Here is a 922,746-nt window from a genome sequence, read left to right as displayed (position 1 = left end):
ACAATGATAAAACTGCGATCCTTATAGGTAACCCTGACTATGGTCACATTCCCAGTGAGCTGGCAACAAACAGCAAGACTGCTTTTATCAACATGTTTCAACCGCTGCCTGGCACCATGGTCGAAATACACACAATTGATGACATGCTTCGGGATGCGGGATGGAATTCAAAAATAAGTACAGACAAACTGGCCCGGGAAGAAAAAATCAAGAGTTTGGTGAGCCCTAAAATTCTGCATATCTCTACTCATGGTTACTTCCTTGAGAATCCACCATTTATTTCACAAAACGTTAACACCACTGACACTAATCCGTTATTCAAGTCAGGTCTTGTGCTTGCGGATGCCAATAATTTCTTTGTAGACTATGTAACCGGGAAAGATGCAGACCTGGAGTCGGAAGATGGTATTTTAACTGCCTACGAAGCAATGAACCTCACCCTTGACAACACCGACCTTGTGGTATTGTCTGCCTGTGAAACAGGATTGGGAGAAGTAATGAATGGCGAGGGCGTTTATGGTCTTCAGAGAGCTCTTAAAGTGGCCGGGGCCAGAAATCTGATTCTAAGTTTAAACAAGGTTGATGACGAGGTCACTAAAGACCTGATGATTTCCTTTTACAAGTACTACCTGAGTTCAGGAAACATTCGTGAGTCATTTCGAAAGGCACAGTTGAACGTAAGGGAGAAATATGAAAGTCCCTATTTCTGGGGATCATTCATTTTGATAGGAAAAGGTTGATTAACAGAGCAGATGCATAGTGTCTCGCAGCAAATTAAGCTGGCTGTACTTTGGTTGTAGCGCAACTTCTCTGGTTTTCTTTATAGTCTATGCCCTAAAACTTGGCGACTTACCAGCGAGTAAAAAGTAAGGGATTCGCTGGTATTAGCGAAGCCCTTTGTATTCTGTATGGTCAGATAACCCTTAATAGGACACGTATATATCAATTACCTCTCCCGGGTTCAATTGATACCCCCTCAGGTTGTTTAGCTCAAGCAGAAGCTCTTCGGGGAGATTGAACTTTTCAGCTATTGTGATGATCGACTCTCCTTTCTTCACTTTGTATTGCTTATAGTTAACTGCGTGGTCATTCAATTCGACAAGGAGACTAAGGCTTGGTTTAATGCTGTTCTTACCTTCTACCCGAATAGGTGTGTATGGCTTAACTGTGCCTGACTGCAGACCATTCATAGCCCGTATTCTATCCACCGGCAAATTAAAAGCACTAGCTATTGCCTCAATGGATGCTCCCGGGCGTGTGACGTAAACCTTAGCCAAATCAGCCTGGAGTGACTTTGTGGAATATATCTCAAGTTCCACCCTTCTGTTGAACGCTCTCCCATACGCTGTCAGGTTGCTTGCAACGGGATCGCCCTCTCCGTTATAATATACCGTTAGGGCAGTCTCATCCACGCCATGCTCAACAAGATAATTGTAAACAGCGTCTCCTCTTAAATCGGATAGTTTGTGGTTGTAATCGTGCTCACCCTGGCTATCAGCATGGGCATGAATTTCAATCTCAATTTCCGGGTTTTTCCGATACAGTTCGATTAATTTATTCAATGTCACTACCCCTTCACTTCGAATGGCAGTTGCGTCAGAATCAAAATAAACACCCTCATAATTCAGTACAATGAACCCATCCTTGTATCCACGGACTTGCAAGTCTTTGATGAAGAAATTATCAGGCTTAATAGCAGACACAGTCTGATTATTTGAGAGTATCTTATAGGCCTTATTCCCATCCAGGTAGTCAAAAACAAACTCACCGTTTTGGTTTGTATGGCCTACCTTGATTGCTTCACCTGTGCTGTTGGCGAGCACCACTGGGTAGTTGGCAAGCGCTTTACCTGTTTTTAAATCTACCAAACGCCCCTGAATCTTAATATTCTTGAACTCTTTAGTTTGATACTGGTCAACACTCGCCATTACCATTCCCGATTCAACATATTTGTTTTCGAGGTCAATCTGGTCACCAAAAATCGTGTTTGACTTTGCCCTTACGTTTATCAATGTCTCGACTAAATTTTTCTCCTCTGCATTTAAACTGTTGTTAAGCGCTCTGTCTTTTGTCAACAGTTCCACCTGGTTCTTACCCTGAGAATAGTTGAAAGCCTCCGTTAAAATCAAGTGATTGAAAGTCTTTCGGATTTCAGGGTTGTAGTTCTTGTATTTGATAAAATCATCCTTGATTGCCCCCATTTCAGCCGCAGAAAGTTGATCTTCGGTCATAAACTTTGCCATACGCCTGGCCATGCGCTTCTCTTCCGAATCGAACTCGGCGAACTTTTGTTTGTCTTCTTCAAACAGTTCTGGACGATCCGTGTAGTCACTATTGATCAGCGAAACAGCGACAATCCTGTCAATCGCCTGCCTTTTGCTCGAGGGCAAGCTTTCATAAAGAGCCCTCTGGTCAGGGCTCATGCTCACTGCAGCTCTATTTGAAGCCACTTTTGAAAGTGTATTTCCAGACCCTGGCTCATCCGCCCCTTCTCTCCGGTCAATAATGAGCTGACCACCGTCGTTTGAAGCGAAGTTATTACTAGCGGACGCAATCGCAGAGTTTTGCGTCACGTTATTTGTATTGCCTGAACTACTTGCTTTGGTGTTACCCTGAGCAAGGGCCTGGTCGCCAATTGGTCTTGAGGAGCCGGCAGCATTGCCAAACGAAGAGGTAGTCATTGGCCTGTTAGACTGACTCGCAATAAGCTGCGAGGGTTCAGATGCATTTTCGTCGAGTGCCAACAGCGGCTTACTGGCTAGTTTATCGTAGCTACCGGCACCGGACACCATTCTTGCAAATCTTAACTTTTCCTCCTCGCTAAGAGCACTATAAGCATTTCTATTGGCACCAGTTAATAAATTTCCAACCTCACCCACTATCACACTCCCATTTGTTTTGGTGTTCAAACTAGTGAGTAGCAATGTTTGTTTTGCTGTAGCATGGTTAAAAATATACTCATCTGAGAAAGAAAGGTTCCGAAGCCTTCTAACAAGAATTTTGTCAATAAGCGCCTTTTGTCCGGCCGGTTTCTTATTGTAAAAATCAAGATCTGCCGGGGTAATGTTCTTATCAAAATCTGACGGCTTCGCCGCCAGAAACGCAGTCACAAGTCTGTCAATAGATTGTTGTTCTTCAGTAGGTAAATTCTGATAGAATACTTTGTCGTCTTCGTTCAAGGAGAAATCACTTTCAAGGGCAAGGTTCTTTAGTTGGTTAACTATGGAGGCCTCGGCCCGCTCCATAGACTGCTCATCCTGCTTTTTGAGAAAAACATTCGTATTTACACCCAGCGTTAGATTTTCGATTGATTTCTTCTGAAGCAGGTAACTCCGAGCCAACGTTTTAACCTGAGTTTGATCCGCAGTAGGCAAAGACTGGAAATACTCATCTTGTACTTCCTTGTTTCGGTACTCGGTCACTTTCAGCGTAATGTACTGATCTATCTTCTCTTTGGCATCCTTTGAAAGCTGCTCGTAGTATGCCTTCTCCTCATCGCTTAGCGTCACGTTCAGACCCAGACCGTCTTCTTCAAGATAAGAAGACACCATCCTGTTTATTGAATACTTGTCGCCTGTAGAAAGCTGCTGATAGTAAAACTCATCTTCCGTTCTCACAGCTCTAAGGTCTCTTTCCGACATTTTCCTTACCCTGGAGTTGACAATCCTCTCAATCTTTTCTTTGTCTGATTCGGATAAGTTATCATAAAATGCCTTTTGCTCGGCGGTAAGCATCACTTGCGTATTGAACATACGTGCCGCAAGAAAATGAGAGATCACTTCTTCGACCTTTTCTATGTCGTTGGTGTCGAAATTGTAGTCATCTGAGAAAACGGAGCTACGGCCAGCCACCACATCTTCTTCCAGAATTTCAGCAATAATTTCCTGGTCAGTCTCAATATGGAAGGTATAAATATCTTGTCCTCCCACCCCACCGTCTCGGCCCGATGTAAGATAGCCACTTTGCTGTCCCAATATAAAAAACCAGTCATCCCGATTTGAGTTATATGGAAAACCCATATTATAAATCTCGGAATTCTCGAAGTTATTTCCGTTCGTCATGAAGATATCAAACCCTCCAAACCCTCTGTGTCCATTGGAGGCGAAGAAAAGAACACCCTCTTCCTGGTCATAAAACGGAGTGGCTTCGTCCATACTAGTGTTAATGGCGGGTCCGAGGTTGATAGCCGGCCCCCAATTATCATTGCCAGCGTCTACGCTGTACCAAATGTCGGTCTGACCAAACCCACCGGGCCGATCGGAAACAAAAAATAGCGTATCATTTCCCGGTGACAATGACGGATGCCTTGAAGTAGTGTTTTTTGCGTTTATGTTGGCATTCAGAGGTTTTGGCTCACTCCATTTGCCATCGATAAGCTCCGATTTCGATATCTGAGAAGGTGTTGACGAACCAGCTGGCGGATTGTAGGTAAAGTAGACTTTCGTATTGTCTTTGTTAAAAATACCGGACCCCTCTCCGTTTTTAGTGTTCAGGTTGGAAAACTTATCCTTATTTCCAATTTCTGTCCACGCATCTCCTGAATGCTCAAACCGAAAAAGGTCAGCGGTTGACTGCCCCAGCCTTGCATCAAACACAGAGCCTGTCGATGATTTTCTGGACGAAGACATCATAAGAGAAGAGTCACCCTTAAATATAAAAGGAGCATAATCATCGTATTGTGTATTGACCGGAGATGGAAGTACCTTGAATTCAGCATGTCGAACCGGGTTTGCAAACTCGTTAAGGGCCAGGAGGCAGCCTTCCTTTTCTACAAGCGCCTGTAGTCTTAGCGTCTTAAATGCCAACATCCTATCAGGGTTGGTATTATACCACTTTAAGTATGCCTGAAAATTCTCCATCGCCTCCTGGTACTTTCCGTTGAGCTTTTGCATCAAGGCGAAATAATACCGGCTTGTCGGATAGTTGGCTTCGGAAAGATTAATCATTTTCTCATACTGAAGCTCGGCTTCTTGATACTTAAAAGTGTATCTATAGCACTCCGCTAACTGGAAGGTAGCCAGCTGGTTGTTCGGTTCTTCTGCCAGTGCCTGGAGGTAAAACTGTGCCGCCTCAGCATATTGTCCATTCCTAAACAGGTCATCAGCGTGCTCATTTAGCTGAACAGCTCCCTGACCAAAGGCAGCAGCCGTTAAAACCAGAAAGGCCACAAATGCTAGAGATAATTTCTTCATGACTAAAATAACGGATTAGACGAGCTACCGCCCTTCTTGTCCTTACCTAAAGTGTAAGTTAATGAAATTTCAAAAGATGGCACAAGCGATTCGTTTGGATCCGTAAACAAATAGGCCTTGTTCAGGTCATAGCTAAAAGCCATCTGTAAATTATTATTCTGAAAGCCGGTTGTGAAAATAAAAGAATCCCTCAGTCGATACCAAAGTCCGAAGGTGAGGTAGAGGTTGTTTGCTTTGAGTGAGCGGTTGTCGCTAAAGCTGTAGCCAACATAGCTCCCCATATTAAACTGATACCGATTATCAGTGGAGTAGTAAAAAATTCCATTGGGAGACCACCTCAACTTATGGGAAATGCTAAATTCCATGCCTCCATGATAGGCCATAAAAATTGGCTTACGAGCTACCTCCCCTCCCATAAAAGAAGTATTTGGACGATTCAAGTTCTTGAATGAGAACCCTGAGAAGGCGCTATACTTATAGAGCCTGTATGTTCGGGCGGGGTTAAAGTAGTAGGTCAAACCCGCATTGAAGACCGGGTAATGCACCATATCGTTGAACTGTGCAGACGGATCTGCCGCATTCGGGTCAAAGCCAGAAACCAGGTATGGCGTATACTGCGATCCCCACTGCAGATTACCGAAATTAATGCTTTCGTTAAAATACCCTCCCTGGAGCCCGAAGATTACGTAGTCCGGACTAAAGTCGCCCAACCTAAGGTTGTAGGCGGTGGAAACCAAAAAACCATTGTTCTTGAAAAAGTTATCCCCAATACTTTCACTGAATGCTGTCACGCCAATGCCTCCAAACTGCCGTGCATTGAAGCCACTAGAAACGAAGGGGTAGAGTATCGAAAACTGTGAAAGTTCGTTGGAAATTCCAGAAGTTTGAAACTGTCTTTTGTGATTAAGAGATACCTGCAAATCGGGCGGAATGCCCGCAAACGAAGGATTTAGAAACAAAGATGAGGTATAGTACTGCGAAAATTGGCTGTTCTGTCCAGAGGCACTAAAAGTGAAGCAAGCCAACATAAGAAAACATATAAATTTCAGCATATTCGTCATCTTATTAGCATTACCTGCCCAGTTTTCGACATTTTTCTTCCATTAAAAAACTCAAACTTTGCGGAGTAAAAGTAATACCCACCTGACGCCGGCTTCCCACTCTTAAGCAAGCCATTCCATCCGTTGGTCTGCGCATCCGACAAATCGTTGGTCTCATACAAAACGTCGCCAAAGCGATCATAGATTTTGAATGAAAACCCATCAGGAATCACCTTCTCACTGTAAAATTTCAAGACCTGATCTTCCTCATTGACTGACAATGGAGAAAAAGCGGTTGGGATATAGGACACACCGTCGGCAGGTACCTTAGGGGAAAGGGCTACAGCCAGGTACCTTTTTGTGAAACTTTTTTCTCCAGTAAGCAGACCTGAGGAAAACAAGTCAGGATCTTCGACAGAGTCATCTGTTGTGAACAAGTTTGTAAATGGCTCGTCAAGAGACTCCGCCTCTGCCAGCGCAGGCGTGGCGCTATCAAAAGCAATGTCATTTCGGTTCTGGCTGCTTTCAAGGTCAGCACCCACATAGTCGACGGTTACTTTGCTGCTATCAAATCTGCCCAACGCAGTTTCAATATCCCAATAGTAGTCCTCGGCAACGCCGACCAAAAGCCGATCCGGAAAAGGTGCCTGAGAAAAAGCACCAACTTCCACACCTATGAGGGGGTTTTCGCCAAAAACATTCTCCAGATAAACAGGTAAATAGAGTGCGTCATTTCCCACTGGAAAGAACTTATACCCAAGCCCCCGGTGATAAAGTTTTCCCTCCGAGTAAGAGTTGTCGCTGCCACCAAGCACCTCTGCTCCATCTTCAATGACCAAATAGCTACCAGGATTAGCGTCCACATAACCATTAACAAAGTTGATCATTCCGACCACACGAACAGTGTCTCCAGTAAATAGCGTTGTACCAGTTGAATTTACCACAATACTGTGCACATCGGTGGGCGTACTTGAGAATGTTTGGTCAGAAGTGCCATCCAGTTCAATCTCACCGTCTATACCGTTATAGGTACCTGTATTGCTCCAATTCCCAGAAACTCTGATGAGGCCTACATTTTCTAAATTACCTGTATTGTTGATGAGGCCGTTGGAGTCCAATACCGGTGGTGTTGAGGCATTGTTACTGATATTCAACCTGTTTTCGTTGTTGACAGCACCATCGATAACAAGCAGTCCCTCATCATATACCTGACCTTTATTAGTCAGGTCACCACCAATTTTGAGGCTGGCCGAGCTTCCTACTTTCAACTGAACGCCCGATGGGGTATAGAGCCCCTGAGCTGCCACCGAAGTGGCAGCCAGTAAACTGAGCAATATGGTAGCAAGTACCTTATTCATTGGTTTTGGTCGCTGACTTGATACCCATCTGCTCTTTAATAAGGTCGATGTCACTCTTCATGGAAGAGTTTTCCATTTGCAACTGCGCCATGAGCTTCATTTGCATTTCGGAAAGCTTCATTTGTTTGTCAAGTGCCGCTTTCATCTCTTCCTTAGTTGTTTTCTCATCACTGAGGTCGGCCATTAACTTCTCAATCAGCTTCTGCTGCTCTTTGATGGCTTCGATGAGGACAGGGATGAGTTCGGTGTAGTTCACTGTTTTGAATCCCTGTTGGTTTTCCTTCACCATGTGAGGAAATAGCTTTTCAATTTCTTGCGCAATCACACCAAAATGAACGTCTTGGCTTGACTCAGCCTTATAGTTGTATGAAAGCCCTTCTGTTGCTAATATTTTATCAAGGGGGTTTTCAAGCGGCCTGATATTTTCTTTGAGTCTAATATCAGAGGTGGAGAAGGTGCCAGAGCCATCGATAGTTAATGTTCCTCCAGTTGTTGCGCCCGACACATTCGTTACGGTAATACCGTTGAACGTTACATTCGCAGTGGTTGCCAGAGACTGATCTAAGTTATTAACAAACTGGAACTCCGTGTTGTCGACAGACCCATTCGCAATTTTTGTAGCGTCTATGGCAGCCGCCGAGTTAATATCAGCATTTACTATTTCATCATTGGTGATGGTAGCACTTGTGACTGTCGTCAAATAACCAGCATCATTGTTGAGTAAACTCACATCTTCACCCTCAACCATCACAGAAGCTTGTAGTTTTGATGCGCTTATAGCTGCGGCTGAATTGATGTCAGCATCTACTATTTCATCATTGGTGATGGCAGCACTTGTGACTGTCGTCAAATAACCAGCATCATTGTTGAGTAAACTCACATCTTCACCCTCAACCATCACAGAAGCTTGTAGTTTTGATGCGCTTATAGCTGCGGCTGAATTGATGTCAGCATCTACTATTTCATCATTGGTGATGGCAGCACTTGTGACTGTCGTCAAATAACCAGCATCATTGTTGAGTAAACTCACATCTTCACCCTCAACCATCACAGAGGCTTGTAGTTTTGATGCGCTTATAGCTGCGGCTGAGTTAATATCGGCATCTACTATTTCATCATTGGTGATGGCAGCACTTGTGACTGTCGTCAAATAACCAGCATCATTGTTGAGTAAACTCACATCTTCACCCTCAACCATCACAGAGGCTTGTAGTTTTGATGCACTTATAGCTGCGGCTGAATTGATGTCAGCATCTACTATTTCATCATTGGTGATGGCAGCACTTGTGACTGTCGTCAAATAACCAGCATCATTGTTGAGTAAACTCACATCTTCACCCTCAACCATCACAGAGGCTTGTAGTTTTGATGCGCTTATAGCTGCGGCTGAATTGATGTCAGCATCTACTATTTCATCGTTGGTGATGGCAGCACTTGTGACTGTCGTCAAATAACCAGCATCATTGTTGAGTAAACTCACATCTTCACCCTCAACCATCACAGAGGCTTGTAGTTTTGATGCACTTATAGCTGCGGCTGAGTTAATATCGGCATCTACTATTTCATCATTGGTGATGGTAGCACTTGTGACTGCCGTCAAATAACCAACATCATTGTTGAGCAAGCTTACATCTTCACCCTCCACCATCACGGACGATTGTAGTTTTGTTGCACTTATAGCTGCGGCTGAGTTAATATCGGCATCTACTATCTCGTCGTTAGCTATCTCACTTGAACCGACTGCGTTTGAACTGATCGTCAGCAATCCTGCATTGTCAATAGATGCATCACCACCCAAAGCAACCCCTGTCGCAACATTCGAAGCATTACCTACAAATATATTCGCTGATGTTAATGTATTGCTCGCTGTAAATGCATCCCGAACGGCCTTCTCTGTTACTAGCTTGGTATCTGTTGCTACTCCATCTGCTCTTACCGATGTCAATATATCATCTGCCGTAGTAGCACTCGCATCAAAACTTAAACTCGTTAGCTCTGTAGCTCCAGCATCTAAGGCACCTGTACCATTCGTTACCGTGAAGCCTCCATTCACTGTCAAGTCAGCCCCACTTACATCTAAACCATTGGTCGCATCTACATTGCCTCCCAAACTAACCTGACCTACTGTCTGGGTCAATGCCTGGCCGGTTACCGTTAAGGCATTTCCCGTAACATCTAAACCATTCGTAGCGTCTACATTGCCCGCAAAGCTTACCTGACCCCCTGTCGTCTGAGTGATAGCCTGGTTGTCTACAGTCAAAGCGCCACCTGTAACGTCTAATCCTGCATTGGCATCCACGTTACCATTGAAGTCGACCTGATCATTGGTCGTCAAGGTCGCTGTTCCATCAAGACTTACATTGCCGTCCGTATCTACTGTTAAATCTCCATTGGCTCCGTCTACTACAAAGCTGTCCCCCCCATCTGTGGTTACCGTTAAACCAAAACCAGCAGCGGTAGCTACTGTCGTCGCCTCAGTCAAGGGGCCACCTAGCTTAATATTGCCGTCTGCCTCTTCGGTCAAACCGTTGTCGGCACTCACGCTGCCAGTGATCGCATCCCGAACGGCCTTCTCTGTTACTAGCTTGGTATCTGTTGCTACTCCATCTGCTCTTACCGATGTCAATATATCATCTGCCGTAGTAGCACTCGCATCAAAACTTAAACTCGTTAGCTCTGTAGCTCCAGCATCTAAGGCACCTGTACCATTCGTTACCGTGAAGCCTCCATTCACTGTCAAGTCAGCCCCACTTACATCTAAACCATTGGTCGCATCTACATTGCCTCCCAAACTAACCTGACCTACTGTCTGGGTCAATGCCTGGCCGGTTACCGTTAAGGCATTTCCCGTAACATCTAAACCATTCGTAGCGTCTACATTGCCCGCAAAGCTTACCTGACCCCCTGTCGTCTGAGTGATAGCCTGGTTGTCTACAGTCAAAGCGCCACCTGTAACGTCTAATCCTGCATTGGCATCCACGTTACCATTGAAGTCGACCTGATCATTGGTCGTCAAGGTCGCTGTTCCATCAAGACTTACATTGCCGTCTGTATCTACTGTTAAATCTCCATTGGCTCCGTCTACTACAAAGCTGTCCCCCCCATCTGTGGTTACCGTTAAACCAAAACCAGCAGCGGTAGCTACTGTCGTCGCCTCAGTCAAGGGGCCACCTAGCTTAATATTGCCGTCTGCCTCTTCGGTCAAACCGTTGTCGGCAGTTACGCTGCCAGTGATCGCATCCCGAACGGCCTTCTCTGTTACTAGCTTGGTATCTGTTGCTACTCCATCTGCTCTTACCGATGTCAATATATCATCTGCCGTAGTAGCACTCGCATCAAAACTTAAACTCGTTAGCTCTGTAGCTCCAGCATCTAAGGCACCTGTACCATTCGTTACCGTGAAGCCTCCATTCACTGTCAAGTCAGCCCCACTTACATCTAAACCATTGGTCGCATCTACATTGCCTCCCAAACTAACCTGACCTATTGTCTGGGTCAATGCCTGGCCGGTTACCGTTAAGGCATTTCCCGTAACATCTAAACCATTCGTAGCGTCTACATTGCCCGCAAAGCTTACCTGACCCCCTGTCGTCTGAGTGATAGCCTGGTTGTCTACAGTCAAAGCGCCACCTGTAACGTCTAATCCTGCATTGGCATCCACGTTACCATTGAAGTCGACCTGATCATTGGTCGTCAAGGTCGCTGTTCCATCAAGACTTACATTGCCGTCTGTATCTACTGTTAAATCTCCATTGGCTCCGTCTACTACAAAGCTGTCCCCCCCATCTGTGGTTACCGTTAAACCAAAACCAGCAGCGGTAGCTACTGTCGTCGCCTCAGTCAAGGGGCCACCTAGCTTAATATTGCCGTCTGCCTCTTCGGTCAAACCGTTGTCGGCACTCACGCTGCCAGTGATCGCATCCCGAACGGCCTTCTCTGTTACTAGCTTGGTATCTGTTGCTACTCCATCTGCTCTTACCGATGTCAATATATCATCTGCCGTAGTAGCACTCGCATCAAAACTTAAACTCGTTAGCTCTGTAGCTCCAGCATCTAAGGCACCTGTACCATTCGTTACCGTGAAGCCTCCATTCACTGTCAAGTCAGCCCCACTTACATCTAAACCATTGGTCGCATCTACATTGCCTCCCAAACTAACCTGACCTACTGTCTGGGTCAATGCCTGGCCGGTTACCGTTAAGGCATTTCCCGTAACATCTAAACCATTCGTAGCGTCTACATTGCCCGCAAAGCTTACCTGACCCCCTGTCGTCTGAGTGATAGCCTGGTTGTCTACAGTCAAAGCGCCACCTGTAACGTCTAATCCTGCATTGGCATCCACGTTACCATTGAAGTCGACCTGATCATTGGTCGTCAAGGTCGCTGTTCCATCAAGACTTACATTGCCGTCTGTATCTACTGTTAAATCTCCATTGGCTCCGTCTACTACAAAGCTGTCCCCCCCATCTGTGGTTACCGTTAAACCAAAACCAGCAGCGGTAGCTACTGTCGTCGCCTCAGTCAAGGGGCCACCTAGCTTAATATTGCCGTCTGCCTCTTCGGTCAAACCGTTGTCGGCAGTTACGCTGCCAGTGATCGCATCCCGAACGGCCTTCTCTGTTACTAGCTTGGTATCTGTTGCTACTCCATCTGCCCGAACCGATGTCAATATATCATCTGCCGTAGTAGCACTCGCATCAAAACTTAAACTCGTTAGCTCTGTAGCTCCAGCATCTAAGGCACCTGTACCATTCGTTACCGTGAAGCCTCCATTCACTGTCAAGTCAGCCCCACTTACATCTAAACCATTGGTCGCATCTACATTGCCTCCCAAACTAACCTGACCTATTGTCTGGGTCAATGCCTGGCCGGTTACCGTTAAGGCATTTCCCGTAACATCTAAACCATTCGTAGCGTCTACATTGCCCGCAAAGCTTACCTGACCCCCTGTCGTCTGAGTGATAGCCTGGTTGTCTACAGTCAAAGCGCCACCTGTAACGTCTAATCCTGCATTGGCATCCACGTTACCATTGAAGTCGACCTGATCATTGGTCGTCAAGGTCGCTGTTCCATCAAGACTTACATTGCCGTCTGTATCTACTGTTAAATCTCCATTGGCTCCGTCTACTACAAAGCTGTCCCCCCCATCTGTGGTTACCGTTAAACCAAAACCAGCAGCGGTAGCTACTGTCGTCGCCTCAGTCAAGGGGCCACCTAGCTTAATATTGCCGTCTGCCTCTTCGGTCAAACCGTTGTCGGCACTCACGCTGCCAGTGATCGCATCCCGAACGGCCTTCTCTGTTACTAGCTTGGTATCTGTTGCTACTCCATCTGCTCTTACCGATGTCAATATATCATCTGCCGTAGTAGCACTCGCATCAAAACTTAAACTCGTTAGCTCTGTAGCTCCAGCATCTAAGGCACCTGTACCATTCGTTACCGTGAAGCCTCCATTCACTGTCAAGTCAGCCCCACTTACATCTAAACCATTGGTCGCATCTACATTGCCTCCCAAACTAACCTGACCTACTGTCTGGGTCAATGCCTGGCCGGTTACCGTTAAGGCATTTCCCGTAACATCTAAACCATTCGTAGCGTCTACATTGCCCGCAAAGCTTACCTGACCCCCTGTCGTCTGAGTGATAGCCTGGTTGTCTACAGTCAAAGCGCCACCTGTAACGTCTAATCCTGCATTGGCATCCACGTTACCATTGAAGTCGACCTGATCATTGGTCGTCAAGGTCGCTGTTCCATCAAGACTTACATTGCCGTCCGTATCTACTGTTAAATCTCCATTGGCTCCGTCTACTACAAAGCTGTCCCCCCCATCTGTGGTTACCGTTAAACCAAAACCAGCAGCGGTAGCTACTGTCGTCGCCTCAGTCAAGGGGCCACCTAGCTTAATATTGCCGTCTGCCTCTTCGGTCAAACCGTTGTCGGCAGTTACGCTGCCAGTGATCGCATCCCGAACGGCCTTCTCTGTTACTAGCTTGGTATCTGTTGCTACTCCATCTGCCCGAACCGATGTCAATATATCATCTGCCGTAGTAGCACTCGCATCAAAACTTAAACTCGTTAGCTCTGTAGCTCCAGCATCTAAGGCACCTGTACCATTCGTTACCGTGAAGCCTCCATTCACTGTCAAGTCAGCCCCACTTACATCTAAACCATTGGTCGCATCTACATTGCCTCCCAAACTAACCTGACCTATTGTCTGGGTCAATGCCTGGCCGGTTACCGTTAAGGCATTTCCCGTAACATCTAAACCATTCGTAGCGTCTACATTGCCCGCAAAGCTTACCTGACCCCCTGTCGTCTGAGTGATAGCCTGGTTGTCTACAGTCAAAGCGCCACCTGTAACGTCTAATCCTGCATTGGCATCCACGTTACCATTGAAGTCGACCTGATCATTGGTCGTCAAGGTCGCTGTTCCATCAAGACTTACATTGCCGTCTGTATCTACTGTTAAATCTCCATTGGCTCCGTCTACTACAAAGCTGTCCCCCCCATCTGTGGTTACCGTTAAACCAAAACCAGCAGCGGTAGCTACTGTCGTCGCCTCAGTCAAGGGGCCACCTAGCTTAATATTGCCGTCTGCCTCTTCGGTCAAACCGTTGTCGGCACTCACGCTGCCAGTGATCGCATCCCGAACGGCCTTCTCTGTTACTAGCTTGGTATCTGTTGCTACTCCATCTGCTCTTACCGATGTCAATATATCATCTGCCGTAGTAGCACTCGCATCAAAACTTAAACTCGTTAGCTCTGTAGCTCCAGCATCTAAGGCACCTGTACCATTCGTTACCGTGAAGCCTCCATTCACTGTCAAGTCAGCCCCACTTACATCTAAACCATTGGTCGCATCTACATTGCCTCCCAAACTAACCTGACCTACTGTCTGGGTCAATGCCTGGCCGGTTACCGTTAAGGCATTTCCCGTAACATCTAAACCATTCGTAGCGTCTACATTGCCCGCAAAGCTTACCTGACCCCCTGTCGTCTGAGTGATAGCCTGGTTGTCTACAGTCAAAGCGCCACCTGTAACGTCTAATCCTGCATTGGCATCCACGTTACCATTGAAGTCGACCTGATCATTGGTCGTCAAGGTCGCTGTTCCATCAAGACTTACATTGCCGTCTGTATCTACTGTTAAATCTCCATTGGCTCCGTCTACTACAAAGCTGTCCCCCCCATCTGTGGTTACCGTTAAACCAAAACCAGCAGCGGTAGCTACTGTCGTCGCCTCAGTCAAGGGGCCACCTAGCTTAATATTGCCGTCTGCCTCTTCGGTCAAACCGTTGTCGGCAGTTACGCTGCCAGTGATCGCATCCCGAACGGCCTTCTCTGTTACTAGCTTGGTATCTGTTGCTACTCCATCTGCCCGAACCGATGTCAATATATCATCTGCCGTAGTAGCACTCGCATCAAAACTTAAACTCGTTAGCTCTGTAGCTCCAGCATCTAAGGCACCTGTACCATTCGTTACCGTGAAGCCTCCATTCACTGTCAAGTCAGCCCCACTTACATCTAAACCATTGGTCGCATCTACATTGCCTCCCAAACTAACCTGACCTATTGTCTGGGTCAATGCCTGGCCGGTTACCGTTAAGGCATTTCCCGTAACATCTAAACCATTCGTAGCGTCTACATTGCCCGCAAAGCTTACCTGACCCCCTGTCGTCTGAGTGATAGCCTGGTTGTCTACAGTCAAAGCGCCACCTGTAACGTCTAATCCTGCATTGGCATCCACGTTACCATTGAAGTCGACCTGATCATTGGTCGTCAAGGTCGCTGTTCCATCAAGACTTACATTGCCGTCCGTATCTACTGTTAAATCTCCATTGGCTCCGTCTACTACAAAGCTGTCCCCCCCATCTGTGGTTACCGTTAAACCAAAACCAGCAGCGGTAGCTACTGTCGTCGCCTCGGTCAAGGGGCCACCTAGCTTAATATTGCCGTCTGCCTCTTCGGTCAAACCGTTGTCGGCAGTTACGCTGCCAGTGATCGCATCCCGAACGGCCTTCTCTGTTACTAGCTTGGTATCTGTTGCTACTCCATCTGCTCTTACCGATGTCAATATATCATCTGCCGTAGTAGCACTCGCATCAAAACTTAAACTCGTTAGCTCTGTAGCTCCAGCATCTAAGGCACCTGTACCATTCGTTACCGTGAAGCCTCCATTCACTGTCAAGTCAGCCCCACTTACATCTAAACCATTGGTCGCATCTACATTGCCTCCCAAACTAACCTGACCTATTGTCTGGGTCAATGCCTGGCCGGTTACCGTTAAGGCATTTCCCGTAACATCTAAACCATTCGTAGCGTCTACATTGCCCGCAAAGCTTACCTGACCCCCTGTCGTCTGAGTGATAGCCTGGTTGTCTACAGTCAAAGCGCCACCTGTAACGTCTAATCCTGCATTGGCATCCACGTTACCATTGAAGTCGACCTGATCATTGGTCGTCAAGGTCGCTGTTCCATCAAGACTTACATTGCCGTCTGTATCTACTGTTAAATCTCCATTGGCTCCGTCTACTACAAAGCTGTCCCCCCCATCTGTGGTTACCGTTAAACCAAAACCAGCAGCGGTAGCTACTGTCGTCGCCTCAGTCAAGGGGCCACCTAGCTTAATATTGCCGTCTGCCTCTTCGGTCAAACCGTTGTCGGCAGTTACGCTGCCAGTGATCGCATCCCGAACGGCCTTCTCTGTTACTAGCTTGGTATCTGTTGCTACTCCATCTGCTCTTACCGATGTCAATATATCATCTGCCGTAGTAGCACTCGCATCAAAACTTAAACTCGTTAGCTCTGTAGCTCCAGCATCTAAGGCACCTGTACCATTCGTTACCGTGAAGCCTCCATTCACTGTCAAGTCAGCCCCACTTACATCTAAACCATTGGTCGCATCTACATTGCCTCCCAAACTAACCTGACCTACTGTCTGGGTCAATGCCTGGCCGGTTACCGTTAAGGCATTTCCCGTAACATCTAAACCATTCGTAGCGTCTACATTGCCCGCAAAGCTTACCTGACCCCCTGTCGTCTGAGTGATAGCCTGGTTGTCTACAGTCAAAGCGCCACCTGTAACGTCTAATCCTGCATTGGCATCCACGTTACCATTGAAGTCGACCTGGCCAATGAAGTCGACCTGATCACTTGCATCATCACCTATATTAATGTCATTACTTTCTACTGTAAATGGCTGAAGGTCGGTGGCATTGGCAATTTGCCCGTTATTATCAGAGGTTAAAGCCAGGTTATTAGCTAACGACAACCCACTCGACAAGACAACCGTTCCACTCGCATTTGGAAAGTTAATCGTACGGGCTATAGTTGGATCAGTAATGGAAAAAGTGGTGTATATATTATTGTTGGTTGACCCTTCAAAATTAAGTGGGCTGCCTCCAAGTATCTCTCCTGTTACGGTTACACCATCGGTTGAGGCATCTCCCAGCGTCACGTTACCATTAAGGGTTGTGTTACCATCAATATCTGCATCCTGGGTAACGTTCAAACCCCCGATGACATTAGTCAGCACGCCAGTGGCTCCTATGTTCACGCCTCCGGCACCTTGCAGCGTCAACGCCCCAGCAGTGGTCGTCACGTTCGAGGCTCCGGTTGCGTCCAAACTGAAAGTAGAGCCATCCATAGTCAGGCTACCATTCAAATCGGTAGCGTTAGCCACCTGCAGGCCATTTGTGTTGTTGAGCTGTACTTGATTGGGTCCTGCAACTACAAAGTTCCCGGAGGTAACGTCGATGTCATCACCCTGAACGGCGTTGTTTTGGATTGATGTCGCACCAGCACCATTCAGATTAATATCACCAGTCAATGGCAGCGAAGCGGCTGAAGTTCCGTTACCTATAATTAAGTTGCCAGCATTATTCACACTCAATTGAGTGGAGATACCTGAAGAATTTCCGATAAAAATACTTCCATAAGCGAGGTTATTGGTGGCAAATTCACCTATTGGCTTAGTCGTAATACTTCCTCCCGAGCTAGTAATAAGTACTTGATTGGATCCTGGTGCGAACCAAACGGGAAAATTCGAAGAGTTGTTAATTAGCAATGAATTTTCAAAGCCTGCTGTTCCAGACAATTTATCAAATGTAATTGTTCTGCTGGCTATTTTTGGATTGGTAATTCCCCCATCTTTCAACTGCAATTTATCAGTTACCACTTCAATGGTAACGTCATCGACGTTGGCATCGATCTTTTCCACATTCCCAACCAGACCATTCCCAGCTAAATTTCCGATTACTGTGGATAAGTTCACGTAACCGGGCTCCCCTGTCGTTTGGTCAGCCACTATCAATTGAGTGTTACCCGGCGTACCGTTTTGGAGTTTAGCAACAGTCACTTGATTATCGCCGATATCTATCGTTTGGATGGTGCCATCCGCAATGTCGCTCGTTTGCACCTGCCCGTCTTGTATCTTGGCACTTGTAATCGCATCATTTGCGATCTTACCAGTTAAGACATTGCCATCGGCAATTTTGGCTGTCGTGACACTGCCATCGGCAATTTTCACCGTCGTCACATTGCCGTCAGCGAGTTTTGCTGTTGTTACGCCTGCGTTGGCGATTTGGGCAGTGCCAATTCCGGCATTTGGTACAAAAAGGGCATTGCCTGTTACTCCAATGGTGCTACCGTCTACCTGCACATCCAAAGTGCCATCAGTTCCATCGTCAGCCAATGCAGTTCCTGCAATACCAGAAATATCAACCTGAATATTGTCAGCATTCACAGTGATGCCATTTCCTGCCCCGATGTCAATTGCGCCAGTTGTTCCATTTTGGATTAAGCCTGCTCCAGATACGTCAGCGTTCAGTTTAGCTGCAGTAACTGCATCATCATTCAGCTTAGCTGTTGTCACATTTCCATCAGCAATTTTTGCTGTGGTTACGTTGGCATCAGCAATGTCACTGGTCTGCACCTGACCATCCTGTATTTTAGCTGTTGTAATAGCGTTGTCAGCAATTTTTACGGTTGTCACATTGGCGTCAGCAATATCCGCTGTTTGCACATTACCATCAGCGATTTTACTGGTGGTAACTGCGTCATTGATCAACTTGTTAGTTGTGACAGCGTCATTCGCAAGTTGTGTAGCTGTTATGCCGGAAGCAGGCACATAAAGTTTGTTTGCATTTACACCAATAGTGCTTCCATCCACCTGCACATCAAGGGTTCCGTCGCTGCCATCATCAGCCAAGGCAGTTCCTGCAATACCTGAAATATCTACCTGAATATTATTAGCATTCACCGTAATGCCATTGCCAGCACCGATGTCTATCGCTCCAGTTGTTCCATTCTGAACAAGTCCAGCACCTGCTACATCTGCATTGAGTTTAGCTGCGTTTACTGCATCATCGGCTAGTTTAGCAGTGGTAATATTTGAGTCAGCTACCTTGGCGGTTGTCACGTTGGCGTCAGCCAGATCGGCCGTTTGAACCTGACCATCTTCAATCTTTCCAGTATTTACTGAATTGGCTGCCAGTTTTACATTGGTAATATTCCCGTCGGCAATATCCCCTGCCTGTATTGTCCCATCGACTATCTTTCCTGTTGAAACCGAGTTATCAGCCAATTTTGCGTTTGTGACAGCACCATCATTTAGTTTCGCCGTAACGATGCCAGCATCCTTAACTTCAAGTTTATCGGCATTGACACCAATCGTCACATCATCGAACTGAACGTCAAGCACACCAGCATTCTCCTGCAAGGCTACACCATCAATATCGCTCAGGTCTACCTCAATATCATTAGCATTTACCTTGATACCATTGCCCTCTCCTATGTCCAAAGCGCCTGTAACATTTTGAACCAAACCCAAGCCAGCAACAAGCGCATCCAATTTGGCAGGAGTAACTGCATCATCAGCTAGTTTGCCGGTCACTATCGCATTATTGGCGATCTTGGCAGTCGTGACATTTGCATCTGCAATATCCAATGTCTGCACCTGGCCGTCTGCAATTTTACCGGTGGTTATGGCATTGTCATTAATCTTGGCGGTGGTTACGCCCAAATTCACAATGTCTACTGCCTGAATAGTGCCATCAGCTATTTTATCGGAGGTCACAGCGCTGGCACCTAATTTCGCATTGGTCACAGCGCCATCGGCAAGCTCGGACGTATTAACCGCTCCAGCGAGAATTTCGGCACTCCCAACCGCATCTGTAGCTATTTCTGTGGCAGTCACTTTATCTGGCTGTATTTTGGAGTCAATTCGGTCTGTCCCAGTATTATAGGTCATACTAATGTCTCCCACCACCGTGGTTCCTTCAAAACCCGACGAGGTACCAATCAAAAATTCGTCATCGTTAGGCACAATCGCCAACTGTAGCTTTTTATCAGGGTCAAAAGAGAGTCCACTCCCTACTTTCACCCTTAGCGTGCCATCTGTATGTTGCTCAAGGCCATCGCCTGCCACATCGCCATTAATTTTATCTCTGGTTACAGCGTTGTCGGCTATGTCCGCTGTGGCAATGGTAAGATCCAAAATCTCATCGGTACTGACGGCTCCCGTCGCTATATCGGCTGCGCTTATGCTGCCATCAGCAATTTTATCGGAAGTAACAGCATCAGCGGCAAGTTTCGCATTGCTAATTCCACCACTCGCTACCTGCACAATATCAGATGCTATTTCGAGCGAAGTGCCGTCTACTTTAATGTCCACTGCCCCAGTCCCAGTGTTTGCCCCCAGGCCCTGACCAGCCAACTGAGCAATGTCTGCTTCAAGGTCATCGCCATTGATAGTCAGACCGTTGCCTGCATTTACATCCAGGGCACCAGTCGTACCATTTGGGCTCAGGCCGACCCCAGCCACGTCAGCATTGATTTTGGTAGCGGTGACTCCGTCGTCCGCAATTTTTGCAGTAGTGACATTCTGATCGGCTATATCGGCGGTTTGCACCCCCCCATCCAAAATCTCATTACTTGTGACGGCACCTGTAGCGATTTCGTTAGCCGTTACCGCATCTGCCGCCAGCTGCAAATCGGCACCTGTAGCTGTGTAGGTAAGAGTGGCATCACCGATAACGGGTTGGGCTGAGGCTGTCCCTGTGTCGTTGCCAATAAATACATTGCTTGTAGCTAAAGTAGAGCTCGCAAAATTGCTTAGCGGTATCCAGGTTGGGGCACCGGCTGCATCCGTCCCCAATACGGAGGAGACCGTCCCTTCGGCATCAATCTTATTGATAGTAATGGTATTGTCAGCCAGGTCAATATTAATGATGCTGCCATCAACGATATTGTCCGACACAATAGATATTGCGACGTTTGCCACACTTGTGATGATGCCACGGTCATTCACTGTTACTTGCGATACCGTTGTCTCATTGCCAAATGTGCCTGCTGTAGCTCCGCTTACAGCCAACTTATCAGAGGTAACAGCACCATTTTCAATTTTGTTAGTTGTTACTGCTCCAGGGGCTATCTTCTCACCGATAACGCTGAAAGGTGCAAGCTTGTCAAAAGTTACTATGGAAGGCTTCAAGACAGGGTTAGGGAACGTCCCGGTCAAATCGCCGCCGGCAACAGCTCCTTCAAACACACCCAGCCCTTTGCGCCACGCACCATTGGCCCAATAGTAGAAACTGTTTTCATCACCGTCATACACAATCAATCCATTGTTAGTGGTTCCGCTAGCAAGTATCGGAATCATGGACTGCCGCTGACTGGTAGAAACTTGTGGAACAAGGAATCCCTGATTACTATTTGGGGACACCAGGTGCAAAACAGCGTTCTTATTTGGAGTAAGTGTGTTAACACCTACTGAGAACTCCTGAGCCCTGGCACCAAAAAAAGGAATAAGGCAAACTATTATTGCCAGTTTGATTTTTGCCAAATTTATCTTCATGACCGGCTAAGGTTAGAAATGGTCCAATTCATATTTCGATCAGATGAAAAAAACACCGATTTATAATTACAATATTTTTGTCAGAAAGTCATAACTATTGACGATACAAATAGCAAAGATCCTATGCTATAACAAAAAGTTTCGTCGAAGATAAGAGGTGTTTGAACTAAAAGATTGTTGAATGACTAGCTTAACACCACTGATCTCAGATCAAGTTATGATCCTTATAATCCAGGAATAGCTGATGAAAATTCGGGGTTACCTAAAGAAAAACTAAAGTTGGCTTTTATTCTATTTTGTAGTTTTTGCGGGGTTGGTAAACATCAAATTATTCATACAACTTAACCTATAAAATCTCTCAGTAGCGGTGCAACAACCTGTAAAAATACAATTGAGGCATAAACATAGGAATTATATAATTAATACCAATAATATTCATATCAATTTAATTTGGCTGATAATAAATACTTATTTATAAGTAGTCACGTCATTTCCAATTCTCACGAAATGCAACGCCAGCATTTTTCAAATATAAAAATCGTCCAAGTAGCCTGTTTGTCAATCTCTTCCGAATTACTACATGTGTAAGAGTTGGCCACAACCAGCCCGCCTTGTCATTTCAATAAGAAGCAGCCCTACTTCAATATAATTGAATTATATTAATTTAAAGTATAATTAATCTAATTTATTGAGCTCTCTAAGACCACTATATCGCTTCATTGACAAACTGATGTGAACTGAAGTTCCATAGGTTTGATGGGATTACATCCCAGGTAGGTGAGATTCAGATATTAATCTTACATGGAATGTAAGTTAACAGAAGCGAGCCCCTCGGAGAGGAGTTATGCAGACGAATTCGATAATTAGATCCAAAATACGGGCTGACTTCTTACAGTGGCGCTTACGAAGCCCACAATTGACCGCAGAAATAATTATGACGCTACGTAATAAAGATTTTTCGTCGCATTTGATAGATTGCAAGTTGGAAACAAACTTAACCTAACTACCAAATGGCTTCTAGAGGGAATTTCAATAGTAAAATCGGTTTCATTGCAGCAGCGGCTGGTTCAGCTGTTGGTTTGGGCAACATCTGGAAATTCCCTTTTGAAGTAGCTGACGGTGGCGGAGCAGCCTTTGTGTTGATGTACCTCGGCTTTTGCTTCATCCTATGCTTTCCGGTGATGGTGACTGAGATTGCCATAGGTCGAAAAACTCAAAAAGACCCAGTTGGAGCATTTGGTGCTCTCGGATTTCCGAAATGGAAGTTTCTTGGGAAAATGGGGGTGCTAGCCGGCGTGCTTATCCTTTCTTTCTATAACGTGGTGGCTGGTTGGGCCTTTGGCTACTTTCTCGAAATGTTAATGGGCAACTTTGCCATTGGAGGGCAGTTTGGAGATTACATCAAGGATGTGGTCAAAATTGGAGCCTATGGTGCTGTGTTCATGTTCTCTACTGCTTTTATTGTTTCAAAGGGTGTGTCCGGCGGCATCGAAAAAGCCTCCAAAATTCTGATGCCTACCCTCCTCATTCTTATTATTTCGCTAGTGGCCTACGCCATGACATTGCCTCACGCCATGGAGGGGGTTAAGTTTTACCTCGTACCCGACTTTTCTGAAATCAATTTTGAAGTAGTATACAGTGCACTTGGTCAGGCTTTCTTTTCTCTTTCTTTAGGTATGGGAGCACTCATTACCTACGGCAGCTACGTATCTAAAGACGAGAACATTATCTCCTCCGCAGCCCTGATCACCCTCACCGATATTTCCGTGGCATTTTTGGCAGGTTTGATGATGTTTCCCTTCGTTGCCTACATGAGTGAGGGAAACTTGCACGAGGTCACCGGTGGTCCGGGACTTATTTTTGCCACACTTCCTGGCGTTTTTGAGTCATTTGGGCCAATTCTCGGGATAATAGTGGGCGCTTCCTTCTTCCTTTTGCTTTCTTTTGCAGCTCTCACCAGTACTGTATCACTTCTGGAGGTGCCTGTGGCCTACGCAGTGGATGAACTCAAAATAGACAGAAAAAAGGCTGTTTGGCTGATAGCAATAATCATATTTATAGTTGGCATCCCGTCGCTGATGGCCAATGGCTATTCTCCCTTCTTCTCTTCTTTTATCACCTATATGGGTAACGTCAACCCGACTGATTTCATGACACTGGTGTCGGACATTGCTAATGACAGCCTGCTGCCGTTGGGCGGCTGCCTGATTTCGTTCTTTGGCGCCTATGTGTGGAAAAAGCACAACCTCAATGAAGAGATTGCCCAGGGTTACCCTAACTATCATGGCTCTTTTGTAGAAAAATTCATCAACCTGATGGTGAGCTACTTCTGCCCGATTGTACTGGGTATTATCTTCATCCTGACTGTCTTGGACAGGTTCTTTGGAATTGCACTGGTTTAACAAGCAACATTAACTCCTCACTTCTTAACAAACGACTCTTTAAAGCCGTCGAGAATGATGTAATAGTTGCCAGGCTTCAAAAGACGAAGAGGGATTTCTTTGGCGTTTCCTGTCAGGATTATTTCTTCCTTTTCATTTAAGATTTCGAAAGCAGTCGCTCTCGATAGCGTCATTTTGTCGGACACCACCTTGGGAGTGAAGGTGATGGGCACCTTGTAGTAAACAAACTCAACCTCGTCAGAGTACAGATAGTTGTTGGCACTTGCTCTGTATTTTACTCTGAATTTATTCGAGCCCTCGGTCAGCTCAGGAAAGTAAGAATAATCACTGGACGCAAATTGCCCCTGTGAGGGTATTTCATCTATTTCAATCCAATCTTCTCCCCCCAATCTTTCAATAATATAGGATGCTTTTTCCCTCTCTCCTCGGGTGTTCCACTTGACTTCCTCCTCAATGAAAACAATGCTATTAAAGCGAAAAGAGCTATGCCAGAAAATGGCCTGCGGGTTTACAATCTTGGGAGAACAAATGGTGTCGTGAAGCACTCTTATCGAAACAGGCGTGTATAAGTCGAGCCCTTTGAAGTCAATCTCGAGTGCTGACAGCTTCAAATTAAGGTTGAGCGCACGCCCGTTAAGCAATACTTCTCTTACACAAAACTTCTCAACGCCCTCAGATAGAGGATTTTGAACAAACAGAGATTTGCCCTGGTAAACTCCGGTAATAGCGATCTCCTGCCCCCTCACAAAAAAAGGCAGAGAGATTAGCCAGAAAAATATCCACAAGCACCTCCAGGTAGTCGATAACATAAATTGTACTTGCACGGAAACAAAATTCTTTAAAAGCAAGAAAGCACAATTTACGAAATTGTTACCACTACATGGCAATTATTCGAACCGGAGGGATTCGATAGGGTCTAGCTTCGAAGCTTTGTAGGCAGGTAAATAGCCGCTGAGTATCCCCACAAACATACCTATAAGCAAGCCGACCATCATCCAAAACCAGGGGATAACAAAACCATCGGCTTCCAGCAGCTTGGCAATCAGATTACCAACCAGAATACCCAAAATAATCCCGCCAATACCACCCATTTGTGTGATAACGATGGCCTCTATGAGAAACTGCTGTCTGATTTTAGTCGGTGAGGCACCAAGCGCCTTTCGAACGCCTATTTCCCGGGTTCGTTCTGTAACTGAAACCAGCATAATGTTCATAAGCCCGATGGAAGCACCCAAAAGTGTGATGAACCCTATTCCAAAGCCTCCCATTCGAAGGTAGCCTGTGATCTCCTCCAGGCTTTCAGCCAACGATTGGTTTCTGGCTACATCAAATGAATCCGGCTCACCCAAAGGGTCCTTTCGGATAGAGCGCATGAGACCTGTGGCCTGGCCCATTGCATACTCCATTTGAGTGGGGTCGTTGATGGCTACCGTGATGGTATATTGAAGGTTCCGCCGTGGGTCTACCCTTCTTGCAGTTTCCAGGGGCACCAAAAAGTACCTGTCAAGCCCACTGTCTCCGCCAATATTTCCTTGTTTTTCCAGAACACCAATCACCCTGAACCTGATCCCATAGGCAGTAATGAATTGATTAACAGGATTTTCGTTCTTTTCGAACAAATTACTATACACCTCGTCGCCAATAATGACTACGTTAGCTCCATTCTGTGCCTCAATCTGAGAAAAATTACGCCCCTGCGACAGCTCACCACCTTCAACGACGAGAATATTGGCGTCCCCTCCCACAATTCGCATGTTTGGGTTGGTCACTTTCGACCCCCTGCTCAGCTCAGCGACTCCGGTTACCCACGTGGTGAGAGAGGGAGTGCCATAGGAGTTGTAAAGATCAAGGAATCTTCGGGCCTCACGGTAGTTGATGGCCGGATACCGTTTTTCTTCCACTCCGCTGGACCTGCGGTTATCGTATCGTTTGGTTCTGACGTCAAAGGTGTTAGCTCCCAAATCCGACAAGCTGTTATTGATAGACGCCTGTATGCCTTCTATGGCCGTTAGAATACCCACCAAAGATGTAATTCCTATAGCAATGATCATCGCTGTAAGAACTGACCTTAGTGTGTTCGTTTGCACAGCCTTGATACCTTCCCGGATGTTTTCTAAGATGATCATGTGGAATTCAAATTCTTTGTAAATCTAATAAATGTGTATTCAAAACAATTTCTCTGTGCCGCTTTTAAACATTCAGCCCTTGATGCAAAAGGCCCGCTTCTGCCGACCAACCACTATCTCTAAAATTCCACTACGAAGAATCCCTGACCCAATAAGCAATTACATTTGCCATTCATACCAGGCCATGTTGTACGATCTTCTTCACTTTCATAGCTTTACATTTTGAGAAGCTATCAACACACAGTTAATGAGTAAGGTTTTATTGCTTTTTATTACACTCTTCACATTTTTAATTCAAGCCCAAGCGCAGTTATTGCCTCTCAGCACACCGTCTGACTCCGCCAAACACTATTACTACCTTGGATGGAAGCAGATCATGGACTATGCAGACTATACACGGGCGGAGCAGTCGTACCGAAAAGCCATAGCATTTGATCCTGAGTTTATTTTAGGACAAAGCCTTGTCGGTAGAATATCGCCCGACATTAAAGAACGCTACGAAATACTTGAAAAGATCAACGGCAAAAAGCACCTGGCAACGGAAGACGAACAACTCGTGGCCGATGTGTCGGTGATGCTGATAGAATTTCTGAATGCCAGAGAGGAAATGGATAGTGTGAAAACGGCGGAAAAGATTGGCATCGCCTTGCAAACCGGCCTGCAAAACTTCGGCTTGATTGGTCAGAAGTACCCGGATGAGGTATACTTTATCTCAGAGTACTTTGAGATCGTAAACTATCTTTACGGGCCTCAAAAAGCACTCGACACCCTAAAAAGCTATAACCTATCGCTCAAAAAGCCGGCCCCTTTTCTCATCGGTTACGAGTCGACGCTGGAAGCTGCTCTCGGCAACTATGACAATGCACTTGAACTGGCCTACAAGCTAAAAAAGTGTTTCAAAGACAAAAAAGTACCCAAACCCTATGTTGTCCTTGGTGAAATATACCTACAAAAAGGTGATTTAGAGAGTGCTTACAAATACATTAATAAGGCACTGGAACTTGACCCGGCCAACAGGGCTGTGCAGAGGCTGAAAAAGAGAGCCGAAGTGGTACAGAAAAGTAATTTCTGACATCGGACTTCAGAAAAGAGAATTGATTTTGCCTAAAAAATGTTTCTTACGTTATAGTAAAGGTGACTAAGTCATACGATAATACGTTAAGACAAGGTGACTCATGGAATTTACGACTTGTTCTGTTAGATTTAGTTGGCGAAGTTGGGCCTTCGGAGCAAGAAAAAGAGCTCCCAGCAGGCAGGTTCAATAGAAAAAATTTGAGTAGATGAAGCGTATTATATTTCTCCTGTTTATCTTTTTATTTATCGGTAGCAAGGCATTCTCGTCTTCTATCCTTATCCCCATGGACAACAGCCAAACGAACCACTTGAAATCGTATGGTGTGGCCTATTGGGTGCTTTCCAAAGATATTGAGATTGACTGGCTGCTCAACTACCGGGGCGGCAGCTTTATGTTCAAATATTACCAGGCTTTTGAAAATGAGCTGATTATCCGGGGTGTAAGCTATGAGGTGATTTCCGATGCCGAAGCCGGGCAGATACTTGAGGTCATTGCAAGTCCATCGTCCAATATGGATGCCATGAGGCTGGAGAAATACCCAAAAATCGCCGTTTACTCACCAAAAAGTAAGCTACCCTGGGACGATGCCGTAACCATGGTACTCTCCTACGCTGAGATTCCCTACGATGTCATTTTTGATGAGGAAATCCTGTACAACGAGCTACCTAAATACGACTGGCTGCATTTGCATCACGAAGACTTTACAGGCCAGTATGGGAAGTTTTACCGGGCCTATGGTAACTACCCCTGGTACATAGAGCAGCAAAGGGACTATGAAGAAATGGCCAGAAAACACGGCTTTATGAAGGTGTCACAAATGAAGCTGGGCGTGGCAAAAAAAATCAGAGACTTCGTGGGCAGCGGCGGCTTCCTTTTTGCCATGTGCTCGGCTACCGACTCCTACGACATTGCCCTGGCCGCCGAAGGTATAGACATTTGTGAAAGCATGTACGATGGCGATCCGGCCGACCCACGGGCACAGCAAAAGCTGGACTTTAGTAAAACATTTGCTTTCGGTGACTTCTTATTGGAAAGGCGTCCTCTTGAATACGAATACTCGAACATCGACATGCAGCCCAACGAGCGGGGAGTCATTGAAAGAAACGACTATTTCAACTTGTTTGAGTTCAGTGCCAAGTGGGATCCCATTCCTACCATGCTCACCCAAAACCATGAACGGATCATCAAAGGTTTTATGGGACAAACAACTGCATTTAGAAATGCAACCGTTAAGCCCGATGTGGTGGTGATGGGAGAAAACAAGAGCATTGGCGAAGTGCGGTATCTTCATGGCATATTTGGCAAGGGCTTTTATACTTTCTATGGTGGTCACGACCCGGAAGACTATCAACACCTTGTGGGCGACCCTCCAACTGACCTCAATCTGCATCCAAATTCCCCTGGCTACCGACTGATTCTCAACAACATACTTTTCCCTGCTGCAAAAAAGAAAAAGCAGAAAACCTAATCTTTTAAACTGTCCGGTTTAAAAAATTTCGGTTATTAATTTGGCCTTGACTAGTTTCACCTACATTTTTAATGACAGAAACTGACCACCGCCAAACCTCATTCTTAGTTGATAGAACTTTTCTCCTATGAGCTTTCCCACTCTGATTTGTGGATGATACTTTCGGTGTCAGTGCTCATCGGCATGTCCAAAACAGGCGTTCATGGGGCAGGAATGATAGCGGTGCCGCTGCTGGCTGCTGTGTTTGGTGGCAAGCAGTCGAGCGGCTTCCTCCTTCCTATTTTGTGCCTTGCTGATATTTTTGGAGTGGTGTACTACCACCGGCATGCAGCGTGGGATCACCTGTGGAAGCTCTTTCCCTGGGCAGCGGCAGGAACCTTGCTCGGCACCTGGGTGGGCAACTACATCGACGACGAGGCCTTCAAGCTCATCATGGCCATCATCATTTTTGTTTCGGTCGGCTTAATGATTTGGCTGGAGAAGAGGAAGAAAAATGAAGAAAAGGTGCCGGCTTACTTTTGGTTTGCAGCACTCATGGGCGTTGCAGGCGGGTTTACCTCCATGGTTGGTAACCTCGCAGGGTCTGTTATGGCCCTTTACCTGCTCTCAGTACACTTACCGAAAAATTCATTCATCGGTACGGCAGCCTGGTTCTTTATGGTTCTCAATTGGTTCAAGCTGCCTTTTCACATCTTCAGCTGGCACACCATCACGGTAGACTCCTTCCTTTTTGACCTTGTAACTTTACCGGCTATTGGCCTCGGCGCTCTTATCGGAGTGGCCATCATTAAGAAAATTCCTGAGAAGCAGTATCGGTGGTTTATAATAGCAATGACAGTTGTAGCAGCTTTTGGAATGCTGTTATAGAAACGGCTTACAGTGGATGTAAACAATTTTTGCGAGTGGCAGTTAAAAGGTGGGAATTCCATTGCAAAAACAATTTTCTGCACGTTATTACCTTCCTTACGGCAACCAGGTTAGTAATCAGACTTTTTTTATGGGCAAGCCTACACTCAAATTCTGGCAGATCATCAACATGAATTTTGGCTTTTTCGGGCTCCAGTACAGCTTCGGCCTGCAGCAAGCCAACATGAGCCCCATTTACTCCTACTTGGGGGCTGAAGAAAGTGAGCTCCCCCTCCTGTGGCTGGCAGGCCCTATGACCGGGCTCATCGTTCAGCCCATCATCGGAGCCATAAGCGACAAAACCATCACCAAATGGGGCCGCAGGACTCCGTATTTCCTCATAGGCGCTATCTTTTGCAGCCTTAGTCTACTCGTAATGCCGTACAGCAGCACCGTGTGGATGGCAGCAAGCGTGCTTTGGATCCTCGATGCGGCTAACAATGTCACTCAGGAGCCCTACCGGGCGTTTGTTAGCGACAAACTGCCGAAGGAGCAGCATTCCCTGGGCTTTTTAACTCAAAGTGCTTTCACCGGCCTCGGACAAACCCTCTCATACCTCACCCCCACCCTACTTATTTTTTTCGGTGTCAGTGAGCTTGCAAAAAATGACAGCGGTATCCCTGTCACAACAATCATCGCTTTTGTGATTGGCGCTGTGGTGTCCATAGGCTCTATCCTATGGACGTTGAAAACCACGAAAGAAATCCCTATTTCGGAGGAAGAAAAAGCCCACATAAGAAGCCAACCCAAGGGCATAGGTTCGACCATTGCTGAAATTGCAAAGGCTTTCAAAGAAATGCCTCTCACGATGAAGCAGATGCTGCCCATGATGCTGTTTAGCTGGTATGCTATGTTCATTTACTGGCAGTACATCGCCAAGTCGCTATCAAAATCTCTCTTTGGCACTACTGATGTGCTTGACCCCGGCTTCAGAAAAGCTGACCTGCTGGTGGGGCAAATTGGGGCGTTTTACAATTTCATTGCCTTTTTTGCCGCTTTCGGGCTAGCGATGCTGGCTCAAAAATACGGCCCAAAGTGGATTCACGGTGCATGTATGTTTCTGGCTGGTGCTGGCTTGCTCGTGATTCCGGAGCTAAACACTCCTGGCATGGTCTTCATTCCTATCATTGGCATGGGGCTATCCTGGGCAAGTATGATGGGAAACCCTTACGTAATGCTTGCGGGCAGTATTCCGCCCGAAAGAACGGGGGTATACATGGGCATATTCAACATGTTTATCGTCATTCCCATGTTGCTCGAAACGTTCACCATTCCTATGTACTACTCGTCATGGCTTGGCAACAGTCCGGTGAATGCTATCAGGCTGGCTGGCACGCTATTGATTCTTGCAGCTATTTCGGTTGCTTTTATCAAACTAAAAAGACCAGACCAAAGCGATTTACACGCAGAAAAGTGAAGAACGCTCATAGCTTTCTGCACGGCTTCATGATTTGGTAAGTGACTGGATAGCATGGTATTCGAAACACTTTACAACTGCATTTTTCCAGCCATCCCAGACGTCTATGAAATCTGACCAATTATTGGTACTTTGAAAGTATTCAGTAAATCAACTCTTACATTATGGCCCAGTTTAATCTAAAAGTTAATGGAAAAGAACACCAGGTTGATGTAGATGCGGACACCCCACTTCTTTGGGTGCTTCGTGACAACCTCGATTTGGTAGGCACCAAATTCGGCTGTGGAATAGCCATGTGTGGCGCCTGTACGGTTCACGTTGATGGCGATGCTGTCCGGTCTTGCTCTATGCCAATTTCAACGCTGGGAGACAAGTCTGTGGTGACCATCGAAGGCTTATCTGCCGATGCCTCTCACCCGCTTCAAAACGCCTGGAGAGAGCACGATGTACCCCAGTGCGGCTATTGTCAGGCAGGTCAGATCATGAATGCCGCAGCCCTGCTGTCGAAAAATGCCTCTCCAACGGACGAGGAAATAGAAAGCGCCATGAATGGCAATATTTGCCGTTGTGCTACTTACAACCGTATCAAGGCAGCCATCAAGACGGCTTCCGCAAGCGTTTAAGTCTGTTCCAAAAATCCGAAATCATGACTTTAATAAAAACATCATACAACAGAAGATCCTTTCTGAAAGTATCAGCAGCCGGTAGTGGCGGTCTTGTTATCGGCTTCAACTGGCTGGTATCGTGCAGTCCCAGTGCTGAAACCGCTATAAAAGGAGCTCCTAAAGAGTGGTTCAATGTAAATGCTTACCTCAAAATAGGCGAGAACGGCCTCGTTACGATCATGTCTCCAAATCCTGAGGTCGGCCAAAACGTCAAGACGTCAATGCCGATGATAGTGGCTGAAGAATTGGATGTGGCCTGGAAAGATGTCGTGGTTGAACAAGCGCCGCTTGATACGGAGAAATTTGTCAGGCAGGTGGCGGGCGGAAGTCAGTCGCTGAGAAGTTCATGGAAAGGCTTGAGAATGGCAGGTGCTACTGCCAGAAAGATGCTGATGGAAGCGGCTGCCAAACAGTGGCAGGTAGATGCCTCAACCCTGACTACTTCAGAGGGAGTAATCAAAAACGCAAAAGGTGATACACTCACCTATGGACAAATAGCCTCCGCTGCTGCATCCGTAACCGTGCCTGAAGAGGTGGAGTTGAAAGACCCATCTGCCTTCAAAATCATTGGCACCGACACCAAAAACGTTGACATAGAAAAAATCATTACCGGCAAGCCACAGTATGGCATGGATTTGAAAAAAGAAGGAATGAAAGTAGCGGTCGTGCTGCGCCCCCCTTCTTTTGGTGCCAAACTAAAGTCGTTTGACGACAGCGAAACCAGAAAGGTAACCGGTGTTTCTGATGTTATCCAGTTTGGCAACAAGGTAGCGGTACTGGGCAACACAACCTGGGCTGCTATGAAAGGCAAAAAAGCACTTAAAGCTGAATGGGAAGAGGATACGCCTGCCGAGAGCACTGAGTATCATGACAAGCAAATGATGGCCTTGCTTAATACAAAGAATGGCGAGCCCAGAAGAAACGACGGCGATGTGGACGCCGCCTTCAAAACCGCCGACAAAGTAATTGAGAAAACTTTCGAAGGCCCTTTTCTACCGCACAATCCTATGGAACCAATGAATTTCTATGGACATGTGACGGCGAGCAAGGTGGATCTTATCGGCCCTATTCAGACACCCGAGAGAACAAGGCGCCAGGTTGCTGAGCTACTGGGAAGGCCCGAAACAGAAATTTTCATTGACATGACCCGTATGGGAGGTGGTTTCGGTCGCAGGCTTTACGGTGACTTCGTGCTGGAGGTGGCCGAAATTTCAAAGCTCTCCAACACGCCCATCAAGCTGGTCTACACCAGAGAGGACGACATGACAGCTGGTATTTACCGCCCTGCATCGAAATACAAATTCAAAGCCGGTGTAAAAGACGGCAAGCTGGTGGCTTACCATTTGGTTGGCACCGGCATCAACGGCAACGGCTGGACTCGTGAAAACTGGTTTCCGGCAGGATCCATTCCCAACTACAGGGTGGAGTCGTACGGGCTGGACAGCAACATTACCACAGGTGCCTGGCGTGCACCCATCACCAACTTCCTGGCTTATGCTGAGCAAAGCTTTATTGACGAAGTGGCCGAGGAAATGGGAGTTGATGCCGTGCAGTTGAGGCTTGACTTGCTCGAAAAAGCTAAGAGTGACCCTGTGGGTACGGTAGACTATGAGCCAGAGAAAATGATTGGTGCCATAAAACTTGCTGCCGAAAAGGCCAACTGGTCGGCTACTGAAGATGGAGTGAGCAAGGGCTTTAGCGCCTACTACTCGCACAACTCCTATGTGGCGATGGTTGCGGAGGTTGTCAACAAAAAAGGCCAGCCTAGCACCAGAAAAGTAACCTGCGCTGTTGACTGCGGGATAGTGATCAACCCGATAGCTGCCAAAAACCAGATTGAAGGTGGCATCATCGACGGCATCGGGCACGCTATGTATGGCGACATGACCTTTGTGAATGGTGCGCCACAGGCAAGCAATTTTAACAACTACAGACTGATCAGAATGGGAGAAGCGCCTCCGGTTATTGAATGTCACTTTGTGAAAAACACGAATGACCCTACAGGTCTCGGCGAACCATCGTTGCCACCGGCAGGAGGTGCGCTGGCCAATGCTATGTACAAAGCTACCGGACAGCGTTTCTATAAGCAGCCATTTATGCAACAGCAGATAAAACTTGGCTAGCTTTTATTCAGCGTAAAACAAAAAAAGGTTTAGGGGGAGACTCCTAAACCTTTTTTGTTTTATACCCTTTGACCGTCAATGCATCCTATCTCCTCTTACAGTAAGCGATTTCATTATTGCGGCCTCAGCTTCCAGGAACTCGTTCCATCTAACTTTCACATAATCCTTTGGCATGTATTCTTCCGCCAGTTCAATGAAATTATGATAGTGGCCAGCTTCTGAAACCATCAATTCATAATAGAACTTTTTCAACTCTTCATCCGCAATATGCTTGTGCAGCAGTTTGAACCTCTCGCAGCTTCTGGCTTCAATCAGCGCATTCAGCAGCAGCTTCTCCACCAACTGCTGGTTGCGGGAGCCACCCTTTCTCACTACCTCATTAAGCCTGGCCACATACTCGTCCTTCCTTTGCCTCCCTAACCCAAAGCCCCTCTTCTTGAGTTGCTCCACTACTCTTTCAAAGTGACTCCATTCCTCCGCCACTACTGGCACCAACAATTCCAGCAGTTTTTCTCTTTCTGGGTAGAGCATAATGAGCGAAATGCACGAAGAAGCGGCCTTCTGCTCACAATAAGCGTGATCAACAAGAATGTCCTCAATCTGCATACTGGCGATATCTGTCCAACGGGGATCGGTAGGCAGCTCCAGGCCAAGGGTGGTTTTACTCTTTGCTTCCATTGAGGCAATTATTTAGTCAAAGAAATACCAGGTAACACCGAGGTCAAACACCCGGCGCTGCCCCGGGTAATAGGGCGAAATGAAATAGCCATCGGCGGTGCCGGGTTGGTTTGCGTGCGTCATCTTGGCAAAGTATCGTGCATTGCCTACTTTGAAGTTCAGGAATACATCCGCTGTCAAATACGAATCGATGGCAAAGCTATTCTGGATGTAAAACTGCTGAATGACGGGATTGTAGGCATGGCCATAGTAAGTGGATTTCCAGTTCAGGTCAACGCCAAGTTGCACAGGCAGGTAGTCGTTGAACCATACCCCTTCATAGTAGAACCTGGTACTGATCAGCCACTCCGGCATCCTCCAAATCTCTGAGTCACTACCAGTAACAGCAGTGTAAATCACTTGAGGGTTCAGGTGAAAACTTTTGCCTATGGTAAGCTCCGCCGCAGCACTGGGATTCACCAGCAACTGTCCGGCAGCTGATAGGGATTGATGCGGAAGAGAGTCAGCACCAAAGTAAACATAGTTGGCCACCCTGGTCAGATTAAGCCCAGGCTTGAGTGTGACGGGGCCAAGCTTAACATTCAACTCACCCCCCAATCTATCAGCTCTTTGTGGTTCGAAGTCATTGACCCAGCTGTAGTGATTTCCAAAATAATAGAGCTGCTGGTAGCCTGGCTTGTACCTCATGCTTCGCAACCACAAATTGAGAAATGGCAAAGTGGTTCTCCCCTCAATATCAAAAAGTCCTCCCTGTAGGTATTCAACTTTGGCATCCGTGTCCCATACGTCAAACAACCTTACATTGATTTTCGCCCCTCCATAGCTCTCCGACTGGCGGCCAAAAGGAGATGAGAAGCGGTCATTGTAAGTCACATACCTCTGCTTCAGGTAAAAATTATAACTCAACCCCCCTATTTTGCCCAGCACCCCAGCTTCATTGAGCAGCGCTCTCATCTGAATCAGATCCGCCGTGCTGTCGCTGGTGATTAAGATATTTGGATAGGCCAAGGCGTTGTTGGTTGGCGTAGGGTCTTCAAAACTATTGTCGTGCCTTCCTTTGTCAAGCAAATAATAAACCTGAAGCTCATCAGTGATTTTGTACTTCTGAAAAAGGTGGAAGTTGATCTTATAGTCATAAGCTTTCACCCCTGTCAGTTTGATGGGAGAATCAAGGTATTGAAAAAGCTCAGCAGTGGAAGCATCTTCACTCACATCGATACCCCCTGTTTCAAGCACCTGGTGTTTGATCCTGTCAACGTTAAAAAGCAGTTGATACCGCTCGTTTTTTGACTTATAGCTGGTGTACAAATCCCAGGTGGTGCTGTTCACATTTCGGTCACCCCGACTGGAAGAAGAACCAATCTGCTTATCCGATGTAAGCAACTTAAAATCTACCCCTAAATTCCACCGTGGATTGATATTTCTTGAGTAGCCCACGTCCACCACGCTTCTTCCTGAGCCGCCCACGACAGTTTTTATTTTGATCCAGGGTGATTTTGTATCAAAGTATTTTATCTCAGAGGAGGGTATAAAGTAGGGGTCGTAGGCATTGATACCCAACGTGGCTCCTATTGTGGACGGGAACAGATAGTACAAAGACCTGGTCGCCGTTCCGTTGTTGCCCAGGTCAACCAGGGTATGGTTTGAAACATCAACCGCATCAAAATTCTCCAGCCCGTAAAGCAGGGTGTCAAGCACATGCAGAGAATCAGACAATGCTTTTATGTCAGCTTCTGAAAACCAAAACGTTGTTCTTGAGGAGTAAACATTTTTTGTTGAATCGTCCAGCACCTGTGCATGCGAAACACCCAGAGCAAGCCCCGTGGCGAAACATCCAATTGCCGCAATTTTTAGTATGATCTTCAAACTGACTTGCCCAGGTTTTTAGTTACCTTCTCTGCTATTACCGCCTCAAAGTTTTCTTTTTCTTTTGAAAAGGAAAACTCTATCGGGATATAAAAAAATGGCGCACTGTCCAAATACCGCTGAAACTTCGGGTTGCTCATTTTTACATAATCCTTTTCTGTGGTAAGAATAACGCAATTGACGCTGTTTTGATATTCATCAACAATCTTTTCCATTTCCTGATCACTGTAGGCAAAGTGATCAGCCCTTTCCCAATGCGTTACCACCTCAATCCCCTCAATTTTCAAATAATCCAATAATGGCGCCGGGCTGGCAATACCTGTAATCAAAAATACTCTCTTGTTCCACTCACCTTCTTTTCCAAACGACACGGGGCGTCCATATTGTATAGAACAAAAAAAGACAGGAGTGTCTGCCTGAGCGTAGGTTTGAATCTTTGCTCTCATTTTTCCCTTCTCCACTTCAGGCATGATCTGAGGCGATTTTGTCACCACAATGATATCAGCTCTTCTCGCCCACCTTCTTCCCTCTCGCAACGACCCCGAGGGCATAATAAAATCACGGTAAAAAGGATTTTGGAACGAAGTGAGGACTATTGAAGTAGATGGCTGCACAGCCCGATGTTGAAAGCCATCGTCCATAAGAATCACATCCAATTTTGGGTATCGCTCCCTAATGTTTCTAATAGCCAGCACCCTTTTCTCACCCACAGCCACAACAACTTTTCCAGACCATCTTTTGAAAAACAAAAGTGGCTCATCACCGACTGACGCAGCACCAGACAGCTCATCGACAACAAAAAAACCTTTTGTAACTCGGCCATATCCCCGGCTGATCACTGCTACATTCTTACCCATCGACAACAAGTAAGCGATGAGATAATTGATAGTTGGTGTCTTACCAGTGCCCCCCACTGACAGGTTGCCAACGCAAATCACCGGAATACTGAAACCAGTGCTTTTTAACACTCCCAGGTCATACAAAGTATTCCTGATATTCGTAATGCATAACCAGACAAAGGAAAATGGCGCCGCAAGAAGAACCCTAAGTAGTTGCATTAGTCAATTGTATTGTGGGCCTAAAGATAGTATACTTGCGATAAGGAGAAGCGAATGAGCAAGGAAGAAATAAGGATCAAAGAAATAATCTCGTACCTGGAGACTCTGGCTCCAAGGGCGTATCAGGAGAGCTACGACAACGCTGGCTTGATAGTAGGCAATTCTTCGAATCATGTCTCGGGAGTACTCATTTCGCTTGATGCCACAGAAGAAATTGTTGACGAAGCTATTGCCACCGGCTGTAATCTTATTGTTGCCCATCACCCCATTGTCTTCAAGGGGCTTAAGACGCTCACAGGAAGCAACTACGTGGAACGCACCGTTATCAAAGCTATCCAACACGACATCGCTATTTATGCCATCCACACGAATCTTGATAATGTACTTGACGGTGTCAACGCTGAAATCGCCAACATCTTAGGACTGCAGCATCTCAGGATACTGGCCCCTAAATCGGGCGTCCTTTCCAAAATTGTTACGTTTTGTCCAAAAGACAATACCGGGGCAGTCCTGGCAGCATTGCACGAAGCGGGCGCCGGACATATCGGCAACTATGATCACTGCAGTTTTCGGGTGGCGGGCACAGGCAGCTTCCGTCCAAACGACAAAGCAACTCCACACATAGGTTCAGCTCACCAGCTTGAGCAAGTACATGAAGATCGTCTGGAATTAATTTTCCCATCGCATTTGAGTCAAGTGATCATAAACACACTTCAAACTGCCCACCCATATGAAGAAGTAGCCTATTACCTTACTTCGCTGCAAAACCAATATCAGGAAGTTGGGTTGGGAATGATTGGCATTCTGCCCGAACCCATGCAACCCGATAAATTTCTGGCCCATCTTAAGGAAGTTTTCGACCTTCAGGTAATAAAATACACACCGGTCAACAAGAAGATACATACCGTAGCAGTTTGCGGCGGGGCTGGAAGCTTCTTACTTGAAAGCGCCAAAAAGCAATCGGCCGACGCATTTGTAACGTCCGACTTCAAATATCACGAGTATTTTGACGCCGAAGGCAAGGTACTCGTGGCAGATATTGGACACTATGAAAGTGAGGTCTCTACAAAAAACCTGCTTCATAGGAAATTAAAACAAAAATTCACTAATATTGCACTCCGTTTGTCTAAAGCAAACACAAACCCCGTCAGATATTACTTATAGAACTGAATGGAAAGCACCGTAGCACAAAAATTAGAATCGCTCAGCAACCTCCAAGAAATTGATTCCAACCTCGACGAAATAAAAAAAATCAGGGGAGCACTTCCAGAAGAAGTGATGGACCTTGAGGATGAAATTGCCGGTTATGAGACCAGGGTTCAGAAGTTCAACCAGGATTTGGAAGAACTTGAAAGCTCTATTTCAGACAACAAGACCGCAATTAAGGACGCAGAAAAACTCATCAAAAAGTATGGTGAGCAGCAAATGAATGTCCGCAACAATCGTGAGTACGACGCAATCACCAAGGAGATTGAATTACAGCAGCTTGAAATACAAATTCTTGAAAAAAGGATCAAAGAGGCTTACGTAAAGATCGATACCAAAAAAGAAGAAATACAAGGAACGAAGGACGTTCTTAGCGAACGCAGCAAAGACCTTGAAAGCAAGAAAAAAGAGCTTGACGTCATCGTGAAAGAAAGCGAAGACGACGAAAAAGCGCTTAGCAAAAAGCGAGAAGCCGCAGCAGCGAAGATCGAAGAGCGTTTACTTAAATCCTACGACAAAACAAGGGCTAACGCAGTAAATGGTCTGGCTGTTGTTCCTGTGCGCCGAGGCGCATGTGGTGGGTGTTTCAATATTGTTCCTCCTCAAAGACAAGCTGACATCAGAGAGAAGAAAAAACTCATCGTATGTGAACACTGCGGTCGTATATTAGCAGGAGTTGATGACGAGATTGAAGAAGAAGACACAAAAGGCAAAACAACAAAACGGACGAGAAAGTAATTTCTTGACATTCGTTTGTATCCCATATAAGCAGGTGAGCCTCAAGGCTCGCCTGTTTTTGTTTGCGCTCCTGCCATTTTTTCAAGCCTCTGCCATGCAAGCAGACCTTGGCTGGCAACCTTCTGTGGTAGAAACACATGAGCTAATTCTACAATACAGGCTTTCCGAGGCCAAGACCCTCCTGGCAACTCTCCCCAATTCTCCGGAAAAAGCCTACCTCCTTAACCTCAGCGACTTTCTTCAAATGATCTACACTGAAGACAACAGCTTCTACGAAAGCTATCTCGGCAATCTCCCAAAGAGAAGAGCATGGATAGAGGAACTACCTGGAGGGAATGCCCGAAAGGCGTTTTATCTGGCAGACATGAAATTGCAGGAGGCGATGTTTAAAATCAAATTTGGGGACTACCTGTCGGGGTTATACAGTTTGATGCAGGCGCACAGCCAAATAGATGAACTTCAAAACCGTGATGACAAGATTCTCCCATTCTTAAAGTCATCTGGTGTCATCAACACCCTCATTGGTCTCACTCCCGAAAGGTACGAATGGGCCATCCGGTTGATTGGCCTTCAGGGTAAGGTAGCCACGGGAATTGAGCAGCTAACAAACCTTTCGTCCAGTAGCAGTCCCATGGCAGATGAGGCCCTGATCATCCTTGGATACTTCTATGCCTACCCGCTTCATGAACCAGCAAAAGCCACTGCCTTGTTTTTGCAAGCCCTGGAAAAGCAGCCCAATAGCACGCTTGCCCGGTTTATGCTGGCCACTTCTCTCAATAAAGCACACAATGGTGAACAGGCGCTGGCCACTTTATCGAAAATATCGGCAGATCAGCAAAAAACGCTCACTCCGGTTAACTACCTTTTTGGAGACCTGTATCTCGAAAAAATGGATTTGGATAAAGCCCGGGAGCACTACACAATGTTTATCCAATCTTATGGCGGAGAAAGCTTCAAGAAAGATGCGATGGCCAAAATAGCTGCCTCGTATTACCTGGAAGGCGACCCTCTCAGTGCAAGCACCTGGAGTGAAAAAGCGTCAAAAATGGAGCGAAGCACCACCGAGCCAGACAAAAATGCGGATGTGTTCCTAACAGAAATAAACCAATATCCGATTCCACTGCTGAAGACAAGGCTTTTAACCGACGGAGGTTATTGGGAAGAGGCAAAGCGACAACTAGCTACTGTAAACCCATCGGAACTTGATGGGAAATGGCTATGCGAATACTATTATCGTTTGGCCAGGCTCTATCACTTGCAGGGAAAAGATCAATCAGCCATTCCTCATTACCGACAGGCTTTGAAACTCGCCGAACGGCAACCCTGGTACATGGGTGCTAATGCTGCCTTGCAACTTGGGTTTATTATGAAGAGCTCCGGAAAAGACAAAGAAGCAAAGGGGTATTTTGAAAAAGCAATGGACTTCGAAAACCACCCTTACAAAGCCAGCATCGACTCAAGCGCCGAAAGGGAGCTAGCCCGATTGACTTCAGATTAATTCCACACCTTCAAGATGGCTGACATCGTTGGATGTGACCATCGAAAGCTGCCCCCCGGTATAGTTGAAAACATACAAGCCAAGGTTAGAATGACCAAAGCTCTCCATTAGTTGAAGCGGATAACCAAGCATCCAGCAAACAAGAATTCGGATAGCCCTTCCATGCATACAAATCAGCACCTTTTCTTCATCTGATTTGCTCAGAATATAATTCATAGCCTGCTTTTGCCTTTCCATGACCTCTATGGGCGACTCTCCCCCATCTATCCGCTGGTCCAGCTCACCTCGCTGCCATGCCTCAAGCGTCGTCAGATAATGGCTATGGATGTCTGGTTCGAAGGCCAGCCCCTCTTTGTTACCCCAGCTAATCTCATCCAGCCCGTCCAGTTTCTCGTGGGGTATGCCCTGGTTTATGAACGACTCCACTGACTGGTAGGTACGGATCAACGACGACACGTACACCTTATTGAACTTCTCGTCTTTGTAGTGGTTAAAAAATGCCCTGGCTTGCTCCTGCCCTGTTTGGTTCAAAGGCGCATTTACTCCTCTTCCCTGAACCTTTTTCTCCCTGTTAAACTGGGTTTCACCATGTCTAACGATATATAACTGCTTCACACCAATATTGTCAAATGAGCCACAAAACTACAAGTAAACGATAAATATGTCCGTTTTTAAACTTTTAAATTCAACAGCCTGTTTTGCGGGCAATTCATTCAGTGCTAAATTTCGACACCATTCATAAACGACCACTTTTTTGAAGGAGAAGAGCAGTACGGAAACAGAGATCAGAGAGCTTAACATCAGGGAGACCATTTCGGGAGCCATTAATGGAAAGAAATCGTTCGCTTTTTGGAAAAAACAAGGTCAACCCCAACTCCAGGGTATAGTTGACCTGGGCGAGCAACCATCCACCGACAAGGGAGACTTAGAAGAGGCCAGCCCTGGTTTTATTGTAAGCCCCTTCCTGAACGAGGGTAGAAAAAAAAATATCAAAATCAATGCGGATCTTGTATTTACCCCGACCGACAATAGTTCCGGCTTCCAGGTAAATCCGGCCGTTGGCGTAAGTAATGAGCAAACTGACTCGTTTATCCAGGGCACATTTGAAGCCCTGCGGTCAGCATCACTTGAGGCATACGTTCCAGCAACCGACAAGGTAGCCGCCAGCCAAAAAGGCGACTTTATTGATATTGTGAACAAGGCAAAAGAGAACATCAAAGCCGAAGTTTTTAATAAAGTAGTGCCTTCCCGGTATACTGACGTTTCATACCCGACAGGCTGGGACTTTATCTCCGCTTTTGAAAAGCTTCACCAGCTATACCCCAACGCCTTCGTCTATGTTTTCGGTATTCCAGGGGTTGGGATATGGATGGGAGCCACTCCCGAGCTTTTGCTCAGTATTGTCGATGGCAGGTGGTTTAAGAGCGTGGCTTTGGCTGGCACGCAAAAAATCCCGGAGTCCGGCGAGCTATCCCAGGTAGCCTGGACACAAAAAGAAATTGAAGAACAAGCTTTGGTTTGCCGGTACATTATCAACTGCTTTAAAAAAATACGGTTGAGGGAGTATGAAGAAAAGGGCCCTAAATCTATCAAAGCAGGTAATATGGCGCACCTCAAAACGGAGTTTTACGTGGACATGGAAGCTGTCAATTTCCCACAGTTGGGCAGTGTAATGTTGGATTTACTTCACCCCACCTCGGCTGTATGTGGCATGCCTCTTGAGCCATCGTTGCAGTTCCTCAAGCAGTTTGAAGGCTTCGACAGGGAATTTTACACAGGCTATCTGGGGCCGGTGAATATGCAGGGTAGCACCCAGCTTTATGTTAACTTGCGGTCCATGAAGCTGCTTTCAGATAGGGCCAGATTATTTGCGGGAGCTGGGGTTACCGAAGATTCGATAGCTGAAAAAGAATTTGAAGAAACCGAACTGAAACTTCAAACGCTTATGTGCCTGTTCTAAGCTGCAAACATGGTAATCAAAGCAATCAACGATATAGCCAGTATTTGTTATCTGAAAGGACTGCGTAATGTTGTGCTTTCTCCCGGCTCACGTTGTGCACCCCTTACGCTGGCCTTCAACCGGCATGGCGACTTCAACATATACACAATTCCCGATGAGAGGGCAGCTGCGTTTATCGCATTGGGCATGGCTGAGCGAACAGAAACTCCAACGATACTTATCTGCACGTCGGGCACCGCTGTACTTAACTATGCCCCAGCGGTCACTGAAGCTTACTACCGAAACATCCCTTTGCTGGTGCTAACAGCTGACCGACCACCAGAATGGCTGGAACAATGGGATGGCCAAACAATCAATCAGAAAGCGATATTTGAGCCTCATATAAAAAAGTCTTTCAGTTTTCCTGACAGCTTCGAACATAAGGATGCCTTATGGTTCTCGCATCGGTTGGTAAACGAGGCCATCAACTGCTCCAGGTCGCCCGACAGTGGCCCGGTTCATATTAATGTGCCTTTGAGGGAGCCTTTCTACCCTGAAAAAGGCGAAAAACTGGTCTTTGACAAAGCGATAAAGCTCATAGACGAACCTGCATTTGAAAACTCCCCAGGCAAAGACACACTTTTGCGCCTATCGGAAGAATTAAGCCAGTATGCAAAAATTGTCATTGTAGTGGGGCAGCACAAACCCGACAAGCCGCTTATCGACGCTCTTTCGATTGTATCGCTTAAGCTCAATATCCCTGTCGTGGCCGACATCATTGCCAACCTGCATGGCTTTGCAGGTACTATCAGGCATTCGGATGCTTTCTTACCAGAAGCCTCTGCTAGTTTAAAGCCTGACCTTCTGATCACTTTAGGGCAGTCAGTGATCAGCAAGAACCTCAAACTGTTTCTCAGACAGCACCGGGCCATTGCCCACTGGCACATTGCCCAGGCTGGCAACGTTCCGGATCCAATGCAATCACTCACACGGATTGTTAGGATGAGTCCCCCTCACTTTTTCAAACAACTACTTGATACGGGTGCCGCACCAAAATCTCCGGAATTCATGGAAAGCTGGAGAAGCCTCGATGAGAACGTGAAGGAGAATTTTAACAGCATTTTTACTCACCAACCTTTCAACGAATTTCAGGCAGCATACAGGTTTATCAAAAGCATTTCAGGAGAAGCCAAATTGCACCTCGCCAATAGCATGGCGGTGAGATATGCCAATTTTGTAGGCCTCAGTTCACAGCAAAACAATATTTCAGTGCATGCGAACAGAGGCACCAGCGGAATAGATGGCAGCACCAGCACCGCTGTCGGCATTACTCTCACTTGTGCTGTCCCCAACTATCTGATTACAGGGGATGTATCTTTCTTCTACGATATCAATGCCTTTTGGCACAATTACCTGCCCGCCAACTTCAAGATCTTACTACTAAACAATCACGGTGGCGGGATTTTCCGGCTTATTCCGGGGCCTTCCCAGCAGCCAGAACTTGAAGAGCTTTTTGAAACGCACCAACCAAGAACTGCCATAAGAATGGCAGAGGAGTTTGGTTTTAGCTATTTCAAAAGTACTGGCGAGGAAGATTTCAATAGCCAGCTGATCTCATTTATGGAAGATGAGAATCGGGCTATCTTTGAAGTTGAAACAAACAAGGAAAACAATCAGTTGTTCTTTAATCATTTCAAATCTCATATAAACACCTGACATGGCATCAAAATTTGAATGGCAAACGATAAAGGAATATGAAGACATTCGCTTTGAATTCCTGGAAGGAATAGCCAAAATAACTATCAACCGCCCGGAGGTACGAAACGCATTCAGACCGCAAACAGTCAATGAAATGTCGGAGGCGATGGACTACTGCCGGGAAGACCCGGACGTTTACGTGGTTGTGCTTACCGGAGAAGGCGACAAGGCTTTTTGTAGCGGTGGCGATCAAAACGTAAAAGGCATTGGCGGGTATGTGGGCAAAGACGGAGTTCCCCGCCTGAATGTGCTTGACCTGCAAAAGAAAATACGGTCGCTGCCTAAGCCTGTGGTAGCCATGGTCAATGGCTTCGCCATTGGTGGTGGTCACGTGCTTCACGTGGTTTGCGACCTAACCATTGCTTCAGAAAATGCCATTTTCGGGCAAACAGGCCCTAAAGTGGGGAGCTTTGATGCTGGCTTTGGCTCGAGCTACCTGGCCCGCCATGTTGGGCAAAAGAAGGCCCGTGAGATCTGGTTTCTTTGTCAGCAGTACAGCGCCAAAGAAGCTGAAGACATGGGCATGGTTAATAAAGTAGTACCGCTCGATCAGTTGGAGGAAACTACGGTTGAGTGGTGCCGGATCATGATGCAGCGCAGTCCTATGGCTTTGAGAATGATCAAAATGGGGCTCAACGCTGAACTGGATGGGCAAGCTGGCATTCAGGAACTAGCAGGTAACGCAACTTTGCTCTATTATTTCACTGAGGAAGCCCAGGAAGGAAAAAATGCTTTTCTCGAAAAGAGAGCTCCTGACTTCAAGAAATTTCCAAAGTTCCCATAAACCAAAAAGGGTGCGCTTGCACCCTTTTTTACTTCTTAGCAGACAAGCCTACCTACAGGCTTTCCCGCTTATTTCATACTTGTTCTTAGAGCCAGTCACTTCAAAAGAAAATGTCTGGCTGATTACTTCCATCACCTCGTTGATAGGTTTGCCATCAAAAGTGGCTGTCAGTCGGCAATCACCAATATCCTTATTTGCCAGCTTAATGTCGGCTTTGTAAACTTCGTTAAGCGTACTCACTACCTCCTTCATGCTTGTCTGCTTGAACACCATCTTATTGGTCTTCCACGCCAGGTAGTTTTGGTTCATGTTCTTCGACTTCGACACGCCCTGACCTTCCCTTCTAACCACACCTGTTTCACCTGGAAACAACTCGACCTTTATCGGCCTCTCAGCCACATTGGGCTGTGGTTTTTTAGTCAGGCTCACCACGCCAGTTTCAACAATCACCTCCGAATATTTCGCTTCACTTACGGTCTTCACCTGAAACGAAGTACCAACAACAGTCACCATCGCCTCAACAGTTTCTACTTTAAAAGCACGGTCAGGGTCAGGCGTGATGTCAAAAAATGCCTTTCCATTGAACACTACTCTTCTTTCTTCGGCAAATTGAGTGGGATAGCTAAGGCGTGACATGTCACTCATCGAAACCACCGATCCGTCGGACAGCTCAACATCCTTGGTTTCACCAGCGTCTGTTTCAACTACCACCCAGCCATCAACGGTTATCTCATCGCTGCTGCTGGTGCCGCCTCCCATAAAAAGAAAATAGCCTATACCCAGCAACACTATTACCGACGCTGCTACAGCCCATAATTTCCCGGAGAAGCCACCACGTGGCTCACTTGGTTTTGTGAAATTCTTCTGGGTGGAAATCCTGCCCATGACGGAGGCTCTCGCCTTCTCAACATCAAAGGACTTTACATCGGCAGCAGACCATGCTTCTGAGAACGAAAGAAACTCCTCTTGATTTTCGTTTCTCCATTCTTCAACTTGCTGCTGCTCTTCTAAACTGGCATTACCTGAGAGGTATTTAGCCAACAATTCTATCATTTTCGACCTGTTAGGAATATCTAGTCTTGTAACACTATCTGCTTACCCGACCCTTATCCAATTATACAATAAACGTACAAAGATACATAGAAAACTTATTTGCGAGGTCGGGTTTCCGGCTCATATTCAATCGGCAGGCTTTCCGCCAACCTTTCCCATGACCAATAACCCAAAGTAGTCACCGCCAATGGATCGTAAATAAAACCCCTTTTGTCTACTGACACCGTGGGAATATTCAGCTGCAAGTAGGACACCTGTCTGCTTCCCCCTGACTCTCCCGCCATCCTGTAGTTTAGCCCAGCGGGTGAGGCCAGGTTATTACTAAGAAGCTTCTGCTTTTCCTCAAGGTACGACATTGGCTCTGTCTCCCGAAGATACATTACCTGGAGGTAGTCTTTGAATGACAGCTTTTTCTCATAAGGGTGCGAGCCATTTTTCATTATGCTATTGATTGTAACTTCGTAAAAAGGTACCGGACCAGAAGTTGGTAAATCATAGACTTTGTAAACAAGAAACCCTTCTTTTCGCAGCCTGTTTGCCGTTAGCGACCTGATGAAATGCTCCAACGACCCACGGTAGGCCCGCAAGCGATTCTTGTTCCACCTCTTCAGCTCACCTTCATCAGAAGGGATCAGCTCTTCAAACCTGGATTTCCCAACATATCTCGTTGTGCCTCCCCGCTGCTCAAACAATTCAAGCACATAATAAATCCTATAACCCAGGGCCCAGTTCTCAATAATCAGTGGTTCGCTGGCATACCCTATGAGCAGGTCGTCGTTTCCATAGTACTGAAAGTCCAGCACGTGGTCATTTGTAATCACACATCGGGAGGCATTTGGTGTGGAACCCAGAAAAGCTGTTTGGAAAGCCCGCAAGTGTCTCTCCCAACTTTTGTCTTTGGTGGAAATAATCTCAATGCTTTCGAGCTGATCCAGTTTCGAAATCAAAGCGATTCGCAACGCAATGTCGGAGGTGTCCTGAATGTTGATTTTTTTTACTCCCAGCTGATAGGCCACATGTGAAAAGGTGACCTCATAAGTACCTAAAGGCAGGTGATCAATACTAAAAAAGCCATTCTGATCAGTACCATCTCCCAGCATTGACTTTGCAACAAAAACATTTACCCCTTCGATGGGAGCGCCGGTGGCATCATCAGTTACCGTACCAAAGAGCATCACATGCTCCTTAAACTTGGCTTCCTCAACAGCCACCTGAGGCTTGAAGATAATAATCTGGTCGCCGATGAGCTTATATTCCAGACCCGTGCCGGTAAGAAGCTTGCTCAGCACATACTTGACTGACTTACTGGACTCAGCTAGTGTGAATTTCTGTTTGATAGGTATGATATCGGCGTTGTAAGAGAAAAAAATACCAGAAACTTCCGACACCCTGATAATTGCAGAGTCCAGATTTACCTCCCAAACCTGAACGTCAATTACTCTGTCCAATACGGACTTCTGGCTTTGCGCACTCACCGTACAGCAACAGCCCAACAGTAGAATTGAAAACAAAAAATGAAATCTATACGATTTCATATGTGCATGCGGTTCATTAGCAGAGAATCAAGCTATGTATCAATAGCTTCCTAAGTTCTGAAATTTGCCGGCCTAATTCAAAAAAACATCAATCAATTGTCTTTCAAGAAATCTTTCAGCTTTTCACGCAGCAACCTAAGTGCCTTACCCATCTGCACTTCAACGGTCTTCACAGAAATGCCAATATGGTCGGCTATCTCCTGGTATTTTAACCCGTCAAACCTGCTCATTCTAAAAATTCGCTGACACTGTGGCGGTAGCGAGCTTATTGCCACCTCAATTTTTTGTTCCAAATCCGGCTCTTCGTGAATTCCGTAAGCGTAGGTTGATTCTTTTTCGAGGTAGTTGACAACATATTGCTTGTAGGCGTCCCTTACCTTCAAATGCTTCAGGTGGTTAAGGCAAGTGTTGTGAACCGACCTGAACAGATAAGATTTTACTGACGAGTCGGGAGCCAGCGACTCGCACTTCTCCCAAAACTTAACAAATACGTCCTGCACAATTTCCTCCGCCGACTCCGGGTCATTCAGGTATTTGTTAGCATAGCTGCAAAGAATCGAGTAGAACGAGTTGAAAACAATCTCAAATGCCCCTTCCTCCTTATTGCGTAACCGCTCAACCAGTAAAAAATCAGACTCTGTCAAGTTCTAGTAGTGTTATCAACTTATATTTGATGGAAAATCAAAAATATAAATTCAGTCCAACAAATCTATTATTTGCCATCATTTGATCATTAACTTAATACACCTTCACTGATTGATTTACAATAGCACTATCTGGCTAAACGACAAAAGGGTTGATTTGACATCAGCTGACGACTTGAGTACATTCGACAGCTACGAACAGGGAATTCTCCTATTCATCAAAGAATGGCTGTCAGGCGCAAATCGGTTCACCCTCCATACGTCAGGATCCACCGGCATTCCAAAAGAAATTGAAGTGACCAGGAACCAAATGATTGCCAGCGCTAAGGCAACAGTCAACTTCCTGAAAATTGCCCCTGAGACGCCAGTCACGGTTTGCATTGATGCCCGCTACATAGGAGGAAAAATGCAATTGGTGCGTGCCCTTATTCATGACCTGCCCTTGCAGATCATTACTCCGACCACCCGGTTAAAGGATCAGCTTGATGCGCTGACTTCCTTGGGTCTAATATCCCTCGTTCCTCTTCAATTATACAACTTGCTCGACGCGGCTCCGCAAATTTTGAACAAAGCAAGTGCCATACTCATTGGAGGAGCGCCGGTTCAGGCAAGTTATCTGACAAAATTAACCTCAACTGCCCCTCCTGTGTACCATACTTATGGCATGACGGAGACCATCTCCCACGTGGCATTAAAGCACCTAAATGGTGAACACCTCTCAGACGAATTTACCTCGCTGCCCGGCATTGAACTAGCAACTGATGACCGAGGATGCCTTGTGATAACAGGTGAAGTGACTGATAACCAACCGGTGACCACGAACGACATTGTGGATCTAACAAGTCCCTCCACCTTTTTATGGAAAGGGCGCTACGACAATGTTGTCAATTCTGGGGGTGTCAAAATTTTTCCTGAAGAAGTGGACAAACTTATCGCCTCCGAAATTGAAGCTGTGGTGCCCGGCGCACAGTTCTTCACATCTGGGGTGCCTGACGAAAAACTGGGCCAAAGGTTAGTTCTCTGCATTGAGTCGACTCAAAATGTCGAAGTCTCTGGTCTGATTGAAACCTTAAAGGCCAAGCTCCCAGCCTATCATGCCCCGAAGCATATTTACTTTTTAGAGCACTTTATAAAAACATCGTCGGGCAAAGTCGACAAATTGAAAACAGTTGATTCAGTTTTGTCTTAAATTTGTCCTTTGAAGCACAACTACATGACCAACACGATCTCCATTGACTATTTCACACAGAACATTCCTGCCCCATATTCTTTTCATATCCATGCAGAGCTAGCACCCGCTGACAGTGTAGCTGTTTCTTTTAGCCTCACCTATACGGACAGAGAAGCACTTGAAGAGGACGAAATACTCAATGAGGGGTTCACCGGAGATGATGACATCAACTGGTCGGGCTCACTTCCCGGCGTGTGGAACGAGTCGTTGGAAGACCTAATCAAAAAAACTACCTGGAGTGGCAAGGCTGACAAACTGAGTCGGTGCAAAATAAAAGTGACCCTAGCGGGAGATGAGGCAAAATATCCTGCCAACACAGGTAGCTGGGAATATTGGCTCCAGGAGTTGCAGCAAGCCTGTATTGAAACTGCTAAGGTTGAAAAACCACTTGAGATGGACTTTGTGAAGGGCGAAAGAAAGCTTTCTTTGAAAGGCTCGTTTCAAAAAAGAGAAGCCTTCATTGAAGAACGATTGGGTGGCCTGGTCGTCAACAAAAAAATACCCTGGGAAAAGCTTGGGAAGGTACTAAAGCAAATTTATATCGCCGAATACTACCCGGAGGACGTGCAACCGAACTATAATACCAAGGGGGATACCTTCCTGAATATTGGGGGTGGTCAATGGTTCAACCTGTCAAAGACCAACCTCCATATCAGCGAAAAGAAAGAATGGCTCACCAAACTCGAAGCCGCATTTGAAGACCTTATTACCGGTCCTTCAGCTTAACAACTTCCTGTTGCAACTCCAGCACTATCTGGGTAAGCTTTTCCAGGCTCAACTCTGACGACTTTCCATCGTCTGGAAACTTGAAGCTGATAAAAGCTTTCGCCTCCCAAATCTCCAGCACATCACTTCCCTGAATTTCATAGGGCGTGTAAACGGAATTGTCCGATACCAGGTAGAGCTTGCCATTGTCCTTGAGGTAATTGAATACCCGCTTGTAAACAACACCCTCTTTGCTGGTCACCAACACATAGGTTTTTCCATTTTTTATGTCGTCCGAACTCTCCAGGTATTGGCCTATGATAATAGTGCCACTTTCAAGAGGCAGCATAGAATCACCGCTAATCTCAAACGCCCTGTAGGTGGCGTTCTTTGGCAACACGGGCAGCTGAAAACGTGGTAGCTCCTCGATATATTCCGGATCAGCAAAACCATTCAGATAGCCCGCAGAGGCCTTTTGCGGAACAAGCTCTATGTTCTCATTGTCATCTTTATCGACAGTAATAGAAAGCACTTTGAACTTGGGTGAGTTTCCACCAGCCCCAATCGGCGATGCTTCCTCTCCTTTACTCAGGTTTTTACTGATAAAATCGTCCGCCGTGATTTGGAAAAGCTCGGCCATCTTAAGCAGTGTTTCAAGTGGCGGGGATGCCCTCCCCTCCTCGTACGCTCCTACGACAGACCGTTTGATGCCTACTTTTTCAGCAAACTGTTCTTGTGTCAGCCCCTTCTGCTTTCTCAAAAAACGTATGTTCTCGTTTATATTAACCATGTCAATAGCGTTATCAGGCGTCAAAAATAATAAAGTTAAGGTCGTCAGCATCCTTTTTGCCGATGCTGTACAAATTAATGTGGTGAAATGAATCACTGGTATTCATCCGGTCGAGTCGCATACGGATTCTCTCCATCACTTTTTTAAGTGTTTCCTCAGCATTCACCAGCACATAGCCATACAGTTGTTTGCGATCAGCAATACTTGCATAAAATTTTACCTGGCATCTTCCCGAATGAAGCTTCTTCGAAGTGATCTTTATCTTATATTGGTCATCGAAATGACTCGAATCATAAGAGGAGACGCTACTCATACTAACATTATTGTCTACTAAAGCTCTAAATTCCATAATATTTAGCTTTTATGACAATAAATTTAGTAAAAAGTATTTTTACGTGAAAGGGATATTAAAAAAATTTAAATAATGATAATTTCAGGGAATTCTATGAACCACTTAAACTACACTACACATGTCTGAAACAGATAACAAGAACAGGTTATTTTACGGCAGTTGCTTTGCGCTGATCACTACTGCCTTCACCTTTTCGATTCGGGCGGGAATTTTACCCCAGCTGGGCCAGGAATTCAACCTGACTGCCGAACAACTTGGCTTCATCAATTCAATGTGGTTTTTGGGCTTTCCCATCTCCATGATCATTGGGGGGCTGGTTTACTACTCAGTAGGCCCTAAAGTTATCATGCAGGTGGCCCTCTTGTCACATGCCATAGGTATTCTGCTCACCATCTATGCAGGTGGTTACTGGACTCTGATCATCTCGACACTTTTCATTGGCTTTGGTAACGGCTGTACTGAAGCAGCATGTAACCCGATGATTGCTGACTCCTATTCGGGTACAACGATGAATAAAATGCTAAACAGGTTCCATATGTGGTTCCCTGGGGGCATTGTTATTGGTAGCCTTATTTCAAAGTTCATGACCGACGCAGGCATGACCTGGCAGTCTCAAATTTGGGTGCTTATCATCCCAACACTTATCTACGCTTACTTGTTCTGGGGACAAACATTCCCTAAACCTAAGATTGAAGGCCAGTCTTCATTGGCTGAAAACTTCAAGGCGATGATCTCACCAGTTTACATTTTCCTCTTTGTGTTCATGGCCTTTACGGCCATTTCAGAATTTGGTCCTCAGCAGTGGGTAAACATTGTGCTCAATAGCAGTGGCGTTAGCGGCATGGTGTTATTGGCGTTAACCACAGGTGTAATGGCAGTAGGCCGATTCTTCGCCGGCCCGGTTGTAAAAGCTCTCGGCCAAACCGGCGTTTTACTTGGAGGAGCTATTTTCACTTTCATAGGCATCTACTTATTCAGTACAGTTACCGGCCCTACGGCTTATGCAGCAGCCGTTATATTTGCCATTGGCGTTTGCTATTTCTGGCCAGTAATGGTTGGAGCAGTTGCGCAACGAGCGCCCCTTAGCGGTGCCCTCGGTATGTCGATAGTTGGTGGTGTAGGTATGTTTTCTACCTCTATCTGGCAGCCAATTATTGGCGGATGGATTGACGATGCCAGAGCTGAAGCGCTATCGCAGGGCCTTACCGGAGATGCGCTGGAATTGGCCGCAGGACAAGAGACATTGACTACGATGTTATTCTTCCCAGGCATCCTGATAGTGGCATTCACCATCTTCTTCTTCTGGCAGAAAGGCAAGAAGCCTGCCGTTGAAGCCGCACACTAACAAAACCAAAACCGAATTTATAAAAGCCACTTCCAACGAGGTGGCTTTTTTTGTTATCCGTTGAATTGTAACTTCATCTACCCGAAAAACTTAGTGCCATGGAGCCTCTCAATATCATGCACGAATATGTGCTGCCAAAGCAATTCAGGTTCTTTGGCATCCTTGCTTTAATCTTTGCCATCATATTTTTCACTCAGCACATCAACCTGTTCGGCTTTCTGGTTTCTTCCGCTTCCGTTTTTTTAGGAGCACTTATGCTTACTGCCAGATATGGGCTGTCTCTTGACACCTCTCAAAAGCAATACAAAGAATTTGTATCGCTGCTTTGGTTTCAAAGCGGTACCTGGAAAGACTATACTGGCATCGAGAAAATTTTTATCAACAAAATAGTGGAGTCAGAACGGATGGTGAGCCGAAGCGGAGCAAAATTTGACTTCAAATCGCAAAGCTGCCAGGCGTACATCAAGTTTGACGATGGTCAAAAAATAGAGCTCGATAGTGACAAGTCGAAAGAAAGACTGCTCGCCCGACTAAAGGAGTATAACGAGCAACTTCAGACTATCATTCAAGACAATGCCTTGTGATGGCGGGGCATTATGGGGTTTTCCAGCCACCCAGCCGAAAGTTTAAAACAAGCTGGCATTCTCAATCATGTCCCTCGTTACCCGGTAAAACTCCTTATGGATATTGAAAATCGGTTCATTTTCCCCGGGTTGAACAGCTTCGTAGCTACCGTCTTCCTGCATCACATACTTGTTGTAGTTATCCTTCTGGTTGAACTTCAGAATATTGATGGCCTGCTTCTTAAGAAACGGGTCATTAATCAGAAAAAGTGATTCCAGGCGGCGATCAAAGCTCCTTACCATAATGTCGGCGCTGCCTGCATACACTTTTGGCTCGCCATTGTTGTGGAAGTAAAAGATACGGGAATGCTCCAAATACTCTCCTACAATCGAGCTCACAGTAATATTCTCGCTTAGCCCGGCTCTGCCAGGGCGAAGGCAACAAATACCCCGAACTGTCAGCTTTATTTGGACACCAGCCTGCGAAGCCTGGTAGAGTGCATTGATTACATCGATGTCTTGCAACGAGTTGATTTTGATAACTATGCCACTGGGTAAGCCTGAGGTGGCGTTCTTCGCTTCATTGAGTATGAGCTCTATCAGCGAGTTTCTCATCTCTCTGGGCGCTGTAATCAGGTTCTCATATTTTTCAGGGTAAGAATGCCCGGTAATGGCGTTAAAGAACTCCGATACATCGCTGGCGTACACCTCATTGGTGCTTAGGATGCCTACGTCGGTATACAATCTGGCGGTGGCCTCATTGTAGTTACCACTGGCAAGGTGCACATAGCGGGTAACCTTCTCTCCCTCCTTACGCACAATCAGCATCAGCTTTGTGTGGGTTTTTAATAGCCCTACCCCATAGATCACAAAGCACCCCGCCTTTTGCAGGCGCTTGGCCTCCCGCATGTTGTTCTCTTCGTCAAATCGTGCTTTGACTTCAAAAAGTACCGAAACGTGCTTCCCGTTTTCAGCTGCATTTAACAGAGCTTCTATAATCCGGCTATTTTTGGCCAACCGGTAAATGGTAAGCTTAATCGACAATACGTGAGGATCCTCTGCTGCCTTTTCAAGCAGGTTCATCAGCGGCTCAAACGAGTTGTATGGGTGATGAAGCATGATATCCCTGCGCTTCAAAATCTTGAAGATGTTTTCGTCGGCATCCTGACTGATGCTGACCGGCTGAACCGGAGCTGGAATAGGCGTGCAGAGGTGCGAAAACTCAGGGTGCTTCACGATCTGCCAGAGGCCGGTGTAGTCCATCAAGCCGGGTTTGTGGACAGTGATAACGTTTTCTTCGTCCAGCTCCCACCTCAGTTTCAATTGCTTTATGAGCCATTTATCGTACTTGTCCTCCACCTCAATCCGAACAACCCTTCCTGTTTTCCTTGTTTTCAGCTTACTCTTTAGCTCATCGATAAAGTTGGCCTCCAGGTCTTCCGATTCCTCCAAAGTAAAATCACCATTCCTCGTTACCCGGAACAAGGTCTCAGAAATTATTTCGACGTTCTTGAAAAATGAGTCGATATATGTTCTGACAATGTCTTCTATCGGTACAAAATAAAAAGTGTCGTTCCGTTCTATTTCATAAAACCTGGGAAGGTTGGTGGGAATCTGAATAAAAGACATCTTCCTTTTCTCCTCATGCTCCTCCCTGCTTCTGGTAACCACACCGAAAATGAGCACGTTGTTGACCAGGATAGGAAACGTATGAAAGGAGTCGAATACCATTGGAGTGAGCATGGGGTGAACCACTTTTTGAAAGTAGTTTTTAACCCTTTCCTGCTCCTTCTTTTGCAGGTTTTCTACATGAGTAATCTTTATGCCATTCTTTGGGAGCTCTGGCAAAAGGTGCTCAACGAAGTAGTCTGTTTGCTCTTTGGTAAATATCTTGAACTCACTTAAGAGCCTGCGTTTGAACGGAATTGCCTTGAGTCCTGAGAGGTCCACTCTTTCCTTGCCATAGTCCAGGTAGTTGTACAGCGAGCCCATTCTGATCATGAAAAACTCATCAGCATTGGAAGCCGTGATAGCTAGGAACTTTAGCCTGTCGAGCAAGGGCCTTCCCTCCTTTTTGGCCTGATCAAGCACCCGATGGTTGAACTTCAGCCAGCTCAAATCCCGGCTAATGTATTGACTGTTGTCTATTTGTGTTGAATAGCGGTCTTTAAGGATCAGGTCGCTCATGTAAGTCTGTATTTATAAACAAAAAAGGGTTCGATGTTGTCGAACCCTAAATTAGCTTTTCCGATTCGATTATTTAAACATCTACCTTCGCATACTTGGCATTCTTTTCAATGAATTCACGCCTTGGAGCCACTTCATCGCCCATAAGCATGCTGAAAAGATGATCGGCCTCTGCAGCCGACTCTATGGTCACCTGCTTCAGGCTCCTGAACTCAGGGTTCATCGTTGTTGTCCACAACTGCTCCGGGTTCATTTCACCCAAACCTTTGTAGCGCTGCAAACCAATAGAATCTTCTTTACCATCACCGGCCATTTCTTTGGCAGTTCTTATCCGGTCGTCTTCCGACCAGGCATAACGCTCTTCCTTGCCTTTTTTCAAAAGGTACAAAGGCGGTAGTGCTATGTAGAGATAGCCCTTTTCAATCAAGGCTCTCATGTAACGGAAGAAGAATGTCAGGATCAGCGTACGTATATGACTTCCGTCAATGTCCGCATCCGTCATAATGATCACCTTGTGATAACGAAGCTTCTCCATATTGAGGCCTTTCTCATCATCCTCAGTGCCAAAGCTCACGCCAAGCGCTGTGATCATATTCTTGATCTCTTCGTTGTCGTATATCCTATGCTCCTGTGCTTTTTCTACGTTTAGAATCTTACCTCTCAAAGGCAAAATGGCCTGGAATTTCCTGTCTCTGCCCTGCTTGGCCGAACCACCGGCAGAGTCCCCTTCCACAAGATACAATTCACACACAGCGGGATCCTTGTCAGAACAGTCGGCCAGTTTACCCGGAAGACCTGTGCCTGACAATACGTTCTTGCGCTGCACCATCTCACGGGCCTTGCGAGCCGCATGGCGGGCCTGTGCCGCCAAAATCACCTTAGAAACAATCAGCTTGGCTTCCTTTGGGTGCTCTTCCAGATAATACTGCAGCATCTCTGAAACAGTGGTATCAACAGCGCCCATTACGTCGGAGTTACCAAGTTTGGTCTTGGTTTGTCCTTCAAACTGAGGTTCAGCCACTTTTACTGAAATAACGGCTGTAAGCCCTTCTCTGAAGTCGTCGCCGGCAATTTCCATCTTCACCTTGTCGAGAAGCCCCGACTTGTCGGCATAAGCCTTCAACGTACGTGTCAGGGCCCTTCTGAAGCCAGCCACGTGCGTACCACCTTCAATGGTGTTGATGTTGTTCACATACGACACCACGTTCTCGGAGTAAGAGGTATTATAGTTCATGGCCACCTGCACAGGGATATCGCCCTTTTCACCATCGATATAGATAGGTGCTGGAATAAGCTTCTCCCTAGTGGAATCGAGGTACTCAACAAACTCGGCAAGACCTCCTTCCGAATGGAAATCGTCACTGACAGGAAGACCATTGTCATCGAGGTTCCGCTTGTCAGTCAACGTGATGTGTATACCGGCATTGAGGTAAGACAATTCCCTCAATCGGCTGGCCACTGTTTCGTAGTTATATTCCAGCGACGTGAAAATGCTCCCGTCGGGTTTGAAATGGATCGTGGTACCACGCTGATCGGTTTCGCCAATTTCACTTACTTTGGTTTGGGGTATACCTTTGGCAAATTCCTGCTGATAAATTTTGCCGTTTCTGTGGACTGTGGCAACCAATTGGGTCGATAACGCATTCACACAGGACACACCTACTCCGTGAAGACCACCTGATACTTTGTATGTGTCTTTATCAAACTTACCTCCGGCGTGGAGCACAGTCATTACCACTTCCAGAGCAGACTTCTTCTCTTTCTCCATGATGTCGGTGGGAATACCCCTACCGTTGTCTTCGACAAGAATGGAGTTATCAGTTTCAATTGTCACCTTGATAAGGTCACAATAGCCTGCCAGTGCTTCGTCAATGGAGTTGTCTACTACTTCCCAAACCATGTGGTGAAGGCCTCTGATGCCCACATCACCTATGTACATGGCCGGCCTCTTTCTTACGGCCTCTAGTCCTTCAAGGACCTGGATATTTTGTGCTGAATAATTGTTGCTTTTGTTACTTCCTTTTTCGTCACTCATCTTTCAGTTTTAAGCTCGTCAAAAATAGTATAATTATCACTCTTATACATGTTTAACAGTAGGAAATAATCAACTAAATCCTTAGTTTTAAGGTATGAAAAGCAAATATGCAGTGTTATCGTTTTTAATCATTATTTTCCCAGTTTTTCTTTGGGCTCAATCGACGTCTTCCTCAAAAAAAGGCAGCGAAGTGAGAAGCAAATTTTCGATTGAAATGGGGGAGTTTAATTGGCGAACCGCTATTGCCAACACCCAAAAAGACACCATTAAATTTCTTAACCTTTCGCACTGTCAAACAGACAGTTTAGGTATCATTCTGACTGCTTATCCACATATTACAGGGTTAAGTTTAAGCAGCACTCTTTTTAATCCCGATGACCTGGCTGGCATTCACCTCGATTCCCTGAGAAGGCTTGATTTATCAGGCAATCGTCTGAGGGAGATACCGGCATTTGTCTATCAGTTAAAGCGACTTGAGTCACTTGACCTGCGAAGCAATTTTATCGACAGGCTCCCTGGTAAACTGCGAAAGCTAAAAGAGCTTGAAGTAGTTGACCTCTCGTACAATCGGCTCGACAGCCTGGGATTGACCGCAGGATGGAACTGGCAGATTAGCAAGGTTTATTTGAATCAAAATAATCTTGATGAAGTGCCAAGGCAGATAAACAGGCTTCGGAGAATTGAAGAACTGGTAATGATGAACAATGAATTGACGAGCCTCCCATCGAGAACCGGCCGCATCAGAACGCTGAGGGCCTTGAAGCTGGAGAACAACTGCATTCAGACGGATGGACAGAACCTGCGCCCCCTCCGACGCCTGCAGCTATTGAATTTAGACAACAACGACATCAACTACCTCACACCAAATCTGCTGGCACTGAAAGAACTTAACAACCTGCAGTTCAACAATAATGCAATTCTTAATATTCCTGATTGGATCGACGGGTTTGAACAACTGGAAGCCTTTTCAATGTACAAAAACAGGATCAGCCAATTACCTGCAAGTTTCTACAATCTGAGAAAGCTTAAGGTGATCGACATCTATCATAACGAACTTGAGGTGATTGATCCGGCCATCAACAATTTCAGTGAGCTGGAAATACTGTACACGTCTTACAACAAGCTCTATTCTGTTCCTGCCGAAATTGCAGACCTGACTCGTCTTAAAGCCCTGTACCTTCACCACAACCGCCTTAGCTACCTGCCGGAAGAGTTTGGGAAACTGAATAATCTGGAAATATTCCACGTCAACAACAACTATCTCAGTGCGTTTCCTTTGTTTGTTCTGACTTTGAAAAAATTAAGAGAGCTAAAAGTATCTAACAATGATATCAGGGATTTTCCGAGGGAGGTAACAAAACTCGATGAGCTCAAGGTTTTCTTTTTTAACAATGAGCTCATTAAGGATTTCACAGGTAAAGAAGCGGACACAGTGGAATTCCTAAAAAACTACATGACGGCCAATGACATCCTTATTGATTATAAAGCAATGGCCAACTAGATGGTGCGCTTCAACGCTCGAACAATAACCAGCTAAGGGGTTAGCTGCATAATACGCACCGATCAGTCAATTACTACGTCGAATTGCTCGTCGTAATCACCAATATCAAACTTCACTGAGTATTGACCCGGAGCAAGAGACGAGACATCAAAGAGAACTCCATCTGATTCTTGCGTCATACTAAATTCGACGGGAGCGCCATTGTGATCAAGCACAGTTGTTGCGTATCCCAGATCATACAAAGCATCTTCCAGCCTGATTTCGAATGCTTTTTGTTCTTTGGCTTTGTGAACGGCAGTTTTGGGGTCAGCAAAATCAACCGTTACTTTTCGCACGTCAAACATTTCCCTTACTCCTTCGCTGCTTGTCTGCGACAGTCGATAATAAGTGGCAACCGGCAATGGGTTTTTATCCTCAAACTTGTATTGCGTTTCACTGGTTTTTGTACAAGCTGCCTTTACGATGCCTAAAACAGACCAGTTGAGGGCATCAGACGACTTTTCTATGGTAAAGTACTTGTTGTTGTTTTCACTTGTTGTAACCCAGGAAAGTTCCACCTGCTCATTCGTTGCATTGGCTGTCCAGCCACGTAAGCTCAATTTAGAGACCTCTGGAAATAAGGCATGTGCACCTTTACTAACATTATCACCCACAATGGCCTCTATCTCATCGTCTGCAATTGGCCAATGCTCCGGGCTAACTTCGAACATAATGTCCAGCAATTCGCCCTCAAAGTCCAACCGCCAGTTGTCTTGAGACCGACCATGGCTAGTGACCTCCACATTGAGAACCTCAGTCTCGGTATTAACTATTTTCGTTCCATCAGTAGTGGCTTTTCCTTCGGCACTTAGAAGTGCTACAGATAAAAAGGCGAGAACAATTAGTGTTGACTTCATGGCACTGTTATTTAGATGAAATGAATTTAGGTATCATTAAGATGTCAAATGAAAAGTGTCGACTAACTCCCTTAAAAATTCGTTGAACATTATCATTTCGCAGACCAAATTTCAGCGGCCGTCCGCCAAGCCAGATGCGATCCAACCATCGGCCTGGAATGGAAAGCGAGAGCCAACTTGCATACAGTCCAGAATTTCGATCGCTAGTAAGACACATTACTTCTAAACTTTCCATCGTAGCAATTACCGGACAAGCAGAGCGTTTAGAATTAGTCATAACTATCTGATATTCAAGCATAAATAAGCTATCAATCGATAATTACTTTGATGTTCTGAACGTAGCTGCCGACGGCTACTTTCACAAAGTAGTATCCCGTTGACAACGAGGTTGCATCCACAGCCACTTCTCCCCACTCCTGACTTATATTGGTCTCAACCGCTCTTCCATTGACGTCAAACATTTGTATGGCATAGTCGGCCTCCAACAGTACGTCGGGCAGTTTTATCTTGAACAGTCCGTTGCTGGGATTGGGGTATAGCAGCAAATTCGTTTCAAAAAGGTCGAGCTTCACCGACACTATTTCAAACACTTCTGTGGTTCCATCATAGTCAGTTTGCGACAGTCTGTAGTAGTTTGTTGAAGGCATTGGCTCTTCATCCATCAGGTCGTAATACATTTTGCGGTCTGTGGTGCCTGCGCCTTCCACTATTTCAAAGACTTCCCAATTTTTGGCGTCAGAAGATTTTTCAATAGTGAAGTAATGATTGTTCTTTTCAGCGGCAGTAGTCCAGGTAAGTAAAACCTGATTGTCAACTTCCTTTCCGTTCCAGTGAAGAAGCTCCACCGGCAACACTCCTGAAGAAGACTCCATAACACCATCAGCATCGGCCGTTGCACTCGAAGGAGTTGTGCCCCCTGCAACGGCAGTTCCAGCACCTCCGTTAGTTCCATTGGCACCACCAGTACCCTGAGTATTGCTTGTAGAAAAATTGGTTGCCGGCGCTGTTCCCGAGAAAATAATCACTCCTTTGCCGCCGCCACCGCCACCGCCGTGGGTATTACCGTCGTTGACAGAACTTCCGTTTCCTCCTTTGGCCTCTGTGGCAACAGCACAGCTCAGGCTCCAGTTGTTTACCTGGAAGACGATCGATCCTCCGGCACCAGCACCAGCGCCTCCGTCGTTTCCGGTAAGGCCTTTACTTGCGCCATTTGCCGTGATTGACAAGCCGCCACAGCCTCCATTAGTTTGAATGGTTGAAGCCCTGATGATGATGATTCCTCCGCCTGCTCCACCTGTGAGGGACACACCGTTGTTTTGCTGGCCACCGCCACCGCCACCGCCCATGAACACTCTTGAGGCAGAGATATACGAACTAAGGTCTAACCCTCCAAGACCACCGGATGTGGGGGTACACCCACCTGTAGTCCCGTCCCAACCCGGGCCTCCGGCGCCACCTGTAGTGTAATTACCTCCACCGCCGCCGCCGGCATTGTGGAAGTTGCCACCGCCGCCGCCGTTGGCTACCTTCCCTCTGGCAGCACGATAGTTAGTAGATGTCACTTTATAAATGCCCTCGCCCTTTCTGGCATAGCTATTCGAGTTAGTAATATAAGTAGCTGCATCACAGCCTGTTCCATCATTTGTGGGGTTTGGAAGCCCACCAGCGAAACCCTGAGCGTTCACAGAAATGTTATTTGCAAGGGTTAGGGTATTATTGACATCAATGGCAAAAACACCACCTACGTTTCCGTCCCATGGAAGGGCGGTAAGGTTGGCAGTTGTGGTGTAGTTGACATACTCAGGGAATGAGATAATCTGTAGGGATGAATTAGCACCTGTATTATAGGTATTGGCTAATGAGGATGTCAAAGTGATTGAAGAAGGTGTTCCGGGAGTACCCGTAACCAGCACATTGTCGAACCCACCAAAGTCGTTGGTGGCATTGTTCATAATGTATACGAATAGTTGCAACGTTGAGCCTGAGACACCAGATGCAGTAGCGCTTACAGCACCAAAATTGCCAGACCTGTTTCCGTTTGTCAGGATTTGCTCACCCAGGCCATCTACCGAATAGTAGGCCCTTACATAGTCAGTTGCATTGTCGTATCCATTCTGAGCGAGAAGCATTGAAATGCTTACACTAGTGTATCTGGAAATATCCAACACTTCCGAACTCCACTTAACAGGGTTAGAGACGTTGTTTCCAACTATAAGTCTTGAGTAGCCTGCTCCTGAGCCATCGAAAACATTGGCTGACCTTCCTCCGCCGGCAGGAACACCACAGGGTGTCGCTCCGCTACAACCCAATGACCAGGCCGTAATACCGTTATCGGTTGTTGTGCCATAAGCCTGATCCTCGAAGGTTTCCGACCATATCGTTTGCGAGGCACCAGCAGTTTCCGTCACACTTTGTATAGTAGCTTCTTCGTAAAGCCCGGCACTGCCTATTGTTGATATGTTTCCGAAGTTTGCATTGTTACCAGTGTTAGAGCCGATAACATTGTCCTGCATTTGCATAATGAGAACTTTCTCACCCGCTTCGAAAGTGGCGTAAGTCTCATTTACGTTGGATAGTGAAAGGTTGGCACCAGAAACGTTGGTGACTTTGGCATAGGCGTTGATTACTGACTGGCCCTGCGCTGTGGTAAATATTCCTGATAAAATGGTAAAATAAACTAATACATTCTTCATAGCCGTACTCTTAGAAATTCTTAAATCTTCCTAAAAGTACGGCGCCAAATCACGCAGGTGTTGAAGACTCGACTAAGCAGGACACGGTTTCGCCCAACGATGCGTATCCTTAGATGAACCGAAATCCCGGATATCCGAAATCAGCCCTTTTCAGTATTGATTGGTGGAAAGCATAACGAGTGTACATCCTTCAACTACCTCAACTCCTTCACTACGAAGCAGCTCCTCAAGCTCAGGGTTCTCACTGCCAGGGTTGAACACTACTCTTTTTGGGTGCAGTTGGGTAATATAGTCGTAAAGGTTCTTCTGATGCTGAGGGCCGACGTACATTGTAATCGTGTCTACCTCAGCTACCATTGGCGAGGATGTTACGTCTAAAATTGTACGGCCAAAGACCTCTCCCTTTTTGATACCTACGGGAACAATTTCGTGGCCTGCCTTCAAAAGCCTGTCAGCTGCGATATAGGCATACCGCTGAGGATTGGTGGTAGCACCTAGTATTACTGTCTTTTTACTCATCTAGTTAACAAAAAAACCGGGGCCATTTTTGGGCCCGACTAAGAATCCTATATTCACCCCTATTATTATTGGAAATGAAATATTGCTCTGGTTTAAATCAGAAAATACATTATTTCGTTCAGCCGTCTCCTGATAATTCTTTCTCAGGAGCCGATAACCGATACCTGCTCCAATATAAGCGTCGACGGTGAAGCCGCTGCCCCCGGGGTCACTCAGCCAGCGATTACCAAGAAATAACCCGTATTCTATTTTCTGTTCCTGTGTGCCGATCGTCATGCGGCGGTTGCTCACTCCCGTCGAATCGATGATATGCGCCCGGTGGTCAATAGAAGTAAATGCCACCTCCTGGCCAAAGTAGAACATCCCAAACAGGTTATCGCTATCGTAGAACTTTTGGCGCAGCTTAATTCTGCTTCCTTGCAGAAAGAGTTTATTGTCCCGCACAGAGGAGAACCCTTTGAAAAATGGTTGCTTCAGATAAATAAACTGAAATTCGTAGCCCAGCCTCTCCTGCGAATAGTGTTCGACAGACACCGGCAAGCCCCCAAGTAAAGGTGCAACGGGATTGGTGGCAAAAATCCACCCCTTGTACTCACCCACCCGTGGCGTAAAATACCGGGAGTTTCGATTCTTAAATTTATACTCTGGTTTGTTATATGGCACCCTGTCAGGCACAAGGTTTTCAGTTTCCGAAAGTCTGAACACCGGTTTATCATCCTCGTAAATAGGTCTATAAAGGCCTGCCAGGCTACCATCTTCGTGGTAGAGCTTCCACTCGCCTACTCTATCGCCATTTCGAACTTCTCCCTCCATTTTTAGGGTACCATTCTCATAATAGCCACGAAAAATGCCCACACCATCGGTAAAAAAGCATTCTCCCTCCAGCACCCCGCTTTCAAAATAATAGTACCACTGGCCAACTTTCACGTCATCCTTCAAGTCGCCTTTCACCTTTATTTTACCGCTCTCGAAGTACTCAGTGTAGGTGCCAAAGCCGTCGTGGTAAAGAACACTCCCCTTCGTCTGCCCATCCCTTTCAAACAACTTCCAAGAGCCATCTTTCTTGCCGTCTGCCAGATTGCCCTCAGCACTAACCGTTCCATCCTCATGGTAATACTTCCAGTTGCCTTCCTTCGTCCCGGCTTCAAACGCCCCCTCTGCAGAAATCTCTCCATTGGTGTGGAAATATTTCCAATCCCCTACTCGTTCACCCTCCCTGAACATGCCTTCAGCCTGCTTGCTTCCATCTTCAAAATAGTACACCCACTTGCCTTCACTTTTGCCACCTTTGTTCAGACCCTGGGCTTTTAGCTGTCCCGATGGATAAAACTCTTTATATATACCTGTTCCGTTTTCATAAAACGCCTGAGCCTTCAGCGTTCCATCTTCGTAGAAGTAATTCCAAATACCCTGGCGCTCCCCATTTTTGAATGCCCCCTCACTCTTTATGTCTCCATGCTCAAAGTAAAACGTCCAGTTGCCTCCCCGCACTTCGCCATAGAGACTTCCCTGCATGCTTTTTTTGCCACTTTCGTAGAAGTATTCCCATTTCCCGAAGGGGATTCCATTTTCGAGATATCCCTTCATTTTTATCCCACCGCTCTCATAATAGTATTCCCACAGCCCCGTAGCTGTTCCCCGGCTGTAGTTACCCATCATTTGCTTATTGCCAGTCACGTAGTAGGATTCGTAAAGTCCCTGCAGCTCTCGGGGGTTGGCATAGGAAACGTGGTATTTTTCCTTCAGGTACTTTTTTTCCTGGTCATAGTAAACAGACTTCTCCTCCTGCGCCTTCAACGACTGAACGACACATAAAAGGCCAAAGGCCAGCAAGAACACCTGTTTAAAGACCGTCGCTACCATCTAGTTATTGACTTGGCGCTGCAACTACATCGGTTGATTTTCCCCATCGATCCAGCTCGGCTTCACTCCAAAGACCAGGGAAGAATGTAACCATTTGAAAGCGGGGTGGCAAGTATTTTTGCCAGTTGGTGCCACCTGTAGCGGCAATTACATCAGGCTCTCTTTGCAGGTACCTGGTGGCTGACTTAAAGTGCGAAAGCGGCCACTTCACGTTTGCCTCCTGGTCTAAAGCCCTCATTAATTCTATAAGCTCTTCATCCAGGTGCTTTTCGTACTGCTGCTGATAAACGTCCCAAATCGTTCGGTGTTTGATCTCCTCACCAAATTGAATGAACTCACGATGATATTTATCCTCAAACTGGCGAAGTGTCAGCGTCTTTTTTGATGTAGCCAGCTCCGTTGCCCCTCTTTTCCAGTACAGATTGTCGATAAGTAACTCCACCGAAGGTTCGCCGTGCACACTCTCCCGGTAGGCCTTATCCGTCAGGTTGATCAATGATGTCGATCCGATTTCTATCAGTCGGTATTGGGCAGACTGAAATCCGCTTGCAGGCAGCAGCGCCATTCTGAACTTCAGAAACTGTGAAGGCTCCATGCCATCGATCATTACCTCGAAAGAATCCACCAGGTGTTTCCAGTAGCGAAGAATCCTTTTGATCCTCACTTTAAAAAGGCCGATCTCATCAGCGTCGTCGAACGACAACTGCTTCATTTCGTTTCTTATCAGCTGAAAGTAGAGCTCCGTAATTTGGTGATAAAGGATAAATATCTTTTCGTCAGGAAAACCGGTTCTAGGTGTCTGCAAACTCAGCAGGGTATCGAGGTGAATATAGTCCCAGTAGGTAAGGTAATCAGCATGCAAAAGACCATCGAGATAGGATGACAAATCTTGTCCCATCGCCTCATACTTCTCCTCCAATTTTCTGATCTGAGATACTATCTTCTGATCTTTTTCCGAATTGCTCATCAAACAAAGGAATTAATTGTTTTAGTTGTAAATTTGAATGTTTAAAGGGATTTAACCAAAAAATAGCATGTCCGTAAATACATTAACCCCAGGCACCCAAGCCATTAAAAATCAAAAACAAGACCTATTCGAATCTCCCGATTTTTATGAAATCGATGACCTGCTAACTGAGGAACATCTACTGATCAGGAGTTCAGTAAGGGATTTTGTCAAGAAAGAAATCACTCCCTATATCGAACATTGGGCCGAAAATAACCATTTTCCCTATGAGATCGTTCGGAAATTCGGAGAAGTTGGCGCCTTTGGCCCCACCATTCCTACAGAGTATGGCGGAGGCGGGCTGGATTATATTTCTTATGGCCTGATTATGCAGGAAATAGAAAGAGGTGACTCGGGCATGCGCTCTACGGCTTCTGTACAGGGCTCCCTGGTCATGTATCCTATCTATAGCTATGGCAACGAGGAGCAAAAAATGAAGTACCTGCCCAAACTGGCAAGTGGCGAAATGCTTGGCTGCTTTGGATTGACGGAACCTGATTTCGGCTCGAATCCGTCAGGCATGAAGACAAATTTCAAAGACATGGGCGACCACTACCTCCTCAACGGAGCCAAAATGTGGATTTCAAACGCTCCTAAAGCGGACATCGCTGTGGTGTGGGCCAAAAACGAAGAAGGCCGGATCCATGGCCTGGTAGTAGAGCGGGGCATGGAAGGCTTTTCTACGCCGGAAACTCACGGCAAATGGTCGCTGAGAGCCAGCTGCACGGGCGAATTGGTGTTTGATAATGTAAAAGTGCCGAAGGAAAACCTACTGCCAGGCAAAAGCGGCCTGGGTGCTCCCATGAAGTGCCTCGACAGCGCACGCTACGGCATTGCCTGGGGAGCGATTGGGGCAGCCATGGATTGCTACGATGCAGCTCGCAGGTATTCTCTGGAGCGTATTCAGTTCGACAAGCCGATCGGAAGCTTCCAGCTGATTCAGAAAAAACTGGCGGAAATGCTTACGGAAATCACGAAAGCACAGCTGGTTAACTGGAAGCTCGGCAAAATGATGAACGAAGGCAAGGCCACCACACCACAGATTTCGATGGCCAAGAGAAACAGCGTGGCAACGGCGCTGGACATAGCAAGAGAAGCCAGACAAATACACGGCGGTATGGGCATCACCGGAGAGTACCCTATGATGCGCCACATGATGAACCTGGAATCGGTGTTGACCTACGAAGGCACGCACGACATCCACCTGCTGATTTTGGGAAATCATATCACGGGAATTCCTGCTTTCAAGTAAAAGACGGCTCAAATGACTTTATAAAAGGAGGTTTCTGGTGATGGAGCCTCCTTTTTTTATTCCTGAGCACCGCCTGCAATGCCATCGAAATCATCATCAAACCGCTATGCACAAACCAAAGTAAGTGACCTGCCAATTTCTCTCTTTCGAGGTGAAACAGGGGATTTTTAGCAGAAATGAGCTGCGTATTTCCTTCTTGACCAAATTTTCATTAACCTTTGCGCTCGCTTTGATAAACATTCAATTAACAGACGCTTTATGAAGATTTCGATAATAGGTGGTGGCAACCTGGGGGTGGCGATTGCCGAAGGGATAATTAAAAAAAACTACGCCAAAGCAGAAGACATTACTGTTACCCGTCGAAACGTCCAGTTGCTGGATCAGCTGGCGGACAAGGGTGTAAACATCAGCGCCGACAATGTGCAGGCCACTGAGTCGGCCGACATGGTGATTCTTGCCATCAAACCCAAGCAAACGAAAGAAGTGCTGCAGCAGATAAAGTTCGCAGTAGAAAAGAAGGGGCCTATCGTTGTGTCGGTAGTTACTGGCGTACTTATTCAAGACATGAAGGCCATACTGGGAGCACAGGCCTTAGTTTATAGGGCCATGCCCAATACAGCCATTGCCATTTGCGAGTCGATGACTTGTTTAGCCGGAGACGAGAGCAACAAAGACGCCTCGGAGGCAGTGCTGAAGCTTTTTTCGCAGCTTGGCTCTGCTATCTACATTCAGGAGGAGCTGATGAATGCATCTACTATCCTTGGCGCTTGCGGCATTGCCTATGCGCTCAGGTTCATCAGAGCAGCTTCTCAGGGCGGCATCGAAATTGGTTTTAGTGCCAAGGTGGCACAGCTAATTGCCACACAAACGGTCAAAGGAGCAGCTAGTTTATTGCTTGAAGGCGGGCGACACCCTGAATATGAGATTGACAAGGTAACCACACCACAAGGGTGCACCATTGCCGGCTTGAATGAAATGGAGCATCAGGGCTTCAGCTCGGCACTGATCAAAGGGATTATTACTTCGTACAACAAAATTTAGAGTTTGAGCGCCCACATACCAAACGGATGTGGGCCATTCTCCCTTATCTCATCAACACCCCAACTGCCTCGAAAGACAATTCCTGAACGGGCGCTGTAATAGCGGCTATTTCTTCGTCTGTCTTTCCGGCATCTTTAGCATTGTGCTGCAATTCCTCAACAGGCGTTAACGACTTCAGCGCCACACCCTCTATCACTACCTCCCTGCCTTTGGCATCTTTTGGAACAAAAAATCCATAGTCCTTAAAGGTTACTCTCATGGTTTCGTTGTTGCCAAGATCGAGTTTCATCCAACACCCCTTAGCCTGGCACACATCAACAATGGTTCCCCTCACCTTGGTATAAGCTGAATCACTCGCCATGGATGTAAGCTCAGCCACTGGTGCAGCTTGGTCATCAGTTATTGCGGCTCCAAAGCTTTCGTAAACCGCCTGGTCCGCAACAGCGGCTTGCTCATTTTTCACTTCCTTTTGCTGGCAGGCAGTCAGCATCAACGCCGAAATGCCTATGTATAAAAGTTTACGCATGATTGTCTATTTTTCGCATGAAGATACGAAACACGAGGTTAGGTTATCAACAAAATTCTTATCGGATTGTGGAAAACTTCTGATTAACAATCGTTTATGAAAGGGGAAGAATTATTAATATTGAAATAGAAACCTACTTCCCCCTGAGTTCAATGAAAATTGGAAAGACCTGGAGCAAAGTCCTTTTAATCGTTGAGGTAATATTGTTTTTCTCCCTCCTGGTGGTTATCGTCGTCAACAAATTTTTCATCTCGATTTTTTGAGGCGTACGTAACATTTCGTTCATCACATTTTTTCTAAAAACGCCGCTTCTTTTTTGCAAATTGTGTAAATGAAGGGTTGGACAAACTACCACAGCCATACGCATTACTGCGACGGCAAAGGCACAGCAGAAGAATATATCAGCCGGGCTGTTGAACTTGGCATGATTTCCTATGGCATTTCATCGCACGCACCCACGTCATTTACGTGGCCCTGGACCATGAAAAAAGAGGCCATGTCTGACTATTTCACAGAAATACAGGACTGCAAAGCCAAATACCTGGGGATTATTGATGTGTACAGCAGCCTTGAGGTTGACTTTATACCCGGTGTGGTTTCGGTCAACAGCGACTGGATTGTCGACGCCGACCTGGACTACAGCATAGGCTCCGTGCATTTTGTGGACTCGTTTGCCGATGGCACCCCTTGGGAAATAGACGGAGCATCGAAAGTTTTTGACGAGGGACTGCAATCCATTTTTGGTGGTGATGCCAAAGCTGCTGTTCAAAGATATTTCGCCCTTACCCGACAAATGATACAAGAAGCTCCGCCTACCATCGTTGGGCACCTCGATAAAATCAAAATGCAGAATGGCAATGGGCTTCTCTTCAATGAAAACGACAGGTGGTACCAAAAGGAGATTATTGAAACGCTGGAGGCGGTGAAAGGAAAAGACCTGATGCTGGAAATTAATACTAGGGGTTTGTATAAAAAGAAAACCACAACGAGCTACCCCTCGCCGTGGGTTTTTCGCTACCTGAAGGGCATGTCGATTCCCATCATGATAAACTCCGACAGCCATCACACACAAGAAATGACTGGGTTTTTCAGCGAAACAGCCGAGCAGTTGATCAGTGCCGGCCTCACGCAAGTGATGGTGCTCCTCAACAATGACTGGCAGGAAGGTCGCCTTACTGTCGACGGGATTGAGGTCTGATCAGTTGAGAATGTGCGCCTTTTGCATTAGATTGATATGACGCTAGTTTGATTTTTTAATAGCTATGCTGAATGCCCGAAAAGCAAATGGTTTGATGGGCATTTTGCACAACAACACACACATGAGCGAACCCATGGATGCCCTCAGCTGGCAAAAGAAGATTTACCTTGACGGTATGGCTGGTATTTTACCGAAGGTACCTGTCGACTTTGCCAAACTTCAGAAAGCCGCCAAAAAGAAAATGAGCAAAGAGGCCTGGGCCTATATTGCCGGTGGCGCAGGTCGGGAGACTACGATGGCTGAAAACCTCTCAGGCTTCGAAAAATGGAAGATTGTCCCCCGTATGCTGAACGATGTTTCCACGAGAGACACTTCTACTACCCTCTTTGGCCAAAAGCTTCCCCTACCACTGCTGCTCTCTCCAGTCGGCGTGCTCGAAATGGTGCACAAAAAAGCCGACCTGGCGGTGGGGAAGGTTGCAGCAAAAGCTGGCATTCCCTTTATCTTTTCCAATCAGGCATCAGTGCCAATGGAAACGGTTGCCCGGGCCATGGGCGACAGCCCAAGATGGTTTCAGCTCTACTGGAGCAAGTCGAATGAGCTGGTGGAAAGCCTGGTGAAAAGGGCCGAGAATTGTGGCTGTTCAGCTATCGTGGTAACGCTCGACACCTCCATGCTCGGCTGGAGAACCAGGGACCTCGACCTGGCCTTCCTCCCCTTCCTGAAAGCCAGGGGCATTGCACAATACACAAGCGATCCGGTGTTTATGCGCCTGCTAAAAGAGAAAGCCATCGGCGAGGAAACGCCTGTTGAAAGGAAAATCAGGCCAACTACCTTTCTGTCCCTTATTCAATTATTAAACAACTACCCAGGCAACTTCTTTAAAAACGCCTTTTCTGGTGAGCCACTGGCAGCCGTCAGACAATTTATCAATATCTACTCCCGGCCCTCCCTAACCTGGCAAGATCTCGCATTTCTGAGAAAAAGAACCAAACTCCCCATACTGTTGAAGGGCATTCTGCACCCGGAAGATGCGAAAATGGCCATGGAACATGAAATGGATGGCATTATACTTTCCAACCACGGGGGCAGGCAAGTGGACGGCGCTGTCAGCACTATTGAAATGTTGCCAGAAGTGAAAAAAGCCGTTGGTGAAAACTTCCCCATTTTGCTCGATTCGGGCGTACGCTCCGGGGCGGATATGATGAAAGCAATAGCACTTGGTGCTTCGGCCGTTTGCATGGCAAGGAGTTATGCTTTCGGGTTGGCCATTGACGGAGAAGAGGGGGTATACGACGTCATCAGGAACATGGCAGCCGATTTTGAGCTCAACATGGGCTTGGCTGGGTGCAAGAATATTGAGGAAGTGAAAGCGCTGAAGTTGAGAGAATAGCACTTTTTTGAAGAACAAAACCCAAATAACAAGCGCCAAAAGGCAAATAAATCTCTCCTCCCTGGGCTGTCCCCTGACAGCCCGCAGGCATCGCAAAGGAGTTTAGTCAAGGTCTGTCGGGGGACAGACCAGAGGTTGGGCACCACAAGGAGTTTAGTCAATGTCTGAAAAGGACACAAGAAAACAACAGCTGGAAACAGAAGAATGAAGTAGAGGATTTCTTCGCTGCGCTACGAAATTGCTTCGCTCAGGTAACCATTAGATGTAACCTTGACAAAGCGCCTGCTTGAGATTTGTTTTTTTGTTATTTGGGATTTCCTTATACCAGCTCAACTTCTTATTTGAGATTGACTTTTGACATTTCAACAAATGCCTGACAACCCCTCCCATCTCTTTCAGGCTTCCACAACTTGGGTCGTCTTGTGACCCTGGGCAGTCCCCTGACAGCCAAAACGCATCGCAAAGGAGTTTAGTCAAGGTCTGTCGGGGGACAGACCACGGAGTTGGAGGTTGTTTTTGAGGTTTCTCATTTTGTGCCTTGGAGCTCATTTGAGATTTGTCCTTTTGTTATTTGGGATTTCCTTATACCAGCTCAACTTCTTATTTGAGATTGACTTTTGACATTTCAACAAATGCCTGACAACTCCTCCCACCTCTTTCAGACTTCCACACCTTGGCTCGTCTTGTGACCTTGGGCTGTCCCCTGACCCTGGGCAGTCCCCTGACAGCCGAAACACATCGCAAAAGGCTTTCGTCAAGGTCTGTCGGGGGACAGACCACGGAGTTGGGGGTTGGTTTTTGACATTTCAACAGATGTCTGACACTCCCCCATCTCTTTCAGGCTTCCAGTGGAAACTCAAAGGTGAAAATGGCTCCTTTGCCCGGGGCGGTGTCAACACTGAACTGCCCTCCGAACTTCTTCACCCGATTTTCAATATTCTGCAAGCCAATGCCACCCCTTCTTCAGGCTTCTTTGTAGTCGAAGCCTATTCCGTCGTCCTCCGCAGTCAGTATCACGCTGTTCTCTGTCTTATTCAGCTGAACGATGAACTCGCTGGCATGCGCATGTTTGAGCACATTGGCCAGCATTTCCTGAGTGATCCGATAGATGCCTGTTTCCATTTCTACCGGCAGCCGTTCTTCCAGGTTAAAGTGCATCACTTTCATGGCCACGCTGTCCGACTGATTGATCCTCGCTGCCAGGTCATCCATGGAGCTAACCAAACCGTAGCGAGACACCTGTCCGGTAGAGAGATTATGAGAAATGCGTCTCACTTCGGTCACCGCCTCATCCAACATTTGGGTGATTTTGACTGTCTCGTTTTCGGGGCTTTTTTGTTCTACGTCTTTTTTGACAGTGCTGCCAATGAAATTGAGTTTAATCGCCGACAACATACTGCCCAGCCTGTCGTGAAGCTCCTCAGCGATGCGCATGCGTTCCTTTTCCTGCCCTTCTATCAGCGCATTGAGCGAGCTTACCTCCTGCTCTTTCAAAAGGGCATCTATGCGAACATTGCGCTCTGTTAACGCCTGCATACTTCTGAGTTGGCTAGCCTTTTGCCGCTGCGCAAAAAAGGCCGAGACCGCAATGGCCAGCGCCACTGCTAACACAATGCCCACCCGATAAGCATTCTTTTCAGAAGTGGCCAGCAGCACTTCCTGCTCCTGCGCCTTCTTTTCCGAGGTGAGCTTCGCTATTTCCTTTTCCTTGAGTTCGGTTTCGTATTTGATGGTGAGTTCTTTGATGGTATTTTCTTTCTCAAAGCCATATAGAGAATCTGACAGATCATGATACAACTCCAAACTATTGTAAGCTTTATCAAATTCTCCCGTTTCCGAATAAATAATGGAATATAAGTTTTGGGCTTCTTTACGATACGCAAGTGCACCAATCTCGTTGGCCAACTCATCCCCCATTTTTACGTAGCTTAAGGCAGCTTGGTGATCTTCTAGTTGATTTACCACCCTGGCTAGCAAAAGCAAATTATAGCAATATTTATACTTATCCCTAATCCTCAAGTCGCTGTCGTGTACCCTAAGAAAATAAGCTTTTGCCTTCTGAAAATCACCCTGTTTGAAAAAATTATACCCCAAGGAATACCAAATGACAGAAAACTGTGATGTCTCGCCAAGCTCCTCAAACATTTGAAGAGCCGCTTCATAAAATTCAGACGATCTATCATAATCTTTAAGAAGTCCGTATAGAACCCCAAGACTCGCATATAAATCCGAAAGCCTTGATATGTCGTCTAACTCTAGCAATACCTTTTTAGCATCTAGAAAATAATGCTCCGCTTTTTCGTACTCACCTATTTCCATCAAATAATTACCCAGAGAGTGCAATCCGATTGTGTATTGCTCAGGTGAGCCAAACGCTTTTCTCAATTCCAGCGATCTAAACAAAAGCTCAAGAGCCTTTCTTCGATTTCCCAAGTATTGATAGGTATTCGCCAATGTGTTATAATTATAGGCTACCCTTAAAGAGTCACCAAGTTCTCTGTACAATTCAATGGATTTTTGACCGAATTTGATGGTGTTTAGATAGTCGGTTTTTTTCGAATACGCCAACGACATATTTCGATAAAACAAACCCAGTTTCTGCTTGTCACCCAATTCGATAAGTAACGGCTCCAAGGGAATTGCAGCCGACAGTGAAGAATCTGGTGAAGTCATACTCAACCCGTCCACGATTGCAAAAAGACTATCAATTTCAGTGCTTTTTTCCAACCCCTGCCCATGAGTTTGGCAGCAAAAGCCGAGAATAACGACCAGAACGAAATGCTTCAGTTTCATTTAAATCAATGGGTTTCTTGCTGGAGAATATGCACCATTTATATACACTGTTTTTAACAGAAATAACTGGCAAAACTAAAACTAGTAAAAATAGTGGTAGTTGAAACTGAGAAAGGCAAATCGCAAGTACCAAAAGGCAAGTAAATCTCAAATTCAAATAAGGGAAATTCGAAACTCGCTACTCCCGCACCCTGGGCTGTCCCCTGACAGCCCTTAGGCACCACAAAGGGGTTTAGTCAAGGTCCGTCGGGGGACAGACCATGGGGATCACGAGAAAGTAACAGATGGGAACAGGAAAATGAAATAGCGAATTTCTCTCCGCCAGCTGGAGGACTATTAAATAGCTTCGATCAGCAACGATCAGATGCAGCCTCGATAAAGCTCCTGTTTGAAATTTCCTATTTTGTGCCTTGGAACTTATTTGAAGTTTGCTTTTTGATGTTTGGAGTTTCAACCCCCTAGTTCTGCAAATCGAAATACCCATTCTCATAGGCGTAGCGGATAAGGCCAGCGGTGTTTTTCACTCCCAGCTTGTTGATGATATTACGGCGGTGGGTGTCTACCGTAAAGTGGCTGAGGAATAGCTTTTCGGCTATTTCCTGAGAAGTAAGCTCCTGCGCTATCAGTTTAATGATTTCAATCTCTCTGCTAGTGAGAAAGGTGTTTTCATCCTTCTCTTTCCGGAAGCTGTCATAGAAAATCCCGGAAACCTCTTTACTAAAGAATTTCTCACCCTTGTGTACGGTCATAATCCCCTGCACAAGCTCCTCTTTGCCGGTGTTTTTCAGCACATAGCCATCCACACCCGACTCCAGCAGCTCACGGATAAAGCCAGGCTTGTCGTACATGGTCAGCACGAGGATGCGGATTTTCGGGTACTTCTTTTTGATCTGCTCTGCTACCTGAAAGCCGTTCATCTTGGGCATTTGCAAATCGAGCAAAATCACGTCAACGGGCCTTCTGGAAACAAACACCATGGTTTCCTCTCCATCGTTGGCCACCCCAACAATCTCCAGCCCCTCCACATCGTCCAGCAACGACTTGATGCCATCCACCATCAAATGATGGTCATCTGCTATCAACACCTTAATATCACTCATGCCTCTAATGGAAATTCAAATGTGAAAATTGTCCCTTTTCCCGGTGAGGAGTCCACGCTGAACTGCCCGCCGAATTTCTTTACCCTATTGTCAATATTATGAAGACCAATACCTCCCCGCTTTTTGGCTTCCTTGTAGTCGAACCCCTTGCCATCATCCTCGGCTGTCAGGATAACGCTATTGTCTGTCTTGCTCAACTGAACAGTGAACTCTTGGGCGTTAGCATGCTTCAGCACATTGGCCAGCATTTCCTGCACGATACGATAAATGCCAGTTTCCAGCTCAATGGGCAGGCGCTCGCCAAGGTTGAAATGCAATACTTTCATTTTGATGCTATCTGAGCGATTGACAGTGGCCGCCAGGTCTTCCATGGATCCGACCAGTCCATAGCGTGACACCTGACCGGTGGAAAGATTGTGCGACACCCGCCTGACCTCCGTGACGGCTTCATCGAGCAGCCCGCTGGTTTTGGCAGAATAGTCCTCCACCTCGTCCTGACTCAGATCCCTTTTACCTATCCAGCCGTTAAAGTTGAGTTTAATGGCAGAAAGCAGGCTCCCCAGCCTGTCGTGCAGCTCTTCGGCAATGCGGAGACGTTCCTTCTCCTGCCCTTCGAGTAAGGCGTTTAGTGTGTTGACTTCCTGTTTCTGAAGCAATGAATTAATTTGAGTATTCCGCTCTGCCAGGGCCTTTTCGCTTCGCAGCTGCATGGCTTTTTGCCTTTGTGTGAAAAAGGCCAGAATGGCCAGCGCCAGGGCAATGGCAAATACCACGGCGATCATGTAAGCATTCTTTTCTGTTGTGGCGAGAAGTATTTCTTTTTCCTGAAGCTCCTTTTCGGAGGAGAGTTTTTCTATTTCTTGTTCCTTGAGTTCTGTTTCGTATTTGATGGTGAGTTCCTTGACAGTGTTTTCTTTATCAATGCTGTAGAGAGAATCAGAGAGTGTGTATTGGTGATCCAAGTGCAGAAAGGCATTTTGATAGTCTCCTAATTCTTCGTAAATCATCCTAAATAACACTTGTGCTTCTATGCTATATCGAAGGTGACCTATTTGTTCTGCCAGTTCCTCAACAGCAGTTGCATATTCCAAGGCACTGTTTAGGTTTCCTAATTTGATTTCTGTTCTGGCTAGCAATGACAAGTTATAGCAGTTTTTTAGCTTGTTATCAAATTTTGAAAATCCCTTGTCAGCATTTAGGAAATAAGCTTTTGCTTTTAATAAATCGCCCTGATTAAAGAAATTATATCCTATTGCATTCCAAATTTTAGGAAAATTGGATTCGTCTTCTAAGCGTTGGTATATCTGAAGTGATTTTTCATAATAATCCAAAGACACTTCATACTCTCTCTTTATCCCTGAAAGTATACCCATATTGAAATACATCTCGGCTAAAGTTTCAGATTCACCAAGCTTCTCCAAAATAGCCAAGGACTGAAGGTAATACTGTTCGCACTTGCTATATTCCTGTATTTCCATGTAATAGTTTCCAAGAGAATATAACTCTGAAGCATATTGATCTTGCGTGCCATACGTCTTGCTTAGCTCGAGCGCACGAAGGCTGAATTCTAACGACTCTTGTCTATGACCAAGATATTTATGTGCGTGTCCCATTTTACGATACATCAAGGCTATCTGATTGGAGTCACCGGTGAACCTGTAATGGTCGATTGCTTTTTGACCATAGCTAATTACTTTACTGTACTCCGTCCTGTCAAAATATGAAAGTGTTATAATCTCATACAATTTGGCCAATCGGATATGATCATCGCCCAAAGCTGGTTCAATTTGGAGAGCTAGAGTTAGTAGTGAATCCTTATTGAGGTCGGTCGCCGAGTCAATCAAGGAAAAAAGGCTGTCAAATTCAGCCTTTTTTCCATTTTGTCCATTGCCGTTTTGAGCGGCAAAAATTATAGAAATCAGTAAAACGTAATTCTTAATTTTCATTTACATCAATTTTCATTTTGGGTCGTCCGGTGGCGGTGGCGGTGGCGGTGGTGGATCCCTAGGAGGAGGATCACCCATTCTAAATTCAGCACTGTAAACAAATAAATCATTGATCGGCAGCTTTTTCATAATAATAAGGGTTAGTAAGTGAAAAATTCATCTACCCTTAAATATACCGGTTTACCGTCACCACGACATACCGACTTTTAGGTATTTTCAACAAACTTAGCCAGCAAACTATGAAAATGATGTACGCCTTTCTCTCGTGTTGGTGAGAACCGGCCACCCGGGTAAAACCGAGACCGAATGCCCTTCTGCACGGCCTCCACTACAAACTCGTCTTCCCGTTCTACCTTGTCGGTCATCACGTCCGCTCCCTGCTTGTAGCGCTCCTCATCCAATATATAGGTAAGGAAACTCACCCTGGTTCTGCCTATTGCGAGTGGCTTCACTATGTTCACCGAAAGTCCCCATGGATAAAAGTTAAACATCATATTGGGGAAAACCCAGTAGTACCAGGCTGAAACTATCTTGCCTGTGTCGGGGTGGCCATTGGGTAGCTCAAAGCAATCGCTGCCCGGCTTGCCGTACCCTATCTGCAGGTTGCAATGGTCGTACACCACTGTCTTGTAGGTGCCGTAGTCGAGCACAGCGTTCAGGTCTTTGTGCACAAACGGGATGTGAAAGCCTTCGAGGTAGTTGTCGCAATACAGGGCCCAATGACTGTTGACCAGATAGTCCCTGCTGAATTCCGGCGCAAAACGAAACTTCGTATGGTCAAGAAAACCTACCCGCTTCTGCATCACATCAATCACCTGCTGAAAATCGAAAGCCGGAGCCAACGAGGTGAAAAGGAAGCCAAACCACTTCCGCAACTCTAAGCCAGGCAGGTTATCGCAGTCTCTGGGAAAGTTTTCTGCTTCACCAAACTCAGGCATGTGCTCAAACTGGCCATCCAGAGCAAACCGCCGTCCGTGGTACTGACAAACGAGTTTTTTGGCCCTTCCAGGATTCATGCAAAGCAATGCCCCCCTGTGGGTACATACATTGCTCAGGCAGCGCACCTGCTCCTCACTGTCTTTTGTTAACAAGAGAGGCTCGTCCAGGTAACCGTCGAGCAAAGTAAGCGGATAGACACTCTCCGAAAGGCCTACCTGGCTCTCTTGCCCTATCCACTGCCACGACCGGGCGAAGACTTTCTCCCTGAGGCTTTCGAACACATGGCTGTCTCGGTAAAAAGAAGCGGGAAGCGTTGTAGCTCTTTTAATATTTGGGTCAATGTTCAATGGGCTCATGATAGGTTTCGATGGATAAACGACCAAGATAAGGATAACCCCAAATGAATGCATGAAACGCCTTGAAATTCTGGCACCCGCCGAGCCGCCCGCCTCCCTTTCCATCATCATAGTCCAGCGTTTGAACGCTGGGCCAGGGTGATCGAAAGCCAATGCCTACTGAGCTCAATCGTAAAAAAATGTCATCATTGTGCTACCTTAGTTCGAAACTTGCGTATCTCCCAATTGACATCGCTCTATGAGGACATCTTTTGCTAAAATATCATTTATCCTGGTGCTGGTCATTGTGCTGCCCATCAGTGTGCTGGTGATATTCGAAGTCCGCAGCCTCAATCAGAGCGTGGCCATGATGCAGGCCATCTACGACAAGCAAATCGACACCTTCCTGTTCTCCATCAATCAATATTCCGACGACGTGGTCAACAGCATGACCACCCGCATTGACGATGCCTGGAGCAGAAAAGGGGCCGGTGAGTTCCCAAAAGAGATCCTTGAAGGTTACCCGGGGGTGTCGGCCATCTTTTTCTTTCCGCTGGAAAAAAACCAAAAGCTGGCCTTTTACGCCAAAGACGAAATCCCCCAACAACAACTCATAACCCTGCTTCAAAACCACATCCGGGAAGACTCAGCGCTGGTAAAAAAAATGACTGGCTACCGGTCGGCTGGCTTTCGGAAAATTGAACCCTACAAGGTGCTGGCAGTGGAAGGTGAGCGCTTCAACACCCTACTGATGGTGCTCGGCGAAAATCCCGACACTTATTCGCTCTGTGTGATGATCATTCGCCCCTCCGACTTCATTGAAGAGCTGATTGCGCCAAAAATGGAGCAGGTGGCAGGCGAGGAGTTTGTGCTGGCGGCATCCAACAAGGTGACCGGCGAGCTTATTTACACCACCGACTCACTAATGAATAACAAGGCACGCTCCAAAACCATCTGGTTGCTGCCTGAGTACGAGCTGGAGATCTACATTCCCGGCAACTCCATTGAGATGGTGATGCAGGAGCGATCCAACACCAACATGATCATGATAGGCATGGTGTCGCTGGTGCTGCTATTGGGTTTTGCGATGGTTTTCAGGAACATCAGGGCAGAAATGCAGCTAGCACAAACCAAGTCGGACTTTGTCAGCAACGTGTCTCATGAAATCCGAACACCTCTGTCGCTCATCAGCATGTTTGCCGAAACCCTGCTGCTGGGGCGGGTAACTACGGAAACAAGGAAGAAAGAGTACTACGAGATCATTGTAAAGGAAACTGGCAGGCTGACCAATATTGTGAATAAGATCCTGAATTTCTCTCAGATAGAGGCCAATAAAAAGACGTATCACCTGGAGTCGGTTTTGCTTAACGACATTGTGAGAGAGGTGCTCCACACCTATTCGTTTCATTTGGAGAACAAGGGATTTACCTACAAGGTCCACTTCACGGATGACTTACCCAACATGATGGCAGACACGGAGTCGGTGATGGAAGCCATTATCAACCTTCTCGACAATGCCATCAAATACAGCCCCGACACCAAACACCTGGATATATCTACAGAACGGATGGATCAATGGGTCGTGGTGGCCGTCAAGGACCAGGGTGTAGGCATTGAGGAAAAAAAGTTAAAACAGATCTTCGACAAATTTTACCGGGTGACGCAGGGCGACATCTACAACACGCAGGGAGCGGGACTCGGGCTGTCGATAGTGAAACACATTATGGAAGCGCATGGCGGGCAAATTACCGTAGAAAGTGAGCCGGGAAAAGGCAGCACCTTTAAACTGATGTTTCCTATTTTAGTAAAGAAATAACAACACCATGGCCAAGATATTGATAGTTGAAGATGAGCTGCACATGCGGATGGGGCTGAAAGACAACCTGGAGTTTGAAGGCTATGCCGTGGAGCTGGCAGAAGACGGTGAGAAAGGCTTGCAGAAGATTCAGCAGGCTTCGTACGACCTGATTGTGCTCGATGCGATGATGCCCAAAATGTCGGGGTTTGATGTGTGCAGACAGACTCGCAAGCTCGGCATCAAAACGCCTATCATCTTCCTGACCGCCAAAGGAGAGGAAATCGACAAAGTGGTAGGGCTTGAGATCGGCGCTGACGATTATATGACGAAGCCGTTCAGTCTGAGGGAGCTCATTGCCCGGATAAAGGCCATCCTTAGAAGAACCGATGGGCAATCAGGAGCTGGGGCAGTAGGAAACGCAGATAATATTGAGAAAGCCTCCATTGGCAGGCTAACTATCGACTTTAAGCACTACCTGGCCCACGAGGGGAGCGAGCAGGTAAAGCTATCGCACAAGGAGTTTGATATCCTGAAGTTTCTCCTTGCCAACAAGAACGACATTGTGAGTCGCTATAAGCTGCTGGAAGATGTGTGGGGTTACGAGGCACAGCCTACCACCCGAACGGTCGACAATTTCATACTGAAGCTCCGCCAGAAGGTGGAAGACAACCCCAATGAGCCAAAGATTATCCTGACAGTGCACGGCATTGGGTATAAGATGATTATTGATTGAGGGGAAGAGGATTTGAAATTGGCCAATTGGCGTCTGGCTATTAGGATGGGGCTTCACCGCCATCCTTTAGGTATATCGCCCCTTCAGGGCTTACGATAGGTGTCGGCACGGCAACTAACCGCAGAGAAAGAGCCGTCAGACACCGGGATTTACCTGGCTGCTGGTTTCCAATCTTCTTATCGGATGGGGCTTCACCGCCATCCTTTAGATATACCGCCCTTTCAGGGCTTGGCCGGCTCAGGGGTGCCCGGCTCAGGGCTTACGATAGGTTTCAGTACGGCCACTGGCCACAGAGAATGAGCCGTCAGACACCGGGGTTTACCTGGCTTCTGTTTGCTAATCTTCTTTTTCGGATGGGGCTTCACCGCCATCCTTTAGGTATATCGCCCTTTCAGGGCTTGGCTGGCTCAGGGGTGCCCGGCTCAGGGCTTACGATAGGTTTCGGTGCGGCAACTAGCCGTAGAAAGCTCCGGTCCTCCGTCTTCTGTCTTCTTTCTTCCGTCTCTCTTCTAACCCTTCCGGCGGCGGACGGCCCCACCGCAGCAAGCCCGCTTGCCGTACCACCCACTAGCAATCTCCGGTCTCCCGACTTCGATCTTCAAACTCTTCCTCCCCCTTTTTACATCTCTCAACAACTTTATGACATTTCGTGACACCCCTTGACTGACCTATGACAAACCCGCCCCGGGTTGCCCGTATCTATGTATAACTGATTCAACAACAAGTCAATTAAATTCAGAAACTCATGAAAAGAACTATCATTTTAAGCGCAATGCTCGTAGCAGCTATGAGCACAGCCACATTAGCGGAAGGCAATGGAGACAAGTCATCCAAAGCCGCTCTCATTCCTTCACAAGTTGAGGGTAGGTACAACCTGATCTACGCCGACGCCACCCCTGGTATTGTCAAAGTGAAAATAATGGACGAAGAAGGGCATGTACTCCGAGTGGATCGCATAGACAACAAAAGAGGCTTTAAGCGTCCATATAATATGAAAGATCTCGGCCCTGGCACCTACCATGTAGTGGTTTCCGACAAAGACGGTGAATTTACTCTCATGGCCAGGGTGCAGGAGCTTGAAGAGATGGGCGTTAACCAACTAGGTGGCAGCAAATACCAGTTGGTGTATAAGGATCCGAAGAGTCATGGTGCTACAATAGGCATATTTGACCAAACCGGTGAGCTGGTTCATAGCGAAAGTATCACTTTCAACAAGGGTTTCAGCAAAGTATTCGACCTTTCAGGCATCAGCTCTAAAGGCTTTACTTTCGAAGTCTCTTCCAGCAACAGCTCCAAGCGGGTATCGATGTAACATTTTCTAAAAATTTAGTTTAATAGTTGTTTGGAGAAAGTCCCGCTAGTCTCAAGCGGGATTTTTTAGATGACAAAGTTTTACAACAATCCATTGAAAGCCAGGGTCAATTTCTTTGAAAAAAAGAAAAACGCATAGATATTGCTCGTCCTGGGTGAGAAAAATGAACATCTGGTATGTTCGTGAACCGTAAACAGATCACCTGATGCATAGCGCTAGATACATTTCTACTATTTGCCTTCTGCTATTTTCTGCTTCAGTTTTTTCGCAAGGAAGAAACATGCAAAAAGTGGTATCGCTGCGAGGCAGCTGGAAATTTCACATTGGTGACAATATGGACTGGGCTAAGCCCAAATATGATGACAGCCAGTGGGAAACCATCTATGCGCCGTCAGAATGGGAGTCGGAGGGCTTCAACGGCTATGATGGCTACGCCTGGTACAGAAAGAAATTCGATGGCAGCGAAGTAGCCAGGTTCAACAATATCTACCTCAACCTTGGCTATATCGACGATGTTGATCAGGTGTTTGTCAATGGCCATCTTGTCGGCTTTTTTGGCAGCTTCCCCCCTCACTTCAGCACAGCTTATAACGCCAAAAGATGGTATTACATCCCTACAGAGTTTTTAAACCTCAAAGGCGACAACGTCATTTCAGTCCGGATATTTGACACCATCCACAGCGGTGGCATTGTTAGCGGCGACATCGGTCTTTTTGCTTCCTGGAGCTCGCTCGATCAAGGCATGAGGCTCGAAGGAGTATGGAAGTTTGCTGAAGGCTACGAGTCGCAATGGAAGCTCGCCAACTTTGACGATAAAAAATGGGGAGTGATTATGGTGCCAGGCTTCCTGCATACCAAGGGCAAAAAACACTGGGAAAGCACCTTCTACTACCGCAAGCACTTCAAAATGGATGCTAAGCTGAAAGACAAGCCACTGGTGCTCCTCCTTGGTAAAATCGACGACTTCGATAAGGTGTACCTGAATGGAAAGCTGATTGGTGCTACCAACGACGGCAGGCCCCTGGGTCAGTCGCACTCATGGGAAACCTACCGGGACTACCCCATCCCCCCTGAACTCATCAACTGGGAGGGCGAGAATGTTATTTCGGTAGAAGTTACTGACATTGGTGGCAACGCTGGCATCTACGAGGGCCCCGTGGGCATCTTCCCAGCCGAGATCATTGATAAGTTTCTGAGATAGCGCCGATTGCGCAAGGCAGACATCGAAATCGTGTGAAGCCGCCCCCACACCCTCTCCGTGTGTTAAAACTTTTTCCTAATTTCATAGCAACCAATGCTCGTTGCTATGAAATTCAAATACATCTTCCTGCTCCTCGTCTTCTCATGCTCTGTTGCGACCGCACAGCCGAAAGTTGCCGATCTTGATAAATACATCGTCAAAGCGCAGAAAGACTGGAATGTGCCAGGCATTGCAGTAGCTATCGTTAAAGATGGTAAAGTGGTGCTTTCCAAAGGCTACGGAGTAAAGGAAGCAGGCGGCAAACAGGCGGTGGACAGCGAAACTCTGTTCGCCATCGCCTCCAATACCAAGGCGTTTGTGGCAACGGCCATCGGGCAACTGGTGGCCGAAGACAAGCTCAACTGGGACGATAAAGTGATTGACCACCTCCCCTACTTTGAATTGTACGACGACTATGCCACCCGGCATGCTACGGTAGAAGATCTGCTTTGCCACAGGCTGGGCCTCGGCACATTCAGCGGTGACCTGATGTGGTACAAGGCCAACTTATCCGCCGAAGATGTGGTAAAGAAGGTAAAATACGTGCCCCAGGCTTATGAGTTCCGCAACGGATACGGCTACTCCAACCTCATGTTCATCGCAGCTGGCGAGGTCATCAGAAGCGCCTCAGGTCTACCGTGGGACGAATATGTGAGGAAACAAATCATTGCACCATTGGGCATGAGTCGCACTGTAACATCCACCAATGATTTAGAAGCCAAAGGCAACTACGCCTCCCCGCATAAACCTGATGCTGTCGGCAACAACGAGCCCATTCGGTGGGTAAACTGGGACAATATGGGCGCTGCCGGTGGCATCATTTCCAGCGCCGACGACATGGCCAAATGGCTGGTTGTGAACCTGAATGGCGGCAAAACAAGCCAAAAGACCATCATCGCCAAAGAACAGCAAAACAGGCTCTGGACACCGCACAATAATTTCGTTGTGTCGGAGCAGGCCAGAGCGGCCACGCCGGGCAGGCACTTTTCAAGCTACGGCCTGGGCTATGGTGTGAGCGACTACTATGGTCGGCAATTGGAAGCCCACAGCGGCGGCTACGATGGCATGTACTCCTATGTGATGATGGTGCCCGATGAGAACCTCGGGGTGGTGGTGCTCACCAACAGCATGAAAGGGATTGCTTCTCCGCTGTGTTACTACATCATCAACCAGTACATCAAGGCAGAAACAAAAGACTTTTCGGCAGAGGCTCTCGCCCGCAACGACAACAACAAGAGTCATTACGACGACATAGCAAAAAGGACACAGGCAAGGGTGAGCGGTACAAAACCCAGCCTGTCGCTTGAAAAATATGCAGGCACCTACTGGGCAGGCATGCATGGCAATGTGATAGTGGTGAAACAGGGTGATAAACTCTGGTTTTATATGGAGGACAACCCTGGTTTAACAGCCGACCTGGTGCACTGGCACTACGACACCTGGGAGATCAAATGGCGGGAGCCACAGGCCTGGTTTGACTTCGGCACGCTCCAATTCAAAATCGACAACAACATGAAAGTAACCGGCCTGCACTTCGACGTACCCAACGGAGATATCTTCTTTGACGAGGTAGATTTGGTGCGGAAAGATTGATGAACCCGGCGTATCCTGCTTTTTGCAATTAACTTCTTAACATGATTGATAAAAAAGCACCCTTCTCTCATGAAATAATCGCAATATCGACTTCAATTCCCCTGATCAGGAATGTAGAAAAAAACCTCCCCAACATCGATAATTTTTTCAGCCCTGGCTTCGATGTTTTTTAAGCGGCTTTCAACTATCCCATCTTCGGTCACGTGTAGGAATATGTCATCTTCAACCTCGCAATCCTCGCACAGACTCGACACTACAATATCGTAGATACCTTCCTGCACTCCCCCAATCACGAACTCACCCTGCTCGTTTGAATACGTACTGATGCGGGCATTGCCTTTTACCAGCGACACAAACCGCCTTGCTCCAGGCACCACCCTGCCCTTAACGATGCCTGTGGTGGCTTTCATAAAGAGCCTCGCCACGGGCACCAGATAGAAAGTCTCAGCGAATTCCTCATAAGTGCTCACGGACTGTGGTACATCAAAATCAACTGTAAGGTCATAGTCAAAACCTTCTTTCAGTACTATATTGACATTATGTATAAGGTCTCGTTCAAAATTGATGTTTCCAAAGGTTGTCAAGTCCTGCACCACCCCGTCGATGATCAGTGTATTGTTATATCCATACACCACCCGAATCTGTCGGATAGTACCCGGCTCCACTCTCCCACTTGCCAGTACTGTGTCTTTTCCTGCGGTATACTCTAACACGTTGTATACCCCACCATTCATCCTATCAAGTGATAGCCATCCTTCCTCCCGGTCGAGAGTGTAGTTGATCTGCACGTCTTTAATTTCTATGTAAAGTGCCTCGTAGTCCGAGGGGTAGTCGACCAGCGTCACAGTGAGCGTGGCTTCCCGATCGTCCTTTCCCAATTCGCAAGACGACAGACACAGAAGCCCAAAGGCCAGCATGATCAAAGGGTTGATAATTTTCATATATTTCGCATGCTATAAGTAGACGAGTTTTTGAAACAAGAACAACAATGCGGTTACCCTCCCTATCGCTTTTACTAAATATTATTCACCCGACGCTAGAAGCAGGCATCCTTGCTATTATAAAAAATAAACCACTATGAAGGACGACAAGCTGGCAGTACTCATTGACGCAGACAATGTGCCTTATGCGCATATCAAAGAAATGCTCGACGAAATTGCCAAATACGGCAATCCCACCATCAAGCGTATTTATGCCGACTGGACAAAGCCTACGGTATCGGGATGGAAAAATGTCTTGCTCGAGAATGCCATCACCCCCATCCAGCAGTACAGCTATACCCAGGGCAAGAATTCAAGCGACAGCGCCCTGATCATTGATGCCATGGATTTGCTCTACTCTAAAAGAGTCGACGGGTTTTGCATTGTGTCCAGCGACAGCGACTTCACACGACTCGCCACACGTTTGCGGGAAGCGGGCATGTTTGTGATAGGCATTGGGGAGAAGAAAACACCCCGGCCATTCATTACTGCCTGCGACAAATTCATCTATATCGAAATATTGAAGAAGGAGCAGGCAATTGAATCACATGAAAAGCCCAATCAAAAGAGTCAACCAAAAGCTCAGCCTTCGTCGGTCAGCAAAGTAGATAAGGAGCTGATAAAAGTGATTAAAGAAAGCGTGGATGAGATTTCTGACGATGATGGCTGGGCCTTTCTGGGGTCGCTGGGAAGTTACCTGATCAAGAAAAAGACAGATTTTGATCCAAGAAATTATGGGTTTTCAAAGCTATCTCCCCTCATCAAAAGCACCAACGCCTTCATCATCGAGGCAAGAGAATCAGGCGAGAAAAACATCAAACATATCTATTTAAAAAATAAGTAATTGCCTATTGAGGTAACTCAACCCCTCGGCATCCGACTGGGTGAATCAGCCCGAGGAAGCTTCATCGATCAACAGTGAGGCTCAAGACAGTTAACCAGTTTGAGTATTATTACGTTAAATCACCGAAGTCACTTTCGATGAAAATAGGGCATCATCCACCATTACAAGGTATTGGCTGATTAGCTAGAATGACTTAACTTGTGTTATAAAAATAAATGATGGCAGCCTTAACGCTATATACAAAACTCGAGACGCTACCCCCCGATTTAAAGAAGGAGGCTTCCGATTTTATAGACTTTCTAATTCAGAAAAAATCAAAAAAAGAGAAGGGAAAAAGCCACAAGCCTGTATTTGGAAGTCTCAGAGGTAAAATAAAGCTCTCAGAAGACTTTGACGCTCCTTTGGACTTGTTCAATGATTACATGTAATGAGTCATTTGTTGGACACTCATGCATTCCTTTGGTTTTTGGGTGGAGACGACCAACTTTCAACAACTGCCCGCACTACCATTGAGGATTCTACCACAAAAAAATTCGTTAGCATTGCTTCAATCTGGGAGATTGCAATTAAGATAAGCCTTGGGAAACTAACTTTGGGCATACCTCTTTAAATCTGAAAGAAGAAATTATAAAGAACAGCTTGAAATTCTACCACTTGACTTCGACCACCTCATCGGCTTGTCAACATTGGAAAACCACCACAAAGACCCATTTGACAGGGTTATCATCGCTCAGGGTATTTCAGAAAACCTTAAGGTGATATCCAAGGATCCTAACTTCAGTTTATATAGTAGAATTGAGGTGATTTGGTGAGCAAAGTTGATAAAGGCATTTATAGAAAGTGTGGATGAAATCTCCGACGACAGCGGCTGGGCCTTTCTGGGCTCGCTGGGTAATTACCTGGTCAAGAAAAAGACGGACTTTGATCCAAGAAATTATGGATTTTCAAATCTATCTCACCTTATCAAAAGAACGAATGCCTTCATCATTGAAGCAAGAGAATCAGGTAAGAAAAACATCGGACCTATTTATTTACGAAATAAACCCTGCTGTTTGACATGTTGGCGCCAGCCTATACCGAATCTGGAATAACACAGCATCTCCTATCCTGACAACTAACAAGCGAAGTAGCGAAACAACCTTGCTTAGCTAACGTACAAGGCTAAAACTTTTATGTATGAAAATAGAACACATCGCCCTTTGGACGACAAAGCTTGAAGAGCTGAAAGACTTTTATACCACCTACTTCGCTGCCACGGCCGGCGAAAAATACCACAACCCCACCAAGCAATTCACTTCTTACTTCCTCAGTTTTGACTCAGGCGCCAGGCTTGAGATAATGGCCAGGCCTGAGGTGGAGCTGCACCCCGGAGATGCCTATAGAAAAGGGCTGATACACTGGGCCATGAGTGTCGGCTCGAAGGAAAAAGTGAATCAACTCACCGAGCAACTGAGAAAAGACGGCTTTGAGATTATTGGCGAGCCACGAACAACGGGCGACGGGTACTATGAAAGCGTGGTGGCTGATCCTGATGGCAATTTGGTGGAAATTACTACTTGAATAGAGCGTGAAGACGCTGCCTGAAATCATTATTAGGAGTGAAGACACACCTAACAGCAAGTGTTTTGCTTTCGTGGGCTTGACAGGCGAAATTTACGGGCAATAAAATCTTTCAACTATTTCACATCCTGAATGCATCACTAAAAGCAAACATTGGTCTTTACACCAAAAATAGATCGAATGACCAATTTTCTGGCAGTTGCTGCCCTTTTTATCGCCCTCAACGTTTCGGCTCAATCGAAGCAAGACTATCTAAAAAACAATAGATTTGACCTGGTTAGTCCCGGCTTTTCATTTCCTGACAACTCATTCAAAATCATAGGCTTCGGAGCCTACCACGGCAGTGCAAAGACAGAAGTAGCTGAGTTAAGCCTACTCCAATCGCTGAGAAGCGCCGGAGCCATTAGCTACTACCTACCCGAAACCGACTTCGCCATTGCCCACTATTTCAACAGCTACCTGGCCTCCGGTGACACGGTTTTACTGAAGGATTTGGTTAGTCACTACGGCGTGAGGGTGCCGCAGGACAAAACGGTGGAAACCTACAACAAGTGGAAAGCACTGAAGCAGCTCAACGACCAACTCCCGGCAGAAGATAAACTGACGGTGGTAGGTATTGATTTGATAGTGACCTACAAATACACCTGCAAGCTCCTGCTCGAACTCATCGACCGGCAGGTTGTAGAAAGCCCTGCTTTGGATCGGGTAGCAAACATGGTGGCGGCCGACACCACCGACTACTCGCCCTATTATGACAGTGACTCAAAAGCCATCCTGAGAGCGTTTGTGGCAGCCTATGAAGAAGGCCCGGACGATTTCAGCAAAGGCATCAACGACCCATTCATATTTAACCATTTGATCCGCAACTTGAAGGTGACTTTTGAGGTTTTCTCGTCGAAGAGGGAAGAAACGATCTATGACAACTATGTCGGGCTAAGCGAATTGTACGACTTCAAAAACAAACCACAATTCGCTCGCTTTGGCTTCTTTCACCTGGAGAAAGACAGAGAAGGCGAGAAAGGAAATGCGTCATTCTTCACCATGCTCATCGAAAACGGCATTTACGCAAGGGAAGAAGTCATTTCCATTATAGGCTACCTTACCAAAAGCCGGGTGCTTTGGGAGGTGGAATACGACGACAAAGGATACAAAACCCATATAACTGAAGGAGGATTTGGCATTGGCGACTACCGGAAGGAATGCTTTCTGGGAATAAAAAACCTCAAGAAAACCCGGATATCCGACATCACACTGTTCAAGCTCAATGGCCAGGGTACTCCCTACGCCAACGGCATACCCGACTTGATCGAAGTGGTGATGAAGGATGGGGCATCGAACGGCGACGACGTAAAGGGAAAGTCGACCACAGCGTTCATCGACTATGCTGTGCTGATTTCAAACTCAAAAGCCAGCACGCCTATTGAGAAAATGAAATAAAACCACACCCACATTAGGTGATGAATGTCAGTTCTTTTGCTGACGTCCGTACGTTCCTACGTATTCATCAAAGTTTACCTTGGACAAACAAAAAGAGGCACCAGCCTCATTCAACATTTGTTTCCAAAACACACTCCTATGAGAACGATAATACTCATGGTCATTGTCGCAACGGCGATGATGGCCTTCACCCAATCAAACCATTCCACCACCTCTGCGTCAAAGACTTCCAGCGCAGTCGACCAGCGAGTCGATAGCCTGATGGCATTGATGACCCTGGAAGAAAAAATAGGGCAAATGAACCAGTACAATGGCTTCTGGGACGTAACGGGCCCTGTACCCGCTGATGGCGACGCCGCCATGAAATACGAGAACCTTAGAAAAGGCCTCGTCGGGTCGATGCTGAATGTGCGTGGCGTAGCTGAAGTGAGGAAAGTACAGAAGATAGCTGTGGAAGAAACCCGGCTGGGCATTCCGCTCATCATCGGCTTCGACATGATCCATGGCTACAAAACCATGAGCCCCATACCGCTGGCCGAGGCTGCGAGCTGGGACTTAGCAGCCATCGAAAAAGCAGCCCACATCGGCGCCGTAGAGGCGGCCGCTGCTGGAATCAGCTGGACCTTTGCTCCCATGGTGGACATTGGCCGGGACGCCCGCTGGGGCCGGGTGATGGAAGGTGCAGGCGAAGACCCCTACCTGGGCAGCAAAATAGCCGTGGCACGTGTCAATGGTTTCCAGGGCAATGACCTGGCCGATCCGCTCACGATAGCAGCGTGCGTGAAGCACTTTGCCGGTTATGGTTTTTCCGAAAGCGGCCGTGACTACAATACGGTTGATATTGGCACTTCCACACTTTACAACATGGTGCTCCCGCCATTCAAAGCGGCTTCTGATGCGGGCGCACGCACCTTCATGAATGCATTTAACGTGCTTAACGGCATTCCCGCCACTGGCAACAGCCTGCTCCAGAGACATCCTCAAAGGTGAGTGGGGCTTCGACGGCTTTGTTGTCTCCGACTGGGGCTCTATAGGTGAAATGATCGTTCATGGCTATGCTGCCAATGGCTCCGAGGCCGCCAGGCTGGCTGCGCTGGCTGGTTCAGATATGGACATGGAGTCGTACCTGTACGTCAAAGAACTGAAAGGGCTGGTCGACGATGGCAAAGTAGATGTGGCACTGATTAACGATGCGGCGAGGAGAATACTGAAAGTGAAATTTGAGCTGGGGCTTTTCGACGATCCTTACCGCTACTGCGACGAGCAAAGGGAGAAAGACCTGACTGGCCACCCCGACCACGTGGCGGGCGTGTTGGACATGGCAAAAAAGTCCATAGTACTGCTCAAAAATGATGGCAACTTACTGCCACTAAAAAAGACAGGTCAGAAAATTGCCGTGATTGGCGCCCTGGCAACGGATAAAGATAGCCCTATCGGCAGCTGGAGAGGTGGAGCCGATGCCAACACGGCTGTGTCGGTATTGGAAGGCCTGCAGCAATATACCGGCAACCAGTACAATTACTCCAAAGGCGCTGACCTGGTAACCGAGCCTGCCACGTTCCTGCTGGAAGTGAAAATCAACGAATCGGATAAAAGCGGATTCCAGGCAGCAGTACAGGCTGCTAAAAACTCCGATGTGGTTGTCATTGTACTGGGTGAGAATGGCTTTCAATCAGGTGAAGGCCGCAGCCGCACCGACATTAGCCTGCCGGGAGTGCAAACCGAACTACTGGAAGCTGTTGCAAAAGCAAACAAAAACGTGGTGCTCGTTACTATGAGCGGGCGCCCTCTCGACCTCAGCAGGGAGTCCAAATTAGTGCCCTCACTTGTACAGGCCTGGCATTTAGGCAGCCAAAGCGGCAACGCCATTGCGCAGGTGCTTTACGGCGACTACAACCCCAGCGGAAAGCTGCCCATGTCTTTCCCCCGCAGTGTTGGCCAGGTACCCATTTATTACAACCACAAGAGTACCGGCCGACCCAATGACGCTGGCAATGGCATCGTATTCTGGTCGCACTACTCCGATGAGGCCAATGATCCGCTTTATCCATTCGGTTATGGCCTGAGTTATGCCGCCTTCGACTATGCCGACTTACAAGTGAACCAGCCCGAAAAGGGTAAGGCGGTCGTTAGCTTAGAAGTAACCAACACCAGCCAGGTAGATGGAGAAGAGGTAGTACAGCTTTATCTCCATGACATTGCTGCCAGCGTCACCCGGCCGGTGAAAGAGCTTAAAGGGTTTCAAAAACTGATGATTAAGGCTGGAGAAAGCAAGCAGATTAGCTTTACGCTGGGAGAGGCCGAATTAGGCTTCTATGACAATGAAGGTAAATTCATTGTGGAACCAGGAGAATATGAAGTAACAGTGGGTGGAAGCTCCGTCGGTGGACTTTCCGCAAGGTTCACTGTGAAGTAAATGATCACGATTCCGTCATAATGGGCCGGGATGCTTTTTTCTGAAAAGGTGTCCCGGCTTCTCTTTTTTTAGGTCGCTGCGATTTTTATACCACCGGAGAGAAACTATTTAACTCTACTGAAAGGAGTAGCCAATAAATTATGCCTATCTTTCAGGGTATCATTTATTAACACGGCTGTTAGCTAACAGTCGCCACCGCTCAACTCCATCTATCAACTCAAATGCCTGTTCAACTACTCATTACCCTCGGTGTTATCGTTGTAGGCCTCTGGCTACTCCTGTACATTTTCCCGATCAGCTTGTGGATCACAGCACAATTTTCGGGTGTCAGAGTTAATCTGATGACACTTGTTTTCATGAGGTTCCGTAAGGTACCACCGGGGCTTATCGTCAAGTCGATGATATTGGCAGCCAAGGCAGGCATTCCTGATATTTCAGTCGAAATGCTGGAAACCCACTACCTGGCCAAAGGCAATCTGGTGGCTGTTATCAAGGCGCTTATCATGGCCGACAAAGCCAACCTAAAACTTGATTTTAAGCAAGCTACCGCCATCGACCTGGCAGGTAGAGACGTGCTGGATGCGGTAAAGGTATCTGTAACGCCCTACATGGTGCTTGTGCCTGCCATCACAGCTGTGTCAATGGATGGCATTCAGCTCATTGCTGTGGCCCGTGTGACGGTGCGAAGTAACCTGCAGCAACTCGTGGGTGGTGCTGGCGAAGAAACCATTAAGGCAAGAGTAGCGCAAGGCATTATCTCAAGAATTGGTATGGCCACCAGCTATAAGTTTATTCTTGAAAACCCAGAAAGCATATCGAGACAGGTGTTAGAAAACGGCCTTGATGCCGGTACAGCCTTCCAGATCCTCTCCATCGACATTGCCGACATCGATATTGGACAAAACATTGGTTCCATGCTGCAAATCGACCAAGCTTCTGCCGACCTGAGCATTGCCAAAGCCAAAGCTGAAGAGCGCAGGGCCATGGCGGTAGCTAACGAACAGGAAATGATTGCCCGGATTCAGGAAGCACGTGCCAAGGTGATTCTGGCAGAAGCTCAGATTCCAGCGGCCCTGTCAGGAGCATTTAGAACAGGGAATCTGGTGGCAGGCATCGACTTTAAGAAAGACGCACCAGCGAAGAAACCAGCAGCGGCCAAGAAGAAATAAGAGCAACTAAATCGTCGGCATCACCTTCGGGAAACACTACCGGAGGGGAAATCGATACCATAGTTACTCCTTTCTGGCAATGATCAATGTATGCCCAGAGTCTCCCTCAGCGATGTATTTTATTTCTTCTATTGTGAACCCTGCTGAAGAAAACCATTTGATGTAGGTGTTGTTATCTGCATGGCTCCAGTACATGGTTGTGCCGGCAACAATCCAGTCTTTTTCTATACCAGTCCAGGCCTTCGCTCCTACTATTGCAAAAACACAGCCCCCAGCTTGTAACCAGTTGTGCATGGCTTCAATCAGCGCAGGTTGCTGCTCAATGGGCACGTGAATCAGAGAGTACAAGGCCACAATGCCGGCGAACTCCCCCGTCTGAAAAGACAGTTTTGTCATATCTGCTACTTCAAAAGTACCTTCCGGAACATTGGCACGGGCCAGAGCCACTTGCGCTGGCGAAATATCGACTCCCAGGTACCGGTGACGCTGACTTAAAAACCGGGCAACTGGAAGACCATCTCCACAGCCCAGTTCCAGGATCTTATCATCGGCCTTCAAGTATTGAACAAAACTATTCAGCCACGGCTCATAACTAGCTTCATGAGATGCTGCGAAATGTGTTCTATAGTCCGAAGAAAGCCTATCATAACCCTCTTTTACAATTTCTTTTGGATCTGTCATCGTTTCATATTTGGTCTTTCCCTTCCCGACGATCACTCAATAGCTCCCCTGCAAAATATTGCGAAAGATGGTGCGGCGAAAGGCGAATCACTTTGTCAATCTCACAGCTATTTTCCCTGCCATATATCCCATCGGAATATAGGCAACCACCATATCCAAAACCGCAAACCAGATAGGGCCTGGCAGCATGAAGGCATTTGTGATGCCACCCGCCAGAAAGAATACTCCAATGCCTAATGAAAATTTCATCTTGTTGTTTGCCGCAATGAGTCCGGCCAGCAATGCTCCTGCCAATGTTCCCAAAGCATGCGCCAAAAATGGCATAACGAAATGCCTTGGCTCGAATAAATGCAGGGAGGCTTTTAGTCCTTCCATGGTTGTCACATCGGCACCTTCAGGAGGAGGTATAACCAACCCGCTGATCATCACAATGCCCATATTCACGATACTGCCAGCGACAACACCGATGACAACTGATATAATGTTTTTAAGGATCGGACTCATGGTAATCAGGTTAGCGTTTCAAATTCATCATCAATGGCTACATCAATTTACTGTAAATCATTAGAGATAAAAAGAGACAAAGGTTGAGCAACATTGCCCAGAACAACATACCCTTCCAAAACCGGTCGCAATGGTGCCTTCAGGGACTCCATTGGGGGAGTTAATGCAACGCTTGTAGCGCTTAGAAATGAAAAAAGAGGCCTTAGCCTCTTTTTTGCATCACCACTGTGTTTCAATATTTTAAGCTCTTCAGGTAGGCAATGCTCTGAGGCACTTGCAGCATTGGATTGGGGCTCTCATCTTCAATGAACATGTGCTTGATGCCTATTTTATTGGCTTCCTTGAGTATTCCTACAATATCTACCTCTCCCTGTCCAAGGATGGCGTCATTTTCGGGCCCAGTGCCACCGGTAAGGTCCTTCGGTGTGCCTTTTTTCAGGTCCTTCACATGCAGTAGTTTCCAGCGGTCACCGTATTTCTTCAGCAGCTTCACAGGGTCACCTCCGCCAAAATGCGTCCACATAATGTCCATTTCGAAAGACACGTACTCAGGATTAGTGTTCTCAATGATGTAGTTCATAAGTGTTCCTTTTCCATAGGGCTGAAACTCATAGCCATGCACGTGGTAGCAGAACGTAAGGCCATTTTCTTTCAACACTTTACCTGCTGCATTAAAATCTGCAACTGCCTTTTGGGCATTTTCGAGGTTAAATTCTGCTCTTTTATGAGGGATCCAGGCGCACATCACAAACTTGGCTCCCAAGGCTTTGGCGTTGTCGGCCACTGCCTGTGGGTCTTTCACCAATTGGTCATACCCTGAGCCAATGCCAGGAATGCTGATGCCCCTTGCTTCGCACAATTTTCTATACTCTTCGCCCGTCATGCCACGGGGCGCTCCGCCTTCCAGCTCCGTAAAGCCCAGCGAGGCAATGGTATCTAATGTGGCCTCCACGCCATTGGGAAAGCTCTTGCGGAACGTGTAGGCCTGCACACCCAGCGGTGCGGTATACAACGGGTCGCCCTTTTTCTGGGCCTGTGCTTGCTGCGGCAATTGCCAGGCAACAAACAGCATAATAAATGCTATCAGGTGTTTTTTCATTTCAAGTGTGTTTTTAGTGGTTTTAAGTCTTTTTTCTTATTGAAATGTGGTGCCACCACCTGCCAGTGTGTACAAGCAATTGAGAATTTATGCGACCTGCTCAATCCTTTGGCTCACCCAGAGTGAACAAGTATGGTGTGGGCACCACGGGAACTACAAATGTTTTAAATCTTATTCTATGCATTGTGGTGCCACCACCTACTGCTGTGCTTGCTCCTGAAAACTTCCGTGTGCAGCGTTTGCTCTTCCGTCTTCGGCCACAAAGCCACAGTGTGGGCACCACTACCAGCTTTACTACAAATTCAGCTTGTTCAGTTCATCCACTGCATGGTTAGCAGCACGGGCCGTCAACATCATGAAGGTAAGTGTTGGGTTTTGCGTTCCCGTGGAAGTCATACAGGCGCCATCTGATACAAACACATTTTTGCAGGCATGCAACTGGTTCCACTCGTTGAGGAGTGACGTTTTAGGGTCTCTTCCCATGCGCACGCCGCCCACTTCGTGAATATCCGAGCCGGGAAGGGAGTGGCTGTCATTCACCCTCACATTGATAAAGCCTGCCTTCTCAAACATCTCCTGCTGCTGCTCCAGGTAATCCAGCACCATTTTGTCGTCGTTTTCCTGCCATTCACAAGACACAATGAGCTGCGGAATGCCGTATTTGTCTTTCATGTCCGGGCTCAGCCGCACATGGTTGCTTTCAACAGGCACCGTTTCACCCATCATCCAGCTGCTGATGTTCCAATTGCCATATTCCCTGTCCAGCAGGTTGTCTCTCAGCTCATCGCCAATCATGCTGGTGTCGGAGCGCTGCCCCCTGCCCCCACCAATGCCAATGGCATAGCCACGCAGGAAGTCGGTTTCTTGCTTGTGCACGTTTCTGAATCGTGGAATATAGGAGTGATCAGGGTTGCGCCCGTCGGTGCGTTTGTCCTGGAAGCCTTCGTACTCAGCATTGCCTTTGCCCCGGTAATTATGCCAGGCTATGTACTTGCCCATGATGCCGTTGTCGTTGCCGAGTCCCATGGGGAACCTCGACGACGTGGAGTTCAGCAAAATCGCATTGCTGTTCAATGTGGACGCATTTACAAAAATGATGCGGGCATAAAACTCTATGATGTCCTTCGATTCAGCGTCGATCACACGCACGCCTGTAGCCTTGCCTTTCGCCTCGTCATAAATAACCGAGTGCACCACGGCGTTGGGCCTCATGGTCATGTTGCCGGTTTTCATGGCCCAGGGAATAGTGGAAGCATTGCTGCTGAAGTAGCCACCGTAAATGCAGCCCCGGTTGCACATGGTTTGGTTTTGGCATTTGCCTCTGCCCTGATCGATGTGAATTTGCTGAGGGTCGGTGAGATGAGCGCACCGGCCCTGGATCATCACCCTGTCGCTATAGTTTTTCTTAATGCTTTCCTGAAAGTATTGTTCTATGCAGCTTTGCTCAAAAGCCGGCATTACCTCGCTATCGGGCAGCACCGCCAGGCCATCTCTGTTGCCCGAAACACCTGCAAATTTCTCCACATAGGTGTACCATTCCTCCACGTCTTTGTACCTGATGGGCCAGTCCACCGCAAAGCCATCCCTGGTCGGGCCTTCATAATCGAAATCACTCCAGCGCTGGGTTTGGCGGGCCCACAGCAGCGATTTGCCGCCTACATGGTATCCTCTGAACCAGCGGAAAGGCTTTTCCTGAATAAAGGGCTGCTCATCATCCTTCAGAGCAAACGGCAACGATGATTCTCTGAGGAACCGTGCATTACCGTAACCTATGCGCTTCTCGATGGGTACACTATCACGAAATTCGAAGTCCCACGGGGCTTTGGAAGCTGTGGGATAGTCTTTTATATGTTTTACGTCCCGGCCTCTTTCGAGCACCAGTGTCTTCAGTCCTTTTTCACACAGCTCTTTGGCAGCCCATCCTCCGCTGGCGCCTGAGCCAATCACAATGGCGTCGTAGGTACGTTTATCTTTAGAATCTTGTAGCATAGCAGTTTGTTAAATCACAAATCTCAAGCATCAAAATTCAATCAAGCACCAAAGGTCAAATTCGAAACGGATTGGTATTGGTGCTTTGCTTTTTGAGATTTATTTGTGTTTTGGTTTTTGTCTTTTGGAATTTTATAATCAAACGTTGGCGCATCCATAGAAATGACCCGGTGCCACTTTGTAGTCCCGGTAGTTGGTCATTACTACCTGTGTGGTGGTAAAGCCACGGATGGTTTGGTCTTTCATAAAGTCGAAGAATTCTTTCTCTTCCTCCACTTCCGAATTAGCCCTTGCCATTAGCAGTTCAACCCGCTGCTCCTGTGTGCAGTCAGCGAACGACTCCCCGTAAGTATCCTCAGCCGATTTTTCGAGCGCTGCCATCTGAAGTCGTAGCTTGTCCTGGTCTTCTTTCTCGTAGCATTTTTCGAGAAGCTTCATGAGGAATTTATCGGTACCGGTGGAGAGCGCTCCTATTGGCTCGGTTGGGCCGCCCGGTACGGAAGGCGGGGTTCCGGCAGGAATAATGGTGTCCGCAATTGAGCTAAAAAGCTCCTCTTCTTTGCGAGTGTAGAACCTGGGGTGGAGGGCATCTTCCACAATATGCCATTTCCATTCCACAAGAGAAAGGCCCGCAATGGCACCGCCAGCGGCAAGCAGACCCTTGAGGGTGCTTCGTCTATTCATAAGTAGGTATCTTAAAGGGAAATATAATAAACCATACAATTTCAAAAACCGCACATCAGTGCTACTCAGGCGAGCAAGTTGCCTGTTCCGGGAAAAGCCCAAACTCTTCCGGGAACAGCAACAGCATTTTTGAAAAACCATAAATCAAGTAAGCTAATCTACCCAGATATTATCTCTTTGAAGAATTTTTGCCGGTCAAATATTCGAAAGGTTGATAGCGAATGACAGAAGGTCTGTGTGCTGCGACGGTGTGCCCTACCTGCACTCCCCGTGGTCATAGGTGCGAAAGTATCGGTAGCCATTGAGGTAGGTCTTCGTCTCTCTGTACTCCAGTTCAAAGTCCGACACCTTTCCATTATCATATTGAAGACGAAGCAGTGGCACGCCAGTCCCGCTTGTGGCCACTGTCCAGTTTCCTGCATTATTGCTATTGCCCGCACTGCTGGCATAGGCCCCGCCAGTGTCGATAGACATGCTGCTGCTTTTGTAAAACGTAAAACGGTTGCCACAAAGCAAAATCTCCTCATGATCGCTATAGCCACCATAGGAGTCATACCCTGAGCTCGAGTAGGAGTTGAGATAGGTGAGTTTGGCTCCCTGGAGCGTTTGTCGCCACTCTTCAGTGACCGGAGGCTCTTTGGGCTGAGAAAACTGCAGACTTCCGGCAATTTCCTTTGCCAGTTGTTTGTAAAGAGAAGAATAGTTGGGCACATCAGTAGCAGCTACCACTGTCACGCCCGTCCCAAACGGATTGACCACTGCCGCAATATAGGCTTTGGCCTGTGTTCCCTGGATATTGCCGGAAAACTCCGCACCTATCCCTTCCGACCCCACTTTTTCAAAATCTCCTGATTTCTGCAGGTTGATGCCCTCATCTACCAGGCTTCTGCTTGTGCCTTAAGGTTTTGGATTTGTGACTCCTGATGGGTCATCAGTATCACGAGGCCAGGCTGGGTATCCGACCCCATAAGGAAAACCTCTCCTGACTCTGCTCCCTTCCAGCCATCAGGAATGGTAAACCTGATGCCAAGGGTTGGGTAGTCGACCACGCCCGTTTGCTGGGCAAAAAGTCCGTAGCTGCCAAGGATGATGCAGATCGAAAGCGAAAGAAACCTTTGGCGTTCCATTATTCTAAAATAGCGCCGACACGGGAAAAGTAAAAATTTCCAGGCAGGATTTATGGTGGAAGCATCACAGGGAATTCGCTGAAAGATAGGATTTTAGGTCTCTATTTTTTCCCGAACTTCTCTCTATTGAATTCATCCGACTTATTTCGAGCAATGGATAAGCTTGTCCATTTGTCTCCAGCCTGCATCCTGGCGAGGTATACTATTTGCCCCACATGGTAAGGATAGTGCGCCAGCTGCCTGTTGATGGCTTCCATCACCGTGTGCGCTTCTGCCCGAATGTAGACAGTACGACTGAGATCCTCCTCCTTCAATGCATCCAGAGCTGTAAAAAGACAGGCCCAGCCTTCTTCCCACCTGGCGAGCACTTCGGCCCTTGTGGCTTTGTCTTCCTCAAACTCCTGGTCTCGCTGCCGCCATTCCTTCTCGCCGTCTTCGGTTAAGAAATTCGTCCAGCGGGAAAGCATATTGCCCCAGATGTGTTTCACGGTGGTGGCAATGCTATTGCTTTCTTCGTTGTACTGCCAGTGCAGCGCTTCGTCAGGTACCTGAGCCATCGCCTTGTCGCCCAGGCTTTTGTAACGCAGAAATTCCTTTTTTACCGAAGTTAAGTAGCTCATTGTGAGTGATGTTTAAATACATTGCCTATTTCAGGCCTTCCAGAAATAATGATAAAAGTCCTCTTCTTTCTTAAACCCGGTGCTATCGTACAGCCGCTGTGCCGACAGGTTGCTCACTTGCGTTTCCAGTGTAAGTCCTTTGGCCCTCGTTTCTGTGGCGAACGCTTGAGCGGCTTTCAGCAGCCCCTCGCCTATGCCCATACGCCGGAATTTCTTGTCTACATACAAATCGTTGAGCAACCAAAGGCGCTCCATAGTGACTGAGCTGAACACCGGATAAAGCTGTGTAAACCCTGCGCCCACCCCTTCTACATAAGCCATGAAAATGACGCTTTCTCCATTCAGTAGTCGTTCTTCCAGGAATTGTCCCGCTGCTTCAAGGGCTGCTTCCTGGCCATACCACTGGCGATAGCCATCAAAAAGTGGAGTAAGGTGCTGAAGATCATTCAGCCTGGCTTTTCTGATTTCCATATCGGTGTGTTCTCTTTGTCTCAAAGTAGCAAATTAAACAACCTGAGATTCTTTTCCATCCGAAGTGGCCGGAACAAACATAACAACCTTGCCTACTCCTTCAGGTAGCCGCTGGTTTTGAAAGCGCTTTGTATGCCTTTACTTTATAGCCTTTGTTCACCATAAAAATGCCAACAACTGTTATCACGAACGCCAAAGCAATAAGGGCATTTAGCTTTTCATCCAGGATCCACCAGCCAAGCAATACGGCCACCAGTGGATTGACATAAGCATATATGGAAGCGAGCCCAACGGGCAAATGTTGCAAAACATAGAGATAGCAAACAAAAGCACCAAGCGACCCAAACACCGTCACATACAAAAGCGCCGACATTCCCTGCCAGTCGACCGTTGAAAACCGGGTGTAGTCGTCGAACACAAAGCTGAACAGCCAAATACCGATGCCACCGAAAAACAAATGAAAACCAGCGTTCATCAGCGGACTTTCTGGCTTACCATACCGCCGGATGCTCACACTACCGTACGACCAGCCGACAATGGCGACAAACGTGAGTAAAATACCCATTCTATAGTCTGGGTTGACCAGGTCGGCAACATGTTCTCTAAATACGAGCATCAAGCCTCCCACCCCGAACAACAGACCTGCATAAATAAGTGCATTGGGCTTTTCTTCTGCCTTACTGGCCAGGTTGATAAGCACCACACACACCGGCATCATAGCGCAAATAAGCGCAGCCAGACCGCTGGGGATGAACATTTCGGCCCAGCCCACCAGGCCGTTGCCAATCGTGATCATCATGAACCCGATAAAGGCGTGCTTTCTGAGATAGGCAAAGTTGATAGTGCCGCCCTTGCCTGAAAGCCAAACAAATAGCAGTAGTCCACCACCTGCAATGGTCTGCCTGATGGCTGAAAAGGCAAATGCTGGAAATTGGGACACACCCACCCGCATGGCCAGGTAGGTAGTACCCCATACGATGCAAATAAATGTCAGTGCAAGATACGCCTTGGTCTGTGTTTTCATTGGTGCGGCTACAGCCGGAAAAAATAAGAGAGCGATTTACGAATAATTCGACGAATAACTATTAGCAAAGGCCAACAACTCAGGGCAAACGCATTTAAAACAAATTAGATAAATTATTTTCAAAGCTGTTTTTCTACCCCGGCCCTTAAGGGTGAAACAGCTTTGAAATTCTTCTTTCCCTTTAGGGCTAGGGTAAAAAAGAAGAATTTCAAAGTTAAATAGTTTTAAATGCGTTTGCCCTCGCCAACAACTTAGAGCAAGCAAATTTGGTCTGCAACCCTCCAAGAGTTTGTCCTTTTCGGCGCAGAAAGCTACAACACGACCGGAGAGCCTAGCAAATAGCTATCCCTTGGAGGGTTTCACATCAGCGTAAAGCTTACCGCACCGGCGCTCCTTTGCCGTCACGCAACGAGGGCAACCAAACCTTGTCTCGCTCACTCCTGAACGGCTCCTGCGACCCCTTGCGATCCTGGTGATCAGAGGTGGGCAGGATCATCACTTGCTTGGGCGTGGTGAGCTGATTGATGCCTGCAACCCTCCAAGGGTTTGTCCTTTTCGGTGCAGAAAGCTACAACACGACCGGAGAGCCTAGCAAATAGCTATCCCTTGGAGGGTTTCACATCAGCGTAAAGCTTACTGCACCGGCGCTCCTTTGCCATCACGCAACGACGGCAACCAAACCTTGTCACGTGCACTCCTGAAAGGCTCCTGAGAACCGTTGCGATCCTGATGGCCAGAGGTGGGCAGAATCATCACTTGCTTGGGTGTGGTGAGCTGATTGACACCTGCTAAAATCCCTTCCGGCGGACAGGTTTCATCGAGCAGACCGATGCCTACCAGCACCGGGCATTTGATATTGGTAACGAAGTTGGCCACATCATAGTAGCGGCTGGCTTCATGCACTTTTGCAGGGTCTTTGCCATCGGTGCTGCCATACCACTGGGGCCACCCTCCTTTTCTTCCTACATCCGGGCCAAGCATATCGAAGCCCGCAGGCACCAGCGCAATGGCTGCGGTGATCGCAGGATGGAAACCGGCCGTCATCAGGGTTTGCTGCCCACCCTGGCTGTCGCCCATCACTACCAGCGTTTCGCCATTCCAGTCGGGGCGCTCGGTGAGGTATTGCGCCGCACGGTAGCACGACAAGTACATGCGCAGGAAGTAGCTCGTTTCACGGCTGTCGTTGCCAATAGTGGGGTAATTTTTCAATGGCCCGTCCGATTGTTCCTTATAGAATTCTTTGGGTTCGTCGATAGGCAGGTCATGCGCTTCTATGTTCAGCGTCAGCCATCCCTCCTTCGCCCGGTTCACCGCCCAGCCCTTGTCGAGCGGATACACACCCGCCCACTGCACGATGAGCAACGCTGGAAACTTCTCTCCCGACGATGGCTTGGCCAGCTGTCCCTGGATATGACTCCCATTGATGTTGTCCATGGAAATCTTCCAGTAGTCGACATTTTCAATGCCACTCTCTCCTTTTTCGAGCACAGGGTTTGCAGGCACCTTTTTAAGTTCTTTGACCTTTTTCTTCCAGAAACTATCAAAGTCTTTCGGCTTTTCGGCAGACAGGGCAATTTGATCCGGATTGGCCACAGCCCCTCCCACACTTCTGTTTCCCCAGCCGCCTTTTCCCCAGCTCACTTCCAGCAACATGGTGCCGGGCGCATCAAAGGTATAGTTCACCTGCGGCGTACCGTCTTCAAAGGAAACATCGTCATGCTGGATATCCATCAAGCCTCCCTTTTTCAGCACGTACCGAACAGAATCACAATCTTCAGCACAATTAAGTTGCCAGATAACGGTTTCACCGACCTTATAAACACCGTCGGCCTTGTCGGGCGTAATGACAACTTTTTGTGCCAAAGCGGCGCTGGCAACCAGAAAGACAACGCAAGTGAGGCCAATACGAAGATGCTTGAGAAGTGACATAGGATGTGTTTTTATGTGAAGAAAACATAAATAACGTGAGTTCGATATAAAAATGTCGTCATTCCGGAAAATATTGGCCCAAAATTCAAACTGGCCAATATTTATCCGGAATCTCATATGTCTTGGGGCAGAGATTGCGGATAATTTTCTTCAGATGAGACAAATATCTGAAGAAAATTTCCGCAATGACGCCCCTCGTTGATGTTTTGTTACATTTTCATATCGAACTCACGTTAAATACCCATGTATTGCAACCTGATTGCTTTGAACCAGGGGAGCTGTTGATCACCTGCTGACATCCCACAAAACCAGGAGCGCAAGAATCGGATTGCCACGTGCACAGGGTCAGGGTAATTTTGAATCTTAGAAACGTGCTAACCCTTTTACCCTTTTTATATGCAAGTCATGAATTTAGTTGTCACTGCCGACAGCCTGCAACACACCTTGCTTTCGCAGGGATTTGTCCATCTCGAAAATGTGCTGACCCAGGAGCAGTGTGAGGCAATAATGGCCTGGTACGCCGAGCCAAGCCTTTTCAGAACCACTATCAACATGGCCCGCTACAGGTTTGGAGAGGGCGAATACAAGTATTTCAACTATCCTTTGCCTGACCAGTTACAGTCACTTCGGCAACAGCTCTACGAAATGCTGGTGCCTGCGGCCAATCTCTGGAGCAAAGCGTTGCGGCTCAATCTGGTGTTCCCCGATAACCATGCTGACTTCCTTAAGCTTTGCCATGACAAAGGACAGCGCCGGCCTACTCCCCTGCTGCTGACTTACGGCGATGGCGGGTACAACACCCTTCACCAGGATTTGTATGGCGATGTCTACTTCCCCTTTCAGCCGGTCTTTTTCCTGAAGCAGCCCGGCTGGGACTATGAGGGTGGGGAATTTATCTTGGTGGAACAAAGGCCCAGGGCGCAATCAAAGGCAATATCGCTCACGCCAAAGCAGGGCGACCTGATCATTTTTGCTACCAGCCAGCGGCCGGTGATGGGCAGCAAAGGCTACTTCAGGGTGCAGATGCGGCACGGCGTAAGCACGGTGCACTCCGGCCACCGGATGACGCTGGGCATTCCCTTGCATGACGCCAAATGATCCGGCATACAGACCTGGGCAGCCGCCGCTTTGCCCGGAGCCGTCAGCTTTCTGCTCTCATCACGAAAGGCAACGTAACACTGGGTGGCAACGCCCGCCTGAAAATCTACGGCCAGCTCAGCTGCCCCTCTGGCAAAAGGATGAAGCCGGAAAACAGAGTCTTCTTTTTGGATGCAACAGAAGCCCAGCAGCTCGGCTTTCGACCCTGCGGGCACTGTATGCGGGAGGAGTATGGGAGGTGGAAGGAGAATGGCGGCGAATGGGGTTAAAGTTTGTCAGCTTCTGGCGTATCGGATCCATAAACATCACCAGCCTCCGGTTATTGCGAGTCACACTGTAAATGCCAATTGTGAGATGAGAATACTCATGACGTGGCAATCTGTTAGATCAGGCTGCATATTCAGGCGGATTGCCACAGCTGATGGTGATTTGTCTAAGGAAGCGACTTATCCACAGCTTCGCAATAACCGGCTTGTCGGAGTTCCCACCTCACCCCTGGCCCATTGGTATAAGCCAAAGTCTAGCATCAGCGTTGTGTGCTGGGACTAGCGAGGGCTTACTATGCAGTACTCACCAGTAGCACAAAACCCACGGCACCCGGTTATTGCGAGTCACACTGTAAATGCCAATTGTGAGATGTGAATATTCGTGACGTGGCAATCTGTTAGATCGGGCTGCATATTCAGGCAGATTGCCACAGCTGATAGTGATTTGTCAAGGGAAGCGATTTATCCACAGCTTCGCAATCACCGGTTTGTCGGAGTTTCTACCTCACCCCTGGCCCATTGGTATAAGCCAAAGTCTAGCATCAGCGTTGTGTGCTGGGACTAGCGAGGGAGTGTGGTTCTTTAACCTCGCAGGAAGAGAATCCCGGCGACGCCCAGACTACAAAAGTTTTGTCTGTTAACAGTAAAGCTAATCGGCGGGCAGCCGCTCTGGGAAAGCATCCTTGACTGAGGTGCCAAACTTTTGTAGTCTCGCCAGTTACCCTACCGTGTCTTAAGCTCCCATCCTGCTCCCTGCTAAGCCCTTACCCGGGTGGCACACAAGGGCTTGTCTCACTACCTCATAAGCCCTTATCATATAGGTAGTAAAGGCGTTGTTTCGTTCGGGATAAGCGCTTATGATAGGTGTGATAAGGGCTTAACAGGAGGCTATGGTGCGCACCACACCTGGTGAGTGCTGGGCAGCATAGGTAGTGAGTGCTGGGCACCATAGAAGCGATTGGTGCGCACCAAACGGAAGACGGAAGAGTTTGGTATGAAGGAGGCAAAAAATGAGGTAAATGCCCCCATATATATATACGAAAATCAAGCCAGTTTGGGGTAAGAGTAGGGTAGATTTTTAACCCCGTGGGAGGGGGATCCGGTTACGCACAGACTACAAAAGTTTTGTCTGTTAACAGTAAAACTGATCGGCTGCCAGCCGCTCTGGGAAAGCGTAAACCGGCTGAGGCACCAAACTTTTGTAGTCTCGCCCTCGCAGCTGATCCAACTGCTCTGGGTTTCAATTCGCTAAGCGAGAAGGATGAGTGAGAAACCCGAACCTCTATCGTAGGATCTACGATTCGACTCCACCCAATTCGGGAACTAAGGAAGTAACCAGTTGGGAAGGGAATCCTGCTGACGCACAGACTACAAAAGTTTTGCCTGTTAACAGTAAAACTGATCGGCTGCCAGCCGCTCTGGCAAGGTGTGCATCGGCTGAGGTGCCAAACTTTTGTAGTCTCGCCCTCGTGGCTAACTCAGCCTGCTGCTAGTGGCTGTTCTTTCCTGGCAATAAAGAAAGCGGAGCCGATTAATATCAATACGAGATACCAGAGGGCAAAAACGCTGACGGTGCTCAAGGTGCCTACTCCCATAAAAACCAAATAGCCCATGGCGATACCGGCAGTGAAAATTGCGGCTAGTTTCAGTGTCTGTAGTCCATCCACCACCCTGAAATAGAGTAAAAAACGTAAAAGCAGTGCAACTGTAAAGGCCAAAACAATAAAAGACAGGCCACAGGAAAGGAAATACAACAAGAAGGTCTCAGTCTTCGATGCATGGCCAAAAGTCAACCCGGTAACGACTGACAGCACAGTGGCCAGCAGCAAAAGCGCCCCTCCTGTTACTAGTATTTTGTTGGTCAGCGGCCTTGCCTTAATAAAAAGACCAGGAATGATCGCTAACAAAGCGATGGGGAAAATGAATCGGTTAAAGTTCGATGCCTCGCCAGGGCTTTCGTACATAATGTGAACGGCATTTTGGAAAAGAAGGAAGATAAAAGAGGTGGATATTCCAGCGAATAAAATTACTGTTGAATACAGTCTGTAGTTGGGGTTCATATCCTTTCATCGCTATTCATGTTATGAATCTACCAAAAAGGCGAGTATAAAACAAGAAACTGGCTACGCCAGCGACCGCCAGATGTAAAACACAATATAGGCCTCCCATCCCGGGAATTGTCGGAAAAAGTCTTCCAGCTCTTCTCTGGTTGGTTTCCTATCGAGGCCTTTTAGCTGTTTGTAGCCGTTGAGCAGCCCTGCATCGCCGTAGGTAATGGCATCGGGCCTGCGCAGGCACTTCATGGCCACGTAGTTGGCCGTCCACTCACCTACGCCCTTCAGGCTCATGAGGCATTTCAGCATCTCCGGTGTGCTCTCTAGCAAAGAAAGCTTTTCTACAGAGACCTCACCTGCGAGAAAGGCTTCGGCTACTATGTGCAGGTATCTGGCCTTTTGAGATGAGTATTGCATGCCTTTCAGGTCGTCGAAAGACAGCTTGAGCACCTGCTTCGGGGTGGGAAAAACATGGTAGGTCTCCCCCTCGTAGGTTTCGCTTTCGCCAACGGCTTCCACCAGGCTTCTTTTGAGCTTGTAGGCAAATGTCAGGTTGATCTGCTGGCCAATAATACTCCAGCAGAGCACTTCGAAAAGGTCGGGGATGGAAATTAAACGAAGCCCCCAATATTTTTCAACCAACTGCTCAAGGTCAGCATCTCGCCGGGCAATGGCTTTCAACGGCGCAACGTCCCCTCCCAAATGCAGCCACTCGGTGATGTAATCGATAATCTCCGATTTTCTGGCCTCACCTTTCAGCAAATCAACCCGAAGTGCGTCTTCCGATTCACTGATCCTTAAAAGAGAACGCCCATGACTTCCAATTCTCAAAAGCTTGGTAACCGACCCACCCTGCACCTTGTGCAGGCAGTCGTCGAAGCCCCTGTCGAGAAACCACAGGCATTCTTTGAAACTAAAATTTTCTGGTATCGAAATAGAAAGACTAAGCGGCATGCATCTCCTCTTCTTCCATGGTTCGCACCTTCTCCCAGGCAATCAGGCTCAGCTTGCGGTCGTTGCCCCAATGGTAGCCACCAATGCCGCCGTCTCTTCTGATCACACGGTGGCAGGGGATCAGCACGGCGACGGGGTTGCTGCCAATGGCAGACCCTACTGCCCTTGATGCTTTTGGGTTGCCAATATAGTCGGCAATTTGCTGGTAGGTACTCAGCTGGCCTTCCGGTATGCGGAGCAATGCTTCCCACACTTTGACCTGAAACGGAGTGCCTTTCAAGTTGAGCCTGACAGGCTGCTGATTCGAGTAGCCTAGCCCAAAAATTTGATCAACAGCGGTCTGATTGGCATCAGCGCTTTCGGTCAACAGAGCCTCGGGCCACTCAGCTTCCAGCAATGCCCGCCCCTCTTCGATAGATGCGACAAACTCAAGCTTGCAGATGCCCAGGTCGGTGGAAGCAATAATAACTCCGCCGAAGGGGGAATCGTGAAAACTGTAGTTAATACTCAGGCTGTTTCCCTTGCTTTTATAAGCACCGGGCGTCATGGCTTCAATGGTCACGAAGAGGTCGTGCAATCGGCTGGAACCAGACAATCCGGCTTCGTAGGCTACCTCACTCAGCGACACATCGCCAGTTTTCATCAGCTCCTTGGAGAGGTTGAGGCTGAGGAACTGTTGAAATTTCTTGGGGCTTATGCCTGCCCAGCTGGTAAACATTCGCTGAAAATGAAAGGGACTCAAATGCACGGCGTCGGCCACTGCTTCGAGCTTAGGCTGCTCTTTGAAATGCTCACTGATGAACTCAATGGCTTTGGCAATTCTTTGGTAATCGTTCATGGCTTCAAAATTTACTCAAAAAAACAGCAAAGCCATCTGTATTGAAACCCGAAACTTGCTGACTTATCTGTCATCGTCAGATTCAAGCGTTTCTATCGGAAAATCGATTTCAACTTTAGTCCCCTTTCCATACTCACTGCTTAGTTTGATATTGCCACCCAACTTAGTGACCATTTGCTTGACAATGTAAAGGCCCAGTCCTGACCCCTCCACTTTGTCGGTGGCTCTCTGAAACATCTGGAACAGTTTGGGTTGATATTCCGCCTTCACTCCAATGCCATTGTCTTCAAAAATAACCCTCAGAAAGCCTCCTCCCGATAAAACAGAAATTTTCAAGTAACTATCTTCCAACTGTGTGTTTTGAAACTTAACCGCATTGTTGAGTATGTTCTGAAAAATTTGGCCAATCCTCAATTTGTCAAGTATCAATACGGGGCTTTCCAATGAAAAATGTTTCTCAATTCTCAAATTCCGGAAGAGTGGATCACCTTTCAGGCTAAGCAGACATTCCTCCACAAGCTCAGCGACCTCTACTTTTTCGGCCTGCACCGGCGTTCGGTCGTTTCTGGTAAACATGATCATTTGGTGAATAAATTTATCCAGCCGCTTGCCCCTATTTTCGATCACGGTCATATACTCCTTCACTTTCACCATATCACTTTCGGCCATGGCTATGCTGGCAATACCTAAAATACTTGCAAGAGGAGCTCTTATATCGTGCGAAGTATGATAAGTAAAAAGATCAAGTTCTTTGTTTCGGATATACAACCGCTCCACAGTGCGTACCAACTCTTCATTTTTCTGTTTTAGCTGACCCTGCGCCTCACTAAGTGCCCGGTTCAGGATCTGAAGGTCATCATTGATTTTTTCCTTTTCATAAAGCAATGCCTGGTTGGTAACGTCAAATTTCTCAATTACACGTGCCTTCCTAAACAGAAACCAGGTAGTGAATATCGACGAAAAGGCAGCCAGCAAGACAAAGGCAAAACCAATGTCGTAATAACCTAAGGCAACGCCTGTGATGAGTATTCCGCTGACAATAGCTGGCACCAAAACAGTGAAAAGCCAACGCCTCAAAATTATTCTGCCACCCATATTGTCCGAGTACACCAAATTAAACACGCTGTAACGGTTTTTGATCAGTGTAAGGAATAAGTTGGAAAAAAGTACGGCAAAGCAAAAAGCTGTATGAAGGGCCATTGAAGAAAAAAACGAAATACTATTGAAGGACTTGTAGTCGAGCAGGAAACCCAAAAGTGCCGTGAAACATACAAATAACGCCCCTATAACTATTACCTCCAGCATTCGTACCTGCGCTCTGGTGACATGCCTCTTTGAGAGTCCAATCGTTATAGAGATAGCTACAAACAAAAAAACAGTAGCGCCAGACATTCTTAGCGTCAGGCTGGAGGTTTCAGGAAAGAAAAGCTGACCTGTCAGGGTTTCATACACATGCATGAGGGAAACAAGTAAAACGACCCCAAGTCCCGCAGCGGACACAAAACCTGAATAATGAATTGCCACCACACACAAAAGAAAGCAAAGGGCTGTAGCGGGCTTCATCGTCTCAAGCCCGGGAAGCACACTTTGGAAAACCTCCAGATCAAAGACCCACCCTGTGAGCACAAGGGCCGTTACTGCAACAACTATCAGATAAGACCGCTTCAAAAGAATCAAATTGTATGGAGTTTGTAAACCAACTTACTACACAAATAACTGGTTATGGCATGAGTCAGCGTTAGAGATTAACACTAACTATTCAATCAGAAAAACTACAATAATTAGCTTTAATTAACAAAAAGCTGGCAAAAAACTATATCTATCTGATAAAAATAAGACCCCACAGAGAGGTATTGCAAGTAAAATACGTCAATAGCCTGGTCACGACAACCGGCTCACATCTACTGTCACCACCATTTTCTGCCCACCATTACTGTAGACAATCCCCTTCAGCGGCACCACATCGGCAAAGTCACGCCCAAAAGCCACTCTGATGTGCTGATCCTTCACCAGCAGGTTGTTAGTGGCGTCGAACTCCACCCAACCAATGCTGGGAATGTAGACTGCGTTCCATGCGTGGGAGGCATCGGCCCCTACCATCTTGGGTTTGCCGGGAGGGGGGATCGTTTCGATATAACCGCTCACATACTTTGCGGCCAAACCAAGAGACCGCACACAAGCGAGTGAAAAGTGCGCAAAGTCCTGACAAACACCTTTTCTGTGTTTGAAGACCTCTTCCAAAGGTGTGCTGATGTCGGTAAAGCCAGGCGTGAACTTAAAGTCTTTATTGATCCGCTTATTGAGGTCAAGCATGGCATCCATTACAGGCCTGCCCGGCGTAAACGACTCAAGTGCATATTCCTTTACCCCCGGAATAAAGGTAACATATGTTGACTCCAGGTAAAACTGGCGAATGTCGTTCATGGCATCTGTGGTTTGCAACCAGCTCACCACCTCCTCCCAGGGTTCAGTTTGCTTTGAGTCAAGGTTCGCCCAGGCTGGCAACCCAATTTCCACCTCACTTTTCGACTCCACCAGCAGCTTCTGATGTGTTTTTTGCACCGAAAAATAGATGAACTCATTGTCAAAAAAGTCTTTGCGGGTAGCCAGGTAATTTGGCTCGGGGAAAATATTGTACTTATACGATTTCACCTGCTGAAAAGGAAGCCGGGCTGGCGTTTGAACCACAATGTTGTGGCACAGCGCCGTGGGCGTTTGGTAATCGTATTTCGTAATATGGGTGACTCTGTATTTCATCTCAGTCGTTAGGAATGTGCTGCCTTAAATCTCTGGCAACCTGTTGGCTTTAACAAAACCGTACTGGCTTTGGGTGTGGCTGAAGTAGCTTTCGTATATCAACGTGGAAGCTTGCTGCAAGAGCTGAATGATATCGCCCAGGAACTGCTTTAATTCCTTGCGTGTGTCAGCGTCGGGCTTCAGTTCGGCCAACTCATTGAGATCCACAAGCATGACTTTCGATAACGCTTCCAAAAGTTTCTTTCGGGCCGGGCTTAAACCGGTGCCAATGCCCAAAGACGGCAATTGCTTCAGGTGATCATCGATGCGCTCGATCATGTACACAATCGCCCTGGGATTTCTGTCGTCGGCCAGCAACAGGTTCAGTACTCCCAGCACTTCCAGGTTGGACCGATAGCGGTACCGGTAGGTCACCAGGCTTTCGTTGCTCATCAGGATCAGCTCGATGAGCGATTTTTCCTGGTCAGAAGTGGATTTGGCCGACAAAGTAGCCTGCAACATCAGGCAGGTGCCAATAGACGATTCAATGAAACGCCCTATATTAAGCAGCCTCCAGGTAGACTCCCTAGTCATGTTGTCGATATTGAGGCCGTTGAAGGCCATCATATGCACAATCAAATGATCGAGGCGGTGATAGATTCCTCTCAGGTTGGTGCCATTCATTTTCATGATCTCCCATTCCTCAGAAATCAAATCCAGGATACGCCAGGTATCAAGGCTCAGTCGGTCCCTTATGGCATATCCATTAGACAGGAAAGACTTCAACGAATGAGCGAGCGATCCAAACCGGTTTTGATCGATGGCCAATGAATAGAGCTCCTTTTCGGGGTCCTTGAGTACCCTTTTATCGTGAAAGCCCGGCTGCGTACTTGTGAGGGAAGTAAGCCCTTTCAGCAGTGTAACGAGGGTTTGATCATGCTCAATGTTGATCTCATCATCCGTTTCATTGAATTTCCTCAGCACAATCCGCATCAACCTGATGGTGCTGACAGTCCGCTCCAAATAGCGCCCCAGCCAGAAAAGATTTTCTCCGGTTCGGCTTGGTAATATGTTCTCCGTTTGCTGCACAATGACAGGTGGCTTGGCTATCTGCACATGCTCTTTGGCATGGCCCAGCACCCATGTGTCTTTGCTAATACCACCCGATTGATTGGACACGATGAAGACGCCTTTTTTAGGTGAGCTGCGTGACAGCCCTCCCGGCATAACGTGGTATGTTTCGTTTTCAGAATCGGCGACTACATAACTTCTGAACACTGCATTTCTAGCCTCCAGCTTTCCGTCAATCAGCGAGGGTGTCGTTGAAAAATCAACCATTTCCTGCCCGACGAAGAGGTAGGGCCTGACGTTGATTTCTTCTTTTAACTGCTCAATTTCCTTTTTGCTTAGCTCCCCGCCATACACCGACTTATTTTTGTCGTTTCGGTAGATCATCCTGATGATCAGCTTATCGATATTCTCCAGGACGTACTTCTTTTCCTTTTCCTGTCCACACCACCAGGTCGCCACCGACGGCAGTATCAACTCCTGTTGCAATACGTTCCTGCTTAGTTTTGGCAAAAATGCCATCAAACCAGGGTTTTCGAGGATGCGGCAACCCAGGGGATTGATCACCATCACGTTTTTCTGCCTCACCGCCTCCATAAGACCAACGACTCCCAGGTGAGAGTCGGCCCTGAATTCAAGCGGATCGCAAAACACGTCGTCCACCCTCCTTACAATCACATCCACCTTTTCAAGGCCTTTCAGCGTTTTCAGCCAGATGTAGCCGTCGCTCATGGTCAAATCCTGAGCAAACACCAGGGTGAAGCCCATGAAAGAAGAAAGGTAGGCATGCTCAAAGAATGTCTCATTCGAAGGGCCGGGAGAAAGCATCACAATCCTCGGGTTCTCCTTGTTCTTCCACGAAAGTGTAGAAAGTGTGTTCTTCAGGGTTTGGTAGTAGGAGGAGATTTTCCTCACCTGATTTTCTCTGATCAGGTCAGGAAACACCCTTGTCATGGCGGCCCTGTTTTCCAGCGAATACCCTGCTCCGGAAGGAGCGTCGGTTCTGTCGTGCAGCACCCACATTTTGCCGTTGGGGCCACGGGCAAGGTCGGCCGAGTATTGCACCAGTTGCTGGGATCCGGGTATGCGAATTTTATCGGCCTGGCGGAGAAAGCCCTGATGATTATAGATCATTTCGAAGGGAATCAACCCCTCTCTGATCAGCTTTCTTTCACCATAGATATCCGACAGGATAATATTGAGTAGTTCTGTTCTTTGAGAAAGGCCGCTTTCTATGACCTCCCATTCGCTCTGACTGAAGACCATGGGAACCGGGTCGAGGTTCCACGGGCGGTTCATTCCGTTGGGGTCGCCATATACGTTGTAGGTCACCCCGTTTTCCCTGAGCTGCTGCCCCACTTCCTTGTTCCTCAGCTCCATTTTCTCAATGCCCAGCTTTTCATAGGCATTGGCAAGCTTTTCCCAATGAGGCCATACCTTGCCATCAGGCGTGGTCATCTCATCAAAGAACGGCTCATTGGACTTCGTTCTGTCTGCCAGGTATGATTTAATCATCGCCAAATCTCACCAATTTTTTGTGATTCCAAAGTTGATTTGTGAAGATATTATGGCGGTGGCTGGCACACCATTATTTTCGCCCTTTGTACCTTCTCAAGTCCATGGTGTTCGGGTAGTCCTGGTTAACATCCTCTACGGTTATGTCATAAGTTGGCAGGATATTGATTTTGGTCACAAACCTACCAGCGGCCTGAGGCTGCATCACAGTTGGCTCCACCATGTTAATGGAGTGCCCAAAGTCGAAGAAGCGGGAAACCCTTCTTGCTTCCGCTTCATAGCTGTTCACAGGGAAGGTCGCATAGTTTCTGCCACCAGGATGAGCCACGTGGTATTGACAAGCCGCCACCGACTTTTTCGTCCATGTATCGTAGATATCAATCACCAGAGGAGTGTCGACGCCCAGCGTAGGGTGCAGTGCCGACGGAGGCGCCCAGGCCCGGTAACGGATGCCTGCCACATACTCGCCCTGCGTGCCTGTGTTTTTCAGCGGAATGGCAAAGCCGTTGCAAAGCAGCTTGTAGCGGGACTCGGTCAATCCTGTAATTTTCACCTGAAGGCGTTCGAGCGACGAGTCTACAAATCGGGCCGTGCCGGAGTTGGACATTTCTTCACCCAACACGTGCCAGGGCTCGATGCCCATTTTTAGCTCCACATGAATATCGTCAACCTGTAGCTCACCCAGGAAGGGAAAGCGAAACGCAAAGAACGGATCGAACCAGGACACATCGAAGTTGTACCCGGCATTCTTTAGGTCGTTCACCACCTCCGTCATGTCCTTATAACAATAGTGAGGCAGCATAAACTTGTCGTGCAGCGATGTGCCCCAGCGCACCAGCTTGTGGTTGTAGGGCGTTTTCCAGAACCAGCTCAGCAGCGTTCTGATGAGAAGGAACTGCACCATACTCATACGGTAGTGTGGCGGCATATCAAAGCCACGGAATTCCAGAATACCCAGCCTGCCGGATGAGGAGTCCGGTGAATAGAGCTTATCGATGCAAAATTCCGCCCGGTGGGTGTTGCCGGTGATGTCGACCAGCAGGTTGCGGAAAATCCGATCTACCAGCCAGTAGGGCACGTCATTTTCTTTCATGTCGGGCACCTGCTGAAAGGCTAGCTCCAGCTCGTACAGGATCTCGTCCCTGCCTTCATCCACCCTCGGTGCCTGGCTGGTTGGGCCAATGAACTGAGTGGAAAACAAGTATGAAAGGGCAGGATGGTGCTGCCAGTAAGTGATGAAGCTTTTGAGCACGTCGGGGCGGCGAAGCAGCGGGCTATCGGCGGGTGTCACCCCACCAAGCGTGACGTGGTTGCCCCCACCCGTGCCAGTGTGCCGACCGTCCAAATTGAATTTCTCGGTAACCAGTTTGGTTTCTGCCGCCTTTTGGTACAGGATGTCGTAATTATCCTTGAGCTCCTTCCAGGAAGACGCCGGATGAATGTTCACTTCAATTACTCCCGGGTCGGGCGTAATCATGAGCTTTTGAATTCGATTGTCGGACGGCGGGTCGTACCCTTCGATCAGCACAGGTAGCTGCAGCTTTTCCGCCGTTTGCTCTATGGCCGACACCAGCAGCATGTAATGTTCAAAATGCGTCACCGGAGGGAGGAACACAAACAGTTTCCCCTGCCTAATTTCAACACCAAGGGCAGTCTTAAAAATAACTTTATCGTTATTGAAGTCTATACCCTCTTTTACATATTCAGCTTTCACATCGCCAATGGCCGGCAATGCATCTACTTCTTCGAAAAGACTTCGTTCAGGCCTCACTTCGAGCTTGTCCTCATCGAAATGCTGAATCGATTTTAGCGGAAGCCGCAGACCAGCGGGCGAATTGCCCGGGATAAGGAACAAATGCTTCCTTCTGAACTCCCAGCGGCAGCTCTGCCAGTTTTCACTCTCAAAATCCCACTGAAGCGGTATGGTAAAGGCCACGGGATTGTCCATGCCCTGGCTTAGCAATTCAGCCAGCTTCTGTCTTTCCAGCGAAGACTTCAGGTCTTTTTTAAGCGGATCCACATTCACGGGCACCTGGCTTTCTTCCCAGGCGAAGTAAAAGGGGTCTTCGTAGCCTGGGTGAATATTTGCAGGATCGAGGTGGAGCGATTCCGTCAGGGTATTGATGAACTTGGCGGCATCTTCATGGGTGAGCTTATAGTCTTTGCTCAGGTCAGCCATGAGTTTGTCGTTGTGCCAGAGCGGAAGACCATCCTTTCTCCAGAAACAAGCCAGCTTCCAGCGTGGCAACGGCTCCCCGGGGTACCACTTACCCTGCCCGTACTGCATAAGCGCACCATTGCCAAACTGGTCTTTCAGCTTATGGAAGAGTTCGTTAGACAGCTTGCGTTTGTGCTCCCCATCGGCATCTGTGTTCCATTCGGGTGCCTCGTTGTTGTCCATGGCCACAAAGGTGGGCTCTCCTCCCATGGTCAGCCGCACATCGTTAGCTACGAACTCAGCATCCACCTGATCGCCAATAGCGAGTATTTGCTCCCATTGCACATCAGAGTAAGGCTTGGTCACCCTTGGACTTTCGTGAATGCGGGTGACTTTGTTTTCGAAGTGGAAGTCGGTTTTTACTGACTCGGCAGCCCCTGAAATAGGTGCCGCACTTTGTGGGTCAGGCGTACAAGCCAGGGGAATATGGCCCTCACCAGCGAACAATCCAGACGTGGGATCGAGCCCTACCCAGCCAGCGCCGGGTATATACACCTCTGTCCAGGCATGCAAGTCGGTGAAATCCTCCTCAGGGCCCGACGGGCCTTCCAATGACTTTTGATCAGCCTTCAGCTGCACCAGATAACCAGAAGCAAAGCGTGAAGCCAGCCCCAGGTGACGCAAAACCTGAACGAGCAGCCAGGCGGAATCCCTGCAAGAACCAGACTTCAGTGTAAGCGTTTCCTGACAGCTTTGCACGCCGGGCTCCATCCTGATCCTGTAGGCGATGTCCTGGCTCAGCATTTGATTGAGCATGACCAGCACGTCAACAGTGATCATGTCCTTTGTGATCTTCTTCTTTGCCTTGTCAATCCATTCATTCAGAACTACATCGTTCTCCGTCACCTCCAAATAAGGCTGCAGCTGCTTTTGAAGCGACGCCTCATATTGAAAAGGAAATTTCTCTGCATATTCTTCAACAAAAAAATCGAACGGATTGATGACGACCATTTCAGCGATCACCTCTACATCGACAATGAAATGATCCACTTTGTCAGGAAAAACGATCCTGGCCAGGTAATTACCGAAAGGGTCTTGCTGCCAGTTGATAAAATGGTTCTTGGGCTCAATGTTCAGGGAGTACCCTTTGATCATTGTGCGGGAATGCGGGGCAGGCCTGAGCCTGATCACCTGTGCCGAAAGTTCGATCTGTCTTTCGTACTTGTAACTAGTATAGTGGCGGATGGCAACTCTTACGGACATATTTTACACCTAAGTTTGGCTCAATTTAGTGGCTGAAACCATTAATAAAAGGCAAATCTCTCATTTAATATTTTTCTGAGTACCTGCGTATTTATGGGGCCCGGCAGAAGAAGAAAAAGGGGATTGCTAATTTTTAAATTTATCACTAATAATAGGCATTTAATATGGAAATAAATATCTATTATGTGATTTTATTGAAAACTTCATAAACAGAGATAGATTTAAATGCGAGCAATCACAATCGATGCTCATCACAATATTTTGCTATCGCTTACCATATTTTACCATCCTTAAAATTTCTTAACAAACTGGCACCAATTTCTCGTCTATTTGTGTTCAAGTTGTTTTAATCGGGGTAATGAAGAAAATTCTAATAATCGCAGTTATTGTAGTAGCCGGAGGGTTGGTATTCTTTCTCACACGTAACGGAAATGGAGAGGCAGTAACGCCTGTTGCCGTCACCTCTCCAAGCAAAGGATTGGCGGCTGAGGTAATTCTTGTGAAAGATACCACGCTGGAAGAAATGGTCAACGTATTGGGGACCGTATATGCCAATGAAGAAGTAGAAGTTGCCAGTGAGGTGGCAGGTCGGTTGGTAAGGATCAACTTTTCGGAAGGCCAGTTGGTCAGGAAAGGGCAACTCCTTTTCAAACTCGACGACTCGGAGCTACAGGGGCGATTGAAAATACTGGAAGCTCGTAAGAACTTTGTAAGCTCATCTGTAAAACGGATGGAAGCGCTTTACGAGGCAGAAGCAGTGAGCCGTGAGGAATACGAAAACGAATTGAACTCCCAGGAAGTGCTTGATGCTGAAATCGATTTGATTCAAATTCAAATCGGAAAAACAGGCATTCTGGCACCTTTTGATGGTAAAACAGGGATAAGAAGGATTAGTCCGGGTGCCTATGTGAACCCAAACACAACGCTTGTTCACCTGGAGGACATGGGCAAAGTAAAAATAGAGTTTCCGCTTCCGGAAAAATATGCGAGCAAGATAAAGTCGGGTGACAAGGTCACATTTACGGTGGAAAATGATAGCCGCACCTATGAGGGCACTGTTAACGTGGTTGACCCAAAAATTGACCAGACAACGAGAAGTCTCTTTGTAAGGGCCGTTGCCGAAAACAAAGATTTTATGCTGGTGCCAGGTTCGTCTGCGTCGGTGACCGTGCCTATAGGTGGCGAAGAAAACACACTTTTGGTGCCTTCTCAGGCGCTTATCCCTAACCTTTCGGGTTATACTGTGTACACAGTAAGGAACGGGAAATCGGTTCAAACCACGGTGACTGTTGGTTTGAGGACCAGCAATTCGGTACAAATCACTTCCGGCCTCAGCAAAGGCGACACGGTGATGACGACCAACTTGCTGCGAGTGAAAGAAGGCCTGGTGATTGATCCTGTTGTTGCTAACGATTAAGTAAATGAGTAGTATTTCTGAAATCAGTATTCGTAAGCCCGTACTAGCTATAGTGCTCTCCATCCTGCTTTTGCTCTTTGGGGTGGTTGGCTTCTCATTTCTTGGCACAAGGGAATTTCCCGCTGTCGATCCTCCTATCGTTACTGTTACCAGCACCTATGCTGGTGCCAGCCCCGACGTTATCGAGTCTCAGATCACCGAACCGCTGGAGCAAGCCATCAATGGTATAGCGGGTGTGCGCACCATTTCATCGGTTTCAAGAGAGCAGGCAAGTATCATCACTGTTGAGTTCAACCTTGATGTAGACATAGAAGCGGCGGCCAATGACGTCCGCAGCAAGGTATCGAGGGCGGTAAGGAGCCTTCCTCCAGAAGCTGATCCACCCATTATCGACAAAGCCGACGCCAACTCACAGTCGGTGATGTTTCTTACCATCATCAGCAACAGCCGCAACATGCTGGAGTTGACCGATTTTGCGGAGAATGTACTGAAAGAAAGAATTCAGACAGTTCCAGGCGTGAGTGGCGCCTATGTGAGGGGTGCCAGAAAATACTCCATGCGGCTTTGGATTGATCCGGTAAAAATGTCGGCCTACCGCATTGTGCCCCAGGATATTGAGGCTGCCTTGAAAAGAGAGAATATCGACTTGCCCACAGGTAGAATTGAGGGCGATAAAACAGAGCTTACCATCCGCACCGACAGCAGACTTGTAACACCGGAAGAGTTCAACAACATGATCATCAAGTCGGAAGGTGGCCGACAGATCAGATTCAAGGACTTAGGGTTTGCCGAGCTTGGCAGCGAAGATGACCGCACCAACTTTCGGGGCAATGGTGCCAAAGGCCTGCTGCTGAGTATACAGCCGCAGCCCAACGCCAACGAAATTGAGATTGCCGACGAGATTTACAGAAGGCTGGATGCCATGAAGGACGAGGTGCCCGCCGACATTGAAATAAGGGTGGCCAATGACTATACCAAGCCCATCAGAAAGTCCATTGAAGAAGTAGAAGAAACTTTACTGATCGCCTTCATACTGGTGACTTTGGTGATTTTCGCCTTTCTGCGTGACTGGCGGTCGACCTTCATTCCCGTTATTGCCATCCCCATCTCGATCATTTCGTCGTTCTTCATCATGTACATTGCCGGGTTCTCCATCAATGTGCTCACCCTGGTAGCAATTGTACTGGCCATCGGCCTCGTGTGCGACGACGCCATTGTGGTGCTGGAGAACATCTTTGCCAAAGTAGAACAAGGCATCCCTCCTTTCCAGGCTGCCATACAGGGATCAAAGGAAATTTACTTCGCCATCATTTCCACCACCATCACGCTGGTTTCTGTGTTCATTCCGATCATTTTCATGCAGGGATTAACAGGCCGTTTGTTCCTGGAGTTTGGCGTGGTGCTGGCAGGTTCCATTCTGGTATCGGCACTGGTGGCGCTCACACTATCACCGATGATGTGCGCCGTTTTGCTAAAAAAGCACAGCAAGCCTTCCCGTTTCTATGCCGTTACTGAGAAGTTTTATGAGGGCTTGGGTGCAGGTTATGCCAAAAGTCTGGCGGCATTTATGAAGTATCGGTGGCTATCGTTCGTCGTTGTGGCCCTGATGTTTGGCATGATCGCTTTCTTTGGCACTCAATTGAAGTCAGAACTGGCACCTTTGGAAGACAGGGGCATCATTCGTGCGTCAGTAAAGGCGCCTGAGGGGGTTTCGTTCGAGTACATGGACAAGTACATGGAGGAGCTGGACGCCTGGGTGCTGGACAACGTGCCGGAGGTGAGAACTACTGTTGCACTTACGGCCGTGATTCCCGGTGGCGGTGCCTTCAGCCCGGTAAACAGCGGTGCTGAAAACATCTTCCTTGTGGATGCAAGTGAGAGAGAGCGGTCGCAGGACGAAATATTCAAACAGATATCGAAGGGATTTGAACAGTTCACTGCCGTGAGGGCTTTCCCTGCGCAGCCGCCCACCATCGGAGCCCGATTCGGCGGACTACCAGTACAATATGTTATTCAGGCGCCCGACGTAGAAAGCCTGATTGAGATGCTTCCGAAATTTCTCAATGCTGCGCAAGAGCACCCTGACCTGAAGTTTGTGGACAGCGACTTCAAAGTAAACAAGCCAGAGCTGAAGCTCCGTATCAACCGTGAGAAGGCCAATGAGCTGCATGTGCCAGTGTTTGATATTGCCAGAGCCATTCAGCTTGCGTACAGCGGGCAGCGCTATGGTTACTTCATCATGGGAGGCAAGCAATACCAGGTGATCGGGCAGCTCTCAAGAGAGAACAGAAACGAGCCGGTTGATCTAAAAGCTATCAATGTACGAAACAGCCTGGGTGAAATGGTATCGCTGGACAACCTGATATACTATGAGGAATCGGTGAGTTCTGCGGCCATCTACCGGTATAACCGATATGTGTCTGCCACTGTATCGGCTGGCATCATCGACGGAAAAACACTTGGAGATGGCATAAAGGCCATGGATGAAGTGGCCGCTGAAATATTACCAGCCAACTTCAAAACAGAGCTTGCCGGACAGTCGAAAGAGTATGCCGATAGCTCATCAAGCTTGCTATTCGCTTTCATGCTGGCCCTGGTGCTAATTTATCTCGTGCTTTCTGCTCAGTTCGAAAGCTTCGTCGATCCTCTCATCATCCTATTCACTGTGCCTATGTCAATGGCAGGGGCCTTGCTCAGCCTTTACATCATGGATCTTACCCTGAACATCTTCAGCCAGATTGGCATCATCATGCTAGTGGGGCTGGTGACCAAAAACGGCATCCTGATTGTGGAGTTCGCCAACCAGCGAAAAGCTGAGGGCGTCACCAGGCTCGACTCGGTGATTGAGGCTGCCCATGCCCGTTTCAGGCCTATTTTGATGACAACCTTTGCCACCATCCTCGGCATTCTACCCATCGCTCTTTCTATCGGATCAGCTGCGGGCAGCCGCCAAAGTCTGGGTGTGGCCGTTGTAGGCGGAATGATTATCTCCAGCTTTCTGACATTGTATATCATCCCGGCCATCTACTCCTACATTTCCAGCAAACGGACATTTGACCCCGAGGTAAAGGCTGCCGAAAGAATGGAGAGACATCGCAAGATCGCAGCTAATTTATAATGTAAAGTTTGCCCTCTACGGCGGCTCTTTTCCCAATGAAGAGCCACCTAGTTAATTGAGCAAAAGTCATAATAGGATGAGTAATTCCGTCAGTTGATTGAATACCCATAGGTGGGGACAATGGAACTGTGTTTTAAAGCGTATAAAGTTCAAGTCATTTAAAGAACCATACGCCATGAAAAAGTTCGTATTCTACTCAATTCAAATCTTTTCTTTGTTCGCTATCGCTGGCTGCTCCAAAGACGACGACCTTATCAGCACCAGCACAGAAATAGCTGACACCACCAGCATCGCATCTGAATCCTATTCTATGGTGAATGACTGGATATCGGAAAACATGAGTTTATATTACTACTGGAACACCTCATTGCCGGCCTCCGCCGACATCAATGAATATCCAGAAGATTTCTTCTATAACCTTCTGCATTCATCTGATTATTTCTCTTTCATTACTGATGACGCCGCCGGCTTAATAGAGGAGTTCAGTGGCACCACCCTGGCGCTGGGCTTTTCGTCTGCTTTTGGAAAGTTCAATGACTCGGATCAGGTGTTCATGATTGTGGAATACGTATACAATGGCTCTTCTGCTTTTGAGCAGGGGCTCAAACGAGGCGATATTATCCTGAAAATCAATGGAGAATATCTCGATACCGACAACTATTATGACCTATATAGCCAGAGTGGTGGTTATAGCGTAACCCTGGGCGCCTACATCGACGGCACGATCTATGAAACCAGCACCACCTATGACATTGCGGCAACCTACCTGGTGCTCGACCCAATTATTGATTACGAGGTGAAGGAGGTAAATGGAATAAAGATTGGGTACATAGTTTACGTAGAGTTTATTGCCGGAGACAACAACTTGTTTTTGAGCAGCATGGATCAGGTAATGGGCGAGTTGAAAAGCCAGGGCATTACGGAACTTGTCGTAGACCTGAGGTACAACCCGGGTGGTGAGCTAACAGCGGCACAGCACCTGGCAAGTCTGCTGGCTCCGGCCAGCGCCACATCTTCCGGAGAGGCATTCGTGACCTTCAATTATAACGATGACCTTCAGAATTACTTTCTAAGAACGGAAGGCAGTAATTCTGACAACCTGAAAATGAGGCTGGAAACCAACAGCAATAACCTCAACTTAAGCAGAATTTTCTTCCTGACCACCAATGGCTCTGCGTCTGCCAGCGAGTTGGTCATCAACGGATTGGAACCCTATATGGACGTGGTGGTAATTGGCGAGCCCACGTATGGTAAGTACTATGGCTCTTATGTGATCTACAACACCGACACGCCCCCCGCACACAACTGGGCCATTATTCCCGTGGTAATGAAATATGCCAATTCATTGGGAGTAACGGACTTTGTTAATGGTTTAACGCCCGATGTCTATATCGAAGATGACCTTTTCTCTGCAAAAGAATTTGGAAACATAACAGACCCTATGCTGGCAAGCGCCATCGAGCAAATAACCGGCTTGTCAGTTGGCAATGCAAGAACAGTTTCTCCACAAAAAAACTATAGTACGCTCCTTAACAAGGAAAAAATAGCAAGAGGAAACGTCATGGGCGTGCTTAGCCCGGCCGACATACTGAATTGATACTAATAGCAAGATTGTAAGTAGGTAGTAGAATCCTTGGATGATAGGCCGGCCTGGTAAGTTATTTTACCCAGTTGCCGGCCTTTCTCTTTCTTAACCGTTGTGCCCCATTGTTTGTGAAGCTGCAGAAGAATATCCTATCTTCATATTTTGGAACCCACCTGCTTAAATGAGAAAATTATATTTTACTGCTTTTCTGGCCATGTTGATACTGGCCGGATGCAAAGAAACCTATGTGAAAGTGAACGAAGGCACTTTTACCCTGGATGAAAAACCCTACTATTTCATGGGCACCAACTTCTGGTATGGTCTCAACCTGGGCTCCAGGGGGCCAGGAGGTGACCGGAATCGCCTGATACGTGAACTTGACAGACTACAGGCGCTGGGCATTACCAATCTTCGCATCATGGGTGGCAGCGAAGGGCCGGACGATGAGCCATTCCGCATGCTCCCTTCTCTACAGCCAGCTCCGGGTGTGTACAACGAGGAAGTGCTCGACGGACTGGATTTCCTCCTGGATGAAATGGGCAAACGCAATATGTATGCCGTGGTTTGCCTCAACAACTTCTGGAACTGGTCAGGAGGCTTTGGCCAATACATTGTTTGGTCGGGAAAAGCTGACACCATCCCTTACCCGCCACCAGCCCCCAATGGCGACTGGAATGTGTACCAAAGCTTTGCAGCGAGCTTCTATACTAACGACAAAGCAGTCGAACTATTCTATAACCACATCAATTTCATTGTCAATAGAAAAAACACCTATTCTGGAAAAGCCTATAAGGAAGACCCGACCATTATGGCATGGGAGCTGGCCAATGAGCCAAGGGGGATTGACAATATTCACGCCTACCGCCAGTGGATGGACAGCACATCGAGCTATATCAAGTCACTTGATGCCAACCATCTGGTGACAACAGGCAGCGAGGGAAATACGTCCAACGTTTATGCAGGCACCAATCTGGCGCTTGATCACACCAGTCCGGCTATCGACTACACCACCATGCATATTTGGGTGCAAAACTGGGGGGTATATGACCCGCAAAAGGCTGATTCCACATTAGACCTATCGATAGCTTACGCAAAAAACTACATGGCTGAGCACGCAGCCATGGCAAAGACGCTCGGTAAGCCAATCGTATTGGAAGAATTTGGCATATCGAGAGATCTGAATAACCACGACCCGGCAGCACCGGTTACAGCAAGAGACGTTTACTATAAAGCTGTTTTTGATGAGATTTACCAACTGGCCAACCAGGACAGTAGCGTCGTGGCGGGTGTCAATTTTTGGGCCTGGGGCGGTGAAGGTCGCCCCACTGAAAACGAAGGGCTATGGCATGCTGGAGACGATTTTATAGGCGATCCTCCTCACGAATATCAGGGGTGGTATTCAGTCTACGAAAAAGACGCATCAACCCAGGCAATCATAAGCGACTATGCAAAAAAAATGAATTCAATTATAAAGAAATAAACTCCCCACTATGAAATACCATAAGCTACTATTCCTGGCAGTTATTGCCATTTCCTGCACACAGGAACCACCTGTGCTTGAATTGATGCCCCTGTTCTCCGACCACATGGTCTTGCAACAGGAGAAGGAAAACGCCATTTGGGGCTTAGCCAATCCGGAAACAGAAGTAGAGGTATCCGGTAGCTGGGGAGGAAAAGCCACTGCCATGGCAGACAAGGATGGAAAATGGATGGCCAAGCTGGCCACTCCAAAAGCCGGTGGTCCGTTTCAGCTAACCATTTCCAGGGGAGATTCGGTGATTACGCTGAATGATGTTTTTTCAGGCGAAGTTTGGGTAGCGTCGGGGCAGTCCAATATGGAAATGCCGCTAAAGGGATGGACAAACAATCCTATTGACAATAGCGAGGCCGAAATTGCAGCTGCAAATTACCCTGAAATCAGAATGTTCACCGTGAAGAGAAACGTATCATTTACACCTCTCGATACTGTGTCAGGTTCCTGGAAAATTGCCACGCCTCAGAATGCGGGAGATTTTTCAGCCACCGCCTGGTTCTTTGCTAAAAAGCTTAATGCTGATACCGGCGTTCCCATTGGCATCATTCATACCAGCTGGGGCGGCACACCGGCTCAGGCCTGGACTACGGCCGCCTACCTCGACAAGGTACCAACCTATGAAGGCACATCGAAAACGCTGCAAGGCTATGCGGCTTACTATGATTCTGTAAAAACGGCCTACGACAAGCTGGAAAAGACGAGCATTGACCTCTCGGCCAGTAAACCATTTGCGAATGTATCATTTGACGACGCCGGATTTGAAGCACCCGACTTTGATGACAGTGCATGGAAAAGCCTCAATGTGCCCGGTCTTTGGGAAAGTCAGTGGATGGGCAATTTTGATGGTGTTGCCTGGTTGAGAAAGTCATTTCAGTTGACCGCCGAGCAAGCCGCAGGCAAGTCGCTCGAACTGTACCTTGGAAGTATTGACGACATGGACATTACGTATGTCAATGGCACTAAGGTAGGGGCCATTGAAGAAACAGGCAAGTATCAGGAAACAAGGGTCTACGCCATCCCAGATGGGCTTTTGAAAGAGGGAACAAACGTAGTGGCTGTAAAAGTGTTTGACACAGCAGGCGGCGGCGGTATTTACGGTTCTGACGACATTGGTGTAAGGCCTGCAGGATCCGACAAGTTGCTGGTTAGTTTGAAAGGTGAATGGAAAGCCAAGCCCGTGGCTGAGAGCATTTTTAGTGGTAGTGTTTTGCCAATAGCAAGAGACGTACTAACTCCGTCAGAAAAGCCTAAAATGCAACTAACGGCCTACTCTCCTACTACCCTCTACAATGCCATGATCAATCCGCTAGTGCCTTATGGCATCAAAGGAGCCATTTGGTACCAGGGAGAATCGAACGTAGGTGCGGCAGAAGTATATCGTACCCTCTTCCCTACCATGATCAAAAACTGGCGGGATGCCTGGGGACTGAGCAACTTCCCTTTCTATTTTGTCCAAATTGCTCCCTACAAATATGGTAGAAACGATGACATGGCCGCTCAGCTTAGAGATGCACAAACCAGCACCCTTTCGTTAGAAAATACCGGAATGGCCGTTATTATGGATGTGGGCAATCCAACTGATATTCACCCAGCCAACAAAAAGGATGTAGGAGAAAGGCTCGCCTTATGGGCGTTGGCTAAAGACTATGATGTGGGTACCGAATATTCCGGCCCGATGTATGAGTCGATGACAATTGAAGGAAATAAAGTGAGTGTTAATTTCAGCCACGCAGAGGGGCTTCAGTTTAAAGGAGACCCTGGATTTGTGGAAGTGGCTGGCGCAGATGGCAGTTTTGTTGAGGCAAAAACAGAAATAAAAGACGGCCAGTTGATTGCCTGGTCTGCCAAAGTTACCACTCCAACAGCAGTACGCTACGGCTGGTGCGAGGCTTGCGAGCCGAATTTATTTAATGGAGCAGGCCTGCCTGCCGTTCCCTTTAACTCTAAAACAAAGTAACGTGAAGTTGAAAAAAGAAATTTACCTACTACTGACGTTTGTACTGTTGAGCTTCGCAGGGCAAGCCGAAGACGGCTACGATTTGTGGCTGCGGTATAAAACCATAGGGAATCAGGCCGTGCTGGACAAGTACCGGGCACAAATCAGCGGCTATGTGGTGGAAGGGTACTCCCCTACTCTTGAGGCGGTCAAAACCGAGCTCAACAATGGGCTAACAGGGCTCCTTGACAAGCCGATTGCTTTTGGTAGTCCCTTTGGAAAAACAGGCTGGGTGATTGCAGGTACTCCAGAAGGTTCCAGCATTGTGGCTGGCCTCAATCTGACGGATGAGCTGAAAAGCGTGGGCCAGGAAGGCTACCTGATCTCTAACAGAAAAGTGAGGGGCGTCAATGCACTGGTCATAGCTGCCAACACTGAAGTGGGGGTGCTTTACGGCACGTTCCACCTATTAAGATTGATCCAGACACATCAGCCTTTAGACAACGAGTTCACCATCACAGATTCACCAAAAATTCAGCACCGCATCCTCAATCACTGGGACAACCTCGATCAAACGGTGGAGCGTGGCTATGCTGGGTTCTCACTCTGGAAATGGCATCTGTTGCCTGGTTACATCGATCCGAGATACGTGGACTATGCACGTGCTTGCGCTTCCATTGGCATCAATGGCACAGCCATTACCAACGTCAACGCCAAAGCGGTAGTGCTCACTCCTATGTACCTCGAAAAGGTAAAGGCGCTGGCAGATGTATTCCGCCCATATGGCCTAAAGGTCTACCTCACCGCCCGCTTCAGTGCGCCGATAGAAATTGGAGGGCTCGAAACTGCCGATCCGCTCGACCCGAAAGTGCAGCAGTGGTGGAAAGACAAGGTAACCGAAATCATGACCTATGTGCCCGACTTTGGCGGCTTCACTGTGAAAGCCAATTCTGAGGGGCAGCCTGGGCCACAGAACTACGGACGCAGCCATGCCGACGGCGCTAATATGCTGGCAGATGCAGTGGCGCCTCATGGTGGCATCGTGATGTGGCGGGCTTTTGTTTATAGCAATGAGCAGCCAGTCGACCGGGCCAAGCAGGCCTACGACGAGTTCAAGCCACTGGACGGTACTTTCAGAAAGAATGTGATGGTGCAGGTGAAAAACGGTGCCATTGACTTTCAGCCAAGAGAGCCATTCCATCCCTTGTTTGGTGCCATGCCGAAGACACCCATCATGGCAGAATTTCAGATCACCCAGGAATACCTTGGCCAGGCAACTAACCTCTGCTACCTCGCTCCACTTTTCAAAGAAACCCTTGATGCAGATACCTATGCCAAAGGTCCGAACCCAACTCCGTCTCAATCACTAAAAGCACCCGACCTCAGAAATGCCAGGCCCACCGACGGGCCTCCTGTTCCTGTCAGCCAGGTCGAACCGGTGAGAGTGGGCACGGTCGCCAAAGTGGTAGATGGCACGCTTGACGGGCAAGCAATCTCAGGCATTGCAGGCGTTACCAATATTGGCAACGACCGCAACTGGACGGGCCATCCTTTCGGCCAGGCCAACTGGTTTGCCTTTGGCCGCCTTGCGTGGAACCACGAGCTCAGCTCGGCCCACATCGCCAACGAATGGCTGAAAATGACATTCACGAACGACCCAACATTCGTAGAGCCCATGAGAGAAATGATGTTGACCTCAAGAGAAACGGTAGTGAATTACAGCACACCCCTTGGGCTGCATCACATCATGGGAGCAGGGCATCACTACGGGCCAGGCCCCTGGGTAAGCAAGATGTCTCGTGTCGATTGGACGTCTGTTTACTATCACAAGGCCGACTCAGCAGGCATCGGCTTCGACCGTACCGCAAACGGCAGCAATGCCCTGGAACAGTATGCGCCGTTGGCAGCTAAAGTTTGGGCTGACCCAAAAACCTGCCCCGACAGAGACCTGCTATGGTTTCACCATTTGCCCTGGGACTTCAAAATGAAGTCGGGTAAAACACTGTGGGACGAAATCGCTCTTCACTATCAGCAAGGCGTTGACGAGGTGAGGCAAATGCAGCAAAAATGGAAAGAGCAGCAGGCTATCGTCGACAAAGAGCGGTGGGAGCATGTGAATATGCTGCTGTCCATTCAGGAGCAGGAAGCGGTGTGGTGGAGAAATTCCTGCCTGCTGTACTTTCAGACATTCTCTAAAAGGCCTTTACCAAAAGGCGTTGAGAAAAGTGACAAAACGCTGGAGTACTATATGGATTTGAAGTTCCCTTATGCACCGGGGAGGGGGTAGACAATAAGGTAATGCCGCTGTTATCACACTGAGTCTGTCGCTAGTGTCATCCTGAGCCGATCGTTGGGTCATTATCGGATCGTAGCTCTTGTCATCCTGAGCCGATCGTTGACTTATTATCGAATAGTAGCTCTTGTCATCCTGAGCCTGTCGAAGGGCGACAAGAGCGGTTATAGAAAACGAGAATCATGAATCAATACACTGTCTATATTCTTAAATGTGCTGACGGTAGCTACTACACAGGCGTAACAAATGATATCGACCGGCGGCTTTACGAACATAAAATTGGATACGACACCAAATCATACACATTCAAAAGACGGCCAGTCGAGTTGGTGTTTAAAGAACACTTTGGCGAAATCAACAAGGCCATCGCTTTTGAGAAACAGATAAAAGGTTGGAGCAGGGCTAAAAAAGAAGCCCTTATGAAACAGGATTGGGGAGCTTTAAAAGAGCTTTCCAAAAACAGATCTGGTAAATGATGAGAAATGGAGCTTCGACAGGACTTCGACAGGGCTTCGACAGGACTTCGACAGGCTCAGTCTGACATTGCGGTTAGGATTTTCTTCTTTTTTGGAGCTTGTTATTCGTTATTTTATCATCTTCACACCCTAATATATTTGAACTCTAAAATACTGTTATGGCCTACTTAATGGAACAAACGATGCGCTGGTACGGGCCCAAAGATCCGGTTAGCTTATCAGATATCAGACAAGCCGGATGCACCGGCGTGGTAACAGCCCTGCATCATGTACCAGTTGGTGACATCTGGACGGTGGAAGAAATCACCAAGCGCCGCAAGGAAGTAGAAGCAGCTGGCCTTACCTGGACAGTGATCGAAAGCCTCCCTGTGTCGGAAGACATTAAAAAGCATACGGGCGACTTCAAGCTGCATATCGAAAACTATAAAGTAAGCCTTAAAAACGTAGCCAAGTGCGGGCTGAAGGTCGTCACCTACAACTTCATGCCCATCCTCGACTGGATGCGTACTGACCTGGCCTATACCATGCCGGACGGCAGCAAAGCACTGAGGTTTGAAAAGTCAGCCTTCATCGCCTTCGACCTTTGTATGCTCAAAAGGCCCAACGCTGAGAAAGATTACACGGCTGACGAAATCAGCAAGGCCAAAAAGCGTTTCAGCTCGATGTCCGAAACTGAAAAAGACATGCTTTTCAGCAATGCACTACAGGGCTTACCAGGAAGTGAAGAAAGCTTCACCGTGCCTCAGATACTAAATGCTCTGAAAACCTACCAGGGCATTGACAGGGCCAAATTGAAACAACATCTTTTCTACTTCCTGCAGCAGGTTGTGCCAGTGGCGGAAGCCGAAGGATTAAAAATGGCCATCCACCCGGATGATCCCCCATATCCTATTCTGAGCCTGCCAAGAATTGTGAGCACAGAACAAGATGCCCTGGACCTGATTGCAGCCGCCCCATCGCCTGCGAATGGGCTGTGCTTCTGCACTGGCTCTTACGGTGTTCGTCCCGACAATGACCTGCCCGGCATGGTTCAGAGGCTTGGCGACCATATTCACTTCCTGCACCTTCGTAGTACCAGACGAGATGAAGAAGGCAACTTCTTTGAGGCAGACCACCTCGACGGCGATGTAGACATGTATGCCGTGGTGAAGGAAATTGTTGAGGTCATGAGAAAACGCAAGGTATCCATCCCCATGCGCCCCGACCATGGCCACCAAATGTTGGATGATTTACACAAACGAACCAATCCTGGTTACACAGGAATCGGCAGACTCAGAGGATTAGCTGAGTTGAGAGGGTTGGAGCTTGGTATTGACAGGGCGTTTTGACAAGGAAAACCAGAGATTACATCAATAGCCCTCATGGGCAAAAAAAGGAGACTATAATAGTCTCCTTTTTTCTCTTCAGCACTTATTGCGCCAGGTAGCCGCCATCAACAGCGTAGTACGATCCATTGATAAAGGAAGCATTGTCACTTACCAGAAACAGAACGAGTTGCGCCACCTCTTCAGGCTCACCCAACCTTCCTATGGGGTGTTTAGTTTTGAGGAACTCCAGCACCTCCGGCGTAAGGTTATTGTCCAATAGCGGCGTTTTAATAAACCCGGGGCCAACAGCATTAACCCTGATTCCCAGGGCTGCATACTCAAGTGCACCGTTTTTTGTAAGACCAACAACACCATGTTTGGCAGCTACATAAGCTGGACTGGTAGCAAAACCCACCTGACCAAGAATGGACGCCATATTCACAATGGCTCCGCCGCCGCTTTTAAGCATGGCAGGTACCTGATAACGCATGCCGTAGAAGACTCCGGAAAGGTTCACGGCAATTACCTTGTTCCATCCCTCAATATCATATTCACCAATAGGAGCGGCAGGTCCACCAATACCGGCATTGTTGACGGCAATATCAAGTTTACCAAATGCCTTCACCGCCTCGTCTACACTTTTTTTGGCATCGGCGGGATTGGATGCGTCAACATTTACAAATATTGCATTTCCTCCTCTTTGCTTGATCTCGTCGGCTACCTGCTTACCTTGCGCCTCATTGATGTCGGCAACCACGATGCTAGCACCATTTTCGGAGAACAAAAAAGCGGTACTCTTCCCTATACCAGACCCTGCGCCGGTAATTAGCGCTACCTTATCTTTTAGTAACTTATCCATGACTTTAGGTGTTTAGTTCATTATTCCTTGTACCTAATAAACAGAAAAGACGGCCTATCGTTGGCGATATGGAGGTGAGCTTTATCAAGTCGGAATATGATTTTTGGCATCAGCCAATCGGTTGAAAAAACCTTTGAGATCGTTGCTCAATTGGCTGTTAGCAAGACTCAGGGCTGAGTTTCATTGCCTTTAGTGAAAAGGTACAATCATCATTTGGGTGTCTTATTTCTCATTGCCATAAAAAACCAGTGGCCGTATGGATTTACTATGCTGACATTAAAGCGGTATTTTTAAAGTCTCTTGTAATTATTCATGATGTCAGCCGTCTTTATATACGAATGACCCGGGAAGAATTTAAATCAGCTATTGTCCCACTACAGCAGCCCTTCTACAGGCTTGCCAGGTGGCTTACGAACAATGATGAGGATGCCGAGGACATTTCGCAGGAAATCATTCTGCGGCTATGGAAAATGCGTGATCGAGTCTCCGACTACAACAACATAAAAGCTTTTGGGCTGAAGATGACCCGCAATTTGTGTCTGGATCACTTGAAAAAAAAGAGCCGCAATTCTGTGGAGTTCCAGGCGTCTCACGACAACGGACATTCTACCGATGAAAATCGAATGGAGGCCTCCGATCATCTGAATCTTGTGAAACAACTTATCCGGCAGCTACCTGAGAGCCAGCAGCTTGTGCTACAGCTAAGGGGTGTGGAAGAGTTGGAAATTGCCGAAATTGCCGAAGTAGCCGACATGACACCCAACAATGTACGTGTAGTGCTTTCCAGAGCAAGGAAAAAACTGAAAGAGCAGTATGAAAAATATCAATAAAACCGACCAAAAAGAATTGCTCGAAAAATTCTACAACGGCGAAACCTCGCTGGAAGAAGAAAAGTTGCTGGAAACTGGCGATGATCAGTTAAATCCTGAAAAGGATTTATTTAGGTTCTTTGAGTCCGAAAGAAAAGTGGCGCCTCCCTCCTTTCCTCTGGAAAAGCTGGAGGGAAGGCACTCCTTTCTTTTTGCAGCCAAAATTGCGGCTTCACTGGCTCTGCTTGTTTTGTTCGGCTATGTGTTTTTCAACTATTTTTCGAAAGACGCTGAAGCTGTCCGGTGGGTAGAAGTCAAAACTGAAACTGATCAAAAAATAATCAGCCTCAGCGACGGCAGCATTGTCACACTGAACAAAAACGGCAGCCTGAAATATCAGGAAGGTTTTGCAGACCGATTAGTCTACCTCGAAGGAGAAGCTTTTTTTGATGTAAAAAGGGATGAAGCAAGTCCCTTCAAGGTGTTTACCGGTAAGGCAACCACAGAAGTGCTGGGCACGTCTTTTTACCTCAGGTGGCTACCCGGCTCAGCCAAAGTCGAGCTGGAAGTGGGCGAAGGGAAAGTCGCTTTCTCATCTCATGACCGCAATTTGAATGAAAGGGTTTTTGTAGTGGCTGGGGAAAGGGCGGTATACGATGAGCAGTCAAATACCATTCGGCGATTTGAGTCGTTTGACCCCAACCTGATTGCCTGGAAAACGAAGCAACTCCAGTTCGAAGATGCGCCTTTGAAAAAGCTTTTGGAGGATGCGAAAGGATACTTTGGTGTTGAGTTTGCCTTCGAAGAGGCAGTCATCTCCAATTGCCGGTTTAGCGGTACATTTGACGACCCGACCCTGGAACAGCTGCTGGATGCTTTAAAATACGTACTCAATATTAGCTACGAAATGCAAAATGGTAAAGTGATTCTTAAAGGCAGTGGTTGCTAAATGGCTTATAGACTGGGCCCTGATTTTTCTCGCTCTGATGCTGTTTCAATTCAGAGCCATGGCACAGTCTGTCCCTGTAGATTCCGCCCTAACGCATATCAGCAAGCGGTTTCATGTGCATTTCCTCTACAGCAAAAACTTCCTTCCCATCCGCCAAATAAGCAACGTAGAAACAGCAGGTTCTCTCACAGAAGCACTGGACCAGCTGAGCATTGAAACATCCCTCGAGTACACAATAAGCGGCAGTACCGTGCTGCTCAGGCCAAAATCAGAAAACAAGGCGAAAGCTATGACAACGGGCAAACCTAAGACCCAACCTGCTCCGAATCCTTATGATTGGCCATTTGGCTACAAAGAGCTCAACTTCAGAAAAAAGAGCATCCCCTCCCACTCGCTGTTTGACAAGCAAGCATATACAGCGCTTCGGTTACACCCCGATTTTTTTCCAATCGAAAAACAAGGTGAATCCGATGAAAGCATTACCGACGAAAGAAGACCCGTGCAACTGACTCCCGTCTATGTGGACGAACCAATGCCCTACGCTTTTATGGGGCAACCCGAAGCCTCCAAAGACTCAGCTAATACGCTGCTGGCCAGTGCTGAGCAGTCACAACTTGTGGAAAGCCAGGCACTTTTTAAATACCATCTTTTCAACGTATCGCTGGCCCCGGGACTCGGCACCAATGGGCTCAATCCGGGAAACTCTTACAATGGCATATCCATCAATCTCACGGTCGACTATTCTGCCGGCAGCAATATTTTCGGATTGGCCGGATTCTCCAACTTCAGCAAGCGAAACACCTATGGCTTTCAAATGGCGGGCGTACTAAATGTAGTGGGTGGCGACATGCAGCAGCAAAAACGCTACACCAGGGCTGAGCTCGAAGCGCTTAAGTCGCCGTTTCTTGGTATACAAGCAGCAGGACTAGCCAACCTGGTGACGGGATCTGTCACTGGCTTCCAGGCTTCGTCTCTCATCAACATGGCTGGTAATGGCGCTTTTGGCTGGCAGCTGAGTGGTGTGGCGAATATGACAGCTAATAATCTCCACGGCCTGCAGATGGCTGGCATTTTCAATTACACAGGCCGCTTTGTCACCGGCGTGCAGCTGGCAGCAGTGAACTACGCCAGAGGAGATCTCTTTGGAGCGCAGATTGGCGTGGTGAACAGAAACAAAAGCATGAACGGCCCCAATTCCGTCGATTCCGAGACCCATGGGCTACAGTTGGGCGCTATCAATTTTTCCAATAGAATGGGCGGCTACCAAATCGGCTTGTTCAACAAGGCTCAAAAATCCAATGGCTTGCAGTTTGCGCTCGTCAATGTGTCAAAGGAATCAAGTGGACATCAATTTGGGGTAGTCAACATTTTTCGGGAAAATACAGGTTGGGCTTTTGGACTTGTCAATATTGGCCCTCGAATATCGGGCCGGATTTGGGCCAACGAAACATTTCAAACTAACCTGGGAGTCACGACAGGCTCGGAAGAAATTGCCAATACGGTGTTCTATAGCCGCAACTTTTTCATTCCCGGCAACCACTCGATCTGGCCGAAGCAAGCCTGGGGCTATGGTGTGAGCAAAGGATCCTTGTTCGACCCACATGACTTGCAGCAATTGGCATTCAAAGATTACAGGATCAATGTGTCGTGGGTTAATTTCAATGGTGTAGACAAGCAGCCTTTCAACCTGATGCTAAACCCTCACATTGTATATGGGCGGCGAATGGATTGGTCGATGTACTTTGTGATTGGTGCAGGCGTGAATGCCTGGTGGACGCCCAACTATAATAGCTATAAACTCTCTTACCTGGAAGTAGCTACCATTAGCGAGCCCAACTACGTGTGGAAATTTTGGCCAAGCTTGACGATGAGTTTGGAGTTCTATTAAAGGTATTGCCTCCCGACAAATGCTGGAGGCAATACCTATATATTCTAAGCCGGTACCGGGACCATTCCCAATCCTTCCTCAGGCGCTGGCTTCTTCTCTACCACAATACTTGGAGGCAGCAATTTGTAAAGCACTGGCGTTACTATTCTGGACAAAACGGTTGAGCTGATCAATCCGCCTATCAATACAATAGCCAATGGCGAGTACAACGGATTGCCTTCTAATGCCAGCGGAGTCAAACCGCCGATAGCCGTGAGTGACGTCAGCACGATCGGCACAAACCTCACTTCACCGGCTTCCCGAATCGCCTTATTGAGTTCCATGCCTTCTCTTCGCAATTGGTTTGTGAAGTCAACTAACAGGATTGAGTTTTTCACCTCTATGCCCACCAGGGCGATCAACCCAACGGTAGCGGTAAAAGAGAAGGTGTATCCGGTGATCAGCAGCATCAAAATGGCCCCGATAATTCCCAAAGGAATGACCGACAGCACAATCAGTGAACTTTTGAAGGTACCAAACTCCAGCACCAGAATGCCCATAAAGCCGAAGGCTGTAATAAGAATGATGGTACCGAGCCCTCCAAAGCTTTCCTCTTTGCTCTCCTGCTCACCTGCGGCTTTGTAGGTGTAGCCCTGAGGAAAATCAAACTGATCCATATCGGCAACTACCTCCTGGGTTACGGCTTCCACCAGGTAGTTACTTTCCACAAAAGCTGTCACCGTGGCAAACCGCTCCTTGTCGTAGTGTTTCACCAGGTTGGTGCTCGTTTCAAACTCCAGCGAAGCCAGCTGACTGAGGGGCACCGATGCTCCCTTGTAGCTATTGACATACACCCTGTCAAACACCGACATATCAGTAATGCTGCCTTTCGGCACGGTCACCAACAAATTGTATTCCTTGCCATTGGAGTCAGTGAAGTCGCCAACGGTAAGGCCAGCAACCGCCATACGAATAGCCTTGTCCACCTCAGCAAGCGGCACGCCAAGCATGCCCGCCTTGTCCTTGTTGATACGAAAGCGAAGGTCAGTTTTCAAAGTGGCCAGCGGGTTGTTGACATAAATGGTCCCCGGAGTGTCCTTCAATATTTTCTCCACCTGCAGTGTCAGGCTCCTTAAAGTATCCAGATTTTCTCCAAACACCCTGATGGCAATGGGCGCTTCAATTGGGGGACCTTGCTCGAAGTCCTTCACCTCAATTTTAGCATTGGGGTAATATAGAAAGCGTTCACGTAGCTCATCGATGGTCTTAATTTTCTCTTCAGGCCTGATATCGCTCTCCAGCTGCACATAAAATTGAGCGAAATTGGAAGCTTCGGCCTTTGGCACTACGTTGTAGTAGATCATAGGATTACCCTTGCCCACATTCGTGGTGTAATAGGTTATGGTCGGCTCTTCGGCCAATGCCTTTTCCACATAGCGGGCCACATTGTCAGTCTCCTGCAAGCTGGTACCCACTGGCGTTTCAATATTCACCAGGAATTGGGGCTTTTCTGAAGCCGGGAATAAGCTAAAGCCAACTGATGGCACCAAAGCCAACGCACCCAAAAAGATGAGAAAAGCAATGCCCAGGGTAGCCCATGGTCGCAACAGTGCCTTGTCCAGCAACTTTGAGTATGAGCCGCTGATCAACCTTTTTAAAGCACGGAAAAAGATGTTTCCCTCTGAAGAAGTGTGGGTTTTCAATATCCTGCTGGAAAGGAAGGGCACAATGGTGAGCGATACGAAAAGGGATGCAATGACCGTAGTAACCACTGCCATGGGCAGGTTACGGATAAAGTCGCCAGCCGCCTCAGGAAGGAAAAGCAAAGGCAAAAAAGCGAAAATCAGCGTAGCCGTACATCCAACCACTGCCAGACCAATCTGTTTGGTGGCTTCAATAGCAGCCTCTTTTTTACCATATCCTTCACGGAGATACCGCTCTATATTCTCCACTACCACTATACTGTCATCAACCAGAATCCCCAGCGCCACAATAAGACCGACGATACTCAGCTGATTGATGGTGTAGCCCAGCATATCGAGCATGAAAAGGCCAATGGCGAGAGAAAGTGGAATGGAAACCATCACCACTATGGCCGCTCTGTAGCCAAGTGGCAGCAACGTGATTGACACTAAAAGGATAGCGATGATGAAATCTTTCACAAAACGACTGAGCCGGCGGTCTACGCTGGTGGCCTGGTCAAAGTTTTGAACCAGTTCCATGTTCGAGGGGAGCTCTGCCTTAAACTTATCTACCACAGGCTGGTAGACCTCCTGCACTTTGAAAATGTTTTGTCCCTCCTTCTGGGCCGCAGTCACAAGCACTGCTCTCTTGCCATTCAACCGGGTCAGGTGATTTTCTTCCTCATAGTCAAAAGCCACGTCGGCGATGTCCTTCAGGTACACCACCTTATCGGCGGCTGAGTAAACTATCGTGTTTTGCACCTCCTCCAGGCTGGTATAGCTCCCGCTGGTTTTGATATTGAACCTTCTCGTGCCAGCGTTGACGCTTCCTCCTGGCATGTTCACATTTTCACTTTGAATGGCGCCGAGGACATTGTTCAATGGAATGTGAGCCGCCGCCATTTTTTCCAGGTTCAACGAGATTTTCACCGCTGTTTCGGGGAAACCCCAACCTTCCACTTTCTTCAAAGCTTTTACCTCCTCCAGCCGTTCTTTCAGTTCGTCAGCCTGAGTTTCCAGCTGCCGGTACGTAGCCGTTTCGGATACTAAAGCGATTTGCAGAATATTAACATCTGTAGGCGTAAACCTGCGAATTTCTATGCTGAATATGTCGGCCGGCAACTCCTGCTGCACCGTGTTCATCTCCCTGATTACTTCCTGGTAGGCATCGTCGGGGTCAATTTCGTACTTATAGTCGATGCGCATTACCACCAGGCCATCGTCTACATTACTGACGATTTTCTTCACGTCTTCCAGCTCGCTGATCTTCTTTTCGATGGGGTCAACTACCAGCTCCTCCATGTCCACAGGGCTTGTGCCGGGATAGACCACCACCACGGCAAAACTGGGCGACTCAAACTCCGGGTCTTCACCTCTGGGCATATTGAACAGGGAGTTCAGCCCTAACCCGACTACCATGGCAAACACGATAAGGGTGAACTGGTAATTCTTTACTGAAAATTCTGCTATCTTCATTTTCGTTGTTCTTTGCTCTCCGGTAAAAAATTATTGAACTACCATGATGGTAGACGCCTCATTGAGGTAGGCAGACCCAGCCGAAACTACCTGAGCAGTATGCTCCAGACCGGTGCTGATGGCCACATCCTTTTCAGTAAAATAGGCAACGCTTACGGGCTGTTTTTTCACCGTATTGCCCTTTGCAGGCACATAAACAAAAGCCTGGCTGCCGTTTCCTTCTATTATCGATTCGATCGGAATCAGGTTTACCTGATGAGTTTTTGAAGGAGAAATCACAACACTCCCCACAAGGCCATTGGCTAGTAGCTGATCTTTTCCAACTTCCAGCTGAAGCTCCGCCTGGTAGGTGCCATTCATTGGATCGGCCCCCTGCGCCAACCTGATGACTTCGGCTTCAATGACTTGGTCTCCCAGGTGGTCGAAATGCACGACCGCTTTGTCCCCGATGTTAAGCCTGGCCCAATCCCTGTCAGCCACGCCCGCTTTTAACACCCAGGTCGACTGGTTCCTGGCACTCAGCGAAAAGACTGGATTACCACCGTTGATCATCTCTCCTTCGTTGGCCCATTTTTTTAGCACTACGCCATCAAAGCCAGCCCTGATTTGGGAGTTAGTAAGGTTATAAGAGGCTATGCTGTAGCTCTCCTTTGCATTTTCATAAACAGTGGCGATGTTTTGGTATTGTTCCAGTGTTGCCGCTGAGTCTGCTAAAAGTCCTTTGAAACGTTCGAGGTCTCTGGTGGCTTTTTCAAAACCATTTTTAGCCTGCACCACCTGTGCCTGAATTTCAGTAAGGTTTAGTGAAGCCAGAAGCTGGTCCTTTTTTACCCGATCACCCACTTTTACATAGGTTCTCTGAATGATGCCTCCCGTTTTGAATGATAGCGTGCTTTCCGTTTCAGAGGAAACCAAACCACTGGTTCGAACCGGCTTAGCCACCTTCTCTGACTTAACGCTGTCGAGGCGAACCGCCACCACATTTTTGTCTATCTGCATCTCAGATGCTTTGTTCTGCGTGCAGGCAGACAGCACCCATGCAGACAGAATAATGATTGTTGGAGTAATAAAATTCTTCATGATATTGATGATTGAGTCTCTTTCTTAAAAAAATGGATTGACTATAAGCTGTTAATTACTTTATCGACTTCATTTACGCTCTTGAGCAAGTTGTATTTGGCGATGCTGTAGCTCAGGCGGGCGTTTGTGTAGTTCAGTTGCGATTGCTGGAACTCCAGCGGCAGTACCTGGTTTTGCTGAAATCTCGACTGTGTGATTTTAAAAGCGCTTTCCGAGGTCTTCAATGCGTATTCAGCACTCGACAGATTGTTGGCTGCCGACCTGGCCTCCTCGTATGCCTGAATCACCTGTAGTTCTATTTGCTTTTTCAGCTGCTCTTCCTGGGTTTCGAGTGTTGTTTTCTGCAACACTGCCGACTGGTATTTTGCCTTGCGGGCTCCCCCCTTAAAAAGATCCCACTGCAGGCTGAAAATGAGCATGCTGAACTGCTGATCGCCGTTGAATTTGTAGTCAAATCCCTGGTAGCCCAAATCACCGATTACGGCCAGGTTGGGCATGATCCGGTTGGCTTCGTTCAGCTTGATGAGGTAATTAGTCGCCTCCTGGGCCTGCTGTACCTGCTGCAGTTCGTTTCGCTGTTGCAAAGCTAGCTCTGTAAGATTGCCGGTATTCCCGGCTATTGCCTGAGGCAATGCAAAATCGCCCAAAAATTGAGAGTCTACCTCAATCTCTGCATCAAGCTCTTTGTTGAGTAAAAAATTGAAGTAGGCCCTTGCCAAATGCTCATTTTTTCTGGCATCGTTTAGCTGGGTGTCCATTTTGCTTCTTTCCAGCTGGGCATTATACACCGCATCTTTGGTCACAAGCTGTGCATCAAAAAAGCTCTGCGTCACCCGCACCTGCTCGTCAAGCAAGTTCAATGAGCTTTCATAAATCCTGATCGCCTCCATCGACTGCAGGTAGCTGAAGTAGGCCTCCCTCACCATGCCTTTTAGCTGTGTCTCGTAAGCTTGTCTTTTGGCCTGCTGCACAGTTACCATTTGCTGCTGCGCCTTGTAGCCATACCAGATGTCGGAATTGAAAAGCGGCTGAACCACCCGTAGTTTGGTTTCATGAAAGCGGTTGGGCAGGAACTGAATCTCCTCATTGTTCACCTGCGGAAACTGCTGCGAATCGGTCAACTGATTCAGCGTTGTGTAGACTGGGTTCAGCAGGTCTCCAATGGGAAAGCTGATTTTCCTACCTCCTTGCGCCAGCGAATAAGTAGCGCTTATGCCAGCAGAAGGCATGAAAAGTGCCTTCGACTGTGCCAGGCTTTGAAGACTCTGCTCATACGCCAGGTTCTCCTGTTTCAATGTCAGGTTGGCAGCGAGGGCCTCAGCCACATACTGTTCCAGGACTCCCTCTGAAGCAGTCGGTTGGTTCTGACGTGCATAGCTACCTATGCCCGAAAAAAATACAAAGACGGTTAATAGTGTCACTTTGGTGTACATACATTATTTAATTAACAGTGTTAACTTACAGTTCAAAAAAAGGTCAGGGCAAGACCTGACCGTACTATTTTATATTGAAGTCGTCTACTTTTCGACGGACTTAAAATTTCTTATCATTAACTGGAAAGCTTCAAAAGCATCGGTGACGTACTGTTCACGGTCAACCTCCTGATAAAGTTTCATTCTATCGCAAATTTGTAGCGACACCAGGCCATGCACAAAACTCCAGATCATGAGCGCAGCTGATCGCATGCTTACCCCCTCCAGGTACCCTTCTGCCTGGCAGTCCATCACCACCTTTTCTAAAAAAGCGTGGGCATTGTGACCTGCTTCCCAGGTGTCGTCAGTTTCGGAGGTGCACAAAGGATCCTTCACCAGAAACATTAGCCTGTAATAGTCAGGATTCTCGAACGCAAACCTTATGTAGCGAAGCCCCATTTGGTACATTCGTTCCATGGGATCACTCACGTCCAGCAGTGGTCTAAACTCTTCCGCCAGCATCCGGAACCCTTCCAGGTGCAAGGCATAAAACAACTCATTCTTGTCTTTGAAATAGAGGTAAATCGTGGTTGGGCTGTACTCTATTTCGTCGGCAATATTCCTCATGCTTACCTTCTCAAAGCCATTCTCGGCAAACAGCCTGTTGGCTGTTTTGAGAATCAGCTCCTTCATTTCTTCTTTCTCTCGTTCTCTGCGCTCTGATATACCCATGATACTTTTCAAATAACGGAACAAACATACTTAACGGTGTTAAGTAAAACAAGTTTCACTAATTTTTTCCTTCAAAAAAACTTACTTTCAAGACCTAAAGATCAATATATCAAACTCAATGACCAGAACCATCGTCATATATGGACTAAGCATGGCAGCCTTGCTATTTTTGCTGAAAATGCTGGAATACAGGTTCTTCGTGCGGGATTTGTCATTAGAGATTTACGTTGGCGCTGTAGCCTTGCTTTTTGTATTGATCGGAGTTTGGGCTGGAGGAAAAATAATAGGCAAACGACGAACCACCGTTATCGTACAGCGAAAGTTTCACCTTAACGAGGACGAACTCAGGAGACTGGAGATCAGCCAGCGTGAGTTGCAAGTATTACAGTTAATGGCTGAAGGCTTCTCGAACCAGGAAATTGCCGACAAACTATTTATTTCCCTCAGCACAGTAAAAACTCATACCGCCAATCTATTTTCCAAACTAGACTCTAGGCGCCGGACGCAGGCTGTTCAAAAAGCAAAGGAGCTCAGCCTCATCCAGTAGCAAACTACCCGTACTTTAGTACTATTATTGGCTGAACTCATAAATTCATACCAAAGTATGAGTGGAAAAATGCCTTTGAACGCTTGTTTTGACACATCACAAATGACAGAACTATGAGAAAAGTAATTATTACCTACGGATTGATTGCAGGTGCCATTGTAGTGGTGCTTATGTACCTCACCATGCCTATTGGCAAGGAGAACGGCAACTACGACCTCGGCATGGTCCTCGGCTATGTGTCGATGATTGCGGCCTTGTCGATGATTTTCTTTGGCGTGAAAGCGTTTAGAGACAAATACCTGAACGGAAGTATCACCTTTGGAAAAGCTCTGTTAACAGGGCTGGCGATCACTCTCGTGGCAGGAATTGTGTATTGCATTGGATGGGAAATATACTACAACACCGTTGCCCCCGACTTCATGACAGACTACACCAATTTCTACATCGAAAAAATGAAGGATGAAGGTGCCTCGCAGGCTGAAATTGATGAAATGACAGCTTCGATGGATGCTATGGCTGAAAACTACAAAAATCCAGTCGTTCGGTTTGGCATGACATTATTGGAAATCTTCCCGGTTGGCCTGGTCATATCACTCGTATGCGCTGCGCTGTTTCGAAGCAAAAACTTCCTTCCTGCTACTGATTAACTTAAAAACCAATTAATAGAAACAATCATGGAAGAGCAAAAAATTGGACATATCGTGCACTTTGACCTGACTGTGGAAGACCACGAAGGTGTTAGCGAATTCTACAAAGAAGTGATTGGTTGGGAAAAGCAGGGCCTCGACATGGGCGGCTACCAGGACTATGTGATGAAAGACAAAGAAGGCAACTTCTTGAGCGGCGTTTGCAAAAAGGCCGGAGGAAATGCCAACCTACCCCCCTACTGGCTGATTTATGTGAAAGTAGAAGACCTGGATGCCAGCCTGGCGAAATGTGAGGAGCTCGGCGGCAAAGTCATAGGTGAAAAACGAAAATATGGAGAGGAGACTTCCTATTGCCTTATTCAGGATCCTGCGGGAGCGTATATGATGTTGATAACGTGAGTTCGATATAACAATGCCGTCATTCCGGAAAATATTGGCCTAAAATTCAAATGGGCCAATATTTATCCCAGGCGGGCAGCCCGGAATCTCAAATGTCTTGTGGCGGAGATTGCGCCGACGTGGAACGGATAATTTTCTTCAGATGAGAAAAATATCTGAAGAAAATTTCCGCAATGACGCCCCTCGGTGATGTTTTGTTACATTTTTATATCGAACTCAGGTTGATAAATTGAACTATAAAAAAGTCATGCCACCAGCTACAGCTTTGGGCACGGCTCCTTTCAGACTACAAAAGTTTAGTAAAATGCAGAAGCGTCAGACACTCTTAGAAGTCTCCATTAGTAGCTAGCAGCAGCATTTACTCCAAAACTTTTGTAGTCTTTGCTACCAACCACTACCACCTGGCAACCAGGGTTTAGAGCGCTTACTTATCCAACTCAAGCACAAACGGAGAAGCAGGAAGTCCGGCTTTATTAATGATATAGTATTCAGGGTCGTTGCTCCAGTCGAACCTGACAGCTTTGGGTTCTGCCACCGTTCCAGAATGGATATAGAGCTTGTTTCCCTTCACCTCACCGGTGGCTGGGAGAAATTGGCCATCTTCTCCTGCCAATTCAAAGCTTGCGCCCAGGCCCACCCGGTTTTTCTTCAACTCGATATTTGCTGAGAAGCGGACTACGACCTCCTTTCCCTCTAAAGACGCTGATAGCGGAGAAGGGCCATTGGCTTCAACAGGTTCGTTATAAGCTACATCCAATGCCTGCAAGGCCAGGCGACGACCAAACTCCACCTTATTTTTTGGGTGCACATCGTAAGGGTCTCCCAAGTCGATAGTTACAGCCATACCAGTGTTTGGCAGCTTCAAAGTTTCTTTTTGGACCTGCCGTAGCTGGCTCCACGAGCTATTGGGCGTTCCGATATCGTGGCTAGTTTCAATACTTGTGATCTGAACAAACAAAAACGCCAGGTCGCCTAAGCCCCATTTGGTTCTCCAGTCGGAAATCATAGTAGGAAACATTTTCCCATACAATTCGGCCCGGCTGGCATCAGCCTCTCCCTGGTACCAAATAAAGCCCTTTAGTCCGTAGTTGGTCGCCGGAGCCACCATGCCGTTGTAAAGGTAAGTAGGCCGGCTATAGTGATTGGTTATAGTACCAAAGCCCTCTTTCTTGTCATTCTGGAAGCGCCAGCTGTCAGCCAGAGACACTGCGAACTTTCCATTAATATGAGACAGCACAAATGCTTCAGCATCGCCTTCGAAACTTGTGACACCAAAAGGTGTTGCGAGTCGGACGCCAATCACATTTTTGCCCGGTTTAATCAAACCGACCGGCACTTCAAATTTTGCAGGTTGAGAATACAAAAAAAAGCCCAGTTCCTGTCCATTTACATAAACCCTGCTCTCCCGGTTAAGAACACCAAGGGAGAGTTCAAAGGGTCCTTTAGCAAACTTCTCAGGAACCCGGACTTCTTTCCTGGCCCAAACTACATTCTCAAAATGAGTATCTTCATCTATCGGGTTGGTCTCTTGCCATCCACTGTCGTCAAAATCCAAAGCCATTTCTGGCAGATAATCGGTCTTTGGAAAGCTGATTGTCATCCTTCTTTCATAAGCATTATCCAAAGAAGCCAATTCAGCGTTTCTCCAGTCGTTTGGATCGAAATTCTCCGGTGGAGGCTGCAAATCCAGCTCTTTAGCAAATTGTGTCGCTACCTCAGCGCTCAACCATGACCTGATAGGTGTACCTCCCCAGGAGCCATGGATAATCCCAATCGGTATATTGAGCTGTTGATTGAGCTGCTTAGCAAAAAACCAGGCGGTAGAAGAAAACAGTTCCAGCGACTCTTCAGAGGGCAAAGACCAGGCAGATTCTTCGTAGTCGACTGCGGGCACCGGCATTGGCATTTTGGGCACCTGGAAGAGCCGAACTTGATGATAATCGACATCAGCCATCTCCTTTTCGTAATCATTGATGCCCGAGTAGGGTATCCACGGCCAGCCTGCCATAGGATGCTCCATATTGGACTGGCCGGAAGCAAACCAAACATCGCCCATGAGCACATCCGAAAACACCAACTGCTCATTGGCTCCTTTCACTGTAAGTTGATAAGGCCCACCCACCGGGCGTTTAGGGAGCTTGGCAACCCACTCACCTTTTTCATCTGCCACCACCAGTGCCTCAGAACCATCCAATGACACAGTGATCTTTTCCAGAGGGTTTGCCCAGCCCCAAACAGAAATCGGAATATCCCGCTGCAATACCATATGATCCGAAAATAGCTGAGGGCACCTGAGTTGCGCCATCAACTGCTGCGGGAAAGCCATAGCGGTCAGGCAGACTAAAAACAATATCAAATATTTATGGTGTAATTGCCTCATATTCCTACTTTAAGAGCTTAACAATTTCAAGTTGAACAGGGCCGAGTAAACCGGACTTTTTCAGCGGCACATCCTTCCACGGCGTCAGGTTTTTGTTGGCATTGGTGATATTCGTATTCGTAAACTGTTCCCCAGTGATGGCATCACCTGTTAATCTGTTGGACCAGGTATTTGCCACCCGTACACTTAGCGTATTCGTCCCCTCTTTGATCATGTCAGTAACATCAAGCCGATAAGGCTTCGTCCACACAATTCCTACGGGCTGATCATTCAGTGTTACCTCCGCCATTTCGGCAAGATCACCCAGGTCAAGGTACACTCGGTCCCCCTCGCCAACTGAACCTGCAAACTCGAATGTCTTATTATACGTGCCGATTCCGGAGTAGTACCTAATGCCATCAACCTCTGATTGCGTCCAAGAAGTAAGATCGGGGAAAACAGCTTTAGCAGGTGCTCCCCACTCCTCGCTGAAGGAAACGTCCCATTCTCCTTCGATGGCTGCCGCCTTTGCCTGCCCACCTGCCGACCTTGAGTAGAAACCATGCGGCGTGTACACAATGTCGGTATTTTCGATGCTCCCTTTAGGTTTCGCTGGCTGATTAGTGAACACCACGAAGTAGCTCCCATATGGCGCAATCGACAGTGGCAACAGCGTTGTGTTGCCTTTCTCTTCGAAAATCGGAATAGGCATCATTTCTCCGGTTTTAGGATCCCATAACTCAGGCGCCCTGTTCTTCTGGCGAAAGGATAGTTTTTCAGACACCCAGCTGTCTGTCGTATTGCGGATGAGGTAAAAATCTGCATCGCCTTTGGCGTAGTGGATGAAATCCAGCTTTCCACTGGCCTGCTCGGGGTAGCTGAAATCCGGCACTAACCCTAATCCTCTGAGGGCTTCCTCCGGCGATTGACTTGATCTTATCTTGCCACTCTCCGTTCCGTCCGTCCACAAATCGTCCGAACCACTCACTATTTGCTGAGTTGCCTCAGGCTGACGAGCCAATCCATTTGCCCGGGTGGGCTTTCCTCCCACGATCACCGCTCCGGAAGCAGCCAAATCTCTCATTTTGGTCAGCGCAACAGGGCTCATTTCCGTATTATTGCCAAGTGCCAGTACTTTGTATCTACCAACGCCCGGCAGTACAACTTCACCGTTTTCAACAATCAACTCATTTAGCTTATCAGTATTGATCACTTCGTAGTCGTAACCAGGGCCAGCCGTGAATCTTGTGTTCTTAGGTGGCACCAGGTTGGGCACGTCGTCGCCGTAGTAGTACAAGACATCGGCTACAAATTTGGCTTGCTGAAGGATGTAAGAGTTGCGGGCCAGATAATCATTAAAGGCTTTGGCCATGGGCCACCAAACCCGTTTATCGTTGTAATGAGTGCCCGCCAGGTAAACAATGCCGGGATAACCAAACTCAGATGGATTATGCGTAAACCCATGGATCACCAGTCGGTTCATGCCTTCACAAAACGCACGATCAGCAATAATTTTCAAGTCCTTCGGGCTCTCCTGCCAGTCCCAATAGCTGGTAAAAGCTTCTTCCTCAACAATATTTCGCTGATAGATGTGAGAGGCAGCCGCAATTTCTTTGACCAGCCAGATATAATCTACCACGCTGTCTTCTTTGTAATACTCCCGGTTGTACCAGAACTCGCCACGGGGCACGTCCAATGCCCCCAGCGCCTTCAATGTCTCCACCGGAATGTGGTGCATGTGACCAGGGCCACCCGACTCTGATATGATCTCAAGTCCGTGGGCATTACAAATCTCTTTTGATTTGGCGTAATGGTTTTGAATCATTAGCTCCGAAAATGTCTTTCTAAAGTCGAATTGAAAGTCATCATTTACCTTCTCCTCGTATAGCTGCTCGTCGTAAATAGCAGGAATAAACTTATTGATCTCATACCCGTGCAATTTCTTAAACATCTCAGGCAAAGTGGGCGTCCAGGCAAACTCCTTCGCTTCGTAGCTGGCCAGGTAGAGGTTTTTGAGCGCACTCTGCTTAAAATCTCCCACGAGAGGCTTCAGTTTGTTGATGAAATACATCATGTGCATGCGGGTGGCGGCTGAGTCGAAATGATCGATAATGGGGCCATCAGAATTGGGAGACGGCACAATCAACCGTTCGCCTGAATTGGAACAAATGTATCGGTATATATCCCACTCTCCCTCAGGGGCATCCCACGAAAGGAGTTCCGTGGCAGCATCAAATTGGGCTGATAAATCAAAAATGCGAGAGGTGTCACCGAGGTTTTTTGCACCTTTTGGAACAGCTACCACTGCGATTTCCTCACTATACACTGGTCTTCCGCCCGGCAGGTAGTCAATTTTTCTGGGTTGCCCGTTTCTGTCGGGCGTAATTTCCGGGAAGGGAAGCTTCATTTTCACTTCTTTTCCACCCGTCAATAATGTTTTGGATGCATAAAGCGTTTTTGAAGCATGTTTTGGCTCCACCCAGGTGCCTCCGGCGTTCCAACTGCTGGCTACACCCAACCCGACTTCCAGATCAAGCTTCTTCGCTTCATCCAGGGCCATTTTTATCAAATGAAGTGATTCTTCTCCCATAAACGGAGGCCCGGCAGGTATGATCCCCTTCTCGTCGCTGGCACGCCGCAAGCCAATCTCAAAAATATCCACACCACCAAGGCCAGCGTCTTTGATGGCTCTCAGTTCGGTTTTTAGCCTTACCGAGTCAACATAGCCATTGAGCCACCACCAGTACACTTTGGCCCTGGCTTTGACTGGCGGGTTCTGAAAACCCTCTCTTAATTCCGTGAGTCCGTCATCGGTTTTTGGCGTTTCACACGCAAAGAGCCCCAGCAACCCCACAAATAGCGAGGCCGTGATAATATGTACTATATTTTTCATGATAGTTTACTTTTGGTAGATGGTTACTCTATCGGACTGACAGTGATTAATTCGACTGGGCCCAGCAAGCCTGACCTGATTAATGGTACTTCCGCCCACGGTGTTTTGATCTTATTCAATCCGAAGATGTCTGTGATCTCAACATTTGTGAAGGTGTAGTCTTTGCCTTCCGTCAGGGCATCGCCGGTGATCCTGTTCGACCAGGTATTGGCAATTTCTATCTCCAATACGTTGTCGGCTGGTTTCAAAACATCAGTCACGTCGAACCTGTAAGGCTTCACCCACGCAATGCCAAGTGATACTCCATTCAACCACACCTCTCCTACTTTTGACAGGTCGCCAAGGTCAAGCAGCACCCGCTGGTTCTTCATGGAAGATGCGTTGATATCGTACTGGAAGGTCTTCTTATATTTTGCATTACCAGAATAATATTTGATGCCTTCGATATCGGATTCAGTCCATGAGACCAACTCAGGGTATATTATCCGTTCAGGCCCGCCCCATTCCTGTGAGAAAAACACCTCCCAGGCCCCGCTGATCGGTTGATGCTTCGTGATATTTGTTACCGGGGTAGACTGCCCTGCTTTGGTAGCCTCGAATAAGCCATCCTCCATCAGCAAAATGCCGTTGGCTGTGTAATCCAGTAAGGGAGGGAAAAGTCCCCGGCTGTTTAACTGCTCAAATTTGGCGGTGCTTTTCCCTTGTTTGAAGGTGATGAACGCTGAACCATAAGGCGCCAGCGACAATGGAAGCCTGATGTACTTCCCGTCTTGCCGATAAATGGTAACGGGCAACACCGAGCCAGATACCGGATCCCAAATCTCGGGTACTTTGTCCTGCTGTCTGAGCCCTATCTCTCTCGACACCCATTGATCGGTGGTATTTCTTACAAAATAGAAATCCAGCCCCGATTTGTTATAATGAATATAGTCGAGCGTGTTAGCCGTTCTGTCCACATAATCTATGTCCGGCCCCAAACCAAGCGTCTCCAGCACGGTCACCGGCTGCTGGTCGAGCACTTTTTGGCTCCCGGCACCCCACAGTTTATTAAGGGTAGCATTCATCGCCTCGGTGCGGCCAGGAATGTCGGATACTTTCTTAGGTTTAGCGCCAGTCACCCTGGCTCCGGCACGAACCAGCTCATCAATTTTTTGCAGCACCTGGGGATTGATCTCCTCTTCATCCTCCAGTGCCAGCACACTAAACGCAGCACCGGTAGGCAGCACCACTTTTCCATTTTTGACTGATGCCTGTAGCAGTATCTCGGTGTTGGTTATCTCATAGTCGTAACCAGGGGCAACCATAAACCGGCTGTTTTTGTGACCTGCATAATTGGGAATGGCGTCGCCATAGTAGTACAGCACGTCTGCGAAAAAGTCGGTCTGCTGCAACACAAATGAAATGCGGCCAAGGTAGTCGTTGAAAGGCCTTACTTTGGAGAACCACACCCTTCTATCGTTGAAGTGGGTGCCGGCATGGTACACAATGCCCGGGTAGCCGTAGCCCGCCGGGTTATGGCTAAAGCCGTGCACCACAACCCTGTTCATTCCTTCTGCAAAGGCCCTGTCGCCGGAGGGCTTCATGTCGAACGGCCCTTCCTGCCAATGTTTGAAGGAGGTAAAAGCCTCTTCTTCCACAATACCCCGCCCATAAATGTGCGATGCAGCTGAAACTTCTTTCACCATTCTCAAAATATCAATTCCCTGCTCATTGAACCGGTCGTGATGGATCCAATACTCCCCTCTCGGCAAGTCCAAAGCCCCCAGCGATTTAAGTGGTTCGACTGGCACGTTGTGCAAAGGCAGGCCCGGGCCACCCGATTCAGAATTGATCTTCAATCCATACTTGTTTGATATCTCTTTCGCCTTTTTATAAAAATTGGTGATCATTAATTCTGACAAAGTGCGCTGGCGATCCTTTTTGAATTTACTCACCACCTCTTCGCTGAAATTTTCCTCGTTGAAAAGTACCGGCAGGTATTTGTTGATCTCATATCCGTTGAGTTCCTTGAAAACCTGAGGCAGTGTGGTTGTCCAGACAAAGCCTGTTGCCTCGTAGCTCGCCAGGTAAAGGCTTTTCAGGGCAGTTTTGCTGAGGTCATCACCCATAGCTTCCTGAATACGACCGATGATGTACAGAAAATGTGCCTCTGTGGCCTGTGCATCAAAGTGGTCGATGATAGGGCCGACAGAATTCTTGCTCGGCAGCTTCAATTGCTCGCCGGAATTGGAGCAGATGTAGCGATGCACCAGCCAGTCGCCCGACAAATCCCAGGTCAGCTTGTCGTTGCTGGCATCAAACTTTGACGTCAAATCAACGAACTTTGCCGGATCCCAAACGGGCTGTCCATTTTCCACCGGAATACCCACTACGGCCACCTCGGTGTAAAAAACGGGCCTACCGTTCTTCTGAAATTCAATAGCTTTCGCCCTGCCTCTCGCATCTTTTGCAGGTACCTCAGGGAATGGGAGTTTGACAGTCCCGCCCGACTTACCTTTTACATCGAGGCTTGAAAAATATATTGACTTGGCCGAATTCTCCGGCGTCGTCCAGGCACCGCCCGCATTCCAGCTGCTGGCCAAATTCAGACCAACATCCATATTGCGTTTTTTGGCTTCCAGCAAGGCTACTCGTATTGACTTGAGTGACTCGTCGCTCAAAAAAGCCGGGCCGGCTGCCACCATGTCGTCAGTTTGTCGAACGCCAATCTCAAAAATATCGAAGCCAGAAATGCCTCCCCGATCCATGGCAGCAATTTCTTCCTTGACCCGAACGGTGTCGACATTGCCATTTAGCCACCAGAAGTACACTTTTGGCCTGGCCCCGGGAGGAGGCGACTTGAACCCTTCCTTTAGTTGATCGTAAGATGGTGCGTTTTGGGCAATGGCCTGATCGAAAGAAAGGCAAAGTAAAGCTCCAACAGCAATAAGTAGAGAAAAGAGTGTCTTCATGATATAGCGTATGTTAGATTCCTGAATCGGGTTAGTGTTTCAATCAACTGCTTCATTTTTTACCAGTTATAGCGGGCTCACAGTAATCAATCGCACGGGCCCCAGCAAGCCTGATTCTACCAACGGGGTTTCTTCCCAGGAAAATCGCTGCCTGCCAAATCCTACTACTGTCGTTGTTAGCACGTTGGAATAAGTATAGTCCTTTCCATCCGTCCGGGCATCTCCTATGATGCGATTGGCCCAAACGTTGGCAATTTCTACCTCCAAGAGGTTGTTGCCTGCTTTAAGTTTGTGGGTAATATCGAACCGGTAGGGCTTTGCCCAGGTGATTCCCAGCGGTTCTCCGTTGAGCCACACTTCACCTACTTTTGAAAGGTTGCCAAGATCGAGAAACACCCGCTGGTCTTTCATGAGGGTTGCATTAACGTCATGATAGAATGGCTTTTTGTACCTGGCCATCCCTGAATAGTATTTTATGCTCTCTTCCTCAGAGTCTGTCCAGGAGCTCAGCTCCGGGAACAGCCTCCTTTCAGGCCCACCCCATTCCGGAGAAAAGAATACTTCCCAGGCTCCGGTTAAGGTTTTTACATGTACATTATTAACTAGGGATGAAGATTGGTCTTGCTTTTTTACTTCAAAGGCACCTGCTTCCATCAAAAACACTCCTTCGGGTGTGTAGTTGAGCATAGGTGGATGCTGTTGAGTCCCTGTAATTTTTGAGAACTTCACCTCTTGCTTTCCTGGCTTAAAGACCACAAAAGTCGAGCCCATCGGTGGTAGCGAAACTGGCAGTTGAATATATTGCCCGCTCTGATTGTAGATGGTTGCCGGGGAAATTGAACCGTTGATAGGATCCCATATCTCCGGCACCCTGGCCTGCTGCCTGAAGCCGATCTCCCTTGACACCCATTCGTCGGTCGTGTTTCTTACAAAGTAAAAATCCAGACCGTTCTTGTTGTAATGAATGTAGTCGAGTGTGTTGAGCGCTATGTCTGAATAGTTGATATCAGGGCCAATGTTGTTGGCCTGCAACACTTCGAATGGCTGCTTTCCGGCCACTACTTTCGCCTTCGAGTTTTGATTCCAAACCTTATCAATCATAGCGGCCATGGCCGGCGTTCCACCTGGCCTGTCCGATACTTTCTTCGGCTTGGCTCCGGTGATAGTAGCCCCTGCACTCACCAGCTCGTCTATTTTCAGCAACACTGCGGGGTTAATGTCTCCCTCATCCTCCAGCGCCAATAGGTTGTAGTGACCACCCGTAGGCAATACAAGCTTTCCATCCTTCACTTTGAGCTGCAAAAGAATCTCAGTATTGATGACGTCATAGTCGTAGCCCAGACCAGCCATGAAGCGGCCATTTTTCGGTCCTGCGTAGTTCGGCACCGCATCTCCGTAGTAGTAAAGCACATCGGCTACAAAATCGGTCTGCTGGAACACTGCAGAAACCCTGGCCAGGTAGTCAGTGAATGGCCGTATTTTCGGGTGCCATATCCTTTTATCGTTGAAATGTGTGCCTGCATGATAAACGATGCCTGGATAACCGATGCCTGAAGGGTTGTGGCTAAATCCGTGAATCACCACCCTGTTCATGCCCTCGCAAAACGCCCGGTCGCCGGTTGGTTTCATATCGAACGGGCCTTCCTGCCAGTTCAAAGATGAGGTGAAGGCTTCCTCTTCCACGATGCCCCTGCCGTAGATATGGGAAGCGGAGGACACTTCCTTCACGACCCGCAGAAAGTCTACCCCCTGGTCGTTGTAAGCATTGTAGTTGATCCAAAATTCACCACGGGGAAGGTCGAGTGCACCAAGTGCCTTGAGAGGCTCAGCGGGAACATTGTGCATCGGCATACCAGGCCCTCCTGCTTCAGAATTGATTTTCAGACCATGTGCATTGGCCACCTCCCTCGCCTTTTTATAAAAATTTGTGATCATCAACTCCGACAATGTGCGCTGATAATCTTTCATAAACTTCTCAACGACTCCTTTCCCGAAGGATGACTGATTAAGGAGCACGGGCAAGAATGTATTTATTTCATAACCAGTAAGTGACTTGAAAACATCTGGCAATGTGGTCGTCCAGGTAAAGCCGGTGGCCTCATAGCTAGCCAGGTAGAGGCTTTTCAGGGCAGTGTTCCTCAAGTCGCCCATTTCTTCTGTCAGCACATTGATAATATGGAGAAAATGGGCTTCGGTGGCCTGTGCGTCGAAATGGTCGATAATAGGACCGGAGGAATACTTACTTGGTCGCTTCAACTGCTCGCCTGAGTTGGAGCAGATGTAGCGGTGCACCTCCCAGTCGCCTGTCAGCTTCCAGTTCAGTTTTTCACTTTCCGGATCAAACTGGCTGGAAATATCAACGATCTTTGCCGGATCCCAGTCAGGCTTTCCATTTTTCAACGGTATGGCTACAACGGCTACTTCCTGGTAGAACACCGGCTTCCCGTTGCGCTGATACTGAATTACCCTCGTTTTACCAGCTGCATCGATTTTTGAAATCTCAGGGAATGGGAGCTTTATATTGCCTCCCGACTTACCCTTTACCTCTATTCTCGAATCATAAATCGACTTAGCCGAATTTTCTGGAGTTACCCATGTTCCACCAGCATTCCAGCTGCTGGCCATGTTGAAGCCCACGTCCATATTCCTTTTCTTAGCTTCATCCAAAGCCACCCTGATAACCTTCAGGGACTCCTTGCTTAGAAATGCCGGGCCTGCTTCAACCATTGTGTCTACCGGAGGCACGCCCGTTTCAAAAAGATCGAAACCGGAAAGGCCTGCCCTGTCCATGGCAGCTATTTCTTCTTTCACCCTAACGCTGTCCACGTTTCCGTTGAGCCACCACCAGTAAACCTTGGGTCGGGCCCCTTGTGGCGGAGTTTGAAACGATGACTTGACCTGCTCATAAGCAGATGTACTTTGCCCAACGGCAAAATTGCATTGCAGGCAAACGAATAATCCAAGGGCAATAAATGTCGAAAAGCGTGTTTTCATAGTAGTGTATGTGTATAATTCAAACCGACTCTGTTTAGGAAGCCGTAATTATTTCTTAAGACAAATTGTATCTATATATCCGCTCAACCGCCACTGGCACACCTTTGGTCTACCTTCCGTCTGCGGTAGAATTAGTACTGGCTGCCCACGAAAGGCTCACGATCAGGAGCTAGTAGTTTACTGTTTAAAAGACGCCATTATCCATTGCTACCGGATCATAGCTGAAAGGGATCTTTTGTTTCCGCTAGTCTCTTCTTTAGCTGTCCCTTCAATTCCGTCTTCACAGACAAATAATCCCCATCGCCTGCCAGGTTGCTCATTTCGAGAGGGTCGTTTACCATGTCAAAGAGTTCCTCATTTCGCTCTCCCTTCGAATAATAATTGTATTTGTAGCGGCTGTTGCGAATCATCCGGCCGGTGAGTGATTTATCAAATGGATCAACGGCCAGTTCGGTCACTACAAAGTCGGCAGAGTCATATTTATCCGATTCTATATAAGGTCTGCGGCTGACTCCGTCGAATGCTATATTGCTGGTTACTCCGATATAGTCGAGAATGGTTGGCACCACGTCTGCACCCGACACTACCAGCCGATTGTCAACACCAGTCGCCTTTACCTTGTCTTTGTAGTACACCACAAACGGCACTTTGGCAGGCCCGTCGTACAACGACAACTTAGCTGCCCATTTCTTCTCCGCCATGCCATCGCCATGATCGGCGCTTACGACAATAATGGTGTTCTCATCCATTCCCTTAGCTCTCAAGGCGTCCAGTACCTTACCTATTTCAGCATCTACCATTTCGGTATTGCGATAATAGTACCACAGGTAATTTCTCCACCTGGTTTCGTCGTTGCCCTGCGACAAGAGCAGCTCATCACCATAGTGATCCCGGAAACGACTGTTTGCTATCATTTCGGGTTCGTTCGGGTCTATGGTATGATTAGCCGGCAAAGGCGGAAGGGCTACATCTGGCCCAACATTCGGGTAGTTCTCAGGCTTTCTGGGAAAATGGCAAATGTCGTGGGGGTTGTGAAACTGCACGTACATCAGCAATGGTTTCTCTCCGCTGTACTGCTGGATATATTCCACCGTGGCATCTGCCAAAGGGCCGTCAGTATCGGCACCCAAATCCCAGGGCTTATCATTTTCATAAAAGTCGATAACCTTGAACCCCGCCAGCGTGTCAATATCTTTCCGCTGGGGATAAGAACCCGGGATATGCCATTTCCCGGCCCATACAGTTTCGTATCCTTCGGTGCTAAGTATTTCGCCCAGGTTTTTGACTCCGTCCTTAATTGAATCACCGTTGTAATCGACGCCGGTGTTATGAGGCATCAACCCGGTGATAAGACTGCTGCGAGATGGACCACAAACAGGCGTTGTGCAGTAGGAGTTCGCAAAGCTGATCCCGTTGTTGACCAAGTAGTCGAGATTTGGCGTGCTCAAGTACTTATTGCCATGGGCACTTATCGCATTCGGGTTGTGCTGATCGGTGAGAATGACAATAACGTTCGGGCGCTTAGCAGCTTCATCCCTTTTTTCCGTTTGAGTACAACCACTCACTGCGAAAGTGAAAAGCAGCAACAGCGCAACGGATACAAGCAGTCCAGCAAATGCTTCCAGGAACGTTAAGTGATTTTTATGAATAGTGTTTTTTACCATGACACGACCAGTTGACCAGTTACATTTTCATACAGATAGTAATCTCCACCAAACTTTTCTTCGCTCTGTCCCTCCAGTTGTCCTTTACCAAATGGGTAACTGGAGTTCAAAACCACTTTCACCGATTCGCCTGCAACTCCTGTGGGTGGATAAAACCGAACCTTCGCATTTTTCAAACCAGTCAATTGAATTCGACGCTTAGTGCCTTTCGTCGCCAGGGGAATGTCAAAGCACGAAATCACGCCATCTTCCTGCTCCACGAAGAACCTGCTCTCTTCGAAAAATGACTTTGGAAACCTGTAGGTAGATGCTCCATTTTTCAGTTGTGTTTCCCAACCAATGATGATGGGGGCACCTTGAGGAAACTTGAACGCCTGTTCCACTGTCAGATTAGGAAGGTAGCCAGAGAAGAAGAAGGAATTGTTGTGCCGTGAAATGCAGTTGATAGGGTCTTTTATGCCTCCACTACTTTTGTCGTAGGTGATTGAGTAACCCAATTTACCCAGACCAAATCGCATCAAAGAGGGCCCTGAAAACCATTTCTCCGAATCATCCGGAGTCAACAAGTGACCGCCTTTGTATGACACAGAATTGGTTCCACGGACATAGCACACGGCTCCGCCCTTCCAGTCCGGGTTTTGCCGGTATACTACAGCATCCCGCTTTTGTCCGTTCTGAACTACCTGTGCCAGTACCTTTGTAGAATTATCCCTGGCATCGACCATCGTTTCTATCCCTCCGCCAGACAGGTCAGCAGGATGTTGCATCACCATAGGTGATTTGGTTTCTATGTTATCCCCGTTCATGGCCATTTGCACCGCAAATTCACCAGCCAGTGGCTCTTCAGCCTTTATATTCATAAAGTCGAGGAATTCCTTGCTGCCATTTCCCACTGGCCCGTAGATCATCAGCTGTCCCCCTGCTTTCACAAAGGCCATCAATTGCTGCTCCAATTCACTTCCCGCATCGGGGACAATTGTCACGAGCACGGATTCATTAAAAGTTGGTTTTCCATCTTTTCTGATCTGGCTGAAGTTTCCGGTAGACACCACCGTGTTCATAGGAAAGCCTTCGTTGATAGCCTGGCGAATAAACCAATCGCCATAGTAGATCTCTGGCAACCTTTCGGGCTGCACGGAAGCCCATTCATGGTATTCGTCAAAAGGATATACCCAAACAACAGGCCCAGCCTGATCGGGAGCGTTTCTTCTGGCTTGCAGAATGTGCGGGGTCACCTCATCCGGTACCTGCACAGGCATATTGCCATACGAGTCGTCAATGGTCAGGAAATTCAGATGGGTTGGCAGCATTGCCTCACCCTTGCTGTTGATGGTGGAAATTGACATCGGCAGGTAAATATCATGTGCTTCTCTGCCATAGCGATCCAGCCAGGGGCTGTTCACCCACCATGGGTCGTGGGTGTAATAACGGAACAAGTAGCGATTGTCCGGCAGCTCAGCTATACGTGACATGTAGCCGGCGAGCTCCAATCCAAAGTCGCCGTTTAAAGCAGCCCAGGGTGAATTTGGTGGAGGCAGCAGGTTAAAGCCGCCGTTGTAAATACTTTTGAGGTCGACACCATCCGCTGCCAGGTCAATGCCTGTGGACAGGTTGGTGCCCCTTGTCTCAATCCGGAAGTCCGGACATTGCTCTCTGAATAGTGTCCAGAAATTGACTATCTTTTCCTGTACATCGCTGAATTTTTCAGGATAGAATTTCTCTCCATCAAATAAGGCTCCCGTGGCACTCCAGGTTTCCATACCAAAGCCGAAGCCGTTTGAAAGCCATAGGTAGTCGAAGCCCAGGTCGGTTAAAAAGTGTTGCGATTGGCTGCCGAAGAAGGTGCCAAAAGGTGTGTCCTGTTTGATGCCATTGGGGAATCCGGCATAACTATCGCTGTCTTCATTTAGCGTGGAATAGCAGACCACAAATGTCTTTGAGCCCATGGTAGAGCCCATGCATATCTCAGGGTGCTTCTCATATTTGAAGGGTGACTTGGCAAATTCAGGCCCGGGATCAAAAGTAGCCCCTACACGAACCGGTTTACCGGTCATCGTTTCACCCACACGCTTCAGCGTGCTTACTATGTATTTCAGGTCACCATAGTTAAAGTCAGGTGTGTCATCCAAATAGGTAAAAGCCCGCTGGTGAACTGAAAGATTCTCATTTTCCGGTTCAGAGTTGACTTCGTGCTCCGCATTTGGGTTGCCAATATATCTGGCCCATTCTAGCCGCTGATCCAGGCTTCCGCTATAGTCAAGTATCTCCGAACCGTCGGCGGTCCAAAGCATGAGCGACACTGTGTCGGCATGCCTTACCAATGAGCCCCAGCCAGCAAATATTTCTTTACAAGCATCTTCAATATATTGCTTGTCATTCTTTTTGAAGGGTTTAAGGGATAGCTCCAGGGTAATATTATTGAAACGCTTTACTCCAAGGTTTTTGCTATCCGCTAGCATTTGAGATTGCTCGTGACTTCCGCTACAAGAAACCATTATATAACCCACCAGGGCCAACACAACTAAACGACTCATCTTCTGAAATTTATTTTACGATTGCTTGACTGAAGCTAGCTCTCTTGAATTGCTTATAAGGGATTGTAGGGTCGGACCAAAGCTATGATGAGACTTTTGCCTCGCAAAAAGGAAGCTAAGCTCATCATAGGTCTTTGGAACGACTTCACCCTACCTACCTACTTTGCTAATACCCATCATTTTGGGCAAGATTCACATCAATGTCCAATTCTCTTTGTGGAATTGGCATTAACAACTCATAATTTTCAACTGTAAAACTTTGTCCCTTTGCTGCAAAATGGGCGTTCATTACTGTCTGTAACCTGCCTGTGCGCAAAAGATCAAACCATCTATGTCCCTCATTAAAGAACTCAACTCTTCTCTCTCTCTCCAGAGCCAGAGAAAAGTCGGCTTTCGAAAGACCTGCCAAAGCATCCAGGTCAGCTCTTTCTCTCACCATATTGAGATACTCGTGAGCATCGTCAGTTCTTGAAAGCTCGTTAAGTGCCTCAGCATACATCAGCAGTACATCGGCATAGCGCAGCGACGTGTAGTTTACACCTCCATCGCCAAGTATCCCGGTAGTAAAGTCGACGAACTTCAATCCTGCAAGGTAATCTCCATAAGTACCGTCCAGTAGTCTCACAGAGTCGGCGATAGACACCGGTCTTCTGGCATCTCCCGTCTCGTAAGCACTGGCTACATCTGAAGTTGGGTTAATTCGGCCGTTGCCCTGCATGTTGCCGGGAAACATGCCCAGGTTGAAAAGGGCTGGGAAAAACACAGATGAAAACCTGTTACCCTCACCCACATTGCCTGACATGTACTTCACCTCGAAAATAGACTCTCCAAGCTCGTCATTTCCTGGCGAGAACAGAGCGGCATAGTCGTCCTCAAGCGTATACCCCATGCCCATCACGTCTTCGAGCACGGAAGCGGCCAACTGATGTTCTCCCATAGTAAGGTATACTTTGCCAAGGAGCGTTGAAGCAGCACCCTCAGAAGCCCTCGACTTGCTCAGCCCCGAAACGTCTTTCAGAAAACCTGCCGAAGCAGTTAAGTCAGATACAATCAAGTTATAGATCTCACTCGCCGGCTTTCTGCCCATGTCAAAATCCGCTATCTCTTTAGGGCTTTTGAACGAAACGGTGATCAAGGGAAGGTCTCCAAACAGCCTTACCAAATTGAAGTAATTGTAGGCCCTGAGAAAAAGAGCCTCACCTCTATACTGAGATTTTAACGCCTCACTGATGTCAACACCATCCAGCTTTGAAAGTATAGTATTGGCCCTTGAAATGGCCGTAAAACTATCGCTCCAAACTTCTCCCACAAACGAGTTGGCAAGTGTCATGTTCATCTCGTCGCATTCCGATTCTGCCGTCGTTGGGGAACTCCATTGTATTTCCGCATTGTCGGTGGTCAGCTCTGTGATGTACAGCAACGACAAGCTATGCAGGTCTTGAAGGCCCGAGTATGCGCCAATTAAACCGGTGTCGAAGTCTTTCGCTGTTTTATAAAATCCAGTCTCGCTGACAACGTATTCCGGCTCTAGTTCCAGAAAATCGTTGCAAGAACTCAGAGAGAGAATAAGTACAGTAAATATTGCTATTGTCTTTTTCATGATTCTTTTTTTAAAGGGTTGTTCTCCGGTATTTAGAATGTCACGTTTACACCGAGGGTATAAGTGCGAGCAAGCGGATACGTCAGATAATCCACCCCTGAATTGACAACATTGTTACCAGCAGTACTTGATTCAGGATCGTATCCCGGGTAGTCTGTGAAGGTGTACAGATTGCTAATGTTCAGGTAAAACGATGCATTCGACAAGGCCAGCTTTGAAATAGCAGCTTTCGGCAACCTGTAGGAAAGATTTACATTTTTGATCCTTAGGTATGAGGCGTCAAACAAGAAGTGCGACGACGTACCAAAGCCGTTTGCATAGTTATTCCTGATGGCTCTACCCTGATATCCATCGCCCGGGTCGCTTTCAGACTTCCACCTCTTGTCACCAAGGGCGAGCTGATTTTGAACGCCTGCGTTGTTTAGGATGATAGTTCCCGCCTGGAAAAAGGTTTCAGCTCCCTGAGAACCGTTGAGAGTGATACCAAGCCCCCAGTTTCCATAAGTAAAGTTGTTGGTCAATCCCCATACAAAATCAGGCCATGGATCGCCGACAATCTTTCTGTCATTCGAGTTAATGGTGCCGTTGCCATCCACGTCCTCAAAAATCAAATCACCAGCCTGAACATTGGGGTGAATAACGGCAGTGCCTGTAACCTCCTCATTCGTTTTGTACACGCCAATGGCATTTTGCATGAAGAAGCTGGCAATCGGATAACCTTCCTGAGTAATCTGGTAGGCTGAGTTGGTAATCCGGCCACCTTCTGTCGCCAATCTCAATACATTGTTTTTGTTTTTGCTGAACGTAACACCCGTTCTCCACTCAAATTTGCTTTGCTTAATGTTGACAGTCTGAATCGCCAACTCTACACCCTTGTTCTCGATATCACCAATATTCTGTGTCGAGGAGGTAAAACCTGACGCTGCGGGCAACTGAACTCCAAGCAACAAATCAGTCTTAAGGTTTTTGTAAAACTCGGCGGTTACCGAAACACGGTCATCAAACATGCTCAGATCGACACCAAAGTTTGTCTGCTTCGATTTCTCCCAGGTAAGGTCAGTGTTTGACAAACTACTGGGCACCAAACCTGCCACCAGGCTGTTGTTTTGAACGTACCTTGAAGTGGAAAGAAGTCCGATGTGCGAGTAGTTTCCAATCTGGTTATTTCCGGAAAGTCCGTAACTCATTCTCACCTTCAAGCTGCTGATGAAGTTAACCGATTGCATAAAGTCCTCTTCGGAAATCACGTAACCAACAGAGAGTGAAGGAAACGTACCCCATTTGTTGTTAGCACCAAAGCGAGAACTACCGTCTCTACGAACAGTTCCAGTAAATAGGTACTTGCCGTCGTAAGAATAATTCACCCTCGACAAAAGAGAAACCATTGACCACTCAGAAATGACATGAGTTCCGGCGTTGACAATGCCTCCTGAAACAAAGGTTACGTTATCGGTCGGGAAATCAGACGCACCAACAGACAGCCTGTCCCAGCTCTCCTTTTGCTCGGTAAAACCTACCAACACATCGAGGCTGTGCTTCTGATTGAAAATATGCTTGTAATTCAATGTGTTTTCGTTCAACCAGTTCATCGTTTCCGTCTTGGTTGCACCTGCATTGGAAGGATAGTTGAGCGAGGTGAAGTTTGGAATAAGCGATGATCTCCAGATCTTGGCATCGTTGGTACTGTACTGGATGCCCGCCGTGGTTTTGAAAGTAAGACCATCAGCTATTGTCACTTCAATAAAATTGTTACTGTAGATATCCGTCACCTTTCTGTTGTCTGAAAAGCCTGCAAGAAGGTTCAATGGATTCTGAAGCCATCCCAGTCCATCAGTTACGTCTGCCTGGCTGTTGTAAGGGTTGCCATCGGCATCATAAACTGGTATTGTTGGGCCGGCAGCCAGTGCCTGAGAAATCACACCACCGGTTCCGTAGTGTCCCTCAGTGTTAGGGAAGTTACCAAAGCCGTGCGAGCCTGAAAGCGATGTTCCAACTTTTACCCTGTCAGTCAAGTTGACATCAACATTTGAGCGGAGGTTAAACCTCTTGTAATCTGAGGTTTCAACCACTCCCTTTTGATCGTAGTAGCCGCCAGAGATAAAATAGTTAACGTTATTTGACCCGCCGGTTGCTGATAACTGATAGTTGGCTACCGGGGCAGTTCTGTAAATGACATCCTGCCAATCGGTGTTAGTGGTAATGGAAGATGGGTTTCTAAACTCAGGCCGCACAAAATGAGCGCCAGCCCTTACTTCGTTTGGGTCAGTCGCCTGACCGCCAACGTAAACTCTTGCATTGTCCCGGCCATCAGCAACAAATTCAGCGTACTGTGCAGAATTCATCATATCCAGCTTGTTGGCTACCTGCTGCAGGCCGTAAGACATATCGAAGCTAATGGTAGGCTTGCCTACTGCTCCTCTTTTTGTGGTAATAATCACAACACCATTAGCACCTCTTGAACCATAAATAGCCGTTGCAGAAGCATCCTTCAGCACTTCTATCGATTCAATATCTGCCGGATTTATTGACGCAAGCGGGTTAATTCTACTTTGCGTGTTATTAGCTATACCAGCTGACGAATAAGTACCTCCACCATAAGAAGAGAAATCAGAGCTTCCACCAGTAGATATCGGGTAACCATCAACAACATAAAGCGGCTGGTTTCCTCCCGTAATAGAGCTTACACCACGTATCAATACGTTGACGTTTCCTCCGGGAGCCCCCGACGTTTGCGAAATTTGCACACCGGACACTCTTCCCTGGATCATCTGATCAAAGCTGGACGTGGATGGCAACATCATATCCTTTCCATCTACCCGAGCGATAGAGCCGGTAATATCCTGTTTCTTTTGCGTTCCGTAACCTGTCACCACAACTTCTCCAAGTACCTTGAAGTCGTCTTCCATGGTCACGTCAATCACTCTCCGTGACCCTACCGACACCTCCTGAGATTGGTATCCAATAAACGAGAAAAGTAATACAGCATTTGAATCATCAACATTCACCGTGTATTTACCCTCTGCGTCAGAGATAGTACCTGAGCTGGTACCTTTTACTAGAATGCTTACTCCCGGAATGGCCATCCCATCGGAGCCAACAACAACTCCCGACACACTAAAAGCGCCGGAAACACCATTTTGATTTTGAGCAAGAGTTGGAAATCCTGCGAGAAGTGCCAGTGCGAAAACAAACATGCAAAGGTACTTTTCACAAACTCCTTTCTTAATCAAAACCAGATTCTCTAAGTAGTTTTTCATAGTCATAAGTATGTGTTTATTTAACTTTTATTATTTATCGCTGGCGATAACTTGCGATTCAATGTTTAAGTAATTTGCTATCTTCTGTAGCGTTGATGCGTGGTGACCAACACCCAGCGCAAAGTGGTGTGTTGGGCCTTCCTTGATCCATCTGGTTAAAAACGTTTTCACATCAGGTTCAAAGAATCCCCTGGTGTTTGTATTGCCTGTTGGGGGGATCGGGCCAGACACTGACTGACCCTCTGCTATGATGAATTTGAATTTTCCATCATAGGTCGAGTTGATCGACAGCATGGTAATGGGTCCTTCTTTGATTTTGAACTCCACCCCTGCACCGTGACCCGGCTTGCCGTGGTACTTCTTCAGGCTCCTCAAAACAGGCTTCCCGTCGGCAATAGAAATGTTGTGTGGCCCGTCGTGACCTACCAGCACAAACCCTTCTTTAAAATCGACCGGATGGAACTCTGCGAAGCTCCCGCCTATCGAAAGGCGGTCGAAAATGAGAAGCGCAATAAGTGTTTTTAAATCCGACTCTCCGCACATAGGAATGTGCTTCGCTGTGAGAAGTGAATTGCCGACAATAAGGTTCGACATGACCTCACGAAGCTCGCTGTTTTCAGGGCCGTCGTAGTAGTAAGCCAGCCCGTCAAGCTTATGCGTTTCAACAAATCTTTCGAGGGCCACACTCACCCTGGCAGCCATGCGTAGGTCGTCTTCCTTCAGCTTCATGGAAATCGGGTCAGAAACGGGATCAGGAGTGTCGAAAAAATCCAGAATCTTCTTCTCGCAGTCCTTTATCTCCTTCTCGGTTACCTCCTCATAGCATTTCATTAGCTGGTTGGCCTCACACTGCACAATGTGACTACCAAAAAAAGACGTCAGCATGGTCGCATCGGAATGCATGTCGAGCATGGCGTTGATTGGGTGCCCAATATGCCCCAAATGAGCCTTCTTTAAATCGTGCAGCACCCTGGCTATTCGGCAATATTCCTCAATCTCCGCATCAACTTCAGGGTCATCATACAGCGTGCCGATAATCATATCGGGCACCTTCTTACCCATCCGCACGGCTACTCCGGCAAACTCCGGCAATGCACAGATATCGTCGTTTACCAGTTGCATGTAGGTAGACGCCTTTGAATAGTCCAGCGCTTTCAATGGCTGCAGTGCAACCAGCACAATTGGAATATTAATGGTCTTAATAATTATCCCGAAAGTTCCTGACGTTGCATAAGTCAGCATGTCACAAAAAATCATGTCCAGGTTTGCCTGTCCAATTTTGTCGACCATGCAGTACGCCTTTTCAGGATTGTCCACCAGGCCCAGGTCTATCACCTCAACGCCATTGGATTTCACCCTCTTAATGAACACATCCTGTTTCTCCGTCAGCTCCTCCAACAAGCCTTCAAACTGAGACCAGTATTTATCGTAGCCTACTCCGAAAACCCCTATTCTTGTCATAATAATGTTTTAAAATTCTTAACGCTTAATAAGTTTAACTTAACGCACTATTTAAAAAATTGAAAAAAAATTATGCGGCAGTAAAAGCCGCTGACTTTTTCTTTGCAGTGAAAATCATATAACCTATAAATACAACGGGATACATAAGCCCGCAATAAATCCATACTGAATCGTAAGAATACGTGGAAATAATAAACCCAATCACCGGATTAAGTACCAGTGACGACAGGGCGCCGGCACTCCCTGAGAGCCCCACAACCGTGGATGAAGCTGTTTTGCCAAACGCATCCCCAATCGAAGTAATGTAATTGGTGATCCATAATCCGTGGGCAAAGAAAGCCAGCCCAACCAACACCAAGATGACTACATAGGAATCCAAAAGCCCTATGGCTGCTACTGGCAGTGTCATTAAGGCGGCAAAGCCCATGACGACCCGGCGGGAAAATGCTTCTTTTTCAGTCTTTTGAAAGATGAAGTCCGATACCCATCCGCCCGTCACATTCGCAACGCCCAACGCCAGGAAAGGAACCCACAGCAACTGGCCGATCTTGTCTACAGCAAGACCATGACTTTCGTTCAGGTACTTGGGAATCCAAAACATATAGAAGTAAAGAATGGGATCAAGCACAAAGCGCATGGCCATGAAAATCAATGCCTCTCTGGATTTGAGTACTTTAATGAAGCTGAAGCTTCTTTTTTCAGCTACCTCACTTTTTGACGGGGCCTCTGCCAGCTCATTCTTTTTTGTAATGATAAGCCAGGCCACCAACCAAACAAACCCGAAAGCGCCAGTCATTATAAATATGTAGCGCCAGTCCCAAAACCCTAAAAAGTATGCACACAGTGGTGGCGCAATAACAGCACCAAGCGCAGATCCGCCGATGGCAATGCCGTTCGCCAGGGAATGTTTTGTTTTGGGTACCCATTCAATAACTGCCCGAACTGCACCGGGAAAACATCCTCCTTCTCCTATGCCGAGCAAAAACCTGAAAGTAGCAAATTGAAATACACTGCCAGCAAAACTGTGCAGTATGGTGGCAAAAGACCAAAACCCTACAGAAACGGCCAAACCCAGTCGGCTACCGTATTTATCTATAAGTACACCGCCGAGGGTAAACATGATGGCATAGCTTGCCAGAAAACCCGAGTTGATAAATCCGTACTCGACATCGGATATAAATAAATCTTCCTTTATTTTAATAATGACAATGGACAGCACCTGCCTGTCAAGGAAGCTTAAAGACGTAGCTATTAGTAGCAGGAATACGACCCACCAATACTTTGTTGTAGTTTTCATAGGGTGCCTTAACGCACTAAGTTCAAGAACCTAATGTAGTAAGTAAATTTTAATATGACAAAAAAAAATTTCAAATTAGCTGTCCGCCAAACTTAGAGTAATGAAAAGGCCAGTCCCCAAGTATATTTTAATCAGCAAAGAAATCATTCAAAAAATCGAGTCAGGTGAGCTTTTACCTGGCGATAAGGTGCCTTCTGAGAACGAATTGATCAAAGAGCACAACGTGAGCAATACTACAGCCCGCAAGAGTTTGCACGAAGTAGAATTACAGGGATGGGCAACCAGAATAAAAGGAAGAGGCACTTATGTGTTAAATAAAACGGAAGACCGGCACGTTACCAGGGTCCTTGGTTCGTTCGACGCCATGAAAAACAGCTTCGACGGCAACCTGATCAAAGAAGGGTTCAAGCCAAAAGATATTATTCTTGAAAAGACAATCCTTGAGAGTGGCCTGTCATCCAAAATCGATAACAGACATATGAAGATCGACGGCCCGGTGTTGAAGGTTCACCGCCTGAGATACGCCGACGACACGCTAATGAAAGATGAGACCAGATACATTTCTCTGGTGGCTTGCCCGAAGATTCACCTTATTGAGCTGAAAGACCCGCTGATTGCCATTTACGAGGATCAGTACAAACTAAAGTTGGGCAATGCTCACAGAACAATGGGAGCGGTCATTCTTTCGCCCGGTGATCCTCAGAACTATTTCGAGAACACCGTACCTCTGGCAGCTTTTATGCTCGATGGAGCCATCTTCTCCGAAGATGGAAGAATTGTTGAGATCGAAAGATCATTGTACCGGGGCGATCGCTATAAATTCTCGATCAATACAAAGCACGAGCTAGACTAGGTGCACAGAGGAATTCAAAAAAAAAATCGTGCCGCCAGCGATTGCTGAGGGCACGACATAATTCTCTAAAACTTATTGACTACTTCTGTAACGTGGTAGGGCAAACATAATCCGTTTTGGGTACGCCGGTTGTCTCAATCGCCTTCCAGCCGCCTTCAATATTGATGACATTGTCCCAACCTCTGGCTTTCAGGATAGAGCTCGCAATCATGGAGCGATACCCGCCAGCACAATAAAGGTACAATGGCTTTTCTTTGTCAAAGTCGGCCATATGGTCGTTGATGAAATCCAGCGCCAGGTTTTTGGCATCCTCCACGTGCTCAGCGGCAAATTCACTCGGCTTGCGCACATCAATCACCTCGAGCTTTTCCCTATCATACTTGTCAGAGAATTCGGCCGCTGAAATATTTTCAATCTCATCTATCTCCTTTTTTGCCTTCTTCCAGGTCGCAAAACCGCCTTCCAGATAACCGATCGTATTGTCGTACCCTACTCTTGCCAGCCTTGTTACTACCTCTTCTTCTCTACCCGGCTCAGCCACAATCAGAATCGGCTGCTTAATATCCAGGATCAATGCGCCTACCCAAGGGGCAAAGCTGCCGTCGATACCTATATTGATAGCGTTAGGAATGAATCCTTTTGAGAAAACATTTGGATCACGGGTGTCAAGCACCAACGCCTCCGTTTCGTTAGCTGCCGCTTCAAACCCTTCGGCAGAGAGCTTTTGCAAGCCACGACTAAGCACTTTATCCACGCTTTCATATCCCATCTTGTTCATCATCACATTTTCCGGAAAGTACACCGGCGGGGGCGCCAATCCGTCAGTTACTTCTTTGATGAACTCATCCCTTGTCATGTTTGCTCTCAGGGCATAGTTGGTTTCTTTTTGATGGCCAAGCGTATCAGTGGTTTCCTTGCTCATGTTTTTTCCACAAGCTGAGCCTGCTCCATGTCCTGGGTACACGATCACGTCATCGGGCAATGTCATAATCTTATTTCGAAGTGAGTCAAAAAGATGACCTGCGAGATCTTCCACGCTCAGGTGCGACTTGGCAGCCAGGTCAGGTCTTCCCACGTCACCGATAAAGAGCGTATCGCCCGAGAAGATAGCATTTTCTTTACCCTCCTCATCCAGCAACAAATAAGTGGTGCTCTCCATGGTGTGCCCAGGAGTGTGAAGCACTTTAATAGTCACATTGCCGATTTTTAACTCCTCTCCGTCGCTGGCAATGTGAGCCTCAAAGTTAGGCTTGGCATTGGGGCCAAAAACAATGGGTGCTCCCGTTATTCTGGAAAGGTCCAGATGCCCGGAAACGAAGTCAGCGTGGAAATGGGTTTCCAGCACATACTTAATTTTAGCTCCTCTTCTTTTGGCCTTCTCCACATAAGGTGCTACTTCTCTCAATGGGTCTATAACAACCGCTTCGCCTTCACTCTCTATGTAGTAGGCACCCTGTGCCAAACATCCTGTGTATATCTGTTCTACTATCATTGTTGTTTATTTTTCAATTTCCTTCAGCAAAGGTATACCAGCGGAAGACCGACTTCAGTGACAATGATCACTCTGGCAAAACTAGTCAAAAATTTTGTCGAGGTTAATGATTTCAATATGGTTTCGGCTCAATACAATAGCTCCCGACTGCTCCAGTTTTTTCAATAACCTCGACACCACCTCTCTGGCAGTGCTCAGGTCGTTGGCAATCTCCTGATGTGAGATGGCCAGCAATTTTCCTGACACTTTCATCTGACGTTTCAAATAAAAGACAAGGCGTTCGTCCATTGATTTGAACGCCACACTGTCAAGAGTAATGAGCAACTCTTCAAATCGCTTTCTGTAGGTGGCTACCACAAATTCGTGCCATGTTCTGTACCTGGTTTGCCAAGTTTCGGTCAAAACAAAAGGAACTGTGATGATGGTGACATCAGAAACAGCCTTGGCCGAAATGGCACTCTTTTCACTTCGAGCAGCACACAAAAGTGAAAGTGCACAAGCTGAACCCGGCTCCAGGTAGTACATCAGAAACTCCTTGCCATCCTCGTCTTCTCTGGAAACTTTCACCAGACCATCTATCACCAGCATGGCTGATTTGATATACTGGCCGGAGCTAACGAGCAATTCTCCCTCTTTAACATTTTTTACGTGCCCTTCACTCAATATGGCTTCTTTAAGGCCTGATTCCATTCCTGGAAACAGCGTGGCAAGTTTTTCTGTAGTTATATCCATCAACACTGTTTTTTCTAAAGTAATGCTCCCTCGGTCTTTTTTCGCTATTCCAAAAGCGCTAGCGCTTACTGCACAACACAACCATTGTAATCAGGTGAATCGTTCCCAATGAGCGCAAACAATCCATTTGCTTTCTCCGACGGATGGTTGCAAATGAAATATCGCCGAACTAGCCAAACCAACATTTTTCCAAAGTTGCGATTTTTGTTCGATTTTTGTTTGCTATGACTACACGCTACACCCTTCCGCTTCGCCACGACGTTTGGATTATTTTAGGTGTAAGTCTTATTGTCTCTCAACTGTTCATTTCCATTGGAGCAGAAAAGGACTGGTTCGAGCTCTTTCAGGACAGCTCCTTTGTGCCAGATACGCTTTTTGTGTTTACCCTCACGTCAGCACTATGGCTCTATGTCCGAATGGTTACAGTGTTTTTGCAGCAAAAATATGATTGGTTGGAAACGCCCATAGCACGTATTCTTACTCAGGTCTTTTTTGGCATTGCGCTTCCTTCTGTGGCGTGCATTTTTATTGTGGCCCTCTATTTCTACCTGCACTACCAGCTACCTCTTTCTTCTACCTCGTTTCCCGACTACGAGTTTCCCTTCACAATAATTGTGATCGCCCAGTTTAACCTCTACTATCTCATTTACTACTTCTACCGAAAAGCTAAAACACAGGCGTCCCCCAACACTGCCGTTGAAACAAAAAAATCCATTGTAGGAATGATTGGAAGAAAGAATGTCCCGATTGACCTGCAGGACATTGCCAATGCGTTTATCAAAAACTCCGTTGTTTACATCACCACGTTCAGCAATACCCGACTATCGGTCAACTACACGCTGGACGACATCTCCCTGCTCCTAAATGAGAAAGATTATTTCAGGGCCAACAGGCAGGTCATTCTTCACCGCAAGTCGTGCAAGGCCTTCATGAACGAGGCCAACGGAAAACTGCTCATAGAACTTGAGCCAGATGCTGATGCGCCTTTGATCATTAGCCAACTCAAGGCTGCTGAGTTCAAAAAGTGGATTGGCGCCAATTGACCCGGACGCCTGCCTGTTCTCTATCTCACCCCATTATTTTCATATATCAGGCCCAAATTCCCCTACTTCACTGAAAATTTCGCTATCCCAACGCACCCTTACAATCGATTCGCCGTATTGATCTGAGTCAAAAACTCAACTACAATGCATAAAATCATTTTTTTGCCTGTAGCCCTCTTATTTTTTTCTTCCGTTCGGGCTCAGGAAGTAAAGCTCTCCTACTTCGGGGAAACATTTACTCACTATGGTGCAAAGGGAGCCTATTCCCTTCCGCTGTATTCCTGGGACAAAACGAACAGAAGAGAGAAAGCCAGAAATAGTGCTTTGGTTTTCTCACCTGGGCTGGCCATATATCGCCATACGGGCAACCATATTGGCGTGATCGTGATGCCGGAGGTTTCTTACAAAACAGTCAACTACAAAGGCGGCTTGTTCGAAGCAGGCGTCAGTCCCGGACTTTTCAGGTCGTTTTATGAAGGCCAAACTTTTGAAGTGTCGGAAAAAGGCCCACTTGAAAGAAAACACCTTGCCGGAAGGACGGCCTTTATGCCGTCACTCTTTGTTGGCTTTGGAAAAGACCTATCAGTGCAAAAGCAGACCAAGCTCACCTGGTTCTGTCGCTTCCATGTGCTCAAACAAGTTCCTTACAACAAGTCATCCCTCACCCGCATTGCTTTTGAAGCGGGCATCAGCAAACCCCTCACTGTTAGAAAATGAAAAAGATACTCATACTTATGATTTGCTCGGCGCTTTTTGCCTGCAGCGATGACACCACTGACGTTAAAGACACCTTCTATCTCCGCAACGACGGAGCCGACATGCCCATTTGGGTACGGGGCAACCTCGATGCCGATAAGATTGTCATTTTTTTCCACGGTGGGCCTGGCGACTGCGCCATGTGTTACCGCTACTACCTGAAGGGGATGGAAAGCGAAGTAGCTGTAGCCTACTGGGATCAGCGCATTGCGGGCTCCTCCTCCGGAAATGCCGATCCTTCGTCGCTCACCTATGAGCAGTTTGGCGAGGACGCATTCTACGCAGTAAGCTTGCTGCGGCAGCAGTATCCTGGCAAGAAAATCTACATTATGGCACACAGCTTCGGCGTGGAGCTGGCCTGGCAGTTTTTGACCACCGGTGAGAATCAGAAAATGGCGGATGGGCTGTTGGTAGTGAACGGCACTTTTAGCAACCTGCGCTGGATGGAGATCATGAGAGAATGGGTGATAAGGGAAGCAACTGCCCGCCAGGACAATAAAACCCTGGAATTTACTGAAACACATCCGGTCAACAACACAACTGTAAACGACGTTTGGGTGGACTACTACCGTAAGATGCTCGACCTGGACGGCAATCCTTTATCTCTTTACGAAAACAAAAAGTTTGTGCTCAACTATGTGCTGTTTTCGCCCAATACTGCAATGTCGCAATTTGCACATGGAAAAGCCTACAACGACTACAGCGAAAAGGTGCTCTTCACTTTTGATAAGACTGAGGAGCTTTCAAAAATCACTTTACCAGTTAAGTTTTTGTGGGGCAAAAAAGACGGTGTAGTGCCTATAGAAGTGGGCGATGAAACAGAGCGACTGCTTACCAGTACCACCGTCGATTGGACTGTGTTCGAAAACTCCTGGCACGAGCCATTCGTTTCTGAAAATGATAAATTTATTGAAGCGGCGCTGAGTTTCGTGAGAGACAACTAGTTATTCCGCTTGATCCTGGCATAAAGCGTCATCGATTCCTCGGAAACAAACCGCCAAAGCACCTTTGACCATGAGGTGTGCGAGTAGAGGTGGTCGTAGTGGTTGGGAGCTAGTTTCTTCAACTTTGGCAGCCTACTGCCAGGAATGTTGGGAAAGTCGTGGTGCTCATTATGAAAACCTACGTTGAAAGTAATCTTGTTCAGGAAACCGTAGTACGAATAGGTTTCCTGACCTTCTTTGAAAACGTAGTGCTCTGCTATAAAGTGGCCGGCAATGGGGTGAAGCCCGCCGGCTACAAACAGAGAGGCTATGAGATAAACAAAGCCGGCGATACCGGCCAGCTGGTAAAACACCACCACGAATACCAGCTGAGCGATCAGGTTGATAATTTGCCACTTGTCTGGTTTGATAGGGTGCACCATGAGTGGTCTGATGGCATAAAACAGAATTTGATTCACCAGCCAGATCAGCTTACCGAAAAAGCCCTTAAATAGAAGTGCTTCCCCGTCCGTCGGCAGATCGGTGTCAACACCTTCCTTGCCCTGGTGCCAGTGGTGCTTGGCGTGGTACACCTTAAATGCCATACTAAATGGAAACACAATAGGAAAGTTGACGATGATGGCCAAAACATTGTTGAGTGCTGGGTTTTTAAACGCCAGGTCATGGGTGATTTCGTGAATAGCCAAAAAAAGAATTTGACTAAGTGTGGCACCGACAACTACCACCAGCAGCGCAAACAGGTATGGATTTTCAGGCAGAAAAAACACTGGAATAGCCAGCTGTAGCAGCAGCACAAAAATCGCCTTGTACTTTAAAAGAGGGTCGGTACCAAAAAGCTTCTTCACCTCAGGCACCTCATTCAAAATTTGTTTTCTGCGCTGAAAGTGTGGTTCTCTGCTTTCTTCCCAGTAAAATGATTGAGTGTTTTTCAAACCGGCAATCTTCTCCAATGAAACTTCGGTTAACGTTTCCTAAAGCTAAACAATGAATTTTTTAACTGCGCCTAAAAACGCTATTAGTTACCCAACCAACTTAACCAACCCTTCGGTCGCTCCTTTCAGCGCCTCTAAAGTGGTTTGAAAGTCTCCCATTTCGAGCCTGTTTTGCTCGTAAAGCTTCTTCATATACTTTTCTCTTACCCCCTCGTTGGTTTGGGTTACATGCCACAAAAACCCTCCACGCTGTCCCAGGTAGTCGTAAACAGGGTAATACTTTCTGGCAAATGACCTGGGAATAATAAACTGAAGAGGTTTGAACCTGGGCATCACGAAATTCCAGTACACCAGCTGATTTCTCGGGTGGGTATCTGCCAGGTGGCTACCTTCATGGCGGGCTGCATGCAGCCAATAGTCAATAATGCCTCTCCCCTCAGGGCTGTTTTTAACAATGATCATCCCTGCGTTGGGCCTTTTACCTCCCAGCAACGGCGTATCACCAGGCATCAGTATGTGTGTCGCTTCATTCCCCATTTTCACAAAATCTTCCAGGGGCAGGGCGGTAGTTGTGAGGACAACATCCGCATCTAACAGCACCACGTAATCGACGTCTTTTTCGGCCAGAGTGTTTTGCAAAAGCACAATTTTTGTCCAGTTGATATGCATATCATCAACCAACCGGCTGCGTTGCACTAAATGCTGATAGCCGTGCCTTTTTGCATAGCCCCGCACAGAGGCTATACTATAGGCAGCGTAAGAATCGATGTTTGGCGTAGCCAACTGAAGTATCTTAAAGGTCAGACTCATGAGGTGGTTCCCGCTAAATCGGTGTAATAATCGAACAACCGCTGGCACAGCACGTCCCAGTTTTGCTGGCTGGCATAGTAAATCGCTTTTTCCCTGATCCTTGCATGTAGTTCATCATCTGCCAGCAACGCTTTTATCCGATCATACATTTCTTTGGTGTTGCCTGGTTCAGCCAAAAAACCGGTAACGCCATCTTCAATAATATCGGCCGGGCCACCGGCCCTGGCCGCCACCACCGGCAGTCCGGAAGCCATGGCCTCAAGAATCACGTTACCAAACGTTTCTGTAACCGACGGAAAGACAAACACATCGGCCGAGGCAAATACTTTGGAAAGTGCTTCACCGGTGAGTTTCCCGGTAAACACCGCCTCTGGCATTTTACTTTGAAGCCTCTCCATATCAGGGCCATCGCCAGTGATAATCAGCTTATGGCCTTTGTCAAGCAACTTATAGAGCTCAATCAGGCTGTCGGTGGATTTGTAACTAACAAGTCGGCTGACAAAAAGAATTTTCTTTTCATTGGTGACGCCGTATGGGGAGAAAAAAGCATCGTCTCTGAAAGCAGGCGAAAACAGGTGCTGGTTTACCCCCCTGCCCCAAACTCTTATATTGGCAGCGTTTACTCTCAATACTTTCAGGTAGTCACTCATGCTTTCGGTGGGTGCCAGCACCAGCGAGCAATCTTTGTATAACGAAAGCAGCCGCCGGGCTATCGGAGGCGAAATCTTATCGATACCAGGCACAAACCTTAAGAAGTATTCTACATAGGAAGTAAAATGCGTGTGATATATAGTCGCCACAGGAATCTTGCGTTTCTTCGCATAGTCCACGGCATACCAGCCTAGCGCCGAAGGGGTACTCCAATGTACAATATCAGGCTTGAAGTCATCGAGCTTCGCTTCCAATCCCTTCATTCGCTTGGGTAGCGCCAGTTTATATTGCTTGTAAAGCGGGATGTCTATTGAGGGACAAATGTAAACAGGAAACGGAAACTCCGGATCTTCCGGTGGCAGCGGAGTGATAAAGATGGCGTCAAATTGGTCCCTGGGCAGGCGGTAGGCAATTTGGTTAGTGGTGTTAGACACCCCATCAAAATCCTTTTTGAGTACATCAATAAAAAATACAATCTTAACTTTGCTCATATTTCCACAAACCTCACATGTTGGCAGGCCGAAGCGATTCCGAAATTCTTGTTGTTACGCACAAATATCCTCCATCCATTGGCGGCATGCAAAAGCAAAGCTATGAGTTGATCAAAAACCTGCAATCATATACAATAGTCCACAAAATTATCTTTGGCGGGAAATACCCTAAAGCGCTATTTTTCATCTCGGTTGTTCCGTGGTGTCTCTTCAAGGTTTGGCGAAATCCTCGCATAGGTGTTATTCATGCCAACGATGGTCTTATGGCACTATTTTTAACTCCGCTACTCTGGCTCACCCGAAAAAAAATGGCCGCCACTGTCCATGGCCTTGATGTCATCTTCAAGTCGACCTTATATCAGTTTTGGCTGCGAAAATACCTGTCAAAATTTGCCTGGGTCATTGCAGTGAGCGACGAAACGAGACTGGAATGCATCAAGGCTGGCATCCCTTCAGCCAGGGCGCATTATATTCCCAATGGATTTGAGCCACTGCCAAGTGCGCAAAAAAATGAAGCCATCTACTCTTTGTTCAAGGAAAGATGTGGAGCGGCCGTCAACAACAAATCTTTGATAGTATCAATTGGCCGGCCAATTAAGCGGAAGGGCTTTGTTTGGTTTATCAAAAATGTGCTGCCGCAAATACAAACCTCTGTCTTTTATGTCATTGTCGGGCCCCGGGAGAAGAACATTAAGCTCATATTGTGGCTTTCTAAAGTACTTCCGGCATCTGTCTTTAAGAAGCTCGCTCATCTTTTTGGCTTTGGCCTGGAAGCTGTTGAACTGGATGAGCTTATGAAAGACCCGGCCTATGGGGATAAAGTGTTATTTACGGGAAAGCTGCCCCAAGCTGAACTTGATCAGCTGCTTTTGCATGCCGATTTGTTTGTGATGCCCAACTTGCATGTTGACGGTGATTACGAGGGGTTTGGCCTCGTAGCTTTGGAAGCGGCCGTCAGTGGGCTGGTTTGCCTGGCAGCAAGAGTAGACGGCATTCCATCTGCCGTAAAAAACAATTTCAATGGCTTGCTGCTGCCGTCCGGCGATGCAGAAGCGTGGAGCAAGACAGTTGACAAACTGTTGACCGACAAAGAAGCGCTCAAAAACCTTGGTCAGTTGTTCAAAAGCAATACCGAGAAAGAAATGTTCACATGGGACAGCATGGCACAAGCCTATTTCAAGCTCTTCCAAAAACCGGTCACCGATAACCTATGAAAGTGTTTTTCATCGGCTCCTCAAAAATGGGCACCACCAGCATCACCAATGCCCTGAAGGAAAAAGGTCTTCGGGTTACCCATACGCCTCACTTCGGGGTGTATTCTCACCTAGCGGAGCCAAACGAAGCCTTTTTTTCGAAGTTTGACTACTTTCTCGATGGCAGCCTACACAATTTCCATCACCTCACTGCCTGGTTTCCCGATGCAAAAATAGTCCTGCTGGATCGGGAGCCGTCCCGTTGGATTCTCAGCATGTTCAACTGGTTCAGCCATATCGACGATCGGCATATGAAGGATGACAAGGCAATCGTTCGCCTTTCAAGGCTAATTATGGGCAAAACAGTCTACCGCCAAATATTGATTGACTGGCTCATTTACAGAAAAAGAGTACTACACTTTTTCCAGGCCGACCCGAGGTTTATTCATATCAATATCGAGAACGGGCCTAACGAGTGGAATCGGTTAATGGAACACCTCGACATCCGGCTAAAAATCAAGTGGGACAACAAACAAGACAAGAAATCAAATCCTGAGTGGGTATCGAAAATTGTGGCGGAAGCAGAAAACAAGGCACAGCATGCAAGTGTTGTATATCCGGAGGTCTCTCAACGATCGGTGCGGGATCGCTTGTTTCTACACACAATGGAGGTGTTGAGCAAGGATTTTATCAGGGAGAGGCATCTCGTGAAAAACATAAAAGCAGCTGGGAAGATTAATGGATGGAGCCACCTAAAAACCTACCAAACAAGCCTCACGCATATCTTTAAATTTGCCCGGGTGGTTGGCTGCCTTGGGCTAAGAATTGTTGTCAACCGATCGAACCGGTTAAGCCCGTACATTTACTAAACAGCAGGCCAGCTTTTTTCGAAAAGCCTGTAAAGCTGATCGTTGTAATCGCTACTCCGATTGGTGTTATTGTACAAGCTAGGCGCCCTCATCATCCGCAAAGAATGAAGCCGAATAAACTGAAATGGGCCTGGCAGCACATATACGGGCACCTGGCTTTCTGCCAAAAGTCCGCTGATCAGGATGTCGTCGGCAAAATTGGCTGCCTCATGCTTTTCAAAGTACTCGGCCGTGGGTTTAAGCATCCCCTTTGCAATCATGTAGCTGGAGGCGCCCTGCATGCAATGCACCTGCCGGGGGCTAGCAATCACTTCAATCCTATCGTCGGCACCCAGGATTCTAACTTTCCCTGCACTCACACACTTTCTGTCGGTATGCCGCCCGGTAGTTGGCACTGGCCAGCCCAGCAATGTGAAAGCCGCTCCGGGAAACTGCCTTCTGCAATGCATATAGTGTTCTACCAGCTGCTTCGGGTAGACCTGATCATCGTCCAGCACGATGATGTTGCTGCCTTTTGCGATATGATCAGCGTTGCAGGTATAAAACCATTTGGTGGCGGGCCCAAGGTCTTTCTCTACCCAACTTATTTCCACCAATGGGTTGCCCGATAAAAAGCCGGGGATTTTATAAGCCTGCCCGTTCCTACTTTTTTTGGCGATGCAAAGGAATATCTTGTCAGGCATCACAGTCTGATCCATTAGCGACGCTATGGCAGGACCGATTTTGGCAATGCGCTCAGGTGTGGTAGAAAGAGAAATATACACAAGTGAGCACTTTTCTCCCGCCAATCCATTTCTTTCGCCTCGTACCCTGGCCTTTGAGCCTGACGCATGCAGCTTGAGGTATCTGAAAATCTCTATCGCTGCCCCCATCATTCAACAAAACTCGTGATTTTTTTAAACCAATGACTGGCCCAAAGTTGCGGGCAGCTGTCAAATCCGAGCGAAAGCTCAGCCCATTTTTGTTCAAGTGCTTGCTCAGTCACTTCCTCCCAGCTATCTACAATCCAAACAGGGAAATTTTTGTAAAAAGCGTCAAGTTCCGTAGAAGTGACAATGGGTATCGACCCAAGATAAAGTGCCTCCCACAACCTGAAAGTATCAAGCGCCTCACCGGGAGGTGCTACCACAAACTTAGATCTCTTCATTTCGGCGGCATATTGGTTCCATGAGCGTTCCCCCACGGTTGTAGCGAATTCCTTATCTGAAAAATATTCTATGGTACTCAATCTGGTCTCATATCTCGCTTGCTTTATATGACCAACCCCTATATTGACGTAACACAGTATATCCTTTTCCACTTTGCCTGACCTAAGCTCGTTCCAAAACTGATTGGTTCGCCCTCTTTCATGCGGATCACGGAGATTGACAATTCCTAATGGCAGCGTATGTGCTTTGGGGTGATCATAAACCAGGTTTTTACCAAACCAGGCTAGCATCTGCTCACTCTCCAACCATCGCTCATACTTCCCCCAATTGGGCGTCATACCATTGTGTGTCATCAACACGTACGGTTGCCTCAACGCTGGCAGCACACTATCGAAAAACTGATCAAGGAACTCACCTCTTCTCGTCTGCATAGCATACACTATTACAGGCCCGGTTCTTTGGATCAAGCCGGAACCTCTGGTAGACTTATCTATGACCATTTCACCCAGCTGGCGAAAAGTGTCACCAGATAGGTAAGGATACGATGATTTATACCTGTATTCGAAGGCATCCAGCCTTCTGTTTATAGGAGCTTTCCAGAATTTGCGTAACCGCCTGGCTTTTAAGTTGCTCATCAGCTTCTAATATTTACATCGGTAAATGTCTCAAAGTTCATTTACTTTGTCGGCAAAAGCGCAGAAAAGATGGGTCTAAAGGTAGTGACTTTTGCAGATACAATAGATGAAAGAATAAGTGTACTTAAAGATTCATGTGCGAGATTAGGTCTGCCTTTGGAAGTGCTGGGTCAGACAGGAAAATGGGGTCGAAATGCCATCAAATTAAAGTACTTGTCAGAGTATCTCTCTCAAGCCACTGTTGACGACAAAGAATGTCTGTTAATCGTAGATGCTTTTGATGTGGACATCACCGACGGAGAAGCAAGCCTGTTAAAAGTTTACGAACAGTTCAATACTGATGTGGTTTTTTCCGCAGAGGCCAACTTCTACTTCAGAGACCCTACACTAAGGCATTATTACTGGAAACACTATCCCCGTGGAACCACCTACTACGATTACCTCAATTCAGGTTCTTTCATTGGCAGGGCACAACATGTGAGACAAATGCTGGAGGATATACAGGCGCTGTATGGCATCGATTTCTCAGATGAGCATGCACTTTCGTCCATCAGGTCCGATCAATCTCTTTTCAGTCGTTTTTTTGCCGATTGTGGCTCCCATTCCTTCAGACCTGACTACACCATAACAGTTGACAGGAAGCAACAGCTATTTGCTTGCACAGGAGGGCGTGCGACAGCTGCAAAGTGGCCCCTCCTATCAAAGAGGCAAAGCTTCCTCTTCTTCCAATTCGAGCGGAAGCTGCTCAAGACATTTGGACTGGCATCACAGCAAACCATCTTCAGGGATCTGGCGTGGAAAAAGGGCCAACTACACAACACCGCCACAGGTACCCTTCCAATGGTGGTTCACATCCCGGCATCGAGAGAACATTTTCGCAGGCGACTGCAACAATTAAAGGGCAAATACACATTCAACACAACGAGCCTTCTTAAGCCGCTGGCTGCTCTTGTTTCATTTGCCGCCTACGTGCAATCGCTGGTGAGCCTGCTACAGATCAACAGGTACAACAAAGGGACGTCGACTCAGCAACAAGTTTTCAGATACAGTAAAAACTATGGCCCGGGCTATCATGAAAGTGCCTCACGCCTGAGAGACCTTTTGAGAAAGAAGGAACCGTTCTGTTTCTCTCACCTCAACGATGGAGAAATCACTTTTATCAGAAAGTACCTCAACAAAGACAATGAAGCGAAGTGGTACGGCAGAAAACAGCAGATATACTCTACAGTGCTGGCTGAGCGGCTGATGGCAGCCCTGAAAGTCAAAAGACACAACTACTTTGTGGGGATTCCATGTGGCACCTGCTATCCTGAGCTGAAGACACTGGCTCTTGAGCTCAGACAAGCCGACGAATTCACTGTGCCGGCGATGACCATCCACCATAACCTCTCGCTGCTGCCAGCTATCCTTGGAGCATTGAGAGGCAGGAAGCTGTACTTTGTCCTTAACGAGTTTCAAGACCTGACAGTTCTCAAAAAACTGGGACTGGAAGCGGACGGGACCCGCATCATGAGGGTTCCCTTCAGGAACTCCTACGAGCTTTACGATGAACTTGCTGAGCAAAGATTTGAAGAGGGCACAGTCGTGATGATGATGTGTGGGATGCTGGCCAAAATCGTCAGCCCCGTTTGGTTCGAAAATAATCCGACCTGCACATTTCTGGCCTTTGGATCCAGTATGGACGATTTGATCCAAACGGACAACATTAAATACAAACTTTATCCATCGGAATTTCCCTACACCAGAAACATCTACCCCTACAGGTCGTTTCTCTTTGGGCTGAAAAAACGATGCCCTGAATGCTTCGATCTCAGAGATGAGAACTAACTAATCAGGCGCCTATTTGCCGGTGTGCTGTCTGACAACGTGGCCATCTTCAAGCTTGATAATTCTATCGGCCATATGGAAATAGGACTCATCGTGAGTAATCACAATAACTGTCTTTCCGTCTTTCTTCAAATCCGGGATAATTGAACCGTAAAATTTCAGCTTAAAGAGCGGATCCTGATTAGCCGCCCACTCATCGAACAGATAAATTTCTTTGTCTTCCAGAAGCGACCTCAACAGTGACAATCTCCCCTGCTGCCCCGACGACACCCGTATGGTAGACAGCGATTTATCCTTGATATTTACAATTTCCTCGATATTGAGCATCTTGATAAGTCGCTCCCCATGCTGTTGAAGGTACCCATCATCAATGTACTGCAGCCCTCTGAACACATGAGAATCGGGGAACAGCGCTGCGAACTGGTTGCGATAGTCTTCATTTTTCCGTTCGTCTATTTCCTGCCCCTGAAATAAAATCTTCCCAGAGCTTGGTCGATAAAGGCCCACAATCAGTTTGCCCAATGTCGTTTTACCGCTGCCATTCCCCCCACTCAAATAAACGATTTCTCCACGGTTGATCGTGAGGTTAAACGGCCCGATGTGAAACCCATTTGCTTCCCTTTCCGAACCATATTCAAACCCTACATTTTCAAGAACAATCAAAGGCTCCGGGCGAGCCCCGATCGGGCTCACCGGCTGCTGCTTTGCCTCCCTGTCTGGTTGATACTCAATTCCCAGCTTGCCAATAGCATTGAGCGCTACTTCCACCTTTTTGATGTTGTTAAGAAAGGTTGTGGTGATAATCAGTGCTGGCAAAACAAACATGACCACCGTCAAAAACTCCAGCAGCAAACCGCTGTCCATCACCACAATGTCGTTGTATTTAATCAGCAGCACCGAAAGCGAAACAATCACGATAAGCTCTCCAATCTTGGTGACGAATATGTGCAGCGTCCCAAGAATCGTCAAACTGTCGCTGTGTTTTCGGCTAGTGGGGCCCATAATATCCTGCACGTAAATAGACTTGTGCTTTTTATTGAGCGACAGCTCCTTGAGCCCCCTCACCAGGCCATTGATATGCTCGAAAATGTCATTCTTCAGCTCTCTGATCATCCGCTCCTGCTTATGTACCCTTGGAAAAACAATCATCGAAACCAGAAATACCAGGGCGTAAATGCTCATCACATAGGCCGTGAGCTGCCATGAGAGCCAGAACATATAGGCAACACAGGCAACAACTTTGGAAATTGAAACAAAAAAATCAGGCACCGTTTTTATGAACGCACCAATGGTATTGATGTCGTTATTCAGCACAGGCATTATTTGAAGAGAGTTCTGCTCTACATGAAAAAAATCCGCCTTCAGGATTTTCTTTGATATGGAAAGACGGAGGTCAGATACCTGGCCCTCATACACTTTGGTAAGATAGTGTCCGGCAAACACCGACAGGGCTGTTGAGATAATGATGGAAATATTGAGCTTATAAAACACCAGCATCAACCCGGAATCGCTGGTAATGATTTCATGAAGAAACTTGATAGACAAAGCATACAACCCTCCGGCCACAATGCTCATCAACATGGCAAAAAACAGCTTTTTCCAGCTTGTCAGAAGTAAAGAGTAGATTAGTTTCACTAAGTGGCTTTTCGTTCTACGTGCCGCTTGTCGCTTAGCAGCAAGGCAGCAAAGTAGGCAAGAAAATTTCCTTTTCTCAAAAAAACCGGCAGCCAGAAGCTCACCAGGTTCTTTATCAAATTAGAAATGGGGCACACAAACGACGTCTCAAAAAAGGCTCAAATTTCGCCGCAGCAGTGCAAAAGCAACAAAAAAGGGTCACTTATTCCAACTCAAAAGCGGCACTTTGCATCTAGTATTCATCTTTGAAAAATGACGGCAATAGCTGAGAAACCGGAGAATTCATTTACCCTGGCAGAAAAGATTAACTCAAAAAACAAGGTGACTTTCGTAAATTTCAACCGCTCATTATTGCTTATAAATTGCTACGTTTGAGAATATATTCAGGAACCATGGTTGTCAAAAAAATTGCCAAAAATGTTTAGTAACCAAACAAATTGCATCTAAGTAACCCTGCATTTTACCAAGCTATTCCCTAAGCAAAACGACACATGAATAAAGGAAAAACCTGCCTCTTTTCACTTTTCATTCTATTTTCCTCCAGCCTTTTCGGCCAGGTACTCCAGCCAGGTACGCTGGATTTTGAGTACCACAGGCTACTGCTCTTAAAAAATGATTTCGGCAAGGAGGCCATCGGCACCTTCCCGTCCATTATTACAGACTTCGCTCCTGACAGCTCCCTTAGCTGGAACCCATGGAATAACTACCTGGTACCTTCAACCAGTTCGGACAAATTTTCTGTGGTTGATCCCACTTTCGGCACTTTATTCAATTCTACCGCACCCCGAAGCTACAACGACGGCGCCGTTTGGAATGGAAAAGGGCTTAATTCATGGTTTACTACCGGTGTGATGGGCAAACTTCCTACCGGCGAAAATGGATACTTCAGCTACACCTTGTCGCCCATTGTGCATTATAGTCAGAACGCTGCCATTGATATCCCACAACCTATTTACAATAAAAGTCAATATTCGTATCCTTTCTACGAAAGGCTGGACCAGGTGGAAAGGTATGGAGACGAAAGCCTTTTCAAGATTGATCCGGGGCAGTCTGAGGTCAAATACGTTTACCGGGGCATTGCAGCAGGTTTCACTACCCAAAATGAAGTTTGGGGGCCAGCCACCTTCAACCCCATTCTAATGAGTCAGCAGGCGGCGGGCATACCTCGATTCAACCTTGGTTTCAACAGACCTATAGATACCAAAATTGGGCGACTGGAGGGCAAAGCTTTCTGGGGCATGCTCAAGGAATCCGATTATTATGACAGCAACCCCAACAATAACCACCGTTACATCACCGGCTTCACCGGGGGCTATGCGCCAAGCTTCGTGAAGGGATTGAACCTGGGGCTCCATAGGGTCATGTACCGCCTTTGGGAAAGAAGCAGCATGGGAGCGAAAGATGTTTTCGCTGCTTTTGCCCATACCTCAAGGCAATACGACACCCCGTTAAATGGCATCATCACCAACGATGAATACGACCAGATGGCATCTGCCACCATCCGCTGGAATCGCCCCGAACTGGGGCTGGAGATCTACACCGAGTATGCGAGAAATGATTTTCCGGGAAATTTCAAAGAATTTGGGCGCAACCCTGATCGATCATCCGCCTTTGTGCTTGGCATCACCGAGGCTTTTGAGCTCAGCAACGGAAATACCGTTAAGCTCCACTACGAAAACACCAAACTCAGCGCCAACCAGCTCCAGATTGTCAGCATATTCTCGTCGCCTACCTATTATGTGCACTACTCCATCGCTCATGGCTATACCCAAAACGGCCAAATCATTGGTGCGGGCATAGGCCCCGGCTCAAATACGAATGTGCTCCAGGCGCAGTATTTCACCCCCAAGAGCATGTTCGGCCTCACTGCACAAGCAATAAGGTTTAATGATGACTACATTCTCAGAGAGTATGCCGGGGCCTTGAAATACCCATCAGAGTTTGAATTTGCCTACTCCGCCAAATACTACCGGCTGTTTGAACAGTTTACGGTTGAAGCCCAGCTACAGTATGCAAAACACTACCACCGCTATTTTGTTGATGGCATCAGCGATAGAAATTTCCAGGCACTTTTAAACCTCAGGTATCGCATTAATAATTAATAAGATAGCGCAACCAACTCCTTTTTTGCCAGCTCCAAAATAGTTTGGCACTTCGTATGCTTGTATGTTTTCATAAATTTGAATTATGAAAATATTTTCTTTTGTCTTTTTCTGCCTGATCTCTCAGCTCGTTTTCTCACAACCACCGCAGGCGGCAAAGGGTCATTTTATACGGTTTTATAAGGCAGACAATCAGGTGAAGGTATACTTAAATGACTCCCTGCTGTTCACCAGCAAAGTGTTTGACGGCAACCCAGACCTTAACCTTGACGTGGATTTGGCACAGCACCTGGCCAAAGGCAGGAACACCATAAAAGTTGAGCTTTATAATGGGTACGAAAACAATGATTACAAAGAAGACAGGTTCTGGGAGGTTCGGTACGAGATGTTTAATAACAATGAAAGCATCGACTACATGCACCAGTTTTCGAGCAATGGGGCGGCGGGCCTTGCCTTCGAATACAAACATGAAATTTATAAAAAGTAAGAGTAAATACTTTTTGCTAACTTTGAGCCTGCACCCTTAAATGAACATTCTTCTGATTCTAAATGCAGTTTATTCTCGTTCTCCCAACACCCTTTGATTGGAAGATGTAGGTTAATTGTGTTACTTCACAGGCCCAGCCGTGACAATGTTTGTTGTAGACTATGAATGACAAATTGAGAAAACGTACGAGTACTTACCAGGAGCCTCAAAAGGTAAAAAGACTTGGTCAGTATCCTTTCTTCCGCCCTATTGAGTCAGAGCAGGGCACAGAAGTAACCATCGACGGTCATCAGGTGCTTATGTTCGGATCGAACAGCTACCTGGGCCTGACCAACCACCCCAAAGTCATGGAAGCCTCAGCGGCTGCCATAAAAAAATACGGTACAGGCTGTGCCGGTTCAAGGTTTTTGAACGGCACACTCGATCTCCATGTGGAGCTTGAGAACAGGCTGGCGAAGTTCCTGAATAAAGAAGCGGTATTGGTTTACACCACGGGCTTTCAGGTAAACCTGGGGGTTATCCCCTGCCTCACCACCAAAGAAGACACCATCATTCTCGATGAGTTTGACCATGCCTCCATCATAGAGGGCAGCAGATTGTCGTTTGCCAGAAAACTGAAATTCAGGCACAACGACATGGACGCACTGGAGAAAAAACTCCAGATGTGCGATGATTCGCAACTGAAACTCATCGTTGTCGACGGTGTGTTCAGCATGGAAGGTGACATTGCCAACCTGCCTGAAATTGTGCGGCTGGCCAACAAATACGGAGCCACCATCATGACCGATTGTGCCCACGCCATTGGTGTGCTTGGGAAAAACGGTGCCGGCACCTCCAGCCATTTCGGTCTCGACAATGAAGTCGATCTCATTGGCGGTACTTTCAGTAAGTCGCTGGCATCTATTGGCGGTTTTGTTGCCTCAGACGCCGACACCATCAACTACCTGAAGCACCACTCCAGGGCCCTCATCTTCAGTGCCAGCATGCCAGCTTCTACAGTGGCATCGGTGCTTGCCGTGCTGGACTTGCTCGAAAGCGACGACTCCCTGATAGCAAAGCTTTGGGAAAACACCCACCATGCCCATAGGCTTTTCAGAGACTACGGTATCGATATTGGCAAGACAGAAACGCCCATCATACCTATCTACGTCCGAAATTTTATGAAGACGTTTGAGCTCACCACCGAACTCTTCAAAGCCGGGCTTTTCGTCAATCCTGTTATTCCACCAGCTGTAGGCCCCGAAGACACCATGATACGCTTCAGCCTGATGGCGTCTCACTCCAAAGAACAAATTGATATTGCAGTCGAAAAAATCTACAAGACCATGAAAAAGCTTGGCATCGAAACGTTGCAGGACAAGAACATGGCTGCCCATTGAAAGTCCTCGTCATAGGAGCCAGTGGCTTCATCGGAACCCATATCGTAAGATACGCTGTTAGTCAAAAGCATCAGGTAGTGGCTGGCGTGCGAAAGTCGTCGGACACCAGCCAGCTGCAAAATCTGCAGGTTCCTTCTACTGTTTTCAGCTACCACTCCGGAGAGTTGCTGCAAAAAGAAATGGAGGAGTTGAAACAACTCTATGGCACTTTCGACCTGATCATCCATAACGCAGGGCTCACCAAGGCATTTGATCCGGCTAAACTTTTTGAGACCAATCAGGTGCTCAGCGTGAGGCTGGCCGGTTTGGTGGAGAGTGTGCAGCTACTATCCAGCAGCGGTAAGTTTGTGTACGTCTCCTCGCTGGCCGCCAGAGGCCCCTATGGCGTGCTAAAGCCAGTGACCAATTATGGCAAAAGCAAACTATTGGCTGAGGAACAACTTTTGAAAATGTCGCTCCCGTTAGTCATTGTAAGGCCCACCGCCGTATTCGGGCCTGGGGATGCTGCCTTTCTCAAGCTGTTCAAGGCCATCAAAATGAATATTGCTCCTTTGCTTGCCAAGCCAACACAGCAGCTAACGTTCATTTTTGCCAGAGACCTGGCGAGGCTGCTGGTGGACTACGCCCCTGCCCAGCCGGACAATACCATTATTGCAGCTACAGATGGGAAAAACTACGCTCCCGGCGAGTTGTATAGCAGCATTGGGAATAGCATTGGGAAAAATCCGGTTACTATCCGCATTCCCTCTTTTATCATGATGCCTTACGCCCACGCCAATGAGTTCTTTGCCAAGATTTTTAAGGGGCAGCCAGTACTTACGCCCGAAAAGATGAATGAGCTTACAGCCGACTGGGCAATTGCAGAAGAAGATGTCACGCCAAAAGATTTTATTTTCACATCTTTGGGTGATGCGTTGAAAGAATCTGCCGAGCATTACAGACAAAACGGCCTTCTGTAAATTATGTCGATTGAAATTAGGGAAGTAAAAACCTCCAAAGATTTAAAAGCGTTCATAAAGTTCCCCTTCAGGCTTTATAAAAACCATCCTTATTGGGTACCACCGCTCGTTCAGTTCGAAGAAAGCACACTCAATAAAGACAAAAACCCCGCATTTGAGTACTGCTCCGCTGCCTATTTTCTGGCTTACAAAGGAGACGAGATTGTCGGACGGATCGCAGGCATTCTCCACGGCACAGAGCTGGAGGAAAAGGCCCTGGTAAGGTTTGGCTGGGTAGATTTTATTGACGACAGGGAAGTATCAAAGAAGCTCATCCAAGCTGTTGAGGATTGGGCCAAATCAAAAAATGTGAAGGCTATTCACGGACCAATGGGCTTTACCGACCTTGATTTTGAAGGCACCCTCATTGACGGATTTGAAGAAATAGCCACACAGGCCACCATCTATAATTACCCTTATTACAAAGAGCATTTTGAGGCCCTGGGGTTTGAAAAGGCCTGTGACTGGGTGGAAGCCAGGGGTACTGTGCCCAGTGAGGTTCCAAGAAGACTAAAAAGAACTGCCGAAATTGTTGAAGGCCGCTTCAAATTCAAGGTAAAGGAGTTCAAGACAAATAAGGAAATGTTGGTTTACGCCAATAGCATCTTTGAAATTTTGAATGAATCGTATGCCAACCTGTACGGCTACTACCCACTGACTCAAAACCAGATCAACTACTACGTTAAGCAGTATTTTGACCTCGTGAGAAAAGAGTATGTGAGCGTGGTTGTGAATGACAAAGACGAGGCGATAGGTTTTGCCATTTGCTTTCCTTCCTTCTCGAAGGCGTTTCAAAAGGCAAAAGGTTCACTCTTTCCATTTGGCTTTTATTACGTGCTGAAAGATTTTTATTTTAACAAAACCCTCGACATGTTTCTCATTGGGGTGAAGCCCGAATATCAAAAGCTTGGGGCAAATGTTCTTATCTTTAGAAGCATGTTAGATAATTTCATTAAAACAGGAGCTACCGACGTAATGACGGGCCCAATGCTCGAAGAAAATTTCAATGTGCTTAATCTGTGGAACGACTACACCGGAGAAGGTAACCGGCTTGCCATCCGCCGAAGGTGTTTCATTAAACCGATACAGGCATGAGCAAATGGGCATTGATCTTAGGAGGTTCCTCAGGGATAGGCCTGGCTACTGCCCGTAAGCTGGGAAAAAGTGGATGGAACCTGCTTGTCGTCCACAGAGATCGCCGCTCAGTGCTGGGCGATATTGAAGCTGCATTTAAAGAAATCCGGGAATCAGGCGCCCAGCTAATCTCTTTCAACTTCGACGCCACTAGCCAGGAGAAAATCGACGAACACCTGCCACAGTTCAGGAAGGCCCTGGGTGATGCCAATATCGACCTGATGCTTCATTCGGTTTCCCGCGGCAACCTGAAGCCATTTGTTTCAAAAGACGGCCCGGAACTTAACCTCCAGGACTTGCAGCTAACGATTGACGCCATGGCTCTCAATGTGTTTACCTGGGCCCGCACGCTTTTGAAAAACAACTTCTTTGCCAAACCTGCCCGCATCATCACACTTACTTCCATGGGGAACGACCGGGTGTGGGAAGGCTACGGTGCCATTGCGCTGGCAAAATCATCCCTCGAAACTTTGAGCAGGTACCTGGCTGTGGAACTGGCCCCACACAACATCAGGGTAAATACCATACAGGCAGGAGTGACGCTCACACCCTCTTTGAAAATGATCCCCTCCTACGAAAAGATGATCGAGTTGGTCACCAAAAACAACCCGATGGGCAGAATGACGACGCCTGAAGACGTGGCAAATGCCATTTACCTCCTATCTTTGGATGAAGCCAACTGGATCAACGGAAGCACCATTCATGTGGATGGGGGCGAGCACCTATTATGAGCGAACTCTTTGCAGCTATTATTCAAAAACTACCCTACAGCCCACCTTTTTTGTTTGTGGATGAAATACTCAGTGCCGACGAAAACTCCATTAAAGGAACCTATAAGCTAAAAAAGGATGAGTTTTTTTACCAGGGTCATTTTCCTGGCAACCCTGTCACTCCTGGGGTCATCATCACCGAAGTGATGGCACAAATTGGCCTGGTTTGTTTTGGCATGTACTTAAACCACACCAGCAGCCCTGATGGGATGGATGGAAAGGTGCCTGTTTTCACCTCCTCCTGCGTTGATTTCTATTCGCCAGCCTACCCTGAGCAAACACTTGAGGTGACTTCCTCCAAAATTTATTATAGATTCGGTAAGTTGAAGTGCCGAATCGAATGCCACAACAGAGACACTAAGCAGCTGGTTTGCAAGGGCGATCTCTCTGGCTTACTAGTGAATAAAAATGAGCTTAAATAGAAGAGTAGTCATCACCGGACTTGGCGTTGTGGCGCCGAATGCCACAGGGAAAGAAGCTTTTGAGCAAGCCTTGCGAGATATGAAGTCCGGCATTGCCAAAATACCCGTTTTGACTGAGCACAACCTGGGTTGTCAAATCGCTGGTGAACCCGAAGTGTCAGAGGAGTACAAGCTGAGTCTTCTCCCTCAGCTCCTCAACAAAATGCTCGACAACCATGGCGTGATCTATGGCTGCCTATCGGGCCTGGAAGCCTGGAAAGATGCGGGCCTTACTATTGATTATGAAAAATTTGATCCTGAACTAGGCATCGTCTTCGGAGGTGGTGCACTAAGCATGGATGAAAGCATTGGCCCACGCTTCGACCTGGTGAATGCCGGACAAGTGAGAAAGCTGGGCACCAAAACCATCACTCAGTCAATGAACAGCGGCGTGAGCGCCTACCTCAACGGCATGCTGGGAGCAGGCAACCGGGTCATGTCCAACTCTTCTGCCTGCAGCACCGGCACCGAAGCCGCCATCATAGGCTATGAGCTTATTAAAAGTGGCAAAGCGAAGCGAATGCTGTGCGGTAGCTCCGAAGGCAAAGGCAAGTATATATGGGGAGCCTTCGATTCCATGCGTGTGCTTTGCAGAGACTCCAACGACAACCCTACATTTGGCTCAAGGCCGATGAGCAGCACATCATCAGGGTTTGTGCCAGGCGCTGGAGGTGGAGCGCTGGTGCTTGAAGAGCTCGACACGGCCCTTGCCAGAGGCGCCCGAATTTATGCGGAGATTCTCGGAGGCGACGTCAACTCAGGCGGGCAAAGAATGGGCGGATCCATGACAGCCCCTAACTCCGCCGCCGTGCAGGCTTGCATCAAAAATGCCATCAAAGAAGCCGGAATCACCCCTGAGTCTATCGACCTCATTTCTGGTCACCTCACCTCCACCATGGCCGACCCTATTGAGCTCAACAACTGGGTGGAAGCACTCAATATTCCCGTCGCTGATTTCCCTTTGATAAATGCCACCAAATCAATGATTGGGCACTGCATTGCCGGAGCAGGCGCAATCGAGTTAGTGGGATGTGCCCTTCAAATGCACGGCAAATTTGTGCATGGCAACCTCAATATTGAGGAGCTTCACCCCGAGATTCTGAAGATCATTCCGGCCGAGAAAATCCCGAACCTTACTGTGGAATCCAACCTCAACATTGTGGCTAAAGCCAACTTTGGCTTTGGGGACGTGAATAGTTGTATTATTTTGCGGAAGTTTTCCGCCTAAAAACCTTACCAACCGCCCCTATGACCAAAGATGAGATCAAAGCAGAAATCAAAGGTGTTATTGAACCCTACGTGATGCAAAAAGAGTTACTGGACAACCTCTCCGACGAAATACAACTCATTGGTGATCTTAAAATTAACTCTGCCCACGTGGTGGACATTGTGCTCGATATTGAGGAAAAATACGATATCACTATCGACGATGAGTCTATCAACAAGATGAATACGATTGGCGAAGCGATTGAAGTGATCCTGGAAAAAATGAAAAAGGATTGATTGGAGTTGACATTGTTGACCTGACCGACCCACTTCTCAAACCCCGTTCCCGAAGAGAAATAAGGTTTATTTCCCATCCCAACGACCATTGCCCCAAAGGCACCGACGAACAAACACACTACTGGCTGCTCTGGGCTGCCAAAGAAGCAATATTTAAGGCAGAAAGATCAAACCAGGCGTTTTCGCCCAGCGAAATCGAAGTAGTTTACTCCGAAACGGTTGGCGACAGGCTGCGCTACCGTGGAAGATGGCTGAATGAAATCAACGGCTATTCTATCCTGAAAAAAGACAATATCATTTCTGTAGCAACTAACTCAAATATAGCAGCGGTGAAATGGAAGACCTTCATGCTGAATACGTCAAATCAATCTCAGGAACTTCGTGATTGCTTTCAAAGAGAAATGGGTCCAGGTTATCAAGTGTTATCGGATGCGGCAGGTTTGCCAACGATAAAACACGATGGTACCACCACACCAGCAAGTGTCAGCCACCACCACCATTTGGGCATTGTGGCCTGGATCGAAAGCTAAAAGCCAATGCCCCCCGCCTTACTCAATAATGACCTTGTGGATCTCCGAGGTGCTGCCGGAATTGATGCGCAGCAGATAAAACCCAGGCTTCAAACCCGCAACATCAAGATCGAGGGTTTGCCCGGCCCATGCAGCCGAAAGCTCGCTGGCGGCGACGGATGCCCCCTCCATGGTAATAAGCTCGGCCCGAGCATGCGACATACGATTGTTAAATGACAGCGTCAGAGCGTTTCCCCGCTGCACAGGGTTCGGGTACACCGTCACCTGGTTTTTCACCAGCTGGCGCTCCTTCAAGCCAGTAGTGACACCGTCAAAAAACCTGTTGGCAAAGTTAAAAGCATCAATTCCTATTTCATGGCCCATCATTCGTCCACGGATATCATCCATAGGCGGGTGAATGCCACCCCATATCCTTGATAAACTACACTGATCGGAAGCGTCCTGGTACCTGGCCCATTGGAGCACCACATCGGCGCTCGGGCCTTCTTCAAACACCAGAAACTCATTTTTCTCCGCATCAAATTCACCCATACCACCTGGAAAATATTCGCTGCCCGTTAGCAAAGACAGCACTTCGGCTGCAGCCCTTGAATAGGTGCTATGCCCTGAAACATAGCCTGCGAAAGGTGGTGTAACGAACGACGGTCGCTGATAAGGCCACCAGTAGTCCGCCAGGATCCAGTCAACACCTGCGTCGGTCGTGGCCGGATCGAATACATACTGCGGCCCCTTCCACGCCTTAAATTTTATTTTACCAACATTTTCTCTGTTCGGCCCTGCCAGTGGGTCACCAGCTTTCACTGACTCTATCAGTCCGTCATACAACTTAAACCCGCCGGGATCATACCTCGGCAACTTGGGATCGGAGGACTGGCCAACGCCGGACAGCCAGCGAATAGCAGACACCGGTCTGATATAGTCATAGTATCCTTTGACACTCCATGCGGCAATGGCTACATCGTGCATGGTGCCTCCAAGGATAAAATAGGCTTTGATATCCCATTCGAGGTCATCCAAAACCTCTCCCTGCCCCATGAACTTCTTCACCAGTTGCGGGTGGTCGTTTACATAATTGAGAATCACAAACCAGTGCCCCGGCGGTGTTTCAGAGCTGGGTCCATCGGCCCAGAATTCGGCCAATACCCTAGTATAATCTCCCCTGGCTACTATTTGAGGCTCGTATGGCTCTCCGGTGGCTGGGTTCACGTCATAGCCCTTGCTTATGTCTCCCCCGTTGGCAAAATCATAGAAGGCCGGATAGTCTTCCATTTTTGTCGGAAGCTCGGCGTAAGCTATGTTGCCAAGAGAGGCGGGAGAAATGTCCCACATCACGCCGTCGGACGGATCGAGGTGAGACGACCAGGCAGCCACCAGGCTGAACGTCCACACATAGGCTGCCATGGCCTCCTTATCGTCTTTAACATAATAAACGGGCGGGCCCGGGTCGTGATACACCAGGTACTCGTCACCGTCTCTCTCATGTGGGGTGAAATGAAGCGCATTCATAGAAAACGGAGTGACATTGCCCCACTCGGGGCTCAAAAACGGAATATTGCCACCTGGAATAGGGTTTCCGCCCTGATCGATAAACGCACCAAGCTCCAGCGACTGCCAGCGATTGGGGTCTTTCAAATTGGGATTTCCCGGCATCAATGGATTCAGCGGCTTATCGTTGAGGGGAGCATAGTACTGATTGGCATATAAATTCGCTTCGTTAGAGCCATCCTGCAAGCCGAACTGAATCACTTTTTCGGCTATATAATTACCAAGTGCCGCCGGGGAGCCGGTTGAGTAGTCGGTGGATGTAAACGAAAGCGAATAGCCGCTTTCCTGCATCTGTTTGTAAGCGGCCAGGAAGATATTCTGGGCTCCGGGAGAAAAGGCAAAACGATGACTGATCAATCTGTAGGCTGCATAGCTAATGGCCTCCTCCTGAGCGGCCCTTCGGTCTTCTGGCGCCTGTATGCCATCGTAAGGGAAATAAAAATCTCCATGATACCGCCCCAGAAAGTACAGCTCTGCCTTCTCATCATAGGCCGTCCAGGCATCGTACATGGCGGCAGAGATGTGGAAAAGATTGCGAGCATGAACAGTGGGCCTGGCAAAGTCATTCCTGACGGCCTCAAGCAGCACTTCATTCCACTTCCGGGCAATAGAGTGATCAGTTTGCCTGGCGAATGTGTTTGCCCCTGTTATCCAAATAGCTAGTAAAAAGAGAATACGCCTCATCTCATGCAATGACACTTTTGTACCAAAATAGGTTGACTACTTACTCAAAAAATGTTTCAATAACTTACCAGGTAAACAATTCTTATCAGTTCAATACTTACTCACGGCATCAATCAGTGTATTGCCATTGTTGTTGTACACAGCAAAGTTGAAGCCTTTATGGATAGCGTAGGAGCCATAGTTGCCAAATTTGTCCAGCGCCAAAAAGCCTACCTGCAGATCGGCGACGGATGGGTGCTTGGCGGCAATACGCTCTACAATGGCTTTGCAGGCCTCTCCAGGACTCATCCCATTCCGCATCAGCTCCACCACCATGGCACTGCCTGCCACCCGGATCACTGCCTCTCCTAACCCAGTAGCACAAGCGCCACCTACTTCGCCATCAAGGAAGAGACCAGCGCCGATGATCGGAGAGTCACCAATACGGCCGTGCATCTTCCAGGCAGCCCCGCTGGTGGTACAAGCGCCTGCTAGTCGGCCCTGGCTGTCCAAAGCCAGCATGCTAATGGTATCGTGGTTTTCAATATTGATGACCGGCTTGTATTCTGCCGTTTCCAGCCATTTCTCGTAAGCCTGTTTCGACTTTTCTGTCAACAGGTTCTTTTTTTCAAACCCCTGCTCCACCGCAAAACGCTGAGCACCCTCTCCTACCAGCATGATATGAGGAGTCTCCTCCATCACCTTGCGAGCTACCGAAATCGGGTTTTCAATCTCTTCCAAAAATGCTACCGAGCCACAGCGGCTGTCATAGTCCATGATGCACGCATCCAGCGACACCACGCCATCCCTGTCGGGGAAGCCGCCCAGGCCAACCGTTTGCACCTCAGGATCTGACTCTACGACCCTCACTCCGGCCTCTACCGCATCGAGGCTGCTACCGCCCTGACTCAGCAGCTCCCAGGCCTTTTCATTGGCGGGCATGCCATGCGCCCAGGTAGCGATAACAATGGGCTTTGTGCCAGTGGTGGACGGGTCTGGCCCGGCTGCCTGCTTCGGCTCACCTTTACTGGCACACGCCGCCAATGACGACACGCCCAGCACACCTGCACCAAGGGCAGACTTGCGAATAAAATCTCTTCTGTTAGAGGACATAGACTTCGGTTTGTAACGATGTTTCGAAACTAGTAAGATTTTCAATTAGACTAAACCTGTTTCTTTAAATATGACATCCCCTTTGCTTACGGAATGGCGGTACTCCTGTGTACAGCCCTTTAGTTATAGTGAACAATATGCAAATCGGCTACTACTGGCACCGAGCCGTCGGTAACGGCCATTTCGTAGCGGAGCGGAGAAATCTTATCCTCCGTGTTCCCTGCATGGCTTCTCGTTCTCACTCCTCCAACCTTCTAATTAGCAAAAAACTTTCCTCCCACTTGTCCCCTTTCCCAAACCCGGCCTCGTCATAGGGCAAATCATGTTTCACCAAAACGACTAACAAGATGAAAAATGCAATTAACTGGTTTGAAGTGCCAGCCAAAGACTTCGACAGGGCCAAGTCATTTTACGAGCAGGTACTGGATGCAAAAATGGAAACCATGTCGATGGAATCAATGGGCATGACCATGGCGTTCTTCCCGGCCGACTGGGAAAACGGTGTAGGCGGCGGCATTGCCTTCGGTCCTGGTAGCGAACCTTCCGACAAAGGAGCGCTGGTGTACCTTAATGGCGGCGACGACCTGACAACCCCGCTGTCGAGGGTAGAAAAGGCCGGCGGCAAGGTCATCGTGCCCAAAACGTCCCTTGGGCCCAACGGCTTCATGGCGCAGTTCATCGACACGGAAGGAAACAGGGTGGCCTTTCATTCGAGAAACTAGCAGTATATTGAAGCAATCAGGCCGATAAAGCGTAAGCTTTTAGATGGCAAAAGCGCTGGAATTTAATACATTAGAAACCATTTAACTTTTATACGATGAAAGAATTCATGATGATATTTATAGGTGCCAGCTACGACGAGCTGGGCCTTTCACCAGAAGAAATACAAACCCAAATGGGCAGGTGGTTTGCCTGGGGTGACAAAATGAAGGAACAGGGCATTTTGCGAGGCGGCGCAGCACTTTATGCCACGGCCAAGCGGGTCTCCGGGCCTGACAGGATAGAGTCCGACGGGCCGTTTGTAGAAAGCAAGGAGCTTGTAGGGGGCTACTACACCGCCGCCGCCAACAGCGTAGAAGAGGCCGTGAAGATTGCCCAGGATTATCCTGACTACCACCTCGGCGGAACAGTAGAAATTCGTGAGGTAGTGAAGTTTGACAGGTAAGCAGCCCCATAGCATGGTCGACCATCTTTTCCGGCATCAATACGGAAAGCTGGTCGCCATTTTGTCCAAAATCTTCGGTCTCGCCCACCTCGAGCTGATTGAAGATGCCATTCAGGACACCTTTTTGCAGGCCTCGCTTAAGTGGCGGGAGGCCCAGCCCGACAACCCGGAAGCCTGGCTTACCCAGGCAGCGAAGAACAGGGCCATTGACCTGATGCGGCAGATCAATGCCCAAAAGCAGCGACACGAAAAAACAGTCCATGGCGCTGCAACCCTCGAAATCAATGAGTACTTTCTCGACCACGAAGTGCAGGACAGCCAGCTGAGGATGCTTTTTGTAGCCTGCCATCCCGGGTTTTCCAGGGAAGAGCAAATTGCCTTTGCCCTCAAGGCCATTTCGGGTTTTTCCATGAAGGAAATAGCCGTGGCCCTGCTCCAGAAAGATGAGACCATCAAAAAACGGCTGATGCGGGCCAGGAAAAAGATTCAGGAGCTCACCATTACCCTTGACTACCCCGCACCCAACGAGATCGACGGCAGGCTCTCAGCGGTGCAGCAGATCATCTACCTCATTTTCAACGAAGGCTTCCACTCCACCAAGCTCAATCAGCTCATCGACAAAGACCTTTGCGGTGAGGCCCTGCGCCTGTGCAAGCTCCTGCTGGTGAAGGAGCAGTTCAGGTCAGGCAGCCTTTACGCCTTATTTGGGCTGCTGTGCTTTCACGCCTCTCGGCTCGACTCCAAGATTGTGGATGGTAAAATAGTAGACTTGAAGCACCAGGATCGCTCCACCTGGCACTTCCCCCTCATTGTGCTTGGCAACGACGCCCTGAACAAAGCCATGCTGTACCCCGACCGGTCTATTTACCACCTGGAGGCTGGCATTGCGGCTGAGCATATCAGGGCCATCAAGTTTGAGAATACCAACTGGCAGCAGATCATCGACTACTACAACGAGATGCATGACCTGATGCCTTCCGACAGCATCCGGCTTTCCCGGGCCATTACCTACCTGCAAATGGAGCGGTTGGCTGACGCCAAAAAGGAGCTCGACACTATCGATGCTGCTGCCATGAGCAAGCGCACCTACCTCCTCCACGGCACCTACGCCGAGTACCACGCCAAAAACGGCGAGCCCACCCAGGCCCTTGCCGCCATCGACAAGGCCATTAGCACCTGCACCAATAGATTGGAGAGGGAATATTTGGAGGGGAAGAAGGCGGGGATGACAGGCATGTAGTGCTTGAAGCAGTCAGATTTTGACTTTTTGTATTGCTAGATAATATGGTAGATTGGTGGCGATAAAAGAGAATATGGGTGGTCTATATTCTTTTGTTACCTACCATACCTGAATGACGGAAAAGATCAGGCTGAATACAATCTTAAAACTCACTGCTGCAGGTACTTTCTTTCTGCTTGCCGCTAGGCCAACTTTTTGGCTAATCAACTCAGACCAACTAACATTTCTGGATCGCCAACTTTCACAAGACAATTTGCCAAGCCTACTAACACAATATTTTTATATCAAGGTTTTAATCGTGCTAATGATTGTAGTTCTAAGCTTGATTCAAAATAGAAAAACTGATCAATCCTATTTGAACTCTCTGGTAGTGGGCATGATCATCATACTACTGGCTAGATTCGATTTATTTCATGCCTCAGAAATGATTCTCACAGGCCTTGCTTTTGGTGATTTTGAAGCATCCTTGTTGGTTATGATAACTCTGGCCAACTCGTTGGGATTAGCTACCTATTGGCGGACATTAGCTATTGCTACTCACTAAATATGAAGCATCGTTTTGTCTTATTTATATCTGTTCTTTTCTTTAGCTGCAATCAAATAAGCCCAGTGAATCAACAAGATTTAACCAAACCAGATGCAACGGATGAGTTCGTTGACTACCTAACTCAATCGTACGACTATCTTACAGAGAGACAGGAAATTTGTAAAAATGAATTTGGTTTAAGCACTTATCAGAGGTGGTCATATGATCAAGAGACCGGACTAATTGAGTTTTTCAATGGAGACTCCCTAATGCTACGAATATCCTACCAAGAAGTTGGAAGTGTCTCTAAGTCTTCCAATACATGGCTCTGGGCTTGGTCAAATTCTTACCTTTTAGAGAACATAAAGCTAGATTCTCGAGTCGTAAGGGAATTTGGTGAGCGAAAACAATTTGAAAGGCTAACAAAAAACAAATGGTATGCAGATGAAACTGATGGATGGGAAATGACTGCTGTAATGGCTTACCTCACAGGTGCGAAAGGCGCTTACCGAATTCCAGGCGAAAATGTAATATCCTTCATAGTGTTCACAGAGCTAGAAAAAATTGACTAAAGGTTAGGTAACACAGGCCTTCAATGAATGTAGGCTGCGTTGGTTTTCCCTCATTCTTCGACGTGGATTGTCAGCCACAAAAAGTTAATTTTATCAGTTGAGTGGCTAAGCTCTAGTGGGAGTTGAAGTGCTTACCTCTACCACATATGAGCGAGTAGTGAACAAGTTAAAAAATTGAGCATGGGAATTGACAAGTTAAAATTGGAAGATATTTACGATGTCGCTGTTTTAAGACACGGGTTTGTTGACTACGTTAGAGACTATCAATTTGAAATTGAAACAAATTGGGTTGGGGACTTAGCAGGAAGGTACTTATTGACTTTTAAGCACTGTTATGACTTGACTTATAAAACTCTGGTAAATGACGACCTTATTAAAAAATCGTGGGACGACATATTCACTAGCTACGAAGCGTGGGAGAAGAACAATAAACCTGAAGGCTTTGTTTGGGGGACAAATTGGTCTTTAGCCTATCCAGGTTTTGAGTCAATTGAAGCCTCTAAACGAGCAGAAGAATGGAGTGACAGACTTGACAAGAAAATGAATGAAGTAAGCTTTGAGACCGACTCATTTGTAATGACCTTGATTTACGAGAGTTGGACGATTAGAAAAATTAACAATGACAATTCTCTTATTAGTCAAGTAATTGTACCTATCAAAGCATAGGAAAAGCTAAAAATAAGTCGTTCGGCCAATTCTTTGTATGAGGGTGCGTACTGCTTCAAATTTGTCTGAGCCTTTTAGATACAAAGGTAGCGGCCACATCGACCCCAAACCAACGCCCTGGCGAGGAACGAGCGATCCAACATTAAACCCGCCACCGGAACCCGTCGCCGGAACGACATCCCCCTGATGATGGCAGTAGCCTTTTTCAATTGTTAGATAATATGGAAGAACGGCACTGATAATAGAGAATATTGGTCGGTGTTCTTTTGTTGTGAGGCACCTTACCCCATTCAACATTTCCATTTAGCTTAATTGGAAAAGTGTATCCAAGTGAATACATTCACGTATGTATTCTGTGGAAAAGACCGATGAATTCGACAAGTGGTTAAAGAAGCTAAAAGACAATCGTGCAAAAGCCAAAATACTTTTCAGAATTCAGCGCATAGAAGAACACGGCAATTTTGGGGACTGTGAACCTGTCGGCCAAGGTTTAAGCGAATTGCGAATTCACCACGGAAAAGGGTATCGAGTGTATTAAAAGGACGTCGACGGCAGAATTGTCCTGTTAATTAATGGTGGAGACAAATCCTCTCAACAAAAGGACATTATCAAAGCCAGGCAATTATGGGAAGAGTACAAAAAGTCATTTTAGGAATATGAAGAAAATGAAGACAACAAAATTCGATATCGCCGAATATTTAGATGACGACGATATGATCGCAGAATATCTGAACAACGTGCTGGAGGAAGGCGAAACATCGGATATAATTGCCGCCCTTGGACATGTGGCAAAAGCTCAGGGAATGTCAAAAATTGCTGCGGAAACAGGCTTGAGTCGTCCTAGTTTGTACAAGGCACTCTCACATGGATCAAAGCCTCAATTTGAAACCATACTAAAAGTTCTTAGGGCTGTAGGCGGGCATCTAAATGTGAAAACTATTCAGCCGCAGTGAAAGCATCACAACAGCTAACTATTAGTAAAAAAGGAACGGCATAAAGTTCCCACGCCCGTGTCAGGTGCTTGTTACACATCAGCTTTCCTAACCCCCCCAATTGGCCCGGTTTTAGCAGGGAATTGCAAGTAAAGAGGGCCGGATTCCCTTTCCGGCGTCTGACGGCTCCTCCCCAATAGGCTAAGCTCGCCGTACCGACGCCTGCCCACCATCCACTACCTTTGCTGCCCAGCACTCACTACCCATGCTGCCTACCACTGACCATGTGTGGTGCGCACCACAGCCTCCTGATAAGCCCTTTGCTCAGCTCCGATAAGGCGTTGTCTCACTTCTTTTAACGCCTTTACTACACCTCTCATAAGCGCTTATAAGGTAGGGAGACAAGCGCTTAGCAGCTACCGGCACAAAGGCTTGTGCATCTGACAACGCCCCCCCAGTAGGCCAAGCTGTCCTTACCAGCGCCTGCCCAATACATCATATTTTTGCTTACCTTCTTTTTTGCGCCGCAGAAAATAAACCTCAGCCCTGTCCATTATCCAAAAAAGTGCTTTTATCTTTCCTGCCGAATTAACTGACTCGTCATCGTCCCTGATACATGTTTTACCTGGCTGGCATCATACTGACTTTTTTCCTGGCAGTCTTACTCATTACAAAGAAGGGCAAATCGGAAGCAGACTTGATTTTGGCTGCATGGCTTACTGCCATCGGGGTTCATTTGTGTTTTTTCTATTTGACCTTTTCCGATCAATTTTTATCGTTCCCCTTCCTTTTGGGCTTCAACTTTCCGCTCCCGCTGCTCCACGGCCCATTCCTGTTTTTGTACACCAGCGCATTAACGAATCAACATATCCCTGCGAAATACAAAGCAGCACACTTCATCCCTTTCGTGCTGCTTTATGGCCTTTTTCTCCCTTTCATTTTGCTGCCAGAAGAGCAGAAGATTGAAGTGTTTAAAAATGAGGGATCGGGGTATGAGGTCGAAATGTTAGTGATGATCAGCTCAATAATGATTTCCGGAGTGGTATATGTTGGCCTTTCACTATGGAAGTTGAATGAGCATAAAAAAACGATTCAGGATCAATTCTCTTCCGCAGAAAAGATCAATCTGGCCTGGCTGCGGTATTTAATATACGGCATTGGTCTGATTTGGCTTTTTGTTTTGTTTGCCGAAGATGTAATGATCTTTAACGCCGTGGTGGTGTTCGTCTTCTTCCTTGGCTATTTCGGAATCAAGCAAGTGGGGATTTTTTCACAGGGGTATCCCACACCTGAAAGGCTCCTTCCTGATGCGGCGTTGGCAGCGCCTGCCACATCCTCCACAGGTGAACCGGTCAGCGGACAAAACGACAAGCCAGCTGCAGCAAAATACCAGCGATCGGGCCTGAGTGACGAAGCAGCAGCCAAGTTGCACAGCTCGTTGGGCGAGATCATGCAAAAGGAGAAGCTGCACACCAACGCAGAACTCACTTTGACAGAATTAGCCAAAGCACTGGACGTGCATCCACACTACCTGTCGCAGGTCATCAATACTTTCGAGGGGAAGACATTTTACGACTACATCAACACATTGCGGGTGGAGGAGTTTAAACGCCTGGTGGCTCTGCCGGAAAGCAAAAAATATACGTTGCTTGCCCTTGCCCTCGATTGCGGCTTTAACTCCAAAACCTCCTTCAACCGTAATTTCAAAAGTGTTACCGGCCTTGCTCCGTCGGAGTACCTGAAGCAAACGACTACCTACCTGCATACCTAGCCCCGGGCAGTTGCCTCTCAATAATCACACACTTTTCTGGTGCCAACTTATAGGGTGGGGCGATGGAACCACCCTGTCGCCGCAGCTTTGGGGAAAAATCAAAATCAATTTTATGAAACATCGTTTTTTTCTGGCTTGTGCCATGTTCACCATGAGTATTTTTTCTGGATGTCAGGATGACCTCGACATCAATGACTCGGGGAATTTAGTTCCCAAAACAGTTGACGAAAACGCTTCGCTGCCCTCCGTTAGCTTAAATAATGCCCTATTCCATGCCGAAGCCTTTGGGCCTGCTGATGGCCCCCTGCTGGTAGTGCTGCATGGCGGCCCCGGTTCCGATTATCGCTACCTTTTGAATTGCAAAGAGTTTGCCAACCAGGGCTACCGTGTGGTCTTTTACGACCAGCGGGGTACAGGACTTTCTCAGCGGTTTCCTAAATCGCATTACACCATGCAAGTGGCGTATGACGATTTGAGCGGCATCATTTCACACTTTCGAAGCGATGCCAATCAAAAGGTCTTCCTGCTGGGGCATTCGTGGGGAGCCATGCTGGCATCGGCCTACATCAATCAATACCCCTCAGCCATCGACGGAGCCATACTCGCCGAACCTGGGGGGCTGGTCTGGAAAGATGTGGAAGACTATATCACACGCTCCCGCAAATTCAAATACTTCGGCGAGAGCCTTAATGACGCCGTTTATGCCGACCAGTTTGTGACAGGCAAAACAGACCAACACGCCATCCTGGACTATAAATTCATGTTGCTGACCTCACAGGAGTCGAGCGAAATTGGGAATGAGGGCAGCCTTCAGGAATGGCGGGGTGGAGCAGTTACCTTTGATGCCTATCTCGAAATTGGCGATAAGCAAAAGCCCGACTGGACTACCAATTTGAACAAGTACACTACGCAGGTGCTTTTCATTTATAGTGCCAACAACAAAGCATACGGCCTCCAGCATGCACAAAAAGTGTCAGCCCCCTACCCTTCAGTGAAGCTTTTCGAAACGGAAGGCGCCGGGCACGATATGCTGTCGTTTCCCACGGGTTGGAACAACACCTATCCGGTGATGCTGGACTATCTCAATTCAATGAAATAGCCCTCACCAAACGTCAAAACAACTTCGATTCATTTTTTAAATCATCATACCAATGATCCTCAGCAAGAAAATATTTCTTCTTTTAATCCTTCCGGCCATTTTCATCAACATCGCTCATAGTCAAACCATTAACTGGGCTGGTTTGGAAAAAGAGCAACGCCATATAGCACACGCCCATGCGGGCTTCGACTATGCCTTTGTGTACGGCGCAGGCTACAGCCGCCAGCTGTCATCGCCAATTCCCATTTTGGCTACTATCGATTTCTCCACTCCGGTGGGTAACAAGGTGCTCGACGATTTCAAAACGAAAGTCGGTGGTGTGGCAGACCTGTATGAGTTCAACAACTTTCACGTAAGTGCTTCAGTGTATGGCATCTACCGCCGGTACGAAAACCCAATGGCCACGCTGCAAAACTTTGGCAGCGAGTTCAAAGCGGCCGTTGGCTATTACCAAAGCAGGTGGTTTGTTGCTGGCGAATTTGGCTTCGATAAAGCGATTGTCACTCATTTCGAGCATTCAGATAAGTTCAGGGAAAACTTCCCTGACGTGAAAAACGGCTGGTACCAACCTGCAACAGGCGGAAACTTCAGCTATGGTTTGCAAACGGGGATTTCATTTGCCAGTGTAGACGCACTGTTCAGAGTTGGGAAAGTGGTCACTCAGGATTTTAAAACGAACCCAACGATCCCCTTTTATGCAGAGATAGGAACCAATATTAAAATCAATAAATAGCAATCAGCAACATACCAGGCCAGACCGGTTGGCAGCCGTGATCTGGCCTTTTTGGTTACCCCGCACAGGTTGTGCAGCTTGAGGTGGAAAGGGCTGTTGGCATGTTTTGAGATGCACTACCAACAATCGATTTTTGAAGCATAATTTGGCTTAAAATCTCAACTGCAAAGTTTAATTTTATCAAATGACTAACAGCATTGTTTCAACCGTTCAAGTACCTCAGCTAAAAAACCTTCAGTACTCGTAGCGATGAGAAAGTTCAAACTCTATCAACTCTGGTTTCTCATTCCCGGCGTAGCGCTTGTGGCTACTAGCGTCCTCGTTCCTTTGAACTATCTCTATGCGCAGCTCTATTGGACGCCCACCGAGGCCATCATTACAGGGCAAGTGCTGAATACGGATGGGCCGGAGGCGGAACGATTGACACTCATGGATTTTACTGATCATGAAGGTGTGATCCATCACATTAGCGAAGAAGATGATGACGAAGAAAGTGAATCACCAGCCACAGGTGCAGAAGATCACCATGTTCGCATCTACTACGACCCCTTGAACCCCACCGACTACGTGCTGGCCAACGACGGAAGGTACCTGATCCTGCTTTTCCTTCCCCTGGGTTTATTGGCCTGCTACCTCGGATGGCCCGATGAAGAAGCTTAATGGTGGTTCTGGCCTGTGTCTCACCATAGCCGTCAACCTAAGCGAAAAAGGGCTAGGAAAAGAAACTGAACTCGATTTTGTGCCGAAAAATCAGGAATTTCTCAAAATACCTCTCAAAATTTGTTTCTGATGAGCGTATTGAGGCCATTGCAAAAGCATCGTCATTCAAAAAGCGTAAGTCGGTCATTTCGCCAAAGGCATTTCTGGACGTGGTTTTTTTTAGCAATAATGGCAAATGCCCTTCTCTATCTGAATACAGTATAGATCTTGCACATCATCATGGCGTGAGTGTTTCTAAACAAGCTCTTGATAAGCGTTTCAATAAAAACACAAAACAGATGCTTGCAGGACTTCTCCAAGAGGTATTGACACAGCAAATGGCCCATAATTCAGAAGAAAGCATTCCCTCCAGTTGGTTTACTGATATCCGTATCATGGATAGTTCAGAATTTAAAGTATCCAAAAAGGTAGCAGATACTTTTCCTGGGTATGGAGGAGAGGGAAGGGAAGCCAGTGTTCAAATCCAATTTGAGTATCAGTTGCTAGGCTCTAAGGTAACCGAGATTTCCATTGGCTCATCACGAGATTCTGATAGCATTGAGGGGATGAAGAATATTGAGAAGGTACCTCCCAAAACATTATTGCTAAGAGATTTAGGGTATTTTTCTCCTAAGGCATTTAAAGAGCTAAGCAGCAAAGACATCTACTTTATCAGCAGGGCAAAGTCACAATGGAATTTCTATATCCTCAAGGAGGGAGAATACTCATTACTTCCAACAGCCTCTATTATCAGCTTATTAAAGGAAAAGAAAGAAAGGTATCTGGACATGGATGTATATGTTGGCGAAAAAACTCGTACTAAGGTACGGCTTGTGGCTAATTTGCTCACAAAAGAACAAAAGCAGAAACGCTTAAGGAAGAAATCAGCGAATAGAAAATTAGGGACTGACGTGTTAGAGGCCATTGGCTTGAATCTATTTGTAACCAACGTGGAAAGGGAAAAATGTACCGCCTCTCAGATTTATGATCTCTACACATTGAGATGGCAGGTAGAACTTGTCTTTAAAACCTGGAAAAGTGTGATGAGATTACATAAAATACACCCAGTGAATGCGACCCGTTTAGAATGCATCATTCTCATCAAGCTGCTGTGGGTAATGTTAAACTGGACTTTTCTTAATCACTTAAAGAATTTAACCCAAAAGGATTTGAGCTTTCATAAGCTAGTCAGTACGCTACAAGGGCGATCTAAAGTGTTAACATTACCTGTGCTGCAAAACAGTCACCGACTCATCGAATGGCTGACGGATTTGTATCGAATCAGCAACGCATTTCATGAAAAAGAGTATAAAAAAGGGCAAAAAAAAGTATCAGATATTCTTACCAAAACATACTTAAATGTAGTCTTAAACCAGTAAATTAGATCAACAAAAACGGTCGGCCATTCCGATAAATGGCTTTCAAAAAACATGGAAAATAAAACTCGGCCATGCGGAATGGCCTTGCCATATCCACCAATTATTTCTTAGGTTGACGGCTATGGTGTCTCACACGCCAGCAACTTTAGCCATTGCTGCCATAAGGTCGGCCACAAGGGTCAAAAATTAGCCCCATTTTGGTGACCTAAAATGCTACCTGGGTGCCCCTATTGGACTGCAGTGCCCGTTCATACATGGCCTGCGCTACAAACAAATCGTACACCGCCATGCCCGCCGACTTGTACGCCGTCGTCTGTTGAACATCAACGCTTGCATCTTTAGTAATTAATTTTCCAAGCGTAAGCAGATCAGTTTCCTTTAAGATGCCCTTCTTTACCGGATTGATACAATCCCCAGGTTCCACCCTGGCAAACTCTGAATCCATAAATAATTTACCGGCCAGTCTAAACACTTCGTCGGGCAGCTCTTGCATGGAGGGCTTGAAGGAACCAATGCTGATAAAACACTTCCCCTTCAATAAACTACTGTCGTTTGGCAAAACAGGTGTCGGGGAGGGTGTGGCCGCAATGACAGCATTTGTTTTGCTCAGCAATTCCTCTGCTGAATAATTCGGCATTATCGCTACATCGGGGAAATAGGTTTGCATGAAAGTCGTCAAACGGGCGGCACCACTATCTGACCGATGCAGGTAGTGGATGGTGGAGATCTTCCGAACCCTACACGTAAGAGCGGCCAGATGGATGCCCATCACGCCACAACCGATCAACCCAAAACTTGAAGTGTCCGCAGGCGTCAGATATTTAATGCCAATAGCACCCAGTGCGCCTGTGCGGAGGGCGGTTATCTTAGAAGCGTTCATCAGCGCAAGCGCCTCCCCTGTTTCTGCATCGTTCAACACAAGTGCCCCTATGTTGACGGGCAGGTTTTTATCCCGATTCGCCGGAAATACGTTCACCAGCTTATTGGCGAAATAACGATCACCCCACGCCGGCATGCAAATCATTGTATTCTTTCCTTTTTCGATATGCATACGCAAAGGAACAATCACTTCCTGCTTTTCATAAGCGATCATGGCTTTCTCCACCACGTCAATTACTTCTGAGAGGGAAAGCAAGTCGCCCATCAAGTCATTCTGCAATATTAGCATGCACTAATTGTTTAATATTGTTGACTTCGTAGACCAGCCCGAAGCATGACTGCAGCGGTATAAAGGATCACCCCAAGCACCACCCATCGCAGGGTATCCAGCTCCAATGACTTCACCACAAAAGCCGCTATGAATACGCCTATCAGGCCTGTTGTGGCAATCGCAAAGGCGGCTTTTCTGTTATAAGCACCTGCTTTGATAAAACGGTAAGAGGCCATGGGCATCAGGAAGGCACACGAACCCATCATGATAGGAAAAGCTACTGCAGGAGACATGCCTAAAGCAAAAACGAGGGCCATGCACGGCGCATAAAGTCCGATACCTGCCGTCATAATCGCCCCCAGGACAAAATTGGCAGCTACCGCCAATATCAGCTTACCCCCTGCAAGACCAATCGCCTCTCCTCCACCTTCTATCCAGTTCATTTTTGTGGCCACCATAAAACCCGCTGTGATGAGAAGGGCAATACCCATGGTGAGCCGGATGACATTCTCAGGTAATTTCGCTACTATTCCTGCCCCCAGCAACGCACCTGCACCAGAAGCTACCACCATCAATACAAGCGTCCATGGTTCTACCTCTACAATTCGTATGAAGATAATTGCCTGCGCCATGGTCGGAATGGCATTGCCTACATTGAGGGTTCCCGGCATCAACCGATCCTCTGTTTGCTTCATGAATTTCAGCAGTGCAGTTTCAATGGCGAAGGAGCCGATGCCCAGCGTGTCGAAGAAATTACCAACCATCCCTATCAATCCTGTTTTTGTCCAGCTGTTGCCCTCCAGTTCGGTGCGGTGCTTCAGATAATCAAGAAAGAGAACGACTGCAATCCAAATGGCTAGCAGCACTAAAACAGTCCAGATAATTGTAATCATAGATAACCTGTTGGTAGGCCTGCAAATAATGAAACAAATTTCTTAAATTGATGGGTGATCTCTTAAAATTTACTGCCCATGGAAAGCTATCCCAGCATATTCAATGACGTAATCGGTCCGGTAATGCGTGGCCCCTCCAGCTCTCACTGCGCTGCATCGCTACGCATCGGCAGGCTGTGCAGAGATTTGATGGACGAAAACATCACGGAGGTAAATATTGAGTTTGACCCAAACGGGTCGCTGGCCACCACACACAAGGGACAAGGCTCCGACATGGGTTTGTTTGGTGGTTTCCTGGGATGGGAAGCCTACGACGAACGACTACCCAACTACTTGCGGGCGATAGATGAAGCAGGTATAAAAATCACCATCGACATTCACCCCATTGGTGCCACACACCCCAACACCTACAAGCTCACCCTAAAAAATCCGAAAGAAAAGCATACACTCACGGCACTGTCTACCGGTGGGGGCATGATTCAGGTGATCGAAATTGACGGTGCGGCGGTGTTAATGGCTGGAGATTTTTATGAAACGTTGATCTATACAAAGTCGCCTGATCAGGTGGCTGATTTTTTGAAAGGTTCGATAGCTTATGATGAGATCAATGTTTACCACGGCGATCAGCTTTTTGTAGAGGTCAAGTCAAATCAATTTGTCACTCCAGACATCATCGGGGAATTGCAGCAGTTCGACAGCCAACTCCGAATCAAGAAGCTATCGCCTGTACTTCCGGTGTTGGCTCGCAAGAACCTGCAGGTGCCGTTTATTACGGCCGAAGAAATGCTGGCATACAACGAAGGCAAAAATCTTTCGCTATGGGAGCTTGCCGTGCACTACGAAAGTGCAAGAGGAGCCATTTCCCACGAAGAAGTCTTTGAGAAAATGCGTGCCATTGTTTCCATTATGCAAAATGCCATTGAAATTGGCGTAAAAGGCACCACTTATGAAGACCGTATCCTGGGGCCTCAGTCGGTCAACTTCAAAAAGCAGATGGAAAAGAAAACCCTGGTAGAAGGCGATGTCCTCAATACCGTTACGCTTTATACTTCTGCGATGATGGAAGTAAAAAGCTCGATGGGTGTCATCGTAGCAGCGCCCACAGCCGGTTCGTGCGGTGCACTGCCAGGCGCCGTCATTGGCACAGCGACTACCTTAAAATTGTCTCAGGACGACATGGTAAAAGCGATGCTGGCCGCTGGCATCATTGGTGTGTTCATTTCGGCACATGCTACGTTTGCAGCAGAAGTAGGCGGTTGTATGGCGGAATGCGGCTCAGGTTCCGGCATGGCTGCGGCAGGCATTGTGGTATTAAAAAATGGAACGCTTAGCCAGTCATTAACTGCGGCCTCCATGACACTTCAGTCGTCGTTAGGGATGATTTGTGACATGGTCGCTGATCGGGTGGAAGCCCCCTGTTTGAACCGAAACGTGATGGCTGCTTCTACCGCTATCTCCTGTGCCAACATGGCGCTGGCCGATTATGATCAGGTCATTCCATTGGATGAAGTGATTGAAACCATGAAGAAGGTGGGCGATGCCATTCCCAACACCTTGCGGTGCACGGGCCTCGGTGGCTTGGCCATTACCAAAACGGCGAAGAAGATTGAAGCCATGCTGGCTGAGAAAGAAGAGGCTCAAAGCAAAACTTTCTTTAAGGTTTGTTGATAGTATTATCTCACGCTCACCTGCTAGAGTAGCGAGTTGCGCCGCAGGCCTGCGGGTTCACTTCTATTAAGCTTGCAGCTTACTTCGCCATCGTTCTGGCGTGTGTCTCACATGCCAGTTTACGGATCAAGCGGAAAATCTGGGGAATAGCCTTTAAACCCAATATCCAAAGTGGTCATAAAAAAGCAAAAGGTCCAAGCGGGACGCATTGAACCAGTTTTGCTTTTTTATTTAACCACAAACGAAACATTCGATCCCCAGAAATACAGATTGATCCCAGTTTACCTCACCACCTTCACAGGATCCACTACCACATATTTGATCGACTTCTCAGTCTCGCTGGTACGGGACGAATAGGTTATGTGCAACAAGCCTTTATCATCCTGAACCAGACAGGGGTACGAGTAGCTCCTGTCATCGCCTTTCTCATGGTCTTCAAGGCGCACCTTCCACTTCCAGGTCTCGCCTTCGTCGTCCGACAGGTAAAGGCTCACCCGGTAACGGCCATCGTCAATATCATTACCCAGAAAAGCCCACTTGCCATCCTTCAGCTTCAGCAATTCTACGCTGGCAGTGTTGGGCATGTCGGTTTTCACCGTTGCACTCCACGACTCCCCGCCATCTGTTGACACGCTTTTATGCACCCTTGAAGGTGAATCGCCACTGTCCCGCATCAGGGCGACGATGTCGCCGTTTTCTTTCTGCGCCAAAGCAGGCTGTATCGGCCCACGACCCACAATAGGCAGACTGGCTCTCCAGGTAGCGCCATCATCGTCCGAAATAGCTGCCAGCGACATATTGAAGCCGTCGGAATAAAGAGGCAGCAGAATGCGACCATTGGGCAGTATCAGCGGCTTGATGCGGGTCATCCAGCCGACGCTGGTTTTGCGTTCGTCTTTGCTGGCTTCTATGATCATTCTGTCGTACGACAGTGCATACTCCGCCCAGCCAGCCGGGTTGTCCGGCAGGTCTTTGAATTTGGTAGCGACCTCCGTGGCAAAGGCTTCTCCCGGAGCGAGCAGGATATTGTCCTGCCAGTCCCACTGCGGAGCGCCGTCAGTATTGTAGTGAGTAGAGGTGCGAAACCGTAAAATAGAATGCTCCCAGCGATGGGCCTGCACGGTTATCCATACGAGGAAAAGCTTCCCGCTTCCGTTCAGGAACAGCACCGGGTTACAATCTGGCAAGCCCGGTGTGTCTGCCATAAGGAACGGCGTTGTCCAGGTTCTTGAGCCCTTTTTTAGCCTCGCACCCATCAGTCGCACATCATCGGCTGTGCGTTCACCGCTCCCCTGAAACCAGACTGCCAGCTTATCGCCATTGGGTAGGAGCACCAGGCTACTACCATGCGTATGCTCGGACTGTGGAGGGAAGATGAGCTGTTGGCTGAGAATGAAGTCTGGCTTTTGGGCTAAAGACAGATGAACTGAAAGAAAGCAGATCAGCAGGCATCGGGTGAGTTGTTTCATGGCATTGAGTGATTGGGGGAGGTAAGATAAAAAATATTTGGAGGAAGAGGGAAGCATCTTCTACGAGAGAACCAGCGCCAAGTGGGCACTAGACAGCTAATATTCATCAACAAAAACCTGTTTGTAGTTTAGAAATGCTAACTATCAAAGTTGAAATCATTAAATTCAAGTTGTGAAACCAAGGCTCTATTTTGATACGTCCGTTTTTGGCGGAATTTATGACGAAGAGTTCCAAATGGAAACAGAAAAACTTTTCGGCATGGTCGAGAACGGAGAGATCATCTGCGTCTATTCTGACTTGACCATAGCAGAATTAGAAAATGCCCCTGAGCAAGTAAGAACTCACTTCCAGCATTTGCCGCAGAGTAATATTGAGCTAGTTCAAATTACTGGAGAAAGCTTCGTGCTCGCCGACCAATACATCAACGAAAAGGTTGTTGGAAGAACGAGCTATGATGATTGTTTGCATATCGCTACTGCGACACTGTGTAAAGTTAATTATCTGGTGAGTTGGAATTTTAAGCATATTGTTAACGTATTTAGAATCAGGGGCTATAACTCAATCAACATTAAAAACGGTCTAGGCCTACTGGACATTCGTTCACCAAAAGAAATTGTCAATTATGGAGACAAAGATTAAAGAAAAGCAATTCGATACGGTCAGCTTCTTCAGGAAGGAAAAAGAGAGAATATCAAAAGAAACAGAAGGAATGACCATCGAACAGTACAAAGCCTACCTTGAAAAGCATAGAAAGTGGGCAGATAAGAAATAAGCAGACACGACAATGACCCTTCAGGAAACTCTCTCGCAGCTCCAACTGACTTAAGCCTCATGGAATCTCTGGATAAAGACGTCGACAACAAATATTCGGGCACTGATGAGTTTATAGCCGGCAACAGCGAGTTTAGAGAGCAATGGTACTTCCTCCCCGTGAAATACCTAACATTCACACTCATAGTACTTGGCTACCTTTTGTCAGTTGCTATGTTCTTACTCCCTTTTATAGGTTGGTATCTTGATGGTTTTAGTCTAGTCTTTGCTGGTGTATTTAGTTTGCTATTTTCGCCCCACACCTTTATGTATACCCGAAGCCTACACAAAAAATCGAAGAAGTATTTCTGGACTTGACCAACTCCCTATACGCTCTCCAAATCCGCAAGAGTCTCTCCCAGCCGGGCTAACTTTTGGGTGATCAATTTCGGCGTCTCGCCGCTGCCACAAAACACAGGACATAAAACAGATCCATGGTAGCCAGCCTTCAAAACTCACTGCCAGAACCCGGGGGATTTCTCCGCCCCGATAGCTATCGGGACTGCGAAATGACGTGCCATTGGAGAGTCTAGCTGTTCAGCCACCTTAGGCGAGCGAAATACAAGCTTATCTACCCTACCCCAACTGGAAGCGCTACACCTTCCCCCTTTCGCTCCTCTCTGGATCAACGAAATGGTAAGGAGGCAAGGGTAACCAACCACTTCATATCCGTTTTTTCATTACCTTCATCCTATGAAAAAACCGACCGTTATATCCCTGACTCTCTCGCTCTTCGTTCTTATCGCAGCATCGTGCACTCAGCAATCGTCTTCAGGTGAAGACACTCAACTGGGCGACCTCCACCACAGCTTCTCTATCTCTGAAAAGGCAAGCGCCTCTTTTGACCAGGGACTTCTGCTGCTGCACAGCTTCGAATATGACGATGCGAACGAGGCCTTCCAGAAAGCCATTGAGGCCGATTCTGACGAGCTCATGGGTCACTGGGGACTGGCTATGACTCACTACCGGGCGCTGTGGGGCCTGCAAGATGTCGAAGCCGGGCGCAAAGTCATTCAGGCCGTTGGCGAAACCAAAGAAGCCAGGATGGCAAAGGCAGAAAATCAGCTGGAAGCTGCCTTCTGGGAAGGTGTAGAAATACTCTATGGCGAAGGTGAGCTCGATGAACGCAACCAGCGCTATGCGGACCATATGGCCGGGGTATATGAAGCTAACCCCGACAACCAGGAAGTGGCAGCCTTTTACGCCCTTGGCCTTATGTGGGCCGGATACACCAATCAGGACAACCTCAACAAATCTGCTGAGGTGGTCGCAGGCATCATTGCAGAGAACCCCACCCACCCCGGTGCTTTGCACTACATGATTCACGCCAACGACGACCCTGAATACGCTCAGATTGCCCTAACCGCAGCCGATAAATACGCTACTGTGGCGCCCGATGCCTCCCACGCTTTGCACATGCCTTCGCATATCTACGTGGCCCTGGGCATGTGGGACAAGGTGGTGAGCTCCAATATTGCCTCCTACCAGGCGAGCTTACACCGGATGGAGGCAAAAGGACTTGGCGGTAAGGAAAGAGGCTATCATGCCATGGCCTGGCTGCACTACGGCTACCTGCAGACTGGTGAGTATCAGAAAGCGGCTGATCTGCTGGCTGAGATCATCGGTTACCATCAGGATTCCACTGCCTCGAAGAGCTACCTGATCACCATGCAAAACGAGCAGCGCATTGAGGCCGGATACTGGCCGGAAGGACTAATACCCCAGCAGGTGGATTACGCCAGTCTTGGGCTCTCTGAAAAGTCGGCCATGCATTTTTTCAATAGCTTGCTGGCTTTCGATAAAAAAGACGTTGGAGCGATCCAATTGGAAATTGAAGGACTTAACCGCCAGCTTAGCAAAGCCAGTTTATTGGTAAATGATGAAGGCATAGCCATGTGCAGCGCAGGGCCTACCAGGTATGCACCTACCAAAGAAGGGTTGAAAAAAACACAGGTAGTGATTCACCAGATGGAAGCGCTGCTGGCACAGCTTAAAGGCGATGCTGCACTAACGGAAGAGCGCCTCGCTAAAGCAACACAGCTTGAAGGTGAGTGCTCCTACGATGCAGGACCGCCATTTATTGCCTACCCTTCTTTTGAACAATACGGCGATTGGCTGCTGGCACAAAGCAGGCCGGATGAAGCACTAACCCAGTTCAACCAATCGTTGACCAACCGAAAAAATCGCAACAAAGCCCTGCGGGGAAAGCTAGCGGCGCTGGAAGCCCTGGGCAGAACAGACGAAGCGAAAGAGGTGAGAGCCGTCATTGTCCAATTTACCTCGGCTCAAAAGGTGGCTGCGAGGTAGTTTGGATCAGATCGCTATCCATTTCAAATTGATGTTTAAGGCGTGTGTCTTCACACGCTTTGTGAAACATAGACAAACCTTGCTCAGAGTCCTCTACGAGAGACTCTGAGCGAGAGTAGTATCGGCAGGAAGAAAAGACTACAAAAGTTTCGCAAGATCGCCGGATTGCAGCCATTCCCTGCATTTCAATCCGTTAGCCAGCAGAAGCTGTTTGACCAAACTTTTGTAGTCTGCGGGAACGGACAGCGAATGTCTTCTCACGCTTTGGGAAGCATCAATCTCACGATCTCCCTCAGCGTCTCCTGATAAGGGACTCTGAGGGAGGAGAGGGGTTATTAATTCTTTGCCAGGTCTGGGGGATTTCTCCGCTGCGCTACGAAATGACGACTGTTATAGGCACCTCATTTGTTCAGCAGCTTCAGTTACACATTCCCCACCATCTTATTAAAGAGTTGCAACTGCTCCTTCATGGCAGCTACCCTATCGGTAGGCTCGGTACGGGCTTCGAGCAAAAGCCAGCCGTCGTACTTTATTCCGTTGAACAGATTCATGAGCTGCTGGTATGGGTAATCACCCACGTTCAGCTCCCGGATATGTACGGTATCGCCAAACCATTTCTTCACAGAATTGAAGTTGGCTTCCAGCCCTGGTTCCCACAGGTCCTGATCGTTGCAGTTCCAGCATATCTTCACGCTTTTTTCGGTTACCTGCTCAAAGATGGCCTTCATGTTCGGCAGCTCCTGGGTTCCCTCGCCGTGAACTTCCACACGCACCACCAGCCCGAGGTCAGCTGCAAATTTGCCGCATTCATTGAACGAGGCCGCTATCTGGGCAATGGTCTTTTCTTTTGACACTCCATCAGGAAAGCCATTGGGTTTTACCTTGATGCCTGTAGACCCAATGTCTTTGCAAAGCTGAAGATATTGCTTGGTGCCTTCGATGTTCTTGCGAACCCTTGCTTGATCCGCATGGTGATAGTCAAAATTAGCCCCATAGCCAAGACAGGTAACTGAGCTATCGGCGAAACGCTTTTTCACGTCAGCCCGCTGACTGGCAGAAAGGCTTGTCTCCACTCCATGGGCATGTTCCGTACGAAGTTCGACACCCAATAAGCCTGTCTTCTCACAGTTGGCAATGAGGGTGGGCAAATCCCAGTCTTTCCCCCACTGATAGGTCACCAGGCCAAGCTTCATTTTCGACTTTTTGGCGAACGCACTTACCATAAGTGGGTCTATCAACGATAGACCCACTCCGGCAATAACACTTTTTTGAATAAAATCACGACGTGACGTATTCATCTTGTTACGATGTTCCATTTGCACTCTTCAGTTACACTATTTCAGGAACCTCGAACCCTTTTCTGTAATTACGCTTCAGCATTTTATCTGCTTCAGGGTCGTTCACGAATGTTTCAGAGCTTGGATTGAACGTCAGCACACGGTCCAGCCTGTAGGCAATATTACCAAGGTGAGCCAATCCGGAAGCAAGGTGCGCAGTTTCTACGGGGCCGTTTTGCACAGACCTGTCACGCTTGCGCACAGCCTCGATAAAGTTCTTGAAATGTCCGTCGGTGCCACCGTCGCCACGATCCATGCCCGTGCCTGAAGCTTGTCCATCGTCGCCTGATTCGCCCGGTGTTCTGTCCTGACCCATATAGGTCTTGAACTTATCATAGCCATCCACCACGAGGATGCCCTTTTCGCCATAGAAGATATTGCCCACAGAAGCGCCGTCTTCAGCATTGGTACACCAAGGCCGCACTTCAAACTGGATGATCTTTCCTTCATCAGGGTACTTATAAACTGAGGTCAACACTTCCGGCACCTCTTTCGCATCATCCCAAAGGAATTTACCGCCCATGGAGGTGATTTTAGTAGGTAGTCCCACGTCCAATCCCCACATACAAAGGTCAGTTTCGTGAATGCCCTGGTTGCCTACGTCGCCATTGCCATAGTCCCATGCCCAGTGCCAGTTGTAGTGAACAAGGTTTTTGGTGAAGGCACGCTTGCCTGCCGGGCCAGTCCACAGGTCATAGTCGAGGCCTTCTGGCACCGGAGAGAATCCCTGATCGCCTATGCTTGGTCTCCAGCGGAACACAAGGCCACGTGACATGTATACCTTGCCCAGATAGCCGTTGCGCATCAGGTCAATGGCTTTGTTAATCGCCGGTGAGCTTCTCAGCTGCACGCCGTGCTGCACAATTCTGTCGTACTTGTGTGCTGCTTCCACCATCTTGCGACCTTCCCAGATATTGTGAGAGCCTGGCTTCTCTACATACACGTCTTTACCAGCCTGGCAAGCCCAGATTGTGGCCAACGCATGCCAGTGGTTGGGCATGGCGATACTGATCACATCAATGTCCTTGTTGTCGATGATCTTGCGAACATCCTGCTCAAGGAGTACGTCTTTCTTATAAGTTTCTTTGAACTCAGCCTGGCGCTTTTTCAGAAGAGGCATGTCAGGGTCACACAGGTGGGTGATCTGCACATTGTCCTGCACCATAAAGCTTTTGATATGGCTTTTACCCCGGCCATTTACACCTAAAACAGCCGCATTGATACGGTCGTTGGCACCAAAAACGCTTGACGGCATGATAGTAGGCAACGCAAACGCCACCGATCCGGCCACAGCGGTTTTCTTTATAAACTCTCTTCTAGTTGGTTCCATTTTCATTCATTTATTATTTTAAGTAGGACTATTAGTTTCCATTGTTTCGACCAGGCTTGCAACCTGCATTGTGCATGCGGTTCACCTGCTACTGTAAGACGAAGTAGCCTGAGTAATCACTTACATAAGGTATGAAAAAAGCCGATTAAATTGACGAGCGGTCGGGTTGGGAATTCAGAGGAGGGATTGATGGGGAGTTTAAGGGATTGTTAAGAGGCTTGGGGGCTTTACCAGCATCCCTCCGTCGTTCCGGTGGGTGCATCCGCACACCAGCACCAAGCCCCGTTCAAAAACCCTGTCAGGGTTACCGATCATCTTCAGGATGGGGCTTCACCGCCCTCCTGATTTATGCCGCCCTTTCAGGGCTTTGACGTTCTTGAAACCTTAAGGAATTGAGCTCCCTTGCATTGCGTGAGAAACAGCGTTCTTTCTAACACTGCCCTCATCTCTCCTACTTCCTCGCCCGCCGAAGCTTTCAGCGTAGATGGGCCGCCCGCCGAAGCTTTCAGCGTAGATGGGCCGCTCGCTGAAGCCATTGGCGCAGGCGGGTTACTACCGTCTCCTTTCTTTCATTACCCCGGCGTCTGACGGCCCACCACAAATGCCACTCGCCGTACCGACGCCTGCCATGCGACTCCGACTGTCTGACTGTCTGACTGTCCGACTGTCCGACTGTCCTATTCGAATTTTCTCCCCGGCGTCCACGGCGCACCTGCCGCCTCAAGCGCCGCTTCGTATTGCGATAGCTTACTGAGGTAGGCAGCCATATCTCCTTTAAACTGGCTAAAGTCGGTGGTGGCAATGTCGATGTTTCGCTGCTGCGTTACCGTGGGCGTTTGCCGGGTATCCCAATGGCCGTAAGCCACCTGCCCTACTCTGCTCATGATCGACGGCACCGTTGATTCGTTCATGCCTCTTCGGATGCGGTCACCTGTGAGACGGGTGCGCAAAGCAGCCAGCTCTTCCTCCAGGCTATTTTGTCTGGCAAACAACTCCTGTTTTGCCTGCGGCGTTTCCATCAGTGCTGCCCTCATGTAGCGCAGCTTCTCCCCTGCTTCACCCAGCTGACTGGCAGCCCCCGATATTTGGCGGGAAAGCTCGCTGGTCTTTTGCTGAAAAGCGGCCACCATCTTAAAGTCAGTGCCTTTCGGTGCCGTAGGCACGGGCTTCACTATAAACGACTGTGGAGCCCCTTTGGCTTCCATCACGCCTTTGTGAAACACATACAGCGTCACGCTGTACTTACCGGGTGCCGCAAACGGCCCCTGTGCATCGCCTGCCCAGGGTGGCACAAAGTCTGGCTGCCGCAGGTCTATGGGGTCGGGGGCGGGAAACCGCAGGTCCCAGCTTACCCGGTGCAAGCCTTTGGCCGTGGCCCCTTTGATCCAGCGCACGGGCTGCCCGCTTTCATCACTCACCAGCAGCATGGCCTGAGGTGTCTTTTCCGTCGACTCCTCCAGCAGCCTTTCCCAGCCGGGGAAGGGCACACTGGCGTTCTTTTCGTTCAGGGTCTTTTCAGCAGCCTGGCGCTGTGCTTTCATCGTCTGCGGCACGTCGTTCAGGTAATATGTAAATACAGCGCCAAACGGGGGGTTAGCCGCCCTGAAGCTGGTAGTGCCCAAAGTAGGCATGCCTTTGGCTTGCATGGGCACGCTTGGCACATACCACCAGGCATCTCTCACCGCAAACAAGGTAGCGTTGTTCAGGCTCACCGCCTGGCTCAGGTTTCTCAGCGGCGTGTAGTCATCAAGGACGTAGAAGCCCCGCCCGAAAGTAGCGGCCACCAGGTCGTTGTCACGCTTGTGCAGCGCAATGTCCCGCACCGGGATGGTGGGCATGCCGTTCTTTAGCCTGATCCAGTTTGCTCCTTTGTTCACAGAAAAATAGATGCCGTACTCTGTGCCAATGAACAGCAGATTAGGATCGACAGGGTCTTGTTTGATCACCCACACAATGGTGCCCATGGGCAGGTCGCTGGCAATAGACTGCCAGCTGCGGCCCCGGTCGGTGCTGATGAACAGGTAGGGGCTGAAGTCGCCAAACTTATGGGCGTCGGCCACGGCAAACAAGGTATTGGCCTCGTGAGCCGACGCTTCTATGTCGTTGATAAAGGACAGCGCCGGCACCTTGGGCAGGGCAGCGCTCTTGCGCCAGTTTTTGCCGCCGTCCTCGCTCACCTGTATCAGACCGTCGTCGGAGCCGGTGTAAAGCAGTCCTTCCTTGAGGGGCGACTCGGCTATCGACGTCAGCGTGGCGTATTTCGACATGGCTCCATTGTCGTAGAGGGCATCGGCGCTCCACACCCTGCCCATGAGCTGCAGCTCGTAGCGGTTGCGGTTGGTGGTCAGGTCGGGACTGATGGGTGTCCACGAGTCACCACGGTCGTCGCTGCGCCACACCCGCTGCGAGCCGTAGTAGAGGCGTGAGCCCTTGTGCGGACTGATGAGAATAGGTGCATCCCAGTTCCAGCGCTCAGGGGCATCGCCGGGAGCAGGCTGGGGCTGAATGTCGAGTGTTTCTTCGCTGCGACGGTCCAGGCGCTTCAGGCTGCCTTCCTGAATTTCCACATACACAATATTGGAATCATCGGGATCCACCGCATTGTCATAGCCATCGGCGCCCAGCGGCACATACCAGTCCTGGTTGCGCACGCCCTCCACATTGGTGGTGCGGGACGGCCCAATGAGCGAACCCAGGTCCTGCGCTCCACCCACGATATTGTAGAACGGCTCGGCATTGTCGAGCGAGAGCTTGTAGAACTGTGACACGGGCATGTTAGGAAAATGCCGCCAGGTGGTGCCTTCGTCGTAGGTCTCGTACAATCCCGCATCGCAGCCAGCCAGCAGGTGTTCTCCATCGGCAGGGTCGATCCACAGTGCATGGTTGTCGCTGTGCTTTTCACGGCCGGTGCCCAGGTAGTCAAACGTTTTGCCTCCATCCCTCGTCACGTGCAGGAACACATCCATTTGGTAGACCAGGTCGGCATTCACAGGCGAAGCCTCAATCTCCTGGTAGTAGTGCGGGCCTGTGCCTCCCGATATGTAGCTGTTGCGCTTTTCCCAGCTCTCCCCTTTGTCGGTAGAGCGGTAAAAGCCCTTTTCGTTGTCGGCGGCTTCAATGGTGGCGTACACCAGCTGCGGATTGGCCGGTGTAACGGCCAGGCCTATTTTGCCCATGTCTCCTTTGGGAAGGCCGGTGGCCATGCGGCGCCAGGAGGCACCACCGTCGGTGGATTTGTAAATGCCAGACTTAGGTCCGCCTGCCAGCAGCGACCACACATGGCGACGGCGCTGATAGGCGGCGGCGTACAGCACATCAGGGTTGGAAGGATCAAATTCCACATCCGTTACGCCCGTGTTTTCATCGATAGGCAGCACCAGCTGCCAGGTTTTTCCGTCGTTGGTAGTTTTGTAGAGGCCACGGTCGCCGCCAGCTGACCACAGAGGCCCCTCCGCCGCCACGTAAGCCACGTGGCTGTTGCGGGGGTCGACCAGTATTTTGCCTATATGCTCTGATGCCGGTAGCCCCATGGCTTGCCAGGTTTTGCCACCATCGCCGCTGCGGTACACGCCACTGCCCCAGCCCATGTGGCGGCCACTCACGTTTTCGCCAGTGCCTACCCACACCACATCTGGGTTGTTGGGGTCGATGGTGACCGAGCCAATGGAGTACGAAGGCTGCTCATCGAACACGGGCTGCCACGAGATGCCCCGGTTGGTGGTTTTCCAGAGGCCACCTGAGCCCACGGCCACATACCAGGTGCTGCGGTCGGCAGTGCTCACGGCAATATCAGCGATGCGACCAGCCATGAGCGCCGGGCCAATGCCACGGAGCTTTAAGCCCGCTGCGGCTTCCGCCAGGGCGTCTTTATTGGTCGTTTGTGCAATGGCTTGGGGAAGGTAGCTCCCGCTCGTGACGAAAAGGGCAAGAGCAAGGACAAAGGCTTTTTTCAACATGGTAACAATGGTTAATGACAGTTCTTCAATTTATCTTCTATGCCGACCGCCCAGTGGGGTCGTTAAAGGGGTGCTTATCTAAGGGTAATGCATCTTAGCAAGAATTATTGACGAATCAAGGGGGAAAGTGGATTGGTGGTAGGGTCAGGTGAAGTAGACTATAAAAGTTTGCATACTTTAGAGCTTTTGTATGTGACGTCACTAATTATCTCTCAAATCATGCCTGCTACAATTTCTTCCCTTTTATACTTTAGAGACAACAGCATAAACCTTCTATCACTATATCGGCATTTACAATGCCTAATATAAATCAGACAAAAGAGTAAATGGATACAAAACATAAATATGGAGTTTTCATTGTTGAGAGTTTGACACTCGATGATGAAAAAAACGGCCTACTAGATGGTCAGATACTAAGAGATATTTTGGATTTATGTCAGATCCCAAATGAGTATTACTACATAAGGACAAGTCATGAACTACAAGAAATAATAAATGAATTTGACAAATCCGAGTTTAGATATCTACACCTTTCGTGTCATGCGGACAAGACTCAAATAGCGTTTACTTTCGAAGAGTTGTTTTTTTATGAAGTAGCAGAGCTGATAAAAAGCAAATTGAAAAACAAGCGTGTTTTCATCTCAGCATGTGAGGCGTGCAATTTTGAATTTGCTAAAACACTAATCCCTAGTTCCGGATGCTATTCGTTAATTGGCTCACCAACCAAAATTAATTTCGATAAGTCGGCTGTATTTTGGTCTGGGTTCTATCATCTAATGAATGAGACGAACAATATTAGAATGGGACAACCCGAAATACGAACCGTGCTGCAAAAACTTGTCGACACATATGACATTCCTATAAATTATTATTCATTTATATCAAACAACAACTCAGAGCTAAAAGAAAACCTTCTCCGGCCAAATATTGAAATTAAGTCGACAAAGAAAACAGTCTTCGATAACGAAGCTTAGCGATGCTCAGTGACAGCACGAGGCCTCTTACGCAAGGATATGGACTTACAGTAAAAGCCCCCGCTAGTTGTAGCAACCACTAATGAGCCTAGACTAGTGAGAGTCTGTCACTCCTCCAGTTCCGTTAGATTTGTAAACTCAAAGCCTTATCGGAGGGATTTAATCCATTCGGAGAAGCCGGGTTAGAAATCCTTCGATACTTCTTCAGGAAATTGTACAGAAACCAGCCAAAACAAGCCTATATTGTAGAAACCATTTTACGCATCAATGGAATCTCTTTCAGATTTTTTCAAACACCTAGGCGAACGCTTTAAAAGCCCTTTGATTTTCTCTTTTATTCTTTCTTGGGCTGTAGCCAACTGGCAGATTTCTCTGGCGTTGTTTTATTGGCAGAGTGATTTCTCGTCTTTGGTAGCCTTTATATCAGAGTGTGCGAGTTGGTGGTATTCTTTTGGGCTTCCCTTTTTGGTTAGCTTATTTTACACGTTTCTTTTTCCTTGGATCAAAGCGTTTATAAAAATACGGGACACTGATGCTGAATCTTACGGCTACTCCAAGAGTCTTGAAAGAAGCAAGCAGAAATCACCTGTAATGGACGAGTACCTTTCTAAGATGGAGAAATTAGACGACACTACGGGCAAACTTGAACTAAAAATTGAGCAATACAAAAAGGTAGAAACTGATTTACAAATCTCAAAAACTTCAAATGAAAACCTGCAATTGCAAATCAAAACTATGGATTTGAAGATTAAGTCGATAGACAAAGAACTTGCTGATACTAAGAGTAGGCATAAGGAGGAAATAACTAACTTAATTGATAGAGCTTTCAATCTTAAGGCGCTAAGTGGCAGTTGGAGCCAGCATCTCACTGAAGGAAAAGTCACCAGTACAAACAGTATTCGAATACAAGGAGCTAACTTCTTTGTTGGCGAAACTACAACTCCTGCTGCGACCATCCAGTTATTTTCTAACAACCTTAATACCAATGAAATATCTTTTGTCCTTTTCCCAAACTCCAAACTATTTGAAGCTCACATCAAAGAAACAGCGGTTCCCCCAATTCAAATATTTATTTTGACATACGACAAAGGTCATAGAACCTATTCTGGAAATGTTTATTCTCCAACTGCTAGTGGTCTTAAGAAGGTCTCTGTTGCACTAGTAGATACAACACCCATTTCATTTTCCTAGAACACTCTATCGCCCCCCCAATCGCCCTCGTTTGAGCGATAGCGGAAACGAGGGCGTGCGAAACTGGCGATTGCATCGCCGCAACTGCTCGTGAAAGTATTTGCTAAATTGGCAGCCATGAAAACGAACATGGTAATTTGGCCTATCCAATTACTTTTGGTAATTCTCCTTGGACAATGAAGCAGAAGGTTAAAATCATAAGTGTTAGCAAGACAGACGAACACGAAGGAACTGTGACGTTTCAAATTAACGGCCGACACTTTGATGCTTTCTTTTGGGGCGACAACTTTTTACCTGGTGAGGAATTGCATGTGTCTTTGACTCAGTTAGAATATCCCCTCAGCTGGGAGACAGTCTTCGGAGAAAACAAAGGCCGGGAAATAAAGATTGAGAAATCAAATGTTAAGGACTGGGCTTATTATTGTTACGGGACAATTCAATCAGTGAGACCAGTGATTGCTAACTTTGGTGACTTTCAACTCGACTTAGGTGACTGGATCAATGACGATAAAGTTGTAGGGCAATTCATCTACTGGACAATCGACAGGTTAGATATTAAGAGAGTGTGAAGAGTAGAAACCTGTTGGTTCGAGCTGCCAGCCAGTGGCAAAAAATGCTGGTGCCATCCCCCTGCTAGCCCTAGCACTCCTCAAGCAGAATGCAGGCTGGTGCGAGTTTGCAACTCGTACCTCTGAGTCTGAGCACCCAATGGTAATAAGCCCTTCCAAAAACACTGACAGACCGGGAGCATTAAAGAGGTTACTATGTGCGCTTCATGCAGATAGTAACCTCCTTTCATCGTGTTGGCCCGGCTTTGGGGGTGATGGAGGCTATGGACGCTGGTTATGGAGTAGTTACTTAAAAGAGATCGCAACACCGGCGTTTCACCTTTCCCCTACCTAAAAATTCCTTGCCGCACCGCTGCAACAGCTTATCCCCTACCAGCAATCAGCCCATGCAGCTCAGCGAACGTTTTCCCACTTTTAGGGTTGGCTACCTCAGCCGTGCTACGCCATTCTTGCTTTCGGGGTTTCATCCTGTAGCCGTGTTTTGCCTTTCCCGTGTATAGGATTGGTTTCTTTTCATTGCAATGCCTTTCCCCTGGCGAAGGGTGGGCTTTTTCAGCGGTGCGGCAGCTTTCCCCAGGCTGTTGACAAGCTTCGCAGTACTGCGGCGCTTCGTCTACCAGTAAGTGATAAGTCTATTCCCACTGCTTCGTTCAGATATTTTTCCATTTCTACACCAACAGTGCTGCGGCCATCCATCACCCTATGTCCACTCCTATTACTACAAAAAGTTCTTGCAGAATATTTCGTGTATTTACTATATTACTATTGGTATACTTATTATATGTAATAAATACACTCATACGATTCTTTTTTTCACCTAAACCCCTTATCTGCTATGATAGAAGGAATAAGTCTGAAGACATTGCGTAACAGTGAATTTTCGCAATTCATGAGCGATGTACTCACCATTGTGTCGAACAACAAGCCTACTGCCCTGAAGGTGGAAGCCGAACATGCCGCTCTTGCTGCCGTGCTGGGTGAGATCAACGCCATTTTTAAAGCCAAGCGTGGCTTTGCCACCACCGAAGAGCTTGAAGAGCTGGATGCCCGCCGGGATAAGACCATTACGGGCCTGGGGCTGCTGGTGAACGCCCAAACCTACCACCCCAGCGCCACCATTCGCAGGTACGCCGAGCTGCTCAACGGGCACCTCAAAAACTATGGCGGCAATATAGCCAGGCAAAACTACGCCAGCGAAACGGCCATCATCAACAATATACTGACCGAGTGGGCTAGCAAATCAGACCTCAGTGAAGCAGCAGCAGCCCTGCAGCTCAGCGACTGGACGACTGACCTGAAGGAGGCCAATACGGCGTTTAACGAGAAGTACCTCCAGCGCAACACTGAAATGAGCAGCGTGTCGGCCGACACACTCAAAGACAAGCGAAATACGGCCGCAGAGGCTTACTATGAGCTGCGTGACCTGATTGTCGCCTACCACACCATCAAAAAGGGAGCCGAACCCTTTAGCAAAACGGTGAAGGAGCTCAACGCCCTGGTGGGTCAGTACAACCACATGCGCAGTGGCCGCAAGGGCAAGGGCGACGACCCATCGGAGGACCAGCTGGAAGCTGTGGCGCAGTCGAACGGCAAGGTGCCGCATGAACAAGAAAGTGAATAATGCTTGTATACGGAAAAGAGGCGCTGGCAACGGTGCCTTTTTTTTTGTGGGGGTGGTTCCGGCGTGTGAGACTCACTCCGGAACGGAACGTAAGGGTGGCAGCAGAGAAGACTACAAAAGTTTGGTACGCCAGCCAAAGCCGGTTACCCAACCAAAGCAAGTAACGGCAGCGCACCGGGGCTATCCGGCAAAACTTTTGTAGTCTTCACGCAGCCCGCCTAACACCACCGTAGGCCCGGAGCATTAAAGAGGTTACCATCTGCGCTTCCGCAGAGAGTAACCTCTTTAATTCGAAACCTCTTTAATTCACCGATCACCTAAATCTTCTTTCCACATTCCCGCCAATTGAGTAGACTTATGCTTACAACCTAAGCCAAACAGATGAACTCAATTGTTTTCAAATGCCTGACCGGCGTAGCCGCCTGTCTGCTCCTCCCCCTCCTATCATTTAGCCAGGTCGACTCAAAGGTCTTCGACGAGCTGTCGTACCGCTTCATTGGCCCAGAGGGCAACCGGGCCATCGCCATTGTGGGTGAGCCAGGCAACCCCATGGTCAACTACATCGGCGCTGCCTCGGGCGGCATTTGGAAAACGGAAGACGGCGGAGTGTCGTGGAATCCCATCTTCGACGACCAGAACGTTTCCTCCATTGGTTCCCTGGCCCTGGCACCCTCCGAACCCTCTACCGTGTGGGCCGGCACTGGCGAAACCTTCCTGATCCGTCCGGCCCACTCCATTGGCAATGGCATCTACAAATCCACCGACGCAGGCACCACCTGGGCCAACATGGGGCTGGCAAAAACAGCCCGCATTGGCCGGGTGATCGTGCATCCTACCAATCCGGACATTGTATACGCAGCAGCCCTTGGCCACACCTATGGCCCACAGCAAGAGCGGGGCATTTACCGCACCAAAGACGGTGGCAAGTCGTGGGCAAAAGTGCTGTTCGTGGATGAAAACACAGGCGCTGCAGACCTGAGCATGGATCCTACCAACCCCAACGTCCTCTATGCAGCCATGTGGTCGATCCATATCAACACCTGGGGCCTCAACAGCGGAGGCGCTGGGGGCGGCATTTATAAATCTACCGACGGCGGCGAAACGTGGAAGCCCATGTCGGCCAACGGTCTGCCAGGAGGCAAAGACCATCCGGTTGGCAAAACGGCTGTGGCAATAGCGCCCGGCAACCCTAACAAAGTATACGCCCTGTTTGAAGACAAGAGCCCTGCGCTGTACAGTACAGAAAACGCCGGCGAAAGCTGGACACTCATCAGCAACCACCACGACATGGCCGAGCGGGCACCTTACTACACCCGCATAGCGGTTTCTCCTGCCAATGAAAATGAAATCTACTTCCTCAGCGTTCGCTTTGCGCAGTCGCTGGATGGCGGCAAAACGCTGGAGAAGAGGCCACCCCGTGGTGGTGGCGACAACCACGACATGTGGATTGACCCCACCAACGCCGACCGCATGATGGTGGCCCACGACGGCTGCGCCAGCATTAGCCTGAACCATGGCAAGACCTTCCAGCGGGTGGTGCTGCCCATTGCGCAGATGTACCACGTGGCTGTGGATAACAACGCCCCTTATTTTGTGTACGGCAACCGGCAGGACGGCTACTCCTACCGGGGACCCAGCAACAGCTTGCAGGGCTATATCCCCCTGGGTTTGTGGCAGGGAGTGGGCGGCTGCGAAAGTGGTTTCGCCAAGCCTGATCCGTTCGACAACAACATCATTTGGTCTGGTTGCTACGACGGCGGCCTCCAGCGCTTCGACATGCGCACTGGTCATGCCAGGGAAGTGAGGGTGTGGCCGGAAGCCGGTTATGGCTGGAAGCCCGCCGACCTGAAGTATCGCTGGCACTGGAACTTCCCGCTGAGCTTCTCTCCGCATACGCCGCACCGGGTGTACGTAGGCAGCCAGTATGTGCACCAGTCCGACGACGGCGGCCAAAGCTGGCAGCTGATCAGCCCCGACCTGACGCTCAACGACAAAACCCACCAGCAGAACTCCGGCGGCATTGCCATCGACAACCTGATGACGTTTGACGGTGCTACGCTGTTTGCCGTAGAAGAATCGCCCCTTCAAAAAGGCCTGATCTGGACGGGCAGCAACGACGGGCAGGTGCAGCTGACCCAAGACGGCGGCAAAACCTGGACGAACGTCAGCAAGAACATTCCGGTGGCGCCCTGGGGTACTATCTCGAACATAGAGCCGTCACGCTACAACGCAGGCACCGCCTACATCACCATCGACCTGCACCAGATGGCCGACTTTGACCCGTACATTTTCAAAACGGCCGACTATGGCAAGACCTGGAAGAAGATCAGCGACGGCATTCCTAAGTCTATCCTGAGCTTTGCGCACGTGGTGAGGGAAGACCCGAAGAAGCAGGGGCTGTTGTTTGCCGGCACCGATAATGGCGTGTACTACTCGCCTAACGATGGTGCGACCTGGATGCCGCTGCAAAACAACCTGCCTCCTGCGCCTGTGTACTGGCTGGCCATTCAGGAAAACTTCGACGACCTGGTGGTGGCCACCTACGGCCGTGGCTACTATATCATGGACGACATCTCCCCTATCCGGCAGTTTTCCGAAGAGGTGCAGGCGACAGCGGTGCATGCATTTGACTTGCGCAAGGCCTATCGCTTCCAGGAGAAAGAAGCGATCAAGACCGATGGCCCTGGCTTGAACTCAGGCCAAAACCCGGCCTATGGTGTGGCGGTGAACTACTACCTGAAAGACTCCGTGGCGCAGCCGGTAGTGATCACCATCCTCAACGCACAGCAAGAGGTGATTCGCACCCTGAAAGGCAAGCAAACTGCTGGCATCAACCGAACGATGTGGGACCTGCGCTATGAACCCACTTTCAAGCCCAAGCTCAGGACGAAGCCAGAAGGCCGCCCCTGGGTAGAAATGAACGGAGAAGGCTGGCGACCGCTGGTTACCTGGGATTTGGATCTGTGGGGTGGTCAACTTGGGCCACGGGTGGCGCCAGGGCAATACTTTGTGAAGATAAAGGTAGGCGACACGGAAATCATCAAAACCGTCGACGTGCTGAAAGACCCCTCTACGGAAGGCACTCAGCAGGAAATAGAAGAGCAGGTGGCGTTCTCGCTGCAGCTGCGTGACGCCCTGAACACTGTGGTGGAAATGATCGACCGGGTGGAGTGGATCAGGAAGGAGCTGGAGGAGATGATCCCCACGATCAAAAATGCCAAGCTCCAGAAAGAGCTGATGGCGGTGCAGGGTCAGGCGACTGCCATTGCCGGGCAGCTGTACGACATTCACATGACAGGCGCCCGTGAGGATGCCTTCCGCACGCCGATGCAGCTCTACGGCAGGCTTTCAGCTCTCGCCAGCGACATCACGGCCAAAGGAGCGGACTTTAAACCCACCAACCAGCAAGCAGAAGTAAAAGGCGTGCTGAACGAACGAATGGTGCGGGTGCAAACCGAGTTCCAGACCCTGCTCGACAAGCAAGTAACCCAACTCAACGACAAGCTGATTAATGAGAATGCAAAGATTGATATAGAGGGGAAGAAGTGAGGGGGTTGGGTGTGTTTTGATGGCGGTCCGTCGCTGCGGTGCCGCTAAAGCCATCGCTGGGTCACAGCTATAGCCACAATAACAACGTCATGCCGATGCTGAGCATCCGCAATTTGGCGAAATGAAATGGAGCCAAGTGAAGGTGCGAAGGGGGCATCCCCAAGACCTGGCACCGATCCTCTAAAGAACACTGCCATCATCTGGGAGATCTCTCCCTCGTACCTCGGTTCGAGATGACGGCGGTCTTTGGTGGCTTTAGCTGTTAAGCAGCCTTTTAGAGCCGAAGTACATGCACATCCGCCCTCTCCACACTTACGTCATACCGATGGCGACGAAGGAGTGAATGACGGCATGTTATGCAGGCCTTATCTATGCAGCGAATATCGGTCAGTCATTAAATTTTGACCGAATTCCTTTCCAAACCTTCTCAATTTTATAATTGCGGTAGTAACCGAAGTATCCAAAATAGAACATATTGATCATCCACTGGGGCATACCTGGTAGCGTGTAGTACCCGGTGGGATAAGATTTCAAGCCGAGCTTTGAAAGATATTCTTCGATCCTCACCTTCCCATGGTGCTTGATACGCCCGCTGGTGATGTGGCCAATCAGCCCCCTGTCATTGGCCGGGTCCAGGATCACTTCATACTTATGATTGGGTATCGGAAACACGGACATATACCCAGGACTTCCCTGCTCCGCCTTCACTTTCTCATAGGCACGAAGGTATTTCTCCTTGTTCGAAAAATTTCTCACCCAATGCTCTCTTACACCCATCATTTCGCTCCAATGCTGAAGCGCTTTTCTGGAAAGAGTCCGATGAGCAATCATAAACCCGGTGTGAATATTTAGTTTTCTTTCGGGGTGTTGCTCGTCAGGGAATCGGTTGACCCTGAACTTAACACCTTCAGATTGCCAGTCGGAAGAAGCAAAGTGAAGCAGGTCGTCCAGCCCCTCCTCTCTCAGAAAGATAGCATCGGCATCAATGTAGATAAGTATGTCTATTTCCGGGTCATCGATCAGATTAAACACCTCTGCCTTCAACGACTTCGCCTTCGGTCGCTTCATGGGCGAAATAAACCTGGGCATCCAGACGGGCACTCCTGCTACCCTTTGTTTTAAGAAGCCGACTGGAGAATCTATTCTTCGGGAGAAATTCGCTACGGTTATCAGCTTGATATTGTCCGAGCCCGCATTATTCCTAATATCGTTGAGGTCGTGGCAGCCGGGCGAATCTGTAATCAAAAACGACGGCCCCGTGTATTTTGCTATTTTATACAGCGACTCAAGGCATGCTTCTGCCTTGCAGGTTCGGGAAAACGGGCCAGTAGCAATGGTTACAAAAGCTATATTACTCATTTTGGAGCCGACGGTACGACAGGATTATGACTTCAAATATGTCAAAGATCGGTCACTTTACTTGAGTTAACCGATATAATATGCTTTAAAATGATCTGTATGGTGAATAAGCTCCTCATGCCCCATTCAAGAAGTGAGCGAGTCACTGAGGATGGTGTTTTGTGGAGTGGTTCCGGTGCGAAGACACAGCCTTGAACGGCCTGTGAGACACACTCCGGTACAACGGGGTGTGAAGGAGACTACAAAAGTTTGCTCCAATAGCCAAAGCTGGTAACCAAACCGTAGCAAGCAACCGCACTGCACCGGCGCCATCCGGCAAAACTTTTGTAGTCTGTGTATCCCAGCCCACGTCGGCTTTGTTTCGAAACGCATTAAAGAGGTTACTCTCTGCGGAAGCGCAGATAGTAACCTCTTTAATTGCTTCATTAGATATTATCTGTTTAATCACGTCAGCTCCTAAAGGGAATGACGGCGTGTTAGGGAGACTTGACTGTAAGACAGCCTACTACTTTTCGTCCAGCTTTCTCAGGGCTGCAATGTTGCTGGCCTCATGCACCTTCAACACCTCCTCGTCCGTCAGCGCCCGATCAAACACCGCCAGGCCGCCGAAGTAGCCAATGGTCGCCTCTCCTAGCATTTCCCCAACTGCATAACGTGCCCCCACGGTGAAGTCGGAGCCGCCTCCTGGCTTGGTGTCGCCATGGATTTCAGGGTCGTAGCAGAAAATACCCCGTCCATGATAATAGGGGTTCATACCTCTGTTAGCACCACCAGGCCCTTCCTGCATGAAATAGGGATCATCTCGTTTATCGTTAACAGGGTCAGGCGCTCTCTCATCAAGCACCCCATCAATATACGCTTTGATGTATTTACCATCGTAGGTAAAAGCCAGGGTGCACCAACGTTCCTCCGGCACTTCCTGTTTGGTAGCGGCATAGTCGGCACACCAGGGAAACTTCGTGCTGTCGGCCCTCATCGTGACGCCACCTTCGGCCGAGATGTGTGGTACAAGTTGCTTCGGCCCGCCGTAGGTAGGCATGTTCATGAGCATGGCATACTGGCGTGTGCCGCTGTCATCGTCCCTGCCCTTGCCTTCACTCCACATGCCTGCGATGGTGCGGCTTTGCCTGAGGTCGTAGATTTTCACCACGGCGAACATCGATACCTGCGCATCGGGCCCGCAAATATTGAGATCGCCGGTTTCCTTGTACGGGATGCTCAGGTATTGCTTGCCGTCGAAGTAGGCAGAGTAGCCTGAGAACGGGCCAACATCAGCCCGGGCAATGGGCCCGCCTACTTCCGACAGCGAGTGTGGTTGGCTACCACCTACTGACGTCCGCTGCTGCCCGGCTTCCTCGCCGAAAGTCCAGAAAGCCACAAGGTCGGGCGTATTCAGAAAGACAGAGGTGTCACCAACGGGGCCGTTTGTGCAGCCATTCAAAGTCAATATAATAACAAGCGACGGGACGAAAACTTTGCGGAGTGTGGGCATAAACATCTTCCTAGTTTTTATTTGCTCTTAGTTTGAAAAAAAAGAAGTCTATGCATTTTGAGCAAGTTTACCAACATCATTTACTTGAGCCGTTCAAAATAGAATTTAATGACACGCCGAAAAGATCGATATATTAGCAATAGTATTTGACTAATTAACCTCAGCAATGCCACTCACCCTTTCTCAGATAAAAGCCTCCCTCGAAGACGGCCTCCTCTCCTTCCCCATCACCGATATGGACGAAAAAGGCCGGTTCAATCCCACTACCTACGCTTCCCGCCTCGACTGGTTTGTGACCCACAAGGTGTCGAGCATCTTTGTGGCTGGTGGTACCGGCGAGTTCTTCTCCCTGTCGGAGCAGGAGTATAAAAAAATCGTAGAAGTGACCGCCGAAACGGTGCAGGCAAGGGTGCCGATGATCTCCAGCGTGGGGCGCAGCATACCAGAGGCCATCGCCTTCGCCAAAATCGCCGAAAAAGCTGGCATGAGCGCACTGCTACTGATGCCCCCCTACCTCACCGAGTGCCCTAAAGATGGCTGCTACGAATACGCTAAGACCATCATGAACAATACAAGCCTGCCCGTGATTTACTACAACCGGGCCAACGGCGTGCTATCAGCAGACTATATCCAAAGGCTGGCCGACAACTGCGACAACTTTATCGGGCTGAAAGATGGCACCGGCAACATGCAGGAGCTAAACGACACCATCAAATCGGTGGGTAGCCGCTTGTCGTATATCGGGGGCGTTCCCACAGCAGAGATCATTGCCGAGGCCTACCTATCGATTGGAGTCAATACCTACTCATCGGCAGTCTTCAATTTTGTACCTGAGCTAGCCAATCTTTTCTACAAAAGCCTGAGGGCCGGAGACAAAGAAACGGTAACCAAAATCACCAGGGAATTCTACATTCCCTTTGTAAGGTTGAGAAGCAAAAAGAACGGCTATGCAGTGAGCCTGATCAAAGCAGGTGCAAAGCTCATTGGCCGAAGTGCCGGAGAGGTGAGAGCACCGTTGACCATGCCTACTGCCGAAGAGATCAAAGTACTTGAGGGCATCATCCAAAACTCATCAAGCTTACTCAAATAAGGAAAAACCAGTGAACAAAAACCTCGCCTTTGCCCTCACCATCATATTCTGCCTCACCTGGTTCTCCAGTCGGGCGCAAACGGAAGTGATGTACAAGCAAGTTGATACCACCAGGCTGTATGTGGAAGTTATCACCCCGCCGGGCTTCACTCCTGAGAAACAGTATCCGGCCATGGTCTTCTTCTTTGGCGGAGGCTGGAAAAGTGGCAACAGGTACCATCTTGAAAACCAGGCAAGGTACCTGGCCAAGCGGGGAATGGTCTGTTTTCTGGCCGACTACAGAACAGAAAACAAAAATGGCACCACACCTTTTGAAGCACTCAAAGATGCCAAATCGGCCATGCGGTTTGTTAGGAAAAACGCCAGTCGATTCAGCATCGACCCGAACAAAATCGTCGCTGGCGGGGGCTCAGCCGGGGGGCATCTGGCAGCAGCAGCTGCTTTGACAGATAAAGACAAATACAATGAAGATTCCGATGATTTGTCTGTCAGCTGTGTGCCTAATGCACTGGTGCTTTACAACCCCGTGATTGACAGCGGGCCCGGTGCGTATGGGTATGTAAGAGTGAAGGAGCAGTACAAAGACTTTTCGCCATTACACAACATCAAGGAAGGAGCGCCTCCTACCATTTTTCTATTGGGCACCAACGACAACCTTGTGCCAGTTGTAACTGCTGAGTACTTCAAAATGGCCATGGAAAAAATGGGGAACACCTGTGAGTTGATTTTGTACGAAGGTCAGGGACACGGCTTTTTCAACTACACGAATCTTGAGTACTACAAAAAGACCCTGGAAGCAACCGACGTTTTTTTGCAGTCGCTGGGATATCTAAATACGGAACCAAAAGTGGTCATCGAGTAGGCGCCAACCGCCAATAGCAAATCGGCCTTCTTCGCAGTAGGCGACGTCCATTGGAGATTGCCATTGACCGCCACCGTAAAAGCACATGGATTTGGTCGTTTAAAGAGCTACTTTCAACAAGCTTTCAACTACCTCTATGAAAAATATAAACGCAGCTTTCTCAAAAGGATTCCTTACCCTCGTTGTCCTTTTGTTCATACAACTTACTTTCCCCACTCAGGCGAATGCCCAATATGCAGGCATTGAGAATGATATCACCAAAAACCGTAAGGGCCAGCTAATTATAAAGGCCAAACCCGGCGAAAAGGTCACTGTAGAGCAACTAAGCCACGACTTCTGGTTTGGGGCTGCCATTGGCAACGGCATAGCAGGTGGGTGGTCAGAAGCAGACAAAAAGACCTACAAAGAGAAGTTTCTGGAAAACTTCAACTCGGCAGTCACCGAAAACGCAGTGAAGTGGCTCAGCATGGAGAGAGAGAAGGGCCAGGTAAACTATGCGACAATTGACACGATTCTAAGCTTCACCGAAGCAAACAACATCCCATTAAGGGCACACAATCTTTTCTGGGGTATTGAGAAATTTGTGCAGCCATGGGTAAAAGAAATGGATGATGCCACGCTGAGGCAAACGCTTCAGACAAGAGCAGAAACCGTGACAGCTAAATACAAAGGACGGTTCGTGGAGTATGACCTGAACAATGAAATGATCCACGGTAACTATTACGAAGACCGGCTGGGGCCTGAGATCACCAAACAGATGGCACAATGGGCCCGCAACGGCGACCCTGATATCAAGCTCTTTTTGAACGATTATGACATCCTTACCGGCAATCGACTGGATGACTACATGGCACAAATTCGCTTTCTGCTGAAGCAGGGAGTGCCACTCGCCGGCATTGGCGTGCAGGGGCATCTGCATACCGACACTTTCGACCGGGCAGAGTTGAAGCGCTGCCTGGATTCACTTGCCATTTTCAACTTACCTATCCGCATCACAGAATTTAATATGCCGGGGCAGCGATCGCAGTACTTAAGCGACAACCCTCCGACAATGACGCCAGCCCAGGAGCTGCAAAGAGCCAAAGAGATGGCCGACTATTACCGGATCTGTTTTGCTCACCCGGCAGTTAAGGGCATACTGATGTGGGGATTCTGGGAAGGTAATAACTGGATCAAAGCTTCTTCGCTTTACAAACGTGACTGGTCGCCTACCCCAGCGCTTGAGGCCTATCAAAACCTGATTTTCAAAGAATGGTGGACAAAAGCTTCAGGAGTTGCTAATAAAAACGGAGAATATGCCGTTTCTGCTTTCTACGGTAAATACAAAGTAACCATCAACGGCATATCAAAAGAGGTAAACTTCACCGGACAATAGAACCAATCACTCCATTTACAAGAATGCCCTGGCAATAGATCGATTGAAACTCGCTTACTTTGACACATTATAAGCGAACGACTGAATGATCTATTTCTTGCATATTGGCTTTGACGGCAGCAACTACCACGGCTGGCAGTGGCAACCCAGAGCCACCAGCGTACAGGAAACAATAGAAAAAGCCCTGCATAAGATTTTTAAAGCCCCTGTGACTGTGTATGGTTGCGGGCGCACCGACAGTGGCGTGCATGCCAGTCAGTACATGATGCACATCGACATTGAGCACAACGTTGACTTCGATCTGAAGTTTCGGCTCAACAAAAACCTGCCGGAAGACATTACAGTGTATGAGGTGCTGGAAATGGAAGAAGGCCGACACAGCAGGTACGATGCAAACTCCAGAACCTACGATTACTTTATCCATTTGTACGAAGATCCGGTGCTGCACAAGTACAGCTCCTGCTACAACAGATTGCGTGATCTTGACTATGAATCGATGCAAAAGGCAGCAGCTATACTGCCCCTGTATAGCGATTTCAAGCCTGTTTGCAAACGGCCCGACGACTACAAACACACCCATTGCAAGGTAACCGACGCCAGGCTGTATGTTAGTCACGATGGACAGCGCATGCGATTCACCATCACTGCGGATCGCTTTCTCAGGAGCATGGTACGGCTATTGGTCGCCTACCTGCTGAAAATAGGCACCCGAAAGTTGAGCTTCGAAGAGTTTGAAAATATCCTTAAAAACACAATCGTAGTACCCAACATGATTCTCGCAATGCCCAACGGGCTGTATCTATCGAAGGTAGAGTACCCTTATTTGAAGATCGAGCCAAAAGAAGACTTTAGTAGTTTTTTGAAGGTGGGATTGAGTGATTGAGATTGGGTGCCAAGGGCCAATTTCATTGTCGTGGCGTTTTAGTTCGTATCGGTCTGGTTCCTAGCGAGAAGCTAAATGGCGATAAATGGACTTCCCGACCCAAAGTAAATGGCCTGCCTTGAATCAAGTTCTAAATAGAGAACGTCTAAGTATTTTTTCGTATTTTTGAGCAATAAGTCAGATTATGAAGTTAAGGCTAAGAGGTAACAGCATAAGGCTCCGTCTGGAGCAACATGAAATCGACGAATTGATTGACAAAGGTGAGGTATCCGAAAAGCTTCCCTTCTCCGATCACCAATCGTTTGGCTACACCCTGTCCACCAACAAAAACGGTGAATTCAAGGCGGTTTTTTTAGGCGCTATCATTAAGATTGAGGTGCCTCTTGGCCTGGCCAAAAGCTGGTCTGAGTCTGACGAAGAGGGCATTTATCAAACACTCAATGCCAATACCGCCTTCGAAATAAAGCTCGCTGTAGAAAAGGACTTTCAGTGCTTGCACAAGCGGCCCGAAGAAGATGAGACCGACCTTTTCCCTAATCCCAGGGCTAATGATTAGGCCTGTAAAGCCTTCTTGACCAACGCAGAGACATCGTCCGGCAATTCCATCGAAAGCGCCCACTGGTGGCAGCGATCCGTCATTTTCCCCCAGGTCTTTTGCAGGATATCTATGACTTTGGCCTCCTCATGTTGGGCAGCAAAGTCTTCAGCATAGTACTTAAGAAACACCAGGCACACCACATCCTCCAGCGTAGCCACCTCCCCCTCCTGCTTCACACCTTTCTTAATAATCAGGTTCCTGACGATATCAATGTCCGTTTGTGGGAATCCTCTTTTTTCCATAATGCCCGACAACTGATCGGCATGGTACAGCTTGAGCTTACTTCTCCACTTCAGGTAGCCGGGCCTGTCCATCGGAAAGCTGTTTCTCGGACTGTTCCACCGGCCAATGTGCTGGCCTCTTGCTGCAATTTGCAACTGCGCACTAGCGTGAGGGGCAAACAAGTGCAGCATTTCAGTCATTCGTACACTGTAGAGCAACTCCGTAGGATATGGCTTGCCATCGACCTCTACAAGCCTTGGGTCTTCCTTATTTACGCTATCGATGTCAGCCAGCGCAAGGTTCAGTCTTTCTTCTTCTGAAATCATGTTCTTTGTATCTCGGCAGCGGCCAGCTGAGATTCTATCAATTGCAAAGCACTTGCCACCACTTTACCTACAACAATGATAGCAGGAGTTTCAATTCCCTGCACCATCGATTCTTTATAAATAGACCAGGCAGGCGCAAAAAGCTTCCTTTCATCCTGCTGACTACCTTTGCTTATCACTGCCATGACTTCAGAATGACCTCTGTTTGTAGAAACTAGCTGCGCTATTTCGTTTAGCTTGCTCACTCCCATTAGAATGATCACGGTGCCTTTGCCAGCCACAGCCCAGCCCAACTCTTCAGTCAAGCTTCCGTCGCTTGCTGTGGCGGTCACTATTGTAATCCCCGCATTCACGCCTCTTACAGATAGCGGAATGCCTGCCAAAGGAGCAACGGCGAAAGCACTGCTGATACCTGGCACATAAGAAGTTTCTACACCGTGTTTCATAACATACTCCATCTCTTCAAAGCCTCTGCCAAACACAAACGGGTCACCCCCTTTGAGCCGCACCACCGTTCCGTACTTTCTGGCGTATCGCACAATCATCTTATTAATATAGTACTGCTGCACATGGTGGAGCCCCTTTCGCTTGCCCACAAAAACGTGCTGTGCGTTTGGTGCATACTCCGTGAGCAGTGCCTCATTGGCCAGGGCATCATACAATACAACATCAGCCGACTGGAGTGCCTTGGTTGCCTTCACGGTAATTAGCTCAATATCGCCCGGGCCAGCGCCTACCAAAATGAGCTTGGGAGTCTTTTTGTTGCCTGAAACCATATTTTTCAAAGATTTGATATTTTTTACGTAGTAAATCTAGCATTACTTAATTTAATTTAAGTATTTTTACGTAATTAATTTACGTAATTATGATAAACGTACTTGTAATTGGAAATGGCATGGTGGGCTACAAGTTTTGCGAAAAGCTTGTAAACAAAGCCCCGGGAGCCTTCAAAATCATCGTATTTGGCGAGGAGCCAAGTCCTGCCTACGACAGGGTTCATTTAAGTGAGTACTTCGCTCACAAGTCAGTAGAGCCACTACTAATGGCTCCAAGGCAGTGGTATGAGGAGAATGCGATAGAACTCATTACCAGTGAAATGGTGGTCAGCATCGACCGAGGTGCCAAAAGTGTAACAACTCACAAAGGAAGGATTTTCAACTACGACAAGCTCGTACTAGCCACTGGCTCCACTCCTTTCGTGCCACCTATCGAAGGTTCCAACAAATCAGGCGTTTTTGTCTACCGGACGGTAGAAGACCTGGATGCCATGGAAACCTACAGCAAAAACGCCAAGACCTCAGCTGTATTGGGCGGTGGGTTGCTTGGGCTTGAAGCTGCGAAAGCTGCCATGGACATGGGACTGGAGGCGCATGTGATAGAGTTTGCTCCCAGGTTGATGCCGAGGCAATTGGATGAAGCTGGATCCAATATGCTCCAAACCACACTTGAGTCAATGGGCCTTCATATCCATTTAAGCAAATCTACCGCAGGGATCCACGGCGATGAAGCGATGACATCCATGACCTTCACCGACGGAACTACGCTTGAGGCTGAAATGCTCATCATTTCCTGCGGTATACGGCCAAGAGACGAGCTGGCCAATGAATCCGGTCTTGAAAAAGGAGAAAGAGGCGGCATCAAAATCAATGAATCAGCGCTGACCAGTGACTGCGATATATATGCCATTGGCGAAGTGGCTTCCTACAAGGGCATGACTTATGGACTTGTGGCACCTGGCTACGATATGGCAACTGTGGCTGTCGAGCACCTGACAGGCGCTGATACAAAAGGCTTTACAGGTGCGGATATGTCAACCAAGTTAAAGTTGATCGGTGTGGACGTAGCCAGCTTTGGCGATGCCCTCGACGAGGGAAAGCAATACAAGTCCATCGTGTTTGAAGACAAGAACGCAGGCATCTACAAGCGTGTCAACATTTCCAAAGATGGAAAGAAACTCATGGGAGGTATTCTGGTGGGCGACGCCAGCAACTACAACATGCTGTTTCAGATGATGTTGAACGGAATGGCCCTGCCGCCACATCCCGAAGACCTGGTGATGGACACCAGCCGCCAGGGTTCACCTGCTGGAAACACAGTGGATATGCTTCCTGATGGTGCTCAGATATGTTCCTGCGAAAATGTGACCAAGGGAGCGCTGGTTCAGGCAGTTGAGGTAGATGGTGTAGAGCAATTTGCGGCATTGAAGACCTGTACCAAGGCAGGCACAGGGTGCGGTGCCTGCAGCCCGATGGTCAACGATATATTGACCGCCACACTTAAGAAAATGGGCAAAAAGGTGAGAAAGGTGTTGTGCGAGCACTTTGCCTACACAAGGCAGGAGCTCTTCGATTTGGTGAAGCTCAACAATATCCATTCCTTCGACCAGCTGATCAACGATTATGGCAAAGGACATGGCTGCGAAACCTGCAAACCTGCGGTTGCTTCCATACTAGCCAGCGCATGGAATGGGCTTATCCTCAAGCAAGACACCATTCAGGACACCAACGACCGTTTTTTAGCCAATATCCAAAAGGGTGGCACTTACTCTGTTATTCCAAGGATAGCGGGTGGAGAAATCACCCCGGAAAAGCTCATTGTGATCGGCGAGGTAGCTAAAAAATATGACTTGTATGCTAAAATAACCGGCGGTCAGCGCATTGACTTACTTGGCGCAAGAATTGACCAACTGCCCGAGATCTGGGAAGAGCTCATCAACGCCGGCTTTGAAAGTGGCCACGCTTACGGCAAAGCTCTTCGTACTGTAAAAAGCTGCGTAGGCAGTTCATGGTGCCGCTATGGCCTGCATGACTCAGTAAGCTTTGCGATCAGAATTGAAGAGAGGTACAAAGGCCTTAGAGCGCCCCACAAAATAAAAAGTGCCGTATCGGGCTGCCGGAGAGAATGTGCAGAAGCGCTCAGCAAAGACTTCGGCATCATCGCCACTGAGAAAGGCTGGAACCTATACGTTGGCGGCAATGGTGGAGCGAACCCACAACATGCCGTGCTTTTGGCGGGGGATATCGACGATGAGACTTGTATTGCCTATATCGACAGGTTCCTGATGTTTTACATCAAAACTGCTGAGCCGCTTAACCGCACGGCCACGTGGATGAACAAATTAGAAGGAGGCCTGGACTACCTGAAGCAAGTGGTGGTGGAAGACTCCCTGGGCATGGGCAAACAGCTGGAAGCCGAAATGCAATTGCTGGTGGAAGCCTATGCCTGTGAGTGGAAAGAAGTGGTAAACAATCCGGCTTTGAGAGCCCGGTTCAAACACTTTGTGAACAGCCCCGAGGCAGATCCGTCACTTAAATTTGACAAGCAAAGAGCACAGAAAGTACCCGCAGGGTGGTAGCCACTTGCCCTGCAAGCCAACATCATAAAAACGACAAACAAATGACTGCAAACCAACATACTTCCCAAACACTGACCGACACTGTTAACTGGCACCTGGCCGCCAGGGTTGAGGACTTCCCTGAAAACGGAGGGGCCTGCGTATACGTTAAAGGCAAACAGATCGCCGTTTTCAATTTTTCTGCCAGAAATGAATGGTACGCCTGTCAGAATATGTGCCCACATAAGCAGCAAATGATCCTGAGCCGTGGAATGATCGGTTCTCAGGCAGAGGAGCCCAAAGTGGCCTGTCCCTTTCACAAAAAAACTTTCTCACTGTCGACTGGTAAAAGCCTCAATGGAGATACCTGCGACATCGACACCTATCCAATCCGGGTGGAGGAAGGCGTTGTTTACATAGGTTTGTCCTAAATTAGGGCAGCAGTTGTCGATTCCATGAACCAAAAGCACGTAAGATCCAAATTTGAGAGGTTAGGTAGGTTTTACATTCTGGCGCTATCCGGTATAGCTGCGATCATTATCATTAGTCAGGTGCTTATTCAGAACTTTATCGCAAGCCAGCAGGATGATTCTCATGTGATCAACGTGGCGGGCAGGCAACGGATGCTGAGCCAACGGATAGCAAAAGCATCGCTACTTATTTCCCAATCGGAGAGCCTGGAGGAGATGCAACAGTATGCCGGCGAATTGAAAAACGTGGTTGATCTTTGGGAAACCTCGCACAATGGTTTGTTGAAAGGCGATACCGCAGCTGGTCTGAAGGGGGAAAACAGCCCGCAAATTGAATCAATGTTTGAAACAATTACCCCCTACTACATCACTATCGTCGAAAATTCCAGAGCCCTGATAGCCAGAGTTGCTTCCCGCTCTAGTTTTGATGAGCCACTACGGGTTGCAGTAAAAGAACTCACTGCTATCATCCTGCAGAACGAAGGGCCATTCCTTGCCGCCATGGACGACATCGTGTTTCAGTATGACAAGGAAGCACGGGCCCGGGTTGATAAACTAAGCGTTACCGAGCTCATATTGGTGGCCATTTCCCTCTCTATTATAATTCTTGAGTTCATTTTCATCTTTCAGCCCACCGCCAGAAACGTTAACCAAACCATTAAAAACCTCGCAGAGTCGGAGCTGTCCTCCAATCAGATGGCGCACGAAATCAACAGGCTTTATGTGGAGCTAGGCAAGTCTTATCAAGACCTGGAAGCGATAAAGGTGGAGCCCAAAAGCTATGCCGTCCTCTGCAAAACCAGGGGCGACGGTGCCATTTACTGGGTGTCCGAGTTTATGAGGGAAAAGTTTGTTGACGAAACCACCAAGCTTCCCGAGTCGCTTTTCGATTTTTTCAAGCAGGACGGACACCAGAGAGATGCCATAGAAGGTGTGAAGAAACTTCTGAGTGAGGGAAAAACCTGGACAGGAGAAATGAAATTTACCGAAGTATCGGGAGACTTTCTCTGGCTTGATTTAACCATTACTCCCACCACCAACCGCACTGGCAGCAACGAATTGATGGTAGTTGGCAGAGACATCACCGACGTGAAGGAAGCGCAAATGATGGCCCGGGAGCTCAACCGTGAAAAAATTGAGAAGAGCGTCAACGAGCTTCGCTACAGATCCGTGCTGATACTTGAAGGTCAGGAAGAAGAACGCAGCCGCCTGGCCAAAGAGCTGCACGACGGTATCGGGCAAATGCTCACCGCCATGAAGATGAACCTGGATTCCGTGTCGTTGACTGGGGCCAGCCACAACAGGCAGCGGCTCGACGACATTAAGCATTTTCTCAACAGTGTGATGAAAGAGGTTCGCCGTGTGTCCTTCAACCTGGCACCCAGCAGCCTGAGCGATTTTGGATTGGTGCCAGCCGTGCGAAAGTTTTGCGCAGAGGTCAACAAGGTATCTGAAATTGAGGTTGAGTTCGTAGACAAAACGCAGTTCATCAACCGGTTGGAGAACAATATCGAGATGAACATCTACCGGATTGTGCAAGAAGGAGTGAATAATGCCATTAAATATTCGGGAGCTAAAAAAATAACGATAACTTTCTCCCATAATCCGAGCCAGCTCACTATTAGTATTGTGGATGACGGCAAAGGTTTCGATTACAAACAACTGGCGGAAACCGGCCACTTTACGGAATCGGGGCATGGCATTTTCAACATGAAAGAAAGAGCCGCTTTTGTAGACGCTGATTTCCAGATTGAATCCGAAAAGGGAACGGGAACACATATCGCTATAACAGTACCTATATAAACTATGCCTGCTATCAGAGTAGTCCTTGCCGATGACCATGAAATTGTAAGGAACGGCATTAAAATATTATTGGAAAGTGAAGGAGATTTGGAGGTAGTGGGTGAAGCCTCCGACGGGCAGGAAGCGCTGGATGAATGCAAAAGCAAGCAGCCTGACATTTTGATTGTGGACATCAACATGCCAAAAATGAATGGAATCGAAACCATTCGCCAGCTCAAAGCCTACTCACCCTCCACCAAAGCCCTGGTACTTTCCATGCATGAAGATGAGGAGTATATCCTTCAATCTGTAGAAATGGGCGCTACGGGGTATTTACTGAAAGGCTCAAATAAACAAGAGTTTCTCAAAGCCATTCATACGGTTCAAAAAGGAGAAAAATACTTCACCGGTGATATCTCCAATATTTTGGTGCAGCACTACCTCAACCTGAGAAACAAAACTGCTACCTCGCCCACTCCACAAGAAACAGGGGACAATGCCCTGACAAAGCGGGAAAAGGAAATTTTAAGCCTGATCTACAAAGGCGAAAGCAATAAAGACATTGCCGAAAAACTAGACAAAAGCGTTCGGACTATTGAAACACACCGTTTCAACATCATGAAAAAGCTCGATGCCAATAACCTGGCTGAGCTTCTACGTAAAATTGATGGGGATACCTCTCTGAAACAGGCTTTGGAGTTAAACTAGGCAAAATGCTTTTATCCTTATTGTAATTTTTACACAAATCTAAAAGAAATCCTTGCCAAATATTCAATATAGACTACCCCGGATTGCAAGTGCTCTATTTTTACGTATAATTACGTAATTTCTTATTATATTTCTAAGTAGTTTAAGTGTTAGTACGTACTTTTACATGAAAGACGTACAGCATGAGAAAAATCTACCTATTCCTATTCATTTCCTGCCTGGCTGCTATTGAGGTTAGTGCCCAATTCAGTATTGGTGGAGAGGTACGACCACGTACAGAGTATCGCCATGGTTTTAAGACCCTGGCCAGCGAGGATGCCAAACCGGCATTCTTTACCGAGCAGCGCTCCAGGCTCTATTTTGACTACAAGTCTGACAAGGTATCGGCTAAAATCACCCTCCAGGATATCCGCCTATGGGGCGGTGCCACGCAGGTTTACAAGTCCGATGCAGCACTAACCAACGTGTATGAAGCCTGGGGACAATACAATTTCACGGAAGCCCTTTCCATCAGGGTCGGTCGGCAGGCGCTGGATTACGACAACGCCCGCATACTGGGCAACCTGGGCTGGGCTGCACAGGGCAGGTCACACGATCTGGCACTTTTCCAATGGCAGAAGAACCAATCGAAGTGGCATGTTGGTGCAGCCTTCAATCAGGAAGATGTACTGTCTCCCTCCGAGCCTGGCAGACTTAAGAATACCTACTACTTTCTGGGAGGAAACTACAAAACCATGCAGTTTTCCTGGTTTAATCAGGCTTTCGAATCCGGTAATGTGTCTTTTCTTGTGCTCAACAACGGGGTGCAATCTGCGGTTGATTCGGTAGTCTATTTCAGCCAAACAGCCGGGGCATACGCAGTTAAAAAACTTGGTAAGATAAGCCTGAATGGTGAAGCTTATTATCAGTTTGGCAAGAATCCGGCAGGCAAGTCCATAGGTGCCTTCTTAGTGGCTGCCAACATTACCTACCCTGTGGGAAAGACACCAGTCACTTTGGGTGTCGACTACCTGAGCGGAGCATCCTCCACCAGCAGCAAAGACAATGCTTTCAACCCTCTTTATGGTACTCACCACAAGTTCTATGGGTACATGGACTACTTCTACGTGGGCAACGGGCACAGCAACGTGGGCATCAAAGACCTTTATCTAACAGCTAAATTCAAACTCTCTGAAAAAGGAGCACTTGAAACCGGCGTTCACCAGTTCATTAGCGGTTCCGAGATTCCATCCGCAGATAACAGTTCCTACAAAACCAACCTTGGTACTGAGCTTGATCTGGTTTTCAGCCAGGCTTTCAACAAAGATGTGCTTTTGCATGTCGGCTATTCCCAAATGATGGCCACCTCCAGCATGGAAATCATTAAGCCTGGGGGTAGCAGCAGCGCTTTTAACAACTGGGCATGGGTCATGCTGACCATCAAGCCTACTTTCTTCGAATCTGCCCCCTGACCTATTCATACAATCAATTCATCCATTCAAAAAGAAATGACCATGAGTATCATGACAAAATCAAATAAGGCAACCCGGATTGATATGTTCAATTTCAGTTCGGTACAAATGCGCACATTTCACCTTACCTGGCTGGCCTTTTTCCTTTGCTTTTTCGGCTGGTTTGGTTTGGCCCCTATGCTGCAAATCGTTCGAGACGACCTTGGCATCACCACCGACCAAATTGTAACCACTAATATGGTGGCAGTAGCTTCTACTGTCTTCATGAGGCTCTTTGTTGGCTGGCTTTGCGATAAAATCGGACCACGTATCACCTATACCTGGCTTCTGGTGCTGGGTTCTATCCCTGTGATGCTGGTAGGCCTTTCTCAAAGCTACGAGCAGTTCCTTATCGCCCGTATGTTCATCGGAGCTATTGGTGCCTCATTTGTCATTACCCAATTTCACACCTCGGTGATGTTCGCTCCTAACGTGGTGGGCACCGCCAATGCCACAACTGCTGGCTGGGGCAACCTGGGCGGCGGCGTGACTCAACAGGTAATGCCCTTCGTTTTCGCAGGAGCGCTGGCTTACTTTGGTTCTGAGCACCTCGCCTGGCGCTACGCCATGATAGCTCCCGGCTTTCTGCTGCTGGTAATGGGCTTTGTTTACTACAGATACACAAAAGACACACCTGAGGGCAACTACTCAGAAATAGAAGAGAAGGTAGCGCATTCGAAATCAGGCAACAGTGGCAAGGTTTTCAAAGAGGCCTTGAAGGACTACAGAGTTTGGGCTTTGTTTCTCATCTACGGAGCTTGCTTCGGTGTGGAGTTGATCGTGAATTCAAAGGCGGCACTCTACTTTGCCGATTATTTCACCATGGATCTGAAAACTGCAGGCCTGATTGCCGGCCTGTTCGGCCTGATGAATCTTTTCGCTCGCTCTCTTGGCGGCATGCTGGGCGACAAGTTTGGCAAAAGCAACGGACTTAGAGGCAGGGTAAAATGGCTCTTTGTTTCCCTTTTCTGCCAGGGAATTGCTCTTGTGATATTCTCACGGATGGGCACAATACCAACCATTATTGGCTCACTGCTGGTTTTCAGCATCTTTGTCCAAATGAGCGAAGGAGCCACGTTTAGCGTGGTGCCATTTGTTAACAAAAAGGCCTTAGGCGCAGTATCTGGCATTGTTGGTGCTGGCGGCAACGCCGGCGCCGTAGCAGGCATGTTCCTCTTCAAGAAAGAGCTCACCGGCCTTGAGTGGCCTGAGTCGTTTATGATTCTGGGCTTCATTGTGGTGGCTGTATCGTTTACAGTTTTTGCCGTCAAATTCTCGCCCGTCATGGAAAAGGAAGCAGAAAAAGAAATGGAGGAATTGCTGGCTTCTGTTAAGGAGACTCAGTTGAGTCCGGAACGTGTACCCGCATAACTTTTCATACTACTGAATTGGTTAAAAGGAACCCTGGGGCGGCGCAAATTGGAAATGGAAACCTGCCGCCCCACTGTTCCCTTTTTCATTGACCCTTTAGATTGACTCTTATGAAAGAATCTGCAGATAAAGTCTTTAAATCAACCTGCTCCTATTGTGGTACGGGGTGTGGCGTAGAAGTATCTGTTGACAAAAGAGGAAGGCTGAACTTAACCGGTGATGCGAGTCACCCGGTGAACAAGGGCATGCTCTGCTCTAAAGGGAGGAACCTCCATTATACTGTTTCCGATCACTCCGATCGCCTCCTCTACCCACAAATGCGGTGGAGCAAATCGCACCCCATGCAAAGAACAGACTGGGACACCGCCATTGGCAGAGCGGCTGCGGTGTTCAAGTCTTTAATTACTAAATACGGCCCTGACTCCGTAGGCTTTTATGTGTCGGGCCAATGCCTGACCGAAGAATATTATCTGGTCAATAAGTTAACCAAAGGCTTTATTGGCACCAACAATATCGACACCAACAGCCGCTTGTGCATGAGTTCAGCTGTGGCGGCCTATACCCAAAGCCTTGGTGAAGACTCAGTGCCCATCTCCTACGAAGACATAGAACTGGCCGATTGCTTTCTCATTGCAGGCGCCAATCCGGCCTGGTGCCACCCCATCCTTTTTCGCCGACTTGAACAACACAAAGAACAACACCCTGACATCAAAGTGATCGTTATCGACCCAAGGATCACCGATTCGTGTAGCCTGGCTGACCTGCATATACAACTCCGGCCGGGCACCGACACGGTCCTGCTTCACGCTATAGGAAGATGCCTGATTGAAAATGGTGATATCGATCTCGAATTTGTTCAGAACCATACCGACGGCTACGAAAACTACAAACAAAAAGTACTCAGCACCTCTCTGGAAGAAGCTGCCAGTATCTGCGATGTTCCGCAGGAGCAAATCAAGCAGGCTGCCAGCTATATTGGCAATGCTACTGGCTTTATTACCATGTGGGCCATGGGGCTCAACCAAAGCACTGAGGGGCTGAGCAAAAACCTGGCACTGATCAACCTGAACCTCGTCACAGGCCATGTAGGTAAACCAGGTTCGGGGCCCTTCTCACTCACTGGTCAGCCCAATGCCATGGGAGGCCGGGAGGTGGGCGGCATGGCAACCCTGCTGGCATCGCACAGAAACCTGCTGAATCCTGAACACCGAAATGAGGTGGCCGCCTACTGGGGCGTGGACCATATTTCAGAGAAGCCGGGCAAAACAGCCACGCAGATGTTCGAAGCGTTGCGAAGCGGAGAGATGAAAGCCATCTGGATCATTTGCACCAACCCAGTGGTGAGCATGCCCGACGCCCGCCTGGTAGATGAAGCGCTGAAAAACGCTCGATTTGTGGTGGTGCAGGACATCTCCAGCAAGTCGGACACCTTGCAGTATGCGGATCTTGTGTTGCCTGCTGCTGGCTGGTTGGAAAAGGAAGGTACCATGACCAACTCCGACCGGCGCATTAGTCACCTGAACAAAGTGATATCTCCTCCGGGCGAAGCTTTGGCTGATAGTGAGATCCTGATCCGTTTTGCCAGGCAAATGGGCTACCATGGCTTTGATTACCAAAATCAGGCAGAAATTTATGCCGAGCACTGCAGCATGACCCGGGGCACGAAAATCGACATTTCAGGGCTTAGCTACGAAAGACTAAAAAATGAGGGCTCTTTTCAATGGCCCGTTCCAGACTCGGTTCACCCGGGGACACCGAGGCTTTTTACCGACAGACAGTTTTATACTGCTTCGGGCAAAGCGCAAATCAAATCTGACACGCCTACCAATGTAACTGAGCCGCTAACCCCAGATTATCCTCTCATCCTTACCACGGGCCGCATCCGTGACCAGTGGCACACCATGACTCGCACCGGCAAAGTCAATAAGCTGAAGCAGCACATCGGCAAGCCATTTCTCGAAATTCACCCTCAAGATGCCTCAGCAAGAGGTATCAAAGAAGGAATGTCAGTAGAAATTGAAAACAGCCGGGGCAGCGTGCAAGTGGTGGCTAAATTGACAGACACCATCAAAAAAGGGGTTGTTTTCCTGCCCATGCATTGGGGCAAAACATTGCAGAAAGACCTCACAAGGGCCAACAACCTTACTTCTTCGGCTTTTGATCCCACCTCCAAGCAGCCAGGGTTCAAATTTTCAGCGGTAGAAGTAAAACCGCATAAGAAACCAGCGCAGAAAATTGTCATTGTCGGTGCTGGGGCAGCAGCCTATCGCTTCATCAACACCCACCGGGAGCTCAACCCGGACGACGAAATCCATGTGTTTTCAAAGGAAGAATTTCCGTTTTATAACCGGGTATTGCTGCCTGAATACATCAACGATCAAAAGCAGTGGGAAGACTTGCTCAAATTTAAAATCGGAGAATTCGAGAAGCTCAATGTGCATTTGCATCAGTCGAACAGTATTGAAAACATTGATCCAGCGCTCAAGATGGTCACTGACCAGTTTGGTGTGAGCCATAGCTACGACACCCTGGTGATGGCCACTGGCAGCCGTGCGTTTGTACCATCCGATGTCCCTATACATTTGCCGGGCATTTTCACCATGCGAGACCGCCGCAATGCCGACGAGCTGAAAGCCACCGTGGGCGAGGGTAATCATGTAGTAGTTGTGGGCGGTGGATTGCTTGGCCTGGAGTTGGCCGCTGCTCTTGCTGAAGTAAAAATTAAGGTGAGCATTATCCAGCTCTCATCCCGATTGATGGAACGCCAGCTTGATAGCCTTGCCAGCAATTTATTGCGGCAGGAAATTGAAAACATGGGCATACAGGTATACACCAACGATCAGGTGCAGTCGGTACAAAGGATCAATGAGCAGTGCCTGGAGGCCAAGCTAAAAAGCGGTAAGAGCCTCATCAGTCATGCTATTGTGTATGCCATAGGTACCAGACCCAATCTGGAGCTAGGCAAAGAGGCGGGCCTTGACTGTGGCCGGGGCATCAAGGTCAACGATTACATGCAAACCAGCGACCCGAGTATCTACGCCCTGGGCGAAATAGCGGAGCACGACGGACAACTCAACGGCATTACTGCCGCCGCTGAGAAACATGCAGACGTGCTGGCTCATTACCTCAATGGCGACCTGAGCAGCCGATTCACAGGTTGCACACCCATGAACATTCTGAAAATGGCAGATGTCTCGCTGTGCTCCATAGGCATGGCAGAGGCACCTGAAAATGACCCCGCCTATGATGAGATACTACTTGTAGACAAAGGTCTCTCCTACTACAAGAAGTGCATCATTCATCACGACAAGCTGGTGGGCGTGATTCTCATGGGCGATAAGGCAGAGTTCGCCGAATTCAGGGAGTTGATAGAGAATGGCACTGAGCTGTCGGACAAACGAAAAAGCTTGCTGCGGTCGGGCTCGCAAAAAGAAGCTGTGCTGGGCAAACTGGTTTGCAGCTGCAACAATGTGGGCGAAGGCAATATCAAAAAAGCTATTGCCGGTGGATGCAGCGATTTACCCTCCCTTTGCAAAGCAACAGGCGCCGGACTCGGCTGTGGCAGCTGCAAACCTGAAGTAAAAAACATCTTGAATCTTGAGGCTATTCCTGCCGAAGTTCTAAATTGACCGTGAGTGCAAGAAACAATGGATAAACTCAATCTGGTAAGGGTATTTGTAAAGGGTGGCATCATTTCACCAGGCGACTTTTTGAAGATCATTCAAACCGCCAGCCATTTGGGCTCTTCGTATATCCATTTTGGCTCCAGGCAGGACATCCTCTTTCCAGCGGACACCTTCGATAGAGGCTATCTTGATAAAACATTTGCTTCCATTCAAACAGACTACGAAATCAACGCCAATCAGTACCAAAACATAGTAACGTCCTACGTCTCGCTTGACGTAATGCCCCGTAGAAGCTGGCTGGCACCACATATCTACCACTATATACTCGACTCGTTTGACTACCGGCCCGGCTACAAAATCAACATTGTCGACCCCAGCCAAAGCATGGTGCCGCTGGTTTCTGGTCAATTCAATTTCATAGCATCGGGTATTGAAAACTATTGGCATTTGTACCTCAGGTCAGATGAAATGGGTAGCAGGCCCTGGGCGGCACCCAGCTTGATTTATGGCTATGACATAGCAAAGATGGCCAGAGCACTGGAAGAAGCCAGAAACGAAAAAGGAGACATATCCTTTGAAAGCCTGTACCAGACAGCCATGGAACGAGTAAAAATTAACACGCAACCTGTAAAAGAAGCCCTGGTTTATCCTGATGTCAACTTCCCTTACTACGAAGGATTCAACCGTATACCCGATGGCAAATATTGGCTGGGACTTTACTGGCGAAACAATCAGTTTGACATCAAGTTTTTGAAAGCGCTTTGCCAGCGATGTATCGAAACAGATATAGGAAAGATCAGCCTGTCGCCATGGAAATCTTTCATCATCAAAGGCATTGAAGACAAACATAGGATTGGCTGGGAGAAACTGCTGGGCAGGTATGGCATCAATATGCGGCACTCATCGCTGGAGTTGAACTGGCACATTCCCGTGCTGGATAAAGAAGCCATGGAACTGAAAAGCTTTCTGGTGCGGGAAATGGACAAAATGGACATCAGCACTTATGGCCTCACGTTCTCCATCGTATCCTCCAAAAACGTGACGCTATTTACCTCTGTAGTCATCGAAAGAAATGAAGCAGTGGGCGAAGTGCCAACATACAATATCCAGTTCTCCAAAGACTTCAACCCCAATCTCATGGAGTATCAGTACTTTGTGAAAGACATCACAAAGGAAATCATCCCTCCCCTGCTACTGGAGCTTAGCTACATGTACTACGAGCAATTGGATGAAAAGAGCAATGAAAGAAAAAAAGAGATCAAATTAGAGCTTTCAGATGCAAAGTCGCACTACCAATGCGAAGAGTGTTTGACTATTTATGATGAAGTGCTTGGAGATGTGGAGCAGGGGATTACTGCTGGCACTTCATTCAAGGCACTCCCTGATGATTATTCATGTCCAACTTGTGGTGCCTCGAAGAAGAAGTTCAGGCTATCTTCTTGAGAAAGTGAGCCGTAGTTGCATTTTAAAGCCTTGGTCGACAGTCTTTTTTGGTCGCTTCCGCCAAAAGCACCTTTGCACCCATATGAACAAGTCGCTGTGCGTAGTTATAAGTCTACTTTTTACCCCCTTGCCAAAGAAAGTCGGGGAAGACTTTCTCGTATCAACAGCCGCACCATCATTATTTCATTAGCAACAATTGCTTTTACCACCCTCCTGAATTGAAGGACATGCATTAGTACCATAGCTGCAATACACACAGCAATCGCCGGCTTTGGGCTTTAGCACTTCGTGACAGCTTTCACATTCATAGAAGAATTGACAAGCGTCAGTGGGCATCGTCTCTTCCTTTTGGTGCCCGCAGACAGGGCAGGTTAGTATAGATTGTAGCTCGATTTCTTTTTCCATGATTTCAATTACCTTTTTCCCTTGGCTCAATGTATAACGCTGCTTTATAAGAAGTTTTCTTCTCAATAGCTGCAATCAGTTCTGAAGGTTTAGTCTTTTTATCGTCGTATTTAATAATAGCAATATCCCCTGGGTACTCTACATGGTTGTCGAGTACACCTTTCGTTTCCTGCAATACTTTGAATACGTGGGTGGCACAGCCTGCGCATGTCAAGCCAGTAATCTTCAGCTTCACCTCTGCTTCGTTCTTTGAAGTCGGGCTCTCGTCGGGAGTAGTTTGTCCGTAAACGGAAAGTCCTATCATTCCCATCACGACAACAGCTAGTACTATCTTTTTCATTTTCAGCATTATTCGTTTATAACTTGTTTATCGGACACTATATAGCCCGTTTCAACTTCCACAGCCTTAGCTAGTTCTTCTAAACTCACTTTTGATTGATCGAATTTCACCGTAGCTATTCCTGTTTCATACGATGACGTGGCCTCCAATACCCCTGGGCTTTGTGTAAGTGCATGATTTACGCTGTGCTCACATCCCGTGCAGGTCATTCCCTTTACAATCAGATGAGCTTCTTTTATGTCATTTTCCTTCACAACAATGATCTGACTGGTTGGTTGATCAGAAAAGAAGATGCCAGAGTAAGATGGAAAGGCCATCACAACAATGGCAAAAAGGGTCACGATTCCCAGAAATTTCTTCGATTGCCAGAAAGAGGGCTTTTCCTCTTCCTCACAGGCGCAGTCTATTTGTTCCTGCACTCTGGGTTTGAGCTTTTGATACCAGGCGAAAGCAAGTACAGCCACTGCAAGACCTATCAGGTAGGGCCGCAATGGCTCCATCCATGAAAAAGCAGAGGCAATACCTCCTACTCCCGCAAGCACAGAAAAGACTGGGGTGATACAACACAACGAGGTAGTAATGGCCGCCAGCAGGCCAATACCCGCAGTTTTGGATGATTTTGCAGCGCTCATGATTCAACTGTTCTTTTAGAAGTAGAAAGAATATCAAAAACAGGCAATAATAATTCAGTGGGCTGGGCAACCAGCGAATAAAAGACCGTTTGACCAACTTTCTTGTCCACTACAAGGCCTCCGTCTTTGAGCTTTCGCAAGTGCTGCGAAACTCCGCCGACTGAGATTTCCAAAACGTCACTCAAATCACAAGGGCACATCTCGCCTTCCCGCTTTAGTAAATAAAGAATTTTGAGACGAGCAGCGTTGCCGGATAAATTAAAAAGCCTGGTCAAATTTTTAAGGGTACCTTCCAGTTCATTTAGTTCATCCTTGCATTCTTGAATTTGGACATGATCCGCTAATACCCTGATACACGTGTTGCTCATACGTTTTAATGTTTTAGTATATACTTAAACACTAAGATAGAAAAAGGGTTTCAATATTTTAGTAAAAACTAAAATATTATTATCCGCTGGTGCTATTCTTACCGAAGATTAAAGCACAGTTAGGGGTAGCAGGAGGTCAGCTGCTATGCAAGTTTGCTAGCATGAACTCACGCCATTTTTGCGCATTCAAATAAATACTCAAATATGAATGGATTACCTCTACATCTATGCTGGCGGCAGACTGAAGTTATTTCATACTCCGCCTCAGCAACTGCGCATTGATAGCGACTATCACAGTGCTCAGGCTCATGAACACCGCACCAATAGCAGGACTTATTACCAACCCGGGAATAAAGCCTGTCGCTAATGGCAGCGCAAAAGCGTTATAGCCGGTAGCCCACACTAAATTTTGTATCATCTTTTTGTAGGTGGCTCTCCCAAAAATCACAAGATTGGCAATGTCCTTTGGGTTGCTATTTACCAAAATGATATCTGCTGTCTCTGCTGCCACATCAGTCCCGGACCCTACAGCTATTCCTACATTGGCCTGAGCAAGGGCCGGCGCATCGTTGACACCGTCGCCTGTCATGGCTACAAAGTGCCCTTCCTTCTGCAGCTTCTTAATGATGTCGACCTTTTGGTCGGGCAGCACCTCGCTGTAATAGCCATCGAGGTCCAGTTTTTCACTGACCGCCTTGGCCGTCTTTTCATTGTCGCCTGTTGCCATGAAGAGCTTCATTCCTTTCGCTCTGAGCGTTTTGATGGCCTCAGTACTTTCCTCCCTTATTTTATCCGACAAAGCTATAAACCCAACCAGTTTGTCTTCCCTGATCACGAATACGATCGTTTCAGCAGCGTCAGAGCCAGCCTCTTTCGGAATATCAATATTCTTTTCTCTTAAATAACCCGGGCTTACTACTTTCCAATTTTTACCGTCAACACGTCCCTGAATACCTTTCGATGTCAGCGACTCAAAACTCTTTACGTTCTTCAGTTTCAGTTTTGCTTCTTTGGCGGCTTTCACAATGCCCTGTGCAATAGGGTGCTCGGAGCTTTGCTCTAACGATGCCACAGCAGCCATCATCTCTTCTTTAGAGAGGCTCTTGGTCAGGCTTTCGAACCTCGAAACACCGAATTTACCTTCGGTAAGAGTGCCTGTTTTATCAAAAACAAAGGCAGTAATCTTTCTTGCATTTTCAAAGGCAGTTCTGTTTCTGATCAGCAAGCCCTTGCCTGCCGAAACAGCCGTGGAAATGGCAACGACGAGAGGAATGGCCAATCCCAATGCGTGTGGACAGGATATTACCATCACCGTCACCATGCGCTCCAGGGCATAGTCCATTGGCTTGCCCATGGCCAACCATACGATGAGCGTAATCGCACCGGCGCTTATGGCCACATATGCCAGCCACTTGGCGGCCGTATTGGCCAGGTTCTGCGTTTTAGACTTCGCCTTTTGTGCGTCCTGCACAAGTTTAATCACTTTATTGAGGTAGCTCTCCTCCCCCGTCTTTTCTACCTTTACTTTGAAGGATTGATTGCCATTCACAGATCCCCCAATGACCTGATCGCCTTTTGCTTTCTTAGCTGGTTTGCTTTCGCCAGTCAGCATGCTTTCGTCCAGGTAGCTCTCGCCCTCCACTATGATACCATCAGCGGGAAGCTTTTCGTTGGCCTTAATGAGTATAATGTCATTCTTCTTTAGTTCAGACACTTTCACGTCCATCACATGATCGTCGTGAACAAGGTGCGCCTCCGCTGGCATCATCTGCACCAGAAGCTCCAGCGCACGGGAAGCACCCATCACCGACTTCATCTCAATCCAGTGGCCCAGCAGCATGATGACAATTAGCGTGGCCAGCTCCCAAAAAAAATCCTTTCCCTCCAAACCAAATACGACCGCTGAGCTATACCCGTAAGCCACGGTAATGGCCACAGCAATCAGCAGCATCATGCCAGGTGTCTTCTCCTTTACCTCATCAATAAGCCCTTTCAGGAAAGGCCAACCCCCGTAGAAGAAAATGAGCGATGACAGTCCAAATAAAACATATTGATCTCCTGCAAAACCGAATTCAAATCCCAACCACTCCTGAATCATTTTGGATAGTGCCAAAATAGGAACAGTAAGAACAATCGACACCCAAAACCTCTTCTTGAAATCCTCTATCATGTGGGCGTGGTGACCGTGGTGACCCGAACCGCTGTGTTTAGAATGGTCTTGAGCATGATGCTCTTGATTGCTAGTATGACGATGATGTTCCATTGTGCTGATTTTAAGTCTGTTACTATTTGTCGCTGAACTCCAGAGTCACACCCAGTTTTTCCCACGTCATGGTAATAGCTCCCTTGCCATCGCCTTTGTCCTCAATATTATAGTTAAGCCTTTCCTGGAGCGGAAGATCAGTTTGAGGTACCACTTCAACACGTACCACGTCTTCGGCTGCGGAATAATCATCTGCCAAATGTTGTTCCCAATTTCTATTGATAATTATCTGCCAAGAGTCCTTACCGGGAATGGTGAATAAGGCATACTTTCCTTCTGGTACCGTTACCCCACCTATTTTCACCGCCTTCGAAAAAGTGACGCTGGTAGCACTGTGAGCACCCGTCACCCACACTTCGTTGAAAGGCACAAGGCCTCCCCATATCACCCGTCCTCTGGCTCCGGGAGCGTGGTATGCCATAGAAACGTACACGCCTCCCACCTGTCCATGGGCTTCCTTGGGGATGCTTTTTTTCAGGGTATCCACCGAAGCAACTACAGGTTCGGTGGCGTGGTGCTGGTGCTCATCCGTGGAAGATTTCTTTGACTCGCAGGCGGCTGTTAGCAGCACCAACGCTAATAAAAGATAACTTAGGTTTTTCATGATGGTTTGTTTATTTGATAAGTTAAATCAATGATTAATTTCTAAGGTGAAAACTTTATAAGTCTGTCTGAGCATTGCTACCCTGCTGTAGCTGCTACCAGCAGAGCACCAGGCACTTCGCACAACTATACAATTTCAAAGTTGAGCATCATGCCATCGTCCTCATGCTCCAGGTTATGGCAATGAAATACAAATTCACCAGGCGTATCTGGGAATGTCATAATAAGTCTGACCTTTTCCTTCGGTAAGATCAAAACGGTGTCCTTCCATCCTTTCTCCGAGGGGATAATGCCATTCCTCCCCCCGGTTCTTGACAATATTTGAAACTGAACTGCGTGTATGTGGATCGGGTGTATTTCATCGCCTGCATTGTCAAACTCCCAAATTTCCGTGACCCCGGCTTTCACTGTCTCGTCAACTCTGCCTCTCTTATAAGACTTTCCGTTGAAAGTATGCATAGCTCCACTGCCCATCATCCCCATCCTGTTAATCTCAAAGTTCCTGACTTTAGTTGCTTGATTTTCAGGAATCTTGTCGATGACCGAAAGAGAGCCGGGTGGCTGAAAGGTATCACCGGTTGATGCCCCGATAATAAATTTCATGATTTTGAAGCTCTCGGCTCCTTGCGACGATCCCCCATTGAACTTTTTGCTTTCCAAATAGACTTCAGAGCCTACTGGTTCTGCCGAAAAATCTACCAAAACGTCCAGTCGCTCGCCAGGACCAAGCAAAACTTCATTGACATCCTCAGGCGCACCAAGCAGACCACCATCGCTCCCAATTATTTTCATGCCCAAATTGGGGCTCAGAGCAAGATTATAAACTCTTGCAGTAGATCCATTTAATATCCTGAACCGGTACCACCTCGCCTGAACTGCGTGAAAAGGTGATGCTACGCCGTTTACAGTGATCGTCTGGCCAAAGTACCCAGTCATCGTCTCCATCATTGACGGATCATAGACCAATTTTCCTGCCTTCAACCTTTTATCCTGAATGACCAGCGGAACCTCGAAGTCGCCAGCGGGAAGTCCGAGTGCCAGTTCTTCGTCATCATTGATAATAAGCATTCCGGCCAGGCCATTATGCACTTGCCTTGCAGTGGCGCCATGCGGATGCGGATGATACCAGTGGGTTCCGGCTCTTTGATCAATTGGAAAACTGTATTGAAATGATTCTCCAGCTTTTACAATGTCGACGGGATTGCCATCCATGTTAGCTGGCACCTTCAACCCATGCCAGTGTACGTTTGTTGGCTCGGATAGAGCATTTTGCACGCTGGCAGTAAGCATCTCGCCCCTAAAAGCCCGAATGGTTGGGCCCAGAATATTGCTCCTGTAGGCGAACGTGCTGGTTGTTTTTCCTTCTAAAATGCTGGTTTTTTGGCTACCTGGATTCAAATCAAGAGACGCTCCAGCTCCTTCCGGCAATGGCAATGGCATATCAAACCCAGTTTCTACGATGCCTACATTTCCATCCCTGTCATGGAACATGCAGTTCTGAAGAACCATGGGTAGAACCACAGAACCAGCAGAAAGCTTTACAAAATGTCTTCTCTTCATACCACGGGATATTATAAAAGTTTCTTTTCGGCCCTTCTAAGCTATTTCACTCTTTCACACATATATTTTCGCAGCGTCACGACAATGGCTTCTTATCTAAGGTCGCTGCCTTTGATGCTTGTTTCAATGGCCGAAATACTCAAAAGAATTCAAGTACTTCAGCCTTTAAAAACAACCTAACCAGTGGCGATTGAGCATTTGAATGATCAGTTCTATGTATGATCATTATTAGTTTTCGCCTGTCCCTTATTCAATCGTCTCCTTCACGCTGCCGCAGGAAAGCATCTTGCTCCCGTAGTAAGGATTCTTTATTTCCTTGTCGTTAGAAAGCCAAGAACCCTTGGCCATAGGACAATAATCCAAATAGATAGTGCCCATTGAAAGCTTAGCTCCCTTCACCAGGGCAGTCATCTCATTGCTTAAGCCCACAAAAGCTTTGCGCTGGCCATCCAGCGTAGCAGTCTTGGCTACTTTGGCTGCTTCGGCAAGCGCAGACTTACTATTGTCTACCGCTGCCAGTGACTTTTGAAGTCCAGCTGCCGCAGTGGCTGCGCTTTTTGATTCCGAGGCCACCAATGCCTCTTTCAATTGAATGTATGCGCCATAGGCAAGACCTATGTTCTGATCTTCAAACATTGGTGCCATTTGTTTACTTGTTGCCTTTTCAGCGGTGCCACTGGCGTGGTCGTGTTGTGCACTTGCAGAGAGGCTTACCAAAGCAAGCCCGAACATTAGCATTGACTTTTTCATAATGATTGATATCTATTGCGGCGATTGGCCGCTTTTATGTATAACAGTTAATAAATAAGTTCTGTGGAAATAATATTGAAGGGGTGAACCAATACCAGAAAGTATTGTGTCGCTATCTCAAAACCCCCAAATTGATCAGGGCTTTATATAAGAAATGACTGAACGAGCACTTGAATATCTCGATCAATTAACGGGGGAAGGTATTCATTGTAGGAACGCTGACTGCCACTTTCTGCCGCCAAAAAAAGTGAGGTAAAAACTACCTGTGTGGCATAGCTGGAGGCAGGAATATCTACAGACATGGTGCTTTTCATGTCCGTTTGAGCCTCTACTAGCTGGCTGAAATCAGAGCAGCAATCGCTCTTTTTCAGGTTTCCGCCAGGGTTGTGGTTGTCGGAAGCACACTCCGGGTTTTCATTCATTGAGCAAGCCGAAGCGTCAACAAAAACGGCTACACTTTCAACCCTTCCACCACATAAATGCGTGTTGATGGTGAAACTCATTGAGCTCAGGAGCACAATGCAGGAAAAGAGTATTGCAAATATTTTTCGGAACAGTTGCATGCGTCGTGAAAACGCACACAAGCTAAAAAAAGTTTTCCATTAGGTAAGAATAAACTTTGCAGTGCAATGAACGGCTCATTCAAACCGTTCCGAAATATGACTTTACCGGCCAACATGTCCAGTAGGGGTCAAAGCGTGACGCAGAAGTAGTTGTACCAGGCATATTGTACAAAAAACTATCTCGCTAGTCGGTCATTGATCACAAAGTTATGATCATTTTCCCCAATTGTTGGCCTAACGCCATTCTTTCGAAAGCCTTATTAATGTCTTCGAGGCCAAATAGGCTGTCAACTACTGGGTGTAGCTTGTGGACGCCAAAGAAATCTATCATTGCCCGGAACTCCTCATCGTTTCCCATAGAAGATCCATGAATAGATAGCTGCTTCCAAAAAATGGTGCTTGGATTCAACTGGGTGATTTTCCCAGCCGTTCTACCAAAAAGGACAATTCTGGCACCTGGATTGGCTAATTCTGTGAGGGCTGCAAAGCCTGTTCCGGCCGCACTATCGATGATAATATCAAATCCTCCGGCCAATGCCAGCAGCTTTTTGTCCCAACCAGGTTCCTTGTAGTTGACACCAGCTTTGGCACCAAGACTGACGGCCATTTGAATTTTCTCCTCGCTGCCTGAGGTAACATAGGTATTGGCACCAGCCTCAATGGCGAATTGCAAGGCAAACAGAGCGGCTCCGCCACCTACTCCCGTGACCAACACGTTGCTTCCTGTTTCGAGTTCCCCTCTTATAAAAAGGGCCCGGTAAGCAGTAAGCCCTGCCAGCGGTATGGCTGACGCCTCGTCGAAGTCCAGATGCGAAGGTTTTTCATAAACGTACTCAACGGGTATACTGATATACTCAGCGAATGTTCCATTTCGGGGGAAACCGAGAATTTGATAATCGGGCCCCTGCACTCGTGGATTGCTCCCCCAGTTCAACGAGGGGTTGATCATTACCGCTTTACCTATCCATGTGCTCGCCACACCAGGCCCGACTTCCGTTATTTCACCGGCCCCATCCGATCCCATAATGACTGGGGACAGGCCAACGATACTCCTCTCCCGCATCGACCAAAGTTCATGATGATTGATTGATGCCGTTTTTAGTTTAACCAGCACTTCGCCTTTGGCGGGTGCAGGGGTTTCCATTTCGGCCACCTCCAGCTGATATGATGCCTGATTAAGTACAGCTGCTTTCATGCGTTTTGAGTTCTATTACTGAATTCCAGAAAAAAAACCACCCTTTTTTGAGAGTGGTTTTCGAAAGTTACCTAAGAATATCCTGAGCGCCTTGCGGCAAAATACGTCCCCAATCTCCAACAATGCCTGTAACCGACACCGTCCCCCGTGGAAGCAGATGGCTGCTGAAATACGCATGACTGTAAGTGGTAACAATAGCCCCTGATGTCTCAGAAATCAGCCCCCAGCTACCCTCAAACGTTCTTACTCCGTCAGCTTCCCGAAATGTAGCGCCTGAAACGGTCACTCTCATGCCTGCATAGTTGCCCGTGTGCAACTGCTCAAAAGTAATGACCTTCGGAGCCATCGTTTGGTTATGCTGCAGTACCTGGCCAAGCATGTCATGCACATCGATCATTCCTTTTTGGCCATTGTAAATATTACCGGTGGCATTTTTCAGATTGATTCGGACCCTGTCGCCTGTTTTTAGGAAGTTTCTCACAGAAAAGCGAAGCATTATGCCGCCCGTTTCGTCCTGAATATAGACAGTTCTATTGTCCAGCACATTTTCTCCTGATGTAATCACACCTTCAATAAAATAATCGGTCGACATCCAAAATTGACCATCAAACTCATCGAAGTAGTTTTTTAACTCAGCAATGCTGTGTACTTCACTGATTGGCTCCTTATCATTTTCTTCAATCCTTACCGCCAATTGCAAAATCTCTCCTTTTTCAAGTCTGCCCGTGGTGGCGTCAATGCTGAAGGTCATGTCATAGGTACCTAACACCAACGCATCATCGGCTGGGAAGATAGTGAACTGAACAGCGCTTGCACCGGGCAAAACCTCTATTTCAATCTTATTTTGAACAGCTACTGGCACAGTAGTGAAATGAGTTCCATAATTGCGACCGTCGGGTGCGTCAATCACAAGTGTTACCGTTTCCTTTTCCGTCAAAGGATTGGTCAGCTTGAGATTAACAGCGTAACCATTCTCTTCGTACTCTGAAAGGTGAAGGAATACGTCCTCGAAATTGATTCTGGCTCCCGCAGGCTCTTCGGGCAATTCCAAAAGCTTTACATTTGACGTTGCCTTACTGCCAATCAAATAGCCTTGCGACACGTTGGCCAAGGTGAGAGTGATTGTCGATTCGTCCCTCTTGTCGTCATTTTTCAGCCTGTGCACTGTGAAAATGTTTGTGCGCATTACCTCCTGAAAGTCCATTCTCACCACGCCGTTCACTGCCGCTGGCTTGGTAAAGAAGTCCTCACCATATACCGCATTGCCAAATAATTTAATAAAAACAGTGCCGTCAGATGGCGCATCAGCGCTTAAAGCCACTACCACCTGAACAGAATCGCCTACCTCAGCAATATTGTGGGTAGTGTTTAAAAATTCGACCGACACGGCTACCGGACCTGGTTCCTGATCGTCGTCTTTCGAACAGCCAAATAGCGTTGCACCAATGGCAACAGCATAAAAAAATGATTTTAAAAAATGAGTCTTCATTGAATTTTGAGTTTTACCTTTAAATGATGTGTTGTTGAAAAAAGCGTATAATTATCCTGCAAATCCGACTAAGGAAAAAATCAACTACCAAAGGATAACGAGCTCACGGCCAGCCGAATCGCCGGAAAAAAGCACTCCTATCCCTGCCATCATCTTCAAATGATGGTTTTTTAAATTCGTACGTGTTGGTTAATACAATTACTGGAAAGCCCGTACTTAGTAGGTCAGCGACAATCCACCACCCCACTTCATGTCGCTGTCGTAGTGTGTGGAAAGTGACCAGTACTTGGTAATAATATACTTGGCCCCAACGCTGTATTCCATGTCAGTGTTCCATACGCCCCAAAGTCTGACTCGGGAAGAAACCGGTATGTCTTCACGAGCGAACTGGATGCGAACGTTCCCTGTGTGGTCGACCCTAAGGTCTGTTTTTACAAACCAGGGCAGCGTGTATTCCAGGCCAAAGCATATTACGCTTCTGTTATCCTTTGTGTTGCGAAATCCAAAAATATTTTTTTCATCGCCCTCCACCGACCTGCTGCGGACATCCCAACCGGCATAGGGCATAAAGAATTGGTTTCTGCCAATATACCTCCCAATATGGCTCTCAGATTCTTGCCCTGTGGTTTGATTGAACCCGAGCCGCCACTCCGTTTGTAGCGACCAGCGGGTATTGGCCACCCAAACCTCTCCATCGCTCCCATTGCTTTCAAGGCTAATTTCTGCGCCGGAATAGAAGCGCCGGTCATCTTGATACACCTTTCGAAGGGCCTTCTTTGGGTTGCCCAGGTTAGGATTTGCCGGACTGCCTTCGTACGAAAATATCCTGCCCATGCCCGACATCATATGGTAAAGAATATGGCAATGAAAGTACCAGTCGCCATATTCTTCAGACGCATGGAACTCGATGGTATCGGTTTCCATAGGCAAAATATCCAACACCGTCTTCATTGGTGAGTAGGCACCTTGCCCGTTCAGGGTTCTGAAAAAATGGCCATGCAGGTGCATTGGATGCCGCATCATTGAGTTATTGTAGATCACAATGCGCACATTTTCACCTTTCCGGATCAGGATTTTGTCTGTTTCGGAAACAGTCTTGTTATCAATTGACCACACATACCTATTCATGTTGCCAGTAAGCTCAAATTTTAGCTCACGGGTGGGCACATCGGGCAAAGTAGTTTCCACAGGTGACTTCAACATGCTGTAGTTGAGGGTAACGGTAGGCTCGCTGCTGTCCACAATCTCGGGGTACATCACAGTGTTCATGTCCATTTGCTGCAAGCTCATGTTCATGCCCATGTCTTCCATTTTGCCACCTACGGTCATCATGTCATTCATCATTTTCATCCCTTCAAAGTACTTGAGTCGTGGCATCGCTCCAGCAGGAACCTCCTTGCCCTCACCCAGCCACAGAGAGGCACTTTTGGTACGATCTTCTGATGTGGCAAGGAATTCATATTTTCCAGATTCAGGAATGGTGACTACTACATCGTAGGTTTCTGATACGCCCACAATCAATCGGTCCACCTCCACCGGCACTACGTCGGCCCCATCGGTGGCAACAACCGACATCTTTCCGCCAGAAAATTTCAGCCAGAAGTAGGTTGAAGAACTGCCGTTGATAATCCTGAGCCTCACCTGTTCACCTGCGGCAAAAGAGGCCTCCTGCGCTGGAAGCCCATTAAGCAACACTCTTTCATAATACACGTCGCTTACGTCCATGGCCATCATCCGCTTGAATTCGTTGCCGAATTTTGTGCCAAGGTGACGTGCTTTTCCAGCCTCCCAATAACTCTGAGCAGCTCCCTTTTTTATGGCATACCAATCGGTCGCATTGTGCAGGGACCTCTCAATCTGATGGGGATTTTCATCACTCCAGTCGCTGAGCAGCATGGTATATTCCCGCATCGGGTCAGCCTCTCTCTTGCTGATAATGAAAGCCCCGTACATGCCGAGTTGCTCCTGCAGCATGGTGTGCGAATGATACCAATAGGTGCCACTCTGAACGATGGGGAAGCGAAAAATATGGGTACTCATGCCCCTGATCGGCGTGGTGGTGAGGTACGGAACGCCATCCTGCTCGTTTGGCAGTATCAAGCCATGCCAGTGGATGGATGTTTCATGGTGCATTTTGTTGTGCACGTGAATTTCAGCTGTATCACCTTCCGTAAAATGCAGCGTCGGTGCTGGAAGCTGACCGTTGATGGCTATTGCCATTCTTGCCTTGCCTGTATAATTCACGACAGTGTCGGTCACAGTCAGGTCGTACCTCACCAGCTGTTGCGTAAATGCCGACCCAAACCCTGGCAAACATGCTAAAAATAACAGCAGTTTCTTCATCAGTCTATTCGTTGATCTTCTCGTCCACTTTGCCACAGCCAAGCATCTGACTTCCATAAAATGGATTCCGAATAGCCGCCTCTGCGCTTAGCCAATAGCTCTGTTTCATGGGACAGTAGTCATAGAAAACCGTTCTGCCTATTGCGTCAGATCCTTTGACCAATGGCCACAGTTGCTGCGAAAGTGCAGCAAGGCCAGCTCTTTGCTTTTCAACCTCCTTTGCACCTGCAATGACCTGTGCCTGCTTTAGTAGCTTAGCGCTCACTTCTGAAAACGCTTTCTTATCGGCCTCACTCAGCGTCGCAAAGTCGACTGACGTAATTGTTGCCACCAGCTGACCAGCGCCAGCCGAAGCTTGCTTAACGTCACCTTTTACAAGGGCTTCCTTCACTACCAGATAGTCATTAAGCATCTGGTTCATTGATCCGTTTTGAGCTGAAAGGCTGCCCACAGAAAGGGCAGCCCCCAGCAAGAATAGAATCGCTTTCATCGTGACTAGCTGATTACTTCTGCTACGTAGCCTGCTTTTTGAATAGCCTGGCTAATTTGCTCAGACGTAACTCCTTCGGCATGAACTGTAAGAATTTTCTCAGGATTCTTAAGATCTACTTCCCACTTTTCGGCACCAGCGGCCTCATTGAGATAAGGGGTTACCTTCTCGATACATCCAGTACACTTGATGTTTGATTTGAACTTTAATGTTTCCATTTTATTTTGAATTTAAATTGTATTGTAAAATTAGCTTGTCTGCGAACCAGGATCGTTACACAATTCCTGGCTTGTATTTCAAAATTCAGGTGTAGGAAAGTGTAATAGCATCAGACCCTGGTTTTCCAGAGCAAAGAAGCACATATCCCTCCTTGAGTTGACTGTCTGTAAGGGCATAGTTTTCAATCATATTCACTTTACCTGAAAGCAGCTTTACTTTGCACGCTCCGCACATGGCCTCCTTGCAGGAATGAGGCAGTTGCAATCCTTTGTTGAGCCCTGTTTGCAAAATGAACTCATCGCTTGATAGCTCCAGGGATAACGATTCAGCCCCCTTCAAAAAAGTAATCTCAGACCTTCCCGCATTTGGTTCTGCTTCAAATTGGCTCAAAGCAGCTGTGGGCTGATACGACTCACTGTACACTTTACTCATGTCAAAATTCAGCGCTTCAAGGTCCTGCAATATGGCGCTCATCATCGCCTCAGGGCCACATAGATAGATTTCAGTTGCGTCACTATATCCGCTGTCTAAAAAGGCAGCCAGCCTGGCTTTATTAATATAGCCATGATGCACATTGTCGACCTGCCGATTGGCGTCCCACTTCTGCAAAAAATGAATCACGCTGAACTTACCAGGGTTTTGCGCTTCAAGCTCATCAAGCTGGTCTCCGAAAATAACCGTATCCGGCTCCTTGTTAGAATAAAGCAGGGTGACCAGCGGCGGCGCTTGCTGCTGAGACTTGGAGCTGAGAATCGTCTTGATCATGGCAAAAAGTGGAGTAATTCCGCTTCCTCCTGCGATGAAGATCATGTGCTTGACAGGATTACCTTCATTTCTCAACCCAAACCTGCCTGCTGGCTCACTTACGGTGAGCGAATCACCTTGCTCCACCGTTTCAACCAGCTGCCTGCTCAGGCGTCCACCGGCCATCTTTTTGATGGTTACTGAGGGCAGTTCACCAGCCAGCGGTGATGAAGAAAAAGAGTATGACCTGCTGATCGTTTCATTGTCTATTTCACCATAAATGTTAATGAACTGACCTGGTGAGTAATTGCGTAACGAAGGATGGTTTTCAAACTGTAAAGTGATGGCATCCCTGGTCTCACGAATAACTCTGTGGATTTTGACTGTGTTTTCCATGACAGTAAATGTTAGTTGGAGCAGACTCTTCCAAGCCCGGCATCATTTGATGCCGGCAACTTGAAAGGGTTGCATTTTTTGGGTTTTTGACTTATTAAATCTTAGCCACCTTCAGCCTTAAACTGTTGGCGACAACAGATACTGAACTAAAGGCCATAGCCGCACCTGCGATCATTGGATCCAAAAGAAATCCATTGATGGGGTACAAAACTCCGGCAGCCAACGGAATGCCTATCAGGTTGTAGATAAATGCCCAGAACAAGTTCTGACGTATGCCCATGACCGTTTTTTTCGACAGCATCAGCGCTTTGGGAATCACGTTAAGGTCACTGGTGATGAGGGTCATCTTGGCTACGTCCATCGCTATGTCGGAACCTTTGCCCATGGCGATGCTGACATCGGCCTGAGCCAGCGCATGCGAGTCGTTGATGCCGTCTCCGACCATGGCGACTACTTTTCCTTCAGCCTGCAGGGCCTTGACAAACTCCGCTTTTTCGGAAGGCAAAACTTCAGCCTTAAAATGCTTCAACCCTACCTGCTTCGACACCGCCGCCGCCGTCTCGTTATTGTCGCCTGTCAGCATATATACTTCAATGCCACGCCCTTGCAGCGTCTGGATCGCTTCCTTAGAAGTTGCCTTAATCTTATCGGCAATAGCCAATACAGCAATCACTTTCTTGCTATCTGTGAAATAGACCACTGTGTTCGCCTTATTTTGCCATTTAGAAGCTTCCATCGACAGGCTGTCGTCGATGACAATGTTCTTTTCGAGCACTAGTTTTCGGTTGCCCACGTAGTAAACTTCCTCTCCACTTGTTGCTGTCACTCCCCGGCCTGTCAGGCTGTCGAATCCTGTGATCGATCCCGCCGCTACTTTTTCTTCCTTCAGCTGATTGACAACTGCCTCGGCCAGCGGGTGCTCACTTTGGGCTTCCATGCTAAGCAATATCCCCTTGTGGTTATCCAGATTTTTATCGCTCAGCCATATCGCCTCGGTCACGGCTGGCTTGCCTTCTGTAATCGTACCGGTTTTGTCAAGAATGATGGCGTTTACCTTATGCCCCAGCTCCAGGCTCTCGGCGTCTTTGATGAGGATATTGTTCTCAGCACCTTTGCCCACTCCCACCATAATGGCTGTAGGGGTGGCCAGCCCAAGCGCACAGGGGCAGGCAATCACCAGCACAGTGATCGAAGCAAGCAGCGCCATGGTAAAGGCGTTGTCGCCACCAAAAATCATCCACGCAATAAAGGTAAGGATGGAAATACCCAGCACTACGGGCACAAATATGCCGGCAATTTTATCCACCAGCTTTTGCACCGGCGCTTTGCTTCCCTGGGCTTCCTGCACCATTTTGATGATGCTGGCAAGCACGGTTTGGCCACCTACTTTTTGAGCCACCATGCGGAAGCTGCCCTTTTGATTGACAGTGCCTGCAAAAACTTTGGCTCCGGCTGTTTTTTCAACTGCCACAGGCTCACCGGTGATCATACTTTCATCCACATACGATTTGCCCTCGGCTACTTCGCCATCAACCGGAATTTTCTCCCCGGGTCTTACAATTAAAATATAGCCTTCCTGTACTGACGAGATGGGAATTTCTACTTCCTCACCATCTACAATGGCTTTTACTGTTTTAGGCTGAAGGCCCATCAGCTTTTTGATAGCCGAAGAGGTATTCGACTTTGCCTTTTCTTCCAAAAGCTTGCCTAGCGAAATGAAGGTGATAATGACCACGGCCGCTTCAAAGTAGACATGGGCATGGATTCCCCTACTGTGCCAGTACTCCGGAAATACAGTATTAAACACGCTGAATATGAAGGCAATGCCCGTGCTGAGGGCCACCAGTGTGTCCATATTCGCTTTGCCATGCTTGGCCTGCTTCCAGGCTACTACAAAGAAATTCTTGCCAAAGTAAAACAGTATGATAGCTGAGAGCGCCATGGAAATCCACTTGCCAGCTTCCCAGTCCATAAAAAACATGCCGATCACCACCACTGGCAGTGTAAGTATCGCCGACCAGGTCAATCTCTTTTTGATTGACTCATAATGCACCAGCTGCAGCTGGGCCTGCGCCTCCGAGGGGTCTTCCACATCCACGATGAGGTCGTATCCAATCGACTGCACCGCCTGCCGCAAATCTTCCACTGATGCGACAGTGTTGTCGAATTGCGCCCAAGCAGTTTGGGTAGCGAAGTTAACGCCTGCCCCCACTACTCCTTTGGTATTGGCGAGCACCGACTCCACGCTTACTGCGCACGCAGCACAAGTCATTCCCGTAACGGGAAAACTTTCTTTTGTGAGTTTGCCAGATAAATTATCTGTATCCACTTTGTTTGCTTCTAATGTTGTCATTCTATTTTGAGTTTTTTCTATGCAAAGGTACGTTCGGTGTCGGCAATCAGCTTTACATCATTTTGGGATTGCATTACATAGTTTCCATAGCTTCCCTTGCCTTGAGTTTGACTGACCGCAGTGGTTTATAGGCTGATGTATTTAAACCCGTTGTCTTCTTAAATTGAAAAGAAAGATGATGCGCACTGCTAAACCCGGTTTTAAAAGCTATTTCCGACAAACTAAGGTCAGTATAAACAAGCAACTCTTTTACCTTTTCAATTCTTAGGGCTATGGCATATCTCTCTATTGTGTTTCCTTCATGGGTCACAAAGAACTCACTTAAAGAATCATAGTTTTTTCCAAGTTGGCCCGACAAATAAGATGAAAGTTTTGCGGTTCTGGCTCCATCTCCATTCTTACTGAGCCATTCCTCGATAGACTGTTTTATTTGAGAAAGCAATTGCTCGTTTTTATCCGTTATCAGTGTAAATCCCAGCAGACTCAGCAAGTCTTTTATGCTACCCTTTTCCGTGATATCGACTGGTTTTGTAAAAATTACCTTTCCAAGGGTCACATGCTCTACGGGATAGCCGTGAGATTGTAGCAGCTCTTTGATGGTAAATATGCACCTGTTGCACACCATCCCTTTGATATTGATCTCAGTAAACTGTTCCATGCTATTTTGCTTTGTACAAAGTTGGGCACAATAGCTTCAGAAGGCGTTACATAATCACCAGATTTGGTTATATGATTATATGATATTGTCGAGCGGAGTTCTAATATCAGTTTGTCGGGATTCTTTGAATTCGGTTGGTGTGAGCCCTGTTATTTTCTTGAACTGCGAGGAAAGGTGGGCCACGCTACTGTAGCCTAGTTTGTAGGCAATTTCCTTAACAGAGAGCTCGTCGTAAAACAGAAATTCCTTTACTTTTTCTACCTTTTGCCTGATGATATATTGCTCAAGTGTGATGCCGGATACGGAAGAGAAGAGGCTGCTAAGGTAGTTGTAGTCATAGTGAAGTTTGTCCGCCAGGTAGTGCGACCAGTTAATATTGACTTTAAAATTATCGTGGTGATGTATGGCATCAATCACTGCGGATTTGATTTGCTCAAGAAGCTGACTCTTGCGGTCGTCGATACGTTCAAAGCCATGCTTGAGTAGTAAAGTGTCCAGCGCAGAGAGCTGACTGGTGGAAACGTTGTCATTTACCAGCCTTACCTCTCCAAGATTCACGGATGCAACCGGAAGCTTTGCTTCCTGAAAGATTTGCTCTACCACCATAATACAGCGGTTGCAAACCATGTTTTTTATGTGAATCGCCTTTTGGTCTTTCATAAGTTAATTGACGGGGTCAGGTCTGCAAAAGCACACAAAACCTGGCAATTGTTCTTGATAAAGCTACCTATTCTTTTGTATTGTCTAATAAACACCATGGGAAAAGAAGAGTTCGGTGATCAGGAAAAATTGGAGCAGCGTAAAAAATAAATAAACCTGGACCTCCAACCATCAATTGATGTCGGTCGTCTTATGCTGCATGAAAAACTCAAAATTTACTTCAAGTCTGTTGCTGGTAGTGGCGGCCTTGACACTACAATCATGCTATGAATATGAGCCTGCACCATCACCGGTGACGCTCCGTGCCGAAAAGCTGACCTATTCCTTTGGCTCCAGCAAAAGCTACCGAACCCTGACGTATGATGCCGGCGGCAGGCTAACGACCATTGTTTCGGGGCTAACAAATCCAGAAGACGGAACCTTTGAATCTACGCATAAGCTTTCCTATAGCCGCAATTTGCTGAGGTCAGCGAAGTCAGATGACCAAACCGTCATTTCATATGAATACTCCTACAGCTCCTCCGACATTCTTACTGAAACCAATGCCTATCTGGGCAATGATCTTTACGAGTCTCACAAGTATTCGTACGATGGACTGGGCCGACTAACAAAAGATATCACGTGGACGAGAAATGCTACAACAGGCACACTTCAGAAGAATTATCAAATTGAATACAAATACGACAGTCACGACAACCTCATTGAGGAGCGGCGTTCCGGCTACAATGGCTCAGCCTTTGTTCCTGCATCCACTATTGCTTATCTAAATTTCGATACAAAGAAAAACTCCGAGCACTTCTTCATGAGCAGCCTTCACCATCCATTTGTGATATTTTTTCAGAATAACCCTCAAACACAAAAATTAACCAATGCCAACGGTACCTCTGCTGAACAAAAATTCACCTATGAGTATAATGACATGGGGTTGGCGATTAAAAAATTTATTGCAGGTAGCGATGCAAGTTTTGAATACAAATTTGAGCTGGTGAATTGAGATTCAGATGGCTTTTACTTCGGAATGGAAGAGGCAAAAAAACAAAAAGCTGATCAACGTCGATCAGCTTTTGTTCAGGCACCTGATATTTCAAGCGTGCTTAGTCTTTGGTAACCCTCACGGCTCCAATACCCGCCTCCCAAAGGCGCTTGTTGAAGGCAGGAGCATCGGTATTTATCAATTCATCGGCCCGACTCTTCAGCTGAGCCCATTCTGCCATCAGCACCTTCAGCTGATCTCTGTTGGGTTGATTAACCCTCGGAATATCGCTCTCGGTAGCATTGATCAGGAAGAGGAAGTTGGCTGTGAACTTGTTAGGGAAGTTCTCCACATCGTCGTAGGCCTTCGATTTGCGCTGCACCATGTCTTCATCCCAGGCTTTCATTTTGGCTACCAGGGCCTCGCCGTCCTTCTTTAGAGCTACAAATGATTCACCTACAGGCAAATCCTTTAACACGCCATCGATCTGACTTCTTACGTCAAGCACTGTATTGACTTTCTTATGCATCTCATTCAAACTGCTCTCCATGCCCGTCATGAACGTGTGGTACTCAGCATAAGTAGCAGGCGTTGTTTCATAGAGCGGGTTGGGGAGAATTTTACACTCGCTTTTCGCCTCCTTGCCTGGATATTTTAGTGTCAGTCTATAGGTGCCCGGCGAAGCCTTATGGCCTCTGTAACCTCCTTCTACATAGGCACTTGGTGCGCCTACCATTGTTGCGTAGCGCATGTCCCAAACAAATCTGTTGATCCCCTTTGACTTTGAAATGGTGGGCTCTGGAGAAGGGCCACCGGGGTATGACTGAAACTTTGGATCCTTTTCGGAACTAAGCGTACGCACAAGGTTGCCCTGAGCATCTCTTATTTCAAGCGTTACTGCGACAGAATCGGCCAGCTTCGGTAGTTCGTAGTAGATAATGACGCCATTAGCAGGATTTACACCTTCCAGCAAGTTAGTACCATCAAACTCAGCCGAGGTGCGGTTCAAAGGGCTTCCCCAATTACCAATCACTGCATCGTCAGGCTTGTAGAGCTTGAGCGAATTGGTCAGTCCAGCATACTGGCCAAGCACACCAAGGTCATCCAATATCCAGAAAGATCTTCCTGAGGTGGCCACCACCAGGTCGCCTTCTTTCACCTTCAAATCCATGATGGGCGTGATGGGCAGATTGAGCTGAAAAGGCTGCCAGGAAGCACCATCATTCCATGATATATAGAGGCCCTTTTCGGTGCCGGCATAGAGCAGGCCTTTTTTGGCCTCGTCTTCCCTAACTACCCTGGTAAACGAACCATAAGGAATTCCCTTGCTGATATTGGTCCAGGTTTTGCCATAGTCCGTGGTTTTGTAAATAGCGGGCGTATAGTCGTTGAACTTGTATCTGGTTGTTGCGATATAAGCTGTAGCCTTATCGTGCGGAGATACTTCAATAGCATTGATCAGACATTCCGCCAAACCCTTAGGCGTGACGTTTGTCCAGCTGCCACCATTGTCTCTGGTTACGTGCACAAAACCATCGTTGCTGCCCGTCCAGATCACGCCTTTTTCATGTGGTGATTCGATCACGTAACTAAGCGCTCCGTAGTTCTCTGCACCAACGGCTTCAACGGTATACGGCCCGCCGCCTTTGCCTTGTTTTTCATCAATATTCCTAGTCAAATCAGGAGAAACTTCTTCCCAGGTGACACCTTTGTCTCTCGTCCTCAGCAGGTATTGCGCACCATGGTAGAACGTGCCCGGTTCATGCTTCGACCAGATAATGGGTGCGTTCCAGTCGTAAAGGTATTTCATGTCCCTGGCTGCCATACTCAAATACTGTATCGGTGCGGCCATCACGCCAGTTCCCGCTTTGGACTTCATATCGAGAATCTCAATGGTGCCTAGGTAGCTGCCTCCCATTACATAGCGTGGGTCGTCAGGATCGAAGGCCAGGAAGGCACTTTCGCCGCCGGCCGATCTTGTCCAATCTCTTTCGCCAATGCTGTAAGAACCTAAAGACATGCTGGCAATTTTCACAGAGCTGTTATCCTGCTGGCCAGCATAAATATTGTAAGGAAAGTCATTATCTACACTGATCCTGTAAAATTGCGCCGTCGGCATATTATCAAGTGTCGTCCAGCTTTCTGCCCGATTGAATGTAATGGCAGCTCCTCCATCGTCTGCCAACACCATGTTTTTCGAATTGGTTGGATTGATCCACAAATCATGGTGGTCACCGTGCGATGAAGGAAGTGTTTCCCAGGTTTTACCACCATCAATGGAGCGCAAAGCGGGGGCACTCAGCACATATACCGTGTTCTCATCCTGCGGGTCTGTAAACACTTCGATGTAATACCATGCTCTTTGTATCAGCCGGTGGTCACCACTTACCTTGTTCCAATTTTTGCCTGCATCGTCAGAAACAAACAAACCTCCCAAATCCTTATCAGAATCGCTTTCCATCAGCAGAAATACCTTATCGGGATTAGCCCGGCTCACCGAGATCGCCATCTTGCCCATTTCTTTGGGTAAACCTTTGTGAATTTTTTCCCAGGTCACACCTCCGTCGTTGGATTTATAGACACCGCTACCCGGGCCTCCGCTCACCACCTGCCACGGCATGCGCTGGTGGTGCCACATGGTAGCGTAAAGCACCTGCGGATCGCTCATGTCCATAGAAAGTTCGGAGCAGCCCGTGAGGTCATTCACGAACAATACCTTTGTCCATGTCACTCCGCCGTCCGTGGTCTTGTAAATTCCCCTATCCTGTGTTGGCCCGTGCAGGGCGCCCTGAGCGGCCACGTAAACGATATCAGGATTCTTAGGATGAATGACAACCCTGGCAATGTGCTGCGTTTTTTCCAGCCCTATTTTCTTCCAGGTCTTGCCTGCGTCGGTCGACTTGTACATGCCGTCGCCGTAAGACGTCATCACCCCTCTTGGCGCATGCTCACCCATGCCCACATAAACAACATTGGGATCACTTTCCGAAACAGAGACAGCTCCTACTGAACCCATTTCAAAAAAACCGTCAGATATATTTTTCCAGTAGGCACCGGCATCTTCGGTTTTCCAAACCCCTCCACCAGTGGTACCCATGTAATAGGTGAGCGGGTCGCCAACTACGCCACTGGCGGTTACTGAACGACCTCCACGGAAAGGCCCAATATTTCGGAATTTTAAAGTTTGAAAGACGCTGTCAAGGTTTTGTCCGTACGACATAGATGCCGAAACCAACAGCAGCAGGAGTAGCCTGAGATGCTTCATTTTTAGATTGATTGTTGTTAAGCGCTCAATATAATAACAAAAGAAATCTGCTAAATTAGAAATTGATAAAGGGTCGAAGCAGGTGGTAGCATACTTGAGTGAATTGCGATAATAAGAACAACAATGAATCAAAAAATTGAACTCAACACAAATCCTAAAGCACTTGAACTAGAACTAGTAAGAAGTTGGCTGATTGAAGAACGAAACCACTTCAACGAAGGGTTCTATTGCAATTGGGGAATAATCGAAAAGGCATTTAACAACAAAGAATTCATTACTTTAAACCATGCAAATTATCCCATCGGCTTTGCTGTTTATTCGAAAAGTGAGCTCTATGTAGAAATAGATATTTTAGAAGTGAAGCGCAATTTTCGAAGGAAAGGAATTGGTCAACAATTCATTCTGAAATTAGAATCCTATTTTAAAAGCAAAGGCCATGTTGCTTTTAAACTGTTTTGTTCGCCAAAGGAATCTCAAGGATTCTGGGAAAAAAATGGATTTGTCAAATTCCCTCGTAGAGGCTACACTGAATCTGATTTAACATACTTCAAACCCTTAGTAGAAATAGAAAAGCCAACAGATTCCACAAACCTGACAAACAAGCTTGAATTGTGGAATGCGGAACCCTATGAAATAAAAAATAATGCACCTCAATGGACTTGGAAAATTGACATGACACTGAATAAGCTTTTAAAGCCCATAATTCACCCCTGCAACAATAATTGGAACCTTCGGTGGACGAAAAATGCCAGCATCGTTCGAGAGCATAAAGTGAAGTACTTCAACAAAAACACAAAACCAATTCATTGCGGTCCTTTCCTGATCATATATGAGCTATTTGAATAATAACAACCGTGCTTATATAGTGTTACGGAAATTTTAATGTAGTCGATTTTCGCCGATACTCATCAGCAGCCAAACCAATTAAACGCTTCAAATAAGTCGCTTACTCAAAAATGCCCTCGCTGATCCCGTCTTAATATACTTTTCAAATGCAAAAGTTTTGTGTTGTTCAGCAAAGGCAATATAGGTTAAAAGAGTAACAGGCAGCCGGGATTCGGTGACGGGGACATAACCAGCATTGTGCCGGGCCAGACGCTCTTCTACATTGGCCGTGCATCCAGTATACAAATCTCCATCAGCACACCTCAAAATGTAAACGTATTGCATAAATACAAAATTGGATTGGTAACTAAGTCGGGCCTGCCCGACGGAGCCCGCTTGACTAAAGTTCGAACAAACTGGTAACCTTTAAAGCAAAAAAAAGCCCGCCGTCGCTGAAAAAGCTATGGCGGGCGGAGTCGGGATACCAGGATTCGAACCTGGGACCCTCTGGTCCCAAACCAGATGCGCTACCGGACTGCGCTACATCCCGTACTTCAATCAATCAGGTTCCGTGTGCCCTGATTCTCAAACGAGGCTGCAAAGATGCGGAATCTTACTTTTCCACACAATACTTTTTTCACTTTAATTCATCAATCATTATAACATCCTCAACCTGATGGACTTAATCTCCAGGCTGCTTCCAGAAAAACCGTTAACGCTGACACTTAGTTCGCCACTTCCCTGGTTTACTTTCAGGTTGCCGGCAAATACCAATGGCCATTTTCTTTCATATACCTCTCCCCTGTCTTCACGATCGGGGCTTTCGAGTTGCGGAGCCGAAAGGCTTGCGGAAACTTCCTGTTGAACCACCTCGCTTCCAAGCGAAATGCGAACATTAAAAGGGGCTGCTGTTTCACAGGCCATTTCTACATACACCGCATAGGTAGCTGTGTCCACCGCCAGCAGATCCCAGCTAGCTTTTGACTCGTCGCTCACGCCGGTGAACCAGTCGTTGGCCCAACCTATGCCACCCTTGAATGCTACCGCTTCTTTCGTGAGCACATCAGGGGCAGGCAACTCTATTTCAGGCACTAACGCATGACCTATTTGAATGGGTTCCGGCGTTGTTCCCTTTTTGGTTACTTCAGCAAACCATTTTCGGTAGTCGGCCTGCATACTTGCCGCCAGCTCTGGTTGCGAATCGATAATGTTCTGCTTTTGCAACGGGTCGGCCAGCAGGTCATAAAGAGCCGTTTCATTAGGCTTCATTGTCAGCAAGTACTGATCGCTCCGAACCGCCGACGGAATAGTATCCACCTCACGAATCACCTGATGCGTGTAAAACATTCGATCGGGCCAGCCAGGTGCCGAATCAGTCATTGGAAGCAAACTCTTTCCATGAATATTCAAACTATCGGGCAGCACAACCCCAGTCAGCTCGGCAAGTGTGGGTAGAATATCGATATGGCCCGCCATCTTTTCAATCTTCGCCCCCTTGTCCCAGCCAAGTCGGGGGTAGCGGATCAGAAAAGGCACTCTCACCCCACCTTCGTCCACATGGGCTTTAATACCTTTAAAGCCGCCGTTGTAACGCACGCCGTTGGGGCCATTGTCTGTCATAAAAATGACGATGGTTTCTTCCTCTTTCTGAATGGCATTCAAATGATCAAGCAAACGCCCCATGATGTCATCAATGTTCTCGACCATCCCATACACGGCCGCATCCTTGTTGCTCAACCCCATCGCCGCATACTTATCAAAATACTCGTCCGGCACCTGAAATGGCCCATGAGGTGTATTGAGCGTCAGCATGCACAGGAAAGGGCCTTCTTCCGTCATAAAATCCATTGCTTTGTCTGCCAGCACATTGGCCATGTATCCTTGTGTTTTTACCTCCTCAAAGTTATGGGTGAGCGTAGCGTCAAAGTAGTTGTTGAAATGCCCTTCTTTGAAACCAAAAAATTCCTGAAAACCCTGTCCTACCGGGTCGTGCGGGTACTGCTTGCCATTGTGCCATTTCCCAAACAGCCCTGTGCGATAACCAGCAGCCTTCATCACCTCAGCTATTGTCACCTCTTCCTCACGCATAACTTCCATTCGGTGCGTTACCCATGAAGTTCCGGTAGCCAGATGATAGCGGCCAGTAAGGATGCTTGCCCTGGTGGGAGCGCAAACCGGAGAAACGTAGAACCTTGTAAACTCCGTGGCATGCTGTGCCAGCCAATCAAGGTGCGGTGTATCGATGCTGTCGTTACCGTGAAAAGCCAGATCGCCCCAGCCCTGATCGTCGGTAAGCACAAGAAGGATATTGGGACGTTTCGGTTCTGGCTCCTCGCAACCCGAAAGTGCTCCAACTGAAAGTACGACAACAAATAATAGTAGCAGATTCTTCATAGGACAAAATAAAAAAAACCGGAGTTGATCTCCGGTTCAATATCAATAATTTCTTTTCATTAAAACTTCAATGTGTCAGGCAGGTACTTCGAGGCCAGGTCTTCGTAGAATGGTCTCAGCTCCTTCACGTTCGGAGGGGTGGCTGCCTTTGAGTACAAGTCGTACGGATTGAATTTATTCACCCACTCAAACAGCTTGTGGTCATCCTTGTTCATCAGGTGCTCGTAGGCATTCTCCCTATGCTGTGAGTAGAAACTATGATAGCGCAACATGGCTAACCCCTCTTGCGGAAGGTAGTCCTTCATAATTTGGTAGATGTATTCATCGTGCCCCCAGGAAAGGTGAACATTATCTAAACCACAATTTGGTTCGTAAACGCCGTATTTAGTATTGAAACGCTCGTCGTAGGTATCGGCATTGTCTTTGAAAAACTCGGGATACACAATCTTGTCTGAATGCTTGCAGCCCACTGGAAACGTATCACCCACCACACACCACTGAGGCTCGCCAAAAAGGCAAAGCACTTTCCCCAAATCGTGAAGGAAACCCGTTAGCACAAACCAGTCAGGATGACCATCAGCACGAATGGCTTCAGAAGTTTGAAGGAGGTGTTGCGTTTGATCCAGATCGGTATCGGGGTCGGAATCGTCCACCAGGGTATTCAGAAACTCCACGGCATCCCAGAGCTTCATTTCCCGCTTATCAAACTTGAGAAACTCTTTTTCCTTTGCCATCACAAAATCATAGGTCTGATGGATGTGGTTGACCCGGTAAAACTCTCTTACCGTATCTCTGGCGGGATCATCGTAGTTTCTGAATTCCTCCTTTGCCTTGGCAGGCTTTCCTTCTTCGGGATATCTTTCTAAAAGATCTTCCTCCCAAAGCTCTTCCATCTGATGAGGTGTAACGTCCTTCATGGGTGCTTAAATTTTCACTAAGATATTAACAATGTTGCTTAGTTAAGAGCCTTATTACCCTTTTATTCCCTAAAGGGGCATGCTAACGATCATTCTTCTCCCTTTAGTGACAGGGGTAAAACAGAATTGGGAAACCGAACCTCTTAACTAAACGACGTTGAAGATAATAATTCAAACTGAGATTCTAAACCAAATCACTGCCCCAGCCAAATGTAAATAGCCACAGTAAGTACTACCAATAGCAGCCCAAGATGCCTGGCGTACTTCCACGGATGCATTTCTATCGACTCTATATCGGCGGGTTTAAATGTATTGGTATTTGGGTAAAAGTAGGACACACCAAACATCACTATCATGTTTAAAATGAACTCAATGCCCCACAGGTGCACGAAGTGTATATCTACTTTAAAGATGAAGCTTGTCAGGATGTAAAAAGCCAAACCGATAAAAAGCGCTGCCTTCGCTCCCACGGCAGATATTCTGGGTATAAAAAGGCCAGCGATTAGAATGGAAGCGATGGGAATAAAGAAGATGCCGTTGAGCTGCTGCAGAAGCTGATACAATCCTTCTGGAGCTCCGGCCACCATAGGAGCGGCTACAATGGCGCAAACGGCAAGGATGATGGACGTCAATTTCCCTATCCAAACCAGCTGTTTTTCAGAAGCATCTTTGTTGAGGTGCCGCTTGTAAATACCCAAACTAAAAATGGTCGCCGTACTATTGAGCACGCTGTTAAACGTGCTTAGTACCGCACCAAGCACCACTGCAGCGAAAAAGCCGGTGAGGCCAACCGGCAACACTTTTTTAATGAGTTCGGGATAGATCAAGTCTTGATTATTGTAAAGGGAGTCGCCGAAATAGTAGAAGCCAATGACGCCTGGTAAAATGATGACCAACGGCACCAGCAGCTTCAGCACGCCGGTATACAAAAGGCCCTTCTGCGCCTCCGCAAGGCTCACTGCACCAAAGGCTCGTTGAATAATCGTCTGATTCATGCACCAGAAGTACAGCTGGTTAATCATCAACCCGGTAAAAAGCGTTTCGAATGGCAGCACCGAATCCTTTGCTCCTATCACATTGAACTTCTCAGGAGCGGCTTTGTACACTTTGCTCAGGCCTTCAATCATATTGCCATCGCCGATGTCCCATAGAGCAAACCCAAGCACCAGCAGACCTCCTATAAACAAACCAAAGCCGTTGATAGTATCAGAAAAAGCGACTGCCTTCAAACCGCCGAAAATGGCATAAATAGAGCCTATCACTCCGATAATGATAACTGTCACCCACAGCCCCTGTCCCTGAGTGACACCGAGTGTTTCAGACACATTAAAGATGCTTTCGAGGTTGATGGCACCGGTATAAAGCACAATTGGCAACAGGGTTACAACAAAGGACACAATCAAGAACAGAGCCACCAGCGTTCTCGTAATTCTATCAAAGCGGTACTCAAGGTATTGCGGAATTGTTGTCAATCCCATTTTGAGGAACGTCGGAATGAAGTAGAGAGCGCCAATGACCAGCGCTACCGCCGACGTCACCTCCCACGCAATGATGATGAAGCCATTTTTGTAAGCCGAACCATTCATCCCTATCAGGTGCTCAGTAGAAATATTGGTAAGCAGCATGGAACCGGCAATAACTACGCCGGTAAGGCTGCGGCCTCCGAGGAAGTAGCCATCCTGAGTATCCAGCTTGTCTTTGCGGAGTTTGTACCACGAAAACAGAGCGACGAAACCCGTAAAAGCCAGAAAAGATAAAAAGGTAAGTAGCATGTAAGTAGGTGTAGTTATTAAGCGAAAGGGTAATATACACCAGAATGATATTTCTTCCTCATTCAATTATTCGAAGTGGCTTTCCCTTAATTTCGCATGACTCGGCAGATACGAAAGCCCCGCTTGGTACAAATCTTGAGGGTGTTTCCGCAACAGCATTCAATAACTATGAAAAACACACTACCCTGGCTATTAATCATCTGCCTTTTCGGTTGCACGGGGCCTCGCATTATTCCGGTTGACTCAGCATCACGAGTTCTTCCAGAGCCGTTAGTCCTTCGCCCTGCTTTCGACCTGTACAGCTTGCGTGCCGACTTAATCAGACAAAAAACTTATTCCTATATAAATGATCAATACCATGAGCAGCCTGTGAGCTACCACCCCCTTGGCTTCGATCTGGGCAATGGCCTTTTTTTCGACCTTAACAGCAATTTGTGCCTCGATCTGGGTTATCTCCTGAGGTTGGATAAAAGCAGAGACTTTACCCTGAAGACTACAAACTACAGCATAGATGGCCAACCCAAAAAAAGACAACATTTTGTTGTGCAAGCAGGCGACCAGTTGTGCACGGGTAGCGGAAGAGACGCCGATGAAGCTGCAACCATCTGCCGCACCCTGGAACAGGAAGGTGAGCAGACTAAAGTAACCAAAAACAACAAGGAAGACTTCACTTTTTCACTGAGCGAAGGCAAGGCAACGTTTACCAGAAAGGGCAAAGTGAGAGCAGAAATTGTGAAAACATCGAACTCGACGTTTCGGGCAGAAACCAAGCGGCATTTTGAAGTTTCTATAATTGAGAATGAGCTAACATTAGGAAAGGCGTACTACGTTCAGGCAGACGACGAGAAAAAAGAGGTCAGTATATTCCAGAGAAGAAAAAGGAACCACAAACTTCTTTATACAATCACCGAGACACCTACCGCCCTGATTGTTAACAGTCTGAATAGCAACCGGTATGTGGTTGCTCTCGACAAAAATGCACTTACACTTTCCAGCGGGGCACGGCCAATCCTGCAAATTCAGGTAGAGTATGTAAATCAGGCAAGGTAAAAACCAGAACTCATCATATTGAATCGCCGCTTTCCCGCTTCACTCTTTGAACCAAATTTGGAGTCGCCAGCCTCATGTTTGCGCACACATCCTCTATTTTACAAATAATAAGAGTTTTAACTCTCGCTTTTTTTTCTCAAATTGAGGCTGTACGTCATATTACTCATGTACTCAATCATACAACGCTAAACTGACTCTTATCATGGAAAAACTAGAACGCAGATCTACCCTGAAAAAACTTTTTGCTGGTATAGCTGGCTTCGCTGGTTTTGGAGCCGTTTCATCGGCCAATGCCGCACCGGCCACGCTCGAAAAGAAAGCCAACAACATCACTACCTTTCAGGACATGCCGTTATTTTCAGGCTCCACTCAAATGGGTAATCTGGTGTTTATCGCCGGAAAAGGGGCACATTTCGAAGGCGACATCAAAGCACACACCGATCATGTGCTAAAGGAACTGGAAAAAGAACTCATCAAAGCAGGATCCTCCATGGAAAAAGTACTGAAGGTAAGCGTTTTCCTGGCCGATTTGAATGACTACAAAGCCATGAATGAGGTTTACAAAGGCAGGTTTGGTGCCAAGCCCCCTGTGAGAACCACTGTGGCAACCTACGGTGGCGTACCCGGCGACTCCCTGGTGGAGATTGATTGCATCGCTTACGTTTAAAATACTATCTATGAAGGCCCGGTGCCGTGAAACGACGGGCTTCCACTTCACACCCTGAATCCACTACAATGAAACGCTTCTTATCTATTATTGCCTTTTTCTTTGTCACTGCCAGCGTCGTAGCGCAGCCCTATCAAATCGTTATCAAAGGCGGTCATGTCATCGATCCAAAAAACAACATCAATGAGTTGATGGATGTTGCCATCCACGACGGAAAGATTGCCAGGGTAGCCAAAACCATCGATGCTACCGGCGCCAGGCAGGTGGTAGATGCGAAAGGCATGTACATTACTCCGGGACTGATCGACATCCATGGACACGTATTCTTCGGCACGCAACCTGACCATTACCTGAGCGACGGCTTGACGGCTATTATGCCTGACGGGTTCACCTTTCGGGTAGGCGTGACTACCATTGTGGACGCAGGGGGAGCCGGTTGGAAGTCGTTCCCTACATTCAAAGAGAACATCATTGATAACTCACAAACCAGGGTACTGTCGTTTCTCAACATTGTTGGTGAGGGCATGAGAGGCGGCGTGTACGAGCAGAACCTGAATGACATGGATGCCCGCATGGCTGCCGCTGTGGCAAGGTCAAATAAGGAACATGTAGTAGGCTTTAAAGTGGCTCATTTCAATGGCCCCGAATGGACGCCGGTAGACAATGCCGTAGAAGCAGGTAACCTTGCAAAAATGCCTGTGATAGTTGATTTTGGTGGGAACACCCCTCCTTTGTCGATCGAGGAGCTATTTATGAAGCACCTCAGGCCAGGCGACATTTTCACCCATGCCTTCGGGGAACTGGATACGAGAGAACCCATTGTTGATCCGGCCACCAAAAAATTGAAGCCCTTTGTTTGGGATGCGCAAAAAAGAGGAATCGTGTTTGACGTGGGCTACGGTGGCATCAGCTTTTCTTATTCACAGGCCATTCCTGCTATCAAAGCGGGTTTCTATCCTACCACCATCAGCACCGACATCCATGCAGGCAGCTTCAACAACGCCATGAAAGATCAACTCAGTGTGATGTCGAAATTCCTGCAGATGGGAATGGATTTGGAGCTGGTCATCAACGCCTCCACCTGGAAGCCTGCGCAGGTTATCCAGCGAACGGAGCTCGGGCAACTTACCGAGGGAGCGATTGCCGACGTGGCTATTCTGAATATGCGCAAAGGCAACTTCGGCTTCTTCGACTACAGGGGTCATAAAGAAACGGGCACACAAAAGTTTGAATGCGAAATGACGATCAAGGGAGGAAGAATCGTTTACGACTTAAATGGCATCGCTAATCCCGTCGTGCTGCCGAGGTAATGTTGTCAAACAAATAGGGTAGGTGCGAAGGCGCACCTGGAAACAAGGTTGCAAGGTATGGAGGCGTCGTTCGGCGATGGTGGGTTTGCAGTTAGGGCCTTCAGCCACCGGATAGGAGGCAACCATGGGTCTTATTGAAACTACATACCAATAGCTGGCGGACGCCAGACGGAGAATAGCCACAAGCGAGACGCTTGCGGCAGGCGGGACATACCATGTCGCAGGGTGTGTCTTCATACCCGCCTGACCATTTTTGAATTGAATCCGGTGTCGGACGGCTGTTGCTCCCGGGCAATTTGCCGTGCCGACACCTACAATCATAGCCCTTAACCCGCTGCTGCCTTTTCGAGGCCCTCACGGATTCGGTCCGCAACAATTCTTTCCTGTCCGGGGCGCATCATCCAGGTGGTAATGCTGACGGAGTTTTCACCTCCACCCGCAACCTCAATCGACGGGTGACCGCTTCGAAGCACGTCTTTAAGACCGTTGCCTGATATTTTTACCTTTTTTGTATCCCATGAAAGATCCAGGGTGGGAACATGGTTGGCAATGGGGGGCACATGAATTTTGATGGTCAGTCCATCAATACCCTTTACGGCGTCAGCAATGAGATTGATCTGGCCTTCCCATAACTTCCATTCTTTTTCATGGTCTCCATTTACAAAGGCCTCCAGTGCTGCCCACATGCCGAGCACCTCTTCCTTGTTCACTTTCATACCTCTGCCGACAGTATTCCCTCTTGGCGGAGCGCTTAACCGGGCTGCCGATATCAGTTCTTTTTTACCGAGCAGTAAGCCTGCGCTCTGGGGGCCTCTCAGGCCTTTGCCTCCTGAAAAACATACCAGGTCATAGCCCATTTGGGTGAACTTCCACAGATTCTCCACCGGTGGCACATCAGCCGCACAGTCGTTCATGCAGGGGATATTATTCTCCTTGCCCGTCTTCAGCCATTCTTCCGCATTAATCTGTCCATTAGGCTCATAGGCATTGATAAAAAGCATCAAAGCCGTGTTTTTGTTGATGGCCTTTTTCAATTGTTCTTTGGTCTCGACCTCAATCACTTTCACTCCGCAGTTGCGCACGGCATGGGCATAACCAATATTGTGAGATTTCTGAATGATCACCTCTGTTTTCATCCCTGTGCCTTCCAGGTGTGGAATCTGCTCCGCTTTTTTGGAATCCATGCCGGTGAGCACGCCTGCCATCCCGAATGTCATTGCGGAAAAAGCTCCGGAAGTGACCGTGGCCGCCTCACATTTAAGCAACTTTGCAATTCTCTCGCCAACTTTATCCTGCAACTCGTCGAGCATTACATAATGCTCCGAGGCATAGTTGTAGGCGTCTTTCATTTCGTCTCTTAGCAAAGAGCCAGTCATAGCGGTGTAAGTACCTGCCGCATTAATGAAGGTACGCACACCTAACTCGGCAAAGTAATCACGGTAAGGGGCTGCAGGTGCAGCGGCAATGGCTGCAAGAGGCACGCCACCACCGATGATCCCTCCTACAAAAGGCAGGGCTGAAAGGCGTTTAATGAGTTTTCTTCTACTTAGCATAGGTTTGTCGTTTAAATAGGTCTTAACTAAAAATAGGTTGGCTCAGGCATTGTTACACTGCTGCCTGAAGCACTTCTTTGATTCGCCTGGCAACAATTGGCACCTGGTCGGGTAACAAAGTAACCACGGTGATGCGAAGAGCATCGTCTCCGGCAGAGGTTTCAATCCTCGGCTCACCAGCCCTAAGCGCCTCCACTACGTCCTTTGGCTTGATTTTTACCTTGTTCTGATCCCACTTCACCAAAAGCCCTGGAAATACATTGGCCCTGCCTTTAGGCATGTGCATCTCTCCTTTTACCCCGGGCACGGTTTCTACTGTCTTGGTGATATCGGCTACTCGTCCCTCCCACTCCTTCCATTCCTTTTCATGATCCTTTTCAAGATAGAGTTTCAAAGCGGCGTACATGCCGAAAACCTCTTCTTTGTTCACTTTCATGGATCGCCCGATCGGGCTTTCATGAGGAGAAAAATTAAGCTTAGCGGCTTCAATTAAGTCTTTGCGCCCAAAGAGTAGGCCTGCGCTTTGAGGCCCACGAATCATTTTTCCACCGGAAAAGGTGACCAGGTCAAAGCCCATCTTTTGGTATTTGAAAAGGTTCTCCACAGGCGGCACATCTGCGGCTGCGTCGATAAAAGAAGGGATGCTATGTTTCTTAGAAATGGCCACAAACTCCTCATGGGTGATACTGTCTTCGATACCGTACCAATCGACGGCGCCGTTGAAGAAGAGCGTCATCACGGTGCGCTCATTAAAGGCGGCCTCCATTTCTTCAGCGTTTTCCACCTCGATCAGCTTCACTCCGGCAGTACGTACCGCCTGATCAAACACGTAGCGGTGCTTTTTCTGAATAATCACTTCCGGCTTGGGGCCAGGCAGGTTAGGGATTTGTTTGATTTTGTCGATATCCATGCCGGTAATGGCGGCAGCAGTGCCAATGGTAAGCGCACATGCTGCCCCGGAAGTGACCATGGCTGCTTCACATTGCAGCATCTCTGCAATTCGCTCTCCCACTTTGTCGGTCAGTTCATGCATGTTGGCGAAGTCGTGTGCTGTTGCGTTAATCGCCGCCATCACCTCCGGCTCCATCAAAGAACCTGACAAAAACGTCATGGTGCCACGGGCATTGATCAACGGGCGTATCCCCAGCTCTTTGAATAAGTTTTGCGCAGGTTTTGCCGCAGGCGTTGCAGCTGCAACAGATTGAATAGGAATACCACTGCCCACAATTCCTCCTATTAAAGGAAGGCTGGCCAAGCGTTTGACAAGTTTTCTTCTGCTTAACATGATTGATAGTTATAATGAACGTCTTATTTTTTCTACATCTTCTACCGATACCTCACTGGCAGTATTTCCAAAGCTTTGCCGGATATAGGTAAGCACCCCGGCCACCTCCTCATCACTCAAAAAGCTGTGCTGAGGCATGACATTGTTGTATTCTTCTCCATTTACCATAATGCTGCCCTCCATACCATTGAGCACAATACTAATAAGCAAGCTTTTGTCGCCAACCACCCAGGGTGCTCCGGCTAATGGCGGAAATCTACCAGAGGCCCCTTTTCCATTATTCTGATGGCAAGAGCCACAATAAGTCAGATACGTCTTTTCTCCGGCCACTTTCACTCCTTTTTCAAGGTTGTCTTCTATCTTATCAGGTGTGCGGATATTGGACGCATTCTTTCGCTCTTCCATTTTGACCAGCTGTTCTGTGCCAAACCCGCCTTTATCTCCTTTGTACATTACCCGCCAGATCTTCCCTTTTTCCGTATCGGAAAAATAGAGTGAACCATCTGGCCCCATCGCAATACCCATCGGTCGATACATGGCGTCACTTACATTGACAACCGGGTCTACGCCAGCAAAGCCGTCGGCAAACACCTCCCAATCGCCTGAGGGCTGCCCGTTCGTGAACGGCACAAAGCCGATAAAATAGCCGGCCTGAGGATAAGGTGCCCGGTTGGTGGAACCATGAAAAGCGATAAAAGCACCGTTTTTATAATGCTCGGGAAACTGATCGCCTGTATAGAAGAAAAGATCGTTGGGCGCCCAATGCCCCGGGAAACCCATCAGGGGATCGACAAAATCAGCACAGCGTCCGATGCTGTCGCCATCGCCACCATATTCTGGAGCAAGTACCTTCTGGCCTTTTATCTGATCGTAATAGCAGTAGGGCCAACCAGCATTCGTGCCTTCTGTTACCCGCAGGAATTCCTCAGCTGGCAGCATGGCACTTTCCCAGGGACTGTACTTCTGCGCCCAAAGCCTGAGCAGATCATCTCTGCCGTGCATCACCACATACAGGTTATTGTCTTCAGTATTCCAATCCATGGCCACAATGCTTCGCAATCCCGTTGCGAACTTGGCCCCATCCTTCTGCGTTTGGTTTTTCTTGTTGGCATCGAACTTCCAGACTCCGCCATGATCTTCCAGTTGGGGACATGGATCCATTCCTGGCATATTGGGTGTTCGCTTCACCGGCATGCAGGCATTCGAAGGCGTGCCGAACGGGACATACATATTTCCCTTGTCATCAAAAGAAACGACCTTGGCGATGTGCTCATGGCTGCCATGCTCGTGATCGTCGACTAAAATTGTCTCGATTTCAGTGTCCGGAACCAGTTTACCAGGCACCAGCTTCTGTCGATACACCGCCAGCTGGGAGCCGTAGTACAAGTAGCCATTGTATATTCTCATGGCTGCCCCATAGCTTCCGTCATTTTTGTAGTCGCCAAATACCTGAAGTTCGTCTGCTTTGCCGTCACCGTCATTGTCCCGCAAGGCCATATTACCACCTTCCTCCTGTGGAAAACGGAGTTTTACATAGATGTCGCCATTGTCGTTTACAGCCATGTGCCGGGTTCTGCCCTTGAGGCTGTCGACCACCACCACAGCATCGAAGCCACCGGGGAGCACAAGGCCACCATTGTCAGGATCGCCGGGTGGCAACTGCGGGCCGCTGCTGCACGACACCATGACAACAAACCCTGCAGCCAACGCCGACCGGCAGATAAAAGTGATCAATGGATGAAACCATCCCTGTTTAGGTAGGAAGCGCCGTCTTGCCATGTTAATTCATATAGAGTGTTTGTTCAATATATAAAAAAACATTCTAAAATGATCTTGTGTGCGGACACAATTATTCAAAAGGCAGTATAAGAGGTTTGACGAAAGGAATCTCACTCACACAGTGTGATCGCTTCGATCTCACGTAACTGTAATACCTTATATATTATAAGGAGTGAATGAAAAGCCGAGAAAATCCAACACATAGAGAGCAGCGGCCTACAATATTAATCAACTACTTTCAATGCAAGTATCCGAAGAATTCGATAATCTGTTTTTTTCATCTACTGGCCAAAAAGCACCAAAAACACCTCAGTCAAAATCATAGCTATAATCCACTTCATTTATAGCTATAATTCACCTCAAACATAGCCATGTTTCGACCCAAAGATGGCTATGTTTGGCATGAATGATAGCTATGTTCAGGGTAAAAGATGACTATCTTTTTGAGGGCACTAATTTTTCGATAGAACAAGGTGTCATCCGATCTCCTCTCACATGCGAAGATTGAAACAAAAAAAGCCTCCAGTGGCAACTGAAGGCTATGAATTTTCTTCGTGATCCCATCAGGATTGGATCGGGGGCGCCTAGCCGTGAGACCTACTGCTTAGAAGACTAGGCGTCCCCGACTGGGCGTCCCCGACAGTGGCTCTATCCGGCTAAGCTCTCACGATTATTGGATCAAGCGGAAAATCTGGGGAATTACCCTTTAAGCCCAAAATCCCGAGTAGTCATAAAAAAGCAAAAGGTCCAAGCGAGACGCATTGAACCAGTTTTGCTTTTTTATTTAACCACAAACGAAACATTCAATCCCCAGGTTTTTCGCTTGATTCCCATTATTATAGAAAAGGTAAAGTACGGACACAAAAAAAGCCTCCAGTATCAACTGAAGGCTATGAATTTTCTTCGTGATCCCATCAGGATTCGAACCTGAGACCTACTGCTTAGAAGGCAGTTGCTCTATCCAGCTGAGCTATGGGACCTCAATCAATGCGGAGAGACCGGGATTCGAACCCGGGGTACCGGTTACCCAGTACGACAGTTTAGCAAACTGTTGGTTTCAGCCACTCACCCATCTCTCCATAGGTCTGTTCTGAAAAAGAGTTGCAAAGATAACGGACATTTTCTGACGGAAGCAAACCTCAGCCCTAAAAAAATGATATTCTTTTTACCCTGTTAAAAAATGTGAATTGCTAGCCTCCCAGCGTTCATTTTATATATTTGTCCCCACTTCCGGTGTTATAAAAGCTGTGGCATTGCCCAAATAGTGTTGTATGAGTTGGTATCAGTCGTTTGGATTACTTGAATTAACGTTTTGCCTCGTTTTTGGCATCCTCTACCTGGCCTACCTGGCCCGGGTGCTTTATGTCGCCAAGGCAGTGGGAAGCTCCTCCAAAATAGTGCTAAGTAAAGTCATCCTCCGGTCAAGCTACTTTCTGCTCTTCATTGTCGCCCTCATGGGGCCATCCTTCGGCGACAGCAAAAAAGAAATCAAGTCGGTTGGTAAAGACATCTTCTTCTGCGTCGATCTCTCCGTATCTATGGATGCATTTGACGTACAACCCACGAGGCTTGAGAAAATAAAATTCGAGCTCAAAAACATCACCGATGCGTTCAACTCCGACCGGATGGGCATCATCATGTTTTCGAACGAAGCTTTCATGCAGTGTCCGCTCACTTACGACCAGTCGGCACTCAACATCTTCATCGAAACGCTCAACACAAGCCTTGTGCCCAACACCGGCACCGACTTTGGCCCTCCACTTCGGATGGCACTTAGTAAGCTGAACGACGATGAGTCGCCCCTTACCCAACAAAAATCGAAGATTATTATACTGATCAGCGATGGAGAAGATTTTGGAGAAGAAACCGACCAGATTGCTCAAGAAATAGAGCAAACAGGTATCAAACTGTTCACTTTGGGCGTTGGTACCGACAAGGGCAGCAAAATACTAAGCCGAAGGGGCTTTAAAAAAGACAATCAGGGAAACGACGTAGTGACCAGACTTAACAGTAATTCATTAAAAGACGTCGCCACAAAAACCGGCGGCAAGTACTTTGAGATCAATGAAACTAAAAACGACGTTTCGAGATTAATAAATACAATCAATGAGATAGAAGGCGAAATGAGAGATGCCCGACAAGTCGACGTTACGGCCAACAGGTACTATTATTTCCTTGCCATCGGGCTGGCCCTTTTCGCTCTTGATTACCTCATTTCAGTGAAAACCATGAAAATATGAAGGCATTAGCAGGCATTTTATTGGTGATAGCAGCCATCATTCCGGGAGTGAATGACATCGCCACTGTTAACAAACTGAAGAAAGACGCTGAGAAGGCTTATCTGGCAGGAGACTATGCCAGGGCTTCTCAGGCCTACACTATACTTACCGACTCGTTGGGTGTGCTGGAAGACAAGCTATTTCTTAACCTCGGCCATTCCCTTTTTCAGCAGGGCGACTCCGCCCAGGCGTTCAGTCAATACCAGCGCCTCATCAACACCAAAGAGAAAGACCTGAAGTCGCTGGCTTACAACCAAATGGGCATCATCAGCAACAAGCCAGGCGATAGAAACACTGCGCTGAGCTTCTTCAAAGAAGCACTAAAGGCTGACCCTACCAATGAAGAGGCCAGGTACAACTACCAGCTGGTGAAACGCCAGATAGCCGAAGACAACGAAAAAAACCAGGACGACCAGCAGCAGGACAAGGAGAAGAACGAGGAAAAAGAAGACGAGAAGAAAGACCAGCAGAACCAGCAAGACAAAGATCAGAACAACGATCAAAAGAACGACGAACAGAAAAAGCAGGACCAGGAAAAGAAAGACCAGGAGAGCGAGAACAAAGAGCAGAAAGACCAGGAGCAGCAGAGCGAAGAGCAAAAGAAAGAGCAGGAAAAGAAGGATCAGGAGCAAAAGAAGAAAGAGCAACAAGACGCCGAACAGCAGGACAAAGAGAACAAAGACGGTGAAAAGCAGCCTCCTCAGATCAATCCTGATAAGCTGAAGGAGATGAACATCTCAGAAGAAAAGGCCAAGATGATCCTCGAAGCGATGCGAAACAGCGAGATTCAGTACATTCAGCAGAACAAGCGGAAAGGCGTTAAAAAGCCAGAAAGCGGAAAGCCTGACTGGTAAAGCCTCGGCTGTAGCCAACAGCCAGGCTGATATTGTTATAAGAAAAGTGGATCAATACACCCCATTTCATTAACCCGAAAATTATATCATTATGCAGGAAGTAGTTATCGTTTCAGCAGTAAGAACGCCCATTGGAAGTTTTGGAGGCGCTTTGGCTGGCTTGTCTGCCACTCAGCTTGGCTCTATCGCTATAAAAGGTGCGTTGGAAAAGGCTGGTGTTGGTGCAAAAGAGGTCGGTGAGGTATTCATGGGCAATGTCATTTCGGCCAACCTGGGCCAGGCTCCGGCCCGTCAGGCGTCGTTGGGTGCTGGCATCGGGCAAAATGTGCCCTGCACCACCATCAACAAAGTGTGCTCCTCAGGCATGAAAGCGGTGATGATAGGTGCACAGTCCATCATGACAGGGCAGAATGAAGTAGTGGTGGCTGGCGGTATGGAAAGCATGACAAACGTGCCTTATTATATCCCAAAAGCACGCTATGGCTACAAATATGGCCACGGCCAACTCATAGACGGCCTCATGCACGACGGACTATGGGAGATTTACAATGGCTTCCCGATGGGTAACTGCGCCGAGAATACCGCCAAGGAAATGAAGATCACCAGGGAGGAGCAAGACGCCTATGCCATCAACAGCTACAAGCGAGTGGCAGCCGCTACTGAAGCCGGTTATTTCAAAGACGAGATTGTTCCTGTTGAAATCCCCCAGAGAAAAGGAGATCCAATTTTGATGAAAGAGGACGAGGAATTCAAAAATGTGAACTTCGATAAGATACCTTCTTTGCGGCCTGTATTTGAAAAAGACGGCACGGTAACCGCCGCCAATGCGTCGACCATCAACGACGGGGCCTCAGCCCTGATCATCACGAGTGCAGCCAAAGCAAAAGAGCTGGGACTCATCCCCATCGCAAAAATCAGAGGCTTTGGCGATGCAGCGCAAGACCCCATGTGGTTCACCACTTCTCCGTCGCTTGCCATCCCTAAAGCGATGAAAATGGCTGGCGTTAGTAAAAACGATGTCGACTTTTACGAAATAAATGAAGCCTTTGCCGCAGTGGCGATTGCCAACAACAGAAAATTGGAGCTGGACCCTGCCAGGGTAAATGTGTTTGGAGGCGCTGTGGCATTGGGGCATCCACTTGGCTGCTCCGGCGCTCGGATTATCACCACGCTAAACAGTGTGCTACATCAGGAAGGTGGCACCATCGGCGTAGCAGGTATTTGCAACGGTGGTGGTGGCGCTTCTGCCATTGTCATTGAAAAAATTTAGCCCGTAAAAAATGAAAGTGGCGCCGCAACGTTATCAAGCGGCGCTCATTTTAAATTCGCTTGATGCATGATGAAAAACTGCCTTTTATTTAGCATGCTTCTCCTTCCTTTGGTTGTGGCCAGCCAAACCAAAATCACCACCTATCACGACCGGATCAAAGGCCTTAAAAACGAAGAATACTTTGTTCTGAATGCCGACAGCAGCCTAATAGATGGTAGGTATCTTAAATACAACCCGGAGGGCGTAGTCATCATCGAAGGCGATTACGTAAAAGGGAAGCGAAATGGCACGTTTTTTAACTACTACGACAACGGCAAGCTACAGAGAGAAACCATCTACATCGATGGCTTAAGGCAGGGAGAAACAAAAGTGTATCACCCCAACGGCAACCTGCTTCAAATCGCCGTCTTTAAAAACGACACGCTTTCCGGACAAATTATTTCCTATTACGAAGATGAGGTCGTCAAATCCTCCACTGAATTCAAAAGTGGCAAGCCCGATGGTGAGGTGGTGAATTACTATCCCAGCGGCGTGAAGAAAGAGGTGATCCATTACCAAAGCGGGCTACAGAACGGTGCCACCGAAACGTTCTACGAAAGCGGAACCAAAGAAACGGAGGCCTATTATAAAAAGGGGAAGCTGGATGGGCATTTCAAAACCTACTATCCCTCAGGTACCCTAAAAACTGAAGCCTACAATGAGGCCGGGCTGCAAAACGGCACCTACAAAACCTACTATGCGAATGAGCAGTTGGAGTATGCCGGCACCTACGTGCAGGGAAAACTAAGTGGCACTGCAAACGCTTTTTTTGAAGATGGAACACCCTCACAAAAGCTAGTGTACAAAGAAGGATCCCGGATAGGGAAAAACTACACTTACCATCCCAACGGCGCTGTGAAAACGGCAACTGACTACTCCAACAACGAGAAAGACCGCACCATTGAAGAGTTCAATGCCTCAGGTCAGCTTCTCTCCACTAAAACCTACAAAGAGGACGTCCGCTCAGGGCAGTGGACACTTTACAATATTGCCGATGGATCATTCATCAGAGAAAACTACGTCGACGACAAACTTGATGGCAAGAGGACAACATATAGTTCGAAAGAGATTATAGCGGAGGAAGCCGACTTCAAGAATGGCAAGCAGCATGGTTTGACAATAGGCTACCACCCCAATAAAAAAACTGCTTACGAAACTTACTACGAATACGACAGGAAGCACGGCTCCCACAAAGCCTTTGATAAGTCAGGCGATCTTATTGAAGAGGGAAGTTATGTGAGAAACCTGAAAAATGGCACATGGAAATATTATGACCGTAAAGGAAGGCTGGAAAAGACGATTACCTATAAACTGGGCAAGGTCATCAGGGAGCAATAGCCCGCCATCTCCTCACTGCTACATTTCAAAAAAGAAAATTTTTTAATACGCCACCCATCCATAAATTTGTCACCCTTATGGAAGCCCTCAAGGAAACCCAATTTCAATTCCCCGGCGTCACTGGCAAATACAAAGGCAAAGTGCGGGACGTGTACTACCTCGACCAACTGATGATAGTAGTTGCCAGTGATCGAATTTCAGCGTTCGACGTCATTCTTCCCAGGGCCATTCCGTTCAAAGGCCAAATCCTCAACCAGATTGCGGCCAAGTTTCTGGCACTAACCAGGGACGTGGTGCCGAACTGGGTAACTGCAGTACCTGATCCCAATGTCACGATTGGTGTGAAGTGCGAACCCTTCAAAGTAGAAATGGTGATCAGGGGATATTTGGCCGGTCATGCCTGGAGAGAATATAAATCAGGGAAGCGTCAAGTTTGCGGAGTGCCTCTTCCCGACGGGCTAAAAGAAAATGACAAGCTCCCCTCTCCCATCATCACACCCACTACCAAAGCCTCTGAGGGTCACGATATGGACATTTCCAGGGAGGAAATCATAGCACAGGGAATAGTATCGGAAGCTGACTATATGCAGCTGGAGAATTATACGCAAGCGCTTTACAAAAAGGGTTCGGAGTATGCAGCCTCGCAGGGGCTCATTTTGGTCGACACCAAATACGAATTTGGGAAGCACGACGGCACCATCTATTTAATTGACGAAATACATACCCCTGATTCATCCCGGTATTTTTACGCCGACACGTACGAAGCCATTCAGTCGAGGGGAGAGCCTCAAAAGCAACTCTCCAAAGAGTTTGTACGGCAGTGGCTAATTGAAAATGGATTTCAGGGCAAAGAAGGTCAAAATGTGCCGGAAATGTCAGATGAGGTAGTAAACTCGATCTCACATCGCTATATTGAGCTTTTTGAGAAAGTAACAGGCGAAAAATTCCAGAAACGCAGCTATGCTGGGGTTGAATCAACCATAGAGTCGAACGTTTTAAAGAGTCTTAAAGAAATTAGTAAGTAGAAGTAAACACATACACACATGAAGTATTCGTTAGACAAGAGCGAAAAATACAGCATCTTAAAAATTACGCAGGAAAAACTGGATACCTCTACTGCCCCTGATTACAAATCTGAATTTGTGAAGCTGCAAGCTGAAGGCAGCTCCAACATGATCCTCGACCTTTCCGACGTAAAATATGTCGATTCTTCTGGCCTGAGTGCATTGCTTGTTGGCAACCGTTGCTTTTCAGAAGCTGGTGGCATCTTCGTTATGATCGGCATGAACGACCACGTGGTGAAGCTGATTAAAATATCGCAGCTTGACAAGGTATTGAATATAGTACCTACCAAGGAAGAGGCAATAGACACGGTATTTCTTCATGAAATTGAAAGCGGACTCGAGGAGGAAGAAGAATAGTCTCCATTGAGCTTTGTATTAAAAATTCTTGGGTCAAATTCCGCCGCTCCAGCGCACAACAGAAACCAAACGTCGCAAGTACTGGTGGTTGATGACGAGCACTTTCTCATCGATTGCGGAGAGGGCACCCAGCTTCAGTTAAAGAAATTCAAGGTAAAGGCCACCAAAATCAATCATATTTTCATCAGCCACCTGCATGGCGACCACTACTACGGCCTGATAGGGCTGTTATCAACCATGCATTTGTATGGCAGAAAGGCCAGGCTCTTCCTCTATGGCCCTCCGGGGCTATCTGAAATCCTCAGTTTGCAATTCAAGTACTCCAACACCACACTGAACTTCCCCATCCAGTTCAAAGAATGGGTGCCCGGCACTAGTGAAGTGCTTCTGGAAAATCAGAAAATTACTGTCAGCAGTTTTCCTGTCAGTCACCGAATTCCCTGTAGTGGGTTTCTTTTTCGTGAGAAACCAAAAAATAGACGGATTGAGAAGTCATTGCTGCCCCCTAACGTAACGCCCACCCTGATCATCAAGCTAAAAAACGGAGAAGACCTGCTGGATGAAAAGGGGAACATCAAATACAAAAATAGCGAGGTAACACTCCCTCCCCGGCCCTCTTATTCGTACGCCTACTGCGCCGATACGAAGTACGACGAGTCCCTCATCCAATACATTGCCAGTGTCGACATGCTCTATCACGAGGGCACCTTTCTGGAGGACATGAGAGAGCGAGCTGAACTAACGTTTCACTCCACGGCAGCGCAGGCAGCTACCCTGGCGCTGAAAGCTGGCGTGGGCAAGTTGATACTGGGTCACTTTAGCACCCGCTACAAAGAACTAAATCCTTTACTGGAAGAAGCATTGACTGTGTTTAAAGAATCGTATCTTGGTATTGAGGGGACTGACTTCTCCCCTGCCTGACAGAAAGATGGAGCAAACACTGAACAACAAACGAACCAACCTCTTTATCGTCCTGAGCGGCATTTTTCTCACCAATGCCGTGGTTGCCGAGATGATTGGTGTCAAAATTTTCTCAGCCGAAGGCACCTTCGGACTGCCCCCGGCACAAATTCATCTCTTTGGCGACTTTGTGCTCGACTTCAACCTAACAGCAGGGGCCGTCATTTGGCCGGTGGTTTTCATCACCACCGACATCATCAACGAATACTTCGGCAAACAAGGCGTGAAAAGGATCAGCTATATGACCGCCGGTTTCATCGCCTACGTTTTTCTGGTCATCTATCTGGTAACCTTGCTCGACCCCGCCGCTTTCTGGCTCGACGTCAACGGCACCGACAATGAAGGGCATCCATTCAATATCAACTATGCTTTCAAAGTCATTTTCAGGCAAGGCCTCGGCATCATCATTGGATCACTGGTGGCGTTCCTTATCGGCCAGTTGCTCGATGTCTATGTGTTTCATCAGCTTCGCAAAGTAACCGGATCAAAAATGATCTGGCTCAGGGCCACCGGTTCGACGCTTGTTAGTCAGTTTATCGATAGCTTCGTAGTGCTCGGCATTGCTTTCTACGTCCTCGCTCCTGAAGGTGGTCGCTGGAGTCTCTCTCAGCTTGCAGCAGTAGGCACCATCAACTATATCTACAAATTCAGCGTGGCCATTCTGCTCACACCTCTGCTTTACGTCGCTCATTACTTCATTGATCGGTACCTGGGCAAAAAAGATGCAGAAGCGCTGATTGAAGACGCTGCTGCGAAAAGTAAAGGCTTTTTCTGATGAGACTCTACTCCCTTTTATTGATCACCGCCCTGGCTGTTTTGTCATATTGTGCTCCTGCAGCTAAACAGCCCGAGGTCATTTCAGTCAACGGCAAAATGACCCCCAGCGAAATGGGAACCACACTCATCCACGAACACATCCTGGTCGACTTTATAGGAGCCGACAGCGTTGGCTACCACCGATGGGACCGGGACAGCGTGATTGCCCAGACACTTCCCTTTCTGGTGGACGCCAGGAAAAGAGGTGTCAACACCTTTATCGACTGCACACCCGCCTACCTGGGACGAGACCCCTGGCTGCTAAAGGCACTCAGTGAGCTATCGGGGCTGACGATCATAACCAACACCGGTTACTATGGAGCTGTCGGCAACAAGTACTTACCTGAGCATGCTTTCACAGAAACAGCGGAACAATTGGCCACAAGATGGATCGACGAATTCCAAAACGGTATTGAGGGATCGGGCGTCAAGCCGGGTTTCATAAAAATCAGCGTCAATAGCAGCGTACCACTTTCCACTGTAGATCAAAAACTCGTCCGGGCGGCCGCCATCACACACCTGGCCACGGGAATGACCATCGCTTCCCACACGGGCCCGGCACTGCCTGCCCTGGAAGAAATAGCCCTTCTAAAGGCCGAAGGTGTTGACCCATCTGCGTTCATTTGGGTGCACGCCCAGATCGAAACTGATTTCACTTACTATAACAAAGCTTATGACTTAGGTGCATGGATCAGTCTTGACGGGGTAGTTTGGGATGTGGAAGAACACTTGAAGCGACTCATCTATTGCAAGAAAAACGGTCTTTTAGACAAAGTGCTTATTTCCCACGACGCCGGTTGGTACAGCCCGGGTGAATTGAACGGGGGTGACTTCAAGGCATTCACAGCCATTTTTGATGAGCTCATCCCCCTTTTGAAGCAAAACGATTTTTCAGAAAAAGACATAGACCAACTGCTGCGGGTCAACCCGGTACGGGCCTTTGCTATCAATGTAAAGGCAGCTAACTAGCCCTTTGGCCTGCGTACATTATCACAAACTATGGCAGTAGCTATAGCTACGTTGAGCGACTCGGCACCACCGTGCCCCGGGATGGTAATTGGGTGGCTCACCAGCGGCAGCAAGCCAGCAGAAATGCCGTTTGACTCATTGCCCATCACAATAAGCCCGCCTTGATCGAACCTTTCGTCGTAGATGTTCTTCCCATTCAAAAGAGCACCATACACAGGCCCCTCGTACCCCTCCAACAGGGTGTTCAACGCCGTATAAAAAACCTTCACTCTGGTTAGCGAGCCCATGCATGCCTGCACCACCTTCCCTGCGAACAGGTCAGTTGTTTCCGGAGAGCAATACACCTTGCCGATGCCATACCAGTCGGCTATCCTGATGATGGTGCCAAGGTTACCTGGATCCCTCACATCGTCCAAAACAAGGGCAAACTCCGAGGCAACAGGTGCCTCAAACTGATAAGCTGGCATTTGAACAACGGCCAAGGCAGCATTGTTGGATTGTAAACCACTGGCCAATTCCAGCTCCCGCTCCGAAACTATTTCTACCGAAATAGGTGCCAGTTTTAGAATAAATTCGTTTTCTGCGTAAAAGGAAGAGGTTACATACAGTTCTATGAGCGTGAAATTTGATTGCAAAACTTCGAGCACACTTTTACCGCCCTCTACCACAAAAAGCCCCTCCTGCTTTCTGAATTTTTTTAATTGCAGTGATTTAATGAATTTTGCCCTGTTTTTCGAAATCATTCCCGTGACGGCTTCAATCCGCAAATTAGTATTTATAACCATTATTGCCGCTGCTTTTTCGGGCACTTTGTCGGGGTGTTTGGGATTGCGGTACCTTAAAGAAGACGAGAAGCTGCTTTACAAAGAATCTATAGAAAATGCCAAGGGACTGAATATTGATGAACTCGAAGCCCAATTTCAGCAAAAGCCCAATCGGCGAACGCCCATTTTCCCCTGGTCTCTATATGTAAATGTCTACTACTGGGGGCAACACAGGTACGATTCAGCAAAGTATCAAAGCAAAAAGGAAAGCGCCATTGCCAGGTACGATACCAAGATTGCCAAAGCAATAGACAAAAAAAAGCCAAAAAAAGCAGAGCTTCTTAAATCAAGAAAGCTCAAGAAGGTTGCTAAAATTGACAAAACTTTAAAGGAAGGCAATTTATTCATGCGGTGGGGTGAAGAGGTCGCTGTTTTCAAGCCGGAGTTGAGAGAACAAACAGAGCAACATCTTGTCTCCTACCTTCAGTCGGAGGGGTATTTCAATGCAGGGGTTAGTTCGTCGCTGAAGGAGAAGGGGAAATTAGTGTCGGTGACGTACGAGCTCGACAGGAACAAACCCTATGTGATTGACTCGATATTTTACGGTATACCCGACGATGAGATCAAGGACATTGTACTTAACTCAGAGAATAAATCACTGTTAGTGAAGGGCGACAGATATCGCCAAAAGGAGCTGGCCAGTGAACGGGAAAGAGTCTATGAATCTCTTGTAAACAAGGGCTACTACAGATTCAATAAGCAATTAATTTCTTTTCAGGTGGACACGGCAAGCCTGGGCGATAAAAAGGTCCTCATCGAAATCGCAGTGAAATCACCTGTAAAGGATCATGACCACAAACGGTTTGTCATCGACTCTGTAAACTTCATTACCGATGCCAATATCAATATCCCTGGCGAGAAGCGAAGTAACCGGATGTATCATGGTGTCAACTATAGCTTCTATGAGGAGCGATACAACAAAAAAATACTTGACTGGAGGGTTTTTATCTATCCGGATAGTATGTATAGCAGAGCCAACACCTTCGAGACACAAAAGCAATTGGCCAACCTTGATATTTTTAAGTTTGTCAACATCAACTACGACACAGTAGGCACTCATTTCATTGCCAATATCTATACCAGCCCTCTTCAAAAGTTCCAAACCTCAACAGAGTTTGGCGTCAATGTAAGTCAGGGACTTCCCGGCCCGTTTCTCAACGCCAACATAAAGGACAGGAATGTATTCAAAGGGCTGGAAATACTTGAACTATCGGGCCGGTTTGGCATCGAAGGCGTCGCTTCACCCACAAACGTTAAGGACGTGTATTCAAGCAAGGAGTATGGAGGGAATCTTGCCTTAACTTTTCCTCAGTTCATCACACCTGCCTCCTGGAGCAGACGACGAGACCAGGGAAGGCTCAACCCCAGAACACGTTGGCTGGTAGGTACCACCGTTACAGACAGGCGTGAATACAAGCGAACCAACTTCAACTCGACCTGGGCATATATCTGGCAAAAGGACAATAAGCACCTTTTCAACCTGACACTTGCCGACGTCAGCTTTATCGACTCTGAGTTGAGAAATGAAGCCTTCCGGGAACTGCTAGAAGACTACGCAAGCAGAGGGAATCTACTGATCAATTCTTTCAATCCATCTTATGTTGGCAGCACAAGCTTCTCAGTGGCTGTCAACAACAACAGCTATGGCATCACTAAAGGAAACGCCAGTTTTTTCAGGTTTTTTGTCGAGACCAGCGGAAATACCCTCTGGTTTTTCAATCAGGACGCCCTGATCAACGACAGGCTGGAGTACTACCAATTTTCCAAAGCTAATTTCGACTTCAGGAAGGTCACCAACCTATCGTCGAAGCATGATCTTGCCTACCGCTTTAACGTTGGGGTGGCAGTGCCTTACGGGATAAACACAGTGCTTCCCTATGAAAAGTACTTCTTTGCCGGCGGTAGCAATGGCATCAGAGCCTGGCGGCCCCGGCGGCTTGGCCCCGGTTCTTACACGCCTCCACTCAACGACAACCCGGAAAAAGACGGACTCTACGACTACAGCTTCGAACAACCTGGCGAAATACTGTTTGAAACGAGCGTAGAATATCGCAGGAGGCTATTCAGCTTCGTCTCGTGGGCATTTTTCATCGATGCAGGCAACGTGTGGACGCTAAGAGATGACGCCACAAGGCCCGGAAGCCAGTTCAAAGTTGACTCATTTGCTAAAGAAATCGCAGTTGGATCTGGCTTTGGCCTGAGGTTTGATTTTTCGTTCCTTATCCTCAGACTCGATGCGGGAGCCAAGATACATGATCCAGCACGGCCTCCCGGACAAAGATGGGTGTTCGATAAGCTGCTGACCAACTTCCCATTTGGCGAAAAAGAACAGACTATTCTGAATATTGGAATCGGGTACCCGTTCTAGTTTTGTGGTTCTCCTATATTTGCCCTTGAATTGATATCGTTGAAGCTATGCCTGGAAAAGAAGAAATTACAAATTGGTTTAAGGGCTTACAGGATAATATCTGCCTGTCGCTGGAAGCAGCCGACGGCACTGGTACCTTTGAAGAGGATGCCTGGGACAGGCCCGGCGGCGGAGGTGGCAGGTCACGGGTGATAAGAAATGGAAAAGTAATTGAAAAAGGAGGCGTTAACTTTTCAGCGGTATGGGGCCCAACACCTGAAAAAGTCCTTCAGTCCTTTGGCCTCGACCAGGCAGATTTCTACGCTACCGGCGTTTCCATCGTACTCCACCCCTCCAATCCCTTTGTGCCCATCATTCACATGAACGTTAGGTACTTTGAAATGAGCAACGGCGTATGCTGGTTTGGCGGCGGCATCGACCTCACCCCACACTATGTAAACCCCAACGACGCCGTCTATTTCCACCAGGCGCTCAAAAACACCTGTGACAGGCACAACCCGGCTTATTACCCAAAGTTCAAGGAATGGGCCGACAACTATTTCTATGTGCCGCACCGCCACGAGACCCGTGGCATCGGTGGGATATTCTTCGACCATTTGAAAGCAGAGGATGGAATTTCGATGGAAGACCGGTGGCAGTTCGTACAAGACGTGGGCAACACTTTTGCACCTACCTACACGCACTTTATGGCCAGCAATAGCTCGCTGCCTCATGGTGAGCGGGAGAAAAACTGGCAGATGCTGCGAAGAGGTCGCTATGTGGAGTTTAATCTCGTGCTCGACAGGGGTACAAAATTTGGACTTGAAACTGATGGACGTATTGAGTCGATATTGATGAGCTTGCCGCCATTGGCTGGCTGGGAATACAACCACCAGCCTGAAGCAGGTACGCCCGAACATGACACGCTTTTGTCCCTTAAGAAAGGGGTTAACTGGTTGGGCTTATGAACTGGCTAATTGAGTTAGACCAACAATTTTTCTTGTGGCTGAACTCGCACCATGCCAGTTGGCTTGACGGCCCCATGCTGCTGATAACAGGAAGAAATACCTGGATTCCCCTTTACCTTGCTCTCATTGCCTGGTTAATCTACCAGCAAAAAAAGGAGGCGGCCTGGTCAATACTTGCCATAGTACTCACCATTGTGATAGCAGACCAGCTGACTTCTGGCCTGATGAAGCCATTTTTCGAAAGACTGAGGCCATGCCATGACCCCGCCATCGCCTCACTGGTTCACCTGGTTGACGGATGCGGGGGAAAATTTGGATTTGCCTCCTCACATGCAGCCAACACTTTTGCACTGGCCACATTCGTCAGTTTATTGCACACAGGAAAAGCCTACTGGCACTTTGTGTGGTACGCATGGGCCGCTATAGTAACTTATAGCCGGATTTACGTTGGCGTGCACTACCCGGGCGATGTACTAGTGGGGGCCCTTGTGGGTATTGCCGCAGCCTATATCATCTATCTTCTTGGAAGAAAAACAGGAAGACTAAAGCATGTTTAGCTTCTTTATAAATTTCTCTTTGTAAGAAGCTCCCACCGGCACACTCTTATCACCAATCATGATATTCGATTCCTCGAGGTGGTCAACATTGTCGATATTAATAATGTACGACCTGTGAACCCTGGCAAAGGAAGTGGTAGGGAGTCGCTTTTCTATTCCCTTCATTGTGTAATGAACAATGTACTTTCCTTTTTTGGTATTGAAGATCACGTAATCAGCCAGCGCTTCTACAAACAGCAAGTCACTTAGCTGAATCCTCACCAGCCTTCCATCGCACTTCACAAAAACGTGGGTTTGCTTTTCCACAAACCTGCGAAGTGTCTCAATATTCTCTTTGCCTTTGGTGGCCACCTTCAAAAAACGTGGGTACTCAAAAGGCTTCACCAGGTAGTCAACCACACTATTCTCAAATGCCTGAACGGCATACTGCTCTTCCGAAGTGATGAACACAATCTGATAAGATTTGTCCAGCGACTCCATCAGTTCGAGCCCCGACATTTCTGGCATTTGGATATCCAGAAACAGCAAATCGACGTCAGCATCCTCCTTTACCAGTATGTTTTTGGCTTCAATGGGATTGGCAAGCTCATAGCTCAACGTCAGAAATTCCGTTTTTTCAATATAGTGCTTAACCAGCTTTCTCGCCAGTGGATCGTCATCCACTACCATGCATTTAACTTCCATAGTAAATTCTTAAGGTTGAAGGTTCAGGTCGATTAGTATCCTTTTAATATTCTTTGAATATATTTCCCCAAAATATCAAATTCAAGATTAACTTTCGTACCCTTGTCGATATTTTTGAAATTTGTATGCTCAAAAGTATAGGGAATTATAGCCACCGTAAACTCCCCTTTTCTTGAGTTAAAACAAGTCAGGCTTACACCATTGACACAAATGGAGCCTTTTTCGACAGTCACATTGCCCAATGCGTCATCATACTTAAAATCGAACAGCCAACTGCCGTCTTCTTCCGTTCTGCTTATGCAAACGCCAACCTGATCAACATGCCCTTGCACGATATGGCCATCGAACCGACCATTGGCCAGCATGCATCTTTCCAGGTTAACAAGGTCGCCTTCGCCCAGCAACCCCAGCGAGGTCTTCTCCATTGTCTCGTGGATAGCCGTAACCTGGTGCGCTCCATCGGCAACGCCAACTACCGTCAGGCAAACGCCGTTGTGAGACACACTCTGATCTATCTTTAGCTCGGGACTAATCGCACTTTCGATTGTGAAAGTATAGTTCGTCCCAGACTTTTCTATCTTCTCTACTTTCCCTGTAGTTTCAACAATCCCTGTAAACATCTCAATTATAAATTATCCAGCGAATTTAATTGGCAGAAGCTCCCCACGGTAGCCTTTTCCAATATCTTTCAAAAGTAATGAACAAAACTGATCGCCTTCTGCGCCCCGTACTGTCAATTCAATTAAATTGCCGTCAGAATGGAAGACAGCTACAGGCACAAAGGGCTAAGAAGAGGACTTGTAAATACGTTAATTGAAAAAGGGATCAAGAGCAAAATGGTGCTCGATGCCATTGGCAAAGTACCTCGCCACTTTTTCTTCGACAATGCCTTTGTAGAACACGCTTATCAGGACAAAGCCTTTCCCATTGGGGAAGACCAAACCATTTCTCAGCCCTACACCGTGGCGTTTCAAACACAGCTAACGGGCGCAGGGCCAGGAAGTAAAGTTCTGGAAATTGGCACCGGATCTGGCTATCAGTGTTGCATTTTATTGGAGCTTGGTGCTGAAGTCTACACCATTGAATACAACAAAGTGCTTTACGAAAGAACCCGAAAATTTCTACCCTCAATGGGATATAAAGCCCATTTTTTTCAGGGAGACGGATCGAAGGGCATGCCTAACTTTGCTCCATTCGACGCTATTTTAGTCACTGCCGGAGCGCCCACAATTCCCACCGCACTTGTTGAGCAGCTAAAGCCAGGAGGCAGGCTGGTAATACCGGTGGGTGATGACAAAAGCCAAAAAATGATCCGGATAACCAAAAAAGAAGGCAACAAACTGGTGAAAGAAACTTTCGATAATTTTAGCTTTGTGCCATTACTGGGCGAGAATGGCTGGGGCAAAAAATAAGGAGATGGCAAAAAAAGCAAAGAGTGCAAAAGAATCGGAAGTGGTCATGACAGAGTTGGTGTTGCCCAACGACACCAACACGCTCAACAACCTCATGGGAGGTCGGCTGATGCACTGGATGGACATCGTAAGCGCCATTGCAGCGCAAAAGCATTCAAACCGCATCGTGGTAACAGCCTCCGTTGACAACGTTTCTTTTGGCAAGCCCATACGGCTGGGAAATGTGGTAACACTAAAGGCCCGGGTAACACGTGCATTCAGTTCTTCCATGGAAGTATATATTCAGGTGACCGCCGAAGACATTCCAGGCAATAAAAAAATCGACAGCAACACCGCCTTTTTCACTTTTGTGGCGGTAGACCAAACCGGCCGACCCATTGATGTGCCGGAATTAACTCCTGAAACGGAATTTGAAAAAGAGCTCTACGAAGGTGCGCTTCGCCGCCGTCAGCTGAGGCTGGTGCTGGCAAAAAGGATGAAGCCTGAGGATGCCGTAGAGTTGAAGTCTATTTTTAAGTTAAAACCTGAAGACCTAAGCTAAATCACTATGGGCGCTGATCTCCATCCGGCTTCGTTGAAAGCTTTGTTTACTGAAGAGCTTTACCTGATTGGTGAAAAGCAAAGTGCTCCGGCGGCACCAGAAAAGCCTGCCCCTGTTGAGGCTGCAAAACCGGCGGAGACGAAAACCACAATGGCTGAACCAGCCGCCACCAAACAAAACACGCTAATCATTCTCAAACAGCCCTTTCAGGCACTCGAAGCGTCGCAGAAAGAGCTGTTGACCAAAATCACAGGGGCAGTTAGCATAGACCTGAGAAGTGCTGTGCTCATCAGCGAATCGGATTACAAAACCAATCCAACGCAAACAGTTTCCTTCAGCAAGGTACTCTCTTTCGGTGTGGAGTTATCAGTCTCCACCTCCAAATACACCGTCATCAAAAGAGATGACCAGCAGTACCTGGCCTCCGATAGCCTGGCTGCTCTCGAACAAGCCATTGCACTAAAAGGAAAGCTTTGGAAAGCCATGCAGGAGATGTTCCTCGGCTAGCAATCGGCTCGAAATCCTTTCGTTTTTAATTTCTGATATTGTATTTTGGTGACAGTTTTTTTATGCTTTTTCCAGCCTTGGACATTTTTGTAAGCTAACCAACCCTATCTAATATGAATAAGATTCTAAAGGTGGCTATTATCGTCATCAGCCTGTTAATCCTGATAATTGCATCAGGCTTGTCCTATCTGAAATTTGCACTTCCTGACGTGGGGCCTGCCCCCGAGATATCAGTTGAAGGTACCGAACAACAAATTGAACGAGGACGCTACCTCGCTAACCACGTAAGCGTTTGTATCGATTGCCATTCCACACGTGACTGGAGCAAGTTTGCCGGACCTCCTATACCTGGTACAGAAGGTAGAGGCGGTGAACTTTTTGATCAGAGCTTTGGCTTTCCAGGCCGTTTTGTTTCGAAAAACATCACACCTCATCACCTGGAAGCCTGGACAGACGGCGAAATTTTCAGAGCCATTACAACGGGCGTTAGCAAGCATGGAACGGCCTTCTTCCCAGTTATGCCGTACAAATACTATGGCAAAATGGACACTGAGGATATTAAGTCGATTATCGCCTACGTCCGCTCACTCTCTCCAATAGCATTTGACCCGGACCCGTCTGTCGCCGATTTTCCGGTCAACTTCATTATCAACACCATGCCAGCAGCGGCCACTCCGAAAAAAATGCCAGATCCGAAAAATGTAGTCGAGTATGGCGCCTATGTGGCAAATGCTGCAGGCTGCGCCGAATGCCACACCAAGCAGGAAAACGGAACAGTGGTAGGTGAGCTTTTTGCGGGCGGCTTTGAATTTAACATGGGCAACGGCTATATGGTATCGTCCATGAACATTACCCCACACGAAACGGGCATAGGCAAGTGGACAAAAGCTGCCTTTATCCAACGGTTCAAGCTTTACACCGACTCCACCTACGTACTACCTGATGTGGACATGGCAAAAGGTGAATTCCAAACTGTGATGCCATGGACCATGTACGCTGGCATGACCGAGCAGGACCTGGGAGCCATTTACGAATATTTGCAAACAATTGATCCCGTACCAAATACAGTGGAACGCTGGAAAAAGCTATAAACCAGCCATTTGTTAGCCTCTTGAAATCAGACACTTACACTTATAAATGAAACAAAATAGTTTTAAAAACGCTATAACTAGTTGTAACCAGTTATAAATTTTAAATTAAAAACTATGAAAATTCTAAGAGGTGTATTGATGTCAGCTATGCTGTCGATGTTATTCTTCAGTTGTACCCAGGACTCAAAAAAAGAGGCTGAGGACATGAAGGAGAATGCAACAGAAGCTGTAGAAAATGCGACTGATAAGATCAAAGTTGAAAAGGCGAAGCTTACCGCCAAAATTGAAAATCAGATTGACGAGTTGGATGAGAAACTCGACGGTTTGAAGGACAAGATGGACGAGGAAAGCGAAACGCTCAAAGAAAAACTCAATGATCAAAAAGAGCAGCTTCAGTCCAAACTGGAAGACGTGAAAGAGGCTACAAAAGACAATTGGAATGGTATCAAAGAAGATGCAACCACAGTTGTCAACAATGTGAAAAAGGAGTTCAACGATGTGTTCAAAAAAGAAGAGAGCTAATAAATCGGTGGGCTATCACATAATCAAAATGAAGAGTGGGCAAATGTCCACTCTTTCTGTTTAGGGGGTATTTCGCCCATTCCCCAATGATTTTCTCTTCCTAACATTACATTTCATTGCCTTTGGCCAAAGTTATTGATAAGTTCGAAAAATCGACAGACACGAAACCGTCCTAATATTGTTATTATTGAAACTATGAAAATTCTAAAGAATTCATTTGCTGCCGTTATTGTGTTCGCCACAATATTCTCCGCATGCCAAAGCAATAAAAATGAAAGCCAAAGTGCCGAAGCCACTGAAACGGAAGCATCGGGTGAAATGAAGCCCGCTTTTGTTGCCAACCCGCAGTTCATCGCCAAAAGAGAAGTAACAACGCTGGAAATAGGAGCAAAAGCACCAGACTTCAACCTACCGGGTGTTGATGGAAAGTTCTACACCCTTGATGATTTCAGTGATGCCAGTGTGCTTGTGATCATTTTCACATGTAATCACTGCCCTACTGCCCAGGCCTACGAGGACCGTATCAAAGCTGTTGTGAACGATTACAAAGGCAAGAGCGTAAAGCTGATAGCCATTTCGCCCAACAGCCCTATGGGGCTACTCTACGAAGAACTAGGGTACACCGACCTGAACGACGACTATACGGCCATGCAACTCAGGGCCGACTATATGGACTACAATTTTCCTTACCTGTACGACGGCGATACTGAAGAAGCCTCTCTGCAATATGGCCCGGTGGCTACTCCTCACGCATTTGTTTTCGACAGCAACAGAGTATTGACCTACAATGGTCGTCTTGACAAAGTGGAAAAGCCCGGCACAACCAACTCAGAGGATTTGAGAGCCGCCATAGACGCCACCCTTGAAGGAAAGCCTATAGCTGAGCCCGTAACAAAAGTCTTTGGCTGCTCCACAAAGTGGGGATGGAAAACAGACATGAGAGAGCGGGTGGACAAAGACTGGAACAGCAGAGAGGTGAAAGTTGAAGACATCGATTTGGCGGGGATCAAAACTTTGCTAAAAAACGACGACTCGAAAAAACTAAGACTTATCAATGTGTGGGCTACCTGGTGCGGCCCATGCATGCTGGAGTATCCCGAGTTCATAGCCATCCAACGTATGTACGGCGCCCGTGATTTCGAATTTGTATCCATCTCGGCCGATAAGCTGGAAAAGAGAGATAAAGTGCTTGAGTTTCTTGATAAAAAGGAATCGGGAGTGCCCAATTATATATTTACGGGAGGCGACAACTATGCTATGGTTGAGGCGTTTGGTGACGGCTGGGATGGCGCATTGCCTTACACAGCACTGGTAGAGCCGGGAGGCAAGGTGGTGTACGAGCACCAGGGTGAAGTCGACTTTCTGGAACTAAAAAGAGCCATAGTAGAACATGATATGATAGGCAGAGTATACTAACACGCCCACATTTCCCGTCCTGAAAAATTTGATAAGTGAAGCCTGGAAACGGGCTTCATTTTTGTTTTTTAAGGGAATTGCTTGAAAGCCATCCTCAAAAATCAGCCATTCTTCCTCAAATTCTCTCCTTACGTCCATTAGTGGATGCTGCAGGCTAACTCTAAGCCATCTTTGTATGTTTAATAAGCTGTTGACACTGTCATCAGTGTAAAAATCATCGCATGGCAATAATAGAAACCAACGGAAAGAACTTAAGAATACTCCTCCATTTTGGAGTATGGTTCATTCTGTTTTTCTTTCCCGTCTTCGTTTTTTACGGCGACACACTCGACATCAGCGTAGTTGCACGCAGAACCTGGGTTCCCATGGGGTTCTCAGTAATCATTTTCTATGTGAACTACTTTGTTTTCATTGAGAAATTCATCTTCGACAGAAAGGGTCTTCGCTTCATTATTTCCAACATCCTGCTTGTTGCCGTTTGCATTTTCCTTCACCGGCAAATCCGGGAGATTTTTTTTGAGAGCCACGACAAACCTCACTCTTCAAGCTTCAAAATATTCTCAGTTTACTGGGAGTCGATCACGGCCATCATCACTATTGGACTTAGCATGGCTGTGAGAATGACGCAGCGGTGGATTGAATCAGAAAACCTCAGGAGAAACTCTGAAAATGCGCAATTGCATTCAGAGCTCACCTATCTTCAGTATCAGTTGCAGCCTCACTTTTTCTTCAACTCGCTTAACAATATATACTCGCTTGTAGACAGCTCTCCGGAAAAAGCGAAGGAAACTATTCACAGCCTGGCCAAGCTGATGCGCTACATGCTTTACGAGGCCAAGGAAGGCAAAGTATCACTGGTAAAAGAGGTAGAGTTTCTGGAGAAGTTTATTGACCTGATGGAGATAAGGCTTCCGGCTAATATCAAGGTGAAAAAGAATTTTGGCAAGGTGCAGGAGGGTGCCACCATCACCCCACTTCTTTTCCTTCCACTTGTGGAAAACGCCTTCAAACACGGGGCCAGCGGTTCTGCAAAAGGAATCATTGAGTTTGAGCTGGCAATGGCAGAGGGCGAAGTGACATTTACAGTAGCAAACCCTAACCTGCCCAAAACAGTCGATGACAAAAGTGGTTCGGGCATAGGGCTGGTCAACCTTGAAAAAAGGCTGGATTTAATGTATGCCGGTAAATACAGCATTGAGCATAATGTAGCGGACGGCATTTATAAAACAGAGCTAAAAATTAAGCTATGAAAAAGATCCGCTGCCTGATTGTCGACGATGAGCCATTAGCACTCAACCTTATTGAGGGCTACGTGGAAAAAACGCCTTTTCTCGAACTGGCTGGAAAATGCAGTAGTGCGTATGAGGCCTTGGAAAAAATAGCCGCTGAGAAAATAGACTTGCTGTTTCTCGACATTCAAATGCCTGGTCTTACTGGCATGGAACTATCGAGATCTCTGAAAAATGGCCCTAAAGTCGTTTTCACCACGGCATTTGAAGAGTATGCCCTTGAAGGGTTCAAAGTAGATGCCATCGACTATCTGCTCAAACCATTTAACTACGAGGAGTTTTTGAAATCAGCAAATAAGGCGAGAGAATGGATTTCAGTGACGTCAGGCAGTAGCTCGGAAACCGATCCCAATGCCCTTTTTGTGAAATCAGAATATAAACTGGTAAAAATCGACTTGCAGAAAGTGCTTTATATCGAGGGACTGAAAGATTACGCAAAAATATTCCTTCTTGATCAAACAAGGCCCGTCATGACACTGATGAGCTTGAAATCACTGGAAGAGCAGCTTCCATCTCAACAATTCATGAGAATACACCGGTCTTTTATTGTGAGACTAGACCGCATTGACCTGATAGAAAGAAACAAAGTGGTCATTGGACAGGTGGGCATCACGATTGCAGACGCATACAAAGAAACATTTCAGGCATACCTGAACAAAAAATCAGTGAAGTAATAAACTAACATACAACATAAAGTCAAATAGGATCCTTAGCATGAAAAAGCTACTTACTATCATGTTTACAATTGGCAGCGTAGGACTTGCACTAGCCCAGCCGGCGACGGTAGGAAATACCCCTGCTCAAACTCCGGGCGAGGCCAGTTATAGAAGCACACCTTTAGCCGCAACTGATGCCGGGAATGGCGAAATTGAGGGAATTGTGCTGGATGTTGAAACAAATCAGCCTGTAGAATTTGCCACTGTTTCACTTATTGACCCTGCAACAGACAAGCCCATCGACGGCGCTGTCTGCGACAACAAAGGTCAGTTCAAAATTTCGAAAGTAGAGGCCGGTACGTACAACGTAGCTATTTCTTTCATCGGCTACGAAAGACAGGTAATTGAAGGGATCACTGTTGAAGACAAAAAAGACAAAGTAAATCTTGGTATCATCAAGCTGGGATCTGCTACTGAGGTACTACAGGAAGTTTCGGTCGTGAGTCAGCGTGACATGGTGGAGGAAAAAGTCGATCGGACTATTTACAATGCCGAATTGGATGCAACCACAAGAGGCGGCAACGCAACAGACGTGCTGAGACGTGTGCCTATGCTTTCGGTAGATATGGACGGCAACGTTAGCCTTCGGGGCAACGAAAACATTAGGGTATTGATCAACAACAAGCCATCGGCGATCATGGCAGCCAACATTGCGGACGCTCTGAAGCAAATTCCCGCAGACGAAATAAAGTCGGTGGAGGTTATTACCTCTCCCTCAGCTAAATACGATGCAGAAGGGACTTCGGGAATTATTAACATCATCACCAAGAAGAACAACTTGCAAGGTGCCACACTTAGTGTCAATACGGGTGTGGGCCTCAGAGGATCAAACCTGGGGCTGAATGGGGCCTTGAAAACCAAGAAACTGGGACTTTCTCTGGGTGGCTTCGGCAGGTCTGAGTACAACACCACAGGTAGTTTTGAAAACAGGCAAACCACTACGAGCAATGGAGTAGAGACCTTCACTACTCAGGAAGCAAGCACCACCTCCAACAGGCTATTTGGACGATACACTTTTGGACTTGATTATGACTTCAATGAGAAAAACTACCTGACCGGATCAGTACAGCTGGGAGCCAGAAATGGCAGGGGCACTCAGGACGACCTAACCAGCCAATCTTTTCAGGAAGGTGTTTTGGTTAGGGAAACGTTAAAGGATGTTACAACGAAGGATTTATCGAACAATATTGATGTAAGCCTGGCATACACACACGTATTTGATAAGCCCCAGAAAGAACTGACCATCATGGGTATGTGGAGTATAAACGACCGAACCAATGATTTCACCAACTACAATTACGACGTAAACGATGAAACACTGTTGACCAGGCTAAAGAACCTCAACGACAGCTATGATGAAGAAACCACTTTGCAAATTGACTACACCAGCCCTATTGGTGACAAACAGCTAGTTGAATATGGCGCCAAGCAAATCATGAGAACGGCTGTTAGCGACTACACTTACCTCAGCGCCGATGGTGAAAATGGCAGCTACGTGCAGCTGGAAGGGACTACACTTAATAACAACCTAGACTACAGACAGGGAATTACATCGGGGTATTTGTCCTACACTGCCACCCTGCCTAAAAACTACAGCGTAAAAGCAGGTGCCAGATACGAATACACTACTATAACCGCTTTTACCAAGACTGAAAGTGACATCGACATTCCATCTTACGGTGTTATTGTGCCAAGCGTTAACCTGTCAAAGAAACTGGAAAACGGCAACATGGTAAAACTGGGATACAACAGAAGAATACAACGCCCATCCATCAGGTTTCTGAACCCTAACATACAAGCTTCTAATCCATTGAACATCTCAATTGGAAACCCAGAACTAGACCCCGAATACACCAACAACTATGAGTTGGGCTACAGTTCTTACTTCAAAAGGTCTTCTGTGCAGACAGCGTTTTTCGTCCGCAACACCACTGGCGCCATCAGCAGCGTGCGTGATGTAAGAGGCGACACCATCAGAACCACCTACCAAAATATTGGCCAGGAAGATGCTTACGGCATCAACCTTTCTGCCAATATCAACTTTGGAAAGCTGATGCTTAATGGTGGTTCGGATGTGTACTATGCAGTGCTTTCTAACAATAACCCTGACCCCATTTACAATGCCAGTAATACAGGTATTGTGATCAGTGGACGGTTTTTCGGAAACTACGACCTGGGCAATGGATATGGCTTGCAGATGTTTAGCTTTTTCCGTTTGAGAAGAACCGAGCTACAGGGCTACAGAGGTGGGTTTGGGATGTACAATCTGGGCGTGAAGAAAGACTTCAACAACAAGCGTGGAAGCATTGGCCTTGGCGTGCAAAACTTCCTGAATCCCAAGCTCAAAATTAAGAGCGAAACCATTACTCCTATCATCGTGCAAAACAGCGTCGATATCAGAAATAACCTGAGCTTCTCGTTGAACTTCAGCTATCGCATTGGTAAGATAACTACTGATGGCCCACAACGCAGAAGAAAATCCATTCAAAATGACGACCTGAAAAACGATGGAGATGGTGGTGGCGACAATGGAGGCGGCGCAGCGCCAGCAGCACCAGCAGCTACTCAGAGAAGAGGAAGAGGAAATTAAGCTATCCGGCAAAAGAGAATAATTTAAGTTTGGTAGGGATAAAGGCCGTGGCATATTTGCCCGGCTTTTTCTTTTTGTTTTCGGAGTGATTCGTCGGGTCATCATCATTGTTTGCCGTTACTCAATCTTCAGGCCACCCTGTGATTTCTTTTTGCTATCTTTTGGATTGTAACTATACCTACATCTCTATGTTAGCTGATAAAGCAAAGCCGGGCAGCCTAATTGCCCTACTCCTACTGACTAGTATCTTTTGGTCATGCGAGGAAAAAGAAGAACTAACTCCACCCAACATACTATGGATTGTCAGTGAGGACAATAGCCCCTTTATTGGCGCTTATGGTGACGATTTCGCTACCACTCCCACTCTCGATTCCCTGGCGGCCGTCAGCGTTCTCTACACCAACGCCTTTGCCACCACACCAGTGTGCGCCCCTTCCCGGTCTACACTCATCACAGGCATGTACAGCGCCTCGCTGGGCACCCTGCCTATGCGCAGCCCCTACCCCATTCCAGACTACATGCGCTTCTTTCCCAATTACCTCAGGGACGCCGGCTACTACACCACCAATAACTCAAAGAAGGACTACAATACAGTAGATCAACCTGAGTGTTGGGACGAGTCAAGCAACAAAGCGACTTACCTGAACCGGCAGCCGGGTCAACTCTTCTTCCATGTGCAGAATATTTTTATTACTCATGAAAGTCAAATCCATGATTCGATTCCCTGGGGAGAGTTGAAGCATGATCCTACCAAGGTGCCGATGCCTCCGTACCATCCCCGCACCAAAGACATGGAGCACGACTGGGCGCAGTACTACGACCGCATGCAGCAAATGGACTCTGAAGTGGCTGGCATTCTGGCAGACCTGAAAAAGAGCGGTGAGGCAGAAAATACCATTGTCTTTTACTACTCCGACCACGGCGGAGTGCTGGGCAGAAGCAAGAGGTTTATGTATGAATCAGGACTTCACATCCCTTTGATTATCAACTTCCCGGAGAAGTACAAGCACCTGGCACCATCAGCAGCGGGCTCTAAAAGTGATCGTTTGGTTAACTTTGCGGACTTTGGCCCAACCGTCCTGAGTCTGGCAGGCGTAACAGTGCCCGACTATATGCAGGGCAAACCGTTTTTAGGTAGCCAGCAGGCTGAACCGAAGCAATATGCACATGCCTACCGGGGGAGAATGGATGAGAGAATTGACCTGGTAAGAGGTGTAAGAGACAAGCAGTTCAGGTACATCAGGAATTACATGCCTCACAAGCCCAATGGCCAGCACCTTTACTACCTGTGGCTGGCTCGCTCTATCCCTTCCTGGGAAAAGGCTTTTAAAAATGGTGAGTTGAATGAAGTGCAATCAAGGTTTTGGCTGCCAAGGCCTGCCGAAGAGCTCTACGATGTTGCGAAAGACCCGGACAATATCAACAACCTGGCAACCGACCCGGCATACGCTAATACATTGCTGGAGCTGCGCAACGAGAACCTTAGGTGGGTAAAAGAGATCAGGGATGCCAACTTCCTGCCGGAGCCAATGACGGCTGAAATATCGGAAGTGCAGCCTGTCTTCGACTATGTGAGAGGCAAAGACTTCCGGATGGATTACGTGATTGAAACCGCCGACCTGGCAAGTATGCGTGATCCTTCTGCGCTGCCTGAGTTGATCAAGAGACTCGACGACCCCAACGCAGCCGTAAGGTATTGGGCAGTTACCGGCACCATGATACTGGAGGACAAATCACCCGAAACAAAAGCCGTTCTGCTTGAAATGGCTAAAGATCCCTCGGCAAGTGTGCGGCTGGCTGTCGCTGAAGCTCTTTACAAATCGGGAGTTAAGAAAGAAGCGCTAGATATCTGCGTCTCCGAACTGCAATCTCCCAGAGCCATTACCCGGGTGTATGCAGCCAACGTGCTTGAAGAATTTGGAATGGATGCGCTTCCTGCAAAGCAAGCTCTGGAGCAATCGCTTGCCGACAGTGTAGGGCAGGCCATCAGCGAGACACCAAAAGCTGTCAATCACATCCTGGACAGATTAAAGTAGGCCAATGACTACTCCAGCACTTCCGAACCAGCGACTCGTATCTCTAGATGTCATGAGAGGTCTGATCATGATTTTGTTGGCGGGCGAGGCTTGTCGGGTGTGGGACTCCATCCACGAACTAAGTCCTGAGAGTTTTTTTGGAAGTTATATCATGATTCAGTTTTTCCATCACCCGTGGAATGGCCTCCGCTTCTGGGACTTGATACAACCCGCTTTCATGACCATGGCAGGCACGGCCATGTACCTTTCCTATATACAGAAAGAAAAGAAGGGCATTAGCTGGGAAGACAATTGGAAGCACATACTAATCAGGTGCCTCAAGTTGCTGATAGCTGGTACGGCACTGCATTGTGTATACAGCGGCAAACTGGTTTGGGAGCTTTGGAATGTGCTGACCCAACTGTCGGCAACCACACTTATTGCTTACCTGATTATTAGGAAGTCATTTGCATTCCAATTTGGAATATCTATTGGGTTGCTGATCCTCACGGAAATTCTGTATCGCTTCGTTTTAATGCCAGGCTTCGACCAGCCTTTCGTTGATCAGCACAACTTTGGCAACTACATGGACATGGTGCTGATGGGCAAAATCAACGGAGGAGGCTGGGTCACCATCAACTTTATTCCTACTGCAGCGCACACCATCTGGGGAGTGTTGATCGGCAAATGGCTAATGGAGGACAAACCATCGTCGGCGAAGCTAAAATGGCTGTCAATAGCTGGAGTCGGCTTTTTAGTTGTTGGGTTTGCGATGGATTTGGCTGGCATCACTCCTATCATCAAGAGAATCGCCACCAGCTCTTTCACTATTGCGTCGGCTGGCTGGGTAATTCTTTTGGTGGCACTTCTATTTTGGTGGATCGATATCAGAAAAAAACAACGAGGGGTACTAATAGCCACAGTAGTGGGAATGAACTCCATATTCATTTACTTGTTTTTTGAAACGGTTGGCCACCAATGGCTCAATAAGACCCTGGCGGTCTTCGCTGGCGGCTTCACAGGTTTGCTCGGCGCAGGTGAACATTGGCAAGCCTTATTTGCGGCTTTGGCAGCCTGGATATTCACCTGGTACCTGTGCTATTGGTTGTATCAAAGGAAGGTTTTCTTTAAGCTGTAGTTATGAAGGTGAAAAATTACCTCTTGCAGTTTCATATCTACCTGGGGCTTTTTTGCACACCTTACCTGCTTATTTTCGCCCTATCCTCTCTCAGTTTTAACCATGTCTCATTAAAAGAGGAGTTTACTCCGGTCAAATCCGAGAAACTAGCCATTACTTTGAACAAAGAGCGCTTTAACACCCCACGGGAGCTGGGTGAGGCACTTCGTGACTCCCTCCAACTCATTGGCTGGTTCATCCCGTGGGAGTCACGCATAGACTCATCAGGCTTTCTCGTGAATGTGCGCAACCTCGGCAGAGACTTCCGAATGACCGGCACCTGGGGTATCCCGGAAATTGAGCTTACCACTAACTCCACAAGGTTCATATCGTTGCTAAAGGGACTGCATGGTCTTCATGAAGAAATCCCCGGAGCGCCTTGGTGGATCAACGGCTGGTGGCTCTATCAGGATTTAACCGTTTACTCGCTGCTGTTTTGGGCCCTCAGTGGCATCTACCTATGGTGGGCTAGCAAAACGAGGTCGAAATCTTCGGCCTTTTGGCTTATCGGAAGCCTTTCTATGTCCCTTATTCTAATGATCTATTTATGGCTCGCCGGGTAAACCTCTATCAACTAATTAGGCAGATCCATATGTATGCTGCCTTCATCACCATCACGTTTCTGGTGATGTATTTTGTCACCGGCTACCTGATGAACAACCCGCAATGGTTTGATCAGGAGAAGCCTGCGCCTGACATCAAGACCACTTCCATGAAAAAGCCAGACGTGAGCAATGAGGAGCTGTACAATCAACTAAAAAATAAACTGGAAATAAGCGGCCGCTTTCACAATTCCTGGACAAACAAAGGCACCACTTACTACGAATACCAAAGCATGCTGCGGCAAACGATCGTTTACTTTGACAGCACCCATACCACAGCAACCGTCAAAGTATCTGACAGAAACACTATGGGAAGCATCACGGCTTACCATAGGCTGCACAAATATGGTGGTCCGCCTGCCTATAGCTTGTATATCCTGCTGATGGATCTTGCCAGCCTGGCCCTGCTCATATTCGTACTAACTGGCGTGTACATGTGGCTGAGCTTCGTAAAATACAGGTGGCTGGGTGTGGGCTTCCTTGCTGTTGGCCTCGCCTACTCAATATGGGTTTGGTTAACCTTCATCTTTTACTAATTTCGACGGAATCCGGGGCTGCGCATCCTATTCAACTAACTTGCCCACCAATATGATCCACTTATGTCGCAAGAAAAAAAATTAGGTCTATGGACCTCCACCTCCCTCGTCATTGGAAACATGATAGGGTCAGGGATATTCTTCCTGCCGGTAGCGTTGGCAGCGTACGGCGCCATCAGTCTTCTGGGATGGGTCGTCTCTTCAGCAGGTGCCATATTTCTTGCATTGGTTTTCGTGAAGCTAAGTCGTCAGTTTCCAAACGAAGACGGAGGTCCCTACATTTATGCCTCCAGGGGTTTAGGACATTTTGCCGGGTTTTTAGCCTCATGGGGCTACCAAATTTCTAATCTTGCAACCAACGCAGCCATTGTTGTAGCTTTTGTGAGCTATCTCTCGGTTTTAATACCCCAGCTTGCAGAAAATCCTGTCTATTCGTTACTCACAAGTCTTGCGGTGGTTTGGCTCCTCACCTGGGTAAATACCTTGGGCATCAAAGAAGCTGGCTATGTGCAGCTTGCTTCAACCATTTTGAAGCTGATCCCATTGATACTGGTGACAATGGCTGGCCTTTTTTACATTGATTTCAATAATTTCTCCCCAATCAATATCAGTGAAGTAAGTGACTTCAAAGCGGTCACCGCCACTGCAACAATCACCTTATTTGCCTTCATGGGACTTGAAGTGGCTACCGTACCAGGAAAAAGCATTAGAAACCCCGAAAAAACTGTGCCCAGAGCAACTATCATTGGCACACTCGCAACAACCGGCATTTACATATTAAGCTCCCTGGCTCTAATGGGAATGATCAATCCGGCAGAATTACAAAATTCAAATGCACCATTTGCAGATGCAGCGGGTTTAATTTGGGGTGATGCCGGGCGGTATCTTATAACGATAGGAGCGCTAATATCTACTTTTGGTGCGCTGAATGGGTGGATCCTGCTACAGGGGCAGATTTCTTATGCGGCAGCAAAAAATGGTAACTTTCCGGGAATATTCGCCCGAACCAACAAAAATGGAGCCCCGGCAACCGCACTCTTGATCAGCGGCGTTATTGTCTCGATTCTTTTAATCATGAACTATTCAAGGGGAATGGGAGGTGCCTTTGAATTTCTAATTCTATTGACAGCCTCAACCGTCTTGATTCCCTATCTCTTCTCCGCGGCTGCCTTTCTGATTGTTTTTCAAGTGTCCGGCATTTCCAGAACGAAGCAAGTCTGGAATATCACCCTGGGATTGCTCGCTTTTGGGTATTGCATGTGGGCAATGATCGGCGCCGGTCAGGAAAGTATGGCCTGGGGATCCGTGTCGCTGCTACTAGGGATTCCAATTTATGTTTTCGTCAATCGAAATAAAAAAGTATGAGTCACACAGCCCACTCAGAATTTGGGGAAATTAACAGGCTGGTGATAAAACCAGCATCCAATGCTTTCTCCTCTGACAAAAAAATTGCCCGGGAATGGCAGAAATTGAATTACCTGAAGGCTCCCAACTTCGTTCTTGCAAACGAAGAATATGAGAATTTTGAAAGAGTGCTGAAAGACACCGGTACCGAACTCCTTCACTTGCCTGTAGGCGAGGGGCTGTCTATCGATTCGCTTTACTGCCGTGACGCCTCTGTTGCCACCGACTTTGGTATGATCATTTGCCGAATGGGTAAGGAAGCACGTGCCGGAGAGCCCAAAGCACAAAAGAAATTCTTTGCAGACAATAAAATAGCCATTCTGGGAGAAATCATAGCGCCCGGCACACTGGAGGGTGGAGACATAGTCTGGCTCGACAACAAAACCCTGGCGGTAGGACACACCTACCGAACCAATCTGGAAGGCATTGCTCAGCTAAAAGCGATGCTTGAACCGAAAGGTATTGAGGTGATGGTAGCTGAATTACCACATTACAGAGGGCCTTCAGACGTTTTTCACCTGATGTCGATATTGAGTCCTGTAGATAAAAATCTGGCGGTCGTGTATTCGCCATTGATGCCAATTTCCTTTCGAAATCTGCTTTTGGAAAGGGGCTTTCAGCTAGTGGAAGTGCCGGAAGAAGAGTTTGACTCCATGGGTTGCAATGTGCTGGCTCTGGCTCCCCGTCGATGCCTGATGGTGGAAGGTAATCCAATAACAGAAAAAAGGTTGAGAGATGCTGGCTGCGAAGTAACCACCTACAACGGTCACGAAATCAGCGTAAAAGGCGGTGGTGGGCCCACTTGTTTGACAAGGCCTATTTTCAGAGGAGTTTAGCAAGGCGTACTATCCTATCATTAGCCACGAACAATCCTTTGATCAAGGCTTAGTGGAAGAACCCTTGTGTCAATCTTATCAAAATCTCTTGACATTGGATTGATAATAAAGTTTAAAGAGCTTTTGTCCACAACCGATGGCACGCCGAAACACAACAAACCACTAGTTAAAAGTTGGCTACCAAACTCCTCTGAAACACTGCCGTGGGGAATTGCATCCCATCCTTCGGGCAAATCACTAGCTGAATACTTTTTAACCAACGTATCAGGGCAATCAATCTCCATCACCGAATATAAAACATAGCGCTCCGAAGAAAAGAGCTCGCTATCTACCATAAGCCGTTCCAGCAAGGCTGAGGAAATAGAACTACTTCCATAAAGAGCCGGAAAGCCTTGCCGATTCCACCGTCCCCCATAAATCTTAGCGCCCTCACCTGATAAATCACAAAACTCAGTCCTCGCAATTCTATAAATATTCATATGGCAATGCCGTGCTGAACTCGCATTATCTCATTTTTGAGTAGATCAACTCCTTCTGATACATCTATGAGGTCAATAGGCTTTATATTGCCCAGGCTAAAAAGTGGCCTTTCCATCCATCGCCGGAAGCCCTCCTGGCCAAAATAAGAAATGCCACTGGCGTAAAGAGTTGCCAGTTCATACATTTTTTCAGATTGCACTAAATCAAAAACATCCTTTCTTTGAAGTGTTTTTGAGGACACCGACAAAGCCCTGGCCATATTCTCGTAATCGAGGCCTGTCACTTGCTTCAATCTATCAAAAGAACCTTTGCTCAGCCCTTTCCTGAAGGTAGCAACTCGCTGAAGTGGCTCCATAAGTTGATCATTAGCTAAGCCCAGAATAGCTCCGGGAGAAAATTTACCCGGCAGGGCATAGTATGCGAGAGCAGCTTCACGCACTTCCATTGGCTTGTCATCTTTGAGCTCGTATCCTGGCTTTTTCATATTAGGGTAATTTGTCCACTAATATAACGTATTTTGTCCTAAAGTTGTTCATTTCTCTACCTTTAATTACCACAGCCTCTCAACCCAGCTTAAATAATCTCTTTAATGACCCCTTCATTAATTCATAACGCCCCATTTGTAATAAAACCGTTGTGAAGAACCATTTTTGATTATCATTAGGTGGCATTTTTGAATGCAGTGGCTAACTACCTGTAGTGCCAAACTATAAGCAGAAAATGTAAGTAAACGGCGGAGAGCCAATTAGTTTAACAAGACGATTGCAGAGATAATTTTACTTATTCTATCGAGAATTCAAGTGATCGATTAGCCGCCGGTCAAAGAAAAAGTACTCGCCAATAGGGCATCTGGCGTCTCTTCACCATTCTGTGCTTTGATCGAAACAACGGCCAGGCTGCAGCCCGATTCGACCAACTCGACCTCAAAAGAATAACCTCTGATGGTATAGCTTATTACCAGACTGTAATGTTGAATTATTGAATAAATTGGGCAATTATAATTCAAGTTGTTAAGCGGAAGAATCTGGAAGGAAAAAAAATTTTCAGTGGTATTGATTGAGTAAGGCTTAAAACTTAGGTCGTTTTCGTACCAATATGTAGGTATATTACCAGAGGGACCAGGATTGCTCATTATGAATCGAACGTACATCCTCGTCAACTGAAAAGGCTCAGCGAGGAATTCAGATGTGTCTGTTACAACCTTAAAAACTTCAAATGACATCTCATCAATATAAAAATCCTGGCCAAAACTGGGAGGATCTTTAGGGACAAAGCGAGAAGTATATTTTAGTTCAACATCTATCCCCCCGATTTTTAGATCTGAAGTGCTAATACTAAAAGTGGAGTAAAGCATGGTGTCAGCGTCGATATTGTCAATATACAGCTTACCTGAACGACTAATCCCTTCAGACACACAGCCATCTCCAAAATCCAACGTAATGCGATTATTGGTGAAATCATAATCCTTGGATACGCAATCACCAGAGTATGTCAATAGGTTTGGTGGATATGTAAAAGCCACGTAACTTGAATCAACCACTTCGATCAATTCCCTTAGAACCATCATTTGCACATGGGCGATAATAAATTCGGATGAAATAGCTTCTTGAATAGCTGCTTTATGCTCCTTCAACGTAGGGTAGTTGACCGGCCCCGGCTCCTTGTCGCATCCTTGCAAGACCATCAAGAAGAACAATAAAAGCGAAACTACCGTCGATAAAAAATTCTTAGATAGGTAATTCATGAAATAGCTGTATTACACGACCAAACAAACAAAACTATCAACGAAATGATTGGGGATTTATGATCAAAGAGATAAAAATAATCTCACATTTTATATAAACTCCAAAGCAAAGTCGGCATTTTTAAAAGAGCGGGAAATATATACTTGTCGAGCCCTACTCAGTAGACTACTGACTTCGCCTTCGAATAAATCAAAGGGCACCTTTCCATCAAAAAAGCATCTCGGTTAAAAATTTCCACCGTCTATAATTTGGCCTGACGAGTTACTCGAATTTCGCCCTGCTCCTAGATCTCAAACTATACTACAGCAATATGAAGTTCAAGGGTTCATGACCTCGCCACTTTTCGAGAATATTCATTTGAAGTCGTACTTCAAGTTTCAATAATCCTTAAAACTGTGTTCTTCAATATTTCATAACACCTCATTTGTAATAAAACCGTTGTGAAGAACCATTTTTGATTATATTAAGGAATTGAAAAATTGTGACATCTCTAATTATACTCAAATGCCCCACAAAAAAATAACACCCCCAGCTTCAGGAAGCACTTCTAGAAGAACGTTTATGAAAAATGCGGCCATCGCAGGTGCTGCGTTCACCATAGTACCACGCTATGTAATAGGCGGCAAAGGATACCTCGCTCCAAGTGACAAACTGTTCGTAGCGGGCATCGGTGCCGGCGGCAAGGGCACGAGCGACATTGCCAATTTTGCCAAAAGTGGCAAAGCCGAAATCGCCTTCCTTTGCGATGTAGATGACCGAAGAGCGGAAACCTCAAGAAAGAATTTCCCGAAAGCAAAGTACTATAAGGATTACAGAGAGATGCTCGACAAGGAAGGCAAAAACTTCGACGCAGTCTCAGTATCAACACCTGACCACCAGCACGCAGTTCAGGCGCTTGCAGCCATGCAAATGGGCAAGCACGTGTACGTACAAAAGCCATTGACTCACGATATTTATGAAGCCAGAATGCTTACCCAGGCAGCCGAAAAATACAAAGTGGTGACTCAAATGGGGAACCAGGGCGCCTCTGGCGATGGCGTACGTCAAATGAGAGAATGGTATGACGCAGGGATCATTGGCGATGTCACAGAAGTGTATTGCTGGACCAACCGTCCCGTGTGGCCTCAGGGTATTCCCTGGCCAACGAAAAGTGCGCCAATACCAAAAGAGCTCGACTGGGAGTTGTGGCTCGGCACTGCACCTAAAAAGGATTACGTAGATAAACTGGTGCCCTTCAACTGGCGTGGCTGGTGGGACTATGGCACTGGTGCCCTTGGCGACATGGCTTGCCATATAATTGAGCCCCCCTTCCGCACGCTTGGGCTTGGCTACCCTAGCTCTGTTGAGTGTAGTGTTGGCAGTGTATATGTGGACGAGTTTAAAAGGGGCTATTTTCCTGATAGCTGTCCTCCTTCATCCCACGTCATTATGAATTTCCCCGGCCCAGGCGGAAAGCCTGACGTTAAGTTCCATTGGATGGACGGTGGCATTCAGCCAGAAAGACCCGAAGAACTGGGCCCTAATGAGATGATGGGTGACGGTGGCAACGGCGTGATCATGGTAGGCAGCAAAGGAAAAATGATGTGCAGCACCTATGGCAGAGACCCTAAATTGCTTCCAACTTCAAGAACAAATGAGGTAAAAGTGCCTCAAACACTTGCCAGAGTCCCCGGAGGATCCGACACGGGTCACTACTTCCAGTGGGTAGAAGCATGTATCGCAGGCTATGGAAAGATGGAGGTGAGTTCACCGTTTGATATTGCCGGACCTATGACAGAGAGCATCCTGATGGGTAACCTGGCGATAAGAAGCTATGATATCCAGAAGAAGAGACCAGGTGGCAGAGACGACCAGTTCGATTACCCAGGCCGCTTCATCAAGCTGATGTGGGATGGTCCTAACATGAAAATCACTAACTTCGATGATGCCAACCAGTTTGTTCGCAGAGACTACCGTGATGGCTGGAAAATGCAGGGATTGTAACCTACTCTAAATCATATATTAACGAAGTCGCTGTCGAAAGGCAGCGACTTTTTTTATCAAGCCTCCTTCCACTTCACCCTTTCAATGCTTTAGCCATAAATTTAGTATCATTGCCAAAAAAGCTTCTGTTTATGAAATACATCAAGGTTACCCTCATCATTGGTTATATGCTGGTATGTGCGAGTTGGGCAAATGGACAGGTATCCAAAACTGAGAAGCGCCTGGTAAAGTATATCGACCAGCACAACAACGAGGCCCTTCAGCTACTTGAGCAAATCATCAACATCAACAGCGGCACCATGAATTTCGATGGTGTGAAGGCCGTCGCCGACGTACTCATGCCCAGATTCAAAGCCCTTGGCATGGAAGTAGAATGGAAAGAAGGAAGTGCCTGGAATAGGGCCGGTCACCTGGTAGCCAAAACAACCGGGGGCAACGGAAAAAAAATTCTACTCATCGGCCACCTCGATACGGTATTTGAGCTGGAAAGCCCTTTTCAAAAATACAAAGTACTGAACGACTCTACAGCCAGTGGCCCCGGCATTGCCGACATGAAGGGTGGCGACGTGATCATTCTCCAGGCCTTGTCTGCACTGCACGACGCCGGATTATTGAAGGATATGAGCATCACTGTGGTAATGACAGGTGATGAGGAACTGAGTGGCGATCCGCTGTCTCTTTCAAAGCAAGAATTGGTAGAAGCAGCTAAGTGGGCCGATATCGCTCTTGGCTTTGAAAATGGCGACGGCAATCCTGGCACCGCCAATGTGGCCAGAAGGAGCTCCTCTGGCTGGACGCTGAAAGTGACGGGCAATGCAGCCCATTCTTCCCAGGTATTCAAACCGGAGGTGGGCGCTGGTGCTATTTACGAAGCCGCCAGAATCCTGACAGAGTTTTACGAAGCGCTAAGCACAGAAGAATACCTCACCTTAAACCCGGGTATGATACTGGGAGGAACCAATGTAAGTTATGACGAGTCAATTGACGGTGGGCGAGCCACCGGAAAAAACAATGTAGTGGCCAAGGATGCGATTGTCACTGGCGACATCCGCACCATTTCACCTGAGCAACTGCAACGCACTCAAAAAACCATGACAGAAATTGCGGCGAAACACCTGCCCAGGACGAATGCGGTCATTACTTTTGATGAAGCCTATCCTCCTTTCGCCCCCACGGACGGCAACTACGCACTACTTAAGCAGCTTAGTAAAGTGAGCACCGATCTGGGTTTTATGCCTGTGGAGCCGGTTAACCCAAGCAATGCCGGAGCGGCCGATATTTCGTTTACCTCTCCGTATATTGAAATGGGATTGGACGGACTGGGAATGGGCGGCAAAAATGACCATACTGTGAATGAAATAGGAGATTTGAAGGTGCTACCCATGCAAAGCAAAAGGGCGGCTGTTCTGCTCTACAGGTTAACCAGGTAGCCGGTTGACGATGGTTTAGCACCCCTTCTGTCTTGGTCGGGACTTTTAATGAAAGGTATTTTTTGAAACTTATAGGCCATTTACCCAGTTATTAACATCATGAGAAATACACTTGCCAAATCAGCACTATTTATAGCGGTACTAGGCTTCTATTCCTGCGACGCCCAAAAATCGAAAAATGACGGTGGCGTACGGCTGGTTGAATTAAAGGCACCCGCCGGAAAAGCTATCGCAGCATTTGCAGAAGGCTGCTTCTGGTGCTCTGAACACATTTTTGAGGCAGTAGTAGGTGTCGACTCGGCGGTGTCAGGCTACGCAGGTGGTCACACCAAAAACCCCACCTACGAACTTGTGAATACTGAAACGACCGGCCATGCTGAAACAGTGTTAGTCTACTACGACCCTTCCAGGATTAATTACGAAGAGCTGACCAAAGTATTCTTCACCTCGCAGGACCCAACCACCAAAGACCGCCAGGGACCGGACGTCGGCAATTCTTACCGCTCCATCTTGTTCTATATGGCACCGGAGGAGAAGACCATAGCAGAAAAATCGCTAAAGACCTTCGATAGCTCAGGCATGTTCAGCAAGCCCATTGTTTCTGAAATCATGGAACTGAAAGCCTTCTACCGGGCTGAAGAATATCATCAGGATTATATCGAGCACAATCCAGGCAGTGGATATGTGCGGGGAGTTTCAATCCCCAGGTACGAGAAGTTTAAACGCACTTATAAAGGGAAGTTGAAATAGATTCTTGGCAGGCGAATACACAACGAGAAAAGCCCGGATTTAGATAACCCGGGCTCCCATCCTACGATTTGAATCTGCTAACTGCTAAACGAAAATAATCTGCGTGCCCTCTTCGTCAGCCCGATTGTAAAAGTCGCCGACAGTTAACACGTCATCCAAATCATCCCAAAGGTCTTTTTTCTCCAGGTGGAACATTTCCATGGCCAATTTACAGGCAAAAACTTTGCCGCCAGACGCCTTGTAAATTTCCAGGAATTCGCTCACTGGAGGAATATCCAGCTTGTCCATTTCTTTACGCATCATTGCACTGGCCAGTGTTTCCATGCCGGGCAGGCCACCTATCATGGTAGGTATGTGCAACCCGGGGTTGCCTACGGTGGCCACATGCAAATGATCCATCTTTTCTTTTTGCAACATTTCCAGCCCAAAAAATGTGCAGAAAATTTCGGACTCAATGCCTTCCATCCTTGCGCCGTTGGCCAGGATTAGCGCAGCATACACAGAGTCGATGGTTGCTTTTGAATTGATGATCATTATCTTCCTCAGCTTCTTTTCCTTTTTTGCCGGGGCTTTTACGGGCGCTTCTACAGTTTCCATGGTTCAGATTTTTTAGTGACTAAATACAACTTGCTGGCTTGGGAATACCGGCTATACGAGAGGCCTTTTTGAGCGGGCCTTCCGGAAACAGGGCATAGAATTCTTTGATATCCACTACTCCTGATTTACCAACTCTGCGGATAGACAACGCTGTGCCGTTATCCTGCTCCTTTCTCAAATAATTAAGCACTTCAAAATGGCGGTCAGTCAGTTCAATGCCCTCTTCAAGAGCAATACCACGTGCTATTTCCTTGTCCCACTGGTTCATATCTAACAAGTAACCTTGTTCATTCACTTCTACGGGACGGTTTGCAATTACAGCTTCCATGATCTTTTTGGTTTTATGATGATTATACAGTTTCTAATTTTTCTTCCTCCAGCTCTTTTCCTGCTTTTTGCATCTGAGCAGTAATGAAAGGAATGCTATGCCCTTTCATCAACATGTTCCAGTAAACCCAGCGGAATCCTAGTTTCCCCCAATGGTTGACTTTGTTTTCCTTGAGGAGCTTCATCGGGCCGACGCCAGCGAAAGGAAAATTTCCTGGAACTGGCTGAGTCGTATAGTTGAAGTCTATCAGCATGGCCTTGCCATAGCCTGTTTCCACAAAGCAGTTAGCGTGGCCATCGAAGTCCTCTTTAAGCGGCTCGCCTTCTATATACCTCAGGATATTGTCGGTGAGTACCTCAGCCTGGAAGTGGGCAACAGAGCCCGCTTTTGACGCCGGCACATTGGTTGCATCGCCAATTACAAACACATTCTCAAAATTGCTGGATTGTAGCGTGTGTTTATTTGTTGGTACAAAATTGAGGTCATCGCCCATGCCAGACCTGGCAATCACTTCGTCGCCCATGTTGGTGGGGATAGTTACCAGAAGATCGAAATGCACTTCTTTGTCATCCCAGGATACAATCTTTTTATTTTCGTTGTCTACCTTGGCTATGGCAAAGTCGGGCACAATGTTGATGCCTTTTTCTTCCAGCAAATGGCCTAGCTTTGAAGACGCCACCGGCTTTGTGAAGGCACCGTCGAGCGGTGTCACATAGTAAATATTCACCTTGTCTCTGATACCCTTTTCGTGGAAATACCAATCGGCAAGAAAGGCAAACTCAAGGGGTGCCACCGGGCATTTAATGGGCATTTCTGTAATATGAATGACCATATCCCCACCCTTCCAGTCACGTAGTTTGTCACGTAAGTTGCGGGATCCTTCGAAGGTATAAAAGTCGAAGACAGACTTATACCATTCGCTGCCCAGCATCCCTTCTACTTCACCAGGTGCAGTCTGTGACCCCGTGGCAACAATCAATAAGTCATAAGGAAGAACGGTGCCGTCTGCCAGTAACACCTGATTATTCTCGGGATTGATGATGTCAATGGCTTTTTGAATATAGTTGACACTTGAAGGCAAATAGTCTGTTCTTTCTCTGTATACATCCTGTTCCTTGTAAACATCGAAAGGAAGAAACAAGAAACCAGGTTGGTAATAATGCTTATCGAACTGGTCCACAATCGTGATGTTCCAACTCTTTAAAGGCATTTTCTTTGAGAGGTGATTAGCCATCATTGTACCTGCGGACCCTGCGCCGAGTATGAGAAGATTTTTCATGACTTGCTCTTTTTTGGTGGTCAGTGATGCTAAGGTACTCCCCACAAATCCATGATGTCCTGACCTTTGTCAGTCGGGAATATGACATTTGTGTGAGGCTGGCAAAGAGAGGTGGGGTGCTGGGAAAAAAGGTACCAAGGTAAAAAAAATAGCAGTTTGTATTTCTCCAAAGCTGCCCCGCTTGTTAGCTGCACACCAAAAAAAGTTCTGCTACATTAGCCGTTAAACAGCGTGCTGCTTATTATCAGCAACCATCATCAGCATGTTGCTCACCTGGCAATAAACATAAACTCGCTTCCCTGGTCGTCTGCACCAAAGGAGCCAAACCTTGGTGTGGTTTGCAGTTTCTGCATGTAAACATTCACCTCGGAAATGGTCAACAGCCTGTCTCCGCCGCCGCTTGTCTTCAGTGCCTCTAGCATCCTCACAGCAAAAGGCGAATGACTGCCGGGAGTGCCGTCGGGTACATACTCCTTGCTCCCACTGGTGAGGTACTTCCTGGTTCGCAGCGATAGCTTCTTGACGATGAATTCGGAGTTATCCATTTCCTCGTAAATACTTCTTGATGAGGCCAGCACCGGATCGAAAGTACCCCCAAAGCACACATCCATCACCAGCATAATGTGCTGACACTTCACATTGTCAATAATGTTTCTGAGTCGGCTGTGGCTGATATAGCTATTCTTACCCGGGTCGTTGGCCATTGAGTTGCGTGCCACCACAAATCCTTCACCGAAGGTTTCGTCGTACTGCCCGTGGCCTGCGAAAAACACAAGAAGCTGATCCTGCGGTTTGTAGCTCTTCTGGGCATATTCTCTCAACGTATTGAAAACCAGGTCCTGGCTCGCATTCTCAACAATCCTTACCTCAAAACCATACCGCTCTTCCAGCTCCTTGCCTATCGCTTTTGCATCATAAATTGGGTTGGTGAGGTCGCTCCAGTTGTCGTACTTGTCTGTAGCAAACAGCACAGCATAGTCTTTTCTGTCAATGGCAATGGCGTCTTTCAGTGCATCCATGCCCACAATAACCGACCGGTCGTCCGACACAATGCCTCCATCCACATTCTCCGCAGTGATCCTCACATAGTTCTGGCCATCACCCAGGTACATGTTCTTTTCAAATTCCGCTGAAGTCGGGCTTAGCAATGGAATATCCATCGTGGCCATAGGTTCATCTTCCAGCGAAGTGAGAACCGAAAGCGTCACCCTTTTCAAAGGTACTTTGCTGCTCACATTGGCTTTGATATCTACCTTGTTTTCCTCACTATTCGTATACTCCAGGCGTGGCAGCACCCAATTGACTTCCGGCAACACCGTTGCCTTGATGGGCTTCGTAAAATCCAGCGATACTTTGTTGGTTCTGTCAACCACCACCTGGCCATTAACTTGCGCTGCAGCAAAAAGAATGAATCCAACTACAGCCAAAATTTGCTTTATCTTCCTCATCGCAGAATTAGTTTTTTGTAAAGTGGTGCCCTGTTGTTGTCGTTAAAGCTCAGTCGATAAAAGAACATGCCACTAACAGATCTCTTTTGCTGGCTTCCTATGTCCCAAATAAACTCATACACTCCTGGCCGATATTTCCCACAGGCTAAAGTCGTGATCCGGTTTCCGTTCATATCAAACACCGACAAATCGATGTCAACCAGCTCATTAGCGTCACCTGGCAGCAGTATGGGGATCATCGTCTGTGTGCTGGCGGGGTTAGGATACGCATCGCCCAGCAATAACTGGTGAGGGATGACCTGATCGCCGCCGGAAACGAAGTAGACCTCAAACTTAAAGTCGCCTTTGCTGAGGTCTACGGTGCGGCTATCTGTGGTTTTCATGTCCACCAGCTTGCCACTTTGCTGGTCGAGCAGGTAGAGACCGGAGGCTTTGTTTTGCAAAGCCTCCATGTCCCAGGTCAGGTTGGTTGGTCCTACTACTTTGTTTGATGATAAGGTAAAGCTCCAGGTGTGGTCGCCTTTGGTGGGCACGACGTCAGTGGAGAAGTAAGGATAAAAATAGTCGGTATGTGTGGTGTACATCTCACTATAGTTGATAAAGCGGGGCGGTGCCATGCCGTCGAACTTATCCTTTAGCTCTTCGGCATCAGGGTGCATTCCCACGCCGCCTAACGCCGTAGTGGTTTGTCCATCGCTTAGTTGTAGCGGGAAGAGCCAGGCCATCTCGTCGATATCAGTACCTTCGATCCTGCCGCTACCAGCCAGCACTCTACCATTGGGCTTGGAGGCAATGGGGTCGATGTCCACCGAAGTGGCTTCTTCGGCGAAGACAAAGCCACCGGAGAATGGCTGAACAACGTCTCCAATGACCAGGGCAGTACCATTAAAAACCCGGATGGGGTCAATCCCTGTTTTGTCTGGATTATCCGCTAATACCTGATCCCAGGAGATCGCAATTATGTATGGATTACCAACGAGATTCCAGCCTTTGGCTAAAGGCTTATTGAACGGTATTTTTGCGCTAGTTTGGCCCGCACCAACATTCACGGCCACTTGTTTTTTCGCATTAAACCAGTAGGCTTCTCCTATGCTTACTTGCCCGGTATTGAAGTTAACGTAGTCATTGGAGTTATTCCTGTAACGAACGATGCGCCAGTCAAACTCATGCCTTGATTGGTCAAGATCAGCAAAAATGCTACTGACTGATTTATTATCCAGGTCATACGGAATACTGAAAAGGTTCCAGGAAAGGGCTGTCCCTCCAAAGCGTTCAAATGGAATGGGTGGGCTTGCTACTTCATTAAAATAAACAGCTATACTTCCAGACCGAGACTGCTTATTGTTTTTTATGTCGGAAGCCAATATTTCAAAATCAACTCCCATTTCATCCAACATATCGGGGCTAATACTGAACTGATAGATACCTGGAGTAACTTCAGCCAAGGAGGTCGATACAAAGTCTAAATCAAGAATTCCCTTGTGAGATGCAGTGACTTCGTAGGGTAGCGCTCCACCGGTAACGACTATATTAATTGTTTGAGTTGTATTCCCGTCTTGTTTAGCGTTAAAGGTTAAACTGCCAAGAGATAAGGCACCAGTATTTTGCCCTTCAACCAAAATTATAAATGTGAATTCAGCCGAGGCAACTCCATCCGAAGCGGTAACACTAACATCATTTGATCCAATATTAGCTGAACCAGGGGTCCATGTAAAAACACCGGAAGTCTCTCCAATCGTCATTCCTTTTGACAAGGAAGCTTCATCCAAGTAAAAACTTAAGACCTGCACAGGCACATCCCCATCAGTGGCCGAGATCGTAAATGATAACACAATTCCATTGCCTATACTTTTATCAGTGAATTCACTTATGACAGGAGGTATATTTACTTCATTCACTGTTATTTTATAGGTAATTGAAGCACTTAGTTTCCCGTCAGAAACGACTACAACAACTTCATGCAAACCGTTTTGAGTTTCACTGGGTGTCCAGGCAAGCTCACCGGTAACTGCGTCTATTCTCATCCCCTTATCTATCGACTTTTGGTCGATGCTGAAATTGAGTGACTGGCTGGGTAAATCCACATCTGAGGCAGCAAACACAACCGAAAAGAGAGCAAGTTCATTAATTTCCTTATCTGGCAAAGCGGCGAAAAAAGGCGCTGTATTTACATTTGCAACTGTAATTTCTACTACTTCAGTATCGGTCGATACACCATCGGTGACTGTCACCGTCACCTCATGAATACCATCCTGGCTTTCAGAAGGCGTCCAGTCAAACACGCCAGTTTGAGCGTTAATGACCATCCCTTTATCCAGCGAAGTTTGGTCAATTTGATAGGATAATGACTGTTGCGGGACGTCAGTATCTGTAGCAACAGCAGTGAATTGAAGCGCCACTAACTCGTCGATATTTTGAGCACCAATTGTGCTGAGCACCGGATTTGAGTTGACATCGGTAACGACAACGGAAAAGGTAGTTGTAGATGAAACGACACCGTCAGATACGGATAGCAAAACTTCGTGGGTTCCATCCTGCACTTCAGTCGGAGTCCACGAGAAAGCACCAGTTGACGCTCCAATGACCATCCCAGCGTCGATCGAAACCTGATCGAGACTAAATGTCAATATTTGCGCTGGTAGATCTGCATCAGACGACGATATCAAAAACTCCAATGGTACAAGCTCTGCTATTGCTTTTGCCTCAATGGCCGCAATTACAGGTGAAATATTCACCTCATTTACCGTCACACTAAAAGAAGTGGATTGGATAGCTTGCCCATCAGACACGTTGACTTGCACCATATGACTTCCATTTTGAGACTCGCCTGGCGTCCAGGTATAGACACCGGTTGATGTATCTATGGTCATCCCTTTGTCAATTGATTCTTGATTCAAAGAAAAACTAATACCCTGGGTCGGAATGTCTGTATCCGAAGCACTGGCAGTCAGTGTAAGTTCTACAAGTTCATCTACACTTTGTCCAGCGATTGCACCTACTATGGGCAATGTGTTAACTTCATTCACAGTAATACCTACAAGTTCAGTGTCAATATCATCTCCATCCGATACAGAAACAACCACATTGTGTACGCCATCCTGAGACTCATTGGGTGTCCAGCTAAACACGCCTGTGGTAGGGTTGATAGTCATACCTTTGTCGATAGAGGTCTGATTGATACTATAGGTTAATGACTGAGCAGGTAAGTCGGCATCAGTTGCCAAAACAGTAAAACCAAGCGGCGATTGTTCATCGATAAATTTAACTCCGATGGTATTCAATATCGGCGCCTGATTTGCTGCAACTGTTACGACCCAGGGCTGACTGGTGATACCATCTTCTGCAGTTACGGTATAAGTAACAGGAGAACTAAAGTTGGTGGATGTTGCTGTAGCTGGATTAGCCATTGCACCCGGTGAAAGAGTAAAAGCAGGAACAAATGGTGAGGAAAGATCTGGCGAAGAAACAATAACTTTTATTGTATGGGCGGTATTATCAAACTGTGCATCGTCCATTTCCTCAGGAATACTAAAAGATAAGATATCAGTGGCAGTATTCACCACATGCACTGTCCAGTCCTGAATGGCAATACCATCTTCTGCAGTTACAGTATAAACAATGTCCTGAGAAAAATCATTTGACGTGGTTCCACTAGCTTGAACAATCCCTCCTATGCTTGTAGTTGCATTAAATGACAAGTCAAAAGTTGCCACATGATTAACGGAAATGTCAGCAAAAGCAGTTATTGAATGGGCCGCATTGTTAATAACTGCCTGTCCCACCTGTCCGTCCAGAGAAAATGCAGTAAAAGATCGTGCTGTGTCTAGTCCAATAGACACTTCAACCACCCAGTCGTCCACTGTGATGCCATCTTCAGCGGCAATCGCATAAGTTACTGCATTATAAAAATTATTAACTGACACGCCGCTTGACTGTGTTACATTGGCCACCTTGGCACTTGCCCCATATGCGAGACCAAAAGTTGCGATCAAATTGGTAACCGTTGTGCCTTTATAAACTTCAATATTTACGGTTCTCGCATCGGCGTCGATAACAGCTGGCGTCTTTTGCTTTTCAAACGAATAGGTGACTATACTCGTATTTTTGTTCAGATTTTCATACCAGTCCACTTTATCCCCGTTAAAAGCAGCAGCAAGGATATCGACATCACCGTCGTTATCAACATCGGCAACATGGACAGACTGTGTGTTGTCGGAAACAGAGGATAATAACAATTCACTATATACCATGGATCCGTTGTTGACAAACAGCGCAACTTTGTCATCACTTTGGCTACCGGCTATCACGTCATAGTCACCATCTCCTTCAATATCAACGGGGAAAATGGATGAAATACTATTGAGTGAATTGTATGAGACATCATTGTCTGGATACAGGCTATTTCTCCCTGTCCAACTAAGAAATCCCCAAATATTATTGGCAATCAAAAGATCCTTGGTGCCATCCTTGTTCATGTCAATTCCTATAGCGGCAGAAGGATGGCCCCAGGATGATGCTACGGTGTTTTTCGAAAAGTTTTCATCGCCATCGTTGATAAAAGTGAGCACACTTTCAGAATTCCAGGTACTGGTAACGATATCCAGATCTCCATCAAACTCGAAATCTGTTACACTCAAAGATCTTGCACCCTTGGCCTTATCTGTGACAACTCTTTTTGTGAAAAGATTAGTGCCATCATTCTCAAACCAGTAGATACTTCCTTCAGTGTTGTTGGCGGTGACCACATCAATATCACCATCACCATCCATGTCTACAGGGAAAACGTCATTAACACCGGAAACACTGGAAGAAATGATATGTTCTGTAAAGGTCACTACAGGAAGATTACCGTCGTTTTCGAACCATGACACTTTATTTGTTGCAAAACTGGAAGCGACTATATCCATAAAACCATCGTCGTTCATGTCCGTCGGTCTTGCAGCAAAAGCATCGAAAGAGCTAATGATTGATCGTTTTGTGAAAGATCCAGAACCGTCATTTTGGAACCACAGCAGTTCGTCCGCAACGGACAACCCAACGATAATATCTATGTACCCATCATTATTAAGGTCGGCAGATGATGTTGTGAATGGGCCATCAATTGTTGCACCCACGGCAGCAGAAGTGCCCGTGAACGTCCCGCCCTGTTTGGAGTTAATTAGAGTAAAATTATTTATTGCAGTGGATGACCCGGCTGAGTTCGTAACTACTACCTGAGAAAGACCTCCACTCACAACAGGAACTTCCACGACAAGCCGTACGGCAGATGCAGAAATAACTGTAGCAGATTGTCCATCAAAAGTGACCGAATTATTTTCCGAAGTTGGGTCAAAACCACCTCCTGTTAATTCAATCAGCGAACCGGGAGCGGCTATAGCTGGCTCAATTAATGAGACAACTGGCTTCGCTGGCGAAACCACCGTCACCTCCCAAAAACTCTTATTGATACCGTCTTCCGCAAAGATTGTGTAGACTAGTGGAAATGTGAAATCATTGACCGATGTTCCGCTCTGCTGAACACTCGAACCAACTTTCACTTCGGTTCCATTTGAGGTAGCGAAGTATGGTACTATTGTTGTAAAATCGGTACCCACCGGCATGGTTACTTTTACTTTCAAATTCGCTTCGTCAATCGATGTCTTACCAAGTTGCCCCGGTACACTAAATGATTCAAAAATGGAGTTTATATTCAGGTTTTCGTACCAAGCCACACGGCTCAGATTATCTGACGCCGACAAGACGTCCAAATCGCCATCGTTGTCAATATCAGCAGCTGTCACAAACCTACTACGGCCATTTTCAGTGGTAATGACCTGAACACTACCAAACGTTTTGTCGCCATTGTTTTTGATCCAAACGATTTTTTGACCTTGATCCAATGCTCCTAAGATATCAGGATAGCCATCTCCATTGATGTCGGCCACATGAATTTGCAAAACACCGTCCGTAGCCACTCCGCTACTAATTATTTGCTCATTAGTTCCGGTATCGCCAAATAACCCCGATGTTCCGCTACCAATATTTTCGTACCAAACTATTTTGTCGTCATCCTGGGCAGCAGCAACGACATCAAGATCACCATCCTTATCAATGTCTGCTGTATACAATGAATGTGTATACCCTGCAGTAGTCGAAATAATCTGCTGCGCACCAAAGGACAAATTGCCATTGTTTTTATACCAGGCAATTTTATCGTCACTTTGCGAAGCAGATAGAATATCAAGGTCGCCGTCGCCATCCAAATCGGATGCATATACATCCCAGGCACCGTCTGCGACCGACGACACAATATTTTCCGTTCCAAACACTTTACCTGTGCTAATCAGCACTTTACCTCCAGTGCCTTCATAAAAGGCTACTTTATCGTCAGTTTCTGACGATGAAAGCACGTCGTAATCACCATCATTGTCCAGGTCAGCTGCAAAGACTGTGTTTGCTCCTTTTGCGTCTGCATTGATGATATTTTGACTCCCGAATGTTTTATCACCATTATTTTCATACCAGGCTATTTTCTTATCTGATGAAGATGCAGACATCACATCAAGGTCTCCGTCCTGGTCTAGATCAGCCGTAAAAACGGATCTTCCTCCATTGGCGTTTGTTGAAATAATTTGCTGTGCGCCAAAAGTCTTGTCACCATTATTTTCGTACCACGCAATTTTATTATCGTAGTATGATGCCGACAACACATCCATATCTCCATCCCCGTCTATGTCGGCCGCATGAACTGTGGAAGCCGCACTGGCACCATTGAGCGAGATAATTTTTTGTGTACCATCAAACCCCCCGCCTTGCAAGCTATTTAACAAAGTAAAGTTACTGACACTATTAGACGTGCCTGCCGACGTAGCAACAATTACGCTTGCCGTGCCGGGTGTGCCCTCAGGAACAATCACCTTCAATTTCCCAAAAGAGACATAGGTAATTTCTGCTTCAGCGCCGCCTATCGTGACGGAAGGCTGTTGCATCAAGCTACTTCCAAAAATGGTGATCTCTTCCCCAGGCCTGGCAGAAACTGGCTCTATAGTAGTGATACGGGTGGCTAAATTTGAAAATGTCCTTACCGACCTTATATGAGCATAGTCATCTTTAAAGTCGGAGCTTGAATAGCCGTCGTCGAAATTAAAGGAATACGCAAATCCACCGCTAGCTTCGGTCGAACTCCAGTAACCAACGTAACTTGTCGTAGAAAATGCGTCGAAAAAACTTCGGTTATTATATATCAGTTGCAATTCATCTTTTGACGGGAGATACCAATCTGGATAGCCATTTTGCGTGGCTGTAGCTGATGTCGCTGCACCGGTATTCCACTCAGGGTTACCCGCTGCGTAGTCAAGCATTATTTGGGTATTATATGATCCAGTCCCAATACCGCTTAATGTTCCTCCAATTAAATCCTGGTTATAATAACTCGAATAGTCTTGCCCCCAGCTAGTGCCATAGCTGCCATTTGGTGCATCCGATTCCGCGGCAATAAGCCCCCAATTTCCAGAAGGATCCTCATAAATTACTTTTCCTCCCTGATATGATTGACCAATTGTTAATGCAGGAACTGCCGTTACCGTAACGGTCCAGTCCCTTGTCGTGCTACCATCCGCTGCAAGAACTCTATAGGTAACAGGCGACGTAAAATCGTTAGCAGTAACGCCAGTAGTTTGAGCGGTGGTCCCCACTTTTACAGAGGCCCCTGCCGAAGAAAGAAAATTTGCGATAAGGTTAGTAACGTTGGTACCATCCGGTAATGTAATTGCTACGCTGCTACTGGCATCGTCTATCTCTGATCCAAAAACCTGCCCGGGAAATGTAAACTCTACTATCTCAGTGTTTGCATCTTCTTCGATACGCCAATCAAAAAACAACTGTAGATTTTCCCAATAAATATAAATGGTTTCATTGGCAGTCAATGGCACCTTTACTTCTGATTGGAGCCCTGAAAAATCATCACTTTGATACTGCACACTCCCATTGCAAACGCTATAAACTTTTAGTTTTGTATCAACACTTGTCAAGCCAACACTAGAAATCACAACAGTTTCGTCCGCTGGAGCTGTATAAGCATACCAAACGGGCCACGCTCTGTGCCAGCCTTTGTCAATCTGCACGGGATCACTGCAGCTATCTCCGGTTTGTAATCCTCTGGACGTTGTCCAGTTAGATCCCATACCGGTGGCTAATGCAAAATTGTATAGTGTCCCATTATTGGCATTTGCCGTTTTATCTACCAGAGTGGTAACTCCTGTGTTGTCTGCATTAGCTACTCCCTGTTCAAAATCATAGTAAGCAACCAGATTGGCTTCACTGCCGGTAAGCACTTTAAAAAGATTCCCCTGAATCTGTGATTCAGTCCGAATTGTGTTCCAAATTTTTAACTCATCAAGCCTTGCATTCAAGAGATTACAAGCACAGGAAGTTCCCTGGCGGCCGAGTATGAGCGAAGAGCTATTATTATTTACTATCCCGTTATTGACTGACCCTGCAAACTCTCCATTGATGTAAAACGTCGTAGATGTACCCTGATCAACAACTACCGCTACGTGAGTCCAAACACCAGGGGAAATTGTTCCGGTCGATTTTTGCACATCGCCTCCGCCCCCATTGATCCACCACGCCAACTGACCGGTGTTTAAAATGGCAAAAGCATACCCATAATTGCCTTTCATTAAAATATTGCTCCAATTATTACCATCCCAATTCACCCATGCTTCTATGGTTAGGTCGCCTAATGTCAACGAGGAATTATTCGGAATTTCGACGTAGTCATTACTTCCATCAAAATCTAGCGCTTTTCCGAAATCAAAATTTGCCTGGGCGATCAACATATTAATCCCTGTCAAGAGCAGGGTTAATATTAAAGTTGTTTTCTTCATCATCTCGTTGGCGTTATTGGATCCCCAATTTTCTCCTCATCAGCATCTGCCCCACCCAGCGAAACGACATACCCCACTCCGCCCAGCAAAGCCAAACCCAATCCTGCCTTTACTAGGAGAGGCACCTTCCGTTTCACCAGAAAGTTCATCGTATAAACCACCTCATCCTTGTTCCTGCTATCGCTGATTTTGAAGCGGTAGCGCCCGGGTTTCACATCGCTGGGAATGATGATGGTAGTATTGCCCACATTGGGCCGTTCTTCAAAAACTTTGATTTTACTGTCTTCTTCGTAGAGTTCGAAGAGCAGCACATTGTCACCACGTCCGCCTGTCCAGGTGACCTCATAAGGTTTGCCCCGTTTCAGTACTTTGTAGTCATCGAAATTATCAAGGGCAATGAAGGGCACATAGATATTGCCTTTGAGTTCCAGGCTCACATCGCCGGCGAAGGTGTCGCCCAGCTCTTCCCTGGCATTCCAGGTAATCGTTTTGTTGCCGCCCACGGCAAGGTCCACGCCCACATCGCCGCTTACGTGCGCCAATGGCTGTATGAAATTATCGGACGAGGCGTACAGGTAAAGAGAATACTTCCGATCCAGCCGGTCGTCGTTCAGGTTGTACCTTAGCACAACCTTGCCATCAGGCTGTAGCGCCATTTGTGTGATGACCACATCCTGGGCGTGAGTAGTAAAGGCAACCGCCATGAAAATGGTAACGAGAATGGGTACCCACCATGGAGAGGTGGTTGCCCTGAAGACTGACAAATGGGGCGGGCAACAATACCTGGATGACTTGAGAACTTGTTGGAGCATAGCTTTGACGGTGATTATTCAAATACTAGTCCCATAGCTGTTGTCTGCGACGATTCACCTTTGATCAGTGACTATCATCAGACTATCAAAAGTCATCAATAACCAGCACTTTCATTGTCGATTTTGCGTCAAGTGCTGTCAGTTTTGCGTCAAATACGGCATTTTCCACTGAAAACAGAGGTCTCAAGTCGGCAATTTGCCCCTGTAGGCTAGTCCAGCAAAATTAAGTGAGTAGAAAGATCAGACGTGTCCTAACGTTATTGAGAAAGCTTCAAATGCTTCTTAATTTGCCCCACCCTGGAAACCGCCACGGGCAGTTTCATTCCACCTGTGAGTATCACTTCCGGTGTGTCGGAGAAAAGAAACTCGTCCACATCATTCAGGTTAACGATGCATTTGCGATGAATTCTGATAAATTTCTTCCCAGGCAGGGCCTGTTCCATGGCTTTCATGGACCCTCTGAGCACGTAGGCTTCATTGGTTCGGGTATGGAGCCGCACACAATAGTCGTCTGCCTCCACCCACCTTATATCGTCTAGCGCCACCACCCGGCTCCGGTTGCCTGTTTTGACAGTTATGAATTGAGCAGAATCGTCGTACTGCTGGGCTTTCAGCTCCTCATATAACGACTGGTTGCTGACCTTCATGGAACTTAGCTCTTTCACCGTTAGCTCCAGCGTTTGTATGTTCACGAAAAAATGAAGTGTTATAATCAGGGAGGCATAGGCCAAAAGAAAAATGGGCCCTTTTTGGAAAGTGTAAAATGTAAGTCCCCCAATAAATCGCTCAACTGTAGCGGGATCACCTTGAAAGAACACTTCTTCCAAAGCAATGAGAACCATGCAGAGCAAAAGAATTCCAAACACCCATCCAAAATAAATAAGCGCCTGACTTTTGTAGTCACCTTCCTTATCAAATGGGTGGCGCAGGGCAAATACAACCAATGGAGCTCCAGCCAGCATCCAGATCAGCCAACTTTTAAGGTGGCCAATGATCAACTCAAGCAGCGTAATATTAGCATTTGGGAAAAGGTTATATCTCCGGAGGTAGTAAAATTGCTGTGCGCCCTCGAATACGATCAGCGCCGCTATAATTCCAGCAACTATCAATACAGGCTTTATCCAGTTGCCTCCGGGAAAGGTATTATCGGATGATAGCATATCTTCTTTTGCAGGCTCGTTAGCTTCGGCTTCAATGATATGCCAAAATACTCAATCGGATCTTAAAAAACTGTGGACTCTGACTTTAAGACTCCATAGTAAAAGTCACTAACCGCAATTCTGTTTGAATACAGTTCCGTTTCCTTTCTTGAATACGGAGTAAATGTGCATGATACTTCTGGCGATGGCTGTATCTTTGCTTGCGCTTCATATCTTATTGATATTTCATTTTCCAAAAAAAACTTAACACTTCAAAAACAGCCTAATAAGGCTACTATACTAATTGATCAAAGCCTTATCGCTACCCCAAAAGTAGGATAAGCTCGTTTATTGGCGGGTGAATAATTCATGGTGACATTGTAAAACACTGCACTGTCTTTGTCCAGATTTTTTCTTATCACCCCAAAACCCAAATGTACAAGGTGTGCATCGAAACGATCGTCATAAACGGTGTCATCTGAAATTTTTACCTTGTAGAAGTCGTGGCTGTACAGCGGCTGGATCACAAGCGTGTTTGCTTCAGTCACATCAAAACTAAAGGGAATACCGCCTACCAGCTGGGCAAATGTGGCGGTACCATTTTCTACCTTGTCGGTAGAGGCTGCAAAGCCCCCACCTCCATAGAGTGATGCATGAAAAGTACCCTCGTTGGGTAAAAGGGCATACTTGGCGAACCCGCTGAGCCCTGCGCTGAAAAGTCCAAGCCCAAAAGATCCGCCCACATCGAGCCGCTCGGCCAAGCCATACTGAGCCTGAATATTGATCCACGGCGCAGGCACTTTGAAGGGATTGAGCTTGACAGTTTGCGTGACGGTGTCGGTGGTGTAGGACGGAACCACATTGTAGGAAAGGCCAATAGCCCCCTCGAATTCTTTCTTCCCAACGGTATTTCCATCCTGAAAGAGCACGCCTGTACTTACGCATCCGGTGCATAGTGCACCAAATAGCAGCATTAAAAAATGAGTTTTCATAAGTCTAAAAAAGTAAAGATAGATAAAATCATTTATACATTATTCATGCCAGATTGCTTGGGCCAGGCAGTAGCATTTGTTGCTGAATACCCTGCCGTATTCCTGATTGCAATCAAACATTATTGACTTATATTGAGCTGGCCTTCGGCAACTACTTAAACAACCTCAATGAAATACCTTCTAACCTTCATCACCTTTCTCACATTGACATCCAGCACGCTGCTCAGCCAAAGTGCCCAGGAAATTGTAGACGTTACCAAAGTGTTCCTGAAAACACTGAGTGCAGAAGAGCTTCAGCAAATCAGTTTACCTTTCGACGACCCGGGCCGGGAAAAGTGGACGAACCTGCCCGTTGGTCTTGTGCCAAGGCCTGGTAAGCGCTATGGTGACCTTTCAGAAAAAAGCATGATCCAGTTTCACAGGGTGCTCACAACTTTGTTTAGCTCGCAGGGTTATCTGAAGATCACCAGCATCATGCAGCTGGACGACATTTTAAACATAGTCTACGACACCTCATTTGAGAGGGGTACAATCTCCAAAGAAGGGCTGGCACAAATCAAAAAACTCGATTGGGAGTATGGCAATTACTTTATTTCTCTCTGGGGCACGCCCGATATGAAAGAGCCCTGGGGTCTGAATATGGGTGGCCATCATATGGCCGTCAGCCTGTCGATGGCGGGTGGTAAATACTCGCTCACCCCCCTCTTTTTTGGGTCTGACCCAGCCGAGGTTCGAATTACCAAATATGCGGGACTCAGGGTACTGAGCAAAGAAGAAGATTATGGCTTTCTGCTGATCAATGCTTTGACTGAGCAGCAAAAGAAAACGGCTACCTTAAGCCAAAAGGTGCCCGGCGACATCATCACCAGCCCTAACGGGCCGAAAAGAATTGACGACTACTATGGCATAAAAGCAGCTGATATGGAAAAGGAGCAAAAAGGGCTGCTGGAATGGCTGATCAAAGAGTATGTCGACAACCTGGAACATGAGGGTGCGACGAGGGTCTATGACAAACTGGTTGAGACTGGGATCGACAACATCTATTTTGCCTGGATTGGAAGTTACGAGGCCAGAAACCCCCATTACTATATCATCAATGGCCCTGACTTCATGATTGAGTACGACAACGTGGGTTTCGACAACGACGGAAATCATATCCATGCCATCTGGAGGGAAAAAGGCGGCGACTTTGGTGAAGACATTCTCAAAGCGCACTATTTGGGGCACAAGCATTAACCAATCGGCAGCAATTGGGATGAACAAACGCTTGGCCTTATTGTTCAGCTTTGCGCTGGCAGCGATACTGACATTTGGCAGCTTACTTTATTACGTTACCAGCACTAAGGTGACAGATGTTTCAACATTTGAGCCTTATAGCGAAATAGTAGGCACAACTGTTGTTTTGAAACGTCCGGCAGTCATTGTCAGAAACCTTGATGCCTTTGTAAATGAGCACCCCTATTTACTAATCGAGATAGATCAGGGCCTTTTTGAAGGCACCGAAGCTATAGCCACGCTGCCGATCGGTACCTCTCTGGAGATTCAAAAAGCAAAGCACTTCACAAACGGCTCCAGTGGATTCACACATGCCTTTGTGCTCGGTTGGGTGCAGCTGCCTGGCAGTGGGAAAATTGTTCCGTTTGAATATGGCTGGGGTGAGCAAAACATTTCACTTTATAGCGAAGAGGAAGAATACTGGACGTACCCGGTGGCATTGTGGCAAGCAAATGCGAATACAGCAAAGTTTTACATGGAAAAGACTGGCTTGCAGTGACGCTGGCTGTTGACTTAAAAAATGCCCTTCCCTTGCGTCGGAAGCTAAAACAGCGCCTCCAGTCGATGAAAGCAGTAAAAAAGTTTCACCAGGCGTGTACCGAAGCCGTCTGAAGGGTACTTATAATTAAAGGGCAACATCGTCTTTGATATTAAAAAATCTGAAACTCACCAAAACTCTAAAAACTATGAACCTGCTTCGCTTTGAACTACCCTCTCGTTTTCATGACTATGGATTGCTTGTGTTGCGGCTTGCTTTCGGCTTCTCCCTCATGTACGGCCATGGCTGGGGCAAAATGATGCGGCTATTCGGCTCCGACGAAATTAAGTTTGCCGACCCCTTCGGCTTTGGCCCAGCCTTCACACTGAGTTTCGCAGTATTCGCCGAGGTAATCTGCGCCATATTAGTAATGGCGGGCCTATTTACAAGAGCAGCGTTGATCCCACCCTTTATCACGGTAGCAACGGCCTTCTTCACCGTTCACTTCAGTCAGGAATTTGGCCAACAGGAAAAAGTAATACTGTTCAGTTTTGCCCTCCTGGCACTCTTTTTCACCGGCCCTGGTAAGTACTCACTGGATGCGGCGCTATCAAAAAATAGTACTGGAATGACTTGAGTCTCTTCATCACAGAAGCTTAACCGACACCCCCCCGACGTCATATAACATCACAGCCCCTATAACCTCTTCACATGTTACCTAAGGTCGTATTCTACACAGTATTACTGGTTCAAACTATTACACTAGCCTCCAATACCAATAGAACCGAGCCCCTACAGGAGGGCTTTTCATTCTACGTAGGCACTTATACCCGTGGAGAAAGCAAGGGCATCTATCGATACCGGCTTCAACCTGACGGCAAGCTGAAGAGCTTCGGGCTAGCCGCTGAGACGGAAAACCCGTCATTTCTGGCAAAAAGCCCCGATGGCAAATACCTGTTGGCGGCCAATGAAAACAGAAACGATGCCGGTGGCGGTGGCACTATTACGTCGTTTGAGATAAATGGCGAGGCTTTGTCTCTTATCGACAAAAAGCCATCAGGAGGAGCTTCGCCTTGCTTTGTAACAATCGACAAATCTGGTTATGTGTTTGCTGCCAACTATAGCAGCGGGAATGTAGGGCTGCTACGGTTAGGTTCCTCAGGCATGCTAGATGGCCCATTGCACGTGCAGCAACACGAGGGCGAAGGATCTCACGCAAGGCAAAAGGGGCCACATGCGCATTCTGTTTGGTTCGAACCAAAGGGAAACACAATCATCTCAGTCGACTTGGGCACCAACGAACTCTGGTTTTCGACCCTGGATAAAGACAATGAAAAATTGGTTCCAACGGCGCCTTACAAACTGGCGATGGCTCCGGGAGCTGGTCCACGACACATGGCTTTCCATCCCAAAGGCAACTGGGCATATGTAGTCAATGAACTATCGTCCACAATAACTCAAATAAAGAAAAACAATGTGGGGCACTACGAAATTGCAAGCTCCGTTAGTACATTACCCGCCGGATATGAAGAAACCAGCAGTTGCGCCGACATCCATATTTCCGACGACGGAAAGTTCCTTTATGCCTCCAACAGGGGGCACAACAGCATAGCGATTTATCAGGTTAATTCATCGAACGGCAGCCTGGCACTTGTGGGGCATGAGGGTGTGCGGGGCGACTGGCCCAGAAATTTTACGCTATCCCCCGGTGGCGACTACTTGCTTGTGGCTAATCAAAAATCTAATAATATCATTTCGTTTAAGCGTGACAAGAAGAGTGGCAAGCTGGGGTTTGTTAGTGAGATAGAGGCTCCCAGTCCTGTTTGCTTGTTGTTCTAACACAGTCTTATGATCACTGGTTAAAAAAGGGGAATCATGCGACTGACATGTGATTCCCCAACTTTGCTTTGGGCGTTACCGTGCTACTCTGCCTGAGGCATCTCCCGCCATCAACTTCTTCACCTCCTCAAGCGTTGCCAGGTTAGCATCTCCTACAATCGTATGCTTGAGGCAAGAGGCGGCCACAGCAAAGTTGAGTGCATGCTGATCATCGTCTGGATAAGTGAGCAAACCATAAATAAGGCCTCCCATAAAAGAGTCTCCTCCACCTACCCTATCCACGATATGCGTAATTTGATATTCAGGGGATTTGAACATGGTCGTTCCATCATAGAGCACACCTGCCCAGGTATTGTGTGACGCAGAAATGGAGCCTCTTAGCGTGGTGATTACTTTCTTGGCATTCGGAAATTTCTTCATCATTTGCTGGCAAACCGATAGAAATGCTTCGGCCTTTACGTGCTCTCCTTGCTTGGTGATGTCCAGGCCGTCTGGCTTGATACCGAAGTGTTTTTCGGCGTCCTCTTCGTTGCCTAAAATGATGTCGCAATAAGAGGTTAGCTCTGTCATGATTTCCTCAGGTTCAACTCCATACCTCCAAAGCTTTGCCCTATAATTCAGGTCCGTCGAGATTGTAAGGCCCATTTTGCGGGCTGTTTGCACAGCCTCCAGGCAAGCATCAGCTGCACCCTGCGATATGGCCGGTGTAATACCAGTCCAGTGAAACCACCGGGCACCCGAAAATACACTCTCCCAATCAACCATGCCCTTTTTTATTTCCGCTATCGCAGAATGAGCCCGGTCGTAAACCACTTTACTGCCTCTGCTCACCGCACCGGTTTCCAGAAAGTATATGCCGAGTCGGTCTCCGCCAAAAATAATTTTATCTGTTCCAACGCCTCTTTTGCGCATCTCCATTAACGCACACTCACCGAGGTCATTTTTCGGCAGCCGGGTAACAAAGTCTACCGGAATCCCATAATTGGCAAGTGATACAGCCACGTTTGACTCACCTCCGCCATAAACTACATCAAAACTTGTTGTCTGCGAGAGCCTTAAAACTCCAGGGGTTCCAAGGCGCAACATGATCTCACCAAAGGTTACTACTTTTTTCATGGTCAATTCTTTTTCAAGATGTTATCAGTTAATTATTTGCTGGGATCTGCTCTGGTTCCTCATATCCCTTTGGGGCTCTTTTGTGCCAATAGGAAGCCAGTATAGAGCCCGTGATGTTCATGAGTGGGCCAAATACCGCCGGTGCCAGTCCCATGGTGCCAATTTTCCCAAGCGTATTGGCTATGCCTGAGGCCAGGCCGCCATTCTGCATCCCCACTTCTATGGCTATTGTTCTTGAGTCCTGTTCATTGAGCTTTAGCAGCTTTGCATAAAAATACCCAAGCGTATACCCAAATAAATTGTGAATAAGCACAAGAACCATCAATATCCCACCGATATCGAGAAGGCTATCCCGGCCTGCCGCTGTAATAATCACAATGATGACCCCAATCGCCAGCATGGAAAGCAACGGCATTAATTTGTCCATCCATTTAGTTTTGTCACCCAACAATTTGTTAAAAAGCAGGCCGGCTCCTATCGGAAGAATGATCATCTTCACAATGCTCCACATCATCGCAAGCACCTCAATTTCGATAAACTCACCGGCAAGCAACTTCATCATCAGTGGCGTTGTAAATGGTGCCAGCAGCGTTGCGATGGATGTAATGGTAATGGAAAGTGCCAGGTTAGCCTTCGCAAGGTAGGCCATCACATTAGACGCTACTCCGCTGGGTGAGCACCCAATGAGCACTATTCCGGCGGCAATTTCAGGAGGAAAGTTGCTGAGCTTGGCCAGCGTGAAGCCAATTAAAGGCATGATCAACAATTGCGCACTTACACCAACTACCACACCTTTCGGGGACTTAAAAATGGAACCAAAATCGCCGAGACTCATAGAAGTACCCATGCCAAACATGATAATTTGAATCAGTGGTATGATCAGGTTGGTGAGTTTGAAACCTTCTATTACCAGAAAATACTCTGGGTAATACAAGGCTATGGTTACACCGGCAAAGATCATAGTGGTAAACACATAGCCTCTCAGCTGCTCGTGGCCACTGAAGCCGAAAGCAAGCAATGTAAAAAACGCTATAATGAGTGAACCAGCCTGCGACAGCCCACCGGTGAATATGGTAAAGAGTATCAGTAAAAGAAGAAGCAAAGTAGCCCCGAGGGCTGTTGAGTAGATGTTGAATTTTTTCAAAACTTCGTGGTTTAGGGTGAATTATTAATTTACCATGGCGGCCTGGCCCGTCATAACTTAAAAGCCTGGCGCAAGACCAGGCGAAGATGGCCGTTCGGGTACAACTTGTAAAGCTGTGCGTTGCCAATGCGCATATCAACCGTGTCTCCGTTGTTGAGTCCCTTAGCCTGAAAGACATGCCTTACAATCGCCATATCTTCAGTAGTGGTTATTTTTTGGTTTTCTGTTTCGATAGACAGGAAAACAAATGGCCCGTTCACCACATCATCGACAAAGGTTTGTTTGTCCTGAACAGCGCCACTCGAATGCCCGTAACTAAGCTCTGCTGCGCATATGCTTATCAACGTCTTTCGGTCTCTGTTAAGCAGGGCCATGTTCAGGCCATCAACAGTCAGTTTCACCAGGTCAGCATTAATCTTCTGGCCAGGGGCGTCACCTGCTCCCTGTACAGCTGACTGACTGTTTTGCTCGCCGCAACTTAACAAAACGACAAGGAGAGTAAATATTAAACTGTATAAGGCTTTTTTCATTCTATAAGATGTTTTTGTGACTTATTAAAGAAGAAGAAATGTGATAGTAATGACCGGCTCCGTGCATAGTGACTGCTATAAATTGAACATGTAATTGAGCTTAAGAAGTATGGCTCTGTTTCGGTTATTTTGAAGAAACGGCGACGTAGTATAGTTGTCGCTGTACACAAGAAAGATATCCGACATGGTACTGTAGCGCCACTGCAGCCTGCTGTTCACATTGAAATTCTCCCGCTGTGTATTGTATTGCAAGAAAGTTGTCCAAAATACCTTCGTGCTAAAATTGACTTCAGCTCGGGCGTTTACCAGCCTGAGGTTTGACTCCCCGTATGGATCAGGCAGCTTTAGGTTGTTTTGCTCCCAGCCCACGGAGAAGGTTCCCCAGGGCTGCCTCCGGTAGTTCAGCTGAAGCAAGTACCTGGTTAGGCTGCCATTGTAGTACTGCCCCACACCTACTTCAGTTTGCCATGAGAATAATTTCCTGGCATCGGACTGGTAGGTGACATTGAACCGTCCATAGTCGAATGAACCCGGCATCAGCGGTGCGGCATCGGTAAAGTCTGTAGGAAATCTTAGGTTGGTCTTAAGTAGCTGCGGTTGTAGCTGGAGTTCGGCCGTGTTTTGGAATTTGATCTTATAGTCAATCCTGTTCTCCAGGTCGCTGATGGTGCCGTCCGGGTAAAGATCGTTATAGGTTCTCAACTCTATGTCGTGCGCCACAATCTTGCTGCCCTTTGCCGGACGAAACACATAGCCGAACCTGCCATAAATTCGCTCCCAACCGAGATGAATCAGTGTATCTCTCACAGCATCGTAGTTTTCAAGACGGGGAAAAAAGCCCATGTCGGCGAAATAGTCGGACGATATGTTCCAGTAATTTATGCGTGCCTTCCATTTTCTTCCCGCATATTCAATACCCAGGTTCGTAAACGACCCATAACCAGCGTCAGGCTTCGCTGAAAGGTGATAAGCCGCAAAATAATTCCAGGTACCAGAGTTGTTCAGGTAGTTAAATTCTAATCCAGTATTTCTCCCATAATTATTCCCTTGCCAACCATCCTCTTGTGTGTAAGCCTGGCGATTTGTAACATAGCCTCTCAAAACGGAGCGACTCCAAATTCTCTGATTAAAAACGGCTATGGAATAGTTTTGTCCTGGCACGGTATCATTTGATTTGGTTTGAAGATGCAACAGACCGATCCTGGTGTTGGGAGTCACATTTCCACTCAATCGGGCTCCGTAGTTAATTGCAACCGGCCTGTTGTCCATGTCGAGTCCCATTCGTCTGGTAAAAATGGGCTTGGCATCGTTGGGGCCAAACTCGGTAAAGAGGTCATTGTTTTCGAGAAAAAAACCACGTTTTTCAGGAAACCTGAGGTTGAACCTGGTCAGGTTCGTTTGCTGCACATCCACGTCAACAGTCGAAAAATCGGGATTAACCGTAAGGTCCAGGTTGAGTGAAGAAGTGAGTGCAATTTTCGCATCTCCTCCCACACGCACGCTCGTCTCAGAGCGAGGCGATTCGGCCTCGTTGTCTCTTGTTACGCCGCCTGTAACATAGGGCAGCACCGAGATATTGGTGCCATTTTTTGTCGGGGCAATGTCCCATTTCAGATCACCGGTGTACCCCAGGTCATAAAGTTCAAAATTAACAGGCAACGGAGTCCAGCTATACTTTTGATTCCTCGACATATCATTGCGAAAGAAATTGACGCCCCAGGTACTGTTTTGGCTGTTGAACCGCAGGGTTTTGAATGGGATCGCCATCTCAACAACATACCTGTCCGGGTGGCGGGTAACGGCAGAGTACCACCGGTTGTCCCAGCTAAAAGTCATCCTGTCGGGTTGGGTAGCATTGGGCCCAAGCAGCTCTTCCGTCTGCACATTGTAGGGACTTACACCAAAAAGAAAGCCATTGGTATTGCTATTTACCGGATCGATAACTATCCCAAAGGCATCACTGGTGAAAAGTCCGTTGTCTCTCTTTAAAGTCTGAACAACATAATCCTCCACATCATAGCAAATAGCAGCGATGTATAAGTTATCGGCATCGTAAGTCATTCTAACTTCAGTGCGAACATCCGTTTTTATGTTATCCTTGGGGTATTGCTGCCAGAAATCACTCGCAACGTTTGGCGTAGACCATGAGTCCTCATCTAGCATACCATCAACTTTAATCGGATCATTATTCCTCTTTATATGCAGTTGATAGCTTGACAAATCACCCTGTAACTGCCTCGCCGACAATGAGGAGATTGAAATAATGGCAACAACGAATAGAAAAAGGATCAGGTGTCTCATTTCTCAATGATTTCTATATTTTTTTGTGAATGAATAGAGCATAGAACCCCTTGGCTCTGCCTTTTAGCTAAGCCCCCTACGCCCTATTCAAGAAATGAAGTTGCTCGGCAGAAGCTAGTTGGATTTTTGCTTGAGCGCAATGTATTCGTCCATAAGCTGAACAAATGCATCTATCATCGCAGGTTCAGCACAGCCTGGCTTCAAACTATTGCCAAGGGCTTTTTCCGAAGGCATCAGGTAAGCTGCATCGGTAGGTACATATCCAATAGCATTTGCCATTACTGTCACCATCATCGTCCTGTCAAATCGTGAGGTTTCCTTCAAATGCATCCCAATTTCGGTAAACACTTCAGCAGCTACTCCGGCCAGTGCGATATCGTTGATCATCAACAAGTGTAATGGAATAGTTACCGGGTCTCCATCAACCATTTCGACTTTGGTTGGTGCGAGGTACCCACCTCTTGGCTCTTCAGGCTTTCTTGGATATTTCCTTTCCTGCCCTTCACAGGTTACTGAGGTTTTTTTACTCCAGATTTGCGCTGTCTGATCAGTATTTTTAATCGATTTAACAAGTCGAACAATCTCTTCTCCCAGTCTCCTAGCCTGCACATCAAGTATGGCATATCCCCCAATACCTTCGTCCTGTGTGTCTGGATGATCCTGATTGTAGGTCGACATAAACATAGGGTTTTGATCCCCAGCTGCACCACTTGTCCAAGCTGTCACAGCGTTTTTGAAGTGCCTGTCAACATATTTAGCAGTTGCCCCCGGCAGGTCGGCCGAGATCTCTGGAAGACCATCCTTAGTAGTAGCCCGATACATCACCACTGCATGCACAGCGTAGTTGGCATAAATGGCAATTGGCTCGCCCGAGAGTGTAGTAAATGAAACAACAGCTACTGTCTTATCGGAAGGGCCTTCTGGGTTGTAGCCCATGTGATAGCCTTCACCAATTTTTTCATCCCTGTTGGTATTGATATAGGCTTTACCTTTTGCAAACCCCACTTTGGCAGGCTGTAGTTTGGCATTGGCTGCATTAATAGATTTTATCGTGGCATTCTTAATGATGTTGTAGTACTCATCAGTGTAATCATTTGCCGGCAGCTGTATGGTGTTATGATCATGTGTAGCCGCTATAAACAAATCCTCTTGCGGAATCTTAGTACCAGCAGCCACTTCCTGAATAAAGCGGGCTCCGCCGGGCACTTTGCTTATGTCCATAGACACCAACGCCACTTTTTTGAATCCATTATCTATTACAATGGAGCGAACAAGCAGCGAATCGTGAATGCCACTAAACCTCCGAAATTGATCGGCAGAAGCGGTGAAAATGCTTGCTGGCGGGTTCATTATTTCTCTGGCCGCACCTACCTTCAGTGCACCCGATGGTATTCCCTGACCTCTTACCACACCAACTGCTGCTGACAGCAGTATAATTAGCGTAACTATTTTTGATGTTTTCATTTCTCTTGATGATCTGATTTGTTCAATAAAGCTTTCCTGTTTTTTCCTTGATTGCATACAGCTGACCATGGATCGGCTATGATTATTCTAAATATTGCACTTAACGGTTTATTACCTCAAAGACATGTTCCCCCCCCGTCGTTATTTAAAAAGCTTGAAAAAAGTGCGCCAAGGCTGGCGCACCTTTCCACCTACTTAAACAACATATACAACCTACAAACTCAATGTCTTATGTGAGCCCTACGGCCTTATGATGGTACCGTCAGCGTTTCGGATTTGATTATAGCCCCTTAGCCTGATAGGATATTTAGCAGCCAGCTTCTCATCAATGTCCACCCCGATACCCGGCTTGTCGTTCAGATGCATATAACCATTTGTGGTCGTCGGAGATCCGGGGAACACTTCCTGTTCTACCTCTGGAAATATCCGGCCTTCCTGAACGCCAAAGTTCCAGATGGCCATATCCACATGGGCATGGGCTGCATGACCAACTGGTGACACATCGCCAGGGCCATGCCATGCGGTACGAACACCAAAGAATTCACCCAATCTGGCGATTTTCATAGCAGGAGTGATGCCACCGATCTGCGACACATGGCACCTTATATAATCAAAATAGCGATTGGCGATAGGCTCCAGGAACTCGTTGATATTGTTAAAGAGCTCTCCCATTGAAATAGGCACATTGGTGCTTTCTCTGAGCTGTGGCCACCAGCCTTGGTTTTCTGGAGACAAAGGATCCTCCATGAAGAAGGGCCGGTACTGCTCTACTGAGTTGATGAGCTGAATCGCCTCCATGGGCTGGATTTTCTCATGAATGTCATGCATGAGATCAATCTCGTCACCACATTGCTTTCTTACTGTGTCAAAAAGTTCAACTACCGATTTTATGTATTTCTGAGGATGAAAGTAACGGTCTCCCGCATAGCCATATCCCGCCTTCTTGAAGTCTGGAACATAAGAATCATCAGTTAGCGATGGAGAGCTCATCCGGACATACTGATAGCCCTCTTCTTTAAAACGATTAACGTTATCAGCCACTTCCTGAATGGATCCTCCTGTCCGTGCATAAACGGGTATGGCAAAACGTGACTTGCCGCCGAGCAGCTGATACACAGGCATACCTGCTCTTTTCCCCTTGATATCCCAAAGAGCCTGGTCAAGCCCGCTCAGTACATTGTTCAGCACCGGGCCATTGCGCCAATAGGAATCGATGTAGAACGAGTTCCACATGTCTTCTATGTTATCCACGTCCTTGCCCTTGCAGAAAGGAGCCAGGTAATCATTGATGGCCGTAACCACCACCGATGCACGCTGTGTGAAAGTGGAGCAACCCAAGCCATATAAACCCGGCTCACTGGTTTCAACCTTCACCACGATTAGATTGGCGTTACTTGGAGAGGTCGCAATGGCCTTTACGCTCTTGATGGTCACAGGGGCCGTTCCCTTTGCATAAGCTGGTGTTTCCTTGTCTTTGGCATTAGCGCTGCCAAAACCAAAGAGCCCAAGCGTACCGGCTGCCGATCCAATCCCCAATGTCCGGAGGACGTTTCTACGGCTTTCTATATTTTCATTTTCTTTCATGGTATTAGTGTTTAAGAGTATGTTCTGGTCTTTTTCAAGTCAACTTCATTGATATCAATCGGGCAGCTTGAAGGCCACATAGTAGTCACCCGCCTTTTGCCCTCTTGCTCCACCTGCGGCAATGGCCACGTACTGTTTGCCATCCACTTCGTAAATAGCCGGGGTAGCAAATCCCGCAGCTGGCAATTGATATTCCCACACCACTTTTCCAGTGTTTTTATCAAAGGCCCTTATTCGTTCGTCTTTGGTGCCAGCGATAAAGACGAGGCCTCCGGCTGTGACTACCGGGCCACCGTAGCTTTCTGTACCGGTTATTGAAATGCCCTTCTCAGTCAACTCCGGGAATTCTCCTAAAGGAACCCTCCACAGATATTCACCCGTATTGAGGTCGATGGCATTGAGCGTTCCCCACGGGGGCTTGATGCCCGGATAGCCCTGCTCGTCAAATAACTTGGTCCAGGCCTTCTTGACATAAGCGGGTTGAAAGCCAAACGTATTCTGCGCCAACGAAGGCTGGGGCTCGCTGCGCTCATCTGCGGTTCCATCACCCTGAGCTTTCGTTTCCTCCAATAGGAAGCTGACAATCGTCTGACGATCCCTCTCAGCCATGTGCTGGAAAGACGGCATTCTGCCTATGCCATTCCCTAAAATATTGGACAGTTGCGCTCTGCTAAATTGGTTTTTGACGTTGCTTATGTCTGGAAAATCAGTGCCATTACCCTTTTTGTTCTTCCCATGGCATGCCGCACAATTGAGCGAGAACAGCTGTTCGCCTGACAATACCTCATCACCAGCGTCTCCTTGCTGAATATTTTCAGTCATCTCTAGAATCCACGGATTATCGTTGGCATTTTGATACAGTATACCGTCGGGGTCTATCGCATTTCCGCCCCACTCAGCGCCTCCACTGTAACCGAACAGTAGTGTCCCTTCCTTGCTTGGAGGAGCAAACTTGTCGTCGGTTTTGTAGCGCTCATATATTTGCCTGGTATAGGCTTCTGCCTCGGGTGAAATGTTGGAGATATCAGCTTCCGTATACACCTGTCTCGAGAATGGAGCTGGCGTCAACGGAAACTTTTGGGTTGGCCATGGCGACTCGCCAGGCAAGCCACTGGTTGGCACCGGTCTTTCTTCTACCGGAAATACCGACTCCCCGGTTTTACTATTGAGCACGTACACCATCCCGTCTTTGGTTGCCTGAACAACTACGTCAAGCTTTTGTCCGTTGTGCTCGATGGTAGCAAGATTAGGTTGCAGTGGATGATCTCTGTCCCACAGGTCGTGGCTGATGGTTTGGTAGTACCATACGAGGCTACCATCGTTCGCATTCAAAGCCACTATGCTGTTGGCAAAGAGGTTTTGTCCTGCTCTGCTTCCTCCGTAGAAGTCTGCAGCCGGCGAACCAGTACCAAAAAACACCACGCCATTTCTCTCATCCAGGATCATTCCAGACCAGGTGTTTGCGCCACCAACTTCCTTGTAGGCACCCTCAGGCCAGGTTTCGTAACCAACCTCTCCGGGATGTGGAATAGTGTGAAATACCCATTCCAGCTCTCCTGTGATAACATTGAACGCCCTCACGTGACCAGGAGCACCATCGCCGGCTTCAGACACCGCTGAGCCGATTACCATCGTATTTTTGTAAATCACGCCTGGAGAAGTAGCTCTTACTCGTGTCTTTGTGATATCGGCGTCTATCCCATCTGAAAGCCCCTGGCGAAGGTCAACCACTCCGTCGTTTCCAAAACCTGGAATCAGTTTACCCGTCGCAGCACTTACTGCATAAAGATTGGATTCGACAGTATACAATATCCGCTTGTCGTCCCCATTCTCCCAGTACATGACACCACGGTTGCGAAAGCCTTCTTCAGGAGGAGAAAATTTCCAAAGCTCTTCTCCGGTTGCAGCATTGACGGCAAATAGTTGGAGAAGTGGCGTTGTCGCATATAACACGCCATCCATCACAATCGGTTGACACTGGATCTCCCGTACTCTGGAGTTACTTCCCGGGTCTTGCGGCTCCCTCGCTTTGTACATCCACGCCACTTCAAGTTGGCTTACATTCTCACTAGTAATCTGGTCGAGGGGTGAATACCTATTTCCGGCATTGTTACCACCGTAAACCGGCCAGTTGGCACCCGTATCAAATCTTGAGACAGTCTTATCTGGCTCGCCCTGCTGGCAACCAGATACAAATGCCAGCAGAATGGCAACACTTTTAAGTCTAAATTTCATCTTTAGCATGTCAATCAAAGTGTGTAGTAATCGTAAGTAATTGTCCAGGAGAATGACTCCGACGGAGCTACTTTAACACCGATATATGGCTCAGGACAAACCGTCTTCAGAGCTGACCAAAAAATCAACCTCGACAGCGGTCTATCGCAGGTAATTCTTACTCCTGCACCAGTGTTTCTGTTCTCAATCGCTATATCATAGTCTGCAGCAGAGCCGCCATAACCACCAATCGAGCGAAGTCGGGCATGATCATTTTTGCCCAACACTCCGGTGTATCTAACTTCCCCACTACTCACCTCGGCAAAGTCGCCAAGCCCACTAGCATCCCCTTCCACCCCAAAGGGGAATCGAATGAGGAAACCAGGACCTACGGTGGCATTGTCGATGACAAAAAAGTTGTGATCAAACACCTGCGTATCGATGACCTGACCCCCCTTATTCGTCAGGGTGTGGTCAATTATCATTTTGTTTCCACTTAGCCTTACTACTTTTTTGTAGCTGTAGCTATATTCCTCACTTACTAAATCGTGGACAAATTCTACCTTGTCAGCACTGTGCTTAATGCTCCATATACCATGGTCAACAATTTTGTAAGGTTTTGAAAAATGGTAAGGGGCGGTGTCCAGCCTTTCCAGCACTCCTACTCCAACCTTGACAAACGTCTGGCCTACTTTGGCCTGGTCGTATCCCAACGGGTCAAAAGCCTCCACAGGGCCGGTTATTGCATCGTGTAAAAAGGGGTCGTACTTCTCGAACCATTGCCCGAAGTAGCTGTGTCCTTTGTAGTTAAGTTGTGAAACCACGCCTGACCAGTCAAACCTTGCTCCCCTGTAGTAACCATTTACAGCATCGGGCAAGTAGATTTCTGCACTTATAGTTCCGTTAGAAATTTTTGCTTTTGGGACTTCCTGAGCCCTCGTCGGAACATACCAAATCACCAAAAGGGTCGCAGTCAAAAATGCTTTGTTCATAACATTTATCGTTCGTAACAGGTAATAGTTATCCAGCCCAGCTATTTCGAAAAAGGGTGTTGTCAACTTTGTGTCAAAAAACTTTAATTTATTTCAGTACACCTGGCTCATTGATTTGGTAAAGAAAGCGGGCCAAAGCAGTTGAGAGTCTGCACATTTTCCTGCAACTTCTTTCTGCTGCTTTGGCCCATTTTCTATTTAGTAGCCGGGGTTTTGGTCTGAGAAATTGATAGCCACATTGTTCTCTATCTCCAGGGTAGGAATTGGCTGAGCGTAGTCAGTATCCTCCCAGTTGATCGTACCTCCTCGTACGGTCTGATAAATAGCTGCCTCTGCGCTACCATTTTTCCACCTTCTGGTGTCAGTCCATTTTTGTCCCTCGCCGAATAGCTCCACAAAGCGCTCATATCTCAGCACATTGTTGCCGAGTTCTGGATCACCAACAGCTTTAGTAGCATCGGTGAGAGTGACATAATCGCTTGGATGAGGCGCATCCACAGGAAGGTTGTAGGCACGTCTGTGCACCTTATTGATGTATTCAAGACCAGTAGCGATGTCGCCTGTTTCAATAGAGGCTTCGGCATAGAGTAGGTATACATCAGCCAGACGAAGAAGATAGAAATTGGCACCACTATCTCTGATAAGCCTTTGCCTCTCCGTCACATTTACATACTTACGGAAGCTCCAGGCAGGTCTGTTCACCTCAACACCATCGGCAAAATGTGAGATGGCAGTCTTTTTGCCATCAGCCATAATTGAATCAGCGTAGGGCTGGAATCCGGCAATATATAATCTCGGATCAACCGGGCTATTCAGCGGGTCAGCACGAAGTGCCAGGGCCTCAGTCACATACCCAGGTCTTACGTTAGATGCCCGTGGTTCCACCACGCCATCCTGAAAATAGTGATCTTGCGTAAAACCAAAGCGAGCCAGGTTCTTCTCATGAATAAACTCATTGGACCAGCTTGAGGCCAAGGGAAGGTCGTTGATGACGATAGACGGAGCCACTATGCTGGCATACCACGATCCCAGCGACGTCTCATCATTTGATCTACCCACGTTATCATCCTCAAGGGCTATTTCAATAAGTGATTCGGAATTGAATTCATTGGCCGGGTCAGAGTTGTACATGTTCTTATAAACATTGAATGGAACGAGTGACTTGCCGCTGTTGTCAATCACATCCTTCAGGTAACCTTTTGCTGTTTCCCAGTCGCCTGTCAAAGCATACACCTTTCCAAGCAGTCCCTTTAGTCCCCACTGATTTATCTTAAAACGATCCGCACCTGACCAGGTAGTGGTGCCCATCAATGCAAGTGATTTCTGAAGATCGTCCTTGATCTGATCCCACACTTCTCCCACTGAAGCCCTGCCAACAAATGTTTCAGAAACGCTGTTAGCGGTTTTTAAAACGATCGGCACGCCCATGGCATCACGTCCTTGTCCGTTGATGATTATGTCCTCACCAAAAATGATGATCAGGTTATAATAGAACCATGCACGCAGATAAAGTGCCTGGCCTTCAAATTTATCCAGTTGATCGCCCGTGACGGCCGTCGCTGGCTTTACCTCACCCGACCGAAATCCTTCTACGGATTCCAGGAGGCTGTTGGCACGAATCACACCCTTATAGGAATCCTTCCAAATATCTTTCAGAAATTCGTCGGAAGGCCTGGTGTCATTTTGTGCCTGGTTGATCCAGGTTTGGGTTCCCTGCCACGCCAGGTTCATAGTATGATCCCACACATGATATCCCTTAGCTAAAATAGTGTGGCCATACAACCCATAACCATGTTGGGTACCATAAACCCCAATTAAGATCGACTCCAGGTCGGCAGCCGATGTTGGAAAAGCAGAAGGTGTCAGGGCGTTCGGGTTGTCTACAGACAAAAACTCTTCTGAACAGCCCATCAAAAACGCAAACGATAGTATTACAATATATTTTTTCATGATTTTCTACATTTAGTCTTCGTGAAAAACCTTAGAAGCTTAGGTTAAAACCAGCTGAAACAAATGTTGTCTGAGGGTATCTGGAGTTAAAGTCTATACCCCTGCTGCCCACTGTTCCTTCCCCGAGCACTTCCGGATCAACTCCCTTGTACTTCGTAAAAGTCAGGAAGTTGTCGGCCATCAGGTAAATTCTTAGGGCAGACACTTTGATATTCGACAGCGCCGCTGTTGGGAAACTATACCCAAACTGAAGATTCCTAAGCTTCAGATATGATCCATTCTCAACGAAATAGCTTGAAATGTTCGTGTAGTTTGCATTGGGATCTCTTTGGTAATTTCCGTTAACGTCCGTAAAGCCTAGTCTTGGCACACTGGTAAGGCCATTTCCATCAAAGAATGAAGCTTTGAACACCTCAGGAGAAGAATTATAATCGCCAGCCAGAAAATCTGAATAATGACGGTTAGCATTGTAAAGATCCACGCCAGATACACCCTGAAAAGCCAATGCAAGGTCGAAGCCTCTGTACTTCATGTTGATATTTATGCCGAAGTTGAGCTTTGGCCATGGGTTTCCGATAAAATCTCTGTCGTCCTGAGTGATCACGCCATCGCCGTTCACATCCTTGTAAATCAGGTCACCGGCCCCAGCTCCGTCCTGCACCACTCCTCTTTCCTGAGCTTCCTGGTCGGTGGCGAATATCCCTTCCACCACATAGCCAAAGAACTGGCTCATTGGCTGGCCATCAACCGTTCTGGAAATCGAATTTGACAAATACTGTCCACCTACGCCATCATTAATGGACTTAGTGCCTGAACCGTCAAGGCTGACCACCTTGTTTTTGTTAAAAGCGCCGGTTAAGCCAAAATTCATCTGAAGATCACCAACTGATTGTTCGTAGTTAGCTCCAATTTCGAGACCTGTGTTGCTGAGTTCACCAATGTTTGTGAACACTGGGTTAGAAGCCAGCAAACGTCCGGCAACATAGCCCGACGACATAGGAAGCGGAAGCTGATAAATCATATCTGAGGTTAGCCTCTTGTACCAATCCATGGTCACTGTCAGTCGTTGATCCAATAAGCCAAAATCAACACCAAAATCAGTAGTTTTCACTTCTTCCCATTTTATCTCGGTGTTGGCAAGGCTAAGTGCTCTGGAGTAAGATTGTACCGCTCTGCCATCGCCTAAAGCGTGAAAATTTTGTGGAGAGTAAGATACCTGATACAGGTATTGAGGAATTGCCCCTATGTTTCCCAGTGCACCATAGCTGGCCCGCAATTGCATAGATGAAATAAATCCACCCTGGTCAAAGAATCCCTCTTCGCTAATCCTCCATCCGGCGGAGAATGCAGGAAAAACACCCCATTTATTAGCAGGCCCAAACCTATCCGAGCCGTCTCGTCTGATGGTGGCAGATGCCAGGTATTTACCAGCATACGAGTAGTTAATACGACCAAACTGCGAAAGCAATCTTTGATCAGGCGAAGGTCCACCTGTTACACGCTGGGATGTCACGTCGTTATTTAAGAAAAATGACTCCGTTACATCAGCAACAAAGTTTGTTGCGTTGACAGTCACATATTTTCTATCCTCCTTGTACATCTCGTAACCAGCCAATGCTTTGAAGCTGTGGTCTCCAACCATCTTTTCATAGCTAGCCACCAGGTTGGCAGTATAATTCTCCCAATCGGTGTAGGTCTCGGTGAAAATAGCAGGAGCTGACTGGGAGCCAATGTTGTATGCCTCCGAGAAAATACTGTTCACGCTACTGCCAATGTTAGCGCCCAACGTCCCACGAAGGTTAAGTCCGTCCATTATTTTAATATCAACATAGGCATTGCTCTGAATGGCAAATTCATCCTGCCCGCCATGGTTGGTTAGGGCTACAAGTGCCGGATTATTGCCATTAAAGTACCCGGCAGAAGGTGCCTGCCCCCAGCTTCCGTCCGGCTCGTACACGGGCATGGTGGGTACTGTCCTCCAATAGTTTCCTCCCTGATCCGGGTTCAAATAGCTTTTGTAGAGGTAGACAGTTTCACCTACCGTCACATTTTTCGACAAATGAAAATCGGAGTTGGTTCTGAAGGAATAACGCTCAAAAGAGTTATCCAGCTTGATTCCTTTTTGTTTAAATATGTTTCCCGACAAATAGTAGTTAGCCTTCTGCGAAGATCCTGCCAGCGAGACCGTGTAGTTATTATCGTTTCCCGGGTTATAGAGTTCGTCCACCCAGTCCACATCGGGCAAGGTGTTAGGGTCGCCCCACGCTGACACGTCATAGCCAAATGCTTTCCGTGCAGCAAACATTTGCTGAGTGTTCATCAATGGTACCAGCGGGCGTGTATTTCTAATCCCGCTATAGCCACTTACATTAATATTGATCTTCTCATTATTTCCAGAGCCTCTCTTGGTCTGGATCAAAACAACGCCACCTGCTGCCTGCGCTCCATAAATCGCAGCAGCACTCGCATCTTTCAGGATTTCCATTGATTCAATGTCCTCACTATTGAAAGAATAGTTAGTGCCCATTCGCACGCCATCGACAATGAACAAGGGAGACATTCCGTTCACGGAGCCTCCACCACGAACAACGATATCAGATGTGGCACCCGGTGCTCCTGAAGACTTAACCACCTGCACACCTGCAACCCTGCCCTGCAAAAGCTCAGCAGCACTGGTAACAGGCAAATTTTTGATATCCTCTGACTTTAAGCTAGACACTGCGCCGGTAAGGTCCTCCTTACTTTGCGAAGCATAGCCCAGGACCACAATCTCATTCAAAGACTGTACGTCTTCAACCATCGAGACATTAAGAGAGCTGACAGCCCCCACACGAATTTCTTGTGTGATATAGCCAATTGATGAAAACACCAGCGTAGAATTGGGGCTATCCACGTCAATACTATAGCCTCCCTCAACGTCTGTTGCCACACCATTGGATGTCCCCTTTTCGATCACAGACACACCAGGAATGCCAATACCTTGCTCATCTGATACCTTACCACTTACCGAAACAGCGGGATTAGCTTCCTGCGTTTCTCTCCTGCTATCAGGTTTAATGGTTTTTGCAGGCTTAGGTTCAGCCTTTTTCAGAACAATCTGATTTTTGATTGTACTGAATGAAACCGTTCCGTCGTCAAAGACCTGCTCAAGAATTTTATCAACGGGCATTCGATCCACGTTAATAGAGACCTTTCTTTCCAGGTCAATCTCATCCGTCTTATAAAAGAATTTGAACTGACTTTTGGATTCAATTTCTACCAAGACCTGCTTGATCGTCTTGTTCTCAATGTGCAGCGTAATCTCCTCGAATTGCGAATAGGCATTGGCCTGAATTTTCGGCAAACCAACGACCATCAGGAAGAGAAAGAGCTTCAAACCACTGTGCTTGTAAAAATTACTTTCCACAAGCATGGAAAACCAACTTGATTTTTTCATAACTTTGGGTGATTTTTTTAAATAGGTATGTTTATTAAGATCCAACTACATCGGGGAGCGTGCCAGCGTTTCCCGATCTTTTTTTAAGTGTGTTTCATTTCATAGGCTGTTTCGTTTGTTTTGGTTGATAATTACTTTGTTATCCGAAATGTGGTAGTCAAAACCAGCACTAGCTCTAAATGTCTCCAGCAAGTCGATGACCGTTTCGTTATCAAACTTTCCATTGAATCGGACAGGTGCTAGCTCTTTGTAGTCGTTTTTGATTTCCACGTTATATCTTCTTTCTATTTTCTTCACTATCTCAGAAAAAGGCTCGTCGTTGAATATCAACACATTTCGCATCCAACCCACGTAGTCTTCCACATCCACTTCCTTTACTTCGATATTGCCAGAAACCAAAGAAGCCTTTTGACCAGGCACAATCACTTTCTCAGTGCCAACGATGTTACCGCCATCTTTCTCCTGAACGGCCACGCTGCCTTCAATTAATACAGCATGAGCCACTGACCCTTCATAAGAACTGACGTTGAAATGTGTTCCTAAAACCCTGACATCCATGCCACTGGTGTTTACCAAAAAAGGGTGTTCTGGATCCTTCGCTACTTCAAAGTATGCTTCTCCAGTCAGAAAGACTTTTCTTTCCTCACCCTGAATAAAGTTGATTGGAAACTTAAAAATTGTACCGGAATTGAGATGCACAGATGTGCCATCAGAAAGCACCACCTTGAAGGTCTTTCCTCTCGGTACTTCTATCTCGTTAAATACCAGTTGCTTAATATCACTCTTCGGCTTGTAAACAATCACATCACCTTCCTGGGAAGCGATTACGCCCCCTTCATCATCATTAATTTGGCTGATACCTCCAATAGCAATTTCGTTGGACGTGCCCTTGCTTGTTCTCAGAACTACTTTATCATCGCCGATAACAAGTGATTGACTGTTAGTATTGTAAAGGTTGGCCCATATTGAGACGCCGATCGCAATTCCTGCAATAACGGCTGCGTACTTCAGCAGGCTGGAAAATGAGAGGACTCTAACGACTGGCTGCTTCTCTTTTGTTGTCTCCGACATAATCTTCGACCACATCTTTGGTTTGATTTCCTCATCAAAGTTCAAGTCTGAAAGTTCCAAGCTATCATCCTGAAATGAATCTAAATACTTTTCCAAAAGCTCACGCTCTTCAGGAGAACATTCATTGTTCACATATTTATTAAAAAGTGCTCGTGCCTGTTTAGCATCCATCTGGTACTCTTTTGTTTTTTTGTATAGTGTTAAGTACCATAAGTGATCAATAGGTACACGTCCACTTCAAAAAAAAAAGAAGAATAGTTTATCTGAGGGGAAAAGTTTTGAAAGACTTACGCCATTAAAGTTCCGGCGTAGTGGCAGCGGCTGATTTAGCGTAAGGGAAATTCCAGGCTAAACGAGCCTTATAGTTCCAACAGCAAAGCGATTGCTGCAATTTTATGGGGGTGAAGTTCTTGCTTCAACGATTTCAATGCTTTGCTTATTTGATTCTTCACCGCCTGCATCGAAATTTTTAACTCTATGGCAATCTCCTGATTTGACTTATTCTGAAACCGGCTCATCACAAATATCTCCTGGCACCGGGGAGGCAGGGAGCTCACCACGTCTTTTATCAGCTCCTCAAGCTCTTCAAACTCAAGCTTTTGTAAGATATCAACCGACACATCAACAATATTCAACCTGGTTAGGTCCTCGTCAGAGATTTTGGCATCACGCATGTGCTTGAAGGCCTGGAATTTCACTGATTGGAACAAGTATGGTTTTACAGTGACTATGTTGACTGTTTTTCGTTTGGACCAAAAATCAATGAAAACATTTTGAACAATATCTTCGCAAGCCTCTCTCTTTTTAAAAATATTCAATGCATAAATGAACAGACCTTTGGAATACCGATTATACAGCTCCTCAAATGCAGCTGCATCGTCCTGTGCTATCATTTGCCACAGTTCCAGATCGGTTCGGTCAGATTTCATTAATAATAAAATTTGCCTAAATCTATAAAGATTTATCAAAAAGAAAAGTCGCTAAAGGGTTAGTGGTATGAAAATGCCAAAATACGCTGACTTCGAAGTTTTATGTAATTTTAGTATTTAAAAGCCAGTCCACGAACATGACTACCTACATCTCCATCCTCAGAGGCATCAATGTTGGCGGACACAAGCCGGTGCCCATGAAAGAGCTGCAAGCACTATACGAGTCATTGGGATATGAACAAGTGAAGACCTATATCCAGAGCGGCAACGTGGCTTTTTCGATTGAAGAAAAATCTCCCTCAGCAATCAGGAAGGCTATTGAAGTGGCCATCAGCCAGCGCTTTGGTTTCGATGTACCTGTGCTTGTTAGCACTCAGGCCGATATAAAAAAAGTGATTGAGGGAAATCCCTTTCTTAATGAGAAGGAAATAGAACCTGACAAGCTGCACGTGACCTTCCTTGACGAGCTGCCAAAGCAGGAGAACGTGGATAAGCTGCTGACCTACGACTACGCCCCGGATCGCTTTGTGTTGACGGGAAAAGAAGTGTACGTATACTGCCCCAGCGGCTATGGCCGAACAAAGATCAACAATACCTTTTTTGAGTCTAAACTGAAAGTTGGTGCTACTACCAGAAACTGGAAGACAGTGAACGTGCTGGCTGAAATGGGCGGTATTTAAAAAAAGTTCTGGACACTTTATCCTCTATTCCATTTCCCTGATCGTTATCGGTTCGCCATTAGGTAAAGCCTCATACATCACGTACTTTTTCCCTTCCTCCTCCGTCATTCGGGCCGCAAGTAGCGTCTCACCCTGTTTCACTTCCGCCTTTTCCCAATCGGGTACCAGTGTTTTGAGCGTCAGGCTATGCCCATACCACTTCGGGTCAAGGGTATGTGTGAGGTTCACTACGATAGTGCTGCCATCAATCTTTGTGTTGATTTCAGCAGCCATTCGTTCTCTGATGTATTGTGTTACCTCAACAAAAGGAGCTACCCACACGTCATTTCTTTTACTGGCTATGTACTCAAAGTACTGTCTCAACTGCTCTTTGGGTTTGGCCTCCCAGCCAACGCCCTCGACGCCGTGGAACACCAATACGAGCCATGTATCACTGCGGGCGGCAGTGGTGTCCACCCACGACTTCATCAGCTCCATTGGGGTTTTGAATAAAGGTCCCCGCTGCCACTGCACATACTCCTTCCCCTCTTTTCCTTCAGCAGGCGACTCTTTTGAACCCCTGTTAAGCTCGGCCAGAAACGGCTCAGGCATCCTGTTGCGGGCCGATTCGTACACCTTGAGCACATACTCCACCGAATGCTCATGCTCAGTACCATAAGGCCCTTCGGCTGAAAATATGTAATCGTCGCCTATCTGATTTTCAATTTCTTCCTTACTCTTTTCCAACTCGTACAGTATGTTGGGCTCGTCGAGAATAGCCAGCCTCGGATGAGTGACAGTATGGCTGGCAATCTCATGTCCATTGGCGGCATACTGACGGTATAGCTCCCAGGTAGTGGTGTCGTTAGCCTCTCTATAGCTGCTGGGCGGCCCCACTTTCTTAAGCTTACCAGCCCTGATCATCGCATACCCTTCTTCAATGATTTCAATGGCCTTGTCTACGTTTTCGGCGTCGACTGCCGCTCCAGCTCTGGTGTGATAATCCAGGCCGCCTTCATAGCCCAGAAAGCCAATGGCCGACGCTCGCTCGAGCAGATTATCCTTGTTCGTTGGTATTTTGGCAGTTTCCGCAATGATCTCCTCTCCCGGCCTACCGATAAAGGTGCCCCGGTACTGCGACTCAGGTATTTTGCCGGTGATGATGTAAAACGTGCCCTTCATGCCAAGCGAGTCGAGCATAGGCATGGCTATGGTGAACTGGTGGATGGTGCCGTCATCGAATGTGAGGGAAACAGCACCAGTTTTGTTTTGGTGCCATTTCGTGACTTCCGTCTTTCCAGTATCGGCGTCAAACGATGGCTGACACGCAGTAAAAATCGATACAATTGTAAGGGCAGCGAGGATGTGGTTCAGGGCTATTCTTTTCATCATAATATCAAATAACTACAAACTGAGTACTTTCTCCAACAGAGGTTACACCACCGGAAAAACATTGAAACCCTACCCAATGGAATTACTCCAAAATCGCCTGATACACCAGCGCTCTGAGCTTGGCCTGATCGTCCAAGCCCGCAGTTGGGATCAGTTGCTTGAAGTACACCACCACCAATTCTTCCTTCGGATCCACCCAGTAAGTTGAACCATAGGCACCGCCCCAGCCGTATTCGCCTACCGAACCCGGAATACCTCTTTCGCCTAAATCCTCCACCACGTAAAACCCAAGGCCAAACCCTTGCCCGTCCCGAAACTCAATATCACCTGTATGACTCACCGTCATCAATTCAATGGTTTTTGGTGAAAGAATCCTTGTGCCATTGAGTTCACCCCCGTTCAGCGTCATTTGGAGGAACTTCGCATAATTGTCGGCTGTACTCAGCAAACCAGCCCCTCCTGAAAAGCTTTTTCTGGGCCCGTCCACATACGCTCCCTGGCTCACCATCGTTCCCGATACCGGCGACTTTTCCATTGGCTTATCCTGATAGGCCGAATAAACTGTTGCCAGTTTATTTACTTTGCTTTTTGGTAGATAAAAGTGCGTATCATTCATTCCCAGCGGATCGGTAATCCTTGTCTTAATGAACTGATCCAGCGGCATTCCCGACGCCTTTTCAACTACCGCACCAAGGATGTCGGTGTTATAGCCATACACAAATTTCTCTCCTGGCTGCGCATCCATAGGCAGGGAAGCAATTTTGGCAATAGTGGCCCCAACTGGCTCTTCCCTGTGGGCAAAATACCACCCCGTGATGCCCGCCTCCTCCCATTTATCTTTGGCAGGCCCGCCACCATAACCAATGCCCGCTGTGTGAGTGAGCAGGTCTCTCAGCGTGATTTGCCTTTTTGCCGGCACAATGTCATACGCACCATCTTCTTTGTCCACAGCTACAGTGGTCTCTTCAAACTCGGGAATGTATTTACTTACGTTATCAGTTATCAGAAGCTTCCCTTCTTCCTGCAACATCATGATCGAAACGCTAACAAGGGCCTTGGTTTGCGATGCAATCCTAAAAATCGCATCCTTTGGCATAGCGGCTTTGGATTCGATGTCTCTCATACCAAACGCTTCATGGTACACCACTTTACCCTTGCGCATCACCAAAATAACATTGCCAGACATCTTCTTGTCGTCCGCATATTGTTTGAACACAGCACTGAGGCGTTGGAGTCTTTCCGATGACATGCCCACCTCTTCGGGTTTGGCGGTCGGCAGCGGTTGCGCATGGAGGTGGAGAAGCCCTGCAAAAAGGACTAGCAGGACAATAGAAAAGCGTAGGCGTAGTTTAATTTTCATGAAAGAGTAGTTTTTAAAAGAGGTGATTATAACTATTATTCGAATGAATTCAAACGAGGAAATGGATGGCGAAACCTACGGGCAGCCCGGCAAAGTCAGGTTTATTCACTATTTTTATACACAGCCCCCTCTTTATGAAAGCAAAAAGCTCAGTCATCTACCTCATCGGCCTCCTGCTAAGCACCAGCTGCGACAGAACGGAGGAGCCTCCAAAAGACCCATTGGCTGGCTACACATCGACCTACGAGATCATTCAGGGAGAAATATGGGACGTATCTTGTGTGAGCTGTCACTCGCCCGGCACCACATTCGCCAAGCAATCGGACCTGATCCTTTCGGCAGAGGAGTCGTACGAACAGCTCATCAACAGAACCCCCAACAACGCAGCCGCAAAAGCCGATGGCCTGCAACTGGTGGGAGACAAAGGCATAGAAAGCCTTTACAAAAGCTTCCTTTGGGAAAAAATCAATGTGCATGATCAGGAGCATTTTTACCAGGATCACCCACAATACGGCTCGCTCATGCCACTTGGAGGTGTACTGACCAACGGCGAGCTTGAGTTTATCAGGCAGTGGATCATCAATGGCGCTTCGAAAGACGGAGAGATTGTCGACCGGTCGATTCTTGAAGACACCACTACCTTTGAAGTGCTTCCATTCGAACCACTGGCGGTGCCTGGTGAGGGTATTCAGTTCCACCTCGGCCCATTTGATGTACCAGCCAATACCGACAGGGAAATGTTCTCTTATAAGCTGCTCAATAATCCTGACCCCATCTTCATCAAAGAGGTGGAGTTCAGCATGCGGCCGGGCAGCCACCATTTTATCCTTTACAACTACACGAACAACATCCCGGAGCTCTTTTTGCCCAAGTCCGACTATATCAGAGACGTATATGACGCCAAAGGAGAATATGTTATCTCCACTTTGCTTGTCATGGCCTATCACCAGTTCGTTACAGGCACGCAATGGCCACGCATGCGCTATGCATTTCCGGAGGGGGTGGCTTTGAAGGTGCCTGCCAACTCAGGGTTCGACATGAACAGCCACTACGCCAACAAAACAAATGAGGCGGTTGTAGGTGAGGTGTACGCCAATATTTACACAACAAAAGAGGAAGAGGTAGTGCATGTTGCCGAGATCCTTAACCTGAACAACGACAATATCAATATCCCGGCAAAGACGAAAACGAGCCTTACCAAAGAGTTTCGCTTTGATGAGGAAAGGACAATCTTCCAGCTTTGGTCGCATGCACACAGCCATATGACGGAATTCAGGGTGTATGCCATAGGTGGTGAAAACGACGGCAAGCTGGTATACATCTCCTACGACTGGGAGCACCCACCGATTCTGCAGCTCGATCCGCCGCTGGTGATTCCGGCTAAAGGTGGCCTGAAACTTGTGACTACTTATGACAACCAGGAAAATCGCAGCCTGCATTTCGGGCTGAGAAGCACCGATGAAATGATGATTCTTTTTGGAGCTTATTACAAAGAATAAAACAGTGTCGTCAAAGGTATATCTTCTCATCTTATTGCTACCCATTTCGCATTTATGCCAGGGGCAGATTGAGGTCGATACTTCTTTTAGGTCCATTTCACTAAAGCTGACTTTAGATGATGGATACCGGTCATTGACCTTTCGGAGAAACGGTGAGTCGGACACGGCAATTTTTCTAAATTACTTCGTTAGTAAAAACACTCGGGACGATACAAACCTGTCCGACGAAATACCTAACATCCGCATACTATGGGACAGTGCCGCACAGCTCATCCCCATTCGCTTAACATCGGCAAACATTGGCTATCCGCTGGAGTACGACGACGTGCTCCAAAACCAAATAGCAGCCTTCAATGCTTCCGGTGAGTGGAAAGCGCATGTGAACAAAAATGGAAAGAAGCTAGACTATAAATTGATCAAACAGGTAATGATCGATCATCATGTTTACGGCCCATTTGAAGACCTGCTTGCCGACTACGGCTATGCACTGACTGATCTTTCGACGGAAAAGCATGGCTTCGTGACTAACGAAAAACTAAAAGAGCTGGGCAGAAGCCCCGATGAGGTAATCCCTGTGCCTTATATGGTTTGGCTGGCCATTTCAATACAATAGATTTATTTACACGAAAAGGAATATGTTCGGTGGCGAAATACTATATTTCTCTAAAAGATATTGTGTGCTGAATAATTAATTTACAACAAGGTCACTCTCAAATTGATTTTCAGTAGCTAATTTACCAACCGAAAAATTTCATCATTATGCAACGTGTATTAAAACAACTTTTTGCTTGCTCTGCTATTTTTTACCTTTTGACTGCCTGCGGCGGCTCAGGCCCTGCCGCCAGAAAAGACGACTTTAGCAGCCCCAAGAATCTCTATGTAGATTATATTTCCTCTTTCACGGGCGGTGTGATTTCACGCACTTCATCTATCCGAATCCGACTCGCTAAATCAGCCGGAGACTCGCTGGCAGGCAAAGCTGTTGAGGCCTCTTTTTTCAAGTTTTCCCCATCAATGAAGGGAACAGCACTTTGGGAAGATAACCGTACTATTGTATACACTCCATCCGAATACCTTCCCAGCAACACCAAATACGAAGCTATTTTCAGTCTGGGCAAGGTGCTCAAGGATGTGCCCGGCGACAGAAGTGAGTTTAAGTTCACCTTTCAAACACTCATCCAAAATTTTGACGGAATAGTCAACAACCTCCAGCCATACGACAAAAAAGACTTGAAGAGGATGAGGATTGACGGCCAGGTACAGACCGCCGACTTTGCTGATATTGAGGACGTAGAAAAGGTATTGAAAGCCACTCAGGGTGGTAAAGACCTCAAGATTACCTGGAAACACGGCGACAACAACATGCACGCATTTGTTGTAGAAGAAGTTACCCGCTCCGAAAAGGAAAGCACTGTGACGCTGGCCTTCAATGGCACCTCCATTGGCGCCGAAAAATCGGAAGAACAGGAGGTGAAGGTGCCTTCCCTAAGCGATTTTTCGGTACTGTCTAGTAAATTTGTGACCGGAGCAGAGGACTACATCTCCATTCTTTTTTCAGACCCGCTGGACGACAGACAAGCGCTTCAGGGCCTCATCCAGCTAGCCGGCAACAGCAACAGACATCGTACAGTTATCAGCTTGAATGAATTAAAAATTTACCCTACCTCTACTCTTCAGGGCTCAGTAGAAGTCACTATTCACAATTCTCTCAAAAACATTGCTGGCTACAACCTGAAACAAGATTACAGCACCAGTCTGGAAATGGTGCAGGTTAAACCGGAGATACGTCTGGTCGACAGCTCGGGGAAATCTATCCTACCCAGCACAAACGGGGTTATCCTTCCTTTTGAAGCGGTTGGGCTCAGCGCAGTCGACGTTACAGTCACCAGGGTGTTTGAGGACAACATGCTGCAATACCTGCAAACAAACAACATGGGTGGCCGCTATGAACTTCGACGGGTGGGTCGCCCAGTCACGCAAACTGTTATCCAGCTCAACAACTCCGGAGTAACGAACCTCAATAAATGGAATCGCTTCACACTTAACCTGGAGGAAATTATTAAAACTGCTCCCGGAGCGGTTTATGAAATAAAGATAGGCTTCCGGAAGAAATATTCACTCTACTTCTGTACTGCTGAGGGCGGCGCCATTGAAGAAATGGATGATATAGAGGAAGACTGGGGAGCAGAAGAGGAAGAGTCTTACTGGGACGGCTATGAGGACTATTACAACGACGACTACCGCTATGAAGACCGGGACAATCCATGCACCAGTTCGTACTATGGAGACCGACGCTCTATCAGAAAGGTCCTTTTCTCATCAGACCTTGGGCTCATTGCCAAGAAAAGAGACGATGGTAACCTGCACGTGTTTGCTACTAACCTGGTGAACGTTCAGCCCATGTCGGGCGTCGAAGTAAAAGCCTATGATTACCAGCAGCAGTTGCTAAGCTCCGGTCAGACCGATGGAGACGGCAAAGTGGTCTTACAAGGCAAGGGGAATCCTTTCGTTATTATCGCCAAAAAAGACAATCAGGTAGGCTACCTGAAAATTGACGACGGCAGCTCATTGTCTCTGAGTAATTTTGATGTCACTGGCGAGCGGATTCAAAACGGACTCAAAGGTTTTATTTACGGCGAACGTGGCGTTTGGCGGCCGGCCGACACCCTGCATCTTGGGTTTATTCTGGAGGACATTGAGGAGACCCTCCCTTCGGAGCACCCTGTGATCATGGAGCTGTGGAACCCCATGGGACAGCTTTACTCCCGCAAGGTGAGCTCTCAGCCGGTGGGTGACATGTATCGCTTTGATCTGCTAACAGACAAAGACGCCCCTACGGGCAACTGGTTGGCCAAAGCCAAAGTAGGCGGCGCCACCTTCAGCAAACAGATAAAAATAGAAACCATCAAGCCCAACAGGCTCAAAATAGAGCTTAATTTCAACAAAAGCGTGTTCACCTCCTCCGACCAGCAAGCATCCGGCGACTTGAACGTACGCTGGCTTAGCGGCGCCAAGGCGGGCAATCTGAAAGCGGAGTTTGAACTGGTTTTATCTCCCATTAAAACCACTTTCAAAAAATACCCCAACTACAGCTTCGACGACCTCTCAAAAGACTTCTACTCCGAGCGGGAAATGGTGTACGAAGGCAGGGTGAATGCTGACGGATATTCCCGGATCAACATCAATTTGGGAGAGCCTAACAATGCTCCTGGCGCTCTCAATGCCAGGTTCCTGGGCAAAGTATATGAAGAAGGTGGCGATTTCAGCATCAGCAACGTCAGCATGCCTTACTATCCGTATTCAACCTTTGTGGGTGTAAAAACTCCTGAGGGCGACAAGCGGGGTATCATCCTTACCGATAAAGACCATGCTATCCGCATCGCATCGGTCGACGCTGATGGCAACCCTATCAATCGGCGCAATGTGAAGGTGCAGCTCTTTAAGCTGGACTGGAAATGGTGGTGGGACAATTCCTACGACGCCATCAGCAACTATGTGGGCCGGTCGTACCGTGACCCTATCAAAGAAGGGTTTGTAGACACCAACAACGGTGAGGGCTCCTGGAACCTGCGGATAGACTATCCACAATGGGGCCGCTATTTCGTACGGGTGGAAGACCCCATTTCGGGGCACTCTGCCGGACAGGTGGTCTACATCGACTGGCCGGGCTGGGCTGGTAAAGGCAAAAGAGGTGAGCTGGGTGGCTCTTCCATGCTCGACTTCGGTATAGAAAAAGAAGAATACAAAGTGGGCGAAAAAATCGCTTTGTCCATACCTACTACGGCCGGCAATCGCATACTGGTAAGTCTGGAATCAGGAAGCAAAGTACTTCAAACCTTTTGGGTGGAAGCCAAGGAAGGCAACACGGCTGTTGACTTTGAAGCTACCAGCGACATGGCTCCAAATTTTTACGTCAATCTAACGATGCTACAACCTCACGGCCAAACATCAAATGACTTGCCGATCAGATTGTACGGGGTGCAGTCGGTGAAGGTGGTTGACCCCGGCACCAGGCTTGAGCCTGTAATTGCTATGCCAGACGATTTACGTCCCGAGCAATCTTTCACTATCGGGGTATCAGAAAAGGGTGGCAAGGCCATGGCCTACTCCATTGCGGTTGTTGATGAAGGATTGCTGGATATTACCAACTTCAAAACACCGGACCCCTGGAACTCTTTCTACGCCAGAGAGGCATTGGGTATTAAAACCTGGGATGTGTATGACGACGTGATGGGCGCTTTTGCCGGCAAAATAGAGCGCCTTCTGGCTGTAGGCGGTGACGGCGACATAGAAGCCAAGGAAGAAACCGAAGCCAACAGGTTCAAGCCGGTGGTTATGTACCTGGGGCCGTTCTACCTTCAGGCTGGCAAGTCGGCCAAGCACAACCTCAAACTGCCACAATACATCGGCAGTGTAAAAACCATGGTCATTGCTGCCAACAACGGAGCCTATGGATTCGCCGACAAGGCCACGCCTGTGAAGCAGCCACTGATGATATTGGCTACTTTACCCAGAGTAGCTGGGCCAACAGAAACGATGAAGCTGCCTGTCAATGTTTTTGCCCTGGACAATAATGTAAAAAATGCCAAAGTGAAAGTAGAAGCCACGGGCACCTTAGCGCTCAACGGAGCCGCCGAGCAGTCTGTCACATTCAGTGGGCAAGGCGACAAAGTCATTTACTTTGACCTGAAAGCGAAAGAGGTATTGGGTGTAGGCAAAGTGAAGGTAACGGCCACCTCGGGCAGCCTCACCGCCAGCTACGATATTGAGATGAACATCATTCCACGCAATCCACCGGTAACACAAGTGGTAGAAAAGGTGCTTGGTGCGAGCGAAAACTGGAGTCTCAACTACACGCCAATTGGCCTGGCGGGAAGAAACGAAGGGGCCATCGAGCTAAGTACACTGCCACCACTGAATATCGAACAGCGCCTGGGGTACCTGATCCAGTACCCGCATGGCTGTATCGAACAAACCACCTCGTCGGTATTTGCGCAGCTCTACCTTGATAACCTGACTACTCTGCCTGACGACAAGAAGATGCAAGTGCAAAAAAATATCGATGCTGCCATCAACCGACTGAAAAGCTTCCAGTTGAGCAGTGGCGGCTTCTCGTACTGGCCCGGTAACAGCTACGCCAACTTCTGGGGCACCAACTATGCCGGTCACTTCCTTATTGAGGCCCGTAAAAAAGGTTACAGCGTACCGGAAGGTATGCTGGCTTCATGGATCAATTTCCAAACCCAGAAAGCAGACGCATGGGGAAGCCTGAGCGGCGAAGAAGACAACGACCTCATCCAGGCCTACAGGCTGTATACCCTGGCACTGGCTGGCAGCCCCGCAGTGGGCGCTATGAACAGGATGAAGGAGAAAGCAAACCTGCAAAGAGAAGCCCGCTGGAGGCTTGCACTTACTTATGCATTGGCTGGATTTGATCAGCAGGCAACCGGCCTTGTAGAAGGTCTCTCATCAGAAGTTGAGCCCGACAACAACAGGCGTTACTACTACACCTACGGCTCACCCATGAGAGACCAGGCCATGATCATGGAAACGCTTCTGCAGCTCAAAAGGAAAGAAGATGCCTTTGGGATCCTACAGAAAATAGCCAAAGAAATGGGCAATAAAGACAACTGGATGAGCACGCAAACAACGGCTTATTGCTATATTTCTATTGCCAAATATGTACAGGACTTTCCTTTGGATGAATCGCTCACAGTAGCTTTGGAGGTAGGCGGAAAGCTTTCTCCGGCGGGAGGAAAAGACTATGTGACCCAGGTATACCTTCAAACGCCCGACAAACAGCAGCCGATCAAAATAACCAATAACGGAAGTGCTCCCATCTTCGCAAGGATCATCCGCAAGGGTGTTCCGATTGAGGGTGGCGAAATTGCAGGTGAGAAGAACCTGAGCATGATCGTCAGCTACAAAACCATGGACGGCGACGGCCTTGATGTTTCGAGGCTAAAACAAGGGACCAACTTCATGGCGGAGGTTGTCGTGCGAAACCCGGGAGAAAAGGGACTGTACAAAGACATGGCGCTCACTCAGCTGTTTCCATCGGGTTGGGAAATCATTAATACCCGACTGGAAGGCACTGAAGATGCGAGCAAAGGTCAAAAACCTGACTATACCGATATTCGTGACGACAGGGTCATGAATTATTTCGACTTGCAGGCAAGCAAACAGATAGTGATCAGGGTGTTGCTCAATGCATCATACCAGGGCAAATTCTATATGCCTGCCACTTCAGTAGAAGCCATGTACGATGACACCATCTACGCCCATAAAGCCGGAAGATGGGTGGAGGTGATCACCGATAAATAGGAGAAACGAGTAGCAAACAGATGGCCTCTTTTATTTTAATAGAGGCCATCTGTTTTTCTTATATCAGCTAAACTTTGCTTTATTTGACCTACCTCAATTCAAATAATTCTATTAATCGCTCTGACTTTTAGTGACAAACGTGGCTGGTTCAGTCCTCTTAAATTTATTCCAAAGGAAGTGGTTCAAATGGTTGGTGGCCGTGCTCGCCATTCCTTTATTGCTCATCCTTTTGTATCCCCTACCGTCACCACTTTTCCCTAAGAAGTATGCCACACTTCTTCAATCTTCCGATGGACAGTTGCTGGGAGCCCGCATCTCCTCTGACGGACAATGGCGCTTCCCTCCGGCTGATTCGGTGCCACAAAAGTTCGAAGCAGCCATTCTCCTTTTCGAAGATGAGTACTTCCACTACCATCCGGGAATCAATCCTGTATCGCTTGGCAGGGCATTTTGGCAAAACATTCGGTCTGGAAAAATAGTAAGCGGCGGCAGCACACTGACCATGCAAACAGTAAGAATGGCCCTGGAAAATCAGGAGAGAACCTATGGCCAAAAACTTTGGGAGCTCTTACTTTCTATCAAGCTGGAGCTCTTCTATTCAAAAGAGGAAATACTACAGTTATATACTTACCACGCACCATTTGGCGGCAATGTGGTTGGACTATCTGCAGCATCCTGGCGGTATTTCGGTCGCCCCCCCTACCAGCTTTCCTGGGCAGAAACTGCAGCGCTGGCAGTACTTCCTAACAGCCCCTCTTCAGTATTTCCAGGAAAAAATGAAATCACCTTCAGACACAAAAGAGATGCCCTTTTAGATAAACTCAGCGCAAAGGGCTACCTCACCAGCGACGAGGCCCTGCTCGCAAAAGCTGAACCTCTGCCCGGCAAAGTAAAGCCGCTGCCCAATGAAGCATTCCACCTTTTGCAACGAGCTGAAAAAGACGGTCTGGCCGGCACCATTGTGCAATCGACGCTGGACTTTGCCTTGCAACGCCAGGTGAAAGAAAAAACGGATCGCTATTCGGAGCAACTGGCCTACAATGAAATCCACAACGCCGCTGCCATCGTTATCGATATTGCTTCAGGGGAAACCCTCGCCTACGTAGGTAATTCTTTTCCCAATGGTGACGAAACCAATAACCATGGCCAGTTTGTGGACGTGATCACCGCCCGCAGAAGCCCCGGCAGCCTGCTAAAGCCGTTTCTGTATGCCGCAGCGCTGGATGATGGCATTCTCTTACCAAAGGAGCTACTTCCTGACATCCCACTCTTTTATCGGGGCTTTGCCCCACAAAACTTTGATAAAAAATACCGGGGAGCCGTTCCAGCCGATGAGGCGCTTGCCAGCAGTCTCAATGTCCCTTTCGTTTTTCTCTTGCGGGAATATGGCTATGAAAAGCTGCACCAGAAGCTCCGGCAAATAGGCATGCAGTCGCTGGATAGGCCCGCCAATCACTACGGCCTTTCCCTTATTCTTGGCGGCGCTGAATCGACGCTTTGGGAACTATCAGGCATGTTTGCCGGTATGGCGAGAGCACTCAACAACTTTCAGGATCGCCCTTACAACAGAGGGTACTCAACGGTGGACTATAGGCCAAACACCTACCTTCCACTAAAAACAACCGAACAAGAAAGTGACCTGGAAGCGAATGGTCTGCTGGCAGCACCCTCCATACTTTATGCCTTCCAGGCCATGCAGCAGCTAAGGCGTCCTGAAGAAATGTCTGGTGCAGAAATGTACGGTTCTTACCGCCCCATTGCCTGGAAAACAGGCACCAGCCACGGCTTTCGTGATGCCTGGGCCATTGGCCTCAACGACCGTTATCTGGTAGGTGTTTGGGTAGGCAACGCCGACAATGAAGGTCGGCCGGGGCTAACGGGCATTCGCTCGGCCTCACCACTGATGTTCAGCATATTCGAACTGCTGGGTGGCGATGCCACCTTCGATGAGCCGTTCGGAAAGATGGTCAGCATCTGCAAAGAAAGTGGACTTTTGGCAAGCGAGTATTGTACGGAAACCACTGGCACCAATTTACCTGACTATATGCTTCAGGGAAAACGATGCACCTACCATCATCTTCTCCATCTGGATCAGGCTGAAAAAAACCAGGTAAGCAGCGCTTGCTACACTGTGGACCAGATGCTAGGCAGGCGCTGGTTTGTGTTGCCAGCTGTGCAGGCATGGTACTACAAGCAGTACCACTCCAACTACAAGGAGCCACCCCCATTTTTACCTGCTTGTGGTGAACAAAATGCTAACGGCTTCATGGAATTAATTTACCCAAGGGAGTTCACCAAAGTATATGTGCCCGTTGAGCAGGATGGCAAACCAGGCCTGGCCATATTTGAAGCGGCACACCGTAACCCTGCGTCTACTATTTTTTGGCACCTCGATGAAGCTTACGTCGGCTCAACGAATTTCATTCATCAAATGGGTTTTCATCCGGAACCTGGCCCCCACATGCTTACCCTTGTGGATGAAGAAGGTAATGAACTGAAACAGGCGTTTGAGGTATTACAATAAACTCAAACCCGGATCAGTTTTCAGGATTGCCATCGCTTTGCCTTTGCATCCAAGTAGCTTAATCAATACTTTTAACTACTTAAGAACATACTTCCTTGATGAAACAACTCCTTTACTTTTTGTTGATCTCATTGGCTTTTGCGTCTTGTGACACCGCCACCAGACCGATCAGCCTTTTGCTAAGCCTCGATAGCGTCGAGCACATTAGTGGCAAGCCGGAGTACCTGGGTAGCCCATTTGTAACCGCCGGCGACCGGGTTTACATGATTGGCCATCAGGACGGTAGTTTTCCTGATCTTGGCTGGCATGTATCCGGAGAAATGGGTGGCATCTGGGATCATCCGATTAAATTAATGGATGGATTTTCGCTGAACGTCAAGGAAGTAAACGGAGAGGATGCGTATTGCCTCGACAAGGCCGATGAATTCGTTAACTACCCTTTTGCCAACAAACACATTTTTCGCAAAGGCGATTTACTGATACAAAGAACACAGTTTGTGCCAGATGATGCCATGGAAGGACTGATTGTAGAGTATGCCATCACCAACCAGAGTGAGGAGGAAAAGTCGCTCGAGCTTTCCTTCACGGGCATGGTCGACCTAAGGCCCGTTTGGCTGGCAGAAAGAAAAAACATTGAAGACGGCAGGGACACCCTCTTCCTGCAGGAACTTTCCGAAACGTATTTAGGAAAAGACCTGAACAACGACTGGTATACAATATTTGGCAGCAGCGAGTCAGTCGTTGGATACAGAATAGATGAAAGCCCCTGCCCTCAGGAAAGAAAGGGGCTGGGCACCGACGGCACCATTGTTTCGAGAGTGACCATAGAGCCTAACGAAACCTACCCGGTTCAGTACTACATCGCTGGCTCTTACACGTCAGCCGATGAAGCCCACGCCACCTATGATCAGCTAAAAGGTACAGCTTCGGTGGCTCTGAAGAACAAAATGAAGCGATACGAGCAAATAGCCCAAGCGTCATCTATCTCCATCCCCGACAAAGACATCGAAACCATGTACAGCTGGGTAAAGTACAACACCGCCTGGCTGGTCAGGGATGTGCCTGAAATAGGCAGAGGCGTTTCCGCTGGACTGCCCGACTATCCGTGGTGGTTTGGTGCCGACAATTGCTATACGCTGCAGGGCATGCTGGCAACGGGCTCCCCAGCAGAAGTGAACTCAACCATCAACCTGATCGAAAAGCTCTCGATGGAGTTAAACGGCAATGGCAGGATCATTCATGAAACATCGACCAATGGCGAAACCTACAATCCAGGCAACCTCAACGAAACACCGCAATTTATTTCCCTTCTCTGGACGTTCTACCAGTGGACCGGGCACAAGGAAACACTCGAAAAATACTACCCGGAAGTAAAGAAAGGAATCAGCTGGATCGAGGCGGAGGACAAAGATGGCAACGGCTATCCGGACGGCCCCGGCATGATGGAGATTCATGGACTGCACAGCGAGATGGTGGATGTGGTGGTGTATACCCAACAGGCCTACGAAACTGCTGCGCAAATGGCCATAGAAATGGGCGAACCAAATCTTGGCGCTGAATACCAGAAAAAGGCAGATGTGCTGAAAAAGAAAATCAATAGCGAATGGTGGGTCGAACCTGCCCAATCGTTCGCTGACTTCCGCTCCACAAAGGCACAAGCGCTGGAGTTGATTGATGCGGCCATCGTACGGGCCGACACCATCAACAAGCCGTGGTCGATTAAAGAGCTGGAGCAAACAAAAAAAGAGCTGGTCTCCAAAGCAACAGCTAACACCAGCGGCTACGTGGTTCACCACAACTGGGTCGTTAACACGCCGACTGAAATGGGCATTGCCGATCCTGAAAAGGCTGACATGGCTTTGGCTACTGCCAGAAAGTACAGCAACCGTTTCGGCATGTACGTGACGGGCATGGACAGAGATGAAGCCAGCGATGCCTCCAGCAAATGGAAGTCGTTCAGCTATGTGGGTGCGGTGATGACACTGCCAACTGGCGTGCAGGCCATATCGGAGGCAAGATACGGGCACCCCAACGAGGCGCTTGGCTACCTGAAAAAGCTCCACAACTCATTTAGCTACGCCCTGCCTGGCTCCATGTACGAAGTGAGCCCCGACTATGGCATGATTGTGCAGGCATGGAATATCTATGCGGTGGCGGTACCTGTTGTTAACTACTTTTTCGGGATTCAGCCCGAAGCCCACAAAAAGCAGGTAACGATGGCACCCGACATGCCCGAGGGCTGGGACAATGTTTCCATCAGCAATGTGTTGGTGGGGGACAACGTCATTGGTCTAGCAAAAAGAACGAAAGACAGCCTGGTCACCTATCAGATAACACAACGAAATCCTGACTGGACCGTGTTATTAAAACTGTCGAATCAAGCAACTTCAACAGTTTTAGTCAACGGAAAAGTGGCTTCTTCAACGGGAGAGAATAACTACGTGACCATTACCCTAACAGGCTCAGACAATGTCGTATCAGTTCAGCAATAACAAGCCAACTTGATCAGGCGATTCATCGTTTCACCAACTAGCCAAAATGCATACCTTCGGCTCATTGCTAAAAACCCACTGTTTAAACTGAACTAAGCTTATTTGTTACTCTCTTTTATGAATCAAAGCATTACAAATTGACAGGCAAAGCAGCATTTTTTCTTCTCACAACTCGATGTCTTTTTTTGGAGCAAACATCAACCTTATGTCAAAGGATAAGGATTAATTCTACTTTGTCTGATTAAGTAACATGTGATTTTTCCCCTGATTTATCTCTGAACTAAGGCGGACTCCCTCAATGCTATTAAGTTAAGAGGTTCAGTGTCCCAATTCTATTTTTACCCCAAACCCTAAAGGGCGCATGGATTACTATTAGCAGGCCCCTTTAGGGATTAAGGGTAAAATGCTCTTAACTTAATAGCATTGCGGGCTCCCTAAAGGTAGTCAGTAGAAAAATCCGGTTGTTCCTTTTAGGGCTCAGGGTAAAACAGGTAGATTTTTCGAATGCGTCAAAGTAGACTTAATCAGACAAAAAACCGTCCTCCCCTACCGATTATATAGAAATTTGCTTGGCAAACCATTTTAAGTTGTATCTTGTTAATATCAAAAGACCACAACGTGCACAAGCCAAAGAACATACCCACATTGCCTTTTTCGCCAGATGGCGGAATAGATAGTTGTGTGTTGCTTTGTACGCACAACAAAGCCTTTGTAAAATAGGCCTCCCATTTCATCAAAGAAATAAGGAGGCCCGTAGTACTGTTCCTGCAGACTTGTTGCTCCAACCACACGGAGCACGTTATACAACCTACCTAGCATTTCACTTTCTGGCAAAATACCACCAGACGCATGCCTTGTTCACCATGGCATTCGCCTGGTGTCATGTTCAACTTAGATACGATATAACGATGAACCCAATCATAACAAAAGCAGACCACAATACGATTAAATCCCTGATAGCTAATCTGCCCGATCATTTAAAGACGGCTGAAATACGGCAACTCACAAATGAGCTCAATCGTGCTCAGGTTGTCGCCAACGACAAAATACCGAAAGATGTTATCCAGTTAAACTCCTATTTTGAAATTGAGGAGATCAATTCAAAACAACAGATCAACTTCACAGTCACGCTTCCGAACAAAGCAAATATTGCCGAGAAAAGGGTATCCATACTGTCGCCACTTGGCATTGCGCTGATCGGCTTCAGAAAAGGCATGACTGTTCAGTGGACGCTACCTGGCGGCCCAAAAAAACTCAAGATTTTGAAAGTTGAACAAGCCATAGAAGAGGCGAAAATTCAAACGCTATGAAATGGACATACAGCATTCGTAACAAAACAACAGCAGCAGCGCTACTCCTAACGGTTTTTTTGATAGTGCTATTCAACAACCTGAAGGAAAGAAAAAACTCGGTGAAAATCAGCGAAACGATCCATTCAATATTTCAAGACCGGCTGGTGGTGGAGAGTTACATTTTTCAGCACGCCGAACACCTCCACAAAATCGAGGGGGTCATTGATTCCGAGAACACCGAAGATGCTGACAAACAACAGCAGGTGGCCGCCGTGTTCCGGCAAATAATGGAATTGAATGAATCGTACCTGAAAACAGTGCTTACCGAGGAAGAAGAAAGGGTCTTCGGCGGGTTTAACAACCTCTGCCAGAAAATCGGTATGAAGGCAGAACAGGGCGACCTGGCGGCTGCAAAGGCACACGCAAAGGAGGCGGCGTTGTCCCTGAAAACACTTTCTTCCATACAAGTAACCGAGGGAGCATCGCTAATGACAGACGCTAAAGCAATGTTTAGCGCAAGCACTTTGTCATCCCAATTGGAAAGTGCTATTCTACTCGTCATTGCGCTGATCATCCAGGCGCTGATTTTTGCCTCTAATTCCCTCAAAGTCAATAGACACCCTCAAAATCCAATACTCAATTGAGCTACTCAGCACAGGAAGTCCATTTACCCAAGTGATGGACTTCCTGAAAAAAAACTTTTTTCACTGCCCCATTCATTTTCCCTAAAAGGTCATTTACCCTTCTTTTCCACCGCCTTTAGCCTATTGTGCCTGCGGAAAAAAATTAATATTGTAATTACTTACGCAACCCCAACACTGATTATTACATCTAGGCTATAAGGTCAATCAAAACTCAATTTTTTAGATGCGTTATTTCTACTCTTTATCCCTGCTACTGCTGGTGTCATTCACCGCTTTAGCGCAAAATACTGGCATTAAAGGCAAAGTACTTGGAGAGAACAATGAGCCCCTCCCCTTTGCCACTATCTTCATTCGCAACATCAACACAGGCACTACCTCCAACGTGGAAGGTGACTATGAGGTAAGGCTGGCTCCCGGTAAATATGACGTGGTGTTCCAGTACATTGGCTACGAATCGAATGTGCATTTCTTTGAAGTGACAACCGGCTTCGAAACGTACAACCTCACCCTTAAGCCCAGAATATTCCTTCTCAAAGAAGTGGAAGTACGCAGCGGCAAGGAAGACCCTGCCTACACTATCATGAGAAAAGCCATAGGCAAGGCCAGCTTCCATGCCAACCAGCTCGATGCCTACGATGCCAAAGTATACATGAAGGGATCTGGCCGACTGCTCGACTCGCCCTTTTTCCTCCGCAACAAAATTGCTGAAGAAGGCATTGACAGCACCACTGCCTTTACTTCTGAGTCGGTGAGCGAGCTGCACTACGAACGGCCGAGTACCTACTCGCAAAAGGTAGTAGCGGTGTTCTCGCAGGGGGAAGACAACGGCACAGGCCCTGGTGAGTTTCTCACGGCCAGTTTCTACGAGCCAAAAGTTGTGGATGCCATTTCTCCACTTTCACCCAAGGCATTTGCCTACTATCGTTTTACTTACGACGGCTATTTCCGTGAAGGAGGCTATGTTATCAATAAAATCCTTGTCACGCCCCGAAGCAAAGGAGACGACATTTTTGAAGGGACAATCTATATCGTTGACGACCTTTGGAGCATCCACAGCCTCGACTTTACCATGTATAAGTTGGGGATCAAATTCAACATTGAGCAGGTATACAACCCCATCGAGGACAAAGCCTGGCTCCCGGTAAGTCATAAGTTTGTCATTAACGGCTCTTTTTTCGGGTTCGACTTCCAGTACAACTACCTGGCCACACTCAGCGAATATAAAATCACCCTCAACCCCGATCTCGACATTCCGGTGACAGTGATTGATGAAAAAATAGACAAAGAAGTCGCTGCTGAAGTGAAGCAAAAAACGAAAGGCCAGGAAACTCTGGAAAAGCTGGCTCAGAACAAGGAAGTGACCAGAAAAGACCTGCGAAAATTGGTGAAGGAATACGAAAAGGAAGAGATGGAAGATCTTGAGTTTCCTGAGATTGTTTCTAATATCTCCATAAAAAGAGACTCAACCACAAGCTACAACAACGACTCCACCTTCTGGACGAGCATGAGGCCTGTGCCACTTACTGCCTATGAGATCAGAGGGTATACGAAGATAGACAGCCTCGACAAAGCGGAAGAAGCCGAGTACAAGTCGGACACCACGAAAAAAGGAAAAAACAGAAGAGACAGAAAGGTCAGGGTCACCGATCCGATCCTGGGCAACTCCTACAAACTGGGAGAGAAGAGCCGACTCAACATTGAGTCACCTCTTGAAACCATCGGTTTCAACACGGTGGAAGGCTTCAACTTCTTTTACGATATCAATTACTCCAGACGCTTTGAGAACGGCAACAAGCTCCAGTTTGGCCCTATGCTGCGCTATTCTTTTGCCAGAGAAAAGCTCTTACCGAAAGGCTATGTAGATTTCCAATACGGAGAAAATGGCACAAGAGGCAGCGCCCGACTGGAAGCAGGCAGTTATGTGCAGCAGTTAAGCGCCCTTGAGCCCATCCACCCCTATATCAACACTGCCTACGCCCTCCTCTTCAAAGAGAGCTACCTAAAACTGTACGAGAAGGACTTTGTGCGATATCAAAACGAGAAGCGCTACAGCGATAAATTTTTCGCAAAAGCCGGGCTGGAATATGCGCAGCGAAGAAGCCTGGCCAACAATTCCGATTTTACTTTTTTCAAACACCCGGGCAAAGAGTTTACAGCCAACAACCCTCTCAATGCCAATACCGATATAACAGGCTTTTTTGAGCACCAGGCACTGACATTTAACATTTCAGGAGAGTACAAACCATGGCTGAAGTACAGGATGAAGAACGGGTCGAAAGAGGAGATCAGGAAGTCGACCCCCACCTTCACTCTCGAGTACAGGAAAGGCATGCCCTGGGCAGAAAGCGACGTAAACTACGACCTATTGGACGTAGGGGTGAAACACAGTTTTGAGTGGGGCATCCGCTCCAAGCTGGACGTTCGGGTGAATGCCGGGAAGTTTCTTAACGACAAGGCCATTTACTTTCCGGACTTTAAGCACTTCCCCGGCAACCAGACATTGTTCGCTACCCTCGATCCTGTGGAGAACTTCCGCTTGCTTGATTACTACTACTACAGCACCAACGATGAATACGTAACAGCCTTTGTGCATAATCAATGGCGCAAGCTGGTGGTGACGCAAATGGCCTTTGTGCGGATGATGGGCATCAAAGAAAACATGTTTATCAACTACCTCGGCACGCCCAATTCCAATAATTACACGGAAGTCGGGTACGGCCTCGACTATATCATGAGGGTTTTCAGGCTGGAGGCCATTGCGGCTTTTGAAGATGGTCAATACAAAAATTTCGGCGTGAGAATCGGCATTGCTACGAACCTTGAGGACTTGTTTGATTTCTAGCATTCGCAGCAAATAGGTAGATTCACTAAACTGACCTATATTTACGCTGAAATGGCAGCTCAAATAAAACAATTCTCCAAAAGGCTGTCCGGCACTTGTCTGCTGGCACTATCAGTGCTGATGGCAATTATTGGGCTATACGGCTTGGATAGTATTAGTCATAAAGGGCTTCCAGGCGCTCCAAAAACCGAGCTGGTATCGCATACTTCAGCTACCCGCTACCATTCCTACAAACAAGCAGTAGCCGATTACCACCAAAGCTTTTTGCGATCCAATTGCGGCAAAATCAACTTCCTGGCTCTTTCCAGATTAGAAAGTGTCGCATCTAAGAGACAGTACAACCTATCTATCAGTCGCTTTCTCGAAGTAAGAGCTAACCAACTTTCACGGGAACGTTTCCAGTTCTATTTCACCTACAGTCAGGAAGCAATCACCCATTCCTGAGAATTTCCCCCACGGCCTCTGCGCCGCCCATTTCTCTATTATTTACTGATTGATTGCGCCTGATTGGCCTTTCATTTTACTGCTACACTTCATGAAGAAGTTCAAAAAATACCTGCGAACAGCCGGGCTGGTGCTGTTCATTTTGCTCAGCGGATTTGGCATGGGCATAGATCCCAATATTTTCAAACCAAAAAGGATAGAAAATGAGGAGGGTGTAAAAACCGAACAAGTGGTTAAAAAACAAGAGGACGAAGAGACCCAGCTTCAGGAACTGAAGTGATTCGCCAGTTTGGCTATCAGGCCTGGTAAAGAAGCGGATAAAACTTCCCCTGCATCTTTTGTCCCCGTGGCACAACATCGGCTCCTGCAAGCAACGGTGTGTCGGCATCCGATCTTGTGCCGTCTTTGAATACATTGGTGACGTATGCCCTGCGCTGCCTGTCGGTCTTGTTTTCGTAGGATCCATGCACCAGCAAGGGGTGATGGAAAGTACCATGCCCCATTTTCATTTCAATGGGAATAGGCTTGAACTGGCTTTTCTGCTCTTCGGTCAGGTACTGATCCAGACCGTTCATGTCGCCAGCCAGGTCAGGTTTGTCGAGCAGGCCCCACCTATGGCTGCCGGGCACATAGTACAAACAGCCGTTGTCTACATCGGCATCGTCGAGTCCCACCCAGCAGGTGAGGTGCTCCATGGGCTTGGTGCGGGTCCAGTACGAGTAGTCCTGATGCCAGGCAACCACGCCTCCATGTTTGGCTGGCTTGCAAAAAAGCTGGTCATGCCAAAAGCGAACTGACCCACCCAGAAGCTGGCTGGCCGCCATCACAAAAGCGGGGTTCCACAGCACGTCGTGAAAGCCGGGAGCCACCCGCCATGCACCCAGCGCATGGAAAAGAACTTTCGAAGGGTCAGTGGATTCGTTGGAATGGAACTCGTAGAACAGATGGTGGCCGGGGTGGTTTGGATCTGCAATCTCCTCAAGTTCATTGCGGAGTGATTCTACCTGAATACTGTTGAGTAATTTCACGTTGGCTAAATAACCGTTCTCCTTGAAGAAGGCTACCTGTTCGTCGCTCAGTTTGTATTGTTCCCATTCCTTTTCAGTTTCGGGCCACTCAAACAGCCTACTTACCAATTCATGAACCCCGGCCAAATCTGCAACACTACTCATATACTATAAATTACTAATGCTCATTTAAAAGTACCGCCTTTTCCGACAGTCCTCTACGTCAATTTTGGCATTTACTTAACTTATTTTAACCCAAATATTGATACATAGTCGTATTATTGGTAATATAAACAAGCATTGCATCGATAACGGATGAAAGCCATCTTTGAAAAAGTAGACCTGGAAGCAGGTCAGTCACTGGTAATTCGTGCGTTGAACCTCCCGGAGTTCGATGCTCCATGGCACTTTCACCCCGAAATGGAGCTCACTTATATTATCAAAAGCCGGGGAACGAGATTTGTGGGCAATAGTATTGATGAGTTCGTCGAAAACGATCTGGTGCTGCTCGGATCCAACCTTCCGCATATTTGGCAGAACCCTTCTAATCAGTCCGGCAGAAGTGAAGCAATAGTCGTACATTTTTCCGCAGGAATGCTCAACAATAGCTTGCTCAGCTCTCCCGAGTTTGCCACCATCCGGCAGCTTTTTGAAAAAGCCAGCTACGGTGTGGTATTTCCACTGGAGCTCTCCAAAAGCGTTGGGAGAAAACTAGCTCAGATGGTAGATGCCGACCCATTTGGCAAAGTGCTTGGCCTCATGGAAACACTTCAGCTCCTCTCCACGTCCAATGAGGCAAGAACCCTTGCCAGTGCTGGCTATGCGCACCATACAACGGCAAAGGATGCAGAAAAAATGACCATTGTATTTGAGTATGTAAGGCAACATTTCAGAGACGTGATTCGACTCGACCCCGTTGCCAACCTACTTCACCAGACACCTCAGGCCTTTTGTCGTTATTTTAAAAAAAGAGCCAAGAAAACCTTCTTCGAATTTGTGAACGAGTTTAGAATAGGCCACGCCAGCAGGCTTTTGATCGATACTGAACTCAGCATTACCGAAGTCTGTCTGCAGTCGGGCTACAGCACCATTCCCCATTTTAACAAGCAGTTCAAGCGGATCACCGGCCTGAGCCCGACGGGGTTTAGGAAGAAGTATGTTGGTTGAGGGGATATTCATTCTCATTGCGGTTCATTAGCGAGTGCCTCACTCCCCTCCACCGGTTATTGCGAGCCACAAAACGATATTTAATATTGTATAACGATTCGTAAAGTGGTGTGGCAATCCGCCGGATTCACTGCCACGGCAAACAGATTGCCACGGCTGTTGGAGTTTTTGGAACATAGATAAACATTACGCTCAGCCTCGCAATAACCGGTGGGGCGGGTGGCCGCCAAAGTAGTGAGGCAAGGCGACAATCTGGGCTTAACCGCTTCTACCACTTCAAAACCTCCTCTGTAAGATCCTTCCATTCAGGGTTGAAGCCTTCTATCAAGTCAATCTTGGTTTGACGTTTCCCAGCTTTTAGTTGTTTTTCCCTCGCTACTGCCTCAGCTATGGAATGGAAGATCTCATAATAAACCAGTCTATCCAGATTGTATCTCGCAGTAAAACTATTAGTGTATTTCTTTGTCTGGTGGTCGTGTAGTCTGGTGATCAAATCAGAAGTCAAACCAACATAAAGGGTTGTGCGGTTCTTGTTGGTTAGAATATAAATAACACCTCCTTTTCCCATGAAAATATTTCGATCTATTCTTCAGCCGTCCTTTCCAACAGATTCACTGCCTAAGCCAACAGATTGCCACGGCCGTTGGAGTTTTTGGAACATAGATAAACATTACGCTCAGCCTCGCAATAACCGGTGAAAGTCTCTTCTCTTTTTACCCAACCTCAGCTAGCCGGATAAGACCTGCTTCTCGTCTTTCGATAACCAGTCAACTCCATGTCGCCGTTATCAAACCCTTCAATAATCGCATAGGCATTGTTCTCTGGCCCACTATTATCAACCATGGCTGGCAAAAGTGTGTAGTGAATACCATTAATACTGGAATATCCCTCCCTATGGCAATGCCCATGGAAGACTGCTGCCACCTTGCCAGAGTCCTCCAATACCTTCCTCACTTCCATTGAATTCTCCACATGCATGGTCTCATCCGGCAGTTCATACAATGAGTGGTGAACAAACACCACCGTGGGTAGCCGGGTTGCTACGAGGTCAGCCTTTAACCAATCCATCTGAGGCTGTGGAACGGTCGACTCAAACCATTCAAAATCACCTTTGTTATGATCAATGCCGTCAGGATGGAAGTTGGGGTCGAGCACTATAAAGTGGAACCCCTTTTTGTCAAACGAATAGTAGCCAAGGCCCGAGTCGATGCCGGTATTCTCCACATTGGCTATAAACTGTGCTTTGCTGATGCTGTCCACATCGTGGTTGCCTATGACGTGGTAGCGGGGGCCTTTGAATTGTGCATACACCGCCTCCAGGTTTTGCAGGTATTTCAAGGTATCTTCCTCCCTCCTGCTGGTGTCCTCATCTTTAAAGTCTCCCAGGTGGATCACAAAGTCGACTTTTTCCCTGTTCATCACCTCGGCAAACTCGGCCATCTTTTCCAGCGACTCCCGGTAGTACCGAATGCCGCCTGGCTCCCGGTCGGCATAATGTGAGTCGGTGACCACGCCAAAACGCACTTTGGGCTTTTTGGCTGCCATGGCGTTGCTGACCAGCCCCAGAGCGGGAAGAGTAATCAGCGAAGATTTGAGAAAAAGACGGCGGGTGATCATAGGACTGACGGTCAATAGCTAATCTGACGTCAAATTAATGGAAATTACCCGGTGCCGCAACAAGGATTCATTACGAAACATTTCTCATCATTTCCCCCTAAGCGCTTAACGAAAGCTCACTAAGGCCTTAACGGAAATCGGCAAAGCGCTTTACTCGAAACAAACCAGCGCAGTATCGAAAACGTTTAGGTCACCTCGCCGAGAAAGCCCAAGTACAGGACTGCACATTAACAATAACCTAATAGTCAGCCATTAACGACTCATAAGGAATGTTTAGTTTCTCATGCAGGTTCTTTATCATCTTTAGGGTGAGCTTTCTCTTCCTGCTGAATATTTCAGACACACGGCTTTTGTACCCTATGATCTCCGCCAGGTCCTGGATATCCATGCCCATCTGTTCCATTCGAAATTTGATAGCTTCGATTGGGTCAGGTGCTGCAATGGGATAATGTTCGTTCTCGTACTTTTCAATCAGGATGGACAGTATTTCTGCTTCATCGCCTTCTTTTGAATCGGCTGGTGCATGAAATATACCCTCCAGGCGTTTGAGCGCCAGCTGATACTCACCTTCTGTCTTTATTACTTTAATATCCATAGTCAAATTCTATCGGCGTCTACCTTATCATATTCTGCATGTGTGCCAATGAATCGAATAAAGGCCCACTTTCTACCATAGTTTATATCAACAATCAGGCGATACTTATTGCCACAAATATTGAAAACCACTCGACCACTTTTTAGAATACTGGCCTTTGCATAGTCACCCTTGATGTCGGTCGGGTCTGACCAATCAGCTTTTGAGGCTTCCTTGTACCAGGTCTTTAGTTGCTGTTCCGAATCATTATGCTTCTCCCAGAATTCACGAAGTATTTTTTTGGCAACTACTCTCATCAATCTTTACATACAACAGCAAATATATGGAAAAGTTACCAAACTGGTAACTAGCAGGAGATTTAGCCAAGCGTTTCAACGAAAGTCTACTGCCTAAACATTTAAATCACTCCATCCTCAGCGAATCCACCGGATTGGCTTGTGTCCTTGGCAGAGCCTCGACAACCACCACCGCCAGGGCCAGCAATATCAGTCCCGCCCCCGGCAGTGCAAATAGCCACCACCCCAAACGCATAGCGTAGGCGTAGTTTTGCAACCATTCATTTACCAACCAAAAGGTGATGGGCAGTGTGACAATGACAGCCAATGCAACGAGCCTGACAAAGCGGCTGGACAACAAAAGTAGAAGATCAGCAACGGAAGCGCCCAGCACCTTTCGGATGCCAATCTCCTTGGTTCGTTGGGCAATGGTGAGCGACACGAGTCCAAACAGTCCCAGGCAGGAAATGAAAATAGAGAGGCCTGAGAAAACCCCCAGCAATGTTGACAGCCGGTCTTCGGAGGCATATTGTTGTTCGTAACGATTCTCCAGCAGGAAATAGTCGAAAGGGTTGTTGGGGAATACCTCTTCCCACTTTCCCTCTATAAATGCAAGTGCGGCTGTCAGTGATTCACTATTGAGGTCGCTGACGGGGAAATTGAGTTTGACAGCGTAAAAAGTGCTATTGATATTATCCAGCACAAACATGGCTGGCGGAATGGCAGCCTTTGGCGACTCCTGATGAAAGTCTTTCACTACTCCCACAATCTTGCAGCGAACACCTTTCGATGCCAGCTCGCTACCTACTGCTTCCCTTGTACTGGCAAAGCCATGAGCCTGTACTGCCTTTTCGTTGATCAGGATGCTCTCCAGTGCGTCGCCAAAATCCCCAGCCCGTTGCTCGGTTGGAAGAAAGTCTCTCCCCTCTACGATTTCCACCCCAAACACGTCGACAAAACTATCGTCCACCACATTGAATGTCATCAATACAGCCTCATCGCTACCACTTTCCGGCTTCCAAAATCGTTGCTGCCAGGCATTCTCACTTCCTGGCAAAAACGCCGACGTGGAGACAGACCGAATGCCGGGATATTGCTGGAGCTCATTCTTAAACACATCGAGTTGCGACAGGTAGGTCGAGTCGACCAAGGAAGGGGTTGTTAGTACCAACGTATTCTCAATGTCAATCCCGAGCTTCATGTTGTGCATGAATTTTAGTTGACCATATACTGCTGCTGTGCCCACAATAATAAAAAGGCTGGCCGCAAACTGCACCACCATCAAGGCAGACCGCAGGCCACCCCCCGCCACATTGCTCATCTTTCCTTTCAACATCGAGGCGAGCTGTTTATTTTGCAGCAAGAAAAAGGGCACCAGCGACGATATGGCTCCACTCACTACGAAAAGTAGGGCGCACACCGCTAGCATAGTATCGTCTTTCCAGAACAACCCAAACGGACTACCTGCTATAGCCTGAAACCAGCCTGAGCTTACCTGCACCACAGTAAAAGCAACCGTAAGCGCCAGGAGGTTGACTGCGAAGGCCTCTGCCACAAACTGCTGAATAAGCTGCCACTTGCCAGCACCGATCAGCCTCCTCACACCTACTTCCTTACCCCGGCTCAGGGCCGAGAACATCGACAGATTGATATGGTTGACCCAGGCGATCACCAGCACGAACAGCGCTATGGCTACAAGAAAGTAAACATCAGCAGCCGAGTTATTGGTTTTCATTTCTTCCATCAACTGTGAATGCAAATGAATATCAACGACCGGCTGCATGTGCCAGCGTGGGTGCGCTGGGTCCGGAGCCATGCCATACTTACCAAGCCATTCTCCTTCAAATTCCATCAACTGCTCCGAAAGATCTTCTGGTTGGCTACCTTCTCGGAGCCTCACATAAGAGTGAAAATACTCCGCATCCCAGTCTTTTAGGTCTGCCCTTCCTCTTTCCGTTTGTGCCAATGTGGGGAAAGAAAACAAAAAGTTGACAGCCATATGGGTGTTAGCTGGCAGGTCTTTTAACACTCCCGCCACGGTGTACTCTACGTCATCCGTGCTGGTATGCCGCTTCAGTGTTTTGCCCATGGGGTCATCGGCACCAAAAAACTTCAAAGCCATAGATTCAGAGATAATCACCTGAAAAGGCTGATCCAATGCTTCTTTGCTCCCTTTGATCAGTGGAAAGTCAAAAAAATCGAAGAACGATGTTTCGGCAAAATAGGTATGACTGGTGTTAAAGCTCCGGACTTCTTCCCCGTTGTCGTACGACAGCACATTGGAAAAGCTGGAACTTCCGCATAGCCTGGTGATGGCCTCCACCTGTGTAGTGCTGAGTAAAGAAGTGGCCAGCACAGCCGGAGAAGTGGCGGCTTCGTACTGCAAGGCGCCACTGGAAAAGTCTCTGGAGAAAATGCGATAGGTTCGATCCGTGCCTGCACCGTGGAACCGGTCGTAGCTGAGTTCGAAACGAACGTATTGCCCAATAAGAAGGGCAGCCGCCAACGCCAGCCCGAGGCCAAAAATCGTGATAGCCGAGGTGGTCTTATGCCGGAGCAGGCTGCGGAAAGCGATTTTGAGGTAGCTGGTGAGCATAGCAGGTTTTATTCAGCCCGCAAAGCCTCCACGGGGTTGGCTCTGGCAGTTTTCCAGGTTTGCAGGATCATTATCGCAGACGAAATTACTATAAGTAAAACACCTGGAGCCAGCATCACCCAGGCGTCCAATGTGGTAGCGTAAGCATAGCCTGCCAGCCACTCCGTGCCGTAGTAGTAAACAACCAGCATCGACACACCTGTTGCGCCACCTATCCATGCTGCGTATCCAACATTTACCTGCCGGATCACTTGTTCAATCGTTGCACCTAACACTTTTCGGATAGCGATCTCTTTGAAGCGCTTTCGCACAAAGAAACCTGTGAGTGAAGCAAGGCCAATACAGGAGATAAAAACGGCCAGCAAAGACAGCACTTTCAATACGGTTGCCAGCTCACTGGCCTCGTGGTGTTTCTGCAAGTAAATATCGGAAAGAGCCAGAAGCTCAAACGCACGGCCGTTATAAAGTCTATCCCATTCTGCCTTAACTTTAGTCTGCGCCGCTGTTTTGGCATGTTCATCGATACGCATGGTCAGGTACCCCGACGATGGGTCTTCCAAAGACATCAACAAAGGCCCGATGGGCGATGCCAGGCTATTGAAATGAAAATCGGACGTAACCCCCAAAAAGGCCTCCCTAGATCCCGGCTCAGAAAAAAGATCCTCTCTATTGATCAGGGCTTCATTCACAATGAAACCTGTGTCGGGTAAAAAGATCGGCTCTCTTTCAAATGTCAGGTTAAGCGTATTGAAAAAGTTCTTGTCGATCGAAATATAGGCGACAAACTCAAGCTCTTTTTGCTCACCTGCAGGTTGCAGAATTCCACCCGTTCCGACGAATGGAAGTCCACTGGAAATAGTAGCACTTTGCACCTCTGGAATAGTAAGAAGTCGATCTCGCAGCAGGCGTAAATCCGTTTCAGCAGACGGACTGGGGATATACCACAAGTCCTCAATGGCAAAACCCAGTGGCTTGGCCATAATGTAATCGGTCTGTTTATCAACCAGCAAGGTGCCTCCGATGAGAGTGCAAGCGATGAGGAACTGTAGCCCAACCATCGACTTCAGCAGCCATTTTCGCTCACCCAGTTTGAACTTGCCAGCGATAACGTCCCTCGGCATCACTTTACTAAAGAGTGCGCCTTGAATCCCTGCCAGCAGAGCAGTTACGCTCACCATGAGCATTACTAGAAAAGTAGCGCTTACATCAAAAGCAGAACTATCGATCTTCAAGTAGGGCAAAACCTCCCCACTGGTGAATTGTATGAAGGAGACACTTAACATAGCAGCCAGAAAAACAACGACAGCTGACTCCACCAAGAACTGTAGCAGCATTTGGGCAGGAGTAATGCCCAGTACCTTTTTCACGCCCATTTCTCTGCCACGAAAGAGCGTTTTGACCTGGGTAAGATTGATAATATTGAAAATGGAAATAAAAAGAATGATCGTTGAGATCATGCCCAGCATATTAATCATTTCCTGGTTAGCGCTTCGTAAAAGTGGCCCATTATCCATCTCCACCAAGTACATATCTTCTACACTAACAAGCGTATAACGAATCACGTCAATAAACTTGTCCATGTTCGCTGACTCCTCATCTACTTTTTGGTTCAGGGCTACTATATCGGCGTCGGGCCTGGTATTCACATACACCAGGCCTTGCGAATAGTCCATCTTTTTGCTGGGGAGCGGAATGGCCAATACGTTGACCGTCAAGTGAGAGTTGGTAGGAAAATCCTTGAAAGTGCCGACCACTGTGTACTTACCTTCTTTCAGATCGATTGTTTCTCCGACAGGGTCTGCTCTGCCAAATAGTTTTATTGCTGCGGAATGATTGAGAAGTACAGTGCCCGCCTCAAAGCTGTTTTTTATATCAAAATAACTTGAGTCAAACAGCAAGACAGCTTCCGCCTCAGTATAAGCCCATAGCTTTTCGGTGAACAGTTTACCTTCCACGGATATTTCTTGCTCCCCTCCCTCCTGATAAACAGGTACACTAAAATTCACCTCTGGGAAATGATCTTCCATGTACCGTGCATTTGAGATGGGAAGGACTGGAAACCTAATCGGTGAATCGATGGCGTCGTTGTTCTTAAGTCGATAAGTATGCTTCGGGTCGGCAAAATGGCTATCTGCGTTATATTCATGCCAGATGAAGCTGAACGTAAAAAAACAGGCTGTAAATGCCAGAGCAAGCCCAACAATGCTTGACAGCATATAGCCCTTTTCCTTTTTCAAATGGCGGAAAGCCAGGAGTATGTGGTTTTTTAGCATAGGTGGTTGGTTTTGAAATTACTCTACTTACTCATTTCGCAAAGAGTCGACTGGATTGGCTGAAGCTGCTTTGACAGACTGGTAGCCTACCGAAAGCAACGTGACAAGCAACATAACAAGCGATGTTGAGAGGTAAGTGCTCCAACTGATTTGGGTTCGGAAGGCATAGTCTGATAAGTATTCGTTGACTAAATACCAGGCTATCGGGATACCAGCGAGTAAGCTAAAGCTAAAGAGGGCTATAAAATCATTGCCCAGCATAACAACAAGCCCCCAAACGGAAGCGCCCATTACTTTTCGAATGCCTAATTCTTTGGTTCTTCTTTCGGCTGTGAAAGAAGCCAAGCCAACGAGCCCCAAACAAGAAATCAGGATGGCAATGACTGTAAAACTCAACGACAGCTTCCCTACAACGGCCTCAGTTCGGTATTCCCTGTCGAAAACTTCATCGAGAAAAGTGTATTCAAAAGGGTAATCGGGGTTGTGCTGTTCAAAGACGCCCTGCAACTGTGCAACAGTTGCAGCAACTGGCCCCTGCCCCCCTAGCTTGATGAAGTAGTGTGACCCGATATTTTCGGAGTACATGAATATCATGGGCTCTATGCCAAACCTCAGATTGTTATTGTGAAAGTCATCCGTAACGCCAACAACCTTCCCTTTTCCATTCCACATTTCAAGGTCTGCTCCTATCGCATGTTCAAGATCCAATCCCATAACCTCGGCAGCCTTCTTGTTGATAATGTAATTGGAAGCATCCTGATCACCAATGAAATTTCGCCCCCCTTGCATTTTGATGTTCATTGTTGGAATGAATTCAGCATCGCAGCGGTAGATTTTGAAAGTAATGGAGGAGTTGTCGGGTTTGCCAGCCCATACCGGATCGGTGGTAGTAATGGGGACCGTAAATATATTATTGCCTCCGAAGGCAATGCTTTTCACCGCAGCCAGCTGATTCAAATCATTTTTAATGGCTGAGTAGTTTTTATCGGTGCCTTCGTTGCGGTCAACCACAATGATATTCTCTTTGTCAAACCCAAGGTTTCTTTCACCGATGAAAACAATTTGCTTGTACACCGTAATACTCCCTATGATCAGTATGAGTGACGTGGAAAATTGAACTACCACAAGTGTTTTGCGCAGCGTGTTTCCGGTGAGGCCTGTGTATTTCGCTTTAAAACTTTCGCAGGATGGAATGCTGACAAAACAAATGCCGGGTAGCTTCCAGCGAGTAATCCGCAAATAGCCGCCACGCCAAGAATGCCAAAAGTGAACACCGGGCTGGTGAAGTCTAATTCAATAGACTTGGCCGTTATGTCGTTAAAGAATGGAAGGAGCATCTGCACAATCCCCATAGCGAAAAGCAGTGCAATGAAAGACAGCAGCACCGACTCGGTCATAAACTGAATAACGAGGTCAGATTTTTTAGCCCCTATCGATTTCCTAACCCCCACTTCACGGCTTCTGTTGGCAGAGCGGGCCGTTGAAAGGTTCATGAAATTGATGCAAGCCATGACAAGGATTAAGATGGCCACGGCACCAAAAAGGAAAACCTGCTGTATTCTTCCACCGGTGTTCTTCCCATTTTCAAACTCCGAATAAAGCCTCGACTTCAGGTAGGGAAATAATACTGGGGTCGTTGAACAATCGGCACAGTTACTCTTAATCAAACCTGACAGCTTTTGGTCGGCCGCATCCCTGGAGTCAGCAGATTTCAACATCACCGCTGTCTTGCTCCCACCGCTCCTCCAGTTTTGTGTCCACGGATTTTCCTTGACGAAAGCTTCAAAGGGAATAACAAAGTCAAACTGAAGGCTTGAGTTTTGCGGTATGTTTTCAAAAACGCTGGTGACCATTAGTTCGTTGGATTCTCCCATGCGCAGCGTTTTACCAATGGGGTCTTCCTTTTCAAACAGCTTTTTGGCGAGGTTTTCAGAGATAGCGATTGATTTAATGTCGGTGAGCGGTTGGGTGGGATCACCACTTACGATGGGGAAACTGAATACTTCAAATAGTGCTGCATCGGCATAAATTCCACTTTCATTGAAGGCATTGGACTCATGCTTTACCAACAGCTCTGTTTCCATACTGTACTGAGTAGCTAATTCCACTTCAGGAATTTGGCTTTCTATTACGGCCTTCAATTTTGCAGGAGTAGCACCATAGGTTTCAATACTGCCATCAGGATATTCGCTATTGACCAGCACCTGGAAAATGCGATCACCATTTGCATGAAACCGGTCGAACGACAATTCATCTGTCACCCACAGGAGGATAAAAACATTGGCAGCAAGGCCAACTGTCAGTCCGAGGATATTGATAAATGCATAACCCTTGTGACGGAGCAAATTGCGCCAGGCGATCAAAAAGTAATTTTGTAACATGTTAACTGTCATTTCTAATTAAATAAACTATTCTGTTCGAAGTGAATCCACCGGGTTGGCTGCGGCTGCTTTTATCGACTTCACCGCAACAGTTGCCAGGGCAATGAGCACGACAAACGTCACCGCAAGCCCAAACTGCCACCAGGTTACATTGGCACGATAAGCAAAACCCTCAAGCCACTTCTGCACTGCCCAAACAGCCATCGGCACAGCTATTACCTGAGCCAACAACACTAGCACAACAAATTCTTTGGTAAGCAATCGAAGCAGGGAATTGACCGTCGCTCCCAGCACCTTTCTGACGCCGATTTCTTTTGTTCGCAGCTGAATCAGAAACCCCGAGAGGCCAAACAAGCCCAACCCAGCCACTGCCAGCGACAATATGGTGACGTACGAAAACAACGACATAGCCGACTCTTCCGTTTTGTAGAGCGACTCCATACGCTCGTTGAGGTAGTGGTATTCCATCGGCTCATTTGGAAAATGTTGCCTCCATACCCCGGCTACCTGATCCCGCATGTCAGCTTTCGATTTAATCAGCACAATGTCGGTTGTAAATTGCTCGTCGGAACCAGTGCTCCCCAGCCAATACATCACGATGGGGTCAATTGAATTATGCATCGAGGTATAGTGGTAGTTCTCCAACACACCAACAATTTTATCTTTACCTCCAGGAAACAAAAAAGAACCCAAATCAGCCCCAATGGGATCATCCGCCAGGCCGGTTGCGACGGCAAAACTTTCATTCACCACTACACCAGTCGGCTTTGAGTTATTGTTGATACCATTAAACCCGGCGCCCTGTTTCATCTTTATGCCCATCAGGTCAAGATAGTCTTCGTCTACTTTAATGATATTCAGCCAGTATTCATCGTTTCTGCCGCCTTCCAGCACCACCAAATTGCCCTGAGGCATGAATGAGCCCGGCGACGCACCAAAATCAGCCAGGCTTACCTTTTCGACTCCCGAAATAGCCAACAAGTCTGTCTTCAGCGCTGGCCCTCTCGTTTGAAGTTCACGGCTTCGGGGCATTTCCACCACCATGACACCTTCCTGGTTAAAGCCGAGGTCCTTGTTATGCAAAAAGTCGAGCTGTAAATAAATGGCCACCATGCCGCACATCAACACGCTGGAAATGGTGAACTGTAAAATCACCAGTCCTTTCCGAAGGGAAAAACGATTACCGCTAATACCTATCCCTCCCTTCATCACGTCGACGGTTGTCCGCTTTGAAAGGAGCATTGCCGGGTAAACAGATGAAGCCACAACCATGAAAGCCAGCGAGCCAAGAGCCGTAATAGTCAAATAAAATGTCACCTGATCTGTGAAAGTGAAGTCCTTACCCAAAATGCTATTGAGCGGGTAAAGCCCCAACTGAACAAGCGTATACCCCAACAAACTCGAAACACCAACAATCAACGAGGCCTCTGTCAGAAACTGAAAAACCAATTGATACCTGGTGGCTCCAATAGTTTTTCTTATGCCTACCTCCCTGGCTCGTTCCAGCGTGCGTATAGTAGTGAGGTTGATGTAATTGAACAGCGCCAAAAAGAAAAGCATAGCGCCTGATATCGCAAATACAACAGGATAGGCTTTGTTACCCTTGGGGTTATCTGCCTGGATCCCATGCGTAAAATGCAAGTCAGTCAACCGCTGGGCTTCCAGATCAATGCTCACCCCCTCCATATCCCCATTTTCCTTTGCTTCGGTGTAGTGCTTGTTTGCAAACTGCTTCACTTTCTCTTCGAAAGCTTGTTTATCCACCTGCTCGCCAAGGAGCAAGTAAGTCGTAAACCCAATCATCAAAAAGTTACGCCCGTCCGCTCTCCCTTCTCTGATCAAAGCCCGAATGGGCAAATCGACGTTCGGCGGCAAATCTTCCATCACTGCCGTTACCGTATAGGCCTGGTCATTAATTTCAATCACTTTCCCGATGGGGTATTCGGCACCAAAGTACTTGTTGGCCAAAGTTTTATTAAGCACTACTGTGTTTAACTCCCTCAAAGGATCTTCCAGATCACCTTCGGTTAGGTGAAAGGTGAAAACATCAAATACCTGTGGGTCTGCCACAACTATGTTTTCTTCTCTGAGAAACTCATCACCTTTTTTGAAATAAAACCTCTCCCTGATTGTGCCTGACACCCTAACGAACTCTTGTACTTCCGGCAGCTCCTCTTTCATTACCGGCCCCACCCCCTGACCGGAATAAACAGCCCGCTCAGCACCCTCTGGCGTGTTGAAAATTGAGGTAACACGTACAATCCGATCCGACCTTTCATGATAGCTATCGTAAGTAAGCTCGCTATGGACATAGAGCAATATCAGCACACAGGTCGCCAGCGAAACCGCCAATCCAAAAATATTGATCAGCGAAAAAGTCTTGTTTTTCAGCAAATTGCGCCAGGCGATCAAAAAGTAATTTTGTAACATGCTAACAGTCTTTTTCTTTCTGGAATTTAACTTATTCTGTTCTCAAAGCCTCCACCGGATTCACTCTCACTGTTTTAAGCGTGTGATAAAGCAAAGTGATCATGGCTATACCCAGAAGTATGCAGAGCGGCAGTGCAAATTCCCTCCAGCCCAGCTCCATTCGGTAGGCATAGCCATTGAGCCATTCTTCCATCAGGAAATAGCACACAGGAAGGGCTACCGCTGCGCTTATCAGCAGCAACGCAAGAAAGCGACTTGAAAACAGCACCGCAAGCCCAGAAAACGAAGCGCCCAGCACCTTCCGAATACCTATTTCTTTTGTGCGCTGAATGGCCTCAAATGAAGCCAGACCAAACAGTCCCAAACAGGCAATAACAATGGCAATGAAAGAAAAACCACTGAAAGCCTGCTGAATTTGCTGGTCGGCGGCATACTGCTGCTCGAACGACTCATCAAGATAATAGTGGTCGAAAGGATTGCCGGGAAAAAACGCCTGATAGGCTTCCCGGATTTCTGCTATTGCCTGCTGTGTTGTGCCTGGGGCGATCTTAAAGAGGAAGTACGAGGGTGCCTGCTGTTCCAGGTAATAAATCATTGCCTCAATCTCGCTGCCCAACCCATACTGATGGTGGTCTTTCACCACACCCACGATAGTCCAGGCACCAAAATCGTCATCCATGTAGCGAATCGTTTCGCCCAATGCTTCTTCGGCATCAGCGTACTGAAGCAGCTTCAGGGCTGATTCGTTGACAACCACGGCCCGCTTGTCAGTCTCAAGGTCAGGATTAAAATCACGCCCGGCTACAAACTCCATATCCACCAGAGAGAGAAAATAAGGATCGACAGCTCCCTGCCCGTATTTGTCGCTGGCGCCCTTTCTCTCCTTCAGCTGCCTGGCATAGTTGTAAAATATTGATTCTCCCGGCACCACTACACTCCTGGAAGCGTTCACAATACTCCTGCCCGCCATCAGCTCGTTGCGAAACAATCGAAATTTTTCCTCCTGATCGCCCGCTACAGCGTCGGGGGCAAGCGCCACCACCACCTGGTCCAGGTTGATACCCAAGTCCTGCGAAAACATAAAGTCGACCTGGTTCCTGACGGTAAAGGTGGTCACCAAAAGCGACAGCGACAGCCCAAACTGCACGGCCACCATGGTCCTGCGAAGAAGTACCCCACCTGTAGAATGCGCTACCCGGCCCTTTAGAATAGCCACCGGCTGGTAGGATGAAATGACCCTGGCAGGATAGTAACCTGCCAGAAACGAACCGAAGCCGATGGTGACGGCCATGGGAAGCAGCAGGTCGCTTTCCAGCATCACCCCCCAGCCGCCAGCGGTGGGCATCACCGACTGAAGCAGTGGCTGGGCAAACTGAAACAAGGTAATTGCAAGAGTAAGCCCCATCAGGTTGATGAGCAGTGCCTCTAACAAAAACTGCCCCATGAGCTGGTACTTACCAGCCCCAACCACTTTTTTGATGCCAACTTCACGGGCCCGTTCCAGGCCCTTGGCAGTGCTCAGGTTAATATAGTTGAGCCAGGCAATGACCAATATCACCAGCGCAGCCACCATGAGTATGGAAACCACCAGGTAGCTGCCGTTGGCCTTCATTTCCTGTGTATAGTGCGAGTGCAGGTGAATATTCTCCAGTGGCATCACACTTGCGGTGGGTTTGTCTCCTTCGCTCCAGTCGTTGAAGGCCTCGTTGGCAGCCAGCCATGGGTTCAGCTTGGCATTCAATTGCTCTTTTGTAGTGCCGGGGGCGGTGAGCAGGTAGGTGTAAAAGTTCACCCAGTAAAAACTCCCGTCAGCATAAGAGCCTGGGTGGATATAGGTGTCGAAGGAAATAACCAGGTCTCCCTCCATATGGGTGTTGGCCGGCATATCTTCCATCACGCCCGTCACCTGCAGGTTCATGTCCCAATCGTCGCCCTCCTTGAGGCGGAGAATTTTGCCGAGCGGGTCAGTACCGGGAAAGTAGCGATCTGCTGCCGACTGGCTCAGCACTACCTTGTTGGGGCCGTCCAGTACACTTTTCCTTTCACCTGAAACCAGCGGAAAGGAAAACACAGTAAAGAATTCCTGGCTGGCGAACAGGATTTTCGCCTCATTAAAAACCTTGTCCTGATAGCTGACATTCACAGGGCTAAAGGTTTTGTAGATTCTGGTCATCGTTTCAACTTCCGGAAAATCGGCAACGAGCTTAGGGCCTGCACCCGATGCTGCCTTTGGGAGTGCCAACGCCGTCTCACCTTCCTGATTGAAGCTCCAGTCTACCCTGAATATGCGCTCCTTGTTTTCAAAAAACTGGTCGTAGCTTTGCTCAAAAGCAACATATTGCATAATCAGCAAACTAGTGGCGATGCCCACTGCCAGCCCGCCCACATTAATAAAAGTGAGAAGTTTGTTTCTGGTGATGTTGCGCCAGGCTATTTTGAGGTAGTTGAAAAGCATGGGACTTCTTTTAGGGTTTTGATCTGATGATTCTTACATGTCACAAGATGTGCCAAACCTCAAAATACTAAAAATCAGGTAATTACAACGAAAACCAGCAGCAAAGTGCACCAAAATGAAACAATGAAGTGTTTCATTTTGAAACGATTTCGATTAGTTTTTCAAAGGCTTTGACGGGTTCCCAGGGATTCAGGGACGCTCATAGTTCAAACGTTTGTGGGGTGATTAACAGTTTAGCCTATTGCCCAGTTTTCGAGTTCAATCCCTTCGAGTCTTTCAAATTCCCTCGTGTTTTGGATAACCATGGGGCGATACCAGACGCTTGCGCCATATTCAGGAGATCAATGTGACATGTAATTTACAAGAAAGTCAGTCCAATTCTTCTGTTCAATCCTTGCTCAAAAATTCTGATCAATGTTGAGAGTTGAATATTTACTTTGCCGTTTTCAAGCTTAGAAATGTAACTCTTCTTTGTTCCTGATCTTTCGGCCAGTTGCTCCTGTGTCAGTTTTGCTTCTTTGCGGGCTGCTTTTAGCATTTCACTCACAATGAACATCTGCGCCCCCTCTTCATATTTGTTTCGGCTTTCGGTTCCGATTTTTCCGTGTTCGAGTTCAATCAACTCATCAAATGTCTTGATATTCTTATAGTCTTTCATTACTTCATCTTTTGCTGTCAAAATACTCGTTCATCAACCGAACTGCTTTGTCTATTTCCTTTGGCGGTGTTCTTTGTGTCTTTTTCTGAAAACCATTGAAAAGCACCACAAGCTGGCCTTCGTCAAAACAGCAAAAAATCCGATAAATGTTTGACTGATGTTCAATTCGGATTTCGTAAAGCCCACCTATTCCTGTTAAATGCTTTAAGAATTTCTCTGGAACACGGTCAACTTGCTTAATCAACTCGAAAACGTACTGAATTTTTCCCTTTACCTTTTGATCCTGTGCTTGATAAAATTCAATAAAGTAATTTTCGTAGAAGATTATTTTTCTATTCACCTCGCAAAGTTATCTTAAAAGATAACATTTTCTAAATTTTAGCTGATTTTCTCAGTCGCACAGCAACGAGCGGCTAACGTCCAATTATCAAAAATGGGAAGGTCAAAAAGGGGGTTACTCACAATAGAGATGACCATGGAAAAAATTTCACGTTTTTGATGGATCAAAATGGAGACTGGACGCTAGCCCCTGCCTACGACCTGACCTTCTCTTCTGGCCCGGGAGGGCAGCAAAGCACGATGGTGATGGGGGAAGGCCAGGCCCCCGCCATGGCCCATTTGATCCAGCTTGGGAAGCGAACCCACCTTTCCGGCACTGACATAACAGCCATCATCGATCAGACAGCTGAAGCACTTTCTCATTGGCAAGAGTTGGCAGAAACCTTCGACGTGAGAGAAAGTAATATAGAGCTTATTAAATCCAGAATGGTCGTGTAACCGTTGCGCCAGCTTCGCTTCCCTCGTCGAACTAATTCAGGGGCGATGCTTCTCATTTTTGATGGATCAACATGGAGACCTGCCCTTTGTCAATCATTTTCATTTGCGTTCAAATATGCACTGTTCTAATTCTTTGTAAACTAACATATCTTCAGTTACATATTGGGATAAAGTCAGTTTGAATGTTTCTGCATTAATACTTGTCGTTATGCCACAAAAATTCTTTATTCTACCAGTCGCATCCTTTAAATTCGCATTAGTAACATCGGTTACAAATTTCTCATATTCAATTACGCTGAATACTAATCCATTCTTTCTACAATAGGCATCTAATACTTCTTTGTCGTAAAGGTAGTTTTCAATTTCCCAACGCTTCATGATTCTAAAATGTTGCAGATTGTTCTGTAAGTACAATTGTCTATCGTTTTCATTATTTATTTTTCCAGAGGAAACGTCTCTGTCTTTCAAGACAAGAATCTCGACATCAGAAAACACCTTTGTTAAAATTGCTAATGCGATTTCGCTACGTTGATTGCACCATAATAGTTCAACCTTATCTCTTGGGTTGCTCTTGATTCTGATACTTTGAGGTTGCTATTATATCTATATGGGCTACGGAAAGAAAACAAGGTATTTTCAGTGCCCAGTTGTTCTCTTGTTTGCTTTATTTTAGAAAACTCACCTTCGTCAAGCTGAATAATAATATTTTGATAGCCGAAATTCGGACTTTGCGTCATAGAATGATAATTATGGTCTTTTCCACCTTTGTTACCAATCGTATGATAGGCGCTGTTATGGAATAACATTCCATCGAAAACACTACTTTTCCCGCAGCCATTCGGGCCAACTAAAGCAATTATTCTTTTTGGACTTTCACCTAAGTCAATTGTGATGTCGTGAAACCTTTTATAACCGTTTTTAAGCTGTATTTTCTTAATCCTCATTGGTAGTATGGTTGTTCTGCCCCGGGTTGCCGATAAAGATTGTGTAAACCCCAGTCGGCCCTGGTACTAGCGTTTATATTCCCTATAGTCACAGGTGGGATCTTGAGTAGATTTGACAAATTTTTACCCTGTAATAAACATATATTTTTTAAGCCATATATCCTATCATTCTGGAAAGGCTTTCTGCCAGAAGCCCACTTTGATAGCCTTATGCGGAGATTTTCAAGCCCTTCGTAGTGAGTAATGGAAAATAGGAAAATGGATGGGGGGAATTGAAACAGGAAGAACCGTAGGGATTAGTTCAACGTTATGCGGCAATAGCAAAAAGTGCATTAAAGTCTTTGAGGTCTAGCAAAGCTGAACTGGCGGAGATGGCAACACTATGGCATTCGCTACTCAATTATAAGCTTGAAATGCTTGTCAAGCCCGGCCTCGACGATTTTTCGAAATGTTGAAAGCTCTACATCTGTTCGGTTGTTCTCCAGTCTTGAAATATAGAACCTGGAAGTTCCACTTCTTTGAGCGAGCTGCTCCTGGGTCAATCCAGCTTTTATCCTTGCTGTTCGGATCAAGCTGCCAAATTTTTGCGAATCAGAAGCTTCGGCAGGTTCACTTAGCCTGTAAAGCTCATCCGGACTCAACTCGTATGGATGGCGGACTTCGCTTCCGTCTTCAGACAGGAGTGTAACGGGAATATTAGGCCAGGACAGGGTGAAATTCCTAAGTTCTACTTTTTTGAACTCTTCAGGTGATAGCAGCGGATATTCAACATCGTTTTCTCCAATTTTCCATTGTTTGAATATCCCCTCAAAGTCAAGAATTCTGCTTTCCCCATTATTGAACATACACTGAATCGTTAACCCGTTCACTTTCTGTATTTTGATAATTCTTGGGATGCCTAATTTCTTTCTCATAATCCTGGATTCAAACGATTAAAATTACCCATCAAAAAATCTTGCCTGGTTTTTGCCCATTCGATCACCTTGTTTCTTTGGGCTCTTGGCAAACTGCCGGCATATGTTGCCAATGTTTCGATTTCAATAAGTTCTTCATACTCTGCATAAATGGCATGAAAATGTGGAGGCGGATGCTCACGTGAATAAACGTCAACCTTGATCGAATCAATAATCTTTAATGTTGGCAAAGGCTATTGTCTAGTTAGACAACAAAAGTAGCTATTTCAAAGTTTCGGCACAACCTGCCATCTGTGGCAGTCGATTCGTGCCATCTTTATGTGAATGATGTATATACCATTTAATCTGTGGGGGTTGTGTATATACGCTGAATCCAATGTCGTTTAGTTGTGGAGCTATATCGCCACGAAGTGAAGATATCTTTTGACCGGAGCGAGTCAAATCGTTGAATAAGGCAACTGAGGAAAATTGAAACAGGAAGGGCGGCAGGGGATTCAACGTTGTGTGGTATTAGTGCCCACTTGCCCCATCAGGATCCTCTGCGAGAGACCGCATTGGAAAAATAGACGAGAGAGCGAAATAAGAAGAACAGCGGGGCTTAGTTCAACGTTGTGTGGTACCTACCCCATCAAAATCAACGTGGTGTCCACTTGCCCCATCAGGGTCCTCTGCGAGAGACCCCAATGGGGCAATGGAACATTGCCGCAGCTCATTCATCCCTCAGCGACTCCACCGGATTGATCCTGATCACTTTGAGGATATGCCAGCCGCTCACCAGCAGGGCGAATACAACAATGCCCAGCACCGGCAGTCCGAAAGCCCAGGCAGGCACGCTGATCCGGTAAGGGTAGCTTTGCAGCCACTGCTCCATGCCATAATACACGGTAGGAATGCACAAGCAGGCTGCGATGAGCAGCATCGCCACCACTCCTTTCGACAGCATCACAAACAAGCGAAGTCCTTCGGCTCCCAGCACTTTTCTGATGCCGATTTCTTTGGTGCGTTGGTGGGTGACAAATGCCGTAATGGCAAAAAGCCCCATGCCGGACAAGACAATGGCCAGCACTGTGAATACTTCAAAGAGGCTGCTTATTTTTTTCTCCTCTTCAAAGTTCTTGATGAAGTACTCATTTAGGTAGGACTGGCCCATGGGCTCCTGGGAGAACTCACTCCAAAGCTTCGGTAGCTCATCATTAAGCAGGGCCAACTTGTCGCTGTCGAACCGAACGGCCGCCATAAAACCGTTGGAGGAATACCTGAAAAAGAAAGGGCTGATGACTTCATTCATATTGAAAATATGGAAGTCGTCGACAATGCCGATTACCGTAAAGTTCTCGTTATGATCCACCTCGGTTACCGTCTTCCCAAGCGCTTCCCCCGACGCCACGTCCCAGCCAAAGCTGCGGCTCATCGAGGCATTGATGATGACATTGGAAGCCTCGTCTCCATACTCCCTGGAAAAATTGCGACCCGACAGCAACTTCATGTTCATCACGCTAAGGAAATGCTCGTCAACGCCGACATGCGTTACCCGGTGCGTTTCAGGGTTTTCGAGGGTCAGGTCCTGCATGGCGTTTCGGTCAAATTCCCTTGGGCCGGAGGGCACGTAGCCGGTAATCGACACAGCCTCCACTCCCGGAAGCTTTTCCAACTCCTGGCGCAGCGAGTTTCGGCCTTCCCCCAGGAGATCAACATCCTCAATCAGCATGATCTGGTCCTTTTCGTAACCAAGCGGCTTGGTTTGCAGGTAATGTACCTGTGCCAATATCACCAGCACCGACGAGAGTAAACCGATGGTAATGCTGAACTGCAACACCATCAGCACATTTCTCATTCTGCCTTTTGAACTGGTCGTTGACGTTTGGCCTTTGAGGGCACTGATCGTTTTTGTGGTTGAAAGCAGCAGTGCCGGATACAGGCCAGCCGCCATCCCGATCAGAAGACTACCACTGCAGGCAACAGCAATGTACCACACCAGACTCATGCCTTCCTGCCCCATATTCACACCGAAATATTGACTGATCAACGGTGTGGCCACCTGTTGCAACGTGAAGCCCAGACCGAAAGCCACCGACGTAATGAGCACAGCTTCAGTCATAAACTGCATGACAAGGGAAGCTCGCCTGGCCCCCATTACCTTCCTCACTCCCACCTCCCTTAACCGCTGAATATTGGAAGCGGCAGACAGGTTGATGAAATTGATCACAGCCAGCAACAATATGAGCAGTCCAATGCCAAGAAACACGTTGATGTAGGTACCGTTTACGTTCGCCGAGAGTTCGTTTTCGGAATGCGACCAAAGGTGAATGTCAGTCAACGGTGTAGTGGTAAATTCAAAGCTTCCGCCTGAGCTCAAAAACTCAGACATACTCACCCCGAGGAATTCGTTTATCTCGGGAGCAATATACTTATCTGTGAAAGACGGGAACTTACCTTCAAGCTGCTCCAGTCCACCTTTCTTAGAAAGCTTCGCATACGTATAGAAGCCCTCAGCCATCCAGAACCGACTATCACTTATTGGATTGAGGTCGGAGGAAAGTAAAATATCGAAGTTGAAATGGGTTTGGGAGGGGACATCAGCGCACACCCCTGTAACCTGCACTGAACCCTTGTCCTGGATTTCCAATACCTGACCCACTGCGAAGTCTGCCGTGGCTTCCTTGCCAAAATACTTTTCCACCATACTTTGGGTAAGCACGACAGACCTTTGGGCCGACAATAGCGTAGCCGGGTCTCCAGCAAGGATAGGAATTGAAAAAATGCTGAAGAAATTCGAATCAACGTACATCCCCTGCTCACTAGGGAAATTTTTGTCGCCATTTGTGATATTAAAGCGAAAATAGGGTCGCCCAAATATCCTTGTCACCTCCTCCACCTCAGGAATTTCCTGTTCAAATGCTTTGGCTGCTGGAGCACCAACAGTGGGCATAGAGATGAGCTCTCCTCCCAGCTTTACCTCCATACCAATCCGCACAATGCGATCAGCATCTTCATGATAAGTGTCAAACCCCTTGTGAAAAGACACAAAAATCAAGATCACGAAGAAGGTGGCCAGGCCGATGGAAAGGCCTAAGAGGTTGACCATTGAGAAGACCTTATTTCTTCTCAGGTGACGAATGGCGATGATGAAGTAGTTTCTTAGCATTGGTGTTTCTTTGTTCCTATTCTGATCTTAGGGAATCGACCGGGTTCCTGGTGGCCGCTCTGTAAGCATTTGACGCCATAGTGGCCAGCATCACTATCACCGAAATCAACGCTGCCAGTACAAAAAACAGTGGACTGAGCTGGATTCGATAGGGGAAAGTATCAAGCCAATTGCTCAGCAAATACACAGATATCGGTATGGCCACAACGGATGCAAATAATACCGTCTTTAGCATATGGGTAGAAATCAGGGCCACAATATGGCGAACCGTGGCACCCAGCGTTTTCCTTATCGCAAACTCCTTACGACGCTGCTCTACCACAAATGCCACCAGGCCATACAGCCCCATACAGCAGATAAACACTGCCAGCAATGTAAACCACGAGATAAGCTTTCCGAGTTGCTCTTCTTTCAGGTATTGCTCCGCAATGTCCTGATCGAGGTAGGAGTACTGGAACGGCTTGTCAGGAAACATGTCATTCCACGCAGCCTGCACTTCCGACAGGCCGGAGCCATAGCTGTCGCCGGAGAGCTTGACAGCTATACCACCCCAGTTAGCCATTACCACAAGCAGGGAGCCTATCGGACGGTGAAGGGAATTGTAGTGGAAATCATCTATCACGCCAACGACCAGCCCTTTTTGCAATGTCTTGTTGTCAGAGCCTCCCAGCCAGTGAATTTCCCTGCCCACAGCAGCACTCTCCCAACCAAGCTTTTTTGCCAGTGTTTTGTTTATCAAAAACGACTGCCGGGTGCCATCCTCAACCTGGTCCACCTCGTCGAGAAACCCCCTTCCCTGCTCAATACCCACGCCAAAGAAGTCGGCAAAGTTGGCCGTGCCATACATCATAGAGACATTCACGCCCTGATTTTCATCGAAGCCCTCCGGAACGACCGTATTGCCCCAAACACCCATGCCAGGAATCGTGCCCATGTACACATCACTCACCTCCGGCTTAGAAGCCAGCGTCTGGCGAAACAACTGGTATTGCGACGGACTGAGAGAACGATTGTTAATGAGAATTGTGCGTTCCTTTGCAAAGCCCAACTCCTTGCCTCTTAGATAATTGAGCTGAGTGTTGACCACCAGCACGCCCACGATGAATACCGTTGAAACAGCGAACTGAAGGGTGACCAATGCTGAGCGAAGCAGGTGGCTTTTCCCCGGATTGAAGTCTTTTTTCATAGCCTGAACGGGTGTGAAAGCAGATATATAGAAGGCGGGATAAATACCGGAGGCAATACCTGTCAAAACGGTGATGGCCAGTGCTGCGCCCATCACAAGTGGATTGCTTGTGAAATCGGAGAACTGGTAGCTGCGGTCCGTGAAGGTATTGAAAACCGGTAAGGCCAGGTTGACCAGCACCAGCGCATGCACCAAACCCAGTCCGGCAATCACCACTGCTTCGCTTAAGAACTGTGTAACAACCTGCCTGCGATAAGCCCCCATCACCTTTCGAATGCCGGCCTCTTTGGCTCGTTTAGCTGAGCGGGCGGTGGCGAGGTTCATGAAGTTAATCACCGCCACCAGCAAAATAACCCCAGCAATGATCATGAACAGGTATAGCTGAGTCATACTGCTGCCAGGCTTCATTTCCGACCTGAAACCGGACCTTAAATGAATGTCGGTCAGCGGAAGAAACACCGGAGTAAAGGTGGCGGGGTCAACCTCCTGAAAATACTGCTCCACGAGCCCGGGCATTTTTGCGTAGACGGTAGCGATTTGAGCATTGTCTTTGAGCAAAATATAAGTGTAGCTTCCAAGCCATTTCCAGTCCTGGTCTACATCATACTGATAGTTCTCTGTCCAGCGGGCATCCAGGAGCGCCATGGGCACAAAAATCTCTGCCGTCATGTGCGTGTTCCGTGGCAGATCATCCACGACGCCCGTCACCACAAGATGTGGCCCCTTATTGTAAACGATGGTTTCGCCCAGGCACCCGGTGGTGCCGAAATACTTGATAGCGATGGATCTGGTGAGCACCACGCTGTTCAGTTCTTTGAAAGCACTACCAGCATCGCCAGCTATCCAGTCAAAATCCAGTATCGAAAATAGCTCCGGATCAGTAACAAAAAGGTTGGTTTCTGCGTAGGTTTCAGACCCAACCTCCATTTCGTCGGGCCCACCCACAGCCACATTGTTCATCATACGAGCAGCTTTTTCTACCTCAGGAAGCTGGCCAATGAGGACATTTTTGTATGGAAAAGGAACCCTTGCATCCCTGAGCAAATCATCCTGACGCTGTTCCTGGTACGAAAGCCTGAAAATGCGGTCTTTCTTTTCATGATACTGGTCGTAGCTGAACTCGTCAATGGAATATACCAACACGATGATGGCCGATGCCAAACCAACTGCGAGACCCAGAACATTAATGAAAGAATACAGCTTATTCCTCCACAGGTTCCGAAAAGCGATGGTCAGATAGTTAAACAGCATAGTTCATTTGTTTGTGAGGTGTTCATCATTACTCATATCTCAATGCCTTCACCGGATTATCGGTGGCTGCTTTGAATGCCTGCTGCGCCACGGTGAGGAAGGCGATCAGCAGCGCAAATGCGCCTGTGAGCAGAAATAGCAGAACTCCGGGCTCAATGCTATAAGCAAAGTCTTCCAGCCACTTCATTCCCAGCCAATAAGCGACGGGTGCGGCCACAATTGAGGCGATAACCACCAACGCCAGGAAGTCCTTTGACATCAGTGTCACAATACTTCCCACCGAGGCTCCCAGCACTTTCCTGATCCCTATCTCCTTGGTGCGCTGAATGGTGCTAAAAGAAACCAGACCAAATAAACCAAGGCAGGAAATAAGGATGGCAATGATGGTAGCGGTGGACGCCAGCTTCACAGTTTTGCGATCAGACTCATAGAAGCTGTTGATCGACTCATCAAGAAACTGATACCTAATGGGCTGATCAGGGTATACTTTATCCCAGGCAGCTTTCACTTTGTCAACCACTGCGTCGGCACTGGCATGGCTGCCGCCTTCCAGGTTCAGCTTCACCCCGATATCGTTGCCTTCTTCGTCATAAACAAGAACCAGCGGGTCGATTTCACTATGCAGAGACCTGTTGTGAAAGTCGCTGACAACACCCACAATCGTGTGCTTTTCTGTTCCCCAATTTACCTGTTCGCTGATGGCGTCATTGGGGGCAGCAAAACCCAATTCCCTGGCAAATTTTTCATTAATCACTACTTCCTTCAGCGAATCGTTAGGCAGAAAAGGCCGGCCAGCCAGAAAATCAATCTCATAGAAGGAGAAATAATCCACTTTGCCCCTTTTTATGTGCACATCATGAATTACCTCATTCCCACTTTCGTCATACGACTTCAGCAAATCTGAGCTCCAATTGTTGCTGGACGGTGGATTGTCGTGCACAGAAATTTCGGAAATTTCAGGTATTGCGGCCAATTCGGCAGCCAGCCGCTCTTTCTTCTGGGCAGTTTCCCGCCAGGGAGTGCCCACCACCAGTATTTCGTCTTTCTTAAAACCCAGTTCTCTTTTCGTTAAATAATCGATCTGCCAAATCATCAGGAGGCAGCAAGCAATCAGTATTTGAGAAAATGTAAACTGAAAAATGGTCAAACCTCTGCGGAGAAGTGCTGAGAAATTCTTTCCCTTTTCAGTATAAATCTGGCTCTTTAGCGCCTTTACTGGCAAAAACTTACTCAGCACCAATGCCGGGTACATGCCTGCCAGCGTTCCCACGAAAAGCACCAGCGCAATCAAATACCCAATTGTGGCAGGATCGCCCAGGTTTAGCGACATGTCAGGAGACAGGAATTCATCGAAATAGATCAGAGCAAATTGACACAGGGGCAAGGCAAATGCAGTGGCTATTGATGTGAGCAAGATGCTTTCTGCCAGAAATTGAAAGACCAGCGTTGACCTCGAGCTGCCGAGCACCTTTCTGATGCCTATTTCCTTGGCCCTTCGGGTGGCCTGTGCAGTTTCAAGATTAATATAGTTAATGGCAGCAATAAGAAGAATCAAAACAGCCACAAGGGCCAAAATCTTCAGGGTGGATCTGTTAGCCACCTTCCAAACAGAATTAAATATCCCTAGTTCCGGATTGAAATGAAGCTCCGACAAAGGTTGGAGCATAAAATCCGCCACGAAGTCGCCGTCCGTATGCTCTTCCATGTATTTCTCCTTCAGCAGTGTCACCTGGCTTTCGAAGTCTTCAACCTTAGTGCCTGGCATCAGCCCTACAAATGTTTGGGTGCCGCTGTTTGTGCTCCTCCAGTCATTGAGTTTCACGCCAAACCGCTTTGCAGTCGCTACCGACACAAATTCAGTAAACCGAAAATCGGTTCTAAAGGGAATTTCATTCACAACGCCCGTTAACGTGGTCTGTATTGAATCACGGTAGGTGATTGTTGTCCCGAGCATGTCCTGGGGCGAGGCCTCGTCTCCAAAGTATTTTCTGAAAGTGCCTTCCGTCAAAACAACCTGATTGATGCCGGAAAGGGAAAAGGAAGGATCTCCGGCAATCCATTTGTAGGCGGGAAACATTTGAAAGTAGGAACTGTCCGTCAATATGGCGTTCAACCCCTCTCTGAACACAGCGGGGTCGGCACCTGATTGCGGCACTGCCACTTTGTTGCCCCCAACTTCAAAAAATTGAGCCACTGTTTCTACATTGGTAAAGCTCTCTCTGATGGCTGGACCAGCGCCACTCGCTACCCCTCTGTTGGAGCCGGTAAAGGCACCAGTGAAGGTGGTATAGAGGCGGTAAATCCTGTCGCCATTGCTGTGCTGCGTATCAAAACCATTTTCGAACTCAATCATCAGCAGCATAACGAAACAAGTGCTGATGCCTATGGCCAGACCGAGCACATTGATAAAAGCGAACATCTTTTTGCGAAGAATATTGCGCCAGGCGATTTTGATGTAGTTAAAAAACATAGTTGCTCGATTGATCAGTTAACTTAAATACTACTCATTGCGAAGACTTTCTACCGGATTCAGCCTCACTGCCTTCAATACCTGAAACAGGATAGTCAAAAAGGTCAGCACCAGCAGGCTTGCTACCGGGATGGCAACGAACCACCAGCCGATCTCAATTCTGTAGGCATATCCCTCCAGCCAGTTACTCACCAGCCACCAGCCCGCAGGAATGGCTACCACATTGCCCATAAGAACCAGCATTAGAAACTCTTTTGACACCAGCAACATGATGTCGCCGTACCTGGCACCCAACACTTTGCGAATGCCAATCTCCTTGGTCTTTTGATAAAGCGTGTAGGAAGCCAGGCCAAACAGGCCCATGCAGCCTATGAAGATTGCAAAGGCAGAGAAAAGAGTAAACAATGCGCCGAATTGCTGGTCGGCTTTGTATTGTTGGTTGAACTGCTCATCCAGAAACGAGTAGTCGAAGGTGCTCTCGGGAAACGCTTCCTTCCAGGATGACTCAAGGCTGGACAGGACTGGTGCGAGCGCAGCCGTTTTTTCACCAACAGCTCCCTCAAGGTTCAGCTTCACCAGGTAATAGTTGCTCCAATTGGAGAGGGCATAGATCACCGGCTCGATGGAAGACTGCAAAGCCTGATGGTGGTAATCGTCGGTCACGCCCATAATCCTCAGATCGGCACCACCAAAAACCGGGCACACCACGTGTTGATGCAGCGCCTCCTCAGGCGACTGATATCCCAACACTTCCGCTGCCCGTTTATTGATCACAATTTCTCCGGTAACCCAAGGTTGCTCATGCCCCTGGAAGAACGTTCCGGCTACCATGTTAATCGACAGTGCTGTAGGGTAATCTTTGTCGCAAGCAATCAAACTGAACGACGCTCCCTCGCCTTCCGCCTCACCCGTTCTCCTCACTTTCGTTGATGTCCAGCCAATTTTATGCCCCGGCATGGTGCTGGCTGTTGTCATCGCCGCAAACTGCGGGTTTCTAAGAAGCTCCGTTTTAAAATAGTTGACCTTCTTGTTGAACTCCACACTGCTCAAGGCAGAGGGAGGCGACTTTAACACCACCACATCGTTGATATTAATCCCCAAATCCTGGCTGCGCATATAGCCGATTTGCCTGTATACTGTGATAGTACCGGCTATAAGCAGAGCGGATACAGCAAATTGGAAAATCACCAGCGACCTGCGCAGAAAAACCCCTCGACTATCGCTGCTAAACCTTCCACCCAGCACTCGGGCAGGCCTGTAGCCCGACAATATAAAGGCTGGATAAAACCCCGCAAAAAATGAGGCAGTTACCCAAAACAACACGACGCAAACCCAAAAGACCGGCTCGGTAATCAGTGTGGAGTGGATTTCTATGCCCGTCCAGTTGCCAATCCGCCCTAGCATACTTTGGGCCAGCGTAAGTGCCAGCACAATGCTGACGGCATTGATCAACATCGACTCAAATAGGAATTGGCTGATTAGCTGTCTCTTTAATGAACCAAATACTTTTCTGATACCCACTTCCCTGGCCCGCTCCACCGACTGCGCAGTGGCAAGGTTTACGTAGTTGACCCAGGAAATGATCAGTACCAGCGCACCAACGATACTTATAAACACCACATAGGTATAGTTGCCTGTTTTGGCCGATTCAAATTCAAAAGAAGAGTGAAGATATACGTCAGCCATTGGCTGAAGCGAATACTCGTAATTAACGCCCTGATTCTTCTGGCTCTCCGGGCGGTGCTCCTGATAAATAGAGTTGTATGCACTTGTAACACGGTCTATGGACTGTGGGCTATTAAGTACCACATAGCTACCCAGGTAGCTATTCTCCCAGTCGTTGATCTTTACATTGATCTTGTCATAAAACGTAAGCGGGATAAGTACCTGGGGAGAGAGGTGGCTATTGAAAGGTGGGTCTTTCATCACTCCTGCCACCAGGAAGGGGTATTTACCCCAATTGTTTCCCATTTCAATCTCCCGGCCAATGGGGTCCTGCTTTCCAAAAAGCTTTTTTGCTACGCTCTCGGTGATGACCATGTTTTCCGGCTTTGTAAGCGCAGAGCGCTCGTCGCCACTCACCAGTTCGAAGCTCAGCACCTCGAAAAAAGTAGAATCTACAATATAAAAGTTACCCTGAAATATCTGACGGGGAGTAGCTTCAGACTTGTTGGTCAACGAAACATTGGTATAATCAATTCGGTCAAACCTGACGTAAGTCTCTATCTCAGGCACTTGCGCTGCCACCGCCACCGAAAGCGGGGCCTGGCTGCCGGGATTCGCTGCCGCCTCTTTGCCGGCCTGGGTCATAGTACCAACAACACGATATGTTCTGTCAAGCTTTTCATGAAAGCTATCGTAGCTGGTTTCCTGCACCACATATTGCAGAATGACCAGCACCACAGTCAGGCTCACTCCCATGCCAGCGATATTGATGAAAGCAAAACCCTTTTTCCTTTTTAGATGCCGGAAGGCAAGAATGATGTAGTTGCGAAACATATCAAATGAGTTTATCGGTCTGGTCACTTTTTGGCACTACCCGTCCTATTCTTTTCCTACTCATACCTCAAATTTTCCGTCGGATTGCCCTTTGCGGCCTGAAGTGTTTTATAACCAACCGTAATGAAAGCAATCATCATTACGGCTATCAACGGCAAAACGTAAAACCACCAACCCAGCTCTATCCGATTGGCAAAACCCGACAACCATTCACTATTGAAATACCATACTGCTGGCAAAGCCAACACACTGGCTATCAGCACCAGCTTCAGATAACCCTGGGAAAGAAGGTAGAAAATATTGGAGACAGAAGCGCCTATCACCTTTCTGATAGCTATTTCTTTGCTTTTGAGCGTGTTTTGATACGAAACCAGGCCAAACAGCCCAAGACAGGCAACGAACAGAGCCAAAAAAGTAAATGTGGTAAAGACTGTCTCAAACCGTTCCTCCGCAGCGTACTGTTTGTTAAAGGAATCCTCAAGAAAGAAGTATTCCATCGGGTTGCCAGGAAATGATGTTTCCCACGCTTCGGTCAGCTTTGGAAGCAATGTCTGCAAATTGTCGCTCTGCAACCGGAGAGAAGTAAGACCTCTTGCCCAGGGATAATTATACAGGGCAATATTCGGATATTCACTTTTCAGCGACTCATGTGAATAGTTCTTGAATACTCCTATAACTTTCATTCGATCCCCTCCGCTATTGATAAAGGAGTTGACTGCCTCCTCCGGCGTAGTGAAACCCAGCGCCTTTGCCGACGCCTCGCTTAACAGCAGTTCGGAATAGTCGATACCTTCAGCAGGCTTTTCGTTAAAATTGCTTCCAGCGAGAATTTCAATTTTGTAGGTTTCCACATAGGCCTTGTCTGCCACTATCACATGGTGCCTGGATCGCTGATCTTCAGGGGCTCCCTCTTTTCTCCATCCCCCAGACGTCCACTGGTATTCTTCCCCGGGCACTGCCGAAGAGTTGGAATAGCTTTTCACCTCAGGAATAGCGGCCATTTGAGTCCTGAATTTCTCTACGCTGTTTCTGAAATCGTTACCTCTCAACAGCGGGGCTTTTAGCACCAGCACATTACTAATATCAACCCCCAGTGGCTGGTTACGGAGATACTGTAGTTGTAAGAAAACCACGAGAATAGAGGCCACTAGTCCGGCGGAGACCATAAACTGAAAAACGACCAGCCCCTTTTTTAGGAAATTGCCTTTCGCAGAATTGCCAAACTTGCCCTTGAGCACCACCACAGGCTGGTAGGAAGATAGCACCATTGCCGGATATATGCCCGACAGCATTGTACCCACAAAAAGCATCCCAGTGATGAGTAGCCAGAACAATGGCACCGACCAAACGCTAAGCGAGTCTGGAATTCCGGCCACATCAGCCATGTAAGGCAGGGAAACCTGAAAAAGGGTAATTCCTATCACGAGTGCTATCAGGTTGACCAGAAAAGCTTCAAACAGAAACTGGCGTACCAGCCAACCTCTGGAAGCTCCTGTCACCTTGCGAACGCCCACTTCTTTGGCCCTCGATACCGCCCGGGCCGTGGAAAGGTTGAGAAAGTTGATACAGGCGATCACAAAAATGAACAAGGCCAGCAAAGAAAGAAACCGCACCGTTTCCATACTTCCATTGGTCTCCAGCTCAGCAAAGAGGTTTGACTTCAGGTGGATGTCCGCTATGGGTTGCAGAAACAATATTTCTTTTACATTTCTTTGCCTAAGCTCCTCCCCCAGGTGTTTTTCTACAAAACCGGGCAGCTGTGCGGCTAAAGCCACCGCATCGGCTGATTCTTTCATCTCGACATAGGTATAGAAGTTGGTCCAGCCCCAGGGAGCATCTTTGTAAGTGGCAATGATGTTCGCCATTGGCATGAGAAAGTCGAAATGAAAATGAGAGTTGTCGGGCATGTCGTCTATCACCCCGGTCACAGTATAGCTTTGCCTGTTACCAATTCTCAGCACTTTGCCTATAGGGTTGTCGCCCTGGAAATACTTCTTTGCAATTGTTTTCGTGATCACGAGGGTATTGGGGCCTTCCAGCTGATGCTCGGGGTCACCAATAACAACAGGAAATGAGAAAACCTTCAGAAACGAAGGGTCGACAAAAGCTAAATGCTCTTCCCGAAAGGAAATTTCTTGTCCGCCTCCCAGCGCTGCCTGCTCTGGTGCTGCAATATGGATGATCGAGGCATCCCCATCTTCGTTTGTCTCTTCTATGCCCGGATCGACGATGGTGGTGTCACCTATGGCAAACTGGTAGGTGTAATCGCCAGGCAAAAGCATGACCGTCGCCTCCCATTTGTTGTCTTTCTTCTTTAGCTGAACTCCATCGCACCAGCCACAGAAGTTTCCGGTTACGGCAACCGATTGTATAGTGTCGTTGGTCGGTAAACTAAATGTGTGCGCAATCTGCCTTTTTTCAAAATCAGTAAAGTACGTAACGAGCGCCGATCCATACTCCGGATGAATTCTGGCATAGTCGGCCACATCAGGAAAATCAGCCTTCAAAGCCGGTCCCATTTCCCGTCCTGAAACAACAGCCTTCTCAGATAATATGTCGCCATTGTAGGTCTCAGTGGTCACACGATATATCTGGTCTTTCTTTGCATGAAACTTGTCGTAGCTGGTTTCATGCCTCACATAATACAGAATAGCCAGGGTAGCGGCCATTCCAAGAGCGAGGCCAAGTATGTTGATGGCAGAAAAACCTTTGTTCTTCAGCAGGTTCCTCAGTGCGATGGTAAAGTAGTTCTTAAACATGTTTCAAAGTTAAAGTGCCCGTGTTGTCCTCTTTAGTTTCCAAACCGAATGCCACATTTCATTATTCATTGATTATCAGATAATTACAAATAAATCGATATGCATTGATGCTAGTAATTGTTTCACATTGGAACAATTTTTCGTTTCATTGTGGAACAGTTTATATATTTCACCGAACAACCCTCCAAGGGTTTCAAATCCCTTGGAGGGTTGCCAACAAATCAAATAGCTGATAATGCCCAAGCTCAACGCCAATATACTCATCATTGAAGACGACGAGGACGTGCTCTACACTGCTAAGCTGGTGCTTAAGCAGCGATTTGGTGAAGTGCATACCGAGACCGACCCAAAGCGACTTCCAAGGCTATTGGAGAAAACTGCCTTCGATGTGATCCTGCTCGACATGAACTTCTCCCACGGGCAAACCAGCGGGAACGAAGGGCTCTTCTGGCTGAGAGAAATACTTAAGCTTGATCCGCAGGCGCACGTCATTATGAACACCGCCTATGGCGACATCCAGCTGGCGGTTGAAGCCATGAAAATCGGTGCAATCGATTTTCTGGTGAAGCCATGGGAAAGGGAAAAGCTGATAGCAACCGTCGAAAACGTCTTCCAGCTTTCCCGCTCCAAAAAGGAGGTGCAAAAGCTAAAGTCGAGAGAAAAGGTAATAACTGGAGACATCGACAAGGCCTTTCCCGACATGATCAGTCGTTCCGATGTGATGGCTCCTGTGTTTGAAGCGATAGAAAAAGTAGCAAAAACAGACGCCAATGTGCTTATCCTTGGTGAAAACGGAACAGGCAAAGAGCTGGTAGCCAGGGAGATCTACCGTCAGTCGCTCCGGGCAAAAGAGCCTTTCATCAAAGTTGATCTTGGCTCGCTGGCAGAAAGCCTTTTCGAATCTGAACTTTTTGGCCACAAAAAGGGAGCCTTTACTGATGCCAAAGAAGACAGGCAGGGACGGCTGGAAATAGCATCGGGCGGCACGCTGTTTTTAGATGAAATTGGCAACCTTACCACCACCCAGCAATCGAAGTTACTCACGGTGCTGCAGGCCCGGCAGGTGACGCCTATCGGCTCCAATCGCCCGGTCGATATTGACATAAGGCTAATTTCTGCCACCAATATCCAGCTGGATCAGGTGATAGAGAGTGGAGAATTCCGGCAAGATTTATTGTATCGAATCAACACAGTTGAAATAACACTTCCGCCTCTCAGGTCAAGGACCGGTGACGTGGCGTTACTGGCGGAGCATTACCTTAACTTGTACGCCAGCAAATACAACAAGCGACAACTGTCGCTGAACAAGTCGGCTTTAAAAAAACTAGACCAGTACCCCTGGCCTGGCAACATCCGTGAGCTGCAACATACGATGGAAAGGGCGGTGATTATGGCCGATGCAACTGAGCTGACCGCCGATGATTTCCCACTCGACAAAAAGCCCCAACCCAGCATGGTGAACGAAGTGCTCCAAAAAGATGAAATGGAAAAGCAGCTCATTCAAAAGGCCATCAAAAAATGGGAAGGTAACCTGACAAAAGCGGCTGACGAAATGGGCATGGGCCGCACCACGCTGTACCGTAAAATGAAGAAGTATGGTTTTTGACAGGTTTCGCTGGCAGGTGATCCTCCGTATAGCTCTTATCCTGTTGCTAGGCTACGCAGGCATGTACATCATTATGAGCACCGACTTCTGGCTGGCTGGCTGCTGGCTGATCCTGTTTACTGCCATTGCCACGGTATCCTTGTTTCGCTATGTGGAAATCTACCGAAGGGAGCTCTACAATTTCCTTTCTGCTATCAAACAGGGCGATTTTACCAATTCTTTTTCCGGCCACACCGCCCGTTTCCGGGTTGATGATTTAAAATTCGCCTATTCCGAAATCATCAGGGTCTTCCATCAGCTAAGCTCCGAGCGGGAGTCGCAATACCTGTTTCTTCAAACCATAGTGGAGCATGTGAGGGTGGCCCTTGTTGTAGCCGACCCAAAAGGCGAAGTGCTGATCTATAACCGTTCGTTTACCGAGCTTACTGGCAAGAAGTTCATTAAGAACATGGGCTCTCTTCGTAACGTTGATGAAGCCTTTTATAACACCATCGCTGCTTTGGAACCGGGTCAACGCATTCTCACCAAGCTGCTCCACAAAGAGCTTTATAACCTATCCGTACAATGCTCTTCTATCACGGTGAAGAACACTCAATACCGCATTATCTCATTTCAGGACATAAGGAATGAGTTGGAAGAAAGGGAACTCGACTCATGGCAAAAGTTGATCAGGGTGCTCACGCACGAAATTATGAACTCAGCCATCCCAATTTCCACGCTCACCTCTGTGATAAGAGAGATGCTCGAAGACGAGGCTGGTCAGCCCCTGCCCCTTTCAGAGCTGGACGACGAGTCGGCGAAGGACGTTGTCGATAGCCTGAAAACGATAGAAAACCGCAGCAAAGGCCTCGTCAGGTTTGTAGAGGCCTACCGCAGTTTGACAAATATTCAGCCTCCCAGGTTTGAGAAAGTAAAAGTATCAACGCTGTTTGGCGAGGTTGAAAAACTCTTTTTGAAGGACTTCGATAAAAAGAAGATCAAGCTGGAGACTGAGACCTTGCAAGCCGGGCTGGAAATCACCATCGACAAAGACCTGTTTGAGCAGGTACTGATCAACCTCGTAAAAAACGCTGGAGAAGCAGTGGAAGCAATCGCTTCTCCCCTTATCAAAATGAGCGCAACGCAAGATAATGGAAACGTTATCATCTCAATTTCAGACAATGGCCCTGGTATTCCAGCCGATATCCTGGACAACATTTTCGTACCATTTTACACTACCAAAAAACAGGGGTCAGGCATTGGGCTCAGCCTCAGCCGGCAGATCATCAGGCTGCATAAAGGGACCTTGACTGTGAATACAGAGATTGGAAAAGGGACGAGTTTCGTAGTGAGGGTGTAGACTTATTTGTAGTGTCCTCTTAGAGAATAGACGTAAACCAAATTGTTCTCAACTCCATAAATGAGTCTATGCTCTGCATTGATTCTTCTCGACCATTTTCCAGAAAGGCTGTGCCTCAGAGGTTCAGGTTTACCTATTCCTTGAAATGGATCAACCTGAATAGCTTTAACCAAAACCGATATTCGCTGCTGGATTTTCTTGTTTCCAGATTTCTTCCAAAAAACGAGATCATGAATGGCCTCCGGAAGGTAAATTACTTCCATAAATCATCTGTGTCGATTTTGACTCCCTTTCCTTCTTTCAAGTCTTTATCTCCTTTCATGATTTTGGAAACGAATTCAGGGTTATACTGCCCAGCATCCTTTTCTTCAAAAGAAATCTTTAAAGCCTTCATAAAGGCTTTTAAGGCAACTAATTTCTCCTTGTTATCTGGATATGCTATTACTTGACTCATGTAACAAAGATAAGGAATTCAGAAATCATTATTCCAAGCCGAATCATTCAAATAAAGGAAGCTTACTGCAAACCCAGCCGTGGGGCCAGAAGTAACTATCGCTGGCGGGGAATTCCAGAACATTCCAGTGGACGGCACTTATGTCGACGACAATCTGGTAACAGCTCCTGCGTGGACTGCTCCCCTGCTGTCATTAGAGATTTTCTGAAGGTAATGGGTGCTAAGATTGGCATCTAAGGAAGACCGACCTAAGAAAAGGAGATAACTAAATAGCCACCTCCTTTTTTATGACTTTGTCTTCAGGCAACAGTTTTCAGACAAAGGAAAAAGTTAGCCATGAGCGTGGCGGGCTAAAAGTTTTATTTAGTTTTGTCGCCCGTTTTTAAATTCATCTTGCACAATGAACTCACTGTTCCCCACCAGCTACTCCACACTTTCCGCTTCCGCTTTGGGGCAATACATTGCAAAAGCTTATAACTGGACATCGGTCAGTTGCGAGCTGCTGCTGAGAGGTGTAGGTGACACTTATGTGCTGGAAACCTCAGATCAGCAGCACATCCTCCGTATCTACCGTCACGACATCCGTACTTATGAACATGTGGCCGCTGAAGTTGAATTGCTTTTACAGGTAAAAGCTGCCGGAGTACCCGTTTCTGTTCCGATAGCAGATACCAACGGACGCTACATCCATACCTTTGAAGCTGCTGAGGGAAAGAAATATGGTGTTTTGTTTTCGTTCGCTCCTGGCCAGTTTGTGTCGGTGCTGGATGACAATCAGCTAGAGACATTAGGCTTTGAAATGGCAAGATTCCATGAAGTATCGACTAACCTTGTGCTGACCTATCCCCGCTGGACGTTTGACTTAGAAACTACTTTGCAACGGCCACTGAAAATGATCGCCCCTTACTTTACCGATGATAAGGAGGATTATCGCTGGCTACAGCAAGCAGCAGAAAGGGCATCAACAGCCATTAAAGAGGTGGATGACTCATCTTTTGCCAAAGGCTACTGTCACTACGACTTCATGCCTAAAAACTTCCACATCGACGACAACGGGCAGTTCACCTTTTTCGACTTCGACTTTATGGGATATGGCTGGCTGGTCAACGACATCATGACTTTCAAGATCAGTCTGGATCTGGACGTGCAATACGGCAAGCTAAAAAGGGACGCTGCCGATACGGCCTTTGCCATCTTCCTGAAAGCCTATCAGTCGCACAAACCTGTGAGCGAGGCGGAGCTTTGTATGATTCCGCACCTGTCGCTGGGTTTCTGGCTTTTTTACTTAGGCTCTTATACAATCCACGACCAGTTTCTGCCATTGTTACAAGCCCCTCACCTGGGAAGAAGAGTACAAATGATCAGGCAGATGATGGAGCAACACGGCTACTGATCAGTCGCTACAACGGCCACTTTATTTCCTTCCCTTCTTTCATCGAGCGGTAGATGGCCGTAAATAACTCGACAGTTTTTCTACCCTCTTTTCCATCTACCATCGGCGGTCTGTCATTGATGATCGCATCCACGAAGTCCTGGTTTTGGGCCCGGATGAAGTATTCAATGGGATCCTCTCTGTGAAACAAGTCGACGTCTTCTTTTTCCCACTGTGCCACCAGGCCTTCTTCGCCTGGCACGGTCCAAAGGTCGGTTTTGGGTGGCTCCTGCACTTTTGAGATACCTGCGATGAACATCGCCCCTCCGTCGGTTTGTACACCTACCGATGCGCCATTGGACCCATGGATATGTACTTTTCCGTAAAGCCCAGGCTTCTGCGAATTACTCAGAATGAGGTTGGCGATACCACCTCCTTTGAACTTAATGATCGCCACGGCAGTGTCGTCTACTTCAATGTACGGATGGTTGATATTGTTCCATACGCCATACAGCGATTCCATTTCTCCGCCCATATACCATTGCAGCAGGTCGATCTGGTGCGGGGCTTGGTTCACCAGCACACCGCCTCCTTCGTGCTCCCAGCTACCTCGCCAGGGGTCGCTTTTGTAATATTCTTCGCCACGCCAGCCAAGCAGCTGGGCTATTCCCAAAGCAGGCTTGCCAACCTTCCCGGCGTCAATCGCCTGTCTAATCCTTTGCGAAGCTGGTAAAATACGCCGCTGGCTCACCATGCCCAGCTTCTTTCCGTATTTCTTTGAGGCAGCAATCATGGCGTCACAGTCTTCCAGTGTGGAAGCCAGAGGCTTCTCCACCAGCACGTGCGCACCCTGGCTCATGGCAGCTTCCACCGCCTCCAGGTGGTTAGGGTGAGGCGAACAGACTGTGACCATATCCAGCTTTTCAGCCGAAACCATGTCGGCAATATCCTGATAGGCTTTGGCCCCATACTTCCCGGCAAAAGCCTCTCCCCTTTCCTTACTCCTACTGTGTATGGCTACCAGGCTGGCATTTTTGATATTGACGATGCCATCGGCATGCATGCCTGCGGCTTTTCCACTTCCAACTACTCCTACTCTAATTTTCTCCATTTTTTCTTAGGGCTTTAGCATCACTTTCATGAGGCCTTTTTCTTTGTTATACAATCGATCAAACCAGGCGGCGCCTTCGGATAACGGTACTTCCGCCGACAAAATACTTGTTACGTCCAGGCGACCGGAAGCGATCAAATCCAGCACCGCAGGATATTCGCCATTGATGGCGCACGATCCCTGCACTCTTATTTCTCTTGTCACTACCGACTGCACTGGGAAATTGATCGTGGGTGTTACATTGCCAATCAATGTCACTTTGCCTCCTTTGCGAACAGCAGAGATACAGGTATTCACACTATCCTCCTCTCCCACCACCTCAAACACTACATCTGCCCCACGTCCGTCGGTCAAAGCTTTCACCGTCTCCATCAACTTCGGGTCATCCGGCAGAAAAGCGTGGTCAGCACCCAGTTTTCTGGCAAGACCAAGCTTAAAGTCGTCGATATCCACGGCAATCACCTTCCGGCAGCCTCTGATTTTTAGTAGCTGAAGCACAAACGAGCCCACCATGCCTACTCCCACCACCACCACGATATCGGTCATGGAGGGTTGGGTAATTTCGATACCATGAAGCGCTACACCGGCCGGTTCCACAAAAGCGGCCTGCGTGTATGAAATGGCATCGGGAAGTTTATAAAGAATGTGCTCGGGCAATACCACATATTCTGCGAAGGCACCATCTTTTCGGAAATCTGGCGTAGACACGCCCACCACCATTTTACCATCACTGAGCTGGTAATGACCTTGCCGTGTAAACCAGTCATCTTTCTTAAAAATGGTAGAATCGAAAGTAACCCTGTCCCCCGCCTTCCAGTTGGCCACATTGCTCCCCACTGCTGCTATTTCCCCGGCAGCCTCATGCCCCATGATAACCGGAGGAAGCCGTCTACCCGAGCTGCCATCCATGCCATGAACATCGCTGCCGCATATCCCAGCGGCTTTAACTCTCACCAGCACTTCGTTGTCGGCGACCTTCGGGTCGGGCACTTCCTTATACGTAAATTGATTGTAAGCTTCCAGCACAAGGGCTTTCATGGCAAAAGGGTGTTTAATGAGCTCATAAGATAAGGCAAATACCTATCAAGAGGCAATCCATGTATCACATTTTGCCCCGTCGATGGCTCAAGTTTATGCAATAGTTATATCTTTATTATTGCCAGCCAAAACAAGCCTGCTGATTAGGCCTTATTTAAATATATCATACTGAGAATCACTTTGCCAAATTCTCAAAAAAAGATTTAGATTTAAGGATTAGCTTAAAAATGACCCTATGAATAAGACTACTACTTACTTAAACTTACTATTTCTACTTTTATTCGCTGCCTCAACGGCGATAGCTCAAACCAGCATTTCGGGCAAAATAACTGATGCTGCCAATGGCGACGGACTTGCCGGAGTCAACATCCTTGTGAAGGGCAAGGTGTTGGGCACTGTAACCGACATCAATGGAAACTTCAAACTCAGCGTCAGCGATGCGCCTCCTTTTACGCTTCAAATATCCTACATAGGGTATACCACACAGGAGTTTGTGGTAAGCAATGCTGCCATGAGCAATATTGACATCAAGATGCAGGAGCAAACGATGCTCGGGCAGGAGGTAGTCATTTCAGCCTCCCGTGTGGAAGAGAGCATCCTTGAGTCGCCGGTATCTATCGAGAAGATGGACATCCTGGCAGTGCAGTCCACCGCTGCTGACAACTACTACAAAGGCATTGCGTCACTAAAGGGAGTGGACGTCACCAGCAGTAGTATCAACTTCCAAATCATTAATACGAGAGGATTTGCCAACACCGGCAACACCAGATTTGTGCAGCTTACGGACGGGATGGACACTCAGGCACCAGCGCTTAACTTCCCAATTGGCAACTTAAATGGCCCTTCGGAACTGGATGTGGAAAGTGTGGAACTGATCCCAGGTGCTTCGTCTGCACTATATGGCCCCAATGCTTTTAACGGGATTCTACTGGTCAACAGTAAAAGTCCCTTTGAATACCAGGGCGTGAGTGCCTTCTCAAAAGTAGGTGTTAACCATGTGGGAGGCGGGGAAAAATCAGGTCACGATGCCGCTCCCCTTTACGAAGGCGCCCTTCGTTACGCCAAGTCATTCAATAACAAGTTTGCTTTCAAGGTTAACCTCGCCTACAGCAAGGCTGAGGACTGGCACGGCACGAGCGACGTAGATCGGGAAATAGCCAGGACGCCTGAAGGTTTCAGCTCTAACCCGGGATCAGACAGGTTGCATTATATGGGCGATGAGGCTTCCATCAACCTCGCTATTTTCCCTCTCAGCGCCAACTGGAATGTGTTGGCCAGAAATGCCGTATTTGAGCCGGGTGTTTCCGCCCAGACCTACGCCGCCGCTGGCGATCTTCCGAGCAACGTGGTCTCTGTCACCCCATACAAGGAGGTTGATCTCATTGATTACGGCGCTGAAAACAAGAAAGCAAGTGTGGGACTTTTCTATCGCCCCAACGATAGAATGGAATTGAGTTACCTCTTCAACGGGGGCTGGGGAACAAGTATCTACACTGGTGCCCAGAGATATTCGCTGAACAACTTCGGCATTATGCAGCACCGGCTGCAGTTACGAGGTGATAATTTTTATGTGCGTGCTTACACAACCAGAGAGAACTCAGGAGATTCTTATATCACGGAGTTTTTGGCCAAAAGGGTCAACGACCTGGCCGCTGCAAGGGTCAATCCTAACTTTGACGTTTCAAGCGCTTTGGGTAATTACGGCATAGAATACCTTAGATATCTGTACAATTCGGGTTACGCTCCGGGCGACGTCAATGCACTATCTGATGCAGAAAGAATTCAGGTGCAGCAGGCGGGCCATGCCTACGCAAGAGGTGTTTTCAATGACCTGTTTACACTTGACCCCAATTCGAAGGAATTTCAGGACATAAAGAAAAGGGCTTTGGTTGGTGTGGTTCCAAAAGGCCCGGGATTCAACGACCGTACAAACTTGTATCATGCAGAAGGTCAGTACGACTTCAAAAATGAGATCGATTTCATGGAACTGCAAGTGGGTGCCAGCTACAGGTTGTATGAGCTCAACTCTGGCGGAACGATTTTTGACGATGCAGATGCGCCCATCACCATTGCAGAACAGGGTATCTACACACAGTTTGGCAAGTGGATAGGCGAACGTAAGGTGAAACTATCAGGCTCTGTTCGCTACGATAAAAACCAGAACTTCAAAGGACGGGTGAACCCAAGGCTTTCAGCGGTTTGGAAGGTGAAAGAAAACCACAACCTGAGAGCGTCGTTCCAGACTGGATTTAGAATACCCACCACACAAGGCCAGCACATCGACCTTAGCATTATCAGTGCCAGGCTACTAGGAGGGCTTCCGAGATATGCTGAGAAGTACAATCTTACCGAAGTGTCAAGCACTGGAGTTCCACTGGGTTATGAAGGCTTTTCAGTTCAGAACTACGGCACAGCAGTATTCAATCAGGGGGCGACTCCGGCAGCAATCTTCAACCCGGCCAACATTGCCCTGTTGACGCCCGTAACGACTTTCAATCCAGTGAAACCAGAGCAGGTGAAATCGTTCGAAATAGGCTATAAAACGTTGATCCAAAACAAACTCCTGATCGATGCTGGCTATTATTATAATATCTATGATGATTTTATTTCTCAAATCAGAATAAGAAAAGCGACAGAGTACACCTCTGCCACTGCACCCAGCCCTGAACTGGTAGGCACACCCAACTATGCCACAATTCTGAACGGAACTGATCTGAATACTTTCCAGATTTACACCAATATTGATCAAACCGTAACATCGCAAGGCACTGCTATTGGGCTTACCTACAATTTAAGCAGGGGATATACCATTTCGGCCAACCATAGCTGGAACGTGCTGAACGATGTACCGGAAAACTTCCTGGCCGAATACAACACACCTGAGCACAAAGTGAATGTGTCGTTTGCCAACCGAAAACTGACGGATATTATTGGTTTCAACGTGGCCATGAGATGGCAAACTGAGTTCGAATGGCAGTCGTCTTTCGTAGCACCAGCGTTTGGAATGGTGCCAGCTTACACCACGGTGGATGCGCAAATGAGCTTTAAGTTGCCCAATATCAAATCGATGCTGAAAGTTGGCGGTTCCAACATTCTCAATACCTATTATATCCAAAGCTTAGGCGGCCCCAATATTGGCGCTATCTACTATGTGTCGCTCACTTTTGATGAACTAATGAATTAATCTAACAACAATTTGCCCTTAAAGGCTGTCTTTGATACGACAGCCTTTTTTATTTAAGCCCATGACTATGAAAAAGAATTATCTGCTCAGTTTCCTGTTTATTCTACTGCTCGGCATCACCTCGTGCCAAAAAGACGACGACGGAGGGCCTTCGGTAAAGTATACGAACCTAACCGAGGCAACCTCATTTTTAAGCAGATCAGCCGGAGAATTGAAGACTTTTGTTGCTGTCGCTGGCATTGACATCCCAACTGATAGGTTCATTTACAACGTAGACATCTACAAGATCACCTACGAGACAACCTATAAGGGGCAGACAATTACCGCTTCAGGAGTGGTCATTTTGCCCGATACGGAGGAGAAAGTCAGCATGATCAGCTTTCAGCATGGCACCATAGCCTCTCATGCAGAAGCGCCTTCGGCTTCATCACTTCAGAGCACCTCTCTCATTCTTTACGCCGCTATGGCAAGCCCTGGATTCATTACGGTTGTCCCTGATTTCATTGGCTTCGGAGCGTCAAAGGAGCTGCTTCACCCGTATTATGTAAAGGAAGCAACGGCAACGGCGGTTGTGGATGCGCTGAAAGCTGCTCACCAGTTGGCGCAAGAAAAAAAAGTGAATTTCAACTCCAATTTGTTCCTTGCCGGGTATTCTCAGGGTGGATACGCCACCATGGCAGCTCAACAGTCAATTGAAAATGATCCTCTGCCTGGGTTTGACCTTAAAGCGTCTTTCCCTTCATCGGGAGGCTACGACGTCAAGGGCATGCAGGAATATTTCTTCGGGCTTGAAACCTACGACAACCCGTTTTTCCTGGCTTATGTGGCGCTTGCCTACCAAACATACTACGACTGGACAGAACCTTTGTCTAACTTCTTCAACGAGCCTTATGCTGCCGAAATTCCAGCGCTATTCGACGGAAGCAAAAGCGGCGGGCAAATCAACGAGGAATTAAGCTATACTATTTCTGAATTGGTACAGCCTGATTTACTTGAAAACATTGATACCAACCCAGATTACCAATACCTGGTAGATGGGTTTAACGACAACGGACTGACCGACTGGACGCCTACCACCAAAACCTATATGTTTCATGGCACGGCAGATGTAACAGTACCCTATCAAAACTCTGTGGACAGTTACAATAAACTGATAGAAAATGGGACGCCAACGTCTGTCCTGACCCTCACTCCTTTGGAAGGATTCACCCATTACACAGGTGTGGTGCCCTATGTGGAGGCTTTTGTCCCATTGTTGTTGGAATATCAATAAGAGAAAACTAAAAAGGCCGGATGATCCGGCCTTTTTTATTTGTGCTAATGTTGATTCAAGTTTTATAACGGTGACAACACTCCTGCAATTACGTGAATCACTCCATTACTATTTTCTGCTGCGTTCGGCAAAGCCACTTCTGCATCGAAAGTAGTATATGTTGACTGAACGTTAAGGTCTACTGAACCATTGCCATCCAAATAGATTCCGACACCGTTTTTAGGTGGTATAGCAGCAGTATTATTGAATACAAGAATTTTCCCTCCTGCAGCAGTATTGAAAGACTTTCCAGTTGTCAAATCCGCTGGTGCGATAGTTTGGCCAAGCACCACGTGATTTGCAATAATGCCATACCACTGCTCACCGGTAAATGTGTTGGCAGTAATTTGTCCGGCAGTAAAAGTTGCATTGGTGGGTGCAAAAACTGTATGAACAGTGCTTCCAGCCAGAATAGACGTCAATGTTGGCTTACTGTTCGCTACAGCATATGCATCGCCAAGCTTAATACCAGCTGCCAAAGTGGTGAAAGGCGCTCCAAGCAGGATGGTTCCTGCATTAGTTCCCAAAATAGGAGTTAACGACGTGCCAACAGATGGTGGAATTAATACCGTAGCCACTAAATGCACCACACCATTGGTAGCCTTCAAGTCAGCCGACACGATCTCAATAGCCTGGTTGGTTGATCCTGTTTTCAGAGTACCGTCGGCATTCACAACAATTGCTTCTGTCTCAGCTGTAGTCACTGAGGTGCCTGCAGTCAAATCAGCTTTCAGCTTGGTGCCGGACACAACATGGTAAGACAATACACCTTTTACAATTTCAGGGTTAATGTCAGTGATATCTGATGGAAACCCTGGCGTAGCAAGAAGGTTTTTGAAAGCATAATTGCTTGGGGCAAAAAGCGTGTATTCAGTAGAGCCGCCCAGCAACTCAACCAGATCAGGATATACACCCAAATACTTAACAAGAGAGTCCAGTGACTCCTTCTCATCGGCCCCGGAAGCCTGCTTGTATTTATCAGAGCTAATCAGCTCCACAATGTCCATTGTTGGCTTTGCTTCTTCGTCATCTCCGCCGCAACCGGTGAAAACAAGGAGACCAAGCGCCATGGCTGGCAGGCTAAATATCTTCGCCCATTTAATAAAGTTCATTTTCATAACGTGTAGTTTATTGGTTCAAATCGAGAACGAAATATAGCAAGATTATTCAAACAAACGTTTGAAATGTTATAAAATAGTATGCATGACGAGTAGTTTGATCATTCTACTACACAATAACCGTCACTTCACGCATTTGTTCACGAGGTCACCAGCCTGAACAACTCAAAATATATCAGTTTCGAGCAGAAGTCACTTTCCTTAAAAGTAAGTATTCCCCAGGCGTCGCATATTCCCTATCTTGAGAGTAAACTAACACTAATAATTATGTCAACTATCAAGCTTTACGCCAAAAAGGATGATTTCACATCGCTGCCCCCCAAGTCAACTGTAATTTCTGTTACGGAATCCACATCAATGATCCCAGCTTACGACATCCATGAATACAACCTGGCTGGGCTGTCGGTATATGGTTTTTCTTATCAGGTAAACTGCGTTGATTCCAATTTTGCTCTCGCTTCAATGACCATACCCGCCTACTTTGAAGAGGCTCGTGTTGTCAACGGAAAACGAGTAGACATGCACGGCCTCTTCCTGGTGAACATGGGCGACAGCGCTGGCTACCTGAAAGAATTTTTCGAAGACAAGCGAATATTTGGGCCGTTTGGTTGCCCAAAACGAGTGCTGGCAAAAGCAGGCAATGGGACGGGTGTGTCCAAAGAATACTTTACTTTCAATAACATGCGCTTCTATCCATTCATACTACCCGACTTCACAGTTGGCTACTATGTATGCGATGGTGCTGTACCTCCCCGGGGTGGGGAACCAAGAGGCGCATGGAGGGCTTATGACCCTGCAGAAGACGGCGTCGCACTGGATGCCCCGGTCACCTACGATCCCACACTTGGCCTTTACATTACCAGGGCTGCACACATCGAACCCAGGTAAGAAAGTCTTGCTACTGCCCCTGGCAAACGAGCCCTGACCAAAAATGCGGATGGGCCATAAGCTCGTCCGCTTCTTTCAGGTATTTGCGTTTAGCAAGTGAAAGGCTGGTAGCTGTACTTTTTCCAAGCCTTAACCCTTCATAAAAGCTCCCAACCAAAGTCGAAGTGGTGCCGTCGGAAAGATTCCACAAAGACGCTACAACGTTGCTCACCCCTGCCTGCTTAAATGCCCTGGCCAGGCTATAGGTGCCTTCTCCTTCCACCACGGGCCCAAATGCTGACTGACAGGCCGTGAGCACTACCGTATGCGCCTTGATCGACAAGGGTGCAATTTCGTACCCATACAAGGCATCCTGATCGAGGCCCGTGGGAGAATAGCAGTCAATCTTATTCTCCAATTTATCTGCCAAACTGGACGATGCATGTAAACCCAGGTGGATAATATCTCCCGCCGCCACCAGGTCGTCAATTAACCTTTGTCGGGTTACTTCTTCGTTTGTTCTCAGCAGGATGTCACTCCCCGAAAATATCTTATGCAGGAGTGCCACTTCCTTTTTTGTGCCAGGCAGGGCATAAAGCTCACCCAGGCTTTTGGTAAACGAGTAAGCAACAACTTCATCTGTTCGGCTTGTCTGCATATGCTGACTCAGGGAATAAATTTGCAAACTCGGCGCATAGTTTACCTCACAGGTCCTGATCAAATAAGGTGCATCCCGAAATGAAACGGCCACCTCCTTTGTAAGCACTTCAAACGGGAGATATGCCAACGCACCGTCGGGAATGACCAGAAGAGACTTTTGGATATTGCCCAGCGGCCTTATCAACTTGTCGTACAGCAGTGCTGAGGATTCCATAAAGGCCTTTTTTGCCTCCTCATCCTGTCGATTGGGCAGCTTCGACAGCTGCGTGCCCACCACATTGAGAGCAGTGGTAAAAGACGTATCCACCTCTACTCGTTCAAATAGGCCCTCGCCGCCGTAACTTAGGGCATAAACATAATCGTCGCCCACAAAATACTGCACAAAGGTGGCTTCACGGGCGTCTGCCATGTCGGCATAATAAGCATACGAGTCTGAGTTTATCTGATATTTGGCTTTGTAGTAGTCCGGGTATTTGTCCTGCATGTCGGCATAGTAGTCATCGGCCTTTCGCAGTAGCATAGTCATTTCCCTTGAATCGTAAGCATAGCTCCTCTTCATCGCCGCTATCTGAGCCTTCAACCGAAGCTCTCTTGTCCTGAACTCCTCGGGCACTTCCGAAAAATACTCCTGGTTCCGGGCCAGCAGATCCTGATAGGTGATCAGCCCCTTGCTTCTTTCCATATACAAATGTGCCTGATTCAAAAAGGAAGCGTCTTCTGTCGTCTGAAACAAATAGTAACTTGTCTCAACTCCTCCAGCATAGACCTTTCGGCCGATGCGCAAAAACATGAGCAGGGCATCCTCCTCCACAGCCCTAATTTGTTGGAACATCAGCGAATCGATCAACTGGTATACTTCAAATGATCGCCTTAGGCTCTCCTGGTCAGAAGACCTGTCTTTATAGCGTTGCAACTCAATTTCCGCCAGTTGCTGGTAGTTCACGAAATTAAAACCCCGGTTGGAGACTTCGGGCGACGTAACAACCTCCCAGGAGAAAGGGGCATTTTTGTAGGGTGAAAAGTAGACGATGCCTGCAAAAATATTCTTCTCCGCCTTGTCATACTCTCCTAATTGCCGGTACAAGTATGACAGCACCCAAAATGCCTCTGTTGTTTGCACAATATCAGGAAGCTTTTGTCTGGAAAAGTGTGCCACAGCCCTCTCATAGGCATCGATACTTGCCTGAGCATCTCCCCTTAGAAAGTGATAGAAGCCGTGCAAACGGTCGGTGCTAATCCAGGCATTGTTTGCAAAGTGAGCAGGCAAACTTTCCAGACGCATCATTTGAAGCCGAAACAATGAGTCGTTGTTCACGATCATTTCATGCAGGGCCCTTTCTCTCAAAAGCTTGGCCAAACTGGTTGTATCTCCTTTCAATTGAATTTTCTCATCGGCAAGCTGGTAGTAATAATTCGCCGAATCGAACTTCTCCATTCTCCGCAGGAGTGTGGCCTTCAGGATCAGCAATTCATGCAAATCTCTGCTCTTAGGTTGGTAGCGTAGGCCCTGTTCGGTATACCCGAGGGCGGCGACCAGATCCCTGTTGGTAATGGCCACTTCTGAAAGTTGAACGAGAAGTCGTGGAATATGGGGCGACAGCACTTCAAAATCGCCCGCCATATCCAGCGCTTTTTTGTAATAGAAATAAGATGAATCAGTTTCGCCGTGCACCATCTGATGACACCAGGCAAGCTGCTCCAGCATGGTAAAATATTCGAAAGTCTCCTTTTTGTCTTCCGACCGAAGTAATGCCCCTGTCTGATAAAAGCTCTTGAGGCCAGACCGGCCATTTCTTGTTTCAAAAATCCCCTGAAGAAGACTTTCTACTGCTTTTTGACTGACAGTAACGGCACCCGGCAAACGCTCCAGTGAAAAGACAGTAAGCGTGTCATTTGCCAGAAAGCGGCATAGCTCCGTGTTGATGGAAGCATACACTTGTTCTTCAGGCCCCAGCACCTTTGCCAGGCTATCGTACAATTCATAAGCTTGCTGGTATTCCCCTTCATTTCTTTTTTGATCAGCTAACAAAACGGGAGACGAAAAGCTGTGCGTTGATGCCAGATTACGTTCAATCTCCCTCTTGTCCTTAGCACTACAGGCTACCATAAGGGCAAAGACCAGCACAGCCAAAGCTTGCTTACAAAGCAGGCTCAACAAGCTCTTTTTTGTCAAAAAAATAAATATACTGAGCACACCTGTAATGGGCCTGCCGCCGGTGTCCTTCATAGAACCGATCCTCTGAGTTGTTTAGTTAGGTACAATAGCACACAGTTGCTACCGGAAAGTAAAGTTTACTCATCGTGAAAGCAAAAGGTGCCACTGGAAATTGTGGTGCAACACCGATTGCCGCAGGTAAAAACGAGTTTAAAAAAATGATTACCTTCCAATAGCAAAAACAAGCCTATGCTTCATGCCCGAAGAACATTCATTAAGAAATCTGTTGCTGCTTCGCTGGCCGGAATGCTGCCGTTTGATCAATTCATTCTATCTATGCCCCTTCAAGACACATCTTACACCGACTATCAGGCCTCTCAGCGCAAAAAACTGCTTGGGCTGTTGGGAGACTTACCCACCCAGCATACACCCAAGCCTCCGCAACTAGTTAGAAAAGAAAAACGCAAAGGCTACACCCTGGAGCACTTGTTATTCGACTTCAACGGGCTGGAGAAGGTGCCCGGCATCCTGCTGGTGCCCGACAACCTGAAAGGTAAAGCCCCTTGCATGCTGTACTGCCACGCCCACTTTGGCACTTATGAAGTAGGGAAAGAAGAATTGCTCAACGGCCGAACTGTGATGCCGGCCTATGCAGAAGTGTATGCGCAAAAGGGCATCATGACCCTGGCCATCGACAGTTGGTGCTTTGGCGAAAGGAACCGGTTGAAAAATGGAGCGTTTGGCGAAGCCGACACCTTCAAGGAAATGCTATGGAAAGGGCAAACCCTTTTTGGCATGATGCTGTGGGACGAAATGAAAGCCCTCGACTACCTGCTGGCCCGGCCGGAAGCCGACACCAGCCTGGTGGGCGTGTTCGGGCTTTCTATGGGCGCTACCAAAGCCTGGTGGCTGGCGGCACTGGACACCCGCATCACCACCTGCCTCGACCTGTGCTGCCTCACCGACTTTGATGAGCTGATGAAAATCGGCAATCTCAGCGGTCATGGCATCTACTATTATGTACCTTCATTGCTCAAGCATTTTTCTACCAGCTCCATCAACGAGCTCATTGTTCCCCGCCCTCACCTCAGCCTCAATGGCAGGCTGGACCTGTTAACGCCACCCGCTGGAGTGGAAAAGGTGAGAGATTACCTGCTGCCGCTGTATAAGCAGCATGGCCGGGAAGAAGATTGCCTCATCGAGCTGTTTGATTGTCCTCATGAAGAGCTGCCTGAGATGCGGAAGCTGGTGGTGGGGTGGTTGGATAAGTATTTGGTGAAGGGGTGAAAGTCTTCCTAAAGCGGTTTAATAGAAAAATATAGTAATGGTAAGTTTTTTCTAAGCTGTTTCTTCTCCAGAAACCCACCGAAAACTACCTGACCATGAAAATACGTTCACTCTGTTTCCAGAAACCTGTATTACTTGTACTCAGTTTCACAACCCTCTTGTTTGCCTGCAAGAATTCCGACGACTCAGAAGAGCCTGCGACTGACGACGACATGCCAATATTCGCCGAGGCACCTGCGGCAATTAGTATCGCTGAACGAGCTGAGCGAATTGACTGGCTTACACAAAACACATACGTTCCTCGAAGCATTGACCCGTTTGATGAGGACTACTCCGACCTGGCCTTCCTCAAAGACGTAATTGGGAGCAAAAGAGTGGTAATGCTCGGCGAAATGTCGCATGGGGATGGCTCGACCTTCAAAGCCAAGGCCCGACTTATCCGTTTCCTACATCAGGAAATGGGATTTGACATGATCGCCTGGGAAAGTGGCCTTTACGATTGCCACAAAGCATGGACAAAAATTGAAAACGGTACCAAAGGGATGGAGGCAGCCCGCAATTCTATCAATATACTTTGGTCTGCTACCTCTGAGGTTTATCCCGTATTCAACTACTGGGATGGAGACGTGACTCCTTTGGAACTAATCGGATTCGACATCCAGTTCTTTGGCAACTACAAAAGCAATTTCACCACGGATCTTAATGCGTTCCTGAAAAATAATGATGCTACTTTTGCCGCTTCGTCAGGCTGGACAGGCCTGAGCAGAGAGCTGGTGACTTTATTTAGCTATTATGATGCCCCCACAGTGCTCGGTGATATCGACTTCGGACTGATCGACAATGGGCTTACCGACCTGGTAACAAAACTGCAGACGTTCACCCAGAATGACGAACTTCCTCTTTTGTCCCAAAGAGACTTTTGGGTGCAGGTCTGTGAAAGCACCATAGCCGTCAACCTAAGCGAAAAAGGGCTAGGAAAAGAAACTGAACTCGATTTTGTGCCGAAAAATCAGGAATTTCTCAAAATACCTCTCAAAATTTGTTTCTGATGAGCGTATTGAGGCCATTGCAAAAGCATCGTCATTCAAAAAGCGTAAGTCGGTCATTTCGCCAAAGGCATTTCTGGACGTGGTTTTTTTTAGCAATAATGGCAAATGCCCTTCTCTATCTGAATACAGTATAGATCTTGCACATCATCATGGCGTGAGTGTTTCTAAACAAGCTCTTGATAAGCGTTTCAATAAAAACACAAAACAGATGCTTGCAGGACTTCTCCAAGAGGTATTGACACAGCAAATGGCCCATAATTCAGAAGAAAGCATTCCCTCCAGTTGGTTTACTGATATCCGTATCATGGATAGTTCAGAATTTAAAGTATCCAAAAAGGTAGCAGATACTTTTCCTGGGTATGGAGGAGAGGGAAGGGAAGCCAGTGTTCAAATCCAATTTGAGTATCAGTTGCTAGGCTCTAAGGTAACCGAGATTTCCATTGGCTCATCACGAGATTCTGATAGCATTGAGGGGATGAAGAATATTGAGAAGGTACCTCCCAAAACATTATTGCTAAGAGATTTAGGGTATTTTTCTCCTAAGGCATTTAAAGAGCTAAGCAGCAAAGACATCTACTTTATCAGCAGGGCAAAGTCACAATGGAATTTCTATATCCTCAAGGAGGGAGAATACTCATTACTTCCAACAGCCTCTATTATCAGCTTATTAAAGGAAAAGAAAGAAAGGTATCTGGACATGGATGTATATGTTGGCGAAAAAACTCGTACTAAGGTACGGCTTGTGGCTAATTTGCTCACAAAAGAACAAAAGCAGAAACGCTTAAGGAAGAAATCAGCGAATAGAAAATTAGGGACTGACGTGTTAGAGGCCATTGGCTTGAATCTATTTGTAACCAACGTGGAAAGGGAAAAATGTACCGCCTCTCAGATTTATGATCTCTACACATTGAGATGGCAGGTAGAACTTGTCTTTAAAACCTGGAAAAGTGTGATGAGATTACATAAAATACACCCAGTGAATGCGACCCGTTTAGAATGCATCATTCTCATCAAGCTGCTGTGGGTAATGTTAAACTGGACTTTTCTTAATCACTTAAAGAATTTAACCCAAAAGGATTTGAGCTTTCATAAGCTAGTCAGTACGCTACAAGGGCGATCTAAAGTGTTAACATTACCTGTGCTGCAAAACAGTCACCGACTCATCGAATGGCTGACGGATTTGTATCGAATCAGCAACGCATTTCATGAAAAAGAGTATAAAAAAGGGCAAAAAAAAGTATCAGATATTCTTACCAAAACATACTTAAATGTAGTCTTAAACCAGTAAATTAGATCAACAAAAACGGTCGGCCATTCCGATAAATGGCTTTCAAAAAACATGGAAAATAAAACTCGGCCATGCGGAATGGCCTTGCCATATCCACCAATTATTTCTTAGGTTGACGGCTATGGTGAAAGCACACTGGGCTATGCAGAATTCACACAACTTCTGGCAGTAGAAAAGGATTATAAGAAGGCTGGTAACGCACGAGACAAATATATGGGAGGCAATCTGAACTGGATGATCAACAAATTCAGCGACAGAAAGATCATCGTTTGGGGTGCTACCACTCACCTTTCGAGAAACTTGGATAAGGTGGCAGTATATGATGTGGAAACCGATAAATTCCCACTGTTGGCTCCCGAATTTATAACTATGGGCAATTACACGCATGAAACTAACAACAGTCACATTTACACTATTGGGTTTTCAGCCTATGGAGGAAAATTAAATGACTGGACGAAAGGGAAAGCAGTTGATCTGATCGAGCCATTGGATGGCAGCATAGAGGACCTACTCGGTGAAGTCGGGAATGACTTTGGGTTTGTTAACTACAGAAGCGATCTCGCACCCTGGATGTCACAACCCTTCGTTTCCAAACCTTATGGTAATGGCAATGTGCTGGCTATCTGGCCTGAGGTTTTTGATGGGCTTTTCTATATCAAAAACATGGAGCCCTCAAGCTACAATCCCTAACCCTGCTCCCTGAACTCCAAAATATTGCCCAGCTGGCATTCAAATGAGTGTTTGAGACTAATAGTTCACAAAATGTGAACTATTTCATTTATCTTTGCTGTTGCAGATATGAGGGTTCACCTGATCAAGAAAAAGACAATTGAAAACTACGTAGCTGTTCACTCGCAGTTCAAACCTGGTTTTACAAATTGGCTGGGAAAGTTAAAGTTTGCCGATTGGAATGAACCTGGAGACATTAAGAGCACATTCAATACAGCAGATTTGTTAGGCAATGGCAGTAGCAGAGTAATATTTGATATCGCTGGCAACAATTGCAGGGTGATATGCAAATATGCTTTTGGAAGTAGCACAACCCACCTGTTTGTATGCTGGATTGGCACTCACGCCGAATATGATAAACTCTGCAAAAGCAATTTACAATACACCGTTAGCAGCTTTTAGCGATATGGAAACTTTAAAATACACGGTAATTAAAAGTGATGACCAGTATCACAAATACTGTGCGCAGCTGGAAGACCTCCTGGAGTCAAATCAAGATGTCAATGTTAGCGATGAAATAGATTTACTCACGCTGCTGATAGAAAAGTATGACGAAGAGAACAACAGCTTCGATGAAACTGATCCGGTAAGCCTCCTACGCTCCTTCATGGAAGAACACGAAATAAAGGCAAAAGACCTTGTTGACCTTTTGGGTATAAGCAAAGGCTATGTCTCTGATATTTTAAACTATAAAAAAGGGATGTCGAAAGAAGTGATTCGCAAGCTCTCCACGCATTTCAAAGTAAGGCAGGAGGCGTTTAACCGGCCCTATCCTTTGTTCGACACAAAGGCAACTGTGCAAAAGCGTGCCAGCCTGGCCAACTAATCCTCCTCCTCCCTGAACTCCAAAATATCCCCCGGCTGGCACTCCAGTATTTTACAAATAGCCTCCAGCGTAGAAAATCGCACTGCTTTGGCCTTCCCTGTCTTCAGTATCGACAGGTTGGCTTCAGTGATGCCCAGCCTGTCGGCCAGGTCTTTGGAACGGATCTTCCGCTTCGCCATCATTACATCGAGGTTGACTATGATCGGCATCAGATAGTGAGTTCGTTTTCCTGCTGAATTTCCTGCCCCTGTTCGAAGGCGACACCCAACACCATGATGATAAGCCCCATTAGAAACACGGTAAAGTCAAAAGACGAGTCCGAAACAACCTTTACCCCATCAAAAAGGTAATTGTATTCCAGCCACCACACCATGGCCTTCGCCACCAGCCAATTGGCAAATGGAGCAATAACAATCAGCAAACCGAGCAATTTCACTCTTTGTATATTGTCCCTATTGAAAGAGTTGCTTCTTCTCACGTCGTTGATAATACTTTTGAAAACAAAGAGCACATAGGTCAGGTATCCAACAGATAGGTACACAATCGAAAGTAGTAGTACTTTTAAGCCTCCGTCAATGGGTTGGCTTAATTTCATAGTGTCTACCCTGATTTTGAACGATTCGGGAATGCTGTTCGCCAGGGTTTCGCCAAGGCTTTTCTGCAGTACGTCCGACTGCACCCTGAGATGGGGTTCGCTCATCTCGTAATACCGTCCTTCCTTCATAGTCACGAGAGAAACAGTGCCTACAGCCACGCCCAGCCACAGCAACAACATAAGGAAGGTGATGACACCCTGAGCGATATTGAGTTTTTTCATATCATCAATTTTACAACTACAAGCTATTTAAAAATTGAACTGAACCGTCTCGAATGCGCTCTTCCTAAATTGTCAGTTCGTTTTCCTCCTGTATTTTCTGGCCCTGCTCGAAGGCTACGCCTAGCACCACAATCAGAAGCCCAAGTATGAACACCGGCCAACCCAGATTGGCGTCTGTTTCCAGGGTCATTCCTTCGAAATGAAATCGATTATCGATCCAAAACGAGAAAAAGACATTGAGTATCCACTCGCCCAAAGGAGCTAGCACAACCAGCGTACCGATAAGCTTCACTCTCTTGCTACAGCTCAGGTTGAACGGTGTGCCCTTCATCACATCATGAATGATTGTTGCTATGAGCCAGAGTATCCAGAGCATATAGCCCGACACCATAAACATCATTGCGATCACAATCAGTCTTAGGTTGAGATGCACCGGCAGCCTCATTTCCAGCGTTTCTACAGAGAGCAGCATGGGCTTATCCGGAACAGGCAACTGCGACCTCAACACTTCCTGCAATTGATCCGATTTGATTACCCAATGCGGCTGCTCAATCTCGATAAACACACCTTCCTTCATCGACGCAAAGAAGATGGTGACGAACACCATCCCTAAAATCAGCAAGCCCATGCTGGCTTTAATAATGATGCGAATGATGCGAAGCTTATTCATGTTATGCGGAAATTAATTATTGATAAACAATAATAATATATCTTTTATTAATGTCAAATAATATTGAAGAAATTCATACTTCGCCAAATGCGGTGTATGGGATTCAAATGAGAAACTGCATTCCAGGGAAACAAAAAAAGGCCTGCCCCAAAGAGCAGACCTGAAACCATAAATCGAGTAAAAACCAGTTTCTACTTAAACAGCACCGGCGCAAACTGCGACAGGTAAATACGCCAGTTGGCCCAGGTGTGGCCACCGGTGCTTTCTACATACTTGTATTTGAAGCCATGCTCGTCGAGGGTGTTTCTCAGGTTGACTACGCTGTCGTACAGAAAGTCGTCCTTGCCGCAGGTAATCCAGTATACTTTGGGGTTGGCCTTTTTCAGCGCATCAATGTCTTTCCCCCTGCCCTCTCCATTGTTGGGCAGCCCGAAGGGGCTGTCCTTCACAAAGCCCATGCTCATCACGCAGATGTAGTCGAACATGGTTGGGTTGTCAAACGTGGTATTGAGGGTTTGCCAGCCACCCATGCTGAGGCCAGACAAGGCACGATTTTCTTTGCCCTTCTTCGCTCTGTAGTGGCTTTCAACATACGGCACCACATCCTTCACCAGGCTCTCCTCAAATTTCTTATTGGCCATACCGAACGGCCCCGGAATTTCCTGGCCTGGAAGTTTGGCAGGCGCCTCAATGCCGGCCGCCGTTTGGTCGGGGTTGCCGTTGGTCATCACCACAATCATAGGTTTGGCCTGGCCCGAATTGATCAGGTTGTCCAAAATGGTAGGCGCCACACCCAGCTCTGTCCAGGCATCTTCATCACCTCCACCGCCGTGCAGCAGGTAGAACACCGGGTAGCTGTCCTTGCTGTTTTCGTATCCCGGCGGGGTGTACACATACATGCGGCGGGTAAGCCCCAGCGTTGGTGACTCATACCAAACCTTGCTCACCATGCCTTTGGCACCGTGCTTAGGCTCGTACAGGTCTGATCCTTTGCCCTTAATCATAAAGAAGCTGATGTTGCGCACACCGTCTCTTTTCACCAGGGCATTGGAAGCATCCAGCGCATACGCCCCATCGACCGTGAAGTTGTAGCCCCACAGCTCAGGCTCCAGCGGCCCAACCGTAATTGCCCAAAGGCCGGTATCACCTTTCACTAGCGGCTCCGATTTGCCCTGGCCCATCCACTCGCCCGCCAGCTTGATCTCGTTGGCATTGGGTGCATACACCCGGAAAGTAACTTTGTTGTCGGCATGAATTTCCGGCGATACCACCGGATTGCGACGAAATTGTGCCAAGGCAGTATTGGCCAGGCTCACCGTAAGCCCTAGCACCAGCAGAAAGCCCAGGGCTCTCCTATTTAGTAAGTGTTTCTTCATTGGTATGTAGTTTAAGTGTGGGAGGGCTGTCGCCCGTTACTTAAAGGTAGTGGTTTCATTGTGTCGATACAACACAATTTATTCGTCGAACTAAAAATTGACCTCAACTGATTCAAATGTCCACTTGGATCAAATTCATTGAAGCGTCTCGCTTCTACTACGCCCATTTTAAAACTCGATATCCAAAAGACCTCTTTTTTCCACCGCATGGTCAGCAACACTGCAAAACGAAATTTGCCTTTGCAGATTGGTGCTCAAAAGCTTCAACGTTGGGGAACACGGTGGTGGTGAGACGCAGACAAGAAACCACAATATTGCTCGACCGGGTGCGACCCTGGCTGGGTGAAGGAATTTATTCTATGAAATATTTTGCAAAAAAATTTGGCTAGGCTATTTCTCTGCTATGGGCCACCTCATTGGCTTTGACAGATCTGACCTGATTGGCTTTGAGCGTTTCCACACTTCGGGTTTTACCCATCAGGGTGAAAAACTCTACTTCATACCCCTTCCGGTTGTCATGAATCATCACAACAGTGCCAATATCGCCCTTCACAAGACCTCGCTCAGGCAAATCTTCCTTCAAAACTACTCGGTCAAAATTCTCTATCATCGCTAAAAAGGATATGCAGTTACTAATTTAAGAAAATCAGTTTCCTTTTCCTTGAAATCACCACAGTCCATACCGACCTTTTCCTGGGGCATCCTGGCAATGCTGCTTGCAATGATCGCCACCACCGGATCACTGGGCTATGTGCTTATTCGGAGAGGGGACGGAGGTTGATTTGGGCTGTGATAGTATTTGAGGAAAAAGCCAGAACCAGTTGGGGAAATTGCGGCAAGCCATGCCATGGTTTGGTGATAGAAAAAGGTGACGCCGGTGGTAGGGCTGATGAGATGAGAGTCAGGGTTTGCCCGTAACGTTCGAACATCTAACGCATTATATAGCACTCATTTCCAAAAGCCTTTGCAAGTGTTTGCTGATACCGGCTATATAATTAGCCACAAACCTTCTCTTATACACCAAAATATAAGATGGGTGATGAACAGGCACAAATTCAAATCCGCCGAAAGAGTAACTATTATACTCAAACTCACCACTTGGCTCTCCAGTTTTAATCGAGTACTTGGAAAGCACAAAATCAGACACCTGCTTTCCTAGTAGAAATACGACGGCGGGTTGCAATTCTTCGATTTCTGACAGAAGATTGGCGAAGCACTTTTCCATTTCTGGCTTTAAGGGATATCTAATCTTCCCGGTGCTGTTATTCCATGGAAGGCATTTAACCAAATTAGTCCTATAAAAGGAAATCACTTCTTTAAACTTATCTTCCATATTCAAAATCAATTCCCCCGATCTTGTTTCTGGAGAAAGTGGCTGTTTTGAAGACCCCTCATCAAATTTCACGGCGGAAAGACCTACCCAAAAAACTCCTGCCGCTTTAAACTTATCCAGAGCAGGATATTGATTAAGATAAAGACCGCAAGATTTACAGTGCTTCTTTCCTACTGGGTTTAGAGTGTCGGTTAATTTTGGAAAGTGTTTCAACGGATGTGAGATTGGTCGTGCGGTAAATATAGTTGTGCACGTCCGACAAGTCAACCAGGGAGTGATTGACGGTGTGAAAATTAAACTGCAACCTTCCTATAAGAGCAGAAAGCTCATGATCAGGCTCTATCTTCAAAGCCTCAGTAATAAGCCCATTGGATTCAAGGTCGTGAAAAATTGCAGTTCCATGATAAGGACGATATTGAAATACGCTGGTTCTGAAATTGACACCATATCTTAGAGACATCTCTTTTAGCTGTAAAGCAAGCTCATAGGTTAATTCCATATCTTCCTTAGACTCATCAGGAAAACCATAAATAAAGTAACCTTTTATATTTATTCCCGCCCGCATTACTCCGGTCAGGTTTCTTACAATGGTGTTGACCTGATGAGTTTTATTTATCGCCCGAAGAATCTTAGGAGAGCCCGACTCGATTCCTATGAATAGCTCATCACACCCACTGTCTTTCATCGCCACCAATTTAGCGTTGTCGACTTTGTTAAAAGTAGTGACATGAGCCATGGAACGCCATTTAAATTGGAAATTGGAAAACACCCTCGTTGCAAATTCAACGTGCCTGCCATTTTTAAGAAAGAGGTCATCCAAGACTCTAATTGATGTTACGCTGGGAAATAACTCTTTAATGCTAGCCAGTTCACAAATTAATGACTCTGCAGACCTTTCTCGTATTCCATATTCACTATTCAAAGACCTAGCTGCAGCACAGAATGTACAGTTAAAGATGCAACCTCTACTGGCAATTATATTTGCTTCGTTAAATCCAAAGGGGTGAATTACAGGCTCATTTTTAAAAAAAGTTCGATTGAGTGCAACGTCATCTATATTGTCAACATAATAAGCTGAGTTGCTAAATACATTGAAGACTCTCCTTTTTTGCAACTCCAGAAAAGGAATCTCCCTTACACAGTTTTTTACAATGTCTAATGTTATCAATTCCCCGTCTCCGGTGACAATATCAATTTGACTATCAGTTTTCCAATTGATTATTTCTTTGTAAAGATCCTTTGTCGATAGCCCCCCAATAATAAAATGTGTTGCAAATTCGATTGACTCAACTAACTCTTGTACCAATCTGTAATTTGTTGTAAAGATGTTTGATGCTATAAATTGAGGTCTTGCACTTGAAAGCCTGTCAATTAATTCTTGGAGAGTAATATTTTCAGCTACAGCATCAATAATTTCTACATCGATACCATTATTGTGTAGATGAGTCGCAATATATCCTAAACCAATTGGAGGAAGTGAATCTTCGTCATAGCGAGAACTAGATTCCCTAAAGAGCGGCGAATTGACAACTTTAATCATTTAACCTTGGTATAGTTTCCTGTATTCATCCAATTCGGCAGGTGTAGGCCGAATAGCCAGCTCCCAAATCAAATTCCAGATACTGTTATAAAGTACTCCATTTGAGTTAGCTGTATCCGTCTGAATCACCTTGTATAACTTGGATTCAATTTTGTCAAATATTACAAGGCGATCCGATCCTCCCATTTTTGCTATTCGGCCCCTAATTCTTAAGTCGGCGTCCTTTGGATCATAGAACCTCAACTCAGCTTTAGGAAGATCAGTAATTATCTTCCCGTATCTAAATTTGGTTTCGTTCCTGGTCGGATTTTCACACAAAATTTGAATTACATTAAAGCCCCTAGCCTTTAGTTTTAAATACTGAGAGTTTTCATTTATTTTTCTTTCAGATTCTCCAAAAAAGCTTAAGTCTCCACCAAAAAGCTTAATTTCCGTATTATCCGCATCATCAGTAAACCTATTCATTATTGGATCTACCTCGTCCGACTTATAAATGTTCTTAGTACGAATTTTCGTTCGCATAAAGATCATCAAACCAATAGATGCTGAAACCGATAGCGTAGCCGCCAATAGCCCTAACCAATTAGAAATTTCTTCCCAATAAAAAAACGCAGTACCAACTGGGAACAATAGCGTTAATACACCGATCATATAGAATACAGACACCCATCCAGATTTATTATACTCTGAAATAAGCCAATTACCTAAAACTCCTAAAAACGCTCCAATTACTATTGAAGCGCTTGCTAGCAGAAATCCAATAAGTAGACCACTTTCCATATTAGTTCAAATATTAACGCCTCTAGCACTGCGACAATTGTTCAATTCTATCATCTATCTCCTTTATCGGAGCCCTTGGGTTTATTTTTCGATACTCTTGCAGTTTAAATATACCTATACTTCCTGAAATAATTTCCCCTGAAATCAACATATCGATAATCCAAAGTATTCCATGTACCTCTATCTTCATACGTTCCGAAGCCCTCCTTAAGCTGCTATCTGAGCTTAAAATAACTCCATTCTTCCTTCGGGCTAAGTCGAGAACTGAGCAATCAACTAGGCTTAGCCCACGATTCTCGAATGCGAGTTCAAAGATTTGATCATTATCAGGCGTTGAATCGACAACCATACGTCCCTCATAAACATACTTCCCCACTATGGAGTATTGGCGCTGATCAGTTATCTCATCGACAACCGCTTGAGTCGTAAACACTTCATAGCCCAATTCGAAGAAGTGTTCCATCAAATCCAAGCGGATCATATCAAAGAGCATGCACGCATCCTTTACAAGGATATTCGTTTCATTTGACACTCCTGTAGCCCTCCATAATTTCTTCAATACTTCGGTTTGACAACGAAGCGGCTTTACTAAAACTTATGACACCCTCAGATAACGCCCTATTAATGAGCATATCAAACTGAACTTGGCGTTCCTCTCCTTTAAAACTTCCCGGTTCGTTTTTTGAGCCATAGGTCTTGCTCATGTAAACCATCCATTTTTGATAGTAAGTGGAATTGATTACTTCCAAAGACTGTAACCTATGAACAATCGCTCTTATTGATATTCCAAATTGCTCTTTGATCTCTATTAACTCATTAATAGAAATATAACTTCTTTTTGGGCCTCCGATTCTTTCGAAGAGAGCCTTTTCCGGTAGAAGAAAACAACTCGAAAAGTAGTGACAGTATTCCTCAATAAGCTTATTTTGAGCCATTACTTCCGGCGGAAGATTCAAAAGTAGATGTGCTAACTCGTGAAGAATGGTAAATCGAATTCTCTCTATTGATCGGTTAAAAGTATTAACAACAACTATAGGTATGCCGTTTACCGAATGCGCTGCTAACCCATCAAAATCATCAGAGACTTTGACCAGTTGAATTTTTATGCCCTTGAGTTCGAGTAGTTGAACTAAGTTGGATATCGGGCCAGTCCCAATTTCCCAAACTGACCTCAATTGCGCCGCAGCCTTCCTAAGATCGCTCTTGTCGGAAATTTCCTGTTCACCTAGTGGGTTTCTAAAGAATTGCTCAATACCAAGTAAAGATTCCAGCTCTAAGTATCTCTCCACATAGTCCTTAGCTTGCTCCACTATTAATTCCTCATTTCCCTTGGATAAAGCCACTCGCTTTCTAAATGAGATATCTCCAAGTTCCAAAATCCCTTGCTTCAAGAAATAGTCAGGCTTAACCGAAAGAACCTTAGAAATAGCGAATATTAACTCAGCGGTAGGCTTCATCAAACCAAGTTCATACTTACTTAGCGACTGCTTAGTAATTTGATTTGTAACAGCATCAGACAATTGCTGTAGAGACATCCCAGCCATTTTTCTGGCGTTCTTCAACCTAGTTCCAAATACTTGAGGGTCTATTGCGAACATGATCAATATTGTGAGTTGACAAATATACAAAATTACATTCAATTGTCAACCATGTGATTATTTTTAGTAATTTGTATGTATACCAAAAAATAGAGCAAATTTCAAATAATTTTTGTGACCCATCCCAAATTACTATTCAAATACGCATAATTTTTCATTGCCGTCCATTAACATAACTCACCTAACCTTCCGAAAATTTAGCGGCGACGAAATTTACTGGTTTCATCCACCAAGATTTCAGCTTGAAATATTTACCTCCTCGGTCTGTCCCCCGACGGACCTGCACCTGCATTCGTTTTTTTTACACCTCTTCAGTGAACAGGACGTGGGCGCCGAAATCCCTCAACCCCAAATAAAAAATATTGCCCCTTCCCCTATCAATAATTCCCCAACTATCCTCCATATTCACGCAAAAATTGACTCGTCCTTCAACGCTTTTAACCTGTACCTTTCTATGAGATGTTTTCTAACCAAAATCGCAGCAGCGGCCTTTATTTCTATGGCATCACTGTCAGTAGTGAATGCGCAAATGATCATGCAAATCGACCCCTCGCTAAGCGCCAAAGCCAACCCTCAGCAGGTCAGGTATAAAGGAATGAAAGCGGTGCCCTATTACTACTTCGATGAATACAAAATCGTGTCGTCCAAGGCTGGCTGGCTTACTACCAATAGCAGAAGCAATGTGCAGGGCACTATTTCTTCCTCCAGCCAGCAGCTGGCCTTCACGATGATCAATAGTGCAAGCGACACCGCCGTCGTCAACATGTCGAAAGACGGACTGGTGCAAAGCTCACAAAACTCCTGGTTCCCCAACATTACCATGTCGCAAGGGTCTCGGAACATCACGGCACTCATTACTTCCAGCGCCGACACACTTACCTGGGGGCTGGCGGCCTCTGTGGCCAACGGCGTTTTCACCGGGGCTATCAAAACAGATACTGAGGAATACAAACTGGTACCTGTAAAGAGAATGGACAACGGCAGGGTAGCGCCATTTACTCTTTGGGTAGGCTTTGCTATCTACAAGGGAGACGTTGAAATTGGTGCCGTGCAAGCTACTCCCAAGCGAAATGTCTGGATATCGTCTGATTTGCCAGCTGATCAAAAGCTAAAAATGGCAGCTGCCTGCCTGGCCATGATTATTGAAGAGCAAAATGAATGGCTGGTGAAATAATGATAACGACGTAAGGCTTCTCATGATGAAATGAACATGTTTGAAAGCAGATTTTCGCCATGCTAAGTCCCTTACATATCAGTTGCGCTACCCTGTTATCAACAAAAACCTTCCATTTCCCCTGAACTTGCGTAACTTCGACGCATTAAACACTCAACTTATATGAAACGTCATTTATTCTTAAGCTTTACCTTTCTATTGGCATTAGTGCTTGGTTTCACTTCTTGCAGCACCAAAAAAAGCAATGAAGGAAACGCCGAAGCCGCCGACACAGTGCAAGCAATGCCTGCTTCATTTGGCGGTCTGGCGCTGTACACCGTGCGTGACTCCATGGCTACCGATCCGAAAGCTACGCTACAGGCAGTAGCTGACGCTGGCTACGCCTACGTAGAAGCAGCCAATTATGAAGAAGGCAAGTTCTATGGCATGGTACCTGCTGACTTCAAAGCTTACCTTGCCACGCTTGGGTTAACAGCAAAAAGCGCTCACATGGGCATGGTAACGTTGGAGAACGCTGACCAGCTCATCGCAGATACTAAGGCCGCCGGCATTGAGTATTTCGTTATTCCTGTGCCACCTATGGGCATGTTCACTTTCAATCGTGAGGAGAGAACCATGGGAATGAAGGGTACTCCTGCTGAATTAGCCACAATTATTAACACACTGGGCGAAAAATGTAAGGCAGCTGGTTTGAAGCTACTCTATCACAACCACGACTTTGAATTTAAGCCTATGGAAGACGGTACCGTGCTGATCGACTATTTGCTGGAAAATTGCAACGCCGATGTTGTGAACTTCCAAATGGATCTTTTCTGGGTAACCAAAGCAGACGCTGACCCGCTGGCTTACTTCGAAAAGTACCCGGGTCGCATCAAGGCATGGCATGTGAAAGACATGAATGCAGAAGGTAATTTTGCTCCAGTTGGCACCGGAAGCATCGACTTTAAGAAGATCTTGGCAGCCAAAGCTCAGTCAGGTATGGAGTTCTACATGGTAGAGCAGGACGCCACCTTCGGTCTGCCTCCTTTTGAGGCCATCAACATCAGCCACAAAGGTTTGGCTGACATTGGGTTCAAATAAATATATGACCAACTCAGAGTCCTCTTCGAGAGACTCTGAGTGAAGTGAAAACTTGCAAAAGCGAAAGCCGACCCGAGGGTTGGCTTTTTCTTTTACTCCTTCTTAATCGCAACGATATCAACTCAATAGGGCGGAAAAATGAAACCGTCATAACAAGAGCTCCACACAATGAACATTTACCAACAAATTGAAGCCGAAATACTTGCCGCTTCTTCTATCGTTATCACCTCCCACAAATCTGCCGATGGAGATTCGGTGGGCTGCTCGTTGGGGCTCTTGTATTTTATAGAAAAGCTGGGTAAAAAGGCTACGATTTGCCATCCCGATGCAGCACCCGACTTTTTATACTGGTTGGACACCTCTCCTATTGTGCTCATGAGCGACAACCCTGAGAAAGTAACAGAAGCCTTTCAAAAAGCTGATCTAATCTTTTGCCTGGACTACAATAGCACCGACCGGGTGGGGCCTGAAATGCAAAACCTGCTGGAGTCCACTACCAGCAAAAAGATCATGATTGATCACCACCTGCATCCGCAAGATTTCCCCACCATTGTTGTTTCGGAGACCTCCGCTTCCTCTACCTCACAATTGATCGCAGAGTTGATCGAGCAATCAGAACATGGTGACTTACTCGATGAAAAAATCGGCACTCCTCTGTACCTCGGTGTTCTGACGGATACGGGGAGCTTTCGGTTTTTGTCCGTGCAGCCCCGCACTCATGAAATACTGGCTAAGCTTTTAGCCGCAGGCGTGCAACATCACCTTGTACATGAGATGCTTAACGACAACAATACGGCGAGCCGGTTGCGTCTGCAAGGCTATGCCATGGCCGAAAAACTGGAAGTCATGGAAGACTACCAAGTCTCTATCATTTCTCTGACAAAAGAAGAGCTTGCAAAATACAATTATAAAAAGGGCGATACGGACAGCCTGGCCAACCTTGCTTTGTCAATCAAAGGCATGAAAGCTGCCATTGTATTTACCGAGCGTGACGGCATCATGAAAATATCGTTCCGTTCCAAAGGGAAAGAAAACCCGGTGAATGTATTGGCTTCAGAGCATTTCAATGGAGGTGGGCACGCCAACGCCGCCGGGGGAATGAGTGAGTTGTCAGTGGACGAAACAATTGCCAAAATCAAAGGTTTGATTCCGACGTACTTCTCAATTCAATAGCCAAAACACACTTCCTTCAAGATCCTCTACAATGCTATTAAGTTAAGAGGTTCCTTGTACCAATTCTATTTTTACCCCTGACCCTGAAGGGCGAGTGAATTGTCATTAGCAGAGCCCTTTAGGGATTAAGGGGCGCCCGGCCAGGGTAAAATGCTCTTAACCTAATAGCATTGGAGTCTTCTGCGAGAGACTCTGAGTGCATCCATCTGAACGCACCGAACCTACATCGCCAAGGTTATTGCAGCGATTTCACACTCAAGTTTTTGTCCAGCCAATACTGGTCGTCATGAAAACCGAACTGACTGGGTTGATAAACTCCTATAGTGTCTACATTGGCTTTTTCAGGAACCGGGAGGTCAAGGCTCCAAAAAACGCTGTTGACCATCATCCGGCGGGTCCCCTCCGTCAAAAGGTCGGTGGCAGCTCCCATGGTAGTGGCAAATACTTTTCCCGGCTGCCCTCCTGGAATCTGGTAGCTTTTTATCCATGCTACAGGCATCATTGGATCGTTCTTGGTTATTGTTTTTTCGTTCCCCTCTTTGTCTTTCTCCACCTCAACGCCAGCTACCTCATTGTCTGTAAAGCGCATGCCGTACAGTACATCATCTTCTGCATACTCACCCTCCCGGTTGACCACCTGCCCCAGCACGATAGGTTGTGAATCGCCGGGCAGAGGCAACCTAACGCCGTACACATCGGTTGGCCCCCATATTTCCCCCTCCCCGATGCCATTAAGAATGGGATGACCCTCAGCACCCGATACTGCCACTCCCCGGGTACTTTGATTTTTATGGTTGCCATGGTGCGAAATCCATTTCTCTCCCAGCACCAGTCTGCCAAATCCACCCTTCCATTCATTCTCACCATCGTAGTTATTACCATAGTGTGTCCAGCTTGAGGTGGAATCTGCAGCTGCGAAATTGAATGCATGGGTAGCCGTTCTCATTCCAATCACTGGCTTTCCACTTTTTAAATAATTATCGATGTACCGCATTTGCTGATCCGGTAAAGCTCGAAAGCGGGTAAAAATGACCATCAGATCGGCGGTGTCGAGGGCCTCAGTTCCTGGTATGTTTCGCACATAGTTGGGGTTTACTATTCCAGGCATGGCTGGGTCCTGTGCGAACAGAACGGTACAATTGAACCCATGGCGTGAAGAAAGGATTTTCGCCAATTGAGACAAAGCTTCTTCTGATCGGTACTCCTCGTCACCGGAAACCAGGACTATATTTGGCATGTCAGCCTTTCCTTCAAAGGTCAACCACTCTTTCGTTTGTTCTGCCTGACCAGGCTCTGTGGTGGTTTTACATTTAGCACACACGAAAAGGATGACAAGCGCAAAGGCATAACGGACAAATTTCATCTTCAGATAGTTTAGGTAATGCGACAAAGAAAATAGAACGTTTAAAGTAGCGCTTTTCCCCGAACACTCCACTGCCGTTCATAGCAGTTTTGAGATAAAAACCGACAGGATCAAATCACAGGCGGGAGACTTCTACCCGGCAGGATACAATCAAATCTCTTTGGTAACCACCTTGATCTTTGCGGCAGCGGCTCTCGCACGGGCGACAGCGTCATCAGCCTTAGCCAGCACCACTGCCATTCTGCGATATGGCCTTGTGGTAGGTTTGCCGAAAATGCGAACGTCAACATCGGGCTCGGACATCGCTGCTTCCACCCCGGTGTAGGTTGGGGACACACCGTCCTTTGTAGCCAGCACCACAGCACTGGCACCTTCGGTTACTGTAATATTGGGAATCGGCAAGCCAAGAATGGCCCTGGCATGTAAATCGAACTCGCTGAGGTTTTGGCTAACTAGCGTCACCATGCCGGTGTCGTGAGGCCGTGGGCTGAGCTCGCTGAAAATCACTTCGTCTTTAGTAACAAAGAACTCTACGCCGAAGATGCCTACGCCTCCCAGGTCATCAGTTACTGCTTTGGCCATTGCTTCAGCGTCTTGTCGGAATTTATCTGTCATGGGCTGAGGCTGCCAGCTGTACTGGTAGTCGCCCCGTTCCTGTACATGGCCTATTGGGTCGCAGAAAAGTGTTGGCCCATTCTTCTGTCTCACAGTAAGCAGCGTTATCTCGTAGTCAAACCTGATGAACTCCTCTACAATCACCCGCTGGCGGTCGCCCCGCATGCCAGCGCAGGCATAGTCCCAGCTTTTTTGGATGTCGTCGGCTGTTTGGGCCACACTTTGTCCCTTGCCGCTGCTGCTCATCACTGGCTTGATCACCACGGGAAAGCCGATAGTTTTAGCCTCGTTCATTAGCTGCTCCGCCGACTCCGCATAAGCAAACCGGGCTGTACGAACGCCAAGGTCGGCTGCCAGGTCACGGATGCGGTCACGGTTCATAGTCATGTTCACGGCCCGGGCACTCGGCACTATGTTCTTGCCTTCCTTTTCCATTTCTACCAGCACCTCGGTACGGATGGCTTCTATTTCCGGCACTATAAGGTCTGGCTGGTGTCGCTCGACAGCTTCTCTCAGCTTCGCTGCATCAAGCATGCTAAAAACCTCGCTTTCATCGGCCACCTGCATGGCTGGCGCACCCGTATAGCTATCGCAGGCCACCACATGGCAGCCCAGCCTTTTAGCACTGATCACAAATTCTTTTCCGAGTTCTCCAGAGCCGAGAAGGAGTATTTTTTTCATGGGTTCAGACTAATCAAGATCAGGCTTATATTCCAAAATGTCATATTCAGCAACACCTGAGAGCTTTTGGTAACCGTGGAAACCACCCGCAATTCCGCTAATCAGCATGTATTCAACACCATGTTTGTTTAGAGCAGAGCAAGCGTGCCGGAGTGACTCTCTGATTTCATTAGAAATCATTTGGCTTCTTTTAGTTCAATCCATAGGATGTCTGAGGAGTCATCTTTCAAGTCTTCATTGGCGGCCTTTAAAGCAGCATAAAAATCCATCAGATCAAGTACTCTTGCCATGGCTTCATCGTCTGATAGAGACTCTGATTTTGATTGAGCCTTCTTCCTGGTAATGTCCCTGTATGTTATCACCTCATCCATATTCAAATATACTGAGAATTCTCTTATACAAGACTTTGGTACTTTCCCCTAACCCACTGTTGCAAAATCTTTTTTGATCAGCAGCCCAGCCTTTTGGCACTGATCACAAATTCTTTCCCGAGTTCTCCCGAGCCGAGAAGGAGTATTTTTTTCATGAGGGGCGTAGCGTTTATTAGTCAGTATTTCTATCTAAACTTCGTGGAATTCGAACTTCTGAATCTTATCAAACTCCGACTGTTTCTCGGCATGCTCCTTCCTTAAATCATACTCTCGCTGCAAATTCATCCAGAATTCTTCTGTGGTGCCAAAAAATCTACTTAGACGAATGGCAGTGTCTGCGGTAATTGACCTCTTACCACCCATAATCTGGCTAATTCTCGTTTGCTGAACTCCTATTTCTTTCGCCAGGCGGTAAGCCGTGAGCCCCATCGGTTCAAGAAATTCCAGTTGCAAGATTTCACCTGGGTGAATATTGTTAATTGCTTTCATATCTAGTGGTAATCTATTATCTCAACATCACAGGCTTTATTTTCGATCCATTTGAAAATGATTCGCCATTGATCATTAACTCTTATAGCCCAATACTCCTTCATATCTCCTTTTAGTCGGTGAAGTCTGTTTCCTGGAGGCACTATCAGGTCATTAATACTACCCGCAGCATGAATAATAAACAACTTTCTCATTGCCAATCTTTGAATGTCAGGATGCCACTTTCTGGTTCCTGTGCCTTCCCAAACACGTTGAGTGTCTTTATCTGCAAAGTTAACGATCATAGTATCAAATAAAGATACTATCCTCATTCGATACTATCAATAAATTTCTTCTCCCGAACTTTTCACCCCCACTTCTTCCTTATCAATCATCAGTTTCTATTTTGTGCAAAACCATACATCCCAATGAACCAACAAGAACTTTTTATCAAAATGGCCCTTGACGCCTGGAACATCTACATTGAACGTACCAACAAACTTTTCGATGGCCTCAGCGATGAGCAAATCGCTGCTGAAGTAGCCCCAAACCGAAACACCGGCACATACCTGCTTGGCCACCTCGCAGCGGTGCACGACAACATGATTCCACTGCTAAGTATTGGAGAAAAGCTCTATCCCGAACTTTATGAGCCCTACGTAAGAACCCCGGACAAGTCAGGCCAAAACACACCTATTCCAGAATTAAGAACAGCCTGGAATAAAGTAAACTCAGCGCTTTCAGCAGCATTTGAAAAATTTACTGCCGACGATTGGTTTACTAGGCATACTGCTGTGACTGAAGAAGACTTTGCCAAAGAACCACACAGAAACAAGCTAAACCTGGTAATGAACCGCACAGCTCACTTAGCCAACCATTTGGGTCAGCTGGCATTTTTGAAACCGAGAGGATAGCCGTACAGTCAGCCCCAAAATGTCAGGGTCCTAATTATTTTAGAACCTGATTCTAATTGCTAATTATATTGGTTTTTAGTATGTTTGAAAACTAAAATAATTAGCTTTTATAAGCAAATGAGACTCCATGCAACAGAGAAGGGCTGACATACTTTCTTCTTTACAATCCGACATTCTCCGGCTACAGGGGTTCAAGTCGCCGGGGAATACCACCACCCGACTGAACCTGGGCCTGATGGATGCGGCGTTCCCTCATGGTGTCTTCCCTTTGGGGGCTGTCCACGAATTTCTTCCTGCAGGTGAAGAAGACATTGCAGCCACCAGCGGCTTTGTCGCTTCTCTCCTGAGCAATGTTACAGGTGCTAATGGAATCGCTTTATGGATCAGCACCTCCCGAACACTCTTCCCTCCTGCGCTAAAAAGTTTCGGCATCTCTCCTGAAAGGTTCATCTTTATTGACCTGAAGAAAGAAAAGGATGTATGGTGGGCAGTGGAAGAAGGTTTGAAATGCACTTCCGTTGCCGCTGTCGTGGGTGAAATGCCCACCCTGGACTTCACCTCCTCCCGCAGGTTGCAGCTCGCAGTAGAAGAAAGCTGCGTCACTGGTTTTGTGATCCGACCTTTCAGTCAAAAATTAACAACAACAGCTTGTGTATCCCGATGGAAAATAGCTTCCCTTCCCGGCGAGGTCGTTGACGACCTTCCCGGTGTGGGGTACCCACAATGGAGAGTGGAGTTGCAACGGGTGCGAAATGGCAAGCCGGGTGCCTGGGATGTAAAGTGGATGGAAGGCCAGCTGAAAACAGTAGCTGAGAAAGCGCTACATCATTTTGAACCGGAAGAACGCAAAGCAGGCTGAACCATGGGGAAAAGATTTGTTTCTATATGGTTCCGTTACCTTTCCACGGACTGGTTCTCCCTCCGTCGGCCAGAGCTGAGAAAGATACCGTTCGTTTTGCGCACGCCTTCCCACGGCAGAATGGTGATTTCAGCTTCGAATGCTATCGCCAGGGCCAAAGGTATCAGTGATGGCATGGTGCTGGCCGATGCCAGAGCAGCAGTACCTTCTGTAGTAGCACTGGATGATCAGCCGGAGCTTATGCTCAAGCTGCTCAGGCGCCTGGGCGAATGGAGCATTCGCTATGCTCCCAACGTGGCTATCGATCCGCCGGATGGACTTTTGCTTGATGCCTCAGGATGCTCCCATCTTTGGGGAGGAGATGCAAATTATGTAACTGACATTCAGCAGAAGTTTGAAACCCATGGCTGCCGGGTGAGGGCGGCCATGGCTGACACCATCGGAGCAGCATGGGCAATCGCCAGGTACAGCCGTGGGCCGGGCATCATAGAAAGCGGGAAACACCATGAAGTACTTATGAGCTTACCTCCTGAGGCTCTCCGGCTGGAGCCTGAAGCCCTTGAGCGACTTCACAAGCTGGGGTTACATCAGCTGCATCAATTCATAAGCATGCCACGTGCTACTCTTCGAAGGCGTTTTGGGGCACAAATGCTGCTGCGTATCGACCAGGCAACTGGTGCCTTAGAGGAAAGGATGGAGCCTATACAGCCTGTGGAGCCCTACCAGGAACGACTTCCTTGTCTGGAGCCTATCGTTACTGCTAAAGGCATAGAGATCGCACTGGAGCGACTGCTGGAAACACTCTGCCTCCGGCTAAGACAGGAACAGAAAGGGTTAAGAGCGGCAGTATTTAAAGGCTACCGGGTAGATGGAAAGGTGGTACAACTAGATATTGGCACCAGCAGGCCAACCCATCATGTCATTCATCTTTTTAAGCTCTTTGAGGTCAAAATATCGACGCTGGAGCCTGCGTTGGGCATTGAGCTATTCATTCTGGAAGCACCTAAAGTAGAAGAACTTCTGCCTGAGCAAGAACAGTTGTGGGAAGAAACTGGCGGACTGGACGATATGCGGCTGTCGGAGCTGGTGGATAAGCTGGCTGGCAAGTTCGGGGCAAAGTCGGTTCAGCGCTACCTCCCCGACGAGCATTACTGGCCCGAAAGGTCATTCAGGCCTGCCCTTTCACTGCAAGAAAAAGCAACCACCCTATGGAGAGTGGATAAGCTTCGGCCCCTCCAGCTATTGAGCAGGCCAGAAAAAATTGAGGTCAGTGCGCCAATCCCCGATTATCCCCCAATGCTTTTCCGCTACAAAGGCAAAGTGCATGAAGTAGCCAGGGCAGACGGCCCGGAACGAATTGAGCAGGAATGGTGGCTGCAACAGGGGCAGCACCGGGACTATTACAGGATAGAAGACAAGGAAGGGCATCGGTTTTGGCTGTTTCGATCAGGGCACTACGACGACGAAAGCTTTCAGTGGTATGTGCATGGGTTCTTTGCTTGAAAACATGTTTTCAAGCTTCCTTTCCCCCAACCCTGAAGGGAGGGAAGCTCAATGAGATTTAGTCATTCTTTAAACCCTTAAGAAAAGGCTCTATGACGCAAAATTGAAGCAGCTGCGAAATTCTTCGGCTCCCTTCAGGGGCGCCCGGCTCAGGGTCGGGGTAAAACGAAGAATTTCAGAGCTGCTTCCAGGATAAGGAACTGATAAAAACAATGTCCTACACCGAATTACAAGTCACCTCCAATTTCAGTTTTCTACGGGGAGCCTCGCACCCGGAAGAGCTGGTGACACAGGCAGCAGCCTATGGCTACTCTGCTATTGCCATTACCGACCGCAATACCCTGGCTGGAATTGTACGAGCTCATACGGAAGCCAGGAACCATAACATCCGCATCATCCCTGCCTGTCGGCTCGACCTGCAGGATGGCCCCAGCTTACTGGCTTTTCCTGCTGACATTCATGCTTATGCAGGTTTATCCGCTTTACTTACCAAAGGCAACCTGAGAACCGAAAAAGGGCAATGTGAGCTTTATAAAAAGGACTTATATGAACATGCAGCAGGCCTGGAGCTGGTAGCCATCCCTCCGCTGCAATTGAATGAGACATTTGATTTTGACCCGGTTTTCAAGTCACAACTAGAGGAATACAGGGAAGCCTTAGGTGCCAGCCTTCACCTTGCGGCCAGCAGGCCCTACGATGGCAACGACCTCAAACTTCTTCACCGCCTCAATCAGCTTTCACAAAGACTTGGCATCTCATTGGTTGCTACTAACGATGTGCATTACCACCACCCCACCAGAAGGGAATTGCAGGATGTGGTAACCTGTACCCGTGAAAAATGCACAATACAGGAGGCTGGCTTTCGCCTTCACCCCAATGCCGAACGTTACCTGAAACCAGCGGACGAAATGCAGCGGCTGTTCCGGGCCTACCCGGAAGCCATCTGGCAAACCCAGGTGATTGCTGAGAAGTGTCAGTTTTCCCTGGATCAACTGAAGTACAGGTATCCAAAAGAAATCACCAGCGAAGGGCGCACCCCCCAGGAAGAGCTTATTTATCTGACATGGAAGGGGGCTCATATAATGTTTCCTGATGGAATCCCTGCAAAGGTCAAAGCCAACATCAACTATGAGCTGAAGTTCATCGACCAAATGAACTATGCTGAGTACTTCCTTACCGTTTACGATATCGTGCGCTATGCCAGAGAGCAGCACATTCTCTGCCAGGGAAGGGGGTCTGCTGCCAATTCTACCGTGTGCTATTGTCTGGGCATTACTTCGGTAGATCCCTCCAAATTCAACCTGCTGTTTGAACGCTTCATCTCAGCAGCCCGCAATGAGCCGCCGGATATCGATGTGGACTTTGAACACGAACGACGGGAGGAAGTGATGCAGTATATCTACAACAAGTATGGCAGAGATCGTGCTGCGGTGGTGGCTACAGTCACTCAGCTGCACCACAAGGGGGCTATACGTGACGTGGGCAAAGTGATGGGCCTTTCTGTGGATACCATCACCCGTTTATCCAGCCTTATTTGGGACTTCAAAGACGAAGGTTTTGACAAAAACCGCATCATCAGTCAGGGAATTAACCCCGACGACCCAACCATCAAAAAAGTACTGGAGCTGACCCGACAATATATCAGCTTCCCACGACAACTAGGACAGCATACCGGTGGGTTTGTGATTACGGAAGGCAAGCTGTCCGACCTGTGCCCCGTGCTGAATGCCCGCATGGAAGACCGCACCAATATCGAGTGGAACAAAGACGACATTGAAGCACTTGGTTTCTTGAAAATCGATGTACTGGCCCTGGGTATGCTCACATGTATTCGGAAAGCCTTTGATATAGCTAAAAAGCACTATGACAAAGAATTTACATTAGCGAATATCCCTCAGGATGATCCCAAAATCTATGATATGATTTGCCATGCCGATACCATCGGCGTGTTTCAGATTGAAAGCCGGGCTCAGATGTCGATGCTGCCAAGACTGAAACCCAAGTCTTTTTACGACCTGGTCATCGAGGTGGCTATCGTTCGTCCTGGTCCTATTCAGGGCGACATGGTTCACCCCTACCTTCGGCGACGTAATGGAGAAGAAAAAGTAGAGTATCCCTCCGAAGAGCTCAGAGAAATTCTTGGCCGAACTTTGGGCGTCCCTCTTTTTCAGGAACAGGCTATGAGTATTGCAATAGTTGCTGCAGGATTCACTCCAGCCGAAGCAGATGAACTCCGCAGAAGCATGGCAACCTTCAAAGCCAAGGGCAAGGTTTCCTATTTTCGTGACAAGCTCATTAACGGCATGACAAAGAAAGGATACAAAAGGGAATATGCCGAGAGGGTGTTTAAACAACTGGAAGGCTTCGGTAGCTATGGCTTTCCTGAAAGTCATGCAGTGAGCTTTGCACTGTTGGTTTATGTTTCTTCCTGGCTCAAATGCTATTACCCGGATGTGTTTGCCTGTGCTATTCTCAATAGTCTGCCAATGGGGTTCTACCAACCGGCTCAACTCATCACCGATGCAAAGAATCATGGCGTAAAAATCAGAGAACTAGACATCAACCATTCTGGATGGGATTATCAACTGGAAGAAAAAGAAGGTGATTTCTGCACTTTAAGGCTGGGCTTCCGACAAGTAAAAGGGCTTAAGGAAGAAGAAGTGGAACTATTGATAACTGGCAGAACACGGCCTTATGGCAGTGTACATGAATTAAGGGAGCTGGGCCTATCAGAAAGTGCTCTGGAAAGATTGGCTGATGCTGACGCCTTCCGGTCGATAGGGCTTGACCGGCGTCAGGCTTTGTGGGAAGTTTCCACCAAAGATCACCTGCACAAAGCCTTGTTCAGTTCGCAGCAACAAAATGAACACGAGCAAAAGGTTGACCTTCCTGAAATGCAACTATCTGAACATGTAATACAGGACTACGCCTCCACTTCTCTGTCTATCAAAGCCCACCCGGTGAGTTTTTTGAGAGAGCAGCTGAGCAGGCTGGGTATTACACCAAACTTTGCTCTGGCAAACGCCAAAGACAAAGATCATGTAAAAGTAGCCGGGCTGGTGCTGGTACGGCAACGGCCCGGCACGGCTAGCGGTATCTGCTTCATTACCATTGAAGACGAAACCAGCACCGCCAACCTTGTCGTCTTCAAAAAGCTGTTCGATAAATACCGGAAGGAGATCATTCAGTCACGCCTTTTGATGGTAGAAGGGCAGTTACAGAAAGAGGGCGAGGTCATCCATGTGATTGCCAAACGTCTTTTCAATCTTTCAGGAATGCTACAGCAGCTAACGGCCAAACAAGCACAAGAATTGTCGCTGAAGCCCATGTCCCGCTCGGATGAAACTACCGTGCCTTATTCTCAAATCAAGAAATCACCGAAACCAGAAATTGTGCAGGGAAAAATCTTTCCTGAGGGGAGGAATTTTAGGTAGTAAAGAGAGATTAAGCTTCCCTAAGAGTTCCTTTCAGGAGACGCTGAGAGAATCAAATTAAAAATGCTTGCAAGAAAAGTGTACTTATTGATTGTCGATTATCCGTTGTGGATCCATTCTGGTCGGAAAAAAGTCGGTGATATAAACTGTCGACTCTTTCTCTTTGATGTAGTAGATGATCTTTATCTCGAAATACCTGGTTTCCTTATGAAGTATAAATCTAAAATCTTCTTCAGCCCCAAGGAGGTATTTCTCTCGGCGGCCTCTGGCGGGTTTACTGGATAATGTACTGGCAGTCTTTATGATATTTTCATCAATTCTACTAGCCCGCTCAAAAGTAAAGTTATCGTACAAGTAGGATAAAACATGCTCCTGATAACGGATAATGGCAGGTCTGGCGATGACTATTTTGTATAGTTTTCCTTCGCCCATTCCTTATTCTTCTTGCTAAACTCATCTAAAGACAACGTATCTCCTTTGCTGATTGCTTCTAGAGATTCCTGTGTCCTGGTCTCCATCTCTGCCTGTGTGATCAACTGGTCCATGCGCTCCAAAGTAGATTTTTTTTGCACCTGCATCACACGTTCAATAAGGCCTAATTTCAGCGTTTCTGCTTTCATGATGTGTGGTTCTTCTGTGACCTATTGTAAAATTAACATTTTGCATTCAGTTTATCGTTGTCATGGCAAATAGAGCTATGAATTTCTGAAAAATGCATGCTAGTGACTCTATTTAGTCATGTTTGGCAAGATGTGAAGATATGACTTTCAGCGCCGGATCAGAAGTGGTGCAGGGAAAAATCTTTCCTGAGGAGGAGGAATTTTAGGTGATGGAGAAAGAATAAGGCTCATAATTCGTCTATGGAAGAGACACTACAACTATTCAGTAAACTTATCCTGTTATACGCCAGTCTGACACAATAATTGAAGCAAGAAGAACCGATCTGATCAAATTTTGCTATTTTTATACTATGCGACACTTTATAGAAATAAACGATTCTTTACCCGGTGCAAGGCAGCTTTTAGAACTCATAAAAACCCTTAACATTGAGGGGATTTCCTTTATTGACCTGGAAGAACAGGAAGACAAAGTGTTGCTTTCTATGATGGAAGAAGACAAGCAAAGTGGACTTGCTTACAAAACCAAAGTTCTTAATAAACTTGGGTTGGAGTGAATCTGGAGTTTAGCAAATCATTTGAAAAGCAGCTTAAAGGAATTCCTGACAATATATCAAAAAAAGGAGTTGCTGGTGCCATCAAAGAAATAATTGAAGCAAAGACTGTCAGCCAGATACCCAGCGCTAAAAAAATGAAGGGGCTAAAAGCGCTTATAGGATCAGAGTAGGTGATTATAGGCTAGGGTTTTATATTGACAAGGGAGTAGCCCTGGTAACAACACTCGCTCATCGAAAGGATATCTACAAAAAGTTTTCATAAAGTGATTTAAAAGCTTTAAAGAATTTTACCTGATACCCGGCTGTTCTGGATTTGCAACCCTGAGCCTCTACCCCAGGATTTATGATCCGGCAAAAAAATGTGCTGCTTAGTCAGTAGAAATTGAACGCACCAAAGTCAACACTTACCCTCAGTTGCCTCTGCTCAGCGTCAGAGCATAGAATTTTTTCTTGCCTACACCAACACCACGCCTTCCTCCAGCGCCTTCTCATACACGGCATCGTTGAAGGTGTAGAAGGTGGGTGAGCGATGAGCGCCGATCTTCAGCTTTTCATCGGTCTTTTTTATCAGACCTATAGAAATAAGTTTGTTAGGGAAGTTGGAAGCATTGAGTGTTTTGCCAGACATCACCTCATAAAAAAGCCTGATCTCTTTCAGAGTAAACTTCTGAGGCAAAAGGTTTTTCCCAATCGGAAAATGATACAGGTGTATCCTCATGTTAAAAAGCGCTTCCCTCACAATTTCCTTGTGGTCAAAAGCCAGGCGAGGCAACTCGTCGATAGAAAACCACTGGCTTTCACTTGAAAATATATCGGTTTTGGGCTGGGCATGCACGATGTCGGTAATGGCATAAAACCCAATAGTGACAGCCTGACCAGCCAACCAACTATCTTCATTTACCCTGACGCCAGTCATTTCATAAAGCATCTCAGGGTCGAAACCGTCTAGCCTGTTTCTGTCAGGGTCTCCGAACGCCTTGAACTGCTTCAGAAAAAGGTTTTCGATGCCTGTTCTTTCTGCTGTTACCCTTGCAGCAGCTTCATCCAGGTTTTCCGTATGCTTCACATAGCCGCCGGGCAGACTCCATTGTGACAACAGCTTGTTTTTAAGCAGCAGCACCTGAAGCTTACCTTCGTGGTAACCAAAAATTGTGCAATCCACCGATACGTTAGCCCGGTAGTCCTGATACCCCTTCTCCAAAAAATGTCTTATTTCCTGCAAGCCGTTCATGTTTTTAGCAGAGCAAAATTTATTTATTAAACTTTAATAAATGTTAATAATAAAGCAGTTACCTTTATTTATTAGATTTTAACAAATGTAACAAAAAAGCCAACCAGTCCTTCACCCCTGTTGGTTTAAATTATTAGTTTTCATTATGAAAAAACGCTACATCATCCTGTTGACATTGGCCGTGCTTGTCGCTGCCGCTTACTTTTACTTCACCCGGGACACACGTGATATCAAAGTGCTGGTTTTCTCTAAAACGGCTGAGTTTCGCCACGAATCCATACCTGCCGGAAAAACAGCCATACTTGAGCTGGCAAAACAGCATGGCTTTTCCGTTGACACTACAGAGAACAGTGATGACTTCAACGAAGCCAACCTTCAGAATTACAACGTAATCGTGTTTCTGCACACCACTGGCGACGTACTCAACGATGCCCAGCAGCTGGAGATGAACCGCTGGATTCAGGCAGGTGGCGGATTTGTGGGCGTCCATGCTGCCGCCGACACAGAATATGACTGGCCCTGGTACGGCGAACTGGTGGGTGCTTATTTCAATGGCCACCCCTCCGATCCGAATGTAAGAGATGCCACGGTGCGGGTGGTGGACAAAACCCATCTTTCTACACAACACCTGCCCGAAAGCTGGCCCCGAACCGACGAGTGGTACAACTATAAAGAGATCAAGTCTGACATCAACGTATTACTCAATCTCGATGAGCTGTCTTATGAAGGCGGCACGAACGGTGAAAATCATCCCATCACCTGGTACCGTGATTTTGACGGAGGCAGGTCGTGGTACACAGGCCTGGGACATACTAATGAAGCATGGAAAGATCAGGACTTCCTGACAATGCTTTGGGGTGGCATCCAATATGCTGCGGGGCCCGGCACACCCGTTGACTATAACAATTCGAGGGTTGCTCCGGAAGAGAACCGGTTCCAGAAAAATGTACTTGCGTTCAACCTGAATGAGCCAATGGAACTTGATATTTTCCCCAATGAAGACATCCTTTTCATAGAAAGGAAGGGTGCTATTAAGCTCTTCAAGAAAGGGGCGGACAGTGTGAAGCTTGTCACCACTTTCCCCGTACACAGTGAGCTGGAAGACGGCCTGTTGGGATTTGCCATTGATCCTGACTACGCCAGCAACCACTGGATCTACCTGTTCTACTCTCCGGTGGGTGACGAACCGAAGCAGCACCTTTCCCGCTTCACTTTTGAAGGTGACTCTTTGCACTATGGATCCGAAAAAGTGCTATTGACCGTACCTACGCAGCGGCAGGAATGTTGCCACTCGGCCGGCTCTGTAGAGTTTGGCCCTGACAGGTTGCTTTATGTGTCGCTTGGAGACAACACCAGCCCTCGTGCCACCGGCTACGGGCCAATTGACGAAGGCGAAGGCCGGTCGCCATGGGACGCACAGAAGTCGTCGGCCAATACCAACGACCTGCGTGGAAAAATACTACGCATCAAGCCTGAAGATGATGGAACTTACTCAATACCAGAAGGCAATCTTTTCACTGATCCCGCAAAAGGAAGGCCCGAGATTTTCGTAATGGGATTACGGAACCCGTTCAGAATATCAATTGACCCTAAAAACGGCTACCTCTACTGGGGTGACGTAGGCCCCGACGCTGCCAAAGACAGTACAGGCTTTGGTTCACGGGGCTACGATGAGCTGAACCAGGCAAAAAAGGCAGGTAACTTTGGGTGGCCTTATTTTATAGGCAACAACTTCCCCTATAATCACTACGACTACACCAACAACAAGACCGGCCCGCTGTTTGACCCCAAAAAGCCTGTCAACACCTCTCCCAACAATACCGGAGCAAAGGATTTACCACCGGCTACCCCTCCATTGTACTACTATCCCTATGCTGAATCCACCGAGTACCCTTTGGTGGGTGAAGGCGGCAGAAATGCCATGGCAGGCCCCGTCTTTTACAAAGACCGCTACCCCGAATCAGACCAGCGGCTCCCTGAGTACTACGACAAAAAGCTTTTCACCTACGATTGGATGCGTGGCTGGGTAATGGCGGTAACACTGGATGACAATGGAGACTTTGTGAGAATGGAGCGTTTTCTGCCCAATATGTTGTTCAACAACATGGTCGACCTGGTGATTAGTCCCACGGGTGATTTCTATGCCCTTGAATACGGCACCAACTGGTTCACGCAAAATATGGATGCCAGGTTGATCCACATCACTTACTCATCAGGCAACAGGGTGCCGCTTGCGGTCATTGAAGCGGATAAAATGATAGGGAAAACACCTTTTGCCGTCCAATTCAGTGGAGAGGCCTCCAAAGATTTCGATGGAGACGCACTTTCCTACGCCTGGGTCTTTGGTGATGGTGGTTCATCAACAGAGAAAAACCCTGTGTACGAGTATAAAACACCCGGTGAGTACAAGGTAAGCCTGACGGTAACGGATCCATCTGATGAAGTATCCTCCGCTGAAGCTACCGTTTTGGCTGGCAACGACCTGCCGGAAGTAAACCTTGCCTTTAAAGGAAATCAGTCATTTTACTGGAGCAATTCGACCTTTGACTATGAAGTAACCGTGCAGGATTCCGAAGACGGCTCCATCAACCAGGGCATCGACCCCTCAACTGTTACGTTCACCGCCGATTACCTGGCCAGGGGCTACGATGTAACCGAAATCATACAGGGGCATCAGGCCAATATGGAAGCGTCTGCATTCCTGGTAGGTAAAGCGCTCATGGAAACTTCCGACTGCAAGGCATGCCATTCTCTTACCGAAAAATCAGTGGGCCCTACCTTCACAGCCATTGCAGATAAGTATGCAGGCGACGAAGGTGCCGTGAAAGCCCTGAGCGAAAAAGTCATCAAAGGCGGCTCCGGCGTATGGGGTGACCTGATGATGTCGCCTCACCCACAACTTAGCACCGCCGACACTGAGAAAATGATTGCCTATATCCTGTCGCTGAGCGGAAAACCTGCCAAAGGAGGCCTCCCTTATAAAGGCTCCTATGCCCTCAACAAGCATAAACCGACGGAAAAGGAAGGCACTTATATTTTCACTGCCTCCTATACTGACAGGGGCGCCAATGGCATGAAGCCGCTAACTGCTACCAAAGTGCTGTCGCTCTCCTACCCGATCATGAATGGTGACAAGTTCAGCAGTAAAAAGAATGTGATGACGTTCAATGTAACGGCAGGCATGATGCCCGGGATTGAAAACGACATGACCATGACTTTACCCAGCGACGATGGAGTGCTCCAATACGACAACATCGACCTGACGGGAGTGGGTAAGTTGAAGCTGAACTTGGTGGTTGCCCCAACCTATTTCTCCGGCGGCTCAATGAACGTGATGATTGACGGCGTTGATGGCCAAAAGATAGGAGCAGGAACGTTTGAAACAGGCCTGACCGATCTTGGCTTCAAGGAAATGGTTGTAGACATTGACCCGATTGACGGCCCACACACGCTCGTTTTCACCTTCAAATGCGCTGATGCCTCGAAGATATTTGCAGGTCTGGCCTCCATTGAGTTTATCAAAAAATAAAAGAAAAACCCTGATTTCACACACATGAAAAAAATTCTAAAAATAGCTCTTTGGTCAGTGCTGGGCATCGTGGTGGTGCTGGTTGGGCTGATGGCCGGGTTTATGTACAAGATCAAGAATGGTTTCCCGGTATCGTATGAAACTGAAGCCCCGAACCTCACTATTCCGGCAAACCAAACCAGTGTACTGCTTTTCTCAAAGGCTACCGGCTTCCGGCACGGGGAATCGATAGAGGCTGGCAAAAAGGTGTTTGCTCAATTGGCAATCAAGAACAACTGGTTCCTCTACGACACAGAGGATGGCGGTGTCTTTAATCCTGACCAGCTAGCGCAGTTTGATGTGGTTATCTTCAACAATTCCACAGGCCGTGTGCTGAACGACGAACAGCAGCAAAACTTAGAAGACTACGTCACCAATGGTGGCAGTCTGATTGGCATCCACGGCGCTGGGGACAATTCTCATCACTGGGACTGGTATACTGAGAACCTGATGGGAGCCACTTTTTCCCACCATTCGCTTGATCCTCACTTGCAGGAAACAAAGGTGATGCTGGAAGCAGGTGCGGACAGTCTGCTCGCTGCCGGTCTGGCGGCGGAGTTTACCCACACCGATGAATGGTATGTGTTTTTCGACAACCCACGAAAGAAGGGTTTCAATATACTTTACAGGATTGATGGTGAAACGATCAGCCCCAGCGGCAACATGCTATGGATGACCGACAAAGACTTTGGCATGGGAAAAGATCACCCGGTGGCCTGGCACAAACAAATTGGCAATGGCCGAACCTTCTATACCTCCATGGGTCACGATGCCTCCGCCTGGCAACAGGAGGTGTTTGTGAAGATGCTGGCAAATGCTGTTGAGAGATGATATTGTGAACCTATAGCAATTGAAATTCAATACCTTATCGGTTTGAAAGCTATTTTCAAGATGCCCTCCAAACTAACCCTGTAGCCTTCCCTAAAAAAGGGAAGGCTACAGTTCCACAGAATAGCATAATTCTAACAACAATGGCTTTTCGGGAGGTCATGATCAAGTAGATTTAGAGTTGTTATATCAGGTAAGAGGTGGTTTAAAAGAAATAGTTAAGGTGTAATTGAAAGTCTAAATTAAAACCAGTCTCATCAAAAAAGCCTGTTGACTGGAACCCTTCATGGGGATTTTCGGAGGATTTGTTATAAGTGAAAGTACCCATTTTAACATTGGTGCCCAGGTAAGCACCGTCAAAGAGTTTGATTTGAAAACCATATCCCGCATTCAGAAACAGGTAGTTGTATGTTGCCGGATAGTAAGCGTTTCGTTGATTGTGAATAATGGCTAGTTGTGAGACGAAATAGAGGTTAAACTTCCGTCCTATTCCATTAGGGAAATATTTGTAGCTTACGTCCCCACTAAGCAGTGTCTGGTCTGCCCGATCAAACGGATTGAAACCCATGCCTAGTTCGAACTGACTGTTGCCCTTCAAATAGACCAGACTCGGAGCAACCTGAAAAGCGTAGAGCTCACCATTAAAACCTGTGTTTAAACTAACACCCAATTCACCTGTGTTTTCCATATCAGTTTTTTGTGCTTGAAGCACCACCGGGAATAATAGGATTTGAATTATTACTATGGATCGTATCATGATTTGTGTTAGGATTGGTAGTTCATTTCCAGGATTCGGACAATGCGCTTATACAGCCTTTTGAGTTCGAGCCAGTAGATTTCTTTGCCACTGGTATTGACAAACTGGACCACAACTGCATCAATGTCAGGGTGATACCGAGCAATGCTGGTATAGCCCGGCAACCAGCCGGTATGTTCGTAAGGGTAGACCGAGGTATAAATGGCCTGCTCTTCAGGTGACAGCAGGGTGCCATCGATGAGTGCTCTTAAAAAGATACTCACATCTTCTGCAGTGGCAATCATGGATCCGCCGGGCAGAGGGTATTCCCAGTCTTTCACATCGGGTTCCCAACCTTTCAGGTAACCACTCATCAGCTCTTCCATATTTGCTTCAGCTGAGATATTGTATGTATTGCTTAAACCAAGTGGTGTTAATAGCTCATCCCGGACATAGGTATGATGAGAGTACCCTAATGTCCTATCAAGGATTTCCCCGATTAACAAATAGTTCGTATTGGAATATCGATATTTCTTATTGGGTTCGAATACTGCAGGTTTGTCATAAATCCGTGCTGCGAATGAGAGGTAATCATCAAATGTTTCGCCGGTAACTTCCGGCTCAGAACTGTAATCCAGTATACCGCTTCGGTGCTGGAGCATCATCTTCAGAGTGATCCGATCTGCAAATTCAATTCGATCTGCTACTTCTGGAATGTACTCAGCCAGTGTTTTGTCCAATGATAATTTCTCCTCTGCAACCAATCGGGTAGTTGCAGCAGCGATATATAGCTTGCTGATACTAGCAATCTTAAACAAGGCATGTGGGTCTGCAGGGATCTGTTCTTCACGGTTTTTCCATCCTGCAGCGTAAAGCTGAATGTCATCAGGCCGGTTGACACAGACAATGATACCATCCATCCCCCTATCCACCGCATCATTTAGCTGTTGCTGTACAGTGGATGGCAATGGCTGTAGTCCAAAGGAGCAGCCCGATAAAATAACGATAAGACAGGCAAATGCCATGGATGAAATGACTGGTATATATCGCTTTTTCATTTTGGTCGAATTAGTGGTGTTTGTAATCAGCTACAAAGGTCACACGCTTCCTCCAGGTGCGGTTATAAGCGATGTAGCAAATGCTATCAATTTTGAAGATCGGATAGCAACTATGCTTCATCCATAGCAATTATGAAGCGAGAGGCTATTTGGATATTGGTCAGGCTCTAGTTGGGTGCCGAATGCTCGATTCGTTCCTTCAACCGCTTAAAATCTACCCAATAGATACTACCGGTACCATTGACGCCTTTGTGAAAAAATAAATACTTTCCATCCGGTGAAACACTTGCACACATTTCACATTGATCCGTATTTACGTCAGGGCCCAAATTATAAGCTTCCGATCATACGCCGTTGTCATTAGAGCTGATGTATAAATCACAGTCTCCAAATCCCGAAGGTCTTTCTCCATCAAATATCAGGTAACTTTCATCTGGTGCAATGTACGAGTGGGCTATCCATTCCCCGGAATTGATCTCCTCGCCCATTCTATTTGTTGTTACGTATTGACCTTCCTCTTGCATGGCAAATATATCCCTCTTTCCTCGGGCTTGGCTCCTTTCTCATTAGAGGTGAAATATAGATTGCCTTTCGTAGAGGCAGTTATATACATTGTAAACCTATCTACAAACGGTTTTTCTAATGGTACCGGCTGGCGCCAGCCATCTTCGTTTCTTTTACTATACCATTGGTGCATTCTGGTGGATTCAATGGTGTCGTTAAGTGGTCGTGTACTTCCAAAATAGAGCATATCCCCTTTAGGACTGATATGCGGTTCAAAATCCCATCCCTTATCCGTTGAGAAAAATGCCAATTCTGGTTCCGACCATTTACTATCAACTAATTTCATGTGTATATAATTGTTTTTCAATGGCCACCGGTTCGCCGGTGCGATGGAATAGCTGAACCGGTTTGGGATTGAACATTTCTCGTGTTAGAGGCATATTCATCGTTCCACGCCGGTCCGTTGGGTATGGTATTCCTTATGGCTATTTCATGGTAAAAATTTGATTGCTCTCTCCCGGCTTTCTGCGTGTAAAAAAACAACTCATTCATTGTCGGATTGAAAGTCAGCCCGAACTCCTTGTTGTCTGTAGAAATAGTACCCTGTCCAAAAATCAAAGGGGTATCAAGCGGGCGTTGATCACTTATCAAAGCAAGGTTTGATTCCTCACTATTCTGACAAGAAGAACAGACGGATAGTAAAGTCAGAAAAATGGAAAGGGTTTTCAAATAGTTCATATTCCTTTTACGAAGATCAAATGGAAGTTGCTATCCTTTTTTGTCTTTGGAAAATTGTATTCACTTGGAACCGCACTAGTGCCAGCTTAGCAATTCTTTACGGTATTTCTGAGTCTTAATTTTCACTTAGCTTATCGCTAACCGATACTCCCAGGCCTGAAACAGTGGTTGTCCTTCTATTAAAATTGAATAGTAAAAGAGGAAGTGTAAACTTTTCAATTTTTTGGCGAGGTAATATAAGAGCATCTGCGTTTGGCAAATTATCTACTGCCTGATAATATGCGTTTTCAAATAATTCAGAATTGGATTTATGCTTTCCAATAGGAATAAAAAGAAGATAAAACCTGGTAGTTGAAGCCTTACCTTCTGTCTTTTTTAAAACCCTATATTCTTCTCTTTTTAGTGCTTCAATTTGAGCGTTGTCGTTGTTAATTGTTACACCAGTTGGTTGATTTGAATATCTTGGCAAGGTTAAAGAACACGATGCCAATAGAGTTGATATTAGTATTACCAAAGACACTTTTGTCATGCGTTCTTTGATATAAAAGAGTTGTTCAAATTTGAAGGAGTTCAAGTTTTTCATGTCTATCTTTTTATTGCTGTTATCCATTTTTTATTCCAGGGTAGGGTTAAAAGGAAGGTTAATCGTTTTTGATTATGTTAAAACCTATACCCTATTCGCAAGTGCATATTCAATTCTAATTCACCTTTGTTCTTCGAATAACCAGCACGTTCAGCAAATGTGTAACTGTATCCTGCACCAATACCTGCTTCATAATTAAAATGGCTCCCTATATTTCTTCTAATTCCCAAAGTGGGTATAATAGAAAAATCACTCACTACAGGAGCATTGTCAGTATTGAACAGGACAAACCAATCGGGATGATAGCCCATTTTTAAAGCAATAAAATTGCCGCTATTCCCATCTATTCTTTTTGAATTCTCTGAGCGTTTTTTGAGGTTATAATAGAATCTTGGCTCAACAACTATAACAGGTGTGAGTAGAAATGGAGAATCATAATCATCATAATAAGTAGTTTCCCAAATACCAAAATCAAAGCCAAGCTCGGTTCTTAGTGCTATGGCATTTGATAGTTTTGCTTCATTATATGCCCAGATTCCTAAAACGCCAGTTTGCAATCCGAATGCTGATTTTTCTACACTTGTGTTTTGAGATTTGGCGACTAAAATTAGTCCGCACAAAATCAAGGTCAATAGAGTTTTTTTCATAAAAAAATATTTTAAAATTCGCTTTTCACAAAGCACCGCCCATTATTATTAGTTTCTTTAGTAAAGGATATAGGAATCATCATCCGATGATTATTTACTCTGCTTTAATGAATTGATAATGCAAAGATGGAGTGGAAAGGAAGGTGAATCGTCCTGAAATGAAATTTCGGACTTAATAGTGAGATTTAAGACTTTTTAATCAGGCTTAAATTTGATTAGACTTTACCCAGGCTTTGGGTGTCATTCCCTCGGTTTTTTTGAAGAAAGCGCTGAATACAGACTTTGAGTTAAAGCCGCTTTCATAAGCTAGTGCTAAAAGGGTAAAGTGGTTATTGGCAGGGTTTAGGGCAATTTTTTTGAAGTTCTCCAAACGAAAACTATTAATGTATTCATTGAAATTTTGACCGATTCGTTCATTCAGTAACCAGGAAAGCTTGTTGCTGCTAATATTCACTTTTTCGGCTAGCTCTCGCAGAGTTAATGATGGGTTTTGAAACCATTTTTCTACCGTCATACCTTTTTCAAAAATTTCTAAAACTGTGTCGATTTCTGCAGCTGACATTAAGGCTTTGGGAGGGTCAATTTGTAGTTGTTTTTCGGAATCAGGTGGTAATAGCTCTATGCGGAAAACGGTTTGCAGTAAATCCCGGAACCTCTGATGCTTTTGTAATGGCTTAAGCAGTGGAATATTCATAAAGTTTATGATTTGACCGGTACGCATCTTGATGTTTTCTTCCAAAAAGTCTAATGCCATTTCGTGTTTATCCAAATAGACCAACAAAAAAAGCTGCCACGGGAAAAGCGTTCCTCCAGAATCTTCTTTTATCATGAAGCTAACCTTACTGATATCTACATCGATCTTTTCTTCAGGATTTACCAACTTGTACAATACCCTGCATTCTTCTGGTCTCTCGGCCAAAGGGGTTTGAACTAAAAAGTCATTTAGCTTTTGGTAATCTTTAGATAGAATTAAACAAAGTTGTTTTAATGCGATGGGATGTGTGAAATCCGGATTGATGCTCAAAGAGGTCTCAATACATTCTAATGCTTTCGGGTAGTCCTCATTTAAATAATGAATATTTGCTTTGGTAAAATAATGATTCGGCGATAATGGATTTATCTTTAAAATATTATCAGTATGCCAGTGTGCTTTTTCGAAATAACCTATTGCTGTATACAATTCGCATAAACCTTCTTCTGCTTCCGTATAGGAAGGATTAAGTTCCAATGACTTTTGAAAAAATTTATGTCCCTTTATGAAATCCCATTGACCCCAAAAGAACAATGTCGCTTTGCTAAAATACCCAACATAGGATTGTTTGTCCAGAATAAAACCTTTGTTGAGATTCTCTTCTGATGATTGTAACAAATCTTTATTATTTCCCCAGGATCCAGCCATGGCATAACAATATGCCAAACCAAAGTAAGGCATAGCAAATGAAGGGTCTATCGCTATACATTGTTCATAGAGTTCTATTGCATTTGCGATTCCTGGGCCATCCCACATTAAATGATGGTAGCGACCTTTAAGATAAAGGTTGTAGGCCTCTATATTTTGTGTAGGGGCTTCAATTAGATGTTCCTGAATGTTGATATGACCAAAATTTTCCCGAATCTGGTCGGCAATATTTAAACTTATCTCATCTTGTAGCGCAAATATGTCTTCCAGATCCCGATCGAAATTCTTTGACCAGAAGTGAGTGCCGTCATTAGTACTGATTAACTGTGCCGTAATACGAACTCTGCTTTTGGCCTTCCGAACGCTACCCTCCAAAACAGTACTTACCCCTAACTGATCACCAATGGTTCGTACATCTATATTTTTATTCTTAAATGCAAAAGAGGACGTGCGGGCAATGACTTTCAAGCCTTTCACTGTGGTTAAGGCGTTGATAATTTCTTCAGTAATGCCATCGCTGAAGTATTCGTTCTCAGGGTCGGCACTCATATTGACAAAAGGAAGAACTACAATAGACTTATTGGATGATGGTATCGGGAGGCGGTTGCTCATTTTCTACTATTCTTTATCAGGGCTTCTTCGAACTGACATTGAATCTTCAATGATTTTTCTTTTAATTGGCTATAACGACTAGCTCTTATGTTAGCCAGAATAAATTCAAGGAAGTAAAATAGCTTATCTTGATTGAATAAAAAACTTCAACAAAGAAGTGGAATATCGTGACTAGCTAGATACGACAATTGTTGATATCGCATCTTAGGTTTTATATCCACTTCTTGTTTCTCAATAGAACTTGAACTGTAACCTTCCCTAAAAAGCTGGAATTCTGGGCAATGAAGTATTTATGTATTGAGAGTTCCGATCACTGGTGATTCGGATATGAATGGAGTAAAGTCCAGACTTATGAATGAATGGGAATTAACAAGAAAGTGGGGAACAAAAAAAAACGCCTAACAATCAGTGCGATAGATTATTAGACGTTTTAATTAATTTTTCAAGTAGTCCGTAGGGGAATCGAACCCCTGTTACCAGGATGAAAACCTGGCGTCCTAACCCCTAGACGAACGGACCATTTTGGGGACAATCCAGGATGAGTTTTGCAATATTTGCTACCCCTTTCCTGAATTGTGGTGCAAAGATATATGGCCTCATTTTAATTGCAAAGCATTGCGGAAAAATTTTCTAAAAATCCTTTTAAAACAACTGAACCTTAACCGCTAACTTCTTTGTTTTTAGTGGGTACGGGTGTTAGATTTGCACTCTCTGTAATAACCATAAACTTTTTTGAAAATGACAAAAGTAAAAGTAGGTATCAATGGTTTCGGTCGTATAGGTCGCCTGGTGTTCAGGGCGGCTATCAACAACCCCTCGATCGAAATCGTAGGAATCAATGACCTGATCGAACCAGATTATATGGCATATATGCTCAAGTACGACTCTACCCATGGTCTGTTCAAGGGTGAGGTGTCCGTAAAGGGCGGCAACCTGGTTGTAAATGGTCAGACGATCCGGGTAACTGCAGAAAAGGATCCTGCCAATTTGAAATGGAATGAAGTTAGCGCTGAGTATGTAGTTGAATCTACGGGCCTCTTCCTTACCAAAGAAACAGCTGAGAAGCACATTGCTGCAGGTGCCAAGAAGGTAGTAATGTCTGCTCCTTCGAAAGATGATACCCCTATGTTTGTTATGGGTGTAAATCACACTGAATACAAGAGCAATATCAATATCGTTTCAAACGCTTCATGTACCACCAACTGTTTGGCTCCGCTTGCTAAGGTGCTTCACGACAAGTTCGGTATCGTGGAAGGTTTGATGACCACAGTACATGCCACCACTGCTACGCAGAAAACTGTCGACGGACCTTCTATGAAAGACTGGAGAGGCGGACGTGGCGCTGGTCAAAACATCATCCCATCATCTACCGGCGCTGCTAAAGCTGTAGGAAAAGTTATTCCTTCACTAAACGGTAAACTGACTGGTATGTCGTTCCGAGTTCCTACTCCTGACGTATCTGTGGTTGACCTTACCTGCCGCCTTGAGAAGGCTGCTTCTTATGAAGACATCAAAAAAGCTATGAAAGATGCTGCCGATGGGCCAATGAAAGGCATTATGGGCTACACTGAAGATGCGGTAGTAAGCACCGACTTCGTTGGAGACGCTCGCTCGTCTATCTTCGATGCTGACGCTGGTATCAGCCTGAACGCTAATTTCGTGAAAGTCGTGTCTTGGTACGACAATGAGTGGGGCTATAGCAACCGTGTGGTTGACTTGGTGCTTCATATGGCTTCAGTTAAGTAATCAGTGAATAGTAAATGGTAATCAGTAAAAAGTGACTGATTACCATTTACTGATTACTTCTTACCGTCTCACCTCCACCCCTGCCCTTTCCAATTCCTTCAGGGCCTTTTCAAAATCACCTGGTCGCAAGTTGACGGCCCGTGTGCCGGCAACAGGCAACACCACTTCAAAGCCAAACTCTTTCGCATCCAAAGCGGTGAACTTCACGCAGTAATCGGCAGCAAGACCAACCACTGTGACTTTTTCTACTCCTTCCGCTTTCAGGTATTCGCCCAGACCAGTTGACTTCAGTTTTCCATTATCAAACAAACCACTGTAGCTGTCGATCGTAGCGTCGGTGCCTTTTTGAAAGACTTTCTTGAATTTGGAAGTATTCAGGCTTCCGGCAAACTCAGCACCTTTCGACTCCTGTACACAATGTACCGGCCACATGATCTGAGGAAGTCCATTCAGGTCAATTAACTCGCCCACCTTCTTTCCTTCGTGATTGGCTGCAAAGCTTCCGTGGTCAGCCGGGTGCCAGTCCTGAGTAGCAACAACAAGACCGAAGCGATCTATCAGCTCGTTTACAAATGGGATGACCTCATCGCCTTGGCTCACTGCCAATGCGCCACCGGGAAGAAAGTCATTTTGTATATCTACAACGATCAGGGCCTCTTTACTCATTGTTAGTCAGGTTTCGGAGTTTTAGAATCAATTCAGTCTTGGCCTTATGAAGGCTCTCCTCCAGGCCAACCGGGTAAACGTGTGGGTTCGCAAAACGCTTCACACTCTTGTCGAGCATGGCAAGCTGGTCAAGGTGCCGTTGTTTGATGTCGCCAATATCGGGTAGGTTGTAAACACAACGGCCCGCTTTAAAAACCGGCACCAGTAGGTCTTCACTACTTAGCTTCTCAGCACTCAGTGTCTTTCTCTTTGTAGCATCCATTGGATCAATGATGAGGCTTTTGTTTTTAAGCTCTGTATTTACATCATAAATCATATCGCCCACGTACTGCCTGCCGTCATTGAACCTCTTGACCTGCTGGATGCCTGGGTTGTTCATTTTCACCGTCTGCTCTGAAAGCTTCAGCTTATACTGCCACTTGCCATGGTTCTCAATAGCCGACAGTTTGTATACCGCCCCCAGCGCAGGCTGGTCATAAGCTGTCACCAGCTTGGTGCCGATGCCCCATACGTCAATTTTCGCTTCCTGTAGCTTTAAACTCTGGATAAGGTTTTCATCCAGATCGTTGCTGGCCACTACTTTTACATGCTTCAAGCCGGCCTCGTCAAGCATCTCTCTGGCCATTTGCGAGAAATAGGCCAGGTCACCGCTATCTATCCGAACACCCATCAACTGCTGCCCTTTGGCCTGCATCATCTTACCTACAGCGATGGCCTGACGGATGCCTTCCTCCGTGTCGTAGGTGTCGACCAGCAGCACCGTATTGTTAGGCATGGCTTCGGCATAGGTTTCAAAAGCCTCCTTCTCGCTATCGAACGACATCACCCAGCTATGAGCATGAGTGCCACTTACCGGAATTCCGAAGAGCTTACCAGCCATCACATTGCTCGTCGAAGTGCAGCCTCCGATAAAAGCGGAGCGACTAGCCGCCAGCGCTCCGTCGATGCCTTGCGCCCTTCTTAACCCAAACTCCATGACCGGATCACCACCGGCAGCCTGGTAGATGCGGGATGCTTTGGTAGCCACAAGTGTCTGGAAATTGATAAGGTTCAAAAGGGGCGTTTCTATGAGCTGGCATTGCAGAATAGAGCCCGTCACCCGCACCATAGGCTCATGCGGAAAAACAATGGTTCCTTCGGGCACCGCTTCGATATCACAGGTAAACTTCAGGTTGGCCAGATACTCGAGAAATGCAGGCTCAAACAGCGGTTGCCCGTCGTTGCCAGTCGTTTCAGCCAGGTAGCTGAGATCCTGCTTTGAAAAATGGAAGTTGTTAAGATAGTCGATGACATATTCCAAACCGCAGGCGACGGTATAGCCTCCACCGAAAGGATTGTTTCTGAAAAACAGATTAAAAACGGCTTTTTGATCGGCTTTACCAGACTTCCAATAGCCATAGGCCATGGTGAGTTGGTAGAGGTCGGTAAGCAGCGCCATAGAAGCACTGTACAAGTCTTTGGTAATCTTCATAAATAAAAAAGGATTGATTTAGTGTCAATCCTTATCCGAAAGTAACATTAAATGAGCTCAAATCAATTCCATTTGCTCCTCAGTAATTTCGAGGTTATGGAATACCTTCTGCACATCGTCATCATCCTCCAGGGCGTCTATGAGCTTCATTACTTTTACAAACTCTTCATCCCCCAAGCTTAGGCGGTTGGCTGGCACTCTTTGCAGTTCTGCATTCTCCACCTGCACGTTCATCTCATCAAGCTTCTTCTGCATTTTACCGAAATCTTCGAACGCACAAGTCACCGTCACATACTCCTCTTCGACCTCCAGGTCTTCCGCTCCGCCATCGATCACTTCCAGGGTAAACTCATCCTCTTCAAAGCCTTCCGGTTTCGCTACCTGAAAGCTCCCCTTTCTTTCAAACAGAAACTCCAGCGAGCCATTGGTACCCAAACTTCCGCCGTGCTTGGTAAAAGCGTGCCTTACATTTTGTACTGTGCGGTTCTGATTGTCGGTGGTGCACTCCACGTATATAGCAATACCGTGCGGGCCATATCCCTCGTAGGTCAGCTCCTGATAGCTGTCAGCATCGTCGCCTGAGGCTTTTTTTATTGCCCTGTCAATATTGTCCTTGGGCATATTAGCCCCTTTGGCATTCTGAATAGCTATTTTAAGCCTCGTATTCGCCTCCGGGTTGGTGCCACCTTCTTTGATAGCGACAGTTATTTCCCTGTTCAGCTTGGTAAATATCTTTCCCCGCTTGGCGTCCAAAGCCCCTTTCTTCCGTTTGATTGTTGACCACTTACTATGTCCTGACATTTTGTGTAATCGATATTTAGTATTCAGTGAATGGTAATCAGTGATCGGTTTCGCTTTGGGTACCGCCACTACAAAACATTTTTGATTTTGCTATCATGGAGTAGATCATCTTTCCTATGTAATTGCATTGTTCAATCAGAGCATTCCTCTCAACCACAGATATATACTGGCAGTTCAGAGCAACTTCTATCCAGTGTTGGGTTTCAAGTTGTTCGGCATCAGCATCTGTAAGTTTACTAATGAAATGCTTTTCATACCGTCTCTTTCCCCAGGCTTCTGCTATCTGTGCCCCTACCGAACGAGACGACCTTCTAACTTGATCAGTAAGGGAATACATCTCTTCCTTCGGGAACCGCTTGGTTATTTCAAAAATTGAACTGGTCAGGTTGCTCGCCATTTTGTAGACGTCCAAATCTCTAAAACTCCTGACGTATCTGTTGCCCTTTTCCATTTCGGTAAATTTAAAAAATTATCACCTATGCTAAAGTTACATGATGGCATCTGGTTAACTTTAACAGTAATTTATTCAATTTTATACCCAATTCTCTTTTAGTAACCAGACCACGATTCTCACCGACTACTGGTTACTATTTACCGCCTACCGATCACTATTTACTGGTTACTCCTTGCCATCGATCTTTTCCTCCTAAGCACCTCTCCTTTTTTCTTCCACCAAATATTGCTGACCACCCCCATCACAACACAAGCCATGCCGATGTAGGTCAACAGATTAAAGGTTTCGCCAAAAAGGAAGCCAAATCCAAGTCCATAAACAATGCCGAGGTAGCTGAGACTTGAGATGATTGAAAGTTCCTCCTGCTGGTAAGCTTTCGTCATAAAATACTGTGCAAACTGGGTAAATATGCCCACCATGATCAACCAAAACCACTCCCAGCCAATCGGTTGCTCCCAGATAAAAACAGAGTACACACCTGCAATAGGGATGGTTACCAATGGGAAGTACAAGATGATTACCAGCGGGTGCTCACTGGTTTTAAGTTTGCGGATAACATTATACGCCACACCCGAACTCATAGATGAAAGCAATCCGATGAGAAGATGGATAGGCTCCACCCTGATATCAAAACCTGTTACGATCACCACTCCCAGCATCGACAGAGCGAAAAAGACCCACTGCATTGGAAACACTTTTTCCTTTACAAAATAGATTCCCAGAATAGTAGTGAACACCGGAGCCAGATAGAGCAGCGTGTAAGTAGTGGCCAGAGGGATTTGTTGAATAAGGATAAAATAGAGAATCAAAGACAGAGAACCACAAACACCCCGCAAAATCAGCATCGGCTTGTTAGTGCCCCAGGGCGAAATGCCTGCGGCCTTAATGCCAATAAACGAAATGATGAATGAAATAACTGATCGGAAAAGGATGATTTCAACGGAAGGAATTTGCGGTATCATTTTCACGCAAACCTTCATCATGGCGAAGAGTAGCGTGGCAAGCAGCATATACCTTACCCCTGCCGGCACGCTCTTCCATCTCCTCATTTTCCCGCATCAGTAAGCACCATGCCGTCCTGAATTTCCAACGTACGGTCGGCCATAGCAGCAAATTCTTCGTTGTGGGTAACAATGACAAATGTATGCCCCAACTCTTCCCTTATCTTGAAAAACAGATTGTGAAGCTCATTGGCATTCTTAGAATCGAGGTTACCGCTTGGCTCATCGCCAAAAACGATGGAGGGGCTGTTGATCAGCGCCCTGGCAATGGCCGTCCTCTGTTGCTCGCCTCCCGAAAGGGCTGACGGCTTATGGTCAAGCCTGGCTCCCAGCCCCAGCAACTGCAGCAACTCCTTTGCTCGCTTGGCTACCTCACCATCATTTCTGCCGCCTATGTAACCAGGAATGCATACATTCTCCAGCGCAGTAAATTCGGGCAGCAGGTTGTGAAACTGGAAGACAAATCCTATTTCTTTGTTGCGAAAAGACGCCAGTTGTGTCGATGTCAATTTGAAGACATCTTTACCAGAGAGCTCAATCGTACCCTCATCGGGGGTATCTAAACTACCCAGTATATGCAAAAGAGTGCTTTTACCGGCACCGCTTGCTCCCACTATGGAAACTACTTCTCCTTTGGCTATTTCAAGGTCTATGCCTTTCAATACTTCAAGGTTGCCGTATTTTTTCTTTATTCCTGTCGCTTTTAGCATCTAAAAAATTGTTGCCCTGCAAATATAGAAAGATTGCCTTTCCCTCAAGGCTTTATAACTACCGATCTCTTCACCATTAAACTTTAGCTTGTAATTGCACCCCCTATGGCTTAGATTCGCACAAAAAAATTAGAGGATGAACATTCACGAATATCAAGCCAAAGGAATTCTGAAAAGCTACGGAGTTACCATCCAGGAAGGTATCGTTGCTGATACGCCTGAAAGGGCTTTGGAAGCTGCAAGAACCCTCAATGCAGACACAGGCACAAGCTGGTATGTTGTAAAAGCACAAATCCATGCCGGCGGACGTGGTAAGGGCAAAGTAAGGGAAACCGATTCCAATGGAGTGGTGCTTGCCAAGAGCCTGAATGAAGTGGCACCAAAGGCTGAAAAAATATTGGGAGGTACGCTGGTAACACACCAAACTGGCCCTGAAGGTAAAAAGGTGAATAAAGTGCTCATTGCTCAGGACGTTTACTATCCTGGCGAATCGGAGCCGAAGGAATATTACATGAGTATCTTGCTCGACAGGGCAAAAGCCAGCAATGTTATCATGGCCTCTACTGAGGGTGGCATGGACATCGAAGAAGTGGCGGCACATACTCCTGAGAAAATCATCAAAGAGTGGATCGATCCATCTGTTGGATTGCAGCCATTCCAGGCACGCAAGGTAGCTTTCAAATTGGGACTGGAAGGTAATGCACTGAAAGAAATGGTGAAGTTCATCCATTCTCTTTACAATGCATTCATTGGAAGCGACTCTACCATGTTTGAGATCAACCCGGTGTTGAAAACTTCTGATAACAAAATCCTGGCTGTTGATGCCAAAGTGAACCTTGACGACAACGCCTTGTTCCGTCATAAAGACCTTGCCGAGCTTCGTGATATTTCCGAGGAAGATCCTTTGGAAGTAGAGGCTGGCGTTGCAGGCCTTAACTATGTGAAACTCGACGGCAACGTGGGTTGTATGGTGAATGGCGCCGGACTGGCCATGGCTACCATGGATATCATCAAGCTTTCTGGCGGCGAACCTGCCAACTTCCTTGACGTTGGGGGTGGGGCAAATGCCAAAACAGTTGAGGCTGGCTTCAGGATCATCCTGAAAGACCCTAATGTGAAGGCTATTCTTATCAATATCTTCGGTGGTATTGTGCGTTGCGACAGGGTAGCCACTGGCGTGGTAGAAGCCTACAAAAACATCGGAGAGATTAAGGTGCCAATCATTGTTCGCCTTCAAGGCACAAATGCTGAAGAAGGAGCGAAAATAATTGCAGAGTCGGGGCTGAAAGTATTCCCAGCTATTCTGCTCAAAGATGCTGCCACCAAAGTGAAGGAAGTGTTGGCTTAAAAAAATTTTCTCTTAAAAACTCAAACCCATCTTAGCCGGATGGGTTTTTTTGTTTTCAGCGGAACAGGCTACTTGAATTTTTTAATGTACTCCAAAGCTTCTTCAATTGAGCTGAACATTTTTGTTGGTACGTCAGGCTTACTAACCTTCAAATAAAAATTAGCCATAAACTCGTACGCTGGTGAATCGACCACCAGGGCCACGGCGTCCACCAAAGAAGATCCCTCTTTCGCCAGAAAGTCTCGGGCAACCTTATCTACATTTTTTAGCCCCCGTATATCACACAAAACGGGGTATGACTTGCCCTTCTGAATAGTTTTCCTATCTTCAACCACCTTCTTGGCTGCATCGACATCTAACTCAGTGTTGGGTTTGTAGATAAAATGCAAGATCCCATCTTTCAGAAAAAAGCTAGCAAACTCATTTTCTATCTTGTCCATTGATCAATCGCAAACTACTAATAGTCAAATTCTTGAGGAAAAATACATAATTTCTGCACCTCTCTTCTTATTAAAATGCAAATATTACATTTAGCTGGTGTAATTTAGCTGGCAATCTAACTAACCCGAATGGCAAAAGTAAAACATAATAACTTAATTGATACACTTAATACCATAGCAGAGGACGCAAAATCACGTGGAGTCATACAACTGCACACTGAAGACGAGCGTTTTACTGGCCGAACTATTAGAATAAATGGGAAAGACCTTTTTCATTTCGGTACCACGGGATACCTTGGGCTTGAGCAAGATCAAAGGTTAAAAGATGCCGCTATTGATGCCATTCAAAAGTTCGGTACACAATTCCCCCTATCCAAAAGTTATGTTTCCCATTCGCTGTACCAGGAACTAGAAGAGAAGTTAAATCTCATGTTTAAAGTTCCCGTGCTGGTCATGAAAAATAGCACGCTTGGTCACATGGGAGTAATTCCATCGATTGTGCGTGATGAGGATGCGGTAATTTTAGATCACTATGTCCATTGGAGCGTGCAGAATGCCTCCCTCCTGCTAAAAAACAGAGGGGTGACAGTAGATATGATCAGGCATAACAATATGAATATGCTTGAAGAAAAAATTAAAGCACTAAGCCCTGGTCGGGAAAAAATATGGTATTGTGCCGATGGTGTGTACTCTATGTTTGGCGACACCGCTCCTATTGACCAACTCAAAGCGTTGTGCGCTAAATACCCCCAGCTATATCTATACTTCGACGATGTGCATGGCATGAGTTGGGTAGGCGAGAACGGAACCGGTTATGTGCTGAACCAGTATAAAGAACTGCCCGAGAATGTATTCCTTTTCAGCACGCTAAGCAAGTCATTTGGCGCAAGCGGTGGTATATTGGTTTCTTCCAACCAGTCCTACTTCAATAAGGTCAAAAACTTTGGAGGGCCGCTCACTTTTTCTGCTCAGCTCGAACCAGCATCTGTAGCGGCAGCCATTGCCTCTGCTAAGATTCACCTGAGCCCTGAGATTGTTGAGATGCAAGCGGAATTGCGTAGCAAAATAGACTATTGCAATGATTTACTGGCACAAACAGATTTACCGCTGGTAGATAGAAATGACTGCCCGGTTTTCTATATCGGAGCAGGTGCACCCGCAGTGGGCTACAATTTTGTCAACAAAATGTATGATGTCGGCTTCTATGGCAACATGGGCATTTTTCCGGCTGTTCCAGTAAAGAAAACTGGGATCAGATTTACAATCTCCAGACATAACCAGCGTGAGGACATCGAGCAGTTGGTGACGGCGCTGAGTGAAAACTTCCCCAAGGCCCTGGAGGAAGAGCACTATTCAATGAACAGCATAAGAAAGATTTTTGACCTCCCTCTTATTGAAAAAGAAAACAAAGTCGCCGCCAGAAAAACTGAAACACTGACACTGGAAACCTTCCGCTCTGCCAGTGAGATTGACGCTAAAATCTGGGACACGTACTTTGGAGGAGAGGGTGTTTTCAATCATGCCGGGCTTCAGTTTCTGGAAAAAACCTTTACTGGTAATGAAGAGAAGGAAAATAACTGGCAGTTCTTTTATCTACTCGTTCGTGATGAAAATAAAAAAGTGATAGCCGCTACCTTTTTTACTTTCGCTCTTTGGAAAGAAGACATGCTGGCGCCAGCTTCAATTTCAAAGGAGTTTGAAGAAAAAAGGAAATCAGAGCCCGGCTTCATGGTGTCAACGGCACTAATTATGGGATCGCTGTTTACCGAAGGCCAACATCTCTTTCTTGATAAAAATGACGGCCGATGGCAAAATGCGATGGACTTGATTATCGAAAAAGTAGAAGAACTGGATGAACTTCTTAAACCTTCTTCCATTGTGCTCAGGGACTTTGACGAAAGCGATACGCAAATTGAAGAGTATGTGTTGAAGAAAGGTTTTTTCAAAACTACCTTACCCGAATCATGCACTGTAGAAGATTTGTCGTGGGCAAACACAGAAGAATACGTTTCAACTCTTTCCAGCAAATCCAGAAAGCATTTCAGGCAAGATGTAGCACCCTTTGAAGACTACTTTGACATTCAAGTAAAACAAACCCTTACCGAAGATGAGGTTTGCCAGTTCATGGCATTGTACCAAAACGTCTGGAGTAAAAACTTAGATGTCAATACATTCCCTTTCAACAGGGGTGTTTTTGAACAGATGTCGGAAGATAATAACTGGGAGTTTATTGTGCTGAAGCTTAAAAAAGAAAAACAAGGACAAAATGAAACCGATAACCCCATTGCAGTCATGTTCTGTTTCAACAACAATAATATAACCTACGTACCAGCATTCATTGGGATGGACTACGACTATGTGCAGAAGTATCAGACCTACAGGCAAATGCTGTATCAGACAATTGTGAGAGCGCAGTCGTTGGGCTTTAAGAAAATAAACTTCGGTTACTCCTCTTCCTTTGAGAAAAAGAAACTCGGCGCTACCATTTATCCCAGAGTCGCTTTTATTCAAGCCAAAGACAACTACTCTATCGAAATGATGGGGATCATTCAAAAAAAATAAGGTACTAAAGCTCTAAAAATCCTTTAGAGGCAACGAAAATCTCCTCCTTTGTAAATGGTTTTTTAACATGGGCATTCATACCCGACTGTAGCGACTTTAGCACAGCTTCCTCATAAGCATCCGCCGAAAGCGCTATAAGGGGCATATTATACTGCATTTTCCTGATTCTTACCGCCAACTCATAGCCGTCCATTTCGGGCATGTGAATGTCTATGAAAACCAAATCAAAGTCATGGATATTGATGAGTTCCAACGCACTCTGGCCGCCATCGGCCACAAGCACTTTGGCCCCCAGATTTTCCAGCACCCGTTTGGCAAGCTTCAGGTTGAGATCGTTATCATCAACTACAAGTATGTGGTATTGTCGGCTGAACTTGAGCTTCAAGGTTTGCACTTCCTCTCTTGGCTTCACCACCTGTGAGTCTGCAGCCTTGAGCTCCATTGTAAATGTGAATGCGGTGCCTTTTTCGAATCCAAAACTCACCGGTGGGCTTTCTACTTTTATGTCTCCATCCATGGAGTTAAGTAAATACCTGCAGATTGTGAGCCCTAAACCGGATCCTCCATAATTACGGGAGGTGGAGTCATCAGCCTGCGTGAAGCTATCAAAAATAACGTTCAGTTTATTGGAGGGGATGCCGATCCCAGAATCGATAATATCTCCCTGAATAACAGCGTAGCCAGACTTGACTGGTAAGCTGGTGAAATTCACATTTATATTACCGGCCACTGTAAACTTCACCGCATTGCTTACAAGGTTTCGGACAACCTGGTTTATCTTTTGAGGGTCTCCAATAAGCACTTTTGGTATAGAGGGATCAATGTTGATGGACAAATCGATCCCTTTTTCCCTGGCCAGGTAGCGATAAGGATTCAAGTTTGACTTCATTATTTCTTCAAACTGAAATTCTATTTGTTCAAGCGTAAGCTTGCCTGCCTCAATCTTATTGATATCGAGAATGTTATTAATCAGTTTTGAGAGGTCTTCACCCGAAGCCTTGATAAGCCGTAGAAAATTTTGCTGTTCCTCTGTTGGGGAGGTTTCAAACATCAGGTCGATAAACCCCAAAATAGCGCTAAGGGGCGTCCTTATTTCATGACTCATGTTCGCCAAAAAACGGGTTTTGGCCTCGTTGGATGCCTCTGCCCTCTCCCTAGCTTCTTTAAAAACAGAGACGTCTTTAGCAATTAGCAGGATATTGGACGGCTGATTCTGACTATTAAGAAGGTAGGAAAATGTGGCTGAGTGCGGCTTGGAAAGCTCACCATTAAAGGAAAAGTGTAACTCGTTTATCCGACAAATATTTTTCTCGCCAAGTTCCGCCCTCACCCTTTCAAGGAGTATCTGTTCATTCTCGCTTAGCAGCTCAGCAAGTGGGCGTTTGAGCAAAGCACTTTCTTCACACCTGAATTTTTCCAGTGTGATTTCATTCACTTCCTCAATTCGAAAATTGACATCAAGAATAAACAGGACGTCTACTACTCCCTTGTAAATGCTTTCAAGGTAGTTTTTGGATACCATGGAGGACTTGAGCTCCTCACCCAACATGTTGATCCCGCCGACAAGGCCATCCAGTTCGTCATTGAATCCATAGCGAGGAAGCCGATATTCGAAATTACCATTGGCTATCTCATATACCAATTGTATAATGTCGTCTATTCTGCCCTTGAGGTGATCTGGAATCTCGTGTTTAGGAAGCATCTGGCGTACGCTTTACATTTTCGACTATTTCAGTAAAAGAGATGGTCCATATTATTTACCTGACACCGGTCTACAGTTAAAGTCCCTCTAATTTACAATTATAGTTCGAAGGCGTTAATATCCAGCATAAATTAATGCAAAGGGAGAGAAAACCTTATAGAATCATAAAGTGGTCAACAACCAGTCAGAAGTTTGCAGTTGGTCAGCAAGGCCAAAACAACTCAGCATTGTCACAAAAAACTGGCTATTGAGTGCTGTTGATAACCAGAAAGAAGCGGAGCCCACACCTGCTAACCTGCTTAAAGGCTGGCAATGTGTCACACAACATTGAATTGAGCTTGATCTATTCCAGCACATTTTTCAACGCTCTAAAAATGGATAATTTGGTAAATGGCTTGCCAATATGATCATCCATGCCAGCTTGCCTGCTCCTGTCTATATCTTCCTTGAACACGTTGGCCGACAGGCCAATGATCGGCAAATTGTATCCCAGTCTCCTGATAACCCGTGTGGCTTGAAGTCCATCCATCACGGGCATCTGAACATCCATTAAAATGGCATCGTAATCGTTCGCTTTCAGCATTTGTACTGCTTCCTTGCCATGTACGGCGTATTCGACCGTTGCTCCAAACTTGTTCAGCACCCTCCCTGCGAGTATACGATTCATCTCATTGTCCTCCACCACAAGCAACTTGTACTGCGATGTGAACTCAAGTTTTTCAAACTTTTCTACCGCTTCTTTTACCGGTGATTCGGCGATATCCACTGCGAAGTCAAAATTGAACTCAGAGCCAGGGTTTTCAGCAGTGCCTATCTGAGAGGGGCTGCCAATACTGATTTCGCCTCCCATCAAATGAATAAGCTCTTTTACTATCGACAAGCCGAGACCTGAACCACCAAATCTCCTTGTAATGGACGAATCGGACTGCACAAATGCCTTGAAAATATCATTTTTGACACCGTCCGGAATACCGATACCTGTGTCGGAAACACAACCTCTGATCATTGCTTGTTTGCCATCGCCAACAGGGGAAATGCTTAGCTTGACACTTACTTTTCCTTTGCTGGTAAATTTCAGAGCGTTTCCTACCAGGTTTACCATTATCTGATTTACACGGGTAGGGTCGCAATACACATGGGAAATTTCATCAAAGTTCTCAAACTTGAGATCAAATGCTACTCCCTTTTCGTTGGCCATGTATTTATATGGCTGAAGAGAAGAGGTCATAGTCTCTTTGAAATGAATGGGTACGTGATCAAACCCGAGCTTACCTTCTTCTATCTTGTTAAGATCCAAAATATCGCTTAAAAGCTTCATCAGCGTTTGCCCTGAACTTTCAATCAATTGAAGGTACTCCTTTTGCTCATCGGTAATGCTCATCCCTATGAGGTATTCGGTAAACCCAAGAATCCCATTGAGAGGCGTCCTTATTTCATGGCTCATATTGGCCAAAAAGCTGCTTTTCATCCGATTGGACAACTCCGCTGCTTCTTTACTTTTTTTAAGTTCAGCCTCAATCTGTTTCTGAACAGTCATGTCCTTGGCTACGAGCAGTAGCCCGGCAGGCTCACCTTTTGAGTCAATCAAAATGGAGCAGGAGGTGCTAACCGGCGTTTCTTTTCCAGATTTGCCCACCACCATGCCTTCAATATTGTGAAGACTGCTATCATCTCTCAAGTGCTCCAGAAAACCCAAAGGCTCAGCAGAATCGGATTTGAAAACTTGTGACAAATTCTTCCCAACCAGGTCATTCTCCGAGTAGTCGAGCAACTTCGTGACGGCACCATTGACTCCCTGAATAAGGCCATTTTCTTTTACTATGATGACCATGTCTACGATACCATCATAGATGCTTTTCAGGTAATTGCGGGACACAGTGGAACTCTGAAGCTCTTCACCCAGCATATTTATCCCGGCAATAATGGCGTCGACTTCATCAAAATCATCCGACGGTATTTCTCTGGCATTCAAATCCCCGGAAGCCAGCTTAACAATTAAGGCATTGATTTTATCCAGTCGATCATCATCCGTAATTACACTCATTTCTGATACGGTCATAAGATATTATAAGAGAGTAAACTAATTCCTTTTAAATTAAGCCTGACTCACTGCCAACAGCTCAATCTGTTCCATATTGAAGTTGTCCTTGATTTGGACAAACGCCACCTTTGGATGCACACTAGCGCCAAATTTCTTCTTCTCAATCGTGGCCGAGATACCTAATCGCAGCGTTTGATAGCCAAGTGTGTTTGCTTGCTGAAGGGTTCTGTAAATAGTTTGCCTGTAGATATTGTACTTTTCGAGATATTCATAGTCCATTCCTATCAAAAGGAAGGTATATACTCCAGCATCGTTCCGGTAATTAAAAGCAACTGCAACGGGTTTCTGGTTATTATCGAATTCAGGCTTCAGTCGCAGCACAACAAACTCCCACCCGGCTTCGCCTGGCATCATCTGGAAAAATTTATCTGGATAGTCAAACACATTAATTGCAAAGTTCCTGTTCCTGACATTTCTAAACAGGTTCTGAAAATGTCTCATATCCTCTTTTGAGGGTGCACTTACCACCTCAACGTCAAACATATGTTCATACTTCAGTACATCGTAACGTATGTGGCGACGTGAGCGGGTTGACAGGCCCTCAAGGAATTCGTCTGTGTTTTTCCATCCAAGCTTGTCAATTACACAAGAGTCAGGAACATCAACTTTCACAAAGCCCTGGTCGTGAAACACCTCCTTCAGTTGAGGGTCGTTATCATCAAAGTCTCTCAAATAGGTGGCGCTTATTTTCTCAGACTCCTGTATTTCACCGACCTTTCCAATCATGATCCTGACAGCTTCTTCCCACTGGCTATGCTCCTTATTCAGGTAAAAGTGGTTGCCTTCGGTCATCAACGAACCCATCACAAGTGTTTGTGAAGTCAGCAGGTAGGGATTATATTTTCTATCCTCTTCAAGTTGAATGGAAACACCAGCCTGGGCGAATATATCATCCTTACAGAGTGCACTTGAGAAGAACGTAGCCAAAACTGGCGTTCCTTGGCCGTCCCTCACCATCAGATAGTGGAATTTCCAATTTTCCTCAGGAAGGTCGTTGCCAGAAAATGCTTCTTCAATGAATTTCATACCCTTCCAGTCGACAGACATATTTTTGCTGATAAGCCTGTTCCACTCTTCTTCTGGAAATGCTTCTATGGTTGAGCTCACCTGCGCTGTAAGCTCCGAAGTGACTTTTGCTTCTACAGTAGCCTTCTCGCTCAACAATGGCATTTTAAATGATTTGCGCACCTCGTTCTCTGTTTTGCCCTCGTCTTCCAATGCCTTCGGGTAGTGGTAGTCCATCGCCTCCACAAAACCTTCAATGTCTGCTTCGCTGTTGTGGCAAGAGATGGTAAACCGAACCCCTGTATTTTTCACAGGCACTGCCGGAAACACACCCAGGTTAACATAGTACCCTTCTTTCATCAGCCGCTCCACAAAATTGTAGCCTGTGGCTGGCATACCGGTGCCTATAAAGAAAATAGGGCATTCATTCTCGACCACCAGCGGAAGGGCAGTTTGCCGAATAAGCTCATTGCAAAACTCAATCTTACCAGCTAACCGCTGCTGCATGGCATATATCTCATCCGAAAGGTGAATTTTCGCTGAAGCAATAGCAGCCCCAAGCATGGGCGGTTCTATTTGCACTGAGAAAGTAAGAGGACCACCGAATATTTTTACTTTGCGTCGCATTTCCTCTTCGGGAAAAACAATGAGCCCGCCGGTGGCACCAAAGCACTTGCCCATGGTTGCGCAGAGCACCATTTTTCTATGCATCTTAACCTGGCTCATAATAAAGCCTGTGCCGTGCTCACCTGCCCAGCTCATTCCATGGGCATCATCCACGTACAAGTAAAGTTGGTCATATTTATCAGCCAGCTTTTGCATTTCCTTTATCGGAGCCACATCGCCATACATAGAATACACGCCATCGGCCATGTACCAGATGCGGTTGTATTTAGAGCGCAACTCCTGTATTCTTTCCTCCAGCATTTCGAGGTTGCTATGGCGGATAATCTCTACCCGCACTCCTTTTGGTTTCAGCATTTGCACGGCGCTTTGAATGCTGGCATGCACTTGCTGATCCAGAATAACAACGTCGTCGTCTCTTATAATAGAAGGTATCACTGTGATGTGCCCAAGGGTGCTATTCTTAGTGAGAATAACAGGATAACCATACATTGTTTCTATCAAATTTTCCAACTCGGCATATAGTGGTGATGACACATAAGTCTTTGACATAGGAAATTGAGTACCATATTTAGTCACGGCATCAATCACACCAGCCTTCAGCCTGGAGTCTTGTTCCAGCCCCAGATAACCGCATGTGCCAAAGTGCTTTAATTCCCTGTCGTTGATCCTTAGGGTTGAGCCTGACAAAGAGTCTCCCTGAGAGTGAAGGTGAACAATACCTTTGTTAGCGGCACTGCTAATAATATCATCGATCGTATCCAGTAAATGATTGTGACGTGTTTTAGCCATGAGAAAAATAGTTTACTTTTGAACCTTACTTGCGATTAGTTTTTGTTATTTACGATCCAAAATTACTCTGCCATCCATCCAGAATATGGCCTAATGACCTGACAACCCTACATCCGTAACAGAGTAAATGATATGATAGAAAACCAGTACATAAAGATTTGGACAGAAGACGATATCATGTTTGGGTATTACAAAGTGGACGAGGTCGATCTGGAAGTGGCCAACCACATGATTACTACCCGTGTAGAAGCCTGTGACGGGAAAACTTATCCGTTCCTGGGGGATGTTTCAAGTGTAAAAACAATCACAAAGGACGCTCGTTCGGCATTTGCTGAGGGGGATGGAATCAAAAACATGAACGCTTGTGCGCTGGTAGTAGGGTCGCCCGTCAATCGGCTGCTGGGCAACTTTTTCCTCAGTGTTAGCAAACCCACCATACCTACCAGGCTCTTTACCTCACAGGAAGATGCTTTGGCTTGGCTTTCAACATTTAAAAAAGAAAAAGTGGATTAGTGGGTGTTTCCTTACATTCATAAAATGGATTTAGAACGGTTCGCTTCTGACGCAATCAGTAAAAAACCAGGATTTCAGAAGTTTATTTCAAAAATTAAAAGAAAAAGAACTACCCATTTGGACGATCTTTTTCATTCACTTCATGAAGAAGTGTTTGAAGAAGTGGATTGTTTGACCTGCGCCAATTGCTGCAAGACCACCAGCCCCATTTTTATCGGAGCCGATATCGACAGGATATCCAGATTTTTAAAAATTAAGCCATCTGCGTTTACCGAACAGTATTTAAAAATTGACAATGAGGGCGACTACGTGCTGAAAAGCTCCCCCTGCGCCTTTCTGGGTGCTGACAACTATTGCTCCATATATGAAGCCCGCCCCAGAGCTTGCAGAGAGTATCCCCACACAAACAGAAAGAAGATGCACCAAATCCTGGATCTCACTATGAGGAACACCCAGGTTTGTCCGGCCGTGCTGCAAATTGTAGAAAGGCTTGAGAAGGTAATATAAATTTTAGGCATCTGTCAGGGTTAAACCATGTTGGCTGGTTTATGAAAATATGGCTTAAAATGAGGGCAGTTGTCCTTAAAATGTAAAACATTTCCTATTTTCGGCCTTAGGCGTATGAAAAAAGCTATCCTCCTTGCCATTTTATTGATCCCTTTTACAAAGGTGTCGGCCCAGAATTTTTTATCCTGGCAATACAACGATCGTTATTTCAGTCTGACTGCCGGAACCGGGCACACACTATACCTGGGAGAGCTGAACAACGGAAAGGGGTTTCAACAGGGGCTTTCTAACCTCAACCTTGGAGTTGAGTGCCGCTTGCTTACCCGGTGGGCAGCCAGGGCTGAGTTTGTCTACTATAATATATCGGGTAGCGACACCTATGCTGAAGACAGCAGCTTCAACAGGCAACGCAACCTTTCTTTTCGTTCCAATAATTTTGAAGGGCAATTGGGGGCTATGTATTACTTCAAGCCTTATAACAAAATCTATCATCAGAGAAGAAAGTTTGAACCGTACGCACATGTTGCGGTGGGGGTGACAACCGTAAACCCCAAAGCTCAGCTCGACGGGAAATGGGAAGCCCTCCGCCCCCTGGCAACTGAGGGTACTACCTACAAAGGAACTGCCATCGTTATTCCATTTGGTGTGGGAGTAAAAGCCAGGATTAACGAGTTCATCAACCTGGTTGGCGAAGTCGGCTACCGCTATGCATTTACCGACAGGCTCGATGATGTGTCCGAAAACTACGGGAGCGGTCTTTCCGGCAAAGCGCTCGCCCTTTCTAACAGGAAAGATGAAATAGACATGGTAAATGAAACGGCCTACGAGGCCATGATCCCCGGAGCAAAGCGAGGTGAAGCCGGGAATGATTCTTACCTGCTGTTGCAATGGAAACTTGAGTTTTACCTTCCCACACACCTTTTCAAAGGTGGTGAAAGCTGGTTCTCCAAGCCTTCTGCTTTCCATTGAAACGACAAAGCAGCAAGCAACATCCTTGCTTAGCGCCTCGTTGTCAATAACCCCTGCGGTCGTTGATCAACCGGCAACGACCATCTAAAAAAACATCGATCACATTTTTTGACGAATCTCTGAAGACCTTTTCAAAAGTGTCTATATTTCGACGTAGAAACCCAGCCCCAGAATGAAAGTATTTAAGTTTGTCTTTTTCACAATAATAACGATCGTTCTTGTAGTCGTTCTGAATTCCAAAAATGGCAATATCCCACCACTGGGAAAGTTCCTTAACCCGATGAGTGGCTTCTGGGCCAACAGCGAATACACTGCTATCAAAGCACCAGAGCAGCTAACTCTGGAAGGCCTGGAAGAGCCTGTGAAAATATACTGGGACAAAGACTTAATTCCGCACATCTTCGCTGAAAACGATCATGACCTCTACTTTGCAGAAGGATATACTATCGCCTTCCACCGGCTTTGGCAAATGGAGTTTCAGCTTTACAAAACAGCCGGCTGTCGGAAATTCTTGGCCCCCTCACCCTATCGCTTGATCAGCAGCAACGAAGAAAAGGACTTGCCTACAGTGCCAGCTGGATGCTTGAGGAGGTAAAAAAAGACAAGGCCATATACGAAATGCTTCAGGCGTATAGCGACGGCGTAAATGCTTACATCGCCACACTGGACTACAAAGACCTCCCAATAGAATATAAACTGCTCGACTATGAGCCAGAACCATTTAGCCCATATAAAATATGCCTGCTACTCAAAGAAATGTCGGATCAGCTTTCTTCGGGAGAGGCCGACCTTGAAAACACCAATATGGTGAGGCTCTTGGGTAAAGACACGTTCGATTTTTTGTTTCCTGACAGAGACCCAGGCATCGATCCAATTATTACCGCAGGCACTAAGTTTGACTTCGAACCCTTAAAAATTGCTAACCCCAACGACTCTCTACCACTTGCAAAAGTAAAGCAGGTCATCAGCAAACCCGACCCAAAAAACGGCAGTAACAGCTTTGCCGTGGCGGGTAACAAAACAGCGAGCGGCCATGTGTTGCTGGCCAACGAACCTGACCTTGGCCTCAACTTGCCCTCCATTTGGTATGCAGCACACCTGCATAGCCCGTCAGTAAATGTAATGGGCGCAGTTTTTCCCGGATCGCCCGGCATCACCATTGGGTTTACAGATTCCATCGCTTTTGGATTCACCAACGCCAAGAGAGATGTGGCAGACTGGTTCTACATCCAATTTAGAAATGACGACCGTGACGAATACCTCTACGACGGTAAATGGCTGAAAACACAGAAGGTGATAGAAGAAATTATTGTAAGGGGAGAGGACACTAAGTATGACACAGTGATTTACACCCATTTTGGGCCTGTTACTTACGACCGAAACTTTAAAGGCAACGGCGAGCAGGTGAATTTTGCTTTTAGGTGGACGGCACACGACACGTCCAACGACTTCCGTCTATTCTATCATCTCAACCGGGGCAAAAACTACAACGACTACCTGGAGGGGCTCAAACACTACTCAGGCCCTCCTCAAAACATTGTCTACGGAGATGTACACGGCAATATTGCCATGTGGGTGCAAGGTAAGTTCCCTGTAAAATACCCCGAGCAGGGAAAATTCCTGATGGATGGCCGTTACAGTAAATACGACTGGGGGCCATTCATTCCTCAGCAGCAAAACATCCACGAACTCAATCCGGCCAGGAATTTCGTGAGCTCAGCTAACCAGCACCCGGCAGATGCCACCTACCCCTATTATGTTTACGACTACAATTACGAGCACTATAGAAACAGGCGAATTAACGACCGGTTGAAAATTATGCAGGGCATTAAGCCAGAGGACATGATGAAGCTGCAAAACGACAACTACAACTACCTCGCCTACGAGAACCTGACTTTTATGCTCGACAGTCTTGACACGGGAAAAATGGTTGCCCGCACACGGGAGGCTTATCAACTGTTACGCAAGTGGGACTATTTTAACGACCCAGAAAGAGTGGCGCCGGTCTACTTCGAAGAGTGGTGGGATCAGTTTTATGCAATGCTCTGGGATGAGTTTGACACAATGAGTGTAGCGGCCTACAAGCCGCACAACTACCACACCAGTGTGCTCATGAAAAACAATCCTGCTCTCGCTTTCGCCGATGTGCTCGGCACCTCACGGAAAGAAACGATACGGGACGTTTTGTCAATGACTTTTGCTTCCTCCCTTGATAGCGTTGAAAGCTGGAAAAGCAGCCACGCTGTTGACCTCACCTGGGCCAATTTCAAGAGCACGACCATTCAGCATCTCATGCGGCTGGAACCATTCAGTGTGAGCAATGTGCAGATTGGTGGCAATCATGGCATAGTCAATGCTGCCAGCCGAAGGCACGGCCCGTCGTGGAGGATGGTGGTGGAGCTGGACAAGGCGGGCGTAAAAGCCTGGGGAGTTTACCCCGGCAGCCAAACCGGCAACCCGGGCAACCCGACTTATGCAGATATGGTCACGCCCTGGGCAACCGGTAAATACCTCAGCCTGCAATTCACATCCCAGCAGGCTGATCTCGCCGCTGATGCGACGCTTGTTCAAACGCTTAACCTTTCGAAAAAATGAAACTTATTATAAAAGTAATGCTCATTGCCGGATTGGCTTACCTGTCAGGCCTGTACCTTCCCTGGTGGGGAATGGTGGTGATGGCCGCAGCTGTTTCCTTGGCAATTCCCACGAGCAGCTTCGGCGCATTTGTTAGTGGTTTTATTGGGGTTGGTTTGCTGTGGATGGTTATTTCATGGAAAATTGACATCGAATCACACAGTATACTTACTGCCAAGGTGGCTGCACTGTTCAAAGTGGACGATCCCATTTACCTGGTGATTGGCTCCGGCTTCGTAGGAGCCATTGCTGGCGGGCTGGGATCGCTGTCGGGCAACAGCTTCCGCCAGATATTCATCAAGAAAAAGAAAGCCAGCTTCTATAGCTAAAAAAATAGCCAGCTGCTGCGCAACTGGCTACAATAGACCATCTCTTTTGAAGGTTCTATTTTTTGTTTTGAACGTCGCTAACGATCATTCCGTCTTCCAGCTTCACTATACGAGTGCCGTATTCAGCATACGCCTCGTTGTGAGTTACCTGAATAATGGTCATTCCCTCTTCGTTCAGTTTCTTGAAAAGCTCCATAATATCTTTGCCCTGCTCGGAATGCAGGTTGCCTGTAGGCTCATCGGCCAGAAGCAACTTCGGTTCCCCCACAATAGCCCTGGCAATACCTACCAACTGCTGCTGCCCACCTGAAAGCTGCTCAGGGAAGAGATCCTTTTTTGCCACCATCGAAAAACGGTCGAGCATTTCTGCCACCATGCTGGAGCGCTCCTTACCCTTTACTCCACGGTACAACAAAGGCGTTTCAATGTTTTCATACACAGTCAGCTCATCAATCAGATGATACGCCTGAAAAACAAACCCAATATGGTTTTTATGTAGCTCAGAGGTCTTTCTCTCACTGAATTTATGAACAGGCTCATCAAGGAAATAGTACTCGCCAGCGTTTGGCTTGTCGAGCATACCGATGATGTTCAGAACGGTCGATTTCCCCGAGCCTGATGGGCCCATGATGCTGACAAATTCTCCTTGCTTTACCTCCAGGTCAATCCCTTTAAGTATAAATACCCTCTGAAATTTAGAATCGACGTACTTGTCGATGTTTTGCAGTTTGATCATTATTAGTCCTTTTATTTTGAATGGTTGAGTATACGGAAATTCATATCAAAACGACGAACAATTTAAGCAAAAGCTGCATCAGTCTCCAAACGGAATGACAGGCAGCACAATGTGCGAAGGCTGTTCCCTGGTCATATAAACGGTGTTTGTAGCCACTTTCTTAGCGGTAGCCATCCCTTCGGGCTCGCCTGTATTGAAGTTGAGGTCAAAATGCGGGAAATTACTACTCGATATGTCCAGTCTTACGCTATATCCCTTTTTGAAAAGGTTGCTGCTGGGAAATGGTTCTATGGTAATGGGATATACCACCCCGGGTGTCATAAGCGTCGGCCTTTCCCATGAATCTCTGTACCTGCATCGTAAAATTCCGTCGGTAATATTCATCGCAAAGCCGTTTGGATAGTCTTCGGACGGCGGATACACATCGACGAGCTTCATGGTGAAATCCGTGTCCACACAGTTGGACGATACCCAAAGATTGGCGAGTATATGCCCTGTTATCTCCATGTCCTGCTCCAGCGGCTCTGTTTGAAAACTGAGCACGTCCGACCGATCCGACAGCTTTCTGCCTTCTCTTTCTGACCCAAAAAACCTCTCACTCTCCACCTGGTCAAAGGCACCACCCTCCATAATAGGCGCACCCGACGTAATGTTTCCTCCGATGCTCGGTACGGGATGGTCGGGGTCGTATGTAAATGAAAGAGGCTTGCCAACTGCGGCTAGCTCACTTCGCAGCCCTCCTTCACTGCCCAAATAAAGTTTCAACTCCTGCGCTTCAGGTATTGGCCATTGCTTAGCAAACCTCCACTTCCCACCATGGTCAAGCCTTCCCTCAGCGTTCTTCCTTCCGCTGCCCCCTCCCATCACAAATACCGCTACCTCTGGCTCTTCTTTGGTGCCGTTATTGTTTCCTTTCATCCATTGATCAAACCAACGCAGCCTGGCGGTTAGGTAGTCGGGTGACAGGTTTGTATCCAGGGTGGCTTGGGCCCCAAAATCAACATCGCCAGCGTGGGTGAAAGACCTCCTGCCATGCATCCACGGCCCAATGATGAGTTTCAAAGGTCCCTTGCCCAGCTTCTTCATGCCCAGATAATTATCTATAGCCGTTCGGGGATAGGGATCGTACCAGCCACTCATGTGCACCTGGGCTGCGTTGGGGAATTTATCATAGTAGCCCTGCGCATAAATGCCGGGCTGCTTCCAATAGTCGTCGAAATCGCCATGCCGCCATTGTTCGAACACATAGTCTTCATATTCAGGCACGGCAGTTAAGGGAGAATTACCTGGCTGCCACGGCATTTTACTGAACCAGCTATGGACGTCCATGTTTTTATAGGTTTCTTGAATCACCGGATCTTTCAATGCTTCCGGGTCTTTCGGGCCATTTCGAATCGCCCAGGTGACCTGCTTGAGCTCAAAAGCCCCACCCTGCCGAATGCCGCCCTGATAGCTGTTGGAGAAGCCGCCCGAGTCGAGCCACATCGCCACTACCCCCGGAGCTCCGGCACTGGCCAGCGACGCCTGGTTGTGAGCGGCATATGACAAACCCATTGTGCCGATCTTCCCGTTGCACCATGGCTGCTTTAAAATCCATTCGCATGTATCGAAACCATCGTTTGGGTCGGACAGGTACTTCACATACTCACCTTCGGAATTATAACGGCCACGGCAATCCTGGTAGACTACAATGTACCCTTCTCTGACAAAGAATTCAGCAACCTCCACCCTGTTCTTGTAGGTTTTAGTGTCTGCGGCTGTCACCTCTGATACCACCGGCAAATGCTTACCGTAGGGTGTTCGCTCCAGAATGACAGGAAAGGCTCTATCGACTCTCCTGTCGCCTTTTGCAGGAAAATAAACGTCGGTGGCAAGCCGTACCCCATCCCGCATGTCGATCATGATATCATTTTCGACAATCGCATCGAAAGGTTTATCACTTTCTTGTTTGCAGCCCACAAGTACTCCGCCGCCATACACCATCAGCCCCAGCAACCCAGATGTCCGCACAAACTCCCTGCGGCTCAATTCTTTATCAGTAAGCACTCTGTGTATTGGCATTTGTTTTCTATTTTGGAGTAATCGTGGCCGCCACTGCCGTCAACTGATATAAAAATAGTGACACAAGGGAATTGATTTCCACCATTAGCGTAATAAAAGCAACCTTTTTCACATTAATTCGCTCATACAGTAACTCAAAATTCAAAGGACATGCTTAAGAACTACTTCAAAGTGGCGATAAGGAATCTTCTGCGTCACAAAGCCTATTCTCTCATCAATATTCTTGGGCTGTCTATCGGCCTCACCTGCTGCCTGCTGCTTTTCATTTATGTGCAAGATGAGTTGAGCTATGATAAGTTTCACACCAAGAGTGAGCGTATCTACAGACTCAAATACGAAATCAATGGATTCAATCTCGCACGAAGTCCTTTGCCGATTGCTCCGAACCTTGTCTCATTTTTTCCCGAAGTGGAAAAAGCGGCAAGAATGTACAACAGGGACGCCAGTGTCGAAATCGTAGATCAGGCCGGTAATAAAAAGCAATTCGAAGAAGGCAGGATTTTCTTCGCAGACAGCACTATTCAAGACATTTTTACTTTTGAGTACGTGGCTGGCGACCCCGCATCAATGCTCAGAAATCCCTTTTCTGTTGTGCTAACCGATGAGGTGGCTGAGAAGTATTTTGGAAATGAAAACGCCATAGGTAAAACCATTTATCTGGCAGGCAATCACCCTTTCAATGTAACGGGGATAATAAGAGACTTTCCCAGTGCTTCTCATGTTCATTTCAGCATGATCGCTCCGTTCGACAACCTATTTGACATAGAACAGGGCAATGGCCAGGAGCTGAAGCAACGACTCAACCAAAATTGGGTAGCCTCACACCTATACACCTACGCACTGCTGAAAGAAGGGGAATCAGTGGAAACGGCCAATGAACGGTTCGAAGCTTTCTATGATAAGTTTGTTCCTGAAAATCTCAAATTAGGTCAGAAATGGTCGTTCTTTCCTATGTCGGACACCCGCCTGTATGCCAATCTTGCTGCAGACCCCGAACCAGTGTCCAGCATCACTTTTGCATATATTTTCTCAGCCATTGCCATTTTGACGCTGCTCATTGCCTGCATCAACTTTATCAACCTGTCCACTGCCAAGTCGCTGCAACGGACAAAAGAAATTGGCATGCGTAAGGTATTGGGCGCCTGGAAAACCCAGTTAGTCATACAATTTTTAGGCGAATCGCTTGTGGTAAGCCTGGTAGCGGCTTTCATTGCTTGCGGGCTCTCATTTTATTTGCTGCCTGCCCTGAATACGCTTACCGACAAAGAGCTGGTATTTGGTGACTTCATCACTGCATCCAATGCATTGATGTTTCTTGCTCTGGTTCTCATAACAGCCATCGCTGCCGGGCTGTACCCCGCATTCTTTGTAACTAAAATCGATCCGGCCAACTCGCTTAAAGGCATTCTTTCAAACAAAGGAAAAGCGGGTCTGTCGTTTCGTAAGGTCCTTGTAATTGTTCAGTTCACCGTTTCCATCATACTGATCTCAGGTGGTATTATAGTATACCAACAAGTCAACTTCATGCGCAATCGACCTATGGGTTTTGAAAAAGACTTCATAATTAACGTGCCTCTCTTTAGCAATAATTTCAACAATGCTTTTGGCGGCGTTGAAGGCAACATGAGGCAACGAATGAACACCTTCGAAGACGAAATGATGAGGAGCCCCAATGTCTTGGCGTCCACCCTTTCCGATAATCCACTAGGCTTGGGATCTGTTTATCGGCCTGTTGTTCCCGATGGACATACAAGAGAAGAAAATATCATAGCGCCCGTGCTATCGGTAGACTATGACTTTATCGATACCTATGGTCTGAGCGTTGTTGCCGGAAGGGACTTTGACAAGTCGTTTGGAACTGACCACCTCAATGCAGTACTCGTTAATGAGTCAGCCGTGAAAGACTACGGCTTTGGTTCTAATGAAGAGGCCATTGGCAAAAAATTCACGGTAGAAGGAAATGACTGCCAGGTGGTTGGAGTAATCAAAGACTTCCATTTCATGACTTTGCAGCAGCCCATAGGGCCGTTGGCGTTTCGTGTATCGGTGGCCAACTTTACCATGTTCTCAATTAAAGTTCATCAGCAAAACCTGCCTGCCACCATTGCCGGCATAGAAGAGGTTTGGACCAGGCACTTCCCCGAAAAGGCGTTTGAATACTCCTTTCTCGATGAAACGCTCGCATCTTCATACCGTAATGAAGAGCGACTTGGAAAAATAGTAGGCTACTTTGCCGGTATTGCTATCCTAATTTCCTGTTTGGGCTCGTATGGTCTGATCATGTTTCTGGCACAGCAGAAAATGAAGGAAATCAGCATACGTAAGGTGCTGGGTGCCACCATTGGCAACATCGTCTTGCTACTGTCCAAAGGATTTGCTCTGCTTGTTTTGCTTTCGCTGTTGATTGCCGTGCCCGTGGTTTACTACTTTATGGACGGGTGGCTTAGCGACTTTAGCTTTCGCATCAATATCGGGCCGGGAAGCTTCCTGCTGGCAGGCGGTCTGACGCTTTTGATCGTCGGCCTGACCATCAGCTATCAGGCGATCAAAGCAGCTTATTCGAACCCGGTGAGCACGCTGAGGAACGAATAGCTGGGTAAAAAAACAAATAGCAAAAGGAAAAAAACAAAGAAGTTCCAAATTCGAAATTGAAGGGCAACTCCACCGATCGGTAATTTGGCAGTAGGCCTAAGTCTGGAGCTTTGTATTTGATGTTAATTTGCCTTTTTGGTTTTTGAGTTTTGTTGTTTCCTTGTTCATGCGTTCAGTCTTCTTCGTGACGTTTGGATCGAATAAACTGAACCAGGTAAACCAACATTCTTGTTAACTTCGTAGTTATACAAAAAAAGAAGACCATGAAGAACATACTCATACAAATGACAGGCCTTGCCTTGTTGGCCTTCGTTACCAGTTGCCAGGCACAGGGACAGAAAGAGGCAGCCGCCAATGCTGGTACGGGAGAATTCAAGTTAACAGAAGCCCAATGGAAAGAAAAGCTGACGGCCGACCAATACTATGTGCTGAGAGAAAAGGGAACTGAAAGGGCTTTCACTGGCAAATACTGGGACAACCACGAAAAAGGAGATTATGTGTGTGCTGCATGTGCACTTCCACTATTCAGCTCTCAAACCAAATTTGAGTCTGGCACCGGATGGCCAAGTTTTTACCAGCCACTGGAAAAAAAGAACATACTGGTAGGCACAGACAAGTCGCTTGGAATGATAAGAGACGAAGTGCTATGTGCCCGCTGTGGTGGTCACCTGGGTCACGTATTTCCCGACGGCCCCAAGCCAACCGGACTGAGGTATTGCCTGAATTCGGTGTCGCTCGAGTTTATAGCTGCGAAGAAATAAAGGAGGCCGAAAAAAAACAAATAAAAGAGGCAAAGCCCAAATAAGCTCCAAATTCGAAGGGAAACAAACTTACAAGTCCCATGAGATTGCGTTTGCCCATGCTTGGTGGGAAGCACTGGTTCTCATTCCAATTGTGGCGCAGCTTGATGAGTGCGGAAGCAATCTGTTTATTAGAATTTTACCCCTTATAAATAGATTGCCACGGGCCATTAGCCATTGACCTGGGAAAGAACTACATAATGGCCTCGCAATCACCGTTCGGCAGCAACTGCCTTTCAAAATTTCAACCTTCCCCTTTTGAGTTTTATTTGATTTTTGTCTTTTGATTCTTGGTATTTCGCCGCTTGGCTGTAATTTCCTTTTCAAAAAAAGGAAACATGAAATAGCCGTAAGGAATACCTTACCCAACGGAATGAATAACCTGTCAGCAGACTAAGATCTATTCCGTAATGGTACAGGCTATTCCATCTGGCCGCTAAAAAGTAAATTTTACACAGATGAAATACCTACTCTTACTCGGAATCATTTGCATATCGATGAACAGCTTCGCTCAGGAAAAAATATACCTCTGGCCTGACGGTGCTCCCATGGCCAAAAGCAAAGAAGATGCCGATCAGCCCTATATGATGGCTTACAATCCTGCTACCAAAAACGCACAGAAATCCGCAGTTGTTATCTGCCCCGGCGGAGGCTACGGGCATCTGGCAGACGACCACGAAGGCAAGCAGGTGGCCAAATGGTACAACGACCGTGGCGTAACTGCCTATGTGCTCTACTACCGCCTCGGTTTTCACAAAAGTGGTTACACTCACCCGGTACCCCTGATGGATGCAGAAAGAGCACTAAGAATGGTTAGAGCCAATGCTGGTAAATGGGGGCTCGACCCCAACAAGGTAGGCATCATGGGCTTCTCCGCCGGCGGGCACCTGGCGTCCAGCCTTGGCACACATTTCACTGATGGTGACAAAAGCAGCAAAGACCCTGTAGAAAAAGTCAGTTCCAGACCGAACTACATGGTGCTGGGCTATCCGGTAATAAATATGGACGATAGCTTCACTCACCGGGGTTCTATGTTCAACCTGCTGGGCGACTCGCCCAACAAGGAGGAGCAAACCTTGATGTCGAACGAAAAGCAGGTAACCAACCTCACTCCGCCTACTTTTCTGGTGCACACCACAGAAGACTCGGCCGTGCCCGTAGAAAACAGCCTTTACTTCTACCTGGCCCTGAAGAAAGCAGGAGTGCCTGCCGAAATGCATATATATGAAAAAGGCGCTCATGGCCTGGGTATGGTCAACACTAAAAACGAAATATTCAATTCCTGGGCAGACAGGCTGGCCGATTGGCTGAAAGTGCATCAGGTGATTGATTAACCAGTTTACTAGATTTGTCGTGCCACCAGCTTAGGCTGTGGGCACGACAAATACCCCCAAATCTCTAAATCTAAAAAGGTGAAGTCTCCTCCCAAATAAAGCTCTCGATCTTAATTGCCCCCGACACGGCTGGCGGGAGAAAAATGGTGGAGGGGTGCGGGACAAATGGCCCGTGCGTTAATTTTTCGATGATTTTTGGTTACTTTTCATCCTAGGAAAAGTAACAGCCCGTCCGGCTTGAGGACAAAAGCACAAATCATACCTGATGACCGATAAGTTTGACGTTCTTTTATTGATCAAGGAACACTACAACCTCGCCTGCACCGACTTCAAAAGCCTCGAAGGCTACGACAGTACCAACTTCAAAGTCTTAACGGAGAAGGGCACCTTCTTACTCAAAATTTATCAGGAAGAGCCTGGCCTTGAAGAACTGCTGGATGCCGAGAATAAAATTCTATTGCTTCTCAACAATGAGCTGCCGGGCTACTTCTCCAACCTCATCGCCAATGTCCGGCAGGAGCTAGTCACCATCATCCAAACTAACGGAGGCGAAACCGTATTCCTGCGCCTGCTCACCTTTCTTGAAGGCTCTTTCTTTGCCGAATCAAGCCCAAGTACTGCCCTCTATTACTCATTGGGCCAACTTCTTGGCAAAATGGACAAGGCGTTAACCGGGCAATACTACTCAGCGGTTACTGCTAAAGACTTCGACTGGGATTTGAAACTATACTCACGCAACCTTCAGCATGCCTCCCACATCGAAGATTCAAAAAAACGCAAATGGGCTGAGTACTTTTACTTGCAGCAAAAAGAGGTGGTGGATCCTCTTCTTCCCTCTCTGAGAAAATCTATCCTTCATGGCGATGCCAATGACTGGAATCTACTGGTGAGTGACGACAAAGTCACCGGCCTGATCGACTTTGGCGACATGTGCTACAGTCCTCTCATCAACGAGCTGGCCATAGCGCTTACCTACGTGATGTTTGAGAAAGAAGAACCGCTGGAATGGGCCATCCCAGTGCTGACCGGCTACAACGAAGTCATGCCCCTCCTTCCGCCGGAGGTCGACCTACTGTTTTACCTCATCGGCACCCGCCTGGCGGTGAGTGTGAGCAAATCGGCTTACACAAAAACCCTGAAGCCCGACAGCGACTACATTACTATTAGCGAAAAACCAGCCTGGGAGCTTCTGGAAAAATGGGTTCGAATGAATCCCAGACGGGTCAGTCACGAGTTTCGCACAGCTATTGGCTTGCCTCCGACTATTAGCGACAACACCGATGAGCTGCTGAGCAAAAGGCTTAAAGTAGCTAGTAAGGCATTGTCCATCAGCTTCGACAAGCCCGTCCACATGGTGAGTGCCGCCTTTCAGTACATGCACGACGACCTGGGCAACACCTACCTCGATGCTTATAACAATATTCCGCACGTAGGGCATTGCCACCCAAGGGTTGTGCAGGCTGGTCAACAACAGATGGCCCGGCTCAATACCAACACCCGCTACCTGAGCAAGGTGTATAACAACTATGCAGAGAAGCTGCTGAGCAAGTTTCCGGCTAAGCTATCCAAAGTCTTTTTTGTTAATTCCGGCAGTGCAGCCAGCGACCTGGCACTGCGGCTGGCCCAAACGCACTCCCGCAAAAAGGGCATTGTGGTAATGGAGCACGGCTACCATGGCAACACCCGGCAGGTGATCGACATCAGTCATTATAAATACAACCGCAAGGGAGGCCAGGGAAAAGCAGAGCACATTCTGGAAGCCACCCTGCCCGATACCTACAAAGGCCAGTACACCCAGAACGACGGTACGGCAGGCAAACAATATGCTGCCGATTTGATCGCCAGAATAAAAGCAAGTGATCTTGACATCGGAACTTTTATTTCTGAACCTATCGTTGGCTGCGGTGGACAAGTGCCGCTGGCCAAAGGCTACCTGAAAGAAGTGTACACCTATATGCGGGCCAATGGAGGTGTATGCATCAACGATGAGGTGCAAACTGGTTTTGGCCGACTAGGCAATTACTTCTGGGGTTTCGAAATGCAGGAAGTGGTTCCCGACATTGTGATCCTTGGCAAGCCAATTGCTAATGGCCACCCGATGGGGGCTGTTGTTACGACTGAGGAAATCGCTGCATCCTTCGAAACAGGAATGGAGTTCTTCAGTTCCTTCGGTGGCAACCCAGTGTCGTGCGCCATTGCCCATGCCGTGCTCGACGTGCTGGAAGAAGAACAACTGCCTGAACACGCACAAAAACTTGGCACCTATATCCTCAACGGTTTTGAGAACCTGACCAGGAAATACGAATGGGCAGGCAATGCCCGGGGGCAGGGCCTGTTTCTGGGGCTGGAATTGGTGAAAGGCAAGGCCAAAAAAGAACCCTTCACCGAGCTGGCTGCCTTTGTGAAAAACAAACTCAAAGAGCAGAACATCCTCATAGGTACCGATGGGCCCTTCGACAATACACTGAAGATCAAGCCACCCATGTGCTTCACGCAGGCAAATGCAGATGAGCTGCTACAGGCGATTGATGAGGCGCTCGGTACCTGGACCATCGCCTAACCCGCTCTCGTGCCGGCACTCCCCACTACCAGCCAGTTAATAATCAAGCCATTCATGAAGTAGTTGCTAACGGACTTTTTCACAGGGTCTGATTTGCGTTTTCGTTATACATTGATTATCTATGTATAAAGACTTCTTAAGTATATGGATTTTTCCAAATCATTGATTGCTGCTTCCTCCAAACCTCTCATCCTCGGTATCCTACAGCAGGGCCCCAATTACGGATATGATATTATCCAGCAAGTCAAAACCCTCTCGGGCGGACAACTGGAATGGGCCGACGGCATGCTGTACCCTGTTCTCCACAGGCTGGAGAAAGAAGGATTGGTCACCTCACAATGGAACCAGTCGGACAATGGACGTCACCGCAAGTACTACGCCATTACCGAGCTTGGCAAGGCGGCCATTCATCAGGAGCAGGAACACTGGCTGGCTATGCACCATGTACTCCAGAAGCTTTGGTCACTCAACTCAAAAACTTCACATGGATAATCAACAACTCATCGAACGCCACATCACTCAGTGGCGCCAACAACTCCGAAAGCAAAAGAACCTGGAAGATGGCGTGATCGCCGAATTGGAAGATCACCTGCGACAAAGTATTGAACGGCTGCAAACGCAGGGCAGCTCTGCAGAAGAGGCCTGTAAAAAAGCCATCGAAGAGCTGGGCACTCCGGCCGACATCAGTGAAGAAGAGCATTCAGTACAATTCAGGTACAACGGCTCCTACTGGCCACTGCTGGGCAGTTATTTCCTCATTGCGCTGCGCAACATCCGACACAGAAAGTTCATTGCTTCCATCAATGTGCTCGGCCTTACCCTGGGTGTGGCTGTAAGCCTGTTGCTGGGTGTTTATGCTTACGACATCATCACCTATGACCAGTTTCATGAGAACACAGAAGATATCTACTTCCTGTACCGCACCCGTTTGACCCCCGAGGGTGGAAAAATGGATGTGAGCGACACCTGGGCGCCACTGGCGGAAGAAGTACAAAAAGCGTTTCCCAGTGTTTCTTCTATTGGTCGATTTGTTTTTGCCGGCGAAACGACGATCCGCCATGGGGAGCAGGAGTACAGCGAGGGCGTGACTTTCAGTGAACAGGGCATGTTCGATATGTTTTCGTTTCCGATGCTCCACGGGGACAAAGGTCGGGTGTTTGAAAATCCAAGGTCGGTAGTGATTAGCAGTGAGGTGGCTAAGCGAATCTTTGGAGACGAAGACCCATTGGGCAAAACAATTGAGGTGGCCTTTAATGAACCAATCACTTATGAAGTCACCGGGGTACTGGACAAGATCCCGTTTAATTCCAGCTTCGACTTTGATATTGTCATCAATCTGGAGTCAAGAAGGCAGCAATGGACTGAGCTCGGCTACTTTGGTTGGGACGCTTCTTTTATGTTCAGCTTCATCCAACTTCGGAATGGGCAGAACCCGAAAGCCCTGGTTGAGCAATTCCCCCAACTAGTGGAGAAATTTGTCACTCCCTCTGAGCGGGGCACCCTGGAGCTGATGCCTCTGGCCGACTATTACGACTTCAACACGGGACAGCAGCAGTACGGCTACTTTCTGGGCTATATTTCTATCGGGCTGCTGCTGATTGCCTTTTTCAACTTTGCCAATCTCAACGCTGCCCAGTCGCTTGGCAGGTTCAAAGAGGTAGCAGTGCGCAAAACGTTTGGTGCCGGGGGCAAAGACCTGGTTCTCCAGTTTACCGGAGAAACTACGTTTCTTTTTGCCGTCGGTAGTATTCTGGGCATAGCATTGGCTTTTATTCTGCTACCCTATTTCATCGACCTTTTTGGTCAGCAAATGTCACTCGCATTTCTGTTTGAGCCCCTGCCATTGGTCAGCCTACTGGCAGGCATTATCGGCCTGGGATTGATAGCCGGTATTTACCCTACCCTCACCCTTTCTAAGTTGAAAGCCGGAGAAGTAATGCACGGCAGTACCTCTCTGAAGCGGAGCGGCTTTGACCCAAAAAATATTCTTGTCACCTGCCAATTCGCAATTGCCGTGATGCTTGTCAGCGCTGTACTGATCATGTATCAGCAAATCAACTTCATGAAGACGGCAGACATGAATTTCGATCCCGACAATGTACTGATCATCAACGCACGGTCAGGTGAGGGTGAAGAAAATGAACAGCGGTGGGCAGCTTTCCGAAATTCGCTCGAAGCAGTGCCTGGCGTGAAGTCGGTGAGTGCTTCCAACTCCGCACCTGGCAGGTACCGGGGGAGTTTCGTGTTGGTGCAGTCTGAAGACGCCAGAGACCGTGCCCCGCTCGACTGGCGGTTCGTTGGCGTCGACGACAAGTATTTCTCCACCATGGACATTGAGTTTGTGGAAGGCCGGGATTTTGATATTGATATGCGCTCCGACCAACGCAAGTCGGTTATCAACCAGGCTGCTATGAAACAGCTGGGCTGGGCTTCGGTTGAAGGCCATAAGCTCATGTTTCCTGATTCTGATGAAGGATTCGAGGTGATTGGGGTAGTAAAAGATTTCAACTTCAGCTCCCTGGCCAATGCCGTAGAACCCGTCATACATGTGTTCCGGGGCAGAAACAGCAACCGCTACAACATGCTGCTGGTACGGCTCAATGCCGTCGGACTCAGCGAAACCATGGCTCAAATTGAGGACGCCTGGAAAGGCTTTGAGGCCAATCACCCGATTGACTACACCTTTGTCGATCAGCAGTTCCAAAACCTCTACGAAACAGAAGAACGTATAGGCTCTATGACACTCTATGCTACTTTTATGGCCATCCTGGTGGCCGTGCTGGGTATTCTTGGCCTGGCGAGCTTCACTGTGGCACAGCGGATGAAAGAAATGGCCATCAGAAAAGTATTAGGTGCTTCTGTAAAACAATTACTCATGATCCTCCTAAAGCAAACAACACTTCTTCTCCTGGCAAGTCTGCTCATTGCGGTGCCACTCAACTACTATGTAATGAACGACTGGCTTGAGGGATTCGCTTTCCGAATCAACCTTGGGCCTTTCGCCTACTTGCTGGCGGCTGGCATTGTGATGGTGACCTCATGGGTTGTTTTAGGTAGCTATGCGCTAAAGTCATTGAAGACAAATCCGGCCAGCACATTGAGGAGCGAGTAGACCGGACGGACTGAAAGAGTCAGGAACGTGGGGTTTTCACACAAAAAAACGAAAGGCGGCCATTGTTAACTTCAGCAATGGCCCGCTATTTCTCTACCACCCTTATCACACTGTTGCCATTTACCATTACATCATAGTCGACCCCGTTAAGTGATATTTCTATACTCACCAGCGCTCCGAGTGAGAGGTCATTAAATTCAGCCTCCGTAACTTCAAGGGTGGCTATTTGAGCAGCTTTACCAGCCGCAATATCGACCGCTTCTGTCGTTGTAGCGACTTCCGCTTCGATAGTAAAAGTAAAGCCGTTGGTACTGTACAGAGTGACCTTCCCTGTCGTTACTGGCACATCGGTACTGCCTAGAAACACTTTGTATTGGTATTTGCCTGCGAATGTCACCACGTTCACAAAACTGGCGGCCACCAGCTGGCCTTCTTCGGCTGGAATCACAGTCACTGCATCATAAATCAGGGGGTCGTTTTCCCGGTAAGCCTCCACAAACACATAGCCCAGGGTCTTGGCCAGCGCCTTTCCAGCGGGATCCACGCTCAGCACATTGGTATTCGACGACCTCCACTGTATACTTTGATCGGTAGCGTTGTCCGGCATGAAAGACAATGGCAAGGCCTGCTCAACATCAATGAACGCAACGATCACTGAATCGCCGCTTGCTATCTCCACGGCTGACAAGGGAACAGGGAGTACATTAACGGTAAGCTGCGCTTCGGCCCCCTCGCTCGCACTGCTCAGCTTAACAGTTGTGGTTCCAATGCCCAAAGCTTTGAGCATGCCTGTAGACGACACCGTCGCAATGTCTTCGTTCAAGGAAGTCCACACCAGGTCCTCAATAATAATGGTATCGGGCGTGATGGTATAAAGCAGCCTGGTGGAATCACCCATCACGATATTAACGGTCGACTCACTCAAATGAACCTCCGCATCCACCTCTTCAACAGGATCAGGCTCCTCAGTGTCTCCACCGCAACCAACAACGAATACCCAGGCAGCCAAAAGAATCAATAGCGAAATGGTACGGAGTGACTTCATAGAGCGTTTTAAAAGCTTATTTCGCTGGCGAAATAAGCAAGATTGTACGGCATTTTCACTTCCATTTTTTAAAGAATGGAAGAACGGTCAGCGGAAGTGAAGGCAGGTTAGAATCTAATTAACTCGGGTAGCGAAAACGCTCAATCATTGTCCCGGGGATGCCATGGTGGCTTACTTTTTACCCACAGCACGGTTCAGGTAATAAGCATTAATTTCCTCTGAATTACTCTCTATAATATCTGGCCGTCCATCGCCATTGAGGTCTGCCGAAATGATATCATACGTGTCGTGGTTTACCTCTCGAAGTATCATCCGCCGCCAGACCTTGCCTCCCCCATCATTGAAAAAGACCAAATTGGGAGACCCAGAGTTGGCAATAATAATATCGATATCTCCACCCAGGTCTAAATCGTCCACCGTAACAGAATAGGACTCGTCGTCACTTTCATCAAAAACAACAAAGGTGTCGTAGGTCAATGCAGGGTTGCCAAAATACACCCTGTTGGGTTCACCAATATTGGCAGTGACAATGTCCATGATACCGTCCTTGTTGATGTCGGCAACGGCTACTGCTCGTGTTTCATCACTGCCAGTGCCAAAAGGTACCTTTTTGGCAAACCCTAACTTTCCATCGTTGAGATAAATATAGTTTTGCTGACCGTCCCTGTTGGCCAGTATCAGGTCGTAGTCATTGTCTCCGTCGATGTCCGCCAATTCAACGTCGATTGTTGAATCGTCCTTTTCGCCGAATTGGAGCACCCGGTCAAACCTGCCTTTGCCATCATTCAGGCATATTTCGTTTTCGGCACCCCGGTTGGTAATCAAAATATCGATATCACCATCTCCATCAATATCCGCCGTGGTTAGGTTCCGGGTTGGGGCATACTCCTTTCCAAAAGAGGAGCCTCTTTCGAAAATGCCTCCTCCTGAGTTAATATAAATCGCATTGGGCGCCATGTCGTTTCCAACTGCAATATCTAAATCACCATCGCCATCAAAATCTGCCAATTCGGTGGCATAGCTGGTTTCGCTCACGTCGTCAAGCGGACGGGATACCGTAAAAATCCCCAGTCCATTGTTGTAAAAAATTCTGTTTTGCTCGGGCCAGTGCCTTCCATTGGCGACAACGACATCGATATCTCCATCGTTGTCAATATCTCCAACCCCAATAGAAGCAGTTTTTTCTTTAGCATCTCCCAATATTAGTCTTCCGCTGTGGCGAAACTCAATGTCCTGCGCAAACAGAAAAGTGCTTGGCATGAGCAAAGCGGCAATAATTATATACTTCATAAGCTTTGTCCTGGTTGGCTACCATTTTGCATATGACTTTCCAAGGCCGTCTCTTTCCGACCGTCAGATGAGGATGCAAAAGGAATCAAATAAAATGCACCGGGGCAAGTTAGGTGAGTTTGCGTAGGGGTCAAATACCGCTGACAAAAAATGAGGTGTGAGATGAATCGAACCACGCACAACTCTGGTGCCTTCTGTCAGTCGGGAAGTTTCGGAGGGCACGCTGAGCGAGGCACTCAAAGTGTTTCAAAAGTCATGTTTCTAATCCAGGCCCTCAATTTCTCTCTCTTCCAAAAAATCGACGTATCATCCAGTCAATTTCAAACTGCAATTCCTCATGCGCTGCATGCTGGCTGTAACCACCGTGATGGTCAACTCCTGGGTAGTATAGGGTAGCTAAGCAATAAAGTCTCTGAATGCTATTCTGGCTTGCACATTAAAAAATGTCAAGGTTGCCTGCTAACAGCCGTTAGTTAGCAAAATTGATTTCTTAACGATGGCTGAAAAATACTTAAAGTAGCTGCGACTCTTTTTTTGCAGGTCACTCTAAGCTAAGGCAGATAAGCCCCTAACTGGCGGTAGGTTTTTGTTGGCATTATTTCTGGTATCCCTATCTTAGCACCAAAGCCAACCAACCATGAAAAAATATTATCACCTGCTCATTATTTTAGGCGCTGTTGCAATGCTGTCCGGCTGTGCCAGCGGGAAAAAAGCGCTCCAAAAGGGTGACTACGAAAGGGCAGTTTCACAAGCAATCAACCGGCTCCGATCCAACGACGGGCAGAAAAAGGCCCAAGCAACGCTCGAAAAGGCCTACAAATATGCCCTGGAGTCTCATTTGGGGAATATCAAAAAAGCGAAAGCTTCCAACGATATTATGAAGTGGGAGTCGATTGCCAGAGATTATCAATACATCAATTTTTTGGCTGATGAAATCCAGAGATGCCCTGGCTGCAGGGCGGCAGTACCCAACCCGGCCCGCTACGATGCGCAGCTGGCCGAGGCTAGGAGGAATGCTGCCGACGTGCACTACAACCTTGGAGTTGAAGCGCTCAGGCGAAAGGAACAACGCACCAAAGCTATTGAAGCACATCAGCATTTTATGGCCGCTCAGGCGCTAGCGCCCAGGTTCAAAGACGTGGACGAGAAGCTAGGAGAGGCTCTGTACTATGCCACGCTGCGTGTGGTAGTGGAGCCCATTCCATCTCCTTCAAGAATGTTCAATATCAAGCATGAGTTTTTTGTGAACAAAATCAATGAATACCTGCACAACACCGTGATCAATCAATATGTGCGGTTTTACACTCCAGGCGAAGCAAATGCCGAGAAATTGGACTATGTGCATCACATAATCACCATGGAGTTTGACCGGTTCAACCTGGGCAATGTGTACAGCAACAAAACAACCACCGATGTTAGCCGGGACAGTGTGGTGATTGCCACTAAAGACAACGTGAAAATTTATGGCACTGTGAAGGCCAAACTTACCACGAACGAAAAGGCCATTACGGGGACCGGCGTGTTGGATTTCAAGGTGTTCGACAATGGTCTGAACAAAGTAATCACCCAGGAGAAGTTTCCAAGTGAGTACACCTGGGCCATCCGCTGGGCTTCTTTCAACGGCGACGAACGGGCACTCAGCGATGAACAGCTTGCCATGGTGAACACAGTGGAAGCTTCAGCACCCAGCCCTCAGTTTATGTTCGAGGAATTTACGGCACCGCTTTATGATCAGGCCATCAGCAAGGTCAGGAGTTACTATCGGAATTATTGACTGGCTTTTGGGGCCTAATCATATCTTTCTTTTGCAGGTGTTGCTGGCTGATGATCGTTGGCACTAAGCTAAAAATTGCGAGCAAAAGATTTCAAAAAAAAACATTAACGAGAATTCGTTAAGCGCTTAACGGAAACCTAAGGATTACTTTTCTTTTTCTTCTTCTTTTTTGGTGGCGTTCTTACTACATGGAACCAAGATGGTTCATTGTCCTTGCCTCGAATCAATGTAGTTACGTAGTCTTTCGTTACGATTCTTATAGACTTGAATTGGCGTTCATAATACAATAGGAAAAACACGGCACCTACTGGAATATAATCTAAATCTTCATATACAATTGATATCGTTTTGTTGGGCATTGACTGATATCCCCGGTATTCGTTAAAATATTCCAAAGTGTCAATAATCTCGCTTGCATCGGAGCTCAAAGTGTAATGTAGTTCAGCTCCATAAATCATATAGCCATTTGGCTGAAACGCAGGCAAGAAATGAACTTTTATTGAAGTGTCACTTCGAAAAATAAAGTGATTGTATCTAAGTCGATCTTCAGGCCCCAGGAACTCATTTTTTCGAGCAAGGGCCAAGTCATAAGCTTTTGAATAATGGACTGCGAGTGTTGTATCAAACTGTCCAAAAGTACGGTTGACAGCAAAAGAAGCGGAGTCCACCAAATAATGGGCAGTGAGTGTATAGGTTGAATCGTAGGCTCCGTACAATGCATGATAACGCCCTGCAGAATCTAGATAACAAAACCACTGACCTCCATAGGTGCTAAGTTCCTCTTTCGAAAGAGTTTGAATGCTATCCGAGCTCACCCAAGCTACACGATCATAAGACAACATTTTAAAGGCAGTGGCGGTGTGTTCGAATTGTCTTTTCATGAACTGGTCGTTACCTGCGGGTAAATCTTCCTGTCCATATGCCACACTGGCAATCGAAATAATAAGAACTGAAATGATGTATTTCATAAAAACGCTTTTCATAATAGCTGACCAAGAGTTGCTAGAATTTCAATGAATGTCACTTCCCACTAGCACTTAACCACGCCGATGATAAAATTAATTTATGTGGCGGACAATCCAAGATAGCTGCCGTTTCTTTCCTACTGAGCCCCCATGCATGATAGTATCCATGTTAGCGGCATTCTGCTCTTCGATATCGTCCACAAGGCTCCGCTGAGAGGGACACTCGACACAGTTAAAATGCCGAATTCCTAATCCGACGTAATGGTAGCATATCCGGCACTTCATTTCTCTCCACTCAAAAAAATCAATTAACTTACCCGGTCTATTTCAAACTACAATCCCATATGCGCTACCTGCTCATCCTATTACCCTTTGCTCTCCTCCTCTCCTGCCAAACCACACCTCAGCAAGACTGGCCCGCTGAGTCGGTCACCACCAAACCATGGACCCGCTGGTGGTGGATGGGCAACGCTGTGGACGATGCCAATATCAGGAAGCAACTCATAGCCTACCACGAGGCCGGGCTGGGCGGCGTAGAAATCACCCCCATCTATGGTGCCATGGGCTTTGAAGAGCAGTACATTGACTACCTCTCCAAAGATTGGATGGATCGACTGCAAACTGTGATCCGGGTGGCCGACTCCCTGGGCATTGGCGTCGACATGAACCTGGGCACGGGCTGGCCCTACGGCGGCCCGCAGATCACGCCGGAATATGCTGCCTCTAAAATGGTGGTTCAACAATACTCACTAAAAGCAGGGCAAGCACTGAAAGAGAAAATTACTGTCAACGATGAGAAGCAGGCAGCCATGCGCCCCAAGCTGGTAACATTAATGGCTTATGGGCCTGAAACAACCATTGACCTAACTGATTCATTGAGTGAGGATGGACTTTTGAAATGGACACCAGACGCCAACTATGAGCTCTATGCGATCTTCGCCGGCAAAACGGGGCAAATGGTGAAGCGAGCTGCTCCCGGTGGCGCCGGTCTAGTGATGGATCACCTCAATAAAGAGTCCTTCCCCGTTTACACAGCCCGATTCGAAGAAGCATTTGGCTCACCCGGCCCCAATATCCGAAGCTTTTTTAACGACAGCTATGAGGTGTACGGTGCCAACTTCACGCCTACGCTATTCGATACCTTTGAACGCAGCCGTGGCTACGACCTCAAACCATACCTGCCCACCCTCCTCAGTGGCGATAGCTCAGCAACTGTGGGCAGGCTCAAGGCCGACTACCGCCAAACCATGGGCGAAATGCTGCTGGCCAACTTCAGTGAGCCCTGGAAAAACTGGATCAACAACCACGGTGCTTTGTCACGCAACCAGGCGCATGGCTCCCCGGCCAACCTGCTGGATGTGTACGCCTCTACCGACATTCCGGAGTGCGAAACCTTTGGCTATTCCGGGTTCGATATTCCCGGTGCCAAGAACTACACCCACTCCAGCCGTCACCTGCCACCCGATCTTTATATGCTCAAGTTTGCTTCCTCGGCAGCCCACGTGGCTGGCAAGCCATTGGTGTCGTCTGAAACCTTCACCTGGCTAGGCGAGCATTTTAAAACGCCCCTTTCACAAACCAAACCCGAGCTCGACCAGGCATTTCTGGCGGGAGTGAACCACGTGTTCTTTCACGGCACTACCTACAGCCCGGCCGAAGTGCAGTGGCCTGGGTGGCTCTTCTATGCCTCTACCAACTTTGCTCCATCCAACAGCTGGTGGCCCCATATAGGTGGGCTCACCGGCTACATCAACAGAAGTCAGTCGGTGCTCCAAACCGGACAGGCCGATGGCGACGTGCTGCTCTACTTCCCCTACGACGACGCTGCATACTTCTCAGGCAAGAAAAGCCTGGAGTACCTGTTCACAGTACACAATATCGATGAGTGGCTGCACCCGACCAACTTTTATGCAACGGCCAAAAGGCTGACAGAAAAAGGCTACCTGGTCGACTATATCTCTGAGAGCTGGCTGGAGAAACTGGCCGTTCCCAACGGACAGCTAAGCACTGGCCCCAACGGCACATCATACAAAGCACTGGTCATCCCCAAAATGACCTTTATGTCCACCAAAGCACTTCAGACACTGCTTAAACTTAAAAAACAGGGAGTGACCATCATTCTCCAGGGGTTGCCGGAAGACGTGCCTGGCCTCCACAATCTGGAGCAGCGAAGGGCAATTCTCGACTCATTAGTGATGGGCCTGGGTACCTCCACGAGCCCTGCCGGCAACGTACAGGCATCGTTAACAGCTGCCATGATTCAGCCTGAAAGATTGGCGGCACTCGGTCTTAAGTTTGTACGGAGGGTGGATGGCAACAATACCTATTATTTTATTGTCAACCAGCGACCCGAAGCTTTCGATGGGTGGGTGCCATTTAACAAAGCTTTTAAGGAGGCTGTGATACTGGATGCTATGACAGGCCGTGCTGGCAATGCCGAAACAAAAACCGAAAACGGGCTAACGCAAGTCCGCATGCAGATCAAATCTGGCGAGTCTCTTTTCCTTAAAGTCGGCAACGAAAGCTCTGCTACCGACTGGAGCTATGCCAACGAAACCGGTGGAACCGTTGCGCTCAATGGTCAATGGACACTTAACTTCAAAGCTGGCGGCCCCACCCTGCCCGGCAACAAAACCCTGGACAAGCTTCAGCCCTGGACGGCCCTGGGAGATTCACTGGCCGACCAGTTTTCCGGCACTGCTACCTACGCTACCCACTTCATCCTGGTTTCGAAAAAGGATGACTACCTTCTACAGCTGGGCGATGTGCGGGAAAGTGCCAAAGTATGGGTGAACGGGCTGTATGCAGGTAATAGCTGGGCTGTGCCCCACGAGTTAAGGATTGGGGACTACCTAAAAGAAGGCGACAATACCATAGAAATAGAAGTAGCCAACCTGATGGCCAACCGCATTCGCTACATGGACAGGGCGGGGATAGAATGGCGCAAGTACCACGAAATTAACTTCGTGAATATCGACTATCAGGCGTTCGATGCCAGCGACTGGGAGGTGCAGCCGTCGGGATTGATAGGGCCAGTGAAGTTGGTGGAAATAGAATAAGCACAAATTTGAAGACTTTAGACCCTGCGATCCAGCTCCGAAAAGTACTTTTTGATGATGTCCTCCTTATGAACTTCAACAAACGACAAAAATGACTGAGCCACCGGAGAGTGCTTCTTGGCTTTCAGCCAGATCAATTGCCAGGAGGTGGTTATGGGCAGCCCTTTTATTGGAATAATTTTCATTTCCCCTGACGCCAGCTCCTTCTTAATGCCTATCAAAGGCATAATGGAAAGCCCGAGCCCCGCCAGCACAGCTTGCTTCACGGCTTCGTTGGAGGTAAGCTCCATCTTCTTCCCGATGGTCATTCTACTCTTTTCTACAAACCGCATCATCGTTTGTCGGGTGCCGGAGCCAGGCTCACGAAAAATAAGAGGAACTCTTTGAAAGAACTGAGCGAGGTCTCTTCCCGATGAAACGGTACTATCTTTATTGCCTACAAGGAAAAGTTGATTATCAAGTAAGTCAACTTTATTTATCGCCAGCTCATCCGGCAAAATCGACACCAGGGCAAAATCAACTTCATTGTTTTTAAGGCTGTCGATCACTCTTGCCTTGTTGGTCACATCCATATTAAGCTCCACACCTGGATGTTGCTTCATAAAATCGGTTAGAAAATAGGGCATCACGTATTTTCCAGTCGACACTATCGAAAGCTGGAGCCGACCTGCCAATTGTCCTTTGTAGGCGAGCATTTTATAATCAATATCTCTTACCTGCTGAAGAACTCTTTCCGCCATTTCGGCAATTTCACGGCCGAATTCGGTGATGTAAATTTTTCTGCCTATAACCTCAGTGAGCGGCACTTCAAACTGATTTTGAAGATTTCGAAGTTGAATCGAAACAGCAGGTTGGGTTAAATGCAGCTCTTCCGCAGCTCTTGTCACGCTCTGCGTTTGAGCCACCTTCAGAAAGATGTGAAGCTGGTTTAACGTATAATTCATAAATAAATTTTATGTGTTTCATAATAAATATAAATAAAAATAAATGAATTTACTGCATCAGTTTTGCGAAATAAATACAACTAGTACGTGCAACAAACGCAATTGTGAAAGGGAATGAAATAGGCATTGAAATCATGCACGCTACACGAAGAGTCGTCAAAGCAATTGGGGCAAAGACTCAAATCGATGAATTGGAGGTGGGCGCAAAGGTGTACCTGAGCGGAAACACAATCATGATTTCCAAATCATCGTGGGACACTATAAGGAAAAATAAACTTTTTCTAAGCAGCCAATCAGTACACCGCACGTTGGAGTTGAAACAAAAAAACTCGCACGGGTTTGATAGCAAAAAGCGGCTATACCAGCAACAATTTTAAATAGCGTAATAAGAAATGAAAGCGAAAGACATGAAGCAGAACAATGAAGTAACCATTTTAAATGAAGTATACCTGCCAGAAAACGCTGAGGAGGTAATTTCAGGGCTAATTGATCAGAAGATCAATTTCCTAAAGTTAAAAAATCTATCTAGTCACGTGATCTATTTCAAACCCAATCAACACTGCCAGTCGGAAATAGAACGGCTTGATGCTTTGAAAATGGTTTTGATAGGGAAGGTTCGAACTCTGAAAAGCCAACCACTCCGCTTAAAACTGGTATCCTATTTTGACCATGATTGAAACCAATGATTGCGAAGGATTGGTTCAACGGTAGAACTGTCATTATTGCGAGTCTTCATCAAAAAGAAGAAGTAATGGCACCACTTTTAGAACGTTATCTGGGGTGTCAGTGCGTTGTCCCAGCTGATTTAGACACCGATCAGCTGGGCACCTTCAGCGGGGAGATTCCAAGGCGATTTAGTCCGATTGAAGCTGCCAGGCGAAAATGCAGGATGGCACTCTCCGAGATCGGCGGTGACCTTTGCATAGCCAGCGAGGGATCATTTGGATCACATCCTTCGCTACCATTTCAAGCAGCCAATGAAGAGCTTGTGCTTCTCGTTGACAGCAGGAATGGGTTCGAGGTATCAGCCTCAAAAGTATCTTTCCAAACCAACTTTAACGGGCAGGCCATTGTCAGCTTAGAGGAACTCCAGTCCTTTGCAGAAAAGGCACTATTTCCTTCTCACGGGCTTATTATTAGGAAAAACCCAAAGAGCGATGCTGGAATTGTTAAAGGAATCAACACCTGGCCAGCACTCCAAATAGCCTTTGAATCCACTATGAACACGTGGGGACAGGTGTATGTCGAAACCGACATGAGAGCAATGCACAACCCTTTAAGAATGGAAACTATCAGGGCTGCTACGATCAAGCTTATTCACAAGCTTCAAAATAGCTGCGCTGTGTGTGGTGCGCCAGGCTTTGGGGTTGTGCGTCAGGCAGCCGGCTTACCCTGCTCGGTTTGCTCACAACCTACTAAATCCGTGATGGCCAGCACGTATGGCTGCCAGCTCTGCCATTTCGAAGAACACAAATTATTTCCACAGGACAAACCCAGCGAAGGCCCCGCTTACTGTGATTATTGCAACCCATAACCAAACAAACTATGAGTCTGAATCTCCTTATCGACAACTTGACTAATCCTGCACTATTGTTTTTCATTCTCGGCATCATCGCCGTTTATGTGAAGAGTGATCTGGAAATACCAGCTGGCTCTTCAAAGTTTATCTCCCTCTACCTCCTGTTTAGCATTGGCTTTAAGGGTGGCCAGGAGCTGTCGCATGAGGCATTTACAGCTGAAGTTTTATCTTCCATGATTTTCGGAGTCGGCATCTCCATCATCATCCCATTGTACACCTTTTTTATACTCAAACGGTACATGAATGTGTTTGACGCTGGCGCAGTGGCAGCAGCCTATGGCTCGGTCAGTGCTGTCACGTTTGTAACGGCAGTGAGCTACCTGGAAAGCCAGGGTAGTCAAGTTCACGGGCATATGGTGGCCATTATGGCACTAATGGAATCACCCGCTATTATCGCCGGACTGCTTTTGATAAGCATTTTCAACAAAGACGAGTCGCAAAAGATCAAAAAAAGGACGGCTCTAAGCCACTCCTTTACCAACGGAAGCGTGCTGCTCATCCTTGGAAGCCTGTTGATTGGTTACTTCGCCAATGCCGAGCAAGCCGAAGGTATCAAACCTTTCACAACGGACATTTTCAAAGGCTTTCTGGCAGTTTTCCTACTAGACATGGGCATTTCCAGTGGCAAAAAGCTTAAGTCAATGGTCGCCGGTGGGCCCTTTCCAACGGTTTTTGCCCTCATTGTGCCCGTTATCAACGGAACTGCGGCTGCCATAGCCACTGGCCTTTTCACCTCCGATGTGAGTAGCAGATTCATACTGGCCATTCTTGCAGCAAGCGCCTCTTATATAGCGGTGCCAGCGGCTATGAAAATTGCTGTACCCAAAGCCAACCCAGGCCTATTCCTGCCCATGGCGCTGGCGATAACATTTCCGGTGAATATCACTATTGGGATGCCTATCTACTACTGGCTGGTGCTAAATACATAAAATCAAAAACATCGTCAGAAGCTAGCGCTAGTTTAGCCTTTGAGTAGTTCACCATTATAGAATTAAAAGGTCGTAGACTAGCTTCTGAACACTGGTGTGGGGAAGTCGAATGGCAGGAATAGACTTCTGGTAGAATTACGATTATGCGTCAAACAACACAAAACGATTATATCCTTCGCACTTTGCAGCCTCACCTGGGCAGTCCTGGCTTCACCTGAAAATAGCCATCTTCTTCTTCCTGGGTGGAACTAGTGCTTTTCCTTTCACTTGCGTCCAGCTCTCTGAAAAATGGAATAGACGCCCACCGATTCTTGTACATGGAAGGTGGCCCCCCAACTTCCAGCGTATGCATACCCTGCGGCAACTGTGCGATATCGATGTAAGCCAGATAGCCCGGCTGATTTGTCTTAAGCCTAAAATGATAGAGAAGAGGGTATTCCCTTACCAGGCTGTCGTCCAGGTAGACATGGTAAAACTTTTTTATGGCGGGCATATCCCTCGCATCTCTGGTCATGCCCTTGCTGGCAACAACCAGAGAATCATAGTTCACATACGCCCTGATCGAGTCCTCCTTAATAACTCCGGCCGGGATAAAGAGTCTAAGGACATTCCCGTCGATAATATCAGAGGGTATCTGCGCCTGGTAGGAAAAAAGCTCTTCATTTTGATCTTCATAATAACCAGTGAACACCCTTAGCCTTTGATCATCACCATGCCACAAGCTCAAACGGGAGAATGAACTTCCATCATACGCATCATTGGTAACTTCATCCAGCCCAAATAAGCTCCCAACAGCAAACACAGTAAGAAGCAAGAAGACCACCCATCGGTTGGAGTTGCTTACAAAAGCGAAATAAATAGGCCTGTAATAGCGCCCCAATGTAAACGTGCTAATGAGTTGGTGAAAAGGCCAGTAGATTTTACTGATCCAGGAAAAGCGCCGGAAGAACCCGAGGGTAAGAAAATCAATAAGTCCTATGAAGGCGATTACCAGCAGCACAACAACATAAATTTCAAAGGCCCGTGTGTCGGTAAAATTAAAGTTCCCCTGAAAAGCGACCCCTATAAAAAACGGGATAACCAAAAGGATGAAAAAGTATAGGTAGGCCCCTACAATGCTCATGAAGAGCATAAAAGAGAGCGAGAACAAGGAGCTGCAGAGTTTCTCCAGATTAATAATAATGCGCTGAAAGGGTGGAATCTTCTCGACTCTTTCCTTAAAGCGATGCTTATATTTGAGTCGCTCGGCGTTAACTCCGTTGGGGAAGGTATAGCTTAGCCCTACCATTCCTACCCATATGCCCCGGCAAATCAAGTGAAGGATAAGGCCGAGAATGAGCCAATAAATCCCAAGTTTGAGTATGCCCACCAGGTTATCAATATCGGTGGTTGAGCTAAATACCTGGGACTTGAAAAACGCCAGCGCCTTGTCCAGTAATGGAGGAACCTTGAACATGCCAAACAACACAATTCCTGAAAGCAGCACTTCCGGTTCCCAGCTTCTTTGCTGAAGGTCTTCAAGCCATTTGGGGGTTTCCTCTTTTTCCATAAAAGTTAGGTTCGTTCCGTAAAATACAGCTACCGAATGGCTTCAGAAAACTGCACGATCCATTTTACGCCGCTAGTGCCCGGCAGTGTCGGCTGTCACCATCTCCTTATTATTCCTGGACCACTCGCTCCATGAGCCCACGTACAGTTTGGGAATATCAAGACCAGCATAGTCGGCGGCCAGCAACAAATGGCACGCAGTAACGCCCGATCCACAATGTACAATAATCCGATCGGTGGGTATGTTGCCAAATACAGCCTGGTACTTGTCATTTAACTCTTGGGGAGATTTAAAAAGACCATCGGCGGTCAGGTTGTCGCTAAAGGGAACATTGACAGCACCGGGAATATGTCCGGCGATCAAATCGATGGGCTCCGTAAGACCGGCGTACCTTTTGGCATCCCGAACGTCGATAACCAGGTGGTCTTTTGCTTTGGCTACCTTCTCCACCTCCAGCATGTCCGCCTGAGGCAATTTCCATTCGACTACCGGGTACGGAGCTACTTTTCCAGGGATTTCCATTTTTGAAGACGTAGCCAGCCCGGCCTTTTCCGCTGCCAAAAGCCCACCGTTAAGCACCTGGACTTTGGAGTGTCCAAATGCCTTCAGCATCCACCACAAGCGAGCGGCGGCATTGGCGCCGCCCATGTCGTCATACACCACCACATGACTCCCGGGTGTGATCCCCAACCGCCCCAGCGCCTGCGAGAATTGATCCGCTGTAGGCAACGGGTGCCTTCCCCCTTCTGCCGCATTGGGCTTTACGTTGGCAAGGTCTTTATTGATGTCAGCAAATAAAGCTTGGTCGAGGTGCTTCTTACTGTAGTTTTCTCTGGCTTTCGGGCCACCGCTGGCATCCACAATGACCAAATCGTCGTAGTTATAAATAGCTCGCAGTTCATCGGCACTAATTATGGGAGATAGTTTGCTGTTCATTTTAACTTTAAGGTTCCGGGTAAAGTAATTGGCAAAGGGTGTGAAAGCAATATAAGGAAACTTCCTCCAACTACGTGAGAATCCTCGCCACCAATCGGCTTTTTTAGAGAACTGCTAGTACCGCCTCGACGACTCACGGATAACAAGTCGGCTTTTTATCAGTTCTTTCTGCTGGGTGATTTCCTTAGATGAGATTTGTTTTAGCAAAATCCTTGTCGCTGCTGCTCCCATGTCGAAGGCAGGGTGTTCAATGCTGCTCAGCGTTGGCTCTACAAAATCGCAGATGACTTCGTTGTTGAAGCCCAGCACCGCCACGTCTCTGGGAATCTGCAACCCCTGCATTTTCAAAATATGCATCATTTCAAGAGCAGATATGTCGTTGATGGCAAAAATGCCATCTGGCTTCTCCTCGGCGTCGAACAGGTACCTGGTGTATTGCTGCACATGTCCGGCCTGGTAGTTGGATTGAACTATAAGCGACTCTACCACGGGCACATTGTTAGCTTTGAGCGCCTCCAGGTAGCCATTAAGTCTGTTGCGACTATTAAAAAGGTGCGATGGTCCAGCCACAAAGGCAATTCTTTTGCAACCCTGTTGGATCAGGTGTTCTGTCCCCTGAAAACTAATATCAAAATTATCGGAGTATACCTGAGACACCGCCAACTCTTCTAATATCCTATCGAAAAAAACCAGCGGTATGTCCTTATTAATCGCATACTGAAAGTGGTCGCTCCGGTCTGTTTGCCTTGACACCGATACAAGCAATCCATCCACCTTGCTCGACATCAGGGTTTGTAAGTTATTCTGTTCAAGCGTCAGCGTTTCGTTCGACTGGCAAATCATCACATTGTATCCGGCGCCATTAGCCACCTCTTGAATCCCTCCTACAGCCTTAGCAAAAAACCGGTTAATGGTTTCCGGAATAATAACCCCCAGAGTATTGGTGCGCTGGAGCTTTAACTGCCGTGCCAATATATTAGGTTGGTAGTCCATTTTAAGCGCCAATTCCTTCACCCTCCTGGCTGTCTCCTGGCTTACATCATAGTGATTGTTCAACGCCCGGGATACAGTGGATTTTGACACCCCCAACATGCGTGCAATGTCTCGGATGGTAGAGTCAGATTTGCTCATTATTAGAATTTGATAGCTCAATGTAAAGCTAAAAAAAATTTCGGTACCGTTCCCGGGACAGATACCGTTAAAAAAAATTTCTCAAATCTGTTTTGTTCAGATTTTGAGAGTAAATTTATTTCAATCGATTGAAATCGACGACTTACTTAAACAATGCTTATAACCGAAAGAGCTTCTATTACCGGGACAAGACTGGCTCCGTCAAAATCTGTTGACAGCATAGACTATTTGCTGTGGAGAGTACTTCGTGATGACGACTCTCAGGCGTTTGAAAAATTATTCGTTGTTGGCTATCATCCGCTTCGCAGCTTCTGCGAGAAATTGGTTGAGAATAATGAAGTCGCTGAAGAATTAGTAAGCGAAGTCTTCCTTAAAATCTGGATCAATCGAAATGTGATTGTCATTTCCAGTTCCCCCAAGTCATACCTTTACACAGCGGTCAGAAATATCTCTTTCGATTATCTTAGAAAGGAGAAGAAATACAGCTTCACAAATATTGAGAACGAATTGGCTATTCCCTGCGATCACTTCGACCCGCAGAAGCGGTCGGAGTATGCAGAATTGCAGGAAAGTATAGATAACGCTGTAGCCAGGTTGCCTAAACAGTGTCGCCTGGTGTTTCAGCTAAGTCGTGACCAGGGCCTGCGCTACGTTGAGATTGCCGATCGGCTTCATCTCAGCGTTAAAACCATTGAAACACAAATGAGTCGTGCTTTAAAGTCTTTAAGGAAATCAATAGTCTAATTTTTTTTTTCACCACTAAACTGTCTTCCAGGATAAAGAAGAGTATTTATATGTCGCCAAAACAAAAGAAAGGTAGCTCGATTTTATTAACTTACTAAATGCCTCAAAGCCAAGCTGGTGATAAGGCATTGGGTCTAAACAAATTTAATTCATTACATTATATATAAACCCTACTTACTATGAATGAAATTTTATCAAAATGTAAGCAAATCCTGTGGTGCTTTCCGATAGGATTGGCACTCGTTGTGATTTGCTCCGGCCAGGTGATTGCCAGGCAGGATTCGACGGTATCAGGTACGATCACATCTGTGGAAGATGGCTCGGCCCTACCTGGTGTCAACGTGATTGTTAAAGGAACAACCACGGGAACAGTGACAGATATTGACGGGAAATACTCCTTAAGAGTTCCTTCAAGAGACGCCGTTTTGGTGTTTAGCGCCATCGGCTTTTCTACCACAGAAGTGACCGTCGGCTCGCAGTCTCAAATAAGTGTTGGGATGGAAGTAGATGTCAGGTCGCTCAGCGAAGTTGTAGTAGTTGGTTACGGAACCCAGGACAAGCGGGACGTAACTGCTTCAATCGCATCTATCGATGGCGAATCGCTTACCAGAATACCAACTGGCAATGCCATGGAGGCCATGAAGGGGCAGGTAGCTGGTGTTGACGTACTGCAAAGTGGTGGGCGTCCCGGACAGAGCTCCAATATCACTATCCGTGGTAGACGATCCCTAACTGCCTCAAATGATCCACTTTTCGTGGTAGATGGAATTCCAATGACTGCTGGAACAAATTCAATTCAGGACTTTAACCCCTCGGACATCGAGTCCATGGAAGTGTTGAAAGATGCCGCTGCAACTGCTATTTACGGATCAAGAGGCTCCAACGGAGTAATTCTTATTACAACCAAAAGAGGTCGCCCCGGAAAAACACAAGTGACTTACACCAGCACTTATGCCGCAACTGCTCCGTTTAAGACTATCCCAATGATGAATGGGCAAGAGTTTGCTGACCTAAAACGTGAAGCTAACAGAGTAGATGCCAACGGCGCATCCGGCAGAAGTGCGTGGGGAGACGCTGGATCTTCTATTCCAGCAGATGACGCTGTATTTGTTGATCCAGTTGAGTTGCTTTCAGCCCAGCAAGGCCGATCTACCGATTGGCAAGACCTGATCTACCAAAACGGTTCTCAAATGAACCAACAAATCAGTGTGAACGGTGGTACAGAAAAAACACAAGTGAGTTTGTCTCTTAGCTACTTCAAAGAAAATGGACTGGTTGAAGGAACTGACTACGGAAGATATACTGCACGAGTAAATGTAGACCATCAGATAAACAAAATCTTCAAGGTGGGCATGTCTTCACTTTATTCGCATTCAGTTCAAAACTGGGGCTCCGGGTCGACCATTTCCGAAGCGGTTAACCAAACTCCACTTGGTATGCCTTACGATGACAATGGAGATCTTATCTTCCTTCCTATTTCGGACGGTATCCGTACCAATCCTTTGAATGAATTGGTGCCGGGTAAATACATAGACCAAAGAACAGTAAACAGACTATTCTCATCTGTGTATGCTGAAGTTCAAATTTTAGAAGGTTTGAAATACAAGTTCCTAATTGGTCAGGACTTCCAGGCTTGGGAAAGAGGCCGCTTCGAAGGTCAATTCACTCAGGCTCGTAAAAATGGTACCCCCTCTGCCGGGCTCTTCAACCAACAGAGCTTTGGTTATACCCAGGAAAATCTGCTGACCTACAACAAATCATTCGGAGATCATAGCCTTGGCCTGACAGGCCTGCAAAGCTCTGCACAGCAGGATTCGACCAGAGCAGGTTTGATTGCAATAAACTTGCCCTACGAAACAGCTCAGTGGTACAATCTTGGTCTCGGCACCATTTCCGACTACGGTTCAAGGCTTGAGCGTTACAGACTACTGTCTTACATGGGAAGAGTAAATTACTCGTTCAAAGGAAAGTACCTTTTCCAGGCCAGTATGCGTTGGGATGGTTCCTCTCGGTTGGCTGAAGGCAACAAGTGGAATGCCTTCCCTGGCATCTCAGTGGGCTGGAGAATGAAAGATGAGGCATTCCTTTCAGGAGTCAATCTTATCAGTGATTTGAAGCTAAGGGCTTCTTACGGAAAAGTGGGAAACACTGCGGTATCACCTTACCAGACACAAGGTGCACTTAACCAGTCAGTCTATAGTTGGAATGAAGCCGATGCAAGAGGATTTGCACTTGGTGGCATACCTAACCCGGACCTAAGCTGGGAATATTCAGCAACTACCGACGTAGGTTTTGATTTTGGACTATTCAACAATAGGTTGACTGGTACATTCGATTATTACCATACCTCAACAGGTGTTTCTCTATTGCTGAGAAGAGCTTTGCCTCCAACATCAGGCTATACTTCGATTCTACAGAACATTGGCGGAACGGAAACCAATGGCTTTGAAATCACTTTGGGAGCCACCATCCTTGACATGTCGAATGGATTGAAGTGGAATGCAGACTTCAACATGGGACACTACAAAGAGAAAATTGTTGACCTTGCCCAAAGGGATGCAGATGGTAACAAGATAGATGACGTAGGCAGCGGCTGGTTCATCGGCCAACCAATTCGCTCGTTCTACGACTACGAGAAAATAGGCATCTGGCAGGTTTCTGAAAAAGATGAGGCTGCGGCGTTTATGGGCGCTGTACCTGGCGAGATTAAGGTGAAAGATCAGGATGGCGATGGCAAGTTCACTCCAGCTGATCGAAAAATTCTGGGCAACGACGTACCTGCGGCCTACGGTGGATTAACCAACACTGTAAGTTTCAAAGGTTTTGACCTGTCATTCTTTTTCTACTATCGCCTTGGCTTTATGATCGACTGTCAGTTTTGTCAGGGTCAGGCAAGTATGCAGGCACGCTATAATAACCTGAAAGTTGATTATTGGACAATTGACAACCCTACTAATGACTACCCCAGACCCAACAAAAATCAAGAAGGTATTACAAATGGTAGTACGCTTAGGTACAGAGAAGGCGGCTATGTGAAGCTTAGAAACATCACATTAGGTTACAGACTGCCTTCTAGTGTGCTCGAAAAGTTGAGGTTTACGAATGTGAGAATTTATGCGACGGCTCAGAACCCGCTTGTTTGGTCGAAATTCAAACTATTTGATCCTGAGAGAGGTGGTAATCTTGGTTCAGGAGAGATGCCTTCCAACCAACTAATTCTGGGTGGACTAAGTGTAACATTTTAAGGGGAATCAAAACCGAGAAAATAATGAAGAATAATAAAAATATAAAATCGATAATACTGGCCCTGGCGCTTGTGGCGTTCACGGCCCAGTCGTGCTCCGACTTCCTGGATGAAAAGCTGGTTTCAGACGTTTCGGCTGGAAGTTACTACACCACAGCTGCCGGTTTGGAAGACGCAGTGGATGCCACTTACTCTTTCTTGCGTGAAATTCACAGTAATGAGCGTGCCTACATGCTAACCATTTTTGGTACGGATACACATACAAACGGTGCTGATGGGGGTTACAAATCCTTTAACTTCTACGATAACGGTTTGAACCCTACCGTTAACATCCTTGATCAGCAATGGACTTTCCTTTATCAGGGAATCAATCAGGCCAATGCCGTATTGAACCGTTCGAAAGATGTGAAAGACATGAGTGATGCATTAAAAACGCAGCGCCAGGCTGAGGCCCGTTTTCTAAGGGCGTACTACTATTTCTACCTGGTGCAAACCTGGGGTGATGTTTACCTTACCCTTGAGGAAACCATAGGTGCAGAAGTAGAAGCGGATCCTTCACCTCAGTCGGCCGTATACGCAGATGGTATCATCCCTGATCTTGAGTTTGCTATTGCCAATTTGCCAGATGCGCAAAGCGATTATGGCCGTGCCACAAAAGGCGCTGCTCAGTTTTTACTTGCTAAGGCATACCTCACACGAGGACAGCAGTCTTTTGGCTCACCAGCGGATTTTGCAAGTGCCAATACTTTGTTTTCTAATGTGATCAATGACCACGGTTATGCGCTGGTTGAGTCTCATGATGCCCTTTGGGATCAGGACAATCAGATCAATTCAGAAATTATTTGGGCGGTGCAGTATGCTACTGACCTTATCCTGAACGGCGGTAATGGTGGCGTAGGTAACAGAGGCCATCTTTATTTCTTGATGGAGTATGACATCCGTGCAGGGATGATTCGTGATATAGAAGGTGGGCGTCCATTTAAGAGATTCAGACCTACTGACTATATGGGTACCGTTTGGGCAGAAACCCGTGATATAGATGCAAGGTATGATCAAACATACAAGCATGCTTATATCAGCAACAACCCGAAAAGCATTCCTAAGTGGGAACAGGTGCATGTAACCAACGGAGCTAAGAAGGCCGACGGATCAACGGTTACCGCTAGTGACATTGGAACGGACAGATTCACAGTAGGAGACACTGCGATGTATGTACCAGGGCCAGGTAAAGACGCTGAATGGATGACTGGAAAGAAGTTTCAGGTTCGCTACAACGTTATCACTCAGAATCCGGCTTTTGATGGCGACCAGTATTTTTATACAGAAAGACTGTTCCCTACTTTGAAAAAGTTCATTGATCCCCGCAGACCGACTATCCAGTGGGAACGTGGCTCAAGAGACTGGTTCGTAATGAGACTGGCTGATGCCTACCTGCTTCGTGCCGAAGCTCGCTTCCTTGCTGGAAATAGCGCCGGAGCTGCTGATGACATCAACGTGGTAAGAACAAGGGCCGCCAAAGAAGGTATGGAGGCAGCGATGCAAATCACTGCAGCTGATGTCGATATCGACTTTATCCTTAAAGAGCGTGCTCTCGAAATGGATGGCGAGCAGTGTCGCTGGTTCGACCTTGCGAGAACAGGAAAACTGGTGGAGTATGTTCGGGCCTACAATCCGCTTGGGGCAGGCAATATTCAGGACTACCATACCAAACGTCCAATACCGCAGACACAGATCGACAGAACTGTGGGTGGATACCCTCAGAACTGTGGCTATCCGGGATCAGATTGCAATTAAACTTCAGTAATAATTAAATAGCAGTTTTTTGATGGGCCGGGCATATTGCCTGGCCCTTCTTATTTTATTGAGGGCGATGTCGAAAAATCAATGCGATTAATTGGCCTCACCAGTTTTACAAATGTTTTGGCTCCGGTGAGAAAAGAGAAAGACTGGTGAACATCCTTTAGTCTTGCAAAGCCTTTAACTTTGACCTAATTTTAAAAGAGCAGGTAATTCAGCCAATAACTATTGAATTTCAACTGATTGCCTGCCCAAATCATATTGCCGTTATGCTGTTTAAACTACAAATACATCTAAAATCCATTTTCGGAGCACTTCTGCTTTTATCGATACTTACTGCCTGCGAAACCAAGCCGGATGCCATCTCGACGCCTGAACAGAAGAAGGAAGAACCTGTTTTTAAAAGGCTCCCCGGGGCCAGCAGCGGAGTGACTTTCCGCAACGACGTGGATGAGAACTACAACAACTACTTCGATAATTTCGCTTACGTGTACAATGGCGGCGGCGTTGGTATTGGAGACATCAACAATGATGGACTCGCTGACATATATTTTACAGGTAATGAAGTTCCTAACAAACTTTACCTCAATGAGGGAAACCTGAAATTCAAAGACATTTCTCAATCAGCAGGTGTAGAAGGCAATGGCCGGTGGAACAACGGCGTGACCATGGTAGACATCAATGGCGACGGCTTGCTTGACATATACGTCTGCAAGGGCGGCTATCACGATAGTGAAGAAGAAAGAACCAATTTGCTATATATCAATCAGGGAGACCTGACCTTCAAAGAACAGGCAAAAGACTTCGGGCTTGACGAGTCTGGCTACTCCATACATGCCTCATTTTTTGATATGGACAATGACAACGACCTGGATGTTTACCTGACTAACAGACCGGATTCGTTCGACCTTCCACTCACCGAAATGATCCGACAAAAGAAGCTGTCTCCCTCCTTCAGTAGAGATAAACTTTACAAGAATGAAAATGGCAAGTTTCATGAAGTTGGTGCGCAGTCCGGCATCAAAAACAATTTTGGTTATGCGCTCAGCGTAGTTACCGCTGACTTTAACGGTGATGGCTATACCGACATTTTTGTCGCCAATGATTTTGCCGAAGGTGACTATATGTACATCAACCAGAAGAACGGCACTTTCAAAGAACAAATCAAAGAAATCACCAACCACATCTCGATGTACTCGATGGGAACAGATGTGGCAGACATCAACAATGATGGGCTGGAAGACATTATGGTTACCGAAATGCTTCCCGAAGATTACAAGCGGTCAAAGGTATCCATGCCTTCAATGGACGTCGAAGGCTTCTACAACATCGTGAACGGAGGCATGCACAAGCAATACATGCACAATGCGCTCCACCTAAATCAGGGGAATTCATTCTTCGGCGACATTTCGCAAATGGCCGGAGTGTCCAAAACTGAATGGAGCTGGTCGGTACTGATGTCTGATTTTGATAACGACGGCTACAGGGATGTTTTTGTGGCCAATGGTTATCGCCGTGATGTGTTTGATGGAGATCTTGATAAGAAACTGCGGGATTTTGTCCTAAAAAACAAAAGCAAATACACGTCGATGAACGACATGCTTAAAAATGGTTACAAGGATTTCATTGATGTGTATGATCCCATTAAGGTGAAAAACTACCTTTTCAGAAACACCGGCAACCTGCACTTCGAAAATGCCATAGACGCATGGGGCTTTGATGAAACCAGCTTCTCCAATGGGGCTGCAGTGGGTGACCTGGATAACGATGGAGACCTGGAGCTCGTTGTCAACAACCTGGATGACGAAGCGTTCATTTACGAAAACACCTCTTCTGACCGAAACAACTACCTGAAAGTAAAACTCCAGGGACCCTCTACCAATGCACATGGCATCGGAGCTAAAGTTACCATATACTACGACGGCAAAATTCAGTTTTTTGAGAACAAAACTGTAAGGGGCTATCTTTCGTCAAACGACCCAATAGTTCATTTTGGTCTGGGTCAAATTGCTGGCATCGACAGCCTTAAAGTCTCATGGCCCGATGGCATGCAAAATACTATGTCTATTGCTGGTGTCAATCAAACAGTAGTTGTCGCCCACGAGAAAGCAGTGAAACCAAAGAAACTATTCACTTCAAAGGAGTTACTGTTTCAGGCCTCGCCCGGAATATTAGCGGAAGCTTTTGTGCACAGGGAAAACGAAGTGAATGAATACAAGGACCAGACGCTGCTGCCACACAATTTTTCAAAGAGCGGGCCTTTCATGTCAACTGGAGATGTTAACGGAGATGGAGAAGACGATCTATTCATTGGTGGTGCTTCTGGCCAGGCAGGGCAGCTTTACATACAGTCAAAAGGCAAGCTGATCAAAAAATCTACAGCCGCCTTTGCAGCAGATAAAAGCTATGAGGACATGGGCTCGACGCTGTTTGACGCTGATGGCGATGGAGACCTTGATCTTTATGTTGTGAGCGGAGGAAGCGAGTTCCCTGACAAAGCCGAGCAATACAAGGACAGACTCTATTTGAATGATGGGAAAGGGAACTTTGCCAAATCAGCAACCATCAACACGCAAAGCAGCGGGTCGTGCGTGGTGCCTTATGACATTGACGGCGATGGCGACCTCGACCTTTTCCGTGGTGGACACGTTATCACCGGTGCCTACCCCTACTCTCCAAGAAGCTATGTGCTGATCAATGAGTCTGGGCGATTTATCGATCAAACCAAGGCACTCGCACCAGACCTTACCGATGTGGGCATGGTAACCTCCGCCATCTGGGCTGATTTGAATGGAGACAAAACAGCTGAACTGGTGGTTGTTGGCGAATGGATGCCTGTGATGGTATTTGCCAACGTTAATGGGAAGCTAAAAAACGCCACCGTGATCTACGGACTGGACAAAACAGAAGGTTGGTGGAACAAAGTGGTGGCCAACGATATTGACGGTGATGGAGATCAGGATTTGATTGTGGGAAACCTGGGTGAGAACTACAAGTTCAAAACCAACTTAGAAAAGCCATTTCAGGTGTTTGCCAAAGATTTCGACAACAATGGGACTAATGATATTTTCCTGGCCCGTTACTACAACGACTCTGTTTTGGTGCCCGTTCGTGGTATCGAATGCAGCTCCGGCCAGGTGCCATCCATTCGACAAAAATTCCCCAGCTACCTCTCCTTCGCAAGCTCCGATCTTCAATCGATTTTAGGGCCGGGAATGAACTCAGCGCTGAATAAAAAAGTCTATACTTTTTCAAACGCCATTCTGGTGAACAATGACGCAAAGTTTGAAAGTAAAAAACTGCCTATCGAAGCGCAGCTTTCAGCGGTCAACGGCATACTCGTAGAGGATTTTGATGGCGATGGCATCAAAGACCTTCTCGTGGCAGGCAACAAGTTCGACACAGAAGTAGAAACCACTCCCAATGATGCCTCGCCCGGTGCGTTTTTGAAAGGGCTTGGCAGCTTCGAATTCAAGGCAGCGGGAAGCCTTCAGAGTGGCTTCTTTGTACCGTATAATGTCAAAGATGTGCAAATGATCAAGTCTGGGAAGAACTGGCTGGTGCTGGTTTCATCCAATAATGACATGCTAAGGGTTTTTTCGACCTCCCTGGCCACGGCTGATGACAAAGTAGCGCTCAATAAATAGTTGAATATGCGTGTAGAGAGAAAAGGATGGGCCTGGGTAGTGCTCACAGCCCTGGTTTGTGCAGGATGTAGTTCGCCGGCGACAGAAAACACCGAATCACTCAATCGCCTGGCCAAAGCGAGCAGCCCCTACCTGCGTGAACACGCCGACAACCCCGTGGACTGGTACGAATGGGGAGACGAGGCACTTACAAAAGCGACTAGCGAAGGAAAGCCGCTGATCATAAGCATTGGCTATGCTTCGTGCCACTGGTGCCATGTGATGGAGGAAGAGTCATTTATGGACACCACGGTGGCCCGCATCATGAATGAGAATTTTGTGGCGATCAAAATCGACAGAGAAGAGCGGCCCGACGTCGATCAGGTGTACATCGACGCCGCCCAACTTATCTCAGGCCGTGCTGGTTGGCCGCTGAATGCATTTGCGCTACCAAACGGCAAGCCATTCTACGCAGGCACCTATTTTCCGAAAGACCAATGGATCAACTTGCTGAATCAAATCACCGAGGCATACAAGTCTGATCGATTGAATGTAGACAAACAGGCAGCAGCCGTCACTGAAGGCATTCTTGAAAACAACATGATTGCTTCGACTGAATCAGAAGCAAATACCGAGCTACTTCAAACCTATCAGGGCATCTTCCCGGGCTGGGAACCAGACCTTGATTATTCATTTGGCGGCCTGGCAGGGGCACCCAAGTTTCCAATGCCGGTGGTTTGGGAATTCCTGCTTCAGGAGCACCGCCAAAACAACAATGAACGTGCCCTGAAAGTGGTCAGCACTACCCTTGATGCCATGGCTGCCGGTGGAATTTACGATCACCTTGCGGGAGGGTTTGCCAGGTACTCGACAGATGCAGAGTGGAGAGTACCTCACTTTGAAAAAATGCTGTACGACAATGGCCAACTGGTTAGCCTGTACGCCCATGCGTATCAGTTAACGAAAAATGAGGCTTATGCTCGTGTGGTGGAAGAAACACTTTCGTTCGTAAGCGACGAACTAACCTCCCCACAGTCTGGCTTTTACTCCTCACTGAATGCCGATAGCGAAGGTGAAGAAGGCACATTTTACGTGTGGACAAAAGCTGAAATAGAAGCGCTTCTTGACGCAAAGTCGGCGGAGCTCTTCTGCGACTATTACGGTATCAGTGCAGAAGGCAATTGGGAGCATGGGAAGAACGTCTTGTACAGACAAACCGGTCTGTCAGAGCTGGCCACGGAGTATGCACTGACCGAAGATGCCGCAACAACTTCAATTGAAAAGTCGAGAAAACGGCTTTTGGCGACCAGAAATAAGCGAATCCGTCCGTCGCTGGACGACAAGATACTCACCTCCTGGAACGCCCTAATGCTGTCGGGTTACATAGATGCCTACTGGGCGTTCGGCAAACCGGAGTACCTGGCTGTTGCCCTTAAGAATGCTGATTTTCTGAAGAAAAACATGATAAGAAGCGACGGCGGGCTGTGGCGAAGCTACACAAATGGCGGGCCGTCAATCGAGGCCTTCCTTGACGACTACGCTTTCCTCTCGCTGGCATTCATCCAACTTTATCAGGCTACATTTGATATTCGCTGGCTTGAGCAGGCCCGCAGCCTTGCTGACTATGCCGTGGCACACTTTCACGATACATCAACGGGCTTTTTTTATTACACCTCCAACACGTCGGAGCAGTTGGTGGCAAGGAAATTCGAAATCGCCGATCAGGTAATCCCCTCCTCCAACGCAGCCATGGCCGAAGCGCTTTTCAAACTTGGGCATTACTATGAGTCTGCCACCAATCTGGACATGAGCAAAAAAATGGTAGGCTCGCTATCAAAAGACTTCACCCAAAGTGGCCCCTACTTTGCCAAATGGGCGAGCTCGATGGGCTTGCTGGTGAACGAACCGTTTGAAGTTGCAGTAATGGGACCAGATGCACTGGAAAAAAGCCAGCTTTTGATGAGAGAGTATCACCCAGGAATGATGCTTATGGGAGGGGACAGTGAAAACCTTCCGCTTCTTGAAAACAAACTTGTAGAGGGCGAAACCATCATTTATGTATGCCAAAACAAAGTTTGCAAGCTTCCGGTAAAAAGTGTGGAACAGGCGTTGAAGCAACTAAGCGACAATTAAACTTATCACTATTGAACTCATGAAGCCACTGCTTCATTGCCTCTTCTTGGAATTGATAGGTAATTTTTGCGCCTTCCTGCCGCAAATAGCCTATTAAAAGATTCATTTCTTATAACTTTGAGCCTACAAAATCACCATTGCCTTTAAACCATTTGAGGCTGTGTGGGTCTTATCAGCTACTATTGTTAGCCAACTTTAAACAGAAACTTAACTAATGAGGATTGTACAAAACAGAACCTTTGCCTTGAGAGTAAATATTTTACTGGCAGCATTCATTTTTCTCTTTTCAGGCTGCAACAAAGAAGAGCCTGAAACACTGACAGCACAAGACCTTTTGGATGATGCACTTAAGAATGTAGACCAAACTCAGCTACAGGCAGACATGAAGGTTATTGATGATTCGCTGGCCATGTGGGGCCTGACAGACGTAATTTTAACTGAGCCTCAGGGCGTTCGTTATAAAATCGATGCCCTGGGCAATGGTGAAAAGCCAATATTGGAAAACGTTGTCTGGATTAAATACTCAGGCAAACTGCTCAGTACTGGCGAAGAATTCGACGCCGGCGATAAGCTGGAAACCTATCTTTACAGATTGATAGCGGGCTTTCAAACAACGCTACCTCTCATCCCTAATGGATCTACAATTACATTGTACATCCCGTCGGGACTTGGGTACGGGCCAAACGATGTCCGTGACAATTCCGGCAAGGTGGCCATCCCTAAGAACTCCAATCTCATTTTTGACATTGAGCTGTTTGGGGTTTTTTAAGGACAGCCTTTCCAACTGAAAATACACCGGGTCTCCTATGCCTTAGATCTTTTTTGGAATAGCGTAAGGCGCCCGGTACTCTCTTTTCGTCATAGCATTGGCCTCATCGTCACCCGGGAATGTTTCCGTTTTTGGGTCGAAGGTCAAAACACGGCCAGTGTGATAGGCAATATTCCCCAGGTGAGCCAGGCCTGACGACAAATGGGCCGTCTCAACAGGTGCATTACACATAGCTGGATTTTTGGCCAACACTGCATCTACAAAATTTTGATAGTGGCTGCCGCCCTCTTTTCTTGTTGGCCCAGGTGTCTTGTCCCTGCCCAAAAAGGTTTGGTACTCGTTGTAGCCATTCACCACCATGTACCCTTCGCTACCGTAAAAGATGTTTCCAATGCCGACCCCATCTTCCTTGTTAGTCATCCATGGGCGAACCTCGAACTGAATCATCTTCTTCTGATCCGGATAGTGGTAGGTGGAAGTCAACACTTCAGGGGTTTCTTTGTAATCATCCCACAGGAACTTCCCTCCCATCGATGCGATCTGGGTAGGCAATCCCACATCCAGCCCCCACATGCACAGGTCGGTTTCGTGAATTCCCTGGTTTCCTACGTCGCCGTTGCCATAGTTCCAGCTCCAGTGCCAGTTGTAGTGCACGTAGTTTCTGGAGAAGTCCCGCATCTCGGCAGGGCCAGTCCAAAGATCGTAGTCGAGCCCTGCTGGCACGGCCTCCGTTCCTTTGTCGCCAATGTCGGGCCTCCACTTGAAGACAAGCCCTCTGGCCATGTAAACATTGCCAATGAGCCCGTCACGCAGGTGCTGTATCGCTTCTTGTATCGCCACTGAACTCCGAAGCTGAACGCCGTGCTGAACCACACGGTTGTACTTTTTGGCGGCTTCAATCAATTTCTTACCCTCGTAAAGGTTATGAGTCCCCGGCTTTTCCACGTAAACATCCTTGCCTGCCTGCATGGCCCAAATGGCGGCCAGCGTATGCCAGTGATTCGGCGTGGCAATGCTCACAGCGTCAATGTTTTTATCGTTAAACACCTTTCTCAGGTCCTGCTCCATTTTCACTTTAGCGCCATACGTCGCCTCAAATTCTCCGGCCCTGGTGGTTAGGATATTTTTATCAGGGTCACATAGTGTCGCCACCTGAGCGTTTTCAAGGCCCTGAAATCCCTTGATGTGGTCTTTCCCTCTGCCGTTTACGCCAAGCACAGCCACCTGCACCTTGTCGTTGGCTCCAAAGGCACTTGATGGGATAATGGTGGGGAAGCTCAGCACAATGGCAGCTCCCGTAGTGTTTTTAATAAACTTTCTTCGGGTGAATGGTTCTGGCTTTTTCATAATAGTAAAGTAGGTTTTTATAATATTGTGAACCGCTTTTCATTCGCTAAGTAACAGCAATATGAAAAGCCTGGAATGGTACGAACGAATTGAGAATGCCCTGTGAAAAAAGGTGCATTATTACTCTAAGACGGATTTTTCTTTTACCACCCTTAGTTTACTCCTGGGCACCAGAAAAAAGCGGGAGACATGTAAGGATTGACCATGAAAATTTCGTCATAACTATGACAATTTGTAAACTCATCCAAAATCAAAATATAAATTACATTATTAATGGATCTACTAGGTAAAATTGCAAAAACAGGCGCTGCGTTATTCCTGTTTACACTGATCGCCCATGTTGGGTATGCGCAAATGAAGGGTGTGAAGTTTGTAACTGACGAAAAGAACAAAAAGGTAGATGTGATGATTGATGGAAAACTCTTCACATCTTATATCTATCCCGAAGACCTGGACAAACCAGTACTTTACCCGATATATACCGCAAACGGCACAGTGATTACCAGAGGCTTCCCCAGAGATCCAAGAGCAGGAGAGCGGATTGATCACCCTCACCATGTGGGTTTATGGTTCAATTATGGAGATGTAAACAATCTTGACTTTTGGAACAACTCATATGCCATTCCTGCCGATCAAAAGATGGATTATGGCAGCATCCGCCATCAAAAAGTGATAAAAGCAGAAGGCGGCAAAACCAAAGGCACATTGGTGGTGCAATCGAACTGGGTAGACAGCTCCGGCAAGGTGCTCATGGTGGAAGAAACAACGTTCATATTTTCAGGAACCGACGACCTTCGCACTATCGATCGTACAACGAAGCTCACAGCCCAAAAAGACAAGGTGGTTTTTGAGGAATCGAAGGAAGGCATGATGGGCATTAGATTAGATCGGGCATTTGAAGAGCCCAGCAACAAGCCGGAAGTATTTACCGACGCAGCGGGCAACCCAACAACAGTGGCCGCCCTTAACAACGAAGGCGTGAACGGTGTGTACAGAAACAGCGGCGGGCTCGAAAAAGGTGACGTATGGGGCAAGCGTGCCGACTGGGTCAGCCTTTCTGCTACCAAAGGAAACGAAGATATTACCATTGCCATGGTAGACAACAAGAAAAACATGGGCTATCCGGCACACTGGCATGCTCGTGGCTACGGGTTGTTTGCTGTCAACAATCTCGCATCCAAATCATACGTTCCCACCGATCCGGAGTTTACTACCACACTGAACCCAGGTGAGTCGATCGTTTTCAACCACAGGGTACTGCTCAGCTCCGGCAAGTTTTTGAGTGACGAAGAAATGAACAAACAGTTCAAAGAGTTTAACAAGTAGGCAATTCATGAATCAATCCCCCAACCAACTATTTTCGGTAGAAGGCAAAACAATTGTAATCACCGGTGGCACCGGCATATTGGGCTCGGTGATGGCGAAAAATATGGCTGCTGCTGGTGCTCATGTGGTCGTTCTCGGCAGAAGAGAAGATGCAGGCAAAGGCCTTGTCAATGACATTGAAAAAACTGGCGGTAAAGCCAGCTTTTTCAAGACCGATGTACTGGACAAAGACAACCTGTTAGGTGTAAAAAAAGGTATTCTGAAAACGACCGGGCGAATTGACGTTTTGGTCAATGCAGCTGGCGGCAATATGCCGGGAGCTACCATCTCGCCCGACAAAACATTCTTCGATCTTGATACGAAGGCATTTCAGCAGGTAGTTGATTTGAACCTGCTGGGCACAGTGCTACCCTCGCAAATATTTGGCGAGGTAATGGCCGCCAACAAAAAAGGCATTATCATCAACATTTCATCTATGTCGGCGTTCAGGCCTATCACCAGGGTGGTGGGTTATTCAGCTGCCAAAGCTGCCATTGACAATTTCACGCAGTGGCTTGCTGTAGAAATGGCTAAAAAAGTGGGTGAAGGCATACGTGTAAATGCCATTGCACCCGGTTTTTTCCTCACAGAGCAAAATCGGGCGCTGTTAACTAACCCTGATGGCACGCTAACAGCCAGAGGAAATGCTGTGGTCAACCAAACACCATTTGGGCGATTTGGCGACGCCGAAGAGCTCATTGGAACCTTACTTTGGTTGTGTTCCGACGCTTCTAAGTTTGTTACCGGCGTGGTGGTGCCTGTTGACGGCGGATTCAATGCCTATTGTGGAGTTTAGTCAGTGATAACTTAAATATTTTGAACGCATGTCAATGGAAAGCGTGCAACCAACAGGACTTCTTACGATTAACACCTAAACATGAACCCAACCTTTATAACCGAGGACTTCCTTTTACAATCGGAAGAAGCAAAACAATTGTATCACAAGCATGCCAAAAATGCTTCCATAGTAGACTACCATAATCACCTCTCTCCGAAAGATATTGCTGAGAACCGTCAGTTTTCAGATCTTACTGAAATCTGGCTGGAAGGTGATCACTATAAGTGGAGAGCAATGCGAATCAACGGCATTGATGAGCGCTACTGCACCGGCAACGCCACACCTGAAGAGAAGTTTGTGAAGTGGGCAGAGACAGTGCCAAAAACGATGCGCAATCCGCTTTACCACTGGACCCACCTGGAGCTTCAACGGTATTTTGGTGTGACAGAGCTTCTCAATGGTAGAAGTGCCCGGAAGATCTATGAGGATTGCTCCAACATGCTGCAGAGGGAAGACTTCAGGGTGCAGGGCTTGCTGGCAAAAATGAAAGCAGAGGTAGTTTGCACAACGGACGATCCCTGCGACGACTTGCATTACCACGAGGAGATGCAGTCATCAAAAACGCTCAAAATGCTGCCAACCTTCAGGCCTGACAAAGCATATACATTTGCTGGTTCCACATCGTATGCTGCCTATGTGCAAAAATTAGCAGAAGCCTCTTCCGTCAACATCAGCTCTCTTCAGGGCTTATTCACAGCCCTTGAAAACAGAGTAAATTACTTTCATGACCACGGCTGCCGTGCAGCGGATCACGGGCTGGAGACTCTCCCTTTTAGCAACATCACTGAAAAAGAAGCCGGGAAGCTTTTCGTTCAGGCCTTAGAAGGGCACCCATTGACTACCGCTGAGGCAGTTGGTCTTCGTTTTATTATCCTAAGCCACCTCAGCACACTTTACCACAGCAAAGGCTGGGTGCAGCAATTTCACCTGGGAGCCTTAAGAAACAACAACGACAGGATGCTGCGGGAGCTGGGCCCCGACACTGGCTTTGATTCCATTGGCGATTTCCCACAGGCCCAAACCATGGCCAGGTATTTCAACCACCTTGATAGCAGCAATCAGCTGGCAAAAACCATCCTTTACAACCTCAACCCGGCCGACAACGAGCTATTCGCTACCATGACCGGCAATTTCAACGACGGAACAACAGCCGGGAAAATGCAATGGGGAAGCGGCTGGTGGTACCTCGACCAAAAAGACGGCATGGAAAAGCAAATGAACACACTGTCCAACATGGGCCTTCTCTCTGTTTTTGTGGGTATGGTTACTGACTCCAGAAGCTTTTTGTCATTTCCCAGGCACGAATACTTCAGAAGAATACTTTGCAACCTGATCGGAGAAGATGTGAAAAACGGTGAGCTTCCAAATGACATGGCACTGCTGGGTCAAATGGTAGAGGATGTTTGCTACAACAACGCCAAAACCTATTTTGGTTTTTGATTCGTAGCTACATTGTGATGGATCCAATGCATCTTCGAAACTAGTCAACGCACATGCCAGCCGACTCTTCCCATTCGCTCAAATCAAGCGTAATAAAGAACTATCGCTGGTATGTTTGTGCCTTATTGTTCTACGCCACCACCCTCCGGTATGTGGATCGACAGGTCATAGGCATACTTAAGCCTACGCTGGAGCAGTACTTTGGCTGGAGTGAAATCGACTACAGCCATGTGGTGATGGCTTTCACAGCCTCTTATGCTCTGGGATTACTCAGTTTTGGCGGGCTCATCGACAGAATCGGCACCAAATTGGGTTACTCCCTTTCGTTGATCATTTGGAGCCTGGCCTCCATGGCACACGCAATAACAACGAGGACTATTGGCTTTGCATCAGTAAGAGCCGTTCTGGGGCTCAGTGAGGCCATGAATTTACCGACAGCCATCAAAACAGTGGCAGAATGGTTCCCCAAGAAAGAACGAGCGTTGGCCACCGGCATTTTCATTAGCGGCACCAACGTTGGGGCTATTGTGGCGCCAATCCTCGTACCCATTATCGTCTCCCTCTGGGGTTGGGAAGAAGCCTTTATCCTTACCGGAGCTATGGGGTTTGTATGGCTCGCATTGTGGTGGAGATTCTACGACATCCCAGTATCGCAAAAAAGGCTAAGCAAGGAGGAATACGACTACATCCACAGCGATGATGAAGAAAAAGATGAAAGCACCATAAGGGTTTCGTGGCTCAAACTGCTTTCCTTCCGTCAAACCTGGGCATTTATTGTTGGCAAATTCCTTTCAGATCCCATTTGGTGGTTCTTCTTGTTTTGGCTGCCCTCCTACTTTGTCAATGCCTTTCAGGTCGACTTCACCAAGCCTAGCCTGCTGCTGGCGATTATTTACACCGCCACCACCCTGGGTAGCATCGGGGGTGGCTACCTGTCGAGCTGGCTGATCAAAAAGGGTTGGTCTATCTTCAAAGCCAGAAGAGTGTCGATGCTGGTTTTTGCCCTTTGCGTAGTGCCGATTATGCTGGCGCAGTTCTTAAGTAATTTGTGGATCGCCGTCGCATTAGTCAGCCTGGCGGCGGCATCGCATCAGGGTTGGAGTGCCAATATTCTCACGACCATAGGAGATGAATTTCCCAAAAAGGTTATCAGCAGCTTGATTGGTATTGGCACATTAGCGGGCGCCCTTGGCGGTGTGCTGTTTCCAATTGTCGTGGGGCAGTTGCTAGACTACTACAAGGCACTTGGAGACATTAATGCCGGCTACAGCGTGCTTTTCATCATTTGTGGGTGCGCTTATGTGGTAGCACTCATGCTGATGCACCTCATTTCCCCCAAGCCTGCTACCATAAAGCTCTAGCGGCTACTCCTGAATCAAAGGTTTTATTCTCTTGCCAATCAGCTCATAAGCCTGCATGGTTTTTTCATGAGGAAGGTTGGCATTATCCATTTGGAAAGTCACCCGATCTATGCCTCCTAATGCCTCGCTGTGCCGTAAAATTTTCTCTGCCACCTCCTCGGGGCTTCCCAAAAGCAACGAACCCAGGGGTGCCCTTGCCATTTCAAATCGCTCTCTGGTCATTGGCGGCCACCCACGCTCTTTCCCTAGTCTCGTCATGTTGGCAGAAAAGCCCGGGAAGTAGTCTGCTATTGCTTCTTCAGTGGTGTTTGCCACATAACCCAACGAGTGCAGCCCTACTTTCATTTTGTCTTCTGGATGGCCGGCTTCCAGCCACGCCTTTCTATACAAATCAACAAGGGGGCGAAACCGATGCGTATCGCCGCCGATGATGGCCACCATGAGGGGAAGCCCAAGCATACCAGCCCTGGCAAACGACTGCGGCGTGCCGCCCACTCCCAGCCAAACCGGCAGTGGGTTTTGCACCGGCCTTGGATAAATCGGCTGATCAACAAGCCTCGGACGGAATTTCCCTGACCAGTTAGCAATTTCATTGTCACGGATATGCAGCAAAAGCCCCAGTTTCTCAACAAAAAGCTGGTCGTAGTCCTTCAGGTCAAACCCAAAAAGTGGAAAGGCTTCTATGGAAGAACCCCTGCCCACCACCATTTCGGCCCGGCCTTTGGAAATGAGGTCGAGTGTGGCATGACTTTGGAACACCCTCACCGGATCGGCAGCACTTAGCACTGCCACGGCGCTTGTTAGCCTTATGGTTTTAGTACGAGCGGCCGCCGCCGCCAGGATGGTGACGGTAGAGGAATCGAGGAACTCCCTGCGATGATGTTCGCCGATGCCGAACACATCCAGCCCCGATCTGTCGGCATGTTCAATTCTTTCAAGCAAATCGGCCATCGCCTGCATGCTGTCTGCCTCCACACCGGATTCACTATCCGACACAATCGAAGCAAAGCTGTCTATTCCTATTTCCATATGACTTGTACCCATTTTTACACTAAAACACCTCGGATGAACACAGACTCGTTAAAGTAAATTCCCGTCAGTTAGAAACGGGTCTCTTAAATGCAAAAAGCCGCTCTGGAGCGGCTTTCATCTTGTCAATATTTTGAGAAGCTTTTTATTCTACATAAGCCTTCACTGTCAGCGTCTGTGCTGAGGCTGTTGGGTCATTGGAGAAAATGGTAATGGTCTTCTGTTGTGTTCCCTTTCTTCCTTTGGGATCGAAGGTAACCGACAGTTTACCGGTTTCGCCCGGCTTTAAGTCCTCCTTGCTTGCGGTAGATACAGTGCAACCACAGTTGGTTCGGGTGTCTCTGATATTCAGCGGAGCCTTGCCTGTATTAGTATAAACGAAGTCGAACGAAACGCTCGCACTTTGCTGAATCCTTCCAAAATCATGAGTCACTTCCTGAAACGACAACCTCGCCGCTTTGGCTTTTTCGGCATCTGTCATTGGCGGAAAATATTCCTCTATTGTAGCCAGCACGTAAAGGAGCTTCTCTCCATTCTCTGACTCATCAGTAAAAAGCTTCACATTGTCGGAATTGTAGCCAAACCTGGCCTTTTGCTTTGCATCATAAGTAACCACCACCTTGCCTACCTTCTTAGGCTCCAAAATCAATGGATCATACGACACCTTAATGTGAGCCGGCGCTTCTGTGTTCTCTTTGAATGTGATGGCTGCGTCGCTGTCGTTATATACCTCGAATTCCTTCGTTATGGGCTTTTCAGTTGTAATCACACCAAAGTTCATCGACCGGTACTTGAACCGGGTGTTTCCCAATTTGCTCGGATAGTCATCGGCAGGTGTTCGTGGCTTGGGCGTCACATTGCCCTTTATGTACAAATAGCTGGTAACCCCAGCGGATGAATTGCTGGTTACTGTAAGCGACTTTCGAAACGAGCCTGGGCGGTTGGCCGGATTGTACTGCGCCTTCACAAAACCTTTTTCTCCCGGTAACACAGGCTCCTGGCTCCAGCCTGGGGTAGTACATCCACACGAGGCTTTCACACTGGATATAACCAGCGGTGCATTGCCTTTGTTAACAAACTCAAAAGTGTGAGTAATGGGCCCCTCCTCTTCTCTTACATCTCCAAAATCGTGTTCTGCTTCGGTAAACTTAGCAACAGCGCCACTTTGTGCTATCGCATTATTTGCAGAAAAAAACAGCACACTGCCCACCAAAAATGTAAATACCAGCCTTTTCATTGTCTCCATATTTTTCATCCTAAACTTGTTACGAAATAACGCAGTCGGTAGTTAACGATCAACACTTATCACTATTACTGAAGTGTCAACGTAAGATTTTTATTTACTTTGCCCAAAATTTTATCAATGGCAAGGATACTTACAGGCATACAGAGTTCAGGGAAACCACATTTAGGTAATTTGATGGGAGCCATCATTCCGGCCATTGAACTTTCAAGGCAGGAAAAGAACGATTCCCTCTTCTTTATCGCCGACCTGCATTCGCTCACCACCATCAAAGACGCTGAGTTAAGGAGAGAGAACACGAAAGCGGTGGCTGCCGCCTGGCTCGCTTGCGGCTTCGATACCGACAAAAATATATTTTACCGCCAGTCGAGGGTAACCGAGGTGACGGAACTGGCCTGGCACCTGAACTGCTTCACGCCATTTCCTATGTTGCAGAATGCCCATTCGTTTAAGGACAAGTCGGACAGGCTGGCTGATGTCAACGCCGGGCTTTTCGTGTACCCCGTACTAATGGCTGCCGACATTTTACTTTACGATGCCAACGTGGTGCCTGTTGGCAAAGACCAGCTGCAACATTTGGAAATGGCCAGAGACATCGCAGGGGCTTTCAATAGCCGCTATGGCGAGGTGTTTGTCATGCCAGAGGCCCGTATTGACCAGCAGCTAATGACTATACCCGGTACCGACGGACAGAAAATGAGCAAGTCTTACGGCAACACGATCGATATTTTTGCTTCTGAAAAGGACCTCAAAAAGCAGGTGATGTCTATCGTAACAGACGCTACTCCTCTGGAAGAGCCGAAGGACCCTGACACAAACAATGTCTTCAAGCTTTACAGCCTGCTGGCATCACCTTCTGACGTCGAAGCCATGCGGGGTAAATTTCTGGGCGGAAACTACGGCTACGGGCATGCAAAAAAAGAACTACTTGAACTGATCCTTTCACACTTTGCCAAAGAAAGGGCAACCTTCGACTACTTCATGACTCACCAGGACGAGCTGGAAGCCAAACTAAAGGAAGGAGAGGCAAAAGCCAGAGTGATTGCCCGGAAGGTGTTAGACAGGGTGAGGGACACGCTTGGGTTCAGCTAACTACGGAACTGAAGGCTTCTTTTTTCAAAAAAAATTCCAACGTAACCAAAGTCACATACTTCGCCCGATTGCGGTCGGATATTTGTATCGTATTAGAACATAAACCTCTAATCATACGACTATCATGAAAGCAAATATGGGTTCAATCGACAAGGCGATCAGAATTATTTTGGCACTGGTCATCGGCGCACTTTACTACTTTGGACAGTTGTCCGGTATGGCCGCCACTATTTTATTGATACTTGCGGGCGTTTTTATCCTCACAAGCTTCATTGGTGTTTGTCCGCTTTATCTGCCGTTTGGCTTAAGCACAAAGAAAAAATAATCTTATAAAATAAACTTTATATCTAAAATGAGTAAGAACGCAACAGTAATAGACGTGCGTACTCCAGGAGAATTCATGGGTGGGCACGTACGGGGATCAATCAACATTCCATTACAAGACATCACTTCAAAAGTTCAGGAGATAAAGAAAATGGCTCAGCCCATCATTCTTTGCTGCGCTAGCGGCAACAGAAGTGGCCAGGCCGCTGGTTTCTTAAAAACACAAGGTATCGACTGCTCCAACGGCGGTTCATGGCTTGAGGTAAACATGGAAATGGTTAACAGCTAATCGTATGATTCAAGCAATAAAAAACATGCTAGGCATGGGACCATCTGTTGATTTAAAACAGTTGGTGAAGGATGGCGCCACGATAGTGGACGTTCGTACGAAAGGAGAATATGCTGGTGGCCATGTGAAGGGTTCCGTCAACATCCCTCTTCAGGTGCTGGGAAATAACCTTGGAAAGCTAAAGAAAGAAAAGACCATTATTACCTGCTGCGCATCGGGCATGCGAAGCGGATCAGCCAAAAGCCTTCTTAAATCGAAAGGCTACACCGTGCACAATGGCGGTGGCTGGATGAGTCTTCAAAATAAATTAAGATAACTACCCAGTTAGACAAGTAAGCTTGCAGTTCTGGAAAGCAGTCGTTTAAACACTTCCGTCATACGCCTGCAAGCCTTGTTTTTTTTTCCAGAACCTATGACAAAGATCTACGAACTAGTGACAACAGGATGGCATTTTGCGAGGCGGCTCAGGCTTGGATTTGGAGTTTTCCTGGCAGCCCAGGCTATTCAGTTAAGCGATGTGTTATCAGGCGTTCTGGCTGCACTTTTCCTGTTTCAGGCTATCACCAATACCGGGTGTTGTGGAGCCGGTGGCTGTGCGGTTCCAACAACTTCAAAAAAAGAGAACTTACCTGATCAGGAAACGGTTTATGAGGAAGTGAAATAACATTATGAGCAAACAATCATTTTCTGAGTTGATAAAAAGTGAGCAACCTGTATTGGTTGACTTCACCGCCAGCTGGTGTGGCCCGTGCAAAGCAATGGCACCGGTGCTGGATGATGTGAAACGTAAATTGGGGGACAGGGCCAGGATCATCAAAATTGATGTGGACAAAAACCCTAAGGCGGCGCAGAGCTACCGGGTAACGGGTGTCCCGACCTTTATCCTTTTCAAAGGCGGGCAAATCAAATGGCGGCAGTCAGGCGCAGTGCCGGGCTATCAGCTTGAGAAGCTCTTTCGGGAGCATGCGTAAGGTTTTCAAATAAACAACATAATAAAGGGCGGTCTTTCAACCGCCCTTTTATTTTTACTTCTGATGAAAGGTGTCTGACACAAAAGACAACACCGTTGGCAGGGCTGTTCGCCAGTAAGTCCAATTGTGGCCACCGTCTCTTATTCTGAACTCATGAGGCACCTCTTTCTTGCGCAGCGCTATGTGCACAAGCGAGTTACCTTCATACAAAAAGTCATCATCGCCACAGTCAATATACCACTTCACTGACTTCAGCTTTTCAGCCTCCATACCGTCAATAATTTTATTCACACCAAACTTATTGTAGTAGTCTTCCAACTGCGCTTGAGTCGGGTTTTCCGTTCCACTCCTTTCCAGCCACCGGCGGCCATCCTCGGGAGTAAGGGGGCCTGTGCTGGCGCTCAAAGGACATGCCGAAGAGAATAGCTCAGGATGGTGCAGCGCATAAATAAACGTTCCGCCGCCGCCCATGGAAAGGCCAGCCACTGCTCTGTAGCGCTTGTCGGCTTTGATCCGATAAGTTTTTTCAACGTGCGGCATTAACTCCTGAAAAAAGAAGTCCTCGTAGTTCCACTTGCCGTCGATGGTATTGAAATAGCCCCTCACGCCAGTGTCAGCGTCGGGCATCACAATGATCATGGCTGTGGCCGTACCATCCAGAATGGCCTTATCGGCAATTCGCAGCACCTCGCCAAACTGCACCCAGCCGGTTTGGTCGTCGCCTGCACCATGCAACAAATAAAGCACCGGATAGCTGCGCTGCGACGTCTCATAGTCTGGTGGGAGATAGATAGCGAACTTGCGTTCGCTTTTCAAAATTTTACTGGTAACTGTAAGGTTGTCGAAAACTTTGCCTGTTTGGGCCAGCAGGTTACCTGCAAAGCACACAAAGGCGGCAAGAATAAGGTGTTTTTTCATTATTAAGTAGGTTTACAAATGATCTGACAATAGCCGGGCATGTGTGTGCCTGGTCAGATAATGATAGCCATTTTCGGCCGAATGACCTACAGAAAATATACTACACCCTTCTCACAGAAGGAAACGGTTATTTTAATGTTTGAAAGAATGCGGAATAGCCCGGGTTACTCGGCTTTCCACACAACCTGCTGATTCTGGGCATCAACAATAAGCACCAGGCGTGTAGGAGCGGGAATCAGAACAATCCTTGTTTTCTTGTCAGGAAAGTCGTCCATATCCACCGGCACACCCTGATTAGTCAACGTAGTGTAAGTAACCTTCCCGTCCGATTCCTTCTTAATGTATTCGTTTGCCAGATAGGCTATTGGCAGCAACACCTCACTGTCGGGGCAGAATTCATCATGCACATCTCTTAGCGCCTCCTCAATATAGTCGCCGTAATTGTCAACAAACTCGTCTTCCTGGTCGTGAAGTAACTCCTCCAGATCATCGTACTTTGGGTCGTCGTAGCTAAGTCCGCTCAAGGCAATCTTTGTTTCTACCAAATCAATGAGGGCCTTGTCAAGTTTATTGATATCCATATTCGAAGCTTTCTTAAGAGATTATTCAATAGGTTTAAAGCGCACAAACTTTGGAATACTTACTTTAAGATTCAAGCAAGCCTTCAGATTTTTAGCATTGCCTTCATTTTTATTGAAGAAATCCGAAGACCCTTTTGTCTTGAAAACATATCTGCTAAATTCCCCTCTCAAAATAACTGAACATTTATGGAACAGCAAGCCCTGATAAAAGCGAAGCAATGGCTCTCAAGCAAAAACCTTGATGACGCAGCCAGAAAAGAAGTAGAGGCGATGATCGCTTCTACCGACAAATCCCAGTTGGTTGAATGCTTTTACAGAGATCTCGAGTTTGGCACCGGTGGCCTTCGTGGGATCATGGGGACTGGCTCAAACCGAATCAACAAATACACTATTGGCATGGCTACCCAGGGTCTGGCCAACTATTTGAAAAAGACCTACCCGGATCAACAAGTGAAGGTGGCAATTGCCCACGATAGTCGAAACAATAGCCCATTCTTTGCTCAAACAACGGCCGACGTCTTTTCTGCCAATGGGTTCAAAGTGTACTTTTTTGACGCACTTCGTCCCACGCCCGAGCTTTCCTTTGCCATCCGTCATCTTGGCTGCCAAAGCGGTGTAGTTATCACAGCTTCGCACAACCCCAAAGAGTACAACGGCTACAAAGCCTACTGGAACGATGGTGCGCAGATGATTGCACCGCACGACAAGAACACCATTACTGAAGTAGGCAATATCAAGAGCATAGACGATGTAAAGTTCACGCCAAATAAGTCGCTCATCGAAAAAATAAGCACAGAGGTTGACGAGCCTTATCTGGAAGCCATCAAAGCAGGAAGCCTTTCGCCCGATATCATCAAAAGGCAAAAGAATCTGAAAATAGTCTTCTCGCCCATCCATGGCACGGGCATTACATTGGTACCTGAAATCCTGAAAAGAATGGGATTTGAAAACGTGACCATTGTGGACGAACAAGCTACGCCCGATGGCAACTTCCCCACAGTGGTGTATCCCAACCCTGAGGAAGCTGAGGCTATGAGCATAGCTTTGAAAAAAGCGAAGGCCATTGACGCTGACCTCGTGATGGCGACCGACCCCGATGCAGACAGAGTGGGCATAGCGGTGAAAAATGACAAAGGAGAGTTCCAACTCCTTAATGGTAACCAAACAGGTGCCCTGCTGGTGTACTACCTGCTGGAGCAGTGGAAAAACAACGGCAAACTCGATGGCAAGCAGTTTGTGGTCAAAACGATCGTCACCACCGACCTCATCGCCAAAATTGCCGATGGCTACAAAGTAAAATGCTACGAAACACTCACGGGCTTTAAGTTCATTGCCGCATTGATCAGAGAGTTGGAAGGCAAAGAAACCTTTATTGGCGGTGGTGAAGAAAGCTACGGCTACCTGATAGGCGATGCCGTAAGAGACAAAGATGCCATTGCTTCTTGTGCTTTCATTGCAGAAATGACCGCTTTTGCCAAAGACAAGGGAATGAGTCTGTTCCAAATGCTGAATGAAATGTACCTCAAATTTGGCTACTACAAGGAGCACCTCATCTCACTAACAAAGAAGGGAATCAAAGGGCAGGAAGAAATCAAGCAAATGATGGACAACCTGAGAGCCAACCCACCCAAAACGATCAACGGTAGCAAACTGCTTAAACTAGCAGATTACACTTTGCTGGAGGAAAGGGACTTTGTCACAGGCAAAACTTCCAAATTGGATTATCCTAAGTCCGATGTGATGCAGTTTTTTACTGAAGATGGCAGCAAAATCTCCGCAAGGCCCTCAGGCACAGAGCCAAAAATAAAATTCTACTTTAGCGTAACCACACCGGTGAAAAATGCTGAAGAGCTCAAAAATGCCGAAGGCCTTCTGATGAAAAGAATTGATGGCATCATAGCTGATATGAAACTGAACTAGCAGATTTGCCGCTTTTTCTTGAAAGGCCCATGCACCCATGGGCCTTTCTTATGTACGCTTTTTGCATTTTTGAATATAATCCTGGACTATTCATCCCTGATTTCGTGCTGTATTATATAACTAAATCTAAAAATATTTATATTAGTATACCTTATTTGAACTATCGACCTCATTGACCGTGGAAATACTAATCAATATCGTTTTAGTTATCGTGGGATTCGTCCTCCTTATCAAGGGGGCAGACTTTCTGGTAAGTGGAGCTTCGTCCCTTGCCAAACGATTTCATGTTTCAGACATCGCAATTGGACTAACCATAGTTGCCATGGGCACCTCCGCCCCAGAGTTGGTCGTGAATATCATATCCGGAACGGAAGGCTACGATGGAGCGGTATTTGGCAACATCATCGGGTCAAACATCTTCAACATGTTCCTGATTCTGGGAATTGCAGCTGTTATCTACCCCATCTCTGTTCAAAAGAGCTCCCTTTGGAAAGAAATCCCCTACTCACTTCTGGCCACGCTCGTTTTCTTTGTTCTCGTCAACGATGTTCTCTTTTTTGGAGCAAAAGAAAACATACTCAGTATAGTTGACTCTGTCATTCTGCTGGTCATGTTTTCCATGTTTCTGCTCTACATCTTCTTTAATCTCAAAAAAGGAGGAAATTCAGAAGGGGAAGAAGATATTGTCGTTTTTACCAGTGTAAAGACCACACTGATGGTTATTGGCGGACTGGCTGGCCTTACTTTTGGTGGAAAACTGATCGTGGACAATGCTGTGGCGATGGCCCGCTTTTTTGAAGTCAGCGAAAGATTGATCGGTTTAACCATTCTCGCAGCGGGCACTTCCCTGCCCGAGTTAGCCACTACCGTGGTAGCTGCCCTGCATAAGAAATCAGACCTGGCCATAGGCAACATCATAGGCTCCAACGTTTTCAATTTATTGCTGGTGCTGGGAACCTCAGGCCTTGTGAGCTCTGGATATAGCCCGTTGACTTTCGACACGGTGCTTAACACTGACCTTTATGTAATCATGGGCGGCACCATGATGCTCTTCGTTTTCATGTATACTTTTGGGAAATACAAGCTAGACAGAGCTGAAGGCTTTCTGTATCTCCTTTGCTTCATCTCCTACACCTACTACCTGTTTATTCGTTTATAATTAGCGTCGTTACAACTATTTCACCTGTTTTGGCATTCTTATAGAGAACCGTAATTTCGTGCTCTCAAAAAACCTGCAATGCGCCAATCGGGAAACCTGATTCTTACTCTTCTTTTTTCAGTTTTGTTCTATGGCAATAGCTATGCACAATCTAGCCCAGCCGATTCAGTGTTGGTAATTGGTCAGGTACTGGAAGACGAGAGTTATACCGGCCTTCCTTTTGCTCACATAACGGTGAAGGAGCGAGCCACTACTACCGACTTCAAAGGCATTTTTAAGGTACGGGTGAGCGCCACCGACACCGTGAGTGTTTCTTACGTTGGCTACAAAACGCAGCAACTGATTATCCCAAAGGGATTGACTTCGCCCGTTTTTGAAACCAAGCTGATGCTCCAAAAAGACACCATCATGATGGAGAATGCCAATATTACGGTGCTTCCCGCTTCCATCGAAAAGTTCAAGCAAGCCATTCTGACGCTCGAACTCTCAGACCAGGAATATAAAAACGTTGAAAAGAACATGGCGGCACTTACGCAGCAGGTGCTCATTTACGACTACCGCAAATACAGCATGGATGCAGCCGAGAACCAACGGGCTGCCATGGCTGGCCCTCAGTCATTTAACTTTCTAAATGTTTTAAGGAAAGTAAAGGATGCGCTGGTTGACCCAAATAAAAGTAAAGACGACCTCCCCACTCCTCCCCCGGTGTACTACGACGTACCCGTTCTCCCCGACACCACTCCCCCCGACTCCCTGCTGATCCAAAAAGCCGATACCACGCAGCGGATAATTAACAATTAACCACCCGACGCAACCCTTCATCACTATTTTGCATCTGCCATGTAACCATGGCAACAGCAATGCTGTCAAATGGATGCAAGTCAGTTTAATGGTAAAGAAAGCTACCTTGCAATACAACCTACTGAAAGCCTTTTCCGTTGATGTTATCAAACTCAAAATAGGACTACTATGCTAACCAACTACTTACGCATTGCTTTTCGCTCATTGCGGAGAAGCAAGTTTTTCTCTCTCATCAACATACTGGGGCTTGCCATTGGCATATGCTCCTTTCTGCTAATCATCTTTTTTGTGCAGGATGAGCTCAGTTTCGATAAGCACCTGCCACATGCGGAAAGAATGTACCGGATGGACATGACTGGTCGATTTGGCGGCAACGACTTCAATATCGCTGTTGTTAGTGCTGCTCAGGGTCCACAAATGAAGGAAGACTTTCCAGAAGTGGAAGACTATGTACGGTTCAGAACCAGGGGTTACTTTCTGGTTAAATACGGCGAGGATGTATACAAAGAAGAAAGTGTGGCATATGCCGATGTCAATGTATTCGATTTCTTTGGCATCAACATGATATCAGGCGACCCAGCCACCGCACTGAAAGAACCGAAAACGCTGGTTATTACAGAAGCCCTTGCAAAAAAGCTTTTTGGTGATGATGAGGCCGTGGGTAAAGTGGTAAAGATATCGAACGACCAGGATTATAAAATCACCGGAGTGATGGAATCTTTGCCTCAAAACACTCATTTCCACTTTGATATTCTTGCGAGTATGGAAACGCTTGACGAGGCCAAAAATGCTATTTGGCTGAGCCAAAACTTCCAGACCTATTTCCGCCTGACGGAAGGTGCTTCGGTGGAAAACCTCGAAGCCAAGTTCCCTGAAATGGTAGAGAAATACATTGGCCCGGAACTGGAGCGCTTTATGGGCGCCTCTATGGAAGACTTCGCAGAGGCCGGTAATAACATTGGCTACTATATGACCCCCGTCACCGACATCCACCTTCATTCACAGGTAGATGTCCAATTAGGCCCTCCTGGCGACATCAAATATGTCTACATCTTTTCGGCGGTTGCTGCTTTCATTCTGATCATTGCTTGTGTCAACTTTATGAACCTGGCTACTGCCCGCTCAGCCAACAGAGCCAAGGAGGTAGGGGTGAGAAAGGTAATGGGCGCTTACAGACATAACCTCATCACCCAGTTTCTTCTGGAGTCATTAATTATCACGGCTATTTCCTTTGTGGTAGCCATTGGCCTGCTGGCAGTTGCTTTGCCTTACTTCAATGAGCTGACCGGCAAAGTATTCAGTCTAAGCATTCTTACCACGCCCACATTAGCAGTATCGTTGGTGGCAATCCTGATAGTAGTTGGTTTATTAGCCGGTAGCTATCCAGCGTTCTTTCTCAGCGCCTTCCAGCCAGCCAGTGTTTTGAAAGGAAAACTAAACATTGGCATGAAGAGCGGCTCGCTTCGCAGTGTGCTGGTGGTGCTGCAATTCTCCATTTCTATCTTTCTGGTGGTTGGCACACTTATCGTTTTTGATCAGCTCGATTATATCCAAAAGAAGAAACTAGGCTACGATCGTGAGCAGCTGATCGTGCTGCAAAACACTTACGTACTCGATAAGTCAATAGAGTCTTTCAAAAACGAAGTTGTTGCCAATAACTATTTCAAGAGTGGATCAATTAGTGGCTTTTTACCAATCAGATCTAACAGCAACAATAGTGCGATGTTCCCTGGACGAAACCCCAAGAGCAACAGCACTACTTCCCTGGCGATGTTCTACGTAGACTACGACTACATCCCGACCCTGGGTATGGAGTTGATCGAAGGACGTAACTTCTCAAAGGATTTTGGAGCAGATTCGACAGGAGTAATTATCAATGAAGCCACTGCCAAACAATTTGGAATAGCTGACGACCCTATTGGGCAGGAATTGGGCACTTTCGACGGGGACGACAGTGACCCGGAAGACCTGAGAATCAAAGTATTCAAAGTGATTGGAGTGGTGAAGGATTTTCACTTTGAATCACTAAAAACTGACATAAGACCAGCTGTCATCTTCCTGGGCGAAAGCACCAGTAGAATTACTTTCAAGCTGAATACCATTGAATATGCAGAGGCCATTAGCTTCCTTCACAGTAAATGGGATGAGTTTGCCCCAGGCCAGCCATTTGAATACGCCTTTTACGATGAGGAATTCAATGCCGAATACAAGGCAGAAGAAAAAATCGGGGAGATATTCGGGATTTTTGCAGGACTGGCCATCTTCATTGCCTGCCTCGGCTTGTTTGGTCTTGCGGCCTTTACCGCCGAACAGCGCACCAAAGAAGTGGGCATCAGAAAAGTGCTGGGCGCATCCATTAGCTCCATTATTTTACTTCTCAGCAAGGAATTCATGAAGCTGGTGTTGATTGCCTTTGTGATCACAGTGCCCCTGGCGTGGTTTGCCATGGACGCCTGGCTACAGGACTTCGCCTACCGCACAACCATTGGTGCCGGCGTATTTGCTCTTGCCGGCGGTCTTTCTTTCGTAATTGCCTGGCTAACCATGAGTGTGCATTCTTTTAAAGCCGCCGCCATGAACCCCTCCAGTTCGTTGAGAACGGAATAGCTAACTTACAGGAACTTTGTTGACAAACACCCTGATTGGTTAAATGCCAGTCAGGGTGTTTTTGCTTCAAAGCCTCTAAATCAGTAAATTAGTTTCTCTTCTCTACTTGTACAGTTAGTTATTCGATTACCACATCATTTTTAAACTAATGACAAGAGAATCATTTTTGAAGAAAAGCCTGCTTACAGCGGCGGGTCTCTATCTCACCCCTGGCCTCGTTTCCGCCTCAGGCAACCAGATGTTAATGAAAACAATTCCATCAACCGGAGAACAAATACCTGCCATAGGAATGGGCTCCTGGCTGACCTTCAATGTAGGCGAATCAGAACATGAAAGGGCCCCAATGAGAAACGTGCTGATGGAATTCATTAAGCAGGGAGGCAGGGTGATTGACAGCTCTCCTATGTACGGCCGGTCAGAACAGGTGATTGGAGAGCTTGCGGCAGAGCTGGAAGTTACGGATAAGCTTTGGGTAGCTACCAAAGTTTGGACACAGGGGAAAGCTGCTGGCAAAGGACAGATCGAAAACTCGTTGGGCTACTTCCGGAAATGGCCCTCTGTGCTTCAGGTGCACAACCTTGTAGACCTGGACACTCACCTGGAAACGCTCCAGTCTTTGAAAGAAGAAGGCAAACTCAAATATGTCGGCGTTACTCATTACCTCGACCATGCCCACAAACAATTGGCTGAAATTATCAAAAAGGAAAAGCTGGATTTCATTCAAATCAACCTTTCTGTTCGCAACGCAGCGGCCGAAGACTACCTGCTTCCGCTTGCCGCTGACCGTGGCGTTGCCGTCATTATCAACCAACCTTTTGAAACTGGTGGGCTTTTTAACTATATTCAGGGGGTTTCTTTGCCTGCCTGGGCAAAGGAATATGGTATTAACAGTTGGGCGGCATATTTTTTAAAGTACATCATATCAAACCCAGCCGTTACTTGTACCATTCCCGCCACTACACAGGTGGCACATGTAAAAGAGAATATGGCTGCCTGCTATGGTGAACTACCTGATCAGGCCACAAGAATAAAAATGAAAGACTATTTCAAAAAGAATGCCCTATGAGTAACAGAAGAAAATTTATTGGCCAATCGCTGGTCGGCCTGTCAGGCCTGGCTTTGAGCTCTCATGCCTTTGCCAACATCATCGTTCCCCGCCAAAAAGATAAACTGGGCGTAGCCCTTGTTGGGCTTGGCTACTACAGCCGTGACTTGCTCGCTCCGGCCCTTCAGCTAACGCAAAACTGCTACCTGGCTGGCATTGTCACCGGCACGCCATCCAAAATCCCCGAATGGCAGCAGAAGTACAATATCAAGGACAAAAACGTTTACAACTACGACAACTATGATCAGCTGGCCAACAATCCTGATATAGACGTGATTTACGTTGTCCTCCCGCCTTCGATGCATGCCGAGTATAGCATAAGAGCAGCCAATGCTGGCAAGCATGTGTGGTGTGAAAAACCCATGGCGATGAGCGAGGCCGAATGCCAGAGCATGATTGATGCCGCCAACAAAAACAAAGTGAAACTTAGTATTGGTTACCGCATGCAACACGAGCCCAATACAATTCAAATCATGAGGTTCCAAAAAGACCAAACCTACGGCAAAGTGCAAAAGGTGACCGTTGCTGCCGGCTACAGGGAAGGTCGCACCGACCACTGGAAACAGATCAAAGCAATGGGAGGTGGCGTCATGTACGACATGGGTGTTTATCCTCTCAACGCTGCCCGATATGCTACCGGACTGGAGCCAATAGCTGTCACAGCGAAAGCTTCAACAACCAGGCCTGAGATTTACCATGAAGTGGAAGAAACCATTGTATTCGACCTTGAATTCCCAGGCGGAGCCACAGCAGCCTGCGAGGCCAGCTTTGGCAGGGGCATGAATGCCATGCAGGTCGATTGCAGTAATGGCTGGTACAAGATGGAGCCATTCTCCGCCTACAGCGGCATTGATGGAGTAACCAGCGACGGCATCAAGCTCAACAAGCCAATCAACAACGAGCAGGCCAAACAAATGGACGACGATGCCATGGCTATCATGAAGAAACAGGCAGTGATGGTGCCCGGAGAAGAAGGTTTGAAAGATATTCGGGTAGTGGAGGCTATTTACCGATCCGCAAAAGATGGTGGAAGGGTGTCGATAGGATGATATGCAGAAATTTGAATATAAGATCGTAACCATTAGCGTTGCCCATTTGAAAAAGAAGGACTTTCAGTCGGAATTGAGCCGCAACTTTGATGAGTGGGGAGCTGAAGGCTGGGATTTGGTGAAGTTCGAGCCTGTAATGGAGAGTTGGATTCTATTTGATGGAGGCAGAACGAGAGAATTCATAGCAATCTTCAAAAGATTGAAGGCCTAGACTGCGAAATTATCTGTAGACACGGTTATGATTGTTTCTCACTTTTAAACCCCATGGTAACCAGCAAAAAGAACCTGCGAACCTGTAAAAAAGGGCACCAATACTACAAAAGCAGCGACTGTCCGGTGTGCCCTATTTGCGCCAACGAAGAAAAGCCTAATGATGACTTCCTGAGCACACTGGTGGCACCAGCCAGGCGTGCACTGCAAGGCAAGGGCATCACTACGGTGCGGGAGCTCGCCATGCACACGGAAGCAGAGATAATGCAACTTCATGGTATGGGGCCATCTACCTTGCCGAAGTTGCACAAGGCCCTTGCGTCAGCCGGGCTGTCTTTCAAACCCTGAGCATACAATGAACATACCTTTCCAATCCATCGACTGGGATTCCATTCCAAAAACCGAGTATCCTGGTGAAACCGGCACCTCCTTTTGGCAAACACTCCAATTTCCAGGATTGAGAGTACGCATCGTAGAATACGGCGCTGGCTACCTGGCAGACCACTGGTGTCAGAAAGGGCATATTGTCTATTGCATTGAGGGGGAGTTTATTACCGAGATGGAAGACGGAAGCACCTTTAAATTGGGGAAAAACATGAGCTATGTGGTATCTGACGAGCTAAGCTCTCATCGGTCTGTGTCAGAAAAGGGCGTGAAGCTACTGATTGTAGATGGCGATTTCCTGAAAACTGAAAGTCTTTCCTAACTTCCCGAAAATAATTTCTACTACGTGTCCAATTGATCGATACTCATTTGACATGAGGGTGTAAATCAATTATTCCGAAACATTAAATTTAACATCATGGATGAGTATGTATTGATCATGAGGCATGAAGATGGAGCCAAAGTAGCTTCAGCCGAGCAAATGCAGGAATGGATGAAGCAAACTATGGACTGGATCGGTGGCATTGCAGCACAAAACAAATTCGTTAGCGGCACAGGTCTTCCATTCGACAATGCCAGGGTGGTGAACTCAAAAAAGGTGGTAACCAATGGGCCCTTCGGCGACATCAAGGAGACCATCGGTGGTTTTATTACCGTAAGAGCGGAGTCGGTAGAAGAAGCTGTGGAATTTGCTAAAGGTTGCCCTGTGCTGCAGGGTGAGGGCAATACAATGGAAGTGAGGCGAATTGCCAAAAACGACGGGGTTCATTAGCCTTCAAGTAGTTCGTCGTGCCACCAGCTAAGGCTGTGGGCACGACTGTGGTGCCCACAGCCTTAGCTGGTGGCACCACATAGTAGATACACCATGCTCTATACCCCACTTATTGATCAATGACCCACCAGGAGCTCATTCCTCACCTGTTCCGCACTGAGTTCAGCAAAATTACCGCTGTGCTTTGCAGGTGCTTTGGAGCCGACCATATCGAAGTGGCTGAGGATATTGCCAGCGAAACGTTCATGCTGGCCATTGAAACCTGGACCTACAGCAAGATCCCCGAAAACCCTACCGCCTGGTTGTATGCAGTGGCCAAAAACAAAGCGAAAAACCACCTCACCCGTCAGCATATTTTCGCAGACAAGGTGAAACCGAATATCACGCCTTCAGAAGAGGCAACAGAGTTTAGTATAGACTTATCAGACCAAAACATTGCAGACAGCCAGCTCCAAATGCTGTTCGCCATCTGCCATCCGGCCATCCCCGTTGAGTCGCAAATCGGCCTGGCGCTTCGGATCCTTTGCGGATTTGGCATCGATGAAATCGCCAACGCTTTTCTAACCAACAAGGAAACTATTAACAAGCGCCTGTTCAGAGCAAGGGAAAAGCTGAGGGCAGATAAGGTACCAATCGAATTTCCCGCACGGTCAGACATCAGCAAGCGGATAGACACTGTGCTGCAAACCCTCTATTTACTTTTCAGCGAAGGCTACTACTCAGAAAGCCAGGACGGCGTTCTGCGTGAAGAGCTTTGTCAGGAAGCCATGCGGCTTACAAAACAGCTTCTTGACAATGAACATACCAATACGCCTCCAGTCAATGCGTTAATGGCCCTGATGTGCTTTCATGCCAGTAGGTTTCAGGCGAGGAAAGGTGCAAACGGAGAGCTTGTTCTTTACCAGGACCAGGATGAGTCCCTATGGAATCAGGAGCTAATCTCCAGCGGTGCTTTCTACCTGAAAGAGGCCTCTCAGGGAACCCGGATTTCCAAATACCATTTTGAAGCAAGCATTGCTTACTGGCATACCATCAAAGAAGATTCCAAAGAGAAGTGGGAAAACATCCTTCAATTGTACAACCAGTTATTACAACTTGAATACTCGCCGATAGCTGCACTGAATAGAACCTATGCCCTGGCCAAAGTCAGTGGGAAGGAAGCGGCGATCATTGAGGCTGAGAAGTTAAAATTAGCCGACAATCACTTCTACTTCATGCTGCTTGGCGAACTTTACAAAGGCATTGATAATACAAAATCGAAGGCTCGCCTTGAGCAGGCACTTGCATTGGCTAAAACATCAACAGACAAGGAAACGATCCAGAGGAGTATCGATTTACTCAAGTAACTGGCCAATCACTGAGCGCACCACCGTACATTTTTTGTACATATTTGAACAAAAACCGCATCTCTCAACCCGATCAGTTTGCTCTCATGTGGCTTATTCATACATTCTTTTGCATGGCACGCCATTTGTCATAAAAGGCTCTTTACCTACTATTTGCCATAATGATTAAGAACTTTCTCCTTATTTCTGTAAGGAACATTTTGCGCAATAAAGGTGCGGCTTACCTGAACATTCTGGGGCTTACACTGGGCATGGCGGCCTGTATTTTTCTGTTTAATTATATCCAGTCCCACCTCTTCTATGACCGGCTTCCCCAAGGCCAAAGCGTCTTTCGAGTTGAAACAACTACCTCCACAAGAGGTGAAATTACGGTCAGAGATGCCTTCACTGCGCCGGTAGTCGGCCCTCACCTTTCTGAGATTCACGAAGGAGTAGGTGACTATGCCCGCTTGCTACCTTTCTCTGAGTACGGGAGCGCTTTCTTCAAATACCAGAAACATGATTCCCTTGCCCTCAGTGTATTTGTTGAAAAGGCCTACTACGCCGACCGCTCCATACTGGATGTACTTTCACTGACGCTGCTCCAGGGAAATCGGGATTCAGCGCTCGCAGCCCCTAACACCTTGCTGCTCTCGGCCACACTGGCAAAAAGAATCTTTCCCCAACAAATGGAAAACAACAGTTCCATTGTCGGCCAGGAGTTTGTTTCTGCTGCGGCGGGGTTTTTCGAACAAACGTATGTTATAGGTGGTGTATTCGACGACAGAGCCGAAAAAACCCATCTTAAGTTTGACCTGCTGGCCTCTCTCAACTCACCAGCTGCCGGTATGAACAACCCGGGTATGCAGCAATCGGAGGTCGTTTATACCTACGTTCTTGTGTCCCCTGATTTTGATGTTTCGGCTGTTGAAAAGGCGGCCACTTCCCCGGTGTCTTCCGCAGAAATGGACACTTACGAAAAAGGAATTTCTCTCCGCCCCATTGAAGACATTCACCTGACGACGGACATCTCCGATGAGCCCGAAAACGGCATCAGTCCTACTTTGCTCATCTTTCTGGCAGTGATTGGTATCATCATTGTTGTGCTTGCCTGCACCAACTACGTTAACAACGCCATCATCAATAGCATAGAAAGAGCCAAAGAAATCGGCGTAAGAAAGCTTCTTGGGATAACTCCCACCCAGCTTACACTCACCTTTGTAGGTGAGGCATTGCTCACTAACACCCTGGCAGGCTTGCTCAGTATCTTTTTCTTTCTATTTGGTACCAAGCTGATCATGATGTACACCAAAATCAGCTACCCGGTAGTGGGGTATTCCAACATGGCAGTGTTTATTCCCTTTCTTGTTGTGCTTATTCTGGTGAGCACCCTGTTATCAAGCGCCTATCCGGCTTTTCACCTGTCATCACTCAACCCCATCGATTCTCTCAGAGGCAAAATAAGCGTACTCAATTCAGGCAACCTTGGCAAGGGAAGCAGCATTATCCGCTCCCTGCTGATCTTCCAATTGACGTCTTCCATCATCTTCCTTTCGGCTGTTTACATCGTTTATCTGCAGCTGGACTACATGGAAAGAAGCGGCGGCACCTCACGTGAGATCAAAATGAGCGGCGTATTCCCCGGCCTGCCAGGCGCCAATAAGGAATTCACCAATCAGGTCGATCGTTTTATACTTCACAACAAGGGTGAGGGTATCAGGGGCATTAGCATTTCGAACCTCTATCAGGGGAAAATCAAAACAATGCAGGCTATTTCTGGCCTGGCTCCCGTAGAAAAACAGGAAGACGGTATCTATGTAAAACTCTTTCCCGGACTAACAGACACTACCTATAATTTGTATGTGATCGATCAGCAGTACTGGAAAGACTCTTCATCAGTTTTCCAGGCGGGGCGCAACTTTAGAAGTATGGGTGACGACTTCAACTCTTTGGTTGTGAATGAATCGGCCGCCAAAGCATTAGGTTTCGGCGACCTGGAAATGGCAGTGCATCAAACCATTGACTCCCGGGGTGGCTACCATATGATAGTAGGCGTAGTCAAAAACCAACAGGTTAATGCTCCACCCTCTATTTACGTTACAGGCTTCCGGCACAGAACGTACATGGATTTTGTTTTATTCTACCAGCCCAATCAAAGTGAGAACATATCAACCTTCTTGCAGGAAATCAAATTTCAAATCGGGACATATTTCCCCAATTTCTTCTTCCTTAGCAGGGGCTTCGAAAACCGATTGGCGCTGGAGGAAGGCATGCTGAAATTGTTCTTCTTTTTCGCCATTATCGCTATAGTCATCGCTAATATGGGCATGTTTGGGCTTGCCTCTTATGTGACACAGAAACGAACAAAGGAAATTGGCATCAGGAAGATCCTCGGTGCCCCCACCCACAACATTATGCTGCTTCTGCTCTATGATTTTCTGAAACTTATTCTCATCGCCTACCTCATCTCCAACCCCATCGTATGGTTCAGTGCCAAAGAGTGGTTGGACGATTACCCTTTCAGGATCGGGCTCGACCCCACGCTGATACTTTTCCCAGTTTTATTTATCCTTTTCATTTCCACCATAGTGATTGCTGAGAAATGCTGGCAAACGGCGATAAAGAGTCCCCTCGACTCTCTGGACGGTGATTGAGTCTTTGTCCCTGCCAATTATGGTTCTTCCTCACTCACCAAATCGGCCTAAATAATAACAAAAAGGCCATTTTACCCGTTAAGTATAATACAGCCTGACCATTTTAATAAATTATTTTTAACAAAAACCGTAAAATTATGAACTCTGGAAAAGTATTAGCAGCTGTATTGATTAGTGCATCGGTCGGAGCCGTTTTGGGTGTTTTATTTGCCCCGGGAAAAGGAGCAGCCACTCGAAAGAAAATCACTAAAAAAGGGGATAAGTATTTCGACGAAGTTGAAACCAGGTTCAACAAACTCATTGATAATGTCTCTTCCAAAATAGAATCAGTTGGGAAAGATGCCATGGCGTTGGCAAAGAATGGGGCCTCCAAAATAGAAGACGCTAAGCTGGTCGGCAAGAACAGCTAAGGCAACTCACTAATACAACGACAATTCAGCTTCCCGAAAGTAGCCAACACCTGGCCACTTTCGGGGATTTTTGTTTATGGAGGTTCCAAGCTTTGACATCCATTGATTGTCGCTACTGCCGACATAGCCCTACCCTTGCATTACTATTCCTGGCCGTTCACAGCACCGCCCTTCCAACGTTCCGCTTTTTTTCTTTAATTGACCTTACTACATCCTTATTATCCTTCGTTTTCCATTTCAAACTTCCAAACTTCTCAAGTATGACCAAAAGATTACTATTACTTTTCGCCTGTGCTGCAGTGCTAAATGCCCAGGCTCAAAAAATCAATGCAAGTAAAGCCGCCGCCATCAAAGATCTCGACGGCCGCACCTCCGAACTGACTACTATCAGCGACAAAATATGGGCGGCAGAAGAAATCGCCTTTCAGGAAACCGTTTCAGCTGACCTACTTGCCGACTATGCCGAAGCCAACGGCTTCACAGTTGAGCGTGGTGTAGCTGGCATCCCAACCGCATTTATTGCTACTTATGGTAGCGGAAGCCCCGTTATTGGCATCCTTGGTGAGTTCGATGCGCTACCAGGGCTTTCGCAGAACACTGTGCCCTATAAAAGCCCTTTGCATGACGGCAAGCCTGGCCATGGCTGCGGACATAACCTGTTTGGGACAGCGAGCCTGGGCGCTGCCATAGCAGTGAAAGACCTGATGGCACAAGGTAAGCTGAAAGGCACCATCAAATTTTTCGGCACACCCGCTGAAGAGAAATTCTTCGGCAAAATATGGATGGCCAAGGCGGGGCTTTTCGATGACCTCGACGCCTGCCTCGACTGGCACCCGGGTGCTGAAACCAAAACCGCCGTGCAGAGCGGCCTGGCTCTGGTCGACTTTACCGTTGAATTCTTTGGTCAGGCTGCTCACGCTTCCGGCGATCCGTGGAACGGCCGCAGCGCCTCCGACGCCCTGGAGCTATATGCCCACGGCATCAACGCCTACCGGGAGCACATCAAGCCTACAGTGCGCATCCATTACCACATTCAGGATGGTGGCCAGGTGGTAAACGTAGTGCCCGACTACTCCCGCATTTGGGTGAGGGTACGTGACGACAAAAGAGAAGGGATGAACGAGGTATACCAGCGGGTAAGGGCCATGGCTGAGGGTGCCGCTATTTTGGCGAATGTCGACTACAAAATTAACCTTGTGTCGGGTATCTACGAGGTTCTGGTCAACCGCAGCGGAGGCGCTATTATCCAAAAGAATCTGGAACTGCTAGGCCCTATAACTTACACAGCCGACGAAACAGACTATGCCAAAAAAATTCAGGAAGCGACGGGAAAACCACAAATTGGTCTCAACAGTAAAATTGAGCCCATGGAGGAAACGCTGGAGCATCCAGGTGGCGGCTCTACCGATGTAGGTGACGTAAGCTGGGTGGTGCCAGTTGCCCGCCTTAGTGTAGCCACGGCCCCTGACGGCACTCCGTGGCACTCATGGGCTGTAGTAGCCTGCGGGGGAATGTCGATTGGCCACAAGGGTATGATACACGCAGCCAAAGCACTCTCCATGTCCGCCATTGACCTGTTCGAAGACCCCAAGAAAGTAGAAGCCATGAAAAAAGAATTCAAAGAAAGAAAAGGCGATCACGTGTATACCCCGATGATCGAAGGCCCTCCGCCGATAGGGAAAGAGTAAAACAAAAAAGGTTGCCAAAAAAGACGTCATTTCGACCGTGAGGGAGAACCCCCCTGACTTACTGCCAGGTCTGGGGGATTTCTCGCTCCTTCGTCACTCGAAATGACGTCGCCTTCCATTTTTTGAGACATCCATTTTTGTTTGTGCCTTTTGCTCTGATAGGTAAAATCCGTCGTGACATGTTCAAAACATTTGTTTAAATTGTATCAAACAACACTACCTATGAAAACTTCCCTCACCCGTCGCCAGGCTTTGAAAGCTGGCACACTGGCCGCTTCTGCCGCTTTTGTCAATCTACCTTCCCTTTTTGCTAAATCCCCTTCTTACAACGCCGAGTTCCTTTCCATGACAGATGAAGAAAGGGCCTTCTACTATTTCGAAGGACAGGAGGGCGTAAAGGCTAGGCTTTTTGCTAACGAAAACCCATTTGGGCCATCGGAAAAGGCCATTGCTGCTATTACCAATTCTCTGAAGGACAGCTACATGTATCCTTTCGACGAAAGAGCAGAACTGCAAAGAAAAATCGCAGCGTACGAGGGTGTTTCGGAAGATCATATTTTGCTTGGCGCTGGCTCAACTCAACTGCTCATGGCCGCTGGTGTTGCTTTCGGCATGAAGGGTGGTGAGATTGTCATTTCCCATCCTACTTTCGACAGCCTGCCAAAATACGCTGAAGGTGTAGGTGGCAAGCTGGTGAAGGTTGACGTGGACAGTGGATTGAAACAGCAGTTGGGCAAAATGGCCGATGCGGTTAGCAGCAAAACTTCTCTGGTTTATTCTGTCAATCCCATGAACCCGACGGGCACCCAGGTATCGGGTAAGGAGATGAGGGATTTTTGTAATTCCGTAAGTGACAGGGCCCCTGTTTTTGTGGACGAGGCTTATATCGACTATCATCCTGAAGGATTGAAAGCGAGCACGATTTCCTGCGTGCAGCAAGGCAAGAATGTCATTGTTTGCAAAACCTTTTCCAAAGTGCATGGTTTCGCTGGTTTACGGGTGGGCTATTGTGTAGCCAAACCAGACCTGCTGGCCAAAATGAAACCATTCTCCACTGGAGGGTTTGACCTATCCAGACCAGCCGTTCTGGCAGCGACAGCTTCGGTGGACGACAAGGCATTCCTAAGCATGAGCGTCCAGCAAACAGAAGAATCCAAACAGCTGTTATACAAAGGTCTGAAGGCCGTTGGTGCCAGCCTCATCCCTTCTTTCACTAACTTTGCTATGTTCCCCATCGACATGAATGGCAGCACTTTTCTCAGTCGCATGAAAGAAAAAGGCGTGCTGGTAAGATCCTGGAATTTTAAAAATCAGGACTGGTGCCGGGTGAGCATAGGGCGCAAGGACGAAATGGAGGCTTTCAACAAAGCCCTGGCCCAGGTGGTGTAGCTGAAAATTTGCATATAACTGTGCGGCGGGCAATCTGCCCCGATACACTCAATCTTTTTTCAGTTTTTTTTTAAGTCATTTCAAACGTTTTCGATGACACATAAAGGCACTTTGCCCTCTATACGATTGCGGCGGCAGTTGAAAATCACTGGAATTATCGCAATGTTTGCCTCTGTTTTTTTGACTATTGATAAAAGATGCTCCCTAAGATAAACCCCACCACCACAGAAGCCTGGAAGAAACTTCAGGCTCATTTTGGTCAGATGGAAACAGTACAGATGAAGGATCTTTTCAAAAAGGATTCTTCCCGTTTCGATAAATTCCATCTAAAGTTCGAAGACCTTCTTTTTGATTTCTCCAAGAACATCATCACCGAAGAAACGCTTAACCTGCTGCTGGAACTTGCAGACCAGGTAAAACTGCAGGATGCCAAGAAGCAGATGTATTCAGGCGAGTGCATCAACGTAACCGAAAGTCGCTCAGTACTTCACGTAGCCCTGCGAAACCGTAGTAACACACCCATTATTGTTGATGGGCACAATGTGATGGAAGACGTGAACACAGAGCTGGCAAAGATGAAGGCTTTCACGGAAAAACTGCATGCGGGTGAATTGAAAGGATTTTCTGGCAAGTCCATTAAACACGTAGTAAATATCGGCATTGGAGGCTCTGACCTGGGGCCGTACATGGTTACCGAATCGCTCAAGCCTTATCAGGTAGAAGGTATTGAAAGTCACTATGTATCAAATGTAGATGGCACTCATTTGCTACAGACGCTCAAAAAGGTAGATCCGGAAACTACCTTGTTTATTATCGCTTCCAAAACCTTTACCACGCAGGAGACCATGACCAATGCCGAGTCGGCGAGAGACTGGTTGTTGGCGGCTTGTAAGGACGAAAAATATGTACGCAATCACTTTATCGCCCTTTCTACCAACACAGAGAAGGTGGTGCAGTTTGGTATTGCAGAAGAGAACATGTTCAAGTTCTGGGACTGGGTAGGTGGCCGTTATTCGCTTTGGTCAGCCATTGGTATGTCCATTGCCTGTGCCATAGGATTCGACAACTTTATGGAGCTGCACGACGGGGCGCATGCCATGGACAACCACTTCCTCAATGCACCGCACGGAGAAAATCTTCCAACGATACTAGCCTTAGTCGGTGTGTGGTACAACAACTTCTTTGAGGCAGAAAGCCAGGCCATTCTATGCTACGACCAGTATATGCACCGCTTTGCGCAATTTCTGCAGCAAGGTGAAATGGAAAGCAACGGCAAGTCGGTAGGGCGTGATGAAAAAGATGTGAATTACGAAACTGGCACCATTGTATGGGGAGAGCCAGGCACCAACGGCCAGCATGCTTTCTATCAGCTTTACCACCAGGGCACGAAGCTGATTCCTTGCGACTTCATTGCTTCGGCCAACAGCCAAAACCCTTTGGGAGACCACCAGGAAAAGCTCCTCTCCAACTTCTTTGCTCAAACAGAGGCATTAATGATTGGCAAGACCAGAGAAGAGGTCATTGCTGAATTGAAAAAGGCCGGCAAATCGGATGAAGATATTGAAGCGCTAACACCATACAAGATTTTCAGAGGCAACCGACCTACCAACAGCTTCCTGATGAAGAAGCTAACCCCGAGAGCACTTGGATCTCTAATAGCGCTTTACGAACACAAAATCTTTGTGCAAGGCATTATCTGGAACGTGTACAGCTTCGATCAGTGGGGTGTGGAGCTTGGCAAGCAGCTAGCCAATCAAATACTTCCTGAGCTACTCAACGGTAGTGCGGTCACCAGCCACGACTCATCTACCAACGGGCTGATTAATGCTTATAAAGGGCTGAAGGAATAATTCTCTCCCCTCCTATTTACAGGTGATTTTTGCATTGCAGCGGTAAGATAAATCCCTAAATTGTCGTTCACTTTTCATAGCTATGAACAGAATAGACCGGCTTTTTGGGGTAGTTACTTATATCCAATCCAGAAAATACACATCCCTTCAGCAGCTGGCCGGGAAATTCGACAAAAGTGAGCGAACAGTGTTTCGTGACCTTCGGGCAATTTCTGACATGGGCCTGCCCCTGGGTTTCGAACCCAACAAGGGGTACTTTATTACCGATGGCTATTTCCTCCCTCCCGTTTCCTTCACCAATGAAGAAGCAAACGCCCTGATACTCATGGCTTCACTGGCCGACCAGTTTACCGACAAGTCCATTATCAGGCACAGCAAAACGGCTGTCGAGAAAGTAAAGGCTGTACTTAAGGGAAGCCAAAAGGAAGGAGTGGACCACCTGCATGAGCAAACCCGGGTGCTTAAGTGGCATCATGACATGCTTGATGCGCAGTATCTCACTATCATTCAAACGGCTATCAGCAGCAAACAAGTGCTTAAAATGACGTATGAAAACAAAGGGCTTGAAACCAGCACCAGAGAGGTGGAGCCAGTCGGTCTTTTGTTCTACATGTTCGACTGGCACATGATTGCCTGGTGCTGGAAAAGAAACGACTACCGGGACTTCCGTGTGGTGCGGATAAAAAAGCTTGAATGCACGGCAAAACCCTTTAATAAGCAGGATCACATCAACCTGGACGACTACATAAAAGATCTTCCTGAAAATTTTTCAAATTCGATGACATAGGGTTGTCAGTAGCAGGAATTTCTTTGAATATAAATAGCAAAGAAATGAACCACAGCCTTACCATTAAAAGAACCTACCGTATCCCGAACACTGTTTCAAGTGTTTGGCAGTCGCTCGTCTGCCCTACCCTGATTAAGCAGTATGCTCACAACTGCGAAATCGCTGAACGGAACTCGGAAGAGGCGGCCCGTTCCCTCGAAACATGCGCAACTTTCAGATCGGGTGACATCCTCGAATACGAAAAAGACGTCAGGGTTAAGTTTTCTACTTTTGATCCAAACGCCGGGCTGGCCAATGTGCCTCAAAACTACATTCACATTACCTATGAGCTATCCGAGTTTGACGACGAAACTGAACTTAGCATTACCATAGAAAACTTCATGGAAGAAAATGAACGGTTCAAGCACTCCCAGTCAAAGTGGAAAAATATATTGTCTCCAAGAGTTGAAAGTTTGCTGGCCAGTTAGTTTGGTTACCGAAGTATGAAAGACCACAAACCAGTTGGACAAACAAAAGATGCCGGTTTTCAGATTGGCGTTCGGAAGGCGTTTGCGGTTGACAGGGATAAGCTCTGGGCATTTGTTTTATCCAAAAAAGGCGTTGAGCTTTGGTTTGGAAGCGTAGCAGCGGAGCTTCCCTATCACGAACCTTTCAGGAGCGACGAAGGAATGGAAGGCCTTATCACCACCTTACAGGAAGGTTCCCATCTTAGGATGAAGTGGAAGAAGCCTAACTGGAAACATTTTTCTATGCTGCAGATCAGGGTTATTCCGGTAGGAAACAAGGCAACGCTTTCTTTTCATCAGGATCACCTGGCAGATGAAAACCAGAGAGCAGAAATGAAGGCCTACTGGATCAGTGTCATTGAAAAAGTAGGTGAATGCGTTGCGTCTCTGTGATTTGTCGTTTTAACAATTCACCATTCCCTTTGCTCACCTTACCATTGAAATATTGTAAGCACGTTCATTGGAAGGGAAATCCTACTTTCGGAAAAACAACCTCCTCTTGCCATGCGGTTAACGTCATTTGTCTTGCTTCTACAGTTCTCGCTCCTAAGCACCTTTGTCAATGCTCAGGATGAATTCAGGATAGTTGGCTACTACTCACTAAAAGCCGCCCAAACCGGAGAAGTGAAGAGCGTTCCATTCAAACAGCTTACGCATGTGAACCTATGGTTTCTCAATCCTGGCACTGAGGGAAACTTTGTCGATGACCTATCGAGCTTGGCTTCGTTTGTCAAAGCAGCTCACAAGCACGGTGTAAAGGTGCTTTTCTCCATTGGGGGTGGCAGTCACCAGCCTCAGTACCAGGCATTGCTGGAGGTGGGTCAGCGAGGCATGTTCATCGAGTCTCTCGTTGAGCAGGTGATCAAATATGAGCTGGATGGACTGGACATAGACCTCGAAAGCGCCAATATTGATGAGAACTATGAAGTGTTCGTGACTGAGTTGGGCATAGCGCTAAGGGCACAAAACAAACTCATGACAGCTGCCATTGCCGTGTATTACAAAGACCAGCTTACCGACAAAGCCATTGCGCAGTTCGAATTTGTTAACGTGATGAGCTACGACCGCACGGGCCCATGGCGACCAGAAAAGCCCGGCCCGCATGCCTTGTATGAGCATGCGGTAGACGACCTCACCTATTTTGGAGAAGATCGCCAGGTGCCGAAAAGCAAGATGACACTTGGTGTTCCGTTTTATGGCTACGGCTATGGCCCGGAGCTAACTTCCAAAGCCATCAGCATGAGCTACGGCAAGATTGTCGAGAGCTTCAAAGGCTCAGAGCTCAAAGATGAATGGACAATGCCTGATGGGAAGATTCTCTATTACAATGGCATCCCCACCATGAAAAAGAAGGTGGATCTGGCCAAAGAAAAAGCCTCCGGCATCATGATCTGGCAGATTCAAGGCGATGCCAGGGGGCCGAAGTCATTGTTGAGGGCGATTAATAGGGCGGCTAAATAGTCAGGATTGGGTTTCGCCCAATCCTGTAGGTATTTCGCCCTTTCAGGGGTGCCCGGCTCAGGGCTTGGATATGATCACCTCAGAGCCCTGAATGGGCGGCATACACATGCGAAGGGTGGCAGCTCTTCGCAAGGCAAAGAGAAAACATCAAGCCTAATCCCAAACATATCTTTCGTCAAATTCCATTTGATTCTGTAGCATCAGGTTCCTGAATTCATTCATGAACCCATTTTTACTATGGTGCTTATGTTGGCCAGCAATGTAGGCAATAACCCTACCTATTTGTGTTGGGTTGACTGAAAATGCCGCATAACCATCCTGCCAATAAAAATTTGATAGAGACTCGTGCTTCGTCTTCATCCATTTTGAAGAGTGAGATTTCACCTCCTCGAGCAACTTCATCAAGGCTATCTTTTTTGATAGCAAACAGAGAATATGAACATGGTCAACATATCCCCCTATTTTGATCGGTATACACTCAAGGTCATTACAAATCCCACCCATGTACCTATGTAATTCATCCTCAAAAGGAGGGTATATCAGTGGTTCACGGTGCTTGGTACTAAAGACGATATGAACATAGTTTTTTACAAGAGATTGCGGCATAGCTAATTTCGTTTTTTTAAAACTTTCATTTTCAGGATCGGGCTTTCACCCAATCCTGTGGGTATACCGCCCTTTCAGGGCTTGGATACGGATGCATCAGAGCCCTGAAAGGGCGGTATATTCTTGCGAAGGGTGGCGGCCCTTCGTAAAATAAAAATATAAAAAACTAACGGCCAACAGCTATTATCATCAGGATTAGGTTTCGCCCAATCCTGTGGGTATACCGCCCTTTCAGGGCTTGGATACGGATGCATCAGAGCCCTGAAAGGGCGGTATATTCTTGCAAAGGGTGGCGGCCCTTCGTAAAATAAAAATATAAAAAACTAACGGCTAACAGCTATTATCATCAGGATTGGGCTTTCACCCAATCCTGTGGGTATACCGCCCTTTCAGGGCTTGGATACGGATGCATCAGAGCCCTGAAGGGGCGGTATATTCTTGCGAAGGGTGACAGCCCTTCGCAAAGAGAAAAACATGTACAGCTTCTCAACTACATCGATAGCCTTGAGCTCCACCTCAGAAACTCATCGACAATCTTAACGAGCAACCATTGCCGGAGGCTAAAAGCAGAACACTGCTAAACTCTCCTCCCACGTTGCCCCCTCTGCATACATCCTCCCAAACCTTCACTTACTTCGCTATATTTAATCTATACACGACCCCAGTAAAAAATATATTATTTCACTCATAATCAACACTTTAAAACATTGAAATGCTAAATATTTCTATATTCCTCAATCACTTTTTCCTCTTTCCCTCCTGCTTCGGTAATTTCATAATGCTCAAGGGTGTGCAGTAGATTTCAATACGTTGAGTCATCGAAGCTCACTGACTCCTTTGACTTTACTGCCCACTCCAGCACCGGTAAACTGATACATTATGATACAACCCTACTCAAACAGCAGAACAATGAAGTTCGAAGGTGACAGCAAAAGCAGCGACCTTCTCATAGGAAATTTTGGCGACGTAGAATTCATCGCTAACGGTCAGTTTGATTTGGCTGGCATGATTTACAACCCAAAGGGTGCTGTCGAATTTGATATAGCAGGCACTGGTGCCGTTTCATTTAACGGCATCTGCCGGAAACTCACAGTAAAAAACGCATCCGGCAATTGCCGCCTGGACTTCAGTAAGCTCAATTGCAAGGAAGTGAAGTTCATCTCGGTAGAAGGAGGCTCTCAGGTAATTATAGGGGCAACCAGGTTCATCAGCGAAGCAATTTTAAAAGATGATGCCATTCTCCAGTGTTCAGACAAAACGATATTGATTAATTATACTGTTTCCGATAAATCTCAAATAGAAAGAATGCCGAAAATGGCCAGCTAGGCCACAAAACATTTTTCTGTTGCTTCGTCGCAACGGCCAATTACAAAGTATCATTCCGCATCATTTCGGGAAAGCACCCGAGAGGTTTGTAGGGTTGACCGGGGGTTTTATGTCTCCGGTCTTTTTTTGTGCTGAAAAAAGCTTAAAATGAGTTAATTTTCTAAAGGAGGAGAAATATCTTGTCAGGAGCTGGTGTTGTTATGGCCTTAACCCCAAAACAAGCACTCACCGATCGGGAAATTCAACCGCCTTTTATGCCGGGTTAACTCAATGAAAAAGTACCTCTTAATTGCCCTTTTAGTTCCATATTTTGCTTTCCCTCAAGAGGTTACTCTTTTGAATACCGATAGTATTTTAACAGTGCTTGAGGTAGAAATTGCGGAAAAGGAAACCTACATACAAAAGAAGTTAGCCACCTTAGATGCGTATAAGTCCTCTCTCAGTAAATCAACCAGCCTCACAGATAAGTACAATGCATGCTGGCACATAGTGGATCAATACAAGTCGTTTCAATACGATTCCGCATTTTTTTATTCACTCAAGCTCTCTGACCTCGCCCATCAAATCGGATCTTTTGAATGTATTCAAACCGCTCGCATCAAAACAGCTTTTGTGCTGGAGTCGGGCGGACTGCTGAAGGAGGCTGCCGACACCCTGGAGGCGGTAGACCTCACCAACGTTCCCGATAGCATCCGAAGTGAGTTCTATTCCGTCACCACAAGGCTCTACGATTTTATGGCCTACTTCGTAAAGGATTTTTATTACGCCAAAATCTACCAGCAAAGAAGCAGAGACTATATGAACAGGGAATTGGCGCTTCATTCGCAGTCCTCCCTTCGCTCTCATTTTATTCGCATCCAGATCAGTCAGGCGGACGGCGACTTCGAAGAAACAGAAAGAGTCTACCTCTCAATGGTCAAAAATTTTAAGTTGACTCACCATCAGTTAGCCATGAGATCGTATGATATGGGAGTTGTCTTTGATGAAAAATTCCCGGAAAAAGCCATTTACTACAAAGCGCTGTCTGCCATAAATGACATAAGAGGTGCTGTAAAGGAGAACGTCTCTATGCGGGAACTTGCAGAAAGCCTTTTCAGGAAGGGCGACTTGCGTCGGTCATCCCTGTTTATCAAGCAAGCCCTTGATGATGCCAACTTCTACTCTTCCCGGCTTCGAAAAGTGGAAGTGTCAGACATACTTCCAATTATCGAGGGAAAGCAGTACCAGGAGTTGGAAAGCCGAAACACAAGGGTCATCAAATACTCCTACATTATCACACTGTTGGTGATTGTGCTGGGGCTTTTCTTGTTTATCATTTTCAGACAGCTCAGCAAACTCCGGATATCAAAGCGGAACCTCGACGCTGCCAACGAGTCACTTTTCAATACCAATCACAAACTGGAAGAATCCAACAAAATCAAAGAGGCCTATATTGGACAGTTTTTCAACCTGATTTCGGAGCACCTGTTCAAAACTGAAAAACTGGTGACATCCATCAATCGAAAACTGAGTCAACGAAAGTTTGACGACCTCTCAGAAATCACCGACAACATTAATTCCTTCAAAGAGCGGGAGCTGCTTTACAAGAATTTCGATGATATGTTTCTCAACCTCTTTCCTGATTTTATTGAGAAGCTGAATGGCCTGCTGAAAAAAGATGAGCAGTTGGATTCGAATATGAAGTTACTCACACCTGAAATCCGCATATACGCTCTTATGCGACTAGGGATCAATGACAATAATCAGATAGCCAGGCTATTGAACTACTCGATCAATACCATTTACACGTACAAAACACGACTTAAAAACAAGGCTATCGACCCCGAAACTTTTGAAGAATCCATCATAGAGATATAGCACCATCAGCAGAATAGGCCAGCCTGCTGTGGTCGGCTCCGAAATTCATTACCTTTATTATATGAAAACTCGTCACTGCCTTATTCTTGCTCTCATGGGCTTTATTTCCTGCTCAGCGCCGCAGCAAACCGATAACAAAGTTTACACAGCCTTCACTGGAGCCACCATTATTGATGGAACTGGCGCCGCTCCTATCCAAAATGGTGTGCTGCTGGTGGCAGATGGCCGCATTGTGACGATGGGGACAGAGAATGAGGTGACTTTGCCCGACAACACCACAGTGAAAGACCTTTCGGGCAAGACCATCATCCCGGGTCTTATCAATGCACATGGCCACGTTGGTGATGTAAAAGGTATTGAAGGAGGACACTATTCAAAGCAAAATGTGATCGACAACCTGAGCCTTTTTGCCAGATATGGCGTCACCACGGTGGTTAGTCTTGGGGCTGATAAAGAAGAAGCAGTATCACTCCGGGCAGTCACAGATACGACGGCCAGGCAAAGAGCCCGTTTTTACATGGCAGGCGAGGTGATTTCCGGCAATACGCCAGCGGAGGCTGTTGCCGTAGTTGATCAAAATGATGACATGGGGGTAGACTTTATGAAAATCAGGGTGGACGACAACCTGGGCAGCAGCACTAAAATGTCAGAAGATATCTACAAGGCTGTGATCAACCGCTCTCATGAGCTTGGCTATAAAATAGCCACTCATATGTACTACCTCGACGACGCCAAAAAACTATTGGCAGCTGGCTCCGACTTCCTCGCTCACAGTGTCCGTGATCTCCCGGTGGACGATGAGCTTATCGGCCTGCTCAAAGAAAACGAAGTTTGCTACTGCCCAACACTAACCAGGGAGCTTTCAACCTATGTTTATGAGGACACGACTTTCTTCTTTTCAGACCCTTTCTTTCAGAAAGAGTTTAGTGAGGCTACGGTTCAGCCGCTGCTTGACCCGGCCAGACAACAGCAGATCAAAAACAGCAAAAGCGCCCAAACCTACAAGCAACAGTTACCAACTGCCATGGCCAACTTGAAAACGCTTTCCGACAACGGCGTCACCATTGCCTTTGGCACCGACAGTGGCATCCCTACCCGCTTTATGGGCTACTTCGAACACCTGGAAATGGCTATGATGGCTGATGCCGGGCTAAGCCCAATGCAGGTCATTGTGTCTGCCACCAGCGACGCTGCTAAGTGCCTCGATCTCAAAGATGTTGGCCAGCTTGTGCCTAGCTACTGGGCAGATTTTGTGGCGCTGGACGCCAATCCACTGGAAGATATTAAGAACAGCAAGAGTATTTCAGGTGTTTGGATTGGAGGAGAGGAAGTGAAAGATTAGCTGGCCCTTGGTAGCAAGCATTTTCTATAGACGAAAACAGTAGCTCTTACCCTAAACATCTACCAGCTTAAAAAAGTGGTAGCTACCCCGAAGCCACCATTTCCATATTTACTTCGTATCTCATATAAGTAAGTCGTATGAATGTTACTTATTTGTAAATAAACCGTCAGCCAACCCTTCAACCAAAAAGCGTTATATGCAAAAACTGTTTTTACCAGTGCTTCTTTGTATTGCCCTGGCCTCGTGCAAGTGGGACAATGAACAAGACCTCTATCCCGAGGAAACAGGAGGTGGCACCAACTGCGATGGATCAACGGCAATTACTTATTCGGCTTCCATCCAACCGATACTTTCAGCACGTTGTCTCTCTTGCCACTCGGCAAGTGCATCCTCAAATCTAGGCGGGGGAGTCAGGCTTGATTCCTATCAAAATGTGAAAGTAAGAGCCGACAATGGCAGTCTGCTGGGCACCATCAAGCACCAATCCGGTTACCCCCAAATGCCTCGGGGGAGCAGCAAGCTTTCCGCCTGCCAAATCAGCCTGATAGAGCAATGGATTGCAGAAGGAACCCTCAATAATTAACACCGAACCATGAAGAGACTTTCAATTTTTATCCTTTTGGTTGCCTTTGCCATTGCACCATCACTTGCACAAGACCTGGATGACTTGCTCAACTCGATAGAGAGCGAAACCATCGACTATACCACGGCCACTTTCAAATCCTCCAGGGTCATCAACCTTCATTCACCCGAAAGAGTAGCCCCCGGAGCCATGGAATTCAGGATCTCGCATCGTTTTGGCCCACTCAATGGGGGTGCCTACAACCTGTGGGGCCTCGACCAGTCGTCGGTTCGGTTTGGTTTCGACTTTGGACTGACCAAATGGCTCATGGTTGGCGTGGGGCGGTCAACCTACGAGAAGACTTACGATGGCTTTGTGAAGGCAGCCATCCTCCGCCAGTCGACGGGCAAAAAAGTAATGCCCCTTAGCGCCGTTTGGGTCAGCAATATGTCGGTAAATGGTTTGAAGTGGGAGTTTCCCGACCGCACCAATTACTTTAGCTCACGCATCGCCTTTGTGCATCAGCTTGTGCTGGCCCGCAAATTCAGCGACAGGTTCTCATTTGAGGTCGTGCCTACCTGGGTGCACTTCAATCTGGTAGAGGGTACCACCGACGTAAATGATATACCTGCTGTCGGCTTTGGGGGAAGGATCAAACTCTCCCGCAGAACGGCCTTAAATGGTGAATACATTCTGAGGGTCGCCGATAAAAAAGCCCCTAACGTAGCCAACTACAACGACTCCTTCTCTATCGGTTTCGACATCGAAACAGGTGGCCACGTCTTCCAACTGCACCTCACCAACTCTTTGGCTATGATGGAAAAAGGATTCATTGCCGAAAACACCGACGCATGGGGCAATGGTGGCATACATTTTGGGTTTAATGTCACGAGAGAGTTTACACTGTCCAAGAAATCGAGAATGGAATGAAAAAGACACCGAAATTAACCTTTGTAGTGCTCCTCGCTCTTTTCGTATATGCAGGAACTGCCAGAGCTCAGATTTATATGCTGGAAAGCTCCAACGTCCGCTTCTTCTCCGACGCATTGATAGAAGACATCACAGCGACCACTACTTCAGCTCAGGGCTTGGTCAATGTAGCCGACAAAACCTTTTCCTTCAGGGTGCCCATCAAAACGTTCGAGTTTGCCAAAGACCTGATGAAAGAGCACTTCAACGAAAATTATATGGAGAGTGAAAAGCATCCCTATGGCACTTTCAAAGGATCGATCGTTGGCAATTCTAATTTTACCAAAAATGGCGTTTATGAAGTGACCGCCAAGGGCGTACTAGACATACATGGTGTGCCGCAAGAAAGATCATTACCAGCAAAACTCTTCGTAGAAGGAAGCGTCGTTCGTCTTGAGTCAGTTTTCATGGTCAAATTAGTGGATCATGACATCGAAATTCCTCAGATCGTGTTTCAAAATATAGCCGAGGAAATTGAAGTGACCATTAAATCGGACCTGGTACCTTACAAAAAATAGATTACCAAACTTATTGGCCAATTGAGGGTTATAACAAGATGGCTAGTAACAAAACAATTATTATCAGGGTCGCAGTTTCAGTGATAGTTTGTTTGGCGGTAGGCGGACTGTCTGGTATTGCAACCTCATCATCGGTATCTACCTGGTACACTACCTTAAACAAGCCGCCTTTTAATCCGCCCAACTGGTTGTTTGCCCCTGTGTGGACGCTGCTTTACGCAATGATGGGAGTGGCCGCAGGTATTGTTTGGTCCAGGGCAAAAGAGTCGATCGGAGTAAAACTGGCATTGGGTCTGTTCGTGGGGCAGTTGGTGCTAAACAGCCTCTGGTCTGTCCTGTTTTTTGGTCTGAGAAACCCTACTGCTGCACTAGTTGAAATTGTGGTGCTATGGGTTGCCATCCTGCTTTCTATCAATCGGTTTTACCTCATTAGTAAAGCTGCTGCATGGCTACTGGTTCCCTATCTTATTTGGGTTTCGTTTGCAGCCTTGCTAAATGCATCCATCGTTATATTGAATTAGCCCTTTCAGTATATTTACCGCTTAATCTTCACGTATGAAAGCGGTTTACACCATCCTTCTGCTCATTACTTCCAACGTATTCATGACACTTGCCTGGTATGGCCACCTCAAATTCAAGGAACTGAAGTGGTTCGAAAGCCTCGGCTTGGTTGCTATTGTACTTATTAGCTGGGGCATCGCCTTGTTTGAGTACATGTTTCAGGTACCTGCCAACCGCATCGGCTTCCGGGAGAACGGAGGCCCTTTTTCGCTCATGCAGCTCAAAGTCATTCAGGAGGTGATCACACTTATTGTGTTTACGGTCTTTACCTTGCTTGTTTTCAAAACAGAGGCGCTTCGGTGGAACCACCTGGCCGGGTTTGCCTGCCTGGTAGCAGCAGTATATTTTTTGTTTAAGAAATAGCCCAGGATGGAAACGCTTTGCTTATGGCAAAATCGATTATTTTATCTGCCAATATTTTTAGAAGTTTATACTGGCATTTTAGTGACATGCCATGGGTAAATATATGGGCTTGGAAGCAATGCCCTCCCTGTCTTCTTCATTGAGTTAAAAAGCATGCGATGAAAAACCACCTAGTCCTACCTCTCCTGTTGATAATTTCTATGTTAGCGGGTTGCTCTCAGCTGGAAAAACTTAAGATAGAGGCCGACAATCAGCAAATCAACTACACTGGCCGAATCGATTTTGGAAACCCCAAGGCACCTGTTTTATTCTGGTCGGGCTCGGAGGCAACATTGACTATTAACGGCACGGGCCTGAGAGTTGAACTTGCAGACGAGGGAGGTGATAACTACTTTAATATTGTCATCGACAAAGACAGTATCAGGTATATCAGGCTAGACAGCGCAACAAAGTGGTATACGCTTGCCAAAGACCTGGAAGAGGGAGAACACACTATTTCGCTCATAAAAAGAAATGAATGGGACAAGGGAAGTACCACCATTCACGGGTTTGAAGTTACAGGCGAGTTGCTACCGACTCCTGAAAATTCAAGAACGATTGAGTTCATTGGCAACTCCATCACTGCTGGCTACGCCATCGAAGATCTCACAGGTGGTGATTCGCCCGACAGCGTTTACACAAACAATTACCCTACCTACGGAGCCATAACGGCACGGAATTTCAATGCTGACTATGTTTGCACCTGCCGCAGCGGCATTGGTGTCATGATCAGCTGGGATCCAACCATCATCATGCCTGAGGTTTTTCCCCGGCTCAATCCGAGGGACTCCGCTAGCAGATGGGACTTTTCCCACATAACGCCCGACCTTGTTGTGGTGAACCTCTTCCAAAATGACTCCTGGCTAGTCAATATGCCCGAGCAGCCGTCGTTTAGTCTCCGGCTGGGAGAAGCCGCACCAGGCGAAGAGGAAATCATCGCCTCTTATCAGGAGTTTATCAGCATGGTCAGAAATGTGTACCCCGACACCCCGATTATCTGTGCGCTGGGCAGCATGGATGCAACCAAAGAGGGCTCAGCATGGCCTGGCTATGTGCAGGAGGCTGTGGATGGTTTGGGTGACTCGTTGATCTATACTCATTTCTTTCCCTTCATCGAAAAGGGAGGGCACCCCAGGGTGGCTGACAACAAAAAGATGGCAGGAAGTCTGACCTCATTTATAAGAGAAAAACTTAAATGGTAATGGATGTAAAGCGAGACACTTTCAAAGTCATTTGGATGAAAATGATTCTCCTGATGGCGCCGTTGGTGATCGTAGCGATGAGCTTTATGGTATCACTGGCAAAAGACTATACTTCCACTGGCATGACACTTGCCATTCTTTTCGTTATACTATTGGGCAACTATCAGGTTTTCACGTCACTCTATCCGATTTTGGCGAAAATCACTCTTGACGAGGAAAAGGTTACCATAAAGTATCCGTTCTGGGGCAAAGAGAAAGCGTTCAACTACAGTCAACTGAAAGGATTCAAAAAGCAAGTAGTTCCGTTAAACTTCCTGGCTAAGTTCGGTCTTTTGCTTTACACAGAAGATAGAAGAGTCGTTGAATTGTCGCCACTTTTCATCACCAACATACCGGAAATAGAGGATTTCCTTCAAACGAAAACCAACAACCTCGGCAAAGAGCCATTTCGGCTGTTCAAGACAGTCTGGGATCGGCTATTTTGGAGGTATTGACTTGATTCTTTCCAACTAAGTCCGCCATTGTGATGTCTTTAATAAAAAAACAGACTTATGCGTGCTTTTAGTGTGTTAGTAATTCTCTATGTTTTCATGTTCTCTGGGTGCGGACAAGAAGAAGGCATCAATCCAGCAGAAGAGAGCCTTGACTTCTTCGTTGATGCCAAACTCACTGGTGAGTTCCCCTATGCATTCTCAGGTGACAACGTCGTTTTCCATCGTCATTACGTCAGAGAAGACGACAAATCTATTGCTGACGATGAATACTCGGAAGATTTCTTCGTCGAGTTGGAAAATCCGGGAGAAAGCTTTGAATACACTGGTGACGAGCTAAAGAATTTGAAAACGCTCTTTCTTTACTATTGCTACTGCGGGTACACGTCGGATGTTGCTTTGAAAGAGGGTTCCATCAAAGGGACAAAAAAATCCGCACGAAAATATGAATTGGACGTAGACGTGACTTATGAGTACTACCACATCGATCAAGCCTCCAAAGACACTATTGATACCTACACAAGGCAGGTGAAATACAAGGGCGTGCATCAGCAGGATGCAGTACCATCTGGCATGAGTGGTGCCAACTAGACATTATGGCTTTCAGTTTTCGTCGGCTTTTGCTGCCGCCACCGTCTGTCTAGCCTCCTTTTTATCTTCTTTACTGGCCACCGGGGCAGCCTCGTTATCGGGTGCGTGCAAAGGTATGCTCAGTTGAATCAAAATAGGAAAATGATCCGAACCGAAGGCTGGTGGTCGCTGAATCTTGTCAACAGTGAAATGGCGGGATACGAACACATGATCTAAAGGCCAGCGAAAGAGAGAGTATTTGGCATGAAAGGTGTTGAAAAAGCCCCGCCCTACCCTGGGATCAAGCAAGCCCCCGATGCGCTGAAACAGACGTGACGTATGCGACCAGGCAACATCATTCAGATCACCCGTAATAATCACCGGCAGCGGACAATCCTTTGCCATTCTGCCCACCAAAACCAATTCCGCATCCCTGGGCGTCGACAGGTCCTTTTCAGTCGGGCTTGGCGGTTCCGGATGAACGATAAATAGCTTTACTTCCTGGCCTCCCTCAAGATCAAGCGTCATTTCAATAGATGGTACCTCTTCGCTTATATGGTGTTTAATATCTGCATCCTTAAACGCCACATTGCTATAAAAACAGATACCATACGTATTGTCCAGCGGAAGAAGGATGTGCTGTTTATAAAGAGACTCTAGCTCCTTCAGCCCATTTTTCCATTTCTCGTCGGTTTCGAGCGTAACAACAATATCAGGCCGATAATTTTTAACCAAACTAACAAGCCCCTCATAGTTGGAGTTATACATTAATACATTGGCCTCCAGCACCGAAATCGATGTTGACGGAATAGCGGGGTCGGTATCTTGCACCTGTTTGCTACTTGCTGGCGTATACGGATAAATGATCGCCAGCTGGTAAAAAACGGTAATTAAGCCAACCGCCCCAATGCTCACGTCTATCCAGTTTCCGTAGTTCGTCAGAACAAGATGGCCAGTCAAAAAAACCAAATTCAAGACAGTTAGCTGAACGTGCGGAAAATCGAAAATGCGAAAATACCAGTCATCCCGCCTCACCAATTGAAAGCTGGTGAAAAGTGAAGTTATCATCAATAGCGCCGAAAAGGCTATCTTTAGTATATTCAATGAATTGGATACTTACCGTTTTACCCTCCTAAACTATCAAGATATTCCTTACCCCCAACAATCTATTGTCGATATCAAGCTCCTTTATGGAGATAACGCTGAAGATTACTGCCATTGGTGCAGCCATATTGTTGACTGTGATCATTTTGGTGCAATTTTATGGCAGTAGCTTCCTTGCTGAAAAATTAAACACTCATTTTGCTCAGCTAACAGAGCATAACTACGCTATTGAATACCAAAGCCTCAAAGCATCTATTTTACCGCCTGGAGTTACGATTCAGAGATTAACAATATCTCCGAGAGACTCCCTTCAACCTCAGCCGTTCCTCATCAAGGACAATTTACTGACCCCCAGTATTTTAGCCGCTCAAATTTCTGTCCAAGGGATGTCTTTAATTGGTCTCATTTTCAAAAATGAAATTGTCGTCGGCCAACTTACGCTGGACTCGCTTGTCATTAGAGCAACTCTTGTCAACGGAAGAGACAGCAGTGAAGTCATTCGACTAAATGGGAGTGGCGAAGGCGCAGATATGAAGGTTGAGATCAAGCAACTAGGCCTTCTTTCAAACGAGTTTTTTCTATTTGAGGCAGTCAGTGATTCTTTTTCAAAGGAAATTAGCCATGGCACCATCAGCACAGAACTTCAAAACCTATCTCCACACCATATTCACGAGCAAAAAGGATAGGCAAAATGGAAGCCCCAATAGTAGGGGAAATATCGGCTAGCCGGGAAATGGAAAAATCCATCTTTGCTTTTTGGTGGCATTCCCTCCTTTCAGGTATTAAACAGTGCATCAACCCGTTCGAAAAGCCAGAGTAGCGACAGGCTGGTCCCGGCCCTACTCTTCCTTACTCAAAAAATACGTCGACCCTTTGAATATTTTGTCCTTCAAGCTGGCATCCTTAAAGTACTCTTCTGCATTGAAGTCAGAATGCACCACCAACTCACCATTGGGCAGGTAGCCCTCCACTTTAAGCGGATTACCACTTTTAACAAGGTAAGTCACGCTAAACAGCGGGCTTCCAACTGGGTTAAAATCATCAGCAAAGTTTCTATTGGACAGGTAGGCAATGCCCTGCAGGTATTTGGCGGTGTTGGCTGAGTCGGCAGGTTGACCGCCCAACAACCATTTGCCATCTGTTTTACTGAGCGTGAAGGCTGAATCCGGATACTCAAATGTCACCTGATAGACGCTGTCTCTGGTAAACCTGGCCAGTTGCTGGTTGCGATAAGAGGCAGAATTGGTCGAAAGACTGGCACCCATAAAGTTGGCCGCCGAGTAAACTTCCGGCTCCTCAAACAGCCTGACATAGGTACTGAACTGCCGCTGCCCTTCCATATTAAACCTCCCCACCACCAGGTCAAGTGTTTTCTCGCCTCCTTCAAAAACTTCTACCCTCGTGCCTGCACTATCGACCTGATAGTCTTTCCACTTCGACTCATCTTTGGCTACCAGCCTGCTTGGCTTGACTGACATCAGGCTATTCAAAATACCTTTAACGCTCGAAGACGTTGCGGCCACATTCTTTCCTGCTGGTGTATTCACTCTCCACTGGTTCTTCACCTTTTCCACCACGAGCTGCTCACCGTTGGCTTCGATCTGCAGTTTTGTTACGGCAGCAGTATCAATCTTCACCAGTTCCGACCTAAACGACTTACTTCTACCCCTGTCTGTTGTGAACTGAACCACAAAGTAAAGAGCGATGAGTATCCCAAGAACACCCAATAGTTTCAATGTACTTTTCATAATTCGTGTGATTTTTCCGCTTTACGAACGAATACTACTCAATGAATCTAATAATTGCCGGCTGCCCACTGTTGCCGCTTGCGGTTGTTTCTTTGCTTCCGCACAAAAGCATAGATGAGCAGCAGCAGTATTGGAAGCAGCACATTGCCATATTTTAAGAGCTCCTTTGTGCTATCCTCCAGCTGAACAAGTGGCCTGGCCGTTACTCCCTTGGTTCGAAGGTCAATCAAACCCGTGTCGTCCGACAGCCAGTCGATGGCATTGGAAGCAAAGCTCACATTGTCGGCATTGAGCTGTTGCTGTTGCCCTTGCGGCCCATTGATAATAAATTGACCATTCGACACCACCACCATTTTCGAAGATGCAGTACCACTCAGGGGCCCTTCAACAGCCATTGCCACTGGCAGCGAGCTGTTTTGAAAATCGTTCTCCGTCCACTGCCTTTGAATGTCGACAGTAGTCGGCGGACTGACCAGGCCGGAAAGCTCGGAAGTCATGAGTAGGCTGGTTGAACGAAAGGTGGTATCAGTCTTGGTAAAGTTAATCGTGCTGGCAAAAGGCAGAAAGACCGATTCAAGTCCTTTGGATGCAGGATGGTCGGAGAAGTTTTTAATGATGGGAAAGTAAGGAAAGGCAATTTGCCGGTTCATTGTAAACTGGCCCATTTGCTGCCGTACCGAAACCGGCGCATTCTCCGCATCCACCACGAACTCCCTTCCCATTTGAATGCCCAGCCTTGAAAGCCAGCTGCTTACGCCTATGTCGTTAGCAGTCGACAAATACGCCTGGCTTAAGTCACCGTTCAGGTTGCTGTAGGCAACGAACATGGTACCACCATTGGCCAGGTACTTATCGAGCTTGGCAAAATCTGCCTGCGGAATGGTATCCTTTGGATTGATCCATGCCAGCGATCTGTAGTACTGAGGTACGGCGGCCGAATCAGAAAGACCAAAAGGCTCGATCTCATAGAGCACCGACAGCTGTTGGTATAGCTCAATCATTTCCTCCAAAGGCACCTCTCCATGCCCCTGTATCAAACCAATCTTAGGTTTGTCCGCTATGGCTATTTTTTTAATAGCCGTAGTAAGGGCATATTCCATGGCCGCTCCCGGCTGTATCAAAGGAATGATCTCCTTGCGGTCGCCCATCTGAATGATGGCTCCGAGGTAAGCCCTCATTTGCTTCATCTGATCCTTTTCCCGCACATTTACCATTACCGGGTTCACACCGGCTTGTTGCGCTTCCTGCTCCTTCTGCTCATTTTCGTTTGGGTTCAAAAATTCGTAGACCAGATAGCCGTCCGACCTGTTCTCGTATTCCAGTAGCAAATCTTCAAAGTCCTGACGGGTGCTCACAAGCTGCGTGGGCAAGTCTTCCGAAAAATAGGCTTTCACCGTGACCACCTCAGGCAAATCTTCCAATATATCTTTAGTGGCCGTGCTGAGTGTGTATCGCTGGTCTTCGGTAAAATCACCTCTGAAGTACAGTTTACTAGACAGTAAGTTGACTACCACAAGAATGCCAGTCACTATAGCCAATTGAATAATTACGTTTCTTCCCTTCATGTCAGTAGTTGTTTAAGATTGCCAATTGCGACGTGAAAGCATTGCCTGGGATAGCAATAAAGAGATAGCTATAAGGGAGCCAAAGTAGATCAAATCACGAGAATCGATTACTCCTCTGCTCATAGAATCGAAATGGGTTTGCATGCTCAGGTAATAGAATATTCCACCTGCAGCACCTCTAAAACTGGACCCAAGCACATCGAATAAGATCTGAAAGAAAATTCCAATAAAAAGTGCCATAAGGAAAGCTACAATCTGATTACTTGTGGTGCTGCTGGCAAATAGCCCGATACCGATATAGGCTGCCGACAGCAAAATGAGTCCGAGGTAGCCTCCGATAATGCCGCCGTGATCTACATTACCTAGTTGCGACACAGTTATGTAGTAAGGCAGCGTGCACAGCAGGGCGATAGCCACCAGCAAAAGGCAGCCGAGAAATTTACCTACAACAATTTGGAAATCGGACACGGCCTTGGTCGAAAGGAGCTCAATGGTTCCACTTTTATTTTCCTCTGCCAGGGTTCTCATGGTGATGGCCGGGATAAAGAAGAATAGGGTCCAGAACGAAATTCCGAAGAAAACTTGCAAGCTGGCCTGGTTGATCATAAATATATTGCTTCCGAAAAGCCAGGTAAAAAACCCGCTCATTCCCAGAAAAATAATGATCATTACATAAGCGATCAAAGAATCGAAATAGGAGGCCAACTCTCTTCTGGCAATGATCCAAATCTTGTTCATATCAGTCGTTGTCGGTTATTATTAAAACGATATTCGGTTTCAAAGGTATAATGTCATATTGTGTTTGCCGGGCTTGCCGCAATTCAATGTTAATGCAGCCAAATCAGTTGGTCAGCTCTCTGAACACGTCTTCCAATTTGGTTTCGTGACCTGTCATTTCCAATAAGTACCATTTTTTCGATACACACAGGTCAAACACCTCTTTTCTGGACGAAACTTCCGGTTTGCTACGAACCGAGAAGAAGCCGGCTTTACCCTCGACCGGCTCCACAGTTTCTACTGATGCCAGCCCAAGCAGCGCCTTTTTCACATCAGCATCAGCCGCTTCAATTTTAACAGTCAGCAGCTCTTTGCCTTCGGCCTGGCTTCTCAATGTGTCGGAGGTGCCGTCTGCCACAATCCTGCCCCTGTTAATAATCAGAATGCGGTCGCAGGTGGCCTCTACTTCCGAAAGGATATGAGAGCTAAGGATCACCGTTTTCTCCTTACCCAGCTTTTTGATCAGCTTTCTGATCTCTATAATTTGGTTGGGGTCGAGGCCGGTGGTTGGCTCATCCAGTATCAAAATCTCCGGGTCGTGAATCATGGCCTGTGCAAGCCCTACTCTTTGGCGGTACCCTTTGGAGAGCTCACTTATTTTCTTGTGACGCTCCCTTTCCAGGCCGCACATGTCTATCATTTCGCTTATTCTGGAGGGTATTTCTGCTTTGCTCACTCCCTGTATTTCGGCGCAAAACCGCAGGTAGTCTACAATCGCCATGTCGGTGTAAAGCGGATTGTTTTCAGGCAAATAACCTATCTTCTTCTTTATATCCTCCTGCTCATTAAGGATGCTCAACTCGTCTAGCCTGACATCGCCACTCGTGGGTGCCATGTAGCAGGTTATCATCTTCATGGTGGTGCTTTTTCCAGCTCCGTTTGGCCCCAGAAAACCAACTACCTCACCGGTATTAATTTTGAAGGAGATATCATTAACTGCCTTCTGCTCTCCATATTTCTTGGTCAGGTTCTCGACAACTATTGACATGATTTTTCTGTCTTAAAAAAAACAATTAAGAAGTTTTCAACAACTACCAGTTTATGTGTACAATTCCGAAGAATTCCCGGAAACGGTGGCAATTTTATAAAAGCCTAAAGTTTTTGTCAAGTTTAGTTGAAATGCTAATTGTTAAAAAATATTAAAAAAATTTGGCGCAACTAAACGACCCATCGCTGATATTGCGTTGTTAATTCAGACGACAGCGGGAGCTAAAGATCGGCCCGCTCTCCTTTTCGCTAGCTATTATTTAATAAGTTATTGACTACAATAGTTGACTTTAGTGCATTTCACTAAAGCAGCCTTTTTTGTAAATTCAGCTTGCATGAAAAGAAACAGGGGAACCGCCACCGATGCCGGTAAAAGCACAGAACCTAATGAAAGCATCAAGACTTCCATATCCAATGCCTATCACGGCGTAGCGTTGATAGACAAGAACTATGCAATTCAGAAGTTTAACCCCCGCTTTGAGAGCTGCTTTGCTCACATTACGGGTACGGCACCAAGGAGGGGACTTTCAGTTATCAGTTCGCTGTTTGCAAAAGATCAGGAAACGACTTGCTCTCTTTTTGAGCAGGCCTTTAACGAACAGGAGGTAATAAGTGGCGTAAGTATCAAAGACACCTACTATAGCTTCCGCCTCGAACCAGCGCTCGATAGAAAGGGAAACTTAATTGGTGCCTTCCTTTATTTAATATTTGAAAACGATGCTGACGACAGTGAGCCCGCAAAGTTTCAAATGAACTTCCAGGCCCTTCTGGAGGCCAGTGGAGACGCTGTCATTGTCCTTTCTCCCGAAGGCAAACCAATTTATGTGTCTCCGTCTGTCGAAAATATTCTGGGCTATACACCAGAAGAGACGATGCTACTTGACATGTATTCAAGCCTTCATCCGGACGACGTGCTTGGCAATCAAAAAGTGATGGAAAAAGCGATCCTTAACCCGGGCATTCCGATAAAAGGACATCGCTCAAGGATTATTCACAAAGATGGTAGCTATCATGTTTATGATTCCACTGTCGTCAATCTGATCAACGACCCTTCCATTGGAGGTATTGTGGACAATATTAAAGAGGTTACTGAATCTGCCTCTCCCGGTGAATCAGATGCACAATTCGCTAACCTCTACCTGAATGCCGTTGAGGACTCGAAAATAGGTGTTTGGGAAATTGACATTGTATCTGGCAAATCGGTAAGAAATCGAATCCATGACCAAATTTTTGGGTATACTGAGCAGCTTACTCAGTGGGATTTACCGACTTTGCTTCAACACATCCACGCAGAAGATCGGTCGGCTGCGAACGAAATTTTTACCATCGCCAAAGTAGAAGGCAGCTTTGATTTTGAAGTGCGGGCGGTTTGGCCCGACAAGTCTGTTCATTGGATTGCGATGAAAGGAACCTATGTGAAGGGCTCACAAAGCCAGACAGAAAGGTTTAGCGGGTCAGTAGTTGACATTACCGAACGTCGAACCACTTTTCACGCACTGTTAAATAGCGAGAGTCGCCTAAAAGGCATTACAGATCACATGTCGGAAGGGCTGATAGTGGCTGACAAGACAGGTAGGCTACTCTACTGGAACGCAGCAGCCGTCAAAATGCACGATTTCATGTCTTTGCAAAGCCCTCCCAAAAATTTTACTGAACTGTTAAAACACTTCAAATTTGAGCAATTAAATGGTCGACCTCTTCCGATCAGCAAGTGGCCTTTAACCAGGCTTTTGAATAATGAAAAAGTAGATGGCGTTGATGTCAGAATAAAAAGCATCAAAAAAAACTGGGTCAAAGTGCTTAGGTACAATGGCGGCTCATTTGCTGACAATCATGGCAGCCTGGTTTACTTCCTCACGATCAGTGACAAAACGGAAATAAGCAATATCAAAAAGCACTTGCGTGACAGTGAAGAAAGGTTTTTAGACGCCTTCCATGCAAGTCCCGTGGCACTGTGCATCACAAGCAGCAAAGACGCCATCTGTCTCGAAATCAACAAGAGTGCGGAAGAATTGCTTGGCTACAGTTACGAAGAATACACAGGCAAGCCAATTCTAACACTCAATGGTGTGCCCCTGGGCGAAATGAAAAAAATATTTAGCCGAAACAGCAAGCACTCAAAGTCCTGGGAAAGCAAACTCTCGATCAGTACAAAACGAGGACAAAAAAGACTGATACTTTTCTCGGTTGAACAGGTTACGCTCAACGGTGAGGAATGCAGGTTGACAGTTTTTGTGGATACTACTGGCAGGTGAAAGTATTTCATATCAGGACTCACCTGCCAAATAATGCCCGCAACTGCGTCATCCTTTATATAAAAAATTTGTTCCTCTTACCTCTATGCCTGCCTATATTGGCCTGATGTGTGATGGGAAAGAAAATACCCGTTGAGCCTCAACGGGGACTACTCTCCACGGATTCTTGCTTTTTCTTCGTTTGAACAAATTCTTCAGTCCTACGTCGAAATTATAACTGAGGACTGCAAAACACATTGCAGACTCCACGACATCTGGGATAAAGATGGCTCCTATTTTAAATTTAGCTCAAAATTTTCCAGAATGGCAACATTCCCAGGCCTGACGATAACTTACGCCTTGCGGAATTTTCATTTCACCCAAATAAGTAGTAAACTATACTACTCGATTCCAGGGTGGCCCAATCGGTCGATTGCTACATTTATTTTGACGAGGGAAAAGTTTTGAAACAAAACAGGACTGGAGACACTTTCAATCAGCATGAAAAAACAAAGCAATCCGATTATTGAGGAAGGGTTAAAGCAAAAGGTAGATTTTTTGATGGCTAATACCGATGAAAATCTAATGATGGTCAACAACTCAGCGCTCATCTGCGCCTACAGCAAAGCGGCCAGCGTATTTTTCAGGGACCACTGGGGTGTCAAGCTTTCTTCCGGGATATTGGCTTTAGACGTCGCTCCGTTTACTCAGTTTCCCGCTTTCAAGCAAGCACTTGACGAAGCACTAAAAGGTAATAAACAGGAAATTGATGTAGAGCCAGGCTCAAGCAGCTCTCTGGACATAGCTCTGCACATTAAATATTGGCCAGCCTTTGATGATTCAAATGAGATCGCTGGCGTGTTCATCAGTTTGGGTATTACACAATCCGGAGCCGACACCACTTATCTCGCTGATAACGTCTACCAAATCACAATTGACAGCTCTCCTATACCGATGTTTCTTGGCAACCCCGACGGCTCCCTTCTATATGCCAACAAGGCTGCTTCCGAAACGTTCGGCTATTCTAGTGACGAGTTTCACCACTTAAACAGACTTGATATCCTTGATACCAGCGATCCCCGGCTGTCAGCTTTCATTCAGACGAGAGATGTCAAGGGCCGCTTGTTTGGAGAATTGACAGGCATTCGAAAAAATGGTGAGCGCTTCCCTTGCGAAGTATCCTCTGCATTATTCACCCTGCCTTCTGGAGAGCTCAAGTCAAGCAATACTATTATTGACATTTCTGAAAGAAAAAAGTTAGAAAATGAAATGTCGCTCTTGGTCAATAATACCGACGAAAGCTTCGTGCTGCTCAATACACAGCTGGAAATCGTCAACTTCAACAAGCAATTCAAAGACCGGTACTTGCAGCTCTTGGGTCGGGAGGTTAAAAAGGGAGATAATATCCTGGATTATTCCCCTCCAGGAAGGCGAGCCATTGTAGGAGAAATCTATAGGAAAGTGCTGGCGGGAGCTACTGAATCGTCAGAGTATTCATTGCCTATCTCCAACGACTCTTCCCGACACTTTGCAGTCCGCTACAAGCCAGCCCTAGATGACAAAAATGTCATTTTTGGTGTATTTGTAACAATTTCAGATATCACCAAATCAAAGCAGGCACAAGAGCAGATGCTGGCTCACGAATACAAATACAAGGTGCTGATAGAAAACAACTCAGATGCTGTGGTGATCTTGAACCCAGAAGATACCAAGCCCAAATTTGTCTCAGAATCAATTACACGAATACTTGGCTACACCGTGGAAGAGGCCATGCAACTGGACGTTTTCGGTCTTATGCACCCTGACGATATTGACGGTGCCATGAAAGCGGTGGAAGATTGTCTGAAAAACCCTGGAAAAATAAGTCCCGCATACGTCTCACGACTTAGGCACAAAGATGGCTCCTGGCGCTGGTGCGATGGCAGTCTGGCCAATTTTGTTGATGACCCGGCGATTGGAGGCATTATTGATAATTTCCGGGACGTCACTGACAAGGTAAAAGCTGAGCAGGAATTAAAAGAGACAACCTACTTTCTGGAAAAGGCACAGGAGGTAGGCAATGTGGGGCACTGGATATCTGACCTGAATATTGACGACGGTAAACTTGTTTGGAGCAAACAAACCTTCAGAATATTTGGCATCAAAGACGAGGACTTTGATGGTAAAACGGGAAGCTTTTTCAAGCTGGTGCATCCCGACGACCTGAAGCAAGTCAAAGAAGTAACAAAATTGGCTTACAAGGGCAATACGCCGTACAATATCCAACATCGGGTATTTGCCCGGGATGGCTCAATCAGATGGGTAGAGCAGCAGGCCGAGGTGACCAGAGACGAAAAGGGCAAGCCTCTTTTAATGATCGGGGTTGTTCGTGATATCACAGAGCAGGTCGAAAGAGACAAGGAGCTGACCCAACGCACGGAGTTTATTGAAGCAGCGATCAATCACCTGCCGATAGGCGTGTTGGTGACCAGCATGTCCGACGGAAAAGCTGTCCTAAAAAATAACAATTTCCATGCCATATATGGCTGGCCTGCTCATGAGCTTGATGACATGCCTTCCTTCCTGGAAAAAATTTATCCTAATGCCGCGTACCGTAAAAAAATTCTAGACCAAGTTAGAGAAGATCTTCAAAGTGGAGACCAGGAAAGAATGGATTGGGAGGGCCTGGAAATAACAACCAAGGATGGTGAAAAGAGGGTCACCAATGTCAAATCCATTCCACTACCTGACCAAAGCCTGATGATATCTACGGTGATGGATGTCACCAGTGAGAAGGTTGCACAGAAGGCATTGTTACAATCTGAAGAAAAATATCGCTCGCTTTTCCATAATAGTCCATTACCACAGTGGATTTTCGACTTAAAGACACTCAAATTCCTGGAGGTGAACCAGGCAGCCATCGACCACTACGGTTACACCAGAGAGGAGTTTGTGCAAATGAAAATCACCCAGCTAAAGCTGAAAGCTGAGCTCCATCGAATGAAAAGAATGACGGCTGTTGCTGATAAAAGCAAAAAAATAGATTTTGGCGAGTGGACTCACTTCAAGAAAAATGGTGATACAATTATCACAGAAATCACCGGGCACTACGTCAATTATCAGGGCAGCGAGGCGATGATGATCATAGCCAACGACATTACCGCATCTATTAAAATTCAAGAAGAATTGCGTGAAAGCAACGAACGGTTTTTGTTCGCAGCAAGGGCCACCTCGGATGCTATTTGGGATTGGAATTTGGTTGAAGAAACGGTAAGGTGGGGAGAAGGATTCGAAACCATTTTTGGCTACGATTTGAAGACGCTGAAAACAGATGTGAGCTCCTGGACAGACCACATCCACCCTGAAGACCTGGAAGCCGTGACTAAAAGCATATACGAAGTGATAGGAAGTGGCGAAACAAACTGGGAAAAAGAATACCGCTACCTCAGAGCAGACGATTCTTTCGCATTTGTTGCTGATAGAGGTTTCGTGATACGGGATGACAAGGGCAACGCCATTCGGATGGTGGGTGCCATGCACGATGTTACACAACAAAAAGAGGAAGAGAACAGGCTCAAGTTACTAGAGTCGGTCATTACCACTACAAATGACGCCGTAATTATCACTGAAACAACAAAAACATCAGGTATAGGCAGAAAAATCATCTACGTCAATGAAGCCTTTACCAAAATGACTGGCTACACTGCTGATGACGTGAAAGGCAAGTCGCCGAAAATATTACAAGGGCCAAAGTCCGACCAACTAGAACTCAAAAGACTAGACCTCGCTATCAAAAACTCTGAGTCCTGCACTATTTCCACAATTAACTACAAGAAAAACGGCGAGGAATATTGGGTAAGCGTGAGCCTTAGTCCGGTAGCAGACAACAAAGGAATAATTACACACTGGATTGCTATCGAGAGAGACATTTCCGAAGCAAAAAGAAGCCAACAACGGCTGCAGGAGGCTAATCGAAAGGTATCCAATACGCTGGAGAGTATCCAGGACGGTTTCTTCTCCCTGAACACAAATTGGAGGATAACCTATTGGAATAAAGAAGCAGAGAAAATACTCAACAAAAAGCGGGAGGAGATAGTAGGCAATAATTTTTGGGAAGTGTTTCCTGAGACCAAGTCAATGAAGTTTTTCAATGACAGCCACACAGCTATGAAAAAAAGCATTTCCATTCGGTTTGAGGAATATTTCTCCCCCCTTCAAATTTGGCTTGAGGGTAGCGCTTTCCCCTCCGAGGACGGATTAACTATCTATTTCAAGGACATTACGGATCGCAAAAAAGCTGAAATTGACCTCCTTAAATTTAAAAATGTAATAAAAAATTCAAGAGATGGCGTTGGCATACTCGATAACCACGGCAACACCATTTACCTGAACCCTGCCTTCAGTGAAATCCTCGGTTACACTGTCGAATCTTTGGAAAAGGGCATTGGACCTCGTTCCACCTACAGTGACAAAAAACTGGCGGAAGAAGTATTCGGGACTCTTCTGGCAGGCAACTACTGGAAGGGCGATGTTCAACTGATCAATGCCAAGGGGGAAATTCTCGATTTCTATCTCAGTGCTGGCCCAATCGTTGACGATCAGGGTCATTTAATTGCCATTTACGGCATTCATACGGATATCAGCGGTCGGAAAAAAGCTGAAAAAGCGCTACAGGACGCTTATTTCGAGAAAAACACAATCCTTGAAAGCATAGGAGATGGATTCTTTACAATAGACAAAAACTGGATTGTGACATATTGGAACAATCAGGCAGAGAAGCTACTTGGCTTGCCAAGAAACATTATTTTGGATCAAAATATATGGGAAATTTTCGTCGATAATATTAACTCTCTTTCTTTCAAAGAATTTCATAGAGCCCTGGAGATAAATGAGGCCATTCATTTTGAAGACTACTATGGCCCTATCAATAAATGGTTCGAAATAAGTGTCTACCCCTCTTCTTTGGGCTTGTCTGTGTATTTCAAAGACATAACAGAAAAACGCTTGGCAGAGGAGCAAATAAGAGTTGCTAAAGAACGATACGATATGGTTGCCCTGGTTGCCAAAGACGCTATCTATGACTGGGACATTGTAGAAGAAAAAATACAGTGGGGAGATGGCTTTGAAAAACTTTTTGGGTACACAAAAAATGAAACTATCGATTCAGTAAATGCATTTTCCAAAATCGTTCACCCCGAAGATGAGCCGGAAGACGACAAGCGTCTGCAAAGAGTTTTATCTTCCCCTTCTGCGGCTACGTGGGAATCTGAATTCAGGCTCAGGAAAAAGGATGGCAGCTACGCCAACGTGCTTGAAAGAGGCTATATCATCCGAAATGAGCATGGGAAAGCCATCAGGATGATTGGCTCACTACAAGACATGACAGAAAGAAAACAATATGAAATAAAGCTTACCGATCTTAACCGACAGCTTCTTCAAAGGGCCGAAGAGCTAGCCGCTTCTAACCTTGAGCTCGAGCGCTTCGCCTACGTAGCTTCTCACGACTTGCAGGAGCCGTTGCGAATGATAACTAGTTTCCTCCAGCTACTCGAACGGCGATTTGGAGAGAAGCTTGATAAAAAAAGCAAAGAGTACATTTTCTACGCAGTAGATGGTGCTAATAGAATGAAGTCTCTCATACTTGATTTGCTGGAATACAGCCGGGTCAATACGCTCGACGAAGAATATACGGATGTCGACCTCAATCAGGTCGGCAAAAGTATATTGGAAACTTTTAAAACCGATATCATTGAGTTGAATGCGCAAATCAAGATTCAAAAGCTCCCGACAGTGTGGGGAAACAAGCAGCAGCTATTACGGCTCTTTCAAAACCTAATCAGCAACGCTATCAAATATCGGATGCGTGACACCGACCCAATCATAGAGATTTCTGGCTCGTCTGATAAGAATAACTGGATTTTCGCCATCAAAGACAATGGCATCGGCATCGACAAGGCCTACTTTGATAAGATATTTATCATTTTCCAGAGGCTGCACAACAAGAGTGAGTTTTCAGGAACAGGCATTGGTTTGGCTATTTGCAAAAAAATCGTTGAGAAGCACAAAGGAAATATCTGGGTCGATTCTGAAATAGGAAAAGGAAGTACCTTCCACATCAGCATTCCCAAAAAAGACTAAAACTTAAGAAAGACAACTCGGCTTACTCGCTTGCCTTTTGTCACGCCACTGCACAGCTTGCACATCAAAATAACCGTTAATACCGCCAGGAAGTGATGAACGCCGTTACCAGGACAGCACCGTTTTGTTTTTTGGCAAGGCTACTCTGCTGGTTATGGATGTATTCAAAGACAAACAACACTACACGAGAAAGCTTGCGGCTAACGACTGAGAAAAGATTCATTCTTATAATTTAATTTAAACAATAATTAATGTAGTTTAATCTGGTTAATCTTGCACTATGAATCCGATCAATATTCTACTTGTTGAAGACAATCAGGGAGACGTGGTTCTTACAAGGGAGGCTCTGGACGAAGGGCGCATTAAGAACAAAATTTTTGTGGTAAAAGACGGGCAGGAGGCTGTCAACTACTTAAGTAAAGAGGAGCCTTATTCAAATGCAGTATATCCTGATTTGATACTTCTGGACATCAATCTTCCCAAGATTGATGGGAAGGGGGTGCTGGCCTTCATCAAGTCAAACAAGCAGCTCAAGAAAATACCGGTAGTAATGCTCACCACTTCTTCTGCTGAGAATGACATTATTGACGCTTATGAGGCGCATGCCAATTGTTATATAACCAAGCCAACTGATGTGCTGAAGTTTTTTGAAGTGGTTCATGCCATAGAAAGCTTCTGGCTATCGATTGTCAAACTGCCCACGAGGGTGTAATGATTGACTGTAAACATGAAGAAAGGAACCTGGCATATCCTGATTGTTGAAGACAACCCTGGCGACTTTTATCTCATCAACGAGTACCTACAGGATATCCCCAAGAAAGTCGAAGTTACACATACCCTGACTCTTGCAGCCACCATTGAGAAGTTGGCATCAAAAACCTTTGATGCAGTCCTCCTCGATCTCACCCTGCCAGACAGCTCTGGTAAGGAGCTCATCGAAGAGGTGGTCTTAAGAGCGGGCAGCACCCCAGTGGTAATCCTTACTGGTTATGCTGACGATAAGTATGGGATTGATAGCCTTAAACTTGGAGTTCAGGATTATATAATAAAAGACGATCTAAGTGGTTCCACCCTTCACAAAAGCCTCAACTATAGCATAGAACGGATCAAAACCCAGGCTCAACTGATCGAAAGTAACAGAAGGTATGAACTAGTCACTAATGCCACTAATGATATGGTATGGGACTGGAATTTGCTCACAAACGAAACCTACAGAAGCAGAGTAGGATGGGAGAAAGTTTTTGGAGCAAAGCGTGCGCATGAGTTTGACAAACCAGGATCATTTAAAGCGAGAATTCATCCCGACGACGAGTTGCAAACTTCCCGGTTTTTGGAGGAGTTTTTCAAAGACCCCGACTCTCTGAAATTTGAGCACGAGTTCCGCATGATGCGAGATGATGGGGACTACGCCTATGTGGTTGACAGAGCCTATCTTGTCAGAGACAGTGATGGCAAGCCTATCAGACTTATTGGTGCTCTTCAGGATATCACTGAAAGAAAAAAATCAGAGTTAGATTTGGCGGAAAAGGAGAGGCGTTTTCGGCACCTGGTTCAAAGCGGCACCGATGTGATATCGATAGTTGATGCTAGGGGTATTTATACCTACCTGAGTCCTTCGGTGAAAACAATTCTCGGCTTCGAAGAAAGCTACCTGGTTGGGAAAAATGTATTTGACCTGGTGCATCCTGATGATATTCAAGGGGTGAAACTTGAGGCGAAAAGGTTGAAAGAAGAAGCTTTTATTGAGATGACACCATTCAGGTTTCCAAACGCAGCTGGCAACTGGCGGTGGTTGGAATGCAAAGCTACAAACCTGATAAATGACAAAGCAGTGCAGGGAATTGTAGTCAATTCACGGGACATAACAACCAGACTACAGCAAAGCAAAGAAAAAGAATTGCTGATTAAGGAACTTACTTATAACAATTGGGATCTCAAACAATTTTCCTTCATTACGTCGCACAATCTGCGAGCCCCCCTTTCCAACCTCATTGGTATCTTGCAATTGCTGGATACTAACGAAATAAAAAATCAGCAAACGCTCCAACTCCTTGAGGGAATCAGAGCTTCAACCTTCCAACTGGATGAAACCATCAAGGATCTTGTAAACATCCTCATCATCAAACAAAATACTCACCCCGACAAAGAATTAATTAGCTTTGTTGAGGCGTGGGAGAAGGTCACCAGGGTAGCTGGAGGGCTTATCGCAGAAACAAAGCCTGCAATTCGTTCTGATTTTACCAAGTGTAGCCGCCTCCACTTTAATCCTGCCTACCTTGAAAGCATTTTGTTGAATTTACTAACCAATGCATTGAAGTACCGCCATCCGGAACGGTCACTAAAAATTAACATCTCCACAAAGCAGGAAAAGGAATTTGTGGTGCTTACCTTTGTCGATAATGGCTTGGGCATTAATATGTCTAAGTATTCAGGCAAAATATTTGGCTTGTACCAACGCTTTCACTCCAATGCCGATGGTAAAGGAATTGGTCTGTACATAGTTCATTCTCAGGTGACTGCTCTCGGAGGAAAGATCGAAGTAGAAAGTTTTGAAAACAAAGGAACCACCTTCAGGGTTTACTTTAAAAAGACCATCTAATATGTTAAAATCTGTCATGTGCGTAGATGACGACCCCGTCACCTTAATGATCTGTAAGGTAGTCCTCGAAACATCTAATTTCACTCAAAATGTTGTTACTGCTGAAAACGGAAAGCTGGCAATCGATCTACTGACATCCGATGCCGACGCTCCGGGTTTATCTTTAATTTTGCTGGATTTGAATATGCCTGTAATGGACGGGTGGGGGTTTCTGGATGAATTCACATCAAAACACGTTGAGAGTTTTCCGAATCTTAAGATCATAATTCTTTCTTCAAGCGTGAACCCCGAAGACTTTAAGAGGGCAAAAAATCACAAGTCTGTTATCGACTACATTCAGAAACCACTAACTGTGGAATTGATCGAAGAGATCAAACACTCCCCACACTTCTTCCCTTTTTTCGAAAAAACTAAAGTGATTTCTCAGCGTTCGTAGAGTTTTTGCTAAGCATCTTCCTTATCAGGCTTACCTGCCCAATGTGATATGCCTCGTGGCTTAGGTATTTTACTATCACATCACCCTTTTCTCTATCAAGGCGTCCCTGGCTATCCCACTCCAAAACCCAGGCAGAGATATCATTAAACTGCTCTTTCAAGATATCGAGGCAAGTCGCCCAGTCAATTGTTTTGGGCATTTTTCGGGGATCGCCGGTCTTGCCGTAGTACTGCTTGAGCTCCTGCGGAAAAGTCATTTCACCTGTCAGGTCTTCAAGCAACGTATCTCGCTGAGAAGCAATATGGCCCACGATCCAGTGGATATTGTTGATGTTGTCGTGAGTGAACGCCAGTGTTTCATCAATTGTGAGATCCGCCAGCAATGATTCTATTTTTTTCTGATTGAATTCGAGACTGGAGATAAGAATATGAGACGACATAAAAAGCTTTTTGCGTGCACTAAGATAGTAAGATGCGCCCAATAACTGCCAACGATCAGCTTGAAATAGCCAAAATAACCTAAAAACACGAGCGATTACTTGACTTCCGGCTAAATAAAGTGTCGTCAGGTAAATGCATCAACTAAATTGTTAGGTATATTTGTAACTAATAATTTTTTGTAAAGTATACCAACCGTACCGCAATTTGAGTTATAAAAGAAGTTAATTACCTCTTTTGATTTTTTTAGTATGATTTTTGCGCAAATTCATACTTCTGTTAATTGTGTATGCTAATCGAACTTAACCATCATGAAAAAAAGATACATTCTACCTGCTTCTATTTTAGTTATTCTCATTGCCCTCCTTCTTTTCAGTCAGCGCCAAACAGACGATGGAAGGAACATCCTGGTGGATGTTGGTAAGGGTAAATTCGTGGTTGACGTTACCACTACAGGTGAGCTGAGCGCACTTAATTCGGTAAGAGTGCTTGGGCCCAGCCATGCGCAAAACAACCGGATATACAACCTTAAAATTGAACGGATCGTCGACGAGGGGACAGTAGTTAAGAAAGGTGAATTTGTTGCCTCTATCGACAAATCGGAGGTACACACCAAGTTGTCTGATGCAGGCACGAATCTCGAAAAGGCGCAATCGCAATTTGATCAGGCCAAATTAGACTCCGCAATTACACTCCGTACTGAAAGAGAAAAAATAATCAACCTACAGTACGTACTGCAGGAAAAGGAGCTGATTCTTGAACAATCTCAATTTGAACCACCAGCTACTGTAAAGCAAAACGAAATTGCTGTCCAGAAAGCCAAGCGTGAGCTTGATCAAACTACGGAAAACTATCAACTAAAAATTGAACAGTCGGTAGCAAAAATGCAGGAAGTGGGGGCTACACTGAAAAAAGAGAAGTCTGATTATCGCTCGCTTCAGGAGTTACTGACAGAGTTCACTATTCTCGCTCCGCAAGATGGAATGGTCATCTATTATTCGGACTGGAGCGGAAACAAGCGTGTTGCTGGCTCTCAATTTGGCCCGTGGGATCCGGTAGTGGCTACACTCCCTGACCTCACTCAAATGATCTCGGTTACCTTTATCAATGAGGTGGACATCAGAAAGGTGAAGCCTGGTCAGAAGGTGAAAGTGGGCCTTGATGCCTACCCTGACAAAAGGCTTACCGGTGAGGTGATTAAGGTGGCCAATGTGGGGCAGCAGAACCCTAACTCTGACGCCAAGGTTTTTGAGGTTACAGTTAGAGTAAATGAAAGCGACCCATCGCTACGGCCTGCAATGACTACCAGCAACAATATAGTGGTACAGGAGCTTGATTCGGCTGTTTTTGTGCCGCTTGAAGCCATCCATTCCCGCAACGATTCGATTCAGTATGTTGTTCTCGCCGACGGCTCGAATCAAGAGATAGAAATGGGCATTACCAACTCAAATGAAGCTGTTGTGCTTCAGGGGCTTACCGGCAACGAAAAGGTATACCTATCCCTCCCTGAGGGAACTGGTGAGTCAAAGATCAACATGCTCAGCTCTCTGAATGGCAAAAGAAACAAAGAAAGGAACCAGGAGGTAGCTGAAGTAAGTCAAACAACGTCTGAAGTACGCTCACCCAGAAAGCCTGACTGATATGATAAACAAAAGGATGCTGGCCAACTTCCAGATTGCCCTGGAAGCAGTATTGGCCAATCAGTTAAGATCGCTTTTGACTGCTCTGGGAATCATATTTGGCGTGGCTGCAGTGATCGCTATGCTGGCTATAGGAAACGGTGCCCAAAAGGAGATTCTTGAGCAGATCAAAATGGTGGGCGTTAACAACATCATTATTGAGCCCATAGTGGAGCAGGAGGAGAAAAAATTAGATGAAACCTCCACTTCTGCCGGAGAGGAAAAAAAGAAATTTTCACCTGGTGTGAGAATGGCAGACGCAGAAGCTATTCTTGAAACCATCCCTGATATTGCTGCTATGAGCTCGGAGTGTATAATGGAGACCGTTATCATAAAGGACGGGTTTCGAAGATCTGCCAAGCTGGTAGGCGTAATGCCTGCTTATTTTGAACTCACCAGCTTCACTCTTCAGGAAGGGAATATGTTTTCTGAAGAGCAGATCAAAGGCGGGCTACCTGTTTGCATTATTGGCAAAAGTATTCGGGCGAGGTTCTTTAGTACACAGGATCCTGTTGGAAAAACAATCAAAGTCGGCAACCAGTGGCTGGAGGTAATAGGTGTGCTTGACGAAAGGATTATTTCCGAGAAAAGTATCAGTAAACTAGGTATACGGGACTATAACATGGATGTGTATGTACCTATCAAAACCTTCCTGATGCGGTATAGAAACCGGGAGCTGATCACCAGCACCATGTTAAAAGCTGCCGCCAGAAATAATAACAATGAAAACAACGGCGAGCAGCAACCAGCCAATTACCACCAGATCGATCGGTTGGTGGTGCAGGTAAAAGATGCGGCCCTTATGCAGCCTACGGCTGAAATAATCTCAAGAATGCTGGAGCGACGCCATTTTGGAGTGATCGATTATCAGATCACCATTCCTGAGCTCCTTCTTAAACAACAGCAGCGAACACAAAACATCTTCAATATCGTGCTTGGAGCCATTGCAGGAATTTCGCTGCTGGTTGGAGGCATTGGCATTATGAACATCATGCTGGCGTCCGTTATGGAGAGAATCAAAGAAATTGGCCTTCGCCTTTCCATTGGAGCACAGAAAACTGACATCGTTACTCAATTTTTGTTCGAGGCCATGATGATCAGCGTAAGTGGCGGAATAGTTGGGGTTGTCCTCGGCATTAGCCTTGCACTGGGCATATCCAGCTTTGGCGACTTCCCCACTATCATCACTTTTTCTTCAGTCATCGTTTCGTTCGGTGTAGCGGCCACGGTGGGCCTTGTGTTTGGAATAGCCCCGGCACAAAAAGCTGCCAGTCAAGACCCGATAACATCCCTCAGGTATGAATAATAGAAGCTATCTACTCTTTTTTGTTTTTCTGTTTTTTTCTCTCGCCGTTGATGCACAAAAGTTGCAACTGACGCTACGAGACATTATTCAACGGTCGCAGGATCAATCTCCCTCGGCAAAACAAGCGGAAACAGTCAAAGAAAACCGATACTGGCAATACAGGTACTTTAAAACTAACTACAACCCCCAGCTTGGACTTAGCGGAGATGTGCCCAGTTTTAGCAAAGATATTCTGGCAACCCGTCAAAATGACGGCAGTTTGATTTTTCAACCCAGAACACAGACCAATTCGAACATATCCTTTGGTTTGACACAGCCCCTGGGGTTAACTGGAGGTACTGTTTACCTTCTTTCCGATGTTTATCAGTTTCAGGACTACGAGCGAACTACCACCCAGTGGACAAGCAATATCCTAAGACTGTCGGTATTCCAACCCATTTTTGCATTCAACTCGCTAAAATGGCAGAAGCGAACTGAACCAATCCGTTTTGAAGAAAGCAAAAGAGAGTACGTGGAACAAATGGAGTTCATCTCCAGAACGGCTGTGGACAGGTTTTTTAGCGTACTCGATGCTCAGATCAACCTTCAGATTGCGCAGTTTAATCTTGCCAACAACGACACGATTTATCAGATTGAAAAAGGCCGCTTCAATATCGGCACTACATCAGAAGACAAACTGCTTCAGGTGGAGCTTCAGTTACTGCGTTCAAGGCAGGACGTGGCGCAGGCCAGCCTCGATTTTGAGAATGCAATATTGAGACTAAAAACCTTCATAGGACTCAACGACAACCAGCAAGTGGAACTGGCAATGCCAGAAGTAATTCCGCAGTTCGAAATCGCAGTGGAGCAGGCATTGACCTATGCAAAACAAAACAGAGCAGATTTTATTGCCTTTGAGCGGCGACGGCTGGAGGCAGAGCGTGATGTGGAACAGGCAAGAAAGCAACGGTTTCAGGTCAACCTATCAGCTTCCTACGGATTAAACAACCGTGGTGATTACCTCAGCGATGTTTACGCCAACCCTAACTCACTTCAGCGGGTCAATATCAATTTTGACATGCCTATTTTGGACTGGGGAAGAAATAAATCAAGGCTGCAAACCGCCCTGGCAAACCAACGGCTAACTGATTACGTCATTGCCCAGGACGAAGTGAATTTCGAGCAGGAAATCATCACGCAAACGAAGCAGTTTGATATGCTACTGAGCTCGCTGGAAATAACAAAGACAGCTGATCAGGTGGCACAAAAACGGTACGAGGTTGCCCAAAACAGGTACTTAATAGGCAAGATAGATATCACCAATCTGAATATTGCCCTCACGGAAAAAGACAATGCCAAGCGTGCCTACATTGGTGCACTAGAGAGCTACTGGCAAGCATATTACGACCTTAGAAGGCTTACTTTGTATGATTTTCAGGAGAACAGATTGCTATACACTCCTGACGTAAAATAAAAAACCGGAGGCCTTCGCCTCCGGTAATATCTTCAGTTAAAAAAATCTTTTTGCTTTTGAGTGGCTAAAGTAAGCTGGCTTTCACCAGCATCGAGAAAAATATTACAAGCTCCTTACAATTGTTTTGTCGCCCATCGTGACTTCCATCTTCACGTCGCTGGCAACTATATTGCTTAAGTCGAATGTTTTGCTGAAGCTACCCATTTCGTCAATGGCGCCGTTAAAGAAGATGACCCCATTCTTGTCAGTAATCTTAACTTTTACTGCCTGATGACCTGTCTTCTTCACCACCAACTGATATTTGCCGGTTGATACCTCCTCAACATCCACATCGTAAATTGCCCTTACTGCCGACCTGTTCTTCACATGCTGAATGGTTTCTTCAATCACCTTGCCGTCCCGCTCAACCGTCATACGGTAAGTTCCGTCGGGCAAATCCTGCAAGTTGTAGGGGCGTTCAAATGAAGTAGTGTAAGCAATCTTTTCCTTCATCAGGGTATTGCCTTTTTCGTTGGCAATTTTGATTGTTACCTGACCTGGGCTTTCGGCGTCGAAACGCAGATTATAAATACCCATCGCTGTGCTTTGAGTGATTTTTACTTGTGATGATTTAGTAGCTTCATTAGTATTTTTGGAAGCTAAAGCCATACTGGTAACCATTACCAGCATTGCTGCTGTTGACATAACTTTTTTCATAATATTCGAGTTTTAAACCTTGTGATGTTGTACGGGCAAGGTTTCGGCCAAGTTCTGAGAAAAGCCGAAAGAAATTTTGAAAATAAAACTTCCGGAAGAGCAGAGGAGGTAGTTGTATTAGCTTTTTTTTAATAAAACAGCTGATTTGTTGATGTATTTTCAAGAAAACCACCTTAGGGCCGCCAGCACTGACGGCAGACCGCCACGCTCAGGGTTACAAAAAAGAAGGAAAAAAAACCTCTCCACCACTTAAAAAAGAAATATCCCGTTCATGTCTATTGCAAACCTTTTTCAAATCCGTACACACTTGTGACCACAAACGGACACCGTTGGTGAACTTTCGGCTCTGTTTTGCCCAACCTGTGTCTAAAGGGAGCAAGAAACCTATATAATAATTGGTGTTCGTAGCGCTCAACACACCTGAAGTGAGTTGCAGTGTTTCGGGCTTAACATCAATAACTTGTATAATTCTAAGTTGTCTTCGATCCTGCTTCAGCCCATTCCCAACGCCTATTTAAACTAAAGTTGCTTTGTGATAAGCCCGCAAATGCGTATTATGCTGCCCAATTAGTGAAAATCCAGCCACTTAAACCACATTGCTGTTATGAGCTTTTCGTCAATTGACATTGTTGTATTTTGTATTTATGCTCTTATCATCATAGGCATTGCCTGGTGGGTCTCCAGAAAAAAGGAAGGCGTTGAGCAGGATTCAACCGACTACTTTCTGGCAGGGAAATCACTGCCCTGGTATGCAATAGGAGCTTCTTTGATCGCCTCCAACATTTCGGCAGAGCAAATCATTGGCATGTCCGGATCGGGATTCGCCATAGGAATGGCCATTGCAGCCTATGAATTAATGGCTGCAGTAACGCTGCTGCTGGTGGCCAAATATCTTTTGCCTATCTATTTAAATAAGAAGATTTTCACCATGCCTCAGTTTCTTTTGCTGAGATATGATGGCAGGGTAAGAACAAGTTTGGCTGTATTCTGGCTCCTTCTCTATGTTTTTGTCAACCTGACAACGGTGATGTTTCTGGGGGCGCTAGCTCTCAATACCGTTATTGGCATTCCATTCCTGTATGGCATCCTGGGTCTTGGCACATTTGCTCTCCTTTATTCTATTTACGGGGGATTAAAAGCCGTAGCCTACACCGACATTATCCAGGTGATATTCCTTGTCATCGGCGGGGTTCTCGTATCAGGAGTCGCACTTAATTTAGTGAGTGGCGGCGAAGGTGCTTTTAGTGGCTTCCTCACCCTCATCAGGGAAGTACCTGGTAAGTTTGACATGGTCTTTGACGTGGACTCCACTTATATGATCAATGGTGAATCCAAGTCGTCCTATATGGATTTGCCCGGAATTTCAGTGCTTATCGGAGGCATGTGGATTGCTAACCTGGCCTATTGGGGATGCAACCAGTATATTACACAAAGAGCCCTTGCAGCCAAGAACCTTACCGAAGCACGTAAAGGCGTGGCATTCGCAGCCTTCCTGAAAGTGATCATGCCCATCTTTGTGGTGATCCCGGGTGTTGCAGCATTTTACCTTGTCGACAAAACGGGAGACGCTAATATCATTAATGCGATGATGAGCGACGGGCTCATGAAGCCTGACAAGTCTTATCCGGCTATGTTGTCTCTCGTGCCAGCAGGGCTCAAGGGAGTAACATTTGCCGCTTTAATTGGTGCCATTATTTCATCGTTAGCTTCTATGATGAACTCAACGGCGACGATTTTCACGATGGACATTTACCATAAGTTCATCAATAAGAATTCTACTGAAACCAATCTGGTGAAAGTCGGCCGTATTACAAGCTTCGTGGCTTTGGCAATAGCGTGCCTTGTAACGCCCGCACTGGAAGGCTTCGATCAGATGTTTCAGTATATCCAGGAGTTTTCCGGCTTTGTGACCCCGGCTGTCACAGTTATCTTCCTCTTTGGTATGTTCTGGAGCAAGTCAACCTCCAACGCAGCTCTGTGGGTGGCCGTGCTTTCAATACCTATCAATGCCTTTTTCTATTTCTTCGTCCCCGAAGTGCCATTTATTGACCGCATGGGTTTTGTGTTCATTGTCCTTTGCTTTGCAATGATCATCATCTCGTGGATCGACAAAGAGGACTTCAAATGGAAGGATCAGAATTTCCTCATCATTGTTGGCTGCCTTTTCCTCTTCATCATCATGGAGGGAGGTAACCATGAAATGTTCGATGGGACCGTACTTAGCATGGATACCCATATAGGCAAAACGCTCATCCACCTGATGAGCCTGATGTTTGTGGCGGTAGCGCTGTTTCTGTCGCAGGGTATTGACTACGACAAAAAAGCAATTGATATATCCAAAAGGGTTTACAAGTCTTCGAAACAGTTTAATACCATGGCGCTCATCATCGTTGTGCTGGTGACCCTCATTTACATTATATGGTGGTAGCACCCACTCATTAAGATTTGAAGGCTCGGAAATATCCGGGCCTTTTTTGTTAATTTGGGTTGCATTCAAAGGCACGCAACATGGGCAGCAGCACAAGTACACTTACAGAGAAACAGGAAAAGTTCAGACGGAAGATGTTGAACCCATTTCTTTTCTGGGTCTACACATTTGGCAACGTGCCTGCAGGATGGATGGCCGGAATGAGACTAAAGGAACTGAACAAAGAAAGGGCTGTCACTACCATCCCTTTCAAATGGCTCAACAAAAACCCATTCAAATCTATATATTTTGCTGTTCAAAGTATGGCGGCAGAGCTTTCCACGGCGTCTATTGCCCTTTTGGCGATAACGGACAGAAATCCGAGTGTGGCCACCATCATTGTAGATTTGAAAGCAGAATTCCCAAAAAGAGCGACTGGAAAAACTACCTTCACCTGCGAGGATGGTCAGAGAATATTTGAAGCAGTTGAGTTAGCCATAAGCTCGGGGCAGCCTCAAACTGTGACTGCCAAAACCACCGGCACTTTGCACGACGGCACAATCGTTTCTGTGTTTCAATTCACCTGGTCTTTTAAACAACGTTCTAAGTAATTTTATGAGGTTAGCCAGCATAATGCGCCATTCTTTTCCGCTTGTTCTCTTTCCACTATTATTTTCCTGTGGTGGGCTCTCCACACAGGATGATGAGGCGATTGATCCAAGGCTTTCTCCTGAGAAAAAGGAGGTTCTGAAATATCAATGGGAAATAGCCTCGCTGGATATTCGGAAAATCACCACCTACCTTTACGACTGTGAGTCTACAGAGCCCAGAAGTCGCAGCACTGTGCTGGAAGAAAGAGAGTTTGATGAAGAAGGAAGGCTGCTGAAACAAGCTGCCTATGAATATTCAGGTGAGCTAAGAAGCAGAACCCACTACTTCTATGGGCCGGAAGGCGACAAAACCTATCAAAACCTGTATAACCTAAACAATATTGTCATTCAGACTAAGTACTACGACAAGTTAGGATATGATACACTCACAACAGACTTCCTTGAAAATGGACAGGTAAGAAGTGAAATGCGCAAGATTGTCACCCTGAACCCTGATGGGTTCCCGATTAAAGTGGAGGAAAGAGATAATCTCGACAGAACCCACGCAGTGGCCACCTACTCCTACAAAGACGAAACACTACTGGAAGAAACATTCACAAGGTTCAATGTGGTGTCAGGCGATGAAGTGGCTACCCAAGTGATCCAGTACAATGAGTTTGGCGATCGTATCTACATGTCAAGCTCCACTGCAAGCATTATTGAGGACGAGGTATCGATGGAGTACGAATACAATAAGCATAATAAGATTGCCCATGCTCGCCTGCTGAACAAAGATCGGCTTGTTATCAGGGAGAAGGTCAACTCCTTCTATGGCGACGGAACTCCCAGCCATATTTCAGATTTCCATATCGATGAAACCACGGGTGACACCACCCGAATCTATGAAGAGAATTTCAATGATAGCGGAAAATTGATTTCGTATTATATGAAGGCAGCAGCAGGGAACATCACCCAAAGTGGTGAATTCACCTATGACAAAAAAAAGCTTCTTGATGCGATCGAGTTCAATCAGGAGCAAAACCCCAACTACATCTGTACTTATCTGGAATACGAATACTACAAATGAAGCTCGCCAAGCGGCCTGTTCACCATTGACTTATCCATGTCGGCTTCCATTGTGTCAATCGTCTGTAACATAAGTGTAGCTTCATCATCATTGAGAATACATATATTGTTCAGACCCCTGTTTTCAAGGCGGTCAATCACCAGATAGGCGGTAATTAAATCAATGTCCATTGCGGGCTGGTAAGTGTTTTCCTCCCTTTCTCCCATGTTGATCTCAGAAAGAATTTTCACCTCTACGAGCTCCCTCACAATCACATTGGCAAACCTGAAGGGAACCAACAACCGGTCAGTGATTTCGCCCACAGTCAAGCCAGGCTCTCCTTTTTTGAACCTGAGTATAAGCAGCCTTACAATAAGCAGAGCGATGAACTCCTTGTGCCTGGTGCTGGGCTGGAGGGTCTCATTTGAGAATTCATACCGGGCTGCATTTTGGTGAGCGAACGAAAGTTCTGCACCAAAAAGAACTATCATCCAGCTCGATTGAGCCCAAATAAGAAATAAAGGCAAAGCCGCTAAGCTGCCGTAGATGTAGTTATACTTTGACACACCCACCTGAAACTCAATATAGCCCCATTGAAGGAGTTGAAAAGCAGTTCCGGCAACAATGCCAGCTATCATGGCAGACTTTATCTTCACTCCGGTGTTTGGCATAATCAGATAGAGAAGAATAAGCAAAAGCCAGATAAGGGTGTATGGCAAAAACTTAAGCAGAAATAAAATCAGCGGTGCAAAAAGGTTGAGCAGCTCAATTTGCTCAGTCAGCTTCCCCACCTCTGAGCTTGCTAGTACCGTGAGAGAGCTTGAGAAGAAAACTAAAATAGGAGATATGAGCAGAATAGCAGTGTATTCTGATATTTTTCGTTGCAAGGATCTTTGCTTTTTGATCTCCCATATATCATTGAAAGTTTCTTCAATACTATTAAGCAGTCTCAATACCGTATAAAGCAACACTACTAATCCCACTCCAGCGACAACTCCGCCTTTGGCGTTATCGAGCATATTTTCAGCAGCGTCAAATGCATACTTTGTCAGGTCTTCCTGACCGGCGAGCAACCTGGTGATGGTGCTTTGAATATCGAATCCAAAGCCTTTGCTAATACCAAAAGCGAGCGCAATTACTGGGACAATCGACAGCAAAGTGAAATAGGTCAACGCTGAGGATTTGACGCCAACCTCGTCTCTCACAAAACCTTTGCCTGCCAACACCAACACCCTTATTTGCCTGTAAAGAAAGCTTCTGCCCCAGGGTATTGAGTCCAGTTTAATTCTCCATATATCGACCTCAATAAACTGAGTGATCTTATCAATTCTCTCTTTCAACGACGCCATAAAAGGACTTTAGTGGTTAGGCTATTCTGCGCAAAGATAAAAATACTCAATAAAGGAAATAAAAAAAGGAGCCGAAGCTCCTTAGTACCTGAACCCAAATATAAATTCATACCTGGGCAAAAAGATTTGACTTTCTTTACGTCGATTCTTACTCTTTACACTATTAAAACACCCCTCAACTCCGAACCCCCTACAGCAAGGTTAAAAGCTCCATTTAACACGAGTGTAGGCTACCTTAGCCAGCAGTGTGTACCCCTCTCCTATGTCGCCAAGAAAAAATTGACCGAGCAGGTCGAGGTCAAGGTTGGGAACAACTGAGTAGGTGACAAAAGGGCTTGTGAAGCATCCCATGTCTGACGGGAAAACCATCACAGACAACCCACCACTCACCAGCGGATGGAACGGATAACTGGCCTGGCCGAACACCGACCACCGGTAAGGAGACAGGCTCCTCACATCCAGCTTGTTGAGTGAAAAGGCACCCAGGGCACTTTGATCAGGCTTGCTCATTCCCGATGAATTGAATAAGAACGAACCATTGACATAGAATGAATTCGCAAAAGAGTAGTCGATTGAGCTTGAAGTAATGAACTGCGCCTTGCGCCCGGCCGCCTCACTGAACCAGGTCATTTCACCTTTGAATCCGGCATTTTTTATGCTTCCAGCCCAGCCGCCTCCTATCACAGCATGCTCTTTCATTTTCCCGGCAAAGCCCTGAAAGTCGTAATTCCACTTATTGGTTCGCCAGATGCCCGCAGCTACAACTTTGCTCCACGAATCCGCAGCTTTGATAGTTCCCTCCACACTGGAGGCAACGCCCGTGTAGTACTGTACCCTCAACGCATCGCTACCAGGCCTCTCCTCATAGTCGAAATCGAAGAAGGAGTAGGCATTGAAAATGTCGTTGGGGTTCCACACCAGGTTTTGTCCCCAGTTGATGCGCTGTCGGCCGACAGTCACCTCCAGGTTGTTTTTGTTCCATTGCAGGTAAGCACGGTCGATCATCATATGCAGTACCGCCTTGTCATTATTAATTGGCAGCACCGACATATCTACATAGTCGTTGTTCACATCCACATAGGAGCCATAGTTGGGGATTAGCCCCAGGCTGTTGCCAATAAAAAAGCGATTTCGCACCTCCAAAGCACCTGTCAGGTGTTCATTCGGATACCACTTTAGGTTCAGCCTGTTGTGAATAAGGTTGTCAAACCTGGCATCGTTGGGCGTGGAGAAATTAGCCGTAAATAAATCTTTCACATAGCCCTTGAGAGTTAACTTGGGCGCTTCGTCCTGAGCCTGCGAGCTAAACCCACCTGCCAGCAGAATAACCAGCCCTGCGTACTTAGCGAACTTCATCCGAAACTATTTTTCCATCTTCAAGCGTGATCACCCGTCTGGCTTTGTCAATCACCCGCTGGTCGTGGGTAGAAAAAACAAAGGTGGCGCCCTCTTTCTCATTCATATTGGCCATCATGTCTAGCAAAGTAGCGGTAGAGTGTGAGTCAAGATTGGCAGTTGGCTCATCGGCCAGAATAAACTCGGGCTTCGACGCCAACGCCCTGGCCACGGCCACCCGTTGTTGCTGCCCACCTGAGAGCTCAGAGGGACGGCGGTTCATTTGATCTTTCAACCCAACCTTTGTGAGAAGCTCTAATGTTCTTTCCTTTCTATTCTTCTCGCTCTGTTTTTGCAGCAGCATAATGAATTCTACGTTTTCCTCGGCAGTAAGCACCGGAATGAGGTTGTAAGCCTGAAACACGAAACCGATGTGCTGCAATCTGAAGTCTATGAGCTCATTGTCACTGAATTTGGAAATATCCTCCCCTCCCAGCTCAATAGTTCCTTCCGTGGGCACATCAAGGCCCCCAATGATGTTAAGAAGTGTGGATTTACCTGATCCCGACGGACCTACAATAGCCGTAAACTCGCCCTTCTGTATTTCAAGATCCACATGATTCAAAGCGTGAACCGGCACCTTGTCGGGGTTATATGTTTTGCTGATGTTTTTAGCGTTGATAACTATCATTTCTAAAAAATTGAGTGTTAAAGTTTTCTTAATGCCTCTACTGGTTTCAGCTTGGTGGCTTTTCGGGCCGGGTAAACAGCCCCAATCACCGCAGTGATCACCACAGTGAAAGCGAGCATGAAATAATTGCTAACGTCCAGAGACAGGTAAATAATTGAGTCGATGCCGTACTGCTCGAGAGAAGCGGCGTAGGCCGAGAAATCAAACCCATGGGAGCTGAAGTAAACGATGGTCAAATACCCCATGAGCATTCCCAGCGGCGCACCCGCCAGTGAGATCAAAATTGTCTCTATCATGATCATGGTGAACACACGGATCCGTTTCATCCCAATGGCCATGAGCATGCCTATTTCTTTGGTTCGCTCGAGCACAGCCATGAGCATGGTGTTGATGATGCCAAAAACCAGCGCCAGCATAATGATCACCATCAGCACAGTTTTGGAAATTTTTGTTTGCTGGGTCATCACCTCCAGGTCAGGGGCAAGGTCTTTGTACGAAGCCACCTCGAGGGCTGGCAGCGAAGTTTGTAAAGCTGCCTTCACCAGCTCCACTTCCTGAATATCCTGAAGCACTATCCCTATTTCTTGCGGTCGCAGCCAGTCTGTCAGCTTTTCGAGGTCTCCCTTTCTCACAAATACCACTCCTTCGTTGATTCGTGGCGATTTTGCTTTGATGATGCCCTCGATCCTGAATGAACCAGCCGTGATATTGTTGTGACTGTCCTGAAAAGTAAGCACCACCTTGGAGCCCAATCTTACCTTTAACTTCTCAGCCATGTGCTGGCTCAATACAATTGGGTTCCGTTTTATTTCTGTAAAATAAGTGCCCTCGGCCAGCTGATCATCCAGGTAAGTGACACTCGCTTCAGCCTCCGGATCAATGCCATAAATCATTGCTCCCTGCGTGGAATTAGCTGAACCAACCATGCCCGAAACCATCAGTCTTTGGGAGTACGAGGCCACTTGAGGCAATCCTGCAAGCACGGTTTCTACTTCGTTTGGCCCACTTATACTATTATTGAAAGTAGGATCATTCTTGTAGGCCTTGTTGTGCAGCTGGATATGGCTGTAGTCGTACTTGATTGAATTGCCGACCATATTGTTGGTGATGCTATCGGAAAAGGCAAACAAAAAAAGCAGTGCCCACACCCCCAGGATCATGGCGCCGATGACCACTCCGCTGCGGAGTTTGTTGCGCCAGATGTTTTTCCATGAAATATTAAAAATCATACTTCTTCAATTTAAGTTAACTGCGAAGTGCCTTGATTACCTTAAGCTTACCTACAATCCAAAGAGGATAGATCGCCATGAGAATCGTCATCACCAGCACGACCTGGGCCTGATTGACAAAAACCTCGGGCGCAAGCGAAAATGGCAGAATGGGCTCCATACCCATTTTTTCGTACGCCTGGGCCATCTCTCCACCCACTTGAATGGGATTAAGATAGAAATAAGCCAGAATGGGGCTCGCCGCAATAATGCCCATTACTACCCCCAACACTGCCAGCATAATGATTTCCAAAAGCAACATTCCCTGCATCAGTCGTCGCTTCATGCCAATTGACAGCATGACGCCAAATTCATACTGCCGTTCGTTGGTCATCATGAGAAAGGTGCCGAAAATGCCAAAGGCGATGATAGCATAAAGCACATACAACATGATGCGTCCGCTGGCGTAATCAATTTCAATGCTCTGCACAAGTTCAGGCATCAGCTCTTTCCAGTCCATCACCTCATACACAGCCGTGTCAAGCTTCGAGGTCAAGTCAGCTTTCACTCCGGGCACAGCCTCCGAATTATCGAGTAGCAAGGCAAGCGAAGTAGCTCTGTTGGGCATATTGAAAAAGTACTGGGCATCGCTGAGCATGATGTAGGCAGCTTGTGCGCTCATTTCCTGCGTCGGAAACTTCAATGTGCCTACTATCCGGTATTTGCCAGCTGCGTTTGCCCCATGATATCCCTGACTAATGAGCACCAGGGTGTCGCCAGGTGCTGCCTTCAGGTAGGTGGAAAGTCCTTCACCTATCATGATATCTCCAGGGGTGGAAAGGTATTGACCCTCCACAATCTTTCCCTGCAAATCGGTGAGCCCTGTTTCCTTTATGGGGTCAATGCCATTGACCAGAACACCCTTGGTAAGCGTTCCGTGAGAAGCCAGGGCAAAGGACTCAATTCTGGGCACGTAAGCGCTCAGGTCTGCCTCTCCCGACAGCTTGGTTTGGAGACTTTCGGTCACTTCCAGGCTATTGTCAAGCGTTTTGTCGTCCCAATAACCTTTTTCATGCACCTGGATATGGCCGGTGTAGAAGCGGACGGCATTTTCAATCATTCGCTCATAAGACCCCAACTGCATGCTCTGCATGATGCAGGCAAAAAAAACAGCAAATCCTATGGAAGCAAGAGTAATCAGCGTTCGGCGCTTATTGCGCCAGATATTACGCCAGGCTATTAATAGCAGCATAATCGATAAGTTATCTGATACGTTTTAGGTTCTGGATCGAGAAAAAGTCGTCGGGTTGGTTGGTATCAAAAGTCCGGCTCACATAATCGATCACTGTTTTCTGATCCGGGTTTTCGGCAGGTATCATCTCCATGTGCGTGGGCAGCGTTCTGCCTCCCAACTCTTTGATGTCGGACAGCACCATCGTATTCACCAAATACTCATCTTCATCATAATATTTAATGAGTAGCTGCAAATAGTCTTTCTGATCGATGTAAGCTTCAATTTTGCCCCACACTACCGGTGCATCCTCCTTCGGAGTCAGTTCCATTTTCCAACATTTCCTATTTAACATCGTTGTATCGCCCAATAGCTTGTGCGTGTAGTCGGTAACAATAGACGACTGGCGCACAAGATCATCGTTGGTAAAATCCGACCCCATCCACGACTGCATCATCATCGACGGTGGCATTTTAATCACCCTGTCAATGGAGGGCTGCCAGTTCCACATCTCCTTGCCTCTTTTCAAAAAGGCCGTGCCCTTGTCTCTTGCAGGCCCTGTGATCAATATCAGCGAATAGTCCTGGTTCTTGTTCCAGCTTTTCATAGTGATTTCCCGAGTCCAGTCGGGCCGCACAATCTTCATCACCATTTCGGCATAGCCATTCTCCCCTTGCATTTTCTCGTCAGCCTTCTTAATGATTTCAAGAGCTGTTTGGGCGTTTGCCTGATAAGCGAACAGACAAAAAATAAATCCTGTGGTCAAAAAATATTTCATAGCAATCAGTTATTGATTTTGTATGTAGTCAATGAATTTTCGTTTCACATCTTCAAATGGATACTCACGCCCGAGTACGAGGTACCCAAAGCCAATGCCGTCCATAATGGCACCGAAGAAAAAATACTCGACCTCAGCTCGTCCGGGAAATATCTCCTCGAACATGGGCATCAACATGTCCTTCTTAGCCTTGCCCACAGTATCGAACCACGGCTTCATACTTTTCACCACGTCAGGCTGCATCATCAGTGTCAGAAAAAGGCGCATGTACTCCTGATTATTGTACATGAAATCAGCCGATGCTTCTGCCATACCTATCAGCCTCTGCTTGGCGGTTGCGTTCGGATCTAGGGTCAGAATATCCTCGGAGTTCTTCATTGCCTCGGTAAAAATGGCCTGAAGCAAATCTTCCTTGCTTTCGAAATAGTTATAAATAAGCCCCTTCGAAATGCCAGCCTTGGCGGCAACCTGAGCGATAGATGTGCTATGAAACCCATTGTGGGCAAACAAATCCAATGCTGCAGCAATAATCTTCTCCCTGCTCTGCTCTCTTATCTCGTCTATCTGCGCCTTGGTTCTTGGACTCATTTATAAGTTACTTTTACATTGACTAAACGGTCAGTCAAAAATATAGTTTCATTTTATTACTTGAAAGTTTTTCCGTGTTTTTTTGACTATCTATGTAAAAAGATAGGGTTCGATAGTAAATGTTTCCGCACACATTTTAATTTAAAGCACATTTTCCGATATTGAAGCCCCAAACAAACCCGTTCGCTATGAGATCCTTCTTTCGATTCACTCTTGTATCATTGTCACTTATCGTGTTTTCCTGCGGCACTAAGGAAAACAAGCTGATCGACGCAGATGATATTCAACTCAGCTGGGAGCTGGTGGAAAATCAGGCGGGCGGAGAAAACCAGCACAAGGCAAAGTTTACTATCACTAACAATGGCCCCGCACTCTCAGGTACCGACTGGGCCATTTACTACAACCAAATCGCCAGTCATGATTTTGTTTTCCCGGAAGGAGAAAAGTTGGCTATCGAGTTTAAATTAGGAACGCTTTTCAAGCTGGTGCCAAAGGAAGGATTTGAACTGGGCCAGGGTGAAACGCTCAACTTCGAGTATACGGCCGGGGGTGCTATCGTTAAAAACTCACAGCAGCCACTAGGCCCCTACCTTGCGCAGGGAAATGACAACGCCAAAACTATAAGCAACTACCAACCTGCCACCCTCACAATGGATAACCCGGAAGTGCTGAAGGTTGTAAAAACGCTGATTCCTACGGCTAAGAATCTCTTTGAGAAAAACCAGTCGCTCAAGATGCTCCCTGCCTCTCAGTTGAGCAACGTGGTGCCAACGCCCATGAGCATAATGGCAGGAAAGGGCTCGTTTATATTACAAACACCGCTTGTGATCTATCATGAAGCTGGTTTAGCCGGCGAGGCAGAATTACTTAAGTCGGCTCTGAGCGAGGTGCTTGATGGTGACGTGGGTATTCAAGAAGGCAAGGGCCAATCGATGCAGCTCAAGTTGGGTAAATCCGGAGGGCCTGAGTCCTACACGCTGTCTATTAACACTACAGGCATTCAAATTACCGGAGCTGATGCTGCCGGAGTATTCTATGGCATCCAGAGTTTAAGAGCGCTGCTGCCTGTGGCTACCTATGAAACGCCAGCATCGGGCATTTCACTTGATCAACTGACTATTGACGACGCTCCACGTTACGCCTACCGGGGTATGCACCTGGATATGGCCAGGAACTTCGAATCGAAGGAAACAGTGTTTAAGCTGCTCAACCTGATGGCCTACTACAAGCTCAACTACTTCCATATGCACCTGAGCGAAGATGAAGCCTGGAGGCTTGAGATACCCGGCCTTCCCGAACTGACGGAGATAGGCAGCCGCAGAGGGCACACCACCACCGAGGAAGAGTTTCTTCACCCGGAATACGGGTCGGGACCTGACCCCAACGACCCTAACTCTCCAGGCAATGGCTTTTACAGCAAAGCAGATTACATAGAAATACTTCAACACGCTCATAAAAGACATATCAGGGTGATTCCTGAGATTGACATCCCTGGTCATTCAAGAGCTGCGATCGTTTCAATGAGGAATCGGTACAATCGCCTCATGAAAGAAGGCAAAACTGAAGAAGCCAATCAGTATGCCCTTCATGACCCTGAAGATGCGTCAGAATACATGTCGGTGCAGAACTTCCCCGACAACGTGATCTGCGTTTGCCGTCCTTCTGCTCTTACTTTCATGGAGAAAGTGTTTGACGAAATCATTGCCATGCACAAGGAAGCCGGAGTGCCCCTGGAGTCTATTCACATAGGTGGCGACGAAGTGCCTAAAGGCGTTTGGGAAAAGTCTCCGATCTGCGATGAGTTCAAGAGGGCCCATCCTGAAATTGCAAAAACCCATGATCTGATGCCCTACTTCATTGGCGAACTGATCAAGATCCTTGAGAAAAAAGGCATGCCTACTTCTGGCTGGCAGGAGGTAGCCATGCATGAAGGAACTGATGGAAAAGAAGAAGTTAATCCGGCCTTTGCCAATTCAGGGATGCGCCCCTACGTATGGATTCCCGACCCCAACTTACCAGGGCTTTTGGCCAACGCAGGATACACGCCTATCATCGCTAATGCCACCAAGCTGTATTTTGATCTGGCCTATAATAACGATCCCGAAGAACCGGGTCAAACATGGGCAGGCCTTGTTAATACCCAATCGGCCTGGGAAATAGTGCCACAGAATATTTTCTACTCTTCGGAAAAGGATAGTCGGGGTAACTCAATAGATGTAGAGGCAGAAATGAAGAAGATGGTGAAGCTGACACCCGAAGGAGAGAAAAACATCCTTGGGATACAGGGGCAGCTTTGGGCTGAAGTGGCAAAAACTCCGGAGCTACTGGAGTACGTTGTATTTCCTAAACTGGTCGGACTGGCGGAACGGGCCTGGGCCGGCAACCCGAAATGGGCGACCATTGACAATCTGGAGCAAAGAATAAAAGCAAGAGAGGCTGCCTGGAATGGTTTTGCCAACACCATGGGACAGCGGGAAATGCCGAGGCTTAGCTACCTTGAAGGGGGCGTAGGCTACAGAATCCCCAGACCGGGAGCGAAAATAGAAGGAGGACTGCTGCTGGCCAATAGTGAGTATCCCGGCTTGATTATTCGCTACACGACCGACGGATCAGAGCCCACAGCCAGCTCCCCGGAATACACTGAGCCTGTGGCCGTGAGCAGCACGGTAAAGCTAAAGTGTTTTGATATCAGGGGGAGGTCGGGGATGAGTTCCACCGTCTCTCCTCAATAAGATGGCTATAAAACTTCTTGAAAGCGTTCATCTTTCAGGAAGTTGAGTTATTATTGGTTAATAAAACTCCAACAAAATGAAAAACCTGCTTATTTGCTTTGCAATTGCTTTCGTCGCAATAGCTTTCACTTCATCTAATACCATGGCTCAGGGAAAAGGAAATTCACTTCGTCACGTCGTACTATTCAAGTTCAAAGACACTTCCTCCGCAGAAGATGTAAAGAAAGTGGTAGAAGCCTTTGAGGCGCTCCCTAAAAAGATCAAACAAATTAAAGCTTTCGAATGGGGGACCAACAATAGCCCTGAAGGACTGAACCAGGGACTTACTCATGCTTTCATCCTTACCTTCAACAGCGAAAAAGACAGGGATGATTACCTTGTTCACCCTGATCACAAAGTATTTGGTGGCATTGTGGGGCCGCATCTGGATGGTGTGACAGTAGTTGATTTCTGGGTAGAGAAATAAAAGCCAACGCAGCGGTTTTATTTTCGTTATTGGGTTAGAAAATACAATCCATGAACCGCAAAGATTTTTTAAAGCGTTCACTGATTATCGGAGGGTTGCTGGCCACCAGCAGCCCTCACTCTTTTGCCCACAAAAGAAAGATGAGCGTTCGCCTCATCAGACACGCCACTCTCTGGATTGAGATAGGTGGATTGAAACTACTGGTTGATCCTATGCTGTCGCCAAAAGACGCCATGGCCCCAGTGCAAAACGCCGGTAACGACTACCGCATTCCCATGGTGAACCTTCCACTGTCATCAGACGAAACAAAATCATTGATCAGCGAATGTGATGCAGTGTTAGTAACGCATACCCACCGGGACCATTGGGACAGCGAAGCCCACGCTATCATACCTAAAAACAAGCCGATATTCTGCCAACCTTCGGATCTTGAGAAAATCAGGGAACTGGGCTTTGGAAATGCCGTGGCAATTGCTTCCGACTATGCTTTCAAAGGCCTTTCCATTACCAGAACCGGAGGGCAGCACGGCACGGGTGAGATTGGCCAACTAATGGGGATAGTTTCCGGTTTTGTTGTAGGTGCAGGCAAAGACAAACTATACGTTGCAGGGGACACCATCTGGTGCGGTGAAGTAGAAACTGCCATAGCCACACACAAACCTGCTGCCATTGTAGTGAATGCAGGTGCAGCACAGTTTCTCAAAGGGGATCCAATTACCATGACCCTGGCCAACATTGAGCAAGTGCTGCAGGCGTCTGGCAAAGCAAAGGTCATTGCCGTTCATATGGACACGGTCAACCACTGCCTCCTGCACAAAACTGACGTGACCCAATACGCCTCCGAAAACGACCACGCAAAACGGCTTCTGGTACCTGCCGATGGCGAGGTGGTCTCAGTTTAACTGCTTACCTTTCGATAATTGGTAAAGTAAATCGGCAGGTCAAACGTCATCATTTCTATGGGAACAAAAATCAATGTTATCGTTACCGGTGCCAGCGGCATGGTGGGCGAAGGGGTCATGCACGAATGCCTGAATCACCCTGATGTAGAAAAGGTGCTGGTGATCGGTAGAAAACCGTGCGGCACCACTCACCCGAAGCTTACTGAGATCATTCATAAGGACTTTTTTGACCTCACTCCTATTGCAGACCAAACCAAGGGCTACAATGCTTGTTACTTCTGCCTGGGTGTTTCATCGGTGGGCATGAAAGAGCCTGAGTACAAAAAACTCACTTATGACCTTACCCTGCATGCGGCCGAACTGCTGGCCAGACTGAATCCTGACATGACCTTCTGTTATGTTTCCGGCGCAGCCACCGACAGCAGTGAAAAAGGCAAAAGCATGTGGGCCAGGGTAAAGGGCAAGACGGAAAACGACCTGTTGAAGCTGCCCTTCAAGGCAGCGTACATGTTCCGTCCTGGTTACATGCAGCCAACGCCCGGCCTCAGCAATACGCTGAAATACTACAAATACATCACCTGGATGTATCCTTTTCTGAAAACAGTTTTTCCTGGCAGCGTAAGTACGCTGGCTGACCTGGGGCAGGCCATACTGGGGGTAACATTGAAGGGTTATGATAAAAAAGTGCTGGAGGTGAGGGATATAAAGGCGGTGGCAGGGCTATAAATAGTGCCTGGTCAACCATTAATAGTCCTCCTCGAAAATTTACTAGTTGATCCTTTTTTTGCAGAAAGTGCTTTTTACTCGTTCTGCTATATTGAAATACGGGATCCAAATTAATGCAGCCACGCCTGCCCGCACCGCCTCCTTAATAGTCGAGTTTCGGTCAGTTTCACTTAGCACTCCTGGAATTAATTCATCAGTAATCAATGCATCAACAATTGGCACTATCAAGGCTAGTGCATAAAAAATGGTCACCAGCCTCGGAACGCTTGTTCTTCTCTGATAAAAGAGAACAATTATCAGAATGCTGAAAACGAAAAACATGTAGTTGTACACTAACTCAGCGCCGACAAATACAAGAACAGGGAGTGATTTTACCCCGCCGTCCGTTAGCAATATAATACCATCCCACATCCCTGCACTTAATTGATCATTACTCAAAAGGTCAATAACCAACCTGATTGGAGTGAGCGTAAGACCTATAGCAGGCAGGATTAGCCAGCCTCCTATAGGTTTATCTTCAGCGAATTCCCAAGGTTCAGGGTCATAGGTTTTGTATGTCCTCACTGCAAAGAAAACTCCAAGAAATAAACTCACAACCGCCAGAAAGGATGATACCCAGCTGACCTTAGAAGCAGACGCCGCCAGGTTCTCGTTGTACGTCAGGTATTGTGGCATTTCAGTTTTTACATTTTCTATCTTCTGTAGGAAACCATTAACTGAATCGCCTGAGATAAAACTTTTCTTCAAGTCGTAGCGAAACGACACGGACACAGTTCTTCCTTTTATCTGTGTCGTCTTCGAGAAATCAAATGCTTCATTTCCAAGATTTATAGTTTCACCCTCTCCAGACCAATCCTCAGGAAGATCTATTTGAGTATCCTGAATATAGGAGTAAGGCTGTCCCAAATAGTAGGGCATTTCATGGTTAGCTGCTTTTGGATAGTTCAAATAAGACTCCAACACCAATGGATACGCCTCGCAAAGGATGTACTCTTTGTCATCTGAGTCGACCCAGAATTTCTCTATTTCATAAAATTCCTCGACAATAATCTTGTTCTTGCTAAGACGATCGTAGTCATAAAACTTTACGTCCCCGGAAGATGCAATATGGGGATAAAGGCTACTGTAGTAGTTCAAATACTCTTTTTTTATATTTTCGAAAGAGTTTGAGGCAAAATAGCTTCGGATGTAATCTGCCCGGCTGCCAGTATACTCGGTTCGAACATGCATTGCTGCCCCGCCACCTATGGATTCAACGCTGATTACCTCATTTATCTTTATAGTCGGTAAGTTTTTTGTTGCAACTTCTCTAAGAGCACTAGTGCCTTTTTTTATCTCCAACCCAAATTCATAATTGGGAAATGAGATTAGCTCGATATTCCCTCCCTGATTAGAAATCGTTGGATCGACAAAATAGTCTTCTCCATTGTGAGAAAATGATACAACACAGTGATCGAATAACGAAAATCCAGGTAGCTCATCACCTAACTTATGGCCTACCGCCGTATTCACGAGCATCGGGTTCGCCACAACGTCTATTTTCCTTAAAAGTGCTACCAAAAGAAGGGACTTATCCTTACAGTCTCCAAACCTCTGTTCATAGACTTTGACCGGATTATGGGGTTTATAGGCCCCTATGCCCGACTCAAACCCCAAGTACCTTACCTCATCCTGCACTTTCTGAATCAAGCTCGCAATTCTAACCTCTTTGCTTACACCACTACTCAATGGGAACTCAATTTGCTGTACTTCAGATTCAGGATATTGATACAGTGGTAAGGCCCAGGCAACAACTTCTTCCCACGATTTGAAAGTTGAAAAAGAGACCCGTCTATGAGGGTCGTACCACGTCGGAATATTGTTATCAACCAGCAAATAGTCTTTTGCATTCACAGTCCAACTATATTCATCCATACCACCGGCATTCGTGCGGCGAGGGCTCTCCGCAGCGTTGAATAATTTGAACTGAATAAACTTGCTGGGGTCATTGATAACTTTGGTTCTCAATGAATTAACCGGCACCGAAAACTGTTGGTAGTAATTAGCACTAAAGTGGCCACCATTTATTGGGTTGAAACCAATAAGAGAGTAAGAGTAGTCGATGATATCGTTCTCCCGAACGTCCTCCAAATTGATGACAGCAGTGAGGGATCCGTCATAAAGCGACCGATCCATACTGGTCTCCCTTTGATAAATCTTTATAACCTCCTTGCTCAGCTTATTATGCGACACGCCTTCACGGATCAAATTCAATTCGTGGAAAACAAGCCTCTGGTAAGTAGGATCGAATGACACGCTGATATCGGACATTGATTGCACACCGTCAGCGTTCAAAATCTTATAAACAAACCGTCGGAACTTCGTTTCCTTTGGTAAATGATCTTCTTGTTGAATAAGGAGATATTGATAAGAATTGCTACTACCCGGAACTATAGAGTCGTCGTATTCTACCCTGGTGACCCAATTCGATGATTTGTCAACGGAAACATCTTTTTCGGCGACGGCGAAGTAACTATTTAATACAATCGCTGCAAGAACAAATATTTGGCGCATATAACCACTTAAAAAGTGTTGATAGTTATGTCAGCCAATAATATATATTTACAGTAAATAATCAACTACTATCTTTTACAAACTTGCTTTTGGAAAAAGAATTTGAATACTAATCCTTAGAATTATTAAATATTTACCAAAGAAAGAAGCAGTGTATAGCCCTGTTTTTCAATCAATAAAGCTCAGTATCCACCCCTTCAACAACTCCCTATCTGGCTCTACGTTCAAACTCTCAACAGCCCTCTCTACCTTCTCCCTCCCAATCCTTTCCACTCTCGATTCAAAGACCTCCCGGTCATACTCCCAGCTAAATTCCGGATGCCCCTGGATACCCAGAAATGTATCTCCAACGGTGAACATCCCAACCGGGCAGTCAGGAGATGAGGCTAACTCTTTTGAACTCGGTGGTAACTTGGTTACCTGATCCTGACAAAGCATGAGGATATTGAAGACATCCGGGGAGCTTTTCATCCACCCTGGTTTTTCTGCGATAGCGAACTGATGAACACCGATCAAATATCCGACATCAGCTCGCTCCACCTTTCCCCCAAGGGCCTCTCCCATCATCTGGTGCCCAAAGCACACCCCGACGAACTTCTTACCGCTGTCGTAAATCTCCTTCGTAAACGCTTTTAACTGGTGTATCCAGGCAATGTCGTCGTATACTGAAGCCTTCGAGCCTGTGCAAACAAAAGCATCATAGTCTGCAATGGCTGGAAAACTTTCATCGCAGACGAACCATGGTTCCAGTTTGAGCTCAGGCAGCAATTGATCAAACATGAAGGGGTAGTCGCCATGCTTCTCAGCAAACTGCACCGCCACATGATCACAAACCAGCAGAGCCACTTTCATGTTAAGATACTCTCAGGTGAAACGACTTGGGACGGGTAAGTGCATCATATCCTAAGGAAGAAAGCGTATAACCTTTGCCAGAATTCTTCACACCTGTCCAGGCTAACTCAGGGTCGAGGTAGTCGCAGCGGTTCATGAACCAGGTGCCGGTTTCGACTTCGTTGCCAATAGAAAGGGCTTTGTCTACGTCCTTAGTCCAGATAGAGGCAGTCAATCCGTACTGACTGTCGTTCATCAAGCGGATGGCCTCAACATCGTCTTTCACCGGCATAATGCCCACAACCGGCGCAAAACTTTCTTCAGACATGACCTCCATGCTATGATTGACGTCAACCAAAACGTGCGGAGCCAAATAGGGCGCCGACATCTCCGGGAAGTCAATGGCACTGACCAACAGTTTGGCTCCTTTGGCCACCGCCTCCTTCACTTGTTGCTGAGCTTTGGCCATGTTAGAAGGCCTTACCATTGGCCCCAGCGTGGTGTCAGCTTTTCGAGGGTCAGCTACTTTGTAGGTCTTTGTCAACTCCACGAAGGCCTTTACGAATTCATCATATTTCGACTGATGCACGTAAATCCTCTCAATACCGCAACAGCTTTGTCCTGAATTGAAGAAGGCCCCATCCACCAGGTTCTCTACTGCAAAAGCGAGATCTGCATCTTCCCGCACATACGCTGGATCTTTTCCTCCCAGCTCCAACCCTGCCGTAATGAACCTGTCACCAGCCGCTTCCTGAATGGCACGACCGCCTTCCACGGAGCCAGTGAATGCCACGTAAGCAATTCTTGAATCGTGGATCAGGTCGGCAACCTGGGCATGGCTGATGTGCAAAAACTGGAAAACACCGTCGGGCAGTCCGGCGGCTTTGAAGGCCTCGGCATATCGCTCAGCGCAAAGGGCCGTTTGCTCAGCGTGCTTCAGTATCACTGTATTGCCAGCCATGATAGCCGGAATAACCACATTTACAGACGTAAGGTATGGATAGTTCCACGGAGCCAGCACAAGCACCGTGCCTAGCGGCTCTTTTCGAATGAAGCGTTTGAAGCCTTCTTTTTGCGATACTTCTTTGTCTTTCAATGCGTCAAAAGCAGAGGTGATCATAAACTCTGCCCGGTCTTTGAAACCGCCTTTGATTTCGTTAGGCGTATAACGCACCGGCCTTCCCATTTGCATCGTAATTTCCATGCCCCAGTCGTCGGCATGGTCGACAAAGTACTGCACAGCTTTGCGGCAAATTTCAGCTCTCTTTTCCAGTGTTGTTTTTCTCCACGAAGGAAACGAATAGCAAGATTTAGCTACAGCAGCATCTACTTCAGAATCCGTAGCGTAACTCCTTTCGGCGTAGACTGACCCATCAACTGGGCTGATGATTTGAAAACCCTTTTGCATAAACTTATTGAGGAGTTACATATGCTGCGGTAATACCACCATCCACTAAAAACTCTGTCCCGGTAACATACGAAGAATCGTCACAAGCAAGGAATAAAGCTGACTTCGCCATTTCTTCTGATTCACCAAAGCGCCCCATCGGGATGTGCACCAGGCGGCGTTGCTTCTTCTCTTCTGTGTTGAGAAACTTCATTAACAACTCTGTTTTCAGCGGGCCGGGACACAATGCATTTACCCTAATGTTTTCCCTGGCATGAATAACAGCCAGCTCTCTTGTAAGTGAAAGTACCGCTCCTTTACTAGCGGTGTAAGCCACTTGTGGTGTGGCAGCACCAAGTATCGCCACGAAGGAAGCGGTGTTGATGATGCTTCCACCGCCAGCTCTCTTCAGTGCGGGAATGCCGTACTTGCAACCAAGGAACACCCCCTTGGCATTGATGTTCATGGTCAAGTCCCAGGTCTCCTCCGACGTCGACTCAGCATTGTCATCGTTAGAGTCCATAATGCCTGCATTATTGAACAGGATGTTCAGCTTGCCATAAGTGCTCTCTGCAAACTTCACCATATTTTCGCAGTCAGCAGCTTTGGACACATCGGCTTTCACAAAGGCCGCCTCAAAGCCAGCAGCCTTGATTTCCCTGACTGTCTCTGTCGCACCTGCCTCATTCACATCGGCCACTACTACTTTGGCACCTTCTTTTGCAAACAGCATAGCGCTGGCCTTTCCTATGCCACTGCTTCCCCCTGTGATCAGGGCTACTTTGTCTTTTAGTCTCATGTATTGGTTATGGTAAATTTTAGATTGGTGCCCACAGCCCGAGCTGGTGGCACCAATGTGATTTCTATAGTTCTATTTATATTCTAATTCTCTGTTGCCACCACCTAACGGTGTGTGCACCAGAGCAACACCGCTCTATATCCTCTCAAAATACCTTTTCCGCTCCCAGTCCGACACGGCCTTTTCATGATCGGCTACTTCCGTTTCATAGAAATGGATATAGTGCTTCACCACTTCTTCTCCAAATGCCTCTTTGGCAAAAGTGCTTTGCTTAAACAAGCTCACTGCCTCTTTCAAAGTCCTGGGTACCCTTGGCAAATGCGCTGCCGCATAAATATCTCCTTCGAAGCATTTTTCGGGTACCAGCTTATCCTTCAATCCTTTCAATCCACTGGCTAAAGAGGCAGCCAGCGTCAGGTAGGGGTTACAATCGGCTCCCGGGATTCTGCACTCAATGCGAAGGCTATTTCCCTCCCCTACTATGCGAAAACCTGCTGTGCGATTATCCTTGCTCCAGGCCATTCGGGTGGGTGCCCAGCTGCCATCCACAAATCGTTTGTAGGAGTTGATTGTTGGTGCATAGAACACCATCACATCAGGTACATATTTGATCCAGCCAGCCAGAAAATAGCCAAACTCTTTCGACGCCTTTACCGGACCATAGTCTTCATTACCTACAAACAGGTTTTTGCCATCTTTCCACAAACTGATATGAACATGAGAACTGCTCCCGGCCCTGTCCTCATGGAACTTGGCCATAAAGGTGACAGATATGCCCATAGCATCTGCCAGCTCTTTCAGGCATTGCTTATACACAATATGGCGATCTGCCATTTCCAGGCTTTCTGCATATTGTACGTTGAGTTCGTGCTGACCAAGCCCCCATTCTCCTTTGGAGTTCTCTACTGGCACACCCGAGTGCTTCAGGTGCTTGCGGGCAGCGGCTGTAAACTCCTCCGTTCTGCTGCCCTGCATGATATGATAATCCTCCAGGTACCAACCGGCAGGAGTCATTTGGCTATAGCCAGTTTCATGCGCTGAGCGATAATCGTTTTCAAACAGGTAATATTCGAGCTCAGTAGCCGCAGCAGAATCGAAGCCCTGAGCTTTTAGCTGCTTGATTTGACTGGAAAGTAGGGAACGGGGTGCTTCCGGCACCAGTTCATGCGTTTTATCGGAATACACGTCGCAAACAACCAGAGCCGTGGATTCCAACCAGCTGGCTACCCGCAGTGTTTTCATGTCGGGCACCAAATGAAAATCTCCGTAACCCAGCTCCCAGTTGGCGAAGTCGTAGCCAGGAACCGGTTCCATTTCCATGTCGGTGGTGAGCAGGTAGTTGCAGGCGTGGGTGCCGCCTTTCACGACGCTCTCCAAAAAGAACTCAGCGTCGTAGCGCTTGCCCATCATGCGACCATAGTGATCGGTAAAGGCAGTGATCACTGTCTCTATCTCCTCAGAGGCGACTTTCTTTTTCAGTTCATCCAGTGTAAGCATTCCTTTCACTTGCATGGTCACGATTCTTTATAGGTGAGCTTAAACCAAATATAAGCGATAATTAGCAGTCCGAAATAGACCAGGGCCAGCATTGGATTGTACCACGTGATGGCCACAAAAGCTATCGTTGCTATTACTAACGCAGTCGCAGGAAATAAAGGATACAACGGCACTCTGAACGGGCGCTTGAGGTCGGGTTCATTTTTTCTGAGTACAAAGAATGTAATCATCGACAAAATGTAGAGTGTCAACGCACCGAAACATGCAATAGTGATAATTTCGCCAGTTTTTCCGGTGAGCAGCGCTAATATTCCAATGCCCATATTTACCACCAGGGCATTGGCAGGTGTACCGGTTTTGGGGTGCACCCTGCCAAGGGCTTTGGGCACATAGCCTACCCTTCCAAACTCAAAAGTAGAGCGACCTGCTGCCAGAATAATACCATGAAACGATGCTACCAGGCCAAAAAGCCCAACCGTAATCAGCAGGTGATACAGAATATGCTCATTCCCAACTATTTTCCCAAGCGCTAGTGGCAGTGGCGAATCTGAGGCAGTGGTACTTCCTTCGGGAAATACGATGGCCTCCCATCCCGCCACACCCACCGATGAGACAAACGTAAGAACACAGAGTACCACCAGGGTAAAAATAGCCGAGCCGAAACCAATGAGTATGCTGCGTTGTGGATTTCTGGCCTCCTCCGCCACATTGGCTACCCCTTCGATGGCAAGAAAAAACCATATAGCGAAAGGAAGAGCGGCAAAAATGCCCTGAAATCCATTGGGCAGTGAATTTGCCTGGAGGTTTTTGAATTCAAAAGCAGGCAGTGTCACCCCAGCAAAAATCAACAGTTCCACTACGGCCAGGATAGTAATGACTAGTTCAAAAGTAGCTGCCGCCCTGACGCCGACGATATTAAGAGATGTGAAAATAATATAGGCTGCCAAAGCGATCAATAGCGTATCGATGGCAGGAAAGAAAATATGAAAGTAGGCGCCAATGGCTGCTGCAATAGCCGGAGGTGCAAAAATGAACTCTATATTCTGAGCCATGCCTGTGAGAAAACCAAGATTTTTACCAAGTGCCCGGTTAGCATAGTCGAACGCCCCTCCTGCCTTTGGAATAGCGCAAGCCAGCTCGGTATAGCTGAAAGTGAACGTGACGTACATAATGATAATGAAGAAGGTAGCGATGGCCAACCCAAGCGTTCCACCCTCCGCCAGGCCTAGGTTCCAGCCGAAGTACATACCAGAGATGACGTAGCCAACGCCAAGCCCCCAGAGCATCAGTGGGCCCAGCTTAGGTTCAAGTTTATTATCAACTACAGCACTTTCCGGTTTGGTCTCTCCCATCGTCCGAAAATAGCGATTTGTTATTCAATTGTTAAGCAGAAGTGAGGTTAAGGATATGTTAAGAGTGAAGGTAAAAGCACGCAAAGACGCTAAGTCGCAAAGGGAAGTGGGGTGTTTTGCGATCTTTGCGGCTTTGCGAGATAAAATTATACGTAACTTTCACCTATGCGCCTCCTCCCAACAGAGCATAAAGATATAATGAACCTGCTTAAAACAGCAGGGCTTGAAAATGAGATCCTGCTGACCAAAAAGACAGGTTGGGTGCACCTGAAACATAAAGGCGAAGTGTTTAGCTTTCACAGGAAAAAAGTAACGAAACTTGAGAATGGACAATTTTCAGATACCGTGGAGTATTATGTCGGCTCACCAAGAAATCCAGAAAAATTAGCCGACTGGCATCATGTCGCCGCCCGATTAAAAGCCTGGCTGCAAAAATAATTCACCCGAACTGAAAAACACATTTGCAAATTGTCCGTATTAACACTTACTTTGAATTACAAAGTACTTTTTAAATGGAGAAACAAAAATACTTAGACGACCTGCAGGAAATTAAGTCGATCATGGATCGCTCTTCCAGGTTTATCTCACTAAGCGGCATGTCGGGCATTGTAGCTGGCTTCCTGGGACTCATCGGGGCTTACGTCGCCTACGAAATGGTCTATAGCGGCCAGGACTATCTTGGCTACCGGCAGGCACTGCTGAGCAACGAGAACATCTCTCAGTTGTTGATCATCGCTGTGGCACTCCTGCTGTCGGCTGTGGGTGCCGGTTTGTTCTTCACACAGCGCAAAGCCTCCAAAAACAACCAGAAATTGTGGGATAGTCAGGCCAGACGATTGCTCATCAACCTGTTTATCCCACTGGCAGCGGGCGGCATACTGTGCGTCATCCTCCTCTTTAAAGGGCTGATCGGCCTGCTTGCCCCACTTACATTACTCTTCTATGGGCTCGCACTCGTCAACGCCAGTAAATACACACTTTCGGAAGTAAGAAGCCTGGGCCTGATGCAGGTGGCACTGGGGTTACTGGCCTGTCAGTTTATTGGGTATGGCCTGCTCTTTTGGGCGGTAGGTTTCGGCTTGCTGCACATTATCTATGGCATTGTGATGCATGTAAAGTACGGGTCGTGAAAGAACTGCTGAAAGATTTGAACAAGGCGTTTGAGAACAAAATCCGTCTGGGCATTATGTCTGCCCTGATGGTCAACGATGCTATGGATTTCAACTCGCTCAAAGGTCTTCTCGATGTTACAGATGGCAATCTGGCGACTCACCTGAAGTCACTGGAAACAAGCACTTACATTTCTGTCCAAAAGGAGTTTATTGAACGAAAACCCAACACCAAATACATGGCCACGTCGGAAGGAAAAGAAGCCTTTGTTAAACATATCAAGGCCATTGAACAGCTTTTGAAGTAAAAAAATTTATCTAATCACTTTGAAAAACAAAGTACTTTTAAATTACTTAACATGGAAAATGAAACCACTCCGCTAGAAAAAGTAAACAACTGGATTAAGAATTCAGTGATGTTAAAGCTTGCCACCATTACCATTTTGGTACTGCTGCTCTTAATTCCCACATCAATGATCACATCGATCATCAGCGAACGGGAGTATCTCAATAATGCAGCTGTATCAGAAGTCAGTGGCAAATGGGCTGATAGTCAACTGGTGAACGGCCCTATCCTCACCATACCCCTTGTGTACGAATACCTGAAGGACGACAAGATAGTGGAAGCGGTGAAGTATTGGCATATCCTGCCCAAGTCGCTCGACATCAACGGAACGGTTGACCCGGAGAAGCTCAGGCGAGGTATTTACGAAATTGTCGTTTACAGGTCGGCGCTGGCTGTGAATGGCAGCTTTGTGCTCGACAAAATGCCTGACGAAAACAACCTGAAGACCATCAGGTGGGGGCAGGCGTTTCTTACCATCGGCATATCAGACCTAAGAGGTATTGAAGACGATGTGATCGTTAAATGGAATAACCGTGACCTGAAAGTTGAGCCCGGCTCCCGTATTTCAGACATCGCCTATGCTGGCTTTACCGTCGCAGTACCTGACCTGACCGATGCCTTTGGAAAGGATCTCGCTTTTGGTTTTGACCTAAAGCTTCAGGGAAGCCAGAACCTGTCGTTCACTCCTCTTGGCAGTAACAGCAACATCAAGCTGACGTCAGCATGGCCCAGCCCGAGCTTTAACGGCAATTTCATTCCTGACGACCGGGAAGTAAGCGATGCCGGCTTCTCTGCCAACTGGAAAGTGCTTCAGCTCAACCGAAACTTCCCTCAATCGTGGATCGACTCGGGAGAAGCCGAGAAGCTGCAAAATTCGGCCTTTGGTGTGGATCTCATCTTGCCCCTGGATGACTATCAGAAGTCGATGCGGTCGGCTAAATACGCCATCATGACAATTGTGCTTACGTTCCTTATCTTCTTTCTGGTAGAGATACTGAATGGCCGAAAAATCCACCCTTTCCAATATACACTTGTGGGATTAGCTCTTTCCCTGTTTTATATCCTGCTTATCTCGATTTCAGAACACACCAATTTCAACGTTGCCTATGCCGTGGCCACCTGTGCGATTGTTGGAATGATTTCGCTTTATTCGATGAGTGTGTTTAAAATGCCAAAGCTCTCCATGTTGCTGGTAGCTACGCTTATTGGCATCTATGGTTTTCTGTTTGTCACGCTTCAGCTGGCCGACTATGCCTTGCTGATGGGCAGCATAGGACTCACCATTATTCTGGCCATCACCATGTACTTCACACGGAATATTAACTGGTACAAGTTGAATATTGCTACTGAGTAGATGTCGCTGATAATGATTTTAGACTTCGATTACCCCGACCCTGAAGGGAGCGAAGTCTAAAATTTTTGCACCCAGCCAATTGGCTCATCTGAACAACGAATAGTCACAGATAATAACTTAAGAAAATCCCTTTCAATGAGATACATCCCCTCCCTCCTCTTTTTTGCTTTCATCTGCTTCATAATTGTAATGGCAGATACAAATCATAAGCTTGGTTTAATGAAGATTATTGAAGGCGTCCCCCTTGGCGACAAAGTGGGGCACTTTATGCTCTTTGGGTTTCTTGCAGGCCTGATCAATGTTGCACTTAGGTTCCGACGGCTAAAAATACGGTCATTCGACATCAATGTGGCCGGAGTACTGGTCTTGTGCTTTGCGATAGCCGAAGAGTTTACCCAGCTGGCCTTTGCCAACAGAACTTTTGAACTGGCTGATATGGTCAGCGACGTGCTGGGTGTTTGGAGTTTTGTTTTCCTTTCAGAATGGATGTGGAGAAGAAACGAATCGAAGGGCGAACGCAGGTTTAAATCGTAGCTATGGATAACAAACCCTGAAGAGATTCACTAAGGCTGCTTCTGATTTCAATATTTGTTGTTTATTATCAACATTTATCCTATTTTTGTTTATAATAAACAACATTTTTTTTCCAGTGCAGTCAAAAAAACAGGTACTCCTTCCCAAATTCCAGAAGATATTAGAGCAAGTTGGGGAAAACATCAAACTTGCCCGCAAACGCCGGAAACTTACGACGTTGCAAGTATCTGAACGTGCTGGCATCGACCGCACTACCTTGTATCATATTGAAAAAGGTAACCCAAGTGTTTCTCTGGGAGCTTATTTCAACGTGCTACGGGTATTGGGCCTACAGGATGATTTCTTACAACTTGCAGCAGATGATGAGTTTGGCAGAAAGCTTCAGGACCTGGAACTGATAAGCAAAAAGAGAAATGGCTGACAAAACAGATATATGGGTATATGCGCACTGGTTGGGTATGGAAGAACCGAGATGCATGGGTATATTATCTGCCTTGCAAGCCAAGGGGAGAAAAGCATTTACTTTCGCCTACGATGAACACTGGATTGCCTCTCAGGAACGACTTCTCCTTGATCTGGACATCATGTGGTACAAAGGGCCACAATACCCCAAAGACAAAGAAAACTTTGGCATTTTCCTCGATTCAATGCCAGATACCTGGGGCAAGACATTGATGAGACGCAGAGCAGCATTAATCGCACAAGACCATGCAAAAGCAATACCTATTCTTTACGAGGTAGATTTTATTAGGTGTGCATGACCTTAGTCGTATGGGAGCCTTGCGGTTCAAAAAAGATCCCGATGGCAACTTTCTGGACGACGATCCTTCATCGCCAACACCCCCATGGGCAACAGTAAGAGAATTACAATACGGAGCTTCAATGATCGAAGCTGATCATGATACTACTGAAATCAGGAAATGGCTGGCCATGTTGATAGTTCCTGGCTCTTCGTTGGGCGGCGCCCGACCCAAAGCGAATATTTTAGACGAGACTGGCCATCCGTGGATTGCAAAATTCCCTTCCAAAAATGACACCACCGACAAAGGTGCCTGGGAATACCTCACTTATCGTTTGGCAGTTGACGCAGGCATTGATATGGCAGCATCCAAAATGGAAAAGGTGGCCGGAAACTATCATACTTTTTTCACTAAACGCTTCGACCGTCAAAAACAAAATCGTATTCATTTTGCTTCCGCTATGACCATGTTAGGGAAAAATGAGGAACTGATCAGAGATGAAACGCCCTCCTATTTGGACATCGTTGAGTTCATTCAGTTTTCAGGAGCTCACCTGACCGAAGACCTTAGGCAGCTTTGGCGGCGACTCGTGTTCAATATTTTAATTTCAAATACAGATGACCACTTAAGAAATCATGGTTTTATATTGACCAATGACGGGTGGCGCCTGTCACCAGCTTTTGACCTAAATCCCTCTGTTGAAAAAAATGGCCTCGCTTTAAACATTGATATGCATAGCAATGCCCTGGATTTAACCCTGGCTAAATCTGTTGGTGTTTATTTCAGGTTATCTGAGAAAGAAATGAACATTATTATTGATGAAGTGAAGTCGTCGGTCAGCAACTGGAAAACAATTGCCGCAGAGGTCGGCATTTCCAGAAATGAGCAAATCCTGATGCAGGGTGCTTTCGGTGTGTGACTCGTCCCTGTTTTGATTTAAACCGGTGGTAAGAAAATAGCAAAGTACCCGGAACTCGGTTTCGTGTTCCTTTCTGAGTGGTTGTGGACGATTACCAGGGCATCACGATGGAGAAGCGGCTCAAATGATAATCATTCTGCTAGTTTCCTACTCAGAAACTAAAATTGTTATCATTATCTTTATAATTACAAGTTGTCAGTTTATGAAAACAAGCTATCAGTTCACTGCGCAAATAGAGAAAGACAAAGAAACCGGGCTTTACGTCGGTATTGTACCTAACCTCCCAGGGGCACACACACAGGCGAGCACACTCGACGAGCTGCAGACCAACTTGAAAGAGGTAGTGGAGCTTTGCTTGGAAGAGTTAAGCCCGGAGGAGCTCGGCAATTTATCTGAATTTATAGGCTTCCAGCAAATATCGGTTTCGGTGTGAGCAAGCTCCCTATTATCAATTCAAAGACATTTGAACTACTGCTTTTGTCGCTCGGCTTTGAGATAAAAAGACAAAAAGGAAGCCATGTTTTTTACCGGCACCCGGATGGAAGATATACAACACTCCCACACCACAAGAGTACGGACATCAGCCGGTCTTTAACTAGAGCAATATTGAGGCAAATCGACCTTACCCCAGAAGAATTTATTGCGTTGTTGGGTAAACTTTGATAGCGTTTAGTCTATCGAGCTTTGTCCCCCCTTTCTGACATGTGAATTAGGACATTCTTCAAAGATTTCACTAAAACAAAAAGGCGCAAAGAGAACACTTATCCCTTTGCGCCTCGATGATTTCCCTTACAACAATTAGCGAGGAAATATCAATTCTTCTTCACCCAATCAGCTACCCAGTCACCAACTTCAGAAGTCGACTTCGAAGCTTCCTTGCTGATATCTTCTGTCACGAAATTCGCATCAAGTGAAGCGTTCACGGCGTCTTTTATTTTCTTCGCTTCATCCAATAGATTAAAAGATTCCAGCAGCATGGCCGCCGAAAGGATGGTTGCCACAGGGTTCGCAATGTTTTTGCCAGCTGCCTGAGGGTAAGAACCGTGGATAGGCTCAAACACAGACGTATGCAAGCCAACAGACGCTGACGGCAACAAGCCAAGTGAACCAGTAATCACGCTGGCCTCATCAGAAAGGATGTCGCCAAACATGTTCTCCGTCACCATCACGTCAAATTTCTTTGGCCACTGGATCAACTGCATGGCAGCGTTGTCGACAAACATGTAGTCCACAGTGATTTCGGGGTAGTCTTTCTCCATCCGCTGCGACACCTCTCTCCACAAACGGGAGCTGGCCAACACGTTGGCTTTGTCAACAACGGTCAGTCTTTTGTTTCTCTTCCTAGCATACTCAAACGCCAGCTTCAAAATCCTTTCAATTTCATCCACTGAGTACACGCAGGTATCAAAAGCCGTCTTTTGGTCTTCTGTCCTTCCTCTTGGCTGACCGAAGTAGATACCACCTGTTAGCTCACGCACAACTACGAAATCAGCCCCTTCTACCCTGTCGTTCTTCAGAGGGCTTTTGTCGATCAGCGAGGGAAAGGTAGCTACGGGACGAATGTTGGCATACAGGCCAAGCTTCTTTCTCATGCCCAGCAAGCCCTGCTCAGGTCTTACTTTGGCTTTCGGGTCGTTATCGTACTTGGGGTCACCAATAGCGCCGAAAAGCACGGCATCAGCAGCCATACAAATTTCGTGGGTGGCATCAGGGTAAGGCTCGCCTACTTTGTCGATGGCAGCTGCACCGGTCAGGGCAAACTGAAAGTCAAAACTATGTCCGTATTTTTCACCGATGGCTTTCAACACTTTAACGGCCTGATCTACGATCTCCGGGCCTATTCCGTCTCCCGGAAGGGTGGCTATTTTATACTGCATGCTCCTTATTTATGATTTTCAATAATGTTCAACATCTTAATGGTAGCCTTAATGGCCGCAACAGTCTGGTCAGGGTCGAGTCCCCTGGTTTTGAATTTCTTGCCGTTCTCCCAGGTGATCGAAGTGATCACCAACGCATCGGTTTCTCCTCCCGGAGGAATCTGCACCTCATAGTCGATCAGCTTGGGCAGCTTACGCCCGAAGTCGTCGTAAATGGCCGTCAGCGAGTTCATGAAGGCGTCGTACTGTCCGTCGCCAGCGGCAGTCTTTTCGTAGGTCTTCCCTCCTATCTGGATAGAAAGGGTTGCCATGGATTTCAAGCCCTGAGCAACCGACAAGGAATAGTTTTTGATAATGACATGCTGCTCAATCTTCTCACTGCGAAGCACGTCGTTGATAATGAAAGGAAGATCCTCTTTAGTGATGGTTTCCTTTTTATCTCCGAGCTCAATAATCCGCTCGGTAATCTTCTTGGTATCCTCTTTGCTCAGCTCTATGCCCAACTCCTCAAGGTTCTTCTTGATGTTCGCTTTTCCCGACATTTTGCCCAGCGCATAAGAGTAACTCCTACCAAACCGGTCCGGGCTCAGGCTGTTGTGATACAAATTATCCTTACTGTCGCCATCGGCATGGATGCCACTGGTTTGGGTAAATACAAACTCACCAATCAATGGCTTATTGCCAGGAATACGGACGCCGGAGAATGACTCAACGATTTTGCAAACCTTATAGAGCTTGGTTTCATCCACCTGCATATCGAGGTGCAAGTGATCCTTCACAATCCCAATTACGCTCGACAACGCCACATTGCCTGCCCGTTCGCCCAGTCCATTCAAGGTGGTGTGCACGCCGTAAATGCCTGCCTCAAGCGCTGCATACACATTGGCTGTGCTCAGGTCATAGTCGTTGTGAGCATGAAAGTCGAAGTGAGCCTGAGGAAATTTAGCGGTCATGGCCTTGCAGAAGTCGTACGACTCCTTGTGGTTCAAAATGCCAAGGGTGTCCGGCAGCATGATTCTTTTAACGGGCATTTTCAGCAGCCCCTCAATCATGGTATCTACATAATCGGGCGAGGTGCGCATGCCATTCGACCAATCTTCGAGGTACACATTGATAATGAGCCCCTGCTTGTGAGCGTAGTCAACTGTTTCGGCTATGTCTGTCAAGTGCTGGCCTACCGTCTTTTTCAGCTGCCCTTCGCAATGCTTGCGGGAGCCTTTGCACAGCAGGTTAAGCACTTTGCCTCCTGAGTTTTTGATCCAGTCGACAGAAATATTTTTATCCACAAAGCCGAGTATTTCCACCCGGTCGAGAAAGCCGTTCTGGCCTGCCCAATTCAGTATTTTCGTCGCCCCTTTCAGTTCTCCCTCAGATACACGAGCCGACGCCACCTCAATCCGGTCGATGTTCAGCTCCTCCAGCAATAGCTGCGCTATCGTCAGCTTTTCACTGTCGGTAAAAGAGACACCGGACGTCTGCTCCCCATCTCTGAGGGTCGTATCCATTATTTCAACCTTCATGGAATTGGCTTAAGCCCTTGAAGACTCGAATGCTTCAATATCTTTTTTAATGTTCAACAGGTAATCGATGTCGTCGAAACCGTTGATCATGCACTCTTTTTTGTAGGTGTTGATTTCGAAGCTTTCCTTCTCGCCTGTAGCCAGGATGGTGAAAGTCTGATCCACCAGATTGGTTTCGAATTCAGCTTTTGGATCTTTTTCAATCGCATCAAAAATCTTGCGCAGGAACCCTTCAGAAACTGTTACAGGAAGAAGGCCAGTGTTCAGGGCATTGCCTTTGAAAATGTCAGCAAAAAAGCTTGATACAACTACCCTAAAGCCGGCATCGTAAATTGCCCACGCAGCATGCTCACGGCTGGAACCAGAGCCGAAGTTCTTGCCACCCACCAGGATTTTTCCACTGTATTTAGGGTTGTTCAACGGAAATTCAGGAATCGGCTGATTGTCTTTGTCGTATCGCCAGTCACGAAACAGGTTGTCACCAAATCCTTCCCGGGTGGTTGCCTTCAAAAACCTGGCAGGAATAATCTGATCTGTGTCAACGTTTTCAACGTCGACAGGTACCGCACGACTTACTAGGGTATGGAATTTATCTTTTGCCATGATAGAGTTCTGATTAGGGTGAATTACATTACTTCTCTGGGGTCGACCAGGTGACCGGTAACTGCCACTGCTGCTGCCGTTAGCGGGCTTGCCAGCAAGGTTCTTGAGCCCGGGCCCTGCCTTCCTTCGAAGTTTCTGTTTGAAGTAGATACGGCGTATTTGCCAGATGGAATTTTATCATCATTCATTGCCAAACATGCCGAACAGCCAGGTTGACGCATTTTGAAGCCTGCAGCCTCCAGTGTCGCCACTATGCCTTCTTCAATGGCCATTTTCTCCACCATTTTTGAGCCCGGCACAATCCACGCAGTGATGTTATCAGCCTTCTTTTTGCCTTTCACAAATTCTGCAACAGCCCTTAGGTCTTCGATACGGCCGTTGGTACAGCTGCCTACGAACACGTAGTCGATCGGCTTGCCCTGAAGCTCGTCACCTGCATTGAAACCCATGTACTTCATCGACTTCTCGAACGACAACCGCTCGCTGGCAGGCATCTCGTCGAGCTTCGGAATATGCGATTTTATTTTAGCACCCATGCCAGGGTTGGTGCCGTAGGTAATCATTGGCTCGATATCAGAAGCATCGTACGTCAGCTCCTTATCAAATTTCGAATCGGTGTCAGAGTAAAGCTGTTTCCATTTGGCCACAGCCTTGTCCCAGTCAGCACCTTTTGGCGCAAACTCTCTGCCTTTGATGTATTCAAATGTTTTTTCATCAGGAGCGATCAAACCACCACGGGCGCCCATTTCGATGCTCATGTTGCAGACCGTCATCCGGCCTTCCATAGAAAGGCTGGTGAAGGCTGAACCTGCATACTCGACAAAGTAGCCCGTTCCGCCTGACGCAGAAATCTTGGAAATGATATAAAGAATAAGGTCTTTGGCAGTTACCGACTTGTGCAGGTCGCCATTGACTGTGATTCTCATTTTCTTTGGCTTGGGCTGCATGATGCACTGAGTAGCCAGCACCATCTCGACTTCGCTGGTGCCTATACCAAAAGCAATACTACCAAATGCGCCATGCGTTGAGGTGTGACTATCGCCACAAACGATGGTCATGCCAGGCTGTGTGATACCCATTTGTGGCCCCACCACGTGTACAATCCCCTGAAAAGGGTGGTTAATGCCATAAAGCGTAATGCCGTGTCTTTCGCAGTTCTCAGTCAGCTTATCAACCTGAAACTTCGAAAGCTGGTCTTTGATGGTCAGGTGCTGATCGATGGTTGGAATATTGTGATCTGGCGTAGCCACTGTTCTTTCCGGCCTAAACACTGGCACTCCCCTTTTTTCGATGCCTCCAAAGGCCTGAGGGCTCGTAACCTCGTGAATGAGGTGTTTGTCAATATACAAAACGCTCGGGCCGTCCTTGATCTCCTTTACTACATGGGCATCCCAAATTTTATCAAACAGCGTGCTTCCCATTTTTTATTCTGTCTTTAAGTGTTGTCTTGCGATAATAATTCTGAAAAAGCGCAATTACTAATTCAAAAGAGGGTGCAAAATTAAGGAATAGAATTGGAAAATGCTTTTAAAGTGGTGAGACAATATGCTTTGGATCAGCAAAAAAATAGCACAGCCGGTGGATGGCACATAACGTCCCTTTCAATACCTCCATGGTTGATCAGCTGATTTGACCTAACTCAATGCTGGGATTTTATCGTTTTGACTTTCCTCCCGGAAGGCATTATTTCAGGAAACGGGAATTGTAAAATGGAAGCTGCTTCCTTTTTTGAAGATGCTTTCCACCCAAATCCTGCCACCAATCACCTCCACAAAATGCTTGCACATCATCAGTCCAAGGCCAACTCCTTTCTCGTTTTTGGTGCCGAGTGTTGTGAACTGAATGTCGTTAAAAATGCGCTCCATGTATTCAGGTGGTATGCCCTGCCCCGTATCCTGTACTGTTATTTCCACAAAGCCATTTGCTTCGTTTGAGGAAGTGGTGATGGTGTCGCCAGCGTTGCAAAATTTAATAGCATTGCTTACCAGGTTACGAACCACCAACTCAACCATGTATGGGTCAGCAAATACCATAGTGGCGGGCTCCAGGTTATCAATGCATATAATTCCCTTCTCAAGCGCTGCTCTTTCGTACAGCTGCATTTTCGGCCCCAAATGTTCCTTGATGTCAAACCTTTGAGGCACTGCCTTTATCCCTTCCATCTGGCTCCTTGCCCAGTAGAGCAGGTTGTCAGTCAGAGCGGTGAGGCTGCCAATATTAGTCAAGACAGTTGGGAGCAATTTTTGGAACTCCTCTTTCGAAATTGACTCATTGCTAATTAGTCCGACTAACCCACCCAGGTTCACAATAGGCCCTCGTAAATCGTGAGAAACGATGGAAAACATAAGGTTCTTTATCTCATTCGACTTCCTGAGCGCCTCTGCCTGCAACGCCAGCTCCTCCTTTTGCCGGGTTATCTCCAGATTTTTTCCGGTGAGCACTTTATTGATACCCTTGATTTTCTTGTTGGTCACCACAAAATACCCTCCGAAAGTCAACATTGCGATTAGCAATATGATCAGCCCATATTGCTCAAGGCGGGCTCGCTGCAAATCCTGATCCCGAAGCAGGCTATCTCTCCTGAGCAACTCGTTTTCGTTTTCTTTCTTTTCCGCTTCAAACTGTTCCTTCATGAGTGTGATCTGCCGAAACTTTTCATCAGAAAACAATGAATCTTTGACCTCGGAATATCGCTGGTAGGTTTCATATGCCTTTTGATAGTTATTTTGGAGTGAATACACCCTGGATATATTGAGGTAGTTGTCCTTAACTATTTCCTTGTATCCATACTTTTCGGCGACGGCATTGCTCTCGTTGGCAAACTGAAGTGCATTCTTGTAGTCTCCCTTATCTGCCATGGTCGACGATATACTTTGCTTGGCAAGTGCTCGCCTGTAGTCGGAGTTTGTTTCCTCGGCCAATTGCAAAGCTTTGAAAAAGTAGTCGAGGCTTTTGTCGTAAGCTTGCATTTTGGCGTATGTCTTTCCAAAGCCATTTAAGTTCAGCCAAATCCCACCTATGTTATCCTCAGCATATTTTTCCAGCGACAATTGAAAATAATATAGTGCAGAATCGTACTGTGCCGCCGAACGCATGAAGCTGCCCATATTGTTGAGTGCATACCCGGTAGCCGACTGATCCTCTGCTTCCCTGGCGAGGGTCACCGCCCTTTTAAAATAAAAAAGAGCGTCCTCTTTTTGTCCCCACGACTCGTAGATGAGCCCTATGTTGGACATCGCCAGGCTTAGAAACTTGGTCATGCCCAACTGTTCGAAATAGGCAGTCGCATCTATATAGCTTTCAATGGCTTCACTATAATTACCCAACCCCCACAACACTGCCCCCTTGCTATTCAGTGCAATACCGAGAAGCCTGTTGGTCCGGAAGTCAGTTGAGTCGACCAACCTTAATTTATTTCCTAATTGAATGGTGGAGTCGTAGTAAAAAAGGCTTGTAACGAGCTTGCCCCACTGCCAATAAATATAACCAGTGCTGTTAAGTACACTTACAATTTCCCGTTGCTGAGCAAAATTGTCTGGATTGGCTTTTAAGAGTTTTCTATGCAGCTGAATAGATTGGGCTAAAAATGACAACGCACCATCATAGTCTGACCGGTAAAGCTCATTATAAATTTGTCCACGGAATTGCAGGAGTTTTGCCTGAGCAAATTCGTTGCCAGTTCTCTTGGCAAGATCGAGGCCTTCAAGCACTCTTTGCATGGCCTTCTCGGAGGGTGCAAGTTTATCGTAAAGCTCAATCAGGTCGATGTAAACTCTCAGTCGGGCTGTATCCGATTTTACCGACTTCAACTCAACTTCCAGGCTATCGATGCTGGCTATTTGTGCCTCCGTTTCTATAGAAAACAAGACACAAAGAATAAAAATCACTGACCAAACTAACTTTTCCATGCTCACTTAAAGGTTGCCACCATAAGGTAGTCAAATATATGCCGTATCATCAAGATATTCGATCAGCTCCCCCAAATATCCGTTCGACACCGATTTATCTCGATAAAGGTATTTTCGTTTTTGCCTTTCATGTTTAAAAAACTATTTCCTACTAAAAAGTAGAACAAATAATGACTCTCTTCGTATATTAGCTCTACAATCTAGTATCATATACCATGAAGGAAACAAAATTGGGCGAATTTGAAGAAGTTCTTTTACTGCTTGTGGGCATTCTGGGAGAAGAAGCCTACTCTTTCAAAGTAGCAGAAGAGTTCGAAAGTCAGACGAAACGAGAAGTCTCCATCGGAGCTGTGCACTCCACTCTTAACCGGCTGGAGGAAAAGGGCTTTCTCGAATCGGAAATGGGCCAGGCCACAGCCGAGCGGGGCGGGCGCAGGAAGCGCATCTATACCATCACCGCCAGTGGCCAACGAGCACTGGAGACTTCAAGAGACTTTCGGGTTTCGTTGTGGAGTCAATTTCCGGCCTTTGCCACTGGCAAACTAAACTTTGGTTGAAAAAGCGGCGCCACATACCGCCCCCTTTAGCAGAACGGCTGCTCCAACGAGTGCTCCGTGACGACCTCGCCGAGGAAGTACTGGGCGACCTGGAGGAGAAGTTCTATGCTACAGTGGAAAAAAAGTCGGCCAGGAGGGCGAAGCTGAATTACTGGTACCAGGCGATGAATTACCTGCGGCCATTTGCTATACGAAAGTCAAGACTCAAAAACTCAAATACACAGGCCATGCTACAACATTATATCAAAATTTCCTGGCGATCTGTTTCACGCCAGAAGGCATTTTCATCAATCAAAATCGGCGGTTTTGCTATGGGCATTGCTGCTTGCCTACTTATCGCCTTGTTTGTAAGGCATGAGTTGAGCTACGATACATTTTATCAGGATCAGGGCGGCATTTATCGCATGACCAACCAATGGAAGGAAGGTGGCGAAGTTGGGAGATGGACCAATTTGCAAGGTCCGCTAAAAACCGTCATTGAAGAAAATGTTCCGGAAGTAGATCTCGTAGCAAGAACAGTGCTGTGGAGTTGGGGAAACGCCGGTTCGAACCTCGTCAGGAAAACCGAATCGAATTTCAATATTGATGAGGATGGCTTCTTTTATGCCGATCCGGAGCTTCTCAGCTTTCTGGAAATCAAAATGGTTCATGGCACGAGAGAGAATGCACTTGCCGAGCCAAACAGAATGGTGATTTCCCAGACCATTGCTGACAAATATTTTTCGGGTGAAAACCCTGTTGGCCGACAAATGGTACTCAATGACAATCCGGAAGATACTTACACTGTTGGCGGAGTCATGGAAGATTTTCCTCTCAATTCGCATCTTCAGGGAGACTTTATTCTTACGCTCTTTGGCAGAAAATCTGGCCCTGGAACGAGCGGCTGGTGCTGTACCAATTATGTCTTCTACACCAAATTGAAACCTGGAGCTGATCCTGGCGCTACTGAACAAAAGCTTTTACAAGTGAGAGACACCTACGTAATGGATCAACTCCGCACAGCTGGAAAAGCAGGACTGAATGAAATGCAAGAGCACCACAGCTACTATCTGCAGCCCATTGCCGATGTGTATCTGAACAGCGCCGAAGTAAACGATAACAGTCAGCACGGCTCTCTCGATTTGGTGTGGATTTTTGGTGCCATTGCCGGCATTATTCTCCTATTGGCTTGTGTGAATTTTGTCAACTTGTCTACTGCCAGGTCTATCCAGAGGGCCAAAGAAGTAGGACTAAGGAAAGTTGTGGGCTCTGTTAGGTCCGACCTGATCGTTCAATATCTGTCCGAGTCTGTCGTCTTTTGCACAATAGCCATTCTTTTGGCACTGATCATGGCGACAATCGCCCTTCCATTTTTTAACTCTCTGGCGGGAAAATCCCTTGACATGCCCTGGTTCGAGTGGTGGTTTGCTCCCTCCCTTCTGGCTCTTGCATTGACCATTGGCATCCTGTCAGGGCTTTACCCAGCTATTTACCTGTCAAAATTCAACCCATCAGAAGTTTTGAGAGGTGTTAAAGGCGCAGGAAAAAATACTTCTTTTATGCGAAGCGGCATGGTCGTGTTTCAATTTGCGGTAACTGTGATCCTTATCATTAGTGCGATCGTATGCCAGGAGCAGTTTCGATTGATCATGAACAAATCGCTGGGCTACGACAAAGAACAGGTCATCAATATTTTGGGGCTCAATACTTTGGATTCAGCAAAGAAAGTAGCGCTTAAGAATGAATTACTGAGCGTTCCTGAAGTGAACTTTGCGACAGTAAGCGACTTCCTCCCAGTGGAGGGGGGCGCAACGCACAATAGAAATTACTGGCTGGCTGAAGAAAGGCTGCTGAATAACGGATTCGAAGCGGCCAGGTGGACGGTCGATGAAGATTATCTTGACGCTTTTGGGATGACGCTCATGGAGGGGCAAAACTTTTCCGGAATAACCTCCGACCGGTTCAATATTATCATCAATGAATCAATGGCAAAGCAACTGGCACTTCAGGAGCCTGTGGGAGCCGAGGTCATCGATATGTTCGACGAAAAATACAAAGTGATCGGAGTCGTGAAAGACTTCTATTTCGAATCTGTACTAGGGACGGTAGAGCCACTTGCCATGGTTTACGGCACAGGAAACGAAGTACTGTCTGTAAGTGTGAAGTCAGCCGATATCAAAAACACATTGACTGCCCTGGGTGCTGTATGGGAAGGCTTCGTGCCCAATCAGTCTTTCAAGTACGCATTTTTGAATCAGCGCTTTGAACAGATGTATGGTGCCCTCACCAGGGCCCGGACACTCTTCATGACTTTTGCAGTACTGTCAATTGTTATCGCATGTCTCGGCCTGTTTGCGCTTTCAGCCTACATGGTAGAGCGGCGAGGCAAAGAAGTGGGCATTCGCAAGATCCTGGGAGCAAGCGTGTCCGGTATTGCTGCCTTGCTGGCCCTCGACTTTATGAAGCTGGTATTGGTAGCCGTTTTTCTTGCCATTCCAATCGGGTGGCTTTTAATGGATGCTTTCCTTGGCGACATCAACAACCGGGTGGAGCTATCATGGGGGCTGTTTGCCATTGCAGGTCTGTCAGCAATTGTCATTGCTCTGGCGACCATTAGCATTGAAACATTGAAAGCAGCTCTAACAAATCCTGTTGAAAAATTACGGTCAGAATAATGCCACGGTCAATAAAATCGACTCCACCCCGCCTGGCTGAAAAGCTTCTCCTCCGAGTGGTCAGAGACGACCTCGCCGAAGAAGTCCTCGGCGACCTGGAGGAGAAGTTCTATCTAACGGTGCAAAAGAGGTCTGTTTGGAGAGCGAGGATTAATTACTGGTACCAGGTGGTGAATTACCTGAGGCCATTTGCTCTTAGGAAATCGAAACGGTCAATAAACTCAAATAACATCGACATGTACATTAATTACATCAAAACTGCTGGACGCCACCTGCGGAAAAACAAACTGCATTCGTTTATCAATACGGCCGGGCTTTCGGGGGGCATGGCAGTCGCCATCCTCATTGGCCTGTGGATCTGGGACGAGTTGTCGTACAACAAGTACCACGAAAACTATGACCATGTGGCCCAGGTAATACAAAACGTATCCAACAACGGAGAAATTCAGACCTGGAGAACGGCTCCCTATCCACTAGCTGAGGAGCTCAGAAGTAGCTACGGAAGTGATTTTAAAGAGGTGATTCTCGCTTCCGGCCAATGGGAAATGATCATCGCAGCAGGTGACAAAAAGCTCACCAAGACCGGGTTGTTTGTAGAGCCGAACCTGCCCGAGGTGCTGACACTAAAAATGATTGCCGGCAGCCGGAACAGCTTGCAGGATCCCGCTTCCATCCTGCTTTCTCAATCACTGGCAAAGGCTTATTTTGGCGATAACGACCCGGTTGGACAGCAGCTTCAGCTCGACAACCGGATGAATGTGTTCGTCACAGGCGTGTACGAAGACCTGCCGGGCAACTCTACCTTCAAAACCGTTTCCTTTTTTGCGCCATGGCAGCTGTACTACGATGCCACCGAGTGGATCAGAACAATGAATGATCCGTGGCGGCCCAACGCCTTTCAGGTGTTCGTGGAGTTACCCGAAAATGCAAACCTTAGTGCCATTTCGGCCAAGATAAAAGATGCAAAGCTCAAAAAGGTAAATCCCGAATTGGCCAAAAAGCAACCGGCACTCTTTCTTGACCCCATGAGCAACTGGCACTTGTACTCTGACTTTGAAAACGGAGTGAACGTGGGCGGCAGGATCAAGTACGTATGGCTGTTTGGCATCATTGGGGGCTTCGTTCTGCTGATGGCCTGCATCAACTTCATGAACCTGAGCACCGCCAGGTCCGAAAAAAGGGCAAGAGAAATTGGCATTCGCAAAGCGATTGGCTCCCACCGAAGCCACCTGATAGCACAGTTCTTCACCGAGTCAGTTTTGGTCACCTGTCTGTCTTTTCTTCTTTCTGTCATCATCGTTCAATTGTCGTTGCCATTTTTCAACGAAGTGGCCGACAAGCAGATAGCAATCCTCTGGAACAACCCCGTTTTTTGGATGATTGGCGTTGGCTTCACCTTATTCACAGGCCTTATTGCAGGCAGCTATCCTGCGCTCTACCTCTCATCCATACAATCAGTGAGGGCGCTCAAAGGCACCTACAAAGCAGGCCGTATGGCGACTATTCCACGCAAAGTGTTGGTAGTCGTTCAATTCTCTATCTCCTTCATTTTGATCGTGGGCACGCTGGTCGTATTTAAGCAGATCGAATTTGCCAGAAACAGACCCCTGGGTTATGACTCAAACGGTCTCGTGGCCATACCCCTCCTGACCAGCGATATTCATAAGCATTTTGATGCAGTCAAAACAGAGCTGACAAACAAGGGTGCCATCGTAGAAATGGCTGAATCGGAAAGCCCGATGACGAGCACCTGGTCAACTACCAGCGGCTTCGACTGGCCGGGTAAAGATCCCGCTCTTTCGGTCGATTTCCCTACGGTAGGTGTTTCCTTCGACTTTGGCCAAACCATTGGCTGGGAGGTAACACAGGGCCGGGACTTCTCAAAAGACTTTGGATCGGACAGCTCAGCGGTGATTTTAAATGAGGCGGCTGTTGCATTTATGGGTCTGCCAAGTCCGGTGGGAGAAACTGTGAAATGGTTTGGCGACCCGCTAAAGGTGGTGGGTGTTGTCAAAGACGTCATTGCCAGCTCTCCTTATGAGCCCGTGGCGCCTACTGTCTACTATGTTAACAATGATCCCGGCAACTATGTGATCGCCAAGCTCAATCCCACCGTAAGTGGCAGCAATGCCATGGCAACTATTGAAGCAGTCTTCACTACATTCAACCCATCTCAACCATTCGAATATCAGTTTGTTGACGAAGCATATGCAAGGAAATTTGGCAACGAACAGCGAATTGGCAAGCTGGCCACCGCCTTCGCATCTTTGGCCATTTTCATCAGCTGTTTGGGCATTTTTGGGCTGGCCTCATTCGTGGCAGAGCAACGCACCAAGGAAATTGGTGTGAGAAAAGTGTTGGGTGCTTCATTGTTCGACCTTTGGAAACTGCTTTCCAGGGACTTTGCGGCTCTTGTGGTCATATCATCTCTCGTGTCTATTCCAATGGCCTATTACCTGCTGACCGGCTGGCTTGATAACTATGAGTATCATACCACGCTCAACTGGTGGGTGTTCGTAGTCACTCTGGCAGGCACACTCATTATCACGCTGGCGACTGTCAGCTACCAAACCATCCGGGCGGCGATGGTGAACCCTGGCAAAAGCCTGAAAAGCGAGTAGATGAATGTTACACCATACATAGTAAAAGCGTCCAAATAGCATGAACAAAACGAACACTCCTCCACGTCTTCCTGGGAAGTTGCTTGTAAAGCTTCTCAAGGACGGCCTCGCCGAGGAAGTGCTGGGCGACCTGGAGGAGAAATTCTATCTGACGGCCGAAAGGAAGTCACTATCAAAAGCCCGGCGCAATTACTGGTATCAGACACTTAACTACCTGAGGCCATTTGCAATAAGAAAGACACAGTCAACAAACTCAAATATTACAACCATGTTCAAGCACAACTTACTACTTTCCTTCAGGAACTTTAAAAAGTACAAAAGCTCCTTCTTTATTAATCTCGTTGGTCTGTCAACCGGTCTGGCCTGCGCTCTGCTCATTTACATGTGGGTAAACGACGAGCTTCACGTCAACAAATTTCATGCTAACGACGACAGGCTCTATCAGGTAATGGAAAACACTGAGCTGGCCAATGGAATCATTACGCAAACTAGCACACCTGACTTCCTGGCCGAAAATATGATCAAAGAGTTTCCTGAGATCGAAATGGGCGCTGGCGTTACTCCCTCCGAGTGGTTTGGCAACTTCACGCTTGTGGAAGGCGACAACTATTTCAAAGCCACCGGTCAGTACGCTGAGACAGACTACTTCAAAATGTTCTCCTTCCCATTGATTGAAGGCGACGCCTCAACAGCTATTTCCGACATTGGATCGATCGCCATTTCCGAAGACCTGGCTAAAAAAGTCTTTAAAACCACTGAAAATGTGATCGGTAAAACCATGGAGGTTCAGCTCCTCAATTTCAAATACCCGGTAGCTGTTTCGGCTGTTTTTGAAAACCTCCCGGCCAACTCAACTGAAAGCTTCGACATGGTGCTTTCGTGGAAGATGTGGCAGGACATGAGCGATGCAATAGGAAGAAATGTGCACTGGGGAAATCACGGCCCAGACACCTATCTGGTTCTCAGACAAGGCACTGACATTGATGCATTTAACCAAAAAATTGAGGGATACATCAAATCAAAACTTGAGAACTCCAACGTATCACTGTTTGCCACAAGGTACTCCGACAGGTACTTGCATGGCTCCTACGAAAACGGCGTGCAAGCCGGTGGGAGAATAGAATATGTCAGGCTTTTTTCGGTTATCGCCGTTTTCATCCTCCTGATAGCCTGCATCAACTTCATGAACCTGTCCACTGCCAAGGCTTCCAGACGGGTGAAAGAAGTAGGTGTTAAAAAAGCCATTGGAGCCGATCGGAAGTCCCTTGTTTTTCAGTACCTGAGCGAATCTACCCTGCTTGCCTTTTTCTCTCTTTTTGTCGCCATTTTACTCGTCTTACTTTTCCTTCCACAGTTCAATACCATCACTGGAAAGCAGCTTTCGCTCGGCCTTGACGCCAACCTTATTGTCATGGTGCTTGGTATCACAATTGCTACCGGACTTTTATCAGGCAGCTACCCCGCACTTTACCTTTCGAAATTCAATGCGGCTTTTGTGCTAAAAGGCGGTAGAATAAGCACTTCGGTAGGACAACTCTGGGCAAGAAAGGGGCTTGTTGTCTTTCAGTTTGCCATGTCGGTTATTTTGATCGTTTCGGTGGTGGTCGTGTATCAGCAGGTGAATTATGTGCAGTCTAAAAACCTTGGCTATAGCAAGGACAATGTGATCCACTTCGACAAGGAGGGGCGAGTAATGGAGAATCAGGATGCCTTTCTTTCGGAAGCTAAAAACCTCCCGGGTGTAGTGAACGCATCGAGCATTCAAGCCATTGTAGTAGGCTCCCAAAACTCGACGCAGGGTGTGGAGTGGGAAGGTAAAAACCCCGAGGAAAATGTGCGGTTTGAGGTAGTAACGGTTAACTACGGCCTTATTGAAACATTGGGCATTGACATCCTGGAAGGCCGCTCTTTCTCGAAAGACTTCGGTGCCAATGAGGAAAACCTTATTTTCAATGAAGCAGCCATCAGAGCCATGGGGCTTGATGATGCTGTAGGGAAGCCTGTCAAGTTTTGGGGCAAGGACATGAAAATCGCCGGTATCGCCAAAGACTTTCACTTTCAGTCGCTACACCAAAAAGTAAACCCGCTCATCATCAGGTTCGATCCATCGCAAACGATGAAAGTGATGGTGAAAATTGAGGCTGGCCAAGAAAAGGAGACGCTCGCAAGGCTGGAAGACCTTTATGGCGAATTCAACCCAGGCTATTCGTTCGAATACAGCTTCCTTGATCAGGACTACCAGGCACAGTACGTGGCTGAGCAGAGGGTCAGCAGCCTGTCGAAGTATTTTGCAGGGTTTGCGATCCTTATCTCCTGCCTTGGCTTGTTTGGTCTGGCATCCTTCACCGCAGAGCGTCGCCTTAAAGAGATTGGTGTTCGTAAAATCCTCGGCTCTTCAGTTTGGAGCATTGTATGGCTGCTTACATCAGACTTCACAAAAATGGTGGGTGCCGCCATCCTTATTGCCTTGCCCATCAGCTATTATCTTACCAGCACCTGGCTACAGGACTTCGCTTATTCTATCAATCTGACGGTTTGGTATTTTGCAGGAGCAGGAACAGTTGCGCTGCTAATAGCGTGGATCACAGTAGGCATGCAAACATTAAGAGCTGCCCGGGTGAACCCCGCCGACTGCCTGCGCTACGAGTAAGAAATAAAAAAAGAAGATAACGCAACCTTTGAGCCCGAAAAGCATCTTTAAATAGTGTAACCACACTGGCAACGACAAACGTCTTAACCAGTGTGGTTCATTACCATGCTTTTCTAACAAAACTCAAATAAAATGAAATCAATTGCTCTACTACTTTTCTGCGCACTGGTAACGGTCTCTTCCGCTATTTCCCAGGACTTTGACTACTCATTCAAAGAAACCTACAAAGTTTCAACACCTGCACAACTCAGCATATCGTCTTCCGACGGCAACATCGATGTGCTGCCCGGTAATGGCAGTGAGATAGAGGTGTTTTTTGTGGTCAAACAAAACGGCCGGATGCTTGATATCTCAAGAACTCAGCTGGAAGAAGAGTTGACACTCACCATCATTAAAACAGGCAGCAGTGTTGACATTACGGTGAAATACCCCAATAATTCGTGGAATATTGACTGGAGAGACCGCATCAATGTGGACTTTAAAGTGTATGCTCCCAAAGAAACCGCCAGCGACCTGAGGTCGTCGGATGGTAATGTGACGATTAAAGGCATGACCGCCAGCCAGAAGCTAAAGACCAGTGATGGCAACATCGTCCTTGCAGAAATCACCGGAGACGTATCCGGCGTGACGTCGGATGGCAATATCAGGGGTGAGAAAATCAAAGGAAGTGTATACAGCCGGACCAGCGATGGCAACATCGACTTCAACAATGTTATTGGGGACGTGGAGTCTACGACAAGTGACGGCGACATAAGGCTGACAAATATCAATGGAACCGCCAGGGCTCACACAAGCGACGGCGACATAGAAATTTACAAAGCCAAAGGGAAAACACACACCGCCAAAACTTCGGACGGCGACATCTATTTCGAAGACCTGACCGGGGGAATGGAGGCCATAGCATCGGATGGCAGCATCAAAGGCAATATCATTGAATTAAGGGGCTCGTTAAGGGCTAAAACCTCTGACGGAAACATAGAGATTTCTGTGCCCGACAATCTGGGCATGAACCTCTATGTGAAAGGAGAATCCGTCGACGTGCCGCTGGTCAACTTCTCAGGGCGATCCACAAAAGAGGTCATCGATGGCAAGACCAACGGTGGCGGTGTAGACGTGAACCTGAGCACCTCCGACGGAAGGATCAGACTGGTGTACAGGTAGTTGCCGGTTTGCTCCGTATTTCGATAAGAAACTCGTATTTTCATTTGCAAATAGCCCACAACCCGGAGCTCAGCAGCCGGGTTGTTGCTTTTTCCATGTAAAGAACATACGCCATGATTTACTTCCTCAGTCTCATCATTCTGGTGTTTACCACACCTCCCAAGCTCCCATTCGAGGCACAGTTAATTGACGACCAGGTAGCGATTGGCTACGGCATCGCACTGGGCGACGTTGATGGCGATGGCAAGCCCGACATTCTCCTGGCCGACAAAAAGCAGTTCGTCTGGTACCGAAATGGCGACTGGAAGAAGTTTGTTATGGTCGACAACCTGACCGAGCGGGACAATGTGTGCATTGCGGCAATGGACATCACCGGAGATGGCAAAGTAGAAGTAGCCGTTGGCGCCCAATGGAACCCAGGCGAAACCAGCAATGCAGAACAATCGGGCTCCGTTCACTACCTGATAGCACCCGAAGATCGAACTCAGCTTTGGAAGGCCGTCGAGCTTCCACACGAGCCTACCATTCACCGGATGCGCTGGGCAAAGGCATCAAACGGTAAATTTCACCTCATAGTGGTGCCTTTGCACGGCAGAAACAACAAAGGAGGCGAAGGAGACGGGGTGAAAATCATCGCCTACGAATACCCAAAGAACGTTGAAGGTGACTGGAATAGCGTGGTTTTAGATAACAACATGCACATGACCCACAACCTGGATGTGGCAGCTTCAGGGCCAAAGAGTGGCAGCCTGTATTTTGGTGGCAAGGAGGGTGTGAGGGTCATTCAGAATTTCGCAGGTAAGAGCTCATCCGGGGCAGCCAAAAAGATAGCGGGAATGGAGTACGGAGCCGGAGAAATACGGGTCGGTAATAGCCTCCTCGCCACAATTGAGCCAATGCATGGAAATGCTGTGGTGGCCTACCTTGGAAACGAAAGGACAAGGGCAGTGCTTGACGACCAATTGAAAGAAGGCCACGCCCTGGCAGTAGCCGATTTTCTTGGCACCGGTAATGAGCAAATCGTTGCCGGATGGCGAGTGCCCAATGCCGAGGGAAAGGTAGGTATCAAGCTCTATCAGCAAGGAAATGGAGGGAAATGGGAGTCGCAGTGGATCGACGACAACGGGATGGCCTGCGAAGATTTGCAGGTAATGGATTTGAACGGCGACGGCAAACTGGACATTGTGGCCGCCGGAAGGGCCAGCAACAACCTGAAAATTTACTGGAATAAATAGCTTTCAAGGCATGCACCAGTGGCAATTGCCGTATGACGACGGAACAGTCACCAACACTTCCGGGCATGCCAAATTTCGGCGCTATTCCACCACGATCTCATCAATCAACATATTGGCTGGCCTGCCTGCTCCCGGGTGCCACCCTGGTGTGTTGCCTATTGTGTGGGCCTTCACTTTGACATACCGGGCATTTTGTGGCGCAAACTCTGCAATGAAGTCACGCTGCTGTCCTCCGTATTGATCGATGGGCAAGGTGTTGTTCACACTTCCTACCAGAGAATAGTTTTCGCCATCGGCGGAGATAAAGTAGTCCACCTTTTTAGGAAAAAGCCGCAGCCAGAAGCCATATTGAAAATAAGCCGACTCAATCCGGCGCACGGGTTGAACTGTCTCCAGGTCGATCACCACTTCCAGATCTTGTCCTGAAAAGCTAAACCAGTTGTAGGTGTAGTCCTGGCTACCCCGAATGCCGTCTGTAAGCATGGTGGCATGCTCCCTGGCAATGTGGTCATTGGGCGGGCTAATAAATGTCGCCTTTTTGCCGTAGGCCAAATGCTCATTCATGCCCTGAGCCAACAGGCGATAGTTGGCTGTTCTGTATTCGTCGGGCGAGGTACTCCATTCTTTTACCTGGGTCACTCCTTCCCGAATACACAGGTCAGTGAAGTCGTCAACTTTTGACCGGAACTTAGTGCTGGCCTCCCAGCGATCTCCAGCTTTTTGAAACACCCCTCCTTCTCCTGCATACTTTTTCTTTGCTTGTTCCATCCAGGCATATTCCAGAGGAAGCCTGGCTATCCTCACCCGCTCCAGTAGCTGGGCTGAGTCAGCTACTAACTTCTCGGCCTGATCAAACAGTTCCGCATACCTATCCATCAGCACTGGCGACAGGTAACTTGTTGACGCTTCGTTGGGCGAACCAAAAATCCTCAGCGGCTGGCTGGAAGCAGCCTGTGCTTGCGTCATTTCATCGATGTATTGCTGTATAGGCTTCGCAGCTGCTCCATAGTAGCCGTTAAGAAAATCATTCATCAGCAGTGCTACATCTTCTTCGGGGTTCCACATCAGCTTCGATAGCAGGTAGGCCCTCAAGGCTGCAAATTCACCTCCAACTTCCCTATTGCCCTGCTCGAAGAGCGCATTTACTCCGTTTTTGGCAAAAAATTGAATATTCGGCTTGAGGGTGTGAAGATTTGGGAAAGGGCTGATCAGGTGATTGAACTGGATCACATAGTCCCAAACAATGATGTCTTTGGCGATCTTGCCCCAGTCCTGCACATCTTTCACAAAATCGGCACTAGCGGTGTCTGCTTCAATGGGTTTGTCTCTGTAAGCCTCAATGCTGCAAAGCATAATATTGACATTGTCTCTCGGAATCAAAGTTTTGGGGGCTGCCCTGCCATACTCGTAGGCCAGGGTAGAAATCATTTTGTCGGGAAATTGATCCGCCACCTGGTTCACAAACTGGATGATGGAACCCGAAGGCGAGCCCTCCCGGTCATCAATGGCCCTGCAATTATCGCAGGTGCAGAAATTCCGGTTATCGTTTTGACTAACGGACCAGTATTTGGCATCGGGGTTTTCTGCAATTTTCCGACGAAGGTTCTGGATGGTGATGCCCAGCACGTCGTGGTTGGTCAGGCATAGCTGCGTAGGCAACCTCTTGCCATTAATCATGGCGAAGTACTCAGGATGTTCATCGTAGTATACATCTGGCGGCACCAGCTCATTGAAGGTGTGCACCCACATGCCCCAGTCAGGCCTGCCGCCCTTAGCATTGTGGTCAAGCTTGTGCCAGTCGGTGTATTCCTTGTCCCAAGTGACCCGGTAGTGGGTATCCCTGAAGCCAATCACCGGCACCTGAAGGTTGTCAATTTTATCCAACACAATTGTCGCCTGTTTGGGTACCACTTTCACCTTCGGTGAATACATCCTGCATCCCAGGTACTTCTCCAGAAAGCTGTAAACACCATAAAGCGTCCCTTTTTCATTACCCCCTGCGATAATCAACCGCAGACTATCAGTCTTGATCAGGAAGCCGTCTTCTTTCAGGTCATTGAGGTTGATGGGGAGCCCCAACTCGCCCAGCCTTTCATTTTGCCCGAGCACTATCTCGTAGCGGCTACGGCTCCTGTCAGCTTCGATAATCGGCAGCACAGCCCCCGAAATTTGAAGCAGGTAGTCCTGCAATACGTTGGCAGCTTTTTGTTCATCGGCCGTGGCTGCCGACGGAACGACAATCCGGTAGAGGGTTTGTTCTTTATCCGCAAGGATTATTTTCTCTGGCGAGTTGTTCTCCTTCTTTTGTTTGCTCTTTTTTTGGGCCAAAAGTGGACTGATGCCGCCTCCAACCAAGAAAACAGCTATGAGGCAGGTAAATATTCGTAGTACCATGATAGTGTGTTGTTAGCTCAGGATAGCACAAGCAGTCGGGAAATGCAATGAGAATTAATGTGTGAGGCTACTTTTGTCTCTGAATGACCCTATTGCATCTTTGGGCCTTCTTCAAAAGATGCTTACTTGTTTGCCAAAAATGTCAGTATTGCGTTTAAACTGGTTACTTCCACGCCTTCAGCAATCCTGTAATTGTCGGCACCAGGTGTAATCACGTGAAGTATTTCTACTTGCAAGTCCTCTTTTGCCAGGTAGCTGCCCCTGGTCAACACAGGAGAATTCGTCAGCTTGATTTCAGCGGCCAACAGCCAGCGGCCATTTCTGCGAACCAGCAGGTCAACTTCTGCTCCATCCTGCGTCCTGTAGAAGTACACTTCATCATCGGCACGAAGCATCATCAACACCTGATGTATGACAAAACCCTCCCAGGAGCGCCCTGCCACTATATGCCCTATCAGATTATCATAAGTTGAAATATTGGACAGGTAATGTAAAACGCCAGTGTCACGCATATATACTTTGGGAGATTTTACGATCCTTTTGCCCACATTCGCATACCATGGTTGCAACAGTGTAATCAAAAACGCATTTTCCAAAAACATCATATACGTTTTGACAGTGGGCACAGTAAGCCCTATCGACCTGGCCAGATCGCTATAGTTCAAAATTCCACCATGCACGGAGGCAATCATCTGAAGCAATTGCCTGGTAACATGAGGCGCAGCAGGCAAGCCATAAAGGGGCAGATCCCGCTGAATATAGGTGTTGATAAAGCTTCGGTACCACCGCTCAACGAAACCCCTTTTGCCCGACAGAGCAGGCTCTGGAAAGGCTCCATACATCCACAGGTTGTCAAGCGAAACCTTATGTTTCACCTCCATGAGGCTCAGCGGCGACATTTCCAGGTAATTGATCCTTCCTGCCAAACTCTCAGAACTTTGCTTCAAGAGTGCCGGAGAAGCCGACCCCAACACCAGAAACCTGCCTGGTCTTCGGTTTTCGTCTACCAATGCCCTGATCAATGGAAAAAGCTCCGGCTTGTGCTGAATTTCGTCGAGGATGATCGTCTTATTGATATGAGCAGAAAAGAATAGCTCCGGATCCTGGAGCTTGTTGATATCCGAATCCTTCTCAAGATCCAGATAAATCATTTCAGCTTCAACGAAGGCACTTTTGACGAGTGAAGTTTTCCCCACCTGCCTGGGACCGATAAGGGCCGTAACTGGAAACTCTTCCAAAGAAGTAAGGTAATCCTTTTCTATAAGCCGCTCAATCATCCCTGCAAATTTAAAATAAATTTTTAAATTTGCAGGGATGATTGAAATTATATCTTGTAGTCAGTAGTTCATTTTTTGCCTTGAAAAGATGGCTGATAAGAAGCATTATACAACCTTCCATGTATCTTTTGAGCTAACACTTTTCTCTTTGAGTTTAAAAGTTGAAATTCATGACTGCTACTTAAACACTCCTTATGCAAAAAACTTCACCGCTATTTTTAGCCTGCTCATTCCTGTTCCTAGGGGTCGTGCAAGCCCAGATAACAGACCTCCGCTCACTGCTGGCACCCGGTGCAACTGTCGAGCTACTTGGCGATGGCTATAAATTTACCGAGGGGCCAACACCAGACAAAAACGGCAACGTTTACTTCACTGACCAGCCCAACAACACCATTCTCCGCTGGGACGCAGCTTCGGGCGAAATAAGCACCTTCGCTGCTGCTTCCGGCCGCTCCAACGGCCTGTATTTTGACAAGAAAGGCAACCTGGTAGCCTGCGCCGACATGGACAATCAGATGTGGTCGTTCAGCATGGACGGACAGCACAAGGTGCTTATTGAGAACTATGACAACAAGCTCCTGAATGGCCCGAACGATCTGTGGATCGATGCAAAAGGCGGCATTTATTTCACTGACCCCTTGTACAAAAGAGACTACTGGACGAGAGATCCGGCCATGCAACAGGACGGCCAGCACGTGTATTACCTTAGTCCCGACAAGAAGACATTGAAGCGAGTGGATGAAACACTCAAGCAACCTAACGGCATCGTTGGCAACCCCGATGGCAAGAGCCTCTACGTAGCCGACATTGGTGACCGAAAAACCTACCGCTACGACATTCAAAAAGACGGGGCCCTCACCAACCGCACGTTATTCACCGCTATGGGCTCCGACGGCATGACCATCGACAGCTGGGGCAATATTTACCTGACGGGAAAAGGCGTCACAATATTTGATGAGACCGGTGCTGAAATCGGAAAAATTCCCATCGATGAAGGTTGGACCGCCAATGTGTGCTTTGGTGGCAAAGACCGAAAAACACTTTTCATCACAGCCATGGATGCTGTTTATGGAGTAAAAATGAATGTTCCTGGTGCGAAATAATTGAAGCTAACAAATCAACAAATAATGAAAAAGAACGCCCTTCTGATCCTATTCCTGGCTGCTTCAGCAACCAGTATTTTCGCTCAGTCCAACATGAATGTCGGCGCAAAGCCCACCAAGAAAGCTGTGGTTTACTTCGATGGCTCCCGTGATATGCTGGATAAAAACTGGACCTACTGGGACGGCCCCAGACTGTCTGCCCAACTGCCGATTAAATGGCAGATTGTGAAAGACCCGGTCGACGGTGGCACCGTCATGAGCAGCAACGATCCTGCCGGTGCCGGAGGCAAGTATGGTGCGGCAGACATCGTAACCAACAAAAAGTTCCGTGATTTTCGAGCTCATGTAGAGTTCCTCATTGTCAACCCCGGCGGCAACAGCGGCGTCTATCTGCAAAACAGGTACGAAATCCAGGTGCTGGATGGAGATTCTACCAGCCATGGCTTGGGTGCAGTGATCAACGAATCCGAATCTCCTTATTTCGCTTACAATGGTTTAGGGAAATGGAATTCGTATGATATCGTCTTCCGTGCCGCTCGTTTCAAAGACGGCAAGCTGACCGAACAGCCCATGGTGACGGTTTACTTCAACGGCAAAAAAGCCCATACCAATCAGGTCATCAGCCAGGTGTGGGGCGGGCCTAACTCAGGCATCGATGGCGGCAATGATGGTGGCAAGGGCATCACCGACGTGCCTGGCGGACTTAAGCTACAAGCAGAAGGCCACGACGTGTTCTACCGTAATATCTGGATTGAAGAATTGGATTTGAAGAAGGCCGATACTGATTTTTAGTCTAGGTAAGGGTCATTGTTTTCCAAAGTAAAAACTCCTAAGCCTGGTACGTAAAGCAGGTACCTCTCTGGAGGGAGGGCGAAAAATGTCGGCAGGGTGTGCGTTTTTTGGCCTGTGCGTTAATTTTTCGATGACTTTTGGTTACTTTTTGTCAAGAAAAAGTAACAGCCCGTCCGGCTTGAGGACAAAATGATCTTTAGTCTCAACATTATGAAGAAGTCGCTTTATTACATCTTTGCACTTTGCTTACTATTTCACAGCTGCCGCCAGGAGCCACCCAAAGAAGCTGTTGGAACTCCCACTTCAAATAAAGAAATCATCGGCTACGTACCAGGCTTCCGTGGTTTGCTTGATGAAAAAGATATCGACGCCAACAAGCTCACCATAATCAACTACGCCTTTGTTGACGTAAAAGACAGCCTGGCTTGGTTAACCAACCTCGAAACTGACAGCGTCAACTTTCGAAAGCTCAACTACCTGAAAAAGGACAATCCTGACCTGAAAATCGTGATCTCCATCGGGGGCTGGTCGTGGAGTGAAAACTTTTCCGATGCGGTGCTTACAGCCAGCTCCAGGGAAAAGTTTGCGAAGAGTGGCACCAAAATCGTGTCCGACTACAACCTGGATGGTATCGACATCGACTGGGAGTATCCCGGCCTGAAAGGTGAGGACAATGTTTTCAGAGATGAAGACAGGGAAAACTTTACGCTGATGTTTGAAGCCATCAGAAAGGAGCTGGATGCGTTGGCCGTTACCACTGGCAAGAAATACATTGTGTCTACTGCTCTTCCATGCTTCCCAAGACTTTTTGAAGTCACCAACATGGGCGACGTAGCCAAACATATCGACTTCGTGAACATCATGGCCTACGATTTCTATGTCGCCGGCGATACAGTGGGCCACCACAGCAACCTCTATCCTTCCGAAAACTATGAGAAAGAAAATTCTGCCGACAAAGCCGTGAAAACTTATATCGAGCAGGGCGTGCCGGCTGAGAAGCTGGTGCTGGGCGTACCCTTCTATGGCCGTAGCTGGACGATGAAAAGCAGCGATAATCTGGGCATCCTTCGCCCCAGGGACGAGGTAATGAGAGGTGGCGGCTTTACGTTCATCAAAGACAGCCTGATGGCCAAGCCAGGGTTCGTTCGCTACTGGGATGATGCAGCCAAGTCACCCTATCTTTTCAATGCCGGGAACAACCAGCTGGTGGTATACGATGATGAAAGTTCTGTGAAGCTTAAGTGTGAATATGTTAACGACAATGGTTTGGCGGGCATCATGTTTTGGCAATACGCCAGCGACCCGAAGGAGTATTTGCTGGATGTGGTGAATGAGCATTTGGATTGAGAAAAGCATTCCATCTCAGAGTCTCCTGCAGGAGACTCTGAGGAGAATCTAACCATTTAGATTATTTTTGAGCCATGCCAAGAGTCTTAACAATCCAGGGCTACATCTTCTATTTTTTTGCAGCAGACTGCGCCGAACGTGCGCATATGCACGTTAAAAAAGGAGGCGCTAATGGGAAAATATGGATTCAGCCGAGAATAGAAGTTTTTTATCTAAAAGGGTTCAAGCAAAAAGAGAAGCGACAATTGCTTAAATTAGCCGAAGAGAATATCGCACAACTAACTGAATACTGGAATGCCTACTGTAATAACTGACAAAACTGATATAAAGTCGATAGAAGAGATTCTTTCGAAATTCAAAGAGAGCGATCAGGTAGACATCTATTCATCCGAAATGTCACCAATAGAAACAGCCATCGTCTTTAATGGTCTGAAAATCAGTGAGGTGATCATACAGAAGGAGAATAACACAATTCTCTTTGTCCTCAATAATGGTACTGTTCTACAGCGTCAGATTAGCCAGCTCAAAGGATTGGCAACGGCGAGCTCCGAACAGTTAAGTGATTTTGAGAACATGGGGGATGGTGTGTTGTGGCCGGAAATTCCTACAGCCGACACTTCATTAAAAAGCCTTATTCAAGAAGAGTTGCTTCAAAAATACAAGCTTCAAATCGCTTAGTAGCACCTGGCCATAAATAGATTTTCACTCAGACTCTCCTGCAGGGACTCTGAGAAATACGCATCACCCCTCCCTATAAGGCAACATCAACTGCACCCTGGTGCCCGAGCTACCTACGCCGGCCAAATCCTCCACAATTAGCCTGATCTTGGTTTTCAAGCCAGCATTGAACAGCTCAATCCGCTCGTTGGTGATCACACCTGCCAGCGACTTATGGCCTTCCCTCGCCTTCACCTCGCTGGAAATTCCTTTGCCGTTGTCTTCCACGGTCAGCAGCACATACTCACCCTCCTGCCGGAAAGTGATTTTCACTTTGGCTCCATCCATTTTCCCTTTCAGCCCGTGCTCCAGGGCATTCTCAATCAACGGCTGGGCAAACATCGGCGGAATCGATACCTCCTCAGGGTCGATGGCCTCGTCCACTGTCAGCTCATACTCAAAGGAGTTGTTGAACCGCAGCAGCTGCAGCTCCAGGTAGTTTTCCAGCGTGGCCACTTCTTCTTCCAGCGAAATGAAGTCCTCCCGGGAGTTTTCCAAAATCTGACGCATGAGCCGGGCAAAACGGCTCATAAACGAAGCAGCATCCTGAGGTTTGTTTTGCAACATATAGTTTTGGATGGCCCCCAGCGCATTGAAAATAAAATGTGGGTTGAGCTGGCTTCGCAGGGCTTTCTGCTCCAGCTGGGTCAACGCCTGGGCTTGCCTGTCGGCCCTCTGCCTGTAGTAAAGCACCAAAATAGCGATCACCAGCAGCAGCACAATCGCCCCGCCAATAATCAGGTATCGCTGCTGGCTGAGCTGCAACGTCTGTATCTCTGCCATTTGTGCCAGGCGCTCAATCTCATTCTCTTTTTTCTCCGTTTCGTATTTGATGTTCAGGTCCGATATCTGCAAAGCCTTGGTTTGGTTCAGCATGGTGCTGTCGAGCTTATAAAACTTGTGTAGTGCCTCCAGGCCTTCTTTGTACCGGCCCGACGCCCGGTAAGCATTGCTCAGCATCCAGTAAGCGTCCGATTCCTTTTCAATGAATTCAATATCGTGAGAAAGCCCGGCTCCCAGCTCGGCATACCTGATCGCTTCGGCCGTCTTCCCTGTCTTGAGAAATATCTCCGACAGGTTCACATAGGCCGCCGACAAATTTCGTTTCTCCCCCACCTCCTTGCACAACTCAATCGCCTTCAAATGGTTCGCAATCGACTCCTTGTACAGCCCCATGCTGCCCTGCATTTCAGCCAGCCCTTCGTAAAAGTAGGCCTGCAAAAACTTATTGCCCTCTACCCCGGGGCTTTCAAGTGCCTGCTGGTAAAAGTAGGTGGCAGAGTCAAACATGTTGAGCGCTGTGTAGCTGTTGGCCATGTTGTAGTTCACTATCGACAGGTTGGCTTGGTTGGTTTGGCTAAGCAACTGCTCACGTGACTTTCGGAAGTACCTGATGGCCAGCTGATAGTCTTCGTTCTGATAGTAGGCAGCGCCAAGCGTGATAACAGCCCGGTTAATCATCGACTCATCAGGAATCTTCTCCGCCAGACTCAGCGCCTTGAGCGAATAAAAAACGACGGAATCGTTTTTAGAGAAGTCGCTGTAATAGCTGGCTTTTACCAGATAAATTTGCGCTTCCATAAAGTCGGACTTCAGTCGCCGATTGATCAGCTCAGCCTGATTGAGAGCAGCCAGGGCCGAATCTGTCTTGCTGAGCTTCAGGTAACTGTTGGACAGATTAACCAGGCTGCGAATAGTAAATTCGTCGTCGCCCACCTGCCCGAACAAAGCTGCTGCTCGCCGATGCCCTTGAATGGCCTTCTGAAACTGCTGCTGACAGGAGGCGTTGTCCCCCATCAACTTATAGGCCCGGGCTTGATAACTGACGTCTTTGGCTTGCAGAGCCACCTCCAGCAACAGGGTAGCCAACGAGTCAGTCTTTTCCATATCCTGACACAGGACACTACTTGCTTCAGTAAACAGCTTCTCAAGTTCGCTGGCGCCCGACTGCTTAGCGTAAACATTCGCAGCAAAAAGGAGCAGAAACATCGGGACAAACTCCCTCACAAAACGTTGGCGCATAAAACGGGACAATTATGGGTTAGGCAGCAGACAGGCGCAGCGTGGCCACAGTGCACATTGGCAAAAATACACGGCGACGTCAACTTTTCGACACCAGAGAAATAAATTATGAGCCATGAACCGAATAGATGCATGGGAGAGGAAAGCCCAAGACCTAAAGCTGCTCTTTAGTTCGGCTTATGGCACCTGCCAATCTTCGGGATCGCAAAAACTTCCCAATCCTACCCTTTGTCCGCAGCCAATATCGCCTGCAGCAGCACATTGGCTCCGTTTGCCATGTCCTCCGTTTTGGTGGATTCCTTAAAGGAATGACTGATGCCACCTATACTGGGCACGAAAATCATCGCCACAGGAGTAATCATTGCCATGTTTTGAGAGTCGTGGCCTGCACCACTGGGCATAAATTTGGTACTCAATCCCAACTTTTGGGCAGACGTGTGGATAATCTGCTGGAGCCCTTTATCAGTAAGTGCCGCCTTCGCTACGCTCGGCTGCCTCACAAAACTGATTTTCGTCTTCGTCTCTTCGGCAATGGCTATCGCTTGCTTTTCTATTTCAGCGAAAAGTCGTTCGATTTTTTCAGGCGACAAATCACGCATCTCCAGCCCCAGGGTCACCTTGCCGGGAATGACATTGTATGCCCCAGGGTAGGCATTAATCTTTCCTATGGTGCCTACCTGGCTTCCTTCTGTCCCCCTGATCACCTCATTCACTGCAATAATCAATTTTGAAGCTGATAGCATGGCATCCTGGCGCAAGCTCATGGGGGTGGTTCCTGCGTGGTTGGCAAAACCATCCACTGTCACCTCCCAATGCTCTATGCCAACTATCCCTTCCACTACACCAATCTGCAGGCCTTCCTTTTCCAAAATCCCTCCCTGCTCAATATGCAATTCTAAAAAAGCGTGGATGTCCCCTCTCTTGCGGCGGGCGTTTTGAATAGTATCAGGGTCGCCTCCAAGCACTTTAACACCCTCAGAAATGGTGAGCCCACTATGGCTTGTTTGATTCAGTATTTCGGGCGTGATCTTTCCAGACAGGGCTTTGCTGCCAATCATACTCCCTTCCTCATCAGCGAAAATGATCACTTCAAGCGGATGATCGGTCACTACCTTGTTTTCGTTGAGCACCTCAATTACCTCCAGCGCAGCAATTGACCCAAGCGTGCCATCATAATTACCACCATCAGGCACCATGTCGATGTGCGAGCCAAAGGCGATGGGTTTGAGTGAAGGCTTCTTCCCTTTTCGTTTCCCAATGATATTCCCAGCCTGGTCGATGGTTGTTTCTAGCCCCGCCTTCTTCATCAGGTCAACAAACCACGCATGCCCTTCAACATCGCCCTGAGTAAACGCCATCCTGTAGCCGTGGCCTTTGTCGTTCCGCCCAAATTGGGCCATCCCGGTAATCCGGTCTTCAATTCGCTGAGCGTTAACATTCAGCATGCCACCACGTAAAACTCGTTTAAAATTCCACTGTATAGCACCAAGAACGGCGATGCCAAGAGTTGTCAATGAGGATTTTTTGATAAAGTTTCTTCGTTGCATCGTGCTTAGATGGAGATTCTTAAGAGAATAGAAAGGACACCATTTGCGAATCAAATATCCCCTAATATATCAATAATTACCTTTGCTTCTAACGAGGCCCTCCAAATGTCACGCCTCAGAATAGAGAAGTTGCCATTGGTGTGTAGCCAGTTGACCAAGTGATAAAATAAGTATTAACTTTCCAGTCTATTTAAATCCCTGATTTAACCTGACATGCAAAAGACGTCTATCCTCCCAGCTTTCTTCCTATTGTTCACATCACTCATCATCAGCTGTCAGCCGGCAGCCGAAATCAATGAAGCCGATGTGACCCGTATCATCACCACCCTGGCCGCCGACGACATGGAAGGCCGACGGATGTTTAGCCCGGGCATTGAAAAGGCGTCGAAGTTCATTCAGGGAGAATTTGAGGCGGCTGGACTGGAGTATGTAGACGGGCTGACCAGCTACGAGCAAAAGTTCAATATGTACACCATCACGCCCAAAAGTGTGTCGGTGACGCTCAACGGGCAACCTGTAGCTGAAGGGTACGCTGCTGTTTCGGTGAACAACGAAAAACTGGAAATCACAAGCATTGATGAGGTTGAAGTCATCGTGGTGAACGCCGACGGCAACCTGCGGGGAGCCATTTCTCAAGCCAGAGGCGTGAAAGGGAAAGCACTGATCCTGGCCGATCCTTCTCATCAGGTCATGTTCGAAAGGTACCGTGGCTCATTGTCGGGAGGTAACCATGTGATGGCATTGGATAAAAAGGCTTTTGTGCTGATTCTTACAAGTATTACCGAGATACGCTCTTTAAGCGTAAACGTAGAAAACGACGTTAAAACAGAAAGCCTGTCGAACGTGGTAGGCAAAATCAGCGGAAAGCGGCCCAACGAAATCGTTCTTTTCAGTGCCCATTACGACCACCTGGGCATCAGGGGCACCAAGGGAGACACCATCTTCAACGGCGCCAACGACGACGCCTCAGGTACTACAGCCGTGATCACTTTGGCCAAATACTTCAAAGACATGGGCACGCAGCCTGAGCGCACCATTCTGTTCGCTGCCTTTACCGCCGAGGAAGGCGGAGGCTACGGTTCAAAGTACTTCTCCCGACAACTGAACCCCGACGAGATTGTGGCGATGTTCAATATTGAAATGATTGGCAAGCCTGCCGTGAGCGGGCCCAACACCGCCTGGGTAACCGGCTTCGACAAATCCAGCTTTGGTGAGTTGCTGCAAAAGGCCGTGAAGGGCACCGAGTATGAGTTCTACGCCGACCCATACCCCGACCAAAACCTGTTCTACCGTTCCGATAACGCCACACTGGCCAGGCTAGGCGTGCCGGCCCATTCTATCAGCACCACGCCCATCGATGTTGACAAAGACTACCACAAGGCATCGGATGAAGTAAGCACGTTAGACTTAGCACATATGACTAATACCATCAAGGCCATTGCTGCCGCTGCTACTGGCATGATCTCAGGAGAAGACACACCAACAAGGGTGGATCCGGCTAATGTGAATTAATAGGCTTACTAAAAGCAGGGTCGGCAGAAGTTTTTGAGTGCTGTCGACCCGCCATATACTCTTAGCGTTGTTGTATACGCTACTTAATCCTCAATCGCCTCTATCCCCTGCTCCTTCAACTTCTCAAGATGATCCCTCATCGCTTTGAGCTGCTCTGGTGAGTGCCCCTGCCATTCTCTAACCTCGCCGGATACCTTAATGGGCTGTGCGGTTCGGTACGACTTGGTTGGATTACCTGGAAAGCGCTTGTTTGTCAGGTTGGGATCATCTTCAAAGGAGCCTGTTGGTTCCACTATGTAAATTCTACCAGGCTCTTCGCCAACAGCGAGCTCCGCTCCCCAAATGGCGGCATCCAGCGTGGCGCTGAAGTAGACATAAGCCGCCTTTTTCCCCGTTCCGTAGTTGGACTTAAACCCTGGTGCTATCAGGTCTCCTGGCTTCAAATTTGCCTTCGTTCCATGATAGTACGTCGGCTTCGCTACCTCGCTTTCAATGCTTTCCGTTTTCATTACTGGCGTGTTGCTGGTGATTGTGCTGCCTTGTTTTTTGGCAGCACTTGATACGGCGAACATTCAAAAATATTCATCTCAGCTCTTCCAATACACCATTTTCGGCTAAATTTTCTACGGTACAATATGCATTCGACCACGACGTTAATCATACAACAAACAGCTCGTAAAAACTCGCCCAACAAGAGCAAATACCTCTCAGATTTCGTAGTTAAGTTCTTAAATGGATCAATATGTATTTCTGGGGGATCGAATGTTTCGTTTGTGGTTAAATAAAACGCAAGACTGGTTCAATGCGTCTCGCCCAGCCGGGTTAGGCTTGGATCTTTTGCTTATTTATGACCACTTGGGATATTGGGTTTAAAGGACAATCCCCCAGATTTTCCGCTTGATCCTCTTAAATGACAGCCAACCCATGGCCGAAGGGATGAGTAATTAAATAATCAGGTCGTGCTTGTTCGTTAGTTCACAGGTTGTTAGCCAACATAGAAGAAAGGGAAAGGATTAGAAATGCAATCACAAGTAGAGTTGATATGCGCTTGCGTTTTTTGCATCTGATTTTAAAGCACTCATACTCGCTTAATAATTCAGGCTCCTTAAACTCTTTCATTTTGTCTTCGATAAATGGAAAAGTTGTGCCCAGCTTTTTTGCAAAACTGTTACGAAGCGAAAAGATTGAAAGCGATGTTACTGCGCCTCCGATAAAACTCAGTATTGCCAATACCCAGAAAAATGTAGCCCAATACGTCATGCAGTCAATGGGATCGCCTGGCTATGATGGATGAGTGGGGATTAGAACGCTCTAACCTTCCATGCTCCCATAGCCACTCCTTATTTTAAATTTATTATTTGTGAAGGTCTTTTCAATCCCCACGAAAATATCCTGACCGATAAAACCCCATTCATAGCATTTGTTGGCATTTCGTTTATTTGCATACCATATTGGTGTTCAGTTTCCTCGGATCAATATCCGTTATTCGAATCACATCGTTCACTGAGTACATGTCTTTAAAAGTTACACCGATCCAGAGATTCGTAACTTGGTTATTAGTCAGTTCGCACCACAAAATATGATGATGGTGTCCCATTCCGCCATGTTTGTAAGTTAAAAGGAGCTGACTCGAATCCTTCGCTAGCAGCATAATTTGCCTGCTTGGCAATTCCGCATCATACACTACGTCTGTTGCTCGATATTTTTCATCAGGGTTAGAAAATTTGATCAAATTTCTAATTCCAAGTATCTGTTCGCTGGGGTCATGTTCAGTTAGTAATTCAATCAAGCTTTCTGGAATTTGAGTTTTGTCATTTAGCACTTCAAATTGACCACTTTGGATTCCGGTTCGCATATCTTCAAAGTTCTCCGTTAGCAAGATTTTGCGTTCCCAGAATGTGAATGAAATTGAGTCCTGCGCAAGGAGCTCAGCCTTTCCAAAAAGTAAGAGTGTAAAGATTGCAGTTCTCATAATGAATTCCAACAATCCGAATATAAGCAACTAGTTGCATATATTCCCATCCTATATTTTCTAACCTTCTGAAACTCTAAAGCTCCATTAGAGCCACTGAAAGCTGATTATCCATTTGTAAACGTATGTTATACGCATAATATACACCTATTATTAGAATATACGCCAGGGATAGACAATAGTAGTCCATTCTCCAACCTCAACCCTTCTTCACCGCATGGCTCACGCCGGTTTTTAACTTCTCACTGAACCGTAGCTGTGCCGTTTGCTGCACAATATTGAGAGTCGATAGCAAGAGTACCCTCCTCTATACCGCCACTATTTTTTTACCTTGCCCATCAAAACTAATTTTGACTTAATTCGTTAGTTACATGTACGTACATATAAATAACTAAAACGATCACATATGTCAGCCATTATCAAAATAAAACCACTGGGATTCCCCTGGGAAACCCAGGATCCCTTCCTCTTCTGTGTGCACCATGCCGATGCCTATCCTAAAGGCAACGACAGCATGGGGCCGGATGCTTCCCTGGCCGGAAGGGCCATTAGCAACGACTTCACCATCAAAGACGGCTGGAGGATGTACCACGGCTCAAAAGTGCCCGGCTTCCCGGCCCACCCGCACCGTGGCTTTGAAACAGTGACCATCGCCACCAAAGGCCTGATCGACCACTCCGACTCGCTGGGCGCTGCCGCCCGCTTTGGCAATGGCGACGTGCAATGGATGACGGCCGGCAAAGGCGTACAGCATTCGGAAATGTTTCCGCTGCTGAGCAAGGAGAACGACAATCCGCTTGAGCTGTTCCAGATCTGGCTCAACCTGCCACAAAAGCACAAGCTGGTGCCTCCTCACTTTGCCATGCTGTGGAACGAGACCATTCCCAGGGAAGTGGTAAAAGATGCCAATGGCAAATCGACCGAGGTAATGATTGTGGCCGGAAAGCTGGGTGACAAAAGCGCCCCTACTCCCCCACCTCATTCGTGGGCCAACGAAGCCGACCATGACGTCGCCATCTGGACGATCAAAATGGAGCCGGGCGCTACGTTTACACTGCCTAAAGCTTCGAAGGGAGCCAAAAGGTCAATCTACTTCTACAAAGGCGAGCTGCTGCAGGTGGAAGACCAAAGCATCAATGCCTACAAGGCTGTGGAGCTGCAAGCCGATCAGGAAGCGGTGCTAACGAACGGCAAGGAGCCTGGCTTTATCCTGATGCTGCAAGGCAAGCCAATTGGGGAGCCAGTGGCGCAGTATGGCCCGTTTGTGATGAACAACCAAGCGGAGATTCAGCAAGCGATGCAGGAGTATCAGCGCACGCAGTTTGGCGGCTGGCCCTGGCCCAACCACGAGCACGTGCATTCGAGAGAAAAAGGCAGGTTCGCTATCCATGCTGATGGGAAGGTGGAGGAGAAAGGGTAACGGGTAAAGAGGTCGCTCTATCCGCCAGCACAAGAGCGCCCTCTTTACTTTTTAACAGACCCTTTCTTTACCGCACCCTGGTCTGTCCCCCGACAGACGGGAATAATGAAGTGTGCTGTCAGGGGACAGACCATGGCTGCCGAGTAATCCCAAAGCACCAAAGCCCGACCCACCGGTTATTGCGAGGCACAAACTCAATCACTTATTGTGCTACATTATTCTTGTGCCGTGGCAATCTGCCAGATAAAGAGCCACATTCTGTCCATCAGATTGCCCGTGACGGGGAAACACAACTGCCGCCACAAGATTTCACACAATGATCAAATATTGAGGCAGCTTCGCAATTACCGGTAAGGGGCAGCAATGCTATTAAGTTAAGAGCATTTTACCCTGGCTGGGCGCCCCTTAATCCCTAAGCCGGGTGTCCCCTAAAGGATCCTGCTAACGACAATTCACTCGCCCTTTAGGGTCAGGGGTCAAAGTAGAATTGGGACAACGGAACCTCTTAACTTAATAGCATTGAGGGGGGCAGCGGAGGGCATCGCCATCAATTCGTTCCGGCCTGGCGTCTTCACCTGCCGGCAGAAATACCTGGACAAATACCCTCTTCCCCTGATACGATTTGCTACCGAACCCTGGTCTGTCCCCCGACAGACGGGAATGATGAAGTGTGCTGTCAGGGGACAGCCCACGGGTACGGGAGTACGAGCGCACGCAGTTTGGCGGCTGGCCCTGGCCCAACCACGAGCACGTGCATGCGAGAGAAAAGGGCAGGTTCGCCATCCACGCCGATGGGAAGGTAGAGGAAAAAGGGTAATCAGTAAAGAGGTCGCTCTGTGCAAGCTGCAAGACCGACCTCTTTACTTTTTGGTGTCTGCAGTTTCGATCCAGGTAGAAGTATTCGAAGCGAAAACCAGCACTCTGCCGTCATTGCGATGGAGCAGTAGACAAGTTCTCCATGTCACTATTCATGAAGCGACTGAAGCAATCTGTTCGTTAGGATCACGCTTCGGAATAAACAGATTGCCGCAGCTGCCGCAGAGATTTCACACATAATAGACAAGCGGTGAAGCAGCTTCGCAATGACGGGCGGGTTTGGGTTAACGGGTGTTAAATACAGCCCACAAATACCCTCTTCCCCTGATACGATTTGCCACACGGCACTGATACCCCCGACCGATGCAACGCAAGATATTTGTGCAAAAAAAACCTATGCGCAAATTAGCACTTACCCTATTCGTAGTTGTCGTCACGCTGAGCCAACTCAAAGCACAGAGTTATTCTTACACCGTTCTTGAAAACAACCCTGAAAAGGCTTACACCAAGTTCATAGCGCCAGAATTTGGCTCAGAGTATTCCGGAGCTAACATAAGCATATTGGTCGGTGCCAATGCCCGCATGGGCATTTCTGATAAATTAACTTTTGAAGGCGATGCCCAATTGGATGTTTACCAGTTGAATGGTAAAGGCCTTGGTTATCACCTGGAAGGCGGCGTTTTTCTTCCCCTGAAAACAAAGACCAAAATCAAAGACGTGCCGGTGATCCTGAGCTACAACCCCTACGCAGGCACCAAATACGAGAACGGCAAAAGCTACAACATAGAGGAAACCAAATACCTCAACATTCCGAATATGGACTACAAAGACCAGTACGGCGTAAGGGGTGGTATCTACACCCGTGGAATGAGTGTTGAAAGCGATGGTATCAGAGCGGCTGCGGCAGTAGGAAACCTGTCTCTTGTGGGCCCCTACATTGGGGTTCAAAAAACGTCGCAGGCTTATGTGAAAACAAAAATCAACGATGACGTTGACAGAATTGGCGCTGGCTTTGGCCGGTACTTCATAGATGTGATGCTCTTCCCGGTAAGAAGCCTCAGCGACGAGGCCATCGCTCCTGAGCTGAAAAAAGACAAATTTGTTGGCTGGCGTGGTGGCTTTCAGTGGTACCTCGATCCACATGATGGTGACTACAAGCGCCTGATGAACAGCGTGTTTACAGCAGAAATAGGCTCCAGGCCCTACACGGGCTTCTACCTGAACTTCACATGGGGCTTTGCCTTCATGAATCAGCGATAGCGAAGCGCTTGAAAGCTTTCGGCCAGCACAAGCCAGCCGAAAGCTTTTTACCTCCAATATTTCTATTTCTTATTGAACAAATATTTGTTCAATAGCTCTTTTCCTTTCTTGATTTCCGCTCGCCCGCTCGACTCAATGCCATACCAGCCACTGTAGCCCGACTCCTTGGCCATGTTGATCATTTTGGCTGTCAGCTCCTCCGTTGGCTGGTTGCGGTAGCTCATGCCATGTGCATAAGGCAGCGTCTTCTCCAGGTAAGTCACATTGTCAAAATCGTCCATCGGGCGGCGCCAGTCGGGGTACGTGCCAAAGTACAGGTTGTTCACCTCCTGCATCAGCCTCACCATCCAGTCGCCGTCGTTCGACACGCCACCATGGTTTTCGATCACCACCTTAATACCGGCCTCCACGGCATACTCCAGCAGCATAATGTACGACTCCACCGCCCATTTAAGCGCTTCGTCTTTGTTGGCTCCTTCCGGCCCTCTGCAGTTGGTGCGAATGGCATGACAGCCGAGATACTGGGCGATGTCGATCCACTTGCGGTGATTGATCACAAACTGCCTGCGGCCCTCTTTGGTATCGGAAGCTCCGTCGCCTTCGGCATCCACCATAATGAGCACATTTTTTACACCGTGGTCGGCGGCATTCTTGTTAAGCTGTTTCAGGTAGTTTTCGTGAGGCACTTCCATGAGCGTGTTCACATATTCTATCCCGTTAAGACCAAAGTCTTCCCTGGCCACTTTGGCAAAATCGACGGTTTTCCATTTTCCTTCTCTCACCTCATCCACCAGCGACCACTGTGCGAGCGAAATATCATCTTTCATAATGATAGGGGTTGACGTTTTCGTTTTGCAGGCCGCAAAGGCAGCAGGCCCCATCAGGGAGGCGGCACCAACAGCCGCTGTTTTTCCCATAAAATCTCTTCTGTTCATATCGTAGGTGTTTGATTCTTCTTTTGGTTAGCCTTGCCGGTGCAGGTCGTACCACCAACAAGTTGTGGGCACGACAATCCTGCATTCTCTTACAACTCCCAGCCTTTCCGGTATTCTCTTCTCAGGAACTTATTCGCTTCGGCATCATTCGTAATTTCCATCTTCGCCGAGTCATACACCACCCGTTTGCCGGCTCGCAGAGCCACAGCCCCAAGGTTGATCGTTTCAGAAATAGCCCCTGCATAAAGGAAGCTTCCAGGTGACTGTGTTCTATTTTGAAATGCATCAATCCAAACGTCGTCGCCTCTCACTGTGGTCTCTTCAAGGGCAGGTTTTCCTGCCAGATAGCTCTTCATCCTTGACTCGGGCAGCAGCACCGGGTTCTCACACCTGAACTCTGCCAAAATCTTTCCCTTATCACCCACGAACATCATACCCTCCTGAGGCATGTCTTTGCCATCCACCTCAAGCTCTTCAGGTGTCGGGGGTTTCATACCACCATCGTACCAGAAAAGGTCGAAGGCAGGAAGCGTGTCCTGTTTGGCAAACTTAAACCTCACGATGCTCGAATAAGGGAATGCGACGTCGTTTACCACCGCTTTGCTTACGCCATCCACAGTTGTTCTGGTGGTGGTGCCATAGGCTTCCGCACTGTAGGCTGGTGTTTTCACTCCCAGCGTCAGAAACAACGGCCACAGGCTATAATGTCCCATATCGGCTATGCTGCCTCCGCCGAAATCGTACCAGCCCCGGAACACACAATTCGTGTAATTTTGGTGATAAGGGCGGTCAGGCACGGGGCCCAGCCACAGGTTCCAGTTGAAGCCATCGGGCACAGGCTGCGTCTCCGCCGGGTTTTGCGTCCACTGCTGCCACACCGGGCGGTACGACCAGTTGTGAATTTCTTTCAGGTTGCCAATGGCCCCTTCATCAATCCATTTTTTCACCAAATCATTACCACTTCGCTTGCTCCAGGCCAATAAGTGGGTGCTCGTACCGGTTTTTCTGGCTGTGTCTATCGTCAATTTGGTTTCGTACATCCTGTTGGCAATGGGCTTATGAATCACCACATGCTTGCCTTTCTTCATGGCTGCTATCGACACGGTGGCGTGTAAGTGGTCGGGCGTCATCACCTTCACCGCATCAATGTCTGTTTCCTTTTCAAGCAGCTCCCTGAAGTCTTCGTAGGATTGACACCCCTTGTACTTTCCGGATGGCTTGTTCTTTGCATAATATTTGGTCACAAAATCGTGACCTACGTCCCTTCCACCCATAATCCCATTGAAGTTGGCACCCCATGAGTCTTCGCCCAAAGCCTTTCTGATGCTATTTCTTATGCCGTAAGGTGACCAGTCGATATAATTGGTGCTTAGCTTATTGGGATCACAAACGGAGGTGATCTGTAGCTTTGGGTTGGCAATAAGGCCTACCATTTCCCGCATCCCCTGGGTGCCGCACCCAATATACGCCAGGTTGAGTTTGTCGCTGGGAGCAACAAACCTTGTGCCTCCCACAACGTGCCTCGGAACAATGGTAAATGCCATCGACGCCAAAGCAGCAGATCCGACGAACTCCCGCCGGTTGATTTTTCTTGCTGGTGCCATAGTTTAAGTAGTTAGAGCGTTCTATAGTTTTTCCAATACATGGAACGTACTATAAGTTACTACCTGGCTACGAAGATCACAAAGCAAAAGTGTTGAATGGGGAAATTGTTGGCGGAAACATAGGTATATAAAACGTCGCAGGCCAGGTGCTAGCCCAGCGGCACCTCATAGTATTCCAGTGCCCATTCCAGCATAAACCTCACCCGGTTGGGCACGATTAGCTAGAGGTTATCAACGCTGCCCAGATAGTGCTGCAACAAGCGGTTGCCGTTCCAGATGTCTTCCAGCAACGCCCGATCACTCACCTCTTTTCACATTTGAATGACGCAGCGCTATTGTGTATTTAAATGCATTGAGTCTTTGACGCTTTCCACCAAAGAAGCTACAAAAGATCTGTCACACTTTGATATAAACCGAGTCAGAGACCAGGGCAATTGCATTTAAAGCCATTTAGCTTCGAAATTCTTCTTTTTTACCCTAACCCTAAAGGGAAAGAAGAATTTCAAAGCTGTTTCACCCTTTAGGGTCGGGGTAAAAAAACAGCTTTGAAAAAATTTGAATAGTTTATTTTTAAATGCGTTTGCCCTGTCTGAGACTCCCCGCTATTACTTATCCTGGAGCCCTTTGGAACCCCAGGGAAAGTTGGCGGAAAACGACCCGATTGACTTATCTATCGTTTGAGATGCCGGATGAATTTATTTGTAAATTGGCCCGACAGTAAACGGTTAATTATTAATTTCACCTTGCATGGGCAGGCACGAAAAACTATTAATCAAAATTCTACGTGGAACTTCCGATAAAAATATCGGGTTTGAGGAATTCAGAAACTTGCTACTGCACATAGGGTTTGAAGAGAGAATAAAGGGAAGCCATCACATTCTGTGGAAAGATGGTATTAGCGAAATCTTGAATATTCAAGAAACTTCGGGCAAAGCCAAACCATACCAGGTTAAGCAAGTAAGGAATATCATTGTGAAATATCAGATTAACTTGAGAGAGAATGAATAATAAACCCAGGTACGAAATAATTATTTACTGGAGCAAAGAAGACGATGCATTTGTCGCTGAGGTACCAGAACTGGCTGGGTGTGCCGCAGATGGAGAAACATATCAGGCGGCCTTGGCAAATGTCGAAGTGGTGATAGAGGAATGGATAGAAACTGCCGTTGCGAACGGACGAAATATACCAACTCCCAAAGGAAAGCTGATGTTCGCATAAGCAGGCTATTCTAATTTTAAAGCCCTTCGTAACGCTATGTATAGCGGTTCAACGACTTACGTTAGCGGCACCTCATAATACTCCAGCGCCCACTCCAGCATGAACCTCACCCTGTTGGGCACGATCTTGTACACAATAAGCTGGGGATTATCAACGCTGCCCAGGTAGTGCTGCAACAGACGATTGCTGTTCCAGATGTCTTCCAGCAAGGCCCTGTCGGTTACCACGTCTGCTAAGCCCGTAATGCGCACCTGGTTGTGTTCTTCGTCTACATAGCAAAGCTCCACTTTTGGATTGGCAGCAATCTCGGCTGTTTTCCCGTAGCTCTTCAGGTTGGCCACATACACCGTAAAACCGTCCGTGCGCACCGGCGACACAGGGCGCAACCTGGGCTGGTCGTTGTCGATGGTGGCTAACACAGGGAACTTCACCTTTATCACAAGCTCGGCTGCAAGCTGTGGTACTTTAGCAGGGTCGATGGGTTCGGGAGTAGGCTTCGGCATAATTCTCTTTTCTTAGTGAGCTAAAATTAACTGTTTCCTTTGAAAAACAGCAGGATAAAAACCATCCCACTGTTGGTTAAATTACGTCTCCTCAATAATTTCGTTTATGCGTCTCCTTTACCTTTTCCTTGCTTTGGCAGCCATTGTGCTGATCTCCTTCTTCATCTGGGGCGATCCGCTAATGGAAACTTTCTCTATGGAAGGCTCGGTTAACTGGCTGAGTCAGTATGGCAGCTGGGCCTGGGCCATGGGCATCGTGCTGCTGATGGGCGACTTGCTGCTCCCTCTACCTGCCACGCTTGTTATGTCGGCCCTGGGCTATATCTATGGCCCTGTAGTCGGTGGGCTCATTAGCGCAGCCGGTTCGTTCATCACTGGTTCCTTCGGTTACTGGCTGTGCCGCCTCATGGGCGAGAAAGCTGCCATCAAGCTGCTGGGGGCAAAGGACTACGAAAAAGGAAAGAAGCTTTCCGGCAAAATAGGCGGCTGGGTGGTGGTGCTTTCCCGCTGGCTGCCGGTATTTCCTGAGGTGATTTCGTGCATGGCTGGCATGGTTCGCATGAATGCCACACACTTTCACCTGGCGCTCGCCAGCAGTGCCATTCCCATGGGGTTTGTCTTTGCCTTTATCGGCAGTGCGGGGACAGAGAACCCAACCATTGCAGTGATATTAAGCGCAGGGCTGCCTCCGCTGATTTGGCTCGCCATCAGGCCAATTTTTAAGGCAAGGCTTACAGCGTAAGCCCCGCCTTCATACATGTGTTATTAAAGTCGCTTTACGCTGGGTTTCAAATCCGTCAGGTCGGCAATCTTAATTTTCTTATTGCCTTGCTCAATACTTTTTCGGGCTGCCACACCAATCAGCACGGCCATGGCCCCATCCCGGCTGCCTGCCGCATGGCGCAGCGGATCAGGTGCATTGGGGTCTTTGAAAATTCTATCCTGTAGTCGGCTGTCGCCTCCACCATGACCTGCCCTCACTCTTGGCACTTTAATCTGCTCATAGTCGGCAAAATTCTTCATCACCATCATCTGGTCAAACTCCTCAGCTTCTTCCTTTTTGCCCTGGGTCATTTCCAGCTCATGACGGTTGGCCTGATCTACCTCATCCTTGCCCTGCTGCCATGGAATGTCCTCCCAGCTGTCGAGCCGACCTTCCATGCCGTTAAATGCTACCCGCCAGCCTTCGTAAGGCGAATAGGTCGTCAGCGAATAGTTCACCACCACTCCGTTAGCATATTTGATCTGGGCACTCATTTTGTCGTAAATGTTGATATCGTCTTTCCAAACGCAGCCGTCTCTCAGGTAGCCGTCATATTTTTCGTTGTCGGCATACAAACTCATCAGGTTTTTACTCTTGGTCATGTCCCAGTAAAACTTGCAGTTGCTTTTGTGCGGGCATGGCCGGCAGTTGGTGTGCTTGAATTCCGTATGATTCTTGCCATAGTGCTCCAGCTCTCCAAATGCTACCACTTCAATGGGGTCAGAATCAATCCACCAGTTGAGCAGGTCAAAGTGATGACTGGCCTTGTGCACCCAAAGACTGCCGCTGTTCTCAGTCAGTCGGTGCCAGCGACGGAAGTAATCCGCCCCATGGTACACATTCAGGTACCAGTGGAAGTCCACCGAGGTAAGCTTCCCGGCTACATTGTCTGCCAGCTGCTGCTTGATGGCCGTGGCCAAAGTGGAATACCGGTAGTTAAAACCAACAATCACCTTTTTGCCCGACTTCCGCTCCGCATCCAGAATCGCCTGGCATTTAACGTCGTCGGTCGTCATTGGTTTTTCCGTGAGCACGTTGTAGCCCTTGTTCAGCGATTTGATAACAAATTCATGGTGTGTAGAATCCATGGTGGTAACAATCACCAGGTCAGGCTTGGTCTTGTCGAGCATGTCGTCGAAGTTGTCGAACATCTTGGCGTTGGGGGCGAATTCGCTTTTGGCCAGGTCCATCCGCCCTTTGTTAACGTCATGCAGCCCAACAAACTCAAGGTCGTCGCCATAGTTGTCAACAACCCTCTTTCCCCAGAAGCCAATTCCCCTTGACCCTGTGCCCACCATGACAACTTTCCTTTTTGCCCGGCGGGCAAAAGCATTCATGGGATTCACCAACATGGAGCCAGCAACAGCCGCCCCGGTAGTAGCTACAAATGATCTTCTCTGCATATCTGTTTAAATAGGTTTTAATCAAGATAGCCATTTGTCCCGGGAATTCGAAGCATTTCTTGCCATTAGCTATTTGCTTGATGTGAATGGTGGCTCCTGCTTTCAAATTTGGCTATATTGGATAATGAAAAAATTGCTTTCGACCTCCCTGGCTGTCATCTGTTTCGCTTACAGTTGCCGGCAACCCGAGACCTCCTCCACGCCTTACGAAGTGGCCATTGCTGAAAGCAGCCGCATGATTGACTCGCTGATGACCGCCGAGAAAGTGCCTGGCATCGACGTAGCTGTCGCTATCAACGGCGAAATCGTTTGGTCACAAGGCTTTGGCTATGCCGATCTGGAGCATGAAGCGCCGGTAAAAGCGGGTTATTCACTGTTCAGAATTGGTAGCGTGTCAAAGCCCATTACCTCGGCTGCCATGGGCACGCTGATGGACGCCGGTCAACTTGACCTTACTCAACCTGTGCAAACTTATGTCCCAGACTTCCCAGAAAAGAGATATCCCATCACGGTCAAGCAGGTTGGAGGCCATATTGGCGGCATTCGACATTACCGGGGCCAGGAGATGCTGAGCGCTGCCTACTACCCAACGGTAACCGAAGGACTAAACATCTTCAAGGACGACACACTGCTGTTTGCTCCTGGCACGAAATACTCTTACTCCAGCTATGGATTCAACCTGCTCAGCGCCGTGGTGGAGGGAGCCAGTGGGCAGGACTTTCTCCCGTTTGTGCAGAAAAATGTCTTCGATGCACTTCAAATGAATCACACTACCCCCGACATCAACCACCAAATCATTCCCGGGCGTGTGTCGTTTTACGACGTCGACAGCCTTGGCAACATCGTGAATGCCACCTACGTCGACAACAGCTACAAGTGGGCTGGCGGAGGATTTATCAGCTGCACGACCGATTTGATCAAATTTGGGGAGGCTCACCGCACCGGAACATTCCTCAGCGACAGCGTTCGTTCTATCTTACTTACCTCCCAAACGCTGGCCGATGGTAAAGTAACAGGATATGGTGTGGGTTGGGGCGTATGGGAAAAGAATGGCAGAAAAGGGTTCGGCCACACAGGTGGTTCGGTGGGAGGCATTACCGATTTTCGGGTCTACCCCAAGGAAGGTTTGATTCTCGTGCTTTTATCCAACTCTTCTGTTACAAAGTATGGAAATGTGAGTGACCGGATCGTCGAGCTTTTTCTCGCCGGTGACAAATAATGATGATATGTCGAAGGCTGTAAAAGAAGAAAAGCCTCCTGAAGATCAAGAGGCTTTCTTTACTGTTAAACAGGTGTATGAATAAATTTGTGTTATGTAAAGGTATATACGTGACATACCCATTAAGTAACCACCTCCCCCAGAAAATAATTTACTTTTTTTTCATTTTATTTTAAAACCTGATATTTGAGCATGGTAAAAGTACTTTTTGTATGCCTGGGAAATATTTGCCGGTCACCCATGGCGGAAGCAATTTTCAACAGGCAGCTCAAAGAGCGGGGGCTGTCCGACCAGATAGCGTCCGATTCAGCGGGAACTTCACGGTACCACATCGGGGCCGACCCCGACCCACGTACCATCGACTGTTCCATCACCAACAATACCCCCATTGACCACAAAGCCAGGCAGGTTCGTATTGAAGACTTTCACGAGTTTGATTATGTCCTCGCTATGGATCAAAACAACTACAGAGACATTGCCGCTGTTTTCAAAAAGGAGCATCCCCACTTTTACCTGATGCGGGAATTTGATGAGCAACGTGACAGCCTCGACGTGCCCGATCCCTACTTCGGAGGCATGGACGGTTTCCAGGAAGTGTACGATATGCTGTGGCGGGCATGCGACAAATTAATTGACAGCATTGCCCGGGAAAAGAACCTCTAAATGTTTGATGAGCATTTTAAATCGTTCTTCGAAAAGGTCATCTTCCAAAGTACTGGTGTAGAGACAGAAGAGATCGATTTTAGCTTTGTGGCTGGTGGCTGCATCAACAATACGGTCAAATTAAGCTGCAAGGCTGGCGTTTCCTTTCTAAAATGGAACGAAAGCGCACCAGCAGGCATGTTTGAAGTGGAAGCCAAAGGGCTGACGCTCCTGCAAGACACGGGGGCGGTGCGGGTGCCGGAAATAATCAACACCGGAAGCGCAGAAGGCAAAAGCTACTTGGTGCTGGAGTTCCTTGGGCCTGGCAGGAGAGCTGCCAGCTATGCGGAAACTCTGGGCAGGGAATTGGCCGCTCTGCACCAAAACTCCTCCCCCTTCTTTGGCCTCGATCACGACAACTACATTGGCCGACTCCCTCAAAAAAATGAAGCCAAGCAATCGTGGGCCGATTTCTTTATCGAGTGTCGGCTAAAACCACAGGTAGGCCTGGCTGCCTACAACGGCCTCATTGCAAACGACACGGTGATGCGATTTGAAGTCCTCTACGACAGGCTGCCTGCTCTTTTTCCTGAAGAGCCACCTTCCCTGCTCCATGGCGACCTGTGGAGTGGCAACGTGCACACGGGGCCCGACGGACATGCGTGGCTCATTGACCCAGCAGTTTATTTTGGCCATCGGGAAATGGACCTGGCTTTTACCCAGCTGTTTGGAGGGTTTGATACAGCTTTCTATTCCGCTTACCACGAATCCTTCCCCCTGCAGCCTGGCTGGCAAGAGAGAACCGACCTCTGCAACTTGTACCCTTTGATGGTGCACGTCAACCTTTTTGGCACCTCCTATCTCGCAGCTGTTGAGCGAACACTTTCAAGGTTTATTTAAAATATTTCCAGCGGTTTTCTTGCTGGTGCAATCGATTTAGATGTAGTTTTAGGCCTGTTTTAGACATTAACCCAAAGTTTAAGCAGATGGTAGACAAAAGCAAATTGGGCCAACCTGTTGGCACAACGCTTGATCGTTTTATTAAAAACAAACAAGACGAATTTTCTTTTGCTACCGGGGAGTTATCCCAAATTCTGAGAGACATCGGGCTGGCAGGCAAAATCATCAATAGAGAGATCAGCCGTGCCGGCCTGGTGGACTTAGGAGGCTCAGTAGGTGAGCAGAACATCCAGGGTGAAAATCAACAAAAACTTGATGTCATCGCCAATATCCGTTTCAAAAGAGCGCTGAGAAACGGCGGCGTGGTATGCGCCATAGTGTCGGAAGAAGACGACGGCATCATCGACCTCAACAATCCGCATGGTCGCTACATTGTGGCCATCGATCCGCTCGACGGCTCTTCCAACATCGACGTCAATGTATCCATTGGTACTATATTTTCGGTTTACCGAAGATTATCACCGGTGGGCGGCCCAGCCCTGCGGGAGGACGTGCTGCAAAAAGGTGACGACCAGGTGGCTGCAGGCTATTTGCTCTATGGCTCTTCCACCATGCTGGTGTACAGCACAGGGCATGGCGTGAATGGATTTACTTACGATCCGTCGCTGGGAGAGTTCTTTCTGTCGCACCCCAACATGAAAACCCCAGCCACCGGCAGCATCTACTCCATCAACGAGGGATCCAGCCAGCTTTTCGACGATGGCGTTCGGCAGTATATTCAGCACTGCAAGGAGCAACAACTTACGGCCCGGTACATCGGCTCGTTGGTCGGCGACTTTCACCGAAACATGCTGAAAGGCGGCATTTACATCTACCCGGCTACTCCGAAAGCTCCCAATGGGAAATTGAGATTGCTTTACGAATGCAATGCGCTGGCCTATATTATTGAGCAGGCAGGCGGAAAAGCTACAAACGGAAAAGGAAAACGAATTCTTGACTTACTGCCCAACGAACTTCACCAGAGAACACCCTTTTTTATCGGATCCAGCGAAATGATGGAAATGGCAGAGTCGTTCAATCTGGCGACTGCCGATACTTCTCCCGTAGTTTGATTTTCTCCAGCTGCCGATCGACAATGGCAGCGGTAAGATTGCCCGCCACGTGTTCGGGTGCGCTCTCTTCCAGCAATGATATGACTTTAGGCTCGGGCAGGTCGATCCGGTAGAGGACGTTCAGCAGTTGTTCAAACGATTGATCGAGCATCCGGCGAATGACAGGAGTCAGCACTTCTACAAGCAGACTCCTGGCTTTGTCTTCATCATCAGCTGCGGTGTTCTCAATGCCTTCAGGCACCTCGAAATGCTTGTTCAGCAACTCCAGTGTCCTGTTGGCAAGATCACGTTCAGCCATTACTTATCTGCGGACTTCTTTTTGGCAGCGGGCTTGGCCTTGGGTTTTTCTTCTTTAGGTTGCTTTTCAGCGGCCTTGGCAGCAGGAGCTTTTTTGGCAGCCGCTTCTTTAGGTGCCTTTGCCTTGGCAGGCTTTTCTTCCTTCACCTTTTCTTTGGGCTCGTCGAAAACCTCAGGGGCTACTTCCACCAAAATGCTGTACCAGTTCACCAGCTTTTTAATGTCGGACACGTATACCCTGTCGGCATCGTAAGTGGGCAACACGTGCTTCAGAAACGACTTCAGCTCTTCGTTATCAGAGTTTTTGGTAAGACCAGTGTCACCGGCAAATTCCTTGTGCACCTTGCGCATCACGTCCTCCAACGCCACCGTTCCTTCATTGTCGGTGGTGTAAATAGAGATTTCGTGAAGGATAGACACTTTGGAGTTAGCGTTGACTATCAGCTTGGACTTCTTCTCATCTAACGATTCCAGTATGACGCCTGAGCGGGTAGGGTTAAGTACTTTGAAAAGTCCGCCTTTGCCAGACACTGTTGCAATTTCTTTAAACTCCATATTTGTCAGTTTGTGGGCGCAATTTTAGATATTTTAATCTCACCATTCAACGCTTAATCATTTTTTTGCATAAAAAGCCCATTGGCTTCTTCTATATAGCCGAGCAATTCTTCCTTTCCCCGCTTGTCTTCAGCAGAAGTTACGAACGATGGGGGTAGAAAAATCCAATACTTCTTCAATTCCCTCATAAAGGCCGCCACCGAAGACTGGGTATGGTTTTTTGATTGTTTGTCGGCTTTTGTGAACACAATCGACAAGGGGATTTCGTTCTCTCCCGCCCAGTTAAGAAACTCAAGGTCAATTTTCTGGGGAGGAATCCTCGAATCGATAAGCACAAACAGGTTACACAGGTTCTTCCTTTCCAGCAAGTACTGCTGGTTCATGATCTCCCACTTGGCCTTTTCTGTCTTACTTACTTTGGCCCAGCCATAGCCCGGCATGTCCATCAGCAGCCACGAATCGTTGATCAGGAATTGGTTGAGCAACTGGGTCTTTCCTGGTTTTGACGATGTTTTGGCCAACTTGCTGTGGTTGGTCAGCATGTTGATGAGCGACGACTTGCCGACATTACTGCGCCCAATGAAAGCATACTCCGGCAGCTCGGATTCGGGGCAGGTATTAACGTTGGCATAGCTTGCCAGAAAAGTGGCTGTATCAATCCGCATTTTTTGAAATTTTGGCAAAGATACAAACCCTGCCGAGAACAAATTTTAAAAACGCAAGGTTTGCAGTATACTTGCGAAAAGTTTCGCACACCAGTTCCCTCATTCATTGCGCTTTTACTGGTTTTATTGACAATTATTTGCACTAGATGACCGTAGTACCCTACAAAGAAAAGGAAGGAAGCAAGAAAGCTCAGGTGGCTGAAATGTTCAACAACATTAGCCGCCGGTACGATTTCCTCAATCACTTCCTCAGCCTTGGCATCGATATCGTTTGGAGAAAAAAAGCTATTCGGGAGCTCAAAGAGATCAAGCCAAAGCAAATACTCGACATTGCGACGGGCACAGGTGATTTCGCTATTGAAGCCCTTTCATTGAAACCCGACAAAGTAATTGGCGTCGACATTTCGGAAGGCATGCTGGCCATGGGCAAGAAAAAAATTGCCCGCATGAAGCTGGAAGATAAAGTCGAACTTCAGATGGGCGATTCAGAAAAGTTGCTCTTCGATGACAATACCTTCGATGCCGTCATCGTTGCCTTTGGGGTAAGGAACTTCGAAAACCTGGAAAAAGGATTGGCCGATATGTGGAGGGTGCTGAAACCAGGAGGAAAAGTGGTGGTACTGGAGTTTTCAAAACCCACCCGCTTTCCTATGAAGCAGCTTTATAGCTTTTATTTTAAGTACATATTGCCTATTATCGGCAGAATGATTTCTAAAGACCGGGCGGCATATACATACCTTCCCGAGTCGGTAAAAGCGTTTCCCGACGGGGTGCTTTTTACTAACATACTGGATCGGGTTGGGTTCAAAAAAACAATATGCAAACCACAAACCTTCGGCATTTGCTCCATTTATACCGGCATCAAGTAGCAACAATCGTTTTGCTGCTTGGCCTTGCTTCGCCATCCATAGCGCAGCACAGCACTGTTATCAACCTGCCCAATTACACTGAAAAGTTTCTTCATTACGGGTTTGGCATGGGCCTGCACAGTTCCCGATATGCCATTCAATATTCCGATGCCTTTGCTGCCGACGATACGCTTCATTCTATTGTTCCGCACAGCCTGGGCGGTTTCAAAATTGGATTTATCTCCAACATGAGGGTGCTGCAATACCTCGACTTTCGTTTTTTGATTACAGTAGGCTTCTACGAAAACAAACTTTTGTATCGGTCGGTGACAGGAAACACGCTGGAGCAGCTGGTTGACGCCACCACAGTGGAGCTACCTATGCTACTGAAATACCGGTCGGTAAGGAGGGATAATATTGGCATGTACCTGATAGGCGGCATTACTCCCACCATTGAGGCCCGTGGAAAAGACGACAAAGCAGACGCCAGCGAGCGTTTGCTCACGAAAAGCACTTCTGTGGCACTGGAAGCCGGTGTTGGCTTCGACCTCTACTACCCGCTGTTCAAGTTCGCCCCTGAAATCCGCTATTCCTGGGGAATCTCCAATATCCTGACTAACGACGTCAACAAGTACAACGATCCGCTAAAGCGGGTTTCACCTCACAACCTGACCCTTTACATCACCTTCGAAGGCGGTCCATCTTAATTCTGCCGATGACCATTCTCAACTTTCAGCGACTATTTGTCCACTGATTGTGGCAGGCTATGCGCCATTTGGTTGAAGTTTAGGTCGCTATATCTTTAATTGCTGCCGTTTACTCACCAAAGCATTTTAGCTCCATGAAAAAAATTGCCCTCATCACAGGTGCCACCTCAGGCATTGGAAAATCAACTGCTCACTACCTTGCCGACCAGTTTTACCTGATTATTTGCGGAAGGCGAAGAGACAAGCTGGAGGAGCTGGCGCACAACCTGCGAACCGAAACCGATGTGCACGTACTGAGCTTCGACGTAAGAGATCAGCGGGCCGTGAACCAGGCCATTGAGTCGCTGCCAGCAAACTGGAGAGATATTGATGTGCTTATCAACAATGCCGGCAATGCGCATGGCATGGATGTTATTCATGAGGGCAGCACGCAGGATTGGGACGACATGATTGACATCAATGTGAAAGGGCTGCTTTATGTAAGCAAGGCCATCATCCCTGGGATGGTAGAAAAAAAGTCGGGTTTTATTGTAAACATTGGGTCGATAGCCGGAAAAGAGGTGTATCCCAAAGGCAATGTGTATTGTGCCAGCAAGCATGCCGTAGATGCCATTACGAACGGCATGCGACTAGACCTGAACCCCTATGGAATTAGAGTAACGGGCATTCACCCTGGCCTTGTGGAAACTGAATTTTCGCTGGTTCGCTTCAAAGGCGACGAAGAGAAAGCCAAACAGGTATACAAGGGAATGAAACCTCTGACAGGCGACGACGTGGCGGATGTTATCAAGTACGTGGTTACCCGGCCTCCTCATGTGCTGCTCAGCGACATCGTACTATTCCCGACCGCCCAGGCAAGTGCCACCATGGTGCACAGGGAGTCCTGATCAAATTTCGGATTCGAACGGAAACGGCATCAAATCACTGGCTTTTTCGAGCACCAGCACTTCATCGTTGGGGTACAGCAGTAGCAGCTTGAACGGACGGTGTTGCTTATGCTGCATTTCCATCATCACCTGTCGGCAGCCTCCACACGGGTGAGCCGGCTCAGCCACCTCCGATTTTGCCGGAAAAGCGACAACTGCCAGCATTTCAATAGGTGTGTCAGGGTAATTGGAGGAAGCGTGATACAGGCAAACCCTCTCAGCGCAAAGCCCCGCAGGGAAGGAACGATTTTCCTGATTGGAACCGACGACCACTGTGCCGTCAGCTAGCAATGCCGCCGCCCCCACCTGAAAATTGGAATAAGGTGCGTGTGCAGTGAAGCGTGTCTGCAAGGCGCTTTTCATCAACGCAGCCTCTTTTTTGCCCAGCTCATTTAATGGCACGATTGTATAATCGATTTCTACTTTACCCGTTCTGCTCATGTATACATATTCGATGGACAGCATTATACTGATTTATTGTTGAAAAAGTTTTAAAGCCTCCACCAAATCGGCTAATTTTCGAGCGATTTAACCCAAAATATACATGACGAAGCGCATACTGTTAGTCGGAGCCGGAAGATCTTCCTTCTCTTTAATCAACTATCTCATTAGCCTCTTAAAAGAGAACAACTGGCAGCTTTGCATTGGCGATCTCGACGTTGGTTTCCTAAGTGAAAAGTTTGGCTCAGCTGAAAACGTACAGGTAATTTCCTTTGATATTTTTAACCAGGAGCAAAAAACCAAAGAAATAACGCAATCTGACCTGGTCATTTCTATGCTTCCCGCCAAGTTCCATATCCACGTGGCTGAAGTGTGTGGGGAGCATGGCATCAACATGACTACGGCGTCGTATGTTACCGACGAAATCAAAGCGCTTGATGAAAAATTCAAAGCCAAAGGAGCCATTTGCGTTATGGAAATGGGCCTCGACCCCGGCCTCGACCATATGTCGGCCATGAAGGTACTTGACCGGATCAAAGACAAAGGCTACAAACTCCATGCGTTCGAAACCTTCACCGGAGGGCTACTGGCCCCCTCCACCGAAGACAACCCCTGGCAGTACAAGTTTACATGGAACCCCCGCAACGTGGTGTTGGCCGGGCAAGGCATTGTGAAGTTTATTCAGGAAGGGCGCTTCAAGTACATCCCCTATCACAAGGTTTTCAGGCGCACGGAAGTCATCCACATTCCCGGGCATGGGTATTTTGAAGGATACGCCAACAGAGACTCGCTGAAGTATGTCGACTCCTATGAGCTGCAGGACATCCAAACCCTTTACCGGGGTACGTTGCGCAGGCCCGGGTTCTGTAAAGCCTGGGACATCTTCATTCAACTCGGAGCCACAGACGACTCCTTTAAAATGGAAAGAGTCGACGAAATGACACACCGGCAGTTCATCAATTCCTTCCTGTATTTCAATCCACATGATTCCGTAGAATTGAAACTGGCTCACTACCTGAATATTGACATGGAATCGGAAGAAATGTACAAGCTGAAGTGGCTGGGTCTGTTCGATGATGAGTTAGTTGGCTTAAAAGAAGGCACTCCGGCACAAATCCTGGAGCATATTCTAAAGAAAAAGTGGACGCCCCGCAAAGACGAGAAAGACATGATCGTGATGTGGCATAAGTTTGATTTCAAAGAAGGCGACCAGGCCAGGGAAATCCAGTCGTACATGGTGGTAATGGGTGACAATGCCAACGACACGGCCATGGCCAAAACAGTGGGGCTGCCGCTTGGCATTGGCGCTAAGATGATTTTGAATGGTGAGTTCAAACTGAGCGGCGTTCAAATACCTACGAAAAGAGAAATCTACAAGCCGGTACTGAAAGAACTGGAAGCCATGGGGTTCGAATTCAGCGAAAGGGAAATAGACTTGATGGAGACCGCCAAAGGATAGAAACTGTCATAGATTCAGGTAATAAGGCGCCAACAGCTTTTCAAAGGCTGCGGTATAGGCATTCGAGTCGTCTCGTATCACCAGTTCACTTTGTGTTGTTTTGGCCTCAGTTTGTCCATAGCAAGTGATCATTCTGAATATCGAGCCACCTTCCTTGTTTCTGATGATGTGGTTTTCCAACGGATGTAATCCTTTTAGTTTGGCGGTTTGTGCAAATAGCCCTGCCTCGTAGGCTGGGTAGATAACAAAAAACCTGCCCTCCGGCATTAGCAGTTTACCAGCAACGGTAGCAAGATCCTCCATCGAAAGGCTGTAGGTATGCATCGCCAGCTTTCTTCTGACATCATCGGAGGGAAGGTAGTTGGTGTAAAATGGTGGGTTGGAAACGATCATATCGAACCGCTCCTTCGCTTGTTCTGCAAAAACCTGAATGGTACTGTTGACAATATTCACTCTTTCACTCCACGGACTGCCTTCCACATTTCGAAGCGCCTGGGCTGCTGCCTCCTCGTCAGCTTCAACCGACGTTATTTTCGCATTCGTCCGTTGAGCGATCATTAAAGCCAGCAAGCCCGTGCCGGAGCCAATGTCCAGCACGCTGGCATCGTGACCGCAGGTGGCAATCGCCCCCAGCAGGCAGCCCTCAGTGCTCACCTTCATGGCGGCACCCTCCTGGTTGATCCTGAATTGCTTGAATTGAAAAAAGTTATTTCCCATACAATATTGCCCTCAAAATCTCTCACCTTCCAGTGACACGCTCATTTGTAGCCCATAAAAATCCTCATTTGGAAGGTTAATACGATTTCTGGTGTTAAAAATACCTAAAAATAGGTATAGAACTCCGTGTTATTCTTGGGTACTTCGATACGTACAAAAACGACAGCGAAAATCCTGTTCGGAAGCGATACTTAGAAAAAGTAAAGCACCCGGAAAAATGACCTGAGCAATCATTGGGGTTTCTGAAAATGTCGAACCACTAACTTCTAACCCCGTGAGGCAATGCAACCTGAAATCAACAATGATAAACCAATTGCGGATGATCTTAAAAGCTCATCTGTAATAGGGCTGATTACCAATTACAAGAGAAAAGGAATGTTTGAAGCTCGTTTGGTAGAAAAAGAAGACGATGACAAAAAATATATCTATTTGAAAGTGGGCCACGAAGACTTTTATATTGATCTGGACGAGAACGATATCCTAAGCGATATGTTCTCAGAGCATGAAATGGCCTCGCTTATCGAGGAACTGATCATTGAAAATTTAAGACTGGAAAGCAACCTGAGGGCTGCATCACAATGGCTCACAACTGATGAGTCGACTATTTTGGAGCTATCGGCCAAAGGATACAACGCACAGCAATTGTGCTCAAAAACAGGCCTTTCATCAGACACTATCGAAACACTGAAGAGAGAGCTAAGCTTAAAACTGAACAAGAGCAGCTTTGAGGAGGCGCTGGAATTTATCAGAATCAAGAAACTTTAGTAGTCGTAAGTTTAAGTAGTAGAATCCTCGAATCCTTGGTCAACTAGTAAGTGCGGAGCTTCAGCGCTTTGCACTGCTAGCTGATCACACCTCTCATTTTCTACATTACCAGCATGGCCCTTCACCCAGTGAAACTTCACTTTGTGAGGTGATGAAGCTTTTAAATACTCCTCCCAAAGATCCTGATTTTTCTTTCCCTTGAACCCTTTCTTCACCCAGCCTGCCAGCCAGCCTTTTTCCACAGAGTTCACCACATACTGTGAGTCGGAATATACATCCACCTGCACGCCCGGTCTTTTGAGCGCCTGCAGCCCTCTGATGACAGCCAGCAGTTCCATTCTGTTGTTTGTAGTCAGCCTGTAGCCTTCACTTAGCTCCTTCCTGAGGTCTTTGTGCAGTAACACAGTGCCGTAGCCACCAGGGCCGGGATTGCCTTTCGCTGCGCCGTCGGTGTACATAATTACCTTCATGTCAGCAGATTGGTTTTAATCAGTTTGATGGCTATCGAAAGCAAGATGATTCCAAATACCTTCCGAAGGATGTTGAGTCCGGCCTTGCCCAGTTTACGTTCGAGCCAGTTGGTAGTTTTTAACACCAGATAAACGAACATCAGGTTGACCACGATGCCCACCAGAATATTGGGTAGCGAGTACTCGGCCCTGAGAGAAAGAAGGGTTGTCATAGTGCCTGCCCCGGCAATAAGCGGAAAAGCAATGGGCACAATGGAGCTGGATGTAGCTCCTCCCTCTATTTGCTCGTGTTTAAAGAACTCTACCCCAAGTATCATTTCCAGACCAATGATGAAAATCACGAGCGCTCCGGCAATAGCAAAAGAGCTGATATCAACACCAAAAAGGCCAAGAATTTTCTCTCCCAGAAAGAGAAAAACGATCATCAAAACTCCTGAGGCCAATGTAGCTTTTTCTGACTGTATATGGCCCACCTTCTGCCTGAGCGACACAATGATGGGAATGCTACCCAGAATGTCGATGACAGAAAAGAGGATGAGAGAAACAGAAAGAATTTCTTTGAAGCTGAACATTTTCCTTTTGAAAAATTGGGAGCGCAAATTTTGCTCTCTGAATCAGCTAATCAAAGTTTTTCTTGAGGAAAAACCGAAGCGATTGGATTTCTTTTTTCTTGATAGATGGAAAGTTGGCAATTCGTATCGTGTCTTCTTTCCACTCACCGTAGCCACTTCCTAAAGTAAACCCTGCATCAGAGGCCTTCTCCAGCAACTCTTTTATCACCGAAGGCTCAGCTTTCAGCGGAATGACGGTGGTAGAACGTACCGATTCATTCTCTACCAGCGGTGTCCATGAGTCGAACTTGTTCAGAAAATCCATCCAGTCGAGAAATCTGTTTTTGACTTTTCGATTAATTTCTTCAATAGGCCTTCTGTCTTCCATCAGCCGGTAGAGCAGATAAATGCCTAAAATATTGGGTGTGTAGGGCGTCTGGTCCTTTCTGCTATTGGCTATAGAAAAGAGAAGGCTGTTGTAATGGTCGTTCTCATTCAATTTCTCAGCCTTAGCAACGGCTGCGGGCGATAAGATCATAATCCCCATGCCAGAGGGCAGTCCGAATCCCTTTTGCACGGAAGCAAACCAAACATCGGCCATTTTGAAAGGCAGGGTTGTGGCTGCCATGCTGGACGTGGCATCCACCGCAATGAGCCTGTCAGCGAATTGCCTCCGCAGGATTGTCAACTCTACATCGCTTACCTGCGTACCGTTGGAGGTTTCGTTTTGAGTGACGCAGATAACATCCGCCTCGTCAGGAACGGAAAGTAGTTTTATCGGGACTGGATCTTCTATATCAAATGAAGCGGCATGGGTTTCAACACCAAGCTTTCCGGCATATTCACACCATTTATTACCAAACGCTCCGTTATACACATGAAAACTGGCTTTCGCCGTCAAGCTCTGCGCAATAATCTCCCAGCATTCCGTAGCCGACGAGGTGAAAACGATCTCGTAGTCTTCGGGAACATCGAGTTTCTGCTTCAGCAACTTCTTTGTCTTTTTGAAAAGCTTCATAAAGGCAGCACTCCGATGGTTTTCGGAAAGTATTCCTTCCATGTAAGCATCATAGAAGTACTCAGTTACCTTTGCATTGACCCTCGACGGTCCCGGATAGAAAGAGATGCGACTCATTTATTATCAAGCAGGTATTGAACTCCTAGTTTGTAGCCGGTAAGCCCCAGCCCACTGATGATGCCAACACAATTCTTTGTCAGGTAGCTATGATGGCGAAAAGCCTCACGGGCATAAATATTGGAGATGTGAACTTCTAAAACAGGTGTTTCGATGGCAGCAATGGCATCAGCAAGCGCCACCGAGGTATGCGTAAAAGCACCGGCATTGAGCACAACGCCTTTCTGCGAAAAACCAATTTTATGCAAATAGTCGATCAGCTCCCCTTCGTGGTTTGACTGAAAATACTGCAAATCAACCGACGGAAATGCTTTCTTGAGTTCTTCGAAATAGGTTTCAAACGACTGAGCACCATAAATGCTTTTTTCCCTCACTCCCAGCAAGTTCAGATTGGGTCCGTTAACGATACTTATTTGCATACCTTAAGCCTGTGTTATCTAAATATTTTGTAAAGTAAATGTTCCTTGACTATTGGCAAGTACAATTCTCCTAAATTTACTGCCTATGGCCTGGGAACTCTACATAAAGCAATTTAAAAATTACCTGAAACTGGAGCGCTCTCTGGCTCAGAATTCTATCGATGCCTATCTGCACGATGTGCGCTTGTTTGCACAGTTTATGGAAATCAAAGGACTTTCGCTGAGCCCCGAAGAAGTAAAGCCAAAACACATCCACGACTTTCTGGAACACGTGAATGAACTTGGCCTGGCCGCCCACTCGCAGGCACGAATCATCTCCGGCCTCAAAGCCTACTTCCGGTTTCTGCTGAATGAAGGTGACATTCAGAAAGACCCGATGGCGCTTATTGAATCGCCTAAATTGGGTCGCAAGCTACCCGACACCCTCGACTACAACGAAATAGAGCAGCTTCTGGCGGCCATTGACCTTTCCACCCCGGAGGGCATGCGAAACCGAACCATTCTGGAAACGCTCTACGGGTCGGGTCTCAGGGTATCAGAATTAGTCGGTCTCAAAAGGGAAAACGTATTTTTGGACGTGGACTTTCTCAGGGTGCTTGGTAAGGGGAGTAAAGAAAGGCTGGTTCCGCTTGGCTCTGACTCCAAGAAATACCTCACTATGTACATGAACGAAGTGCGAGTGCATATCCCCATCAAGCCTGGCAATGAAAGCTTCGTGTTTCTAAACAGGCGGGGCTCAAAGCTCAGCAGGGTGATGGTGTTTATGGTCATCAAAGACCTGGCAGCGAAAATTGGGCTAAAAAAGAAAATCAGCCCGCACACTTTCCGTCATTCCTTTGCCACACACCTGATAGAAGGCGGTGCCGACCTGAGAGCCGTGCAGGAAATGCTGGGACACGAATCGATCACCACCACCGAAATTTACACCCACCTCGACAGAGACTACCTGAGGCAGGTGATTACGCAGTTCCACCCACGGAGTTAAAATTGGTGGATTAATGCTTTGTTGTTTTCTTTGCCCATAAATATCATTGAATGTACAAAGCCCTTATTAAACCCCTCTTTTTTCTTCTTTCTCCCGAAAAAGCCCACTACATGGCCATGGATTTGCTTTCGCTGGTTTGTAAAATACCTGGCGGAAAGTGGCTAATTTCTAGACTATTTAGCTACCAGCGGCCTTCACTGGAAAGGGAGGTGTTTGGTATCAAATTCCCCAATCCTGTTGGTCTGGCAGCTGGGTTCGACAAAGATGCCAGGTGGATCGACAGCCTGGATGCGCTGGGCTTTGGCTTTATTGAAATCGGTACATTGACGCCAAAAGCTCAGGAAGGAAACCCGAAACCACGGCTTTTCAGGTTGCCGGAGGATGAGTCGCTTATTAACCGAATGGGCTTCAACAACCAGGGAGTGGACGCTGCAGTGGCAAGGCTTCGCCAAAGAAAATCAAAGGTGATTGTTGGCGGCAATATTGGCAAAAACAAAGTGACCCCGAATGAGAAAGCTGTCGACGACTACGTGCTCAACTTCCTGAAGCTATTTGATGTGGTCGACTATTTCGTAGTGAATGTAAGCTCACCCAATACGCCCAATCTAAGGGCGCTGCAAGAAAAGGAGCCTTTGAAAGAGCTGCTGTCCAGTTTACAAACGGTGAACCTTTCCAAGCCAGCACCTAAGCCTATCCTGCTGAAAATCGCCCCCGATTTAACCAACAGCCAACTGGATGACGTAGTGGAAATTGTCACTAAAACCGGCATTGCTGGCATTATTGCCACCAACACCACTATCAGCAGAGATGGCCTTGTTACTGACCGGCAAAAGGTAGAACAAATTGGTGCAGGTGGCTTAAGCGGAAAGATTCTGAAATCAAGATCAACCGAAGTCATTCGCTATCTGCACGAAAAGACCGGAGGCAGTATTCCCATTATTGGCGTGGGTGGCATCTCTACAGCCGCCGATGCGAAGGAGAAACTTGACGCTGGTGCATCACTAGTGCAGGTGTACTCTGGCTTTATTTACGAGGGGCCAGCCATTGTGAAGAACATTCTCAAGCAGCTTTGATCCTACCAAAGCTATCAGCATAAAGCATACAGCGGCTTCAACAAAGGCTACAAGAAACTCCTGAGCCTTTCGTTGAATTGCTGAAGAGGTATCACTATTTTTGAGGCTTATTAATACATCCTGGGAGAACCTCCTACATGGCAAAAAACACTTTCAAAACAAATAATTACAAAAAAGAAGAACCAAAGAAGGAGAGCACGCCCCTTCCCAATTTTTTCAAGGACAAAAGAACCCACCTCGTTTTCGGCTTCTTTTTGCTCATTCTTTCCATATTTCTATTTGTATCATTTTTCTCCTACTTGTTTTCGGGCAAGGCCGACCAAAGTGTGGTCGAGTCGTTCATGGACACAGGGATAAGGGCTTCGGGGTCGGAAATCAAAAACTGGCTGGGGCTCCTCGGTGCCGTCACTTCGCACTTCTTTATTTTCAAATGGTTTGGTATTGCGTGCTTGCTGGTTCCCCCGTTTCTATTCATCGTGGGGTTCAAAATACTGTTTGGCAAATACCTGCTTCCCCCCTTTCGGGTACTTTCGTTCTCTTTGTTCTTCATCTTTTGGACAAGCCTCCTGCTGGGCTTCTTTTTGCTTTCCAGTAATGAGATTTCGGAATACGGATTCCTTAGCGGCGGCATCGGCTACGAGCTGGCCCTGATTTTTAACGAATTCATGGGCTGGGGCACCTTCTTGTTTTTGGTTTTCGCATTTTTGGCTTTCAACATCTATTTCTTCAACATCACTAAACTTTTTACTGAAACAGTTCCTGCTCCTGTAGTCGAAAATGAGGCTGGGGAGGGAGAAATTGCGGAAGAAACAGAAGAGGTTTCCGACGAAGAAGAACTCGAAAGCTGGACTGTCAGCGGAAAACAAAACGAAGAGCCTATAGAACTAGCCCTTGACAAGGAGCCACCGGTAAAAGAAAAAAGCACTGGTAATGTGCCGCTGGAGCTACTCAATGAGGAAGACCTGGAAGCAGAGCAGGAAGTGGACAAAGCTCTCAAAAAAATCCTCAGTTCATCACCCAAGCCTTCGGTCGCTGAAGACGTGGCCCTTGAGGTGGAGGAAGTTGAGGAAGAGGTAGTAGACGGAAAGCTGGCGAACTACGACCCGACTCTCGACCTGCCGAAATATAAGTATCCGACGCCTGAGCTGCTGAACGACTACCCCGACAACAAGGTAAAAGTTACAAAAGAAGAGCTGGAGGCCAACAAGGACAAAATTGTAGAGACCCTTACCAACTTCAAAATTGGGATTTCCAGCATCAAGGCGACCATAGGCCCCACAGTTACTCTCTACGAAATAGTGCCTGACGCCGGGGTAAAGATTTCTAAGATCAAGAACCTCGAAGATGATATTGCTCTAAGCCTGGCTGCCCTGGGGATACGGATTATTGCGCCCATTCCGGGAAGAGGAACCATAGGCATTGAAGTGCCTAACAAGAACAGGGAAATGGTGGACATGAAGTCGGTGATCATGACCGAAAAGTTCATGAAAAGCGACAAGGAGCTGCCAGTTGTTTTGGGAAAAACCATCTCCAACGAGGTCTTCGTTCTTGACCTGGCCAAAATGCCCCACATGCTGATGGCCGGAGCCACGGGACAGGGAAAGTCAGTAGGTATCAACGTACTGCTCACCTCTCTGATCTACAAAAAGCATCCTTCTCAGCTCAAGTTTGTGCTGGTCGATCCGAAAAAGGTAGAACTAACACTATTCAACACCATCGAGCGGCACTTTTTAGCGAAACTGCCCAACAGCGAAGAAGCCATCATTACCGACACAAAGAAAGTGATCTTCACATTGAATTCGCTTTGTATCGAAATGGATCAGCGCTATGATTTACTGAAAGATGCGGCTTGCCGGAATATCAAGGAGTACAACAGCAAGTTTGTTAACAGAAAACTGCTTCCCACCAAGGGGCACCGGTTCCTTCCTTACATCGTGGTGGTGATTGACGAATTAGCCGACCTGATGATGACAGCCGGCAAGGAGATAGAAACACCTATTGCACGACTTGCGCAGCTGGCAAGAGCCATTGGCATTCACCTGGTGGTAGCCACTCAACGCCCCTCGGTGAACGTAATCACGGGTGTAATCAAAGCGAACTTCCCAGCACGGCTTTCTTTCAGGGTAGCCTCCAAAATTGACTCCCGCACCATCCTCGACGCTGGTGGCGCCGATCAGCTGGTGGGTATGGGTGATATGCTGCTGTCTACAGGAAGCGACATCATCAGGTTGCAATGTGCCTTTGTAGACACACCAGAAGTAGAAAGGGTTTGCGAATTCATTGCGGCTCAGAGAGGTTATGACACCGCCTACATCCTGCCTGAATTTGACGGAGATGAGGGCGGCGAAAGCGGAGTGGGTGAAGTAGATCTATCCGACCGGGATGCGTTATTTGACGAGGCAGCCAAGCTTATCGTTATGCATCAGCAGGGCAGCACTTCGCTGATCCAGAGAAAAATGAAACTCGGCTACAACAGGGCGGGAAGACTCATCGACCAGTTGGAAGCAGCCGGAATAGTAGGGCCATTTGAAGGCAGCAAGGCGAGAGAAGTGCTGGTAAAAGACGAAATGGAGCTGGAATTCATCCTTAAAGGGCTTGATAATTAAACTTGGCACCAAACTTGGACAACTGATACCTGACCTCTGCAATCTGAAGCATTCGAACTTTATTGAAAGATTGGTGAGATAAAAGGTGTAGTTTTACAAGTTGGAAATGATAGTTTTAAAAAAAGAAGCAATGACATTAAAAGGAGTATTGAGTTTATTAGCATTAGTATTAACCACTTTTGTTTACGCACAGCAAGACCCGGCTGCAAGAGAAGTTCTTGATGCCATGAGCAATAAATACCGCAAGGTACCAGCCTTCACTGCCGATTTTACTTATACGCTTGAGAATCCTCAGGAAGGACTTAATGAGCAGTTCGTAGGCAAAATCACCGTGAAAGGAGCTAAGTTCAAGCTTGAGCTCGAAGGGCAGGAAATCATCAATGATGGCGAAACAGTTTGGACTTACCTTGGGGAAGTCAATGAGGTGACGATCAATACCTACAGTCCTGATGATGCTGAGATTAACCTGAACAATATCTTTGACTTATATAAAACAGGTTACAAATACATGATGGTGGATGACATGACCACCGCCACCAAAAAGACTGTGGATTTAGTTCCTGACAACAAAAATCTGAACTACTTCAAGATAAGGATGGACATAACAAGCGCAGGCAACAACCTGAACAGCTTTAAAATCTTCGACAAATCGGGTAACAGATACACTTACGCCATTACGAAATTCACCGAGCAGCCAACACTTAGCGACAAGGTTTTTGTGTTCGACATAGCTGCCCACAAGGGCGTGGAGGTGATTGACTTTCGTTAGTCATCCTGCTTCAGCAGAACATAAAAAAAAGGAAGGCCATCGAAATAGATGGCCTTCCTTTTTTATTGGTTTTAATCTGATTATCTCACGCTGAATCCAACGCCAGCAGTAATCGTGTTGTACTTCTGCACAGTATAATCACCATGCAGGGTGAGGATAGCCAGTTTCAAACGAAGTCCGATGGTGGCTCTTGCTCCTCCTGACTTGAACATCAAATCAACAGGATCCTGCAATTCGATATCCGCAGAAGCACCGTTGGAAGCTTCAGCTTCTATTGTGTATGTACCCAACATTTTCAAGTTCGACTTAATCGAATTGGCGCCAAATCCACCGTACACAGTAAGGATAGATAGCTTTTTCGATACAAGTACCTGATAAGTCAGCGAGCTTACGGAAATCTCTCCGGTTCCATTATCAGTGATTTCAGAACCAGCAAAGCTGTTTTCGGCACTAAGCTTTGTGTAGCCAATAAGTACTGAGGCATCGAAAGGGAGCACTTTCATTCCAGGAATCCATTGTTTGAAGTCGTGCATTACGCCAATACCGAATAGGCTGATAGAAAAATCTTCTGAGGCAATAGTTGGCATCAACCTCAGTTTCAAATCAGTGCCTTTCGGCAAGCCTATGCCCAATTGTGCTACAGGCGTTGGTACATAAGGGAATCCAAAGCCTGAAGGCAGTTCAACAGCGCTATTTACCGTATAGGTCTGCCCCTGGTATTCTCTTTGGTAGCTTAACTGTAATTCTGACTCAGTGTCTCCTGGACCGAAAAGTGTTTCCACATCGGCAGTGCTTTGGGCAGCTCCTCCATTTTGCCTCACGCCAGTAATTGAACTGTAGTCGGACGCATTGAACTTAAAAACCTGCCCGTCTTGCGGAACTGAAGCCAAATTCACGGAAACGGTCAAATCAAAACCTGGAAACTTGTGAGGAGCAGCAGTGTTGTACCATCCATTGGCCATCCCTACGCCAAAGCCAGTAAAAAAAGGCCCTATGTAGTTTTCCAATAATTTTTCGGCATCATCGCCTTGTGCTTTCAACACTTCAGAGAAATCCTGAGCCTTAGACTCCTTTGAAGAAAGGACAACAATAAAAAGGGCTAACCCGAGACAACTAAAAACTTTTGTAAAAACAGACTTCATACGCTATACGATTTAGATTGGTTCATTATTTAGTCAAACCTATTAAAATGTAATTTTAATCAATTCATCTCAAGATTTATCAAAATGTTCTCAAAATTGACTTTTTCAATCTTTGGCATCAATCCCCTAAAGTGGGTATTTGTTTTGCATAGCTCCACTTTGACTTAAAAGAGAGCACAACGAAGCCCGCCCAAAATGCTTCAGCCAGCCTTCCCTGCGAAGAAGCGAAGTTGGTCAGCATGGTGGTGCGTTTTTTATTTAATTTGCGGCATGATCTACTTCCTTTATAAAGCAGGGGCCTGGTTATACTTTGCTTTAATAAGAATTGTTGCTGTTGTTAACCCGAAAGCTGCCCTTTTCTACAAGGGAAGAAAGAACTTATTTCAAAATCTCGCAGATAATTTACCTGCTAGCAGCGAACCACTTGTTTGGTTTCATGCTGCCTCACTGGGAGAGTTTGAGCAGGGACGGCCCGTAATTGAAGAACTCAAAAGAAGGCTGCCAAATGTGAGGATTCTGCTCACTTTCTTTTCACCATCTGGCTTTGAGGTCAGAAAAGGGTATGCGATGGTCGACTATATCTGCTATCTGCCCATTGAGTCTGCAGAAAACGTCAAACGCTTCTATGACCTCACCAACCCCAGGCTGGCTGTATTTGTGAAGTATGAGTTTTGGAAGGAATATATCGACCAGGCACATAGCCGAAACATTCCGCTGCTTTCCATTTCATCTATTTTTTGGGAAGCCCAAATTTACTTCAAAAGCTATGGCAGGTTCCTTCGGGAGTCGCTCTACCATTTCGACCACTTCTTTGTGCAAAATGAAGCCAGCAAGCAATTGCTTGAAAGTATCAATATTAGCAAAATAACCATAGCCGGTGACACAAGATTTGACAGAGTGACCGCCATAAGGCAGCAAGCAAAGGACATTGAAATAGCCAGTGCGTTTAAAGATGATGAGTTGGTCATAGTGCTCGGAAGTGTCTGGGAAAGTGACATGAAAGTACTCTTCCCGGCGCTCAACTATTTGGGTAAAAAAGTAAAAATCATTATTGCTCCACACCAAATTGAGCCCGGTTTCCTGACCCGGATTGAGATGAAGTTCAATCATTCATCAGTCCGTTTTTCGAAGGCAACTGCCGAAACAGCGGCCAACTGCAGACTTCTGCTGATCGATAATATTGGGATGCTATCATCTCTTTATGGTTACGGGGAAATCGCCTTTGTCGGAGGAGGCTTTCGGGGAGGGCTTCACAATACACTGGAACCAGCAGCTTTTGGTATTCCAATTCTTTGGGGCGACAGTGAATCAAATGCAAGGTTTGCCGAAATCGCAGGTCTCATGGACTCAGGCGGTGGACTTCCAATACGCACCTCTGCCGATGCCACAAAAGTGCTAACCGATTTGGTGGAAAACGGAGAAACGAGGAAGGCGAAGGGTAAGGCAGCCGGAGATTACGTCCAAAGTAAAACCGGAGCCACCAACACTATCGTTGATTACCTGATCAAACAACTTAAGTAGCATGAAGGGCAGAGTTATTAAGTCGACAGGGTCTTGGTATTCAGTGCTACTGGAGAATGAAGCCGTGGTGAACTGTCGACTCCGGGGAAAATTCAAACTGGACAAGCAGAAGGTGACCAACCCGGTAACAGTTGGAGACTGGGTGGAAATACTTGTTGAGCCAAGTTCTGACACCGAGCACATCATTACGGATATTTATCCAAGAGACAACTACATAATCAGAAAGTCACCAAAAAAAATGGCCTACGGGCACTTGCTTGCTTCTAATATCGACCTGGCAGTACTGGTTGCTTCCGTCGTTTACCCAAAAACATCAACGGGCTTTATCGACAGGTTTTTAGTAACAGCAGAAGCCTACCGCATACCTTCTCTTATTTTGTTCAATAAGAAAGACTTGTGGGACGACGAGGCACGCAGTTTTGTAGAAGAAATGGTGGAAACGTACAAATCGATTGGTTATTCGTCACTCATAATGTCTTCATTTGACGATGTGGATATTAAAAAGCTAAGAGAAGTACTGCACGGAAAAACATCGCTGTTTTCAGGCCATTCAGGCGTAGGCAAATCGACCCTTTTGAATAAGCTCACCGGCAACATCACCCAAAAAACGCAGGAAGTATCCGACTTTGCTAACAAAGGTGTGCATACCACCACATTTGCAGAAATGTTTGAAATTGAAAAAAATACTTTTGTAATTGATACGCCGGGTATAAAGGAGCTAGCTTTGGCAGAAATTGAAGAGGAAGAGCTTAGCCATTATTTCCCTGAGATGCGGGAACTCATTGGCCAATGTAAGTACCATAACTGTACTCATACCCACGAGCCTGGGTGTGCCATAGTTGAGGCGCTGAATAATGGGAAAGTGCCGGCCAGCAGATACAACAGCTATCTGTCGATGTACGACGACGAGGACAATCGCCGGTAGCACAGGCCTCAGCCAGAAAAGAGCAAAAGATATAACTAAGAAAGATGAAGGCAAGAGTAGGATTTGGATCAATTGACTACAAGGTGGAAGGGGAGCCTTTTATTGGCAGGAATGAGGTACTGGCAAAGCTGGATGATGATCTTACTTCCAGGAGAAACTGGCACAAACAGGGCTATATAATAAAGAAGTTCCTCCCTTCGGGCACCTACCTTCAATTTCATGGCGGTATGGAAGAACTATTCCGCAAGTGCCTTAGCCGGGCAGGTGTCGAAGTCAGCTCAAATTTCAAGTCAAGCAATTACCACGAGCTGGTAAAAAGCAATTATGATCTCCACCTTAAAGTAATCGAGCAAACCAAACTGCTGCAATGGTATGACCTGCCTATTCATGTGTCAATAATTGAGGAGGTCGTCTCAGAGATAGTATCGGTACCTGTGAGATCCATCAAGCCCATGAACGGAGAAAGAGTTTTCCATTTTCGGGTAGTGAGGCCAGGAGAGCCAGACTTCAATCCGTTGCACCGTGACGCCTGGCAGGCAGAAAACAAGGGTGCCATCAATATCTATGTACCGCTTGTGGGGAGCAATCAAAACTCGTCACTATTGCTGGCTCCGGGTTCGCATTTGTGGCCTGAACACAGAATTACCCGGACGAAGGAAGGGGCTGTTATGAATGGCGTGAAGTTCAATGTGCCGGGCATTATCGACTCTCAAATTCCGATCACTCTTGAGCGGCCTAACCCCGGCATCAACCATGTGATGGTGTTTTCTCCCTACCTGATCCATGGTGGGGCTGTCAACAAAAACAGAAGAACCACCCGAATATCACTTGAAATGAGATTTTGGCGTAAATAAATGCCCTTGCAGCCAATGGTAACTGTTTCGCAGCCACCTGAGATCAATTTTACTACGGTTGAGAAGCTCCAAAATAAGGTAAATCAAAGGGAGGCGTCCATATCCCTTAAGCAAGTCCAAAAACAACGTGGCTTCTTTGTGGTTGGCACTGAATACCGACTGGCGTATTTCGTACCTGAGCCTTCGAATAAGTGCCTGATCTTCCTCTGCTGACCGGTTCATTTGCTGAATTTTCAGGCAAACCAGGTAGGTGGAAGACAGCTGTTTGTCTCCTTTTTTGTACCACCCAGTCGACATAGAGCTTGAATGCTTCCTGATCGAAGTGAGCACTTCAGGCTGATAGGCATACTTATACTTCCTGGCCGACCTGACCCAAAAATCGAAGTCTTCGTATGAGAGTTGGGCATCGTATCCACCAAGACCATCTATCACCTGTTTCCGGAACATCATAGTGGGGGGAGCGATAAAGTAGGTAGAGATGAGCCGCTTGTAAATGTCTGCTTCTGGCTGACTAAAGGAAGCAGAAAAATGGTGCTTCAGGAAATTACCATTTTCGTTAATGTATTCAGCATTATGGTAAATGACACCAAAGCTTTCATCCAGTGTTTCGAAAAAAGAAACTTGCGCAGCCACCCGGTCAGGGTGCATCACGTCATCAAGCGAAAAGTCGATGATATAGTCACCTGCAGCCAGCTTCATTGCGCTGTTGAACGAGCTACAGTTTCCCTGATTTTCTATATTCTCAATAAATGGAATATCTGGTTTACCTTTCAACAAAGACTTGATAACTTCACCGCTGTTGTCCGTACTGGCATCGTCTACTACGATCACCTGAATATCAGGATAGGTTTGGTTCCAAACCGACTCCAGCGCCTCCTGTAGGTAGGGTGCCTGGTTATAGCAAAGACAGATGACAGATACCTTTTTCAAATCTTTTGCAAAATGTACAAAAATGGTGAAAATAAGATTTTTTGTATTGGGCTCCCCAGAACGGGTACCACTTCCATTCATAGGGCTTTTCAATACCTCGGCTTAAAGAGTATTCACTTTCCAAAGCAGCTTTGGGAAGATATTCACCACCCGATTATGTCAGAGTTCTCGGCATTCTCCGACACACCACTTTCACTTTTGTACCCAAAGCTAGACAAGGCTTTCCCCGGATCACTGTTTATTCTTTCCACACGGGAGTTAACCCCATGGCTGAAAAGTTGTGACTGGATGTTCAGATACAAATCCAATGCATGGGCATTTAACCGGGAACCAACCAAAACTTTCCATAGGAAATTGTTCGGAACCACTACATTCGACAAAGAAATGTTTACAAATGGATACCACGAATTTCATATGAAAGCCCGCTCCTACTTCGGCAGCAGGGATAACTTCATCGAGGTAAACCTGCCCGAAGAAGCCGACCCATGGAAAAAGCTATCAGATTTTTTAGGGACAGAGAAGCCTTCGATTCCATTTCCACACCATAAAGATTATAGATTTGAGTTGATAGACAGTATCGCCGTTTGGCTGGAGGATAAAAAATACAACAACTCCGACCAATGAACATCTTCGTCATTCCGTCGTGGTACCCTACCGAGGATGAGCCTCACACCGGCATATTCATCAAGGAGCAAGCTATTGCACTGGCCACCTGCAATCCCCTGAATAAGGTTGGTATTTCAACCTGGGGATCTCATGTGCGGACTCTCCTTCTGGAAAAAAAGAATATCCATTTGTGGGGTAAAAAGATACTAAATGGGTTGGCCTTGAAGTCGCACACAACAAACCACGCCGACAACTGCAGAGAATACTTCACACCCTCTTTTACATGGTCGAGATCGTTTTTAAAAGGTAACATCAGCAAAATCATAGAGAGCAATGAAGCTCACTATGATCGCTTTGCCAGTGAATTTGGCAAGCCCGACATCATCCACGCTCACACCGCCTACCCGGGTGGCTATGTGGCCATGAAGCTTGGGAAGAAACATGGCATTCCCTATGTGATCACCGAACAAATGAGCCCGTTCCCTCTAAAAACCTTTGATATCGAAGGCAGTTTGCACCCTTTAATACTGGTGCCCTACCAGCGATCACAAAAAAACATTGCGGTATCCAGGGCCCTCTACCAAACGATGGCAGCCAAAGGGGTGCCTAACCTAACGCTTATCAATAACCTGACTGACGAGGAGTTTTTTCAACCAGCAACGCCTGGAAAACGTATCGGCCAGTTCCACTTTGCTTTTATTGGCAGAATGGAAGAGCAGAAAGGTGTGAAGTACCTCATTGAAGCGGCGGCTTTGTTGAAAGAGTCAGGTGCCAGCTTTACCTTAACTATGGGAGGTGAAGGATCGGAGCTTGATGACTACAAAGAAAAAGCTGAGGAGCTCGGGCTGACTGACCACATCAATTGGCTGGGCACGCTTAGCAGAGAAGGCGTGAAAGCAACGCTACAGGCCTGCGATGCCTTTGTACTGCCGAGCATCCACGAGAACCATCCGCTGGTATTGTTGGAGGCTCTGGCGGTGGGCAAACCCGTAATAGCGACCAGGTGCGGCGGGTCAGAGGAAATTGTGGCGCCAGAAGTGGGCATGGTGGTGGACAAAGCGAATACGCAGCAGCTGTTTGAAGCAATGAGGAAATTCTCGCAAAGAAGCGTCGTTTTCGAAGTAAACGAGATAAGGCAGTATTTTCTTACCCACTTCTCCAAACAGGTAATTACGCAGCAGCTGGAGGCTCTTTATAAAGAAGTCATCGATGGGTTCTCAGCGCCTTAACGTGAGACAAGGAGCGGAACCGACTTCGGCCCCCATTTTTTCTTTAAAACTAAACAAGCCTTTCTGAGGCTCACCACGCACTGACGACTTCCCCATGTCAATGAGTATATATCCTTGCTCAGCCGCCCAGGTGTAGAGCTGAACGATCAGCAGCACCATTGGGCTGTAATTATTGTAAGCGGTGCTGGCAGCGGGCAAAAAATAGTAAAGCACGGCATTTGACACGTGAGTGGTGATACAGGCAGCAATGATGCGTTGGTCATCTCTGATCGTGAATGCCTGGTAAACCCCTTCCAGGTTCACCCACGAACGCAGAAGGTCACTCTCCGAGATATTGATGGCAACACCCTGCTCCCTCCTGCACTCTTCAATAAATGAATACACCTCGCCGAGTTTTTCAAATGGCTCGGCAGCAAAAATGAACCCGGCATTGAGGCATTTGTTTAAGCGCCGCACCTGACTGTCATGCATTTTTTCTTTCAGTCGGTGCGCTGGCGTTACGGCGATGTGTTGATGCAAGTCAGCGAATTGTGTAAAAAACCCAGCCTCCTTCAGACACCTCACAAACATATTCCCGGCAGTTGTCGGAAGTTCGGGGAAGGGCAAATAAACTGTTACTTGGTTCTCCGAAGACTCACCTAATATCCGATCAACAAGGGCTTGAATATGTTGCTCGCCTACCTCCTGCGCAACCGACACCCCACCAAAAGGACTTTTAGGTAAACTAACCCATCCACTCTCTTCCACCGAAAAATGAATGATGGCATGCACCTCCCCGCCCCTCTCCAAAGTAAACGAAACGTAGCCTCCATCAGGAAATTGGTTTCTCACAAATGCCATAGATTGAAAGAGCAACGGATTAAACGCCCACTGCCTTTTTTCCAGGCCCTTTCCATTCTGATAGAAATTTACCTCCATACAACCTGGGTTACCCATGTTTGACGCCAGCCTCCGTTGACCATCTTATTGTTAAAGAAAAAAAAGCTTCACAACATAATTCATGCATAGTTAGACGTTTAGTTTTTAGTTTTGCAACTGAATGAAAGATTATTGCTGCCATTTATGAAACCAACCTTTGGGCTAGTTACTGTTCTATTATTCGTCATCCTCTCCCCTCCTCACACCGCAACATCGCAGGAAAGGCTTCCCCTTTTTAGCAGCAAGAGTAAAATCAAATTAGTTCAGCTCTGTGTGGACCACATTTACAACATGGAATTTGATGAGGCCCGAGTGCTTTACAAAGAGATAAAAATTGCTTTGCCAGACCATCCTGCGCTAGACATGCTCGATGCCTTTTTCATTTCATGGCAGGAAATGCCTTTCAATGTTCATTCCCCCGGTTACAAAAACCACATTACCAAACTTGAAGCGGTAATTGAAAAGTCGCAAAAAATATTGAAAGAGGACGCTGACAATGAAGAAGGCATTTTTTTTGAAATGTCGGCGAGGGGGCTATTAGCTGAATATTACGCCGACGAGGGCAGCTACATGAAGGCCATTAGCGAGGCTAAACAGACTTATGATTTCATCAAAAAGGGTTTCGAGCTAACTGACAAAAATCCGGAGTTTCTGTTTACTGTTGGCTTGTACAATTATTTCAGAGAGACATACCCTGAAAGGCATCCTATCTACAAGCCATTTTTGTGGTTTTTTAAGAGTGGAGACAAAGAGCTCGGCCTTAAGCAGCTTGACCAGGCCTGTCGGCAAGGGGTGCTGACGAAGGTTGAAGCCAATCTTTATACGTCCTATATCTACCTCCGGTACGAGAACAACCCGGAAACTGCCCTCAAATATCTTAGAAGACTTAATAAAGACTATCCAAAAAACCCCTTTTTCCAAACGAAGCTTGCTGAGGCGCTGGTGATGAATGAGCGCTACAAGGAAGTGAGTCCACTGGCTGATGAGCTTCTTGGGAATTCGGACCCTTACTATCGGATGTCAGCCAACTTATTTCTTGGCATCATTGAGGAAAAGAAGGCGCAAAACTTAAGTGACGCCACCTATTATTACCAAAAAGCCCTGAGCGAATCGGCTACATTTGAATTTAAGGGGGAATACTATAAAAGCCTGGCCTATCTGGGTTTGGGCAGAATTTTCCGGAGCCAGGGCAAAAGCGATCTTGCCGATGGGCAGTTTAACCTGGCCATTGAATGGGCCACCACTGAGGAAGTAGAAAAAGAAGCCAAAGGTTATCTAAAACATTAGTGAAGTGCCCTCTTTTCAATCCATAAAAGCTACATCAGAAGGTTTCTATAAAGAAAAGGGCAGTAAGTTTCTGGCATTTGCATTTCCAGTGCGGACGGAGGATGACATCAAAAACAGGCTTGATGAGCTCCGAAAGCAATATTACGATGCCCGACACCACTGCTATGCCTACATTCTTGGCAACGAAAGTGATAAATACAGAGCCAATGACGATGGTGAACCTAATCACAGTGCGGGCGACCCTATTCTGGGCCAAATACGATCAAAAGACCTGACAAATACCCTTGTGGTGGTGGTTCGGTACTTTGGCGGGACAAAACTGGGCGTATCCGGGCTCATCACAGCTTACAAGACAGCAGCAAAAGAAGCGCTAGATGCGGCTGAGGTAATTGAAACAACCATCAAAGACGAGGTATTGATCGATTTCACCTACGAGCAGACCAGCGATGTGATGAGGCTTGCAAAAGAGTTTAACCTGGAAATAGAAGCGCAAACATTTCAGGAAACCTGCTCAATACAGGGTTTTATTGAGATCGGTACCGGCGACTTGCTCAAAGAGAAACTCGCACTGGCAGGAGTTTCCAGCGTTCGCATAGTGAAAGCCATATAATGCTAATACAAATAGCCCTTGCTGTTCAGCACCTGGTAGATTTCCCGGCACACCCAGGCATCGGTAGCCGCATAATGGATTTGCGCTTTAGTGAGCTCTTCATTTTCCCAATTCGACGTCTGCTGGGCTTTGTTGATTCTTTTACCCAGAATCATCCCGGTCAAATTCCTGGCACCCATGTTTTCAAACTCAAGGTCTTTCACCACCTCGTTCAGGTCAATAAACCCATCGGGTTCAAAGCGTCTAATCTTGTTCAAATCTACCAGGTCGTCACGCAAGGCCACACCAATTTTGGCAATGGATACGTCCTCCATCAAGTCATAAATTCGATAGTGCGGCCCCAGGTGGTTGATTCTGAAGAGAAAGGCTTCTTCCTGAGTAGCAAACTGCACAAGAGCTGTCGGAAAATATTGGCCTTTTCTGAACGCCGGCTTTGTCTCGGTGTCGAAACCTAAAAGCTTCTCTCTGGCTAGTACAGTGGTGGCATCCTTGATGTCAGCCTCATTGGAGATCACATGCACCTTACCTTCAAATCGAAACTCGGGTAATTGCAATATTTCCTCTTTCGTAATTTTCTTTGGAAAGGTCATTAAGCTACTGCCTCCTTCTGCTCCTTGTACCTTCTGATTTTGATATTAAACACAGCAAAAGCAATGGTCATTAGTGGGCTTATTATATTAAAAAAACAATATGGTGCATAAACAAAGGTACTAACACCAAGTACGCTGGACTGAGTGGCTCCGCATGTGTTCCACGGCACCAACACCGACGTCACCGTTCCGCTGTCTTCCAGCGTTCGACTTAAGTTCTCTGGCTTCAGTCCTCTTTCTCTGTAAATGTCTGCATACATTCTTCCTGGCACCACAATAGCCAGGTACTGGTCGGAAGCCGTGATATTAAAAAACACACAGGTAGCTGATGTTGACGTAATCAGCGACCAGGTAGAATTCACCCGCTTGATAATCTCGGCAGCGATCTTTTTCAGCAAACCGCCGGCTTCCATGATACCTCCAAACACCATCGCACACAAAATCAGCCAAATGGTGTTGAGCATGCCCGACATGCCACCGGTTGACAGCAATTCGTTCACCATGGCATTGTCCGTCACCACATTGATGTCTGTATAAAGTGCCTTCATTACTCCCACATAGGTTTGCTTCCAAAGAGGCCCTTCAATGGCAGCCACCTCCAAAATAATGTTGGGCTGGAAGATGAAAGCAAACACACCACCCAGCAGGGTGCCAGCCAGTAGCGCAGGAATGGCAGGTACTTTTCTGATAATCATAAAGATGACCGCTGCGGGCACTATAAACAGCCAACCGTTGATATCGAATTTATTGCTTAGCGAGGCGAGAATAGGCTCAATATCATTTACTGCGCCGTCTGACGAAGAGAATACACCAATTCCGATGTAAATAAACAAAGTAAGTGTGAGCGAGGGAACGGTTGTATAAACCATGTATCTGATGTGCGTAAACAAATCAGTACCGGCCATCGCAGGGGCGAGGTTAGTCGTGTCGGAAAGTGGTGACATCTTATCGCCGAAATAAGCGCCCGAAATAATGGCCCCTGCTACAAGCCCCTCTGAGATTCCAAGTGCCTGCCCGATACCGAGCAGCGCAACGCCGAGCGTAGCAATGGTGGACCAGGAGCTGCCGGTTGCCAGAGATACTATGGCGCTGACAACGCAGGCGGCAAACAAAAAGATGGCTGGGTTAAGAATTTGAAGGCCGTAGTAGATCATAGCAGGGACAATACCGCTTAGCAACCACGTGCCTGCCAGCGCCCCTATCAACAAAAGAATCAAGATCGAAGACATGGCCGAGCTGATACTTTTCACCACCCCGTCAATCATATCATCCCAGGAAATGCCTAGTCTCGAAGCAACCAGTGCAGCCACAGCGCCTGCTAAAATGAGTACGATTTGGTTGGAGCCGTCGAGGGCTGCATCACCAAAAATAACAACATTAAGAGACAGCAGAACAATAAGGAAAATGATTGGAATAAAGGCATGCCAAAGGGTTGGCTCTTTCGTTTTTTGCATAAAAACGGTTTATAACGATATGAATAAGGTTTGAAGATAGTAAAAAATCAAAAGGGAGGCTCGCTTTTGCATTTGTATAAATATTTTACACCGAATGTTTTGGTTCTGTCTTTGATTAGTACAACAATCAACTGTAGGCAAGCTCAGCAAGTTCTTCCCCCACCAGCGTGCCAATAGCCACGCCCATACCACCGAGTCTCACCCCAATGGTTATGTTATCAGAAACCTTTTTTACAATGGGTTCCTTCGTTTTCCCAAACGCCATGATGCCAGACCACTGCTGATCAATTTTAAGCGAAGAGCCTGGTACGATCACCTCGGCAAGCAGCCGTTTCAGCTCCGCCAAAATTACCTCATTCACGCCAAAATCGGTGGTAGTTTCTTTATCAAAATCGAGGTTCCTGCCGCCGCCCAGCAAAATCCGGTCACCGGCATTCCTGAAATAATAGAAGCCCTTGTCCATGTGAAAAGTGCCCTCAAAAGGAATCTGTTTCATTGGCTCGGTTACAAAGACAAGCCCCCTGCCTGGCTTAATATCGAGCTCAGGGAAGTACTGTGAGGCAAATGCGTTCGTGCAGAAAGCCAGCTTTTTGGCTTTGAATATGATATCGGTGTTGGTGCCCTGCGAAAAGGCAGACACCTCCACATGACTCCTTAAGTCTTCATGCCGCTTTACTTCGCAACCGGTCAGCACGTGTATTTTTTTGGCAGCGGCAATCTGATACAGACTTCGCATCATGCTGCCGGTATGCAGCTGTCCTTCCAGCGGATTGGCGATGACCGTTTTTACCATCGACCTGTGGAAACCGAACTTTTGAACAAGCTGCGTATCTTCCTGAAATACTTCAATACCAAAAAAGCTTTTCAGCAACGTATTCACCTTTGGTATTTCTGGAAGGTATTTAACCTCCGCTTCCGACACCAGCTCATAGCCTCCATTTTGCTGAAAGCCCAGCCCGGCATCCCCCACCCGCTGTCTGAGCTTTTGAAGTCCGGCCCATCTTCTTTTCACCAGAGCCAGGCAGCCCTCCTCTCCAAGTATCTTTATATCTTCTACCAACTCTGTGAGGCTGCCAAAGCAGGCGAAGCCCGCATTCTTCGTGCTGGCCCCCGACGGCAGCAAGCCACGTTCCAGCAAAAGTATGTCGGCATCCGGTGCTTTCTCTCTTAAACTAATGGCAGTACTCAAACCAACGATACCGCCGCCCACCACAATGTAGTCCCAGTTTTGAAACGATTGGCTTTCCCAAAAACTTAATGACATAAGCGTGTTTTGTTTGGGTGCAAGCTAGTGAATCGATCAATTACCCGACACCCGTTGTTGATAAATGGGCTAAAATATCAAAAGGATTATGTATTTTAGAAGAACATAACCCTAACGATCATTATGAGAAAAATAGACGCCCTTCTTTCGGAGTATGGCGAAAGCCACCAAAACGGAACCAATAAAGCCATTCACTGGATTTGCGTGCCACTGATATTTTTTAGCATAGTGGGGCTTATCTGGTCTATCCCCAGTGGCTTTTTGCAGAATTTCATCAGCGACAATCCCTATGTGAACTGGGCCACTCTTCTGCTGGCCATTACGCTGATCTACTACATCACGCTTTCTATTCCACTCTCCTTTGGCATGCTGATGGTAGCTGCTGTTTGTTGTGTGGCGGCCAATTACCTGAGCCAAACTTTTGCTACCCCTCTTTGGGCCATTTCATTGGGGATATTTGTTGTGGCCTGGATCGGCCAGTTCTACGGGCACAAGGTGGAAGGAAAAAAGCCATCGTTTTTCAAAGACCTCCAGTTCCTCCTTATTGGGCCAGCCTGGCTGATGCACTTCATTTATAAGAAGCTGGGAATACCTTATTGAGATGGGATTTTAGGAAAAAAGCTCTTGAAGATGCCTATTTAGGCGAAATGAGTTTCTTATAAAGACTCACCACCTCTTCACCCATTCTTTGCCATGAAGCCTTTTTAAGGTCGCTTTCCTGGGCTTTGGTGTAGGCTTTGAGCCTGGCTGGGTCGTTCTTCAACTCACTGATGAAGTTCTTGATGGAGAACGTATCCCATGGGTCAAACTTCGCTGCATGGGTGAGCACTTCGGTAACGCCCGCTTTGGCAGACAAAACAGCCGGCACGCCTGCGCTCACTGCTTCCAGAGCCACAATGCCAAAAGGGTCTGAATTTGAGGTCAGCAGAAACAGATCGGTGTCGGCAAAAAACTGAGGCAGCTTCTTTTGGTTCAAAAAACCCGGGAAATTGAAATAGTGGGACAAATTCATTTTGTAAACCTTCTCTTTCAACTCGTCGAGCATATGCCCGCTGCCCGCCATGGTAAACCTGTAAGCGTCATCCATTCGAAGCAATTCCCTGGCCACATCCACAAAATGTTCCGGCCCTTTTTGACCGACCATCCTGCCGAGAAATGACACATTAAAAGTATTTCTCTTGTGCGGTTTCGCAGCCGCCACAGGAAAATACCCATTGTGGACGACGTGAATTTTAGACAGCTTAATTCCATAGTGCAAATGGATAAGCTCCTTCGTTTGATGGCTTACTGTGATGATGGCATCTGCACGCTCAAAGCCCTTGCGCTCGATATCGTAGATGTGCTGATTCACGTGCACGCCCATTCTATCAAATTCGGTGCTATGACAGTGCACCACCAACGGTTTGCCGCTAGCCGACTTTGCCATTACTCCAGCCTCGAATGTCATCCAGTCGTGCGCATGGATAACGTCGGCATCTGACTTTGTGGCTTCCTCTCCAACTATAATGGCATATTTAACCACCTCATTGAACAGATCGGGGCCGTAGCCACCTTTCAGTTTTTTACGAAGTGGTTCAAGTTTTTCTTTTAATACCGTTTTCTCTTTTGTTTGTTTTTGAACGACGTGCTGTTTAACAAACTGCTCTTCCGACAAGTAGGGCAAAAGGTAGGAGCCAATTTCCAGCACTTTCACATCTTCCCACCATTCCCGCTCCTCCGACAGCACCTTTTTCCATTCCACTTCTTCAGCCTCACGGAGAGATACCTTGTTCCATGATTTCTTCGCTGTGACCTTTGGAAGTATAAAATCCACCGACACGTTCCGCTCACTCAGCCCCAGGGTCAAGCCATGACACGCAACACCTAATCCTCCGGAAATTTCGGGCGGGTATTCCCACCCCAGCATGAGTACCTTCATTCAAATGGATTTATGCTTCAATATAAAAAAGAAAGGATCAGTGTGGTAGATAAGTTCGGTAAAAAAGGAATTAATTATACACGATTCTCAACACCTCTACCTTCACGCCATGCTCCTTCATAAAGTTGATCCAAAAAACCTGATGAGCCGATAGATGGTCGGTTGGAGATTTCACCTCCCAAAAGTGATAGTCATTGCTATTCCATACGAACAGGTCGGGCAAACCAGTGCCATTTTCCAGCGGATTGCGGGCCATTTCCAATGAGATTTCCTTCAACTGTTCAAGGCTTAGGTGCCGAAAAAGTGCTTCCATATGGGCGGCCAAATCAGAATGCCAGCCCACCCACGGGTTAACGATATTCTCTTTGGCCTGCATGGTCACATGCACTTTTTCCTGCAACTGTTGTTTACTCTCGAAAACAGATAAAAAATGCTCGAAGGCCTGGTAACGGCTTTTTAAATAACGACGATCCTGCAAGTCGAGCGGCACACGCTGCAGCGGCTGGTGAATGAGCGCTCGCTCCTGGCTGTAGAGCTCTTCCCAAAAGACCAGGCCAAACAGACTGCGCCAGATATAGTTCTCGGTGTGGGCGCCTTCAAAGCCCTGCTCCCTCAGGGTAATCAAAACATGCTCTTCGATGTTCAGGCTTCCATCGGGTTTTGGCACAATCAGCTCCGGCGCCTCCTTCATTACCTTTGTAGTGGTAAGCACCTGTTTCTTACCGGAAAGCTTCACCAGTTGATCGCTGGCAAAAAGCCACTCAGAGTGCGTTTCCGGCTCGGCTGCAATTCGCTGCAGCACTTCCTTTGCATCATCCTTTTTCCCAAGGCCTATCAGCACCCTCACCAGCCGTTCCCTCGACTCCGGCAACGAATGCCTCGAATAGGTGATGGCCGCTCTTTCCAAAAATTTGTTTTGTTCATACCACTTGCCGGTGCGCATGATGAATTTCTTCACAATGGATTCTGCCACCGGCGACAGGTTTTCGGGCACGTAGGTCAGCGCACTTACAGCTTCATCGATCAACGCTTCATCCTCCACAAGCATGGCCTTTTTTAGCGCCCTGTATTGCTGGTGCAAATCAAAAAGCTGGCTCACTTCGTCGTAGCTTCTGAATTGTGGCTTGAATAGCTCTTCGTCGTAAGTCTCAAACTTAGCATTGCCTATGTCCCTGATCACGAACTGCGACATATCGCCCCACGGGTGCCCGAAGAAGAAAAGCCTGATCATCTCCAATTGTTCCAGCTTTGCCATCTCCACTACCTCTTCAAGTTCAAGCAGCCTGTTCCTCATTTTGGGCAAGGTGAAAGTTTCAAACAGCAGCAATACCAACTCTTCTCTCTTTGCCTGCTTCGCTTCCACACCCACACTTTTCAGCACCTCTTTCAGTTCACCCACTGTAAAAAGCCTTACCAAATCCAGCGCATCCCACTCGTCGTTGACCACAGGCGAAGAAATAAATCCATTCTTGTGTAACTCTTGCCAGGCAGTGGCGGTATCCTTTATCTCAGCATATATAAGTTTAGATGGTCGAAAAAACCGACCTTTGCGATTGGCCATCCTGATGTAAAGGCACTGAGCACTGATGCTTAAGGCTCGGAACTCGGAGAGGAAGCCAGTTTCAAAGGGAGTTAAAAAGGATGCATACAGTCTTTCTACATGAGCCAGCACATAGAGAAAATTGTCGTGGTAGTAGGTATCGTGAAGGCGAATTGGAGGCGTTCCCATTATTTTTCTTTCCGAAGATGCAACCCTGACACCAAATTAGACATCTAATAAGCAAAATCAATTCATTTTGAAAAGAAGAGAGTTAGCGGCCTATTTACTTTTTACCCTTGCAATCCTGTATTGCATAGTGGTGGAGCGCAACCATCTGATGGTCAGCGATAGTGAGAAGGTTCTCGAGCGACCGCTGCCTGCCTTTACCGAGTTGATTATTGATATTCCCTGCCAGGTGAGGGTACATACGCAACGAGTTGGCCAGGGCAAAATCATCGGCGACAATGCCCTGCTCGACAAGCTCAACCTTTCTTCGGAGGAAGGAACCCTCTACATCAAATTGGACGACCCTGAAGCCAAGCATTGGAAAAACTTCCTTTTCAGCCGCTGGGAAAGTGTTACCCTTGATATTTACATTCCCTCCGATGCACCTCAGCTGGCCGGCACCTCCAAGTGGCTGACTTTCAAAGAATCGGAAGACGACGGCATGACTATCCATTCTTTCGGGCTTAGCAGCCTGAGAATTGGCACTGATAGTGTGATGTCTGCTAGTTTTTAACTGATGATTATCACTGACGACACGAAAGAAAGTAGCCAGGCTATTGTGAGCGTTTCGATGGCGGAGTATGTGAATTACTACACCATTCGGATTCATTTTAGCGACCGAACTACTCAAGTGGTCGATTTCAAAGAATTTCTAACCAAAAGCAAACATCCCGCTGTTAAAAGGTGTCTCAATAAGGATTTGTTTACGAAGTTTGAGATAGTTGACGGTAATCTTAACTGGATGGATTACGATTTGATTTTTCCGGTTTGGGATTTGTATACTGGCAAAATTAGCTGAAACTAGCCCCCCCTGTAAGCCGCTTCAGCCGTTCTTCTTGCCAAATCCTCCAGATCTATCCCCACTAGCTCCCTTGTCGCTTTTAATGACTTTTCCTTCAAGCCTTCGGGCAAACCATCGTATCCCCAATAAGCACCGAGGATGGCGCCTGTGATGGCCGCCACCGTATCATTATCACGGCCATAGTTCACCACAAACTCCATGGCCTTCCGGAAGTCGCCTTCTGAATACTCCAGCGCCATCAGGTTGATGAAGTGGATCTCCCCGGCATGAAAAGGAATGTCCTGAAGTCGGCCATCCATCAGCTCATAGGCTTTGGAAAGCTGCGCATAATCCAATCTGCTGCCTTTATAGTTTTTAGGCACCCTTATGCCCGGATCAACATCCTTTTCAGTAACCGCTTTGGCCTTGTAAGCAATTTCCTTCGAAGCAGTATAGCTGGCATAGGCCAGGCGCCCGATCAATCGGCTGTTGAAATAGCGCAGTGGGTCAACTTCTCTTGTAATCAATGCTATTTGCTCCGGTTCTACGCCCGGTTCCATGGCTTTGGCCACATAAGCTGCTGTCAAGCCCGTAATATCTCTGGCATAGCCATGATCGAAGAAACCCAGTCGGTAGGCCTCAGTGTATGATTTTTGAGGCTGGCCGGGATAAAACCCACCAATGGAAGGTGCGTAAAGCATGCCTGCACAAGCCATTTCTCCCCCATAAAACCTATTTACAGCGTAGCTATAGCCTTGCAAATCATCTTCAGCAAAGGGCCTGGCTACCTTGGCCCACTCCTGCAGCCAGGTCATGTGCATCAGCTGTCGCTCCATGGCCTCTGGCCCAAAGGCATCTATTTCCTTCACCTGCTGCATTTCTGCCTTGTACAGATTGATGATGTGGTTGGCAAAAGCCTTTGCATCCAGCGAGTCTTTACCTGCCTGGGTAGTCAGGTAGTTACCCATCAGCAATTTCCAACGGGTATCGTCGGTGGTGCCACCGGCAGCCAGGTTGTCTTCCCATGGCCCTTCCGGTGAGCCTTCTCTTGTCACTGCATCGAGGCTATCGACAAAGCCGAACTGCGTTTGGATAGCGCTGCGATGCCACATTTCTGTGGGGGCTCCCATGGCGTCGCCAATAGCCGAGCCGACCAGCATGCCCAGCACTTTGTCGTAGTACTGCTCTTTCGTCAGGCCTTTAGGCCAATCAGCCGAGACCTGAGAAGAAGGCACCCCCGGTGAGGGGAAAGCGGGCGCTTTGTTTTCGCTGTTCTGCTGGCAGGCCAGGAGCCCAATCATGAGGGCCAACGTGACAGTCGAGGCAATATGTTTTGTCTTATGCATTTGATGTGATCTTTTTAGCTGCCAGCTTGAGCAGCGCTTCTTTTTCTTCCAGCGACAAATCGAGTGGAAGTTGTGCCAGGCCAATAATCCTCCGCAAGATTTCCATTCCTTCAATCTGTCCAACAAATCGGGCATTAATGTTTCCCCCGTATTGCGCCACTGCTTTCTCAATGCCAGCTTCCGGCTGCTGCGCCATGCGCAGGTGGGCAAGCATCACGCCCAGGTCATACCCCGCCGGGCCAAAGAAACAAAACTCCGGATCGATGACCTTAAAGCCGGCATTGACCCGCAGCCAGCTGCCCGGATAGTAGTCGCCATGCAGCAGGGTACTGCCTGCCGACAGGTACATGTCACCAAGCGCCGACACTTTTTGCTTTAATGCTGAGTCCGTCTTGTAAGGCATCGCCAGGGCCTGAAGCCCCGGCTGTATGGTGTCCAGATCGAAGCCGTTGTCTTCCATGTAGGGGTATACAAAAAGGTGCTCGTGGTTGAGCTTTCGTAGGGCCAGGTTATCAGGAAAGGCCCTCACCGTTTCACTATCGAATTTTTGCGCATGCAGCGCCCGTAGAAACTCTATAGCGGCCGACAAATCTTCAGCGGCCATCTCTTGTTCTTTCTTATAAATGAAGGTATAGTCAGCGCCTTTTCCGAGATCCTCCAGCACCATGAGGTGGTTTTTCGCATCGAAGCCGACTACCCAGGGCAAGTATTTTCTCAGCTCAGGCAGGGAGGCTGCCAGGGTATAAAACTGCCGTTCCACGCCAATACGTTCTATGGGTGCCGGAATTTGCGGGTATTTGTTGACAAAAGCTCGGGACTGCTTCAGGATAAGATTCCTGGTATCTCCTACCACCCTCACCACCACGTTCATATTGCCTTCGCCGGGCTTTTCCAGTCTCAAAACCTCCTCATAAGGCTCCATCCAATTCTTGTCCTGCAAATACTGAAGCATGGCGCTTCTCGAAATATCCAGGGATAATTCCATTTGACGCTTACGGTTTTAGTTAAATATCTCTTGTAATCGCAAAATGGTTATTTGAATCAAAAGTTGATGTATTAAAAGTCACTTTATGTGTCAATGGTCGGCAGGTGTACCAAAATGGCAGGCGTCGGTACGGCGCAACAGGTTTTCTGAACCCGTTGCCTGACGGCTTCCGCCAGTGGCCGGACACAGCTTGCCAAATGGCTATGGCCGTGCCGACACCTGTGTTACCGAAGACAGGCGTCGGTACGGTAGCACGGGCCTTAGCGCAGGGAACCGTCGGCCGCCGGAGTACGATGGTTCAGGTTTTTTTGAATGTATCAAAGTAGGCTTAACTTAGCCGCACAAAATCATACTTAGCTTTTTCAAATGCCACAAATCGACACCATTATTTTTGACCTGGGCGGCGTGCTCATCGACTGGAACCCACGTTACCTCTACCGCAAGATTTTTAACACCGAAGAAGAGATCACCTGGTTTCTTGACAATATCTGCACCAGTGCCTGGAATGTGGAGCAGGATGGCGGCCGGTCTTTTGCTGAAGCCACAGAGCTGCTTGTAGCCAAACACCCTGACTGGGAAGAACCGATCAGAGCGTTTTATGGTCGATTTACAGAAAGCTTCAATGGGGCGATTCAGGAAACCGTTGAGATACTTGAGCATATCAAAAACAAGACAGACTACAGGCTCTATGCGCTGACCAACTGGTCGGCGGAAAGCTGGCCACATGCCATGGAAACTTTTCCTTTTCTGCACTGGTTTGAGGGCATAGTGGTAAGTGGTGTGGAGAAAACAAGGAAACCTTTCCACGATATCTACCAGATCGTTTTCGATCGCTACAAGGTGGATCCTGAAAAGGCGATTTTTATTGACGACAACCACGACAACATAGTAGCCTCAAAGCAGCTGGGCATCACAGGAATTCAGTTCAAGAGCGCTGCGCAGCTTCGTGAAGACCTGCAAAAGCTGGGGGTGCTCAGCTAAAGGTAAGGCCGAAAAAAGTCGACCGGCAGGTGCCAAAGCTTGTCTTTGAACCTGCTTCTGAAAAACCCAAAATGTCCGATCTCCTTCAATCCAAAATCCGATGGATTCAATTGTTCATTGGTTGTTTGGGCATTTGAGTATTGCGACTGCAAAAACTTAACGGCTCTCGGAGGAGCCATCATATGGTCGTCGTGCACGCCAACAAAATGAATGGGCATGGTAAGTGCTTCGAACCTTTCTCTTACGGCTTTATCGTCCTTCCAGATGCCCTGCGGATGCAAACCCCAAGTCCTCCACTCCAGGGCTGCCTGCTTCGGTAGTGGCGGGCCGCTACCCACCACAATGCCCGGCATATAACCCAGCACGCTGGAGGTAAGCGGAAGGGAGACTTTCCAGAAAAAATTAACAAGAAACCTGTGAACGCCGTCCCACAAATGATTGGCTGCGCACTGCGATCCTATGAACCAGACAGCCGTCACCTGGTGGCTCAGCTCCGCCAGTGGAAACACCTGCCCCGCCACACTGTGACCGATAACAAATACCTTTTCATAGTTTTCGAAACCCCAAGACAATGCTGCCTGCAAATCCAAAGCACCCCAGTCGCTCATCTTTGCCTTGCAGTCGGTGATCTTTCCGTCGAGAGACTCGCCAATGCCCCGGTAGTCGAACGTGAGGGCATCGAACAGTCCGGTATTGGCCAGGTAGGCAGTGTACTTGCTGTAATAGGGCTTGGGCACACCTGTGGCTGAAGCGATGATTACCAATGCCTTTGATGGCGCCGAAGCTTTGAACAACGCTGCCGACAGTTGGTAGCCATCGGAGGCGGTTAGCTGGAGGGGAGTAGCGTTCATAAAGTTTAAAAAATCCTTTAAAAGAGAATACGTTAACAAGCTAAAAAAGAAAGCGATGAAAGTCCCGAACTAAGCAAATTAAACGTCATATTCGCTATAGCCGGATGACTCTGTACAGAAAAAATTTTCGGGTGGGTTAGTGAAAGGCCTGGCGACATTGTGGATTTCGAAAAACGAAAATATAGTTCGACAATGAGAAGAGAAATGGCCGACATAGCACTAAATTCAATACAAATGAGAAATTTCTCTTTGCTTTTAATTCTTTTGCTGTCGACCTATTTTTATTCTTCAGGACAGAGTCTCAAGAGTTTCAATAATGGCTCTTTAAAACTGTACTATGAAGAATATGGTAAGGGGCCAGCGTTATACATTTTGTCTGGCGGGCCGGGAGAAGCACCAGAACATCCATACCGACAGATAGTTGATAGTCTTAAATCCTTCTATACCTGCATTTTAATACATCAAAGAGGTTCAGGAAAATCAAGAAATATCCCTATCAATCAGACAACAATATCAATCGATAACTATACTCAAGACATTGAGCTCTTAAGGGCGCAACGTGGCGACAAAAAAATTACGTTACTAGGGATATCATGGGGTGGCCTGCTGGCAATGAATTACGCTGCGTTTCATCCGGAATCTGTTTCAAACCTTATTCTCGTTTGCTCAGCTCCTCCTTCCTATACAGTTTGGAATGTGCTGTACGACAATCAATATGCAAGGCGTTCCAAAACGGAATTGGATTCAATGGACATCTTGCAAAACGTATTCTCAACAAAGACTGAGAAGGAGTTGGACTCTCTTAAAATCTCGGATCCGAGTTGTAAAGAAGTTGTTGCCTACAAGGAATTTATCGCCCTGCATGTTCGAGCCATGTACTACGACAGAAGTAAAATATCCAAAAAAAACAATGACGACCTTTTTTACAGTTTCAATTTTCAGCCAATCCCAATTATCGACAAGGAAGTCATAGAAACTAAGTGGGACATCACAAATGAGCTAAAGCAATTGAAAACTCCGGCCCTCATTGTATATGGCCGACAAGATGACCAAGGTGAATCTACTTTTTATTTACAAAAAGAGAGCCTGAGATTTAGTGAAACACATGTAATCGAAAAATGTGGTCATGAGATTCTGGAAGAACAACCAGTTGAGTTTTTCAGCATACTTATGGACTATGTTAAGAGGGCAAAAAACTAAAAGTGTTTATGAAAATTCTCAACGACAGACCTATGAGTTTTAATAATAACTAAGCCTTGTATGACGTATGCTGAAACCTGGGCCAAATCCAAATCCAAAATTGAACAAAGTTGGATACCATAAGTGACTATTTAAAGCCTGCAACATGGATAATAAGGCATCATGGGGCTTCACCAGTTGCACTACCTGGTTGGCTTGGAATCTCCGCCACAACGCCTATTTTTATGTTCTGTGTGGCTATGTGCTGATGGCAAGCGATGCACGTTAGTCAACCCCACTCGCCGGCAGTTAGTGAGACAAAACGCAGGCCGTTGGAGCTATAAATACCCCCATTACACAACACATCTCGAAAAAAAACAAAACCATGGCGAAAAGTAAATTGATGGAAATGCACAATGTGGGCATTGTGGTAGAATCCCTTGACAACGCCATTGCCTTTTTCGCTGAAATAGGGCTGACACTCGAAGGGCGAATGATGGTGGAGGGTGAGTGGGCCGGGCGTGTAACCGGGCTCGGCAATCAGTCGGTGGAGGTTGCTATGATGGTTACGCCCGACGGGCACAGCCGGCTTGAGCTTTCACGGTTTATCACCCCGCCTACTGTCGCCGACCACAGAACTGCCCCGGTGAATGCCCTGGGGTATTTGCGGGTCATGTTCAGGGTTGAGCACCTTGACGAGTTGGTAGCAAGACTGATGACCAAACATAACGCCCAACTTGTTGGTGAAGTGATGCAGTATGAGAACGTCTACCGGCTGTGCTACATACGTGGCACAGAAGGCCTTCTCATAGGTCTTGCCGAAGAACTTGAAGCAAAATAAGAAAGTAAAGTATAAATTTATCGACCGGTAGCTGTCGGCAGGCGTGGCTGAGTGCCAGTGAATGCGGAGCTGCATAAAACTCCCACACTCATTTTAGGCAAGAGTAATGAGCGATGAAAATATTGAAAAATAAGTTGGGAAATCGAATAAAAATAAGTGGTTTCTTTGCCCAGCACCAAGTTAAATGGAATCAACGGTCAATAATTCGACTTGCAACATCCACACACAATATCGCCCTCAATCCTGTCCCCCCCTTCTCTGCGGGCGGACATGTAGAACATTATTATCATTTTATCTTTGATTTACTGTTACCTCTCAGTTTTATAATAAAAAAAACACCCTCAAATGTCATTTTTTCGCTAAACGGATTTGGTGTTCTAACTCCCATTTTATTGAAATTATTTGACAACCGGGTTCGTATTCGATCCAATGCCTGGGAAAGAAAGGTGAATTTGATTGGAATGAATCCAATTCAAATCAACATTAACCATTTTCAATATAAAAACTTAAAAGAAATGGTTTGCGAAAAATTAAATATTGATTCCACTAGCAAACCAAATAAAATTCTATTGATAGAGCGTATTCCTCCTGACCCCTACTATCAAACTAGTGCTACCATTAAGGGATCAGGTTCATCTCGAAGGTCAATCAAGAATCATGATGAGCTCGAAAAGTATATTAGATCAAAAGTCTCTCCTAATTATGAATTTCATAATTTGAAATTGGAAAAAATATCATTTGAGGATCAGATTAGGTATTTTGATTCTGCAGTCGCCGTTATAGCCCAACATGGGGCTGGCTTAGCCAATATTTTATGGATGCCTGAAAAATCTGTAGTTATCGAGTTTGGTTTTAACTCAAAAAATCATTACGAAAGATTGAGCTTACTAATGAAGCATTATTACTTTCTATTTGACAACAAGGAACCTCATATTAAAATAGATTGCGTAGATTTTTCTAATTGGTTATCTAAAAATGAAATTACTCGGGATTTTTTTATAGACAAAAATAATTTAAGGCCATAAAATGGTCATATTTCCTCAAATAGTATATTGGCAGCGAAAATCCTTCAACAGCATGAAAAAAGGTCTGTTCTACTTTGCCTGCATCACCCTCCTCTCATTATCAGCCATTGCCCAGCCATCCACCGAGGTTTACCTTTTCGACATGAAAGCCAACGGCGAAACGATGAGTATTTCCAACCCCATCAACGTTTCCGCCAACTCCGGCCGTTACGACAATCAGCCTTCTTTTTCTCAAAAAACAGGTGAGCTCTTCTTTGTGTCGCAGGACGCCACTCCACAGATCGACATCTTCATCTACAACCCTGCCAGAGGCACCAAAACCAATTTCTCGAACAACGCCTCCAACGAATACTCCCCTACCCTCACTCCCGACGGCAAATACATATCCTGCATCAGAGAGGTAGACGGCACGCAACTGCTATGGAAGTTTCCCATCAGAAAAGGTGAACCGGTGATTGTAGTGCCGGATCTTGTGATTGGCTACCATGCCTGGAGAGATGACAACACACTGGTGTCGTTTGTGCTGGGCGATCCCCAAACGCTACAGATCTCCGACCTGGCGACTAAAACCAATAAGGTAGTCGCCAGTAATATCGGCCGCTCTATCCACAAAATCCCAGGCGGCAACCTGATCAGCTTCCTGCAAAACAGAGAAGGCCAGCCAGCGCTGATCCAGTCGCTTGACACTGAAACAGGAAAAATTGAAACGATCTGCGAAGCGATGGCCGACTCGCAAGACATGGCCTGGACGCCCAAAGGTGAGATTATCATGGGCCAGGGCAGCAAACTTTTTGTGTGGTCGCCAGCGACAAAGGGCTGGGCGGAAGCAGCTGATCTCGGCGCTACTTTCCAACTGAATGGCATCACCCGGCTGGCCGTTAGCCCAAAGGGAGACAAACTGGCCGTGGTTGTAAATGAATGATCAGCGGTTCATTCTGCCCTATTAATATTTTTTTTTCTCAAGTAATTCCAAAACACATAGGGGTACTAATGGTTTATGTTTACTACTAAGCAAACTAAACTATTATTCACAAAATGAATCTACAGGTAGCATCTTTGCTGATTCGGACTTTTCCGGATGATCGTTCTATTATTTTTTAAACAACTCCCAACCCCTGCTTTAAACTATCGTAACAGGCTAAGTGAATTTATTCAGATCAATCTCAACAACTCAATGAAAAGAACTTTATTGCTCGGGCTCTGCCTGATTTTTAGTGCACTACACGCATTCGCTCAGGAAAAGGTAACTGTTAATGGCTATGTAAAAGACGCCGCCAACGGAGAAGACCTTTTCGGTGCCAATGTGCTTGTGAAAGAAATTGGCGACGGTGCTGTCACCAACTTTTATGGCTTTTACTCTATTACGCTGCCGCCAGGTACCTACACCCTGGAATACAGGTATGTGGGGTATGAAACACTTGTGAAAACGGTAGATCTAAAAGCTAATGTGAGGATGGACGTAGAGATCCGATCCGAACAGCAGCAACTGCAGGAAGTGGTGGTATCGGCCGAACGGGAAGACCAAAATGTAACCAGCATCGAGATGAGCGTAGCCAAGCTCGATATGCAAACCATCACCAAAGTGCCGGCATTTGCCGGTGAGGTCGACGTGCTGAAAACGATACAGCTGCTACCGGGCGTAAGTACCGTTGGCGAAGGTGCTTCGGGCTTCAACGTGCGTGGTGGTTCGGTTGGTCAAAACCTGGTGCTGCTCGACGAGGCGCCCGTATTTAACTCTTCTCACTTACTGGGCTTCTTTTCCGTGTTTAACCCCGATGCAGTGAAGGACATTAAGCTTTACAAAGGCGCCATGCCTTCCCGCTACGGAGGAAGGATCTCCTCTATCCTTGATATAAGGATGAAAGAGGGGAACAATAAATCTTATGATGTGGCAGGTGGCATTGGCACCATTTTCAGCCGCCTGGCGGTAGAAGGGCCTATTCAAAAAGAAAAGTCGTCGTTCATCATCGCTGGCAGGCGTTCTTATGCCGATGTGCTGGCCAAGCCCTTCACTGATGTGCTGGACGACGGTGCACAGCTCTATTTCTACGACCTGACGGTGAAAACCAACTTCAACATCAATGAAAAGAACAGGGTGTTTGCGTCAGGCTATTTTGGAAGGGATAAGTTCTTGTTCGACGCCCGCCAGGGATTTGACTGGGGCAATAAAACTGCCACCATCCGCTGGAACCATTTGTTCAACGACAGGTTGTTTTCAAACTTCACTGCATTCTATAGCAACTACGACTACTCTCTGGCTTTTGGTGAAAATGACATCGATAAGTTCGAGTGGACATCGGAAATATCCACTTTCAATTTCAAACCAGAGTTCAGCTACTTCATCAATACCAACAATGAATTGAGCTTTGGTGGCGATGTAACAGTGTATCAGTTCGATCCGGCCAACGCCCTCGGCGTGAGCAATGGCGAGGTGAGCAATATCAGCCTGGATCGAAAATTTGGCATGGAGAGCGCCGTATATGCAGGTAACGAACAGAAACTATCGTCGGCACTGACCGTCAACTATGGCCTTCGCTTATCTTCATTTAGCTATATGGGGCCTGGTCAATATTATGAGTACGACTCACCTGAGCCAGGCGTCAGAAAAACCGTGACCTCGATTTCGGAGGCGGACAACCTGGAAACTATTCAAACTTATTTTAACCTGGAGCCCAGGGCTTCCTTTTCGCTGTTGGTAGATCCAACGAGCTCCATCAAGGGTAGCTATAACAGAACCGCTCAGTACGTTCACCTCATCTCCAACACCGTAGCCAGCAATCCGCTCGATGTATGGACACCGAGCACCAACAACATTGAGCCGCAAACAGGCCAGCAGGTGTCGCTGGGTTACTTCCGCAACTTCAACGACAACATGATTGAAGCGTCGGTGGAGACCTACTACCGTGCGACCAAAAACCAGATTGACTACATCGACGGTGCCGATCTTTTGATCAACCCCTATCTGGAAGGCGATCTGCTCAGCGGTATAGGAAGGGCCTATGGCGTAGAGCTATATGTTCAGAAAAAGAAAGGGAAATTGAACGGATGGGTAAGCTATACGCTTGGAAGAACCGAGCTAAAAGTAGATGGCATTAACAACAACAACTGGTATGCTACACGCTACGACCAAACCCACAATGTGAAAGTAGCTGCTTTCTATGATGTAACACCAAGACTATCATTTTCAGCCAACTTCAGCTACATCACCGGTACACCCACCACCTTCCCAACAGACAGGTTTGAGTGGCAGGACTACGTGGTGCCTTACAATTTCGGCAATGGCCGAAACAATGTAAGAATCCCTGACTACCACCGCTTCGATCTTGGTGCCACACTCAATGGAAAAACAGTAAAAAGAAACGGGAAACCGAGAAAGGTAACAGATCAATTCGTTCTATCTGTATACAATGTGTACAACAGAAGAAATCCATTCTCGATCTATTTCACCCAGGGGAGAGACCGGCCGGTTGCAGGCGAACCTCTGCCCACCGAGGCGATTCGTGTTGCTATCATTGGTTCCATTTTTCCTTCTATCACTTACAACTTCAAGTTTTGATATCATGAACTCAATAACAAAATATATAGCATTCCTTCTCCTGGCTGGTTCCATCATGGCCTGTGAAGATACTATTTACCCCGAGCTGGCCGATAGTGAACCTGTGGTTTCTATCGACGCATTTGTAACAAGTCAGGAAAAGACGCAGGTGATTAAAGTAACCAAAACCCAATACTACTTTGACAAGAACAGGCCTGCGGGTGTTTCTGGCGCACAGGTCAGCATCACCGACGATCAGGGCAAGGTATTCCTGTTTACAGAGTCGAACACCGACGGATGGTACGAGTGGGATCCTGCCCTAAGCGATGACTCATTAGGACTCCCGGGTGTTGAATATTCACTTAGCATTTTAGCCGAAGGCATTGAGTATACCTCGACCTCCATCACGCAAGGCGTACCAAAAATTGATAGCATCACATTTAATTTTGAGCCGGAAAACGACTTCGCTCTTGCTACCTGGTTTGCCGAAGTTTGGGCCAGAGATTTGGATGGGCCCGGCAATGCTTACTGGATCAGGGGATGGAAAAATGGGGAGTACCTCAGCAAACCAGCTGAAATACTGACCGCCTACGACGCCGGATTTAGCCGGGGGTCGGAGGTAGATGGGTTTATCTTTATCACACCTGTGAGATCCGGCACAGGTATCAACCTTAGCAGCGACGAGGATCCCGACACAGGCAAGTTTTTGCCTTCTTATCTGGATGGGGACTCTATTTATGTCGAAATCCATTCGGTGTCTGAGACAACCTTCGATTTCCTGAACCTGATGAAAATTCAGATAGATCGGCCGGGAGGTTTTGGAGAGCTGTTTGCCACGCCTATTGACAACGTACCGACAAACATTATCCCGTCTCAGGAAGGTGTGAAAGTGGTAGGCTGTTTCAACGTGTCAACTGTGAGCAGCTTTGGGAAAAAGCTGGTGGAAGAAAACGAGACGCCTTAAGCGTCTGTAGTTTCTTTGGGTAAGTTAAAGTAGCAAAAAGCCAGTCTTTTTGCTACTTTAGTTTATAACCTACCCTTCCGTGTTATGACCAGAACAGAAGAGCTTTTTCACCAAATCGCAGAGTCTTTGCCCGACGGCAAAAAGAGCAAGATGTTTGGCGCTAACTGCGTGAAAGCAGCCAACGGCAAGGCCGCCTTTATGGCATGGAAAGACAATATGGTGTTTAAGCTGGAAGGCGACGCACAGAAGGAAGCCCTGAGCCTTGACGGATGTGAGGTTTTTCGCCCCATGCCGGAGCGCCCGCCTATGGGAGGCTGGATTCGGATGCCGGTCGACTACGAAACGAAGTGGCCAGCATTTGCCAAATTAGCGCTGGATTATGTAAAGACGCTTTAGAAGCCACGATGAAAAAACTAATGCTCCCTTCAGGCGAAGCGGTATTCATAAGGCCGATACAGCCAACTGATGCTCCTGCCCTCCTAGCCTACTTTGGCAGCTTTTCTGACCTCACCCGCAAAAGGTTTGGCCCCCACCCCTTCGACGAGGCCACTGTCAAAGCCATTTGTGAAAACCTCGACGATGATCCCTGCACCCGACTGGCGGCTTTTGCTGACGACAAGTGTGTGGCTTACTGCCTGCTCCTTCCGGGCATCTTACCTGACGACGACATTCGGCTGAAGAGCTACGGCATAGACACCGATCAATTTACCTACGCTACCTATGCGCCTTCTGTTGACGAAAAATATCATGGAACCGGCCTGGCAAATGCGATATTTACCGAGCTTGAATACGAGGCAAAGAAAGCAGGTGCCACCCACATCATTCTTTGGGGCGGTGTGCAGCATGGCAACCCAAGGGCCAGAAGGTTTTATGAAAAGAATGGCTTCTTAAAGGTAGGCGAGTTTGATCTGAACGGCGGCGATGATGATATGGTGAAGCCGCTGAGCTAGTTAGCGGCCATTGTGCATCAACAACACCGACTTCATCATTATTAATCCTCTCTAAAAATCGCCATATTTGAAACCGGAATATAACTATTCCGTTCCATCAATCATTTTGACTTTGAATCCATCATTGATCTTATGAAAACCTTGTCATTCAAACCCATTTTTTCAATCACCATCATTTTTTTTAGTGTTTTGTTTGCTCCTCAGGCCAATGCTCAGCTGATGGACAAGCTGAAGAAAAACCTAACAGAGTCACTCACATCCTCTCCAAGAGACAAGCAAACCACCAAAGACACCACTTTCTACAACCTGGCGATTTCGCAAGGCTCTAAAGTGTCCTTTTTCGACAATAGAGAAGACAATCAAAATGCCTTTTTGGTGGGGGCGAAAAATTACACCGACAACTCCGGCAACAATGTGGTGAAGCTGACCAGAGCGGAAAAAGTATTCGACTCCAACCGGTCGGGCAGTATTGCCCTAAGCATCAGCAAGTGGAGTGCAAGGATGAATTTTCTCGGTGGCTTGAACTACCTGCTCGACGAAAACTACGGAGGCAGCCTGGCCACCAGCTACCTGAGTGATCAAATTCTCAGTGCCTACAACGACAATAATCTTTTTGAAGTAGTTGAGGTTATCACTGCCAACAACTCGCTGAATCTGCTGGAAAAATACGGCCTGGCCAAGACCATGATGAACCTGGCCATCCTGCATCATTCGCAGGGGCAGTTCACCATTGCCAAAAGCTACTATGAGCAAACGGAAACCCTGATCAAAGAGCAAATCAGTCCGAACAGCCAGGCCATGGCTTCTGTGCTCAACAACCTGGCCGTGCTTTACAAAGACCTTGGACAATACACCGAAGCCGAGAAAGCCATGGGTGAATGCCTGAGGCTAATGGCCAAAAACAAATTTGACGACCAAATGGAGTACGCTGTGGCTTTGAACAATGAAGCCATTCTCCGGTTTGAGCTGGGCAGAAACGACCAAGCCGTGAGCAGTCTCAACAAAAGCATTGAACTGGCGTCTAAGCACATCAACGAAAAAGGTACCGACTTTACCAAGCTAAAAATCAACCTGGCCGTTATTTACCAAAACCAGAAGAAGTACACTGAAGCCGAAGCCATTTACAAAGAGCTATTGGAACTGAAGGAAAAACGCTTTGGCAAGAGCAGCCCCGACTATGCGGAAATTCAGAATCAACTGGCCGGCCTGTACATGGAACTGGGCAGGACCGATGAGGTAGAAGGCTTGCTGACCAGCGCCGTGGAGATTTACAAAAAGAAGCTGAAAGAAGACCACCCTGCCTATGCTGCCACCCTGCGCAACCTGGGTAAATACTACTATTTCACCGATCAGTACGACAAGGCTGTTGCCACGTTCGGTGATGTGATTGGTATCTACGAAAGAAACTTTGGCAACAACCACCCCGAGTACCTGGGCACGCTGGAAAACATGGCCATCACTCGCTGGAAGAAGGGTGAAACGGACAAAGCCGACTCCACTTTTGGAGCGCTGCTCACCAAACATATGGACCTGCTTGAAAAGTATTTCGGTGCCATGAGCGAGAACGAAAAAGGCAAGTACTGGGACAAGGTGCGGCCTTCCTTCCTGGCCTTTTACAACTTTGCTGCAGAGAACAGCAGCAAGAAGCCTGAGCTGGCCACACGGATGTATGAGGCTCACCTGTCTACGAAGGGCATTTTGCTCAGTAGCTCCGTGAAGCTTCGGCAGAACATCCTCAACAGCGGCAACCAGCCCCTCATTGACACCTACCTCAGCTGGACAAACCTGAAGGAGTCGCTGGCCAGCTACTACTCACTGTCGAAAGATGAACTGAAAGAGCAGAAGGTCAACCTGGATTCCCTCGAGTCGTCAGCCAATGGCCTGGAGCGAAAGCTTAACCAAATGAGCGCCGACTTCGCCGATGCCAACAAGCTGCCGTCGGTGAAGCTCGCCGATGTGGCTGCCAAGCTCAAACCGGGAGAAATGGCAGTAGAAATTATTACTTTCCCGGCATTTGATAAGTCGTTTACCGACAACAATAAATACACCTTTGCCTTCGTGAAAAATGGCGCTGCTTCACCGGAACTAGTGACCATCAGCAACGGCAAAGAACTTGAAACCAGGTATGCCAAAGCCTACCGCAACATGGTGACCAACAAGCTGGAAGATGCCATCACCTACGAGCAATTTTGGAAGCCTATTGCGGGCAAGGTTGCAGGCAGTAAAAAATTGTATATGTCGCTCGACGGCGTGTACAACCAGATTAACGTGATCACCCTCAAGGCCACCGATGGCAGCTATGTGAAAGACAAACATGACATAGTGCTGCTGAGTAGCACTAGACAGTTGGCCCAAAATGCCAGCGCCAGGAGTGGTTCGAAAAACACTGTACTGGTCGGATTCCCGAACTACGGGTCAAAAAGCACTCTCTCCCCGCTGCCGGGAACCCAAAAGGAAGTGCAGGCCATCGGCGCATTGGCTAAAACATCGGGCACCACCGCCGACGTATACATGCAGGATCAGGCCACCGAGGCGCTATTGAAAGACAAGGTCAAAAACCCCCGTATTCTTCATATTGCCACCCATGGTTTCTTCCTTCAGGACGTGGCCGGCACCGAGGGTGACAAGGTGCTGGGCGTGGAGATCAGCAAGGCCAAAGAGAATCCGCTATTGCGCTCCGGGCTCTTTCTGGCTGGTGTGGAAGGCACCACTGGCAGCATCGAAAACAAAGAGGTTAATACTGCCGACAACGGCATTCTTACAGCCTATGAAGTGCTGAACCTCAATCTTGAGCAAACAGACATGGTGATCCTTAGCGCCTGCGAAACCGGACTTGGGGAGATCAAGGGTGGTGAAGGTGTGTATGGCCTCCAAAGGGCGTTTCAGGTCGCCGGAGCGGGGTCGATCATCATGAGTTTGTGGAAAGTAAACGACGAAGCCACCCAGGAGCTAATGGTCAACTTCTACAAAGAGTTTTTGAAGTCGGGTGACAAGCAGGTGGCGTTTGCCAAAGCTCAAAATGCCTTGAAAACCAAATATGCCGAGCCTTACTACTGGGGTGCCTTTGTGATGATGAACTAAGTATTATCGGCATTATCCTCCCAGGCAGAGGCCCCACACCAATGGGGCCTTTGCTTTTTTCAGCCATACAATCATCCACGCTTTCCAACCAAATAGCAGCAAAAGGTTTCTTATGGCAAACCCCTGAGCTATGAAAGCTGTTGTTTCAAGTCTACTGGTGCTGGCCTTTTCACTGGCCGTGTTCTCCTGCCAAAACGAGCCGGTTACGCCCTCATCGGGATTTTCCACTAGTTGGGAAGTCAATGCCAATGCCTTTATTGCTGCCACCTCGCAAACGACTGGCGACCCATTTGTTATCAAAAAAGCTGTACTGAATGACTCGCTGCTGAAAGTAACCGTGCAATATGCAGGCGGCTGCAAAAAGCATGATTTCAAACTAGTGTGGGACGGAACCATTGACTCCTCAACCATCCCCGCCGTGGTGACCTTCGCATTGATCCACGATAGCAACAATGATATGTGTGAAGCACTTCCTACCGAAGAGCTCTCCTTTGATCTTCTTGATATTATGGAAGGGAACAGGCCCATCGAGGGTTTTCAGGCCTGGGTAGTCAATGCATCGAATGCAGAACAGCTGCTGGCACTTCCCGAGTCAATGGAATGCGGATGGGCTGTTGAAACCGCCTCAGTCGTCTGCGGAACGGGCATATGGGACAACCTGTGGCTTCAGACCTTAAGAACGGAACAAGCGGGCGGCGTCCGTTCATTCCTGCTTCAGCCGGTTTCCGTTGCTGCCGGGGTAGAAATACCGGACAATCCTGACGAGGGAACAAAGTACTATATAGGTGTCAAAATACTGGATGACTACGAACCAAATCCCGATGTCGGCGTCTGCCAGGCCTATCCGGGCGATCACTACAGCGTCGAAATCACCTGCATTCAACCCTACGAATAGTCTTAACTAAGTCTCATGATTTGTAAGAGCATTGTGCCGCTGGTTCAATGCTCTTTCCCTTTGGCCTCCATACGGATGAGCGGAAGATTGACTAATTTAGAGCGTCAAACAACCAGGGCTTATCATGAACATACTTGTAACAGGCGCCACCGGATTCCTTGGTTCCAGAATAGTCGAGGCACTGGCTTTGGATGACAAAATAAGTGGGATAGTTGCCGCTGGAAGAAAACTTGACCCGCTTCACACAGTTGAAAGCAAAAAGCTAAATTACCAGCTGGGCGACCTGGCGGATGCCGGGTATGTGGATCGCCTGCTAGAACAACCCATCGATGTTATTGTCAACTGCGCCAGTCTGTCGTCGCCCTGGGGAAGCTATGAGGCCTTTCATCAGGCCAATATCGTATCTCAGGCCAATCTGATTGCTGCCAGCAAAAAAGCTGGGGTACAGCGCTACGTATATATCTCTACACCGGCAGTTTACTTCAACTTCAAAGACCGCTTCAATGTAAAAGAAAGTGACCCACTGCCCCAAAAGGCCTCCAACAACTACGCCGCCACGAAACTACAAGCTGAGCAGCTACTTGAGAAGTCGAACCTGAGCTATATTACCATCCGGCCACGGGCACTGATTGGCAGAGGCGACACCGTGATTTTCCCCCGGCTCATCCGGTCTTACCACGAAGGACGGCTGAAGGTGGTGGGTTCGGGCGATAACGTAGTAGACCTAACGGCTGTATCGAATGTGGTTCACTCTGTAAAACTGGCCATGCACGCTCCTGAAGACGCTTGCGGAGAAGCCTACAACATCTGCAATGGAGAACCTGTGAAGCTTTGGGAGGCCATCAATTATGTTTTGGGTAAATTTGACTTACCACCACCCAAAGGCAAGGTACCCTACCCAGTGGCTTCCTTTGCTGCTACCATAATGGAATGGGAATCGCTTCTGTCCCGGTCAAAAAAGGAGCCCGTACTCACCCGGCAATCCGTGGGCATATTGGCCAAATCTATGACCCTCGATATCACCAAAGCCAGAGAGCGACTCGGTTATGAGCCAGGTCAAACCACCTGGGAGGCTATTGACGAATTTGCCGAGTGGTACAAAACAGCTCACCAATGACACCGAGGCAAAACCAAACAGGCCCAATAGTAAGCTTTGAGCTGAAGTCGGCTGGCTACTGCACAGCCAGCTGGCATCATGCACAAAAGGGCGCACCCAAAAAGACCATCCGGTTTTACGCCACTTATGCAGTGATCCAACATCCAAAGCATGGCGTAATCCTCTTCGACACCGGTTACGCAAAACGGTTTTTCTCAAGCACAAGCTCTTATCCGTACAAGTTGTACCGGGCATTTACACCCGTTTTTATAAAACCCGAAGAAGAGGCCGCAGCACAATTAATAGCGGACGGAATACCGCCGGAAGACGTTCGCTACATCATAGTATCGCATTTCCATGCCGACCACATCGGGGGGCTCAAAGACTTCCCGAATGCCCGATTCATCTGCGACCGGGCAGCCTACGGCGATATCAAAGGAAAAAGCGGGTTGACTGCATTGAAAAAAGGATTCCTCCCAACACAGATGCCTGAGGGCTTTGAAGAGAGAACCGACTTTCTTGACATTGAAAAAGGAGTCTCAAAAGACGAGCATCTGGGGCCACTGCATGATCTGTTTGAAGATGGCACCATTCTTTTGACCAGACTGGATGGCCACGCCAAAGGCCAGCTCGGGGCACTGCTCGCAACGGAAAAAGGGCGGGTCTTTCTCATCTCCGATGCAGCCTGGCTGAAACCAGCTTATACCGACCTGAAGCTACCCCACCCCATCGTCCGTCTGTTCTTTAACTCATGGGATGAGTACAGGGCCAGCCTGAATCGGGTGCACAATTACCACAAGGCTCATCCGGATACACTTATCATCCCATGCCACTGCCTCGACACGCTGAAAGCACTAAACGGCCCGCAGTCATGATAGGCTTCAAACTTCAAATCTTGTGGCATTTTCTTTTGTTTCGCTGGCAAAGAAGAATGCGCTACAACCAAAAGTTGGTTCACCAACTGCGAGCCACAAAAGAAAACCGGTGGAGAAAGAACCTCCAAAAATCACCCTTCTACAAAGAGCTTTCAGGTCAGTCGCTCAGCCAATTTCCCATCATGGACAAAAGCTCGTTCATGGCCCATTTCGATGATATCAACACAGTGGGTATTGCAAAAGAAGAAGCATTTAAGGTGGGACTAGACAGCGAAAAGTCAAGGGATTTCTCCCCAACCATCCGGGGCATAACTATCGGGCTATCTTCCGGTACGAGCGGCAACCGAGGCATTTTCCTCGCCAGTCAAAAGGAGAGAGCTATCTGGGTTGCCGCTGTTTTGGACAGGGTCATTGGATTTTCGTTGCGAAAAAGAAAAGTGGCCTTTTTTCTCAGGGCCAACAGCACACTTTATGAGTCGGTGAACTCTTCCATTCTCCAGTTTCAATTCTATGATATAAAAAGCGATATGGCCCAGCACTGCCAGACGGTGGCAGCCACCAGGCCTCACATTTTGGTCGGTCAGCCATCGGTGCTCATGCACATTGCCCGATATTTTGAAGAAAAGCAGATAGCTGCTCGCTTCGAAAAAGTCATTTCAGTGGCGGAAGTACTGGAAAATGACCAGAAAGCCTATTTGGAAAAGGTCTTTAAAAAAAGGATAGAGCAGGTCTACCAATGTACGGAGGGATTTCTCGCTCACACCTGCAAGGCAGGTTTTCTGCATTTCAACGAAGACTGGCTACTGATTGAGAAGAAGTACCTGGACGAGGAGAAAAAAAGATTTCACCCTGTCATCACCGATTTTCTGAGAACGACCCAGCCCATTATTCGTTACGAGCTCAACGACATCATTCATGAAGGTGTGGCATGCAGTTGCGGACTGAAAACGATGCAAATCGCTAAAATAGAAGGCAGATCGGACGACGTTTTTGAATTTGACCACGCTGGGAAAACCATCACGATCTACCCAGATTTTATCCGCCAGGCCGTGGCTTTCAGCAGTGATGTGATTGATAATTACGTGGTGACCAGGCAAAGTGAGAAAAAAATTGGCCTGTTTATTGAAGTAAGCAAAGGAGATTTTTTGAACGCTTACGGAAAAGCTGAAAGTGCACTTCAGTCTTTATTTGAAATTTTTGGTATTCCCGGCATTACGATCATTCGGGAAGAAGAGCAACTCCTCCAGAAGGGAGTCAAATTCAAAAGAATAAGGAATGAAAGTCGTCAGACCATTTAAGATTGTCGGTGCAGGTTATTGCCTGCCTTCGAAGTGTGTCCATTCGCAGGAAATGGAAAAAGAGCTTGGGCTCCCGGTCGGCTGGATTTACAAATATTCAGGTGTCGAAAAACGCCATCTTGCCACCACGGAGAGCAACAGCTGGCTTGGTGCAGAGGCATTAAAAAAGGCCATGCGAAACGCTGGTCTGCAACCGGAAGACCTTGGCTGCCTCATCGCTGCCTCGGCTACTTTCGACTACCCGCTGCCCAACAAAGCCAGCATGATCAAGCATGAGTTGGGCTGGCACGATACTGACTTAAGCTGTATCGACATCGACACCACCTGCCTCAGCTTTGTCACGGCGCTTGACTATGCCTCCCGCCTGCTCAACAACAGTGACTGCCGGCACATCGCCATTGTGAGTGCAGAAATAGCCTCAAAGGGCCTTAACCCTGAACACAAGGAAACGTTCAGCCTTTTTGGAGATGCTGCCGCTGCCATCATCGTCTCTTTTGATGACACCGGAGAAAGCGGTCTCGTGAAACATAGGCTGGTTACGTATTCTGAGGGCGCCGAACACACCATCATCAGAGGCGGCGGAAACAAGTTTTTCTTCAAAGACCACCCCTATGATGCAACGCTTCATTCTTTTAGCATGGAGGGAAAAAAGCTCCTGAAACTGGCTATGCAAAAAGTGCCCGAGTTTGCTGAAAAGCTCTTTTGCCAAACCGGCTCATCAATCGGAGAAGTGGACCTGATCATACCCCACCAGGCCAGCAAGTCAGGCCTGCTATTGCTTGACAGTCTTCTTGATGGCAACACGGACAAAGTGGTCAATAACCTGGCGAGCTATGGCAACTGCATCGCTGCTTCCATTCCACTGGCTTTGACAGAAGCGATCGAATCAGGGCGGCTTAAAAGGGGCGATAGTTGCTTACTGATTGGTACTGCAGCGGGATTTTCTGTAGGTGGATTGTTGTTTAAATTCTAAGTCTTAAATCATGAATCTGGTATACGGCACTGGTCTTCTTTTCCTTCTGGTTCTGATGGAGCTTGCCGCCATCAGGTACTTCCTTCAGGAAAAAATTCCCTGGAAGGAAATCGTAATGAACCTCAACTCCGGCCATATCCTGCTGTGGATTTTCCGGGGGTTGGAGGTATTAGCGTTTCATTGGTTGCTGACGCATTTCAGTTTCGGCTGGGTGGCTCAGTGGCCCGTTGCCCTGCAGTGGGTATTTGCCTTTGTCGCCTGGGACTTTTGCTTTTACTGGTTGCACAGGCTTCACCATGCCGTCGGTTTCCTGTGGGCCGTGCATGTTGTCCATCATGAGGGAGAGCATTTCAGTCTATCCCTGGGCATCAGAAACTCCTGGTATTCTTCACTTACCTCCTTTCCATTTTTTGCTGGGTTGGCCATTTTGGGACTTCCTCTGGAGATATTCATTGTAGTTTCTTCAGTCCATTACTTTATTCAGTTTTACAACCACAACCGAATTGTGAAAAAGAGCGGCTGGCTGGAGCATATCATGATCACTCCCTCCCACCACAGAGTCCACCACGGCAAAAACCCCGAGTACATCAATAAAAACTGTGGCGGTACCTTCGTGATATGGGATAAACTATTCGGTACATTCCAGGCGGAACGTGATGACATTGACATTGCGTTCGGTACCAACGACCCGGTTCGATCGGAAAACCCATTCTGGGCCAATAACATCCCCTTTTTAAAGTGGCTCCATCTTCCGCTGCCGCAGTTGAGAAAGCATGAGGCCCAAAAAAGCTTCTTTAGCGATACCTTCGTTGGCTTTGGCGGGCTGCTGCTGTTCTGTCTGTTGCTTTTTTATATCTACAAGGAACCATCGTGGACGGGCACTCCCAAGCTGATCCTATTCAGTATTATTTTCCTGGGCACAATCGCCAACGGCGGGCTTGCCGAAAACAAACTGTGGGGAGCAGTTTTATGGGTTGCCTGCACTAATGTTTTTATTGTGCTATTCCTTTTGATGCTTTCAATCAACGAACCTATTCTGACGGGCTTAACCATAATAATTGGCCTGCATGGACTGGAAACACTAAGACGTCTTTTTATTTTAGTCAAGCCGAAAAGAATGATGTCGACTGCTGCTTCAAAAAACCCAACCAATAGTGCGCAACTGTCGTAAACGCCCTCTAAACAAAACCATCAGATTCAATCCATGTCGATCACTTCTCAATCAGAATTAGCAGGTATCAAGCAAATCAGTCAGGTGGTGGGCACCACTTTAAAGCTCATGAGAGAATATGCTCAGCCAGGCATGTCCACCAAAGAATTGGACGAGTATGGAGGGGGTATTCTGAGGGCATATGGCGCCCGGTCTGCACCAGGGCTAACTTACGGTTTCCCGGGATACACCTGTATCAGTCTTAATCATGAAATAGCCCATGGCATACCAGCAAAAACGAAAGTGCTTAGAGATGGGGATTTGGTGAACATCGATGTTTCTGCGGAACTCGATGGTTTCTGGGCCGACAATGGGGGGTCATTCGTTTTGGGTAAAGACCACGGCAACCACGGAGGGCTGGTGAATGCATCGAGGCAAATACTCCGGAAAGCCATCAGTGAAATAAAAGGAGGTGTTCGTGTGGCAGACATAGGGCGACTAATTGAAATTGAGTCGAGAAAGGCTGGTTTTACAGTGATAAGAAATCTGGCGGGCCATGGAGTGGGCAGAAGCCTCCACGAAGCACCGGAAGAGATTCTGAATTGTTACAACCGTTTCAATAGAGAGCGGTTTAAGAAAAACTCTGTAGTGGCCGTTGAGACTTTTATTGCCACCAAGTCTACTTTTGCAAAGACGCAAAAAGATGGCTGGACGCTTGTGGGCAACAAAGGTGGCTTTGTAGCGCAACACGAGCATACGATTATCGTCACAGATAGCGAACCTGTGATTCTTACTGAAAGCAATGAGATTTGGTAAGGCTTTCTATCTCAGAATATACAGCTTCCCAAAGCCATTCTTAAAGGCCTTGTCGGCGGACGTCGCCCTGTGCTCCAGCGATTGGCCGTTCATGCGAAGCAGCACCCTGTAAAGATAAACGCCATTGGCCAGCTGGTCGCCGTGTTCATCTGTTCCGTTCCAGGCAAACTGCGTAATGTTATTACCAATGCGAATCGGACCAATTTCGTCCTGGGTGATCTCCCTGACAACCCTGCCTGACACCGACATGATCTGTATTTTCAGCTGATCGGGTATTTCTGACCCTGTGAGGGTAAACACAAATTTGGTGCTTGTGCTAAAGGGATTGGGATAGGGATAGAAGTTTGTTACCGTTGCCTCGTTGATGACCTCAAAGCTGATTTCGTAGGGAGCTGTTCCAGCCTGGTTTCCACTCACGTCGGCCGCTATCACACGCATCGCATAAATGCCGTCTTCCAACGGCCCGGGTCTGAACTCAATATTGAACTCCTTCTTTTCGATGTTGGCAGACCATGTCATTTTGCCTCTGGAAAAAGGTACACGCACGTAGTCGCACTCCTAGCAGGGAGATTTGAGATACACCTCTATACCAATCGTGTCTTGCTTTTGCAGGTACTCATAATCGTCGTACAGTCTCATTTTTACCAACGGATTGGGAGAAACTATATCACCGTTGAGGATGTAAGTACCATCGAAGGTGACATCAAGCAGTGGATTAACATTGTCCGCATTTACGTCCAAATAATCTTTAAAAGTCAGCTGATTGTTGGTCGAAATGAGCTCCCTTTCTGTCGACTCAATGATAGTACGCAGGCTTTCCCGCCCATCTACTCCCAGGGTTGTCAACGGTACACTGAACTGCACCGAGTCTCCCGCAAGCAACGCAGGCAGTTTCATTTGAAACTCCTGGATAGTGCTGGTTTCACTTGACACCAGTTGGTATCTTACCGTCAGCGAATCGGCATAATCAACCGGAGAAGGATTGAAGTACGAAAACGGCACAACGAGCGCTTCCCCCTCATTGGCGGTTCTGGTCAGCTTGTTCCTGGCAGTCGGGTCGCTCGTCAATAATATACCTTCTGGCAGCTGATTGAATGTGACTATCCATTTTTTTAGTTGCGCAGGCACCAGATTGGCCTCGTCGGTCGTATGGTAGTCTATTTGCAGATAAGGGTAGAAATTGGCGTCTACAGATGTCAGGTCTATCGTTGATACATTTTCATCGGCAAACAGCAAATCTTTAATACCATCGTTCCGCAGACCATAAATGTCAAGGTTAAAGTTTCCGGCAGTTTGTCCGGCGCCAAGCTTTACTTCCTGATAAAGCGATCCCCACGACTTGGCCGGGCCTATCCTACCCGACAACACGCTGCCGCTAAAGAATTTACCTTCCACTACATCATTGAGCACGAGTTGCTGCTCATCGGCCGGGCTGCCACTTCCATCGGAAAGCAACTCCACCGCAGCTCCTTCTGCCTGGCCTTTCTTTCCATAGAAAATTACCGGTTGCCCATTCACAAGGCCATTCAATGAGGATGTTTGTATACCGAAGGCTTTTAGCTGCTCCTTTACTTCAGCATCCCATCTGTCGTACTGCACAGTGCCTATACTAAAAAAGACAGCATAGTCTCCCTCAGGCACGGCATTCAGCAGTTGAGAAAGCCTTCTGGCTCCTCCATTGGAGCCGGCAGGGTCATACATCTCTCCGTCAGTGAAGTTGTGAATACGTTTTGAATTCAATCCACAGGTGAGCCTTACGTCAAACTTTTGCCATTCGGGAAATGGTGCATAAGGCACCGTCGATTGCTTATCGAACAAAACAACGTTAAGTGTGTTGGCCCGGCATACGTTGAAACTCTCACTTTCCACAAAAAGCTCCAGCGTACCTGCCTTCACACTGTAGTCACGTGCGGCGGCACCAGGATTGTTGGGGCCAAAGGTTTTGATGCTAATATCCAGATTGTTCTCTGGAAAGGACCAATCAAAGCCTGACTCCGATAGCAACATCCCTTTGATTTCGGCGTCGGCAAACTGATTGGCAGAAACCATCGCATATCCACGGGGGCTATCGTTGATCATGGTAAACTGACTCAAAACCCACGAAGTATCTTCCTCCGGCTCTGGGTTCAGGAAGCGGCTCCGCCAGTAAATCACGGTAGAATCGGCGATTGAAAATGTAGAAGCCAAATCCACATTTTGAACTGTGATCACCCGCATATCGCCACTGATCCTGTGCTTCATTAGGCCGTTGAAATCTGGCGACGTGTCAATTTCAAGTTCGAAACCTCGTGAGGGTGAAAACAAGTCACTTGCCTGGATCACAAAGTCGACATTCGATCCAGCAATACCCCGCTTCATCGGGAAAATGGGTATCGTTGTTCCTTTGGCCAGAAAAAGATCGATGCTGACCGAATTGTTTCCTTCATTCAGTTCATCTATTTCATCGGCTGGGTCGAGGATTACCTCAAAGGTGTTGTTGCCCAACCCAGCGAGATCTGGGTTTGAAATACCGAAGTACATGGTGTCCTCCCGAAGCACATACGGAGAAATCAACGAGTCAAGACTTACACTCCCGTGTTCAAGCCTTCGTCTCACATAAATCTTCAAGTCAGATTCCGTCGCAATACCAAAATTCTTCACCACAAACTTGAGAGCAAATGTGTCCTTTGCTACAGTTAGCGGGTTTCCTTCGGTGTCTATTACCTCCAGCGCATCGGTGCTGATTTCGTAGTCAGGCTTACCTGCCCCAAATATTTTGATAGCGGGATCGCCCTGAAGCAGTACTTCCTGGATCTGAGTAATGTTCCGCTCGGAAGAGCCATATCGCTCAAGATATCTCCTTGATGCCTCATTTTTGATATTTCCAAGGGTCTCCTTTACGAACAAGGTGTCAGCAAAGGCTGTCTCATAAAAAACACCAGAAAAGTTTCGCAGGTCACTGGAAAACCCTTTGTAAGTGTGAGCCATAAAGCCAATAGCCCCAAGGTTCGGCGTCAGCGTCCAGTCTTCACCAAAGGTGAACGAGGTTTCGAAAATATTGCCGGCATCGCACCCGTTGACCAAAATTACCGGATACCTGCCCTTGTTGTTGTACCCAAATCCCGGATTAGACACGTTACCAATATCGATGTCTGTAGAAAAGCTTGCCGAGTGACCAAAAAATGTGATCATTGACACCCCGTTATTCACCTCCTCGGCAATATTGATAAGCTCCACTGCATTGCTGGTGGATTTGCTACTTGTGACCACATTGGCTCCAAGGTATTTACCTTCCGCAATGAACTTAAACCCGTTAACGTAAGATCGAAATGTAGCCAACTCCCCCTGCGTGGCTCCTCCACTCAAATGAATGAAGTTCTTTTTCCACAACTGATTGAAGGGCTGATTTTCCATCTCCATCACCTTGCTCAGGTAGGCTTGCACGTCGTCCGGGTTCCTTGCATTGAGTCTCCCAATAGCAATTGGCGATTCGTAAGTAGTGCCAGCCAGTCCGGCCAGCATAGCAACATCACTGCCAGGCACACCATTTGTCGGCACAAAATGAATAAGCGTGGTGGTAGCCGGGTCTTGCCTGTAGTAATTTCGGTGCACGCCTGTTCCTTTTCCTATAAGAAAGAAGTATTCTGGCGTACCATTGGCCAGCAGGTAGCCCGCCAGCCTGCGAATAGCCCAGGGTGATATTTCTCCATAGTTAAACGCATTGAGTACTTGCTCCATTTCCAAAATAAGCACCTGATGGTTTCCACCCTCTGCACTTTCCCTAAAAGCTTTGTAGGCAGCGACAGGATCGGCCGTTCCTGAAGTGGTGGCTTTTCTGAGGTCGGGATGAGTGACAATGATGTAATTAAAAGCCGTTGGATCGATAGCTGGCATGGTCACCTGCTTGATTGCTACCGGAGTATAGGGGGTGTTAATAGCGATGAGCTTCCGCTGAACGGCAGTGCCGTTCACCACTGCCGTGAAATCGCTGGTCCCTGTGATGACACCAATTTTGTTCACATTATCCGGCTGAGTTACATCAAAAAGACTGCTGGCCCCAGCTGGGTTGGTCACTCTAATAAAAGACTTATTTCCCGTGTTCTCCCTTAGCGTCAATATCTTCTGCGACTGACCAGCCATGTCGGTGCTGGCAGCGTAATTAACCTTTACATAAGACACCGCTGCCCGGTCGGCAGCACTTCCAATGCCAACCACATTCACCCGCACAAACAACTCTCCGACAGATGAAATATCTGACCATAAAATGGTTTCGGAGACAGTATAGGGATCATGCTCTGAAAACTCTGCCGTATGCAAAAGCCGCAAACTTGACGAAGATGGGCCCACATATACCTCCACATTGTGATCCAGGTTATTTCTCCCGACCAGGAGCACCTCCAGCGTAGGGTCGGGCCCGGAAGTCACCCTGTTAGTCAACCCAGTTAGCGTGACCACCTGATTGGCACCTTTGGCAATGTCACTGCCTGTCCAACCTTCGCCATGGTCGTACTGACTAAGAATGATGTCGCCACCCTGGTAGGTTTTCCCTTGCGAGTAATTGTTGACCTGAAGTTTGAGTACTTCCCGGAGATAGTAAGGCTCAGCAGGCAAGTTACCTACATTGTTTTCTGCTACAGGTGCCAACATCCGCTTGCCCGACGTAGCCGTTAGCGGCCAGGTAAGGAAATAGGTTGCTGAATCAGAAAACAAGTTATATAAAGTGTGAGGCTGGGCATCTTCAGAAACATACAGTTCCGTATCGGTTTTGCCATCCGATGGCTGCCCGTAAAACTCAATATAATCGCTGGCGTCAAGTCGGCCATCTTCCTGACCTGGCAGATAAATAGCCTGCTCTACCCCTCTGTGAAAAAGCTGCAACCGTCTGGCGTCGATGGAGGCCAGCGGCACACCGCTTTCCAGCAGTTGCTGTTGCGTCAGGCGAAACATTCCCTCTCTGGCGACTTTTATTTTATAGTACGACTGCCCTGGTCTGATCCATTCGTTGCCCCATGGCTGCGCCTGCACCATATTTGCTACCAACAGCAACCCGGCTAGTAAAGCACTTCTGTATGTCCACAGTCTATTTCGCATTCCATCCATATCTTAATGAAAAGATGTGACTATAAGGCGACTGCGCCCTGTTTCCAATGTCTGTTAAAGCATAGTCGATCTGCACTCCCTGAAGGTTAAGTCCGATGCCAAACGACGGCAGGTAAGTCCACGATTTGCTGCCATCAAAGTCTTTGACCTGCTGTAGCTGACTCACGCCGCCCCGTAAAAAGGCTTTCTGCGCATAGCTCACTTCAAATCCTGCTTTCGGATCTATACTGGCCAATTTACTTTTGATCAATGTGTTTCTTTGTCCGTCAAACGTCAAATCAACGTCTGCACCAACAAGTCCTGTCCATTTTCCTTTGCTCACCACCGCATTGGCCAACCCCAGCGACAAACGGGGTAGCGTAATTTCGAGGCTGCTTTCTGGTATTACGTTACCTGTTTGTGTGTATACATCAATCACCAACGAAGAATTGTGTGTCCAGGCATTGAACGTTCCGGTAGCATCTCTGAGCACCGCCCCCATCTTCCAGTTGCCCCTGTTGTACTGTAGTGCCGCATCGAGGCCAAAGCCCCAGGCATTTGCAAAGTCGCCTACCGTCCGATGGATTACTTTCAGGTTGCCGCCCAGCGACAAGCCACCCATCTTTTTTGCAAGAGAAAACATAAAGGCATAGTCGGCTGCAGAAAAGAAACGGATATTGTCGTAGTTGATAGCGCCGCTGGCGTCGTAAAGGAACCTGGTGTCGGGGATATTGTCAATTCCAAAACGGATCACAGAAACACCCATGAAAGTATTGCTATCGATGGGAGTAGCAAATCCCGCAAAATCGTAATTGGCTATGCCAGCAAAGTAGGCCGCATGCATCAGCCCCACCTGATATTGCTCGGTGAGCTGAGTGAGTGCTGCCGGGTTCCAATAACCCGCCGTTACATCGTTGACCAAACCCACCTGGGTATTGCCCATGCCTAATGCCCTGGCTCCTACTCCTATGGCAAGAAATTCATTACTGTATTTGGGCGCATTTCCCTGACCCACAACAAGGCCGGAGCAGAAGAAACACAAAGTAAAAAGTAACGCTATCCGCATTCAGTGACTAATTCAACCTAAAATTAATGATATAACATTCTCCACACCAACATACCCGCTCACTTGTTGGAATACTTCGACAAATAGACGACAAAAGTAGATGAAGATGCTGGTCTTTGTTGGAAGCTGGCGAAAAAGGATTCACTGGTGCACGGCCACTTGCCGGAATGCAGCATTATCTAAGCTACCAACCACCGCCCGTCGGTAATTGCGAGGGAGTTAAAAACTGTTTATCCATGTAAAAGAACACGGTACGAGTGCGGCAATCTGTGTATTTCGAAACGTGGTTTTAACTAACAGATTGCCACGTTCGCTTGAAATTTCTTCGCATAGACTGACCATCATCCTGCTCACTCGCAATTACCGGACGGGTGAAGCTACCAGCAATCGCTCTTATCCCCTTGTTTGCAGAAGGGCTCATTTGTCAACGATACTGTGAACTACTCAAGTGTTGCGTCCATAGCCATCGGTACACAAACTCAGCAAAATTAGTTATTTATTGTACTTTATAGGGTTATATATATAACTATTTAATGATTATAGCCTATTCACTAATATTTCTTAGCCAGTACTTGGCCATGCAAGGTACTTTTCCGTATATAGTGCTAAGGTCAAAAACTTTTAAACAAAATGAGAGATGAACATTGAGAATACACAGGTGCAGATGCGGAAGGGAATTCTCGAGTTTTGCATCCTCCATATCATATCACGTGGCGAGGTGTATGCCTCCGACATGTTGCAGGAGCTTACCTCTGCAAAGATCATGGTGGTGGAAGGAACACTCTACCCCCTCCTTACCCGGCTGCGAAAGGCCGGCCTCGTTGACTACAAATGGGTTGAATCAAATTCAGGGCCACCCAGAAAATACTATACCCTGACTGATGAAGGAACAACTTTTTTAAATGGGCTCCAGGATACCTGGGATGAACTTGTGGGCTCCACCAGTAAAATTATGACAACGAAAAAGCAAAACGGGCAAAAGAAATGAATAAGAATATAAGCATCAATATTAGCGGCATTATCTTCCACATAGAGGAAGATGGCTATGAAAGGCTAAAGGGCTACCTCGAATCCATTACCACCTATTTTTCGACTTTCGAAGACAGCAAAGAAATTATCGCCGATATCGAAAGCAGAATTGCTGAGATTTTCCTCGAGAAGCTGGACAAAGAAAACAAGCAGGTAGTGGCCATTGAAGACGTCAATATGCTGATTTCTACGATGGGTACCATTGCCGACTTCGAAGCGATTGAAGACAAAGAGGACAAAGCAGCACCTGCGGCAGCAGCCGACACTGGCAGCGGGGAAAGTACTGACACAGCGGAAGAAAAGACCGAGGAAAAAGAGAAGACCGGTTCGAAAAAGCTATACCGTGACATCAACAGAAAAGTCGTTGGTGGGGTGTGCAGTGGTCTTGCTCACTATTTCAGCATCGACCCCATGTGGGTGCGTTTGCTCTTTCTGCTTATGTTCTTCAACTTCTTTCTACCGGGCTTAAGTGGCGCAATTTTGCTCGCCTACATTATCCTGTGGATTGTGGTGCCGGGCAACAAGGCCCTTGAAGACGACAAGAAGATCAAGAAAATGTTCCGCAGCCAGGAAGACCGGGTGCTGGGTGGTGTGGCCAGTGGTGTCGCCGCCTATTTCGGAGTAGATGTAACAGTGATCAGACTGCTGTTCGTGCTTTCCATCTTCCTCGGAGGTACCGGATTCTTTGTCTATATCATCTTGTGGATCATCACGCCCCTGGCAAAGACCATCACCGAGAAAATGCAAATGCAGGGAGAGCCCGTTACGCTTTCCAATATTGAGACAAACATTAAGTCGAACCTCAACATAAAGGAGGACGAAGAAAGCCCAATCGTGAAAGTGTTGTTGTTTCCATTCCGATTGATCGCATTGATTATCAATGGTATCGCCAAATTTATCGGCCCTGCCGCCAACGTATTCGTTGACATCATCCGGGTATTCATCGGACTGCTTTTCAGCATGCTTGGGTTGTCGACAATGACCGCCATTGCTATCACTTGTGCCATGTTCTTCGGGCTTACCATCGGCTGGTGGGATTGGGTATCGGTTGACGGCGTGCCAGTAGAGCTTTTCCAGCAGACCCTACCAGGCTGGGCTGTCTTTGGGCTCTTCCTGTCAGCTTTCATACCAGCTTTGGCCGTCACATTGGGTGGTATCAGCATCATGGCCAAAAGATGGGTGGCCGGATCCTTCTTAGGATGGACGCTATTCGGATTATGGATCATCAGCCTCGTGCTCGTGAGCTACACTGTGCCACGCATTATCATGGACTTCCGCACAGATGCCATCCACACTGAAACCAAGACCTACGACATGGCCGGTAAAACAGCGGTATTGACTTTGTCAGACAGCGACCGCAGAAGGTGGGACGAGTGGAACGGCCAGTATGAAGCTGTAGAACTTCGCCTGAGAGGCCACGACGATTCTGTGTACAAAGCAGTCCTCGATTTTGAAGCCAGAGGAAGAGACCGCTCGACTGCGCTCGAAAATGCGCAGATGGTTACCTATGAGCTCAATGTGCAAGATTCCATCTTTAACTTTCCAAGAGAGTTGAAGTTCAAAAACGATGCCCGCTTCAGGGTACAGAACCTCGACATTACGCTGTACATTCCTTATAACCAGCCCTTCAAAATGGACGAAAGCCTGGCCAGGATCCTGAGAAACACTATTTACAGAAACGGCTACTCTACCCGCCAAATGGAAGGTAACACGTGGGTGTTTACCGACGCAGGCTTGAAGTGCACCACGTGCGAAGAGGACGACGATTACTACTCGTACAACTCAGGCTCAGGAAAAAGCTCTTTCGATGCCGATCCTCTGACGTACGACTTCAAAGGATATGATGAGATAGAAGCTGGCGGCATCTTCAAATTCTACATCAAGCAGGGCGACTACAAAAACATCGAAATCACCGGCGACGACGAATGGCTGGAAAGAGTGAAAGTGAGCCAGTCGGGCGGGGTGCTGAAATTCGACATCCGTGGCCGCAACTGGGACTGGCGTGACAACTGGGAGTCGAGCGACAAAATCTATGTATACATCAGCACACCTGACCTGGAAGGCCTTGAGCTGTCCGGCGCTTCGGAAGCCTATGTCGACGGTTTCCAGGCCAACAAGCTGAACATTAACCTATCCGGCTTTGCCCAGGTAGACATGGACATCGACGCCTCCAAGCTAGACATAGAAATGGACGGCGGCAGCAAGCTGACCCTGCGGGGTAATGTGAATGAGCTAAAAGCCGACGTGGAAGGAGCTGCCTCGCTTGACGCCTTTGGCAGCGAAGCCCGCTATGTGGAAGTAAAAGCCCAGGGAGCAGCCCGTGCCAAGGTAAATGCCATGGTCAACCTGAAAGCTGAAGCATCTGGTGCCGGCACCATTGTGTACCAGGGGGAGGCAAGTACAGATATCAGAAGGTCGGGAGCGGGGAGCGTGAGGAAGGAATAGGAAGGTAATCGGTGAGAAGTAATCAGTAAAGCAGTCGAACCCTACTGATTACCACTTACCGACTACTGATTACAAAAATTTTCATTTGCCCAATTTTCAAGTCCGAAAAGCCGGATGCCGGAAGGTGTTCGGTTTTTTTTATGCAATGGTGCAAGCACCCCTAACGCAAGCGTCCGCTTCTAGTTTATCTTTAAAATAGTCTCAGCTAATAATGCTTTCTACACTGAAGAATATAAAGTGAATCTCCCTCAGCTTTATACACCTGCCTATGCTCATGATCATTCCTTCTCGACCACCAGCCTGATAAATTACTCCTTAGTGGTTCAGGCTTACCAATACCATCAAATGGCGTTCGCTGGCATTGTTTGATCAACTCATTGACTCTCCTAAGCATCATCTTATCAGTCTGTTGCCGGTGGAGATAATCTTCCCATCCCGGAGAGAGGAAAACGATTTTCATTCGTCAATCAGCTCTCGCTCTACCCCTTTTCCCTCTTTGTATTCCTCTATTCCACGGGCAAGTCTTTCAGCATTTTTGGAGCTACTTAAAAGATACATCGTCTCTTCCATGCTTTCGTAGTCAGCTTTCGACATCACCACCACGTCTTCGCCATTTGCTCGGGACACAAACAGAGACGAATGAGAAGACAGCACTTTGTCGAGAAAGGCCTTCATGTTCTGACGAAAATTTGAATATGTGGTTATTTCCATGAATAAAAGTTAGTCAAGCTCCACCATTTCCACTACATCTACCAATAGATGGTTCATATTGGATAACCACCAAAGCCTGATAAAGAATTCTATTCAATATTTTTAATAATTAATTTCAATAAAAAACACTTTCTTTTCAAGAAAAAAAAATTCAAATTTATAAACTATAAATAATCAATAAATAACCTCAATATTTATTATCTATGAAGAAATTCCCTATTCTAATTCTTCTATTAACATTTGGAGTGCTTTCAAATGTCGATGCTCAATGGACTGAAGCAGGCAACTATGTAACCCTCTCGTCATCATCAAAAAACGTTGGTATCGGCATCGCTGCACCGACTTACAAGCTAGAGGTAAATGGCCCGACTAAAATCTTCGGTGGCCAGGAGCTGCAAATTGACAATGCTGACATCAGCTTTTTATTCCACGACCCAGGTGATATCATTTACTCAATGGGTGTCGATGTTTCTGACTCAAGGAAATTTAAGATTGGTAATGGCGCCGGTATCGGAGACAATACCTTTTTTACAATGACGACGGATGGCAAAATTGGCATTGGCGAAAGTTCACCAAACGCCAAGCTGGAGGTAAATGGGAACCAAAGAATTACAAACGAAATACGATTCAAAAACACAACAACATTAAAAGGCTTAGTTTGGGGAGCTTCCAACTGGACGGCCACATACAGCAGAGTGGACGACTACGGTGGTAACTTATACGTGATGACAGACGATTATTTCTATTTGGCAGGAATCAATTCGTCCACTGGCGCTCCAGGTAATAAGACTTTAACAGCCAATACAGCAACAGGTACAGTTGGAATTGGCACCGAAACACTGGATCCAGCCTTCAAACTGCTTGTCAACGGCAAAATCAAAGCCGAAGAGATTCAAGTCGTTGTTGATGTCCCAGCCGACTACGTCTTCGAAGACAACTACTACCTAAAGCCGCTGGCTGAAGTGGAGGCCTACATAAAAGAAAAACACCACCTCCCAGGCATACCTTCCGCCGATGAAATAAAAGAACAAGGCTGGCAGGTAGGCGAAATGAACAATAAGCTGCTGGAAAAGGTGGAAGAGCTGACGCTATATATGATCGAGTTGAAGAAAGAGAATGAGGAAATGAGGCAAGAAATCGATCAACTAAAAAAGAAAATTAAATGAAGCGTAACTTTTTAACCAGCTTAGTAATTCTTTTCTGTCTTATACTTACGCTAAGCGTACTGGAAAGCTGCAAACCAGATGATGACCCCGATCCCTGCGAAGGGCTTACTCTGGACTCCATCCAAATTGACTTTACTATGGGGGAGCATATTACCAATTCCGGAGGCATAGATACCATATTTGTCTATGACACGGCGCTGATATTTAACAATATAGTTTTTGAAGCAGAAAAAGGCGCTGAGAGCTATGAGTGGACTATTGGCGAAGACCCCAGGACGTTTACAGAAAGGCGGTTCGAACTGTTCTTCCAATATCCAGAGCAATCATTGCCTATTCGGCTAATAGCGAAAAGAACTCCCAATCTCACTTGCTTTCCGCAAGATGATGGAATAGATACGGTGGAGCACTATTTAACTATTGTAGATAAGGACTCTAATCCCATTATTGGCAAATATGAGGGTCACCTGGAATCTGATCCAGACGACATTTTCGCTATTCAAGTGACTAGAAAAGGGTCTTCAGGCTATGATTTAATCAATATCAATCGAGGATGCGATCTCAGTGAGGAAAATGTGGGTTTGGGGGCAGAAATCCATGCAGGCTTCAGAAAACTTAATGTAAGCAGATCAGCATCGAGCGGCGAATACCGAGGTGATTGTCAGGATCCAAAAGGTTGGTTAATTCTCAGTGAAAACAACATGGATGTCGAGGTACATTTTTCAACTGCTGCCGGAGATGAAAACAACCCACAACTTCAAAATAGAACCAATCATGTTTTTGTTGGTAAACGATTAAATTGATAAAGATGAAGAGCTCACATATACTTTTTTGGATAACATTAATGTGTAGCACCTCGCTACAAGTCGTCTCGCAACCATGCCAGACCAAAGGAATTACTACAAACCCAGACAGTCCAGTTAATAACGAAAAGCCATCAAAACTTAATACCTTTTTTGACTGGAGAGCCTCTTCTTATAATATTCACTCTTCGACAATTCAGGGAAGTACAATTGACTCCCCATTTGACCAATCCAACAATTTAAATGTTAGTTATTTCTTAAATGACAAGGATCGCTTGCCTGAAAATGGATGGGAGCTTATTAAATACGAGACGGGGTATAATGAAGATGGTACTCCAAAATCTAGTCAGGTTACAACAATACATTTAGTGCTTTACAATAAATATACAGGAGTGCTGAGGGTATTTGTCGCCGGTGCTGGAGTTAACTATAACGGAGCAAAAATGGAAATTTCTTTCAATCCCTCAGGCACCGATCAGATGTCATCTGTTCTTAGTAGTGCGTCTGAAATATTTGCGCTTGACAGTTTTGAAAATGATCCAACAGTTGCCGCAGTAAGCCAGTATACTAATGACACAGGGAAATGGTTTTATGCTGACTTTCAAATGGGCTATGATCCTTGTACATGTCTGTTCGAATCTAGCTTGGTAATTCAGGTTAAACTAATTGACAGCTCTGATATCAGCATTACTGGGAGCTACTCAGCTACACTGACAAGCATGACGAACAATACTGTAACGGTGGCTGATAATGGTTACTCGTTTAAAGATTTGCTAAGCCAAGCGCAAAAGTCTCAAAAGACCTATCAGGGGATCGATAAATTCGCTACTGGGATTGAGAAGTCTTTAGGTATCTCGACCAAAACAGATAACCAGCTAAACACTGAAGAAAAGAATAAAAGAAATGCCCTCAACAAACTTAAAGATGCACTGGCAAAGAGTGATTTCCTCAAGGAAGGGCTAAAGGCAGCGCCTTACATAGGTACAGCTGTAGAATTGGTCGACTTTTTTATCAGCGGTGGGAAAAAGTCTCCGGCTCCACAATCAGTCAAAGTGATGCCTATGTCAATGAATGGCACTATTGCTCTCAGCGGCACACTTTCTGCAACATATAACTACGGAGACATCACTTTCTATACACCCGGATCGTTATATACAGCAACAAAGGATTCAAAAGACTATCCTTACTACAACGAGGTTTTAGGAATTTTCAATTTACTGACTACTCCTATCATCAATAGCAAATACATGGTTAACGAAACCGTCACAGGGACTCAAGGAAATTCAAACTATGAACGAACTGTAGAACACAGCTATTTGTTCCAGCTACCACAAAATATTTCTTATGTATTGAATCCCGCATCCGGTCTAAGAAGTGACAACATAGACATAATGGCAAGTCTAATTTTCAAGAAAAATGGTGAAGAAATAAGAAGAACCGCATTTGTACCGATAAGTGACATCACCCAATTCAGCTTGGAATTTGGGTATGAAGAATCCGAAACTTTCTATGACTATGTCATCTATCCTTTGAGCTGTGGTTATGACCCTGATGAAGTCAGTCTGCAACTTCTAGTAAATATGCAACGGGCCAATTCTGATGCGAATACCCAAAATGTATTACTATCTGCTGTGTATCCTGTAGGTATATCGAATGCTCCATCTTTTTCATATTCTTCAGTTAAGTATTGCGACTACTCAACAAATCTAACACTTTCAAACACTTCGTCAGGAAGTAGAAGTGCTTGGGGACATATCTCGATCGGTCCCAACGTAAGTTTTAACTCCTCTTCTACTATCAAAGCTGGCCAAGGTGTTACTATAATAGCCGGAACAACGATTACTCCAAATACAACCATAAAAGCATACTCTCCACTAGGAGTGCCTGGCAGTACTTTTTTGGCCCAACAATCTTCTGGTGCTGTTAGCGCATTTTGTAATAGTAGCTCTTACGATAACCCGAACAGGATTTTTGCAAGAACAAACTATGAGAAGCCTGAAATGGAAACGAAAGAGCCTGTCTCCCGTAGTTACGGGATGTCTCTTTATCCCAATCCTGCCTCAGATGCCGCTAATTTTGCCTTCCAGTTACCTGAGGCCTCGTCGGCCAAATTGTATATAACAGATGTGTCTGGAAGGATAATTGAGATGCTTCTTGACAGGGAGCTTGACAAGGGAGCCCACGAATACCAGTACAACAATCTGGCACTGCCTGATGGCATTTATATTTGTGTTTTGGAGTCAAAGCATGGCCGACTAGCTAAAAAACTGGTAGTGAAAAATTAAGCATTGAAGCTAAACCTGTGAAAGTGTTTGTCTTTTCACACCACTTTACTGGGGAAGTTCAATGCTGGAGTGATGTAATTACACTTATTATCAAATTGCCGGCCGACTACGTCTTTGAAGACAACTACTACCTCAAGCCACTTAGCGAAGTAGAGGCCTACGTAAAAGAAAACCACCACCTCCCAGGCATCCCTTCTGCCAACGAAATAAAAGAAACCGGCTGGCAGGTAGGCGAAATGAACAATATGCTGCTGGAAAAGGTGGAGGAACTGACGCTTTATATGATAGAGCTGAAGAAGGAGAATGAGAAGCTCAAGGAAGGCATGAAGCAACTGGAGAAATCAATAATTAAGTAAGCCTACAAAAAAACCTGTATGAACCCATTTAAAAATTTAACCAGAATGAACATGGCGAAGAAGCTAAGCCTACATGCAACAAACGGGCTGATGGCTATTCTGATTTGCCTCTTCATTCCTATGAAGGTGGTTTGTCAACTAAATGTTCAGGCAACGACGAACAGTATTACCCTAAAGCCTCTTTCCGTTTTAACGCCCAATGCAAGCGTGACCTATGATGCAATTTCAGGTGATACGTGCGGAACACAGGATATCGATAACACCGCTTTTTATCAACTTCCCTGGGTGGGTAATAATCAATACCTCGACGACTTGCTCGACAGCGTTGGGTGGCCGTTTGACCCGGTAGACCCAGCCTACAGAGTTGAGCCAAACACGGTTGTAAAGTACCGGATTCCGGTTGCATTTTGGGTATATCACAGAAATGATGGTTCCGGCGGCATAACCGACAATCAGGTAAAGGAGCTAATCGATAAGCTAAATGATGACTTCAGAGAGAACGGGACTGGAATTCGATTTTACCTCCTTTGTTTACCCACGCACATTAATAACACATCAAAGACAAAGTTGTCAATCTACCATCAATGGTTGGCCCCACATGATTGGATAGAATTTGAATATGACAATGTAATGAATGTCCACGTTGTCGATGAGGTAGTGGGAGCAGGAGGCGTTTATTTAGCTGCTGCGCCAAAGAATATTTTTATTTCATGGAGTACACCTCTTATAAAGCCATCGACCATCACTCATGAAGCAGGGCACTATCTTGGCTTGTTACACACCCATGCATACCATTGGACTCGCAACACCCCCTTCGCAGCTTGCCGACTTGAGCCCGTGGACCGAGATAGAATAAATCTTTTCCCTCAATGCAGACCATGGCTCTTTTCAGAAAAACTATGTGAGATGACTGGTGACGGCCTATGTGATACGCCAGCCGATCCTAAACTCATAAAACCCCTCGATGTAACGGATGAATGTAATTTAATAACCACGAAAAAGGATCATTTTGGTGACCAATACAATAATCCTCCATCTGGTTCTACAAAAACCGACGTCGGAAACATAATGTCTTATTCATATGGAGACTGCAGATTAACGTTTACAAAACATCAAATTGGAGTGATGATTCATAAAATTGAAAGGGCTGGTTCCCCTGGCATTTGGAGCAGCAATGCAGTTCAATTTGATATCTTCGAGCCAGACAACACCAGGGGCATGGCGCAACTGTTCAACTTTAACTCAAAGCAACACCACACTTTCAACTATGAGCTGGCGAACGAATCGCAGACATGCGATGTTGACTGGTTCTATTTCGAGGCTCAAAATAATGCAACACATTTTATTCGGACATCGGCAGTCAGCGGACAGACAAATGCAGATACTGATGTTTATCTATATAAACTTGCAAACGATGAGTTGACCTTGGTAACGTCAAATGATGATGGCGGAGGCAACGGTTTTTCCCTGATTCAAACAACTTTAAGCTCAGGCGTATATTATATAAAAGTAATTCCAAAAAATACCAGTATTCAAGGTCACTATAACATTGAACTTACTGGTTGCTATGACCCTGCCCTGGTTACCATCTCCGGGGCTTCCCTGTTGTGCGGCAACTCTGGCTCCTACACGCTCAACAATGTACCGGCCAATGCCACCATTACCTGGGATGCCACACCAGGAAGTTTATTTAGCGCAAGCAGCGGCACGGGCAAAAACGTGAACCTGCAGGTTATTTCTTCGGCTGTAAACGGTAGCGCCACACTTACGTTTAAAGTAACCACTTCATGCAGCAGCAACATACAATTTTCGATACCCATCCATATCCACAAGCCTACTTTTATTAACCCCATGGCCGATGGCAACCCCTATGTGGTTTACTCATCCAATTCGCTGTGCGACGGTAATCATTACCTTAGCATTACTCCGCAAGGGGATAGTGACGGAACTGTAAACTGGTCTGCCCCGTCGGGCATTCCCTATCTCTCCTCAGGGAATAACGTTGACTTTACTGTTTGGCCATTTCAGGTAAACTCCGCCACCATAACGGCTACGGCCACCAACACTTGCGGCAGCTCCAATTTCTCCTTCCACTTTACAAGAGAAACTATGAACTGCCCCCAGTCATCCTCGTTTTTGGTGTATCCCAATCCTGCTTCCGATGAAATAAACATAGAGTTGCAGGAAACAGACAGCACCGGAACCCTAATGACAAGAGACCTTAAGGAAGATTTTGAGGTGTATTTATTTAATAGCTCCCAACAGAAGCTACGAGAAGTAAAGAGTAAGGCAAGAAAGAAAAAGCTGTCAGTGCAACACCTGCCGGATGGAAACTATCTCCTTCAAATCCATTACAAAGATTCAATCATTCCCCGACAAATAATTATTGAAAGAAATCGTTAAAAGGAACGTCTATGAAAACTTTTGCCCCTATTGGCCTAACCCTGGTTTCACTGTTTGCTTTAAGCAGCTGTTGCGATGACCCTGACCCTTTAAGTTATCGATATATCGACTTTGGCGTAAGTGATTCAACTTCGGGGAACTGGCTTTTCGGCAGCCCTTATATTTTTCCACCCGATTCATTTAAAATGCTGCACGAAGATTTAACCGAAGCCGATTGGGATATCGTGAATGAGACAATCAGGTTGTATAGCTTTGCTGACATAGCAACGGACCCCACGCTATTTAGTGAAGAGATTTGCAAGCTGTACTATTTACATTTCGATCAAGCGAACATTGACACTGTGCAGGTTTGCTTTCAGGGAAAGGAGAAAAAATGTGAAGACATTTTCGCCTACCTTAAGGTAACTTACAATGGAAAAAAGGTGTTTGAAGACAAGAACAACTCTTATGGGGCGTATGCAGCTGTCGCAAGATAGTATGGAAGCGATGAGTGTCTCAATTTTGTTTTCGTCCATACTTGTGCCTGGAATTTGAAAAAAACAGGCCAATCTATCAACTCCATGATTCGTAAAAGGCTTTCCACCGATAATCTGCTCCGGTTGCTCATATGCACTTTTCTGTATAGTTGTTGCGACGAACCTATCAGTTTGTCGGAATCCAGTATCTGGCTTGCTGTAAATGATATTTCAACAGGAAAATTTGTATTCACCATGCCCTACTCATTTCCTATTGATACATTCAAAGTCGTTGACGAAGACATGAACCTTCAACAGACTAGCATAACCACTCTGAAATAATAATTCACCAATTCTTTGGCAAGGAATTTCAATCAGCGGCTTTTGAGGCAGAAGTATGCAGGAAATACCTTTTGTATTTTGATCATCAAAACACCGACACGCTAGAGGTTTGTCTTAGAGGCAGGTAAAATCGATGCGGCGAGGATTTTTCAACTTTTTCTTTGTCCTATATATAGTGAGGAGATATTTACCTGCAAAGACTGTAACTATATCAGTGCTGAAGCGAGTCGGTAGACCTTACTCCAATATCGCCCCCACAAATAGCTACCTAAAGAAATTGTTAATACGAATGCCTATGAATCCCTTTGCAAATATACCCCCTATTGGCCTAATCCTATTTTCCCTGTTTGTCTTTTCGCTTGGAAATTGTTTGGCTCAAAAAGACTCAACCAAACTGGCTTATGTAGCTCCGTCCATAGGTTTATACCTGATCAATGAACCGAGCTTCAAGGATGTATATCGCTCCAATTTTGTACCTAAGGCATCTCTAGCCCTTGCAGTGCCAATTACAAAAAGATTCTTTCTTAAGGGTAGCTTCAGCCATATGCGAAAAAATGGCATTCCAGTTATATATACTTATGATTCAAACTTCAATGTAATTGACTCACGGAGGGAAGGAAAGAGTTCATTTGCAACAAACATTATTAATCTGGGTGGCGAACTGCGTGTCATGAGTCTTAGTAAAATAAGTTGTTCGCTTGAAGGTGGGTTTTCTGTTTTTAAAGGGCGGGAAGAGCAGTATTATGCAGATGGCTCTGACCTTTCAAGCTCTCAGTTTGCAGGATTAATGGCATTTTACGGAGGTGTTGAGATTGACTATAAAATTAACACCTGGGCTGTGTTCTTCAATCCAACCTATTCCCATTCCCGGGAGAATCTTGCCACAATAGATGCTAGTTATGGTGGATTTAGCCTCCAGAGTGGGGTGAAATTCTTCTTTTAATCCCTATCCTGGCATAAAAGAACTAACTGAGCTTGATTCAAGAATAACTTTAAAATAACGTAGCAAAAAAAGCCAGAAACATCAATACGTTGGCTTTTTTCTGAAATCCGTCGCCTAACTATAAGTTTATGCCTGGATTTATGGGCCCGCCATAAAAAATGATTGCGGCAGTTCTGCATATCAGTCCTTCCCTCAAAGCCAGGCTCACCAGGTGCGGTGTGTATTCCCCGGCCGGGCAGTCGCAAGGCCTTCAGGAATAGAAAACGTATCAGGCTCACCTTCTCTTCCATCTTTTCACAGAAGGCGAGGTCTACTTCTACCAAAATTTTGTCCAAACCCCCAAGGACCTGAAGCGTAAGTTAATAGCGGTAAACTCAGATGCATTGGTGCCGCTGAATAAGAAAATTTATGGATATATTTGGATGCGTTTTGGATATATTCAAAGCGCACAACAAAGAAGGAATTACTTATGGATACATTTGGATGCTTTTTGGGTATATCCATAAAAATTAGATGGAAATGAACCAAAAACTTGAATTCGGCGGAGATGTTTTCCAACAACTGATGAAGCTGTTAAGTATTATTGATAGCTTCAAAGGAAACTGGCAATCGATAGAATTAAAACACAGCAAACACCTCAAAGAACTCCGAAAAATAGCGACCATCGAAAGCATAGGTTCGTCTACCCGAATCGAAGGAGCGACATTGACAGATGCAGAAGTTGAAAAGCTCCTTAAGTCTCTAAAAATCACCAAGCTAACCACCAGAGAACAACAAGAAGTGGTTGGCTATTTTGAAACGCTCCAGGTCATCCTGGATAATTATAAGGACATTGCTTTGTCAGAAAGATATATCCATCAATTGCATGGGATGCTCCTAAAGCACAGTGGCAAAGACCAGAGCCATAAAGGGCAGTATAAAACCCTGTCTAACCAGGTAGTGGCTAACTACCCTGACGGAACACAACGAACCATTTTCAAAACAACCGACCCATCTTCCACTTCCAGGGAAATGGAAGAGTTGTTGAACTGGACTGACGAACGCCTGACAAAAGCAGATATGCATCCGGTAATGATTACAGCCGCTTTTGTATACGAATTTCTATCCATCCATCCTTATCAGGACGGAAACGGAAGGCTGTCACGGTTATTGACCACTTTGCTACTCATGCAACAAGGGTATGGGTTCATTCAGTACGTATCTTTTGAGCACATCATTGAAGAGCGGAAAGAAGACTACTACAGGGCTTTGATGGAAGGCCAGAAAAACCGGTACAAGAAAACCGAAAAGATAGACAGATGGATCTTATTTTTTCTGGATTGTCTGTCTACGCTTATCAAGCGCTTAGAAGCAAAATATGAGGTCTACAGCAAGCTGACAAAAGAGCTGAACGAAAGACAGCAAGCAGTGCTTGAGTTCGTCAAAAAGCGGAAGGCTGTTCGCATGAGCGAAATAGAGGAAGCATTTAAAACTCATTCGCGAAACACTTTGAAGAAAGACATGGCTTACCTGGTCAATGAGGGGTTATTGTTAAAGATTGGAGAGAGAAAGGGCACTCGCTACCACTATCTGGAATAGCTCCCAATCTCCGGCAAGTCGTCAGAACAGTTCTTTTCCTCGTGTGTCACCACAGCCAGGTACCTGGTGAGCAATCTCGCCCCTACTTCCGTGTCTGTACCGTGACCTGAAAGCCTTGCCAGCAGTTTTGCAAACATTGTTGCCAGCACAAAAAAGCCCGGGGCTATCTACCCCAGGCTTTCCACTGATCTGTGTACCTAACTAAAAGATTTTACTACTTTCAATTGCTACTACCTACTCATATTTTGTTGTTGTGATATTTCTTTCTGTATAATCTCAGCATATCAGTCCTTCCCTCAAAGCCAGGCTCACCAGGTGTGGTGTATTATTCACATTCAGCTTCATAAACAGGTTGCTCTTGTGCTTGGCTACGGTTAATTCACTAATGAAAAGGATGTCCGAAATCTGCTTGGCGCTATAGCCAAACGACAACTGCTCAATGATCTCCTTTTCTCTTCTCGTTAATGGATTGGCTTGTTCGGTCATGATAGTTTCATTTTTAATACACTACCTTATGACGATTCCAAGAAAAGGTCACCGCACATTCTGGATTTTTTTGCTGCTACTTATATTTAGGTATTTTAGGTGACCTTTAGTCTTTTCAATCATTATACTACAACCGGAATGGATGAAACCTTGATCGCTTCGCTTAAAAACGGAGACATGCAGGCCCTCGGCGAATTATACAGCAAATACCGTCAGGAATTTATCGCCATGATCCGGGCTAAATACAAGATGAGCAACGACGACGCCATGGACATTTATCAGGTAGCCACCTTGCGGCTTTACAACAATGTGGTGAAGGGAAAAATGACCATGATGTACGACAGCATAAAGCCCTACCTGTTCAGCATAGGGCTCAATGTGTACAAGGAGATGGTGAGGGAAGACATGAAAATACCTTTGAGCAGCAATCCCCTGGAATGGGTGGATGACAGAGGTGAAGGTCAGGAAGCAACCGACGAAGCGCTGCTGAAAGAAAGTTTGCTGGAGGCGACTAAAAAGGCCATTGAAAAGCTGGGCGATCCGTGCCAAAGTATGCTGACAAGGTTTTACTACTTCCGGGCAAGCATCAGACAGCTGATGGAGGAGTTTGGCTACAAAAACGAAGCAACGGCCAAGAACAAGAAATACAAGTGCCTGCAACAGCTAAGGGAGCTTCTGCAAAAAGAAAAGATTCAAATGGCTTTAGCTTAATAGAGGTAAATGGAAGAGCAGGACATAGCACTAATCGACAGGTACCTCAGTGGTGAGCTTTCAGAGAGCGAGGAAGAAGCCTTTAGGCAAAGGCTGGCAGCAGAAAAAGATTTCGCACAACTGTTTGAAGATGTGAGATACTTACAGAAAGGACTGGAACGAGCAGAACTGGAGAAAGCCTGGAAGGCGATTCAGGCTGCAGAAGCCAACATTGTCGATACTGAATCGACCGGGGCGGCTACTTTCAGCTGGAAGGTTTGGTTGCCAGCGGCAGCATCGGTGGCGCTGCTGGTAGTAGCTGCGTGGTTCTTTTTGCTGAGAAGTACGGAGCCACAAGCACTGTATGCCGAATACTTTGAGGTGTACCCCAATGTGGAAGCGCCCATTTACCGGGACAGCAGTGCCAAAGACAGCCTGACAAGCAAAGACCTGGCCTTCAGGAGATATGCCGATGAGGACTATGACATGGCTATTGAGATTTTTGAAAGTATCAAACACCCGGACGAAGGCACACTGTTTTACCTGGGCATGAGCTACCTGGCCAAAGATGAAGCCGCCAAAGCAGCAGACATTTGGGAACCATTGAGCAAAGAAGCCGAAGACTACAAAACGCAGGTGCAATGGTACCTGGCCCTGGCCTGGCTGAAGCTGGATGAGGACGAGAAAGCGAAAGTAATATTTGAAGAGTTGGCAGAGTCGGGCACGGCTTATGAGGAGAGGAGTAAAGAGATACTGAAAGCGATGTAAATACTAATCACTAAACCGAAGTACTATGAACACTGTAGTAAAAAAAAGCCTGATCTCTACTGGAATACTTGCGGCCCTAATCTACGTCATCTTGCAATTATTTGACTTCCCAAACCTTACGCACCAAGCAGGTCACACCCATGATCCTTGCAATGGCTGCGACAAACTAAGCACCGAAGACAAAGGAATTAGACAAAGCTACCTCTACCATAACGTGGTGTCCGGCGAGACCATGCTTGCATTCAACACAAGGGGGCAAAAAGTAAACTGGGAGAGAATGCGTTTTGACTGGTTTATTCTCAATCGATATTGCGCCGACATCGCCATCATCGAGATTATGGAACTCGGCGTAAAGATTGCGGTCGCTTATGACCTGTGCAAACGGCCGATTTTTGGCAACTGCGGAGATTGTCATGATCACGTAGCCAACAGACCTGACTTCCCATCTGCTGCTACCATGAACTTAAAGCCTGATGGTAGACAATTTGAAGGAGAGGTGAGCGCTCCGCACTTATTCGGAAACATTTATGAGCGACAAGACGAATGGGGTTTGATCAAAGCAAAGGATGGGGAATTTGTCTATTTTGTAAATACCAAGAACACTCCTTTGGAAATAGGAAAAGAAGTGGCGTTTAGATTGGAGCAGTTTTCTATCGAATATGACGGAAAACCATATTTCTTTGATTTGGCCTTCGACGTAGTATCCAATTAAATACAACACCCGCCACTGCTGTGAGAAGAGCTGCGACGAACCATCTCGAATAGCTGTGGGAGTGAACCATTGGTTCTCCATAAAACAAAAGAGCCGCCCATCTTCCCGGGTGGGCGGTTTTGCTATCGCCGGCCAAAATTAGTTGCTTTTTGGCTAAATGTAGGGCAAGGTGTGGCTGACCATTATCATTTAGCTCCCGGTAAAAGGCATTCATTATCGAACCAGTTGCTTCGTCATCTGCTTTCCAAAGGCTTTGAATCACCATACTTGCACCGGAGTACTTGAACGCCCTGCCAAGGCTAAATGCTCCTTCACTACTAAGCGTTTTTCCTGACCCACTCTCGCATGAGCTTAAAACCACAAGATCAGCGGCTACTCTCTTATCATATAGTTCATATGAGTAAAAGCGTGAATTGTCTAGGTGTTCTCCAAAGAACTGTAAATAGGACCCGAAAAAATTAGTGGTATCTGCCCCGCCATGCACAGCCAAATGCAAAATGCCTTTCTGATCCAAGTTGTCTAATAGATCAGATTTGCGGGCAGTGTATACTACTTTCCCTTTCATAATGTGACGCAGCTCATCTAGTTCACGTTTGGAGCCCGGCAAGTTATAGCCGGTCGACAGCCCTTCGACGTATGACCCCAATCCTAGCCCCTTTGTTGTATTGAAATCTTGAGGTTCATTATTTAGCACGAAGTGAGAGGTGTAGGAATAGATAGTAGGAGTGCGAAGTATTAAGTATTTGAAGTTCTCATAGTCGTCACCGTCTTTTGGCTTCTCAGTAATCAGCGACTCAAACGGAAGGGATGTCAAAATACCATTTGGTATGACGTACAAAAGTCGGCACTGCCTGAGTGATGATAAGAAAGATTCATCAAACAAGTGTAGTGCAAGCCAATATGAATGTTCGCCAAATTGGTCCTTATCTCTTGAAATGGCTCGCAACATTGAAATGACAGACAAAACTCTTTCTTCTAATAATTCAAAGCTTTCTAGCTTTTTCGCCGAAAACTTCTGTCCATCAAAATAAAGACCATAAACTCCATTGTTACCCCAATAAAACTCAACGAACGCAGCTTTCTGATAGTTAAGTCTGCTTTTTAAATCTACAATGTTATCCTCCGAATTGAAAGCATTCAAATAATAATAGCCTGGGTAGTTACTTTTAACGACGGTGCTGATGCTGTCCTGCCGCCTAGAGAGTTGTAGCCTTAGTGTGGCTACCGAGTCGGAGAATATTTTACTTTGCTCCACGTCCTCAAGTCTGCTAAGTTTCGTCCTCGTCTCTTGATTCAATTGCCACAGTTCACGAGGGATTGACCTTCCAATTCTTTGCTCTGATTTATAGGCCTGCTCTATTAGCAAAACTGACTTGCTCTTTTGTAAAATCTTATAAAACCGATTGAGAACCATTTCATCGTCCGGATTCATCATGTGTAATGTTGAAAATATCTCAAGGCCTGCCTCGAAAATGTCTCGCATATCCTCAAACATATACAGCTTCGAAATATCACTATCGAGATGTTGTCGCCTGGCAAATGATGCATCTTCCAAAGCCATGTACAGATCCATCGCCGAGAATAACGTCGACTCACTACGGTCATTTTGCCATTTCGAAACGAGGTGCTTTAACTTCCAGGAAAGTATGTGAAACATGCTATTAGATATATCACCATTTGTAAATGGTGGATTATCCGCTGGATTTAGGGAGTTGAAGGTGGGGTGATTCGAAATAATCGCCTTTTGAACATTGACCAAAGCTGAGTCGTAAAGGTGTAAATCTCTACAAACATTAGCGAGACCAATGTGGGCCCACCCAACCTGTAGATGTCGCACTCCGAAGATTTGCTTTCTGATTCGGAGGTTTTCTCGGTAATAATACATAGAAGAATCAAAGTTCTCGGTTCGGCGAAAGTAGTCCGCCAGGTTATAAATCACTCGTGAATACGGTTCTGATTCAACTCCATCAAGTTTGGTAGCCAATTTTTTGGCTTTCATCAACATGCTGTATGAATCATCATACTCTTGAACTAAAGCATATACGAAGCCGCAATTGACATATTGATCAACAAGCGCATGGCTGTTGACACCATTCATTCTTATCTCAGCAGAGATCGCTTGCAAATAGAAGGGAATCGCCTCGCTATACTGACTCACTGAGTAAAAAATATTACCCATTACAACCATTCCATTGTTTACCAAACTTTCCCACCCAGTCGCTTTTGCAGCGACGACCGCTTGAGAAATATATGTTTTTGCCTTCTCTATGTCTCCTCTGGAGTTATAAATGGATCCAAGAGAATACCATACATCAGCTCGATATATCGACGAAGGTGAATAAGGGCTCAAAAGTTCATCCATACGTAGTGCCGCTGCCAAAGCTGAGGCCTCTGAGGCTAGCCGCCAATGTTTGGTGAGAACCAAAGAGTGGAAAGCAAAAACCAATGGGTCATTCCGTCCAACATTAGATTTCTCTAGCGTTTCTATCGCTTTATCCAATACAAGCAGCGTGCTATCATTTTCCCGTTCTTTAAAATGATAAATCCCCTTAGCCAAGAGCCAATTCCCTTTAAGATAATCATCACCCGTCCGCTCAACTGATTCCTTCAGAGCCCTTAGCATTTTCAGCCCTTTGTCCAACTCTCTGTTGTGAAAATCGGTTCGAGCTTCATACAGGTCAAGTAACAATCTGGCTTCTTCTGACAAGACCAGTCTGCGTAGGTTCTTGATGATAGGATATGCTTTCTCTTGATTGAACGTAAAAATCAACGAATCCACCTTCTCCAGATCCTTCCTGATCAGTTCGAAATCAGGCGGCTGGGCGGATACCGCAAAAATTAAGCTAAGTAAGGCACACGTGAGGCAGGCGAGTCGCATTTAGTGAGTAGTCAATTAATCTGGTTGAGATCAATATATAATTTGCCAAAATACTATGACCATTCAAAGGGTTTTGGGCGGGTATGGGGTATTTAGTTCTGAGAATAGGACTCAACCCATTCCATATTGCAGTAAAAGGGCAGTAACAACTCTTCTTTCAGGATTTACGCCCACTCGTGGTGAAAACTATGTATTACGTCGATAGTAATACCAACTCCATTTGGTTGATCACACCATCCCTGATACACGAAGCAAATACTGAGTGAAGCCTCGCCGATTTCAGTCATCTTCCGTCTCCGGTCTTCCTCGCCCGCCGAAGCTTTCAGCGTAGGTGGGCCATCTTCCATCTTCAGTCTTTTTCTCCCACTCATCACTTCCACACTCTCCCTTACGTTCCTCTCTTACTTTAATATACAAACCCCTTTCCACTCCCAACCCTTTTTTGTAAAATGAGGGATATTTAGAAAACGCTTAATCCTTTATACCTACTATGTCTGCATTTCAAATCAAAGAAGTCCCCGAGGAGTACGATGTGGTGATCGTCGGCTCAGGTGCTGGTGGTGGTATGTCTGCCAAAGTGCTTACCGAGGCTGGCGCCAAAGTACTCATGCTGGAGGCTGGCCCCCATTTCGACTCCGCCAAGGGCGATATGTTCAAATGGAATTACTCGTCTCCACGCCGTGGCGCCGGCACCAAAGAAAGAGCATTTGGTGAGTTCGATGCTGCCTTCGGTGGCTGGGAGCTGGAAGGCGAGCCCTACACGAGAACGAAGGGCACCGAATTCGACTGGTTCCGCTCCCGCATGTTGGGTGGCCGCACTAACCACTGGGGGCGTATTTCTCTCCGCTTCGGACCCAACGACTTCAAGCGAAAAAGCATAGACGGCCTTGGCGACGACTGGCCAATCTCTTACGATGATATCAAACCCTATTACGACAAAGTGGATGACCTTGTGGGCGTATTTGGCTCAAAAGAAGGCATATACAACGAACCCGACGGCAACTTCCTGCCGGCGCCTAAGCCACGTGGCTACGAGCTGCTGGTAAAAAAGGCGTGCGATGAGATCAAAATACCGGTCATCCCTTCCCGCTTGTCCATATTAACTCAGCCGCACAACGGCCGTGCAGCCTGCCATTACTGCTCGCAGTGTAACAGGGGTTGCAGCACCCACTCCAACTTCTCTTCTCCCTCGGTGTTGATCGGCCCTGCATTGGCCACCGGCAACCTCACGATATTGCATGGTGCCATGGCCCGGGAGGTGACTACCGACAAAGAAGGAAAAGCCACCGGCGTAAGTTATGTCAACAAAGAAGACGGCCTCGACTACCACGTAAAAGGCAAGATCGTGATCCTGGCAGCCAGTGCATGTGAGTCGGGCCGACTGATGATGAACTCGAAATCGACAGTACATGAAAATGGACTAAGCAACAGCAGCGGCGTGTTGGGTCGCTACATCACCGACTCCACAGGTGCCTCCAGGTCGGCCATTATCCCTGCGTTGCTTGACGGCATTCCTCACAACGAAGACGGCGTGGGTGGCATGCACGTGTACACTCCCTGGTGGCTCGATAACAAAAAGCTGGACTTCGCACGAGGCTACCACATAGAGATTTGGGGCGGACGCCACATGCCTGGCTACGGCTACATGTGGGGCATTGAAGGTGCTAACAAACACCTGAAGTCGCCCGACGGCACCACAAGACCAAGCGGTGGCGGCTATGGCGCTCAGCTGAAGCAAGATGCCCGCACACTCTACGGAGCCACTGTTGGCTTCTCTGGCCGTGGCGAGTGCATTGCCCGTTACGACAACTACTGCGAAATTGACCCCAATGTGGTTGATCAGTGGGGCATCCCTGTGCTGCGCTTCAACTACACCTGGAGCGACCATGAGATCAAGCAGGTGAAGCACATGCAGGACACCTTTGAGGAAATCCTGACCAACATGGGAGGCATTTTCACTGGTGCAAAACCAGGGCCCGAAAGCAACTATGGTATTGCTGCTCCGGGGCGCATTATCCACGAGGTGGGCGCCACCCGCATGGGGAACGACCCTAAGTCGAGCGTGGTGAATGCCTACTGCCAGGCGCATGAAGCCAAAAACGTATTCGTTTGCGATGGTGGACCTTTTGTGTCGCAGGCCGATAAAAACCCTACGTGGACCATTCTGGCGTTGAGCTGGAGAACTTGTGATTACATCATTGATCAGATGAAACAACAAAACCTTTAATCAACATGGAACCAATTAGCAGAAGAGATTCCCTTAAATATATTACGCTTGCCTCACTGTCCGCCGGTGCAATGATTGCCTGTGAACCAGGCAAAGAAGGTGAAATGGCCGGACACGAGCACCCGACCGATATGCCGGAGGGTTATGCCAACCTCACACCCGAGGTTATGGAGATGCTTAATCAGAAGTTTTTCACTGATGAGGAAAGAGAAATGGTAAGAGTGCTAGCCAACCTGGTGATTCCGGCAGACGACAAGTCGGGCAGTGCAGAAGATGCCAACGTGACGGCCTTCATTGAATTCACCCTTGTCGATAGGGAGAATATGCAAACCCCAATAAGAGGTGGCCTGCGCTGGATGAATTTGGAGAGCACGAAACGCTTTGGAAAGAGCTTCACGGCCATTTCAGAGGGAGAGCAAAAGCAGATATTGGATGACATTGCCTATCCGCAAACTGCAAGCCCGGTTTACAGCCAGGGAGTTGCCTTCTTTAGCACTTTCCGCAGTCTGGTGCTCACAGGATTCTATTCCAGCAAGCTGGGCGTAGAAGACTTGCAGTACATGGGCAACCGGCCTACCGTATGGAATGGCGCTCCACAGGAATGGCTCGACAGGCTGGGCGTGAGTTACGATGCTTAGGCAGGTGTGTGAGACACGCACCTGAACGGGGTGGGGTATTGAAGCATAGCTAACCTGTATTAAATTTACAAATGAGTTATAGGGTGTGTCTCACACCCTATTTCTTACCTCTTGTGATCCGTAAAAACAACAGTCTTAGGGTGTGTCTCACACCCTATTTCATTTCCAATTCTACGTTTATGGGAGTGCCTTCACACCTTACCATTTTATCTAACCAACTATGAATAATTCAAAACACATAGCACCAATCATCTTTTGTCTCGCAGTCCTCTGCAACTGCTCTTCCCCTCAAAAGCAAGCCGAGCAAACCACGGAAGTTCAGCAACCCGAATGGCAGCAGCTTTTCAACGGCAAAGACCTCACTGGCTGGATTCCCAAGATCAGCGGCCATCCCGTGAACGACAACTTCGGCAACACCTTCAGGGTGGAAGACGGCCTGCTGACCGTAGCCTACGATCAATACGACTCTTTTCGCTACCAGTACGGTCACCTGTTTTATAAGGATAAGTTCTCGAAATACATCATCGCCACCGAATACCGCTTTGTGGGTGAGCAGGCCACCGGTGGCGAAGGCTGGGCAGAAAGAAACAGCGGCATCATGGTGCATGGCCAGGACCCCAACACAATGACTGTTGAGCAGGACTTTCCCATCTCCATCGAAGTGCAGCTACTGGGAGGGCTTGGTGTGGGGGAAAGGCCCACAGCCAACCTGTGCACGCCCGGCACCCACGTCTTCCTTGGCGACTCCCTATTCACCGACCATTGCATCAACTCCACCTCTCCTACTTTCGATGGCGAGGTGTGGGTGAGAGTGGAAACGCTGGTATTGGGCGATTCGCTCATCCGGCATTTTGTGAATGGCGTGAATGTGCTTGAATATACCAGACCTCAGGTGGGCGGTGGCGTGGTCAACGGTTTTGACCCGGCAGCCAAACTCGACGGCATGGCCCTGACCGAAGGCTGGATCTCACTGCAAAGCGAAAGCCACCCTATCCAATTTAGAAAGGTGGAACTAATGAACCTGGAAGGCATGGAAGTGCCGGAGGGGTACAGGAAGTAGGAAAGAATCTCACGCAAAGGCGCAGAGCTCGCAAAGAATCTGCATTACTCCCTTTTCGAGAAATAAATCCTAGCATCGGGATGTGGCCACACCACCATCCTGCTTTATGCCGCCCTTTCAGGGGCGCCCGGCTCAGGGCTGAAGGCGTTGACACCCAAGCCCTGAAAGGGCGGCATACCCTTGCGAGGGGTGACAGCCCTTCGCACCATTTCATGGCTTAACAGGCAATCTCCTACCTCACCCCTGGCACACCCACCGGCTTAAAATTATTCCACGGCCAGTCCTTTCTTTCTACCTTGTTCGGATACACCTCGCTCAGAGTGGCTCCTTCGTACAGCCTGCCGTTTTTCATTACATACCTAATCGTATTCGTGTTCCTCAGGCTCTCCAGCGGATTGGCGTCCAGCACAATCAGGTCAGCCAGCTTTCCTGCTTCCAGCGAGCCTACTTCGTTCTTTAGCCCGATGTCCTCAGCACCATGAATTGTTGCCACCCGCAAAGCTTCATGTGGTGTGAGTCCGCCCGACCCCACCGACCATAGCTCCCAGTGATAGCCTAGTCCCTGCAACTGGCCATGACTTCCTATGCCTACCAATCCCCCGGCATCGTACAAATCCTTTGCAAACTCAGCATGCTTCTTAAACACATGTTCTTCGTCCATGAACCAGCCGGCACCTCTTCTGCGGCTCTTCTCATCCAGCTCCTGATGAGGGGTGAAATGCGACAGCTTCTCGTCATCATGCACCTTCTCAGTAGCATAGTAGTAGTTCTCCGCCCACGGCCCACCGTACGACACCAGCAACGTAGGCGTATAAGCCGTCTTCAGCTGGGCCAGCAGTGAAGTAATGTCCGAATACAGCGGATAAACCGGAAACGAATGCTCATGGCCCGGAAATCCATCGATCACCTGCGTCAGGTCAAGCTTGAGGTCAAGTGCCCCTTCGGTAGTAGGCATCAGCTCGTTCTCACGTGCGGCCTGTATCACCCACTGCCGCTGCTGGCGGTTGCCGGTGATGTACATCTTGATCGTCTTCGTGTCGAAGTACTCCTTGTAGCGCTTCATGATCTGGCGGGCATGGTCGAGGTCACGTACGTTCGTGTTCCAATAGCCAACGCCAGGCCCTGTTGAGTAAATGCGTGGCCCAAGCATCCTGCCTGCCCTCACCATGTCCTCGTAGGTGAGCACATCGGTGGTAGCTGTCTGCGGATCACGGGTGGTGGTCACGCCATAGGCCAGGTTAGCGGTGTACATCCACGCCTGATCCTTATGTATTTCCCACTCCGGCCACATGTGCGCATGCGCATCCACAAAGCCGGGAATGATGGTCTTGCCTTTAACGTCGATCACCCGGGCATCAGCAGGAGCATTGATTTCACTCGCCTTCCCTACCCTTACAATCCGGTTGTTCTCAATGTATACAGCACCGTCTTCAATCACCTCCATGCCATTCATGGTGATCACCCGGGCACCCGAAAGCACCACTTTTCCCTGGGGAATGTCCCTGGCTACCTCCACTTTCACCCGTAGCTCATCCGGCTTGAATGATGGCTTTTCTTTCTTCTTGTCGTCTTTCTCCTCCGTCTTTTCGTCGCTTTCTTCTTTTTTCTCTTCCTTCTTTTCCTCGGCCCTGGCTTTCTCGGCCAGCTTCACGCTATCGGCAAAGGCCTCCCCTTTGGCCAGGTCGTAGTAGAAAAACGCATTGCCAATCGACCAGGTAATCGCACTGGCATCGGCTGTCCACACGGGGAACTGCCCCCCCAGGTCGGTCAATCGCTTAGCCGGAAAAGACGCCTTTTCCGGATCATTCACTGAAATGCTGGGCGTTTCGCCCCCTACCATGGGCACCGTCACCAGAAACACCTCGTTGTCGAGCAAAGCCATGGCCTTGTCTCCTTTGGGTGCCATTTTGATATAGTCTGCCTCTGTCGGTTTTTTCGTGCCGGGAATCGTCTTCCCAGTTACCTTCAAATAAGCCTTCTCATCTGTGCCGTCCCATCGGATGGAAACCAAGCCCTTTTCATCGTCGTAAAGGAAGATCCTGTCTTTGTCGGCAGTGAAATGAGGTACGTTCCTGCTTTTTGCCGTAGCAATGACCGTGGCTTTGCCCCCACCATCAGGAATCCACACCAGGTCCTGCGACACACCAAGCGCATCCGTAGGGCCGTAGCTGTCGGCCATCGCTTGCATAGGCGCCTTGTAAGTCACTATCCTGCCAGTCGCACTCCAGGCGATATCACGGTACACGGCAGACTCCTGCGTCATCTTCACCGGCGGCGTGGTCTTCTTCCCAAACGTAGTTTTGTATATATGGCCACCTGCTGCATTGCTCCAGGTTACAAACGCCAGCGAAGCGCCGTCGGGCGACCAGGCAGGGTGGGCTTCTGTCATATCAAAGGTGGTCACTCTTGAAGGCGTGCCGTTCGGATAGTCCATTACGTACAGCCGGTCGAGGGCGGTGAACGCCAGCTTCTTGCCATTGGGCGACAGCACCGGATTCCTGATCTGCTTCGCTATGAAGGTTGGGTCATCGCTGATTTTATAGTTAAAATGCACAGACGGCCCCACCTCAAGGTCTTCTTTCACAGTGAATGGGATCTCCACCGCATCGCCGCCTGCGATGGGCAGCTTCCTGATCTTGCCACCGTACGACAGCACCAGAAACTGGCTATCGGGCGTAAACGACATGCCGGGCAGCACGTCACGGGTGGCGATAGACTCCTGATCGTCACGCTGCACAGGGTAGGCCAGCCACTTCTCATCGCCGGTGGCCAGGGTCCTGATCACCAGACCTGTTTCGGCATCGTGCCGACTGCCATACACCAGGTACTTGCCGTCAGGCGACAATGTCGGTCGGAAAGCCGAGCCGTAGCGGCTGGTTTTGGTTTCGTATTTGCCCGTTTCCCGGTCGTATACTGCGAGCTGGTACTGCGGAAACACGGCGTTGTACTGCCAGTTTCTGTTTCTATGGCTGAACCAAATATAGCGACCGTCAGGCCCGAAGGCGGCCTCCACGGTCTTCAGCTGCTCGGGTTCTTTGATCAGCTCCATGCCGCTGCCACCATCTTTGTGGAGCAGCTGCAGTTTGGGCACTCCTCTTAAGATAGCACCTTTGGAAACCACAATGTACTGGCCATCGGGCGTCCATTCCGGCGACTGGAACACGTTGTTGTTACCTTCGGTGAGCTGGCGTTTGATGGTGTCAGCCAGCGTCATCACATACACATTCTCTCCGCCCGACCCGTCGGAAATGAATACAAGCTCCTTGCCATCGGGGCTAAAGCGGGGCTGCGAATCAAAGGCAATGTCTTTAGTCAGGCGTGAAGCCTGGCCTCCCGCCATAGGCAGAGTATAAATGTCGCCCAACAGCTCAAACACAATGGTCCTCCCGTCGGGGCTCACATCGAGGTGGATCCACGAGCCTTCATTTACTTCAATGGGAATGGTGCGAAGGGAGTCAAGCGGAAGGCCCTTCTTTTTGTCATCTTTTTTCTGGGCAAATGCTGCCAGCGCAAAGCACAGCAGCAGGGTCAATGTTGTTGTAATTCGTTGCATAGTGAGTTGATTAGTAACGGCTTGCTAGTTAAGGCAAAAAGGCAAGAGATACAACGGAGATTACCTGAAGGCCTAGGCACGGCCAGAAAGCCACCCTGCTTCAGGCAGAGTAACCTCGTTAATGCCTTTCGAGCCCTGAAGGGGCCTAATATCCATGCGAAGGGCTGACACCCTTCGCACCAAAGCAGCGACGCCAAGGCGATACTTTATTTACCGTACCTACGGCACTCGCCCTACTCCACTACTCCACTTTTGGCAATACCGCCATACCGTCCCTATCGGGACTGAACACTGCCACTAAATCCAACACAAGGGACGCTTTCCACCTATACAATCCCAACAAATACAGATAATTAGGCCTTATAACAAACTGAGAAATTTGACGGAAATACGATTTAGTATTATGAGAAATACTTCTCTTGAAATAGAACAAAAAATACTCTCACTTTTACAAAGAAAACATTCACCGTACGACTGAATCCCTGATTAGCTATGTTTCAGGTCAACTCTGGGCAACAAAAAATAGTGTAAGGTTGACGCATCAATTGCAGTTTTTCACAACTTTTAACTCAACCATAGTTTAGATATGACAGTCTGAAAAAACACCGATTCTCGACGATTCACACGAAGCATCTAATTTAGCAATGAGTTTAACTCTCAGCACTAATCTTTCCTTCAATGAAATCTTCGCTGCGATCTCTTTTCCTTTGCCTGTTTACAGTTGGCTTTAGTTGCTTCAGGGCCTGGGGTGCATGTCCTGCCAACTATACAAGCAACCAAACCCAAACTGGTTCGTGTACCGAATCCGGCAATGTGACGCAGGGCAGCCTCGTTGGTGATCCCACCCTTACCATCAATGGTACTATGACCATCAACGGCGACCTGATCATCAATGACCACGTGGTGGTGAACGGAAACCTGATTGTCAACGGCAATATCATTGTGAACACAGGCACATTAACGGTAGGCTCTACCGGTTCGGTAAGCATGACCGGCACTTTCTACAATGGAGCCACTATCGTGCTGATACCAACCACCGGCTGGCTGACCAACGACGGAGAAGTTGCCGTTGGTGGCGACTTCTACAACAACCCTCTGGGCACAGTGGCTGGAAGCGGCACGATGTCAGTAACCGGTACTTACTACGAAAACGGCACTAATCTAATGTCAGGCGACTCGAATTGCACTGACGGATGCTGCGGCACAGGCTGCGGTACTATTCTCCCTGTGGAATGGCTCTACACTAAAATTGAAAGAGGGGTCGGCCGGTCAGTACTTATCAAATGGGCCACTTCATCGGAGACAAACAATGAGGGGTTTACTGTAGAGAAATCTTGTGACAATGCGAGAAGTTTTAGGGTATTGGGTTATGTGAAAGGAAATGGCAATATCGATTCCATCTCCGAATATAGCTTTGAGGATACGTCAGGCGGTACCAATCTCTACTTCAGGCTGATCCAAACGGACTTTGATGGCACCCAGTCTGTGAGTCCTGTTGCGCACCACCTCGGCGATCTGGAGCCACCCACAGCGCTGGCCACAGTATACCCCAACCCCTTCAAAGGGCAGTTAAATTTGAACACAGACTATGCCTCGCTTGAGTCGGTATCGCTTACTTCGGCCGATGGTAATGTGGTTTTTGAACTGGCGAGTGAGACTAAGTCGATCATACAAAATCTACTAAACCTACACCTCGAAAACAACAGACCAGGCATATACTTTCTGCATATGAAGTCGGGCGGCAGCCAGCAAACCATAAGGCTAATGAAAAACTAAACTTTCAAATGGCTCGGAATTTGCGACAAGAGAAGGCCAAAGCCAGTTAACGGTTGAGCTATAGTTTCTGAAAAACCCTCAATAGTCATCGTCAGCTGACAGTACAGCCACAGCCAGGACTTTAGCGTTATCTACTCACCCCACACCGTTGTCAACAACAAAACGCTTCTGATAATCGTTTTTCAAGGATAATCGCTAAATTCATTTCTCAGAACCGATTTTCCTTTGCGCAACTACTACGAAATACTGGGCGTTCCCGAAGAGGCAGGGCATTATGAGATCAAGGCAGCTTTCAAAAAGCTGGCCATGCAGTACCACCCTGACAAGCATGCTGGCGACCCCGCCATGGAAGAGCGCTTCAAGGAGATCAACATGGCCTACCAGGTGCTCTCCGACCCTATTCAAAAGGCCAACTACGACTACCGCTTCAAATACAGTGTACCTACTTACGAATACACGCCTCCCACCCAAACATATGAAACGAGGCGGCCTCCTTATGCCCGAAAAGGCAAAAAGACCACCTATTCCTATGAGGACCTCAAGCGCAACAACAAGGGCACTCTCTGGGCCTTTGGCTTGTCGCTGGCGCTGGCCACGGTCATCATGGCGGCCATGCAAGCTTACGCCTTCTACCAGAACCTGAAAATGGAAGCCCTGCTGGATGAGAGAAGGAGCATTTTTGACACAGCAGTAAAAGAAGCAGAGCTGGGGCATGTGGATGAATCGCTGAAAATCCTCTCTCCTTTTGTGAGTTTCTATAAAACAGAAGACTATATCAAAGAATTTAAGGAAGAGCTACTGACCAGGGTGATTCACGATGGCGATGTGTTTTTCGAAGCAAAGGAGTACGGTTCTGCACTCGAAAGCTATCTGATTGCCGAGCCCTACCTGATTTACCAATCCTTTGACTTTAAGCTGAGGATGGCCCAGTGCTACAAAGAAACCAGCCAATTCAACGAAGCCATCGACACCTACACCAACCTGTTGCAGTCGGGCTTGCAAAAGCGACACATTCTGAAGAGCATGGCCGAGATTTATCGGGATAACCTATCGGACTATGAAGCATCGCTGGACTATTATCATAAAGCCGCCGATGTTGTTATCAATAGTTACATCTCGTCGTTTGGAGAGGCCTACATCATCCTGATCCATAGTGGGAACGTAGGCCGGGAAGATCTCGACATTTTTCTGGGCGAGGCAAGAGGTTATCTGCTGGTGGGCAATGTGGAGCAAAGCCTGCACGAAACGAAGTGGCTGGCCAACGTATGGCCCAAAGCACAGGAAATCTACTTGCTACGAGCAGATTGCTACCAGGCAGTAGGCGATGAAAAGGTGGCTTGTCAGTACAAAGACCTGGCAGCCAGAATTGGCCCGCTGCCTGAGGGTGTGGTCGCTTGTCATTGATCAATTCCGCCTCTTTCGATTTGAAACACTCGTTTTTAAGTTACTTTTAGGGCCGGAACCCAATACAACATGAAGCCCATTTTACACACACTCATTTTCGCTCTATGCCCTTTTCTTCTCTTCGGCACCGACCCCTACCCACTGAATCCGGCTATTGACGTACAGCATTATGCGTTCCGACTACAGCTGTCCGCCGAAACCAATAACATTGTTGGCAAAACGGCCATCGAAATTTTGCTCAAACAAGATGTGGAGACCTTTGCGCTGGATTTGCAAAATGAAACGGCAGCAGGGGGAATGAAGATTGTGACGCTGCAGGTGAACGGCCAGCAAACCGCATATCGCCACACTGACAGCAAAATCAGTATCGATGCTTCCGGAAAAGCCGGTGAGATGCTCAAAGTGGTGATTGAATATGAAGGAGTGCCGGCTGATGGCCTTATCATTGGCACTAACCTGTTTGGCGAAAAAACCTTTTTCGGTGACAACTGGCCTGACAGGGCGCACCATTGGCTGCCCACAGTGGATCATCCGTCGGACAAGGCCACCTGCGAGTTTATCATTGAAGCACCCATCTACTATCAGGTGGTGGCTAATGGCCGACTCAAAGAAGAAACAGTGCTTTCCTACGAGACAAAAATCACTCACTGGATAGAGTCGGTGCCCATCTCCACCAAAGTAATGGTATTTGGGGCGGCCACTTTTGCTGTGGATCACGTTGGCTGGGTAGGTGATATTCCAGTGTCGTCGTGGGTGTATCACCAAAACAGAAACGAAGGGTTTTATCGCTATGCCCAGGCCAAAGAGATATTGGCTTCGTTGCAGGACATCATTGGCCCCTACCCTTTCGAAAAGCTGGCCAACGTACAGTCCAAAACGAAGTTTGGCGGCATGGAAAACGCCGGTAATATTTTCTATTACGAGAAGTCGGTGTCGGGAGAGCGCAAGATTGAAGGCCTGATCGCCCACGAGGTAGCCCACCAGTGGTTTGGTAACTCAGCCAGCGAAAAGGACTGGCACCACGTGTGGCTCAGCGAAGGGTTTGCCACCTATTTTACACAGGTATACAGAGAAAAAACCTATGGGATGGACAGCCTGCAGGCAGGGATGAAGCAGATGCTACCAAAAATTAATGAGTACCGGGCAAAACACCCCACCTCGCCCATTGTAGACACCACCATTACCGACATCAAAACACTGCTTAGCCCCAATGTGTATCAAAAAGCTGCATGGGTATTGCACATGCTGCGCAAACAAATCGGGGACGACGCTTTCTTTCAGGGTGTGCGCACCTACTACGACACCTACAAATTATCGAATGCCCTCACTGCCGACTTTCAGGCCGTGATGGAAAGAGCCAGCGGACAGCAGCTTGGCTGGTTCTTTGATCAGTGGATTTTCCAGCCGTTGTTGCCCGAGCTTGCCCTCAGCTGGAAGTACAATAAAAAGCTAGGCAAACTGTCTGTGGAGGTAAAAAGCTCAGGACTAAGCAAGTCGGTTAGGCTGCCACTGGAGGTGGGGATCCAAGGTGCCGACGGAACTATCAGCACAATCAAAACAATAGACGTGTCTGGTGAAAGCACAACAGCAGAATGGGACGTCGCCGAAATGCCAGCCGGTGTTGTTGCCGACCCGAACGTATGGCTGCTGGCCAAAGTGAAGGTAGTTGGGCAATGAAAATCAGAGCGGGTACCATCGCCGAAATCGTTGAGGCATCGCAGCATGTTCCCGAACTTATGAACCCCTACGAAGAACGGGTCTATCACGAACGCCTCGGTGACACGGAGCATCTCATGCTGGTAGCCGAGACCGAAGGCAAAGTTGTCGGGTTTAAGGTAGGTTACAACAGGTACAAAGATGGCAGTTTTTACTTGTGGATGGGCGGGCTGCTTCCGGCCTACCGAGGCCAGGGTATCTATCAGCAACTGACAGAAATAATGGAGCAGTGGGCTTCAGAAAACGGCTATACCCACATGCTCCTCAAAACAAGAAACAAGCTTAAGCCCATGATCCGGTTTTGTCTATCGCAGGGCTACTATGTAAGTGGCTTTTCGGAACACCCGGATCCTATGGAGTCGAGGATTTATTTTAGGAAGGAACTTCAAGTGAAGTCACAAAACGCAAACGCCAAATAACAAATAAGCACCAATGCCGAAACTCAAAATCTCAAACTACCCGTCTTTCTGTTTTGATTTTGGTGCTTCGAATTTGTTATTTATTTGGGCTTTGCTTTTTGTCTTTTGGAGTTTCCAGATGACTATTTGTCAAAGCAATTAAACTAGTTTACCTAAATTAGTCTCCGTTACAATAAACTGACACACCATGGCTGGCTACTCAGGCACTCCTCTCGCTAAAAAACTGGGCATCAATGAAGACAGCAAAGTACTTCTTGTCAACCGTCCGTCACATTACTTCGAGCTATTTGAGGATTTTCCCACTGACGTACTAGTCCATGAATCGCAAAGTGTTGACCTGTATGACATCATCCACTTTTTCACCACCAGCAAAGACGACCTCCACAAACAACTGCCGAAGCTAAAGGAAAAAATTGAGCAAAATGGCATGATTTGGGTCTCCTGGCCCAAGGGAAAGTCCAAAATACCAAAGGACCTGATTGAAGACGATATCCGCAACCTCATGCTAACCATCGACATGGTGGATGTAAAAGTTTGCGCCGTTGATGACGACTGGTCGGGCCTCAAAGGCGTTATTCGGGTAGAAAAGAGGAAGGTTTAACGTTTTTTCACCATAATAAATGTTGAGCAACAAAAAGTATTTAGCTTAATTGCGCCCTTCTTTTGCTTGCAACTTTCTAAAACAACATGGCTTTCATTAAATGATCCGCAATCTGGTGACAGGAATGGAGCCCAAACACAAAAACTCTCAATGAAAAAGTTGACTCTTTTCTTAGGGGTGCTTCTCACCTGGAGCTCCCTTTCTGCTCAAACTACTGGCTACAAAGCATTTCTCGACCTCAATGTTGTTAAGGATGACAAGGTGAAGGTGAGCATTGAACTACCTGCTGTGTCTGCCTCGGAGATCGAATACCAAATGCCAAAAATAGTACCTGGCACCTACAGCATCTACGACTTTGGCAGGTTCCTGTCCGACTTCAAAGCATTTGATGCCAATGGCAATGAGCTTTCGGTTGATTCACTTGACCAGAACAGGTGGCTGATTAAAAATGCCACTTCTTTGGCCAAAGTTGAATACTGGGTAGAAGATTCTTACGATACCGAGCAGGGCAACACAGTATTTGAGCCGGCGGGTACCAATATTGAAGAAGGAAAAAACTTCGTTATCAACACTTTCGGGTTCTTTGGCTATCTCAAAGGAATGAAGGAAGTGAAGTACGAAGTAAATATTTCGTATCCCGAAGGCTTCTATGGTGCTACCTCGCTGCAGGCTGCCAGGTCCGAAAACAATACCGACACTTACATCGCCGACAACTATTTCAGTCTGGCCGACGCACCAATGATGTATTCTGTACCAGACACAGTGACGATCAATGTGGGTGGCGCTGAAATTCTTTTCTCTGTCTATTCACCCAATGGGCTACTTACGGCTGAGTTTGTAAAGGACAATGTAAACCAGATACTGGAAGCTCAGAAAAACTATTTGGGTGGAACATTGCCCATTAAAAAATACGCTTACATTATCTATCTTTTTGCAGGGCCATCACAATCCGGTGCCCTTGGTGCACTCGAACATTCATATTCCTCTATGTACAGCCTGCCCGAGGTGAACCCTAAGTACCTTACTCAGCTGATCAAAGATGTATCGGCCCATGAATTCTTTCACATCATTACGCCACTAAGCATCCATTCAGAAGAAATAGGGAATTTCAATTTTATCGACCCAAAAATGTCGAAGCACCTTTGGATGTACGAAGGCGTAACTGAGTACTTCGCCGGGCACGTGCAGCTGGCCGAAGGGCTGTATGGTATCGACGAATACCTATCCAAAATAGAAGAGAAGGTGGTTAACGCCGCTGGCTATAACGACACGGTGCCATTTACCGTCATGAGCAAGCTTTGCCTCGACCAATACAAAGATCAGTATGGCAACGTATACGAAAAAGGTGCACTGATTGGACTTTGCCTGGACATCAGGTTGCGGGAACTTTCCGGTGGCAAGTACAGCGTGAACCGACTGTTGAAAGAGCTCTCCAATGAATATGGCGAGGACAAGTCTTTCAAGGACGATGAGCTGTTCGATAAAATCACTGAGCTTACTTATCCGGAAATCAGGGAGTTTTTCAGCACCTATGTGGAAGGAAACAAGCCCCTGCCGTTGAAAGAATACCTGGCCAAAATTGGCGTCAGCTTCACTCCTTCTCAGGCAAAAATGGAACCGTCTATGGGAAATATCTCATTCGGACTAGATCAGGAAAGCGGTCACCTGGTAGTTGCAAAAGCTGACAACCTGAATGCTTTTGGTATCGACATGGGTTATAAGGAAGGAGATCATCTGCTGGAATTTGACGGCATAGCACTAACCGTTCAGAATTTCCAGGAGGCTGTAATGGCTTACAAAGAAAGCCGCAAAGAGGGTGACAAAATCACAGCATTGGTCCAACGTGAAGTAAAGCCTGGAAAGGTCAAAAACGTGAAACTAAAAGCGAAGGCTGTCATGGTAAAAACGCAATCACCTCCATCCATCGAAATGATGGAAAACCCCACTCAGCAGCAGCTTGATCTCCTGTACAGCTGGATGAGTAAGTAGGCTCATACCTTATATTACCACTACATTATTAAAGCCGCTGTGAAAGATCATAGCGGCTCTTTTTTTGTCATTTAGGAGTTCCCTTACTATTTTAAGGATTCATTTTTTTAATCAAGCTGCCTAATGTTGAAGCTGCCCTGGCTACTAATACTTTTCATTTGTACTATTGGCGATGCGGCTGCATCGGGAGGCGGTGTCGACAGCCTTAAAACGGTTTTATCAAAGACCACCAACAATAACGCACGAATCGACCTCTTCACGGAGATTGCCAACCAATTCAGAAACAAAGACGGCGACTCGATGAGGTGGTATGCCGAGCAGGCGCTGTTGCTCACCAATGAGAAAACTTCGCCTGTTGCCATTGTGAAAGTGCTCAATCTTATAGGCATTTACCATTTTCAAACCGCCGCCTACGACTCTGCTATCTACTATTTTGAGCGGGGCATGCCCAACGCACAGCTTGCCGGCGACACCGCACAGTTGGCCAGTTTCCTCAACAACATCGGCCTTTGCTTCACTTATAAATCGGCTTATGAGAAAGCCATCGACTATCATCTGCAAGCGTTGGCCATCCGAGAGGCCGCAAACGACCCCAAATTGAGCTCCTCTTACAACAACCTGGGCATTACCTACGATCGTATGAACGACCTGGCAAATGCTGAAAAGTATCAACTAAAGGCGTTGGAGCTAAAAAGGCAGGAAGGCCAGCGGCTCCCCCTCGCCAATAGCCTGCTGAACCTGGGCATCATCAAAAGGAAACAAGAACAATACAAAGAAGCCATTGCTTACTACGAAGAATCGCTTGCTATTGCGAGGGAGTTCAACGACGAGAAAAAAATAGCCAACGCCCTGAACAATATCGGCTCCGCTTATGTGTCGTTAAATGACCTAAAGAAGGCTGCAGGATATTTTGAAGAATCCATTGCGCTAAAAAGAAAGATTGATGACCTGCAAGGCCTTGCCCGCACACTTGGGGAACTTGCAGAGGTTCGGGCTTTTTATGGGAATTTTGCCGGAGCGAGAGCCCTTCTGCTGGAAGCAGAGGCGATTGCGGCCACCATTAGTTCCAGGGAAATAGAGCATCTTATCTATGTTAACAGGGCCGACATTGAAGAGATGGCCGGGAATTACAAAGCAGCCCTGGAATTTGAAAGAAAATCGGTAGCTATATGGAGCGAAATGGTAAGCCAGGAGAAAAATGATAGAATAGCCGAACTGGAGGTGGCATTTAGCACTGCCCAAAAAGAAGCGGAAATTGAGCGCCTTTCACTTCAAAACCAGATCAACGACGCTAAGGCAGCCAGCGAAAGAGCATGGTTTACAGGCACCGTTATTTGCCTATCGATGCTGGTGATCGGCCTCATGATTTATGCCACCATGCAGGGGAAGCACCGAAAAGCAGAAATGATCATTCAAGAGCATCAATTTGATGCCTTGCAAAAACGCTATGTAGACCTGCTGGAAGGGCCCATGGCCTCAGAACTTGCCGTAGACTTTGCCACCATAAATAAGAAACTGGTAGACCCGCTAACCGAACGTGAATTCGAAGCATTCACCCTCAGCCTGGCAGGCCAAACAAACCAGGAGATAGCCAACAACCTGTTCGTGTCTATTAATACCGTTAAGTTCCATTTAAGGAACGTCTATACTAAATTGGGAGTAAGTAACCGAAAAGAGGCAGTAGAGTATGTGGTGTCCAGTTCCTGAGAAAAGTACCTCTCTATTTGTCGTTGTTTTTTTTATCAGCATTCACTGCCTGGCACAGGGAATCACTGTTGATCGTTTGAAAGAAATGGTCAGGGCGGAGGAGTACGAGCAGGTGGTGACCGTCGCAAGTCAGTTGCTCGAAAACTCAAAAGACCCACTTGAAAAAGCCAGGCTTTATCAATTAAAAGCCGATGCCCTCTACTACGTTAACAACCTGCCTGAGTCGCTCGAGAACTACCTTCTGGCCATCGAGGCGGCATCAAAGTCGGAAGTAAGCGACCTGCTGCTGATGCTCGAATGCAACTCTCATGCTGGCTTCTGTTACCGGGAATTGGGCATCTACTCCAAAGCGCTGGACTACTATTTCAATGCGCTGGACTACGCAGTTTCGTTGCAAGATTCTACCGAGCTGGCCACCGCCTACTACAACGTGGGCTCTGGCTATCAGTCGCTTGGCGATTTTGCCAACGCCATTGACTATACTAACAAAGCCTACGAAATCGACAGGGTCAAACGAGACACATCGGCCATAGCTTTTGATTTAAAGCAAATGGGTATCCTTAGTGAGGAGAATGGCAACTACAACAGAGCCATCACTCACTACAAGGAGTCCATACTGATGCACAGAAAAGGTGGTGGCAATGCCAACTCAGTGGCTGAAAGAATGAACAGCATTGGGCTGGCCTATCAAAAACTTGACATCATGGACAGTGCATTGTATTATGTGGAGCAGTCGCTCAAGGCTCATCAGGCACTCAACGATAGCATCAATATAGCAGAGCGTTGGGTGAATCTTGCCTCCATCTACAACCAGCAAAAAAAATACCGTGAGGCACGAAGATTGGTGGAGCTGGCCATGCATTATTACGAAGGTATGGAAGAAAGTGAGCACCTGTCTTCTGCAAGGCTAACACTGGCGGAAAACTTTATGTTAACCGGCCAGTTTGCACAAGCAGAGGCCCTGCTGACCGAGAACATCAACTTTAGTAAAAAAAATCAACTCCTGATTCAGTTGAAAGAGAGTTACCGCTTGCTTGCTAAGGTAAAAGAGTACAAAAGTGAATATATCGAAGCCCTCGATGCATTCAAACAGTATAAACTGCTGGAAGACTCTACCCTTACCCTTTTTAACAGAAATGCCATCTCCGAACTCAACATCAAATATGCAGTGGATGTAAAGGAGCAGGAAAACACCATACTTCGGCTTGAGAATGAGGTGCAGCAAAGCGAGATAGCCAGCCAGGAGGTTCGTGAAAGATGGCTCATGTTTTCACTTGCCATCCTGGTTATTTCATTGTTATCGATCACATTGGCGCTAATGTCGAGGTACAAGGCAAAGCGCCTGCAGCTGGAAGCGGAGGTCAATGAGATGCGCACAAAGATAAAAGTAGTGCTTGACCAGGATACCCAGGCACTGAACATGGAGCTTGATGACATCAACCAACGCCTTGCGCAACCGCTTTCTGAGCGTGAATTTGAAATACTCACCCACGCACTGAGCAACCTCAACAACTCTGAAATCGCCGAGAAAGTATTCGTTTCGGTGAATACAGTGAAGTATCATTTGAAGAACATCTACGAAAAACTAGGCGTAACCAATCGCAAAGAGGCAATGCAGTTTGCCTTGAGCACTCCGAAAGATTAGATTTTAATCATCTCATTTACAATCACTTACAAAAACTACCCACCCGGGTAGGTAGCAAACTACCCGGGTGGGATAGGCTCATTCTTTTGTATAGACTGCAACTTCACTGGCATAAATCGCAAAAACCTTTATGCCATGAAAACCTTTTACAAATTAAAAACTTCGTGCCTCAGCACACTGGCCTTGCTGGGAGTACTAGCATTTTTTTCAGGTCAAAAAGTAGCAGCCCAGGTAACGGGAGGCACTTATACCATTGGAACCGGGGGCGACTATACTACGCTTCAGGACGCCTTCAACGATGTTTCGGCAGCGAACCCTTTCACGTCAGATGTGGTGTTTGAATTAAAAGCAGGTTACACATCATCAACTGACCTGAGCGTGACAAGCCCTCCAAATTATCTGGATTATTCTCTCACAGTGAAGCCAGCGGCCGACGCAACATTGATCGAACTGAATCACGACATCACTTTCAGTGGTGAGCGAAATGTAATCTTCGACGGTGCACATCCGGTGAGTGGAGATCGGGTCATCCAGCTAAATGGAGTGATCACGATCCAATATTTGAATGATGGCATTACCATCAAGAATATGAAAATCAATATGGTGGATAGATACGGCATTTACTGCGGAAACAACGTTTCCAGCACCGCTCACTGGCATAATGTTACTATCCAGGGAAACGAATTCTTCACAGAAACTCCGCTGGATTTAACCGGTTCAGTATATGCGATCATATCGTATCCGACGTCAACAGCAGTTTCTCAATGGCCCACCAATTTCAGAGTGGAGAACAACCTTTTCCACAAAATCGAAAGAACCAACAATTCGGGCAATGTATATGCTATTTACGTCCGAAACGCCCTGCGGGCTTACAATAACTATATTCATCTTACCCACAGCACTGCCATGCCAACCAACATTGGTATTCATTCCGACAGGGGCGATATCGAGGTGATGCACAATACCATATTGTTCGACGGTGGCAATACCAGCTCGAAAAACTCGTCAGTTGGCATTAACAATAGCGCCATTTACAGCGAGACCAACGGGAAAATACAAAATAACCTGATCAGCATTCAAAGCGAAAGTGACGCCACGGGAGGAAAAACTGGCATTTTCGCTGGCAGCTTCAGCGCCAAGAGCAACAACATCTACATAAAAGATGACGGCGTAAGCACAATTAAATACTATAGCAACACAGTCGGAGGAGATAAGGCTGCTGCCCTGGCTTACGACGCTACGACGACATTTGCAGAGCCCAGCTTTGCCAATGCCGCAAATGGCGACCTTTCGCTGGCAGGTGCATCCCTTACTAACCCAGACTTCCGTTCTGCCTTTATCACAACGGTCACAGAAGACATAGAAGGCACTACTCGCCACACAGCCCGGCCCAGCAAAGGAGCATTTGAGGCACCCAATATGGTGGCTGATATCTTAAGTTTCAGCCACGCAGGCCAGTATGAGTATGCCATTATCGACAATTCAAATTCAACAGTATTTCAGGAGGTGACCACCGCTACCAACCTTAGCTCAGTGACACCCACCATAACTACCTATTACGGTGCTACGATTAGCCCACTTACCGGTGTAACCAGAAACTTCACCTCACCGGTGACCTACACAGTAACAGCAGAGGACGGTGTAACGACAGATACCTGGACCGTGACACTTGTGCACAAGAATGATGCTCCAACCGGCATAACATTAAACAAAACCGATGTAGATGAGAACACAGCCACTGGCACAGTGATTGGTGCATTTACAAGTACTGACGCTGATGTAGCAGACACTCACGTTTACACCCTTGTCAGCGGCACAGGTAGCACAAACAACAGCTCCTTTACTATAGATGGATCCAACCTAAAAGTCAACACTTCGCTGGATTTCGAAACCAAGACCAGCTATTCTATCCGGGTGCGAACCGACGATCAGGTGGCTTATGGCGGGACTTTCGAAAAAGTATTTACCATCAACGTGAACGACCTCCCTGATGAAACACCGTCTGCCATCAATATTGACAACTTAAGCCTGAATGAGGGGGCTCCTGTAGGGACAACCGTTGGTTTACTCAGCACAGAAGATTTAGATGCTAGTGATGAGCACACCTATACGCTTGTAAGCGGGACGGGCGACGCCAACAATTCCCTCTTCGATATCAGCGGCGATAAACTGATCAGTAAAAAGAGTTTCGATTTTAATATGGGCTCCAGCTATTCTGTTAGAATTCGGTCAACGGACAATGGGGCAAACTTCACCGAAGAGACTTTTACCATTGCCATAAAAGATTTCTCTGCTGGTGCTCAGGGCATCTCTGGCAGCCAGCTACAAAAAATTGTGGCAAGCGACAGACGTACAGGTGATAATTTTGGAGGGGCCGGAGCTATTTCAGGAAATTATGCCATCGTTGGGTCAACTAATAGCGACTTTGATGAGAATGGCGCCAACTATGTAAATGGCGCAGGTGCTGCTTATATGTTTGAAAAGCAGGAAAATGGTACCTGGGAGCAGGTGCAAAAATTAGTGGCTCCAATCCGTACCGGGTATTTGTATTTTGGCTACAGCGTGAGCATTTCCGGAAACTATGCAGTAGTTGGGGTGCCAAACGACGAGGATCAAACAAGCGGAAATTCAGACGGCGCTGCTTATGTATATGAGCGCAACGCAAGCGGCACATGGGAACTGGTTAACAAGCTTGTTCCTTCGGATGGACAAGACGAAGGCGTAGAATTTGGAACTGCAGTTGCCATCTCAGGCGAACGGCTGGTGGTTACAGCATTATATGAATACTACGACGAAAACGGGATGAACTATGCAGATGATGCAGGTGCTGCCTACGTTTTTGAAAGGAATGAATCAGGAGAATGGATTGAAGTGCAGAAAATTGTTGCCAGTGACAGGGGCACCCGAGGGTACTATTTTGGTGAGTCGGCAGCTATTTCAGGTGATTATATTGCGATCGGAGCTCCTGAAAGCTACAGCTTGGATACCGATGGAACCACCGAAATTGAAAGCACAGGCGCTATCTATGTATTTGAAAGGAACGAAAGCGGTGTTTGGGCGGAAGTTCAAAAACTCACTGCAGCCGAGGGCGAACAATACGACTACGCAGGCTATGCAATCGCCATGAGTGGAGAAACAATTGTCATGACTGACGAAAATAAAGATTTTGATGAATCAACATCAGATGCCGGAGCAGTCTACGTTTTTTCCCGATCGGCAGGAGGGGTTTGGGAGCAGTCCCAAACAATATTGTTTTCAACACCATTTGAAGAACAATATTTTGGGCGTAGTGTGGCCATTGAAAATGAAACGCTGATGATATCAGCTGAACGAATGGAGGAGTCTGTGGACCTACCTGCCGTTTTTATCTATAGTAAAAATAGCGAGGGTGAATGGGTAACAACTGGCACCTTGACTTCGTCGGATGGTACTTCAAATGACGACTTTGGTGGTGTTATAGCGGTAGACGGACAGTTCGCATTAATAACCTCAGAACGTGATTCAGAAGATGCAGAAGGCTTAAACTTTCTCAGTAGTGCTGGTTCAGCCTACCTATTTAGTCTTTGTGAAAATCCAGATTTACCGGAGATAACTGCATCTGATGCGGAAATTTGCCAGGGAACAACCGTAACACTCTCCGTAGGCGACGCAGTATTGAATGGCGCTACTTCCTGGGAATGGTATGCTGGAGATTGCAATGGTACCTTCGTAGGCTCGGGTGCCTCTGTTGAGGTAAGTCCAACAAGCACAACAACCTACTACGTGAGAGGTGAAGGCGGCTGCGCCGATCAGGGGATTTGCGCTTTCATTACTATCGAGGTTTTTGAGGCCTGCCCGGAAGCAAACATTGTTACGTTCGAACTGGAAGATCAACTCAGCCCGGCCGTCATCAATCAATCCTCTCATACGGTGACCGTAGAAGTTGCAACAGAAGTAGATGTGGCTGCTCTTATTCCTACCGTAAGCGTATCATACGGAGCAACTGTGGTGCCCGCAAGCGCAGTTGTACAGGACTTCTCCGACCCTGTCACCTACACAGTCACCGCTGAAGACCTCAGCACACAACCATGGACAGTCACTGTCCTGCGGGTACTATCATCGGCAAACGACATCCTGGCGTTTGAACTCGACGAGCAAACAGGCGATGCCCTGATTGATTCGGAAAATCATACGGTTGCCATCGAGGTTGCACTGGGCACCAATTTATCAACGCTTATTCCTACAGTAACTAAGAGTTTCGGCGCAACCGTGAGCCCTGCCAGCGGCACCAGCGTTGATCTTTCTTTACCTACAGTCTTCACTGTAACTTCCGAAGACGGTACTCCTCAGGAATGGACGATTACTGTCACGGAGGCTCCAAACACGGGCACTGATATCCTTTCATTTGCCCTTGTTGAACAAACTGGAGATGCAGTAATTAACATGACCAACCATACAGTAGCAATAGAGGTCGCTTATGGCACCAGTCTCGCTGCGCTCACGCCAACGATCACTGTCTCCGATGAAGCCAGTATTGACCCTGAAAGCGGTATTGAACAAGATTTCACCAATCCGGTAGGGTACGTTGTCACTGCCGAAAATGGAGATACGCAGGAGTGGACAGTGACCGTTACCATCGCCCCCAATAAAGCCAGCGACATCCTCGCCTTTGTATTGACAGAGCAAACAGGTCATGCTGTCATTGATTCCGAAAATCATACGGTAGAGATAGGTGTTCCTTACGGCGCTGAACTTACGGCGCTTACCCCAACCATCACCGTTTCCGACCAGGCAACCGTTGCGCCAACAAGTGAAAGCACTGTCGACTTTTCTTCTGCGGTCGTTTATACAGTGACTGCCGGCGACGGTAACACTCAGGAGTGGACTGTAACAGTAACGCCTGCTATGAATTCAGCCACCGATATCCTGACCTTCGTGTTGGCCGAGCAAACTGGTGATGCTGTCATCAATGCTGAAAATCATACGATAGGCATCGGCGTTCCATATGGCACCGACCTGACGGCACTTACTCCAACTATTACGGTTTCCGAGCAGGCAACCATTGACCCAACAAGTGAGAGCACTGTCGACTTTTCTTCTGCGGTCGTTTATACAGTGACTGCCGGCGACGGTAGCACTCAGGAGTGGATTGTAACAGCAACGCCTGCTATGAATTCAGCCACCGATATCCTGACCTTTGTGTTGGCAGCACAAACAGGAAATCCTGTGATTAACGCAGAAAATCATAGCGTATTGGTGACTGTTGCCACTGGCACCGACGCCACAGTGCTTGCCCCCACTATTACTATTTCGGATCAGGCGACAATTAGTCCGGCGAGTGGCGCAGCACAAGATTTTTCTGCTCCAGTCACCTACACGGTAACTGCGGGGAATGGTGCCACGCAGGAATGGACAATCACAGTAACAGTTGAGCCTGCGCCGTTGAGCAGTGCCAGGGATATCCTCACTTTCTCGCTGCCCGAAGAAACCGGGCCGGCAGTAATTGACGCTACAGCACATACAGTAGCTATTGAAGTAGTTGCAGGAACTAATGTAAGCAGCCTTACTCCTGCCATTACCATTTCAGCTGCTGCTTCTATCAGTCCGGCGAGCGGTGTCCCTCAGGATTTCACAAGCGCCGTGGTGTACACGGTGACGGCCGAAGACGGCAGTACGCAGGAGTGGACAGCAACCGTGACAGTAGCTCCAGCCACGGAACCCTTAAGCAGCGCAAAGGACATCATCAGCTTTTTGCTTCACGAACAAACAGGTGATGCCCTAATCAATACCACTAATCATACAGTGACTATTGAGGTGGAAGCTGGCACTGACATCACTAACCTTAGTCCTGCAATCATTGTTTCCGACAAAGCTACAGTAAGCCCTGGCAGTGAAGTGGCTCAGGATTTCTCATCAGCAGTTGTGTACATCGTTACTGCTGAGGATGGCAGCACCCTGGAGTGGACAGCCACGGTAACAGTCAAAAAAGGCACAAAAACAGGTGTTGCCGAAGCCTTCGTCAACGTCACCGTATACCCCAACCCAGCAACTAAGCAAATAAAAGTGGCAGGGCTATCCAAAGGCAGCAGCCTTCAACTGGTAACTCTCAACGGCGCCGTCATCAATCAGGTCAGCAGTAGTATCTATGAGGTCGAATCCATCAGTTTGGCTGGCCTGACCGGAGGGGTGTATGTACTGCAAGTCTCAACCGAAGGGAAAGTAAAATCCTACAGAATCATCAAAGAGTAATTCCACAACGACAACGAAAGGGCATGGCAGCATAAGTCCCTTTCAACATTAAACCGGCCATCTGGTCGATGGTTCACTGGTTTATGCGATCAAATTCCCTTCGGGGAAAAATAAAACCCCGGCATTGTGTGCCGGGGTTTTTATGCTTTACAAATCAGAAGAAATCTGAAAGGTCAGGCTCCTTTCACCTGATACCCTTGCTTCCTGAGAAACTCAGCAACCTTGGGCCTTAGATCTCCCTGAATCAAAATCTCGCCATCTTTCACACTGCCGCCAGTGCCACAGTAGGCTTTCAATTTTTTGCCAAGCGCCTCCAGGTCAGCATTGGTTCCTATGAAGTTCTTCACAAGCGTTACCTGCTTTCCTCCCCGGCCTTTGTTTTCATAAAAAATTTTCAGCACCTGCTGATTAACGGGCAATGTATCAGCCTCTTCCTCCTGATCGGTGGTATAATCAAAATCCGATGCAGTAGAGTACACAATTCCTACCCTGTCCTTGTGGCTGTTCTTTTTCGACATGAAATATAAGCTTCTATATTACTTATGGAGTCTGTACGTCCAAACAGGGCGCTTGGCGTGGTTCACTATATCTTCAGCAATGCTTCCCAGGAAGAAGTGACCAAGACCAGTTCTGCCACTTGTACCCATAGCAATCAGATCGGCTTTGATATCATTCGCATAGTGCATAATCCCTTCCTCTTCGCTTAGGTCATTGTAAATACTTCTTGAAGTATTCTCCAGCTTATATTTCTTGATAAATGTATCCATGTTGACCACATCATCATGGGAAGCGTGGAAGTCGTGAGGTGTATTGATTTTCACAACATGCAGTTTGGCTCCAAAAAATGTCTGAAGGAGTTTCAACTGCTCGACAAGTGCTGGCTGATCTTCAGCAAAATCGGAGGCAAAAACAATGTCTTTGATTTCACCTGTAATGGGGCTCTTCACCGTTATCACAGGGCAGGTCGAATGACGTACCATCTTCTCTGCATTGGAGCCTACTGTAAGCTCATCAATACCAGACGACCCGGAAGTACCCATCACAACAAGATCCACATTGCTGTCGTTGATTTCGTGTGTCAAAACTTTGAATGGACTTCCTGAGTGAATATGCGTTTCAACTTTTACTCCCGACACGCTTGCAGCAAGCTCAGCCATTCTTCTTTCGGAGCTTTCTATCAGCTTGATGGTGAATATTTTCTCCATCGGATCGTCGCTTTCAACTTCTCCTGTCACGTGTAAAGAAGAGCTGCTGGGCACTTCAAGCACATGAACAAGTTTGATTTTAGCTGACGCTTTCTTAGCGATGACAGCTGCAAAGTCTAAAGCATATTTGGCTTGTTTTGAAAAGTCGGTTGGAACAAGGATATTCTTCATGTCGTAAAAATTGTGATGTTAGAATGAACCTAAAAATAGTAAATACCTCAGCATTTACTAAGCTTTTTAAACAAACAGGTAACTGATTTAAATCAGAATGCCGATTCCGAAGGTGATGACAAAAAGCATTGTGCTCAAAGCCATCATTTTCAAAAATGGGTCGAGCTGCATTGGGTCCTCAATAGTTTGCACACCCCTGCCCACTTTCCAGAAGAGTGGCAAGCTGACAAGAAAGAGCCAGCTGCTATAGCCTCCGGCATTTTGCAAAACATACATAGCACTGCAAAAAAGGCCCGCCGTTAACAGCAACCAGTGATAGATAACCGCTTTTGATCTGCCGACACGCACAGGTATGGAATATTTTCCAGCTGCCTTATCGCTTTCGATGTCACGGATATTATTGACGTTGAGCACCCCCACAGAGAAAAAACCAACGGACAAGGCTGGAAGTACCACTGCCCAGTCAATGGTTTGGGTGTGCAGAAAATAAGAGCCGCCCACTCCCACCAAGCCAAAGAAGATGAGTACAGAAATATCGCCCAGACCGGCATAGCCATAGGGTCGCTTTCCGTTGGTGTAGCCTATCGCCGCAAGGATACACAAAACGCCCAGCGCCAGGAAAATAAGCAGCAGTTTCAGTTCGGAGCCAAGTGCGATCCATAGCAGCGCCAGCCCACTGACAAATGAAAGAAGCGCTGTAACGATCATAGCCCTTTTCATTGTTGATGGCGTTATTTGCCCTGACTGCACAGCCCTGCTTGGCCCCTTGCGGTCACCTTTGTCGGCTCCATGAATGGAGTCACCGTAGTCATTGGCCAGGTTGGAGAGGATTTGCAGCAGCAAGGTGGTGAGAGCTGCCAGCCACCATACTGACCAGCGAAACTGGCCGTGGGCAGCAGCCAGAAACGAGCCCATAGCGATGACCGAAAGTGCCAGGGGCAACGTGCGAAGCCTGAAGGCCGAAATCCAGGGTTTGATTTGCATGAGGCAAAGGTAAGGAGGAATTGGGAAAATGTTCGACTTGCCAGGCAAAGTCCGGGGCAAAGTCGAGTCGCCCTGTTATTTCCGGTTTTTAGATTCCACATAACAATATGTAACTTACTTACCTCCTAACACTTTGGTTTATGAAACTGATTCCATTTTCCCTTCTTTGCCTCGCCCTATCCTTTTATTGTTTCCGAGCATTAGGCCAAGTCGATCCGGATGCTTCCGACAAAACTTTTTATCTGTACGAAAACCTAAGAAGGGTACAAGCCAGCAACCAGTTTCTTTTCGGTCAGGAGTTTTTCAACAGCTTCCGCTACTCCTCCGGTTCTGCTCATGGAGACAAGGAATCCTCCGACAGCAAGGACGTCACAGGAGCGCACCCCGCTGTGTTGGGATCTGACTTTCACTACTATTTGGAAAAATCGGAGGGAGAAAGGCGCTACCACACGGAGGCTGTAAAGTGGGCCTACCAGCAAGGCTACGTCATCACTTACGACTGGCATCTCAGCGCACGGGGAACGACCAGCTACGAGTACAAAGATGGAGTGAAAGACCTTGTCAATAATATTGTAAGTGACCTGAATGGCGACAGAGACTGGTACCTCGCAGAGCTGGATAAAGTAATTGACATTATCAATAATGAACTGGTAGTCGACGGTGAAAACATCCCCATCGTTTTCCGGCCCTTGCACGAAATGAATGGCGGCTGGTTTTGGTGGGGCAGCAAAGCCACCACTCCCCAAACTTACAAAGCCCTCTACCGGCTCACCCAACAATACGTGGAAGAAAGAACCAACTTCGTGCTGTTCGCCTGGTCACCCAACAATCCAGTCGATTTCAATTACTACCCGGGCGACGACTATGTCGACATTGTTGGGGTAGATGCCTATGAAGTCAGTATATCCGGCCTCCGCAACATATTGGCGCCCATTGTCGACTACTCATTCGCCAGCGGCAAAGTGGCCGTGTTTACCGAAACTGGCAACCGAACCAACGGAGGGGCAGCCAGTGGTGATGACGCAGCCCGATATTGGATGGACACAATACTGCCCGCTATTACCGGAGACCCAACTGGGCGTTCGCAAAACATCGCCTGGGTACTTACCTGGATCAATGCCAATTGGTCGTTTCCTTACGTGCCCTACGCCAATAGCAGCGAGGCTGCAAAAGCAAGCTTCATTGCCTTCCAAAGTTCGTCCGCAGCGATATTTGGGAATGAGATGCCTGAGATGTACAGGTTCTACGACGTGACTGCCGTAGCCGAGAACAGACCTAATGAAGAAATCCAGCTCTTTCCTATGCCGGTCACCAGCGACCTTACCATCCGGCTGTCAGGATTTGAAAGCCAGTCTCTGGTGAAAATATATGACCTGAGAGGGCAGCTGGTGCATGAGTTGATTGCTGAAGGCAATGAAATGACTATTCACACCGAAGGCCTGTTATCAACCGGTGTGTATTTACTAAGTGCTACCGACTCAGGGAAGACGGTGAGCAAGAAGGTGGTGGTGAATTGATCACGCCAAACCCCTCCAAGGGGTTTTGAATCCTTGGAGGGGTTGCAAAAAAAAGGGGCTCATCGCCCCTCTTCGTTTCTCCTGAGTTTGACACGCCGAAATTGAAAAAGTGCCATTGCGCTGTGTATGGGCACTTTTTAGACTACTTTTCAGAAATTTGTATATCGAAAACTCGCTTGATTTTCTTTCAGATAGTGGCTTGATTTGCCTCAAACAGATTTTGAGTGCCTAGTATCATTATCGACAAGAAGCCATCAGGTGATTATATCCGCATCGTTGAGTCTTATCGTGACCAGGATGGCAAGCCACGCACCAAAACGCTTTACAGCCTGGGGCGGGTAGACAGTTTTTCGCCCGAGTCTCTGAAACGAATGGGCCAGCGGCTCTATGAATTAGGTGGTGGAAATCTGAAGGATTTACTCGGTGAGCAGGTCAGCGAAGAAGGTAGATATAACTACGGCTTTCTGTTGGTTTACCGTAAAATACTCCACTATTACGGCCTTGATCGCATATTTCAGCGGATCACCAAAAAGAAAAAGCTGACCTTCTCTCTTACTGAAGTGGTTTTACTACTGCTCATTGAGCGCCTCAATGATCCTTGTAGCAAGCGGGGTAGCTTTTTCCACCAGGAAGAATACCTGGGACTGGCTCAGGTGTCCTTGCAACACCTCTACAGGAGTCTGGACTACCTGGCTGACCATAGCCAACTGATCCAGCAAACCATTTTCCAAACGGGTAGAGACCTGTTCAACCAGAAATTAGATGTGGTGTTCTATGACGTGACCACCTTCTATTTTGAATCAGAAATAGAACAGGAAGGAGCATTGCGTCAGAAAGGCTTTAGCAAAGATGGCAAAATAGGAAGCACACAAGTGGTTTTTGCCATGCTCATTGACAGATACAAGCAACCCATCGGTTACAAACTCTATAGCGGAGACCTGTGGGAAGGATACACCTACACAGAAATGGTGGAAAGCCTCAAGAAAGAATACCAGATCGAAAACATCGTCTTGGTAGCCGACCGAGGCATGCTCAATACTGACAACCTGCAAGTCACTGTTGACAAAGGCTATGAGTTCATCATGGGAGAGCGGCTCAAGGTACTCCCCAAACCCATCCAGGCCCGGTTGATCGATCTGGATAACTATCACCATCAATGGATGAGTTCTTCAGTAGGTTCGGAGCGTGAGCCGGTCAAAGTGCGCTACACTGTCCTGGAATACAATGAGCGAAAGATCATAGCTACCTACAGCGAAAAGCGAGCTGAAAAAGATCGACAAGAAAGAGAAGAAAAGCTTCGTAAGGCTGAATTGTTGCTCAAAAACCCAACGCAACTCAAAAAGAAGGCCCATCACTACTACCTCAAAAATACCGAAGGGGAAAAGTATGTGGTTGATACTGAAAAAATCAAACGAAGCGAAAAGTATGACGGCTTCCTTGCCATCGCCTACCACGCCAAAGGACTCTCCCATGAACAGGTGCTGGATCACTACCACCATCTATACCAGATAGAGCATAGCTTCCGTACCTTCAAAGGCTATCTGGAAACCCGCCCGATGTTCCACTGGACCAATAAGCGTATCCAGGGTCACATTTGTCTGTGCTATATCGCCTATAGCATGCTAAACCATTTACAACTTCGGCTAACCAAACAAGGCACCCCACTTACAGAGCAAACCATCCGAACCCACTTGTCCAAAATGCAAGTCAGCCTTGTCAAACAAGCCGATCAATACTTCTACCTGCGCTCCAAGACCTCTGAAATCTCACAGCAATTACTACAAGCAGTGGCTGAAAAGAACCTCCCAGACCTTTTTCATAAGGATCAGATAATCAAATACTTATAAAATCTTGTATATCGAAAGCAATTTTTTAATTACTTATATATCAGATACTTAACTCAAAATCGTGTCAAACTCAGGAAGAAGGTGGTGGTGAATTGATCACGCCAAACCCCTCCAAGGGGTTTTGAATCCTTGGAGGGGTTGCAAAAAAAAGGGGCTCATCGCCCCTCTTCGTTTCTCTGTTAAACCTTCTTAGGGTCAGGATGCACCCAAGGGCTTCTGTAGGCCCTTTGTAACTTCTGAGTGGCTTCAGCATCGCCTGGCACCGTCATGGTTTTCGGATCATAGGATAACGGCCTTCCCAACTCCATCGAAATATTGGCCAGTATGCAGCTTGCGGTAGAGATATGCCCTTCTTCTATATCAGCTACTGGGCGGCTCTTCTTGTCAATGGCATTCAGGAAATCGAGCATATGCAACCTGGTGGCAGGTGCGGCATTCAATTCAATACGTTCTTCTGTCAAATCTTCAGGATACTTTTCTCTTTCGTACACCACATCCTTGTGAATCTTTTCTCCGTCACCCACAGGCACAAAATCATATTGCATCGTGCTTGCAGAAAGCGTGCCCTTGTCGCCATAAAGCTTGAATGACCACGGGTATTGCGGATCGGCCGGTGTGCCCCAGGTCCGGTGCGTCCACACGCAGTTCAACTCCGGATATTCGAAATTGGCCACCTGTGTGTCTGCTATATTCGATTTCGCATCCTTCTGGACAAAAATACCTCCATTGGCACTGATTTTTGTTGGCCAGCCCAGCTTCAGCATCCAGCGGACAGTGTCGAGCATGTGCACGCACATGTCTCCAGTTACCCCGTTACCATATTCCATAAACGCTCTCCACCAGCGGATATGCGGAAGGCCATCGTAAGGACGCAAAGGCGCCGGGCCTGTCCACATTTCATAGTCGAGGAAGTCGGGAACCGGCTCCAGCGGTGGGTTGGAATTGTTGCGCATGGCAAAATAGCAGCACATTTCTACGTGGCGAATAGTGCCAAGTAACCCGGCGTCAACAATATTTTTCTTGGCGTCAATTAAGTGCGGGGTGCTCTTGCGTTGCGTTCCTACCTGCACCACCTTGTTGTATTTTCTGGCGGCGGCTACCATCGCCTCGCCTTCCAGCACATCCACACTGATGGGCTTCTGCACATACACATGAGCACCGGCTTTCACAGCGTCAATCATTTGCAGCGAATGCCAGTGATCGGGCGTGCCAATCAGCACAATGTCAAGCTCGTTTTCTGAAAGCAGCTTGCGGTAGTCGCCATACAGCTTAGGCTTCTTGCCCGACTTCTGACGCTTGCTTACCAGGTCAGCGGCAGCGTTCAGCATGTTTTTGTCTACATCGCAAAGAGCAATTACTTCCACCGGTGCCACCTGAATCAGTCGAAACAAGTCACTTTTTCCATACCAACCTGTGCCGATTAGCGCAACCCTAAAAGGTCTTTGCGGATTGATGAGATCGATGCCCCGGAACCCAAAGGTGGACAATGCCAGGGTTGCCGAGGCCCCTTTAAGAAAATGCCGGCGATTGATGTTAAAAGTATTCATTTAAGTAGGTGTTTATTGTAAACGCAAAAAGGAAATGTGGCATGTCGGCATCAATGAAACCGTTATCCCTTATCTATATAGTTAGAAAATAAGTAAGAAAAAAGTACCGGAGCGCTTATCGGACATTAGCAAGGCTGAAGGGAAAGAAGAGGCTGCTTTTGAAGGGCAAAGAAACTATTGGCAAAAAGAGATGTCTTTTCATTGCAACACTTAACAATCGTTATTTTTTACATGAGAAAGCTACTTTTCAACCTAAACATCAACACTTTTGTCACCTTGCTTCTGGGTGCCCTCAGCGTTGGCTGTGGTGTATCGAAAAAGATGCATGCCAGTAAAAAGCCTGAAGCAGCCCAGATGATCACCACAGACATTGAGCATTTCTGGAATGCCTTCGACAGAGACAGCGAAAAAAACCAGGCCATGACCTACGAAAGGCATTACCTTGACAATGGCTCTGCTGGCCTCAAAAGCTTCATCAAATTACGGATAGGGAATGCCAACAACCTTGCCAGGGCGATTTATGAGAACAGGGAGCAATATGAAAGGATAAGAACAGGCAGCCAGGCACTTCCATCGAGAGAAGATGAAATAAGAAGCTACTTCAGCAGGTTAAAGGCACTGTACCCAAAAGCGGTTTTTCCTGATGTCTATTTTCTGATAGGTAGAAACAACTCCGGTGGCACCATTTCAGGCAAAGGCCTGCTGATTGGTGTGGAAAAATATGAGGACACTGATATAATCCCAGTTGTGGTAGTTCACGAGTTGATCCACTACCAGCAGAGGTACTATTTCAAGCTGAAGTCGTTTACCCTACTGGAGCAATCGATCAAAGAAGGTAGTGCGGATTTTATTTGTGAGCTTGTGACCGGCACACATCCTAATAGAGGCATTTACCTGTACGGAGACCAACAAGAGGATGAACTGAAAGCGGAGTTTCAGCAAATAATGGCTAGAAAATGGAAAGAGGGCTGGGAGGGCTGGATCTATGGCGGAGCCAAGGAGGGCCGACCTGATGACCTGGGGTATTGGATGGGCTACCAGATTGTGAAGGCATACTACGAGAAGGCTGAAGACAAAAAGAAGGCTGTGAAGGAGATGCTGACTATAAAAGATTTTGACAAGTTTGTGAGGAAGAGTGGATATTTTGAGAAAGGGCATTTGGCTGCGGCCCTGCGGTGATTGGCGAACTATCGCACAAACATCCCCTGTCGGTCATTGCGATCGAGCTTTCTGCTTATCAATTATGACTGGCTTACATCATCGAGAGAAGCAATCTGTTTATTGCAAAGCGCTATCCTAACTGGCGGATCGCAATTACCAGGGCGGGTGGTGTTGAGATTTCGAATCGGTGTCTGACGGCTCTCAACACCTTTGCCAGCGCTGCCGTGCCGACACCTCGGCTACAACAACCCAGTCACCTGCTCATCCATCGGGTTGACGGCCGACGGGAAAAATTGAACCACTTTGCCGTTTTCATCAATCAGGTACTTGCAGAAATTCCAGGTAGGCACCTTGCCACTTTGCTTTTCCAGCCAGGCATACAATGGCGCCCGGTCTTTACCGATCACATCGATTTTTTCAAATAGCTGGAAGCTGACGCCGTAGTTCTTTTTGCAGAACTGGGCAATTTGCAAGTTGGAGCCTGGCTCCTGTCCACCAAAGTTGTTGGCCGGGAAACCCAGCACGGTCATCTTGCCGCCAAACTGCTCATGGAGTGCCTGCAGGTCTTCGTACTGTGGGGTGTAGCCGCATTCTGAAGCGGTGTTGACGATGAGCACCTTCTGGCCTTTATATTTGGAGAAGTCGATGGTCTCGCCATCAATAGAGGCCATTTTGAAGTCGTAGAAGGAGCCTTGTGCCATAGCTGTGGAAGTGATAAAGATGAGAAGGTAGAGTAGCTTTTTCATGGTATTCGGTTTATGATTAAAGAGGTTACTCCGTGTCAAGCCGATTAAAGAGGTTACTCAATGCGCTTCCGCACAGAGTAACCTCTTTAATTACATCCGCTCAGGAACGTCTATTCCCAATAACCCCATTCCCGTTTTAATTGTTCTGGCGACTACCAACGAAAGCATCACCCGCAGCTTCACCTTGTCCTGATTGTCTTCATTGAAGATAGAGTGCTCTGTATAGAACCGGTTGTATTCCTTGGCCAGGTCAAACACATAATTGGCTACTACCGCAGGATTCAGTTCCTCGGCAGCCACTCTCACTTTGTCAGGGAAGTCAGCTATCACACGGATCACTTCAGCCTCTAGTGTCTCAAGCTCCAGTGCTGACGGGTCGAAGCCCTTTAGTTCGATACTCAGCTGCTCTGCCTTTCGTAAAATTGCCGTGATCCGGGCGTGGGTATACTGCACAAAGGGGCCTGTATGCCCATGAAATTCAACGGACTCCTGCGGGTTGAACAGCATCCTTTTCTTAGGATCTACCTTTAGCAGGTAGTATTTGAGCGCACCAAGTGCCAGGGTGTTGTACAGCTCTTTGGCTTCTGCCTCAGTAAACCCTTCTATCTTGCCTAGCTCAGTCGTGTGCTTCTCTGCGGTATCCAGCATTTCCTGGATCAGCTCATCGGCATCTACCACGGTGCCTTCCCGGCTTTTCATTTTACCCGACGGCAAATCCACCATACCATACGACAGGTGATAAAGTCCATCGGCATAGTTGCGCCCCAGTCTTTTCAGTATGCTGAACAGCACTTTGAAGTGGTAGTCCTGCTCGTTACCCACTACGTAAATCGACTTATTGAACGGGTAGTCGGCGTATTTCATGTCGGCGGTGCCTAGGTCCTGGGTCATATACACCGACGTACCATCGGAGCGGAGCACCAGCTTGTGGTCCAGTCCTTCTTGTGTAAGATCGGCCCACACCGAGCCGTCCTCTTTTTTGTAAAACACACCTTTGGCAAGGCCTTCATCCACGATATCTTTACCCAGCAGGTAGGTATTCGACTCCTGGTACATCTTGTCGAAGCTCACTCCCATGGCCTTGTAGGTGGCGTCAAAGCCTTCGTACACCCAGCCGTTCATCAGCTTCCATAGAGACACCGTCTCGGGGTCATTCTCCTCCCATTTCTTCAGCACGGTTTGTGCCTCCAGAATCAACGGTGCCTTTTTCTTGGCCGCTTCTTCCTCTATTCCCTGCGCCTTCAGGGTTTCAATTTCTTTCTTGTACTCCTTATCGAAAATCACATAATACTTACCTATCAGGTGGTCGCCCTTCAGCCCGGCTGACTCCGGCGTTTCACCATTGCCCCATTTGCTGTAGGCGAGCATCGACTTGCAGATGTGGATGCCACGGTCGTTGACCAGGTTTACCTTGAACACCTCATAGCCATGCGCATGAAGTATGCGGGAAGTGGAGTCGCCCAGGAAGTTGTTTCGCAGATGGCCGAGGTGAAGCGGCTTGTTGGTGTTGGGCGAAGAAAACTCCACCATCACTTTGCCTCCGTGCGGTGGTGTGATACCGAAAGATGGATTGACGTACACTTCGGAAAGAATTTTGCCCCAGAGCGTATCACTCATGGTCACATTGAGGAAGCCCTTCACCACGTTGTAGGCCGACACTACGCCTACATGCGCCACCAGAAAGTCGCCCAGCAGCTTACCTGTTTCTTCCGGGTTCTTGCCTGTTACTTTCAGGTAAGGAAAAGTAACAAAGGTGTGTGAACCCTCAAATTCCTTTCTGGTAGGCTGAAAAGCAACATCCTGTGCGGCTAGCTCGTGGTTAAATACTTCCTTGAAGGCCTGTGAAATGCCTTCCTTCAACTGCTCCTCTAAATTCATCTATGATCGCTCGGACATGGGCCTTCTGAAAGGCCGTTTCTAAAATGCCCTGCAAAGGTACAGGTAGTGGGAGAATGATACAATGGATAGCAGGTAAAAGCCGGGTGACCAGCATGGAAAATGCAGTTTGTCTCACTTACTATTTTCACCACCGTCAAAAATCAGTTAGATTCACTAAAAGATATAATGGGAATATGAACCGGGTTCATACCCAGATGTTGGGGCACATGCGCTGCGTACTATGACAAGAGCTTTAACCATACTTCCATTTTTCATAGTTACCCTAGCTTTCGGGCAGGCTGAACCGGAACTACTCGGGGAGTATAAACGAACGGAGCGAATGGGCAACTTTTTGACACGCTGGTATTTTGACATTACGGGAACTTCCCTGATTTGGACCGAAAGGCTTAGATTGTATTCAGACTCGACTTATCACTACATGTATTTCGGCGGTGACTGCGGAACGTTTGACGAAATCACAAAAGGGACTTGGTCGACAGACAGCACAACGATAGTCTTAACACCGAGTGACGATCAGCCCCCAACCTCGTACATACCTAACAAAGGCAGACTCTACCATCCTAATGCGGAGCTATTTGATAAGAAGTCTTGGGTGATGCGATAAGGGATTATATGTGCCCCAATCGAACAGACGGCCGATGAGCGGTTAAGCGCACCGGTGGGCCTCTGGGTCGCCAGCCCGGTCACATCCACCGTACGTACGGTGGGTGTGGAACGGTCTCGTGTACTACCCGACGTGTGACAGGTTCATTGAATTCAGCTCGCTGAAGTTTGCAATCTCGAATGTCCTATCGTAGGATTTTCAATCCGCCCAAACACCACCTTGAGCGTGCGTCTTTGCCGGCCGGAATACACGACCCACGGATGCTGACGAGTGAAGACACTCGCCAGAACGAAGTAAAAAAACAGGGACTGCCCAACCAGCACTCGTCAGAACAACGCAGGAAATCCCACATACTCCGCCGTATATCTAGCACCTCCTTTTGTTTTGCGGCGGCATTCCCGAAACTTGCGAGTAAATCATATCCGGGCGTGACATTCACATTGGCAGTGGCTCTCTTTGCAGTAGGTCTTATCGTGGGCTTTTATTCGGGCCTTATTGGCACCGGCGGCAACGTCCTGCTTATCCCCGCCCTCGACATCCTCTTCACCTACCTGGGCATACCTGAAGCCGAAATGGTCAAGTTCATTATTGCCCAGTCGCTGTTTGTGACCATGTTTACAGGCGTGACCGTGTCGTTCCGGCAGTACCGGGCGGGCAATTTCTTCTTAAAGGAAATGCTATTGACCGCTGTGCCTGGCACCGTCACCGCCTACTTTGTCACAGAAATCATTCGCAATGGCAACTGGTATGAAAAGCGCAGCTTCGACATTGTCTTCCTTGCCTTACTCATTGTACTTGCACTGCGGTTGTTTCTGTCCAATGCCCGCAAGGCATCTTTGATCGATGCTCGTCCTGGCCAGTGGCTATTTCCCTTTGTAGGGCTGCTCACTGGCGTGGCCATTTCCCTATCGGGGCTGGGCGGCGGCGTGGTGCTGATACCTGCTCACCGACCTTATGAAGATGCCGATCAAAAGCGCCAGCTCAATTTCTATTGGCGTCGTAGCTGTGCTGGCCGTACCCATTTCTCTCAGCTATCTGCTGGCAGACATATCGGCCGCAGAAACGCAAGTGCTGCCGTGGCAGATAGGCTATATTTCACTGGGTGTCATCCTGCCTCTCATCCTCGGCATTTTTGCGACTGCTCCTCTCGGAGTAAAGGCGGGGCACAAAGCCAACCCACGCACTTTGATGATCATTTTCGGAGGAGTGGTGTCGGTGCTGTGTCTGAAGCTGGTATATGGGTTGTGGATTGCCTGAACGACAAATGCTCGTTGCAAAGGCTGGCATGTGAAGACATTCCCCTGAATCAGGTAACTGCAAAAACAATAAGGATATGACTAAAAATTTAGTTGATAGCTATATCTTAGCATCTCACCTCTTAAAAGGGTTCCCAAACAGTGAACTTTTGTTATATTTGTTCGTTAATAACAGTGGATTGTGGAAAGAGTATTTGCGAAAAGCACTTTGAGAAAATACTGGGAAAAACATGCCGACGTTGAACAATACTTAAAAACCTGGTATGACACAGCCATGAATAGTGATTGGAAGAGCCCGGCGGACGTTAAAAGCACTTTTGCCGCTGCTTCAATTCTAAAAGGCAGCAGGATCGTTTTTAACATAAAAGGAAATTCTTACCGTCTGGTCGCAAAATTTAACTTCGAAAAAAAGTGGGTATTTATTCGATTCATCGGCACTCACACAGAATACGATAAAATTGATGCGAATACGATTTAATAGTTACTACTATGGACATTAGGCCGATAAGAACTGAAACAGATTACCAAAGTGCACTTGAGCGACTTGAAATAGTTTTTGATGCACAGATTGGGACGCCCGAAAGTGACGAAGCAGACGTTCTCGGTCTATTGATTGATGAATACGAGAGAAAACACTATCCGATCGAAGCCCCCGACCCAATTGAAGCCATTAAAATTAGAATGGAGGAATTGGATCTCAAGCAGGTCGATTTGATAAAAGAAATCGGGGGAAAGGGTAGAGTGTCGGAAGTATTGAATAAAAAAAGAAAGCTGACAGTAGAAATGATCAGAAATCTTGCTTCGAGGCTTAATTTGTCAGCTGGGCTCTTAATCAGGGACTATCAAAAAACAAAGTAACACCAACTACCCGGCTCTTCCAGGTGTTCTGAAGGGCATCGCTGAGCGAGAAAGCCGAACCACATATAAAATGCTGAGCCCGGCAGGCTAGACCCAAGGCCGCAGTGGCATACCTTCACCTTTCGATAATAATTATTTAGCCCTCCGCTGCTCCAGAAGCTTCGCTTTTCGAGATCTGCAATCCACCTAAACCGCCTAGGCTATACGTCTTCACCCTCCCGAATGCTTAATCAAAAGGTACTGGCGGGTGAAGACACCCCCCAGAGCCGGGTAACTACAAAAACAATAATGATTCGACTAAAAGTTTAGTTGATAACCATATCTTTGCATTTCATCACTACAAGAACTCCAGACATGAGATTATTATTGACGCTGATTGTGTGCACCATTGTATTGCCCCTTCGGGCGCAGACGTTCGATGAACTGCTCGCCAATAGCGAGATGCTTTATGACGAAAAGCAATACGCTGAATCAGGAAAGGAATACGATAAGGCTTTCGCCATAAAAGAGGGCACTGCTGGTCAATACTACAATGCAGCTTGTGCCTGGGCGTTGGCTGAGAATGCAGCACAGGCGGCAAAATACCTGGACCTGGCGGCGGACAAAGGCTGGAAAAACGTGAAGCATGCTCAGCGAGACAACGACCTGACCTCCCTGCATACCCATCAAAACTGGGAACCGATTTTAGCAAAGATGCAAACCAATCTCGATGAGTATGAAAAGGACTTTGACAAACCCTTGAAGGAACAGCTGGAAAAAATATACGTCAGGGATCAGACACTGCGACAGCTGTACATGGATGCAGAAGAGAAATTCGGGAAAGACTCCGACGAAATGAAGTACTTCTGGCAATTGATGGCTGAACAGGATAGCTTAAACGAGGTGGAAGTGGCAAGAATTATTGAAGAAAGGGGCTGGGTGGGCATACCGCTGGTGGGAGGACAAGCCAATATCACCCTGTGGCTTGTGATCCAGCATGCCCCGCTCGAAACGCAGGAAAAATACCTGCCTTTGCTGAAGGCCTCAGTATTAAAAGGAGAATCGAGCGGCAGTCACCTGGCATTGCTGGAAGACAGGATCCAAATGCGCAACGGCCAACCACAGACTTACGGTTCTCAAATAACCAACGACAAGGAGAGCGGGCAGCAAATAGTGTATGAAATCAAAGACCCGGAGTACGTGAACCAGAGGAGAAAGGAAGTAGGCCTCGGCCCCATTCAGGAATATGTGAAACGCTGGGGCATAGAATGGACGGTGGAGCAAAAGGAAAAATAACCATCAGCCTGTAAAATGCCTTCCAGGAACTGCTCCTCTAAATTCATCTGTGACCGCTCGGGCATGAGCTTTCTGAAAGGCCGTTTCTAAAATACCTTAGAAGGGTGCGGTAGTAGGAGATTGATACAATGGATGGTGGGTAAAAGCAAGAGCTTCTTGTCGGAAACTCAATGGTTTTGGCTGGCAAATAACCTCAGTAAGGTAAAATATCCTGACGCCGGTCCAAAGAGACAACACACGCAAATAGTAACCACACAAATTGGCTGAAAGAAGGTAAAACCCAACTCCCTTCCCCTGCTTTCAATACACCATAGAATGTCTTTTCCTGTACCCAAACGCACGGCAACTACAATTTGTATATCATGCTAGCTTTGGTTAAATCGGAAATAACTTTAGCGTTAGTAACCCTGTGTGAACAATTGTTTCAGATCATTATTTCCCATTAGCGCTCAGCTATGGCCTTGAGTTACGCAATAAAAACAAGGGATAAAAATCATTTTTCAATAAAAAAAGTTACTTTCCAAACAGAAAAATAACGACCAATGCTTAGACACCAGCCAATAGTTTTCCTGCTGCTGATGCCGATTTTCGGGCAGGCCCAAAACGACACACTTCCCCTAATAAAGCCACTGGAAATTTTTGAAAAGGTCAGAGAGTTCCGTAGCAATGAAGACTATGCTGGCGCCGTCGAATTATTAAAGCATATACCCGAAAGCGACACAAGCTATTTTCTTGCCCAAGCCGAACTGCTTGTTACTTACGGAGTGGCAAATGACATTAATCCTGCCAAAGCATTGGGCGCACGTCTTACGTCGACAAACAACGAGTACAATGCCACCAATTTTTTAGAATGGGGGAATGCCTGGCTCAATGCAGGGGATGCCGAAAAAGGAGTCGAGATCTATATAAAAGGCCTGAACAGGTACCCCACACACCATATGATGCACAACAATATTGGTGTTGCCTACTTTAGATTAGGTCAATATGCGCTGGCTGAAGACCATTTAAAGGAATGCCTGAGCGTTAGTCCATTCTATTCCAATGCCCATATTATGCTCGCCCGCATAATGATTCTCAAAGGGCTGCGAACGAAAGCTATGCTGAGCTTAATGACCTATTTGGCGATTAATCCGGATGATAACAGCGCCCTGGTAATGCTGGAAAACCTCGTTAACGGCGCAAACCGCCTGGAAGGCACCCTCGCTGCAGATGAAATCAATAATGATTTTTACACGATCGAGCTCTTGCTCAGGTCAAAAGCACCATTAGACGAGAGGTTCAAAACTTCGGTGGATTTCAATGCCTCCCTCGTGAAATACAGCACGATGCTTCTCGAAAACTTAATTTACAATTCTGAAAGTGAGGATTTCTGGATGCGATTTTACGTTCCATTCTATCTCAAGCTACATAAGCAGGGTCTTTCTACATTTTTCATCTACAAGCTACTTTCATCCACAAAGAATGAAAAAGTGAGCATGTGGTTAAAAAGTCACCAGAAAGAAAACGATGCCTATGTCGACTTAGCCAATAAGGAGTTGGCCAGCACCAAATTCAGCAAAAAAATTACACTTCTCGGCGAAACAAAGATGTTCCCTGTTTGGTACTATAGCAATGGAAGAGTGAACGCCTTTGGAGAACAAGTGGATGATGACACTCGTGTTGGCCCCTGGGTAATCTATTATGACAACTGGGAGAAAAGTAGTATTGGGAAATACACCGAAGACGGAAAGAAAATTGGAGATTGGTTTTTCTATCACAAAAACGGCGAATTGCTAAGAAAGGAAGTATACGATGAGAATGAGCGGGTGATTGAAAATGTGGTATACTATGATAACGAGGGGAGACTTTCCATTGAGGCTCCCTTTTCAGACGGCAAATTGAATGGAGAGCTCACGTACTATATGGCGTGTGGTCAGGTATCGGAAATCCAGCCTTATGAAAATGGAGCCAATACCGGTCAGGGGGTGGTTTACTACAGTAGTGGGCAAAAGTATTCCGCCATGCAAAGTCAGGATGGGTCGTTGGAAGGAACATACGACTACTACTACAAATCGGGAAATCTAAAAACGTCCTATACCTACGCAAATAATCTACGCCACGGCCCCTTTAGCAGCTTTCACCAGAACGGTTCAAAGGATGAGCAGGGGGCTTTCTTCGAAGGCAATGAAACCGGAGACTGGAAAGGATTTCATGACAATGGAAAGCTAAGATTCGAAGGGGCTTTTCTGGACGGAAACAGGACTGGCGAATGGAAATTCTACAATCAGGGCGGTTTGCTTACCGAAATTGAACAGTACGATCAAGAAGGCAATAGTCACGGTAACTATAAATTTTTTGACAAAAAAGGGCGCCTTTATGGCGAAGTAGTTTACTCAAAGGATCGGGTAGTAGAATACACCTACTACGATTCAGAAGGAGTTGTTATTGCACATGAAGCCGACGTTTCAGGAAACCTGCCTTACAAAAGCTACAATGCACTTAGGCAGGTGTTGGCAGAGGGAACAGTAACAAGTGGAAAGCTGAATGGCCCTCTCATCTATCGCCATTATAACGGTAAATTAAGCCAGCAAGGCAAGGCCGTCGACAACAGCTGGGACGGAGAATTTAAAAGCTTTTATGAAAATGGGCAGGTGAGGGAGCACAACACTTATTCTGACAAAAAGGCTAACGGCTACTTTCGGGAATACTATATTAACGGAAAGGTAAAATCAGAAGGCTGGCAGCAGGATGATATGCCCGTTCAGACATGGCATTACTACTACCCGGATGGCACGTTGGAACGTGAATCGTATTACCGGGAAGGTGAACTTCATGGCCCGGTACGTGAATATGACTTCAAAGGAAGGTCTTTCAGTGAATACACTTATGATCAGGGCATATTGGAAAAAATTGTACTCTATGACACCCTTGGATCACCCTTCTATAATACCCAATTGAAGAATGGCTCCGGCACCTATGAGCTTCAATATATTAGTGGCAATATTCGGCAAAAATCCGAAAGCGTCTGCGGTGAATACACAACCGATGTGTTTGTATACGCCTCTGATGGGCGTGTGACAACAAAAATCCCTGTCAAAAATGCAGAATACAACGGCACCTACGAATTTTTTGGATCGGAGGGGAAGCTGAAGGTTACCGGCAACTACCTTAACAACAAACAGTCCGGATTATGGACATGGTACGACGACAACGGCTCAGTGTCCTCCACAACTGAATTTCTAAATGGTTTAAGGAGCGGAAAAAGCATTCATTATTACGAAAACGGCAAGGTGGAGTCGGAATGTTCCTACAAAAATGGCGTGAGAGAGGGAAGCTGCCATTATTACAGCATGAACGGCACACTACAGGTAGAAAAAGTTTACGACAATGACCATGTGGTGGGTTATCGACACCTCCTGCCCGATGGAACTATTAGTCAATTATTCCCATTCGATCCGTCTGGAGATTTTACACTCAAGGCCTATTTCCCCAACAAGGAACTAAGTTGTTTGCAGGAGTATAAAGACGGACTGATCCACGGGTCGCTGAAATATTACGAAACTAACGGAACCGTTCAGGAAGAAGGGCATTACTCGCATGGAGAGTTGTCGGGACCATACAGACATTTCTTTGCAAACGGTCAACTTAGTAGTGAGTCACATTACAAGTACGATGAATTGGAAGGTGTTCAGAAGTTTTTCTTTCCAAATGGCAAGTTACGCAAGGTCGTAAACTGGCATATGGGTAAACAAAATGGTGAAGAGATTGTGTTTTCTACTGACGGCAAGGTGAAAAAAAGAAATTACTACTGGAATGATGAATTATACCAATAAGCTTTTTATAGGTCTTTTGCTTGTAATCTTCCTGGGTGCGTTAAGCAACCTGTACGGGCAAACCGGCGATCCGGAAGCGACCTTTGCCAGGTACAAAAGCTTGTATCCCGATGAGCAGGCAATCTACCTTGTTCTTAAGCAGCATATGAATATCTCAATGGCAAATGACTCGCTGATGATTACCACAAGTCATTATGAGGAGATGCTTCATTTGGGCGAAAATTCGAAACCCTATGCGCAGGGAAAAATCTACAGCAGCTCATTTATAAGGGTTAGCCAATTGGATGCAAAAACTCTCGTTCCCGCTAAAAAGAAATATGAAGTTGAGCAAGTCAAAGAATTTAAAGAATCGTTTGACAAAGATTCTAATATATTTTACGACGACGTCAAGTATATCAACTTTCTCTTTCCTGCAATCCAGCCTGGGGCAAGAACTCAGTTGTTATATACCGAGAAGGTTACCGACCCACATTTTTTAGGGCAATACCGACCAGCTACATTTATTCCTGTTATCGAGTCGGAGTTCGTGGTAACGATAGATGATGGAATAGACATTAACTTTTATACCTTCCACGGATTTGAGGACATTTATTCGAGAGAAGAAAAAAGTATTGGTGGAAAGAGAATTTTTCGATTCAGCGGTAAGAATATTCCGAAAATCAAATTTGAAGCCAATAGTCCTAGTCTAAGCTACGATGAGCCTCATTTAATTCCTGTCATCAGAAGCTTTACGTCCTCTGAAAATGAAAAGGTCAAAGTATTGTCTTCGTTGCAGGATCTTTACAGCTGGTACCGGGGGTTCATTCACGACCTGAAAAAAGAAGACCCGTCGATAAAGGGTATTCTTGATTCAATAGTCAACCCTGAAGATACCGAGTTAGAGAAGGTGCGGAAGGTTTTTTACTGGGTGCAGGACAACATCAAGTATATCGCATTTGAACAAGGTATGAGGGGGCTGATTCCCCACCCCGGCAGCTATGTACTCAACAACCGATATGGTGACTGCAAGGGCATGTCAAGTATAATCATAAGCATGCTGCACCAACTTGGCATTGATGCCAAGTTTGCATGGATTGGGTCACGTGATCTTCCCTACAAATACTCCCAACTTCCAAGCCCGATGGTTGATAACCACATGATCGCCGCCTACCAGCACGGAAAAGATTGGATTTTTCTGGATGCCACCGGGCAGTACATTCCGTTCGGTTACCCCACCTCTATGATTCAGGGGAAGGAAGCGCTGGTGGCTGTGGAAGAAGATCACTACGAATTAGTCACAGTACCGGTGCAAACCCCCAGCGAAAGCATAATGAGCGATTCCTATACCTACTCAATTGAAAAAGGAATGGTGAAGGGAGAAGGAAAATTACAACTCACAGGCCATGCAAGAGTATTCAACGCATACAAAATGATAAAGTCCAACAAAACCAGCGTTGATAATTATGTTAACCGCCTTTTAAGCAGAGGAAGCAATAAATTCTTTGTAGATAATTATCAAATAGCTCACCTCGACAACCGAGACGAGCCCATCGCACTCGACTACCAATTTCGAGTGGAGGACTATTACCGAACAACAGGGAGTCAGATTTTTTTCAACATGAACATGGATAAGGGTATGGCGGGCAGCACCATCAAACCGGACCGGGTTCATTCTTTGGATAATGAATATCAGTACGTGAATTCCAGCGAAGCTATTTTTAATATTCCTGAAGGCTACGCCGTAAGCTTTGTTCCTCAGGACTCAGGCATAGATACAGACATTTTTAGTTATAAAATAACCTATACCCAGGAAGCAAACAGAATTGTGCAGAAGAGAGATTATCAGATTAAATACCTACAGTTGCATCCACAGCAATTTCCCGTTTGGAACGAAGCAATAAAACACTACTCCGAAAGTATGCGGCAGGTAGTCATTCTCAGTAAAAAAGAAACAGAGTAAGATGAAAAATATTTATCCCGTCAGCCTATTTATTTGTTTCGTTTTTCTTTCAAACAGCTCGATGGGGCAACAGTTTGAAGAATACACATGGACGCCCGACCGAGCGCTCACCAGCTTAGATAAGGCAGAGGCAGATTTACCTTTGCTCTACCTGAAAAGATCGATTCAATACCAATACCTGTACGAAGAAGAAGGAAAGGAGCCCGTGTGTTACTTGACCGACCATCAGATCATTCGGGTAAACAACGATGAGGCACTTCAGAGGGTAAACAGAATCTATATTCCCACTGAAAACATGATCGAACTTATCGACGTAAAGGCACGAACCATTACTCCGTCGGGCAAGGTTGTTTTGTTAGATGAAAGTAATATTCGTGAAGTAAAGGATGAAGAAGAGGGTGGATATCAGATTTTTGCCATCGAGGGGGCTGAAATTGGCGGCGAGGTAGAATACTTCTACACAAAAAAGATAACTGCCCGTTATTTCGGGCGTGAATTTGCGCAGCTCAAATACCCTTTGAAGGACTTTTCCTTCACATTGACGTGTCCTGAAAATCTTGAATTTGAATTTAGGAGCTACAATGGACTACCCCAGGTAACACAAAGCGATACATCAAAGTCATTCAATCGTTATACGCTACACACTGATTATATTGAAGATCTCCCGGAGGAAGCTTTCTCATCGTTCGATGGCAGTCGGCAAAGGCTGGATTTCAAGCTTTCTTACAATTCCGCATCAAGTAAAAATCGACTTTTTACCTGGAACGATGCTGCGTCGAGAATCTACAATCAGATCTACAGTTTTGGTCCTGCGGAGATGAAAGATGTGAAAAAACTGCTGAAAGTTGTGGGAGTGGATAAGTTGGCAACAGCAAAAGAAAAAATATCAAAGACTGAGCACTATGTCAAAACAAATTTTTACCTCAATGAAAATGCGGGCTCGGAGGCAGAAGATTTAAGCACGATACTAAGGCAAAAATTTGGTAATGAAAGAGGCCTCACGATTCTCTTTGCAGCATTGCTTACCGAGCTGGGTGTTAGCCATGAAATAGTACTCACGCAGTCTCGTTCGGAGGTGTATTTCGACAAAGATTTTGACACCTGGAGTTCGTTGAACGACTACGTTATTTATTTACCTGATCTGGGCTCCTACCTCGCTCCATATGCCTTCGAACTTCGCCTGGGGAATATTCCATCAGACCTAACAGCCACAAACGGCCTCTACATTCGCCCGATGAAGGTAAGAGACTTCACCTACCCGGTTGCCGAAGTCAGGTGGATACCTGAACCCGATCACACCATGGAGTTTGATAACCTGGCCATCGACGTCAAGATACCCGACGATCTCAGCGCAGCAATAATTGACGTACAGAGAAGTTTTGGCGGGGTACAGGCATCCTATCTCAAATCTATCTATGAGTTTCTTGAGCCTGAGAAAAAGCAGGACCTTCTGGAGGAAATGATTGAATTTTTGGCAATCGATGCAGAGGTGGAAAATGTAAGCCTGGATAATAAATCATTCACCTACCAAAACTGGAATGATCCATTCGTCATAACTGCGAATTATAAGGCCCCCTCTTACCTGGAACTCGCCGGTGACATCATGCTGTTTAAAGTCGGTGAGCTCATCGGACCCCAAAGCGAGCTTTACCAGGACGAAAAGCGGATTACCAGAGTACAGAACACCAATAACAGGAGCTATTTTCGCAAAATACAAATCCATCTACCCCCTGATTTTTTGATCGAAAACGCCGGCGATATTGATATGAACGTTCAGGTTGAAGAGGACGGCAGGGTCATCTATGCTTTTAAGAGCACCCATCAACTTCAGAATGCCTTATTATCCATCACCATTGACGAGTTCTATAATGAAATCTATTTCCCGCAAGAAAGATTCGAGGAATTCAGAAAAGTAGTTAATGCGGCTGCCGACTGGAACAAGGTGACCCTGGTAATGAAAAGGAAATAGCCTTTTACCGAGCTTTTGACCACCAACTTAGCACTAAGCACTTTTCACCTAAAAGATTCACTCAATTTTACCTGCCGACTTAGTTCCCTCCAAAACGAACTACTCAAGCCACTGAAGTGGCAGGTAAGTCCGCTCCCTGATCCGGGTTCTCAATCTGCTCCACTGCCACGATCTGCGTAATAGGAAAAACAGCCGGGCCAAACTGGTTGTAGATGGCCACATCGGCAGCATCACGGCCATAGCCAACAGCGACGTAGCCTCTTTTGATGCCTTTTTGCACAGCATCAAATGTGTACCAGTTGCCGCCTACATAGGCTTCAAACCAGGCGTGTAAGTCCATAGGGTCCAGGTTGTAAAGGTAGCCCACCACCATGCGGGCCGGAATGCTGAGGCTGCGGCATAGGGCAATGCCCAGGTGAGCAAAGTCTCTGCAAACGCCTGACTGCTGCTGATTGACCTCGGCAGCAGAAATCGGACGGCCGCTGTTGCCGGAAAAATAACGGATGTTGCTGCGCAGCCAGCCTTCGATAGCCGCCACCTGATCGTAGCCCGGAAGGCAGTTGGCCGTGATCGAATTAGCAAGCTCTCCAAACCTGTCGGACTCGCAATAGCGGCTGGGCAGCAAATAGCTCAACACCTCGTTGGGCAGGTGTTGAATTTCAACAAAGGGTGCGCCAGGCGCTGTTTCCACCAGATCTATTGTTTTTACATTGGCTGATGTCCGCACCACAAAATCGCCCACCGGCGCTACCAGTCGCTGGCAAAGGTTCTTATAGTCGTCGGTGTATTCAAACACCGGCACATACGGCAGGATGGCATATTCTTCTCTGGCAACCCATTGCTGTCCGCCGCTCCTGGGCCTTAGCATGAGAATAAAGGGAGTAGGCTCTGCTATACTGAAAGTCAATTCGCAACTGGTTCGCAACCACATCTAAAACGAGAATTTATAAAATGAATTGGGTAAGAAAGGAACTAAAGGGAGTCGGGGCGCAAATGTACAGTATATGTTTACCTGAAAAAAGGCTGGCAGCAACAGTCATCAAATATTTAACCCGCTTCGTCTGCTTGCAAAGCAGCCAAATGAATCGGCTCTTTTACACTCTTTGCACCATTCAAATATCAAATAGTGTTATCTTACAGGTTCTTTATTGATCAAACATTAATTCATGGTCAATAAAGGTGAGAAACAATCGACCTGATCCGTGCTGATGACAAAACGTTTTGGTTTCGTGTGTGTGCTAACACTGCTTTCGCTGACGGCTGCAGGGCAAACCTGCATCCAAAAGTATGACAGCGTGGAGCGGTACAAGCACAGCTATCCTGAAAAGGCAAAGTTTTATGCCAACGCACTGCTCGTAGACCTTGATTCGGGCAGGTGTGTGGAAGAGATTGGTCTGGCCGCTCTCTACAACAATATAGGCCTCCTCTTCTGGGAGCTTAACGACAGAAAACGAAGTGTAAACAGCTTATTAGCCGGGCTCAAGCACGAGTTGGTCAACAAAGACTCTATCCACAAAGACCTGCTCGGGCTGTATTATAACCTTTCTACGATCAACCAGGAGACCGGAGATTTTGGAACATCGGGCAGGTACCTAAACCTCGCCGAGCGGGTGGTGAATAAATGGTACCTTAACAACCATGAGGCCCAAACAAGGTTCCTGCTGAACAAAGGCATCTACTACCGTGAAACCGGGGATTTCGAAAAAAGCCTGGCCGCACTCAATGAAGCCGTTAGCTTTATTGGTGAAAAAAATGATTCGATTAGAATTACTCTCCAGATTGAATTGGGCACCACCTACCGGCATTTCGGCGAGCTCGATCATGGCGAGGCAGCACTAATTAGTGCGGTAGAACTAGCACAGCAGAACCATGAGTGGTTGTACTTCCAGGCGATTGACAGACTATCTTCATTGAAAATAGAGCAAGGCGACTATTCTGATTCCGAAAACTACCTGCTGCACAACCTCGAACGAAAGAGGGAGATTTATGGAGACCAGCCCGACGAAATGCTGGAGACATTGAATGAGCTGGGTTATCTGTATTACCGGCTGAACGACCTGGAATCGGCGGAGTCGTACATGGATCAGGCACTGGAAACCGGCAAAGACCTGCGAAATATCAGGCCCTACATGCTCAATAACCTCGGAGCCATTTACATGAAAAAAGGCAACCTGGAAAAAGCCGAAGAGTGCTTCACCGAAAGCTCCGAAGGTTTCAAAGCGCTCTACGGCACCATGAACCCCGACTACGCCAGCAGCCTGAACAACCTGGCCGGCATTTTGAAAGAAAAGGGAGAGCTGGGTGAATCGCTTAACCTTTACACCCGGGTGCTCGATATGGACAAAGTGCTGTCGGGCGTTAATCATCCAAACTACGCTACTTCGCTGAACAACGTAGCACTGCTCTACATGCAATTGGGCAACTATTCTCTGTCTGGCAAGCTGCTGATGCAGTCAAAGCAAATACGGGAGAGAGCGCTGGGCAGATACCATCCTCTGTATATCAAAAGTCTTAACGACCTCGGCATTTATCACTTGCTAATGAAAGACTCGGTGGCGGCCATGGAGGTATTTAACGAAGCCCTGAATTCTGAAATTAAGCACATGCAGGATGTGTTTCCTGTGTTAACAGACCGGCAGCGAAAGCTTTATTTTGACGAAACCAGGTACAATATCGAACGATTCTGCTCGCTTGCATTTTCCGAAAGCTTTTTCAGCGGGCAATATGCCGAAGATGCGCTTAACCACTTTCTGAACACCAAAGGCATTCTGTTCTACGCTTCTGAAAAAATGAAGAAACTCATCCAGGGTAGTGGCGATGAGAAAGTGGTCAACATGTACAACGACTGGCGTGACAAAAAATACAGGCTGGCGCAGGCGTATCTTTTAACGGAAGAAGAAAGAATAAGACAAAACATTTCGATCAGTCTGCTTGAGGCGGAGTCGGCGCAGCTTGAAAAAGAGCTTTCTCTATCGTTCAAAATCTTCTCGGATCAGGAGAAGTCGTCGTACCACACCTGGAACGAGCTGAGCGAGGTGATGAAGGAAGGCGCAGCCATGGTGGACATCATTCAATTTAGGAATTATTCTGTGGAGGTGAAGGACAAAAAGCTGAAGCAGGGTTTTGAAGAAAGGGAGCGCTATGCCGCCTTTGTCATCAAGCCGGGCAATGTGCTGGAGACGGTTACCTGGCCGATGCAAACTGACTTTGCCAAGGCATTTTCGTTGTACAAAAATGCCCTGCAATTTGGCGTGCAGGATGTAAATAGCTACAACGTGTTCTGGAAGCCCATTGGAGCGCATTTGAAAGATGTAAAAACGATCTATTTTTCACCCGATGGTATTTTCCACAAGCTGAACCCGGTCATCTTTTTTGACAGAGATCGTGATATGTACATCGCCGACGAATACGACCTGATTCATATCACAAGTGGAAAAGACCTGCTGTACTCCGAAGACATCAGGTTCGTAAGAGATGCCAAAATCTTCGGCAACCCCAACTTTAGCAGGCTGGGTGAAACACACAAACTGCTTCAGCTACCCGGCGCCGAGCGTGAAGCCAACGACATTACAGGCATCCTTGACGTAAGAAAGTGGAAGTCAGACACCTATTATTTCAACGATGCCACTGAAGGACAAATGAAACGGCTGTCGAACCCGGGGTTGGTTCACATCGCCACGCACGGCTACTTCAACGACGACCCTAACCATGTTGACCCCCTCCATAGCAGCGGTATTTACCTTTCCAGAGAGGAATCCAGCGACAACGATGGGCTACTTTCCGCTTACGAAGCCATGAACCTTGTGCTGGACCAAACCAGCCTGATCGTGCTGGCTGCTTGCGAGACCGGGCTCGGCACCGTAAAAAATGGGGAAGGAGTATTCGGTCTTCAGCGTGCTTTTCTGGTAGCGGGCGCCAAAAATGTATTGCTTAGTCTTGTTAAAATCAACGACAACGCCGCACGCCGCTTCATGAATATCTACTATCAGGAATTGCTGTCACTCGAAGATCCACAGGATGCTTTCTTCAGTGCCAGACGACTGTTTAGAAAGGAGTATGACAACCCTTACGACTGGGGCGCTTATATTCTAGTCTCTAAAAACTTCTAGAGGAGGGGCATTGAGTTCTACTTTGTGAAGAAAGTCAAATAAGTTTTCCTCAGTGATAAAATAGGCCATGCTCGGTGGATTGGGAGCAGGTTCAAACACCCGGATAGTGCTGCCTTTTTGTAGTGGCTTTTTTGGATTACCATTCCATGCAATCAAAGCATCCGGTTCGTAGCCAAGCTGCCTGGCAATCTCATTAAGGTCATTGGGTTTTCTGAGGATGTAGGTACTCGCCGAAACCAGGCTAACGGGTGTATTGGTCTCAATCTGCACCTCCACCCTTCTCCGCAAAATTCGCTTGAACCAATGGTCGTTGTCACCGTCAGGTGTTAATTCACCCCGTGGGTAAACAAAGACCTTATCGGCCGTCACTCCGAGCGTTGTCAGATAGGCCTTTACAGCCTCTCCCCGCTTCTTACAGAGTTCCATATTGTACTCTTCGCCACCAAGGTTATCAGCAAAACCAAACAGGCTGATCTTACTGATGTCATCGATACTCACTTGCTCCACCAGGTTGTTCAAAGCTGCTTTCGCTTGAGGTCGCAACACAAACATGCCAAAATCGAATAGTATCTTCTCGAAAGGCTGGTCTCTGGAGGGTTCCGACCTGCCACCGGAAAAGCCCAGGCGAGCCCTGCCACCAGCACCCGACGGCAGATAAGACGGCCCGGCACCCGTTCGTTGTGACCCCGCTCCCTGCGTACCGCTCCCGTCTGCAATTGCGTCCGGGTTGTATACTTTTTTGGGTCGGGCGCCCATTTGCTTTTCCACTATCAGGTCAGGTTTTGGCTTCTCAAAGTTAACCGCTTCATATAGCTCATACCCCTGATAATCCTCCACCCTGAGCGTAACAATATCAATCGACCGAGTATCTCGGAGGTTCGACATAATGCGGGCGTCTATGAGCGATTCCCCGGAAATGAGGAGGGATAAAAACAGCTTTTCGTCACTGACCTGAAAAGTAAAAAGATCCAGTATTTTTCCGTTAAGGCGATTGGTGGTGAGGAAACCAACAGAGTCGGAAATATTAAAATAAGTATCGTCCCAGGTAGAGTTAAAGGGAGCACCCAGGTTATAGACATGGGGTTCAAAAAAGGATTGCCCTTTGGCAGCATAGAGATCAAAACCACCATAGCCTACGTGGCCATCGCTGGCAAACACCAGGCAGCTGAACACCTCCGAATAGTAAGGTGTTATTTCATTTTCTGAAGAGTTAATCACCTTACCCATATTGATGGCCGGCGACCATGATTCGGCATAGGCGCCGGTCAAACTCATCCATATGTCCGCTCCACCGGCTCCGCCAGGCCTGTCCGAGCTGAAAAACAAAGTATCACCGGAGCTTGTGATATAAGGGTGTTTGTTTTCCGATCCGGGCTCGTTGATGTACTCATTCAGCACCACCGGCTTTGTCCACTTGCCCTTTTCAAGATAGCTAACATAAATCGAGCAATCTGAAGCCGCCTCTCCCAGACAGGAAGAAAAATAGAACTTCTTCCCGTCAGCGGTGAAAGAACCAGATCCCTCCGCCCATTCAGAGTTCATTACATCAAAAGACTGGTCAGCGCCGGCATATATCCATCGGTTGTTTTTTCGATGCTCGTAGGCGGCCAAATCAGGAAGAAGACCATCGTATTGACTGCCTTCATATTGCTCTCCGGGAAGTTTCCGGGTAGTGGCAAACACGAGGTGAAGATTCCGAGGATTCACGACAGCGCCAAAGTCGTGAAACTTTGAATTGATACCGTCCAGTGCACTTACCGAAAATCCTCTGTCTACCTTTTTCTGACGGATAGCCAGCAAACAACCTTCTTTATGGTTCCGTGACAAATCGATCAATTCAGGACTTGCGTCGGGCATGGAGATCAAAACATTATAAACTGAGTCCGCCTCCTCATAGGCACTGTCGTGCATGCGCAAAGTGGCATAGTAGTAAAGTGATCTCGCCCGAAAAGGGTGGTCGGGCCGGTTGCCCAGCGCAATAAATGCTACCTCTGCTTTGTCGTATTGAAGCGTCTGCTGATAACAAATGGCCAGCTTGTACCTCGACTCAATATTTTGCTTGTCAATGCTGACAATCTTTTCGTAGTACTCAATGGCTTCCAGGTACTGATGAGCCTCAAAGTGCGCTTCCGCAAACTCCACCAGCCTGGGCACCGACTGCGAAAAGCCGATGTGGGCCGATAAAATGAAAACGATGAGTGCTACTTTTCTCATTGGTTAGAAAATGGGGCTGGTCATATTACGCAGCGGCCGAGACAAATTCAAATTATAAGTGAGCGAGATTTCATACGTTGGCAGGTCGTTGCTTAGCTCCGTGCCCAGGTTATAGGTTTGTGCATTCAGGTCCACGCTGAACCCGAGCCTTATATTTTCTACCTGGAAGCCCGTAAGCACAATGACCGAATCTCCCACTCTGTACCAGGCACCAAACTGCATCAGAAACGCCGTGCGGGAGCGCACCGAGCTGAGGAAGGTGGACAGGTAAGTACCGGCGTTTACTTGTGTATTGCCATGGGAATGTAAAGCGTAGAAAGACGGGAATATGTGCCAGCGAGGTGCAAGCGGCAGTTTCACCGAACCAAATGCCTTATAGAGAAAATTGAGGTGGCTGGGCTCAACCGATTGGTAGTCGATCACTGGCCGGTTGAGGTTGTCGATGCTGGCACCGAAAGTAAAGCTCCTGTCTCTGATATAAAGATTCTGGTTGTCGAAAGCTGTGTACATGACCCCAAAATTAAAGACTGGGTAGAAAACAGAAGAAACGGGAATGCCCTCCCCTGGCCTGGTGTCGTCATAGCCAAAATATTTGTTGAATTGCGAGCCCCACTGTAGCTGATTGCCATTGATTCGCTGCTGCGCAGCGCCACCCTGTAGCCCAAAAATAAAGTAACGGTTCGAAAACTGATCAAGCTTGATATTGTAGGCACCGTTCAACAGCACCTTTCTGGCACTGTAAAGCCCCTGGTAGCCCCGGCGCTCCTGAAAAAAGCTGATCCCAGCGCCACCTACCTGCACCGACTTGCTCGTGTGCTTTTGAAACGGGTAGGTGAAGGTGGTTTGCACCATCTCAAAGAAATTTTCTGAATTGGGGCTGCCCCCTCGCTTGTAATTGGAGTTGAGGGAGAGGTTAGGAATAGCTCCCGTAAAAGCCGGGCTCATGAAAGACGAACTGGCAAAGTATTGCGAAAACTGCCCCTCCTGAGCCAGGGTATTGAGTGAAACGAAAAGTAGGGCTGCAGTAAAAGTTTTTCTCATATTATTTTACCAAAAGTACTGCGCCCGATTGATTATGATTCTCCGTTTCGCCCTGCAGCTGAATGGTGTAGTAATAAACGCCATTGGGCGCTCCCACTCCCGATGGCATAGTGCCATCCCATCCCATCAGCGATAGATCAACATCGTCTCCCGCCTGACTAAAGAGGTATACCTCTTTGTTGAACGAGTCGAACACCCGCATATAAATACTTGTTACCTTATCACCGGAGTAAAACGGCCGGAACAATCGGTTCTCGTCCAGTTCACCATTGGGTGCAAAGGAGTTGGGGACGAAGAAGTGGGGCCTGATGATGACCGGTATCAGTGCTATATTCAACCGAGTGACTTCACTTGAGATAGGGATACGCTCGGTGGATTCAAACCTACCAAACGACGATGACTGCGGATCAGAGCCATCCACAAAGACGCCGGGAACGCTATGGTATAGGGTATCGTCGGCAGTGTACATAACTAACGCCGCTTCGTATTTCTCCGACCGTATCGGTTCCCCATTTTGGAAATTCTCCAGGTCTATACCTGAAAAATCCACACTAACAAAAGCGCTTGCCGACACTTCGGGAGATACCACCTGCCACTCTACCTGGTCAGCAATGCCCACAATGTCCTCATCCGGGTTCAGCGTGGCGGGGTCGGGCTGCAATATTTGCACCTCGAAGGTGATATCAGGATCGAAGCCGCTGAAAGTAATGTAGTTGGTAAATCCATTGATCCCGGTGGGAAAGGTAAGCTGTCCATCGGACAATACCCCGAAAGCTCGCCCTTCGATGTATCCCGTGCCACCAGCCGTCGTGTTGCCTTTGATAATCACCTGCTGGTCGGCATCGGTTTTGATCACCCCTCTGGCCATGCTCAGAGCGCCATTGATAGTAATTTTTCTTGGATTCAACCTTAGCTGTCCGTCTTTATCCACCGTAAAGTCAAAGAAAATAAGATCCTCACCCACAAGTTCCTGGTCAGCGGTGCCTGTAAATTTGATGCTACCGACATCCGTGTTTGAAACGAAGTTGATATGGCTGAAACTCGTTACCTGCCCCTGGTTGTTCAGGTTTCCATTCAGGGTAGTGTTGCCTCCGAAGTAAAAGCTGGCACCGCTGCCCACGAATAGTCCGGCGTCACCTCCGAGGGTGAAGGTTTGGCTCTTCCCGAAGGTAGCACATAATACAAAAATCAGACTAGTAATAAAGCTTTTCATCCCTTAGTTAGCTGATCTGGATAATTCAACCCACCGCAACAAATCGGCATTGTACATGAGGTGCAGGGTTGAGTTTTGACTCATATTGAATGTGCCATTAAGTAGCAGCCCATTGGCACCTGCAAAACCAGAATTTACTGTTACAGGTGGTGCTCCCCCACCAACAATCAATATCACTTCCTGACCATCCTGGCCTGCGCCAATTTGATCAATAGTGCCGGAAAGAGTTACTCTGACAACCCGAGATGTGGGCATGGGTAGCGCATTTCCCGCTATTGTTTCAGGTTTCGGTTGCGTTGTAAATGCGCCGCCGATCGTCAAATCACCTGATGTGTTTATAGCACCATCGGCCACAATCGATCCACCTGCTCCCGAATTGCTTACTAAAATAGCTGGGTCTGTTCCCCCAAGATTCATATTCACCAGCAGGCCACTTCCCGTGGTTGTGCCGCTATAGTTTACCTCTATTCCGTTTCCGTCAGCCAGTTTATCAACTTGCAGCCCATTGCCAAGTCCAGAGTCTTCTACCGTCAATGTCGAAGAACCATTTGCAGCGTTTGTATTTCTGAAAATACCAGCTCTGGCACTTCCGGCATTATCGACAATCACCGCATCATTGGAATTACCAGCCGTTGCCAAGTTTACAATCAGGCCAGCTCCAAGGTTTGCCTGTTGGTTAACGACAATACCGTTTTTATTGGCTTCACCAACTATAGTCGTTACTCCCAGCCGTGCTGTTGGGGCGTTAGTACCTATTCCTACATCGAAAGTTGTGTTGTTGGTAATACCATCACCAATAATGGCTGTTTGATCGGTTGTTGCAATAGTTCCGGCACCGAAAGCCATGCTGCGAATACCATTTGCTTGCGTATTCTCTCCTATAGCGATAGCCCAGTTACCCGAAGCGCTGGCACTTGCACCAATTACAGCAGAATTACTTCCTGCCGCATCTGCGTTATCGCCCAGCACTACATTATTACTTCCATCGCCAGAGACGTCTGCAAGGCGGCCAATCACCAGGTTATCTGACCCTCCCAATAAGCTCACCGCTCCAGAATAACCCGCAACGATATTTCCATTTCCAACGGTTAATCCACTCGCCGACAGGTTTCCGAGCACAATATTTTGAGCGCCCGTGGTAGTCGCCGGGGCAGCGCTTGCGCCACCTTTCTGGTTTTCATTAGCGTCAATAATATAATTACCAGCTCCGGCCGGGTTCCATGTCAAAGTTCCGGATCCGTCATTAGTTAAAGCGCCGGTACCTGTTCCGGTTGGCATAGTTAGTGTGTAGCTGGTGACGCCAGAAGGAGCAATGATTGAAACCGCATTTAATCCAGTGTCGTCTTCCAGCTCAATGCGTCCTGGGGCTAACCCAGGTTGCCCAAAACGGGTAACCCCACGCATATCAATGCCACCACTTCCTGTTCCCGTGCCTGGCTCGATTCGCACATTGCCCCCATTTCCTGTTAAAGCATTTCCACCTCTTAATATTAAAACTCCACCATTGGCGGCGGCGAATTGCGTGTTTCCTGCAGCAACCTCTAAATCATCTCCCGCAGCAGTCAAATTGTCTCGAATCGCAATCTTTCTCGTTAAATTTTCTTCGAAAGCAATGTTTCCAGCCATTTGCAATGCTGTACCATTAGTGGTTGTATTCGCAAATCTGGCAGCCGGCCCAGTACCGACGTTGTCAAGATCGAATAGGGCGTTGATATCAGCAACAGAATTGGTGTACGGCAAGGCAAAGCTTCCCGGCTGCCAGGTTCCGATCCCAGTAGCGTCGGAGGTAAGCACGTGTCCGGCTGTGGGGCTGGTGGTTAGCTGTATATTACCTGACGTGATAATATTCTGTGTGCCGAAATCGGGAGTGATTTTGGTGCCTGCTATGGCTGCTGTACCACTTACGTCAATATTTGCGATAGTTCCATCGAGTATTTTTGTGCTGTTTACTGCATCATTGGCTATAACAGTCGCTCCCTGAGTCCCTGTAACATCACCTGCAAGTGCACCTGTAAAGTTGGTAGCTGTTACGTTGGTTAATCCACTGCCATCACCTGAAAAGCTTGCGCCTGTTACTGCACCTGTGGTTGTAATTGCCTGAGTGCCAAAGTTGGGAGCGATCTTGGTTCCGGCTATCGCAGCTGTACCACTTACGTCAATATTTGCGATAGTTCCATCGAGTATTTTTGCGCTGTTTACTGCATCATTGGCAATAACAGTCGCTCCCTGAGTCCCCGTAACATCACCTGCAAGTGCACCTGTAAAGTTGGTAGCTGTTACGTTGGTTAATCCACTGCCATCACCTGAAAAGCTTGCGCCTGTTACTGCACCTGTGGTTGTAATTGCCTGAGTGCCAAAGTTGGGAGCGATCTTGGTTCCGGCTATCGCAGCTGTACCACTTACGTCAATATTTGCGATAGTTCCATCGAGTATTTTTGCGCTGTTTACTGCATCATTGGCAATAACAGTCGCTCCCTGAGTCCCCGTAACATCACCTGCAAGTGCACCTGTAAAGTTGGTAGCTGTTACGTTGGTTAATCCACTGCCATCACCTGAAAAGCTTGCGCCTGTTACTGCACCTGTGGTTGTAATTGCCTGAGTGCCAAAGTTGGGAGCGATCTTGGTTCCGGCTATCGCAGCTGTACCACTTACGTCAATATTTGCGATAGTTCCATCGAGTATTTTTGCGCTGTTTACTGCATCATTGGCAATAACAGTCGCTCCCTGAGTCCCCGTAACATCACCTGCAAGTGCACCTGTAAAGTTGGTAGCTGTTACGTTGGTTAATCCGCTGCCATTACCCGAAAAGCTTCCGCCTGTTACGGCGCCTGTGGTTGTAATTGCCTGAGTGCCAAAGTTGGGAGCGATCTTGGTTCCAGCTATCGCTGCGGTACCACTTACGTCAATATTTGCAATAGTTCCATCGAGTATTTTTGCGCTGTTTACTGCATCATTGGCAATAACAGTCGCTCCCTGAGTCCCTGTAACATCGCCTGCGAGTGCACCTGTAAAGTTGGTAGCTGTTACGTTGGTTAATCCGCTGCCATTACCTGAAAAGCTTCCGCCTGTTACGGCGCCTGTGGTTGTAATTGCCTGAGTGCCAAAGTTGGGAGCGATCTTGGTTCCAGCTATCGCTGCGGTACCACTTACGTCAATATTTGCAATAGTTCCATCGAGTATTTTTGCGCTGTTTACTGCATCATTGGCAATAACAGTCGCTCCCTGAGTCCCTGTAACATCGCCTGCGAGTGCACCTGTAAAGTTGGTAGCTGTTACGTTGGTTAATCCGCTGCCATTACCTGAAAAGCTTCCGCCTGTTACGGCGCCTGTGGTTGTAATTGCCTGAGTGCCAAAGTTGGGAGCGATCTTGGTTCCGGCTATCGCAGCTGTACCACTTACGTCAATATTTGCAATAGTTCCATCGAGTATTTTTGCGCTGTTTACTGCATCATTGGCAATAACAGTCGCTCCCTGAGTCCCTGTAACATCGCCTGCGAGTGCACCTGTAAAGTTGGTAGCTGTTACGTTGGTTAATCCGCTGCCATTACCTGAAAAGCTTCCGCCTGTTACGGCGCCTGTGGTTGTAATTGCCTGAGTGCCAAAGTTGGGAGCGATCTTGGTTCCGGCTATCGCAGCAGCCGCATTCACATCAGCATTAACCACACTAATACCTGTTAGACTGGAGTAGTTCCCGTCAAAATCATCACTAAAATCCAGGTCAATGTTCGGATTGGCAATCACAAGAGCTGTTGCGGCTGCCACGTCAGAGGCCGTTTCAGTTCCCACAAAATCAACAACCAACCCAGTTCCAAAATCCCCGCTTACATCGCCACCGGAAGGCGTATCAGACAAAGTAAGATCGTCGCTGAAGTCAGGGTCAATAAAGGGGTTGTTGGTCACGAAAAAAGTGGCTGCACCAACATCAGCAGCTGCCTCCCCACCTACAAAGTCAACCACCAATCCAGTTCCAAAATCGCCACTCACATCGCCGCCGGAAGGCGTATCAGACAAAGTAAGATCGTCGCTGAAATCAGGATCAATTGAAGGATTGTTGATCACAAAAAAAGTTGCAGCGCCAACATCAGCAGCCGCCTCACCCCCCACCTGATCCACCACCAGTCCCAGCGCAAAGCTCCCTGAAACATCGCCAGGGGTCGGAACAGCAGAAGTAGAAAGGTCATCGGTATTGTCCACATCCAGATTGGCCGGCACATCAGCCAGGTCGTTGAACGATCCGCTCGCTGCAATAGCCGCCAGGCCGGTTACTTTTGCTATGTCTATCACGCCTACAGAAAAGGGGGTTGCATTGCCGTCGCCTAAAATGGTCGTTCCGTCGCCTGCGGAGCTCCCCACTTCATCCACACCATCTGCAAAGCCCGCCGGTATATTGGTTAGCTCAGTCCAGTCGATGCCGTCTTTGATGGCATCTGGCACTGTAGGATCAGTTTCAGACAGAAGAAAACCCGTGGCGGCCAGATCCACTGAGTTGCCGTTTTGGATAGTAAGGTTGGTACCCGACACTGCCAGGGTTTGATTATCAGTAACTGACAAGGCAATCCAGCCCGTATTCAGCCAGAAGTAGAACAGCCCCTGTTCATTGTCATACACAAGCAATCCGTTGGACTGGGCATTGAGACCGCCGCCCATGCTTGTTCTTTGCGCTGTGGTGAGTTGGGGAATGAGTAGCCCCTGGTCGCCGTTGGGGGAAACAAGGTGCAGCACCGCCCTTGGGTTGGGGTTTTCGGTATTTACACCGGCAGAAAAATTCTGGGCAGAAACAGTGCCTGATAGCAATAGCAGTATCAGTCCCACTGCTGCTTTTAGGTTAGGTCGAACAGCCATAATGAGTAAAACTTATATAATTTAGCCTAAAGACAAACTCAACTAAAGTTCATACACCTGTTTGTCCAATAGCTAGAAGAGGTATAATGTATTCAAAAAAAGATAGCCAATCGATAAAGGTACTGCTTATATAAAAAATACCCAAATAATTCTTGTATAAATTATATTTTATTGCTCTATTTTCTCTTTAATCCCCAACTGTGACATCCCAGAAAGAAATCGGGCTTACCAGGCAGCTCAAAAACATCTCCAGCCATCCAATGCGACTGCTGCTTTTGGCTGCAATAGCTCTTGCCTCAGCTTGCAACGATACCAAGCCCGTGGCTGACCGACCAAATATCATAGTTTCCACAGATATCGGCGGCAGCGATCCTGATGACTACCAGTCTCTCGTTCATCTGTTTGTCTATGCCGACCAATTCAATCTCCTAGGCTTGATTAGTTCGCCCCCTGATGCGGGGAGAAAAGAACACATAGAAGAAACAATTGCAGCCTATGCCGCTGATTTAGAAAAGCTCAAAAAGCATTCAGCACGCTTTCCTTCCCCGGAGTACCTGCTCAGCATCACCAAACAAGGGGCAACCGATTCTCTCCAAACAGAAGCCCCAACAGCATTAAGCGAAGGTGCTTCATGGCTCATAGAGAAGGCCAAAGAAAACGCTGGCCAGCCGCTGTACGTCCTCGTGTGGGGATCAATAACCGATGTAGCCCAGGCAGTGCACCACGCCCCTTCTATAAAAAGCAACATAAGAGTGTACTCTATTGGATCGTGGAACACGGTTCAAGACCCAAAATCCAGAGACTACCTCTTCCACAACCACCCCGACCTGTGGTGGATAGAAAACAACACCACCTTCCGGGGCATGTACATGGGAGGCGATACCACCAATGCCATGGGTAATCTCTCTTTTGTTGATAATCATTTAAAGGGCCACGGCGCACTAGGAGACTTGTTCTGGAACAAGAAAAAAGACATCAAGATGGGCGACACACCATCGGTGCTCTATTTTCTCAATGGCGACATAGACAACCCGGAAGGAGAAAGCTGGGGCGGCTCATTTGTAAAAACTAACCACGGCCCGCACTTCTGGACGGACAACCCTGCCGATTCGCTCATCGAAAGCAATAGAGCCGGCGCAAAAACAGTGAACAAATTCAGACAGGCTTACCTGCGGGATTGGGCAGCTCGTATGGGTTGGTTGAAGGAGTAGAGCAAGTGCGTGTTCGCCAGTCAATCAATACTTTTTGAAGGGAAATTATTAGCACGAAAATATTCAATAATTTCTTTCTATAATTCTATTTTCTAAAATTTTATCTGGCTCATAATCAGGCACATAGCTACCCAGCTCCCAACCCAGGCTGTTTTGAGCTGTTAGCATTGGGGAGATCATTTTATTTTCAACCAAAATTAAAAGCTATGTTAAGATTGATTATTGGACTGCTGATTATCGCATTGATTGCAGCAGTTTTGGGCTTTGGCGGGATAGCCGGGGCCGCAGCAGGTATCGCACAAATTGTGTTTTACATTTTCGTAGTGCTATTGGTTATTTCATTGTTATTCCGACTCTTGCGGGGCATCTAGCAACGCCATACGAAAAAAGGATGTGGTTGATGCCACATCCTTTTGATAAACCAATTTCAGTTAGGTCGTAACTACACCAACACCGGCTTCATCCTCGAATCTTCAAACGACCTGGCTGTTGCTTCCATAATCTCAAAAGCTACTTCGGCCATCTTGTTTTCTGAATCCAGTGTGGGGTTAATCTCAACCATTTCCCAACACAGCACCTTTGGGCTCTTGACCAATTCGGTATTGATCACTTTTGCTTCCTCTACGGTAAGTCCACCAGGCACGGGGGTGCCAGTACCCACCGACACAGAAGGATCGAGGCTGTCGACATCAAACGACACATAAATCATATCGCATTCCCGGAGCTGCTCCAACGCCATGGCTGCTACTTTCTTCGGGCCGTACTTCCTTACTTCCTCAGTTGTGTAATTACGCATACCATATTTCTCAGCCAGGTAGTCTTCGGGTGCTTCAGTGTCACGTTTTGAAATAAACACCACATCCGAAGGGTGCAGCTTAGGCCCTTCTACGCCGATTTTTTTGATCTCCTCCCAAATATGGGCTACCTCGGCTGGTGGTTCGTTGGTTTGAACGTCCCGGTTGTCGGTGCCCAGCGCCATGGCCAGAGGCATGCCATGCACATTGCCCGACGGCGTGGTGTAGGGTGTATGAAGGTCGGCATGGGCATCTACCCAAATCACGCCGAGTCTCTTATCCGGAAATGCCTTTTTCACGCCAGCGATAGTACCAAACGCTGTGCTGTGATCGCCAGCCAGCACCATGGGCAGCTGACCAAACTCCAATGCCTCACAAACGGCGTTGCACACTCTCTTTTCCACGCCAATGATAGCGTTCACATACTTAGCCGAAGGTGAAATGAAGCCGGTGAACAATGGGCTGTTGTCGGTGCGAACATTCACTGAGTCGTACCTTGCAAAAAAATCTGACTGAAGGTCGATGCTGGCAATTTTAACAGCATCGATGCCCAAACTGGCACCTCTTGTGCCTGCACCGAGTTCTGACTTAACTTCGATGAGCAAAATCTCTTTCATTATAATGGGATTATGTTGTTTAAGCTTTGAAAACCAGTTAACGAACGCCTGTTGCTTTACGATGTCAAAAAAAGCAGACCTGTTTGGCGTTCCCGCATCAGGCGGTGCTAATTATACGAAAAATGATAGTAGGGCAGGTATATTCTGCACGGCAACGCTCTGACTCTGAGCGCCTGGTTGGGTTCCAGTTGTTTACCTATGTAACAAGACATAAATTAGGGTAAGGATGCCAATAACATTCATCCACGGTGCAATTTAAGATATTTCCAGCATCGAAATCGCATCAAATATTAAAAATTCGTAAAAACACGTCACGAAATTGCGCATGTCTCCAAAACTCACTACTAACCCATGGGAACCCTTAAAGCGCACCTGAAATGTTAACCTTTTCTTCATTTGCACTAATTACCTGAAAAATAAGTGATTACATAAAAAAATCGTTGCCAGCCCAGATCATTTGGCAATACTGTTGTTAATGGCCGACCTATACCTTTATATTTGCTTTTCTGTGCCTTTTATAGCGCAGCGCCTGGTATATTAAATGTAATCAAGAACCGCACTGATTTAGATGAAAAGCTACTTCGATCTGATTGATCAAACCTTTGAGTTCCCCACTGAGGAATTTAGAGTAGAAAACAATCAATTGTTGTTTAACGAAGTGAACCTGATGGATGTCATAGAACAATATGGCACACCCCTCAAACTCACTTATCTACCGAAAATCAGTGAACGAATACAGTACGCCAAAGAAATCTTCAATAACGCAATAGCCAAGCATAAGTACGGGGGCAAGTACACCTATTGTTATTGCACCAAGTCGTCGCACTTTTCCTTTGTGCTGGAAGAAGCCCTTAAAAACGACATTCACCTCGAAACATCATCGGCTTACGACATTCCCATCGTCAGGAACCTGTTTGAGAAAGGCAAGATATCCAAAGACACTTTTGTGGTTTGCAACGGCTTCAAGAGGCCACTCTACACGGAGTACGTTACCGACCTGATCAACGACGGTTTCAAAAACTGTGTGCCCATTCTTGACAACCTGGGAGAGCTTGATAAATATGAATCGGGTGTTACCGTTGACGAGTTTCAAATTGGCATCAGGGTGGCTGCCGACGAGGAGCCGAACTTTGCGTTCTACACCTCCCGCCTTGGCATCAGGTACAACAACATCATCGACTTTTACAAAAACAGAATCAAGGACGGCAAGTCGAAAGCGAAGCTCAAAATGCTTCACTTCTTCATCAATACCGGCATAAAAGACACTGCTTACTACTGGTCGGAGCTCAGCAGGTTCATTTACATGTACTGTGAGCTAAAAAAGACCTGCCCCGAACTCGACACCATCGACATTGGCGGCGGTTTCCCCATAAAAAGCTCGCTCGCTTTTGAGTTCGACTACCCCTACATGGCTGAGCAGATCGTTGAAAACATCCAGTGGATCTGCAATAAGAACAATGTGCCGGTGCCGGATATTTTCACGGAATACGGTTCCTTTACTGTAGGCGAAAGCGGCGCCACGATTTACTCGGTGCTTGACCAAAAGCTGCAAAACGACAAGGAGCTCTGGTACATGATGGACGGTTCATTCATTACTCATCTGCCCGATGTGTGGGGATTGAACCAAAAATACATCATGCTGCCCATCAATAACTGGGACAACAATTTCCACAAAGTGAACCTTGGCGGCCTTACCTGCGACAGTATGGACTACTACAACTCGGAAGCTCACACTTCGGAGGTGTTCTTGCCGGTGATTGAAGACGACGAAACACTTTTCTTCGGCTTCTTCCATACCGGCGCCTACCAGGAAAGCCTGGGAGGATACGGCGGCATTCAGCATTGCCTTATTCCAGCCCCCAAGCACATCATCATCGACAGAGACCAGCGAGGAACGGTAACAACCAAACTTTTCAGAGAAGAGCAGGAGAGCGACAGCATGCTGAAGATACTTGGCTACAAATAGCCAGCTAACTTCTGCTACCGTTAGTCTATTTCATAATGACGTTGTTGACCGCCTCCAAAAGGCTGGTTACGCAGGCATCGGCGGAGGGAAACTTTTCTGCAGCCCCGATGCCAATCGTATGCATTCCCAACTTTCTGGCGGGCACCAGATCCCGGTCGTTGTCGCCCACCATCCACGACTGTTGAGGGTCAACATTATACAAAGCAAGTGCCCTTTCAAAAAGCAGGGAGCCCGGCTTTCGGCCCAGCGATTCCGAGAGCGGCGGATAGTAGGGTGCATAAAACACGTCGTCGATAAGCCCCGGCAATTGCTCATGCATTTTTGCATGACAAGCTTCCACGTCCTCCCTGGCGTAGATACCCCTGGCAATTCCGGCCTGATTGGTGATGACAACCGTTGTGTACCCCTTCTTTTTTAACATCTCCAAAGCCTCTTTCACTCCCTTTTCGATGGTAAAGTCCTCAGGTCTAAAGGTATACTCTCCCCTTTCAACATTAATTACTCCATCCCTATCAAGAAATATAGCCTTGTTCATAAACTGATCCCGGTATTTAATCGTTAAAAAAGCGGCAAATTCACTTTATATATTCAAGAAACGAAATGGTTTTAATATGTTTGGCGTTCACTAGCAAAAACTGTGAATAAAGGCTTAGTCATTATCCCAACTTACAACGAAAAAGAGAACATCGGCCTTATGGTCGAAGCGGTGTTCGCTTTACCCATGCACTTTGACCTGCTTATCGTGGATGACGGCTCTCCGGATGGCACCGCAGCCATTGTTAAGCACATGCAGGGTATTTGGCCAGACAGACTTCATATTCTGGAAAGAGAGGGCAAGCACGGGCTTGGCACCGCTTATATAGCCGGATTTCAATATGGCTTGGATAAAGGCTATGAATACATGTTTGAGATGGACTGCGACTTCTCCCACGACCCTAAAGATCTTGAGAAGCTTTTCAACGCCTGTGCCAAAGACGGCTTTGATGTGGCCATTGGCTCAAGGTATGTCGATGGACTGGTAAATGTAGTCAACTGGCCGATAAGCCGGGTAATGATGTCTATTTTCGCCAGTTTATATGTCCGTTTCATCACTGGCATACCTGTGTCAGACACTACTGCAGGCTTCAAATGCTACCGCCGGCATGTACTGGAAACTATTCCCTTCAACAAAATTAAGTTTGTTGGTTACGCTTTTCAGATCGAAATGAAGTTCACTGCCTGGAAATATGGTTTCAAAATAAAGGAGATTCCGATCATTTTCACCGACCGAAGCCGTGGAGAATCCAAAATGACCCGGGGCATTTTTCAGGAAGCTGTTCTGGGCGTGATACAAATGAGGATTTATAGTCTTTTCAGGAAATACCTGCGGGTAGAAGCTTAGTCAAACTTAATAGCAGCAATAGGTCTGATGTTGATAATCACAGTTGTCGGAATAAACAACGTGAGGTTCACTACCACAAAAGTGAGGATGTTTACCAACACAATCGCCCACCAGTCCCAATAAATAGGCACGTAGTGCATGTAGTAGCTGGCAGCATCAAGCGGTATGATGTGAAATTGGCTTTGAAGCAGGCCCAGCCCACCGGCAATTACATTGCCCCACAGCATCCCCCTGGCAATAAGCCGCATGCCATTCCACGAAAAAATTCGCCTTACCGTCAGGTCCGTGGCCCCGAGGCCTTTCAGCACCCCAATCATGTTTGTGCGCTCCATGATGAGGATGAGCAGAAAAGACACCATGTTGAAGCTGGCAACAAAAAGAATGAGCACCAGAAAAATAGCCACATTCCTGTCCAGCATCTGCAGCCACTCAAATATCTGAAAATACTTATTGTCAGCCGTATCGGCGTATAAATCCGAGTCCAGCACATCGTACATCTCATTTTCAGCGGCTTCCATATCAGAAGGGTCACGCAAAAACACCTCATAGCCACCGACTAAAGAGTCGGGCCAGTTGTTGAGGCGTTGTATCAGGCCCAAATCGCCTAAAATTATCCTGTCGTCAAAGTCTTCCAGACCTGTTTCATAAATGCCAGCAATCGACAACCTTCTGAACCGGGGTGGGTTTTGCACGACATACATGATCACTTCATCACCTACATCCTTCTCCAGTTTGTCTGCTATTCTTTGGCTCAATAGCACCTCAAGAGAGTAAGTACTGTCAGAAAAATGTGGGAAATGACCTTTTACAAGGCTTGGCGTAAACCTGGTTGAATCAAAATCTTTCGTCACTCCCTTGAACACCACGCCTAAAACTGCCTCCTCAGTTTTAAGAATCCCCATCTTGTAGCCGATAGGCTGCACATGAGTGACGAAGTCATATTCCTTCCAGTGAGTGTAAAAGTCGGATGTAAGGCTAATGGGGGGCTCGTCAAAATTGTTGGATTTCAAAGTATACCTGGAAACCTGCATATGACCCGCAAAACCATATATCTTGTCAACGATCGTAGTCTGAAAGCCTCTGAGGATCAAAAAAGCCACCAAAGCGCTGGCAAGGCCTACAGCAATGCTAGCTACGGCAATCCTGCCAATGGAGGCCGAAAATGACCCTTCATGGTCTTTGTTTATTCGCTTCGATATAAAGTAGGAAAGATTCAAAAATGATTAATTTTGCCAGCGGAATTAGTTTCAACCCTCACAAAAATAAAGACATGCCTCACATTTACACTATGATTAGGATTGCATTTTTTACCATTATGCTGACTGCCTGCGGCTCTGATGCGGCAAAGCAAGGAGATAAGGAGGCCGTAGTGGAAGAGGTAGCTGATTCTCAGATAAAAGTTGGTGCTGCGCAGATGGAAGAATACTTGCCACTGCTGCAAAATAAAAACGTGGGCATGGTAGTGAATCATACCACCATGCTGGGGGAAACGCACCTGGTTGACTCGCTGCTAAGCAGAGGGATTGCTATCAAAAAAATATTTGCGCCAGAACATGGCTTCCGGGGCGACACCCCCGCCGGCGACAAGGTGGGGAATGAAGTCGACTCGAAAACAGGAATCCCCATCCTCTCCCTGTATGGCAGCCACAACAAGCCCACAAAGGAAGACCTTTCGGGCCTTGACGTAGTGATTTTTGACATTCAGGACGTTGGGGCCAGGTTCTACACCTATACCAGCACCATGAGTTATGCCATGGAAGCCTGCGCAGAAAACGGTTTGCCATTTATAGTGCTTGACCGGCCCAACCCACTGGGTAATGTAATTGACGGGCCTGTTTTGGAAGAAGCCCAAAAGTCATTTGTGGGTCTCCATCCCATTCCTATTGCCTATGGCCTTACCATGGGTGAGCTGGCCACCATGATCAACAACGAGGGGTGGCTGGAAAATAGCGTTAAAGCCGACCTGCAAGTAATCAAGCTGGCGAATTGGACACACAGCAGTACTTATAACCTGCCTGTAAGTCCTTCGCCCAATCTGCCGACCGACCATTCCATCGCCTGGTATCCATCTATCTGCCTTTTTGAAGGCACGATGATGAGCCTGGGCAGAGGCACGCACTTTCCTTTTGAAGTATTGGGTTACCCTTCGCCTGAGTTTGGCAACTTTCAATTTACTCCCGTTCCAATTCCGGGCATGTCGATGGATCCCAAGCATCAGGACAAACTTTGTTATGGTATCGACCTGAGGCAAGCTCCCGTACCCAATGCCGTGGACCTTTCCTACCTCATTTCATTTTACAAGAAAACGCCAGCCGACTCCAGTTTTTTTAATAATTACTTCGCCCTTCTGGCGGGAACTCCTGACCTTCGCAAGCAAATTGAGAAGGGAATGAGTGAGGCTGAGATCAAAGCCACGTGGCAGAAAAAGCTTGATGTATACAAGCAGATAAGAAAAAAGCATCTGCTGTATGATGATTTTGAATAAACAGCCTTCATGACAAAGGATCTTCGAATAGTATTTATGGGTACGCCGGAATTCGCCGTGCCAAGTCTCGATATTTTAGTAACCAATGGGTGGAATATTGTTGGGGTGATTACAGCGCCTGACAAGCCACAAGGGAGAGGTAAAAAGCTGGGTGTATCGGCTGTAAAAGCCTATGCTGAAGATAAGGGGCTCAACATTCTGCAACCAACCAACCTGAAGGCTCCTGAATTCATAGCGGAGTTGAAGGCTTTGGACGCCAACCTGCAAATAGTAGTTGCCTTCCGCATGCTGCCCGAAATAGTATGGCAAATGCCGGCCTTAGGCACTTTCAACCTGCATGGCTCACTGTTACCCAAATACCGGGGGGCGGCCCCCATCAACTGGGCCATTATCAACGGCGAGAAAGAAACAGGCGTCACTACTTTTTTTCTGAAACACGAAATCGATACTGGCGATATCCTTTTTCAGGAAAAAGAGCCCATAAGCGATGAGGACAACGTTGGCACAGTATATGAAAGACTCATGAACAAGGGAGCGGCACTGGTGCTGAAAACTGTCGAAGCCATTGCAAAAGGTAACTACAAGGAACAGCCGCAGGAAATTTTTGAAGATACGCCCACAGCGCCAAAAATATTCAGAGAAACCTGCGAGATCAACTTTGAACAACCGACTGAGCAGGTGGTTAACTTCATCAGAGGCCTATCGCCCTACCCTACCGCCTGGACAACCCTAATGGGCAAAACTGTGAAAGTTTATAAGGCACGAAAAGTAGAGCAAAAGGGCGAAAAAGAAATGCTGAGTGACAGCAAGACGTACCTCTATCTAAAAACTGCAGATGGGTATGTCTCCATCGAGGAATTGCAGATGGAAGGCAAGAAAAGGATGGACATTGAAGAATTCCTCAGAGGCAACAGGATATGATTATTTCTCAAATAGTGGCAGTCGCAAAAAATGGTGTCATCGGCAATGATTATAAAATGCTATGGCATATGCCCAACGACTTCAGGTACTTCAAGGATCAAACAATGGGGCACCACGTGCTCATGGGCAGGAAAACCTTCGAGTCGCTTGGTAAAATTCTCCCTGGCAGAACGTTTATTATCGTAACAAGAGACAAAAACTTCAGCCTTGAGGGTGCTCATGTTGTTGATTCTATCGAAAAAGGCATAGCGTTAGCAAAAGCAGCGGGAGAAGAGGAGCTCTATATTATTGGCGGTGGGGAAGTCTACAAGCAAACACAGCCGATTTCTGACATCCTTTATATCACAGAAATTGATGTAATTGTGGAGGGAAATGTCAAATATCCTCTTCCTGATACACACATTTGGGAAGAAGTTAGTCGAAAAGACATGTCCTCTGACGAAAAAAATCCTTATAATTATTCATTCACCCAGTGGAAAAAAAGAAAGTAGCGTATGGCTGAGGTAAAAGGCAAAGTAGTGTGGATCACAGGTGCATCTTCAGGGATTGGGGAGGCGATTACCTATGAAATGGCCAGAAAGGGAGCGAAACTTATCCTGTCGGCTCGCCGCCAGGAAGAACTGGAAAGAGTGAAAGCTGCTTGTGTGGCAACCGTGCAAGGCCTGGCTGAGGAAAATGTTAAAATACTGACAGTCGACTTGGCCAATGCAGCAAGTCTTGATGCCAAAGCAAAAGAAGCTGAAGCCATGTTTGGTGCGGTAGACGTGCTTGTAAACAACGGCGGCATCAGCCAGCGCTCACTGGCCAAAGACACTCAATTGGATGTGGATCGCAAAGTAATGGAAGTCAATTATTTCGGCGCCATTGCCCTTTCCAAGGCATTGCTACCAGGCATGATCAGCCGAAAAAACGGGCACCATGTCGTGATCTCCAGTGCTGTGGGCATCATCAGCTCACCTTACCGGACAGGATATGCAGCCAGCAAACATGCTCTGCATGGCTTCTACGACGGCCTGAGGGCAGAACTACACGACGACAATATCAAAGTGACCATTATTTGCCCTGGATTCATCCGGACGCAGATTTCCGTCAATTCAGTTACTGGCGACGGGGGGAAATTCAACGAGATGGACGACGCTCAGGCAAATGGCATTGCGCCGGAAACGGCAGCAAGGACTATTGTAAAGGCAGTGGAAAAAGAAAAGGAAGAGGTATACATAGGAGGAGTGAAAGAAGTGGGGGGTATTTATGTGAAGCGTTTTTTTCCTTCTCTTTTCTCACAGATAGTACGGAAGGTAAAGGTGCGTTAGCAACTTAAAAATGAGGGTAAGCCATTGGTATAAAGTGTTGTTACCGGGCAGTTTTTTACTGCTTATGGCCTTATGGCCCGTGGCAAGCAGTGCCCAACCCACCAGAAAATACCAACTACCATCAGGCAAGTCAGCATCGGATATCCAGCCAAACCAACTCATCATTAAATTCAAAGACGGCAGCTATTCAACAGGCGGCAGGACCCTACAAGTAGCTCCCGATATTGACCCATCCACCATCAACCAGAAGTTTCCAATAAAAGAGCTGAAAGCACTCGATCCTGCATCGAATTCAACCGCAAGGACACTCCAGCAGCCAAGCAAATACCTGGCTAACATGTACAAAGTTGAGTTGGCAGAAGGCAATGTGCTGGAAACGATCAACGAATTGCTCCGGTATGAGAATGTGCTTTATGCCGAGCCAATCTTCAAAGAGCAGCTCTTTCTCATACCCAACGATCCAGATGCCGCCACAGCGAACCCCAAGCAGCCCTATCTCTCGTCTATCAAAGCCTATGACGCCTGGGGGATTACGACTGGAGACTCTACCATTGTCATTGGCGTTATTGACACCGGAGCAGACTATACCCACGAAGACTTAAGCAAAAACATCTACCTGAACACAAATGACCCCATTGATGGCGTCGACAACGATGGGAACGGTTACGTAGATGACTACCGTGGCTGGGACTTCGCCAATAGAGATAGTGACCCCAAATCAGATTTTGGAGACCACGGCACCCACGTTTCCGGTTTATCGTCAGCCAGAACCAACAATGCCAAAGGAATGGCCGGAACGGGCTTCAAGTCTAAGTTTGTGCCATTAAAGGCCTTCAAAACGGAAGACAACACTTCATTCGGCACTTACGAAGCTATTATCTATGCTGCTAATCAGGGCATGGACGTCGTCAATCTTAGCTGGGGTTCGGCTGGGAATTATAGCCAGGCGGCGCAAGATATTATTAACTATGCTGTTCTGGAGAGAGATGTGGTGGTAGTGGCTGCCGCTGGCAATACCAATGCCGAGCTCACTTTTTATCCCGCCAGTTACGACAACGTATTGTCCGTAGCTGCCTCCACTAACGATGGCACCAAGTCGTCCTTCGCTACCTATAGCTACTATGTCGACCTGGTAGCTCCCGGCACTGCCGCCTACTCAACAAGAAACAATAGTACCTATGGCACTGCTGATGGCTCATCGTTCTCGTCGCCTCAGGTGGCAGGGGCAGCTGCTTTACTCAGATCTTATTTCCCAAAATACTCTGCCATCCAAATCATGGAGCAGTTGCGTATCACCGGCACGTCGGTGGACGGGTTGGCAGGCAATGCACAATACAAGGGTCTGCTGGGCCGGGGCATGCTCAACATGTACAGCGCTCTAACTGATACGCTTTCTCCTTCGGTGCGTTTGGTGAAAGATTCTTTGCATACCCAAGCCGGGCAGAAGGTTTTTTTTGGCGACACTGTGCACTATGACCTGGAAGCTATTAACTGGCTCAAGCCTGCCTCTGGTCTGGAGATTACTCTCGAACCACTGAGTAGTATAGTGACATTGAGCGGCAACACCTGGACTACCCCCTACCTGGCTACATTTGATACGACCACCTACGCTTTTTCTGCTATTCTGAATGAAGGTACTCCTCCTGGTTCCAGGGTTATTTTCAAAGCCAAAGTCAAAGCTTCCGGTTACAACGACACCCAATATTTCGAGTTCACCACGCACCCGGATTCGACCACTACCTCGTCAGCCAATCTATCGCTCACCATCAATTCGAAAGGGGATCTCGGCTATACAAAAGACTCATTAAAGGCAGGCAATGGGTTTACATTTCAAAATATTCGTGTTGTAAGCCACGCCGGGTTCCTGGTTGGAAATAGCGGCACTTCATTGGCTGATAATGTCGCCAATAACCTCGTATACGGAACAAGGAATAATGATTTCTCCGTTAACAAGCACCTCAAGTTATTCGGCGGAACAGTTGCCGACAATTACTACGAAAACAGCTTTACAGCAAGTCTCAGTGAAGCCCTGTCAACGCTCGTGGAACAGAAAACGCTGTCCTGGGATTCTCCTGACGACAGAAACTTTCTGATCACTGAATATCGGGTCACCAACACCTCCTCTGATGCCGTCGAGAACCTTCATGCCGGACTCTTCACCAACTGGAGCATTGGCAACGGCGACAATAACCGCACCGAATGGGTGGACTCACTAGGACTCGGGATTACTTATATTGACGAAGACAACATCTATGGCGGGATAGCCCTGCTCACAAACAATACGCCAACTTTTTATGCAGCCGACATCGACAACCTGAACGAAAACATAGCCGTGACCGACTCGCTGCTTACCGATTCGCTCAAGTTTGTCTGGCTGAGTGCAGAAATGGTCAAAACAACTGCCGGCCAAAGCGGAGCAGGCAATAACACTGCTCAAATGAATGGTGTGAAGATCGGGAACCTTGGCGCCTTTAAGAGTGAAAAAGTAGCATTTGCATGGATTACTGCCGAGTCAAAAAATGGGCTCATTACAGCCCTGCAACGAGCCCGCCTCAGGTATGCTGAATTCCAAAACAATCCGAGAACCATCGCCACGGTTTTGGCCTGTAAGGATTCTCCGGTTACCATCAGCCTGTCCGGTGGCACTTCTTTTGATTTCTTTGCCGACGCCGGAGCCACAGACACGCTGCTGATTCACGGAAATAACTACCTGACAGATACCATCAAATCACCTGCCACCTTCTTCGTGCGAAACGCTGACAACAACTACACTGGCGACTTGTTTTCTGTGAAGGTTAATATGGACGGCCTCGACGCCAATTTCAGCCTTAGCTCAGACACTGTTCTGCTTGAGCCAGGTGTTAGCCCCACTATCAGCCTCGCCAGCCAAAGCGAAAAAGCAGTGAGCTGGGCCTGGGACTTTGGCAATGGCTCCCAAAGCACTTTAGAAAATGCTCAGGCAAAATACAACCAGCCTGGCACCTATGACATAACACTAACAACGAGCAGCAAAGCAGGGTGTGTTTCCAACGCCACTAAAACTGTTTTGGTGGCTAACAGAGCGCCACAGCCGGTGATCGATGCTATAGTAATTTGCGCAAATGCTTCCGCAACTATTCAGGCTGCAAATGCCACAAAAATAAAAGTCTACACCGACTCGACTAGCAAGGCTGCAGTCTTCGAAGGTGCCTTTTTCACCTCCGGTCTGCTTGATAAAGACACTTCGTTCTACGTGGCAAATGCAGACAGCCTTTTTGAAAGCCGCAAGGTACTGGTCTCTGTGCAGCTGAATCAACCCATGGTTGACTTCACTTATCTCCCTGATACTACTCAGTTCGAATCGGCGATCCTTCTGGTCAATCAAAGCTCCAATGCCGTTGGCTACCAATGGTATTTAGCGGATAGCCTCATAGGAGACACAATGAATAGCAAGTTGATTTTGGCAGAGCAAACCGAAATTACCGTCAGGCTGGTGGCCAGCAACGAACAGGGATGTACTTCGTCAATTTCAAAACTATTGAGCTTCACCAAGTCGGAGCTGCCGTTGGTGTCCGATAGCCCGGTTTGTCCCGGCGAAAACTTCACCCTGGTGCCGGAAAACGGGAGCAATTTTCTTTTTACGTCAGCAAACACCGGGGAGCCACTGCACAAGGGAAGCAGATTCGACATTTTGAACGTGACGGACACTGTGAAGCTAATTGTAAAAGGGATCGACTCTATCATAGAAAGTGACCCTGTTGAAGTTTCAATTTATCCTTACGACTTCTCTGCAGACTTCCTTATTGAGCCCGAGGTTCTCATCCTTAAAAAGCAAAGGACTGCCACTTTTACAAGCCTGTCGCCAGGCGCTACTTCGTGGGAATGGATGATCAACGGAAGCCTGATAGACATTTCTCAGCAGCCACTACTGGCATTCGATTCCGCCGGGATTTATGACGTGATGCTTATAGCCCATAATGAAGAAGGCTGTGCCGATTCTGTGTCAATGGCGTACCAGGTATTGGAAGTAACTGGGGTAGAAACTGCGGCTGACATCTTCAATTTATTTCCAAATCCGGCAAGTGAGACCATAGCTATTGAACTTCTCAAGCAGCAAAATGACGCTGTTATATCCATCATCAATATGGCTGGGCAGGAGGTGCTTAGTCGCTCCTTGGATACCAGCCCGGGACAGTCTGTTGAAATAGCAATCGGTTTGCTACCAAAAGGTGTTTACACCATCCGTCTGTCAACTCCTTCGCAAAGCTGGCAGCAGCGACTTATCAAAAAATAATCTAATCGGTTTTCTAAAGGGTAGTTTTGTTTCTCTTATTTTTAGATTAGCCTAAATTAATTTTATTGTATTTAAAAATTTAACGAGTATATTTGCCTAATAATTAATAAAGGTTGGTCGAAATGCAATTAATTAAGTCATTATGCTTTTTATGTTTGTTTTGCCTTGCCCTAAGTGGCTGCCAGGGGATCATTCCTGAAGCACCTGAAGAAAACACACTGCTTGATGGGCCCGTGGAAGGGCTTTCCAATTCTGAGCGAAAAAGATTCCTTAACGGTGATTTTGCCTTTAACGCCGAAGTATTTTCGTCGGCTAATGGGCTTGGTCCCTTATTTGTCGCCACATCTTGTGGGAGCTGTCACGCCGGAGATGGCAAAGGGCACCCCTTTACAACCCTTACTCGCTTTGGTCAATCAGCACCGGGCGTCAACCCGTTCATTGGAAAAGGTGGGCCACAGTTGCAAAACAGGGCCGTGCCAGGGTATGAGCCAGAGCAGCTTCCTGATGGAGTCGCATTCTCCAGATTTACTCCACCCGCCAATACTGGCCTCGGCTTCCTTGAAGCTTTGACTGATGCGCAAATCCTTGCCAATGCTGACCCCGACGATAGCGACGGAGATGGCATTTCGGGCGTGCCCAACTACATCACTCCTCCGCCCTACTTTCAGCCTGGCGCAACACATACAGCTGTTGACGGCAAGTACATTGGCAGGTTCGGGAAAAAGGCGGCCGCTATTGACCTGCTTCATCAAACCGTAAACGCCTATAACCAGGACATCGGCGTTACTACTACCTTCGAGCCAGTTGACCCACACACGCACCTGCCTACCGATCCGGAAGTGTCTGATCAGGTCGTCCACGATTTGGTATTTTATCTTCAAACGCTCAAGGAGCCCATACCCCGGGCTAGCTCTGACCCGCAGGTGGTAAAAGGCAAAGCGTTGTTTTCGTCAATTGGATGTGCCAGTTGCCATATTCAAGAATGGACGACCCCGGAAACAAATATCAAAGCGCTTTCCAACAAGAAATTCTACCCCTACACCGACCTGCTTTTGCACGACATGGGGCCCGGGCTTGATGATGGTTACACAGAAGGCTCCGCTGAAACATACGAATGGCGTACACCACCTCTTTGGGGATTGGGGCTTTCACCCAACTCCCAGGGCGGTAGCTATTTTCTGCTTCACGACGGCAGGGCAAAAAGCATCGAAGAGGCTATCCTGCTACATGGCGGTGAAGGGCAATTCAGTAAAACGCAGTTTGAGTTGCTGTCCAAAGAAGACAAAGATGCTATCCTCAAATTTCTTAAATCACTGTAGCCATGGATAGAAAAAAATTTATCAAAACATGTGGCATTGGCTGTGTGGGCATGCTGGGAGGCCTAAGCCTTCTGCAAAGCTGCGCCGGAACAAAATACATTACCGGACAGATAACCGGGTCATCTTTGCTGGTTCCTCTCTCCTCTTTTGAAGAAGAAAAGAAGGGACAAAAGGCATTCAGGAGATATGTGGTAGTGCAAAATGAAAAGCTGGAGTATCCGATCTGTGTTTACAGGTTCTCGGATACGGACTTCAGTGCCGTACTCATGCGATGCACACACCAGGGAACAGAACTGCAGGTGTTTGGCGACAGGCTACAATGCCCGGCTCACGGCAGCGAATTCTCTAATACCGGTGCTGTACAAAATGGCCCTGCAGACAAAAACCTGAGAAGATTCCTCATTGACAAGGAGAATGATATGTTAAAAATTGACCTCTCATGAAATCAATTTTCGTTACGATAATTTGTCTCAACCTAAGCTTAGTTGTACAAGCCCAGATAGACAGCACTTTATTGCGGCGGTCACCGGTTGATACCACAATGGCCAAAGGAATGAACATGGACGCCGTCTACAACAGGCCATTTCTTCAGATGGGAAAAATGCCCGTTTCCCTTGGTGGTTATGTCGAAGCCGACTACCAGTACATGGGTGAAGATGGTGTAACTGACGGGCACACGTTCCGCATACCAAGAATGACATTGTTTGTTGCATCCACCATCCATAGAAAGATTAAGTTCCTCTCGGAACTGGAGTTGGAGGAAGGTGGCAAAGAAATTTCCATAGAATTTGCAGCGATGGATTTTAGCTTTCATCCTCTGGTTAATTTACGTGGAGGCGTGGTCATGAATCCGATAGGTGCCTTCAACCAAAATCACGACGGCCCAAAATGGGAGTTTGTGGATCGTCCGGTTGCCATGACCCAAATGCTGCCCGCCACCTGGAGCAATGTCGGCTTTGGGCTCTATGGCAAGCAATATATGAATGACTGGGCATTTGGCTACGAGGCTTATGTAACCAACGGATTCGACGATTCCATCATTAGCAATGCTGAAAACAAAACTTTCCTGCCTGCATCAAAGGCCAGTAAGGACAGGTTTGAGGAAAGCAGCAATGGGCAGCCTTTGGTTACCGGTAAGTTTGCGCTAAGGCACAATATGGTAGGAGAAATCGGCCTGTCGTACATGGGCGGGGTGTTTAACAAGTTTCAGGACGATGGTCTTGTGCTTGACGACAAAAGACGCCTGGACGTGTGGGCAGTAGACGTCAACACTACCCTGCCGTTTAGCAAAACGTATATCGTTGGTGAATGGGCATGGGTGATGGTAGATGTGCCCGAAACCTACAGCCAGACTTACGGCAACAAGCAGAGGGGTGGCTTTATTGACGTAGTGCAACCCGTTCTTAGTCAGCCCATGCTGGGATTCAGCAATGCAGTACTGAATATTGCCTGCAGGCTGGAGTATGTGGACTGGAATGCAGGTAAATTCGACGAAACCGATGGCAATATCTCCGAACACCTATGGGCTATTGTGCCAGCATTGAGCTTCCGCCCGAACGCACAAACTGTGATAAGGGCCAACTACCGATACATGCAACAAACAGACTTGCTGGGCAACCCCCCAGCACTCATTAGCGGCGTTCAGCTTGGTTTATCAAGCTATTTTTAGTCAAACTTCCCCCGGGCATTCGCCCGGAGGGAAGTGATTCGATGGACTTATTCAACTTACTTCATGAAACATATGCGTTGACACAGCGATTCTGTTCCATGCGTTGATGGCAATAATATGGGCAATCAGTTGTGCCATTTCATGGTCATTGAAGTGCCTGGAAGCTTCCTGATAGGTAGCTTCAGACAATCCCCTGTCAGCAATAAGGGTAACTTCATCAGTGACCGCCAGAGCAGCCTTTTCTGCATCGGAAAATAAGGGCGACTCCCACCAGGCGCTCAGCGCATAAATTCGGTATTCGCTTTCCCCACCTTTCCTTGCATCCACAGTGTGAATTTGCAGGCAGTAGGCGCACCCGTTGATCTGCGATGCTCTTATCTTGATGAGGTCTTTAAGCCCGGCAGTGATGCTCGTCGAGGCTTCGTACTTTCCCAGCCCGAACATCGCCTGATAAAAGCCCGGCTCAAGGTCTTTGATACTAATTCGTTGCTTCATTTGTTCAGCTATTTATTGTTAGAGATTTGTTTGATTGAAGCTGGCAAAGCCCGTCGGACTCAATTTCAAAGGTGAGATTCATCAAATTGTACACATGCTCGCTGGTCACCACCCAGGCGATGGCAAGCATTTGCTCATCAGAATAGTGGCTTCTGCAACTATCGTAGGTGTCATCGCCAACCTTTTTATGCAGCGTCATTTCGGTAGCAAACCTGAGCGCTAGTCGCTCCTTGTATGAAAACAGAGTTGACACTTCGAAGTCATTTACAGTAAAAAATTTCTCCTGGTCTTTAAACCGCTGCATGGCATGTGCCTGTCCGATGTCGATGCAGAAATGACAACCGTTTAGTTGAGCTACATGAATCCTCAGGAGTATCCTCAGCTCCAGAGGAATTGGCAGCTTGTTCTCAAGGCTGGAGATTTTTCCGCTCCAGGTGCCAAAAGCAATTGGCATGCGTGAGTAAATCTTCTTCAGGGGAGTAATCACTTTCCCAAAGGTTCTTTTGGAGTACCAGAAGGCGATTTTGAGCATCAGCCCTCCAGGCATTTCGATGGGTGTTAATCTTTCTGACATAAGCTTTTTTCCTTATGTCTGAACGCCCAGCTTTTTGTGACAACTATTTAAGCTGAATTTTATCCGGGTTTCTTATTATGTAGATATTTTCTACGCTATCGCCTGTCATCGAAAGATATGAAACAGAATACGGCTCACCGCCGGCAAAGGTGACAAAAGCTGGGGCACCATTGACGGTTGCCTGCCTTAATTCTACGTTGAAAGGCAAGCTCTTTCTAAAAATCCCCAGTAAAAACTTCGCCACTGTTTCAGGCCCGTGAAGCGAATTGACTGCGGCTTTGACTTTACCTCCTCCGTCCGAATAGAGGGCAACATCATCCTTCAGAAGTGTTTCAAGCTGCTTTGTATCTCCTTCAGTACATGCCTTCAAAAAACTTTCCACCAATTGTCGGGCCGCATTATCCCCTGGCCTCCTTTGGCTGCTCATGCCCTTTTGATTGGCCTTCTTTCTCCCCCGGTGAAGCACCTGCCGGACGTTTTCCTCACTCAGGCCAAACAGTTGACTCAAGTCAGCAAAGGAATATTCGAATGCTTCCCGCAACACAAACACGCCACGTTCTACCGGCGTAAGTTTTTCGAGTGCAACCATAACCTCATAACTCATCACACCTTCATCCGTAACTGTGGGAGAAGAAAAATCTACAAGAGGCTCAGGCAGCCAGGTGCCGAAATAGCTCTCCCTGGCCTTTTGCAAAACCTTCAAACGGTCAATGGCTTTATTGGCCACCACTCTGGTAAGATACGATTTCGTATTATGAACCTCAGTGTCCCGCTTTTTTAAAAAAGATTCAAAAGCATCTTGAACAACATCCTCAGCTTCCGGTATTTCGCCAAGGATATTGTAAGCCACCGAAAATAGGTAGGGTTTTAATTGCGCAAAAATTGTGCTGCCGTCCTCACGCCCCTCAAATGGGTTAGGATAAGACCTTTGGGTAAAACGGGAACTTGCCATATCAACAAAGTTAAAGCAATTCTTATTTCGACTTTTCCTTCCAAAAATTTTTCTTAGATTAAATTAGAAAACATTTCTATCTAATGGAGGAAGACAAAAACGAACAAACCCCCGAAGAAATAATTCAGCAGGAAAATAGCACTTTAAAGCTGAAGATGATGGCAGAACAAGGTGCCAAATTTTTTGAGGGATCAGAAAACGAGCTGAGCCCTGTCATTGAAAATCAATGGCTCCACTACATTCAGAACTTCGAGGAGCTTCACAAAAACGCTAAAAAGATTTCTGTCTACAAATTCATCGGGGAGCCGCCTTTCGAAGCCGAAGCGAATCTTGACAGCGGCTCGATTACCGAAAAACTCAATGAGCTCCTTGACTACATGGGCGAGCATGGCGTTTGCCTCGACTACATGGATGACTAAGATGACCGTGTTATTTACAAGTTTATCGTCGATGAGCTATTCCGTTATGAAATGGACGATGTTCGTATGGATGGCATGGTGAGCCACTTTATCTATGAGGAATTTTACCCCAATCATAACCACGATCTCACACAGCATACAGAGGAGTTTATCTATCAGCTGCTCAAAAGCGATTGGAATGAATTTGCAAGCCACACCCTATGCAAGGAATTGCGTCAAAGTGGACAGGCGAAGGTTTCGGAAGAACCGTTTGTCGATAAAATAAAACTATTTCAGGCTGCATGGAAAGACTTTGAAGTAACGAAGGAAGAAATCACGGAAGTTGATTTTAGCCTTAAGAAGAAAAAAGCCAGGGTTGTCATCGACCTGGCTTATTCCGCATTTTCACCGGATGGTGAGGAGTTTTCATTTGCCGGAAATGCATTACTTGGCTTCAGGCACCAATACGGTTTCTGGTATATTGATCAAGTAAGCATTCCCGGCTTTTTTGAATAGTACCTACTCACTCCTCAGCGACCTGGCCGGGTTGGTCAGCGCCGCTCGGCGAGCCTGATCTGATACGATAGCCAGGGCGAAACTCAGGGCCACAATCCCAACCAACGGGAATATCCACCAATCGATGTTGGTGTGAATTGTATAACGCTCCAGGTACTTGCTTAGCAGGTACCAGGCCATTGGGGCAGACACCGCAAAAGCGATAAGCACAAGCTTGGTAAAGTCCTTGGAAATTAGTGCTACCAAACTGAACACTGAAGCGCCAAGCACTTTCCTTACCCCAATCTCCTTGATCCTCTGCTCCGCCGTGAATGAGGCAAGGCCAAACAGTCCCAATCCTGTAATGAAAATGGTAAGAAAGGAAAAGATTGTTGCCAGCCTTTGAGTCATATTGATGGTAGTGAACTTCTTCTGGAATTCCACGTCCACAAAAGTATACTCAAATGGGTAGGCTGGATTGTGTTTGTTAAAGATGTCGCCAACCACCGCCAGCGAGCCTTGCAGGTCATCCGTAGCTTTTAGCCTCACCGTAATGGCATCCGTCCAATTGGGGTCTAAAATCATGAACATAGGTTTGACAGGATCGTAAGGTGAGCCCATCATCACATTGTCGACCACACCAATGAGCTTCTTTTTGCCGCCCCAAAGATCCAGAGGTGTGCCCAGTGGATCTTCCAGTCCCATCAAATCAAGCGCAGCCTTGTTGATCACAATGGAGGCAGTGTCGGTCGTGAATTCCTTCGAAAAGTCCCTGCCCATCAACACTTCGATACCCATGGTTTTTGCGTAGTCGTATTCGCAGGCAATCGTGGTGAAAATCACCCGCTGCGTTTCCGGCTTACCAGGCCAGCCAAGGAAGTTATTAGAGTTGATGTCAGTAATAGCACTGTTAGAGCGTGTCACAGACTCCACATAACCGGACTGCTCAAGCTCTTCTTTGAAGATATAGTAGTTCTTGGCAATCTCTTCGTTGTTCTGAATGGTGATCAGGTTCTCCTGCTTGTAGCCCAGCTCCCGGTTCTTAGCCAGCTCAATCTGCTTGAATATCACCACTGTGCTGATCATCAGCATGATGGCAAAAGCGAATTGTATGATAACAAGTACCTTTCTTGGTGTTGCACCACTCTTACCCACAGAAAAAGACCCCTTCAGGGTGCGAACCGGGTTAAATGAAGAGAGGTAAAATGCCGGGTAGCTGCCTGACAGTATACCGGTTATAAATACCACAACGATTGAGTAGATCCAGAACTGAGATGAAGTGAAGTCAATCACCAGTTCCTTTTCTACCAGGTTGTTGTAAGCTGGCAGCACCAAAAGAGAGATGATCACAGCAATAAAAAACGAGAGCATTGACAGAAAGAGTGACTCTCCCAGAAACTGCGCAATCAGCTGCCCCTTTCTCGAGCCAAGGCTCTTTCTAATGCCAACCTCCCTGGCCCGGCGTTCGGAGCGGGCTGTGGAAAGGTTCATGAAGTTGATGCAGGCAATAACAAGAATAAAAATAGCGATTGCCGTAAACAGCCTCACGTAGTCGCTCATGCCTCCGGTGATCTTTCCATTTTCAAATGAGGAGTACAATCTCCATTTCAAAAGTGGGTGAAGAAAGAGCTTGGTAATAAGTTCTGTTTCTCCATGCTCATACAGCATATTTTCGATGCCTGCTACTACCTCTTCACGCTTGGTGGCATCCACTAATTCCACGTATACCTGAAAAGAGTAGTTACCCCAGTTGTTCTTGTTTTCAACCACCCAAGGATTGATAACTTCCCTGTGCTTCCAGGTCATCAGGTATTCCAGCTCAAAGGAAGAGTTATTGGGTATGTCTTTGAGAATGCCGGTTACTTTCAATGAACTCTTATCGTCCACCCGAATGACCTGACCCATTGGATCAGCATCGCCGAAAAGTGACTTGGCCAAAGATGTTGTAATGACAATTGAAGACGGGTCGTCCAGCACAGTTGCAGCATCCCCTACCAGCAGGGGAAACTCAAACATTTCTAAAAACTCCTCCCCGACATAGTAGCCTTGCTGCATCATTCGCTTTTCCCCGACCTTAAGCAGGTGGCTGCCACCCCAGTCGGCCACGGTGGTGTTGGCGATGCCACTGTGAGCATCCTTCAATGCTTCATAAGTCGGCAGTGGCACCGACCGCCACGAGTTGATTTTGCCGTCAAACTCCGCATTTCCCCATACCTGATACAGCCTATCAGCCTTGGGGTGAAAGGAGTCGAACGAGGTTTCGTCGGCTACCCACAGCAAGATGAGCAGACTGCAGGTGAACCCAACCGAAAGCCCCGAAATATTGATGATCGAATAGAGGCGGTTTTTGCCAAGGCTTCGAATGGCAACGACAAGGAAATTCTTAAGCATAAGATTTAGTTTTTGACCAGTACGTTTTGAGTGACAAGCCGGAAAGAAAAGGGTTGCAGGAACCGGGTAATTTTTCTTCACAAGCTCCTCTTTTAGCTGGAGTGAGTACTTGGGTGGAGGAGAAAGGTTACATCGAAACCTGAAACTACGAATCAAAAAAACACGTATAAAATAATTCACACTTGCACGTGCATCGAAGAATATCTTATCTTTATACTGAAAAATTGAAAGCTAATTATGAGCACCAAACTCACTTTAACCATTGAGAAATCAGTTATTGAAAGAGCGAAGAGCTATGCCGAGAAAAATGGTCAAAGCCTCTCGCATGTGGTAGAGACCTATTTGCGGAGTGTCACCAAAGAGGAAACAACAAAAGAAATAGCATTTTCTCCGATGATAAAATCATTGAAGGGTTCATTCAAAGCACCTTCAGACTTCAGTTACAAGGAGCAACTAGAAAAGGCGCTAGCCAAAAAATATCTCAGGGATGAATAGCGTATTGCTCGATTCCGATGTGTTGCTAGATTTTTTCTTTGACCGGCAACCTTTTTCAGAACACGCAGCTCAAGTACTTGTCCTTTGCGAATCAGGGCAAATAAAAGGACACATTACCCCTGTCATTTTCAGTAATACCTACTATCTACTCCGGCAAACAGCAAGCCACGACATGACTGTGGAAAAGCTCAGCACCCTCATGTCGATACTTGATGTGCTTGCCATCGACAAAGATGTTATAAAAAATGCATTAGCCTCAGGCTTCTCTGATCTTGAAGATGCACTTCAGAATTTTTCGGCGATTAAGTCAGGGATCATCAACATTATTCTGACTAGAAACACAAAGGATTATAAGAAAAGCGAATTACTAGTCATGACACCGGAACAGTACTTAAGGATGGTGGCGTGATGGGCCACAAATTTCGCAAATCCGCTGCCTATTACCGTTCACTTTCTCATTGAAAACCCTCTCACTTACTCCTCCCTCCCTTTTACCACCAAAAACCAATCATTCTCCAGCGGCAGGTAGCCGTAGTCGTAGCAGTAATAGTAGATATTGCCTTTGCGGTTCGTATAGGTATGCGTCATGTATCGAAACTGAAAACCTCCCTGCGTCAGTTTGTCTCTGTGGGCTTTGGCCATCACCTCTCCCTCAGGCACAATGCCCTCCAGAAGGTTCCTATTCTTCTTCAAAGCATTGTTAATATTCCGGACGAGGTTGTTGCTGGCCGACTTCGTTTGATTGTTATAAGTATTGCGGCAATAGTCGTCGCAAAATTTTTTATCAATCCTTCCCTGCAAAGGTTTCCCACAAGCCAGGCAGGCTTTTGAATCTGCTATTTCACTCATTATCAAATAGTTTACCCACCAATATAAGACCAATATTATCCGAAAACAAACGTTTGTAAACGTTTACAAACGACTACTATCGAATGTAAACGACTAGAAACCGGCTTTCGTTTTTGGCTCCCTGCACCTTTGTATCGTCGGTTCGGCAAAAGCATCTAAGCCAACGCCTTCCGACTGAGATAAAAATTTTTAACCAAAACAATTACAGTTATGTACGCTTTAAAAAACAAAGTGCAGTTGATCGGAAACATGGGTGCCAAAGCAGAAGTGCGCACCACAGACAGTGGAAAGAAAATGGCAAGGTTCAGCCTGGCTACCAATGAGAGCTATCGCAATGCGAAAGGTGAAAAAATAACAGAAACGCAATGGCATCAGGTAGTGGCCTGGGGCAAGGTGGCTGAAATAGTCGAGAAGTACACGGACAAGGGTTCGGAGCTGGTGGCGGAAGGCAAGCTGGTGCACCGCAGCTACGAAGACAAAGAAGGTAACATGAAGTACATTACCGAAGTGCAGCTAAATGAGCTCCTCCTCCTGGGCGACAGAAGCTCATCGAAATAATGCTATCAACTTTAAATGCTGGCCGGTCAACTGATCGGCCGGTTTCTTTTTACAACTTTCTTAACTTCACGATCTCCATGAAGAATTCAGACACTTCCAATCAGCTTTTCCAGCTGGCAGCCTCGTTTGTCAACCATACCCGCAGACACTTGTTTCTGACCGGAAAGGCTGGCACAGGAAAGACCACTTTTTTAAAACACATTGTAGAAACCACAGGAAAAAACTATGTGGTAGTGGCACCCACAGGTGTAGCCGCTATCAACGCAGGCGGGGTCACCATGCACTCCTTCTTTCAGCTTCCGTTCGGGCCTTTTCTTCCCGTCAAGCGCAACTGGACAGGACAAGAAACCGATGGCGCTCACGATAAGCTATCGCTGTTTCAGAAAATGAAAATGCACGGCAACAAGCGCAAATTGATGCAAGAACTCCAGTTGCTGATCATCGATGAGGTGTCGATGGTACGGGCCGACATGCTTGACGCTATCGACCAGATTCTACGACACTTTCGCCGACGCTTTCACGAACCCTTTGGCGGCGTGCAGGTGCTTTTGATAGGCGACCTGTATCAGCTACCACCTGTAGTGCAAGATCATGAGTGGACACTGCTCGAAGAACACTACAAAAGCCCTTTCTTCTTCGATGCACATGTGATGGCTGAGGCGTCGGTCTTGCGCATCGAGCTACAGAAAATTTACCGCCAAACGGAAAAGGACTTCATTGGGCTACTCAATGGCATCAGAACCAACACCGTTACCAGAGAACAGTTGGCCATGCTCAACAGGCGTTTCCTTCCTGACTTCAGAATTCCTGAAGGAGAAAACTATATAACTCTCACCTCCCATAACCATAAAGCGCATGCCATCAACGAAGAAGAACTCTTAAAGTTGCCTGGCAAGACTTACAATTTCAAAGCATCAGTAGAAGGTGAATTCAGCGACAGGGCCTATCCTGCCGACGAGGTACTGCAATTGAAAGTCGGTGCGCAGGTGATGTTCATCAGAAACGACAAGGGAGAAGAAAGGCAGTACTATAATGGTAAAATAGGCGTCGTGAAAAGTATTGACAACGACAAGATCATTGTCTCTACACCGGAGGATAATTCGACGATTCGGCTGATCCAGGAAGAATGGCAGAACATGAGGTACTCCTACAACACGGAAAAGAACAGCATCGACGAAAAGATAATGGGCCGGTTCAAGCAGTACCCGGTCAGGTTGGCCTGGGCAATTACCATTCACAAGAGCCAGGGCCTGACCTTTGACAAAGCGATTATCGATGCCGGGCAGTCGTTCGCTTCCGGCCAGGTGTATGTGGCACTCAGCCGATTGACCAATATGGAAGGATTGGTTTTGCGTTCAGCCATTCCGCCGCAAAGCATCCTCAGCGACGACAAAGTCAATGAGTTTGTTGCTCAGTCTGAAAGCGAAGAATCACTTTCACCTCTACTAAAGATCGAGCAAAAGGCATTCATCGAAAATAAATTAAGGACGACGTTTCAATGGCAGCCGGTTTGCCAGGAGATGACTGATTTTTACAAAGGCTTTGACGGTCGGCAGGTGCCCAACAAAGAAGAGGCCGTGGAACTGTTCAGCAAAATGGTGCAAACCACGCTTGGTCACAAAGATGTGGCGGATAAGTTCCTGGCCCAGCTTCAAGGTTTGTTACCCCACGCCGAGCAAAACAGGTATGCTCAGCTCCACGAACGCATGTCGGCTGCACAGGCCTATTTCGATAAGCGAATGGCAGAAGAAGTCTTCGAGCCCCTGAAAGCACATATCGCTTCGATGATGAAAAAGCAGCGTATAAAAAAGTACCTGAAAGAACTACACGCACTTCAGGTACAGTTGCTCGCCCGGCGACAATTGATTGAACAGGCCCTGCTACTAACCAAAGGCTTAAGCGAGGGAATCGACAGCAGCCAGGTGTTGCAGCAAGCCGACAAACATCACAGGGAGGTGGTTGAGAAGCTTCCACCTCCTCCCCGGCTGCCCAAAGCCAAGGTAGGCGACAGTAAGCAAACATCGATGGACTTGTTCAAAAAGGGCAAGTCCATTGCTGATATAGCCGAGGAAAGAGGGTTGGCTGTGGGCACTATCGAAGTCCACCTGATCGATTTTATCAAGACGGGGGAGCTCTCCATTTTTGATCTTGTTCCGGTAGAAAAAGTGGAAAAAATACTTCCGCTGGTTCAAAAGGCTGAGAATTTTAGCGCCACTCCTATCAAGGTTCAGCTAGGCGATGACTATAGCTACAACGACATAAGGGCAGTTTTCAATCATTTCATCTGGAATCAAAGTCAGAATTGAGAAAAATTTGGTATCTTATATTCAGCGCAAAGAATCATGAAGAGTATAAACATTAAGATAGCCGACGAACTCTATGAGAAGAGTTTAGCTTATGCTGAAAAACATGGAACAACATTAAATGAAGTGGTTGTCCAGTTTCTTAAAAAGATGGTGACAGGCGACAACCACTCTCTTAGTCAAAAACTTAAAACCCTTCAATCTCAAATTGGGGTTCAGACGAGAAATTCAAGTTTTACTCGTGATGAGCTATATGAAAGATAACAGAAAAAAACCTAGCCCAAAACCTTCCAGCCCAGTCTGCTTCATAGACAGTCCCGAACTCCGGGAGGAATACAAGGCTTTTCCCAAGCCTGAAAAACAAGAAACAAGTCAAACCAAAACCAAAGGCAAAAAGGACAAATAGCCCTTAAATGCTTTCTCCGGCGACCATACTCCAAACAATTCTTGTGTTCCATTGTTCGTTATGTACCTTGCAACTCCTACAAACTCAATAGCTATGAAGAAAATTGTCAGTATTTTACTCGTCGCAGGTGGTATATACCTGGGATATGAAGGCGTAACCCAGCTCCAGAATTCATCGGCATCGTTGAAAGTGGGCAAGTTGGAGCTTTCTGCTAAAAATGAAACTAGCGCAACTACCGCCTACATCTATCTTGGTTTCGGAGTGCTTCTCGTTATTGGGGGAGTTTATGTCCTAAGAAAATCATAAAAAAAATGTCAGGTCACATGACCTGACATCCATACCTTAATTGCGAAAAAAAGTGTCTGTTTAGCTTTTGATTTCAGCGGTTCCTGAGCCAGTACTCACCTTAATTCTCACATCAGAAGATCCCATCTTCTTTGTTTTCTTCACTGTGGTATTGCGGCCATTTCCTATTTCCTCAGTGCTGTCAAAATCAAATGGAGCATCAATGTCTCCATTGTTTTTGTTGGCCTCCATTACTATCACACCCTCAATCTTGTTCCCTTCAAAGTCAAGCGTTGAGTCGCCTGAGCCACTGTTAACCGATATATCATAAGCTGGCGTGGCAGCTAAAGACACCTCAACGTCGCCAGAGCCCGAATTGAATGAGCTTCTTCCCGATAGTTTTAGTTTTTCGACACTCACATTTCCACTTCCCACATTGGCGCTCACTTCAGCGTCGACGGAGTACAAGTCGATATTGCCAGAACCTGCATTGAAGCTAAGCTCACCTTTAGACTCTCTGGCTCGGATGTTGCCAGACCCGGTATTCACTCTGATTTTTCCATTCGAGTTTTCAATTCTGGTGTTTCCAGAGCCCGAATTAGTGCTTAGATCAGCCATCAGCCCACTAATTTGCACATCGCCGCTACCAGTATTGAAGCTGATGTTAACTTCATCCGGCACCTTAATTGTCCATTTTGAGTCTCCGCTCCAGCTTCTCCGGTTCTTCATCTTCTCCTCATTGATCACAAGCGTAGACCCTTTTTGCTCTATAGTAGGCTCATAGTCGTCTATATCATGCTCCAATGCCACATATACTTTACCATCCGCAGATTTCTCAAAAAAGGCATCGCCGGACGAAATGCTCATAGTTACTTTATTAATACCACTGAACGTTCTGTCTACCTTCTGCTGTGCTGTTGCCATTCCCGCCACCATAAACAGTAAGGCTACAGTTAATCCTGGTTTGTTGAGTAATTTCATAGTTTTTGACTTAGAGTGATTAACCTATTTATGACAAAAGACATAGGTCGACTAAAAAGGTTGCACATCAAACTGTCATCACTTATTTACTCATTTCGCAAAGAGGCGGTCGGGTTGCGGCGAGCAGCCTGCAAAGACTTGTAGCCAACGGTAAGCAACGCTATCAGGGCAACAGCAAGTCCTGTTATTGCAAATGTCGATATCGAAAGCCCTTCAGCATAGGCGAAGCTACTTAGCCATTTGTCCATCAGCCAATAGGCCAGTGGGCTGCCCAGTGCGAAACCAATCAGCACCAGCAACAGAAACTCTTTCGAGATCAGGTAAACCAGCTGCTGGTTGGAGGCGCCCAGCACTTTCCTGATGCCAAACTCCTTCAGCCGCAGTGAGGTTGCGAAACTAGCCAGGCCAAGCAGGCCGAGACAAGCAATAAAAATTGCCAACCCCGCCGCCAGCGCAAAGACGGTTCCTCTCTTCACATCATCCCTATAATACCGTTCCCACTGTTGGTCAAGAAAATTGTATTCTATGGAACCCTCAGGAGCAAACTTATCATGCACAGCACTTGCATGTTCCAGTACATTAGAGGGGTCACCTTTGGTGTTGAGCACGAAGTAGTCGATGGACATTATCACATTGTTCCACGGGCCGATCACCATCGGGCCAATCTCCTGATAAAGGGACTCGAAATTGAAGTTTTCCACAATCCCTACTACCTGAGAAGTAATGGATTCTTCCCCGTCGTGAAACTGAATCCTCTCACCAACGATGCCTTCGCCCCCGAGCATTGCAACTGCTTTTTCGTTGAGCAGAACATGGAGAGAATCTAACTGATCGTTACCTGAAAAGTTGCTCCCCACCTTTAATTTGATATCAAATGTCTCAAGTGCATCAGGGTCAAAACCCATAAAACGCATCAGTTGGGGGTCTTCGCCTGCCGTCTTTGTCACAGAAACAGCAGGGAGTGATTTCCACTCACCAGGCACCCGACTGACCGCCGCCACATTCAGAACATCAGGATGGGAAGCAAACTCGCTCTTCATGGCTCTGAAGCTTCTCCGGACATTTCCTGAGTTAATATCAATCACCATTTTTCGTTCTTTGTCGAATCCCATATCCCGGTTTTGTACATAGTCCATTTGATTGTACACCACAGCGGTAGCAATAATCAGAACAATGGACAACGAGAATTGGAAGACCACCAATACTTTTCGGGATATCAAATTACCGACCTTTTGAAAGTGCCCGCCGAGCACCTGGCCCGGTTGATACGCTGAAATAATGAAAGCAGGTACCAAGCCGGAAAAGATGCCCGTTATAGCGCTCACACTGAAGATTGCCACAAGGATGAAAGGCTGCTGAAGATAAGGGATCTCGATAGTTCTTTCAGTAAGGCTATTGAACCATGGAAGTGCCAGTTCGATAAGCCCTAATGCGGCAATTAATGCCACAGTTGAAACCAACATCGACTCCACTAAAAATTGGCTTATCAGCTGCCCTTTCGATGCACCAACCACTTTGCGAATACCCACCTCCTTACGCCTGAAAATAGCTCTTGCGGTGGCCAGGTTGATGTAATTGATGACAGCGATAACAAGCACAAAAATTGCTATGAGCCCGAAAATGATGATGTATTGCTGATTACCCTTGGCATGCTGGGTGGGAGTGTCAATGTCTACAGACCTGAGGTGCACATCCGTAAATGGCTGCAACTCAAAATCCCTTGTCTTCCACTGCTCTCCCAGGTTGTCTTTCAGAAACGTTTCCTTCTTTTGCATGACAGAGGCAACCGCCGACTGATCGTTCAGCACCAGAAAAGTGCCGCAATTTCGAGGCTCCCAGCTGGCGAAATATCTTTGGTAATTTTCGCTCCACATTTTTATGTCGGCGAGATAAAAGAAATCAGGTTGAAAGCTTGAATTTTTTGGCACATCCTCTATCACAGCCACCACCTTACAGGAGCCAAATCGGTCAGAGTCAATCATTTTGCCAACAGGGTTCTCAGCACCAAAATACTTTTTGGCTGCCGAATGAGTCAAGATCAGATCCACACCATTGTTACCAACGTCCTGGGCGATACTTCCTGCTGTGAATTGGTGGTCGAACACCTCAAAATATGACTTCTCAACTACATAATAATTTCGCTCCAGAAATTTCTTCTCGCCGATTGTGTGCATAGCACCGCCAAAAATAAACACCCTGGCGACGTTCTCTACCTCAGGAAACTCAGCTTTCAACGCCCCTCCCATGGCCCAGTTCGTGAAAATAGTTTTCACTTCTCCCGCTTCAGGAGTAGTCCCACTTTCTACGATTCTATAAATCTTATCAGCTTTCGAGTGATACAAGTTGAAGCTTTGCTCATATCTGATATAGAACATGAGGATCAAAAACACTCCCAGGCCTACCGACAAGCCCAGGACATTGATCAGTGTGTAGCCTCTGTGCCGCAGGCTGTTGCGGAGTGCTGATTTCAAGAAGTTCGTCAACATAGTGATAGCGGTTTTACTTTGTCGGCGCTTTTGCAATCATCGTTCCATAAATTAATTAACTGAAAATCAACTAATTGCAAATATTATATTTCCAGTAACAAAGCTGATTTGCCCGCCAGCGGACGGTACCGGTCACTGCCAAACATCCCAAACATTAACCAGCCTGGAGCTCCTTTCTGCCCGGCAAGAGCACAGCTATAATACCCAGCAGGGGTAGGAAAGAACATATAGCAAAGACATATTCAATGCTGGTTCTATCAGCTAGTTCCCCGAGCAAGGCCGACCCGATGCCGGCAGTACCGAAAGCCAGGCCAAAGAACAGTCCGGCAATCATGCCCACTTTGCCAGGCACCAACTCCTGGGCATAAACAAGAATGGCGGAGAAAGCTGACGACAATATGAGGCCAATAACTACGCTTAACACCCCCGTCCAGAACAGGCTGGCATAAGGCAGCATCAGCGTGAAAGGAGCTGCGCCAAGTATCGAAAACCAGATCACATACTTGCGACCAAACCGGTCTCCCATGGGGCCTCCAAGGAAGGTGCCGGCAGCAACAGCAAAAAGGAACATAAATAAGTACAGCTGCGATGCCTTTACCGAAACATCAAATTTTTGAATCAGGTAAAAAGTAAAGTAGCTGCTCATGCTGGTCATATAGATATACTTGGAAAAAATGAGCAATAACAAAATAGTCAACGACCAGACTACCTTCCTTACCGGAAGGGCGAATATTTTTTCCGGCTCGGCAACGGCTCGCTTGGCTTTCCTGCTCTTAACGACCAACTGAAACTTGTACCATTTGCCGACGTTGGCCAATATAATCATCGCCAACAGTGCCAGCAGAGAAAACCATATGACGTGAAATTGCCCAAGCGGAACGATGATCAACGCTGCCAGCAACGGTCCCAGGGAGCTTCCTGCATTGCCTCCCACCTGAAACAACGACTGAGCCATTCCATGACGGCCGCCGGACGCCATGTGTGCCATCCGGGATGCTTCCGGATGAAAAACAGATGAACCCAGGCCTATAAAAGCCGCCGACACAAGAATCATGGTAAAGCTTCCGGCCATAGACATGCCCAGCAGTCCTAGCAGGGTGAAGCCCATTCCAATAGCTAGTGAAAATGGCTGTGGCCGCTTATCTGTAAATGCACCCACTACAGGCTGTAGCAGGGAGGCCGTCAGCTGAAACGTAAGTGTAATTAAGCCAATCTGGCTGAACGTGAGCTGATAATTCTCCTTCACCATCGGGTAAATGGATGGGATCAGCGACTGCATAGTGTCGTTCAACAGGTGTGAAATACTAAGTGCAACCAAAATGGAAAATGTGGCTTTGTTGGTGGTTTCGTTGGCCATAGTGGCCGCAACTGCTCCGTTGTTCATCAATCTTTTTCTAAAAATATATCACCCAAAACTTTGGCCGTCCTTCATATCAATTGCAAATTAACGCAGATGTCAGAAATAAAATTCTCAAAAGCATCGAAATGAATGTCGGCATTCCGGCGTGTACGATGCCTGACTGAACATAAAATGAACCTTTGCCGAAATACGGCCCGATTGCCGGTGGGTTGTTCTAAGAAAGGCTGCCCGAAAGAAACGCAGCAGGGATTAACCTAACGTCACTAAATCTATCACCATGAATCGCTATTTGCTTCTGTTTGCACTGATTGTCGGTTGTAAAGCACAACCTGAAAAGCCGTGGGAATACCTTGGCCAGTCAACGCCTGGCACCACTCCTGAAATGTTTGCTCCTGCGAATGTCTCAACTGGCAACAACGAAAGAGATATTGCGATTTCCCCCGATGGAACTGAAATCTACTATTCTCTGGTGGGCGTCCAAAAGAGTGTGATTGTAATGCGCAAGTATCGTGAAGGGCGCTGGGAAGACCCAGCCATTGCTTCTTTCTCTGGTAATAGTTATGACATTGAACCTGCCTTCTCGCCCGATGGGTCGAAGCTATATTTTGCCTCAAGGCGGTCGCTAACAAATGGTGGGCCCGACAAAGACTTTGATATTTGGTATGTCGAAAAACAACAGGATGGAAGCTGGACGGAAGCCAAAAATATGGGAGCGCCTGTGAATTCCGATGGCCATGAGTATTACCCATCTGTAGTCAAAAGTGGCAACCTTTATTTCACACTCAGGCTGGAAGAAGGTGGCATGGGCGGAGAAGACATCGTTCTTTCCAGGTTTGAAAATGGCAAGTTCATGACACCTGAGCCATTGGACTCGGCGGTCAATTCATCCACCGACGAATACAATGCCTTCGTTGACCCGGACGAACAGTTTATCATTTTTGGCTCCTGGCAGCGGGAAGGCAGCCAGGGAGGTGGCGATTTATACATCAGCAGAAAAGATGCTGCGGGCAAGTGGCAGCTGGCAGTTAACATGGGTGATGCCATTAACAGCCCCAGGCTCGACTATTGCCCATATGTTTCGCCAGACGGACAGTGGCTTTTTTTCACCAGTGAAAGAGTCAAATCTTCCGATCAGACGGAAGGCTCTCCAACATACGAAGAATTTGTCAGGCAGCTCAACTCCCCTGGTAATGGAAGGGGAGACATTTATTGGGTGAGGATGCCGGTAGTCGAAAAGTAGCCACCGAAGGTTGCCGCCGAATAGGCTAAAAAGCACAACGGCGAAAATTTTTCGCCGTTGTGCTCTACCAACCGAAACGCTTGATGTTCCTGCAAGCTTTTATCAAATACTCCTGATGATTATGCTATAAGATGTAAAATTCTTTGGGCTTCATCGACTCCGGGATATGCTTCTCCCGTAACATTTGCTTCAAATCACGCTCTATATTTCTCGAAATCGCAAGCACTGGGGTATCGGTCGGCTTATTCTCGAAAGGATCCTGAAGATGGATAGCCATTTTCTCGATGAGAAAAAAGCATGCTGCAATGACTACAAGAATTGGAACCATAAAAAATCCAAACAGATCGAGCATAGCGAAGGGCAATAGTAAAATAAAGAAGTGAAGAGCGAGGTGTATGTACAAGCTGTAAGTAGAAGGGAAAACAGTATTTTTTATACGTTCACATTTACCCATAGAGTCACAAAGCCTGGTCAAAGTTTTATCGATTTCAACCTGCTGAAAATCATTCAGCCATCCCTTCTGATAAGCGTTCCGCAAGTCAATCGACTGAAGAAGAGTAAGTCCCACATGTACATTATCGTAACTTGCCAGGGACTCAAGCTCAGGATCACTTACATGGCCTTCTACAAATGGGAAGGGATTGTCTTTCCTCAACCCCTTACCCAATGCGTAGCACCAAGCCACTTGCCTATGAATAAACCTTTCCTGAAATCTCCGGGATGAGTCCGGGTCAATATCTTCATTTACCAACGAAAGCACCTGCCTGGCAAGTGTACGGCTGTCGTTTACAATAGCTCCCCAGATTATTCTGGCCTCCCACCACCTGTCATATGCCTGATTTGAGCGAAAGGCTAGCAGCAAAGAAATAATTGTCCCGAGAACTGTAGGCACAGTCATCGGGATAGATATTTCGGAAACATGGAAGTTCTGGTACACCATTTCAATGGCAATACCATAGGCCATTACCACCAAAATCTCGTACTTGATTTTACCTATGACGTACCTGATTGGAATATTACTCTTTAATAACATTTAGGGCTCTCAAGTTTTGAATAATAATCTGACTCAGGCAAAAGGAGTTAAAATCGATCTGAGGTTCTCAAAAGAGTCAATATCGACCGACATGCGGCTGGATCGTTTTATGATTGAATCAAAGTCAATGCTATTTACCGACAATCTCCCGGGTTTCCTTTTGGAGGAATAGGCAATCAACGACACCTCATAGTAGTCCAAGTAATTTTCGAGAAGCATTGGAGTAGTGCCATAAAAGAAATCAACAACTATATGTTTAATCTTATAAGACAAAACATCTTTAAGATCCTCCACCTCTCTCATAAATTCATCGGATATATACTTTCTGTCTCTCTTTCTGTAGTTACCATAAAGTAGATCTTGCTCGCTGTCTGGCATGCTAAAAGCATGGATAAACAGTAGACGGACATCTCCCTCAACTACGTGAACAGCTTCTTGGGCTACTGCCACAGAATCTTTGGCAAAATCGGAGGGAATAAGGATTGTCTTCATATTGTAGATTATTTTTCTACAATAATGCCTTCAAGACATTAGGACGATATAAGAGGTAGATTATAATCTTTTAAGAGGATTATTAGAATTTCGTTAGAGCTCTTTTTCCGTCAAGTTAGGAAAATAGACTATTACCGTGGTGCCTTCACCCTCTTTGCTCTTTACATTCACGTGGCCTTTGTGCATCCTTACGATGTTGTTGGCTAGGGGAAGCCCAACCCCGTGACCCTGATATCTATGAGTATTCGATGCCCTGAAGAATGGCACAAATACCTGTGGTAAGTCTCGCTCAGGAATACCAATACCCTGATCGCTAACTTGCACATATATTCGTCTGTCGTCAGTAGTCACCCTGATCCTAACCTTGTTATTATCAGAATACTTGCAGGCATTCAAAACAATGTTACTAAGAGCGACCCTAAGCAAAGTACTATTGCCTTCGAGGCATAACCTTCCATTATCATCAGGTAGATCGCCAAAGTCTACCTCCACTTTGTTGTTAAAATGAATTTTGTTAATTGTATTTTTTACAGAAAGGATGATTTCGTCCAGCCGGACTTCTCCCCAATGTTGCTTTATTCCGTCGAATCCTGTTTGAGCAATGGCCAACATTCCATCTATCAACTCCTTTAACTTTTCTGCTTCGTTCGTAATGACCTCAAGAGACTGTTTCAAATTATCGGAAAGCTCCCCATCCTCCTGCACAAGTTCCGCTTCTCCCGCAATAATGGTCAGCGGGGTTTTGAATTCATGCGAGGCGTTACTGATAAAGTTGTTCTGCATCTCAAATGTCATTTGCAGACGGATAAGCATATCGTTAAATGTATGCGTAAGGTCTGCAATAACGTCATCGCTTTTAGTATCCTCGAGACGCTCATTTAGATTGTAAACACTAATCCCTTTTACTTTATCTATAATTTCTCTTACCGGTTTAAAAATCTGGCTTGATAAAAGCCTGCCCAAAGAATAGGTAATGACAATGCTTCCGAAGAAACCGAATATCAGCAGCTTTTTCAGGTATGCAAGTTCCTCCAACCCAAGCGTGTCTACTGCTTCGGAGACCACAGCTATGTCTCTTTCCCCTTCATGAATCAGCTCTCCGATATAAAAAACATCGTTAGCAAAATATCGTACTCTGCCCTCCTGAATCAGTTGCTTATAGAAACTATTGTCAAGCGGCAAATCCGGCTTTTGATCCGACGAGATCGGCGAACCAATACCTACCAATTCGATAATATAGTGATCTTCATCTGGCAGGTTTTTTAGATGCCTTTCCTTCACCGTGTGATAGATTGCGGCATTGCTCTCATTGTCTTCAAGGTAAGCGTGTCCAATGATAGCCGCTCGGACTTCGAGTCTATGAAAAAACATCTCGAAGGTGCTCCGCTCAGAAAAAATATAAATGAAGGTGCTCAGTAGAAGAATTATGGCTCCGGTGATACCGGTAACAATCAGTGATATTTTATTATGGATGCTCATTCTTCACTTCTCATGACATAACCCATTCCGAACACAGTATGGATGAGCTTATTGTCACTATTTACATCAATTTTTTTTCGCAAATAGTTAATATATACGTCAACTACATTGGTGCCCAAATTAAAATTAATATCCCACACGGTTTCAAGGATTTCCATTCGGGACAATACCCTGTTTCTGTTAGCGAGAAGGAATTCGAGTAGTCGAAATTCAGTTGCGGTAAGAGATATTTTTTTTCCTGCCCGGGTTACTATTTTTGTAGCCCTGTCTAGCTCGATATCAGAAAATGCCAACTTATCCCCTTCCTCAGGGCGGGTACCCGGTCGGCGTGTGAGCGTTCGTACACGGGCGTTCAGTTCAGCAAGTTTAAATGGCTTGGTCATGTAGTCGTCAGCCCCACCATCAAGTCCGGCCACAATGTTTTCCGTAGTGCTCAGCGCAGTAAGCATGAGCAACGGCGTATGTGTATTCTTAACTCTGAAATTTTTACAAACCTCCATTCCACTCATAAGAGGCAACATCAGATCCAAAATGATCAAATCAAAATCATTATTCAATGCCATTTGTAAGCCTGTTTCACCATCCATTGCCACACTCGTTTTGTAACCAGAAGATGAAAAGCTTCTCTGGATCAATGAGATGACACTTGGTTCGTCTTCGATTAAAAGAATGTTCATTGAGTGGTATAAGTAGTACAGGAACTTTGGACAAGATATTAAAACTGTTCAGCAGCTAAAAAGTTTGAAGAACTTTTGCACCCAACAAACTCACTGAGGCTGTATGAACAGTTTAAAAAAAGAAAGCGCTGGGAAACCCGGCGCTTTTCAATCAGGAACCTAACCTAATCAACCTATATTATCTTTCTGGGGTCAATCCAGCTTCACCTGCATGCGACCCAGCTTAGTACCTTTGTTATACACCTCGATCTTGTAAATTCCGGTGGTCAATTTTTCCTTAGGAGTAAAAACCATCTCTACTCTTTGAACCATCTCAAACTGACCCGGATAAACTCCAAGGCTTGCGACAGGGTTGCCATCTCCCTGCAAGAGGTGATGTGAAACAGTGCCATCGGCTTTGGAATAAACTTTTGAACCAGGAGATACTACTTTGAACTCCAGGCCACCAAGCGCACTCTGTGGCACGTCGAACACGAAGTTAATTTTCTTCGCTTTCTTAGCTCTTACCGTTAATTTTTCATTCTTTTTGGTGACGAGCACAAGGTTATCCTCGGTCAAAGCGGTAAGGAGACCCATGTTTTCAGTAAGGACTTTGTTGTCCATTTCTAACTGAGCAATCATGGCATTAGCATTGGCGTTCTCTTTTCTCAGGTTGCCGTTTTCATCCCGAAGCTTGTTAATTTCTCCGTTAAGGCTGGCAATTTGCGAGTCAAGACCTGACTTCAAAGCTTTTAACTCAGCTATTTGCCTGTTCAGTTCGGCTATGGAACCATTGCTCCGTTTAATCTGGCTTAGCTGCGCTTCCTTCTGAGCCAGGTTATCGTTCGCCTGAGCCAGGAGATGATCAAGATTGGCGTTTTTGCCTGTCAGAGAGGCTATCTCTTTTTTAAACTTATCAATCTCTTTTTGAAGTTGAAGTTTCTCTGAAAGCAATGCTTCAGATTTAAGCTTCTCCTCGTTAAGACTGGCGACCGCCTCCTTGTTCAGGGTGATATAGTGGGCGCCAATAAAAAGGCTTACAAACAAAAGCCCGGCTATTACATAAGCTGTGACTTTAATTCTCGATGTTGATGATGACTCGCTCATACTTTTGATGTTTATGACACAATTGTACGACGGCCATCTAAAGGCCCTATTAGTGCGAGATTAAAATGGCATTAATTTTTTTTCTCGACCGGAAGCTTTAGGGTAAAAGTGCTGCCCTCGCCCTTTTTTGAGATAAGTGTCAGCGTGCCCTCGTGCAGTTTCACTATTCTTTGCACAAGTGACAGCCCAATGCCATGGCCTTTGATGTTTTGAGCGTTGCTTCCCCGGTGGAAAGGCTCGAAAATCAACTCCTGCTCTTCTTCGTCAATGCCGATGCCAAAATCCCGGAAAGTCAGCACCAGTCGGCCCCTGCCCGGTTCAACGCTTACCTGCACCTCATGAGGGTCAGAATATTTGCATCCATTGTCCATCAGGTTGAGCAAAGCAGTTTTTATCAGCTGCTCATTACCGACAATGGTCATCTGATCATCCTCCAAATCCTCGTTGAACGATATTGAGACCCTGTATGATGGATTTCTTTTCTGGAGCTCACCAGCGCTTTGCCAGAGAAGCTCGTCCACCCTTATGGAACCAAAGGAGCTTTCAACACTCTCAGAGCTCGCCTGCGCAAGCAGCAGCAGCCTGTTAGACAGATAGTTCAGGTTCTTGATATCGTCAAGAACAGAATTTACGGTGCGCTTGTAATCTTCGGCACTTCTATCGCTGAGCAATGTCACTTCCAGCTGGCCGGTAATAGCAGTAAGCGGCGTTCGCAACTCATGCGAGGCATTCGCTATGAAGTTCTTCTGGAGCTTAAAGGCCTCTTCCAGCCTGTCGAGCATGTCGTTGAATGTGCCTGCCAGCTGCGCCAGCTCATCGGTTTGATTCCCCTCATCGACCCGGCTGCTCAGGTTACTGATGCCAATAGCGTCAACCTGGGCGATTACCCTGGAAATAGGACTGAGGGTACGTTGTGCGAAAATTCGCCCTGATATAAAAGTAAAAAGCAGGCCGGCGCCGAAAACGATAAAAAGCACGTTGCGCAGGTTGTTCAGTTTTCGATAACCAAAAATATCCGTAGCCGAAGCCACCACCACCACTCTGTCGTATTGATCCGTAAAAAGCACTCCCAGTACTTCCTGGTTTCCGAACACAAACCTAACTTCCCCCTCAAGCCTTATCCTGTTCAGTAGAGCCTCATTCACCTCCACTGTCTGCACCCCTTCTGAACTATACAGCACCTGATTTTGATAGTCGAAAATGGTAATCTCCTCATTTGGCAGACTCACCGGGTTGTTTTCCTCAATCTTCCGCAGCAGCTCTGCATCCACCTCCTCTACTTCAATAAGCAGCTTGGCCACATTTCTCGCTTTGTTTTCTATCCTTTCATAAAACTCTTGCTTGCGGTACTGAGCCGATAAGTAGTAGATGGCTAACGAAGAAGCACCCATGATCAGCGCCACTATCAGCAAGAAAAGGAAGGTAAGCTTGTCCCTGATTTGCATTAGGCTTTTTCAAAAATATACCCCATCCCTATCCGGGTGTGGATGAGCTTGTCCTCAAAGTCTCTGTCTATCTTTTTCCTCAGGATATTGATATATACTTCTACCACATTGGTGCCAGTGTCAAAATCAATGTCCCACACTTTCTCCGAAATATCGATCTTCGACACTACTCTGCCTTTATTCCTCATCAGGTATTCGAGCAAACCAAATTCCTTCGCAGTCAGGTCTATTTGTTTGTTCCCCCGGTGAGCCACCTTTTTGTCGAGATCTAGGGTCAAGTCAGCAACTGTCAGCACATGGGAGACTACTTCCTCCCTCTGACTTCGGCGGGTGAGTGCTTTGAGCCTGAGTAAAAGCTCCCTGAATTCAAAAGGCTTGACCAGATAGTCGTCGGCACCAGCCTCAAAACCGTTGACTTTGTCTTCGGTGGTACCCAGCGCAGTGAGCATGATTACCGGCAGTGAGGGTTTATTGTTCTTTATCGCCCGACAAAGTTCTACCCCACTGATAAAGGGAACTATCACATCCAGGACTGCGACGTCGTAAGCCCCCTTTAGAAATAAGGTTAGCCCCATTTGCCCGTCAGTAGCCAGGTCAACTACATAGCCCTGCTCTTCAAGCCCCTGCTTGATAAATGATGCCACCTTTGCTTCGTCTTCTACCAGTAGTATGTTCATAGAAATCTATTAAAGATAAGAACTACTATGAGTCCAACTCACTAAAGTCACGGCAAAGTACATGAATCTCCACTGCAACTCTATAAAAGCCGATTACAATGCAGAGATATGAAAAAAGCGCAAGCAACAAATTAAAACGCCCTTAAAAACAACTTTTTTCTTGTCCATGCGTATTTGTATGTACATACATATAAATGTATGAAAATTGGACAAAAGAGATTAAAAACTAACTTTAGTTCGGAGAGGAGAACGAGAAAATGAAAACTATTTTGCACAAAGCCAATACGAGAGGACATGCTAACCACGGTTGGCTCAATTCCTATCACACTTTCAGTTTTGCACAATACTACGATCCTGAAAGGCTGCATTTTGGTGTTTTAAGGGTTTTGAACGATGACACCGTTAGCGGTAGCATGGGCTTTGGTACTCACCCACACGACAATATGGAAATCATCTCCATTCCATTGTCAGGCGACCTTGAGCATCAGGACAGCATGGGCAACAAACAGGTGATAAGGCAGGGAGATGTGCAGGTACTGAGTGCCGGCACAGGCATCTACCATAGTGAGAAGAACTTTCACAAAGACAAAGAGGTGAAATTCCTTCAAATATGGATGTTCCCCAACAAAAAGGATGTGACACCCCGCTATGACCAGATCACCCTGGACGCTGACAAAAAACACAATGCATGGCAGCAGGTGTTGTCGCCCAATGCGGATGATGAAGGTGTTTGGGTACACCAAAACGCCTGGTTTAGCATGACCAAACTGGACGCAGGCAAGTCGCTCGACTATCAGGTAAAAGGAAAAGGCAATGGGCTCTACTACTTTATTCTGGAAGGCGATGTAGAAGTGGACGGGCAGAAACTGGGAAAACGAGATGGCTTCGGAGTGTGGGAAACCGAACTGAGTAAGCTAACTGCTTCCACCAATGCGGAGGTGTTGCTCATGGAAGTGCCAATGAACTAAATCAGTTACGGCTGGCGGATTGATCTGCCAGCCTTTTTAATATCTTACAACCATGCTAGAAGTAAAACAACGGGAAGAAGACTCAAAAGGATCATTCTACATAGAAATCGAAGGCCGCAAAATGGCCGAGATGACCTATAGCAAGGCTGGCACAGATCGTATCATTATCGACCACACCGAAGTGGACGGCGAATTGCGTGGTCAGGGTGCAGGTAGGCTAATGGTAGAAAGCGCCGTAGCTTATGCCAGAGCAAAGAAGATAAGCATCATCCCTCTTTGCCCCTTTGCCAGGTCCGTATTTGATAAGAACCCCGAATTAAGAGACGTGTTATGAACCTGGACGCTTATGAGACTATCAATAACCCCGACAAAAAGAGGTTTGAGTTAGAGATTGATGGTGTTCTGTCTGTGATAGAATACACGTTTAAGAAATCAACTAATCAAATGTTCCTTGTTCATACAGAGGTTGATCCGTCGTTAAGAGGAAAAGGTGTGGCCAGTAAAATTGTGAAAGAAGCACTGGACATTATTAGAAAAGAAGGCCACGAACTGGTACCGCTCTGTCCGTTTGTGGTAGCATTTTTGAAAAAACACAAGGAGTACCATGACTTGATGAATGAGAAAAACCAAGCACGATTTAAATAACACCCATGGCAGAAGCAACAGCAACCCCAAACAACACAAATTTTCAGGTGAGTGCAAAAATTCGCCAGCACGAAGTATTGCTCGATGAACCCGAAGACAAAGGAGGGGGAGATACCGCACCCACACCCTCAGAGTTTGTTTGTGCAAGCCTTGCTGCCTGCACCACTATCACGTTGCAGATGTATATCCAGCACAAAGGGTGGGAGGCGTCTGTTGAATCAGTGAACGTAGTGTATGAAACGGTTGATGGCGTGGGCACCTTCAGGAGAAAGGTAGCGCTGGCTGGCTACACCCAGGAGCAGCTACCCCGGCTTACTGCCGTGGCCAATAGCTGTCCCATTCACAAAATGCTCTCAAAAGCTAACCCAATAGACACCGAAATTAACTAAACTGATATGGCCGATAACATAAAGGAGTACAGTAACGGAGAGGTAACTATCATTTGGCAGGCTGAAAGGTGCCAGCACTCGGAAAAATGCTGGAGAGGCTTGCCCGGAGTGTTTAATTACAAGGAACGTCCCTGGATAAAGCCTGATGGTGGAACAACTGAAGAAATTATTCAGCAGGTGAAAAAATGTCCTTCGGGTGCCCTTACCTACAGAATGACGAGCAAATAGACCGGCTTGGTGCTTTCACTTCATCCTGGAAACAGACCAGTTAAATCTTTTATTTATATTTAGTCTAAATAAGCTTTAATTTCTCAAGGGACTTCGTGTTATTTGCAGACTAAGGATAAAATGCCTGATGTCTGCACCTAACATAATCGTAGCTGATACACATGAGTTGTCCGTCGCCGGGTTATTATACCTGGTGCATCAAGCTTTTGAAACCGTAGAGGTAGAAATGGTCAAGAGCCGTGTTGCATTGAGCAACGTCCTGAAAAATTTTCCATCCGGCATCCTTATAGTCAATCCCTATGGGGTGAAAGACCTGGACCCAGCGAGTCTCTTGAAAGTGCTTGCCGACAATCCTCATGTCTACCCTCTCCTACTTCTGCCCCGCATCGAACAGGAAGACTTAAAGCCGCTGATCAAATTGGGTTCCATTGGCATCATTACCAAAAACTGCAGCCAGCGGGAGGTTTTGGCAGCCCTGGAAGCTGCGATTCATGAGGAAAAGTTTGTTTGCAACAAAGTGATGGAAGCCTTCCTGGCTGTAAACGAACCAGCCGACGACCTACAGTCAGAGAACCAGCTTTCTGAAAGAGAAATAGGGGTTGTCCGGTTCATAGCAAAAGGCATGTCGACAGAGGAAATTGGAGAGGAGCTGCACCTCAGTCCTCATACCATTCACGCCCATCGCAAAAACATCCTTAAGAAGATGAATGTGAAGACTCCTGTGGAGCTCGTGGTGAAGGCCATCCGGGAGAAGCTTATTACGGTCTAATTTCCTCAATCAGTCAAAACAAACCTTACTCGCCATACCTTGATGAGCTATAAGAAAATTTTTATAGCTCATAAACTGGGCATTTGTTGGGCTATAAATACATGAATCATTGGCTCCTGTCAAACGTCCAATGCGCAAAGAAGCGCCGCATTTCAAAAATGGCTAATGCACATTTTAATTGAAAACATTCAGCAATCCCCTCCGAATAATAACACCAATAGCTTAAACAAGCTATCACTAATCCCCGCTACAAGTACCCTCTGTACTTAAAGAAGCAGCTATTTAAGCTCAATCAAGCGATTGACAGCCCAATCTCCCCGGCCTACATTTGCCATTATTTAAAACGATTCTAAATAAATGAAATATATCAATCAAATAGCTATTTCGGCGGCATTCCTACTCGTATTCAGCCAATGCGGCCCCGCAAATACAACATCGAAGAGTACAGAAAACTCAGCTCCCGAAAAAGAATCACTGAAAATAGTCAGTATTGGAGGGACTTTGTCTGAGGTCGTTTGTGCACTGGGAAGTTGTGATCAGATTATTGCAGCTGACAAAACAAGCACCCGGCCTAAAAGCCTGCAAGACCTTCCTTCGGTAGGCTATCGCACTGGCATCAAAGCCGAAGGCGTCGTGTCGCTCGATGCTGATATTGTTCTGGCTGAGGAAGACCACATCAATGCCGAGGTTGTTACCCAGTTGCAAGCGACAGCCTTGCCAGTTCATACGTTCAAACATGAACTTAACGTCGCTTCTACCAAAAAGATAATAGCTGACATCGGCAAAATCATTAACAAGGAGCAGGAGGCAAAGCAGCTGGTTCTCACACTGGAGCAAGATCTTAGTCTATTGGATTCGATGATTGGCAAAACCAGCACGAAACCGAGGGTACTGTTTGTGTATGCACGTGGGCTTGGCTCACTGAGTATCTGCGGCAAAAACACATTTGCCGAGGAGCTCATCAAAATGGGCGGAGCGCAGTTTGCTGTTGATGAAGTATTCGACTACAAACCACTAACACCAGAGGCCCTGGTAGCAGCCAACCCTGACTACATCTTGTTTTTTGACAGTGGCCTCGAAAGCCTGGGCGGCGTGGAAGGTGCACTTCAAATACAGGGCCTGATGCAAACCACAGCCGGTGAAAAAAAGCAGATCCTTGCCATGGACGGGCTTTGGCTTTCAGGCTTTGGGCCGGGGGTGGGCAAAGCAGCTATTCAGCTGGCGACCAGCATTCACCCGGAGCTGGCAGCACACAACGTGGCCCAAAGCAACTAACCTATGCAAGTGGCTACCCTACCGGCAATGAAAGCTAAAAGCAACCTCACTACTAATACTGCGATATTAGGCAGCCTGGTGGCCTTGCTTGTGTGCACTATGTTCATTTCGCTTCGTGTGGGTGCCCTGGGCATCAGCGTTGGCCAAATTGTTAATATTCTCCTTGACAACCTGGGACTTGACGTAGCAGAAGTCAGTTCAAGAGACTCTGCTGTATTACTGTCGATCCGCCTTCCCAGGCTGGTACTTGGCGTGGCAGTTGGTGGCGCACTGGGTATTTCTGGCGCCGCTTTGCAGGGTCTTTTCAGAAATCCGCTTGTGGAGCCCGGCATTATTGGTATTTCCAACGGAGCCGCTTTGATGGCTGTCGTTGTGCTGGTTTTTGGTCCAACGTTCGCCGCATTTCTAACTCCGGATCTTACAACGTGGCTACTACCAGTGGCAGCCTTTTCAGGTAGCCTTGCTGCCACCTACATCGCCTACCAATTCAGCAAAGGTGCGTATCAAACCGACGTCACCATTCTCATTCTTGCAGGTGTAGCCATCACTGCTCTTTGTGCAGCCCTCATGGGCATCGTCATCTTCCATTCTAACGAAACGGCGTTGCGTTCCTTCACTTTCTGGAGCATGGGCGATTTGAGTGGTGCCTCGTGGGATAAAATAGGGTTCGCCATCTGGCTTATCGTGCTGCCAGCTGTGGCCCTTATCGGGCAAAGCCAGGCACTCAACGCCATGGCGCTGGGGGAATCGGAAGCCCGGCATCTGGGAGTGGAAGTAGAGAAAATTAAGCACAGGATCATTTTTCTCAGCGCTCTGGCAGTGGGGGCATCGGTGGCCATGGCCGGAGCCATCGGGTTCATTGGGTTGGTTGTGCCACACATTCTTCGCATGGCATTTGGCCCGGATCATAAGCTGATACTTCCAGCTTCAGCTATAGGCGGTGCCATTTTGCTTACCGTAGCAGATATGATTGCCAGAACAATTGTTGCTCCTACAGAGCTCCCTATTGGCATTATCACAGCGCTAATGGGAACGCCATTTTTCATTTGGATGCTTGCCTCAGCCAGAAAAAAAAGAATTCAGATTTAACCGGACTCTCTTGTATCAGGGAAAAAATATAAGTTATTCTGTAGGCAGTAAAAAAATACTCGACCAGGTATCGGTTGCTGTTTTCCCAGGAAAGTTCACTGCCATTGTTGGCCCTAATGGCGCCGGCAAGTCAACGCTTTTAAAAGCGCTATGCCGGGACATACTCCCTGACGACGGGGAAATCAGCATCAACAGTCAGGCAATACCCACCTATTCTCCCAAGGAGTTGGCATTGACAAGAGCAGTACTGCCGCAAAAAACCCATCTGAGCCTGGCCTTTATCGCAGAAGAGGTGGTGATACTCGGAAGAACACCCCACAGCACAACCAACAGCCAAAACAAAGAAATTGCAGAGGAGGTGATGAGGGAGGCAGATGTTTACCACCTCAAGCACAGAGTCTACCAAACACTGTCGGGCGGCGAGCAGCAAAGGGTGAACCTGGCCAGGGTACTTGCTCAATTGCACGACCAGCAGGAGCATCCGACTTACCTGCTGCTAGATGAACCGACCTCAAGCCTCGACATAGCACAACAGCATGGCTTGCTCGACATAGTTCGGCAAAGGTGCGTGGAACGTGGATATGGGGTAGCCGCTGTGATACATGACCTCAACCTTGCGGCTCAGTATGCCGACTACTTTCTCTTCCTGAAAAATGGCAAAGAAGTGGGCCAGGGGCCTAGTCAACTTATGCTCCGAAAGGAAATGATCGAGCATACGTTTTCCTACCCAGTCGAGCTGATTTACGGTGAGAATAGTGACATACCTATGATATACACAAAGGGTTCCATCCCTTTTGAAAATACATCCCTTTTGAACGAAACTATAAATAGCAGATAATGGAAAACTTAACGATTGACAAAGCTGATGTACAGGCACTAAAAAAAGCCTGGGCAGAGATTCAAGCCGCACAACCCACTGTAAGAATCAGAAATGCTGCTCAGGAGCTGGGAGTTAGTGAAGCAGAACTTTTGGCCACAGAGGTGGGCCCTGCCTGCGTGAGACTGGAAGCTACTCCTGAACGAAGCTGGCCCGATTTTTTGAAACGACTACCGGAGCTTGGCTACGTGATGTCGTTAACCAGAAATGACGCATGTGTGCTGGAACACAAGGGTAAATTCCAGAAAGTGGAGACTTTTGGCGAAGGTGAAAGAGCCATGGGAACGGTGATTGGCCCTATCGAAACCCGTGTATTCTTTAGCGCCTGGCATGTGGGGTTTGCCCACCAAATGACCAAAGGCGACAGAACACTCACCAGCTTGCAGATTTTCGATAAGGCCGGAGAGGCGATCACCAAAATTTATCTGCAAGAAAAAAGCAACAACGACGCCTTTCTGAAAATTGTTGAAGACTACCGATCCGACAACCAGGAGCCGGGGCAAAGGGTGGAGCCATACAGCCAACCCACCTTTGGAGACTCCGTCGACAAACCCGCCTTTCTTCAAGAATGGAGTGAATTAAAAGATACCCACGACTTCTTTGGCGTGCTGAAAAGGCACAACGTGCATCGCTACAAGGCGCTTGAGATTGCCAATGGCACTTTTAGTTACCCCATAAGCACCGACAACCTTCAGCAGGTACTCGAAACTGCCGCAAGCACCAAACTTCCCATCATGATTTTTGCAGGCAACCGGGGCAACCTGCAAATACAGCAAGGAAAGGTAAAAACGATCCGCCTTCTCGAAAGCCAGGAAAAATGGCTCAATGTCCTTGACCCGGAATTCAACATGCACCTGAAGCTGGAGGCCAGCCAAACTGCCTGGGTAGTGCGCAAACCCACGTCAGAAGGCAATGTTACCAGCATAGAAGTGTTTGACGCCGAGAAAAATATGATTGCCCAGTTTTTTGGCCTTAGAAAACCAGGCATCCCTGAATTGGAGGCATGGAAACAATTGGTCGACTCACTACCAAAGCTATAGAGATGCGAATAGTTTTTCTCTTCACCTGTCTTTTGGTTCTTCATTCTGGCCTCGTGGCGCAGGATAGCCTGAAAAGCTATGTAATGGACGACATTGTTATCACAGGCCAGTTTGAACCTCAATCGGCCAGTAGGTCGGTGTATCAGGTGAGAACCATTGCCATGGAAAGAATCCAGTCACAGGGAGCTAATCGTTTGCAGGATGTGCTACAGACGGAACTCAATGTGAGGTTTTCTCAGGACATGGCGCTTGGTGAATCGAGTATGACACTGCAAGGGCTGGGCGGTCAAAACATCAAAGTGTTGATAGATGGCATGCCTTTGATTACGAGGGAGGGCACCTCTAATTCTGGTGCCCTAAATCAGGTCGATGTCAACAACATCGAGAAAATAGAGATAGTGGAAGGGCCCATGTCGGTAGTGTATGGTGCTGATGCGCTGGCAGGAGTCATCAATATTATTACCAAAAAGCCGGAGAACGACAAGCTCTCACTGGATGCCAGGGTGCAGGAAGAGACCGCCGGATCGGAATACGGGTTCGACAAGGGCGTTCATAATCAAAGCATGGGTGCAGGCTATACGCTGGGCAAAGTGTATACCCAGGCAAGAGTGAGCCACAACCAGTTTTATGGTTGGCAGGGAAATGCCACGGGCCGGGACAAGCAATGGCACCCAAAAAACCAATGGCTGAGCAGCGGGCTCATCGGCTTCAGAAATGATAAATCAAACATTTTCTACAAGCTCGACTATCTGGACGAGTCTATCCAAAACCCGGGCGTTTTCAATGGTGGCGAGGCACTTGATCAGGAGTATATCACCAAAAGGTTTAACCACCAGTTGCAGGGGCAAGCCAGGTTATTTGAAAAATTGAGCTATAATGGTGCTGTTTCTCTTATCAATTTTAGCAGGCGCACGCTCACAACCACAGTGGATCAGGACACTGGTGATGTAAGGCTGGCTCTTGGCGCAGGTTTGCAAGACATCTCTTCGTACGACGGTGTTAGTCTGAGAGGAACGTTCCAGTACCAGCTTTCACCTCAGTGGTCGTTTCAGCCGGGCTACGATATCAACCTCGAACAGGGAGAAGGTGGCCGCATCAGTGCCGACGCTCCCTGGTTGAACGACTACGCTTTCTTCTTTTCCACTGAATACACCCCTAGTGACAGAATAATTATCAGGCCTGGCTTTCGGGTCATTCAAAACTCTGTGTACCAGGCACCACCAGCAGTTCCTTCGATCAACACTAAGTTTAAGCTAACCGACAACCTGGTACTAAGGGCTGCCTACGCAAGAGGCTTCAGGGCGCCATCGTTGAGAGAGCTGTACTTCAACTTCTACGACGCCAGCCATTCCATCGAAGGAAACCCCGACCTGGAGGCCGAACTATCTCACAGTGTAAATGGTGGACTTAGCTGGAAGGTGATGAGCACAGCCAAATCGAGGATTGACATGACACTGAATAGTTTCTATAACGCAGTCGATAACATGATTAGCTACGGACAGAAACCCAGCAACAGTCTGATAACTACCTACATCAATATTGATAAGTTTAAAACAAAGGGACTCATGTGGAACACCACCTATACAGACAAGGCCCTTGAAGTAAAAGTGGGGGTTTCCTACACCGGGCGATACAACCAACTAATAGAAGACGATAGTGAGCTTCCCGAATTCACATGGACGCCTGAAGCGAACCTGGTAACCACCTATCAACTGGAGCCTGCCGGGCTGACGTTCAATCTATTCTATAAGTATACTGGCTCGTTGCCTAACTATGAAGTTGGCACTGACGACGCTGGCAGCGAAACCATTCGGCTAGCCAAAATTGATGGGTACCACATGATGGACTTTACTGCCAGAAAACAATTGTTCGGCTACCTGAATGCCACTCTGGGAGTAAGAAACCTCCTCAATGTGACGAATGTAAACAACACGTCCACCGACACAGGCGGAACCCACAGCACGGGCGGTGCCAGGCCAATTGGTTATGGAAGATCTTACTTTTTGGGGCTGAATTTTAACCTGAACAAGTAAACGAGAGTAAAAAAATTTAGAAATCTATTTATAATAAGTCTAATTAAAATTAACGATGAAGTATACAATTACACATTGGATAGCGGCCAAATATTTCGCTCTATCAATATGCTCTATGGCTATTTTAACAGCATGCGGCGACGATGAGCCGGCGCTTCCCGACAACCTTGTCAATTTTCCATCCGCTCAGCAAAGCATTACTGAAGAAGAAAGCGAACTTGACGTGGTTCTCTCATTTTCACGAGCACTGGATGTGGCAACCGCTGAAATCACGGTAGAGCTTTCCGGAGAAAACATTGCCTACGGAACCAAATTCACCACCACACCCGCAGCGAGTAACGGCGTCATCGCTCTTACAGTTGCTGAAGGTGCCGAGCAGGCATCCTTCACAGTTTCTAAGGTGGATGGAGCACTTTTCGACGGAGATGAGGTGATCACGTTTACCCTCTCAACTTCTACCGATGGGCTTTTGCCTGGCACCACCGCCACCATGACGCTCAGCTTTGCGGAGATACTGGCGGCACAAGGCCAGATCGTCATCGAAGGAGGAGGTACTACCTACCCCAACAAAGTGTTTATCGACCTGAGTGCCAACCGCCAAACAGCAGTGAACCGTGACAGTTGGGACCTTGGGTTTTACTCTGGCAGCGACTTCAAAGTAATTCTCAACTCATCGGTTACTATGTTTGCCCAGGTACTGGAAAAGACTGATCTGGCTGAAGTAACTGCTTCGGACACAGTTGGCTTTGCAGCAACTATGAGTATCAACGCCTTTTCGACCACCGCTTTTGGCTGGATTGATGATCCAAGTGGGGATTTGAGCAAAACTGCCATTGCTGAAGTATCAGCTACTGCAGATGAAAATGTTGTGTACATCATTAACCGGGGCGAAGCACCGGCCGCTACTGCGGCTGCTCCGGGCGAAACAAGAGGATGGCAAAAAATCAAAATAACTCAAACAGCAGACGGCTACCTGCTTCAGTATGCCGACATTTCCGCTACCACTTTTGAGGAAATAGAAATTGACAAAGTGGAAGGACAGCAATTCGTTTACGCACACTTCGAGGATGGCGTCGTGGACGTAGAACCGGCCAAAGACAAGTGGGACATTGCCTGGACTGGCTTCATGAATTCCACCAATTTTGGAAGTGGCCTTATCCCTTACTATTTCCAGGACATAGTATTGCAAAATACAGCCGGAGTGGAAACAGCCATGGTGCTGACAGCAACTAAAAGTTACGAAAGCTTTAGCAGCAGCGACATAGCCAGCCTGGAATTCAGCGAAAGCCAGGCGTCAATTGGTTCAACCTGGAGAGTGACTGGCGGGCCTGGCGGAAGTCAACCGGGTGTGCGTGAAGACAGGTTTTACGTGATCAAAGATGCAAGTGGCAACTACTACAAACTGAAATTCACTGCACTGATGCAGGGGGGCGAACGTGGAAAACCACAGATAGCCTACGAATTGCTTGACTGAAGCATCCTGGCTGCTAAGAGTTTACTGAATAACAAGTAGTTTAAATAGGATGTAGTAGTAGGCAAGGCCGTCCCTGAAAGGGATGGCTTTCCTTTTTTCTACTCTTTCTACATCTGCAACAATATCTTCCACGCTATCTCCACATACCCATCATGCAGGTATTGCTGGGCGAGCTGATGCAGGGCCTCCTCGAAACCAGTAGGGTCATTTTCGTATTCCTCGACGAGCAGTTGTACTTTCTCGTGCTTATGGTACTCTCTTACCTCGGCGTCGCTGGGCAGGTGCTCCACGTTACCGAGCATGCCGAGGTCATTGCCTGTGAGCACACTGCTGAGTCTGATGCGCTCCGGCAGTTGGTCCACACCCATTCCCTTTTTCTCCAGCGGTTTTGGCACTTCAAACAAAGCCTCCCCGTGGGCTCTGCAATACCAATTGCCTCCCATGCGGGCAACTGTGTCCACTTTTTCCGTATCCACCCTACCCTGCTCATCCAGTATCTCTTTTTTGAAATGCATGAGCAACACCTCACAAATCACCAGATTGCCTGCGCCCCCCTGGTCTCCGAGCGGAATAATCTGCTTCACCTTACATTCAAAAGCTGCCGGCGACTCCCCTACCCTGGGCGGTTTCACTTTTTCTGAAGGAACTTCCGTAAACCCGGCTTTAATAAACTCATTGACCCCTTTCTCATACTCTGTACTGGACAGCGACATTTGTTGCACCATGGCGTAGCTCACGATATTGATCACCACCTCCCCATGTTCGTGCACATTGTCCAGTGTGTGCTTAGTAGAATTGTCCCGCACCCTTCTGGAAGGGGAAAAAATAAGAACCGGCGGATTGGAGCTGAACATATTAAAAAAGCTGAAAGGGCTGAGATTGACCTTTCCATCTTTATCAACTGTGCTGGCAAAAGCGATGGGCCTCGGAGCCACCACACCCTGCATGAGCCCATGCAAAGCTGGCACGCTTACATCCTTCGGATCAATGGTCATCAGCTGATCCATCCTATTTGATTTTTTTATAAACAGCTTCGGCTATCAGGTTTGCCCCGGCCGCATCAGGATGTACCCCATCAGGAAACATTTCGGGATGTCCTGACAATGCTTTGTAAAGGTCAATCGTTTTCAATTTGGCCTCTTTTGCCGTTTGCTCCACCCTGGGAATCACTCCTCCTTTTACCACTTCTTCCGTAATGCTAAAAGCGTCTTTGTAAACCGGTACCGGCAGGCAAATGTAAATTTTTGGCTGGCTTGGCAACGAAGAAAATGACTGGATAAATTCCAGGTACTCGTCAATAAAGTCTCCCTTATATTTCCAGTTTTGCGGTTTGCTGTCGTTCGTACCAAGCTTGATGACAACGATGTCGGGCTGCCAGGCCAACACCTCTTTGTACTTTGGTTCGTTCCAATAAGGAAAGTCGCCCTGTTTCAAAAGCGTCCGGCCGCTGATGCCATAATTTCTAACCTCGTAACCATTGCCAAGCAGCTGTCCCAGTACCTGCGGGTATCGTTTTTCTTCCTCGTCAATGCCATGACCTTCAGTGATACTGTCGCCAACACAAGCCACTTTGATTGGTTGGGCTTTAACCATAAAAAAACCTGCAAGCATAAGTGTAAGAAGAATGGATTTCATAGGACAGCGTTTAAGTAGCTGGTAAAATTTCAGCCTTTACTTCACCAAAACCAATTCTTATCCCATCTTTTTCTGCAAAGCCACGCATGGTTACCATGTCACCATCCTGAAGAAAGCTTCTTGTGCTACCATCCGGCATAGGTATTGGCTTTGTCCCCTTCCAGGCCAGCTCCAGCATGGAGCCATAGCTATCGGGCGTGGGGCCACTGATGGTGCCGGAAGCATACATATCGCCTACATTGATATTGCATCCGTTGATGGTGTGGTGGGCCAACTGCTGGCGAATGTTCCAGTACATGTGTTTGAAGTTGGATCGGCACACCACTTTCTCGGCACTTCCTTTTGGCTGAATCCCCACTTCGAGATTAATATCAAAATTACTGAGACCTTCGGCCTGTAGGTAAGACAAAACTTCCGGCTCCTGTTTTGGCCCCGCCACCCTGAATGGTCCAAGAGCATCGAGGGTCACCACCCAGGGCGAGATGGATGACGCAAAATTTTTGGCAAGAAACGGGCCGAGCGGCACATACTCCCAGGCTTGCATGTCACGGGCCGACCAGTCGTTGAAAAGCACAAAGCCAAAGATGTAGTCATCTGCCTGAGCCGTGCTAATACTTTCTCCCAGCTTGTTCTCTTTGCAGGTGATGAATGCCATTTCTAACTCGAAGTCGAGGCGACCACTGGGACCAAACACCGGCTGGTCTTTGTCGCCGTCCTTTCGCTGCCCTTTCGGCCGACGGATGGGTTCTCCGCTCACAATAATCGACGACGCCCGTCCGTGATAGCCCACTGGCAAGTGCTTCCAATTGGGTAACAAAGCATTTTCAGGATCCCGAAACATAGTACCAACATTAGTGGCGTGCTCTTTACTGGAATAGAAGTCGGTGTAGTCACGCACCAGCACTGGCATGAGCATTTTTGCTTCTTTCATAGGCACCAGGAGATCGGGGAGCAAATCCTCTTCGTCTCTGAGGTCTTCGTTTTCATCATTGAGAAGGTCGGCTATTCTGTTCCTTAGTGCACTTGTCTTTTCCTTTCCAAAAGCCATTAGTTCATTGAGGTAGGGCTGGGCAAACACCGATTCAGGTATAAGAAGTGCATCCAGAAACCCTTCATGGGCCAGCATTTTGAGGTCAAGCACATAGTCGCCGATGGCCACACCCACCCTGGGCTGGGTGTCCGCTGTTTGAAAAATACCGAAGGGAAGGTTTTGAATGGGGAAGTCAGACCCTGGCCTGACTTCTACCCATGATTTTAATGAGGGATCGTTTGCTGTTATAATCATCTTTGGGTCTTGTTCTTTCAACTACAGCAAAGTTAAAAGAATGATCAAGGAATCTTAATTAGTAAAGCCCCTGAGCAACCAATATCGCTTCGAGAATTCCGTTGGGCAATTCGAACCCAGCAAAGAAAATACCAACGCCAAACACCTTGTTCTTATCATTGATGACACTCAGTGCCAAAGGAAGCCCGCAAACTGACACCATACTGTAGAAAAAAGAGAAGAGCAACAGCAGGGCAAGGGTTAGGTACGAGCTCTCGACAAAGTAGATGGCAAAAATAATGGCAAAAATCGCCACTATACTAACAAGCAGTGATATGTAGAGCGGGCGTTTTTCTACGATTCTACTGATGGGCAGGGAGAATACAGCGGAAAGAAAAAGCACTACAGATATAATCACGCCGCTGCCTACGTCGAAAACGTGCCCTATTTTAGGTTCAAGCCAGTTTGGAAACAAGTTAAAAAGAATGGTAGTTGAAATGCCGAACGCTAATCCCACTATGAATGCATAAGTGTAATCGGACTTTTTGGTATCCTCCTTCTTAACATCCGTTACAATACCGTCAAGACTCTTGCCCATATTCTTCTTCATCAAAAAGCCTGAGCCTGCCGTGATAACACCGCCAACAACGAAAGTCAGAGGAGCGCCAAGAAAATCTACCAGGTCAACAATCACTGGTTCAAGGGCATACAACGCACCATAAACAATTGTGATAATAGCCATGGCCCGGGGCAGTTTGTTGGCTGGGGCGAACAAGTCTATCGTCGAAATAGCGGGACTTGTGAAAATGCTCATTGATGCCAGCCAAAACACAATAAGGATAGGAAGTATCCATTTAAAGGTTTCTCCCGGATCCATGATCAGCGTAAACGCTACAGACATAAATACCATAGCAGCGGCGCTGATGCCCGCACTAATGATCGGGAGCCTGTTGCCTTTTGATTTTCTAAACCTGTCGCCCAAAAGTCCGGCAATGGGTGGGGTAACGACCATAATAATACCCTGAGCTATAAAAAGAAACAGAGTAAGGTCAGTGAAGTTGTACTTATGAAGAAGGATTGGCTGATAATTGTAGTAGGCAATCCAACCTATGATCACTGACGCATAAAGTGCCACGAGGCTCCATAGTTGCTTCCATTGAATTTCGCCAGAGGTTGACGGTACTGTTGCAGTTAATTCCATTTTTGTTGTTAATTAATTCGTTTTTGTAAGGTTACTAATGTTCAAAGAAACATTATGAAGCTACTTACGTGAAGAAACCTTCAATTGGATTCCTTGTTTGTAAAATTTTTATTAACGAAGTAAAAGCATCCTTCTAAACGGCTCAACTCTCCAAATTATCGAGATCATCCTGATCTTTAGGGCGATTACTTGCCTTCTTAGCCACTTTTAAATCGTCGATATGAATAACTCTAACTTCTATTTGATCTACTTTTCTTACAAACGATTTACTGAACGCTTCGGCAAAATGAAGGCCTTTCACTTCAACTAACAAATCAATACTCACCGGAGGCCTGCCAAAAGAGAAAACGTTGTATTCAGGATTATAGAGAAAATTCTCTTTGGTCATATCAAAGACGCTCATTCCGAATTCCTTAAAGGAATTTTCAATCTTGCTGTAGTTTTCCTCTGTTCGATTCACCCATATATCCAGATCACCAGTCGTTCTTGGGTATCCATGCAGTATCACCGAGTATCCGCCGATAAGAATATATTCTACACCGTGGCTATTAAGACTACTTATAAAGTCTCTAAAATCATCATTAAAAATATTTCCCATTATTACCTATGCTTCCTCATACTAAACACACTCCTGTCCATTTTAGGGGGCGTGTCCAGCGGGTAGTTCCAGGCAACACTATTAAGGTATGCGGCGGCTCGCAACCTCTCTTCCATACTCTGGCTCTTCCAATGCTCTCGGTTCTTGTCAGAAAGTTCCTTATGACTTCCTGCGGAAAATGCAGTCCGGTCAAGCTTATACATATGAGTAGTTTTTGTCTAAGGTAAGAGATAATCGCTTTGCTTCAAATATTCGAGTCGAACGCTACCTGCCAGCCATTCTTCGCACTCTTGCGCCACACCAACAGATATTTCCCCTGGTAACTGCCCGAGCACTGCCCAATTTCAAATGCCAGGTCTGAGGTCGCCATTTTAGTTACCAGCGGCGTCAGGTTCAATTGGTAGCTGGAGTTACCCATATACCCGTATTCCTTTGCTATCGCTTCAGTGCCCACAACCATCGGTTTATGATTATAGTACAAAGCGTCGGGTGTATACCGCTCGGCTACCAACTTCAAAGGATCGTGCTCATTACAAACCCGAATCCACTCGTCTCTTGCCGCATCAATCGCCTCGTGGCCTACATTGTCTTCGCTTTCAGACTTCGCAAGTACCTCAAGTTCCCTCAGTGGCCTACCCTCCTTTTGGTTCCAAATGACAAGTTGAATATAGTTTTCATTGTTAGCTCTAAAAGTGATTATCTCATAGTCAATGTGCGTACTAGCGTTAAAGGCTGCAATAGAAGTCAATGACTCCACCCTTTCCCACCTTCGGTTTTTATAGAAGTCGGAAATGTTATCTACATCTATGGTTTTCAATCCCTCACTATCAGCATGTACCACAATGGCCTTGTCTGTATATGTCTTGCCGAAGTCGACTTCCGCTGACGTCACAGCCTTCACCCAGGCAGCCTTTTCAGCGCCGTGACTACCTGACTGAGCGTACACCGAAATGTCGCAAACCAAAAAGGCTATCACCAATACTTTCCGCATCAAGCTTATCATAGTCATTTGAAATTACATAAGTCGATAACACTAATCTCCATAAACTTCGAAAGTTTAACAAAGCAGCGATGGTCACACCCTCATTCTTTCAGATTTTGATTACTTTTGCCCCTCGAATTTCAACAAAAGCAGATACAGACACTTTATGGCACTGGCTACCAAATACGACCCGACTCAGGTAGAGGACAAATGGTACAAGCACTGGATGCAACAAGGCTTTTTTAAAGCCACGCCCAATCCGGACAAGAAACCTTACACCATCGTCATTCCTCCTCCAAACGTCACAGGTGTATTGCACATGGGCCATATGCTCAACAATACGATTCAGGACATCCTCATCCGTAAGGCCAGAATGCAGGGCTTTGAGGCCTGCTGGGTACCGGGCACCGACCATGCTTCCATTGCTACGGAAGCCAAGGTGGTAGCCATGCTGCGTGAAAAAGGCATCAAAAAGTCGGAGATCGGCCGGAACGAGTTCATGAAATATGCCTGGGAGTGGAAGGAGAAATACGGCGGCATCATTCTGGAGCAGCTCAAAAAGCTGGGTGCCAGCTGCGACTGGGATCGCACGGCATTCACCATGGATCCCGACTACTACAAGGCGGTGATCAGGGTATTCGTTGACCTGCACAAAAAGGGCTATATCTACCGAGGCTTGCGCATGATCAACTGGGACTGCGAAGCCAAAACTGCCCTTTCCAACGAAGAAGTAATCTACAAGGAGGACGGCGAGAAGTCGCTGCTTTACTCCGTAAAATATGCCATCAAAGGCAGTCCTGATGAGTTCGTGGTCATTGCTACACAGCGACCAGAAACCATCATGGGTGACACTGCTATTGCCGTTAACCCAACTGATGAACGCTACAAGCATTTAATAGGTAAGCATGCTTTGGTGCCTTTCATCAACCGTGAGATTCCGATCATTGCCGACGATTATGTTGACAAGGAATTTGGTACCGGCTGCCTGAAAGTAACACCAGCCCACGACCCAAATGACTACGAGATTGGACAGCGCCACAACCTGCAGGTAATCGACACCATCGACCTCGACGGCACATTGAACGAAAAGTGCGAAGTGCCTGCTTATGTGGGTAGAGATCGCTTTGTGGTAAGGAAAATGGTGGTAAAAGACCTCGACGCTGCTGGAATACTTGTTGGTTCAGAGGAGTTCGTTACCAGAATTGGTCGCTCGGAGAGAACCAACACAGTGGTTGAACCCAAGCTTTCGCTCCAGTGGTTCATCAAAATGAAAGACATTTCCACACGTGCCTACAAAGCCGTGATGGATGATGAGGTGAAGTTGCACCCCAACAAGTTCAAAAACACCTACGCCTACTGGATGGAGAACGTGCGTGACTGGTGTATCAGTCGGCAGCTTTGGTGGGGACACAGGATTCCGGCTTACTACTATGGCGAAGGGGAAAACGACTTTGCAGTAGCAGAAACAATAGAAGAAGCACTCGAAATAGCCAGAAAGGAAAGCGGCAACGCAGCACTGAAGGCTGAAGACCTGAGGCAAGACTCTGATGTGCTCGACACCTGGGCATCAAGCTGGCTTTGGCCTACGGAAACATTTGGCGGCTTTGCCGACGAGAGTTTCGATAAGGCAACTGGCAAAATTGACCTGACCAAGGCCAAAGACCTGGGCTATTTCTACCCTACCGACACCCTGGTAACGGCTCCGGAAATCTTGTTCTTCTGGGTAGCCCGTATGATCATTGCTGGATACGAATACACAGGGCAGCGTCCGTTCAAAGACGTGTACCTGACCGGCATTGTGCGTGACAAGCAGCGCCGCAAAATGTCGAAGTCGCTGGGCAACTCGCCAGACCCACTCGACCTCATTCGTGACTTCGGCGCCGATGGGGTGCGCACCGGTATGCTTTTCAGCTCGCCAGCAGGCAACGACCTGCTGTTTGACGAGAAGCTGGTGGAGCAGGGCCGTAATTTTTCCAACAAGATTTGGAACGCCTACCGCCTCGTAAGTGGCTGGGAAATAGATGACAGCCTTTCGGGCAAAGACAACGAAATGGCCATCCGCTGGTTCGAGAGCCGTTTCAACCAGGCTCTTGCCGAACTGGAAGACCACTTCGAAAAATTCCGCATGAGCGATGCGCTGATGACGGTGTACAAGCTCATTTGGGACGACTATTGCAGCTGGTACCTGGAGATGATCAAGCCCGCCTACCAGGCACCGATTGACAGAGCTACTTACGATGCCACCATCAGGCTGTTTGAAGACCTGATGAAGGTGTTACATCCTTTTATGCCGTTCCTTACCGAAGAGCTGTGGCATGCTATGAAAGAAAGAAGCGACAAAGACTGCATCATCGTCTCTGAGTGGCCGGAGAAGAAGCCATTTGATACGGAGTTGCTGGAGCAGGCAAGCTGGGCATTTGAAGCCGTGGGGCAATGCCGGAACACAAGAAATGCGAAAGGATTGTCTCCCAAAGAGGCGCTGGAACTGCTGATCAATACGCAAAAAAAGGAATTATACGAATCTTTCATGCCCATTATGCAGAAGCTGGGCAACCTGAGCTCCGTAACTTTCACCTCCGACAAAGTGGATAACGCCACGCAGTTTGTGATCAAAGGCGACGAGTTCTATATCCCGATGAGTAAGAAGATTGACGTGGAGGCTGAGCGAAAGAAAATGGAAGAAGAGCTGGCCTACACCAAAGGCTTCCTGGCTTCCGTTATGAAGAAGCTCAGCAACGAACGCTTTGTGGCCGGCGCACCTGAGCAGGTAGTAGCCATGGAAAAGCAGAAGATGGCAGATGCCGAAGGAAAGATCAAGAGTTTGGAAGAGGCGCTTAAGGGATTATAAATTTGAGATGGCTGATTTGAGATAAGGCTTCGAGGCTTTAGATGATAATGGAAACCGGGTGGAGACGCTCGGTTTTTCTGTTGACGGAATTCCGGTAGCCTTTCAAGTCCCAACCGAGCAACTCCCTCAATCTGTTCTCAAAAAAACACCCCCTGATAACCTGCCAGTTTACAGCGCCAATCCGTTTCCTTTTGGCAGCTCGCCGCTCTCAAATTTCCCTATCAAATTATAAGCAACTGAAAATCAGGGCATAAAAAATCCACATGGATTAATCTCACCTAAAGTGCTAATTAGAACAAAGTATCAAGCAAAAAAATGTAAAAAGTTGTCATCATCAAATTAACGATTTTTAGTTGATTTTATTAAAAATATAACAACATGCAAGCATCTTCATTGCTTCTTTCATACTAAAACAGCCACTTTCCTTTCAAACAGGCAATTGAGTAGTTCATCTGCCGTTATCTGCCATTTGCATTTCAACGCTTTACCCTTTGGCAGGACACACAGTAAATTAATGCTTTCTTTTCACCACCCTTATGGCAGGGTGTGTTCATTTTAACCGACTGAATTTTAACTATGGCAACTGGAAAATCGGGTCTTTTCTTATTGGCTTTCTGTGGGGTGTTATTGGGGGCTTGCGGAAATGGAGAACTAAAACAGAAAATTGGTAAAAAAGACGTGGTAGTGCCCGTGATACAACTCGAAACGGAAACGGTAAGGGTGCCTCACGATTACATTTGCGACATTCAGGCGAGGAAAAATGTGGAGATACGGGCACGTGTGCAGGGCTACCTGGAGCAGATTTATGTTGACGAAGGTCAGGAAGTGGTAAAGGGTCAGCCACTGTTCAGGATTAGTGCTCACGAATACAAGGAACATGTGAGTCGGGCGGAAGCCAACCTGAAGCGGGCCATTGCAGAGGGCAAAGCAGCCAATTTAGAAGTAGACAGGCTGCGAATTATGGTAGAAAAGGAAATCATTTCCTCCACCGAGCTGGAAGTGGCCAAGGCACGCAAGGATGCTTCTGAGTCGGCTGTGGCAGAGGCGAGATCGGTACTGCAAAATGCGCAGATCAACCTCAACTATACTTATATCAAAGCACCCTTTTCCGGCACAGTTGACAGGATTCCATTCAAAATTGGCAGCCTGATCAATTCAGGTACACTATTGACCACTGTATCTGACGTGTCGGAGGTATTTGCCTACTACAATCTCACCGAAAATGAGTACCTGCAATTTGCCCGCAACAAGCTGAACGGACTGGGCAAGTTCAACGACAAGCCCGCTGTTTCGCTGGTGCTTGCCGACGGCACAGAATATTCAGAAACAGGCTTTGTGGAGACAATGGATGGAGATTTTGAACCTGGCACTGGCTCAATTTCCTTCAGGGCACGCTTCCCCAACCCCAGCAAATTACTGAAACATGGTGCCAGTGGAAAAGTACGCATGATAGAGCAGTTGGAGAACGTGGTGCTGGTACCGCAAAAATCAACTTTTGAAATTCAGGACAAAAACTACGTCTTTCTGTTGGGTGAAAACAATACAGCAGTTGCTCACAGCTTTACGCCTGCCATGAGGTACCAGCTGTTTTATGTGGCAGAAGGGCTCGAAGCCGGGCAAACCATTGTGTACGAAGGCTTGCAGTCCATACGTGACGGCAACACAATCAACCCTAAAATGGTGCAGGCGGACAGCGTCCTGGTCTCTTTGAACAACCTTTAATTTACTCTGGCGACTTGTCTGCTACCACCCATTGACCACTCAGTGAGCTGCTTAGCTACGGTCTTTATTGTCAAATTTCGATTAGTCAATGTTTGATATTTTCATAAAACGTCCCATCCTGTCTTCGGTCATCAGCGTGCTGATCACCTTCGTAGGAGTCATTTCCCTGCTGCGACTTCCCGTCACCCAATTCCCTGAGATTGTGCCGCCTTCTGTGACAGTGAACGCACAATATACAGGTGCCAATGCGGAGGTTTGTGCCAAAACAGTCGCCACTCCCCTTGAGCGGGCGATCAATGGCGTGCCTGGTATGAACTACATTTCCACCGTTTGTACCAACAACGGCACCACCCTCATTACAGTGTTTTTTAACGTAGGCACCGACCCCGACCTGGCCGCCGTGAACGTTCAGAACAGAGCCACATCAGTACTCGACGAATTACCCGACGAGGTAATCAAATCGGGTGTGATTGTAGAAAAAGAGGTCAACAGCATGCTGATGTACCTCAACCTGATGAGCCGTGACCCGGCGCACGACGAGAAGTTTGTCTACAATTTCGCCGACATCAATATCCTTAGCGACCTCAAGAGAATTGATGGTGTAGGTCGAGCCGAGATCATGGGCTCCCGGGATTACTCCATGAGAGTTTGGTTGAAACCAGACCGCATGGCCACCTACAATATCTCCACACAGGACATCGTCGATGCTATCCATCGGCAAAATGTGGAGGCTGCGCCGGGAAAAACGGGTATCAGCTCCGACAAGTCGGCCCAGGTGCTCCAGTACGTGCTGCGCTACACCGGTAAGTTCAGTGAGCCAGCTGAGTACGAAAACATCATCATCAAATCCACCTCCGACGGCTCCATGCTGAGGATTAGAGATGTGGCCGAAGTTGAGTTTGGCTCGCTCGACTACAACATGGTTTCGATGACAGACGGGAGGCCTTCTGCTTCCATCATGATCAAGCAGCGCCCTGGCTCTAATGCCCGTGAGGTGATCGACAACATCAAAGCAAGAATGGCTGAACTTCAGGAAACCAGCTTTCCACCCGGCATGGAATATAACCTTGCCTACGATGTGAGCACATTTCTTGATGCCTCCATACATGAAGTGGTGAAAACGCTCTTTGAGGCCTTCATTTTGGTATTCATTGTGGTGTTCATCTTCATTCAGGACTTCCGGTCAACGCTCATTCCAGCCATCGCCGTGCCTGTGTCGCTGGTGGGCACATTGTTCTTTATGGAAATGTTTGGCTTCTCCATCAACCTGCTGACTCTGTTTGCCCTGGTACTCGCCATAGGCATTGTTGTAGACAATGCCATAGTGGTGGTGGAAGCGGTGCACGTAAAAATGGACGAAGACAAATTAGGCGCCAGGCTACTATGGCAGCCATGAGAGAAATAGGTGGTGCCATCATCGCCATTACCATGGTGATGTCGGCTGTGTTTATTCCCGTGGGCTTCATGACAGGCCCGGTGGGAATCTTCTATCGGCAGTTTTCTATTACCCTGGCCATAGCCATCGTTATTTCGGGTATCAATGCACTTACGCTCTCCCCTGCCCTGTGCGCCCTTATGTTGAAGCCCAACCACTCTAAGGAGAAAAAAAGTCCGATGGATAGGTTTTTTAAAGCTTTCAACGCCCGTTACAGCCAGATCGAAAACAAATACAAGCGCACACTCATTTTCGCCTCTGGCAGAAAGCTGCTTACGCTGACCGTGCTTGTAGTCTTCTTTGTGGCCACGTGGGGCATGGGGGTGATTTTGCCCACAGGCTTTATTCCAACAGAAGACCAGGGCACCATCTATGTGAACGTGGCCACCCCGCCCGGCGCTACACTGGAAAGAACGCAGGCCGTGCTGGAAGAAGTGCAGGAAGCTATTGTCGACTTCGAAGAGATAGAGACCATGTCGACACTTTCCGGGTACAGTCTGCTCACAGAATCGGAGGGGGCCTCCTATGGCATGGGCATGATCAGCCTGAAACCGTGGGAAGAGCGGGAAGCAAGCGTTGAGGAAATGATTCTGCTGCTGCAAGACGCCACCAGCGAGGTGTCTGACGCTGAAATACAGTTTTTTCCACCGCCCACAGTGCCGGGTTTCGGCAATGCCAGTGGCTTCGAAATGCAGCTACAGGACAAAACGGGCAACGAACTTGACTATACAGCGAAAATAGTCACTGGTTTTGTTGATGCGCTGAATGAGCGCCCGGAGATTCAGAACACCTTCACCAACTTCAACCCCAACTTTCCTCAGTACCTGCTGCATGTGGATCACGACCAGGCGGCTAAACTGGGTGTATCCGTAGAAGAAGCCATGAGCACTCTTCAGACCTTTGTTGGCAGTTTTTATGCCTCCAACTTTATCCGCTTTGGGCAGCTCTACAGGGTAATGGTGCAGGCATCGCCGGAATTTCGCAGCAACCCACAAGACCTGTTGAAGCTCTACACCAAAAACCGGGAAGGCGAAATGATCCCCTACAGCAGCTTTATTAAAATGGAGCGGGTGTTTGGGCCGGAGCAGCTCACTCGCTACAATATGTTTACCTCAGCCATGATCAACGGAGAACCAGCCCCTGGTTACAGTTCGGGCGATGCCATCAAAGTGGTGGAAGAAACCGCCAGGGCCTACCTGCCACGTGGCTTCAACTATGACTGGTCGGGCATGACCAAGGAAGAAATTGCCTCAGGCAGCCAAACAATCATCATTTTTATGGTTTGCCTTTTCTTTGTATACATGCTATTGGCAGCTCAGTACGAAAGCTACCTACTGCCCTTACCTGTTATTCTTTCTCTGCCGGCGGGCATCTTTGGTTCCTTCCTCTTCCTTCAATTGGCAGGCCTTCAAAACAATATTTATGCGCAAGTGGCCATGGTGATGCTGATTGGGTTGTTGGGCAAAAATGCGATTCTGATTATTGAGTTTGCAATTTTGAAACGGCAGGAGGGCATTGGGATACTCAACGCCGCCGTACAGGGTGCTACCTCCAGGCTTCGTCCGATTCTAATGACCTCCTTCGCATTCATTTCCGGGCTTATTCCACTCTGCTTCGCTTCGGGAGCCGGAGCGCTGGGCAACCGGTCTATCGGGGTGGCGGCAGCGGGAGGTATGCTGGTGGGCACATTGGTTGGCATCGTATTGATACCCGGCCTGTTTGTAATATTTGAATCGATCGCCAGTAAACTGAGAAGGGAAGAGCCTCACGAAGAACCTAAAATGGCTTGATGGTAAAATGATTTGACGATGAGATTGATGCAGCTATTTGTTCGAAAATATCTTTTGATTTTGCTTTTAGCCATTTCGGCACAGGGATGTGTGATCACAGCACAGGTGGACGACAGCAAGCCAGACATTGGCAACGATTATGGCCTGGGCGATACTGGCATCAGCGACGCCGCCCTCCATTGGTCGGACTATTTTGCTGACACCAGCCTCGTGAACTTGATTGAAGAGGCGCTGGCAAACAACCTGGATGCCAGGATGGCCCTGCAACGCATTGCCATCGCACAAAGCCAGTCAAGAATTGTCCGGTCGGCATTGTTTCCGCAGGTGAGCATGGGTGGCAGCGCAGGCGTTAGAAGGTATGGAGACTACACCATGGATGGCGTTGGAAACGACGACACCAACCGGTCAGAGCCCGTGCTTGAAGAAGGCAAAAGACTACCGAAGCCTTACACCGACTACAAAATAGCACCCAACTTCGCCTGGGAGGCCGACATATGGGGCAAACTGCGGCACAAGAAAAAAGCAGCACTTTCCCGATGGCTGGCTTCAAAAGAAGGTATGCACTGGATGCAAACCGAAATCGTGTCTCAAGTGGCCACGCTTTACTTTCAGCTGATGGGACTCGACAATGAGCGCACCGTCATCCTGCAAAATATTGAGCTTCAGGAGCTCGGTATGGAGCTTATCAAAATCCAGAAAATAGGCGGAAAGGTCAACCAGCTGGCAGTAGACCAGTTTGAAGCGCAGTTCCTGAACACGCAGTCACGGTTGCCAGAGATAGAGCAAGCCATCATTGCCAACGAAAGTGCCATCAATCTTCTTTTAGGAAGATATCCGCAGAAAGTTGAGCGTAACTCCACCACCCTTGCACAGCACCTGCCCGACAGTGTGCATCTCGGATTGCCCGGTGACCTCCTCGCCTTTCGTCCCGACATAAAAAAGGCCGAGCTGGAGCTTGAAGCCGCCAAAGCAGATGTTCACGCAGCCAAAGGTGCTTTTTACCCCACACTAACCCTCAACGGAGAACTTGGCTTTCAGGCCTTTGGGCCCGATAAGCTGTTTGTGCCGGGTTCCGGCATCTACGCCCTGGGTGCCGGATTGTCGGCTCCATTGTTTCAAATGGGAAAAATAAAAGCGCAGTTTGCACAAACGAAGGGCGTGCAACACAATGCAGTGCTGAACTACCAAAAAACTATCTTACAGGCCTTCAATGAGGTATATGTTAGTTATAATGCCTTTGAAAACATCAGAAAACGGGTGGCTATCAAAAGCGAAGAAGTGGAAGTGCAAAAAAGGGCGTTTACCAACTCCAGCGACCTTTTTTCAGTAGGTTATGCCAGCTATCTTGAGGTCATCATGGCACAGCGAAGGATGGTGGAGGCGCAGCTGGAGCTAACACAGCTCCGGGCCGACCAGCTCAAAGCCAAAGTGGACGTATACAAAGCGCTTGGGGGCGGATGGGCAGAGTAGGGAAGTAAAAAGAGCCTACCTAACGAAGATGCTGTTCTTTTGACAACGTCGGTTGCTGGCATCTCTGGCTGCGGATAGTTAATTTGTCTTCCCGATTCCACACAGCATGAGAGCATATTTGCTACTACTTATATTTTTTAGCGCCGGTTACACAGTTGCCCAATCTAATGGTGCGTCCAGCTTTCAAACAGTTGACTACAGAAAACACATCACCTACTACAAAATGATGGGGAAGCCCAGGCAACACTTCGCTGGCTTATATTATCCCAATGATGAGTTCAAAAAAGGCCTAATATTTATGGGCGATGACCTGCCATCAGACACATTGCTGATGAGGTACCATAAACTCAGCGATGCCATTGAAATCAAGAGTGGGGATAACGTGTTTGAGATTCGCCCAACCAGTGGCGCCAGCGAAATACACATCGGAAAGTTGGTGCTGGTTTCCAGGGCATTTGAGTTCAAGGGAGTAACCAGATTCGGTTTTTTTGAGTTACTGAGACGAGGCCAGAACGAGCTGCTCGCAAAGGAAATCTACAAACCTGACCCTGGCATCATGCAGGATGCCGCAAGTTCAAATCAGAAGACACCAATTTATGTCCCTGTTGGAAGCAGCTATCTGAGTGCAGCTGAAAGCACTCCGACGGGGTTCAAATTTCTTGCAGAGGACTTTGAGCAACGCTTTTACTTTACAACTGAAAATGCTGGCATGAGCGAAGTCAGAAAACTTAAGAAGTTTATCAATCTGCTCCCCGGTCATCATGAGGAGCTTCTTCGCTACTCAAAAAAAAATAAGCTCAAAAAGAACCGGGAGGGGCTTGTCTCCCTCGTCAGCTATTACGATTCGCTGAATAAATACTAGACAGTCTCGCTTATCAAACGCCAGTTGTCACCAACTAGTCTCTCATCAAAAAAGCCCCCGTGTAAACTTTTTTCCTACCTTTCACCTTTTATTAATTCACAAATTGAAGTTAACGAATGAAAATCGGCAAAGAAAAAGTGGTTTCCATCCACTACACACTTAAGGACAACGAAGGCACCACGCTTGACTCAAGCGTTGGTGATCAGCCCTTACTATACATTCATGGCATTGGCAACCTGATTCCTGGCATGGAAGAAGGCCTGGATGGAAAAGTAAAAGGAGACAAAGTAGAAATTAAAGTGAGCCCTGAGAAAGGCTATGGCGTTCGTGACGGGCGAATGATCCAGAAGATGCCACGCTCAGCTTTCGGCGACCAAAAAGTGGAAGTGGGCATGCAGTTCAATGCAGGCACTAAAAACGGGCAGCAGGTGGTGACCGTGACCAAAGTAGAAATGGATGGCATCACCATCGACGGCAACCATGCGCTGGCAGGTGTTGAGCTGAACTTTTCGGTAGAGGTGCTCGACGTGCGTGATGCGAGCAAAGACGAACTGGCCCACGGCCACGTGCATGGCCCGGGTGGACACCATCATTAACGAACAACATCAATAGCAAGTAACGTCACCTCGATCCGACTCTGTTTTCCTCAAGGGAGACCCGTTCTACGTCGGTTCCCCTTCGGGATTCGAGGTGACGGTTCTTATTGAAATTGCTGTTATCAATACGGCTACCTCCCTCCATTAAAAATCCGTATTTTTGCGCTCTCTTAAACCAATACCATGAGCGTAGCATCCGAACTCGAAGCAAGAAGTGAATCAAAGTGTGAGCTTTGCCAAGCCACAGAAAACCTCTCTGTCTATCTCGTATCACCTGGCGAGAGCGAAACCCTCGACAACAGCATCCTGGTGTGTGGTAAATGTCAGGCCCAACTCAACGAAAGTGAGCCAGCCGACCCCAACCACTGGCGCTGCCTCAACGACACCATCTGGAGCGAAGTATCAGCCGTAAAGGTACAAGCCTATCGAGTCCTTCATGGTTTAAGAGGCGAAGGCTGGCCCCAGGATCTGCTCGACATGATGTACATGGAAGAAACGGAGCTGAAATGGGCCCAGGCTACTCTGATGCAAGACGGAGAAGTGGCCGTCGTCCACAAGGACAGCAACGGCGTAACCCTGGCCAATGGCGATACAGTGGTGCTCGTAAAAGACCTGGATGTAAAAGGAGGCGGCTTTACAGCCAAGCGTGGCACGGCGGTGCGCAATATTTCGCTGGTAGCCGACAATGCAGAGCAAATCGAAGGCAAGGTGAATGGCCAGCAGTTGGTGCTTCTGACAAAGTTTCTGAAGAAGTCATAGCTGCCGGTAAATCATGTGGACGTGCCCCCTATGCAACCATAGCTTTTCCAGGGAAAACCAATACCACTCCTGCAACGACCGTACGCTGGAAAGTTTTCTGGAAAGACGAAAGCCAGAAATAGTAGAGCTGTTTTACTACTTCATTGATCAGTACAAGCAAATTGGCGACTTTGAGGTGCACCCCGCCAAAACCCAGATTGGTTTTGGTGCGAAGATAAGGTTTGGTTACATCCCACGAGTGGGCAAAGAGTTTATTGACGTTGCCCTCACTTTACCCAGAAAATACGAAGACAACCTTTGCTTCCATCGCATTGGTGAAGTACCCGGCTACGAAGTTTACCAGCACTACCTGCGGCTAATGCACAAAGACGACATCAACGACGAGGTAAAAAAGTACATGAAACTGGCACTGGACTATGGCAACAAAGCGTTCAACGACTGGTAAGCAATTGGCAACCTGATTTATCGCAGCCATTTTCAAAACCTTCTGAAGGTCACTACGTAAAAGCTTTCATCTCATTTTTTTATCATGATCAGGCAAATTCAAATACCACCTCCTGACAGGTGAAGATCGCCAGCCATCTCTTTCAAAGATGGCAGAGTCATTCTCTTTTTATACCTTCGAAAACTCATGTTGAAAGTTTTATATTTCCTGGCTGTTACTGCCATCCCATTGTTCGCTTCGGCACAAAAACCGGGATCGGCTTACCCCGATGACAGCAAGAACCCAAGCCTAACGGGGGGACATATCGATTCCGCTGTCACGTCCTTCAAACAAGGCAAGTGGCAGCAGGTAGTCGCCATGTTCGATTCCATTGTCTCTAACAACTACTTTACCAATAACCAGCTCTACTACGCAGTAAGCAAAAGTCTGGAAAGCCTTTCCAGAGAAACGCCCGAACCCGCAAAAAAAGATTCGCTGATGCAAGCCTCAAAAAAAGTGTATGAGGCGAGTTTGGGCGAATGGGGTGAACAGGTAATGGAAGGTGGTGTGGACCTGAAAGTATATTCTATAGTTGACAAAAACCCCGAGCCGGTAGGTGGCATGAAAAACTACACTACCTACCTTGAGCAAAACATGAACTATCCGCCCGATGCACTTCAACAGAAGAAAGAGGGAAAGGTATTCCTGCAGTTTGTGGTCAACAAAGACGGCAGTATTGATGCCATCAAGGTACAGCGTGGATTGTGCAAGACGTGCAACGAAGAAGCCATCAGGCTCATAAAAGAAGGGCCTAAATGGACACCTGGCAAGCAAAACGGACAACCAGTGTTTGTGAGAATGGTGCTGCCTGTCTCGTTCAATATCAGAGACTACTACCGGGCACTAAAGGTCAAGAACACTAACTAGAATAAAGCTTAAGTGAGTTCTGTCTTTTGAAAGCTTTGATTAGATTTATGTATCAGAACCATTCATCTAACCAAGCTGATCGCTATGCCAGGGATATCCAAATCCACTTTTCAATTCCTAAAAGAACTCAAAGACAACAACAACCGGGAGTGGTTCACAGAAAACAAGAAGAGGTATGAAGCCGCAAAAGCTGAATTCGAAGTTTTCATAGATGCCCTTATTGCAAAAATCGTTGAGTTTGATCCCACAATAGGCCACCACAAAGCCAAAGATTGTGTCTTCCGCATTTACCGGGATGTGCGCTTTTCCAAAGACAAGTCGCCCTACAAAACGCACTTTGGTGCCCATGTGACGGCGGCAGCTAAAAGGTCTGAGATCCATACCAGGGCTGGTTATTATATCCATTTGGAACCAGGCGGTTCAATGCTTGCCGGTGGTGCCTACCTGCCGGAGAAAGACTGGCTGAAGAGCATCAGGCAGGAGATAGATTATAACGGAGCTGAGCTGCATAAAATACTTGACAGCAAAGACTTCAAAGCCACTTTTGGTCAGATTGAAGGCGAAAGTCTGAAAACAACACCCAAGGGCTACGATGCTGACCACCCGGAAATAGCGCTTTTGAGGCAAAAGAGCTTTCTGGCTACCCATAAGCCAAGCGACAGCCAGGTTGTTGCCGACGGTTTTTTAGATCACGCGGCCAAAGTCTTCAAAGTATTGCATCCCTTTGATGAGTTTCTAAATAAAAGCAAGGAATAGATAATGTGGTGGATGGGGGCTAGTTTTGCTTTCCTTCACAAAAGCACGCCATTCATTACCAGAAAATGCCAAACTTGGGATACTCCGAAATTATTCTGCTGATCGCCATTGGGCAAATGACGATGCTTACTTTTGGCGCCCTGAGGAAGAGAGTTATCCCCTACGCACAATGGCTCACTTACGCCTGGGCTTGGATAACGATCCTCAGCCTGGTTTTCTACTTTGAGTCGGCATTCAGTCTCTACCTGGTTTTGCCAGCTCCATTTCTCTTCAGGGGCTTGCTGCTGACCTTCTTTGAAAAACCAATTCCCAGGTTATACACCCTCCAACTGCTACCTCCTCTTTTTATAGGCATTGTCGGTTATATGATTCCTTCAGTCGCCGGGCCTGTGACTGCCATCTATTTGATGTGGGAGGCTTACGCACTTATCAAAACCTATTTATTTTATTCCAGACTCAAAGGCATCGACACCCCTGGCTCCGGCAGCAAGAAGGTAATCTGGCTGAAGTTCTTCTTCCTGATGATGGCCGCCATGATAATAACGGTCGTTCTATGGGAAATTTGGCCAGCGGCATCACCACAAATGTTGTTCATCATTTGCGCTTTTGCGCTCTCCACTCAATCGGCCTGGTACTTTTCGGGGCCAGGTGCACATGAGCCACTGAAAAGCGAGCAGAAGTACGGCAGCTCATCTCTCGATCAGCCTGAAAAATACAGGATCATGAATGCCCTCGATCACCAGCTGACAGAAAAGAAATATGCGCTGGAGCCCGACGCCTCCCTGGCCGGACTGGCCAAAAAAGTGTTCGCATCTCCGCATCAGCTTTCTCAGGTGATCAACGAAACCAAGGGCATGAGTTTCTTTGACCTAATGGCCTACCACAGAGTGCTGGAAGCTAAAAAATTGCTTCGAAAGGAAGAGAATAAGGCACTGAGGATTGAGGAGATAGGTGAAATGGTCGGCTACATGTCCAAATCTTCCTTCAACACTGTTTTCAAGAAATTTACCGGCCTCACGCCATCGCAATACAGGGATCGGGACGTTCGACATGATGATCTCGAACGCCGACATGAGGCCAACATACGTCAAAACCACGTTACGCAGGGTACTTTTGGTTCACTACAAATCACAGGTATCATGCTTAACAACTTCATCAAAGTTTACTTTAGAAACCTGACAAGAAAGAAGGCCTTTACCTTCATCAATTTGTCAGGACTGGTTATAGGAATGGCCAGCGCCATGCTCATCTTTATTTACATCCAGCATGAACTGTCGTACGACAGATTTCATCAAAGGGCCAAGGACATATACCGGATCGCTTTCATGTCAAGCAATCCGCAAACCCGCACGCCTCACCCCATGGCACAGGAAATGATGAAAGAGTTTCCCGAGGTGGAAGCGGCAGTTTCTCTTACCCCTCTTTATGGGCCAGGGCTTACCAAGCAGTCGATGTATATCCGAAACCCTGAGAAGGACGTTATGTTCCGGGAGCCGGATGGCTATGCTGCCGACAGCACTTTCTTCAAGGTTTTTGACTTTAGGCTGCTGGTGGGCAACCCCGATGCAGCGCTGAAAGAAATCGGCGGTATGATCATCTCGTCATCTATGGCTAAAAAGTACTTTGGCGACGAGAATCCCCTCGGTAAAGTGCTTGAAGTAGATGCCGAAGGCCATCCCGTGATCATAACAGGCATCATGGAAGACGCCCCGGCGACATCGCATTTTCATCCCAATTTCATCATCTCATATGTCACTTTGAAATACATGGATCCAACCGACTCCTGGTTTCAGTGGGACGACTATGGCCATTTCAACTATTTAAAACTACAGGCTGGTGCGGATGCTGCTGCCCTGCAAAGAAAAATTCCAGAGTGGATGTATCGAAATGGTCATATCAACGACCATTGGTACGCTGGATTCGAAAGTGGTGAGATTCGATTCGACCTGCAACCCATCACTGACATCCATCTCAAATCACATATCCGCTGGGAATTGGAAGCCAATGGCAACATTGTGTACGTTTATATACTTGTGGCTGCCATCGCATTCATTCTGGCTATTGTCTCCATCAATTTTATCAACTTGTCTACCGCCCGGGCTTTCGAAAGGGCCAAAGAGGTAGGTGTGCGAAGAACACTTGGAGCCAACAGAACGGGTATCTCCTGGCAGTTTCTGTCCGAAGGCATTTTCACCTGTTTGCTTTCCTTAGGCTTGGCCTATTTGCTGGCCCTGCTGGCTTTCGACGGCTTCAAAAGCTTAACTGGAAAGCCATTCATTTACAGTGATCTGTTCACCACACTCAATACATTTCTTGGCCTTTTAGTAGTGGTTGTTGTCGGAACCATCGCCGGCCTGTATCCGGCCCTCACGGTATCCAGAATCAAAGCCGGCGAAATATTAAAAGGAAAATTTGTGACTGGCACCAAAAGCAGTTGGGTAAGGAAGACGCTGGTAGTGATTCAATTTTCTGTTTCGGCCATTCTCATTTTTGGCAGCACCATCCTGGTGTTGCAGGTAAATTACCTGGAGCAGGTGCCCCTTGGATACGACGATCAGCAGGTGCTCGTGGTCGAACTCAAAAGCAGAAATGTGGTAGAAAGCCTGGAGGCCATAAAAAACGAGATTAGTATGGTACCTGGCGTTATCGACATGGGAGCAGTTTCGAACCTTCCCGGCACCCAATTTAACCAAAATGGCATCTTTCAAATTGGCGTACCGGACATCAATGTGGACGTGTCAGAAATGGGAGTAGATTTCGATGCTAAAGACCCACTTGGACTGGAACTGGTATCAGGAAGGTGGTTTGACAAGTCGAACAGCATGGACTCCCTTGGCAGGTCTTACATATTGAACGAAACAGCCGCAAAAGGCCTCGGCCTGGAAGAACCTGTCGGTAGCAGGTTGCTCTGGGATGACGAGGATGCAGCGCTAGATGGTATAGTGGTGGGCTTAGTAAAAGACTTCCATTTTCAGTCGCTGCATGTGCCCATCCAGCCTCTACTGATAACGGTCGATTACGACGAACTTAACTTTCTGCTTGTAAAATTAGATGGCGGAAATATCCAGCAGGCAGTTGCACAGATTGGCAAGATCTACACAGGTTTTGAACAGAAGTTTGGCTATGAAGCCTATTTCCTCGATCAGAAAAACCAGCAATTGTATACAGCGGAAAAACAGGGGCTCAGGGTATTTAACCTCTTTGCTGGCATTGCTTTATTGCTTGCCGCCATGGGACTCGTTGGACTGGCTTATTTGATGATGGTGCAGCGCACCAAAGAGATGGGAGTGAGAAAAATCCTCGGAGCTTCTATTGGCAATTTGCTCTGGCAAGAAAATTTCAGCTTTCTGAAGCTGATTGCCATAGCCTTCGTACTCGGTTTGCCAGTTGCCTATTTCACCATGAACGAATGGCTGGCTGGCTTTGCCTACAGAGTGCCTATCGGGCTAGTTCCTTACGCTATCACCGTCGCTATTATCCTTGTTATAGCCAGCTTGAGCGTGACGCTCGCCGTGCTCAAAACAGTGCTGGTCAATCCAAGTCATGCCCTGCGGTACGAATAGTCAACTTAGGCGGAAGAGTTTTCGTTGACATGACTTTTAGCCGACAAATCAACTTGTCGGCTACATTCATTTTTGTGTTTATGAAAAGTAAGACCGTGAAAGTGTTGGCGATTTCAGGTAGCATCAACCCTGGCGCAACCGCAGGGAGGCTCCTGCAAGCTATTGCAAGGCTCGCAGGCACTGGCTTTCAATTCACCATTTTTGAAGGGCTGGGCGACATCCCCCACTTCAACCCTCAACTATCGGACAGTACGACAAACGAACAGGTGCTGGCCTGGAGAAACCTCTGGAAACAAGCCGACGCTGTCATTATCTGCACACCAGAGTATGCTTTCGGCTTGCCTGGAGTGCTTAAAGACGCCCTCGACTGGCTGGTAGGCAGTGGAGAAGTTTACCACAAGCCATTGGCGGCATTGAGCTACTCTCCTTCCATGATGGGTGGCGAAAATGCGCTCTCCACGCTGCTCCTCACACTGAAAGCCCAAAACGCTGATTTTGATGAAAGCACCACCTCAACGATTCCGGCCATCAGGCAACGATTTTCACTTGAAGGAGAAATTACGGACCCCACCCTTTCTACCCTCCTTACCAAAGTTCTTGAGTCGCTTGCTAACAAATGCGAGAAAAAAACTGATTCTCACTGACACAAGGTTGTCAGTGACCTGCGTTTTTTTACCCCAATAACAAAAAGCGCAGCAATGACGAAGATTGACCTCTCCAAAACCGACAAAACATATTATACAGCCAAGCAAAAGCCTGAGCTGTTGAAACTGGCACCTATGCAATACCTGGCTATTGCAGGCCAGGGCGATCCGTCATCAAAAGGTTTTGCTGAGTGCATAGAAGCTCTCTACTCAGTCGCCTACACCATTAAATTTGAGTGGAAAGCTGCGGGAAAGGACTTCGTGGTGCCAAAGCTGGAAGGGCAATGGTGGTTTGATGAGGACAAGTATGGCGGGGTATCCATGACAGACGCTCCAACCAAAATCCCGAGGTCAGAGTGGATGTTTCGTTTGCTCATAAGGATGCCAGAATTTGTGAAAAAAGAGAGTATTACCACTGCAGCATCCAATGTTGTTAGCAAAAAAGGGCTGACACTCGCCAGGCAGGTAGAACACTTTGAAATGAACGAAGGCAGCGTTGTGCAAATCCTCCATGTTGGGCCGTTCGACAAAGAACCCGAAAGCCTGGGCAAACTTCAGGGGTTTATTGAAGCCAATGGCTGGAAACGGAACGGCTTGCATCATGAGATCTATTTGTCGGACTTCAGGAAAACAGCCCCGGAAAAATTAAAAACAATTTTGCGGGAGCCAATAAAATAACCTTTTCAAAACTTTCTCGTTAAGCAGATCATCTATAAATTTGTATATCAATAATTGATATATCAATAATGAAAGATGATTTGTCACAAGTAGTGCTCTTTATGCTTGACCAAACCAACAAGCTGGCCAAGCAATACTCCCAAAAGGAGCTGGATAAGAGAGGTGCCGGCATCACTGTAGATCAATGGGTATTGCTCAAGGTGATTGAAGGAGACCCTGGTCTTTCTCAGCGTGACCTGGCCGAGAAATCAATCAAAGACCCCGCTTCTATTACCAGGATGCTCGATTTACTGGAAAAGAAAGGGCTTATTCAAAGGGAAGCCATAGAGGGCAATAGAAGGCAATACATGATTACTGTTTCCAAAGAAGGACAAAAATTCATCAATAAGCATATGGATATGGTACAAAGTCACCGGGCCAAAAGCCTGGAAGGGTTTTCTAAGAAAGAGGTAAACAAATTGAAAGATATGCTGCTGCGAATCCAGGGCAACATGATGTAAAAAAATTTCTATAAACAATTGACATATCAATAATTGATATTAATGAAAATAATGATTACAACCATCGGTATCCTTTGCGGCGCTGTAGCAATGCTATTTAACCCCACCCCTTCCAACCAAACCAACGCCATTCGAAAAAACGGAATGGAGGTCATCTGGGTCCATCAGGACGATCGGGTGCAATTCGAACTGAAAGCCCCGACAACGGGCTGGGTAGCCATAGGCTTCAACGAGGCGAATCAACTGAAAAACACCTACCTCATCATGGGCAGGGTGGCCAACAACTTGGTGACAGTAAAAGAACACTTTGTTGTCGAGCCGGGAGACTACCAACCTATTGAAACATTCGGAGCTCTCGTATCGGTCGACGCTATTGAAGGCCTGGAAAATGAAGAGGGGACAGTCGTCAGGTTCTCGTTGCCCATAGAGGCAATTGATGCGTACCGCAAGAATTTAGAGCCTGGCAAAAGCTACTCCCTGTTAATGGCCTATAGCCTGGAAGACGACTTCCAGCATCATTCGGTCATGAGAACGCAAACAACAATTCAATTATAAAACTCAAACAATTTCTAATCATGAACACAAACATTTCAAGCATTATGATGACCGTATTTGGCACTATGGTATTTAGTATTGCTCAGGGGCAGGAAACTGGCGTGGAAGAGGTGAAAAAGACGATCATGCAATTCGCAACGGCGGCCGACTATCAGGATCCGATTATCCTTGAAGAAGTACTGGACACCAACTTCAGGGTGGTGATGAACCGCCTCTTTGGCTCAGAAGGTGTGACGATCATGCCCCGGGAAGTTTACCTGGCAAAGATCAAAAACAAAGAATTTGGTGGCGACAAAAGAGAGGTGACTATTTCCAATGTGACTATCAACGGAAATACTGCTAACGCTCTGGTAAGCTTTAAGGGCAGTAAAATGACGTTTGTTTCTACGCTACTCCTTGTTTTGACAAAGGAAGGCAAATGGAAGCTGGTAGCTGACCTGCCAAACGTGATTTAAACACTGCGAGGCTGTCTCTACCACTGACTTACAGTCAATGCCTTGAGGCAGCCTCCAATTTATATCCCAGCAGATACGGTAATGTGTTCCTTCCTTGTTTTAAACTTACGCTGAAAAAAGATGATTGCTGGCGTAAAAACCACGGTCGGAATAAGCCAAAGCAGCCATTGATGCTGAGAGCCGCCCATGATACGGTCACCGTTTTGCACTGCAAAAGCTGTAATGGCTGCAATATAACTGCCACCAATGGCACTGATGTGCTGGCGCAACCACCACAGTTTATAGGTCTCTTCCTTCGGCTTCAGTAAAAAAACCAAATCTCTATAGGCGGCGAAAGCAGTGAAAAAACCGAAAATGTAACTGAGGATGGCCAAAGACATTCCAAAACCAGCGACGCTTCCCACGAAGAATCCGTAGCCCACCAATCCGATACCAAAAGCTAGAGTAAGTCCCGAAGCACCCAGGTCAACCCAGGTATGCTCACCAATCTTCTTTCGTTTGGTTACCCTATAGCCAGTGAAGGTGGCGTAAAAGCTCACTACCCCCACCACCATGAGAAACGCATTGAATCGAAAGAATGCAATGATAAGTATGGCAGAAACAAATATCCAGGCCATTCCCAGCACATACGCTATCCCCAGCTTTTTGTGGAGATTGCCGCCCTTCTTGCTAATGAAGTTGAACAGGCCGGTGAGTAGTACCAATGCACCAGCAGAGGCGTGAGAAATGAGTATCGCTTTTTCCATATCGTTTCCTTTTGATCAAAGAAACGCCGCAAAAAGCGACTATACCACAAAGAAATGCTGAACCGTCGATTTACAATGACAAGTTGTGCAGGATACTGGATGTAGCAATTAAATAGTCGTTTGTTCAAGCAACTCTCTGAGAGCGCTCATCGACTTGGTCATTTGATAGTGAACGATGGGATCGGTGAGAAGCCGTGGTACGGCGCTTGGCTTGGTGCTGACCTGATAGCTGATTTCGACTACGTCAAATCCCAAAGATCGAATCGTCCATTTTCCCTGCACCTGTTCCATCCTTTCGGCGCCTTTCTTCAAAGGAAGGACATCGTCCACACTTTCAATAGCCACCTCAATAATATTACCCTTCTCTACCAGAGAGTGGCGAAGCACGGCATCGTGGTCGTTCAGTGGCCAGGGCAGGTCGTATTCAATATATGTGACCCAGGTGTGTTTCTCGTTGTTGAGCACATCGTAGGCACCGGCGCCAATATTCCACTGTATTCCCTTATCAGCATTTCTCAGCATTTCTACCACCACCGCAGAACTACTCCTGGCAGTAAAGACTGCTTTCACCTCCCGAACATCAACACCATATCTGTTGACAATGGGCCGCTCGTGAAGGGTAATGTTTTCCCTGGCGTACACCTGTTTGAAGCCGGCTTCTTTGGCAACATCAGTTTTGTCCGGGGCAACAGACCAGGACGATGCAAAAAGGATAACAGCGGAAACGAACTTCAACATTTTAACAAAATGATAATAATATCACAATGACGAGCGGGCGCAAAAATAGTTGCTGTTCGTGAATAAAAAATTTAATTCTTTGGGCGATGCACAAAAAAAGGCCTCAAGCAATCTTGAGGCCTTTCACTCATATCACCACTGTGATCTATTTCTGAGACTCATACTTCCGCTTGAAGCGGTCGTACAGCATTTGCTGCTTGCCATCCAATATGATGCCTTTGCCCATAATAAAGGCGCTGGTCACCTTGCTGGTGCGCATGTCGAGAATATCTCCTTCTGACACCACGATATTGGCATCCTTGCCAATCTCCAAGGTACCCGTAGTGCCGTCGATGCCGAGTATCTGCGCAGTGTTTGACGTGATCATCTTCAATGCCTCCTCTTTGCTGATACCGCCATAGGCCGCTACTGTCCCTGCTGTGAAAGGCAGGTTCCTTGAGCCATGAAGCGTTTCATAAGTCAAACCTACTTTGATGCCTGCATTTGAAAGAATGGCCGGCAACTTATAGGCAAGATCATAGTCCTCATCTTCTCTGCCTGGAATTCTGTGCACGTCTGTCAGCAACACCGGAATGTTGTTGTCTTTCAGAAAATCGATGCAGTTGCCTGCGTCGGTTCCGCCCACAAGAACAATGCTGGTGGCACCGCTCGCCTTGGCAAACTGAATGCCCTCCATGATCTCCACCCTCCTATCGGCATGAACAAACAGCTTCTGTGCTCCGGTAAACAAGCCTTTCATCGCTTCCAGTCTTAGGTTGGTCACGGCGGGTTGTCCTTCGCTGTAGGCTTTTGCGTCTGCAAAAAACTTTTCCAGCTTGTCAATCGACGATTGGTAGTTGGGGTTCTTGCGAGGTTCAGTCTCGCCCATCCACCAGCGTGGCCCAAACGTTTTGGTAGGCCAGTTAAGGTGAATGGCATCGTCGGCTTTGTACTGAGCATCTTCCCAGTTCCAGCCTTCCAGCATCATGATAGAAGAAGTGCCCGTAACCAGGTCGCCCTGAGGAGTGCTCTGGGCAAGCAAAATGCCGTTGTAGCGCAACGTAGCAATCACTTCAGAATCTGTATTGTAAGCCACAAGGCTTCTTACGTGGGGATTCAGGTCTCCCACTTCCTCGCTGTCAATAGACGCTCGCACCGCAGAAATATCCTCAAGGCCCAAGGTAGTATTAGGCAGTATCAAGCCAGGATACACATGCTTGCCTGCAATATTGATCACTTCGAATTTCGTCATATCCAACCGCACAACGGTGGCATCGCCCACGTTGGTGATTTTTCCATTCTCAAAAGTAACAAATGAGTTTTCGATCACCTGGCCATTGCCAATATGCGCCGTGCCATTCATTAGCAGGATAGGTTTTTCCTGCGGGCCTACCGGCTCAGGCACCTGAGCTTTGGCTTGTCCTGCTATCAACAAACAGGCTGCAATTATATATTTTAATTTTTTCATCTCGTTTAGCTTTTAAAGTGGACGATTAGTCTTCCTGCGAAGCTTTGATCATGTCGCCAAGGTATTCGTCTTCGCAATCCCATCTGTGCTTGTACTGACGGCTTGGACGCTGCGTAGGAGCACCAGAAGCCTTCGCTGACTTCATTTTGGCAATAATCCTGGCTCTTTCATCCTGAATGGCATCTCTCATTTGCGCATCTTTCTCAATATCAAAGTACACAATGCCATCTACCATGGTTTTCTCTGGTTTGGCATAGATAGACAGCGGATGATCGTTCCATAACACAAGGTCGGCGTCTTTGCCTACTTTAATGCTACCCATTCTGCTGTCGAGGTGAAGTAGTTTCGCTGGGTTGATGGTCACCATTTTTATGGCTTCTAACTCGCCCATGTCGGCATACTTGATCGATTTGGCAGCCTCCTGGTTCAGGCGACGGGCCATTTCAGCGTCGTCGGAGTTGATGGCCACCGTTACACCGGCCATGGTCATCAGCGCAGCGTTGTAAGGAATCGCCTCACGCACTTCGTATTTGTACTGCCACCAGTCGGCAAAAGTACCACCGCCCACGCCATGCTCGGCCATTTTATCGGCTACTTTGTAGCCTTCCAAAATGTGTGTGAACGTGTTTACACGGAAGTTGAAACGCTCAGCCACTTTCATCATCATGTTGATTTCGGGCTGCACATAAGAGTGGCAAGTCACAAAACGCTGCTTGTTAATTATTTCAGCCAGCGCATCCAGCTCGAGGTCTTTCCGTGGCTTCACCGCTGTTGCTTTCGCCTTGGCGGAAAGGCCGTTGTAGGCTTTCCACTCTTTGTCGTATTCCCCGGCTCTTGTAAATGCATCTGCCATTACCTGCTCCACACCCATACGGGTTTGAGGGAAACGGATATTGCTGGTAGGAGGTCTGTTCGACTGCTTTACGTTTTCACCCAAAGCAAACTTGATGTACTTATCAGCACCTTTGATCAGCAGGTCCTGAGGAGCTGCGCCCCAACGGAACTTGATCAAGGCAGACTGGCCGCCGATAGGGTTGGCCGAGCCATGCAACAACTGAGCCGCTACCACACCACCAGCCAGCTGACGGTAGATGTCAGAGTCCTCAGAGTCAATAGCATCTTCCTGGCGTACTTCAGAAGTGACAGCTTCGGAACCTTCGTTCACGCCGCTAAGTGCAATATGTGTGTGCTCATCGATGATGCCTGGGGTCAAGTGTTTGCCTGCACCGTCGATAGTTACTGCGCTAGCCGGAGCGGATAGCCCCTTGCCTACCTGCGCAATCTTGCCGTTTTGCACCAACACATCAGTGCTTTCCAGCTTACCGGCATCTTCGCTGGTCCAAACGGTAGCTCCTTTGATCAGGTACGTTTTGGCTGTTGGAAGCTCTTCGTTACCGAAAGCGACAAAAGGATACATGATCTTACCAAGATCAGGAGCTTTGTCGCTGTCTCCGTCCTCTTTCTTCTCTTTCTCCTCTATGGCGCTTTGGTAAGTAGCTGTCCACTTGATCCAGTCGCCGTTTTCCAGCTGACCATCACCTTTGAAGTTTTTGCCGTTCAACCAGCCACTTAATCGGATGTTACCCTCTTTTTTCTTTTCTGGCTGGAAGCTGAGGCTGATGTTCTGTCCGTCAATGGTCGTTTTGGCATCTACCGAAGTGGAGTCGTTCACTTTCACTTTAGCCTTCTGCGAGCCTGCTTTGCCTGAAATCTCCAGTGTATAGCTGCTGCCTGAGTAGCTCAACTGGTAGTTGCCGGCATAATCGGGAGCGTTCATGTCAGTAACCTCGTACTTATTGCCCTGCACCCAGTTTTCGAAGATAGCTGTTTTCTCGTCAAACAGGTTGCCTGAAGTAATCAGGAAGTTGGCCAACATACCTTTTTTCAGGCTACCTACTTTGTCAGCGGCCTTCACAAGGGTTGCCGGTGTGTAAGTAATGGCCTTCAGGGCTTCCTGCTCGCTCAAGCCATACTTAATGGCTTTTCTCACGTTTGGCAAAAAGTCGGCAGGGTCTTTCAGGTCGCTGGCGGTGAAGGCAAAGGTGATGCCGTTTTTGGCTACCGTTGCGGCATTGGCAGGTGCAAGCTCCCAGTGCTTTAGCTGAGAAAGCGAAACATTCAATGCATCGTAAGGGTCGTCCACATCGTAGGCAGCGGGGTAGTTCACCGGAATGATCAGAGAAGCCTTCGTGGCCTTCACCTCGATGATCCGCTGGTACTCATCGCCCGAGCCCTTTATGATGTACTGAACACCGAACTCATCGCCAACTTTGTCGGCCAGGAGAAGTCTCAGCTTGTTGTCAGTTTCGAAAATTTGTGGCAAGCCCTGCAATGCATTGAATGCCTCAAGGCTCACATTGGTTTGCACCTTGTTGAGAGGCGATGTGTACCACTGGGCATCGTAATAGGTTTGGCGAAGCAACGCCACATAACCCATGATCGAGTTAGGGTAGTTTTGAGTCGAGCTACCTTTGTCGAATGCATAGTTGGCAGCTGCTCTTTCTTTCACAATCACTTCGTTCACCGGGCCATCGCTGAGCGTCACCAGGGTAGCGCTTCCTCTCACAATGCCGTCGGGCCTGAAGGCCAGCACAGTGCCAAAGCCTTGCTTTCTCCACTTCTCAGCCGTTTTGGCATCGATGGTAAACTCGCTGGCTCCGTCGAAGTCGGCTTTGATGGCGTCGTTCCAGCCATAAGCTTCCTTGCGGTCGGAATCAAGCTGTGGAGGATCCATAAAGCTTCTCCTTCCCCGCTTCACCTCAGGCATACCATAACTGGTATAAGGGTCTACGATAGAAGGATAAATGAATTTTCCGCCAAGGTCAGTAACGATGGCGCCTTTGGGGATGGCAACACTCGCTCCGACTGCTTCCACGAAGCCGTCTTTCACAAGCAATGTTGCATTCGCTAATGTTGTTTGATAATCCACCACCACGGTGGCGTTCGTAAAAGCATAAATATTCAGCCGTTTATCCTGAGCACCATTCACAGGAAAGTTTTCCTGAGCCAGTGCCGGAGACAAGACCATACTTACGCCCATAAACAGGAGTATTAATCTCTTCATGTCCTCAATGTTTTTTGGTTTTCTAAGAGAGCGAAGATACAAGGATGAGGATCAAATAGCGGCTGGATTTATACAGGTGGCTATGTTGATAAAATGTCGGAATTATCAGTCTATTTATGAAATAGAGCCCTTCCGGCGAAAAGTCATGCCGCCGATATTTGCCTCACATAATATACCGTTGCTGTGATAGTTAAGCAGCCGTTTTGCTAATTTCACCTCCGATGGTATGTAAAAACTGCGGAACGGTGTTTCAGGGTAATTTTTGCCCTAACTGTGCACAAAGCGCCAGCGTGGATCGCTTTGATATGAAAACATTGCTGGCGGAGTCTTTCGAATCGTCGCTCGATATCGAGACCGGCCTGTTTGGCACCCTCAAAGAACTGGCGATTCGTCCGGGACAAGCCATTAGGGGGTATATCGATGGCAAGCGGCTCAGTCTTTATGTCCCGGCCAAGTTCTTGCTGTTGGTTGGCGCTGTCACCACCATTCTTTCCATCCGCTACGGCATCTTCAAAGTGGCTCAGGAAAGCAACTTTTTTGAAGACTGGCATTGGTACAAAATGCATTTCGTTGGTTTCTGGGACTTTGCCAACGAGTATTCTACCCTCATCAACATCATCGCCATCCCTATCTATACCTTTTCCACCTGGCTTTTTTTCAAACCCATTGGCGACAACTTTTCGGAGCATCTGGTGATGAATATTTATGTAACCGCCCAGCAACTGGCGCTCATCGTCATCATGTTCCCATTTCTTCAGCTATTCCCGGATGCCAAGGCGGCCATCATAACCGTTTACACAGTAATGGTGCTTCTGTACAATATTTGGGTCTACACCACTTTCTTTCGAATGAAAAACTGGATGGGTGTTACGCTGTCGATCATGGCCACAGCCTATGCCCAGCTCTGCACCATCATCATGACACATTTGACTTTCCTGGCACTGGACATGTTGAACTTGCTGCCCTATCTGGAGTTTGAGTTGTAACAAGACAGCGGAAAAAATTGTATCTTTAGAAGACAATTTCACCTTAAAACACCCGCCAGCGATGCTCTACGTAATGGTTCAATTTCGTGTAAAAGAAGGCCATGTGCAGGAAGCCGAAAAGCTGATACGTGACTTCATAGATAACATCAGAAATAACGAGCCTGGCACGCTGGCCTATCAGTCATTTCAGTTCAATCACGACATCCAGGAGTTTGTGCACCTGATGTGTTTTACAGGCGAGGATGCCGACGAAAAGCATAAAGACTCCCCTTACATCAAGCAGTTTGTGGACACTCTATACCCGCTCTGCGAGAGTGAACCCAGGTTTCATCACCTGGGGTTGGTGGCGGAGAAGTAAGGCGTATTTAGATAAAAAAGTGGGGCAGTTTGCCAAAATGAGTAGGGACTATTTATTTTAATTGAGATATTTTTTAACTATTTTAAACATCAGGAGACAGCGGATAAACTACTGCCTTTACTGGTTGTAAGCTTTTAGAAATGGGAGAGAGCAAAGGTCAGTCAAACAGGCTTATATTCAGCTTTGCTCAATTTGCTATTATTGGCAATTCATCAAATTGTAAATATCATTTTGTCAAGTTGTCCCCTTAACTGTTCAAGACAAATCAATTTTTTTCAGACCTCCATACTCTTCGACCAAAGAATAGCGAGCATTTTGAGGAGGCTTAGTCAGATCGAACTTGGCTGGAGTTAATATTTTTTCGTCCACATTTTGGCTGCTATCTATTTTGGACAGGTGTAAGCAATAAAGGCACAATAACCTGTGGCCCGGCCTCTTCAATTACTTTTAGAGCCTCACCCGGCCAATTCTCCCCTTCAATTTCAATATTGTTCTCGAATACATTTCCTTCTGTCCTTACAACAATCTCGTCTCCTTTTAAATACCAGTTCTGTCGAAAGGTATTTCCATAGTTTGGTTTGTTCCATGATGAAAGTGCTCTGGGAGCAGATCCAATTACATTGCGCTCTATCGTGTAATAACAACTGCCTTTGTCTAGATATATAGCAGCCATTGGCCAATCCTCATTCCAATTGCCTCTGTTGATATGATGGATGTAGTTGTTGGAAAACTCGGTACCAGGTGCTTTCGAAAGAGAATAGATGCCAGCGCCATCGTCGTGTAATTGCATCACATGGTGGATATCATTGTAACGGACCTTATTGTTTTTAAGATTTGTGGTTGCATCAGTCCATCCCCATCCTATGCTTATCGCCGTATAGGGTAAATCAAAAATCTCATTGTGTTCAATCACAATACCGTTCACATAGGTCGCATTGATTCCAACGCCTCCTGTGTAGTCACGAGCTACTTTCGTGATATAATTATTATCGATCGAGTCTCCTTTGCATTCATGAGCGGTATCGGGGTTGGGATTCCCGACATCGGAATATACCTGTATACCATTGCTAGCTATCTCTGTTATCAGGTTCCCCCTAACAACATTATTGTATGATGAATGAGAAAATTCTATCCCCATTCCACCAAAGAATCGTACAACATTCCCATCAAACCGAATATTATTCGATCGAACAATCCGGATACCACCTGGTATGAATCCTGCGCTGTAGCCCCGGCGAGCCCCGGCCTGAATACCGATTCGTGCTTCATCCGGCATGGCCCAATTTGTGTGTTCGAATATCAAACCCTCAAATGACAGATGGCTTGCGCCATCAATATTGAGTAGTATATTTTGAACAGGAGCAACTACCACGGCGTTTTTCATAGATTCACCCTCCAAAGGATGATAATACACCTCAGCCGATGATTCATCGAAAAACCACTCACCCGGAACATCCAACAGGTCAATGGAATTTTCAAAATGAAATGGTTGTTTATCAGCCCACCCTGGGCAGCATCCTTTTTGCCAGGGTTCTGTACTCATTTCAGGTTCTCTAAAATAAACCCACGCCTGATCACCTTTGATTTCGAACCGGTCAATTCGGTACCTAGCCTGATTCCAATGGTGTTTAATTACCATTTCTATGTCTTGGATTCCAGCCCAAGTCTGTATTTCGGAGGCATTCACCCTCACTCTTCTACCCTCAGCCTCCCAGCCCTTGTACCAGTAGTAAGGCCCAAAATTTATTTCGTCGGTCTTATTCGGGCTTCTTGCCCGTGTAGCCCTGACACCATTGACGTAAAGCTGCCTAAACATTGGTCCTCCATAAAAAGCTTTATAGATGCCTCCACCCACTTCCAACCAATTGCCTATCCGCACACCTCCACTAATACTTGAAGACTGGTCGCCAAATCTCTTGTAGCGCACATAAAACCCGTTCCTGCCTCCATGTCTCTCTGAAAAAGTCAGTGTGGTGTCCAATTTATACCTTCCTCCCAACAGGTATACAATTATGTCGCTTGCCATCGACGGAGTAAAGTCCGCAACTTTCTGTTGCACAGCCACAAGGCTGCAAGGTCGTTTCAATGAGCATTTGTCACCTTTGCCATCAGGAGCAACATATAATAAAACCTGCGCCTTTGCATTAACAAAAAGAAAAAACAGAAGTAGCAAAGCAATATTTTTCATGGGTAATTACTGAAGTTACTTAAGTGAAAAAAAATAAAAGGCGCCATGCCAAACGACCTGTTAAATTTAACAATATTAATGCAAGGCACTCAAAGCATAAGTAGTTTACTGTAAATTCAGGAAGCTTTGCTATTTTCTCACTTTCAAAAAAACCTATCCGATCGAGTAATTCAAACCTCTGAAACGTTCGACATTGATCACCTAAAACTTCCTGGTTAACCAATAAAATATGTTGATCAGGCCTGACCAATTTAGTACTTCCCACAAAAGAAAAATCCTATGCTCTGCGTAATGGTTCAATTTCGTGTAAAAGAAGGCCATGTGCAGGAAGCCGAAAAGCTGATACGTGGCTTTATCGACAATATCAGAAATAACGAGCCTGGCACGCTGGCCTATCAGTCATTTCAGTTCAATCACGATATCCAGGAGTTTGTGCACCTAATGTGCTTTACAGGCGAGGATGCCGACGAAAAGCATAAAGACTCCCCTTACATCAAGCAGTTTGTGGACACCCTCTACCCGCTCTGCGAGAGTGAACCCAGGTTTCATCACCTGGGGTTGGTGGCGGAGAAGTAACCCACCGATATGCGGCTGACAAGGCAGTACCCTAACACTACCGACGAATTCCTTCTTTCTTTTATACGCTGCTTAAGCCGAAATTTTGGCTTCCTTCAGAATGGTTTCGTAGTGAGCTTTAAGCGCCTCATCAATCGAGTTGTAAAAGTCGGCCAACTCCATTTCATCCAGGTCTATTATCACCTGATTGTTGTTGGTCAGCTGCACCTGAATCTTGTGAAGAACATTCCTCTCATCTTTCACAGGTATAATGTGCTGAACCTCGGCTATCTTAAAAACGCCTTCTTTTCTATTGTTTTTATAGGCGATCTCCTCATTGGTCAGCTTCAAAAAATCATTGTAGTTATTGATCCCGGAAATTAACTTCCCCGCAACGGGTGCAATGACACAAATGGCCGCCCAAATGAAGAAGCGAACCTGATTTACTTCGTAGTTGGCATAAATGAAAACGAAAATTGCAGGTATGCTGAAATAGATGAATAATTGTGTCAGCAACTTGTTTCGGTGGTTTCTGAAGACCACCTGCCCTTCGGTGGGCACTACTGTAATGGGGAACAAGAATTCTTCCCAAAGGATTAACACCATAATAACGACCGCAAGACCCACCAGGGCCATGCCTATATACCCGCTGGTGTCGTCTTTGAGTTCGCCGAAGGGAGCCTCAAAAAGCTGGGAGCCCAAAAAGGATGATAAAGCAAAAATAAGCAAAAGAAGCCCCACGCTAAATTCCACCGGATAGGCCGGCCTGATGATCTTTCCCATAACACTGACGTCTAGCTACGATTATTTTTTCTGCGATATTACTAAAAAAACAATCTCGAAATCTGCTTTTGTTTTGGGTGACAGGAATAAGTAGATAAATGTATTGTTCGATCAGACAAAGAGAGGTGTAAGCCGACGATTTGCGGCCTGACATGTGAGGGAGATGCCTCCACCAAACGACTTGAATGCCCCGGAGCTCACACGGCTACCAACGGGTTAGATTCTACTAATTCACACCCGCAGCGAACCACGAAAGCCCCTGGCGCCATAGTAAGACTCTGCACCGTTGTGGTACAGAAACACATGATTGAAGCGGCGGTCACAGAATAGAGCACCGCCAAGCTTTCTTATGGCAGGAGGCGTTTGCACCCAGCTTGAGGTTTTCAAGTCGAACTCTCCAAGGGTTTGCAGCATCCGATAGTTTTCCTCCGTCAACAGTTCTATACCCATGTTGGCGGCCATGTTGGCAGCACTGTCGGCTGGCTTATGTTCTTTCCTCGACTCCAGTGCCTCATGGTCGAAACAAAGGCTTCTCCGGCCTTTAGGGCTTTCATCGGAGCAGTCATAAAAAATGTACTCCCCGGTACTGGCATCAAAGCCAACAACGTCGGGCTCACCGCCTGTTGTTTCCATGTCGTCGAGCACCCATAACTTGCCCGGGTTGGCTCCCAATCTTTCCTTTACTTTGGCCCATTCCAGCCCTTTATGGCGATTCATGTGCTTCTCAAAGCGGGCCTTCAGGGTATTTAGCAGCTCTTCGCTTTGTGCTGGTGACAGTTCTTTTTTTGACATATGGCTAATCGTTTAGTCCTTTTCCATCCAAAATATGCTGCATATACTTTTCGATCCTTGACTCCCGGGTTTTGGATTGCTTAGGTTGAGAAAAATGCAGCAGGTATCCTCTTTGCCTCCCAGGCGTCAACGCCTCGAAAGCAGCTTTCAAGGCTGGGTTTTCGTCCAGTGTCTGGCGAAACTCATCCGGCATATTGAACTCCGACGTTTTTTTGAGCGCTGCCTGAGCGCCAGATTTTTCTACCCGAATGGCGTCGAGAACATAGCCTTTGATGATCGGCGCCATCTCTGCTACCTGCTCAGCACTGGTAAACCGGAGTTGGCGTGCCACCTGTACATTCTCCGTTTGCTGTATCAGCAAGCCATGCTTGTCCTCCAGCAGCACCCCCTTATGGAAAAGCACAGCGCAGTATTCCTTGAATCCATGGATCAACACCACATTGGTTCCCTGCAGCGTGTAGCAAGGCTTTCCCCATTTCAACTCCTCCACCAGCTCAGTGCCGAGAATAATCCTCCTCAATTGATGGAAGGCCTCCTGCCAGCGGGAAGTTTTACTAAAGAAAGCATCGATACTGGGGCTCATATGGCTCATGTGGCTAAATTTAGGTGAGAGGCAGTAAAAACACAATCCGAGGCATGCATATCGCTACCGGCTCAGGCAACTGAAGCAAGTTTGCGGGACGATGGCCTGAAATACCAAGACACCACAGTCAGCACCAGCAATAACGTTGGCCCAAAGAGCTCCAAGGGATTGCTGTCGGCAGCTACATGAGAAAAGATGGCGCCCACCATATTGAAGAAAAAGCCAGCATAAGCCCACTCCTTCAGCAGAGGAAATTTGGGGACAAGTACCGCCACCACTCCCAAAAGTTTCAGCGGGCCAAGTATAGTGAGGATGTAGCCGGGGTAGCCAAGTTGAGCCATTTTCTCTACCTCCTCCTGCATTTTTATCAGCTGCACGATGCCAGTTGAAGTCATGCCCAGGGCGAGCCAAATGGTGGCAATCCAGTAAGTGATTTTTCCTGCTCTTCCGGCAGGCGGGTGTGTCTTTGTCATGGTTAGTTATTTTGTGTGTTCGGGTGTAAGTTTTAATGTCTTTCAGGCATTAGCTCTGGCCTAATATTTCCTGGATGCGGTTGTGGGCCATATTGATACCTTGCGCAAAGGGCAACTGTAATATTTGGTCACGGATGGCCACTGACCTGTAAACGACGTGCATGGTGAGTTTGCTGGTATCGGCAGTCAGCTTTTCAAATTCAAGAAACTCAAGCTGCACGCCAAAAGGTGCATTGTCCATCTCGAACGTCCTTGTTATTTTCTCGTCGGGGACAAATTCATGTATTGTCCCATTGAAGCCATGCTTGTTCCCTTTTGGGTCGGTGGTTTCAAATTGCCAGCTACCGTGCTTTTTGTTTTCAAGCTTCAGCACTTTCGTGCCCATCCATTGTTCCACAATCCCTGGCTCTACATAGGCCTTAAACAGCAGCTCCAACGGCAAATCAAATTCTCTCGTGATCAGCAATTCCTGCTTGCCATCTTCGGCGTGAATCTTTGTTTTTCGTTCCATAAAATCCTTTTTACCGGGTTTTGTGCTGTTTCATCACAGCTTCCAACTTGTTGAATCTGTCATCCCACATTTTGCGAAATGGTTCAATGAAGTCGGCTATTTCTTTCATTTTTTTCGCATTGAGGTGGTAGGAAATCTCTCTTCCGTTCTGCTCTTGTTCAAGCAATTCGCATTCAGTGAGAATCTGCAGGTGCTTTGACACCGTGGGCCTGGCAGTGTCGAAGTTGGAGGCGATGGCCCCTGCTGTCATCGACTGTGAAGCCACCAGGAGAAGAATCGCCCTCCTTGTGGGGTCGGCTATGGCCTGGAAAACATCACGTCTTAAATTCATTATGTAGCTATTTGACTACAAATATATGTGTAGCTATTTAGCTACGCAATAATTTTGTGGAATAATCAGCACTTCCCCAACAGTGCCTGGCATTTCGGGGGCTCACAGGCAAGCTTAAGCCACCCGCAAAATCTTCTCCATCTTGCGACCTTTTGCCAGCTCATCGACCAGCTTATCCAGGTACCGGGCTTGTTGTGTCAATCGATTCTCGATTTCTTCTACCCGATAACCGCAGATTACGCCGGTGATCAAGTGAGCATTGGGGTGGAGTGAGGCCCCTAGAAAAAATTGTTCGAATGTGGCCTTGTTTTCAATGAGCCCGTTTAGCTTTTCTTCATCATAACCAGTTAACCACTCAATAACCTGATGCAATTCAGCTTTGGTTCTACCCTTTTTTTCAACTTTCGTTACATAATGCGGGTATACCGAAGCGAATGTCATTTTCGCAATACGCTCATCGTGGTGACTTGTGTCCTTCATATTCGATATAGTTTCTAGCAAATTTCGATGGTCCAGCTGGCACGCTCCTGATAACTAGTTTAGGTAAACAAAAATACACAAAGTTGCTGGAACTACATTCGAAGGCATTCCGAAGCCACCGCCATGCCCTGGTCTAAAGCTCCGACGGTTTACTATTTTTGTAATGTGTATTTTATCTACCAAACGTTCAGATTTCACAGCTTCCTTTTTACAGAGTCATCAGGCAATTTTGTCGCCCTGCTCGTTATTGAAACACCCTCCGATTATTGCTATGTCCATTGATAATATAACGTGCCAGCCAAGTTGCATGGTGCGATGGCCTGGAACGAATACCCGTCGCACGAGGAAGCTTTCTACTTTGGCTCAAGGCTCATTACGTAGTCATAGCTTTCATCCAATAGCTTTGCAACATTGCTCGGATTCTCAAGCATTTCCTCAGTGACCAAAATGTATCCATGCATCACAGAATTGTAGGATTTATAGATTGTCGTCCTAAATTCCTTCAAGTACCTTTTTTTTACTTCTTCGGAAAACCTTATTCCTATTTCACCAGCTTTATTGACAAGGGAAAACATGTAGCCGTTCGCAGATGTATAAGGCATTGTCTTACCTTTTCGCTCAAAACGTGGACATTTGGCGACTAATTCATCGTATATTTTCACTTGTTCCGCCCACATCAGTTTTTAGTTTCTTATAAGTTACAAATATTTAAACTGCTCCATCCATTTTGAAAGTTGTTTTTCACACTCACCTCGATTTGATGTTGACGTCATTTTATAACTATCATCAGCGTCTAACGTGAGTGCTGGAATGCTACGCACTTCCGTCTCCACTTGTACTTAGCCCCGTTTTTGCCAGCCACAGCTTTAGCGAAGGATTGAAATGCTCTACGACATTATGCGTGAAATGCCTCTTACACATTGTGTGCCATGAAGGCTGAAAGCCGAAAACGCTGAACCTGTCTGCCAACGAAATTTCCAGAAACCATCCCCCAGTCCTACCAGTCAACCACCGAGCCATCCGAATTGAGGTAGGATTCCTGGTTGTGCCACTCGTGGCCCAGCTTGTCGGCGATGGCGTCTTCGTCGAGTTCAATGCCCAGCCCAGGCCCCTTTGGCGTTTCCACATGTCCGTTTTTCACCACGAAGGGCGTTTTGATGTATCCCTCGCCCAGCGTTACCTGCTCCTGACATAAAAAGTTAGGGATGCAGGCTGCCAGTTGCAATCCACTGGCCAACGAGATGGGTCCTAACGGATTGTGCGGAGCAATGGTCGCATAATAGGCCTCAGCCATGCCTGCAATCAGCCTGCCTTCAAAGATTCCCCCCGCATGGCAGAGGTCGGGTTGAAGGACACTGGCCGCTTGCTTTTCAAGGATCTCCCGAAAGCCCCACTTGGTAAAGACCCGCTCCCCGGTCGCAATCGGCAGGTGGGTTTGCCTGGCCAGGCTCGCCATAATGTCCACATTTTGGCAGTTAACCGGCTCCTCGATAAAAAAAGGCTGGTAGGGCTCCAGTGCGTGAATCAAAAGCCCGGCAGTTTGCGGACTAATGGCACCGTGGAAATCGATGCCCACATCACCATCTTTGCCGGCGGCACACTTCAGCTCAGCAAAGTCCGCCGTAGCCTCCTCCACAAATTTTTGGGTGGCTATCACTCCCGATTGCGTGGCGTTCCTTACGCCGGTCTTAAAGGCAGTAAACCCTTGCTCCTTTGCTTTTTTGATCGACTCGGCCGTGCGGGCGTGGGCATACACCCTGATTCTGTCACGGGTAGGGCCACCCATAAGCTCGTAAATAGGCACACCCAAGGCCTTGCCTTTTATGTCCCACAGTGCCTGGTCGAGGCCACTGAGTGCACTGGTGAGAATGGGGCCTCCCCGGTAAAATGAATGGCGGTACAATGCCTGCCAGTGGTGAATGATGCTTCTGGCGTCTTTCCCAATTAAATAAGGCTCCATTTCTTTAATGGCAGCGGCGCAGGTGTCGGCCCTGCCTTCGGTGATGGGCTCGCCTAAACCAACAATACCCTGATCGGTGTGCACCTTCAAAAAGAGAAACCTGGGCTTTACTTTGAAGATCTCCAGCCGGGTGATCCTGATCGCCTCCCGCTCACCGGCAAAGGACGGGCTGTTGGAACTGAAGGCTTTCACGCTATAAATGCCCGTGGTGCTCAGGGCAATGGAGGCGAAGGCCTTTTTGAAGAATTTCCTGCGGGAGTTGGAGGAGCTGTCGTCTATTGGTGTCATATAGGGCGTGTTTAGGTTTCTTTCTGGTTCGTGATGGCGGGAACTCATGTGACAGCTGTTTTCACCCCTTCAAGATTACCCCCTACCCAACACAGCAACACTACAGATTTTACACTCTCTTTCAGCAGCCAATTACCCTCCAACCACCACTACATGCGCAATGGTTTTGATAGAAGGCCTCTAAGGCTCCGCACAGTCAACTCTTCAATTTAGAAAATTAACACAGTCTTCAAAACTTGTCGTTCCAAAGGATGATGGTAGGTGCACTCCAACGGTCTCGGCTATGCTTAGTGAGGAATTTCAAGGCACTTCACTGTCCGCTTACCGAAAAGTTTATTTAATGTAAATGCTTTCATATCAGCAGTTTCCCCCGCATTACGTATAGCCAATGTTGTGCGGTCGTTATTTTCCATTATTCAAAAAGTTATTAGAATCAACAATACTGAACTCGGGATTATCATCTAAAAATTGCTTCAAATGCTTTAGGTGTCCGCTACCGAAAATGATTAAAATTCTATCATTCTCATCGGTCTGTTCAATGATATTACGGTATATAAACAGGTTTCTCTTATACCATTCAGTGGCCAGTTCTACACCAATATTGTTGAAATCATAAGAACGCATTTGATAAGGAAGTCCATCAATTTCCTGTTCCACTTCTTTATAACTAAACAACACATTTGAAGTATCTTTTACAATAATCGCTACGTTGTTGTAATAGTTGTGATTATTTAAAATTTGCTGCCAATCATTCAGATGAATCAAATTTTCCATTACTGTATTTTGAGTAAAGTTCTTTTGCCGTTTTTCCATTTGTTGTTTGTAATCGGCATTATATTCTTGGTACTGTTTTATAGAAAGTGTGTCTGCAATAAAATCCGCATAAGGTGCTAAATATGCTCCGGAATGATCTACTGCCAGAATGTCTTTAATACCCAATTTTTTTGCTAGCCTAAACCCTAATTGATATACCTCATTTTGTCCACCATTAATGTCTTTTAATGATAAACCATTATTTGCATACAGGGTAAACAAACTGTCTATTTTGACTTGTTGGCTAGGCAGGAATTCAACAAATATTTTGTTTGGTTTATATTGCGCTAACAAATCAACAACTTCTCGAATCTCAGTCTGTCTTTGTTTTGTGAAATAATCATCGATTTCGAGATTATAGGTATCCATTCCAGGATTATCAAAATGATATACTCCAAGAATCATTGCTTCTTTTGTTGCTCCCGAAGATAACTGTGTTGATTTATTCTGGCTCCCCATTTGATCGCATCCTATTAGTATAGATAATGTTAGGAGGACCATTATTACATGTATTTTATTCATAATTGCATTCTTTAGATAAATTGAACTATGGATAAATCTGTAAAATTTTGTCCGCTAATATTTTGGCGACGTTGCCGCCACACAAGTCTGTTATACTGTATTTTGTAGCCATATCAAGTATATTGAACAATATCAATTAGAAGTCCACCTGGATCCTGGATGGTAAAATGGTGACCATTGACAGGTTCATTGACCAATGGGACTTTAATTGGAATATCTCTCTTTTTAATTCTTTGAAACTCTGCTTCTACGTCCTTTACTTCCATTTGAAGTATGGCACCCCGACCATTGAACTCAGGGTGAAATATCGGATTAACAAAAGGCGAATGAGGAATACAGAACAACAACTCATAGTATGGTTTCTTTTTGTATTCGAGTATCACGAAACCTTCAATTTCCAACCTAACCTGAAAATCAAAATACTGTGTGTAAAAAGCTCTACACTCAAGTACTTTAGATGTGTATATCTCAAAGCCGAGTTTCATGATTCAGGTGTTGAATATTTTACGATATCTATACCAATTCCATTCGGATCTTCAATGGCGAAATGTCTATCTCCCCATGGTTCATCACGTAGCTCCACTTTGATTTCAACTCCTTTACTTTTCAAGTCCTCGTAAATGCTGTCCACGTCATCTACTTCAATAGTCAAATACAAACCTTGCCCGTTGTAAGGTTTATGAAAAAACGGTTGTTGTGATGGATGATGTGGGAGCAAAAAACTAAGCTCTGCCTGCCGATTAGGCGTATGCATCAAAAGGTAAAATTCGTTTTCAAATGTTACCCCAAATCCTAATTTTTCGGTGTAGAAATACTTGCTTTTTGCTAGTTTTTCTGTGAGAATACCGGCATTGAGTTTCATGTTTTTTGATTTTTAAAATTTGAGTTAAGTTCTGTTACTGATTTCTTCTCCAGTGTTTTCAAAAATTATAGGCGTTCATAAACCCTAGATGACCATGGACAGACACGATCAAGCCCTGTGCTATCTGGATTGGCAGGAAATGCATCACACCATTCAATGGAGGCTTCAACTAAATCCCACTCATTATGAATAAAGTGCCAGTCATAGTTTGGATTGTAATCGCATTCACCCGGTGAAAGTAAGCCGTTTATGTGCTTAATTCGGTTATCTAGAGGTTTGTCAAGTTCTTCATCAGCTTTTAGAATTACATTTTCATCAGAGGTCGCTGCAGAAAAGTACAGTGTATCGGTATTTCTAATGAATATGAACTTATACACTATTAATCTGTCTGAATCCGCA

753 protein-coding genes, 4 tRNA genes and 4 pseudogenes (2 of these 761 cut by a window edge) are annotated in these 922,746 nt (G+C 47.1%); 422 read left to right on the top strand and 339 right to left on the bottom strand.

Annotated features, from left to right (window positions below; all coding sequences use genetic code 11):
- A protein-coding gene (locus tag ACMVP2_RS23650; protein ID WP_416865386.1) for a CHAT domain-containing protein crosses the window boundary here: on the top strand, positions 1–740 show its end. The gene continues 2,317 nt to the left of window position 1, outside the view; 740 of the gene's 3,057 nt are visible here — the last part of the coding sequence; its start codon lies beyond the left edge, outside the window; it ends in the stop codon at positions 738–740.
- A gap of 183 nt (positions 741–923) precedes the next feature.
- Here the strand turns inward: ACMVP2_RS23650 and ACMVP2_RS23645 are convergent, their stop codons facing one another.
- The 4 genes from ACMVP2_RS23645 to ACMVP2_RS23630 are packed head-to-tail and all read right to left on the bottom strand — an operon-like array spanning position 924 to position 21,445.
- Positions 924–5,192 carry an OmpA family protein gene (locus tag ACMVP2_RS23645; protein ID WP_416865385.1) on the bottom strand — a complete coding sequence of 1,423 codons (4,269 nt, stop codon included), beginning with the start codon at positions 5,190–5,192 and terminating at the stop codon, positions 924–926.
- Positions 5,193–5,194: 2 nt separating this feature from the next.
- A complete protein-coding gene (locus ACMVP2_RS23640; protein ID WP_339795120.1) occupies positions 5,195–6,244 on the bottom strand; it encodes a PorP/SprF family type IX secretion system membrane protein in 1,050 nt (349 codons plus the stop codon).
- 5 nt (positions 6,245–6,249) lie between these two features.
- Positions 6,250–7,590, bottom strand: a complete 1,341-nt coding sequence (locus tag ACMVP2_RS23635) for a gliding motility-associated C-terminal domain-containing protein (protein ID WP_339795118.1) — start codon at positions 7,588–7,590, stop codon at positions 6,250–6,252.
- Positions 7,583–21,445, bottom strand: coding sequence for a tail fiber domain-containing protein (locus ACMVP2_RS23630; protein WP_416865384.1), 13,863 nt, complete (start codon positions 21,443–21,445; stop codon positions 7,583–7,585). Before ACMVP2_RS23630 ends, ACMVP2_RS23635 begins: the two co-directional genes overlap by 8 nt.
- 1,010 nt (positions 21,446–22,455) lie before the next feature.
- Between ACMVP2_RS23630 and ACMVP2_RS23625 the strand changes: the two genes are divergently transcribed.
- The gene (locus ACMVP2_RS23625) at positions 22,456–23,847 is read left to right on the top strand and encodes a sodium-dependent transporter (protein WP_416865383.1); all 1,392 of its coding nucleotides are present in this window, start codon (positions 22,456–22,458) and stop codon (positions 23,845–23,847) included.
- A 17-nt stretch (positions 23,848–23,864) separates the two neighbouring features.
- Here ACMVP2_RS23625 and ACMVP2_RS23620 read toward each other — a convergent pair whose 3' ends face one another.
- Complete coding sequence (locus ACMVP2_RS23620) at positions 23,865–24,656, bottom strand: hypothetical protein (RefSeq protein WP_416865382.1); 792 nt, start codon at positions 24,654–24,656, stop codon at positions 23,865–23,867.
- A gap of 78 nt (positions 24,657–24,734) precedes the next feature.
- On the bottom strand, positions 24,735–25,973 hold the full coding sequence (locus ACMVP2_RS23615; RefSeq protein WP_339792628.1) for an ABC transporter permease: 1,239 nt from the start codon (positions 25,971–25,973) through the stop codon (positions 24,735–24,737).
- 247 nt (positions 25,974–26,220) lie between these two features.
- On the opposite strand from ACMVP2_RS23615, the gene ACMVP2_RS23610 reads away from it, so the two are divergent.
- The 6 genes from ACMVP2_RS23610 (at position 26,221) to ACMVP2_RS23585 (ending at position 33,627) form a co-directional block, all read left to right on the top strand.
- Positions 26,221–27,045 (top strand): tetratricopeptide repeat protein, encoded by an 825-nt coding sequence (locus ACMVP2_RS23610; protein ID WP_416865381.1) that lies wholly within the window; start codon positions 26,221–26,223, stop codon positions 27,043–27,045.
- Positions 27,046–27,253: 208 nt separating this feature from the next.
- Positions 27,254–28,516, top strand: coding sequence for an asparagine synthetase B (locus tag ACMVP2_RS23605; protein WP_416865380.1), 1,263 nt, complete (start codon positions 27,254–27,256; stop codon positions 28,514–28,516).
- A gap of 108 nt (positions 28,517–28,624) precedes the next feature.
- Positions 28,625–29,383: a sulfite exporter TauE/SafE family protein gene (locus ACMVP2_RS23600; RefSeq protein WP_152000882.1), complete on the top strand. Its 759-nt coding sequence runs from the start codon at positions 28,625–28,627 to the stop codon at positions 29,381–29,383.
- Between the two features lie 130 nt (positions 29,384–29,513).
- Positions 29,514–30,839, top strand: coding sequence for an MFS transporter (locus tag ACMVP2_RS23595; RefSeq protein WP_416865379.1), 1,326 nt, complete (start codon positions 29,514–29,516; stop codon positions 30,837–30,839).
- 164 nt (positions 30,840–31,003) lie between these two features.
- Positions 31,004–31,462: a (2Fe-2S)-binding protein gene (locus tag ACMVP2_RS23590; protein ID WP_152000884.1), complete on the top strand. Its 459-nt coding sequence runs from the start codon at positions 31,004–31,006 to the stop codon at positions 31,460–31,462.
- 23 nt (positions 31,463–31,485) lie between these two features.
- On the top strand, positions 31,486–33,627 hold the full coding sequence (locus ACMVP2_RS23585) for a molybdopterin cofactor-binding domain-containing protein (protein WP_416865378.1): 2,142 nt from the start codon (positions 31,486–31,488) through the stop codon (positions 33,625–33,627).
- Positions 33,628–33,702: 75 nt separating this feature from the next.
- On the opposite strand, the gene ACMVP2_RS23580 is transcribed toward ACMVP2_RS23585, so the two are convergent.
- The 3 genes from ACMVP2_RS23580 to lpxK are packed head-to-tail and all read right to left on the bottom strand — an operon-like array spanning position 33,703 to position 37,229.
- Positions 33,703–34,305: a tRNA-(ms[2]io[6]A)-hydroxylase gene (locus ACMVP2_RS23580; protein WP_416865377.1), complete on the bottom strand. Its 603-nt coding sequence runs from the start codon at positions 34,303–34,305 to the stop codon at positions 33,703–33,705.
- A gap of 12 nt (positions 34,306–34,317) precedes the next feature.
- Positions 34,318–36,171, bottom strand: a complete 1,854-nt coding sequence (locus ACMVP2_RS23575) for a putative porin (RefSeq protein ID WP_416865376.1) — start codon at positions 36,169–36,171, stop codon at positions 34,318–34,320.
- Positions 36,168–37,229, bottom strand: coding sequence for a tetraacyldisaccharide 4'-kinase (gene lpxK / locus ACMVP2_RS23570; protein WP_416865375.1), 1,062 nt, complete (start codon positions 37,227–37,229; stop codon positions 36,168–36,170). Before lpxK ends, ACMVP2_RS23575 begins: the two co-directional genes overlap by 4 nt.
- Before the next feature lie 54 nt (positions 37,230–37,283).
- On the opposite strand from lpxK, the gene ACMVP2_RS23565 reads away from it, so the two are divergent.
- From ACMVP2_RS23565 to ACMVP2_RS23555, 3 genes are all read left to right on the top strand, one after another.
- The gene (locus tag ACMVP2_RS23565; RefSeq protein ID WP_416865374.1) at positions 37,284–38,393 is read left to right on the top strand and encodes a Nif3-like dinuclear metal center hexameric protein; all 1,110 of its coding nucleotides are present in this window, start codon (positions 37,284–37,286) and stop codon (positions 38,391–38,393) included.
- A gap of 6 nt (positions 38,394–38,399) precedes the next feature.
- Positions 38,400–39,173 carry a zinc ribbon domain-containing protein gene (locus ACMVP2_RS23560; RefSeq protein WP_416865373.1) on the top strand — a complete coding sequence of 258 codons (774 nt, stop codon included), beginning with the start codon at positions 38,400–38,402 and terminating at the stop codon, positions 39,171–39,173.
- Between the two features lie 94 nt (positions 39,174–39,267).
- On the top strand, positions 39,268–40,671 hold the full coding sequence (locus ACMVP2_RS23555) for a tetratricopeptide repeat protein (RefSeq protein ID WP_416865372.1): 1,404 nt from the start codon (positions 39,268–39,270) through the stop codon (positions 40,669–40,671).
- Here ACMVP2_RS23555 and ACMVP2_RS23550 read toward each other — a convergent pair.
- Entirely contained in the window at positions 40,663–41,286 is a 624-nt protein-coding gene (locus ACMVP2_RS23550; protein WP_339792605.1) for a histidine phosphatase family protein, read from the bottom strand. The genes ACMVP2_RS23555 and ACMVP2_RS23550 overlap by 9 nt on opposite strands.
- Positions 41,287–41,425: 139 nt before the next feature.
- Between ACMVP2_RS23550 and ACMVP2_RS23545 the strand changes: the two genes are divergently transcribed.
- The 3 genes from ACMVP2_RS23545 to menB are packed head-to-tail and all read left to right on the top strand — an operon-like array spanning position 41,426 to position 45,152.
- Positions 41,426–42,631, top strand: a complete 1,206-nt coding sequence (locus ACMVP2_RS23545; protein ID WP_416865371.1) for a chorismate-binding protein — start codon at positions 41,426–41,428, stop codon at positions 42,629–42,631.
- 9 nt (positions 42,632–42,640) lie between these two features.
- The gene (gene menD, locus ACMVP2_RS23540) at positions 42,641–44,326 is read left to right on the top strand and encodes a 2-succinyl-5-enolpyruvyl-6-hydroxy-3-cyclohexene-1-carboxylic-acid synthase (protein WP_416865370.1); all 1,686 of its coding nucleotides are present in this window, start codon (positions 42,641–42,643) and stop codon (positions 44,324–44,326) included.
- 1 nt (position 44,327) lies between these two features.
- Positions 44,328–45,152 (top strand): 1,4-dihydroxy-2-naphthoyl-CoA synthase, encoded by an 825-nt coding sequence (gene menB / locus ACMVP2_RS23535; RefSeq protein ID WP_317491317.1) that lies wholly within the window; start codon positions 44,328–44,330, stop codon positions 45,150–45,152.
- A gap of 48 nt (positions 45,153–45,200) precedes the next feature.
- On the opposite strand, the gene ACMVP2_RS23530 is transcribed toward menB, so the two are convergent.
- From ACMVP2_RS23530 to ACMVP2_RS23520, 3 genes are all read right to left on the bottom strand, one after another.
- Positions 45,201–46,205 (bottom strand): FecR family protein, encoded by a 1,005-nt coding sequence (locus ACMVP2_RS23530; RefSeq protein WP_416865369.1) that lies wholly within the window; start codon positions 46,203–46,205, stop codon positions 45,201–45,203.
- 95 nt (positions 46,206–46,300) lie between these two features.
- Positions 46,301–47,653, bottom strand: coding sequence for a carboxypeptidase-like regulatory domain-containing protein (locus ACMVP2_RS23525; protein WP_416865368.1), 1,353 nt, complete (start codon positions 47,651–47,653; stop codon positions 46,301–46,303).
- Positions 47,654–47,832: 179 nt separating this feature from the next.
- Positions 47,833–48,384 carry an RNA polymerase sigma-70 factor gene (locus ACMVP2_RS23520; RefSeq protein ID WP_339792595.1) on the bottom strand — a complete coding sequence of 184 codons (552 nt, stop codon included), beginning with the start codon at positions 48,382–48,384 and terminating at the stop codon, positions 47,833–47,835.
- A gap of 112 nt (positions 48,385–48,496) precedes the next feature.
- Here ACMVP2_RS23520 and ACMVP2_RS23515 point away from each other — a divergent pair, with 112 nt between their 5' ends.
- Together ACMVP2_RS23515 and ACMVP2_RS23510 are read left to right on the top strand one after the other, a co-directional pair.
- Positions 48,497–49,573: an AMP-binding protein gene (locus ACMVP2_RS23515; protein WP_416865367.1), complete on the top strand. Its 1,077-nt coding sequence runs from the start codon at positions 48,497–48,499 to the stop codon at positions 49,571–49,573.
- A gap of 9 nt (positions 49,574–49,582) precedes the next feature.
- Entirely contained in the window at positions 49,583–50,341 is a 759-nt protein-coding gene (locus tag ACMVP2_RS23510) for a hypothetical protein (RefSeq protein WP_416865366.1), read from the top strand.
- Here ACMVP2_RS23510 and ACMVP2_RS23505 read toward each other — a convergent pair.
- On the bottom strand, positions 50,322–51,110 hold the full coding sequence (locus ACMVP2_RS23505) for an XRE family transcriptional regulator (RefSeq protein WP_416865365.1): 789 nt from the start codon (positions 51,108–51,110) through the stop codon (positions 50,322–50,324). The two genes, ACMVP2_RS23510 and ACMVP2_RS23505, sit on opposite strands and share 20 nt — an antisense overlap.
- A 13-nt stretch (positions 51,111–51,123) precedes the next feature.
- The gene (locus ACMVP2_RS23500; protein WP_416865364.1) at positions 51,124–51,459 is read right to left on the bottom strand and encodes a hypothetical protein; all 336 of its coding nucleotides are present in this window, start codon (positions 51,457–51,459) and stop codon (positions 51,124–51,126) included.
- A gap of 121 nt (positions 51,460–51,580) precedes the next feature.
- Here ACMVP2_RS23500 and ACMVP2_RS23495 point away from each other — a divergent pair, with 121 nt between their 5' ends.
- Both ACMVP2_RS23495 and ACMVP2_RS23490 read left to right on the top strand, forming a co-directional pair.
- Complete coding sequence (locus ACMVP2_RS23495) at positions 51,581–52,807, top strand: MFS transporter (RefSeq protein WP_317491309.1); 1,227 nt, start codon at positions 51,581–51,583, stop codon at positions 52,805–52,807.
- Positions 52,808–52,905: 98 nt separating this feature from the next.
- Positions 52,906–53,391 carry a hypothetical protein gene (locus ACMVP2_RS23490; RefSeq protein WP_339795337.1) on the top strand — a complete coding sequence of 162 codons (486 nt, stop codon included), beginning with the start codon at positions 52,906–52,908 and terminating at the stop codon, positions 53,389–53,391.
- 42 nt (positions 53,392–53,433) lie between these two features.
- On the opposite strand, the gene ppk1 is transcribed toward ACMVP2_RS23490, so the two are convergent.
- Together ppk1 and gyrB are read right to left on the bottom strand one after the other, a co-directional pair.
- A complete protein-coding gene (gene ppk1 / locus ACMVP2_RS23485; RefSeq protein WP_152000905.1) occupies positions 53,434–55,557 on the bottom strand; it encodes a polyphosphate kinase 1 in 2,124 nt (707 codons plus the stop codon).
- A 73-nt stretch (positions 55,558–55,630) separates the two neighbouring features.
- The gene (gyrB, locus tag ACMVP2_RS23480) at positions 55,631–57,592 is read right to left on the bottom strand and encodes a DNA topoisomerase (ATP-hydrolyzing) subunit B (RefSeq protein ID WP_416865363.1); all 1,962 of its coding nucleotides are present in this window, start codon (positions 57,590–57,592) and stop codon (positions 55,631–55,633) included.
- 190 nt (positions 57,593–57,782) lie between these two features.
- Between gyrB and ACMVP2_RS23475 the strand changes: the two genes are divergently transcribed.
- Positions 57,783–59,093, top strand: a complete 1,311-nt coding sequence (locus ACMVP2_RS23475) for a leucine-rich repeat domain-containing protein (RefSeq protein ID WP_416865362.1) — start codon at positions 57,783–57,785, stop codon at positions 59,091–59,093.
- Positions 59,094–59,155: 62 nt separating this feature from the next.
- On the opposite strand, the gene ACMVP2_RS23470 is transcribed toward ACMVP2_RS23475, so the two are convergent.
- From ACMVP2_RS23470 to ACMVP2_RS23450, 5 genes are all read right to left on the bottom strand, one after another.
- Entirely contained in the window at positions 59,156–59,989 is an 834-nt protein-coding gene (locus ACMVP2_RS23470) for a hypothetical protein (RefSeq protein WP_416865361.1), read from the bottom strand.
- A gap of 308 nt (positions 59,990–60,297) precedes the next feature.
- A complete protein-coding gene (locus tag ACMVP2_RS23465) occupies positions 60,298–62,682 on the bottom strand; it encodes a T9SS type A sorting domain-containing protein (protein ID WP_416865360.1) in 2,385 nt (794 codons plus the stop codon).
- Positions 62,683–62,832: 150 nt separating this feature from the next.
- Positions 62,833–63,201, bottom strand: a complete 369-nt coding sequence (locus ACMVP2_RS23460) for a CoA-binding protein (protein ID WP_416865359.1) — start codon at positions 63,199–63,201, stop codon at positions 62,833–62,835.
- A complete protein-coding gene (locus tag ACMVP2_RS23455) occupies positions 63,202–65,064 on the bottom strand; it encodes a toxin-antitoxin system YwqK family antitoxin (protein WP_416865358.1) in 1,863 nt (620 codons plus the stop codon). It abuts the gene before it with no gap.
- A 4-nt stretch (positions 65,065–65,068) separates the two neighbouring features.
- Positions 65,069–66,031, bottom strand: coding sequence for a tryptophan 2,3-dioxygenase family protein (locus ACMVP2_RS23450; protein WP_416865357.1), 963 nt, complete (start codon positions 66,029–66,031; stop codon positions 65,069–65,071).
- A 67-nt stretch (positions 66,032–66,098) separates the two neighbouring features.
- On the opposite strand from ACMVP2_RS23450, the gene ACMVP2_RS23445 reads away from it, so the two are divergent.
- A complete protein-coding gene (locus ACMVP2_RS23445; RefSeq protein ID WP_152000913.1) occupies positions 66,099–67,322 on the top strand; it encodes an acyl-CoA dehydrogenase family protein in 1,224 nt (407 codons plus the stop codon).
- Positions 67,323–67,580: 258 nt separating this feature from the next.
- Positions 67,581–68,363: a pyrroline-5-carboxylate reductase gene (gene proC, locus ACMVP2_RS23440; protein ID WP_416865356.1), complete on the top strand. Its 783-nt coding sequence runs from the start codon at positions 67,581–67,583 to the stop codon at positions 68,361–68,363.
- A gap of 43 nt (positions 68,364–68,406) precedes the next feature.
- Here proC and ACMVP2_RS23435 read toward each other — a convergent pair whose 3' ends face one another.
- The gene (locus tag ACMVP2_RS23435) at positions 68,407–68,889 is read right to left on the bottom strand and encodes a DUF4920 domain-containing protein (protein ID WP_416865355.1); all 483 of its coding nucleotides are present in this window, start codon (positions 68,887–68,889) and stop codon (positions 68,407–68,409) included.
- Between the two features lie 331 nt (positions 68,890–69,220).
- Between ACMVP2_RS23435 and ACMVP2_RS23430 the strand changes: the two genes are divergently transcribed.
- A complete protein-coding gene (locus tag ACMVP2_RS23430) occupies positions 69,221–70,087 on the top strand; it encodes a histidinol-phosphatase (protein WP_416865354.1) in 867 nt (288 codons plus the stop codon).
- A 121-nt stretch (positions 70,088–70,208) separates the two neighbouring features.
- The gene (locus ACMVP2_RS23425; RefSeq protein WP_416865353.1) at positions 70,209–71,480 is read left to right on the top strand and encodes an alpha-hydroxy-acid oxidizing protein; all 1,272 of its coding nucleotides are present in this window, start codon (positions 70,209–70,211) and stop codon (positions 71,478–71,480) included.
- Positions 71,481–72,443: 963 nt separating this feature from the next.
- Here the strand turns inward: ACMVP2_RS23425 and ACMVP2_RS23420 are convergent.
- The 4 genes from ACMVP2_RS23420 to ACMVP2_RS23405 all read right to left on the bottom strand — a co-directional run bounded on the left by ACMVP2_RS23420 (position 72,444) and on the right by ACMVP2_RS23405 (position 78,725).
- Positions 72,444–74,273: a tetratricopeptide repeat-containing sensor histidine kinase gene (locus ACMVP2_RS23420; protein WP_416865352.1), complete on the bottom strand. Its 1,830-nt coding sequence runs from the start codon at positions 74,271–74,273 to the stop codon at positions 72,444–72,446.
- A gap of 458 nt (positions 74,274–74,731) precedes the next feature.
- Entirely contained in the window at positions 74,732–75,373 is a 642-nt protein-coding gene (locus ACMVP2_RS23415; protein WP_317491292.1) for a response regulator transcription factor, read from the bottom strand.
- Positions 75,370–77,319 carry a tetratricopeptide repeat-containing sensor histidine kinase gene (locus tag ACMVP2_RS23410; protein ID WP_416865351.1) on the bottom strand — a complete coding sequence of 650 codons (1,950 nt, stop codon included), beginning with the start codon at positions 77,317–77,319 and terminating at the stop codon, positions 75,370–75,372. Before ACMVP2_RS23410 ends, ACMVP2_RS23415 begins: the two co-directional genes overlap by 4 nt.
- 206 nt (positions 77,320–77,525) lie before the next feature.
- The gene (locus tag ACMVP2_RS23405) at positions 77,526–78,725 is read right to left on the bottom strand and encodes an aromatic ring-hydroxylating oxygenase subunit alpha (protein ID WP_416865350.1); all 1,200 of its coding nucleotides are present in this window, start codon (positions 78,723–78,725) and stop codon (positions 77,526–77,528) included.
- A 127-nt stretch (positions 78,726–78,852) separates the two neighbouring features.
- Between ACMVP2_RS23405 and ACMVP2_RS23400 the strand changes: the two genes are divergently transcribed.
- The 5 genes from ACMVP2_RS23400 (at position 78,853) to ACMVP2_RS23380 (ending at position 85,269) form a co-directional block, all read left to right on the top strand.
- Positions 78,853–80,409 (top strand): sensor histidine kinase, encoded by a 1,557-nt coding sequence (locus ACMVP2_RS23400; protein ID WP_416865349.1) that lies wholly within the window; start codon positions 78,853–78,855, stop codon positions 80,407–80,409.
- A gap of 7 nt (positions 80,410–80,416) precedes the next feature.
- A complete protein-coding gene (locus ACMVP2_RS23395) occupies positions 80,417–81,124 on the top strand; it encodes a response regulator transcription factor (RefSeq protein WP_416865348.1) in 708 nt (235 codons plus the stop codon).
- Positions 81,125–81,869: 745 nt separating this feature from the next.
- Positions 81,870–82,436, top strand: a complete 567-nt coding sequence (locus ACMVP2_RS23390) for a hypothetical protein (protein WP_416865347.1) — start codon at positions 81,870–81,872, stop codon at positions 82,434–82,436.
- A gap of 205 nt (positions 82,437–82,641) precedes the next feature.
- A complete protein-coding gene (locus tag ACMVP2_RS23385; protein ID WP_416865346.1) occupies positions 82,642–83,637 on the top strand; it encodes a beta galactosidase jelly roll domain-containing protein in 996 nt (331 codons plus the stop codon).
- Between the two features lie 105 nt (positions 83,638–83,742).
- A complete protein-coding gene (locus ACMVP2_RS23380; protein ID WP_416865345.1) occupies positions 83,743–85,269 on the top strand; it encodes a serine hydrolase in 1,527 nt (508 codons plus the stop codon).
- A gap of 92 nt (positions 85,270–85,361) precedes the next feature.
- On the opposite strand, the gene ACMVP2_RS23375 is transcribed toward ACMVP2_RS23380, so the two are convergent.
- Positions 85,362–86,210 (bottom strand): DUF4382 domain-containing protein, encoded by an 849-nt coding sequence (locus tag ACMVP2_RS23375; protein ID WP_416865344.1) that lies wholly within the window; start codon positions 86,208–86,210, stop codon positions 85,362–85,364.
- A 136-nt stretch (positions 86,211–86,346) separates the two neighbouring features.
- On the opposite strand from ACMVP2_RS23375, the gene ACMVP2_RS23370 reads away from it, so the two are divergent.
- The 10 genes and pseudogenes from ACMVP2_RS23370 (at position 86,347) to floA (ending at position 93,675) form a co-directional block, all read left to right on the top strand.
- On the top strand, positions 86,347–87,093 hold the full coding sequence (locus ACMVP2_RS23370; RefSeq protein ID WP_317491282.1) for an NYN domain-containing protein: 747 nt from the start codon (positions 86,347–86,349) through the stop codon (positions 87,091–87,093).
- A gap of 215 nt (positions 87,094–87,308) precedes the next feature.
- Complete coding sequence (locus ACMVP2_RS23365; protein ID WP_416865343.1) at positions 87,309–87,521, top strand: DUF2281 domain-containing protein; 213 nt, start codon at positions 87,309–87,311, stop codon at positions 87,519–87,521.
- On the top strand, positions 87,521–87,703 hold the full coding sequence (locus ACMVP2_RS23360) for a type II toxin-antitoxin system VapC family toxin (protein ID WP_416865342.1): 183 nt from the start codon (positions 87,521–87,523) through the stop codon (positions 87,701–87,703). The genes ACMVP2_RS23365 and ACMVP2_RS23360 overlap by 1 nt, the downstream gene beginning before the upstream one ends.
- Positions 87,704–87,734: 31 nt before the next feature.
- Positions 87,735–87,905: pseudogene (locus ACMVP2_RS23355) on the top strand (PIN domain-containing protein); the annotation flags it as partial.
- 6 nt (positions 87,906–87,911) lie between these two features.
- Complete coding sequence (locus ACMVP2_RS23350) at positions 87,912–88,184, top strand: OST-HTH/LOTUS domain-containing protein (protein ID WP_416865341.1); 273 nt, start codon at positions 87,912–87,914, stop codon at positions 88,182–88,184.
- A gap of 85 nt (positions 88,185–88,269) precedes the next feature.
- Positions 88,270–88,653, top strand: a complete 384-nt coding sequence (locus ACMVP2_RS23345; protein ID WP_339792763.1) for a VOC family protein — start codon at positions 88,270–88,272, stop codon at positions 88,651–88,653.
- Between the two features lie 180 nt (positions 88,654–88,833).
- Positions 88,834–90,090 (top strand): hypothetical protein, encoded by a 1,257-nt coding sequence (locus ACMVP2_RS23340; RefSeq protein WP_416865340.1) that lies wholly within the window; start codon positions 88,834–88,836, stop codon positions 90,088–90,090.
- Between the two features lie 138 nt (positions 90,091–90,228).
- Positions 90,229–91,080 (top strand): glycoside hydrolase family 3 N-terminal domain-containing protein, encoded by an 852-nt coding sequence (locus ACMVP2_RS23335; RefSeq protein WP_416865339.1) that lies wholly within the window; start codon positions 90,229–90,231, stop codon positions 91,078–91,080.
- Entirely contained in the window at positions 91,010–92,506 is a 1,497-nt protein-coding gene (locus ACMVP2_RS23330; RefSeq protein WP_416865338.1) for a glycoside hydrolase family 3 C-terminal domain-containing protein, read from the top strand. Before ACMVP2_RS23335 ends, ACMVP2_RS23330 begins: the two co-directional genes overlap by 71 nt.
- 221 nt (positions 92,507–92,727) lie before the next feature.
- Positions 92,728–93,675 carry a flotillin-like protein FloA gene (floA, locus tag ACMVP2_RS23325; protein ID WP_339794584.1) on the top strand — a complete coding sequence of 316 codons (948 nt, stop codon included), beginning with the start codon at positions 92,728–92,730 and terminating at the stop codon, positions 93,673–93,675.
- A gap of 63 nt (positions 93,676–93,738) precedes the next feature.
- On the opposite strand, the gene ACMVP2_RS23320 is transcribed toward floA, so the two are convergent.
- From ACMVP2_RS23320 to ACMVP2_RS23270, 11 genes are all read right to left on the bottom strand, one after another.
- Positions 93,739–94,356 carry a class I SAM-dependent methyltransferase gene (locus ACMVP2_RS23320; RefSeq protein ID WP_416865337.1) on the bottom strand — a complete coding sequence of 206 codons (618 nt, stop codon included), beginning with the start codon at positions 94,354–94,356 and terminating at the stop codon, positions 93,739–93,741.
- Positions 94,357–94,443: 87 nt separating this feature from the next.
- Positions 94,444–94,860 (bottom strand): hypothetical protein, encoded by a 417-nt coding sequence (locus ACMVP2_RS23315; protein WP_416865336.1) that lies wholly within the window; start codon positions 94,858–94,860, stop codon positions 94,444–94,446.
- 232 nt (positions 94,861–95,092) lie between these two features.
- The gene (locus ACMVP2_RS23310) at positions 95,093–95,959 is read right to left on the bottom strand and encodes a sugar phosphate isomerase/epimerase family protein (protein WP_416865335.1); all 867 of its coding nucleotides are present in this window, start codon (positions 95,957–95,959) and stop codon (positions 95,093–95,095) included.
- 294 nt (positions 95,960–96,253) lie between these two features.
- Complete coding sequence (locus ACMVP2_RS23305; RefSeq protein WP_416865334.1) at positions 96,254–97,948, bottom strand: GMC oxidoreductase; 1,695 nt, start codon at positions 97,946–97,948, stop codon at positions 96,254–96,256.
- Between the two features lie 138 nt (positions 97,949–98,086).
- Positions 98,087–98,632: a gluconate 2-dehydrogenase subunit 3 family protein gene (locus tag ACMVP2_RS23300; RefSeq protein WP_339794574.1), complete on the bottom strand. Its 546-nt coding sequence runs from the start codon at positions 98,630–98,632 to the stop codon at positions 98,087–98,089.
- A 255-nt stretch (positions 98,633–98,887) separates the two neighbouring features.
- Positions 98,888–99,466, bottom strand: coding sequence for a hypothetical protein (locus tag ACMVP2_RS23295; RefSeq protein WP_416865333.1), 579 nt, complete (start codon positions 99,464–99,466; stop codon positions 98,888–98,890).
- A gap of 41 nt (positions 99,467–99,507) precedes the next feature.
- Entirely contained in the window at positions 99,508–99,759 is a 252-nt protein-coding gene (locus ACMVP2_RS23290; protein ID WP_416865332.1) for a hypothetical protein, read from the bottom strand.
- Positions 99,760–99,860: 101 nt separating this feature from the next.
- Positions 99,861–100,379, bottom strand: a complete 519-nt coding sequence (locus tag ACMVP2_RS23285; protein ID WP_416865331.1) for a DinB family protein — start codon at positions 100,377–100,379, stop codon at positions 99,861–99,863.
- 30 nt (positions 100,380–100,409) lie between these two features.
- A complete protein-coding gene (locus ACMVP2_RS23280) occupies positions 100,410–100,850 on the bottom strand; it encodes a GNAT family N-acetyltransferase (protein ID WP_416865330.1) in 441 nt (146 codons plus the stop codon).
- A gap of 100 nt (positions 100,851–100,950) precedes the next feature.
- Positions 100,951–101,874 carry a DMT family transporter gene (locus ACMVP2_RS23275; RefSeq protein WP_416865329.1) on the bottom strand — a complete coding sequence of 308 codons (924 nt, stop codon included), beginning with the start codon at positions 101,872–101,874 and terminating at the stop codon, positions 100,951–100,953.
- A 633-nt stretch (positions 101,875–102,507) separates the two neighbouring features.
- Positions 102,508–103,803, bottom strand: coding sequence for an acetylxylan esterase (locus ACMVP2_RS23270; RefSeq protein WP_416865328.1), 1,296 nt, complete (start codon positions 103,801–103,803; stop codon positions 102,508–102,510).
- Between the two features lie 405 nt (positions 103,804–104,208).
- Between ACMVP2_RS23270 and ACMVP2_RS23265 the strand changes: the two genes are divergently transcribed.
- Positions 104,209–104,901 carry a 2OG-Fe(II) oxygenase gene (locus ACMVP2_RS23265; RefSeq protein ID WP_416865327.1) on the top strand — a complete coding sequence of 231 codons (693 nt, stop codon included), beginning with the start codon at positions 104,209–104,211 and terminating at the stop codon, positions 104,899–104,901.
- Positions 104,898–105,170 (top strand): Ada metal-binding domain-containing protein, encoded by a 273-nt coding sequence (locus ACMVP2_RS23260; protein WP_416865326.1) that lies wholly within the window; start codon positions 104,898–104,900, stop codon positions 105,168–105,170. Before ACMVP2_RS23265 ends, ACMVP2_RS23260 begins: the two co-directional genes overlap by 4 nt.
- 1,475 nt (positions 105,171–106,645) lie before the next feature.
- On the opposite strand, the gene ACMVP2_RS23255 is transcribed toward ACMVP2_RS23260, so the two are convergent.
- The 7 genes from ACMVP2_RS23255 to ACMVP2_RS23225 all read right to left on the bottom strand — a co-directional run bounded on the left by ACMVP2_RS23255 (position 106,646) and on the right by ACMVP2_RS23225 (position 117,753).
- The gene (locus tag ACMVP2_RS23255; protein WP_416865325.1) at positions 106,646–107,131 is read right to left on the bottom strand and encodes a hypothetical protein; all 486 of its coding nucleotides are present in this window, start codon (positions 107,129–107,131) and stop codon (positions 106,646–106,648) included.
- 159 nt (positions 107,132–107,290) lie between these two features.
- Entirely contained in the window at positions 107,291–108,175 is an 885-nt protein-coding gene (locus ACMVP2_RS23250; RefSeq protein WP_416865324.1) for a DNA-3-methyladenine glycosylase family protein, read from the bottom strand.
- Entirely contained in the window at positions 108,165–109,013 is an 849-nt protein-coding gene (locus tag ACMVP2_RS23245) for a bifunctional helix-turn-helix domain-containing protein/methylated-DNA--[protein]-cysteine S-methyltransferase (protein WP_416865323.1), read from the bottom strand. The genes ACMVP2_RS23250 and ACMVP2_RS23245 overlap by 11 nt, the downstream gene beginning before the upstream one ends.
- Before the next feature lie 63 nt (positions 109,014–109,076).
- On the bottom strand, positions 109,077–110,690 hold the full coding sequence (locus ACMVP2_RS23240; RefSeq protein ID WP_416865322.1) for a sensor histidine kinase: 1,614 nt from the start codon (positions 110,688–110,690) through the stop codon (positions 109,077–109,079).
- Between the two features lie 204 nt (positions 110,691–110,894).
- A complete protein-coding gene (locus tag ACMVP2_RS23235) occupies positions 110,895–111,770 on the bottom strand; it encodes a transglutaminase family protein (protein WP_416865321.1) in 876 nt (291 codons plus the stop codon).
- Between the two features lie 24 nt (positions 111,771–111,794).
- Entirely contained in the window at positions 111,795–114,332 is a 2,538-nt protein-coding gene (locus ACMVP2_RS23230) for a circularly permuted type 2 ATP-grasp protein (RefSeq protein WP_416865320.1), read from the bottom strand.
- Between the two features lie 73 nt (positions 114,333–114,405).
- On the bottom strand, positions 114,406–117,753 hold the full coding sequence (locus ACMVP2_RS23225; protein ID WP_416865319.1) for a DUF2126 domain-containing protein: 3,348 nt from the start codon (positions 117,751–117,753) through the stop codon (positions 114,406–114,408).
- 358 nt (positions 117,754–118,111) lie between these two features.
- Between ACMVP2_RS23225 and ACMVP2_RS23220 the strand changes: the two genes are divergently transcribed.
- The 8 genes from ACMVP2_RS23220 (at position 118,112) to uxuA (ending at position 131,440) form a co-directional block, all read left to right on the top strand.
- Positions 118,112–119,170: an efflux RND transporter periplasmic adaptor subunit gene (locus tag ACMVP2_RS23220; protein ID WP_339789695.1), complete on the top strand. Its 1,059-nt coding sequence runs from the start codon at positions 118,112–118,114 to the stop codon at positions 119,168–119,170.
- Positions 119,171–119,174: 4 nt separating this feature from the next.
- Entirely contained in the window at positions 119,175–122,288 is a 3,114-nt protein-coding gene (locus ACMVP2_RS23215; RefSeq protein ID WP_416865318.1) for an efflux RND transporter permease subunit, read from the top strand.
- A gap of 175 nt (positions 122,289–122,463) precedes the next feature.
- Positions 122,464–123,885 carry a S41 family peptidase gene (locus tag ACMVP2_RS23210; protein WP_416865317.1) on the top strand — a complete coding sequence of 474 codons (1,422 nt, stop codon included), beginning with the start codon at positions 122,464–122,466 and terminating at the stop codon, positions 123,883–123,885.
- A gap of 169 nt (positions 123,886–124,054) precedes the next feature.
- The gene (locus ACMVP2_RS23205; protein WP_416865316.1) at positions 124,055–125,353 is read left to right on the top strand and encodes a glycoside hydrolase 5 family protein; all 1,299 of its coding nucleotides are present in this window, start codon (positions 124,055–124,057) and stop codon (positions 125,351–125,353) included.
- A gap of 10 nt (positions 125,354–125,363) precedes the next feature.
- Positions 125,364–127,364, top strand: a complete 2,001-nt coding sequence (locus ACMVP2_RS23200; RefSeq protein ID WP_416865315.1) for a sialate O-acetylesterase — start codon at positions 125,364–125,366, stop codon at positions 127,362–127,364.
- 1 nt (position 127,365) lies between these two features.
- Positions 127,366–129,630 carry an alpha-glucuronidase family glycosyl hydrolase gene (locus ACMVP2_RS23195; protein WP_416865314.1) on the top strand — a complete coding sequence of 755 codons (2,265 nt, stop codon included), beginning with the start codon at positions 127,366–127,368 and terminating at the stop codon, positions 129,628–129,630.
- 188 nt (positions 129,631–129,818) lie between these two features.
- Positions 129,819–130,112, top strand: coding sequence for a GIY-YIG nuclease family protein (locus tag ACMVP2_RS23190; RefSeq protein ID WP_416865313.1), 294 nt, complete (start codon positions 129,819–129,821; stop codon positions 130,110–130,112).
- A gap of 158 nt (positions 130,113–130,270) precedes the next feature.
- Entirely contained in the window at positions 130,271–131,440 is a 1,170-nt protein-coding gene (gene uxuA, locus ACMVP2_RS23185; RefSeq protein WP_416865312.1) for a mannonate dehydratase, read from the top strand.
- A gap of 82 nt (positions 131,441–131,522) precedes the next feature.
- On the opposite strand, the gene ACMVP2_RS23180 is transcribed toward uxuA, so the two are convergent.
- Positions 131,523–132,278 carry an SDR family NAD(P)-dependent oxidoreductase gene (locus tag ACMVP2_RS23180; RefSeq protein ID WP_416865311.1) on the bottom strand — a complete coding sequence of 252 codons (756 nt, stop codon included), beginning with the start codon at positions 132,276–132,278 and terminating at the stop codon, positions 131,523–131,525.
- Positions 132,279–132,616: 338 nt separating this feature from the next.
- On the opposite strand from ACMVP2_RS23180, the gene ACMVP2_RS23175 reads away from it, so the two are divergent.
- From ACMVP2_RS23175 to ACMVP2_RS23165, 3 genes are read left to right on the top strand one after another with little or no spacing between them, the layout of a single operon-like run.
- A complete protein-coding gene (locus ACMVP2_RS23175) occupies positions 132,617–133,108 on the top strand; it encodes an RNA polymerase sigma factor (protein ID WP_416865310.1) in 492 nt (163 codons plus the stop codon).
- Positions 133,092–134,036, top strand: a complete 945-nt coding sequence (locus ACMVP2_RS23170) for a FecR family protein (protein ID WP_416865309.1) — start codon at positions 133,092–133,094, stop codon at positions 134,034–134,036. The genes ACMVP2_RS23175 and ACMVP2_RS23170 overlap by 17 nt, the downstream gene beginning before the upstream one ends.
- Before the next feature lie 58 nt (positions 134,037–134,094).
- Positions 134,095–135,924 carry an LA_2272 family surface repeat-containing protein gene (locus ACMVP2_RS23165; RefSeq protein ID WP_416865308.1) on the top strand — a complete coding sequence of 610 codons (1,830 nt, stop codon included), beginning with the start codon at positions 134,095–134,097 and terminating at the stop codon, positions 135,922–135,924.
- Between the two features lie 44 nt (positions 135,925–135,968).
- On the opposite strand, the gene ACMVP2_RS23160 is transcribed toward ACMVP2_RS23165, so the two are convergent.
- From ACMVP2_RS23160 to ACMVP2_RS23145, 4 genes are all read right to left on the bottom strand, one after another.
- Positions 135,969–139,061, bottom strand: a complete 3,093-nt coding sequence (locus ACMVP2_RS23160) for an efflux RND transporter permease subunit (protein ID WP_416865307.1) — start codon at positions 139,059–139,061, stop codon at positions 135,969–135,971.
- Positions 139,062–139,091: 30 nt separating this feature from the next.
- Positions 139,092–140,141 carry an efflux RND transporter periplasmic adaptor subunit gene (locus ACMVP2_RS23155; protein WP_416865306.1) on the bottom strand — a complete coding sequence of 350 codons (1,050 nt, stop codon included), beginning with the start codon at positions 140,139–140,141 and terminating at the stop codon, positions 139,092–139,094.
- Positions 140,142–140,182: 41 nt separating this feature from the next.
- Entirely contained in the window at positions 140,183–141,574 is a 1,392-nt protein-coding gene (locus ACMVP2_RS23150; RefSeq protein WP_416865305.1) for a TolC family protein, read from the bottom strand.
- Positions 141,575–141,658: 84 nt separating this feature from the next.
- Positions 141,659–142,285: a TetR/AcrR family transcriptional regulator gene (locus tag ACMVP2_RS23145; protein ID WP_339789656.1), complete on the bottom strand. Its 627-nt coding sequence runs from the start codon at positions 142,283–142,285 to the stop codon at positions 141,659–141,661.
- 118 nt (positions 142,286–142,403) lie between these two features.
- On the opposite strand from ACMVP2_RS23145, the gene ACMVP2_RS23140 reads away from it, so the two are divergent.
- The 3 genes from ACMVP2_RS23140 (at position 142,404) to ACMVP2_RS23130 (ending at position 143,878) form a co-directional block, all read left to right on the top strand.
- A complete protein-coding gene (locus ACMVP2_RS23140; RefSeq protein ID WP_317491241.1) occupies positions 142,404–142,832 on the top strand; it encodes a response regulator transcription factor in 429 nt (142 codons plus the stop codon).
- 113 nt (positions 142,833–142,945) lie between these two features.
- Complete coding sequence (locus ACMVP2_RS23135; RefSeq protein WP_416865304.1) at positions 142,946–143,479, top strand: DUF4199 domain-containing protein; 534 nt, start codon at positions 142,946–142,948, stop codon at positions 143,477–143,479.
- A gap of 27 nt (positions 143,480–143,506) precedes the next feature.
- Positions 143,507–143,878, top strand: a complete 372-nt coding sequence (locus ACMVP2_RS23130) for a VOC family protein (protein ID WP_416865303.1) — start codon at positions 143,507–143,509, stop codon at positions 143,876–143,878.
- Between the two features lie 424 nt (positions 143,879–144,302).
- Here ACMVP2_RS23130 and ACMVP2_RS23125 read toward each other — a convergent pair whose 3' ends face one another.
- The 10 genes from ACMVP2_RS23125 to ACMVP2_RS23080 form a co-directional block, all read right to left on the bottom strand.
- The gene (locus tag ACMVP2_RS23125; protein ID WP_416865302.1) at positions 144,303–146,258 is read right to left on the bottom strand and encodes a sialate O-acetylesterase; all 1,956 of its coding nucleotides are present in this window, start codon (positions 146,256–146,258) and stop codon (positions 144,303–144,305) included.
- A 4-nt stretch (positions 146,259–146,262) separates the two neighbouring features.
- Positions 146,263–149,130 carry a glycosyl hydrolase gene (locus ACMVP2_RS23120; RefSeq protein ID WP_416865301.1) on the bottom strand — a complete coding sequence of 956 codons (2,868 nt, stop codon included), beginning with the start codon at positions 149,128–149,130 and terminating at the stop codon, positions 146,263–146,265.
- A gap of 23 nt (positions 149,131–149,153) precedes the next feature.
- On the bottom strand, positions 149,154–152,081 hold the full coding sequence (locus ACMVP2_RS23115; RefSeq protein ID WP_416865300.1) for a glycosyl hydrolase: 2,928 nt from the start codon (positions 152,079–152,081) through the stop codon (positions 149,154–149,156).
- Positions 152,082–152,147: 66 nt separating this feature from the next.
- Complete coding sequence (locus ACMVP2_RS23110) at positions 152,148–155,075, bottom strand: glycosyl hydrolase (protein WP_416865299.1); 2,928 nt, start codon at positions 155,073–155,075, stop codon at positions 152,148–152,150.
- A gap of 215 nt (positions 155,076–155,290) precedes the next feature.
- Positions 155,291–156,739: a sulfatase gene (locus tag ACMVP2_RS23105; protein WP_416865298.1), complete on the bottom strand. Its 1,449-nt coding sequence runs from the start codon at positions 156,737–156,739 to the stop codon at positions 155,291–155,293.
- Positions 156,733–159,273 (bottom strand): hypothetical protein, encoded by a 2,541-nt coding sequence (locus ACMVP2_RS23100; protein WP_416865297.1) that lies wholly within the window; start codon positions 159,271–159,273, stop codon positions 156,733–156,735. Before ACMVP2_RS23100 ends, ACMVP2_RS23105 begins: the two co-directional genes overlap by 7 nt.
- Positions 159,274–159,439: 166 nt before the next feature.
- The gene (locus ACMVP2_RS23095; protein WP_416865296.1) at positions 159,440–160,873 is read right to left on the bottom strand and encodes a RagB/SusD family nutrient uptake outer membrane protein; all 1,434 of its coding nucleotides are present in this window, start codon (positions 160,871–160,873) and stop codon (positions 159,440–159,442) included.
- Positions 160,874–160,905: 32 nt separating this feature from the next.
- Positions 160,906–164,130, bottom strand: a complete 3,225-nt coding sequence (locus tag ACMVP2_RS23090; protein WP_416865295.1) for a SusC/RagA family TonB-linked outer membrane protein — start codon at positions 164,128–164,130, stop codon at positions 160,906–160,908.
- Between the two features lie 30 nt (positions 164,131–164,160).
- Positions 164,161–165,591, bottom strand: a complete 1,431-nt coding sequence (locus tag ACMVP2_RS23085) for an L-fucose/L-arabinose isomerase family protein (protein WP_339789624.1) — start codon at positions 165,589–165,591, stop codon at positions 164,161–164,163.
- A 70-nt stretch (positions 165,592–165,661) separates the two neighbouring features.
- Positions 165,662–166,888 (bottom strand): MFS transporter, encoded by a 1,227-nt coding sequence (locus ACMVP2_RS23080; protein WP_416865294.1) that lies wholly within the window; start codon positions 166,886–166,888, stop codon positions 165,662–165,664.
- Between the two features lie 100 nt (positions 166,889–166,988).
- On the opposite strand from ACMVP2_RS23080, the gene ACMVP2_RS23075 reads away from it, so the two are divergent.
- Complete coding sequence (locus ACMVP2_RS23075; RefSeq protein WP_416865293.1) at positions 166,989–167,741, top strand: GntR family transcriptional regulator; 753 nt, start codon at positions 166,989–166,991, stop codon at positions 167,739–167,741.
- Between the two features lie 79 nt (positions 167,742–167,820).
- Here the strand turns inward: ACMVP2_RS23075 and ACMVP2_RS23070 are convergent, their stop codons facing one another.
- Positions 167,821–169,233 (bottom strand): MBL fold metallo-hydrolase, encoded by a 1,413-nt coding sequence (locus tag ACMVP2_RS23070; RefSeq protein ID WP_416865292.1) that lies wholly within the window; start codon positions 169,231–169,233, stop codon positions 167,821–167,823.
- Between the two features lie 81 nt (positions 169,234–169,314).
- The gene (locus tag ACMVP2_RS23065) at positions 169,315–169,965 is read right to left on the bottom strand and encodes a Crp/Fnr family transcriptional regulator (RefSeq protein ID WP_339789612.1); all 651 of its coding nucleotides are present in this window, start codon (positions 169,963–169,965) and stop codon (positions 169,315–169,317) included.
- 224 nt (positions 169,966–170,189) lie between these two features.
- Between ACMVP2_RS23065 and ACMVP2_RS23060 the strand changes: the two genes are divergently transcribed.
- The 3 genes from ACMVP2_RS23060 (at position 170,190) to ACMVP2_RS23050 (ending at position 172,708) form a co-directional block, all read left to right on the top strand.
- Complete coding sequence (locus ACMVP2_RS23060) at positions 170,190–171,008, top strand: LytTR family transcriptional regulator DNA-binding domain-containing protein (protein ID WP_416865291.1); 819 nt, start codon at positions 170,190–170,192, stop codon at positions 171,006–171,008.
- A 144-nt stretch (positions 171,009–171,152) separates the two neighbouring features.
- Positions 171,153–171,725, top strand: a complete 573-nt coding sequence (locus tag ACMVP2_RS23055) for a hypothetical protein (protein ID WP_416865290.1) — start codon at positions 171,153–171,155, stop codon at positions 171,723–171,725.
- Positions 171,722–172,708 (top strand): alpha/beta fold hydrolase, encoded by a 987-nt coding sequence (locus tag ACMVP2_RS23050; RefSeq protein ID WP_416865289.1) that lies wholly within the window; start codon positions 171,722–171,724, stop codon positions 172,706–172,708. The genes ACMVP2_RS23055 and ACMVP2_RS23050 overlap by 4 nt, the downstream gene beginning before the upstream one ends.
- On the opposite strand, the gene ACMVP2_RS23045 is transcribed toward ACMVP2_RS23050, so the two are convergent.
- The 3 genes from ACMVP2_RS23045 to ACMVP2_RS23035 form a co-directional block, all read right to left on the bottom strand.
- Positions 172,705–173,658, bottom strand: a complete 954-nt coding sequence (locus ACMVP2_RS23045; RefSeq protein WP_416865288.1) for a fatty acid desaturase — start codon at positions 173,656–173,658, stop codon at positions 172,705–172,707. The genes ACMVP2_RS23050 and ACMVP2_RS23045 overlap by 4 nt on opposite strands.
- A gap of 69 nt (positions 173,659–173,727) precedes the next feature.
- Positions 173,728–174,450 carry a hypothetical protein gene (locus tag ACMVP2_RS23040; RefSeq protein ID WP_416865287.1) on the bottom strand — a complete coding sequence of 241 codons (723 nt, stop codon included), beginning with the start codon at positions 174,448–174,450 and terminating at the stop codon, positions 173,728–173,730.
- Complete coding sequence (locus ACMVP2_RS23035; protein ID WP_416865286.1) at positions 174,447–175,592, bottom strand: glycosyltransferase family 4 protein; 1,146 nt, start codon at positions 175,590–175,592, stop codon at positions 174,447–174,449. Before ACMVP2_RS23035 ends, ACMVP2_RS23040 begins: the two co-directional genes overlap by 4 nt.
- 17 nt (positions 175,593–175,609) lie before the next feature.
- Here ACMVP2_RS23035 and ACMVP2_RS23030 point away from each other — a divergent pair, with 17 nt between their 5' ends.
- Together ACMVP2_RS23030 and ACMVP2_RS23025 are read left to right on the top strand one after the other, a co-directional pair.
- The gene (locus tag ACMVP2_RS23030) at positions 175,610–176,806 is read left to right on the top strand and encodes a glycosyltransferase family 4 protein (RefSeq protein ID WP_416865285.1); all 1,197 of its coding nucleotides are present in this window, start codon (positions 175,610–175,612) and stop codon (positions 176,804–176,806) included.
- Positions 176,803–177,654 carry a sulfotransferase gene (locus tag ACMVP2_RS23025; protein ID WP_416865284.1) on the top strand — a complete coding sequence of 284 codons (852 nt, stop codon included), beginning with the start codon at positions 176,803–176,805 and terminating at the stop codon, positions 177,652–177,654. The genes ACMVP2_RS23030 and ACMVP2_RS23025 overlap by 4 nt, the downstream gene beginning before the upstream one ends.
- Here ACMVP2_RS23025 and ACMVP2_RS23020 read toward each other — a convergent pair.
- Both ACMVP2_RS23020 and ACMVP2_RS23015 read right to left on the bottom strand, forming a co-directional pair.
- Complete coding sequence (locus tag ACMVP2_RS23020; RefSeq protein ID WP_416865283.1) at positions 177,651–178,529, bottom strand: hypothetical protein; 879 nt, start codon at positions 178,527–178,529, stop codon at positions 177,651–177,653. The genes ACMVP2_RS23025 and ACMVP2_RS23020 overlap by 4 nt on opposite strands.
- On the bottom strand, positions 178,526–179,437 hold the full coding sequence (locus ACMVP2_RS23015; protein ID WP_416865282.1) for a hypothetical protein: 912 nt from the start codon (positions 179,435–179,437) through the stop codon (positions 178,526–178,528). The genes ACMVP2_RS23020 and ACMVP2_RS23015 overlap by 4 nt, the downstream gene beginning before the upstream one ends.
- A gap of 69 nt (positions 179,438–179,506) precedes the next feature.
- Here ACMVP2_RS23015 and ACMVP2_RS23010 point away from each other — a divergent pair, with 69 nt between their 5' ends.
- Complete coding sequence (locus tag ACMVP2_RS23010) at positions 179,507–181,264, top strand: glycosyltransferase domain-containing protein (protein ID WP_416865281.1); 1,758 nt, start codon at positions 179,507–179,509, stop codon at positions 181,262–181,264.
- Positions 181,265–181,276: 12 nt separating this feature from the next.
- Here ACMVP2_RS23010 and ACMVP2_RS23005 read toward each other — a convergent pair whose 3' ends face one another.
- Positions 181,277–182,899, bottom strand: coding sequence for a cyclic peptide export ABC transporter (locus ACMVP2_RS23005; RefSeq protein ID WP_416865280.1), 1,623 nt, complete (start codon positions 182,897–182,899; stop codon positions 181,277–181,279).
- A gap of 491 nt (positions 182,900–183,390) precedes the next feature.
- Between ACMVP2_RS23005 and ACMVP2_RS23000 the strand changes: the two genes are divergently transcribed.
- From ACMVP2_RS23000 to ACMVP2_RS22955, 10 genes are all read left to right on the top strand, one after another.
- Positions 183,391–185,001, top strand: coding sequence for a capsule assembly Wzi family protein (locus ACMVP2_RS23000; protein WP_416865279.1), 1,611 nt, complete (start codon positions 183,391–183,393; stop codon positions 184,999–185,001).
- A gap of 85 nt (positions 185,002–185,086) precedes the next feature.
- Entirely contained in the window at positions 185,087–185,488 is a 402-nt protein-coding gene (locus ACMVP2_RS22995; protein ID WP_416865278.1) for a hypothetical protein, read from the top strand.
- Positions 185,489–185,649: 161 nt separating this feature from the next.
- Positions 185,650–186,867, top strand: a complete 1,218-nt coding sequence (locus tag ACMVP2_RS22990) for an aminotransferase class I/II-fold pyridoxal phosphate-dependent enzyme (protein ID WP_416865277.1) — start codon at positions 185,650–185,652, stop codon at positions 186,865–186,867.
- Positions 186,864–187,826 carry an NAD-dependent epimerase/dehydratase family protein gene (locus tag ACMVP2_RS22985; RefSeq protein WP_416865276.1) on the top strand — a complete coding sequence of 321 codons (963 nt, stop codon included), beginning with the start codon at positions 186,864–186,866 and terminating at the stop codon, positions 187,824–187,826. The genes ACMVP2_RS22990 and ACMVP2_RS22985 overlap by 4 nt, the downstream gene beginning before the upstream one ends.
- Before the next feature lie 3 nt (positions 187,827–187,829).
- Entirely contained in the window at positions 187,830–188,960 is a 1,131-nt protein-coding gene (locus ACMVP2_RS22980; RefSeq protein ID WP_416865275.1) for a hypothetical protein, read from the top strand.
- Positions 188,957–189,730 (top strand): SDR family NAD(P)-dependent oxidoreductase, encoded by a 774-nt coding sequence (locus tag ACMVP2_RS22975; protein ID WP_339794687.1) that lies wholly within the window; start codon positions 188,957–188,959, stop codon positions 189,728–189,730. The genes ACMVP2_RS22980 and ACMVP2_RS22975 overlap by 4 nt, the downstream gene beginning before the upstream one ends.
- Entirely contained in the window at positions 189,727–190,191 is a 465-nt protein-coding gene (locus ACMVP2_RS22970; protein ID WP_339794686.1) for a hydroxymyristoyl-ACP dehydratase, read from the top strand. The genes ACMVP2_RS22975 and ACMVP2_RS22970 overlap by 4 nt, the downstream gene beginning before the upstream one ends.
- Positions 190,178–191,458, top strand: coding sequence for a beta-ketoacyl-[acyl-carrier-protein] synthase family protein (locus ACMVP2_RS22965; RefSeq protein WP_416865274.1), 1,281 nt, complete (start codon positions 190,178–190,180; stop codon positions 191,456–191,458). Before ACMVP2_RS22970 ends, ACMVP2_RS22965 begins: the two co-directional genes overlap by 14 nt.
- Before the next feature lie 20 nt (positions 191,459–191,478).
- On the top strand, positions 191,479–191,733 hold the full coding sequence (locus tag ACMVP2_RS22960) for an acyl carrier protein (RefSeq protein WP_152000267.1): 255 nt from the start codon (positions 191,479–191,481) through the stop codon (positions 191,731–191,733).
- Positions 191,730–192,263, top strand: coding sequence for a 4'-phosphopantetheinyl transferase superfamily protein (locus ACMVP2_RS22955; RefSeq protein ID WP_416865273.1), 534 nt, complete (start codon positions 191,730–191,732; stop codon positions 192,261–192,263). The genes ACMVP2_RS22960 and ACMVP2_RS22955 overlap by 4 nt, the downstream gene beginning before the upstream one ends.
- Positions 192,264–192,281: 18 nt before the next feature.
- Here ACMVP2_RS22955 and ACMVP2_RS22950 read toward each other — a convergent pair whose 3' ends face one another.
- The 3 genes from ACMVP2_RS22950 to ACMVP2_RS22940 all read right to left on the bottom strand — a co-directional run bounded on the left by ACMVP2_RS22950 (position 192,282) and on the right by ACMVP2_RS22940 (position 195,826).
- Complete coding sequence (locus ACMVP2_RS22950) at positions 192,282–194,492, bottom strand: DUF6851 domain-containing protein (RefSeq protein ID WP_416865272.1); 2,211 nt, start codon at positions 194,490–194,492, stop codon at positions 192,282–192,284.
- A 90-nt stretch (positions 194,493–194,582) separates the two neighbouring features.
- Positions 194,583–195,584, bottom strand: a complete 1,002-nt coding sequence (locus ACMVP2_RS22945; protein ID WP_416865271.1) for an isoaspartyl peptidase/L-asparaginase family protein — start codon at positions 195,582–195,584, stop codon at positions 194,583–194,585.
- A gap of 119 nt (positions 195,585–195,703) precedes the next feature.
- On the bottom strand, positions 195,704–195,826 hold the full coding sequence (locus tag ACMVP2_RS22940; RefSeq protein WP_416865270.1) for a hypothetical protein: 123 nt from the start codon (positions 195,824–195,826) through the stop codon (positions 195,704–195,706).
- A 105-nt stretch (positions 195,827–195,931) separates the two neighbouring features.
- Between ACMVP2_RS22940 and ACMVP2_RS22935 the strand changes: the two genes are divergently transcribed.
- The 13 genes from ACMVP2_RS22935 to ACMVP2_RS22875 all read left to right on the top strand — a co-directional run bounded on the left by ACMVP2_RS22935 (position 195,932) and on the right by ACMVP2_RS22875 (position 206,366).
- Positions 195,932–196,306: a VOC family protein gene (locus ACMVP2_RS22935; protein WP_416865269.1), complete on the top strand. Its 375-nt coding sequence runs from the start codon at positions 195,932–195,934 to the stop codon at positions 196,304–196,306.
- 95 nt (positions 196,307–196,401) lie between these two features.
- Positions 196,402–196,749, top strand: a complete 348-nt coding sequence (locus ACMVP2_RS22930) for a YciI family protein (protein WP_416865268.1) — start codon at positions 196,402–196,404, stop codon at positions 196,747–196,749.
- A 13-nt stretch (positions 196,750–196,762) separates the two neighbouring features.
- Positions 196,763–197,989: an RNA polymerase sigma factor gene (locus tag ACMVP2_RS22925; protein ID WP_416865267.1), complete on the top strand. Its 1,227-nt coding sequence runs from the start codon at positions 196,763–196,765 to the stop codon at positions 197,987–197,989.
- A gap of 112 nt (positions 197,990–198,101) precedes the next feature.
- The gene (locus ACMVP2_RS22920) at positions 198,102–198,533 is read left to right on the top strand and encodes a hypothetical protein (protein ID WP_416865266.1); all 432 of its coding nucleotides are present in this window, start codon (positions 198,102–198,104) and stop codon (positions 198,531–198,533) included.
- Positions 198,534–198,598: 65 nt separating this feature from the next.
- Positions 198,599–199,087 (top strand): DUF6882 domain-containing protein, encoded by a 489-nt coding sequence (locus ACMVP2_RS22915; RefSeq protein WP_416865265.1) that lies wholly within the window; start codon positions 198,599–198,601, stop codon positions 199,085–199,087.
- Positions 199,088–199,267: 180 nt separating this feature from the next.
- Positions 199,268–199,753: a hypothetical protein gene (locus ACMVP2_RS22910; protein ID WP_416865264.1), complete on the top strand. Its 486-nt coding sequence runs from the start codon at positions 199,268–199,270 to the stop codon at positions 199,751–199,753.
- Positions 199,754–200,099: 346 nt separating this feature from the next.
- A complete protein-coding gene (locus ACMVP2_RS22905; protein WP_416865263.1) occupies positions 200,100–200,291 on the top strand; it encodes a type II toxin-antitoxin system RelE/ParE family toxin in 192 nt (63 codons plus the stop codon).
- A gap of 118 nt (positions 200,292–200,409) precedes the next feature.
- A complete protein-coding gene (locus ACMVP2_RS22900; protein WP_339794777.1) occupies positions 200,410–200,706 on the top strand; it encodes an addiction module antidote protein in 297 nt (98 codons plus the stop codon).
- 595 nt (positions 200,707–201,301) lie between these two features.
- On the top strand, positions 201,302–202,456 hold the full coding sequence (locus tag ACMVP2_RS22895) for a helix-turn-helix domain-containing protein (RefSeq protein ID WP_416865262.1): 1,155 nt from the start codon (positions 201,302–201,304) through the stop codon (positions 202,454–202,456).
- A gap of 112 nt (positions 202,457–202,568) precedes the next feature.
- The gene (locus ACMVP2_RS22890; RefSeq protein WP_416865261.1) at positions 202,569–203,555 is read left to right on the top strand and encodes an alpha/beta hydrolase; all 987 of its coding nucleotides are present in this window, start codon (positions 202,569–202,571) and stop codon (positions 203,553–203,555) included.
- A 52-nt stretch (positions 203,556–203,607) separates the two neighbouring features.
- On the top strand, positions 203,608–204,288 hold the full coding sequence (locus tag ACMVP2_RS22885) for a hypothetical protein (protein WP_416865260.1): 681 nt from the start codon (positions 203,608–203,610) through the stop codon (positions 204,286–204,288).
- Positions 204,289–204,537: 249 nt separating this feature from the next.
- Positions 204,538–204,948 carry a hypothetical protein gene (locus ACMVP2_RS22880; protein WP_416865259.1) on the top strand — a complete coding sequence of 137 codons (411 nt, stop codon included), beginning with the start codon at positions 204,538–204,540 and terminating at the stop codon, positions 204,946–204,948.
- Between the two features lie 77 nt (positions 204,949–205,025).
- Positions 205,026–206,366 (top strand): IS4 family transposase, encoded by a 1,341-nt coding sequence (locus ACMVP2_RS22875; RefSeq protein ID WP_416864363.1) that lies wholly within the window; start codon positions 205,026–205,028, stop codon positions 206,364–206,366.
- Between the two features lie 205 nt (positions 206,367–206,571).
- Here ACMVP2_RS22875 and ACMVP2_RS22870 read toward each other — a convergent pair whose 3' ends face one another.
- Both ACMVP2_RS22870 and ACMVP2_RS22865 read right to left on the bottom strand, forming a co-directional pair.
- The gene (locus tag ACMVP2_RS22870) at positions 206,572–207,534 is read right to left on the bottom strand and encodes an ornithine cyclodeaminase family protein (RefSeq protein ID WP_416865258.1); all 963 of its coding nucleotides are present in this window, start codon (positions 207,532–207,534) and stop codon (positions 206,572–206,574) included.
- A gap of 11 nt (positions 207,535–207,545) precedes the next feature.
- Positions 207,546–208,409, bottom strand: a complete 864-nt coding sequence (locus ACMVP2_RS22865; protein WP_416865257.1) for a TSUP family transporter — start codon at positions 208,407–208,409, stop codon at positions 207,546–207,548.
- A gap of 78 nt (positions 208,410–208,487) precedes the next feature.
- Here ACMVP2_RS22865 and ACMVP2_RS22860 point away from each other — a divergent pair, with 78 nt between their 5' ends.
- Positions 208,488–210,077, top strand: coding sequence for an L-serine ammonia-lyase, iron-sulfur-dependent, subunit alpha (locus ACMVP2_RS22860; RefSeq protein ID WP_416865256.1), 1,590 nt, complete (start codon positions 208,488–208,490; stop codon positions 210,075–210,077).
- A gap of 281 nt (positions 210,078–210,358) precedes the next feature.
- Here ACMVP2_RS22860 and ACMVP2_RS22855 read toward each other — a convergent pair whose 3' ends face one another.
- A complete protein-coding gene (locus ACMVP2_RS22855) occupies positions 210,359–211,546 on the bottom strand; it encodes a sialidase family protein (RefSeq protein ID WP_416865255.1) in 1,188 nt (395 codons plus the stop codon).
- Positions 211,547–211,718: 172 nt separating this feature from the next.
- On the opposite strand from ACMVP2_RS22855, the gene ACMVP2_RS22850 reads away from it, so the two are divergent.
- The 4 genes from ACMVP2_RS22850 to ACMVP2_RS22835 all read left to right on the top strand — a co-directional run bounded on the left by ACMVP2_RS22850 (position 211,719) and on the right by ACMVP2_RS22835 (position 214,664).
- Positions 211,719–212,186 carry a hypothetical protein gene (locus ACMVP2_RS22850; protein ID WP_416865254.1) on the top strand — a complete coding sequence of 156 codons (468 nt, stop codon included), beginning with the start codon at positions 211,719–211,721 and terminating at the stop codon, positions 212,184–212,186.
- Positions 212,170–212,319 (top strand): hypothetical protein, encoded by a 150-nt coding sequence (locus ACMVP2_RS22845; RefSeq protein ID WP_416865253.1) that lies wholly within the window; start codon positions 212,170–212,172, stop codon positions 212,317–212,319. The genes ACMVP2_RS22850 and ACMVP2_RS22845 overlap by 17 nt, the downstream gene beginning before the upstream one ends.
- 59 nt (positions 212,320–212,378) lie before the next feature.
- Positions 212,379–212,675: a hypothetical protein gene (locus tag ACMVP2_RS22840; protein ID WP_416865252.1), complete on the top strand. Its 297-nt coding sequence runs from the start codon at positions 212,379–212,381 to the stop codon at positions 212,673–212,675.
- A gap of 375 nt (positions 212,676–213,050) precedes the next feature.
- Positions 213,051–214,664, top strand: coding sequence for a tetratricopeptide repeat protein (locus ACMVP2_RS22835; RefSeq protein ID WP_416865251.1), 1,614 nt, complete (start codon positions 213,051–213,053; stop codon positions 214,662–214,664).
- Between the two features lie 422 nt (positions 214,665–215,086).
- Here ACMVP2_RS22835 and ACMVP2_RS22830 read toward each other — a convergent pair whose 3' ends face one another.
- From ACMVP2_RS22830 to ACMVP2_RS22815, 4 genes are all read right to left on the bottom strand, one after another.
- Positions 215,087–215,980: a sugar phosphate isomerase/epimerase family protein gene (locus tag ACMVP2_RS22830; RefSeq protein ID WP_416865250.1), complete on the bottom strand. Its 894-nt coding sequence runs from the start codon at positions 215,978–215,980 to the stop codon at positions 215,087–215,089.
- A 13-nt stretch (positions 215,981–215,993) separates the two neighbouring features.
- Positions 215,994–217,337 carry a Gfo/Idh/MocA family protein gene (locus ACMVP2_RS22825; protein ID WP_416865249.1) on the bottom strand — a complete coding sequence of 448 codons (1,344 nt, stop codon included), beginning with the start codon at positions 217,335–217,337 and terminating at the stop codon, positions 215,994–215,996.
- 353 nt (positions 217,338–217,690) lie between these two features.
- The gene (locus ACMVP2_RS22820; RefSeq protein WP_416865248.1) at positions 217,691–217,867 is read right to left on the bottom strand and encodes a hypothetical protein; all 177 of its coding nucleotides are present in this window, start codon (positions 217,865–217,867) and stop codon (positions 217,691–217,693) included.
- Positions 217,868–218,008: 141 nt separating this feature from the next.
- A complete protein-coding gene (locus ACMVP2_RS22815; RefSeq protein ID WP_416865247.1) occupies positions 218,009–221,287 on the bottom strand; it encodes a VPS10 domain-containing protein in 3,279 nt (1,092 codons plus the stop codon).
- A 326-nt stretch (positions 221,288–221,613) separates the two neighbouring features.
- On the opposite strand from ACMVP2_RS22815, the gene ACMVP2_RS22810 reads away from it, so the two are divergent.
- The 5 genes from ACMVP2_RS22810 to ACMVP2_RS22790 all read left to right on the top strand — a co-directional run bounded on the left by ACMVP2_RS22810 (position 221,614) and on the right by ACMVP2_RS22790 (position 229,191).
- The gene (locus ACMVP2_RS22810) at positions 221,614–222,261 is read left to right on the top strand and encodes a hypothetical protein (protein WP_416865246.1); all 648 of its coding nucleotides are present in this window, start codon (positions 221,614–221,616) and stop codon (positions 222,259–222,261) included.
- Between the two features lie 267 nt (positions 222,262–222,528).
- Complete coding sequence (locus tag ACMVP2_RS22805) at positions 222,529–223,452, top strand: hypothetical protein (RefSeq protein ID WP_416865245.1); 924 nt, start codon at positions 222,529–222,531, stop codon at positions 223,450–223,452.
- Between the two features lie 176 nt (positions 223,453–223,628).
- Positions 223,629–224,021: a hypothetical protein gene (locus tag ACMVP2_RS22800; protein ID WP_416865244.1), complete on the top strand. Its 393-nt coding sequence runs from the start codon at positions 223,629–223,631 to the stop codon at positions 224,019–224,021.
- A gap of 835 nt (positions 224,022–224,856) precedes the next feature.
- A complete protein-coding gene (locus ACMVP2_RS22795; protein WP_416865243.1) occupies positions 224,857–225,642 on the top strand; it encodes a DUF6261 family protein in 786 nt (261 codons plus the stop codon).
- A gap of 381 nt (positions 225,643–226,023) precedes the next feature.
- Positions 226,024–229,191: a WD40/YVTN/BNR-like repeat-containing protein gene (locus ACMVP2_RS22790; protein ID WP_416865242.1), complete on the top strand. Its 3,168-nt coding sequence runs from the start codon at positions 226,024–226,026 to the stop codon at positions 229,189–229,191.
- 387 nt (positions 229,192–229,578) lie between these two features.
- On the opposite strand, the gene ACMVP2_RS22785 is transcribed toward ACMVP2_RS22790, so the two are convergent.
- The gene (locus ACMVP2_RS22785; protein WP_416865241.1) at positions 229,579–230,550 is read right to left on the bottom strand and encodes a hypothetical protein; all 972 of its coding nucleotides are present in this window, start codon (positions 230,548–230,550) and stop codon (positions 229,579–229,581) included.
- Between the two features lie 505 nt (positions 230,551–231,055).
- Complete coding sequence (locus ACMVP2_RS22780; RefSeq protein ID WP_416865240.1) at positions 231,056–232,042, bottom strand: LamG domain-containing protein; 987 nt, start codon at positions 232,040–232,042, stop codon at positions 231,056–231,058.
- A 166-nt stretch (positions 232,043–232,208) separates the two neighbouring features.
- Here ACMVP2_RS22780 and ACMVP2_RS22775 point away from each other — a divergent pair, with 166 nt between their 5' ends.
- The 5 genes from ACMVP2_RS22775 to ACMVP2_RS22755 all read left to right on the top strand — a co-directional run bounded on the left by ACMVP2_RS22775 (position 232,209) and on the right by ACMVP2_RS22755 (position 236,808).
- Positions 232,209–233,132 (top strand): 5-dehydro-4-deoxyglucarate dehydratase, encoded by a 924-nt coding sequence (locus ACMVP2_RS22775; RefSeq protein ID WP_416865239.1) that lies wholly within the window; start codon positions 232,209–232,211, stop codon positions 233,130–233,132.
- 10 nt (positions 233,133–233,142) lie between these two features.
- The gene (locus ACMVP2_RS22770; RefSeq protein WP_416865238.1) at positions 233,143–233,994 is read left to right on the top strand and encodes an alpha/beta hydrolase; all 852 of its coding nucleotides are present in this window, start codon (positions 233,143–233,145) and stop codon (positions 233,992–233,994) included.
- Positions 233,995–234,130: 136 nt separating this feature from the next.
- Complete coding sequence (locus ACMVP2_RS22765; protein ID WP_416865237.1) at positions 234,131–235,369, top strand: endo-1,4-beta-xylanase; 1,239 nt, start codon at positions 234,131–234,133, stop codon at positions 235,367–235,369.
- Between the two features lie 85 nt (positions 235,370–235,454).
- Complete coding sequence (gene truA / locus ACMVP2_RS22760; protein ID WP_416865236.1) at positions 235,455–236,252, top strand: tRNA pseudouridine(38-40) synthase TruA; 798 nt, start codon at positions 235,455–235,457, stop codon at positions 236,250–236,252.
- A gap of 184 nt (positions 236,253–236,436) precedes the next feature.
- A complete protein-coding gene (locus ACMVP2_RS22755) occupies positions 236,437–236,808 on the top strand; it encodes a DUF7009 family protein (protein ID WP_416865235.1) in 372 nt (123 codons plus the stop codon).
- Here ACMVP2_RS22755 and ACMVP2_RS22750 read toward each other — a convergent pair.
- Positions 236,805–237,398, bottom strand: coding sequence for a DUF4202 domain-containing protein (locus ACMVP2_RS22750; protein ID WP_416865234.1), 594 nt, complete (start codon positions 237,396–237,398; stop codon positions 236,805–236,807). The genes ACMVP2_RS22755 and ACMVP2_RS22750 overlap by 4 nt on opposite strands.
- Complete coding sequence (cobA, locus tag ACMVP2_RS22745) at positions 237,395–238,174, bottom strand: uroporphyrinogen-III C-methyltransferase (RefSeq protein WP_416868218.1); 780 nt, start codon at positions 238,172–238,174, stop codon at positions 237,395–237,397. The genes ACMVP2_RS22750 and cobA overlap by 4 nt, the downstream gene beginning before the upstream one ends.
- 89 nt (positions 238,175–238,263) lie before the next feature.
- Here cobA and nirB point away from each other — a divergent pair, with 89 nt between their 5' ends.
- The 8 genes from nirB to ACMVP2_RS22705 all read left to right on the top strand — a co-directional run bounded on the left by nirB (position 238,264) and on the right by ACMVP2_RS22705 (position 251,622).
- Positions 238,264–240,753, top strand: a complete 2,490-nt coding sequence (gene nirB, locus ACMVP2_RS22740; RefSeq protein WP_416865233.1) for a nitrite reductase large subunit NirB — start codon at positions 238,264–238,266, stop codon at positions 240,751–240,753.
- 41 nt (positions 240,754–240,794) lie between these two features.
- Positions 240,795–241,163, top strand: a complete 369-nt coding sequence (gene nirD, locus ACMVP2_RS22735; RefSeq protein ID WP_416865232.1) for a nitrite reductase small subunit NirD — start codon at positions 240,795–240,797, stop codon at positions 241,161–241,163.
- A gap of 24 nt (positions 241,164–241,187) precedes the next feature.
- A complete protein-coding gene (locus ACMVP2_RS22730; RefSeq protein WP_416865231.1) occupies positions 241,188–243,005 on the top strand; it encodes a type IV pili methyl-accepting chemotaxis transducer N-terminal domain-containing protein in 1,818 nt (605 codons plus the stop codon).
- Positions 243,006–243,008: 3 nt separating this feature from the next.
- On the top strand, positions 243,009–243,692 hold the full coding sequence (locus ACMVP2_RS22725) for a response regulator (protein WP_416865230.1): 684 nt from the start codon (positions 243,009–243,011) through the stop codon (positions 243,690–243,692).
- A gap of 182 nt (positions 243,693–243,874) precedes the next feature.
- Entirely contained in the window at positions 243,875–245,143 is a 1,269-nt protein-coding gene (locus tag ACMVP2_RS22720) for an alginate export family protein (RefSeq protein WP_416865229.1), read from the top strand.
- A 42-nt stretch (positions 245,144–245,185) separates the two neighbouring features.
- Positions 245,186–246,553 carry a NarK family nitrate/nitrite MFS transporter gene (locus tag ACMVP2_RS22715; protein ID WP_416865228.1) on the top strand — a complete coding sequence of 456 codons (1,368 nt, stop codon included), beginning with the start codon at positions 245,186–245,188 and terminating at the stop codon, positions 246,551–246,553.
- A 110-nt stretch (positions 246,554–246,663) separates the two neighbouring features.
- Positions 246,664–250,182, top strand: coding sequence for a molybdopterin-dependent oxidoreductase (locus tag ACMVP2_RS22710; protein WP_416865227.1), 3,519 nt, complete (start codon positions 246,664–246,666; stop codon positions 250,180–250,182).
- Between the two features lie 18 nt (positions 250,183–250,200).
- Positions 250,201–251,622: a rubredoxin gene (locus ACMVP2_RS22705; RefSeq protein WP_416865226.1), complete on the top strand. Its 1,422-nt coding sequence runs from the start codon at positions 250,201–250,203 to the stop codon at positions 251,620–251,622.
- A gap of 186 nt (positions 251,623–251,808) precedes the next feature.
- Here ACMVP2_RS22705 and ACMVP2_RS22700 read toward each other — a convergent pair whose 3' ends face one another.
- From ACMVP2_RS22700 to ACMVP2_RS22615, 18 genes are all read right to left on the bottom strand, one after another.
- Positions 251,809–252,027 (bottom strand): GDCCVxC domain-containing (seleno)protein, encoded by a 219-nt coding sequence (locus ACMVP2_RS22700; RefSeq protein ID WP_151999410.1) that lies wholly within the window; start codon positions 252,025–252,027, stop codon positions 251,809–251,811.
- A gap of 4 nt (positions 252,028–252,031) precedes the next feature.
- Positions 252,032–252,367, bottom strand: a complete 336-nt coding sequence (locus ACMVP2_RS22695) for a heavy-metal-associated domain-containing protein (RefSeq protein ID WP_339793255.1) — start codon at positions 252,365–252,367, stop codon at positions 252,032–252,034.
- An 8-nt stretch (positions 252,368–252,375) separates the two neighbouring features.
- On the bottom strand, positions 252,376–252,999 hold the full coding sequence (merTP, locus tag ACMVP2_RS22690; protein WP_416865225.1) for a mercuric transport protein MerTP: 624 nt from the start codon (positions 252,997–252,999) through the stop codon (positions 252,376–252,378).
- Positions 252,996–253,367: an ArsR/SmtB family transcription factor gene (locus ACMVP2_RS22685; RefSeq protein WP_416865224.1), complete on the bottom strand. Its 372-nt coding sequence runs from the start codon at positions 253,365–253,367 to the stop codon at positions 252,996–252,998. Before ACMVP2_RS22685 ends, merTP begins: the two co-directional genes overlap by 4 nt.
- A gap of 247 nt (positions 253,368–253,614) precedes the next feature.
- Positions 253,615–255,630: a copper-translocating P-type ATPase gene (locus ACMVP2_RS22680; protein ID WP_416865223.1), complete on the bottom strand. Its 2,016-nt coding sequence runs from the start codon at positions 255,628–255,630 to the stop codon at positions 253,615–253,617.
- A gap of 22 nt (positions 255,631–255,652) precedes the next feature.
- Positions 255,653–256,234, bottom strand: coding sequence for a DUF2911 domain-containing protein (locus ACMVP2_RS22675; protein WP_416865222.1), 582 nt, complete (start codon positions 256,232–256,234; stop codon positions 255,653–255,655).
- A gap of 125 nt (positions 256,235–256,359) precedes the next feature.
- Positions 256,360–257,793 carry a multicopper oxidase family protein gene (locus ACMVP2_RS22670; RefSeq protein ID WP_416865221.1) on the bottom strand — a complete coding sequence of 478 codons (1,434 nt, stop codon included), beginning with the start codon at positions 257,791–257,793 and terminating at the stop codon, positions 256,360–256,362.
- A gap of 246 nt (positions 257,794–258,039) precedes the next feature.
- The gene (locus tag ACMVP2_RS22665; protein ID WP_416865220.1) at positions 258,040–258,543 is read right to left on the bottom strand and encodes a DUF3347 domain-containing protein; all 504 of its coding nucleotides are present in this window, start codon (positions 258,541–258,543) and stop codon (positions 258,040–258,042) included.
- A gap of 143 nt (positions 258,544–258,686) precedes the next feature.
- On the bottom strand, positions 258,687–259,106 hold the full coding sequence (locus ACMVP2_RS22660; protein ID WP_416868217.1) for an HYC_CC_PP family protein: 420 nt from the start codon (positions 259,104–259,106) through the stop codon (positions 258,687–258,689).
- A gap of 199 nt (positions 259,107–259,305) precedes the next feature.
- Complete coding sequence (locus ACMVP2_RS22655; RefSeq protein WP_416865219.1) at positions 259,306–260,301, bottom strand: zinc-binding dehydrogenase; 996 nt, start codon at positions 260,299–260,301, stop codon at positions 259,306–259,308.
- Positions 260,302–260,368: 67 nt separating this feature from the next.
- Complete coding sequence (locus tag ACMVP2_RS22650; protein WP_416865218.1) at positions 260,369–261,790, bottom strand: DUF5689 domain-containing protein; 1,422 nt, start codon at positions 261,788–261,790, stop codon at positions 260,369–260,371.
- Positions 261,791–262,006: 216 nt separating this feature from the next.
- Complete coding sequence (locus tag ACMVP2_RS22645; protein WP_416865217.1) at positions 262,007–264,133, bottom strand: multicopper oxidase domain-containing protein; 2,127 nt, start codon at positions 264,131–264,133, stop codon at positions 262,007–262,009.
- Between the two features lie 4 nt (positions 264,134–264,137).
- Positions 264,138–264,623 carry a DUF3347 domain-containing protein gene (locus ACMVP2_RS22640; protein WP_416865216.1) on the bottom strand — a complete coding sequence of 162 codons (486 nt, stop codon included), beginning with the start codon at positions 264,621–264,623 and terminating at the stop codon, positions 264,138–264,140.
- Between the two features lie 5 nt (positions 264,624–264,628).
- A complete protein-coding gene (locus ACMVP2_RS22635; protein WP_339787014.1) occupies positions 264,629–264,841 on the bottom strand; it encodes a heavy-metal-associated domain-containing protein in 213 nt (70 codons plus the stop codon).
- Between the two features lie 85 nt (positions 264,842–264,926).
- Entirely contained in the window at positions 264,927–265,982 is a 1,056-nt protein-coding gene (locus ACMVP2_RS22630) for a flavin reductase family protein (protein WP_416865215.1), read from the bottom strand.
- A 94-nt stretch (positions 265,983–266,076) separates the two neighbouring features.
- Positions 266,077–268,335: a heavy metal translocating P-type ATPase gene (locus tag ACMVP2_RS22625; RefSeq protein WP_416865214.1), complete on the bottom strand. Its 2,259-nt coding sequence runs from the start codon at positions 268,333–268,335 to the stop codon at positions 266,077–266,079.
- Positions 268,336–268,408: 73 nt separating this feature from the next.
- Positions 268,409–268,993: a helix-turn-helix domain-containing protein gene (locus ACMVP2_RS22620; protein WP_416865213.1), complete on the bottom strand. Its 585-nt coding sequence runs from the start codon at positions 268,991–268,993 to the stop codon at positions 268,409–268,411.
- A 75-nt stretch (positions 268,994–269,068) separates the two neighbouring features.
- Positions 269,069–269,653: a helix-turn-helix domain-containing protein gene (locus ACMVP2_RS22615; protein ID WP_416865212.1), complete on the bottom strand. Its 585-nt coding sequence runs from the start codon at positions 269,651–269,653 to the stop codon at positions 269,069–269,071.
- Between the two features lie 199 nt (positions 269,654–269,852).
- Between ACMVP2_RS22615 and ACMVP2_RS22610 the strand changes: the two genes are divergently transcribed.
- Positions 269,853–270,647, top strand: coding sequence for a hypothetical protein (locus ACMVP2_RS22610; protein WP_416865211.1), 795 nt, complete (start codon positions 269,853–269,855; stop codon positions 270,645–270,647).
- Between the two features lie 100 nt (positions 270,648–270,747).
- Here the strand turns inward: ACMVP2_RS22610 and ACMVP2_RS22605 are convergent, their stop codons facing one another.
- Positions 270,748–273,891: a VPS10 domain-containing protein gene (locus tag ACMVP2_RS22605; protein ID WP_416865210.1), complete on the bottom strand. Its 3,144-nt coding sequence runs from the start codon at positions 273,889–273,891 to the stop codon at positions 270,748–270,750.
- Positions 273,892–274,014: 123 nt separating this feature from the next.
- Between ACMVP2_RS22605 and ACMVP2_RS22600 the strand changes: the two genes are divergently transcribed.
- Positions 274,015–274,737 (top strand): GNAT family N-acetyltransferase, encoded by a 723-nt coding sequence (locus ACMVP2_RS22600; RefSeq protein ID WP_416865209.1) that lies wholly within the window; start codon positions 274,015–274,017, stop codon positions 274,735–274,737.
- Positions 274,738–274,824: 87 nt separating this feature from the next.
- On the opposite strand, the gene ACMVP2_RS22595 is transcribed toward ACMVP2_RS22600, so the two are convergent.
- From ACMVP2_RS22595 to ACMVP2_RS22575, 5 genes are all read right to left on the bottom strand, one after another.
- Positions 274,825–275,061, bottom strand: a complete 237-nt coding sequence (locus tag ACMVP2_RS22595) for a GIY-YIG nuclease family protein (RefSeq protein ID WP_416865208.1) — start codon at positions 275,059–275,061, stop codon at positions 274,825–274,827.
- Between the two features lie 131 nt (positions 275,062–275,192).
- Positions 275,193–275,266: transfer RNA gene (locus ACMVP2_RS22590), tRNA-Pro, on the bottom strand.
- Positions 275,267–275,373: 107 nt separating this feature from the next.
- Entirely contained in the window at positions 275,374–277,110 is a 1,737-nt protein-coding gene (locus ACMVP2_RS22585) for an arylsulfatase (protein WP_416865207.1), read from the bottom strand.
- 59 nt (positions 277,111–277,169) lie between these two features.
- Positions 277,170–278,027, bottom strand: a complete 858-nt coding sequence (locus ACMVP2_RS22580; protein ID WP_416865206.1) for an inositol oxygenase family protein — start codon at positions 278,025–278,027, stop codon at positions 277,170–277,172.
- Positions 278,028–278,221: 194 nt separating this feature from the next.
- On the bottom strand, positions 278,222–279,799 hold the full coding sequence (locus ACMVP2_RS22575; RefSeq protein ID WP_416865205.1) for a solute:sodium symporter family transporter: 1,578 nt from the start codon (positions 279,797–279,799) through the stop codon (positions 278,222–278,224).
- 168 nt (positions 279,800–279,967) lie between these two features.
- Here ACMVP2_RS22575 and ACMVP2_RS22570 point away from each other — a divergent pair, with 168 nt between their 5' ends.
- From ACMVP2_RS22570 to ACMVP2_RS22560, 3 genes are all read left to right on the top strand, one after another.
- The gene (locus tag ACMVP2_RS22570; protein WP_416865204.1) at positions 279,968–280,849 is read left to right on the top strand and encodes a hypothetical protein; all 882 of its coding nucleotides are present in this window, start codon (positions 279,968–279,970) and stop codon (positions 280,847–280,849) included.
- Between the two features lie 202 nt (positions 280,850–281,051).
- Positions 281,052–281,516, top strand: a complete 465-nt coding sequence (locus ACMVP2_RS22565) for a RidA family protein (protein ID WP_317491135.1) — start codon at positions 281,052–281,054, stop codon at positions 281,514–281,516.
- Between the two features lie 68 nt (positions 281,517–281,584).
- Positions 281,585–282,826 (top strand): amidohydrolase/deacetylase family metallohydrolase, encoded by a 1,242-nt coding sequence (locus ACMVP2_RS22560; protein ID WP_416865203.1) that lies wholly within the window; start codon positions 281,585–281,587, stop codon positions 282,824–282,826.
- Positions 282,827–283,152: 326 nt separating this feature from the next.
- Here ACMVP2_RS22560 and ACMVP2_RS22555 read toward each other — a convergent pair whose 3' ends face one another.
- From ACMVP2_RS22555 to ACMVP2_RS22535, 5 genes are all read right to left on the bottom strand, one after another.
- Positions 283,153–284,379, bottom strand: coding sequence for a selenocysteine synthase (locus ACMVP2_RS22555; protein ID WP_416865202.1), 1,227 nt, complete (start codon positions 284,377–284,379; stop codon positions 283,153–283,155).
- Positions 284,380–284,431: 52 nt separating this feature from the next.
- The gene (locus ACMVP2_RS22550; RefSeq protein WP_416865201.1) at positions 284,432–285,664 is read right to left on the bottom strand and encodes an aminotransferase class V-fold PLP-dependent enzyme; all 1,233 of its coding nucleotides are present in this window, start codon (positions 285,662–285,664) and stop codon (positions 284,432–284,434) included.
- A 9-nt stretch (positions 285,665–285,673) separates the two neighbouring features.
- A complete protein-coding gene (locus tag ACMVP2_RS22545) occupies positions 285,674–287,350 on the bottom strand; it encodes a c-type cytochrome (protein WP_416868216.1) in 1,677 nt (558 codons plus the stop codon).
- Positions 287,351–288,349: 999 nt separating this feature from the next.
- Positions 288,350–288,423: transfer RNA gene (locus ACMVP2_RS22540), tRNA-Arg, on the bottom strand.
- A 10-nt stretch (positions 288,424–288,433) separates the two neighbouring features.
- A tRNA-Ser gene (locus ACMVP2_RS22535) sits at positions 288,434–288,522 on the bottom strand.
- Between the two features lie 192 nt (positions 288,523–288,714).
- On the opposite strand from ACMVP2_RS22535, the gene ACMVP2_RS22530 reads away from it, so the two are divergent.
- From ACMVP2_RS22530 to ACMVP2_RS22490, 9 genes are all read left to right on the top strand, one after another.
- Positions 288,715–289,683, top strand: a complete 969-nt coding sequence (locus ACMVP2_RS22530; RefSeq protein WP_317491129.1) for a vWA domain-containing protein — start codon at positions 288,715–288,717, stop codon at positions 289,681–289,683.
- Positions 289,680–290,576, top strand: a complete 897-nt coding sequence (locus ACMVP2_RS22525; RefSeq protein ID WP_317491128.1) for a hypothetical protein — start codon at positions 289,680–289,682, stop codon at positions 290,574–290,576. The genes ACMVP2_RS22530 and ACMVP2_RS22525 overlap by 4 nt, the downstream gene beginning before the upstream one ends.
- A gap of 91 nt (positions 290,577–290,667) precedes the next feature.
- Positions 290,668–291,846: an acetyl-CoA C-acyltransferase gene (locus ACMVP2_RS22520; protein WP_416865200.1), complete on the top strand. Its 1,179-nt coding sequence runs from the start codon at positions 290,668–290,670 to the stop codon at positions 291,844–291,846.
- A 93-nt stretch (positions 291,847–291,939) separates the two neighbouring features.
- On the top strand, positions 291,940–293,223 hold the full coding sequence (locus ACMVP2_RS22515; protein ID WP_416865199.1) for a toxin-antitoxin system YwqK family antitoxin: 1,284 nt from the start codon (positions 291,940–291,942) through the stop codon (positions 293,221–293,223).
- A gap of 77 nt (positions 293,224–293,300) precedes the next feature.
- Positions 293,301–294,248, top strand: coding sequence for a phosphoribosylaminoimidazolesuccinocarboxamide synthase (locus tag ACMVP2_RS22510; protein ID WP_416865198.1), 948 nt, complete (start codon positions 293,301–293,303; stop codon positions 294,246–294,248).
- 18 nt (positions 294,249–294,266) lie between these two features.
- Positions 294,267–294,644 (top strand): STAS domain-containing protein, encoded by a 378-nt coding sequence (locus ACMVP2_RS22505; protein WP_151999824.1) that lies wholly within the window; start codon positions 294,267–294,269, stop codon positions 294,642–294,644.
- Between the two features lie 6 nt (positions 294,645–294,650).
- Complete coding sequence (locus tag ACMVP2_RS22500; protein ID WP_416865197.1) at positions 294,651–295,565, top strand: ribonuclease Z; 915 nt, start codon at positions 294,651–294,653, stop codon at positions 295,563–295,565.
- A 7-nt stretch (positions 295,566–295,572) separates the two neighbouring features.
- Complete coding sequence (locus ACMVP2_RS22495) at positions 295,573–296,379, top strand: queuosine precursor transporter (protein WP_339812204.1); 807 nt, start codon at positions 295,573–295,575, stop codon at positions 296,377–296,379.
- Positions 296,379–297,389, top strand: a complete 1,011-nt coding sequence (locus ACMVP2_RS22490) for a phosphotriesterase family protein (protein WP_416865196.1) — start codon at positions 296,379–296,381, stop codon at positions 297,387–297,389. The genes ACMVP2_RS22495 and ACMVP2_RS22490 overlap by 1 nt, the downstream gene beginning before the upstream one ends.
- Here ACMVP2_RS22490 and ACMVP2_RS22485 read toward each other — a convergent pair.
- Positions 297,386–298,132, bottom strand: coding sequence for a TrmH family RNA methyltransferase (locus ACMVP2_RS22485; RefSeq protein WP_416865195.1), 747 nt, complete (start codon positions 298,130–298,132; stop codon positions 297,386–297,388). The two genes, ACMVP2_RS22490 and ACMVP2_RS22485, sit on opposite strands and share 4 nt — an antisense overlap.
- Here ACMVP2_RS22485 and ACMVP2_RS22480 point away from each other — a divergent pair.
- From ACMVP2_RS22480 to ACMVP2_RS22470, 3 genes are read left to right on the top strand one after another with little or no spacing between them, the layout of a single operon-like run.
- The gene (locus ACMVP2_RS22480) at positions 298,104–300,581 is read left to right on the top strand and encodes a BamA/TamA family outer membrane protein (RefSeq protein ID WP_416865194.1); all 2,478 of its coding nucleotides are present in this window, start codon (positions 298,104–298,106) and stop codon (positions 300,579–300,581) included. The two genes, ACMVP2_RS22485 and ACMVP2_RS22480, sit on opposite strands and share 29 nt — an antisense overlap.
- A 47-nt stretch (positions 300,582–300,628) precedes the next feature.
- Complete coding sequence (gene hemF / locus ACMVP2_RS22475; protein WP_416865193.1) at positions 300,629–301,528, top strand: oxygen-dependent coproporphyrinogen oxidase; 900 nt, start codon at positions 300,629–300,631, stop codon at positions 301,526–301,528.
- A complete protein-coding gene (locus ACMVP2_RS22470) occupies positions 301,525–302,085 on the top strand; it encodes a phosphatase PAP2 family protein (protein WP_339786946.1) in 561 nt (186 codons plus the stop codon). The genes hemF and ACMVP2_RS22470 overlap by 4 nt, the downstream gene beginning before the upstream one ends.
- Here ACMVP2_RS22470 and ACMVP2_RS22465 read toward each other — a convergent pair.
- Positions 302,071–302,769, bottom strand: coding sequence for a LytR/AlgR family response regulator transcription factor (locus ACMVP2_RS22465; protein WP_416865192.1), 699 nt, complete (start codon positions 302,767–302,769; stop codon positions 302,071–302,073). The two genes, ACMVP2_RS22470 and ACMVP2_RS22465, sit on opposite strands and share 15 nt — an antisense overlap.
- 32 nt (positions 302,770–302,801) lie before the next feature.
- Positions 302,802–303,389, bottom strand: a complete 588-nt coding sequence (locus tag ACMVP2_RS22460; protein WP_416865191.1) for a riboflavin synthase — start codon at positions 303,387–303,389, stop codon at positions 302,802–302,804.
- Positions 303,390–303,527: 138 nt separating this feature from the next.
- On the opposite strand from ACMVP2_RS22460, the gene ACMVP2_RS22455 reads away from it, so the two are divergent.
- From ACMVP2_RS22455 to ACMVP2_RS22385, 15 genes are all read left to right on the top strand, one after another.
- Positions 303,528–304,181: a protein-L-isoaspartate(D-aspartate) O-methyltransferase gene (locus ACMVP2_RS22455; RefSeq protein WP_339786942.1), complete on the top strand. Its 654-nt coding sequence runs from the start codon at positions 303,528–303,530 to the stop codon at positions 304,179–304,181.
- Positions 304,182–304,185: 4 nt separating this feature from the next.
- Complete coding sequence (locus ACMVP2_RS22450) at positions 304,186–304,722, top strand: acyl-CoA thioesterase (RefSeq protein WP_151999835.1); 537 nt, start codon at positions 304,186–304,188, stop codon at positions 304,720–304,722.
- Between the two features lie 6 nt (positions 304,723–304,728).
- Positions 304,729–305,229 (top strand): hypothetical protein, encoded by a 501-nt coding sequence (locus tag ACMVP2_RS22445; protein WP_416865190.1) that lies wholly within the window; start codon positions 304,729–304,731, stop codon positions 305,227–305,229.
- Between the two features lie 113 nt (positions 305,230–305,342).
- Entirely contained in the window at positions 305,343–306,320 is a 978-nt protein-coding gene (locus tag ACMVP2_RS22440) for a c-type cytochrome (RefSeq protein ID WP_416865189.1), read from the top strand.
- A gap of 114 nt (positions 306,321–306,434) precedes the next feature.
- Positions 306,435–306,842 carry a hypothetical protein gene (locus ACMVP2_RS22435; protein WP_339786929.1) on the top strand — a complete coding sequence of 136 codons (408 nt, stop codon included), beginning with the start codon at positions 306,435–306,437 and terminating at the stop codon, positions 306,840–306,842.
- Between the two features lie 195 nt (positions 306,843–307,037).
- On the top strand, positions 307,038–308,258 hold the full coding sequence (locus tag ACMVP2_RS22430) for a redoxin family protein (protein WP_339786926.1): 1,221 nt from the start codon (positions 307,038–307,040) through the stop codon (positions 308,256–308,258).
- 221 nt (positions 308,259–308,479) lie between these two features.
- Positions 308,480–309,508 (top strand): sensor histidine kinase, encoded by a 1,029-nt coding sequence (locus ACMVP2_RS22425; RefSeq protein ID WP_339786923.1) that lies wholly within the window; start codon positions 308,480–308,482, stop codon positions 309,506–309,508.
- Positions 309,505–310,221 carry a LytTR family DNA-binding domain-containing protein gene (locus tag ACMVP2_RS22420; RefSeq protein WP_339786920.1) on the top strand — a complete coding sequence of 239 codons (717 nt, stop codon included), beginning with the start codon at positions 309,505–309,507 and terminating at the stop codon, positions 310,219–310,221. Before ACMVP2_RS22425 ends, ACMVP2_RS22420 begins: the two co-directional genes overlap by 4 nt.
- 40 nt (positions 310,222–310,261) lie before the next feature.
- The gene (locus ACMVP2_RS22415) at positions 310,262–312,853 is read left to right on the top strand and encodes a TonB-dependent receptor domain-containing protein (protein ID WP_339786918.1); all 2,592 of its coding nucleotides are present in this window, start codon (positions 310,262–310,264) and stop codon (positions 312,851–312,853) included.
- Between the two features lie 188 nt (positions 312,854–313,041).
- On the top strand, positions 313,042–314,889 hold the full coding sequence (locus ACMVP2_RS22410; RefSeq protein WP_339786915.1) for a sulfatase-like hydrolase/transferase: 1,848 nt from the start codon (positions 313,042–313,044) through the stop codon (positions 314,887–314,889).
- 4 nt (positions 314,890–314,893) lie between these two features.
- Positions 314,894–316,006 (top strand): DUF5009 domain-containing protein, encoded by a 1,113-nt coding sequence (locus ACMVP2_RS22405; protein ID WP_339786913.1) that lies wholly within the window; start codon positions 314,894–314,896, stop codon positions 316,004–316,006.
- A 2-nt stretch (positions 316,007–316,008) separates the two neighbouring features.
- Positions 316,009–316,608: a hypothetical protein gene (locus ACMVP2_RS22400; protein ID WP_416865188.1), complete on the top strand. Its 600-nt coding sequence runs from the start codon at positions 316,009–316,011 to the stop codon at positions 316,606–316,608.
- Positions 316,593–317,183 (top strand): PepSY-associated TM helix domain-containing protein, encoded by a 591-nt coding sequence (locus ACMVP2_RS22395; protein WP_339786908.1) that lies wholly within the window; start codon positions 316,593–316,595, stop codon positions 317,181–317,183. The genes ACMVP2_RS22400 and ACMVP2_RS22395 overlap by 16 nt, the downstream gene beginning before the upstream one ends.
- Positions 317,184–317,246: 63 nt before the next feature.
- On the top strand, positions 317,247–318,548 hold the full coding sequence (locus tag ACMVP2_RS22390) for an amino acid permease (protein WP_416865187.1): 1,302 nt from the start codon (positions 317,247–317,249) through the stop codon (positions 318,546–318,548).
- The gene (locus ACMVP2_RS22385) at positions 318,545–319,423 is read left to right on the top strand and encodes a dimethylarginine dimethylaminohydrolase family protein (protein WP_416865186.1); all 879 of its coding nucleotides are present in this window, start codon (positions 318,545–318,547) and stop codon (positions 319,421–319,423) included. Before ACMVP2_RS22390 ends, ACMVP2_RS22385 begins: the two co-directional genes overlap by 4 nt.
- Positions 319,424–319,443: 20 nt before the next feature.
- Here the strand turns inward: ACMVP2_RS22385 and ACMVP2_RS22380 are convergent, their stop codons facing one another.
- From ACMVP2_RS22380 to ACMVP2_RS22370, 3 genes are all read right to left on the bottom strand, one after another.
- On the bottom strand, positions 319,444–319,902 hold the full coding sequence (locus ACMVP2_RS22380; RefSeq protein WP_416865185.1) for an RES family NAD+ phosphorylase: 459 nt from the start codon (positions 319,900–319,902) through the stop codon (positions 319,444–319,446).
- Entirely contained in the window at positions 319,899–320,387 is a 489-nt protein-coding gene (locus tag ACMVP2_RS22375) for an antitoxin Xre/MbcA/ParS toxin-binding domain-containing protein (RefSeq protein ID WP_339786900.1), read from the bottom strand. The genes ACMVP2_RS22380 and ACMVP2_RS22375 overlap by 4 nt, the downstream gene beginning before the upstream one ends.
- A 324-nt stretch (positions 320,388–320,711) precedes the next feature.
- Entirely contained in the window at positions 320,712–321,647 is a 936-nt protein-coding gene (locus ACMVP2_RS22370; RefSeq protein ID WP_339786898.1) for a hypothetical protein, read from the bottom strand.
- A 505-nt stretch (positions 321,648–322,152) separates the two neighbouring features.
- Between ACMVP2_RS22370 and ACMVP2_RS22365 the strand changes: the two genes are divergently transcribed.
- The 3 genes from ACMVP2_RS22365 to msrA all read left to right on the top strand — a co-directional run bounded on the left by ACMVP2_RS22365 (position 322,153) and on the right by msrA (position 325,811).
- Positions 322,153–323,631, top strand: coding sequence for a Gfo/Idh/MocA family oxidoreductase (locus tag ACMVP2_RS22365; RefSeq protein ID WP_339786895.1), 1,479 nt, complete (start codon positions 322,153–322,155; stop codon positions 323,629–323,631).
- 131 nt (positions 323,632–323,762) lie between these two features.
- On the top strand, positions 323,763–325,061 hold the full coding sequence (locus tag ACMVP2_RS22360) for a M20/M25/M40 family metallo-hydrolase (protein ID WP_416865184.1): 1,299 nt from the start codon (positions 323,763–323,765) through the stop codon (positions 325,059–325,061).
- A gap of 99 nt (positions 325,062–325,160) precedes the next feature.
- A complete protein-coding gene (gene msrA, locus ACMVP2_RS22355) occupies positions 325,161–325,811 on the top strand; it encodes a peptide-methionine (S)-S-oxide reductase MsrA (RefSeq protein ID WP_416865183.1) in 651 nt (216 codons plus the stop codon).
- Between the two features lie 84 nt (positions 325,812–325,895).
- On the opposite strand, the gene ACMVP2_RS22350 is transcribed toward msrA, so the two are convergent.
- From ACMVP2_RS22350 to ACMVP2_RS22315, 8 genes are all read right to left on the bottom strand, one after another.
- On the bottom strand, positions 325,896–326,408 hold the full coding sequence (locus tag ACMVP2_RS22350; RefSeq protein WP_416865182.1) for a DsrE/DsrF/DrsH-like family protein: 513 nt from the start codon (positions 326,406–326,408) through the stop codon (positions 325,896–325,898).
- Between the two features lie 19 nt (positions 326,409–326,427).
- A complete protein-coding gene (locus tag ACMVP2_RS22345; RefSeq protein ID WP_339786882.1) occupies positions 326,428–326,736 on the bottom strand; it encodes a TusE/DsrC/DsvC family sulfur relay protein in 309 nt (102 codons plus the stop codon).
- A 22-nt stretch (positions 326,737–326,758) separates the two neighbouring features.
- Complete coding sequence (locus ACMVP2_RS22340) at positions 326,759–328,015, bottom strand: FAD/NAD(P)-binding oxidoreductase (protein WP_339786879.1); 1,257 nt, start codon at positions 328,013–328,015, stop codon at positions 326,759–326,761.
- A 269-nt stretch (positions 328,016–328,284) separates the two neighbouring features.
- Positions 328,285–329,463, bottom strand: coding sequence for a caspase family protein (locus ACMVP2_RS22335; RefSeq protein ID WP_416865181.1), 1,179 nt, complete (start codon positions 329,461–329,463; stop codon positions 328,285–328,287).
- Positions 329,460–338,333 carry an FG-GAP-like repeat-containing protein gene (locus ACMVP2_RS22330; RefSeq protein ID WP_416865180.1) on the bottom strand — a complete coding sequence of 2,958 codons (8,874 nt, stop codon included), beginning with the start codon at positions 338,331–338,333 and terminating at the stop codon, positions 329,460–329,462. The genes ACMVP2_RS22335 and ACMVP2_RS22330 overlap by 4 nt, the downstream gene beginning before the upstream one ends.
- Positions 338,330–339,142 carry a hypothetical protein gene (locus tag ACMVP2_RS22325; RefSeq protein WP_339786871.1) on the bottom strand — a complete coding sequence of 271 codons (813 nt, stop codon included), beginning with the start codon at positions 339,140–339,142 and terminating at the stop codon, positions 338,330–338,332. The genes ACMVP2_RS22330 and ACMVP2_RS22325 overlap by 4 nt, the downstream gene beginning before the upstream one ends.
- A gap of 257 nt (positions 339,143–339,399) precedes the next feature.
- A complete protein-coding gene (locus ACMVP2_RS22320) occupies positions 339,400–340,302 on the bottom strand; it encodes a LytR/AlgR family response regulator transcription factor (protein ID WP_416865179.1) in 903 nt (300 codons plus the stop codon).
- 287 nt (positions 340,303–340,589) lie between these two features.
- Positions 340,590–341,255 carry a hypothetical protein gene (locus tag ACMVP2_RS22315; protein ID WP_416865178.1) on the bottom strand — a complete coding sequence of 222 codons (666 nt, stop codon included), beginning with the start codon at positions 341,253–341,255 and terminating at the stop codon, positions 340,590–340,592.
- Between the two features lie 186 nt (positions 341,256–341,441).
- Between ACMVP2_RS22315 and ACMVP2_RS22310 the strand changes: the two genes are divergently transcribed.
- The 4 genes from ACMVP2_RS22310 (at position 341,442) to ACMVP2_RS22295 (ending at position 344,865) form a co-directional block, all read left to right on the top strand.
- Complete coding sequence (locus tag ACMVP2_RS22310) at positions 341,442–342,509, top strand: DUF3500 domain-containing protein (protein WP_416865177.1); 1,068 nt, start codon at positions 341,442–341,444, stop codon at positions 342,507–342,509.
- A gap of 19 nt (positions 342,510–342,528) precedes the next feature.
- The gene (locus ACMVP2_RS22305; protein WP_416865176.1) at positions 342,529–343,047 is read left to right on the top strand and encodes a hypothetical protein; all 519 of its coding nucleotides are present in this window, start codon (positions 342,529–342,531) and stop codon (positions 343,045–343,047) included.
- A 187-nt stretch (positions 343,048–343,234) separates the two neighbouring features.
- A complete protein-coding gene (locus ACMVP2_RS22300; protein ID WP_416865175.1) occupies positions 343,235–343,663 on the top strand; it encodes a DoxX family protein in 429 nt (142 codons plus the stop codon).
- A 74-nt stretch (positions 343,664–343,737) separates the two neighbouring features.
- Positions 343,738–344,865 (top strand): lactonase family protein, encoded by a 1,128-nt coding sequence (locus ACMVP2_RS22295; RefSeq protein ID WP_416865174.1) that lies wholly within the window; start codon positions 343,738–343,740, stop codon positions 344,863–344,865.
- A gap of 75 nt (positions 344,866–344,940) precedes the next feature.
- Here ACMVP2_RS22295 and ACMVP2_RS22290 read toward each other — a convergent pair whose 3' ends face one another.
- From ACMVP2_RS22290 to ACMVP2_RS22235, 12 genes are all read right to left on the bottom strand, one after another.
- Entirely contained in the window at positions 344,941–345,981 is a 1,041-nt protein-coding gene (locus ACMVP2_RS22290) for a PfkB family carbohydrate kinase (RefSeq protein WP_416865173.1), read from the bottom strand.
- 28 nt (positions 345,982–346,009) lie between these two features.
- Entirely contained in the window at positions 346,010–347,125 is a 1,116-nt protein-coding gene (locus ACMVP2_RS22285; protein WP_416865172.1) for a bile acid:sodium symporter family protein, read from the bottom strand.
- Positions 347,126–347,175: 50 nt separating this feature from the next.
- Positions 347,176–347,655: a nuclear transport factor 2 family protein gene (locus ACMVP2_RS22280; RefSeq protein ID WP_339786848.1), complete on the bottom strand. Its 480-nt coding sequence runs from the start codon at positions 347,653–347,655 to the stop codon at positions 347,176–347,178.
- 75 nt (positions 347,656–347,730) lie between these two features.
- Entirely contained in the window at positions 347,731–349,956 is a 2,226-nt protein-coding gene (locus ACMVP2_RS22275) for a DUF5916 domain-containing protein (protein ID WP_416865171.1), read from the bottom strand.
- 114 nt (positions 349,957–350,070) lie between these two features.
- Positions 350,071–351,420 carry a neutral/alkaline non-lysosomal ceramidase N-terminal domain-containing protein gene (locus ACMVP2_RS22270; RefSeq protein ID WP_416865170.1) on the bottom strand — a complete coding sequence of 450 codons (1,350 nt, stop codon included), beginning with the start codon at positions 351,418–351,420 and terminating at the stop codon, positions 350,071–350,073.
- Positions 351,421–351,660: 240 nt separating this feature from the next.
- Positions 351,661–353,004, bottom strand: a complete 1,344-nt coding sequence (locus tag ACMVP2_RS22265) for an enolase C-terminal domain-like protein (protein ID WP_416865169.1) — start codon at positions 353,002–353,004, stop codon at positions 351,661–351,663.
- 54 nt (positions 353,005–353,058) lie between these two features.
- Positions 353,059–355,239, bottom strand: coding sequence for a PQQ-binding-like beta-propeller repeat protein (locus ACMVP2_RS22260; RefSeq protein ID WP_416865168.1), 2,181 nt, complete (start codon positions 355,237–355,239; stop codon positions 353,059–353,061).
- Positions 355,240–355,253: 14 nt separating this feature from the next.
- Positions 355,254–356,210, bottom strand: a complete 957-nt coding sequence (locus ACMVP2_RS22255) for a hypothetical protein (RefSeq protein ID WP_416865167.1) — start codon at positions 356,208–356,210, stop codon at positions 355,254–355,256.
- Between the two features lie 198 nt (positions 356,211–356,408).
- On the bottom strand, positions 356,409–358,160 hold the full coding sequence (locus ACMVP2_RS22250; protein ID WP_416865166.1) for a RagB/SusD family nutrient uptake outer membrane protein: 1,752 nt from the start codon (positions 358,158–358,160) through the stop codon (positions 356,409–356,411).
- Between the two features lie 31 nt (positions 358,161–358,191).
- Positions 358,192–361,596, bottom strand: coding sequence for a TonB-dependent receptor (locus tag ACMVP2_RS22245; protein WP_416865165.1), 3,405 nt, complete (start codon positions 361,594–361,596; stop codon positions 358,192–358,194).
- Between the two features lie 99 nt (positions 361,597–361,695).
- Positions 361,696–362,838: a FecR family protein gene (locus tag ACMVP2_RS22240; RefSeq protein WP_339786826.1), complete on the bottom strand. Its 1,143-nt coding sequence runs from the start codon at positions 362,836–362,838 to the stop codon at positions 361,696–361,698.
- 188 nt (positions 362,839–363,026) lie between these two features.
- Positions 363,027–363,596 carry an RNA polymerase sigma-70 factor gene (locus ACMVP2_RS22235; protein ID WP_339786823.1) on the bottom strand — a complete coding sequence of 190 codons (570 nt, stop codon included), beginning with the start codon at positions 363,594–363,596 and terminating at the stop codon, positions 363,027–363,029.
- A 137-nt stretch (positions 363,597–363,733) separates the two neighbouring features.
- Between ACMVP2_RS22235 and ACMVP2_RS22230 the strand changes: the two genes are divergently transcribed.
- Positions 363,734–364,276 (top strand): DUF1697 domain-containing protein, encoded by a 543-nt coding sequence (locus ACMVP2_RS22230; RefSeq protein ID WP_317491073.1) that lies wholly within the window; start codon positions 363,734–363,736, stop codon positions 364,274–364,276.
- Positions 364,277–364,300: 24 nt separating this feature from the next.
- On the opposite strand, the gene ACMVP2_RS22225 is transcribed toward ACMVP2_RS22230, so the two are convergent.
- Together ACMVP2_RS22225 and ACMVP2_RS22220 are read right to left on the bottom strand one after the other, a co-directional pair.
- On the bottom strand, positions 364,301–365,647 hold the full coding sequence (locus ACMVP2_RS22225; RefSeq protein WP_339786818.1) for a polysaccharide deacetylase family protein: 1,347 nt from the start codon (positions 365,645–365,647) through the stop codon (positions 364,301–364,303).
- An 82-nt stretch (positions 365,648–365,729) separates the two neighbouring features.
- On the bottom strand, positions 365,730–367,007 hold the full coding sequence (locus ACMVP2_RS22220) for a serine hydrolase domain-containing protein (RefSeq protein WP_416865164.1): 1,278 nt from the start codon (positions 367,005–367,007) through the stop codon (positions 365,730–365,732).
- A gap of 134 nt (positions 367,008–367,141) precedes the next feature.
- Here ACMVP2_RS22220 and ACMVP2_RS22215 point away from each other — a divergent pair, with 134 nt between their 5' ends.
- The 10 genes from ACMVP2_RS22215 to ACMVP2_RS22170 all read left to right on the top strand — a co-directional run bounded on the left by ACMVP2_RS22215 (position 367,142) and on the right by ACMVP2_RS22170 (position 385,348).
- Positions 367,142–368,506, top strand: coding sequence for a hypothetical protein (locus tag ACMVP2_RS22215; RefSeq protein ID WP_339786812.1), 1,365 nt, complete (start codon positions 367,142–367,144; stop codon positions 368,504–368,506).
- A 4-nt stretch (positions 368,507–368,510) separates the two neighbouring features.
- The gene (locus ACMVP2_RS22210) at positions 368,511–369,119 is read left to right on the top strand and encodes a hypothetical protein (RefSeq protein WP_339786810.1); all 609 of its coding nucleotides are present in this window, start codon (positions 368,511–368,513) and stop codon (positions 369,117–369,119) included.
- A gap of 146 nt (positions 369,120–369,265) precedes the next feature.
- Positions 369,266–374,830, top strand: a complete 5,565-nt coding sequence (locus tag ACMVP2_RS22205) for an alpha-2-macroglobulin family protein (RefSeq protein WP_416865163.1) — start codon at positions 369,266–369,268, stop codon at positions 374,828–374,830.
- A 199-nt stretch (positions 374,831–375,029) separates the two neighbouring features.
- Positions 375,030–377,354 (top strand): penicillin-binding protein 1C, encoded by a 2,325-nt coding sequence (pbpC, locus tag ACMVP2_RS22200; protein ID WP_416865162.1) that lies wholly within the window; start codon positions 375,030–375,032, stop codon positions 377,352–377,354.
- 98 nt (positions 377,355–377,452) lie between these two features.
- Positions 377,453–379,846, top strand: coding sequence for a glycogen debranching protein (locus tag ACMVP2_RS22195; protein ID WP_416865161.1), 2,394 nt, complete (start codon positions 377,453–377,455; stop codon positions 379,844–379,846).
- A gap of 908 nt (positions 379,847–380,754) precedes the next feature.
- A complete protein-coding gene (locus ACMVP2_RS22190) occupies positions 380,755–381,156 on the top strand; it encodes a GreA/GreB family elongation factor (RefSeq protein ID WP_339786798.1) in 402 nt (133 codons plus the stop codon).
- Positions 381,153–381,782, top strand: a complete 630-nt coding sequence (locus ACMVP2_RS22185; RefSeq protein ID WP_416865160.1) for a hypothetical protein — start codon at positions 381,153–381,155, stop codon at positions 381,780–381,782. Before ACMVP2_RS22190 ends, ACMVP2_RS22185 begins: the two co-directional genes overlap by 4 nt.
- Positions 381,783–382,005: 223 nt before the next feature.
- A complete protein-coding gene (locus tag ACMVP2_RS22180; RefSeq protein ID WP_416865159.1) occupies positions 382,006–384,624 on the top strand; it encodes a DUF5686 and carboxypeptidase regulatory-like domain-containing protein in 2,619 nt (872 codons plus the stop codon).
- Positions 384,625–384,675: 51 nt separating this feature from the next.
- Positions 384,676–385,068 (top strand): hypothetical protein, encoded by a 393-nt coding sequence (locus ACMVP2_RS22175; RefSeq protein ID WP_416865158.1) that lies wholly within the window; start codon positions 384,676–384,678, stop codon positions 385,066–385,068.
- A gap of 91 nt (positions 385,069–385,159) precedes the next feature.
- Positions 385,160–385,348, top strand: a complete 189-nt coding sequence (locus ACMVP2_RS22170) for a hypothetical protein (protein ID WP_339786779.1) — start codon at positions 385,160–385,162, stop codon at positions 385,346–385,348.
- 16 nt (positions 385,349–385,364) lie between these two features.
- On the opposite strand, the gene ACMVP2_RS22165 is transcribed toward ACMVP2_RS22170, so the two are convergent.
- A complete protein-coding gene (locus tag ACMVP2_RS22165) occupies positions 385,365–386,240 on the bottom strand; it encodes a phytanoyl-CoA dioxygenase family protein (RefSeq protein ID WP_416865157.1) in 876 nt (291 codons plus the stop codon).
- A 150-nt stretch (positions 386,241–386,390) separates the two neighbouring features.
- On the opposite strand from ACMVP2_RS22165, the gene ACMVP2_RS22160 reads away from it, so the two are divergent.
- Positions 386,391–387,242, top strand: a complete 852-nt coding sequence (locus ACMVP2_RS22160) for an AraC family transcriptional regulator (protein WP_416865156.1) — start codon at positions 386,391–386,393, stop codon at positions 387,240–387,242.
- 268 nt (positions 387,243–387,510) lie between these two features.
- Here ACMVP2_RS22160 and ACMVP2_RS22155 read toward each other — a convergent pair whose 3' ends face one another.
- The 12 genes from ACMVP2_RS22155 to ACMVP2_RS22100 all read right to left on the bottom strand — a co-directional run bounded on the left by ACMVP2_RS22155 (position 387,511) and on the right by ACMVP2_RS22100 (position 402,862).
- Positions 387,511–387,810, bottom strand: coding sequence for a GIY-YIG nuclease family protein (locus ACMVP2_RS22155; protein ID WP_339795374.1), 300 nt, complete (start codon positions 387,808–387,810; stop codon positions 387,511–387,513).
- 155 nt (positions 387,811–387,965) lie between these two features.
- A complete protein-coding gene (locus ACMVP2_RS22150; RefSeq protein ID WP_416865155.1) occupies positions 387,966–388,859 on the bottom strand; it encodes a metallophosphoesterase in 894 nt (297 codons plus the stop codon).
- Positions 388,860–389,097: 238 nt separating this feature from the next.
- Positions 389,098–389,454 (bottom strand): helix-turn-helix domain-containing protein, encoded by a 357-nt coding sequence (locus tag ACMVP2_RS22145; protein WP_416865154.1) that lies wholly within the window; start codon positions 389,452–389,454, stop codon positions 389,098–389,100.
- A gap of 2 nt (positions 389,455–389,456) precedes the next feature.
- Positions 389,457–389,750: a type II toxin-antitoxin system HigB family toxin gene (locus tag ACMVP2_RS22140; protein WP_416868215.1), complete on the bottom strand. Its 294-nt coding sequence runs from the start codon at positions 389,748–389,750 to the stop codon at positions 389,457–389,459.
- 106 nt (positions 389,751–389,856) lie between these two features.
- Entirely contained in the window at positions 389,857–392,325 is a 2,469-nt protein-coding gene (locus ACMVP2_RS22135) for an ABC transporter permease (RefSeq protein ID WP_416865153.1), read from the bottom strand.
- A gap of 8 nt (positions 392,326–392,333) precedes the next feature.
- Positions 392,334–394,598 carry an ABC transporter permease gene (locus ACMVP2_RS22130; protein WP_416865152.1) on the bottom strand — a complete coding sequence of 755 codons (2,265 nt, stop codon included), beginning with the start codon at positions 394,596–394,598 and terminating at the stop codon, positions 392,334–392,336.
- Between the two features lie 27 nt (positions 394,599–394,625).
- Positions 394,626–395,723, bottom strand: coding sequence for an ABC transporter permease (locus ACMVP2_RS22125; RefSeq protein WP_416865151.1), 1,098 nt, complete (start codon positions 395,721–395,723; stop codon positions 394,626–394,628).
- Positions 395,717–396,979: an ABC transporter permease gene (locus ACMVP2_RS22120; RefSeq protein ID WP_416865150.1), complete on the bottom strand. Its 1,263-nt coding sequence runs from the start codon at positions 396,977–396,979 to the stop codon at positions 395,717–395,719. Before ACMVP2_RS22120 ends, ACMVP2_RS22125 begins: the two co-directional genes overlap by 7 nt.
- A 27-nt stretch (positions 396,980–397,006) precedes the next feature.
- A complete protein-coding gene (locus ACMVP2_RS22115) occupies positions 397,007–399,409 on the bottom strand; it encodes an ABC transporter permease (RefSeq protein WP_416865149.1) in 2,403 nt (800 codons plus the stop codon).
- 31 nt (positions 399,410–399,440) lie between these two features.
- Entirely contained in the window at positions 399,441–401,864 is a 2,424-nt protein-coding gene (locus tag ACMVP2_RS22110; RefSeq protein ID WP_416865148.1) for an ABC transporter permease, read from the bottom strand.
- Positions 401,865–402,222: 358 nt separating this feature from the next.
- A complete protein-coding gene (locus ACMVP2_RS22105; protein WP_339812069.1) occupies positions 402,223–402,522 on the bottom strand; it encodes a helix-turn-helix transcriptional regulator in 300 nt (99 codons plus the stop codon).
- A gap of 4 nt (positions 402,523–402,526) precedes the next feature.
- Positions 402,527–402,862 carry a type II toxin-antitoxin system RelE/ParE family toxin gene (locus ACMVP2_RS22100; RefSeq protein ID WP_416865147.1) on the bottom strand — a complete coding sequence of 112 codons (336 nt, stop codon included), beginning with the start codon at positions 402,860–402,862 and terminating at the stop codon, positions 402,527–402,529.
- Positions 402,863–402,945: 83 nt separating this feature from the next.
- On the opposite strand from ACMVP2_RS22100, the gene ACMVP2_RS22095 reads away from it, so the two are divergent.
- A complete protein-coding gene (locus ACMVP2_RS22095; RefSeq protein WP_416868214.1) occupies positions 402,946–403,299 on the top strand; it encodes a HipA domain-containing protein in 354 nt (117 codons plus the stop codon).
- Positions 403,300–403,398: 99 nt separating this feature from the next.
- Here the strand turns inward: ACMVP2_RS22095 and ACMVP2_RS22090 are convergent, their stop codons facing one another.
- The 9 genes from ACMVP2_RS22090 to ACMVP2_RS22050 form a co-directional block, all read right to left on the bottom strand.
- On the bottom strand, positions 403,399–403,677 hold the full coding sequence (locus tag ACMVP2_RS22090; protein ID WP_416865146.1) for a hypothetical protein: 279 nt from the start codon (positions 403,675–403,677) through the stop codon (positions 403,399–403,401).
- Between the two features lie 131 nt (positions 403,678–403,808).
- Entirely contained in the window at positions 403,809–404,243 is a 435-nt protein-coding gene (locus ACMVP2_RS22085; protein ID WP_416865145.1) for an AAA family ATPase, read from the bottom strand.
- Between the two features lie 392 nt (positions 404,244–404,635).
- Positions 404,636–405,157 carry a helix-turn-helix domain-containing protein gene (locus ACMVP2_RS22080; RefSeq protein ID WP_416865144.1) on the bottom strand — a complete coding sequence of 174 codons (522 nt, stop codon included), beginning with the start codon at positions 405,155–405,157 and terminating at the stop codon, positions 404,636–404,638.
- Positions 405,154–405,387, bottom strand: a complete 234-nt coding sequence (locus ACMVP2_RS22075; RefSeq protein WP_416865143.1) for a DUF4160 domain-containing protein — start codon at positions 405,385–405,387, stop codon at positions 405,154–405,156. Before ACMVP2_RS22075 ends, ACMVP2_RS22080 begins: the two co-directional genes overlap by 4 nt.
- 479 nt (positions 405,388–405,866) lie before the next feature.
- Positions 405,867–408,302 (bottom strand): ABC transporter permease, encoded by a 2,436-nt coding sequence (locus ACMVP2_RS22070; RefSeq protein WP_416865142.1) that lies wholly within the window; start codon positions 408,300–408,302, stop codon positions 405,867–405,869.
- A gap of 16 nt (positions 408,303–408,318) precedes the next feature.
- Complete coding sequence (locus ACMVP2_RS22065) at positions 408,319–410,739, bottom strand: ABC transporter permease (RefSeq protein WP_416865141.1); 2,421 nt, start codon at positions 410,737–410,739, stop codon at positions 408,319–408,321.
- A 28-nt stretch (positions 410,740–410,767) separates the two neighbouring features.
- A complete protein-coding gene (locus ACMVP2_RS22060) occupies positions 410,768–413,209 on the bottom strand; it encodes an ABC transporter permease (protein ID WP_416865140.1) in 2,442 nt (813 codons plus the stop codon).
- Positions 413,210–413,239: 30 nt separating this feature from the next.
- Positions 413,240–415,708: an ABC transporter permease gene (locus ACMVP2_RS22055; RefSeq protein ID WP_416865139.1), complete on the bottom strand. Its 2,469-nt coding sequence runs from the start codon at positions 415,706–415,708 to the stop codon at positions 413,240–413,242.
- Between the two features lie 56 nt (positions 415,709–415,764).
- Positions 415,765–418,467: an ABC transporter permease gene (locus ACMVP2_RS22050; protein ID WP_416865138.1), complete on the bottom strand. Its 2,703-nt coding sequence runs from the start codon at positions 418,465–418,467 to the stop codon at positions 415,765–415,767.
- Between the two features lie 235 nt (positions 418,468–418,702).
- Here ACMVP2_RS22050 and ACMVP2_RS22045 point away from each other — a divergent pair, with 235 nt between their 5' ends.
- Both ACMVP2_RS22045 and ACMVP2_RS22040 read left to right on the top strand, forming a co-directional pair.
- Positions 418,703–420,073: a sigma-54-dependent transcriptional regulator gene (locus tag ACMVP2_RS22045; protein ID WP_416865137.1), complete on the top strand. Its 1,371-nt coding sequence runs from the start codon at positions 418,703–418,705 to the stop codon at positions 420,071–420,073.
- On the top strand, positions 420,063–421,412 hold the full coding sequence (locus ACMVP2_RS22040; protein ID WP_416865136.1) for a sensor histidine kinase: 1,350 nt from the start codon (positions 420,063–420,065) through the stop codon (positions 421,410–421,412). Before ACMVP2_RS22045 ends, ACMVP2_RS22040 begins: the two co-directional genes overlap by 11 nt.
- Positions 421,413–421,414: 2 nt before the next feature.
- Here ACMVP2_RS22040 and ACMVP2_RS22035 read toward each other — a convergent pair whose 3' ends face one another.
- Positions 421,415–421,675: a Txe/YoeB family addiction module toxin gene (locus ACMVP2_RS22035; protein WP_416865135.1), complete on the bottom strand. Its 261-nt coding sequence runs from the start codon at positions 421,673–421,675 to the stop codon at positions 421,415–421,417.
- A complete protein-coding gene (locus ACMVP2_RS22030) occupies positions 421,666–421,866 on the bottom strand; it encodes a DUF2683 family protein (protein ID WP_152000197.1) in 201 nt (66 codons plus the stop codon). The genes ACMVP2_RS22035 and ACMVP2_RS22030 overlap by 10 nt, the downstream gene beginning before the upstream one ends.
- A 79-nt stretch (positions 421,867–421,945) precedes the next feature.
- On the opposite strand from ACMVP2_RS22030, the gene ACMVP2_RS22025 reads away from it, so the two are divergent.
- Positions 421,946–422,074: a hypothetical protein gene (locus tag ACMVP2_RS22025; protein WP_416865134.1), complete on the top strand. Its 129-nt coding sequence runs from the start codon at positions 421,946–421,948 to the stop codon at positions 422,072–422,074.
- 192 nt (positions 422,075–422,266) lie between these two features.
- On the top strand, positions 422,267–423,259 hold the full coding sequence (locus ACMVP2_RS22020) for a phosphotransferase enzyme family protein (RefSeq protein ID WP_416865133.1): 993 nt from the start codon (positions 422,267–422,269) through the stop codon (positions 423,257–423,259).
- A 7-nt stretch (positions 423,260–423,266) separates the two neighbouring features.
- Here ACMVP2_RS22020 and ACMVP2_RS22015 read toward each other — a convergent pair whose 3' ends face one another.
- Both ACMVP2_RS22015 and ACMVP2_RS22010 read right to left on the bottom strand, forming a co-directional pair.
- Positions 423,267–424,349, bottom strand: a complete 1,083-nt coding sequence (locus ACMVP2_RS22015; protein ID WP_416865132.1) for a Gfo/Idh/MocA family protein — start codon at positions 424,347–424,349, stop codon at positions 423,267–423,269.
- 6 nt (positions 424,350–424,355) lie between these two features.
- A complete protein-coding gene (locus ACMVP2_RS22010; RefSeq protein WP_416865131.1) occupies positions 424,356–425,387 on the bottom strand; it encodes a galactitol-1-phosphate 5-dehydrogenase in 1,032 nt (343 codons plus the stop codon).
- Positions 425,388–425,622: 235 nt separating this feature from the next.
- Between ACMVP2_RS22010 and ACMVP2_RS22005 the strand changes: the two genes are divergently transcribed.
- Positions 425,623–428,571 carry a TonB-dependent receptor domain-containing protein gene (locus ACMVP2_RS22005; protein ID WP_416865130.1) on the top strand — a complete coding sequence of 983 codons (2,949 nt, stop codon included), beginning with the start codon at positions 425,623–425,625 and terminating at the stop codon, positions 428,569–428,571.
- Positions 428,572–428,638: 67 nt separating this feature from the next.
- Entirely contained in the window at positions 428,639–429,844 is a 1,206-nt protein-coding gene (locus ACMVP2_RS22000) for an alpha/beta hydrolase family protein (RefSeq protein ID WP_416865129.1), read from the top strand.
- Positions 429,845–429,906: 62 nt separating this feature from the next.
- On the opposite strand, the gene ACMVP2_RS21995 is transcribed toward ACMVP2_RS22000, so the two are convergent.
- Entirely contained in the window at positions 429,907–431,001 is a 1,095-nt protein-coding gene (locus ACMVP2_RS21995) for a fasciclin domain-containing protein (protein WP_416865128.1), read from the bottom strand.
- Positions 431,002–431,268: 267 nt separating this feature from the next.
- On the opposite strand from ACMVP2_RS21995, the gene ACMVP2_RS21990 reads away from it, so the two are divergent.
- Positions 431,269–431,889 (top strand): hypothetical protein, encoded by a 621-nt coding sequence (locus ACMVP2_RS21990; protein ID WP_416865127.1) that lies wholly within the window; start codon positions 431,269–431,271, stop codon positions 431,887–431,889.
- A 10-nt stretch (positions 431,890–431,899) separates the two neighbouring features.
- Here the strand turns inward: ACMVP2_RS21990 and ACMVP2_RS21985 are convergent, their stop codons facing one another.
- Positions 431,900–434,755, bottom strand: a complete 2,856-nt coding sequence (locus ACMVP2_RS21985) for a CHAT domain-containing protein (protein ID WP_416865126.1) — start codon at positions 434,753–434,755, stop codon at positions 431,900–431,902.
- Positions 434,756–434,932: 177 nt separating this feature from the next.
- Here ACMVP2_RS21985 and ACMVP2_RS21980 point away from each other — a divergent pair, with 177 nt between their 5' ends.
- The 6 genes from ACMVP2_RS21980 (at position 434,933) to ACMVP2_RS21955 (ending at position 439,862) form a co-directional block, all read left to right on the top strand.
- Positions 434,933–435,970: a dienelactone hydrolase family protein gene (locus tag ACMVP2_RS21980; protein WP_416865125.1), complete on the top strand. Its 1,038-nt coding sequence runs from the start codon at positions 434,933–434,935 to the stop codon at positions 435,968–435,970.
- A gap of 95 nt (positions 435,971–436,065) precedes the next feature.
- Positions 436,066–437,019 (top strand): hypothetical protein, encoded by a 954-nt coding sequence (locus ACMVP2_RS21975; protein ID WP_416865124.1) that lies wholly within the window; start codon positions 436,066–436,068, stop codon positions 437,017–437,019.
- Complete coding sequence (locus ACMVP2_RS21970; RefSeq protein WP_416864363.1) at positions 436,967–438,307, top strand: IS4 family transposase; 1,341 nt, start codon at positions 436,967–436,969, stop codon at positions 438,305–438,307. The genes ACMVP2_RS21975 and ACMVP2_RS21970 overlap by 53 nt, the downstream gene beginning before the upstream one ends.
- 135 nt (positions 438,308–438,442) lie before the next feature.
- On the top strand, positions 438,443–438,997 hold the full coding sequence (locus ACMVP2_RS21965; protein ID WP_416868213.1) for an erythromycin esterase family protein: 555 nt from the start codon (positions 438,443–438,445) through the stop codon (positions 438,995–438,997).
- Positions 438,998–439,105: 108 nt separating this feature from the next.
- Positions 439,106–439,438 (top strand): type II toxin-antitoxin system HigB family toxin, encoded by a 333-nt coding sequence (locus ACMVP2_RS21960; RefSeq protein ID WP_416865123.1) that lies wholly within the window; start codon positions 439,106–439,108, stop codon positions 439,436–439,438.
- 4 nt (positions 439,439–439,442) lie between these two features.
- Positions 439,443–439,862 carry a helix-turn-helix domain-containing protein gene (locus ACMVP2_RS21955; RefSeq protein WP_416865122.1) on the top strand — a complete coding sequence of 140 codons (420 nt, stop codon included), beginning with the start codon at positions 439,443–439,445 and terminating at the stop codon, positions 439,860–439,862.
- Here the strand turns inward: ACMVP2_RS21955 and ACMVP2_RS21950 are convergent.
- The 10 genes from ACMVP2_RS21950 to ACMVP2_RS21905 all read right to left on the bottom strand — a co-directional run bounded on the left by ACMVP2_RS21950 (position 439,859) and on the right by ACMVP2_RS21905 (position 447,976).
- The gene (locus ACMVP2_RS21950; protein WP_416865121.1) at positions 439,859–440,071 is read right to left on the bottom strand and encodes a helix-turn-helix domain-containing protein; all 213 of its coding nucleotides are present in this window, start codon (positions 440,069–440,071) and stop codon (positions 439,859–439,861) included. The genes ACMVP2_RS21955 and ACMVP2_RS21950 overlap by 4 nt on opposite strands.
- Positions 440,071–440,679, bottom strand: coding sequence for a DUF2975 domain-containing protein (locus ACMVP2_RS21945; RefSeq protein ID WP_416865120.1), 609 nt, complete (start codon positions 440,677–440,679; stop codon positions 440,071–440,073). The genes ACMVP2_RS21950 and ACMVP2_RS21945 overlap by 1 nt, the downstream gene beginning before the upstream one ends.
- A gap of 64 nt (positions 440,680–440,743) precedes the next feature.
- The gene (locus ACMVP2_RS21940) at positions 440,744–441,349 is read right to left on the bottom strand and encodes a DUF2975 domain-containing protein (protein ID WP_416865119.1); all 606 of its coding nucleotides are present in this window, start codon (positions 441,347–441,349) and stop codon (positions 440,744–440,746) included.
- Positions 441,350–441,540: 191 nt separating this feature from the next.
- Complete coding sequence (locus ACMVP2_RS21935) at positions 441,541–442,725, bottom strand: alpha/beta hydrolase-fold protein (protein ID WP_416865118.1); 1,185 nt, start codon at positions 442,723–442,725, stop codon at positions 441,541–441,543.
- 385 nt (positions 442,726–443,110) lie between these two features.
- Entirely contained in the window at positions 443,111–443,335 is a 225-nt protein-coding gene (locus ACMVP2_RS21930) for a DUF4926 domain-containing protein (protein WP_350126465.1), read from the bottom strand.
- 327 nt (positions 443,336–443,662) lie between these two features.
- Positions 443,663–444,271, bottom strand: a complete 609-nt coding sequence (locus tag ACMVP2_RS21925; RefSeq protein WP_416865117.1) for a uracil-DNA glycosylase family protein — start codon at positions 444,269–444,271, stop codon at positions 443,663–443,665.
- Positions 444,213–445,598 carry a B12-binding domain-containing radical SAM protein gene (locus ACMVP2_RS21920; protein ID WP_416865116.1) on the bottom strand — a complete coding sequence of 462 codons (1,386 nt, stop codon included), beginning with the start codon at positions 445,596–445,598 and terminating at the stop codon, positions 444,213–444,215. The genes ACMVP2_RS21925 and ACMVP2_RS21920 overlap by 59 nt, the downstream gene beginning before the upstream one ends.
- On the bottom strand, positions 445,599–446,378 hold the full coding sequence (locus tag ACMVP2_RS21915; protein ID WP_416865115.1) for a hypothetical protein: 780 nt from the start codon (positions 446,376–446,378) through the stop codon (positions 445,599–445,601).
- Positions 446,379–446,400: 22 nt separating this feature from the next.
- A complete protein-coding gene (locus tag ACMVP2_RS21910; protein ID WP_416865114.1) occupies positions 446,401–446,937 on the bottom strand; it encodes a hypothetical protein in 537 nt (178 codons plus the stop codon).
- Positions 446,900–447,976 (bottom strand): helix-turn-helix domain-containing protein, encoded by a 1,077-nt coding sequence (locus tag ACMVP2_RS21905; protein ID WP_416865113.1) that lies wholly within the window; start codon positions 447,974–447,976, stop codon positions 446,900–446,902. Before ACMVP2_RS21905 ends, ACMVP2_RS21910 begins: the two co-directional genes overlap by 38 nt.
- A gap of 454 nt (positions 447,977–448,430) precedes the next feature.
- Here ACMVP2_RS21905 and ACMVP2_RS21900 point away from each other — a divergent pair, with 454 nt between their 5' ends.
- The 3 genes from ACMVP2_RS21900 (at position 448,431) to ACMVP2_RS21890 (ending at position 451,403) form a co-directional block, all read left to right on the top strand.
- Complete coding sequence (locus ACMVP2_RS21900; RefSeq protein WP_416865112.1) at positions 448,431–449,150, top strand: hypothetical protein; 720 nt, start codon at positions 448,431–448,433, stop codon at positions 449,148–449,150.
- Positions 449,151–449,312: 162 nt separating this feature from the next.
- Positions 449,313–450,230 (top strand): sugar phosphate isomerase/epimerase family protein, encoded by a 918-nt coding sequence (locus tag ACMVP2_RS21895; protein WP_416865111.1) that lies wholly within the window; start codon positions 449,313–449,315, stop codon positions 450,228–450,230.
- Positions 450,231–450,398: 168 nt separating this feature from the next.
- Positions 450,399–451,403: a DHH family phosphoesterase gene (locus tag ACMVP2_RS21890; protein ID WP_416865110.1), complete on the top strand. Its 1,005-nt coding sequence runs from the start codon at positions 450,399–450,401 to the stop codon at positions 451,401–451,403.
- A 235-nt stretch (positions 451,404–451,638) separates the two neighbouring features.
- Here the strand turns inward: ACMVP2_RS21890 and ACMVP2_RS21885 are convergent, their stop codons facing one another.
- The 5 genes from ACMVP2_RS21885 to ACMVP2_RS21865 all read right to left on the bottom strand — a co-directional run bounded on the left by ACMVP2_RS21885 (position 451,639) and on the right by ACMVP2_RS21865 (position 455,233).
- Positions 451,639–452,766 carry a hypothetical protein gene (locus tag ACMVP2_RS21885; protein ID WP_416865109.1) on the bottom strand — a complete coding sequence of 376 codons (1,128 nt, stop codon included), beginning with the start codon at positions 452,764–452,766 and terminating at the stop codon, positions 451,639–451,641.
- 150 nt (positions 452,767–452,916) lie between these two features.
- A complete protein-coding gene (purT, locus tag ACMVP2_RS21880) occupies positions 452,917–454,062 on the bottom strand; it encodes a formate-dependent phosphoribosylglycinamide formyltransferase (protein ID WP_416865108.1) in 1,146 nt (381 codons plus the stop codon).
- 176 nt (positions 454,063–454,238) lie between these two features.
- Positions 454,239–454,433, bottom strand: coding sequence for a hypothetical protein (locus ACMVP2_RS21875; protein ID WP_416865107.1), 195 nt, complete (start codon positions 454,431–454,433; stop codon positions 454,239–454,241).
- A 189-nt stretch (positions 454,434–454,622) separates the two neighbouring features.
- Positions 454,623–454,922, bottom strand: coding sequence for a HigA family addiction module antitoxin (locus ACMVP2_RS21870; RefSeq protein WP_339793866.1), 300 nt, complete (start codon positions 454,920–454,922; stop codon positions 454,623–454,625).
- A 2-nt stretch (positions 454,923–454,924) separates the two neighbouring features.
- Positions 454,925–455,233: a type II toxin-antitoxin system RelE/ParE family toxin gene (locus ACMVP2_RS21865; RefSeq protein ID WP_416865106.1), complete on the bottom strand. Its 309-nt coding sequence runs from the start codon at positions 455,231–455,233 to the stop codon at positions 454,925–454,927.
- 96 nt (positions 455,234–455,329) lie between these two features.
- On the opposite strand from ACMVP2_RS21865, the gene ACMVP2_RS21860 reads away from it, so the two are divergent.
- From ACMVP2_RS21860 to ACMVP2_RS21845, 4 genes are all read left to right on the top strand, one after another.
- Entirely contained in the window at positions 455,330–455,815 is a 486-nt protein-coding gene (locus ACMVP2_RS21860) for a DinB family protein (protein ID WP_416865105.1), read from the top strand.
- Positions 455,816–455,942: 127 nt separating this feature from the next.
- Positions 455,943–456,674 carry an ImuA family protein gene (locus ACMVP2_RS21855; protein WP_416865104.1) on the top strand — a complete coding sequence of 244 codons (732 nt, stop codon included), beginning with the start codon at positions 455,943–455,945 and terminating at the stop codon, positions 456,672–456,674.
- A gap of 3 nt (positions 456,675–456,677) precedes the next feature.
- Positions 456,678–458,177, top strand: coding sequence for a Y-family DNA polymerase (locus tag ACMVP2_RS21850; protein WP_416865103.1), 1,500 nt, complete (start codon positions 456,678–456,680; stop codon positions 458,175–458,177).
- Between the two features lie 212 nt (positions 458,178–458,389).
- Positions 458,390–461,611 (top strand): error-prone DNA polymerase, encoded by a 3,222-nt coding sequence (locus ACMVP2_RS21845; RefSeq protein ID WP_416865102.1) that lies wholly within the window; start codon positions 458,390–458,392, stop codon positions 461,609–461,611.
- Positions 461,612–461,695: 84 nt separating this feature from the next.
- Here ACMVP2_RS21845 and ACMVP2_RS21840 read toward each other — a convergent pair whose 3' ends face one another.
- Both ACMVP2_RS21840 and ACMVP2_RS21835 read right to left on the bottom strand, forming a co-directional pair.
- Complete coding sequence (locus ACMVP2_RS21840; protein ID WP_416865101.1) at positions 461,696–462,043, bottom strand: type II toxin-antitoxin system RelE/ParE family toxin; 348 nt, start codon at positions 462,041–462,043, stop codon at positions 461,696–461,698.
- Positions 462,016–462,231, bottom strand: a complete 216-nt coding sequence (locus ACMVP2_RS21835; RefSeq protein WP_416865100.1) for a hypothetical protein — start codon at positions 462,229–462,231, stop codon at positions 462,016–462,018. The genes ACMVP2_RS21840 and ACMVP2_RS21835 overlap by 28 nt, the downstream gene beginning before the upstream one ends.
- Positions 462,232–462,581: 350 nt before the next feature.
- Here ACMVP2_RS21835 and ACMVP2_RS21830 point away from each other — a divergent pair, with 350 nt between their 5' ends.
- Positions 462,582–462,785: a hypothetical protein gene (locus ACMVP2_RS21830; RefSeq protein ID WP_416865099.1), complete on the top strand. Its 204-nt coding sequence runs from the start codon at positions 462,582–462,584 to the stop codon at positions 462,783–462,785.
- Complete coding sequence (locus ACMVP2_RS21825; RefSeq protein WP_416865098.1) at positions 462,782–462,955, top strand: type II toxin-antitoxin system RelE family toxin; 174 nt, start codon at positions 462,782–462,784, stop codon at positions 462,953–462,955. Before ACMVP2_RS21830 ends, ACMVP2_RS21825 begins: the two co-directional genes overlap by 4 nt.
- 284 nt (positions 462,956–463,239) lie before the next feature.
- On the opposite strand, the gene ACMVP2_RS21820 is transcribed toward ACMVP2_RS21825, so the two are convergent.
- Positions 463,240–464,016 (bottom strand): NUDIX hydrolase, encoded by a 777-nt coding sequence (locus ACMVP2_RS21820; RefSeq protein WP_416865097.1) that lies wholly within the window; start codon positions 464,014–464,016, stop codon positions 463,240–463,242.
- 145 nt (positions 464,017–464,161) lie between these two features.
- On the opposite strand from ACMVP2_RS21820, the gene ACMVP2_RS21815 reads away from it, so the two are divergent.
- Positions 464,162–467,545 carry a ThuA domain-containing protein gene (locus ACMVP2_RS21815; RefSeq protein ID WP_416865096.1) on the top strand — a complete coding sequence of 1,128 codons (3,384 nt, stop codon included), beginning with the start codon at positions 464,162–464,164 and terminating at the stop codon, positions 467,543–467,545.
- A 24-nt stretch (positions 467,546–467,569) separates the two neighbouring features.
- Positions 467,570–468,415 carry a ThuA domain-containing protein gene (locus ACMVP2_RS21810; protein ID WP_416865095.1) on the top strand — a complete coding sequence of 282 codons (846 nt, stop codon included), beginning with the start codon at positions 467,570–467,572 and terminating at the stop codon, positions 468,413–468,415.
- 202 nt (positions 468,416–468,617) lie between these two features.
- On the opposite strand, the gene ACMVP2_RS21805 is transcribed toward ACMVP2_RS21810, so the two are convergent.
- From ACMVP2_RS21805 to ACMVP2_RS21770, 8 genes are all read right to left on the bottom strand, one after another.
- A complete protein-coding gene (locus ACMVP2_RS21805; protein WP_416865094.1) occupies positions 468,618–469,100 on the bottom strand; it encodes a hypothetical protein in 483 nt (160 codons plus the stop codon).
- A 77-nt stretch (positions 469,101–469,177) separates the two neighbouring features.
- The gene (locus ACMVP2_RS21800; protein WP_416865093.1) at positions 469,178–470,206 is read right to left on the bottom strand and encodes a serine hydrolase domain-containing protein; all 1,029 of its coding nucleotides are present in this window, start codon (positions 470,204–470,206) and stop codon (positions 469,178–469,180) included.
- A gap of 499 nt (positions 470,207–470,705) precedes the next feature.
- A complete protein-coding gene (locus ACMVP2_RS21795) occupies positions 470,706–471,056 on the bottom strand; it encodes a hypothetical protein (RefSeq protein ID WP_416865092.1) in 351 nt (116 codons plus the stop codon).
- A 17-nt stretch (positions 471,057–471,073) separates the two neighbouring features.
- The gene (locus tag ACMVP2_RS21790) at positions 471,074–471,448 is read right to left on the bottom strand and encodes a hypothetical protein (RefSeq protein WP_416865091.1); all 375 of its coding nucleotides are present in this window, start codon (positions 471,446–471,448) and stop codon (positions 471,074–471,076) included.
- 115 nt (positions 471,449–471,563) lie between these two features.
- A complete protein-coding gene (locus ACMVP2_RS21785; RefSeq protein ID WP_416865090.1) occupies positions 471,564–472,058 on the bottom strand; it encodes a hypothetical protein in 495 nt (164 codons plus the stop codon).
- Between the two features lie 50 nt (positions 472,059–472,108).
- Positions 472,109–472,678: a hypothetical protein gene (locus ACMVP2_RS21780; protein WP_416865089.1), complete on the bottom strand. Its 570-nt coding sequence runs from the start codon at positions 472,676–472,678 to the stop codon at positions 472,109–472,111.
- A 205-nt stretch (positions 472,679–472,883) separates the two neighbouring features.
- Complete coding sequence (locus tag ACMVP2_RS21775; protein ID WP_416865088.1) at positions 472,884–474,689, bottom strand: helix-turn-helix domain-containing protein; 1,806 nt, start codon at positions 474,687–474,689, stop codon at positions 472,884–472,886.
- Positions 474,690–475,136: 447 nt separating this feature from the next.
- A tRNA-Glu gene (locus ACMVP2_RS21770) sits at positions 475,137–475,208 on the bottom strand.
- Between the two features lie 219 nt (positions 475,209–475,427).
- On the opposite strand from ACMVP2_RS21770, the gene gap reads away from it, so the two are divergent.
- Positions 475,428–476,435: a type I glyceraldehyde-3-phosphate dehydrogenase gene (gap, locus tag ACMVP2_RS21765; protein ID WP_317490973.1), complete on the top strand. Its 1,008-nt coding sequence runs from the start codon at positions 475,428–475,430 to the stop codon at positions 476,433–476,435.
- Positions 476,436–476,495: 60 nt separating this feature from the next.
- On the opposite strand, the gene pncA is transcribed toward gap, so the two are convergent.
- From pncA to ACMVP2_RS21735, 6 genes are all read right to left on the bottom strand, one after another.
- Positions 476,496–477,101 carry a bifunctional nicotinamidase/pyrazinamidase gene (gene pncA, locus ACMVP2_RS21760; protein ID WP_416865087.1) on the bottom strand — a complete coding sequence of 202 codons (606 nt, stop codon included), beginning with the start codon at positions 477,099–477,101 and terminating at the stop codon, positions 476,496–476,498.
- Complete coding sequence (locus ACMVP2_RS21755) at positions 477,094–478,572, bottom strand: nicotinate phosphoribosyltransferase (RefSeq protein WP_416865086.1); 1,479 nt, start codon at positions 478,570–478,572, stop codon at positions 477,094–477,096. The genes pncA and ACMVP2_RS21755 overlap by 8 nt, the downstream gene beginning before the upstream one ends.
- A 57-nt stretch (positions 478,573–478,629) precedes the next feature.
- Positions 478,630–479,373 (bottom strand): YebC/PmpR family DNA-binding transcriptional regulator, encoded by a 744-nt coding sequence (locus ACMVP2_RS21750; RefSeq protein ID WP_416865085.1) that lies wholly within the window; start codon positions 479,371–479,373, stop codon positions 478,630–478,632.
- Between the two features lie 37 nt (positions 479,374–479,410).
- Positions 479,411–479,824 carry a four helix bundle protein gene (locus tag ACMVP2_RS21745; protein WP_416865084.1) on the bottom strand — a complete coding sequence of 138 codons (414 nt, stop codon included), beginning with the start codon at positions 479,822–479,824 and terminating at the stop codon, positions 479,411–479,413.
- A 161-nt stretch (positions 479,825–479,985) separates the two neighbouring features.
- Complete coding sequence (locus ACMVP2_RS21740) at positions 479,986–480,876, bottom strand: DMT family transporter (protein WP_416865083.1); 891 nt, start codon at positions 480,874–480,876, stop codon at positions 479,986–479,988.
- Positions 480,873–481,538: an ABC transporter ATP-binding protein gene (locus ACMVP2_RS21735; RefSeq protein WP_416865082.1), complete on the bottom strand. Its 666-nt coding sequence runs from the start codon at positions 481,536–481,538 to the stop codon at positions 480,873–480,875. Before ACMVP2_RS21735 ends, ACMVP2_RS21740 begins: the two co-directional genes overlap by 4 nt.
- Before the next feature lie 136 nt (positions 481,539–481,674).
- On the opposite strand from ACMVP2_RS21735, the gene sucC reads away from it, so the two are divergent.
- Complete coding sequence (gene sucC, locus ACMVP2_RS21730) at positions 481,675–482,886, top strand: ADP-forming succinate--CoA ligase subunit beta (RefSeq protein ID WP_339792728.1); 1,212 nt, start codon at positions 481,675–481,677, stop codon at positions 482,884–482,886.
- Positions 482,887–482,954: 68 nt separating this feature from the next.
- Here sucC and ACMVP2_RS21725 read toward each other — a convergent pair whose 3' ends face one another.
- Positions 482,955–483,326 (bottom strand): hypothetical protein, encoded by a 372-nt coding sequence (locus tag ACMVP2_RS21725; RefSeq protein WP_339792729.1) that lies wholly within the window; start codon positions 483,324–483,326, stop codon positions 482,955–482,957.
- A gap of 129 nt (positions 483,327–483,455) precedes the next feature.
- Here ACMVP2_RS21725 and ACMVP2_RS21720 point away from each other — a divergent pair, with 129 nt between their 5' ends.
- Complete coding sequence (locus tag ACMVP2_RS21720) at positions 483,456–485,888, top strand: aminotransferase class I/II-fold pyridoxal phosphate-dependent enzyme (RefSeq protein ID WP_416865081.1); 2,433 nt, start codon at positions 483,456–483,458, stop codon at positions 485,886–485,888.
- A gap of 4 nt (positions 485,889–485,892) precedes the next feature.
- Here ACMVP2_RS21720 and ACMVP2_RS21715 read toward each other — a convergent pair whose 3' ends face one another.
- From ACMVP2_RS21715 to ACMVP2_RS21705, 3 genes are all read right to left on the bottom strand, one after another.
- A complete protein-coding gene (locus ACMVP2_RS21715) occupies positions 485,893–487,590 on the bottom strand; it encodes a response regulator (protein ID WP_416865080.1) in 1,698 nt (565 codons plus the stop codon).
- Positions 487,591–487,933: 343 nt separating this feature from the next.
- Positions 487,934–489,634 (bottom strand): response regulator, encoded by a 1,701-nt coding sequence (locus tag ACMVP2_RS21710; RefSeq protein ID WP_416865079.1) that lies wholly within the window; start codon positions 489,632–489,634, stop codon positions 487,934–487,936.
- A gap of 51 nt (positions 489,635–489,685) precedes the next feature.
- Positions 489,686–492,112, bottom strand: coding sequence for an aminotransferase class I/II-fold pyridoxal phosphate-dependent enzyme (locus ACMVP2_RS21705; RefSeq protein WP_416865078.1), 2,427 nt, complete (start codon positions 492,110–492,112; stop codon positions 489,686–489,688).
- Positions 492,113–492,244: 132 nt separating this feature from the next.
- Between ACMVP2_RS21705 and ACMVP2_RS21700 the strand changes: the two genes are divergently transcribed.
- The 5 genes and pseudogenes from ACMVP2_RS21700 (at position 492,245) to ACMVP2_RS21680 (ending at position 497,064) form a co-directional block, all read left to right on the top strand.
- The gene (locus tag ACMVP2_RS21700) at positions 492,245–492,625 is read left to right on the top strand and encodes a hypothetical protein (protein ID WP_339792738.1); all 381 of its coding nucleotides are present in this window, start codon (positions 492,245–492,247) and stop codon (positions 492,623–492,625) included.
- A 24-nt stretch (positions 492,626–492,649) separates the two neighbouring features.
- Positions 492,650–493,132, top strand: coding sequence for a YkgJ family cysteine cluster protein (locus tag ACMVP2_RS21695; protein WP_416865077.1), 483 nt, complete (start codon positions 492,650–492,652; stop codon positions 493,130–493,132).
- Positions 493,133–493,246: 114 nt separating this feature from the next.
- Entirely contained in the window at positions 493,247–494,101 is an 855-nt protein-coding gene (locus ACMVP2_RS21690; RefSeq protein WP_416865076.1) for a DUF6089 family protein, read from the top strand.
- A gap of 172 nt (positions 494,102–494,273) precedes the next feature.
- A pseudogene (locus ACMVP2_RS21685) lies at positions 494,274–496,696 on the top strand (penicillin acylase family protein).
- The gene (locus ACMVP2_RS21680) at positions 496,693–497,064 is read left to right on the top strand and encodes a hypothetical protein (RefSeq protein ID WP_416865075.1); all 372 of its coding nucleotides are present in this window, start codon (positions 496,693–496,695) and stop codon (positions 497,062–497,064) included. Before ACMVP2_RS21685 ends, ACMVP2_RS21680 begins: the two are co-directional and overlap by 4 nt.
- A 55-nt stretch (positions 497,065–497,119) precedes the next feature.
- Here ACMVP2_RS21680 and ACMVP2_RS21675 read toward each other — a convergent pair whose 3' ends face one another.
- A complete protein-coding gene (locus tag ACMVP2_RS21675; RefSeq protein WP_151998560.1) occupies positions 497,120–497,800 on the bottom strand; it encodes an ABC transporter ATP-binding protein in 681 nt (226 codons plus the stop codon).
- 78 nt (positions 497,801–497,878) lie between these two features.
- Positions 497,879–499,861, bottom strand: a complete 1,983-nt coding sequence (locus ACMVP2_RS21670) for a CocE/NonD family hydrolase (RefSeq protein WP_416865074.1) — start codon at positions 499,859–499,861, stop codon at positions 497,879–497,881.
- Between the two features lie 150 nt (positions 499,862–500,011).
- Here ACMVP2_RS21670 and ACMVP2_RS21665 point away from each other — a divergent pair, with 150 nt between their 5' ends.
- From ACMVP2_RS21665 to ACMVP2_RS21640, 6 genes are all read left to right on the top strand, one after another.
- Complete coding sequence (locus ACMVP2_RS21665) at positions 500,012–502,453, top strand: ABC transporter permease (RefSeq protein WP_416865073.1); 2,442 nt, start codon at positions 500,012–500,014, stop codon at positions 502,451–502,453.
- Between the two features lie 263 nt (positions 502,454–502,716).
- Entirely contained in the window at positions 502,717–503,214 is a 498-nt protein-coding gene (gene msrB / locus ACMVP2_RS21660; RefSeq protein WP_416865072.1) for a peptide-methionine (R)-S-oxide reductase MsrB, read from the top strand.
- Positions 503,215–503,711: 497 nt separating this feature from the next.
- Positions 503,712–504,587: an alpha/beta hydrolase gene (locus tag ACMVP2_RS21655; protein WP_416865071.1), complete on the top strand. Its 876-nt coding sequence runs from the start codon at positions 503,712–503,714 to the stop codon at positions 504,585–504,587.
- 265 nt (positions 504,588–504,852) lie between these two features.
- Positions 504,853–507,147: an aminotransferase class III-fold pyridoxal phosphate-dependent enzyme gene (locus tag ACMVP2_RS21650; RefSeq protein WP_416865070.1), complete on the top strand. Its 2,295-nt coding sequence runs from the start codon at positions 504,853–504,855 to the stop codon at positions 507,145–507,147.
- A gap of 144 nt (positions 507,148–507,291) precedes the next feature.
- A complete protein-coding gene (locus tag ACMVP2_RS21645) occupies positions 507,292–507,639 on the top strand; it encodes a PadR family transcriptional regulator (RefSeq protein WP_416865069.1) in 348 nt (115 codons plus the stop codon).
- Positions 507,632–510,259, top strand: coding sequence for an ABC transporter permease (locus tag ACMVP2_RS21640; protein ID WP_416865068.1), 2,628 nt, complete (start codon positions 507,632–507,634; stop codon positions 510,257–510,259). Before ACMVP2_RS21645 ends, ACMVP2_RS21640 begins: the two co-directional genes overlap by 8 nt.
- 85 nt (positions 510,260–510,344) lie before the next feature.
- Here the strand turns inward: ACMVP2_RS21640 and ACMVP2_RS21635 are convergent, their stop codons facing one another.
- Positions 510,345–511,304, bottom strand: coding sequence for an Ig-like domain-containing protein (locus ACMVP2_RS21635; protein ID WP_339794244.1), 960 nt, complete (start codon positions 511,302–511,304; stop codon positions 510,345–510,347).
- A gap of 171 nt (positions 511,305–511,475) precedes the next feature.
- The gene (locus tag ACMVP2_RS21630) at positions 511,476–512,594 is read right to left on the bottom strand and encodes an FG-GAP repeat domain-containing protein (RefSeq protein ID WP_416865067.1); all 1,119 of its coding nucleotides are present in this window, start codon (positions 512,592–512,594) and stop codon (positions 511,476–511,478) included.
- Positions 512,595–513,231: 637 nt separating this feature from the next.
- Between ACMVP2_RS21630 and ACMVP2_RS21625 the strand changes: the two genes are divergently transcribed.
- Complete coding sequence (locus ACMVP2_RS21625) at positions 513,232–514,368, top strand: hypothetical protein (protein ID WP_416865066.1); 1,137 nt, start codon at positions 513,232–513,234, stop codon at positions 514,366–514,368.
- Positions 514,369–514,505: 137 nt separating this feature from the next.
- Here ACMVP2_RS21625 and ACMVP2_RS21620 read toward each other — a convergent pair whose 3' ends face one another.
- Positions 514,506–515,336: a hypothetical protein gene (locus ACMVP2_RS21620; protein ID WP_416865065.1), complete on the bottom strand. Its 831-nt coding sequence runs from the start codon at positions 515,334–515,336 to the stop codon at positions 514,506–514,508.
- Between the two features lie 341 nt (positions 515,337–515,677).
- Here ACMVP2_RS21620 and ACMVP2_RS21615 point away from each other — a divergent pair, with 341 nt between their 5' ends.
- Positions 515,678–518,392, top strand: a complete 2,715-nt coding sequence (locus ACMVP2_RS21615; RefSeq protein ID WP_416865064.1) for a glycosyl hydrolase — start codon at positions 515,678–515,680, stop codon at positions 518,390–518,392.
- A 17-nt stretch (positions 518,393–518,409) separates the two neighbouring features.
- Here ACMVP2_RS21615 and ACMVP2_RS21610 read toward each other — a convergent pair whose 3' ends face one another.
- Positions 518,410–519,336, bottom strand: a complete 927-nt coding sequence (locus ACMVP2_RS21610) for a LysR family transcriptional regulator (protein WP_339794254.1) — start codon at positions 519,334–519,336, stop codon at positions 518,410–518,412.
- Positions 519,337–519,728: 392 nt separating this feature from the next.
- Here ACMVP2_RS21610 and ACMVP2_RS21605 point away from each other — a divergent pair, with 392 nt between their 5' ends.
- The 3 genes from ACMVP2_RS21605 to ACMVP2_RS21595 all read left to right on the top strand — a co-directional run bounded on the left by ACMVP2_RS21605 (position 519,729) and on the right by ACMVP2_RS21595 (position 521,844).
- Positions 519,729–520,013, top strand: coding sequence for a hypothetical protein (locus tag ACMVP2_RS21605; RefSeq protein ID WP_339794256.1), 285 nt, complete (start codon positions 519,729–519,731; stop codon positions 520,011–520,013).
- A 74-nt stretch (positions 520,014–520,087) separates the two neighbouring features.
- On the top strand, positions 520,088–520,870 hold the full coding sequence (locus ACMVP2_RS21600; protein ID WP_339794258.1) for a DUF6671 family protein: 783 nt from the start codon (positions 520,088–520,090) through the stop codon (positions 520,868–520,870).
- An 11-nt stretch (positions 520,871–520,881) separates the two neighbouring features.
- The gene (locus ACMVP2_RS21595) at positions 520,882–521,844 is read left to right on the top strand and encodes a sodium-dependent bicarbonate transport family permease (protein ID WP_339794260.1); all 963 of its coding nucleotides are present in this window, start codon (positions 520,882–520,884) and stop codon (positions 521,842–521,844) included.
- 190 nt (positions 521,845–522,034) lie between these two features.
- Here the strand turns inward: ACMVP2_RS21595 and ACMVP2_RS21590 are convergent, their stop codons facing one another.
- From ACMVP2_RS21590 to ACMVP2_RS21580, 3 genes are all read right to left on the bottom strand, one after another.
- Positions 522,035–523,393 (bottom strand): hypothetical protein, encoded by a 1,359-nt coding sequence (locus ACMVP2_RS21590; protein ID WP_416865063.1) that lies wholly within the window; start codon positions 523,391–523,393, stop codon positions 522,035–522,037.
- 72 nt (positions 523,394–523,465) lie between these two features.
- Positions 523,466–524,329 (bottom strand): sulfurtransferase, encoded by an 864-nt coding sequence (locus tag ACMVP2_RS21585; protein ID WP_416865062.1) that lies wholly within the window; start codon positions 524,327–524,329, stop codon positions 523,466–523,468.
- Between the two features lie 114 nt (positions 524,330–524,443).
- Positions 524,444–525,460 carry a LacI family DNA-binding transcriptional regulator gene (locus tag ACMVP2_RS21580; RefSeq protein ID WP_416865061.1) on the bottom strand — a complete coding sequence of 339 codons (1,017 nt, stop codon included), beginning with the start codon at positions 525,458–525,460 and terminating at the stop codon, positions 524,444–524,446.
- A gap of 153 nt (positions 525,461–525,613) precedes the next feature.
- On the opposite strand from ACMVP2_RS21580, the gene ACMVP2_RS21575 reads away from it, so the two are divergent.
- From ACMVP2_RS21575 to ACMVP2_RS21550, 6 genes are all read left to right on the top strand, one after another.
- Complete coding sequence (locus ACMVP2_RS21575; protein WP_416865060.1) at positions 525,614–526,204, top strand: RNA polymerase sigma-70 factor; 591 nt, start codon at positions 525,614–525,616, stop codon at positions 526,202–526,204.
- A 179-nt stretch (positions 526,205–526,383) separates the two neighbouring features.
- Complete coding sequence (locus ACMVP2_RS21570; protein ID WP_416865059.1) at positions 526,384–529,449, top strand: SusC/RagA family TonB-linked outer membrane protein; 3,066 nt, start codon at positions 526,384–526,386, stop codon at positions 529,447–529,449.
- Between the two features lie 23 nt (positions 529,450–529,472).
- Positions 529,473–531,242, top strand: coding sequence for a RagB/SusD family nutrient uptake outer membrane protein (locus ACMVP2_RS21565; RefSeq protein WP_416865058.1), 1,770 nt, complete (start codon positions 529,473–529,475; stop codon positions 531,240–531,242).
- Positions 531,243–531,514: 272 nt separating this feature from the next.
- Positions 531,515–534,892 (top strand): VCBS repeat-containing protein, encoded by a 3,378-nt coding sequence (locus tag ACMVP2_RS21560; protein ID WP_416865057.1) that lies wholly within the window; start codon positions 531,515–531,517, stop codon positions 534,890–534,892.
- Between the two features lie 6 nt (positions 534,893–534,898).
- Positions 534,899–537,004 carry a thioredoxin domain-containing protein gene (locus ACMVP2_RS21555; RefSeq protein ID WP_416865056.1) on the top strand — a complete coding sequence of 702 codons (2,106 nt, stop codon included), beginning with the start codon at positions 534,899–534,901 and terminating at the stop codon, positions 537,002–537,004.
- A gap of 214 nt (positions 537,005–537,218) precedes the next feature.
- Positions 537,219–537,773 (top strand): FKBP-type peptidyl-prolyl cis-trans isomerase, encoded by a 555-nt coding sequence (locus tag ACMVP2_RS21550; protein WP_339792361.1) that lies wholly within the window; start codon positions 537,219–537,221, stop codon positions 537,771–537,773.
- Between the two features lie 42 nt (positions 537,774–537,815).
- Here ACMVP2_RS21550 and ACMVP2_RS21545 read toward each other — a convergent pair whose 3' ends face one another.
- The gene (locus ACMVP2_RS21545; protein WP_416865055.1) at positions 537,816–539,120 is read right to left on the bottom strand and encodes a Gfo/Idh/MocA family protein; all 1,305 of its coding nucleotides are present in this window, start codon (positions 539,118–539,120) and stop codon (positions 537,816–537,818) included.
- A gap of 273 nt (positions 539,121–539,393) precedes the next feature.
- Here ACMVP2_RS21545 and ACMVP2_RS21540 point away from each other — a divergent pair, with 273 nt between their 5' ends.
- The 4 genes from ACMVP2_RS21540 to ACMVP2_RS21525 all read left to right on the top strand — a co-directional run bounded on the left by ACMVP2_RS21540 (position 539,394) and on the right by ACMVP2_RS21525 (position 544,124).
- Positions 539,394–540,446 carry a PmoA family protein gene (locus ACMVP2_RS21540; protein WP_416865054.1) on the top strand — a complete coding sequence of 351 codons (1,053 nt, stop codon included), beginning with the start codon at positions 539,394–539,396 and terminating at the stop codon, positions 540,444–540,446.
- A 7-nt stretch (positions 540,447–540,453) separates the two neighbouring features.
- Positions 540,454–541,281 (top strand): SDR family oxidoreductase, encoded by an 828-nt coding sequence (locus ACMVP2_RS21535; RefSeq protein WP_416865053.1) that lies wholly within the window; start codon positions 540,454–540,456, stop codon positions 541,279–541,281.
- A gap of 81 nt (positions 541,282–541,362) precedes the next feature.
- A complete protein-coding gene (uxaC, locus tag ACMVP2_RS21530) occupies positions 541,363–542,763 on the top strand; it encodes a glucuronate isomerase (RefSeq protein WP_416865052.1) in 1,401 nt (466 codons plus the stop codon).
- A 53-nt stretch (positions 542,764–542,816) separates the two neighbouring features.
- On the top strand, positions 542,817–544,124 hold the full coding sequence (locus ACMVP2_RS21525) for an MFS transporter (RefSeq protein ID WP_416865051.1): 1,308 nt from the start codon (positions 542,817–542,819) through the stop codon (positions 544,122–544,124).
- A 3-nt stretch (positions 544,125–544,127) separates the two neighbouring features.
- Here ACMVP2_RS21525 and ACMVP2_RS21520 read toward each other — a convergent pair whose 3' ends face one another.
- Both ACMVP2_RS21520 and ACMVP2_RS21515 read right to left on the bottom strand, forming a co-directional pair.
- Positions 544,128–545,153 (bottom strand): LLM class flavin-dependent oxidoreductase, encoded by a 1,026-nt coding sequence (locus ACMVP2_RS21520; RefSeq protein WP_416865050.1) that lies wholly within the window; start codon positions 545,151–545,153, stop codon positions 544,128–544,130.
- Positions 545,154–545,298: 145 nt separating this feature from the next.
- On the bottom strand, positions 545,299–546,390 hold the full coding sequence (locus tag ACMVP2_RS21515; RefSeq protein ID WP_416865049.1) for a DUF1573 domain-containing protein: 1,092 nt from the start codon (positions 546,388–546,390) through the stop codon (positions 545,299–545,301).
- 126 nt (positions 546,391–546,516) lie between these two features.
- Between ACMVP2_RS21515 and trpS the strand changes: the two genes are divergently transcribed.
- From trpS to trxA, 6 genes are all read left to right on the top strand, one after another.
- Entirely contained in the window at positions 546,517–547,488 is a 972-nt protein-coding gene (gene trpS, locus ACMVP2_RS21510; protein WP_416865048.1) for a tryptophan--tRNA ligase, read from the top strand.
- 124 nt (positions 547,489–547,612) lie between these two features.
- A complete protein-coding gene (locus ACMVP2_RS21505; protein ID WP_416865047.1) occupies positions 547,613–547,813 on the top strand; it encodes a DUF2892 domain-containing protein in 201 nt (66 codons plus the stop codon).
- Between the two features lie 27 nt (positions 547,814–547,840).
- Entirely contained in the window at positions 547,841–548,101 is a 261-nt protein-coding gene (locus ACMVP2_RS21500) for a rhodanese-like domain-containing protein (protein ID WP_339792381.1), read from the top strand.
- 4 nt (positions 548,102–548,105) lie between these two features.
- Complete coding sequence (locus ACMVP2_RS21495) at positions 548,106–548,417, top strand: rhodanese-like domain-containing protein (protein ID WP_339792382.1); 312 nt, start codon at positions 548,106–548,108, stop codon at positions 548,415–548,417.
- A 96-nt stretch (positions 548,418–548,513) separates the two neighbouring features.
- Positions 548,514–548,765 (top strand): hypothetical protein, encoded by a 252-nt coding sequence (locus ACMVP2_RS21490; protein ID WP_416865046.1) that lies wholly within the window; start codon positions 548,514–548,516, stop codon positions 548,763–548,765.
- 4 nt (positions 548,766–548,769) lie between these two features.
- Positions 548,770–549,072 (top strand): thioredoxin, encoded by a 303-nt coding sequence (trxA, locus tag ACMVP2_RS21485; RefSeq protein WP_151998527.1) that lies wholly within the window; start codon positions 548,770–548,772, stop codon positions 549,070–549,072.
- A 54-nt stretch (positions 549,073–549,126) separates the two neighbouring features.
- On the opposite strand, the gene ACMVP2_RS21480 is transcribed toward trxA, so the two are convergent.
- Complete coding sequence (locus ACMVP2_RS21480) at positions 549,127–549,990, bottom strand: alpha/beta hydrolase (RefSeq protein WP_317490922.1); 864 nt, start codon at positions 549,988–549,990, stop codon at positions 549,127–549,129.
- A gap of 164 nt (positions 549,991–550,154) precedes the next feature.
- On the bottom strand, positions 550,155–550,571 hold the full coding sequence (locus tag ACMVP2_RS21475) for a hypothetical protein (RefSeq protein WP_317490921.1): 417 nt from the start codon (positions 550,569–550,571) through the stop codon (positions 550,155–550,157).
- 186 nt (positions 550,572–550,757) lie between these two features.
- Between ACMVP2_RS21475 and ACMVP2_RS21470 the strand changes: the two genes are divergently transcribed.
- From ACMVP2_RS21470 to ACMVP2_RS21375, 20 genes are all read left to right on the top strand, one after another.
- Positions 550,758–552,491 (top strand): phospho-sugar mutase, encoded by a 1,734-nt coding sequence (locus tag ACMVP2_RS21470; RefSeq protein ID WP_416865045.1) that lies wholly within the window; start codon positions 550,758–550,760, stop codon positions 552,489–552,491.
- 178 nt (positions 552,492–552,669) lie between these two features.
- Positions 552,670–553,650, top strand: a complete 981-nt coding sequence (locus ACMVP2_RS21465) for a calcium/sodium antiporter (protein WP_339792391.1) — start codon at positions 552,670–552,672, stop codon at positions 553,648–553,650.
- A 78-nt stretch (positions 553,651–553,728) separates the two neighbouring features.
- Positions 553,729–554,451 (top strand): carboxypeptidase-like regulatory domain-containing protein, encoded by a 723-nt coding sequence (locus tag ACMVP2_RS21460; protein ID WP_416865044.1) that lies wholly within the window; start codon positions 553,729–553,731, stop codon positions 554,449–554,451.
- Positions 554,452–554,619: 168 nt separating this feature from the next.
- Positions 554,620–557,058: an ABC transporter permease gene (locus ACMVP2_RS21455; RefSeq protein WP_339792395.1), complete on the top strand. Its 2,439-nt coding sequence runs from the start codon at positions 554,620–554,622 to the stop codon at positions 557,056–557,058.
- Between the two features lie 148 nt (positions 557,059–557,206).
- Entirely contained in the window at positions 557,207–558,124 is a 918-nt protein-coding gene (locus tag ACMVP2_RS21450; RefSeq protein ID WP_416865043.1) for an aldo/keto reductase, read from the top strand.
- The gene (locus ACMVP2_RS21445) at positions 558,121–559,212 is read left to right on the top strand and encodes a Gfo/Idh/MocA family protein (protein WP_416865042.1); all 1,092 of its coding nucleotides are present in this window, start codon (positions 558,121–558,123) and stop codon (positions 559,210–559,212) included. Before ACMVP2_RS21450 ends, ACMVP2_RS21445 begins: the two co-directional genes overlap by 4 nt.
- Position 559,213: 1 nt before the next feature.
- Positions 559,214–559,423 carry a DUF4177 domain-containing protein gene (locus tag ACMVP2_RS21440; RefSeq protein ID WP_339792401.1) on the top strand — a complete coding sequence of 70 codons (210 nt, stop codon included), beginning with the start codon at positions 559,214–559,216 and terminating at the stop codon, positions 559,421–559,423.
- Between the two features lie 53 nt (positions 559,424–559,476).
- Entirely contained in the window at positions 559,477–559,770 is a 294-nt protein-coding gene (locus tag ACMVP2_RS21435) for an RNA polymerase alpha subunit C-terminal domain-containing protein (RefSeq protein ID WP_416865041.1), read from the top strand.
- Positions 559,771–559,777: 7 nt separating this feature from the next.
- Entirely contained in the window at positions 559,778–560,128 is a 351-nt protein-coding gene (locus ACMVP2_RS21430) for a DHCW motif cupin fold protein (RefSeq protein WP_416865040.1), read from the top strand.
- A gap of 96 nt (positions 560,129–560,224) precedes the next feature.
- Entirely contained in the window at positions 560,225–560,578 is a 354-nt protein-coding gene (locus ACMVP2_RS21425; protein WP_317490911.1) for a YciI family protein, read from the top strand.
- 119 nt (positions 560,579–560,697) lie between these two features.
- The gene (locus ACMVP2_RS21420; RefSeq protein WP_416865039.1) at positions 560,698–561,924 is read left to right on the top strand and encodes an RNA polymerase sigma factor; all 1,227 of its coding nucleotides are present in this window, start codon (positions 560,698–560,700) and stop codon (positions 561,922–561,924) included.
- 161 nt (positions 561,925–562,085) lie between these two features.
- On the top strand, positions 562,086–564,557 hold the full coding sequence (locus tag ACMVP2_RS21415) for an FtsX-like permease family protein (protein ID WP_416865038.1): 2,472 nt from the start codon (positions 562,086–562,088) through the stop codon (positions 564,555–564,557).
- 137 nt (positions 564,558–564,694) lie between these two features.
- A complete protein-coding gene (locus tag ACMVP2_RS21410) occupies positions 564,695–564,967 on the top strand; it encodes a YtxH domain-containing protein (RefSeq protein ID WP_339793492.1) in 273 nt (90 codons plus the stop codon).
- A 260-nt stretch (positions 564,968–565,227) separates the two neighbouring features.
- Positions 565,228–566,655 carry an amidohydrolase gene (locus ACMVP2_RS21405; RefSeq protein WP_339793494.1) on the top strand — a complete coding sequence of 476 codons (1,428 nt, stop codon included), beginning with the start codon at positions 565,228–565,230 and terminating at the stop codon, positions 566,653–566,655.
- Positions 566,656–566,877: 222 nt separating this feature from the next.
- Positions 566,878–568,044 (top strand): pyridoxal phosphate-dependent aminotransferase, encoded by a 1,167-nt coding sequence (locus ACMVP2_RS21400; RefSeq protein ID WP_416865037.1) that lies wholly within the window; start codon positions 566,878–566,880, stop codon positions 568,042–568,044.
- Positions 568,045–568,241: 197 nt separating this feature from the next.
- Positions 568,242–569,894: a glucose-6-phosphate isomerase gene (pgi, locus tag ACMVP2_RS21395; protein ID WP_339793498.1), complete on the top strand. Its 1,653-nt coding sequence runs from the start codon at positions 568,242–568,244 to the stop codon at positions 569,892–569,894.
- An 82-nt stretch (positions 569,895–569,976) separates the two neighbouring features.
- Positions 569,977–570,681 carry a YafY family protein gene (locus tag ACMVP2_RS21390; RefSeq protein ID WP_339793500.1) on the top strand — a complete coding sequence of 235 codons (705 nt, stop codon included), beginning with the start codon at positions 569,977–569,979 and terminating at the stop codon, positions 570,679–570,681.
- A 44-nt stretch (positions 570,682–570,725) separates the two neighbouring features.
- A complete protein-coding gene (locus ACMVP2_RS21385) occupies positions 570,726–571,148 on the top strand; it encodes an SRPBCC domain-containing protein (RefSeq protein WP_339793502.1) in 423 nt (140 codons plus the stop codon).
- 15 nt (positions 571,149–571,163) lie between these two features.
- Positions 571,164–571,580 (top strand): SRPBCC domain-containing protein, encoded by a 417-nt coding sequence (locus ACMVP2_RS21380; protein WP_416865036.1) that lies wholly within the window; start codon positions 571,164–571,166, stop codon positions 571,578–571,580.
- A gap of 111 nt (positions 571,581–571,691) precedes the next feature.
- Positions 571,692–572,648, top strand: coding sequence for a glycosyl hydrolase family 18 protein (locus tag ACMVP2_RS21375; RefSeq protein WP_339793506.1), 957 nt, complete (start codon positions 571,692–571,694; stop codon positions 572,646–572,648).
- Between the two features lie 153 nt (positions 572,649–572,801).
- Here ACMVP2_RS21375 and tnpA read toward each other — a convergent pair whose 3' ends face one another.
- A complete protein-coding gene (gene tnpA, locus ACMVP2_RS21370) occupies positions 572,802–573,254 on the bottom strand; it encodes an IS200/IS605 family transposase (protein ID WP_339793508.1) in 453 nt (150 codons plus the stop codon).
- Positions 573,255–574,133: 879 nt separating this feature from the next.
- Here tnpA and ACMVP2_RS21365 point away from each other — a divergent pair.
- The 11 genes from ACMVP2_RS21365 (at position 574,134) to ACMVP2_RS21315 (ending at position 583,075) form a co-directional block, all read left to right on the top strand.
- Complete coding sequence (locus ACMVP2_RS21365; protein ID WP_339793510.1) at positions 574,134–574,580, top strand: hypothetical protein; 447 nt, start codon at positions 574,134–574,136, stop codon at positions 574,578–574,580.
- A 270-nt stretch (positions 574,581–574,850) separates the two neighbouring features.
- Complete coding sequence (locus tag ACMVP2_RS21360; RefSeq protein ID WP_416865035.1) at positions 574,851–576,437, top strand: DUF6377 domain-containing protein; 1,587 nt, start codon at positions 574,851–574,853, stop codon at positions 576,435–576,437.
- Positions 576,438–576,498: 61 nt separating this feature from the next.
- Positions 576,499–577,779 (top strand): amidohydrolase family protein, encoded by a 1,281-nt coding sequence (locus ACMVP2_RS21355; RefSeq protein ID WP_416865034.1) that lies wholly within the window; start codon positions 576,499–576,501, stop codon positions 577,777–577,779.
- 196 nt (positions 577,780–577,975) lie between these two features.
- Entirely contained in the window at positions 577,976–578,362 is a 387-nt protein-coding gene (locus ACMVP2_RS21350) for a hypothetical protein (protein ID WP_416865033.1), read from the top strand.
- A gap of 9 nt (positions 578,363–578,371) precedes the next feature.
- Entirely contained in the window at positions 578,372–579,271 is a 900-nt protein-coding gene (locus tag ACMVP2_RS21345; protein ID WP_416865032.1) for a DUF5777 family beta-barrel protein, read from the top strand.
- On the top strand, positions 579,268–579,828 hold the full coding sequence (locus ACMVP2_RS21340) for a YceI family protein (RefSeq protein ID WP_416865031.1): 561 nt from the start codon (positions 579,268–579,270) through the stop codon (positions 579,826–579,828). The genes ACMVP2_RS21345 and ACMVP2_RS21340 overlap by 4 nt, the downstream gene beginning before the upstream one ends.
- Positions 579,829–579,866: 38 nt before the next feature.
- Complete coding sequence (locus ACMVP2_RS21335; protein WP_416865030.1) at positions 579,867–580,349, top strand: TspO/MBR family protein; 483 nt, start codon at positions 579,867–579,869, stop codon at positions 580,347–580,349.
- A gap of 34 nt (positions 580,350–580,383) precedes the next feature.
- Positions 580,384–580,752 (top strand): DMT family protein, encoded by a 369-nt coding sequence (locus ACMVP2_RS21330; RefSeq protein WP_416865029.1) that lies wholly within the window; start codon positions 580,384–580,386, stop codon positions 580,750–580,752.
- Positions 580,753–580,910: 158 nt separating this feature from the next.
- Positions 580,911–581,993 (top strand): SGNH/GDSL hydrolase family protein, encoded by a 1,083-nt coding sequence (locus ACMVP2_RS21325; protein WP_416865028.1) that lies wholly within the window; start codon positions 580,911–580,913, stop codon positions 581,991–581,993.
- Positions 581,993–582,487: a hypothetical protein gene (locus tag ACMVP2_RS21320; protein ID WP_339793528.1), complete on the top strand. Its 495-nt coding sequence runs from the start codon at positions 581,993–581,995 to the stop codon at positions 582,485–582,487. The genes ACMVP2_RS21325 and ACMVP2_RS21320 overlap by 1 nt, the downstream gene beginning before the upstream one ends.
- A gap of 57 nt (positions 582,488–582,544) precedes the next feature.
- Entirely contained in the window at positions 582,545–583,075 is a 531-nt protein-coding gene (locus tag ACMVP2_RS21315; protein WP_416865027.1) for a hypothetical protein, read from the top strand.
- Between the two features lie 12 nt (positions 583,076–583,087).
- Here ACMVP2_RS21315 and ACMVP2_RS21310 read toward each other — a convergent pair whose 3' ends face one another.
- On the bottom strand, positions 583,088–584,122 hold the full coding sequence (locus ACMVP2_RS21310) for an endonuclease/exonuclease/phosphatase family protein (protein WP_416865026.1): 1,035 nt from the start codon (positions 584,120–584,122) through the stop codon (positions 583,088–583,090).
- 122 nt (positions 584,123–584,244) lie between these two features.
- On the opposite strand from ACMVP2_RS21310, the gene ACMVP2_RS21305 reads away from it, so the two are divergent.
- Positions 584,245–584,844, top strand: coding sequence for a hypothetical protein (locus ACMVP2_RS21305; protein WP_416865025.1), 600 nt, complete (start codon positions 584,245–584,247; stop codon positions 584,842–584,844).
- Positions 584,845–584,997: 153 nt separating this feature from the next.
- Here ACMVP2_RS21305 and ACMVP2_RS21300 read toward each other — a convergent pair whose 3' ends face one another.
- From ACMVP2_RS21300 to ACMVP2_RS21285, 4 genes are all read right to left on the bottom strand, one after another.
- Positions 584,998–585,906: a DUF4340 domain-containing protein gene (locus tag ACMVP2_RS21300; RefSeq protein WP_416865024.1), complete on the bottom strand. Its 909-nt coding sequence runs from the start codon at positions 585,904–585,906 to the stop codon at positions 584,998–585,000.
- A gap of 47 nt (positions 585,907–585,953) precedes the next feature.
- On the bottom strand, positions 585,954–587,471 hold the full coding sequence (locus tag ACMVP2_RS21295) for a GldG family protein (RefSeq protein ID WP_416865023.1): 1,518 nt from the start codon (positions 587,469–587,471) through the stop codon (positions 585,954–585,956).
- Between the two features lie 12 nt (positions 587,472–587,483).
- Positions 587,484–588,209 carry an ABC transporter permease gene (locus tag ACMVP2_RS21290; protein WP_339791710.1) on the bottom strand — a complete coding sequence of 242 codons (726 nt, stop codon included), beginning with the start codon at positions 588,207–588,209 and terminating at the stop codon, positions 587,484–587,486.
- A 103-nt stretch (positions 588,210–588,312) separates the two neighbouring features.
- Complete coding sequence (locus ACMVP2_RS21285) at positions 588,313–589,236, bottom strand: ATP-binding cassette domain-containing protein (protein WP_416865022.1); 924 nt, start codon at positions 589,234–589,236, stop codon at positions 588,313–588,315.
- 334 nt (positions 589,237–589,570) lie between these two features.
- Here ACMVP2_RS21285 and ACMVP2_RS21280 point away from each other — a divergent pair, with 334 nt between their 5' ends.
- Together ACMVP2_RS21280 and ACMVP2_RS21275 are read left to right on the top strand one after the other, a co-directional pair.
- Positions 589,571–591,490: a PAS domain S-box protein gene (locus ACMVP2_RS21280; protein WP_416865021.1), complete on the top strand. Its 1,920-nt coding sequence runs from the start codon at positions 589,571–589,573 to the stop codon at positions 591,488–591,490.
- Positions 591,491–591,970: 480 nt separating this feature from the next.
- Positions 591,971–597,586 (top strand): PAS domain S-box protein, encoded by a 5,616-nt coding sequence (locus ACMVP2_RS21275; RefSeq protein ID WP_416865020.1) that lies wholly within the window; start codon positions 591,971–591,973, stop codon positions 597,584–597,586.
- A 76-nt stretch (positions 597,587–597,662) separates the two neighbouring features.
- Here ACMVP2_RS21275 and ACMVP2_RS21270 read toward each other — a convergent pair whose 3' ends face one another.
- The gene (locus ACMVP2_RS21270; RefSeq protein ID WP_416865019.1) at positions 597,663–597,809 is read right to left on the bottom strand and encodes a hypothetical protein; all 147 of its coding nucleotides are present in this window, start codon (positions 597,807–597,809) and stop codon (positions 597,663–597,665) included.
- 57 nt (positions 597,810–597,866) lie between these two features.
- Here ACMVP2_RS21270 and ACMVP2_RS21265 point away from each other — a divergent pair, with 57 nt between their 5' ends.
- Genes ACMVP2_RS21265 through ACMVP2_RS21255 form a run of 3 tightly spaced genes read left to right on the top strand, consistent with a single transcriptional unit; the run spans position 597,867 to position 600,621 of the window.
- Positions 597,867–598,298 carry a response regulator gene (locus ACMVP2_RS21265; RefSeq protein WP_416865018.1) on the top strand — a complete coding sequence of 144 codons (432 nt, stop codon included), beginning with the start codon at positions 597,867–597,869 and terminating at the stop codon, positions 598,296–598,298.
- 15 nt (positions 598,299–598,313) lie between these two features.
- Positions 598,314–600,185, top strand: coding sequence for a PAS domain S-box protein (locus tag ACMVP2_RS21260; protein WP_416865017.1), 1,872 nt, complete (start codon positions 598,314–598,316; stop codon positions 600,183–600,185).
- 1 nt (position 600,186) lies between these two features.
- The gene (locus tag ACMVP2_RS21255; protein WP_416865016.1) at positions 600,187–600,621 is read left to right on the top strand and encodes a response regulator; all 435 of its coding nucleotides are present in this window, start codon (positions 600,187–600,189) and stop codon (positions 600,619–600,621) included.
- On the opposite strand, the gene ACMVP2_RS21250 is transcribed toward ACMVP2_RS21255, so the two are convergent.
- Positions 600,596–601,060, bottom strand: a complete 465-nt coding sequence (locus ACMVP2_RS21250; RefSeq protein WP_416865015.1) for a DinB family protein — start codon at positions 601,058–601,060, stop codon at positions 600,596–600,598. The genes ACMVP2_RS21255 and ACMVP2_RS21250 overlap by 26 nt on opposite strands.
- A 309-nt stretch (positions 601,061–601,369) precedes the next feature.
- Between ACMVP2_RS21250 and ACMVP2_RS21245 the strand changes: the two genes are divergently transcribed.
- The 3 genes from ACMVP2_RS21245 to ACMVP2_RS21235 are packed head-to-tail and all read left to right on the top strand — an operon-like array spanning position 601,370 to position 605,496.
- On the top strand, positions 601,370–602,698 hold the full coding sequence (locus tag ACMVP2_RS21245) for an efflux RND transporter periplasmic adaptor subunit (RefSeq protein ID WP_151998487.1): 1,329 nt from the start codon (positions 601,370–601,372) through the stop codon (positions 602,696–602,698).
- A gap of 1 nt (position 602,699) precedes the next feature.
- Positions 602,700–604,043 (top strand): ABC transporter permease, encoded by a 1,344-nt coding sequence (locus ACMVP2_RS21240; RefSeq protein WP_151998486.1) that lies wholly within the window; start codon positions 602,700–602,702, stop codon positions 604,041–604,043.
- The gene (locus ACMVP2_RS21235) at positions 604,036–605,496 is read left to right on the top strand and encodes a TolC family protein (protein WP_416865014.1); all 1,461 of its coding nucleotides are present in this window, start codon (positions 604,036–604,038) and stop codon (positions 605,494–605,496) included. The genes ACMVP2_RS21240 and ACMVP2_RS21235 overlap by 8 nt, the downstream gene beginning before the upstream one ends.
- Before the next feature lie 102 nt (positions 605,497–605,598).
- Here ACMVP2_RS21235 and ACMVP2_RS21230 read toward each other — a convergent pair whose 3' ends face one another.
- Positions 605,599–606,192, bottom strand: coding sequence for a hypothetical protein (locus ACMVP2_RS21230; protein ID WP_416865013.1), 594 nt, complete (start codon positions 606,190–606,192; stop codon positions 605,599–605,601).
- 604 nt (positions 606,193–606,796) lie between these two features.
- Here ACMVP2_RS21230 and ACMVP2_RS21225 point away from each other — a divergent pair.
- The 3 genes from ACMVP2_RS21225 (at position 606,797) to ACMVP2_RS21215 (ending at position 610,276) form a co-directional block, all read left to right on the top strand.
- Positions 606,797–608,620 (top strand): sodium/sugar symporter, encoded by a 1,824-nt coding sequence (locus ACMVP2_RS21225; RefSeq protein WP_416865012.1) that lies wholly within the window; start codon positions 606,797–606,799, stop codon positions 608,618–608,620.
- An 80-nt stretch (positions 608,621–608,700) separates the two neighbouring features.
- Complete coding sequence (locus tag ACMVP2_RS21220; RefSeq protein ID WP_416865011.1) at positions 608,701–609,210, top strand: PaaI family thioesterase; 510 nt, start codon at positions 608,701–608,703, stop codon at positions 609,208–609,210.
- Between the two features lie 22 nt (positions 609,211–609,232).
- Complete coding sequence (locus ACMVP2_RS21215) at positions 609,233–610,276, top strand: hypothetical protein (RefSeq protein WP_416865010.1); 1,044 nt, start codon at positions 609,233–609,235, stop codon at positions 610,274–610,276.
- Here the strand turns inward: ACMVP2_RS21215 and ACMVP2_RS21210 are convergent.
- The 7 genes from ACMVP2_RS21210 to ACMVP2_RS21180 form a co-directional block, all read right to left on the bottom strand.
- Positions 610,267–611,604, bottom strand: coding sequence for a YihY/virulence factor BrkB family protein (locus ACMVP2_RS21210; protein ID WP_416865009.1), 1,338 nt, complete (start codon positions 611,602–611,604; stop codon positions 610,267–610,269). The two genes, ACMVP2_RS21215 and ACMVP2_RS21210, sit on opposite strands and share 10 nt — an antisense overlap.
- Before the next feature lie 201 nt (positions 611,605–611,805).
- Positions 611,806–612,960, bottom strand: a complete 1,155-nt coding sequence (locus tag ACMVP2_RS21205) for a hypothetical protein (RefSeq protein ID WP_416865008.1) — start codon at positions 612,958–612,960, stop codon at positions 611,806–611,808.
- Entirely contained in the window at positions 612,947–613,630 is a 684-nt protein-coding gene (locus ACMVP2_RS21200) for an ABC transporter ATP-binding protein (protein WP_416865007.1), read from the bottom strand. Before ACMVP2_RS21200 ends, ACMVP2_RS21205 begins: the two co-directional genes overlap by 14 nt.
- Before the next feature lie 17 nt (positions 613,631–613,647).
- Complete coding sequence (locus ACMVP2_RS21195; protein ID WP_416865006.1) at positions 613,648–614,859, bottom strand: ABC transporter permease; 1,212 nt, start codon at positions 614,857–614,859, stop codon at positions 613,648–613,650.
- A 16-nt stretch (positions 614,860–614,875) separates the two neighbouring features.
- Positions 614,876–616,090: an ABC transporter permease gene (locus tag ACMVP2_RS21190; protein ID WP_416865005.1), complete on the bottom strand. Its 1,215-nt coding sequence runs from the start codon at positions 616,088–616,090 to the stop codon at positions 614,876–614,878.
- Positions 616,091–616,100: 10 nt separating this feature from the next.
- The gene (locus ACMVP2_RS21185) at positions 616,101–616,847 is read right to left on the bottom strand and encodes an outer membrane lipoprotein-sorting protein (RefSeq protein WP_416865004.1); all 747 of its coding nucleotides are present in this window, start codon (positions 616,845–616,847) and stop codon (positions 616,101–616,103) included.
- Between the two features lie 9 nt (positions 616,848–616,856).
- Positions 616,857–617,435: a TetR/AcrR family transcriptional regulator gene (locus ACMVP2_RS21180; protein WP_416865003.1), complete on the bottom strand. Its 579-nt coding sequence runs from the start codon at positions 617,433–617,435 to the stop codon at positions 616,857–616,859.
- Between the two features lie 188 nt (positions 617,436–617,623).
- Between ACMVP2_RS21180 and ACMVP2_RS21175 the strand changes: the two genes are divergently transcribed.
- From ACMVP2_RS21175 to ACMVP2_RS21160, 4 genes are all read left to right on the top strand, one after another.
- Positions 617,624–620,167, top strand: a complete 2,544-nt coding sequence (locus ACMVP2_RS21175) for a family 20 glycosylhydrolase (protein WP_416865002.1) — start codon at positions 617,624–617,626, stop codon at positions 620,165–620,167.
- A gap of 142 nt (positions 620,168–620,309) precedes the next feature.
- A complete protein-coding gene (locus ACMVP2_RS21170; RefSeq protein ID WP_416868212.1) occupies positions 620,310–620,633 on the top strand; it encodes a Dabb family protein in 324 nt (107 codons plus the stop codon).
- 50 nt (positions 620,634–620,683) lie between these two features.
- A complete protein-coding gene (locus ACMVP2_RS21165; protein ID WP_416865001.1) occupies positions 620,684–621,535 on the top strand; it encodes an MBL fold metallo-hydrolase in 852 nt (283 codons plus the stop codon).
- 57 nt (positions 621,536–621,592) lie between these two features.
- On the top strand, positions 621,593–622,261 hold the full coding sequence (locus ACMVP2_RS21160) for an NAD-dependent epimerase/dehydratase family protein (RefSeq protein WP_416865000.1): 669 nt from the start codon (positions 621,593–621,595) through the stop codon (positions 622,259–622,261).
- 42 nt (positions 622,262–622,303) lie between these two features.
- On the opposite strand, the gene ACMVP2_RS21155 is transcribed toward ACMVP2_RS21160, so the two are convergent.
- The 6 genes from ACMVP2_RS21155 to eat form a co-directional block, all read right to left on the bottom strand.
- Positions 622,304–624,814: a DUF3857 domain-containing protein gene (locus ACMVP2_RS21155; protein WP_416864999.1), complete on the bottom strand. Its 2,511-nt coding sequence runs from the start codon at positions 624,812–624,814 to the stop codon at positions 622,304–622,306.
- A gap of 168 nt (positions 624,815–624,982) precedes the next feature.
- Positions 624,983–625,666, bottom strand: a complete 684-nt coding sequence (locus tag ACMVP2_RS21150; protein WP_416864998.1) for a glutamine amidotransferase-related protein — start codon at positions 625,664–625,666, stop codon at positions 624,983–624,985.
- A gap of 1 nt (position 625,667) precedes the next feature.
- The gene (locus tag ACMVP2_RS21145; protein ID WP_416864997.1) at positions 625,668–627,053 is read right to left on the bottom strand and encodes an aldehyde dehydrogenase family protein; all 1,386 of its coding nucleotides are present in this window, start codon (positions 627,051–627,053) and stop codon (positions 625,668–625,670) included.
- 4 nt (positions 627,054–627,057) lie between these two features.
- Positions 627,058–627,831 (bottom strand): glucose 1-dehydrogenase, encoded by a 774-nt coding sequence (locus tag ACMVP2_RS21140; protein WP_339815291.1) that lies wholly within the window; start codon positions 627,829–627,831, stop codon positions 627,058–627,060.
- 135 nt (positions 627,832–627,966) lie between these two features.
- Positions 627,967–629,343: a glutamine synthetase family protein gene (locus tag ACMVP2_RS21135; protein ID WP_416864996.1), complete on the bottom strand. Its 1,377-nt coding sequence runs from the start codon at positions 629,341–629,343 to the stop codon at positions 627,967–627,969.
- A 2-nt stretch (positions 629,344–629,345) separates the two neighbouring features.
- The gene (eat, locus tag ACMVP2_RS21130) at positions 629,346–630,680 is read right to left on the bottom strand and encodes an ethanolamine permease (RefSeq protein ID WP_416864995.1); all 1,335 of its coding nucleotides are present in this window, start codon (positions 630,678–630,680) and stop codon (positions 629,346–629,348) included.
- 165 nt (positions 630,681–630,845) lie between these two features.
- Here eat and ACMVP2_RS21125 point away from each other — a divergent pair, with 165 nt between their 5' ends.
- From ACMVP2_RS21125 to ACMVP2_RS21080, 10 genes are all read left to right on the top strand, one after another.
- Positions 630,846–631,118 (top strand): hypothetical protein, encoded by a 273-nt coding sequence (locus ACMVP2_RS21125; RefSeq protein WP_416864994.1) that lies wholly within the window; start codon positions 630,846–630,848, stop codon positions 631,116–631,118.
- Positions 631,119–631,192: 74 nt separating this feature from the next.
- Entirely contained in the window at positions 631,193–631,810 is a 618-nt protein-coding gene (locus ACMVP2_RS21120) for a hypothetical protein (RefSeq protein WP_416864993.1), read from the top strand.
- Positions 631,807–632,097 (top strand): transcriptional regulator, encoded by a 291-nt coding sequence (locus tag ACMVP2_RS21115; protein WP_339791759.1) that lies wholly within the window; start codon positions 631,807–631,809, stop codon positions 632,095–632,097. The genes ACMVP2_RS21120 and ACMVP2_RS21115 overlap by 4 nt, the downstream gene beginning before the upstream one ends.
- A gap of 51 nt (positions 632,098–632,148) precedes the next feature.
- A complete protein-coding gene (gene creD / locus ACMVP2_RS21110; protein WP_416864992.1) occupies positions 632,149–633,489 on the top strand; it encodes a cell envelope integrity protein CreD in 1,341 nt (446 codons plus the stop codon).
- Between the two features lie 135 nt (positions 633,490–633,624).
- The gene (locus ACMVP2_RS21105) at positions 633,625–634,023 is read left to right on the top strand and encodes a VanZ family protein (RefSeq protein ID WP_416864991.1); all 399 of its coding nucleotides are present in this window, start codon (positions 633,625–633,627) and stop codon (positions 634,021–634,023) included.
- Positions 634,024–634,138: 115 nt separating this feature from the next.
- A complete protein-coding gene (locus tag ACMVP2_RS21100; RefSeq protein WP_416864990.1) occupies positions 634,139–634,444 on the top strand; it encodes a helix-turn-helix domain-containing protein in 306 nt (101 codons plus the stop codon).
- A complete protein-coding gene (locus tag ACMVP2_RS21095) occupies positions 634,437–634,784 on the top strand; it encodes a HipA N-terminal domain-containing protein (RefSeq protein ID WP_416864989.1) in 348 nt (115 codons plus the stop codon). Before ACMVP2_RS21100 ends, ACMVP2_RS21095 begins: the two co-directional genes overlap by 8 nt.
- Before the next feature lie 10 nt (positions 634,785–634,794).
- Positions 634,795–635,682 carry a type II toxin-antitoxin system HipA family toxin gene (locus ACMVP2_RS21090; protein WP_416864988.1) on the top strand — a complete coding sequence of 296 codons (888 nt, stop codon included), beginning with the start codon at positions 634,795–634,797 and terminating at the stop codon, positions 635,680–635,682.
- 202 nt (positions 635,683–635,884) lie between these two features.
- Entirely contained in the window at positions 635,885–636,115 is a 231-nt protein-coding gene (locus ACMVP2_RS21085; RefSeq protein ID WP_416864987.1) for a type II toxin-antitoxin system HicB family antitoxin, read from the top strand.
- Positions 636,112–636,345, top strand: coding sequence for a type II toxin-antitoxin system HicA family toxin (locus ACMVP2_RS21080; RefSeq protein ID WP_416864986.1), 234 nt, complete (start codon positions 636,112–636,114; stop codon positions 636,343–636,345). The genes ACMVP2_RS21085 and ACMVP2_RS21080 overlap by 4 nt, the downstream gene beginning before the upstream one ends.
- Before the next feature lie 149 nt (positions 636,346–636,494).
- Here ACMVP2_RS21080 and leuB read toward each other — a convergent pair whose 3' ends face one another.
- The 5 genes from leuB to ACMVP2_RS21055 form a co-directional block, all read right to left on the bottom strand.
- Complete coding sequence (leuB, locus tag ACMVP2_RS21075; RefSeq protein ID WP_416864985.1) at positions 636,495–637,559, bottom strand: 3-isopropylmalate dehydrogenase; 1,065 nt, start codon at positions 637,557–637,559, stop codon at positions 636,495–636,497.
- Between the two features lie 5 nt (positions 637,560–637,564).
- A complete protein-coding gene (locus ACMVP2_RS21070; protein ID WP_416864984.1) occupies positions 637,565–639,079 on the bottom strand; it encodes an alpha-isopropylmalate synthase regulatory domain-containing protein in 1,515 nt (504 codons plus the stop codon).
- Positions 639,080–639,088: 9 nt separating this feature from the next.
- Positions 639,089–639,682, bottom strand: coding sequence for a 3-isopropylmalate dehydratase small subunit (gene leuD, locus ACMVP2_RS21065; protein WP_339815283.1), 594 nt, complete (start codon positions 639,680–639,682; stop codon positions 639,089–639,091).
- A gap of 23 nt (positions 639,683–639,705) precedes the next feature.
- Positions 639,706–641,103: a 3-isopropylmalate dehydratase large subunit gene (leuC, locus tag ACMVP2_RS21060; RefSeq protein ID WP_416864983.1), complete on the bottom strand. Its 1,398-nt coding sequence runs from the start codon at positions 641,101–641,103 to the stop codon at positions 639,706–639,708.
- A 267-nt stretch (positions 641,104–641,370) separates the two neighbouring features.
- Positions 641,371–643,590 (bottom strand): ATP-binding protein, encoded by a 2,220-nt coding sequence (locus ACMVP2_RS21055; protein ID WP_416864982.1) that lies wholly within the window; start codon positions 643,588–643,590, stop codon positions 641,371–641,373.
- A gap of 215 nt (positions 643,591–643,805) precedes the next feature.
- Here ACMVP2_RS21055 and ACMVP2_RS21050 point away from each other — a divergent pair, with 215 nt between their 5' ends.
- The 6 genes from ACMVP2_RS21050 to ACMVP2_RS21025 all read left to right on the top strand — a co-directional run bounded on the left by ACMVP2_RS21050 (position 643,806) and on the right by ACMVP2_RS21025 (position 654,468).
- Positions 643,806–644,147, top strand: coding sequence for a PadR family transcriptional regulator (locus ACMVP2_RS21050; RefSeq protein WP_151998445.1), 342 nt, complete (start codon positions 643,806–643,808; stop codon positions 644,145–644,147).
- Positions 644,144–646,801: an ABC transporter permease gene (locus tag ACMVP2_RS21045; RefSeq protein ID WP_416864981.1), complete on the top strand. Its 2,658-nt coding sequence runs from the start codon at positions 644,144–644,146 to the stop codon at positions 646,799–646,801. Before ACMVP2_RS21050 ends, ACMVP2_RS21045 begins: the two co-directional genes overlap by 4 nt.
- Positions 646,801–649,422, top strand: a complete 2,622-nt coding sequence (locus tag ACMVP2_RS21040; protein ID WP_416864980.1) for an ABC transporter permease — start codon at positions 646,801–646,803, stop codon at positions 649,420–649,422. Before ACMVP2_RS21045 ends, ACMVP2_RS21040 begins: the two co-directional genes overlap by 1 nt.
- A 40-nt stretch (positions 649,423–649,462) precedes the next feature.
- The gene (locus ACMVP2_RS21035; protein ID WP_416864979.1) at positions 649,463–652,072 is read left to right on the top strand and encodes an ABC transporter permease; all 2,610 of its coding nucleotides are present in this window, start codon (positions 649,463–649,465) and stop codon (positions 652,070–652,072) included.
- A gap of 132 nt (positions 652,073–652,204) precedes the next feature.
- The gene (locus ACMVP2_RS21030; RefSeq protein WP_416864978.1) at positions 652,205–653,233 is read left to right on the top strand and encodes a DUF4097 family beta strand repeat-containing protein; all 1,029 of its coding nucleotides are present in this window, start codon (positions 652,205–652,207) and stop codon (positions 653,231–653,233) included.
- Between the two features lie 113 nt (positions 653,234–653,346).
- A complete protein-coding gene (locus tag ACMVP2_RS21025; RefSeq protein ID WP_416864977.1) occupies positions 653,347–654,468 on the top strand; it encodes an FG-GAP repeat domain-containing protein in 1,122 nt (373 codons plus the stop codon).
- Between the two features lie 81 nt (positions 654,469–654,549).
- Here the strand turns inward: ACMVP2_RS21025 and ACMVP2_RS21020 are convergent, their stop codons facing one another.
- Together ACMVP2_RS21020 and ACMVP2_RS21015 are read right to left on the bottom strand one after the other, a co-directional pair.
- Positions 654,550–656,862: a DUF4838 domain-containing protein gene (locus ACMVP2_RS21020; protein ID WP_416864976.1), complete on the bottom strand. Its 2,313-nt coding sequence runs from the start codon at positions 656,860–656,862 to the stop codon at positions 654,550–654,552.
- Positions 656,863–656,984: 122 nt separating this feature from the next.
- Positions 656,985–658,139 (bottom strand): ATP-binding protein, encoded by a 1,155-nt coding sequence (locus ACMVP2_RS21015; protein ID WP_416864975.1) that lies wholly within the window; start codon positions 658,137–658,139, stop codon positions 656,985–656,987.
- A 194-nt stretch (positions 658,140–658,333) separates the two neighbouring features.
- On the opposite strand from ACMVP2_RS21015, the gene ACMVP2_RS21010 reads away from it, so the two are divergent.
- From ACMVP2_RS21010 to ACMVP2_RS20990, 5 genes are all read left to right on the top strand, one after another.
- The gene (locus tag ACMVP2_RS21010; RefSeq protein ID WP_416864974.1) at positions 658,334–659,242 is read left to right on the top strand and encodes an SMP-30/gluconolactonase/LRE family protein; all 909 of its coding nucleotides are present in this window, start codon (positions 658,334–658,336) and stop codon (positions 659,240–659,242) included.
- A 24-nt stretch (positions 659,243–659,266) separates the two neighbouring features.
- Complete coding sequence (locus tag ACMVP2_RS21005) at positions 659,267–660,034, top strand: 3-keto-disaccharide hydrolase (protein WP_416864973.1); 768 nt, start codon at positions 659,267–659,269, stop codon at positions 660,032–660,034.
- A 210-nt stretch (positions 660,035–660,244) separates the two neighbouring features.
- Positions 660,245–661,381: a glycoside hydrolase family 18 protein gene (locus tag ACMVP2_RS21000; RefSeq protein ID WP_416864972.1), complete on the top strand. Its 1,137-nt coding sequence runs from the start codon at positions 660,245–660,247 to the stop codon at positions 661,379–661,381.
- 74 nt (positions 661,382–661,455) lie between these two features.
- On the top strand, positions 661,456–661,695 hold the full coding sequence (locus ACMVP2_RS20995; RefSeq protein ID WP_416864971.1) for a DUF4160 domain-containing protein: 240 nt from the start codon (positions 661,456–661,458) through the stop codon (positions 661,693–661,695).
- A complete protein-coding gene (locus ACMVP2_RS20990; protein ID WP_416864970.1) occupies positions 661,676–662,059 on the top strand; it encodes a DUF2442 domain-containing protein in 384 nt (127 codons plus the stop codon). Before ACMVP2_RS20995 ends, ACMVP2_RS20990 begins: the two co-directional genes overlap by 20 nt.
- Positions 662,060–662,122: 63 nt before the next feature.
- Here ACMVP2_RS20990 and ACMVP2_RS20985 read toward each other — a convergent pair whose 3' ends face one another.
- Complete coding sequence (locus ACMVP2_RS20985) at positions 662,123–664,120, bottom strand: tetratricopeptide repeat protein (protein WP_416864969.1); 1,998 nt, start codon at positions 664,118–664,120, stop codon at positions 662,123–662,125.
- Between the two features lie 221 nt (positions 664,121–664,341).
- The gene (locus ACMVP2_RS20980; RefSeq protein WP_416864968.1) at positions 664,342–665,667 is read right to left on the bottom strand and encodes a Zn-dependent hydrolase; all 1,326 of its coding nucleotides are present in this window, start codon (positions 665,665–665,667) and stop codon (positions 664,342–664,344) included.
- A gap of 213 nt (positions 665,668–665,880) precedes the next feature.
- Between ACMVP2_RS20980 and ACMVP2_RS20975 the strand changes: the two genes are divergently transcribed.
- A complete protein-coding gene (locus ACMVP2_RS20975; protein WP_416864967.1) occupies positions 665,881–667,179 on the top strand; it encodes a M28 family metallopeptidase in 1,299 nt (432 codons plus the stop codon).
- An 83-nt stretch (positions 667,180–667,262) separates the two neighbouring features.
- On the opposite strand, the gene arr is transcribed toward ACMVP2_RS20975, so the two are convergent.
- Together arr and ACMVP2_RS20965 are read right to left on the bottom strand one after the other, a co-directional pair.
- Complete coding sequence (gene arr / locus ACMVP2_RS20970) at positions 667,263–667,688, bottom strand: NAD(+)--rifampin ADP-ribosyltransferase (RefSeq protein WP_416868211.1); 426 nt, start codon at positions 667,686–667,688, stop codon at positions 667,263–667,265.
- Between the two features lie 926 nt (positions 667,689–668,614).
- Entirely contained in the window at positions 668,615–669,151 is a 537-nt protein-coding gene (locus tag ACMVP2_RS20965; RefSeq protein ID WP_416864966.1) for a hypothetical protein, read from the bottom strand.
- A 406-nt stretch (positions 669,152–669,557) separates the two neighbouring features.
- Here ACMVP2_RS20965 and ACMVP2_RS20960 point away from each other — a divergent pair, with 406 nt between their 5' ends.
- The 3 genes from ACMVP2_RS20960 to ACMVP2_RS20950 all read left to right on the top strand — a co-directional run bounded on the left by ACMVP2_RS20960 (position 669,558) and on the right by ACMVP2_RS20950 (position 672,647).
- Entirely contained in the window at positions 669,558–670,571 is a 1,014-nt protein-coding gene (locus ACMVP2_RS20960) for a pirin family protein (protein WP_416864965.1), read from the top strand.
- A gap of 670 nt (positions 670,572–671,241) precedes the next feature.
- Complete coding sequence (locus ACMVP2_RS20955; protein ID WP_416864964.1) at positions 671,242–671,388, top strand: hypothetical protein; 147 nt, start codon at positions 671,242–671,244, stop codon at positions 671,386–671,388.
- Positions 671,389–671,783: 395 nt separating this feature from the next.
- Entirely contained in the window at positions 671,784–672,647 is an 864-nt protein-coding gene (locus tag ACMVP2_RS20950; RefSeq protein ID WP_152000790.1) for a hypothetical protein, read from the top strand.
- A 62-nt stretch (positions 672,648–672,709) separates the two neighbouring features.
- Here ACMVP2_RS20950 and ACMVP2_RS20945 read toward each other — a convergent pair whose 3' ends face one another.
- Both ACMVP2_RS20945 and ACMVP2_RS20940 read right to left on the bottom strand, forming a co-directional pair.
- Positions 672,710–673,582, bottom strand: a complete 873-nt coding sequence (locus ACMVP2_RS20945; protein ID WP_416864963.1) for a TIM barrel protein — start codon at positions 673,580–673,582, stop codon at positions 672,710–672,712.
- An 89-nt stretch (positions 673,583–673,671) separates the two neighbouring features.
- Complete coding sequence (locus ACMVP2_RS20940) at positions 673,672–675,186, bottom strand: Gfo/Idh/MocA family protein (RefSeq protein ID WP_416864962.1); 1,515 nt, start codon at positions 675,184–675,186, stop codon at positions 673,672–673,674.
- A 1,000-nt stretch (positions 675,187–676,186) separates the two neighbouring features.
- Between ACMVP2_RS20940 and ACMVP2_RS20935 the strand changes: the two genes are divergently transcribed.
- A complete protein-coding gene (locus tag ACMVP2_RS20935) occupies positions 676,187–676,405 on the top strand; it encodes a type II toxin-antitoxin system HicB family antitoxin (RefSeq protein ID WP_152000793.1) in 219 nt (72 codons plus the stop codon).
- A gap of 56 nt (positions 676,406–676,461) precedes the next feature.
- On the opposite strand, the gene ACMVP2_RS20930 is transcribed toward ACMVP2_RS20935, so the two are convergent.
- Positions 676,462–676,908, bottom strand: coding sequence for a pyridoxamine 5'-phosphate oxidase family protein (locus tag ACMVP2_RS20930; protein WP_416864961.1), 447 nt, complete (start codon positions 676,906–676,908; stop codon positions 676,462–676,464).
- Positions 676,909–677,014: 106 nt separating this feature from the next.
- Here ACMVP2_RS20930 and ACMVP2_RS20925 point away from each other — a divergent pair, with 106 nt between their 5' ends.
- Positions 677,015–677,650: a TVP38/TMEM64 family protein gene (locus ACMVP2_RS20925; protein WP_416864960.1), complete on the top strand. Its 636-nt coding sequence runs from the start codon at positions 677,015–677,017 to the stop codon at positions 677,648–677,650.
- 23 nt (positions 677,651–677,673) lie between these two features.
- On the opposite strand, the gene ACMVP2_RS20920 is transcribed toward ACMVP2_RS20925, so the two are convergent.
- Entirely contained in the window at positions 677,674–679,074 is a 1,401-nt protein-coding gene (locus ACMVP2_RS20920; protein ID WP_416864959.1) for a Gfo/Idh/MocA family oxidoreductase, read from the bottom strand.
- Between the two features lie 124 nt (positions 679,075–679,198).
- On the opposite strand from ACMVP2_RS20920, the gene ACMVP2_RS20915 reads away from it, so the two are divergent.
- The 4 genes from ACMVP2_RS20915 to fbp all read left to right on the top strand — a co-directional run bounded on the left by ACMVP2_RS20915 (position 679,199) and on the right by fbp (position 682,947).
- On the top strand, positions 679,199–680,293 hold the full coding sequence (locus tag ACMVP2_RS20915; protein ID WP_416864958.1) for a serine hydrolase domain-containing protein: 1,095 nt from the start codon (positions 679,199–679,201) through the stop codon (positions 680,291–680,293).
- Between the two features lie 192 nt (positions 680,294–680,485).
- Entirely contained in the window at positions 680,486–680,956 is a 471-nt protein-coding gene (locus tag ACMVP2_RS20910) for a low molecular weight protein-tyrosine-phosphatase (protein WP_416864957.1), read from the top strand.
- On the top strand, positions 680,957–681,835 hold the full coding sequence (locus ACMVP2_RS20905; protein ID WP_416864956.1) for a fructosamine kinase family protein: 879 nt from the start codon (positions 680,957–680,959) through the stop codon (positions 681,833–681,835). It begins immediately after the preceding gene.
- A gap of 86 nt (positions 681,836–681,921) precedes the next feature.
- On the top strand, positions 681,922–682,947 hold the full coding sequence (gene fbp / locus ACMVP2_RS20900; protein ID WP_416864955.1) for a class 1 fructose-bisphosphatase: 1,026 nt from the start codon (positions 681,922–681,924) through the stop codon (positions 682,945–682,947).
- Here fbp and ACMVP2_RS20895 read toward each other — a convergent pair.
- From ACMVP2_RS20895 to yihA, 3 genes are read right to left on the bottom strand one after another with little or no spacing between them, the layout of a single operon-like run.
- Positions 682,910–683,245 (bottom strand): hypothetical protein, encoded by a 336-nt coding sequence (locus tag ACMVP2_RS20895; RefSeq protein ID WP_416864954.1) that lies wholly within the window; start codon positions 683,243–683,245, stop codon positions 682,910–682,912. The genes fbp and ACMVP2_RS20895 overlap by 38 nt on opposite strands.
- Positions 683,245–683,799 (bottom strand): DUF5606 domain-containing protein, encoded by a 555-nt coding sequence (locus ACMVP2_RS20890; protein WP_339791309.1) that lies wholly within the window; start codon positions 683,797–683,799, stop codon positions 683,245–683,247. The genes ACMVP2_RS20895 and ACMVP2_RS20890 overlap by 1 nt, the downstream gene beginning before the upstream one ends.
- A gap of 53 nt (positions 683,800–683,852) precedes the next feature.
- Entirely contained in the window at positions 683,853–684,464 is a 612-nt protein-coding gene (gene yihA / locus ACMVP2_RS20885; RefSeq protein WP_317490803.1) for a ribosome biogenesis GTP-binding protein YihA/YsxC, read from the bottom strand.
- Between the two features lie 146 nt (positions 684,465–684,610).
- Here yihA and ubiE point away from each other — a divergent pair, with 146 nt between their 5' ends.
- The 3 genes from ubiE to ACMVP2_RS20870 all read left to right on the top strand — a co-directional run bounded on the left by ubiE (position 684,611) and on the right by ACMVP2_RS20870 (position 686,906).
- Positions 684,611–685,333 (top strand): bifunctional demethylmenaquinone methyltransferase/2-methoxy-6-polyprenyl-1,4-benzoquinol methylase UbiE, encoded by a 723-nt coding sequence (ubiE, locus tag ACMVP2_RS20880; RefSeq protein ID WP_416864953.1) that lies wholly within the window; start codon positions 684,611–684,613, stop codon positions 685,331–685,333.
- Positions 685,282–686,019 carry an outer membrane beta-barrel protein gene (locus ACMVP2_RS20875; RefSeq protein WP_416864952.1) on the top strand — a complete coding sequence of 246 codons (738 nt, stop codon included), beginning with the start codon at positions 685,282–685,284 and terminating at the stop codon, positions 686,017–686,019. The genes ubiE and ACMVP2_RS20875 overlap by 52 nt, the downstream gene beginning before the upstream one ends.
- Before the next feature lie 134 nt (positions 686,020–686,153).
- Positions 686,154–686,906: an SDR family NAD(P)-dependent oxidoreductase gene (locus ACMVP2_RS20870; protein WP_339791316.1), complete on the top strand. Its 753-nt coding sequence runs from the start codon at positions 686,154–686,156 to the stop codon at positions 686,904–686,906.
- Here the strand turns inward: ACMVP2_RS20870 and ACMVP2_RS20865 are convergent, their stop codons facing one another.
- Positions 686,907–687,410, bottom strand: a complete 504-nt coding sequence (locus ACMVP2_RS20865) for a cytidine deaminase (protein ID WP_416864951.1) — start codon at positions 687,408–687,410, stop codon at positions 686,907–686,909.
- Positions 687,411–687,489: 79 nt separating this feature from the next.
- On the opposite strand from ACMVP2_RS20865, the gene ACMVP2_RS20860 reads away from it, so the two are divergent.
- A complete protein-coding gene (locus ACMVP2_RS20860) occupies positions 687,490–688,845 on the top strand; it encodes a saccharopine dehydrogenase family protein (protein WP_416864950.1) in 1,356 nt (451 codons plus the stop codon).
- 6 nt (positions 688,846–688,851) lie between these two features.
- Here the strand turns inward: ACMVP2_RS20860 and ACMVP2_RS20855 are convergent, their stop codons facing one another.
- Positions 688,852–689,562, bottom strand: a complete 711-nt coding sequence (locus tag ACMVP2_RS20855) for a tRNA1(Val) (adenine(37)-N6)-methyltransferase (protein ID WP_416864949.1) — start codon at positions 689,560–689,562, stop codon at positions 688,852–688,854.
- Between the two features lie 282 nt (positions 689,563–689,844).
- Between ACMVP2_RS20855 and ACMVP2_RS20850 the strand changes: the two genes are divergently transcribed.
- Entirely contained in the window at positions 689,845–690,327 is a 483-nt protein-coding gene (locus ACMVP2_RS20850; protein WP_339791324.1) for a LuxR C-terminal-related transcriptional regulator, read from the top strand.
- A gap of 11 nt (positions 690,328–690,338) precedes the next feature.
- Here ACMVP2_RS20850 and rnhA read toward each other — a convergent pair whose 3' ends face one another.
- The 4 genes from rnhA to aroQ are packed head-to-tail and all read right to left on the bottom strand — an operon-like array spanning position 690,339 to position 692,902.
- On the bottom strand, positions 690,339–690,797 hold the full coding sequence (gene rnhA, locus ACMVP2_RS20845; RefSeq protein ID WP_152000810.1) for a ribonuclease HI: 459 nt from the start codon (positions 690,795–690,797) through the stop codon (positions 690,339–690,341).
- Complete coding sequence (locus ACMVP2_RS20840) at positions 690,794–691,369, bottom strand: MarC family protein (protein ID WP_339791327.1); 576 nt, start codon at positions 691,367–691,369, stop codon at positions 690,794–690,796. The genes rnhA and ACMVP2_RS20840 overlap by 4 nt, the downstream gene beginning before the upstream one ends.
- A 46-nt stretch (positions 691,370–691,415) precedes the next feature.
- Positions 691,416–692,483: an aminotransferase class V-fold PLP-dependent enzyme gene (locus tag ACMVP2_RS20835; RefSeq protein WP_416864948.1), complete on the bottom strand. Its 1,068-nt coding sequence runs from the start codon at positions 692,481–692,483 to the stop codon at positions 691,416–691,418.
- Positions 692,480–692,902: a type II 3-dehydroquinate dehydratase gene (aroQ, locus tag ACMVP2_RS20830; RefSeq protein WP_317490792.1), complete on the bottom strand. Its 423-nt coding sequence runs from the start codon at positions 692,900–692,902 to the stop codon at positions 692,480–692,482. Before aroQ ends, ACMVP2_RS20835 begins: the two co-directional genes overlap by 4 nt.
- A gap of 85 nt (positions 692,903–692,987) precedes the next feature.
- Here aroQ and xerD point away from each other — a divergent pair, with 85 nt between their 5' ends.
- The 4 genes from xerD (at position 692,988) to ACMVP2_RS20810 (ending at position 698,335) form a co-directional block, all read left to right on the top strand.
- A complete protein-coding gene (gene xerD / locus ACMVP2_RS20825; RefSeq protein ID WP_339791332.1) occupies positions 692,988–693,887 on the top strand; it encodes a site-specific tyrosine recombinase XerD in 900 nt (299 codons plus the stop codon).
- Positions 693,888–693,937: 50 nt separating this feature from the next.
- The gene (locus ACMVP2_RS20820; protein WP_416864947.1) at positions 693,938–694,960 is read left to right on the top strand and encodes a quinone-dependent dihydroorotate dehydrogenase; all 1,023 of its coding nucleotides are present in this window, start codon (positions 693,938–693,940) and stop codon (positions 694,958–694,960) included.
- A 137-nt stretch (positions 694,961–695,097) separates the two neighbouring features.
- Positions 695,098–697,566, top strand: coding sequence for a DNA translocase FtsK 4TM domain-containing protein (locus ACMVP2_RS20815; protein ID WP_416864946.1), 2,469 nt, complete (start codon positions 695,098–695,100; stop codon positions 697,564–697,566).
- Positions 697,567–697,696: 130 nt separating this feature from the next.
- Positions 697,697–698,335, top strand: coding sequence for a LolA family protein (locus ACMVP2_RS20810; protein ID WP_416864945.1), 639 nt, complete (start codon positions 697,697–697,699; stop codon positions 698,333–698,335).
- An 80-nt stretch (positions 698,336–698,415) separates the two neighbouring features.
- Here the strand turns inward: ACMVP2_RS20810 and ACMVP2_RS20805 are convergent, their stop codons facing one another.
- Complete coding sequence (locus ACMVP2_RS20805) at positions 698,416–699,477, bottom strand: DUF6588 family protein (RefSeq protein ID WP_416864944.1); 1,062 nt, start codon at positions 699,475–699,477, stop codon at positions 698,416–698,418.
- A 118-nt stretch (positions 699,478–699,595) separates the two neighbouring features.
- On the bottom strand, positions 699,596–699,718 hold the full coding sequence (locus tag ACMVP2_RS20800) for a hypothetical protein (protein WP_416864943.1): 123 nt from the start codon (positions 699,716–699,718) through the stop codon (positions 699,596–699,598).
- A 29-nt stretch (positions 699,719–699,747) separates the two neighbouring features.
- On the opposite strand from ACMVP2_RS20800, the gene ACMVP2_RS20795 reads away from it, so the two are divergent.
- Genes ACMVP2_RS20795 through ACMVP2_RS20785 form a run of 3 tightly spaced genes read left to right on the top strand, consistent with a single transcriptional unit; the run spans position 699,748 to position 702,777 of the window.
- Positions 699,748–700,998 carry a 3-deoxy-D-manno-octulosonic acid transferase gene (locus ACMVP2_RS20795; protein WP_416864942.1) on the top strand — a complete coding sequence of 417 codons (1,251 nt, stop codon included), beginning with the start codon at positions 699,748–699,750 and terminating at the stop codon, positions 700,996–700,998.
- A 1-nt stretch (position 700,999) separates the two neighbouring features.
- Positions 701,000–701,923 carry a ribosome small subunit-dependent GTPase A gene (gene rsgA / locus ACMVP2_RS20790; RefSeq protein WP_416864941.1) on the top strand — a complete coding sequence of 308 codons (924 nt, stop codon included), beginning with the start codon at positions 701,000–701,002 and terminating at the stop codon, positions 701,921–701,923.
- A 44-nt stretch (positions 701,924–701,967) separates the two neighbouring features.
- Positions 701,968–702,777 carry a phytanoyl-CoA dioxygenase family protein gene (locus tag ACMVP2_RS20785; RefSeq protein WP_416864940.1) on the top strand — a complete coding sequence of 270 codons (810 nt, stop codon included), beginning with the start codon at positions 701,968–701,970 and terminating at the stop codon, positions 702,775–702,777.
- On the opposite strand, the gene ACMVP2_RS20780 is transcribed toward ACMVP2_RS20785, so the two are convergent.
- Complete coding sequence (locus ACMVP2_RS20780; protein WP_416864939.1) at positions 702,748–703,707, bottom strand: glycosyltransferase family 2 protein; 960 nt, start codon at positions 703,705–703,707, stop codon at positions 702,748–702,750. The two genes, ACMVP2_RS20785 and ACMVP2_RS20780, sit on opposite strands and share 30 nt — an antisense overlap.
- Before the next feature lie 12 nt (positions 703,708–703,719).
- On the opposite strand from ACMVP2_RS20780, the gene ACMVP2_RS20775 reads away from it, so the two are divergent.
- Both ACMVP2_RS20775 and ACMVP2_RS20770 read left to right on the top strand, forming a co-directional pair.
- On the top strand, positions 703,720–704,331 hold the full coding sequence (locus ACMVP2_RS20775; protein ID WP_416864938.1) for a sulfotransferase: 612 nt from the start codon (positions 703,720–703,722) through the stop codon (positions 704,329–704,331).
- The gene (locus ACMVP2_RS20770) at positions 704,328–705,542 is read left to right on the top strand and encodes a glycosyltransferase (RefSeq protein ID WP_416864937.1); all 1,215 of its coding nucleotides are present in this window, start codon (positions 704,328–704,330) and stop codon (positions 705,540–705,542) included. The genes ACMVP2_RS20775 and ACMVP2_RS20770 overlap by 4 nt, the downstream gene beginning before the upstream one ends.
- Here the strand turns inward: ACMVP2_RS20770 and ACMVP2_RS20765 are convergent.
- A complete protein-coding gene (locus tag ACMVP2_RS20765) occupies positions 705,531–706,460 on the bottom strand; it encodes a GNAT family N-acetyltransferase (RefSeq protein ID WP_416864936.1) in 930 nt (309 codons plus the stop codon). The two genes, ACMVP2_RS20770 and ACMVP2_RS20765, sit on opposite strands and share 12 nt — an antisense overlap.
- 273 nt (positions 706,461–706,733) lie before the next feature.
- Here ACMVP2_RS20765 and ACMVP2_RS20760 point away from each other — a divergent pair, with 273 nt between their 5' ends.
- Together ACMVP2_RS20760 and ACMVP2_RS20755 are read left to right on the top strand one after the other, a co-directional pair.
- Entirely contained in the window at positions 706,734–707,747 is a 1,014-nt protein-coding gene (locus ACMVP2_RS20760; protein ID WP_416864935.1) for a tetratricopeptide repeat protein, read from the top strand.
- A gap of 4 nt (positions 707,748–707,751) precedes the next feature.
- The gene (locus tag ACMVP2_RS20755) at positions 707,752–708,357 is read left to right on the top strand and encodes an IMPACT family protein (protein WP_416864934.1); all 606 of its coding nucleotides are present in this window, start codon (positions 707,752–707,754) and stop codon (positions 708,355–708,357) included.
- A gap of 2 nt (positions 708,358–708,359) precedes the next feature.
- Here the strand turns inward: ACMVP2_RS20755 and ACMVP2_RS20750 are convergent, their stop codons facing one another.
- The 3 genes from ACMVP2_RS20750 to ACMVP2_RS20740 form a co-directional block, all read right to left on the bottom strand.
- Positions 708,360–708,947 carry a 3'-5' exonuclease gene (locus ACMVP2_RS20750; RefSeq protein ID WP_416864933.1) on the bottom strand — a complete coding sequence of 196 codons (588 nt, stop codon included), beginning with the start codon at positions 708,945–708,947 and terminating at the stop codon, positions 708,360–708,362.
- Positions 708,947–710,401 carry a Na+/H+ antiporter NhaC gene (gene nhaC / locus ACMVP2_RS20745; protein WP_416864932.1) on the bottom strand — a complete coding sequence of 485 codons (1,455 nt, stop codon included), beginning with the start codon at positions 710,399–710,401 and terminating at the stop codon, positions 708,947–708,949. The genes ACMVP2_RS20750 and nhaC overlap by 1 nt, the downstream gene beginning before the upstream one ends.
- Positions 710,402–710,528: 127 nt before the next feature.
- Entirely contained in the window at positions 710,529–711,665 is a 1,137-nt protein-coding gene (locus tag ACMVP2_RS20740) for an NAD(P)/FAD-dependent oxidoreductase (protein WP_416864931.1), read from the bottom strand.
- 123 nt (positions 711,666–711,788) lie between these two features.
- Between ACMVP2_RS20740 and ACMVP2_RS20735 the strand changes: the two genes are divergently transcribed.
- A complete protein-coding gene (locus ACMVP2_RS20735; protein ID WP_416864930.1) occupies positions 711,789–712,265 on the top strand; it encodes a DUF962 domain-containing protein in 477 nt (158 codons plus the stop codon).
- Positions 712,266–712,299: 34 nt separating this feature from the next.
- Here ACMVP2_RS20735 and ACMVP2_RS20730 read toward each other — a convergent pair whose 3' ends face one another.
- Positions 712,300–713,583, bottom strand: coding sequence for a glycosyltransferase family 4 protein (locus ACMVP2_RS20730; protein WP_416864929.1), 1,284 nt, complete (start codon positions 713,581–713,583; stop codon positions 712,300–712,302).
- Between the two features lie 70 nt (positions 713,584–713,653).
- On the bottom strand, positions 713,654–715,312 hold the full coding sequence (locus ACMVP2_RS20725; protein WP_416864928.1) for a VRR-NUC domain-containing protein: 1,659 nt from the start codon (positions 715,310–715,312) through the stop codon (positions 713,654–713,656).
- A 67-nt stretch (positions 715,313–715,379) separates the two neighbouring features.
- Here ACMVP2_RS20725 and ACMVP2_RS20720 point away from each other — a divergent pair, with 67 nt between their 5' ends.
- Both ACMVP2_RS20720 and ACMVP2_RS20715 read left to right on the top strand, forming a co-directional pair.
- Positions 715,380–715,862, top strand: coding sequence for a hypothetical protein (locus ACMVP2_RS20720; protein WP_152000837.1), 483 nt, complete (start codon positions 715,380–715,382; stop codon positions 715,860–715,862).
- 3 nt (positions 715,863–715,865) lie between these two features.
- Positions 715,866–716,147, top strand: coding sequence for a DUF2442 domain-containing protein (locus ACMVP2_RS20715; RefSeq protein ID WP_416864927.1), 282 nt, complete (start codon positions 715,866–715,868; stop codon positions 716,145–716,147).
- 2 nt (positions 716,148–716,149) lie between these two features.
- Here the strand turns inward: ACMVP2_RS20715 and ACMVP2_RS20710 are convergent, their stop codons facing one another.
- Together ACMVP2_RS20710 and ACMVP2_RS20705 are read right to left on the bottom strand one after the other, a co-directional pair.
- Positions 716,150–717,475 (bottom strand): ADP-ribosylglycohydrolase family protein, encoded by a 1,326-nt coding sequence (locus ACMVP2_RS20710; RefSeq protein WP_416864926.1) that lies wholly within the window; start codon positions 717,473–717,475, stop codon positions 716,150–716,152.
- Positions 717,468–718,460: a phosphotransferase gene (locus ACMVP2_RS20705; protein ID WP_416864925.1), complete on the bottom strand. Its 993-nt coding sequence runs from the start codon at positions 718,458–718,460 to the stop codon at positions 717,468–717,470. Before ACMVP2_RS20705 ends, ACMVP2_RS20710 begins: the two co-directional genes overlap by 8 nt.
- A gap of 366 nt (positions 718,461–718,826) precedes the next feature.
- On the opposite strand from ACMVP2_RS20705, the gene ACMVP2_RS20700 reads away from it, so the two are divergent.
- On the top strand, positions 718,827–719,441 hold the full coding sequence (locus ACMVP2_RS20700; protein WP_416864924.1) for an HAD family hydrolase: 615 nt from the start codon (positions 718,827–718,829) through the stop codon (positions 719,439–719,441).
- On the opposite strand, the gene ACMVP2_RS20695 is transcribed toward ACMVP2_RS20700, so the two are convergent.
- A complete protein-coding gene (locus tag ACMVP2_RS20695; protein ID WP_416864923.1) occupies positions 719,438–720,292 on the bottom strand; it encodes a hypothetical protein in 855 nt (284 codons plus the stop codon). The genes ACMVP2_RS20700 and ACMVP2_RS20695 overlap by 4 nt on opposite strands.
- Positions 720,293–720,484: 192 nt before the next feature.
- On the opposite strand from ACMVP2_RS20695, the gene ACMVP2_RS20690 reads away from it, so the two are divergent.
- From ACMVP2_RS20690 to map, 16 genes are all read left to right on the top strand, one after another.
- A complete protein-coding gene (locus ACMVP2_RS20690) occupies positions 720,485–721,492 on the top strand; it encodes an alpha/beta fold hydrolase (protein ID WP_416864922.1) in 1,008 nt (335 codons plus the stop codon).
- Positions 721,493–721,856: 364 nt separating this feature from the next.
- Positions 721,857–722,312 carry a VOC family protein gene (locus tag ACMVP2_RS20685; protein ID WP_416864921.1) on the top strand — a complete coding sequence of 152 codons (456 nt, stop codon included), beginning with the start codon at positions 721,857–721,859 and terminating at the stop codon, positions 722,310–722,312.
- A 113-nt stretch (positions 722,313–722,425) separates the two neighbouring features.
- Complete coding sequence (locus ACMVP2_RS20680) at positions 722,426–723,337, top strand: glycosyltransferase 61 family protein (protein WP_416864920.1); 912 nt, start codon at positions 722,426–722,428, stop codon at positions 723,335–723,337.
- 52 nt (positions 723,338–723,389) lie between these two features.
- Positions 723,390–724,259 (top strand): TolB family protein, encoded by an 870-nt coding sequence (locus ACMVP2_RS20675; protein ID WP_416864919.1) that lies wholly within the window; start codon positions 723,390–723,392, stop codon positions 724,257–724,259.
- Between the two features lie 252 nt (positions 724,260–724,511).
- Positions 724,512–726,893, top strand: a complete 2,382-nt coding sequence (locus tag ACMVP2_RS20670) for a TonB-dependent receptor (protein ID WP_416864918.1) — start codon at positions 724,512–724,514, stop codon at positions 726,891–726,893.
- Between the two features lie 4 nt (positions 726,894–726,897).
- Entirely contained in the window at positions 726,898–727,836 is a 939-nt protein-coding gene (locus tag ACMVP2_RS20665) for a DUF4249 domain-containing protein (protein WP_416864917.1), read from the top strand.
- Between the two features lie 84 nt (positions 727,837–727,920).
- Positions 727,921–728,232, top strand: coding sequence for a hypothetical protein (locus ACMVP2_RS20660; RefSeq protein ID WP_416864916.1), 312 nt, complete (start codon positions 727,921–727,923; stop codon positions 728,230–728,232).
- A gap of 8 nt (positions 728,233–728,240) precedes the next feature.
- Entirely contained in the window at positions 728,241–728,786 is a 546-nt protein-coding gene (locus tag ACMVP2_RS20655; RefSeq protein ID WP_416864915.1) for a GNAT family N-acetyltransferase, read from the top strand.
- A gap of 132 nt (positions 728,787–728,918) precedes the next feature.
- A complete protein-coding gene (locus tag ACMVP2_RS20650; RefSeq protein ID WP_416864914.1) occupies positions 728,919–731,867 on the top strand; it encodes a CHAT domain-containing protein in 2,949 nt (982 codons plus the stop codon).
- Positions 731,868–731,997: 130 nt separating this feature from the next.
- Complete coding sequence (locus ACMVP2_RS20645; protein WP_416864913.1) at positions 731,998–732,762, top strand: hypothetical protein; 765 nt, start codon at positions 731,998–732,000, stop codon at positions 732,760–732,762.
- 124 nt (positions 732,763–732,886) lie between these two features.
- Entirely contained in the window at positions 732,887–733,879 is a 993-nt protein-coding gene (locus ACMVP2_RS20640) for an NAD-dependent epimerase/dehydratase family protein (protein ID WP_416864912.1), read from the top strand.
- Positions 733,876–734,733, top strand: coding sequence for an MBL fold metallo-hydrolase (locus ACMVP2_RS20635; RefSeq protein WP_416864911.1), 858 nt, complete (start codon positions 733,876–733,878; stop codon positions 734,731–734,733). Before ACMVP2_RS20640 ends, ACMVP2_RS20635 begins: the two co-directional genes overlap by 4 nt.
- Complete coding sequence (locus ACMVP2_RS20630; protein ID WP_416864910.1) at positions 734,730–736,031, top strand: F390 synthetase-related protein; 1,302 nt, start codon at positions 734,730–734,732, stop codon at positions 736,029–736,031. The genes ACMVP2_RS20635 and ACMVP2_RS20630 overlap by 4 nt, the downstream gene beginning before the upstream one ends.
- On the top strand, positions 736,009–737,004 hold the full coding sequence (locus ACMVP2_RS20625) for a ketoacyl-ACP synthase III (RefSeq protein WP_416864909.1): 996 nt from the start codon (positions 736,009–736,011) through the stop codon (positions 737,002–737,004). Before ACMVP2_RS20630 ends, ACMVP2_RS20625 begins: the two co-directional genes overlap by 23 nt.
- A 10-nt stretch (positions 737,005–737,014) precedes the next feature.
- Positions 737,015–738,175, top strand: a complete 1,161-nt coding sequence (locus ACMVP2_RS20620) for a sterol desaturase family protein (protein ID WP_416864908.1) — start codon at positions 737,015–737,017, stop codon at positions 738,173–738,175.
- Positions 738,176–738,208: 33 nt separating this feature from the next.
- On the top strand, positions 738,209–738,970 hold the full coding sequence (gene map, locus ACMVP2_RS20615; RefSeq protein WP_416864907.1) for a type I methionyl aminopeptidase: 762 nt from the start codon (positions 738,209–738,211) through the stop codon (positions 738,968–738,970).
- Between the two features lie 6 nt (positions 738,971–738,976).
- Here map and ACMVP2_RS20610 read toward each other — a convergent pair whose 3' ends face one another.
- Genes ACMVP2_RS20610 through ACMVP2_RS20600 form a run of 3 tightly spaced genes read right to left on the bottom strand, consistent with a single transcriptional unit; the run spans position 738,977 to position 745,094 of the window.
- Positions 738,977–739,489 (bottom strand): hypothetical protein, encoded by a 513-nt coding sequence (locus ACMVP2_RS20610; RefSeq protein WP_416864906.1) that lies wholly within the window; start codon positions 739,487–739,489, stop codon positions 738,977–738,979.
- Positions 739,490–739,528: 39 nt separating this feature from the next.
- Positions 739,529–744,040 (bottom strand): C25 family cysteine peptidase, encoded by a 4,512-nt coding sequence (locus tag ACMVP2_RS20605; protein WP_416864905.1) that lies wholly within the window; start codon positions 744,038–744,040, stop codon positions 739,529–739,531.
- The gene (locus tag ACMVP2_RS20600; RefSeq protein ID WP_416864904.1) at positions 744,030–745,094 is read right to left on the bottom strand and encodes a PorV/PorQ family protein; all 1,065 of its coding nucleotides are present in this window, start codon (positions 745,092–745,094) and stop codon (positions 744,030–744,032) included. The genes ACMVP2_RS20605 and ACMVP2_RS20600 overlap by 11 nt, the downstream gene beginning before the upstream one ends.
- Positions 745,095–745,731: 637 nt before the next feature.
- Between ACMVP2_RS20600 and ACMVP2_RS20595 the strand changes: the two genes are divergently transcribed.
- The gene (locus ACMVP2_RS20595; protein WP_317490742.1) at positions 745,732–746,082 is read left to right on the top strand and encodes a PadR family transcriptional regulator; all 351 of its coding nucleotides are present in this window, start codon (positions 745,732–745,734) and stop codon (positions 746,080–746,082) included.
- Positions 746,079–748,568: a PspC domain-containing protein gene (locus ACMVP2_RS20590; RefSeq protein WP_416864903.1), complete on the top strand. Its 2,490-nt coding sequence runs from the start codon at positions 746,079–746,081 to the stop codon at positions 748,566–748,568. Before ACMVP2_RS20595 ends, ACMVP2_RS20590 begins: the two co-directional genes overlap by 4 nt.
- 205 nt (positions 748,569–748,773) lie before the next feature.
- Here the strand turns inward: ACMVP2_RS20590 and ACMVP2_RS20585 are convergent, their stop codons facing one another.
- Together ACMVP2_RS20585 and ACMVP2_RS20580 are read right to left on the bottom strand one after the other, a co-directional pair.
- Entirely contained in the window at positions 748,774–749,028 is a 255-nt protein-coding gene (locus tag ACMVP2_RS20585; protein ID WP_416864902.1) for a Txe/YoeB family addiction module toxin, read from the bottom strand.
- Positions 749,025–749,279, bottom strand: coding sequence for a type II toxin-antitoxin system Phd/YefM family antitoxin (locus tag ACMVP2_RS20580; RefSeq protein ID WP_416864901.1), 255 nt, complete (start codon positions 749,277–749,279; stop codon positions 749,025–749,027). The genes ACMVP2_RS20585 and ACMVP2_RS20580 overlap by 4 nt, the downstream gene beginning before the upstream one ends.
- A gap of 203 nt (positions 749,280–749,482) precedes the next feature.
- Here ACMVP2_RS20580 and ACMVP2_RS20575 point away from each other — a divergent pair, with 203 nt between their 5' ends.
- The 8 genes from ACMVP2_RS20575 to ACMVP2_RS20540 all read left to right on the top strand — a co-directional run bounded on the left by ACMVP2_RS20575 (position 749,483) and on the right by ACMVP2_RS20540 (position 759,607).
- Positions 749,483–750,445, top strand: a complete 963-nt coding sequence (locus ACMVP2_RS20575; protein WP_416864900.1) for a hypothetical protein — start codon at positions 749,483–749,485, stop codon at positions 750,443–750,445.
- Positions 750,442–751,245, top strand: coding sequence for a hypothetical protein (locus ACMVP2_RS20570; protein WP_416864899.1), 804 nt, complete (start codon positions 750,442–750,444; stop codon positions 751,243–751,245). The genes ACMVP2_RS20575 and ACMVP2_RS20570 overlap by 4 nt, the downstream gene beginning before the upstream one ends.
- 5 nt (positions 751,246–751,250) lie before the next feature.
- Positions 751,251–753,530, top strand: a complete 2,280-nt coding sequence (locus ACMVP2_RS20565; protein ID WP_416864898.1) for a T9SS type A sorting domain-containing protein — start codon at positions 751,251–751,253, stop codon at positions 753,528–753,530.
- 23 nt (positions 753,531–753,553) lie between these two features.
- The gene (locus ACMVP2_RS20560; protein ID WP_416864897.1) at positions 753,554–753,886 is read left to right on the top strand and encodes a hypothetical protein; all 333 of its coding nucleotides are present in this window, start codon (positions 753,554–753,556) and stop codon (positions 753,884–753,886) included.
- Positions 753,887–753,904: 18 nt separating this feature from the next.
- On the top strand, positions 753,905–756,289 hold the full coding sequence (locus ACMVP2_RS20555; protein ID WP_416864896.1) for a T9SS type A sorting domain-containing protein: 2,385 nt from the start codon (positions 753,905–753,907) through the stop codon (positions 756,287–756,289).
- Between the two features lie 11 nt (positions 756,290–756,300).
- The gene (locus ACMVP2_RS20550; protein ID WP_416864895.1) at positions 756,301–756,765 is read left to right on the top strand and encodes a hypothetical protein; all 465 of its coding nucleotides are present in this window, start codon (positions 756,301–756,303) and stop codon (positions 756,763–756,765) included.
- 616 nt (positions 756,766–757,381) lie between these two features.
- Entirely contained in the window at positions 757,382–758,029 is a 648-nt protein-coding gene (locus ACMVP2_RS20545) for a hypothetical protein (RefSeq protein WP_416864894.1), read from the top strand.
- A 519-nt stretch (positions 758,030–758,548) separates the two neighbouring features.
- Positions 758,549–759,607, top strand: a complete 1,059-nt coding sequence (locus ACMVP2_RS20540) for a Fic family protein (protein WP_416864893.1) — start codon at positions 758,549–758,551, stop codon at positions 759,605–759,607.
- Here the strand turns inward: ACMVP2_RS20540 and ACMVP2_RS20535 are convergent.
- Positions 759,595–759,744, bottom strand: a complete 150-nt coding sequence (locus tag ACMVP2_RS20535; protein ID WP_416864892.1) for a hypothetical protein — start codon at positions 759,742–759,744, stop codon at positions 759,595–759,597. The two genes, ACMVP2_RS20540 and ACMVP2_RS20535, sit on opposite strands and share 13 nt — an antisense overlap.
- Positions 759,745–759,883: 139 nt before the next feature.
- Entirely contained in the window at positions 759,884–760,093 is a 210-nt protein-coding gene (locus ACMVP2_RS20530) for a response regulator transcription factor (protein WP_152000563.1), read from the bottom strand.
- A gap of 138 nt (positions 760,094–760,231) precedes the next feature.
- Between ACMVP2_RS20530 and ACMVP2_RS20525 the strand changes: the two genes are divergently transcribed.
- From ACMVP2_RS20525 to ACMVP2_RS20515, 3 genes are read left to right on the top strand one after another with little or no spacing between them, the layout of a single operon-like run.
- The gene (locus tag ACMVP2_RS20525; RefSeq protein WP_416864891.1) at positions 760,232–760,804 is read left to right on the top strand and encodes an RNA polymerase sigma factor; all 573 of its coding nucleotides are present in this window, start codon (positions 760,232–760,234) and stop codon (positions 760,802–760,804) included.
- A 9-nt stretch (positions 760,805–760,813) separates the two neighbouring features.
- Positions 760,814–761,551 carry a hypothetical protein gene (locus ACMVP2_RS20520; protein ID WP_416864890.1) on the top strand — a complete coding sequence of 246 codons (738 nt, stop codon included), beginning with the start codon at positions 760,814–760,816 and terminating at the stop codon, positions 761,549–761,551.
- Positions 761,552–761,576: 25 nt separating this feature from the next.
- The gene (locus tag ACMVP2_RS20515) at positions 761,577–762,263 is read left to right on the top strand and encodes a hypothetical protein (RefSeq protein ID WP_416864889.1); all 687 of its coding nucleotides are present in this window, start codon (positions 761,577–761,579) and stop codon (positions 762,261–762,263) included.
- Here ACMVP2_RS20515 and ACMVP2_RS20510 read toward each other — a convergent pair.
- Positions 762,202–765,141: a CHAT domain-containing protein gene (locus ACMVP2_RS20510; RefSeq protein ID WP_416864888.1), complete on the bottom strand. Its 2,940-nt coding sequence runs from the start codon at positions 765,139–765,141 to the stop codon at positions 762,202–762,204. The two genes, ACMVP2_RS20515 and ACMVP2_RS20510, sit on opposite strands and share 62 nt — an antisense overlap.
- Before the next feature lie 164 nt (positions 765,142–765,305).
- Positions 765,306–765,512, bottom strand: a complete 207-nt coding sequence (locus ACMVP2_RS20505; protein ID WP_416864887.1) for a hypothetical protein — start codon at positions 765,510–765,512, stop codon at positions 765,306–765,308.
- Between the two features lie 119 nt (positions 765,513–765,631).
- Between ACMVP2_RS20505 and ACMVP2_RS20500 the strand changes: the two genes are divergently transcribed.
- From ACMVP2_RS20500 to ACMVP2_RS20490, 3 genes are all read left to right on the top strand, one after another.
- Positions 765,632–767,368, top strand: a complete 1,737-nt coding sequence (locus tag ACMVP2_RS20500; protein WP_416864886.1) for a GMC oxidoreductase — start codon at positions 765,632–765,634, stop codon at positions 767,366–767,368.
- A gap of 5 nt (positions 767,369–767,373) precedes the next feature.
- A complete protein-coding gene (locus ACMVP2_RS20495; protein ID WP_416864885.1) occupies positions 767,374–768,006 on the top strand; it encodes a gluconate 2-dehydrogenase subunit 3 family protein in 633 nt (210 codons plus the stop codon).
- A gap of 220 nt (positions 768,007–768,226) precedes the next feature.
- Positions 768,227–769,066: a 3-keto-disaccharide hydrolase gene (locus ACMVP2_RS20490; protein ID WP_416864884.1), complete on the top strand. Its 840-nt coding sequence runs from the start codon at positions 768,227–768,229 to the stop codon at positions 769,064–769,066.
- A 232-nt stretch (positions 769,067–769,298) separates the two neighbouring features.
- Here ACMVP2_RS20490 and ACMVP2_RS20485 read toward each other — a convergent pair whose 3' ends face one another.
- The gene (locus ACMVP2_RS20485; protein ID WP_416864883.1) at positions 769,299–772,619 is read right to left on the bottom strand and encodes an amidohydrolase family protein; all 3,321 of its coding nucleotides are present in this window, start codon (positions 772,617–772,619) and stop codon (positions 769,299–769,301) included.
- A 678-nt stretch (positions 772,620–773,297) separates the two neighbouring features.
- Between ACMVP2_RS20485 and ACMVP2_RS20480 the strand changes: the two genes are divergently transcribed.
- From ACMVP2_RS20480 to ACMVP2_RS20440, 9 genes are all read left to right on the top strand, one after another.
- Positions 773,298–774,395, top strand: a complete 1,098-nt coding sequence (locus ACMVP2_RS20480; RefSeq protein WP_416864882.1) for a T9SS type A sorting domain-containing protein — start codon at positions 773,298–773,300, stop codon at positions 774,393–774,395.
- A 225-nt stretch (positions 774,396–774,620) separates the two neighbouring features.
- Positions 774,621–775,799, top strand: a complete 1,179-nt coding sequence (locus tag ACMVP2_RS20475; RefSeq protein WP_416864881.1) for a DnaJ domain-containing protein — start codon at positions 774,621–774,623, stop codon at positions 775,797–775,799.
- Between the two features lie 69 nt (positions 775,800–775,868).
- Positions 775,869–777,476 carry a M1 family metallopeptidase gene (locus ACMVP2_RS20470; RefSeq protein ID WP_416864880.1) on the top strand — a complete coding sequence of 536 codons (1,608 nt, stop codon included), beginning with the start codon at positions 775,869–775,871 and terminating at the stop codon, positions 777,474–777,476.
- Entirely contained in the window at positions 777,473–777,934 is a 462-nt protein-coding gene (locus tag ACMVP2_RS20465) for a GNAT family N-acetyltransferase (protein ID WP_416864879.1), read from the top strand. Before ACMVP2_RS20470 ends, ACMVP2_RS20465 begins: the two co-directional genes overlap by 4 nt.
- A 187-nt stretch (positions 777,935–778,121) precedes the next feature.
- A complete protein-coding gene (locus ACMVP2_RS20460; RefSeq protein WP_416864878.1) occupies positions 778,122–778,535 on the top strand; it encodes a DUF3052 domain-containing protein in 414 nt (137 codons plus the stop codon).
- Between the two features lie 150 nt (positions 778,536–778,685).
- Positions 778,686–780,524, top strand: coding sequence for a peptidase M61 (locus tag ACMVP2_RS20455; protein WP_416864877.1), 1,839 nt, complete (start codon positions 778,686–778,688; stop codon positions 780,522–780,524).
- Positions 780,525–780,647: 123 nt separating this feature from the next.
- On the top strand, positions 780,648–782,231 hold the full coding sequence (locus ACMVP2_RS20450) for a tetratricopeptide repeat protein (protein ID WP_416864876.1): 1,584 nt from the start codon (positions 780,648–780,650) through the stop codon (positions 782,229–782,231).
- Positions 782,212–783,876: a tetratricopeptide repeat protein gene (locus tag ACMVP2_RS20445; RefSeq protein WP_416864875.1), complete on the top strand. Its 1,665-nt coding sequence runs from the start codon at positions 782,212–782,214 to the stop codon at positions 783,874–783,876. The genes ACMVP2_RS20450 and ACMVP2_RS20445 overlap by 20 nt, the downstream gene beginning before the upstream one ends.
- 135 nt (positions 783,877–784,011) lie before the next feature.
- A complete protein-coding gene (locus ACMVP2_RS20440) occupies positions 784,012–790,104 on the top strand; it encodes a DUF5018 domain-containing protein (protein WP_416864874.1) in 6,093 nt (2,030 codons plus the stop codon).
- A 173-nt stretch (positions 790,105–790,277) separates the two neighbouring features.
- Here the strand turns inward: ACMVP2_RS20440 and ACMVP2_RS20435 are convergent, their stop codons facing one another.
- The 3 genes from ACMVP2_RS20435 to ACMVP2_RS20425 form a co-directional block, all read right to left on the bottom strand.
- Positions 790,278–790,622: a translation initiation factor gene (locus ACMVP2_RS20435; protein WP_416864873.1), complete on the bottom strand. Its 345-nt coding sequence runs from the start codon at positions 790,620–790,622 to the stop codon at positions 790,278–790,280.
- Between the two features lie 18 nt (positions 790,623–790,640).
- On the bottom strand, positions 790,641–791,480 hold the full coding sequence (locus ACMVP2_RS20430) for a universal stress protein (RefSeq protein ID WP_339793294.1): 840 nt from the start codon (positions 791,478–791,480) through the stop codon (positions 790,641–790,643).
- Positions 791,481–791,567: 87 nt separating this feature from the next.
- The gene (locus ACMVP2_RS20425; protein ID WP_339793295.1) at positions 791,568–792,464 is read right to left on the bottom strand and encodes a 1,4-dihydroxy-2-naphthoate polyprenyltransferase; all 897 of its coding nucleotides are present in this window, start codon (positions 792,462–792,464) and stop codon (positions 791,568–791,570) included.
- Positions 792,465–792,604: 140 nt separating this feature from the next.
- Here ACMVP2_RS20425 and ACMVP2_RS20420 point away from each other — a divergent pair, with 140 nt between their 5' ends.
- Positions 792,605–793,981 carry a glycosyl hydrolase gene (locus ACMVP2_RS20420; RefSeq protein ID WP_416864872.1) on the top strand — a complete coding sequence of 459 codons (1,377 nt, stop codon included), beginning with the start codon at positions 792,605–792,607 and terminating at the stop codon, positions 793,979–793,981.
- A gap of 224 nt (positions 793,982–794,205) precedes the next feature.
- A complete protein-coding gene (locus ACMVP2_RS20415; protein WP_416864871.1) occupies positions 794,206–795,828 on the top strand; it encodes an IS1634 family transposase in 1,623 nt (540 codons plus the stop codon).
- 179 nt (positions 795,829–796,007) lie between these two features.
- Here the strand turns inward: ACMVP2_RS20415 and ACMVP2_RS20410 are convergent, their stop codons facing one another.
- On the bottom strand, positions 796,008–797,375 hold the full coding sequence (locus tag ACMVP2_RS20410; RefSeq protein ID WP_339793297.1) for a Gfo/Idh/MocA family oxidoreductase: 1,368 nt from the start codon (positions 797,373–797,375) through the stop codon (positions 796,008–796,010).
- 231 nt (positions 797,376–797,606) lie between these two features.
- On the opposite strand from ACMVP2_RS20410, the gene ACMVP2_RS20405 reads away from it, so the two are divergent.
- Positions 797,607–798,554: a DUF2268 domain-containing putative Zn-dependent protease gene (locus ACMVP2_RS20405; RefSeq protein WP_416864870.1), complete on the top strand. Its 948-nt coding sequence runs from the start codon at positions 797,607–797,609 to the stop codon at positions 798,552–798,554.
- Between the two features lie 221 nt (positions 798,555–798,775).
- Here the strand turns inward: ACMVP2_RS20405 and ACMVP2_RS20400 are convergent, their stop codons facing one another.
- A complete protein-coding gene (locus ACMVP2_RS20400; RefSeq protein WP_416864869.1) occupies positions 798,776–799,282 on the bottom strand; it encodes a glutathione peroxidase in 507 nt (168 codons plus the stop codon).
- A 90-nt stretch (positions 799,283–799,372) separates the two neighbouring features.
- Positions 799,373–801,160, bottom strand: coding sequence for an arginine--tRNA ligase (gene argS, locus ACMVP2_RS20395; RefSeq protein WP_416864868.1), 1,788 nt, complete (start codon positions 801,158–801,160; stop codon positions 799,373–799,375).
- Positions 801,161–801,401: 241 nt separating this feature from the next.
- Here argS and ACMVP2_RS20390 point away from each other — a divergent pair, with 241 nt between their 5' ends.
- From ACMVP2_RS20390 to ACMVP2_RS20350, 9 genes and pseudogenes are all read left to right on the top strand, one after another.
- Positions 801,402–801,785, top strand: coding sequence for a hypothetical protein (locus ACMVP2_RS20390; RefSeq protein WP_416864867.1), 384 nt, complete (start codon positions 801,402–801,404; stop codon positions 801,783–801,785).
- Positions 801,786–801,964: 179 nt separating this feature from the next.
- Positions 801,965–802,717 (top strand): annotated as a pseudogene (locus tag ACMVP2_RS20385) (sulfite exporter TauE/SafE family protein); the annotation flags it as partial.
- Between the two features lie 22 nt (positions 802,718–802,739).
- Positions 802,740–803,042, top strand: a complete 303-nt coding sequence (locus ACMVP2_RS20380) for a TSUP family transporter (protein ID WP_416868210.1) — start codon at positions 802,740–802,742, stop codon at positions 803,040–803,042.
- 180 nt (positions 803,043–803,222) lie between these two features.
- Positions 803,223–803,519: a type II toxin-antitoxin system HigB family toxin gene (locus ACMVP2_RS20375; protein WP_339793304.1), complete on the top strand. Its 297-nt coding sequence runs from the start codon at positions 803,223–803,225 to the stop codon at positions 803,517–803,519.
- Positions 803,520–803,530: 11 nt separating this feature from the next.
- A complete protein-coding gene (locus ACMVP2_RS20370; RefSeq protein WP_339793305.1) occupies positions 803,531–803,899 on the top strand; it encodes a transcriptional regulator in 369 nt (122 codons plus the stop codon).
- A gap of 354 nt (positions 803,900–804,253) precedes the next feature.
- Entirely contained in the window at positions 804,254–805,174 is a 921-nt protein-coding gene (locus tag ACMVP2_RS20365) for a DUF6624 domain-containing protein (protein WP_416864866.1), read from the top strand.
- 542 nt (positions 805,175–805,716) lie between these two features.
- Complete coding sequence (locus tag ACMVP2_RS20360) at positions 805,717–808,986, top strand: hypothetical protein (RefSeq protein ID WP_416864865.1); 3,270 nt, start codon at positions 805,717–805,719, stop codon at positions 808,984–808,986.
- Positions 808,967–810,925 (top strand): DUF3857 domain-containing protein, encoded by a 1,959-nt coding sequence (locus tag ACMVP2_RS20355; RefSeq protein WP_416864864.1) that lies wholly within the window; start codon positions 808,967–808,969, stop codon positions 810,923–810,925. Before ACMVP2_RS20360 ends, ACMVP2_RS20355 begins: the two co-directional genes overlap by 20 nt.
- 1 nt (position 810,926) lies before the next feature.
- The gene (locus tag ACMVP2_RS20350; protein WP_339793309.1) at positions 810,927–812,894 is read left to right on the top strand and encodes a DUF3857 domain-containing protein; all 1,968 of its coding nucleotides are present in this window, start codon (positions 810,927–810,929) and stop codon (positions 812,892–812,894) included.
- Positions 812,895–812,997: 103 nt separating this feature from the next.
- On the opposite strand, the gene ACMVP2_RS20345 is transcribed toward ACMVP2_RS20350, so the two are convergent.
- Complete coding sequence (locus ACMVP2_RS20345) at positions 812,998–813,825, bottom strand: transglutaminase family protein (RefSeq protein WP_339793310.1); 828 nt, start codon at positions 813,823–813,825, stop codon at positions 812,998–813,000.
- A gap of 277 nt (positions 813,826–814,102) precedes the next feature.
- On the opposite strand from ACMVP2_RS20345, the gene ACMVP2_RS20340 reads away from it, so the two are divergent.
- A complete protein-coding gene (locus tag ACMVP2_RS20340) occupies positions 814,103–817,003 on the top strand; it encodes a CHAT domain-containing protein (protein WP_416864863.1) in 2,901 nt (966 codons plus the stop codon).
- Here the strand turns inward: ACMVP2_RS20340 and ACMVP2_RS20335 are convergent.
- The 4 genes from ACMVP2_RS20335 to ACMVP2_RS20320 are packed head-to-tail and all read right to left on the bottom strand — an operon-like array spanning position 816,983 to position 826,313.
- A complete protein-coding gene (locus tag ACMVP2_RS20335; protein ID WP_416864862.1) occupies positions 816,983–819,217 on the bottom strand; it encodes an OmpA family protein in 2,235 nt (744 codons plus the stop codon). The two genes, ACMVP2_RS20340 and ACMVP2_RS20335, sit on opposite strands and share 21 nt — an antisense overlap.
- 3 nt (positions 819,218–819,220) lie before the next feature.
- Positions 819,221–820,258 (bottom strand): PorP/SprF family type IX secretion system membrane protein, encoded by a 1,038-nt coding sequence (locus ACMVP2_RS20330; protein WP_416864861.1) that lies wholly within the window; start codon positions 820,256–820,258, stop codon positions 819,221–819,223.
- 1 nt (position 820,259) lies between these two features.
- On the bottom strand, positions 820,260–821,471 hold the full coding sequence (locus ACMVP2_RS20325; RefSeq protein ID WP_416864860.1) for a hypothetical protein: 1,212 nt from the start codon (positions 821,469–821,471) through the stop codon (positions 820,260–820,262).
- A gap of 3 nt (positions 821,472–821,474) precedes the next feature.
- Positions 821,475–826,313 (bottom strand): beta strand repeat-containing protein, encoded by a 4,839-nt coding sequence (locus ACMVP2_RS20320; RefSeq protein ID WP_416864859.1) that lies wholly within the window; start codon positions 826,311–826,313, stop codon positions 821,475–821,477.
- Between the two features lie 200 nt (positions 826,314–826,513).
- On the opposite strand from ACMVP2_RS20320, the gene ACMVP2_RS20315 reads away from it, so the two are divergent.
- Positions 826,514–827,524, top strand: a complete 1,011-nt coding sequence (locus ACMVP2_RS20315; protein WP_416864858.1) for a DUF1593 domain-containing protein — start codon at positions 826,514–826,516, stop codon at positions 827,522–827,524.
- A gap of 206 nt (positions 827,525–827,730) precedes the next feature.
- Entirely contained in the window at positions 827,731–827,895 is a 165-nt protein-coding gene (locus tag ACMVP2_RS20310) for a DUF1328 family protein (protein WP_152000934.1), read from the top strand.
- A 71-nt stretch (positions 827,896–827,966) separates the two neighbouring features.
- Here ACMVP2_RS20310 and rocF read toward each other — a convergent pair whose 3' ends face one another.
- Entirely contained in the window at positions 827,967–828,935 is a 969-nt protein-coding gene (gene rocF / locus ACMVP2_RS20305) for an arginase (RefSeq protein WP_339815729.1), read from the bottom strand.
- Between the two features lie 568 nt (positions 828,936–829,503).
- Between rocF and ACMVP2_RS20300 the strand changes: the two genes are divergently transcribed.
- Positions 829,504–830,901 (top strand): arginine decarboxylase, encoded by a 1,398-nt coding sequence (locus tag ACMVP2_RS20300; RefSeq protein ID WP_317490687.1) that lies wholly within the window; start codon positions 829,504–829,506, stop codon positions 830,899–830,901.
- A gap of 25 nt (positions 830,902–830,926) precedes the next feature.
- Here ACMVP2_RS20300 and ACMVP2_RS20295 read toward each other — a convergent pair whose 3' ends face one another.
- A complete protein-coding gene (locus tag ACMVP2_RS20295) occupies positions 830,927–831,436 on the bottom strand; it encodes a D-glycero-alpha-D-manno-heptose-1,7-bisphosphate 7-phosphatase (RefSeq protein WP_416864857.1) in 510 nt (169 codons plus the stop codon).
- 102 nt (positions 831,437–831,538) lie between these two features.
- Here ACMVP2_RS20295 and ACMVP2_RS20290 point away from each other — a divergent pair, with 102 nt between their 5' ends.
- Positions 831,539–832,282 (top strand): polyprenol monophosphomannose synthase, encoded by a 744-nt coding sequence (locus ACMVP2_RS20290; RefSeq protein WP_416864856.1) that lies wholly within the window; start codon positions 831,539–831,541, stop codon positions 832,280–832,282.
- On the opposite strand, the gene ACMVP2_RS20285 is transcribed toward ACMVP2_RS20290, so the two are convergent.
- A complete protein-coding gene (locus ACMVP2_RS20285; RefSeq protein WP_416864855.1) occupies positions 832,279–833,499 on the bottom strand; it encodes an ABC transporter permease in 1,221 nt (406 codons plus the stop codon). The genes ACMVP2_RS20290 and ACMVP2_RS20285 overlap by 4 nt on opposite strands.
- Positions 833,500–833,570: 71 nt before the next feature.
- On the opposite strand from ACMVP2_RS20285, the gene ACMVP2_RS20280 reads away from it, so the two are divergent.
- The 8 genes from ACMVP2_RS20280 (at position 833,571) to ACMVP2_RS20245 (ending at position 844,259) form a co-directional block, all read left to right on the top strand.
- Positions 833,571–834,767, top strand: a complete 1,197-nt coding sequence (locus tag ACMVP2_RS20280) for an exo-beta-N-acetylmuramidase NamZ domain-containing protein (RefSeq protein ID WP_416864854.1) — start codon at positions 833,571–833,573, stop codon at positions 834,765–834,767.
- A gap of 9 nt (positions 834,768–834,776) precedes the next feature.
- On the top strand, positions 834,777–835,688 hold the full coding sequence (gene fmt, locus ACMVP2_RS20275) for a methionyl-tRNA formyltransferase (RefSeq protein WP_416864853.1): 912 nt from the start codon (positions 834,777–834,779) through the stop codon (positions 835,686–835,688).
- Positions 835,685–836,179 carry a dihydrofolate reductase gene (locus tag ACMVP2_RS20270; protein WP_416864852.1) on the top strand — a complete coding sequence of 165 codons (495 nt, stop codon included), beginning with the start codon at positions 835,685–835,687 and terminating at the stop codon, positions 836,177–836,179. Before fmt ends, ACMVP2_RS20270 begins: the two co-directional genes overlap by 4 nt.
- A 3-nt stretch (positions 836,180–836,182) precedes the next feature.
- A complete protein-coding gene (locus tag ACMVP2_RS20265) occupies positions 836,183–836,998 on the top strand; it encodes an SDR family oxidoreductase (RefSeq protein ID WP_416864851.1) in 816 nt (271 codons plus the stop codon).
- 64 nt (positions 836,999–837,062) lie between these two features.
- Positions 837,063–841,271 carry a S8 family serine peptidase gene (locus ACMVP2_RS20260; protein ID WP_416864850.1) on the top strand — a complete coding sequence of 1,403 codons (4,209 nt, stop codon included), beginning with the start codon at positions 837,063–837,065 and terminating at the stop codon, positions 841,269–841,271.
- Between the two features lie 122 nt (positions 841,272–841,393).
- The gene (locus ACMVP2_RS20255) at positions 841,394–842,590 is read left to right on the top strand and encodes a di-heme oxidoredictase family protein (protein WP_416864849.1); all 1,197 of its coding nucleotides are present in this window, start codon (positions 841,394–841,396) and stop codon (positions 842,588–842,590) included.
- Between the two features lie 2 nt (positions 842,591–842,592).
- A complete protein-coding gene (locus tag ACMVP2_RS20250; RefSeq protein WP_339792797.1) occupies positions 842,593–843,033 on the top strand; it encodes a Rieske (2Fe-2S) protein in 441 nt (146 codons plus the stop codon).
- Positions 843,030–844,259 carry a hypothetical protein gene (locus ACMVP2_RS20245; protein WP_416864848.1) on the top strand — a complete coding sequence of 410 codons (1,230 nt, stop codon included), beginning with the start codon at positions 843,030–843,032 and terminating at the stop codon, positions 844,257–844,259. The genes ACMVP2_RS20250 and ACMVP2_RS20245 overlap by 4 nt, the downstream gene beginning before the upstream one ends.
- 51 nt (positions 844,260–844,310) lie before the next feature.
- Here the strand turns inward: ACMVP2_RS20245 and ACMVP2_RS20240 are convergent, their stop codons facing one another.
- Genes ACMVP2_RS20240 through ACMVP2_RS20230 form a run of 3 tightly spaced genes read right to left on the bottom strand, consistent with a single transcriptional unit; the run spans position 844,311 to position 846,280 of the window.
- Positions 844,311–844,754 carry a carboxymuconolactone decarboxylase family protein gene (locus ACMVP2_RS20240; RefSeq protein ID WP_416864847.1) on the bottom strand — a complete coding sequence of 148 codons (444 nt, stop codon included), beginning with the start codon at positions 844,752–844,754 and terminating at the stop codon, positions 844,311–844,313.
- 4 nt (positions 844,755–844,758) lie between these two features.
- Positions 844,759–845,328, bottom strand: coding sequence for a carboxymuconolactone decarboxylase family protein (locus tag ACMVP2_RS20235; protein ID WP_416864846.1), 570 nt, complete (start codon positions 845,326–845,328; stop codon positions 844,759–844,761).
- 43 nt (positions 845,329–845,371) lie between these two features.
- Positions 845,372–846,280: a sigma-70 family RNA polymerase sigma factor gene (locus ACMVP2_RS20230; protein WP_416864845.1), complete on the bottom strand. Its 909-nt coding sequence runs from the start codon at positions 846,278–846,280 to the stop codon at positions 845,372–845,374.
- Positions 846,281–846,363: 83 nt separating this feature from the next.
- On the opposite strand from ACMVP2_RS20230, the gene ACMVP2_RS20225 reads away from it, so the two are divergent.
- Positions 846,364–846,699, top strand: coding sequence for a hypothetical protein (locus tag ACMVP2_RS20225; protein ID WP_416864844.1), 336 nt, complete (start codon positions 846,364–846,366; stop codon positions 846,697–846,699).
- A 51-nt stretch (positions 846,700–846,750) separates the two neighbouring features.
- Positions 846,751–847,194, top strand: coding sequence for a hypothetical protein (locus tag ACMVP2_RS20220; RefSeq protein WP_416864843.1), 444 nt, complete (start codon positions 846,751–846,753; stop codon positions 847,192–847,194).
- A 3-nt stretch (positions 847,195–847,197) separates the two neighbouring features.
- Here ACMVP2_RS20220 and ACMVP2_RS20215 read toward each other — a convergent pair whose 3' ends face one another.
- Positions 847,198–849,564, bottom strand: a complete 2,367-nt coding sequence (locus tag ACMVP2_RS20215; RefSeq protein ID WP_339792807.1) for an ABC transporter permease — start codon at positions 849,562–849,564, stop codon at positions 847,198–847,200.
- A 237-nt stretch (positions 849,565–849,801) separates the two neighbouring features.
- Between ACMVP2_RS20215 and ACMVP2_RS20210 the strand changes: the two genes are divergently transcribed.
- Together ACMVP2_RS20210 and ACMVP2_RS20205 are read left to right on the top strand one after the other, a co-directional pair.
- Positions 849,802–850,059, top strand: a complete 258-nt coding sequence (locus ACMVP2_RS20210; protein WP_339792809.1) for a DUF6364 family protein — start codon at positions 849,802–849,804, stop codon at positions 850,057–850,059.
- Complete coding sequence (locus tag ACMVP2_RS20205; protein ID WP_339792810.1) at positions 850,052–850,468, top strand: PIN domain-containing protein; 417 nt, start codon at positions 850,052–850,054, stop codon at positions 850,466–850,468. The genes ACMVP2_RS20210 and ACMVP2_RS20205 overlap by 8 nt, the downstream gene beginning before the upstream one ends.
- 65 nt (positions 850,469–850,533) lie before the next feature.
- Here ACMVP2_RS20205 and ACMVP2_RS20200 read toward each other — a convergent pair whose 3' ends face one another.
- Positions 850,534–850,908: a hypothetical protein gene (locus tag ACMVP2_RS20200; RefSeq protein ID WP_339792812.1), complete on the bottom strand. Its 375-nt coding sequence runs from the start codon at positions 850,906–850,908 to the stop codon at positions 850,534–850,536.
- 210 nt (positions 850,909–851,118) lie between these two features.
- On the opposite strand from ACMVP2_RS20200, the gene ACMVP2_RS20195 reads away from it, so the two are divergent.
- The 4 genes from ACMVP2_RS20195 (at position 851,119) to ACMVP2_RS20180 (ending at position 854,481) form a co-directional block, all read left to right on the top strand.
- Entirely contained in the window at positions 851,119–851,466 is a 348-nt protein-coding gene (locus ACMVP2_RS20195) for a single-stranded DNA-binding protein (protein WP_317490672.1), read from the top strand.
- 77 nt (positions 851,467–851,543) lie between these two features.
- Positions 851,544–853,772 (top strand): helix-turn-helix domain-containing protein, encoded by a 2,229-nt coding sequence (locus ACMVP2_RS20190; protein ID WP_416864842.1) that lies wholly within the window; start codon positions 851,544–851,546, stop codon positions 853,770–853,772.
- A 36-nt stretch (positions 853,773–853,808) separates the two neighbouring features.
- Positions 853,809–854,033: a hypothetical protein gene (locus tag ACMVP2_RS20185; protein ID WP_317490670.1), complete on the top strand. Its 225-nt coding sequence runs from the start codon at positions 853,809–853,811 to the stop codon at positions 854,031–854,033.
- A 235-nt stretch (positions 854,034–854,268) separates the two neighbouring features.
- The gene (locus ACMVP2_RS20180; protein ID WP_339792816.1) at positions 854,269–854,481 is read left to right on the top strand and encodes a hypothetical protein; all 213 of its coding nucleotides are present in this window, start codon (positions 854,269–854,271) and stop codon (positions 854,479–854,481) included.
- A 60-nt stretch (positions 854,482–854,541) separates the two neighbouring features.
- Here the strand turns inward: ACMVP2_RS20180 and ACMVP2_RS20175 are convergent, their stop codons facing one another.
- The 3 genes from ACMVP2_RS20175 to ACMVP2_RS20165 form a co-directional block, all read right to left on the bottom strand.
- Entirely contained in the window at positions 854,542–855,441 is a 900-nt protein-coding gene (locus ACMVP2_RS20175) for a DUF4097 family beta strand repeat-containing protein (protein WP_416864841.1), read from the bottom strand.
- Positions 855,442–855,527: 86 nt separating this feature from the next.
- Complete coding sequence (locus ACMVP2_RS20170) at positions 855,528–857,927, bottom strand: FtsX-like permease family protein (RefSeq protein WP_416864840.1); 2,400 nt, start codon at positions 857,925–857,927, stop codon at positions 855,528–855,530.
- A 154-nt stretch (positions 857,928–858,081) separates the two neighbouring features.
- Entirely contained in the window at positions 858,082–859,311 is a 1,230-nt protein-coding gene (locus ACMVP2_RS20165; RefSeq protein ID WP_416864839.1) for an MFS transporter, read from the bottom strand.
- A 253-nt stretch (positions 859,312–859,564) separates the two neighbouring features.
- On the opposite strand from ACMVP2_RS20165, the gene ACMVP2_RS20160 reads away from it, so the two are divergent.
- Positions 859,565–860,527 carry a hypothetical protein gene (locus ACMVP2_RS20160; RefSeq protein WP_416864838.1) on the top strand — a complete coding sequence of 321 codons (963 nt, stop codon included), beginning with the start codon at positions 859,565–859,567 and terminating at the stop codon, positions 860,525–860,527.
- A 124-nt stretch (positions 860,528–860,651) separates the two neighbouring features.
- Here ACMVP2_RS20160 and ACMVP2_RS20155 read toward each other — a convergent pair whose 3' ends face one another.
- From ACMVP2_RS20155 to ACMVP2_RS20125, 7 genes are all read right to left on the bottom strand, one after another.
- Entirely contained in the window at positions 860,652–861,560 is a 909-nt protein-coding gene (locus tag ACMVP2_RS20155; protein WP_416864837.1) for a bestrophin family protein, read from the bottom strand.
- A 33-nt stretch (positions 861,561–861,593) separates the two neighbouring features.
- Positions 861,594–862,052, bottom strand: a complete 459-nt coding sequence (locus ACMVP2_RS20150; RefSeq protein ID WP_416864836.1) for a hypothetical protein — start codon at positions 862,050–862,052, stop codon at positions 861,594–861,596.
- 93 nt (positions 862,053–862,145) lie between these two features.
- The gene (locus ACMVP2_RS20145; protein ID WP_416864835.1) at positions 862,146–863,531 is read right to left on the bottom strand and encodes a sensor histidine kinase; all 1,386 of its coding nucleotides are present in this window, start codon (positions 863,529–863,531) and stop codon (positions 862,146–862,148) included.
- Positions 863,528–864,208, bottom strand: a complete 681-nt coding sequence (locus ACMVP2_RS20140; RefSeq protein WP_416864834.1) for a response regulator transcription factor — start codon at positions 864,206–864,208, stop codon at positions 863,528–863,530. The genes ACMVP2_RS20145 and ACMVP2_RS20140 overlap by 4 nt, the downstream gene beginning before the upstream one ends.
- A 192-nt stretch (positions 864,209–864,400) precedes the next feature.
- On the bottom strand, positions 864,401–865,294 hold the full coding sequence (locus ACMVP2_RS20135; RefSeq protein WP_151999023.1) for a hypothetical protein: 894 nt from the start codon (positions 865,292–865,294) through the stop codon (positions 864,401–864,403).
- Between the two features lie 71 nt (positions 865,295–865,365).
- The gene (locus ACMVP2_RS20130; RefSeq protein WP_416864833.1) at positions 865,366–866,739 is read right to left on the bottom strand and encodes a sensor histidine kinase; all 1,374 of its coding nucleotides are present in this window, start codon (positions 866,737–866,739) and stop codon (positions 865,366–865,368) included.
- A complete protein-coding gene (locus ACMVP2_RS20125; RefSeq protein ID WP_339792824.1) occupies positions 866,739–867,416 on the bottom strand; it encodes a response regulator transcription factor in 678 nt (225 codons plus the stop codon). The genes ACMVP2_RS20130 and ACMVP2_RS20125 overlap by 1 nt, the downstream gene beginning before the upstream one ends.
- Positions 867,417–867,673: 257 nt before the next feature.
- On the opposite strand from ACMVP2_RS20125, the gene ACMVP2_RS20120 reads away from it, so the two are divergent.
- The 12 genes from ACMVP2_RS20120 to ACMVP2_RS20065 all read left to right on the top strand — a co-directional run bounded on the left by ACMVP2_RS20120 (position 867,674) and on the right by ACMVP2_RS20065 (position 878,203).
- The gene (locus tag ACMVP2_RS20120) at positions 867,674–868,384 is read left to right on the top strand and encodes a pirin family protein (protein WP_317490662.1); all 711 of its coding nucleotides are present in this window, start codon (positions 867,674–867,676) and stop codon (positions 868,382–868,384) included.
- 52 nt (positions 868,385–868,436) lie between these two features.
- A complete protein-coding gene (locus ACMVP2_RS20115) occupies positions 868,437–868,718 on the top strand; it encodes a GNAT family N-acetyltransferase (protein WP_317490661.1) in 282 nt (93 codons plus the stop codon).
- A complete protein-coding gene (locus ACMVP2_RS20110; RefSeq protein WP_317490660.1) occupies positions 868,715–869,029 on the top strand; it encodes a GNAT family N-acetyltransferase in 315 nt (104 codons plus the stop codon). The genes ACMVP2_RS20115 and ACMVP2_RS20110 overlap by 4 nt, the downstream gene beginning before the upstream one ends.
- Before the next feature lie 5 nt (positions 869,030–869,034).
- Positions 869,035–869,418 carry an OsmC family protein gene (locus tag ACMVP2_RS20105; protein ID WP_416864832.1) on the top strand — a complete coding sequence of 128 codons (384 nt, stop codon included), beginning with the start codon at positions 869,035–869,037 and terminating at the stop codon, positions 869,416–869,418.
- A gap of 6 nt (positions 869,419–869,424) precedes the next feature.
- Positions 869,425–869,646: a (4Fe-4S)-binding protein gene (locus ACMVP2_RS20100; RefSeq protein WP_416864831.1), complete on the top strand. Its 222-nt coding sequence runs from the start codon at positions 869,425–869,427 to the stop codon at positions 869,644–869,646.
- A 127-nt stretch (positions 869,647–869,773) separates the two neighbouring features.
- Complete coding sequence (locus ACMVP2_RS20095; RefSeq protein ID WP_416864830.1) at positions 869,774–870,415, top strand: response regulator transcription factor; 642 nt, start codon at positions 869,774–869,776, stop codon at positions 870,413–870,415.
- 357 nt (positions 870,416–870,772) lie between these two features.
- Positions 870,773–871,690 (top strand): heme/hemin ABC transporter substrate-binding protein, encoded by a 918-nt coding sequence (locus tag ACMVP2_RS20090; protein WP_416864829.1) that lies wholly within the window; start codon positions 870,773–870,775, stop codon positions 871,688–871,690.
- A gap of 27 nt (positions 871,691–871,717) precedes the next feature.
- The gene (locus ACMVP2_RS20085; protein WP_416864828.1) at positions 871,718–872,779 is read left to right on the top strand and encodes a FecCD family ABC transporter permease; all 1,062 of its coding nucleotides are present in this window, start codon (positions 871,718–871,720) and stop codon (positions 872,777–872,779) included.
- Positions 872,780–872,789: 10 nt separating this feature from the next.
- Positions 872,790–873,617, top strand: coding sequence for a heme ABC transporter ATP-binding protein (locus tag ACMVP2_RS20080; RefSeq protein WP_416864827.1), 828 nt, complete (start codon positions 872,790–872,792; stop codon positions 873,615–873,617).
- Positions 873,617–874,696, top strand: coding sequence for a hemin-degrading factor (locus tag ACMVP2_RS20075; protein WP_416864826.1), 1,080 nt, complete (start codon positions 873,617–873,619; stop codon positions 874,694–874,696). Before ACMVP2_RS20080 ends, ACMVP2_RS20075 begins: the two co-directional genes overlap by 1 nt.
- Positions 874,697–874,698: 2 nt before the next feature.
- A complete protein-coding gene (locus ACMVP2_RS20070) occupies positions 874,699–876,729 on the top strand; it encodes a TonB-dependent receptor plug domain-containing protein (RefSeq protein WP_416864825.1) in 2,031 nt (676 codons plus the stop codon).
- A gap of 115 nt (positions 876,730–876,844) precedes the next feature.
- Entirely contained in the window at positions 876,845–878,203 is a 1,359-nt protein-coding gene (locus tag ACMVP2_RS20065) for an HmuY family protein (protein WP_416864824.1), read from the top strand.
- Positions 878,204–878,310: 107 nt separating this feature from the next.
- Here the strand turns inward: ACMVP2_RS20065 and ACMVP2_RS20060 are convergent, their stop codons facing one another.
- From ACMVP2_RS20060 to ACMVP2_RS20035, 6 genes are all read right to left on the bottom strand, one after another.
- On the bottom strand, positions 878,311–879,210 hold the full coding sequence (locus ACMVP2_RS20060) for a flavin reductase family protein (RefSeq protein ID WP_416864823.1): 900 nt from the start codon (positions 879,208–879,210) through the stop codon (positions 878,311–878,313).
- Between the two features lies 1 nt (position 879,211).
- A complete protein-coding gene (locus ACMVP2_RS20055) occupies positions 879,212–879,838 on the bottom strand; it encodes a GDSL-type esterase/lipase family protein (protein ID WP_416864822.1) in 627 nt (208 codons plus the stop codon).
- Positions 879,839–879,848: 10 nt separating this feature from the next.
- Complete coding sequence (gene fahA, locus ACMVP2_RS20050; RefSeq protein WP_416864821.1) at positions 879,849–881,123, bottom strand: fumarylacetoacetase; 1,275 nt, start codon at positions 881,121–881,123, stop codon at positions 879,849–879,851.
- 58 nt (positions 881,124–881,181) lie between these two features.
- Complete coding sequence (locus ACMVP2_RS20045; protein ID WP_416864820.1) at positions 881,182–882,303, bottom strand: MFS transporter; 1,122 nt, start codon at positions 882,301–882,303, stop codon at positions 881,182–881,184.
- A gap of 142 nt (positions 882,304–882,445) precedes the next feature.
- Positions 882,446–882,901, bottom strand: a complete 456-nt coding sequence (locus ACMVP2_RS20040; RefSeq protein WP_416864819.1) for a nucleotidyltransferase — start codon at positions 882,899–882,901, stop codon at positions 882,446–882,448.
- Between the two features lie 244 nt (positions 882,902–883,145).
- Positions 883,146–883,904 carry a YybH family protein gene (locus ACMVP2_RS20035; protein ID WP_416864818.1) on the bottom strand — a complete coding sequence of 253 codons (759 nt, stop codon included), beginning with the start codon at positions 883,902–883,904 and terminating at the stop codon, positions 883,146–883,148.
- 145 nt (positions 883,905–884,049) lie between these two features.
- Between ACMVP2_RS20035 and ACMVP2_RS20030 the strand changes: the two genes are divergently transcribed.
- The 16 genes and pseudogenes from ACMVP2_RS20030 to ACMVP2_RS19955 all read left to right on the top strand — a co-directional run bounded on the left by ACMVP2_RS20030 (position 884,050) and on the right by ACMVP2_RS19955 (position 903,867).
- Positions 884,050–886,731, top strand: coding sequence for a valine--tRNA ligase (locus ACMVP2_RS20030; protein WP_416864817.1), 2,682 nt, complete (start codon positions 884,050–884,052; stop codon positions 886,729–886,731).
- Between the two features lie 576 nt (positions 886,732–887,307).
- Positions 887,308–888,453, top strand: a complete 1,146-nt coding sequence (locus tag ACMVP2_RS20025) for an efflux RND transporter periplasmic adaptor subunit (RefSeq protein WP_416864816.1) — start codon at positions 887,308–887,310, stop codon at positions 888,451–888,453.
- 88 nt (positions 888,454–888,541) lie between these two features.
- A pseudogene (locus ACMVP2_RS20020) lies at positions 888,542–891,678 on the top strand (efflux RND transporter permease subunit).
- An 18-nt stretch (positions 891,679–891,696) separates the two neighbouring features.
- Positions 891,697–893,148 carry a TolC family protein gene (locus ACMVP2_RS20015; RefSeq protein ID WP_416864815.1) on the top strand — a complete coding sequence of 484 codons (1,452 nt, stop codon included), beginning with the start codon at positions 891,697–891,699 and terminating at the stop codon, positions 893,146–893,148.
- 106 nt (positions 893,149–893,254) lie between these two features.
- On the top strand, positions 893,255–894,010 hold the full coding sequence (locus ACMVP2_RS20010) for a hypothetical protein (protein WP_416864814.1): 756 nt from the start codon (positions 893,255–893,257) through the stop codon (positions 894,008–894,010).
- Positions 894,011–894,126: 116 nt separating this feature from the next.
- Complete coding sequence (locus tag ACMVP2_RS20005; RefSeq protein WP_416864813.1) at positions 894,127–894,606, top strand: FKBP-type peptidyl-prolyl cis-trans isomerase; 480 nt, start codon at positions 894,127–894,129, stop codon at positions 894,604–894,606.
- Positions 894,607–894,789: 183 nt separating this feature from the next.
- A complete protein-coding gene (locus ACMVP2_RS20000) occupies positions 894,790–895,365 on the top strand; it encodes a PhnA domain-containing protein (protein ID WP_416864812.1) in 576 nt (191 codons plus the stop codon).
- Positions 895,366–895,378: 13 nt separating this feature from the next.
- Positions 895,379–895,810, top strand: a complete 432-nt coding sequence (locus ACMVP2_RS19995; protein ID WP_416864811.1) for a DUF5655 domain-containing protein — start codon at positions 895,379–895,381, stop codon at positions 895,808–895,810.
- A gap of 186 nt (positions 895,811–895,996) precedes the next feature.
- Entirely contained in the window at positions 895,997–896,716 is a 720-nt protein-coding gene (locus ACMVP2_RS19990; RefSeq protein WP_339793003.1) for an energy transducer TonB, read from the top strand.
- Between the two features lie 84 nt (positions 896,717–896,800).
- Positions 896,801–897,472: a DUF2461 domain-containing protein gene (locus tag ACMVP2_RS19985; protein ID WP_339793002.1), complete on the top strand. Its 672-nt coding sequence runs from the start codon at positions 896,801–896,803 to the stop codon at positions 897,470–897,472.
- A gap of 65 nt (positions 897,473–897,537) precedes the next feature.
- Entirely contained in the window at positions 897,538–901,035 is a 3,498-nt protein-coding gene (locus ACMVP2_RS19980; RefSeq protein WP_416864810.1) for an ABC transporter permease, read from the top strand.
- A gap of 80 nt (positions 901,036–901,115) precedes the next feature.
- Positions 901,116–901,679, top strand: a complete 564-nt coding sequence (locus ACMVP2_RS19975; RefSeq protein ID WP_416864809.1) for an NADPH-dependent FMN reductase — start codon at positions 901,116–901,118, stop codon at positions 901,677–901,679.
- A gap of 54 nt (positions 901,680–901,733) precedes the next feature.
- Entirely contained in the window at positions 901,734–902,357 is a 624-nt protein-coding gene (locus ACMVP2_RS19970; RefSeq protein ID WP_416864808.1) for a GyrI-like domain-containing protein, read from the top strand.
- 68 nt (positions 902,358–902,425) lie between these two features.
- The gene (locus ACMVP2_RS19965; RefSeq protein ID WP_350097106.1) at positions 902,426–902,857 is read left to right on the top strand and encodes a MarR family transcriptional regulator; all 432 of its coding nucleotides are present in this window, start codon (positions 902,426–902,428) and stop codon (positions 902,855–902,857) included.
- A gap of 42 nt (positions 902,858–902,899) precedes the next feature.
- The gene (locus tag ACMVP2_RS19960; RefSeq protein WP_416864807.1) at positions 902,900–903,412 is read left to right on the top strand and encodes a DOMON domain-containing protein; all 513 of its coding nucleotides are present in this window, start codon (positions 902,900–902,902) and stop codon (positions 903,410–903,412) included.
- A 20-nt stretch (positions 903,413–903,432) separates the two neighbouring features.
- A complete protein-coding gene (locus tag ACMVP2_RS19955; protein WP_416864806.1) occupies positions 903,433–903,867 on the top strand; it encodes a nuclear transport factor 2 family protein in 435 nt (144 codons plus the stop codon).
- A gap of 59 nt (positions 903,868–903,926) precedes the next feature.
- On the opposite strand, the gene ACMVP2_RS19950 is transcribed toward ACMVP2_RS19955, so the two are convergent.
- The 4 genes from ACMVP2_RS19950 to ACMVP2_RS19935 all read right to left on the bottom strand — a co-directional run bounded on the left by ACMVP2_RS19950 (position 903,927) and on the right by ACMVP2_RS19935 (position 909,862).
- Positions 903,927–904,613: a hypothetical protein gene (locus ACMVP2_RS19950; RefSeq protein ID WP_416864805.1), complete on the bottom strand. Its 687-nt coding sequence runs from the start codon at positions 904,611–904,613 to the stop codon at positions 903,927–903,929.
- 108 nt (positions 904,614–904,721) lie between these two features.
- Entirely contained in the window at positions 904,722–905,351 is a 630-nt protein-coding gene (locus ACMVP2_RS19945) for a hypothetical protein (protein ID WP_416864804.1), read from the bottom strand.
- Positions 905,352–905,496: 145 nt separating this feature from the next.
- Positions 905,497–906,798 (bottom strand): amidohydrolase family protein, encoded by a 1,302-nt coding sequence (locus tag ACMVP2_RS19940; protein ID WP_416864803.1) that lies wholly within the window; start codon positions 906,796–906,798, stop codon positions 905,497–905,499.
- 25 nt (positions 906,799–906,823) lie between these two features.
- Positions 906,824–909,862 carry an amidohydrolase family protein gene (locus ACMVP2_RS19935; protein ID WP_416864802.1) on the bottom strand — a complete coding sequence of 1,013 codons (3,039 nt, stop codon included), beginning with the start codon at positions 909,860–909,862 and terminating at the stop codon, positions 906,824–906,826.
- Between the two features lie 221 nt (positions 909,863–910,083).
- On the opposite strand from ACMVP2_RS19935, the gene ACMVP2_RS19930 reads away from it, so the two are divergent.
- Both ACMVP2_RS19930 and ACMVP2_RS19925 read left to right on the top strand, forming a co-directional pair.
- On the top strand, positions 910,084–910,848 hold the full coding sequence (locus ACMVP2_RS19930) for a DUF3667 domain-containing protein (protein WP_416864801.1): 765 nt from the start codon (positions 910,084–910,086) through the stop codon (positions 910,846–910,848).
- Between the two features lie 61 nt (positions 910,849–910,909).
- Positions 910,910–911,206 carry a putative quinol monooxygenase gene (locus ACMVP2_RS19925; protein WP_416864800.1) on the top strand — a complete coding sequence of 99 codons (297 nt, stop codon included), beginning with the start codon at positions 910,910–910,912 and terminating at the stop codon, positions 911,204–911,206.
- Positions 911,207–911,585: 379 nt separating this feature from the next.
- On the opposite strand, the gene ACMVP2_RS19920 is transcribed toward ACMVP2_RS19925, so the two are convergent.
- Complete coding sequence (locus tag ACMVP2_RS19920) at positions 911,586–913,394, bottom strand: right-handed parallel beta-helix repeat-containing protein (RefSeq protein WP_416864799.1); 1,809 nt, start codon at positions 913,392–913,394, stop codon at positions 911,586–911,588.
- A gap of 291 nt (positions 913,395–913,685) precedes the next feature.
- Here ACMVP2_RS19920 and ACMVP2_RS19915 point away from each other — a divergent pair, with 291 nt between their 5' ends.
- Positions 913,686–913,970, top strand: a complete 285-nt coding sequence (locus ACMVP2_RS19915; RefSeq protein WP_416864798.1) for a putative quinol monooxygenase — start codon at positions 913,686–913,688, stop codon at positions 913,968–913,970.
- 72 nt (positions 913,971–914,042) lie between these two features.
- Here ACMVP2_RS19915 and ACMVP2_RS19910 read toward each other — a convergent pair whose 3' ends face one another.
- From ACMVP2_RS19910 to ACMVP2_RS19850, 13 genes are all read right to left on the bottom strand, one after another.
- The gene (locus ACMVP2_RS19910) at positions 914,043–914,732 is read right to left on the bottom strand and encodes a heavy metal transporter (RefSeq protein WP_416864797.1); all 690 of its coding nucleotides are present in this window, start codon (positions 914,730–914,732) and stop codon (positions 914,043–914,045) included.
- Positions 914,733–914,963: 231 nt separating this feature from the next.
- A complete protein-coding gene (locus tag ACMVP2_RS19905) occupies positions 914,964–915,524 on the bottom strand; it encodes a DUF4256 domain-containing protein (RefSeq protein ID WP_416864796.1) in 561 nt (186 codons plus the stop codon).
- Between the two features lie 4 nt (positions 915,525–915,528).
- The gene (locus ACMVP2_RS19900) at positions 915,529–916,116 is read right to left on the bottom strand and encodes a YdeI/OmpD-associated family protein (RefSeq protein WP_416864795.1); all 588 of its coding nucleotides are present in this window, start codon (positions 916,114–916,116) and stop codon (positions 915,529–915,531) included.
- A 62-nt stretch (positions 916,117–916,178) separates the two neighbouring features.
- The gene (locus ACMVP2_RS19895; RefSeq protein ID WP_416864794.1) at positions 916,179–916,580 is read right to left on the bottom strand and encodes a DoxX family protein; all 402 of its coding nucleotides are present in this window, start codon (positions 916,578–916,580) and stop codon (positions 916,179–916,181) included.
- 49 nt (positions 916,581–916,629) lie between these two features.
- Positions 916,630–917,091: an SRPBCC domain-containing protein gene (locus ACMVP2_RS19890; protein WP_416864793.1), complete on the bottom strand. Its 462-nt coding sequence runs from the start codon at positions 917,089–917,091 to the stop codon at positions 916,630–916,632.
- Between the two features lie 10 nt (positions 917,092–917,101).
- Entirely contained in the window at positions 917,102–917,422 is a 321-nt protein-coding gene (locus ACMVP2_RS19885) for an ArsR/SmtB family transcription factor (RefSeq protein ID WP_416864792.1), read from the bottom strand.
- Between the two features lie 114 nt (positions 917,423–917,536).
- The gene (locus ACMVP2_RS19880; RefSeq protein ID WP_416864791.1) at positions 917,537–917,902 is read right to left on the bottom strand and encodes a DUF2200 domain-containing protein; all 366 of its coding nucleotides are present in this window, start codon (positions 917,900–917,902) and stop codon (positions 917,537–917,539) included.
- Between the two features lie 353 nt (positions 917,903–918,255).
- Positions 918,256–918,579, bottom strand: a complete 324-nt coding sequence (locus ACMVP2_RS19875; protein ID WP_416864790.1) for a hypothetical protein — start codon at positions 918,577–918,579, stop codon at positions 918,256–918,258.
- Positions 918,580–918,899: 320 nt separating this feature from the next.
- Positions 918,900–920,150: a galactonate dehydratase gene (gene dgoD, locus ACMVP2_RS19870; protein WP_416864789.1), complete on the bottom strand. Its 1,251-nt coding sequence runs from the start codon at positions 920,148–920,150 to the stop codon at positions 918,900–918,902.
- Positions 920,151–920,552: 402 nt separating this feature from the next.
- Entirely contained in the window at positions 920,553–921,485 is a 933-nt protein-coding gene (locus ACMVP2_RS19865; RefSeq protein WP_416864788.1) for a DUF5694 domain-containing protein, read from the bottom strand.
- A 113-nt stretch (positions 921,486–921,598) separates the two neighbouring features.
- Positions 921,599–921,970, bottom strand: a complete 372-nt coding sequence (locus ACMVP2_RS19860) for a VOC family protein (protein WP_416864787.1) — start codon at positions 921,968–921,970, stop codon at positions 921,599–921,601.
- Complete coding sequence (locus tag ACMVP2_RS19855) at positions 921,967–922,347, bottom strand: VOC family protein (protein WP_416864786.1); 381 nt, start codon at positions 922,345–922,347, stop codon at positions 921,967–921,969. The genes ACMVP2_RS19860 and ACMVP2_RS19855 overlap by 4 nt, the downstream gene beginning before the upstream one ends.
- A 65-nt stretch (positions 922,348–922,412) precedes the next feature.
- Positions 922,413–922,746, bottom strand: the 3' portion of a protein-coding gene (locus ACMVP2_RS19850; protein ID WP_416864785.1) for a hypothetical protein. It continues 113 nt past the right edge of the window; 334 of the gene's 447 nt are visible here — the last part of the coding sequence; the start codon falls outside the window, past its right edge; the stop codon is at positions 922,413–922,415.

The sequence above is a fragment of the Imperialibacter sp. genome (assembly GCF_048007035.1).
GTDB lineage: Bacteria > Bacteroidota > Bacteroidia > Cytophagales > Cyclobacteriaceae > Imperialibacter.
Note: the sequence above shows the minus strand (reverse complement) of the source record. Positions and strands in the feature narration are given on the sequence as shown.

Bases quoted from the DNA above. Each gene is read 5' to 3' on its own strand.
- ACMVP2_RS23230 (WP_416865320.1), bottom strand. From the start codon at position 114,332: ATGATTAAATCATACCTGGCAGACAGAACGAAGTCCAATGAGCCGTTC.
- ACMVP2_RS22150 (WP_416865155.1), bottom strand. From the start codon at position 388,859: ATGATCACCCGCCGTCTTTTTCTCAAATCTTCGCTGATTACTCTTCCC.
- ACMVP2_RS19925 (WP_416864800.1), top strand. From the start codon at position 910,910: ATGCTCTACGTAATGGTTCAATTTCGTGTAAAAGAAGGCCATGTGCAG.
- ACMVP2_RS23140 (WP_317491241.1), top strand. From the start codon at position 142,404: ATGACCAGAACCATCGTCATATATGGACTAAGCATGGCAGCCTTGCTA.
- ACMVP2_RS21850 (WP_416865103.1), top strand. From the start codon at position 456,678: ATGGGGAAAAGATTTGTTTCTATATGGTTCCGTTACCTTTCCACGGAC.
- ACMVP2_RS20245 (WP_416864848.1), top strand. From the start codon at position 843,030: ATGAAATCAATTTTCGTTACGATAATTTGTCTCAACCTAAGCTTAGTT.
- ACMVP2_RS20010 (WP_416864814.1), top strand. From the start codon at position 893,255: ATGAGAGCATATTTGCTACTACTTATATTTTTTAGCGCCGGTTACACA.
- ACMVP2_RS21430 (WP_416865040.1), top strand. From the start codon at position 559,778: ATGAACATACCTTTCCAATCCATCGACTGGGATTCCATTCCAAAAACC.
- ACMVP2_RS21810 (WP_416865095.1), top strand. From the start codon at position 467,570: ATGAAAAAAATTCTAAAAATAGCTCTTTGGTCAGTGCTGGGCATCGTG.
- trxA (WP_151998527.1), top strand. From the start codon at position 548,770: ATGAGCAAACAATCATTTTCTGAGTTGATAAAAAGTGAGCAACCTGTA.
- ACMVP2_RS22440 (WP_416865189.1), top strand. From the start codon at position 305,343: ATGAATAAGATTCTAAAGGTGGCTATTATCGTCATCAGCCTGTTAATC.
- ACMVP2_RS23065 (WP_339789612.1), bottom strand. From the start codon at position 169,965: ATGGATATAACTACAGAAAAACTTGCCACGCTGTTTCCAGGAATGGAA.
- ACMVP2_RS21720 (WP_416865081.1), top strand. From the start codon at position 483,456: ATGGCAAAAGTAAAACATAATAACTTAATTGATACACTTAATACCATA.
- ACMVP2_RS20410 (WP_339793297.1), bottom strand. From the start codon at position 797,375: ATGAATACTTTTAACATCAATCGCCGGCATTTTCTTAAAGGGGCCTCG.
- ACMVP2_RS22685 (WP_416865224.1), bottom strand. From the start codon at position 253,367: ATGAGCAACACGTGTATCAGGGTATTAGCGGATCATGTCCAAATTCAA.
- ACMVP2_RS21170 (WP_416868212.1), top strand. From the start codon at position 620,310: ATGGCTCAGGGAAAAGGAAATTCACTTCGTCACGTCGTACTATTCAAG.
- ACMVP2_RS21575 (WP_416865060.1), top strand. From the start codon at position 525,614: ATGCTTATAACCGAAAGAGCTTCTATTACCGGGACAAGACTGGCTCCG.
- ACMVP2_RS21425 (WP_317490911.1), top strand. From the start codon at position 560,225: ATGGATGAGTATGTATTGATCATGAGGCATGAAGATGGAGCCAAAGTA.
- ACMVP2_RS23495 (WP_317491309.1), top strand. From the start codon at position 51,581: ATGTCTGAAACAGATAACAAGAACAGGTTATTTTACGGCAGTTGCTTT.
- ACMVP2_RS20605 (WP_416864905.1), bottom strand. From the start codon at position 744,040: ATGCGAAATAGACTGTGGACATACAGAAGTGCTTTACTAGCCGGGTTG.
- ACMVP2_RS21225 (WP_416865012.1), top strand. From the start codon at position 606,797: ATGAGCTTTTCGTCAATTGACATTGTTGTATTTTGTATTTATGCTCTT.
- cobA (WP_416868218.1), bottom strand. From the start codon at position 238,174: ATGGTTTCAGGCAACAAAAAGACTCCCAAGCTCATTTTGGTAGGCGCT.
- ACMVP2_RS22230 (WP_317491073.1), top strand. From the start codon at position 363,734: ATGACTACCTACATCTCCATCCTCAGAGGCATCAATGTTGGCGGACAC.
- ACMVP2_RS22445 (WP_416865190.1), top strand. From the start codon at position 304,729: ATGGGCGCTGATCTCCATCCGGCTTCGTTGAAAGCTTTGTTTACTGAA.
- ACMVP2_RS21400 (WP_416865037.1), top strand. From the start codon at position 566,878: ATGAAAACTTCCCTCACCCGTCGCCAGGCTTTGAAAGCTGGCACACTG.
- ACMVP2_RS22880 (WP_416865259.1), top strand. From the start codon at position 204,538: ATGAGAAAGTTCAAACTCTATCAACTCTGGTTTCTCATTCCCGGCGTA.
- ACMVP2_RS20095 (WP_416864830.1), top strand. From the start codon at position 869,774: ATGTCTGCACCTAACATAATCGTAGCTGATACACATGAGTTGTCCGTC.
- nirB (WP_416865233.1), top strand. From the start codon at position 238,264: ATGATAAACGTACTTGTAATTGGAAATGGCATGGTGGGCTACAAGTTT.
- ACMVP2_RS20230 (WP_416864845.1), bottom strand. From the start codon at position 846,280: ATGGCAAGTTCCCGTTTTACCCAAAGGTCTTATCCTAACCCATTTGAG.
- ACMVP2_RS23505 (WP_416865365.1), bottom strand. From the start codon at position 51,110: ATGGTTAATATAAACGAGAACATACGTTTTTTGAGAAAGCAGAAGGGG.
- ACMVP2_RS22785 (WP_416865241.1), bottom strand. From the start codon at position 230,550: ATGAGTAATATAGCTTTTGTAACCATTGCTACTGGCCCGTTTTCCCGA.
- ACMVP2_RS23200 (WP_416865315.1), top strand. From the start codon at position 125,364: ATGAAATACCATAAGCTACTATTCCTGGCAGTTATTGCCATTTCCTGC.
- ACMVP2_RS21875 (WP_416865107.1), bottom strand. From the start codon at position 454,433: ATGGATGAGGTGATAACATACAGGGACATTACCAGGAAGAAGGCTCAA.
- ACMVP2_RS20730 (WP_416864929.1), bottom strand. From the start codon at position 713,583: ATGAAGGTACTCATGCTGGGGTGGGAATACCCGCCCGAAATTTCCGGA.
- ACMVP2_RS20145 (WP_416864835.1), bottom strand. From the start codon at position 863,531: ATGAGCATCCATAATAAAATATCACTGATTGTTACCGGTATCACCGGA.
- ACMVP2_RS22015 (WP_416865132.1), bottom strand. From the start codon at position 424,349: ATGGAGAAAATTAGAGTAGGAGTAGTTGGAAGTGGAAAAGCCGCAGGC.
- ACMVP2_RS20620 (WP_416864908.1), top strand. From the start codon at position 737,015: ATGAATCTGGTATACGGCACTGGTCTTCTTTTCCTTCTGGTTCTGATG.
- ACMVP2_RS20915 (WP_416864958.1), top strand. From the start codon at position 679,199: ATGAAAAAATTGCTTTCGACCTCCCTGGCTGTCATCTGTTTCGCTTAC.
- ACMVP2_RS21105 (WP_416864991.1), top strand. From the start codon at position 633,625: ATGAGATACATCCCCTCCCTCCTCTTTTTTGCTTTCATCTGCTTCATA.
- ACMVP2_RS21505 (WP_416865047.1), top strand. From the start codon at position 547,613: ATGAAAGCAAATATGGGTTCAATCGACAAGGCGATCAGAATTATTTTG.
- ACMVP2_RS21345 (WP_416865032.1), top strand. From the start codon at position 578,372: ATGAAGAGACTTTCAATTTTTATCCTTTTGGTTGCCTTTGCCATTGCA.
- ACMVP2_RS23090 (WP_416865295.1), bottom strand. From the start codon at position 164,130: ATGAAAAACTACTTAGAGAATCTGGTTTTGATTAAGAAAGGAGTTTGT.
- ACMVP2_RS22600 (WP_416865209.1), top strand. From the start codon at position 274,015: ATGAATCAAAAAATTGAACTCAACACAAATCCTAAAGCACTTGAACTA.
- pgi (WP_339793498.1), top strand. From the start codon at position 568,242: ATGCTCCCTAAGATAAACCCCACCACCACAGAAGCCTGGAAGAAACTT.
- ACMVP2_RS21700 (WP_339792738.1), top strand. From the start codon at position 492,245: ATGATAGAAAACCAGTACATAAAGATTTGGACAGAAGACGATATCATG.
- ACMVP2_RS21935 (WP_416865118.1), bottom strand. From the start codon at position 442,725: ATGAAGAAACACTTACTAAATAGGAGAGCCCTGGGCTTTCTGCTGGTG.
- ACMVP2_RS21300 (WP_416865024.1), bottom strand. From the start codon at position 585,906: ATGAAAAGTACATTGAAACTATTGGGTGTTCTTGGGATACTCATCGCT.
- ACMVP2_RS20470 (WP_416864880.1), top strand. From the start codon at position 775,869: ATGAAGCCCATTTTACACACACTCATTTTCGCTCTATGCCCTTTTCTT.
- ACMVP2_RS21330 (WP_416865029.1), top strand. From the start codon at position 580,384: ATGAAAGCGGTTTACACCATCCTTCTGCTCATTACTTCCAACGTATTC.
- ACMVP2_RS21265 (WP_416865018.1), top strand. From the start codon at position 597,867: ATGAATCCGATCAATATTCTACTTGTTGAAGACAATCAGGGAGACGTG.
- ACMVP2_RS23530 (WP_416865369.1), bottom strand. From the start codon at position 46,205: ATGATAGAATTGTTGGCTAAATACCTCTCAGGTAATGCCAGTTTAGAA.
- ACMVP2_RS21275 (WP_416865020.1), top strand. From the start codon at position 591,971: ATGAAAAAACAAAGCAATCCGATTATTGAGGAAGGGTTAAAGCAAAAG.
- ACMVP2_RS19900 (WP_416864795.1), bottom strand. From the start codon at position 916,116: ATGAGCCATATGAGCCCCAGTATCGATGCTTTCTTTAGTAAAACTTCC.
- ACMVP2_RS20910 (WP_416864957.1), top strand. From the start codon at position 680,486: ATGGTAAAAGTACTTTTTGTATGCCTGGGAAATATTTGCCGGTCACCC.
- ACMVP2_RS22340 (WP_339786879.1), bottom strand. From the start codon at position 328,015: ATGAAAAATCTTCTCATACTCGGCGCAGGGTCCGCAGGTACAATGATG.
- ACMVP2_RS21015 (WP_416864975.1), bottom strand. From the start codon at position 658,139: ATGATTGAGCGGCTTATAGAAAAGGATTACCTTACTTCTTTGGAAGAG.
- ACMVP2_RS20665 (WP_416864917.1), top strand. From the start codon at position 726,898: ATGAACTCAATAACAAAATATATAGCATTCCTTCTCCTGGCTGGTTCC.
- ACMVP2_RS21580 (WP_416865061.1), bottom strand. From the start codon at position 525,460: ATGAGCAAATCTGACTCTACCATCCGAGACATTGCACGCATGTTGGGG.
- ACMVP2_RS21520 (WP_416865050.1), bottom strand. From the start codon at position 545,153: ATGGAAATAGGAATAGACAGCTTTGCTTCGATTGTGTCGGATAGTGAA.
- eat (WP_416864995.1), bottom strand. From the start codon at position 630,680: ATGGGAGAGACCAAACCGGAAAGTGCTGTAGTTGATAATAAACTTGAA.
- ACMVP2_RS21560 (WP_416865057.1), top strand. From the start codon at position 531,515: ATGCTGTTTAAACTACAAATACATCTAAAATCCATTTTCGGAGCACTT.
- ACMVP2_RS20505 (WP_416864887.1), bottom strand. From the start codon at position 765,512: ATGAGTGGGAGAAAAAGACTGAAGATGGAAGATGGCCCACCTACGCTG.
- ACMVP2_RS23175 (WP_416865310.1), top strand. From the start codon at position 132,617: ATGACCCGGGAAGAATTTAAATCAGCTATTGTCCCACTACAGCAGCCC.
- ACMVP2_RS22695 (WP_339793255.1), bottom strand. From the start codon at position 252,367: ATGAAAAAGATAGTACTAGCTGTTGTCGTGATGGGAATGATAGGACTT.
- ACMVP2_RS22680 (WP_416865223.1), bottom strand. From the start codon at position 255,630: ATGGAACATCATCGTCATACTAGCAATCAAGAGCATCATGCTCAAGAC.
- ACMVP2_RS22615 (WP_416865212.1), bottom strand. From the start codon at position 269,653: ATGAAAGACCAAAAGGCGATTCACATAAAAAACATGGTTTGCAACCGC.
- ACMVP2_RS22490 (WP_416865196.1), top strand. From the start codon at position 296,379: ATGAGACTCTACTCCCTTTTATTGATCACCGCCCTGGCTGTTTTGTCA.
- ACMVP2_RS22300 (WP_416865175.1), top strand. From the start codon at position 343,235: ATGAACCTGCTTCGCTTTGAACTACCCTCTCGTTTTCATGACTATGGA.
- ACMVP2_RS23385 (WP_416865346.1), top strand. From the start codon at position 82,642: ATGCATAGCGCTAGATACATTTCTACTATTTGCCTTCTGCTATTTTCT.
- ACMVP2_RS21865 (WP_416865106.1), bottom strand. From the start codon at position 455,233: ATGAGGATAGTATCTTTATTTGATACTATGATCGTTAACTTTGCAGAT.
- ACMVP2_RS20795 (WP_416864942.1), top strand. From the start codon at position 699,748: ATGATCTACTTCCTTTATAAAGCAGGGGCCTGGTTATACTTTGCTTTA.
- ACMVP2_RS21540 (WP_416865054.1), top strand. From the start codon at position 539,394: ATGGATCTACTAGGTAAAATTGCAAAAACAGGCGCTGCGTTATTCCTG.
- msrA (WP_416865183.1), top strand. From the start codon at position 325,161: ATGAGAAATACACTTGCCAAATCAGCACTATTTATAGCGGTACTAGGC.
- ACMVP2_RS21555 (WP_416865056.1), top strand. From the start codon at position 534,899: ATGCGTGTAGAGAGAAAAGGATGGGCCTGGGTAGTGCTCACAGCCCTG.
- ACMVP2_RS20220 (WP_416864843.1), top strand. From the start codon at position 846,751: ATGGACGATGTTCGTATGGATGGCATGGTGAGCCACTTTATCTATGAG.
- ACMVP2_RS20565 (WP_416864898.1), top strand. From the start codon at position 751,251: ATGAAGAGCTCACATATACTTTTTTGGATAACATTAATGTGTAGCACC.
- ACMVP2_RS20785 (WP_416864940.1), top strand. From the start codon at position 701,968: ATGAAGGCAAGAGTAGGATTTGGATCAATTGACTACAAGGTGGAAGGG.
- ACMVP2_RS22135 (WP_416865153.1), bottom strand. From the start codon at position 392,325: ATGCTCACCAGCTACCTCAAAATCGCTTTCCGCAGCCTGCTCCGGCAT.
- ACMVP2_RS20170 (WP_416864840.1), bottom strand. From the start codon at position 857,927: ATGTTGACGAACTTCTTGAAATCAGCACTCCGCAACAGCCTGCGGCAC.
- ACMVP2_RS23605 (WP_416865380.1), top strand. From the start codon at position 27,254: ATGAAGCGTATTATATTTCTCCTGTTTATCTTTTTATTTATCGGTAGC.
- rnhA (WP_152000810.1), bottom strand. From the start codon at position 690,797: ATGAAGGTAATTATGTACACCGACGGCGCAGCGAAAGGCAATCCCGGC.
- ACMVP2_RS21215 (WP_416865010.1), top strand. From the start codon at position 609,233: ATGCGCCATTCTTTTCCGCTTGTTCTCTTTCCACTATTATTTTCCTGT.
- ACMVP2_RS21710 (WP_416865079.1), bottom strand. From the start codon at position 489,634: ATGAGTGTAATTACGGATGATGATCGACTGGATAAAATCAATGCCTTA.
- ACMVP2_RS22405 (WP_339786913.1), top strand. From the start codon at position 314,894: ATGACTACTCCAGCACTTCCGAACCAGCGACTCGTATCTCTAGATGTC.
- ACMVP2_RS20150 (WP_416864836.1), bottom strand. From the start codon at position 862,052: ATGAAGACAATCCTTATTCCCTCCGATTTTGCCAAAGATTCTGTGGCA.
- ACMVP2_RS21280 (WP_416865021.1), top strand. From the start codon at position 589,571: ATGAAAAGAAACAGGGGAACCGCCACCGATGCCGGTAAAAGCACAGAA.
- ACMVP2_RS22935 (WP_416865269.1), top strand. From the start codon at position 195,932: ATGAAAAATGCAATTAACTGGTTTGAAGTGCCAGCCAAAGACTTCGAC.
- ACMVP2_RS21445 (WP_416865042.1), top strand. From the start codon at position 558,121: ATGAGTAACAGAAGAAAATTTATTGGCCAATCGCTGGTCGGCCTGTCA.
- ACMVP2_RS22905 (WP_416865263.1), top strand. From the start codon at position 200,100: ATGTATTCTGTGGAAAAGACCGATGAATTCGACAAGTGGTTAAAGAAG.
- ACMVP2_RS21085 (WP_416864987.1), top strand. From the start codon at position 635,885: ATGAAAACAAGCTATCAGTTCACTGCGCAAATAGAGAAAGACAAAGAA.
- ACMVP2_RS22155 (WP_339795374.1), bottom strand. From the start codon at position 387,810: ATGGGAAAAGGAGGTGTTATTTATATTCTAACCAACAAGAACCGCACA.
- ACMVP2_RS20540 (WP_416864893.1), top strand. From the start codon at position 758,549: ATGAACCAAAAACTTGAATTCGGCGGAGATGTTTTCCAACAACTGATG.
- ACMVP2_RS22825 (WP_416865249.1), bottom strand. From the start codon at position 217,337: ATGAAAATGGAACCAACTAGAAGAGAGTTTATAAAGAAAACCGCTGTG.
- ACMVP2_RS21550 (WP_339792361.1), top strand. From the start codon at position 537,219: ATGAGGATTGTACAAAACAGAACCTTTGCCTTGAGAGTAAATATTTTA.
- ACMVP2_RS22465 (WP_416865192.1), bottom strand. From the start codon at position 302,769: ATGGAAGTTAAATGCATGGTAGTGGATGACGATCCACTGGCGAGAAAG.
- ACMVP2_RS19860 (WP_416864787.1), bottom strand. From the start codon at position 921,970: ATGAAACTCGGCTTTGAGATATACACATCTAAAGTACTTGAGTGTAGA.
- ACMVP2_RS20630 (WP_416864910.1), top strand. From the start codon at position 734,730: ATGATAGGCTTCAAACTTCAAATCTTGTGGCATTTTCTTTTGTTTCGC.
- ACMVP2_RS22045 (WP_416865137.1), top strand. From the start codon at position 418,703: ATGCCCAAGCTCAACGCCAATATACTCATCATTGAAGACGACGAGGAC.
- ACMVP2_RS23595 (WP_416865379.1), top strand. From the start codon at position 29,514: ATGGGCAAGCCTACACTCAAATTCTGGCAGATCATCAACATGAATTTT.
- ACMVP2_RS22990 (WP_416865277.1), top strand. From the start codon at position 185,650: ATGAATGACAAATTGAGAAAACGTACGAGTACTTACCAGGAGCCTCAA.
- ACMVP2_RS22890 (WP_416865261.1), top strand. From the start codon at position 202,569: ATGAAACATCGTTTTTTTCTGGCTTGTGCCATGTTCACCATGAGTATT.
- ACMVP2_RS22950 (WP_416865272.1), bottom strand. From the start codon at position 194,492: ATGAGGCGTATTCTCTTTTTACTAGCTATTTGGATAACAGGGGCAAAC.
- ACMVP2_RS21360 (WP_416865035.1), top strand. From the start codon at position 574,851: ATGAAAAAGTACCTCTTAATTGCCCTTTTAGTTCCATATTTTGCTTTC.
- ACMVP2_RS22675 (WP_416865222.1), bottom strand. From the start codon at position 256,234: ATGAAAAACCTAAGTTATCTTTTATTAGCGTTGGTGCTGCTAACAGCC.
- ACMVP2_RS20030 (WP_416864817.1), top strand. From the start codon at position 884,050: ATGGCACTGGCTACCAAATACGACCCGACTCAGGTAGAGGACAAATGG.
- ACMVP2_RS19865 (WP_416864788.1), bottom strand. From the start codon at position 921,485: ATGAATAAAATACATGTAATAATGGTCCTCCTAACATTATCTATACTA.
- ACMVP2_RS20430 (WP_339793294.1), bottom strand. From the start codon at position 791,480: ATGAAGAATATCCTTGTTCCAACCGACTTTTCAAAACAAGCCAAATAT.
- ACMVP2_RS23500 (WP_416865364.1), bottom strand. From the start codon at position 51,459: ATGGAATTTAGAGCTTTAGTAGACAATAATGTTAGTATGAGTAGCGTC.
- ACMVP2_RS20180 (WP_339792816.1), top strand. From the start codon at position 854,269: ATGAAGAAAATTGTCAGTATTTTACTCGTCGCAGGTGGTATATACCTG.
- ACMVP2_RS21010 (WP_416864974.1), top strand. From the start codon at position 658,334: ATGCAAAAAACTTCACCGCTATTTTTAGCCTGCTCATTCCTGTTCCTA.
- ACMVP2_RS22585 (WP_416865207.1), bottom strand. From the start codon at position 277,110: ATGAAGAATCTGCTACTATTATTTGTTGTCGTACTTTCAGTTGGAGCA.
- ACMVP2_RS22670 (WP_416865221.1), bottom strand. From the start codon at position 257,793: ATGAAGAGAAGACATTTTGTAAAGCTTTCTGCTGGTTCTGTGGTTCTA.
- ACMVP2_RS23560 (WP_416865373.1), top strand. From the start codon at position 38,400: ATGGAAAGCACCGTAGCACAAAAATTAGAATCGCTCAGCAACCTCCAA.
- ACMVP2_RS22660 (WP_416868217.1), bottom strand. From the start codon at position 259,106: ATGCAACTGTTCCGAAAAATATTTGCAATACTCTTTTCCTGCATTGTG.
- ACMVP2_RS20130 (WP_416864833.1), bottom strand. From the start codon at position 866,739: ATGCAAATCAGGGACAAGCTTACCTTCCTTTTCTTGCTGATAGTGGCG.
- ACMVP2_RS21930 (WP_350126465.1), bottom strand. From the start codon at position 443,335: ATGATAGAGAATTTTGACCGAGTAGTTTTGAAGGAAGATTTGCCTGAG.
- ACMVP2_RS20015 (WP_416864815.1), top strand. From the start codon at position 891,697: ATGAGATTGATGCAGCTATTTGTTCGAAAATATCTTTTGATTTTGCTT.
- ACMVP2_RS21390 (WP_339793500.1), top strand. From the start codon at position 569,977: ATGAACAGAATAGACCGGCTTTTTGGGGTAGTTACTTATATCCAATCC.
- ACMVP2_RS21475 (WP_317490921.1), bottom strand. From the start codon at position 550,571: ATGGATATCAATAAACTTGACAAGGCCCTCATTGATTTGGTAGAAACA.
- ACMVP2_RS19975 (WP_416864809.1), top strand. From the start codon at position 901,116: ATGAAAAGTAAGACCGTGAAAGTGTTGGCGATTTCAGGTAGCATCAAC.
- ACMVP2_RS20460 (WP_416864878.1), top strand. From the start codon at position 778,122: ATGGCTGGCTACTCAGGCACTCCTCTCGCTAAAAAACTGGGCATCAAT.
- ACMVP2_RS23235 (WP_416865321.1), bottom strand. From the start codon at position 111,770: ATGAAATACAGAGTCACCCATATTACGAAATACGATTACCAAACGCCC.
- ACMVP2_RS21150 (WP_416864998.1), bottom strand. From the start codon at position 625,666: ATGAAAGTGGCTCTGCTGGTTTGTGATCATGTGGCGGTGCAGTTTGCT.
- msrB (WP_416865072.1), top strand. From the start codon at position 502,717: ATGAAGAACATACTCATACAAATGACAGGCCTTGCCTTGTTGGCCTTC.
- ACMVP2_RS23590 (WP_152000884.1), top strand. From the start codon at position 31,004: ATGGCCCAGTTTAATCTAAAAGTTAATGGAAAAGAACACCAGGTTGAT.
- ACMVP2_RS21125 (WP_416864994.1), top strand. From the start codon at position 630,846: ATGCGCCTCCTCCCAACAGAGCATAAAGATATAATGAACCTGCTTAAA.
- ACMVP2_RS20975 (WP_416864967.1), top strand. From the start codon at position 665,881: ATGCAAAAGACGTCTATCCTCCCAGCTTTCTTCCTATTGTTCACATCA.
- ACMVP2_RS23610 (WP_416865381.1), top strand. From the start codon at position 26,221: ATGAGTAAGGTTTTATTGCTTTTTATTACACTCTTCACATTTTTAATT.
- ACMVP2_RS22495 (WP_339812204.1), top strand. From the start codon at position 295,573: ATGGAGCAAACACTGAACAACAAACGAACCAACCTCTTTATCGTCCTG.
- ACMVP2_RS19970 (WP_416864808.1), top strand. From the start codon at position 901,734: ATGACGAAGATTGACCTCTCCAAAACCGACAAAACATATTATACAGCC.
- ACMVP2_RS21725 (WP_339792729.1), bottom strand. From the start codon at position 483,326: ATGGACAAGATAGAAAATGAGTTTGCTAGCTTTTTTCTGAAAGATGGG.
- ACMVP2_RS22805 (WP_416865245.1), top strand. From the start codon at position 222,529: ATGGAATCTCTTTCAGATTTTTTCAAACACCTAGGCGAACGCTTTAAA.
- ACMVP2_RS23340 (WP_416865340.1), top strand. From the start codon at position 88,834: ATGACCAATTTTCTGGCAGTTGCTGCCCTTTTTATCGCCCTCAACGTT.
- ACMVP2_RS20835 (WP_416864948.1), bottom strand. From the start codon at position 692,483: ATGAGTCGCATCTCTTTCTATCCGGGACCGTCGAGGGTCAATGCAAAG.
- ACMVP2_RS21585 (WP_416865062.1), bottom strand. From the start codon at position 524,329: ATGAACAGCAAACTATCTCCCATAATTAGTGCCGATGAACTGCGAGCT.
- ACMVP2_RS22255 (WP_416865167.1), bottom strand. From the start codon at position 356,210: ATGAACAAAGCATTTTTGACTGCGACCCTTTTGGTGATTTGGTATGTT.
- menB (WP_317491317.1), top strand. From the start codon at position 44,328: ATGGCATCAAAATTTGAATGGCAAACGATAAAGGAATATGAAGACATT.
- ACMVP2_RS22430 (WP_339786926.1), top strand. From the start codon at position 307,038: ATGAAAATTCTAAAGAATTCATTTGCTGCCGTTATTGTGTTCGCCACA.
- ACMVP2_RS22795 (WP_416865243.1), top strand. From the start codon at position 224,857: ATGATAGAAGGAATAAGTCTGAAGACATTGCGTAACAGTGAATTTTCG.
- ACMVP2_RS21375 (WP_339793506.1), top strand. From the start codon at position 571,692: ATGCGGTTAACGTCATTTGTCTTGCTTCTACAGTTCTCGCTCCTAAGC.
- ACMVP2_RS21245 (WP_151998487.1), top strand. From the start codon at position 601,370: ATGAAAAAAAGATACATTCTACCTGCTTCTATTTTAGTTATTCTCATT.
- ACMVP2_RS21845 (WP_416865102.1), top strand. From the start codon at position 458,390: ATGTCCTACACCGAATTACAAGTCACCTCCAATTTCAGTTTTCTACGG.
- ACMVP2_RS21695 (WP_416865077.1), top strand. From the start codon at position 492,650: ATGGATTTAGAACGGTTCGCTTCTGACGCAATCAGTAAAAAACCAGGA.
- ACMVP2_RS21775 (WP_416865088.1), bottom strand. From the start codon at position 474,689: ATGAGCAACCGCCTCCCGATACCATCATCCAATAAGTCTATTGTAGTT.
- ACMVP2_RS20950 (WP_152000790.1), top strand. From the start codon at position 671,784: ATGCGCAAATTAGCACTTACCCTATTCGTAGTTGTCGTCACGCTGAGC.
- ACMVP2_RS23645 (WP_416865385.1), bottom strand. From the start codon at position 5,192: ATGAAGAAATTATCTCTAGCATTTGTGGCCTTTCTGGTTTTAACGGCT.
- ACMVP2_RS20270 (WP_416864852.1), top strand. From the start codon at position 835,685: ATGATTATTTCTCAAATAGTGGCAGTCGCAAAAAATGGTGTCATCGGC.
- ACMVP2_RS22930 (WP_416865268.1), top strand. From the start codon at position 196,402: ATGAAAGAATTCATGATGATATTTATAGGTGCCAGCTACGACGAGCTG.
- arr (WP_416868211.1), bottom strand. From the start codon at position 667,688: ATGAAAACGGAAAGCATTGAAAGCGAGGTAGCGAAGCCGACGTACTAT.
- ACMVP2_RS21595 (WP_339794260.1), top strand. From the start codon at position 520,882: ATGAGTCTGAATCTCCTTATCGACAACTTGACTAATCCTGCACTATTG.
- ACMVP2_RS22315 (WP_416865178.1), bottom strand. From the start codon at position 341,255: ATGCTGCTATTTGGTGCACTATGCACCGGATGCGTAAGTACAGGCGTG.
- ACMVP2_RS20805 (WP_416864944.1), bottom strand. From the start codon at position 699,477: ATGAAGTCTGTTTTTACAAAAGTTTTTAGTTGTCTCGGGTTAGCCCTT.
- ACMVP2_RS21190 (WP_416865005.1), bottom strand. From the start codon at position 616,090: ATGCTGCTATTAATAGCCTGGCGTAATATCTGGCGCAATAAGCGCCGA.
- ACMVP2_RS22215 (WP_339786812.1), top strand. From the start codon at position 367,142: ATGAAAGCAAAAAGCTCAGTCATCTACCTCATCGGCCTCCTGCTAAGC.
- ACMVP2_RS23375 (WP_416865344.1), bottom strand. From the start codon at position 86,210: ATGAAAATTATCAACCCTTTGATCATGCTGGCCTTTGGGCTTCTGTGT.
- ACMVP2_RS20905 (WP_416864956.1), top strand. From the start codon at position 680,957: ATGTTTGATGAGCATTTTAAATCGTTCTTCGAAAAGGTCATCTTCCAA.
- ACMVP2_RS20085 (WP_416864828.1), top strand. From the start codon at position 871,718: ATGAAAGCTAAAAGCAACCTCACTACTAATACTGCGATATTAGGCAGC.
- ACMVP2_RS20110 (WP_317490660.1), top strand. From the start codon at position 868,715: ATGAACCTGGACGCTTATGAGACTATCAATAACCCCGACAAAAAGAGG.
- tnpA (WP_339793508.1), bottom strand. From the start codon at position 573,254: ATGCCGCAATCTCTTGTAAAAAACTATGTTCATATCGTCTTTAGTACC.
- ACMVP2_RS22035 (WP_416865135.1), bottom strand. From the start codon at position 421,675: ATGGAAGTAATTTACCTTCCGGAGGCCATTCATGATCTCGTTTTTTGG.
- ACMVP2_RS22975 (WP_339794687.1), top strand. From the start codon at position 188,957: ATGAGCAAATGGGCATTGATCTTAGGAGGTTCCTCAGGGATAGGCCTG.
- ACMVP2_RS20820 (WP_416864947.1), top strand. From the start codon at position 693,938: ATGTACAAAGCCCTTATTAAACCCCTCTTTTTTCTTCTTTCTCCCGAA.
- ACMVP2_RS22800 (WP_416865244.1), top strand. From the start codon at position 223,629: ATGAAGCAGAAGGTTAAAATCATAAGTGTTAGCAAGACAGACGAACAC.
- ACMVP2_RS22080 (WP_416865144.1), bottom strand. From the start codon at position 405,157: ATGAGAAAGAAATTAGGCATCCCAAGAATTATCAAAATACAGAAAGTG.
- ACMVP2_RS23015 (WP_416865282.1), bottom strand. From the start codon at position 179,437: ATGAGCAACTTAAAAGCCAGGCGGTTACGCAAATTCTGGAAAGCTCCT.
- ACMVP2_RS22435 (WP_339786929.1), top strand. From the start codon at position 306,435: ATGAAAATTCTAAGAGGTGTATTGATGTCAGCTATGCTGTCGATGTTA.
- ACMVP2_RS22980 (WP_416865275.1), top strand. From the start codon at position 187,830: ATGTCGATTGAAATTAGGGAAGTAAAAACCTCCAAAGATTTAAAAGCG.
- ACMVP2_RS22265 (WP_416865169.1), bottom strand. From the start codon at position 353,004: ATGAAAGAAAATGAAAATATAGAAAGCCGTAGAAACGTCCTCCGGACA.
- ACMVP2_RS20840 (WP_339791327.1), bottom strand. From the start codon at position 691,369: ATGTTCAGCTTCAAAGAAATTCTTTCTGTTTCTCTCATCCTCTTTTCT.
- ACMVP2_RS20405 (WP_416864870.1), top strand. From the start codon at position 797,607: ATGAGAAAGCTACTTTTCAACCTAAACATCAACACTTTTGTCACCTTG.
- ACMVP2_RS22330 (WP_416865180.1), bottom strand. From the start codon at position 338,333: ATGATGAAGAAAACAACTTTAATATTAACCCTGCTCTTGACAGGGATT.
- ACMVP2_RS23445 (WP_152000913.1), top strand. From the start codon at position 66,099: ATGTCCGTAAATACATTAACCCCAGGCACCCAAGCCATTAAAAATCAA.
- ACMVP2_RS20680 (WP_416864920.1), top strand. From the start codon at position 722,426: ATGAAAATATTGAAAAATAAGTTGGGAAATCGAATAAAAATAAGTGGT.
- ACMVP2_RS20485 (WP_416864883.1), bottom strand. From the start codon at position 772,619: ATGCAACGAATTACAACAACATTGACCCTGCTGCTGTGCTTTGCGCTG.
- ACMVP2_RS21285 (WP_416865022.1), bottom strand. From the start codon at position 589,236: ATGTCAATAGTTGTCGAGAACCTGACCAAGAAATATGGAGAGCAGAAG.
- ACMVP2_RS22810 (WP_416865246.1), top strand. From the start codon at position 221,614: ATGGATACAAAACATAAATATGGAGTTTTCATTGTTGAGAGTTTGACA.
- ACMVP2_RS20550 (WP_416864895.1), top strand. From the start codon at position 756,301: ATGAAAACTTTTGCCCCTATTGGCCTAACCCTGGTTTCACTGTTTGCT.
- ACMVP2_RS21455 (WP_339792395.1), top strand. From the start codon at position 554,620: ATGCTAACCAACTACTTACGCATTGCTTTTCGCTCATTGCGGAGAAGC.
- ACMVP2_RS21250 (WP_416865015.1), bottom strand. From the start codon at position 601,060: ATGTCGTCTCATATTCTTATCTCCAGTCTCGAATTCAATCAGAAAAAA.
- ACMVP2_RS22655 (WP_416865219.1), bottom strand. From the start codon at position 260,301: ATGAAAGCAGCTGTACTTAATCAGGCATCATATCAGCTGGAGGTGGCC.
- ACMVP2_RS21840 (WP_416865101.1), bottom strand. From the start codon at position 462,043: ATGGGCGAAGGAAAACTATACAAAATAGTCATCGCCAGACCTGCCATT.
- ACMVP2_RS21740 (WP_416865083.1), bottom strand. From the start codon at position 480,876: ATGAGGAGATGGAAGAGCGTGCCGGCAGGGGTAAGGTATATGCTGCTT.
- ACMVP2_RS22205 (WP_416865163.1), top strand. From the start codon at position 369,266: ATGCAACGTGTATTAAAACAACTTTTTGCTTGCTCTGCTATTTTTTAC.
- ACMVP2_RS20105 (WP_416864832.1), top strand. From the start codon at position 869,035: ATGGCAGAAGCAACAGCAACCCCAAACAACACAAATTTTCAGGTGAGT.
- ACMVP2_RS20675 (WP_416864919.1), top strand. From the start codon at position 723,390: ATGAAAAAAGGTCTGTTCTACTTTGCCTGCATCACCCTCCTCTCATTA.
- ACMVP2_RS22320 (WP_416865179.1), bottom strand. From the start codon at position 340,302: ATGCTATCATCCGATAATACCTTTCCCGGAGGCAACTGGATAAAGCCT.
- ACMVP2_RS21420 (WP_416865039.1), top strand. From the start codon at position 560,698: ATGACCCACCAGGAGCTCATTCCTCACCTGTTCCGCACTGAGTTCAGC.
- ACMVP2_RS22090 (WP_416865146.1), bottom strand. From the start codon at position 403,677: ATGAAGCGTTGGGAAATTGAAAACTACCTTTACGACAAAGAAGTATTA.
- ACMVP2_RS21405 (WP_339793494.1), top strand. From the start codon at position 565,228: ATGACCAAAAGATTACTATTACTTTTCGCCTGTGCTGCAGTGCTAAAT.
- ACMVP2_RS20715 (WP_416864927.1), top strand. From the start codon at position 715,866: ATGATTATCACTGACGACACGAAAGAAAGTAGCCAGGCTATTGTGAGC.
- ACMVP2_RS21735 (WP_416865082.1), bottom strand. From the start codon at position 481,538: ATGCTAAAAGCGACAGGAATAAAGAAAAAATACGGCAACCTTGAAGTA.
- ACMVP2_RS22630 (WP_416865215.1), bottom strand. From the start codon at position 265,982: ATGGAAAACACAGTCAAAATCCACAGAGTTATTCGTGAGACCAGGGAT.
- map (WP_416864907.1), top strand. From the start codon at position 738,209: ATGTCGATCACTTCTCAATCAGAATTAGCAGGTATCAAGCAAATCAGT.
- ACMVP2_RS20545 (WP_416864894.1), top strand. From the start codon at position 757,382: ATGAATCCCTTTGCAAATATACCCCCTATTGGCCTAATCCTATTTTCC.
- ACMVP2_RS20525 (WP_416864891.1), top strand. From the start codon at position 760,232: ATGGATGAAACCTTGATCGCTTCGCTTAAAAACGGAGACATGCAGGCC.
- ACMVP2_RS20300 (WP_317490687.1), top strand. From the start codon at position 829,504: ATGAAAAGCTACTTCGATCTGATTGATCAAACCTTTGAGTTCCCCACT.
- ACMVP2_RS21090 (WP_416864988.1), top strand. From the start codon at position 634,795: ATGGGAGCCTTGCGGTTCAAAAAAGATCCCGATGGCAACTTTCTGGAC.
- ACMVP2_RS21630 (WP_416865067.1), bottom strand. From the start codon at position 512,594: ATGAAGTATATAATTATTGCCGCTTTGCTCATGCCAAGCACTTTTCTG.
- ACMVP2_RS22595 (WP_416865208.1), bottom strand. From the start codon at position 275,061: ATGCAATACGTTTACATTTTGAGGTGTGCTGATGGAGATTTGTATACT.
- ACMVP2_RS20070 (WP_416864825.1), top strand. From the start codon at position 874,699: ATGCGAATAGTTTTTCTCTTCACCTGTCTTTTGGTTCTTCATTCTGGC.
- ACMVP2_RS22160 (WP_416865156.1), top strand. From the start codon at position 386,391: ATGAAAGCCATCTTTGAAAAAGTAGACCTGGAAGCAGGTCAGTCACTG.
- ACMVP2_RS21050 (WP_151998445.1), top strand. From the start codon at position 643,806: ATGAAGGAAACAAAATTGGGCGAATTTGAAGAAGTTCTTTTACTGCTT.
- ACMVP2_RS23300 (WP_339794574.1), bottom strand. From the start codon at position 98,632: ATGAATAGACGAAGCACCCTCAAGGGTCTGCTTGCCGCTGGCGGTGCC.
- ACMVP2_RS19910 (WP_416864797.1), bottom strand. From the start codon at position 914,732: ATGGGAAAGATCATCAGGCCGGCCTATCCGGTGGAATTTAGCGTGGGG.
- ACMVP2_RS21610 (WP_339794254.1), bottom strand. From the start codon at position 519,336: ATGAATTATACGTTAAACCAGCTTCACATCTTTCTGAAGGTGGCTCAA.
- ACMVP2_RS23105 (WP_416865298.1), bottom strand. From the start codon at position 156,739: ATGGTAAAAAACACTATTCATAAAAATCACTTAACGTTCCTGGAAGCA.
- ACMVP2_RS20520 (WP_416864890.1), top strand. From the start codon at position 760,814: ATGGAAGAGCAGGACATAGCACTAATCGACAGGTACCTCAGTGGTGAG.
- ACMVP2_RS20800 (WP_416864943.1), bottom strand. From the start codon at position 699,718: ATGCTGACCAACTTCGCTTCTTCGCAGGGAAGGCTGGCTGAAGCATTT.
- ACMVP2_RS22400 (WP_416865188.1), top strand. From the start codon at position 316,009: ATGAAGGTGAAAAATTACCTCTTGCAGTTTCATATCTACCTGGGGCTT.
- ACMVP2_RS20175 (WP_416864841.1), bottom strand. From the start codon at position 855,441: ATGAAATTACTCAACAAACCAGGATTAACTGTAGCCTTACTGTTTATG.
- ACMVP2_RS21240 (WP_151998486.1), top strand. From the start codon at position 602,700: ATGATAAACAAAAGGATGCTGGCCAACTTCCAGATTGCCCTGGAAGCA.
- ACMVP2_RS20160 (WP_416864838.1), top strand. From the start codon at position 859,565: ATGAATCGCTATTTGCTTCTGTTTGCACTGATTGTCGGTTGTAAAGCA.
- ACMVP2_RS22640 (WP_416865216.1), bottom strand. From the start codon at position 264,623: ATGAAAGCGATTCTATTCTTGCTGGGGGCTGCCCTTTCTGTGGGCAGC.
- ACMVP2_RS23130 (WP_416865303.1), top strand. From the start codon at position 143,507: ATGGAAGAGCAAAAAATTGGACATATCGTGCACTTTGACCTGACTGTG.
- ACMVP2_RS23470 (WP_416865361.1), bottom strand. From the start codon at position 59,989: ATGAAGTCAACACTAATTGTTCTCGCCTTTTTATCTGTAGCACTTCTA.
- ACMVP2_RS21470 (WP_416865045.1), top strand. From the start codon at position 550,758: ATGGAACAGCAAGCCCTGATAAAAGCGAAGCAATGGCTCTCAAGCAAA.
- ubiE (WP_416864953.1), top strand. From the start codon at position 684,611: ATGACCGTAGTACCCTACAAAGAAAAGGAAGGAAGCAAGAAAGCTCAG.
- ACMVP2_RS21460 (WP_416865044.1), top strand. From the start codon at position 553,729: ATGCGCCAATCGGGAAACCTGATTCTTACTCTTCTTTTTTCAGTTTTG.
- ACMVP2_RS22730 (WP_416865231.1), top strand. From the start codon at position 241,188: ATGAACCAAAAGCACGTAAGATCCAAATTTGAGAGGTTAGGTAGGTTT.
- ACMVP2_RS22775 (WP_416865239.1), top strand. From the start codon at position 232,209: ATGCCACTCACCCTTTCTCAGATAAAAGCCTCCCTCGAAGACGGCCTC.
- ACMVP2_RS23405 (WP_416865350.1), bottom strand. From the start codon at position 78,725: ATGATGATGGAAAGGGAGGCGGGCGGCTCGGCGGGTGCCAGAATTTCA.
- ACMVP2_RS21815 (WP_416865096.1), top strand. From the start codon at position 464,162: ATGAAAAAACGCTACATCATCCTGTTGACATTGGCCGTGCTTGTCGCT.
- ACMVP2_RS21185 (WP_416865004.1), bottom strand. From the start codon at position 616,847: ATGAAATATTTTTTGACCACAGGATTTATTTTTTGTCTGTTCGCTTAT.
- ACMVP2_RS20575 (WP_416864900.1), top strand. From the start codon at position 749,483: ATGAAGAAATTCCCTATTCTAATTCTTCTATTAACATTTGGAGTGCTT.
- ACMVP2_RS20045 (WP_416864820.1), bottom strand. From the start codon at position 882,303: ATGGAATTAACTGCAACAGTACCGTCAACCTCTGGCGAAATTCAATGG.
- rocF (WP_339815729.1), bottom strand. From the start codon at position 828,935: ATGAAAGAGATTTTGCTCATCGAAGTTAAGTCAGAACTCGGTGCAGGC.
- ACMVP2_RS21790 (WP_416865091.1), bottom strand. From the start codon at position 471,448: ATGAACTATTTGAAAACCCTTTCCATTTTTCTGACTTTACTATCCGTC.
- ACMVP2_RS20205 (WP_339792810.1), top strand. From the start codon at position 850,052: ATGAATAGCGTATTGCTCGATTCCGATGTGTTGCTAGATTTTTTCTTT.
- ACMVP2_RS20365 (WP_416864866.1), top strand. From the start codon at position 804,254: ATGAGATTATTATTGACGCTGATTGTGTGCACCATTGTATTGCCCCTT.
- ACMVP2_RS21915 (WP_416865115.1), bottom strand. From the start codon at position 446,378: ATGGAAAGTGGTCTACTTATTGGATTTCTGCTAGCAAGCGCTTCAATA.
- ACMVP2_RS22365 (WP_339786895.1), top strand. From the start codon at position 322,153: ATGCCCCACAAAAAAATAACACCCCCAGCTTCAGGAAGCACTTCTAGA.
- ACMVP2_RS20920 (WP_416864959.1), bottom strand. From the start codon at position 679,074: ATGCAGAGAAGATCATTTGTAGCTACTACCGGGGCGGCTGTTGCTGGC.
- purT (WP_416865108.1), bottom strand. From the start codon at position 454,062: ATGAAAAAAATACTCCTTCTCGGCTCTGGAGAACTCGGAAAAGAATTT.
- ACMVP2_RS22815 (WP_416865247.1), bottom strand. From the start codon at position 221,287: ATGTTGAAAAAAGCCTTTGTCCTTGCTCTTGCCCTTTTCGTCACGAGC.
- ACMVP2_RS21890 (WP_416865110.1), top strand. From the start codon at position 450,399: ATGAACATTTACCAACAAATTGAAGCCGAAATACTTGCCGCTTCTTCT.
- uxaC (WP_416865052.1), top strand. From the start codon at position 541,363: ATGAACCCAACCTTTATAACCGAGGACTTCCTTTTACAATCGGAAGAA.
- ACMVP2_RS20980 (WP_416864968.1), bottom strand. From the start codon at position 665,667: ATGCAACGAAGAAACTTTATCAAAAAATCCTCATTGACAACTCTTGGC.
- ACMVP2_RS22885 (WP_416865260.1), top strand. From the start codon at position 203,608: ATGATCCTCAGCAAGAAAATATTTCTTCTTTTAATCCTTCCGGCCATT.
- ACMVP2_RS22420 (WP_339786920.1), top strand. From the start codon at position 309,505: ATGAAAAAGATCCGCTGCCTGATTGTCGACGATGAGCCATTAGCACTC.
- ACMVP2_RS23310 (WP_416865335.1), bottom strand. From the start codon at position 95,959: ATGAAAAAACACCTGATAGCATTTATTATGCTGTTTGTTGCCTGGCAA.
- ACMVP2_RS23135 (WP_416865304.1), top strand. From the start codon at position 142,946: ATGAGAAAAGTAATTATTACCTACGGATTGATTGCAGGTGCCATTGTA.
- ACMVP2_RS22335 (WP_416865181.1), bottom strand. From the start codon at position 329,463: ATGAGGAAGATAAAGCAAATTTTGGCTGTAGTTGGATTCATTCTTTTT.
- ACMVP2_RS22345 (WP_339786882.1), bottom strand. From the start codon at position 326,736: ATGGAAGCTGTAATTGCAAACCGTCCCGTAGAAGTGAATGAACAAGGT.
- ACMVP2_RS22720 (WP_416865229.1), top strand. From the start codon at position 243,875: ATGAGAAAAATCTACCTATTCCTATTCATTTCCTGCCTGGCTGCTATT.
- ACMVP2_RS22260 (WP_416865168.1), bottom strand. From the start codon at position 355,239: ATGAAATTTAGACTTAAAAGTGTTGCCATTCTGCTGGCATTTGTATCT.
- ACMVP2_RS21440 (WP_339792401.1), top strand. From the start codon at position 559,214: ATGCAGAAATTTGAATATAAGATCGTAACCATTAGCGTTGCCCATTTG.
- ACMVP2_RS21805 (WP_416865094.1), bottom strand. From the start codon at position 469,100: ATGGAAAACACAGGTGAATTGGGTGTTAGTTTAAACACAGGTTTTAAT.
- ACMVP2_RS20585 (WP_416864902.1), bottom strand. From the start codon at position 749,028: ATGAAAATCGTTTTCCTCTCTCCGGGATGGGAAGATTATCTCCACCGG.
- ACMVP2_RS22170 (WP_339786779.1), top strand. From the start codon at position 385,160: ATGAAGAAGTTCAAAAAATACCTGCGAACAGCCGGGCTGGTGCTGTTC.
- ACMVP2_RS22245 (WP_416865165.1), bottom strand. From the start codon at position 361,596: ATGAAAAAATCAAGTTGGTTTTCCATGCTTGTGGAAAGTAATTTTTAC.
- ACMVP2_RS23465 (WP_416865360.1), bottom strand. From the start codon at position 62,682: ATGAAGAATGTATTAGTTTATTTTACCATTTTATCAGGAATATTTACC.
- ACMVP2_RS22275 (WP_416865171.1), bottom strand. From the start codon at position 349,956: ATGAGACACCTGATCCTTTTTCTATTCGTTGTTGCCATTATTTCAATC.
- ACMVP2_RS20875 (WP_416864952.1), top strand. From the start codon at position 685,282: ATGCAAACCACAAACCTTCGGCATTTGCTCCATTTATACCGGCATCAA.
- ACMVP2_RS23620 (WP_416865382.1), bottom strand. From the start codon at position 24,656: ATGTTATCGACTACCTGGAGGTGCTTGTGGATATTTTTCTGGCTAATC.
- ACMVP2_RS21310 (WP_416865026.1), bottom strand. From the start codon at position 584,122: ATGATAACTTCACTTTTCACCAGCTTTCAATTGGTGAGGCGGGATGAC.
- ACMVP2_RS21040 (WP_416864980.1), top strand. From the start codon at position 646,801: ATGCCACGGTCAATAAAATCGACTCCACCCCGCCTGGCTGAAAAGCTT.
- ACMVP2_RS23010 (WP_416865281.1), top strand. From the start codon at position 179,507: ATGGGTCTAAAGGTAGTGACTTTTGCAGATACAATAGATGAAAGAATA.
- ACMVP2_RS22190 (WP_339786798.1), top strand. From the start codon at position 380,755: ATGAACCCAATCATAACAAAAGCAGACCACAATACGATTAAATCCCTG.
- ACMVP2_RS20480 (WP_416864882.1), top strand. From the start codon at position 773,298: ATGAAATCTTCGCTGCGATCTCTTTTCCTTTGCCTGTTTACAGTTGGC.
- ACMVP2_RS21940 (WP_416865119.1), bottom strand. From the start codon at position 441,349: ATGAATAAGCTTCGCATCATTCGCATCATTATTAAAGCCAGCATGGGC.
- ACMVP2_RS23075 (WP_416865293.1), top strand. From the start codon at position 166,989: ATGAAAAGGCCAGTCCCCAAGTATATTTTAATCAGCAAAGAAATCATT.
- ACMVP2_RS21160 (WP_416865000.1), top strand. From the start codon at position 621,593: ATGGGAACAAAAATCAATGTTATCGTTACCGGTGCCAGCGGCATGGTG.
- ACMVP2_RS21055 (WP_416864982.1), bottom strand. From the start codon at position 643,590: ATGGAAAAGTTAGTTTGGTCAGTGATTTTTATTCTTTGTGTCTTGTTT.
- ACMVP2_RS20295 (WP_416864857.1), bottom strand. From the start codon at position 831,436: ATGAACAAGGCTATATTTCTTGATAGGGATGGAGTAATTAATGTTGAA.
- ACMVP2_RS22865 (WP_416865257.1), bottom strand. From the start codon at position 208,409: ATGATTACAATTATCTGGACTGTTTTAGTGCTGCTAGCCATTTGGATT.
- ACMVP2_RS22635 (WP_339787014.1), bottom strand. From the start codon at position 264,841: ATGGAAACATTAAAGTTCAAATCAAACATCAAGTGTACTGGATGTATC.
- ACMVP2_RS23490 (WP_339795337.1), top strand. From the start codon at position 52,906: ATGGAGCCTCTCAATATCATGCACGAATATGTGCTGCCAAAGCAATTC.
- ACMVP2_RS21670 (WP_416865074.1), bottom strand. From the start codon at position 499,861: ATGCCAATACACAGAGTGCTTACTGATAAAGAATTGAGCCGCAGGGAG.
- ACMVP2_RS23210 (WP_416865317.1), top strand. From the start codon at position 122,464: ATGAAAAAGTTCGTATTCTACTCAATTCAAATCTTTTCTTTGTTCGCT.
- ACMVP2_RS21885 (WP_416865109.1), bottom strand. From the start codon at position 452,766: ATGAAATTTGTCCGTTATGCCTTTGCGCTTGTCATCCTTTTCGTGTGT.
- ACMVP2_RS23615 (WP_339792628.1), bottom strand. From the start codon at position 25,973: ATGATCATCTTAGAAAACATCCGGGAAGGTATCAAGGCTGTGCAAACG.
- nhaC (WP_416864932.1), bottom strand. From the start codon at position 710,401: ATGCAAAAAACGAAAGAGCCAACCCTTTGGCATGCCTTTATTCCAATC.
- ACMVP2_RS22835 (WP_416865251.1), top strand. From the start codon at position 213,051: ATGAAAAAACCGACCGTTATATCCCTGACTCTCTCGCTCTTCGTTCTT.
- ACMVP2_RS22270 (WP_416865170.1), bottom strand. From the start codon at position 351,420: ATGAAAACATCAAAAATAGTTACGCTAATTATACTGCTGTCAGCAGCA.
- ACMVP2_RS19950 (WP_416864805.1), bottom strand. From the start codon at position 904,613: ATGGAAAAAGCGATACTCATTTCTCACGCCTCTGCTGGTGCATTGGTA.
- ACMVP2_RS22370 (WP_339786898.1), bottom strand. From the start codon at position 321,647: ATGAATTACCTATCTAAGAATTTTTTATCGACGGTAGTTTCGCTTTTA.
- ACMVP2_RS21365 (WP_339793510.1), top strand. From the start codon at position 574,134: ATGATACAACCCTACTCAAACAGCAGAACAATGAAGTTCGAAGGTGAC.
- nirD (WP_416865232.1), top strand. From the start codon at position 240,795: ATGACTGCAAACCAACATACTTCCCAAACACTGACCGACACTGTTAAC.
- ACMVP2_RS19885 (WP_416864792.1), bottom strand. From the start codon at position 917,422: ATGAATTTAAGACGTGATGTTTTCCAGGCCATAGCCGACCCCACAAGG.
- ACMVP2_RS22000 (WP_416865129.1), top strand. From the start codon at position 428,639: ATGAAAAAGAATTATCTGCTCAGTTTCCTGTTTATTCTACTGCTCGGC.
- ACMVP2_RS22755 (WP_416865235.1), top strand. From the start codon at position 236,437: ATGAAGTTAAGGCTAAGAGGTAACAGCATAAGGCTCCGTCTGGAGCAA.
- ACMVP2_RS23225 (WP_416865319.1), bottom strand. From the start codon at position 117,753: ATGTCCGTAAGAGTTGCCATCCGCCACTATACTAGTTACAAGTACGAA.
- ACMVP2_RS22555 (WP_416865202.1), bottom strand. From the start codon at position 284,379: ATGCTAAGTAGAAGAAAACTCATTAAACGCCTTTCAGCCCTGCCTTTT.
- ACMVP2_RS20815 (WP_416864946.1), top strand. From the start codon at position 695,098: ATGGCAAAAAACACTTTCAAAACAAATAATTACAAAAAAGAAGAACCA.
- ACMVP2_RS21635 (WP_339794244.1), bottom strand. From the start codon at position 511,304: ATGAAGTCACTCCGTACCATTTCGCTATTGATTCTTTTGGCTGCCTGG.
- ACMVP2_RS20075 (WP_416864826.1), top strand. From the start codon at position 873,617: ATGGAAAACTTAACGATTGACAAAGCTGATGTACAGGCACTAAAAAAA.
- ACMVP2_RS20440 (WP_416864874.1), top strand. From the start codon at position 784,012: ATGAAAACCTTTTACAAATTAAAAACTTCGTGCCTCAGCACACTGGCC.
- ACMVP2_RS23320 (WP_416865337.1), bottom strand. From the start codon at position 94,356: ATGACAGATCCAAAAGAAATTGTAAAAGAGGGTTATGATAGGCTTTCT.
- ACMVP2_RS22310 (WP_416865177.1), top strand. From the start codon at position 341,442: ATGAAATACCTTCTAACCTTCATCACCTTTCTCACATTGACATCCAGC.
- ACMVP2_RS20250 (WP_339792797.1), top strand. From the start codon at position 842,593: ATGGATAGAAAAAAATTTATCAAAACATGTGGCATTGGCTGTGTGGGC.
- ACMVP2_RS23250 (WP_416865324.1), bottom strand. From the start codon at position 108,175: ATGCCGCTTAGTCTTTCTATTTCGATACCAGAAAATTTTAGTTTCAAA.
- ACMVP2_RS20685 (WP_416864921.1), top strand. From the start codon at position 721,857: ATGGCGAAAAGTAAATTGATGGAAATGCACAATGTGGGCATTGTGGTA.
- ACMVP2_RS20310 (WP_152000934.1), top strand. From the start codon at position 827,731: ATGTTAAGATTGATTATTGGACTGCTGATTATCGCATTGATTGCAGCA.
- ACMVP2_RS20125 (WP_339792824.1), bottom strand. From the start codon at position 867,416: ATGAACATACTACTGGTAGAAGACGAAGCAAAGGTGGCATCATTTATC.
- ACMVP2_RS21665 (WP_416865073.1), top strand. From the start codon at position 500,012: ATGCTTAAGAACTACTTCAAAGTGGCGATAAGGAATCTTCTGCGTCAC.
- ACMVP2_RS21180 (WP_416865003.1), bottom strand. From the start codon at position 617,435: ATGAGTCCAAGAACCAAGGCGCAGATAGACGAGATAAGAGAGCAGAGC.
- yihA (WP_317490803.1), bottom strand. From the start codon at position 684,464: ATGCGGATTGATACAGCCACTTTTCTGGCAAGCTATGCCAACGTTAAT.
- ACMVP2_RS20500 (WP_416864886.1), top strand. From the start codon at position 765,632: ATGTCTGCATTTCAAATCAAAGAAGTCCCCGAGGAGTACGATGTGGTG.
- ACMVP2_RS23030 (WP_416865285.1), top strand. From the start codon at position 175,610: ATGTTGGCAGGCCGAAGCGATTCCGAAATTCTTGTTGTTACGCACAAA.
- ACMVP2_RS22455 (WP_339786942.1), top strand. From the start codon at position 303,528: ATGGAAGACAGCTACAGGCACAAAGGGCTAAGAAGAGGACTTGTAAAT.
- ACMVP2_RS22185 (WP_416865160.1), top strand. From the start codon at position 381,153: ATGAAATGGACATACAGCATTCGTAACAAAACAACAGCAGCAGCGCTA.
- ACMVP2_RS23255 (WP_416865325.1), bottom strand. From the start codon at position 107,131: ATGTACGAAAGCCCTGGCGAGGCATCGAACTTTAACCGATTCATTTTC.
- ACMVP2_RS22845 (WP_416865253.1), top strand. From the start codon at position 212,170: ATGGAGACAAAGATTAAAGAAAAGCAATTCGATACGGTCAGCTTCTTC.
- ACMVP2_RS23625 (WP_416865383.1), top strand. From the start codon at position 22,456: ATGGCTTCTAGAGGGAATTTCAATAGTAAAATCGGTTTCATTGCAGCA.
- ACMVP2_RS21960 (WP_416865123.1), top strand. From the start codon at position 439,106: ATGAGGGTTCACCTGATCAAGAAAAAGACAATTGAAAACTACGTAGCT.
- ACMVP2_RS20065 (WP_416864824.1), top strand. From the start codon at position 876,845: ATGGCTATTTTAACAGCATGCGGCGACGATGAGCCGGCGCTTCCCGAC.
- ACMVP2_RS20700 (WP_416864924.1), top strand. From the start codon at position 718,827: ATGCCACAAATCGACACCATTATTTTTGACCTGGGCGGCGTGCTCATC.
- ACMVP2_RS22450 (WP_151999835.1), top strand. From the start codon at position 304,186: ATGGCAAAAAAAGCAAAGAGTGCAAAAGAATCGGAAGTGGTCATGACA.
- ACMVP2_RS22510 (WP_416865198.1), top strand. From the start codon at position 293,301: ATGGAAGCCCTCAAGGAAACCCAATTTCAATTCCCCGGCGTCACTGGC.
- ACMVP2_RS20090 (WP_416864829.1), top strand. From the start codon at position 870,773: ATGAAATATATCAATCAAATAGCTATTTCGGCGGCATTCCTACTCGTA.
- ACMVP2_RS20855 (WP_416864949.1), bottom strand. From the start codon at position 689,562: ATGGGAAATAACTTTTTTCAATTCAAGCAATTCAGGATCAACCAGGAG.
- ACMVP2_RS20155 (WP_416864837.1), bottom strand. From the start codon at position 861,560: ATGTTATTAAAGAGTAATATTCCAATCAGGTACGTCATAGGTAAAATC.
- ACMVP2_RS20035 (WP_416864818.1), bottom strand. From the start codon at position 883,904: ATGATAAGCTTGATGCGGAAAGTATTGGTGATAGCCTTTTTGGTTTGC.
- ACMVP2_RS22530 (WP_317491129.1), top strand. From the start codon at position 288,715: ATGAGTTGGTATCAGTCGTTTGGATTACTTGAATTAACGTTTTGCCTC.
- ACMVP2_RS21205 (WP_416865008.1), bottom strand. From the start codon at position 612,960: ATGAAGTTCGCTAAGTACGCAGGGCTGGTTATTCTGCTGGCAGGTGGG.
- ACMVP2_RS22895 (WP_416865262.1), top strand. From the start codon at position 201,302: ATGTTTTACCTGGCTGGCATCATACTGACTTTTTTCCTGGCAGTCTTA.
- ACMVP2_RS21855 (WP_416865104.1), top strand. From the start codon at position 455,943: ATGCAACAGAGAAGGGCTGACATACTTTCTTCTTTACAATCCGACATT.
- ACMVP2_RS21680 (WP_416865075.1), top strand. From the start codon at position 496,693: ATGAAACTTATTATAAAAGTAATGCTCATTGCCGGATTGGCTTACCTG.
- ACMVP2_RS22550 (WP_416865201.1), bottom strand. From the start codon at position 285,664: ATGTTAAGCAGAAGAAAACTTGTCAAACGCTTGGCCAGCCTTCCTTTA.
- ACMVP2_RS21255 (WP_416865016.1), top strand. From the start codon at position 600,187: ATGTTAAAATCTGTCATGTGCGTAGATGACGACCCCGTCACCTTAATG.
- ACMVP2_RS21755 (WP_416865086.1), bottom strand. From the start codon at position 478,572: ATGAAGATTACCAAAGACTTGTACAGTGCTTCTATGGCGCTGCTTACC.
- merTP (WP_416865225.1), bottom strand. From the start codon at position 252,999: ATGAGCGCTGCAAAATCATCCAAAACTGCGGGTATTGGCCTGCTGGCG.
- ACMVP2_RS20195 (WP_317490672.1), top strand. From the start codon at position 851,119: ATGTACGCTTTAAAAAACAAAGTGCAGTTGATCGGAAACATGGGTGCC.
- ACMVP2_RS23365 (WP_416865343.1), top strand. From the start codon at position 87,309: ATGATGGCAGCCTTAACGCTATATACAAAACTCGAGACGCTACCCCCC.
- ACMVP2_RS20185 (WP_317490670.1), top strand. From the start codon at position 853,809: ATGAAGAGTATAAACATTAAGATAGCCGACGAACTCTATGAGAAGAGT.
- ACMVP2_RS21905 (WP_416865113.1), bottom strand. From the start codon at position 447,976: ATGTTCGCAATAGACCCTCAAGTATTTGGAACTAGGTTGAAGAACGCC.
- ACMVP2_RS21435 (WP_416865041.1), top strand. From the start codon at position 559,477: ATGGTAACCAGCAAAAAGAACCTGCGAACCTGTAAAAAAGGGCACCAA.
- ACMVP2_RS20240 (WP_416864847.1), bottom strand. From the start codon at position 844,754: ATGAAGCAACGAATTAGTATCAAAGACCTTGAGCCGGGCTTTTATCAG.
- ACMVP2_RS21355 (WP_416865034.1), top strand. From the start codon at position 576,499: ATGAAAACTCGTCACTGCCTTATTCTTGCTCTCATGGGCTTTATTTCC.
- ACMVP2_RS23270 (WP_416865328.1), bottom strand. From the start codon at position 103,803: ATGTCACTTCTCAAGCATCTTCGTATTGGCCTCACTTGCGTTGTCTTT.
- ACMVP2_RS23305 (WP_416865334.1), bottom strand. From the start codon at position 97,948: ATGCTACAAGATTCTAAAGATAAACGTACCTACGACGCCATTGTGATT.
- ACMVP2_RS20435 (WP_416864873.1), bottom strand. From the start codon at position 790,622: ATGTCGAAAAAGAACAGCCACAAGGACAGGGTAGGAATTGTGTACTCT.
- ACMVP2_RS20670 (WP_416864918.1), top strand. From the start codon at position 724,512: ATGAAAAGAACTTTATTGCTCGGGCTCTGCCTGATTTTTAGTGCACTA.
- ACMVP2_RS21260 (WP_416865017.1), top strand. From the start codon at position 598,314: ATGAAGAAAGGAACCTGGCATATCCTGATTGTTGAAGACAACCCTGGC.
- ACMVP2_RS22480 (WP_416865194.1), top strand. From the start codon at position 298,104: ATGAATTTTGCCCTGTTTTTCGAAATCATTCCCGTGACGGCTTCAATC.
- ACMVP2_RS20895 (WP_416864954.1), bottom strand. From the start codon at position 683,245: ATGGCTGAACGTGATCTTGCCAACAGGACACTGGAGTTGCTGAACAAG.
- ACMVP2_RS22525 (WP_317491128.1), top strand. From the start codon at position 289,680: ATGAAGGCATTAGCAGGCATTTTATTGGTGATAGCAGCCATCATTCCG.
- ACMVP2_RS23335 (WP_416865339.1), top strand. From the start codon at position 90,229: ATGAGAACGATAATACTCATGGTCATTGTCGCAACGGCGATGATGGCC.
- ACMVP2_RS20945 (WP_416864963.1), bottom strand. From the start codon at position 673,582: ATGAACAGAAGAGATTTTATGGGAAAAACAGCGGCTGTTGGTGCCGCC.
- ACMVP2_RS22605 (WP_416865210.1), bottom strand. From the start codon at position 273,891: ATGAAGCATCTCAGGCTACTCCTGCTGCTGTTGGTTTCGGCATCTATG.
- ACMVP2_RS21385 (WP_339793502.1), top strand. From the start codon at position 570,726: ATGAACCACAGCCTTACCATTAAAAGAACCTACCGTATCCCGAACACT.
- xerD (WP_339791332.1), top strand. From the start codon at position 692,988: ATGGCCTGGGAACTCTACATAAAGCAATTTAAAAATTACCTGAAACTG.
- ACMVP2_RS20625 (WP_416864909.1), top strand. From the start codon at position 736,009: ATGAAAGTCGTCAGACCATTTAAGATTGTCGGTGCAGGTTATTGCCTG.
- ACMVP2_RS21995 (WP_416865128.1), bottom strand. From the start codon at position 431,001: ATGAAAATGAACTTTATTAAATGGGCGAAGATATTTAGCCTGCCAGCC.
- ACMVP2_RS22580 (WP_416865206.1), bottom strand. From the start codon at position 278,027: ATGAAGGACGTTACACCTCATCAGATGGAAGAGCTTTGGGAGGAAGAT.
- ACMVP2_RS21600 (WP_339794258.1), top strand. From the start codon at position 520,088: ATGGCACCACTTTTAGAACGTTATCTGGGGTGTCAGTGCGTTGTCCCA.
- ACMVP2_RS20345 (WP_339793310.1), bottom strand. From the start codon at position 813,825: ATGTGGTTGCGAACCAGTTGCGAATTGACTTTCAGTATAGCAGAGCCT.
- leuB (WP_416864985.1), bottom strand. From the start codon at position 637,559: ATGCAGTATAAAATAGCCACCCTTCCGGGAGACGGAATAGGCCCGGAG.
- ACMVP2_RS19880 (WP_416864791.1), bottom strand. From the start codon at position 917,902: ATGAAGGACACAAGTCACCACGATGAGCGTATTGCGAAAATGACATTC.
- ACMVP2_RS23050 (WP_416865289.1), top strand. From the start codon at position 171,722: ATGAAAAAGATACTCATACTTATGATTTGCTCGGCGCTTTTTGCCTGC.
- ACMVP2_RS22780 (WP_416865240.1), bottom strand. From the start codon at position 232,042: ATGCCCACACTCCGCAAAGTTTTCGTCCCGTCGCTTGTTATTATATTG.
- ACMVP2_RS22380 (WP_416865185.1), bottom strand. From the start codon at position 319,902: ATGAATATTTATAGAATTGCGAGGACTGAGTTTTGTGATTTATCAGGT.
- ACMVP2_RS20040 (WP_416864819.1), bottom strand. From the start codon at position 882,901: ATGGGAAATATTTTTAATGATGATTTTAGAGACTTTATAAGTAGTCTT.
- ACMVP2_RS20590 (WP_416864903.1), top strand. From the start codon at position 746,079: ATGAATAAGAATATAAGCATCAATATTAGCGGCATTATCTTCCACATA.
- ACMVP2_RS22700 (WP_151999410.1), bottom strand. From the start codon at position 252,027: ATGGAAAAAGAAATCGAGCTACAATCTATACTAACCTGCCCTGTCTGC.
- ACMVP2_RS22575 (WP_416865205.1), bottom strand. From the start codon at position 279,799: ATGCTACTTACCTTTTTATCTTTTCTGGCTTTTACGGGTTTCGTCGCT.
- ACMVP2_RS23315 (WP_416865336.1), bottom strand. From the start codon at position 94,860: ATGAGTCCGATCCTTAAAAACATTATATCAGTTGTCATCGGTGTTGTC.
- ACMVP2_RS20595 (WP_317490742.1), top strand. From the start codon at position 745,732: ATGAACATTGAGAATACACAGGTGCAGATGCGGAAGGGAATTCTCGAG.
- ACMVP2_RS20510 (WP_416864888.1), bottom strand. From the start codon at position 765,141: ATGCGACTCGCCTGCCTCACGTGTGCCTTACTTAGCTTAATTTTTGCG.
- ACMVP2_RS20705 (WP_416864925.1), bottom strand. From the start codon at position 718,460: ATGGAATTATCCCTGGATATTTCGAGAAGCGCCATGCTTCAGTATTTG.
- ACMVP2_RS20135 (WP_151999023.1), bottom strand. From the start codon at position 865,294: ATGAGCGAGTCATCATCAACATCGAGAATTAAAGTCACAGCTTATGTA.
- ACMVP2_RS23380 (WP_416865345.1), top strand. From the start codon at position 83,743: ATGAAATTCAAATACATCTTCCTGCTCCTCGTCTTCTCATGCTCTGTT.
- ACMVP2_RS20580 (WP_416864901.1), bottom strand. From the start codon at position 749,279: ATGGAAATAACCACATATTCAAATTTTCGTCAGAACATGAAGGCCTTT.
- ACMVP2_RS22995 (WP_416865278.1), top strand. From the start codon at position 185,087: ATGAAAATATTTTCTTTTGTCTTTTTCTGCCTGATCTCTCAGCTCGTT.
- ACMVP2_RS22910 (WP_416865264.1), top strand. From the start codon at position 199,268: ATGGGAATTGACAAGTTAAAATTGGAAGATATTTACGATGTCGCTGTT.
- ACMVP2_RS22665 (WP_416865220.1), bottom strand. From the start codon at position 258,543: ATGAAAAAGTCAATGCTAATGTTCGGGCTTGCTTTGGTAAGCCTCTCT.
- ACMVP2_RS19930 (WP_416864801.1), top strand. From the start codon at position 910,084: ATGGTATGTAAAAACTGCGGAACGGTGTTTCAGGGTAATTTTTGCCCT.
- ACMVP2_RS20960 (WP_416864965.1), top strand. From the start codon at position 669,558: ATGTCAGCCATTATCAAAATAAAACCACTGGGATTCCCCTGGGAAACC.
- ACMVP2_RS23635 (WP_339795118.1), bottom strand. From the start codon at position 7,590: ATGAATAAGGTACTTGCTACCATATTGCTCAGTTTACTGGCTGCCACT.
- ACMVP2_RS23565 (WP_416865374.1), top strand. From the start codon at position 37,284: ATGAGCAAGGAAGAAATAAGGATCAAAGAAATAATCTCGTACCTGGAG.
- ACMVP2_RS21675 (WP_151998560.1), bottom strand. From the start codon at position 497,800: ATGATCAAACTGCAAAACATCGACAAGTACGTCGATTCTAAATTTCAG.
- ACMVP2_RS23100 (WP_416865297.1), bottom strand. From the start codon at position 159,273: ATGAGTCGTTTAGTTGTGTTGGCCCTGGTGGGTTATATAATGGTTTCT.
- ACMVP2_RS20995 (WP_416864971.1), top strand. From the start codon at position 661,456: ATGCCAAGAGTCTTAACAATCCAGGGCTACATCTTCTATTTTTTTGCA.
- ACMVP2_RS20890 (WP_339791309.1), bottom strand. From the start codon at position 683,799: ATGGAGTTTAAAGAAATTGCAACAGTGTCTGGCAAAGGCGGACTTTTC.
- ACMVP2_RS22070 (WP_416865142.1), bottom strand. From the start codon at position 408,302: ATGCTAAGAAACTACTTCATCATCGCCATTCGTCACCTGAGAAGAAAT.
- ACMVP2_RS21290 (WP_339791710.1), bottom strand. From the start codon at position 588,209: ATGAACAAGATTTGGATCATTGCCAGAAGAGAGTTGGCCTCCTATTTC.
- ACMVP2_RS22180 (WP_416865159.1), top strand. From the start codon at position 382,006: ATGCGTTATTTCTACTCTTTATCCCTGCTACTGCTGGTGTCATTCACC.
- fbp (WP_416864955.1), top strand. From the start codon at position 681,922: ATGGTAGACAAAAGCAAATTGGGCCAACCTGTTGGCACAACGCTTGAT.
- ACMVP2_RS23630 (WP_416865384.1), bottom strand. From the start codon at position 21,445: ATGAAGATAAATTTGGCAAAAATCAAACTGGCAATAATAGTTTGCCTT.
- ACMVP2_RS21830 (WP_416865099.1), top strand. From the start codon at position 462,582: ATGCGACACTTTATAGAAATAAACGATTCTTTACCCGGTGCAAGGCAG.
- ACMVP2_RS22350 (WP_416865182.1), bottom strand. From the start codon at position 326,408: ATGGAAACTGTAGAAGCGCCCGTAAAAGCCCCGGCAAAAAAGGAAAAG.
- ACMVP2_RS20390 (WP_416864867.1), top strand. From the start codon at position 801,402: ATGACAAGAGCTTTAACCATACTTCCATTTTTCATAGTTACCCTAGCT.
- ACMVP2_RS22705 (WP_416865226.1), top strand. From the start codon at position 250,201: ATGGATAAACTCAATCTGGTAAGGGTATTTGTAAAGGGTGGCATCATT.
- ACMVP2_RS21210 (WP_416865009.1), bottom strand. From the start codon at position 611,604: ATGGCGTCGTTGAAAGAGAGAATTGATAAGATCACTCAGTTTATTGAG.
- ACMVP2_RS22120 (WP_416865150.1), bottom strand. From the start codon at position 396,979: ATGTTACAAAATTACTTTTTGATCGCCTGGCGCAATTTGCTCCGTCAC.
- ACMVP2_RS20925 (WP_416864960.1), top strand. From the start codon at position 677,015: ATGCGTCTCCTTTACCTTTTCCTTGCTTTGGCAGCCATTGTGCTGATC.
- ACMVP2_RS23425 (WP_416865353.1), top strand. From the start codon at position 70,209: ATGAGCGAACCCATGGATGCCCTCAGCTGGCAAAAGAAGATTTACCTT.
- ACMVP2_RS23190 (WP_416865313.1), top strand. From the start codon at position 129,819: ATGAATCAATACACTGTCTATATTCTTAAATGTGCTGACGGTAGCTAC.
- ACMVP2_RS21295 (WP_416865023.1), bottom strand. From the start codon at position 587,471: ATGAAGGGAAGAAACGTAATTATTCAATTGGCTATAGTGACTGGCATT.
- ACMVP2_RS23145 (WP_339789656.1), bottom strand. From the start codon at position 142,285: ATGGGTATATCAGAGCGCAGAGAACGAGAGAAAGAAGAAATGAAGGAG.
- ACMVP2_RS23040 (WP_416865287.1), bottom strand. From the start codon at position 174,450: ATGAGTCTGACCTTTAAGATACTTCAGTTGGCTACGCCAAACATCGAT.
- ACMVP2_RS21500 (WP_339792381.1), top strand. From the start codon at position 547,841: ATGAGTAAGAACGCAACAGTAATAGACGTGCGTACTCCAGGAGAATTC.
- ACMVP2_RS20120 (WP_317490662.1), top strand. From the start codon at position 867,674: ATGAAAACTATTTTGCACAAAGCCAATACGAGAGGACATGCTAACCAC.
- ACMVP2_RS22055 (WP_416865139.1), bottom strand. From the start codon at position 415,708: ATGTTTCGCAACTACATCATTCTTGCCTTCCGGCATCTAAAAAGGAAA.
- ACMVP2_RS21785 (WP_416865090.1), bottom strand. From the start codon at position 472,058: ATGGATAACAGCAATAAAAAGATAGACATGAAAAACTTGAACTCCTTC.
- ACMVP2_RS21605 (WP_339794256.1), top strand. From the start codon at position 519,729: ATGAAAGCGAAAGACATGAAGCAGAACAATGAAGTAACCATTTTAAAT.
- ACMVP2_RS21515 (WP_416865049.1), bottom strand. From the start codon at position 546,390: ATGAAAAGGCTGGTATTTACATTTTTGGTGGGCAGTGTGCTGTTTTTT.
- ACMVP2_RS20370 (WP_339793305.1), top strand. From the start codon at position 803,531: ATGGACATTAGGCCGATAAGAACTGAAACAGATTACCAAAGTGCACTT.
- ACMVP2_RS19940 (WP_416864803.1), bottom strand. From the start codon at position 906,798: ATGAAAAAATTAAAATATATAATTGCAGCCTGTTTGTTGATAGCAGGA.
- ACMVP2_RS20555 (WP_416864896.1), top strand. From the start codon at position 753,905: ATGAACCCATTTAAAAATTTAACCAGAATGAACATGGCGAAGAAGCTA.
- ACMVP2_RS23160 (WP_416865307.1), bottom strand. From the start codon at position 139,061: ATGAAGATAGCAGAATTTTCAGTAAAGAATTACCAGTTCACCCTTATC.
- ACMVP2_RS22460 (WP_416865191.1), bottom strand. From the start codon at position 303,389: ATGTTTACAGGGATTGTTGAAACTACAGGGAAAGTAGAGAAGATAGAA.
- ACMVP2_RS23580 (WP_416865377.1), bottom strand. From the start codon at position 34,305: ATGGAAGCAAAGAGTAAAACCACCCTTGGCCTGGAGCTGCCTACCGAT.
- ACMVP2_RS21020 (WP_416864976.1), bottom strand. From the start codon at position 656,862: ATGGTACTACGAATATTTACCTGCCTCATAGCTGTTTTCTTGGTTGGA.
- ACMVP2_RS22065 (WP_416865141.1), bottom strand. From the start codon at position 410,739: ATGCTGTTTAACTATCTGACCATCGCTTTTCGGAACCTGTGGAGGAAT.
- ACMVP2_RS21975 (WP_416865124.1), top strand. From the start codon at position 436,066: ATGAAAATACGTTCACTCTGTTTCCAGAAACCTGTATTACTTGTACTC.
- ACMVP2_RS23275 (WP_416865329.1), bottom strand. From the start codon at position 101,874: ATGAAAACACAGACCAAGGCGTATCTTGCACTGACATTTATTTGCATC.
- ACMVP2_RS21900 (WP_416865112.1), top strand. From the start codon at position 448,431: ATGAGATGTTTTCTAACCAAAATCGCAGCAGCGGCCTTTATTTCTATG.
- ACMVP2_RS20930 (WP_416864961.1), bottom strand. From the start codon at position 676,908: ATGCCGAAGCCTACTCCCGAACCCATCGACCCTGCTAAAGTACCACAG.
- ACMVP2_RS20535 (WP_416864892.1), bottom strand. From the start codon at position 759,744: ATGTTTGCAAAACTGCTGGCAAGGCTTTCAGGTCACGGTACAGACACG.
- ACMVP2_RS22375 (WP_339786900.1), bottom strand. From the start codon at position 320,387: ATGAAAAAGCCAGGATACGAGCTCAAAGATGACAAGCCAATGGAAGTG.
- ACMVP2_RS22620 (WP_416865213.1), bottom strand. From the start codon at position 268,993: ATGGAACAGTTTACTGAGATCAATATCAAAGGGATGGTGTGCAACAGG.
- ACMVP2_RS20420 (WP_416864872.1), top strand. From the start codon at position 792,605: ATGAAACTGATTCCATTTTCCCTTCTTTGCCTCGCCCTATCCTTTTAT.
- ACMVP2_RS22005 (WP_416865130.1), top strand. From the start codon at position 425,623: ATGAATAAGACTACTACTTACTTAAACTTACTATTTCTACTTTTATTC.
- ACMVP2_RS22165 (WP_416865157.1), bottom strand. From the start codon at position 386,240: ATGAGTAGTGTTGCAGATTTGGCCGGGGTTCATGAATTGGTAAGTAGG.
- ACMVP2_RS21000 (WP_416864972.1), top strand. From the start codon at position 660,245: ATGAAGAAGTCGCTTTATTACATCTTTGCACTTTGCTTACTATTTCAC.
- ACMVP2_RS21120 (WP_416864993.1), top strand. From the start codon at position 631,193: ATGGAGAAACAAAAATACTTAGACGACCTGCAGGAAATTAAGTCGATC.
- ACMVP2_RS21340 (WP_416865031.1), top strand. From the start codon at position 579,268: ATGAAAAAGACACCGAAATTAACCTTTGTAGTGCTCCTCGCTCTTTTC.
- ACMVP2_RS21165 (WP_416865001.1), top strand. From the start codon at position 620,684: ATGAACCGCAAAGATTTTTTAAAGCGTTCACTGATTATCGGAGGGTTG.
- ACMVP2_RS19980 (WP_416864810.1), top strand. From the start codon at position 897,538: ATGCCAAACTTGGGATACTCCGAAATTATTCTGCTGATCGCCATTGGG.
- ACMVP2_RS23410 (WP_416865351.1), bottom strand. From the start codon at position 77,319: ATGAAAATTAAGAATTACGTTTTACTGATTTCTATAATTTTTGCCGCT.
- ACMVP2_RS23165 (WP_416865308.1), top strand. From the start codon at position 134,095: ATGGCACAGTCTGTCCCTGTAGATTCCGCCCTAACGCATATCAGCAAG.
- ACMVP2_RS21590 (WP_416865063.1), bottom strand. From the start codon at position 523,393: ATGGAAAAAGAGGAAACCCCCAAATGGCTTGAAGACCTTCAGCAAAGA.
- ACMVP2_RS20530 (WP_152000563.1), bottom strand. From the start codon at position 760,093: ATGACCGAACAAGCCAATCCATTAACGAGAAGAGAAAAGGAGATCATT.
- ACMVP2_RS21135 (WP_416864996.1), bottom strand. From the start codon at position 629,343: ATGCAAGTGAAAGGAATGCTTACACTGGATGAACTGAAAAAGAAAGTC.
- ACMVP2_RS22030 (WP_152000197.1), bottom strand. From the start codon at position 421,866: ATGAGTCAAGTAATAGCATATCCAGATAACAAGGAGAAATTAGTTGCC.
- ACMVP2_RS22765 (WP_416865237.1), top strand. From the start codon at position 234,131: ATGAAAAATATAAACGCAGCTTTCTCAAAAGGATTCCTTACCCTCGTT.
- ACMVP2_RS22145 (WP_416865154.1), bottom strand. From the start codon at position 389,454: ATGGATATTAAAGTAATAAAGACAGAAGGTGAGTATCAGCTGGCGCTC.
- ACMVP2_RS21570 (WP_416865059.1), top strand. From the start codon at position 526,384: ATGAATGAAATTTTATCAAAATGTAAGCAAATCCTGTGGTGCTTTCCG.
- ACMVP2_RS23115 (WP_416865300.1), bottom strand. From the start codon at position 152,081: ATGAAGACACTCTTTTCTCTACTTATTGCTGTTGGAGCTTTACTTTGC.
- ACMVP2_RS21145 (WP_416864997.1), bottom strand. From the start codon at position 627,053: ATGCAAAAGGGTTTTCAAATCATCAGCCCAGTTGATGGGTCAGTCTAC.
- ACMVP2_RS20235 (WP_416864846.1), bottom strand. From the start codon at position 845,328: ATGTCAGAAAGATTAACACCCATCGAAATGCCTGGAGGGCTGATGCTC.
- ACMVP2_RS21030 (WP_416864978.1), top strand. From the start codon at position 652,205: ATGAAATCAATTGCTCTACTACTTTTCTGCGCACTGGTAACGGTCTCT.
- ACMVP2_RS21350 (WP_416865033.1), top strand. From the start codon at position 577,976: ATGCAAAAACTGTTTTTACCAGTGCTTCTTTGTATTGCCCTGGCCTCG.
- ACMVP2_RS20645 (WP_416864913.1), top strand. From the start codon at position 731,998: ATGAAAGCTGTTGTTTCAAGTCTACTGGTGCTGGCCTTTTCACTGGCC.
- ACMVP2_RS20355 (WP_416864864.1), top strand. From the start codon at position 808,967: ATGATGAATTATACCAATAAGCTTTTTATAGGTCTTTTGCTTGTAATC.
- ACMVP2_RS19895 (WP_416864794.1), bottom strand. From the start codon at position 916,580: ATGACAAAGACACACCCGCCTGCCGGAAGAGCAGGAAAAATCACTTAC.
- ACMVP2_RS20940 (WP_416864962.1), bottom strand. From the start codon at position 675,186: ATGGCACCAGCAAGAAAAATCAACCGGCGGGAGTTCGTCGGATCTGCT.
- ACMVP2_RS21820 (WP_416865097.1), bottom strand. From the start codon at position 464,016: ATGAACGGCTTGCAGGAAATAAGACATTTTTTGGAGAAGGGGTATCAG.
- ACMVP2_RS20850 (WP_339791324.1), top strand. From the start codon at position 689,845: ATGCAACCTGAAATCAACAATGATAAACCAATTGCGGATGATCTTAAA.
- ACMVP2_RS21320 (WP_339793528.1), top strand. From the start codon at position 581,993: ATGGATGTAAAGCGAGACACTTTCAAAGTCATTTGGATGAAAATGATT.
- ACMVP2_RS21750 (WP_416865085.1), bottom strand. From the start codon at position 479,373: ATGTCAGGACATAGTAAGTGGTCAACAATCAAACGGAAGAAAGGGGCT.
- ACMVP2_RS21620 (WP_416865065.1), bottom strand. From the start codon at position 515,336: ATGAAATACATCATTTCAGTTCTTATTATTTCGATTGCCAGTGTGGCA.
- ACMVP2_RS20255 (WP_416864849.1), top strand. From the start codon at position 841,394: ATGCAATTAATTAAGTCATTATGCTTTTTATGTTTGTTTTGCCTTGCC.
- ACMVP2_RS23055 (WP_416865290.1), top strand. From the start codon at position 171,153: ATGCATAAAATCATTTTTTTGCCTGTAGCCCTCTTATTTTTTTCTTCC.
- ACMVP2_RS22010 (WP_416865131.1), bottom strand. From the start codon at position 425,387: ATGAAAGCCCTTGTGCTGGAAGCTTACAATCAATTTACGTATAAGGAA.
- ACMVP2_RS20340 (WP_416864863.1), top strand. From the start codon at position 814,103: ATGACAAAACGTTTTGGTTTCGTGTGTGTGCTAACACTGCTTTCGCTG.
- fahA (WP_416864821.1), bottom strand. From the start codon at position 881,123: ATGATTATAACAGCAAACGATCCCTCATTAAAATCATGGGTAGAAGTC.
- ACMVP2_RS19855 (WP_416864786.1), bottom strand. From the start codon at position 922,347: ATGAAACTCAATGCCGGTATTCTCACAGAAAAACTAGCAAAAAGCAAG.
- ACMVP2_RS20200 (WP_339792812.1), bottom strand. From the start codon at position 850,908: ATGAGTGAAATAGCAGATTCAAAAGCCTGCCTGGCTTGTGGGAAACCT.
- ACMVP2_RS20725 (WP_416864928.1), bottom strand. From the start codon at position 715,312: ATGGGAACGCCTCCAATTCGCCTTCACGATACCTACTACCACGACAAT.
- ACMVP2_RS23420 (WP_416865352.1), bottom strand. From the start codon at position 74,273: ATGAAACTGAAGCATTTCGTTCTGGTCGTTATTCTCGGCTTTTGCTGC.
- ACMVP2_RS22290 (WP_416865173.1), bottom strand. From the start codon at position 345,981: ATGAAAAAAGTAGTAACCTTTGGTGAGATCATGTTGCGCCTTGGAACC.
- ACMVP2_RS23345 (WP_339792763.1), top strand. From the start codon at position 88,270: ATGAAAATAGAACACATCGCCCTTTGGACGACAAAGCTTGAAGAGCTG.
- ACMVP2_RS22110 (WP_416865148.1), bottom strand. From the start codon at position 401,864: ATGCTTTTCAACTACCTCAAAATAGCCTGGCGCAACATCACCAGAAAC.
- ACMVP2_RS20210 (WP_339792809.1), top strand. From the start codon at position 849,802: ATGAGCACCAAACTCACTTTAACCATTGAGAAATCAGTTATTGAAAGA.
- ACMVP2_RS20775 (WP_416864938.1), top strand. From the start codon at position 703,720: ATGTACAAAAATGGTGAAAATAAGATTTTTTGTATTGGGCTCCCCAGA.
- ACMVP2_RS21655 (WP_416865071.1), top strand. From the start codon at position 503,712: ATGAAATACCTACTCTTACTCGGAATCATTTGCATATCGATGAACAGC.
- ACMVP2_RS21645 (WP_416865069.1), top strand. From the start codon at position 507,292: ATGGATTTTTCCAAATCATTGATTGCTGCTTCCTCCAAACCTCTCATC.
- ACMVP2_RS21690 (WP_416865076.1), top strand. From the start codon at position 493,247: ATGAAAAAAGCTATCCTCCTTGCCATTTTATTGATCCCTTTTACAAAG.
- ACMVP2_RS21490 (WP_416865046.1), top strand. From the start codon at position 548,514: ATGACAAAGATCTACGAACTAGTGACAACAGGATGGCATTTTGCGAGG.
- ACMVP2_RS21070 (WP_416864984.1), bottom strand. From the start codon at position 639,079: ATGAAGGTTGAAATAATGGATACGACCCTCAGAGATGGGGAGCAGACG.
- ACMVP2_RS20455 (WP_416864877.1), top strand. From the start codon at position 778,686: ATGAAAAAGTTGACTCTTTTCTTAGGGGTGCTTCTCACCTGGAGCTCC.
- ACMVP2_RS20265 (WP_416864851.1), top strand. From the start codon at position 836,183: ATGGCTGAGGTAAAAGGCAAAGTAGTGTGGATCACAGGTGCATCTTCA.
- ACMVP2_RS22235 (WP_339786823.1), bottom strand. From the start codon at position 363,596: ATGAAATCTGACCGAACCGATCTGGAACTGTGGCAAATGATAGCACAG.
- sucC (WP_339792728.1), top strand. From the start codon at position 481,675: ATGAACATTCACGAATATCAAGCCAAAGGAATTCTGAAAAGCTACGGA.
- ACMVP2_RS20225 (WP_416864844.1), top strand. From the start codon at position 846,364: ATGGAGGAAGACAAAAACGAACAAACCCCCGAAGAAATAATTCAGCAG.
- ACMVP2_RS20380 (WP_416868210.1), top strand. From the start codon at position 802,740: ATGAAGATGCCGATCAAAAGCGCCAGCTCAATTTCTATTGGCGTCGTA.
- argS (WP_416864868.1), bottom strand. From the start codon at position 801,160: ATGAATTTAGAGGAGCAGTTGAAGGAAGGCATTTCACAGGCCTTCAAG.
- ACMVP2_RS20660 (WP_416864916.1), top strand. From the start codon at position 727,921: ATGACCAGAACAGAAGAGCTTTTTCACCAAATCGCAGAGTCTTTGCCC.
- ACMVP2_RS21795 (WP_416865092.1), bottom strand. From the start codon at position 471,056: ATGAAATTAGTTGATAGTAAATGGTCGGAACCAGAATTGGCATTTTTC.
- ACMVP2_RS19875 (WP_416864790.1), bottom strand. From the start codon at position 918,579: ATGTGGGCGGAACAAGTGAAAATATACGATGAATTAGTCGCCAAATGT.
- ACMVP2_RS21025 (WP_416864977.1), top strand. From the start codon at position 653,347: ATGATTTACTTCCTCAGTCTCATCATTCTGGTGTTTACCACACCTCCC.
- ACMVP2_RS20280 (WP_416864854.1), top strand. From the start codon at position 833,571: ATGATTAGGATTGCATTTTTTACCATTATGCTGACTGCCTGCGGCTCT.
- ACMVP2_RS20635 (WP_416864911.1), top strand. From the start codon at position 733,876: ATGACACCGAGGCAAAACCAAACAGGCCCAATAGTAAGCTTTGAGCTG.
- ACMVP2_RS22250 (WP_416865166.1), bottom strand. From the start codon at position 358,160: ATGAAAAAATATATTGTAATACTATCGTTTGCGTTTTTGATGGGCTGT.
- hemF (WP_416865193.1), top strand. From the start codon at position 300,629: ATGCCTGGAAAAGAAGAAATTACAAATTGGTTTAAGGGCTTACAGGAT.
- menD (WP_416865370.1), top strand. From the start codon at position 42,641: ATGGTAATCAAAGCAATCAACGATATAGCCAGTATTTGTTATCTGAAA.
- ACMVP2_RS22750 (WP_416865234.1), bottom strand. From the start codon at position 237,398: ATGATTTCAGAAGAAGAAAGACTGAACCTTGCGCTGGCTGACATCGAT.
- ACMVP2_RS22280 (WP_339786848.1), bottom strand. From the start codon at position 347,655: ATGAAAAAAGCCTTATACAGTTTAATATTTACTCTCCTTGTCGTTTTG.
- ACMVP2_RS23585 (WP_416865378.1), top strand. From the start codon at position 31,486: ATGACTTTAATAAAAACATCATACAACAGAAGATCCTTTCTGAAAGTA.
- truA (WP_416865236.1), top strand. From the start codon at position 235,455: ATGATCTATTTCTTGCATATTGGCTTTGACGGCAGCAACTACCACGGC.
- ACMVP2_RS22645 (WP_416865217.1), bottom strand. From the start codon at position 264,133: ATGAAGAAACTGCTGTTATTTTTAGCATGTTTGCCAGGGTTTGGGTCG.
- ACMVP2_RS20640 (WP_416864912.1), top strand. From the start codon at position 732,887: ATGAACATACTTGTAACAGGCGCCACCGGATTCCTTGGTTCCAGAATA.
- ACMVP2_RS21615 (WP_416865064.1), top strand. From the start codon at position 515,678: ATGCGCTACCTGCTCATCCTATTACCCTTTGCTCTCCTCCTCTCCTGC.
- ACMVP2_RS20870 (WP_339791316.1), top strand. From the start codon at position 686,154: ATGAAAAAAATTGCCCTCATCACAGGTGCCACCTCAGGCATTGGAAAA.
- ACMVP2_RS23555 (WP_416865372.1), top strand. From the start codon at position 39,268: ATGCAAGCAGACCTTGGCTGGCAACCTTCTGTGGTAGAAACACATGAG.
- ACMVP2_RS21870 (WP_339793866.1), bottom strand. From the start codon at position 454,922: ATGAAAGCAATTAACAATATTCACCCAGGTGAAATCTTGCAACTGGAA.
- ACMVP2_RS22385 (WP_416865186.1), top strand. From the start codon at position 318,545: ATGAGTCACACAGCCCACTCAGAATTTGGGGAAATTAACAGGCTGGTG.
- ACMVP2_RS21230 (WP_416865013.1), bottom strand. From the start codon at position 606,192: ATGAAAAAAGTTATGTCAACAGCAGCAATGCTGGTAATGGTTACCAGT.
- ACMVP2_RS23205 (WP_416865316.1), top strand. From the start codon at position 124,055: ATGAGAAAATTATATTTTACTGCTTTTCTGGCCATGTTGATACTGGCC.
- ACMVP2_RS22515 (WP_416865199.1), top strand. From the start codon at position 291,940: ATGCTTCTCCTTCCTTTGGTTGTGGCCAGCCAAACCAAAATCACCACC.
- ACMVP2_RS20005 (WP_416864813.1), top strand. From the start codon at position 894,127: ATGAAAATCGGCAAAGAAAAAGTGGTTTCCATCCACTACACACTTAAG.
- ACMVP2_RS22840 (WP_416865252.1), top strand. From the start codon at position 212,379: ATGGAATCTCTGGATAAAGACGTCGACAACAAATATTCGGGCACTGAT.
- fmt (WP_416864853.1), top strand. From the start codon at position 834,777: ATGACAAAGGATCTTCGAATAGTATTTATGGGTACGCCGGAATTCGCC.
- ACMVP2_RS22050 (WP_416865138.1), bottom strand. From the start codon at position 418,467: ATGTTTAAGAACTACTTTACCATCGCACTGAGGAACCTGCTGAAGAAC.
- dgoD (WP_416864789.1), bottom strand. From the start codon at position 920,150: ATGACACCAATAGACGACAGCTCCTCCAACTCCCGCAGGAAATTCTTC.
- ACMVP2_RS22545 (WP_416868216.1), bottom strand. From the start codon at position 287,350: ATGGTGTCGTGCAGCAGCGGCCCGCAGTTGCCACCCGGCGATCCTGAC.
- ACMVP2_RS20060 (WP_416864823.1), bottom strand. From the start codon at position 879,210: ATGGATCAGCTGATGACCATTGATCCGAAGGATGTAAGCGTGCCAGCT.
- ACMVP2_RS23120 (WP_416865301.1), bottom strand. From the start codon at position 149,130: ATGAAAAATATAGTACATATTATCACGGCCTCGCTATTTGTGGGGTTG.
- ACMVP2_RS20165 (WP_416864839.1), bottom strand. From the start codon at position 859,311: ATGAACAACGGAGCAGTTGCGGCCACTATGGCCAACGAAACCACCAAC.
- uxuA (WP_416865312.1), top strand. From the start codon at position 130,271: ATGGCCTACTTAATGGAACAAACGATGCGCTGGTACGGGCCCAAAGAT.
- ACMVP2_RS23460 (WP_416865359.1), bottom strand. From the start codon at position 63,201: ATGAGTAAAAAGACAGTAATACTAGGTGCTACCACCAATCCTCAGCGG.
- ACMVP2_RS20750 (WP_416864933.1), bottom strand. From the start codon at position 708,947: ATGACCTTTCCAAAGAAAATTACGAAAGAGGAAATATTGCAATTACCC.
- creD (WP_416864992.1), top strand. From the start codon at position 632,149: ATGGAAAATGAAACCACTCCGCTAGAAAAAGTAAACAACTGGATTAAG.
- ACMVP2_RS23170 (WP_416865309.1), top strand. From the start codon at position 133,092: ATGAAAAATATCAATAAAACCGACCAAAAAGAATTGCTCGAAAAATTC.
- ACMVP2_RS21835 (WP_416865100.1), bottom strand. From the start codon at position 462,231: ATGAAAGCAGAAACGCTGAAATTAGGCCTTATTGAACGTGTGATGCAG.
- ACMVP2_RS22725 (WP_416865230.1), top strand. From the start codon at position 243,009: ATGCCTGCTATCAGAGTAGTCCTTGCCGATGACCATGAAATTGTAAGG.
- ACMVP2_RS20465 (WP_416864879.1), top strand. From the start codon at position 777,473: ATGAAAATCAGAGCGGGTACCATCGCCGAAATCGTTGAGGCATCGCAG.
- ACMVP2_RS20335 (WP_416864862.1), bottom strand. From the start codon at position 819,217: ATGAGAAAAGTAGCACTCATCGTTTTCATTTTATCGGCCCACATCGGC.
- ACMVP2_RS20320 (WP_416864859.1), bottom strand. From the start codon at position 826,313: ATGGCTGTTCGACCTAACCTAAAAGCAGCAGTGGGACTGATACTGCTA.
- ACMVP2_RS22360 (WP_416865184.1), top strand. From the start codon at position 323,763: ATGAAATACATCAAGGTTACCCTCATCATTGGTTATATGCTGGTATGT.
- ACMVP2_RS20965 (WP_416864966.1), bottom strand. From the start codon at position 669,151: ATGAGAACTGCAATCTTTACACTCTTACTTTTTGGAAAGGCTGAGCTC.
- leuC (WP_416864983.1), bottom strand. From the start codon at position 641,103: ATGGGAAGCACGCTGTTTGATAAAATTTGGGATGCCCATGTAGTAAAG.
- ACMVP2_RS20190 (WP_416864842.1), top strand. From the start codon at position 851,544: ATGAAGAATTCAGACACTTCCAATCAGCTTTTCCAGCTGGCAGCCTCG.
- ACMVP2_RS22820 (WP_416865248.1), bottom strand. From the start codon at position 217,867: ATGGCTTCAGCGAGCGGCCCATCTACGCTGAAAGCTTCGGCGGGCGGC.
- ACMVP2_RS20735 (WP_416864930.1), top strand. From the start codon at position 711,789: ATGAGAAAAATAGACGCCCTTCTTTCGGAGTATGGCGAAAGCCACCAA.
- ACMVP2_RS22105 (WP_339812069.1), bottom strand. From the start codon at position 402,522: ATGAAAGACTATAAGAATATCAAGACATTTGATGAGTTGATTGAACTC.
- ACMVP2_RS21450 (WP_416865043.1), top strand. From the start codon at position 557,207: ATGACAAGAGAATCATTTTTGAAGAAAAGCCTGCTTACAGCGGCGGGT.
- ACMVP2_RS22240 (WP_339786826.1), bottom strand. From the start codon at position 362,838: ATGGATGCTAAACAGGCACGAGCACTTTTTAATAAATATGTGAACAAT.
- ACMVP2_RS23000 (WP_416865279.1), top strand. From the start codon at position 183,391: ATGAATAAAGGAAAAACCTGCCTCTTTTCACTTTTCATTCTATTTTCC.
- ACMVP2_RS23020 (WP_416865283.1), bottom strand. From the start codon at position 178,529: ATGATGGGGGCAGCGATAGAGATTTTCAGATACCTCAAGCTGCATGCG.
- ACMVP2_RS20570 (WP_416864899.1), top strand. From the start codon at position 750,442: ATGAAGCGTAACTTTTTAACCAGCTTAGTAATTCTTTTCTGTCTTATA.
- ACMVP2_RS20330 (WP_416864861.1), bottom strand. From the start codon at position 820,258: ATGAGAAAAACTTTTACTGCAGCCCTACTTTTCGTTTCACTCAATACC.
- ACMVP2_RS22830 (WP_416865250.1), bottom strand. From the start codon at position 215,980: ATGGAACATCGTAACAAGATGAATACGTCACGTCGTGATTTTATTCAA.
- ACMVP2_RS21800 (WP_416865093.1), bottom strand. From the start codon at position 470,206: ATGAAAAAGCGATATATACCAGTCATTTCATCCATGGCATTTGCCTGT.
- ACMVP2_RS22570 (WP_416865204.1), top strand. From the start codon at position 279,968: ATGAAAAACACACTACCCTGGCTATTAATCATCTGCCTTTTCGGTTGC.
- gyrB (WP_416865363.1), bottom strand. From the start codon at position 57,592: ATGAGTGACGAAAAAGGAAGTAACAAAAGCAACAATTATTCAGCACAA.
- ACMVP2_RS22900 (WP_339794777.1), top strand. From the start codon at position 200,410: ATGAAGAAAATGAAGACAACAAAATTCGATATCGCCGAATATTTAGAT.
- ACMVP2_RS22565 (WP_317491135.1), top strand. From the start codon at position 281,052: ATGGAAAAACTAGAACGCAGATCTACCCTGAAAAAACTTTTTGCTGGT.
- ACMVP2_RS21410 (WP_339793492.1), top strand. From the start codon at position 564,695: ATGAACTCTGGAAAAGTATTAGCAGCTGTATTGATTAGTGCATCGGTC.
- ACMVP2_RS20325 (WP_416864860.1), bottom strand. From the start codon at position 821,471: ATGAAAAGCTTTATTACTAGTCTGATTTTTGTATTATGTGCTACCTTC.
- ACMVP2_RS20860 (WP_416864950.1), top strand. From the start codon at position 687,490: ATGACGAAGCGCATACTGTTAGTCGGAGCCGGAAGATCTTCCTTCTCT.
- ACMVP2_RS19955 (WP_416864806.1), top strand. From the start codon at position 903,433: ATGAACACAAACATTTCAAGCATTATGATGACCGTATTTGGCACTATG.
- ACMVP2_RS20655 (WP_416864915.1), top strand. From the start codon at position 728,241: ATGAAAAAACTAATGCTCCCTTCAGGCGAAGCGGTATTCATAAGGCCG.
- aroQ (WP_317490792.1), bottom strand. From the start codon at position 692,902: ATGCAAATAAGTATCGTTAACGGACCCAATCTGAACTTGCTGGGAGTG.
- ACMVP2_RS20990 (WP_416864970.1), top strand. From the start codon at position 661,676: ATGCCTACTGTAATAACTGACAAAACTGATATAAAGTCGATAGAAGAG.
- ACMVP2_RS22470 (WP_339786946.1), top strand. From the start codon at position 301,525: ATGAACTGGCTAATTGAGTTAGACCAACAATTTTTCTTGTGGCTGAAC.
- ACMVP2_RS20025 (WP_416864816.1), top strand. From the start codon at position 887,308: ATGGCAACTGGAAAATCGGGTCTTTTCTTATTGGCTTTCTGTGGGGTG.
- ACMVP2_RS21270 (WP_416865019.1), bottom strand. From the start codon at position 597,809: ATGAATCTTTTCTCAGTCGTTAGCCGCAAGCTTTCTCGTGTAGTGTTG.
- ACMVP2_RS21380 (WP_416865036.1), top strand. From the start codon at position 571,164: ATGAAAGACCACAAACCAGTTGGACAAACAAAAGATGCCGGTTTTCAG.
- ACMVP2_RS21035 (WP_416864979.1), top strand. From the start codon at position 649,463: ATGAACAAAACGAACACTCCTCCACGTCTTCCTGGGAAGTTGCTTGTA.
- ACMVP2_RS21325 (WP_416865028.1), top strand. From the start codon at position 580,911: ATGAAAAACCACCTAGTCCTACCTCTCCTGTTGATAATTTCTATGTTA.
- ACMVP2_RS19990 (WP_339793003.1), top strand. From the start codon at position 895,997: ATGTTGAAAGTTTTATATTTCCTGGCTGTTACTGCCATCCCATTGTTC.
- ACMVP2_RS20710 (WP_416864926.1), bottom strand. From the start codon at position 717,475: ATGCATAAGACAAAACATATTGCCTCGACTGTCACGTTGGCCCTCATG.
- ACMVP2_RS21780 (WP_416865089.1), bottom strand. From the start codon at position 472,678: ATGAAAAAAACTCTATTGACCTTGATTTTGTGCGGACTAATTTTAGTC.
- ACMVP2_RS22115 (WP_416865149.1), bottom strand. From the start codon at position 399,409: ATGTTACAAAATTACTTTTTGATCGCCTGGCGCAATTTGCTGAAAAAC.
- ACMVP2_RS22195 (WP_416865161.1), top strand. From the start codon at position 377,453: ATGAAACAACTCCTTTACTTTTTGTTGATCTCATTGGCTTTTGCGTCT.
- ACMVP2_RS20600 (WP_416864904.1), bottom strand. From the start codon at position 745,094: ATGCGGATAGCGTTACTTTTTACTTTGTGTTTCTTCTGCTCCGGCCTT.
- ACMVP2_RS22410 (WP_339786915.1), top strand. From the start codon at position 313,042: ATGTTAGCTGATAAAGCAAAGCCGGGCAGCCTAATTGCCCTACTCCTA.
- ACMVP2_RS21990 (WP_416865127.1), top strand. From the start codon at position 431,269: ATGTCAACTATCAAGCTTTACGCCAAAAAGGATGATTTCACATCGCTG.
- ACMVP2_RS23450 (WP_416865357.1), bottom strand. From the start codon at position 66,031: ATGAGCAATTCGGAAAAAGATCAGAAGATAGTATCTCAGATCAGAAAA.
- ACMVP2_RS20865 (WP_416864951.1), bottom strand. From the start codon at position 687,410: ATGCTGTCCATCGAATATGTATACATGAGCAGAACGGGTAAAGTAGAA.
- lpxK (WP_416865375.1), bottom strand. From the start codon at position 37,229: ATGCAACTACTTAGGGTTCTTCTTGCGGCGCCATTTTCCTTTGTCTGG.
- ACMVP2_RS22625 (WP_416865214.1), bottom strand. From the start codon at position 268,335: ATGACAACATTAGAAGCAAACAAAGTGGATACAGATAATTTATCTGGC.
- ACMVP2_RS19890 (WP_416864793.1), bottom strand. From the start codon at position 917,091: ATGGAACGAAAAACAAAGATTCACGCCGAAGATGGCAAGCAGGAATTG.
- ACMVP2_RS21650 (WP_416865070.1), top strand. From the start codon at position 504,853: ATGACCGATAAGTTTGACGTTCTTTTATTGATCAAGGAACACTACAAC.
- ACMVP2_RS20360 (WP_416864865.1), top strand. From the start codon at position 805,717: ATGCTTAGACACCAGCCAATAGTTTTCCTGCTGCTGATGCCGATTTTC.
- ACMVP2_RS23285 (WP_416865331.1), bottom strand. From the start codon at position 100,379: ATGAGCTACTTAACTTCGGTAAAAAAGGAATTTCTGCGTTACAAAAGC.
- ACMVP2_RS22060 (WP_416865140.1), bottom strand. From the start codon at position 413,209: ATGTTTTTTAACTACATCAAAATCGCCTGGCGCAATATTCTTCGCAAA.
- ACMVP2_RS21745 (WP_416865084.1), bottom strand. From the start codon at position 479,824: ATGGAAAAGGGCAACAGATACGTCAGGAGTTTTAGAGATTTGGACGTC.
- pncA (WP_416865087.1), bottom strand. From the start codon at position 477,101: ATGAGTAAAGAGGCCCTGATCGTTGTAGATATACAAAATGACTTTCTT.
- ACMVP2_RS21140 (WP_339815291.1), bottom strand. From the start codon at position 627,831: ATGAGACTAAAAGACAAAGTAGCCCTGATCACAGGGGGAAGCAGTGGC.
- ACMVP2_RS21945 (WP_416865120.1), bottom strand. From the start codon at position 440,679: ATGAAAAAACTCAATATCGCTCAGGGTGTCATCACCTTCCTTATGTTG.
- ACMVP2_RS21640 (WP_416865068.1), top strand. From the start codon at position 507,632: ATGGATAATCAACAACTCATCGAACGCCACATCACTCAGTGGCGCCAA.
- ACMVP2_RS21625 (WP_416865066.1), top strand. From the start codon at position 513,232: ATGAAAAAATATTATCACCTGCTCATTATTTTAGGCGCTGTTGCAATG.
- ACMVP2_RS20000 (WP_416864812.1), top strand. From the start codon at position 894,790: ATGAGCGTAGCATCCGAACTCGAAGCAAGAAGTGAATCAAAGTGTGAG.
- ACMVP2_RS21335 (WP_416865030.1), top strand. From the start codon at position 579,867: ATGGCTAGTAACAAAACAATTATTATCAGGGTCGCAGTTTCAGTGATA.
- ACMVP2_RS21895 (WP_416865111.1), top strand. From the start codon at position 449,313: ATGAAACGTCATTTATTCTTAAGCTTTACCTTTCTATTGGCATTAGTG.
- ACMVP2_RS22860 (WP_416865256.1), top strand. From the start codon at position 208,488: ATGGAAAGCTATCCCAGCATATTCAATGACGTAATCGGTCCGGTAATG.
- ACMVP2_RS21175 (WP_416865002.1), top strand. From the start codon at position 617,624: ATGAGATCCTTCTTTCGATTCACTCTTGTATCATTGTCACTTATCGTG.
- ACMVP2_RS19965 (WP_350097106.1), top strand. From the start codon at position 902,426: ATGAAAGATGATTTGTCACAAGTAGTGCTCTTTATGCTTGACCAAACC.
- ACMVP2_RS20985 (WP_416864969.1), bottom strand. From the start codon at position 664,120: ATGCGCCAACGTTTTGTGAGGGAGTTTGTCCCGATGTTTCTGCTCCTT.
- ACMVP2_RS20695 (WP_416864923.1), bottom strand. From the start codon at position 720,292: ATGAACGCTACTCCCCTCCAGCTAACCGCCTCCGATGGCTACCAACTG.
- ACMVP2_RS22560 (WP_416865203.1), top strand. From the start codon at position 281,585: ATGAAACGCTTCTTATCTATTATTGCCTTTTTCTTTGTCACTGCCAGC.
- ACMVP2_RS21305 (WP_416865025.1), top strand. From the start codon at position 584,245: ATGGAGATAACGCTGAAGATTACTGCCATTGGTGCAGCCATATTGTTG.
- ACMVP2_RS21525 (WP_416865051.1), top strand. From the start codon at position 542,817: ATGCCAGCCGACTCTTCCCATTCGCTCAAATCAAGCGTAATAAAGAAC.
- ACMVP2_RS20490 (WP_416864884.1), top strand. From the start codon at position 768,227: ATGAATAATTCAAAACACATAGCACCAATCATCTTTTGTCTCGCAGTC.
- ACMVP2_RS19945 (WP_416864804.1), bottom strand. From the start codon at position 905,351: ATGTTGAAGTTCGTTTCCGCTGTTATCCTTTTTGCATCGTCCTGGTCT.
- ACMVP2_RS19935 (WP_416864802.1), bottom strand. From the start codon at position 909,862: ATGAAGAGATTAATACTCCTGTTTATGGGCGTAAGTATGGTCTTGTCT.
- ACMVP2_RS20765 (WP_416864936.1), bottom strand. From the start codon at position 706,460: ATGGAGGTAAATTTCTATCAGAATGGAAAGGGCCTGGAAAAAAGGCAG.
- gap (WP_317490973.1), top strand. From the start codon at position 475,428: ATGACAAAAGTAAAAGTAGGTATCAATGGTTTCGGTCGTATAGGTCGC.
- proC (WP_416865356.1), top strand. From the start codon at position 67,581: ATGAAGATTTCGATAATAGGTGGTGGCAACCTGGGGGTGGCGATTGCC.
- ACMVP2_RS22175 (WP_416865158.1), top strand. From the start codon at position 384,676: ATGGCAGCTCAAATAAAACAATTCTCCAAAAGGCTGTCCGGCACTTGT.
- ACMVP2_RS20425 (WP_339793295.1), bottom strand. From the start codon at position 792,464: ATGCAAATCAAACCCTGGATTTCGGCCTTCAGGCTTCGCACGTTGCCC.
- ACMVP2_RS21565 (WP_416865058.1), top strand. From the start codon at position 529,473: ATGAAGAATAATAAAAATATAAAATCGATAATACTGGCCCTGGCGCTT.
- ACMVP2_RS20515 (WP_416864889.1), top strand. From the start codon at position 761,577: ATGAACACTGTAGTAAAAAAAAGCCTGATCTCTACTGGAATACTTGCG.
- ACMVP2_RS20400 (WP_416864869.1), bottom strand. From the start codon at position 799,282: ATGAAAAAGCTACTCTACCTTCTCATCTTTATCACTTCCACAGCTATG.
- ACMVP2_RS23415 (WP_317491292.1), bottom strand. From the start codon at position 75,373: ATGAGTGATATTAAGGTGTTGATAGCAGATGACCATCATTTGATGGTG.
- ACMVP2_RS20690 (WP_416864922.1), top strand. From the start codon at position 720,485: ATGAGAAGAGAAATGGCCGACATAGCACTAAATTCAATACAAATGAGA.
- ACMVP2_RS20450 (WP_416864876.1), top strand. From the start codon at position 780,648: ATGTTGAAGCTGCCCTGGCTACTAATACTTTTCATTTGTACTATTGGC.
- ACMVP2_RS21315 (WP_416865027.1), top strand. From the start codon at position 582,545: ATGCGTGCTTTTAGTGTGTTAGTAATTCTCTATGTTTTCATGTTCTCT.
- leuD (WP_339815283.1), bottom strand. From the start codon at position 639,682: ATGGCAAAAGATAAATTCCATACCCTAGTAAGTCGTGCGGTACCTGTC.
- ACMVP2_RS22870 (WP_416865258.1), bottom strand. From the start codon at position 207,534: ATGCTAATATTGCAGAATGACTTGATGGGCGACTTGCTTTCCCTCTCA.
- ACMVP2_RS20260 (WP_416864850.1), top strand. From the start codon at position 837,063: ATGGCCTTATGGCCCGTGGCAAGCAGTGCCCAACCCACCAGAAAATAC.
- ACMVP2_RS21220 (WP_416865011.1), top strand. From the start codon at position 608,701: ATGGGCAGCAGCACAAGTACACTTACAGAGAAACAGGAAAAGTTCAGA.
- ACMVP2_RS22970 (WP_339794686.1), top strand. From the start codon at position 189,727: ATGAGCGAACTCTTTGCAGCTATTATTCAAAAACTACCCTACAGCCCA.
- ACMVP2_RS21005 (WP_416864973.1), top strand. From the start codon at position 659,267: ATGAAAAAGAACGCCCTTCTGATCCTATTCCTGGCTGCTTCAGCAACC.
- ACMVP2_RS20215 (WP_339792807.1), bottom strand. From the start codon at position 849,564: ATGCTTAAGAATTTCCTTGTCGTTGCCATTCGAAGCCTTGGCAAAAAC.
- ACMVP2_RS21095 (WP_416864989.1), top strand. From the start codon at position 634,437: ATGGCTGACAAAACAGATATATGGGTATATGCGCACTGGTTGGGTATG.
- ACMVP2_RS23400 (WP_416865349.1), top strand. From the start codon at position 78,853: ATGAGGACATCTTTTGCTAAAATATCATTTATCCTGGTGCTGGTCATT.
- ACMVP2_RS21705 (WP_416865078.1), bottom strand. From the start codon at position 492,112: ATGGCTAAAACACGTCACAATCATTTACTGGATACGATCGATGATATT.
- ACMVP2_RS19905 (WP_416864796.1), bottom strand. From the start codon at position 915,524: ATGTCAAAAAAAGAACTGTCACCAGCACAAAGCGAAGAGCTGCTAAAT.
- ACMVP2_RS22715 (WP_416865228.1), top strand. From the start codon at position 245,186: ATGAGTATCATGACAAAATCAAATAAGGCAACCCGGATTGATATGTTC.
- ACMVP2_RS21860 (WP_416865105.1), top strand. From the start codon at position 455,330: ATGAACCAACAAGAACTTTTTATCAAAATGGCCCTTGACGCCTGGAAC.
- ACMVP2_RS23025 (WP_416865284.1), top strand. From the start codon at position 176,803: ATGAAAGTGTTTTTCATCGGCTCCTCAAAAATGGGCACCACCAGCATC.
- ACMVP2_RS22855 (WP_416865255.1), bottom strand. From the start codon at position 211,546: ATGAAACAACTCACCCGATGCCTGCTGATCTGCTTTCTTTCAGTTCAT.
- ACMVP2_RS22390 (WP_416865187.1), top strand. From the start codon at position 317,247: ATGTCGCAAGAAAAAAAATTAGGTCTATGGACCTCCACCTCCCTCGTC.
- ACMVP2_RS23265 (WP_416865327.1), top strand. From the start codon at position 104,209: ATGAATTTAGTTGTCACTGCCGACAGCCTGCAACACACCTTGCTTTCG.
- ACMVP2_RS21235 (WP_416865014.1), top strand. From the start codon at position 604,036: ATGAATAATAGAAGCTATCTACTCTTTTTTGTTTTTCTGTTTTTTTCT.
- ACMVP2_RS23290 (WP_416865332.1), bottom strand. From the start codon at position 99,759: ATGGAACGCCAAAGGTTTCTTTCGCTTTCGATCTGCATCATCCTTGGC.
- ACMVP2_RS23395 (WP_416865348.1), top strand. From the start codon at position 80,417: ATGGCCAAGATATTGATAGTTGAAGATGAGCTGCACATGCGGATGGGG.
- ACMVP2_RS19960 (WP_416864807.1), top strand. From the start codon at position 902,900: ATGAAAATAATGATTACAACCATCGGTATCCTTTGCGGCGCTGTAGCA.
- ACMVP2_RS22305 (WP_416865176.1), top strand. From the start codon at position 342,529: ATGAACAAACGCTTGGCCTTATTGTTCAGCTTTGCGCTGGCAGCGATA.
- ACMVP2_RS22415 (WP_339786918.1), top strand. From the start codon at position 310,262: ATGAAAAAGCTACTTACTATCATGTTTACAATTGGCAGCGTAGGACTT.
- ACMVP2_RS21535 (WP_416865053.1), top strand. From the start codon at position 540,454: ATGAATCAATCCCCCAACCAACTATTTTCGGTAGAAGGCAAAACAATT.
- ACMVP2_RS23435 (WP_416865355.1), bottom strand. From the start codon at position 68,889: ATGCGTAAACTTTTATACATAGGCATTTCGGCGTTGATGCTGACTGCC.
- ACMVP2_RS20140 (WP_416864834.1), bottom strand. From the start codon at position 864,208: ATGAACATTCTTTTAATCGAAGACGAACCAAGTGTCATCTCATTGATC.
- ACMVP2_RS22965 (WP_416865274.1), top strand. From the start codon at position 190,178: ATGAGCTTAAATAGAAGAGTAGTCATCACCGGACTTGGCGTTGTGGCG.
- ACMVP2_RS23060 (WP_416865291.1), top strand. From the start codon at position 170,190: ATGACTACACGCTACACCCTTCCGCTTCGCCACGACGTTTGGATTATT.
- ACMVP2_RS21955 (WP_416865122.1), top strand. From the start codon at position 439,443: ATGGAAACTTTAAAATACACGGTAATTAAAAGTGATGACCAGTATCAC.
- ACMVP2_RS21200 (WP_416865007.1), bottom strand. From the start codon at position 613,630: ATGATAGTTATCAACGCTAAAAACATCAGCAAAACATATAACCCCGAC.
- ACMVP2_RS23220 (WP_339789695.1), top strand. From the start codon at position 118,112: ATGAAGAAAATTCTAATAATCGCAGTTATTGTAGTAGCCGGAGGGTTG.
- ACMVP2_RS21495 (WP_339792382.1), top strand. From the start codon at position 548,106: ATGATTCAAGCAATAAAAAACATGCTAGGCATGGGACCATCTGTTGAT.
- ACMVP2_RS23080 (WP_416865294.1), bottom strand. From the start codon at position 166,888: ATGAAAACTACAACAAAGTATTGGTGGGTCGTATTCCTGCTACTAATA.
- ACMVP2_RS20495 (WP_416864885.1), top strand. From the start codon at position 767,374: ATGGAACCAATTAGCAGAAGAGATTCCCTTAAATATATTACGCTTGCC.
- ACMVP2_RS22520 (WP_416865200.1), top strand. From the start codon at position 290,668: ATGCAGGAAGTAGTTATCGTTTCAGCAGTAAGAACGCCCATTGGAAGT.
- ACMVP2_RS20100 (WP_416864831.1), top strand. From the start codon at position 869,425: ATGGCCGATAACATAAAGGAGTACAGTAACGGAGAGGTAACTATCATT.
- ACMVP2_RS23260 (WP_416865326.1), top strand. From the start codon at position 104,898: ATGATCCGGCATACAGACCTGGGCAGCCGCCGCTTTGCCCGGAGCCGT.
- ACMVP2_RS23640 (WP_339795120.1), bottom strand. From the start codon at position 6,244: ATGCTGAAATTTATATGTTTTCTTATGTTGGCTTGCTTCACTTTTAGT.
- ACMVP2_RS20350 (WP_339793309.1), top strand. From the start codon at position 810,927: ATGAAAAATATTTATCCCGTCAGCCTATTTATTTGTTTCGTTTTTCTT.
- ACMVP2_RS22650 (WP_416865218.1), bottom strand. From the start codon at position 261,790: ATGAAGACTCATTTTTTAAAATCATTTTTTTATGCTGTTGCCATTGGT.
- ACMVP2_RS19985 (WP_339793002.1), top strand. From the start codon at position 896,801: ATGCCAGGGATATCCAAATCCACTTTTCAATTCCTAAAAGAACTCAAA.
- ACMVP2_RS22505 (WP_151999824.1), top strand. From the start codon at position 294,267: ATGAAGTATTCGTTAGACAAGAGCGAAAAATACAGCATCTTAAAAATT.
- ACMVP2_RS22140 (WP_416868215.1), bottom strand. From the start codon at position 389,750: ATGAGAGTAGTTGCCAAAAAAATACTTCGTGAATTCTGGGAGAAGCAT.
- ACMVP2_RS23370 (WP_317491282.1), top strand. From the start codon at position 86,347: ATGAAGGACGACAAGCTGGCAGTACTCATTGACGCAGACAATGTGCCT.
- ACMVP2_RS22085 (WP_416865145.1), bottom strand. From the start codon at position 404,243: ATGAGGATTAAGAAAATACAGCTTAAAAACGGTTATAAAAGGTTTCAC.
- ACMVP2_RS20610 (WP_416864906.1), bottom strand. From the start codon at position 739,489: ATGACATGGTCTGCCAACATCGAAAAGAAGGAGTTCAATATTGAGTTC.
- ACMVP2_RS21950 (WP_416865121.1), bottom strand. From the start codon at position 440,071: ATGCCGATCATAGTCAACCTCGATGTAATGATGGCGAAGCGGAAGATC.
- ACMVP2_RS23330 (WP_416865338.1), top strand. From the start codon at position 91,010: ATGCATTTAACGTGCTTAACGGCATTCCCGCCACTGGCAACAGCCTGC.
- ACMVP2_RS22485 (WP_416865195.1), bottom strand. From the start codon at position 298,132: ATGATTTCGAAAAACAGGGCAAAATTCATTAAATCACTGCAATTAAAA.
- ACMVP2_RS23125 (WP_416865302.1), bottom strand. From the start codon at position 146,258: ATGAGGCAATTACACCATAAATATTTGATATTGTTTTTAGTCTGCCTG.
- ACMVP2_RS22220 (WP_416865164.1), bottom strand. From the start codon at position 367,007: ATGAAAATTAAACTACGCCTACGCTTTTCTATTGTCCTGCTAGTCCTT.
- ACMVP2_RS23110 (WP_416865299.1), bottom strand. From the start codon at position 155,075: ATGAAAACACGCTTTTCGACATTTATTGCCCTTGGATTATTCGTTTGC.
- ACMVP2_RS20770 (WP_416864937.1), top strand. From the start codon at position 704,328: ATGAACATCTTCGTCATTCCGTCGTGGTACCCTACCGAGGATGAGCCT.
- floA (WP_339794584.1), top strand. From the start codon at position 92,728: ATGCCTGTTCAACTACTCATTACCCTCGGTGTTATCGTTGTAGGCCTC.
- ACMVP2_RS21715 (WP_416865080.1), bottom strand. From the start codon at position 487,590: ATGCTTCCTAAACACGAGATTCCAGATCACCTCAAGGGCAGAATAGAC.
- rsgA (WP_416864941.1), top strand. From the start codon at position 701,000: ATGAAGGGCAGAGTTATTAAGTCGACAGGGTCTTGGTATTCAGTGCTA.
- ACMVP2_RS22020 (WP_416865133.1), top strand. From the start codon at position 422,267: ATGAACTCACTGTTCCCCACCAGCTACTCCACACTTTCCGCTTCCGCT.
- ACMVP2_RS21980 (WP_416865125.1), top strand. From the start codon at position 434,933: ATGCTTCATGCCCGAAGAACATTCATTAAGAAATCTGTTGCTGCTTCG.
- ACMVP2_RS19915 (WP_416864798.1), top strand. From the start codon at position 913,686: ATGGTTCAATTTCGTGTAAAAGAAGGCCATGTGCAGGAAGCCGAAAAG.
- ACMVP2_RS22425 (WP_339786923.1), top strand. From the start codon at position 308,480: ATGGCAATAATAGAAACCAACGGAAAGAACTTAAGAATACTCCTCCAT.
- ACMVP2_RS23455 (WP_416865358.1), bottom strand. From the start codon at position 65,064: ATGGTAGCGACGGTCTTTAAACAGGTGTTCTTGCTGGCCTTTGGCCTT.
- ACMVP2_RS20055 (WP_416864822.1), bottom strand. From the start codon at position 879,838: ATGAAATCCATTCTTCTTACACTTATGCTTGCAGGTTTTTTTATGGTT.
- ACMVP2_RS20810 (WP_416864945.1), top strand. From the start codon at position 697,697: ATGACATTAAAAGGAGTATTGAGTTTATTAGCATTAGTATTAACCACT.
- ACMVP2_RS21545 (WP_416865055.1), bottom strand. From the start codon at position 539,120: ATGAAAAAGCCAGAACCATTCACCCGAAGAAAGTTTATTAAAAACACT.
- ACMVP2_RS20650 (WP_416864914.1), top strand. From the start codon at position 728,919: ATGAAAACCTTGTCATTCAAACCCATTTTTTCAATCACCATCATTTTT.
- ACMVP2_RS23245 (WP_416865323.1), bottom strand. From the start codon at position 109,013: ATGAACGATTACCAAAGAATTGCCAAAGCCATTGAGTTCATCAGTGAG.
- ACMVP2_RS20740 (WP_416864931.1), bottom strand. From the start codon at position 711,665: ATGTCATTAAGTTTTTGGGAAAGCCAATCGTTTCAAAACTGGGACTAC.
- ACMVP2_RS23085 (WP_339789624.1), bottom strand. From the start codon at position 165,591: ATGACAAGAATAGGGGTTTTCGGAGTAGGCTACGATAAATACTGGTCT.
- ACMVP2_RS22790 (WP_416865242.1), top strand. From the start codon at position 226,024: ATGAACTCAATTGTTTTCAAATGCCTGACCGGCGTAGCCGCCTGTCTG.
- ACMVP2_RS23280 (WP_416865330.1), bottom strand. From the start codon at position 100,850: ATGGAAATCAGAAAAGCCAGGCTGAATGATCTTCAGCACCTTACTCCA.
- trpS (WP_416865048.1), top strand. From the start codon at position 546,517: ATGGCAAGGATACTTACAGGCATACAGAGTTCAGGGAAACCACATTTA.
- ACMVP2_RS23390 (WP_416865347.1), top strand. From the start codon at position 81,870: ATGAAAAGAACTATCATTTTAAGCGCAATGCTCGTAGCAGCTATGAGC.
- ACMVP2_RS22925 (WP_416865267.1), top strand. From the start codon at position 196,763: ATGGTCGACCATCTTTTCCGGCATCAATACGGAAAGCTGGTCGCCATT.
- ACMVP2_RS21985 (WP_416865126.1), bottom strand. From the start codon at position 434,755: ATGAAGGACACCGGCGGCAGGCCCATTACAGGTGTGCTCAGTATATTT.
- ACMVP2_RS22225 (WP_339786818.1), bottom strand. From the start codon at position 365,647: ATGATGAAAAGAATAGCCCTGAACCACATCCTCGCTGCCCTTACAATT.
- ACMVP2_RS21480 (WP_317490922.1), bottom strand. From the start codon at position 549,990: ATGAAAAAACACCTTATTCTTGCCGCCTTTGTGTGCTTTGCAGGTAAC.
- ACMVP2_RS22610 (WP_416865211.1), top strand. From the start codon at position 269,853: ATGAAAAACTCAAAATTTACTTCAAGTCTGTTGCTGGTAGTGGCGGCC.
- ACMVP2_RS22040 (WP_416865136.1), top strand. From the start codon at position 420,063: ATGGTTTTTGACAGGTTTCGCTGGCAGGTGATCCTCCGTATAGCTCTT.
- ACMVP2_RS21920 (WP_416865116.1), bottom strand. From the start codon at position 445,598: ATGATTAAAGTTGTCAATTCGCCGCTCTTTAGGGAATCTAGTTCTCGC.
- ACMVP2_RS23095 (WP_416865296.1), bottom strand. From the start codon at position 160,873: ATGAAAAAGACAATAGCAATATTTACTGTACTTATTCTCTCTCTGAGT.
- ACMVP2_RS23180 (WP_416865311.1), bottom strand. From the start codon at position 132,278: ATGGATAAGTTACTAAAAGATAAGGTAGCGCTAATTACCGGCGCAGGG.
- ACMVP2_RS19995 (WP_416864811.1), top strand. From the start codon at position 895,379: ATGTGGACGTGCCCCCTATGCAACCATAGCTTTTCCAGGGAAAACCAA.
- ACMVP2_RS23360 (WP_416865342.1), top strand. From the start codon at position 87,521: ATGAGTCATTTGTTGGACACTCATGCATTCCTTTGGTTTTTGGGTGGA.
- ppk1 (WP_152000905.1), bottom strand. From the start codon at position 55,557: ATGAGCGACCTGATCCTTAAAGACCGCTATTCAACACAAATAGACAAC.
- ACMVP2_RS22960 (WP_152000267.1), top strand. From the start codon at position 191,479: ATGACCAAAGATGAGATCAAAGCAGAAATCAAAGGTGTTATTGAACCC.
- ACMVP2_RS22710 (WP_416865227.1), top strand. From the start codon at position 246,664: ATGAAAGAATCTGCAGATAAAGTCTTTAAATCAACCTGCTCCTATTGT.
- ACMVP2_RS22295 (WP_416865174.1), top strand. From the start codon at position 343,738: ATGTTACCTAAGGTCGTATTCTACACAGTATTACTGGTTCAAACTATT.
- ACMVP2_RS19920 (WP_416864799.1), bottom strand. From the start codon at position 913,394: ATGAAAAATATTGCTTTGCTACTTCTGTTTTTTCTTTTTGTTAATGCA.
- ACMVP2_RS22325 (WP_339786871.1), bottom strand. From the start codon at position 339,142: ATGCTCCAACAAGTTCTCAAGTCATCCAGGTATTGTTGCCCGCCCCAT.
- ACMVP2_RS22945 (WP_416865271.1), bottom strand. From the start codon at position 195,584: ATGTCCTCTAACAGAAGAGATTTTATTCGCAAGTCTGCCCTTGGTGCA.
- ACMVP2_RS22130 (WP_416865152.1), bottom strand. From the start codon at position 394,598: ATGCTAAAAAACCACATACTCCTGGCTTTCCGCCATTTGAAAAAGGAA.
- ACMVP2_RS23430 (WP_416865354.1), top strand. From the start codon at position 69,221: ATGAAGGGTTGGACAAACTACCACAGCCATACGCATTACTGCGACGGC.
- ACMVP2_RS20445 (WP_416864875.1), top strand. From the start codon at position 782,212: ATGTGGTGTCCAGTTCCTGAGAAAAGTACCTCTCTATTTGTCGTTGTT.
- ACMVP2_RS21415 (WP_416865038.1), top strand. From the start codon at position 562,086: ATGATTAAGAACTTTCTCCTTATTTCTGTAAGGAACATTTTGCGCAAT.
- ACMVP2_RS20115 (WP_317490661.1), top strand. From the start codon at position 868,437: ATGCTAGAAGTAAAACAACGGGAAGAAGACTCAAAAGGATCATTCTAC.
- ACMVP2_RS22395 (WP_339786908.1), top strand. From the start codon at position 316,593: ATGGCTCGCCGGGTAAACCTCTATCAACTAATTAGGCAGATCCATATG.
- ACMVP2_RS23070 (WP_416865292.1), bottom strand. From the start codon at position 169,233: ATGATAGTAGAACAGATATACACAGGATGTTTGGCACAGGGTGCCTAC.
- ACMVP2_RS23035 (WP_416865286.1), bottom strand. From the start codon at position 175,592: ATGAGCAAAGTTAAGATTGTATTTTTTATTGATGTACTCAAAAAGGAT.
- ACMVP2_RS23155 (WP_416865306.1), bottom strand. From the start codon at position 140,141: ATGAAGAATTTTATTACTCCAACAATCATTATTCTGTCTGCATGGGTG.
- ACMVP2_RS23150 (WP_416865305.1), bottom strand. From the start codon at position 141,574: ATGTACACCAAAGTGACACTATTAACCGTCTTTGTATTTTTTTCGGGC.
- ACMVP2_RS21155 (WP_416864999.1), bottom strand. From the start codon at position 624,814: ATGCGCCAAATATTTGTTCTTGCAGCGATTGTATTAAATAGTTACTTC.
- ACMVP2_RS23215 (WP_416865318.1), top strand. From the start codon at position 119,175: ATGAGTAGTATTTCTGAAATCAGTATTCGTAAGCCCGTACTAGCTATA.
- ACMVP2_RS20935 (WP_152000793.1), top strand. From the start codon at position 676,187: ATGAATAATAAACCCAGGTACGAAATAATTATTTACTGGAGCAAAGAA.
- ACMVP2_RS21195 (WP_416865006.1), bottom strand. From the start codon at position 614,859: ATGATTTTTAATATTTCATGGAAAAACATCTGGCGCAACAAACTCCGC.
- ACMVP2_RS22920 (WP_416865266.1), top strand. From the start codon at position 198,102: ATGACGGAAAAGATCAGGCTGAATACAATCTTAAAACTCACTGCTGCA.